General features: G+C 37.0%; 809 protein-coding genes, 30 tRNA genes, 9 rRNA genes, 7 pseudogenes, 7 riboswitches and 3 other annotated features (2 of these 865 running past the window's edge). Of the genes and pseudogenes, 188 read left to right on the top strand and 667 right to left on the bottom strand.

The features are described from left to right. Nucleotides 1-378, top strand: partial view of an MATE family efflux transporter gene (locus BCELL_RS04400; RefSeq protein ID WP_013487477.1) — the final stretch only. 990 nt of this gene lie to the left of the window's left edge; the window shows 378 of its 1,368 coding nt (coding positions 991-1,368); its start codon lies off the left edge, out of view; its stop codon occupies nucleotides 376-378. 243 nt (nucleotides 379-621) lie between these two features. Here the strand turns inward: BCELL_RS04400 and BCELL_RS04395 are convergent, their stop codons facing one another. The 4 genes from BCELL_RS04395 to BCELL_RS22450 all read right to left on the bottom strand — a co-directional run bounded on the left by BCELL_RS04395 (nucleotide 622) and on the right by BCELL_RS22450 (nucleotide 3,193). Then, a complete protein-coding gene (locus tag BCELL_RS04395; protein ID WP_013487476.1) occupies nucleotides 622-1,722 on the bottom strand; it encodes a hypothetical protein in 1,101 nt (366 codons plus the stop codon). A gap of 14 nt (nucleotides 1,723-1,736) precedes the next feature. Beyond that, complete coding sequence (locus BCELL_RS04390) at nucleotides 1,737-2,162, bottom strand: anti-sigma factor (protein WP_013487475.1); 426 nt, start codon at nucleotides 2,160-2,162, stop codon at nucleotides 1,737-1,739. Further along, on the bottom strand, nucleotides 2,159-2,731 hold the full coding sequence (locus tag BCELL_RS04385; protein ID WP_013487474.1) for an RNA polymerase sigma factor: 573 nt from the start codon (nucleotides 2,729-2,731) through the stop codon (nucleotides 2,159-2,161). The genes BCELL_RS04390 and BCELL_RS04385 overlap by 4 nt, the downstream gene beginning before the upstream one ends. A gap of 288 nt (nucleotides 2,732-3,019) precedes the next feature. Continuing rightward, nucleotides 3,020-3,193, bottom strand: a complete 174-nt coding sequence (locus tag BCELL_RS22450; protein WP_157184173.1) for a hypothetical protein — start codon at nucleotides 3,191-3,193, stop codon at nucleotides 3,020-3,022. Nucleotides 3,194-3,513: 320 nt separating this feature from the next. Between BCELL_RS22450 and BCELL_RS04380 the strand changes: the two genes are divergently transcribed. Further along, nucleotides 3,514-4,128, top strand: a complete 615-nt coding sequence (locus BCELL_RS04380) for a cysteine hydrolase family protein (RefSeq protein WP_013487473.1) — start codon at nucleotides 3,514-3,516, stop codon at nucleotides 4,126-4,128. A 185-nt stretch (nucleotides 4,129-4,313) separates the two neighbouring features. Here BCELL_RS04380 and BCELL_RS22865 read toward each other — a convergent pair whose 3' ends face one another. Then, on the bottom strand, nucleotides 4,314-4,868 hold the full coding sequence (locus tag BCELL_RS22865) for a hypothetical protein (protein ID WP_013487472.1): 555 nt from the start codon (nucleotides 4,866-4,868) through the stop codon (nucleotides 4,314-4,316). 115 nt (nucleotides 4,869-4,983) lie between these two features. Between BCELL_RS22865 and BCELL_RS04370 the strand changes: the two genes are divergently transcribed. Together BCELL_RS04370 and BCELL_RS04365 are read left to right on the top strand one after the other, a co-directional pair. Next, nucleotides 4,984-5,640 (top strand): futalosine hydrolase, encoded by a 657-nt coding sequence (locus BCELL_RS04370; RefSeq protein WP_013487471.1) that lies wholly within the window; start codon nucleotides 4,984-4,986, stop codon nucleotides 5,638-5,640. After that, nucleotides 5,641-6,486, top strand: a complete 846-nt coding sequence (locus BCELL_RS04365; protein WP_013487470.1) for a 1,4-dihydroxy-6-naphtoate synthase — start codon at nucleotides 5,641-5,643, stop codon at nucleotides 6,484-6,486. Between the two features lie 153 nt (nucleotides 6,487-6,639). On the opposite strand, the gene BCELL_RS04360 is transcribed toward BCELL_RS04365, so the two are convergent. The 7 genes from BCELL_RS04360 to BCELL_RS04330 all read right to left on the bottom strand — a co-directional run bounded on the left by BCELL_RS04360 (nucleotide 6,640) and on the right by BCELL_RS04330 (nucleotide 12,937). Further along, a complete protein-coding gene (locus BCELL_RS04360; protein WP_013487469.1) occupies nucleotides 6,640-6,861 on the bottom strand; it encodes a YdbC family protein in 222 nt (73 codons plus the stop codon). A gap of 6 nt (nucleotides 6,862-6,867) precedes the next feature. Further along, nucleotides 6,868-7,350 carry a glutathione peroxidase gene (locus tag BCELL_RS04355; RefSeq protein WP_013487468.1) on the bottom strand — a complete coding sequence of 161 codons (483 nt, stop codon included), beginning with the start codon at nucleotides 7,348-7,350 and terminating at the stop codon, nucleotides 6,868-6,870. A 155-nt stretch (nucleotides 7,351-7,505) separates the two neighbouring features. Continuing rightward, entirely contained in the window at nucleotides 7,506-8,702 is a 1,197-nt protein-coding gene (locus BCELL_RS04350; protein ID WP_013487467.1) for a YncE family protein, read from the bottom strand. Between the two features lie 347 nt (nucleotides 8,703-9,049). Further along, a complete protein-coding gene (locus BCELL_RS04345) occupies nucleotides 9,050-10,885 on the bottom strand; it encodes a PAS domain-containing sensor histidine kinase (RefSeq protein ID WP_013487466.1) in 1,836 nt (611 codons plus the stop codon). A 236-nt stretch (nucleotides 10,886-11,121) separates the two neighbouring features. Beyond that, the gene (locus BCELL_RS04340; protein ID WP_013487465.1) at nucleotides 11,122-11,322 is read right to left on the bottom strand and encodes an alpha/beta-type small acid-soluble spore protein; all 201 of its coding nucleotides are present in this window, start codon (nucleotides 11,320-11,322) and stop codon (nucleotides 11,122-11,124) included. A 138-nt stretch (nucleotides 11,323-11,460) separates the two neighbouring features. After that, the gene (locus BCELL_RS04335; RefSeq protein WP_013487464.1) at nucleotides 11,461-12,420 is read right to left on the bottom strand and encodes an LCP family glycopolymer transferase; all 960 of its coding nucleotides are present in this window, start codon (nucleotides 12,418-12,420) and stop codon (nucleotides 11,461-11,463) included. Continuing rightward, nucleotides 12,413-12,937 (bottom strand): sigma-70 family RNA polymerase sigma factor, encoded by a 525-nt coding sequence (locus tag BCELL_RS04330; protein ID WP_013487463.1) that lies wholly within the window; start codon nucleotides 12,935-12,937, stop codon nucleotides 12,413-12,415. The genes BCELL_RS04335 and BCELL_RS04330 overlap by 8 nt, the downstream gene beginning before the upstream one ends. Before the next feature lie 286 nt (nucleotides 12,938-13,223). Between BCELL_RS04330 and BCELL_RS04325 the strand changes: the two genes are divergently transcribed. Beyond that, the gene (locus BCELL_RS04325) at nucleotides 13,224-13,718 is read left to right on the top strand and encodes a hypothetical protein (protein ID WP_013487462.1); all 495 of its coding nucleotides are present in this window, start codon (nucleotides 13,224-13,226) and stop codon (nucleotides 13,716-13,718) included. An 86-nt stretch (nucleotides 13,719-13,804) separates the two neighbouring features. Here BCELL_RS04325 and BCELL_RS04320 read toward each other — a convergent pair whose 3' ends face one another. Together BCELL_RS04320 and treP are read right to left on the bottom strand one after the other, a co-directional pair. Next, a complete protein-coding gene (locus BCELL_RS04320) occupies nucleotides 13,805-14,599 on the bottom strand; it encodes an Fpg/Nei family DNA glycosylase (protein ID WP_013487461.1) in 795 nt (264 codons plus the stop codon). Nucleotides 14,600-14,752: 153 nt separating this feature from the next. Then, nucleotides 14,753-16,189: a PTS system trehalose-specific EIIBC component gene (gene treP / locus BCELL_RS04315; RefSeq protein WP_013487460.1), complete on the bottom strand. Its 1,437-nt coding sequence runs from the start codon at nucleotides 16,187-16,189 to the stop codon at nucleotides 14,753-14,755. A 270-nt stretch (nucleotides 16,190-16,459) separates the two neighbouring features. Here treP and BCELL_RS04310 point away from each other — a divergent pair, with 270 nt between their 5' ends. Then, nucleotides 16,460-17,008 carry a hypothetical protein gene (locus BCELL_RS04310; RefSeq protein WP_013487459.1) on the top strand — a complete coding sequence of 183 codons (549 nt, stop codon included), beginning with the start codon at nucleotides 16,460-16,462 and terminating at the stop codon, nucleotides 17,006-17,008. A gap of 93 nt (nucleotides 17,009-17,101) precedes the next feature. On the opposite strand, the gene spoVAD is transcribed toward BCELL_RS04310, so the two are convergent. The 10 genes and pseudogenes from spoVAD to BCELL_RS04260 all read right to left on the bottom strand — a co-directional run bounded on the left by spoVAD (nucleotide 17,102) and on the right by BCELL_RS04260 (nucleotide 25,982). Then, nucleotides 17,102-18,103: a stage V sporulation protein AD gene (gene spoVAD / locus BCELL_RS04305; protein ID WP_013487458.1), complete on the bottom strand. Its 1,002-nt coding sequence runs from the start codon at nucleotides 18,101-18,103 to the stop codon at nucleotides 17,102-17,104. Beyond that, nucleotides 18,104-18,577: a stage V sporulation protein AC gene (spoVAC, locus tag BCELL_RS04300; RefSeq protein ID WP_013487457.1), complete on the bottom strand. Its 474-nt coding sequence runs from the start codon at nucleotides 18,575-18,577 to the stop codon at nucleotides 18,104-18,106. It abuts the gene before it with no gap. 128 nt (nucleotides 18,578-18,705) lie between these two features. After that, the gene (locus BCELL_RS04295; RefSeq protein WP_013487456.1) at nucleotides 18,706-19,260 is read right to left on the bottom strand and encodes a GNAT family N-acetyltransferase; all 555 of its coding nucleotides are present in this window, start codon (nucleotides 19,258-19,260) and stop codon (nucleotides 18,706-18,708) included. Between the two features lie 138 nt (nucleotides 19,261-19,398). Further along, nucleotides 19,399-19,800, bottom strand: a complete 402-nt coding sequence (locus BCELL_RS04290) for a (2Fe-2S) ferredoxin domain-containing protein (protein WP_013487455.1) — start codon at nucleotides 19,798-19,800, stop codon at nucleotides 19,399-19,401. A 16-nt stretch (nucleotides 19,801-19,816) separates the two neighbouring features. Next, nucleotides 19,817-20,811 (bottom strand): annotated as a pseudogene (locus BCELL_RS04285) (CobW family GTP-binding protein). Nucleotides 20,812-20,895: 84 nt separating this feature from the next. After that, complete coding sequence (sufU, locus tag BCELL_RS04280; protein WP_013487454.1) at nucleotides 20,896-21,345, bottom strand: Fe-S cluster assembly sulfur transfer protein SufU; 450 nt, start codon at nucleotides 21,343-21,345, stop codon at nucleotides 20,896-20,898. 126 nt (nucleotides 21,346-21,471) lie between these two features. After that, nucleotides 21,472-22,281, bottom strand: a complete 810-nt coding sequence (locus BCELL_RS21470) for a TIGR03943 family putative permease subunit (protein WP_013487453.1) — start codon at nucleotides 22,279-22,281, stop codon at nucleotides 21,472-21,474. A gap of 66 nt (nucleotides 22,282-22,347) precedes the next feature. After that, nucleotides 22,348-23,349 (bottom strand): permease, encoded by a 1,002-nt coding sequence (locus BCELL_RS04270; protein WP_013487452.1) that lies wholly within the window; start codon nucleotides 23,347-23,349, stop codon nucleotides 22,348-22,350. Between the two features lie 325 nt (nucleotides 23,350-23,674). Beyond that, nucleotides 23,675-24,658, bottom strand: a complete 984-nt coding sequence (locus tag BCELL_RS04265; RefSeq protein WP_013487451.1) for a CobW family GTP-binding protein — start codon at nucleotides 24,656-24,658, stop codon at nucleotides 23,675-23,677. Nucleotides 24,659-24,782: 124 nt separating this feature from the next. Further along, the gene (locus BCELL_RS04260) at nucleotides 24,783-25,982 is read right to left on the bottom strand and encodes a GTP-binding protein (protein ID WP_013487450.1); all 1,200 of its coding nucleotides are present in this window, start codon (nucleotides 25,980-25,982) and stop codon (nucleotides 24,783-24,785) included. 193 nt (nucleotides 25,983-26,175) lie between these two features. Here BCELL_RS04260 and BCELL_RS21975 point away from each other — a divergent pair. Next, nucleotides 26,176-26,369: pseudogene (locus BCELL_RS21975) on the top strand (uS14 family ribosomal protein); the annotation flags it as partial. A 133-nt stretch (nucleotides 26,370-26,502) separates the two neighbouring features. Here BCELL_RS21975 and BCELL_RS04255 read toward each other — a convergent pair. From BCELL_RS04255 to BCELL_RS04240, 4 genes are all read right to left on the bottom strand, one after another. Beyond that, nucleotides 26,503-29,052: a PEP/pyruvate-binding domain-containing protein gene (locus BCELL_RS04255; RefSeq protein ID WP_013487449.1), complete on the bottom strand. Its 2,550-nt coding sequence runs from the start codon at nucleotides 29,050-29,052 to the stop codon at nucleotides 26,503-26,505. 584 nt (nucleotides 29,053-29,636) lie between these two features. Continuing rightward, on the bottom strand, nucleotides 29,637-30,917 hold the full coding sequence (locus tag BCELL_RS04250) for a globin-coupled sensor protein (RefSeq protein WP_013487448.1): 1,281 nt from the start codon (nucleotides 30,915-30,917) through the stop codon (nucleotides 29,637-29,639). A 530-nt stretch (nucleotides 30,918-31,447) separates the two neighbouring features. Then, entirely contained in the window at nucleotides 31,448-33,424 is a 1,977-nt protein-coding gene (locus tag BCELL_RS04245; protein ID WP_013487447.1) for a methyl-accepting chemotaxis protein, read from the bottom strand. Nucleotides 33,425-33,824: 400 nt separating this feature from the next. Then, a complete protein-coding gene (locus BCELL_RS04240) occupies nucleotides 33,825-34,397 on the bottom strand; it encodes a hypothetical protein (RefSeq protein ID WP_013487446.1) in 573 nt (190 codons plus the stop codon). A 194-nt stretch (nucleotides 34,398-34,591) separates the two neighbouring features. On the opposite strand from BCELL_RS04240, the gene BCELL_RS04235 reads away from it, so the two are divergent. Then, the gene (locus tag BCELL_RS04235; RefSeq protein WP_013487445.1) at nucleotides 34,592-35,635 is read left to right on the top strand and encodes an ArsR/SmtB family transcription factor; all 1,044 of its coding nucleotides are present in this window, start codon (nucleotides 34,592-34,594) and stop codon (nucleotides 35,633-35,635) included. An 18-nt stretch (nucleotides 35,636-35,653) separates the two neighbouring features. Beyond that, on the top strand, nucleotides 35,654-36,877 hold the full coding sequence (locus BCELL_RS04230; RefSeq protein WP_013487444.1) for an MFS transporter: 1,224 nt from the start codon (nucleotides 35,654-35,656) through the stop codon (nucleotides 36,875-36,877). Between the two features lie 352 nt (nucleotides 36,878-37,229). On the opposite strand, the gene BCELL_RS04225 is transcribed toward BCELL_RS04230, so the two are convergent. Further along, nucleotides 37,230-38,318 (bottom strand): AraC family transcriptional regulator, encoded by a 1,089-nt coding sequence (locus tag BCELL_RS04225; protein ID WP_013487443.1) that lies wholly within the window; start codon nucleotides 38,316-38,318, stop codon nucleotides 37,230-37,232. Nucleotides 38,319-38,488: 170 nt separating this feature from the next. Here BCELL_RS04225 and BCELL_RS04220 point away from each other — a divergent pair, with 170 nt between their 5' ends. Continuing rightward, nucleotides 38,489-39,958 carry a glycoside hydrolase family 30 protein gene (locus BCELL_RS04220; RefSeq protein WP_013487442.1) on the top strand — a complete coding sequence of 490 codons (1,470 nt, stop codon included), beginning with the start codon at nucleotides 38,489-38,491 and terminating at the stop codon, nucleotides 39,956-39,958. Nucleotides 39,959-40,341: 383 nt separating this feature from the next. Here the strand turns inward: BCELL_RS04220 and BCELL_RS23310 are convergent. Both BCELL_RS23310 and BCELL_RS04210 read right to left on the bottom strand, forming a co-directional pair. Further along, nucleotides 40,342-41,752, bottom strand: a pseudogene (locus tag BCELL_RS23310) (IS110 family RNA-guided transposase). Between the two features lie 188 nt (nucleotides 41,753-41,940). Continuing rightward, entirely contained in the window at nucleotides 41,941-42,543 is a 603-nt protein-coding gene (locus BCELL_RS04210; RefSeq protein WP_013487441.1) for an NAD(P)H-dependent oxidoreductase, read from the bottom strand. A 120-nt stretch (nucleotides 42,544-42,663) separates the two neighbouring features. On the opposite strand from BCELL_RS04210, the gene BCELL_RS04205 reads away from it, so the two are divergent. Further along, a complete protein-coding gene (locus BCELL_RS04205; RefSeq protein ID WP_013487440.1) occupies nucleotides 42,664-43,092 on the top strand; it encodes a MarR family winged helix-turn-helix transcriptional regulator in 429 nt (142 codons plus the stop codon). Nucleotides 43,093-43,183: 91 nt separating this feature from the next. On the opposite strand, the gene BCELL_RS04200 is transcribed toward BCELL_RS04205, so the two are convergent. From BCELL_RS04200 to BCELL_RS22445, 3 genes are all read right to left on the bottom strand, one after another. Further along, entirely contained in the window at nucleotides 43,184-43,882 is a 699-nt protein-coding gene (locus BCELL_RS04200) for a transglutaminase-like domain-containing protein (RefSeq protein ID WP_013487439.1), read from the bottom strand. Between the two features lie 46 nt (nucleotides 43,883-43,928). After that, entirely contained in the window at nucleotides 43,929-44,687 is a 759-nt protein-coding gene (locus BCELL_RS04195; RefSeq protein ID WP_013487438.1) for a helix-turn-helix domain-containing protein, read from the bottom strand. A gap of 161 nt (nucleotides 44,688-44,848) precedes the next feature. After that, on the bottom strand, nucleotides 44,849-45,448 hold the full coding sequence (locus BCELL_RS22445) for a TetR/AcrR family transcriptional regulator (protein WP_013487437.1): 600 nt from the start codon (nucleotides 45,446-45,448) through the stop codon (nucleotides 44,849-44,851). A 228-nt stretch (nucleotides 45,449-45,676) separates the two neighbouring features. On the opposite strand from BCELL_RS22445, the gene BCELL_RS04185 reads away from it, so the two are divergent. After that, nucleotides 45,677-46,117 (top strand): small multi-drug export protein, encoded by a 441-nt coding sequence (locus BCELL_RS04185; protein WP_013487436.1) that lies wholly within the window; start codon nucleotides 45,677-45,679, stop codon nucleotides 46,115-46,117. 132 nt (nucleotides 46,118-46,249) lie between these two features. Here the strand turns inward: BCELL_RS04185 and rlmD (BCELL_RS04180) are convergent, their stop codons facing one another. Continuing rightward, nucleotides 46,250-47,659 (bottom strand): 23S rRNA (uracil(1939)-C(5))-methyltransferase RlmD, encoded by a 1,410-nt coding sequence (gene rlmD / locus BCELL_RS04180; RefSeq protein WP_013487435.1) that lies wholly within the window; start codon nucleotides 47,657-47,659, stop codon nucleotides 46,250-46,252. Nucleotides 47,660-47,689: 30 nt separating this feature from the next. Continuing rightward, the gene (locus BCELL_RS04175) at nucleotides 47,690-48,556 is read right to left on the bottom strand and encodes a DNA-3-methyladenine glycosylase family protein (RefSeq protein WP_013487434.1); all 867 of its coding nucleotides are present in this window, start codon (nucleotides 48,554-48,556) and stop codon (nucleotides 47,690-47,692) included. Nucleotides 48,557-48,679: 123 nt separating this feature from the next. Between BCELL_RS04175 and BCELL_RS04170 the strand changes: the two genes are divergently transcribed. Next, entirely contained in the window at nucleotides 48,680-49,045 is a 366-nt protein-coding gene (locus BCELL_RS04170) for a GAF domain-containing protein (protein WP_013487433.1), read from the top strand. A 55-nt stretch (nucleotides 49,046-49,100) separates the two neighbouring features. On the opposite strand, the gene pdaA is transcribed toward BCELL_RS04170, so the two are convergent. Both pdaA and BCELL_RS04160 read right to left on the bottom strand, forming a co-directional pair. After that, nucleotides 49,101-49,910: a delta-lactam-biosynthetic de-N-acetylase gene (gene pdaA / locus BCELL_RS04165; RefSeq protein ID WP_013487432.1), complete on the bottom strand. Its 810-nt coding sequence runs from the start codon at nucleotides 49,908-49,910 to the stop codon at nucleotides 49,101-49,103. A 236-nt stretch (nucleotides 49,911-50,146) separates the two neighbouring features. Next, a complete protein-coding gene (locus BCELL_RS04160; RefSeq protein WP_013487431.1) occupies nucleotides 50,147-50,314 on the bottom strand; it encodes a Fur-regulated basic protein FbpA in 168 nt (55 codons plus the stop codon). Between the two features lie 498 nt (nucleotides 50,315-50,812). Between BCELL_RS04160 and BCELL_RS04155 the strand changes: the two genes are divergently transcribed. Continuing rightward, nucleotides 50,813-51,142, top strand: a complete 330-nt coding sequence (locus BCELL_RS04155) for a hypothetical protein (RefSeq protein ID WP_013487430.1) — start codon at nucleotides 50,813-50,815, stop codon at nucleotides 51,140-51,142. Between the two features lie 36 nt (nucleotides 51,143-51,178). After that, nucleotides 51,179-52,966: a beta/alpha barrel domain-containing protein gene (locus BCELL_RS04150; protein WP_013487429.1), complete on the top strand. Its 1,788-nt coding sequence runs from the start codon at nucleotides 51,179-51,181 to the stop codon at nucleotides 52,964-52,966. 277 nt (nucleotides 52,967-53,243) lie between these two features. Here the strand turns inward: BCELL_RS04150 and BCELL_RS04145 are convergent, their stop codons facing one another. The 3 genes from BCELL_RS04145 to BCELL_RS04135 form a co-directional block, all read right to left on the bottom strand. Next, nucleotides 53,244-53,609, bottom strand: coding sequence for a group I truncated hemoglobin (locus tag BCELL_RS04145; RefSeq protein WP_013487428.1), 366 nt, complete (start codon nucleotides 53,607-53,609; stop codon nucleotides 53,244-53,246). A gap of 332 nt (nucleotides 53,610-53,941) precedes the next feature. Further along, complete coding sequence (locus tag BCELL_RS04140) at nucleotides 53,942-55,468, bottom strand: fumarate hydratase (protein WP_013487427.1); 1,527 nt, start codon at nucleotides 55,466-55,468, stop codon at nucleotides 53,942-53,944. 127 nt (nucleotides 55,469-55,595) lie between these two features. Beyond that, nucleotides 55,596-56,240 carry a histidine phosphatase family protein gene (locus BCELL_RS04135; protein WP_041808129.1) on the bottom strand — a complete coding sequence of 215 codons (645 nt, stop codon included), beginning with the start codon at nucleotides 56,238-56,240 and terminating at the stop codon, nucleotides 55,596-55,598. A gap of 158 nt (nucleotides 56,241-56,398) precedes the next feature. On the opposite strand from BCELL_RS04135, the gene BCELL_RS04130 reads away from it, so the two are divergent. Continuing rightward, nucleotides 56,399-57,139, top strand: coding sequence for an NADPH-dependent oxidoreductase (locus BCELL_RS04130; protein WP_013487425.1), 741 nt, complete (start codon nucleotides 56,399-56,401; stop codon nucleotides 57,137-57,139). Nucleotides 57,140-57,226: 87 nt separating this feature from the next. Here the strand turns inward: BCELL_RS04130 and BCELL_RS04125 are convergent, their stop codons facing one another. Continuing rightward, nucleotides 57,227-57,412 (bottom strand): SE1561 family protein, encoded by a 186-nt coding sequence (locus tag BCELL_RS04125; RefSeq protein WP_013487424.1) that lies wholly within the window; start codon nucleotides 57,410-57,412, stop codon nucleotides 57,227-57,229. Nucleotides 57,413-57,622: 210 nt separating this feature from the next. Here BCELL_RS04125 and yfkAB point away from each other — a divergent pair, with 210 nt between their 5' ends. Then, complete coding sequence (gene yfkAB / locus BCELL_RS04120; RefSeq protein ID WP_013487423.1) at nucleotides 57,623-58,738, top strand: radical SAM/CxCxxxxC motif protein YfkAB; 1,116 nt, start codon at nucleotides 57,623-57,625, stop codon at nucleotides 58,736-58,738. Nucleotides 58,739-58,753: 15 nt separating this feature from the next. After that, a complete protein-coding gene (locus BCELL_RS04115; RefSeq protein ID WP_013487422.1) occupies nucleotides 58,754-59,431 on the top strand; it encodes a hypothetical protein in 678 nt (225 codons plus the stop codon). Nucleotides 59,432-59,594: 163 nt separating this feature from the next. Here the strand turns inward: BCELL_RS04115 and BCELL_RS04110 are convergent, their stop codons facing one another. The 4 genes from BCELL_RS04110 to BCELL_RS04095 all read right to left on the bottom strand — a co-directional run bounded on the left by BCELL_RS04110 (nucleotide 59,595) and on the right by BCELL_RS04095 (nucleotide 64,727). Then, complete coding sequence (locus BCELL_RS04110) at nucleotides 59,595-60,392, bottom strand: YfkD famly protein (protein WP_013487421.1); 798 nt, start codon at nucleotides 60,390-60,392, stop codon at nucleotides 59,595-59,597. A gap of 1,070 nt (nucleotides 60,393-61,462) precedes the next feature. Continuing rightward, on the bottom strand, nucleotides 61,463-62,695 hold the full coding sequence (locus BCELL_RS04105; protein ID WP_013487420.1) for an IS110 family RNA-guided transposase: 1,233 nt from the start codon (nucleotides 62,693-62,695) through the stop codon (nucleotides 61,463-61,465). A gap of 267 nt (nucleotides 62,696-62,962) precedes the next feature. After that, on the bottom strand, nucleotides 62,963-64,306 hold the full coding sequence (locus BCELL_RS04100; RefSeq protein WP_013487419.1) for an MATE family efflux transporter: 1,344 nt from the start codon (nucleotides 64,304-64,306) through the stop codon (nucleotides 62,963-62,965). Between the two features lie 40 nt (nucleotides 64,307-64,346). Then, entirely contained in the window at nucleotides 64,347-64,727 is a 381-nt protein-coding gene (locus BCELL_RS04095) for an OsmC family protein (protein ID WP_013487418.1), read from the bottom strand. 153 nt (nucleotides 64,728-64,880) lie between these two features. On the opposite strand from BCELL_RS04095, the gene BCELL_RS04090 reads away from it, so the two are divergent. Then, complete coding sequence (locus BCELL_RS04090; RefSeq protein WP_013487417.1) at nucleotides 64,881-66,095, top strand: MFS transporter; 1,215 nt, start codon at nucleotides 64,881-64,883, stop codon at nucleotides 66,093-66,095. 752 nt (nucleotides 66,096-66,847) lie between these two features. Beyond that, nucleotides 66,848-68,605, top strand: coding sequence for a DUF2207 domain-containing protein (locus tag BCELL_RS04085; RefSeq protein ID WP_013487416.1), 1,758 nt, complete (start codon nucleotides 66,848-66,850; stop codon nucleotides 68,603-68,605). An 83-nt stretch (nucleotides 68,606-68,688) separates the two neighbouring features. Here BCELL_RS04085 and BCELL_RS04080 read toward each other — a convergent pair whose 3' ends face one another. The 4 genes from BCELL_RS04080 to BCELL_RS04070 all read right to left on the bottom strand — a co-directional run bounded on the left by BCELL_RS04080 (nucleotide 68,689) and on the right by BCELL_RS04070 (nucleotide 71,941). Further along, entirely contained in the window at nucleotides 68,689-69,489 is an 801-nt protein-coding gene (locus BCELL_RS04080) for a VLRF1 family aeRF1-type release factor (protein WP_013487415.1), read from the bottom strand. 627 nt (nucleotides 69,490-70,116) lie between these two features. After that, on the bottom strand, nucleotides 70,117-70,260 hold the full coding sequence (locus tag BCELL_RS22440) for a hypothetical protein (RefSeq protein ID WP_157184172.1): 144 nt from the start codon (nucleotides 70,258-70,260) through the stop codon (nucleotides 70,117-70,119). Between the two features lie 218 nt (nucleotides 70,261-70,478). After that, nucleotides 70,479-70,901, bottom strand: coding sequence for a YtxH domain-containing protein (locus tag BCELL_RS04075; protein WP_013487414.1), 423 nt, complete (start codon nucleotides 70,899-70,901; stop codon nucleotides 70,479-70,481). An 83-nt stretch (nucleotides 70,902-70,984) separates the two neighbouring features. Continuing rightward, nucleotides 70,985-71,941 carry an MBL fold metallo-hydrolase gene (locus BCELL_RS04070; RefSeq protein ID WP_013487413.1) on the bottom strand — a complete coding sequence of 319 codons (957 nt, stop codon included), beginning with the start codon at nucleotides 71,939-71,941 and terminating at the stop codon, nucleotides 70,985-70,987. A gap of 541 nt (nucleotides 71,942-72,482) precedes the next feature. Between BCELL_RS04070 and BCELL_RS21970 the strand changes: the two genes are divergently transcribed. Continuing rightward, nucleotides 72,483-72,626, top strand: a complete 144-nt coding sequence (locus BCELL_RS21970; RefSeq protein WP_013487412.1) for an FbpB family small basic protein — start codon at nucleotides 72,483-72,485, stop codon at nucleotides 72,624-72,626. A 250-nt stretch (nucleotides 72,627-72,876) separates the two neighbouring features. Here the strand turns inward: BCELL_RS21970 and BCELL_RS04065 are convergent, their stop codons facing one another. Together BCELL_RS04065 and BCELL_RS04060 are read right to left on the bottom strand one after the other, a co-directional pair. Beyond that, on the bottom strand, nucleotides 72,877-73,209 hold the full coding sequence (locus BCELL_RS04065) for an SCP2 sterol-binding domain-containing protein (protein WP_013487411.1): 333 nt from the start codon (nucleotides 73,207-73,209) through the stop codon (nucleotides 72,877-72,879). A 94-nt stretch (nucleotides 73,210-73,303) separates the two neighbouring features. Next, a complete protein-coding gene (locus BCELL_RS04060) occupies nucleotides 73,304-74,041 on the bottom strand; it encodes a lysophospholipid acyltransferase family protein (protein ID WP_013487410.1) in 738 nt (245 codons plus the stop codon). A 267-nt stretch (nucleotides 74,042-74,308) separates the two neighbouring features. Between BCELL_RS04060 and BCELL_RS04055 the strand changes: the two genes are divergently transcribed. Beyond that, the gene (locus BCELL_RS04055; RefSeq protein WP_013487409.1) at nucleotides 74,309-74,581 is read left to right on the top strand and encodes an acylphosphatase; all 273 of its coding nucleotides are present in this window, start codon (nucleotides 74,309-74,311) and stop codon (nucleotides 74,579-74,581) included. A 202-nt stretch (nucleotides 74,582-74,783) separates the two neighbouring features. On the opposite strand, the gene BCELL_RS04050 is transcribed toward BCELL_RS04055, so the two are convergent. Continuing rightward, nucleotides 74,784-75,035, bottom strand: a complete 252-nt coding sequence (locus tag BCELL_RS04050) for a hypothetical protein (protein WP_013487408.1) — start codon at nucleotides 75,033-75,035, stop codon at nucleotides 74,784-74,786. Between the two features lie 295 nt (nucleotides 75,036-75,330). On the opposite strand from BCELL_RS04050, the gene BCELL_RS04045 reads away from it, so the two are divergent. Beyond that, nucleotides 75,331-76,527, top strand: a complete 1,197-nt coding sequence (locus BCELL_RS04045) for a GNAT family N-acetyltransferase (protein ID WP_013487407.1) — start codon at nucleotides 75,331-75,333, stop codon at nucleotides 76,525-76,527. A gap of 103 nt (nucleotides 76,528-76,630) precedes the next feature. Here the strand turns inward: BCELL_RS04045 and BCELL_RS04040 are convergent, their stop codons facing one another. Further along, nucleotides 76,631-78,004, bottom strand: coding sequence for an aldehyde dehydrogenase (locus tag BCELL_RS04040; RefSeq protein ID WP_013487406.1), 1,374 nt, complete (start codon nucleotides 78,002-78,004; stop codon nucleotides 76,631-76,633). Nucleotides 78,005-78,200: 196 nt separating this feature from the next. Further along, complete coding sequence (locus tag BCELL_RS04035) at nucleotides 78,201-79,568, bottom strand: MATE family efflux transporter (protein ID WP_013487405.1); 1,368 nt, start codon at nucleotides 79,566-79,568, stop codon at nucleotides 78,201-78,203. Between the two features lie 166 nt (nucleotides 79,569-79,734). Between BCELL_RS04035 and BCELL_RS04030 the strand changes: the two genes are divergently transcribed. Continuing rightward, the gene (locus BCELL_RS04030) at nucleotides 79,735-80,241 is read left to right on the top strand and encodes a small multi-drug export protein (protein WP_013487404.1); all 507 of its coding nucleotides are present in this window, start codon (nucleotides 79,735-79,737) and stop codon (nucleotides 80,239-80,241) included. A gap of 1 nt (nucleotide 80,242) precedes the next feature. On the opposite strand, the gene BCELL_RS04025 is transcribed toward BCELL_RS04030, so the two are convergent. Continuing rightward, nucleotides 80,243-81,346 carry an alanine racemase gene (locus BCELL_RS04025; protein WP_013487403.1) on the bottom strand — a complete coding sequence of 368 codons (1,104 nt, stop codon included), beginning with the start codon at nucleotides 81,344-81,346 and terminating at the stop codon, nucleotides 80,243-80,245. Between the two features lie 499 nt (nucleotides 81,347-81,845). Here BCELL_RS04025 and BCELL_RS04020 point away from each other — a divergent pair, with 499 nt between their 5' ends. Beyond that, nucleotides 81,846-82,706, top strand: coding sequence for a dimethylarginine dimethylaminohydrolase family protein (locus tag BCELL_RS04020; RefSeq protein ID WP_013487402.1), 861 nt, complete (start codon nucleotides 81,846-81,848; stop codon nucleotides 82,704-82,706). 149 nt (nucleotides 82,707-82,855) lie between these two features. Here the strand turns inward: BCELL_RS04020 and BCELL_RS04015 are convergent, their stop codons facing one another. Next, nucleotides 82,856-83,182, bottom strand: coding sequence for a nucleoside triphosphate pyrophosphohydrolase (locus tag BCELL_RS04015; protein WP_013487401.1), 327 nt, complete (start codon nucleotides 83,180-83,182; stop codon nucleotides 82,856-82,858). A gap of 312 nt (nucleotides 83,183-83,494) precedes the next feature. Further along, a complete protein-coding gene (gene ymzB / locus BCELL_RS04010) occupies nucleotides 83,495-83,854 on the bottom strand; it encodes a protein YmzB (protein ID WP_013487400.1) in 360 nt (119 codons plus the stop codon). 195 nt (nucleotides 83,855-84,049) lie between these two features. On the opposite strand from ymzB, the gene BCELL_RS04005 reads away from it, so the two are divergent. Then, entirely contained in the window at nucleotides 84,050-85,042 is a 993-nt protein-coding gene (locus BCELL_RS04005) for a sodium-dependent bicarbonate transport family permease (protein ID WP_013487399.1), read from the top strand. Nucleotides 85,043-85,110: 68 nt separating this feature from the next. On the opposite strand, the gene BCELL_RS04000 is transcribed toward BCELL_RS04005, so the two are convergent. Next, nucleotides 85,111-85,767 carry an MOSC domain-containing protein gene (locus tag BCELL_RS04000; protein WP_013487398.1) on the bottom strand — a complete coding sequence of 219 codons (657 nt, stop codon included), beginning with the start codon at nucleotides 85,765-85,767 and terminating at the stop codon, nucleotides 85,111-85,113. Between the two features lie 13 nt (nucleotides 85,768-85,780). Beyond that, nucleotides 85,781-86,959 (bottom strand): acyl-CoA dehydrogenase family protein, encoded by a 1,179-nt coding sequence (locus tag BCELL_RS03995; RefSeq protein ID WP_013487397.1) that lies wholly within the window; start codon nucleotides 86,957-86,959, stop codon nucleotides 85,781-85,783. Between the two features lie 391 nt (nucleotides 86,960-87,350). On the opposite strand from BCELL_RS03995, the gene mreBH reads away from it, so the two are divergent. After that, on the top strand, nucleotides 87,351-88,355 hold the full coding sequence (gene mreBH, locus BCELL_RS03990) for a rod-share determining protein MreBH (protein ID WP_013487396.1): 1,005 nt from the start codon (nucleotides 87,351-87,353) through the stop codon (nucleotides 88,353-88,355). 216 nt (nucleotides 88,356-88,571) lie between these two features. Here mreBH and BCELL_RS03985 read toward each other — a convergent pair whose 3' ends face one another. From BCELL_RS03985 to BCELL_RS03965, 5 genes are all read right to left on the bottom strand, one after another. Further along, the gene (locus tag BCELL_RS03985) at nucleotides 88,572-89,015 is read right to left on the bottom strand and encodes a GNAT family N-acetyltransferase (protein ID WP_013487395.1); all 444 of its coding nucleotides are present in this window, start codon (nucleotides 89,013-89,015) and stop codon (nucleotides 88,572-88,574) included. 203 nt (nucleotides 89,016-89,218) lie between these two features. Then, nucleotides 89,219-89,944 (bottom strand): pyruvate formate-lyase-activating protein, encoded by a 726-nt coding sequence (gene pflA / locus BCELL_RS03980; protein ID WP_013487394.1) that lies wholly within the window; start codon nucleotides 89,942-89,944, stop codon nucleotides 89,219-89,221. 96 nt (nucleotides 89,945-90,040) lie between these two features. Beyond that, nucleotides 90,041-92,272, bottom strand: coding sequence for a formate C-acetyltransferase (gene pflB, locus BCELL_RS03975; protein ID WP_013487393.1), 2,232 nt, complete (start codon nucleotides 92,270-92,272; stop codon nucleotides 90,041-90,043). Nucleotides 92,273-92,702: 430 nt separating this feature from the next. After that, entirely contained in the window at nucleotides 92,703-93,548 is an 846-nt protein-coding gene (locus tag BCELL_RS03970) for a 2-oxoacid:ferredoxin oxidoreductase subunit beta (protein ID WP_013487392.1), read from the bottom strand. After that, nucleotides 93,536-95,290: a 2-oxoacid:acceptor oxidoreductase subunit alpha gene (locus tag BCELL_RS03965; protein WP_013487391.1), complete on the bottom strand. Its 1,755-nt coding sequence runs from the start codon at nucleotides 95,288-95,290 to the stop codon at nucleotides 93,536-93,538. Before BCELL_RS03965 ends, BCELL_RS03970 begins: the two co-directional genes overlap by 13 nt. A gap of 396 nt (nucleotides 95,291-95,686) precedes the next feature. Here BCELL_RS03965 and ytvI point away from each other — a divergent pair, with 396 nt between their 5' ends. Then, complete coding sequence (gene ytvI / locus BCELL_RS03960; RefSeq protein WP_013487390.1) at nucleotides 95,687-96,826, top strand: sporulation integral membrane protein YtvI; 1,140 nt, start codon at nucleotides 95,687-95,689, stop codon at nucleotides 96,824-96,826. 190 nt (nucleotides 96,827-97,016) lie between these two features. Here the strand turns inward: ytvI and BCELL_RS22435 are convergent, their stop codons facing one another. Then, nucleotides 97,017-97,160: a hypothetical protein gene (locus BCELL_RS22435; protein ID WP_157184171.1), complete on the bottom strand. Its 144-nt coding sequence runs from the start codon at nucleotides 97,158-97,160 to the stop codon at nucleotides 97,017-97,019. A gap of 201 nt (nucleotides 97,161-97,361) precedes the next feature. Next, entirely contained in the window at nucleotides 97,362-99,266 is a 1,905-nt protein-coding gene (locus BCELL_RS03955) for an ABC-F family ATP-binding cassette domain-containing protein (protein WP_013487388.1), read from the bottom strand. A gap of 233 nt (nucleotides 99,267-99,499) precedes the next feature. Between BCELL_RS03955 and BCELL_RS03950 the strand changes: the two genes are divergently transcribed. Further along, nucleotides 99,500-101,188 (top strand): hypothetical protein, encoded by a 1,689-nt coding sequence (locus tag BCELL_RS03950; RefSeq protein WP_013487387.1) that lies wholly within the window; start codon nucleotides 99,500-99,502, stop codon nucleotides 101,186-101,188. Nucleotides 101,189-101,741: 553 nt separating this feature from the next. Here the strand turns inward: BCELL_RS03950 and BCELL_RS03945 are convergent. Genes BCELL_RS03945 through BCELL_RS03925 form a run of 5 tightly spaced genes read right to left on the bottom strand, consistent with a single transcriptional unit; the run spans nucleotide 101,742 to nucleotide 105,526 of the window. Beyond that, nucleotides 101,742-102,761: a thiazole biosynthesis adenylyltransferase ThiF gene (locus tag BCELL_RS03945; protein ID WP_013487386.1), complete on the bottom strand. Its 1,020-nt coding sequence runs from the start codon at nucleotides 102,759-102,761 to the stop codon at nucleotides 101,742-101,744. Between the two features lie 20 nt (nucleotides 102,762-102,781). Beyond that, entirely contained in the window at nucleotides 102,782-102,982 is a 201-nt protein-coding gene (gene thiS / locus BCELL_RS03940) for a sulfur carrier protein ThiS (RefSeq protein WP_013487385.1), read from the bottom strand. Between the two features lie 3 nt (nucleotides 102,983-102,985). After that, a complete protein-coding gene (gene tenI, locus BCELL_RS03935; RefSeq protein WP_013487384.1) occupies nucleotides 102,986-103,585 on the bottom strand; it encodes a thiazole tautomerase TenI in 600 nt (199 codons plus the stop codon). 28 nt (nucleotides 103,586-103,613) lie between these two features. Continuing rightward, on the bottom strand, nucleotides 103,614-104,717 hold the full coding sequence (thiH, locus tag BCELL_RS03930) for a 2-iminoacetate synthase ThiH (protein WP_013487383.1): 1,104 nt from the start codon (nucleotides 104,715-104,717) through the stop codon (nucleotides 103,614-103,616). Between the two features lie 41 nt (nucleotides 104,718-104,758). Next, nucleotides 104,759-105,526: a thiazole synthase gene (locus tag BCELL_RS03925; protein WP_013487382.1), complete on the bottom strand. Its 768-nt coding sequence runs from the start codon at nucleotides 105,524-105,526 to the stop codon at nucleotides 104,759-104,761. Between the two features lie 75 nt (nucleotides 105,527-105,601). Further along, nucleotides 105,602-105,706: riboswitch (TPP riboswitch) on the bottom strand. A gap of 135 nt (nucleotides 105,707-105,841) precedes the next feature. Then, nucleotides 105,842-106,050, top strand: a riboswitch (TPP riboswitch). 95 nt (nucleotides 106,051-106,145) lie between these two features. Between BCELL_RS03925 and thiD the strand changes: the two genes are divergently transcribed. Further along, entirely contained in the window at nucleotides 106,146-106,988 is an 843-nt protein-coding gene (thiD, locus tag BCELL_RS03920) for a bifunctional hydroxymethylpyrimidine kinase/phosphomethylpyrimidine kinase (RefSeq protein ID WP_013487381.1), read from the top strand. Next, on the top strand, nucleotides 106,961-107,611 hold the full coding sequence (thiE, locus tag BCELL_RS03915) for a thiamine phosphate synthase (RefSeq protein WP_013487380.1): 651 nt from the start codon (nucleotides 106,961-106,963) through the stop codon (nucleotides 107,609-107,611). The genes thiD and thiE overlap by 28 nt, the downstream gene beginning before the upstream one ends. Nucleotides 107,612-107,694: 83 nt before the next feature. On the opposite strand, the gene BCELL_RS03910 is transcribed toward thiE, so the two are convergent. From BCELL_RS03910 to BCELL_RS03900, 3 genes are all read right to left on the bottom strand, one after another. Continuing rightward, nucleotides 107,695-107,949 (bottom strand): hypothetical protein, encoded by a 255-nt coding sequence (locus BCELL_RS03910; RefSeq protein WP_013487379.1) that lies wholly within the window; start codon nucleotides 107,947-107,949, stop codon nucleotides 107,695-107,697. Between the two features lie 356 nt (nucleotides 107,950-108,305). Further along, complete coding sequence (gene cshA, locus BCELL_RS03905) at nucleotides 108,306-109,808, bottom strand: degradosome RNA helicase CshA (protein WP_013487378.1); 1,503 nt, start codon at nucleotides 109,806-109,808, stop codon at nucleotides 108,306-108,308. 386 nt (nucleotides 109,809-110,194) lie between these two features. After that, complete coding sequence (locus BCELL_RS03900; protein ID WP_013487377.1) at nucleotides 110,195-113,476, bottom strand: SNF2 helicase associated domain-containing protein; 3,282 nt, start codon at nucleotides 113,474-113,476, stop codon at nucleotides 110,195-110,197. A 171-nt stretch (nucleotides 113,477-113,647) separates the two neighbouring features. Between BCELL_RS03900 and BCELL_RS03895 the strand changes: the two genes are divergently transcribed. The 5 genes from BCELL_RS03895 to BCELL_RS03875 all read left to right on the top strand — a co-directional run bounded on the left by BCELL_RS03895 (nucleotide 113,648) and on the right by BCELL_RS03875 (nucleotide 118,802). Continuing rightward, nucleotides 113,648-113,896 (top strand): hypothetical protein, encoded by a 249-nt coding sequence (locus BCELL_RS03895; RefSeq protein ID WP_157184170.1) that lies wholly within the window; start codon nucleotides 113,648-113,650, stop codon nucleotides 113,894-113,896. Between the two features lie 24 nt (nucleotides 113,897-113,920). Beyond that, nucleotides 113,921-115,183, top strand: a complete 1,263-nt coding sequence (locus BCELL_RS03890) for a TraB/GumN family protein (protein WP_013487375.1) — start codon at nucleotides 113,921-113,923, stop codon at nucleotides 115,181-115,183. Between the two features lie 277 nt (nucleotides 115,184-115,460). Next, complete coding sequence (locus BCELL_RS03885; RefSeq protein ID WP_013487374.1) at nucleotides 115,461-116,417, top strand: AAA family ATPase; 957 nt, start codon at nucleotides 115,461-115,463, stop codon at nucleotides 116,415-116,417. Next, nucleotides 116,414-117,628 (top strand): DUF58 domain-containing protein, encoded by a 1,215-nt coding sequence (locus BCELL_RS03880; RefSeq protein ID WP_013487373.1) that lies wholly within the window; start codon nucleotides 116,414-116,416, stop codon nucleotides 117,626-117,628. Before BCELL_RS03885 ends, BCELL_RS03880 begins: the two co-directional genes overlap by 4 nt. Then, nucleotides 117,606-118,802, top strand: coding sequence for a hypothetical protein (locus BCELL_RS03875; RefSeq protein ID WP_041808128.1), 1,197 nt, complete (start codon nucleotides 117,606-117,608; stop codon nucleotides 118,800-118,802). The genes BCELL_RS03880 and BCELL_RS03875 overlap by 23 nt, the downstream gene beginning before the upstream one ends. A 172-nt stretch (nucleotides 118,803-118,974) precedes the next feature. On the opposite strand, the gene BCELL_RS03870 is transcribed toward BCELL_RS03875, so the two are convergent. Further along, nucleotides 118,975-120,099 (bottom strand): DEAD/DEAH box helicase, encoded by a 1,125-nt coding sequence (locus BCELL_RS03870; protein WP_013487370.1) that lies wholly within the window; start codon nucleotides 120,097-120,099, stop codon nucleotides 118,975-118,977. 130 nt (nucleotides 120,100-120,229) lie between these two features. On the opposite strand from BCELL_RS03870, the gene BCELL_RS03865 reads away from it, so the two are divergent. Beyond that, complete coding sequence (locus tag BCELL_RS03865) at nucleotides 120,230-121,786, top strand: ABC-F family ATP-binding cassette domain-containing protein (protein WP_013487369.1); 1,557 nt, start codon at nucleotides 120,230-120,232, stop codon at nucleotides 121,784-121,786. A 1,191-nt stretch (nucleotides 121,787-122,977) separates the two neighbouring features. Here the strand turns inward: BCELL_RS03865 and BCELL_RS03860 are convergent. Then, complete coding sequence (locus tag BCELL_RS03860; RefSeq protein ID WP_013487368.1) at nucleotides 122,978-123,580, bottom strand: flavin reductase family protein; 603 nt, start codon at nucleotides 123,578-123,580, stop codon at nucleotides 122,978-122,980. A 15-nt stretch (nucleotides 123,581-123,595) separates the two neighbouring features. Then, complete coding sequence (locus tag BCELL_RS03855; RefSeq protein WP_041808599.1) at nucleotides 123,596-124,201, bottom strand: alpha/beta hydrolase; 606 nt, start codon at nucleotides 124,199-124,201, stop codon at nucleotides 123,596-123,598. A 238-nt stretch (nucleotides 124,202-124,439) separates the two neighbouring features. On the opposite strand from BCELL_RS03855, the gene BCELL_RS03850 reads away from it, so the two are divergent. Then, entirely contained in the window at nucleotides 124,440-125,966 is a 1,527-nt protein-coding gene (locus BCELL_RS03850) for a methyl-accepting chemotaxis protein (protein ID WP_013487366.1), read from the top strand. Nucleotides 125,967-126,099: 133 nt separating this feature from the next. Here BCELL_RS03850 and BCELL_RS21965 read toward each other — a convergent pair whose 3' ends face one another. The 3 genes from BCELL_RS21965 to BCELL_RS03840 all read right to left on the bottom strand — a co-directional run bounded on the left by BCELL_RS21965 (nucleotide 126,100) and on the right by BCELL_RS03840 (nucleotide 130,603). Continuing rightward, entirely contained in the window at nucleotides 126,100-126,228 is a 129-nt protein-coding gene (locus tag BCELL_RS21965) for an anti-repressor SinI family protein (RefSeq protein ID WP_157184259.1), read from the bottom strand. Nucleotides 126,229-126,270: 42 nt separating this feature from the next. Then, a riboswitch (cyclic di-GMP riboswitch) is annotated at nucleotides 126,271-126,363 on the bottom strand. 209 nt (nucleotides 126,364-126,572) lie between these two features. Further along, entirely contained in the window at nucleotides 126,573-127,283 is a 711-nt protein-coding gene (locus BCELL_RS03845; protein ID WP_013487364.1) for a response regulator transcription factor, read from the bottom strand. Between the two features lie 23 nt (nucleotides 127,284-127,306). Beyond that, nucleotides 127,307-130,603 (bottom strand): ATP-binding protein, encoded by a 3,297-nt coding sequence (locus BCELL_RS03840; protein ID WP_013487363.1) that lies wholly within the window; start codon nucleotides 130,601-130,603, stop codon nucleotides 127,307-127,309. Between the two features lie 297 nt (nucleotides 130,604-130,900). Here BCELL_RS03840 and recQ point away from each other — a divergent pair, with 297 nt between their 5' ends. Next, the gene (recQ, locus tag BCELL_RS03835; protein WP_013487362.1) at nucleotides 130,901-133,057 is read left to right on the top strand and encodes a DNA helicase RecQ; all 2,157 of its coding nucleotides are present in this window, start codon (nucleotides 130,901-130,903) and stop codon (nucleotides 133,055-133,057) included. Between the two features lie 82 nt (nucleotides 133,058-133,139). Here the strand turns inward: recQ and BCELL_RS03830 are convergent, their stop codons facing one another. The 3 genes from BCELL_RS03830 to BCELL_RS03820 all read right to left on the bottom strand — a co-directional run bounded on the left by BCELL_RS03830 (nucleotide 133,140) and on the right by BCELL_RS03820 (nucleotide 135,907). Continuing rightward, complete coding sequence (locus BCELL_RS03830; RefSeq protein WP_013487361.1) at nucleotides 133,140-133,991, bottom strand: hypothetical protein; 852 nt, start codon at nucleotides 133,989-133,991, stop codon at nucleotides 133,140-133,142. Nucleotides 133,992-134,096: 105 nt separating this feature from the next. Next, a complete protein-coding gene (locus tag BCELL_RS03825) occupies nucleotides 134,097-134,705 on the bottom strand; it encodes a DsbA family protein (protein WP_013487360.1) in 609 nt (202 codons plus the stop codon). A gap of 128 nt (nucleotides 134,706-134,833) precedes the next feature. After that, a complete protein-coding gene (locus BCELL_RS03820; RefSeq protein ID WP_013487359.1) occupies nucleotides 134,834-135,907 on the bottom strand; it encodes a nitric oxide synthase oxygenase in 1,074 nt (357 codons plus the stop codon). A gap of 208 nt (nucleotides 135,908-136,115) precedes the next feature. On the opposite strand from BCELL_RS03820, the gene BCELL_RS03815 reads away from it, so the two are divergent. Then, nucleotides 136,116-137,405 (top strand): helix-turn-helix domain-containing protein, encoded by a 1,290-nt coding sequence (locus BCELL_RS03815; protein WP_013487358.1) that lies wholly within the window; start codon nucleotides 136,116-136,118, stop codon nucleotides 137,403-137,405. A 79-nt stretch (nucleotides 137,406-137,484) separates the two neighbouring features. Here the strand turns inward: BCELL_RS03815 and BCELL_RS03810 are convergent, their stop codons facing one another. Continuing rightward, nucleotides 137,485-137,940 (bottom strand): cupredoxin domain-containing protein, encoded by a 456-nt coding sequence (locus BCELL_RS03810; RefSeq protein WP_013487357.1) that lies wholly within the window; start codon nucleotides 137,938-137,940, stop codon nucleotides 137,485-137,487. A 231-nt stretch (nucleotides 137,941-138,171) separates the two neighbouring features. Here BCELL_RS03810 and BCELL_RS03805 point away from each other — a divergent pair, with 231 nt between their 5' ends. Next, complete coding sequence (locus tag BCELL_RS03805; protein WP_013487356.1) at nucleotides 138,172-139,341, top strand: trypsin-like peptidase domain-containing protein; 1,170 nt, start codon at nucleotides 138,172-138,174, stop codon at nucleotides 139,339-139,341. Between the two features lie 141 nt (nucleotides 139,342-139,482). Here the strand turns inward: BCELL_RS03805 and cax are convergent, their stop codons facing one another. The 6 genes from cax to BCELL_RS03775 form a co-directional block, all read right to left on the bottom strand. Further along, complete coding sequence (cax, locus tag BCELL_RS03800) at nucleotides 139,483-140,535, bottom strand: calcium/proton exchanger (protein WP_013487355.1); 1,053 nt, start codon at nucleotides 140,533-140,535, stop codon at nucleotides 139,483-139,485. A 232-nt stretch (nucleotides 140,536-140,767) separates the two neighbouring features. Continuing rightward, nucleotides 140,768-142,618, bottom strand: a complete 1,851-nt coding sequence (locus BCELL_RS03795) for an ABC transporter ATP-binding protein (RefSeq protein WP_013487354.1) — start codon at nucleotides 142,616-142,618, stop codon at nucleotides 140,768-140,770. Between the two features lie 3 nt (nucleotides 142,619-142,621). After that, entirely contained in the window at nucleotides 142,622-144,337 is a 1,716-nt protein-coding gene (locus BCELL_RS03790; protein ID WP_013487353.1) for an ABC transporter ATP-binding protein, read from the bottom strand. A gap of 205 nt (nucleotides 144,338-144,542) precedes the next feature. Beyond that, the gene (locus tag BCELL_RS03785; protein ID WP_013487352.1) at nucleotides 144,543-145,970 is read right to left on the bottom strand and encodes an amidohydrolase family protein; all 1,428 of its coding nucleotides are present in this window, start codon (nucleotides 145,968-145,970) and stop codon (nucleotides 144,543-144,545) included. Nucleotides 145,971-146,008: 38 nt separating this feature from the next. After that, nucleotides 146,009-146,551: a GNAT family N-acetyltransferase gene (locus BCELL_RS03780; protein ID WP_013487351.1), complete on the bottom strand. Its 543-nt coding sequence runs from the start codon at nucleotides 146,549-146,551 to the stop codon at nucleotides 146,009-146,011. A 21-nt stretch (nucleotides 146,552-146,572) separates the two neighbouring features. Continuing rightward, nucleotides 146,573-147,235, bottom strand: a complete 663-nt coding sequence (locus BCELL_RS03775; RefSeq protein ID WP_013487350.1) for an HAD family hydrolase — start codon at nucleotides 147,233-147,235, stop codon at nucleotides 146,573-146,575. A gap of 175 nt (nucleotides 147,236-147,410) precedes the next feature. Here BCELL_RS03775 and BCELL_RS03770 point away from each other — a divergent pair, with 175 nt between their 5' ends. Continuing rightward, the gene (locus tag BCELL_RS03770; RefSeq protein ID WP_041808127.1) at nucleotides 147,411-148,331 is read left to right on the top strand and encodes a dienelactone hydrolase family protein; all 921 of its coding nucleotides are present in this window, start codon (nucleotides 147,411-147,413) and stop codon (nucleotides 148,329-148,331) included. A 113-nt stretch (nucleotides 148,332-148,444) separates the two neighbouring features. Here BCELL_RS03770 and BCELL_RS03765 read toward each other — a convergent pair whose 3' ends face one another. From BCELL_RS03765 to BCELL_RS03730, 8 genes are all read right to left on the bottom strand, one after another. Then, nucleotides 148,445-149,017, bottom strand: a complete 573-nt coding sequence (locus BCELL_RS03765) for a DUF2087 domain-containing protein (RefSeq protein WP_013487348.1) — start codon at nucleotides 149,015-149,017, stop codon at nucleotides 148,445-148,447. 264 nt (nucleotides 149,018-149,281) lie between these two features. Beyond that, entirely contained in the window at nucleotides 149,282-150,334 is a 1,053-nt protein-coding gene (locus BCELL_RS03760) for a serine hydrolase domain-containing protein (RefSeq protein ID WP_013487347.1), read from the bottom strand. A gap of 707 nt (nucleotides 150,335-151,041) precedes the next feature. Further along, the gene (locus tag BCELL_RS03755; protein ID WP_013487346.1) at nucleotides 151,042-151,986 is read right to left on the bottom strand and encodes a metal-dependent hydrolase; all 945 of its coding nucleotides are present in this window, start codon (nucleotides 151,984-151,986) and stop codon (nucleotides 151,042-151,044) included. Between the two features lie 66 nt (nucleotides 151,987-152,052). Beyond that, nucleotides 152,053-153,189 carry an MGDG synthase family glycosyltransferase gene (locus BCELL_RS03750; protein ID WP_013487345.1) on the bottom strand — a complete coding sequence of 379 codons (1,137 nt, stop codon included), beginning with the start codon at nucleotides 153,187-153,189 and terminating at the stop codon, nucleotides 152,053-152,055. 350 nt (nucleotides 153,190-153,539) lie between these two features. Beyond that, nucleotides 153,540-156,959: an efflux RND transporter permease subunit gene (locus tag BCELL_RS03745; protein ID WP_013487344.1), complete on the bottom strand. Its 3,420-nt coding sequence runs from the start codon at nucleotides 156,957-156,959 to the stop codon at nucleotides 153,540-153,542. Further along, entirely contained in the window at nucleotides 156,956-157,423 is a 468-nt protein-coding gene (locus BCELL_RS03740) for a MarR family winged helix-turn-helix transcriptional regulator (protein ID WP_013487343.1), read from the bottom strand. Before BCELL_RS03740 ends, BCELL_RS03745 begins: the two co-directional genes overlap by 4 nt. A 267-nt stretch (nucleotides 157,424-157,690) precedes the next feature. Continuing rightward, a complete protein-coding gene (locus BCELL_RS03735; RefSeq protein ID WP_013487342.1) occupies nucleotides 157,691-158,233 on the bottom strand; it encodes a P-loop NTPase family protein in 543 nt (180 codons plus the stop codon). A 346-nt stretch (nucleotides 158,234-158,579) separates the two neighbouring features. Further along, on the bottom strand, nucleotides 158,580-159,452 hold the full coding sequence (locus tag BCELL_RS03730; protein ID WP_013487341.1) for a TetR/AcrR family transcriptional regulator: 873 nt from the start codon (nucleotides 159,450-159,452) through the stop codon (nucleotides 158,580-158,582). 230 nt (nucleotides 159,453-159,682) lie between these two features. Between BCELL_RS03730 and BCELL_RS22430 the strand changes: the two genes are divergently transcribed. The 3 genes from BCELL_RS22430 to BCELL_RS03720 all read left to right on the top strand — a co-directional run bounded on the left by BCELL_RS22430 (nucleotide 159,683) and on the right by BCELL_RS03720 (nucleotide 161,023). Continuing rightward, on the top strand, nucleotides 159,683-159,850 hold the full coding sequence (locus tag BCELL_RS22430) for a hypothetical protein (RefSeq protein WP_157184169.1): 168 nt from the start codon (nucleotides 159,683-159,685) through the stop codon (nucleotides 159,848-159,850). A gap of 149 nt (nucleotides 159,851-159,999) precedes the next feature. Continuing rightward, the gene (locus BCELL_RS03725) at nucleotides 160,000-160,563 is read left to right on the top strand and encodes a hypothetical protein (RefSeq protein WP_013487340.1); all 564 of its coding nucleotides are present in this window, start codon (nucleotides 160,000-160,002) and stop codon (nucleotides 160,561-160,563) included. A 22-nt stretch (nucleotides 160,564-160,585) separates the two neighbouring features. Then, on the top strand, nucleotides 160,586-161,023 hold the full coding sequence (locus tag BCELL_RS03720) for a YwnF family protein (RefSeq protein ID WP_013487339.1): 438 nt from the start codon (nucleotides 160,586-160,588) through the stop codon (nucleotides 161,021-161,023). A 338-nt stretch (nucleotides 161,024-161,361) separates the two neighbouring features. On the opposite strand, the gene htpG is transcribed toward BCELL_RS03720, so the two are convergent. From htpG to BCELL_RS03705, 3 genes are all read right to left on the bottom strand, one after another. Continuing rightward, on the bottom strand, nucleotides 161,362-163,242 hold the full coding sequence (gene htpG, locus BCELL_RS03715) for a molecular chaperone HtpG (protein ID WP_041808594.1): 1,881 nt from the start codon (nucleotides 163,240-163,242) through the stop codon (nucleotides 161,362-161,364). Nucleotides 163,243-163,372: 130 nt separating this feature from the next. Continuing rightward, nucleotides 163,373-164,008 carry a histidine phosphatase family protein gene (locus BCELL_RS03710; RefSeq protein ID WP_013487337.1) on the bottom strand — a complete coding sequence of 212 codons (636 nt, stop codon included), beginning with the start codon at nucleotides 164,006-164,008 and terminating at the stop codon, nucleotides 163,373-163,375. 5 nt (nucleotides 164,009-164,013) lie between these two features. Next, on the bottom strand, nucleotides 164,014-164,451 hold the full coding sequence (locus tag BCELL_RS03705; protein WP_013487336.1) for an NUDIX hydrolase: 438 nt from the start codon (nucleotides 164,449-164,451) through the stop codon (nucleotides 164,014-164,016). Between the two features lie 113 nt (nucleotides 164,452-164,564). Here BCELL_RS03705 and BCELL_RS03700 point away from each other — a divergent pair, with 113 nt between their 5' ends. The 4 genes from BCELL_RS03700 to BCELL_RS03685 all read left to right on the top strand — a co-directional run bounded on the left by BCELL_RS03700 (nucleotide 164,565) and on the right by BCELL_RS03685 (nucleotide 166,711). Then, nucleotides 164,565-164,759, top strand: a complete 195-nt coding sequence (locus BCELL_RS03700) for a hypothetical protein (RefSeq protein ID WP_013487335.1) — start codon at nucleotides 164,565-164,567, stop codon at nucleotides 164,757-164,759. Nucleotides 164,760-164,908: 149 nt separating this feature from the next. Beyond that, nucleotides 164,909-165,343 (top strand): MarR family winged helix-turn-helix transcriptional regulator, encoded by a 435-nt coding sequence (locus tag BCELL_RS03695; RefSeq protein ID WP_013487334.1) that lies wholly within the window; start codon nucleotides 164,909-164,911, stop codon nucleotides 165,341-165,343. A gap of 93 nt (nucleotides 165,344-165,436) precedes the next feature. Continuing rightward, entirely contained in the window at nucleotides 165,437-166,063 is a 627-nt protein-coding gene (locus tag BCELL_RS03690) for an FMN-dependent NADH-azoreductase (protein WP_013487333.1), read from the top strand. 87 nt (nucleotides 166,064-166,150) lie between these two features. Continuing rightward, the gene (locus BCELL_RS03685) at nucleotides 166,151-166,711 is read left to right on the top strand and encodes an FAD-dependent oxidoreductase (RefSeq protein WP_013487332.1); all 561 of its coding nucleotides are present in this window, start codon (nucleotides 166,151-166,153) and stop codon (nucleotides 166,709-166,711) included. Nucleotides 166,712-166,820: 109 nt separating this feature from the next. On the opposite strand, the gene BCELL_RS22425 is transcribed toward BCELL_RS03685, so the two are convergent. The 4 genes from BCELL_RS22425 to BCELL_RS03670 all read right to left on the bottom strand — a co-directional run bounded on the left by BCELL_RS22425 (nucleotide 166,821) and on the right by BCELL_RS03670 (nucleotide 171,930). Continuing rightward, the gene (locus BCELL_RS22425; protein ID WP_013487331.1) at nucleotides 166,821-166,970 is read right to left on the bottom strand and encodes a hypothetical protein; all 150 of its coding nucleotides are present in this window, start codon (nucleotides 166,968-166,970) and stop codon (nucleotides 166,821-166,823) included. A gap of 416 nt (nucleotides 166,971-167,386) precedes the next feature. Continuing rightward, nucleotides 167,387-167,878 carry a YajQ family cyclic di-GMP-binding protein gene (locus tag BCELL_RS03680; protein ID WP_013487330.1) on the bottom strand — a complete coding sequence of 164 codons (492 nt, stop codon included), beginning with the start codon at nucleotides 167,876-167,878 and terminating at the stop codon, nucleotides 167,387-167,389. Between the two features lie 409 nt (nucleotides 167,879-168,287). Continuing rightward, nucleotides 168,288-169,472 carry an IS256 family transposase gene (locus BCELL_RS03675; protein WP_013487329.1) on the bottom strand — a complete coding sequence of 395 codons (1,185 nt, stop codon included), beginning with the start codon at nucleotides 169,470-169,472 and terminating at the stop codon, nucleotides 168,288-168,290. A 157-nt stretch (nucleotides 169,473-169,629) separates the two neighbouring features. Next, complete coding sequence (locus tag BCELL_RS03670; RefSeq protein ID WP_013487328.1) at nucleotides 169,630-171,930, bottom strand: glycoside hydrolase family 3 C-terminal domain-containing protein; 2,301 nt, start codon at nucleotides 171,928-171,930, stop codon at nucleotides 169,630-169,632. A gap of 175 nt (nucleotides 171,931-172,105) precedes the next feature. Here BCELL_RS03670 and BCELL_RS03665 point away from each other — a divergent pair, with 175 nt between their 5' ends. After that, nucleotides 172,106-173,287 carry a helix-turn-helix domain-containing protein gene (locus tag BCELL_RS03665; protein ID WP_157184168.1) on the top strand — a complete coding sequence of 394 codons (1,182 nt, stop codon included), beginning with the start codon at nucleotides 172,106-172,108 and terminating at the stop codon, nucleotides 173,285-173,287. A gap of 84 nt (nucleotides 173,288-173,371) precedes the next feature. On the opposite strand, the gene BCELL_RS03660 is transcribed toward BCELL_RS03665, so the two are convergent. From BCELL_RS03660 to BCELL_RS03620, 9 genes are all read right to left on the bottom strand, one after another. After that, the gene (locus BCELL_RS03660) at nucleotides 173,372-174,352 is read right to left on the bottom strand and encodes an SDR family NAD(P)-dependent oxidoreductase (protein WP_013487326.1); all 981 of its coding nucleotides are present in this window, start codon (nucleotides 174,350-174,352) and stop codon (nucleotides 173,372-173,374) included. 56 nt (nucleotides 174,353-174,408) lie between these two features. Then, nucleotides 174,409-175,509: an ABC transporter permease gene (locus BCELL_RS03655; protein ID WP_013487325.1), complete on the bottom strand. Its 1,101-nt coding sequence runs from the start codon at nucleotides 175,507-175,509 to the stop codon at nucleotides 174,409-174,411. Next, the gene (locus tag BCELL_RS03650) at nucleotides 175,509-176,780 is read right to left on the bottom strand and encodes an ABC transporter permease (RefSeq protein ID WP_245546937.1); all 1,272 of its coding nucleotides are present in this window, start codon (nucleotides 176,778-176,780) and stop codon (nucleotides 175,509-175,511) included. Before BCELL_RS03650 ends, BCELL_RS03655 begins: the two co-directional genes overlap by 1 nt. 8 nt (nucleotides 176,781-176,788) lie before the next feature. Continuing rightward, nucleotides 176,789-177,721 carry a daunorubicin resistance protein DrrA family ABC transporter ATP-binding protein gene (locus tag BCELL_RS03645; RefSeq protein WP_013487323.1) on the bottom strand — a complete coding sequence of 311 codons (933 nt, stop codon included), beginning with the start codon at nucleotides 177,719-177,721 and terminating at the stop codon, nucleotides 176,789-176,791. Between the two features lie 160 nt (nucleotides 177,722-177,881). Continuing rightward, complete coding sequence (locus tag BCELL_RS03640) at nucleotides 177,882-178,517, bottom strand: response regulator (RefSeq protein ID WP_013487322.1); 636 nt, start codon at nucleotides 178,515-178,517, stop codon at nucleotides 177,882-177,884. Nucleotides 178,518-178,521: 4 nt separating this feature from the next. Beyond that, a complete protein-coding gene (locus tag BCELL_RS03635) occupies nucleotides 178,522-179,658 on the bottom strand; it encodes a sensor histidine kinase (protein WP_013487321.1) in 1,137 nt (378 codons plus the stop codon). 309 nt (nucleotides 179,659-179,967) lie between these two features. After that, nucleotides 179,968-180,717 (bottom strand): CPBP family intramembrane glutamic endopeptidase, encoded by a 750-nt coding sequence (locus tag BCELL_RS03630; RefSeq protein WP_013487320.1) that lies wholly within the window; start codon nucleotides 180,715-180,717, stop codon nucleotides 179,968-179,970. A 214-nt stretch (nucleotides 180,718-180,931) separates the two neighbouring features. After that, nucleotides 180,932-181,432 (bottom strand): GNAT family N-acetyltransferase, encoded by a 501-nt coding sequence (locus tag BCELL_RS03625; protein ID WP_013487319.1) that lies wholly within the window; start codon nucleotides 181,430-181,432, stop codon nucleotides 180,932-180,934. Between the two features lie 2 nt (nucleotides 181,433-181,434). Beyond that, nucleotides 181,435-182,478, bottom strand: a complete 1,044-nt coding sequence (locus BCELL_RS03620; RefSeq protein ID WP_013487318.1) for a glutathione S-transferase family protein — start codon at nucleotides 182,476-182,478, stop codon at nucleotides 181,435-181,437. A gap of 274 nt (nucleotides 182,479-182,752) precedes the next feature. Here BCELL_RS03620 and BCELL_RS03615 point away from each other — a divergent pair, with 274 nt between their 5' ends. After that, on the top strand, nucleotides 182,753-183,040 hold the full coding sequence (locus BCELL_RS03615; RefSeq protein WP_013487317.1) for a 4a-hydroxytetrahydrobiopterin dehydratase: 288 nt from the start codon (nucleotides 182,753-182,755) through the stop codon (nucleotides 183,038-183,040). A gap of 141 nt (nucleotides 183,041-183,181) precedes the next feature. Here the strand turns inward: BCELL_RS03615 and BCELL_RS03610 are convergent, their stop codons facing one another. Continuing rightward, complete coding sequence (locus BCELL_RS03610) at nucleotides 183,182-183,742, bottom strand: DUF2179 domain-containing protein (RefSeq protein ID WP_013487316.1); 561 nt, start codon at nucleotides 183,740-183,742, stop codon at nucleotides 183,182-183,184. A 328-nt stretch (nucleotides 183,743-184,070) separates the two neighbouring features. Between BCELL_RS03610 and BCELL_RS03605 the strand changes: the two genes are divergently transcribed. Together BCELL_RS03605 and BCELL_RS03600 are read left to right on the top strand one after the other, a co-directional pair. Then, nucleotides 184,071-185,072 (top strand): ATP-binding cassette domain-containing protein, encoded by a 1,002-nt coding sequence (locus BCELL_RS03605; RefSeq protein WP_013487315.1) that lies wholly within the window; start codon nucleotides 184,071-184,073, stop codon nucleotides 185,070-185,072. A gap of 2 nt (nucleotides 185,073-185,074) precedes the next feature. Then, nucleotides 185,075-185,920 carry an ABC transporter permease gene (locus BCELL_RS03600; RefSeq protein ID WP_013487314.1) on the top strand — a complete coding sequence of 282 codons (846 nt, stop codon included), beginning with the start codon at nucleotides 185,075-185,077 and terminating at the stop codon, nucleotides 185,918-185,920. A 49-nt stretch (nucleotides 185,921-185,969) separates the two neighbouring features. Here the strand turns inward: BCELL_RS03600 and BCELL_RS22860 are convergent, their stop codons facing one another. From BCELL_RS22860 to BCELL_RS03470, 26 genes and pseudogenes are all read right to left on the bottom strand, one after another. Next, nucleotides 185,970-189,833 carry a family 16 glycosylhydrolase gene (locus tag BCELL_RS22860; protein ID WP_013487313.1) on the bottom strand — a complete coding sequence of 1,288 codons (3,864 nt, stop codon included), beginning with the start codon at nucleotides 189,831-189,833 and terminating at the stop codon, nucleotides 185,970-185,972. A 505-nt stretch (nucleotides 189,834-190,338) separates the two neighbouring features. Beyond that, nucleotides 190,339-191,676 carry a glycoside hydrolase family 30 protein gene (locus BCELL_RS03590; RefSeq protein ID WP_013487312.1) on the bottom strand — a complete coding sequence of 446 codons (1,338 nt, stop codon included), beginning with the start codon at nucleotides 191,674-191,676 and terminating at the stop codon, nucleotides 190,339-190,341. Nucleotides 191,677-191,745: 69 nt separating this feature from the next. Continuing rightward, the gene (locus tag BCELL_RS03585; protein ID WP_013487311.1) at nucleotides 191,746-192,576 is read right to left on the bottom strand and encodes a carbohydrate ABC transporter permease; all 831 of its coding nucleotides are present in this window, start codon (nucleotides 192,574-192,576) and stop codon (nucleotides 191,746-191,748) included. Between the two features lie 5 nt (nucleotides 192,577-192,581). Continuing rightward, nucleotides 192,582-193,472, bottom strand: a complete 891-nt coding sequence (locus BCELL_RS03580; protein WP_013487310.1) for a carbohydrate ABC transporter permease — start codon at nucleotides 193,470-193,472, stop codon at nucleotides 192,582-192,584. A gap of 112 nt (nucleotides 193,473-193,584) precedes the next feature. After that, a complete protein-coding gene (locus BCELL_RS03575) occupies nucleotides 193,585-194,937 on the bottom strand; it encodes an ABC transporter substrate-binding protein (RefSeq protein ID WP_013487309.1) in 1,353 nt (450 codons plus the stop codon). Nucleotides 194,938-195,316: 379 nt separating this feature from the next. Next, nucleotides 195,317-196,342, bottom strand: a complete 1,026-nt coding sequence (locus BCELL_RS03570; RefSeq protein ID WP_013487308.1) for a LacI family DNA-binding transcriptional regulator — start codon at nucleotides 196,340-196,342, stop codon at nucleotides 195,317-195,319. A gap of 260 nt (nucleotides 196,343-196,602) precedes the next feature. Beyond that, nucleotides 196,603-198,387 carry a beta-glucuronidase gene (uidA, locus tag BCELL_RS03565; RefSeq protein ID WP_013487307.1) on the bottom strand — a complete coding sequence of 595 codons (1,785 nt, stop codon included), beginning with the start codon at nucleotides 198,385-198,387 and terminating at the stop codon, nucleotides 196,603-196,605. A gap of 150 nt (nucleotides 198,388-198,537) precedes the next feature. Beyond that, a complete protein-coding gene (locus BCELL_RS23155) occupies nucleotides 198,538-203,649 on the bottom strand; it encodes a carbohydrate binding domain-containing protein (protein ID WP_013487306.1) in 5,112 nt (1,703 codons plus the stop codon). A gap of 183 nt (nucleotides 203,650-203,832) precedes the next feature. Next, nucleotides 203,833-207,000 (bottom strand): hypothetical protein, encoded by a 3,168-nt coding sequence (locus BCELL_RS03555; RefSeq protein WP_013487305.1) that lies wholly within the window; start codon nucleotides 206,998-207,000, stop codon nucleotides 203,833-203,835. Nucleotides 207,001-207,346: 346 nt separating this feature from the next. Next, complete coding sequence (locus BCELL_RS03550) at nucleotides 207,347-207,949, bottom strand: YesL family protein (protein ID WP_245546988.1); 603 nt, start codon at nucleotides 207,947-207,949, stop codon at nucleotides 207,347-207,349. Nucleotides 207,950-208,095: 146 nt separating this feature from the next. Further along, the gene (locus tag BCELL_RS03545) at nucleotides 208,096-208,947 is read right to left on the bottom strand and encodes a carbohydrate ABC transporter permease (RefSeq protein WP_013487303.1); all 852 of its coding nucleotides are present in this window, start codon (nucleotides 208,945-208,947) and stop codon (nucleotides 208,096-208,098) included. Between the two features lie 13 nt (nucleotides 208,948-208,960). After that, nucleotides 208,961-209,878, bottom strand: a complete 918-nt coding sequence (locus tag BCELL_RS03540) for a carbohydrate ABC transporter permease (RefSeq protein ID WP_013487302.1) — start codon at nucleotides 209,876-209,878, stop codon at nucleotides 208,961-208,963. 249 nt (nucleotides 209,879-210,127) lie between these two features. After that, nucleotides 210,128-211,426 carry an ABC transporter substrate-binding protein gene (locus BCELL_RS03535; RefSeq protein WP_013487301.1) on the bottom strand — a complete coding sequence of 433 codons (1,299 nt, stop codon included), beginning with the start codon at nucleotides 211,424-211,426 and terminating at the stop codon, nucleotides 210,128-210,130. 785 nt (nucleotides 211,427-212,211) lie between these two features. After that, nucleotides 212,212-213,216: a LacI family DNA-binding transcriptional regulator gene (locus BCELL_RS03530; RefSeq protein ID WP_013487300.1), complete on the bottom strand. Its 1,005-nt coding sequence runs from the start codon at nucleotides 213,214-213,216 to the stop codon at nucleotides 212,212-212,214. Nucleotides 213,217-213,386: 170 nt separating this feature from the next. Next, nucleotides 213,387-214,238, bottom strand: a complete 852-nt coding sequence (locus tag BCELL_RS03525) for a carbohydrate ABC transporter permease (RefSeq protein ID WP_013487299.1) — start codon at nucleotides 214,236-214,238, stop codon at nucleotides 213,387-213,389. 13 nt (nucleotides 214,239-214,251) lie between these two features. Further along, a pseudogene (locus BCELL_RS03520) lies at nucleotides 214,252-215,170 on the bottom strand (carbohydrate ABC transporter permease). 232 nt (nucleotides 215,171-215,402) lie between these two features. Beyond that, nucleotides 215,403-216,731 (bottom strand): ABC transporter substrate-binding protein, encoded by a 1,329-nt coding sequence (locus BCELL_RS03515; protein ID WP_013487297.1) that lies wholly within the window; start codon nucleotides 216,729-216,731, stop codon nucleotides 215,403-215,405. Nucleotides 216,732-217,207: 476 nt separating this feature from the next. Further along, complete coding sequence (locus tag BCELL_RS03510; RefSeq protein WP_013487296.1) at nucleotides 217,208-218,212, bottom strand: LacI family DNA-binding transcriptional regulator; 1,005 nt, start codon at nucleotides 218,210-218,212, stop codon at nucleotides 217,208-217,210. A gap of 458 nt (nucleotides 218,213-218,670) precedes the next feature. Beyond that, nucleotides 218,671-219,522, bottom strand: a complete 852-nt coding sequence (locus tag BCELL_RS03505) for a carbohydrate ABC transporter permease (protein WP_013487295.1) — start codon at nucleotides 219,520-219,522, stop codon at nucleotides 218,671-218,673. Between the two features lie 14 nt (nucleotides 219,523-219,536). After that, nucleotides 219,537-220,454 (bottom strand): carbohydrate ABC transporter permease, encoded by a 918-nt coding sequence (locus BCELL_RS03500; protein ID WP_041808122.1) that lies wholly within the window; start codon nucleotides 220,452-220,454, stop codon nucleotides 219,537-219,539. Nucleotides 220,455-220,698: 244 nt separating this feature from the next. Then, a complete protein-coding gene (locus BCELL_RS03495) occupies nucleotides 220,699-222,027 on the bottom strand; it encodes an ABC transporter substrate-binding protein (protein ID WP_013487293.1) in 1,329 nt (442 codons plus the stop codon). 807 nt (nucleotides 222,028-222,834) lie between these two features. Then, the gene (locus BCELL_RS03490; protein ID WP_013487292.1) at nucleotides 222,835-223,845 is read right to left on the bottom strand and encodes a LacI family DNA-binding transcriptional regulator; all 1,011 of its coding nucleotides are present in this window, start codon (nucleotides 223,843-223,845) and stop codon (nucleotides 222,835-222,837) included. Between the two features lie 241 nt (nucleotides 223,846-224,086). Next, nucleotides 224,087-224,932 carry a carbohydrate ABC transporter permease gene (locus tag BCELL_RS03485; RefSeq protein WP_013487291.1) on the bottom strand — a complete coding sequence of 282 codons (846 nt, stop codon included), beginning with the start codon at nucleotides 224,930-224,932 and terminating at the stop codon, nucleotides 224,087-224,089. 12 nt (nucleotides 224,933-224,944) lie between these two features. Beyond that, entirely contained in the window at nucleotides 224,945-225,862 is a 918-nt protein-coding gene (locus tag BCELL_RS03480; protein WP_013487290.1) for a carbohydrate ABC transporter permease, read from the bottom strand. Nucleotides 225,863-226,093: 231 nt separating this feature from the next. Continuing rightward, nucleotides 226,094-227,431 carry an ABC transporter substrate-binding protein gene (locus BCELL_RS03475; protein ID WP_013487289.1) on the bottom strand — a complete coding sequence of 446 codons (1,338 nt, stop codon included), beginning with the start codon at nucleotides 227,429-227,431 and terminating at the stop codon, nucleotides 226,094-226,096. A 569-nt stretch (nucleotides 227,432-228,000) separates the two neighbouring features. Continuing rightward, nucleotides 228,001-229,917, bottom strand: coding sequence for a methyl-accepting chemotaxis protein (locus tag BCELL_RS03470; RefSeq protein WP_013487288.1), 1,917 nt, complete (start codon nucleotides 229,915-229,917; stop codon nucleotides 228,001-228,003). 564 nt (nucleotides 229,918-230,481) lie between these two features. Here BCELL_RS03470 and BCELL_RS03465 point away from each other — a divergent pair. From BCELL_RS03465 to BCELL_RS03450, 4 genes are all read left to right on the top strand, one after another. Beyond that, complete coding sequence (locus BCELL_RS03465) at nucleotides 230,482-232,311, top strand: UbiD family decarboxylase (RefSeq protein ID WP_013487287.1); 1,830 nt, start codon at nucleotides 230,482-230,484, stop codon at nucleotides 232,309-232,311. Between the two features lie 180 nt (nucleotides 232,312-232,491). Then, complete coding sequence (locus BCELL_RS03460) at nucleotides 232,492-233,244, top strand: SDR family NAD(P)-dependent oxidoreductase (protein ID WP_013487286.1); 753 nt, start codon at nucleotides 232,492-232,494, stop codon at nucleotides 233,242-233,244. A 266-nt stretch (nucleotides 233,245-233,510) separates the two neighbouring features. Continuing rightward, complete coding sequence (locus tag BCELL_RS03455; RefSeq protein ID WP_013487285.1) at nucleotides 233,511-234,491, top strand: Gfo/Idh/MocA family protein; 981 nt, start codon at nucleotides 233,511-233,513, stop codon at nucleotides 234,489-234,491. Between the two features lie 247 nt (nucleotides 234,492-234,738). Then, a complete protein-coding gene (locus BCELL_RS03450; RefSeq protein WP_013487284.1) occupies nucleotides 234,739-236,433 on the top strand; it encodes a methyl-accepting chemotaxis protein in 1,695 nt (564 codons plus the stop codon). A gap of 292 nt (nucleotides 236,434-236,725) precedes the next feature. Here the strand turns inward: BCELL_RS03450 and BCELL_RS03445 are convergent, their stop codons facing one another. Then, nucleotides 236,726-237,148: a hypothetical protein gene (locus BCELL_RS03445; RefSeq protein ID WP_013487283.1), complete on the bottom strand. Its 423-nt coding sequence runs from the start codon at nucleotides 237,146-237,148 to the stop codon at nucleotides 236,726-236,728. 121 nt (nucleotides 237,149-237,269) lie between these two features. Here BCELL_RS03445 and BCELL_RS03440 point away from each other — a divergent pair, with 121 nt between their 5' ends. Next, nucleotides 237,270-237,761, top strand: coding sequence for a CBO0543 family protein (locus BCELL_RS03440; protein WP_013487282.1), 492 nt, complete (start codon nucleotides 237,270-237,272; stop codon nucleotides 237,759-237,761). Between the two features lie 19 nt (nucleotides 237,762-237,780). On the opposite strand, the gene BCELL_RS03435 is transcribed toward BCELL_RS03440, so the two are convergent. Then, nucleotides 237,781-238,071 (bottom strand): hypothetical protein, encoded by a 291-nt coding sequence (locus tag BCELL_RS03435; protein ID WP_013487281.1) that lies wholly within the window; start codon nucleotides 238,069-238,071, stop codon nucleotides 237,781-237,783. A 27-nt stretch (nucleotides 238,072-238,098) separates the two neighbouring features. Next, entirely contained in the window at nucleotides 238,099-239,295 is a 1,197-nt protein-coding gene (locus BCELL_RS03430) for a hypothetical protein (protein ID WP_013487280.1), read from the bottom strand. Nucleotides 239,296-239,615: 320 nt separating this feature from the next. Here BCELL_RS03430 and BCELL_RS03425 point away from each other — a divergent pair, with 320 nt between their 5' ends. Continuing rightward, nucleotides 239,616-240,098, top strand: a complete 483-nt coding sequence (locus BCELL_RS03425) for a helix-hairpin-helix domain-containing protein (RefSeq protein ID WP_013487279.1) — start codon at nucleotides 239,616-239,618, stop codon at nucleotides 240,096-240,098. Nucleotides 240,099-240,240: 142 nt separating this feature from the next. On the opposite strand, the gene aac(6') is transcribed toward BCELL_RS03425, so the two are convergent. The 3 genes from aac(6') to htpX all read right to left on the bottom strand — a co-directional run bounded on the left by aac(6') (nucleotide 240,241) and on the right by htpX (nucleotide 242,498). After that, the gene (aac(6'), locus tag BCELL_RS03420; RefSeq protein ID WP_013487278.1) at nucleotides 240,241-240,684 is read right to left on the bottom strand and encodes an aminoglycoside 6'-N-acetyltransferase; all 444 of its coding nucleotides are present in this window, start codon (nucleotides 240,682-240,684) and stop codon (nucleotides 240,241-240,243) included. 241 nt (nucleotides 240,685-240,925) lie between these two features. Continuing rightward, nucleotides 240,926-241,192 carry a hypothetical protein gene (locus BCELL_RS03415; protein ID WP_013487277.1) on the bottom strand — a complete coding sequence of 89 codons (267 nt, stop codon included), beginning with the start codon at nucleotides 241,190-241,192 and terminating at the stop codon, nucleotides 240,926-240,928. 403 nt (nucleotides 241,193-241,595) lie between these two features. Beyond that, nucleotides 241,596-242,498, bottom strand: coding sequence for a protease HtpX (gene htpX / locus BCELL_RS03410; RefSeq protein ID WP_013487276.1), 903 nt, complete (start codon nucleotides 242,496-242,498; stop codon nucleotides 241,596-241,598). Between the two features lie 273 nt (nucleotides 242,499-242,771). Between htpX and BCELL_RS21455 the strand changes: the two genes are divergently transcribed. Both BCELL_RS21455 and BCELL_RS03400 read left to right on the top strand, forming a co-directional pair. After that, nucleotides 242,772-243,740, top strand: a complete 969-nt coding sequence (locus tag BCELL_RS21455) for a processed acidic surface protein (RefSeq protein ID WP_013487275.1) — start codon at nucleotides 242,772-242,774, stop codon at nucleotides 243,738-243,740. Nucleotides 243,741-243,747: 7 nt separating this feature from the next. Continuing rightward, on the top strand, nucleotides 243,748-244,392 hold the full coding sequence (locus BCELL_RS03400; RefSeq protein WP_041808121.1) for a class D sortase: 645 nt from the start codon (nucleotides 243,748-243,750) through the stop codon (nucleotides 244,390-244,392). 233 nt (nucleotides 244,393-244,625) lie between these two features. Here the strand turns inward: BCELL_RS03400 and BCELL_RS03395 are convergent, their stop codons facing one another. The 20 genes from BCELL_RS03395 to BCELL_RS03300 form a co-directional block, all read right to left on the bottom strand. Continuing rightward, a complete protein-coding gene (locus BCELL_RS03395) occupies nucleotides 244,626-245,909 on the bottom strand; it encodes an MFS transporter (protein ID WP_013487273.1) in 1,284 nt (427 codons plus the stop codon). Between the two features lie 21 nt (nucleotides 245,910-245,930). Then, nucleotides 245,931-246,680, bottom strand: coding sequence for a glycerophosphodiester phosphodiesterase (locus BCELL_RS03390; RefSeq protein WP_013487272.1), 750 nt, complete (start codon nucleotides 246,678-246,680; stop codon nucleotides 245,931-245,933). 236 nt (nucleotides 246,681-246,916) lie between these two features. Next, a complete protein-coding gene (locus tag BCELL_RS03385) occupies nucleotides 246,917-247,468 on the bottom strand; it encodes a DUF1648 domain-containing protein (protein ID WP_081457224.1) in 552 nt (183 codons plus the stop codon). A gap of 74 nt (nucleotides 247,469-247,542) precedes the next feature. Further along, on the bottom strand, nucleotides 247,543-247,959 hold the full coding sequence (locus BCELL_RS03380) for a YhfM domain-containing protein (RefSeq protein ID WP_013487270.1): 417 nt from the start codon (nucleotides 247,957-247,959) through the stop codon (nucleotides 247,543-247,545). Between the two features lie 113 nt (nucleotides 247,960-248,072). After that, on the bottom strand, nucleotides 248,073-248,384 hold the full coding sequence (locus BCELL_RS03375; RefSeq protein ID WP_157184166.1) for a Dabb family protein: 312 nt from the start codon (nucleotides 248,382-248,384) through the stop codon (nucleotides 248,073-248,075). A 47-nt stretch (nucleotides 248,385-248,431) separates the two neighbouring features. Then, nucleotides 248,432-249,514, bottom strand: a complete 1,083-nt coding sequence (locus tag BCELL_RS03370; RefSeq protein ID WP_013487268.1) for a Gfo/Idh/MocA family protein — start codon at nucleotides 249,512-249,514, stop codon at nucleotides 248,432-248,434. Nucleotides 249,515-250,072: 558 nt separating this feature from the next. Beyond that, nucleotides 250,073-250,273, bottom strand: a complete 201-nt coding sequence (locus BCELL_RS03365) for a cold-shock protein (protein ID WP_013487267.1) — start codon at nucleotides 250,271-250,273, stop codon at nucleotides 250,073-250,075. A gap of 270 nt (nucleotides 250,274-250,543) precedes the next feature. Continuing rightward, nucleotides 250,544-250,828 carry a hypothetical protein gene (locus BCELL_RS03360; RefSeq protein ID WP_013487266.1) on the bottom strand — a complete coding sequence of 95 codons (285 nt, stop codon included), beginning with the start codon at nucleotides 250,826-250,828 and terminating at the stop codon, nucleotides 250,544-250,546. Nucleotides 250,829-251,229: 401 nt separating this feature from the next. Continuing rightward, nucleotides 251,230-252,243 carry a serine hydrolase domain-containing protein gene (locus BCELL_RS03355; RefSeq protein ID WP_013487265.1) on the bottom strand — a complete coding sequence of 338 codons (1,014 nt, stop codon included), beginning with the start codon at nucleotides 252,241-252,243 and terminating at the stop codon, nucleotides 251,230-251,232. A 1,370-nt stretch (nucleotides 252,244-253,613) separates the two neighbouring features. Then, nucleotides 253,614-254,534 (bottom strand): aldo/keto reductase, encoded by a 921-nt coding sequence (locus tag BCELL_RS03350; RefSeq protein ID WP_013487264.1) that lies wholly within the window; start codon nucleotides 254,532-254,534, stop codon nucleotides 253,614-253,616. A gap of 312 nt (nucleotides 254,535-254,846) precedes the next feature. Next, nucleotides 254,847-255,404 (bottom strand): DEAD/DEAH box helicase family protein, encoded by a 558-nt coding sequence (locus tag BCELL_RS03345; protein WP_013487263.1) that lies wholly within the window; start codon nucleotides 255,402-255,404, stop codon nucleotides 254,847-254,849. 111 nt (nucleotides 255,405-255,515) lie between these two features. Beyond that, a complete protein-coding gene (locus tag BCELL_RS03340) occupies nucleotides 255,516-255,761 on the bottom strand; it encodes a hypothetical protein (RefSeq protein ID WP_013487262.1) in 246 nt (81 codons plus the stop codon). Nucleotides 255,762-255,779: 18 nt separating this feature from the next. Continuing rightward, nucleotides 255,780-256,763, bottom strand: a complete 984-nt coding sequence (locus BCELL_RS03335) for a ketoacyl-ACP synthase III (RefSeq protein ID WP_013487261.1) — start codon at nucleotides 256,761-256,763, stop codon at nucleotides 255,780-255,782. A gap of 250 nt (nucleotides 256,764-257,013) precedes the next feature. After that, on the bottom strand, nucleotides 257,014-257,526 hold the full coding sequence (locus BCELL_RS03330) for a hypothetical protein (protein WP_013487260.1): 513 nt from the start codon (nucleotides 257,524-257,526) through the stop codon (nucleotides 257,014-257,016). 91 nt (nucleotides 257,527-257,617) lie between these two features. After that, nucleotides 257,618-258,370, bottom strand: coding sequence for a class I SAM-dependent methyltransferase (locus BCELL_RS03325; protein ID WP_013487259.1), 753 nt, complete (start codon nucleotides 258,368-258,370; stop codon nucleotides 257,618-257,620). A 243-nt stretch (nucleotides 258,371-258,613) separates the two neighbouring features. Next, the gene (locus tag BCELL_RS03320; protein ID WP_013487258.1) at nucleotides 258,614-259,513 is read right to left on the bottom strand and encodes a GNAT family N-acetyltransferase; all 900 of its coding nucleotides are present in this window, start codon (nucleotides 259,511-259,513) and stop codon (nucleotides 258,614-258,616) included. Nucleotides 259,514-259,614: 101 nt separating this feature from the next. Continuing rightward, nucleotides 259,615-260,388 (bottom strand): ABC transporter permease, encoded by a 774-nt coding sequence (locus BCELL_RS03315; protein WP_013487257.1) that lies wholly within the window; start codon nucleotides 260,386-260,388, stop codon nucleotides 259,615-259,617. Then, entirely contained in the window at nucleotides 260,375-261,349 is a 975-nt protein-coding gene (locus tag BCELL_RS03310; protein WP_013487256.1) for an ABC transporter ATP-binding protein, read from the bottom strand. Before BCELL_RS03310 ends, BCELL_RS03315 begins: the two co-directional genes overlap by 14 nt. 312 nt (nucleotides 261,350-261,661) lie before the next feature. Then, entirely contained in the window at nucleotides 261,662-262,312 is a 651-nt protein-coding gene (locus tag BCELL_RS03305) for an HAD family hydrolase (RefSeq protein ID WP_013487255.1), read from the bottom strand. 94 nt (nucleotides 262,313-262,406) lie between these two features. Then, on the bottom strand, nucleotides 262,407-263,000 hold the full coding sequence (locus BCELL_RS03300) for a site-2 protease family protein (protein ID WP_157184165.1): 594 nt from the start codon (nucleotides 262,998-263,000) through the stop codon (nucleotides 262,407-262,409). 157 nt (nucleotides 263,001-263,157) lie between these two features. Here BCELL_RS03300 and BCELL_RS22415 point away from each other — a divergent pair, with 157 nt between their 5' ends. Continuing rightward, entirely contained in the window at nucleotides 263,158-263,334 is a 177-nt protein-coding gene (locus BCELL_RS22415) for a hypothetical protein (RefSeq protein ID WP_013487253.1), read from the top strand. A 514-nt stretch (nucleotides 263,335-263,848) separates the two neighbouring features. Further along, nucleotides 263,849-264,256 (top strand): GNAT family N-acetyltransferase, encoded by a 408-nt coding sequence (locus BCELL_RS03295; RefSeq protein ID WP_013487252.1) that lies wholly within the window; start codon nucleotides 263,849-263,851, stop codon nucleotides 264,254-264,256. A 21-nt stretch (nucleotides 264,257-264,277) separates the two neighbouring features. On the opposite strand, the gene BCELL_RS03290 is transcribed toward BCELL_RS03295, so the two are convergent. Then, entirely contained in the window at nucleotides 264,278-264,625 is a 348-nt protein-coding gene (locus BCELL_RS03290; RefSeq protein ID WP_013487251.1) for a hypothetical protein, read from the bottom strand. 142 nt (nucleotides 264,626-264,767) lie between these two features. Next, nucleotides 264,768-265,688, bottom strand: coding sequence for a DMT family transporter (locus BCELL_RS03285; RefSeq protein ID WP_013487250.1), 921 nt, complete (start codon nucleotides 265,686-265,688; stop codon nucleotides 264,768-264,770). Between the two features lie 251 nt (nucleotides 265,689-265,939). On the opposite strand from BCELL_RS03285, the gene BCELL_RS03280 reads away from it, so the two are divergent. Further along, nucleotides 265,940-266,338: a GNAT family N-acetyltransferase gene (locus BCELL_RS03280; protein ID WP_013487249.1), complete on the top strand. Its 399-nt coding sequence runs from the start codon at nucleotides 265,940-265,942 to the stop codon at nucleotides 266,336-266,338. Nucleotides 266,339-266,608: 270 nt separating this feature from the next. Here the strand turns inward: BCELL_RS03280 and BCELL_RS23025 are convergent, their stop codons facing one another. Then, complete coding sequence (locus tag BCELL_RS23025; RefSeq protein WP_013487248.1) at nucleotides 266,609-267,853, bottom strand: lytic polysaccharide monooxygenase; 1,245 nt, start codon at nucleotides 267,851-267,853, stop codon at nucleotides 266,609-266,611. 796 nt (nucleotides 267,854-268,649) lie between these two features. Between BCELL_RS23025 and BCELL_RS03270 the strand changes: the two genes are divergently transcribed. Further along, the gene (locus BCELL_RS03270) at nucleotides 268,650-269,171 is read left to right on the top strand and encodes a flavodoxin domain-containing protein (protein ID WP_013487247.1); all 522 of its coding nucleotides are present in this window, start codon (nucleotides 268,650-268,652) and stop codon (nucleotides 269,169-269,171) included. Between the two features lie 130 nt (nucleotides 269,172-269,301). Here BCELL_RS03270 and BCELL_RS03265 read toward each other — a convergent pair whose 3' ends face one another. Both BCELL_RS03265 and BCELL_RS03260 read right to left on the bottom strand, forming a co-directional pair. Further along, nucleotides 269,302-270,000 carry an OmpA family protein gene (locus tag BCELL_RS03265; protein ID WP_013487246.1) on the bottom strand — a complete coding sequence of 233 codons (699 nt, stop codon included), beginning with the start codon at nucleotides 269,998-270,000 and terminating at the stop codon, nucleotides 269,302-269,304. Further along, complete coding sequence (locus BCELL_RS03260) at nucleotides 269,993-271,819, bottom strand: MotA/TolQ/ExbB proton channel family protein (RefSeq protein ID WP_013487245.1); 1,827 nt, start codon at nucleotides 271,817-271,819, stop codon at nucleotides 269,993-269,995. Before BCELL_RS03260 ends, BCELL_RS03265 begins: the two co-directional genes overlap by 8 nt. Nucleotides 271,820-272,058: 239 nt before the next feature. Here BCELL_RS03260 and arfA point away from each other — a divergent pair, with 239 nt between their 5' ends. After that, on the top strand, nucleotides 272,059-273,576 hold the full coding sequence (arfA, locus tag BCELL_RS03255) for an arabinosylfuranosidase ArfA (RefSeq protein ID WP_013487244.1): 1,518 nt from the start codon (nucleotides 272,059-272,061) through the stop codon (nucleotides 273,574-273,576). Nucleotides 273,577-273,823: 247 nt separating this feature from the next. Continuing rightward, on the top strand, nucleotides 273,824-275,296 hold the full coding sequence (locus BCELL_RS03250) for a methyl-accepting chemotaxis protein (protein WP_013487243.1): 1,473 nt from the start codon (nucleotides 273,824-273,826) through the stop codon (nucleotides 275,294-275,296). Between the two features lie 354 nt (nucleotides 275,297-275,650). On the opposite strand, the gene BCELL_RS03245 is transcribed toward BCELL_RS03250, so the two are convergent. The 7 genes from BCELL_RS03245 to BCELL_RS03215 all read right to left on the bottom strand — a co-directional run bounded on the left by BCELL_RS03245 (nucleotide 275,651) and on the right by BCELL_RS03215 (nucleotide 283,411). Then, a complete protein-coding gene (locus tag BCELL_RS03245) occupies nucleotides 275,651-277,324 on the bottom strand; it encodes an AarF/UbiB family protein (RefSeq protein ID WP_013487242.1) in 1,674 nt (557 codons plus the stop codon). 12 nt (nucleotides 277,325-277,336) lie between these two features. Then, nucleotides 277,337-277,651, bottom strand: a complete 315-nt coding sequence (locus BCELL_RS03240) for a phasin family protein (protein ID WP_013487241.1) — start codon at nucleotides 277,649-277,651, stop codon at nucleotides 277,337-277,339. Nucleotides 277,652-277,933: 282 nt separating this feature from the next. Beyond that, nucleotides 277,934-279,895, bottom strand: a complete 1,962-nt coding sequence (locus tag BCELL_RS03235; RefSeq protein ID WP_013487240.1) for an FtsX-like permease family protein — start codon at nucleotides 279,893-279,895, stop codon at nucleotides 277,934-277,936. Continuing rightward, the gene (locus tag BCELL_RS03230; protein ID WP_013487239.1) at nucleotides 279,892-280,650 is read right to left on the bottom strand and encodes an ABC transporter ATP-binding protein; all 759 of its coding nucleotides are present in this window, start codon (nucleotides 280,648-280,650) and stop codon (nucleotides 279,892-279,894) included. Before BCELL_RS03230 ends, BCELL_RS03235 begins: the two co-directional genes overlap by 4 nt. Before the next feature lie 91 nt (nucleotides 280,651-280,741). Then, nucleotides 280,742-281,773 carry a sensor histidine kinase gene (locus BCELL_RS03225; RefSeq protein ID WP_013487238.1) on the bottom strand — a complete coding sequence of 344 codons (1,032 nt, stop codon included), beginning with the start codon at nucleotides 281,771-281,773 and terminating at the stop codon, nucleotides 280,742-280,744. Beyond that, nucleotides 281,770-282,447 (bottom strand): response regulator transcription factor, encoded by a 678-nt coding sequence (locus BCELL_RS03220; RefSeq protein WP_013487237.1) that lies wholly within the window; start codon nucleotides 282,445-282,447, stop codon nucleotides 281,770-281,772. Before BCELL_RS03220 ends, BCELL_RS03225 begins: the two co-directional genes overlap by 4 nt. Nucleotides 282,448-282,460: 13 nt before the next feature. Continuing rightward, nucleotides 282,461-283,411, bottom strand: coding sequence for a hypothetical protein (locus BCELL_RS03215; protein WP_013487236.1), 951 nt, complete (start codon nucleotides 283,409-283,411; stop codon nucleotides 282,461-282,463). A gap of 239 nt (nucleotides 283,412-283,650) precedes the next feature. On the opposite strand from BCELL_RS03215, the gene BCELL_RS03210 reads away from it, so the two are divergent. After that, on the top strand, nucleotides 283,651-284,640 hold the full coding sequence (locus BCELL_RS03210) for a D-2-hydroxyacid dehydrogenase (protein WP_013487235.1): 990 nt from the start codon (nucleotides 283,651-283,653) through the stop codon (nucleotides 284,638-284,640). 145 nt (nucleotides 284,641-284,785) lie between these two features. Here BCELL_RS03210 and BCELL_RS03205 read toward each other — a convergent pair whose 3' ends face one another. Beyond that, complete coding sequence (locus BCELL_RS03205; protein WP_041808118.1) at nucleotides 284,786-285,055, bottom strand: hypothetical protein; 270 nt, start codon at nucleotides 285,053-285,055, stop codon at nucleotides 284,786-284,788. Between the two features lie 480 nt (nucleotides 285,056-285,535). On the opposite strand from BCELL_RS03205, the gene BCELL_RS03200 reads away from it, so the two are divergent. Further along, nucleotides 285,536-285,916: a DUF1761 domain-containing protein gene (locus BCELL_RS03200; protein ID WP_245546935.1), complete on the top strand. Its 381-nt coding sequence runs from the start codon at nucleotides 285,536-285,538 to the stop codon at nucleotides 285,914-285,916. A gap of 100 nt (nucleotides 285,917-286,016) precedes the next feature. Here the strand turns inward: BCELL_RS03200 and fosM are convergent, their stop codons facing one another. The 8 genes from fosM to BCELL_RS03160 all read right to left on the bottom strand — a co-directional run bounded on the left by fosM (nucleotide 286,017) and on the right by BCELL_RS03160 (nucleotide 291,985). After that, a complete protein-coding gene (gene fosM / locus BCELL_RS03195) occupies nucleotides 286,017-286,433 on the bottom strand; it encodes a FosM family fosfomycin resistance protein (protein WP_013487232.1) in 417 nt (138 codons plus the stop codon). 50 nt (nucleotides 286,434-286,483) lie between these two features. Continuing rightward, on the bottom strand, nucleotides 286,484-287,050 hold the full coding sequence (locus tag BCELL_RS03190) for a nucleotidyltransferase family protein (protein ID WP_013487231.1): 567 nt from the start codon (nucleotides 287,048-287,050) through the stop codon (nucleotides 286,484-286,486). A gap of 54 nt (nucleotides 287,051-287,104) precedes the next feature. Then, nucleotides 287,105-287,803 (bottom strand): hypothetical protein, encoded by a 699-nt coding sequence (locus tag BCELL_RS03185; RefSeq protein ID WP_013487230.1) that lies wholly within the window; start codon nucleotides 287,801-287,803, stop codon nucleotides 287,105-287,107. A gap of 271 nt (nucleotides 287,804-288,074) precedes the next feature. Then, complete coding sequence (locus BCELL_RS03180) at nucleotides 288,075-289,631, bottom strand: hypothetical protein (protein ID WP_013487229.1); 1,557 nt, start codon at nucleotides 289,629-289,631, stop codon at nucleotides 288,075-288,077. A gap of 146 nt (nucleotides 289,632-289,777) precedes the next feature. Continuing rightward, nucleotides 289,778-290,341 (bottom strand): histidine phosphatase family protein, encoded by a 564-nt coding sequence (locus BCELL_RS03175; RefSeq protein ID WP_013487228.1) that lies wholly within the window; start codon nucleotides 290,339-290,341, stop codon nucleotides 289,778-289,780. A gap of 142 nt (nucleotides 290,342-290,483) precedes the next feature. Further along, nucleotides 290,484-290,933, bottom strand: a complete 450-nt coding sequence (locus tag BCELL_RS03170; protein ID WP_013487227.1) for an NUDIX hydrolase — start codon at nucleotides 290,931-290,933, stop codon at nucleotides 290,484-290,486. 82 nt (nucleotides 290,934-291,015) lie between these two features. Then, nucleotides 291,016-291,279, bottom strand: a complete 264-nt coding sequence (locus tag BCELL_RS03165) for a hypothetical protein (RefSeq protein WP_013487226.1) — start codon at nucleotides 291,277-291,279, stop codon at nucleotides 291,016-291,018. Nucleotides 291,280-291,523: 244 nt separating this feature from the next. Beyond that, nucleotides 291,524-291,985: an NUDIX hydrolase gene (locus BCELL_RS03160; RefSeq protein WP_013487224.1), complete on the bottom strand. Its 462-nt coding sequence runs from the start codon at nucleotides 291,983-291,985 to the stop codon at nucleotides 291,524-291,526. A 167-nt stretch (nucleotides 291,986-292,152) separates the two neighbouring features. Here BCELL_RS03160 and BCELL_RS03155 point away from each other — a divergent pair, with 167 nt between their 5' ends. The 3 genes from BCELL_RS03155 (at nucleotide 292,153) to BCELL_RS03145 (ending at nucleotide 293,257) form a co-directional block, all read left to right on the top strand. Further along, entirely contained in the window at nucleotides 292,153-292,422 is a 270-nt protein-coding gene (locus BCELL_RS03155; protein WP_013487223.1) for a hypothetical protein, read from the top strand. Between the two features lie 163 nt (nucleotides 292,423-292,585). Further along, a complete protein-coding gene (locus tag BCELL_RS03150; protein ID WP_013487222.1) occupies nucleotides 292,586-292,894 on the top strand; it encodes a hypothetical protein in 309 nt (102 codons plus the stop codon). 36 nt (nucleotides 292,895-292,930) lie between these two features. After that, on the top strand, nucleotides 292,931-293,257 hold the full coding sequence (locus BCELL_RS03145) for a hypothetical protein (RefSeq protein ID WP_013487221.1): 327 nt from the start codon (nucleotides 292,931-292,933) through the stop codon (nucleotides 293,255-293,257). A 67-nt stretch (nucleotides 293,258-293,324) separates the two neighbouring features. Here BCELL_RS03145 and BCELL_RS03140 read toward each other — a convergent pair whose 3' ends face one another. Beyond that, a complete protein-coding gene (locus tag BCELL_RS03140) occupies nucleotides 293,325-294,539 on the bottom strand; it encodes a NupC/NupG family nucleoside CNT transporter (RefSeq protein ID WP_013487220.1) in 1,215 nt (404 codons plus the stop codon). A 144-nt stretch (nucleotides 294,540-294,683) separates the two neighbouring features. After that, the gene (locus BCELL_RS03135; RefSeq protein WP_013487219.1) at nucleotides 294,684-296,063 is read right to left on the bottom strand and encodes a PAS domain S-box protein; all 1,380 of its coding nucleotides are present in this window, start codon (nucleotides 296,061-296,063) and stop codon (nucleotides 294,684-294,686) included. Nucleotides 296,064-296,483: 420 nt separating this feature from the next. Here BCELL_RS03135 and BCELL_RS03130 point away from each other — a divergent pair, with 420 nt between their 5' ends. Next, nucleotides 296,484-297,470 (top strand): LLM class flavin-dependent oxidoreductase, encoded by a 987-nt coding sequence (locus BCELL_RS03130; RefSeq protein ID WP_041808573.1) that lies wholly within the window; start codon nucleotides 296,484-296,486, stop codon nucleotides 297,468-297,470. A 99-nt stretch (nucleotides 297,471-297,569) separates the two neighbouring features. Here BCELL_RS03130 and BCELL_RS03125 read toward each other — a convergent pair whose 3' ends face one another. From BCELL_RS03125 to BCELL_RS03115, 3 genes are all read right to left on the bottom strand, one after another. After that, nucleotides 297,570-299,162, bottom strand: coding sequence for an ABC1 kinase family protein (locus tag BCELL_RS03125; protein ID WP_245546933.1), 1,593 nt, complete (start codon nucleotides 299,160-299,162; stop codon nucleotides 297,570-297,572). 276 nt (nucleotides 299,163-299,438) lie between these two features. Continuing rightward, nucleotides 299,439-299,915: a hypothetical protein gene (locus BCELL_RS03120; RefSeq protein ID WP_157184164.1), complete on the bottom strand. Its 477-nt coding sequence runs from the start codon at nucleotides 299,913-299,915 to the stop codon at nucleotides 299,439-299,441. A 203-nt stretch (nucleotides 299,916-300,118) separates the two neighbouring features. After that, entirely contained in the window at nucleotides 300,119-300,946 is an 828-nt protein-coding gene (locus BCELL_RS03115; protein ID WP_013487215.1) for a metallophosphoesterase, read from the bottom strand. Nucleotides 300,947-301,342: 396 nt separating this feature from the next. Between BCELL_RS03115 and BCELL_RS03110 the strand changes: the two genes are divergently transcribed. The 4 genes from BCELL_RS03110 to BCELL_RS03095 all read left to right on the top strand — a co-directional run bounded on the left by BCELL_RS03110 (nucleotide 301,343) and on the right by BCELL_RS03095 (nucleotide 306,764). Beyond that, a complete protein-coding gene (locus tag BCELL_RS03110) occupies nucleotides 301,343-301,846 on the top strand; it encodes a DoxX family membrane protein (protein ID WP_013487214.1) in 504 nt (167 codons plus the stop codon). A gap of 184 nt (nucleotides 301,847-302,030) precedes the next feature. Continuing rightward, nucleotides 302,031-302,213: riboswitch (cobalamin riboswitch) on the top strand. 176 nt (nucleotides 302,214-302,389) lie between these two features. Further along, nucleotides 302,390-304,684, top strand: a complete 2,295-nt coding sequence (metE, locus tag BCELL_RS03105; protein ID WP_013487213.1) for a 5-methyltetrahydropteroyltriglutamate--homocysteine S-methyltransferase — start codon at nucleotides 302,390-302,392, stop codon at nucleotides 304,682-304,684. Nucleotides 304,685-304,856: 172 nt separating this feature from the next. Further along, entirely contained in the window at nucleotides 304,857-305,807 is a 951-nt protein-coding gene (locus tag BCELL_RS03100) for an HD domain-containing protein (RefSeq protein WP_013487212.1), read from the top strand. Between the two features lie 453 nt (nucleotides 305,808-306,260). Next, nucleotides 306,261-306,764, top strand: coding sequence for a DoxX family membrane protein (locus tag BCELL_RS03095; RefSeq protein WP_013487211.1), 504 nt, complete (start codon nucleotides 306,261-306,263; stop codon nucleotides 306,762-306,764). A gap of 186 nt (nucleotides 306,765-306,950) precedes the next feature. Here the strand turns inward: BCELL_RS03095 and BCELL_RS03090 are convergent, their stop codons facing one another. Further along, on the bottom strand, nucleotides 306,951-307,601 hold the full coding sequence (locus BCELL_RS03090) for a YdeI/OmpD-associated family protein (protein WP_013487210.1): 651 nt from the start codon (nucleotides 307,599-307,601) through the stop codon (nucleotides 306,951-306,953). Between the two features lie 102 nt (nucleotides 307,602-307,703). Between BCELL_RS03090 and BCELL_RS03085 the strand changes: the two genes are divergently transcribed. Together BCELL_RS03085 and BCELL_RS03080 are read left to right on the top strand one after the other, a co-directional pair. Further along, nucleotides 307,704-307,958, top strand: coding sequence for a hypothetical protein (locus BCELL_RS03085; RefSeq protein WP_013487209.1), 255 nt, complete (start codon nucleotides 307,704-307,706; stop codon nucleotides 307,956-307,958). Nucleotides 307,959-308,311: 353 nt separating this feature from the next. Continuing rightward, the gene (locus BCELL_RS03080; protein ID WP_013487208.1) at nucleotides 308,312-308,863 is read left to right on the top strand and encodes a cupin domain-containing protein; all 552 of its coding nucleotides are present in this window, start codon (nucleotides 308,312-308,314) and stop codon (nucleotides 308,861-308,863) included. A gap of 147 nt (nucleotides 308,864-309,010) precedes the next feature. Here the strand turns inward: BCELL_RS03080 and ilvD are convergent, their stop codons facing one another. The 6 genes from ilvD to BCELL_RS03050 form a co-directional block, all read right to left on the bottom strand. Beyond that, on the bottom strand, nucleotides 309,011-310,678 hold the full coding sequence (gene ilvD / locus BCELL_RS03075) for a dihydroxy-acid dehydratase (protein ID WP_013487207.1): 1,668 nt from the start codon (nucleotides 310,676-310,678) through the stop codon (nucleotides 309,011-309,013). Nucleotides 310,679-311,475: 797 nt separating this feature from the next. Further along, on the bottom strand, nucleotides 311,476-312,165 hold the full coding sequence (locus BCELL_RS03070; protein ID WP_013487206.1) for a 2OG-Fe(II) oxygenase: 690 nt from the start codon (nucleotides 312,163-312,165) through the stop codon (nucleotides 311,476-311,478). Nucleotides 312,166-312,387: 222 nt separating this feature from the next. Further along, the gene (locus BCELL_RS03065) at nucleotides 312,388-312,879 is read right to left on the bottom strand and encodes a GyrI-like domain-containing protein (protein ID WP_013487205.1); all 492 of its coding nucleotides are present in this window, start codon (nucleotides 312,877-312,879) and stop codon (nucleotides 312,388-312,390) included. A gap of 469 nt (nucleotides 312,880-313,348) precedes the next feature. Further along, nucleotides 313,349-313,969 carry a DUF3267 domain-containing protein gene (locus BCELL_RS03060; RefSeq protein WP_013487204.1) on the bottom strand — a complete coding sequence of 207 codons (621 nt, stop codon included), beginning with the start codon at nucleotides 313,967-313,969 and terminating at the stop codon, nucleotides 313,349-313,351. A gap of 213 nt (nucleotides 313,970-314,182) precedes the next feature. Further along, nucleotides 314,183-317,155: a glycosyl hydrolase family 28-related protein gene (locus BCELL_RS03055; protein ID WP_013487202.1), complete on the bottom strand. Its 2,973-nt coding sequence runs from the start codon at nucleotides 317,153-317,155 to the stop codon at nucleotides 314,183-314,185. A gap of 45 nt (nucleotides 317,156-317,200) precedes the next feature. Next, on the bottom strand, nucleotides 317,201-318,136 hold the full coding sequence (locus BCELL_RS03050) for an aldo/keto reductase (RefSeq protein WP_013487201.1): 936 nt from the start codon (nucleotides 318,134-318,136) through the stop codon (nucleotides 317,201-317,203). Nucleotides 318,137-318,952: 816 nt separating this feature from the next. On the opposite strand from BCELL_RS03050, the gene BCELL_RS03045 reads away from it, so the two are divergent. Both BCELL_RS03045 and nspC read left to right on the top strand, forming a co-directional pair. Further along, nucleotides 318,953-320,185, top strand: coding sequence for a saccharopine dehydrogenase family protein (locus tag BCELL_RS03045; protein ID WP_013487200.1), 1,233 nt, complete (start codon nucleotides 318,953-318,955; stop codon nucleotides 320,183-320,185). Further along, a complete protein-coding gene (gene nspC, locus BCELL_RS03040) occupies nucleotides 320,186-321,313 on the top strand; it encodes a carboxynorspermidine decarboxylase (protein ID WP_013487199.1) in 1,128 nt (375 codons plus the stop codon). A 192-nt stretch (nucleotides 321,314-321,505) separates the two neighbouring features. On the opposite strand, the gene BCELL_RS03035 is transcribed toward nspC, so the two are convergent. Next, nucleotides 321,506-322,819: a DUF3994 domain-containing protein gene (locus tag BCELL_RS03035; RefSeq protein ID WP_013487198.1), complete on the bottom strand. Its 1,314-nt coding sequence runs from the start codon at nucleotides 322,817-322,819 to the stop codon at nucleotides 321,506-321,508. Nucleotides 322,820-323,983: 1,164 nt separating this feature from the next. On the opposite strand from BCELL_RS03035, the gene BCELL_RS03030 reads away from it, so the two are divergent. Both BCELL_RS03030 and BCELL_RS03025 read left to right on the top strand, forming a co-directional pair. Continuing rightward, complete coding sequence (locus BCELL_RS03030) at nucleotides 323,984-324,253, top strand: hypothetical protein (protein WP_013487197.1); 270 nt, start codon at nucleotides 323,984-323,986, stop codon at nucleotides 324,251-324,253. 471 nt (nucleotides 324,254-324,724) lie between these two features. Continuing rightward, nucleotides 324,725-326,569: an SLC13 family permease gene (locus BCELL_RS03025; protein ID WP_013487196.1), complete on the top strand. Its 1,845-nt coding sequence runs from the start codon at nucleotides 324,725-324,727 to the stop codon at nucleotides 326,567-326,569. 288 nt (nucleotides 326,570-326,857) lie between these two features. On the opposite strand, the gene BCELL_RS03020 is transcribed toward BCELL_RS03025, so the two are convergent. Both BCELL_RS03020 and BCELL_RS03015 read right to left on the bottom strand, forming a co-directional pair. Beyond that, nucleotides 326,858-327,649: an ion transporter gene (locus BCELL_RS03020; protein WP_157184161.1), complete on the bottom strand. Its 792-nt coding sequence runs from the start codon at nucleotides 327,647-327,649 to the stop codon at nucleotides 326,858-326,860. Nucleotides 327,650-327,968: 319 nt separating this feature from the next. Then, nucleotides 327,969-328,505, bottom strand: a complete 537-nt coding sequence (locus BCELL_RS03015) for a CueP family metal-binding protein (protein WP_157184160.1) — start codon at nucleotides 328,503-328,505, stop codon at nucleotides 327,969-327,971. A 1,191-nt stretch (nucleotides 328,506-329,696) separates the two neighbouring features. On the opposite strand from BCELL_RS03015, the gene BCELL_RS03010 reads away from it, so the two are divergent. Then, nucleotides 329,697-330,614 (top strand): aldo/keto reductase, encoded by a 918-nt coding sequence (locus BCELL_RS03010; RefSeq protein WP_013487193.1) that lies wholly within the window; start codon nucleotides 329,697-329,699, stop codon nucleotides 330,612-330,614. 153 nt (nucleotides 330,615-330,767) lie between these two features. Here the strand turns inward: BCELL_RS03010 and BCELL_RS03005 are convergent, their stop codons facing one another. Next, on the bottom strand, nucleotides 330,768-331,988 hold the full coding sequence (locus tag BCELL_RS03005; RefSeq protein WP_013487192.1) for an MFS transporter: 1,221 nt from the start codon (nucleotides 331,986-331,988) through the stop codon (nucleotides 330,768-330,770). A 329-nt stretch (nucleotides 331,989-332,317) separates the two neighbouring features. Here BCELL_RS03005 and BCELL_RS03000 point away from each other — a divergent pair, with 329 nt between their 5' ends. Both BCELL_RS03000 and BCELL_RS22345 read left to right on the top strand, forming a co-directional pair. After that, nucleotides 332,318-333,103 carry a YihY/virulence factor BrkB family protein gene (locus tag BCELL_RS03000; RefSeq protein ID WP_013487191.1) on the top strand — a complete coding sequence of 262 codons (786 nt, stop codon included), beginning with the start codon at nucleotides 332,318-332,320 and terminating at the stop codon, nucleotides 333,101-333,103. Between the two features lie 310 nt (nucleotides 333,104-333,413). Further along, the gene (locus BCELL_RS22345; protein WP_013487190.1) at nucleotides 333,414-333,734 is read left to right on the top strand and encodes a hypothetical protein; all 321 of its coding nucleotides are present in this window, start codon (nucleotides 333,414-333,416) and stop codon (nucleotides 333,732-333,734) included. Between the two features lie 77 nt (nucleotides 333,735-333,811). Here BCELL_RS22345 and BCELL_RS02990 read toward each other — a convergent pair whose 3' ends face one another. Further along, the gene (locus tag BCELL_RS02990; RefSeq protein ID WP_013487189.1) at nucleotides 333,812-334,882 is read right to left on the bottom strand and encodes a M42 family metallopeptidase; all 1,071 of its coding nucleotides are present in this window, start codon (nucleotides 334,880-334,882) and stop codon (nucleotides 333,812-333,814) included. A gap of 305 nt (nucleotides 334,883-335,187) precedes the next feature. Between BCELL_RS02990 and BCELL_RS21450 the strand changes: the two genes are divergently transcribed. Then, entirely contained in the window at nucleotides 335,188-335,718 is a 531-nt protein-coding gene (locus BCELL_RS21450; protein ID WP_013487188.1) for a DUF6241 domain-containing protein, read from the top strand. Between the two features lie 100 nt (nucleotides 335,719-335,818). Here BCELL_RS21450 and BCELL_RS02980 read toward each other — a convergent pair whose 3' ends face one another. After that, on the bottom strand, nucleotides 335,819-336,673 hold the full coding sequence (locus BCELL_RS02980; RefSeq protein ID WP_013487187.1) for an HAD family hydrolase: 855 nt from the start codon (nucleotides 336,671-336,673) through the stop codon (nucleotides 335,819-335,821). A 41-nt stretch (nucleotides 336,674-336,714) separates the two neighbouring features. Further along, nucleotides 336,715-337,044 (bottom strand): hypothetical protein, encoded by a 330-nt coding sequence (locus BCELL_RS02975; RefSeq protein ID WP_013487186.1) that lies wholly within the window; start codon nucleotides 337,042-337,044, stop codon nucleotides 336,715-336,717. Between the two features lie 258 nt (nucleotides 337,045-337,302). On the opposite strand from BCELL_RS02975, the gene BCELL_RS21445 reads away from it, so the two are divergent. After that, entirely contained in the window at nucleotides 337,303-339,036 is a 1,734-nt protein-coding gene (locus BCELL_RS21445; protein ID WP_013487185.1) for an MEDS domain-containing protein, read from the top strand. Nucleotides 339,037-339,123: 87 nt separating this feature from the next. Then, complete coding sequence (locus BCELL_RS02965; protein ID WP_013487184.1) at nucleotides 339,124-339,435, top strand: BC1872 family protein; 312 nt, start codon at nucleotides 339,124-339,126, stop codon at nucleotides 339,433-339,435. 111 nt (nucleotides 339,436-339,546) lie between these two features. On the opposite strand, the gene xylB is transcribed toward BCELL_RS02965, so the two are convergent. Next, nucleotides 339,547-341,046 carry a xylulokinase gene (gene xylB, locus BCELL_RS02960; RefSeq protein WP_013487183.1) on the bottom strand — a complete coding sequence of 500 codons (1,500 nt, stop codon included), beginning with the start codon at nucleotides 341,044-341,046 and terminating at the stop codon, nucleotides 339,547-339,549. A 173-nt stretch (nucleotides 341,047-341,219) separates the two neighbouring features. Between xylB and BCELL_RS02955 the strand changes: the two genes are divergently transcribed. Continuing rightward, nucleotides 341,220-341,828 carry a YesL family protein gene (locus BCELL_RS02955; RefSeq protein ID WP_013487182.1) on the top strand — a complete coding sequence of 203 codons (609 nt, stop codon included), beginning with the start codon at nucleotides 341,220-341,222 and terminating at the stop codon, nucleotides 341,826-341,828. 37 nt (nucleotides 341,829-341,865) lie between these two features. On the opposite strand, the gene BCELL_RS02950 is transcribed toward BCELL_RS02955, so the two are convergent. The 3 genes from BCELL_RS02950 to BCELL_RS02940 form a co-directional block, all read right to left on the bottom strand. Continuing rightward, nucleotides 341,866-342,687: a carbohydrate ABC transporter permease gene (locus BCELL_RS02950; protein WP_013487181.1), complete on the bottom strand. Its 822-nt coding sequence runs from the start codon at nucleotides 342,685-342,687 to the stop codon at nucleotides 341,866-341,868. 15 nt (nucleotides 342,688-342,702) lie between these two features. Further along, nucleotides 342,703-343,581 carry a carbohydrate ABC transporter permease gene (locus BCELL_RS02945; protein ID WP_041808115.1) on the bottom strand — a complete coding sequence of 293 codons (879 nt, stop codon included), beginning with the start codon at nucleotides 343,579-343,581 and terminating at the stop codon, nucleotides 342,703-342,705. A gap of 99 nt (nucleotides 343,582-343,680) precedes the next feature. Beyond that, nucleotides 343,681-344,997: an extracellular solute-binding protein gene (locus BCELL_RS02940; RefSeq protein ID WP_013487179.1), complete on the bottom strand. Its 1,317-nt coding sequence runs from the start codon at nucleotides 344,995-344,997 to the stop codon at nucleotides 343,681-343,683. A gap of 240 nt (nucleotides 344,998-345,237) precedes the next feature. On the opposite strand from BCELL_RS02940, the gene BCELL_RS02935 reads away from it, so the two are divergent. Then, complete coding sequence (locus BCELL_RS02935; RefSeq protein ID WP_013487178.1) at nucleotides 345,238-346,419, top strand: ROK family protein; 1,182 nt, start codon at nucleotides 345,238-345,240, stop codon at nucleotides 346,417-346,419. 28 nt (nucleotides 346,420-346,447) lie between these two features. Beyond that, nucleotides 346,448-348,055 (top strand): glycoside hydrolase family 43 protein, encoded by a 1,608-nt coding sequence (locus BCELL_RS02930; RefSeq protein WP_013487177.1) that lies wholly within the window; start codon nucleotides 346,448-346,450, stop codon nucleotides 348,053-348,055. A gap of 193 nt (nucleotides 348,056-348,248) precedes the next feature. On the opposite strand, the gene BCELL_RS02925 is transcribed toward BCELL_RS02930, so the two are convergent. The 15 genes from BCELL_RS02925 to BCELL_RS02855 form a co-directional block, all read right to left on the bottom strand. Then, the gene (locus tag BCELL_RS02925; RefSeq protein WP_013487176.1) at nucleotides 348,249-349,304 is read right to left on the bottom strand and encodes an aldose epimerase family protein; all 1,056 of its coding nucleotides are present in this window, start codon (nucleotides 349,302-349,304) and stop codon (nucleotides 348,249-348,251) included. Between the two features lie 37 nt (nucleotides 349,305-349,341). Continuing rightward, nucleotides 349,342-351,345, bottom strand: coding sequence for a transketolase (gene tkt, locus BCELL_RS02920; protein WP_013487175.1), 2,004 nt, complete (start codon nucleotides 351,343-351,345; stop codon nucleotides 349,342-349,344). A gap of 219 nt (nucleotides 351,346-351,564) precedes the next feature. After that, nucleotides 351,565-352,890: a xylose isomerase gene (gene xylA / locus BCELL_RS02915; RefSeq protein WP_013487174.1), complete on the bottom strand. Its 1,326-nt coding sequence runs from the start codon at nucleotides 352,888-352,890 to the stop codon at nucleotides 351,565-351,567. Between the two features lie 272 nt (nucleotides 352,891-353,162). Then, on the bottom strand, nucleotides 353,163-354,572 hold the full coding sequence (gene uxaC, locus BCELL_RS02910; RefSeq protein ID WP_013487173.1) for a glucuronate isomerase: 1,410 nt from the start codon (nucleotides 354,570-354,572) through the stop codon (nucleotides 353,163-353,165). A gap of 4 nt (nucleotides 354,573-354,576) precedes the next feature. Beyond that, a complete protein-coding gene (locus tag BCELL_RS02905) occupies nucleotides 354,577-355,425 on the bottom strand; it encodes an SDR family oxidoreductase (RefSeq protein WP_013487172.1) in 849 nt (282 codons plus the stop codon). Between the two features lie 93 nt (nucleotides 355,426-355,518). Next, nucleotides 355,519-357,552: an alpha-glucuronidase family glycosyl hydrolase gene (locus BCELL_RS02900; RefSeq protein ID WP_013487171.1), complete on the bottom strand. Its 2,034-nt coding sequence runs from the start codon at nucleotides 357,550-357,552 to the stop codon at nucleotides 355,519-355,521. 177 nt (nucleotides 357,553-357,729) lie between these two features. Continuing rightward, nucleotides 357,730-358,737, bottom strand: coding sequence for an endo-1,4-beta-xylanase (locus BCELL_RS02895; protein WP_013487170.1), 1,008 nt, complete (start codon nucleotides 358,735-358,737; stop codon nucleotides 357,730-357,732). Between the two features lie 18 nt (nucleotides 358,738-358,755). After that, entirely contained in the window at nucleotides 358,756-359,679 is a 924-nt protein-coding gene (locus BCELL_RS02890; RefSeq protein WP_013487169.1) for a carbohydrate ABC transporter permease, read from the bottom strand. 12 nt (nucleotides 359,680-359,691) lie between these two features. After that, complete coding sequence (locus BCELL_RS02885; RefSeq protein ID WP_013487168.1) at nucleotides 359,692-360,669, bottom strand: ABC transporter permease; 978 nt, start codon at nucleotides 360,667-360,669, stop codon at nucleotides 359,692-359,694. 170 nt (nucleotides 360,670-360,839) lie between these two features. Then, nucleotides 360,840-362,537 carry an extracellular solute-binding protein gene (locus BCELL_RS02880; RefSeq protein ID WP_013487167.1) on the bottom strand — a complete coding sequence of 566 codons (1,698 nt, stop codon included), beginning with the start codon at nucleotides 362,535-362,537 and terminating at the stop codon, nucleotides 360,840-360,842. A gap of 221 nt (nucleotides 362,538-362,758) precedes the next feature. Further along, nucleotides 362,759-364,504 (bottom strand): sensor histidine kinase, encoded by a 1,746-nt coding sequence (locus BCELL_RS02875; RefSeq protein WP_013487166.1) that lies wholly within the window; start codon nucleotides 364,502-364,504, stop codon nucleotides 362,759-362,761. A 17-nt stretch (nucleotides 364,505-364,521) separates the two neighbouring features. Next, on the bottom strand, nucleotides 364,522-366,099 hold the full coding sequence (locus BCELL_RS02870) for a response regulator transcription factor (protein ID WP_013487165.1): 1,578 nt from the start codon (nucleotides 366,097-366,099) through the stop codon (nucleotides 364,522-364,524). Nucleotides 366,100-366,358: 259 nt separating this feature from the next. Further along, nucleotides 366,359-369,859: an endo-1,4-beta-xylanase gene (locus BCELL_RS02865; protein ID WP_013487164.1), complete on the bottom strand. Its 3,501-nt coding sequence runs from the start codon at nucleotides 369,857-369,859 to the stop codon at nucleotides 366,359-366,361. A 402-nt stretch (nucleotides 369,860-370,261) separates the two neighbouring features. Continuing rightward, a complete protein-coding gene (locus BCELL_RS02860) occupies nucleotides 370,262-370,984 on the bottom strand; it encodes a YesL family protein (protein WP_013487163.1) in 723 nt (240 codons plus the stop codon). Between the two features lie 32 nt (nucleotides 370,985-371,016). Further along, nucleotides 371,017-371,565, bottom strand: coding sequence for a hypothetical protein (locus BCELL_RS02855; RefSeq protein ID WP_013487162.1), 549 nt, complete (start codon nucleotides 371,563-371,565; stop codon nucleotides 371,017-371,019). 192 nt (nucleotides 371,566-371,757) lie between these two features. Here BCELL_RS02855 and BCELL_RS02850 point away from each other — a divergent pair, with 192 nt between their 5' ends. The 3 genes from BCELL_RS02850 (at nucleotide 371,758) to BCELL_RS02840 (ending at nucleotide 376,824) form a co-directional block, all read left to right on the top strand. Beyond that, nucleotides 371,758-373,278 carry a GH39 family glycosyl hydrolase gene (locus tag BCELL_RS02850; protein WP_013487161.1) on the top strand — a complete coding sequence of 507 codons (1,521 nt, stop codon included), beginning with the start codon at nucleotides 371,758-371,760 and terminating at the stop codon, nucleotides 373,276-373,278. Between the two features lie 13 nt (nucleotides 373,279-373,291). Continuing rightward, nucleotides 373,292-374,431, top strand: coding sequence for a family 8 glycosyl hydrolase (locus BCELL_RS02845; protein WP_013487160.1), 1,140 nt, complete (start codon nucleotides 373,292-373,294; stop codon nucleotides 374,429-374,431). Between the two features lie 659 nt (nucleotides 374,432-375,090). Beyond that, nucleotides 375,091-376,824, top strand: a complete 1,734-nt coding sequence (locus tag BCELL_RS02840; protein WP_013487159.1) for an ABC transporter ATP-binding protein — start codon at nucleotides 375,091-375,093, stop codon at nucleotides 376,822-376,824. Between the two features lie 331 nt (nucleotides 376,825-377,155). Here BCELL_RS02840 and BCELL_RS02835 read toward each other — a convergent pair whose 3' ends face one another. From BCELL_RS02835 to BCELL_RS02820, 3 genes are all read right to left on the bottom strand, one after another. Further along, the gene (locus BCELL_RS02835; RefSeq protein ID WP_013487158.1) at nucleotides 377,156-378,325 is read right to left on the bottom strand and encodes a tetracycline resistance MFS efflux pump; all 1,170 of its coding nucleotides are present in this window, start codon (nucleotides 378,323-378,325) and stop codon (nucleotides 377,156-377,158) included. A 485-nt stretch (nucleotides 378,326-378,810) separates the two neighbouring features. After that, the gene (locus tag BCELL_RS02825; protein ID WP_013487157.1) at nucleotides 378,811-379,107 is read right to left on the bottom strand and encodes a DUF6407 family protein; all 297 of its coding nucleotides are present in this window, start codon (nucleotides 379,105-379,107) and stop codon (nucleotides 378,811-378,813) included. A gap of 15 nt (nucleotides 379,108-379,122) precedes the next feature. Further along, the gene (locus tag BCELL_RS02820; protein WP_013487156.1) at nucleotides 379,123-379,671 is read right to left on the bottom strand and encodes a hypothetical protein; all 549 of its coding nucleotides are present in this window, start codon (nucleotides 379,669-379,671) and stop codon (nucleotides 379,123-379,125) included. Nucleotides 379,672-379,921: 250 nt separating this feature from the next. On the opposite strand from BCELL_RS02820, the gene BCELL_RS23150 reads away from it, so the two are divergent. Beyond that, the gene (locus BCELL_RS23150) at nucleotides 379,922-380,047 is read left to right on the top strand and encodes an anti-repressor SinI family protein (protein ID WP_013487155.1); all 126 of its coding nucleotides are present in this window, start codon (nucleotides 379,922-379,924) and stop codon (nucleotides 380,045-380,047) included. Nucleotides 380,048-380,061: 14 nt separating this feature from the next. On the opposite strand, the gene BCELL_RS02810 is transcribed toward BCELL_RS23150, so the two are convergent. From BCELL_RS02810 to BCELL_RS02795, 4 genes are all read right to left on the bottom strand, one after another. Beyond that, nucleotides 380,062-380,730: a response regulator gene (locus BCELL_RS02810; protein WP_013487154.1), complete on the bottom strand. Its 669-nt coding sequence runs from the start codon at nucleotides 380,728-380,730 to the stop codon at nucleotides 380,062-380,064. Then, nucleotides 380,720-381,916, bottom strand: coding sequence for a sensor histidine kinase (locus BCELL_RS02805; RefSeq protein WP_013487153.1), 1,197 nt, complete (start codon nucleotides 381,914-381,916; stop codon nucleotides 380,720-380,722). Before BCELL_RS02805 ends, BCELL_RS02810 begins: the two co-directional genes overlap by 11 nt. Nucleotides 381,917-382,137: 221 nt before the next feature. Beyond that, nucleotides 382,138-383,625 (bottom strand): leucyl aminopeptidase, encoded by a 1,488-nt coding sequence (locus BCELL_RS02800; protein WP_013487152.1) that lies wholly within the window; start codon nucleotides 383,623-383,625, stop codon nucleotides 382,138-382,140. A gap of 240 nt (nucleotides 383,626-383,865) precedes the next feature. Beyond that, a complete protein-coding gene (locus BCELL_RS02795) occupies nucleotides 383,866-385,158 on the bottom strand; it encodes a M48 family metallopeptidase (protein ID WP_013487151.1) in 1,293 nt (430 codons plus the stop codon). A 119-nt stretch (nucleotides 385,159-385,277) separates the two neighbouring features. Here BCELL_RS02795 and BCELL_RS02790 point away from each other — a divergent pair, with 119 nt between their 5' ends. Both BCELL_RS02790 and BCELL_RS02785 read left to right on the top strand, forming a co-directional pair. Continuing rightward, nucleotides 385,278-386,045 (top strand): hypothetical protein, encoded by a 768-nt coding sequence (locus tag BCELL_RS02790; RefSeq protein WP_013487150.1) that lies wholly within the window; start codon nucleotides 385,278-385,280, stop codon nucleotides 386,043-386,045. After that, nucleotides 386,042-386,494: a Z-ring associated ZapG family protein gene (locus BCELL_RS02785; RefSeq protein ID WP_013487149.1), complete on the top strand. Its 453-nt coding sequence runs from the start codon at nucleotides 386,042-386,044 to the stop codon at nucleotides 386,492-386,494. The genes BCELL_RS02790 and BCELL_RS02785 overlap by 4 nt, the downstream gene beginning before the upstream one ends. A gap of 135 nt (nucleotides 386,495-386,629) precedes the next feature. On the opposite strand, the gene BCELL_RS02780 is transcribed toward BCELL_RS02785, so the two are convergent. The 7 genes from BCELL_RS02780 to BCELL_RS02750 all read right to left on the bottom strand — a co-directional run bounded on the left by BCELL_RS02780 (nucleotide 386,630) and on the right by BCELL_RS02750 (nucleotide 399,162). Beyond that, complete coding sequence (locus tag BCELL_RS02780; protein ID WP_013487148.1) at nucleotides 386,630-387,691, bottom strand: LacI family DNA-binding transcriptional regulator; 1,062 nt, start codon at nucleotides 387,689-387,691, stop codon at nucleotides 386,630-386,632. A gap of 499 nt (nucleotides 387,692-388,190) precedes the next feature. After that, a complete protein-coding gene (gene bglS / locus BCELL_RS23145; RefSeq protein ID WP_013487147.1) occupies nucleotides 388,191-391,643 on the bottom strand; it encodes a beta-glucanase in 3,453 nt (1,150 codons plus the stop codon). 262 nt (nucleotides 391,644-391,905) lie between these two features. Next, the gene (locus BCELL_RS02770) at nucleotides 391,906-393,129 is read right to left on the bottom strand and encodes a serpin family protein (RefSeq protein WP_013487146.1); all 1,224 of its coding nucleotides are present in this window, start codon (nucleotides 393,127-393,129) and stop codon (nucleotides 391,906-391,908) included. A gap of 535 nt (nucleotides 393,130-393,664) precedes the next feature. After that, on the bottom strand, nucleotides 393,665-394,573 hold the full coding sequence (locus BCELL_RS02765; RefSeq protein ID WP_041808561.1) for an ABC transporter ATP-binding protein: 909 nt from the start codon (nucleotides 394,571-394,573) through the stop codon (nucleotides 393,665-393,667). 2 nt (nucleotides 394,574-394,575) lie between these two features. Beyond that, a complete protein-coding gene (locus tag BCELL_RS02760; protein ID WP_013487144.1) occupies nucleotides 394,576-397,437 on the bottom strand; it encodes an FtsX-like permease family protein in 2,862 nt (953 codons plus the stop codon). A gap of 14 nt (nucleotides 397,438-397,451) precedes the next feature. Continuing rightward, nucleotides 397,452-398,498 carry an efflux RND transporter periplasmic adaptor subunit gene (locus BCELL_RS02755; protein WP_013487143.1) on the bottom strand — a complete coding sequence of 349 codons (1,047 nt, stop codon included), beginning with the start codon at nucleotides 398,496-398,498 and terminating at the stop codon, nucleotides 397,452-397,454. Next, complete coding sequence (locus BCELL_RS02750) at nucleotides 398,464-399,162, bottom strand: ABC transporter ATP-binding protein (protein WP_013487142.1); 699 nt, start codon at nucleotides 399,160-399,162, stop codon at nucleotides 398,464-398,466. The genes BCELL_RS02755 and BCELL_RS02750 overlap by 35 nt, the downstream gene beginning before the upstream one ends. A gap of 362 nt (nucleotides 399,163-399,524) precedes the next feature. On the opposite strand from BCELL_RS02750, the gene BCELL_RS02745 reads away from it, so the two are divergent. Further along, complete coding sequence (locus BCELL_RS02745; RefSeq protein ID WP_013487141.1) at nucleotides 399,525-400,229, top strand: DsbA family oxidoreductase; 705 nt, start codon at nucleotides 399,525-399,527, stop codon at nucleotides 400,227-400,229. Nucleotides 400,230-400,503: 274 nt separating this feature from the next. Here the strand turns inward: BCELL_RS02745 and BCELL_RS02740 are convergent, their stop codons facing one another. Both BCELL_RS02740 and trpB read right to left on the bottom strand, forming a co-directional pair. Beyond that, complete coding sequence (locus BCELL_RS02740) at nucleotides 400,504-400,911, bottom strand: gamma-glutamylcyclotransferase family protein (RefSeq protein WP_013487140.1); 408 nt, start codon at nucleotides 400,909-400,911, stop codon at nucleotides 400,504-400,506. 181 nt (nucleotides 400,912-401,092) lie between these two features. Next, nucleotides 401,093-402,259 carry a tryptophan synthase subunit beta gene (gene trpB, locus BCELL_RS02735; RefSeq protein ID WP_013487139.1) on the bottom strand — a complete coding sequence of 389 codons (1,167 nt, stop codon included), beginning with the start codon at nucleotides 402,257-402,259 and terminating at the stop codon, nucleotides 401,093-401,095. Nucleotides 402,260-402,448: 189 nt separating this feature from the next. On the opposite strand from trpB, the gene BCELL_RS02730 reads away from it, so the two are divergent. Next, nucleotides 402,449-403,180 carry an aspartate/glutamate racemase family protein gene (locus BCELL_RS02730; protein WP_013487138.1) on the top strand — a complete coding sequence of 244 codons (732 nt, stop codon included), beginning with the start codon at nucleotides 402,449-402,451 and terminating at the stop codon, nucleotides 403,178-403,180. Nucleotides 403,181-403,322: 142 nt separating this feature from the next. Here the strand turns inward: BCELL_RS02730 and BCELL_RS02725 are convergent, their stop codons facing one another. Further along, nucleotides 403,323-404,306 carry a Gfo/Idh/MocA family protein gene (locus tag BCELL_RS02725; RefSeq protein WP_013487137.1) on the bottom strand — a complete coding sequence of 328 codons (984 nt, stop codon included), beginning with the start codon at nucleotides 404,304-404,306 and terminating at the stop codon, nucleotides 403,323-403,325. 340 nt (nucleotides 404,307-404,646) lie between these two features. On the opposite strand from BCELL_RS02725, the gene BCELL_RS21440 reads away from it, so the two are divergent. The 4 genes from BCELL_RS21440 (at nucleotide 404,647) to BCELL_RS02705 (ending at nucleotide 413,969) form a co-directional block, all read left to right on the top strand. After that, nucleotides 404,647-409,104 carry a 5'-nucleotidase C-terminal domain-containing protein gene (locus BCELL_RS21440; protein ID WP_013487136.1) on the top strand — a complete coding sequence of 1,486 codons (4,458 nt, stop codon included), beginning with the start codon at nucleotides 404,647-404,649 and terminating at the stop codon, nucleotides 409,102-409,104. A gap of 360 nt (nucleotides 409,105-409,464) precedes the next feature. Beyond that, nucleotides 409,465-411,639, top strand: a complete 2,175-nt coding sequence (locus tag BCELL_RS02715) for an RNA degradosome polyphosphate kinase (protein ID WP_013487135.1) — start codon at nucleotides 409,465-409,467, stop codon at nucleotides 411,637-411,639. 785 nt (nucleotides 411,640-412,424) lie between these two features. Then, on the top strand, nucleotides 412,425-412,934 hold the full coding sequence (locus BCELL_RS02710; RefSeq protein WP_013487134.1) for a L,D-transpeptidase family protein: 510 nt from the start codon (nucleotides 412,425-412,427) through the stop codon (nucleotides 412,932-412,934). 294 nt (nucleotides 412,935-413,228) lie between these two features. Then, on the top strand, nucleotides 413,229-413,969 hold the full coding sequence (locus BCELL_RS02705) for a MerR family transcriptional regulator (protein ID WP_013487133.1): 741 nt from the start codon (nucleotides 413,229-413,231) through the stop codon (nucleotides 413,967-413,969). A gap of 329 nt (nucleotides 413,970-414,298) precedes the next feature. On the opposite strand, the gene BCELL_RS02700 is transcribed toward BCELL_RS02705, so the two are convergent. Both BCELL_RS02700 and BCELL_RS02695 read right to left on the bottom strand, forming a co-directional pair. Beyond that, nucleotides 414,299-415,879, bottom strand: a complete 1,581-nt coding sequence (locus BCELL_RS02700) for a M2 family metallopeptidase (RefSeq protein WP_013487132.1) — start codon at nucleotides 415,877-415,879, stop codon at nucleotides 414,299-414,301. Nucleotides 415,880-416,047: 168 nt separating this feature from the next. Further along, nucleotides 416,048-416,530 (bottom strand): hypothetical protein, encoded by a 483-nt coding sequence (locus BCELL_RS02695; protein WP_013487131.1) that lies wholly within the window; start codon nucleotides 416,528-416,530, stop codon nucleotides 416,048-416,050. Nucleotides 416,531-416,714: 184 nt separating this feature from the next. Between BCELL_RS02695 and BCELL_RS02690 the strand changes: the two genes are divergently transcribed. The 4 genes from BCELL_RS02690 to BCELL_RS02675 all read left to right on the top strand — a co-directional run bounded on the left by BCELL_RS02690 (nucleotide 416,715) and on the right by BCELL_RS02675 (nucleotide 421,778). Then, entirely contained in the window at nucleotides 416,715-417,389 is a 675-nt protein-coding gene (locus BCELL_RS02690) for a response regulator transcription factor (protein ID WP_013487130.1), read from the top strand. Between the two features lies 1 nt (nucleotide 417,390). Next, nucleotides 417,391-418,392, top strand: coding sequence for a sensor histidine kinase (locus BCELL_RS02685; RefSeq protein WP_013487129.1), 1,002 nt, complete (start codon nucleotides 417,391-417,393; stop codon nucleotides 418,390-418,392). Nucleotides 418,393-418,491: 99 nt separating this feature from the next. Beyond that, nucleotides 418,492-419,175 (top strand): ABC transporter ATP-binding protein, encoded by a 684-nt coding sequence (locus tag BCELL_RS02680; RefSeq protein ID WP_013487128.1) that lies wholly within the window; start codon nucleotides 418,492-418,494, stop codon nucleotides 419,173-419,175. Next, nucleotides 419,172-421,778, top strand: coding sequence for an ABC transporter permease (locus BCELL_RS02675; RefSeq protein ID WP_013487127.1), 2,607 nt, complete (start codon nucleotides 419,172-419,174; stop codon nucleotides 421,776-421,778). Before BCELL_RS02680 ends, BCELL_RS02675 begins: the two co-directional genes overlap by 4 nt. A 273-nt stretch (nucleotides 421,779-422,051) precedes the next feature. Here BCELL_RS02675 and BCELL_RS02670 read toward each other — a convergent pair whose 3' ends face one another. From BCELL_RS02670 to BCELL_RS02655, 4 genes are all read right to left on the bottom strand, one after another. Then, the gene (locus BCELL_RS02670) at nucleotides 422,052-422,525 is read right to left on the bottom strand and encodes a hypothetical protein (RefSeq protein ID WP_013487126.1); all 474 of its coding nucleotides are present in this window, start codon (nucleotides 422,523-422,525) and stop codon (nucleotides 422,052-422,054) included. Between the two features lie 157 nt (nucleotides 422,526-422,682). Beyond that, nucleotides 422,683-423,042 (bottom strand): DUF4870 domain-containing protein, encoded by a 360-nt coding sequence (locus BCELL_RS02665; protein WP_013487125.1) that lies wholly within the window; start codon nucleotides 423,040-423,042, stop codon nucleotides 422,683-422,685. 321 nt (nucleotides 423,043-423,363) lie between these two features. After that, nucleotides 423,364-425,160 (bottom strand): oligoendopeptidase F, encoded by a 1,797-nt coding sequence (pepF, locus tag BCELL_RS02660; RefSeq protein ID WP_013487124.1) that lies wholly within the window; start codon nucleotides 425,158-425,160, stop codon nucleotides 423,364-423,366. Between the two features lie 166 nt (nucleotides 425,161-425,326). Further along, nucleotides 425,327-426,256 (bottom strand): immunoglobulin-like domain-containing protein, encoded by a 930-nt coding sequence (locus tag BCELL_RS02655; protein WP_013487123.1) that lies wholly within the window; start codon nucleotides 426,254-426,256, stop codon nucleotides 425,327-425,329. A 603-nt stretch (nucleotides 426,257-426,859) separates the two neighbouring features. On the opposite strand from BCELL_RS02655, the gene BCELL_RS02650 reads away from it, so the two are divergent. Further along, nucleotides 426,860-428,437, top strand: a complete 1,578-nt coding sequence (locus tag BCELL_RS02650; RefSeq protein WP_013487122.1) for a Vga family ABC-F type ribosomal protection protein — start codon at nucleotides 426,860-426,862, stop codon at nucleotides 428,435-428,437. Nucleotides 428,438-428,696: 259 nt separating this feature from the next. Here the strand turns inward: BCELL_RS02650 and BCELL_RS02645 are convergent, their stop codons facing one another. Next, the gene (locus BCELL_RS02645) at nucleotides 428,697-430,502 is read right to left on the bottom strand and encodes a glycerophosphoryl diester phosphodiesterase membrane domain-containing protein (protein ID WP_157184250.1); all 1,806 of its coding nucleotides are present in this window, start codon (nucleotides 430,500-430,502) and stop codon (nucleotides 428,697-428,699) included. A 414-nt stretch (nucleotides 430,503-430,916) separates the two neighbouring features. On the opposite strand from BCELL_RS02645, the gene BCELL_RS02640 reads away from it, so the two are divergent. Continuing rightward, complete coding sequence (locus BCELL_RS02640; protein WP_013487120.1) at nucleotides 430,917-432,185, top strand: sensor histidine kinase; 1,269 nt, start codon at nucleotides 430,917-430,919, stop codon at nucleotides 432,183-432,185. Between the two features lie 218 nt (nucleotides 432,186-432,403). Here BCELL_RS02640 and BCELL_RS02635 read toward each other — a convergent pair whose 3' ends face one another. The 4 genes from BCELL_RS02635 to BCELL_RS02620 all read right to left on the bottom strand — a co-directional run bounded on the left by BCELL_RS02635 (nucleotide 432,404) and on the right by BCELL_RS02620 (nucleotide 435,651). Next, entirely contained in the window at nucleotides 432,404-433,387 is a 984-nt protein-coding gene (locus tag BCELL_RS02635; protein ID WP_013487119.1) for a ring-cleaving dioxygenase, read from the bottom strand. 114 nt (nucleotides 433,388-433,501) lie between these two features. Further along, a complete protein-coding gene (wrbA, locus tag BCELL_RS02630) occupies nucleotides 433,502-434,113 on the bottom strand; it encodes an NAD(P)H:quinone oxidoreductase (RefSeq protein ID WP_013487118.1) in 612 nt (203 codons plus the stop codon). A gap of 265 nt (nucleotides 434,114-434,378) precedes the next feature. Continuing rightward, nucleotides 434,379-434,822 carry a MarR family winged helix-turn-helix transcriptional regulator gene (locus BCELL_RS02625; protein ID WP_013487117.1) on the bottom strand — a complete coding sequence of 148 codons (444 nt, stop codon included), beginning with the start codon at nucleotides 434,820-434,822 and terminating at the stop codon, nucleotides 434,379-434,381. Nucleotides 434,823-435,285: 463 nt separating this feature from the next. Next, complete coding sequence (locus BCELL_RS02620; RefSeq protein ID WP_013487116.1) at nucleotides 435,286-435,651, bottom strand: DUF4363 family protein; 366 nt, start codon at nucleotides 435,649-435,651, stop codon at nucleotides 435,286-435,288. Between the two features lie 75 nt (nucleotides 435,652-435,726). Here BCELL_RS02620 and BCELL_RS02615 point away from each other — a divergent pair, with 75 nt between their 5' ends. Next, complete coding sequence (locus BCELL_RS02615; protein WP_013487115.1) at nucleotides 435,727-436,428, top strand: YetF domain-containing protein; 702 nt, start codon at nucleotides 435,727-435,729, stop codon at nucleotides 436,426-436,428. Between the two features lie 38 nt (nucleotides 436,429-436,466). On the opposite strand, the gene BCELL_RS02610 is transcribed toward BCELL_RS02615, so the two are convergent. From BCELL_RS02610 to BCELL_RS02570, 9 genes are all read right to left on the bottom strand, one after another. After that, a complete protein-coding gene (locus BCELL_RS02610) occupies nucleotides 436,467-438,128 on the bottom strand; it encodes a glycoside hydrolase family 13 protein (protein WP_013487114.1) in 1,662 nt (553 codons plus the stop codon). A 131-nt stretch (nucleotides 438,129-438,259) separates the two neighbouring features. Next, a complete protein-coding gene (locus BCELL_RS02605) occupies nucleotides 438,260-439,342 on the bottom strand; it encodes a LacI family DNA-binding transcriptional regulator (RefSeq protein ID WP_013487113.1) in 1,083 nt (360 codons plus the stop codon). Nucleotides 439,343-439,405: 63 nt separating this feature from the next. Beyond that, entirely contained in the window at nucleotides 439,406-440,095 is a 690-nt protein-coding gene (locus BCELL_RS02600) for a YesL family protein (protein WP_013487112.1), read from the bottom strand. A 30-nt stretch (nucleotides 440,096-440,125) separates the two neighbouring features. Then, complete coding sequence (locus BCELL_RS02595) at nucleotides 440,126-441,094, bottom strand: sugar phosphate isomerase/epimerase family protein (RefSeq protein WP_013487111.1); 969 nt, start codon at nucleotides 441,092-441,094, stop codon at nucleotides 440,126-440,128. A 100-nt stretch (nucleotides 441,095-441,194) separates the two neighbouring features. Next, complete coding sequence (locus tag BCELL_RS02590) at nucleotides 441,195-442,220, bottom strand: Gfo/Idh/MocA family protein (protein ID WP_013487110.1); 1,026 nt, start codon at nucleotides 442,218-442,220, stop codon at nucleotides 441,195-441,197. Between the two features lie 21 nt (nucleotides 442,221-442,241). Continuing rightward, nucleotides 442,242-442,961, bottom strand: coding sequence for a ThuA domain-containing protein (locus BCELL_RS02585; protein ID WP_013487109.1), 720 nt, complete (start codon nucleotides 442,959-442,961; stop codon nucleotides 442,242-442,244). A 42-nt stretch (nucleotides 442,962-443,003) separates the two neighbouring features. Continuing rightward, entirely contained in the window at nucleotides 443,004-443,813 is an 810-nt protein-coding gene (locus tag BCELL_RS02580) for a carbohydrate ABC transporter permease (protein ID WP_013487108.1), read from the bottom strand. Continuing rightward, nucleotides 443,813-444,673 carry a carbohydrate ABC transporter permease gene (locus BCELL_RS02575; RefSeq protein WP_041808109.1) on the bottom strand — a complete coding sequence of 287 codons (861 nt, stop codon included), beginning with the start codon at nucleotides 444,671-444,673 and terminating at the stop codon, nucleotides 443,813-443,815. Before BCELL_RS02575 ends, BCELL_RS02580 begins: the two co-directional genes overlap by 1 nt. Before the next feature lie 130 nt (nucleotides 444,674-444,803). Beyond that, a complete protein-coding gene (locus tag BCELL_RS02570; protein ID WP_013487106.1) occupies nucleotides 444,804-446,078 on the bottom strand; it encodes an ABC transporter substrate-binding protein in 1,275 nt (424 codons plus the stop codon). A gap of 415 nt (nucleotides 446,079-446,493) precedes the next feature. Between BCELL_RS02570 and BCELL_RS02565 the strand changes: the two genes are divergently transcribed. Then, entirely contained in the window at nucleotides 446,494-447,546 is a 1,053-nt protein-coding gene (locus tag BCELL_RS02565; RefSeq protein WP_013487105.1) for a Gfo/Idh/MocA family protein, read from the top strand. A gap of 208 nt (nucleotides 447,547-447,754) precedes the next feature. Here BCELL_RS02565 and BCELL_RS02560 read toward each other — a convergent pair whose 3' ends face one another. The 13 genes from BCELL_RS02560 to BCELL_RS02500 all read right to left on the bottom strand — a co-directional run bounded on the left by BCELL_RS02560 (nucleotide 447,755) and on the right by BCELL_RS02500 (nucleotide 465,570). Continuing rightward, nucleotides 447,755-449,647 carry a glycosyl hydrolase family 18 protein gene (locus BCELL_RS02560; RefSeq protein WP_013487104.1) on the bottom strand — a complete coding sequence of 631 codons (1,893 nt, stop codon included), beginning with the start codon at nucleotides 449,645-449,647 and terminating at the stop codon, nucleotides 447,755-447,757. 519 nt (nucleotides 449,648-450,166) lie between these two features. Continuing rightward, complete coding sequence (gene lspA / locus BCELL_RS02555; RefSeq protein ID WP_013487103.1) at nucleotides 450,167-450,637, bottom strand: signal peptidase II; 471 nt, start codon at nucleotides 450,635-450,637, stop codon at nucleotides 450,167-450,169. 149 nt (nucleotides 450,638-450,786) lie between these two features. Then, nucleotides 450,787-451,239, bottom strand: a complete 453-nt coding sequence (locus BCELL_RS21435; protein ID WP_013487102.1) for a DUF4430 domain-containing protein — start codon at nucleotides 451,237-451,239, stop codon at nucleotides 450,787-450,789. 159 nt (nucleotides 451,240-451,398) lie between these two features. Further along, the gene (locus BCELL_RS02545) at nucleotides 451,399-453,774 is read right to left on the bottom strand and encodes a GH36-type glycosyl hydrolase domain-containing protein (protein WP_013487101.1); all 2,376 of its coding nucleotides are present in this window, start codon (nucleotides 453,772-453,774) and stop codon (nucleotides 451,399-451,401) included. Nucleotides 453,775-453,950: 176 nt separating this feature from the next. After that, nucleotides 453,951-455,414, bottom strand: coding sequence for a protein adenylyltransferase SelO (locus tag BCELL_RS02540; RefSeq protein ID WP_013487100.1), 1,464 nt, complete (start codon nucleotides 455,412-455,414; stop codon nucleotides 453,951-453,953). 15 nt (nucleotides 455,415-455,429) lie between these two features. Next, nucleotides 455,430-455,900: a divergent PAP2 family protein gene (locus BCELL_RS02535; RefSeq protein ID WP_013487099.1), complete on the bottom strand. Its 471-nt coding sequence runs from the start codon at nucleotides 455,898-455,900 to the stop codon at nucleotides 455,430-455,432. A 422-nt stretch (nucleotides 455,901-456,322) separates the two neighbouring features. Beyond that, entirely contained in the window at nucleotides 456,323-457,420 is a 1,098-nt protein-coding gene (gene xylF / locus BCELL_RS02530; protein WP_013487098.1) for a D-xylose ABC transporter substrate-binding protein, read from the bottom strand. Between the two features lie 32 nt (nucleotides 457,421-457,452). Further along, entirely contained in the window at nucleotides 457,453-458,991 is a 1,539-nt protein-coding gene (locus BCELL_RS02525; RefSeq protein ID WP_013487097.1) for a response regulator, read from the bottom strand. A 6-nt stretch (nucleotides 458,992-458,997) separates the two neighbouring features. Further along, a complete protein-coding gene (locus tag BCELL_RS02520) occupies nucleotides 458,998-460,431 on the bottom strand; it encodes a sensor histidine kinase (RefSeq protein WP_013487096.1) in 1,434 nt (477 codons plus the stop codon). Further along, entirely contained in the window at nucleotides 460,424-461,404 is a 981-nt protein-coding gene (locus tag BCELL_RS02515) for a sugar ABC transporter substrate-binding protein (protein ID WP_245546927.1), read from the bottom strand. The genes BCELL_RS02520 and BCELL_RS02515 overlap by 8 nt, the downstream gene beginning before the upstream one ends. Nucleotides 461,405-461,655: 251 nt before the next feature. After that, nucleotides 461,656-462,831, bottom strand: coding sequence for a sugar ABC transporter permease (locus BCELL_RS02510; RefSeq protein ID WP_013487094.1), 1,176 nt, complete (start codon nucleotides 462,829-462,831; stop codon nucleotides 461,656-461,658). Between the two features lie 12 nt (nucleotides 462,832-462,843). Continuing rightward, nucleotides 462,844-464,364, bottom strand: a complete 1,521-nt coding sequence (locus tag BCELL_RS02505; RefSeq protein WP_041808108.1) for a sugar ABC transporter ATP-binding protein — start codon at nucleotides 464,362-464,364, stop codon at nucleotides 462,844-462,846. A gap of 87 nt (nucleotides 464,365-464,451) precedes the next feature. Beyond that, on the bottom strand, nucleotides 464,452-465,570 hold the full coding sequence (locus BCELL_RS02500) for a sugar ABC transporter substrate-binding protein (RefSeq protein WP_013487092.1): 1,119 nt from the start codon (nucleotides 465,568-465,570) through the stop codon (nucleotides 464,452-464,454). Between the two features lie 934 nt (nucleotides 465,571-466,504). Here BCELL_RS02500 and katG point away from each other — a divergent pair. Beyond that, nucleotides 466,505-468,721: a catalase/peroxidase HPI gene (katG, locus tag BCELL_RS02495; RefSeq protein ID WP_013487091.1), complete on the top strand. Its 2,217-nt coding sequence runs from the start codon at nucleotides 466,505-466,507 to the stop codon at nucleotides 468,719-468,721. 36 nt (nucleotides 468,722-468,757) lie between these two features. On the opposite strand, the gene BCELL_RS02490 is transcribed toward katG, so the two are convergent. The 4 genes from BCELL_RS02490 to BCELL_RS02475 form a co-directional block, all read right to left on the bottom strand. Further along, on the bottom strand, nucleotides 468,758-470,023 hold the full coding sequence (locus BCELL_RS02490) for an MFS transporter (RefSeq protein WP_013487090.1): 1,266 nt from the start codon (nucleotides 470,021-470,023) through the stop codon (nucleotides 468,758-468,760). A gap of 312 nt (nucleotides 470,024-470,335) precedes the next feature. After that, a complete protein-coding gene (locus tag BCELL_RS02485) occupies nucleotides 470,336-471,307 on the bottom strand; it encodes a tRNA dihydrouridine synthase (RefSeq protein ID WP_013487089.1) in 972 nt (323 codons plus the stop codon). A gap of 372 nt (nucleotides 471,308-471,679) precedes the next feature. Next, on the bottom strand, nucleotides 471,680-475,141 hold the full coding sequence (locus BCELL_RS02480) for a hypothetical protein (RefSeq protein ID WP_013487088.1): 3,462 nt from the start codon (nucleotides 475,139-475,141) through the stop codon (nucleotides 471,680-471,682). A gap of 181 nt (nucleotides 475,142-475,322) precedes the next feature. Further along, nucleotides 475,323-476,195, bottom strand: coding sequence for a hypothetical protein (locus BCELL_RS02475; protein WP_013487087.1), 873 nt, complete (start codon nucleotides 476,193-476,195; stop codon nucleotides 475,323-475,325). Between the two features lie 354 nt (nucleotides 476,196-476,549). On the opposite strand from BCELL_RS02475, the gene BCELL_RS02470 reads away from it, so the two are divergent. Continuing rightward, nucleotides 476,550-477,173, top strand: a complete 624-nt coding sequence (locus BCELL_RS02470; protein WP_013487086.1) for a helix-turn-helix domain-containing protein — start codon at nucleotides 476,550-476,552, stop codon at nucleotides 477,171-477,173. 211 nt (nucleotides 477,174-477,384) lie between these two features. Here BCELL_RS02470 and rlmD (BCELL_RS02465) read toward each other — a convergent pair whose 3' ends face one another. Continuing rightward, complete coding sequence (rlmD, locus tag BCELL_RS02465; RefSeq protein ID WP_013487085.1) at nucleotides 477,385-478,758, bottom strand: 23S rRNA (uracil(1939)-C(5))-methyltransferase RlmD; 1,374 nt, start codon at nucleotides 478,756-478,758, stop codon at nucleotides 477,385-477,387. A 194-nt stretch (nucleotides 478,759-478,952) separates the two neighbouring features. On the opposite strand from rlmD (BCELL_RS02465), the gene BCELL_RS02460 reads away from it, so the two are divergent. Next, nucleotides 478,953-479,969 carry a YecA family protein gene (locus BCELL_RS02460; RefSeq protein WP_013487084.1) on the top strand — a complete coding sequence of 339 codons (1,017 nt, stop codon included), beginning with the start codon at nucleotides 478,953-478,955 and terminating at the stop codon, nucleotides 479,967-479,969. 244 nt (nucleotides 479,970-480,213) lie between these two features. Here BCELL_RS02460 and BCELL_RS02455 read toward each other — a convergent pair whose 3' ends face one another. After that, a complete protein-coding gene (locus BCELL_RS02455; protein ID WP_013487083.1) occupies nucleotides 480,214-480,774 on the bottom strand; it encodes a hypothetical protein in 561 nt (186 codons plus the stop codon). Between the two features lie 349 nt (nucleotides 480,775-481,123). Between BCELL_RS02455 and BCELL_RS02450 the strand changes: the two genes are divergently transcribed. Beyond that, a complete protein-coding gene (locus BCELL_RS02450) occupies nucleotides 481,124-481,987 on the top strand; it encodes a hypothetical protein (protein ID WP_013487082.1) in 864 nt (287 codons plus the stop codon). Nucleotides 481,988-482,120: 133 nt separating this feature from the next. Here the strand turns inward: BCELL_RS02450 and BCELL_RS02445 are convergent, their stop codons facing one another. Both BCELL_RS02445 and BCELL_RS02440 read right to left on the bottom strand, forming a co-directional pair. Beyond that, nucleotides 482,121-483,707 (bottom strand): DUF4179 domain-containing protein, encoded by a 1,587-nt coding sequence (locus tag BCELL_RS02445; RefSeq protein WP_013487081.1) that lies wholly within the window; start codon nucleotides 483,705-483,707, stop codon nucleotides 482,121-482,123. An 18-nt stretch (nucleotides 483,708-483,725) separates the two neighbouring features. Continuing rightward, complete coding sequence (locus tag BCELL_RS02440) at nucleotides 483,726-484,259, bottom strand: RNA polymerase sigma factor (RefSeq protein ID WP_013487080.1); 534 nt, start codon at nucleotides 484,257-484,259, stop codon at nucleotides 483,726-483,728. A 319-nt stretch (nucleotides 484,260-484,578) separates the two neighbouring features. Between BCELL_RS02440 and BCELL_RS02435 the strand changes: the two genes are divergently transcribed. After that, the gene (locus BCELL_RS02435) at nucleotides 484,579-485,007 is read left to right on the top strand and encodes a DUF948 domain-containing protein (protein WP_013487079.1); all 429 of its coding nucleotides are present in this window, start codon (nucleotides 484,579-484,581) and stop codon (nucleotides 485,005-485,007) included. Nucleotides 485,008-485,070: 63 nt separating this feature from the next. Here BCELL_RS02435 and BCELL_RS02430 read toward each other — a convergent pair whose 3' ends face one another. The 3 genes from BCELL_RS02430 to BCELL_RS02420 form a co-directional block, all read right to left on the bottom strand. Next, on the bottom strand, nucleotides 485,071-485,265 hold the full coding sequence (locus tag BCELL_RS02430) for a hypothetical protein (protein ID WP_013487078.1): 195 nt from the start codon (nucleotides 485,263-485,265) through the stop codon (nucleotides 485,071-485,073). A gap of 1,290 nt (nucleotides 485,266-486,555) precedes the next feature. Then, nucleotides 486,556-487,050 (bottom strand): DUF4352 domain-containing protein, encoded by a 495-nt coding sequence (locus tag BCELL_RS02425; protein ID WP_013487077.1) that lies wholly within the window; start codon nucleotides 487,048-487,050, stop codon nucleotides 486,556-486,558. Between the two features lie 176 nt (nucleotides 487,051-487,226). Next, nucleotides 487,227-487,517 (bottom strand): HNH endonuclease, encoded by a 291-nt coding sequence (locus tag BCELL_RS02420; RefSeq protein WP_013487076.1) that lies wholly within the window; start codon nucleotides 487,515-487,517, stop codon nucleotides 487,227-487,229. 398 nt (nucleotides 487,518-487,915) lie between these two features. Between BCELL_RS02420 and BCELL_RS02415 the strand changes: the two genes are divergently transcribed. Next, the gene (locus tag BCELL_RS02415; protein ID WP_041808107.1) at nucleotides 487,916-488,773 is read left to right on the top strand and encodes an MBL fold metallo-hydrolase; all 858 of its coding nucleotides are present in this window, start codon (nucleotides 487,916-487,918) and stop codon (nucleotides 488,771-488,773) included. 74 nt (nucleotides 488,774-488,847) lie between these two features. Here the strand turns inward: BCELL_RS02415 and lepB are convergent, their stop codons facing one another. From lepB to BCELL_RS02400, 3 genes are all read right to left on the bottom strand, one after another. Further along, entirely contained in the window at nucleotides 488,848-489,456 is a 609-nt protein-coding gene (gene lepB / locus BCELL_RS02410) for a signal peptidase I (protein ID WP_013487074.1), read from the bottom strand. Between the two features lie 124 nt (nucleotides 489,457-489,580). Further along, entirely contained in the window at nucleotides 489,581-489,979 is a 399-nt protein-coding gene (locus BCELL_RS02405) for a GNAT family N-acetyltransferase (protein WP_013487073.1), read from the bottom strand. Between the two features lie 102 nt (nucleotides 489,980-490,081). Next, the gene (locus tag BCELL_RS02400) at nucleotides 490,082-490,756 is read right to left on the bottom strand and encodes an HAD family hydrolase (protein ID WP_013487072.1); all 675 of its coding nucleotides are present in this window, start codon (nucleotides 490,754-490,756) and stop codon (nucleotides 490,082-490,084) included. Between the two features lie 195 nt (nucleotides 490,757-490,951). Here BCELL_RS02400 and BCELL_RS02395 point away from each other — a divergent pair, with 195 nt between their 5' ends. Beyond that, nucleotides 490,952-491,722, top strand: coding sequence for a DUF4181 domain-containing protein (locus BCELL_RS02395; RefSeq protein ID WP_013487071.1), 771 nt, complete (start codon nucleotides 490,952-490,954; stop codon nucleotides 491,720-491,722). A 247-nt stretch (nucleotides 491,723-491,969) separates the two neighbouring features. Continuing rightward, nucleotides 491,970-493,211 carry a DUF418 domain-containing protein gene (locus BCELL_RS02390; RefSeq protein ID WP_013487070.1) on the top strand — a complete coding sequence of 414 codons (1,242 nt, stop codon included), beginning with the start codon at nucleotides 491,970-491,972 and terminating at the stop codon, nucleotides 493,209-493,211. A gap of 143 nt (nucleotides 493,212-493,354) precedes the next feature. Here BCELL_RS02390 and BCELL_RS02385 read toward each other — a convergent pair whose 3' ends face one another. From BCELL_RS02385 to BCELL_RS02370, 4 genes are all read right to left on the bottom strand, one after another. After that, entirely contained in the window at nucleotides 493,355-493,597 is a 243-nt protein-coding gene (locus BCELL_RS02385) for a hypothetical protein (protein ID WP_013487069.1), read from the bottom strand. Nucleotides 493,598-493,689: 92 nt separating this feature from the next. Then, nucleotides 493,690-493,875 carry a hypothetical protein gene (locus tag BCELL_RS02380; RefSeq protein WP_013487068.1) on the bottom strand — a complete coding sequence of 62 codons (186 nt, stop codon included), beginning with the start codon at nucleotides 493,873-493,875 and terminating at the stop codon, nucleotides 493,690-493,692. A gap of 199 nt (nucleotides 493,876-494,074) precedes the next feature. Continuing rightward, on the bottom strand, nucleotides 494,075-495,037 hold the full coding sequence (locus BCELL_RS02375) for an ABC transporter permease (protein WP_013487067.1): 963 nt from the start codon (nucleotides 495,035-495,037) through the stop codon (nucleotides 494,075-494,077). A 14-nt stretch (nucleotides 495,038-495,051) separates the two neighbouring features. Continuing rightward, a complete protein-coding gene (locus BCELL_RS02370; protein ID WP_013487066.1) occupies nucleotides 495,052-495,987 on the bottom strand; it encodes an ABC transporter ATP-binding protein in 936 nt (311 codons plus the stop codon). 248 nt (nucleotides 495,988-496,235) lie between these two features. Here BCELL_RS02370 and BCELL_RS02365 point away from each other — a divergent pair, with 248 nt between their 5' ends. Further along, nucleotides 496,236-497,138: a hypothetical protein gene (locus tag BCELL_RS02365; RefSeq protein ID WP_013487065.1), complete on the top strand. Its 903-nt coding sequence runs from the start codon at nucleotides 496,236-496,238 to the stop codon at nucleotides 497,136-497,138. Between the two features lie 216 nt (nucleotides 497,139-497,354). Here the strand turns inward: BCELL_RS02365 and BCELL_RS02360 are convergent, their stop codons facing one another. Next, nucleotides 497,355-498,269, bottom strand: a complete 915-nt coding sequence (locus BCELL_RS02360; protein WP_013487064.1) for a diacylglycerol kinase — start codon at nucleotides 498,267-498,269, stop codon at nucleotides 497,355-497,357. Between the two features lie 251 nt (nucleotides 498,270-498,520). Here BCELL_RS02360 and BCELL_RS02355 point away from each other — a divergent pair, with 251 nt between their 5' ends. Then, entirely contained in the window at nucleotides 498,521-499,003 is a 483-nt protein-coding gene (locus tag BCELL_RS02355) for a hypothetical protein (RefSeq protein ID WP_013487063.1), read from the top strand. 222 nt (nucleotides 499,004-499,225) lie between these two features. Then, complete coding sequence (locus BCELL_RS02350) at nucleotides 499,226-500,086, top strand: dimethylarginine dimethylaminohydrolase family protein (protein ID WP_013487062.1); 861 nt, start codon at nucleotides 499,226-499,228, stop codon at nucleotides 500,084-500,086. A 59-nt stretch (nucleotides 500,087-500,145) separates the two neighbouring features. Here BCELL_RS02350 and BCELL_RS02345 read toward each other — a convergent pair whose 3' ends face one another. The 12 genes from BCELL_RS02345 to BCELL_RS02290 form a co-directional block, all read right to left on the bottom strand. Further along, nucleotides 500,146-501,612 carry a cellulase family glycosylhydrolase gene (locus BCELL_RS02345; RefSeq protein WP_013487061.1) on the bottom strand — a complete coding sequence of 489 codons (1,467 nt, stop codon included), beginning with the start codon at nucleotides 501,610-501,612 and terminating at the stop codon, nucleotides 500,146-500,148. Between the two features lie 554 nt (nucleotides 501,613-502,166). Continuing rightward, on the bottom strand, nucleotides 502,167-503,396 hold the full coding sequence (locus tag BCELL_RS02340; RefSeq protein ID WP_013487060.1) for a cellulase family glycosylhydrolase: 1,230 nt from the start codon (nucleotides 503,394-503,396) through the stop codon (nucleotides 502,167-502,169). Between the two features lie 732 nt (nucleotides 503,397-504,128). After that, entirely contained in the window at nucleotides 504,129-505,562 is a 1,434-nt protein-coding gene (gatB, locus tag BCELL_RS02335) for an Asp-tRNA(Asn)/Glu-tRNA(Gln) amidotransferase subunit GatB (protein ID WP_013487059.1), read from the bottom strand. Nucleotides 505,563-505,575: 13 nt separating this feature from the next. Further along, complete coding sequence (gene gatA, locus BCELL_RS02330; RefSeq protein ID WP_013487058.1) at nucleotides 505,576-507,033, bottom strand: Asp-tRNA(Asn)/Glu-tRNA(Gln) amidotransferase subunit GatA; 1,458 nt, start codon at nucleotides 507,031-507,033, stop codon at nucleotides 505,576-505,578. 14 nt (nucleotides 507,034-507,047) lie between these two features. Then, nucleotides 507,048-507,338, bottom strand: a complete 291-nt coding sequence (gene gatC / locus BCELL_RS02325; protein WP_013487057.1) for an Asp-tRNA(Asn)/Glu-tRNA(Gln) amidotransferase subunit GatC — start codon at nucleotides 507,336-507,338, stop codon at nucleotides 507,048-507,050. A gap of 1,016 nt (nucleotides 507,339-508,354) precedes the next feature. Beyond that, nucleotides 508,355-509,533, bottom strand: a complete 1,179-nt coding sequence (locus BCELL_RS02320; RefSeq protein WP_013487056.1) for a CamS family sex pheromone protein — start codon at nucleotides 509,531-509,533, stop codon at nucleotides 508,355-508,357. 40 nt (nucleotides 509,534-509,573) lie between these two features. Further along, complete coding sequence (gene ligA / locus BCELL_RS02315) at nucleotides 509,574-511,586, bottom strand: NAD-dependent DNA ligase LigA (RefSeq protein WP_013487055.1); 2,013 nt, start codon at nucleotides 511,584-511,586, stop codon at nucleotides 509,574-509,576. Between the two features lie 12 nt (nucleotides 511,587-511,598). Continuing rightward, a complete protein-coding gene (gene pcrA / locus BCELL_RS02310) occupies nucleotides 511,599-513,881 on the bottom strand; it encodes a DNA helicase PcrA (RefSeq protein ID WP_013487054.1) in 2,283 nt (760 codons plus the stop codon). Nucleotides 513,882-513,950: 69 nt separating this feature from the next. Continuing rightward, nucleotides 513,951-514,637 carry a heptaprenylglyceryl phosphate synthase gene (gene pcrB, locus BCELL_RS02305; RefSeq protein ID WP_013487053.1) on the bottom strand — a complete coding sequence of 229 codons (687 nt, stop codon included), beginning with the start codon at nucleotides 514,635-514,637 and terminating at the stop codon, nucleotides 513,951-513,953. Nucleotides 514,638-515,401: 764 nt separating this feature from the next. Then, nucleotides 515,402-515,707, bottom strand: coding sequence for a YerC/YecD family TrpR-related protein (locus tag BCELL_RS02300; RefSeq protein WP_013487052.1), 306 nt, complete (start codon nucleotides 515,705-515,707; stop codon nucleotides 515,402-515,404). A 59-nt stretch (nucleotides 515,708-515,766) separates the two neighbouring features. Then, nucleotides 515,767-516,849 carry a DUF3048 domain-containing protein gene (locus tag BCELL_RS02295; RefSeq protein WP_013487051.1) on the bottom strand — a complete coding sequence of 361 codons (1,083 nt, stop codon included), beginning with the start codon at nucleotides 516,847-516,849 and terminating at the stop codon, nucleotides 515,767-515,769. A 37-nt stretch (nucleotides 516,850-516,886) separates the two neighbouring features. After that, nucleotides 516,887-518,635, bottom strand: a complete 1,749-nt coding sequence (locus BCELL_RS02290; RefSeq protein WP_013487050.1) for an adenine deaminase C-terminal domain-containing protein — start codon at nucleotides 518,633-518,635, stop codon at nucleotides 516,887-516,889. Nucleotides 518,636-518,744: 109 nt separating this feature from the next. Here BCELL_RS02290 and BCELL_RS02285 point away from each other — a divergent pair, with 109 nt between their 5' ends. Beyond that, complete coding sequence (locus tag BCELL_RS02285) at nucleotides 518,745-519,026, top strand: YgaP family membrane protein (protein ID WP_013487049.1); 282 nt, start codon at nucleotides 518,745-518,747, stop codon at nucleotides 519,024-519,026. A gap of 89 nt (nucleotides 519,027-519,115) precedes the next feature. Here BCELL_RS02285 and BCELL_RS02280 read toward each other — a convergent pair whose 3' ends face one another. The 14 genes from BCELL_RS02280 to purE form a co-directional block, all read right to left on the bottom strand. Next, nucleotides 519,116-519,439, bottom strand: a complete 324-nt coding sequence (locus tag BCELL_RS02280; RefSeq protein ID WP_013487048.1) for a hypothetical protein — start codon at nucleotides 519,437-519,439, stop codon at nucleotides 519,116-519,118. Between the two features lie 87 nt (nucleotides 519,440-519,526). Beyond that, nucleotides 519,527-519,649 carry a hypothetical protein gene (locus BCELL_RS23140; RefSeq protein WP_280966321.1) on the bottom strand — a complete coding sequence of 41 codons (123 nt, stop codon included), beginning with the start codon at nucleotides 519,647-519,649 and terminating at the stop codon, nucleotides 519,527-519,529. Nucleotides 519,650-520,185: 536 nt separating this feature from the next. Next, nucleotides 520,186-521,460 carry a phosphoribosylamine--glycine ligase gene (gene purD / locus BCELL_RS02275; RefSeq protein WP_013487047.1) on the bottom strand — a complete coding sequence of 425 codons (1,275 nt, stop codon included), beginning with the start codon at nucleotides 521,458-521,460 and terminating at the stop codon, nucleotides 520,186-520,188. A 204-nt stretch (nucleotides 521,461-521,664) separates the two neighbouring features. Next, on the bottom strand, nucleotides 521,665-523,200 hold the full coding sequence (gene purH / locus BCELL_RS02270) for a bifunctional phosphoribosylaminoimidazolecarboxamide formyltransferase/IMP cyclohydrolase (protein ID WP_013487046.1): 1,536 nt from the start codon (nucleotides 523,198-523,200) through the stop codon (nucleotides 521,665-521,667). Between the two features lie 3 nt (nucleotides 523,201-523,203). Beyond that, entirely contained in the window at nucleotides 523,204-523,785 is a 582-nt protein-coding gene (gene purN / locus BCELL_RS02265) for a phosphoribosylglycinamide formyltransferase (RefSeq protein WP_041808106.1), read from the bottom strand. Then, complete coding sequence (gene purM / locus BCELL_RS02260; protein WP_013487044.1) at nucleotides 523,779-524,816, bottom strand: phosphoribosylformylglycinamidine cyclo-ligase; 1,038 nt, start codon at nucleotides 524,814-524,816, stop codon at nucleotides 523,779-523,781. Before purM ends, purN begins: the two co-directional genes overlap by 7 nt. 15 nt (nucleotides 524,817-524,831) lie before the next feature. Continuing rightward, nucleotides 524,832-526,244, bottom strand: coding sequence for an amidophosphoribosyltransferase (gene purF / locus BCELL_RS02255; protein ID WP_013487043.1), 1,413 nt, complete (start codon nucleotides 526,242-526,244; stop codon nucleotides 524,832-524,834). Beyond that, nucleotides 526,229-528,451 carry a phosphoribosylformylglycinamidine synthase subunit PurL gene (gene purL / locus BCELL_RS02250; protein WP_013487042.1) on the bottom strand — a complete coding sequence of 741 codons (2,223 nt, stop codon included), beginning with the start codon at nucleotides 528,449-528,451 and terminating at the stop codon, nucleotides 526,229-526,231. The genes purF and purL overlap by 16 nt, the downstream gene beginning before the upstream one ends. Then, nucleotides 528,435-529,118, bottom strand: coding sequence for a phosphoribosylformylglycinamidine synthase subunit PurQ (purQ, locus tag BCELL_RS02245; RefSeq protein ID WP_013487041.1), 684 nt, complete (start codon nucleotides 529,116-529,118; stop codon nucleotides 528,435-528,437). The genes purL and purQ overlap by 17 nt, the downstream gene beginning before the upstream one ends. Continuing rightward, nucleotides 529,115-529,369: a phosphoribosylformylglycinamidine synthase subunit PurS gene (purS, locus tag BCELL_RS02240; protein ID WP_013487040.1), complete on the bottom strand. Its 255-nt coding sequence runs from the start codon at nucleotides 529,367-529,369 to the stop codon at nucleotides 529,115-529,117. Before purS ends, purQ begins: the two co-directional genes overlap by 4 nt. Then, nucleotides 529,369-530,082: a phosphoribosylaminoimidazolesuccinocarboxamide synthase gene (purC, locus tag BCELL_RS02235; protein ID WP_013487039.1), complete on the bottom strand. Its 714-nt coding sequence runs from the start codon at nucleotides 530,080-530,082 to the stop codon at nucleotides 529,369-529,371. Before purC ends, purS begins: the two co-directional genes overlap by 1 nt. 113 nt (nucleotides 530,083-530,195) lie before the next feature. Continuing rightward, nucleotides 530,196-531,491, bottom strand: a complete 1,296-nt coding sequence (gene purB / locus BCELL_RS02230; RefSeq protein WP_013487038.1) for an adenylosuccinate lyase — start codon at nucleotides 531,489-531,491, stop codon at nucleotides 530,196-530,198. 28 nt (nucleotides 531,492-531,519) lie between these two features. Further along, complete coding sequence (gene purK / locus BCELL_RS02225; protein WP_013487037.1) at nucleotides 531,520-532,647, bottom strand: 5-(carboxyamino)imidazole ribonucleotide synthase; 1,128 nt, start codon at nucleotides 532,645-532,647, stop codon at nucleotides 531,520-531,522. Next, entirely contained in the window at nucleotides 532,644-533,129 is a 486-nt protein-coding gene (gene purE / locus BCELL_RS02220) for a 5-(carboxyamino)imidazole ribonucleotide mutase (protein WP_013487036.1), read from the bottom strand. The genes purK and purE overlap by 4 nt, the downstream gene beginning before the upstream one ends. 155 nt (nucleotides 533,130-533,284) lie before the next feature. Further along, nucleotides 533,285-533,386: riboswitch (purine riboswitch) on the bottom strand. Between the two features lie 281 nt (nucleotides 533,387-533,667). Between purE and BCELL_RS02215 the strand changes: the two genes are divergently transcribed. The 4 genes from BCELL_RS02215 to BCELL_RS23275 all read left to right on the top strand — a co-directional run bounded on the left by BCELL_RS02215 (nucleotide 533,668) and on the right by BCELL_RS23275 (nucleotide 536,761). Then, nucleotides 533,668-535,122 carry an amidase family protein gene (locus tag BCELL_RS02215; RefSeq protein ID WP_013487035.1) on the top strand — a complete coding sequence of 485 codons (1,455 nt, stop codon included), beginning with the start codon at nucleotides 533,668-533,670 and terminating at the stop codon, nucleotides 535,120-535,122. A gap of 102 nt (nucleotides 535,123-535,224) precedes the next feature. Next, entirely contained in the window at nucleotides 535,225-535,596 is a 372-nt protein-coding gene (locus BCELL_RS02210; protein ID WP_013487034.1) for a DUF2512 family protein, read from the top strand. A 367-nt stretch (nucleotides 535,597-535,963) separates the two neighbouring features. Continuing rightward, nucleotides 535,964-536,158, top strand: coding sequence for a hypothetical protein (locus BCELL_RS22340; protein ID WP_013487033.1), 195 nt, complete (start codon nucleotides 535,964-535,966; stop codon nucleotides 536,156-536,158). A 12-nt stretch (nucleotides 536,159-536,170) separates the two neighbouring features. Next, nucleotides 536,171-536,761, top strand: coding sequence for a spore coat protein (locus tag BCELL_RS23275; RefSeq protein WP_087942418.1), 591 nt, complete (start codon nucleotides 536,171-536,173; stop codon nucleotides 536,759-536,761). 178 nt (nucleotides 536,762-536,939) lie between these two features. Here BCELL_RS23275 and BCELL_RS02195 read toward each other — a convergent pair whose 3' ends face one another. The 9 genes from BCELL_RS02195 to BCELL_RS02155 all read right to left on the bottom strand — a co-directional run bounded on the left by BCELL_RS02195 (nucleotide 536,940) and on the right by BCELL_RS02155 (nucleotide 547,680). Next, nucleotides 536,940-537,140, bottom strand: a complete 201-nt coding sequence (locus BCELL_RS02195; protein WP_013487031.1) for an NETI motif-containing protein — start codon at nucleotides 537,138-537,140, stop codon at nucleotides 536,940-536,942. A 148-nt stretch (nucleotides 537,141-537,288) separates the two neighbouring features. Further along, nucleotides 537,289-537,813: an isoprenylcysteine carboxyl methyltransferase family protein gene (locus BCELL_RS02190; RefSeq protein WP_013487030.1), complete on the bottom strand. Its 525-nt coding sequence runs from the start codon at nucleotides 537,811-537,813 to the stop codon at nucleotides 537,289-537,291. Continuing rightward, nucleotides 537,810-538,910, bottom strand: a complete 1,101-nt coding sequence (locus tag BCELL_RS02185; protein ID WP_013487029.1) for a type III polyketide synthase — start codon at nucleotides 538,908-538,910, stop codon at nucleotides 537,810-537,812. Before BCELL_RS02185 ends, BCELL_RS02190 begins: the two co-directional genes overlap by 4 nt. A gap of 125 nt (nucleotides 538,911-539,035) precedes the next feature. Continuing rightward, complete coding sequence (locus BCELL_RS02180; RefSeq protein WP_013487028.1) at nucleotides 539,036-539,320, bottom strand: hypothetical protein; 285 nt, start codon at nucleotides 539,318-539,320, stop codon at nucleotides 539,036-539,038. Between the two features lie 344 nt (nucleotides 539,321-539,664). Beyond that, the gene (locus BCELL_RS02175; protein ID WP_013487027.1) at nucleotides 539,665-540,972 is read right to left on the bottom strand and encodes an NCS2 family permease; all 1,308 of its coding nucleotides are present in this window, start codon (nucleotides 540,970-540,972) and stop codon (nucleotides 539,665-539,667) included. 122 nt (nucleotides 540,973-541,094) lie between these two features. Beyond that, nucleotides 541,095-541,196, bottom strand: a riboswitch (purine riboswitch). 149 nt (nucleotides 541,197-541,345) lie between these two features. Then, a complete protein-coding gene (gene guaA / locus BCELL_RS02170) occupies nucleotides 541,346-542,884 on the bottom strand; it encodes a glutamine-hydrolyzing GMP synthase (RefSeq protein WP_013487026.1) in 1,539 nt (512 codons plus the stop codon). Between the two features lie 146 nt (nucleotides 542,885-543,030). Further along, nucleotides 543,031-543,132, bottom strand: a riboswitch (purine riboswitch). 52 nt (nucleotides 543,133-543,184) lie between these two features. After that, a complete protein-coding gene (locus BCELL_RS02165; RefSeq protein ID WP_013487025.1) occupies nucleotides 543,185-545,461 on the bottom strand; it encodes a DUF4129 domain-containing transglutaminase family protein in 2,277 nt (758 codons plus the stop codon). Then, nucleotides 545,462-546,703 (bottom strand): DUF58 domain-containing protein, encoded by a 1,242-nt coding sequence (locus tag BCELL_RS02160; protein ID WP_013487024.1) that lies wholly within the window; start codon nucleotides 546,701-546,703, stop codon nucleotides 545,462-545,464. Continuing rightward, the gene (locus BCELL_RS02155; protein ID WP_013487023.1) at nucleotides 546,700-547,680 is read right to left on the bottom strand and encodes an AAA family ATPase; all 981 of its coding nucleotides are present in this window, start codon (nucleotides 547,678-547,680) and stop codon (nucleotides 546,700-546,702) included. The genes BCELL_RS02160 and BCELL_RS02155 overlap by 4 nt, the downstream gene beginning before the upstream one ends. A gap of 571 nt (nucleotides 547,681-548,251) precedes the next feature. Here BCELL_RS02155 and BCELL_RS02150 point away from each other — a divergent pair. Continuing rightward, nucleotides 548,252-549,976: a methyl-accepting chemotaxis protein gene (locus tag BCELL_RS02150; RefSeq protein ID WP_013487022.1), complete on the top strand. Its 1,725-nt coding sequence runs from the start codon at nucleotides 548,252-548,254 to the stop codon at nucleotides 549,974-549,976. Nucleotides 549,977-550,085: 109 nt separating this feature from the next. Here the strand turns inward: BCELL_RS02150 and BCELL_RS02145 are convergent, their stop codons facing one another. Further along, nucleotides 550,086-550,478, bottom strand: a complete 393-nt coding sequence (locus BCELL_RS02145; RefSeq protein WP_013487021.1) for a hypothetical protein — start codon at nucleotides 550,476-550,478, stop codon at nucleotides 550,086-550,088. A 337-nt stretch (nucleotides 550,479-550,815) separates the two neighbouring features. Between BCELL_RS02145 and BCELL_RS02140 the strand changes: the two genes are divergently transcribed. Next, entirely contained in the window at nucleotides 550,816-550,983 is a 168-nt protein-coding gene (locus tag BCELL_RS02140; protein ID WP_013487020.1) for an aspartyl-phosphate phosphatase Spo0E family protein, read from the top strand. A 353-nt stretch (nucleotides 550,984-551,336) separates the two neighbouring features. Here BCELL_RS02140 and BCELL_RS02135 read toward each other — a convergent pair whose 3' ends face one another. Then, entirely contained in the window at nucleotides 551,337-551,975 is a 639-nt protein-coding gene (locus tag BCELL_RS02135) for a vitamin K epoxide reductase family protein (RefSeq protein WP_013487019.1), read from the bottom strand. Nucleotides 551,976-552,172: 197 nt separating this feature from the next. Between BCELL_RS02135 and BCELL_RS02130 the strand changes: the two genes are divergently transcribed. Then, nucleotides 552,173-552,511, top strand: coding sequence for a hypothetical protein (locus BCELL_RS02130; RefSeq protein WP_013487018.1), 339 nt, complete (start codon nucleotides 552,173-552,175; stop codon nucleotides 552,509-552,511). 261 nt (nucleotides 552,512-552,772) lie between these two features. On the opposite strand, the gene BCELL_RS02125 is transcribed toward BCELL_RS02130, so the two are convergent. The 23 genes from BCELL_RS02125 to BCELL_RS02020 form a co-directional block, all read right to left on the bottom strand. After that, nucleotides 552,773-553,087 (bottom strand): antibiotic biosynthesis monooxygenase, encoded by a 315-nt coding sequence (locus tag BCELL_RS02125; RefSeq protein ID WP_013487017.1) that lies wholly within the window; start codon nucleotides 553,085-553,087, stop codon nucleotides 552,773-552,775. 270 nt (nucleotides 553,088-553,357) lie between these two features. Beyond that, entirely contained in the window at nucleotides 553,358-554,359 is a 1,002-nt protein-coding gene (locus BCELL_RS02120) for a siderophore ABC transporter substrate-binding protein (RefSeq protein ID WP_013487016.1), read from the bottom strand. Between the two features lie 164 nt (nucleotides 554,360-554,523). After that, complete coding sequence (locus BCELL_RS02115) at nucleotides 554,524-555,279, bottom strand: iron ABC transporter ATP-binding protein (protein ID WP_013487015.1); 756 nt, start codon at nucleotides 555,277-555,279, stop codon at nucleotides 554,524-554,526. Next, on the bottom strand, nucleotides 555,279-556,226 hold the full coding sequence (locus tag BCELL_RS02110; protein WP_013487014.1) for an iron chelate uptake ABC transporter family permease subunit: 948 nt from the start codon (nucleotides 556,224-556,226) through the stop codon (nucleotides 555,279-555,281). Before BCELL_RS02110 ends, BCELL_RS02115 begins: the two co-directional genes overlap by 1 nt. After that, nucleotides 556,216-557,169, bottom strand: coding sequence for an ABC transporter permease (locus BCELL_RS02105; RefSeq protein ID WP_013487013.1), 954 nt, complete (start codon nucleotides 557,167-557,169; stop codon nucleotides 556,216-556,218). The genes BCELL_RS02110 and BCELL_RS02105 overlap by 11 nt, the downstream gene beginning before the upstream one ends. Nucleotides 557,170-557,477: 308 nt before the next feature. After that, on the bottom strand, nucleotides 557,478-557,939 hold the full coding sequence (locus BCELL_RS02100; protein ID WP_013487012.1) for a MarR family winged helix-turn-helix transcriptional regulator: 462 nt from the start codon (nucleotides 557,937-557,939) through the stop codon (nucleotides 557,478-557,480). Between the two features lie 200 nt (nucleotides 557,940-558,139). Next, nucleotides 558,140-558,592 (bottom strand): MarR family winged helix-turn-helix transcriptional regulator, encoded by a 453-nt coding sequence (locus BCELL_RS02095; RefSeq protein ID WP_013487011.1) that lies wholly within the window; start codon nucleotides 558,590-558,592, stop codon nucleotides 558,140-558,142. Nucleotides 558,593-558,716: 124 nt separating this feature from the next. Further along, nucleotides 558,717-559,118 (bottom strand): RDD family protein, encoded by a 402-nt coding sequence (locus tag BCELL_RS21430; protein ID WP_013487010.1) that lies wholly within the window; start codon nucleotides 559,116-559,118, stop codon nucleotides 558,717-558,719. A 488-nt stretch (nucleotides 559,119-559,606) separates the two neighbouring features. Beyond that, entirely contained in the window at nucleotides 559,607-561,025 is a 1,419-nt protein-coding gene (locus tag BCELL_RS02085; RefSeq protein ID WP_013487008.1) for a family 43 glycosylhydrolase, read from the bottom strand. Nucleotides 561,026-561,239: 214 nt separating this feature from the next. Further along, nucleotides 561,240-561,635 (bottom strand): DUF6069 family protein, encoded by a 396-nt coding sequence (locus BCELL_RS02080; RefSeq protein WP_013487007.1) that lies wholly within the window; start codon nucleotides 561,633-561,635, stop codon nucleotides 561,240-561,242. A gap of 28 nt (nucleotides 561,636-561,663) precedes the next feature. Next, a complete protein-coding gene (locus tag BCELL_RS23135) occupies nucleotides 561,664-562,206 on the bottom strand; it encodes an NmrA family NAD(P)-binding protein (protein ID WP_049786617.1) in 543 nt (180 codons plus the stop codon). Next, nucleotides 562,163-562,528, bottom strand: coding sequence for an NmrA family NAD(P)-binding protein (locus BCELL_RS23130; protein WP_049786616.1), 366 nt, complete (start codon nucleotides 562,526-562,528; stop codon nucleotides 562,163-562,165). The genes BCELL_RS23135 and BCELL_RS23130 overlap by 44 nt, the downstream gene beginning before the upstream one ends. A 65-nt stretch (nucleotides 562,529-562,593) precedes the next feature. Next, on the bottom strand, nucleotides 562,594-563,175 hold the full coding sequence (locus BCELL_RS02070) for a TetR/AcrR family transcriptional regulator (RefSeq protein ID WP_013487006.1): 582 nt from the start codon (nucleotides 563,173-563,175) through the stop codon (nucleotides 562,594-562,596). Between the two features lie 296 nt (nucleotides 563,176-563,471). Then, on the bottom strand, nucleotides 563,472-565,499 hold the full coding sequence (locus tag BCELL_RS02065; protein WP_041808105.1) for an InlB B-repeat-containing protein: 2,028 nt from the start codon (nucleotides 565,497-565,499) through the stop codon (nucleotides 563,472-563,474). Continuing rightward, on the bottom strand, nucleotides 565,463-568,057 hold the full coding sequence (locus BCELL_RS21415) for an InlB B-repeat-containing protein (RefSeq protein ID WP_049786615.1): 2,595 nt from the start codon (nucleotides 568,055-568,057) through the stop codon (nucleotides 565,463-565,465). The genes BCELL_RS02065 and BCELL_RS21415 overlap by 37 nt, the downstream gene beginning before the upstream one ends. A gap of 295 nt (nucleotides 568,058-568,352) precedes the next feature. Then, nucleotides 568,353-570,401, bottom strand: a complete 2,049-nt coding sequence (locus BCELL_RS02055; protein ID WP_013487005.1) for a LacI family DNA-binding transcriptional regulator — start codon at nucleotides 570,399-570,401, stop codon at nucleotides 568,353-568,355. Between the two features lie 251 nt (nucleotides 570,402-570,652). Then, a complete protein-coding gene (locus BCELL_RS02050; RefSeq protein ID WP_013487004.1) occupies nucleotides 570,653-571,621 on the bottom strand; it encodes a sugar phosphate isomerase/epimerase family protein in 969 nt (322 codons plus the stop codon). An 18-nt stretch (nucleotides 571,622-571,639) separates the two neighbouring features. Next, nucleotides 571,640-572,608, bottom strand: coding sequence for an ABC transporter permease (locus tag BCELL_RS02045; RefSeq protein WP_041808104.1), 969 nt, complete (start codon nucleotides 572,606-572,608; stop codon nucleotides 571,640-571,642). Continuing rightward, nucleotides 572,580-574,082: a sugar ABC transporter ATP-binding protein gene (locus BCELL_RS02040; RefSeq protein ID WP_041808103.1), complete on the bottom strand. Its 1,503-nt coding sequence runs from the start codon at nucleotides 574,080-574,082 to the stop codon at nucleotides 572,580-572,582. The genes BCELL_RS02045 and BCELL_RS02040 overlap by 29 nt, the downstream gene beginning before the upstream one ends. Before the next feature lie 71 nt (nucleotides 574,083-574,153). Next, the gene (locus BCELL_RS02035) at nucleotides 574,154-575,314 is read right to left on the bottom strand and encodes a levoglucosan dehydrogenase (RefSeq protein ID WP_013487001.1); all 1,161 of its coding nucleotides are present in this window, start codon (nucleotides 575,312-575,314) and stop codon (nucleotides 574,154-574,156) included. A 19-nt stretch (nucleotides 575,315-575,333) separates the two neighbouring features. Next, nucleotides 575,334-576,515, bottom strand: coding sequence for a substrate-binding domain-containing protein (locus BCELL_RS02030; protein WP_013487000.1), 1,182 nt, complete (start codon nucleotides 576,513-576,515; stop codon nucleotides 575,334-575,336). A gap of 53 nt (nucleotides 576,516-576,568) precedes the next feature. Continuing rightward, complete coding sequence (locus tag BCELL_RS02025) at nucleotides 576,569-577,741, bottom strand: Gfo/Idh/MocA family protein (RefSeq protein WP_013486999.1); 1,173 nt, start codon at nucleotides 577,739-577,741, stop codon at nucleotides 576,569-576,571. Nucleotides 577,742-577,801: 60 nt separating this feature from the next. Next, nucleotides 577,802-578,617, bottom strand: a complete 816-nt coding sequence (locus BCELL_RS02020) for a sugar phosphate isomerase/epimerase family protein (protein WP_013486998.1) — start codon at nucleotides 578,615-578,617, stop codon at nucleotides 577,802-577,804. A 617-nt stretch (nucleotides 578,618-579,234) separates the two neighbouring features. On the opposite strand from BCELL_RS02020, the pseudogene BCELL_RS02015 reads away from it, so the two are divergent. Next, a pseudogene (locus BCELL_RS02015) lies at nucleotides 579,235-579,509 on the top strand (tyrosine-type recombinase/integrase); the annotation flags it as partial. A gap of 84 nt (nucleotides 579,510-579,593) precedes the next feature. Here BCELL_RS02015 and groL read toward each other — a convergent pair. Both groL and groES read right to left on the bottom strand, forming a co-directional pair. Further along, nucleotides 579,594-581,231, bottom strand: a complete 1,638-nt coding sequence (gene groL / locus BCELL_RS02010) for a chaperonin GroEL (protein WP_013486997.1) — start codon at nucleotides 581,229-581,231, stop codon at nucleotides 579,594-579,596. Between the two features lie 60 nt (nucleotides 581,232-581,291). After that, on the bottom strand, nucleotides 581,292-581,576 hold the full coding sequence (gene groES, locus BCELL_RS02005; RefSeq protein ID WP_013486996.1) for a co-chaperone GroES: 285 nt from the start codon (nucleotides 581,574-581,576) through the stop codon (nucleotides 581,292-581,294). A 428-nt stretch (nucleotides 581,577-582,004) separates the two neighbouring features. Between groES and BCELL_RS02000 the strand changes: the two genes are divergently transcribed. The 3 genes from BCELL_RS02000 (at nucleotide 582,005) to BCELL_RS01990 (ending at nucleotide 583,433) form a co-directional block, all read left to right on the top strand. Further along, complete coding sequence (locus BCELL_RS02000) at nucleotides 582,005-582,736, top strand: CPBP family intramembrane glutamic endopeptidase (RefSeq protein WP_013486995.1); 732 nt, start codon at nucleotides 582,005-582,007, stop codon at nucleotides 582,734-582,736. Continuing rightward, complete coding sequence (locus BCELL_RS01995; protein WP_013486994.1) at nucleotides 582,737-582,940, top strand: YdiK family protein; 204 nt, start codon at nucleotides 582,737-582,739, stop codon at nucleotides 582,938-582,940. A 292-nt stretch (nucleotides 582,941-583,232) separates the two neighbouring features. Then, nucleotides 583,233-583,433, top strand: a complete 201-nt coding sequence (locus tag BCELL_RS01990) for a hypothetical protein (protein ID WP_013486993.1) — start codon at nucleotides 583,233-583,235, stop codon at nucleotides 583,431-583,433. Nucleotides 583,434-584,258: 825 nt separating this feature from the next. Here BCELL_RS01990 and BCELL_RS01985 read toward each other — a convergent pair. From BCELL_RS01985 to moaC, 3 genes are all read right to left on the bottom strand, one after another. Continuing rightward, nucleotides 584,259-585,668 carry an MDR family MFS transporter gene (locus BCELL_RS01985; protein WP_013486992.1) on the bottom strand — a complete coding sequence of 470 codons (1,410 nt, stop codon included), beginning with the start codon at nucleotides 585,666-585,668 and terminating at the stop codon, nucleotides 584,259-584,261. A gap of 246 nt (nucleotides 585,669-585,914) precedes the next feature. Then, nucleotides 585,915-586,550 carry a redox-sensing transcriptional repressor Rex gene (locus BCELL_RS01980; RefSeq protein ID WP_013486991.1) on the bottom strand — a complete coding sequence of 212 codons (636 nt, stop codon included), beginning with the start codon at nucleotides 586,548-586,550 and terminating at the stop codon, nucleotides 585,915-585,917. Nucleotides 586,551-586,642: 92 nt separating this feature from the next. After that, nucleotides 586,643-587,122: a cyclic pyranopterin monophosphate synthase MoaC gene (gene moaC / locus BCELL_RS01975; RefSeq protein WP_013486990.1), complete on the bottom strand. Its 480-nt coding sequence runs from the start codon at nucleotides 587,120-587,122 to the stop codon at nucleotides 586,643-586,645. A gap of 143 nt (nucleotides 587,123-587,265) precedes the next feature. Between moaC and BCELL_RS01970 the strand changes: the two genes are divergently transcribed. Further along, nucleotides 587,266-589,200, top strand: coding sequence for an ABC-F family ATP-binding cassette domain-containing protein (locus tag BCELL_RS01970; protein ID WP_013486989.1), 1,935 nt, complete (start codon nucleotides 587,266-587,268; stop codon nucleotides 589,198-589,200). Nucleotides 589,201-589,652: 452 nt separating this feature from the next. Here BCELL_RS01970 and BCELL_RS01965 read toward each other — a convergent pair whose 3' ends face one another. The 7 genes from BCELL_RS01965 to BCELL_RS01935 all read right to left on the bottom strand — a co-directional run bounded on the left by BCELL_RS01965 (nucleotide 589,653) and on the right by BCELL_RS01935 (nucleotide 597,077). After that, nucleotides 589,653-591,884 (bottom strand): hypothetical protein, encoded by a 2,232-nt coding sequence (locus BCELL_RS01965; RefSeq protein WP_041808101.1) that lies wholly within the window; start codon nucleotides 591,882-591,884, stop codon nucleotides 589,653-589,655. Nucleotides 591,885-592,180: 296 nt separating this feature from the next. Then, nucleotides 592,181-593,188 carry a tRNA (adenosine(37)-N6)-threonylcarbamoyltransferase complex transferase subunit TsaD gene (gene tsaD / locus BCELL_RS01960; RefSeq protein WP_041808100.1) on the bottom strand — a complete coding sequence of 336 codons (1,008 nt, stop codon included), beginning with the start codon at nucleotides 593,186-593,188 and terminating at the stop codon, nucleotides 592,181-592,183. Next, a complete protein-coding gene (gene rimI, locus BCELL_RS01955) occupies nucleotides 593,185-593,637 on the bottom strand; it encodes a ribosomal protein S18-alanine N-acetyltransferase (protein ID WP_013486986.1) in 453 nt (150 codons plus the stop codon). Before rimI ends, tsaD begins: the two co-directional genes overlap by 4 nt. Before the next feature lie 20 nt (nucleotides 593,638-593,657). Continuing rightward, entirely contained in the window at nucleotides 593,658-594,362 is a 705-nt protein-coding gene (tsaB, locus tag BCELL_RS01950; protein WP_013486985.1) for a tRNA (adenosine(37)-N6)-threonylcarbamoyltransferase complex dimerization subunit type 1 TsaB, read from the bottom strand. Beyond that, nucleotides 594,359-594,823: a tRNA (adenosine(37)-N6)-threonylcarbamoyltransferase complex ATPase subunit type 1 TsaE gene (gene tsaE / locus BCELL_RS01945; RefSeq protein ID WP_013486984.1), complete on the bottom strand. Its 465-nt coding sequence runs from the start codon at nucleotides 594,821-594,823 to the stop codon at nucleotides 594,359-594,361. Before tsaE ends, tsaB begins: the two co-directional genes overlap by 4 nt. A gap of 17 nt (nucleotides 594,824-594,840) precedes the next feature. After that, nucleotides 594,841-595,824 (bottom strand): thiamine-phosphate kinase, encoded by a 984-nt coding sequence (gene thiL, locus BCELL_RS01940; RefSeq protein ID WP_013486983.1) that lies wholly within the window; start codon nucleotides 595,822-595,824, stop codon nucleotides 594,841-594,843. Nucleotides 595,825-595,946: 122 nt separating this feature from the next. Continuing rightward, a complete protein-coding gene (locus tag BCELL_RS01935) occupies nucleotides 595,947-597,077 on the bottom strand; it encodes a trans-sulfuration enzyme family protein (RefSeq protein ID WP_013486982.1) in 1,131 nt (376 codons plus the stop codon). Between the two features lie 476 nt (nucleotides 597,078-597,553). Here BCELL_RS01935 and BCELL_RS01930 point away from each other — a divergent pair, with 476 nt between their 5' ends. The 3 genes from BCELL_RS01930 (at nucleotide 597,554) to BCELL_RS22405 (ending at nucleotide 599,926) form a co-directional block, all read left to right on the top strand. After that, the gene (locus BCELL_RS01930; protein ID WP_013486981.1) at nucleotides 597,554-599,278 is read left to right on the top strand and encodes a methyl-accepting chemotaxis protein; all 1,725 of its coding nucleotides are present in this window, start codon (nucleotides 597,554-597,556) and stop codon (nucleotides 599,276-599,278) included. Between the two features lie 21 nt (nucleotides 599,279-599,299). After that, nucleotides 599,300-599,458 (top strand): hypothetical protein, encoded by a 159-nt coding sequence (locus BCELL_RS22410; protein WP_157184157.1) that lies wholly within the window; start codon nucleotides 599,300-599,302, stop codon nucleotides 599,456-599,458. Between the two features lie 303 nt (nucleotides 599,459-599,761). Further along, nucleotides 599,762-599,926 carry a hypothetical protein gene (locus BCELL_RS22405; protein ID WP_157184156.1) on the top strand — a complete coding sequence of 55 codons (165 nt, stop codon included), beginning with the start codon at nucleotides 599,762-599,764 and terminating at the stop codon, nucleotides 599,924-599,926. A 523-nt stretch (nucleotides 599,927-600,449) separates the two neighbouring features. Here the strand turns inward: BCELL_RS22405 and rrf (BCELL_RS01925) are convergent. The 15 genes from rrf (BCELL_RS01925) to BCELL_RS01855 all read right to left on the bottom strand — a co-directional run bounded on the left by rrf (BCELL_RS01925) (nucleotide 600,450) and on the right by BCELL_RS01855 (nucleotide 607,611). Continuing rightward, nucleotides 600,450-600,565: ribosomal RNA gene (rrf, locus tag BCELL_RS01925) — 5S ribosomal RNA — on the bottom strand. Nucleotides 600,566-600,634: 69 nt separating this feature from the next. After that, nucleotides 600,635-603,567 (bottom strand): 23S ribosomal RNA (locus BCELL_RS01920). A 326-nt stretch (nucleotides 603,568-603,893) separates the two neighbouring features. Continuing rightward, nucleotides 603,894-605,448: ribosomal RNA gene (locus BCELL_RS01915) — 16S ribosomal RNA — on the bottom strand. Together the 16S, 23S and 5S rRNA genes with 11 tRNA genes alongside form the textbook arrangement of a ribosomal RNA operon. 153 nt (nucleotides 605,449-605,601) lie before the next feature. After that, nucleotides 605,602-605,678 (bottom strand) — tRNA-Ile (locus BCELL_RS01910). A gap of 56 nt (nucleotides 605,679-605,734) precedes the next feature. Then, nucleotides 605,735-605,808 (bottom strand) — tRNA-Gly (locus BCELL_RS01905). A 185-nt stretch (nucleotides 605,809-605,993) separates the two neighbouring features. Continuing rightward, nucleotides 605,994-606,070: transfer RNA gene (locus BCELL_RS01900), tRNA-Pro, on the bottom strand. Between the two features lie 24 nt (nucleotides 606,071-606,094). Beyond that, nucleotides 606,095-606,171 (bottom strand) — tRNA-Arg (locus BCELL_RS01895). Between the two features lie 12 nt (nucleotides 606,172-606,183). Beyond that, a tRNA-Leu gene (locus BCELL_RS01890) sits at nucleotides 606,184-606,270 on the bottom strand. Nucleotides 606,271-606,390: 120 nt separating this feature from the next. Continuing rightward, nucleotides 606,391-606,475 (bottom strand) — tRNA-Leu (locus BCELL_RS01885). Nucleotides 606,476-606,505: 30 nt separating this feature from the next. Further along, a tRNA-Asp gene (locus BCELL_RS01880) sits at nucleotides 606,506-606,581 on the bottom strand. 59 nt (nucleotides 606,582-606,640) lie between these two features. Then, nucleotides 606,641-606,716: transfer RNA gene (locus BCELL_RS01875), tRNA-Val, on the bottom strand. Nucleotides 606,717-606,745: 29 nt separating this feature from the next. Continuing rightward, nucleotides 606,746-606,820: transfer RNA gene (locus BCELL_RS01870), tRNA-Glu, on the bottom strand. 16 nt (nucleotides 606,821-606,836) lie between these two features. After that, nucleotides 606,837-606,927: transfer RNA gene (locus tag BCELL_RS01865), tRNA-Ser, on the bottom strand. An 8-nt stretch (nucleotides 606,928-606,935) separates the two neighbouring features. Next, nucleotides 606,936-607,011 (bottom strand) — tRNA-Asn (locus BCELL_RS01860). A gap of 138 nt (nucleotides 607,012-607,149) precedes the next feature. Further along, nucleotides 607,150-607,611, bottom strand: a complete 462-nt coding sequence (locus tag BCELL_RS01855) for a SprT family protein (RefSeq protein WP_013486979.1) — start codon at nucleotides 607,609-607,611, stop codon at nucleotides 607,150-607,152. 177 nt (nucleotides 607,612-607,788) lie between these two features. On the opposite strand from BCELL_RS01855, the gene cmpA reads away from it, so the two are divergent. Beyond that, nucleotides 607,789-607,926, top strand: a complete 138-nt coding sequence (cmpA, locus tag BCELL_RS22335) for a cortex morphogenetic protein CmpA (RefSeq protein WP_013486978.1) — start codon at nucleotides 607,789-607,791, stop codon at nucleotides 607,924-607,926. A gap of 322 nt (nucleotides 607,927-608,248) precedes the next feature. On the opposite strand, the gene BCELL_RS01850 is transcribed toward cmpA, so the two are convergent. The 15 genes from BCELL_RS01850 to acpS form a co-directional block, all read right to left on the bottom strand. After that, nucleotides 608,249-610,435 carry a Tex family protein gene (locus BCELL_RS01850; protein WP_013486977.1) on the bottom strand — a complete coding sequence of 729 codons (2,187 nt, stop codon included), beginning with the start codon at nucleotides 610,433-610,435 and terminating at the stop codon, nucleotides 608,249-608,251. Nucleotides 610,436-610,724: 289 nt separating this feature from the next. After that, complete coding sequence (locus tag BCELL_RS01845; RefSeq protein ID WP_013486976.1) at nucleotides 610,725-611,330, bottom strand: SpoIIE family protein phosphatase; 606 nt, start codon at nucleotides 611,328-611,330, stop codon at nucleotides 610,725-610,727. Further along, on the bottom strand, nucleotides 611,331-612,119 hold the full coding sequence (gene sigB / locus BCELL_RS01840; protein ID WP_013486975.1) for an RNA polymerase sigma factor SigB: 789 nt from the start codon (nucleotides 612,117-612,119) through the stop codon (nucleotides 611,331-611,333). Then, the gene (gene rsbW / locus BCELL_RS01835) at nucleotides 612,082-612,573 is read right to left on the bottom strand and encodes an anti-sigma B factor RsbW (RefSeq protein WP_013486974.1); all 492 of its coding nucleotides are present in this window, start codon (nucleotides 612,571-612,573) and stop codon (nucleotides 612,082-612,084) included. The genes sigB and rsbW overlap by 38 nt, the downstream gene beginning before the upstream one ends. A 2-nt stretch (nucleotides 612,574-612,575) precedes the next feature. Then, nucleotides 612,576-612,905, bottom strand: coding sequence for an anti-sigma factor antagonist (locus tag BCELL_RS01830; protein ID WP_013486973.1), 330 nt, complete (start codon nucleotides 612,903-612,905; stop codon nucleotides 612,576-612,578). A gap of 55 nt (nucleotides 612,906-612,960) precedes the next feature. Further along, a complete protein-coding gene (locus BCELL_RS01825) occupies nucleotides 612,961-613,974 on the bottom strand; it encodes a PP2C family protein-serine/threonine phosphatase (RefSeq protein WP_013486972.1) in 1,014 nt (337 codons plus the stop codon). 14 nt (nucleotides 613,975-613,988) lie between these two features. Then, nucleotides 613,989-614,393, bottom strand: a complete 405-nt coding sequence (locus BCELL_RS01820) for an anti-sigma regulatory factor (RefSeq protein WP_013486971.1) — start codon at nucleotides 614,391-614,393, stop codon at nucleotides 613,989-613,991. 2 nt (nucleotides 614,394-614,395) lie between these two features. Continuing rightward, on the bottom strand, nucleotides 614,396-614,752 hold the full coding sequence (locus BCELL_RS01815; protein WP_013486970.1) for an STAS domain-containing protein: 357 nt from the start codon (nucleotides 614,750-614,752) through the stop codon (nucleotides 614,396-614,398). Between the two features lie 11 nt (nucleotides 614,753-614,763). Beyond that, on the bottom strand, nucleotides 614,764-615,588 hold the full coding sequence (locus BCELL_RS01810) for an RsbT co-antagonist protein RsbRA (RefSeq protein ID WP_013486969.1): 825 nt from the start codon (nucleotides 615,586-615,588) through the stop codon (nucleotides 614,764-614,766). Nucleotides 615,589-615,905: 317 nt separating this feature from the next. Further along, the gene (locus tag BCELL_RS01805; RefSeq protein ID WP_041808099.1) at nucleotides 615,906-616,256 is read right to left on the bottom strand and encodes a type II toxin-antitoxin system PemK/MazF family toxin; all 351 of its coding nucleotides are present in this window, start codon (nucleotides 616,254-616,256) and stop codon (nucleotides 615,906-615,908) included. 4 nt (nucleotides 616,257-616,260) lie between these two features. After that, complete coding sequence (locus BCELL_RS01800; RefSeq protein ID WP_013486967.1) at nucleotides 616,261-616,536, bottom strand: CopG family ribbon-helix-helix protein; 276 nt, start codon at nucleotides 616,534-616,536, stop codon at nucleotides 616,261-616,263. Between the two features lie 167 nt (nucleotides 616,537-616,703). Further along, nucleotides 616,704-617,849 (bottom strand): alanine racemase, encoded by a 1,146-nt coding sequence (gene alr / locus BCELL_RS01795; protein ID WP_013486966.1) that lies wholly within the window; start codon nucleotides 617,847-617,849, stop codon nucleotides 616,704-616,706. Nucleotides 617,850-618,043: 194 nt separating this feature from the next. Further along, nucleotides 618,044-619,090: a LolA family protein gene (locus tag BCELL_RS01790; RefSeq protein WP_013486965.1), complete on the bottom strand. Its 1,047-nt coding sequence runs from the start codon at nucleotides 619,088-619,090 to the stop codon at nucleotides 618,044-618,046. Nucleotides 619,091-619,137: 47 nt separating this feature from the next. After that, a complete protein-coding gene (locus BCELL_RS01785; RefSeq protein WP_013486964.1) occupies nucleotides 619,138-620,670 on the bottom strand; it encodes a bifunctional ADP-dependent NAD(P)H-hydrate dehydratase/NAD(P)H-hydrate epimerase in 1,533 nt (510 codons plus the stop codon). A gap of 76 nt (nucleotides 620,671-620,746) precedes the next feature. Further along, nucleotides 620,747-621,106: a holo-ACP synthase gene (acpS, locus tag BCELL_RS01780; RefSeq protein ID WP_013486963.1), complete on the bottom strand. Its 360-nt coding sequence runs from the start codon at nucleotides 621,104-621,106 to the stop codon at nucleotides 620,747-620,749. Between the two features lie 429 nt (nucleotides 621,107-621,535). On the opposite strand from acpS, the gene BCELL_RS01775 reads away from it, so the two are divergent. Continuing rightward, nucleotides 621,536-622,285, top strand: coding sequence for a rhomboid family intramembrane serine protease (locus tag BCELL_RS01775; RefSeq protein ID WP_013486962.1), 750 nt, complete (start codon nucleotides 621,536-621,538; stop codon nucleotides 622,283-622,285). Between the two features lie 449 nt (nucleotides 622,286-622,734). Here the strand turns inward: BCELL_RS01775 and BCELL_RS01770 are convergent, their stop codons facing one another. From BCELL_RS01770 to BCELL_RS01760, 3 genes are all read right to left on the bottom strand, one after another. Then, entirely contained in the window at nucleotides 622,735-623,967 is a 1,233-nt protein-coding gene (locus tag BCELL_RS01770) for a DUF438 domain-containing protein (RefSeq protein WP_013486961.1), read from the bottom strand. A 14-nt stretch (nucleotides 623,968-623,981) separates the two neighbouring features. Then, nucleotides 623,982-624,209, bottom strand: a complete 228-nt coding sequence (locus BCELL_RS01765) for a DUF1858 domain-containing protein (RefSeq protein WP_013486960.1) — start codon at nucleotides 624,207-624,209, stop codon at nucleotides 623,982-623,984. Nucleotides 624,210-624,763: 554 nt separating this feature from the next. Further along, nucleotides 624,764-625,822 (bottom strand): ABC transporter ATP-binding protein, encoded by a 1,059-nt coding sequence (locus BCELL_RS01760; protein ID WP_013486959.1) that lies wholly within the window; start codon nucleotides 625,820-625,822, stop codon nucleotides 624,764-624,766. A 438-nt stretch (nucleotides 625,823-626,260) separates the two neighbouring features. Between BCELL_RS01760 and BCELL_RS22330 the strand changes: the two genes are divergently transcribed. The 4 genes from BCELL_RS22330 (at nucleotide 626,261) to mgtE (ending at nucleotide 631,009) form a co-directional block, all read left to right on the top strand. Next, the gene (locus tag BCELL_RS22330) at nucleotides 626,261-626,413 is read left to right on the top strand and encodes a hypothetical protein (protein WP_013486958.1); all 153 of its coding nucleotides are present in this window, start codon (nucleotides 626,261-626,263) and stop codon (nucleotides 626,411-626,413) included. A 21-nt stretch (nucleotides 626,414-626,434) separates the two neighbouring features. Beyond that, nucleotides 626,435-626,905, top strand: coding sequence for a cytochrome c oxidase subunit II (locus tag BCELL_RS01755; protein WP_013486957.1), 471 nt, complete (start codon nucleotides 626,435-626,437; stop codon nucleotides 626,903-626,905). After that, entirely contained in the window at nucleotides 626,905-628,605 is a 1,701-nt protein-coding gene (locus tag BCELL_RS01750) for a b(o/a)3-type cytochrome-c oxidase subunit 1 (protein ID WP_013486956.1), read from the top strand. Before BCELL_RS01755 ends, BCELL_RS01750 begins: the two co-directional genes overlap by 1 nt. Before the next feature lie 1,027 nt (nucleotides 628,606-629,632). Beyond that, nucleotides 629,633-631,009: a magnesium transporter gene (mgtE, locus tag BCELL_RS01745; protein WP_013486955.1), complete on the top strand. Its 1,377-nt coding sequence runs from the start codon at nucleotides 629,633-629,635 to the stop codon at nucleotides 631,007-631,009. Between the two features lie 342 nt (nucleotides 631,010-631,351). Here the strand turns inward: mgtE and BCELL_RS01740 are convergent, their stop codons facing one another. The 3 genes from BCELL_RS01740 to BCELL_RS01730 form a co-directional block, all read right to left on the bottom strand. Next, entirely contained in the window at nucleotides 631,352-632,608 is a 1,257-nt protein-coding gene (locus BCELL_RS01740) for a hypothetical protein (RefSeq protein WP_013486954.1), read from the bottom strand. Further along, nucleotides 632,605-633,147 carry an RNA polymerase sigma factor SigX gene (sigX, locus tag BCELL_RS01735; RefSeq protein ID WP_013486953.1) on the bottom strand — a complete coding sequence of 181 codons (543 nt, stop codon included), beginning with the start codon at nucleotides 633,145-633,147 and terminating at the stop codon, nucleotides 632,605-632,607. The genes BCELL_RS01740 and sigX overlap by 4 nt, the downstream gene beginning before the upstream one ends. 642 nt (nucleotides 633,148-633,789) lie before the next feature. Continuing rightward, complete coding sequence (locus BCELL_RS01730; RefSeq protein WP_013486952.1) at nucleotides 633,790-634,350, bottom strand: GbsR/MarR family transcriptional regulator; 561 nt, start codon at nucleotides 634,348-634,350, stop codon at nucleotides 633,790-633,792. Nucleotides 634,351-634,730: 380 nt separating this feature from the next. On the opposite strand from BCELL_RS01730, the gene BCELL_RS01725 reads away from it, so the two are divergent. The 3 genes from BCELL_RS01725 (at nucleotide 634,731) to BCELL_RS01715 (ending at nucleotide 638,002) form a co-directional block, all read left to right on the top strand. After that, nucleotides 634,731-635,927, top strand: coding sequence for a quaternary amine ABC transporter ATP-binding protein (locus tag BCELL_RS01725; protein ID WP_013486951.1), 1,197 nt, complete (start codon nucleotides 634,731-634,733; stop codon nucleotides 635,925-635,927). Then, complete coding sequence (locus tag BCELL_RS01720) at nucleotides 635,920-636,822, top strand: ABC transporter permease (protein ID WP_013486950.1); 903 nt, start codon at nucleotides 635,920-635,922, stop codon at nucleotides 636,820-636,822. Before BCELL_RS01725 ends, BCELL_RS01720 begins: the two co-directional genes overlap by 8 nt. Nucleotides 636,823-637,051: 229 nt before the next feature. Further along, on the top strand, nucleotides 637,052-638,002 hold the full coding sequence (locus tag BCELL_RS01715) for a glycine betaine ABC transporter substrate-binding protein (RefSeq protein WP_013486949.1): 951 nt from the start codon (nucleotides 637,052-637,054) through the stop codon (nucleotides 638,000-638,002). A gap of 120 nt (nucleotides 638,003-638,122) precedes the next feature. On the opposite strand, the gene BCELL_RS21410 is transcribed toward BCELL_RS01715, so the two are convergent. Further along, on the bottom strand, nucleotides 638,123-639,241 hold the full coding sequence (locus BCELL_RS21410; protein ID WP_013486948.1) for a DUF4097 family beta strand repeat-containing protein: 1,119 nt from the start codon (nucleotides 639,239-639,241) through the stop codon (nucleotides 638,123-638,125). A gap of 187 nt (nucleotides 639,242-639,428) precedes the next feature. Between BCELL_RS21410 and BCELL_RS01705 the strand changes: the two genes are divergently transcribed. Together BCELL_RS01705 and BCELL_RS01700 are read left to right on the top strand one after the other, a co-directional pair. After that, on the top strand, nucleotides 639,429-640,118 hold the full coding sequence (locus BCELL_RS01705) for a GerMN domain-containing protein (RefSeq protein ID WP_013486947.1): 690 nt from the start codon (nucleotides 639,429-639,431) through the stop codon (nucleotides 640,116-640,118). Nucleotides 640,119-640,410: 292 nt separating this feature from the next. Then, nucleotides 640,411-640,974 (top strand): flavin reductase family protein, encoded by a 564-nt coding sequence (locus BCELL_RS01700; RefSeq protein WP_013486946.1) that lies wholly within the window; start codon nucleotides 640,411-640,413, stop codon nucleotides 640,972-640,974. Between the two features lie 539 nt (nucleotides 640,975-641,513). On the opposite strand, the gene BCELL_RS01695 is transcribed toward BCELL_RS01700, so the two are convergent. Both BCELL_RS01695 and BCELL_RS01690 read right to left on the bottom strand, forming a co-directional pair. Next, nucleotides 641,514-643,643: a heavy metal translocating P-type ATPase gene (locus BCELL_RS01695; RefSeq protein WP_013486945.1), complete on the bottom strand. Its 2,130-nt coding sequence runs from the start codon at nucleotides 643,641-643,643 to the stop codon at nucleotides 641,514-641,516. Next, nucleotides 643,627-644,004: an ArsR/SmtB family transcription factor gene (locus BCELL_RS01690; RefSeq protein ID WP_013486944.1), complete on the bottom strand. Its 378-nt coding sequence runs from the start codon at nucleotides 644,002-644,004 to the stop codon at nucleotides 643,627-643,629. The genes BCELL_RS01695 and BCELL_RS01690 overlap by 17 nt, the downstream gene beginning before the upstream one ends. A 246-nt stretch (nucleotides 644,005-644,250) precedes the next feature. On the opposite strand from BCELL_RS01690, the gene BCELL_RS01685 reads away from it, so the two are divergent. Further along, nucleotides 644,251-644,811: a hypothetical protein gene (locus BCELL_RS01685; protein WP_013486943.1), complete on the top strand. Its 561-nt coding sequence runs from the start codon at nucleotides 644,251-644,253 to the stop codon at nucleotides 644,809-644,811. A 115-nt stretch (nucleotides 644,812-644,926) separates the two neighbouring features. Here the strand turns inward: BCELL_RS01685 and BCELL_RS01680 are convergent, their stop codons facing one another. The 6 genes from BCELL_RS01680 to BCELL_RS01655 form a co-directional block, all read right to left on the bottom strand. Then, entirely contained in the window at nucleotides 644,927-645,292 is a 366-nt protein-coding gene (locus BCELL_RS01680) for a rhodanese-like domain-containing protein (RefSeq protein WP_013486942.1), read from the bottom strand. Between the two features lie 47 nt (nucleotides 645,293-645,339). Continuing rightward, a complete protein-coding gene (locus tag BCELL_RS01675; protein WP_013486941.1) occupies nucleotides 645,340-645,600 on the bottom strand; it encodes a metal-sensitive transcriptional regulator in 261 nt (86 codons plus the stop codon). Continuing rightward, a complete protein-coding gene (locus BCELL_RS01670) occupies nucleotides 645,590-645,982 on the bottom strand; it encodes a rhodanese-like domain-containing protein (protein ID WP_157184155.1) in 393 nt (130 codons plus the stop codon). The genes BCELL_RS01675 and BCELL_RS01670 overlap by 11 nt, the downstream gene beginning before the upstream one ends. Nucleotides 645,983-645,991: 9 nt before the next feature. Further along, on the bottom strand, nucleotides 645,992-646,381 hold the full coding sequence (locus BCELL_RS01665; RefSeq protein ID WP_245546925.1) for a rhodanese-like domain-containing protein: 390 nt from the start codon (nucleotides 646,379-646,381) through the stop codon (nucleotides 645,992-645,994). A 92-nt stretch (nucleotides 646,382-646,473) separates the two neighbouring features. After that, nucleotides 646,474-648,159 (bottom strand): arginine--tRNA ligase, encoded by a 1,686-nt coding sequence (gene argS / locus BCELL_RS01660; protein ID WP_013486938.1) that lies wholly within the window; start codon nucleotides 648,157-648,159, stop codon nucleotides 646,474-646,476. A 67-nt stretch (nucleotides 648,160-648,226) separates the two neighbouring features. Next, nucleotides 648,227-648,439: a binding site (T-box leader), on the bottom strand. A 39-nt stretch (nucleotides 648,440-648,478) separates the two neighbouring features. Continuing rightward, on the bottom strand, nucleotides 648,479-649,087 hold the full coding sequence (locus BCELL_RS01655; protein WP_013486937.1) for a hypothetical protein: 609 nt from the start codon (nucleotides 649,085-649,087) through the stop codon (nucleotides 648,479-648,481). Between the two features lie 146 nt (nucleotides 649,088-649,233). Here BCELL_RS01655 and BCELL_RS01650 point away from each other — a divergent pair, with 146 nt between their 5' ends. After that, entirely contained in the window at nucleotides 649,234-650,121 is an 888-nt protein-coding gene (locus BCELL_RS01650) for a DUF2628 domain-containing protein (protein ID WP_013486936.1), read from the top strand. A 53-nt stretch (nucleotides 650,122-650,174) separates the two neighbouring features. Here the strand turns inward: BCELL_RS01650 and csaA are convergent, their stop codons facing one another. Continuing rightward, nucleotides 650,175-650,507, bottom strand: a complete 333-nt coding sequence (csaA, locus tag BCELL_RS01645) for a chaperone CsaA (protein WP_013486935.1) — start codon at nucleotides 650,505-650,507, stop codon at nucleotides 650,175-650,177. 281 nt (nucleotides 650,508-650,788) lie between these two features. On the opposite strand from csaA, the gene BCELL_RS01640 reads away from it, so the two are divergent. Beyond that, complete coding sequence (locus BCELL_RS01640) at nucleotides 650,789-651,343, top strand: NADPH-dependent FMN reductase (RefSeq protein ID WP_013486934.1); 555 nt, start codon at nucleotides 650,789-650,791, stop codon at nucleotides 651,341-651,343. Nucleotides 651,344-651,777: 434 nt separating this feature from the next. Then, entirely contained in the window at nucleotides 651,778-653,586 is a 1,809-nt protein-coding gene (locus tag BCELL_RS01635; RefSeq protein ID WP_013486933.1) for a BCCT family transporter, read from the top strand. Between the two features lie 76 nt (nucleotides 653,587-653,662). Here BCELL_RS01635 and BCELL_RS01630 read toward each other — a convergent pair whose 3' ends face one another. From BCELL_RS01630 to BCELL_RS01575, 12 genes are all read right to left on the bottom strand, one after another. Then, the gene (locus BCELL_RS01630; protein ID WP_013486932.1) at nucleotides 653,663-654,340 is read right to left on the bottom strand and encodes an LPXTG cell wall anchor domain-containing protein; all 678 of its coding nucleotides are present in this window, start codon (nucleotides 654,338-654,340) and stop codon (nucleotides 653,663-653,665) included. A 45-nt stretch (nucleotides 654,341-654,385) separates the two neighbouring features. Continuing rightward, nucleotides 654,386-654,985 (bottom strand): signal peptidase I SipW, encoded by a 600-nt coding sequence (gene sipW, locus BCELL_RS01625; protein ID WP_013486931.1) that lies wholly within the window; start codon nucleotides 654,983-654,985, stop codon nucleotides 654,386-654,388. A gap of 3 nt (nucleotides 654,986-654,988) precedes the next feature. Then, complete coding sequence (tapA, locus tag BCELL_RS22840; protein ID WP_013486930.1) at nucleotides 654,989-655,822, bottom strand: amyloid fiber anchoring/assembly protein TapA; 834 nt, start codon at nucleotides 655,820-655,822, stop codon at nucleotides 654,989-654,991. Between the two features lie 142 nt (nucleotides 655,823-655,964). After that, nucleotides 655,965-656,654, bottom strand: a complete 690-nt coding sequence (locus BCELL_RS01615) for a TasA family protein (RefSeq protein ID WP_013486929.1) — start codon at nucleotides 656,652-656,654, stop codon at nucleotides 655,965-655,967. A gap of 621 nt (nucleotides 656,655-657,275) precedes the next feature. Then, nucleotides 657,276-657,650, bottom strand: coding sequence for a fluoride efflux transporter CrcB (gene crcB / locus BCELL_RS01610; protein WP_013486928.1), 375 nt, complete (start codon nucleotides 657,648-657,650; stop codon nucleotides 657,276-657,278). Next, on the bottom strand, nucleotides 657,647-658,054 hold the full coding sequence (locus tag BCELL_RS01605) for a fluoride efflux transporter FluC (protein ID WP_013486927.1): 408 nt from the start codon (nucleotides 658,052-658,054) through the stop codon (nucleotides 657,647-657,649). Before BCELL_RS01605 ends, crcB begins: the two co-directional genes overlap by 4 nt. A gap of 28 nt (nucleotides 658,055-658,082) precedes the next feature. Next, the gene (locus BCELL_RS01600; protein WP_013486926.1) at nucleotides 658,083-658,958 is read right to left on the bottom strand and encodes an aminoglycoside phosphotransferase family protein; all 876 of its coding nucleotides are present in this window, start codon (nucleotides 658,956-658,958) and stop codon (nucleotides 658,083-658,085) included. Between the two features lie 243 nt (nucleotides 658,959-659,201). Next, nucleotides 659,202-659,399, bottom strand: a complete 198-nt coding sequence (gene cspD, locus BCELL_RS01595) for a cold-shock protein CspD (RefSeq protein WP_013486925.1) — start codon at nucleotides 659,397-659,399, stop codon at nucleotides 659,202-659,204. A gap of 256 nt (nucleotides 659,400-659,655) precedes the next feature. After that, nucleotides 659,656-660,546, bottom strand: coding sequence for a ribokinase (gene rbsK, locus BCELL_RS01590; RefSeq protein WP_013486924.1), 891 nt, complete (start codon nucleotides 660,544-660,546; stop codon nucleotides 659,656-659,658). A 33-nt stretch (nucleotides 660,547-660,579) separates the two neighbouring features. Further along, nucleotides 660,580-661,020, bottom strand: coding sequence for a hypothetical protein (locus tag BCELL_RS01585; RefSeq protein ID WP_013486923.1), 441 nt, complete (start codon nucleotides 661,018-661,020; stop codon nucleotides 660,580-660,582). A gap of 601 nt (nucleotides 661,021-661,621) precedes the next feature. Next, nucleotides 661,622-662,083: a spore coat protein gene (locus BCELL_RS01580; protein WP_013486922.1), complete on the bottom strand. Its 462-nt coding sequence runs from the start codon at nucleotides 662,081-662,083 to the stop codon at nucleotides 661,622-661,624. A gap of 88 nt (nucleotides 662,084-662,171) precedes the next feature. Next, nucleotides 662,172-662,459, bottom strand: coding sequence for a hypothetical protein (locus BCELL_RS01575; RefSeq protein WP_013486921.1), 288 nt, complete (start codon nucleotides 662,457-662,459; stop codon nucleotides 662,172-662,174). Nucleotides 662,460-663,382: 923 nt separating this feature from the next. On the opposite strand from BCELL_RS01575, the gene BCELL_RS01570 reads away from it, so the two are divergent. The 3 genes from BCELL_RS01570 (at nucleotide 663,383) to BCELL_RS22395 (ending at nucleotide 666,425) form a co-directional block, all read left to right on the top strand. Then, on the top strand, nucleotides 663,383-664,846 hold the full coding sequence (locus BCELL_RS01570; RefSeq protein ID WP_013486920.1) for a SulP family inorganic anion transporter: 1,464 nt from the start codon (nucleotides 663,383-663,385) through the stop codon (nucleotides 664,844-664,846). A gap of 137 nt (nucleotides 664,847-664,983) precedes the next feature. After that, the gene (locus BCELL_RS01565) at nucleotides 664,984-665,406 is read left to right on the top strand and encodes a universal stress protein (protein WP_013486919.1); all 423 of its coding nucleotides are present in this window, start codon (nucleotides 664,984-664,986) and stop codon (nucleotides 665,404-665,406) included. Between the two features lie 872 nt (nucleotides 665,407-666,278). After that, nucleotides 666,279-666,425 (top strand): hypothetical protein, encoded by a 147-nt coding sequence (locus tag BCELL_RS22395; protein ID WP_013486918.1) that lies wholly within the window; start codon nucleotides 666,279-666,281, stop codon nucleotides 666,423-666,425. Nucleotides 666,426-666,430: 5 nt separating this feature from the next. Here the strand turns inward: BCELL_RS22395 and BCELL_RS01560 are convergent, their stop codons facing one another. From BCELL_RS01560 to BCELL_RS21400, 5 genes are all read right to left on the bottom strand, one after another. After that, complete coding sequence (locus BCELL_RS01560; protein WP_013486917.1) at nucleotides 666,431-667,831, bottom strand: MATE family efflux transporter; 1,401 nt, start codon at nucleotides 667,829-667,831, stop codon at nucleotides 666,431-666,433. A gap of 15 nt (nucleotides 667,832-667,846) precedes the next feature. Further along, nucleotides 667,847-668,299: a MarR family winged helix-turn-helix transcriptional regulator gene (locus BCELL_RS01555; protein ID WP_013486916.1), complete on the bottom strand. Its 453-nt coding sequence runs from the start codon at nucleotides 668,297-668,299 to the stop codon at nucleotides 667,847-667,849. Nucleotides 668,300-668,628: 329 nt separating this feature from the next. Further along, nucleotides 668,629-668,961 (bottom strand): hypothetical protein, encoded by a 333-nt coding sequence (locus BCELL_RS01550; protein ID WP_013486915.1) that lies wholly within the window; start codon nucleotides 668,959-668,961, stop codon nucleotides 668,629-668,631. A 121-nt stretch (nucleotides 668,962-669,082) separates the two neighbouring features. After that, a complete protein-coding gene (locus tag BCELL_RS01545; protein ID WP_013486914.1) occupies nucleotides 669,083-670,027 on the bottom strand; it encodes an ROK family protein in 945 nt (314 codons plus the stop codon). Between the two features lie 343 nt (nucleotides 670,028-670,370). Then, nucleotides 670,371-672,659: a putative bifunctional diguanylate cyclase/phosphodiesterase gene (locus BCELL_RS21400; RefSeq protein WP_013486913.1), complete on the bottom strand. Its 2,289-nt coding sequence runs from the start codon at nucleotides 672,657-672,659 to the stop codon at nucleotides 670,371-670,373. Nucleotides 672,660-672,864: 205 nt separating this feature from the next. On the opposite strand from BCELL_RS21400, the gene BCELL_RS01535 reads away from it, so the two are divergent. Continuing rightward, on the top strand, nucleotides 672,865-673,305 hold the full coding sequence (locus tag BCELL_RS01535; protein ID WP_013486912.1) for a Dps family protein: 441 nt from the start codon (nucleotides 672,865-672,867) through the stop codon (nucleotides 673,303-673,305). Nucleotides 673,306-673,392: 87 nt separating this feature from the next. Here BCELL_RS01535 and BCELL_RS01530 read toward each other — a convergent pair whose 3' ends face one another. The 8 genes from BCELL_RS01530 to BCELL_RS01495 all read right to left on the bottom strand — a co-directional run bounded on the left by BCELL_RS01530 (nucleotide 673,393) and on the right by BCELL_RS01495 (nucleotide 684,717). Further along, the gene (locus BCELL_RS01530) at nucleotides 673,393-674,226 is read right to left on the bottom strand and encodes a sugar phosphate isomerase/epimerase family protein (RefSeq protein WP_013486911.1); all 834 of its coding nucleotides are present in this window, start codon (nucleotides 674,224-674,226) and stop codon (nucleotides 673,393-673,395) included. Between the two features lie 161 nt (nucleotides 674,227-674,387). Next, a complete protein-coding gene (locus BCELL_RS01525; protein WP_013486910.1) occupies nucleotides 674,388-675,752 on the bottom strand; it encodes a GH1 family beta-glucosidase in 1,365 nt (454 codons plus the stop codon). Between the two features lie 20 nt (nucleotides 675,753-675,772). Further along, nucleotides 675,773-678,232: a beta-mannosidase gene (locus tag BCELL_RS01520; RefSeq protein ID WP_013486909.1), complete on the bottom strand. Its 2,460-nt coding sequence runs from the start codon at nucleotides 678,230-678,232 to the stop codon at nucleotides 675,773-675,775. 364 nt (nucleotides 678,233-678,596) lie between these two features. After that, nucleotides 678,597-679,448 (bottom strand): manganese catalase, encoded by an 852-nt coding sequence (locus BCELL_RS01515; RefSeq protein ID WP_013486908.1) that lies wholly within the window; start codon nucleotides 679,446-679,448, stop codon nucleotides 678,597-678,599. Nucleotides 679,449-679,729: 281 nt separating this feature from the next. Beyond that, a complete protein-coding gene (locus BCELL_RS01510; protein ID WP_013486907.1) occupies nucleotides 679,730-680,239 on the bottom strand; it encodes a GNAT family N-acetyltransferase in 510 nt (169 codons plus the stop codon). Nucleotides 680,240-680,778: 539 nt separating this feature from the next. Next, nucleotides 680,779-681,981 (bottom strand): glycoside hydrolase family 130 protein, encoded by a 1,203-nt coding sequence (locus BCELL_RS01505; protein ID WP_013486906.1) that lies wholly within the window; start codon nucleotides 681,979-681,981, stop codon nucleotides 680,779-680,781. Between the two features lie 14 nt (nucleotides 681,982-681,995). Then, a complete protein-coding gene (locus tag BCELL_RS01500) occupies nucleotides 681,996-683,216 on the bottom strand; it encodes an AGE family epimerase/isomerase (RefSeq protein WP_013486905.1) in 1,221 nt (406 codons plus the stop codon). 559 nt (nucleotides 683,217-683,775) lie between these two features. Then, nucleotides 683,776-684,717 carry an arsenic resistance protein gene (locus BCELL_RS01495; protein ID WP_013486904.1) on the bottom strand — a complete coding sequence of 314 codons (942 nt, stop codon included), beginning with the start codon at nucleotides 684,715-684,717 and terminating at the stop codon, nucleotides 683,776-683,778. A 123-nt stretch (nucleotides 684,718-684,840) separates the two neighbouring features. Here BCELL_RS01495 and BCELL_RS01490 point away from each other — a divergent pair, with 123 nt between their 5' ends. Further along, on the top strand, nucleotides 684,841-685,407 hold the full coding sequence (locus BCELL_RS01490; protein WP_013486903.1) for an LOG family protein: 567 nt from the start codon (nucleotides 684,841-684,843) through the stop codon (nucleotides 685,405-685,407). 496 nt (nucleotides 685,408-685,903) lie between these two features. Here BCELL_RS01490 and arsC read toward each other — a convergent pair whose 3' ends face one another. The 6 genes from arsC to BCELL_RS01460 all read right to left on the bottom strand — a co-directional run bounded on the left by arsC (nucleotide 685,904) and on the right by BCELL_RS01460 (nucleotide 689,897). Further along, entirely contained in the window at nucleotides 685,904-686,317 is a 414-nt protein-coding gene (gene arsC, locus BCELL_RS01485; RefSeq protein ID WP_013486902.1) for an arsenate reductase (thioredoxin), read from the bottom strand. A 72-nt stretch (nucleotides 686,318-686,389) separates the two neighbouring features. Next, nucleotides 686,390-687,463: an ACR3 family arsenite efflux transporter gene (gene arsB, locus BCELL_RS01480; RefSeq protein WP_013486901.1), complete on the bottom strand. Its 1,074-nt coding sequence runs from the start codon at nucleotides 687,461-687,463 to the stop codon at nucleotides 686,390-686,392. Between the two features lie 59 nt (nucleotides 687,464-687,522). Continuing rightward, nucleotides 687,523-687,870, bottom strand: coding sequence for an ArsR/SmtB family transcription factor (locus BCELL_RS01475; RefSeq protein ID WP_013486900.1), 348 nt, complete (start codon nucleotides 687,868-687,870; stop codon nucleotides 687,523-687,525). Nucleotides 687,871-688,053: 183 nt separating this feature from the next. After that, a complete protein-coding gene (locus BCELL_RS01470; protein WP_013486899.1) occupies nucleotides 688,054-688,782 on the bottom strand; it encodes a TraR/DksA C4-type zinc finger protein in 729 nt (242 codons plus the stop codon). Between the two features lie 113 nt (nucleotides 688,783-688,895). Further along, nucleotides 688,896-689,129 (bottom strand): hypothetical protein, encoded by a 234-nt coding sequence (locus tag BCELL_RS01465; protein ID WP_013486898.1) that lies wholly within the window; start codon nucleotides 689,127-689,129, stop codon nucleotides 688,896-688,898. Between the two features lie 294 nt (nucleotides 689,130-689,423). After that, nucleotides 689,424-689,897 carry a spore coat protein gene (locus BCELL_RS01460; protein WP_013486897.1) on the bottom strand — a complete coding sequence of 158 codons (474 nt, stop codon included), beginning with the start codon at nucleotides 689,895-689,897 and terminating at the stop codon, nucleotides 689,424-689,426. A 231-nt stretch (nucleotides 689,898-690,128) separates the two neighbouring features. On the opposite strand from BCELL_RS01460, the gene BCELL_RS01455 reads away from it, so the two are divergent. From BCELL_RS01455 to BCELL_RS01445, 3 genes are all read left to right on the top strand, one after another. Next, the gene (locus BCELL_RS01455; RefSeq protein WP_013486896.1) at nucleotides 690,129-691,376 is read left to right on the top strand and encodes a hemolysin family protein; all 1,248 of its coding nucleotides are present in this window, start codon (nucleotides 690,129-690,131) and stop codon (nucleotides 691,374-691,376) included. Between the two features lie 110 nt (nucleotides 691,377-691,486). Continuing rightward, entirely contained in the window at nucleotides 691,487-692,050 is a 564-nt protein-coding gene (locus BCELL_RS01450; RefSeq protein WP_013486895.1) for a glutathione peroxidase, read from the top strand. 89 nt (nucleotides 692,051-692,139) lie between these two features. After that, a complete protein-coding gene (locus BCELL_RS01445; protein ID WP_013486894.1) occupies nucleotides 692,140-692,790 on the top strand; it encodes a TlpA family protein disulfide reductase in 651 nt (216 codons plus the stop codon). Between the two features lie 138 nt (nucleotides 692,791-692,928). On the opposite strand, the gene wrbA (BCELL_RS01440) is transcribed toward BCELL_RS01445, so the two are convergent. Both wrbA (BCELL_RS01440) and BCELL_RS01435 read right to left on the bottom strand, forming a co-directional pair. Further along, nucleotides 692,929-693,540 (bottom strand): NAD(P)H:quinone oxidoreductase, encoded by a 612-nt coding sequence (gene wrbA, locus BCELL_RS01440; RefSeq protein ID WP_013486893.1) that lies wholly within the window; start codon nucleotides 693,538-693,540, stop codon nucleotides 692,929-692,931. Between the two features lie 255 nt (nucleotides 693,541-693,795). Beyond that, nucleotides 693,796-694,485 (bottom strand): hypothetical protein, encoded by a 690-nt coding sequence (locus BCELL_RS01435; RefSeq protein ID WP_013486892.1) that lies wholly within the window; start codon nucleotides 694,483-694,485, stop codon nucleotides 693,796-693,798. 208 nt (nucleotides 694,486-694,693) lie between these two features. Here BCELL_RS01435 and BCELL_RS01430 point away from each other — a divergent pair, with 208 nt between their 5' ends. The 5 genes from BCELL_RS01430 (at nucleotide 694,694) to BCELL_RS01410 (ending at nucleotide 699,507) form a co-directional block, all read left to right on the top strand. Continuing rightward, on the top strand, nucleotides 694,694-695,404 hold the full coding sequence (locus BCELL_RS01430) for a response regulator transcription factor (protein ID WP_013486891.1): 711 nt from the start codon (nucleotides 694,694-694,696) through the stop codon (nucleotides 695,402-695,404). Next, nucleotides 695,401-696,873, top strand: coding sequence for a sensor histidine kinase (locus BCELL_RS01425; protein WP_013486890.1), 1,473 nt, complete (start codon nucleotides 695,401-695,403; stop codon nucleotides 696,871-696,873). The genes BCELL_RS01430 and BCELL_RS01425 overlap by 4 nt, the downstream gene beginning before the upstream one ends. Next, nucleotides 696,870-697,946, top strand: coding sequence for a LolA family protein (locus BCELL_RS01420; RefSeq protein WP_013486889.1), 1,077 nt, complete (start codon nucleotides 696,870-696,872; stop codon nucleotides 697,944-697,946). The genes BCELL_RS01425 and BCELL_RS01420 overlap by 4 nt, the downstream gene beginning before the upstream one ends. Nucleotides 697,947-698,089: 143 nt before the next feature. Further along, entirely contained in the window at nucleotides 698,090-698,530 is a 441-nt protein-coding gene (locus tag BCELL_RS01415; RefSeq protein WP_013486888.1) for a DUF4064 domain-containing protein, read from the top strand. Between the two features lie 149 nt (nucleotides 698,531-698,679). After that, a complete protein-coding gene (locus BCELL_RS01410) occupies nucleotides 698,680-699,507 on the top strand; it encodes an arginase family protein (protein WP_013486887.1) in 828 nt (275 codons plus the stop codon). 172 nt (nucleotides 699,508-699,679) lie between these two features. Here BCELL_RS01410 and BCELL_RS01405 read toward each other — a convergent pair whose 3' ends face one another. Next, on the bottom strand, nucleotides 699,680-700,216 hold the full coding sequence (locus BCELL_RS01405) for an RNA polymerase sigma factor (RefSeq protein ID WP_041808097.1): 537 nt from the start codon (nucleotides 700,214-700,216) through the stop codon (nucleotides 699,680-699,682). A gap of 320 nt (nucleotides 700,217-700,536) precedes the next feature. Next, the gene (locus BCELL_RS21925) at nucleotides 700,537-700,689 is read right to left on the bottom strand and encodes a YpzG family protein (protein WP_013486885.1); all 153 of its coding nucleotides are present in this window, start codon (nucleotides 700,687-700,689) and stop codon (nucleotides 700,537-700,539) included. 413 nt (nucleotides 700,690-701,102) lie between these two features. Here BCELL_RS21925 and BCELL_RS01400 point away from each other — a divergent pair, with 413 nt between their 5' ends. The 3 genes from BCELL_RS01400 to cydS are packed head-to-tail and all read left to right on the top strand — an operon-like array spanning nucleotide 701,103 to nucleotide 703,710. Continuing rightward, entirely contained in the window at nucleotides 701,103-702,458 is a 1,356-nt protein-coding gene (locus BCELL_RS01400; protein WP_013486884.1) for a cytochrome ubiquinol oxidase subunit I, read from the top strand. Between the two features lie 19 nt (nucleotides 702,459-702,477). Then, on the top strand, nucleotides 702,478-703,491 hold the full coding sequence (locus tag BCELL_RS01395; protein WP_013486883.1) for a cytochrome d ubiquinol oxidase subunit II: 1,014 nt from the start codon (nucleotides 702,478-702,480) through the stop codon (nucleotides 703,489-703,491). 51 nt (nucleotides 703,492-703,542) lie between these two features. Then, complete coding sequence (gene cydS / locus BCELL_RS22390; protein ID WP_013486882.1) at nucleotides 703,543-703,710, top strand: cytochrome bd oxidase small subunit CydS family protein; 168 nt, start codon at nucleotides 703,543-703,545, stop codon at nucleotides 703,708-703,710. Nucleotides 703,711-704,576: 866 nt separating this feature from the next. Here the strand turns inward: cydS and BCELL_RS01390 are convergent. The 7 genes from BCELL_RS01390 to nirB all read right to left on the bottom strand — a co-directional run bounded on the left by BCELL_RS01390 (nucleotide 704,577) and on the right by nirB (nucleotide 714,704). After that, a complete protein-coding gene (locus BCELL_RS01390) occupies nucleotides 704,577-705,488 on the bottom strand; it encodes a nuclease-related domain-containing protein (protein ID WP_013486881.1) in 912 nt (303 codons plus the stop codon). A 425-nt stretch (nucleotides 705,489-705,913) separates the two neighbouring features. Then, nucleotides 705,914-707,638, bottom strand: a complete 1,725-nt coding sequence (cydC, locus tag BCELL_RS01385; RefSeq protein WP_013486880.1) for a thiol reductant ABC exporter subunit CydC — start codon at nucleotides 707,636-707,638, stop codon at nucleotides 705,914-705,916. Beyond that, nucleotides 707,635-709,362 (bottom strand): thiol reductant ABC exporter subunit CydD, encoded by a 1,728-nt coding sequence (cydD, locus tag BCELL_RS01380; protein WP_013486879.1) that lies wholly within the window; start codon nucleotides 709,360-709,362, stop codon nucleotides 707,635-707,637. Before cydD ends, cydC begins: the two co-directional genes overlap by 4 nt. Nucleotides 709,363-709,677: 315 nt before the next feature. Continuing rightward, complete coding sequence (locus BCELL_RS01375; RefSeq protein WP_013486878.1) at nucleotides 709,678-710,292, bottom strand: response regulator transcription factor; 615 nt, start codon at nucleotides 710,290-710,292, stop codon at nucleotides 709,678-709,680. Nucleotides 710,293-710,529: 237 nt separating this feature from the next. Next, the gene (cobA, locus tag BCELL_RS01370) at nucleotides 710,530-711,954 is read right to left on the bottom strand and encodes a uroporphyrinogen-III C-methyltransferase (protein ID WP_013486877.1); all 1,425 of its coding nucleotides are present in this window, start codon (nucleotides 711,952-711,954) and stop codon (nucleotides 710,530-710,532) included. 3 nt (nucleotides 711,955-711,957) lie between these two features. Then, a complete protein-coding gene (locus BCELL_RS01365) occupies nucleotides 711,958-712,275 on the bottom strand; it encodes a nitrite reductase (NAD(P)H) small subunit (RefSeq protein ID WP_013486876.1) in 318 nt (105 codons plus the stop codon). 23 nt (nucleotides 712,276-712,298) lie between these two features. Next, complete coding sequence (gene nirB, locus BCELL_RS01360) at nucleotides 712,299-714,704, bottom strand: nitrite reductase large subunit NirB (RefSeq protein ID WP_041808096.1); 2,406 nt, start codon at nucleotides 714,702-714,704, stop codon at nucleotides 712,299-712,301. A gap of 589 nt (nucleotides 714,705-715,293) precedes the next feature. On the opposite strand from nirB, the gene BCELL_RS01355 reads away from it, so the two are divergent. Continuing rightward, nucleotides 715,294-716,328: a hypothetical protein gene (locus BCELL_RS01355; protein ID WP_013486874.1), complete on the top strand. Its 1,035-nt coding sequence runs from the start codon at nucleotides 715,294-715,296 to the stop codon at nucleotides 716,326-716,328. Nucleotides 716,329-716,858: 530 nt separating this feature from the next. Here the strand turns inward: BCELL_RS01355 and BCELL_RS01350 are convergent. Continuing rightward, nucleotides 716,859-717,749, bottom strand: a complete 891-nt coding sequence (locus tag BCELL_RS01350; RefSeq protein ID WP_013486873.1) for a LysR family transcriptional regulator — start codon at nucleotides 717,747-717,749, stop codon at nucleotides 716,859-716,861. Between the two features lie 129 nt (nucleotides 717,750-717,878). Here BCELL_RS01350 and BCELL_RS01345 point away from each other — a divergent pair, with 129 nt between their 5' ends. Together BCELL_RS01345 and msrA are read left to right on the top strand one after the other, a co-directional pair. Further along, complete coding sequence (locus tag BCELL_RS01345) at nucleotides 717,879-718,445, top strand: class I SAM-dependent methyltransferase (RefSeq protein WP_013486872.1); 567 nt, start codon at nucleotides 717,879-717,881, stop codon at nucleotides 718,443-718,445. 266 nt (nucleotides 718,446-718,711) lie between these two features. Continuing rightward, on the top strand, nucleotides 718,712-719,365 hold the full coding sequence (msrA, locus tag BCELL_RS01340; protein WP_013486871.1) for a peptide-methionine (S)-S-oxide reductase MsrA: 654 nt from the start codon (nucleotides 718,712-718,714) through the stop codon (nucleotides 719,363-719,365). Between the two features lie 9 nt (nucleotides 719,366-719,374). On the opposite strand, the gene BCELL_RS01335 is transcribed toward msrA, so the two are convergent. After that, a complete protein-coding gene (locus tag BCELL_RS01335) occupies nucleotides 719,375-720,058 on the bottom strand; it encodes a hypothetical protein (protein WP_013486870.1) in 684 nt (227 codons plus the stop codon). 317 nt (nucleotides 720,059-720,375) lie between these two features. On the opposite strand from BCELL_RS01335, the gene BCELL_RS01330 reads away from it, so the two are divergent. Next, the gene (locus tag BCELL_RS01330) at nucleotides 720,376-720,711 is read left to right on the top strand and encodes a DnaJ family domain-containing protein (RefSeq protein WP_013486869.1); all 336 of its coding nucleotides are present in this window, start codon (nucleotides 720,376-720,378) and stop codon (nucleotides 720,709-720,711) included. Nucleotides 720,712-720,757: 46 nt separating this feature from the next. Here the strand turns inward: BCELL_RS01330 and BCELL_RS01325 are convergent, their stop codons facing one another. From BCELL_RS01325 to BCELL_RS01185, 28 genes are all read right to left on the bottom strand, one after another. After that, nucleotides 720,758-721,030 carry a hypothetical protein gene (locus BCELL_RS01325; protein WP_013486868.1) on the bottom strand — a complete coding sequence of 91 codons (273 nt, stop codon included), beginning with the start codon at nucleotides 721,028-721,030 and terminating at the stop codon, nucleotides 720,758-720,760. Between the two features lie 345 nt (nucleotides 721,031-721,375). Then, nucleotides 721,376-722,098: a hypothetical protein gene (locus tag BCELL_RS01320; RefSeq protein WP_013486867.1), complete on the bottom strand. Its 723-nt coding sequence runs from the start codon at nucleotides 722,096-722,098 to the stop codon at nucleotides 721,376-721,378. 6 nt (nucleotides 722,099-722,104) lie between these two features. Next, on the bottom strand, nucleotides 722,105-722,974 hold the full coding sequence (locus BCELL_RS01315) for an ATP-binding cassette domain-containing protein (RefSeq protein WP_013486866.1): 870 nt from the start codon (nucleotides 722,972-722,974) through the stop codon (nucleotides 722,105-722,107). Beyond that, nucleotides 722,971-723,345, bottom strand: a complete 375-nt coding sequence (locus BCELL_RS01310) for a GntR family transcriptional regulator (protein WP_013486865.1) — start codon at nucleotides 723,343-723,345, stop codon at nucleotides 722,971-722,973. Before BCELL_RS01310 ends, BCELL_RS01315 begins: the two co-directional genes overlap by 4 nt. Nucleotides 723,346-723,526: 181 nt before the next feature. Then, nucleotides 723,527-724,738: a polysaccharide deacetylase family protein gene (locus BCELL_RS21395; RefSeq protein ID WP_013486864.1), complete on the bottom strand. Its 1,212-nt coding sequence runs from the start codon at nucleotides 724,736-724,738 to the stop codon at nucleotides 723,527-723,529. A gap of 39 nt (nucleotides 724,739-724,777) precedes the next feature. Then, nucleotides 724,778-725,515, bottom strand: a complete 738-nt coding sequence (locus BCELL_RS01300; RefSeq protein ID WP_013486863.1) for a V-type ATP synthase subunit I domain-containing protein — start codon at nucleotides 725,513-725,515, stop codon at nucleotides 724,778-724,780. A gap of 359 nt (nucleotides 725,516-725,874) precedes the next feature. Next, nucleotides 725,875-726,414: a hypothetical protein gene (locus tag BCELL_RS01295; RefSeq protein ID WP_013486862.1), complete on the bottom strand. Its 540-nt coding sequence runs from the start codon at nucleotides 726,412-726,414 to the stop codon at nucleotides 725,875-725,877. A gap of 688 nt (nucleotides 726,415-727,102) precedes the next feature. Next, nucleotides 727,103-727,384 carry a hypothetical protein gene (locus BCELL_RS01285; RefSeq protein ID WP_041808095.1) on the bottom strand — a complete coding sequence of 94 codons (282 nt, stop codon included), beginning with the start codon at nucleotides 727,382-727,384 and terminating at the stop codon, nucleotides 727,103-727,105. A 152-nt stretch (nucleotides 727,385-727,536) separates the two neighbouring features. Further along, nucleotides 727,537-727,971: a DUF5412 family protein gene (locus BCELL_RS01280; RefSeq protein ID WP_013486860.1), complete on the bottom strand. Its 435-nt coding sequence runs from the start codon at nucleotides 727,969-727,971 to the stop codon at nucleotides 727,537-727,539. 87 nt (nucleotides 727,972-728,058) lie between these two features. Then, the gene (locus BCELL_RS01275) at nucleotides 728,059-728,394 is read right to left on the bottom strand and encodes a hypothetical protein (RefSeq protein WP_013486859.1); all 336 of its coding nucleotides are present in this window, start codon (nucleotides 728,392-728,394) and stop codon (nucleotides 728,059-728,061) included. A 477-nt stretch (nucleotides 728,395-728,871) separates the two neighbouring features. Beyond that, nucleotides 728,872-729,423, bottom strand: a complete 552-nt coding sequence (locus BCELL_RS01270; RefSeq protein WP_013486858.1) for a histidine phosphatase family protein — start codon at nucleotides 729,421-729,423, stop codon at nucleotides 728,872-728,874. A gap of 19 nt (nucleotides 729,424-729,442) precedes the next feature. Then, the gene (locus tag BCELL_RS01265) at nucleotides 729,443-729,880 is read right to left on the bottom strand and encodes an NUDIX hydrolase (RefSeq protein WP_013486857.1); all 438 of its coding nucleotides are present in this window, start codon (nucleotides 729,878-729,880) and stop codon (nucleotides 729,443-729,445) included. A gap of 68 nt (nucleotides 729,881-729,948) precedes the next feature. Beyond that, nucleotides 729,949-730,740: a nucleotidyltransferase domain-containing protein gene (locus tag BCELL_RS01260; RefSeq protein ID WP_049786614.1), complete on the bottom strand. Its 792-nt coding sequence runs from the start codon at nucleotides 730,738-730,740 to the stop codon at nucleotides 729,949-729,951. A gap of 168 nt (nucleotides 730,741-730,908) precedes the next feature. Then, entirely contained in the window at nucleotides 730,909-731,154 is a 246-nt protein-coding gene (locus BCELL_RS01255; RefSeq protein ID WP_041808094.1) for a hypothetical protein, read from the bottom strand. A 1,246-nt stretch (nucleotides 731,155-732,400) separates the two neighbouring features. Then, nucleotides 732,401-733,144 (bottom strand): phospholipase D-like domain-containing protein, encoded by a 744-nt coding sequence (locus tag BCELL_RS01250; RefSeq protein ID WP_013486855.1) that lies wholly within the window; start codon nucleotides 733,142-733,144, stop codon nucleotides 732,401-732,403. Nucleotides 733,145-733,202: 58 nt separating this feature from the next. Continuing rightward, a complete protein-coding gene (locus BCELL_RS01245; RefSeq protein WP_013486854.1) occupies nucleotides 733,203-735,467 on the bottom strand; it encodes an ATP-binding protein in 2,265 nt (754 codons plus the stop codon). A 343-nt stretch (nucleotides 735,468-735,810) separates the two neighbouring features. Further along, complete coding sequence (locus BCELL_RS01240) at nucleotides 735,811-736,545, bottom strand: hypothetical protein (protein ID WP_013486853.1); 735 nt, start codon at nucleotides 736,543-736,545, stop codon at nucleotides 735,811-735,813. 329 nt (nucleotides 736,546-736,874) lie between these two features. Then, nucleotides 736,875-737,369, bottom strand: coding sequence for a hypothetical protein (locus BCELL_RS01235; protein ID WP_013486852.1), 495 nt, complete (start codon nucleotides 737,367-737,369; stop codon nucleotides 736,875-736,877). Nucleotides 737,370-737,468: 99 nt separating this feature from the next. After that, nucleotides 737,469-737,798, bottom strand: a complete 330-nt coding sequence (locus BCELL_RS01230; protein WP_013486851.1) for a DUF771 domain-containing protein — start codon at nucleotides 737,796-737,798, stop codon at nucleotides 737,469-737,471. Between the two features lie 102 nt (nucleotides 737,799-737,900). After that, nucleotides 737,901-738,518 carry a hypothetical protein gene (locus BCELL_RS01225; protein ID WP_013486850.1) on the bottom strand — a complete coding sequence of 206 codons (618 nt, stop codon included), beginning with the start codon at nucleotides 738,516-738,518 and terminating at the stop codon, nucleotides 737,901-737,903. A 5-nt stretch (nucleotides 738,519-738,523) separates the two neighbouring features. After that, complete coding sequence (locus BCELL_RS01220; protein WP_013486849.1) at nucleotides 738,524-740,353, bottom strand: TnsD family Tn7-like transposition protein; 1,830 nt, start codon at nucleotides 740,351-740,353, stop codon at nucleotides 738,524-738,526. Continuing rightward, nucleotides 740,350-741,960, bottom strand: a complete 1,611-nt coding sequence (locus tag BCELL_RS01215) for an ATP-binding protein (protein ID WP_013486848.1) — start codon at nucleotides 741,958-741,960, stop codon at nucleotides 740,350-740,352. Before BCELL_RS01215 ends, BCELL_RS01220 begins: the two co-directional genes overlap by 4 nt. Continuing rightward, the gene (locus BCELL_RS01210) at nucleotides 741,947-744,091 is read right to left on the bottom strand and encodes an integrase catalytic domain-containing protein (RefSeq protein ID WP_245546922.1); all 2,145 of its coding nucleotides are present in this window, start codon (nucleotides 744,089-744,091) and stop codon (nucleotides 741,947-741,949) included. The genes BCELL_RS01215 and BCELL_RS01210 overlap by 14 nt, the downstream gene beginning before the upstream one ends. Further along, complete coding sequence (locus tag BCELL_RS01205) at nucleotides 744,057-744,902, bottom strand: heteromeric transposase endonuclease subunit TnsA (RefSeq protein ID WP_013486846.1); 846 nt, start codon at nucleotides 744,900-744,902, stop codon at nucleotides 744,057-744,059. The genes BCELL_RS01210 and BCELL_RS01205 overlap by 35 nt, the downstream gene beginning before the upstream one ends. Before the next feature lie 36 nt (nucleotides 744,903-744,938). Next, a complete protein-coding gene (locus BCELL_RS01200) occupies nucleotides 744,939-745,952 on the bottom strand; it encodes an AraC family transcriptional regulator (protein ID WP_013486845.1) in 1,014 nt (337 codons plus the stop codon). Between the two features lie 129 nt (nucleotides 745,953-746,081). Beyond that, nucleotides 746,082-746,660 carry a tyrosine-type recombinase/integrase gene (locus tag BCELL_RS01195; protein ID WP_245546920.1) on the bottom strand — a complete coding sequence of 193 codons (579 nt, stop codon included), beginning with the start codon at nucleotides 746,658-746,660 and terminating at the stop codon, nucleotides 746,082-746,084. A gap of 153 nt (nucleotides 746,661-746,813) precedes the next feature. Next, entirely contained in the window at nucleotides 746,814-747,755 is a 942-nt protein-coding gene (locus tag BCELL_RS01190) for a bacteriophage abortive infection AbiH family protein (protein ID WP_013486842.1), read from the bottom strand. 296 nt (nucleotides 747,756-748,051) lie between these two features. Beyond that, a complete protein-coding gene (locus tag BCELL_RS01185; protein ID WP_013486841.1) occupies nucleotides 748,052-748,684 on the bottom strand; it encodes a DUF4433 domain-containing protein in 633 nt (210 codons plus the stop codon). A 412-nt stretch (nucleotides 748,685-749,096) separates the two neighbouring features. Here BCELL_RS01185 and BCELL_RS01180 point away from each other — a divergent pair, with 412 nt between their 5' ends. Then, entirely contained in the window at nucleotides 749,097-749,771 is a 675-nt protein-coding gene (locus BCELL_RS01180) for a hypothetical protein (RefSeq protein WP_013486840.1), read from the top strand. A gap of 340 nt (nucleotides 749,772-750,111) precedes the next feature. Here BCELL_RS01180 and BCELL_RS01175 read toward each other — a convergent pair whose 3' ends face one another. The 5 genes from BCELL_RS01175 to BCELL_RS01155 all read right to left on the bottom strand — a co-directional run bounded on the left by BCELL_RS01175 (nucleotide 750,112) and on the right by BCELL_RS01155 (nucleotide 756,036). Beyond that, nucleotides 750,112-751,194: a four helix bundle protein gene (locus tag BCELL_RS01175; RefSeq protein ID WP_013486839.1), complete on the bottom strand. Its 1,083-nt coding sequence runs from the start codon at nucleotides 751,192-751,194 to the stop codon at nucleotides 750,112-750,114. Nucleotides 751,195-751,294: 100 nt separating this feature from the next. Then, nucleotides 751,295-751,837 (bottom strand): hypothetical protein, encoded by a 543-nt coding sequence (locus BCELL_RS01170; RefSeq protein WP_013486838.1) that lies wholly within the window; start codon nucleotides 751,835-751,837, stop codon nucleotides 751,295-751,297. Between the two features lie 122 nt (nucleotides 751,838-751,959). Beyond that, nucleotides 751,960-752,442 carry a hypothetical protein gene (locus BCELL_RS01165; RefSeq protein ID WP_013486837.1) on the bottom strand — a complete coding sequence of 161 codons (483 nt, stop codon included), beginning with the start codon at nucleotides 752,440-752,442 and terminating at the stop codon, nucleotides 751,960-751,962. Nucleotides 752,443-752,650: 208 nt separating this feature from the next. Then, complete coding sequence (locus BCELL_RS01160; protein WP_013486836.1) at nucleotides 752,651-755,830, bottom strand: DEAD/DEAH box helicase family protein; 3,180 nt, start codon at nucleotides 755,828-755,830, stop codon at nucleotides 752,651-752,653. Then, the gene (locus tag BCELL_RS01155) at nucleotides 755,827-756,036 is read right to left on the bottom strand and encodes a hypothetical protein (RefSeq protein ID WP_013486835.1); all 210 of its coding nucleotides are present in this window, start codon (nucleotides 756,034-756,036) and stop codon (nucleotides 755,827-755,829) included. Before BCELL_RS01155 ends, BCELL_RS01160 begins: the two co-directional genes overlap by 4 nt. Nucleotides 756,037-756,746: 710 nt before the next feature. On the opposite strand from BCELL_RS01155, the gene BCELL_RS01150 reads away from it, so the two are divergent. Both BCELL_RS01150 and BCELL_RS01145 read left to right on the top strand, forming a co-directional pair. Further along, nucleotides 756,747-757,724: a ParM/StbA family protein gene (locus BCELL_RS01150; RefSeq protein WP_013486834.1), complete on the top strand. Its 978-nt coding sequence runs from the start codon at nucleotides 756,747-756,749 to the stop codon at nucleotides 757,722-757,724. Between the two features lie 61 nt (nucleotides 757,725-757,785). Beyond that, entirely contained in the window at nucleotides 757,786-757,995 is a 210-nt protein-coding gene (locus tag BCELL_RS01145; protein ID WP_157184153.1) for a hypothetical protein, read from the top strand. A gap of 74 nt (nucleotides 757,996-758,069) precedes the next feature. Here the strand turns inward: BCELL_RS01145 and BCELL_RS01140 are convergent, their stop codons facing one another. From BCELL_RS01140 to BCELL_RS01120, 5 genes are all read right to left on the bottom strand, one after another. Next, nucleotides 758,070-759,218 (bottom strand): DNA cytosine methyltransferase, encoded by a 1,149-nt coding sequence (locus BCELL_RS01140; protein WP_013486832.1) that lies wholly within the window; start codon nucleotides 759,216-759,218, stop codon nucleotides 758,070-758,072. A gap of 163 nt (nucleotides 759,219-759,381) precedes the next feature. Next, a complete protein-coding gene (locus BCELL_RS01135; protein ID WP_013486831.1) occupies nucleotides 759,382-760,977 on the bottom strand; it encodes an AlwI family type II restriction endonuclease in 1,596 nt (531 codons plus the stop codon). Nucleotides 760,978-760,996: 19 nt separating this feature from the next. Further along, complete coding sequence (locus BCELL_RS01130) at nucleotides 760,997-761,392, bottom strand: hypothetical protein (RefSeq protein ID WP_013486830.1); 396 nt, start codon at nucleotides 761,390-761,392, stop codon at nucleotides 760,997-760,999. A 172-nt stretch (nucleotides 761,393-761,564) separates the two neighbouring features. Continuing rightward, the gene (locus BCELL_RS01125; protein ID WP_013486829.1) at nucleotides 761,565-761,759 is read right to left on the bottom strand and encodes a hypothetical protein; all 195 of its coding nucleotides are present in this window, start codon (nucleotides 761,757-761,759) and stop codon (nucleotides 761,565-761,567) included. A gap of 648 nt (nucleotides 761,760-762,407) precedes the next feature. Further along, nucleotides 762,408-762,689 carry a helix-turn-helix domain-containing protein gene (locus BCELL_RS01120; protein ID WP_013486828.1) on the bottom strand — a complete coding sequence of 94 codons (282 nt, stop codon included), beginning with the start codon at nucleotides 762,687-762,689 and terminating at the stop codon, nucleotides 762,408-762,410. Between the two features lie 481 nt (nucleotides 762,690-763,170). Here BCELL_RS01120 and BCELL_RS01115 point away from each other — a divergent pair, with 481 nt between their 5' ends. Then, entirely contained in the window at nucleotides 763,171-763,755 is a 585-nt protein-coding gene (locus tag BCELL_RS01115) for a sigma factor-like helix-turn-helix DNA-binding protein (protein WP_013486827.1), read from the top strand. A gap of 259 nt (nucleotides 763,756-764,014) precedes the next feature. Here the strand turns inward: BCELL_RS01115 and BCELL_RS01110 are convergent, their stop codons facing one another. The 7 genes from BCELL_RS01110 to BCELL_RS01080 all read right to left on the bottom strand — a co-directional run bounded on the left by BCELL_RS01110 (nucleotide 764,015) and on the right by BCELL_RS01080 (nucleotide 769,694). Beyond that, nucleotides 764,015-764,464, bottom strand: a complete 450-nt coding sequence (locus BCELL_RS01110; RefSeq protein WP_013486826.1) for a hypothetical protein — start codon at nucleotides 764,462-764,464, stop codon at nucleotides 764,015-764,017. A 263-nt stretch (nucleotides 764,465-764,727) separates the two neighbouring features. Next, on the bottom strand, nucleotides 764,728-765,471 hold the full coding sequence (locus BCELL_RS01105) for a DUF1385 domain-containing protein (RefSeq protein WP_013486824.1): 744 nt from the start codon (nucleotides 765,469-765,471) through the stop codon (nucleotides 764,728-764,730). Nucleotides 765,472-765,843: 372 nt separating this feature from the next. Beyond that, entirely contained in the window at nucleotides 765,844-766,635 is a 792-nt protein-coding gene (locus BCELL_RS21390) for an excinuclease ABC C subunit domain-containing protein (protein WP_013486823.1), read from the bottom strand. Between the two features lie 114 nt (nucleotides 766,636-766,749). After that, the gene (locus BCELL_RS01095; RefSeq protein WP_013486822.1) at nucleotides 766,750-766,968 is read right to left on the bottom strand and encodes a hypothetical protein; all 219 of its coding nucleotides are present in this window, start codon (nucleotides 766,966-766,968) and stop codon (nucleotides 766,750-766,752) included. A 3-nt stretch (nucleotides 766,969-766,971) separates the two neighbouring features. Further along, nucleotides 766,972-767,652 (bottom strand): AbiTii domain-containing protein, encoded by a 681-nt coding sequence (locus BCELL_RS01090; RefSeq protein WP_013486821.1) that lies wholly within the window; start codon nucleotides 767,650-767,652, stop codon nucleotides 766,972-766,974. Nucleotides 767,653-767,801: 149 nt separating this feature from the next. After that, on the bottom strand, nucleotides 767,802-768,965 hold the full coding sequence (locus BCELL_RS01085; RefSeq protein WP_013486820.1) for an XRE family transcriptional regulator: 1,164 nt from the start codon (nucleotides 768,963-768,965) through the stop codon (nucleotides 767,802-767,804). A gap of 15 nt (nucleotides 768,966-768,980) precedes the next feature. Continuing rightward, a complete protein-coding gene (locus BCELL_RS01080) occupies nucleotides 768,981-769,694 on the bottom strand; it encodes a DUF5986 family protein (protein WP_013486819.1) in 714 nt (237 codons plus the stop codon). Between the two features lie 786 nt (nucleotides 769,695-770,480). Between BCELL_RS01080 and BCELL_RS01075 the strand changes: the two genes are divergently transcribed. From BCELL_RS01075 to BCELL_RS01065, 3 genes are all read left to right on the top strand, one after another. Continuing rightward, nucleotides 770,481-770,849, top strand: a complete 369-nt coding sequence (locus BCELL_RS01075) for an ArsR/SmtB family transcription factor (protein ID WP_013486818.1) — start codon at nucleotides 770,481-770,483, stop codon at nucleotides 770,847-770,849. Next, nucleotides 770,842-772,974, top strand: coding sequence for a heavy metal translocating P-type ATPase (locus BCELL_RS01070; RefSeq protein ID WP_013486817.1), 2,133 nt, complete (start codon nucleotides 770,842-770,844; stop codon nucleotides 772,972-772,974). Before BCELL_RS01075 ends, BCELL_RS01070 begins: the two co-directional genes overlap by 8 nt. 170 nt (nucleotides 772,975-773,144) lie before the next feature. Beyond that, nucleotides 773,145-773,612 (top strand): putative iron-sulfur cluster-binding metallochaperone, encoded by a 468-nt coding sequence (locus BCELL_RS01065; protein ID WP_013486816.1) that lies wholly within the window; start codon nucleotides 773,145-773,147, stop codon nucleotides 773,610-773,612. A gap of 28 nt (nucleotides 773,613-773,640) precedes the next feature. Here BCELL_RS01065 and BCELL_RS01060 read toward each other — a convergent pair whose 3' ends face one another. From BCELL_RS01060 to BCELL_RS01050, 3 genes are all read right to left on the bottom strand, one after another. Then, a complete protein-coding gene (locus tag BCELL_RS01060) occupies nucleotides 773,641-774,594 on the bottom strand; it encodes an arsenic resistance protein (RefSeq protein WP_013486815.1) in 954 nt (317 codons plus the stop codon). Between the two features lie 217 nt (nucleotides 774,595-774,811). Next, a complete protein-coding gene (locus BCELL_RS01055; protein ID WP_013486814.1) occupies nucleotides 774,812-775,105 on the bottom strand; it encodes a hypothetical protein in 294 nt (97 codons plus the stop codon). Between the two features lie 310 nt (nucleotides 775,106-775,415). After that, nucleotides 775,416-775,793 (bottom strand): hypothetical protein, encoded by a 378-nt coding sequence (locus BCELL_RS01050; protein WP_013486813.1) that lies wholly within the window; start codon nucleotides 775,791-775,793, stop codon nucleotides 775,416-775,418. A 138-nt stretch (nucleotides 775,794-775,931) separates the two neighbouring features. On the opposite strand from BCELL_RS01050, the gene BCELL_RS23305 reads away from it, so the two are divergent. Further along, entirely contained in the window at nucleotides 775,932-776,096 is a 165-nt protein-coding gene (locus BCELL_RS23305; RefSeq protein ID WP_081457363.1) for a YolD-like family protein, read from the top strand. A gap of 1,396 nt (nucleotides 776,097-777,492) precedes the next feature. Here BCELL_RS23305 and BCELL_RS01045 read toward each other — a convergent pair. After that, complete coding sequence (locus BCELL_RS01045; RefSeq protein ID WP_013486812.1) at nucleotides 777,493-778,395, bottom strand: ATP-dependent DNA ligase; 903 nt, start codon at nucleotides 778,393-778,395, stop codon at nucleotides 777,493-777,495. A gap of 404 nt (nucleotides 778,396-778,799) precedes the next feature. Here BCELL_RS01045 and BCELL_RS01040 point away from each other — a divergent pair, with 404 nt between their 5' ends. Next, nucleotides 778,800-779,135, top strand: a complete 336-nt coding sequence (locus tag BCELL_RS01040; protein ID WP_041808492.1) for a hypothetical protein — start codon at nucleotides 778,800-778,802, stop codon at nucleotides 779,133-779,135. A 331-nt stretch (nucleotides 779,136-779,466) separates the two neighbouring features. Here BCELL_RS01040 and BCELL_RS01035 read toward each other — a convergent pair whose 3' ends face one another. Beyond that, nucleotides 779,467-780,096 carry a hypothetical protein gene (locus BCELL_RS01035; protein WP_013486810.1) on the bottom strand — a complete coding sequence of 210 codons (630 nt, stop codon included), beginning with the start codon at nucleotides 780,094-780,096 and terminating at the stop codon, nucleotides 779,467-779,469. A gap of 289 nt (nucleotides 780,097-780,385) precedes the next feature. Beyond that, nucleotides 780,386-781,750 (bottom strand): IS1182 family transposase, encoded by a 1,365-nt coding sequence (locus BCELL_RS01030; protein WP_013486809.1) that lies wholly within the window; start codon nucleotides 781,748-781,750, stop codon nucleotides 780,386-780,388. Between the two features lie 925 nt (nucleotides 781,751-782,675). Here BCELL_RS01030 and BCELL_RS01025 point away from each other — a divergent pair. Further along, on the top strand, nucleotides 782,676-783,221 hold the full coding sequence (locus BCELL_RS01025) for a hypothetical protein (RefSeq protein ID WP_013486808.1): 546 nt from the start codon (nucleotides 782,676-782,678) through the stop codon (nucleotides 783,219-783,221). Nucleotides 783,222-783,372: 151 nt separating this feature from the next. Here BCELL_RS01025 and BCELL_RS01020 read toward each other — a convergent pair whose 3' ends face one another. The 9 genes from BCELL_RS01020 to sigW all read right to left on the bottom strand — a co-directional run bounded on the left by BCELL_RS01020 (nucleotide 783,373) and on the right by sigW (nucleotide 794,213). Then, complete coding sequence (locus BCELL_RS01020; protein ID WP_013486807.1) at nucleotides 783,373-783,816, bottom strand: hypothetical protein; 444 nt, start codon at nucleotides 783,814-783,816, stop codon at nucleotides 783,373-783,375. Nucleotides 783,817-784,325: 509 nt separating this feature from the next. After that, complete coding sequence (locus tag BCELL_RS01015; protein WP_013486806.1) at nucleotides 784,326-784,847, bottom strand: hypothetical protein; 522 nt, start codon at nucleotides 784,845-784,847, stop codon at nucleotides 784,326-784,328. 193 nt (nucleotides 784,848-785,040) lie between these two features. Then, on the bottom strand, nucleotides 785,041-786,162 hold the full coding sequence (locus BCELL_RS01010) for a DUF3800 domain-containing protein (RefSeq protein ID WP_013486805.1): 1,122 nt from the start codon (nucleotides 786,160-786,162) through the stop codon (nucleotides 785,041-785,043). Nucleotides 786,163-786,992: 830 nt separating this feature from the next. After that, the gene (gene glmS, locus BCELL_RS01005; RefSeq protein ID WP_013486803.1) at nucleotides 786,993-788,795 is read right to left on the bottom strand and encodes a glutamine--fructose-6-phosphate transaminase (isomerizing); all 1,803 of its coding nucleotides are present in this window, start codon (nucleotides 788,793-788,795) and stop codon (nucleotides 786,993-786,995) included. A 487-nt stretch (nucleotides 788,796-789,282) separates the two neighbouring features. Next, a complete protein-coding gene (gene glmM / locus BCELL_RS01000; protein WP_013486802.1) occupies nucleotides 789,283-790,644 on the bottom strand; it encodes a phosphoglucosamine mutase in 1,362 nt (453 codons plus the stop codon). A gap of 65 nt (nucleotides 790,645-790,709) precedes the next feature. Further along, nucleotides 790,710-792,029, bottom strand: coding sequence for a CdaR family protein (locus BCELL_RS00995; protein ID WP_013486801.1), 1,320 nt, complete (start codon nucleotides 792,027-792,029; stop codon nucleotides 790,710-790,712). Further along, complete coding sequence (cdaA, locus tag BCELL_RS00990) at nucleotides 792,022-792,852, bottom strand: diadenylate cyclase CdaA (RefSeq protein ID WP_013486800.1); 831 nt, start codon at nucleotides 792,850-792,852, stop codon at nucleotides 792,022-792,024. Before cdaA ends, BCELL_RS00995 begins: the two co-directional genes overlap by 8 nt. 143 nt (nucleotides 792,853-792,995) lie before the next feature. Continuing rightward, nucleotides 792,996-793,628, bottom strand: coding sequence for an anti-sigma factor family protein (locus BCELL_RS00985; RefSeq protein WP_013486799.1), 633 nt, complete (start codon nucleotides 793,626-793,628; stop codon nucleotides 792,996-792,998). A 21-nt stretch (nucleotides 793,629-793,649) separates the two neighbouring features. Next, nucleotides 793,650-794,213 (bottom strand): RNA polymerase sigma factor SigW, encoded by a 564-nt coding sequence (sigW, locus tag BCELL_RS00980; RefSeq protein WP_013486798.1) that lies wholly within the window; start codon nucleotides 794,211-794,213, stop codon nucleotides 793,650-793,652. Nucleotides 794,214-794,409: 196 nt separating this feature from the next. Here sigW and BCELL_RS21915 point away from each other — a divergent pair, with 196 nt between their 5' ends. Next, nucleotides 794,410-794,586, top strand: a complete 177-nt coding sequence (locus BCELL_RS21915) for an aspartyl-phosphate phosphatase Spo0E family protein (RefSeq protein ID WP_013486797.1) — start codon at nucleotides 794,410-794,412, stop codon at nucleotides 794,584-794,586. Nucleotides 794,587-794,869: 283 nt separating this feature from the next. Here the strand turns inward: BCELL_RS21915 and BCELL_RS00975 are convergent. The 9 genes from BCELL_RS00975 to BCELL_RS00935 all read right to left on the bottom strand — a co-directional run bounded on the left by BCELL_RS00975 (nucleotide 794,870) and on the right by BCELL_RS00935 (nucleotide 797,157). Beyond that, nucleotides 794,870-794,945: transfer RNA gene (locus tag BCELL_RS00975), tRNA-Ala, on the bottom strand. A 229-nt stretch (nucleotides 794,946-795,174) separates the two neighbouring features. After that, nucleotides 795,175-795,250 (bottom strand) — tRNA-Lys (locus BCELL_RS00970). A gap of 721 nt (nucleotides 795,251-795,971) precedes the next feature. Next, nucleotides 795,972-796,046 (bottom strand) — tRNA-Gln (locus BCELL_RS00965). Between the two features lie 67 nt (nucleotides 796,047-796,113). Beyond that, a tRNA-Glu gene (locus BCELL_RS00960) sits at nucleotides 796,114-796,188 on the bottom strand. Nucleotides 796,189-796,193: 5 nt separating this feature from the next. Next, nucleotides 796,194-796,269, bottom strand: a tRNA-Thr gene (locus BCELL_RS00955). Between the two features lies 1 nt (nucleotide 796,270). After that, nucleotides 796,271-796,346: transfer RNA gene (locus tag BCELL_RS00950), tRNA-Asn, on the bottom strand. 97 nt (nucleotides 796,347-796,443) lie between these two features. Continuing rightward, nucleotides 796,444-796,519 (bottom strand) — tRNA-Asn (locus BCELL_RS00945). A gap of 86 nt (nucleotides 796,520-796,605) precedes the next feature. Next, a tRNA-Asn gene (locus tag BCELL_RS00940) sits at nucleotides 796,606-796,681 on the bottom strand. Nucleotides 796,682-796,914: 233 nt separating this feature from the next. Then, nucleotides 796,915-797,157 (bottom strand): hypothetical protein, encoded by a 243-nt coding sequence (locus BCELL_RS00935; RefSeq protein ID WP_013486796.1) that lies wholly within the window; start codon nucleotides 797,155-797,157, stop codon nucleotides 796,915-796,917. Nucleotides 797,158-797,282: 125 nt separating this feature from the next. Between BCELL_RS00935 and pdaB the strand changes: the two genes are divergently transcribed. Next, the gene (gene pdaB / locus BCELL_RS00930; protein ID WP_013486795.1) at nucleotides 797,283-798,041 is read left to right on the top strand and encodes a polysaccharide deacetylase family sporulation protein PdaB; all 759 of its coding nucleotides are present in this window, start codon (nucleotides 797,283-797,285) and stop codon (nucleotides 798,039-798,041) included. Between the two features lie 140 nt (nucleotides 798,042-798,181). Here pdaB and BCELL_RS00925 read toward each other — a convergent pair whose 3' ends face one another. After that, nucleotides 798,182-798,799, bottom strand: coding sequence for a KinB-signaling pathway activation protein (locus BCELL_RS00925; protein ID WP_013486794.1), 618 nt, complete (start codon nucleotides 798,797-798,799; stop codon nucleotides 798,182-798,184). A gap of 179 nt (nucleotides 798,800-798,978) precedes the next feature. On the opposite strand from BCELL_RS00925, the gene gerD reads away from it, so the two are divergent. Continuing rightward, the gene (gene gerD / locus BCELL_RS00920; RefSeq protein WP_013486793.1) at nucleotides 798,979-799,665 is read left to right on the top strand and encodes a spore germination lipoprotein GerD; all 687 of its coding nucleotides are present in this window, start codon (nucleotides 798,979-798,981) and stop codon (nucleotides 799,663-799,665) included. Between the two features lie 56 nt (nucleotides 799,666-799,721). On the opposite strand, the gene BCELL_RS00915 is transcribed toward gerD, so the two are convergent. The 4 genes from BCELL_RS00915 to BCELL_RS00900 form a co-directional block, all read right to left on the bottom strand. Then, nucleotides 799,722-800,771 (bottom strand): Mrp/NBP35 family ATP-binding protein, encoded by a 1,050-nt coding sequence (locus tag BCELL_RS00915; RefSeq protein ID WP_013486792.1) that lies wholly within the window; start codon nucleotides 800,769-800,771, stop codon nucleotides 799,722-799,724. A gap of 185 nt (nucleotides 800,772-800,956) precedes the next feature. After that, a complete protein-coding gene (gene cwlD, locus BCELL_RS00910; protein ID WP_013486791.1) occupies nucleotides 800,957-801,676 on the bottom strand; it encodes an N-acetylmuramoyl-L-alanine amidase CwlD in 720 nt (239 codons plus the stop codon). A gap of 70 nt (nucleotides 801,677-801,746) precedes the next feature. Next, complete coding sequence (locus BCELL_RS00905) at nucleotides 801,747-802,184, bottom strand: YbaK family protein (protein ID WP_013486790.1); 438 nt, start codon at nucleotides 802,182-802,184, stop codon at nucleotides 801,747-801,749. Between the two features lie 304 nt (nucleotides 802,185-802,488). Beyond that, nucleotides 802,489-803,274: a TraX family protein gene (locus BCELL_RS00900; RefSeq protein ID WP_013486789.1), complete on the bottom strand. Its 786-nt coding sequence runs from the start codon at nucleotides 803,272-803,274 to the stop codon at nucleotides 802,489-802,491. Nucleotides 803,275-803,886: 612 nt separating this feature from the next. On the opposite strand from BCELL_RS00900, the gene BCELL_RS00895 reads away from it, so the two are divergent. Beyond that, nucleotides 803,887-804,270 carry a tyrosine-type recombinase/integrase gene (locus BCELL_RS00895; protein WP_049786613.1) on the top strand — a complete coding sequence of 128 codons (384 nt, stop codon included), beginning with the start codon at nucleotides 803,887-803,889 and terminating at the stop codon, nucleotides 804,268-804,270. 93 nt (nucleotides 804,271-804,363) lie between these two features. Here BCELL_RS00895 and rpsI read toward each other — a convergent pair whose 3' ends face one another. From rpsI to BCELL_RS00230, 135 genes and pseudogenes are all read right to left on the bottom strand, one after another. Next, nucleotides 804,364-804,756 (bottom strand): 30S ribosomal protein S9, encoded by a 393-nt coding sequence (gene rpsI / locus BCELL_RS00890; protein WP_013486788.1) that lies wholly within the window; start codon nucleotides 804,754-804,756, stop codon nucleotides 804,364-804,366. Nucleotides 804,757-804,776: 20 nt separating this feature from the next. Next, the gene (gene rplM, locus BCELL_RS00885; protein ID WP_013486787.1) at nucleotides 804,777-805,214 is read right to left on the bottom strand and encodes a 50S ribosomal protein L13; all 438 of its coding nucleotides are present in this window, start codon (nucleotides 805,212-805,214) and stop codon (nucleotides 804,777-804,779) included. Nucleotides 805,215-805,410: 196 nt separating this feature from the next. Further along, complete coding sequence (gene truA / locus BCELL_RS00880) at nucleotides 805,411-806,193, bottom strand: tRNA pseudouridine(38-40) synthase TruA (protein WP_013486786.1); 783 nt, start codon at nucleotides 806,191-806,193, stop codon at nucleotides 805,411-805,413. Nucleotides 806,194-806,211: 18 nt separating this feature from the next. After that, nucleotides 806,212-807,012, bottom strand: coding sequence for an energy-coupling factor transporter transmembrane component T family protein (locus BCELL_RS00875; RefSeq protein WP_013486785.1), 801 nt, complete (start codon nucleotides 807,010-807,012; stop codon nucleotides 806,212-806,214). Continuing rightward, entirely contained in the window at nucleotides 807,005-807,880 is an 876-nt protein-coding gene (locus BCELL_RS00870; RefSeq protein ID WP_013486784.1) for an energy-coupling factor transporter ATPase, read from the bottom strand. The genes BCELL_RS00875 and BCELL_RS00870 overlap by 8 nt, the downstream gene beginning before the upstream one ends. Further along, on the bottom strand, nucleotides 807,856-808,695 hold the full coding sequence (locus BCELL_RS00865; protein ID WP_013486783.1) for an energy-coupling factor transporter ATPase: 840 nt from the start codon (nucleotides 808,693-808,695) through the stop codon (nucleotides 807,856-807,858). The genes BCELL_RS00870 and BCELL_RS00865 overlap by 25 nt, the downstream gene beginning before the upstream one ends. 233 nt (nucleotides 808,696-808,928) lie before the next feature. Beyond that, nucleotides 808,929-809,291: a 50S ribosomal protein L17 gene (gene rplQ, locus BCELL_RS00860; protein ID WP_013486782.1), complete on the bottom strand. Its 363-nt coding sequence runs from the start codon at nucleotides 809,289-809,291 to the stop codon at nucleotides 808,929-808,931. Nucleotides 809,292-809,360: 69 nt separating this feature from the next. Beyond that, a complete protein-coding gene (locus BCELL_RS00855; RefSeq protein WP_013486781.1) occupies nucleotides 809,361-810,305 on the bottom strand; it encodes a DNA-directed RNA polymerase subunit alpha in 945 nt (314 codons plus the stop codon). Between the two features lie 162 nt (nucleotides 810,306-810,467). Continuing rightward, nucleotides 810,468-810,860, bottom strand: coding sequence for a 30S ribosomal protein S11 (rpsK, locus tag BCELL_RS00850; RefSeq protein ID WP_013486780.1), 393 nt, complete (start codon nucleotides 810,858-810,860; stop codon nucleotides 810,468-810,470). Between the two features lie 18 nt (nucleotides 810,861-810,878). Continuing rightward, nucleotides 810,879-811,244 carry a 30S ribosomal protein S13 gene (rpsM, locus tag BCELL_RS00845; protein WP_013486779.1) on the bottom strand — a complete coding sequence of 122 codons (366 nt, stop codon included), beginning with the start codon at nucleotides 811,242-811,244 and terminating at the stop codon, nucleotides 810,879-810,881. A gap of 19 nt (nucleotides 811,245-811,263) precedes the next feature. Next, nucleotides 811,264-811,377 (bottom strand): 50S ribosomal protein L36, encoded by a 114-nt coding sequence (gene rpmJ / locus BCELL_RS00840; protein ID WP_003322638.1) that lies wholly within the window; start codon nucleotides 811,375-811,377, stop codon nucleotides 811,264-811,266. Between the two features lie 45 nt (nucleotides 811,378-811,422). Further along, the gene (infA, locus tag BCELL_RS00835; protein WP_010896341.1) at nucleotides 811,423-811,641 is read right to left on the bottom strand and encodes a translation initiation factor IF-1; all 219 of its coding nucleotides are present in this window, start codon (nucleotides 811,639-811,641) and stop codon (nucleotides 811,423-811,425) included. 4 nt (nucleotides 811,642-811,645) lie between these two features. Continuing rightward, nucleotides 811,646-811,948, bottom strand: a complete 303-nt coding sequence (locus BCELL_RS00830) for a KOW domain-containing RNA-binding protein (RefSeq protein ID WP_013486778.1) — start codon at nucleotides 811,946-811,948, stop codon at nucleotides 811,646-811,648. 14 nt (nucleotides 811,949-811,962) lie between these two features. After that, entirely contained in the window at nucleotides 811,963-812,715 is a 753-nt protein-coding gene (gene map, locus BCELL_RS00825) for a type I methionyl aminopeptidase (protein ID WP_013486777.1), read from the bottom strand. Next, on the bottom strand, nucleotides 812,712-813,365 hold the full coding sequence (locus BCELL_RS00820; RefSeq protein ID WP_013486776.1) for an adenylate kinase: 654 nt from the start codon (nucleotides 813,363-813,365) through the stop codon (nucleotides 812,712-812,714). The genes map and BCELL_RS00820 overlap by 4 nt, the downstream gene beginning before the upstream one ends. Nucleotides 813,366-813,427: 62 nt before the next feature. Continuing rightward, on the bottom strand, nucleotides 813,428-814,723 hold the full coding sequence (gene secY, locus BCELL_RS00815; protein WP_013486775.1) for a preprotein translocase subunit SecY: 1,296 nt from the start codon (nucleotides 814,721-814,723) through the stop codon (nucleotides 813,428-813,430). Further along, complete coding sequence (gene rplO, locus BCELL_RS00810; protein ID WP_013486774.1) at nucleotides 814,723-815,163, bottom strand: 50S ribosomal protein L15; 441 nt, start codon at nucleotides 815,161-815,163, stop codon at nucleotides 814,723-814,725. Before rplO ends, secY begins: the two co-directional genes overlap by 1 nt. A 29-nt stretch (nucleotides 815,164-815,192) precedes the next feature. Continuing rightward, entirely contained in the window at nucleotides 815,193-815,381 is a 189-nt protein-coding gene (gene rpmD / locus BCELL_RS00805; RefSeq protein ID WP_013486773.1) for a 50S ribosomal protein L30, read from the bottom strand. A 13-nt stretch (nucleotides 815,382-815,394) separates the two neighbouring features. Further along, nucleotides 815,395-815,892: a 30S ribosomal protein S5 gene (rpsE, locus tag BCELL_RS00800; RefSeq protein ID WP_013486772.1), complete on the bottom strand. Its 498-nt coding sequence runs from the start codon at nucleotides 815,890-815,892 to the stop codon at nucleotides 815,395-815,397. A 28-nt stretch (nucleotides 815,893-815,920) separates the two neighbouring features. Further along, nucleotides 815,921-816,283 (bottom strand): 50S ribosomal protein L18, encoded by a 363-nt coding sequence (gene rplR / locus BCELL_RS00795; RefSeq protein WP_013486771.1) that lies wholly within the window; start codon nucleotides 816,281-816,283, stop codon nucleotides 815,921-815,923. Nucleotides 816,284-816,316: 33 nt separating this feature from the next. After that, nucleotides 816,317-816,853, bottom strand: coding sequence for a 50S ribosomal protein L6 (gene rplF / locus BCELL_RS00790; protein WP_013486770.1), 537 nt, complete (start codon nucleotides 816,851-816,853; stop codon nucleotides 816,317-816,319). 30 nt (nucleotides 816,854-816,883) lie between these two features. Beyond that, nucleotides 816,884-817,282, bottom strand: a complete 399-nt coding sequence (gene rpsH, locus BCELL_RS00785) for a 30S ribosomal protein S8 (RefSeq protein ID WP_013486769.1) — start codon at nucleotides 817,280-817,282, stop codon at nucleotides 816,884-816,886. Between the two features lie 27 nt (nucleotides 817,283-817,309). Then, nucleotides 817,310-817,495, bottom strand: a complete 186-nt coding sequence (locus BCELL_RS00780) for a type Z 30S ribosomal protein S14 (RefSeq protein ID WP_013486768.1) — start codon at nucleotides 817,493-817,495, stop codon at nucleotides 817,310-817,312. Nucleotides 817,496-817,523: 28 nt separating this feature from the next. Beyond that, nucleotides 817,524-818,063, bottom strand: a complete 540-nt coding sequence (gene rplE / locus BCELL_RS00775; RefSeq protein ID WP_013486767.1) for a 50S ribosomal protein L5 — start codon at nucleotides 818,061-818,063, stop codon at nucleotides 817,524-817,526. 29 nt (nucleotides 818,064-818,092) lie between these two features. Further along, a complete protein-coding gene (gene rplX, locus BCELL_RS00770; RefSeq protein ID WP_013486766.1) occupies nucleotides 818,093-818,419 on the bottom strand; it encodes a 50S ribosomal protein L24 in 327 nt (108 codons plus the stop codon). Nucleotides 818,420-818,462: 43 nt separating this feature from the next. Continuing rightward, the gene (gene rplN, locus BCELL_RS00765) at nucleotides 818,463-818,831 is read right to left on the bottom strand and encodes a 50S ribosomal protein L14 (protein WP_013486765.1); all 369 of its coding nucleotides are present in this window, start codon (nucleotides 818,829-818,831) and stop codon (nucleotides 818,463-818,465) included. A 43-nt stretch (nucleotides 818,832-818,874) separates the two neighbouring features. Beyond that, complete coding sequence (rpsQ, locus tag BCELL_RS00760; RefSeq protein ID WP_013486764.1) at nucleotides 818,875-819,138, bottom strand: 30S ribosomal protein S17; 264 nt, start codon at nucleotides 819,136-819,138, stop codon at nucleotides 818,875-818,877. Nucleotides 819,139-819,159: 21 nt separating this feature from the next. Beyond that, nucleotides 819,160-819,363 carry a 50S ribosomal protein L29 gene (rpmC, locus tag BCELL_RS00755; protein ID WP_013486763.1) on the bottom strand — a complete coding sequence of 68 codons (204 nt, stop codon included), beginning with the start codon at nucleotides 819,361-819,363 and terminating at the stop codon, nucleotides 819,160-819,162. Continuing rightward, nucleotides 819,353-819,787, bottom strand: coding sequence for a 50S ribosomal protein L16 (gene rplP, locus BCELL_RS00750; RefSeq protein ID WP_013486762.1), 435 nt, complete (start codon nucleotides 819,785-819,787; stop codon nucleotides 819,353-819,355). Before rplP ends, rpmC begins: the two co-directional genes overlap by 11 nt. A 2-nt stretch (nucleotides 819,788-819,789) precedes the next feature. After that, complete coding sequence (gene rpsC, locus BCELL_RS00745) at nucleotides 819,790-820,449, bottom strand: 30S ribosomal protein S3 (RefSeq protein ID WP_013486761.1); 660 nt, start codon at nucleotides 820,447-820,449, stop codon at nucleotides 819,790-819,792. A gap of 2 nt (nucleotides 820,450-820,451) precedes the next feature. Then, entirely contained in the window at nucleotides 820,452-820,793 is a 342-nt protein-coding gene (rplV, locus tag BCELL_RS00740) for a 50S ribosomal protein L22 (protein ID WP_013486760.1), read from the bottom strand. Between the two features lie 21 nt (nucleotides 820,794-820,814). Then, nucleotides 820,815-821,087 carry a 30S ribosomal protein S19 gene (gene rpsS / locus BCELL_RS00735; protein ID WP_013486759.1) on the bottom strand — a complete coding sequence of 91 codons (273 nt, stop codon included), beginning with the start codon at nucleotides 821,085-821,087 and terminating at the stop codon, nucleotides 820,815-820,817. Between the two features lie 63 nt (nucleotides 821,088-821,150). After that, entirely contained in the window at nucleotides 821,151-821,981 is an 831-nt protein-coding gene (gene rplB, locus BCELL_RS00730) for a 50S ribosomal protein L2 (RefSeq protein ID WP_013486758.1), read from the bottom strand. Between the two features lie 28 nt (nucleotides 821,982-822,009). Next, nucleotides 822,010-822,300, bottom strand: a complete 291-nt coding sequence (gene rplW / locus BCELL_RS00725) for a 50S ribosomal protein L23 (protein ID WP_013486757.1) — start codon at nucleotides 822,298-822,300, stop codon at nucleotides 822,010-822,012. Further along, a complete protein-coding gene (rplD, locus tag BCELL_RS00720) occupies nucleotides 822,300-822,923 on the bottom strand; it encodes a 50S ribosomal protein L4 (protein ID WP_013486756.1) in 624 nt (207 codons plus the stop codon). Before rplD ends, rplW begins: the two co-directional genes overlap by 1 nt. 26 nt (nucleotides 822,924-822,949) lie before the next feature. Further along, nucleotides 822,950-823,585, bottom strand: a complete 636-nt coding sequence (gene rplC, locus BCELL_RS00715; protein ID WP_013486755.1) for a 50S ribosomal protein L3 — start codon at nucleotides 823,583-823,585, stop codon at nucleotides 822,950-822,952. A gap of 37 nt (nucleotides 823,586-823,622) precedes the next feature. Further along, a complete protein-coding gene (rpsJ, locus tag BCELL_RS00710) occupies nucleotides 823,623-823,931 on the bottom strand; it encodes a 30S ribosomal protein S10 (protein ID WP_013486754.1) in 309 nt (102 codons plus the stop codon). Nucleotides 823,932-824,611: 680 nt separating this feature from the next. Continuing rightward, nucleotides 824,612-826,414, bottom strand: coding sequence for an oligopeptide ABC transporter substrate-binding protein (opp4A, locus tag BCELL_RS00705; RefSeq protein WP_013486753.1), 1,803 nt, complete (start codon nucleotides 826,412-826,414; stop codon nucleotides 824,612-824,614). A 19-nt stretch (nucleotides 826,415-826,433) separates the two neighbouring features. Then, nucleotides 826,434-827,339: an ABC transporter permease gene (locus tag BCELL_RS00700; protein WP_013486752.1), complete on the bottom strand. Its 906-nt coding sequence runs from the start codon at nucleotides 827,337-827,339 to the stop codon at nucleotides 826,434-826,436. A gap of 22 nt (nucleotides 827,340-827,361) precedes the next feature. Further along, complete coding sequence (opp4B, locus tag BCELL_RS00695) at nucleotides 827,362-828,324, bottom strand: oligopeptide ABC transporter permease (protein ID WP_013486751.1); 963 nt, start codon at nucleotides 828,322-828,324, stop codon at nucleotides 827,362-827,364. A gap of 5 nt (nucleotides 828,325-828,329) precedes the next feature. Beyond that, on the bottom strand, nucleotides 828,330-829,265 hold the full coding sequence (locus BCELL_RS00690) for an ABC transporter ATP-binding protein (protein WP_013486750.1): 936 nt from the start codon (nucleotides 829,263-829,265) through the stop codon (nucleotides 828,330-828,332). Then, nucleotides 829,252-830,313, bottom strand: coding sequence for an ABC transporter ATP-binding protein (locus BCELL_RS00685; RefSeq protein WP_013486749.1), 1,062 nt, complete (start codon nucleotides 830,311-830,313; stop codon nucleotides 829,252-829,254). Before BCELL_RS00685 ends, BCELL_RS00690 begins: the two co-directional genes overlap by 14 nt. Nucleotides 830,314-831,177: 864 nt before the next feature. Further along, a pseudogene (locus BCELL_RS23300) lies at nucleotides 831,178-831,261 on the bottom strand (IS200/IS605 family transposase); the annotation flags it as partial. A 182-nt stretch (nucleotides 831,262-831,443) separates the two neighbouring features. Then, nucleotides 831,444-832,634 (bottom strand): elongation factor Tu, encoded by a 1,191-nt coding sequence (gene tuf, locus BCELL_RS00680; protein ID WP_013486748.1) that lies wholly within the window; start codon nucleotides 832,632-832,634, stop codon nucleotides 831,444-831,446. A 126-nt stretch (nucleotides 832,635-832,760) separates the two neighbouring features. Next, nucleotides 832,761-834,839 (bottom strand): elongation factor G, encoded by a 2,079-nt coding sequence (gene fusA / locus BCELL_RS00675; RefSeq protein WP_013486747.1) that lies wholly within the window; start codon nucleotides 834,837-834,839, stop codon nucleotides 832,761-832,763. A gap of 142 nt (nucleotides 834,840-834,981) precedes the next feature. Continuing rightward, on the bottom strand, nucleotides 834,982-835,452 hold the full coding sequence (gene rpsG, locus BCELL_RS00670; protein ID WP_013486746.1) for a 30S ribosomal protein S7: 471 nt from the start codon (nucleotides 835,450-835,452) through the stop codon (nucleotides 834,982-834,984). A gap of 61 nt (nucleotides 835,453-835,513) precedes the next feature. Next, complete coding sequence (gene rpsL / locus BCELL_RS00665) at nucleotides 835,514-835,927, bottom strand: 30S ribosomal protein S12 (protein WP_013486745.1); 414 nt, start codon at nucleotides 835,925-835,927, stop codon at nucleotides 835,514-835,516. 111 nt (nucleotides 835,928-836,038) lie between these two features. Further along, the gene (locus tag BCELL_RS00660; RefSeq protein ID WP_013486744.1) at nucleotides 836,039-836,287 is read right to left on the bottom strand and encodes a 50S ribosomal protein L7ae-like protein; all 249 of its coding nucleotides are present in this window, start codon (nucleotides 836,285-836,287) and stop codon (nucleotides 836,039-836,041) included. Nucleotides 836,288-836,401: 114 nt separating this feature from the next. Next, on the bottom strand, nucleotides 836,402-840,016 hold the full coding sequence (rpoC, locus tag BCELL_RS00655; protein ID WP_013486743.1) for a DNA-directed RNA polymerase subunit beta': 3,615 nt from the start codon (nucleotides 840,014-840,016) through the stop codon (nucleotides 836,402-836,404). A gap of 36 nt (nucleotides 840,017-840,052) precedes the next feature. Then, nucleotides 840,053-843,592 carry a DNA-directed RNA polymerase subunit beta gene (gene rpoB, locus BCELL_RS00650; RefSeq protein ID WP_013486742.1) on the bottom strand — a complete coding sequence of 1,180 codons (3,540 nt, stop codon included), beginning with the start codon at nucleotides 843,590-843,592 and terminating at the stop codon, nucleotides 840,053-840,055. 290 nt (nucleotides 843,593-843,882) lie between these two features. Further along, a complete protein-coding gene (locus tag BCELL_RS00645) occupies nucleotides 843,883-844,485 on the bottom strand; it encodes a class I SAM-dependent methyltransferase (protein ID WP_013486741.1) in 603 nt (200 codons plus the stop codon). 215 nt (nucleotides 844,486-844,700) lie between these two features. Then, on the bottom strand, nucleotides 844,701-845,063 hold the full coding sequence (gene rplL, locus BCELL_RS00640; RefSeq protein ID WP_013486740.1) for a 50S ribosomal protein L7/L12: 363 nt from the start codon (nucleotides 845,061-845,063) through the stop codon (nucleotides 844,701-844,703). 63 nt (nucleotides 845,064-845,126) lie between these two features. Beyond that, the gene (gene rplJ / locus BCELL_RS00635; protein WP_013486739.1) at nucleotides 845,127-845,627 is read right to left on the bottom strand and encodes a 50S ribosomal protein L10; all 501 of its coding nucleotides are present in this window, start codon (nucleotides 845,625-845,627) and stop codon (nucleotides 845,127-845,129) included. A 51-nt stretch (nucleotides 845,628-845,678) separates the two neighbouring features. Next, nucleotides 845,679-845,821, bottom strand: a sequence feature (ribosomal protein L10 leader region). Nucleotides 845,822-845,867: 46 nt separating this feature from the next. Then, nucleotides 845,868-846,563 carry a 50S ribosomal protein L1 gene (gene rplA, locus BCELL_RS00630; RefSeq protein ID WP_013486738.1) on the bottom strand — a complete coding sequence of 232 codons (696 nt, stop codon included), beginning with the start codon at nucleotides 846,561-846,563 and terminating at the stop codon, nucleotides 845,868-845,870. Nucleotides 846,564-846,687: 124 nt separating this feature from the next. Next, on the bottom strand, nucleotides 846,688-847,113 hold the full coding sequence (gene rplK, locus BCELL_RS00625; protein ID WP_013486737.1) for a 50S ribosomal protein L11: 426 nt from the start codon (nucleotides 847,111-847,113) through the stop codon (nucleotides 846,688-846,690). 160 nt (nucleotides 847,114-847,273) lie between these two features. Further along, nucleotides 847,274-847,807 carry a transcription termination/antitermination protein NusG gene (gene nusG / locus BCELL_RS00620; protein ID WP_013486736.1) on the bottom strand — a complete coding sequence of 178 codons (534 nt, stop codon included), beginning with the start codon at nucleotides 847,805-847,807 and terminating at the stop codon, nucleotides 847,274-847,276. 58 nt (nucleotides 847,808-847,865) lie between these two features. Next, complete coding sequence (secE, locus tag BCELL_RS00615) at nucleotides 847,866-848,006, bottom strand: preprotein translocase subunit SecE (RefSeq protein ID WP_049786667.1); 141 nt, start codon at nucleotides 848,004-848,006, stop codon at nucleotides 847,866-847,868. A 69-nt stretch (nucleotides 848,007-848,075) separates the two neighbouring features. Continuing rightward, nucleotides 848,076-848,225: a 50S ribosomal protein L33 gene (gene rpmG, locus BCELL_RS21910; protein WP_013486734.1), complete on the bottom strand. Its 150-nt coding sequence runs from the start codon at nucleotides 848,223-848,225 to the stop codon at nucleotides 848,076-848,078. A 280-nt stretch (nucleotides 848,226-848,505) separates the two neighbouring features. Then, complete coding sequence (gene sigH / locus BCELL_RS00610; protein ID WP_013486733.1) at nucleotides 848,506-849,159, bottom strand: RNA polymerase sporulation sigma factor SigH; 654 nt, start codon at nucleotides 849,157-849,159, stop codon at nucleotides 848,506-848,508. A gap of 132 nt (nucleotides 849,160-849,291) precedes the next feature. Then, nucleotides 849,292-849,804 carry an NYN domain-containing protein gene (locus BCELL_RS00605; protein ID WP_013486732.1) on the bottom strand — a complete coding sequence of 171 codons (513 nt, stop codon included), beginning with the start codon at nucleotides 849,802-849,804 and terminating at the stop codon, nucleotides 849,292-849,294. Between the two features lies 1 nt (nucleotide 849,805). Continuing rightward, entirely contained in the window at nucleotides 849,806-850,564 is a 759-nt protein-coding gene (gene rlmB / locus BCELL_RS00600; protein WP_013486731.1) for a 23S rRNA (guanosine(2251)-2'-O)-methyltransferase RlmB, read from the bottom strand. Next, complete coding sequence (locus BCELL_RS00595) at nucleotides 850,561-850,980, bottom strand: Mini-ribonuclease 3 (RefSeq protein ID WP_013486730.1); 420 nt, start codon at nucleotides 850,978-850,980, stop codon at nucleotides 850,561-850,563. The genes rlmB and BCELL_RS00595 overlap by 4 nt, the downstream gene beginning before the upstream one ends. A 6-nt stretch (nucleotides 850,981-850,986) precedes the next feature. Further along, complete coding sequence (gene cysS, locus BCELL_RS00590; RefSeq protein ID WP_013486729.1) at nucleotides 850,987-852,387, bottom strand: cysteine--tRNA ligase; 1,401 nt, start codon at nucleotides 852,385-852,387, stop codon at nucleotides 850,987-850,989. A 26-nt stretch (nucleotides 852,388-852,413) separates the two neighbouring features. Beyond that, entirely contained in the window at nucleotides 852,414-853,061 is a 648-nt protein-coding gene (gene cysE, locus BCELL_RS00585) for a serine O-acetyltransferase (protein ID WP_013486728.1), read from the bottom strand. Nucleotides 853,062-853,284: 223 nt separating this feature from the next. After that, nucleotides 853,285-853,499 (bottom strand) — a binding site (T-box leader). 506 nt (nucleotides 853,500-854,005) lie between these two features. After that, nucleotides 854,006-855,463: a glutamate--tRNA ligase gene (gene gltX, locus BCELL_RS00580; RefSeq protein WP_013486727.1), complete on the bottom strand. Its 1,458-nt coding sequence runs from the start codon at nucleotides 855,461-855,463 to the stop codon at nucleotides 854,006-854,008. Nucleotides 855,464-855,553: 90 nt separating this feature from the next. Continuing rightward, entirely contained in the window at nucleotides 855,554-856,030 is a 477-nt protein-coding gene (gene ispF, locus BCELL_RS00575) for a 2-C-methyl-D-erythritol 2,4-cyclodiphosphate synthase (RefSeq protein ID WP_013486726.1), read from the bottom strand. Then, a complete protein-coding gene (ispD, locus tag BCELL_RS00570; protein WP_013486725.1) occupies nucleotides 856,027-856,722 on the bottom strand; it encodes a 2-C-methyl-D-erythritol 4-phosphate cytidylyltransferase in 696 nt (231 codons plus the stop codon). Before ispD ends, ispF begins: the two co-directional genes overlap by 4 nt. 48 nt (nucleotides 856,723-856,770) lie before the next feature. Beyond that, nucleotides 856,771-857,865, bottom strand: coding sequence for a PIN/TRAM domain-containing protein (locus tag BCELL_RS00565; RefSeq protein WP_013486724.1), 1,095 nt, complete (start codon nucleotides 857,863-857,865; stop codon nucleotides 856,771-856,773). A gap of 213 nt (nucleotides 857,866-858,078) precedes the next feature. Then, nucleotides 858,079-859,161: a DNA integrity scanning diadenylate cyclase DisA gene (gene disA / locus BCELL_RS00560; protein WP_013486723.1), complete on the bottom strand. Its 1,083-nt coding sequence runs from the start codon at nucleotides 859,159-859,161 to the stop codon at nucleotides 858,079-858,081. Then, nucleotides 859,136-860,539: a DNA repair protein RadA gene (gene radA, locus BCELL_RS00555; RefSeq protein ID WP_013486722.1), complete on the bottom strand. Its 1,404-nt coding sequence runs from the start codon at nucleotides 860,537-860,539 to the stop codon at nucleotides 859,136-859,138. The genes disA and radA overlap by 26 nt, the downstream gene beginning before the upstream one ends. A 177-nt stretch (nucleotides 860,540-860,716) precedes the next feature. Beyond that, on the bottom strand, nucleotides 860,717-863,167 hold the full coding sequence (gene clpC, locus BCELL_RS00550; RefSeq protein ID WP_013486721.1) for an ATP-dependent protease ATP-binding subunit ClpC: 2,451 nt from the start codon (nucleotides 863,165-863,167) through the stop codon (nucleotides 860,717-860,719). Between the two features lie 26 nt (nucleotides 863,168-863,193). Continuing rightward, the gene (gene mcsB, locus BCELL_RS00545) at nucleotides 863,194-864,264 is read right to left on the bottom strand and encodes a protein-arginine kinase McsB (protein WP_013486720.1); all 1,071 of its coding nucleotides are present in this window, start codon (nucleotides 864,262-864,264) and stop codon (nucleotides 863,194-863,196) included. A gap of 2 nt (nucleotides 864,265-864,266) precedes the next feature. Next, nucleotides 864,267-864,803 (bottom strand): protein-arginine kinase activator protein McsA, encoded by a 537-nt coding sequence (gene mcsA, locus BCELL_RS00540; RefSeq protein ID WP_013486719.1) that lies wholly within the window; start codon nucleotides 864,801-864,803, stop codon nucleotides 864,267-864,269. A 12-nt stretch (nucleotides 864,804-864,815) separates the two neighbouring features. Then, the gene (locus BCELL_RS00535; protein WP_013486718.1) at nucleotides 864,816-865,280 is read right to left on the bottom strand and encodes a CtsR family transcriptional regulator; all 465 of its coding nucleotides are present in this window, start codon (nucleotides 865,278-865,280) and stop codon (nucleotides 864,816-864,818) included. A 264-nt stretch (nucleotides 865,281-865,544) separates the two neighbouring features. After that, entirely contained in the window at nucleotides 865,545-866,252 is a 708-nt protein-coding gene (locus tag BCELL_RS00530) for an MgtC/SapB family protein (protein ID WP_013486717.1), read from the bottom strand. Between the two features lie 1,498 nt (nucleotides 866,253-867,750). Further along, a 5S ribosomal RNA gene (rrf, locus tag BCELL_RS00525) occupies nucleotides 867,751-867,866 on the bottom strand. A gap of 69 nt (nucleotides 867,867-867,935) precedes the next feature. Further along, a 23S ribosomal RNA gene (locus BCELL_RS00520) occupies nucleotides 867,936-870,868 on the bottom strand. A gap of 326 nt (nucleotides 870,869-871,194) precedes the next feature. After that, nucleotides 871,195-872,749, bottom strand: a 16S ribosomal RNA gene (locus BCELL_RS00515). Nucleotides 872,750-872,901: 152 nt separating this feature from the next. Next, nucleotides 872,902-872,977: transfer RNA gene (locus BCELL_RS00510), tRNA-Ala, on the bottom strand. 7 nt (nucleotides 872,978-872,984) lie between these two features. Beyond that, nucleotides 872,985-873,061: transfer RNA gene (locus BCELL_RS00505), tRNA-Pro, on the bottom strand. Nucleotides 873,062-873,125: 64 nt separating this feature from the next. Next, nucleotides 873,126-873,202 (bottom strand) — tRNA-Arg (locus tag BCELL_RS00500). 3 nt (nucleotides 873,203-873,205) lie between these two features. Then, nucleotides 873,206-873,294 (bottom strand) — tRNA-Leu (locus BCELL_RS00495). Nucleotides 873,295-873,319: 25 nt separating this feature from the next. Further along, nucleotides 873,320-873,394 (bottom strand) — tRNA-Gly (locus tag BCELL_RS00490). A gap of 48 nt (nucleotides 873,395-873,442) precedes the next feature. Continuing rightward, nucleotides 873,443-873,527, bottom strand: a tRNA-Leu gene (locus BCELL_RS00485). Between the two features lie 14 nt (nucleotides 873,528-873,541). Next, a tRNA-Lys gene (locus tag BCELL_RS00480) sits at nucleotides 873,542-873,617 on the bottom strand. A gap of 18 nt (nucleotides 873,618-873,635) precedes the next feature. Next, nucleotides 873,636-873,711: transfer RNA gene (locus BCELL_RS00475), tRNA-Thr, on the bottom strand. A gap of 5 nt (nucleotides 873,712-873,716) precedes the next feature. Then, nucleotides 873,717-873,792 (bottom strand) — tRNA-Val (locus BCELL_RS00470). Between the two features lie 8 nt (nucleotides 873,793-873,800). Continuing rightward, nucleotides 873,801-873,916, bottom strand: a 5S ribosomal RNA gene (rrf, locus tag BCELL_RS00465). Between the two features lie 69 nt (nucleotides 873,917-873,985). Beyond that, nucleotides 873,986-876,918, bottom strand: a 23S ribosomal RNA gene (locus tag BCELL_RS00460). 182 nt (nucleotides 876,919-877,100) lie between these two features. Continuing rightward, nucleotides 877,101-877,176: transfer RNA gene (locus BCELL_RS00455), tRNA-Ala, on the bottom strand. Nucleotides 877,177-877,189: 13 nt separating this feature from the next. Next, nucleotides 877,190-877,266, bottom strand: a tRNA-Ile gene (locus tag BCELL_RS00450). Nucleotides 877,267-877,429: 163 nt separating this feature from the next. Continuing rightward, nucleotides 877,430-878,984: ribosomal RNA gene (locus BCELL_RS00445) — 16S ribosomal RNA — on the bottom strand. Nucleotides 878,985-879,851: 867 nt separating this feature from the next. Further along, nucleotides 879,852-881,351 (bottom strand): lysine--tRNA ligase, encoded by a 1,500-nt coding sequence (gene lysS / locus BCELL_RS00440; protein ID WP_013486716.1) that lies wholly within the window; start codon nucleotides 881,349-881,351, stop codon nucleotides 879,852-879,854. Nucleotides 881,352-881,530: 179 nt separating this feature from the next. Then, nucleotides 881,531-882,526 (bottom strand): tRNA dihydrouridine synthase DusB, encoded by a 996-nt coding sequence (dusB, locus tag BCELL_RS00435; protein WP_013486715.1) that lies wholly within the window; start codon nucleotides 882,524-882,526, stop codon nucleotides 881,531-881,533. 18 nt (nucleotides 882,527-882,544) lie between these two features. After that, complete coding sequence (locus tag BCELL_RS21905; RefSeq protein ID WP_013486714.1) at nucleotides 882,545-882,751, bottom strand: helix-turn-helix domain-containing protein; 207 nt, start codon at nucleotides 882,749-882,751, stop codon at nucleotides 882,545-882,547. Further along, nucleotides 882,703-883,239: a 2-amino-4-hydroxy-6-hydroxymethyldihydropteridine diphosphokinase gene (gene folK, locus BCELL_RS00425; protein ID WP_013486713.1), complete on the bottom strand. Its 537-nt coding sequence runs from the start codon at nucleotides 883,237-883,239 to the stop codon at nucleotides 882,703-882,705. The genes BCELL_RS21905 and folK overlap by 49 nt, the downstream gene beginning before the upstream one ends. A gap of 2 nt (nucleotides 883,240-883,241) precedes the next feature. Further along, entirely contained in the window at nucleotides 883,242-883,601 is a 360-nt protein-coding gene (gene folB, locus BCELL_RS00420; RefSeq protein ID WP_013486712.1) for a dihydroneopterin aldolase, read from the bottom strand. 13 nt (nucleotides 883,602-883,614) lie between these two features. Beyond that, nucleotides 883,615-884,457 (bottom strand): dihydropteroate synthase, encoded by an 843-nt coding sequence (gene folP, locus BCELL_RS00415; protein ID WP_013486711.1) that lies wholly within the window; start codon nucleotides 884,455-884,457, stop codon nucleotides 883,615-883,617. 3 nt (nucleotides 884,458-884,460) lie between these two features. Continuing rightward, nucleotides 884,461-885,327, bottom strand: coding sequence for an aminodeoxychorismate lyase (gene pabC / locus BCELL_RS00410; protein ID WP_013486710.1), 867 nt, complete (start codon nucleotides 885,325-885,327; stop codon nucleotides 884,461-884,463). Further along, a complete protein-coding gene (pabA, locus tag BCELL_RS00405; RefSeq protein WP_013486709.1) occupies nucleotides 885,312-885,908 on the bottom strand; it encodes an aminodeoxychorismate/anthranilate synthase component II in 597 nt (198 codons plus the stop codon). The genes pabC and pabA overlap by 16 nt, the downstream gene beginning before the upstream one ends. A 16-nt stretch (nucleotides 885,909-885,924) precedes the next feature. Beyond that, entirely contained in the window at nucleotides 885,925-887,349 is a 1,425-nt protein-coding gene (locus tag BCELL_RS00400) for an anthranilate synthase component I family protein (RefSeq protein ID WP_013486708.1), read from the bottom strand. A gap of 192 nt (nucleotides 887,350-887,541) precedes the next feature. Next, entirely contained in the window at nucleotides 887,542-888,471 is a 930-nt protein-coding gene (gene cysK / locus BCELL_RS00395) for a cysteine synthase A (protein ID WP_013486707.1), read from the bottom strand. Between the two features lie 82 nt (nucleotides 888,472-888,553). Next, on the bottom strand, nucleotides 888,554-889,441 hold the full coding sequence (gene hslO, locus BCELL_RS00390) for an Hsp33 family molecular chaperone HslO (protein ID WP_013486706.1): 888 nt from the start codon (nucleotides 889,439-889,441) through the stop codon (nucleotides 888,554-888,556). 24 nt (nucleotides 889,442-889,465) lie between these two features. Then, nucleotides 889,466-890,220 (bottom strand): annotated as a pseudogene (locus tag BCELL_RS00385) (type III pantothenate kinase). A 308-nt stretch (nucleotides 890,221-890,528) separates the two neighbouring features. Then, nucleotides 890,529-892,571: an ATP-dependent zinc metalloprotease FtsH gene (gene ftsH / locus BCELL_RS00380; protein WP_013486705.1), complete on the bottom strand. Its 2,043-nt coding sequence runs from the start codon at nucleotides 892,569-892,571 to the stop codon at nucleotides 890,529-890,531. Between the two features lie 70 nt (nucleotides 892,572-892,641). Continuing rightward, complete coding sequence (hpt, locus tag BCELL_RS00375; RefSeq protein WP_013486704.1) at nucleotides 892,642-893,181, bottom strand: hypoxanthine phosphoribosyltransferase; 540 nt, start codon at nucleotides 893,179-893,181, stop codon at nucleotides 892,642-892,644. 70 nt (nucleotides 893,182-893,251) lie between these two features. Further along, the gene (gene tilS, locus BCELL_RS00370) at nucleotides 893,252-894,667 is read right to left on the bottom strand and encodes a tRNA lysidine(34) synthetase TilS (RefSeq protein WP_013486703.1); all 1,416 of its coding nucleotides are present in this window, start codon (nucleotides 894,665-894,667) and stop codon (nucleotides 893,252-893,254) included. Then, nucleotides 894,651-895,100 (bottom strand): threonine/serine exporter family protein, encoded by a 450-nt coding sequence (locus BCELL_RS00365; protein WP_013486702.1) that lies wholly within the window; start codon nucleotides 895,098-895,100, stop codon nucleotides 894,651-894,653. The genes tilS and BCELL_RS00365 overlap by 17 nt, the downstream gene beginning before the upstream one ends. A 15-nt stretch (nucleotides 895,101-895,115) precedes the next feature. After that, a complete protein-coding gene (locus tag BCELL_RS00360; RefSeq protein WP_041808092.1) occupies nucleotides 895,116-895,874 on the bottom strand; it encodes a threonine/serine exporter family protein in 759 nt (252 codons plus the stop codon). A gap of 31 nt (nucleotides 895,875-895,905) precedes the next feature. Then, nucleotides 895,906-896,901 carry a protein kinase domain-containing protein gene (locus BCELL_RS00355; RefSeq protein WP_342633091.1) on the bottom strand — a complete coding sequence of 332 codons (996 nt, stop codon included), beginning with the start codon at nucleotides 896,899-896,901 and terminating at the stop codon, nucleotides 895,906-895,908. Beyond that, entirely contained in the window at nucleotides 896,861-897,598 is a 738-nt protein-coding gene (locus tag BCELL_RS00350; protein WP_013486699.1) for a vWA domain-containing protein, read from the bottom strand. Before BCELL_RS00350 ends, BCELL_RS00355 begins: the two co-directional genes overlap by 41 nt. A 599-nt stretch (nucleotides 897,599-898,197) precedes the next feature. After that, nucleotides 898,198-900,675, bottom strand: a complete 2,478-nt coding sequence (spoIIE, locus tag BCELL_RS00345) for a stage II sporulation protein E (RefSeq protein WP_013486698.1) — start codon at nucleotides 900,673-900,675, stop codon at nucleotides 898,198-898,200. 607 nt (nucleotides 900,676-901,282) lie between these two features. Further along, nucleotides 901,283-901,708, bottom strand: coding sequence for a S1 domain-containing RNA-binding protein (locus BCELL_RS00340; RefSeq protein WP_013486697.1), 426 nt, complete (start codon nucleotides 901,706-901,708; stop codon nucleotides 901,283-901,285). A 72-nt stretch (nucleotides 901,709-901,780) separates the two neighbouring features. Then, nucleotides 901,781-902,164: an FtsB family cell division protein gene (locus BCELL_RS00335; protein WP_013486696.1), complete on the bottom strand. Its 384-nt coding sequence runs from the start codon at nucleotides 902,162-902,164 to the stop codon at nucleotides 901,781-901,783. Between the two features lie 15 nt (nucleotides 902,165-902,179). Continuing rightward, a complete protein-coding gene (yabQ, locus tag BCELL_RS00330; RefSeq protein WP_013486695.1) occupies nucleotides 902,180-902,770 on the bottom strand; it encodes a spore cortex biosynthesis protein YabQ in 591 nt (196 codons plus the stop codon). After that, nucleotides 902,767-903,075, bottom strand: coding sequence for a sporulation protein YabP (yabP, locus tag BCELL_RS00325; RefSeq protein ID WP_013486694.1), 309 nt, complete (start codon nucleotides 903,073-903,075; stop codon nucleotides 902,767-902,769). The genes yabQ and yabP overlap by 4 nt, the downstream gene beginning before the upstream one ends. 80 nt (nucleotides 903,076-903,155) lie before the next feature. Next, entirely contained in the window at nucleotides 903,156-903,416 is a 261-nt protein-coding gene (locus BCELL_RS00320; protein WP_013486693.1) for an RNA-binding S4 domain-containing protein, read from the bottom strand. Nucleotides 903,417-903,418: 2 nt separating this feature from the next. Next, nucleotides 903,419-904,903, bottom strand: coding sequence for a bifunctional methyltransferase/pyrophosphohydrolase YabN (gene yabN / locus BCELL_RS00315; protein WP_013486692.1), 1,485 nt, complete (start codon nucleotides 904,901-904,903; stop codon nucleotides 903,419-903,421). Nucleotides 904,904-904,927: 24 nt separating this feature from the next. Continuing rightward, nucleotides 904,928-906,523, bottom strand: coding sequence for a polysaccharide biosynthesis protein (locus BCELL_RS00310; protein WP_013486691.1), 1,596 nt, complete (start codon nucleotides 906,521-906,523; stop codon nucleotides 904,928-904,930). A 152-nt stretch (nucleotides 906,524-906,675) separates the two neighbouring features. Then, the gene (gene spoVT, locus BCELL_RS00305) at nucleotides 906,676-907,215 is read right to left on the bottom strand and encodes a stage V sporulation protein T (protein WP_013486690.1); all 540 of its coding nucleotides are present in this window, start codon (nucleotides 907,213-907,215) and stop codon (nucleotides 906,676-906,678) included. A 277-nt stretch (nucleotides 907,216-907,492) separates the two neighbouring features. Further along, entirely contained in the window at nucleotides 907,493-911,050 is a 3,558-nt protein-coding gene (mfd, locus tag BCELL_RS00300; RefSeq protein WP_013486689.1) for a transcription-repair coupling factor, read from the bottom strand. 93 nt (nucleotides 911,051-911,143) lie between these two features. Then, entirely contained in the window at nucleotides 911,144-911,374 is a 231-nt protein-coding gene (gene fin / locus BCELL_RS00295) for an anti-sigma-F factor Fin (RefSeq protein WP_013486688.1), read from the bottom strand. Between the two features lie 83 nt (nucleotides 911,375-911,457). Continuing rightward, complete coding sequence (gene pth, locus BCELL_RS00290) at nucleotides 911,458-912,015, bottom strand: aminoacyl-tRNA hydrolase (RefSeq protein WP_041808478.1); 558 nt, start codon at nucleotides 912,013-912,015, stop codon at nucleotides 911,458-911,460. Between the two features lie 128 nt (nucleotides 912,016-912,143). Next, complete coding sequence (locus BCELL_RS00285) at nucleotides 912,144-912,782, bottom strand: 50S ribosomal protein L25/general stress protein Ctc (protein ID WP_013486686.1); 639 nt, start codon at nucleotides 912,780-912,782, stop codon at nucleotides 912,144-912,146. A 99-nt stretch (nucleotides 912,783-912,881) separates the two neighbouring features. Continuing rightward, entirely contained in the window at nucleotides 912,882-913,832 is a 951-nt protein-coding gene (locus BCELL_RS00280; protein WP_013486685.1) for a ribose-phosphate diphosphokinase, read from the bottom strand. 13 nt (nucleotides 913,833-913,845) lie between these two features. Further along, on the bottom strand, nucleotides 913,846-915,225 hold the full coding sequence (gene glmU, locus BCELL_RS00275) for a bifunctional UDP-N-acetylglucosamine diphosphorylase/glucosamine-1-phosphate N-acetyltransferase GlmU (RefSeq protein ID WP_013486684.1): 1,380 nt from the start codon (nucleotides 915,223-915,225) through the stop codon (nucleotides 913,846-913,848). Between the two features lie 601 nt (nucleotides 915,226-915,826). After that, nucleotides 915,827-916,114 carry a septation regulator SpoVG gene (spoVG, locus tag BCELL_RS00270; protein WP_013486683.1) on the bottom strand — a complete coding sequence of 96 codons (288 nt, stop codon included), beginning with the start codon at nucleotides 916,112-916,114 and terminating at the stop codon, nucleotides 915,827-915,829. 152 nt (nucleotides 916,115-916,266) lie between these two features. Then, nucleotides 916,267-917,103 (bottom strand): pur operon repressor, encoded by an 837-nt coding sequence (gene purR, locus BCELL_RS00265; RefSeq protein ID WP_013486682.1) that lies wholly within the window; start codon nucleotides 917,101-917,103, stop codon nucleotides 916,267-916,269. Nucleotides 917,104-917,205: 102 nt separating this feature from the next. Continuing rightward, complete coding sequence (gene ispE, locus BCELL_RS00260) at nucleotides 917,206-918,075, bottom strand: 4-(cytidine 5'-diphospho)-2-C-methyl-D-erythritol kinase (RefSeq protein WP_013486681.1); 870 nt, start codon at nucleotides 918,073-918,075, stop codon at nucleotides 917,206-917,208. Nucleotides 918,076-918,397: 322 nt separating this feature from the next. After that, on the bottom strand, nucleotides 918,398-918,580 hold the full coding sequence (locus tag BCELL_RS00255) for a small, acid-soluble spore protein, alpha/beta type (protein ID WP_041808091.1): 183 nt from the start codon (nucleotides 918,578-918,580) through the stop codon (nucleotides 918,398-918,400). Between the two features lie 238 nt (nucleotides 918,581-918,818). Further along, on the bottom strand, nucleotides 918,819-919,091 hold the full coding sequence (locus tag BCELL_RS00250; protein WP_013486679.1) for a Veg family protein: 273 nt from the start codon (nucleotides 919,089-919,091) through the stop codon (nucleotides 918,819-918,821). A gap of 470 nt (nucleotides 919,092-919,561) precedes the next feature. Continuing rightward, complete coding sequence (gene yabG, locus BCELL_RS00245; RefSeq protein ID WP_013486678.1) at nucleotides 919,562-920,431, bottom strand: sporulation peptidase YabG; 870 nt, start codon at nucleotides 920,429-920,431, stop codon at nucleotides 919,562-919,564. 51 nt (nucleotides 920,432-920,482) lie between these two features. Next, nucleotides 920,483-921,358 (bottom strand): 16S rRNA (adenine(1518)-N(6)/adenine(1519)-N(6))-dimethyltransferase RsmA, encoded by an 876-nt coding sequence (rsmA, locus tag BCELL_RS00240; RefSeq protein WP_041808476.1) that lies wholly within the window; start codon nucleotides 921,356-921,358, stop codon nucleotides 920,483-920,485. Then, a complete protein-coding gene (gene rnmV, locus BCELL_RS00235) occupies nucleotides 921,351-921,923 on the bottom strand; it encodes a ribonuclease M5 (RefSeq protein ID WP_013486676.1) in 573 nt (190 codons plus the stop codon). The genes rsmA and rnmV overlap by 8 nt, the downstream gene beginning before the upstream one ends. A gap of 146 nt (nucleotides 921,924-922,069) precedes the next feature. Further along, nucleotides 922,070-922,746 carry the 3' portion of a resuscitation-promoting factor gene (locus tag BCELL_RS00230; protein WP_013486675.1) on the bottom strand. 541 nt of this gene lie beyond the right edge of the window, so the window shows 677 of its 1,218 coding nt (coding positions 542-1,218); its start codon lies beyond the right edge, outside the window; its stop codon occupies nucleotides 922,070-922,072.

The raw sequence follows: 922,746 nt of genomic DNA, 5'->3' as shown, positions 1-922,746 counted from the left end.
CTCGTCATTTTTAGAGAGCCATTATTAGGGTTATTTACTTCTAATCCGCTCATTATTTCGACCGGTGCCGTTTTATTAATCATGGGGCTTATTCTAGAACCTGGTAGATGTCTCAACATCGTTTTAGGTCAAACGCTACAAGCAACAGGAGACTCCCGCTATGTTATGCTCGTCTCCGTCATCATCATTTGGGCATTTAGCGTCCCACTTTATTATGTTCTTGGCATCCATTTAGGTTTCGGCTTAATTGGTATATGGATTGCTTTTATTGTCGACGAATGGATAAGAGGTATCTATTTATTACAGCGTTGGAGAAGTGGAAAATGGCGAGCGAAGGCACTCGTAAAACAAGAAGAGGATTTAAAGGAAAGTGTATAAGAAAAACTAAAAACGAGCCTTGAAGCTCGTTTTTAGTTTTTCTTAGAAGCAGTGGAATTTCGCCGTTTCTTTTAAAGTACTAGTGAGTGCGCTCTACTGAGAACACTGAAAAGGTACAGAGCAACTATACTTAATGGACGGCTCTGATCGTCGCGGTACAACTATGAGAAAACCACTCATAGTAATTGCAACGACTATGCTCATTGCTTTGAGACAACCTCTCCTGCTCTTTTATTTGTTAGCTTACATATCGTTTTTTTCTAAAGCTAATTTCGCTTTTTTCTTACTTCCAGTTAAAAACTTTATACCACCACCAATCAGCAATACGCTAACTACAATTACTTGAAAGTATTCATCATACAGCCAGCCAATATCATAGCCGATAAAGGTCGATACTGTTCTTCCAATCGTAGGAACGAATACGCGATCTAGTAAAAAGAAAGCACCTAGTACGATACATGCAACCCCTATCCAGCGTCGTTGATTGTAGACGTAAGTAATGAATGGCTTATCTTCGATTGGAATATCAGGCGAATATTGGCTCGCTTTTTGAATCCCATCAAAAAAGCTATAAAACCAAATGATCGGGATTAAAAACATAAATATACCTAATCTTAGAACGTCTAAAATATACAAGGATAAGAGAAAAGCAGCCATTAGCTGAACGCCTCTTTTTTGATATCCTAAGTACAAATGTCCTGCCCCAGGGAAAATTGCTAGAATAGAAGCTAACGACTTATTTTTTCTACCATCCTTATGTTTTTCCTCAATATCATCAAGTATGGAACGATCCTCAAGTTTTTCACCACGCTGCTTCTTGTTGAGATGCTGAACTGCGTCAAAAAAGCTATACACCCATACGACAGGTAAAAACGCCATAAAGATTAGAAAGACGTCTTGTCTTATAAAAATCGCAATGAGGAATATCATAATTCCCGTACCAATAAACGACGTAAGAAAAATAAAGCCTCTGTTCATTAATCCGAGCTGAAAATGACCAACCCCTGGGATAAAAGACAGAATGATTGTAAAAAAACGTTCCGATTTCCCGTTACTTTTTTCAACTGCTTCGTCGCTATTCTCCTGTTGCTTCACGATTGGTGCTGGAACAATCAAAATATGGACGAAACTTGTCATATAGAAAAATAAACTCGCAATCCCTAATATGAGGATGAGGACCGGTACATATGCGAATATGAAAAAAAACAACGCAATCATTGCCGATACAACCGTCATAAAAAAGTAAAAAATACCGGTAAACATGTTTCCGTAATAAAAGTGACCCCCTCCAGGAAAGAAGGAAAGCAAAAACGCGATAAAAGGGTGTTTTCGTTTATGTGTCAATGTAAATCGCCTCCTTATTGTTCTTCATTAGCGAATATTTTTTTTACTAGCTGCTCAGTAACAGAGGGACCTTCATCTCGGAAGGTTGTGTTTTGAATGTCATCTACATAATTAGTGATCGTTTGAAAGACACCAGATGACATCAATATGACCGTCAACGCCAAAGCGATCGTATAGTGTAAGAAGGTAGTTTCATAAAACCTTATTTTCCGCTCGTTTTGTTCTACTTTTGATGTACTAATTTTAGCCATAATATCATCTGTAAACGTAGAGCTATCATGGAGTTCTGGTAATCTAGTAGCATTGTCTTCTAAAGCTTTCTCATAAATAGTGATACACATATCACACGCTAATAAATGTGATTCAACACTTTCACGTCTCTCTTCTGAAATTGCCTCATTTATATAGTCGGTATACTCGTCTTTATGAATATGGGTCATATAAAATCTTCCTCCTTCCACCTGTCTCTCATCCATTTCCTTGCTCGATGAAGCTTCACTCGAATCGTTTTTTCTTTTAATGATTGCTCCTCAGCCATTTGTTGAAAGGTTTTCTCCTCTATGTAGTAGCCATAAATCACGGATCGATAATTTTCAGGAAGCTCATTCATTCTTTCGTAAAGCAGCTTACGATTCTCTTTACGCAACATGAGGCTCTCAACGCTATTAGTAGAATTTGTATTTATGTATTCGCCTATATCCTCCGTGACTTCCTCTCGCCTACGTTTTTGCTTTCTTTTTATATCAATTGCATGATGTACAGCTATTCGCGTCATCCATGTTTTCAACCCTTTTCCTTGATAGTTCGGGAGAGAAGAGTAAATTTTTATAAATACTTCTTGTGCAGCGTCTTCTGCGTCTTTCTCATTTCTAAGCACTGAATAAACAGATTGGTAAATATAATTGCGGTACTTTTCTATTAACAACCGAAAGGCGTGGTCATTTCCCCGTACCACTTGTTTAATTATTATTTCATCCTTAATTTCTCTCCCCTCCCTTCCAGCCTTCACACTCGTTTTAATAGACGTAATAAAATTTCAATTGACTACACTTTCTATGAAAATATATTTGAGAATTTTTTAGTGGAGGGGATTGAGATTACATTTTGAGGCGGAGGAGGTGAGGGGGGATGTTATTTCACCTTGACTTGCTCTTTTATTTTCTGAAGGGCAGATGACCCGCCTCCATCTACTCTTCATACAGTTAAGCCACTCAAAAACAAAAGCCACTTCGCAAAAGAAGTAGCTAAATGGGTTCGGCCCTTATTTCCAAGCCTCTGATATCTATTTATTTACATATTAACTCGATTTAAAATACTGCATCATTGATACTTTGCCTGTTCCATGGCACGTAGAACAAACAACGTCCCCATCCGAACACGATTTACATTTTTGATTACCGAGTACAAATCCTTCACCAGAACAGTCCGCACATTCGAACACGCCATTTCCACTACATTTTTTGCACTTCATTGCTATTCCTCCTATTTCCATTATTTTTAGGAGCATAAACATTGATGTGACATCTCTTTTAAGTATTACACTATAATCTGACTAAAACAATCTATCTATCGTTACATTTCCAACTGTTCACTAAATAGACAATTTTAACTAATTTTCAGAATATATTGACTTTTATCTGTTCACTCATTAAAATTCGAATTGACCACGAATAGATGAACGTTGATGTAAAAAATTCTGCTTGTTTGGAGGTGTTGATGTTAAGCTGATTTACTTCAATTGCTTCATCGACAACGAAGTGTGAACGGAAATAATGAGAATGGGGGAATTCGATGAGTTTTACATTAGAAACATCACGATCCGTCCTACTATCTCTGCATCTTCAACATGATATCGTATCAAAGGCTGGGAAATTCGCTAACTTTTTTTCATCGCAGGCAGAAGAAAGAAACGTTATAAAAAATTGCGAACAAGTCATTAACGAAGCGCGGCTTATTGGCATGCCTGTCATCCATGCAGCTGTATGCTTCAACGACGACTATTCTGATTTACATGTAAACGGCCCATTGTTAGCAATGGTGAAACAAATGGAGGCATTAAAAAAGGGAGAGGGTGCTGCATTTTTTGATGAAGTCGCACCATATGAAGGAGAATATGTGATTGAGCATCAGCGTGTAGGCCCTTTCGAAGGAACAAATTTGTCTCAAATCTTGAAGGATAGTGGTTCAGATACAGTTATTCTCTTTGGGGTTGCAACAAATATTGTTGTGGAAACTACCGCTCGGATTGCCTCAGATAAAGGCTATAACGTTATTGTTGTCGAGGATTGCTGTAGTGCCGCTACTTTAGAGGCTCATAAAGCATCACTAGAAACTTTAAGTTTACTAGCTACTATTACGACGCGCGATGATCTACTAGAAAAACTGAAAGCTCCTTCGTTAAAATAATCTTTACCTAGATGTTCATGCCTGAGGCTGTCCGAAAAGCTATTCAGCTTTCTGGCAATGGCTCCACTCACCGCGCGACCACTATAAAAAAACCATTTATAGTGGTCTTTAAGGGATTGCGAAGGCTCCGCACATTGCTTAGAGGTTGACTCAAAAGGTAAAAATTCTTCCTATGAGTCAACCTCTTAATGAAACGGTTTCCCTATAAACTCGCTTACTATAGAGCAAAACATCTCCCATTCGTCTGGAAAAGCGTGAGTACCCCATTTTCTTCTTTTTCTATTATTTACTGTTATGACAAGTGACCAGCTAGTGCCATCTCTTATTGCTTCCTTCTCGTATTGCTTTTTCCAACTTAATATATTTGTCATCCTAAGTTGATACCTAAAGTGATCTCGCTTCTTTTTATCCCACCGCTCCTCCACATTTTCAAGTTCACCTCTCCACTGTACTTGCCCACTTTTAAGGTTAATATCAATTTCATAGTTTTCGCCAAAATGGCCTCCTACTGTAGCAATCAATCGTTCAATATTTTGATAGTTTAATTGAATGACGTCCTCCTTCGTCCACGAATGATCACAAGCATTACACGCATACTCAGGATCATCCACCGAGATGATGCACCCTCCTAATTTCACCTTTCCTTCATTCGCTTCTTCAAGTAGTTCATGACTCGGATAGCCGTAAATAATATTAGCAACATCTTTAGAAAAACAATTTGGGCATACTTTCACGTTCATAACACTTTCACCACCTTTGTCTACAATAAACATCTCTTTCGTTTAGTATACTTTACAGAAGGCTCATTACACGATACCTTTTATATATGGAACTACATAAAGGAGATAGAATGACATGTTGCACTTAAAAAATAAAAACATTCTCGTCATGACCGCAGTTGATGCGGAGAGACAAGCTGTTTTACGCGGACTAAAGGAGAATACTTCCATTACAGTAACCGTTGCTGGCGTTGGACCTGCTGAGGCTGCCGCTAATACAGCTATTGCATTGTCTAAAGGTCATTATGATTTAGTGATTAGTATGGGGATAGCTGGAGGATTTGTGAATAAAGCACCGGTTGGTTCGGTCGTTATAGCTGACCAAATAATACATGCTGATTTAGGCGCTGAGTCCTCAGAAGGGTTTTTACCTGTCGAGCAATTAGGTTTTGGCACTTCAAAAGTGACCGTCGATGAACAGCTAATGAAAAATATGTTGCTTGCCCTAGAGAAGCTAGAAGCGTCAGTTCGAATAGGATCAATCTTAACCCTCTCTACTGTCACTGGTACGAAACAAACTGCAGATGTGCTGCAGCAAAGATATCCTCACGCAGTTGCAGAAGCAATGGAGGGATTCGGTGTAGCGATTGCTGCTGAACAGTTCGGGCTTCCATGCATGGAAATAAGAGCAATTTCTAATCCAATTGGTCCACGCGATCGAGAAGCTTGGAAAATAAAAGAAGCTTTCGCTATACTAGAAAAATCAAGTGAGATGATACAGGAGGTCTTTTAATTGAACATTTATTTCTCGCCATGCCCTAACGACACTTTCGTCTTTCATGCATTAACGCACGGGCTAGTTAAGGGTGCTCCTGCATTCGATGTTACGTTTGCAGATATCGATGTTACAAATCGTTTAGCAATCGACGAAGAAAATAGTCCAGATATTTTAAAAATTTCATTTGCTGCACTGCCGTGGGTGTTAGATAAATATGCACTTCTACCATGCGGAGGCGCTTTAGGAAGAGGCTGTGGCCCACTCGTTTTAACGAAAGAAAATCATTCACCGGCATCGTTAGCTGGCAAACGGGTAGCAGTTCCGAGTGATCGGTCAACTGCCTACTTATTATTCCGTCTATGGGCTGCACAAAAGGTTGAAGGTGGCATTGGAGAAATTGTTGTAATGCCCTTTCACGAAATTATGCCGGCAGTTCGTGATGGAAAAATTGACGCTGGGCTTGTGATTCATGAAGCCCGTTTTACTTATCAACAATACAATTTATCCCTTGTCGCTGACTTAGGAAGCTGGTGGGAAGAGGATACTGGTCTTCCTATTCCATTAGGTGCAATCATTGCCCGTCGCTCCCTTGATCTTAAATCACTCTCTCATTGGATCCGACAATCTGTTGAAATGGCTTGGGAAAAACCTACTGCGTCAGAAACGTATGTGATGGACCATGCTCAAGAAATGTCCTCCGACGTTGCTAAGCAGCATATTGAGCTTTACGTTAATTCCTTTACACAAAACTTAGGTAATGAAGGCTATCACGCGATTGAAGCGTTACTCGGACGGGCCGCCGAAGAAGGCTTAGTGCCTCGTGTAAATATGGAAAAACTTCGTGAGTGCATGAATTACTGAGGCGAAAAAATTCCATTGGATATGTAAAATAGATGAGGGTATCTAAAAAAGTGGTGGTCTCATAAGCTAGTAGAGGTTGAGTCAAAAGTTAAAAATTCTACCTTTTGACTCAACCTCTTAAAGCGATGTAGAGATTTTGTCACCTACCCATTTTTACAGGTCTATTTTATTTAAAAGCTCCTTGAGCGCTACTAATTCCTCTTTAGATAATGTGATGCCTTTACCCATTTTTTCATGGTCTGGATCCCAATCTCTTATATCATATTTTGGATCTCTCCCATTCCAGCTAATCAGACTTAATTCCTTTTTCCAACCTTTTGCACTTTCAGAAAGTGGACCGTAGCTTTCGATTATATCAAATTTGATATTTGACATTTCCCCTCACGCCTCCTCTTGTAATAGCTTTTTGATATCTTCTTCCATTTTTGCTGGTGTTGTTGATGGTGCATAACGGTTAATCACTTCACCATTTTGATCAATTAAAAATTTCGTAAAGTTCCATTTAATATCCTTGCTCATAAGGCCCTTCGCCTCTGATTTTAAATATTGGAATAAAGGATGTGCTTGTTTTCCATTAACATTTATCTTTTGAAAGAGTGGAAACGTTACACCGTAATTAAGTTGGCAAGCTTCTGCGACTTCTTCATTCGTGCCTGGCTCTTGGTTCATAAACTGATTACATGGAAAGCCTAATACAATTAATTTGCCGTCATATTTTTCTTGAAGTGATTGGAGCTCCTTCAATTGAGGCGTAAATCCACATTTCGTTGCAGTGTTTACAATGATCAGTACTTTACCTTCATATGCTGCAAGCGACTGCTCTCCACCGTCCATACGTATAGCTGAAAATTCATAAACAGACATCATCTTCCCCCTCTTTGTTATTATTAAATAAATTTTCACAGAATGGTTATCGCTTGTCAATTTTGATGACAGCCCGAGTGACCTTTCATGTTAAAACTAAAAACAGAGCGCTCTATGGACATGTTCTCCAAAGAGCGCTCTCTGTTTTGTTATTTTTACTGATTTACGATTCTCATGTCAATACCATGTGGATCTCCACTCAAATCCATCTCAATGAGCTTCACTTTCGTTTTCGTTTCTACATCAATAACTGCTACACCAGGTGTATCTCCTGCCATGTCATGCGTTCCTGTTGCAGGCTCTGGTCCTCTTAAAGAAATATAAGCATATTTACCGTCTGGTGAGAAAACTAGTAAGTCTGGTGCCTCACCGACAAATTCAATATGATCAACTACCTCAAAAGAAACTGGATCAATAATCGCACCATCATCTGTGACTCTGTTAACCATCCATAAATGCTCACCATCTGGAGTAAATGCGACACCGTGAGCATCGATCCCTCCCGTTTCACCTGTATAAATTATTTCATCTGTTTCAACATCAATAACGTAATATTCAGCTAATTCTGTTGAACCTGAGTTTGCAAACATATGACTTCCGTCCGGTGAAAGAATTGTACCACAACCATGTGCACCTACTTGTGATTTACCAAACTGTGCAATGACTTCAAAAGAAGCTACATCTAAAACAAATAATCCACCACCGCCAAGTGTAACATAAGCTTTACTGCCATCAGCTGTGTATTGTAAACAAATCGGACGTTGGTTTGGAAATTCCTCTTCGTCTTGTAAAGCCTCTACTTCAGTTAAATCAATATGTCTTCCTACAGTAAATTCTTCGTTGTCTTTATCAATTAAAATTTCAGTCATAGATTGACCTGGAGTATTGGCTACAAGTACCCTTTCTCCATCAGGACTTGGAATTGCTGCGTGTGCACCCTCATCTGTTTCAAGTGTCGTTAAAACTTCACGATCCTCAGCACGTATAACAGAAACAGTTCCTGAGCCCATGTTAGCGACGTACGCATATTCACCTTCTTCGTCAAAAACTAACATATGTGGTTTATCTCCAACATCAGCAAAATCAATTGTTTCATTAATTTCTTGTGTTGCACCATCGATAATGTGTATTTCGTTTAATCCTTGGTCAGCGATCCACACTTCATACTGCACTTCAGTTTCTTCTTCTAATGCTGCATCTTCTTCAGTTTCATCACTTGTATCTGTGTCTTCTTCTTGATCCGTAGACACATTTTCATCCTCTACTTCTTCCTGTGAAGTATCCTCTGATCCACATGCGACTAGAGAAAAGATGGTGATAAATAAAAATAAGCTAAATAAAATTTTACGCAATTTTTCTCCCCCTTAATCATATAAAACATAGTAGTCTTATATGTTTTATGTTTTTATAGTATTAAAGTATATCACCACAGTGTTAATGTTACAATAAAAATTTCCATAAGAAAGACTAAAACCGATCTCCAAACTCGGTTTTAGTCTTTCTTAGAAGCAGTGGAATTTCGCCGTAGTTCTTAAAGTACTAGTGAGTGCTCTTCTCGCTAGTACGCACAGCGATAAAATTTTCACTGCTAATTTATACTTTCTTAGTTTTTTCCTAGATGCTGTGAAGAAATGATGCCACATGTCATTCCTTATTCCTCAAAAAAACTTAAGGAATTTATTCCTTAAGTCATTGGTTATCATTCTTTTTCTTTAAATGACAGTTGTTCCATTGGTAGGAAAACGGTTATCGTTGTCCCGACATTTAACTCACTGTCGATTTCTACATACCCTTCATGGTGCTCTACTATTCGTTTACTTACCATAAAACCTAAACCTGTACCATCAGATTTAGTTGTATAAAATGGATGGCCTATTTTACTTATTTTTTCTTTTGGGATTCCTTTTCCTTCGTCTTTAAAATGAATAAATATCCCATTTTCCTCACGATTTTCAGTTACATTTATGTACAAGTTCCCCCCATTTGGCATCGCTTCAATTGCATTTTTTATAAAATTGATACACACTTGCTTCAACTGATTTTTTTCACAATAAATATAAGTATTTTCACAATAAAATTCAGTATTTATTTCTACACCTTTTAAGATTGCTTGTGTTTCAAGAAGCATTTTTACTTCCTCGATAATAGATACAATGTTTGTTTTTGAATAATGTATTTCTTGTGGCTTTGATAAAATGAGTAATTCACTAATAATCATCTCAATTCTCTCAATTTCTGTCGAGATAATGTTCATATATTTTTCTTTCGTAACAAAGTCAGGTCGAAGCAGCTGAAGGAAGCCTTTAATTGCTGTGAGAGGGTTCCGAATTTCATGTGCAATACCTGCGGCTAGCTGTCCAGCAATCGATAGCTTTTCCGAATTAATCATCATTTCCTCAGCCATTTTTGTTTCTGTTAAATCTCTATGTATAAATGCCCATGCTGCAATATGTCCTTCTTCATCATGAATTGGAAAACCAGAAATATCGACGTGAATGAGTGATCCATCTTTTTTTACCCTTTGTGTTTCTAGGCTTTTAAACGTCATTTTAAACAATTTGAGATCCTTTTGCATGTTTGAATACATGTTTGTAGGCAGGACAGGCATGTCTTTGTAGGACAGACCTAATACTTCTTCCTTTTTCCAGCCGTATGTTTTCTCAAATGCTTTATTTACTTTTATTAGCTTATCATCTAAATCATATATAAAAATCGGATCGACGTTATTTTCGATGAAGGACTCTAGCTGTTTTTTTGTAATAATTAGTTCCTGCTCAGATTTTTTCCTAGCCGTTATATCTTTTGCGATACCATATACACCAACAATTTTTCCATCAACGACAATAGGGATATTTGTTATATCAAACATAATGACTTCGCCGTCTTTTGAAACTGCTGGCATTTCATAGTGCTGAATTTCTCCTTCTACAGCTGCGTTGAAGTGACGAATTGTTTCTTTTAGTTTTTCCTTCGGTGTTAAATGTTGATAGTTTAATTTTCCATTTAAAAGCTCGCACTTAGAATATCCTAATACTTGCTCAAAGGCCGGGTTCACAGAAGTATAATAACCATCTAGGTCCATCGAATAAATCATATCTGGATTATATTTAAAAAGAGACTTGTATCTTTCTTTACTTTCATTTAGTTCAGATTGAAATGATTCATTCGTATTTTCCAGTATTTGATATATATAGTATAGCGGTTCACCTAATTCACTTTTTGCTAAAGAAGTATAGAAAACCATTTGTTTAAGAATGCCATCTCCGTAAATCACTCGTCCATTGAATTTTAATGGGCGATCATTCGTGATGAGCCTTTCCAATAACGGAGTATTCTGTTCTATGTCTTCTGGATGTAGTATTTCATCCAATTTTAACTTCTCTAATTGTTCCTCCGTATAGCCGAATGTTTCTTGACAAGAACGATTCGTTTTTAATACCGTTCCATCTAAAGAAACAAGCATCATTGCCACTGGCGTATGGATAAATGTTGATAAAAAGATGGAATCACGACTTAAATTAGAATTTGTAGTCATGTTTATACTCCCCTACATAATTATTTACTTTCACCCGTTTTTTTCTATTATGCTATACGTTTAGTAAAAATGTTAATATGTAGGCTCAAACAAAAAAATTTTGATAAAAAAGTAACAAAAATTGTCGTATTTTCCTCTTGATTTTGTATCATCCATAAATTTGTCATGTGATAAAGGTACTAGTAAATAAAACCGCTTCTCCCAAAATGGAAGAAGCGGTTTAACCAAATTTTTTATTATCGAGTTCCGCCCATTTGTTGTTCAGCCATTTGAACAAGGCGCTTAGTGATTTCTCCTCCTACAGAACCGTTAGCTCTAGCAGTTGCATCTGCTCCTAGCTCTACTCCAAATTCTTGTGCAATTTCATACTTCATTTGATCCAATGCTTGTTGAACTCCTGGTACTAGCAATTGATTAGAATTGTTTGATTGTGCCATGTCAACATTTCTCCTTTGTAATTGGATTCTGATTTATGAAATCAGTGTAGTCATATTGTGAGTCATATGAAAAAAAGTATGCAGGAAAGATTAACCAATATGTTTGTTACTGATCTCAATCGTTTTCATGGCGCCTTTTTACTCATTCAAATGTTTTATAAATTTCTCGGATATTTCTTTAATTTTGTTCTCATCTAACTTGTAATAATATATTCCATCGACAATTTCAACAGTTCCATCCTCACTTATGTTTAAGTCTTCCACGTGACGTATGGAATCAGCTTCAACAGATTGAAAGGAAGTAACATTCGTTTCAATAATTATTTCAGTCAAATCGATTTCACTCATGTTTTCTGCGTTATTTTTTAAGTACTGACTAATAAATTCTTCTAGCTCAAATGAAATTTCTGGATGTTTTCTCAACTCAAAAAATAAACGAATTAATTCTTCTCCCGTAAAATAATTCTCCCCTTCCTTCACTTCAATCGAACCACTAGCACCGTTTATAGTAACAGACTCTTCAAAAGCTATCGTAAATCCACCTAAGTTATCTAACATTTTTGGTAATTGATTTATATCAAATAAAACATAGTAATCAATTGGAACTTGGATTAACTCTTCTATTTGATCTTTCGTTCTTTGAATATTTTCGTTAAATGCACTTACGTTCCCAAGCTTTTCTGCACTTTCTTTACCTGAATGTTGATGCATGATATACGTATCTCTCGGAATCGTGATCATTTTCACCGTATTTTTATCAGCATGATAAGTAAGAAAAAGGTGTACTTCCGTTCGATGGGATTGACTATCTTGCCCTAAAAGGAGTACTGAAAATGCATCATTCTTCTTCGTTTCTTCATGAGATGCAATCGGTAATGATTCTTTCTGCGATAAAAATGAGGATAAGACTAAACCACCAAAAATGAAGAGCGCAAGGCAAGTTGCAAATACAGGCCATATACGCTTTTTATTAACGAAGCCGGTAGTATTTTTATCTTTATTTTTAATCCTCTGGAAAACTTTCTGTCGATCATTCTCTGTGAATTGGAGTTCTTTATCTTCTTCTATAAGCAATTGCTTCAACTCCTTTTCATCCATGTACATGTACCTCCTCTAGTTTCTCTTTTAGCTTTTGCTTAGCCCTTCTTAATCGTGTTTTAACTGTATTTTCATTTAAAGAACAAACAGTGGCAATTTCCTCTATTTTTAGTGATTGGTAGTAATACAAATAAATCACTTCTCGATAGTTCGTTGGTAAAGAAAGGACAATTCGCTTCATCTGCTGGCGATCAGATTTTACTAACCACTCCTCCTCTACAGATGGACGTATTGCTTTCACTGTTGTTTGAAGAAAATCAACTGCCTTCTCTGTCCTATAGCTCCAGCTTTTTAAATAGTCTTTGCATTCATTGATGGTAATGCGATAAAGCCACGTTTTTATTTGAGCTTCGTACCGAAAATGATCGATCCTCTCGTAGCACTTGATAAAAGTGTTTTGAACAAGATCTTTAGCTGCCTCTATATTTTTTACATATGTAAAAGCCAGTCTCACTAGCTCACTGCCATGAGCAACCATGACTTCCTCTAGAAATTGATCTCTCTCTTCCTTGTTCACGAATGCGCCTCCCCTCATTTACACACCACTTTGACGATTCCGTACAAAAAATAGTTTCACAACGATTGAATCATTGTATTTTTTCTAAAAATACCCTTAATTTTTTTGGGGCTGTCGCGTCCAAGTCGCGTTGCAAATAGTCTATTGGAGTTTCTAATAATATTTTTTTAGAGGAAAATAAAGGTTTGTGAGGAAATGTAGAATAGTTCAAGTTAGCAAGCATTTTAATAGAAGCAAAATTGTGCCTTACTAGCCCTGAAAGCATTTATACATGAGGAGGAAGACCGTGTACTATAAAATTGTATTCTTTATTGGGTTACTATCATTAGCTTTACTGTTTGGTTGTGAGGAGACGACAGAAGAATCCGTATCAAATATTGTTATTTCTGCAGATGACGCGAAGGTAATTGAAAAATATCTTACTGAAGAAATAATGACCCCAAACTTTGGTGGTGCTGTTTTTGCTGAATATGAAATATTAGAAACAGAAAATGATGTAGAGGAAATTTATCTATGGGCATTAATACAAGAATATTATCAAAAAGGAGAAGTCATCGAGGAAGGTAGTGGAATGTCCGTACCAATCGTGTTGAGTGTACGAAAGGAGAGTCAGTCAACTAAAATAGTGAGTCATTCGTTACCTCGTGATGGGAGCTATTTTACTGACGATATTAAAGAAATGTTTCCGCGTCATATACAGAATAAGATATTTGAGTACGGCTCGGAACATATTAGTAAATTAATTAAAGATTTGGAAGAGAAAGTAAAAGAGAGTTACTAAGTTGCATATTGCACGCGCCATCTTACCTTCACAATACTTTTTTCTTGCTCACTGGCAGATGGCGCTGCCCACATCATTCAAAAGATCTATTTTTGACAGTTTGGACAATAAAAGCATTTTCTCGATGAAATTTCTTCTCTCACAATATGCGTTTGGCACCTACTACACGCTTCTCCTTCTCTATCATATACAAATGCATGATAGTTTCCTGTTTGGGCATCACCATTGAATAAAGGATCCATATACCCACCCTGCGATATTCCTCTTCGTAAAACATGTTGTATAGATTGAAAGAGGTCTAACACTTCTTGAGTGGAGAGTTCATTCATCTTTCTTTCAGGTAATAGTCTTGCTTCATAGCAAATCTCATCAGAATAAAGGTTTCCTATGCCTGATATAAACTTTTGATTAACTAAGGTTGTTTTTAGCATACCTTTTCTCTTTTTTATCAGCTCATTAAAAGCATCTATAGTAATCTGTAATGGCTCGGGACCAAGATCTTTGAATTGTTCTTCCATTTCTTCTTGAGTGACTAGGTGCAAATACCCTAAACGTAACCCGATAAAAAACAATTCTATTTTTCCGATTGTCAATGTCACTTGTCTTGTTCTGTCTGGATCATTTTCTCCATTCCCGAGAAAGAGAACGCCACCTAGCATTAAATGTAAAACTAGTCGTTTTCCATTGCTTAATTTAAAAATAAGGTGCTTTGCTCTTCGATCTATATGTTCAATGATTGTACCGTTCACTTCTTTTAAGAATGATTGAACCGGTACATTTATCGTTTTTTCGCGTGTCACCTCAACTCCTGTTACTTTCTGTCCAGCAATACGCTCGTTTAATAACAGCCGATAGTTTTCCATTTCTGGCAACTCTGGCATGAAGACCACCTCCAAATTCCTTTATTGCCTTTTAGTATCTGCTATTAAACTTCAAAACATTATGCCCTAAGTCAGCTTTCAAACGGACATCCTGTAATTCAAACAAAGAAAAGAGCACTCAAGAAATTACTTGAGTACTCTTAATAGAGTGTATTAAAGTTTCCCTAGACGTTTGTATGCGTTGACACCCATTTTTGTTTTCGAGAAGATAACTGTTAATATGAATGGAACAGCAATTGCGACCGCCATCGCTATTGCAAAAATGAGCATGTATTGTACTTGGATCGAAAGTATTCCAGGAATACCTCCTACACCGATGGAGTTTGCCATAACGTTACTTCCAACCGATATGACTGCGGCACACATAGAACCGATCATTGCAGCTAAGAACGGGAAACCATATTTCAAGTTAATACCGAACATCGCTGGTTCTGTTACTCCTAGGTAACATGAAATGGATGCTGGTACAGATACTTGCTGCTCTTTTTTATCTTTTCGATTTAAGTATATCATCGCAAGTACGGCAGAACCTTGTGCAATATTAGATAAAGCAATCATTGGCCATAAGTTCGTACCACCAAACTCACTCATTAATTGTAAATCAATTGCATTTGTCATATGATGCAATCCAGTGATGACGAGTGGTGCATAAGCAAATCCGAAAATTGCTGCAAATAGCCAACCAAAAGCAGATGTTAATCCAGTGTAAACAACGTCAGAAATCGCAGAACCTATAGTCCAACCAATCGGTCCTAAAATGACATGCGCTACAAGGACAGCTGGTACTAAGGCAAAGAACGGTACAAATATCATTGAAATTACACTTGGTATGATTTTTCTAAGACGAAGCTCTAAAAAGGAAAGAACAAATCCGGCTAAGATTGCTGGAATCACTTGTGCTTGATATCCAATCATCTCAACTTGAGCAAAACCAAAATCCCATACTGGTATTTGATCTGCACTGGCCACACCGTAAGCGTTTAAAAGCTGTGGTGATACAAGGGTTATACCTAGAACAATACCGAGTATTTGTGTTGTTCCCATTTTTCTAGCTATTGCCCATGTTATACCGACAGGCAAGAAGTGAAATATCGCTTCCCCGATCAACCATAGAAAATCATTCACTCCAGCCCAAAATTGTGAAATTTGAACGAGGGTTTGTGTCCCACCGTTAAACATTTCGATCTCACCAATAACATTTCTAAAACCTAATATAAGACCACCGACAACTAATGCAGGAATTAATGGCGTAAAAATGTCTGCTAAGTGTCCTACAAGACGTTGTAGAATATTCATATTTTGCTTTGCTGCTTGTTTTGCCTCATCTTTAGATGAATCTCCTACTCCAGCAATTTTAACAAACTCATTATAAAAAGTTGCTACTTCGTTTCCAACGATAACTTGGAATTGTCCTGCTTGAGTAAATGTTCCTTTCACTATGTCTAGCTGCTCAATCCTTTTTTCATCTGCGGCTTTCGTATCAACTAAAACAAAGCGCATTCTTGTAGCACAATGTGTTACGACTGATATGTTCTCACTTCCGCCAACGAGCTCCAGCAACTCTTTTGCTGATTCAGTATACTTACTCATCCTTTTTCCCCCTTAGATGATGTATTTCGTTTAGTATTCTACATCGATGCATAAGGGATTCGAAAACGTCTCACCCTCACTCACCTTGTATATACAAGTTTCTTTGTTTGCGCTTTCATTGTATCTTGTATATACATGTTGTGTCAATCATTTTTTTATATTTTTGTGATTAAAAAAAATCGCGTAATAGCCTTTTCATTCGACTTTTCATTTAGGCGTTATTATGGTTTTGTTCTTGTGTTAAAATAACAACAATTGGAGGATGGTTCGATGGAAAAAAAACATTTTATGGGGCTCTTGATCATTGGTTTACTCGTTTTTGGCACTTTGTTTTTCTTTAATGATACATATAGTGATGAGCTTGCTGATGAAGAGGATTTGTATGAAAAGATATACGCTTTAGAGGAGACCGTGCTTGAACTTAATAATCGCAATCACGAAATAGAACAGCAACTAAGTCGTGCCCTAGCAGCATTATATATAACAGAAAATGCGCTTTCTTTTTCGTTAAACATAGAGGAAATTATGAAAGATTATGAAGAAAATTATTTAAGTAATGTCGACTACTTCTCACATGTTAACTTTGAAAATGACGATGAATATGTTGTTCATTTGTTATATGCGGATGAAAATAATTACGAGCTTGAGTTAAAGCTACTCTATGCAATTTATGATGCGGTTATTGCGACTGTTGCTATTCAACACGAAACAAACGATACGTTTCTCTTGGAGGATATAAATGGCATCGTATTTGAAACAAACAATATACAAGAGATAATAGATTTTTTAGAAAAATTAGAAGTTGACTCGATAAGTTAATTACTCCCTATTGTCACCCCTTTAAGCAATGCGCCCGTAGTCTCGACTAGTGTTTTTCTTATAGTCTGTGACTACGGGGTTAGTATTTCTAGCTTACATCTCTATAGATACAGCGTGTGCAATACAAGGAATTGATTCTTTTTGTTGGTAAGATAAAGGCGATAAAAGTGCTCCCGTTGCTACGACAAGCATTTTACTGAAATCACCTTGCTTCATTTTGTTTATAAAATGTCCGTAAGCTACTGCAGCTGAACAGCCCGCACCACTCGCCCCGGCCTGAACTGGTTGATCGCTTTTATAAATCTGGAGACCACAATCTACAAATTGCTCCTTCGTGATATGAAGTCCGTGATCTTGCAACAAATCATATGCAACATGCTGTCCAATTTTCCCAAGATCACCTGTAATGATTAAATCGTAATAGGAAGGATCTATATTACGCTCTTTAAAATGGGCTTCAATCGTATCAACGGCAGCAGGTGCCATTGCCCCTCCCATGTTATATGGATCGCTTAACCCCATATCGATGACCTTGCCTATCGTTGCAGACGTAACCTTTGGTCCCATACCTTGGTCGGAAACAACAGCAGCACCTGAAGCTGTTGCTGTCCATTGTGCTGTCGGAGGCTTCTGAGCACCGTATTCAGTTGGATAGCGGAATTGTTTTTCCGTTGCAGAATTGTGACTAGATGCTCCCGTTAAAATATATTTTGAGCCTCCAGAATTGACGATGTATGCTCCTAATGCAAGTCCTTCCATTGATGTAGAACAAGCTCCAAACAAACCGAAATATGGCGCTGCCAATGTCCGCGCAGCAAAGCTCGTTGGTGTTAACTGATTTACTAAATCACCAGCAAACATAAATTGAATGTCTTCCTTTGTTAACCCTGCCTTTTCAATCGCTGTAGAGCATGCGTCCTCGAACATGACTCGCTCCGCTTTTTCGTAAGAATCTTCTCCGATCCACATGTCGTCATACAAAATATCAAAGTCATCTGGGATATTTCCTTTTGCTTCAAAGGGGCCCCCTGTTGTACCAGTAGATATAATTGCAGGTTTGTTTTCAAATAACCATGTGCGTTTCCCTTGTAGCATTTATAGTCCTCCCCATTGCGTTAAAATAGTACGAATGAGCGCAATAACGAAAGCCGCTACTGTACCGAAAACAATGACGGAACCAGCTAGCTTAAACATGTTTCCACCGACACCGAGTACATACCCCTCTGTTCGGTGCTCTATTGCTGCTGAAGCTACTGAGTTCGCAAATCCAGTTACAGGTACTGCAGTACCTGCACCAGCAAATTGACCAAGCTTATCATATACCCCAAAGCCGGTAAGGAGTACGGATATAAATATTAATGTTGCAACTGTAGGGTCTCCTGCTGTTTCCTCTGTAAATGCAAAAAATGTGTAGTAAAAAACTTGGATAAATTGACCAATAAGGCAAATAAATCCGCCGACAAAGAAGGCCTTCACGATATTTTTTCCTACTGGTCGTTTCACTTCACGTTGCTTTTCAAACTGCTGATATTTTTGTTGTTCAGGAGTTTTTTTGTTTTTCTTGGACATGTTGGCGACTCCTTTTCCTTCATAAAATTTGCTTATATTCCTTCCTATAGATTTATCCAAAACAACAATTTTATGCGAGGTTTAATTATTCTTGGAGAAGCTATTATCATCAGCTAACGTTATGTATTTCATTTTCTATACTGTGAATGAATCATGCCACAATAAACGAGATCTTCATATCTATCGTCTTTTTTGACATGATCTTTTAAGATGCCTTCTTTTTCCAGTCCTAGCTTTTCAATCACTCTTCCAGAAGCATTATTTGAAAGAAAGTAACGAGCCCAAACTTTATGATAGCCTTTCTCTAAAAAAGCGAATTTTAATAATGCATCACAAGCCTCTGTAGCATATCCATTTCCCCAATATTTTTCACCGATCCAATAGGCCAATTCACCTTGATGAAAATTTTGATTGTTAGATAATGCGATAGCTCCTACTAATTCCTTCGTTTTCTTATTCATAATGGCAAATTCAAATAACTTGTCGTCTTTAAAATTGCCATGATGTGTCTTAATCCAAGAAAGCGCGTCATCCAACGAATATGGATACGGAAGGTATAACGTGTTTTCATAAATATGAATATTATTGCAAAGCTCTGTAACAGTATGTGCATCGGACAATTGAAACATCCTTAAAATAAGTCTTTCTGTCGTTATCGCAATCTCATTTTCTTGATGTTCCATCCTATTCCCCTCCTCAATAAATTAAGTTTATTATATATGAGTTGCGTTTTTTTAACTAAGAAATGACATAAAATTTGCATTATATTTCTATTGTCCGATTTGACTTTTCTTAAAAAAAAGACTGACTTAAAAGGTAAATTAACCTTTGAAGTCAGTCTTTGAGACCTTTTCGACAGTTCCCTTCTGTTTCTCGATACCTATGATAGTCCCTGTTGTAGGTTGAAATCCATTATCGCTATATAATAAGCTTAATTTCTCTGTCATTACTTTTCCGGTAAGTAAGGACTCGATCAAATTTGAAGCATCCGCACTTGTCATTCCCTTGTACCAATATCCATCTGGATAAGAAATGAGCACACATTTATCATGACATCTTCCATTACACAATGTTCTAGACGTATGTACCCTCTTATGCACATCCATTTTACCAATTTCATTTCTGACGGCTTGAACTAATTCCTCTGCTCCAGCCTTCATACAGCTTCCTCCATTGCAGATTAATAAGTGATGCTCGGTATCTCTTAAGTCCCAAGTTGCCATTAAAATGCCTCCTTTATCACGCTGTTGTACAGCTTTCAAACTGTTCCTGGAACCACTTTTCATCTAAACTTTTACCTATAACCACCATTTCACTCACTCTCTTTTCGTTTTGCTGCCAAGGCTTATCTGCATGTCCTGCAAATAGCATATGAACACCTTGAAAAACAACTTTCTTTTCTACATTTTCGATATTAAAAATTCCTTTATAACGAAACATAGTAGGCCCAAGTATTTTAATCGTTGTATCCATCCACATTTCTACTTTCCTAAGGTTTAATGGCTTTTCAGTTCTTAAAACGATCGCTTTTACTCGGTCATCGTGATGATGATGGTGATGTTCTTCTAAAAAATGTGGCGCAATTTCAAGCTTTTTATCTAAATCAAAAGAGTATATATTAAAGATATTATCTAAATCTATTTGACTGTTTTCACGATATTCGATTCTAGCAGAAGGGTTCATTCTTTTTAATCGGTATTCTAATGTGGATAATTCTTGCTTACTTACTAAATCAACTTTATTAAGGAGTAATACATCAGCAAAAGCGATTTGTTCTTGTGCTTCATGAGATCTGTTTAGTTGCTCAGGAGCATGATAAGAATCCACAACGGTAACTATGGAATCTAATTGATAATACTCTGAAATAGTAGGATCTACAAAAAACGTTTGAGCAACCGGTCCTGGGTTAGCAAGGCCGGTTGTTTCAATAACGACACGATCAAATACTAAACCGTCCTTATTACTAGCTATTTCTCTCTTTTTCTTTAATTCATGTAGGATCCGAATCAAGTCCCCACGGACATTACAACATATACATCCGTTATTCATTTCGATAACTTCTTCATCGGCCCAACTATTAGTTGATTATCAATACCGACTTCACCAAATTCATTCACTATCACTGCAATCTTTTTTCCGTGATTAACACTTAATAGATCGTTTAATAACGTTGTTTTTCCAGCCCCTAAAAAACCTGTTAGTACTGTAACTGGAATTCGACTATTTTTATCCATGTTACTTCCTCCATATCCCCTATTAAAACGTAACAATTACGATTTAAAAACTAAAAAATTTACGCTACGTGCTTGAAGTTCCTCCTACCTCTCTATACCTCGATATCCACTTACATCAGACAATAATTTGTCCAACGCCTGCCAGGCCATTAAAGCACAATTATGGCGTGCTCTTAATTTGTGAACCCCCTGTAGTGACATAGCATCACCAAGATCAATTTCCTCATTGGCCGTTTTTCCTTTCCGTATTAGCTGTTCAAACTCCTGTCTCATAAGTGAAACATTGCTTACATGATTATTCTTTATGAGCTCCGTCATCATTGATGAGGAAGCCATACTAATACTGCATCCTTCCCCTTCAAAGCTAACATCTTCAATTTTTTCTGATTTTATTTGGATGTATAATGTAATGACATCTCCACATGTAGGATTTTTATAATGAACTTTTCTTACATTTTCTCCCTCTAACCGGTTATAATTTCTTCTATATTTAGCATGCTCCATGACTATCTTCCGATATAAATCATTAAGCATTACACTCCTCCTTCCCCTTTTTTAAATCGTAATGATTACGATTTGTAATATATTTTAATCGATTAATACAATTCGGTCAAATCGTTTTATATTAAATCAAAGAAATTATAAGGATAAGATAAGTATCTAAGGGTAAATGTATGGTGCTTCTGGTTGCATGATTTTTGTCCAATCCTCTACTAGAATGATAGGCAATATTTGACCATTTTTTTCTACACTACTTATTTCTCCCCTCACTGTTACCCAATCTCTTACATCGCGAAGCGTGCCTTGATCACTTTCTAACAACAATCCTGTAACATGTGCATCAGCGACACAATGTGTAACTAAAAACCTTCCTATTAGTGGGTGATCATGTGACACTTTCTCATCTACTAAAATAAATCCTTCTAAAGAAATAGACTTCCCATGAAATTGCTTTGGGTAAGAGCGTATCGTGTCCACATACGTTGCGAAATTACGCTCGTCTAAAATAAGCTCCTGACTATTTAGCATTTGCTGTAGAGTCTTGTTAGACGAACTTATAGTCACAGAATTATCATTATGTGTTGATGTTGGCGTATAACATATCCCCCTTTTTACGGCCTCTTCTGCTCCAAGATCTTTATAAGGTAGAAAAAAACCTGTTAATAAGGGCAATATGATAATGAATAATATAGCAATTTTTTTTATTGAAAGCTGTCTTCCTACAATTTCATGATTGCAACCTAAAATAGTACAGTAATCATGATCTTTTGCCTGTTCTTTCGTGATAAACATTCTAGGGACTTGTATAAAAAATAAAAATAAAAATATTATCGACGCTATCTGGCTAAGTGCCGTATATTGTGGATTAATAAATTTAATGATCTCTCCAGTATGATGGAGCATAAAAATAAATCCAGAAAACAGTAATAAAACCAATGCTTTTATTGCTTCTTGATGATGAAAATACACGTTTTTACCTCCTTTTATACACGGGGCACTTAAAAAGTGGAAGTACGCCACTTTTTAAGTGCCCTTTTATATCCATGGGTGAACAAGCATCATTACACTCAACACACTCAACGTGATAATAATCATTAAAGTTACTACAAAACGAAGCTTAAAAACCGCCAGCATCATGATCGTATTTTTTAGGTCAAGCATTGGCCCGAAAATAAGAAACCCTAATATAGATGTATCAGGTAATGCATGACGAAAGGAAGCGCCAATAAACGCATCTGCTTCCGAACAAAGGGATAATAGATAAGCAAGTCCCATCATCATCGCTGTAGAGAAAATAATCCCGTCCCCTGCCCCTACTATGGAATTTGTCGATACATATGTTTGTACAAAAGCAGCGAGTAGTGCTCCAATGATTAAGTATTTGCCAACGCTAAAAAACTCATCAACTGAATGGATAAACATCGCCCTTATTCTCAATAAAATGGGAAAACGGTATGTTGACTTATCTAACTCAAGTAGACTAGCTGATTTTTTTAATTGATTTTCTTTAAATAGTAAGCTAATAATTGCTGCAATTACGATGGCAATCAGTAGTCCTAACCCCATTCTCCATAGAGCTATTTTTATGTCCTGTCCAAACGCCATATATGTTGAAGCTATAACGATTGGATTAATGAGAGGGCCCGTTAATAGAAATCCTACCCCAGCAAATATTGGAACGCCCTTATAGACTAATTTCCTTACGATGGGAACGATGCCACACTCACAAGCTGGAAACAATGCGCCAAGCATACAACTCATTCCTACAGCCATTATTTTATTTTTTGGAATCAACTTTTTTATATGTTCTTCTGTTACAAACACTTGTATTAGACCAGCAATAAAAACACCGATGAGTACAAATGGAATAGCCTCAATTAATATACTAAGAAAAATCATATTAAATGCTAGAATCGATTCTGGTATATCTACTGTTCTAAGTGTCCAGCGCCCGTTTACTACAACAAAATAAAATACTAAAGCTAATATAAGGAAACCAGTTATTTCAGTAATATAACGTTCTATTCGATCTGTCATTGCATCCTCCAAGTAGTGATTTTTACTGAAAATATATGCGGACAAGGAGGCAACATGACGACAAATCGAAATTATTACGATTTAACCCTTGTTAATTGATAACTTTGTTCTATTTACAATTGAAGTTTTTATACTACTTTGAGATAAGCATACAAACAAAATAGTAGAAAGTGGGTAGCCGTTGCAATCGTTAAAAAGCCTGATAGGAGTCGATTTCTCCTATCAGGAGAGCTGACTGCAATACAAATAAAAGGCACCGAAAAAGTAGTTTTATACTTTTTCAGTGGCCTCAAGAATAACCCTTAATCCTTTGTTGTTTTTCAAGCTAGGCATGCCATTTTGCCCATTCACTTTTCACTTCTTCCACATTTAAATCAATGCCTATCATTACTAAGTAATGTCCTCCTATATAGTTGGATCTTTCCAAATATGTTCTTTTCATTACATGTTGTAATAAATAGCACCCATCTTTTAAAGGGATGTACCCTTTCGCCCTTAATAAATGAGGTCGCCACTTCTTTAGAAATTTTTCAATTTTAGCTGGCTTCGTTTGTTTGCTAAAATCTAAAGTAATCGTATTTATTCGTGTATAGGATCGAGTAGGTGTATGTCCATGATTGTGGTGGTGCTTATGTTTCGGATAAGTATATTCGGCTGTATTTTTGTTTATAGGCACTTTATTTTGAATTACCTCTATTTGCTCTAATAAAAGATCAGTATTTACATCACTATAGGAAGTAAAGAAAATTGGAGATACTGAATTTCGTTTTTTTATTACTTTGTACACTTTTTCCTTTTGAGACTCTGAAATTAAGTCAACTTTGTTTACTATTAATAGATCACCCACTTCTATTTGACGTCGCGTCGTTTGGACTAGCTCGCTGACAGTCTCAAATATATTATTGTACTCAAGTATATTCTCCCCATCCAGTATCGTTATCACCTTTTCTAAATAAAGAAAATCTTTCAATTCGGGTTCCGTTAAAGAATCTACCACTTCTTCTGGATTAGCTACACCAGTTAATTCTATAAATATCACATCTGGTTGTTGTTGGAGGAGCTTTAGGATTGAATCAGAAACCTCACTTTTTTTACTGCAGCAAATGCAACCATCCAATAGCTTTTCCATCATTTGTTCGTTATTTTTTTCTAGAAGAATCTCTCCATCCATATCTGTTTTTCCTATCTCATTCATTAAAACAGCAGGGGTAATTCCCTTTTTATCACATGCTTGTAATAGTTGCTTTAGAAGCGTTGTTTTGCCACTGCCTAAAAATCCACTTAAAACAAATACTGGCACTTTTATCATTTCAGTATCCTCCCTATCAATGCTACATTTTGCTTCTACATTATAAATATATCTTAATAAATCGTAATTATTACTATTTGTTGTTAAGAATATTTTCTTGGGTGTGATACCTATCTTCTCGTTTCTAAGCTTTCTGCAAGTTCCAGTTAAATGGATCTGGTAGCTGAGTCCAATCTGTATCATATTCTGGTGAAGTTAATAAGCACTTATCTAATTGTCTCGTTATTTCAGATTGATTTAAATCAACACCTATGAAGACTAGTTTCGTATGACGATCACCAAACTCGATATCCCAATCATCTAGTAAATGTGGATTTTGTTTCATTATTTGTTCCTGCTCTTGTTTCGGTAAGGAGGCTACCCAATAAGTAATTGGCTCGATGGATACGGACGGTCCCGCTTGTGACATTAAGAGAGCGAGATTATTTCTTGTTGCACACCAAGCTATTCCCTTTGCTCTTACGACTTCCTTTGGCATAGAATGAATCCAATTATTAAAACGTTCTGAGTGAAACGGGAGCCTCCGATTATATACAAAAGAACAAATACCATACTCCTCCGTTTCCGGTGTATGTTGAAGGTGTCCTTGCGAAAGCTCTTTGATCCATCCCGCGGAGGAGCTAGCCTCCTCAAAAGTAAATAGCTCTGTATTTAACACATGTTTTGGTGAAACCTTTCCGTTTATAATTCGAATTAATTTTGCTTTCGGTTGTAATGTTCGTAGTACTTTTTCTAATTTATCAAGCTCTTTCTCTGATACTAGATCACACTTATTTAATAAGAGAACGTCACAAAACTCAATTTGATCGATTAATAAATCGGCAATTTCCCTTGTGTCATCTTCTCCCAGTGCCTCTTTACGGTCAAGTAGACTCTCCCCAGACCTGAAATCCGCCCAAAAACGATTTGCATCTACTACTGTTACCATCGTATCTAACCGGCAAAATTTTGTTAAATCAATTCCTACCTCTTCATCGATGTATGAAAAGGTTTGAGCCACCGGTGTAGGCTCACTTATACCCGTTGATTCTATGACAATATAGTCGATATTCCCAGACTTCGCTAGCTTTTCAACTTCAACTAATAAATCCTCCCTTAACGTACAGCAAATGCACCCATTAGACATTTCCACAAGCTTTTCTTCTGTTCGAGAAAGCTCGCCTCCTTGTTTTACTAACTCAGCATCAATGTTAATTTCACTCATGTCATTAACGATAACAGCTACTTTAAGCCCCTCTCGATTTTTTAAGATATGATTTAAAATTGTTGTTTTTCCTGCACCTAAGTATCCGCTTAAAACAGTAACTGGAATTCTTTTTTCCATAAGATTCCCCTCTTCCTACTAGTTTTTAAATCGTAATTATTACGATTTAAAAACTATACTACATTCACTTTCAGTACTTGTCAAAAGGTACGTAGGACTCCTCCCTCTCCTTCCTATCCGGTATTTTATATGATATGACCACACTATAAAATGTAATTATTACGATTTAATTTCAAGGAGAAGGAGGTAGTCCATTGGCAAAGATTTGTATGTAGCAAAGGAAAAAAGGCGTCAAGCATTCGTTGCTCAATATGCTAAGTTAAGAAGAGAATTAAAGGCTAAAGGGGCTATGAATCATTACGAAAGCTTACACGGGACTCGAATCCACCCCGTCTCACTCGAAGAAGTGAACTAACTGGAAGAACATGTGGTGTTTTACGCAAATTTTAATTTTTTAGCATTGTATTTAGAGTACTGGCTTATAAAGGACAAATCCCTTCTAGGTGGTAAGGTTCTATCAATAAGGAGAAGATAAGCCTTCCAAGCACAGCTCCCTTCTCCACTATTATTGAGTCATAAACTATCTTTCCCTACATAATAACTGCTGCGTCACGATATCGGAATACAATTGCATCCCTTCTGTTTTTGCAATATGAATGACATCGCTAAATTTTTCACTATCAGAAATAATCGATGTGAGCATATTCTTCTTTTTTAATATATGACCCGGCTGAAACACGACATCATCACGTTCATTAAAAATAGCGACATAAAAGATACCTGTTTCCACTAGGTCCTGAAAAAAGTGACTCCCATACGAAAGTTCTGGCATTAACCCCGATGAAGAGACCTCGCAAATGACAGCCATATGACTTAGCTCTCTAAAGTGAACTGGCACACCAAGAGATGCTGTTGTTGTTCCCCATCTACCTGGACCTACAAGCATGATGTTTTTCCCTTTTAGTTCGTTATTGATCTTTCCTATTTGCCTTGCTACTTCATGCTTTCCTTGCTCATTTCGTTCTAAGTACGTATCTCCATTCACGTAAACAACATAGTCTATCGACAAATGTACATTTCCTCCCATAAAGTTCCCGTTCGTCGCAATAAAACAATCTTGCTTGTCTGTTAATTCAGGGAGCTTCACCGAATGTCCCAATCCTCTCGTCTGTAAAGGGCGACATTGTACAAGATTTACTTTAAACTCCGTATCACTAGTAAAATTAGCAGTAAATTCGATGTCGACAGGATAATCATACACCTTTGATAATAAAGCTAGCATGTCTTTCATCACGCTTGTAAATTGCGTCGTTTTAAATAATTTTTCGAAGTCAAGGATGTAAGGTACTTTTCTGTCTCTATATCCTAGCTCTCGAAGGCGACTTTCCATTTCATAGTCGAATGTTGCAAACAACCCTTTTGATATGTTGAAGTCAATCTCGCTCACATCATCCCACTTTCGTGTTGTTAGCTCATTTTCAGACAAGGAAAGTACATCGACATGATGTTGAGAAAACTTTTGTTTGTCTTCCATATGAATCATAGGTAAGCGAAGAGGATTATCTAGTGTAACAATTTTTGCGTAATCCTCCACTGTTCTATCTACAGCTCTAGTCCCTAAACCAAACACAAGCCGCAGCATGCCAGCGTCCATATCTATATTTTTGTCCCATACATATAAGTTTGACGAATTCCCAACTCCAGCAAGATGAGGGAAAAATAAGTCATCGTAATGATCCCCTGATACACGCTGAACTAATACTGCCATTTGCTCATCTTTTTCAAATAACCCTCGGTTCATTCTATACGTAAGCGCATCTTCACTCATTGTGCTCGCATAAACAGTTCGTATAGCATTTTCAAAGGCTTCATATCTCTCCTCAAGTGTCCCTTGATTTGCACAGAACACACTTTCATATTTACCGGAAAAAGCATTACCAAAGTTATCCTCCAACAATGAACTAGAACGGACAATGATCGGAGACTGGCCAAAATATTCTAAAGTCTGTACAAATTGCTCCTGAATATTGCTCGGAAATTTACCATATAGCATTTTTTCTTTTAACTCTGCCGCATATGTGTAATATCCTGATTTCGTTCGTTGTTTCTTCCGCAGCTTCCACCAGCCGTTTTGTACAATATATGTATAAAATATATCTGATCCTAGGTAAAAAGAATCATGGGGTTCTATATAAGGTTGAAAACGTTCCCCGCCATCCTTCTCGACTATCTTTCTAGCAAGAAGCATACCAACGCTTTTCCCCCCGATATATCCTGTCCCTACTTCTCTTGATGCAATTTGTACAAGGTCAAATAGAGTAAAGTATTCGTTACAAAGCTTTAGCATCCGAGACTCATGGCCAATTAACATCGTCATTAGTTTTTTCTTCGTTTCCTCTTGTTCCTTAAGCGGTAACTGTAACTTTTCTCTCGCTTTGCTAAATATAACATCCCTGTGATCTAATCGTTCTTCTCCACGATGTATATGGGAAAACAGCATTGCTGATTCGGCACTAGATGTAATGCTAATCGCTTCATCTCCTTTAATAAGGTGAGGAAAAAACATCGTCGGAGAATACCGCTGCCATACTTTTAACGGATGAACATATATGTTCCCGTTTATTTTATATAGATCTAGCAATAATTGTGTTGTTTCACGAATGCGTGCAATTGTGTTATAAGTATGAGCGTTTCTAATGATCCCAAAATATGCAATTGTATCAAGTTCATATAAATACGGACAAGTGACATTAAAAAAGTTACCAATCATTAAATCTGAGTGCCAATATTGCAATAAGTCGGTAAGGCAATCAAAAACATAAAAGGCTTTTCTACCTTCCTGTTCCATTAAACGATGTATCTCGGTAGCAAAGCTTTCAAAGCCTTTATTCGCCTCAAGGTAGTATATCTTGACGCCATCAGCCTCTTCGAAAATCGGTTCGTGTTTTCCAAACCGAACATACACCATTTTACGATTATCAAGCTTTGCCTGCTTCACATAAGGTCGAACGACTTCCTTGTAATCTTCAACAGAATCTACTTGCCAAACAACGTTATCTCCTAATCTTAATCGATCAATCACGTGATCAAGGCCAGAAACCCCTGTACTAACCTTCTCATGTAAATCCATAAAAACGCCCCCCTTCCTCCATATTTTACACCTAATCCCCTCCATTTTCGACTAAGAGGACCGACTAACAGGGACGGTTCGAGACCGCTGAAAAAGTGTAAGAATTAATATATTGTTGCATTTTTATTCAGAATACCTAATTTATAGATTTATAGAAAGAGTTGATGAGACCGAAGCAAGCGAGACTCCTGCGGGAATAAAGGCAGAGGTAAGACCCCGCAGATGCGCAGCATAGAGGAGGCTTACCAGCCGCCCGCGGAAAGCGAGTTTGCATAGGTCTCTTCAACTCCTATATTCTAATAACCTAATATTTATTAGGGGACTCTCTAAATGTAAGTACTTTTTCACTGGTTCCGGACGGTTCTTCTTTGCCAAATACTAATAGAGACGGTTCTTCTTTTCTGTAAACATGTAAAACTTCATCTTGAATTAGCGCCTTAAGCATATTCATATCAAAGTTAGTACAATGAAACGTACCCATATACTAATAATAATCATCGCAACGAGTCCACTCACAGCACAATAAAGGTTGACTCATAAGGTAGAAATCCCCCTTCTGAGTCAACCTCCTAGTTTACATTCAATTAATTCTGCGTAATTGACGTAAGATTATCGGCTGATTTAGCAACATCATCAAAAGCACTTCCTAGTTCATTTATTGATGATACAAATACGGATATATTTTTTTCCATCTCCTTATTTTGCTGTTGCGTATTATCCATTGTACTAAGTATTTCTTCAAAATGTTTAACCGTTTCATCAAGATTGTTATTTCCGCTAACGACAACTTCCCTTACTTTTTCAAGTGACTTTGTTACCTCATCGACTTGTGAATTAGTATTTAAAATCAATGAAGAAACGTTATCAACTGATTGTTTAGTTTGTTCAGACAATTTACGTATTTCATCTGCAACTACAGTAAAGCCGCGTCCCACTTCCCCAGCTCTCGCTGCTTCAATTGAGGCATTTAGAGATAGTAAATTAGTTTGATCAGCAATCCCGGTGACAATATCTATAATACTTTGCATTTGTTCAGAGATTTTTAATAACACCTTTACATCATCAGATATGTCATCCAACGATTGAAATATATTCTCCATGTTCTCTGTTTGCGAATTGATCTGTTCTTTTCCCTCTTCAGCACGTGTCTTTGCTTCTATTGATAAATTTGATCCGTTTCTCGCAAGCGTTACCATGTCATTCGATTGCATAAGCAACTGCTGAAACGTTGCATTCGTTTCTTCTGATATAGCTGCTAGATTTTCTGATGAGCTTGCTACTTGATTTTGTACTAGGTTTTTCTCTTCTTCTACTGTCTCTCTCTGTCTCTTCGTTTCGATCTCATAAGCTTCTAAAACTAGCTGTTGTTCTAAATTTATTACCTTTGTTATTGCCTTAATGATATATAGACATTCCGTTTTATCTTCTATTATCTCATCAACTAGTTCCATTAGTGATAAAAGCAAATCTTGAAATGCACTCATATACCACTTTGTTTGTAGTCCAATTTTCACATGTATATGTGCAATTCTCACTCTTTTCGAGTAATATTGTTCATCTATTAAACCATCAAACATTTCTGTAATATGTTGTTTAAGCGTAACCTTTAATCGGTCTATAGAACTATTGTCATTTATAATATCTAGAAGTGAGGATTCTATCTCTAGGTTTTTATAAAATCTATCCACAATCACATTAATTCTTTTAGAAATAAATGGTTGAATGGCATTGATAACCTCTAAATCTTTTTCTGTAAGATTAATCATTTTGAGTTGTCTTTCCATTTCTGTCCCTTTTTTTAATCTTATTTCCCCTCTACCCTTGCTAACCTCTTTCTTTAAATTCTTTCTTTTTTTAATAAACATTTAACTCCCCCAAATAATTTTACTTTAAGTGTGTAAAGAATAAAAAGTTTCCCATTTTTACAAATACAACACATCGTTGCCTGCGGTTTTCTACTATTCACACCATAATTATATAACAATAATATTAGAATGGTAAATATGTAGGAGACTACAAAAGACTAGGCAATTAATACCTTTCTTTAAGAAATTCAAAATAATAAAATAGTCCTCCACAGCCATCTTACCTTCACACTTCTTTTTGTTTGCTCATGGGCAGATGGCAGCTTCCCATCTTACCTTCACACTTCTTTTTGTTTGCTCATGGGCAGATGGCAGCTTCCCATCTTACCTTCACACTTCTTTTTGTTTGCTCATGGGCAGATGGCGGCTTCCCATCTTACCTTCACACTTCTTTTTTCTTGCTCACGGGCAGATGGCGGCCCGCTTTTCCTATAATTAATATACGCCTGTTCCTAGTACACTAAAGGAGTGTGTACTAGGAATCAGGCGCATTCTAATAATTTCATTTATCATAAAATAAAACGATAAATCTATATTTTAAATTGGTTTAATAATTCTCTTAACTCCTTCGCAAATTTCGCTGTTTGTCCTATTGAAGCTTGAATCTCTTGTATGGAAGATAACTGCTCTTCGGATGAAGCAGCTACTTCATGTATATGTTTTGATGACTCAGCCGATTTTTGTGAATTATCATGTATAACTCCCTCGACATCTTCTACTTTTGATAGGAGATGATCAATCTCTAAAAATATTTTATCTACTTCTTCAGTAGATATTTTTGAGGAGTTATAAACGTTTTTCAAATTTCCACTTAAGTCTTTTAATTTTTCCATACCGCTATCAAACTGGCCCGTTCCGTTCTTCATCTCAACAACTGCATTGGAGGTTTCAGCTTGTATTTCGTTGACGAGCTCAGAAATTTGCTTAGCAGATTGAGCTGATTGCTCAGCTAACTTTCTCACTTCATTAGCCACAACAGCAAAACCAACACCATGCTCACCAGCTCTAGCTGCTTCAATAGATGCATTCAAAGCGAGTAAGTTCGTTTGTTCCGTAATATTAGTGATCATATCGACAATATTTCCAATTTCTGCTGAACGGTTACCTAAATTGCTTACGTTCTTAGATGATTTCCATACAGATTCTTGAATTTCGGACATGAGTTGTAGCAATGTTCGTACATCCTCATCCGCCTTTTGAACTTCTTTATTTGAATGGTTTGATTTATTAGAAACTAACAATGAACGTTCTTTAATCTCAGATACAATTTTCGTAATTCGATTAATAGATTGTAGATTTCTTTTATTTCCATCTTCCTGTTCCATTGCAAGTCCTGCCGATATTTGAACATTTTTCGTTACCTCATCAGAAAATTGAACCATTTCCTCGGTATTTTCTGCTAATGCATTAGTATTTTGAGTTACATCTTGTCCTTTGTTTAATATAGCGCCTAATAAATCTTGCAGGCTATCCAATAATGAATTGAAGTTATGTGCTAGTTTCCCAACCTCATCTTTTCTATTAATTGACAATCTTTGTGTTAAGTCACCTTCGTTATTTGCCAACTCTTCAATTTTATCACTAACTTCTTTAATTGGTTTTAAGGACTTAGCATTAATAACGTAACTAATGATTGCACTTAAAAAAATGAAGATAATTGTAATAATAATGAAGTAACTTAATAGTGATGTAGCATCAGCATATGCTTCACTTGTTGGAACAGCTATCATTATTCCCCAATCCATTTCGCTAGCTTTGCTGAAAAAAATTAAACTGTTTTCTCCATTGAAATTTGTTTCGATAACATCTGTTTCACCGAGTAAACTAACTTCAACTAACTGATTGAGTTCTTCGTTTTCATATTCAGCTATATTCATATTAAGTGTATCTTCTTTGTTTTGTCCTACAACAATAGTACCATCGTCTGTAAAAACAGTAACAAACCCACTTTCTCCTAATGACACATTAGAAATAATAGTCATCAGAGATTCAATAGGATAACCACCTGAAGCGACACCTACAATCTCGCCATTATAACCATATATCGGGGAAGATGATAATACTATCGGAGCACCATTCAACTCTGGCGTTTCAGACGGAACTGGATTATATGCACTAGCACGTCCGTCCATCCCACCTATGAAATGTTCAAAATCACTAACAGGGATTTGAGCGCCACCTAAATATAATAATCCCCCAGCATCCATAAATCCAAATCCATCAGGATTACCAGTTCGTTTGGCAATTCTCAATCCTAAATCATCTGCTTTTTCTGTGTCACTTACTTTTAATTCGTCGGCTTCAGCGATGTATTCCATCAATTCTGTTTTCCCATCTATCCATATATCAATATTTGCTTTAACTGATTCAAGCTGGTCATAAGCTTGTGCTTCGAATCTATCATAAAGAAAGTCCTTAGCTTTTAAATAACCAAAGGTAGAAATGCTAATCATTGATATTGTAATTAATAGACTCATAATTAATGAATTCTTTAAGGCTAGTCTCATTTTTCTCTCCTCGTTCCATATCTCAGGTGTTTTAATAGGGTATGTTGTAGGCCAAAAGCTTTTAGATTTCGAGAGAGCGGTCCTTTCATTAGACTGTATATTCTAATACATTTTTCAAAAAGAATAAGAATATTTCTGTTAAGAATTCCTCCAAATCTCTATATTCACACCATAAACACTACCAACATATTGTTAACTGAATTATAATACCATATATTTTTCTAAAATAACTCGTTCTTTTCTACAACAAACACTAGAAATTTTAAAAAACATAGATGGCAATAAGCGTATGTCATTAAAAACGGTGTAATGAAATCTGTAATCCTACACTTAAAAGAACAATAAAAACTCCCTATAAAAAAATATAGGAAGGTTTATATAATAGTATTTACTTCTTCTACTACTCTTCACCCTCCCCAACAACAGGCAAAATGCGATATTCCCAATGTGTCCTACACTCAAATAGTTTATAATATTCATCATCTGGATGCTCGGATGTTGTATGTTTTTCCATATAGTTGCATTGCTGAGGAGCATTGTTAAAGACATCTTGTGTTTCCCCTTCATAGGACTGATAGTAGCTCATATCGGGTAAAACTTCGATCCACCTATGACCGACAGTGTCATCGTACCTTGATTGCAAATCATATATCATCACACCTTGCGAGACATATTTTACGATTCTAATTTTACTCTCATTATCATTCCCTTTTTCTCCTGCAACTTCGACAAACTGATCAAGCAACTCTACATTTGTTAATGTATTTTCTTTAAAAATAATATCCGTTTCACTCGGTACATATCCTTCTTGATCGTCCTCATTCATATTCTCCGAATCTACTGCTTTTCCTTGATTAGACAAATCATCTACTGCATTATCCGTACCTGTAGTATTACAACCTATTAGTATCAAACAAACGAAAGAAAAACTTGTTGAATAGTACAACACCTTTTTCAATAACATACTTTGCATTTACCCTACCTCATTCCAATAACAATTAATCTCGACACTTCTTGTCTTTCAACAACATTATACATTCGACAGTAGATGTTGGAAATATATTCCTTACTAAAATTACCAGAACACCATAGAAGGATTCTGTAAATGTTGAATATTAAATTCTAATAGTATAGAATTTAATATAAATAATAATAGAGGTGATTTGATTGGATATTATTAATGCTTCTAGTAGAAAACGGGAAACGTATCATGTTCATTTGAAATACTCCCCTTTGTGGGAGTGTGCTTTAGGAATAGCAGCCATTACTAATACGCCACTTTTGAACACACTAGAAAAACCATTGGGTTATTGGAGCACCATAAGGCAAACAGTAACGGAAGGGTTGAATGAACAGTTAGTTTATGTTGAAAATCACAACACATGGAAAGCATTGCTTCAAATTTTACATACAAATGACTTTACTAGCTTACAAGCGTTCACGAATTACGTAGAGGAATGTGAAGAATTAGCTTTAAGAATGACTTGTTTACCTTTTGTCGGTATGAACTACCAGGATTTACGTAAAAAAGCAGCAGAACAAGATGCAGGGGCTATTAATGAGTTAAAAAAGATGACAAAGGACAACTCTTTTTTTCCAGCTTATATTGAATTTATAAGTAAGGTAGACATTTATGAACTTAAACGCCATATTACAGATGTCATGCAACAATGGTATGAATCAGTAATAATGTCGAATGAAAAGCAGTTAATTAAAATTTTAGAAAATGATTTTCATACTAAAATAAAAATGCGAAATGAAATGTCGTCCGAAGAGTTTGTCGAGTGGGCTACAGGTGGTATAAGTTATGTTCCTGAACCTAGCGTTCACAACGTCCTGTTAATTCCACAGTATATTTATCGCCCTTGGAATATTGAAGCCGATTTAGAAGGTACTAAAGTATATTACTATCCCGTTGCAAATGAAAGTATTTCTCCTGATGACAAATATACACCTAGTAATTTTTTAATAGAAAAATGTAAGTCTATCGGCGATGAAGCTCGCCTTAAAATTATCAAATTGTTATATGAGCAAGACCGGACTTTACAGGAAATTACGAACGAGTTAGACCTTGGAAAATCTACCATTCATCATCATTTAAAATTATTAAGAGGGGCAAAGCTAGTTGAAATATCGAATTCAAAATATGCTTTGAAAAAGAAATCTATCGAGTCTCTTCAAAAGGAACTAGATTTTTATCTAAAAAAATGATGGAGGGACTTAAATAAATTGAAAAATGAACATGTTTTTAGAAACCCACAGTTTCTTTTTATTTGGTTAGGTAATGCCATTTCTGAGCTAGGTGGCGCATTTGGAACCTTTTGTAACTCCATTCTCATTTATCAACTAACCGGTTCTTCAATGGCTCTAGGTAGCATGTGGTTGCTTTATTTCATACCTTCACTTATTCTCCAATTATTCATCGGACCTTTTATTGATAAATGGAGTAGGAAGTGGATCATGGTATTTGCACAATGGACAAGGGCAATCGTGTTTTTACTACCATTATTGGCTTTCATTTCTGGAGATCTTCAGACTTGGCATATTTATGTCGTTCAAATAATAGTCGGTTTCATCACACCGTTTTATGTACCGGCAAACCATGCAATTACACCAACAATTGTTTCAAAAAGCCAGTTAAGTACCGCAAATGCATATATTGATGGAATGGTACGCTTAATGTCTTTTCTAGCGCCTATTACAGGTGGAATAGTGATTGAATATATCGGAATCATTCCAACTTTATCTCTCGTTTGTATAGTACTATCAACTAGCGGTACACTTTTACTTTTCATAAAGGAAAAAAGCGAGACACTAAATGTAAGAAAATCTTGGTTAGAGGATTTTCGTGAAGGAATCTCCTTCTTTTTTAAACAACGTATCATCGTTTGGTTAGGTATCTTCTTAGCTTTCGTACAATTCGGTGTCGGGGTAACAATGGTTACCACTCTTCCTTACATAACAATGAGCTTATCAGGAAGCTACGCCGATTATGGATATTTCATGGCTGCTTTCCCGATTGGATATGTCATCGGCACGTTGGTAGTAGGGAAAATCACTTTCAAAAGCCGGAGATTATTGATGCTAGGCTCTTTAGCTATTGGCGGATTAACGTTTATTTGGTTGTTCTTTAATCAAAGTATCGCACTAGCTATACCAACAGAAATAATAGCCGGAATGGCAATGGCCATTTTCAGTGTCCATAATATGACAATTTGCCAGCAAACTGTACCAAATCATTTAATGGGAAAAATATTTTCTGTTCGATTATTAATCATTAGAGGTGCGATGCCATTAGGTGTATTAATTGGCGGCTTGTTAAGTGAAATTTTAGGGGTAAGACCTTTATACTTAATAATTGGCTCTATTATCTGTACTGTATCGTTAATTGGTATGTTACATCCTTATTTTAAATTTATCGATTCAACTGAAGCAACTAAGAATGCGGCATAGCATATTAGTAAGCAAAGAGGACTAGAAGCTTTTGAGGTATGTTGTTATTTATTATTTAAATACACTCAAGAGAATATGAGAATGAATTGATTTGGCCACACTCCTCATTGGCCTTGCTAATTGACCACATACATGATGATCTACCTATTTTACCTAACCTAATGAAGGCGTTTTTTCTCAACGAAATATTCATATTCTTAACAAATGACTTTGTTTGTTCATATGAAATGTAGGAGGAAGTACACAAACAATCACAGTACTTCTTCCTCATGAACTAGTATTTTCCTTAAAGTTTTCAAAACACCCCTACAAAGGGCCACAAACAAGGCACGCCTCTAAAAAGGAATAAAATTTATAACTCCAACAAATCATCTCTTTTAAAGGGAAGTTCAAAAAAAGACTGAAACCTATTCAACTCCAAAATATTTTGTTGCAGGCCTGGCAATGTTACGCTTTTTGTTTGTTTTCCTTTTCGAAATTCTCTCGGTGTTTGTCCCACTAGTTCATGAAATACGCGATAAAAATTGCTTAAACTAGTGAATCCACAGTCGAATGCAACCTCTGTAATACTAGCATCTGTTTGCTCTAATCTAGCACAGACCGCATGGATCCGAACCATCTGAATATAGTTATTTAAACTAACGCCAAGATTTTTCTGAACCATTCGGTAAATTGTAGGCTCACTGACTCCAACTGCTTCACTCAGCTTTTTAGCATCTAACTCCGATCCGTATTCCCGATGAATAAGTTCGATACATAGACGGAATTGGTTTTTTGGCTGCAGACGATCTACGTTATTTTTTTCAATAGACTTATGCTTTGCCATACAATAGAGACAATGAAAGACTTCCATCTGATACTCATACCACTCTTCTTCTGTTTGTAAGATAGATGAGGAATATAATTCTCTCCACTCGTCTCTCTCTATTTTTTTGCCAAAATCCTTGTGCGCTGCCTCTAGTGCAATCATCTGATTCCTATCCAATGTTACTAGCCACGTCATCCTCGCAACACTCTTCCGAAATTGCTGCGCATCCGAACAGTCCTTTGCAACAGCATAATCGCCTACTGTAGAAAACTGATATTGCTCCCATTCCTCTTTCCGAAGCAGTGATTTTTCCACAGAAAATATAATCTGCAGCCCATCCTCAATTCCATCAAAAATTTCATGTGGTACATCACTGTTGATTGTCGCAAAATCACCTTCCGATAGCTTCATTACCTCCCCGCCTACCCGCAAAGAAAAGCTACCTCGAACACAGTATATTATCTCTACATGCTCATGCCAGTGAAGTCGGTTATACATTACATTTCCAGCAAGGACTGTTGCCTGCATCTGTGGGTGATATCTAGAAGTCATATCAATTTCATAATAACCGATGCTCTGTTTCTCTTTTCTTCCAACTCTTGTCTCTCTTGTTTTCTGTCCTTTCAATGGCATCCTTTCTTCTCCTTCATCTCTTTTCTATTAAATATAGTTTAAGAATGGAATAAAACACAACTTTTTTCATTGAAATTGATTGAATATTGGAATTATGTGACTCAAAACAAAAAGAATTTCCCTGTTCATCATGCTATTCTACTGATATAAAAAAAAGAGGAGGTTTGCACATGAAAGCAAAACAAATCACTACCTATTCCGCTAATGGCAAGACTTACCCGGACACTTATGAGATTCCAGTAACACTGGAAGAAGATGAACTGTTCCACCTAGAATCCGGTGTTCTAAATATTTATCCGGACATCACCTACCAGAAGATTGAGGGATTTGGTGGTTCTATTACAGAGTCCGTAGCTTATCTGCTACAAAAGATGGATGAAGAAACGAGCGACACTCTTCTTAAAGATTGCTTTAGTACGGAAGGGAACCGTTTGAAATTTCTGCGTATGCATATGGATAGTTGCGATTATTCCTTAGAGCAGTATACAGCAGTTGCTGATCCTATCGCTGATCCAAACTTGGAAACCTTTACGATTGAACGTGACAAGAAATATGCCATTCCAGCAATTAAGCGAGCGATGGAAATTTCCCAAGAACCATTAAGCATTATGGTTAGTCCATGGTCACCACCAGCTGCATGGAAAACCCCACCGGCAAAACCGAAGAACGACGCTTCTGTTTATGGAGATTCTGCTAATAATATACCAAAAATAGATTATGAAACGCCTCAACGCTGTAATGGTGGTAGTTTAAAACGAGAGTATTACCCTTCGTGGGCAGCATACCTCGTAAAATACGTCCAGGCTTATATGGCTGAAGGTCTTCCTGTTACTATGCTATCTATTCAAAATGAAACGGTTGCTGCGACACCTTGGGACAGCTGTGTTTGGACCGCAGAGGAACAAAAAACGTTCCTTCGGGATCACCTTTATCCAGCAATGGAAGCAGCTAGCCTCGTAGATCAAGTAAAGATTTTTATATGGGATCACAATAAGGAACGCGTTGTTGATTATTCCAGAGAAATAATTGATGAAGTAACAGATAAGATGATTGACGGTATTGCTTTCCACTGGTACTCTGGTGATCATTTTGATGCATTAAAAATTGCTGGCGATTTATTTCCGGGCAAAACCTTGCTCTCTAGCGAATGCTGCAGTCTCCATCCCCCTGGACAGACAAGTATGTTTGCCCACCTTCATGAAGATAAAACTGCACCAGAGACTGTAGAGTACAATGATGCTGCTGCATATGCCCATGATATCATTGGCAACTTGAATGCTGGAATGAATCGCTGGATTGACTGGAATATCTGTCTCGATAAAAATGGTGGTCCACGTCATGTCAGTGGTGGCTTCTCAAGCCCTATTGTTGTAAATGATGATGGAACATATCGAAAAACTATCACCTTTGATTATATTGGACATTTCTCCAAATATATTCTTCCAGGAGCAGTACGGATTGCTTCCACCAGGTGTGATGATATTACAGAAATGATAGCTGCCAAGAACCCGGATGGATCGATTGTTGCAGTTTTTCTCAACAAAACAGCAAAAGATCAAGCGTATGCGATACGGATGGAAGGCAAAATCATTCGAGTAAAAGCACCTGCAAAAACCATCAGTACAGTAGTAATGTCATAAGACAAAGGGACAGCGTATAATGGTAAATAAGTCAAGAAGCTGTATTTCATAAAAAAGTCCAACCTTAAGTAAAACTCTATGCGTACCATTTTTTGGAAATAGAATTCGACTACCACAGAATATATATAATAAAACTCCTCTAGAACGTGAAAGGACCTTGCTTTTTCATCCTACATTGGTACCACCTAGCAAATTCAATTTTCGATTTCACGTATTATCCGTACTTATAGGACAAGATCCATAACGCTGTCCCACGAGGTCTAAAGCCTCAGGTACCGAAAACAATGTGATCTAACGTCCTAGGGGAGTTTCATTTTCAAGTTCATAAAATATCAAATGTATACTGCATTGAATAATCTACTATTCATTATTACTAAACATCTTTAAGCAGACTTACTAGAGTTAATGGGAACAAATTTCTCATAGAATCTTTTTACATTAGTGCTTCGCAGCTTATTACTCAACACATTCACTAAAGCATAGTTTTCATGGTTGGTACGATACAAGGATTGATGACGGATCATAGAAAAGGCTAAACGAATCATTCGATTACCTATTGCCACATAAGCTTGTCTGGTGTGTTTCCCTTTATCTTTTAACGCTAAGTAACGTTCTCTCATTTCTGGGTTATTAACAGATAACGATTTGCCTACTTGATAGACAATGTTTCTAAATGTACGCCTTCCTTGCTTGGAAATACCGTAATAGGAAGGCCGATGGCCTCCAGATTGCTTGACTATAGGATTAGTACCGGCCAGTTTTATTAATTGACCTGCATGGTCAAAATCAGATAAATCTCCCATCTCAGCAAAGAATTCTGCCCCTGTAACCAAGCCAATGCCAGGTACAGCTAAAATAATGGCACCAGGTGTTTCAAGGAAGAGGTCTTCAATTTTCTTTTCTAATTCTTTAATTTGTTCATCTATCAATTCCATTCGATCCAGCTTTTGAGCTAAAAGGTAGATATCCGCCTTTACTTCTCGCTTAGGCTGTGAAATTGAATCTTCTGCAAAAATCTATTAAGCATTTAATCGTACTATCTCGTAGCTTCAAGTTTTCTTGAATCGACAGCTTTCGTAGCCCTTCTTCTCCAAGACCCAAAATATCACTAGGATGAGGATAGTGTTTCATAATAAAACATGGGGCTTTACCGAATAACTTGGAAAAAGGCTGAACATGTTTTCTTTTCCCATTCTCCCAAACACTTTTTCCTTGAAACTCTCGAAACACATGATCCATATGCATTCTTATTAGATTTTGTGTAGAGGTGCGTTCATCCACTAATTCACGGCGAGCCCTTGTTAGTTTCTGTAAGGCCCCTATACTTCCAGACGACAGTTCACTTGATGTTCCTCTACCATTTATCAGCGATTGTATGATAGCCATTAGATCAATGTTATCTGTTTTTGACCAATTCATAAGAGCTTTTCTTTCCTGATCCGTTGTGGCTGCATTTACGACGCGTACACGATGTCCTGCTTTCATACACTTCCTCACAAGATCCTCATAATAATGGCCGGTCGTTTCAATGCCTACTACAACCTCCGTGAGACCAAACTCCTCTTTCACCGAATGAATTTGACTGTTCACCAATTCTAGTCCCGTTTGCGACGCATCAAACTCAAATGGTTTTATTAAAATGTCCCCATAAAACGTAGTTAATATTGCTTTATGGGTATACTTCGCTGCATCAATTGCCACTAATAATAGATTCTCAGATCCAGTTTCCTTAATAAATTGTGCCCAGCGACTTCCGTTTTTCCCTTGAATATGATTCAATAAATTATAAGCCATCGTTCTCATCTCCTTTGGAAGGGTTTGTAATTGGAAGTACTGTGGAAGGTCCTTCTATTTTACAATGAAAACGGTGGTCTTTTTTAATTATCTCGATCTATTTTCCATACTAGGTACCTTGTCTTATCAGGTTTTGCCAGTGAATAAGACAGGGAATCTACTTGTCCCTTTAAATTAGCAGTTGATTTTTATGATGTTAAGCTATGATCATTTATTTTTTGAAAATAGTGATATACTTTTTTTATTTTTTCTCGATGTTTCCCTTTTGAATTTTCCATATTCCCAAACTCAAAGAACTTAACTTTCTTAATACCTACGTAATGAAATAGTGCTTTGCGCATTAAAACTTTATGAGCATTATTTAGCCAAAACATAGGGTAAAAGGTTGGACCCCTCATTACAGAAATACACACAACGGATTTACCCTTCAACAAACCTTTTGGGAACAACTTACCATCATCTTTGTAGGCAAATCCTGAAGCAAACATTTTATCAAAATATCCCATCAACATAGCAGGGGGTCTTCCCCACCATATAGGGTAGATAAAAATAATCTTTTCAGCCCATAATAGTTGTTTACGATATTTTTCTAATTCTGGATCTTTATACATATCTCTCCTTTTCTTATTCTCATTAAATTCAAGGGCCGGATTAAATTTTTCACCGTATAAATCTAAAACTTGAACATCCTGAATAACATCGTTTTCCTCACACCCTCGAAGTACTTCTTGTAAAAATGCGTAGCTTAAGCTTTCGTGATTTGGATGTGTAAAAATGATTAAAACGTTCATTAAAATACACCTCTTTCGTTATCATTTGATAACTAAATATTAACACCGGCACAAAATAGTTGTCAATTGATAATTGTTTTTTGATAATATTTTTGGTAATTTGTAAGTGAGGTGATTTATATGGACAAAAATAAGCTCTTCCAACAGTTTGTTCAATTTACGGCTTCTGTACATCAAGTAACAAACGATATGACGAAAGAAATCAAAATCGATAACATCACTTCCGTTCAATATAAAATCTTAGAGTACATTACCGTTAGCCAACCTGTAACTCTCAGTGAAATTAGCGAATGCTTGCATTTATCTTTACCTAATTCAAGCCGTGAGTTAAAAAAACTCATTGAAAAACAACTATGCGAAAAAATTATTGATCCGAATGATCGTCGCAAGTATGACATTCGTCTAACCGAAAATGGAACGGAGCTAATGAATAAAGTGTTTCAACAGCTTGAACTCAAATTTCAAGCGCAAATTAACAATTTGTCAGAGCCCGAACTTAAAGAAATTGAAGAAGCTATCAACATTTTACAAAAAAAGTTTTTTTCATAGGGAAATAAGACAAAGGGACAGGCCCCTTGTCTTATCAGGTTTTGCGATTGAATAAGACAGTGGAACCTGTCCCCATTGTCTTTCCATTGTCTTATCCTTCTCTAATTTTGGATACATTTCTATTCATTAGCTTTCTACCAATATTCTGGTAAAACCATTTCTTCAATGTAGACAATTCCTGACTATGCTGCTCCAAGAATTCATCAGGTGAATGGAATATACCAAAATCTTGATTGATTCCTTCTTTTTGAATATAGGTATCATTCATATTCCATTCAATTTGCGGTTTTTTAAAATCATTGGTTGCTACACCATATCCACAAAAATATTCATAACATTCAGAAAACTTTAGTTGAAGTTTATTTAAATAAACCATATCAAGAATGAATCCCTCAATATTTAACCACTTGCCTTCAAAATAGATCTCCACCCAACTATGAACTATATTGTTAGGTGCGAGTTTATATATCAAACCTGTCATTGCTCCCTTTTGTAACTTTTTATCAATCGTAAATCCATGAATTCGACAAGGGATTCCTACAGATCTCAGTAAAGCCATAAACAACGTGCCTTTCGTATTACACTGTCCATATCCGTCATCTAGTACTTTACTTGCTGGTATACTATCATCGACATTATATCCGAATTTTATTTCATCCCTTACAAAATTATATATATTTAGTATCTTATGAAACTCATCGTTATCTTTCCATTTCCTACTCTCGATTAATTGTTGTAACTCATTACACTCAAAATCCAACATATTTGTAGCCATCAAATACTTTTTCATTCATATGACCTCCTTGTATCTAGATGGTCATATTTTACAAATATTTTTAAAAACTTGCTTTCAAAAATCTGCTATTCTTAATAATATCTCTTGCTGACATGCCGGTCATTTTTTTATTGGTATACGCAAAATGTGCTGATGAATCAAACCCTGATCCTAATGCTGCATCTGTAATACTTTCGCCATCAAAAATCTTTTCGTATACACTTAGAAGATTGTGATGAACAAGATAACTTTTCAGTGGAATGCCTGTCTCTTCCTTAAAAAGGTGAGAGAGTCTACTCTCTGACAAATACATTGCTTTTGCGATATATTTCACCCGAGAAGCTGTTTTGTCAGAATGATAGGTATTTAACATTCTTAACATGCTCTCTATTCTTTGATCAAATTCAGTGAGTATTTTATTATCAAAATAATGATAAACGTTTTTTATTACCTCCGAATAGTCATTACTATTATCAACTTTAATGTGATTTAATAATAGCTTTTGTAGTTCGATCGCTCTATCCTCACTAAGAATATAATACGGATTACCTCTAAGATAGTATTTGCGAATAGACCTTCCTAATAGACTAGTAGGATTTATAAGCATTGTAAAATGAATCACCTCTCCCGTTTGAAACTCATGCATGATATTCGCATTGATAACTATTGCTCTGCAACTAATTTTTTGTCCTTCTACTTTAATAACTAGTTTTTCATCGACCGCAACAAAGATCTGTAACAACCAATGTTTATGCAGGTCTGCTTTAACATTATTTGTTATCGCACCAATATTTTGCCCACAGATAAATAGTTCGTTCATTTTTATCTTCTCCTTTTCTGCACTGCTTAAGAAAAGAATGTCTTCTATCCTACCTTTTTCTCAAAAAAATATTGTGTAGTCATTATCCATAATAGATTATAACAATGTGAAGTCAGAGGTTTTGATGAACTCGGAAATGGTGTTACCACACCCCTTTATTCTCAATCTTTCGTTGAGTCATTATAAATAACAGAATCAATACATGGGTTTATTAAACTTCTAAAATACTGCTCCATTTCAGCTGGTGTATAGGACATGTTGTTGTTTATCCACCACTTTAACAAGTTTATTAATGTACTGGAAATATGGTTCGTTAAGATTTTTATAGGTACCTTAGGCTCTTTTCCTTTAGGTAACTTCGACTCAAGATATTCCTCTATTCCAGTATTCCAATAAGCCTCCACCTTTTCAAAAAAGAAATTAGCACCCTCTGTTTTAAATAGTCCTTTAATTGTCTTACTGTTTTCCTGTATATGTTCAAAAAGTTCTATTGCTGATATCAATCTAGGATTATCATCATGTTCAACATAGTTCTTTATATATTGATTTAGAATTTCTAGTTCACCCTCAACACTGCTAAACAGCAGTTCATCTTTGGTAGCAAAGTGTGAATAAAAGGTTGACCTCCCTACATTTGCTCGATCTATAATATCTTGAATAGTAATTTTATTGTATTTTTTTTCCTCCATAAGTGATAATAGGGCCTCATTGATAGCTTGTCGTGTTTTCAATACTCTTCTATCGAAATCATTATTTTTCATTTTACTCCCTCATTTCGAACAAATTCTGTCATTTGTTTCATAACGTACTTTTCTTTCATTTTGATGATTTACTAACAAATTATCATGCGTTTACAATAAAACCGTACAAAGTGTTCATTACTGAATTAATTGTACATTAACTATGAGAGGAAAGGAAGTTTGTATTTGGATAAAAAATTTATGAGAATAGTTTGCTATGAAATTACTTTAAAAAGGAGTTAATGCTGGATGGAGATATTAAAATACATTAGTAAAGCAGCGACAACATGGTTTGCAGGTTTTTTTCCGCATTTTGAAATATATCTTGCAGTACCTGTCGGGTTCTCAGTAGGACTTAATTGGTTTGACGCATTTCTTTGGGCTTCACTTGGAAATTGGATGGTTATTCCGTTAATTGACTTTTTTTATGATTGGTTAATGAAGTTTAAATTCATGAAAAAATTCAGTGAAAAGTCGTTGAGAGGAAAATGGAGAAAACGCATTGAGAAGTACGGTGCTTTCTTTATATTATTTCTTACTCCAGTCACTGGTGTTTGGGTTATCGGAATAATAGCAAAGGCTTTGAAATTTAACAGAATACAATTATGGCTATACAGTGGTATTAGTGTAGCTGTGACTGGGCTTATCATAGCGATATTAGCTAATATGGGAATTCAATTTTTTTCATAAGACAAAGGGACAGGTACCTTGCCTTATCAGGTTTTGCGAGTGAATAATACAGTGGGACCTGTCCCCATTGTCTCAATCAATTATTTGATAAAAAAATGACCACTAGATATTAAAAGTGGTCTGAGATTACTATTAATGCTTCAATTCAATTCTAGCCACACACTCCACCTGCGCTGTTTGCGGAAACATATCAACAGGCTGCAATGCCTTTAGTTTGTAGCCGCCTTTCGAAAGTGCATCCACGTTTTTCGCTAAGGTTGAAGGATTACACGATACGTATACGATCCGCTTCGGCTTTACACGGAGGAGCGTTTGTATAAAGGTTTCGTCTAATCCTGTTCTTGGTGGGTCAACGACGACGACATCAGGATGCCAGCCTTCTTTTTCCCATTCTGGCAGGAGGTGTTCCGCTTTTCCTGATACGTAATGGGCGTTTTTAATGCCGTGTGCCTTTGCATTATTCTTTGCATCCTCAATAGACTCTTTAATAACATCCATGCCGCGAATTTCCTTCGCTCCAGCTGCTAGCCATAAACCAATTGTGCCGACACCACAATATGCATCGACAACCTTTTCTTTCCCTGTCAGTTGTGCCGCTTCCTTTGCAGCATCATACAGCTTTTTCGTTTGGATTGGATTGAGCTGAAAAAACGCTCTCGGTGATAAGTTAAAACGGAATTCACTCATCGTCTCTTCAATTTTTTCTTTCCCGTATAAAACGATCGTTTCGTCACCAAATACGAGCGACGTCTTCTTAGGATTAATATTTTGCACAATTGAAGTGACGTCAGGTAGGCGTTGCTTGATTGCTTCAATGAATAAATCGACTTTAGGAATGTCCTTTTTTGCAGTCACTAAAACAACTTGGTATTCTCCCGTTTCAAAGCCGACTCTTGTTACGATTGTTCTTAAAACGCCTGTGCGTTTTCGCTCATTGTATGGAGCAATATTCATATCTGCTGCTAGCTGCTTGACGACATTCGTCACCTTGTTCGTTTGTGGGTGCTGAACGATACAGTCCTCTAGATCGATCAGCTTATGGCTATTTGGACTATATAAGCCAGCAATCACTTTTCCTTGATGATGGCCGACCTGCATCTGACTTTTATTTCGATACTTCCATGGCTCTTCCATGCCGATTGTATCGTGGAAGTCGACTTTGTCTAAGTTAATTTTTGTATAGCGCTCAAACGCTTGACGAACGATATCCTTTTTTCCCTTCAGCTGTCCCTCATAAGATAAATGCTGTAGCTGGCAACCGCCACACTCCTTGTAAATAGGGCATGGTGGTGCAATACGATCGTCAGAGGGCTTTCTTATTTTGACAATTCTTCCTTCTGCGAATTTCCCTTTTATTTTTGCAACCTCACAAACGATCTCTTCACCTGGCAGGGCCCCTGGGACAAACACAACCTGTCGTTTAAAAAAGCCAACACCTTCTCCGTCAATTCCCATCCGTTTTATCGTTAATGGGAACCGCTGCCCTTCCTTGATTTGAAGCTGTGATGATTGCTGCTTTGATGTTCCTTTACGCTGTTTCATTTATTTCCTCCGTTGCTGCTTTCTAATATTTTATGTTTCTAAGTAATCCCATAAATATAAAGACGCGTATGTACGATATGGTTTCCAATGAGAAGACATTTCTAACATTTTTTCCTTTTCTGGCTTTTTATCTAATTGATAGTATTTTTTTATTCCGTTCTGAATACCGATATCTTGAACAGGAAATAAGTCAAGGCGGCCAAGACCAAACATGAGAAAGCACTCCGCTGTCCAACGACCGATCCCTCGAATACGAACGAGCTTGTCCATAACTTCTTCATCACTGAAATTCTTTAATGCCTCTAAGTTTAGGTTACCTTCTGCAATCAGCTTTGATGTATCAATCACATATTCCGCTTTTCTTTGGCTAAACTGAAGCTCTCTTAATTCGGCTACGCTTAGGCTAGCTACACGATCAGCTGTAGGATAAAACCAAACTCCCTTTTTCTTAAAACCGTATGTCGTAATAAAACGTTTCGTAAGCTCATAGGCAAATGTCATATTAAGCTGCTGGTGTATAATTGTTTTCATTAAGCATCCATACAAAGTAAAGTCACATACAAATGGCGTCCCTCGAAGCTCTTGAAACAATGCTGCTAGCTCTGTTGCTTGGAAGAACGTATAAATGTCTTCTAAAGGCTTATCCCAGTGAAAAATGCGATTGAGTTCTGCCATTAATGCCGCTTCATTTACTGTATCTTCTGTCTGAATCATAAAGCGTGGCTCTTCAAAAGTCCCTTGTTGAATAACATGAACGACTAATGGATTATTTTCTACTATTATTGGTAGTTTTATTGCCTGTTTTTCCACATTTAAGTCGACTAATGGGTCAATTGTCAACCGTTTCAATGCTTGGTAAAAATTATAAGGACCTTTCAAAAACACTTGTTTTCCCATGCTTTCAGCCCCTTTTTTTCTATTATCTTAACATAAAAGTACAACTTCCTTAACTTGGCAACCCCTAAAAGGCAAAACCTTTGATAGAATAGATTTGCGATAAAAGAAAAGGGAGAGATTATATTGTCAATTCCAACAGATGTGGCCTCACTACAAATTATGGCTGAGGTATACAAAAAGAAAAACTTACAAGATATTTTAGAAAAAACGGTTCACAGTTTAGTAGAACAAGTGCCTTATATTCATTGGGCTGGTGTTTACTTTTATGAAAACGAAAAAGAAGTTCGTCTTATGGCGTCTTCTGATGATGAGAACGATTTAGCGTGGGAATCGAATAGCGAGTTGAAATTTCCAATTAAATCTTCAGACGAAGATAACATTGGGGTATTAATCGTTCGTACGCGTGAGGCAATTGCTTTTGACATTACAGATGTAAGTACGTTAGAAACAATTGCAGCAGCTATAGGGGAAACTGGTTTTGCTAATTAAAGGATGAAAACAGGGTGAGCATAGGGGTTATCCCCATATGCTTCACCTTGTTTTTTTATTCATTTGCTACAGGAATTAAGCTTTTCTGCATCGTCAGATCATCTAAGCTTTTAAATGTATAGCCTTCCTTTCGAAGGTCATCGATCACTTTAGGCAATGCCTCAGCATTGTCACTAGAGACAGAATGTAAAAGTAAAATTGCGCCAGGATGTACGCGTTTCATAATGTTATCATACGCATATTGCATTCCCTTTTGATTGTCCGTCTCCCAATCCTTATATGCAAAAGACCAGAACACGTTAATATAACCAAGCTCCGCGGACCGCGCTAAAGAGCGCTCACTAAAAGTTCCTCTTGGAGGACGTAAATACCTCATATCATCTCTACCTGTCACTTCTTCATATAATTCACGCAAGTTTTCTAATTCTCTTTTCAAGCGATCGTCGTCCACTTTTGGTAAACTTGGATGATGGTAGGAGTGATTTCCTACAATATGCCCTTCATCGACCATACGATGGATTAATTCTCTTTCCGTATCTAAGTAATGCCCAGTAACAAAAAAAGTAGCAGGAATTTCCTTCTCCTTTAACACATCTAACACTTCTGCAGTGTAGCCATTTTCGTAGCCATTATCAAAGGTTAAGTACAGCTCTTTTTTCGTCGTATCTCCAATATAAAAACCACCATATTTATTCAGTAACTCCTCATAAAGTGGTTCGGTCGAAGCTGGTTCATTATTTTTTGATGGTTTAAAGCTCCAATGGTGTTCTTCATTACTTTCAGCAGCGAATGCCAAATTCGCAAATGCTCCTATAAGAAGCAATAAAGCAAGTGAGATAAAAGGGACTCTAATAAGTTTTAACATACATTCACCTTCACTTCTGTCATAATGTTTGTTCCTTCGTATAGTTTTTATTTATTCCGCGTTTTCATACATCAATAAAGTATTTTAAATATAAAATGTCATACAAGAAATGAAGAAATGTTGCGATTGCTGTTATTTTGAGAGTGCAATTCGTGCTACGGAATTTTATATAAACAAAAAAACTTATGACTAGCCTTGCACCGCTAATCATAAGTTTTTACTTAAATGCGTTTTTACTATACCTCCACGCTACTTTCATTTATTGCTTCAAACTCCTGTTCAAGTTCCGTCAACGTTAATTCATAAAGATGCTGATCACCTTTTTTATAAATTCCGACTTGAATTAGTTTACCTATTAAGTAATTCCTTTTCGCCTTGATTGCTTTTTGTAGGTACTTTGACATCGATCATCTCCTCCTATCTATTTTTTCTTACAAAAACAAGCTTAAAATGAAAAAAACTTGCTGTCACCCCCACATCACCATTTTTGAGTTTGAAGGAATATGTTATATAAAAGCATCTAAAGTAATGTCTTTTGAAAGTCCGTTACTGAATCTTATATGATAAACTTATCAAATCATGGATAGTCAATCAGCGATTTTGTAAGGTTAATTACCGAAGTTTTTCCTTTTATGAAAAATATAGATTCCTTATAGTCGCAAGACGAGTTGTTTTGGTAGTTTGGCTTTCAGATTTTTTGACTAGGTGCTCTAACAGAGCCTCTATCGACACTTTGCCATTCAGATTTTTTGACTATGCTCTGACAGAGGCTCTATTGACACTTCGGCATTAGCTAGCCTCATCTATATGCTCTGACAACAATAACACCAATTTTTATGACCTGACCAAACCAGATTAGTTTTAAAATGCACGAATAAAAGCACAAAAAGGAGTGACCTTGGTTGAAAGTAATTACCCTATGTGGTTCAACAAAGTTTAAGGACGATTTCGAAAAGGCTAATGCGTATTTAACTCTACAAGGAAATATTGTTTTAAGCGTCGGTTTCTTCGAGCAAAGTGATGGATTTACTATTTCGGAGAATCAGGCAAAGCAATTTGAGAAATTACACTTTAAAAAAATTGATATGTCAGATGAAATTCTCGTAATTGATGTAAATGGATATATTGGAGAAAGCACGCGCAAAGAAATTGCCTATGCCACTCAAAATGGAAAAGCTGTGCAATATTATTCTAAGCTCTCCCCTTTTTCTATTACGCAGATGTTAAAATAAAAGAGCAATGTTTATTTTGACGTTGGAGGGTAGTATATGCCAGATTGGTCTTATCATTTATTATTTAAGCCAGTATTAAAGCGAATCCCAACTTATTATTCTCGTGAATTTATACATAGAGGAATGAATACGATTGCCTCTGTACCGGGTGGAAAAGGTTTGATCAACTTTCTTGGGAGAGAAGAATCTGATCCTCGGCTACAGAAAGAGATAGATGGGATAACTTTTCCCAACAGCATAGGTCTTTCTGGAAAAATAGATCCTTTATTAACAGGGACAAACGCCTTTTCAAATTTAGGATTCGGCTTTCTCGAAATTGGACCTGTTACTATATCTGAGCGGGATGGAAACATACCAGAAGTTAATGAAAAAGAGCAGTACATTATTTTTCCTGAAAAAATAGGCTCTATTGGACTAGAAAAAACGGTGGAGAAGCTCCGGAACAACTCTTATGCTCAACCGATATTTGTGAGAGTTAATGGTACAGCTTCAGAGGTTATAGACATGATGACGGAATTGGAGCCCTTTGCTGATGCATATATTGTTGACCATGAAATATTAAAAAAACTTCCAGAACTACATATTAAAAAACCACTTTATACGAGATTCTCGGTTCACGAGATCCCTAGTAATGTTGATGAAAGAGCACACGGCATCATACTAGAAGAGGTGGCTACTTTTCAGGATTATGAGAATCGTACACTTTTAATTGATGCTGTTGAACAGCTTCGGTATGGTGGTTTTTCAAAAACAATGATTACTGTCGGTGGGATTATCGAGCCAAATGATGCCATTGATTTATTTCATGCTGGAGCCGATTTGGTCATGTTAAGCGGTGGTTATGTTTTTTCTGGTCCAGGCTTACCGAAACGTATTAAAGAGCAGCAAGTATTTGAGAATCAATCCAAACAGGAGCCCCCAAAAAAGAGCGGATGGTTATCTTATTTCCTATTTGGTTTAGCGATGTTTATTGGAGGGTTAATTGCTTTAATACTTAGTATGACCACTGTTATTTTGCCGTACGACGAACATTTTCTTGAAATGCCTCGTGAAGTAATCGTTGCATTCAACGAACGCATTTTGTATTTTATGGCTCACGATAGAATGACTCTTGCTGGGACAATGATTTCAGGATCAATTATTTATATGTCTCTAGCGTATTTCGGTGTCCGCCATAGCATTTTATGGACGAAGCAAGCGATTGACGCAGCATCTATTATCGGTTTTCTCGGTATTTTCTTATTTATTGGCTACGGTTATTTTGATTGGCTTCATCTTTTATTTTGGCTCGTGCTACTACCTTTTTTTATCGTTGGATTTATGAAAACGAAGGGAATGAAAGGTGCTCCTGCTTCAACAAATCGCTTTAACACACCTACTTGGAAGCGAGGGTTAATCGGCCAACTCGCCTTTGTGATGTTAGGCTTTTCCTTTGTTATCGGAGGAATCATTATTTCTATCATCGGTGTAACCGGCGTATTTATCGAAACTGATATCGCCTACATCTGTATGCCACCTGAGATGATGGATGCATTCAATGAAAGACTCATTCCGGTTATCGCTCATGATAGAGCTGGGTTTGGCAGTGCGCTACTAAGTGTTGGATTGTTAGTGTTATTGTTAGCGTTATGGGGATTTCAGCAAGGGAATCAGTGGATTTGGTGGACGTTTCTAATCGGCGGTATTCCTGCATTCGCTGCAGGAATTGGCGTGCATTTTGCCATTGGCTATACGACTTTTATTCACTTACTTCCAGCTTATTACGCATTAGCATTATACGTTTGCGGTCTTCTTTTTAGCTATCAGTTTTTTAAGAAAAACTAAAAACGAGCACCATCGTAAAAGGCGGTGAAGAAAAGATGCCACATGTCTTTAAAGTACTAGTAAGCGCTCTTCTGGCTACTACGTGTGGCATCATTTCCACCGCCAAATTTATACTTTCTTACCTTTTAAGAAATGATGGTAGGACTATTATTAACCTAACTGCTCTGCTATCCTAGCATCCTTATAAGAAACCTCACTTGTACGGCGCAGGGCCCGCACATTACTAAAAGGCTGACTCAAAATATTCATCTTTGAGTCAAACTTTCATTTGTATGTATTACTTATACAAAATATCGTCTTTTAACGTAGCTACTTTATCAATAACTATATTAATGTCTTCTTCACCAATGCCGTGATATGCTAACGCAGCATGAAGGTGCTTGGCGATCGCATGAAAATGCTCTGGCTGAATGTTCACCCCCTCATGCGCTTTTGCCATTGAAGCACCTGAATATTGATTTGGTCCACCTAAAGCAAAACTAATAAATTTCGTTTGGTGCTTTCTTTGCTTTTCCATATCTGTGTTATCGAAGAAGTGGTTTACCGTAGGATCGTTTAAAACTAATTCGTTATAAAAATAATCGACCACCTTACTAATCGCTTCTTCTCCGCCAATTTTTTCATAAAGTGTTTGTTCTGACATTCCCATCACTCCTCTTATGTTTTGAAGTTTCCTCTATTTCCACTATGATTATGAACTATATCAACAAATACACTTACTTTCAGTGATGTAAATCACATCCACACGGTTTTTAAGTGGCAATTCGCCTACTATGACAGATACTGCTTTACTTTCAAAAAAAGAGGGTGTCTCAAAAGCTATTAAAAGTTTTGGCAATAGCTCCACTCACCGCGCGACCACTATAAAAAGACCACTTTTAGTGGTCTTTAAGGGATTGCGGCGGCTATGCACATTGCTTAGAGGGTTGACTCAAAAGGTAAAAAATCGACCTTTTGAGTCAACCTATACACCATTTAATACACCTTTTCTTTATATTGCTGGAGGCGCTCGAATGACGTTTTATCGACGTCTTTGTGTAAGCTATTTCCGTGTGAATCCATTGTTACTATCGCTCGGAACCCTTCTACTTTAAGGTGCCACATCGCCTCAGGTATACCGAACTCCATTAAGTCTACGCCTTCCACCTTTTTAATACAATCAGCATAATATTGGGCTGCACCACCGATTGCATTTAAGTAAACACCACCGTGTTCCTCAAGAGCCTTTAATGTTTTGGGTCCCATTCCACCTTTTCCAATGACGGCACGAATACCAAACTTTTTCATAATATCTCCTTGGTAAGGCTCTTCACGAATACTTGTCGTTGGGCCTGCGGCTTTTACATGCCACTCTCCATCTTTATCCTTTAGCATCACTGGTCCACAGTGATAAATCACTTGCCCGTTTAGATCAATCGGTGCATCGTTTTCCATTAGATGATGATGAATGGCGTCTCTTCCAGTATGAAGGTCACCGTTGATCACAACGACGTCACCAACTTTTAAGTCACGAATTTGTTCTTCTGTAATCGGTGCCTCAAGAACGACTTCACGTGTTCCTTCTGATGTTGCTGCAGCTTCGTCATCTTTGAAGCTAATTTTTTCGCCCTCTTTGTATAACCAGCTTTGAATCTCTCCAGTGCTTGCATCTAATGTTACACCTAAGCGACGGAATGCCCAGCAGTTATAGGCAACGGACACGAAAAAACTAGCCGGTAATCGATTCATTGTGCCAATTTTACAGCCTAATAGTGTAGCTTCACCTCCGAAGCCCATCGTACCGATTCCAAGTGTATTTCCTTTTTCCATAATATATTCTTCAAGCGCTTGTAGTTTTTCATTCTCATTCACATCGTTCACTTCACGGAAAAGCTGTTTTTTTGCAAGCTCATACCCTGAAATTCGGTCTCCACCGATTCCTACTCCGATAAAACCAGCACTACAGCCTTGTCCTTGTGCTTGGTACACAGAGTGTAAAATACATTTTCGGATACCATCTAAATCACGGCCTGCTCTTCCTAGACCTTCAATTTCCATCGGTAAGCTATATTGAATGTTTTTGTTCTCACAGCCGCCACCTTTTACAATAAGGCGAGCATCAATATAATCTTCTTCCCATTGGTGGAAATGTATAATCGGCGTTCCCGGCCCGATATTGTCTCCACTATTTTCACCAGTTAAAGAGTCTACTGAGTTTGGACGGAGCTTCCCATCCTTCGTTGCTTGACGGATGGCTTCAAATATATCCTTTTCCATCTCTAGCTGATTTGCACCAACAGGTACCTTTATTTCAAAAGTTAGCATTCCTGTGTCCTGACAAATTGGTAGAATATTATCGTCTGCCATATCAATATTATTCGTAATCGTGGATAGTGATAACGCAGCACGCGTTCCTTCATTTTCTCTTTCCTTTGCTTTACGTATTGCACGTCGAACATCATACGGAAGATTCGTTGACGTTTCTACGATTAAGTCGTAAATACTTTGGCGAAATTTTTCCACAAAAAACACTCCCTTATGATTTATACATACCTAGTATACTATGAATCCCTTTCCAATTGTTAGAAAATATAGATTAGTAACTTTTATGCTTGTGAATAGTAAAAACTACGAAAGTGATACTACCTCATTATTTTTCTACGGTATCATGGAAAGGCGTGTTCGTTTTATCTTCTAAGTGGCTTGTGTCGTTTACATAATGTACTTTTAGCACACCTTGACGGTCTATTGTCACCTTCGTCACACCTGTGTTTCCAATCATGAACGGCCTCTCGACATTTGGCCAATGCTCCTTTGCAATCAAATACATGATCAAAATACTAATAAAGCCTCCATGTGCAACAATGGCTACCGTATCGTTTTTATGATGCGATAATAAATAATCTACCGTTATTTTACAGCGGTTTGTGATCTCATGCAGCTGTTCTGTCCCTGGTATTCCTGACGTTAAAATAGATTTATGCTTAAGGAATGGATATATTTTTAGAACGTCTTCTCTCGGTTGGCCTTCTAATGGACCAAGTCCTACTTCACGTAAAACTGGCCACGTATTTAATGTTAAGTGAGGATGGTGCTCCTTTATCGCTTCAGCTGTTTTTATTGCCCTATCTAAATCACTACTGTACAAGGCATCAAGGTTTACATTTGCAAAAGCTTCCCCGACTAATAGCGCTTGTTTTTTTCCAAGATTGGATAGCGGGAAATTGGCGTGCCCTTGAACGATCTTATGTAAATTCCCTTCTGATTGCCCGTGACGAATCAAATATAACTCCACAATACCACCTACCTGTTTTAGAATGCTTACGATATAACATATTCAAAGAGACTCATGTATCATAACAAGCAATTTTCACTTTCAGGCGCATCACTGGTAATCGGCTCATACGACTTGTTATACTATTTATTATACTAAAAAAACGAGGAGACATGGATATGAATGAAGTTACAAAGCTATTAACAGAGCATAGATCATTCAGGAGCTATAAAGAAGATATGATTCCAGAGAATCAGCTTCAAACGATCGTCCAGTCTGCTATGGCTGCTGCAAATTGGATTAATGGACAACAAGTAACGATCATTGGCGTAACGGATAATGACATAAAGCATCGGCTTTATGAGCTCGTTGGACATCAGCCTTACGTTGATCAAGCACCTGTTTTTTTCGTCTTCTGTATCGATTTTCACCGTGCAAAATTAGCTGGAGAAAAACATGACAAAACAATTCGAGTCACTGATAGTGTTGACGGCTTATTAACTGGTTCAACTGATGTCGGGATTGCGATGGGGAATGCGATTGCGGCTGCTGAGTCTTTCGGTTTAGGGACCGTTCCGATCGGTGGTATTAGAAAAAATCCAGAAGAGGTCATCGAATTATTAGATCTTCCTGAATATGTTTTTCCTATTTCTGGTCTCGTTATCGGGTATCCAGATGGAGATTCAGCACAGAAGCCTCGTCTTCCAGTAGATGCTGTTTATCATAAAGATAGCTATAAGACAGAACATCTGACCAGACGTATTGACGAATACGATGAACAAATGAGTGGATATATGGCTGAGAGAACAAATGGGGAAAATAGACGTGACTGGTCAACAGGTGTCGCTCAGTTCTACTCTAATCCTGTGAATCAAAAAGTTACTGATACGTTGAAGAAGCAAGGCTTTAAAACAGAGTAATCGGAGGATTTTCCAGAGGACTAAACGAATAAAAGAGGGACTCAATAGGTAAAAAGAACAACCTTTTGATTCCCTCCAGTTTTTCATTTAAATGCCGATTCGGCGATATTGCTGACACTTTGCTTCAAGCTCATCTAACATCGCAATGATACGATCAATATCCTCAACCCCAGCTTTTTCTGGGTCAATGGAATCTAGCATGGCAACTAAATGCTCCATTCGCTCATGAAGTAAGCTTAATTTCTCGCCTTTCCCTTGTATTGCTTTATCCATTTACTTGCTCCTTTCATACTCGCACCGAAGAACCTTTAACGCCTTATTATTCTAACAAAAATTCTATCGTTGTCAACGAGCTTCTTATTATTTTTCCACAAATCACATATCACTTATTTCTTATTTAACATTCTCAATCTGCTAAAGTTCGTGTATGATGGTTAACGATGTATATACCTTCATTTTCACCTAAAAGGGAGTTTTCAAACAATGAATATCAAGAAAATTACACCTTCCTATGATCCATGGGAAGCATATATGGATATAAACGAGTATGGAGAGCAACGACTAACAAATGTTGAGTTTACGACGACGAACATCTGCAACATGCGTTGTGAGCACTGTGCTGTCGGTTACTCTTTACAGACGAAGGATCCTGAGGCATTACCTTTGGAGCTATTCACTCAACGTTTAGATGAAGTAAAAGACTTACGCGCGTTGAGCATCACTGGTGGCGAACCGATGATGTCGATGAAGTCAGTGAAAAATTATGTCTTGCCACTTCTCAAATATGCGCATGAGCGCGGAATTCGTACGCAAATTAACTCTAATTTAACGATGCCAATTGATCGATATGAGCTCATCATTCCATATTTAGATGTGCTTCATATTTCCCACAATTACGGTAGTGTAGAAGACTTTGCCGACATTGGCTTTGCTGTTATGGATAAAAAGCCGACCTTCGAGCAACGTAAAGCCTACTTCGATCGCATGGTGGAAAATAGCCGTTACTTAACAGGTAAAGGGGTCATGGTTTCAGCAGAAACGATGATCAATAAGCGAACTCTCCCACACCTTGAACGTATTCATGAACAGATCGTAGACATGGGCTGCCAGCGACACGAGGTGCACCCTATGTATCCAAGTAATTTTGCGAGTGGTTTGGAAGTTGCATCTTTAGATGAGATTCGCGAAGGTATTCACCGTTTACTTGATTGTCGTGATAAAAACGTCTGGATGCTTTTTGGTACATTACCGTTTTATCCATGTAATACGCTTGATGAAGATAAGCAGCTATTTACTAGATTACACGAAGAAAAAAACGTCACTGTTCGTAACGATCCAGACGGACGCTCCCGTCTTAATGTTGATATATTTAATGGTAATATTAACGTTACCGACTTTGCCGATGCTGGTGTCCTTGGTCATATTCAAACGACAAAGCTAATTGATGCATATGACGCTTGGAAAACTACTGACTTGTCAAAAAGCATTGATTGTCACTGTCCAGCTGTTCAGTGTCTCGGGCCAAATCTACTAGTAAAGCATGCGTACTATAAAAATGTAGACTTTACGAAGAGAAAACAACAGCTTGTCACTTTATAGAAAGGTGTTTTGTTTATGCTAAAAAAAGTAATTGCAGTTATTGTCATTGTCGCCTTGATTGTCATTGGCGTTCAAGCTTATCTAGAAAATGAAAGGCAAAGAGACATGATCAATACAATACAAGCAGATGTATTAGAATCATTTAAACCTCTCATTGAAAATACTGGCTTTGTCGTAAACGACGATATGTATTATAGCATCATCGATTCTGTTGAGTTTCTTGGAGAGACAAATAGCACGATAAGCACTGTTCAAATTCACTACAATTTTTATAAAAATGAGCTTTCAGAGGATGGGCTCCTCATTACAGATCATCAACAAAGTAGCACGAGGTTAAGTGTCGATGTGGAAAGGGATACAAGTGATGATCATTATACGTTAGCGCCTTCTCATCAATCATATGCTTATACTTTATATGAAAATTTCATCTCTGCACTTTACGATTATCATTATATACAAAATAATGAAGAAACATGGGCAGAAAAAGGGTCTAGTAGTACTTACAATGAAGATGATATTGAAATAGATCGAAATGGACTCGTCATCTCTGCAGGAAATGTCAGTTATTCTACTGAAATTGAAGCATCCAATCAATTGATGTATGTAGAAACAGAATTCACGTTGCAGCCACATGGTGAGCCAATGACGATTCCGTTAAATATTACATTTCCAGTAAACTGGGATACTCTATAGGGAAAGAAAACATAATAACAGCTTCACGAAGCTGTTATTATGTTTTTTCTTAAAAAAGCCTGATAGGAATATGGTTCCCCTTTCAGGAGAGCGACTGTAATACAAATAAAAGGCACTGAGAAAGTAGCTCTGTACTTTTCAGTGCCTCTCTTCTAGCATTTTCTTATCTCGGCTGTTTCGGTGTCTGTAGCTTTAAATTCACGTAATCTTGAACTGGAATCCATGCGCCTATTCCTTGCTTAGTCACGTTTTTTACTTCAAGCCACTTTTTATCACCTTTCATACGGAGATATACTTCTCCATAAGTAACTTTTCCTTTTTCATTTACGGCAGGGACATACGTATCTAAGTATCCCATAACTTTCGGTGCGACATTATACACTCTGTCCGTTTTCGTGTTATGCCCGATCACTGTTGAAAAGCTTAACGGTAAGTTTAGTTTTTCTGTCGCTTTTAATAGCATTAATTTTTGCACCATATCACCGTTAGGAATTTCTGCCGTTAAACCACCTTTAATTCTTTTTTGCTGCTCCTGACTATAATGGATCTTCTTCGCTTCATTACCCCCACGATTATCTAATACGTTCGTGTTTACCTTTTCAAAATCCCAGTTAATTTTAGACTCATCGGATTCATATGCAAGCGGCCACTGACCTAAATAAATCGATACATTCATGCCAATTGCAAGCTTTGAGCCTTTAATAGCCGACTCGTTAAACATTTTGATGAGCTCTGGATTTTCGATATGAATATCAGTTGACTCTAATAGTTCTTCAGCAAGCTCACTTGGATGTAGCCTTGGAAGGTCTTGTGTTGGATTCGGGTAAGTATTATCCTTTGAAATATCCATCGCTGAATCTGGAATGAGCTTTTCTTCTTTTTTGTCTTCTTCCGCAAAAACCGCTGTCACATTGACAATCAATAAGAGTGGAAGAAGAAAACATAAAATAGCTTTTTTCAATGTAAACATCCCTTTCTTTTACACGTTTTACGTAATTTTAAGGTGTTTAACGATAGTTTTTCTTTATCTGCAGAAATTATCCATAATAAAAAAGCGGTTGGCTCAAAAGCCCGAATTTTAAGGGCACTGAAAAAGTGGTGTTCTTTCACTTTTGAAGTGCCCCTAAGCAATGTGCGTAGTCGTTGCAATCGTTTAAAAGCCTGATAGGAGTGGGTTTATCCTATCAGGCGCGCAACGAACGTAGCCATTGCAATACAAATAAAAGGGCACTGAAAAAGTGGTGTTCTTTCACTTTTGAAGTGCCCCTAAGCAATGTGCATAGTCGTTGCAATCGTTTAAAAGCCTGATAGGAGTGGGTTTATCCTATCAGGCGCGCAACGAACGTAGCCATTGCAATACAAATAGAAGGGCACTGAAAAAGTGGCATTCTTTCACTTTCTAAGTGCCCCTAAGCAATGTGCGTAGTCGTTGCAATCGTTTAAAAGCCTGATAGGAGTGGGTTTATCCTATCAGGCGCGCAACGAACGTAGCCATTGCAATACAAATAAAAGGGCACTGAAAAAGTACTGAATTTTATAGGATAGACTAATAAATATAAAGTTGTTTAAATATAGAAATTGATGAGACCTGTGCAAACTCGCTTTCCGCGGGCGGCTGGTGAGCCTCCTTCATGCTTTGCATCTACGTAGTCTCACCCCTGCCTTTGTTTCCCGCAGGAGTCTCGCTTGCTCCGGTCTCATCAACTTTTTCTACAATTAGGTATATTGAATATTAATGCAACAAAATAGCAAGTTTTTCACTTGTTCAGTGTCCTTGTGTTCTTTCACTTATTAAGTGCCCCTAAGCAATGTGCGTAGTCGTTGCAATCGTTTAAAACCCTGATAGGAGTGGGTTTCTCCTATCAGGCGCGCGACTGCAATACAAATAAAAGGCACTGAAAAAGTTGTTTTACACTTTTTCAGAGGCCTGGAATTTTTACCTTTTTATACGAAAATGAATACCTTGTAGGTCAAAAAAACAAAAAAAGGGGGAGGGTATCCTTACGGGTACTATTTTCCATTTTTTTACTTTTAGGCTGTAGGTTGTTCTACCGTCACTTTAAAGCCTTTTGACTCAATATTCTTAATCCAGTAGTTGATCTTCCTTTCCGTATCTTTTTCTGCATAATCCCACCCTAATTCTTCATAGGGGATCTTGTCTTTAATAATATGATATATTATCCTTAAAATAAGATGTGCTGTAGCCATCGATGCTTTATATTGACCTCTTCTCTTCTGCACACGATGGAAGAATGAGGAGAGGCGGGTTCCTTTGGATTTGGATGCGGACCATGCTGCTTGACAAAGGACACCCTTTAAACTCCTGTTCCCTTTTTGGGTCCGGGAGTTTTTTTTCTTTCCAGCACTCTCATTATTACCAGGACATAATCCATCCCATGAAGCTAAGTGCTTATCAGATGGGAAACAAGACATATCTACGCCAATCTCTGCAATAATCACCGCTATAGCATTAAAACTTACACCAGGGATTGTATCGAGTAATTCAACATATTCGTCATAGGGGGTTATTAGACGGTCGATTTCGCCCTCCAATTCTGAAATTTGTTTCTCAAGATAAATTAAATGATCATAATGCATGCGAATAATTTTTCGATGATGCTGGCGTACTCGTCCATTTAAAGCATCAACTAATTGAGGTACTTTTCTCTTTAAAGAAGTTTTCACCAAGCTTCTTACCTGCTCCTCCGTTAACACCTCACCATTAATGATTGACTCTAAAAGAGCTCGTCCAGATACACCAAATAAATCACTAACAAAAGTGGTTAACTTGACGTTTGCATCTTGTAAGATCTTATGGATACGATTTTTTTCTGAAGATGCATTGCCAACAAGCTTTCTACGGTAACGAGTATAATCCCGTAGATCTCGGAAGTTTTCAGGTGGAACAAAACTTGGTGTGATCAACCCACATCTCAATAACTGGGTAATCCAGGCTGCATCACTGACATCGGTCTTACGACCAGGAACATTCTTAATGCGCTTTGCATTGGCAAGAATTAATTCGAAGCTCCCCTCTAGAATATTCCACACTGGTTTCCAATAAACACCAGTATTTTCCATTGCGACATGGGTACATTTAAAGCTTTCTAGCCAATCATGAAGTGCAAGTAAGCCTTTCGTCGTTGTAAGAAAAGTTTGTGTCTCTTTTTTTGGTCGTTTTTCCAATGGACCATACATAACACAAGCTACAATCTCTTCCTGATGAACATCTAGTCCAGCACATCTTTCCAATACTGCATCCATAACTCATCACTCCTTAATAAAAATAGAAATGATGCAGGTCATACACCTGTAAGCATGGTATTTTTATACACGTGTTCTTAACGACAATTAGCGGTGCTCGTAGGTGTATTCGGTCGGTTTGAGTCGCGGGGTAAAAATTCCACCAATAAAGGGACGACCTGTGACCTGCTAATCTTATTATAAAAATTAGCAAGCACAGGTCGCAAGTCATTTTCATTCATAGTGGTGGCTATTAAGCCATGAAAGTTTGAGTCAACCACTATAACATCATGCTTCTTTTTCAACTACCTTTATTTTTTGCCACTTTCCGAACATGTAATAACCAATCGCAAAAAAGCTACTCACAACAAAGCTTGCAGCCATTCCAATTGCAATACCTTGCTCTCCAAACCAATACGCCGCAACATATGTCAGAGGATATCGTAATACCCAGAAGGATATCGTATTTAAAACAAATATTTGAAACATCGCTCCCGCTGCTCGAACAACACCATTTAAAACAAAGTTTATTCCTAAGAACGGATAAAAGAATGCGATCGTTTGTACATACATTTTTCCAAAAGCGATTGTGTCTTTATCTTGGATAAACAGAGAAATCATCCATTCTGCACTAAAAAACACAACCGCACTTATCGTAAATGAAACGAGCAAAATAAGGATAATACCGTATTTGGCTATTTCATGAACACGCTCCCACAACTTTGCTCCAATATTTTGACCTGCCATACTGTTTACGGCAGTACCAAGCGCCATAGCAGGAAGCATAATCAAGCTATCTAAGCGTTGTGCTGCTCCGAAGCCTGCAACGACTTCTTCACCAAATGTCGTTACTACCGTCATAATTGCAAGCACGCCTCCAGATATGACCATCATCGATAACCCTGAAGGCAATCCTAGCTTAATAATCGATTTTACGTAGTGCCTGTTTGGTATACGAGGGAAGGAAAAAGGCACCCCCGCTTTATAAATTGTATGTATTAATCCATAAACAAAAGCAGTACCTTGGGCAACAATCGTAGCATACGCCGCTCCTGCTATCCCTAAGTTAAAAACATAAATAAATAATGGATCGAAAATAGCATTTAATATAACAGCAATCAATACGAACCGTACAGGAGTTTTACTGTCTCCCATCGCCCTTAGGACAGTTGCAATAAAGTTGTAGCCGAACAAAAATGTAATTCCGATAAAGTTAATTCTTAAATACGTCGTCGCTAATGGAAGTATTTCCCCTGGTGTACCCATCCAACGTAAAATCGTAGGTGACATGATATAGCCAATAACGCCTAAGATAATTGTCATCGAGCCTAATATGACTACAAAAGCATTCAGCGATGCCTTCAAGCCTTCTTCATCTTGTGCACCACGATACTGCGATAAAACAGTGAGTGTTGCATTATTTATCCCGATAATAAAGGAAAGAATCGTAAACACGATAGTTCCAGAAATCGCGATCGCTCCGAGTGCATTTGCACCTAATAAATTCCCTACCCATAGTGAATCGACGAGCTGATAAGACACTTGGAGGAGGTTCGTGAGAAAAATCGGTCCAGAGAAGATAATCATTTTTTTCAGTATACTTCCATCGGTAAAATCGTGCTGATTACTCACTACTCTCCCCCCATTGTTTACTATTGTTCTATTGCGCCAATTATACTAATGTAAAACTCTCCGTTAACTCGACACTATCAATAATCGTTTGGGCCATCGGGCAATTTTTTTGCGCCAGCACCATCGCTTTTTCTATTTTTGCCTCATTTAAGTTTTCACCATCAATCGTGTAGTGCAAATGGATCTTTGTTATTTTGTTTGCTGCATCAGGGTCACGTGTGACATTCGCCTCAACAGTAATATCCTTCACATTCATTCGTTGTTTTTCTAATACTTTTCTTAATACGCCACCACCACATACTGCCACTGAGCTTACCATTAGCTGATATGGTCGGAAACCATATTCCTCGTTCCCGGAAATTTGCAGCGTTCCATATTCAAAGGTTGTTTCAAAGCCATTTTCTTTCATGTGAAATTTCATCGATATACCACCCTTTTTATCAATTTCTTTTTATATTGTACCCTGTAAAGATTACATACGTCACGTTTTTGGTTTCCAGTGAATTTTCGTTGCTTTTATTAAAAAACACTATACAATGGTGTATGGACATTTCGTTTCTAAAGGAGGTTACAAATGACTGTCGCAACACGAGATCTCACACAAAATAATCCTACTTATCGTTACTGGGTATTAGTTGGCATGGTGTTAATTGCTGGTTTTTCTCAAGGTATGCTGTTACCAGTTCTTGCTGTCATGCTTGAAACAGCTGGCGTTTCCTCTTCAGCTAATGGGATTAACGCTGCAGCACTATATATCGGAATTATATTAATTTCTCCATTTATTGAACGCCCAGTCCGTAAGTTTGGTTATAAGCCTGTCATCATTGTTGGGCTTTTACTCGTTATGCTTTCGCTTATTCTGTTTCCTATTTGGCAAACATTTTGGTTTTGGTTTGTTTTACGTATGGTTGTCGGGATTGGTGATAATTTAATTCATTTTTCCACTCAAATATGGATTAGTACTACGAGCTCACGGGAAAAAAGAGGACGCCAGCTTGCTATATATGGATTAGCTTTCGGAATGGGCTTCGGCATTGGTCCAATGATGACAAGGTTAATTGAAATCAATGCATACTTACCTTTCATTATCGCAGCTTGCACAAGCTTCATCGCATGGATTTTTATGCTCTTTTTGCGGAACGAGTGGCCTAAAAACGATTTTGAAACAGCCTCACAGCTCAATACGTTTTCTCGCTACAAGCAAGTAATTAAGCTAGCCTGGTTTGCCCTTTTACCTGGCCTATGCTACGGATTTTTAGAGGCAACTTTACACGGCAGCTATCCCGTTTATGCGATGCGTGTCGGTCTAGATATATCATTTGTAACAGTGCTGCTCTTACCAAGCTTCGTTTTTGGTAGCTTATTGACGCAGCTTCCACTTGGAGTGCTAAGTGACAAAATTGGAAGAAGTCGTGTTATTAGAGGGCTGACGTTCATAGGCTCGATTTTGTTTTTCCTTATGGTATTTGTCGAACATATTCCTTGGGCACTTTGGGGGTTATTCGCGATATCCGGGATGCTACTAGGCTCTTTATTTTCTTTAGGTATTGCGTATTTAGCTGACTTAGTTCCAGCAAGTTTACTTCCTACAGGTACAGTGATGACTGGAATATTGTTTGCTTTAGGTAGTATGATTGGTCCTAGTGTAGGTGGGTTTCTTATCGGATTTATTGAGCGAGGTGCCATCTACTATGCCATAAGCGCCATGCTCCTTCTCGTTTTCATAGCAGGTATGATTTTTGAACGGACAAATTCGGATGAAAGTAATGAAGTAGAAAGTGTTGCTTAAATAAGAAATTAAAAAGGGATGCGGCTTTGTAGTGGTTGCATTCCTTTTGGCGCTTTGCTATTGGAAATAACAACTGCGAGATATGGTAATCTTTTTTTGCGATTGAGTGGTTTGCTAATTGATTTTGCTGGCCATTCTATTGCTTTTTCTTTCTCTCAATGGCCCGCTATTTCGATTTGTGCGCCTTTCTACATAATTTTTCCCTTTAGAATGGGGCGCTATTTTATTTTGCTGGCCATTCTATTGCTTTTTCTTTCTCTCAATGGCCCGCTATTTCGACTTGTGCGCCTTTCTACATAATTTTTCCCTTTAGAATGGGGCGCTATTTTATTTTGCTGGCCATTCTATTGCTTTTTCTTTCTCTCAATGGCCCGCTATTTCGATTTGTGCGCCTTTCTACATATATTTTTCCTTTAGAATGGGGCGCTATTTTATTTTGCTGGCCACTCTATTGCTTTTTCTTCCTCTCAATGGCCCACTATTTGGATTTGTGCGCCTTTCTACATATATTTTCCCTTTAGAATGGGGCGCTATTTTATTTTGCTGGCCATTCTATTGCTTTTTCTTCCTCTCAATGGCTCGCTATTTCGATTTGTGCGCCTTTCTACATAATTTTTCCCTTTAGAATGGGGCGCTTAGAATAATCATGCTTCCCTTTCACACACAACCGCCCCTACAACTCACATGAATTCACGCTTAAAAGAAACTTTTCCCCTCGTTCATCCGTACATACAAATAAGAGGTGAAAATACATGTTCAAGAAAAAAGTTTTCATGCTAACTAGTATAACCATGCTGTTATTACTACTATTTGTTCCAAGTAAAGTTCTAGCTGTCGACTATACGATTGATAGTCTCCACATTCAAGCTGAGCTTCTAGAAAATGGTGATGTTAGTGTAACCGAAACAAACATATACACATTTAATGGTGAATTCAATGGTATTATACGAGGTCTTGTACCAAATCAAGACATTAACGCAGAAATTATTGACCTTCACGCGGTTGAAAATAGTGAACCATTAACAATTGAATCGGATGGCTACACACACCGAATCCACCGGTCTGGCAGCGACGAAACCATTGAGATTACACTTACTTATACGATAAAAAATGGCGTACAGGTTTATGAAGACGTTGGCCAATTTTATTGGGCATTCATTGATTCTCAAAACGAATCAGATTACGAAAGCTTGAAGATAGAAGTAATGCCACCTACAACTTCAACAAATGTTTCAACCGATTCCGTTATTGCGATTGGTTACGATGAGGCGTTTGAAAAAGAGAAAATTGTGGAAGACGGATCAGTTATTTTTGATTTAGGAAAAGTAAGAAGTAATCGCGATGCGAACATTAGAGTAGCTTATCCGAGCGAGTTCTTCCCTTCTGCACCGCTACTAAAAGGAGAATTGAAAGAGACAATTATTGCTGAAGAGGAAGCACGCTATGCGGCAATACAGGAAGCAGAAGAAAAACGAGAATTTTATTCCTCATTTGGTAATACCGTTTTACCATTACTCGCAGCTGTACTATTTTTTATCTTTTTAAAGGACTACTTAAAATACCGAAGTAAACAGATCTCTATAGCAAGAGAACTAGAAAAAGTTGATCGCCCTCCTTTGACGGAGTTAAGTTTGCCCGCTACGATTTCTCTTACGAATTATCACCAACTTTCAAGCAATGCAATGGCGGCTGCACTGTTGGATTTAGTTAGAAAAGGGAATGTAAAGCAAGTAGAAGAAAAAACCTTTGAACTTGTTCATAGTAATGCACTATTAGAGCATGAGGAAATTCTTATTGCTTGGCTGTTTGAGCGAGTTGGTGATGGCCAAAGGTTTTCATTAAAACAATTGAAGGCATACGGAAAATATAACAATAATAGCTCCAATTATTTAGAGAGATTGAATAAGTGGAAAAGCGCAATTAAAAAAGAAATTAACGAAAATAATCTCTATGAAAACAAAAGTTGGTATCGAGCAATGATCTCTAGCTCAAGCTTATTCTTGACCCCATTATTCATTTTATTTGGGATGAATGAATTGTTTGGTTATGTGGCTACTACTGGCGTTATCGCGCTTGCCTACCTTTTGTATGGCATTATTTATAACCCTAAAACTTATAAAGGTAGCTTAATTTTTTATCAGTGGCAGCAGTTTAAACAACATTATCGTCAGTTGAGCCATGAATATTGGGATTCATGGTCTGAGGATGAGCAAATGAGGGCTTTCTTATTTGCACTTGGCATCGGAGAAGATGATCTCAAAAAGAAAAATAGAGAGTTATTAAAGCATTTTGAAGCTAATCAAACCCATTTCAATAGCAATTCAGCAGCTGCTTTTGATCCTACATTTAGCTTTTATGCGCTTGCATTAATGTCACAAAGTACATCTTCTTCCTTTCAATCTACAAACAATAGCTTAGGTTCTATGAGCTCCGGAAGCTCCGGTTCTACCTTCACCGGTGGTGGTGGAGGTGGAGTAGGAGGAGGCGGCGGTGGCTCTGGTGCCTTTTAATAAATGCTAAATCTATCATATGAGATGAGGGTGAATCTGAAGGGGCACATTAGCCCCCTTTATATTCACCCTCTTATTATAAATTATCCATAAATCTCATTTAACACTTTCGATTCATCTCGATTATTTAAGTTTTTATGGACTATTTTGTTAATATGAATGTCCATTTTTTCCTGTAAGGCTCTCACCATTTCAGTATCACCTACTAAGTAAAGCTTCTCCCATTTCCGTTTGTTCCGCATTTTTTCAATGATTGTAGCAACCTCTTTGTAAAAGCGGTGATGGTTTTCTGCATAACGTTGCTTTACATCGTCTATGTGACTCGCACTTGAAGCCACCCTTGCTGAAGACGCTAATCCCTCTTTTGCTGTCCATTCTTCCGTTTCTGGATCAAATTCAAACCGCTTTTTCTCTTTAATTTCTCCTAACTCTGCATCTATTACTTTTACTTCATCAAGGTTCGGAAGGATAATACCACTCTTTGGATATGCTTTTGTTAAATCAAGAAGTTGGTCAATCTTGGGCCTTCGTTCCCAATAAAAACGGCTTTTTATAGGGAGCTGTAAATAGTGAACCGACCAAAGGCTATTTCCCTCTTCCTCTGATGCAAAAATTGCAACTCCTTTAGACAAACGAGATTGATTTCCGATAATTTCTTTCTCAACTTTTTGACGCAGCTTTTTATAGCTTCTTAATTGGTTCTCATCACTAGACAATGCGATGTATTCTTGTAATCTCTTTAGCCCGTTTTTTAAGCGGATCTTCCATTCTCCCCGTTGTTGGTCTGCACTTGCTCGATCCGTATTTAAGTATACTGATAATACACATTTATTCTCCGTACACCTATGTTTCTCCAATTCCTTTAAATGACTTTTAAAATCCATAAAAGTGATTCCCCCTTTATAAGCTTGTACAAGACTTTTTCCTTAATTAAATCAGATTAAACATATTTCTATGAGTTGCCTATATTAGAAATTTTTTATCGTAGAAGAAAGTAAGGGGGAAGTTGTTGCTCATCGGTAAGCGGTGTTTCAGCCTCTAAAATGTATTTGAAAGATCTCAAATGTAACGCTGCTGGTAGCAACAAATTTTAGAAACATGAAAAAACTAGCTCTCTCATAAGCTAGTTTTTAGGGGTTTCTTACAACCTTTAAAGGGAAATCCACCCATACTTTTTTACCTATTCTTTAATTGAATCAATTTAGATATTCACTTTTCAAAAAAAATCTTCTCATTAAAAAATTTGCTGGTCTACTTAACTTTGTTGTTGATTTTCACTTCAGGATACTCGCTTGTCGCGGGCAAGGCTTCAGCTAATCGGGGAACCCCACCCCGATGGATCTTCAGCTCTTGCTTTTCCCGCAGACGTCTCGTACCCTTTCGTTTCAATCAACAATAATTTGAACAAAACGTCTTAATTATTTGGTACTAAATACTAAATTCGACATTTAGGTTTCAAAAGATAAGAAAATTTTAAACACTTGGCCTGTAAGGGAGGATAATTATAAAATTCATTTAACTATTGTCTTTTTTTTATAAATATAAAAGATAGTAGCTAGCAAGGCAATGCCAATTCCAATCATTAATAAGAACGTTGGATGAAAAACGAAAAAATAAGTGTCTTGATACTGGTAAGTTGCATTTAAGATAGACATTAAATCACACCTTTTTTAGTCTTTCAGCAATTATAACATATAATAAATGCTACTACATTGGTTAATGTAATATTTTCCCAAAACACAATTCCAATCATACCGACCCTTCTAAAAAAAGAAAGCACTGAAAAGGTAATCAACCTGTTTCAGTGCCCACGAAATTTAGATGCCGTTTGCCACCTAATGTTATGCATTCTACTGTTTGCAAAATTGCTGGTTTAGTTACGCTCATCATACTCTGGCAGTAGTGCTTGTGCATCCTGTGTATCAATCGTGTTTTTACTTTTTATATTTGCAGCTAATTGTTGAAATTCATGTTTTGTATCTTGTAGCGTGCCCAACAACGTACTCGTATGTTGCTTCATATGTTGCGTCGTTTCTACTATTTGTTGAATATCATCTGATGCATCTTCTACAACGGATGAGATTGTATTACTTGATGCCCTTAGCTGCTCGACAATTTCTTCACGATTCTCTTTAATCACTTCAATCCACTGCTTCGTCTTAGTCGTACATTCACCTATTCCGTTTATAACCTTCGAACGTGTCTTTTTATTCGCCAAGATGTAAATGGATCCTGCTACCGCTCCCAGAAGGAACCCACGGCGTAACCAGCTACCTTGCTTGTCCTCTTTACTCATAAAATGTCCCTCCCATCTCTACACGAATAGTTTGCTTTGCATTTATTTTATCAATTATCGTTTTCAAAAAAAATAAAGAGCCCTTACTGTGAGTAGTAAATTAAACCATTAATAACATTTTGCTTTATTTCTTTTCTCGATTGGAGTAAATCTAAATGACCTAAAGTTTCTGAGAAAGTTAAATCCGGCTGCTTTTCATAAATGTAATGATATTTTTCCATGCAAAGCTCAAAGCACGTTTTTGGCTTGTCCGATAACATTTTTTTAAATTGCATCGCTTTCTTATCTTGTTCATTTATCCTCTTTTTTATTAGCTCATCTATATTGTCAATTTCAGCTCCATGACCAGAATAGGCAACTTTCATATCAAGACATTTCTGTAAGGAACGTCGATAATCCAGTAATGGTTCGGCTCTTTTTTTCTCCCCCTCATACGTTGGTTCAATAATGGCATTTGATGAAATATGGTCAATGAGATGATCTCCTGCTATCAAAACACCATCACTTTTTCTATATAGTGAAATATGACTTTGTGCATGCCCAGGTGTTTCAATAACGGACCATTCACGTAAAAAATGTAGTCGACTTCCTTCTTTTATTTCAACATCGACTCTCCCTATTGATGAAAAATTCATATAGCTCTCTTTTTTCTCTAACATGTTAGTAATGAACGCATCGGGAACACCGTGAGAAGTGTATAGTTCTTCATAAAATTGCAGTGCATTGAACAAAAACTGCTTATCCTTCGTAATCCACGGCTTTACTTTTCTATGGGCATATACCGTTGCAAATGGTAGGAATTTTTCTATCATTCCTATATGATCAGGGTGATGATGTGTCAAAATGATGTTTTCTATATCTTCCACTTTTTTGTTCACTTGCTGTAATTGCGCTTTTGTCTCTTCCCAAGCTTCAACCGTATTTGGTCCAACGTCCACTAAAGTTAATGAATCACCTTCGATTAAATATGTATTAACTGGTCCAACTAAAAATGGTGTAGGTATTGTCAATTTATAAATACCATTTGAGATTTGTTCCATTATCACGCCTCCAAGTGAATCGTTATTCATTTTTATTTTACTAGAATTTATTAATAAAGTCATTACCGGGTCAGTTGTCCACACTTAACTTATCCACAAACTTGTTAACAGTGTGGATAAAATATAAGAAACCCGATATAATAAGCTTTCATTTTTTTCGTGTCAATTTTTTTCTTCTGGATAAAAATTGTGGATAATGTGGGTAACGTTATATATTCTTTTCATAACAATACCAGTTTAGTGGATAACTCTGTGGATAAATAAAAATGTGTTTTCACAGTATGTATTAATTATTTTTTCATAGCTTATGAAGTCCATTAAACTCTTATTACACTTACTGAGAACAGATCGTTTGCCTATCAGCCTAGATAAGGATAAAATGGAATCAATATGATATCCTTCGAATGATTATCATTGTATGAGCACAGGTTTGCATCATTCATTCAGAATGTTCAAAAAGTTGTAACAGCTTTCACAACTTTTGATAGTGAAAACTATTATAATTAAATTAAATAAAACTCAGACAAAGGAATGATCTCAAATGAGAAAGCGCTTTAATAAAAGTTTTGATGAGTTAGTAAACGAAAATAAAGAACAGCTTTTAAAAGACGAAAAAGCGATCAGAGTGATTGAAGATAAAGTAGATGAAAAGGCAATGAAGAAAGAAACGATCAGAATGAAATAGATGTATATATAGCAATCAAAAAAGACTAATTTTTAGCTTCACTGGCTAGAAATTAGTCTTTTCAATTTGATTAGTAGATTCTCCCACACCATCTAATTAGTGCTCTTCCTCAACTACACGTGGCGAAATGTCCACCACCTAATTTCGGTAGAAAATGTACCCTAATTAACATTATATGTGTCATTCACTTTATTCTATATATAGAAAAAAAACGAGTAAATTGCCTTTGAAAGCAATTCACTCGTATCATTTACGTAAACTTTTTCAACAGTGATTGGAGCTTTAGCGCTAATGATAAATCACCTTTTATTTTGATCTTTCCACCCATATAAGCAACTGTTGGATTGAGATTACCCGATGCTAGTTTCAAAAAATTTTCATCGCTCATTTCCAATACAATACTTGCCTCTCCTTTTTCTTCTTCAAAGAAATCCACACCTTGTTTACCATTCAAATGTAGTTGATATGTGCCACCTTGTTCACCAGATAAATTAAACTGATAAACAGTTCGCTTATCTTCTAAGTAATCCAGGTTTTCATTAGCTTTTTCCGTAAGTGCTTGAAACTTCTCCTTAACTCCCACCAATTATCACCCCTACAATTGATTGAATATTCATTCACTTTCATTATAACGGTAAATGTCATTCTTTGCACTTATAAGTTGTTCGTAAAGCATTTTACACACTGACTTTATGTTCCTCCACATGTAGGTTCGTGCTTATTTCTTGCTGTACGATCTTAGCTAGCTCCTGTTCAGAGACATCCTCTTCTAGATGAATACGAATGGGCTTGGAAATGGTTAACGTTACGTCAGCAGGGCGGATAATATTTTTATTCGCCTCCATTGCTAAATAAGAACCATTGATTGTAACAGGCAAAATTGCGGTCTTTGATCTCGTTGCTAATTTAAAGCTACCTTGTTTAAAGTCTCCTATTTTATTGCCTTTACTTCTCGTACCTTCAGGGAAAATCATGACGTGATGTCCTTGTTCTAGTTTATTTACACCATCAAGTATCGCCTTTATTGATTGACGTCTGTTTTTTCTATCAATAAAAATACAGCTCATATGCTCCATCCATCGATTAATGATGGGAAGTTTTTTTACTTCCTTCTTCGATATAAAACTAATTTTTCTTTGTAAATACCCCATTAAAATAGGAATATCAAAATTCCCTTGATGATTACTGACAATTAAGCAAGCGTCACTAGGAATATTCTCTCCCCCACGTACATGTACACGTACCCCCGCTAGCCTTAACAACGATTTTGCCCAATTGGAAGTTATTTTTGTTACGTGCTGTTCATGCGCTTCCATTTGTCCTTGTTTCAATAAGCGGTTTGCTTTTATTAAGCTCGGTATGGAATAAATTAAATAAAGAAAAAAGTATATAAACCAAATGATCGTTCGTAGCATATTGCATCCTTCCAATCTATCAATCTAATTTTTCAATTACTAATTATTATATCAAAAAAACTAATGTCGCTACACTATTGACCACATGTATTAGTAAGTTTTCTTCTTAGCATTATTATCGTAACTTTGTTTTTTCGTATGTCTAACAAGATATCACTATGCTTCAGAATACAAGCTGACAATACTACACGTTTCATACATATAATCTGATGTGAAGAATATGATAGAGATAGGATACTAGCTCGATATAGTTAGGAGGAGTCATCGTTGATTCGCTATCATGGAGTAGTAGAAGGCCGTGTACAAGCTGTTGGATACCGTTTCTTTACCCACCACCATGCCATTAAACATAATATAACTGGATGGGTAAGGAATCAAAGTAATGGTACAGTTGAATTCGAAGCCCAAGGGACAGAGGGGGATGTTCATGCATTTATTGACTTTCTTAAATCTGGACCACGAGGGGCTCAAGTCACAAATATAAGTACACATGAATTATCAGTTGATATAGAAGAAAATAAATTTAATGTCTTATCATAATCGTTTTTAGTATTTTTTATAAGCGGAGAGAAATGATGCCACATGTCTTTAATTCTCTTCTCGAAACTAAGTGTGGCATCCAATTTACCGCCAAATAAAAAAAAAGAAAAGGAGTATCCTTTTCTAATGGGAGGTAATCATGTCATTAATGAAAAATGAGTGTGTGAATGTTTGAGCAAGTTCACACTATAAATAAATCCTTCTATTGGCACCCAGGATTTCTAGGGATTTTAAGGATGGATATATCGTTAATTAGTCTTGTACTTCGTTTTATCACACAAACAAAGTTTGTTGTCCAAATATATGAAGGAATGTCATGACCTTCATCTTCAAACATCATTGCTTCAAATTCATCACCTACGAGATCCTCAAAGATGTCTTGCGTATACATTTCAGTGTCTGTTGAAAATGAAACCCATTCACATAGCATATTTCTTTTCGTTGATGTTTTCATGTATCACAACCCCTTTCTATAATTTTATTCTATCATGATATATTGTACTACAACATACAAATCAATGAACAAACTGTGTCACTTTATATTCATTATTTTACTCGAATTAACATCATTTATTTCTTATTTATTCCCTAATATATTCGATATTGTCTTAGTACAACGATAAATATAAACGTATAAATAAACTGTTGTAGCTACAACACCATATTTTATAAAATATATGATGGACAATAAAGGTAAAAAGAATGTAGATAAAGAAATACATATAAAGTTCTTTTATAGGGGGATATCAATGACCATTCGAAAGTTAAAGAATACAGAGGCTGACCTTAGTATAAAAATGTCCGAATATGCATTTCAATATACTTTGTCTAATACTGAGCTTGAAGAAGAGAGAGAATTGATTCAAGCGAATAACACTTGGGTTGTGGAGGAAAATGATGTCGTTGTATCTAAAGCTACCATCCTCCCGCTACATACATATATTCATGGAATAGCTATGCCAATGGGAGGCATTTCTGGTGTTGCTACTTGGCCCGAATATAGAAGAAAAGGATATGTGAAAAAACTGTTGTTTCATAGCTTAAAAGAAATGAAAGATAATGGGCAATTGCTCTCCTTTTTATATCCTGCCTCTATTCCTTTTTATCGACAGTTTGGCTGGGAGTTATTCAGTGATACGCAAACGGTAACACTCACTCGCGAGCAGCTACCTATCATTCGTGATGTGAAGGGTGTTGTAAGACGTGTCGAAAAGGATTATTCGGTCATTCATCATGTTTATCACACATGGGCAAAAAAGTATAATGGGACTTTAGTAAGAACGGAAGATTGGTGGAAGACGTTCATACTCCGATCTAAAAAGCACACATTAGCTGTTTATTATAATACTTCATGTGAAGTGAAGGGGTATATGCTTTATCATGTTAAAAATGAAACTATGACGATCGAAGAAATCATTTGGATTAATAGCGAAGCACGTGATGGATTGTTTTCTTTTATTGCAAACCATGATTCTATGATAAAACAAGTAAAAATAACGACAACAGCAGATGGCGGAATTCCATTTGTCCTTCCCGACCCTAAAGTAGAAAGGGAACTTCGATCCTATTTTATGGCGAGAATCGTTGATGTGAAGTCCTTTTTAAAGGCTTATCCATTCGAGAAAAATGAAAATATTGAACCCCTTATATTCCATGTTTCAGATGAGTTCTGTCCATGGAATGATGGGACGTACTTTATCAAACATGAAGATGACACTCAGGTGGTAACCTTTCATCCGACTAAGAAAAACACAGGTTCAACTTGTCAGCATGCCCCCAAAAAAGGCTTATCTTTATCAATTCAAGCGTTATCAACATTACTGATGGGTTATAAAACTGCCACCCTTCTATATCATGAAGGCTTTATTGATGGTAAACAAGAGGAGATTGCGCAGCTAGAAAACTGTATAAAAACACAACCGTCTTTTATATATGACTTTTTCTAATATCAGAGCCTATCTTTAGAATAAACTAAGCTATGAAAAAGTCCAAAAGGTTGACACGAAGGCGTAATCACCCTTTCTGTCAACCTCTTTTCATTATAATCTATTACTCTGTCATTTTACGAAGTGCTTTTAATGAAGATTTTGATTTACTATATCGCAATGGGACGTCAAACTTTGTCGTTTGCTTAACAATACTTTTTTCATGTGTAAATGTGTCAAAACTGTACTTTCCATGGTAGGCACCTATCCCACTTTCCCCTACTCCACCAAATGGTAAATAAGGTGTACCTACATGCATCAGCGTGTCGTTTACACATCCACCCCCGAATTGAAGGTTCTCTATAAAATACTCTTCCGTTGATTTATTATTCGTAAATAAATATAAAGCTAATGGATTGGGGCGTTTCCTAATTCTTTCAATTACTTCGTATTCTGTAGAAAATGTTAATACTGGCAATATTGGTCCAAAAATTTCTTCCTCCATAATTAAGTCTGTATCCTCTACATCCACCATTACTGTTGGCTCCATAAACCGCTCATCTCGATCAAAGGAACCTCCATAATATACTTTGTCTTGATCTAGAAGACTCACTAACCGATCGACATGCCCTGGTGTTACAATTTTTGGATAATCTTTGCTAAAACGCGTATCTGGCCCGTACAACTTTTTAATATAATCACCTATATATTTCAAGAGCTTTCTACGTTTTTTCTCATACACTAAAATGTAATCTGGAGCTACACAAGTTTGGCCAGCGTTAATAAATTTTCCCCAAACAATTCGTTTTGCTGCTAGCTTTACATTTGCGTCATCCATGATGATTGCAGGGTTTTTTCCACCTAATTCTAACGTTACTGGTGTTAAGTGATTAGCCGCTGCCTTCATGACTTCTTTACCAACTTGTACACTTCCAGTAAAAAATATATAATCTAACTTTTCCTTTAATATGTCCTTCGATGCTTCAGTATCCCCTTCCACAACGGCAACATATTTTTCGTCGAACGTTTCCGCTATTAGCTCGCGTATGATAGAGCTCGTATATGGTGTTAATTCGGATGGCTTTAAAATTGCTGTATTGCCAGCACCGATAGCACCAATCAACGGAGCGATGGCCAATTGGAACGGATAATTCCATGGCGCTATAATTGCTGTAACACCGTATGGATGTTTATAAATATAACTTTTTGAGCCTAAATGTGTAAAAGGTGTTCGTTCCTTTTTAGGAGTCGCCCAAAAATCAACATTCTTTAGCATATCCTTTATTTCATTGTAAACAATCGATAGCTCAGTCAGAAAAATTTCATGCTCTGATTTGTTCAAATCTTTATTTATTGCTTCGATAATGTCTTGTTCCCTTTTTTGAATCACGTCTCGAAGACGAGCAAGCTGACGTTGTCTAAACTTTACCTCTATCGTTTCCCCTGTATGAAAATACTTCCTCTGTGCTTCTACTAATGAATGAATAGCTTCGTTCATATCTCTCCCCTCCCCTACAAAAAAACTATTTTTTCTCTATAAAGGTAGCAAATACTACACTGCTCATCGTCTGTTAGCTATTTATTCTGAACAGACTATTTTTATGTTTTCATAAATATATATCCTATTCATTGTACCAAGTTTCCTACAATTATACGACAAAATAGTGCTTTTTTCGCAAAAGGATTCGTATATGCTACAAAGCTTGTTCGTTCATGCGTTTTCTAAACTTTCTTTGAACGACAATTAATCTTCTAGCTAATAAGGTCGCACAAACAGCCAAGCTTAATATGAGACCTAACCAGTAGCCAAATGGTCCAAATGGTGTGAAGTTTGCCGTTACGTAACCAAACGGTAATCCAATAATCCAAAAGGATATAAGCGCCATAACAAATGGCTTATTAACATCTTTATAGCCGCGCAAAATCCCTTGAATTGGTGTATTAATTGCATCTGATAGTTGAAAGAAAATCGCATACAATAAAAACTGTTGTATCAGTATTGCTACCTCTCGTTCAGTAGTGTAAAGATAGGCAACAGGACCGCGAACGTAATAAATGATGACACAAGCGATCAAACCCATTATTACTGCAAAAATAACGCCAATTATACTGTACACTTTTGCATCTTCTAGCCTTTGTGCACCAACTTCATAGCCTACAGCGATTGTAAGCGCGAATGCAAAGCTCATCGGAATCATATAGAGCATACTCGCAAAGTTTATCGCTGCTTGGTGAGCGGCAATAATTTCGGTTGAAAATTGACTCATTAATAAGGTGACCGCAGAAAAAATGCTCGTTTCGAAAAATATGGTTAGACCAATCGGTAGTCCTAGTATTAATATTTCCTTCCATGTGATAAATGATAGTGCATGTACTTTTTCGAATACACGGTAAGTCGTAAATGGTTTGACTTTCATTACGCAAAACATAGTAACGAAAAAGATAAACCAATAAGTTAACGCTGAAGCATAACCAGCACCGATACCACCTAGCGCTGGAAAACCAGCCTTCCCAAAAATAAGGACATAATTAAAAATAAAGTTAATAGGCAGTGCTAATAACGTGATAATCATCGTTATTCTCGTTTGCCCTAAAGAGTCGATAAATCCCCTGAGTACATTGTAAACAAAAAGCGGGATAATACCTGTAACTAATCCGATTAAATAATGCTTTGCTACATAGGCAACCTCTTGATCTAGTGACATAAATGATAATATCGATTCTAAAAAAAAGAAGCCGAAGACGACGACAATTGCAGCGATAAAAATAGATAAATATATTCCTTGGAGGACATAGTAGCCTACATCATCTCGTTTATTAGCTCCTATTTTTTGTGAAATAATCGGGGTTAACGCCATTAAAATTCCACTAATTCCAGTAAGTATCGGTATCCAAAGACTTGAACCAATCGCCACACCAGCAAGATCATAAGCTCCAGCATGCCCAGACATCGTTGTATCAATAAAATTCATGGCATATAAGCCTATTTGTGTAACGAGAATAGGCCATGTCACTACCATGAGTAAACGTATTTTTTCTCTTATTGTTTCTGTCTTAAACAAGTAGTCCACCTCTTGTAAACATTTATTTTAATATCATGATCCTTTTTTAAATACATATGTATCTCGTAAAAATATTGCACAAAGACTAATTTATTGTAGTACGAGTCTTCACTTTGGTAAAGTAAAGACATCGCTTTTTTAAATAATGTTATGCAGGTGATTGAAAGTGACTTTTGAATTAATTTGGCAGTACATTCTAATATTCGTTATGGCCGCAACACCGTGGTTAGAAATCTTAATCGTGATCCCTCTTGGCATTGCGATTGGGCTTCACCCAATTCCTGTTGCTATTGTATCTTTTGTCGGCAACTTTCTACCTATTTTATTAATCGTCTATTTAATGAAATGGTTTCAATCAACGCAGTGGTATAAGCGGCGGTTAGAAAAGAAACGATTGAAGAAGTTAGCAAAGGAGGAGCAGCAAGAAGAAGGAACTGTTATAAAGAAGAAAAATAAAAAAGAAAGAGCAGCTGCGATATTTGAGAAATATGGACTTCCTGGCTTAGCATTTTTAGGGCCTATTATAACTGGGATCCATTTAGCAGCAATTATCGCTCTTTCATTAAAGGCAAATAAAAATAAAACAACGTTTTGGATGGCGATTAGTCTTTTTATCTGGACTGTGGCCATTACAGTTATGTCTTTCTACAGTATTGATTGGCTTATCAATTAAATTATTGTGACATACCGCGACCGTCAACACATACTTTTTCGTAATCTCCATTCTCTTTTATAACGTAATAAAAATTAAATAGGTTAACGACAGGACAGGCATGGTTTGGAACAATATGTACCTTTTCATTGAGCTTATGGAAAATTGGATTCTGCATATTATCTATAATTCCATGCTCCTCCGATACTCTTGAGACGAATATTTTCTCATTTGTAATGACGCGCCCAAACCCTATTACACCTTCATTACCGTGTGCGCCCTTTTCTGTCGTTAAAGCTTTACTTCCTGCGTCGATAATGATCCTCTCATTTTTCACAGAAGCAATGGATGCCAAAACAGTAAGTGCGACTTCCTCTTCTGACGCAATTCCAAGCGCGACTTGGATGTTATCGAAGAACACTGCGTTTCCTGGTCGTACTTCGGTAATACCGGCATATTTGGCTCCCCTCTCAAAAGTCGGCGTAGAACCAATACTTCGGTTTGGAATGATGATCCCATTTTTTTCACAAAGCTCTACGGAGCGTAATATGCTTTCTGCCTCTTGTTTTGCAATACGATTCACTTCCTCTTCACACTTCGCTGCGTAGGAATGACCTGCATGTGTATACATCCCTGTGAGATCAAGTGTTTCCGTATTATTAATACACTCTGCTAGGTTAAACGCCTCAACACCAGGCTCTACGCCACATCTATTTAGACCTGAGTTTACTTTAATCCATACTTCAGGGGTAACTATAAGCTCCTTTGCTATAGCCTCAATTATTTTCACTTGCTCTTCACTATCAACTGTAAGTATTAATCTTGCTCGTTTAGACCATTTTAGTAGTTTTTTTAGCCGTACTGGATCAGCTAATGGAAAGGCAAGTAAAATATCTGTTAACCCATTCTCAAATAAAAGCTCTGCCTCTGATGCCGTTGCGACAGTTATTCCGGATGCTCCTTTTTCTATTTGCCTTTTTGCGATCCAAACAGACTTATGCGTTTTAAAGTGAGGACGTATCGTCACTCCGTGCTCGCTAACCTTCATCATTCTATCGATATTTTTATTTAGCTTTTTTTCGTCTAGTATTAGTGCTGGTGTTTCAATCTCTTCTTTATTAATCATAGCTATTCCCCTTCTACATTCTAGTTTTCAGGATTGGTGGTACACTTACTGCATTTTCTAAATAATAAATTTGGTGTTATATTTATATTATAATATAAGTATATGAACCTATTAAGAACTCGTTTCATCATTCAAATTTCTTGTTATATAGTTTGACTGTAACCACGACTATAGCCGTGTTTTATGCTACGCTTATTCATATTGTATCGTATAGTCTAAAAAATTTTATTCATAGATGTATAAATTAGTTTACTATAAGAAAAACGTCAGTGGAATTTCGCCGTCTCTCTTGAAGTACTAGTAAGTGCTCTTCTGTGAACTCAGAAAAATTGCAGAGCAATTCTTTTCATCTCCTATATACTCAATGGGGAAGGAAAAAGGAAAATTGATCCTTTTTTTATGTACCCTGTGCTCTTCTCGCTAGTACACACGGTGGACGGAAAAATTCCACTGCCAAGTTTTATACATTATGAATTTTAAAAAAATAGGAGGTAATACGATGTCGATAAAACAACACCTTCACCCCACTGCTTATTGTAAAACTGAATATGATACACTGCATCGTGTACTCTTATGCCAACCGAAACACATGAAAATTCGTGATGTTATTAATGAAACACAAAAAGTGTTTAAAAACGATGGTATTGACAATGAGTTAGCCTTGAAACAACACAATAATTTTATTGAAGCATTAACAAGTGAAGGGGTACATGTCGAACTACTCCCTCCGTCTCATTTATATCCTGAACAAGTTTTCACCCGTGACATCGGCTTTACTCTTGGTGATACTGTACATGTATCTCACATGGCCCGGAACGTCCGAAAAGGGGAAGAAAGTATTTTGCAGCATTGGTTACAAAAGCAAAACATGAAGTACAAAACATTAAGTGAGAACAAAATTGAAGGTGGAGATGTACTTATTGACGGCAATTCCATATTCGTTGGTGTTAGTCATCGGACAAACGAAAGCGCTATTCAGCATTTACAATCATTATTGCCTGCATATGACGTCATCCCTATTCCTTTTAACGAAAAGTACCTACACCTTGATTGCGTATTCAACATCATCTCCGAAAGGGAAGCGCTCATTTATCCAGCTGCTTTTGATAAAAATGAACTTGAGCTACTTCGATCAAAATATGATGTTATTGAAGTTGGAGAACTAGAGCAATTTACACTTGGAACAAACGTCCTCTCTCTCGGTAACAAAAGGATCATTAGCCTACCAATCAATTCGAGCATCAATCTTGAACTAAATAAGCGAGGCTATCGCATCATAGAAGTAGATTTTTCAGAGATTATTAAATCAGGTGGCTCATTCCGTTGCTGCTCCATGCCTTTACTAAGACTAGACGAATGATGTTGCTGTTGAACCCGCCTGACTTTCGACTGAAGTAATGATGAACCCATTTTCGAAAATATGAAAAAAGGTGGGAAAGGGGCTGCTTATCCTCTTTTTCACCTATCTAATTCGATTTTCGCAAAATATAGAATAGCCGATTTATGAAATTATTCATCACTAACATGCTCTAAAAACCATCTTTCAGAAAAGGATCCTCTTCTTTCAGCTTTATCGCTTCGAATGTTTTCAAGCTCATCTTTTGTATACCCGTGATTTTCGCTTAAACAATAAATGAGCTCCAATAAATCGGCTAACTCTTCTATTGCTTGCTCCGCATTTTGTGCCTCTAAATATTCATTAAGTTCTTCTGTGAGCTTTTTTCGTGCTTCACGCTCGAACTCTCCTGCATCCAATCTCCTTACTTTACATTCCACACCATTATTGCGGATAATCATTGGAATGCGATCTCTCACTAGCTTATTATAAACTGGCATTTTTTTCTCCCCCATCAACTTAACATCGTAGTTTAGAAGCATCCTATTATAAATAATTCATGTTTCAAAGGGAAATTCCTTCTCGTAATAGTAAGTAGTCAGAAAAATAACTAATTATTAGAATAAATGCGGGTGAATCAATGTTTATAGTATCGAGGGAGTGTTCCGAGGATGTATACCTTTTGTGATTTTTTATAATTGATAGGTGCATCTTACCTTCACACAACTTCACTCGTGCTCAACGGTAGATGGTGACGCAGCATCTGCCTCACCACCTACCTTTAGAATTAAAATGACACTCCACCTCACATGCTACTGCAAAGTTATTGTGTAAATTGCTTTACCAGTAGTGACTTTCATGCCATTTTCCGAGTTCTCTGTTTTTACTTCTCCTAGGATTGGAATTTCATAGGCGTTTTGTGGGAGTTCCATTTCTCCTTGATCAGTATGTATATTTCCTTCGCCGTGAAGAATGAGCTCTTGGTCTGCTAAGTAGTCATCTTCATCATGCTTTTTTAAATTACGGACAGAAATTTCATTTAATTGTAGTTGCGCACGGTCGTGATCAAATACTTCATTCGTCCCTGTTTCTAATTCCTGTTTTTCAATCGTCATTGTGGTTCCTTTATGACTTTCGAGCCATTCTGTTAATTCAAATATTGGATGAATCATCCTAAACCTCCTAAACTTAGCAACAATTATATATGTACTATTCCCGTATTTTTTATTTTCATACTTATTGACAGTTTCGTCTTTCACTATTATGATTTTTCCAACGACCATCGTTTCTTAGAAATGACAGATCACTGTTTTTCATGTAAAATATCACGAAAGTCGTCAATTACAAGAGAAAGAGAGGATGGATGAATGCAGCAAATTATTGAAATAGCATACTCAAATTTATTATCTCCAATGATCTTATTTTTCTTATTAGGAATTATCGCAGTACTTGTCAACTCTGATTTAAAAGTACCTACTGCTTTTTATAATGGTTATACGATGATTATCCTGTTTACAATCGGTATAAAAGGTGGGATTGAGTTAAGAAGTGTTTCTTTATCGGAAATGATTCCAACCATTATTACTGCCATTGTTTTGAGTATTGTCATGTTATTTATTGCTCACTTAATCGTACATAGAATATTTAAATATGCCATTGTTGACTCATTGGCAATCGCTGCTCATTACGGCTCTGTTAGTGCAGTTACATTTATTGCAGGTTTGGCCTTCCTTGATAAATTAGGCATCACGTATGAGTCATACATGTCTGCAATACTAGTTGTCATGGAAGGACCTGCAATTATTTTAGCTATTATTTTGTACAAGCTATATTCTGATAAACAAGGAACTGAGGAAACAAACCCAAATGCGGGTTTATCGCACGTCATTAAAGAGGCATTCTTCGGGAAAAGTATATTCCTTTTACTTGGTGGTATTTTTATCGGTTTAGTTGCACATTTAGATGGTCTTTACTTAATACAACCGCTATTTGGAGATCTATTCTATGGTTTCCTTTGTATTTTCTTACTTCACATGGGTATGATTGCGACGGAAAGTATGAAGAGTATGAAAAAATTTAATCCAGTCTCATTTATGTTTGCTTTTATTTTGCCAATTATCGGTGGCTTCCTAGGCGTTATTGCTGGTAGTATTTTAGGATTATCTCTAGGCGGCGCAGTCATCTTGGCAATTTTGACAGGAAGTGCCTCTTATATTGCAGCACCAGCCGCTATTCAACAAGCGATGCCGCAAGCTAATTCAGGTCTCTATTTAGGATCTTCACTCGGTCTTACTTTACCGTTCAACTTAATCATCGGTATACCTCTATATTATTGGTTAGCAACAATAATTATCGGTTAATTCAAGCTAACCGAAAAGAATGGTGACTAGAAGGTCCTTTACGAACGACCAATAGTCACCATTTTTTCTTAATTGCTTGTTTTATGAAGTCTTCTACTCATATTTTCACGCCATCCTGAAGCGAGTTCTTTTGTATCTACAAGAGCTTTTGTTTTCTCTATATCATCCTTATCACGATGATAAACATCGTTTACAAAGGAGATAGAAAAGTTTGTCGTGCGTTCTTTAAACACGAAAGGGGCGTCTAAAGATACTTTTCCTTCCTTTAAAACTCTCATGTAGTAACCAGTAAAGCCCGTTTCAATTACTTTTTGTGGAATTCCTTCTTTGCCAAATCGCTTTTCAAGCTTATGGCATGGAATTCTTGGCTGACACACTTGAACAATTGCATCTCCCCATGTAAAGATATCACCAATATAAGTATCTGTTTCTAATAAGCCTTTAACAGTTATATTTTCGCCAAATGCACTCGGTGGGAGAGTGCAGTTTAATTGATCTTCCCAATACGAATAGTGCTCTTGCGGATAAACGCAAATTGCCTTTTCTTCTCCACCATGATTTTTTTTATCAGCTTGTTCGTCGCCTTGGAGCTGATCCTTCGATAAATAGAGCTCCTTCTGCACCGGTTTTTTGTTAATTGCTGATGATACGGTTTTCCCTTGTCCTTCAAGAGGCTCTGTTTTCCCAACATTCACTGATACTAATTGTGGATTTAATATCGTCATCTTTTTCTCCTCATCATTTTATAGTTTCTTGTAATGCTCTTTTTGCAAGTATCATGCTAGTGATATCGTCCGATGGAGGATTATGCAATCCTGCTCGCACATCTCTGTAATATCGTTCGAAAGGTTTACTCTTTTGTAAGCTTTGTCCACCAACGATACGTAATGCTATATCGACTACTTCGATCGCTGCATTTGTACAAACTGTTTTTACCGCTGCTAGTTCGGCTCCCAACTGTTGCCTCATTTCTTCGTTTTCATCCCAAATTGTTGCTATGTGATACATAAAGTGTCTTGCTTTCATTAATTTCAAGTCCATTTCAGCAATTTTCCTCTGTACTTCAGGGACTTCCGCAATTGGGCGAGGTAAACTATTCGGCTGATATGTTTTTGCAAAATTGATTGCATCATCTCTTGCTGCCAATGCTATACCTAAGTAACAGGCTGGAATATGAAGTAACCAACCTTGTGCGTTTTTCGAGCTACTACTTGAATCGATCACATGTACGAGAGATGAGCCTTTTACGAAGGTATCTTTTAAAATTAAATCATCACTTCTTGTACCTCTCATTCCTAAAGCATCCCATGTCTCTTCATAAGTAATGTTTACTTCGTGACGATTTAAAAGAAACTCTCCAACCTGCTCTTTTCCTTCATGATCGATTGTCGCTGTAATGATAATCCAATCTAACATCGGTGCTAAAGACGTGAATGTTTTTCTGCCGTTTATTATCCAACCGTCATCTTTCTTCAGCGCATTCGTTTCAGGTTTACCACCGCGTGCTGGACTCCCTGTAGCTCGTTCACTTGCTGCTGTATTGATAATTGTTTTCTCTTTAACAATACTTTCACATACCTTTCCAAAAACATCGGGTTCCCACTTCTGAGATTGGTATAGGTTCATGATTGTCCCGTTATGCCAACCTAAAGAAAGTGCTGTGGCTCCATCTCCTCGTGCTATCGTTTCTTGCACAAGCAAAAACTCATACAAGCTAGCTTCTACACCACCAAACTCTTTTGGTACTGTGAGTGTTGTCAGTGTACTCTCTTTTAAATCATCAAAGTTTTCAAAAGGGAATGATGCAGCCTTATCATGTTTAGATGCTCTCTTTTGGAAGGGGCTAATAAGAGAAGACGCCTTCATCCAAAGTTCTTTTTGTTTATTTGTTTTTAATAAAATGTTATCTTGTGTCATCACAGCCTCCTTACTTCCCACCATTTATAGGTGAATATTACCTATTAGATCTTTTTAATATATAATAATTTTTGTTTTATATAGAGCAAACTATGTAATATAAAATAAGATTATAAAAAGTAAACTGTTTCGTTCCTATACAAATACTGTACCATGATATAGTAACATGAATAAATTAATTTGATACGCTTAAAGAACGTTTTTAAGGGGAAATAGATACAACAAGAACGGTATATCGGTTACTATTAATCACCTTATTGGGCACAATATTATCTTATAGAGATATTCGACAATTTTTTCCCGGGAAATAATGTTGATTCCATTTGCCGTATTATCGTGTCAACAATTAGGATGAGCTGCATTGATTATGAACATAGAGGAGTGACATAACTTGTTTAATTCTTATATCGGAATCGATTTAGGGACAGCAAATATTCTCGTATATACAAAAAATAAAGGCATAGTACTTAATGAACCTTCTGTCGTAGCAATAGACATTCACACGAATCAAGTACTGGCTATCGGTAATGAAGCAAAGGCTATGGTAGGGAAAACACCAGGTAATATTGTAGCTATACGACCTTTAAAGGACGGTGTCATCGCAGATTACCAAGTAACCATTGATATGTTAAAGCAAATCATGAAAAAAGTAAGTAAAAAGCTTGGGCTCTCATTTCGGAAACCACATGTCGTCGTTTGTACTCCTTCTGGTGCTACATCTGTTGAACGCAGAGCGATACATGATGCTGTAAAAGAATTTGGTGCAAAGCAAGTCGATTTGATAGAAGAGCCTATTGCTGCAGCGATTGGTGCAGATTTACCGGTTGCTGAGCCAACTGCTAATGTTATTGTCGATATTGGTGGTGGCACAACAGAGGTGGCTATTATATCTTTCGGCGGGATTGTAACTGCAAATTCTACACGTACGGGTGGAGATCACTTTGATGAAGATATTGTTCAGTATATAAGAAAAAAATACAACATGTTAATTGGTTATAGAACTGCTGAAAATATTAAAATTGAAATTGGATATGCTCTCGTCGATCACCAGGAGTTGCGAATGGATATTAGAGGGCGCGATCTCGTGACAGGCCTCCCAAAAACAATCACAATTACCTCTTTTGAAATACAAGATGCTATTAAAGAGCCACTATTAGTTATTTTAGAAACGGTGAGAAATACTTTAGAAAATTGTCCACCTGAATTAAGCGGTGATATTGTTGACCATGGAATTACCATTACAGGAGGAGGATCTTTATTAAACGGTCTTGAGCGTTGGTTAAGGAAAGAGATTAATGTTCCCGTCCACCTTGCACCAAATCCACTTGAATCTGTAGCTATCGGAACAGGAAAATCATTGAGCGTCATTCATAAACTCCAAAAAAAAGCAAAATAAGAAATACTAAAACTGAGCTTGTAAAGCTCAGTTTTAGTATTTCTTAGAAGCGGTGAAGAAATGTTGCCACATGTCTTTAAAGTAGTAGTGAGTGCTCTGCTCGCTACTACGCGTGGCAGCATTTCCACCGCAAATTGATACTTACATATCTTCTGAAAAGTACTAAAAACGAGCTCGGTAAAGCTCCGTTTTAGTCTTTCTATCGTTTTCCACTTTTTAGCGTTTATAGATCATATCTACATGAGGAATATTATCCTCTAAATAAACGTCTGTTATCGATTTAAATTGAAACGATGCATAAAAATCTCTTAAGTAATCTTGGGCTTGAATTTTAATATCGTTTTCCTTTAATTCATCATGAATAAATGAAATTGCCCTTTTAAGCAATTCTCTTCCCATTCCTCTTTTCCGAAAGGTCTCCTTCACTATAACACGTCCAAAAGATGCTTCATCATAATATAATCCGCTCGAAAAAATTCTCGCATATGCAATAATTTCACCATCTTCTTCATTAAAGAGATGGTACGCTACAAAGTCCTTATCATCGAGCTCAGGATACGGACAATCTTGCTCTACTACAAACACATTGATTCTCTCTTTTATTATCTTATATAATTGTTCACTTGTTAACTCATGAAAACTTTTTATCGTCCATCCCATATGTATACCCCTTTTATGTATTAAATTAAGTATGATTGTACACCGAATATACATAAAAAGTAAATTAGAAAGAGGATACCACCAAAAATTCCTTCCTACCTTATGAGGTTCCCTCTAAGCAATGTTTGAGATACTACTCGTTTTATGATTTCCATTAAAAAAAGCTTCAAAAGTCCATTATACGTAACTTTTGAAGCCAGTTATTAATTTAGTAATAAGCTTTTTGCGTTATTCACTTGCTCTTCAGATGGTGGTTCAACACCTTCTAATGGATAGGCTAAATCAAGTTCCTTCCACTTATAAACACCCATTTTATGATATGGCAGGATTTCTATTTTTTCTACATTTGACAATGTTTTTATAAATGAAGATAAATCTTTTAAGTCGTTTACATCATCTGAAATACCAGGAACTAGAACGTGGCGAATCCATACTGGTACATTTTCGTTCGATAGTTGCGTTGCAAAATCTAATATATGCTTATTGGATACCCCTGTTAATTTTCTATGCTTCTCGTCATCAATATGCTTTAAATCAACTAAAAATAAATCAGTTACTTTAAAGAGCTCCTTTAACTTTTCTTGAAAGGTAGCATTATTAGAATAACAACCACCTGAACTATCAATCGTAGTATGAATTCCGAGTTTCTTACATTCCTTAAACAAGGCAATAAGAAAGTCCATTTGTAGCAATGGTTCCCCACCACTAACAGTAACACCGCCTTTTGAAAATTTCATATACGGCATATATTTTTTTATATCTTCAATAAGCTCTGCTACTGTCATTTCATTCCCTTTATTTCGATCCCAAGTATCAGGATTGTGGCAATACTGGCATCGTAATAAACACCCCTGTGTAAAAATAACGTAACGGATCCCTGGCCCGTCAACCATCCCTGATGTTTCTACTGAGTGTATTCTTCCGTTCATTTGAAGCCCCCCTAAGCTACTACATGTTGTTGAAAATTTTTATAATAGAAAAGGGAGCCATAGCCCCCTTTTCATGAACTTGTTTTGTTGTTAAGATTACATACTTTCATGGAACGTACGGTTTATAACATCTATTTGCTGCTCGCGTGTTAACTTAATAAAGTTTACTGCATATCCAGATACACGGATTGTTAACTGTGGATACTCTTCAGGATGCTCCATCGCATCTAATAGTGTCGCACGGTCGAACACGTTTATGTTTAAGTGGTGTCCCTCTTTTTCCATATATCCATCTAATATTGCAGCTAAATTTGCCTTTTGATCTTCTGGCTCTCTTCCTAGGGCTTTAGGTACAATCGAGAACGTATTAGATATTCCGTCAAGCGAATGCTCATATGGCATTTTAGCAACTGAGTTTAGTGATGCTAACGCACCTTTTTTATCGCGACCATGTAATGGATTCGCTCCTGGAGAGAATGGCTCTCCATCTCTTCGCCCATCCGGTGTATTCCCCGTTTTCTTACCGTAAACAACGTTTGAAGTAATCGTTAAAATTGACATAGTTGTTTCTGAATTGCGGTACGTTTGATGCTTTTTAAGCATTTTAGAAAACTTAATCACTAAATCTTTTGCAATTTGATCAACACGATCATCATCGTTACCGTATTGCGGATACTCGCCTTCAATTTCGTAATCTACAGCAAATCCAGTTTCATCACGAATCACTTTTACTTTAGAATGCTTAATTGCACTTAACGAATCCGCTACTACTGAAAGTCCAGCAATACCAGTTGCCATTGTACGACGGATTTCTTTGTCATGCAATGCCATTTCAATTCTTTCGTAGCTATACTTGTCATGCATATAGTGAATGATATTTAACGTATTAATATACAGCTCTGCTAACCATTCTAGCACGACATCATAATTTTTTATTACTTCGTCGTAATCTAAATACTCAGAAGTGATTGGCTCAAGTCCTGGTGCTACTTTCTTTCTTGCTTTCTCATCTACACCACCATTAATCGCGTATAGAAGTCCTTTTGCCAAGTTTGCTCTTGCACCGAAGAATTGCATTTGTTTCCCAATTGCCATTGCAGATACACAGCAAGCAATTCCATAATCGTCACCGTATTCTGGTCTCATAATATCGTCGTTCTCGTATTGAATAGAGCTCGTTTCTATAGACATTTTAGAACAGTAGTTTTTAAATGGCTCTGGAAGCTGTGTAGACCATAAAACAGTCAAGTTTGGCTCTGGCGCTGGCCCTAAATTATTTAATGTATGCAAAAATCTAAACGAGTTTTTCGTAACAAGTGGACGCCCATCAAGGCCAATCCCACCGATAGATTCTGTCACCCAAGTAGGGTCTCCACTGAACAATTCATTATAGTCTGGCGTACGTGCAAACTTCACTAAGCGAAGCTTCATAACAAAGTGGTCGACTAATTCTTGTGCAGTTTCTTCTGTTAATGTTCCATTTTGAATATCTCTTTCAATATAAATATCAAGGAAAGTAGATACGCGCCCAAGACTCATTGCTGCACCATTTTGCTCTTTAATAGCTGCTAAGTAGCCAAGATATAGCCATTGAAATGCTTCTGTAGCATTTTCAGCTGGTCTAGAAATATCAAATCCATAAATGGTTCCTAATTCTTTTAATTCTTGTAACGCTTTGATTTGCTCAGAAATTTCTTCACGTAGTCGTATTTTATCCTCTGTCATCGATCCAGCTAAACTAGCTTTTTCTTCTTTCTTTGCTTCAACCAATTTATCTACACCATAAAGTGCTACACGACGATAATCACCAATAATTCGTCCTCGGCCGTAAGCATCTGGTAAACCAGTAATGATACCAACCTTTCTTGCTAACATCATTTCTGGCGTATAAGCATCAAATACACCTTGATTGTGTGTTTTACGATAGTCTGTAAAGATCCGTTCTACTTCTTTATCAAGTTCATAACCGTAAGATTCTAATGCACCTTTTGCCATACGAATACCACCATACGGTTGCATAGAACGCTTAAACGGTACATCTGTTTGCACACCAACAATCTTCTCTTGTTCTTTATTTAAATAACCTGCTCCATGTGAAGTGATAGTTGATACAATTTCTGTATCTAGATCATACACTCCGCCTCTTTCTCTTTCTTCTTTAGAAAGTTGAAGCACTTGTTTCCATAAGTCTTTCGTTGCTTCTGTTGCATCTACGAGGAAACTTTCATCACCGTCATATTGTTGAAAGTTTGTTTGAATAAAATCTCTTACATCAATCTCAGATACCCAACGACCTTCTTTAAAGTCCTGTTGAATTTTTGTTACCATCTTAACCCCTCCATTATTAAAAAATCTCTTCAGGTTGACGCTCAAAGTCTTCCCCGACTCCATTCATCTTTACCTTTAAAATTTTTTCACTGTAGTTAACTTGTTAACTTCCCATGTGATAATTGTCTCACACTTTGTCGATGAAACGTTTTTCATATTGTTTCAATTTAGTGAGCGTTATGTGTCAATATTTCAAACACTCCTGTTCCGCTATTGTGTGAAACGATTCACATTAACTTTCTATTTCAAGTATAGAATAGAAAAATCGGCTTTACAATATTATTTTGTGACACTTCTATGAATAATACAGAGCATACAAGATAATATAACAGTTATATTTAACTTAGCAAATTATACCTATTAACATAAGTAAAACCCCTGTTACACAAAAGAAACAAGGGTTTTACTTATGTTATATAACTGTTACTTTTTACTGGAACTGTTTTTCGAACTTATGATACAGTTCCTTATCCATCTCCTCCGACAGCGCTGGTTGCATGTCGAAATCAATGGCTAATTTACGTTGGAAATCGTCTCTCTTTTCTTCATAAAGAACACCTGTTACCATTCCTTCATGCTCTTTTATTTTTGAAAGTGCTTCATTTCTCGTTTCAAATGGCTTGTCAAAATGTACGAGCTTCTCTTTATAAAAATCATACGTATTGATCTTATTAAATGTCACACAAGGACTAAAAATATTGACATGACTAAAGCCTTCATGTTCAATTGCTCTTTGAATGATGTCAACCATCTGTTTAATATCTCCTGCAAATCCTTGAGCTACAAATGTTGCACCATTTGCTACAGCTGTTGAAACTGGATCTACAGGATATTCCTTGTTCCCATCCTTTGTCGTTTTCGTAACGAACCCATGCTCACTCCTCGGTGAAGTTTGCCCTTTTGTCAGGCCGTATATATTGTTATCCATTACGATATATGACATATCAATGTTTCTTCTAGATGCATGAATAAAATGCCCAAGCCCTATACCGTATCCGTCTCCATCTCCACCTGAAGCGATTACTTTTAATTTCGGGTTCCCCATCTTTACACCTTGCGCCACTGGTACAGATCGTCCATGTATAGTATGAAACCCATTCGTTCTTACGTATTCAGAAACTTTTCCAGAACAGCCAATCCCAGAAATTATGGCAAACTCATGTGGTTCGTACCCTAATTGAATAATAGCTTTTTGAATACCAGCCATAATACTAAAATGACCACACCCCGGACACCACGTTGGTGCATCGCCTCTTAAATCTTTTAACGTTGCCATGATATCAACTCCTTTACTTCCTTCACAATTTTATGAACAGTAAACGGGTTTCCGTTAAATTGTGTAATTGATTGTGCATTGGCGTGAATTGGCAAATGCTGCTTCAGTAGCTGTAACAATTGAGCATTGTAATTGTTTTCTATCGTCACAACTCTTTTCCCTTGTAGTAACGGTTCTAATTTTTCAAGCGGTAACGGGAATAGCTGTTGAATGTGAAGATGTGTGGCCTTTAAAACACCTTCCGAATTTAATTGCTCAACTGCCTCTTGAATCATCCCGTATGTCGAACCCATTCCTACGAACACAACTTCAGCTAACTCAGTATCTCCACTTAGTTTAAATGGCTCTTGAATAATGGCTTCTTTTACTTTTCCTAACCGTTTTTTCATCATATTCGTACGGTTTTCAGGATCTTCAGAAATATAGCCGCTCTCATCATGTTCATTTGAACTTGTCGTATGAACAGCATACTTCATACCTGGAAGTGGTCTTGGCGAAATACCATCGTCAGTAAAACGGTATCTTTTAAAGTGTGTTTCATTAAAGGCTTCTGCTTCTTCCTCACTGATTAGTTTTCCACGATCTATCTTTACTTTGCTAGTGTTAAAGGCAGGAACAGTCATTTTATTCATCGATAGTCCAAGGTCTAATGCAACAATAACTGGACATTGGTATACATCAGCTAAGTTAAAGGCCTCTGCTGCAATATAAAATGCATCTTCAATTGTAGCTGGTGAGAGTACAATTCTCGGTATTTCTCCATGAGTACCATACACCATTTGTTGTAAATCACTTTGCTCATGCTTTGTAGGTAGACCGGTTGAAGGTCCGCCACGTTGTGAGTTTACAATAACGATAGGTATTTCACTCATACCAGCCATACCTAATGCCTCTGTTTTTAAGCTTAATCCTGGACCAGATGTAGATGTCATCGCTCTTACACCACTGTAGCTTGCACCTACTGCAAAGCAAATACCTGCAATCTCATCCTCCACTTGCATGACTGTGCCACCAACTTTAGGGAGCTCGTCTGATAACCACTCCATCACTTCACTTGCTGGCGTAATTGGATATGCACTTAAAAAACGACATCCTGCCATCAAGCTTCCGAAAGCTGTCGCTTCATTACCTGATATGAATAAATTTTCCCCCTCTACCGGAGCAGCCAGTCCACTAATGCGATCATGGATGTGCTCGTTCGTTAACTCATAGCCTTTTAATACAGCTTGCTTGTTAGACGTAATCACTTCTGCTCCCTTTTTGGCAAAAATGTCTCCGATAAAATCATGTAAAATATCGACATGAAGCTCTGCTAGTGCAGCACTTATTCCTAATGCGATCATATTTTTAGCCATCGGATTACCGAGATCCTTCGCTATTTTCTTCAACGGGACAGTAAATAGCGTATAGACAGTACCATTTTCTGATTGCTCCGAACTAACAACTATTTCTTTTCCTTCTTGAATTACTACCGCACCCGATTTAAGATGTTGTTCATGGTTTGTAAGCGTTTCCTTATCGAGGCAAAGCAAAATATCGATACCATCTCCAGAATAATAATTTCTCTCAGGTGTAGCTTTAATTTTATAATTCGTGTGCCCACCTTTAATACGGGACATAAATTGTTTATAAGTAGATACAGAATACCCTGATCGAACAAGTGTCTTTGCAAATAGTTCACCAGTTGAGTCTACACCTTCCCCTTGTTGTCCACCAACTAACCATTCTAATGATTCTCTCATTTCCACTTACCTCCTTTGAAACTATTAAATAACTACAATCAAAAAATACAACTAGTACTGCGAAAAATGATAAGATCCCTCCTTTGAATGAAACAGCGTATACATCTAGTATATAAAATTATGAGACAGAATTGTCAGAAAAGTACAATTTTAAGTATATTTTTTTTAGATAAATTATTATTTCTAAAAAGCTATACAAAATAAAATGCTCCAATAAAGTAGTAGTGTGTGGCTTTAACACGTTCACCCTACTTTTTTTAGGACCATTGCATAATTTTTTAAAAAATAAATTGTTTAGTTTTTCTTAACATCGCATTTTCTGCTATTATATAAGAAGTAAAATACAATATGGCAAAATGTGACTTTTTTAGATTGTCACTAAAAAGGTGGTTTGGTATGACAAAAGCACAAGGTTGGATTATAGCACGATTTGTACTCGTCATTTTTATTTTAATTAGTGTCGTCTGGCTCTTAGGCTGGCTTTTCACCATTTCATATCCTTTTTGGATCGCAGCAGGCCTTGTATGGATGTTCATACCTCTTATTCGTCTATTTCGTCGAAAGTTGAAACTTCCTAATGGACTAGCTGTTCTTACAGCCTTATTAATTGGCTTAGGTACATTAATTGCTTTTTTCACAGGAATTATATTCCTGATTATTATTGGTGTCCGAAGAATTTCTACATATGTTCCAGAGTGGATCGAGGTTTCTTCTAAGCAAATTCAGTTATTTTTTAATCAATCGATACTGCCAATTTGGCATAGGATTACCGGATTTACAGATTCATTGACGGTGGAACAACAGGAAACACTCCAAGGCGGGATAACGCAATTAGGCTCCCAAGTAGCCGCAATGTTTGGCGAAATGGGACAAGGCCTAGCAGATGCCCTTGGTGTTCTATTAGTTACTGTCCCATCATTTTTAATTGGATTTTTATTTGTATTTTTAGCTTTTTATTTTATCGGTAAAGATTGGGATACGTTAACGACGCGAGTAAAAAATACAGTTCCTCCTTCCTTTATTAAAAAAGGAACAGAGTTTCGCAAAATTTTTCGTCATCGCGTATTGGGCTTCCTTCGAGCACAGCTCATTCTTATGGGAATTGCCTCTATTATCGTCTTTATTGGATTAACTATTTTGCGAGTTGATTATGCCTTCAATATTGCTTTGTTTGTAGGTATAGCAGAAATTCTTCCTTACTTAGGCTCTGGTACTATATTAATTCCATGGCTGATTTATTTGTTCCTTTCTGGAAACGTAAAATTAGGTATCGGCATCGCTGTCGTTTATGGTGTAACAATTGCCGTACGTCAAACAATTGAGCCTAAAATTTTATCGTCCAGCATGAATTTAAATGCTTTAGCTGTTCTTCTTTCACTCTTTATCGGTTTCCAGATTTTCGGAATATTAGGGCTCTTTATCGGACCATTTATTCTCGTCATTTTGGTCATCTTAAAGGATATAGGTGTTGTGAAAGAGATTGGCGATTTTATTAAATACGGTTGGAAAGAAGAAAAAGAAGAGAACAGCAAATAATAGGAGAGATTGACTTTAAAGGTTAATTATTACCTTCAGAGTCAATCTTTTATCATTGATCGGAGCGATTACCAGGAGTTTTATTAGGTTATGGGATAGAAACTCCTGGTAATTGATATTAATGAACTTTGAAAATAAAGAATGAGGGCATCCTAATTAGGACGCCCTTAAATGTATACTCATTTTTACATTACTTTTCAAGATTAAAAGATGACTGTTTTTCCTCCGCTTCTGCTGCACGGTATTCTTCTATAAATGTGTAAACGATTCGCAGATCATCATCAGATAAATTATCAATCAATCGAAGGACATCGTCTTTAGTGATGTGTGTCACGGTTGGAGCATCCCCCTTCATTCAATATCCCACTATTAAACGTTGTACCCAAAGTTTGGATACCTTAATCAACAATTTCAAAAAGTTCATCAATTCGACATTTATACATCAATAAAAGATTTTAAAAAAGAGTGACTCATACAAGCTGATTTTCATCACCTATTGAGCCACCCATTATTGTTCTCTTGAGATTTTGTTCGTTTACTTTTTAGCAGCCTCAATTTCTTCTACTAAGATAGATAACTCTTCCCACCGCTCCATAGCCTTCTCTATTTCTTCCTCTACCTCTGTTTGCTCTTCATATAAACTGCGAATTCTGTCATGATCACTACCTGCTTCAATAATATCTTGTTCTAGTTTTTCCTTCTTTTCTTCTAATCCAGCTATACGATCTTCAATTCCGTCCCACTCTATTTGGTCCTTATATGATAGCTTTTTTCGCTTATTTTCAGCTTTTACTCGTTCTGTTTCTTGTCTTTTAGGCTCCTCATGATGCTTGTTTTTATCCCCAAGTTTTCTAGACGATAAATAATCGCTATAAGAGCCTTGGAAAAGCGTTACGTGTCCGTCCCCTATAAAAACAAGTAAACGATCGACTACACGATCTAGGAAAAACCTATCGTGTGACACCGTAATAACTACGCCAGGAAACTGATCTAAATAGTCTTCTAATATTGCTAAAGTTTGTGTGTCTAGGTCATTTGTTGGCTCATCAAGGAATAATACATTAGGCTCCTCCATCAATACTTTCAACAAATAGAGTCTCCTTCTTTCCCCTCCCGAAAGTCTGCTAATATAAGTCCACTGCATCGCACGAGGAAACATAAATCTCTCAAGCATTTGTTCGGCAGTGATGATTTGCCCGTCTACAGTTTTTACGACTTCCGCAACTTCTTTTATATATTCGACTACACGTAAGCTTGAATCAATCTCTTCATGATCCTGCTTATAGTAGCCAATTTTCACAGTCTCTCCAACAGTTACTTCTCCTGTATCCGGCTTTATACGTCCTGCAATGACATTTAATAAAGTTGACTTACCTGTTCCATTCGGCCCAATAATGCCAAGTCGTTCTCCTGGTACAACTAAATAACTCACATCTTTAAACAAAATGTCTTGATCAAATTGTTTACTCACTTTTTCAAGCTCAATTACTTTTTTCCCAAGTCGTGTAGAGCCAATGGCAAAATCTAAATCATCACTCGCTACTTCGTGTTTTTCCTCTTGCAGCTTCTCAGCCCTCTGAATTCGTGCTTTTTGTTTCGTTGTTCTAGCTTTTGCCCCTCGTTTTAACCATGCTATTTCTCTTCTTAATAAGTTTTGCCGTTTTGACTCACGCTGCTCCGCTACTTCTTCTCTTCTAGCTTTTTCCTCTAAGAAGGTTTCATAGTTCCCTTTATATTGATAGAGATTTCCTTTATCTAATTCAAATATCGTGTTTGTCACTCGGTTTAGAAAATAACGGTCATGGGTAATGACAATAAGGGCTCCACGGTAACTTGAAAGAAAATCCTCTAACCATTCAATCGTTTCATTGTCTAAGTGGTTTGTAGGCTCATCTAATAGTAGTAAGTCTACAGGCTGAATCAACGCCTTTGCGATCGCAACTCGCTTTTTTTGACCACCAGATAAGTGTTTCACTTGTTTTGAAAAATCATTTATTCCTAGCTTCGTTAAAATTGTTTTAGCAACTGTGTTTGCTTCCCAGGCCTCTTCTTCATCCATACGCTGCTGCAATTGGGCCAATTTTTTTTGATGGCTTTCGTTCAATGGATCTTGTTCTAACTGAATAACTGCTTGCTCATATTCCCGCATCGTTTTCATTATTTTAGAATCACCATAATATACTTGTTCCAGAACGGTTAATTCTCCATTTAACGTTGGCTCTTGCGGCAAATATTCGATTTCAAATCCATTAGAATGAATGATTTCTCCCGATTCTTTTCCTTCTATCCGAGCTAATACTTTTAATAGGGTCGATTTTCCGGTACCGTTCACACCAATTAAGCCTATTCTATCTTTCTCTTCTATAGTAAATGAAATATGATCGAACAATTGCTTCTCGCCGTAAGTCTTAAGTAAGTTTTCCGCTCTATATATACTCATTAAACATCATCCTTCACTGCTTTACTCGCTATACTATTGTATCGAAAAATAGGATCAAAGCATAGTAAACTTAAATTTCTCAAACATGATATCAGTTTTTGTCTATGCATTTTCATGGTAAAGTATTAATTGTGCTTGTAAAAGGAAGAAAGGGTATAAGGGTTCACAGGTTAAGTGAAACCTAACACGTATTTTAACGTAAATAGATAAAACGAAAATTATGAGGTGATTTTATGCTGCAAATTTTACTTATAAGTGCTTTATTAGCCTTATTATTTTTACCGCTACAGATACAATGGTGGAAAATGCCATTTTTTAGAAAGTGGATACTATCACGGTATGTCTCAGGCTTTATTTTTAGTTTCTTTATCTTTTATTTTGGATTACTAGATCAATCTTTATCAGCAATCATCACAACGTACCTCCCGATTGTAGGGATTGCGCTTATTGCTGATAATTCACTAGTATATTCCTTTAAAAAGACCTTCCGAAAAAAAGCGGCTTTAGTTGGCGTAGGTTCCGGTGCTGCAATTTTATTAGGATTTTCACTTTTTTGGATATTCCAGCCGTTATTTTTAGCCGACGCAAAGTTTGAAATCGCGGGTGGTGTAGAGGTGAGTTCAGAGGATCTCTCTCCAGTTAGTGAAGAAAATATTCCAGTAGTGCCAAGAAGCTTTGCAAGATATCGTTCCGATGTTTTAATGGGACAATTAGATAATCCTGCGTTTTATAATCTAGGTGAGACACGGATTCAGAGAATTGACGGTACACTTTACTGGGTAACACCAATCGAATACGACGGTTTTTTCCGTTGGTGGCGAAGTGATTATGCACCTGGATACATTACTGTTAATGCAGAAAATCCACAGGCAGAGCCCACACTTGTACAAACTGAAATGAATTATGTTCCATCTGCTTATTTTCACGAAAATTTAGAGCGACACGTACGTTTAGCGTTTCCAGATGTACTCATGCTCGACACTACATTTGAAGTCGATAGTGAAGGAAACCCGTTTTATATCGTGAGTTACGGTCATTATACGGAGTTTCGTAGAGTAGCAGATGTCGATGGAATTATTATCGTTGACCCGCGCACTGGTGATATGGAGCAATTTGAAAAAGAGAATGCTCCTGAATGGGTAAATAGAATTTATCCTCCACATATTGCCGAGGAGCGTAACGAATGGTTCGGGGTTTATAAGCAAGGGCTTATAAATCGTTACTTTGGAAGGGAAGGCTTGACGGAGCCAACTGACTGGGGCTCTGATGATAGTGTAGTAGGTGTTGTTGATAGAGATCTTCAGCAGAGCTGGTTAACTGATCATATGCGGTTACGCGGGGATAGTGAAACGTCTAATTCCATGGTCGGATTTACAATGTTTGATGCAAGGACTGGTGAATTACGCTATTTCAGAGACGCAAGTGGGATGATGAACGGACGTACGGCTATGAACTTAGCCGAAAGAACGTTTAGAAGAGACGATTATGTTGCTGGAACCCCTTCACTGTATAACATCTATAGTCAATATACTTGGGTTGTTCCTTTAATGGACCGCGACAACGTATTAAGACAAATTATGCTCGTCAACGCAAGTAGCGAAAGTGTGTACGGTTATGGTAGCACGAAGCGAGAAGCCTTTAGCTCATATCAATTAGCTCTATCTTCTAGAGTAGATGATGATGTAATTCCTGGAGAAATTACAGATTTAGTTGAAGTAACCGCAACAGTTGAAAGAGTATATAAATGGGATCGAGAAGACAATGTCACTGTACGCCTTTTAATTGAAGGCTACGATCGTATATTTACCGTTAATGCTTCTGCACATCCACGAGCTGTATTTATTGAAGCAGGGGATGAAATTACCATTCACTTTATGGATACTGGCGAAGAAATACAATCAATCGAAGAATTAGAGTTTTAATAAGAGGGGGACTCAAAGGGTCTAATATTTACCTTTTGAGCCACCCTTTTTTGAACCCGGGTTCATACTAACCCGGGTTCGTTTCCCTCACCTTCAGGCTCTCTCTTACTCGCGTTTCCTCTCGTTTTGAAGGTGAGAATTTTGAACCCGGGTTCATACTAACCCGGGTTCGTTTCCCTCACCTTCAATCTCTCTCTTACTCACGTTTTCTCTCGTTTTGAAGGTGAGAATTTTGAACCCGGGTTCACACTAACCCGGGTTCGTTTCCCTCACCTTCAGACGCTCTCTTGCTCGCGTTTCCTTCCGTTTTGAAGGTGAGAATTTTGAACCCGGGTTCATACTAACCCGGGTTCGCCCACCTCACCTTCAGGCTCTCTCTTACTCGCGTTTCCTCTCGTTTTGAAGGTGATAATTTTGAACCCGGGTTCCACTTAACCCGGGTTCGCCCACCTCACCTTTCATAGTTTATAACACAAGAAAGACTAATACCTTCACGAAAACTAGGTATTAGTCTTTTCTTAGTACATAAATTCAAGCAACCTTTTCAGTTATTCTAACCTAATATACGATGGTATAATGTTTTTGCTTCAGCTATATCATTTGTCCCGTGTACGAGCACTCTGCCGTCCTTAAAAAATACCATTCGTTTGTCAGCAAGTGTATAAGAAATGAGGTATGGGTTTTGTTCGACTACACCTTCTTGCGCTGATAAAACATCATATAGATGCCCCATATCGCGCTCAATTTTTTTAGGAGGACGAATTTGCACCGTGTTTCTACCACATAGTACCGTCGATTTTGTTTCATGATCATAAGATAAATAAGGATACGTTGCCTCTTCACCACATGAAGGACAGTTCTTTTTCTTCACACCGTTCACATTTATTGCCATTTGATCGTTTTTCCACAAATCAAAGGAAACAAGTTTTTGGCGAAGCGCTTTTTTATCTCCGACTAGCAGCTTCAGTGCTTCCGCTGTTTGATACGCAACAACCATCTGCACTACTGGGCTTATTACCCCAACTGTATCACAAGTTGCGCCACCTAACGGAACTGTTTCAAGTAAACAGTTTAAGCAAGGCGTCTCGCCAGGAATGATTGTGTAGCTTAAGCCGTAGCTACTAACACAAGCACCGTAAATCCAAGGAATGGAATACTTCTGTGCGATATCATTGATTAATAATCTCGTATCGAAATTATCTGTACCATCAACGATTAAATCTACACCATCTATTAATTGTTCTAGCTCCTCTTTCGTAACATCAAGAACATGAGCGTGAATCGTAACGTCTGAATTAACTTCCTTTAATCTGTTTTTTGCTGCGATCGCTTTTGGAATACGATTTTCAGCATCTTTTTCAGTATATAGCTGCTGTCTCTGAAGATTACTGAACTCGACGTAATCACGGTCGACAATAGTGATCGTTCCGATACCTGCTCGTACTAAATTTTCAGCATTTCCAGTACCTAATGCTCCTGTGCCTACAACAAGTACATGTTTACTACGTATACTTTTTTGTCCCTCTTCCCCTATTGGAGAAAACAGCATTTGTCTTGAATACCGGTTACTCATCCTTTAACTCCTATTCTCCATCATCCGCCACCAACAAATTGAACAAGCTCAAGCTTATCTCCATCTTTAATTGTTGTATTAGCATGATGATCTTTATCGATAATCATCTCATTTAGCTCAACTATGACAACTTTTTTATCCAATTCAAAATGCGTTAATAGTTGTGCTATCGTCATATTTTCTGGGAGTTCATTGCTCTTCCCGTTCACTTGAACAACCATTCTTTATCCTCCGTTCTTGTATAATTTTATCATAGACAGTGGATCTTCTGCCTCAAGAATACCTGACATGATCGCGACTCCTCTAGCCCCAGCACTCATAACTGACTCAACATTAAATGGTGTAATTCCACCTATCGCAATGACAGGAATTGACACCTCATTTACAAGCGCTTCTAGCTGTCGAATACCGCGTGGCGTCACGTCCGGCTTTGACTTAGAAGTAAATATATGGCCATAGAGAACATAGTCTGCTCCTAACCGTTCAGCGTCAATGGCTTCCTCTATCGAGTGAACAGACTTCCCGATTTTTAATTCGGGAAAGCGTTGCTTCACTTCATTGACTTTTAAGCTATGGTATGCGAGTTGAACGCCTGCTACATTTCTTACTGCTGCTACATCTACTCTATCATTTACCACTATTTTCTCTGCCGGGATACCATGCTGTAATAATATATCAATCCCATCAGATAATTGTTTCGCCGATAATTGTTTTTCCCGCACATGAAAATAGTCAACATCAGAGAGTATTAATCTAGCGCATTGGGCAAATTCCTCTAAGGGTTGTTTACCGTTTGATATTACATGAATCTCTTTCCTTGTCATCTTACGTCACCTTTTTTTCGGTAAAACACTATAGTAACTGCCAATCCTTCACTACTGGTTGATACCCCTTTTGCTTGAGTAATGTTTTTATTTCTTCGACAGACCGGTCATCTGAAATTTCAAACTGACTTTGTGTCACATCCGGTTCAGAGTACCCGCCTACAACAGTGGAAGAAGCCGCCGACATTTTTGTTACGCCTAGTGGAATAAGGCTTTCTCTAAATTCTGGTGTTTCACGAGTCGAAATATTAATACCTGCACGTGGTAAAAATAATCTAATCGCTAACATTGCTTGCACAAGGTTTTTATCCGATACAATTACTTTAGGCTGAAAGCTACCTGCGTGTGGCCTCATTCTTGGGAAAGAGACGCCAACTTCTATTTCTAAAAACTTATTTTGTAAATAGCTCGCATGAAGTCCAGTCATATAGCTTTCTTTTCTCCATTCGTCCATACCGAGTAATGCCCCTACATTAATGGACCTTAAGCCTGCCTTTGCCCCTCTTTCAGGAGTATCTAAACGATAGCGAAAGTCTTTTTTCGGACCTGCGACGTGAATATCACGATAAATCTCTTCGTTATACACTTCCTGATAAACCGTTAAGCCATCTATTCCCGCAGCAAATAATTGTTCATATTCATCTTGATCGAGCGGTTGTATTTCGACACCGACAGAAGAAAAATAGTGCTTCAATACTTCCATGCTTTCTTTTAAATACTCAATAGAAGAGTGCTGCTTCGATTCACCGGATAACAGGATGATATGTTTGATACCCATATCGGCAATAATTTTTGCTTCTTTATGGATCTCCTCCATTGTAAGTCGTCTTCTAGGAAAATCATTGTTAAAGCTAAAGCTACAATATTTACATATATTCACACAGTAATCAGATAAATAAAGTGGCAAGTATAGCCCTATCGTTTTTCCAAAGTGCTGTACAGTCAATTGGTGGGCCTTCTGTGCCATCTCTTCTAAATAATTCTCCGCTGCAGGAGATAAAAGTACAAAATAGTCTTCCTCTGTTAATCGCTCCTTTTGAAGTACTTTTTCAACATCTCTAATAGAGACAGATGAAAACATGTCGTCAAAAGGAAGATCCTTTACCGTTTCAAATTTCTCATAAAAACTCATGAAATCGATCCTTTCGTTTTAATGGGATTTTGTCATCTTTTTTATCCTAAAAAGCCCGTTAATGGTGAGCTAGCATGCGCCTTCGCAGATACTGGTCCTAAGCCGGATAAATAACCTATTCTTCCTGCTTTTACTGCCATATCGAATGCTTTTGCCATTTGTACTGGGTCAGTAGCTGTTGCAATCGCCGTGTTTACAAGGACAGCATCCGCTCCCATTTCCATTGCCTCTGCAGCCTCTGATGGCTTGCCGATACCTGCATCAACAACGATTGGAAGGTCAATTTCATCTATCATGATTTGAATCATTTCTTTCATTCTAATTCCTTTGTTTGAGCCAATTGGTGCGCCAAGCGGCATAATTGCTGCTGCTCCTGCATCTACCATACGTTTTGCAGCCATTAAGTCTGGACTCATATAAGGTAAAACAACAAAGCCTTCCTTTGCTAAAACCTCTGTTGCCTTCGTCGTTTCTTCGTTATCCGGTAATAAGTATTTATGATCTGAAATGACTTCAATTTTAATCCAGTTACCCATACCTACTGCTTTAGCCATTCTAGCAATTCGAATCGCTTCCTCTGCCGTTCTCGCGCCAGACGTATTAGGCATAAGCGTTACTTGTTTTGGAATATCGTGTAATATGTCTTCTTCATTACTTTCCACATCGACACGCCTTAGTGCAACGGTTACAACTTCAGAATTTGACTCTGTAATAGCTGCTCCCATTTCTTTATGATCAGCGAACTTTCCGGTACCAACAAATAACCTATTAGTTAACTCTTTTCCACCAATCGTTAATATATCATTCATCATTTTTCCCCCAGTTCTTTTAAAAGCTAATAAGAAAAAGCCTACCAAATTAGGTAAGCTTGTTAAACGCTAGTATAAGTCGTTTACAAGCTTCCCTCCGTTGGCATTAACCAATTCAGGTTCAAAGAGTTGGAATTCACCTCTCAGCCACTTTTTTCAATGGCACCCCTAGCTTTACTATAAATCTTATGGTTACATCATAACAGACATGCGCATCCTTGTGAACCAATACATTACGTCAAAATCCAGCTATGTAATGACTTCGTTTATCCATAAATGTATGATACGATAGCCTTACATAACGAATGACATTTTTCTTACCACTAGGGGTGCCTCAAAGCAATGAGCGTAGTCGTTCAATCTTTTGAAACTCTACTATGAGTGGTTTCTCATAGTGTTCTCGCAACGAACGGAGCCATTGCCATTCGCTGGCCTCGTGCCACACTGGGCTGAGATAAGGAAACCTTAATCCCTTAGAACCTGATCTAGTTTATGCTAGCGTAGGAAAGTGGAGCGGATAGCATTTCTATTTTGAAAACACCGTTCCTATTTGCACGGTGTTTTTTCGTTACGTAAACTTACATCTATTTTTCATATATTATTGAAAGGCGGAGATAGTATGTTAGCACGCGCATTAACAATTGCGGGGTCTGATAGTGGTGGAGGCGCCGGAATTCAGGCAGACTTAAAAACATTTCAGGAGCTTCAAGTTTTTGGGATGTCGGCCATCACCGCGATTACAGCACAAAATACGCTTGGAGTACAAGGGGTTTACCCGTTAGAGCTAAAGGCCATTGAACAGCAAATCACCTCTGTTGCTGATGATATTGGTGTCGATGCTGTGAAAACGGGGATGTTATTTGATGAAAAAAGAATTGAGTTAGTGGCAGAAAAAATAAAGCACTACAAATGGAATAACGTTGTGATAGACCCCGTCATGATCGCAAAGGGAGGTGCTTCGTTATTAACCGATTCATCGATTGAGGCTTTAGTAAATAAGCTACTCCCTTTAGCAACTGTCGCAACACCGAACATCCCTGAGGCTGAAGCAATCACTGGACGTGCAATTACTTCCCTTGATGATCGTAAAACTGCTGCCAAAGACTTTTTAAACATGGGAGTAAAAAGCGTCGTCATAAAAGGGGGGCATGCTTCAAGTGATAACATGGTCGACTTGTTCTTTGATGGTAGTAGCTTTCATTATTTTGAAACACCTAAAGTCGATACAAAAAACACTCATGGAACAGGCTGCTCATTTGCTTCTGCAGTAACAGCAGAGCTAGCAAAAGGTAATACTTTATTTGCTTCGATTGAGAATGCAAAGAAGTTTATTCATTTAGCAATTAAGCACTCCTTAAACATCGGTGGTGGCCATGGTCCTACACATCACGGTGCGCATCGCCAATATCATTTAGACAGCACGGAGGGGAAAACATGGCAAGAATCAATTCCGACAAAATGAAAGATTTCTTAAAGGTTTACTTTATTGCCGGGAGCACTAACGTTCATGGTTCGCTTCCTACTGTTCTCCAACAAGCGATTGAAGGTGGCATCAGCATTTTTCAGTTTCGTGAAAAAGGAAATGGTGCACTAACAGGTGAGTCTAAGATCACTCTTGCAAGAGAGCTGCAACAGCTATGTCAAAAAGCATCTATTCCTTTTATCGTAAACGATGACATTGATCTTGCGATAGAGCTAGATGCTGATGGCGTTCACATTGGACAAGAGGACGATAACATAATAGAGGTACGCAAGAAAATTGGTGACCGTATTCTCGGCGTATCTGCACATACATTAGATGAGGCGAAGGCAGCATTAGCAAGTGGCGCCGATTATTTAGGTGTAGGTCCCGTTTTTCCTACATCATCTAAAGCTGATACACGGGAAGTATGTGGCCCTCACTTTATCGAAGAGCTTCGCCATGAGGGCATTGATGCTCCAATCGTTGCAATTGGGGGAATCAATGTCGAAAATGCTACTCAAGTCGTTCATGGTAAAGCAGATGGGCTATCCGTTATCTCTGCTATCTCCTCCGCTAACGATCCTAGCGATGCTGTAAAAATGCTTAATGAAGCATGGAAATAAACATACTTAAAAAACTAGTGAATGATTTGTCTTTCACTAGTTTTTTTGTGTTTAAGGACTGCATTAATCTAAACAAATTCTCCTTATATTTTTCTCCCTCCCCCACCACGATTAATAAATTCTGCCGTTTTATAAGCATCTATCATTCCGAAAATCCATACAGCAAAATAAGTAAAAAAACCAATAATAACGAACATTAGGAGTACGTTTATAAATTGGATAAACATCAAGAGCACACCTTTTGCTATTTGCCCGTTATAAATTTGACCTAATCCCGTCCAAAGTGCACTTAATACAGCGGCTATACCAGGACTTTTTACCGGTGCTTGATATGCCAAGCCTTCCACCTCTCTTCATTCAACGTTATTAAAGGTATATTAACTGTTATTTAGTTTTATGATGTTTAACTTAGGTGTTAGAATAGATTGTTTATTTTTATAATTGGAAGGGTGGCTAGCGATGGGGCTGTAGTGATTAACGCTATCACATTGAAGGGGCTCGAGCGAAATTGTGTACATACATTTCTCACAGGCGCTCTATCGGCACTTTCTCTTTCTTTTTCCTGCGCTATCTGCTCTAACAAAAACTTCGTAATAAAAAAAAGACGAGGACATCACCTTTTGGTAGTAAGCGATGTCCTTGTCTTATTTAATTTGTTACTCACTTCGTACAGCCAAGTGTAGCAACTAATATTTTATTTTTTACGTCCTCTTCCATCACGGTCTCGTCCGCCGCCGCGACCTCTATCTCTATCGCGATCTTGCTTTGAGGTACGCTTTTTCGCATTGATTCGTGCGCCACCAGTTCCACGGTCTTTACGACGTTTCCCGCCGCCACTGCGACCGCCGCCACCGCCGCCCGATGGACGCTTTTTAGAACGAACCGGTGCTTCGCCAGTGATTTTCACCTGTTTCTTACTTGGCTCTTTCGTCACCATTTGTAATGCTGCGGATACAAGTACAACTGGGTCAAATTCTTCAAGAAGTTGTTTAGCTTCTCCAGTTAATTGTTTACTCGCAGCATTATTAACTGCTTTTTTCAACTCATTCACAGCTTGCTTATGTCTTCCACGCATCGCATCTGCAAGCGTTGGTGCATCCACTTGCTTCATTTTTTGACGTGTGCTTTCTTCTATATATCGTAAGTGATCCTTCTCTTTATGAGTAACAAAACTATACGATATACCTTTTTTACCTGCGCGTCCTGTACGTCCAATACGGTGAACGTAGCTTTCTGAATCTTGAGGTAAATCAAAGTTAATAACGTGAGAAACGTCATTGACATCTAATCCACGTGCTGCAACATCTGTTGCAACCATGACATCAATTGAGCCACGCTTAAACTTGCGTATAACTTGATCACGTCTCTCCTGCTTCATATCACCATGAAGACCTTCTACAGCAAATCCACGAATACTTAATGATTCTGTTAACTCATCTACACGTCGCTTCGTACGTCCAAAGATAATTGCAAGCTCTGGCGTCTCCATATCAAGTAAATTACAAAGCGTATCAAACTTTTCTTTTTCCGATAGAGCGATATAGCGCTGTTCAATATTTTCTACAGTTAACTGTTTCGCTTTTACGGCAATAGAAACAGGCTTGTTCATAAAACGATCTGCTATCGTTTTTAATTTCGGAGGCATTGTTGCTGAGAATAGTAACGTTTGCCTTTCTCCTGGTACTTCTTGTAGGATTGTTTCGATGTCTTCAATAAAGCCCATGGATAGCATTTCATCCGCTTCATCAAGGACGACAATTTTCAAAAACTCAGGACGAATCGTTTTTCTACGCATATGGTCCATGTAACGTCCAGGAGTAGCTACGATAATTTGTGGTCGTTTCTTTAGAGCGGTAATTTGTCTCGTTATTTCCTGACCACCATAAATAGGAAGAGCTTTAATTCCTTTTACTTGTCCTAGCTTATTTAATTCTTCCGCTACTTGAATTGCTAACTCACGCGTAGGTGTTAGCACTAGCGCTTGTGGATGCTTTTCCTCTACTACGACTTGCTCGACACAAGGAATACCAAACGCAACTGTTTTACCTGTACCAGTTTGTGCTTGTCCTATAATGTCTTGTCCTTCTTTCCCAAGTGGGATAACCTTTTCTTGAATTGGTGTAGTCTCTTCAAAGCCCATTTTCTCGATAGCTTCTACTATAGATGGTTGAATGTTTAAATCTTTAAATAGTGCCAAATTTATATTCTCCTTTACTTTTACAATTCTTTCTCTACACGGCTCGAACATCCTATTTCGTTCGTGATGATTTGCTCTCTATATTATTTATCCATATAAAAAAGCTTATTCTCCTATTTACCGAAATAAGCTTCAACAAAATGTTCTTATTCGTATAAAAAAAGTAATGTCACCGATCTTATCGGTAATATTGTTTATCATTGATCCATTTATGAAACCAACTTTTAAACTTTACCACACATTGCCATAATTAGCGAATATTTTTTCATAGAACGTATTTGCTAACAATTTTATATGATGTATTAGCTTAAGACCGGTACCAAAAATGACAAGAAAAAAGGAGGTGCTTCTAAAGGAAACAATCCTCAAAAAACACCCCTTAACCTTTAAATGTCTAACAGTTCTTCTATATCCTCTTTACTTAGTGAAGTAATCATTTTTTCACCAGGCTGGATCACTTTATCGAGTAGTTCCCTTTTTTGCCCTTGCAGCTTATGAATTTTTTCCTCAATGGTGCCGGTCGTAATAAGCTTTGTCACTTGGACAACCTTTTTTTGCCCAAAACGGTACACGCGGTCTGCGGCTTGCTCTTCTACTGCAGGGTTCCACCAAGAATCAAATAAAATTACGGTATCTCCACCAGTTAAGTTTAATCCTGTTCCACCAGCCTTTAAAGAAACTAAAAAGAGTTCCTTTTCTCCGTTATTGAATTGGTTTGCAAGTTCCACGCGCTCTTTCGATGGCGTCGATCCATCGAGGTAGTGGTATTGCCAGCCATATCCTTTTAAACGATCCTGTATAATGCTAAGCATTTGTGTAAATTGACTAAATAATACTACTCTACGTCCTGATGCAATCGCTTCTTCAAGATATTCAAACAAGCGCTCCATTTTTCCAGATTGCCCTTTATAATTAGTCATAAATAAAGCGGGGTGGCAGCAAATTTGCCGTAGACGAGTTAAACCAGCTAATATTTTCATTCTGTTTTCCTGGAATGCCTTAGCAGAAATGGCTTCTTTTGCATCGTTACGAATTAACCTTAACTGAGCTAAATAAAGCTTCTTTTGTTCGTCGGTCAGCTCGGTGTACTGCACCGATTCCATTTTATCTGGCAGTTCGGTTAATACATCTCGCTTTAACCTCCTTAAAACAAATGGACGAATTCTTTTCGCTATTTTTTCCTGCTCCATTGCTTTAAAAGCATTTTTATTTTTAAATAATCCTGGTAAAACTAAGTCAAAAATCGAATAGAGCTCGTTTAAGGAGTTTTCTATTGGTGTTCCACTTAAGGCGAAGGATTGCTTTGCTTGAATCGATTTAACTGCCTTTGCCGTTTGTGTCCAATCGTTTTTGACGTATTGTGCTTCGTCAAGGATTAACGTTGTAAACAGTTTTTCTCGGTACTTTTCTAAATCACGTCGAATTAAAGGGTAAGACGTAATCCATACATCTTTATGAGCAGCTTCATCAAGTGCTTGATTCCGTTCTTCTGCCGATCCACTAATGACCACTGAAGATAATTGTGGTGCGAAGCGCTCTATTTCCTTTTGCCAATTATACACGAGGCTAGAAGGACAAATGATCAGTGTCGTTCCTAATTCACCTTGCTGTTTTTGTGAGACTAAGTACGTGATCATTTGTAGCGTTTTTCCTAGTCCCATATCATCAGCTAAAACGCCGCCAAATCCGTAATGGGAAAGGGAGTGTAGCCATTGAAACCCAATTTTTTGATAATCACGTAACGTTTCATCAAGCTCTTCTGGAACAGTTGTTTCGATCTCGTCCGGGTGCATAATACGTTCTAATAAGCTACGAAATGCCTTTCCTTTTTTTAAAGCATAGCTATTGTTTTCACTTAACTGAAAGGCACGCATTAATGGTACTTTCGTATGCTGTTGGATATCCTTTTGACTTAACTCCAGTTCATCTAGCATGCCTCGCATTTCTTGCAACTCCTCGTCACCTAAATTTAAAAAGGAACCATTGGCGAGACGATAATATTTTTTATTATCTAATAGTGCTTGGAGAATGTCATCGATTTCTGTTTCTGGAATTCCTTCCATCTTGAACTCTACATCTAGTAAATTCATCTTTTCATTTGCTTCTACTTTGATCGTCGGGCGCTCTTGTGGATCATAGACCATTCCTTGTACATTTGATGTTGTAAACACTTCAATGATATTTGAAAGGTTTGGTAAATCTTCCATAACAAAATCAAGTATCATATCAAAATCATCTAAATAAAGCTCACGACCGTTATATTTAAATGGAACCTTTTCTATATGTGATAGTATAAATAATTCTTTTTCAACATCGCGCACAGTTACATGCCCTGAGTATTCCTGTGGCGAATCAAATGGAGAATATTTATCATCCCCATATTGAAAAATAAGTTCTGCTGTTAAGCGGTAGTCGACATAGTCAACGTAAAGCTTACACTCAAGGGGGGCCATATGGATTTTTTCCCGAACACTTTCAATGACATCTACTTCGCCAACCTTTTTTAACTGAGGTAGTACGAGTGATGCAAAGTTTTCGAGCTGATCCTGTGAGATTGTAATCTCTGCTGGATCATATTTCGTCAAATGGTTCAAAAGAAGCTCAATGACATCGCCTTGATCTCCCTCAAGTGCATAAAATCGACCTCGATAAAAAAGTATATGATAATCGGATCCGAAGAACGCAATTTCCTCTTCATTTTCCCATTTAAAATGAAACTGCCCTTTATGGTCTGGAGAATTCCCTATAGAAAATTGAAGTGGTAACGGCCCCTCCACAAATTCATACCCTTTGTACTCCATTCCAAGAACGTCGACAACTACATTGCTTGTTTGGAGCATGTCTAATAGCTCCGTCACTACAGGTGCTGGAATGTCTAGTTTCCTTTTTTCTTCTTTATTTACAGAGCGATATGAATATAAGGAAGATACGCGATCTTGTTCATTCCGCAAATGAAATAGCTTCCATAGCCATTGAAAAATTGCCTCATCTTGTTCTGATAAAACATAGTCTGAAGGATCATAACTAAAATGCTTTGCAAACTTTAGCGTCTCATTTTGATGAACGACACGTAAAAACTCCTTCAAATCTTTCACTACATAAAGTCGTTTAGGGCCGACCTTCATTTCCAACTCAAAGGAAGCTGAGCGAAAGCCTGCCATTTTAGGCTCAAGCTTTAAAATATATTCTACGTCTAACGTCTCACGCTCATGGTGTGTTTCATGCTTTTTCATATATACTTGTTGAAATGACTGAATCATTGCATTTGCTTTTTGCTTTTCCATATAGTCGACTTCATCAAACATCCTTTTTTGCTCACTTCCCTTGTTAATATGTAAAGCTTCACTCTTCTTTTCTATATGAAAAAAAGTATGAGGCTTCTTTTCCTTTATTTCAAATAAAACGGCTACTATATGCTTACATATTCCAGTGTATTTTTCATAAGCTGGACAGCTACAGTAAAATTTTTTAGCATATCGTTCTCCACTCACATGCACATGGACATCATACGTTTCCATCCCATTTACTGTAGCTGAAAAGAACTTTTTTTCCTCGTTCCATGTGAGGTCCTCTACGTTTCCTTCTGAGAAATATGTACTGCCTCTTTTGAATACTAAAGGGTTACAAAGCTCTCTTATACTACTTTTACTTAACTGAAAAAGATCCATCTATTATCACCTGCACTGGAATAGTCTCCGTTTTTCTTAACAGTCTTCCAAAAAGTGAAACGAAATACGTTTTATAGCCGTATTTACTATTGTAACATTGTTACCCTTCCTTTCTAAATATTTGAAAGAAAAGTTCCATTCTTCATTATTGCTAAAGATGTGTGTGATAAGATGAAGAAAGTAGATGGTAAGGAGCGTGCTAATATGTGTGATAAAAAAGACCATTCCCCACGTACCGATACATTTACAGAAGAGGATAAAAAGAAAGCGGAAATGGTTGACACTGTTACTACTGGGGGTATATTCTCTTTGTTTTATTTTTTAGGCGAAATGATTGCGGAGCCTAGAAAAAATAAAGTCAGCTGGTTTATCACAATCACCTTCGTTTTTATTTTTATTACTATACTTATTTTTATATAAAACAATTAGGGGGACTATTTTTTTATGAATAAGCGTATTGCATTAATTTTCTTTATATCTTTAACCGTTTTATTACTTGGTTGTACGACGGAAACAGGGAGTGACATCATTGAATTTGAAGATGAGGGGCTACAAAAGATTGTTAGAGATGCCATCGAAATAGATGATGATGAAGCATTAACGCTTGAAATGGTAAAAGAGATTAACGAGCTATATGCAGCAAATTCCGATATAACGAGCATTTCAGGTCTTGAAAATCTTGAAGCATTACAAAACGTTGAACTTCAAAATAACGACATTGAAGATTTGACTCCTTTAGAAAACATGAGTCAGCTTGAGTATGTTAATGTCACAAACAACCCAATTGATATGGATGAAGATGGTGAAACGATGCTCCTAATCCAATCATTAATAAGTAATGGAATCGTGGTTGAATTCGAAGGTGCTGATGAAGGGAACTCTCCTTCTATGGGTGTATTTTATAAAGTAGAGGAAGGAAGTAATGTCATTTATTTATTCGGCTCCATTCACGTCGGGTCTGAAGATATTTATCCGTTACATGAAGACGTTGAAGCTGCCTTTGCTGAAGCTGACTACTTAGGGCTAGAAATTGACTTTACCGAAGTAAATGAGTTCGAGATCGCACAGCTTACACAAGAGAAGGGTTTATATATGGATGGAAGAACGCTAGAGGGGACAATTGGCACGGATTATTTTGAACTACTAGTTGATATTGTTGAGCCACATGGCTATCCTTCAGAAGTATTAAACTTATTTCAGCCTTGGATGGTCCAGGATCTGTTAATGATGATACGTGGAGAGGATGCAGGATATTATTCTAGCCATGGAATTGACGAATACTTTATGAACCGAGCTGACGGAGAAATTGACATTATCGGCCTTGAAACTGTTGAAAGTCAGCTTAGCGTCATAACAAGCCAATCAGAAGAGCTTCAAATTGAGCAACTCCAGTCTACTCTTGACAATTATGACCAACTTACTGAGGAATTACATGAGTTGATGAGCATTTGGCGTTCCGGTAATATCGACATGATCACTGAATTACGCTATGTAGACGATCACGCAAGTGATGATTATAAGGCATATATGCAAGCGCTAGCTGACGATAGAGATTTCGAAATGACGAATAAAATTGAGGATTTCATTTTAGCTGATACTGGTGAAACATACTTCATTGTCGTAGGTGCGATGCATTTAGTTGGTGAAAACAGTATTGTTGATTTATTAAATGAACGTGGATACGACGTTCAAAATGGATATGAATAACGGACAATTCCTAAACCCAAAAACAAACTCCACTAGTACGGAGTTTGTTTTTTTTATAAAATTTTCGCCTATTTTTAGTAGTAGTGAAAGCTCATCACGATATATGTGGCAAAATTTCTGAAGCCTCATTATTATGCACTTGCAGTTAAAAAGAAGCGTCGCTAATCAAATTCCGCTATAATAGATTGAAACCACCTAAAAGTTAGAATCGTATGAATAATGTATAAATTATAAATTGCTAATGTACTAGTAAATAACTAGAAAAAGGAGCTTTCATATGACAACCCCACAAAACATATTAAAGGATATTAAAAACTCAGTATCTACCGTTTTAGTAGGAAAAGAAGATGTCACCGAACTCGTCGTCATAGCTTTATTAAGTAACGGACACGTGTTACTTGAGGATGTACCCGGAACAGGAAAAACAATGCTTGCAAAGACCATTGCAAAATCGATTGACGCTAAATTTAAAAGAATACAATTTACCCCTGATGTCCTTCCTAGTGATGTGACTGGGATTCAATTTTTCAACCCAAAAGAAAAAGAGTTCGTGATGCGTCCTGGTCCAGTCATGACTAATATTCTTCTAGCAGATGAGATTAACAGAGCAACCCCAAGAACGCAATCTAGTTTACTAGAGGTTATGGAAGAAGGGCAGGTCACGATTGACGGTGAAACGGTAATAACTCCAAAACCTTTTATCGTTTTAGCGACGCAAAACCCCGTTGAATCCCAGCAAGGAACTTTCGCTTTACCTGAGGCGCAGATGGATCGCTTCCTCATGCAAATTAAAGCTGGTTATCCAACTCTCGAGGAAGAACAACAAATGATCAAAATGTATAAGGAAAATCATCCGCTTGAGAAAGTATCGCAAGTCGTCACACTCGATACAATTGAAAAAATGCAAAAAGAAATACAAGATGTGAAAATTACTAGTGTCGTAGAAAAATACTTACTGTCTATTATTAGAGCAACTAGGGAATCTGAGTATGTTGATGTCGGTGTAAGTCCGAGGGGAACCATAGCATTTATGCGTAGCTTGCAAGCAAGAGCATACATACACGGAAGAATGTACGTTACACCTGAAGACGTAAAGCAGCTAGCTTCTCATATACTTGCACATAGACTCGTGTTAACAATTGATAGTGCAATGAGAAACACGAAGGAAGAAGTGCTCCAAACGATATTATCGAACGTAGATGTTCCCGTAGAAGCAGGGGCTGTTGAAGAATGACTCGTTGGAAAAAGGAAATAACCTTCACTAGAAAGTATTATGCTTTCGGTTACATGATTCCTGCCATGGCTATTCTATCATTTGTTACTGGAGAGCTTATTCTTTTTAGCTTAACTATCCTTTCACTCGCCGTCTTTCTGATTAATAATTTATATTTAAAGTATGTTTCTAAACACATTTTTATATCTGAAGGTGCATTAACGAAAAGACTTTTTCCAGAGGAAAGAACAACATTAACAGTCCCTTTTGAAAACAAAGGGAAAATTCCTTTTTTTCTTGTGAAGGCATCTTTTTATCTTTATTATCCAGATGAGTCAGTTAAGGTTGTTTCATCAGAGGATATTTCGAATTATTATTCCAATTATGAAAGTCCATTTTCTATCGCTCCCCTTACTAAACGTAAAGTTGGGATTCATTTAGAAGCATTAAAGCGCGGAATCGCGCAGTTAAATGACATTCAAGTAGACATTTATGATTTATTCAAATTTACCCATATTCGTTTAAAGTACCAAGGCTTTTATCGTGCAGAAGCGCTCGTTTACCCTTCTCCAATAGCGATTAGCGGTCTTGAAAAAATTGTTAAACAAGAAAAGGGAGACCATCCACAACCTAGCGCAGTTAATGAGGATGTGCTAATGACAATGGGGAACCGTGATTATGTGTCTACAGATCCTTTTAATCGTATAAACTGGAAAGCATCCGCACGTACAAATGAACTTCAGACGAAGATATTTGAAAAAGTGACAATTTCTCAATGGACGATAGTCGTTAATATTCGTGGTGAAAACAGCATGGTTCCTACAATATCAAATTTAGAGGAAGTATTAAGCCAAGTGACATACGCATGCCAGTTTGCAACAAAACAACAGATCTCTTTTGAAATGTATATCAACATTAGAGTTCCTAGATCTTCTGTAGGAATGCACCTACCGTTAAGTAGCGGGAAAACACATCTTGTCAAAGCATTAGAAATTCTCGCTAGAATAAGGAGGTCAAATTTAACTATCCCAATTGAATATACCCTTGATGGAATCATGAAATCAACTGATACTAAGCCTTTTATTCTTCATTTTGGAGCTTTAAATGCGGAGGAAGCTATTCATTACAAGCAAATGAGAGGTGGAACGATTCATGTTGTAAATAGCAACGGTGGAAGTGCCCATCTTGAATCAGTTGGGGGGGTGGAACATGATGAAAAGCTGGCAAAGTGAATGTATTCGTTGGGGGCATTATGGACAAGATCTCCTCCTCCTCTACTTAATATTAATGCCGATTTATGCTACAGAACAGCGGTTTCCACCTGCTATTCCATTTTTAATTATTAGTATTTCGTCGGCGATAATTTTGGGGTTAGTGCTCAAAAAAACAAACTCTGTGAAACTAACAGTATTACTTTGCCCACTCATTGTAGGGATGAGTGTATGGCTTGAATTTCCTCTACTGTTAGCTATCTTTTTCTCACTTATTTTTTGTTGGCGCGTCATTACTCATGTCGACGATGCTGAACTCGATAACGAGCTCAACTTGTTTTTCTACACTTTCTTCGTTGGGCTGTTTTACTACTTTGCATTCCATCATTTTGATGAGAGGATATTTTTCTTCATTTTCATATTTGTCCAGCTAGTAGTAACTCTCGGCTTGAAAATACTAAGCAGTATCTTTCATTCAACGACTAGTGGAAAAAAATCAACACAAGTAAAATGGTTGTTTGGCGGTTTAACTGTTATCGTTATTTCTTCTATTATCGTTGCTTTTAGCTATCCACTATTTGCGAAAATACTCGTTTTTACTTTTAACGGAATAGCGCATATACTAGCGCTTATTGCTGCTCCTTTTTTAATGCTCGTTCAATGGCTCGCTAAAGATACGATGCCACAAGAAGGGGAGATTGTAGAAGAAAGCTCAGGTGGGGAACAAATCGAACAGGGCTTCGAGGCAAGTCCGCCGATCGTAGATACTAGTGAAGTATTCTACGGTGTGCTCATCATACTGCTGATCGCTGGTGTTATTACAGCCTTAATAAAAATGAGAAGGACGACATTGAACAAGAAAACTCCTGTCATAGCTGATGAGCAAGAAAGTGCTGTTTCACCAATGCAGAGGTCAACAAACTTTTCACTAAAAACTTTATTCACGATAAAAAATGAAGTGCGAAAGCAGCTTTTTCAACTTGAAATAAAGCTATCAAAGCTTGGATTAGGCAGGAAACCCGATCAAACTTTAGAAGAATGGCTTTCGTCATTAGAGGTAGAAGCTTCCCTAAAACACACCATCATACATACGTATGAAAAGGTTCGCTATGGAGAAATGGACATTAAACGTGAAGATCGTGTTATTTATAAACAGGCGATTAAACAGGTGATAAAGCAATTAAAAGAATCGTGACAAAAGAGGCAGAGGATGACTCAAAAGGTGAAACTTCGACCTTTTGAGTCATCCTTCAATGTGCGGAGCCGCAATCTCTTAAAGCCTATTATAAGTCGATTTCTTATAGCGGGCGCGCGGCGAGTGGCGTCATTGCCAGAAATGATATTAGCTTTAGGGACAGCAACGTTGTTTAAACTAACTCCCCTTTATATAAACGCTTTTCGTACATAGTCAAAGACAATTTTTTACCTAATTGAAGTAGCTTTTGAACCTCTTGCTCTGTCACAAGAGAAATGACCGTCCCCTCTTGCCCAGCTCGCCCTGTTCTTCCGGCCCGATGCTTATATTGCTCTGCATCCCTCGGAACATCTAATTGAAACACATGCGTCAGTTCCTTAATATCTAATCCTCTTGAGGCCACATCTGTCGCGAGTAACAGTGGCGTACGTTTTTCACGAAATTGTCTCAATGCTTGTTCCCTCTCTTGCTTCGTTGTTTCACTATGAAGTAAACCTAATGGCATGCCATCGTACTCTAATTTAGCCGCATATGTTGAAAGTAATTGAATATCATTTGAAAAAGCTAATGCCCGTAATCCTTTTAGATTTATAAGCCGTCTTAGCGTTGTCATTTTATCTCTTTGCTCACAGATAATATAGACATGCTCTACATTATTTGCTTCTTCATCTAACTTCACTCGTACCACTTTTGCATCGTTCATTCGAATCTTCGCCTTTTCCTCTACAAGTTCATTTAAAGTTGCAGAGAAAACTAAAATTTGACGATCCTTTAACGTTGACTTTAATACATGATCTATTTGTTTTTGATGTTCGTTTGAGAAAAGTTGATCTGCTTCATCAAACACGACCGTTTTCACTTCATGAACCTTCAACTTCTTCTGCTGCATTAGCTCAACAGCTCTTCCTGGAGTTGCTACAACAATTTGCGGCTTCTTCTTCAGTTTATCTATTTGCCTCTTTACATTCGCACCACCAATAAGTGCTGCTCTGCCGATACTGCTCCCTTCTGTCCATATGCGAATTTCTTCTAAAATTTGCATAACAAGCTCTCGTGATGATGCAAAGATAAGTACTTGCATCTCCTTTTTATTAACATCAATTTTTTCTAATGTTGGCAACAAATAGGCAAGCGTTTTTCCCGTACCTGTTGGTGATTCTGCAATAATATCTTGTCCCTCTAAAATAGCAGGAATGACTTGCTTTTGAATTTCTGTTACCTCTTTAAAATGAGATTTTTTCCAAGCCTCTTGTAAAAATGGCTGAAAACTATGTATGATAGACGATGTATGACTCATTTGCTACTCCTTTTTTCGAACAGTGTATTTTTATATCTGAACTTGATTTTATCTTACTTTTCAACCGAGTTCAAAATATGAACGGAATTTTTTAATCAACTATATTAATTATAAAGGTGACGATGTTACTATGAGTATTTTAACGGTAAAAAATTTAAGCCATGGTTTCGGTGATAGAGCTATTTTTAATAATGTTTCTTTTCGATTATTGAAGGGCGAACACATTGGGCTCATCGGTGCCAATGGTGAAGGGAAATCGACTTTTATGAATATTATTACCCGTCAATTAGATCCAGACGATGGAAAAATTGAATGGGCTAAAAATGTACGGGTTGGCTTTCTCGATCAACATACTGTATTAGAAAAAGGTAAAACGATACGTGATGTTCTTAAAGATGCTTTTAAGTATTTGTATGACATGGAAGCAGATATGAATGCGATGTATGAAAAAATGGGGGATGTTGACCCCGATGAAATGACGAAGCTGCTTGAAGAGGTTGGCACGATTCAAGACATGTTAACGAACAACGACTTTTACACAATTGACGCAAAAGTAGAGGAAATTGCACGTGGACTAGGTTTAGACGAAATTGGTTTAGACCGTGATGTTAACGATTTAAGTGGTGGGCAACGTACGAAAATATTATTAGCAAAGCTCCTTTTAGAAAAGCCAGATATATTATTATTGGATGAGCCTACTAACTATTTAGATGAGCAACACATCGAGTGGCTAAAGCGTTACTTACAAGATTATGAAAATGCATTTATTTTAATTTCGCATGACATTCCATTTTTAAATAGTGTCATTAACTTAATTTATCATATGGAAAACCAAGAGCTTAATCGTTATGTCGGTGACTATGATCATTTTCAACACGTATACGAAGTTAAGAAACAACAGCTAGAATCAGCTTATAAAAAGCAGCAGCAGGAAATTTCTGAGTTAAAAGATTTTGTTGCTCGTAATAAAGCGCGTGTAGCTACACGTAACATGGCTATGTCACGACAAAAAAAGCTCGATAAAATGGATGTCATCGAGCTCGCAAAAGAGAAACCAAAGCCAGAGTTTCACTTTAAAATGGCTCGTACTCCTAGTAAGACCATCTTCGAAGCAAAAGACTTAGTCATCGGGTATGATGAACCGTTATCAAAGCCGTTGAACTTGCGCATGGAAAGAGGACAAAAAATTGCTTTAGTGGGTGCAAACGGAATTGGAAAGACTACCCTCTTAAGAAGCTTATTAGGCGAAATTAAACCGATAAGCGGGAATGTCGAGCGCGGTGAATTTTTAGAAATTGGTTATTTCGAGCAAGAAATTAAAGTAGATAACCAAAACACATGTATTGAAGAAGTGTGGAATGAATTTCCTAGTTTAAATCAAGCGGAAGTGCGCGCTGCATTAGCGAAATGCGGTCTCACAACGAAGCATATTGAAAGTAAAGTAGCTGTTTTAAGTGGTGGTGAAAAAGCTAAAGTGAGACTCTGTAAGCTTATTAATAATGAAACAAATGTACTCGTTCTCGATGAGCCTACTAATCACCTTGATGTTGATGCAAAAGAAGAGCTAAAGCGGGCATTAAAAGCTTATTCTGGAAGTATCCTTTTAATTAGCCATGAGCCAGAGTTTTACCAAGAGGTTGTAACAGACATTTGGAACGGTGAAAACTGGACAACGAAAGTATTTTAATGAGTTAATTGTAGCTTGCTTTTGACGTATATTGAGTTCTGAATCGGATTCTCTATGCAGCATGCCAACCTTAAGCGTATAAAGGGATTGCCTATCTAGTAGGGATTTTTTCAGAATAAAGGGGTTGGCTATGTAAAGCGATTTCTGTAGAGGAAAGGGATTTGCTATGCAATGGCAAACCTTGGCTTAAAAAATTGATTGAAGGGTAGATGGCATGCCGCCATACTACCTTTTTCTACATTTATTGGCGTTCATGTGAAGGAACTAGATATCATGTTTTCTTTACATTTTAGTGTGGCTTACTTTCGTGATGGGGTATTAAATCATGGTTTATGTCCCGTCAGACTATGCTCACTCTCACGACGGGATTTTATTTCGTGTTTTATATCCACTCAGACTATGCTCACTCTCACGACGGGATTTTATTTCGTGTTTTATATCCACTCAGACTATGCTCACTCTCACGACGAGATTTTATTTCGTGTTTTATATCCACTCAGACTAGACTCATCATCACGACGGGATTTTATTTCGTGTTTTATATCCACTCAGACTAGACTCACCATCACAACGAGATTTTATTTCGTGTTTTATATCCACTCAGACTAGACTCACCATCACAACGAGATTTTATTTCGTGTTTTATATCCACTCAGACTAGACTCACCATCACAACGAGATTTTATTTCGTGTTTTATATCCACTCAGACTAGACTCACCATCACAACGAGATTTTATTTCGTGTTTTATATCCACTCAGACTAGACTCACTCTCACGACGGGATTTTATATAACGTTTATCTACTTTTAGTCAAACTTCCACAAAGTACGTGTGGCCATACTCATATACATTCCATCGGACCTATTTCTAAATTGGTTATTAAACACATCCTTGCCTCGTTCGTATTTCATGTGAAGTACAAATGACAATTAAAAGAAGTACAAAAACGCTCGGTTTAGCATGTACATTTTTGATTTTTCATGTATACTACAACTTTACATCGAGTAGCGGGCCTGATAGCCTTTAATGGCTAGCCATTCCTTCCCCATGCTGACTTCCTGGCTGTATAATCATGCCATAAAAAGAAAACAGCCCCTCATTCTCCATCAAAAAGAGGGACTGAAAAAGAACAGAATAACTTTTTCAGTCCCTCCTTTAATAAAATAATAAGGGGCCATTTTCAACTTTAATCATGGCCTTTCTAAGGAGAAAAGATCACCTAGCTTCGTATAATCTTTTCCACCTAGCCGAGCAACGGGCTTCAGTTTTTTCACATCTATTTTTCCTTCTTTATACACCGAGTCAGCTATATGATATTGGACTACTCTGCCAATAATGAAATCGGTTATCGTAGTATCTTCTTGAAAGACAAGATGCTTTTCGAGCATACATTCCATTCTCACAGCTGCTTCCTTTAACCCTGGTGTCTTTACTCGAATACTATCGATAAGGGAAAGTCCTCCCCTCTTCACTTCGCTTTCATCGGGAGGCAGGTTTGCAGCAGCTTGATTTGCAGCTTCTACGTTTTCTTCATCGGTAACATGTACAACAAACTCTTTCCCATCCAAAATGTTTCGGGATGTGTCCTTCATTATTCCATTTTTCCGGCCAATCGATAATGATATTAGTGGTGGCTCAGATGAAACGACATTAAAAAAACTAAATGGTGCTGCGTTAACTACGCCTTCAGTTGATATAGATGTCACAAAAGCAATAGGTCTAGGTAAAATAGCGCTTGTTAACATACTATAGTTCTCTTTTTTACTTAAGGAATGTGGGTTTATACTTACCATAGAAGGAAACACTCCCTACATATTTTTTTCATACCATGCTTTCACTTGATCTATCTCTTCTCTCGTCAGCTGATGTCCTTGATTTGCCCAAAACACGTCTACTGCTGCTCCCGCTTCAGAAAGAGTCTTATCTAGCTCCTTTGTTTCTTCTGGTGGACAAATAGGGTCATTTGCACCAGCCCCAATAAAGACAGAAATTCCTTGTAGCGAAGGAATGTCAATACCACGACGCGGAACCATCGGATGCAATAGTGCCGCTCCCTTTAACGATTTTTCATAATGATAAAGCAGGCTTCCAGCGATATTTGCTCCGTTGGAATATCCTACAGCAACGACGTGTTTACGCTCAAATTCATACTGCTCTGCTGCTTGATCAACGAAATCTTTTAATTCCTTCGTTCGGTTTATTAAATCTTCTTCATCGAATACTCCTTCTGCAAGTCTTCGAAAAAAACGATTCATGCCGTTCTCATCGACATTACCCCTTACACTTAATACAGCAGCACCAGGGTCAATCATTTCCGAAATTGGTATCAAATCATGTTCATCTCCGCCAGTACCATGTAATAGTAACAAAGTGTTCTGATTACCAGCTTCTCCTTTTTTAAACACATGTTTCATTGACATTTGATTAGCCGCCTCCATTTTCTCCAATCATCTTACTATAAAAAAGTAAGTAATAATATTATATAATAATGAAATTATTCAATTCAAATGTAACGCTCTTCGATAACCTTTGCACTCGCCTAAAAATCTACATAATTCGACAAAATAGTTGTCTCATATTACTGCAGCAACTATAATAAAAATAGCGTTTACAACTAGTTTTACTATCACTTTTCATCAGGAGGATTCTAATATGAAAAAAAGAAAGCATCTGATAATGCTTTACATTACGGCCTTTATCTTTTTTCTTTCCATTGCTGTTCATGTATTACACCGTCATTTCCACTTTTTAGAAGGGTATTTCTTGTCTCACCACAATCATTCATCACATAGTTTTTCTATTCCTTTAAATATTTTAGTAGTTATTCCTTTTATTTTCTTATTAACTAGCGTAATTTTATATTATAAGAATAAAGAGCATCAGCAAATTTCGTTATTCATTATGCTCTCATTAACATTGAGTAGCATATCACTTATTGCTGGTGGTGATGGTTTAGTTGAATACCATTTCTCGATTTTTATGGTGTTAGCTGTGTTAGCATACTACGAAAGCATTCGTTTAATTATTTTCAGTACTATTATTTTTGCTATTCAGCACTTTGGCGGATACCTTGTTGCACCTGAGTTGATTACCGGCACAGCTGATTATCCTTTTAGTCTTTTGCTCATTCATGCTGTATTTTTAATATTTACAAGTAGTGTTCTTATCATCCAAATTAATATTAGAAATCAATATGTAAAAGAATTAACGAAAAAGGAAGAAGAGCAAAGAGATGTTTTAGAGAAGGTTACGACTAAATTAACAAGTACATCAAAGGACGTTTTACAAAGCATTGAACAACTAAACTTAGGTGTAAAGGAATCAGTTGCTGCTACTGGTGAAATAACAAATTCAATTCATACCATTACCGAAGGGGCTACAGAGCAACTGCAAGTTGCTAGAGTTAGCTATAACTCAATAGAGGACGTTTCTTCTGATATACAACTTATTAGGGAACAAATGAGACGTTCAAAGGACTCTTCAAGTAGCACGCGATCACTTGCACAATCTGGATCAAAAAGTATGATAAATACGGAGGGCCAAATGAAGGACATTTCAAATGCAGTACAACAAATGAACGAAGTTGTCGATCGACTACAAGAGCGTTCTTCCAAAATTCAGCAATCGGTCACTTATATGTCTGACATTGCAGAGCAAACAAATCTATTAGCTCTCAATGCAGCTATCGAAGCTGCCCGAGCTGGTGAATCAGGAAGAGGCTTTGCTGTAGTTGCAGATGAAGTTAGAAAGTTAGCCGATCAATCTGGTCATTATGCTCACCATGTTGCGAGCATTATAGAAGATTTATTAAAGGAAACGCAAGAGATTAGTATCGTTATGTCCGAAACGACGCAACAAGTAATGGAAGGTGCAGACCAATTATCATCTACAGGTGAGGTCTTTGAAAAAATCGTTGCTCAAACGGAAGTCGTCCACCATGATATAGGCGCTTCCTTTAAAATGTGTCAATCAATAGTAGAGAAAGTAGAAACGCTAAAAGCATCCATCAATGAAATGACAGATGTTTCAGAAGAATATAAAGCGAGTTCGGAGAATATGTCTGCTACAGCTGAAGAACAATTAGCAACGTATGAGAATTTTACCGACACGACTACACAATTAAAAGATATGATGGAAGAACTCGATGCCATTGTTGCTAGCTTTACAAAAAAAACTTAAATACTCATGAAAAAATGAGGGGACTTAAAGGTAAAATCAACCTTTGAGTCCCCTCTTACACATCATATAAAATACATATTATAAACAATATTAATGCCTGAAACGACCGATTACATAGTAGGAATGATTATTTTCAACTATGTACTTTTTTTTCATAGCTTTTTTTCGCCAAAAATATTCTAATATCTTTTGGCGTTAACCCCAAATCTCTCGCTTCCTTCAATAAACCTTTCCACTCCTCATCTACTGCCACCATCTTCATGTTCCCCAAAAACATCAAACCCCTTTCCGATAATCTTGCCTACTAGGTAACCCGGCTATCATAGACATTAAACATTTAGCCCTTAGATCCGTAGTTTTGCGCCTCTACTTTTCAATAGATTTGCCTTTATCTGGTAGGAGTTTTTAGTTTACCTGCAACAAAAGACTCAAAACTTTTCACCCTATTTTTCTGATTTATCAGATTATAAATCCGATGCCAAACTATTATGAACACCCCCACAGTGTTTTATAGTTCTTATTATCTATCACTATAAATAAAAAAGGTTAAAATGGAGTTAAAATTTTGTATGTTTTTATCTACAATTAATTACAAATTTCCACAAGCTATCCTTTAATGTCCTCGTCAGCAGTACTGAATTTATACCCGAAACCTCTCACCGTTTTAATTAATTTTGGCTTTGATGGATTTTCCTCGATTTTACGACGTAAGTTACTAATATGTACCATGACGGTTTTTAAATCGCCACAATGATCAATGCCCCAAATTTGATCATAGATTTTTTCAGCACTAAACACATGATTTTTGTTTTCAACTAGTAGCATTAAAAGTTGTAGCTCCTTTGTGTATAACGAAACTTTATTCCCTTTATTGAAAACATCATAACTATCTAAATCTATTTCTAGATTTCCACATGAAAAAACACGCTTTGGTTCATTGCGATTTGCATTCATTTTACTACGTCGTAAATTTGCTTTTATTCTTGCTTCAAGCTCCGTAAAATCAAACGGCTTCGTTAAATAATCATCAGCGCCCGCATCTAATCCCTTTACTTTATCTCTTATATCCCTTTTACAACTTAAAAATATAATGGGTGCTTCTGAAAGCATTCTAATTTTTTGACAAATCTCATACCCTTTCATTCCGGGTAAAAGTATGTCTAATAAAACTAGATGGGGATTATTATTTTGTACGATATTAATTCCCTCATAGCCGTCTTTCGCAGTAAAAACTTCATACGAATGCTTTTTTAAGTATAATGCAGTCAATTCTCTAATATCTTCGTCATCCTCAATGATTAACACTTTTTCTTTCATTCTTAACAACCTCCATAAATCAATTAGTCTACGATAGGTAACGAGATACAAAAGATTGCGCCATTTCCCTCTGTACTTTTAACTGATATTTCTCCATTATGGTGATGAATAATTTCTTTTGATATTGCTAGCCCTAGTCCTGTTCCAATCTTTCCATTTATCACTTTTTCTCCTTTAAAAAATCTCTCAAATACAAATGGTAAGTCACTTTCTTTTATTCCATGTCCATTATCCTTAATTTCTATCATAACCTCTTGCCTATCCTTCACCACAACATTAATCCAAATATCGCCGCCTTCATTTGTATGCTTAATCGCATTATAAATGATGTTAGTAAAAACTTGATCCATACGGTCATTATCAATGTCAATTCGTATATCTTGCTCCTCATTACCTGTAAAAACTGGTTTATGGAGTGTAATTTTCCGCCTTGTCACATCCGTTTCAAATTTATCGTACATTTGATTTATCCATTCATGTAAATTGCGTTCCTTTGTCATTAGTGTGATATCACCTGACTCAAGCTTAGAGATATCATATAAATCTTCAATTAATCTATTTAACATATTTACCTTATTCTCGACAGATTTTAAGTAGTGTGCGTCATTCGCTTCAATAATTCCGGCTCTCACTGACTGAATATAGCTCTGTAGAAAAGTGACAGGTGTGCCAAATTCATGTGAAATATTTGATAGCATATGCGTCCTAGCGTTTTGTAATTTAATTAAATCCTCATTCGCTTTCAGCAATTCATCATTTACCTCTTTTAAGGCAACAGTTCTCTCTCTCACTTTCCCTTCTAGTTCGTCGTTTATTTGTAGTAGCCTCTGATTAACATCATCAAGTTCTCTCATTTGCTCTTTTATTTTTCGAACTGCGAGACTCAATTCTATTAATGTTTTTGTCCTTGAAAGAAGCTCTCTTTTTTCACAAGGTTTTACGATATAGTCATTTGCACCGGAATCAAATGCTGTTACCTTATCATATTCTTGATTTTTAGCTGTAAGAATTAAAACAGGTAGCTCTAGTAAAGAAAATCTCTTCCTTAATTGCTGACAAACTTCATATCCAGACTTTCTTGGCATCATCATATCTAATATGAGTAAGTGATAATTACCACTTTCCACTTTGTGTAATACCTCATCTCCGTCCTTAGCAGTATCGACGTAATACCCTTGTAATGATAAATGGTTTGACAATAGCTGGAGATTTACTCGTTCGTCATCAGCAATTAATATTTTTATATTCTTTCCTTTATTATCAATCATTAACGTTTCGTCATCGATATGGTGACTATACTTAGAATGTTGCTCTGAGAACAGAGTTGCACTTACTTCTTCTTTAGCCTCTTTAAAACCAACCTCTTGAAATAGAGGTATTAAAAAAGAAAAAGTAGAACCTTTTCCTTCCTGTGATACAACGGATATATTTCCACCGTGTGCTTCTATTAGCTTTTTTGTAATATTCAAACCTAACCCTGTTCCACTCTGCTCTTCTGAGTTATTTCCCCCTCTATTAAAGGCATCAAATATCGTATCTATTTGATCGGCAGAAATTCCAATTCCTGAATCTGTTATATGAACTTGAAGCATTTTTCCATCTTCTTCCGCACTTATGACAACTGTCCCGCGTTCTGTGTATTTAATGGCGTTTCCTATTAAATTAAAAAATACTTGCTGTAGCCTATTTTCATCCCCTAACACAGGCCGTATATTAGTATCTATTTCATTTATTATTCTTATATTTTTCTCGTTAAGTAAAGATTGACTCATGATAATAACAACATCAACAAGCTCCTTTAAGTGAACCTTCTTCAAATGAAGATTCATAGCGTCATTTTTCAATATAGAGAAGTCTAAAATATCGTTAATTAAATGTGACAGCCTTTTACCACTAGATATAATCATACTCAAGTGTTTTTTCATCGACTGCGTCATTTTCCCTGTAGCTCCATCATACATCGTTTCCGCAATACCGATCATGCCATGAAGCGGCGTCCTTAGCTCATGGGACGTCATTGCTAAAAATTCATCCTTTAATTTATCTGTTTTCTTTAAATTTTCTAACGCTCTTAAATTACTTTTTATTACCTCTTGCTCAGCTTGTTCCTTCTCTTTTTTCATCATGTTTATTTTATCGGCTAAAGCAAATGAAAAAAGTAAAAATTCAATAGAAGCTGTAATTTGCCATGCATATTTCGTAACGAAATAAATTGGAAGAAACCCAGCATCTGCTAGCAATGAAATAATAGTCCCTATAAAAGAAATGTGCCAAGCTAAAAGAAAATACTTTGCAGGTTGATACCCTTTACGATAACAGGAAATACCGGCCCAAATCATTAATAAAACTGTTACTCCTGAGCTTATTACAACAAGGTTTAATGCTAAACTATAGGAGTAAAAAAGTAGGAATATAATGACAAAATTGCAGAAAATCAAATAATTAAATATACTATTTAATCCTGGTATCACCTTTCTCATTTCTAAAAAGCTTTTTGCAAACAAATACCCGAATATATTTGAGATTAGCATAAATAACACGATGGCACGGTTATTCCACCAACTTTGTTCTGGCCAAATGTACTGATATGCCGTACCAGTAAAGGACAAGTGTATAAAAATGTTCGAGGCAATAAATAAAACGTAAAATAAATAGCTCCAATGTCTTAAAGAAAAAAATAAAAATAGATTATATAATGCCATAATAGATAATATGCCGAAAAATATACCTAATAAAGCATATTCAAGTTGGCTTTTTTCAATAAAAGCATCTTGATGCCAAAGAGTTATTGGAAGTTGCATCGCACCTTCAGATTCAAACCTTAAATATAATGTTGTAATATTATTTTCTTCTAATTGTAATCGATAAACGAAATTACGATGGTTTACTTCTCTATTGTCAAAAGGAAGTAAATCACCTGTTTCACTTACATAGGCATTTTCATAAGCTGTTTCTGGGAAATATAACGATAAATAGTCTAACGTAGCATTATCGATTTCTAGCAACCAAATGTCTTTTGAAGATTGATTCCGCAAATGAACCTTCACCCAATATACCGTATCTGTATATCCATAATTAGGTATACTTTCTTGATTTAATTCAAATGTACCCTCAAAACTGCTTGAACGTATATCATCTATCGTATAGGCGTTGTTTATGTCCGCAAAAATACTAATATGTTCTTCTAATTGGATCCTCTTAGTATTATCAAAAAGTGAAACGACATTTTCATTCTCATCGCTGGAAGCTTGTACGATTACGGAAAATAAAAGTAAACACGTAATGAAAGAAATGAGACTAACCAATATGTTTCTACGCAATAGACAACCCTCCTAAAAACCGACATTTTATGTTGGTATTACCATTATCGCTACTCCCTCACCTTTTTTCAATATATTCTGAGTTATTTAATAATGAATAATCGTTTTTTCACTAGGCTCTTTTCGTATACCTTTCTTTTCACCAAGTTTGGAAAAGCATCAATTTTTACGAAAACAGCCTCTAATAAAAGTATTAGATTATTTCAAACACTCTTTAATGCAATATAATATGGTAGAATGATAGTATCTTTTTTAGGATCCTACATAAGAGTTGCATTTGTTAGGAGGATATTAATTATGTTAGATCAAGCGCGTTCCTTCCTAAAACAGCATTTCGGTTATGATTCCTTCCGTTCAGGACAAGAACAAATTATCACAAATATTCTTTGTCGTAATCGGACGATGGGAATTATGCCTACAGGCGGGGGGAAATCTATTTGTTACCAAATACCTTCATTGTTGCTCCCTGGACTTACAATTGTTATATCTCCATTAATTTCACTGATGAAAGATCAAGTAGATGAATTAAAGGAATTAGGTATTTCATCCACTTTTATTAATAGTACCTTGTCCAATAACGATGTAAATGAGCGTTTGTCACTTATGAGACAAGGACATTATAAACTAGTTTATATCGCTCCAGAAAGGCTAGATGCCCCTTCTTTTATTAATAGTTTAAGCGGTATTGAAGTATCCTTAGTCGCAATTGATGAAGCCCACTGTTTGTCACAATGGGGACACGACTTTCGACCAAGCTACATGAAAATACCACATTTACTAGAAAAGCTTGATACAAAACCTGTAGTGCTTGCGCTTACTGCAACCTCAACTCCTGAAGTCACTGATGACATTTGCGTGGCAATGTCCATTGATAAAAGCTTCGTTGTTCAAACAGGTTTTGCTAGAAAGAATCTCTCTTTTCACGTATTAAAGGGAATAGATCGCGATCACTATATAAAAAATTATATTACTAGAAATATTGATCAATCTGGGATTATTTATGCAGCCACACGAAAGGAAGTTGAAAGGATTTACACACTCCTTTCTTCGATGAATCTTTCTGTAGGAAAATATCATGGTGGGATGTCCAATCAAGAGCGTGAATTCATGCAGGAGCAGTTCGTCTATGATGATTTAAAAGTGATGGTAGCTACAAACGCTTTCGGAATGGGAATCAATAAATCTAACGTTCGGTTCGTTATTCACTATCAAATCCCGAGAAATATAGAAAGCTATTATCAAGAAGCTGGGCGTGCTGGAAGAGATGGGGAAGAAAGCAGTTGTATTCTTTTATTCTCTCCTCAAGATATTAGAATTCAACAATTTCTCATTGAACAGACTGATATGACCGATGAAAGAAAGGAAAATGAATACCGAAAGCTGCAGGCGATGACAAACTATTGTCATACTGAAAGCTGCCTACAAGCATTTATCCTTCAATATTTTGGAGATAGTAAGATCGAGTCATGTACAAAGTGTGATCACTGTATCGATGATCGAGTTTCTGAGGATGTCACTCGCGAAGCGCAAATGGTATTTTCCTGTGTGAAACGAATGAGAGAACGTTTCGGAAAAACACTAGTTGCTCAAGTATTAGTAGGCTCAAATAACAAAAAGCTGAAGGACTTTTCATTAGACAAGCTTACGACATACGGGCTCATGAAAGGAAAAAGACAAAAGGAAGTTAGTCAATTTATTGATTATTTAGTTGCTTCACAGTTTTTATCATTAAGTGACGGTAGTTTTCCCCTGTTACAACTGACAGAGAAGGCCGTACTCGTTTTAAAAGGCGAAGAAACTGTAGAACGCAAAGTGGAAAAGCAGCCCAAAAAAATTTCTACTTCGCATCCTTTGTTCGAGGAATTGAGGCAATTACGTGGAGATTTAGCAAAGGAAGCAAATGTACCACCTTATATTGTTTTCTCTGATAAGTCGTTAAATGAAATGTGCACCTACTTACCTATGAGCGTCGAAGACATGCTAGAAATTAAAGGTGTCGGAGAACAAAAATTTGAGCGTTACGGGGAAATATTTTTATCGGCAATTAAAAGCTATGTGGAAAACAATCCTGAGGCTAAAAATGACTCCGCACCTAAACTATCTCCACCACTTGAAAACCGTCGAATCACACAACATAACGTTGATCTAAATGGCGCTAAGGTTCCTAGTCATTTACTAAGTATTCAACTTTTTCAAGAAGGAAAGACAATAGAAGATATTGCTGAACAACGAGGTATAACTACTGTAACAGTCGAAAATCACCTCCTTCGTGGCGCCACTAGTGGAGAAAAAATTAGTTTTGATCATCTTATTTCAGACGAAACAAAGCAACTCATTGTTGATAAAATTGAAGAAGTTGGTTTGGCCCACGGGATTAAACCGATAAAAGAAGCATTGCCAGAGCATATTAGTTATTTTGCTATAAAAGCAGTATTAATGGATGTTGAAGTGTAAAAAATTAATGAATACAGTTATGCAATACTATAAGGATAACTCAAAATGCTAATTTCATTTTTGAGTTATCCTCTCTTTTTCTTCATAATGATTTTTCGTCCACAAAATTGCGCTTATCAAGTAATGTATAATAGTATAGATGCGATAAGTAAATGGTGATAATATGGATCATGATTAGTGGATAAATCGACTTAATTTTCATTATTTTTGCCTTTAACAAACATTGATCTATTCCAATAAGTACAGAAAGAAGAACTGTTTTAAAAGACGCTCTCCCTCTTATAGTAACAATTGTTGCTAAGAGTGAGTATGACATTGCATAAAATGGCACTATTTTCAGCTGATTTTTCCATTTATAATTATTCTTGAAACCAAACCTAATTACTTTTAACACTTCTAATACATATATTCCGTTTATCCATGTCAAATGTATCATGTTAAATAAACAAATTGATTTCATGATGCTATTCTCGTTTTCTAATCCTTTCCACCGAAAATCACTAATATAAAAGTAGAACGGAATTAAGAGGAAAGTATATCTTGTTTTCCACCATCCTTTTTTAAAAATACCAATCAGAGTAAATATTTTTTCTATAACCGCAAAGTAACATGCAAATAATAGTTTAACAAGCCAGCCATGTCGAAAGGCTGTAATAAAGATCGCAGTAAATGGCACAAATACGGCCTGGGATAAAGTAGCTCCTAATACATTATCTAAATATTTATTTTTAATCATTTTTGGCCTATACGTGTAACCAGGAAAAAATGATACGACAAAATAATCAAAAAAGAAAGCAAATCCCATATTTGATAACAATAATGCGAGAATTCCTTTTGTTTTGGCATGTTTTTTAAATGTATATAGGAGTAAACATGAATGAATAATTAACAATAATATGTATGGATATTTATTTTTCTTCTTTCCAATCAACATAAAACTACCCCTATCATTGTCTAATAAGGGTAGTATTTGAAAAAATTAAATATATAACTCATCAAGATTTTGGTATAGTTGCCGCAACTTATTTTTTTACTGTCATTACCTCGTCAATAGCTTCTCGATTTCATCTAAACTAAACGGATCTTCCACTTTTACACCATTAACAAATACTGCAGGCACTGTCTCGATGTTCAATGCTCTTGTATATCTCCGAGTGACACTTATTGAATCAACAGCTGGCTTTGATGACCAAGTTTTCTCGTTTAAATTAAACTGAGTAGCCTTGTCTTCTATGTATGCTATTGAGCCCCAGTTTTCTGGCCCCTCCTCCCCAGCTTCTGCCATTATTTCATGTATAACATCGTAATAAAGTTCTGGGTGATAAAGCTTCACATTTTGATCAAAATCGGTTAATCTCAAAGAATTTTCATTTAAATATACCATTGTTTGTGTTCTAAATTTTAACTTCTCGTTATCAATCCAATGCTCTTTCACTTCTGGATATATATCATCCATCCATACTTTACACCAAGGACACGAATAGTCCATCACAAATAATAACTCATCTTCGGTATCACTATCGCCAACATATAAAAGGATCTCCTCTTCACCTAACACATTAGTGTCAATTCCTTCCTCACTTGTACAACCTGTTATAAATAACAAGAGTGCTAAGCCGATGATACTTTTCATTAAGAAATCACTCATGAGCATGCTCCTTTAACAATAAACTGTAAAATTGTTCATTCGCCTTCATTTTACATTTATTCATGATAAAAGTAAGTGATTTGTTCAATATGTAACATATTATTCATGAGTTAGTCATTTCTTCTCGGTCAATAAGGAGTTTGTTGCCGAAAAAAATTAGGAGTGACTAGTTTATCATTATATTGTCGGTGAAAAATATGCGTTGTTGCGGGAGATACTGGTGGAATAAGCCAACTCCAATCTCCTGTTAATTCTCGGTTACATTCCTTTTCTCTTTTTTCAAATTGCTTAAATTGTTCTGCAGCTGTATGATGGTCGACAATGCTCACTCCTGAATTTTTAAAAGAATAAAGTACTGCTCTGTTAAGTTCAACTAATGCACGATCTTTCCACAAGGTTGAATGGCGATTCGTTTCCAAGCCCATGATGGAAGCAATTTTTGGTAGCATATTATACCTGTCAACATCCGCAAAATTACGTGCACCTATTTCTGTACCCATATACCAACCGTTAAATGGTGCTGCAGTATATTCAATTCCACCTATTTCAAGCATCATATCTGAAATTGCTGGTATTGCATACCACTTTAAATGTAAATCTTCAAACTGCGTGATTTCGGGGTGTATGATTTTTACTTCCAAAATAGCATCGCTGTTTAATTCTTGTAGCATCGGTTCATCGTTTTTCCATTGTACTACTAAAGGCAGTATATCGAAACTTGACCCTTCTCCTTGCCAACCTAGTTCTTCACACACCTTTGTAAAAGGTAATGACATTGGATCTCCTAACACACCGTGTTTCGTATCGTAAGCTGCATAACGAATTAATTGATGATTCCATATACGCACATGATCTTGATTTTTGTATTTAGGAGGGAATATCGTAATAGTTGGCTTTATCTTTCCACCATTCGTTGCATCCACTAAGTGTTCATGAAGCGCATCGAACACTTCTTTTACGTTATTTACTTGTCTCCTATCTTTTACAATTAAAGTATTCCAAAACAATCTCCCAATACACTTGTTACTATTTCTCCAAGCCAATTTGGCCCCATATTCTAATTCTTCAAAAGTATGTTCATATAAACCAGATTCTTTAATTTCTCGTTCTATCACTACTAAACGGTTTTCAATTTCATCTACTTTCCCTAGTTCTCCATAACATTGGACAATAAATTGCTTTGCTTTTTCATATAAGCACATTTCTTTCCTCCAAGAAAAATGAATTTATTCAAATCATAACAAATCGTTGAGAGTTTCTCTAAAAGTAAGTCTCCATAACTATCATTTCTTCTATATAATGAAAGAATACGCATTATATTATTTCATTTAGATTAAGAACGTACATTAACATTTTAAACTAGAAGGTTTTTGTAATTTATTGTAAAATAAATGGAAAGGGGGTCATTACGTGCATATAGGAGAACGGTTAAAAAGACTAAGGAATAACAATAATATATCTCAAATTAGCGTCTGTGAGGGTATTACGTCTCCTTCTCACTACAGTAATATTGAAAGTGGTCGTTATGAGCCTTCCGAAGACATACTAGTACAGCTATCAGAACGACTTCATGTTCCTGCAGCATATTTACTAAACGTGTACGACGAATCTCAAAAAATAAAAAAATTACTTTCCACAATGGATGGCCTTTTGGAAAAAGATCTGTCGCTAGTGGAAAATTTTCTTAAGCAAAATCAAGCTTCTTTTACATATATTTGTTCAATTAAACAGGAAATACAGTTTTACATACTTAATTGCTACTTTCACTTAAAAACAATGAGTGTAACAAAGGCAAAAGAATTTAATAGTAAAATTTCTTCATATATTAAAGACTTTTCCTTAATGGAATCGATTGGCTTTCCGAATTCCATTACATTTAAATATTTATATAACTTAGCTTTTTTAAAGAGTTATGAACGACAATTTAAAGAGGGAAAGAACTACTATATTCAATCATTAAATTATGTTCCTAGCCAGTTAGATGAAGGTAGAATTCATTTTAATTTAGCACTCTGTTGCTTTAATATGCATGACTTTTATACTGGCCTTGATTATTGTAACAAAGCAAAATCGATATATATGGATATTCATCAATGGAAGCAAACTGTTGAAACATACTTATTAAGCGGCCTTATTTATATGGAGTTAAATGATTTAGATAATGCACAAAAAGTATTAATGAAGGGGCTAAACTTAGGGGAAGAAAAAAATTTAGAGCTTCAACTTACAAAAATATATCACAATATTGGAACATTATATTTAAAAAAGTCCGAATTAACTAAAAGTATGGAATACTTTCATATTAGTTTAAAATTAAAGGAAAAAGTTGACCCTACAAGTCTTTTTATTACTTATTTGGCACTTCTTCATACGCATCTCGAAAGAGGGGAAATAAATGATTTCGAAACAATAGTAAAGAAAGCGAAGGAAGCAAGAAATAAAAGTATAGAAGACGATTATTTTCTAATGTCCATTCAAGCTGAGAAAGAGAAGCTAGTTAATAATATGGAAGCCTATGAAAAGCTAATGACAGAATGCTTACATTTTTTCTACGAAAAAAAGTATTGGAGAGAAATTCTATCACATGCGAAGGAACTGAGCGATCACTTGTATATGAATAGAAAGTATAAAAAAGCGTATTATTATTTAAATATGGAGCTTGAAGCTAATATTAAAATTTATAAAGAGAAAACGATATAATCTCAATAGTGAAACAATGTTTCTCATCTTTAAGCATGAGCTATGATTCTGTCTCATGCTTAAAGACGTTATTATGTTCTTAATCAACTACGATGTAAGCGATCATTGGACCATCACTATCTTTGTCTGCATGCATTGGGCAAATGAGTCTATATGTTCCCTCTTTTTTAAATTTTAAAGGAACTCGAACTTCTTCTCCTTTTTTCACTGTTCCTTCAACGTTAGTTCCTTCAATAACAAATGGGTGCTCCTTACCATGCACACCATAAATAATGAGATCAACACGCTCTCCCTGCTCAATATAAATTGTCCCAGGGTCCCAACGATAGGACTCTATCTCTGTCCCATCTTCTAACGTAGATTTGAATTCTGTTGTTATCATATGGATTTCTCTAACATCATCATCTGCCGCCATTTCTCCCATTGCTGGTACATCATTAAAAAACATACTTGATGAAACCCAAACAGAAACTATCGCTAGTCCAAAGACTAAAAATGCTAAAATTGTTTTCCGTTTCACTACTAAAAAGTTCATTGTCTCCACCATCCTTTTTACGTTATCAACATATATATATGCAAGAAGGTCCCTCAAACTTGTCAACTTTTTTGGACAACAGCTTCAAACAATATTTTCATATTATACTTCCATACTAAATTTAACGTTTATCAACTATTTTGTTATAATACTACGTATAAATATTTTATTCATTTTCATAATGTGATAGAATATTTATTTGATTCTATTTAGAGGGGAATGTGATAACGCGTGTACTGCTCAAATTGCGGAAGAAAAAGAGACGAAAAAGCCCGCTATTGTACCCATTGTGGAAAAAGAAAAGACCGCTATAATGTCATCTTTCTTTCTCTTATTATGTCTATCGTTATATCTGGCACGGTGTTTGCTACGATGCACTTCATCGGTAACGAATCTACAGCCGAGCCTTTACTTGCAGCTACACACGAGGAATATCGTTTAGAGAATAATAATAGAGAGCGTCTTGGTCTACTTCCAGTTGCACAAAGGCAAGTATTGCAGGAGATTCAAAAAAGAGAACTAACTGAAATTATTGCAGATGCTCAGGAGTCTGTTTATACAATATTTGCCCCTTATAGCCAAGGCTCAGGATTTTTATATAATGATCAAGGTGCTGTAGTCACGAATGCTCACGTCGTGGAGGGTGAAATAGACGTAAATGTTCGAACAGTAGATGGATATGAGTACGATGGGAAGGTGATCGGTTACTCTAATGAAACAGATGTAGCCGTCGTTTCAGTACCAGACCTTATAGGACAAACTCCCTTCGCACTTGAAAAAGAAGGTTCTTTAATGATAGGTGAAGAAGTAATTGCTTTAGGTAGTCCACTTGGCTTTGAAAATACCGCTACAATGGGCTATGTTACAGGCACAAATCGTAACTTTAATATTAATTCCTATGTATATGAAAACTTATATCAAATTTCAGCACCAATATCTCCAGGAAGTAGTGGAGGACCACTGCTTTCAAAGAAAAGCGAAAAAATAATTGGCATCAACTCTGCTCAAAATATGGATGATACGTCAATCGGCTTTAGTATCCCTTTATATCAAGTAAATGACCTTATAGAAACGTGGATTGCTCATCCAATGACAGAAACAGAAATATTGGCGCAGTTTTACGGTCCTGATGGTGAATACTTTTTTGACGATTTATGGGAATATCACGAAGGTTATTTTGACGGAGGCGATCTTTCGGTTGATGAAGACTTTTACGATTACTGGGAATACTATTACCATGAGTTTTGGGAAGACTTCGGTGAAGAGTATTGGGATTACTATTTAGATGAGAGCTACTATTTCGATGGCCTTTATGACGAGTGGTACGAACAATGGTATGAGTATTGGTCAGATATAGAAAAAGATTTGGAAGATTGGTCAGCTGATCACGAAAGTAATTGAGAAAGTAGCGTAAATGCCTTACTCCTAACAAGGGAAGAATGAAAAAAGCAGAGATCGTAAGCATTAAATTAAAAGGCAAATTATAGGGATAACTCAAAAGGCCAACATTTTGAGTTATCCTTTTTTATCTGGCTTAAACACTCACATGAAATAAAAGCCAATTGCCATAATGATGTAGGCTGAAAGTAATGTTAATCCTTCAAACCAGTTTGTATCACCGTCATTAATTATCATATTAATAAGAAAGACTGAAAGTACCATCGCTACTAGCGCTTCCATTTGAAAAACGAGTGATAGCGGGTTAGCAAATATTAAAGATAATACGACTAGTAATGGGGTTACAAACATAGCTATTTGTAGCGTAGACCCTACAGCTATTTCCATTGATACATTTACTTTATTTCGCACAGCCATTAATATTGCAGTTATATTTTCTGCAGAGTTACCAATAATCGCCACTACAATGACACCAATAAATACTTCACTCCAGCCAAAGGAAGCTGCAACACCTTCAAAGCTATCGACTAGTTGGTCACTTAAAAATGCAACAGACAATGCTGCTGCAGCTAAAACGATAATAGACCTTTTTTTACCCCATTCCGGCTCTTCTTCTTCCTCGTTTTCCTTCCCTTGCACATAAACACCGCGATGAGTCACTAGTCTGAAAAATAAAGCAGCAAAATATAGCAAAAGCATGACAATAGCGATCCCAACACTTAGTGTGAATATTTCATTCTCCGTTAAGCGAAAGGAAAAAATAAATGGAAATACGAACGATACTACGACAGAAAACATTAGAAGGCCCATGTTATGTCTTGCATCATGAATATTAAATGATTGCCGTTTAAATTTTAATCCACCGATAAAAAAAGATAAGCCAGCAACTAATAAAAGGTTGCTAATAACTGCTCCAGTCAAAGAAGCTAGTACAATTGTTAAATACCCTGCTTTAAGTGCAAATATAGAGATTGTCAGCTCAACTGCATTGCCGAAAGTAACATTTAGTAATCCGCCTATTCTTGGACCGGCAATAATTGATAAGCTCTCTGTCGCCCTGCCTATATATGAAGCAAGAGCCAATATCGTTAAAGCATATATAGCGAACATTATCGTTGGCGCCCAATTTAATAAGGATCCAACGATTGATATAGGCACACCAACAACTGTCATGATGAGAAAAATCTTATATAGCATGCTTACCTCAACCCTTCTTTTTTTCCTATAAAGGTTAGGCTTGGCAAAAACTAAATAATCATACATAAGGAGAAGGCTCCTTATACAGTTCAACTTCTTTCAGCCTTGCTCAATAGCAGATGGCGGCGCTCCATTTCGCGCAAATACACTTAAGTAAACCCAATGATATAAAAAAAGGATGCCTAAAGTTCTTCACTCTTTAGTACACCCTTCCTATTCACCATACAACGCGCTAGCCATGCAATCTCGTTTTTAATTGGCTATGATATAAATCTGCATAAAAACCTTGTTGCTTTAGCAATTCGTCATGTGAGCCTTGTTCAAAAATTTCCCCTTCCTTTAATACGATAATGTTGTCGGCCTTTTGAATAGTATTAAGTCGGTGTGCAATGACAAAGCTCGTTCTACCTTCCATTAATCGTTGTAACGCTTCTTGAATTCTTATTTCGGTTACAGTATCAATACTACTTGTCGCTTCATCAAGAATGAGAATTTTAGGGTTAGCTAATATTGCACGTGCGATCGACAATAATTGCTTCTGTCCTTGGCTAATTCCGCCTCCGTCTGGGCTCAATACTGTATCATACTTTTCTGGTAGCTTCATAATGAAAGAGTGCGCATTTGCTTGCTTTGCCGCTTCTTCTATTTCTCGATCGGAGGCCGTGAGTCTTCCATAACGAATATTTTCTCGAATAGAGCCTTCAAACAAGAACGAATCTTGAAGCACGAATGCCATATGCTTGCGCAGGCTTTCTCTTTTAATAGATTGAATCTCTTTCCCATCAATATAAATTCTTCCACTAGCTTTATCGTAAAAACGGGATAGGAGGTTAATCATCGTTGTTTTCCCTGCTCCGGTTGGTCCTACAAACGCAATTGTTTCACCAGGTTTTGCATGAAAACTAATGTTATTTACTGTATCCTCATCATCCTCATAAGAAAAGGATACATTTTCAAACTGTACTTCTCCAATGACATTTGAAAGCTCGCTAGCTTCTTTTTCATCGAGCATTTCTACGTCTTCATCTAACACCTCAAAGACGCGTTCCGCACCTGCGATTGCAGATAAAAGTGTATTAAACTGGTTGGCAAGATCATTTAACGGTCTCGTAAACTGACGTGATAGCTCTACAAATATGACAATCATACCAATCGTTACAATACCATCCCCGACTATCGCCAGTAATGCACCTACTCCAGCGATGATCGCAAAGCTTAAATTATTTAAAAAGTTCATCAGCTTTGGGATGAACCCCGAAATAGTCTGAGCCCAAAATCCTGATTTCTTTAACGCATCATTTTTCTCTTTAAATTCAGCAATGACCTTTTCTTCTTGTGAAAAAGTTTTTATTATTCTTTGTCCGGACATCGTTTCTTGTATGTGTCCGTTTAAAATACCCATGTTTCTTTGCTGGGCTTTGAATAGCACGCCAGTACGCTTTGTAATCCACTTCATTCCAAATACCATTGCTGGCACTACTAATAAGGTAATAAGAGTTAAAATCCAGCTTAAATAAAACATCACAGAGATGGTACCAACAAGGGTTAATATACTTGCAAAGATTTGAATGACAGAAGTATTGAGCGTCGTACTTACGTTTTCCATATCATTTGTTACTCGGCTCATTAGTTCACCGTGCTGTTTTCGATCAAAATAAGGTATCGGCAGTTTATGAAGGTGTTTAAATACATTCGTTCGCATCGTATATACCGTATTTTGTGCAATCCTGACCATCCAAAAGTTTTGTAGCCAAACCGATATAGAATGAATCATATATACTGCTAAAAGTCCTATAAGTAATATTCCTAATCCTTCAAATTGTTGGGGGACAATGTAATGATCGAGTGCCATCCCTACAATAAATGGACCAAGTAAGGCCATAACAGAGCTAATGACGACCATGATTAAAACAAGAACGAGTTTCCATTTATTTTGTGTTAAATAGCTCCAAATTCTGCTTAATGTACCTGCCCAATTTTTTGATTTGCGGGGCTTGTTTTTGCTCCCTTCCTGCTTCTGTTGAACAGCTGTTACATCTATTTTTTCATGCTGGAAAGGCTCAGCGAGTTTTTTTAGTAGCATAACTTAGTCCTCCCCAAACTGTGATACATAAATTTTCTTATAAAGTTCGGATGTTGCTAGCAGTTCCTCATGCGTTCCTGTTGCCAACAGTTCTCCATCCTCTAAAAGAAGGATCATGTCGGCGTTCATTGACGTACTAATTTTTTGGGTAATCAATAACGTCGTACATTCATAATGTTCTAGGGCATCTAAAAGCTTTTTCTCTGTTTTTACGTCTAAGGCACTTGTACTGTCATCTAATAGTAAAATTTTGGGCTTTCTTATTAATGCACGTGCAATAGATAATCGCTGCTTTTGACCACCAGATAGGTTAACTCCTCGTTGGCCTAAAATAGTATTAAATTGATTAGGTAACGATTCGATTGTTTCATAAATTTGAGCATGCTTCGTAGCTTCGATCATTTCATCAAGTGTCGCATCCTCTTTTCCCCATGCTAAATTGTCTTTTATCGTTCCACTAAAAAGCATTGCTTCCTGTGGTACAAATCCAATTTGTCTTCTTAATGTGTTGAGCTTGATGTCTCTAATATCTATATCGTCTATCAAAATTTTCCCTTGCTCAATATCGTAAAGACGTGGAATGAGTTGGAATAACGTCGTTTTACCTGAGCCAGTTGCTCCTAAAATAGCAATCCGTTCCCCTGGCTTTGCCTCAAAGGATAATTCGTGCAAAACGTCCGTTTCTGAGTTAGGATATGTAAATGATACACGATCAAATGTAAGCTTGCCTCTTGTAATCACATTTTTTTCACTACTTTGTTCCGTATCTAATAAATCTACCTCTGTTTCAATGACGTCTGCAATTCTAGTAGCAGATGCTCTAGCACGAGAGAAAAACATAATAATCATTGAAAAAATGGACATAGCAGCAGTCATACGTGTCGTATAATTCACGATCGTGACAACTTCCCCCACTGTCGCTCCGCCTGTTTCTACATGGAAGCTACCAAACCACAAAACAGCCATAATACTAATATTCATGATTAATAATATGATTGGCATACCGATTTCAAGAAGTCTTAATGCTGTGACCGTTCGATCACGCAGCTCCCCACTCGCTTTAGTGAACCGGTTTGACTCATGCTTCCTTCTTAAAAACGCTTTGATTAATCGAATTCCTACTAAGTTTTCCTGCATCACACTATTTACATTGTCTAGCTTCTCTTGAACTGCTCTAAACATCTTTCCTGCATGTCGCATAATAAACAGTAAAAATAATATTAAAAGCGGTACTGCAACGACGAGTATTAATGCAAGCCTCACATTGACAAATAACGCCATGATGACTGATCCAAATACGAGTAATGGTGCGCGAAGCATAATTCTTAGTGCCATAAACAACGCATTTTGAATTAACGTAACATCTGCTGACATTCTCGTTATTAATGATGATGTAGGATATTGGCTAAAATTTGCAAAGGAAAAGGATTGTACTTTTTCAAATAGTCTACTACGCAGATCATAGCCTGTGTTCTGACTTGCGTGTGCTGCATAAAAGGAATTTAGAATACCAGAGGCAAACGCTACTAACGATAATACAAGCATAATAGATCCCCATGTAACAACAACTGACAGATCTTCTTGCATAATCCCATCATCTATGATTTTCCCTATTAAGTACGGCTGTATAAGCTCTACAACTAATTCAGTAAACGTGAAAAATAATGCTATAAATACTGCAAAACGATATGGTCCAAGAAACGATAGTACCTTTTTCATGATTGTCCTCCAAACGAGTGTTGCAAAATACTAGTCTAATAATAATATATCATTTCGGTTCACGAAGTAATTTCCCTTTATAAAGAATAACATAAAACGCTGAAAATTCCAGTTTTTAATATTTAATAAGATACTATAAATCAATTTTGCAAAAGTACATAAAGGTTGACTCAAGAGGTGAAAATCACCTTTTGAGTCAACCTTTTTACAGCATCCCTTCACGCATCATCGTTAAAATATCACTTTCGGCTTCCAATATATCCTCTCTCGCACGTTCTGCAATACCATTTGCAGCTTCTTGTGCGTCTTGAACAGCTTTCTTATGATTAATCGTTAAAATTTTACGATTTTCCATTACTATTTTTCCGTCTATAATCGATGTTTCCACTTCATGTCCTCGGGCAGAATAAACAAGGTTTGGAATAATATTTCTGACTGGACTAGTTATGACTGGGGTAAAGCTTGGCTCCTCTAAGTTTAATAAAATAACATCTGCTTTTTTCCCTGGACGTAAAGAACCTACCTCATGCTCTATTCCTAATACCTTTGCTGCTTCGATCGTTGCAGATCGTAAGGCTAATGTAGCATTGAAAACGGCAGGATTTGCTCGCTTGACTTTGTTTAAAATCGCAGCAAATTTCATCTCATTAATCATATTGTTGCAGTTATTGCCAGGCGCTTGGTCTGATCCTAAACAAGCCGTTCCACCACTCTCAATAAACTTCAGCATCGGCGTTACGATTCCATCTATGATACCGATACTTCCAGCACAATAAATCATATTTGCTCCACTTTTTGCTACTCTTTCTGTTTCTTCATCAGTAGCTTCAGTCAAATGAACCGCAATCAATCGCTCATTTAAAAAGCCCTGTTCCTCTAAAAAGTCAATACTCCTTTTTCCATAACGTTTTTCAATTTGGTCAATTTCACGATCGCCCTGTGCTACATGCATATGGAGCTTTGTATCATATTTATCTGCAAGTCCTTTCATTTCCTGCAAAAGCTCAAGGCTCATCATATCAGGTCCATGTGGCCCGAGAATACTTGTAATTCTGCCATTTTCTATGCCATTATATTTTTCCATCAACGCTATATTTCTAGCTAGCTTTTCTTCTCCAATTGAGGAATGGAAAGGATATAGCTCGCCAACAGGGAGATCACCTACATTATCAGGAATCTCATTGACGAGTTCTGCTACTCTCGCACGGGCACCAATTTTTATATAATTTTGAACAAGCTCTGTCATATGCCCATCATAATCACCGAATGTCGTTGTTCCTGCTTGTATACCTTCAATGATATTGACCATCGATCCTTTTACATAGTCATCTGTTGTGACGTGTTTAGAAAAAGGCCAGATGCCTTTTTGCATCCAGTTTGTCATATCTTGTGCAACACCTCGAATAATCGAGAGACCTGTATGTATATGTGCATCAATAAATCCTGGCATGACAAGCTTATTTTTTGCATCGATCACATGCTCAGCTTTGTATTCTCGCATAATATCATAAGAACTTCCTACTGCTTCAATCCTATTTCCTTTTATGGCGACGGCCCCATCTTCAATCATCCCAACGCCTCTGCCTTCCATTGTTACAACGAAACCGTTCGTAATTAAAATATCGACCTTCATTTCTTAACCTCATTTCTTAAAAGTAATTTAGTTAATGATTATTTCGCGTGAACAGGAGACCATTCCTCACGAAGTAGCCCCATCCGGATGGAATCATAATAAGTACCATTGTAATATCTGCATTTTCTCAATCTTGCTTCCATGGTCATTCCTAGTTTTTCCCCTACTTTTATCATTCTTACATTTCCAGACCATGTTGTGTAGCCAACCCGAACTAACGGCATACTTTGAAATAAATGGTCTATCCATATACGCAATGCACGAGTACCATAGCCCCCATTCCAGAAGTCAGGGTCATATATTCCAATTCCCATCTCTAGCCATTGAGATGGCTTATGCTCCCAATAGTAGCTAACTGTCCCGATAACACGTTTATTTACTTCTATTACCCACACATTTTCACTATCCGGAAAATGAAATTTCTTATCGATATACGCTTCATACGTCATCGATTCGTGTTCAAAATATGGTGCGTCCCACTTCTTCCACTCAGGCTCTTTTTCCTTACACGTTAATTCCCAAAGCCTAATTAAATCATTTTCTTTAATGGGTCTAATTATCAATTCATTATCTATATGCATATTTTTCCCTCCGTATCCCATTTAGGACAGCTTTTGAAGTAGCGATTCTAATGGCATATCTCCCATTGAAGCTAGTTTGTGTGTATGTGTTTTAAATGGCAAGTGGGCTGTCACCTCATTAGGGATTACGACGCATGGAATCCCCGCATTATTTGCTGCTTTGAGTCCATTCAAAGAATCTTCAAAGACGACCGCTTCCTCTTTTTTCACATGTAAGCTTCTTAAAGCAGCTTCATAAAGATCCGGAAAAGGCTTTACCCTCTCCACTGTATCTCCTGTATGGATGGAATCGAAGAATGATAGTATTTGAAATGCCTTTAGTTGCTCTTCGATCCACTCACGATTGGAACTAGATGCCAATGCTACCTTTAGTCCTAACCTTTTCGCATCCTGTAAATACTCAACTACTCCAGGACGAAGCTGCTGCTCCTTCATTAACCTTTTATGGATTGTTCTAGCCTTATTTTTTGTTTCATCTATATTCACTAGTTCCTGCGCCTGCTTTTTTAGTGAAAAATAAGGATCATATCCATCAAAGTTTGATCCTATACACTGCGCGTACACTTCTAGTGGCAAGTCTAACTGATAACTCTCGTAAATTTCCTTTAACGCTAAATACCAAGGGGTTTCTGTGTCAATAAGAAGTCCGTCACAATCAAAAATAACTGCTTTTATTTTTGTCATATTTACCACCCTTTTAACAATGAATGATGTCACCATGAATTCTAATACTCTTCTAGACTAGCAAATATAGGAAATCATTGTCTATATTTTCATCTTTATTATAAAAGAAGGGAATAGTACTTATGTGCTAGAAATAGAAGATAGTAGTTATTTTTTTTCAAAAGAGGTGCCTTTCGTGAATGTAGAAAAACGGAGAAATCAATTATACGCGTTATTAGGAGACTTGCCCTCAAAAGACAGATCCATCACTTCGTTTAAAGTGGGTGAAGAAGTGAGATCGACATATATACTAGAAAGGTTAGTACTTCATTTAAATGGTACTAATCCAGTACCCGCATTTTTTGTACGTCCTCTTCACCATAACGGTCCCTACCCCACCATACTATTTAATCATTCTCACGGTGGCAAATACGAGCTCGGTAAAAAGGAACTGATTGATGGTAACAGCTATTTATACGACGTTCCATATGCAGAAGAATTAACAAGCATCGGAATTGCTGCAATGTGTATTGACTCTTGGGGATTTGGAGAGAGAATGGGGAAATCAGAGAATGAGCTTTTTAAAGAAATGATTTTAAATGGTCAAGTCCTCTGGGGGAACATGGTTTACGATCACCTCCGAGCCATAGACTATTTAACATCAAGAGATGATGTAGATACAAACCGTATCGGCACAATGGGAATTTCCATGGGAAGTACAATGTCTTGGTGGATTGCTGCATTAGATACAAGAATCAAAGTTTGTATCGATATTTGTGGCCTCGTTGATTATCATTCTCTCATTGAAGACCGTGGATTAGAAGGACATGCCATTTATTTCTATGTACCGAACTTATTGAAGCACTTTTCTACCGCTGAAATTAATGCGCTCATTGCACCTCGGCCTCATTTAAGCTTACAAGGTGATTATGATCGATTAGTACCTAGTAAAGGGGTCGATAGAATAGACCAACATCTAAAGACAATCTACTTTAAGGCTGGCGCAAGTGATGCTTGGAAGCTATTCCGTTATCCAATTGGTCACTTTGAAACTGCGGAAATGCGGGAAGAGATTAAAGCATTTCTACAAGAACAATTCTCTATATCATTTTCATAAAGGGTGACTTACCAAATGCATTGTTACCATATTTGAGTCACCCTTTCTATCTGTCTATTTGTGGAATGCTACGAGTTGTCAGCAGCACAGCTTTCGGACTATTAAATTATCGTTTACACTGGCCACATTTCAATCGGATTCAATTCATATTTACCGTTTTCTCTAAACATAAACTGGCACATAATAAACTCTCTTCGAATAGTAGCATAATCTTCATGAAACTGCTTTATATGCTCATTTATTTCACGCTCATCGTACACTTTACCTCTCTCTAGCCCTTTTACAATATGCTCTAATATAATGAGTTTTTTCTTCCTCTGTGCAGGAATCGTTTTTAATGAACCGTCAGCCTTAACGAAGTTTTGAATGACTTTATACTTTTCTTCATCCTCTATATCAAATGTATACATATCATTGACACTCCCTATCCGTAAAATTGCTTGAGCCATGAGTTCTAACTTCTTTTCGTCTAAATAAAAATATATCGTGTTTTTTTCTCTACGTTGATATATGACGGCAATATCTCTCAATTTCGTAATGTGGTGAGATATTGTTGGTGCTGTCAATCCAAGCTTTCCTGCAATTGCTTGACCGTGTAACGGTCCCTCCTTTAGCAATGCAATGATTCTTATTCTCGTTTTATCACCTAATGTTTTATGAAAATGTACTAGTCGATCAAGTTGCACAACATTCCCTCCTTTGTCATAACCATCTAATTAGATTATAATCTAATTAGATGGTTATGACAAGAGTTACTATCGTTGATTGTATGACGACAGGTTACTTTTTCCCTTTTGGGGTACCGCTGATGTACAGTATGGAGCTCCTACAGTTACTTGAAAAGAGGCTGTCCAAAAGCTATTAGAGGATGACTCAAAAGGTAAATATTTGACCTTTTGAATCACCCTCCAAGTTTACATATTCAAGACTTTTCACTGATTCTCGATTTTCTAATCTGTAAAAAATATCGATATATCCTTCGTTAAGTTGTCTTCAATTGCATTTGTCACATCAAGCGCACCTATTTTTTGATTCGAGGTTACGATAAGTTTTAGGTGAAACTTTGGATAATACGATGCTTGAAAGCTTACTCCTGGCGCATATCCCTTAATGTGATATTTAAAAACGGTATTATACATTTTTGTAATTCTTAAACCATATCCATAGTGCTCCTTACTCGTAATTTTTATATATGGTTCTAGTATTTTTTTTGTATATTCTCTTGATAGTAGTTTGTTTTTAAATAAGCATTCCCAAAACTTTACCATGTCTGGTGCCGTTACGTATGCACCACCATCTGCACCACCTCGTATCGGTAATGAAAAGTAGTTAGTTCTCCATGAGTCTTTTTCTTCGTCATCAATGTATCCTATAGCAGTATTGGCTGGTAGTTGATCCATAGAAAAATATCCTGAATCGTTCATATCACACTTATCTAGAATGTTTTCCTCCACATACTGTGCAAAAGGAATACCCGTTTTTTCTTCAATAATTAAACCTAACAATATATATCCCGCATTGTTATAATAAAAACGTTCTCCAGGCTGATGCATCATTTCACCGTTTTCAAATAGCGGTAAAAAATCTTTTAGCTGTTGAAAGGCGTAAGTTGGTTTATCTTTCCAAAGTTCTTCATAATCTCCTAAAGTATCCTTATCATAATAATCTGGTATTCCCGAAGTATGCGTCAGTAATTGATGTATCGTAATGTTTTCATCAAAATGAGGAAAAGTATAGTGGAGACAATCTTTTAAAAGCGAATGAAATGTAAAATAACCTTTTTCGACTAGCTGGGATATGGCTATAGAGGTGAATATTTTCCCACCATTGCCAATATTGAAGCGCGTATTCACATTATTGTTTAGCTCGTCAGCTCGATTTGAAAAACCGTATCCCGCCTCATGCATGACGTTATATTTTTCCTTTGCAAACACAACTCCCGATAATTCATAATTATCATGTAAACTTGTTACAAGTTCGTATATATCCGTTTTACTTAACATCGCTATCCCACCATCCGTTTTTTGGTAAAAAAGGTTTCGTTATTGATGTCATAGCCACTAAAATTTGAAACCGTTCTTTATTACATAATATTTAGGGATAACAAAAAAATGATGGACAAATTAAAAATTTTTATTAGAGGTTTGTGAGTGGGGAAAATACGACTATCACCAATGAAGAAACTTCTTCTCTCGCTTAAGTATTCCTCTCTACATTACGCGTGAATTCACCATGACAAAAAAATGAGGTTGAATCAAAAGGGCGAATATGGAGGGCACTGAAAAAGTACTTATTCTATAATTATAAGTTATTATTATAAGTTGCTCTGTATATGGTGAGTTGATGATCCCTGCGCAAGCTCGCTTTCCGTGGGCGGCTGGTGAGCCTCCTTGCTGCTTTGCATCTACGTAGTCTCACCCCAGCCTTTGATCCCATAGAAACGAGCGTTGCTGCGAGTTGTCTCGACGCATATGCTCCGCAGCATATGCTCGTAGAGGAATAGACAGTAACCTCGCTTGCTCCAGGCTCATCAACTCGTTCTTAAGTTATGGTTTATGAATATTACTACAGATACAATCATGATTTTCACTTTTTCAGTGGCTCTAGATTGAAGGGCACAGAAAAAGTGAAAATACACCACTTTTTCAATGCCCTCTGAATGTATACCTTTTGATTCGACCTTTAACAGTTTTTGGACAGCCTCATTTTCTTACGTTTTTACAGGCGCAGAAATTAATCCATGCCTTAGATTACTTTTAATTAAGTTTAATTGTTTATCTAGATGAATGACAGCGATAAATGGTTCATCTATTTTTGATTGGTACCGAATATCAAACCAGTGAACTTCATATCCATCTACTTTTTTCACTATTTTAGCATGAACATATTGTGATCTCTTTTTAATAAAACTAATAAATCTACTTTTCATAGATGCTTTAATTACTTTATTTTTCTCAGAAGGCTTTGGTAGTACTTTCGACCAAGTCACTGAACCATACACATACTTTCCTAATGAATATTGCTCTTGTTTGTTAGCAATAACACTCCATTTATTCATATTTACCGTTGGAAGTAACGTAAACGAAATATCCTCATTTGTATTTTTCTTTAGTTGGGATATTATTGTTGCATATTTTACATATCTCACTAAAATGTATAGAGCAATAATCAAATAAACGATAAGAAAGGTGACACCAGGATGAAAGCCGTACATCCAGAAGCATATACCTAAAAGATGGGCGCCCATAATGTATGGGTCAAATATAGGTAGTAAATGCAGGGCAATCCACTTATCTGAAAATGGCCTTAACGCTTGTGTGCCATATATATTAAAAATATCAAATATAACGTGAGAAACTACGGCAAGTAATGTCCATATAAATAACGAATAAAATGGTACACTTGAAATAAACGCAACAATACTTGATATGAAAAGCGCCCAACAAAGTACCATTGGTATAGAATGACTTGTACCACGGTGTTCTTTTACATAAGCCTCTTTGCTTTTATATTTCATTAGGAAATCGAAATCAGGTGCATTTGAGCCTAATATCGTACACGTAAGTAAACCTAATGAAAGCTGTGAAACGGAAGGGTCTAAATGTGCTAATCCTGCAATCCCAATGCCCGTAACTATGTGAGTTGAAGTATCCATCGATTATCCACTCCCTCAAATAAGCTTTGATACTTTCCGGATTCACACCTTTTTTTGTTGTTATACTTACAAAACTTCGTCTCTTTTCCTATATTTTAAGAAATGAAAATAGTAATCGTGCATGATATCATTACATATTTTCATTGATGAATTAGGAATGTGCATTTTGTTTATCGCACTTTTCATCTCACTTTGTTTTTGTTTATTTCTAATCAAACCCTTCGTTTCATGAACGAGCTTGTCAATTGTGTCACACATAATAGCTGAACCTTGTTTTTGAAAGTAGGTTGCATTTTCTCTCTCTTGACCAGGAGTTGCTCTTAATAAAACGATAGGCGTTTGCATAGCCATCGCTTCTGTTAAAATGATTCCACCAGCTTTTGTAATCACACATGAAGATAAACTTAACAATTCTGCCATTACATTCACATAACCGTACACTTTAATGTGATCAAAACTGTGAAAATTATACACTAATGATTGGTAAAGCTCCTCGTTTTTACCACAAACTACAATTAGCTGAATGTGCGGTTCGTCCTTTAGTAAATTGCAAATTTCACTAATTTCTTGCGAAACACCAAAAGCACCTGCAACAATAAGGACCGTTTGTTTCGTGGGACTTAAACGATATTTTAATACTAAATGTTGTATATTATAGTTCTCATCAAATTGACGGTTTACTGGAATACCAGATACCGCTACTTTTTGTCCTGGAACATTTGCATGTTCTAATTCTTCCTTTAATTGTTTTGTTGCCACATAATATTTCTTAATATTTGAGTGTATCCATGAATGATGAAGGCAATAATCAGTGATGACATTGTACGTCGCGATCTGTGACCCTCTACTAAGTATTGGCGCTGCAAAAGAAGGAAACGTATTTATAATAAGGTCTGGTTTTTCCTCTTCAATGATTTGTTTGAGCTTTGTTATCCCATACTTAAATGATTTAAAGCTTTTCCTTTTTGATAGCAGTTTGCTGCTATAATAAAACAAACGGTACAATTGCCTACCACTTGTTGTGTAGCTTTTTAAATATAGGCGTTTTGTCCATTCATTTACCTTAGGGTTTGTTTCATGAAATAAGTCCTTTACTACTACCGATGCCCCCATATGCTGTAGCTCTTGTTCAAGTGTTTTCGCTACTTGAATATGACCATTTCCAAATTTTGATGTCAAAATCAATACTTTCGGCAAAATCATTTACCGACCCACTCCTTTATTGTCATCTCCTAATCAAATTGATCTTACCAATGAACTGTTAAGCCATTATTAATAAATTGTTTGGAGTTTATGTATTTGTATTTCAGAGGAAAGGTGTATTGCTGTTATGTAGGTAACTAGAGTTTTATGAAAAAGTTGATCTCGTATGCTATCTGTACTTTTTCTGATTTTACAGTTTCTTATCTACTCTGAAAGCCGTCCTATCAGTACTTTCACATTTTCTTTTTTCATATGTGATCTGAGGGCAAGTCTGTCAACTTTCACAACAACATAAAAGGGGGACTGAAAAGGTAAAAACAACCTCTTCAATCCCCCACTTACACCATTATTTACTTATTATCCTCTTCATCATTATTACGCTTCTCACGATCTAAAACATCTTCAAGAATATCTATTAATTCTTCTCTTGAAATACTACTACGGCGTTTATCCTCATTGCCTTGTTTAGAAGCTGGATTTTCATCGTGATACATAAACGGTTGTTCTATTGGGTCATCCTCACTACTCTCTTCATATTCAATGTCATCCTCATACTTACGTTCCGAAGGCTCAGGGTGATAAAATTCAGATATATCCCCTTCTTCCAATACTTTTCTTTCTTCTTCGACTGGAAGCTCGTAGCGTTCCTTTTTTTCTTGATTACTAATTTTTTCATCAATAAGATACGCTGGAATAAATTGTCCATCTGGTGTTACGTATTTACGGTTTAAGTTTCTCGTTTGTTTATCAAAGAAACTGTACATCACTGGAATGAAAATTAAAGTTAAGAAAGTTGAACTAATGAGCCCACCAATAACGGTAATCGCCATTGGTTGCTGTATCTCTGCTCCTTCTCCTAACCCTAATGCTAATGGGACTAATCCTAGAATAGTTGTTACAGAAGTCATCAATATCGGACGAGCACGATCTTTAACCCCTTCAACGATAGCGTCATAACTTCTCATTCCTGAATCCTTCATTTTATTAATATAATCGACCAATACGATCGCATTATTGACAACAATACCTGCTAGAACGATCAAACCGATAAATGCCATGACACTTAATGGTGTTAATGTTATTGTTAAGCCGAGCATGACACCAATAATGACAAGTGGTACGCTAAGCATAATAACAAACGGATACTTAAATGATTCAAATTGGGCCGCTAATACTAGATAAACAAATACTAATGCGAGCATGAGTGCTAACGTTAAATCACTCATCGCATCCTCCATCATTTGCTGATCTCCCGTGTAAGTGACTGTAGTTTCTGTTGGAATATCCATATCATCAATCGTAGATTGAACGAGCTGTGACATTTCACCTAAGCTATATTGACTACCATATTGCAGCGTAAATTGAACGGAGGACTCTTGATTAATACGATTAATCGTTACAGGGCCTTCTCCTTCTACAATTTCAACAACTTCACTTAGAGCAACATACTCTCCAGTTTGATTACGTAACAATAAATCTTCTACATCCTCTATTGTACGGGTAAACTCTTCATTGTAACGAACGTGTACTTCATAAATATCATTTTGCTCTGTCACAATTTGTGTTGCCACTGCACCATTCATTTTTTGATTAATCATTTGTGCGATCTGTGCTGGAACAAAACCATTCTCTCGTGCTGCTTCATCATCAACTAAAAATTGGATTTCAATAACTGTGTCTGTAATATCACTAGTTACTTCATTAAATTCTCGCATATCTTCAAATTCTTCTACTACCTCAAACGCAACTTCTTCAAGTCTAGTTGGATCTGTATCCGTCATTCTGAACTCAATCGTATTTGGTGCTCCCCCCATCATTGCTTGCTGCTGTACAGAAACTTCTGCATCAGGGGCTGCTCTTTCTATATCTCTTCTTATAGAATCAGCAAATTCAATAGTAGATATATTTCTTTCAGCTAACGGCACCATCGCAATAAAAATCGATGCTTCATGTGAACCAGACCCACCAAATAAGGCAGCTTCCGGTCCCCCACCTGATCCTACGGTGCTCATATAATTTAATATCTCTCTTTCATCATCTAATACTTCTTCAATGCTTTCGACAGATGCAAGTGTTTCTTCTAAAGGTGTTCCACGTTCCATTTCTATATCAATTTGGAAGAACCCTTCATCCGTATCTGGTATAAACTCTGTACCAACTTGTGATATACCAAATGCCCCTGCTACGAGTAATAAAAAAGTGATGGTTAATACAGCAAAACGATGCTTTAAGCTCCACTTGATCATTTTACTTATCCCTTTTATAAAGGAGCTTGCCTGACGTTTTTCCTCGAGATTTTCTTTCGGTGTTTTCAGTATTCTACTTGCAACCATAGGTACGACTGTTAAAGCAACTGCTAATGATGCTAATAAACTAAAGGATACTGTAAGCGCAAATTCCATAAAAATATCGCCGACAATTCCAGAAATAAATACAACTGGTAAAAATACAGAGATGGTTGTTAATGTAGAAGCTGTAATTGCTCCCCCAACCTGTTTTGTTCCATCAAGCGCAGCCGTTTTCGGATCTTTTTTCATCGATAGGTGACGGTATATGTTTTCAATAACAACTATCGAGTTATCTACTAACATACCGATACCTAGTGCCAATCCACCTAATGTCATGATATTTAAAGATAGGTCAGTAAAGTATAGTAATACGAACGTCACGATAACGGAAAATGGTATCGCAATTCCGATAATAAATGGTGTTTTAAAACTTCTTAAGAAGGCAAATAAAACAAGTATCGCGAATAACCCACCAAGAATTAGAGCTGTTGACACACTTGAAATAGCTTCTTGCACATACTCACCTTGGTCAAATAAAACAGCTATTTCCAGATCACTATATTTATTTTCATCTAGTAGTTCATCTAAACGTTCGTTAAAGGCAGTTGATACTTGAACTAAATTCGCTTCTGATTCTTGCTGTACACTCATCATAATCGCTGGGTCTTGATTCGTCCTTGTGATAGCTCCTATATTCTCTGGCGCTATTTCCACAGTTGCGACATCCGATAATGCCACTTCATCTCCAGTAGCCATATCGACAGTAAGGACGATATTTTCAATATCTTCAAGTGTCGTTAGTTCAAACAGCACACGCGTTGTGTATTCCAAATCACCACTTTGGACCATTCCGCCAGGAGTAGTCACATTATGTGCTTGAATCATAGAAATGACATCTGATTGATCTAACCCATAATCTTCTAAAGCATATTGGTCTAACTCAACGATAATCTCATCAATTGCTTGACCGGTAATATCAACCGAAGCAATCCCTTCAATTCTTGATAGTTCCATCCCTAAATCTTCTGCTATTTCATCAAAGTCCTCCTCATCAGAAGAAATTGATAGTTGAATAATTGGCAATTGTGATGGATCAAATCTCAAAAAGTTTGGTGAACCAGCACCGTCTGGGAGTGGGACTTGGTTCATCCTACTTATAATTTCGTTTTCTACATCGTCTATCGAGGTTGCCCACGAAAATTCTAGTATAGTCATGGAAGCACCTTCCATAGAAATAGAGCTAATATTATTCAAGCCTGGCACAGTAGACAAATTACTCTCTAAAGGCTTCGAAACTTTATCAAGCACTTCCTCAGGACCAGCATTTTGATAGCTCGTTACAACAGCTCCAATCGGAGGGTCTATATCAGGCATTAGCTTTAGCGGAATATTTGTTAAAGAAATTGCGCCTAAAAGTAAAAATAGAATCATTGTTACAATAGTAAATATTGGTCTTTTAATGGAAAACTTCGTAATGTTCACTCATGATCCTCCTTGCTTTCTGCAATAATTGTTAAAAACTTCCTCATACTATTTTTCAAGACAAGTAAGTCCTCTTCTTCCATTAATGATAAGTATCTTTGAAAAATAGTTGATTTGATTCGATCCATCTCATTTAAAATTTCCTTACCTTTTTGCCCCACTTCAATGACAGTGCTTCTACGATTGGATGCATCTATTACCCTTTTTAGGATGTCTTGTTGTTCTAATTTAGCAACAATCTGACTGACTGCACTCGTCGAAATATTTAAAAAGTTCGCAATGTCCTTCACATGTTTAATTCCTTTTTTGTCCACTAAAAATAAGGTCATTTGTTGATTGGGCGTGAGACTAACGAACCTTTTTGTAATTTCTGTAGTGAATTCATTACCCAACCTATGGCTAAGGAACAGGTTGATATCTAGCATCACTTCTTCTAATTCATTCATAATCATCTGTTTGTCCATTACCACCCCTCCTTCTGTTAAGTAACTTAATAGTTAAGCAACTTAACAAACAATACCATAATATTATGAACATAAGATGAACGAACGAATACCTTTTTACACTTTTTATTTTAATTTGTTGTTTTTAACTGTAGAGAAATGAAATAAAAAAAACTTGAGCAAATATCTTTCAACTCAAGTAAAGTAACATATCTATATGAACATATGATGAACGAGCACTTCTACACATTCATCACTATTCATTCGTTATCGATTTTAGTAGATCATTTATTCGATAAACACGCCTTTATCATTTATATCTTTTATGAATTGTTCAATTGATTTTTTGTCTTTTAAAACGATTGTTTTTCTTTGATGAGGATTTGACTTTTTAAAATTCTCTAATCTATTCTTCATCACTTTTTTTCTGCGGTGATATGTAGAGATAATAAACTTTATAAATGCGAAGTCTAACTTTTCCTTACAATCGGCCCCCATATCATCACGGGTTCTTCCGATATTTTTTCTCCATCTATTAAAAACTCTAAATAAACATACATGTAATGGGAGCTCTATATAAACAATAGTGTCAGCATGCTCTTCTCTGATGTCATATGTGTTCGTATAGTTTCCATCTATAATCCATTTATCCTTTACTACTATCTCTCTCTGACTCTCTGAAAATTCTTCTAACGGGGCCTCAATCCAGTTTGGCTTCCAAAAGTAAGCGTCCAAATGATATACATTAATTCCTAAAGCTTTTCCTAATTGTTTTGACAAAGTGGATTTACCAACACCTGCAGATACACCCATCACTAATATACGCTTCATATAGAGCAATCCTCCCACTTAATTTAGATAATGCTTTAATACCGTATGTCTAACTTACTCCCCATATAAAAAACTAAAAACAAGCTTGAAGCTGTTTTTAGTCTTTTCTTAGAAGAAGTGGAATTTCGCGTAGCTTTTAAATTACTAGTGAGTGTTCTTCTCGCTAGTACGCACGGCGATATAATTCCACTGCCAAGTTTCTTTCTTCTTGGAAAAAGCCGGCTTTCTCTGTATGAGATAACCGACTTTTTTTATAGATTATAATCATAGTTAATAAACTCAATATTGTAAATAGTTTTTTTAAAGACTTATTGATTCATAACATCATGGTTGAAACATGAACACATTACCCATTTGTTAATACAGATTTTAATTCTTTCAGTTGACTCTCCAATTTTGCAATGCCATTTAAATTAGCCAACATCCCTTGTATGACAACATCTCTAGGTTTTTCTCGTGATAGTTCTTCTTCTAAAACTTCTAAAGTTATAAGAATGTCATTATTATCTTCGACGTGTTCCACAGCGCTTTTCATTTCTTCAAGAAGATCAATTGCTGTCAACTTTTGATCTTCCTTTGATAATCCTAAAATTTTATTAATGTGTTCCATTTCATTTTTAGATAAAATAGGTGCCTCTTTTGTCTTCATGAGTCCAGTCACTATGTCGTCAATTCTATTGACGATAAACAAAGCGAGTTTATTAATTTCTAGTCCATTTTCATCAATGAGAAACATACGGATGTACGAGTGAAACATCCCTTCAAGCATAATTGACAAATCCCATAAATAAGGTTTTACCTCTTCACCATACAAGGATAGGAGCCCATTTTGAAAAAAACGTCTCGTTTTATTCTGCTTTTGAAACAGCGTTTGTTTTATTGACTCATTTAATGGGATAGCTTGCTCATATGCTTGCGTAATGATGAATTCTTTATGCTCAAAAACGCCTTCGAAAAAGTAAGCAAGCTGCTTCACGAATTTATCTCTTGGCGCTAAATCCATTTCCCCTACTGTTTTCACTCTACTTTCAATATTAGAGAAATAATAATTTAGCGTCTCTAATAATAATACATCCTTTGATTTGAAATAAGAGTAAAAAGAGCCTTTAGCGATTCCGCATTCATTTGCTATATCTTGAATAGACGTTGCATCAAACCCCTTAATAGAAAAAAGCTTAATTGCTGCCTCTAATATTAACTTTTCTTTACTTGCCATCATAAATCACCCTTAAATTATCAAGAAAATAATGACTTTCTTCATATTTAATATAAAAATGACTTGCTAGTCAAATCAAGTATAAACTTATGGTCAATGTAAGTCAATTATGAGATGAATCTATTTGACTTCCTTGTGACCGATGAGTTATCATTAAGTGAAATGAACGGTCGGTCACCTTAAAGTTGACCGATAAGATTATTTACTTAGATGTAGAAGGTTAGGTGATTTACATGTTTTTTCATCCAATGGATTTTTGGGTGAGTTTAGAGCATAAAATTTTCTATAAATATAACCGTTTCATACCAGAACACTTAGAGAAGGAATTAATGGATGCTGCAATTTCAGCTTCTCAACTAGATAAAAAATGGAAACCATTCATAAAGAAATGCCCAAATTAAAAGTAACATAAGTGAAATATATGAACTAAACATGAACAACGAGCAATATCCTATACCTCGCGATTTTATAAACACGTTACTACAACAAAATAGACAGTAATAAGAAATTGCCCTGTCTCAATCATTCAAGTTAAAGAAGGGAATATGAGATGACACTAAACAATGTAACAATAAATAGTACAGATACTAAAACAGAAAATATAGCGCAAAACATTTCTCTCGTTCATTTTAAGGATTTATGCACAAACATTAACTTTACTAAAAGGAATGTGATCGTGAGCTTTCGTTTCATGTCTGTGGAAGTGGCTAACTACATGTTAAATAACATGACAAAGGATTCCATTCTTATTGTCATTGAACAAAACAGACATGAAGCAGAGCTTTTAGCTTCATCTGTTCATGATCATCGTCTAAAAATCCATCATGATAGTCCAGAATGTATTGATTTTATTATACAAAGGTACAATGAAAAGGTAGATTATGTTATATCGAGCCTAGTATTTTCAAATATTAGTCCTCTGATCGCCGAAAATATTGTTATGAAAACGAGAGAAGCATTAAAAGAAACAGGTGTCTTTCTTCCTTATGAATCTTTTGAACACGTTCAAGGACAAGAACTAAAACAGCTTTTAGAAAAACATTTTTCACTAACAGATGAAAGCTACTTAATGAAAAGTACACCTCCGTTAAGATTATATAAAGCAATGAAATAAATAGCTTTAAGGAGTGATTGAAATGGGTTTGTTTAAGTCTGAAACACAGTCCAGCTACGTGAAGAGAGAGCTAGATAAAATAAGAGACGTTATTAAGCCTTACGTTAAAAAGAGTAGTTTGTTCTCTTTTATTTCTTTTCCTATGATTATATTTTCTATCATTAATTTATTTGCTCTTGTCACTAACTTCGCTCTCACTGGTGAGATTATACTTATCATCGGATTATATGCACTAATGGGTGCATTAGGGATGGCATTTTTGAAGGAATCACAACATTTAAATAGAAAAATTCAGCACAATAGCTTTGAATATATATTAGAAAGAATTAAAAAAAGTGACTATTTAACAGATTTCCAGAAAGAAACATATTTAGAAAACATGGAGAAGTCGCCACACAAAGGGATTGCTATATTTTCTGAGTTTCTTGAACAAGAGGAACAGCGAAAAAAGAGCTTATAAGTAGAATGTAAAAAACTATTCCGCGAGAAAGTTATATCATGCTATGTTTGTTAGCTTTCTCACTTTTGACTATACAGTTTCTCGCCGCTTTCATAGCAGACTAAAAGGAGTCCGCCTAAAAACTAACCCCCTTTCCTTTTAGTCTGGTGGCTTGAATGTTTCAGTTTTTGTCCAACTCCTCTTAACGGTTAACACCTCGTTTTCACCATTACATTACATACAAACTTAGAGAATTATCGTTTGTTTAGTAAGTGCTTCATCATAAACACAGATATCCAATAAGCGATGAAAGGGTGACCCCATATATAAAAATGGAGTCACCCTCATCAGCAATAGCTTTATTTCATTATTTTACAAACATCATTCGTAAATTCAACTGGGTCTTGAATTGGTAAACCTTCAATAAGTAAAGCCTGATTATAAAGTAAATTCGTGTAGAGACTTAACTTGTCTTTATCACTTTCAAAAGCATCTTTTAAGGAATTGAATACGTCATGTTTAACGTTTATTTCTAACACTTTATCTGCTTTGACATTTTGATTATCAGGCATTTGTTGTAATACTTTTTCCATTTCTATCGTCACTTCACCGTCTGCTGTTAAACAAACAGGATGAGACTTCAAACGTTTTGATGCGCGTACCTGTTTTACTTTGTCAGAAAGGAGGGACTTCATATGGTCAAACAATTCTTTATTTTCTGTTGCGTCCTTCTCTAGCTCTTTTTTCTCTTCCTCTGACTCTAATCCTAAGTCACCACTCGATACGGATTTAAATTCCTTTTCCTTATAGTTCAAAAGCATTTTAATTGCAAACTCGTCAATATCTTCAGTAAAGTAAAGAATTTCATAACCCTTATCAGCAACTAATTCAGTTTGTGGTAGCTTTTCAATTCTTTCATTAGATTCGCCAGTTGCATAGTAAATGTACTTTTGATCCTCTGGCATTCTTGATACATAGTCATCTAATGTCACCAGTTTCTTCTCTGTTGAAGAGTAAAACATTAATAAATCTTTTAAGTCGTCCTTATTTGCACCAAAGTCACTATAGACACCGTATTTTAGCTGTCGACCAAACGACTCATAAAATTTTTCGTATTTTTCTCTATCGTTTTTAATAAGGCCTTGCAGTTCACTTTTAATTTTATTTTTTATATTTTTGGCAATCAGCTTTAACTGCCGATCATGCTGTAGCATTTCTCTTGAGATGTTAAGCGACAAATCTTCTGAGTCTACCATCCCTTTCACAAAGCTAAAGTAGTCTGGGAGTAAGTCCGCACACTTTTCCATAATCAACACGCCACTTGAATAAAGCTCTAGCCCTTTCTCAAACTCCTTCGAGTAATAATCAAACGGCATGTTTTCTGGAATGAAAAGGATTGAGTTATATCGTACGACTCCATCTACACTAATATGAATGTGCTTTAACGGCTTGTCAAAACCATAGTGCTTCTCTTGATAAAAGTTTTGATAGTCCTCATCAGTAAGCTCGCTCTTATTTTTTCTCCAAATTGGTACCATGCTATTTATCGTTTGCTCTTCTTCTACCTCTTCGAATTCGTTATCAGCATCTTCCTTTGGCTTACTCACCTTTACATCCATTTTAATTGGATAACGAATGAAGTCTGAATATTTTTTGATGACCGCTTTTAAACGGTATTCCTCTAAAAACTCGTCATAGCTTTCATCATCCGTATTGTCTTTTACCTTTATTGTGATTTCTGTTCCTATCTCGTCTTTTTCAGTTGGTTCTATCGTATAACCATCAGCACCGTTAGACTCCCATTTATAGGCCTCGTTACTTCCTAGCGCTTTCGTGATGACTGTTACGTTGTCGGCAACCATAAAAGCAGAATAGAACCCAACACCAAATTGACCAATAATGTCGTGACCGTCTTTAATTTCATTTTCGTTTTTAAAAGCTAGTGAGCCACTTTTTGCAATCGTACCAAGATTACTTTCTAGCTCTTCCTTCGTCATACCTATCCCTGTATCTGTAATCGTCAACGTCCGATTTTCTTTGTCCGCTGATATTTTTATGTAGTAGCTATCCTTATTAAAAGTTAATGAATCATCCGTCAGCGCCTTATAATAAATTTTATCCATCGCATCACTAGCGTTAGAAATTAACTCTCGTAAAAAGATCTCCTTTTGTGTATAAATAGAGTTAATCATCATTTCTAATAATCGTTTAGATTCGGCTTGAAATTCTTTTTTTGCCACTGCCATTGATGGTTCTCTCCCTTCTGTAATATAAAAATATTTTATCCTTTCATTATTAGCACTTAAACCTACCGAGTGCTAAATCTATTTAATATTTTACATAATCACATTTCTATGTCAACATATGTACCTATTTTTCTTCATGTCCTTTTACGTGTAAATCGTCACCTATTAGCTCAATTTCAAATTTCCCATTAGAAACATTTACTATTGTTAAACTTGTCCCATTGATAAACGGGCCATCCCACATGTTTTCAAACGTCTTTTTCTTCTCAAATATATTCAATAGGATACGAATAACAACAGCATGAGTAACAATAAGTACACTTCCACTTTCATAACTGGTTATCATTGTATCAATAACTTTCTGGACTCTCATTCTTAAATGGCTAAGACTTTCCGCTTGATGAGGCAGAGGATCATACAAATGAGAAGCATTCCAAAAACGAGAAAAATTGTCTTTAGACTTTGTCTCGATCTCCACTGATGTTAAGCCTTCCCAATCGCCAAAAGATATTTCTCTTAAGTTCTCTTCCTTTATAATAGGAATCCCTTTATTTTTACTAGAGATTAGCTGAGCTGTATGAAAGGCACGTTGGCTAGTGCTAGAATGTATTGCATGAAAGTTGATGTTTTTCAATCTCTCCCCTAGAGCAATAGCATTAGCTACTCCTTTTTCAGTTAACTCGGAATCCAATGCTCCCTGGAGCCTTTTCTCAATATTCCACTTCGTTTCTCCGTGCCTTGTTATAAAAATCTTTACCATATTAGTTATCCTTTCATACGTTTAAACACATTATTTTCTTCCCATTCCTCGATAATACGTTGTGGTAGTCTGAGACGTAATTCTTCCTCATCAGCCCATATGTACTCAGAATGCTCATCAGATAACGTTACCTCCTCCCCCTTTGTTACACACAAATAGACGAGAAGGATAATTTGTCTATGTAGATCTGTTTTAAATGTCGTCGCATATAGAAGTTCCTCGACTTTAGTGTCCAGACCTATTTCTTCCTTTGACTCACGTTGAAGTGCTTCTTCTAATTTTTCATCAAATTCAATTTTTCCACCGGGAATTTCCCATTCTCCAGCACCTGATTGTTCTTCTAGTGAACGTTTTAATAGTAGCACCTTTCCTTTATGATAGATTATTCCCTTCACTGCTACTATCATCTGCTGATCCGTTAGCACGTCATATCCCCCCTTCACCCACTATTCCTCCTTTAGTATATCTTAAAAAGCCCCTAACGACCTTAGCCTTCACATTAGTATATTTTAATTTATTGTTGTATCATTGTATAAAGATAACGTGGAGGTCAATCATGAATAACTATAAAAAATTTGAGGCAAGCTTTGATGTTTTCATATTGTTATTTGGGGTCATTGTGATTATTTCTTCCTTACTAAATGTCTTTGATACGGATAGAGCACATATGTACGCTATTATAGGGGCTATACTTTCAATAGGTAGTGGGTATCGCCTTTACAAAGTAAAAAAGTTGACAGAGAAAAAATAAATATATATTGCTGCTCTTTACTCAAAATGTGTACAGAAATTACCACAGCTAATAAAATGGTCAGCTGTTGACTTCACTAACTTTTCCCCCTATACTATAAAAATGTAATTGGTATGTATAGCAACTTTTTTTCATTGTGAGGGATTCTTTTGAGGCTATCATTAAATGATTATATTAGTATTAAGATCCACCAAACTGATTTGCACTTAACGAGCTATATCAAAAATAAATTAGAAGCATTCAACATAGCACCAGAGCAGAATTTAATTATGCTTCTTCTTTGGGAGAAAGATGGACAAAGTCAGCATCAAATTTCCCAAAAGCTAAAAAAAGACAAAACGAATATCGCTCGCATGGCTGTAAACCTTGAACAAAAAGGTTTCGTTCATAGAGTTAACTGCAGTGAAGATCGCCGTTCCGTTAAATTATTTTTAACACAAGAAGGTAGAGAACTTGGTGAAAAAGTAATTCCGATTGCTGAAGATTTTAATGATAAAGTGATCCACGGAATTTCAAAAGAAGAACTAAAGCTACTGGAAGAAACATTAACGAAAATAAGTAAAAATGTGGATTGCCTTTTATAGCTTTCCGTATCATATATTGTTGCTACAACAACTTTTTTTGCGTATTTAGTTGCTATAACAACTATTTATATACTACATCTTGGAGGTTTTAACATGACAAACGTTTTATTTATCAAAGCAAACAATAGACCAGCTGATCAAGCAGTAAGTGTAAAGCTTTATGAGGCTTTCTTACGTAGCTATAAAGAAGCAAATCCGCAAGATTCCATTACAGAGTTAGATTTGTTCGAAGAAAATCTAGCTTATTATGATGCTACAGTTATTAATGCAATGTTCAAAGCAGGTAATGGCATGGAATTAACACCTGAAGAAACGGCAATTGCTAATAATGTAAATGGCTATTTAGAGCAATTTTTAGCTGCTGACAAAGTAGTTATTGCATTCCCACTTTGGAACTTTACTGTACCTGCTGTACTACACACGTATTTTGATTATTTATCACAAGCTGGTAAAACATTCCGTTATACTGCAGAAGGTCCAATCGGATTAGCTGGAGATAAAAAGGTAGTTTTATTAAATGCTAGAGGTGGTATTTATTCTGAAGGACCTGCGCAAGCTGTCGAGCACGCAGTAACATATGTGCAAGCAGTATTAGGGTTCTGGGGAATCCAAAATCCTACAACAGTCATTGTTGAAGGTCATAACCAATTCCCAGACAAAACAGAAGAAATTGTTGCAGCTGGTATTGAAAAAGCAGAAACGATAGCTAAAAACTTTTAATAGACACACAACTAAGGTTGGACGAGAGGATTGCAATATGTAGTCCTCTTTTACATATAAAATTATTCTATGCTGGAGGTATGTAAAATGTATGATGTAATCATTATTGGAGCTGGACCGGCTGGTGCTAGTGCGGCGCTTTTCACTGCAAAGGCAGGTAAGAAAACGCTTCTAGTTGATAGCGACAAAAGCTTAACGAAAAGAGCATGGGTAGAGAATCACTATGGTGTTGATGGTATCGAAGGTCCTACACTTCTCGAGACTGGAAAAAAACAAGCTGTTAAACATGGCGCAGAATTTGTAGGGCAAGCAGTAACAAATGTGGAGAAATCTGCGGAAGGGTTTACAGTTGAAACTGAAGGACAATCATTTGAAACGAAGCATGTCCTGTTAGCAACTGGTGTCTTAACTGACGTTGCTGAAAAGCTCGGCGTGACTTTAATTGATGGAACTGAACCACGCATTAAAACAATTGTAAAAGTTGATAATGATGGAAAAACAGGTGTCGATGGTGTTTGGGCAGCTGGTACTGTTGCGGGTGTAAGTGTTCATACAATCATAACTGCCGGTCACGGTGCTGCAGTTGCCATTAATATCATTAGTGAGTTGAATGGTGAGCGTTACGTTGATCATGATTTATTAAGCTAATAAATAAGAAAAGGATGACTCAAGGTCATTTTTGAGGGCACTGAAAAAGTGGTGTTTTTTCACTTTTTCAGTGCCCTCTTTTACACTTTCACCTTAACTATTTCTATTTTTAATGATTTTTATAGGGAAAAACTGGATACTTCAAATGATTGCTAGGTGTATGATCTGGACTTACAATATGTTTCTTCTCATTACAAATCTGTGGAACAGGGATGCTACCGCTTCCATTATAATAGTTTAGTATATTATTAGTTCCCATAAAACACCTCCTAATGTAATTATACAGAATTTTTAAACTAAAATGTTTATTTTGTTTTTTTCTAGAAGCTATTGTGGCTTTTTCCTAATTCATTTAATAGGGATTGCTTGCTGTTCTCGCACCTTCTTATAACACCACATTTATACACTTCTAAATAAATAAACAGTTCATCACTCTCAACTTTTTGAGAAAATGAACTGTTCAATTATGTAGGTGTTGATAAGCTAGTAAAAGTACCGGCAATGGCTACACTCGCCGTGCGCCTACTATAAGAGCCTATAGTGTGCTTTTAGCTGACTGCGGCGGTTCTAAACATTGCATAAGCGAGACTCAATAGGTAAAATCAAAGAGCACTGAAAAAGTGATGCTCTTTCACTTTTTCAGTGCCCTTTAAAATGCCCACTATATGTACAGCTTTAACGATAATTAATAAATTGAACATCAATCGATAAATTCGCTTCTTTAACTGCAGCAATAATTGCTTGCAAGTCATCTCTATTTTTACCACTAACACGAATTTGATCATCTTGAATTTGACTTTTTACCTTTACACCACTATTTTTTATAATTGTGTTAATCTTTTTCGCCTGTTCCTTATCAATGCCTTGCTGAATTTTTGCACGCTGACGTACAGTTCCGCCCGAAGCACCTTCTAACTTTCCATATTCTAATGCTTTTACAGATACGTCTCTTTTTATCAACTTGCTAAGTAAAACATCCTTTAGTTGCTCAAGTTTGTACTCGTCATCAGATACTAATACTAGCTCTTCTTCGTCTACTGAAATGCTACTTTTACTCCCTTTGAAGTCATAACGATTTTGAATCTCTTTTGATGCCAAAGAAACTGCATTTTTTACTTCTTCCATATTTACTTGTGAAACGATATCAAACGAACTATCCTTCGCCATGTGTAATACCTCCATACTATTATATAGCTTTATTATATTGGAAAATGATGGGGAAATACAACTTCTAACGGGTTTTTTATAACCGTTCGGGAGGGTGCTCCTTCTCTCAAGGTTTTTTTAACTTGTTTCTTGGCCACTCAGGAGGGCGTTGCTCCTCTAACTGGTTTTTAAACTTAGGTTCATAGCCACTCAGGAACGGTCTCCTCTTCTAATGGGATTTTAAAACTCAATTCATTACCACTCAGCCATATCCTCCAGTCAAGTCCTTACTTATGTGTAAAAGTAAAATACAATGTTTTAACCTGTATATAATAAATTCTACCGAAGGTAGAATGGGTCTTTTAGGTTTTGAACTTTCAGGGGTTGCCCCCCGAGGGGGGCAAAAATTTTCCAATTAATTCTATATTTTTTATTTCACTTTTTCTTCCATGTTTAAAAAGACATTTCTGGCGTTCGCATATGTCTGGTCAATATCCATTAAAATCGCCCCTATTAATCTAGTAGCAGAGGCTAAATTAGGAAAAATTTTAATTGTTTTTTCCCTTTTGCGAACTTCTTGGTTCAGTCGTTCAATACTGTTACTAGTACGTAAGCGAATATGGTGATGCGCAGGATACTGGTAGTATTGGGTTGTATCATCAAAAGCTTCATCTAATAGCGCCATGGCTGATTCATACTTTTTTTCTTCACCATAAGCATCTATCAGTTTATTTTTACGTTCTCTTGCCTGATCGAGCGTAGGGGCGTCAAAGATATCCTTGATTTGTGCCTTCATTTCTTTGGATCCTTTTTTAGGTAACAACCCTACCACATTGCGGGACAAATGAAAATAACAGCGTTGCCACGACGTTCCAGCAAAACTAGACCTGATTGAAGAAACAAGCCCAGCGTGGGCATCAGATATCACAAGCTGAGGTCTCTGAAGGCCTCTGGCCTTTAACTCGTCGAAGAACTCAGTCCACGTATCTTTGGATTCACCATTTGAAATTTTCATACCTAGTACTTCTCTCTTACCGGCAGAAGAGACACCAGTAGCGATGTGCAGCGCTTTGGAGACGACTCTATCGCCTTCTCTGACTTTGATATACATGGCATCGGCATAGACATAAGGGAAGTGTTGAGTATTTAATGGACTGTTCCGCCATTTCTCCACCACTGGATCCAACTCTTTCATCAGTTCAGAAACAAGAGATTTGGAGACTTTTTTCCCACAGAAGTGATGGACGACTTTCTGAACATTTCTCGTTGAAACTCCATTTACAACCATCTCAATCATAGCAATCATAAATGCCTGGTCAATACGCTCGTATTTCTTAAATACTGATGGACTGAATTCCCCATCTCGCGTTCTTGGAACATCTAATAGGAGCGTTCCAGCAGAAGTCATTAGTGAACGACTATATGAGCCATTTCGATAACCCTTACGTTCTGAAGAACGTTCATATGAATTAGCCTGTATATGTTCCTCCTGTTCTTTCTTCATGAGTTCATTAAGCGCTAATGTAGCTGAAGCTTTCACGGTAGCTTCAAGTGTACTTTCCTGAATTTTTTCTTTAAGATCTGCTAAATCTAATGTAAAATTGATTTGAGTCACTATCATTACCTCCCTGTTTGTTTTTTTGGTCGAAAACATTGTAACATGGGGTACTTGATAGTGGCCCTTTTCTTTTTACACAATTATATGGACTTAATCCCACACATTAAAAAAAAGTTTGTCCCAAAGGTAAACACCTTCAGGACAAACTCAAACCCTATTTAGATTTCACCGCATCCTCTGCAGCACGGTTTAATTTATTTATTAATTCATTTAGCATTTCATCTGAGAATTTCTCAGAGTTAAATGCCACCATGCCTCTAATTGGCATATAGCGCATCATCGCCATAAACATGTCGTAGCCATCGTCCCCTTCTTTTATGTTAGCGAAAGGACCTTCTGTCATTACGTTTGCCATATACTCTTGGAAAACTGGTGCCAACTCTGGGTGTGCAAGTATGTCCCCGGCTGTTGAATTACGATGAACCTTAAATGGCAAATCAACAGTAGATGTAACATGGACTGTTTCAGATAATACAATATCTTTAGAAGATTTTCCAACTAGCAACTCAAAGTCTCCCGTTTCAACATGCCAATCTTGAATTTCTGTATTATAGTAAGCAAAGGAACGCTTATCTAGTGAAAATTGTACTTGCTTCTCCTCACCTGGCTTAAGTTCCACTTTCTCAAAGCCCTTTAATTCCTTTTCAGGGCGAATGACATTACTTTTCACATCTCTTACATAAAGCTGAACAACATCTTTCCCAGGAACGGAACCAACGTTTTTCACTGTAACTGTAATGTCTATCGATTCTTCATCAGTAATGTTACTTTTAGACACTTGTATATTTGAATACTCAAATTGCGTATAGCTAAGTCCAAACCCAAATGGGAACAATGGCTCTACCTTTTTCGTGTCATAATAACGGTAGCCAACAAATATCCCTTCCTTGTATTCTACCTTATCCCCTTCACCTGGGAAGTTTAAGTGAGATGGATTATGCTCGAGCATTTGTGGGAATGTTTCAGCAAGCTTTCCACTTGGACTCACTTTTCCGTATAGTAAATCAGCAATGGCACCTGCAGTAGCTTGACCACCTAAGTACCCTTCCAAAACAGCCTTTACATTTCCTAGCCAAGGCATTTCAATAGGTGAGCCATTACTCAAAACGACAACTACATTAGGCTGTACTTTACTAACCTCTTCTATGAGTGCACGATGATTATCAGGAATGCGTAAATGCTCTCTATCATAGCCCTCAGACTCAAAACGATCAGGAAGACCAACAAACAACACTGCAGTATCAGCATTTTTTGCTACTTCTATCGCCTCATCTAGTAAGGATTGATCTGTATCGTTGCTATCTAATGTGTATCCCTTAGCGTAAGAAATATTGCTTTCATTTTCAGCAAGCATTTTCATTTCATCTAAAGCATTTTCTAATTTCGTAGGATTTATATGTGAGCTACCACCACCTTGAAAACGTGGTTTCTCAACAAATTCACCAAGTATTGCAATTTTACTATCCTTTTGAAGCGGTAAAACATTCTCTTCATTTTTTAATAAAACCATTCCATCACTTGCTACTTTACGTGCTAGTAGGTGATGTTCATCCTTATCGTAGCTTGCATTCTCTTTTTTGTTATCAACATATTTAAAAATTATTGTTAATAGACGTTCTACCGCTTGATCAAGCGTCTCCATTAATAACGAGCCATCCTTCACTGCCGCGACAATTTTTTTGTCTCCTAGCCCATTACTGGAAGGCATTTCAAGCTCCAAGCCAGCTTTTAGAGCGTCTACTCTTTCATTTACAGCACCCCAATCGGATACTACGAAGCCTTCAAATCCCCATTCATCTCTTAAAATTTCAGTTAGTAGCCTTTCACTTTCAGAAGCATAAACACCATTGACTCTATTGTATGAACACATCACTGTCCATGGCTGTCCTTCCTTAACTGCACCTTCGAAGCTTGCTAAATAAATTTCTCTTAACGTCCTCTCGTCGATAACAGCATCTACAGACATACGACGGTGCTCCTGATTGTTAGCTGCAAAATGCTTTAAAGAAGTTCCAACACCTTGACTCTGTACACCTTTAATATGGTTTGCTGCCATTTCAGTTGATAAGTATGGATCTTCTGAGAAATATTCGAAGTTACGACCACATAAAGGGGAACGCTTAATATTTGCCCCAGGTCCTAATAAAACTGCCACATCCTCTGCCTGACATTCTTCACCTAAAGCTACGCCTACGTCATAGATTAGTTTGCGATCCCACGTACTAGCTAAACCAACCGCTGATGGAAAACAAGTAGATGGAACACTATTATATAATCCTAAATGGTCAGCCCCTTCCTGTTGTTTCCTCAACCCGTGTGGGCCATCCGTTACCATTACTGAAGGTATCCCTAATCTTTCAATTCCTTTTAAATGCCAAAAGTTTAATCCAGAGCATAAGCCTGCTTTTTCTTCTAACGTCATTTCTTTAATTATCTCTTGTATTTTCCTAGTCAATTTTGCTCCTCCTTCAATTTAGTTCTCACATAAATTAAAAGCGTTTTCATTACTAGAATAGTAAAACTTATGGTATAGTTATTGTATAATTTTTAGTTTTTTGGTGTTTATTTTATATCCTTTTATAAAAAAGTAGGTGATTGCGCTGAAAGCTATTAAAGATATAGTAGATATCATGTATGAAACTTTTGAGTTACCAATACTTTTTGTAGATCAATCCGGACATATTACTTATGAAGCAAACGAGAATCAAGAGATGTCTCCTTTTTTTCATACGATAGGTGAGTTACTCCAAGCATGTGGTGTTCGGGATGAAACAGCTACTATCCCTATAATAAAGACTACTTTATTTTTGGAGAATTATATTTTTCTTAACTTAATCGAGTCCAATAAGTATTTAGGGAAGATTGTTATAGGTCCTTCCACCTTTAGTAAGTTTTCAGAGGTGGAAATCGACGGAATCATTAGTGACCAAAAAGTGATGATAAATCGTGGCAAAATAAAAAACTATTACGGCAAATTGCCTGCAGTAAAGCAAAAAAAATTATATCAAATATGCAGTGTTTTATACTACTTCATCTACAGAAAAAAGCTCATTGTAAGTAATATACGACAAGAGGATAACCTATCACAAGCACATACAGAGACAAGTAAAGTGTCTATGATAAAAAACAGAGAGAACATGACGTTTCATCATGATCCATCATTAGAAAAAAAGTTTTTCAATTACATTAAGAATGGACAACCTGAAGAAATTAAAAAGAACCTCCATATACTTCCTGATGAAAATTTCGGCGTATTATCAAAATCGAGTTATTTAAGGAGTCAAAAAAACTTAGCAATAGCTGGTGTCACCTTAGCTACGAGGGCGGCTATTGAGGGCAGATTGTACTCTGAGTTAGCTTATACATTAAGCGATGTATTTATTCTCAAAATCGAAGAAGTAACAGATATTATAGCACTTCGCAACCTTTTAAGTGAAGCTTATTATACTTTTGCTGTAAAAGTAAAAGAAGTAAATGAGCAACAATATAAAAAAGAAATTACAGAATGTATTCATTATATCCATCAATATTTATACGAAGATATCACATTAGCTCATTTAGCACACGAAGTTAATTTAAATCCTTCATACTTATCTGTGCTCTTTAAAAAAGAGGTCGGCATCTCTCTTAGTGAATATATACAACAAACTAAAATAGATGAAGCAAAGAATTTATTACTATTATCAACATACTCAATTTCTGATATTTTTACGTGGCTCAATTTTCCTGATCAAAGCTACTTTACAAAAGTATTTAAGAAAGTGACCGGGACTACGCCAAAAAGATTTAGAGATCGTATGGGGACAGTTTAAAAGGAAAAAGGTTGACTCAATATTTTTTACTTTTGAGTCAACCTTTAAGCTATGTGCTTCTAGGGTAGTGGTTTCAAAGTTATTCTATAAAATATGGGAGGGCCTCTTTTCTTCCTTTATCTCTCCTGATATCGTTCGCCCTGTTAATGAAGAACAGAGATCCCAAACCAATTGTTGTGTTTCTCGTTTTGTAGCATATATTGGATAAACATCGGATCTCTTTAATTGTTTTATTTGTTCCTTCAAGCTCGGATTTATAGAGGCTGGCTCCATTATCTCTCGTTTATCATTTATAAGCTGTCCAGTAACACCATGAAGCTTCTCAGAAGTACATATGTGAAAGTAGCTATCTGATATATAAGAAGTCGGTGGAAAAAATAGATTTTGAACTCTTGCAATCATTCTCCAGCCAAACGTGACTTTTTGAAGCGTTTCCTTCGACATTTTTGCTCCATTTATTTGAATTGCATTTACCATAATATTTTCTTTTTTTAGTTCTTCTGCCATTTTAAAAGTTAGTATGACCAATGCCATCTTTGAATTGCAATACATCTCATATACACTGTGTTTCTTTTTCTCTTCTAGTAAATTATATAGAGCTAGTTCTTTCTTCTCGTCAAAAAAATGCTTAACAATATTACTACTTGCATGGAGTATTCTAGCATCTTCAGATCTCTTTAAGTGATCTAATAAAAGTACAGTAAGTAAATAAGGACCAAATACATTTGTAGCATAAGTTAATTCAATATTGTCGGCACTTAATTGGTAAGGCGAACCGTGGTTAAAATATGCAGCATTATGAATAAGAATATCTAGTTTTTCGTATTGCTTTTTAAAGTGACTACAAAATAATTTGATAGAATCAAATGAAGATACATCAAGCTCCATAAGCGTTACTCGTTCATTTTTCGTCTCAGCCAGTATTTCTTCAAATACTTCCTTACTCTTTTCCAAGTTACGACATGCCATAACAACTGAATATCCTTCTTTAGCAAATGTTAGCGCTGCTTTTTTTCCAATACCTGAATTAGCTCCAGTAATGACAACGATGAGATCCTTATTCATCTCTTTTCCTCCAAACTTTTTATTCGCTCCCCCTAAAGAATATTATACGATACCCCTTACCTGCGCTCCATCAGATTAATTCCTACTCCCATGCAAACGACGCCAAATAACAACATGATAGAAATTGGTTCTAATAACTGGAATACTCCTCTATCATACATCGCAGCTCCTTTAACCGCTTCAATTCCATATAATATCGGCATTCCTTTAGATAGCATCAGCATTATTTCATTGGTTACGATTTCTATTGGCCAAAATGCTCCTCCGAGCATTGCCATCGATGTAGACACAATCGGAATAATCGCTTGGAGCTGTTGCGTCGTTTTTACTATCCCAATGAGAAGCATTCCTAACGCTACGATAGCAAATACATAGCATCCAATCACGAATAACACCGTACCAAAGCGATCACCCATATCAAACCCTAGTACATATTTAAAAAGAAGAAAAACTGCTAAAATCTGTGCATAGCCGATCATAAAGCAATACAAAAGGTGACCAATGTAAATTTGCCATTTCCTTAAAGGAGAGACAATCAATCTGTTCCACGTACCGGCTCTTTTCTCTTCAGATACATTTACTAAACAAAACATGATCGTAAACCCAGCAAAATACAATGTCATCCCTACTAAAACTTGTAGCCGCTCATCATCTTGAAAGGAGCCTTCTCCCCCACCTAAAAGGGATGTTTCAACATTAAGAACAGGTTCATCTTGAAGCTTCTCTACCTCTTGGCGAAAGGTACTTTCAGCCCCTAACTCCTCTACCTCTCTTAACCTTAATTCCTCGGAAAAAACTTGATTGACATGGCCTTCTATGAGATGTCTATTAGGATCATCAGTAGCTATTAAAAAACGATAATCATCTTCCATTAATTGCACAGCTACATTTATATCTCTATCAGTAACAGCCCTTCTTGCCTCTGATTCCTCTACCAGTTTGAATTCATAAATGTCGGATTCATTCAATAACGACAACCATTGATCACGCTCTTCCTCGCCTAACGAATGAACAGCATACGTATATATTGTCATTTGACTTCCTGGTGCTGAACCTGCCAAAAAAAATACAAAAACGACAGTTAAAACAAAAAATGATACAACTAATATTGGAGATCTACGAAATCGTTGCCACTGAAGCAAAAATACGGATTTCATTAGGAGACCGCCCTCCTTTTTGGAAAAATGATGATACTAACAAGGAAGAAAACAATTGACTGTACAGCTAATAATACAAGAGGAGAAAGTAATGCTGCCCATTCGAACCCCTGCATCCAAGTGAGATAAACATTTAAAGCTGCACCGTTTGGCGTCCATGACCCTATCGATGAAAGTAGTGGCGATATTTCTGATGTAGGTATAAAGCTCCCTCCTACAAAAGCTAAAATTGAGACTGCCCCTCCCGAAAAAAAGCTAGAAACCGATTCACTATTAAATTTTATCGTTAAAGCTGTTAAAAACGCAGCAATAGCACCAATACATAGTGCCAACATAGCTGTAATAACAACCATTCCTAACCAAAATTGAAGGTCTAATTCAAATGGTTGAAACAATAATGTAGATAAACTAAAAAGTATACTAAGTTGAATAAATGCAAGCACACTTGCCGAGATAGATTTACTACCTAAGTAAGCGATTGGCGCAGTACCTGATAATAGAATTCTGTTAAATACGTGCTGCTGCTTTTCCACATATGCTTTACTTGAAATCGTCGAGGCAACATATAAAACAAACATTACTGCCATTGCTATCGTGTAATATTGAAACGACGTCACCGGTTCTTTGGCGTTGATTGTCTCAATTCCACCTAATTCTCTGTTTTCTATAAGGAATGGTACTGGTTCACCAGATGCTTGAGCAATTGCAGTCTCTAAATTAAGACTCCTTGCAACCCCAGTAATGATATCCTCAAAAATACTCGCACGAAGGGAGCCAAACTCATTTACTGTTATTTTTAATTCACTTCCTTCCCCCTCCTCAAATATCATTTTTCTTAGAGTATCGTAAGTGAAATTTTCAGGAACAGTAAGTGTCGCAATAACATCACCATTAATAAGTGCAGCTTCCGCTTCTTCCGCTTGCATTTCTTCAACTGCAATCATTTCTTTTAGTGTTTCTTCTTCGAGTACACTATTCACTAACTGAATAGGGCTCACTTCATCTGCTATTGCCTGTAATTCATTCGTTATCTCTACTGGCAGTTGTCGTTCTGAAATCTCCTCAGCAAATTGCTTCATACCATCTTGTTCAACATCCTCTTGAACAATGGCTACTGTCATTTGTAGTGCCGTTATCTCTCCTCCTAGTACACCACGTAGTGCAAATCCTAATATTCCAATTAGGATAAATGGCATAAGTAAGAGAATGAACAACTCGGAACGCTCACGAACAATAACTAGGATGTCTTTTATTAAAAAGTTATTCATCATCTAACCTCCTAATCTCTCAACTTACGACCAGTTAAATGTAAAAATACATCCTCTAACGTTGGGACTTGTACATTTACATTTAATATTTTAGCTTGATGTTTTTCAGCAATTTGAAAGATTGTACTTAGTAAGTTACTCCCTTTAGGTACAATTAGCTTTATTCCTTTATCTGTTTCAATCGCTTGAAGAATACTATGATGTGACTGCAACTCTAGAAAAAGTGCTTTATACTGTCTGTCAAAATCTATTAGTATCGTTTCTTCTCCAGATAAAATACTTTTTAGTTCGTCCTTCGTCCCCGAAGCTATAACCCTACCATGGTCCATAATGTAGACACGATCACATAATCTCTCTACTTCTTCCATATAATGACTAGTATATAAAACGGTCATTCCTTTTTTCTGATTTAAATCCCTCACCATGTCTAAAATATGACTCCTAGATTGCGGATCAATCCCTACAGTCGGTTCATCCATGATTAGAATCTCCGGGTCATGAAGCATAGCAGCAGCAATATTAATACGTCTCTGCATACCACCCGAATATGTTTTTATAATATCGTCTTTACGCTCTTCTAATCCTACTAGATACAGCACTTCTTCTATTTTCTTTTCTAAGCTTTTACTTTTTAACCCGTAAATTCGCCCAAAGAACTTTAGATTTTCATAGGCTGTTAGTTCTTCATATAATGCTATCTCTTGTGGAACAACTCCTAATACTCTACGTATACGACTCGGTTCTTTAATGACACTTTTTTCATGTAACCTAACATCTCCTGAAGTTGGTTTTACTAAAGATGAGATCATAGATATCGTTGTTGATTTCCCCGCACCGTTTGGTCCTAATAGACCGATTGATTCGCCTTTGTCCATATACAGGTTAACTCCATCGACAGCCGTTTTCCCTTTAAACACTTTGCGTAGCTCTTCCGTTTCAAGCATCTTCATTTACCTCCTTATTAAAAACGAATGCAATAAAATAACCCTCTTGCTCGTTCTGCATTGAGTATACATAGAAAAAGACAGTGCTCCCACTGTCTTCAGTCACTAGTTTTTAGTTTTACCATGACTTTAGTCATTTTTATGTTTCAATATTAGTTCACTAAACGACATGATGTTTAATCGCATAAATTGCGATTTGCGTTCGATCACGTAGTTCTAGCTTATCCAAGATGATACTAATGTGATTTTTGACCGTGCCTACTGATAGAGATAATTGCATAGCAATCTCCTTGTTGCTTCGTCCTTCTCCGATTTTTCTAATAATATCTAGCTCACGAGGGGTAAGGGATGGATCTACCTTCACTTCCTCTGTCGATTGCTTAATTAGTCGAGGCATTACCTTTGCCGCTACATGATCTTGCAACGATAAACCGCCTGCTAAGCAGCTACGTATAGAGCGAATCAATTCTTCTGGTTCGGCATCCTTAAGCATATAACCACAAGCTCCACTTTTAAGTGCCTCAAGGGCATAATTATCATCATTAAAGGTAGTGAGTATGAAAACTTTCATGTCGGGCCACCTAGATCGAATCAACCTTGCTGCCTCTAATCCATCCATCACAGGCATACGAATATCTAAAATGATTAAATCATAACGATGCTGCTCACAGAGCATCACTGCCTCTTTCCCATTACTTGCTTCCCCAGTTACTTTGAACTCTGTGTCAGTTTCTATCATCATTTTTAAACCGTGTCGCACCATTCCTTGATCTTCAGCCAATAATATGTGAATCATGTTATCACCTCTCTTTATCGAGCAATGGAAAGGTTCCCCTTACTAGAAAAACATCTTTATATACATTTATCTCTAAGTTTCCACCTGCTTGTTCAATTCTCTCCCGCATTGACGTTAAACCAAATCCTTCGTGCAATTCTGTTTTTTCCGTAGTTGGATTAGAAACTTCAAAACGAAATACGCTACCAGCAGGCGCTTCAAATACAATATCGACATGACGTGATCGACTATGCCTCATCATATTCGTTAATGCTTCCTGAACAGCACGATAAACAGCAACCGCTTGCTCATTTCTAAGTGGTACAGACAGTGCACCATGTCTAATAGAAAAATTCACTTTTATAAAGCTTTCTGCCTCAAGCCTTCTAATTAGGTTAATAATTGCAGTTAACCCTCCTACATCCTCATGCTTTAACGTTTTAACTGCATTTCTTGTTTCTTCTAAGCTCTCTTTAGCAAGAAGCTTTAGCTCTTGTATTTTTTCTTTTTCTTCCGATTGAGCTTGCATACGAAACACTTCCAACTGCATTAACAGAGCAGTCAGTCTATGACCAACGGAATCATGAATTTCCCGAGCTATTTCTGCTCGCTCTTCCTGACGAGCATCCTTCTCATCAGAAGCTATCCGTCTCTTTAGTCTTCGATATTCACTTAACAACGCTTCATTTTTTTCTTGTAAGACTTCTTCGTTCGTTAATGTCATCTTATAGGCTGTTAATCCAATCGTTACTAAAGCCGTATATAACATAATATAGAGGAGTGGATATGTTGGATAGTGAAAAAAGTGTGGAATGATTAACCCTATGAACAAGATAGCTCCTATAATTAAAGCTTGAAACGACTTAAGGCGCTGTACCGCGTTCCCTGCAATAATAGAGAAAACAATAATTGTATATGGGTTAGGCGATTGTCCCTTCATTGGCCATAACGAAATAATCGTAAATAGTGATGCGATAGCTAGTATAATCGTATACACATTTTCTTTTTTATCAAAAAGAGGAGAGAGGAAAAACAAAGCGAAAAATATCGTACACGAAATTAGTCGTAGAGGCATTTCAAATAAATTAGTTGTTGAGTATGTAAGTGCAAATAGCCAAGCTATAATTAATAATATTAGCCATAACCAAAACGATCTCATCATTTCTCTCCCTTCTCACTCTTTTCCGACAATCCGTTTATTCTCATTTATTATACTACTATTTTTAGACATTATCTTTTAAGAAAAACTAAAAACGAGCTTGGTGAAGCTCCTTTTTAGTCTTTTCTTAGAAGCAGTGAAATTTCGCCGTAGCTCTTAAAGTACTAGTGAGTGCTCTTCTCGCTAGTACGCACGGCGATAAAATTCCACTGCCAAATTTCTTCTCTCTTAAAGAAAAAAGATCCAACAGGAAGAATTAGTGTTGATGATATACACTAAATCCCCTATTGGATCTTCTTTCATATGGACCAATTATAAGTTGTTCACGTATAATAACAATCCAGTAACAGCATACATATTCCACAGTATATGGAACAATATCGGTATTATCAGTGATTGGCTAAATCTATACAATAACACCATAATGACCCCTGATATTGTTGCACTAAATACATGGCCTGTATGAAGTAACCCAAAAATCACAGATGACACGACAAGCCCAATTAAAAAATGATATCTTCTAGCTAGAAAACCGTGTAATAGTCCTCGGTACAATATTTCCTCTTTTATAGGTGTAACGATAGTAAACCCTAAATAAAGGAAGAATATATTTAGCCAATGAAAGGAAATGTCACCAAGTGCGAATGTATCCACTTGGCCGGTACCGTCTTCGAGTTGAAATACATTCATTATTAAAAATTGAGCAACGAAGTTGATCACGAACGCCGCTAATAAAAATAAATATGTTTTCCCCTGCTTTAAAGGCTTAAAGGAAAAGGCACCCTTTAAAAAATTGCGTACACTTTTAAATATCAGAATCGCAAGCACAATTGCTATTCCTTCTAAAAGAAGATAATAAGTAATACCTTCTTCTAGCAAATTACTTCCATTGGCATAATCGATAATAGCAAAAATAATACCAACGATAATCCCTAACACAATTGTAAAACCAAAAAAAGTTAAAAAGAATAAAATATACTTCCCCCAGCCTAAAGGTAACTGAGGCTCTCTCTCACTATCTACATTTTCTTTCGTTACTACATTTTCATCTTTTAAGTCCATGTCTCTCTCTCTTTTCTAATAATTTGTATTATAATTACTTCTACTAATGCTGCATATCATCGGGCTTTTTTTTAGCAACAATTTCTCCTATCATTGTATCGTTTCTACTTCATTGCCTCTACACTTTTTTCATAATTTTTCCATTCTATTACTCTGTGGTATTTCTGGTACTATCAGTAGATTGCTAGGATACAGGTAAAAACCAATCCCATTCTTATAAAGATAATTTAAAAGCCTTTACAATGATCCCATCATCAGCTGGTTCAAAATCATATTCTGGTAACCTCTTAAAGCCAAGTTTTTCATATAGTTTTAACGCACCTTTCATAAAATCGGCGGTGTGCAAGCCAATCTCACTATATCCTCTTCTTCGCGCACGATGAATACACTCTTTCACTAAAGCTGCTGCTACCCCTTTCCCTCTCGCTTCTGAAGAAACAGCTAGCATTCTAATTTCAGGATAATCTAGTTTTTCTACGAACCCTTCATACGCATCGATCTTCGCTGGAAAAAGTGCAACACTACCAACTATTTTTTCATTTATGACGGCTACAATTAAATCTACTCCAGGTTGAACGTCAGATTGTGATGAGATTGCCTGTTTAAGTTCTAGCCAATGATTTTCTGAAATCAATGATGCATGTTCTTCATATGCTAATACTCTTTGTTTACGAATGAAAAGGATCTCCTCTTTGAAAGCATCTCGTATTATCATATTTAACTCCTAACGATAAATTTTTCTTCTTTTTCACTTAACTTTTCTCGCTCATGTGGTAAATCCCATACAGACAAATCAGGACCTTTAGGAAGAATGCTAACCTCTGTTTTATCTGGATTTATCGTAATAGATAAGTGGTAATGCCTTTTTATTGCATCAAAGTCTGTCGTATCGCCAAAACCTGGTGTATCATATAAATCACGAACGTAGCCCCATAAATTTGGATACTCCTTGATTAACTTGAGATTTGTATTAAAACCATTATAGTAAGCCACGTCAAAACGTACTAAAGTCGTATAGAGACGAACATCCGAATCAGTGATGTAATCCCCAAATAAAAAACGGTTTGTTGATAAATGCTGTTCCAATTCTTCTAGTTTAGCAAAAAGACGATTAAAGGATTCCTCATATGCTTCCTGTGAATGAGCAAAGCCACATTGATAAACAGCATTATTTACGTTATGAAAAATACTGTCATTCATTGCATCAATATCTGAGCGTAAATTTTTTGGATAAAGATCAGGTGCACCATGTTTATGATATCTTTGCCAAACAGTCTCAAAGTAGTTTGTTAGTTTAAAATAATCGTTGTTCACTGCCTTCTTTGTTTTTACATCTACCATGACTGGTACTGTAGGACGTCCAGAGTAATTTTGATCTGCATTTACATACACTTCACTTACGTATTGAATATCTAAAACAGGATCCCTGTCTCCTTTGTCTAAAGAGAACTCCCAGTCAACACGATCAATCTTCGGACGCATTGGACTAGCTGTACCAAGGCTAATTACTTCTTCAAGTCCGAGTATTTTCCTTACGATTACTGCTCGGTGAGCCCACGGGCATGCTTGGGACCATAATAGTCGATAACGTCCCTCTTCAATAGGTAGCTCACCTTCCCCTTCTCCAAATGGAGTAGTAAAGCGATTTGTTTGTCTCTTAAATGTTCCATCCTCAGAAATTTCTTTTGGCTTATTTACTAAGCTATCTTTTTGTATTTTCGGACTATTTATAGCGCAGCTTACATCGTTACTTTTTTCCATTCCTATTCATCTCCTTGAGACATTTTAGTTTAATGCATTTTAGTATCGATATAGTTTGAAGTCAAGAAATATACTTTGACTTTGATTGTAAAAGCAATTAATGGCTTTTTGTTCAAGGGGGGATGACGCGGCTCCATCGTACCTTTTATTTACTTAAGGGCATATGCGCACACATTCATTACATTACCTTATCAATTAAAAATACAGATTGCGTAGCATATAATAACGCTTTAAACTAAAATTAGGAATTTTAAAACGCTGGGAGGAACATGATATGGATCAATTAACAGAAAAGGAAATCGAACATTTTTTATCTATAAATAAGGGGTGGAAGCTTGTGGATAAAAAGTGGATAGAAAAGAGCTACCGTTTCAAAGAGTACTTAGATGGCATTGCCTTTGTACAAAAAATAGCTCGCATCTCAGAAGAAGCAAACCATCATCCATTTATATCTATCGATTATAAGTTAATAAAAGTTAGATTAACATCTTGGAGAGCAAAAGGACTCACTGCTCTTGATACTAGTTTAGCCCAACAGTTTGATCAAACGTACGAGGAATAATAAAGAACAACTAAAGCTGCTTTGAAGAAATATAGTGCCGTTCTCAAAACTACGTGTTCCACAATTTCCTATGCCAATTACATAACTCCCCACTTTATAGAAGAGTACCAAAAGGCTTTACCCTCTTGGTACTCTTCATTTTCATGCCGATTTTTTTCCTCGCTTCTTTTTTAAAAAGAGCTCACGTCTTTGCTTCATCCCTTTTGTGATATAACCACCTTTAAAATTCCGTGGCTCATAAGAAGCAACAAAAGCTTTATCTTCATACTCATCAATGATTCGATAAAATTCCTTTTCTCTATCTCTTCTCGCCGTACAATAAAGTAAATATCTTGTTGTAGATATTCCATCAACAGATGATGTAGATACACTAAACCCTACTTCCCTCAATTTTTCAATCAAGGCTTCGTTTTTCTTCGGTATATTTGCCTCAATAGTGACATAACCAATAGCTAGCTTTTCTTCAATCAATGCACCTATATATAAACCAGCACCAAACCCTAAGGCATAGGCTGCCATATTATAATAGTTCGATAAATCACTAAGCACAATTCCAATTGCAACTACATAAATAACTCCCTCAAGCACACCCATTCCTGCTGCTTTACCCTTTAACCCTTTTACCATCATGATCGTACGTAAAGTTAAGATAGGGACAAATAATAATTGTGCAATAAAAATAATAAGCGGTTCCCAGAACATAAAAAAACACCTCTTTCTAATTCGTAATACTTGTTCCATTTTAACAGGAGATATAGAAAAAGAAATAGGTGTTGCTACATTTACATATAATTACCTTCAATGTTTTGGATCTTTTACGATAATCCCTTTCATATTCTACAATTGAATAGTCCTTTTCCACCTGAAGTAGGACTCACTTTACAACTGAATCCTTATACTAATTCAGACGAACGAGTGATGAAATCCGTCTCTTAATCATTTAATTTATAAGTAATATGTTTTTTATGCATATGCTTACATTAACGGAGATACATTTCATAGAAAATACTTAAAAGCTGAGGTGGGTTACATGAAAGAAACGCAACTTGATGAATCGTATGCCATTGTTGCTAAAGGTCTAATTAAGAGTTTTCGTAACAACATAGCTGTTGATGGTGTAGATCTACGAGTTAAAAAAGGTACTGTCTACGGATTTCTTGGACCTAATGGGGCCGGTAAAACTACGACAGTACGAATGCTTGCAACATTACTCCAACCAGACGCTGGTTCAGTAAAAGTTCTCGGTTTTGATCTTCAAAAAGAAGCTGATGAAGTGAGAAGTCGTGTAAGCTTAACTGGGCAATTTGCATCAGTGGATGAGGATTTAACCGGTATGGAAAACTTAGTTTTGATTGGTAGATTACTAGGTTTTTCTAGAAAGGAAGCAAAAAAACGCGCACATGAGCTTTTAGAGGCATTTAGTCTAAAGGATGCTGCAAAACGACAAGTGAAAAAATATTCTGGTGGCATGCGAAGAAGGTTAGATATTGCAGCAAGTATTGTAGTCACTCCTGAGTTATTATTTCTTGATGAACCAACTACTGGTCTTGATCCAAGAAGTAGAAATCAAGTTTGGTCTATTATACGTTCACTCGTAAATGCTGGAACAACTGTTTTATTAACAACACAATATTTAGATGAAGCTGATCAACTTGCCGACCGAATAGCTGTCATTGACGAGGGAAAAATCATTGCTGAAGGAACAAGCAGCGAGTTAAAAGCATCTATCGGTACTGGGACTCTTAATATTAGGCTACTTGATCCAGCGCAAAGAGCACTTGCAGGTGAATTAATTGCAGAAAAGTTAAACGTCCCTATTCACTTACCTTCTGAAAAACATTTAATTTCTGCCCAAGTATCTAATACAACATACGTTGCAGATGCTCTTTCTCATTTATTAAGAAATGGTATAGAAATAACAGAATTTTCACTAGGTCAACCGAGTCTTGATGAGGTTTTTCTATCTCTTACCAGTGGCTCTAGCCAAGGTAAACGTGACGAAAGTAGTTCTTCACAAAAGGAGGCAAGATAAAGATGAGCATGCAACAAAAGTCAGCTGAAGTAGATCCCTATTTAGACGAAAAGATACATAACTCGTTAGCAAGCAGCGTTCGTCCTAAAAGGCCTAATGCCCTTCGTACTTCTTTTACAATCGGATGGAGAGCACTACTAAAAATAAAATATGTACCGGAACAATTACTTGATGTTACTGCCTTTCCAATCATGTTTTTACTTATGTTTACTTATTTATTTGGTGGTGCGATTGCGGGTTCTACTGCTGACTATTTACAGTTCCTACTCCCTGGCATACTTGCTATGACTGTAGTAACGATTACGATGTATACAGGTCTTGAATTAAATAATGATATTAGAAAAGGAATATTCGACCGCTTCAGGTCCTTACCTATTTGGCGTCCATCCGTTCTTGTTGGTATGTTACTTGTAGATACTGTACGCTATACTATTGCGTCAACTATTATGATTGTTTTAGGGCTTATTATGGGTTTCCGCCCTGATGGTGGAACTATCGGTTTGATTGCAGCAGTCGGGCTACTTGTTTTATTTTCCTTTAGCTTATCATGGATATGGACGACATTAGGCTTAATACTAAGAACTGAAAAGTCTTTGATGGGTGTAAGCATGCTAGTATTATTCCCACTTACTTTTGTCAGCAATGTATTTGTTGATCCTAGAACGTTACCTTCTTGGTTAGAAGCATTCGTTGATGTAAATCCAATCTCATTAGTTGTAACAGCTACACGAGGACTCATGCACGGCACAGTCGCAGTAGAAGAAATAGCTTGGGTATTATTTGCTTCATTTTTGCTATTCATCATTTTTGCTCCAATTACGATGCACCTTTATAAAAATAAGCAATAATTATATTAGAAAAACTCCCTTCTCTTATAAGAGAAGGGAGTTTTTCTATTTAAACAGTAAATGATTTTCTCTTTTGATAAGCTATTATACTACCTAGTAATAGTAACAAGAACCCTACTATTAACAAGTTATATACATTTGTCGCTGTGTTAGGTAGCTCAGCACCGTCTTTGGATTCATCATTTTTAGGAGAATCATTTGCATCCTTCTCTTCTTTACTAGCAGGACCGTCCTTGTCATCATCCTCTTCTTCAGGTGCTCCTGGTGCTTCTGGTAGATCCTCTAGCTGTGCTTTTAATGCTGCAATTTCATCTTTCAAATCTTTGATTAACGCTTCTAAGTGAGAAACATACTCTTCCAATTCATTAAAATTCGATTTAAGCTCTTCTAATAGACCTTCTATTTCTGACAATCTATTTTCAAGGTCAGCAATTTCAGAGCTACCCTCTAAATCAGCTATTCTAGCCTGAAGCTCTGCAATTAACTCCATTAATTCGTTTATTCTTTGCTGTAACTCATCAGTGTCTCCCGGTTCACCGTCTCCTGGTTCGCCATCTCCTGGTTCACCATCTCCTGGTTCACCGTCTCCTGGTTCACCGTCTCCTGGTTCGCCGTCTCCTGGTTCACCATCTCCTGGTTCACCATCTCCTGGTTCGCCATCTCCTGGTTCACCATCTCCTGGTTCGCCATCTCCTGGTTCGCCGTCTCCTGGTTCGCCATCTCCTGGTTCGCCGTCTCCTGGTTCGCCATCTCCTGGTTCGCCATCTCCTGGTTCACCATCTCCTGGTTCGCCATCTCCTGGTTCACCATCTCCTGGTTCACCATCTCCTGGTTCACCGTTTTCCACGACTTCTACTAATCGGATATTATCAATGAAAATATTATAAGGTACAGTTAATTCAGGGTCTCCCTGTGATCTTCCCAACCCAAACATTAAGCTGTAATCTCCACTAGCATTGACATCAACAATCACTTCATACGTTTCCATTGTATTACCGACTTGGAATGTGTGTATTCCCGTTCCAGACCGTACAAGCTCAACATTTACATTTCTATCACGCTCTGACATCATATCAAATGCTATTTTATATGTTCCACTAGGTACTTCTACATCTTGGAACAATTGGATGTGCCACCACTCCCATCCAACTTGCTGAATGGATGCTCTAACTTGTTCATTGACAACTGAGAAGTTTGCTAAACCTGCCCACGCATCATATAAGCCTTGATTATGAACATTCCATAAGAGTAGGTTATCAGGGTCGCCAAATTGTGTAGTTGTTTCAAAAGTTCCGTCATTGATCAAGTTTCCTCCAATTTCACTCCATTGTCCAGAACCATCGCCTGGCTGTTCGCCATCTCCAGGATCTCCACCATTACCATCTCCTGGTTCCTCGCCGTTACCATTTCCAGGATCTTCTTGCTCTCCTTCTTCTACTTCAACTAGCTTTATATTATCAATAAAAATATTATATGGAACAGAAAGTTCAGGTTGACCTTGCTCTCTTCCTAATCCAAACATGAGGCTATACTCACCATTTGCATCTACATCAATTATAGCCTCATATGTTTCCATCGTATTTCCTATCTCGAACTGATGAATACCTGTTCCTGAACCAACTAGCTCCACATTCACATTACGATTACGTTCTGACATCATATCAAACACTATTTTATATGTTCCGCTTGGTACTTCTACATCTTGGAACAATTGAATGTGCCACCATTCCCAACCAACTTGCTGAATCCCAGCCTTTACTTGTCCTTTTTCCACGGAGAAATTCGCTAAGCCTGCCCATGCATCATAAAGGCCTTGATTATGAACATTCCAAAGTAATAGGTTATCTGGGTTTCCAAACTCTGTTGTATTGTCAAAGGTACCATCTACAATTAAATTCTCTCCAATTTCTACCCATCCCCCAGATCCATTTCCTGGCTGGTTTCCATCACCTGGATCTTGACCTGGGTCTTCACCGTTACCATCACCTGGAGGTGTTGGGTCTGGATAATCCGCCCCTACTTCTTCATACACTCTTACATAATCGACAACTACTTGTCCTGGGAACTCCGTTGTTTCATCTGGATCTCCACCATACCAGCCACCGACAGCCAAATTCAGAATCATAAAGAATTCTTGGTCAAATGGTGCAGGGTACTCGCCATTTTCACTATGCCAATCATTTAACGTTGTATATAAATCATCATTTACATACCAACGGATTTCTCCTGGCTCCCATTCAATACTATACGTATTAAAGTCTGTTGTAGATTGACCTTCTGGGAATCTATAGCTTCCTCCTGAATGAGTGTTACGTGGCCAAACACCACCATAATGAATTGCAGCACCAACTCTGTCCGTTTCTGATCCCCTATTTTCCATAATGTCTATTTCTCCTGATGCTGCCCAGCCACCATATACATCGTCTTGTGGCATCATCCAAAATGCTGGCCAATAGCCCTGACCTTCTGGAAGCTTCATTCTAGCCTCAAATCTACCATAAGCTTGGCTGAATAAGTTTTCTGTCGTTATCTTTCCAGAAGTAAATTGGTAAGTTCCATGTTGATCCGTAATTGGTTCATCAAGCTCTCTAGCCTCGATAACTAGGTAACCGTCTTCTACACTTATATTTTCCTCAGTGTAGTATTGCTTTTCGTTATTTCCCCATCCTGGAATCCATTCAGAACCAGAATAAAAGCCATTACCAATATCATAATTCCACTTTGTCGTGTCTAATTCATTTCCTTCAAATTCATCGCTCCAAACTAGCTCCCACTCGCGGTCTGGTTGTGGTGGTTGTTCAAAGCTATCCACTTCTTTAAGCACAATATTATCGAAATAAACACGATGAGGTGTGTTGTTTGTATCTACATCACCATCAACTACATATCCTAACAAAAACTTAAAATCCATTTGTGCACTTTGCTGCAATTCAAATTCATGCTTAAACGTTTCTGCTTCGTTGCTTAGATGAAAAATAGAACTTGGTCTTCCAGGCAGACCATCGAACTCTACTACTATTGGGCGATCGATAGTTGACCAACTCGTGAAGCTAAGTTCGTATACTTTACCACCCTCTAATTGTATTCCTTCTTGAAATAATTGTGTTGACCAACTAATTGGTACTCCCCACTCTGGATGCATTCCGGCAATGTTTTGAATGTACATTTCGGCTACTTCATTCTCTACAGTGAAAGTTGAAACGCCACCTTCACCATCCCATGTCCCCCAATGTTCAGTACCATTAGAAAAGTCACCATTTTTAATCATATTATTTGTAGGAGGTGCCGGGTCCTCTGGATCTACTGGATCTTCAGGATCTCCCGGTTCGCTTTGCTCACCAACTACTAAGCTATAAGGGAGTGTTATTTTTGAAGCTTCTTCTGGAGCATTGACTTTTACTTCAGCTTCACTAGATCCAAAGCGCATCCAAATTTCTATTTTTATGGCGCCTGAATTGAAATCTTGATATTCTTGCCCTGTAACTTGGTGGGTCAAGTTTCTAGTAAACTTTTCGTACGTTTCAGACGTTGTATTTCCATCGGTAGGCATCATATCCATCTCTTCAGTTCGGTCCCAATTGCCGTCACCGTTAAAGTCATAGGACACTCTCGCATCAATCCCTATGCCGACAGCTAATCCATTTAAAAACAGTTCTCCAACTGCGATTCCTGAGCCGTCATAGGAACCGGTTACGTTCTCAATAATATAGGTGATGCTATCACCAGATTCCGGTATTATGTCAAATGTTGACTCATTACCCGCTTGTGGCGACAGTACTCTATCGACGTTACCACCTATTAAATATAGCGTATCAAATGTTTCTTGATCTTCTCCGTTAGCACTAACAGAAAAGCCAAAATTAGGTATTAATAATAAAATAATTAGCAAAATACTTACAAGTTTTTTCCTCATAATTACACCTCCGTTTTTTAATAGAATGCAATAAATAAAACAATAATAGATAGGAAAAATATCACCCCCTTCATTACCCAAAGCGCTTTCGACAAAATGTGTAAACGCTTACATTATTTTGACGAATGATAGAATAGAACTCTTACATTTATACTAAATATGAAACGATAACAATATTGATTAAAGTCTTTCATACAGGTATAGGGTTTATAAAAAGTAATAAATGTTGGTAGACTCACTCACTCATTTCAATGTTGAGGTTTGTGGAAGTATTTGAAATGGTGAATAATGATGTAAAAAGTGGGAGAAAACACCGAAATTGAAAGCGCTTTCGATTAGAATTATATATTCACTTTAAATTTCTGTCAATCATTTCTAGCAAAATTATCTAAATATTCTTTCAACATTTTATGACATATTTTATAAAAATATGGATTATTTTATCAAAAAATAAAAAGTGTCCAAAGACACCGGTAGTCCTTGAGACACTTTTTTTATATTTCTATTAAATTAATATAGTATTAATGGATCTTTTAGTTGATATTAAGTTGATATATTTCCCTTCTATTTGCAATGTATAAGGGATATCCTGCTCTGTTTCATTTAAGACTACTAATGCAATACTTCCATCACTATTTTTAAATGCAGTGTACGATAACGTCTCTATCTTTGAATTAGTTGCTATTCGTTTTGCACCCGGTTTAATATATTTACTAAAGTGACCAATATAATAAAATGAACTATTATAGTGAACGACATCCTCATTTGTATCAACGATAACTGGGGAATCACAATAATTCCCAACATGGTTTGGGCCGCCCTTTTCATCCAAGACTATATTCCAATCTAGGAAAGCTTCTAGCCAATTATTCATATCTCCTATGATATTTCTTGCATACCGTTCTCCTGTATGCCAAGCTCCTAATTGTACGCCTCCTTCTATACAACCTTCAGTAAAGATGAGGTGTTTATTTGGGAACATTTCATGAACTTTCGATAGATTCTCAAATTCCTCTGAAACATACCAATGATTTCCTACACCCCAAATATATTTTGCCGCTTCAGGATCAGATAGTATCTTTTCCGCACGCTCGACCATTAAGTCTCGATTATGATCCCATATAACAATTTTTTTGTTATCAAAACCGTGTTTTTCAAGTGTTGGCCCTAAATGGAATTTAACAAAATCACGTTCTTCTTCAGCGGTATATCTACATGAATCCCATACTTGGGTCGCTTCTGGTTCATTTTGTACAGATACACCCCAAATATTAATTCCTTCTTTACTCATTTCCTGAATATATTTCACATAATATAAAGCCCAAAGGTCACGATACTTCTCCTTCAGCTTTCCGCCGTGATTCATATCTCCATTGGTTTTCATCCATGCAGGTGGACTCCATGGTGATGAAAGAATGCTTAGTTCTTCCCCCGCCTCTTTTATCGCAGCCTTTATAAGAGGGATTACTAATTTTTTTTCTCGATCAATGGAAAAGGTTTGCAATTTTTCATCATTTTCTTCAACGTATGTATAATTTTCTAGTGAAAAATCACAGCTATGAATATGTGTTCTTCCTAACGTATACCCTAGTCCATGTTCCTTATTAAAGTAATGATAAATAATTTCCTTTTGATTTTCCTTCGAAACTTTAGATAAGCTATACGCTGCTGCTTCTGTAAAAGCTCCCCCAAAGCCCAACCATTCTTGATATTCATCCTCTGGATATATATCGATCGTATTATCCGTATCACTTTTCCCTTGAAGTAAGTCAAAATTACCCTTGTTATTCCATTTACCAGTATCGTATTTAGAAGTTTGTATTACTTGAATACTTTTTCTCATTGTTTTCCCTCCTCGTAAACATTCTGTTATGATAAAAGCCACTCCATTTTCAAGAGTGGCTTTTCATTGTTACTCTTTAACTGCTCCTGCAGAAATACTGCTAATAATGTATTTAGATAAGAACAAGAATGCAATCATAATTGGTACAACCGAAATTGCGATACCTAAATACATAGCCCCTAAATTTTGTGCCACTTGTGAGCCTCTTAACGCCCCCATCATAACTGGTAACGTGTATTTTTCAGGACTAAATAATACAACGAGTGGAAGAATGTAGTTATTCCAAGAACCAATAAATGTAAAGATAGCCATTGTTGCAACAGCTGGCATCATGATTGGAAAACCGATTTGATGGAAGATTCGTAACTCACTCGCTCCATCAATTCTTGCCGCTTCTAACAAAGAAGGGTGCATCGTTGTAACTAAAAACTGTCTTAAGAAAAACACGATAAATGGTGATGCAATTGGTGGAATAATTAATGGCACATACGTATCTAAAAATCCTAACGTATTAATTAGGTCAAAAAATCCGATTAAACCTAACTGACCAGGAACCATCATTAATACTAGTACTGTAATAAATAAGAAGTTACTCCCTTTAAATTTATATACTGCAAAACCGTATGCAGTTAAAGCCGAAAAATAGGAACTTAATAACGTGACACATACAGCAATAAATAAACTATTTGCAAATCCACGCCATAAATTCATGTAACTAATTAAAATTTCATAGTTATCCATAATCGCATTACTAGGAAACAATGTAAATCCATGCTGTAATATCTCTTGTGTTGACCTTGTTGCATTCACAATCATCATATAAAACGGGATAAAACTAATAACTAGTAGTAGAATCAGAAACGTATAAATGATTATTTTTGCGATCCCTCTTTTATTCATATCTATCACCCTTCCTTCGCACTTTTACGGTACATAGACTTAAAGGTTATTACAGAGAACATAACTGTTATCAAGAACAACCCATATGCTACCGCAGCAGCGTATCCATAATTATTAAAACGGAAGGCTTGATTATATAAATATAAAACCATTGTATTCAACGAGCCTTGTGGAGCACCCATTCCATCTGTAATCAACATTGGAAGGTCAAATATTTGTAATCCACCAATAAGTGAAGTAATTAATACATATAATAAGATTGGTTTTAACAATGGAATAGTAACCTTTGTAAAGGTTTGCCAACGATTAGCACCATCTATTAAAGCAGCTTCAAAGTAGTCTCTTGAAATACCTGAAATACCTGCCATTAAAATAATGAAAGTATGTCCAAACCACATCCATGCACCTATTAAAGCGACAGACCATCTAGCTGTAGTAGGATTATTTAACCAGTTAATAGGTTGATTGATTAACCCTAAATCTAATAGAAGGTGATTAATAGTTCCATGGTGCCATCCTAACAATATTCCAAATAATAATGCTACAGAAGCAATTGTTATTAAATTTGGTAAATAAAATACTGCTCTAAAAAATCCTAATCCTTTTAGCCTTAAACGGAGATCAGAAAATAAGACTGCTAGTAAAAGGGCAATTGCAATTTGAAAGAAGAAATTGATACCCCAAATATAGATTGTATTAAAAAAAGCTCTATAAAAATATGTGTCTGTTACTAGACGTGCATAGTTGTCCATTCCAATAAATTCTGGAGAACCCATACCTGAATAGCTTGTAAAGCTATAATAAAACGTTAAGATAATCGGATAAATGGTAAATGTAATAAACACGATAAAGAAAGGTAGAATAAATAAGTATCCGTAATAATCTATTTTTTTCATAAAACGCCTTCTTTCTCCCTTCTTTTCAAGAGGTAGTATTAAAAAAATGAAGGACAGGGTGTCACATCAGGTTTAGTGACCTTCTGAGACACCCTTTCTTCATTTACTCTTTTTATTGATCAGGTGTTGTAATGTGCGGGTATGCGTTTCTTACTTGATTATAAAACTCTTGAAGTGCATCTTCCTTCGTGCTTACCCCTTCTACATAATCACCTACTGCGCTTCCGAAGAACCCGTCTATTTGCTGGTCATATCGTGTTACAATACCAGGGTTAATAGATAATGCTTCCTCTAGGAAGAAAGTATAGTTGTTTTGTCCACCTAAGAAGTCGTCACTAAAGTCTGTTTTAATTTCTTCAGTAACTGGTAAATACGATAGTACATCTCCAGTTTCTAGAGCCCAATCTGTTAAAAATTCTTCGTCATGCGTCATCATTTTAATAAATTCCCATGCAAGTTCTTTATTGTCTGAATCCTTATACATCCCGATCCAAGTACCGCCCCAGAAGTATGGGTTTGGTCCGTTAGTTACTGCCCAATCTCCAACAGTTTCATCAGTGTTATTTTTAAGTACACTGTGTAATCCCCATGTTGGTAGTGCAAAAGCAAACACTTCTACTTCATTTGAAGCATTCTCATCGACTTCATCCCATCCAGCGTTGTAATTAATAGGACCATCCATTGCTCCAAACCAAGCTGGAGACCATTCAGGAGCAAACGCTGTTAAATCCATTTCACGAAGCTGTTTAGCATAATCAAAGTGATTTAAACGTCCTTCTGTCATAATTAACTCATCATTTTCGTTCACCCACGGCTGTGGATCTTGACCTTGTGCAAACCAACGTACTGCTCCTTCATCTGGGAATAAACGATAGCCAGCAGCTTTCATTTGTTCACCAAGATCAAAGAGTCCGTCCATCGTAGACATCATGTCACCAATCTCAGCTGGATCATCTGTTCCTAAAACTTCTTCAGCTATACTTCTTCTGTAGTAAATACCACCTGGTGTCGTTTGCCACGAAAGCGCTTTGATCGCACCGTTAGAATCTCTACCTAATTCAAAAACATAGTCTACGAAATCATCTTTAATATCTTCTACGTTATAAGGAGCTTGAGAAAGGTCTTCCCAGTAATCCTGTTCAACCCACTCTTTAATAAACACTAACTCACCAGTAAAGATATCTGGTGCTCCAGTTCCACTTTCTAAAACCGGGCGTAAACGAGTTGGATAATCTTCTATTGGAATAATCGTCAACTCGATCTCTACTCCATGTCTTTCTTCAAACACTTCAATTGGATCTTCAAGTTCATCTGTAAATGACCAAATAACTAGTTTTTCACCAGAGCCAGAACTTGAACTCTCATCACCTGAGCCATTTTCATTTGAACTTGCATCATCATTACCACAAGCCACAATAAGACCGAGACATACAATTGCAATTACAAATAAAGCTAACTTTTTCACTTTCCATACCCCCATCTTTTTTATTATTTTTTAGGCATATAGCCCATATATTCAAAGCGCTTTCGAAAACTTTTATGAAAAATAGTATGTTTTTTTCGAAAACACAGATGAATCACTCATAATGAAACGCTTACAAATTCTACTATTTAACTAATATACTATATTTTTCTAAAAAAAACTTAAACTATCATACGATAAAACGCATACATACCAAAGCGCTTTCGAAAATATGTAAAAAAATATAATTACTTCGTGATTTATTATACTACACTTCCAATAGAATTGTAAGCGTTTTCTCTATTATAAATATAATATTTTAAAAAAAATATAATCTATTGTGCTTTCATTTACACTATGAAAGCACAATATTATAAAATTTCTATTGAGTAACACTAATTTTCTTCGTTGATTCCCTTTTTATTAACTCTACTGGCAACATCACAGCTGAGAAGCCCTCTTCTTTATTATTAATATGGTTAATAAGTAGGTCAGCAGCTTTTTTTCCCATAAGATCAGCATCTTGCCTAATAGTCGTAAGAGCGGGAGTAATATGCTGTGCTAATTCAATATCATCAAATCCTACGATAGATATATCATCAGGTACACGAAGTCCCGCATTCTTAATTGCTTTAATTGCACCAAAGGCCATGGAGTCACCAGATACAAACACTGCAGTTGGAAGTTCTTCTAATTTAAGTAGCTCATTCATTGCTTGGTATCCACCTTCATATGAGAAGTAGCCACCATTTACAATATATGACTCATTTATGCCCAAACTATATTTCTCTAAGCCTAGCTTATACCCTTTCAATCTTTCCTGCCCTGTATAAGTATCATCAAATCCAGCTATGTGGGCGATTTTTCTATGACCAAGAGAATATAAATGATCAATAACTAATTCACCACCATAACAGTTATTACTGTATATAACATTTGTTTTATTACTATGGATATCGATTACAACACTCGGTAATGGTGATTCGATTAATTTTACTACTTCAGGATCCTCGTAGTTAGAACATACTACAATTATTCCATCAACACCTCGGTAATTAGCATGGTCTATATAACTTTTTTCTTCATTACCAATATATCTATTAAGAAAAATTAAATCATAGCCAAATTTTTCTGCTCTAATCTTAAAACCTTCTATAACTCCGCTGAAAAAGGGGTGCTTTATTCCTACTCCTAAGTTTTCAACGAAAATGACACCAAAAGTAAAAGATTTTTTTGTCGTTAATGATCGAGCAATAGAATTAGGAAAATATCCCATTTCCTCTACAGCTTCTAATATTTTCTTCTTTGTCTTTTCATTAACATCGGGGTAATTGTTTAAAGCCCTTGACACTGTTGTTATAGAAAAGCCGGTTTTTTTTGCTACATCGTATATAGTTGTCAACTTCATTTTCCCCTTTATCGAAAGTCGCCTACTATACTTTAAGTCGACATTTCAAAACAATATATTTATCCTGTCAATTACCGAAAGCGCTTCCGGTAAAAAACACACTACACAAAAGATATAAATTTATTATATCACGAAATAATTTATTTGTGTATACAATTTCTATTTAAAATGTAATTAATTTTACAATTTTTTATCGATAATAAGCATTAAGAAGACTCTATGTCCGGACCGAGTCTTCTTAATGAAATGAAATTCTAAACTTACTCCTTCGGATGAGCTAACCACCGTTTTCTCAACATATGTGCTGCTGCTTTCGGTTGTCTTTGCCTTGTAAATACGCCTTTTTTATTACCAACAATTCGCGTAACACCCTGTTTTGTTGCAAAATCTGCAAAATTCCATACATGCTCACCTATGACAAATGGCAACCGATCCATCACCTTATGATATTCCTTTATCATTTCGCATTGATATTCTTCTGTAAACATTACTGGTGGATCTTGATGAAAACCTGCTATCGCATCCGCTCCATACTCCGTAATGATAATTGGCTGTTTATACTTTGCATACCAATCCTTCAATTCTTTTTCTAGCTGAAAGTCGATAAGCTCTAAATGACCTGGATCCTCATACCAGGAGTAATAACGATTGAGGCAAATAATATCAAATAATTGAGCAACCTTGTCATCTTTTGGCTTGGACGATTGAACAAGCGTTACTGGTCTTGTATTATCTAACTCTCGAGTAAACTCTGCAAGCTTTTTAAAATAAGGTACTGATCCGTCTTCAAAGGTAGCTGCTTCATTCCCTACACTCCACATGACGACACTTGGATGATTTTTGTCTCTTTTTATTAAATCTTTTATCGTTTTTATATGATTATTTAGTGCGTCTGTTCCGAGTTTATCTTCATTAAAAAGTTGAATGTTCTGCCCCCAAATATTCATACCTACTGCTGGTACTTCATCTATCACTACTATACCTAGTTCATCGGCTAAATCCATGATTTCTTCAGAATATGGATAATGAGATGTTCTAAAAGAATTTGCATTTGACCATTCTAGTAAATTAAAGTCTTTGACATTAATTACATCATTAAGTCCTCTTCCATTAAAATCAGAGTCTTCATGCTTTCCGAACCCTTTAAAGTAAAACGGCTTACCATTGATTAAAAACTGTTCACCCTTGATTTCTACTGTTCTAATACCTATTGGTAATCGATACCTGTCAACAAGATCCCCATTCGTTTCAAATGAACTTACTCTAAATGTATAGAGGTATCCTTCCCCTGGTTGCCAAAGCTTTGGATTTTCAACCATTAATCTATCCTTATTTCCTTTTTCGCTTGCTACTATATTTCCTTCTTTATCTAATAGTTCAACACTGTAATTGGTAACACTTTTTTCTCCAGTCGTTTTGAATTCGTAATGAACGACCGCTATTTTATCTTTAATATCTGTTGTCACCGTTATGTCCTCAATATATGTTTTAGGTGTTGTATACAAAATAACTGGACGATGAATACCCGCATAATTAAAAAAGTCGTAATGATATTCTTGTATTTTATAGCCTTTCGGATGCTGTTCATCTTCTATATGTTTCACCTCACCAGGAGGAAGAGAATTCCAATCTAACACATTATTTACTACAATTGAGATACGGTTTTCTTCTCCATAGTTGATAATAGAGGAAAGTTCACCTTCAAATGGTAGAAATCCACCACTATGCTCAGTCACCTTTACACCATTCACCCAAACAGTTGCATGGTGAGAGGCACTTCCAACACGCAACATGACACGTTCTTCACGCCATGAAAGAGGTACAAAAAAAGTTTTCTCATACCACACATCACCAATATGGTCACGAAGCTTTTCATCTTGCGTAATATCATTGTAGCTTGCAGGTACTGGCATGTTTATCGTACCTTCCAGTGGTGACATTTGCCAGTTTTGCTTACGTCCCTCATGCAAATAATCTGCTTTAAAACGCCATAATCCAGAAAGCGTTCTCAATTGACGTGATTCACTCTCTCTTGGGTATAACATTACATCACTCCTAAAAGTTATATTTTTTATTAAGCATTACTTCTAGGTACAGTGGATAGACACCTTCATATTCATTTTTTCATATGGAAAAAATTATTCGGTGTTAGTAAAAATGAAGCCTTCTCCCAAATTGGGAGAAGGCTCAAATCTTTAATTATTAAAAACATGCTTCTTTCTAGTAAAGAATGTAACTGCACCAATTATTAGTAATAACATACCAATAACTAAATAGTTAAATAGGTTAGTAGCAGTGTTAGGAAGCTCGTCTCCGTCTTTTGAGGAATCCTCTTTAGAAGATTCTTCTGAATCAACGTCTCCATCAGTTCCATCTTCTTCGCTACTATCGTCATCCGTTTTTGGTGCTTCTGGTGTTTCAAAATCAGCGAATTGTGCTTTTAACGCTGCCAGTTCTTCTTTCAGATCATTGATTAGCATTTCTAATTGAGCAACATACTCTTCAATGTCACTAAATTGTGCTTTAAGAGCATTTAATTGTCCCTCTAATTGTGCAACTCTCATTTCTAACTCTAAAATCTCATTATTATTCTCTAACTCTGAAATTCTAGTATTAAGTTGTTCAATTAATTCCATTAGTTCATTAATTCTTTGTTGCAATTCTTCAGAATCACCTGGGTCTGATGGATCTGTTGGATCTGGATCTTCTCCATCTCCTGGTTCACCTGGATCTACTGGATCTGGATCTTGCCCGTCTCCTGGTTCACCTGGATCTACTGGATCTGGATCCTGGCCATCCCCTGGTTCACCTGGATCTGGATCTTGCCCGTCTCCTGATTCCGAAGCAAACACACCGTATGTCGAGAAGTGATCGACTGTTACACTAATAGTGTTTGTTTCTGTGTTCATTTCACCACCGACAAATTCCCATTCTTCAGTTGTTTCATTATAGTAGAATATCGCTACTTCCTCATACCCTTCATCGTAGGACAACTCTAGTTCAAATCCTACTGCATCTTCTGCTCCTTGAAGGTTAACCTTAATTACCTGTCCTGCTTTCGTATGATTTGCATTTGGAGCCGGTTCTTCTACTAATTCTATTGAAATTGTAGCACCTTCTGGTAGGTTATCTGGCATCTTAATAGATGCGTTAGTACCTTGTAACTTCACAACTTGATTAGCTGAAACAGACGTTTCTACTCCGCTCTCTACTTCAACAGGTTCTGGATCTTTAGGATCTACTGGATCTGGATCAGTTCCGTCTCCCGGTTCACCTGGATCAGTTCCGTCTATTTCTTCAACTTCTACTAATCTTACATTATCAATTACTATTGTGTATGGTACAGCTAATACTTCATCTGTACCTTCTCGACCTAATCCAAATAATAATTGAAATTCACCAGATTCTGTAACCTCAATAATAACTTCATATGTTTCCATCGTATTACCAACAGTAAATTCTTGGATTCCAGTTCCAGCTAATTCAACTCTTACAATACGCTCAATTTCCGATTGCATATCAAATGCCATTTTATACGTTCCTGCAGGCACATCAATGTTTTGGAATAATTGAATTTGCCACCAGTCCCAACCTACTTGTCTCACTTCTGCATTTAATACTCCATTATTAACAGAGAATTCTGCTAGACCTCCATTAGGATCGTGGTCCGCTAAATTGAAAGTGTTCCATGTTAAAAGATTATCAGGATTACCAAACTCTGTAGTCTCATCAAAAGTACCATCAACTACAAGGTTTTCACCAATTTCTCTCCACTCTTTATCAGATGGATCTGCTGGGTCCTCACCGTCACCAGGTTCACCTGGATCTACTGGGTCTTGATCATCTCCACCTTCTAATACTTCACGAGCACCTTTTACTTCTAATCTGACATTATCAATGAATATGTCATGAGAATCTTCAATAACACTTTCAACAGCACCTATAAGGAATTTTAGACCAATAACATCTGTTGTAGGCATATCAAACTCATATTTAAATGTTTGAGTTTCGTTAGTTAACTGAACAACATCTTCAAAGTGGCGGAAATATCCTCCAGCTTCTCCGTTATCAATAACGACTTCTAAAGCTCTATCTATAGATGATCTTGCATCGAATTCCACAACATAAGTGAATCCTTCGTGAAGAGTAAGCCCCTCTTGTGATAAGGAAATATCCCATGGATTTGTTCCAGTATGTTCAACGGTAGCCTTCGCTTCCCCAGCTTCTTCTACAAAGGTAGCTGCTGATGGGCCATCATACACACCTTGAACATGGTCGTGCCAGTTATCTAATCCATTTGAAAAGTCTCCATTTACTAATGGGAAATATTTTTCTCTTTCACCTTTTACTTCGAGCTTTACATTGTCAAAGAAAATGTCATGACTACCAACATCTACGTTACCAAGTAAGAATTTCAAGTCTACAGAATCATCTGTATCCATTGTGAACTCAAATGAGAAAGTTTGCATTTCATCTGTTAATGCAACTACATCTGAGAAATAGCGATGGTAAGATGAATTTTCTGCTACAACTTCAATATTTCTATCTACTGTTGATCTAGCATCGAATTCCACAATATACGTATTGAATTCTTTTAAACTCAAACCATCTTGACTAAATAGTACATGCCATGGTTCCCAACCTGCATTTGTTACTGATGCTTTTAATTGACCATCGACTACTTCAAACGATCCAGAGGATACACCTGGCTCATGATCACCTTGTACGTGTTGTGACCAATTGTTGAAGTCATTTGAGAAATCCCCATTCTTAAGTGGGAAAGCGTCTTCTAATGAAATACTAGCATTATTATCTGTTAACCGTACTAGTCTTACATTGTCAATCACTACATTACTATCATTTCCACCTAGCATGAATACTAATTGACTTTCAATATCTGCTGGTGAAGACATCGTAAATGTCATTTCTTTTTGCTCCATCGCTGTCGATAAACTAATCGTTTCTGTTTCCGAATAGTTCACATCGCCATCTTTGCTAAGAAGCGCAACTTCTATGTCTCTTGCTTCTGTCGCTCTTGCATCAAATGTAAGTTTATACTCATCATTTTGAAGTAGATTAATACCTCTTTGAAGAACTTTTATTGCATCAGCTTCTGAACCGCCATCTTCAATTGATACAGCAAGTTCTCTTGCAGCTTCATCAACTGATGCAGTTGCCGTTGCACCATCAGTTAATACATGCCAGAAAGTCATTCGGTCCATTCTACCTTGATCAAAAGTACCATTATATACGTGGTTACCATTACGAAGTGGACGTTTAGGATCATCCTCATTATAAGGATCTTCCGCATCAACCTCTTCAACAACTACATTACCAATCCATACTGGGTTTGCATTTGTACCCATATTTAGCTCAAGTCGCGCGTGTGGATCTGTATCATGTTGCATTTGGAAAACCATTTCATATGTTTGCACTTCATTTGTTAATGCATAAGTTTCACTTGGAGAATAAGCAGTCCAACCACGATCTGGACCTCCACCAATTTTCACACTCATGTTACGGTTTGTACTCGATTTCGCATCAAAACTTAGCTTGTACCATCTTCCTGTCCCCATCGTAACGTTTTGAATTAATTGAATCGAATGCGTTTGGTTTCCACCATTTGCAATGTCGACTTTAGCAAAAGGTTGTCCATTAACATTGTCAACAGAAACTGATCCATTACCGTTGAATTGTTCTAAATGTACGAAATTCCAGTTGTCATAATCCCAATCACTTGCTTGTTGTGCATCCGTTTTTATATCAGTAAATCCATTTTCATAGTTTGTGTCATAAATCCAGTTTCCATCAACCGGATGTTTAGCATTTTCAGGTAATTCTACTGCTTCAAAAGCAGGCTCTACTGGTTCACGATATTCTCTTCCTGTTAATTCATATACTCTTACATAATCTACTAATACTTGTCCAGGAAATTCAGTAGAACTATCTGGGTTACCACCATACCATCCACCGATCGCAAGGTTTAAAATAATATGAAACTCTTGATCGAAAGGAGCTGGATAAGCATACTTCGCAGCATTTCCAGAGCCTGTTGTACTCCAGTTATTTAACGTTTGATAAAGTTCATCGTTAACATACCAACGAATCTCACCTGGTTCCCACTCAACAGCATAAACGTTAAAATCAGTAGCATCTCGTCCCTCTGGGAAGTGATAATCCTTAGCAGTATACGTATTGTTCGGCCATTGACCACCATAGTGAATTGCTCCACCGATATGACCAGGAGTTGCACCTGCATTTTCCATTATGTCAATTTCACCTGATGCTGCCCATCCACCGTATACATCATCTTCTGGCATCATCCAGAACGCTGGCCAATATCCTTGCCCCTCTGGTAATGCCATTTTCGCTTCGAATCTTCCATATTTTTGGTTAAATCTACCACCATCAGATAGCACTTTACCTGAAGTATAATTAAATGTTTCAGCACCATGACCTGGAACATGAACTGTTTCTTGGCGCCCTTCTAAAACTAAATGCCCATCTTCGACCCACACATTATCTTCTTGATAATATTGTAGTTCTTCATTTCCCCAACCGTGGATAAATTGACCACTTCCATCATAGAAACCATTTCCAATGTCAATTCTCCAATTATCAGTGTTTAACTCGTCACCTTCAAATTCATCATGCCAAGTTAATCTCCAATCATCATTATTAATTGGGACAACATCCCCAACTTGGATTGAATCCGATGGTTCTGTTGGTTCAGGTTCTTCTCCACTTGCTTCAAAGCTATAAGGAAGAATAATTTTTGATGCATCTTCTGGTGCATTAACCTTAACTTCAAGTGCTTCTGGACCAAACATCGGCCAAACTTCGACCTTTACTTTTCCTGATTCTAAGTTTTCATATCCATCAGCAGGTAAGTCTCTAGTGAACCTTTCATAAGATTCAGACTCTTCAACACCATCTGTATTCATCTGTCCTGCTTCATGAGTTAGGTCCCAAGTTCCATCACCATTAAAGTCGAAAGAAACTGAAGCATTATTTCCAACACCTACACCTAATCCATTTAAAAACAAATCAGTAACAACAGTTCCTGTACCATTGTACTCTGCTGTAACATCTTCAATTACGTACGTTAGCTTTTCGTTTTGTTGAACAACATCCGGAGTAGATGCGTTCCCTTTTTCTGTTGATAACGTTCTTTCTTCATCTCCGCCAATTAAGTACAAATTCGTTGTTTCATTTTCTGCTGCCGGCTCATTTGCACTAACTGCAGCACCAAAATGAGTACTAATTAATAAAAACACTAGAAAAATACTAAAACATTTCTTAAGCATCGTGTACCTCCTGTAAGATTAGTAGTTTTAAATAATTGATGTAACAGGAATATGGAAATAACCACCTCCTTAAAGTATAAAAAAGCGCTTTCATTAGATGAGAAAAATTTTTGGTGTGATTATTCCAAAAGCCTTTTATCTTTCGGAATAATCACGAACCATTATTTCGCTTTGCTTATATTGTTAAGCTAGCTCAACAACCATTTTTGACACTTCACCACTTCGAACAGCTTCTGCAGTTGCACCAACAAGCTCATTAGCTAGTAGAATTTTAGTTGTACCATCTTTAAATACTAATTCCAATTTCTTTGGAGAAACTGCGTTATGACCAAATGTTGCTGACTTACTACGATTCACATACGTTACCTCTGTATGCCCTAAAAATGTAAAAGTTAATTCTCCATCCTCGTTGAACATCCAGCTAGGTAATGAAGGAGATAGCTCACAAACTAATTCACCATTTTTTACGTCAAACGGCTTAGAGCCCGCCATCATCACAAACCACATGTTCATAAATTCAATCGTAGAACCACTTAATCGAGATACAAAGCCTCTTCCATGTAAATCTTGATTCGGATTTGCACTACTAGCAATAAATGATGAATTTTCTAGCGTACTACGTCCGTATACTTCCGGGTCTAGGAATGGAATTAAAGCAGATTGAATATCTTCAAAAAACTCATTTTTCAATCCTGACTTTAGTGTTGCTAGAAGGTACTTATACTCCATGTGTAAAAAGATCGATTCATTCTCTAGCCAACCAGGTGTGAATGACTTTGCTCGACCTAATTCATTCGGGTCATTAGCAATACTCATAGACGTTTTATACATTTTCAATTTCTTATCGTATATATTAGAATCTTTTACTTTGTCATAAAGTTTTTTAGCTGTTTCTTCGTTATTCGTGACCTTTAATTGTTTTACGATACCTTCTAAAAACGGTGTTACTGGTTTCGCTTCCCACTCTAAAGATGAAACATCCAATTTATCTGTCACATTTTTAGGTTCAAAGTAATAATACGTCGGGATTAATTCACCTTCTGTACTCTCAACTTTTGCAACACCTTGTTCCACTCTATCTTTTAAAACTGTTAAATACTCCTTAATTTCATCGAACGAATAGTGTACCTCTTCACCACTAATACCTTTATAAATTAAATCACGGTATTCTTCTCTATGTTGTGTAGTATTGCTCCAATACTTCAGTTCACTTTCTTTTGATGCATCTAGAGCTTTTATTTCACTAATAACATTCTTTAAATAGTTATCTACTTCTTTAGGAAGAGAGACTTCTTCGCCACTTTCAACCTCTAAAAGCATTTCTACTAATCTTTTTAATTCAAAGAGCTCAGAAGTACTTGATCCAAACATTCCTGGTAATCCGTTTAAGGAATCATTCCAACCTGGTTTGTCTCCTTCCATTTCAATACCTAAACCATATGGTGCCATTGTCGTCGTTTTAACTAGAGCCAATAAGAATAGTTTTGAGAACAGATTTGTCTCATACACTTTCCCAGAACCGAATTCTGTATTTACCCAAAGGACACCATCATTTTGCGCTGCTTTCTCAGCTTTTTCCTTTATTTTTTCAACAGCATGGTATTGACGAAGCTTCCCATCATTATTGAATACATATTTTTCTTTTCGAGTTTTTACTCTTACAGGACTATCAAAGAATCTATACTTTTGATCGAAATAGAAATCTTTTAATTTATCAGGGAAAACACTTAAATAGCTTTCTATTAAATCTAAATTATACGTCCAGTGATCCATCCAGTAGCCTTCACCAAAGTCCGCTTGGAAAGAATCTTCAGATAAAACCAATGCCTCTGTTAAAAACTCCTCGAAACTCGAATTGATCGAAACATTATTTCCTTCTACGAAATGCATTAACTCCCCTGGCGTATAAGGCTTTTCGAAAAACTTCTGCAATTTGTCTTGTCCATGATCAACATAGTTTTCTAATTGACTGAACCCATCTTTTGGCAATACAAATTTTACACCTTTAACTGCTAATGGATTATAACCATCAAGTTGTATTAGATTCATAAATAACTTAACGTTATAATCGCCTACTTTCGGTTCAAACAACACATCACAGCGACGATTTTGGTTTACATCACGATAGTTCCCATTTCCTTGAGAGTAAAATGTTGGACTTAGTGAGAAAAAGTTATAATCTCTTTCTAAGTCACCATGTTTTCTTGAGAATAAATAGTATATTTTGTTTCCATTTTCATTTTCAAAATTAATTGGAAACCCACCGCGCAATCCATTATCTAAGAAGCTTTGTCTACTGTATGCATCAAACGTAGGGTGTCCAGATTTAGTATTAATTTTGCTTGTGATAGAGTCAGTGATGGCTTTCGCTATTTCTTTCTTTTCCATTAATTCAGCTACATTTAATGATTCTGATGTATAACGTCGCATAGTCTCAATGTCATGAGCATGTCCAATAACCGTCACAATCTCAAATGTTTCATTATTTTCAAGATCAAAACTATCTCCTGAAAAACCTGACGACACTTTGTTAGTCACTTGTTGCGGTAAATCATGTAGATTTTCTAAAGAATCACTAATAAATTTCTCAGGTGTTTGTAAAGACGTATCTGTCCCAAAAACATTGTCTCTATCGACAATTGGTATAAGTAATGCTTCTTTTTCACCTTGCTTAGAAAAACTAGCATAAAAGTTTCCGTGATGTATTTCTTTTACTTCTGAAGAATCTTCCATACTACCACGTAAGCGATAGAAAGGAATATTATTTTCAATATTTACAACATCAAACCAACTCTTAATCGTATTCCCTAATTCCTTATAAGCAATATTAGGAACACCACTAGGAAAAATTGCAGGTAATCCATCTAAAATTTCAAAGCTTCTTTTATCATTTAGTAAATTTGTTATTGTTACATGTCGAACTAAACCTGCTACTTCAGCCTCAGGTAATGTGAAATATTCTACTTTTATTTGTAGTCCTAATTCTTCATGAACGTATTCTAGCTCTACCATATTTTCGGAAATAATCATTTTTTCGGATACATTATCTGAATTGTTTTTATTAGTGAATGGCTCGATAAAAGTTGTATTGCTGCCATCTATTATTTTTATGAATGTACGAAATCCATCTAATGCAACACGTTGGTAGGACTTATCTGCTGGCAAAAACTCCATAATTGCGTGATCTTTGTCTTGGACACCAAAGCTTGCGATACCTTGTCCACGATTCACGTAAAATACCCACATTGGGATTCCGTTAACCCCTGAAATTCCAGGCAGAAAGCTTGAAAATGTTTTCATTTTTCTGTATTCACTTATTTCAAACTTTTGATTATCTATAAGTTTGTACACTAATTTCCCCTCCCAAATTTATCCAAAGCGCTTTCGAATTTAAAAGCAACGTATAAATTGCTATTACGATATAAAGGCCTTCATTCATTTCTCTTAATCATTATAATATACTAAAGCGCTTTGGGAAAGTTTTATTAACAAAAAATTATAAGATTCTTCAATTTGTCATATTTTTTTCAATATGAATGACAAAACGAGGTTGATTTTAAAGGCGAATCTCACCTATTCGATCAACCATTAATAGCCTAAAAAGAGAGACTCAATAGGTAGAAAGGCACCTTTTGAGTCTCCCTTATCATAGTAGAGTTATTAGAATTTCATCATTGTTACTTTGTTAGTAAAATGATTACTCTCCCTCTGGATCAGTATACTTTATAAACGTTCTATAATTGATACTCATTAAAACAAAAGCAAACACACTTATACCAATCGCAACAAATAGCGTTGTCGATGTTAATGCTAAAATATAATAAGCTGCCAACCATATTAATTGCATTAGCGTATTCAATGGTCTTAAAAATACCATTCCAGCTGCTACTTTTATATATTGAAGTGTCTTAAATTCAAAATGAGCCATCACCGAGAAAATATTAACAAACGTCATTAATACAATCGCTGCAAATGAAAAAATAACTACATATAAATATATATGAATATGTTCTGCATAATAGAAAGAAACGAAAGAAAAGTTAACGTAAATAACGTAAAAAATAATTAAGAATATACCCCATAATATGTTCGAACGAACAAACTCCGCCTTATAATAATGAAAGAACATTTTAAAAAGCCTTAAATCCTGCTCTCCCATTAACCACTTACGAATGACTGAAAACAAAGCAACCGTCGCTGGCATGAATCCTAAAATACCCAGCCCCATAAGGAAAAACAGTAACCATATTAGATTTAGAGCTACAAATCTATAGATGAGATCGGCTATTTTAAAAATCATATTCCCCAACTTAAGCACCTCATTGTTTGAATATTATTTAACAAGACATAATAATATCACATAACATCACTAATTCATAGTAATGTGAAAGCTATTTCATATAAAAGACATCATTGAAGGTCAAGCCTTCAATGATGTTTTTTCCATTAACTCTTTACAGCACCTTCAGACAAGCTCTGAATAAATAATCTATTAAACATTAAGAACACAATAAGCAGTGGTACGGTTGCCCAGAATGTTCCGGACATAATCATTCCGTAGTCCATTTGTCGCGCATCGTTTAGCGCACGTAGTGCAACTTGTAACGTGTGAACAGATGGGTCACGTAATACGACGATCGGCCATAAAAAGTCATTCCAAACATGCATGAATACGATAATCCCTAATGTGGCGAATGCTGGTAAAATCATCGGTACGACGATGTTCCAATAAATTCGAAAGTTTGAGCATCCGTCTATTTTCGCAGCTTCAATAATTTCGTACGGTACCCCATCTTTAATATACTGTCTCATCCAGAAAATACCGAACGCGTTAATTAAACCTGGAATAATAATCGCACGAAAATCGTTTAACCATCCTAATGACGTAATGATATAATACTGTGGAATTAACCCTAATTGTGGTGGCACCATCATCGTCACTAAAATTGCACCAAATAGTATACCTTTCCCCTTAAATTCAAGCTTCGAGAATGTATAACCTGCTAACGAACATAAGAATAGTACCCCAAATGTGATCGATGCTGAAACAAACATGGAGTTTCCCATCGCTCCGAAGAAATCGATGTTCCCTAACACCTTTTGGAAGTTTTCAACTAAGTTAGTTCCAGGTGTAAACGGTGGTGGTACAGTGTTGATCTCTCTATTTAATCGCGTTGCCATAACGAACATATAGTAAAACGGAAATAGGGAAGCTAATGAACCAAATACTAAGAACAAATAAACAAACGCTTTTTTAAGAGAAAACTTCCCTGATCCAACTTCTTTATTTTTAGCCATAGTAAGCTTCCCCCTATACAACTTTCTTTGATTTACCAACTCTATTTGTAATGAGTAGGTTAATCGCTGTTAATATAATGATGATGAAGAATAATGCAATCGCTGCCGCAGAGGCTGTACCAAATGAGTTATAAACGAACGCATCTCTCCATAAATAACCAACCATAGTAATACCTTCTTCACGAAGTCCTCTACCAAGGAAGATTAAAGGCTCTGTGAATAATTGGAACGCACCAATTGTCGCTGTAAATACAACAAACATTAATATTGGCTTTAACATCGGAAGTGTAATCATTCGAATTTGTTGAGCGACAGTTGCCCCATCAATTTTCGCTGCTTCATAAAGGTCTTTCGGAATACTTTGCATCCCTGCTAAGAAAATGATCGTATTATACCCGACCCATCTCCAAAATACCATTGTCGAAATAGCGATTTTAACTGGCCAGTACTCTTGATTCCAACGAATTGGATCAATATCAAACATACTTAAAATATAGTTTGCGAAACCAAATGGCTGGTTATTAAACACAACACCAAAGATAATCGCAACGGCTACAACGGATGTAATGTATGGTAAAAACACTAACGTTCTAAACGTATTTCGGAAACGAATCAAAGCAGAATTCAGTGCAAACGCTAGCAATAATGCTGCTACAATTTGAGGAAGTGTTCCCATCATTCCAATGATAAATGTGTTTAAGATAGATGAGAAAAATACGGAATCGCCAAAGATGATCTCAAAGTTACGTAACCCGACATATGTCATTGGCGTTAAGCCATCCCAGCGGAAAAACGATAAGTAAAAGCTGAATACCATTGGAAATAACCCAAAAATTCCAAACAAAATAAAAAATGGAGAAATAAACAAGTATGCTGATAAAGCAGTTCGTTTTTTCTCAGATAGCTTTCTAGTCTTAACAGTTGTTGCCAACTTATGTCCCTCCTTAGAAAAAAACATCGATTATATTATTTTGACTTTTACTAAAAATCTTGTTGGTTTTCGAAAATAAATAACGTTATCTAGGAAGTATTGGAACTTGTTAGCACCTTCGAAACATCAATGGTAATTGACAGGACCAACAAGATCATTAGTAACCAATACTATCGTCCGTATTTTAGAAGAAAGGGTATGACATAAAGAGCTAGCCATACCCTTTAGATAAATGATAATGTAAAGAAATTATTGTCTATCTAGTACACTCTGCACACGGTCAAGCATTGCTTGCCACTCTTCATCTGGATTTCCACCAGCATAAATGTTATCAAGTGCTTCTACTACTTCATCATCTACGGAGTAGAAGTTTCTACCTTTGTATACTGGAAGAACTGCTTCAGCTGCTTCAGCTAAAACTTGAGCAGTGTTCACTCCACCAAAGTAAGGATCTTCAAATTCCATGAATTCAGGCATATCATACACAGCTGGTGCGGATGGGAATAATCCATAGCCTTCAAACGCCTTCAATTGTTGTTCAGGAGCAGTTAGCCACTCGATAAACGCATATGCTTCCTCTGCATTTTCTCCTTCAGATGGAAGTGTTAAGAAAGATCCACCCCAGTTACCAGCACCTTCTGGCATAGTTGTCATAGACCAAACGCCTTCTTCTGGACTGTTATCTTTAATTTGCCCTTGGAACCATGCAGGCCCTAACATTACAGCGTAAGATGCATCATCCATACCTGCATACCATTCTGGTGTCCAAAGAGGAATATCATTAACTAACCCTGCTTGATATAATTCTGAAACATAATCAAAAGCATCACGAATATAATTGTGTTCGTCGATAATAAGTTCATTGTTTTCGTTGAAGTATTGCTGTGGTGCTTGGTCACGTCTAGCATTGTATAAAAGCTCACCAGCATCCATCATATACGCGCCAGTAGCGTCATTAATTTCTTGTGCTACGTTTGCAAAATCTTCCCAAGTAGCAAGTAATTCAGATACTGCTTCCGGTGAAGAATCAAAGCCTGCTTCTTCAAATACGTCTGTACGGTAGAACATTACTGTTGGTCCGATGTCCGTTGGTAAACCAAACATTACGTCTCCATCAGCATTTTCTCCATTTCTCCAAACCCAATCTAAGTAGTTTGCTTCTACATCTGCAGCACCAAGATCGTAAAGGTTATTAAATGCATCTCCAGCTGCTTTAAATCTTTCAAGGTCTCCACTATCAACCATAGCGATGTCTGGCGCCCCACTACCTGCTGATAACGATGTAAATAAGTTATCATGTAAGTCATTCATGTCACTATTCTGTAAATTAATCGTTACATGAGGATTTTCAGCAACATATTCTTCGATTAATACATCGTATCCTGTGTTACCAAACTCCCAGAAAGTTAATTCTACTTCAGCGTCGCTACTACCAATTTGCTCTTCAGATGTATCATCAGTAGTTCCGCCATCGTCGTTACCACCACATGCTGCAAGTAAAGTTGCCGCTAAAACTGTAGTAGTTCCCAGCTTCCAATATTTTTTCATTTTTCTTTTCCCCCTTGGAAATTTTGTTTAATAGTTAAGAGCTAATAAGCTCGAGAACATAAAGCCTTAAGTTAAATTGAATCGCATCACCTCCTTAAAATAAAAACGCTTTCTTAACAATCAAAAGAGTGATTTTCAAAAAACTATGATACTACCATCATCTAAAGTTTTCAGAAAACATTTTCGGTAAAGAGCATAGTTAATCCTCATAGTTTTAAATATCGTAAATATAACGATGTGAAATACAATTCCACTACGTATATATTGTTATAAAACTATAAAAGCCACTATAAAATCCCGTTTTTTATGTAAATATATTTACTTTATTCGAAAATATGTTTCGGAAAACGTTTTCGGTAATAATTATAATTCGTAATAAAAAGAATAGCAATGATTTTTTAGAGATATTTGTGACAAATGCGTGGAGTATACATGCTCTTCGTACAATGAAAGTGTATATATATTCTAACAATATTATTTTGACTTCCTAAATTTCGTCAACGAATACTACTATACAAAAATCATTAGACATTATCAACTAAAAACATTTAAGAAATACGCTATGAAGTATTCTATATTTGTTGTTGAATCTAAAAAAACATATTTATGAATTTTTATACAGCGCTTTCACCATTAGTAAACGCGGATTTTTAAAAACGTGTCTACTATTTTAATCATTCATATTATTTTTTTGGTAATTTATTCTATATTGTAATAATATGAACAACATAAAAAAAAGAGAAACATTTTCGTTTCTCCTTTTCTAAAAGAATCTGGTATTTTATTTATAGACTTCTACAAGAATTTCTTTCGATCAATGTAACAGGTATTTTCACTGACATATCACATTTCTTTTTATCATTAATTTGCTCTAATAATAAATTAGCTGCCATCTTTCCGATTAGTTGAGTATCTTGCCTGATCGTCGTTAACCGTGGAGTAGTGTATCGGGCTAGTTGTATATCATCAAACCCAATAATAGAAATATCATCCGGTACCTTCAAACCTGCATTATTAATTTCACATATTGCTCCTAGAGCCATCATATCTCCCGAAACATAAACTGCAGTTGGGATTGGATCACATAGTAACAGCTTTTTCATTGCCTCTTGACCACTTTCATAATCAAAGTATCCAGCGTCTACAATATAATCGTCATTAACATTAATATTACTTTTATTCATTGCTTCGATAAACCCTTTTTTTCGTTCTACACCAGCATATAATTTTTGAGATCCTGCAATGTGAGCGATCCTTGTATGGCCTAGTGATAGTAAATAATTCACAGCTAATTCACTACCATATTGGTTATCACTGTATACTCCACTAGCATGTCTACTATCAAGATCTATGAATACAGAAGGAACGTCGGATAACATCAACCTCTCCACATCTTCATCTTTGAAAACGCTATTAATAACAATTACTCCGTCGACATCTCGAAAACGGAAGTGATCTAAGTATGTTTTTGGTACATTCCCAATTCGGTTTGACGCAAACAATAAGTCATAGCCATGAAAACCTATACTTTTTTTAAAACTCTCAGTCACCGCATTAAAAAAGGGATGTTCCATACCTATATCATCTTCATCAAATACAACACCAACAGTCCATGATTTTTTAGTTGATAAGGCTCTTGCATTTGAATTGGGGTAATATCCCATTTCATTAACAGCTTTAAAAATGGCTTTTCTTGTTTTTTCACTAATGTCACTATAGTTATTTAATACTTTAGAAACAGTGGAAATTGAAAAACCAGTTTTTTTTGCAATGTCATGTATAGTCACCATTTCCATTCTCCTTCATAACTAATTTAGATATAAAAAACATTTTTAAAGCTATTAATCTTGTAATAAAATTCGTAATATTAAAATTACCAATATAATGACATATTTGGAAATTCTACTCACGATATTGCGCGGAAGAATTTCCAAATGTCATTAAAATGTCTATTTTTAGTTTAACTCTTTACAGCACCTTCTGAAAGGCTTTGTATAAATAATCTGTTAAACATTAAGAATACGATAAGTAGTGGAACGGTTGCCCAGAATGTTCCTGACATAATCATTCCGTAGTCCATTTGTCGCGCATCGTTTAGCGCACGTAGTGCAACTTGTAACGTGTGAACTGATGGATCACGTAATACAACGATCGGCCATAAGAAGTCATTCCATACGTGCATGAACACGATAATCCCTAACGTTGCGAATGCCGGTAAAATCATCGGTACGACGATGTTCCAATAAATTCGGAAGTTTGAGCATCCGTCTATTTTCGCAGCTTCAATGATTTCGTACGGTACCCCTTCTTTAATGTACTGTCTCATCCAGAAAATACCGAACGCGTTAATTAAACCAGGAATAATAATCGCACGGAAATCGTTCAACCAACCTAAAGTTGTAATGATGTAGTACTGTGGAATTAATCCTAATTGCGGCGGTACCATCATCGTCACAAGAATAATCCCGAATAAAACATTTTTCCCTTTAAAATCAAGCTTCGAGAACGTGTAGCCTGCTAATGAACATAGGAATAGTACACCAAAAGTGATCGATGCAGATACAAATAACGAGTTCCCCATTGCACCGAAGAAGTCGATATTCCCTAACACCTTTTGGAAGTTTCCAACTAAATCAGAACCTGGTGTAAACGGTGGTGGTACGGTGTTGATTTCTCTATTTAATCTCGTTGCCATAACGAACATATAGTAAAACGGAAATAGGGAAGCTAATGAACCAAATACTAGGAACAAATAAACAAACGCTTTTTTAAGAGAAAACTTCCCTGATCCAACTTCTTTATTTTTAGCCATAGTAAGTTCCCTCCTAAACTACTTTCTTTGATTTGCCGACTCTATTTGTAATGAGTAAGTTAATCGCCGTTAAAATAATGATGATGAAGAATAATGCAATTGCTGCTGCCGAGGCTGTACCAAACGAGTTATACACGAATGCATCTCTCCATAAGTAAGCAACCATTGTAATACCTTCTTCACGTAATCCTCTTCCGAGGAAGATTAAAGGCTCTGTGAATAGTTGGAATGCACCGATTGTCGCTGTAAATACAACAAACATTAAAAATTGGCTTTAACATTGGAAGTGTAATCATTCGAATTTGTTGAGCGACAGTTGCCCCATCAATTTTCGCTGCTTCATAAAGGTCTTTCGGAATACTTTGCATCCCTGCTAAGAAAATGATCGTATTATATCCGACCCATCTCCAAAATACCATTGTCGAAATAGCGATTTTAACTGGCCAGTACTCTTGATTCCAACGAATTGGATCAATATCAAACATGCTTAAAATATAGTTTACGAAACCAAATGGCTGGTTATTAAACACAACACCGAAAATAATCGCAACGGCTACAACCGACGTAATATACGGTAAGAACACTAACGTTCTAAACGTATTACGGAATCGAATCAACGCTGAATTGAGGGCAAACGCCAATAATAGCGCTGCTACAATTTGCGGAAGTGTCCCCATCAGTCCAATGATGAATGTGTTTAAGATGGATGAGAAAAATACAGAATCCCCAAAAATGATCTCAAAGTTACGTAATCCGACATATGTCATTGGCGTTAAACCATCCCATCGGAAAAACGATAAGTAAAAGCTGAATACCATTGGGAATAACCCGAATATCGCGAACAAAATGAAAAATGGAGAAATAAACAAGTAAGCTGATAAAGCAGTACGTTTTTTCTCAGATAGCTTTCTAGTTTTTACAGTTGTCGCCAACCTATTTCCCTCCTCTAAAAGTTCTAAATTAATGTATCTTTCCGTATACTAAAACTCTTGTTGGTATTCGATAAAACAGACTTACTACTAAGGCTAGTAGCTATATACTATAGATCACCCTATATTACTTATTCGAAAATACCAACAAGATCATTAGTAGTAAGTCAAAACTAGAAGGGTATGGCACTAACCCCCATACCCTCCGAAAGTTTTTCTAGTTGAGATAATATACTTATTGTCTATCTAAAACGCTTTGAACTCTGTCTAACATTGATTGCCATTCTGAATCTGGATCAGATCCACCAGCGATGTTATCAAGCGCTTCTTTAATTTCGTCATCTACTGGGTAGTAGTTTCTACCTTTGTAAACTGGAAGTACAGCTTCTGCTGCTTCTGAGAATACTTGTGCAGTGTTAATGCCACCGAAGTAAGAATCTTCATACTCTTGGAATTCAGGCATGTCATATACTGCTGGTGTGGATGGGAATAATCCGTATCCTTGGAATGCTTTGAACTGTTGCTCTGGTGCAGTTAACCACTCGATAAATGCATAAGCTTCTTCTGCGTGGTCACCTTCGTTTGGAAGTGTTAAGTAAGATCCACCCCAGTTACCAGCACCTTCTGGCATTGTAGTGATTGACCATACACCTTCTTCAGGGCTGTTATCTTTAATTACCCCTTGCATCCAAGCTGGTGCTAAGAATACAGCGTAAGATGCATCATCCATACCTGCGAACCACTCAGGAGTCCAAAGTGGAATATCTCCAACTAATCCTGCATCAAATAGGTCTGCTACATAGTCGTAAGCTTCTCTAATTTGCTCGTTATCTTCAAGAATGTATTCGCCTTCTGCATTGAAGTACGTTTGAGATGCTTGGTCACGACGAGCGTTGTATACAAGCTCTCCAGAATCTGTCATTAATGCGCCAGTAGCGTCATTAATTTCTTGTGCTACGTTTGCAAAATCTTCCCAAGTAGCAAGTAATTCAGATACTGCTTCTGGTGAAGAATCGAATCCTGCTTCTTCAAATACGTCTGTACGATAGAACATTACTGTTGGTCCGATGTCCGTTGGTAAACCGAATTGAATAGAACCGTCAGCACTTTGTCCACTTCTCCATACCCACTCAAGGAAATCTCCTTCTACATCACTTGCACCAAGATCGTATAAGTTATTAAAGCGATCTTCAGCTGCTTTGAAACGCTCGATAGCTGCTTCTTCAATCATTGCGATATCAGGTGCACCACTACCAGCTGAGATAGATGTAAATAAGTTATCGTGAAGGTCGTTCATATCTTGGTTTTGAAGATTAATCGATACGTGAGGGTTTGCTTCCACGTATTCTTGAATTAATACGTCGTAACCTGTGTTACCGAACTCCCAAAATACTAATTCTACTTCTGCGTCGTCACTACCGATTTGTTCTTCAGTAGTTTCTTCACCAGCGTCACCGTTATCTGTTGTATCTCCGCCGTTTTCAGTGTCGCCGTCTCCACCACAAGCTGCTAGTAAGCTAGCTGCAAGAAAAGTTGTGGCTCCAAGTTTCCAATACTTTTTCATTTCTGTATGCCCCCTAGAATTTTTATTCAGCAATTTAAATGAATCGTATAAAAATGATAGATTGTCTTCCACGATAGCCAAAGCGCTTTCAAGGTGAATAGAAAAAATAAAACCTTCATTTTCGTAAGCCTTTACATTTTACTGAAAACTTTTACACCTACTAAAATTTTCAGTAATGGCCGAAACGCTTCCGAAAATATTAGGAATAGCATATTTTCTTCATCTGACATTCTATAATTTTCGATCCATCCAATCACTAACTTGTATTATAAATGAGTAAAGCGCTTTGGTAAAGATAAAAATTTCACTAAAATTTGTTTTTATTCTTGAACTCTATAAAATGTCACAATCTTTTCAATTATTACTTGCTCGAAAATTCTTATTTAAAGTTTCGGTAAATCTTTCGTTGAATCAGTAGTTTTTGACACACAAAAAAAGCACCTTCAAGACTTTGAAACTTGTAAGTGCTTTGTACATTATATTTTTTTGCAAGAGTTTCTTTCTATCAATTTCACTGGGATTTTAACAGACATATAATGCTTTTTTTTATCGTTTATCTGATCCATCAGTAAGTTAGCAGCTATTTTCCCTATAAGTGTTGTATCTTGTCTTATCGTAGTTAATCCTGGAGTAGTATATCGAGAAAGTTCTATGTCATCAAATCCTATAACAGAAATATCGTCTGGAACACTCAGTCCATGTTTTTTTAGTTCAGAAATAGCTCCGAGTGCCATTAAGTCACCTGCTACATAAATAGCTGTAGGTCGTTCTTCACATTTTAGTAATTTTTTTGCTGCATCTTGGCCACCTTCATAACTAAAGTGCCCACCTTCTACAATATATTCATCCTTCAAAGGTAAACCGAATTTTTCCATTGCTAGTAAATATCCATTTTTTCTATGAATTCCTGCAAACAAAGAATTTGATCCTGCTATATGTGCAATTTTCCGATGACCTAATGAATACAAATGATCAATAGCAAGTTCACTTCCATGATGGTTGTCACTATATACAACACTGGCTTCTCTACTATCAAAGTCTATTACTACTGATGGCATATTTGATTTCATCAGCTTTTCCACATCTGGATCCTCTAAAACACTATTTACGACAACGACACCATCTACACCACGATGCTGAAAATGATCAATATATGTCTTTGGAACATTACCAATTCTATTTGAGGCAAAAAGTAAATCATAGCCTTGTTTACCTACATGTTTCTTAAAACTTTCAATAACAGCATTAAAGAAAGGGTGCTCCATTCCAATTTCGTCTTCATCAAAAACTACGCCTATTGACCAGGATTTTTTCGTAGTTAACGTTCTCGCACTAGAATTTGGATAATAGCCCATTTCATTCACTGCTTCAAAGATTACTTTTCTAGTATTCTCACTCACATCTTTGTAATTATTTAATACTTTTGAAACAGTAGCTATCGAAAAACCAGTTTTTTTTGCAATATCGTGTATTGTTGTCATCGTCATTCTCCTTCTTGGTGGAAGTAAAAAAATCTATTGTTCTACTTGATTATGTAGTAAGAACATTTCCTCCTTGGTTTATCACATAATAAAACGGAAACGCTTCCATTTATTTATAGAAGTTTTTATATTAAAAATATATGATATAGATCTATCCGTTCATCTCAATATCCTAATAGTGGTAGCAGAATTATTAAGTAATCGTTAAGCATGAATGAGTTATTATTTCGCATCTGAGTTTTAAAATACCCCGCCTCATTAAATGGGCTATACGATAAGGCTTAGACTTATCAAAAATGAGAATGGCTATTTTAAAATTCATTTATGAATAAAATTTATAATCAGATATATTATACCATTGATTTAGCATTACTTAATTAAATTAATGAAAATTAATAAAAAAGTAATGAAATAAATTTTCTCCTTCAAATTCGAAAATTTGAAGGAGAAAATAAGGTTTAACTCTTTACAGCACCCTCAGATAAGCTTTGAATGAATAATCTGTTAAACATTAAGAATACGATAAGTAGTGGAACGGTTGCCCAGAATGTTCCTGACATAATCATTCCGTAGTCCATTTGTCGCGCATCGTTTAGCGCACGTAGTGCAACTTGTAACGTGTGAACTGATGGATCACGTAATACAACGATCGGCCATAAGAAGTCATTCCATACGTGCATGAACACGATAATCCCTAACGTTGCGAATGCTGGTAAAATCATTGGTACGACGATGTTCCAATAAATTCTGAAGTTTGAGCATCCGTCTATTTTCGCAGCTTCAATAATTTCGTACGGTACCCCTTCTTTAATGTACTGCCTCATCCAGAAAATACCGAATGCGTTAATTAAACCAGGAATAATAATCGCACGGAAATCGTTCAACCAACCTAAAGTTGTAATGATGTAGTACTGTGGAATTAACCCTAATTGCGGTGGTACCATCATCGTCACAAGAATAATCCCGAATAAAACATTTTTCCCTTTAAAATCAAGCTTCGAGAACGTGTAACCTGCTAATGAACATAGGAATAGTACACCAAATGTGATTGACGCAGATACAAATAACGAGTTACCCATTGCACCGAAGAAGTCGATGTTCCCTAACACCTTTTGGAAGTTTTCAACTAAGTTAGCTCCAGGTGTGAACGGTGGTGGTACGGTGTTGATCTCTCTATTTAATCGCGTTGCCATAACGAACATATAGTAAAACGGAAATAGGGAAGCCATTGAACCAAACACTAAGAACAAATAAACAAACGCCTTTTTAAGAGAAAACTTCCCTGATCCTACTTCTTTATTTTTTGCCATTTGTAAGCTCCCTCCTATACGACTTTCTTCGAACGGCCAACTCTATTTGTAATGAGTAGGTTAAGCGCCGTTAAAATGATAATAATGAAGAATAGTGCAATCGCTGCCGCAGAGGCTGTACCAAATGAGTTATAAACGAACGCATCTCTCCATAAGTAAGCAACCATTGTAATACCTTCTTCACGTAATCCTCTTCCGAGGAAGATTAAAGGCTCTGTGAATAGTTGGAACGCACCGATTGTCGCTGTAAATACAACAAACATTAAAATTGGCTTTAACATTGGAAGTGTAATCATTCGAATTTGTTGAGCGACAGTTGCCCCATCAATTTTCGCTGCTTCATAAAGGTCTTTCGGAATACTTTGCATCCCTGCTAAGAAAATGATCGTATTATATCCGACCCATCTCCAAAATACCATTGTCGAAATAGCGATTTTAACTGGCCAGTACTCTTGATTCCAACGAATTGGATCAATATCAAACATGCTTAAAATATAGTTTACGAAACCAAATGGCTGGTTATTAAACACAACACCGAAAATAATCGCAACGGCTACAACCGACGTAATATACGGTAAGAACACTAACGTTCTAAACGTATTACGGAATCGAATCAACGCTGAATTGAGGGCAAACGCCAATAATAGCGCCGCTATAATTTGCGGAAGTGTCCCCATCAATCCAATGATGAAAGTGTTTAAGATGGATGAGTAAAATACGGAATCCCCAAAGATGATCTCAAAGTTGCGTAATCCGACATATGTCATTGGTGTTAAGCCGTCCCATCGGAAAAACGATAAGTAAAAGCTAAATACCATTGGGAATAAGCCGAAAATCGCAAACAAAATAAAAAATGGAGATATAAATAAATACGCTGATAAGGCAGTACGCTTTTTCTCAGATAGCCTTCTTGATTTAACTGTTGTCGCCAACTTATGACCCTCCTTAAATAACATAAATCACACTGTCCTATTTTCACTAATAATCTTGTTGGTCTTCGAAAAAGTCTCTTTATATGCATAAGCATTAATAAAAGTGGCACCTCGAAACTTACTTGACACTGCTAGAACCAACAAGATTATTAGTATAAGACTAAACTTCTAATACTTTTTGAAGGGTATGGCATATGATACCGTGCCATACCCTTACAAAAAGTCAATTAGCTAAATGATAAAATTACTGTCTATCTAAAACGCTTTGTACTCTGTCTAACATTGATTGCCATTCTGAATCTGGATCAGATCCACCAGCGATGTTATCAAGCGCTTCTTTAATTTCGTCATCTACTGGGTAGTAGTTTCTACCTTTGAATACTGGAAGTACAGCTTCTGCTGCTTCTGAGAATACTTGTGCAGTGTTAATGCCACCGAAGTAAGAATCTTCATACTCTTGGAATTCAGGCATGTCATATACTGCTGGTGTTGATGGGAATAATCCGTATCCTTGGAATGCTTTGAACTGTTGCTCTGGTGCAGTTAACCACTCGATAAATGCATAAGCTTCTTCTGCGTGGTCACCTTCGTTTGGAAGTGTTAAGTAAGATCCACCCCAGTTACCAGCACCTTCTGGCATTGTAGTGATTGACCATACACCTTCTTCAGGGCTGTTATCTTTAATTACCCCTTGCATCCAAGCTGGTGCTAAGAATACAGCGTAAGATGCATCATCCATACCTGCGAACCACTCAGGAGTCCAAAGTGGAATATCTCCAACTAATCCTGCATCAAATAGGTCTGCTACATAGTCGTAAGCTTCTCTAATTTGCTCGTTATCTTCAAGAATGTATTCGCCTTCTGCATTGAAGTACGTTTGAGATGCTTGGTCACGACGAGCGTTGTATACAAGCTCTCCAGAATCTGTCATTAATGCGCCAGTAGCGTCATTAATTTCTTGTGCTACGTTTGCAAAATCTTCCCAAGTAGCAAGTAATTCAGATACTGCTTCTGGTGAAGAATCGAATCCTGCTTCTTCAAATACGTCTGTACGGTAGAACATTACTGTTGGTCCGATGTCCGTTGGTAAACCGAATTGGATAGAACCGTCAGCACTTTGTCCACTTCTCCATACCCACTCAAGGAAATCCCCTTCTACATCATTTGCACCAAGATCGTATAAGTTATTAAAGCGATCTTCAGCTGCTTTGAAACGCTCGATAGCTGCTTCTTCAATCATTGCGATATCAGGTGCACCACTACCAGCTGAGATAGATGTAAATAAGTTATCGTGAAGGTCGTTCATATCTTGGTTTTGAAGATTAATCGATACGTGAGGGTTTGCTTCCACGTATTCTTGAATTAATACGTCGTAACCTGTGTTACCGAACTCCCAAAATACTAATTCTACTTCTGCGTCGTCACTACCGATTTGTTCTTCAGTAGTTTCTTCACCAGCGTCACCGTTATCTGTTGTATCTCCGCCGTTTTCAGTGTCGCCATCTCCACCACAAGCTGCTAGTAAGCTAGCTGCAAGAAGAGTTGTTGCTCCAAGTTTCCAATATTTAGCCATAATTTTCTTTTCCCCCTTGAAAATAAGTAAGATTTTTAAGAATCACTGAATGAAAATCACCTTAAACGAATTTCTGGTAACCTCACCTCCTTAAAAGGCTGTTTACTTGTTAAGTAAATAAAGCTATTTTACTATTGAATTAACGAGAGTAAGCCTTTTCATTTACATAAAATATTAAGTCGTTTTGAAAACTTTCTCGAAAAACATTCAAAACAACCACTTTACTAAACTGTATAAATTAGACCTATCTTATTAATAAATCCTTATATAATAAGGATTCATCCTATATCCGCCATAATTTTTTGAAAGCTGATTTACTGAAAATTTTACGGAAAACGTTTTCATAAACATTGTAAGTCTAAAACAAAAAAATATCAATACTTTTTTAACATATTATTTTTTGGTTTTTATTGCCTTTTTTTGAAAAATCCTATTACAATCAATGATATGATTACAAAAATCGACATAAATTATACAATTTTTTTATTTAAAATAATAAAAGGATAACTCATTTGGTGAAGTTTGAACTTTTGAGTCATAATTAAGAAACTATTTTAACAATATCTTGTTAGTTGGCGCTCGACGAGTGTAGCCATCACCAAACTTTCTATAGTAATGTGCTTTCCTCTTTATTAAATATGACAAAGAAACGTATGTGCCGGAAAAACTAGCCTGATCTGAGTAATATATAGGTAACATAAAACTTATAGCGTTTCGGTTTTGTCTAATAGTATCGTGAACATAAAAAAAGGAGGGGACTATCCCCTCCTTTTTTATACAGCTATTTTATTTTAAGCAACTATCATTTTAGTTGTCTATTGTTTGACACGAGTTTCTTTGTATTAATTCTACGGGTATTTTTACAGACATGAAATTTTTTTTCTTATCATTAATTTGATCCATTAAAAGATTTGCAGCTGTTTTTCCTATTAGAGCTGTATCTTGTTTTATTGTAGTTAACTCTGGAGTCGTGTATTTAGATATCTTAATATCGTCAAAGCCAATAACTGATATATCTTTCGGAACATTCAATCCGCTTTTTCGAATTTCTGAAATTGCTCCTAGTGCCATAATATCACTCGCAGCAAATACAGCTGTTGGCAACTCTTCACATTCCAGTAGCTTTCTCATACCTTGCTGACCAGACTCATAAGTAAATGGCCCACCTTCCACTATATACTCTTGACGAACAATTAATTTATGCTGCTTCATCGCTTTCATAAATCCTTTTTTTCGTTGTAATCCTGTAAACATTTTTTGCGATCCTGCAATATGAGCTATTTTTTCATGTCCTAATGAATAAAAATGCTCTACGGCTAATTCGCTTCCATAATAATTATCACTATATACAACACTTGCTAATCTAGTATCTTGATCAATAACAACAGATGGTATATTGGATTCCATTAATTTTTCTACGTAAGGGTCTTTTATAGCACACCTAACAACGACCACTCCATCAACACCACGATATTGAAAATGGTCTATATATGATTTTGGTTTTCCGTTTCTATTTGAAGAGAAAAGTAGGTCATACCCATGCTTTCCGACATTTCTTTTAAAGCTTTCCATTACCGCATTAAAGAAAGGATGCTCCATACCAATACCATATTCTTCATCAAATACAACACCGATTGACCAAGACCTTTTTGTTGTTAAAGTGCGCGCACTGGAATTAGGGAAATATCCTAATTCATTAACAGCCTCGAAAACAACTTTTCTAGTATTTTCACTTACATCCTTATAATTATTCAATACCTTTGAAACAGTAGATATGGAAAAACCAGTCTTCTTAGCAATGTCATATATTGTTGGCATATTCTATTCCCCTTCGTCCGGAAAATTATCGTAACTTCTTTTCTTATCCGATTTATTATTAAATTAACAAATGTATGATGACTTCCTAAAATACCTATTCTCGAAACTTTTTTACATAGGAGAATAGCTATTTTAATAGTCATTTTCAAAAAGTCATGTAGGGGATAGTAAAGTCCTGTTGAAAAAATGTTCGTTACAAGACTTTACATCCACTACAGAACATTATTAGCTGACTTCATCGTTAACTTTTCACAGCACCTTCTGATAAACTTTGAATAAATAATCGGTTGAACATTAAGAAAACGATAATTAATGGAACTGTAGCCCAAAACGTTCCCGACATAATCATTCCGTAGTCTACTTGCCTTGCATCATTTAGGGCCCTTAATGCAACCTGTAATGTATGAACCGCTTGATCTCTAAGAACGACAATTGGCCACAAGAAATCATTCCACACGAACATAAATACAATGATTCCTAATGTAGCAAACGCTGGTAGAATCATCGGTACGACAATGTTCCAATATACACGAAAGTTAGAACAACCATCAATTTTTGCAGCCTCGATTATTTCGAATGGAACCCCTTCTTTAATGTACTGTCTCATCCAAAAAATTCCGAAGGCATTAATTAAACCAGGGACAATTATTGCTCTAAAATCATTTAACCAGCCTAATGTTGTTATAATATAATACTGTGGGATTAACCCTAGTTGCGGCGGTACCATCATCGTCACTAAAATCATCCCAAACAATATGTTTTTTCCTTTAAAATCTAATTTAGCAAACGTATAGCCTGCTAAAGAACATAAAAATAACGTTCCTATCGTCACAGCTGAGGCAACAAACAAGGAATTGCCCATCGCTCCAAAAAAGTCGATGTTTCCTAATACTTTCTGGAAGTTACCTACTAAATCTTGCCCAGGCGTAAATGGTGGTGGAACTGAGTTTATTTCTCGATTTAATCGAGTTGCCATGACGAACATATAGTAAAAAGGAAACAAGGAAGCTAAAGATCCAAATACTAAAACAAAATAGACGAGAGATTTTTGAATAGAAAACTTCCTGTACCCAACTTCTTTTGCCATTGTAGTCCCCTCCTATACGACTTTCTTCGAACGGCCAACTCTGTTAGTGATAAATAAGTTTATCGCCGTTAGTACGATGATGATGAAGAATAAAACAATTGCTGCCGCGGATGCAGTCCCGAAGGAATTATATATAAACGCATCTCTCCATAAGTAAGCAACCATCGTAATCCCTTCTTCACGTAAACCTCTACCTAAAAAGATTAATGGCTCAGTGAATAATTGGAATGCTCCAATTGTTGCTGTAAAGACAACGAAAAGCAATATAGGTCTTAACATCGGTAATGTTATAAGACGAATTTGCTGTCCTACAGTTGCACCATCAATTTTTGCAGCTTCATATAAGTCTTTCGGGATACTTTGCATACCAGCTAAGAAAATAATCGTATTGTAACCAACCCATCTCCAAAATACCATTGTCGATATAGCGATTTTTACTGGCCAATACTCTGCATTCCACCGAATAGGATCTACACCGAAGTTACTTAAAATGAAGTTAAATAAACCGAACGGTTGGCTATTAAACAAAAGTCCAAATATAATAGCAACCGCGACAATTGACGTTATATATGGTAAAAATATAAGTGTTCTAAACGTATTTCGGAAACGTATAAGCGCTGAGTTAAGCGCAAAGGCAAGTAGAAGCGCTGCTATAATCTGCGGAAACGTCCCCATTATACCAATTAGAAATGTGTTTAAGATGGATGAGAAAAATACGGAATCATTAAAGATGATTTCAAAGTTTCTCAGTCCAGCATAAGTCATCGGTGTTAAGCCATCCCAGCGAAAGAATGACAAGTAAAAGCTAAAGATCATTGGGAATAACCCAAAAATAAGATACAAAACAAAAAACGGAGAAATAAATAAATAGGCTGATAAAGCCGTTCTCTTTTTCTCTGATAGTCTTCTAGCCTTAACAGTTGTCTCCAACTTGTTTCCCTCCTTTTAGAAAGAATACAGAGTAAAATGGGATATCCAATATGACAAACACCTTGTTCATTTTCGAGGGAGGCTTAAAATTCTTCTTCAGTTTTCCTTATTTTATATCTAAAATTGAAGCCCACCTCGAAAATGTTTAACAAGGTAACTAGATGGATGCTAATTCTTGAGAAAGGGCATGACACACGAAGGAGTCATACCCTTTCTTAGTTTTACATTATTTTATTGTCTGTCGAGAACACTTTGTACACGATCAAGCATTGAATCCCACTCTGCATCACGATCTGCACCAGCGGAGACGTTATCAATTGCTTCCATGAGTTCATCGTTAACTGGGTAGTAGTTTCTACCTTTATAAACTGGAATTACAGCCTCTGCTGCTTCTGAGAATACTTGTGCAGTGTTAATGCCACCGAAGTAAGAATCCTCATACGCTTGGAATTCAGGCATATCATACACAGCTGGCGTTGATGGGAATAACCCGTATCCTTGGAACGCTTTGAACTGTTGCTCTGGTGCAGTTAACCAAGAAATAAAGTTGTATGCTTCTACCTCATTATCCCCTTCGTTTGGAAGTGTTAAGTAAGATCCACCCCAGTTACCAGCACCTTCTGGCATTGTAGTGATTGACCATACACCTTCTTCTGGGCTGTTATCTTTAATTACCCCTTGCATCCAAGCTGGTGCTAAGAAGATAGCGTAAGATCCGTCATCCATTCCTGCAAACCACTCAGGAGTCCAAAGTGGAATATCTCCAACTAGTCCTGCATCAAATAGATCTGCAACAAAGTCATAAGCTTCTCTAATAGCAGCATTGTCTTCAAGGATTAATTCGTCATCAGTATTAAAGTATGCTTGTGGAGCTTGGTCACGACGAGCGTTAAATACTAGCTCACCAGCGTCCGTCATTAATGCACCTGTTGCATCATTTATTTCTTGAGCTACGTTAGCAAAATCATCCCATGTAGCTAATAATTCGGAAACTGCTTCTGGAGAAGAATCAAAACCAGCATCCTCAAACACGTCTGTACGATAGAACATTACAGTAGGTCCGATATCTGTTGGAAGTCCGAATTGGAATGAACCATCAGCACTTTGCGCGTTTCTCCAAGTCCAATCAAGATAATCACCTTCAACATCTCCAGCACCAAGGTCGTATAAGTTGTTAAAACGATCATCAGCTGCTTTAAAACGCTCGATAGACCCTTCCTCTATCATTGCGATATCAGGAGCTCCACTACCTGCTGATAAAGATGTAAATAAGTTATCGTGTAAATCGTTCATATCATAGTTTTGTAGATTAATAGAAACATGTGGATTTTCCTCAACATACTCTTGAATTAGTACGTCATATCCAGTATTACCGAACTCCCAGAATACTAATTCTACTTCTGCATCTTCACTACCAAACTCTTCTTCAGTAGATTCATCTTCAGTAGTTTCCTCAGTATCACCATTGTCATCTGTTTCGTTTGCGTCTGTAGCATCATCATCTCCGCAAGCCGCTAATACGGATACAGCTAAAAGTGATGTTGCTGCAAGCTTAAAAAATTTCTTCATTTCGTTTTCCCCCTTGAAAAATTAATGTTTTTTTACTGCAAAGCTCTAATGAAAATAACCGATGGCTATTATCAGTAAGCCTCACCTCCTTATTAAAGTAAACGCTTACATTACCTATAAAAAAATGACACTACAAGTTTTTCAACTTTTTATATTCTAAAGCCATTTGATGACGATTTAAAAAGAATAAAAAGAATTTTCGGAAAACTAGTTGTGTCAATAGTGTGAGAGTATATTTTATTGTGTGTAAAAGGATTATGTTGTATTTTCATTAAATTATATACTGTATTTTCCTAGATTAGTATGTAATGAATCGCTACTAAAACTTTTCAAGAAAACGCTTTCATCATCTTTCAAGCTTATTTTAAATCTAAATCTGAAGATTGGCAACATTTTTTTTGAAAAATATTGTGTCAAAAAATTGGATTTTTTGTTTGGAGGTTGCCTAAGCCTTAGTTTATATGGCCTTTTTTATAAACTCAATTGAAAAAAAATTAATAAAAAAGGCCTCAATTAGATTGGAATTGTGTAATCTGTCATAAGGCCTTTTTTACATCGTTAGAAAAATCTTATGATTTTTCCGTATTATTTTCTGAACTAGCAGCTACTTCACTTTCATTTTTAGCAAGTTCTTCAATCGGTTCAGTTTCAGTTTCTTTTTCTACATCTTCAACCGCTAATGTTTCATCACTATCGTCTAACACTTCGAGATCAGGAACAATATTTTCATCTTCATTTTCTAATACTTCTTCTATTTCACTTTCAGTGACTTCTGTTTTTTCTTTATCTACTGTAAAACGTTTCAACGATTCATCTAATTTACCTACTGCACCATACAGTTCTTTTGAGTGATCATTAATTTGTTCGATAATATTATTTTGCTCATAAATTGAGTCACTAGCATCATTAATATAAACCGTTGTTTTGTCTGATAAGCTTGACAGCTCTTCTAGCGACGTGTTAATTTCATCACTTTCCCCTGTCATCGTTGTTAAATTCGTGTAAATGTTATCTATATTTCCAACTAGTTCATCAATGGATCCTTCAATTTTAACTAAATAAGATATGTTTTGCTCCATCTTCTTTTGTTCCGCAATGGTTTTTTCATTTGAAGATTTTAAAACCGTTTCTACTTCATTGGCTTCTTGTTGAATACCTTGGATAATCACATTCATATCGTTAATAGATTGATTTACTTCTGACGATAAGTTTCGTATTTCTTCTGCAACTACAGCAAAACCTCTACCGTAGCTACCAGCTCTTGCTGCTTCAATGGAAGCATTTAATGCTAGTAAATTCGTCTTTTCTGCAACTTTATTAATAAGCTCTGTTATTTGTGATACGTCTCCTGCTTTTTCTACTAGTACATTTACTTTTGATGCAGAGTTTGCTACAGATTGATTAATTGAGTTAATATTAGATACTGATTCATTCATTAATGAAATACCTTCCTTCGTATTGGACGATACTTCTATTGATGATTCCTTCATTTTTGCACTGAATTGTTCTATTGAATTAATTCTACCATTAAAACGTTCATTCGTACTTGAGATTTGTACAATTGCAGCCGATTGTTCTTCTACAATAGCAATTAACTCATTTAACTTACTTGAAACGTTTTTACTAACACCTTCTAAAAATGCTGCAGATTCTTCAAGATCACCACTTCTTGTACTAATGTTGTCTGAAACAACTGCAATATCTCTTAATATATCTTCAATACCATCTTTCATCGTATTTAGGGATTGAGAAACTCTAGAGAACTCATCTTTTCCGTACGTTTCTAAATTATTTACAGTCAAATCTCCTTGTTCTATCTTTTCACTAAACCCAAGGATTTTAGACAGACGTTTTTTCACACCAAAGCTAACAATAATTAATACAATTATACCTATAACAACAGAAATAAGAATGGAAAGGACTAATATACTTGTAGTTCTTTGGAAGCTTCCAAATGTTGATTCTATAGCCTCTTCTCTTTCTGCTTCAAAGATCGTTCTTAATTGTGTTAATGTGAAAGAGCTTTGCTGATAATTTCTGCGCGCATTATCTAATGTACGTCTATTTATTGATGCTGATGTTTCACTTTCTCTTAATAAGATATATTCATTAAAACTTTCTATTATTTCTTCGTCATTTTCAAGTGCCGTATTTAATAAGTACTGCTTCTCCTCCGAATCAATAAATGGCTCTACTTCCTCAAGTAGAGAAGTGAATTCTGAGATTGTGTTCTCAAACTGAGGAGCAGACTGATCTGTTGCAGCCACCATATATTGACCTAAAATTGTAAAACGCTCTTGAATGAGTAACTCCATCTCAGCTAACTTGACTGAGTTTTCCGCACTTTGATTCATTGCTTCTACTTCACTTCTAGTTTCAGATAATAATAAATTGATTAAAAAAGCTGATAATACAAATAATACAACTGTTAATACATAAACTGACCCATACTTAAATGTTAGACTTTTATTAGACCATCTAAACACACTATCCACCCCTTCTATTATTTCTATTTAGTAATTGATATAAAAAATAACATCATAATTGCTTCATTAACAAAAACTCTCGTAATATAACTTTAAACACTTCTTCTTTTATGTAGCTTATATTTTAGTAACTAAATCTCTTCATTCAGTTCACTATTTTGAACAAAAAAACAATAACTCTCCTCCTCCGACAAAATTCTGCACTATCTCTTATAATATTTTATCACCTTTACAGAAAAATGTAACCGCTTTAATTTAAATGAATTTATCCCTAGTATAAAAATCACATATTTCCCAAGTGTTTGTTTTCTATATTGATACTAAAGTCCCATTTTACTAGCTATTGGATTTCAAATCAATACTTGCTAGAATATCTCAATAAAAATTATGTCGAACGCGAGACACAATTTGGTAAAATACAATACTTTCGTTCTTCAATTGTCTAATTAATGTAACGAATGATAAATTACTGCAACTCATTTTTTTGATATACTGTAAATAAATAAAGCATGACCTATACTTTTGAATTATTAAGAGAAAAAATATAAAAATAGGAGATTAATTATGTATCGAAATTTAGAAGAGTGCATTCTAGATCTTGAAAAACACGGCCACCTTATCCGGATAAAAGAGGAAGTAGATCCTCACCTTGAAATGGCCGCCATTCACCTAAAGGTGTTTGAAGCAGGAGGACCTGCATTATTGTTTGAGAATGTTAAAGGTACAAAATTCCGTGCTGTATCAAACTTATTTGGCACAATTGAACGTAGTAAATTTATGTTTCGTAAATCATGGGACAAAACACAAAATGTCATTAGTTTAAGAAATGACCCTATGAAGGCGTTAAAAAATCCATTTAAACAAATTGGTAATGGGCTAACAGGAGCAAAAGCACTACCGCTAAAAAAAAGGAACACTGGACCTGTTGGTTTTCAGGAAATAAATATTTCCGACCTGCCACTCATACATCATTGGCCAGATGATGGTGGGGCTTTCGTCACACTACCGCAAGTGTATACAGAAGACCCTGATAAGCCTGGGATTATGAATGCTAACTTAGGTATGTATCGTGTGCAGTTAACTGGAAACGACTATGAATTAAATAAAGAGATTGGCGTTCATTATCAAATACATCGTGGCATCGGTGTTCATCAGCATAAAGCAAATAAACGTGGTGAACCATTAAAGGTAAGTATTTTTATCGGAGGGCCTCCTTCGCACACTTTAGCAGCTGTCATGCCTTTGCCTGAAGGCCTTAGTGAAATGACTGTTGCAGGTATGCTATCAGGTAGACACTTCCGATACAGCTATGAGGATGGCTATTGTATAAGTAATGATGCAGATTTCGTTATAACAGGAGAAATTTATCCAGAGGAAACAAAGCCAGAAGGTCCTTTTGGTGATCACCTTGGATACTATAGTCTTGTTCACGAATTTCCATTAATGAAAGTACACAAAGTGTATGCTAGAGAAAATGCCATTTGGCCGTTTACTGTTGTCGGACGTCCTCCACAGGAAGATACAGCTTTCGGTGCGCTTATTCATGAATTAACTGGTGGTGCTATTAAACAAGAAATACCTGGTGTTAAAGAAGTACATGCCGTTGATGCTGCAGGAGTACATCCATTGCTATTTGCAATCGGTAGTGAGCGTTATACGCCGTACCAAAAAGTAAAGCAACCTGCTGAGTTACTTACAATTGCAAATAGAATTCTAGGAACTGGGCAATTAAGCTTAGCGAAATATTTATTTATAGCCGCTGAAGAGGACAAGCCTTTAAGTACCCATAACGAAGAAGAATTTTTAGGTTATATATTGGAACGAATCGATTTAAGTAGAGATATTCATTTTCAAACGAACACAACAATTGATACACTCGATTATACTGGTACCGGTTTAAACACTGGGAGTAAAGTCGTTATAGCGGCTTGCGGGGATAAAAAGCGCGATTTGTGTACAGAAGTACCTGATCAGTTAAAGGATCTTGATTCATTTAAAAATCCAAAGCTTGTTATGCCAGGTGTTGTCGCTATTGAAGGGGAAAAGTTTTCTGATCACGAAAGCACTGCGAAAGAAATACAAGCCTTTAATGACCTAATCAATAGAAAAGGTTCTATACCTACTTGTCCAATGATTATCTTGTGTGATGATAGTACATTTATTAGTGAATCGTTAAGTAATTTCTTATGGGTGACCTTTACTAGAAGTAACCCATCTCATGATATGTACGGCGTTAATAGCTTTTATGATCATAAACATTGGGGATGTGATAATGTCATCATTGACACTAGAACAAAGCCCCACCATGCGCCACCACTTATTCCAGATCCTCAAGTGGAAAAGAATATAAAAAGATTATTTGAAAAAGGCGGAAGCTTGGCAGAAATAGGCTAATCTATATGGATCCAAATTTTTTCCAATACAATCGAAACATTACATGAAGGGTGTCTAAAAAGGTATGTTATTATCTTTTTAGTCACCCTCATTTCAGCATGAAAAGCTTGAACTACAATACTTATTAAGCTATGATTACTTTATTTATTACGACTTACATGAAAGAAGGAGAATACTATTATGGTCAATGTTAAAGGAAAGTGGGCGCTTATTACTGGTGCAAGCAGGGGAATTGGTTATCAAATTGCTACATTTATGGCAAAGCAAGGCTGCAACCTTATTTTACATAGCAGAAGCTTAAAGAATACTAAAGAATTAGAAAACGATGTGAAGGCACTAGGGGTCGATGCTTATAGTATTGAAGCAGAGCTCGATAATCATCAACAAGTCGTTGCAATGCTCGATAAGATTGATGAAAAAGGCACTACAGTTGATATCATTTTTAATAATGCTGCTGTTCAAACTGCTTATAGAGAAAATTATTGGAATACTCCTGTTGAGGATTTCGAACAAAGCTTTCAAATTAATTTTATCTCCATTACAACCATTTGTAACCGATTAGTTCCTCGGATGATCGAGCGAGGTTTTGGAAGAGTTATTAATACAACGAGTGGCATTATTAATCAACCAGAGCTATCCGCTTATGCAGCTAGTAAGGCTGCTTTAGACAAATATACGAAAGATTTATCCTCTAAACTAGATGGAACAGATGTAGTAATGAGTTTAGCTGACCCTGGCTGGTGTAAAACAGACTTAGGTGGCCAAAATGCAGAGTGCGAGGTTGAAACCGTTATTCCTGGTATCACCATTGGGGCTTTTGTAGATGACAAAAAAAGTGGCCGTTTCTTCCCAGCTCAAACTTTTACAGGAATGAGCTTAGAAGCTGCTGTTTCGAAAGCTGAACAAATTAAAGCTACACCGTACGTCATTTAATATATTGTGGTAGACGAATGGGCTGAGGCAAATGGTACTGTATTTTACCACTTGCCTCAGCCTTATATTTTGTTCAAATCGTTCTATGAAGGAACTACTCTATAAAATGACTATTAAATCTCTCTAATATCTATTATAAAGATAATATAATCTGACTCGTTACTCTCTTTTTTGATTTATAATATTAAATGAAAGAATTTTCTTATAATAAAATCGTTTGATGATGTATGTTTTAACAAATAAGACTAAATGAGAGGATAGTGATAATGATGAATATAAATTGGGGAATCATTGGTACAGGAGGAATCGCTAGTAAATTTGCCAACGACTTATCGTTTGCTAAAAGTGCAGCTAAATATGCAGTTGGTTCACGAACATTGGAAAGTGCAGAAAAATTTGCAGAAGAACATTCATTTTCTCGTGCCTACGGAAGCTATGAGGAGCTTGCAGCTGATCGTAACATTGATGCCATTTACGTTGCAACACCACATCCATATCATAAAGAAAATGTGCTAACTTGCTTACGTGCAGGGAAAGCTGTACTTTGTGAGAAACCTTTTACGATGAATGCTGGTGAACTAGAGGAATTAATCATTTTTGCTAGAGAAAAAAAACTATTTTTAATGGAAGCGATGTGGACACGTTATCTTCCTACTATAAAAAAAGTAAATGAGTGGGTAAATAATGGCAGCATTGGAGAAGTTCGTCACATCAATGCTGAATTCGGATTTAACGCGCCCTGGGATCCAAACGGTAGACTACTGAATAAACAGCTCGGCGGTGGCGCTCTTCTTGATGTCGGTATATACCCACTCTCGTTCGCTTCTATGATTTTAGGAACTAATCCAGAGAAAATATTAAGTACAGCATTTATCGGAGATACAGGTGTAGATGAACAGTTTTCCATTACCCTTTCTTATGAAGGTGGCAATACGGCAAGTTTACACGGTGCTATAAGAGTGGATTTAAGTAATCATGCATCTATTCATGGAACAGAAGGAACAATCCATATACCATCATTCTTTATGGCTTCAAATGCAACATTAAAAAAGAAAAATGGTGAGGTCGAAATATTCCAAGAAAAAAGAGCATCATTAGGTTACCAATTTGAAATAGAAGAGGTTGGTCATTGTATTCATCACGGATTAATGGAAAGTCCCATCATGCCACTGAATGAATCATTAGAAATCATGAAGTTAATGGATAAAATTAAAGATGATTGGAATTTAAGCTACATGATAAGATAATAATCAAATCTGTGCAGAAGCCGAGTAAAGTGAACCCGGGTCAAAATCTCACATTCAAACTTTAGTCCTAGCAAAGTAAATCAGAGGAGCTTTCTACTCTAGATTATCTTGCTAGGTCTTTTTTACCTAGAAGTCGGATTTTGTCGGTTTTTGTTACCGGTAAAGTATATTTAATATATAATTTTATTTAATAGATATATATATTTTATATTTTATTTCCCAACAAATCAGAGAAAGGTTGATCAACTTGATACTGCAACGGATGAAATTTGGTACAAAAATTAATTTGCTCGTTATTTCTATTCTTCTTATTTTTGCTTTAGTCATTGGTTTTTTAGTGCATCATCAAATAACGGATGGCATTAAAAAAGCTGCAATTGCTAAGGCAGAATCCGATCTGACTCTTACATACAGTTATGTGGATGAAAGGTATCCTGGTAGTTGGAGTGTTGAGAATGGTTTATTATACAAGGGCGACACTGTTATTAATGACAACTTTGAACTTATGGACACCATTGGAGAAATGACGAGTGGTACAGTCACTGCTTTTTTAGAAGACACTAGAGTAACTACAAATGTAGTAATCGATGGTGAAAGAAATATCGGAACACAAGCATCTCCTCACATTGTTGATACCGTTTTATACAATGAACAAACTTTTGTTGGTGAAGCTGACGTTTCAGGAAACACTTTTCAAACTGCTTATAAACCTATTTATAATGCAAATGATGAAGTGATCGGAATGTGGTATGTTGGTGCATCCCAAGAATTCATTGACGAAACTATCGCCCAGACGGTGACATTATTTTTAGTCGCTTTAGGAATTATTTTAGTTTTAGCTGTAAGTATCGTATTACTCTTTTCAAATCGTTTAAAAAGAAGATTGACTTTAGTTTCAGAAGCGCTAAAGAAAGCTGGGGAAGGCGACTTTTCCACTACGTTAATTGACAGTTCCGGAGATGAAATAGGAAATTTAACTACTAGCTTTAACGATATGAAAATGAATCTTACTGAATTAATTCAAAATGTTGCTGAAACTTCCGAACAAGTAGCAGCTTCCTCAGAGCAATTAAGCGCAAGTTCAGAAGAAACGAGTAATGCAACAGAACAGATCACTGAATCTATTCAATCAGTTGCTGCAGGGGCTGATAAACAAGTAGCCACAACAAGCGCAGTAAGTGACATTGTAAAAGATATCCAAGCAAGTATGGAGCAAATATCTAGTAATATTCAAACTGTAAACGATTCAACACAAGAATCCACAAATAAAACAATTCATGGCGGAAAAGTAATAGAGCAAACAATCATCCAAATGAATCATATTCATGAAAAAACAGAGGCAACTTCGTATCTTATACAACAATTAGGTAATAAATCCAGCAAGATTGGTGAGATAGTAACACTTATCACCGAGGTTGCTGAACAAACCAACTTGCTTGCACTAAACGCTGCCATTGAAGCTGCAAGGGCCGGTGAGCATGGCAGAGGCTTTGCAGTCGTTGCTGACGAAGTCCGTAAACTTGCTGAACAATCTAGTAGATCTGCACAGCAAATTAGTCAAATGATTGAAGAAATTCAGAGTGACATCCACAAATCAGTTAACTCTATAGCAGACGGACAAGGTGCTGTCAGTATTGGAAAAACAAAAGTGGATGATGCTGGGATTGTATTTAAAGACATTTCTAATAATATCTTATCTGTTTCTTCTCAAGTACAGGAGGTTTCAGCTGCAATTCAACAAATCTCTGCAAGTACCGGCATGATGGTTAATGCTATCGAGGAAACCACTGAAGTTTCACAAACTACTGCTGGGCTTACACAAAATGTCGCAGCTGCTGCTGAGGAGCAAAATGCATCTATGGAGGAAATATCTGCAACGTCTCATACATTGGCGAATATGGCAGAAGAATTACAGGAATCAGTAAAAAAATTTAAATTATAAGGAAGAGATCCCCATAAAAAACTAGTCATGGCAAAGAGCGCTTGTCACACGAGAGGTTTACTCAAAAGGTCGATTTTTTACCTTTTGAGTAAACCTCTAAGCAATGTGCGTAGACACCGCAATCCCTTAAAGACCACTATAAGTGGTTTTTTTAAAGAAAGAAAAGTATAAATTATAGTGGTCGCGCGGTGAGTGGAGCCATTGCCAAAACTTTTAATAGCTTTTGGGACACCTTCTTTTAAATTGCCTAAGGGATTCGCGCTTGGTTGAAAAAATCTACCTTAAGTCACTCTTAAGGTAACCCCGCTAGTAACCACCATACAAAAAAGCTCAAGCCTAATAACCATAATCCAACAGACCTTACCATTTTAATATTAAAATATTTTATTATGACGAAGTCAACGAGAAAGAATGTGATAGCTACAAACATCGTTATAAATGCAATAGCTAACTCGTCATATATGATGAACATATACAATATAGGAAGCATGAAAATAAAAAACTTTAAGAGAAGCTTCCCTCTATTTTTTATATAACTAATGGTCCATTCACTAACAAGCGCTGTTGGAATACCTACAAACCATACCCCTCCTAACACAAATGGGGCATACATAATATACCCAAACAGATGTCCATATACAGGGAAAAAGATAGTCATTACAACAGTACATACTACCGCTGTATAAATACTAGTAATAAATTTTTGATAAAACATAATGCGCTCCTACTCTAATAAGAATTGATTTGATACAAATATATATGTAAAAAAATGGTGCCATCCTAGTTGTATTCTATCATTTTATTAAGGATACCTTAAAGACAAGGAGGGATCACATATGAGCAAAAAAAACCAAATATCTTTTTTACTTATTATCACAATTGCTGGCTTAGTTTTATTGCCATTCGCAATAATAAAGCGACCACTAAAGGATTGGATTATCGTTTTTTTAGTAAGCTGTATTGGAAACACGTATGCTGATAAATTTCTTGTATCAAAAGGGTATTTAAAATATAACATTCGCCCATTTAAAAATAAATTTCTTATCCATTTCCCTTTTGATTTGGTTCATTACCCACTACTTTTGCTTTATTACAACCAATGGACATTACATAGTAAGCCAAGCGGCTTGTTTTTTAAACTATTTCCTTTCATTATTCCACAAGTATTTATTGAAACGGTTGCTGCCAGAAAGACCGATCTTATTACTTGGAAAAAAGGGTGGGATTGGAAACACTCGTTTATTAGTTTAATGTTTAAGTTTTTATTATGCCGTTTGATTATTGCAGTTATTAGAAAAGGTAATGGTGATCAATTATCACTCATATAAACAAAATTACGGATGAATCTTACGCTTTATTTTTCCCTGTTGTTTTCCATGCCCTAAATGAAATATAACATGTGACAGTAAAAAAGAATGTAGCTCCAACCCATATTTGTACAGGTTCAGGTAAGTAATCAAATGGAGATAACGACATAGAAAATGTTTTAGAAATATAGCTACCTACAAGATATAATACAAAGATAGCACATCCAAAAATAGCGATATCTTTGATCAAGTGCAGCCATTGTATGTCGCTTTGTTTCCACCGAACTACTAAAAAAACTATAAACATGCTCATTAATAATATAAAGTCCAATTTGATGACGCTCCTTTATGTATGACTCTATTTACATTTAATTAAGTATGTATCACCTTTTTTTGCTAATAAGCCTTTTATTTTTCCGATCCCATCTAATATAACTGTTCTATTGACTTGATGTTGTTTTGGTGGAGTCGGTAAAACAACATGGATTTTATGAGGTTTTAACATTTCCTCTCTATAAAAGGTAATGACTGGTTGATTGAAATGCAGTTTCTTTTCATGAATGGATACGAAAAGGAACTGTTGATGTAATAGCCTTTTTCCACTAGCCACCATATTCATTGGATCAAACCCAGTTAAAGCTATGTCCCCTTCTATCAATACATGATGTCCTTCTTTTTTTTCACATTCAATGAATAGTTTTTCTTTCATTGCTTTTACATAAGAGATAATCTCTCTCGTAGCTTTACTGATTACGAGTTCCTTCACTTCTCGATGAATCGGGGCGTTTATTACTTGATATAAAAGCTCATAAATGGAAAATTGACAATCAAAGAAATGCTCTTTCCAGTCAGGTCGCACCTCATCTAAAAGAAGACATATAAACATCCCTGAACTGTAGCAGCTTTTTCTTATATATGTTGAAGATTCTATTTGATCTAATAGACTTTCACCATTGTTTTCAATGATGATCTTAAAAGGGGTGCCAGTTATGTGTGAATACGCCTTAGCTTCAACATACCACGCTGGTCCCTCAATCGTTTCAACCAACTCCTCATACTTTAGGTAATCACCGAGCTCCCCTCTTCTCTTCTCCCTTAGTTGAAAAAATGTGGATAGGTTATCGGCCCTTTCCTCCGCCGTTGAACAGCGTACAGCATTATAAAGCGCTCGTCTTTCTTGATTACGTAACTCAACATTATCTTCTGATAATGGATAAGAAATACTTAGCAGTTCATTTGGATACCTGTTTTCATTATTTATGTATTGATGTCCATGGAACAATTCATGCGCTATTAAGGAATAAACAGAAGCCTCATTTTCATGCAAGTCTTCATTAACTATCGCAGTTGGATGTCCCTCAAATGTAATAATTGATTCAGCACCAAAAAATACATCTTTCCAATTAGCTGTTTCATATGGATTATCACTAGAGGAAACTGTAGGATGGTTGTATATGGAAACAAACTTATTATTGTACACAGCAAAGGCGACGAGATTAAATTTCGGCCAATATAATTCTTTGTTTTCATATATTTTAGTGAATTTCTCATTCATAATCCCACTTCCTTCATCGTTTTGAAAAATCATTACTAGGTTAAGAGATATTTTATCTAAATGTAGTGGCGCTACAATATCGTCTATATAACAAACACATTCGCCTTTAATACTCTTTTACAGTGTAACATACACCTTTTATGTGTATACTAAGTCTACCAGAAAATACGAACGTATGTTCTTGTTATAAACTCTTATATCGTATATAATATATTTGAATAGGAAGAAAAAATAGATAGCAATGCCATTCTAACAGGTTAATGTGAAAGAACTAAAGTAAGTCGGCCAACATCAAATTTTTATTAATGGAGGCAGAACTAATGAAAACGAAGAGTATGAAACGTCCAAAACTACCATTAACAACAGAGGAAAAAGCTCTCTTAAGAAAAGTAAAATTGAAAATTAGTGACATTTCTCGAGTAGATGCAGAGGATTTAGCGATTATAATAAATGCAAGTTACGAACGGGCATTAACGCTTAGGGGCCTAGCGCAGTTTCAAATGATACCTTCTATCGGGGTAAGACTATCAGAGGATTTAGTCTATAAACTTGAACTTTATCATTTAAATGATATGAAAAAAATGGATGGAGCCACACTCCTTAATCAACTTGAAGAAAAACTAGGTTACTGGACAGATCCTTGTGTTGAGGATCAACTCCGTTGTGTTATACATCATGCAAATCACCCTAATAGCGATAAACAATGGCATGATTTCACCGACGAAAGAAAAGCATTTAGGAAAGAATATGGTTATCCGATTTCTCGTCCTAGAAAGGCTTGGCATGATAAAAGAGATGGTTGACTCAAATGATTGATTTTTACTTTTTGAGTCAACCTGCAATGAAGAATTGCCGCCCATTGGAGTGTCTTTAAACATTCGATTATGGGGGGAAAATTAGGCAACATGTAATAGTAAGGTAACGAGATACTAATGATATATCTCTTTATTTTATATCTTTAATAAAACAAATGATTCGGTTTGCTTCTTGAAAGCCAATTTTTTTATGAAATTCATAACTAATATCGTTATGTAACTCAATATCAGACCCCATTTGATTACAACCCTTTGTAGCAGCCCAGCGCTCTCCGGCTGCTACAAGTTCCTTCGCTATTTTATTTCCCCTATGGCTTTGCTTTACATAAATGCCTTCTACATAACCAACTGGACTAGAATGCGATCCTTCCACGTAATCATTTCTAATGGAAACTTGAATAAATGCTAGAAAATCTGCCTCACATTCATATAATAAAACATGTTCTTTGTGACTAAAATATATTTTTTCATACATACTTTTTAGGTCATCGTATGTACTTCCCTTCCATAAATCAAGTGCCATTTCCACTAGACTTGATATATGTGCTAGTTCAAAATCGATGATTCTCTTCATTTATTTTACCTCCTTTTAATTACAACTTTTGTAAAAAACTAACGTTAATTAATTCTCACGAAAGGTTAGAAATTCCTGCAGAAACACCTTGAATTTAGTGTTGATATATAATAGACAGGGAAGAAAGTTTGAGCAGGACAACTTCCAACTTAAAACGGTATGTATATTCTTACATGTTCAAATAAAAAAACAGAGCAATTAAGCTCTGTTTTTTATGGATAATAACAGATAAATTCTAAAATTATAAAGAACCTAAATAAAAAATAAGCACCCAAAAGCCAAACTTATAGATTACTGCAATCAATCCTAGAATAATTCCTGCGTTTGCCATCCCTCGTTGATAATGCTTAGTTCTACCAATTAATCCAAATATAATAGCAAGAAACCATAATGGGAGCATAAACCAACCAATAAATGGGATAAGACCAATGACCAATCCTACAATTCCTAAAACAAGGGCTGTCACTGCCATTCCGTTACTTTCTTTTTCGACGATAATTTCGTGCATCACAAAGCCTCCTCACTACAAAAATATAAAACTATCTTCTCTTAAACAAGAAGTTTAAAGTCGCTTAATCAATAAAATACATTTTACATCATAATCTTACACACTTCATCTTATTCTATCATTATTTTAATCGGAATTTAAATAGTAAAATATTATGTAGTATAAGATAAGCTAGGATCCTTCAACATCGAAACGACGATCAAAGAGTTCTGTATAGTAGTTATTATGCTACTCAAGTAAGGAAGGACTTGATACACTTTTCTCAAAAGTTTGGTTCATTTTATTCTACTCCCTCTCACTACAAAAGGGTATTATACTCTGTGCACATATCACCTTATATTAAAAAGGGGGACTCATTAGGTAACAATCCACCTTTTGAGTCCCCCCTCATCTCTTATTGACATTAGCGCTGCTCTAATCGAGCAATTCTTTCATCCAATTCTGGATGGGAAGCAAATAATCTCATCACTCCGCCTTTTCCACTTATTTTCATTGTTTGGATTGCTGAATCATCCGTTCGGTCGTTTACTGTTGCACGGTTTACGTGTGCTTTTAGAGAACGTAGCGCGTGTGCCATTTTGTCTCGTCCTGCTAAATCAGCTCCACCTTGATCAGCATGGAATTCTCGATATCGTGAATAAGCACTTACGACAATGCTTCCAAGTATGGAAAAAAGAATTTGGAAAATAATAATCGCAGCAAATTGAACGATCCAACGTAGTTCATCTCGTACGAAACGAGAAACAACAATTGCCGCAATTCTTGACAAGAATACTACAAATGTATTGATGACACCTTGTAGTAATGTCATTGTTACCATGTCGCCATTAGCAACGTGTGCTACCTCGTGGGCAATAACGCCTTCAACAGCATCGTCATCCATGACAGTGATTAACCCAGAGGATACAGCTACTAGTGAACGCTTTTTTGAAGGTCCAGTCGCAAAAGCATTTACTTCTTTTGAGTTGTAAATACCAACTTCAGGCATGTGCATAAGGCCTGCAGCACGTGATAAACGGTGTACCTTTTCTACAATATCACGTTCGTGTGCTGACAGTGGCCCGTTTGGATCTAGCACTCTTACTTTCATCATCTTTTTTGCCATCCAACGTGACATTGCTAAAGATATAAATGACCCTGTAAAACCAACAATAATACTAAATATCATTAGTGTCCCATAATTAATCCCACCAGCACCTTGGAAAGAACCAAGCTCAGTAAAGGTTGTGAGAAGTGACCAGACAATGACAATGGTTGTTAAAACCAGAATATTCGTTAAAAGATAAAACATTACTCGTTTACCCATTTTTTTCGCCTCCATGATCAAAATATACTTTTCTATTCTACCATGAAATGATGAAAATAAAATAGATTCGATGCTTCCATTTTTTTTGAGTTTTCTCAATAACTTACATAGGTGAATGAGGGATAAATAGTAAAATTAAGAATACGGCAGTATTTAAACGAATTAATAAGTTATTTTAAAATAATCGTATTATTTCAAAAAATATGTAGTTTTTTCACTAAATTCAGATTATAATCATCTGGAAGTCTAATAAAAATAATGGAGGAAGTTACGATGAAAAAGTTGGTTACCTTTGTAATGCTAGCTATTCTTGCATTCACCCTCGTCCCTCAAGTCACAAGTGCAGCAGTAAGTAATGAAGAACTTGATTCCTATTTAGTAGAATTAAATTGGGAAAAAGGAGAGCTCGAGGAATATTTGGCTTCCTTTTGGCTTGAACTTAGCGACTTTGATGATATTGAGGAATTAAAGGACTTTTTAGGACCCGTCATAACAGATGAGTTTGTAAACAAAATGTTGGTAGACTATGACATTACTCTAACAGAATTAGAAGCTATTCTTGCTGAGTATGGTGTAAGTCTAGATGAGTTAAAGTTTACATTTGATCTTGAGTTTTACTTAGAAGACTATTTTTATGGTGATGATTGGTTAAGCGATTATGTTTTCGAATTCTTTCAATCAATCGGAATTGACGAAGACGAATTTTTTCGTTTGTTAGAGCACTTAGAATATGTATATCACCATAACCCTAATCTTGAAAATGAACTAGAAGCACTTCTTGTAAGAATACTTGCACTTGGGGATTTTGAAAGTGCATCGGAGCTTTCAGCAGAAGATGTGGCTGAGCTTTTATACATCGGTGAGGAGCTAGCTAGAATATTAGAAATTAATACAGAATTTTTCCTAGTAAAGAAAGATGAGAAGCAGTCAATCTCACTTTCAAGCTTATTTGCACTAACGTCTACTAATGGATATGACCTTTTAATTGAGCTCTATAATTATGATGATGAATTCCTTGCTGACATATTACTAACTGCGGACCTATTCGGTTCAGAACTCATTAAAGACACAGGGAAAACAATTGTCGAAGCTTCTAAAGAAGTTTCCGAGAATGATGTGGTAAAAACTGAGAAGGGTGGCAAGCTCCCTAATACTGCGACACACTCTTTGTTGAACATCTTATTAGGTTTCTTCGCTTCCGGAGCAGGATTATACTTTTTCCGAAAAGTGAAGGTCCTTTAGTGGCAAAATGAGAAAAAAGATTTATTTCACACTTGCTATATGCTGTATTGTCGGCGGAATTTGGTTTTCTAGTACTAATGGATATACGTTTTTAAAAGGATATTTCCTTTATAAAACTGGAGATAACAAAGTGATAACATCTCCTGTAGTAGATGCTAGTATGAGGGAATCCGGTGACAGGAATATAGTCGTTCCACTCTATCCCTCTCGTCCTGAAATTGGTGATGAAATTGGTTTGTTATCTATTCCAAAAATAAACGCTAGCCTTCCAATTTTTCACGGAACTGATGAAGATGAACTGGAGCGTGGGGTAGGTCACTATGCAGGGAGTGTTTTGCCTGGAGAACAGGATAATTCCGTATTAGCGGGACATAGGGATACTGTATTTCGTAAACTAGGTGAGGTAGGTGTAGACGACTTGCTTATTGTTACTACAGCTGCTGGTCAATTCACTTATAAAGTGCAACGAGTCCGTATCGTCGATAGTGATGATAGAACTGTTATTGTTCCACGTCCAAGAGCAACATTAACGGTTAGTACGTGCTATCCTTTTCAATATATTGGAAATGCACCAGAGCGCTATATCCTTGAAGCAACACTTATACAAAGTGAAAAGAACGACAATAACCTTGCTAAGGCATCGACTAAATAAGTAATTTGGAACTTAGTAAAAGCCAATAATCTAAAACGATAGCTCCGGAAATAAACATAGATTTTAGGGAGAGTAAAGGTAGTTACCTTCCACGAAAAGCGATGTATATTTCTGGAGCTTGTTTGTTTAACCCGTTTAAATCATTTTTCTTGATGCTAATTTCAGTGGAGGTCCTTTTCTAAAATTGTTGACATCATTTCAAATCTACAACAAAAATTATCACATCAAATAATTTAAGCACTAAAAGAATTATTATTATGTTGTTGGCGGACTATCAAGCTTCCCTTTCTTAAAAAGTAAAACGCTATTAAAAACGTTACTGATGCACCGTAAAATAACGAAGGATGAGAGAAAATATCCATTAGTAAACCTAACATCCCTGGCGCAACAATGGAAGAAGCCATAGAAAATAAATAATATAATCCTGTAAAATATCCAATTTTATTTTTCCCACCTAAATCGGAAACGAGTGGGTATGCTTGCACATTTATAAACGACCATGCAATACCTCCGATAAAGAGAACTATTTGTAATAAAAGCACTTGATTAATACTCGGAGCTACAGTGCTTATTGATGGAAGAAACGGAATTGACACAAAAATTATAGGTAACAAAACTAAGCCGATTAACATTGTCGGTGCTTTACCCAGTTTTGAGCCAAGGAGTCCTGCTGGGATGGCAAAAATAACAAATGCTAAGCTGAAGAATCCAAGTGTGAAACCTGCAGTGCTCTCTTCCATATTTAAGTACTCCACTGCATAAACGGTGAACTGTGCTTCTAAACCAGCATAGCCGATAAAATAAATGAAAATAGCAATAAGGATAAATAGGTGTCCTCTAAATTCAGGCTTTTTTAATTTTCCAAGGCCATGAAAGAAAGATTGGGTAGCTTTAACCTCTTCTAAGTCCTCTTTAGAGCTATCGACATAAGGTGGTCTTCTATCAACGACAAAATAAAGTAACATAAATGCTAAAAATAATAACAATCCTGCGATAATAAAAGGATACGAGCGGTCAATCCCATATAAAGTAGATAGACCAAAAAGTGCTACTAAAGCTCCTATTCCCCCCATAAAATTGATAATCCCATTCGCGGTTGAACGTTTGTCAGGAGGAGTATGATCTGGCATCAGTGCGATGACAGGTGCTCGATATATCGTCATTGCTAACAAAAATATAATATCTACTACGAGTAGAACCCATAATGTTACTGCTGCCCCGTAAGGAATAAGGATAAAAAATAACGCTGCAATAGGCATTCCCACCACTAGAAACGGGAGCCTATTCCCTAGTTTAGTATCTACCTTATCTGACCATGCCCCTATGATCGGGATAAGGAGAACCGCTAACAAGTTGTCGAGACCCATAATTGCCCCACGAATCGCTCGACTTTCGATGTAGTCACCTAGTATTAATGGCATATACGCATTGTAAAATGTCCAAATAAGCATTAACGCAAAGAACCCACTACCAATCGCAAAGATTTTTCCATACGAAAATGGCATATGTTGTTTCACTCGAACTCCCCCAATGTCCGCTTAGTTAACTTCCTTTTTTACAGCCTCTCGAACTTGAACAGCCTTTTCTGGCCAATCTGTAATAATGGCATCACATTGCCCTCTTATTAAACCGTACATATGCTTTTCCTCATTTACTGTAAATGGCCTCACTTGAACATGATTAGCCCTCGCCCCAACAAGCAGTTCTGGAACAGCAACTGGCAAAAAGCAATGTAATCCTGTTGCTCCAACATTTTTTGCATAGTTCCATGGTTCATACAACCCTTCCATAAAGAGAATGGCTGTTTCCAACTTAGAATCTAATCGATTAACTTCTACTAAACTATAATGATTGAATGAGGAAATAACAGTACGATCCTCAAGCTTGTATTGTTTTATCAAATCAATTACCGCTTCCTCTATTCCTTCATATTGCACAACACCATTTTTCAACTCTACATTTAATAATAAAGAAGTATTTGCTGCCCATTTAAACACCTCTTCTAACGTAGGGATATTCGCCTTTTGAAAGGATTCGTCAAACCAACTTCCTGCATCAAGCTGTTTCAATTGATCATATGTAAAATCCTTCACCCAACCAGTTCCATTTGTTGTTCGATCTACCGTTTCATCATGAATAACAACGAGCACCCTATCCTTCGTCATTTGTACATCAAATTCTATCCCGTCTGCTCCAGCAAGCTTGGCTGCCTTAAAAGCTTCCATTGTGTTTTCAGGGTGTGTCCCAGCCGCACCTCTGTGAGCGAAAATAAGTGTGTTTGTGTTCAAGTGAAATCACCTCTTTTAATTTCGTCTTAGCATCTATCTCCTTACATTCTATGTGTCTCTATACTAAACTACCATTTCCTCCCCCCCTTGCACTTCATTGTTACTAAAAATTTACGAAAGCTTTATCAATCATTTACGACCCTTTAATGTTAACGCTTACAAAAATTCACTTGCCCTATATCATCATTTGCATAGGAGAGCGTAAGTTCACTTTTTTCCCAACAGCCCACGTATTACTAACTCATATGCTTATCAGACTGCTGTTCCACTTTTGCTGCTTTAATTATTTTGAACATGTATATAATAGGAATAATAATCAGTATAATCGTACAAATAAGTGTAGTGGCACCAAGCCCATCTTGCTTTCCTAAGCCTACATGAATCATTCCATATATGATTGTAAAAAAGAGAATAGCAACTATCAAATTAATTATACTCATCATCTGGCTAGATAATCTTTGTACTACCACTTTTTGATCATCGCTTAATTTTTTCGGGTTAACAGTAGGTATATTTAAAAATTTTAAAGCTTGATCACTTTTTCTTATAAACAAGTTCATGAAAAACATCATCTTAAATACAAAAATATGTAAAATTAATAAACCAATAAGTAACTGTTTTCCCCCCCAACTATTGGGCTCACCAGTTGCATGAAAGTGAGTCGGAATTTCCTCTGGTAAAGATCCATAATAAGCAACCACATATCCTATACTAAAAAGAACTGTAATGACCGCTAATATATCTATCAATGTAAAATGTTTTTTATTATTATTGGCTTGCATCTTCATGTCTCCTCCAAAAATAACTATGCTCCTTAGCACTCATTAGTATAGCATGACTATCAGAGATTAGATTGTCAAAATTATTGTGAAGAAATGATCTCTCTCAATTGATTAGTAACTACGGAAGGCGTTATATACGTTGCATCTCCCATAAAGTAGCTAAAAGTACTTTCTTCGTTCTCGTCACCTAGCCAAAGATGCATGGCGTGAGAAGGATAGCCTTCCTTATAAGCAACAATAACATCAAAGTCCGGGCTAGAAAGAGTATTATCTTTCTTTTGTTCACGAGCAGATAATATTGCTGATGAAAAGACCGCAATCATTTCCTCATCCTTTATTGAAAGATATGCTTCTTGATTCATGTTCCCAAGCCATTGTGACATTGATACCTTCACCTCTATGATTTCTTCATCTAATAAGTCCATCGTCTCTCCAGGTGTGCAACCAAAAAGTAACACGATGAAAAAAGTGATGATAAAGTACATTTTAGTTTTCATTTGTCTCCACAACTCTCTTCAATGTTATACATTACTTATTACTTATTACTCCTAATAGCACATTGGGAAAACGAGTGAACCGCTTCACTAATGTAAAACGATTCACTCGATTTTTATTTATAGAGCACGTAATCGATCTCTTGAAATCTTTCTACTTCAACTAACCAACGATCATTTACAAATGCAACATGATTAGGATGGTTATTGTATGTATCGTAATCATCTTGATTTTTAAATTCCATAGAAAATCCAAAATCAAAATTTGTTTTTGGACTTATTTGTCGAAGGACTTCAAAGTTTTCTACGACATCAATATTACTTAGAATATCTCTTCCGTCCTTTAAAAAAACTTCTGTTTCCTTTGCATCTAGTGGATGCTTTAATGTAAAGAATGCCATATGCTTAATTGTTCCTTGTTTCATCATTATTCCTCTCCTTTATTTATTAGGATTTGATATATTATCTCTTCCATCTATTTATTAAAGAAAACAGGTTCCCCAGATTTTGAAGATTGATAAATTGCCTCTAAAATTTCTGTAACAACGAGTGCTTCCTCAGGTTTAACGACCGGTTCTGTATTATTTTGAATTGCTTCAATCCAAAGACGTGCTTCTAAGTCGATATCTTGCTCTTCATTTCCATCATAGAAAGCTACTCCGCCAGTATCAAGCTCAATTTTTTCCGTATAAAGCTTACTATGCTTTTCTCCATTAATTCTTAAACCATCCTTCATATCTGCACCACCTTCTGTTCCACAAAGTGTGCACTTCGCCTCGTCTTGGTCTAAAGAGTTAAGTGCCCAGCTCGATTCAAGAACAATTGTAGCTCCGTCTTCCATTTTTATAAAACCAAATGCAGAATCTTCGACTGTAAATTTCTCAGGATCCCAAGGTCCCCAAGCATTTGCGGCATTTTCCTTTTTTCCTAATTTATGAAATGTTGAACCTACAACCATTTTAGGCTTGTAGTTATTCATCATCCATAAAGTTAAATCAAGTGCATGAGTACCAATATCTATTAATGGTCCTCCACCTTGTTTTTCGCCATCTAAAAACACACCCCAAGTTGGAACAGCTCTTCGTCGAATTGCATGGGCTTTGGCATAATATACTTCTCCCAGATCCCCCTCAGAGCAAACTTTATGTAAAAACTGACTATCAGGACGGAAACGATTATTATAGCCAATCGATAATTTCTTCCCTGTCCTCTTGGCAGCCTCCACCATGAGACGTCCTTCCTCTGCATTGATCGCCATTGGCTTTTCACACATGACATGCTTCCCTGACTCAAGCGCTGCTACAGAAATTTCACAATGAGAAATATTGGGGGTACATACATGTACAACATCAATGGTACTGTCATTTAATACCTCATGGTAATCTGTCGTAACTAATGGTTGTTCCTTACCATATTTTTCTGCTGCTTCTTGTGCTTTTTCGATAACAATATCACAAAACGCAACGATCTCTACTTGATCGAGCTTAGATAAACTCGGTAAATGCTTACCGAATGCTATTCCACCACAACCAATGATACCTACTTTTAGCCTTGTCATAATAAATTCCTCCAATCCGTTAATGTAGCACTTTATAGTATGGTGAAGCGAATACATTTTTGGAGTCAACATGGAATTTTATGTCACTCCAAATAATTATATCATCGGACAGGTGTTATTGAATACATATCTACTTTTTCGATATTTTCTACATATAATTCGACAAATTAATAATTTTTTGAAATATATTAGGTTTTCTTGAAATAGTGTGGTATGCTTTACGCAACCATTTTAATACCTGTAACATGTTGTCTTCGAGGCTGACTGGTAAAATATTTATAAAACCCATTCATTTGGATTTTTGAATATTTAGTCAGCCTTTTCTTATTACCTTAATAGTTGTGCAGCTTTTTCGCTACTATTTGTGATGTAAAATCTAAAGAACCGAGTGATTATAGAAAATAGTGAGAAACTCAAATGGTTGCTTTTTACCCATTCTATCTTCCTCCATAGCCATTTTACTTAAAAGCCCACTATAAGGGAGTCCTTATAGTGGGCGCAGAATATACTTTCTTATCATAAAAAAAAGGACTCTAATTAGAGTCCTTTTATCAATTATTATGCTTTGTTAACGTTAGTAGCTTGTGGTCCGCGTTGACCTTGCTCTACGTCAAAAGTTACTGCTTGACCTTCGTCTAAAGATTTAAATCCTTCGCCTTGGATAGCTGAGAAATGTACGAATACATCGTCTCCACCTTCAACTTCGATAAATCCGAAACCTTTTTCTGCGTTAAACCATTTTACTGTACCTTGTTGCATGTATATTTCCTCCTATGTGGATCATTTCCACAATTTAATACTATTATTGCTCAATTAGAAATCAAAGGCGAAAAGTTTAAATACTATTCTTTCCTTACAGACCGAACAAAAATAATTCTTACTAAGATTAACAGATATTATTGATAATAGCAAGAATTATTTAAATGATTGAGATTAATTGTTCCGATTATTGAAAAAATGAAGTCATCTAGTAAGCGAACAACACTTCCCTCATATTGGAAGACAATGATTAAGTAAGAGTTTTTTGTCTTAAAGAGACTTTAACCATTCGCGTAGCTTTCCTTTAGGATAATAGATTGTATCGTTTATTTTAATATGAGGTATGTCTGGATAAGTATTTCTAAGTTGTTTTGCGTCCTCCTTAGATAATCCTATATGATGATGTACGTAATTTTCTTTAATTAGTTCATGGTCATCATCTTCATTGATAGAATCTACTATATTTTTAGCATCTGGATTTTTAAAGTTTTTCAAACCATCGCCTATAAAGTATCCTGCAATTGCTATCCCTACAGCCAACCATATGTAATCCATTGTTATGCACCCCTTATTAGTTAAAGATCGAAAGAATATTTGAATGATTACATTCATTTTATCAGTCACTGTTGCTTGCGAAATAAAACTTAAGAAATACTTATAACTAGCTTCACCAAATCCAGTTTAAACCTTTAAGCAATACTTGGAGCCACCGTCGCCCTATTCCCACTCTGTGGGTGTGGGGATCTTCAGTTAATGCTACTACTCCTCACGCATTTATCACCTATCTTGAGAATCAACACTATCCTTTACAGTGCCTTTAATAAAAGGAGACTCAAAAAGTTAAAATCAACCTTTTGAGTCTCCCTCATATGGCGAGTGTAGCTAGACTTTTTATAGTTTTTAAGAAAACTTCTGGTTACGAGTAACTTCACTATGCAATATATATTTAATAAGCGTTATATGTTAGTCTCCAATACTTCAGTAATATCGTGTGGTCCATATGATTGATTTGATGGAATGGCTACTATTAATTTTTTCCCTGGATAATAAGCCGATGCAAAGCTAACTCCTGGGTCATAACCCATTACATGATATTTATATATGTTTTGATGCTTTTTCGTGATCCAAACGCCGTAACCGTAATACTCTTCATTTTCAATATGAATATGAGGAGTTAACAACATATCGGTCATCTGCTCAGATAATAAGTGATAGTTTAATAGAGAATCCCACAAATTTATCATGTCCTGTGCAGTGACAAACGCGCCTCCATCTGATCCACCTCGAACTGGTAGCGAGTAAATATTACTTCTCCAAGTACCATTTTCTTCATCAATATATCCTTGAGCTGTATTTTTCGGTAAATTATCAAAGGTGAAATACCCTGATTTTTCCATACTGGACTGGAGAAAAATGTTTTCTATAATATAGTCCTGAAAGCTTTTTCCCGTAGCCTGTTCAATAATTAACCCTAATAATATATAGCCAGAGTTATTATAATGGAACTTCTCCCCAGGCTTAAACATCATCTTATTGTTCTGAAACAACGGAAGAAAATCCTTTAATTGCTTTATTTGATACATCGGTATATCCTTCCAAAGATCCTCAAAATCCTCCATCACTGATTCATCAAAATAATCAGGTACGCCTGAGCTATGAGTTAATAAGTGATGAATCGTTATGCTATCGTCGAAATGAGGAAACTCTATTGGCAAGCAATCTTTGAGTTTCGTGTTCATTGTCAATTTGCCACTCTCTACAAGCTGACATATTGCAATTGCAGTGAATAGCTTACATCCCGACGCAATACCAAAGCGTGTATCTTGTTTGTTTTCTATTTCATCTGATCTATTAGCATATCCATATGCAGCTTCTATTAACGTTTCTTGTTCATTTTTTGCTAAAATAACACCTGAAAAATTAATTTTATTTATAACACCTTCAAGAGCTGATTTATTTATTTTATCCATATTTCATTGTCTCCTTTGTTAAATATCAACTAAACTATTAGCAACGGACAACTATTTACGGTTCTGGGACTCAAATATAATCATACCATAATTTCCCTTTATATTTCTTTTATTATTATTGGCGAAAATGTCATTTTTGGTGATGCATGCTTGATTCTTGATGTAGATGGAATCTTATGACACATGAGATTTGCTTGATTCTGATTTTTCATGTGGCATTGCCTTCGTATGACACGCTTTATTTCCTGTGTCCCGATTTTTCATGCGTCATTGCCTTCGTATGACACGCTTTATTTCCTGCGTCCCGATTTTTCATGCGGCATTGCCTTCGTATGACACGCTTTATTTCCTGCGTCCCGATTTTTCATGCGGCATTGCCTTTGTATGACACGCTTTATTTCCTCGATTCTGATTTTTCATGCATCATTGCCTTCGTATGACACGCTTTATTTCCTGCGTCCCGATTTTTCATGCGGCATTGCCTTCGTATGACACGCTTCATTTCCTGTCTCCCGATTTTTCATGCGGCATTGCCTTCGTATGACACGCTTCATTTACTCGATTCTGATTTTTCATGTGGCATTGCCTTCGTATGACACGCTTTATTTCCTGCGTCCCGATTTTTCATGCGGCATTGCCTTTGTATGACACGCTTTATTTCCTGCGTCCCGATTTTTCATGCGGCATTGCCTTCGTATGACACGCTTCATTTCCTGTCTCCCGATTTTTCATGCGGCATTGCCTTCGTATGACACGCTTCATTTCCTGTCTCCCGATTTTTCATGCGGCATTGCCTTCGTATGACACGCTTCATTTCCTGTCTCCCGATTTTTCATGCGGCATTGTCTTCGTATGACACGCTTTATTTCCTGCGTCCCGATTTTTCGTGCGGCATTGCCTTCGTATGACACGCTTTATTTCCTGCGTCCCGATTTTTCATGCGGCATTGCCTTCGTATGACACGCTTCATTTCCTGTCTCCCGATTTTTCATGCGGCATTGCCTTCGTATGACACGCTTTATTTCCTGCGTCCCAATTTTTCATGCGGCATTGCCTTCGTATGACACGCTTTATTTCCTGCGTCCCGATTTTTCGTGCGGCATCGCCTTCGTATGACACGCTTCATTTCCTGCCTCCCGATTTTTCATGTGGCATTGCCTTCGTATGACACGCTTCATTTACTCGATTCTGATTTTTCATGCGGCATTGCCTTCGTATGACGCGCTTCATTTACTGCCTCCCGATTTTTCATGCGTCATTCGCTTCGTACGACACACTTCAGCTGACTCAAATCTTCAAGCAATATTTCCAGTGTCATTGTTCATTAGAAAAAGGAAGCTGCCAGCGCAACTTCCTTTTTCAATCACTATTTATTTTTTCACTGCACCAGGATGATCATCTTTTACTAAGTCTAGCTGAGCTGCTCTTGCATTTGCTTCGACTTGCTCTACGCTCTTACAGCCCGGAATTACACATGTAACTGCAGGATGCTGTAAGCACCAAGCAAGTGCCCACTCTGCCATATTTACGCCTTCTGGGACTTCATTCTTTTGAATTTCTTCCACTAAACGCAGCTTATTATCAATTTCCTCTCTTTCATGTCCTTTTCTGACATTATCACTGAATACTGCACCAGGCTTATACTTTCCGCTTAGAAAACCACTAGCTAGTGGTACTCGAGCAAGAACACCTAAATCCTGTTCGATACAAGATGGGAAAACTTCCTTTTCAGGAATTTGGTCAATTCGGTTATAAACAACTTGAATTGCTTTTGCACCAACCTCTGTTGCTTTTGCAGTTTGATATATATTATCGTTTGCGCCGATTGATATTCCTAAATTTTTTATTTTACCAACCTGTAATTGCTTATCTAACATCGTCCAAAGCTCATCGTTGTTGAAAACCTCATCAGAACCGGAATGGAACTGATATAAGTCGATGTAGTCTGTTTGAAGAGCAGCTAGAGATTCTTCTAATTGAATCCGAACATCGTCGACACTCCAAGCATTCCCCCAATTTTCGTGCCACTTATGTCCAAATTTTGAAGCAACTACCCAATCCTCGCGGCGGTCTCGTGATAGGAAATCACCGATGAATTTCTCTGACATGTGATGTGGACCGTAACATTCCGCAGTATCGATTAAATTGATACCAAGATCCTTTGCTTTTGATAATATCGCATCAACCTCACTTTGATTGAAGTCTTTTCCCCAATCTCCGCCAAACTGCCACGTACCAACACCTACTACTGATACATCCAACTCTGTTTTTCCTAAACGTCTGTACTTCAAATTCATCACCTCTACTAGATATAGTTGTATTACCTATTTTTTAATACCCCTTTGATATGTACACTAGTCCTCTTTCTATTGATATCGAACAGTACTTTTAAGATAAAAATGTAGGGGCTTTCATTTGACCATTGTTTGGACCCTCATTATGTTTTTCCAATAATAATAATAATAAAATACTGCTTACTTGGAAGTATAAAAGCTATATTCATGTATTTCAATTACTGAAATATATTTTAGAAAGTTAACTACACTTCAGTTACTTAAATTAAGTATAGTAGTCATTTAAAAAGTGAGTGATTCGAGATTAAGTTATAACAAAAACTCTTCCTTAATTTTTCGCGCAACCTCTTCTGCTGTCATGTGTGTATTATTGATTCGTATGTAATTTTCTATATCAACTTCATCTGGTAAAGAATTTAATCGATACGTTTCCAATGAGCGTAGTAATTCCTGTTCAGAATGATTCACATTTCTTTTTGTTGGCTTATGTTTCAGTCTATTAGGGGTATTATTTCTCAATACTCTTTCTTCAACCTCTGCTTCAAGCTCGGCAAAGTAAATATCAGCACCTTTTTCACGGAAAATCTTACACGTATTTTCTACAAAATCCCAATCTTCCTGAAGATTAAATGCCCATACAAATGTAAAGATCATGCCATCCATATTGCTTTTTGCAGCTGACTTAAATATTTCTTCTCGGAAGTGCGTAGAGAGGCGCCACATTTCAGATTCGAATCCAAAAAAGGGTTGTAGTAATTCGATCGTCATATGGTTGTGAAAAAGCTTTAAACCTGTTATTTTCTCCAGTTCTTGTCCTACCGTCATCTTTCCTACCGCCTGTGGACCAAACAACAATACAAACTTCATATTTATCTTCTCCTATTAATATTTAATTGTATAGAAAAGGTTAACTCAAAAGGTTGATTACTTTTGAATTAACCTTTATTTATATGCTCGCCATAGTTCATTACAAGTTGATTATGTCCATCTCTTCGTCATTAGCAATCTTTTCTTGCTCCATATTAAGGTAAAATAATATGCAATGATTGCAAGTATAACTGGAATGATAGAACCCCCAGCCTCAAATAAAACACCTTTTGCTGGCCTCTCAATTTCATACCAATATTTCAACCACGCTATATTTAGCCAGCTTCCGAGATTATAGCAGACTATAATTGTGAAAATAAAACTAGCAACAGCAAAACAATGAGGAAAAAATTTCATATTATAATCGTCCCCTTTTTAGGCAACTGTCCAATTAATCAATACCCCTGCGTGAGCTAGACCACCACCAAATCCATACAGGAGCAATTTATTATCAATTTCAAGTTTCCCTTCACACACCGCCTTATCTAATGCTAATGGAATGCTTGCTGCTGATGTGTTCCCATAATAAACCAAACTTTGCAAAGTTTTCTCTATCGGAAAACTACTTTTCCTACAAATAGATTCAATGATTCGAAGGTTAGCACTATGAGGAACAAACCAATCTACATCACTTAACGACATTGTAGTTTTACTTAGTAGTGAAGCCATCCCCCTCGGTACAGTATTTACCGCCCATTTATAAACTTCCCTCCCGTTTTGAATAATATTTCCAGTTGAAATTAATGTTTCTCCGTTAATTTGGTTAGCTACGTTCGTGCAATAGAGGTTTTTGCCATGTTCTCCTTCCGACCCTAGGTGTCCAGCAATAAAACTCGGATTCTCTTCGTCATATTCAACGAGTACTGCGCCACCACCATCACCAAACAGGACACACGTCGATCTATCTTCATAATCTGTAATTTTTGATAATGCTTCTGCACCAATAACTAATACCTTTTTGTTTAAGCCAGATGTTATTAGTCCGTTTGCAACATGCAACCCATAAGTAAAACCAGCGCATGCTGCATTTAGATCTATTGCTCCTGTATTTTTAATACCTAGCTTTGCTTGGATTAAAGAGGCAACACTTGGAGTTTGAAAATCAGGAGACATCGTGCACACAATAACCATATCAACATCTTCAATAGATTGATCGAATCGTTCTATTAAATTTCTAACAGCGTTGTAGCCTATATTACTCGTAAATTCGTATTCATGAGCAATTCGTCTTTCCTTCATTCCAGTTCTTTTCACAATCCATTCATCATTTGTATCGACAAGCTTTTCTAAATCGGCGTTTGTCAATTTACACTCGGGAACATAGGACCCAATCGCTGTTATTTTAGCTTTTGATTGCATAAATGTCACCTCACATTATTTTATTGCTTCCATTTTAACACCTAATACTAGTAACTAATACTAATTTGTAAAAAATAGGATGAAAATGATTATAACTACTTAACTTCTAGATAATTAGGGTGTGATAAGTAAGTTAACAGAACATTTTCACTCCTATTTTCGCATGTTCCATTTTCTTCATTATTTTGCGTAAATTTGTGCCCTATAGTAAATGAAAACATACATATTTTGTAAAGAGAACTGTTTTGTATTACCCCATTTTATGAGAACACCAAAATGCAAAAACAACACCAGCAATTAAAGGTGCTTCTATTTTATGAGTAATATCTTCAATATCAATAATATATTTTGAATTCCTGAGAAAACCTCTCGTTTTTGTTTCGCCAATGGGCATCCCGTCAGCTGTTATTTCACCCCCGCCCAAGAACTTTGCGACTATAATGAGTGCAGGAAAAAGTTCACTATGTAGCTCTACACCGTGCATTGCAAATAATCCTTTTGCTCCTTTTAGCTTGCCTATTTCTTTCTTATTTTTAGTCAACATCCATTGATGTCCGTGATGAAGCGTATAGTCTACTTGAATAATTTCATAGGAATCTGTCATCGTTTCAATATTAATATTTACATCATACGCAGGATTAGTTGAAGGAGATTCCTTCGAAGGACGAAACCATCTATTCATCTCCCCAACTGACTGTCCTTCCTTTTCTATCATTAAAGGCTTCTTCCCCACCGCCATAGGGCGGTCAAACATAATAATCATTTTAAAAGCCCCTTTTCTATAAAGCGTTTACTTCATGCATTGTTTAAACGCTTAGGAGAACCCTCTCCTAAGCGCCTATTAGTCCCTTTTATTACTTACGTTCCGCTATCATCATGATTTCCATACTGTCTACTTGTATTGGTTCTGTACTAAATTCTCCTGCTGTACAGCCATATGCCGCCTTGACTAAAAAGCCTTCTCCTTCCAGAAATAGCTTTAGTTCGCGATAAGTAAAAGCGGTTGTATATAAGGAAACTTGTTTAGTATCACCATTTGAATTTGTAATGATTTCTTTATCAACTACGGTACATGAATATGGATCAAATTGCGTTTCATTTGTTATTCTTTTCACTAGTCCAAGAGCATTGATTGCAGTTAAAACAAATAAGGAACCAGGACGTAATGCATGGTAAACACTCTTTAGCACTTGCCGATGGTTATGTTCGTTTCCTGCTAATCCAAAAGCTCCTTCACAAAGACAAATTGCCGCATCAAACTCGTTTTTAAAGGTCAAATTACGTGCATCCATTTTCATAAAATCAGCTGGTAACTTTTCTCCTGCTGCCTTTTCTTCTGCAAGTTTAATAAACTCTGAGGAGATGTCAATTCCAAATGCTCTATACCCACGACGTGCCAATTCTAGTGTGTGCCTTCCAGGACCGCATCCTACATCTAAAACTCGTGATTGCTTTTGTAAATTTAGCTCCTCTATCAGGAAGTCGACCTCTTTAGTCGTCCCCTTCGTAAATCCATAGTCTAAATATTTTTCTTTTAGAAAATCTCCGACTACTTCATAATAACTTCCGTCATACATTAATGTTTCTATGCTGCCTTTTCTTCTCAATGTAAATCCCTCCGTTTTTTTGCACGGATGAGATAGTTATTTTTATCCTTCCGCGCCTCTGTAAGTAAGACAATCAATTTTTTTGAACACAATCATCACATTCACTCACTTTCTATTGTTTGTTAATTTCATATTACTCTTTTGGAAAAAAATGGTCAATTAAACCCACTATAACATACGAATTTAACATAAATAAGATTAGTAATAAAGAAATATAGACTTTGATATTTACCGAATCTGTTCTTATATATTTGTATCTCCAGGAAAAGAAAGCTCGTACGACGCAACATGGTAAAACTCTTTAAATCCAGCACTTCGATATATTTTTATTGCAGAATGATTGTTAGAATTGACACATAAAGTTATTTCATTAATTTCTTCATATGAATACATAAAAGCTAGGCATTCTTTAACAAGACTTTTGCCCACTCCTTTATTTCTCGCTTTTTTTTCTACTGCAATAAAATGAATATCACCTTCGGAAAACGCTGTGTTTATCTCACAATATGCGTAACCAACTAACCTCTCTTGAACTACTACTAGGAATAGCTTATTATATTCACTTAATCTACTAACTATTTCATCACTAGAATAATAAGCATTTGGAAACGCATCTTGATGGAGCTTCTTAAAGGCTTCGGCAAAATCATCCTGATATTCAATGATAGTACTATTTTTTTCTACCGAATCTATATCGTTACGAGTAATACGCAATATGGTGTCTTCTCTATTTTCACGCTCTCCACCCAGACTTAAAAAGAACGTATCGCACTCCTTATTGTGTACATTATGAAAGCCAAATACTGTCTTTAGTGAAAAAGGGGCTAATTGCGCTAACAAGTGATGCCACATTAGTAAAGCAACCTTCTGCCAATCAGAATGAACTACAAACGGTCCCCATAGTTCCCCTTCATTTGATGAAGCGTCTATATCTAAACCTAGTACCCCCACTAATTGATTATTTTCATATGCAGCAACAATCGATTTTTCTAGCGGTAAGTCTGAAAAGTCATCTTGAAGCGTATGAAGGACTTCCTCCTTTTTCGTTCCACAATATGCAACATGGTGCTTTTTATCATTATTAAGACCTGCAATGAAAGCTGCGATTTCTTCCAAATCCTTTGGATCGTCTATTTTAATCAATTGTATCCCTCCAGCCATGATAGATAATTGTATCTTAACATTATTTTCCTTATAAACTATCAGAAAAAACACTCCCTCAATACACGAGGGAGTGCAATGTATTAATACTGCCCTAACAAACCTTTACTCATTGCTTGTTTCTCACATAAGTGGTAAACGAGCAAACCTAACGCTAAATAAACAAAAGAGTTTAATAGTAGCATGCCGTAATCAGCTAATGGAAGCTGTGTTAAAGTAAGGTTCTCGATCATGACTTGTCTTATCATATCTACACCTTTAACAAATGGAGCGAAAGCGAGAAAAGGTGCTACTGATAAAGGTACAAATACGAGACCCATTAGTACGAATTGAAATATTTGTAAAAACGCTTGAATTTGCTTCACGATAATTGCTAAACCTGCAATCATATAGCTGACACCAATCATACTAATCATCGTGATGATGATAATCGGTAGTGTTGTCATTGGATTTAAGCTTAACCATTGTCCCGATGTTGCCATCGCAGCAAAAAGTAAAATGACCATGAATAAGAGTTGTAATACGAACTGCCCTAGCATTCTTGTTAGCATAATTTTCCAAACACCCATTGGTGACATGTACAATTGCTCTAGCGTTCCTCGCATTGCTTCAGTAATGACCGCATAACCGATAAAGTTCATCGTTGTCATTGTTAAGCTCCAAAAGGCTACACTGACTATCGAATACTGTACATTTGCCTCAAAGCTAGCAGGGTCACCGATAAACATGATGCCAAAAAATGCAGCTAGAAAAATAATGTAAAATGTTGCTAACAACGCAATTGTATTAGGTAAATATCGTTTTAATTCTATAAATTCTTTTTTAAAATTTGCCTTCATTAAATTAAGCCATTTCATAACGTTTTTCCCCTTTCACAATCTGCATAAAGACTTGCTCGAAGTCAATTGCTGTTCGGTCAATACTTTCTATTACCGTTCCTTCTGCTTTAAAAATATCGATAAGATCGTATATTTCATCGCTTTGCTCTAAATTCACTTCAACAACATGCTGGTGATTATCGTTTTTATAACTGCTTAAAGGAAATTTACTTAATAGCCTACTTGCTTGTGCATCACTTATTGGTTCTCCTAGTTTGATAGAATAAGCTCTCGTTTCAAATAGCTTCAATAAATTGTCTACATTTTCATCTACAACGACTGTACCTTTATTAATAATAATTGTGCGATCACAAAGCTCTTGTACAACTGGCATGTCATGTGAACTAATAATAATGGTGCGCTTTTCTTCTGTTACAATTGTTTTTAGTATTTCTCTTAGCTCATAGCTAATCTCAACATCTAAACCTAACGTTGGTTCATCTAGTAAAATTACTTCTGTATTTGCTAATAATGCGACTGCAATTGCCAACTTTTGCTGCATTCCTCGAGACAGCCCGTTAACTAATTCATTTTCCTTTTCCTTCAAACGAAATTGGGCCAACAATTTCTCAACTTGGTTTTCAACCTGCTTTGTTGATAAACCGCGATTTCCAGCAAAGTATTCTAAGTTTTCCCTTACCGTTAGTCTCCAATATAAGTTTCTATTTCCTTCAAGTACCGCGCTTATATGTTTTAATGCTTTTAGACGCTTTTTATTTATGTCATACCCATGAATATGGATTGACCCTTCATCCGCTTTTAATAATCCACAAATCATCTTAATAGTCGAAGTCTTTCCAGCTCCATTTGGGCCTAACAAGCCAAGTACTTCACCACGATGCACATCAAAAGATACATCATTCACTGCAGTGATCACTTCTTTCGTCTTCCTCTTCACATAACGCTTGCTCGCCCCTCGAACTTCAATAATTTTCTCCATTTCTCTTCATCCTCTCCCGCCAGGCGTTTGCCATTACTTCGTTTATAATGCAATTATAATTGCTCATATTTTCCGTTTCCACTTGCTATAGATGGAAATTCCCTCCGACTTAAGGTGGAGATTGACGATTAGAGGGCGACTGAAAAAGTGGTGTTCTTAGAAATGAGCGTAGCCGTTGCATTCGTTAAAAAGCCTGATAGGAATGGGGTTCTCCTATCAGGCAAAGGCTGCAAAACAAATAATAGGCACTGGAAAAGTTGTTTTATACTTTTTCAGTGCCCTCCGTAATTACCTTTTTCAGTCACCCTCTGCCTATAGCAACAGCGTTTTAAGTTGATTTACATCGTCCACAATATAACTCGCCTCTACACGCTCCAGCTCATCACGTGAACCGTATCCATATGCAACCCCAATAGAATCAATTCGAGTAATATTAGCCCCGATGATATCGTGCTTCCGGTCCCCAATCATAACAAAGTGTTTATGACTTCGCTTCGGATATTTCTCTAGTATGTATGTTATTATTTCTGACTTCGACGACCTTGAACCATCTAAATGACTACCGACAACAAGTTCAAAATACTTCTCTATTTGAAAAAAGTTGAGTATTTCTTTTGCAAATACAGTTGGTTTTGAAGTAGCAACGATTAATGTACATTGCTGTTCCTTTAATTTTGTTAACAATTCTGGAATACCATCGTAAAGCTCGTTTTCAAACATTCCCTTCTCTTTGAATCTTTCTCTATAATATGCAATAGCTTTATTCACCGTTTTTTCATCGAAACCGTAAAAATCAGAAAATGATTCTTTAAGTGGGGGACCAATAAAGCATTCTAGTTTATCAAGATCCGATTCAATCACCCCTAATTTTTCTAATGCATATTGAACCGATTTTGTAATACCTATTTTCGGATCGGAAATTGTGCCATCTAAATCGAAAAGGATTGTTGTGTATTTTACGATAACCCTTCCCTCCTTTTTTTATATTATTACACGCTAATGGGAACATCTGAACCTCTTTTATGTGAGAGGTTCACTCAAAAGGTAAAAATTCGACCTATTGAGTCATCCTCTTCACAGCATGATATAACCAAAATCCATCAGTATACCGCTCACCGTAACGAGCAGGAATACTATTAACAAGAAAAAACAATAAATTAATCATAAATAAAGATTGGAAAAAAATATTTGCAAAGTAATTATCGCCCTGCAGGAACAGAGCTAGTGCAATAATAGCTGAGACGAAATTTAATATTATTCCCCCTAAGCTATAAAAAACATCCTTCACTTGCATGTACTTATCATTTACAGATTCCATCTGTATCGCACCAAACTTATTTTCATTCACCTGAAATTGCAACCGAAAGCCATCATCACCCCTTGTGAATTTAATAGGACCTAATGTCATTTCTTTAAGCTTATATCCGACAAGACCGCCGATCACTAGGTGACCAATTTCATGAAGTGCTACTGTCAAAATAAAGGAAAAAGTCACTAGCCCAAGTCCTATACAAAAGTATACAATACCTTCTACACCACTATTCGCTAGTGCTATCATTTCAATGATAGTAATGATGGAATGAAGAATATAAAATAAAAATATTAAAACAATCGTAGTGCTTAACGGTTTAAACTGTTGCTCCTTGTTCAATCTCTTTCTCCCCTTCATTTCATATACATCTTTCACACTATCTCCAAATGTGTGTTGCCTATTCACTTTTTAGAATATACTATTTAAAGGGAATCTATTAACAAGGTCATTTTCGTGTTAAAGTTTAATCTGTTCCAATACTTAAGGAGGTTATTTCATGGAATTTTTAGCATTTATACCAATAATGTTGTTTTTACTAGTTTCAATTTTACCATTAGTTTTATTCATTTTGATCATCATTTGGATTTATTCGATTAAATCAAATACGGAAAAGCAAGTGGCACAAAACGAAAGAATTATTCAGCTATTGCAAAAGATTGACTCAAAAGGTTGATTTCAGAGGGCACTGAAAAAGTGGTGTTCTTTCACTTTTCCAGTGTCCCTAAGCAATGTGCGTAGCCGTCGCAATCTTTAAAAAGCCTGATAGGAGTGGGTTTCTCCTATCAGGCGAGCGACGAGCGTAGCCATTGCAATCTTTTAAAAGTTTCTCATAGTAGTCGCGCAACGAACGAAGCCATTGCTTTTACATTTATGGGCACTGAAAAAAAGTACTCTGTACTTTTTCAGTATTCTTAGAATTGAACTCACTAGTACTTTAAGAGATACGGCGAAATTCCACCACTTTAAAGAAATGACGAGGCTGACTCAAAAGGTCGATTTTTACCTTTTGAGTCAGCCTCTAAGCAATGTGCGTAGCCACCGCAATCCCTTAAAGACCACTATAAGTGGTTTTTTTATAGTGGTCGCGCGGTGAGTGGAGCCATTGCCAAAAATTTAATAGCTTTTGGGACAGCCTCCCCTCTTGTGACTCTTTATAGCTTGTTAATCAATATGAGAAGGAGACAAAAATGAAATATCAAATGAATCTTAAGGGTGTTACACCTGATATGCTACTAGGTTTTTTTGTTGATTGGCCAAATCCACCTAACGTAAACACTCACTATAGTTTGTTAAAAAATAGTACAAAATTCATTCTTGCTTTCGATGAGGAAAAACAACGCGTCGTCGGCTTTATTACTGCCATTTCTGATGGGTTACTGTCTGCTTATATCCCTTTCCTAGAGGTGCTACCGGAGTACCAAAAGAACGGGATTGGTAGTGAATTAGTTCGTCGTATGTTAGAGGAACTAGATGATTTGTATATGGTTGATCTCATGTGTGATGAAAACTTACAAACCTTTTATACAAGATTTAATATGTTTAAATCTGAAGGAATGATTAAAAGGAATTATCATCAACAAGCCGGTAAGACGTAAAGTTTTATAGCCCTTTACGTCTTACTTTACAGATCGATCACTATTAGTCATTTTAGACTCATAATCTTTAATCCAACTGACTCTCTTTACAAGTAGTAGAAAGAAAAGGACGATTTCGCTTATGACTAATAATCCAACCCCAATGAGTAAACCACCAAAGAATAAGAACTCGTTTATTCCCCATGTATACATAAACCACCCAATTCCGATGAGGACATTTAACAATAAGTTTAAGCTACCTGCAATGATTGCTTGTGCGAAAAATAATCCCGTTTTTTTAATCATCACTTCCGCAAATTTTATACTAACAAAGAATGCTAATATAATAATAAGAATATAAATAATAAAAACAATATCTGCCTCTGTCATCGAATTTCACCTCATTTTGAAAATAGTGAGTATGTCTTTTCGGTGGAATGTTTAAATCCTTAAATCTGCCGTAACACTTTTTTCTCCCCCTATTACTACATTAAAAGGTTTATCGCTCTTGATATTAATTGGTGATATAGCCCTATACCGCTTTTGATTTTTTAGCAATGGCTTGTTGCTTTGAAGTGTTTTGTGTCGTTAATAAAACCCCTAGTATTACGATGCATGCACCAACTACTTGCATCCAAGTAATCGTTTCTCCTAGCCAGAAATAAGCACCTATTATTGTGAAAACTGGTAGGAAGTTCAGAAATACAGACGCTTGTGATGCGCCAAGCATTGCAACAGCACGATTATAAAACACTAACGCTACAAAAGATGGGAATATGCCAAGATAAAGAAGACCTGCCATATGATTTGATACATGAATAGTTGGCACCCCTAATATTGACCACTCTATTAAAACTACAGGCAGTAGTACGATTACTGAAATACCTGTCATAACGCAAAGCACCCCATACGTAGGAAACAAATGCATGTATTGCTTCACGTATATAGAATAAATTGACCAAGTCAATATTGCACCAATCATGATTGCATCTCCAATATTCCAATCCATCGTTGTCATTTGAAAGATTCTTCCGTCCAAAACAACCCAAATAGCCCCTAATACGGACAAAATTACTCCTGTAGTTTGGATATTACGTAATTTTTCCTTAAGTATATATGCGCTTAAAATGACGGTAACTACTGGAATAATTGTTTCTAATACCGCTACATTTGATGCAGTTGTAAACTGTAAAGATGCGTAAATAAACGTATTAAAAAAAGTAACTCCGGATAAGGTCATAATCAGTAACGGCTTTTTATATTTCCAAAAAAGACTTCTATTTTCCATAGCACTTCTTAAGCCTATCGGTAACAACACAATGAAGGCAATTGCAACACGAAAAAAAGCAATTGTATAAGGTGGTAAATCGTTGATTGCCTTACCTATCAAAATATTTCCTGAATAAAAAATAACAACAAGAATCATTAATATGTACGGATATATAGAAAACACCCCGATTTCTATTAGTTTTGTTCATCTAAGCACTTGGGGAATTTGTGTACGCCTCCATCGTAACATTAAACTCCTTTTTAATGGTAAAAAGACTGTTATAATGATTTCTAAAATTTTTCTTTATAACACCATTTACTAGTATTAAGTATTTTCATTTAAATACTCTTAATCTAAAAATATATATTATTTTCCTTTTTTATTGTATATTTTTCATTATAATAAACTTCAATATATTGGAAAGGAGCATTTACATGCCCATTACTTATTGTACGACTAAAGAAATAACAGCCCATGCATTATCCACTGTATTTAAGATGTCTGGTATAAAAAGACCCGCAGACGACCTAGATCGTCTGCGAAGTATGATAGAAAACGCTGATTTAGTATTCTCGGCATGGGACGGTGACAAACTTGTTGGTATTGCAAGGTCAATCACAGACTTTAGCTATTGCTGCTACTTATCAGATTTAGCTGTTCATAAAGACTATCAAAAAGAGGGAATAGGAAAAAAACTTGTCCAACTGGTACAAGAGCATATTGGTGATGAAGTAGCATTAATTCTCCTTTCTGCACCTCCCGCGATGGAATATTACCCGAAAATTGGTTTTTCTAAGATCGAAAATGGCTTTATCATACCTCGGAAAAAATAGAGATTATTTTAGTGAATCGTTTCGCTTGTCTAGAAGGGCTACTGATGAGGCGATTTTAGAGATTGTTGAGCTTGCTTTAATAGAAATATAAAACATGATCTAATTACTGATATTTACTTTTTTTCACTTTTGCTGCTATGAGAGTATCTTGCGACTTTCGCTCATTAACTTATATCCTATGTACTCTGACAAGCTTTAACCTTTTTCACATAAAGGAAGATACCCTGATAAAAGGGTACCTTCCTCATCATTTATGTTATTATATTCTCACTAATTTAATGGCTCCCAAGGGCCATACGGGTCACCAGGTTCTTGGTTTCGAGTCCACCACTTCGCTTGCCATAGTTGCCCATTATGATAAACAATTTCATTTGTATATATCGTATCTGGATCCCAAGCAGGGTACTCTCCAGGATCACTTGGTTCCCCTGGGTCACTTGGTTCTCCTGGATCACTTGGCTCCCCTGGATCACTTGGCTCTCCTGGATCACTTGGTTCTCCTGGGTCACTCGGTTCTCCTGGGTCACTTGGTTCTCCTGGGTCACTCGGTTCTCCTGGGTCACTTGGCTCTCCTGGATCACTTGGCTCTCCTGGATCACTTGGTTCTCCTGGGTCACTCGGTTCTCCTGGGTCACTTGGTTCTCCTGGGTCACTCGGTTCTCCTGGGTCACTTGGCTCTCCTGGATCACTTGGTTCGTAGTCTCCTAGAAGAAGCCAAGGACCATTCGGATTCGTACCTGGCTCATCATTTCGTGAATACCATCTTGCTTCCCACAATTGTCCATTGTGTATCACAATATCTCCTTCAGTATATGCCTTAATTGTATTCCAATAATCATATTCTCCAAAGCGATCAGGGTCTCCTGGGAATCCTGGTTCTGGAGTTGAAGGCTCAGATGGGTTGATGCTTAAGTTGACATCTATCGCCTGATAGAATGCATTCATCGTATCATCAATGTCCCATACTGCTAAAATCACATGATAACCATCACGATCATTTGGTATAACACAATCGTTTGTTACATGATCAGGCGGAAGTGCACCATAGTCACGATACGTGCAGAAAAGCTCCAAATCTGCTCGTGCTAATGGTTCATTCGGATTCCAACCTTCTCTCGTAATATAATAATCCCACGTATTCGTGCTGTGATTTGCATGTATGTGCCATTCAAAAGTAAATGGGCCCCCCTGCATATCTACCTTTTCCCAACGGTCATACGATTGTTCATCTAGCTCAAGGAATAATCCTGCACTAGCTAATTGACCATCAGGTACACCTTCATGAGGAAAATCACCGCGCCCTTCAACACTAAAGGGCTCATATATTACTCTTCCACAATCTGTATTAACACCTTCCGCACATAAATGCGCACGACTATTTTCCACATATCCATGAGCTGATGCACTTTCAGCGGTAAATGCAAAAAATGCAATTGCTAGAAGCGTAGTAACCAATGCTGTAATCATCATCTTCCCAAGTGACTGTAATCGTACTTGCATACTTTCAGCTATCAATAGATTTCCCTCCTAATTGTAGTAGAATCGTTTTACAACTCGCCTAACCCCGTAAACGCTTTCACAAAAACCAAAATAAGCTTGATAGTTCCTTTTTTAAATATAGAAAGAACACCATTAGTTGCAAACCCTTAATGACAATGAACTTAAACCACTTTTTTACTAGTTTTAAAAAACAGAACTATCCAATCCTCCCTATTACCTTTTTCTGAAAACTTTTTCCCCCTTTCCACATTGAACAACATATTAGTCATTTTTATATCAATCCTGGAAAACCATCCACCCACTATCCTTAAGGAGGTTTCAACTTTTCACAGGAACTGATAGATAAATAACTAGTAATGGCAAGTAGTCATTTATACTAGACTTTTTAATCAAACCATTACTAAATCGTTTTCGTTCCTCTTGATGTTTCAAATCTTACATAGAATTCAGAATATTGTAAATACTACCAATTGACTACCGGTTTTCATGACAGAAATTCTGACAATCCTCACGTCCAACTTTTGTAACAATATAGTGAAATTTTTAAAACGAGTCCCTACTTTAGTAAGAAATCTTTTATCCTTTCACCGATAAAATAGACTTCAAAAACCCTACTTTTCACTTATAATGTTTTTTTCTTTATCACTAAGGATGTTAAAGTACAGATTGTTTTTTTAGCTATCTACTCAAATAAAGTTCACGTAAAATACACCTAAACTGTGAATCATTGCACATAATACAAGCTACAATAAAATTATACTTGTCAGACTTTTTATAGTGATCGACAAATCATAATGAGGAGGTTTTAGCATTGAAAACTTTAATTGTGTATTGCTCTCATCACGGAACGACGAAAAAGGCAGTCAGCGTATTACAAAAGAACTTAAACTGCGAAACTAGTCTTTTAGATTTAAGAGAAGAAAAATACGACAATGTCCTACATGATGCTGATGTTGTCATCATCGGAGGGTCCATTCACATTGGGAATATTCAAGGAAAGCTGAAGCATTTTATGAGAGACAACCTCTTTTTGTTATTAGAAAAAAAAGTCGGTCTATTTATATGCTGTATGCGAGAAGGCGAGGAGGCTAGAAAACAATTTGAGGTTGCTTTTCCTGAGGAGCTTCGATCAAATGCCATTGCTAGTGGGTTATTTGGTGGGGAATTTCTGTTTTCTAAAATGAACTTTTTTGAAAAACTAATTGTAAAAAAGGTTAGTGGTGTCAGTACAGATACATCTAAAATTGACGAGGCCGCTATGAAGACATTTGCTGATACAGTGAACCAGATTAATTTAGCTAAGGAAAACAGCTATAAAATTGACTCTCACTAGATTCATTTTGAAAAAGGGGGCTGTGAGTGTCCTGACAATAGCTCCACTCTCCCGCGATTTGTTCTCAAAGATAAAAAATAAGAGGGCCTGCAAAAGTACATATCAACTTTTTCAGTCCCTCTTATTTGTATTAGTGTCCTTCTAATAATTCTCTCGTTTTTTCCAATATTTCTTCATCTCTCAAGCGAAATTTAAATTCAACCCTTCGGGAGTCCTCATGACTATAATTTCCTTCCTCATCCGTTCTACCATCAGTATAGGACCTTCCATTAACCGTTAACTTTTCCTTTAAAGGTTCTTGAACAGTAGGGTCGGAAAAACGATCACTTAATATATGCTCTGCGACACTAAAAGCCCTTTCTTGAGAAAGCTCTAAATTATACAAATAACCACCTGTTCTATCAGCATGACCCTCTATAATAATTTCTGAAATGTATTCATCATAGCCTCCTTCCAACAATACTTCTAAATAAGTTGGGACAAACTCATCGAGAAATTCAAATCCCTCAGGCTTCAGTTCTGCTTCATCAAACTCAAATAAAATATCGGTGTTAAATATGAGCGCTCCGGTGTTTTCATCAATTTCAACTGCTAAACTAGAATCACTAAACTCTTCATTTAAATCTTCAATAATGTTCACTCTTACACCCATAATTTGATCTATCGTTCGCTTCATCTCTTCAATTTGGAAGGACTTTATGACCATCATGACGATAAAAATAAGTACAAAGCAAAGGAGAATCGCCGTAAGTAAATCTGTGAAGGATGGCCAAAAATGCCCTTCATCTTGTTCGCCTTTAAATAATCTTTTGTACTTATTATTAATCATTGCTGCCAACCCTCATCCTATTTTGTGGTCTTACCATGTCTTGGGTATATGATTGAAGAAGGCGATTTAAATTCTGAAACTCCTGATTCAAGTCGCTCAATACTTGCTGTGTTTGACGAGCTGTTCTCTGCTGATTTTCCTCAGAAATATCTCCAATTTGCTTAAACTCTTTTTTAATAGAATCATTCATATCTACAACAAAATCACCTATACTTCTCCCTACCTTATCTAACCGATCGCCTAAAGTCCCTTCTAGATTGTTCACATACCTAGATAAAGTATCCTTTAATACACCTACGCTTGATTCTATTTGACTTTCTCTCTGTTGGAAGGAGTCAGTAATTTGCTGTGTGACACGATTAATTTCTGCAAGCATTTGATTGTTTTTCATCGCAATTTGCTCATGAGATTTTGACGCATCAGATAAGTGTCTTTCAAAGCTTTCTGACTCAGCTGCATGTGTTTTCAAATGGTTATTGAAGTCTCTATTAAATTGCTTTAGCTCTTCAAAACGATCAGAGAATAATGTTCTAAACTCCGCTTGTGCCATATTGATCGTTTCTAGTGCATCTGGAAGACGAACAACCGAATTCCCAAGTTTATTAAAATCACCCTTGAGCTCGCTTAAGTAAGTATTAATTCCACCAAGCTTCGCACTCACATCATTACCGAATATACCTTTAAACTGTTTGTTGTTTTCCTTCATCATATTTGTGAGTGTTTCACTTTGGGCTACAACCCTCTCAAACGATGTATGAATCGTATCTTGTCTATCAGCAATAGATGAAATATATTCCTTCCACTCCTCAACTGCCCCTTCAAAATGCTTTAAAGTTTCCATCTGCGAAGAAGTTAAATCTTCAATTTTTTTATACGTATCCTGAAATGCCGTCGTCATCCTCTCGTTCCTCTTATCCATTTTATTAAAATACGAGAATAACGAATCAAAGTTTTTATTGAGATTTGTTATAGATCCATCTAATTTGTCAGTTACCTTCTTTACATTTGCAAAAAGAACATGGAAGTCTTTTAGATTGGAGGATAATCCTTCATTAAATTTCGCTAAATCTTTTGCAGATTGCTGTAAACCTACTGTATATTCTTGGAATCCATGAAAAGCCTTTTCAATGTTTGATAATGAAGCTTGGTTCGTTTCACGCAGCTCTACGATAGAGCCATTGATTGTTTTTGATACATCAATTAAGCGAGACATCGCGTCCTCTTCGTTTTCCTGTAAATACGACTCCATTTTTAACATAATGTCTGTTAACATGTATTCAGTATTAGCAACCCTCGTCATCACTGTCATAATTAAAGAGAATCCCATACCGACAATACTCGTATAAAACGCGACATCAAGTCCTGCAAGTACGGCTGCTACATTTTCTACTAGTTGGTCTCCCGTACCGTCTATGCTTCCTAATGACATTGCAAGCCCTATAAACGTTCCTAACACACCTACTAATATAAAAATAGAAATCGTCATTTGTACCATCTTTATTAAACTAACAACAGGAACATTTAATACACGCCAGCTAGAAAACTTCTGCTCAACAAACGTCTCTACCTTTACAGACTCCTCCTTCTGCTTTTCATCAAAGTCTTTCTTAAACGAACTTAATGGTTCAATATTCAAGGAATTCGTAGCATATAAGTGATGGCGAATTCTTCTTAACCTACTATACAAAATAAAATGAACGAAAACTGTAACAACAAAGGTTACAAACAGCACCATGAAAATAAGTTCAATGAACGAATTTGATAAAATTGATTCTACTTGCTGATCATTAATAAACAGCTTCAAAATTGCTTCGACCATTAGATTTCCCCCTATATACAAGAATCCGAAATCATTTAGATAAAGTATCATTAAAGTGAAAAATTCCTTTATCTATTCTCCCTATCTTATTGCTATTCACAACTTGGACAATTCATGTTTGTTAGTTGATGATATTTAGGAATAATATAGAAAATCACACCATCTATTGTTAAAATTGATATAAAGCTATAAAGCGCTTTCAAGTTACGTTAATCATTTTTATTTAAGGAGATGGTGTGATGACGACAGCAAATAGGGCAAAAATGGTCATAGATAAGGATTTTGTCATATCTAAAGTAGACCCAAGAATTTACGGCTCTTTTATCGAACATTTAGGTAGAGCAGTTTATGGAGGAATTTATGAACCCGATCATCCTACTGCAAATGAATTAGGGTTTCGTCAGGACGTACTTGATTTAGTAAAGGAATTGCAAGTACCTATTATTCGTTACCCCGGAGGAAATATGGTGTCCGGATACAATTGGGAAGACGGCGTTGGTCCAAGAGACGCTCGTCCTACACGACTCGAGCTGGCATGGAGAGTATTAGAAACGAATGCATTTGGGACCAACGAATTCGTTGAATGGACAAAAGCGGTCAATAGTGAAGTGATGATGGCAGTAAATCTGGGAACGAGAGGAATGGAAGCAGCAAGAGATCTTATCGAGTATTGCAACCATCCAAGTGGTACATATTGGAGCGACCTTCGTCGCCAGCATGGCTATGAACAGCCACATAAAATAAAAACATGGTGTCTTGGTAATGAAATGGATGGTCCTTGGCAAATTGGTCAAAAAACAGCTGAAGAATACGGACGACTCGCTGCAGAAACAGGAAAAGTGATGAAGCTCGTAGACCCTACTATTGAATTAGTTAGCTGCGGAAGTTCCGGTTCAGGGATGCCTACTTTCCCAGAATGGGAAGCTACTACATTAGATCACACATATGAAGTAGCCGATTATATTTCCTTACACCAGTATTACGGTAATCGCGACAACGACACCGCCAATTATTTTGCACAGACATTAGATATGGAAAACTTTATTAAAACAGTTACTGCAACTTGTGATTATATGAAAGCAAAGAAGCGTAGCAAAAAGACTATGTACTTGAGCTTTGACGAATGGAACGTGTGGTTCCACTCCAATGATCAAGATAAAAAAATTGAACCTTGGTCATTTGCACCGCCGCAGCTAGAGGATGTCTATACTTTTGAGGATGCCATTCTAGTAGGTTCTATGTTAAACACTTTATTGAAGCACTCCGACCGTGTAAAAATTGCTTGTATGGCTCAATTAGTGAATGTCATTGCACCAATTATGACGGAAAATGGTGGTAACGTATGGAAACAAACGATCTTCTATCCTTTTTACTACACGTCTGTTTATGGTAGAGGCTTAGCGCTAAACCCTATTATTAGCTCACCTAAATATGACAGTAAAGACTTCACAGACGTTCCTTATTTAGACAGTGCTGTCGTCTATCATCCTGAAAACGATGAACTCGTTATTTTTGCAGTAAATCGACACCTTGAGGAAAGCCTAACTGTCGAAGTTGATATTCGTTCGTTTGAAGGATTATCAATCATTGAGCATGTCGTATTAGAACACGAGGATAAACATGCTACAAATATAATCGGAAACGAAAGCGTTCAACCACATGTTAACGGGCAATCAACAATAGATTTGACAGAAGGAAAACTAATGAGTCAACTTCCTAAAATGTCATGGAATATGATTAGATTAGGGAAAAAGTAGGCTGATTTCCCCTTAGATAGTTGTTGGTTTTTTTGAATAGAAGTGAGTATTCTTCTCGCTATTACGTGGGGAAAGAAACAGTCTAAACTCAATACAAGGAAGGCTTAAGAGATTGTAGCAACTCTTTAAGCCTTCCTTTTTTATTATGGAAAGAATTTTAGCTATATTCAAAATACGTCGATTTTAGTATACTTATGTCGAAGGTGGTTGTACTATAACATATTGAAAAAATCAGGAGGCAAGTCATATGAATAAAAACACTTTTTATCACGGTAGGAATAAAATTGTAACGATATTACTATGGGTTTCCTATATTTTAGGGCTCATTAACAGCCTCATTATTGGAGCAGAATGGAGTGGGCTGATTACATATGGCATCGCTGGACTTTTCATTGTTATTCCAATGACGATCTTCACCTTTTTTAAGTTATTTACTACTAAACTACATTATTATGTTGCAGTTGGATTTCCTTTACTAGTACTTGTAACCATAATCGGATCACCGAAATTATCAAACTATGCACTCATCTATTTTAGTCTTGCTATCGTAATGCTTTATAACCATACTATATCAATAGCTTTGACAGGTTTTTTAGGTGGATGCTTGACCGTGTTTTTTTTCTTCAATTTTCATGAAGAAATGTTCTACGGGGCTGATACAGAAATATTAGTAACACTGTTAGCTGTCAACATTGCTACTGTCATCATCTTTGTAACCCAAGCTTACTTAGGTGGGAAAACATTAAATAAAATGGAAAAAGATAGTATTGAAATTGAAAATAAAAAGAATGATGTGGAGAAGCTATTATCTAAGGTAAAAGAAACTGTAGGGGTTCTTGCTTCCTTTAATACATCATTTAAATCTAACATTGAGAAAACAAATCAAATTTCAGACGAGCTTACAATTGGTTTTTCAGAAGTGTCAAAAGTGATTGAAGCTCAAGCAAGCAGTGTTACAGATATGAACGAATCAATGATTAACTCAGGAGATATTATTACTAATGTCGTCGATAGTGCAAACACACTTTCAAGTATTTCTAAAAAGACTGAAATGGCAGCTCATAGTGGGCAAGCAATGATTAACACCCTTTCTGATGAAATGATGCAAGTGAACAAATCTGTTCATAATGCAAGTTCACTAATGGTTCAGTTAAATCAAGAAACAGAAAAAATTGGAAGTATTCTCAATACAATTAACGAAGTGAGTGAACAAACAAATCTATTAGCATTAAATGCCGCAATTGAAGCTGCTCGTGCTGGCGAAGCTGGTAAAGGCTTTGCTGTCGTTGCCGACGAGGTGAGAAAGCTTGCTGAAAGCTCACAAAAATCTACATTAGAAATTGCTGGAATCATTAATAGCATTCAAGCTAAAACGGTAGAAGTAACAAATCAAGTTCAAGAAGGCGAACAAGCAGTATCAACTAGCCTAGAAGTAACCGAGAAAACAAAATCAACCTTTGTTGAAATGCTAGAGCATGCAAATGAAGTACTGCGACAGTCTGAATTAGTGGCACAACAACTAAAGGCGATGGAAAATAACTCCTCAGCCATTATTGATGAAATTTCTTCTCTTTCTAGTGGTGCACAGCAATCAAGTGCTTCTGTAGAAGAAATATTAGCTAGTGCTGAAGAGCAGCACCAACAAATAAATGATATTGTAAAATCGTACAAAGAGTTAGAACTACTCTCTGATCAATTACAAAGCTTGGTGAAAAACTAATAAGTATTCTAGATTACACTCGGTAATCGAAGTCGATCGCATATTTATAATAGTGTATTTTTGGAGGGAGAGAACGTTGCTTTTTCCCTTCAGCTATTTATTTTCGCCTGAAGGGAAGATGGCATAGTTCCATCTTACCTTCAGGCGCTTTTTTCTTTGCTCAAGGGCAGATGGTTCAACTCTCACCCACTTTCCGATCCCCTCATGGACAGATGACGCATCGCAACTCGCCAAGCGTCCACTATAAGAAGCGATTTAAAGAATGGTAAAAGGTTGACTCAACAGGTAAAAATCAACCTATCGAGTCAACCTCAAGTGGATTAGCTTCATATTTACATACCCAACTCATAGACGTCAAAATCGCCCTGATCGAAAAATCGAAAAAAACAGCCAAACGACCATGAGAATAGAAATGACAAAGCTAATTTCAATGATGGGTAACCGCCATAAGATTGTTTGTGTACCACTTAACGCTGCTCCAATGATTAAGCCAAGCATAATAATGCTTAGCGAAAGTAGCACGATACTAAACGATAATCGATTACTTATCCGATCCATCTTTCTCATTAGCACGTCTGTTTGAGGAGAGTCTATTTCTATTTTCATCTTCCCATGACGTAGAATTGATAAAAACTGCTTTAAGCTTACTGGTACTTCATTCAATAAATCTAGATAATCTTGCACGTCCATAGATATACTCTTTATTTTTTTCCATGGATCGAGTCTATCAAGAATTAATTTTTTTCCCATAGGTTCTGCAACATCAAATATACTAAACGTTGGGTCTAGCGCCACAACTACACCTTCTGTTGTTAGCAACGATTTGCCTAACAGTGTTAATTCCGTTGGGATGCGAATTTGGTGTTTGAAAGCAATAGTAAACAAATCTTCAATTGCTTGTCCTAAGCTTAGTTGCTCTAAAGGTACATCATAATACTTTTCTCGAAGATCATCGACATCTAAATATAGTTGATCCATATTAGTATCCGGATGAACGATTCCCATATTTGTAACTGCACGTAAAATACCCTTTGTATTTTGATTTCTCAATGCAATAATTAAGGATACTGCGTACTTCTTTTTTTCTGGAGATAAACGGCCAACCATGCCGAAATCAAGTAACGCAATACCTCCATTAGGGAGGGCTAAAACGTTACCTGGATGAGGATCCGCATGGAACACGCCGTCAATCAACACTTGATGGAAGATAGTTTCAGATAGTCTTTTTGCAAGCAAACTCCGATCATAACCTGCGCTATCTAATGCTTCTAAATTTGAAATACGAATTCCCTCAACATAATCCATTGTTAAAATTCGCTTCGTTGTATAGTTCCAATATACATCTGGAATATGAATGTACTCATGATTCACCGACTTATTTGCGAATCTTTCCATGTTACGTGCTTCATTTCGATAATCGAGTTCTAGAAGCATCCCTTTACCAATCTCGTCAATAATATCGCGTAAACCATAATCACGCGCCCAGTCAAAATGAGTCTCTGCTAGTCTCGCCCAGTCAGCAATGATTTCTAAATCTGTTTCCATTTGAGGTATAATGCCAGGCCTTTGCACTTTAACTACTACCTCAGTGCCGTCTTTTAAAACAGCATAATGAACTTGGCCAATAGAGGCAGCAGCTAAAGGAGTCTCTGAAAACTCCTTAAATAGGCTTTCAACAGGTTCCCCTAGCTCCTGCTCAATAATGACGGAGGCTTCTTCATATGAAAATGGAGGTACATCATCTTGTAAACGTCCTAGCTCTTTAACAATGTCAGGTGGTAATAAATCTGGTCTCGTACTAGCAATTTGACCTAGCTTAATATAGGTGGTACCTAATTCCTCCAATAAAAGTCGGACTCTTTCTCCGGTACTCTTATCTTTTACCGCTTTTCTTTCTTCACTTCGAAAGGATAGTATCTTTTCGGTTAATCCAGTCTCATGGAAAAGGTAGCCAAGTCCATTTCTTGCTAAGGCTGTAGCAATCGTTCTATAGCGTTGAAGCTGTCGAAAACGTCTACCTGAGCCCATTACTAATGCCTCCTAGTCATTCGCACCTTCTTCTTCTTCCTTCTCTTGCTCTAATTTGGCTAACCTACGCTCAATCTCGATTAGATCTTTTTTTCTCACTAGCTTAGAATCACCTAAAATCGCATCAACTCGCTCCTTGACGATTTCCTCCATTTGTTCCTTTGTTTCGTCACCCTTACGTAGCAATTCATCAATTAACGCTTTAGATTCTTCCTTTTTTACCTCTCCTCTTTTCACTAGCTCATCTACTGTTTTTTCAATCTGTTCTTTACCTGCAATCGCAAGCCCTAAACCTAACGAAATAGCTTTACCAACAGTTGATCTCATTTTTCTTCCTCCTCAGAATTTTTTTACTAAGATATTCTGTTAGAAAATATGCATGTGACATTAATCTATGATGAACTTCAAAAAATCGCATCTAAACGTATTGTCTACTAACCTGGTCTCCTTATACGAGAAACTCAAATAGCAAGTGATTGTTTTAGCTTTTCCCGAATAAAGGTAGTGTTAACCATTTATAGCAAGGAACAGATTGTATTTCGGCGACTACTATTCTTTTAAAGTGCCATTTATATTACGTACGTTTTTAAATCGTATGAGGTTCCATATTTATTTCACGATACGTGCAAATTGACTTTTTGTTATAAAAAAGAACAAGCCATAAACAAGCGCATATAATATATACATGACAGTAGAAAAAGCTAGAACCGTTAAATACGAATTTTCAACGGCTATAACGTAAGTAAACACCATCGTGTCAGCCGATTTCATTGCAAAAATACTGTGAAGAATTCCTACCAATAACGGAAGCAAAAATACTGGAAGCAATCTTTTTCTTATCACTTTTTTTTCCGTCTTACTGTCCATCCCTATTTTTCTTAGCATCTTAAATTGGTGTTTTTCTTCTTCTGCGGCCATCATTTGTTTAAAGTATAAAAGGCTTGCTGTCATTAAAATAAACACAACGCTCATAAAAAAACCGATGAAACAAACTAATCCGAAAGTTTCCATCCCTTCATTAAAGTTATTGAGAGCGGTTCGATAGCTCCCTACTTTACCAGAAAGCAGCGCATTCAAATCTTTATTTAATTCCTGTGAGGATAACGCTCTTTCAAAATTAAATACATGTGCTTCACTATTCTCATGTAGACTTAATTTAATATCACCTGCTTCATATAAAGCATCATAATCCTCATCATGAATAACAATCGTATGAATTGCCCCGAATTCTCCAACAGGAATTTCCTTTGATGATGTGATTTCCAATGTTTTTACCGAAAAGAGTAATTCGTGATTCATTAGCGCCTCTTGCATCTCATCAGGAATGAAACCACGTACGTAAACCGCTTCTCCTGTCGCCAAAGATAATGGTGGAATATCCAACCTTGAAATTGCTGTTAGCTCATTAAATTCGGAACTACTATAAATACGAAAATAATGATCATTGTCTGCATGAATATATTGAACTCCGTCTCCCCAAACATCTTGCATATGAGGGCTCGTTTTGTATAACATAACGGAATATTGTTCTGTCATTTCAGTATCGTGCTCAACAAACGTATTATAAACAGCTTCTAGTACATCTTCATCGCCCCCATAATAATACATATCGTATCCAACGGTGTTATAGGTGTTCACTTCAACATTACTATAAAGCGTGTAGCCTGTAGCAATAGCTGTTGTCGCAACTGCAGACAAAATTGCAATTGTTGCCATCGTCGAGGATATTGTTAACACTCTATGTGATAATGATGAGGTAGCTATAAGATTGTCACCCTTCAAATACATCCTTTTATTTTTCTTTAATAAATAAAGGATTTTCGGTAGCCCCACCCAGAAAAACATGTATGTTCCGCCTATGACGAGAATGAGAATAAGTAATGCAAAGGTAGCGACGGTTTCTTGGTTTTCTAGTGTCGCTATTCGATAACCAATACCTATGAGTAAAAACGAAAATAATAGACCAAAATAAGATCCCTTCGTTCTTCCTTCTGATATTTTAGATGCTTTAAATAAATCAACAAGTTCAAACTTACTAATGACGCGCAGGCCAGACAATCCCATTAAAACAAAAATAATGAAAAATATACTAACTGTGATAACGATTGACATCGGGTCGATTGAAAAGGCTATATGTCCCGTAAACGACGCTAAAGTAATGTCCAACAGGATCATTGCAATCAGCTTAGAAAAAAAGATACCTGCTCCTATACCAATAATAAGCGTACCGGCGCCAACAATGATCGTCTCAATAAAAAGCAACTTACCAATCTTTATGTTTGACATACCGAATAAGGAATAGGTGGAAATCTCTTTCTTTCTAGCTTTAATAAAGCTATTATTCGAACTGATCAAAAAGAATATAACAAAGACCATAATGAGAAATCCAAAGCTTATTAAAAGGGATTGATATCTATCATCATAAATAAACTGTTGCTTTATATCTTCATTTTGAATTAGCGCTAAAAAAGAGTAAGTAGTAAATACACTGAAGCTAAGCGAAAAGAAATATATGACATATTTTTTGAAATTGAGCTTGATATTCCTGAGTGCCAATGTCGAAAGCTTCATTTCCTCTCGCCTCCAAGCACACTCATTACATCAATAATCGAATCAAAAAATTGCTTCTTATCCTCTCCTGCGTAAAGTTCGTTATATATTTCTCCGTCGCGGATAAACATAATCTTTTCACAATAGCTCGCTGCAAACACATCATGAGTAACCATTAAAATTGTGGCTTGATACTGCTTGTTAATATACGTCAATATGTTAAGTAAGTCTTTACTAGATTTAGAATCGAGATTGCCGGTAGGCTCATCTGCTAATATTAGTCTCGGATTAGTAATGAGGGCACGACACGCAGCTGCCCGTTGCTGTTCGCCTCCAGATACCTCATACGGATATTTCATTACGACATCTGAAATTCCCAAATCTGTAATAAGTGGTTCGAGCTTTTCTTCAATTACACTAGCATCTTCTCCTTGAAGGGCAAGTGGTAAAATAATATTTTCCTTTAGCGTCATCGTTTCAAGTAAATTATAATCTTGAAAAATAAAGCCAATATTTTTCATTCGATGTTCTGCAAGCTCTTTTTTACTTAAGGAAGCAATATCCTTCCCAGCCATTTCAAACGTTCCAGAGGTAGCCTTGTCTAAACTTCCTAATATGTTAAGGAGTGTCGTCTTCCCTGATCCTGATGCACCCATGACACCGATAAACTCTCCTTCAGTCACTTGGAAGCTAATATTTTTCAAGGCTACATATTCATTTACCATTTTCCTTGACCCGTACGTTTTACTTATATTTTCTACTGATAAAATCTGCATTCTTCTACCTCCAACTTTTATTGATGAGATAACTATATATGAGAATACAGACGCTTTACATCGAATTACCTTACAGTTTCTCCATCCATACTTACAATTTTGTCACATCATAAATCGTTTTGTTTTCATGAAACTGAAGATGAAATTCAGCATACTCATTGTATACTGACTTTACCGTTAGTGTATGACCGAGCAAGTCTGATAGTTTTTTTGCCAAATATAGACCATACCCCGTTGCCTTTAACCCTGTTCTTCGTTCACTTGACGTATACCCTTTTTTGAAAACTTGTCCAATATCACTAGGGTGGATGCCTTGACCACTATTTCTAATACTTATCGTTATATCTCCACTGTCTTCCCGCATTGTTTTTATACTAATTCTTCCATTTTCAGGTGTGTACTTTACTGCATTCGAAATAATTTGGGAGAGGATATACCCACTCCATTTTTCGTCGGTAAGTACGGGGGTGTCCTCTCCCTCCATATTCATCGCTAACTTTTTGTAGCTAAAAAAACTGGAGTACCCCTTTAATGCACTAGCAATTAATTTTTTTGTTTGCGTTGGTGCAATTTTATAATCATCATAAAATCGATTCGTTTTCATTTCATAAAAGACACGCTGAGCAGACTCCTCAATAGAAAATAACTCATGATACAAACGTTCATATAGTTTTTTCGGTATAGCCTGTTCTTCTGTTTCGAGAATTAATTTACTGGCTGATATTGGGACCTTTACGTCATGAAGCCATTTCGTTATAAACGTCATTTCTTCAGAAGTAAGCGCCCTTATGTCGCTTCTATATTTCTCATATTTTAATATAATGCTTTCCATTTGCTTAGCAATCCTATTATCTAATGGATAGATAAATTCATCTACTTCTTCAGAAGAGGCATTTAGGTTTGTAAATGCTTCAAGTTTTTGTAGTCGGTAGTTTAAAACGAAATAGTCCACAGTCACAAAGATGGTAAAAAGAATCCCCCATCCCACCAATATATAAGATCCACTAGATTGACTTAAATAAAGACTAACATCTAGCTTATATACAATTAAACTAAAGGAAAAGGCAACAAATAAAAATAAGTACGTTATCCAACGCTCTTTCATGTATTGTAAAAAGCTCATAGTAAACGATATCCTTCCCCTTTTACAGTTTTTATAAAGTCATCGTCTGACGGTAGTGAGGCTAGCTTTTTCCTCAATCTATTGACATTTACAGTTAAAGTATTCTCATCAACAAAGCTTTCATCGTCCCAAAGAGCTTTCATCAATCTCGTCCGTGATACAACATTCCCTCGATTTCTAATAAGCACCGCAAGAATTCTAGATTCGTTCTTTGTTAACAATATCTCACTATCTCCACAAAATACTACCTGCTTTTCAATATGAAAAACGAGATTGTCGTATTGAAGCACATTTAATTGTTGGTCACTGTAGGAATAGGTTCTTCGGAGTGTCGCTTGTATTTTAGCAATTAGTAAATCGATTGAAAAAGGTTTATCGATATAATCATCCCCACCTTGGGAGATCGCACGAATTTTGTCCGCATCAGTGTCTCTTGATGAAATAAAAATGATAGGAACTGTAGAAAGCTCCCTTATTTTCGTACACCAATAAAAGCCATCGTAAAATGGTAGATTAATATCCATTAAAACTAAGTGGGGTTGAATAGCTGTGTACTCTGTCAACACTTCACGAAAATCATTAATTCTAAAAGATGAGAACCCCCATTTACGTAGATTTTCTTCCATAATGCTGGAAATCGTCTCATCGTCTTCAATGATTAATACTTTATACATGTTTTTTCACCTTCTATTTTGGCAGAATGAGAAGCTCCTCCCATTCTTTTTCTCGATCAAACGGATATATTGTTCCTGCACCACCAATGATGTACGTACCATCCGTATCTGATATTTTAAAATACGGAATTGTATGGATAATAGATTGTTCAACTTCTTTCACCATTTTGTCTGTGTATGGAAAAAAAAGTAGTGCTCGATTTGACTCAAGCTCTAATGGAAGTGAAAAATTTTCACCCTCAAAACTTGCGGATCCTTGTAAATAGTCATCCATTACAGCATCCTCTGAAACTAGCATATCATTTTTTATATAGTTCTCATCCATACCTGGTAGCCAATACATAATGTCTTCTATAGTAGCCCCACTTAGCTGAACTAAAAAGCCAATATTTGTTTCAGTATCCTGATCCCTTAATGGCATAGTACTTTCGACTTCTCCATTAGGAATATCGTCATTCTCCTCCATTAATGGATGCAGTTTATAAGTGCTTTCCATATGGAAGGTAAGTCTTTCATCGTTAAAAGTAAGTTCCAAACGATCCACATAATAATTTTCATATAATGCATCATTTAACGGATATAGAATCTCTCCTGTCTCATGAATCACTTTTTCACCATTAATGCTAAATGGGATGATTGCAGGTACATTTCTTCTATTCCACGCGTTGCGCCTTTCATCTATTTCAAGTATAAATTCCCCTTCGATGTGTGCGATAACTTCTCCTTTTTCATTATAAAGGATAGCGTCATCTATCATCGGCGGTTGTTCCCAAGGCTGTGTTTTAATCCAACGAACCGGAAGATGAAAATCCACCATTCTCTCTTCTTCATCTATCTCAATAACAATCAATCCAGCCTGCCTCTCAGGATAAATGCCGCTCGATACAGGTGCTTTGGACATCCACCACCAAATGAGGAAAATTGCTAGTAATAACAGCGTAATTAATAGCATCCACTTTTTCATTCGTTTCCTCCCAACATTTTCTCGTTTTTTAAAAGACTAATTATTATTATGTATTCTTGTAACTTAGCATTCACATTCGTTCGTCTGCTTCTTTAATTCCACACTTGTATGGATAATTCCTTGCTTACGTGTTCATCTATTTTGCATTTAATGCCACTGTCACTCTTTACTCGTTTATGTATGTAAGCTACCCTAGTTATGTAGAGCATTTATCTATATTGAGTTAGGGGGAGATGGGATTGGTAACAAGGCAAAAAAGAGTAGCTCCTTCGATATACATTCGACTAAAAACACCACAAAAGTATTTACGAAAGATTGAGGAGTTATCTAGCCGCGTCATTGTTGAACCTTGGAATTGGCGCGAGCCAGAACCAGAGGTTTCATTTGATATTAGTGATTGCGATGTCATTTTTACACTTGGCGTTCAAGATCATTTAAATATATTAAAAAAAGCACCACACGTTAAATGGGTGCACTCTTCTAGTGTCGGAATTGATGCGATGCTTCATGAGGAGATCGTTAGCCATGACCTTATAATTACTAACTCAAAAGGCTGTACGTCCATCCCTATAGCAGAGCATACAATGGCAATGATGTCTGGACTAGCTAGAGGTATACCAGGAATGGCGAAGCGACAGTTAAATAATGAATGGCATGTATCGAAGGTGAAAGAGCTCTATAACGCAACACTCGGCATTATCGGTTATGGAGAAATAGGATCTGAAATTGCTAAAAGAGCAAAAGCTTTCGGTATGCATGTCATCGGCTGCAGAAGGAATCCTGACAAATCTAAAGAAAACGAGTATGCTGACCATATCGTTGGCATGAGAAATATTAATGATGTGCTGAAACAGTCGGACTATGTCGTTCTTGCACTTCCTTCAACAGCTGAAACAATCAATCTAATGAACAAGGAACGACTTCGTTTCATGAAAGAAGGCAGCTTTTTGATTAATGTTGGACGGGGAAATACGATTAACGACGATGATTTAATTGATGCAATAAGAGAAGGACATTTAGCAGGAGCAGCTCTTGACGTATTTGACGAAGAGCCATTGCCAAAGAGCCATCCATTTTGGTCGATCGATAATATTCTTATTTCGCCACACTTAGCATACTATTCACCAAAAAACCTTGATCGGATCATGTCGTTGTTTATACACAATCTTGAACAGTACATTGCAGGCAATCCACTTAAGAATGTCGTCAATAAAAAAATGGGATATTAGATAAGAAGAACGAAAAACGAGTTTTTCGTTCTTCTTAGAAGCGGTAAAGAAATGATGCCACATGTTTTTAAAGTAGTAGTGAGTGCTCTTCTCACTACTACGCGTGGCTTCATTTCCACCGCCATATTTTATACTCTCATATCTTTTATGAAAAACGAAAAACGAGTTTTTCGTTTTTCTTAGAAGCGGTAAAGAAATGATGCCACATGTTTTTAAAGTAGTAGTGAGTGCTCTTCTCACTACTACGCGTGGCTTCATTTCCACCGCCATATTTTATACTCTCATATCTTTTATGAAAAACGAAAAACGAGTTTTTCGTTTTTCTTAGAAGCGGTAAAGAAATGATGCCACATGTTCTTAAAGTAGTAGTGAGTGCTCTTCTCACTACTACGCGTGGCTTCATTTCCACCGCCATATTTTATACTCTCATATCTTTTATGAAAAACGAAAAACGAGTTTTTCGTTTTTCTTAGAAGCGGTAAAGAAATGATGCCACATGTCTTTAAAGTAGTAGTGAGTGCTCTTCTCACTACTACGCGTGGCTTCATTTCCACCGCCATATTTTATACTCTCATATCTTTTATGAAAAATGAAAAACGAAAAACGAGTTTTTCGTTTTTCTTAGAAGCGGTAAAGAAATGATGCCACATGTTTTTAAAGTAGTAGTGAGTGCTCTTCTCACTACTACGCGTGGCTTCATTTCCACCGCCATATTTTATACTCTCATATCTTTTATGAAAAATGAAAAACGAAAAACGAGTTTTTCGTTTTTCTTAGAAGCGGTAAAGAAATGATGCCACATGTTTTTAAAGTAGGATTTATGCTTTATCTCACATATTAATTTGTCCCACAACAAAACATACTCATACGTATATTTCACGGAAGGGAGTTAACAATGATGATTTTAGCAATATTAACAGGTGTTGTTATTTACATGGTAAGCGGCATGATATACTATACAATCCTCGGTAATAAATGGGTAACTAATTTAAACATTACACCAAATCAACCGAATTATGGATTACTATCCTTAGTAACGCTAATGACTACAATCTTTCTATACGGTGTTTTACGCGTGACCGGAGCAGAATCTTTTCTTGATGGAGGATTAATCGGTGGTGGAATAGGTTGTATCGTAGCACTTTCGTATGCAAAGGATTTTATTTTTGGGCTAGGTACAAATAGTAAAAGTGCATTGACTATATATGTTATTGCTGTAGGTTACCACATTATCGCCCTCACCACTATAGGGATTGTAATGATGTTTTTCATATAAAAAAACTAAAAACGAGCTTGAAGGAAGCCACTGAAAAAGTGCAGAGCAACTACTTCAGTGGCTTTTATTGCTTATGTAATACCCATTATGATATTAGCCATTAATAAAATTTCATATGCGTTTTATCGGCTTTGTAGTATGATAATCGATCCTGTAAAGTACCAGTGTGAAACTCAAATTTATGACCATCTGGGTCAGTAAAGTAAATCGATTTTTTATCTTTTGTGTCTCTAGGGCGGCTAGGTAATATCGTCACATTCCATTGCTTTAGTTTCGCTAACATTTCGTCAAAATCGGACTCATCAATAGTAAATGCGATATGCGTATATGAATGCTTTATCTCATTTCTAGGTATATATTTTTCTTCGTTCAGTGCTAGCCACATACCACATAAATCAAAATATGCAGTTGTTTTTCCCTTTACTAATATCCTTGCATCAAACACCTTCTCATAAAACTCAATAGATTTATCTAGATTTGAAACTGAAAATAAAAAGTGATTTAACCCTTTTATCATATTGTTTCACCTCACTTTCAATCTTGGAATACATAGTTAAAAGCAATTCATTAAATATAATGAACCTTCACTTTAGGCCATAAAGATCTCCAATTTTTTTTAGCTATCCTATCGTTGTAGATAGCCGCTCTTTCTTCCGTCATAGTGAAAAAAGTTGTTGGTTTCACTTCTAAATTAATAACATCCTGAATGCCACAAGGTGCTGTTAAAATGACATTCCCTTTTTTATCAAGTTTTACTCCAAGAGCGGTTGCTGTTTCTGGAAATTTTGAAATTGCATCAACTGATGACGTGTATGGAGGTAGATTGTTTACTTTGTGCATTCTTGCCTCATTTTTAACTGACCACGGAACACGTGGATGAATAGAAAATAAATCCTTCTCCAATCTCTTTTCATATTTTTCTTCTATATTACCCTGATCAAAATAAATGACATCGACATCAGGGATTTTCGTACTTGTTGTATAACCATGTAATGTATCCCATATTTTGGCACGAACAAAACCAGCACATACCCACCAATCTGGTAACTTTAATGTTTCTACAGTTTCTAAAATATGCATCATTTCTTTGTCTTTCTTTATTATATAAATAATGTCATCTTCACTTATTAGCATACGTAACACTCCTTGTCGTAGAAGAAGCAGCTCTTAATCCCTCACTTTAACAAATTACCAAATGCCCCAAATAGCCCCTTCAAATGCTTCTTCCCATAAAACGCGATTATTTTCGTCTAATCCTTGAATCATGAAAGTACTAAAATCCTCTGTCGGCACTTCACCATCATTGACAATGTACCAAACATCAAAGTGATAATCTAGTTCTACGACAGTGGATTCTCTCGTAAAATTGTTATTTTGCAATAATTGCACTTTCGATATTCTTTCGTCCGTAATAAAACCACCTATTGTATAGCTATCCCCACTCGCAACACCACTCCAGCTCATTTCGTTATATTCAGCCTGTTCAATAAAATGAAAGTAAACTTGAGGCTCAGCATTTCTCGTGTTAACGTTTAATGTATATCCATGTTTGTCTTTGTAAAATAAAGTATATTGGTCTTCACTAACCTCTCTGTATATGATAGTGGTTGCTTCTTGACCTGGAAACAATTCATAAACTAAATCTGAGTCTACAATAATCCTCATCAAGTCAAAATAGCTAGATTCATACTCCTCATCAAGGTTTTCTATCTCTTTCTTTAATTGCTCATTTTCTTCTCTTAAGTTAATAACATCTATATAGTCTATGCGCTCATCATCTATATCTACTTCCATAGTTATATCTGTTTCTGAGTCCCTAAAAAAAATGATTACAACAGCAATAAAAACGATAATCATTCCAAAGCTTATCATTTGTTTTTTATCCATTAAACCCTCCAAATCTCTGACAATATTTTTCCTACTCCTTTTAAAGTAGTGCTTGCAATTCCCACTACTTGTATCACTTCAAGTGCACAACATACTCATTATTTGTAAAAAAATAGCGCACCTGCTAAATCACAGAAACGCTATATACTATAGAATATTTAGTGGTTTTTCTAAGTATTACTTCATAATTAATAAAAACTTCACCTAAAGGCACTGTGAAACGTTGTTGCTTCATTAATAAAAAAATTTCTACACGTAAGCACTTGTCCCTCTATTCTACTTGAATAAATGTCTTCCACTCTGCTACCATCTCTTCCAAAGTCGCTCCATATATTTCTTCGAAAGCTTCGATACTCTCAAACACTTTCAAAAAATCGTCTTTTCCTTGCTGTTCGATTAAATATAAAATAAAGGAGCTGCTTTTAATATAGCCATCTAAATCTTCAATATAGTTATCCATATCTGGACTATATTGGTGACTAGAAAAACGGTCGTCGTATTCAAATGCGAGAAAGGAATTTGCAAACATAAAACTGCGATAATCTACCCCTTCCCCTGGTTCAAAAGGTTCTCCATTGATGACATGATAATTTTCTAATATTTTTCTATTTGTCTCATTATCTTGATTATGATAAACCTCTTCCATGCTATGAGTAACTCTATTATCTCCTTCAAACTGTAAGTCAGATATAACTTCATCATGAATCGCTTCTACGACCCCTTCAGTAAACGGATAAAAGTCAGACGTAAGACCGCTTCTTTCTTTTATTATGTTGGCAACATGATAAGATACTAACCATAAACTGGATTCATCGTGCACATTGTAGACTGTAATGATTTGGGATGTTGTTGGTATATGATCATACTGTGAAGCATGTTCACGATACATATGTACAACAAGCTCTTCCTCTAACTCATAGTTAAACCAATCCTCTACATACTCGATTGTTTCATTCATGTATGTTAAATGATCTATAATTGTCTCTTCCTCCCAGTTATCTCCTCGAAAACTGGCATTCACTTTACCTCTCGTTAATTCAAATAAAAAATGTTGATAATTGTATACATATTTATAACTTACGTCTAGTTGTGCGTCTGTTATTCCAGTAAAAGAACGCCAATGTTGTTTTAAAGTCTCATTTGATCCGTGTCCATGAACAAAAAACGAAACGACATCGTGTAAATAGCCTTCTTCATCAAGATACTTAACAAATAAATGTGCAATGTCATGAGCCGCTTCCGTATATTCAGCATCGATAAAACCAGGTACAAACCAGGCGTCTCCATAGTCTCGCCCGTCTAATTCGTGCGCTCGTATTACCCACTCGTTTACTTCTGAAATATCCATATACTCATTCTCATTTGAAGTCCAATAAAGTTCAAGTCCAGTGCTTAACCAAGCTGGTAGTTTCTGGTCACTAAAACGACTAACAACAGCCCCAATAGAAGCATCCTCATCCTGCATGATTATAACTCTATTAGAACTATTATCTACTGTCGCTTCATTTTCACTAGTTTGATACAGAAGCTTTACATGTATATTGTCTTTGTTAATACCAAAGTTCTCCTGGAGCTCTTGTAATACTTTTTCTGTATTGTATACAATCTCTTCCTTCTCTAAATCAGTAGATTCTGTAAACATATATTCAACATTATCAATTCTAGTTTCCACAACATAACCACGTTCAGACCAAACTGAGTCCGTCTCATTAAACTCCACTTCTGTTTCCTCATTCTCCTCAACACGATTTGTATCTCTAAAGAAAAAACTAACAGCAACAACGAGCATAACCATTACTGCAAAACTGAATATCTGTTTTTTATCCATGCTGCCTCCTACATCGTTCATTCATCTATTATTTGTGCAAACAACACTACCGCCCCTGCAACATCTCATAAATCTTCTCTTATTAAAGGTCTCTATAGTCGGTTCTCTGAATGGTATAATTAGGAATGTAGCCATTACATAAAACTTCAAATGGTTGGCTGTGAACCAATATTTGTGTTGTTGTCGCTAAACTGATACACCTTATATTCACCGTTTCGTAATGAATATTTTAATATATTTCCGTCTGATGGAACCCCTTCAAAGAACGCACCTATACAGCTAGTCGTACATCGGTGCCCGATAAGTAATATATTCACATCTTTATTACTATAGCGAGTTTCAAGCTCCTCCATGAAATCAAAGATTCTTTTAACAAAACTACTATTTTTCTCAATGCCTTTATATACACTGGAGTCTGGTATCATCCCTGACATTTTTACTTCACTCTTTTTTAAGCGATCAGCCTCTCCTAACTCATAAACATCAATTCTTCTATCTATTATTGGCGTCGTACCCGAAATAATTTCTGCGGTTTTGATTGCTCTTTCCTGCGGAGAAGAAAACACATAATCAAACTCGATGTTAACTAACTTGTTCTTTAAGCTTTTCGCCTCGTTCATTCCATATTCATTTAACGGTAAACCGAGCCTTCCTTGCAATCTATCTTCTTTATTTAAATCTGTTTGACCATGCCTAACAACATAAATCATGAAGATACCTCCTAAGAAGAATGAATGTGCTTTTATTTTAATCCACTTTTTTCACTTAAGGTTACAAACTTTATTTTACCATTAAATTCCTTTTGTTTGTAAAAAAACAGCGCTCCCTATAACAGAAAACGCTTAGCTTTTTTTATTTATCTAAAAAGTCTTCGATAATTTTCCGATGACTTTTTACAACTCCATCAGGGAGTTCATCAACTTGAATATATGCCGCACTTTTTGATTCTGTTTCATCCACTATAAGTTTACCAGTTGTTTCACCTGTATGATAAGCAACAATGACAACATAAAATTCGTCACCATTCGCAGCCATCACGAATTGGTCTGGGCCAGAATACACCTTCAACAATTCTAATCTACCAAGTTCTATATTCATTTCCTCGTACACTTCTCTACGAGCAGTCTCTTCAGTAGACTCTCCTAATTCCATCAACCCTCCAGGAAGCCCCCAAGAATGAGGTGGGTACTGACGCTCCTGTAGAAGAATTCTTCCCTCACTATCCGTAATAATGACAACAGCTCCCACAAAAATGAGTGGTCTAGTACCAACTAATGCTCTTAACTCTTCTACATATCCCATGGAAATCGCCCTCTCTTGCTCTACCTAACGTTTTTCTAAACTCTTCCGTTCCATCCCTTATGCTTTTACTTTCCATCTACTATTAGCTTAAATTGATCGTAAATGATAGAAGGTAAAAAAGAATAAGCTCAGTCATTAATAAGAGAAGAAAACTACTGATAGACTGAAACTTCAGTTGTAAATAATAAATAGCACCCCAGATTACAGAAACTGCTAATGGTAGCGCCACATACAACAAGTTACCATTTGGTCCGAACGCTAACACTCCCCATGCAAAAAATAGGCTAGATCCAACTGCAACTAAACCTACTAAAAAATTGATGATGTGAATGATTGCTTTGTTCATGGACAACACTCCTATGTATAACCCAAAATATATATCATGTATATTTTGAATATGTAAGATGTATTCTCAAGCTATCGATTGTTCACAACATGTGAGTATGTACTTCCAATAGCATAACCAACAAAATAGCTCGCTATGGTAAAAATAATGACGCAGTAAAAAACAAATTCGCCATACTTCATGTTTGGTTTTACACGCTTTCGCACGAGCTCATACCATTTGTAAAACATTGCCTCTCCCCTTCTCAATTAGCGCTATGCTTGAATTGATTGATATATGGTTCTATATAACTAAGATAATCCTTTGTTAAACCTTTAGGTAAACGGTCTAAGCTAAAGAACTTTACATCTATAGACTCCTCATTATCAATTTTAATTTCTCCATCATATTCTCTGCTTACATAAACAGACGTAACAGAATAATACTGATCCCCATTAGATAGTTTAAAAAAGTAATCAGCCCCTGAAAACATACCTAGAAACTTTAAGTTTTCTATCGTTAGCCCTGTTTCTTCTTTCACTTCTCTTTTTGCTGTATCTTCCAAGCTTTCACCTAGTTCCATTAATCCTCCAGGTAGTCCCCACGCTCCACTTGGTCGCTGTTGCAATAACAGCTCGTTCTTTTCATTAATCACTAACACTACTGCACCAGGGAGAATTAACGGTCTATTACCAATTAACTTCCTCAATTCTTTTACATATTCCATAGGATACCTCCATGCTATAACAAAACTTATGGTCATTTTAACACTTTTTTCCGCAGACCTCCCAGTTCAGTGAAAAAACAGTTAGAAAATATTACTAAAATTAGTAATATTTCGTGGTATTATGTAAGAAGTTATTACAAAACCTTAAAAGTCGAGGTGACCTTCATATGAAAATAAATGCTTTAAATCCAGTTTTATATATCACGTCCCTTTTACTAATCATCATTCCTACTATAATCGTACTGGCTTCTGACACGAAATTCAGCTCTACTTTTTCTTATATTGTTATAAATAGTGCCATTGCTTTGATCATAATCGGAATGTCATTAACCGCACTTCAAAAGAGGAGAGAAGGAGAAACAATATCCTACCATGTCGGTGGTGCTATTGGGCTTTCTATTGTTTTAGTGATACGTCTATTCGAGATTTCACTTTAGTCGTTTTTTAAATAGGCTCTGTTAAAGGCTAATGTCGATTTTCACGAAAGGTATGGAGACGGATCGAAACTGGAAGAGGAAGAGACAAGCGAGCGTCCTGAAGCGAAAATCAACAACAAAGTTTAACATAGCCTTTAAATAAAGATAAAGGAGGAAGTTCGAAATGGAATATGAAATTCCTAATGTCATTTTCTTAAGACCTGTATTTATCGTATTTATCATTATCCTCTGTGCTTTACTCATCTTCTCAATCGTTCAAAAAAGAGAAATTGTAAATATGTTTTCAATTGTAAGTATTACTGTCATTTCTGTCGTAATAAGCGCCTTATGCCTTTATGCTACAGGATATATTGCTGATGAATATGGAGCAGGTAGTGATGCCACATCGACTATTTTATGTATGGTAGTTGCATTACTAGCATTGATTAATGTTATCGTTTATCTTATTAAACATAGAAATAAGCTAGCATAAATAAAACAGTATTACATTGGAAATAGGTGGTGTGACATGGGAGTCTATGACCCTTTATATATTTTTTTCTTTACAGTTTTAATAGGAATCATTTATTTAGTAGTTTTATTTTACACAATCTACAAAACGAAGTTTAATGTTATTGGCAACATACTCGTTGGTATATCCATCATTAGTTACTTACTAGTTGGCATGTATATGATTGGTGCTGGCTATTATGCTGATGCTGGCTATTATGAAGACGGATATACTGGAATGTTACTTGGTATTGGATTTCTAGAACTGATTTTATTAACGTATCCATACATCTTCATTACTTTGGCACTATTGTTAGGAAAAAAAGAGGATGCTACAAAAAGTTAACCTTTTTGCAGCATCCTTTCTTTTTGACATTAAATATCATATTTTTCGTATATCATGTTGTTATTTACTAAAACAACATCCCTGCAATCGATGCGCTTAATAATGATGCCAGCATTCCAGCTAACACCGCTCTTAAACCTAACCTTGCAATATCAGGACGGCGACTAGGGGCTAAGTTACCAAGCCCACCGAGTAATATACCTAGTGATGATATGTTTGCAAATCCACATAATGCAAAACTAATCACTGCAACTGTTTTCGGTGTTAACTCATCGATCATTGGAGAAAAGTTTGCGTAAGCAACGAACTCATTCAGTATTAATTTTTGGCCAATAAAGCTACCTGCAGTTACTGCTTCAGCCCACGGTACCCCTATTGCAAACGCTAATGGTGAAAAAATATAACCTAATATCACTTCAAGCGTTACATTTTCAACACCAAACCAAGTCCCTACCCAACTTAGTAATCCATTTACAAGTGCAATGAGTGCCATAAACGCTAGAAGCATCGCACCTATATTTAATGCTAGCTGTAATCCTGTACTTGCCCCCCTTGCAGCAGCATCAATGACATTTGCAGAGTCTTTGTCCTTTTCTAACTGTAATTCATCCGACCTTTCAGTAAACTCTGTTTCAGGAACGATTATTTTTGCCATTACTAATCCAGCGGGGGCAGCCATAAAGCTTGCAGCAAGTAAATACTCAAGTGGGACACCTAGTAAGGAATAACCAATAAGAACAGAACCAGCTACTGACGCTAGTCCCCCTGTCATAACTGCGAATATTTCAGAACGTGTCATTTTATCTAAGTAAGGTTTTACGACAAGTGGCGCTTCTGTTTGTCCGACAAAAATATTAGCTGCCGCAGAAAGAGATTCCGTTTTACTCGTCCCTAGTAACTTTGAAAGTGCGCCACCTAACCATTGAATAACAAGCTGCATGACACCAATGTAATATAATACAGAGATTAATGCAGAAAAAAATATAACGATTGGTAATACCTCAAACGCAAATATAAAACCTATATTTTCAGAAGCAACCACTCCTTCAAATAAAAAAGCTATCCCTTCGTATGCATAACTAATAATATGATCAACACCAAGTGCTATCCGAGCTAAAACGCTTTGTCCAAACTCCCATTTTAAAACGATAAAAGCAAACGTTACTTGTATTGCTAGACCTCCTAATACCGCACGAAAGCTTATTGATTTTCGATTACTAGAGCATAAAAAGGCAATAAGTAAAACTGTAATAATACCTAAAATACCCCAAATAACATTCATGATAACACTCCTGCTCATTTTTTAGTATTCTTGTAAGTTTTATTTTGCCTTTAATCCTTTCTATTACTCAATAAGAGCAAAAAAAAATAACTCTTCGATAACTTGTAGAAGTGTTAGGAAAGAGTTATTTTTGCCTTTGTGTATTTAATTAAATTCCTGTTTAATTGGCAGGGTGATTCTAATAGTTGTGCCATCTTTATTAGTATTTGATATAGTAAATGTCCCGTTATGCGTCTGTATGATTTTTATCGTTGTCATCATACCGAGACCTGTTCCCTTTTCCTTTGTCGTATAAAAAGGAGAGCCTATTTTATTTAATATTGTTTTTGGAATTCCTAGTCCTTCGTCCTTAATTTCGATAACGATGTTCGTATCAGCTTCGTTGACAGTAATGTATATCATCCCCCCATGAGGCATCGCTTCAATTCCATTTTTTATCACATTAATAAATGCTTGCTTTAATTGATTTTCGATACATTTTATTTTAGGTAAGGATTCAATCTTCATATTGAAGTCAACATGGTTCATTAATGCCTGAGAACTGAGTAGCGTAACTACATCTTCAATAATGACACTTATGTCAGCGTAGTGAAAATCGTGTGCTTGTGGCTTTGCTAGCATTAACAATTCACCTGTGATTAATTCGATTCTCGTTACTTCATCTGCTAAAATATCAAAGTACTCTGCTTTTGAAATATCATCTGACGTTTTCATCAGCTGTATAAACCCTTTGATTGAAGTCAATGGGTTTCTTATTTCATGTGCAATTGAAGCAGCTAGCTGGCCAACAGCAGTAAGCTTTTCAGACTCTAACAAAAGCTTTTCTGTTTTCTTTTCTTCTGTTACATCCCTTGCCATGCCATATACACCAACAATTTCACCGTCAATGGTAATTGGCATATTGGTAACTTTTACGTCAATAATTCTTCCATTTTTATGTCTTGACTTTGTTTCATAGTGTTGTGTAACACCAGAAGCGGCTTTAGAAAAATAAGAATTCACTTTTTTTATCTCTTCTTCAATAACTAAAGGAGAGTAATTCATACTTAAATACTCATCTTTACTATAGCCTAACAGTTTTTCCATCGCTGGATTAATGCTTATATAGTTACCTTCAAGATCAAAAGAAAATACTGCTTCCGAATTATTCATAAATAATGATTTATACTGATCATCCCGCAATGTCGCTTGCTGCTTTTGTTCTGTAATATCTTGAAAAAATACAGAAAGGCCATTCTCAGAAGGATAAGCCCTTACACTATACCACATGTCACGTGGCGGCCAATACATTTCAAAGAAGACGGGGACCTGCTCCTTCACCGCTTTATAGTACTGTCTATATACTTCTTCGTATTTCGCCTCTGGGAATTTCTCCCACAGATTTCCATATAGTACTTCTTCTTTATCTCTTCCCAATAACTTCGTTGCTTCTATATTAAAATATGTTACATTCCAATCTTGATCTACAGCAAAAAAGGCATCTGATATTCTATCTAGTATCTCATATTCGGTATTGTTTACCATAAACGTTCACCTCGTTTTTATGACCTTTGTACGATTATTTCTGCTTTTTCGAGCAGCATTGACTTCGTATAATGACCTTCGTATGATTATTTCTGATTTATTGAGCAGCATAAGCCTCGTATGACGACCTTCAGAAGATTATTTCTAGTTTTTCGGTAATTTATCAATTAAATCTCCCATTAGTGAACATTGTCTTAACTAACTTTCTCCTAAAATATAAAAATACCTTTTTCTTTTTTAGCTTTTTGGTCATTTAGTCTAAAGTTATAGTATTTGCTCTATTTACTTAACGAGTGCTATTATCGTCACTATATAAATGATTATGAGTATTATTTTCTTATAAAAACAACCTTTACATACTAGACCATATTTTTTAACGAACTTTTAAAATGTACAGATAAGGGGAGAGCTAACACATTGATGAAGCTTAGCATTTTAGACCAATCACCTATTTCTACAAATCAAACAGTACACCAAGCGTTACAAGCATCATTAACAGTAGCACAATCAGCTGAAAAGTATGGCTATACACGCTATTGGATAGCCGAACACCACGATTTAGGGGGACTTGCCTGCTCTGCTCCTGAAATTATGCTTAGCTATATCGGTGCACAAACAAAAAGCATTCGAATTGGCTCCGGCGCTATTTTACTACCTCACTATAAACCATATAAAGTTGCTGAGATTTCCAATATGCTTGCAACTTTATTCCCTGGAAGAATTGACATTGGCATTGGCCGTGCGCCAGGTGGTTCAGCAGAAGTCACGAATGCTCTTTCTACTAACTTTCTTCAACAAGTTTACGATATGCCAAAATCGTTAGAGGCTCTCCTACATTATGTTTATAACGTCTTTTCAGAAGAAAATAAACCGGTTGCCGCTCCTATCCCTGATATAGCCCCTCATGTATGGCTTTTAGGAACGAGCAAAAAAAGTGCCCAGCTCGCTGCAAAACAAGGATTACCATATGCATTTGGTCAATTTATGACTGATAATGATGGCAGGGGCATTATTAACGAATACATTCAAACGTTTAATATTCAAAAACATAACGAAAAACCATACACCATCCTTACCATTTCAGCTATTTGTGCTGAAACAACTGAAAAAGCATTTGAGCAAGCATCTAGTAGTCTTATTTGGTCTATTCAAAAAGCGCGTGGGGAAGGACAGGAAGGAGTTCCTTCTATTGAAAAAGCTACTAAAATATCGTTGAGCTTAGAGGAAAAAGATACGGTAAAGAAAATGCAAGCAAACATGGTGATTGGGAATCGAAAAGAAGTAGCAGAGAAGCTCCGAGACATCAAAAAAATGTACCAAGCCGACGAAATCATGATCGTCACGATTACACATTCCCTTGAAGACAAACTGAAGTCCTACGAATTAATTGCAAATGAACTTTTGTAATTTTTAAACTAAACACATTCTCTTCTTTTTCTCTACAAGTGATATATCATTACAGATATAAATGGACAGAGCGCAATACTTCCCTGTCCATACTTTTTTTCACCTTCTTTTTTCATGCATAAACTTCATCCATTTCCGCAGCTTATAGCTAAACACTAAATATCCAAAAGATGACAATGCAGTAACCCCAATACATAGCTGCATGATGAAGTCATGCTCTGTGTATATTCCTACCAATATACCAATAGCACTGCTAGCTGATAAATAGAAAAGTCGTTGTTTGCTATTTTCATATAATGTAAATTGAAATTCTCTTCTTTGTTCGGTTTCTTTTAGTTCCTCCAACGTTTTTGGGAGCTTTAAAAATTCTGCTATAGAGTAGAAGAATTTAAACACAGGCTGTGATTGTAACCAGTATGATATAAAGGACCATTTATTATTTCCTTTTTGTTTTAACCAATTCATAAATATTGGCTTAAATAAAGCCATTAGTTCTTCATCTGTTGCTAATCCTCTCAATACACCTTCTATCGTTACGAAGGAGCGTCCAAGAAATACAAAACGTGTCGGCACTTGGATGGGCAGTGCTTGAATCATGTCATTCATTTCTAGCTTCATTGCAACAAGATCCATATTTTTTAGCTGATTTGGTTGAATTGTCATCATCTCAGCCAAAAGTTTTTCCATAATTCTCGGGTCAGCCTCTGGAAGTAAAAAACCTAAATGGACGAGACTATCTACTGCTTTCACATAATTCTTTGAAAGTAACCCTTCAATTAACTTTTGAAAATAAATAGCGTCACTGTTTGATATTTCCCCTACCATACCGAAATCTAATAATATAATTTTTCCTTCCCTTGATACGAGCATATTTCCTGAATGAGGGTCTGCGTGGAAGACTCCGGGTTCTAGCCATTGTGGCAGAAAGACTTTCATTATACCCTCTACAAGATCACCACGGTTTATCCCAAGCTCGTTTAACCTTACCTTATCCGTAACCTTTATTCCGTCGAGCCAGTCCATTACTAGTACACTAGAAGTGCTCAGTTCATCATAGACGCCTGGAATAATAACAGATTCATTCTCTTTAAATCGTTCTTTAAAAGAAAGCAAAACATTTTTCTCCTGAGAAAAATCAAGTTCCCGCTCAATGACCTCTTTTAACTCTTTAAACAAAACTTTAAAATTGATAAAGCCTTTTGGTAAAGGTACTAGGTGGTCAGCAAACCATATAATCACTCTTAAAGTACGGAAGTCTGTTTTAATAATAGATTGGATGTCAGGACGCTGAACTTTAATGGCTACCTCCTCACCACTTTTTAACACCGCTTTATACACTTCGCCTATCGAAGCTGAAGCAACAGCCTTTTCCTCAATAGATAAAAAATGTTCCTCTATAGAAGTGCCCCATTCCCTCTCAAGTATCTCCTTAATTTCGCCCCACTCCGATGGCGGAACATGGTCTGTTAGATCTTGAATTTGATTGATAAATCCATGAGGCAATAGGTCTGCCCTAATACTTAATAATTGGCCAATTTTAATAAGTAACCCCTCTAGCTCAAACAATGTGTTCCGAAATCGTTTCCCAATTTTTATCCATAACAGTTCCCAGTCAGACTCAGGTTTTTTTCTAAGCTTGTACCAATACACCTGTAAAAAAATGACGAAAGCCATCTTTAAAACTATAGCCATACGCCGAACCTTACTTTTTACCTTCATCAGTCATCACTCTCTCTACTTCGTTTAATTTAGTAAATAATTTTTGAATGGTAATACAGGTATTGATTTGTAGCAAACTTAAGAAAATAACCTTTTGTGGAAATCCAAGACATAACTTAACAAAGCATTTGAAAAAAATTCATCTCTACTATAATAATATATACGATATAAATTAGCGTACGTTTCACAAAAGCCAGCAAAAGAGGTAGAAACCTTTTTGCTGGCTTTTATGTTTAACACTGTTTTCTATTATATAAATGGAACCATTATTAGCGTAAGACCGATAAAGAAGAAAACAATTGGTGAAACGATATTAAGTATTAATCCAAGAGTAGCAAATAGCTTCTTTCCTTTTGCCGTTGCTACACCTATAATTCCTAGAACGACTCCAATCACATGACCAACTGCAATTCCAAATGCTAGCATAATAGCAATTCCTAACCTGATGTCAGCACGATCCATTAAATCAGCATACTCAGGTGCTGCCGTTTCGAGAGTCATCATTTCTGTTAACTCATCGAATGTATAAGGTGTATTATCCGCAATCGTATAGTAATCGTTAATTGAAGATTGTACAAGGATAACTGCTACTATAGCTAATAAAAACATGACACCAAAGATAATGAAAGAAATTATTCCTAATACTGAATGTTTCTTTTGATTTCCTTGCTCATGGTGCTCAGAAGTAAAACCTTGCTGATTATGCGTTTGCATTTCGTTGTTCAATTGTACTTTACCTACCTTTCGAAATTCGGAATGATATTTTTTTTTACCGCACGAAAAAAGCGGCCCAAAAAAATTATACAATAAATTTCTGTCTATAAACCAAAAATTTCCTGATACTTTCGAATCGTTTCTATATTCTCTCATCATTACAATCGACCCATTAAAACAACTTATTAATCATTGTAATAGTACAAAGGTATTAATTAATCCACTTCCAACGTAACCACTACAATTTCCGGTCGATTAAATAACCTTACTGGAAACAAACTATTCCCAAGTCCTCTATTTACAATCATTGTAGAAACTTCTTGGGTTTGCTTCCCTGATGCGTACTTCGGAAATAAACCTTGATTCGGTGCTAATACTCCTCCAACGAAAGGCAGCCTAAACTGACCACCATGAGCATGTCCTGAAAAGATCAAATCCATATGGAACTTCGAGTATACTGGAAACAATTCTGGTCGATGAGAAAGTAAAATATGGAAATAATCTTCCTCCGTTTCATTAGTGATTGCGTCGTTCATAAACTCGTTCACTACATCATAGTCGGAGCGACCCGTTGTATCCTGTTGTGGATCGTCAATACCTGCAATCATTATAGAGTCGTTATCAATACGAATTTCTTCAGAACGATTTCTAAGAACTACGACCCCTAATTGAAGTAGTTTACTCTCTAGAGAATCATAGATTCCAGAACGCCATTCATGATTACCAGTCACATAATAAACTGGTGCAACTTCAATTAAACGTTCCATTAAAAGTAAACTATTCTCTTCGCCACCTCTTCTGGAATCTATTAAATCGCCAGTAAATACGATGATATCTGGCCTTTCCTCTTTCACTACCTCCATTAATCTATTTTGGTCATCTCCAAACTTTTTCCCATGCAAATCTGAAAGCTGAACAATTTTAAAGTCTTCAAAGCTAGCAGGTATTTTATGTGATTGAATTGTGTAATCTGTCAAAGTCAGGGCATTATTTTCGTAATAGAAAAAATAAATAATTGCCATTAACAGTAATAATAGATACATATACTTTCTCCTATATAATTTTTTCAATAGACTCACCACCATTAGCTCGTGTATTTACAAACCTTATTAGCCACTCCAATTAGTAGCTTTATTTTAAACTAATATTGTTTGGAAGTCTTTGAAAAAAATGATCATATTTAATAAATGATAGAGTTTTTGTGAAAATACTCACATTCACATTTTCGTCACTAGTTTGCAACATAACGTTCATAAGTGTGACGTTCATCACACCTTTATCCGTTATATACTACAAGTGAAGATAGTTAGTGGTCACTAACAAGAGCGACGCAAAGTCAATCACCTTAACAAAAGCTATTATTATTAACTTATTAAAAAGAACAGATCACAAACGATCTTCGAAAAATAAAATAAAAACCTTTAGGGGAGGAATTATTCATGTTTATCGATTTCTTACGAAACAACAAAATTGCAGCTGGTCTTTTAACAGTTTTACGTCTTTACTTAGGTTGGTCTTGGTTAACAGCAGGATGGGGAAAAGTGACAGGGGGATTTGATGCTAGTGGATATTTAAACGGTGTTGTTGCTAATGAAACTGTTGCAGCTACTTACCCAACGTACCATGCCTTCATTGAGAACTTTGCACTTCCATTTGCAGGAACATTTAGCTTTATGGTCGCTTGGGGAGAGCTTCTTGTAGGATTAGGATTAATATTAGGTGTATTAACAACAGCTGCAGCGTTCTTTGGTATCGTTATGAACTTCGCATTTATGTTTGCAGGTACTGTGTCTACTAATCCTTGGATGGTTCTCATTACCATTTTCATCTTAGCAGCTGGCTACAATGCAGGTAAATTCGGTGGAGACCGTTGGGTTATCCCTTACCTTCGCACTGTAATTTTCAGAGGAAAACTTGATAAAACAGCAACGGAAATTGCATGATGATATGAGGAGGACTCAATAACCAATTGAGTTCTCCTTTATTTATAGTTAAAGTAAAAGTTTGCTGTTGATTATCACTTCAGGACGCTTGCACCTGTTGTGAATATTAACACCAGCCTTTAACTGAGTTTTCAAACAATAGTATATGCTTTCCAATTTTTTTATGTTATAGTTATTAGCAATTACATATCGTGTAAGAATTGGTGCCAAACTGCGGTTTGGCTTAAAAGGGAAGAACGGTGTAATTCCGTCGCTGTCCCGCAACTGTAAATCGGAGTAACTCACAGTTACCACTGTCTTTGATGATGGGAAGGTGTGAGAAGCATTGATGATAAGCCAGGAGACCTGCCAATTCCTAGTACACACCAAATACCTACGTGGAAATAGGTGGTGACATTCAATTTGTACGACAAACGAGTGATGAGGATGCTCATTTAGCATGTTTTTTCTACTTATCAAACTTGATTGTTAAGCCATCTCCTAACGCGGGGATGGCCTTTTTGTTATTTGGAGATATGTAAAACATTTATGGGAGGGTCCGAAATGAATTTAATTAGTACAGTACATGGTTATCCTTACATCGGTGATAACAGAGAATGGAAGAAATGTTTAGAAGCCTTTTGGAAGAAAGAAATAACAGAGGAGCAATTTAACTCAAAAATGGAAGCAATTCGCTTAAATCATCTGAAGCGCCAGCAAGAATTAGGTTTAGATTTTATCACTGTTGGTGATTTCACCCTATATGATCGTATGCTAGATCATGCAACAATGTTTGGTATCATACCTGAACGTTATAGTTGGATAGGTGGGAAGGTCGAGTTTTCAACATATTATGCAATGGCACGTGGGAAAAGTGATGTTATCGCATGTGAAATGACAAAGTGGTTCAACACGAACTATCACTACATTGTACCCGAATATGAAGACAGACCGTTACAATTAACTGAAAACTATATTTTAGAGTATTTTATAGAAGCAAAGGAAAAATTGGGTCTTATTACAAAACCAACTATCATTGGTCCGTACACTTTTGTGCAATTATCTAAAGGATATGATGAAAAAACGAAAGCATCGTTTTACTTAAAACTATTACCATTGTATGTAAAAGTGTTGCAGGAGCTTGTTGACGCTGGTGCAGAGTGGATACAAATCGAAGAACCTTCATTAGTACTATCTCTAGATAAGGACGATATTAAACTCGTTCAACAAATATACAGACAATTAGTCGAAAGTGTACCATCAGCTAAAATTATGCTGCAAACATACTTTGAAGGTTTATCAGCATATGAGGACATTTGTGACATCCCTGTCGCAGGAATTGGATTAGACTTTGTACACGGTAAAGAGCAAAATACATCCTCCATTCGCCAGTATGGTTTTCCAAAGGATAAAGTGTTAGGAATTGGGGTGATTAATGGGCGAGACATTTGGCGTGCTAATTTAGCAGAAAAAGCAACAGATGTTCATGCTGTATTATCCATCAGCGGTGCTACTAAAGCATGGATCCAATCGTCATGTAGCTTACAGCATGTTCCTGTGACTACAAAATCAGAAACGAAGCTTGAGTCAACACTAATAAACGCATTAGCTTTTGCTGATGAAAAAATAGTTGAAATAACAAGTGTAACTTCCTATGTGCGAGATGATGCTTGGTACGGGAACAAGCGCGTATCTGACAGTATGAAAGCTATTGAAACATTAAGTCAGCATAAAATGAGAAAAAATGAAAAAGTGAGAGAAGAACTTTCTTTACTCGAGCAAAATCATTTTTCAAGACCAATGGCTTTTAAAGAACGACAATCTTTACAAAAAGAAGTACTGCAATTACCCGATTATCCAACAACGACTATCGGCAGCTTCCCTCAATCTAAAATAGTAAAAGAAACACGTAAGGCATGGAGACAGCAAGAAATTAGTGATGATACTTATAGAGATTTTCTAGAAAAAGAGACGGCACGTTGGATCTCCCTTCAAGAGGATATTGGACTGGATGTTTTAGTGCACGGAGAATTTGAACGTACAGATATGGTTGAATACTTTGGAGAAAAATTAAGTGGCTTTGCATTTACTGAAAAAGCATGGGTTGTCTCATACGGTTCCCGCTGTGTAAAACCACCAGTGATATACGGTGACATTGAGTGGACTTCTCCAATGACTGTAAAAGAAGTTGTGCAAGCACAAAAATTAACTTCTAAACCTGTAAAAGGAATGCTAACAGGACCTGTGACTATTCTAAATTGGTCCTTCGTTCGTGATGATATTTCACATGAACAAGTAGCGAATCAAATTGCATTAGCACTAAGAAAAGAAATTACCGCTTTAGAGGATGCTGGAATTAAAATTATTCAAGTTGATGAACCTGCATTACGTGAAGGCTTGCCACTACGTATCGAGAATAGAGATGCATATTTAGCTTGGGCAATAAACGCATTTAAACTAGCAACATCAAGAGTTAAAAATACGACTCAGATTCATACGCATATGTGCTATTGTGAATTTAATGACTTTATTGAACCGATTCGTGCACTTGATGCTGATGTTATTTCTATTGAGACTTCTAGAAGTCATGGCGAACTAATCGAGTCGCTTAAACAAGATCCATATGATTTAGGTATCGGACTAGGGGTGTATGATATTCATAGTCCACGCATCCCTAGTGTCGAAGAAATAGATACAATATTAAAAGATAGTATACAAGTCATACCTAAAGAACAATTTTGGGTCAATCCCGACTGTGGATTGAAGACACGAAATGAAGAGGAGACAATAGCTTCTCTTAAAAATATGGTTAAGGCTACACATAAGCTTCGCAAGCTTCAATCATATCCAGTTCAATGAAACAAAATCTACTAAATGACAATTAATTATACTATTTTAGAGAATTAATAGGCTAAGAGTATTGACAACTTCCTCTAAAAGAGTATGATAATAATTTCCATGATTGCAGTCTCTAGCGTTATCTTTAGTACTAGAGATTGCAATATTTTTTATTTAGGAGGTTTTTTGAAATATGATAACCGAACCTTTATATCCAACAATAGAGCCCTATGAGTGGGAAAAAGAGCTATTACTAAGCACTCCAGTAAGACGGCTCAAGCACTTAGCACACTTTGGAGCAGGCGCACTCTTATCATCAGTAGTTCATTCTAGATACGAACATACAATTGGCGTTTGGAAATTAGCTTCATATTTCTTTCCAAACGACAATATATTAAGAATTGCTGCCATTCTTCATGATGTTGGTCACCTACCATTTTCACATTCAGTAGAAAAAACATTAGGCTTCAATCACCACCACCTCACAGAACAAATGATTAAAGAAAAAGAAATTAGCGACATTTTACATAAAGTTAACATTTGTCCGAGCGAAGTTATTCAATTTCTTAGACACACTTCTCCCTTGAATGGTAATGAGTATATTTTAGGCATTGACCACCTAGACAGTTTTCTCAGAGATACATACATGATGGGAAAAATTGATTTTCTTCCAAAGCACTTGTTACCTCAATTATCTTGTACATCAAAAGGAATTGCTACAGATGAAGAAACAGGTATTTACTTATTGAAACTAATAAAACGCGACCATCAAGTTTTTCTCGATCCGATTATGGTTGCTGTTGATAGATTACTTGCAGAAGCAATTAAGTGTCACTGGAATGCAACTGCTCAAAACGATAAAAAGCTATTCCCTACACTGACTGACTCAGCTGTTATAGAGATGCTAAAAGAGTCTCCTTCTAGTAAAGCAAGACGTTTGATTCATACGATTTTATACGCTCCACACAAGATTATTATTACAAAAGAACAAGGGATTGGTTTGCCTATAAGTATCCGAAAAGTTTACAATAAAACACCACTCTTGAATGGAAAACCATTAAACGAAGAGAGTGAAGAAGCTCGAAAAATATTTGATAGCTTGTCATCACTTACGTTTCAATTAGAAGTTTTCATAAAGGATTAATTACTCCATTATTAAGGCAATTTTGAAGTGGAAAGAGGCTGTTGAAAAAGCTATTTCAGTTTCTGGCAACGACCCCATTCGCCGCGCGTCCATTATAAGAAATCCACTTATAATGGCTCTTAGAGATTACGTCGGTTCCGCACATTGTTTAGAGGATGATTCAGAAGGCAAAAATTCGGCCTTTCGAGTTATCCTCTCAATCGTCTCCTCTCCCTTGTGAAAATAATCACATTCACATTTTCGTCACTAGTTTGCAACATAACGTTCATAAGTGTGACGTTCATCACACCTTTATCCGTTATATACTACAAGTGAAGATAGTTAGTGGTCACTAACAAGAGCGACGCAAAGTCAATCACCTTAACAAAAGCTATTATTATTAACTTATTAGAAGAACAGATCACAGACGATCTTCGAAAAATAAAATAAAAACCTTTAGGGGAGGAATTATTCATGTTTATGGATTTTTTACGAAACAACAAAATTGCAGCTGGTCTTTTAACAGTTTTACGTCTTTACTTAGGATGGTCTTGGTTAACAGCAGGATGGGGAAAAGTAACAGGTGGATTTGATGCAGGCGGATATTTAAACGGTGTTGTTGCTAATGAAACTGTTGCAGCTACTTACCCAACGTACCATGCCTTCATTGAGAATTTTGCACTTCCATTTGCAGGAACATTTAGCTTTATGGTCGCTTGGGGAGAGCTTCTTGTAGGATTAGGATTAATATTAGGTGTATTAACAACAGCGGCAGCGTTCTTCGGTATCGTCATGAACTTCGCATTTATGTTTGCAGGTACAGTGTCTACTAACCCATGGATGATCCTTATTACAATCTTCATCTTAGCTGCTGGCTACAATGCAGGTAAATTCGGTGGAGACCGTTGGGTTATCCCTTACCTTCGCTCTGTAATATTCAGAGGGAAACTTGATAAAACAGTAACGAATGCAGCATAGATACACGACATAAATCAAACTCATAAGAAAAAATAAAAACGAGCTTAGTGAAGCTCGTTTTTATTTTTTCTTTGTTTTTTACCTATAAACGAAGGGAGGATGTCTTAAAAGCCATCCTCCTCTTCAATTTTTGAAGAATACCATGCTTCTGAAATATCCACGAGAAGTATCCTTCACCTCCTATAGTCATTTCTTCTTTTGACGGTACAAGTCCATTGTTTTATACCCTTGTGAAAGCACCTCAATCATTTGCTCTTTTCGCTTATCTCTTGTTTTTTGCTGCTTAGCAGAAAATATAAATCGCGCCCAATCTTTCTTGTATCCTGGTGTTAGCTTTTGATAAAAATCAAATTCGTCTTTATTATTTTGAAGCAATTCCTCAACATCCTTCACCATTCCTTCGTAATCTGCAACACATTGGCTTGATGGAATTGATTTTTGTACTTTCTTTTTTTCACGTTTTAACCCAACAACAGTGAATACATCATCCATACTAACCATACGTGAAAACTTTACATCGCTATTGCCAACATAACCATCTTCTCCAACCTTCAACTTAGGAAAAATCTCGTCTCTGTGTACAAAGGTTTGATATCTTTTATTTCCTTTTTTCGGATATGCAATATAAATATACCCTTTTTCGGACAGCTTATTTTCTTTTATTATATGATCTATGTTTTCCATCATTTCCTCTATTGTTTCAACAAAAACAAATATAGCGTCGTGTTCCTTCGTCAAAGTATTTGGATAATCAGCAAATACGCGATAATCCTCTGGTTCATTTAACACAGCCATATTACTATATTTATCTAGCTTTAATTTCCTAATAATTTCCATAGTATGCTCCTTCATCAGTTAATAACATGTTTATTTTAACACTAAAAATGTAGTGATAAAATATCTGGTTAAATGATGAGTCCCTAAGTAAAAAAGTTAGTGATGAATGATGACATTCATCATATATTTCATACAGAGAATAATCAAAGCTTAAAAGAAATGGGTGATACGATGAATCATGTTATATTTTTTGAAGACAATGACCTTTTGTTAAGTCAAATTAGAGATGTTGTACCTCAGGAAGAGGAAGGAATTAAGCTAAAAGGCCGTAAAGGAAAAGTACTTACTGTAAAAAATAAATATAGGAATGTGTACCATGTAGAAGTGGAACTGATGAAAAAAAAGCAAGAAGGCTAACAGAGGCTAACAGGGACGGTTCTCACTCGCCAGTTTGATAGTTTTGCATGATTTGGTCAAAGTTATGTGCGATTCCTTTCAAGTTACAAACGATTTTGATCGAGTTATGTGCGATTTAACACGAGTTTCACGCGATTTGGAAACCAACTGGAAAAACACTTTAATTAGGCTAATAGGGACGGTTCTCCTTTGCATACTTTTTACCTATCAAACCATCCCTTTATTAACTTACATGACTTAATATACATCATTTGACCAGCATAAACCTCTCGCCCATTTTTATTTTTTTACTTACTTATAAATAGACATCTGCATAGGATAAAAGGAAAATGGACTTTCGAGAGGAGAAGAAAATGTATTATCCACCATACCGACCATCCCATTGGCCTAATGCGGTGAACACTCAGTGGAACTATAGCAACGGAGGCTATGACACATGGCTTAACAATCCTAACTATAGGAGTATTAATCCTAAATACCGAGACACGAATCTTGTTGATTACGGATCAAACCCTTTTGTAGTTGATATGGAGACAGTCACGAAGAATAATCAAAATTTCCGGACAGCTTTATGGACAGGTAAACATTTGCAATTAACTTTGATGAGTATCGACGTAGGTGAAGACATCGGCTTGGAGGTTCATCCTCACCTTGATCAGTTCCTTCGAATCGAAGAGGGGCAAGGATTAGTGCAAATGGGCGATAGAAAAGAGTACCTAAATTTCCAACAGCAAGCGTATAAGGATTATGCGATATTTGTACCAGCTGGAAAGTGGCACAACCTTATCAATACAGGTCATCAGCCACTAAAACTATACTCGATCTATGCTCCACCAGAGCATCCATTTGGTACCGTACATGAAACGAAAGCCATTGCAATGGCTGCCGAAAACCATCGTTATTAAGCTTACTTTTTTGAGGATATCCTACATGTTTAAAAGGGGACTGGAAATAGTATATTTACTATTTCCAGTCCCGGAAATTTCGGCGAAAAAGTTGCTCTTTACTTTTTCAGTAACCTCAACAATCAACCTCTGGCATCCCCTCTATTTTTAATCTGTAATTGCTCCTTTGGATGCTGAAGATACTAAACGAGCATATTTCTTTAATGTTCCGCGTATATTTTGCTCTGGTGCTGTCCAATCCTTTAGTCTTTCAGCAAATTCCTCTTCTGTAATATTAACAGTCAACTCCTGTGTCTCACTATCAATTGTAATTAAGTCTCCCTCTGTAATTAATGCAATCGGCCCACCTACTTGTGCTTCTGGAGAAATGTGTCCTACTACAAGCCCATGAGTACCTCCGGAAAAACGGCCATCTGTGATTAAACCAACCTTTTCTCCAAGCCCCTTCCCGACAACAATAGCTGTAATAGATAACATTTCAGCCATGCCAGGTCCACCTTTTGGACCAACATAACGAATAACAATTACATCTCCAGCGTTAATTTTATTATTTAACACAGCTTCGGTTGCTTCTTTCTCAGAATCAAACACACGGGCTGGTCCAGTGATATTTTTTATTTTTAACCCTGACATTTTTGCTACTGCACCTTCTGGAGCAAGATTTCCCTTTAATATTACTAGGGGACCATTTTCTCGTTTCGGTTTTTCAAAAGAAACAATGTTTTGTCCTTCTTTTAAATGATCAACCTCAGCAAGATTCTCAGCAACCGTCTTACCGGTAACAGTTAAGCATTCACCGTGAAGTAGCCCTTTTTCAAGAAGCAGTTTCATTACAGCAGGTACCCCACCAACCTTTGATAATTCTTCCATAACATATTTGCCACTTGGTTTTAAATCGGCAATATGAGGGACACGCTGACGAATTCGTTCAAAGTCATCTAAATCGAGTTCGACATCAACAGTATGAGCTAATGCTAATAAATGAAGTACAGCATTTGTTGATCCCCCCAATGCCATGACAACAGTGATCGCATTTTCAAATGCTTTTTTAGTCATAATATCCTTTGGAAGTATCCCTTGATTCGCAAGATTTAAAACTGCTTTTCCTGCCTCAATACAATCTTCCATTTTTTCAGGGGATTCTGCTGGATTTGATGAACTCCCCGGTAAACTCATCCCCATTGCTTCGATAGCTGATGCCATTGTATTAGCAGTATACATACCACCACATGCCCCTGCACCTGGACATGCATTACATTCAATCTTGTTTAACCCGTCACTATCTATATCTCCATTGTTGTATTTCCCTACTGCTTCGAAGGCAGAAACAATATCAATGTCCTCTCCATCATTTTTGCCTGGACGAATCGTCCCGCCATAAACGAACACAGATGGCAGATTTAGGCGGCCAATTGCTATCATACAGCCAGGCATGTTTTTATCACAGCCACCGATAGCTACAACACCATCGTAGTTTTGGGCTCCAACGACTGTTTCTATAGAATCAGCAATCACTTCTCTACTAGGTAACGAAAAACGCATCCCCTCTGTTCCCATCGAAATACCATCGGAGACGGTAATTGTATTAAAGATGAACGGCGTCCCTCCACCTTCTTTAGCTCCCTGTTTCGCTTTCCTAGCTAATTCATCAATATGCATATTACATGGTGTTACCTCACTCCACGTACTAGCAACTCCTATAAAAGGTTTTTCGAAATCTTCGTCGGTTATGCCCATCGCACGTATCATTGCACGATTTGGAGCCTTGTTAATATCATTAAAAACATTACTGCGGCTTTTTGAATGGTTTGCCATAATTAACTCTCCTCTCTATTATTTATTTCATAAGTATAACAACTAGTTATTAGAATTAAAAATATATTCTAATAAATCACCCCCAAAAATAAAAGTAAAAAAATGAAAAATTATAAAAGCTTACGGTACGAATTACATAAATGATAGAAAAGAAATATGGATATTAGAAGAGCACGATGGAAACGTATGCGATTGATTGAAGTGAACTGATGGTTAAAACGAAAAGACCTACTCATATTAAGGGAGTTAATGCCTATATTTCCCCGACAATTTAGGTCAAAAGGTGGTGTTTTTGTTCCCCCTTATATGAAGATTAGAATGGTAGACAAAGAAATGGGAGTAGTCCTATATGAGAACGCACCCACTGAAACTTATAGAATAGCCGCAATTAATAGAATGCATCCGATATTCAGGAACACACCCCATGATATTCGTTGCATGAAAATATAAAGGTCAGTCCTTTCAGGATTCCTAACACTTAACATGTGTTTCGCTGTAAAAAACAATAATGGAAACTTATAGTCTATTGAAAAACTCCCGAGTTAAAAAATGATTCATGTAAAAAAATAGTGCTACTCCAAGCAAAGTTAAAATGATGATTTGTAAAGGCTTTTTAGTGATGCTGTAATGAATAATATTTTTCACAATGACAACAGCCTCTTTCCTTTGCAACCTACTTGAATACTATTACATACGATTTTTCAGCAATTTAAGTTGCACGTTTTTTATACAAATAAGGAGTATAACTCAAAAGGTAAAAATTCCACCTGTTAAGTCATACTCTTAAAAAAATAGTTTTATATAGTAAAACTTGAAACATTGCTAGTTGCCTTTCTTCTCATCCACTGTGTTGCTGCCCATTTATCTCCAATAACAACTGGTGCTCCCCCATGTAATGTTAGCTCGTTTAAAGTTGTGTCATTGTAGAAGTATTCGAAATATACAGCCATCCCTTTTTTCGGTGCAACATAAAAATTCAGCTTTGGAAAGTATGTTTCTCCACCAGCTTCTACATCATTTAAGTACATCACAAGTGTACTAATTCTTGGGTTATTGACTTTACTATTACCTGACGAAAAATAATCGTAGTGTGCCTTATACTCCTGCCCAATTGCATAATTTAAAATTTGGATTCCCTCTCCGTGGTCTACTGGAATTTTCATAATTTGTGAAACTCTTTTTTCGACTGTCGACACAACATCATTTTCTGCATCATCGAAGAACATGCTACTACTCGTTCTCAAGTCATGAACACTTTTATTACTAATTTTAGATCGCTCAATTCTATCCTTTGACAAGCTTATGAGTTGATCACACTCTTCTTCGCTTAACACATTACCGAGAAGGACGATTAGTGGCTCTTTAATTCTGGCAATAATGTCAATTTTTCGATCGTCTGTGATTATTTTATTCCCTACATGATCAAAAATTGTCGGTTCTTTCACAGGTAATTCATTCATTGGAAGGTTTTTCGCATCCATTGTCAACTTTCATCAACCTCTATTCGTTGTAATATTCAAAAAACTTAAAGGCTTCGTTTCTTTGAAAGCATTAATCCTTCTTTATCTAGCGAGAGTAGAACAAGTATCCTTTCTTCCTCTCTGTGGATGGATCCTTCCCCCTTGCATTCATCAACTTGTAAAAATGATATTTAGAATATATTACACCGTTAAACATAAATATTCTAGCTTTTTTTACGGTCACACGTATTACATATCCTTCTCTTTCTTTTCTATAGGAATCAAAATCTCAAAATGGGGATCGTCTAAATCCCTATCGAGTGGATACTTTTCATGTTTAATTGGTAAGTTTTCAAATGGAACTGTTTCGTCTCGATATGGTTCATAATTACTTTCCTTTAAATATTGAGCGATATCGTCATATGTTTTTCCGATATTTCCGCCTTTTTTATGATTCGTAACTAAGTATGTCATTTCTGGAATATCGATTTCTATCATTCCATCTGGTACTTCTTGCTCTCTCGTAACCTCATAAGCTGAATAATGGGTAAATCCGTCTTGTCTAGTGTGATAGGATAGCCCTAACTGAACAACGGGGGCAACGATATGACTTAATTCTTCCCGCCGATCGCCAGCCTCTTGAATTACCTCTTTTAACCCACTTATTTCAGACCAAGACCCTTCCCACTTTAATCCTATTGCACGGTAAGCAGGTATCTTCACGACTTTATATTTTTCCATTGTTTAACTCTCCTTTATAAAATTTTCATATAAGGCAAAACACGAATCGAACGTATATTCTCATGTTAATTTATTACTTTTCTAATAGCAAGTGTATATATAGTAAGATGACTTAAATAGGAGATTTGGCGGAGGAATTATGGCTATAAATAATCATTACACGGGAAGATAGACATAGTTTTAGACTTAAGAAAACACAAAAACGGGAGGACACTGGATAAGTGAAAGAACACCACTTTTTCAGTGCCTTTTATTTGTGTTGCAATGGCTACGTTCGTCGCGCGCCTTATAGGATAAACCCACTCCTATCAGGCTTTTAAAAGATTGCGACGGCTACGCACATTGCTTGGGGACACTGGAAAAGTGAAAGAACACCACTTTTTCAGTGCCCTCCAAATACGGTTCTTTTTCTTTATCAATCAAAAGATGAAGAACCGCTTCATGCTATGTATGAATAATTATTTTTTCCTTACTGTGCTTTTTGTTCTTCTTCAGGCATAAACCAATAAGAATTCATTCCGGACAATTGTGTGAGTGCTCCATTTGGCATTTGGCGTGCTGCATTGAAAACATTTAAATAATCCCCGACCCCAAATAATAAGCTTAATGTTGCAAATGAAAATAATATATTTTCTATTGCGCCTCCTACAGGAAGAACTATCCACACTACTAATGGAATAAAACCAAATACTATATTAGGTAATAGACTCAGGAAAATAAATCTCCCTTTTGATATGGGAGCCGTACATACGACAAATGCCGCCATCGCTTTTGGACTTACCCATAACTCTACCTCTTTACCTTTTGGAAATAGCATTGCGTGCAGCATTTCATGAGGCAATATCATTAAAAAGGCTAAAAGAAATCCCCAAAGATTAAAGACCGTAAAAGTAACTTCTCCTCCCGCTATTACAAATTTAAGAAAAACTGCAATAGCAATGAGTATTAAAACAGGTATAACAAATAATGAAGCGATTATGTTTAATTGCACCAAATTATCAGGTTCCTTAAATTTCACCGCTCGTTCAGGTAAATCTCCTTTCGGAAGTTGGTCAACACTTTTATAAATTCCTTTCCATACTAGGTTCATACACTTCTCCTCTTTTCATTTGTGTATAAGTCAATTCATATCTAATTTTACAACATATAAGAAAAAACGTTAATAGCAGCTTTATCAAGCTGTTACTAACGTTTTTTTCTTTAAACCGTAAATTCTCCCTCTGTTTTAAATCTAGCATTCCGTGCTTCCTTAGTTTTTACCACTAATATTTAAGGCACCTTCTCACATGTACAACGTGCTCTATTATTCTTCATTATCCTTATTGTTAGCTAACGAGATCCTTGTCTTATATAAGGATGAGCGTGCTGTCATGTAAAGGAAAAGGTCATTTTCTTGCTGGTTACTAAATAGGATACACGCTGGCCTTTCAGGCACTTTTAACTCTTTTAGTATTTCCCCGTCTTTATTAAAGACATATATTTCTCCGTCTGGAACATAAATGTTCCCTTTTATGTCAGTAGCGACGTTAAATTCGCCCTTTTCTATCAATATTCTAGGGTTAGTCAAAAGTCCGTTAGCTGTTACATCATATTTTACGGTGCGTTTATAATATTCATCTACTCCATAAAAATGCTTTTCTGGATATGCTTCAAGTAAAGAGCATGCCCTCATTAAATCATATGTTACAGGTATGATTGTCACGCCGTCCTCAGCTACATAACACTCTTGCGGCTCTTCCACAGTTGCGGTTAGGAAGTCACCACTATCCCTCCAGCGGTTTGCAGGGTATAAGGCCTTTTTCACAGTTTCTACAGAAGCTAGTGGCCTCGTCTCTAACACTTGCATGCTTTCTTCTGGTTTATTAGGGTCAATAGAGTATACTTTTATTGTTGAGCCGGTATTATACCAGAAGCTATAGGAGGATCCTTTAGCATCCTCTGTTTTCGAATAAACTTCAGGCTTTCCATTTATCGTTGCACCTTTTGATGGGAAATACTCCACAACAACAAGAAGACGATCTTCTTCATCACATGCAATCGACCTAGGGCGGTGATGAATATCTGTTACCAAGCTTAAACATTCTTCTTTAGCAGACCACTTATATATCCGCTTCAAGCGCGAATCAACAAAGAATAAATTCCCTTTACTATCCTGACACATCGCATCAACAAACTCAAAACCACCTGCTAGCTTCTCAAAGGAGTCATGTCTTTCTGATATCCTATTTTTATTCGTTTTATTTTGTTTTCCACTCAAGAATAGTCTACTAATTTGCCAAGGTCGAACTTCTGTGCTTGTATTCACATCAAACAATACATTGTCCATCGTGTACTTCACTTGAGTAAAATTATGCACATTTAAAAGTTCTAAACTTTCGCAGTCCCACGTTTTCATCGCATATGGATATGGAGTATCTAGCCAAATCGTCCTAAAGAAATATAAATTTGCGAAAGTGATATTCTTACAATTTTGTAATTCAAGCGGCAAGCAATTTGTACTTTCAGCTGCTTCCTCTTCAAATTGTAAAGCTAGTGCCTGCCAATTTTCTACATCCTTAAACTTCACTTCATTCCGCACGTGATGCTCTACGGACATTGCATAAATATATCCAGGCGTATCGGTATGAGAAACATACAATCCTGCCGAAGCGTATGGGCTTGCTGTCCAAATATCCTTGAATACACCGCCTCCACCATTAGTTACCCAAAGACTCCAATATTGTGAGTCCCATCTGAGGTCGGGGTTATAATCAGCTGTACGGCTGTCATTGTATAAAGGCACATAAGATAAGTCCTTGCTCATCGCTCCATGACCGCCCATAAATTTCACATCATTCATATAGGACTCTGCTCCAGCCATCCATTTACAACCGACAGCTCGCGTATTTCTCGCTCCAGTATCCAAACCAATTCCGAATACGATATTTGCTCCGCCTTTTGGTGCCTCAAGTAATGGTTTTGGTGCTCCAAAGCCACTAAAGCTTTCTGTATTGTCTTTCACGATTATTTGGGTAGAGATAGGGTTTAAGCCAATGAGTACTGTATCCTCTCTTAACGTGATCGTATCATTTACGACATAACAGCCTTGCGGGAGATAAATGGTCCGATACGTATCTATCGCTTTTTGGATTGCCTCCGTATCGTTACATTCTCCGTCACCAATAGCCCCTAGTGTCTTAATATTTACCCACGTGCTCATTGGCGGTAACGATGGGATATTAGATTGTATGTTTAATGAAAAATGGTCTAATTCTTTGAAATCGTATATCGTTTGTATATCCGCTGCTGCATCTATATCTTCCATACAAACACCATGAGTCAATGTCCTTACTTTGTAATCTGTGATTCGCCCTTCCACTTTTTTCTCACTTTCTCGAAATTGTGCAAACATTGCCACCCTACTGCACGATACGTTGCGTACATTAACTTGGGTAAATGAATTATGCTCATTACTGATTACTAATGCAGGCCCACTAATGTTTTCAAATCGACTATCTTCAATATATAATTTCTCATAAAAACCTTCCGTCGTTTCAATGACTGTCGGTGTATTCTTGGCAACCATCCGTGTAATCGTTAATCCTGCTTCCTTGGATTGAATAGCAGCTTTACGCTGTCCTTCAAAATATGTATCTACCATCATAAACGGCCATGCTGGTGAAGTTTTTGTCGTATAAATACCATAATCACCACCAAAAAATCGTACATCTTCAATTTCATTTCCAACATCAAAAATACCTGCCTTACCATCTCCGATATGAATGTCTACATGCGCAATAAAAGAATGCTGGGCAAAATGTGTTCTAAGTGCAACAGCTGAGGGATTCCCCTTGCTTATTTTAATATCAATATTGGACAGTGCACTATAAAAAGTGCCCGCATTTGCATCCTTTACCTCTTCACCTTCTTTTGGAACAGTGTCAGTGAACCAAAACATATAATTTGCTCGCCCTTTATCGCTCGGCACCTCCTCTTGGAAGCCTGGAGTATTCTCACCGAGAATGAATGTAGGTCGTTTCTTACCATAACCTATTAAACGTACCGCTTTCGGAATATATATTGTCTCACTTATGCGATAAATTCCTTCTGGAACAAAAACAATTCCAAAATTAAACGTATCCTTTACTTGATTAATTGCCGCTTGAATTGCTGACGTATCATCAGCTTGGCCATCTCCTTTCACCTCAAAGTTTTCACTTGTAAGGTATACGGCTTGATCATCTTCTAATCGGTCTTGATAAAAAGAATAGCTATGTACTATATCAGTTTTAGACATGGTCGTTCCTCCTTTTCGACATGACAATTTTGATGCTTATGATTTTTACCATGGAAGGCTATTATTTTGTAAGTGCTTTTTCCAAAGTGATTTTAGCTGTTCCACTTTAGTTTCGTCCATCATACCTTGGCTTGCTGAAACATTTTCATTTAACTGTATGATATTTTTTGCTCCTGGAATAATGGTTGATACCTCCTCATGAGCAAGGATAAATTGGAGTGCGCTTTGTGTCAGACTTTGGCTCGGATCTACGATTTTCTTTATCTCCTTAAGCATGTTTGTTCTTCTTTCAATAATATCTTTGCTCCACCTTCTTCTTATATCAGTAAAGGTGCTATTTGATCCATATTTACCAGAGAGCCATCCAGAGTCTAACGGCACCTTAATAATGAGACCAATCCCATTTTCCTTTGCAGCTTTAAACGCTTCACTCGTCTCTTGGTGAAAAATATTGAACATGACTTCCATCACTTGACTGTTTGTCGTTTCGATTACTTGAAACATCTCTTTGCTCGAATCTACAGAGGCACCGTAAGATAGTATCTTCCCTTCCCTTTTTAACTTCTCAAGCACCTCAAAATGATGACTACCTCCATTTAAGTATTCAAACGGTGGATTATGTAAAAGAAGTGTATCCAGATAATCTGTTTGGAGTCTTTTTAAACTTTTATGAACAGAGTTTTCTATTTCATGAGGATCAAAATTAATGCTGCCATCATCTTGATGACCGAATTTACTACTAATGATTACCTCATTCCGTTTACCTTTTAATGCTTTTCCGAGTATTTCTTCGCTCTTTCCTAAACCATAATTTGGCGCGGTATCGAAAAAGTTACACCCTAGGCTTAATGCATGGTGTACAAGTTCGATGCCCTCCTTTTCAGACATGACATCCCAATCTTTCGCATTCCCTAGCTGCCAAGAACCTAGTCCAATTTCAGAAATTGTCTTGCCAGTGCTTCCGAGTACCCGTTGTTTCATTCTGTATTGATTCTCCCTTCTTTTTTCTTTTGCAACCAAATACAGTATTTCATAGTGAAGGTCTTTCCATTTCATCCGAAGCGCTTTCGGTTTATGAGGAAAGCGCTCTCACTATATAGAGTTCCATACATATTATAAAAATCCTACTATAAATTTTAATACTTTAATAACTAATATGATTTATCCTTATTTGGCAAACGAGATCCGTCCCCATTAGCTGTAGTCAATTTTTTTTCTTAATTTTAAATTTTCTATTGCTATTTTTAATAGATGTTGATAATCTTAAGGGGCGTTAAAATGGAAAGCTAATATTCGACATAACAGGTCTTTCCTAGCAGATAATTTTGACCACTCCTTTCTTAGGAAGTCTAGGCCATGCGGACAGCCGGGTCAAATGCCGATTGGCAACTAGTTTGCCTTATTGATTGAGTTAGAAGCTCAAATTTTATAAGTTGGTTACTTTACAACCAGTGCTTACGCACATCAACTTGTGAAACGGTCAATAAGAGTACTAAAAGTAATTAACTGCTGTATAGACTCTGATCCAACAATGGTATATTGAATATTAAAGAGCTTTCTATCATAAACTAACATAGTTTTTATGGTAGTAATGATGACTATTGTCATGTAATTTAAGCTCTATTAATATGACTAATATATCTATAACAAGTGTTGTGCGCAAATGCGTTTACACTTGTTTTTTTGTTGGGAAAAGAATGAAGGGGTTTTGCAATAATATCCTAAGTAGTTTCAATCACGCTAGTTAGGTTGTTAAGTAATACCTCTTAGAAAATCTAATTGTAAGGAGAGATATGAATGGGAAAAGCACTTATTATTGGTTGTGGTGGCGTAGCAACAGTTGCGATCCACAAATGCGTTCAAAACAGTGAGGTTTTCGAGGAGATTTGTATTGCAAGTCGTACGAAATCAAAATGTGATGACCTAAAAGCGAAACTAGACGGTGGAAAAACAAAAATTACAACGGCACAGGTAGATGCGAATAATGTAGACGAGTTAATTGCATTAATCGAAGAAGTGAAGCCTGATGTTGTGATGAACTTAGCTTTACCTTATCAAGATTTAACAATTATGGATGCGTGCTTAGCAACGAAAACAAATTATTTAGATACTGCTAATTACGAGCCAGAAGATACAGCGAAGTTTGAATACAAATGGCAGTGGGATTATCGCGAACGCTTCGAAAAAGCTGGGATTACAGCTCTTCTAGGTTCAGGCTTTGATCCAGGTGTTACTGGCGTATTCTCTGCCTATGCGTTAAAACATCATTTTGATGAGATTGAATATATAGATATTCTCGATTGTAATGCGGGCGATCACGGCTATCCTTTTGCAACAAACTTCAATCCTGAAATCAACATTCGCGAAGTATCTGCCAATGGACGTTACTGGGAAAATGGTGAATGGATTGAAACAAAGCCTATGGAAATTAAGCGTACGTACAACTTCCCTGAAGTCGGCGAAAAGGATATGTATCTTCTGTATCATGAAGAGCTTGAATCTTTAGCAGTAAATATTCCTGGTATCAAGAGAATTCGTTTCTTTATGACATTCGGTGAGAGCTACCTCACACATTTAAAGTGTCTCGAAAATGTTGGCTTAACATCTATCGAGCCAATTGAGTATGAAGGAAAAGAAATCATTCCACTTCAATTTTTAAAAGCGTTACTTCCTGATCCAGCTTCATTAGGTCCACGTACGAAAGGGAAAACGAACATCGGTTGTATTTTTAAAGGGAAAAAGGACGGAAAAGACAAAACGTATTATGTCTATAATGTATGCGACCATGAGGCATGCTTCCAAGAGGTTGGCTCTCAAGCAGTTTCTTATACGACTGGTGTACCAGCAATGATCGGTGCAATGATGCTCATGAATGGCACTTGGAATAAACCTGGCGTATACAACATTGAAGAATTCGATCCAGATCCATTCATGGAAGCACTAAATAAATGGGGCCTACCTTGGCAAGAAAGTTTTGATCCAGAGCTTGTTGATGCAGAGCCTATTAAAGAGCCGGAGTATAGTAAATAAATGCGTTTTGAGGAATTACCGACACCGTGTTATGTAGTAGACGAAGCACTAGTGGAAAAAAACTTAAAGATACTAAATGGTGTTATGGCACGAACTGGCTGTAAAATTGTGTTAGCACAAAAAGCATTCTCCATGACTGCTATGTATCCGTTAATCGGAGAATATTTAAATGGCACTACTGCTAGTGGTCTATTTGAAGCTCGTCTCGGGCATGAAGAAATGGGCAAAGAAAATCATGTCTTTGCCCCTGCCTATCGGGATGATGAAATAGATGAGATCATCTCCATCTGTGACCATATTATTTTTAATTCTTTTTCACAGTTAGACAAGTTTAAAGATAAAGCACTTCAAGCTGGAAAAAAAGTAGGCTTACGCATTAACCCTGAATGTTCAACACAAGTCGGTCATGAAATATATGACCCTTGTGCTTCTGGTTCCCGCTTTGGTGTAACTAAGAAGCATTTTCGTCCCGATTTACTTGATGGCGTATCAGGGCTACACTTTCACACGCTTTGTCAGCAAAACTCTGACGACTTAGAAACTACACTTCACGCAGTCGAAGAAAAATTTGGGGAGTGGCTACCACAAATGGAATGGATCAACTTTGGTGGCGGTCACCACATTACGAGAGAAGATTATGATATTCCATTACTAGAAAAATGTATAAAAAGAATGCAAGAAAATTACGGTTTATCCGTATACCTTGAACCAGGAGAAGCAGTAGCACTTGATGCTGGTTACATGATTACTACCGTGCTTGATACACATCAAAATGGAATGGATATTGCTATTTTAGACACTTCCGCATCGTGTCACATGCCAGACGTGTTAGAAATGCCGTACCGACCTCCTCTATTTAATTCAGGAGAGACTGGGGAAAAACCGTTCACATATCGTCTTGGTGGGCAGACATGTCTTGCAGGAGACGTGATAGGTGATTATTCTTTTGATAAGCCTTTACAAAGTGGCGACCGATTAGTCTTTGGAGATATGGCTATTTATTCAATGGTCAAAAATACTACTTTTAACGGTATGCCGCTTCCAGCTATTGCAATTAAAGCGAAAGACGGCGATTGTCACATCGTCCAACAATTTGGCTATCAAGATTTTAAAATGCGATTAGGCTAATGACATTATATTATTTGTATTGCAATAGCTTCGCTCGTCGCTCGCCTGATAGGAGAAACACACTCCTATCAGGCTTTTAAACGATTGCGACGGCTACGCACATTGCTTAGGGCAGTGAAAAAGTGAAAGAACACCACTTTTTCACTGCCCTTCTAAAAAGGTTCATTTTACCTTTAAGTCCCTTCTTTACATTTAAAAATCTTTTTCCAAAATAAATGTGTTCCCGCTCTCCTCAACCTCTAATTCAGACTCACCCTGAGAATGAATATGAAATGTAAGTTGATCGGTTTGTCCGGAAAACTCTCCTCTTTCTAAATCATAATTGTTTATACTAAAAGTCAGGATACTGCTCTCTTCATCATAATTCCACTCTCCAAAAAAATTAACATTTAAGTCTGGTGTCCTTATCATATAGTATCCGTCCCCTCTATCAGGAATATAAATGGCACGATATTCGTCATGATCAAGATTCATGTAGCTCCATGTTCCGATGAGCGTCTCATAAGAACTGTCACGTGCAATTTCTCCATCACTATTTACTATAGATTCATCACTCTCTTTTTCACTAGTTGGTCTATCTTGTCGTATTTCTCCTTCTTGAACGTAAAGGAAACTATTAAGTGATTCTTTATCCATCATAAGTAATTCCCCATCTACAAACGATTGGATTTCCATTATCATATTAGGTCTTGGTGGTTCTATAGATTCTCCATCCTCGAAATACTCATCGTTACTAATCACTAATTCCTGTACTAAGTAGTTGTAGTACCATGTCCCTTTCATTGCATTACTATCATCTGGGTACGCATCATTTGGATAGCCTTCATACGAACCATCACTATGTAAAATAATAGAGACATTAAATGATTCATCATCATAATAAAAGCCCCATTTACCAACTAACTCACTACCGTCTTTCGATATATTATTTATTACACTTTCTATATCCATTCCAGCAAGTCTATCTAAACTCATCATATCATCAGTCGTAATTGTTCCATCTCCCATAGGGATAGGTTCCTTTAAAGAAAGTAATAGAAAAGCATAGTTCCAATGGTCCTGGCCATCCTTCAAGGTAGTATTAGTTGTTTCTTCAAGGCTCTCATCACGATTTCTTAGCATATCCATATATAAGCCAAACCCTTCTTCAAACAAATTCATGCCTTTTACATAATAAGATTGCACTTCAGCAAATTCCTCTGGAGCCGCTAGTTCCTTATATTTTTCTACAACCGATAAAAGGACATCTATTTGTTGCTGATTTTGCTCGACATACGTATTAGATGAATAGTCATGGGAAATAACAACCCATTCCTCAAGTTCCTTCTGCATTTTTTGCTGCAGCTCACCTATTGTTTCGACATACTCCTCCTTAGATAATTGCTCAAATTCTTGTTCTTCATTTTCTATAACCTCATCAATTTCATCTTGACTCTCCGTTTCTTCAGCACTACATCCTATTGTAAAAATACAAGTAATAAGTAAGTACACAAATAATTTTTTCAACTCTGTCTCTCTCCCATTTTTTGGTTTATTTATTCCAACTTATTATAGCAAGGTGGCTTCAGTTGGTCGTGGGTGAAAAGTCATAGGGGAATCGCTCTAATTTACAACTCATTTTTTTCTATTGTCATAAAAAAAAACGACTAAAGAGCACCGCAATAGCTACACTTTAATCGTTCTCACTTTTTATTCATTTTTTTCACACTTACTCCCCTCCACCTATGCCGTCAAAGCTACTAGCGTCATGAGAGCCATCATATTGCTCCGATCCTTTTACGTTTTTTTCCGATGTCTTGTCGTTTTGCTTAAAGTCTAAAAATTTGAGAAAGCCATACGCCTCATTCGGTTTTTCACCTGATCTTGTGTTCAAAAAAGTAATGATTGTTAGACCAAAAAGAAAAGCTGCGAATTTAACGAGTATCCCTCCTTTTAAAAGCTCTTATTATGTTATATTCCATGTCTGATCCTAATATGAAAGTTGTTTTTATAAGGGGTTGACTCAAAAGGTCGATTTTTTAAGTTTTGAGTCAACCCTATAAGCAATGTGCGTAGCCACCGTAATCCGTTAAAGACCACATAAGTGGTTTTTTATATTGGTCGCGCGGTGAGTGGCGCCATTGCCAAAACTTTTAATCGCTTTTGGGACAACCTCTTAGAAGCGGTGAAGAAATAGTGCCACATGTCTTTAAATTAGTAGTGAGCGCTCTTCTCGCTACTGCGCGTGACATCATTTCCACCGCCAAATTTATACTATCTTACCTTTTTAGTCTTTTCTTTAAAGCTGCGGAATTTTGCCGTAGCTCTTAAAGTACTAGTGAGTGCTCTTCGGTTAACACTGAAATGAAAAAGTAGAGAGCAATTTTTTTCAACTCCTAAAATTTAAATGGCAATGACTCCGTTCGTTGCACGACTACTAGGAGAAACCCACTCGTAGTAACCTTCCAAAAGATTGCGAGGACTAATCTCATTGCTTTGAGGAGTGGAAAAAGTTGTTTTATACTTTTTCAGTGCCCTCAAATACCGTCCTTTACCAGTGCGCTCTGCTCTTCTCTAGTACGTACAGCGGAGAAATTCCACAGCCTAGTTTATACTTTCATCTTGAACAAAAAAAGGTCTCTAGCATAATTATCTACTAGATGCATAGAGTTTAATAGATTAAGTCTATTAATGGATGAGGTGTTTACTATTAAAGTTCATAGTTTAAAAATCGGCCTAACAATAATGGTAATTAGTGCAGTACTATATGCAGCAACACTTATCACAGCCTCCATCTACTCAATAGTGCTCATTGATATTGGTAGCTGGAATTCCGAGTTTGGGCTTTATGGTTCTGCACTGCGAGAAGTTGGGACACTCCCTCTTACGCTAGCTATCTCATTTGCAGTAGTCGGTGTCTACTTCATTATTATTGGAATCACATATAAAGAAACGAAGTAGTAATGTAATAATGGTTGGATAATCAATCTCGTAGAGCTTTTTATTCTAGTCATCAAGGCTATTCGATACTGACCGTGGTGTAAGCTTGGGGACACACGGGTAGCATAGCTTCTCTATGATGACCTTCAGTGTTTGTTTTTTTCACTGACGGGCAGCATTGCGCTTGTATGATTACCTTTAGAAATAGTGTGAGCGTTTTTCGGGTAGCATAGCTATTCTATGATGACTGAAATCATATGTTTTTTTCACTGACGGGCAGCATTGCGCTTGTATGATTACCTTTAGATGTAATGTCATCGTTTTTCTCCAATTTGGTTTATTTTGTCCTCATCGGAGGTATAAAAACTTTAACTCTATCCTCTTAGTTTCCACTAAAACAAAAATTTAATATGTAAAATTTCCCACATTATGCTTATAATATCTATGCTGACGTGTAAAATAAAAGGATAAGCTATTGAAAGGATAAGTGATATGATTTCAGAAATGCAATTAGTTTTTCTCATATTAGCAATTACTACAATATGCTTTTTAGTGCCACGATTTAGGGCTGACCTTGTTGCAGCAATTGCCCTACTTTCTTTACTGCTAACTGGACTTATTACAGTTCCAGAAGCATTTGCTGGGTTTTCCAATACTGTCGTAATTATGGTAGCCGCATTATTTATCGTTGGTGAAGGGGTTTTTCAAAGTGGACTAGCACAAAAGGCTGGTAATTTACTCATTAAAACGACGAAAAATAGTGAGTGGAAATTAACGGTGTTTATGCTCATATTAGTCGCCGTTCTGAGTGGATTTATTAGTAATACTGGAACAGTAGCAATTCTTCTTCCAGTTGTCGTTAGCTTGTGCAGGCAAATGCAGCTTCACCCTGGTAAGCTATTAATACCTTTAGCTTTTGCCAGTAGTATGGGGGGAGCTTTAACACTAATCGGTACAGCTCCTAACTTAATCGCAAGCGAAAGTTTACAGGATGCTGGGTACGGTGCGCTTAACTTTTTCACATTTACGCCTATTGGGCTTATCATGCTTTTAGTAGGTATCATTTACTTATGGTTTGTTGGACGCAAAATGCTCGATAAGCCAATCGATAAAAGAGCAGGAGAGTCCGAGAAGTTTAATGCTGGTGAACTTGTTGATCAATATGGTCTTACAGATCATATTTTTTCAGTCAAAATACCTGAAGGAAATGAGTTAATTGGTAAATCAATTAAAGAACTCCGATTACCAAGTACTTACAGTTTAATGATGTTAGAAGTAATAAAAAAAGAATCAAAATCTTTCAAACGCCTTACAGGAAGTAGACAAGCTCACCCTATATCCGTTGAACCTACTTATGTCATCGAAGCTGACGACATATTTGTTGTTTATGGAGAAGGAGAAGCGGTTGAAAGGTTAATGTCTGATACTGGTGCACTTCCTGTGAAAAACGCGACACATAAAATTGAAGAATCTCATCTCGCTGAAGTTATTCTAACACCACAATCGCGATTAATTAATAAAACGATAAGAGAAGTTAACTTTAGAGAAAAGTATGGATTGACCGTATTGGCAATGAAGCATCAGTTTGAAGATGCCAGAAGGTTTTCGGATGAAGAAACGTTATTATATGGAGATGCTATCCTTGTTCATGGTAATTGGAAAGAAATCAACCTTTTATCTGCCGAAAAAAATGACACTGTCGTTTTAAAGTCTGCTGCAGAAGATACGGAGCTTACAAATCAAACGCATAAAAGCTGGATTGCAGGATTTATTTTGTTAGGAATGTTACTGGCAATGGTTTTTGAATGGGTACCTGCAGTTGTTGCTATTGTTGTTGCTGCTGTACTCATGGTATTAACCGACTGTGTACGCCAAACTGATCAAGCTTATCAATCAATTAACTGGCAAACGGTTATTTTGATCGCCTGTATGCTCCCGATGGCCACCGCTTTAGAAAACACAGGTGGAGTTACCTTCATATCAGAAGGGCTCATAGGAAGTCTCGGTGTCATCGGACCACTAGCTGTACTAGCTGGACTATACGCAATCACTTCTTTATTCAGTCAATTTATTAGTAATACTGCCACAGCTGTTTTGCTATTCCCTGTAGCTATCTTAACTGCGGAGCAAATGGGCGTTAGCCCTATACCTATGGTGATGGCAGTTGCGTTTTCATCAAGCATGGCATTTGCAACACCAGTTGCGACACCACCAAATGCAATGGTTATGGCAGCAGGAAAATATACCTTCCTTGACTTTATTAAAGTAGGTATTCCACTTCAAATACTAATTGCATTAGTCGCTATACTACTGCTTCCAATGTTTTTTCCATTTTAAGTGTATAGATTGTAGAATGGTTGAGTTGTAATCTCTCGTCCACTCTTGCCATGCCTAGGCATAGAGAGTTTGGCACGAAGATCGTATACCATAATGTTGAAAGGCTAGTTTTGCTCTTTTTAAGCAAAATAGCCTTTTTTATCGGTTTATGCTTTTATGTTTCTTATGCTATGTGGTTTGAGCAACTCTCTATCAGCAACTACTAAAGGGGCAACTGCAACAACATTTTTTAATCAGTAAAAAAGACAAGGGGCTGATAAAGCTCACTCCTTGTCCCGTAGAATATATTTATTTTTTACTTAAAAGCATTTGCTTAATTTCTTGAATATCTTCTTTTAACTCACGGTTTTCCTTATAAAGGCGCTCCATTTGTTCTTCACGAACCTCTTCGTCCTCTTGACCTAAATAGTTCAATATTACCGCAACCACAAGGTTCAAGATAACAAGTGCTCCAATGATGATGAATGATACAAAGTAAAACCATGCCCATGGAACTTCGTTAATAATTGGCCTTGCCACTTGACTTGCCCATGATTCAAAAGTTACTACCTGCATTAATGTGAATAAGGATGTATGAAAGCTTCCGAAGAACTCGTAATCTAATACATCACTAAAAAAAGTTGTCCCGATAATTGCATATATAGTAAATATGAGCATACATAGTCCTAAAACGCCTGTTAAAGCAGGAATTGATTTCATAAGTGCATCTATGATTTTTCTAAGTGCAGGAATTGCCGGAATCATCCTAATTAGACGTAACACTCTAATTAGTCTCAACACACTTACGAATGGCGTTGCATAAAACGCAATACTTGCTACGACTATACTAAAATCGAAAATATTCCAACCATCCGAGAAATAACGCTTTGTACCAAGTCCAAATAGCTTTAAAACCATTTCAAGTACAAAAATCCAGACTATAATTTGATCAAAAATTAGAAGTAAATCGTTTCCCCTAGCATAAGTTTCCACAATAATAATTAATCCATTTAATAAGATTATACCGATGATTAACATTTGGAAGTGCTTATGTTCTACCATTTTACCTACGTTCGTTCTAAGTGTGCCTAAAACCCCCATTGTATCAACCCACATTTCTCCTTCAAAGTGTTAAGTGATCATGTCCCTAAAGATCTATTATAGTGCGTAACTTGTTACATGTCACCATATGAGTATTGATGAAATTATTGGTAGTTCATATTCAATAAAAAAAGACTTAAAACTAGATTCGCATAGCTAGTTTTAAATCTTTTTTTGTAGCCAAAATTTTTGCCGTCTTCATCTTAAGGATCTGTGGGTGATCTCCTCGCTACAAAGAGTGTTTAATTTTCAACGACTAAGGCTTATAGTCTTATTTTCTAAGAAGTAACGCCCTTTAACAGGGCGTTTTTAACGCTAGTTACATTAATTGCATCGTTGTAATACACGTATTATCGCCTTCAAAAGTAGAAAATTCAGATTCAACAGTTTTCCCATCAAATGTAATGATGGAGTGATACGTTTTGTCTCTCGGAAGCCAAAGATCAATAAATCCATTTTCAAGAGAAGTTACCGCTTCATCCAAAATAACGTTCCCTTCCTCATCCTCAATGTATATGTCAAATTCAGCATTTGCAAGTTCACCTTGGCATCCAGTTAAGCTGTGAATTGCACATGGGTGAGTTTCTGTAACATAAGGTGCAATCGAAACAAAAAATTCATCGGCCGGCAGATCATAAATGGTTTCTTTTTGATCGCTATCCGTTACGATCAATTCATGAGAAGTAATCGATGCTACCTCATTTCCCCCTACGTTTCCAGTGCTGTAATCATGAACTAACTCCTTTATGTTAGACGCCTCACCTTCCGTAGTACTTTCACCATTATTAAGTGAAAAATAAGACACTAATCCAACCACAATTATCCCTATAAATACAAAGTAAAAATTCCTTTTCATGACTTTTCCTCCAATCATCTATTAACCTCTATTTTAAACTGTTATTAATGTTTAGTTCAGAGAATATGTCTATTATACATGCTATTAAGCATATTACTTTTTTCAATTTACAACAATTTAATGAAGAAAGTATGAAGAATCACTCGTTTTTCCTAAAAAAAGTTTGGTAATGTCGAGGCAACTGATAAAGTTGGTCTGTACTTTCCTGGTGGTAATTTTTACATCTTTTTTTTCTAAAAAAGACATGTTATACTAATCTAGCGATGAGCTAATTTGCGTAAGACGAGATTGACTCGCCTTAATCGGCAAGCACAATGTGGAGTGTTGTCTCTCGCCGCAAATATGTCAAAAAAGACGTCCTATTGGGCGTCTTTTTTTATGCGCGAATCAAATATTGTCACGTAAAGAACTCAAGATTCTAGCTAGCTAAACGAAGGTGGTCCATATGAGGACATTGACACATGAAAATACAAAATAAGGTGCATCATACATCCGCTATGACACACAACATCGCTAGAGATACAATATAAGATGCGTCATACGAGTGCTATGACACGCCAAATAAATAGAATCTTAAAATATGGTGTATCATACATCCGCTATGACACACGACTTAGCTAAAGATTCAATATAAGATGCGTCATACGAGTACTATGACACGCCAAATAAATAGAATCTTAAAATAAGGTGTATCATACATCCGCTATGACACACAACATTGCTAAATATTCCATTCAAGATGTATCATACGAGCACTATGCAACGTGAAATAGATAGAATTTCAAAATAAGGTGCATCATACATCCGCTATGACACACAACATCGCTAGAGATACAATATAAAATGCGTCATACGAGTGCTATGACACGCCAAATAAATAGAATCTTAAAATAAGGTGTATCATACATCCGCTATGACACACGACTTAGCTAAAGATTCAATATAAAATGCGTCATACGAGTGCTATGACACGCCAAATAAATAGAATCTTAAAATAAGGTGCATCATACATCCGCTATGATACACAACATCGCTAAATATTCAATATAAGATGCGTCATACAATCCAATGTAACACGAGAATAATACTCAAATAATTCATGCATCTTACATAACGAGACAAGCCGTTTCATTATTGCTATAATACGGATGAGAATTTAGGCGTTCAATTACAATTCTAAGGAGGATACATATGAGAAAGATGAAGCTCGGAAGTAGTTCGTTAGAGGTGCCAGTTATTTCTGTTGGCTGCATGCGTATTAATTCACTTGAAAAACCTGCGGCAGAACGCTTTGTACAAACAGCGATAGAGCATGGTGCAAACTTTTTTGATCACGCCGATATATATGGTGGTGGTAGCTGTGAGGAGATCTTTGCCGATGCTGTTAGTATGAGCGACGATGTCCGTGAAAAAATGATACTGCAATCAAAATGTGGTATTCGTGACGGCATGTTTGATTTTTCAAAAGAACACATCTTACACTCTGTTGATGGCATTTTAAAACGCCTTAATACAGATTACTTAGACATTCTTCTTCTTCACCGTCCAGACACTTTAGTGGAGCCAGAAGAAGTTGCTGAAGCGTTTGATCAGCTTGAAAGTGCTGGAAAAGTACGTCATTTCGGTGTGTCAAATCAAAATCCGATGCAAATAGAGCTGTTGAAAAAATATGTAAAACAACCTATCGTAGCAAATCAGCTACAATTGAGTATTACAAACACTACAATGATGGATAGTGGCTTTAATGTAAATATGGAAAATGATGCAGCAGTGAATCGTGATGGCAGTATATTAGATTATTGCAGACTACACGATATTACAATTCAACCATGGTCTCCCTTCCAATATGGCTTCTTTGAAGGTGTGTTCTTAAATAACGAGAAGTTCCCGGAGCTGAATCAAAAAATTAATGAGATTGCTGTGAAGTATGAGGTAAGCAATACAACAATTGCCATCGCTTGGATATTACGTCATCCTGCAAAAATGCAGCCTGTCATTGGAACGACGAACGAGGAGCGTCTAAAGGATTGTATTAAAGCGAGTGAAATAAACTTGACTCGTGAGGAATGGTATAGCATTTATCGTGCTGCAGGAAACGTACTTCCTTAAGATAAAAAATGGTTGACTCAACAGTTGATTTTATCTTTTGAGTCAACCTCAATCAATGAGCGGATCACCCGTAGTCACTACTTTAGGATTTTTTTAGCTCACAGAAAAGGAATTTTTCTTGAATTATCTACTGTTCTGAGACAGCACGCATCTTTATACTTTTGAAGTAACCTTGTGCAGACGTAGCATAGCAAGAAAACCTAACACTGGGCCAGGGACTAAAAGTAAAAATGCGTACTGCCAGCCTACTATTGCCTCCAAAACTGGGACTAGTAATATGACGATCATCGTAATTGCAAATCCAACTGCTAATTGAAAGGTAAGCACAGATCCTACAAAACGTTGATCTGCGTGTTCTGTAATGAGCGCAGAGAACTGTGCAGAATCCGCAATAATACTTATCCCCCAAATGATCCCTAGGATGACGATGATCCAAATTGACTTACCGTAAAAAAAGCCTATTAATAGCGCAATACTCCCTGATGTTGCTAGAGACCAGAGAGTTAAGCGTTCTCTTCCGAATTTGTCAGCAATCATCCCACCAAACCATGCACCGAAAAAACCTGCAGCAATTACGATAAAAGTTAAAAACGAAGCAAGTGACGAAGGATTTTCAACACCACTTGTTTGCAAGCTATTTAATAAAAATAATCCGAACCATGCCCACATTGCGTAAAGCTCCCACATATGTCCAAAGTAACCGTAGTTTGCTAGACGAACGGGCGTGTGACGAAGCGCTCGTGGAATTGCTGCCGGATCAAACGGCGCTTTGGGCAATGGGTATGGACCGTTATTAACAGTAAAAACAACGAGTAATCCTGCTAATATAGAAGCAAGTCCTGAAACCATTAACACAATCTCCCATGAGCCTACTGAGAAGCCTCTGAATAAATGTGGACTTGCAGAACCGAGTGTAAGTGCGCCCACAACGAATCCTAGAGCCATTCCTCTTCGAACCTTAAACCATGTCGCCATTAGCTTCAGCCCTGGACCATATACTCCCGCTAACGCAACACCTGTTAGAAAACGAAATATAAGGGCGCTCGCATAGCTACTAGAGAATAATGCTGTTGCGATGGTAGCAAACCCTGCTACTAGTGCTGCTCCAAAAAACATTCGAGACAAATCTAAGCGGTCTGGTAAGTTCAAAAAGGCAGAAAGGAGTGAACCAACAACAAAGCCGGCTTGGACCATAATCGTAACTAAGCTTCCTTGTGTGCTCGTTAAAGACCATAGCTCAGTAAGCTCAGGTAAAACTGCCGTCATAGAAAACCATGTTGTCATTGTCCAAACCATAGCAACAGACAACAATAATAATTTTTTTATATGTCTGTAGCTATTTTCAGAAGAACTGTTGATAGTGTTTTGTGACATAGGCATACCCTTCACTTTACATTTGATATAAAAATAAGTTCATTTACTGTTTGCAGTATTCCATAATCATAACTAAAAAAAGAACTATATGCACTAAATAGGACTGACAAAGGTAAATAACGGCGGCCACTGAAGAAGTACAGGGTTACTTTTTCAGTGACCATAAATTCAATATCGTCCTTTTTCAGTGCACGCTGACATAACTTTTTTAAGAATAGCCTTACTAACGATGTAATAATGTAGCCATATTCATGTTTATATAGGACAAGGATTTGGTAATATAAAGGAAAGAATGTATTATCCTAATTAAAAGGAATGGAGGAATACATATGGAATTGGCTATTTCACTTTATCTACGATTTAAAGAGCATCGGCTTATTGAACTGGCTGCACAGTGCTCCTATTATTTATTGCTTTCTATTTTTCCATTTCTTATATTTATTTTAACGTTATTTTCATTTTTGCCTCTTACTTTAGAATTCGATATTAACGTTATTCAAGATGTTGTCCCTGCAGAGATTTTTCAATTTATTGAAGGTCAATGGACACGTATTACTTCACAGCATAATACAGGGTTACTATCCTTCAGTATTATTTTTACCATCTGGACTGCTTCATTAGCATTAAATACAATATTAAGATTACTAAATAGGGCTTATCATGTAACAGAAGAAAGAAAAATGTTAAAGGGTAGGCTCATCTCCATTTTTTTAACAATAGGAATGTTTGCCGTCGTATTAGTTGCGTTAGGTTTACAAGTTATTGGAGCAACACTAAAAGATGTACTTCCCTTTGACTTTAATATATTTAAATTTAATTTACTTCGATGGGGAATAAGCTCATTAGTGTTGTTCATTGTCTTTATGCTCCTTTATTTAGTGGGACCTAATATTCGCTTAAAGCTGCGTGATGTGTACATCGGGGCAATTTTTGCAACGCTCGGTTGGTTATTAACAACTTCCATGTTTACATTTTATCTTGATAATTTCGCAAACTATACAGCAACGTATGGCACAATTGGTGCAGTTATCGCACTTATGGTTTGGTTTCACTTATCATCAGTTATCATCCTTCTCGGTGGTGAGATAAATGCTGAGCTGAAAGAAAAAGGTTAGCCTAGCACTACAAATATACTTAGAGGGAGACAAAAAGGTTGGTTTTTTACCTATTGAGTCTCCCATATGCAATGTGCGGAACCCAGCAGTCACTAAAATGCCCACAATTATCGTTGCTCTTATAGTTAACGCGCGTGTAGCCATTGCCAGGAATTTTTACTAGCTTATGGGACACCGACTATACCTAGGCATAAAACTAATCAAGTAGAACAAGGTTCATTGCCTAGTCCGAATATAGCCTTTCGTACATATGTTGTAGAGAAAATGATGACTTATGTCCAATCGGAACATCGAAAGGAGTTTTTGACATATGTATGGAACTGGATTTCAAAGGCAAGTGCCTGGTGCTGGAATTAGTCCACTTGGTGCAGGTCTTTTAGGAGCAGGTTTAGGTTATTTAGGGGGAGCAATGACAACTCCAGGAGGATTTGGTGGTTTCGGCGCACCTGCAGCACCTGGAGCAGTTGGTGGTTTTGGTGCTCCTGCAACACCTGGAGCATTTGGTCCTGGTGTACACGGAGGATTTGCACCACAGCATGGAGTACCCCATGCTGGCACTGGATTCGGTCACCCTGGTTGGGGACATCCAGGACCAGTACCTGGAGTACGCCCTAGACCGTTTTTCTTCTAAACGTGATGACTAGAGGATGTTTCTAACCATTCCTTTTTACCTATTAGGAGCAGAAGCCTAGATTTCTGCTCCTTTTTTTATTTTTTTATAAACGGAAACTGTGACTGCTCAGACAATGATAAAATAAATTCTTTTAATAGATTTTTAGTAGCATGAAGGTCATTTATGTCTATTACTTCTACTGGAGAATGAGCGTATCTAGAAGGTATCGATAAAACCCCAGTTGGAATGCCCCTATTTGTTAAACTCATTGCTCCACCATCTGTTCCAATACCGGGAAAAACTTCAAGCTGATACGGAATTTGTTTTTCCTCCGCCAAATCGATTAAATACTCTTTCACAGTTGGATGAGAAATCAAACTCATATCAAGCACTTTAATTCCTGTACCCGCTCCCAGTGCTAGCGTTTGATCCATCGTCTCTTCCGGTGTGTCACTGACAGCCGTTGTGTCAATAGCTATCCCAACATCAGCATCAACTTGGCGAGTTGCAACCTGTGCACCTCTTAAGCCAACTTCCTCTTGAACGGTAAATATAGCTGATACCTCACCTGAAAAACTTTTCCCTTCTAGCTCTTGCAATGTTTTAATAATGACCGCACAGCCTGCTCTATCATCAAATCCTTTCCCCACGAAACGACCAGTCGAATCATCTCCAAGGTAATCTATACTCGGTAGCCATGTAATAGGTGCACCGACCGTAACGCCTAACCTTTTGGCGTCTTCAACATTTTTAGCACCAATATCAATATATAGCTGACGATGATTGCGAACCTTAGTAGCATCATCAAATTTTGCGTAATGTGCCGAAATACTACCTATCACTCCAGTCAAATAACTAGATTTTGTACGTACCTGTACTTTTTGTGTAAGTAAAATACGGTCATCATGTCCACCTAGCTTTTCAAAGCGAATCAACCCATTTTTCTCAATCTTTTTAACGATAAAACCAATTTCATCCATATGCGCCGTCATGATCACCTTTGGACCAGGTTTACTCCCTTTTTTTGTACCAATAACATTTCCTAATGGATCAATAGTCACCTCGTCAACGAAAGGTTGTATCGTATCTCTTATCCATTCACTTACTGGTTGCTCGTATCCGCATGGCCCATGTAAAGCCGTTAACTGCTCTAGTAATTTTTGCACTTCACTTACTCCTCTCTCTTACCATCACTTTTGCTTTATTATACAATTTTTATTTAGATAGGCGAAACGAATTTACTTACTACTTCAATATTTTTCAATTAAAATATAACTTTTTATACGCAACAATGCGTTTTTGTCATTATCACTTTTTTATTTATGATTAGCTCTCTTTCTAATACAATAAAAGGGATTTTTTACAAATATTTGATACAATAGAGACAAGTAGTCCACTACATAAAATTTTTGTAGTAAATAAAATCATTAAAACACAATCCATTATTGAAAGCCTTTATAGGAGGAGTACTATGAATAGAATGCAGGTTGTTTCCATCGTTCTTTTAGTGATTGTTTTAATAGCCGTTGCAGCTTATAGTTTTCTAGGTAATGAGGATCGTAACGACGTACATGTTAGCGATAAGAATGAGGATGTAGAAGAAATCATCATATCTGAACCCGCAGAGGAAGAAGTTATCGTAGGTAATGTTCCTACTAAGGAAGAGGTTGAAGAAGAGTTTCCGTTAAATCTTCCCGAGCATGCTGTGCAAAATTTCATTCATTGGATGTCTCATCAAAAGGTTGCAGCTGATCAAAAATGGGGTAAAATGCTCATTACCGACGAACGAATTACTAGAATAATAGAGGTGATTGAAGCGAACAACTATGATCACGAAGATGTTTATACAAGTATTTTAACTCGTTGGCAGGTTGGTGACTTTAGCCAGGCTGTTGAAGATCATAATACTATTTGGAGGCTTCAAAACGGAACGATTGGTGAAGCAACAAGACTGTTGACGCCTGAGGAAGAAAGACAATATATTGAGAAAAACTTTGAATAGTATTAAGTGCACTTCTTGCTACTACGCGTGGTATAATTTACAACGCCTAAGTTGAAGTCATGCCTGACGTAACCTGGTGTGTCAGGCATGAGCTTGCTCATTATAACACTAACATCGACTTTAAATAGTGATAAACCCCATCCTCATCACAAGTAAATTGCGTTACGTCCTGGGCTTTTTCTTTTATTTCGCTTGGCGCATTTTTCATCGCGACAGCATAACTAACGAAATCGAACATTGGTAGGTCATTGTTACTGTCACCCATAGCTATTGTATCCTCTTCAGTTAATTGAAAGTGTTTTAGCATTTGTTTAATTCCAGTTGCCTTATTTACATTTGCTACCATAAGCTCTACGTTATGTTTAGAGGAAATTGACGTACTAAAATCCACCTGCTTTTTTAATTCTTCAAGTACTTCTTTCCAACGATTAATATGATCTTTTGATCTAGAAAAAAAATAAAATTTAGAGAACTTCTCCCCTTCAACTTGATCCTTCCAAGCAATTTCACTTTTAACTGCTTGCTTACGAGAAGACCATTCATTAATCCCTACACTATGTGGCTTTGGTTCTCTAATCTCATTTACAACATAGACTTTATCTTGTTTTAAAGTAATACGATCTGCTTCATATGGGAAGAGCTCATAATACATCTTGTTTTCTCTTGCCTTTTCAATAATCAGTTCTACAAGTTCACGAGATAAAGAATGCTCAAATACAGCTTCATCACCAACATACCCGGCCATTCCGTTAGAGGTAATATAAGCGTCCACTTCAAATCCATCAGGAATAACACCTGGTATTTCATTTAATGCTCGCCCTGTTGCAACAAAAACATATATCCCACTCTTACGAATCTCGTCTATGATCTCCTTCGTTCGGATAGTAACTTTATTATCATGATTAAGTATTGTTCCATCCATATCTAAAAAAATTGCTTTTGGTTTAAAATCCATGAAATTCCTCCTGATGAATACATTCCAAAAAATAATATATACTACTTTTCTTTAATATATCTCCACTTTGTTTTTCTAGTATCTTTATCTTTACTAGTTATTCCTTTAATAAATCCAATTTCCTCTATGTCTCGTAAAAGTTGGTGTACTTCCACTATTTTCAGTTTACTATTGAAAACATTTTGTGCTAATTCCTCCGTTGTTAATGGTTTTTCACTCCCCCGAATACTCACTAAAAGCTTCACTCGCTTTTTTTGTCTCGCATTCTCTTTATATTTTCCCGTAAAAATATTCTTTAGTGGATCTTTTATCATCACACCAAGTATCATCCCAAAAACGACCAATATCAAATCATATAATATCAAGCTCACTTCATTCACCTCAGCAGTAAAGGTACCATATATTTATTACTAATGCACATCATCACCATGATAATAAACATTACCAATTTATAAATAATTTATATTTCGTTTTCGACAAAAAGGAAAGAATAACGACAGTACCTCTGATTCCTTTAACACATCTACCTGTGATAAAGTTGTATATGTGGTTATTTTTCTACTATATATAGTATTTTGTTTATATTATTAGTCGGTTAATCACAACGACTAGAAACGGAGAGATAAAACATGCTAGTACTACCAATTAATAAAATTACCAGTAGTCAAACTGTTAAAAGTAGTGGTGCACATATTCTATATATGTATAATGAATACAAAAAATATGTCCAAAATTTAGTTAGTTTTATTCATGAAGGACTTATAGAAAATGAGATTATTCTCATTGTTGAATACAAAAATACCATTAACCTCTCAAAAAAGGAATTAGAAAAAAAGGGATTAACAAACGCTCAAATAGAAAATATAAAATGGGTGTTTGCTAATGAATTTTACATAAATGAGAATCAATTTGATGCTAACGGAGCTGGAAAAAAATTAATTCATTTACTACAACCCTTTATTGATCAAGGGTATAACATTCGCACGTGGGGACAAGTACCTATAATCAACCAAGATGCAATACTTGACCAATTAAATGGGTATGAGTGTCATTGTGATGACTTTACGAGCAAGAGAAAAACAAAGTCTGTCTGTGCCTATAACGCCATTACAACCCCATCATTTATGCAAAATGTTCTTTTAAAAACACATACATATTTTATGACTGATGACGATTACAACCTTTCTCCTTTTTATAATCGGAAACATAGTAAAACCGCTTCCGTCGAAGAAGTGGACCGATTACGTCGAATGGAAGAACAAAATAAAGATTTATTAGATAGAAATACCCATTTAATCTTTGAAAATAATTTAGTGAAATTAAATAATGAAGTAATTAAGCAAAACGAATCGAAGCTTCGAACCGTTATAAACGAATTACCTATTCCAATCATCATTAGAAATAATAAATATATTATTTTTTATAACTCAGAAGCAGAAGCACAGTTCTCCATTGACAATCAACATGTAGTGGCGGAAAATCTTTTATCCTCCTTTTTTGAAAATTATGCAAGAAATATTAAACATCAACATGAAGTACAAGAACAAATGTTTATATTAAAAAACGAGAAGAAAAAATATTACCTCGTTAAGTCTATCAATATTTCCTTCGAAGGTGAACCTGCAGTACTACATTCATTTGTTGATGTTACGAAAGAAAAGGAAAATGAAAACTTAATGATTAGATCTGAAAAAATGAACATTGCTGGTGAATTGGCCGCTAGTATTGCTCATGAATTACGAAATCCACTAACTGCTATTAAAGGTTTTTTCAAAATGTTAAGAGACACAGAGAAATATAAAGAGAGGTATTTTCAAATTATTGAAGATGAGCTTTCACGAATCGAGCAAATCTCTAGTGAATTACTAACGTTAGCAAAGCCCCATACTGAGAAGCGTCAAGATCAAAATATCGTCAATCTTATTGAAGAAGTGAAATTTTTACTGAGCTCTCAATCTAACATGAAGTGTATAGAAGTGATACTTGAAGTAAGCAGTAATGAATTATACGTAAATTGTGAGGTTACTAAGATTAAGCAGGTGTTTATCAATTTAGTGAAAAATGCTATAGAGGCGATGCAAGAGGGCGGAAATATTAAAATAAAAGTAGAGAGAATAGGTAACATTATTCAAGCGAAAGTGATAGATCACGGAAGTGGTATCCCAGAAGAGCTATTAAGTAAAATTGGTGAACCTTTTTATACTACAAAAGAAAAAGGAACTGGAATTGGGTTAATGGTTTGCTATCAAATTATTGAAAGTCATGGTGGTACCATTCATTTTGATAGTAAAGTCAACATTGGAACAACGTTTACAATCACACTACCTGCATTAGTTAAGAGCCTATCAACACAATCACAATAGCTTACTGTGTAAGCATCTTTCAAGAAGTTCCATTATCGTTTATGTTAAAATATCTGTAAATCAGATTGTAAGGAGAGCTACTTAACAATGGATAAGATTGATGTGATCGCTCGGAGAATCTTAGGTTGGAAGCAAAATAGCCTTCATAAATGGTATAACCACGAAGAAGGACTTTTTATCGAAAACTTTAATCCTTATGAAAATATGGAGCATGCGATGCTTATTGTTTCAAGACTAGAACGGTTTGGCTTTCATTATACAAAACAATCCGAAACGGAAGCTTGCTTTAGTAATGCATATGTAAAAGAGTGTTCGTCTGGTGATACACTTGCTCTTGCCATTACTAACGCAGCCTACTCATTAGCAGAGGTGAATACTATCTCAAGTGAATGGCTTTAAGAGGTGGGAGAGACTTTAAAAGTACCATCTACGCAATGATCGATAATATTGTTTATAAAAATAAAAAAGACTTAAAACTAGCTTTATGAAGCCTAGTTTTAAGTCTTTTTCCTATTTTCTAAATTTCACTAGATCCATATTCAGTTCCTTCGTCTCTGTATATACTTTCTTATATAATTGGAACAGTTCTTCATACTGCTTCACATTCTCTTCAATAGGCAAGAATTCCTTATCTACCTTTAAGAATGTATCGGCACATTCCTTCATGGATGAAAACCAGCCACATCCATATGCTGCTAGCATAGCAGCTCCCATTCCTGGTCCTTGTTCGCTTGCATGCTTCACAATTTTTGCATTAAAAATATCTGCTTGCATTTGAAGCCATACTTCATTTTTTGCACCTCCGCCAATAGAAACGACGGTATCTATTCTTTTACCCTGATTTCTAAAGATTTCTACTGATTCATTTAAAGAGAAAGTAATTCCTTCAAGCACCGCTCGAACAAAATCCTTTCGTTCATGGGCACTATCTATTCCAATAAAGCTAGCACGTATTGTTGAATCTACATGTGGCGTTCGTTCACCAACAAGGTAAGGTGTAAATAATAGTCCGTTTGCACCTGGAGGGATTGTATCGACTTCAGCTAGTAACTCATTGAAGTCCTCCTCTTTTGCAAATACTTCTTTAAACCAGCTTAGACTATGTCCTGCTGAGAGCGTCACTCCCATCGTATAATATGCATCAGGTGCACCATGATTAAAATAGTGGACAGTGCCTTTGAAATCCTTATCATCACTATCCTCATATGATAGAACAACTCCTGAAGTTCCAATACTAGCGAGTGTGCTTCCTTCCTCAAGAATACCAGCACCTATTGCACCACAAGCATTGTCCGCACCACCTGCAAAAACGCGTGTATGTGGAGAAAGGCCTGTCTTTTCCGCAACATCAGATGAAATCGTACCTACCTGTTCATGAGAGCCTACTAGCGGTGGACAGAAATCATTAGATAAACCAAATATATTTAGAATTTCATTACTCCATTTTTTTGTAGATACATTAAATAGCAATGTTCCTGCTGCATCTGAATAGTCCATATGAAGCTGTCCAGTAAGCTTAAGCCGGACATAATCTTTCGGTAAAACAAATGTTTTCACTTTAGTAAATATTTCTGGCTCATTTTTTTTCACCCATAATATTTTCGGTAATGTAAACCCTTCTAGTGCTGGATTTTTCGTTAGCTGTAGAAGCTTTTCTTCGCCAACTGCTTCATATATTTCTTCACATTCAGCCGTCGTACGTGTATCGTTCCATAATATTGCATTACGTAAAGGCTCCTCATTTTCATCAAGCAAAACAAGACCATGCATTTGACCAGAGAAGCTTATTCCTTCAATGTCATTCTTGTTTCCACCAAAATCATTTAATAGATCCGATATGCCATTAATCGTGTTCGTTAACCAATCATCGGGCCTTTGCTCACTATAACCGGTTTTCTCATGAATGAGGGCATATTCTTTTGAAATTTCATTTACAACTTCACCACTTTGATTCACAAGTATGATCTTCACTGCACTTGTACCTAAGTCTACTCCAATTACATATTTCATCCTTATTCCCTCCCCGTTCATCATTTCTTTAAAACTTATATTAGTGCTTCTGAAAGCATTGATACATTGCACTTCCTCACACCACTTTGTCTATCTATTAAACAAAGTGTGTTAATTATGATATATATCCCTTATACTAGAAAATGATATATTTTTTAATAGGAGGCACATCGATGAGTCGCGTACTTTATAGCATGATGGAATGGATTACACGCTTTGCATATATTAATTTACTCTGGATCTTTTTTACGTTAGTAGGTGGCTTTCTTCTAGGCTTATTCCCTTCAACTGTCGCCATGTTTGCTGTTGTTCGGCAGTGGTTAAGAGGAAGTACTGATTTGCCTGTTTTTAAATCATTCTGGCAGTACTACAAGAAAGAGTTCTTAAAGAGCAACCTGCTTGGGATCTTTATTTATCTCATTTCAATTATATTCATATTTAATGTATTTTTCCTTCATGCTAATATTGGAGAATTATTAACATGGACTTCAGCACCGTTGCTAGCTGGCTTACTTTTATTCATAATGATTTTCATCTATACGTTCCCAATCTATGTTCATTATGATTTAAAGGTATTTCAAATCTTTAAAAATGCATTTTTGACTTTACTTGTCACACCAATTCATATGTTTTGTATTCTCATTTCCCTTATTGCCTTTTATATTATCGTTACTGTTGTTCCAGCATTGGGAATCATTTTTGGCGCTAGCTTTTATAGTTTTATTGCAATGTGGTTTTCATTACATGCTTTTGAAAAGATTCGTCAAAAACAAAAGGCGTAAATCCCCACCCGTCTTTTCACGAAGAAGGGTGGTTCTTTTACCCTTTCACCGCACTTGAAGAAATTCCTTCAACAATTTTATTACTAAAGAATAAGAATGCAACGATAATTGGTAGCACACTAATGACGAGTGTAGCACCTATGGCTCCCCAATCTGTCATGTACTGACCAACAAAATTATTAATTCCCACTGTCAATGTTCTATAACGGTCTGAACTAATAAATGTATTAACGAATACGAATTCATTCCAATTGTAAATCATATTAATGATCGCCGTTGTCGCAAGCACTGGTGATGTAATCGGTAAAATGATTCTAAAGAATAGTTTGTGCAGAGATGCGCCATCAATAATTGCCGCTTCTTCAATTTCTTTAGGAATAGTATAGTAAAAGCCAAGTAAAATCATCATCGTGATTGGTAAGTTATATGCTGTATACGTAATGACAATAGATAAAGGATTATCGATTAACCCTACTCCTAAAAACATACTAAATAACGGAATTAAGGCAGAATGAATTGGGATCATCAAACCTACCATAAATAATCCTAAAACTAGTTTATTTAACTTCCAAGACATTCGAGTAATAACAAAAACAGCCATACTTGCAAATAGCAATGTTAAGAAGATCGATACGCCTGTAATCCAAATACTGTTCCAAAAGTAGTTACCTATTCCACCTTCCCAAACAGTTAAATAGTTTTGCCATTTAATTTGTTCAGGAAGTGCAAATGGTGAACCTGCGAATATTTCTCTATTATCCTTTAAGGAGAAAAGGAATAACCATACGATAGGGAAAATTTGAAATAATGCTACAAAACCTAAACATACATAAAGGAATATATATCCTATACGCCCCATTAAGTTAACCTCCCTTTAATATTGAATCTCATCTTTGTCAGCTGTCAGCTTGCGGATAATAATCGTAACAATCAATGTTATAAGAAGTAACATGAAACCTACTGCACTTCCGTAACCAAAGTTGTAATTTCCAAATGCAAGCTTATACATGTAGGAGGCCATTACTTCACTAGCTCCATTTGGGCCACCACCAGTCATGACATAAATTAAATCGAAATATTTAAGGGATCCTACTATCGCGAGTACTATCGTCACTTTTACGATCCCCATAATTAATGGCAATTTAATTTTGTAAGCTATTTGGATCGGTGACGCTCCGTCAATACGAGCCGCCTCCATAATTGACTCTGGAATTCCTTTTAAGGCAGCATAATAAATCAAAATGTAAAAACCTGCATATTGCCACAAAATCGGTATGAAAATGGAATATAGAACAATGTTTGTATCAGCAAGCCATAGTGGTGGATTTTGTACTCCTAAATATCCTAGAATCGTATTTAACATTCCATTTGAAGGGTTATATATTTTAATCCACAATTGCGCAATAGCTACTGATGATAAAAGCATCGGGATCAAATATATTTTTCGTAGAAGATTAGCACCTTTAATCTTAGAAGCTAGTATCATAGAAACTGCCAAATAGATAGCGAGACTTAGCGTTGAAAAAAGAGCTAATAGAAATGAATGAGTCGCACTTTGCCAAAACTTATCGTCTTGAATGACCCTCAAATAGTTTTCTAAACCGATGAACTCCATTGCGCCAATGCCATCCCACTTCATCAGCCCATAATATCCAGTCAAGATTAATGGGATAAAAATAAGAACACTAACTAAAAATAACGCTGGAAAAACATATAAAGTAATAAACCACTTATTCGACATTACTTTGTTCATGCTACTCAACCCCATATTAAGAGAATGGAAAAGGAGAATCCGTAAAGGATTCATCCTTTTCGAAGATTACGTTGATGATTCGCTTTTCTTCAACATCAATTATTCAGCTGAAAGAGCTTCTTCGTGCTGCTTAGCAAACTCTTCAGGTGTAATAGACAATCCAAAAAGTGCTTGAATTAAATCTAAGTGAGTATCAGCTACCGATGCACTCATTTGTACGTCAGCATAAAGAGTTAAGTTTGTAGCATCTTCTAAATCTTGTAATACTTCTACATACATATCAGGTAAATCAAGTCCCTCACCGTCAACAATAGTGGCTGGAATAACCCCAGCTTCACTAACAGATCTTTCGCCCCACTCTCTTACAAAGTAAGCTGCGAATTCTTTTGCTTCATCTTTAACGTCAGAGTCTTCCGCTACGAATAGACCAACACCCGGTCCACCGACAAAGCTATTTCTATCTCCTGAACCATCAACTGTAGGGAACTTAAAGTATCCTACGTTGTCTCTAAACTCCTGTGGTACATCTTCATTTGTTGTATAGTTTGGTAGGTCCCAAGTTGCAATCATATACATTGCAGCCTGGTCATTCATGAACATACTTTTCGCTTCTTCATCAGCCAATCCATTGAAACCGCTTGCAAAAGAGTCAGCTTCCACCATTTCCTGTACTTTAGCTGCCGCTTCAACTAATGCAGGGTCTTCAAAAGAACCAGATCGATCAATTGCATTTGTTAGTACATCACTTCCACCGATTCTATCAGCAAAATACATGTACCACATTGATCCAGTCCAACGATCTCTATTTCCTAGTGCGATCGGTTCTACATTGTTTTCATTTAACGTTGCTATTACTTGCTCAAGCTCGTCGTAAGTAGAAGGAGCTTCTAAACCGTACTCACCAAAAATTGCTTTATTATAATAAACATAAACTGTGTTTAATTCTAAAGGTAGTCCATATGTGTTTCCGTCTTTTTCATAAGCTTCTAGCGTACCTGCAACAAACTCATCTCTTAATCCGTCTTCAAGTAAGTCGTCTAACGGTGTGAACTTATTTCCATCAACAAATGGATCTAAGTATCCTGCTGCCCAAGTCATACCGACATCAGGTAGTTCATTCGTTGCAGATAAAACAGTAATTTGGTCTTTATACTGTTCATTACTTAATACTGACAAATCAATCGTCACATTATTTTCTGCTTCGTAATCTGCAATAATTTCATTTACGATACGATGATGTTCTGCAGAACTTCCTTGTGGCCATAAATGCATAAAACTAATAGTCTTTGAATCTCCTGAATCTCCACTAGCTCCGTTTGAATCCCCTTCTGTACTAGAGTCGTCAGAACACCCAGCAATAACTACTGCACTTGCCATTAGCGCAACCAAAGATGTAATCGCTTTCTTCTTAAACATAATGAAACCCCCTTTATTTTTTGGAAAAGTTAGACATTGCTAACTTCAAAATTAGAATATCATGTAAAACATTGTTTGTCTAGTGGATAAACTAAGTGTATAATAAAAATATGAGTTGCATTACTGGTACAAAAGGAAGCGCTTGCATTATTTTTTTCTTTTAATCTACAATGTATGGATATTTTCTTTTTACTTTGTTACTCTATGTAAAACTAGAAAGAAAGAGTGGCGGCGCAAACGATGAAAATGACAGAAACGTTCAATCAACATGTAGTAAAAAGGCGGAACAAGTCCCTAATCCTACACTCTATTAAGGAATTATCACCTGTTTCACGAGCTGACCTCGCTAGTAAAACAGGACTTAATAAAGGGACAGTCTCTTCCCTTGTCAACGAATTGCTTGAAGAACAACTAATCCTAGAATCAGGTCCTGGCGTCTCAAGCGGTGGTAGAAGACCAGTGATGCTTTTATTCAACCAATCAGCTGGGTATTCGATTGGGATTGACATTGGGGTCAATTACATTTTAGCTACACTAACTGACCTACAGGGAAGTATATGTAATGAAAAGCTAGTGAAGGTGAAAAAATTAACCTTCTCAGAAACAACTAGCATGCTTTTTCAAGTCATTGATGAATTGATTGAGAGCATGCCTAGTAGCGCGTATGGCGTAGTTGGCATAGGGGTTGGAGTTCCAGGTACTGTTAGCACCTCTGGTAAAATCTTACTTGCTCCAAATTTAAAGTGGAAGGATATTGACTTGAAGGGTGTAATAGAAGAAAAGTATAAAGTACCTGTGCAAATTGAAAACGAAGCAAATGCGGGTGCATATGGTGAGAAGAAATTTGGTGCAGGAAAAGAGTTTCATAACATCGTCTATATTAGTGGAGGAATCGGGATTGGTGTAGGTCTCATCCTTAACGGAAAGCTGTTTAAGGGCCATAATGGGCTTTCTGGTGAGCTCGGTCATATGACTATTAATATAGATGGACCAGAATGCAACTGTGGTAACAAAGGCTGTTGGGAGCTATATGCTTCTGAACAAGCACTGATCAAAATGGCCGATGAAAGTCGTATTTTCGATGATGGTGATGTAACTTTGGAACAACTCGTTAAGCTTGCAGAAGAAGGTAATGAAAAGACGATTGCTATTATTGAAAAACTTGCAGATTATCTTGTCGTAGGTATGAACAATATTATCAACACATTTAATCCTGAACAAATTATTATCGGTAACCGATTAGCAGCACTACAACATTGGCTTGAAGAGAAACTAAAGAATCAACTGAGTAAACAAGTAATGACAGCTCATCAAAAAGATTTAGAACTTCATTTTTCATTATTAGAAAAGCGCTCTGCAGCTTTAGGTGTTTCTGCCTTCTCTACTGAGAAATTTTTAGCGACAAACATAGCAGAAGGATAACATAAAAAATAATTAGAGGTGATTACTAATGGCAAAGATTCAAAATCCCATTTTAACAGGCTTTAATCCAGATCCAAGTATTTGTCGTGCAGGAGAAGATTATTATATTGCTGTTTCTACATTTGAATGGTTTCCTGGCGTAGGTATTTATCACTCTAAGGATTTAAAAAATTGGCGTCTCGTTTCAAGACCTTTAAATCGCCTAAGTCAATTAAATATGATGGGTAACCCTGACTCAGGCGGAATTTGGGCTCCAGCACTATCGTACAGTGACGGGAAATTCTGGCTTATTTATACAGATGTAAAGGTTACTGAAGGGCAATGGAAGGATAGTCATAACTACCTTGTCACTTGTGATACGATTGACGGTGAGTGGTCAGAACCAATTTATATGAATTCCTCTGGCTTTGATCCATCCTTGTTCCATAACGATGATGGAAAAAAATATTTTGTGAATATGGTTTGGGACCATCGCGTTTCCCACCACAATTTTTACGGTATTGTTCTTCAAGAGTACAGCGTGGAGGAAAAAAAGCTTATAGGAAAAAAAGAAGTTATATTTACTGGCACAGATATAAAACTAACTGAAGCGCCTCACTTATATAAAGTAAATGGATATTATTACTTGCTTACAGCTGAAGGTGGTACAAAATATGACCACCAAGCGACAATCGCGCGTTCTAAAGACCTATGGGGGCCATATGAAGTACACCCAGAGAACCCGCTAATTACATCATTTCCATACCCAAGAAATCCGTTACAAAAAGCAGGTCACGCGTCTATTGTAGAAACACATACGAACGAATGGTTTCTTGTCCATTTAACTGGGCGCCCTTTACCTAAAGAAGGTCATGCCCTTCTCGATCCACGAGGTTACTGTCCACTCGGAAGGGAAACAGCTATTCAACGTTTAGAGTGGAAAGATGATTGGCCATATGTTGTGGGCGGTAATCAACCAGCAGCCGAAATTGAGGGACCAGCAATTGATGAAGTAACTTGGGAGAAGGATGTTCCTGAAAAAGATGATTTCGATGGAGAAAACTTAAATCTCCACTTCCAAACATTACGTATTCCTCTTGGAGAAGAAATCGTATCACTTAAAGATAAACCTGGCCATTTAAGAATACATGGTAGGGAATCATTAACATCTAAATTTACACAAGCATATGTAGCAAGACGCTGGCAGCACTTTAATTTCACCGCTGAAACGAAGGTAGCCTTTCAGCCTGAAACATTCCAACAAGCAGCAGGTCTAGTAAACTATTACAATACTCAAAACTGGACAGCACTTCAAGTAACATGGCATGAGGAAAAAGGTAGAATTCTTGATTTAACGACATGTGACAACTTTACATTTGACCAACCATTGAAAGGTAAAGAAATTGTTGTTCCTGACCATACGGAGTATGTATATATGAGAGTCGATGTTACTACAAACACGTATCGCTATTCCTATTCCTTTGACGGAAATGAATGGGTGGAGATTGATATAGACTTTTATTCATACAAACTATCAGATGACTACATCCAAGGTGGCGGATTCTTTACTGGCGCATTTGTTGGTATGCAATGTCAAGACACTTCAGGAGCTAGCTTACCTGCTGACTTTGACTACTTTGTGTATAAGGAAAAATAATGTTGACTCAAATGGAGCTTTTTACCTTTTGATGACAATGTGCAGTATCGCTGAAATCACAATTAAAGAGGTTGACACAAAAGGTCGATTTTTTACCTTTTGTGTCAACCTCTAAGCATCGCGTGTAGGGATGCCAAGACTTTCTATAACTTAAGCATCTATCTTTGTTAAGATAATGAGCTTAAGTTTTTTCTTATTCTACTAAAAAACGAAAAACCGTTTCCGTGCGATACTCCTCATCCTTATTTAACACGATAGTCGGAAAGTGTTCATGGTGTACTGCATCTGGATGATGCTGTGTTTCAAGACAAACACCTATATGTTTTTTCGATGTTACACCTCTCATGTTTAAGTCGTCTGACATCCAATTTGAAGTATATAGAACGACAGCAGGCTCATCTGTTTCGACTATTAGCTTTCTCCCGCTCTCATTATCAACTAAACATATTTCTTCATTATGGTTTTCACTCAAAATAAATGGATGATCGTACCCTCCACCAACGAGCGTAATTTGTGGATGCTCTGAGTCAACACCGTCTTTAAATTGTTTCCCTTCTCTAAAATCAAAAGGGGTATTAGCTACATCTAACAACTTCCCAGTAGGTATCGCCCCATCACCCAATTGAACAAATTGGTCACTTTTGAGTGTTAACTCATGTGACAAAATATCATTTTTCACATTACCACTTAAATTAAAATAAGAATGATTCGTTAAATTCACGAGTGTCTTTTTGTCTGTTGTTGCATAATAAGAAATAACTAGTTCATTTTTGTTATTTAAGCTATACGTTATTTTTACTTTTAAATTACCTGGAAAACCCGCTGCTCCATCTGGACTTTCGTGAGTAAATGTCACCTTGACTTCTTCTGGCCCTTCTTCTGTAGATGCCTTCCAAACAACCTTGTCAAATCCTGCATTACCGTTGTCTCCACCATGTAGGTTATTTTCACCATCATTTTTCAATAGGTGATACGTATTGCCGTCTAATTCAAATTGTGCACCAGCAATCCGTCCAGCGACTCGTCCGACTGCGGATCCAAAAAACGGGGATGACGTAATATATTCATCTAAAGAATCAAACCCTAAAACAACATTTTCTACTGTACCACTTTTATCTGGAACATTGATTTCCGTAATGATACAACCATAATTAATACAAGTTACTTCCATTCCATTATCATTCTTTAATAAAAAAGAAGTAACTGTTTCTCCCTCTAATTTTCCATATAACTGCTCTGTTATTTTCATTGTTACCTCCCTGGCTTTATTCAAATTCTATATACATTTATTTTAATGCTTCTTTCATCGTATTCACAACGTTTTCAACTGTAAATCCATACTCTTGTAATATTTCGTTTGCTGGTGCAGATGCACCAAATTGATCAATCGAGATGACTTTCCCTTCGTTTCCTACATATTCCTTCCAACCGAGAGAAGACCCCATTTCAATAGCTACTCTTGCTTTTACATTTGGAGGAAGCACTTTATTTTTATATGCAGTATTTTGTTTTTCAAATAAATCCCAACTAGGCATGCTGACGACAGACACATTGACACCTTCTTCCTCCAATTTTCTTTGCGCTGCTACTGCTAACTGTACTTCTGAACCGGTTGCGATTAAAACTCCTTCAGTATTACCTTTTGCTTCAGAAATAATATACGCCCCTCTTTTCACACCATCATACGCTTCTTCAACTGATTTTGTATGTGTCATTAAATCTTGTCTACTTAATACGAGCAGCGTTGGTCTATTCGTACTTTCAAGTGCAAGCTTCCATGCAGCAACAGACTCATTTCCATCAGCAGGGCGAATAACAGTGATACCTGGCATCGCGCGGAAGGATGCAAGCTGTTCAACAGGCTCATGCGTCGGACCATCTTCCCCAACAGCAACGCTATCGTGAGTAAAGACGTAGGTTACTGGCAACTTCATTAATGCAGACAACCTCACTGCCGGTCGCAAATAGTCAGAAAAGACAAAGAAGGTTGCTCCAAAAGGTTTAACTCCACCGTGCAATGCCATACCATTTATCATTGCAGCCATTGCAAACTCTCGTACACCGAACCACACATTGCGACCGCTATAATCTTGACTAGAAAAATTAGCTTCGCCCTTTAGCATCGTTTTATTTGATGATGCAAGATCGGCTGAGCCACCAATAATAGCAGGAATATTTGCTGCAAATGCATTTATTGCCTCACCACTAGACGAACGAGTAGCTACTTTATCCCCTTCTTTATATGAAGGTAACTGATTATCCCAGCCAACGGGTAATTTCCCATTTATCGCTTCTGTTAATTTAATTCCTAACTCCGGAAAGCGCTGTTCATAACGGGCTACGAGTTGATTCCAGCTTTCCTCTAACTCTTTTCCATTTTCTATTACTTTAGCAAATAGTTGTGCAACCTCACTTGGCACATAAAACTCTTCGTGATGCGTCCAATCATAACTTTCCTTTGTAAGCTTCACCTCATCCTTTCCAAGAGGCGCACCGTGAGAGGCTGATTTGCCCGCTTTATTTGGAGAACCATATCCTATCGTCGTTTTTACTTCTATTATTGATGGACGTTCATCTTCCTTAGCATGCTGAATTGCTTTATTTATCTCATGAAGATTATTTCCATCTTCGACTCTAATATAATGCCAGTTATATGCTTTAAAACGGTCTTCCACACTTTCTGAGAACGCTAAATGTAAGTCACCATCTAAGGAAATATCGTTTGAATCGTAAAGGACAATAAGTCGACCTAACTTTAAGTGACCGGCCAAGGAGGCTGCCTCTGCACTTACCCCCTCCATTAAGTCGCCATCTCCGCAAATACTATATGTATAATGATCAATAATATTAAAATCCTCTCTATTGAATTTAGCCGCTAAATGTCTCTCTGTCATTGCCATTCCTACCGCCATCGCAAACCCTTGTCCTAACGGCCCTGTTGTTGCATCAACACCAGAAGTGTGTCCATACTCTGGGTGCCCTGGGGTGTTACTTCCCCATTGTCGGAAATTTTTTAAATCATCCATTGTTACGTCATAACCTGATAAGTGAAGAAGGCTATATAATAGCATTGAGCCATGCCCTGCAGACAAAACAAAACGATCTCTATTAAACCAGCTTGGATTTTTAGGATTATGCTTCATTTGTTCTGCAAATAGAGCAAAGCCCATTGGTGCTGCTCCCATCGGCAATCCAGGGTGACCTGAATTCGCTTTTTCAATCCCATCGATTGAAAGTGTTCTAATTGTGTTAATCGCTTGCTGCTTTACTGTTAATTGTTCCGTTGACATTGTTACCACTCCTCTATTTTTTTTTGATATGATTCGTTGCTTTTGATTGTCTCTTCAATTAGGCTTGTCAGTTGTAAGGTTTTTAGCTAACGCTGTTTTCGCAAACATCTATCCCTTTTCTACTAAATCAAGATTCTTTAACACATATTTTTGATTTCATTTCAAAAAATGCACTGAAACAATTAAGTATTCAGTGCATTTTTGATGTTTATATAGTTATTATTTTTGAGCAAATGTTTCTAATAAATATTTGTTTATTGTTGCCTTTAACAACTCTTGTCTTCCAGACTTATTGTTAATTTCAGTTAAACTTAGCGCGTGCTTCTCTAATTTGTGGAAGTCTGTCTTGCCTTCAACAATATCTAGGCCTATTCCTTCTGTGTAGCTTTTGTAGCGATCAGCTACGAAGTCATCTAATACTTTATCCTCAATTAAGCGTTGTGCTACTTTTGTACCGATTGCAAAAGCATCCATACCAGCGATATGCGCGTGGAATAAGTCGTCTGTATCAAAAGAAGGTCGTCTTACCTTCGCATCGAAGTTTAAGCCTCCACTACCAAGTCCATCATTTTTCAATATTTCATACATTGCTAATGTTGTAGAATATAGATCAGTCGGGAACTCATCTGTATCCCATCCAAGTAATGTATCACCTTGGTTTGCATCAACAGAGCCTAACATACCATTTACGCGTGCTGTTCTTAGCTCGTGCTCGAAAGTATGGCCAGCTAAAGTTGCATGGTTTGCCTCAATATTAAATTTAAACGTATCTTGCAGATCATATTTTTGTAAAAACGCTAAGCCTGTTGCAACATCAAAATCATATTGGTGCTTTGTTGGCTCTTTTGGCTTTGGTTCAATTAAAAATTGTGCATCAAAACCAATTTCTTTCGCATAATCTTTTGCCATATGGAAAAAGCGTGCTAGATTATCTAGTTCAAGACCCATATCTGTATTTAGGAGCGTTTCATATCCTTCACGTCCACCCCAAAATACATAGTTTTCCGCACCAAGCTCTTTACCAACTTCTAAGCCTTTTTTTACTTTTGCAGCAGCATAAGCGAAGATGTCAGCGTTAGGTGCCGTTGCAGCACCGTGTAACCAACGCGGATGTGTAAACATATTAGCAGTATTCCAAAGCAACTTTACTTTGCTTGTTTTCAGATAGTCTTTTATCATTGCAACAATTTCATCAATGTTTTTCAGCGTCTCACTTAAAGAATCAGATTCAGGAGCAACATCAATATCATGGAAGCAGAAGAAAGGAACATCTAGCTTTTCAAAAAATTCAAACGATGCTTCTACACGTGCTTTTGCAAGGTCCATTCCAGATAAGTGGTTGTATGGTCTAACTGCTGTCCCAGCTCCGAATGGATCCGTTCCTTCCCCTGTAAATGTGTGCCAATAAGACACTGCAAAACGAAGAAGCTCTTCCATTGATTTTCCGTTAATTTTTTCTTCAGGATTATAATATTTATAAGCGAATGGATTGCTAGATTGAGAACCTTCAAACTTTACTTGCTGAACATTTTTAAAATAACTCATTACAATTCCCCCCACAATTAATTTTAGTAACCGTTTTCATGGTTGTATTATAACACTATCAACTTAGTTTGTCTATTGAACATACTAAGTTTTTGTTAATTTATTTTTTAAACTTCGATGTATTTTAGAGCCCTTCTATACGTACACGAATTGCGATGATACTGCGAGTCTCCTGCAATAGCAGAAGACTTCGCTATTATATGAACACGTAGAACACCTCATATGATTAAACGAGAAAACGAGCTAAATTATTGCACGTAATACGGTTTATATTAATGAGTTTGCACTTCAAAATAATTTGCAGCATTGTTATAGCTAATATTTTGAATCATCTCACCTAATAGTTTATAATCTCGTGGTGCTTCACCACTTTCAATCCATTTACCAACCATTTCACACAGTACCCTTCGGAAGTACTCATGGCGTGTATAGGATAAAAAGCTGCGGGAGTCGGTCAACATACCAATAAAAGTACTAAGCACCCCTGTATTAGCTAAGTCTGTCATCTGCCTTATCATGCCGTCTTTATGGTCGTTATACCACCAACCTGCTCCAAATTGGATTTTTCCTTTCATGCTAGCTGAATGGAAATTGCCACAAGCAGATGCAATAACTTCATTGTGATTTGGATTAAGAGAATAAATAATCATTTTTGGTAGTTCACTCGATTTTTCCAATCGGTTTAAAAATGCATTCAACGGTTTTGCCAAAAAGTAGTCATTGATTGAGTCAAATCCCGTATTGGCACCTATGCGTGCAAACATTTTTTCATTATTATCACGTAGTGGACCAATATGTAACTGCATTGCCCACCCTAAAGAATGGTATAACCTCCCTAAAAAAGAAAGTACATATGTTTTAAACTTATATTCTTCAAGCAAGGTTACCTTTTCACCTTGACGAGCGCTCGAAAAAATACTTTCGACTTCTTCCGTGCTGGCATCCTCATATGGTAAGGTTTCTAATCCATGGTCTGATATTCGGCACCCCATTTTATGAAAGTATTGAATCCTTGATTCTAGTGCTTGTAAAAAAGATTGAAAGCTATCAATACGAGTAGAAGTAACGGTGGATAGCTTATCAACATACTCATTGTAGCCTTGCTTCCTAATTTCGTATGCTTGATCTGGTCGAAATGTTGGAAGTACCTTCGTTTTAAAGCGTTCATTTTTCATAATGGCTTGATGATATATAAGATCATCTACTGGATCATCTGTTGTTCCAATCATCTTGACTTGAGATTGCTCGATTATTTTTTGTGCGGAAAGGGCTGCTGTTTGCAATAAGCTATTACAATGCTCCCAAACGATATCACAAGTATCTTCATTCAATAATAAATCTGTATGAAAATAACGTTTTAACTCCATGTGTGTCCATTGATATAGTGGATTTCCAATAATCTGTGGTACCGTTTTTGCCCAAGCTCGAAACTTTTCATAATCACTTGCATTTCCTGTAATGTATTTTTCCTCAACACCAAGTGCCCTCATCACTCTCCATTTATAATGGTCTCCATCTAACCAAATCTCTGTCATATTTCGAAACGTCTTGTTTTCTGCAATTTCTTTTGGACTTAAATGACAATGGTAATCGTAAATGGGCATTTTTTTTGCATAGTCGTGGTAGAGAATTTTTGCAGATTCACTCGTTAACAAATAATTTTCAGTAATAAATCCACCCATTCTTTTACACCCCCGGGTATGCCATGAAGCCACCATCTACTGGCACCGATATACCTGTTACAAATCGTGATGCCTGATCATCCACTAACCACAATAATGTCCCTAATAAATCCTCTGGTTTTCCAAATCGCTTCATCGGTGTGTTTTGTAAGATTTTTTTTGCTCTGTCCGTAAAGGATCCATCTTCATATGTTAGTAAGCTACGGTTTTGGTCGGTAAGAAAGAACCCTGGAGCAATCGCATTAACTCGAATATTAGCAGGGGCCATATGTACTGCTAGCCATTGTGTAAAATTATCAATGCCTGCTTTTGCAGCTCCATAGGCTGGAACCTTTGTCATCGGTGAAGGCGCAGCCATTGAGGATATATTAATAACCGAACCTCCATTTCCATCAACCATTCCCTTCGTGAAAACTTGCGTTGGAATGACCGTACCAATAATATTAAGCTGAAACACATGATTAAACCCCTCATAGCTTAAATCGAAAAATGAAGTTACATTTGGATTAACCGTATCATCTGATGCAAAAACTTCATTTGTTGTCGAGCCTTTCGGATGATTGCCACCGGCACCGTTAATCAATATATTACAAGTTCCAAACTCCTTTGAGACTGTTTTTTCTGCCTTCTTTACACTCTCTTCATCAACAACATCACAACGGATAGCAATGGCAGTGCCACCTGCTTTCCTTATAGTATCTGCGACTTTTTCTCCCTTTTCTAGTGTTCTATTTAGTATTGCGACCTTGACGCCATGTCTTGCAAGTTCCTTTGCCATTTCACTACATAGGACGCCTCCTCCTCCAGTAATAACGGCTACTTTTCCTTTTAAATTTTCATTCAGTGGAATCAAAAACTCCCCTCCAATCTTGAATTTATTCTGTTCAAGCTCTTAAGGTGTTATATAGAGAAAACTTGGCTATAAGACCAAGTTTTCCTTCTACCATTAATAGATTTTTCTATTTTTTTCGTCTTCGATCCCAGACTTTCTATAAAAATACGTATTAATAACATCTCTCCATTCCTTTGCATGCTCTATCTGATGTTGTAGTCGTTCTGATACCCCATTAAAGATAGAGGGGGATATTTTTGCTTCTAAAGAAAGCCAGCTCTTCTTTAGACCAATCGCTTCCTCCACGCCTTCGAAATGTGTATTATAAATATGTTGAATAACCGTATCTCCTGATTTTAATTGATGTGTGTACGGTACGTGATGAAAGAAAAGTAGCAGTTCGTCAGGACAATTATTTAGTGTTTCGTAAAGTTCTTTGTTTTCTTTGAAGTACTGGTTTGTAAAGCCTGTTCCTGTTGCTACTGTCCTGTCAACCCCAATTCCCTTACTATCAGCAAAATGATACGTTCCCCAAACAGAGTATTCATATCCATCTACATTCGGACCGTAATGATGACCCGGATTCACCATCCAGCCGACACCTAATGGTGAAGTGTACTTTTCGTATATATGCCAAGACTGAAGTAGCATATTCGAAACAACTTGGACAACTTGTTCATCGACTCCAAACGTTAACTTGGCCCATTCATCAGTAATCAGCTCAGCAGATAAGTCTGGATTCCAAGCCAATCGCGCATAGCCATACAAGTTCGCTTGTGCTAACGTATGCCCCGTCCAATTATCATCATTACCTACATTAGAAACAGCTGTTATCCCGCAGTGATCATACTTATATTGACTACCGTCAACAATCGATTTAATTGGTGTATTTACACCATTTGCATACGTATCAAAATCTAATATCTCTTTCCACTGTGGAACTAAGTAACACAAGTGTTTTTGTTGCCCCGTATACTCTTGTGTAATTTGTAATTCTAACATTTGATTTGTATTTGGCATTGCCCCAAATAACGGAGACACTGCCTCACGGACTTGGAAATCCATTGGACCATTCTTTATTTGTAAAACGACGTTTTTATGAAACTTACCATCTATTGGCTTAAAGTGATCGTAAGCTGCTCTCGCACGATCAGTAGAACGGTCACGCCAATCTTGCATACAATCGTAAACAAAACATCTCCAAAGCACGATCCCATCAAATGGCGCAAACGCGCCTGCAAGCATGTTCGCTCCGTCTGCGTGTGTCCGGTTATACGTAAACGGTCCTGGACGGTGCTCCGAATCCGCCTTTACTAAAACACCACCAAAATCTGGAATGAAGCGATAAATTTCCTTCGCCTTATCCTTCCACCATTGTCGTACTTCCTCGTTTAACGGATCGGCAGTGTCCATTCCACCAAGAGAAATAGGGGAAGCATAATTAATACTTAGAAAAGTTTTAATTCCGTACATTCTGAATATATTAGCTACCTTTGCAACAGTCGGTAGATACTCAGGCGTAATCAATTTCGTCTCTTGTTCATGTACATTTACATTATTGAAAGCAATTCCATTTATACCTACAGACGCTAATAATCTTGCATAATCTTTTACTCTTTCCCAATCTTTGGTGAATTGATTATTCTCAAAAAAAATAGAAACACCAGCATATCCACGTTCGATACTACCATCCATATTGTCCCATTCATTTAACATACGAAGGCTGTTTTTCGGTTGTTCAACAATATATATATGTTTCAAACTACATTGAGTTTGCATTAATCTTAGTAAATGGAAAACACCATATAGTACACCAATATCTGTTTTCCCGAAAATGATTAATCTATTATTCTTTATAGACTTTATAACGTAACCTTCATCCTCAATTTCTACTTGTACGTTTTCTTCCTTAGCAATACTTTCCTCTATCGTTAACAAAAGCGTAGCTCGTTGATCTTTTGTTTTTAGAACATGTAATGAATGATTTATCATAGAAGAAAGCCCCGCTTGCAGTTCATCTACTGCAGCTAGTATCGTAGCAGTATTTACACTGAAATGGAGGTGTTGCAAACAAGATTGATATTCTTCTAACACTTCTTGATTAGTAATTTGATTATATCGGAGCCACATTTTATATCCTCTGTCCATTAAATAGCCTCCAGTTTCCATCTGTTCAAATCGGATTACCAATTTTTTTATACTTGCATTAACCCTCTCATAATACGAAGCTTTATATCCCCTGTTAATGCTAAATTTAGAAAAATGCATAACGCCTGAAGCTAGAAAGCTCCCCCAAGGTGCAAAAAACTATTAATTATTACCTTATTAAAAACGAGTAATGTTCCAATAAGCACCCTTTGGTTTTCCTGCTTCATCAAATACGAACGGCCAATTGCGTCGTCCCTTCACAGGAAAGTCATTCAGCCATGTATATGCGTCACTTATCCCCCAAAATGTGACACTTGTTATAACCTGGCGATACTCCCTAAATAAGTTAAAAAATTGTTCGTATCGCTTTTCTTGTAACTCTAACATGGAAGCTGTAGGTTCAGTTACGTTTTTTCTTTTATCATTCCATTCAAATACAGATACATCCATCTCTGTCACTTGAATTTGCAAGCCTAGTGATGCATACCTTTCTATAGCAGCACGTATGTCGTCAATTTTTGGTTCTGCAATATTCCAATGCGCCTGCAGCCCGATCCCATGGATAGGTACATCCTTTTCTTTTAATGACTTGACTAAACGATAAATTTTTTCCCTCTTTTCAGGCGAAGATTCATTATAGTCGTTATAAAAAAGCGATGCGTCTGGGTCAACCAAATGTGCTTTTTCAAACGCCTTTGCAATAAAATCTTCCCCTACTATTTCAAGCCACTTCGATTTTCGTAAATACTCGGTCGCGTCATCAGAGATCGCTTCATTGACTACATCCCAGCTCTCTATTTTTCCTTTGTATCTACCAACAACAGCTAATATGTGCGCTTCCATCCTATTTAGAAGCATATCGCGATTCACTAATTTGCCATCTGGATGAGCAAACACCCAATCTGGTGTTTGATTATGCCAAACGAGTGTATGTCCGCGAACCTTCATCCCATTTGCTTCGGCAAACGAAATCATACGATCTGTTTCCTCAAAGGTGAATACCCCTTCTTCTCGTTGAAGATTTTCGAACTTCATTTCATTTTCAGCTGTTAAACTATTAAAATGCTTTTCTAGTAAATGCTTGTTAGATTCGATAGTGTACTTATTCACTGCTGCTCCAATATTAAAATAGTCCCTATAAACACCACAAAGAGAAGGTATTGTTTCTTCTAGCTTTTGCTTCATAGTAATTCCTCCAAACTGTTATCCTTTTACACCACCTAAAGTTAATCCTTTAACGAAGTACTTTTGTAAAAATGGATATACACAAATAATAGGAACACTTACTATTATTGTGATTGCAGCACGTACTGACGTTGGCGTTACTATTTCCTGCATTTGTCCAGGTGCATTGGCAAATGCGTCAGCAGCACTTCTTGTTGTCAGTGATGCATTTGAGCTCTGTAATACTTTCATCAGTTCGTATTGCAGGGTGCTTAAATGTTGCTGAGAAGAGTTATATAAAAACACATCAAACCACTGATTCCATTGGAAAACAGCAACAAATAGTGAGACGGTTGCAATTACCGGCAAACAAAGAGGTAAAGCAATTCTGAAAAATTGTGTAAACTCGCCTGCACCATCCATTCGAGCAGACTCAAATATTGTTTCTGGTAATCCTTCAATAAAAGAGCGCACGACAATTAAATTAAATACACCGATAAGTCCTGGTATAATGTAAATCCAGAAAGTGCCGATTAAGTGTAGCTCTCTCATCAATAGATAAGTCGGTATAAGTCCACCATTTAAATACATTGTTAATACAAATGCGATTGTGACAAATCTCCGTAATACGAAATATTGACGACTTATCGTATAGGCAACCATCGCTGTACAAAACACAGATGTGGCAGTTCCAATCACTGTTCGAAGCACAGAAATTAACCCAGCCTGTAGAAGCTCTGATTGACCGAAAACGTGTTTATAATTAAAGAAAGTAAATTCTCTCGGTAGCAAATAAATGCCTCCCCTTAATGAGTCGGTAGCATCATTTAAGGAAACCGCAAGTGTGTTGACCATCGGATAAAGCATCACTAAACAAAGTAAAAGTAAAAATACTGTATTTAGGGAATCAAATATTAAATCATCTGCTGAACGCCTTCTACCTGCTAATTTAGATAATTTCATGATGTTCCTCCTTTAGAACAATCTAGCTTCGCCCATTTTCTTCGCAATTGCATTTGCAGAGAAAAGGAAAATAAAGCTGACTATTGTTTTAAATATTCCGGCTGCCGTAGCTAAGGAGAAGTTCCCCATCGATATACCGTAACGCAATACGTAAATATCTAGATTTTCTGCAAAGTCTCTATTTTGTGGATTCATTAATAGATATTGCGCTTCAAAGCCTGATTCTAAAATATAACCAAGGTTCATAATTAATAGGATGATGATAACTGGCTTCATACCTGGCAAAGTAATATGCCATATACGCTGCAATCTTGATGCCCCGTCAATTTGTGCGGCCTCATACTGCTGCGTATCGATCATCGCTATAGCAGCTAAGTAAATAATAGAGTTCCACCCTACGTTTTTCCAAACATCAGCGGCACCGATAATACCCCAAAATATCTCTCCAATACCGAGCCATACGATCGGCTCACTAATAATTCGTAAATTAACTAAAACGATATTCACGATACCGTTTTCTAATGATAGTGCATAAGATACTAATCCTGCTGCTACTACCCAAGATAAAAAGTACGGCATATAACTGACTGTCTGTACAACTCTCTTAAACGTCATATTGCGTAGTTCATTTAACAATATGGCTAGTGTTATTGCAGTAATAAACCCTAGTACTAAGTTAATCAAGCTCATCGCAAGTGTATTTCTTAGTACTTCGTAAAATCTAGGTTCAGTAAATAAGAATATAAAGTGTTCAAAACCAGCCCACTCTTGTTCAAATACTGGTCTTGCAGGTCTAAAGTCTTGAAAGGCCATCGTCCAACCATATAAAGGTACATATCTAAAAACGAACAACCATAGCACAAATGGAATACTCATTAAAAGGAGTACTTTTTGTTCCTTGCATTTTTTTATAAAGTTTTTAAAGCCAGTCTTCTTTTTCCTCGGTATAGGACTTTTCGGCGTAACTGGCGTCGGTGTTGGCTGTAACACTGCTCTCCCTCCCTGTTGTAAAGCTTGCGGGTATTTTGAAACATTCAAAAACATGATTATTATAGTTTGTGTTCAAACTGTAGAACCTTTTTAAAAAAGGGAGCTATGACACCCCTCGTATTCGGTTTGTCACAGCCCCTCCTATACTTACTACCTTACTGATTTAATCACTAATCTTCGAGACGAGATTGAACGTATTCTTCAAAGAATGCCTCATATCCATCTACATCAAGACTACGGTAAGCTTCTACAAATGCTTCCCACTCTTCTTCAAATTCCTCTTCGTCGTCAGCTAACACAATTCTAGGATAGTGCCTTTTTAGAAGTTCATCTTGACGCTCCTCAAATATTTGCTCAGGTGATCCTTGTTCAATATTTGCACCCCAAGCTGGATACCAAGGTCTGTCATCAGGCGGAGCAAATAATTCAGAGAACATATTAATACCGTAAGCATCTAAATATTCTCTATCATCATCGTTATAGTCTGCAAGTGCCACTTCAGGCTGTCTTGCAGGCTCGACAGCATTTATTCCATCTGAGAAGGTTCCATTTAAACGAGGCCAATACCATTCGAAATGAGTCATACCGACTTCTTCTCTTTCATCTTGGTTTCTCGTTAAATCTAGCTGTTCTTGTGTACGATAAAATAATCCATCATCGTCGACAGAATAGTGTTCACCTTCAAAGCCCCACATAATAAGCTTTTGATTTTCTTCTTTAATCATGTTATCCCAGTATTGAATAATGCGCTCTGGACTTTCGGCATCTCTACTAATTCCAATACCACGGTTTGCTGTAAAGGATGGCGGATCTAAATATTGATCATACTCAACACCTTCAAATACAACAGGTAATGCCATAAATTCTCTATCCGGGTTCCCGGCATCTCTTAGTGCATTTCGTGCATCACCAAATTGCCAACCGTAGTCGAAGAATCCTAATACTCGACCAGATGATAATTTAGAAATGTACTCATCGTAGTTTGCTACAAATAGCTCCCTATCTAATAAACCTTTATGGTAAATTTCATTCATTTTCCAAAGGAAATCTTTTGCATATTCTGAATCAGCATATACAGATGCTTCATGCGTTTCCATGTCAATCATGACGCCACCATCATTTGGATAGCCAGCTAAGTGATTTGGAATATTCGAGAATGCAAAGAATCTCCAATCGTAAGTGAGACCAGTAAATGGTATTGTTGTCATCCCATCTATCTCTGGATTTTCAGCAGCATATCGTTCAATAACATCAAAGTACTCGTCTAATGTATTTATTTCCGGGAAACCATACTCCTTTAGGATTCCACGTTGAATCCAAAATGCGCCTTGGTCAATATTCGGGTTTGGCTTATATTCATTTATCGTCGCTCCAAATGGAATGTAGTATATATTTCCATCATCCATCGTGAACAAGTCAAGATAGTCACCATACGCTTCAAGTAGGTTCGGACCATGCTCTTCTAGAAGGTCATTTAACGGTATAAAAGCTTCGGCATCTAACAATACATCAATAGCCGAATCTGGAACAATCACATCTGGATAAGATCCACTTGCAACCATTACCCCAATTTTAGTATCAATATCCCCTACTAGATGCTCAATTTTAAAGTTAACACCAGTTTCCTCTTCAAAAATCTTCCCAATACGTGTTTCGTTCGTATCAATATCTCTACGTGAAACCCCTGCATTAAATAATGAGTACGTGATTGGCGTTTTATCAATTTCATCCGCATCATCATCGCCTGTCTCATCAACGTCTGAAGTATCTGGATCATTTGACGAAGCCTCATCATCACTAGAACAAGCAACAAAGGCTAAAAGCAGTAACAGTGACAATAAAATGAATAAATACCTTCTTTTAAACATTTGACAACCCCTCTCATCCTACTTTTTTTTGGCGCTTCCGTATGAAAGCACTTTCATTATAGCGCTTTCATTTGTATATTCAGACCAGTTAAACTATAGTTCACACTTTGAAAAATATAGATATTATGTATTAAGTGAGCATATTCGTAAACTAGAAGAGGGTGAACGAATAGCCACTTCTCCTTCGAACACCCTCTTTTGAGCTTGTACAATTATTTCAGCTAATCCTTTTGAAATGGTAGCTTCATTTCTACTATTGTCCCTTTATGTGATGCACTTTTTATGGAAAACTCGAAGTTATTTTTATAATAGAGTTTCAATCTGTAATAAACATTTTTAATACCAACACTATCTCCCATGCTATCCTCATCTTTTAGATTTTTTAAAATTTTTGCTAACTCTTCCTTTTCGATACCTACACCATCATCTTCAATTTTAAATACAAGTTGTTGATTAATATTTTTTATCACAATTTGTATCTTCCCTTTTTGTTTTTTCAACTCTATGCCATGCATACTTGCGTTTTCTACAAAAGGTAAAAAGATAAGGTTAGGAACAATACATTCATAAGCACTGTCTTCTATCTCTAGCTCATACTCTAATTTGTTACCAAAACGGTATTTTTGAATTTCCAGGAAACTTATAATTAAATCTACTTCTTCACGTACAGAAACCCAATCCTTCCCCCAAGTAAGAGAATTTCTAAAAATACTCGCCATATTTTGAATAATTTGAGCTGTTTCCTTCTCTTCTTTGATTACACTTCGCATACGAATGGTTTCTAAAGCATTAAAAAGAAAATGAGGATTGATTTGACTTTGTAATGCACTTAGCTGTGCTTGCTTTTCTCTTAATTGCGAATCCTTTTTTTCTAAGTTTGCAACATACACTTCATTAATAAGTTTATTAATCGTTTTCGACATTTTATTAAATTCTGTCATTACTTCCCCAATTTCATCTTTATCATCAGCAAACGCTATTAGATCAAACTTTTGCCTTTTCATCATTTTCATATGCTTCAATAGCCTAAGAAGACGCGTATGAATTGATTTTGAGATTAAGATAATAAGCAAGGTAGGTAAAATAATATTAATACTCGCTAATATAACGATAAACTGTCTTGAATTGTACAGCTCTTCTAATATTTCGTTTTCAGAGATTACCCCCACTATTTTCCAATCTTCAAAATAGTTGTGGGGTAAATTACGCTCTTCTAAAAAAATAGTATCCTCTGGCATGTTGACACTATCAAAACCTATTTGTTCTGTTTGCCATTGAATATTTTCATCAGTAGAAAATTCAATCTCATTATTTTCATTTAATAAGTAGATATTTCCTTGTAACGTCACGTTATGAAAGATTTGGTTAATTGTACTCGAATTAATATCTACCCGTATAATTTTTTCCTTCTCGTCTAGGTTTTTATAAAAATCATATTCCCTAAACACACTAAATCTATCGCTGTCCTCTAAAGGGTTTGTTCTAATTACAATTGGATGGTCTACCTCGTTAAGGTACGTATACCACTCTTCCTTTTTTGTCTCATCATTTATTGGACGAACACCGCCAGCATAAATGATATTTTCATTATCCGTATAAAAGGTTATCGACTGAATCGTATAATACATACTGCTATACCTATGAAAATTCCTTAAAAAGACGCCATATGCTTCAACATAGTCCAATGTAGATTCGTAGTCTGCTTCAAAATATTCATATAGACTATAGTCAACGTATAGACGTGAAGTAAGGCCAACAGCTTGATCTACAACATCTGTAAAGTCATTCGTTATTTGGTCTAAGACGAGCTCTACATCATGCATTTTCTGATTTTTTATATTATTGGACGTGACATTAAAAAATACGATATTAGTAATAACAATCGGTAAAAATACACAAAAGATATATAATAACAGCAGCTTATTTCTAAGTTTCATATTATTGAAATTATATTTGGAAGGTAGCATCGTCTTTTTCCTTCTTTTTATTTTTTTAGTAGTTCATTCCTATACTCTGTTGGCGTCATTTTACATTTTTTCTCGAATTGCGTAACAAAGTAGTCTGTACTACCAAAGCCGACATTTTCAGCAATTTCATAGACTAGCATATCCGTCTGACGTAATAGCTTCTTTGCTTCATCCATTCTTAGCTTTAAAACAAACTCTTTAAAATACATGCCAAAGGTTTTCTTAAACAGTTGTCCCATGTAAACTGGGTTCATATAAAATTGTCTCGCAATACTTTTCAAGCTTATGTTTTTGTGGTAATTACTTTCAACGTAAGCTTTTACTTTATATATATCTCCTTTCATATTTTCCTTCCTTAGCTCTTGGATCATATCTGTCCCTTCAATTATAAATTCACGGAATACTTTTTTTAGTTCATCTAACGTTAAATGATATTTTTCCCAATTCGTCATCGCTTCTATCGTAGACATGCTTTTCACGTTTCCATCCATACTATTAATTGTTTCTATAATTCCATGAACACAACGATTAATGGAGGTCCTTATCGCCCAAGGTGCAAACCTTCTTGACTGAAATTCGCTAAAAATTAGTGCGATTACTTTTTCTAGCTCGTTTATATTTTTTTCCTCCATTTGCTCTATCAGCTTGACATAAAGTGACTTATTTATATCGTTAAATGTTATTGGGATATTCATTACGTTCTCATAAGATATGACATCCTTGTCTTCCACTATATATTTATAGCTCCTTATTCTATTCGCTGTTTCGTATGAATGCTTGATGGAAAATAATTTCGATACTTTAGTTCCTATAAAAGCAGTTATCGGTTGATTGGCTTTTCTATTCACCTCTTTACTAATTCTTGAAACGAATTGGACAATATCATGATCAAATTCAATCAAATGGTGCGCGGCAATAAGTATGCCTATTGCATTTTCCTCATGTTCATAAATCGCTAGCGGTTGATTATTTTTTTCTATGTCCGATAACGCATCAACAATAATATTACTCAGACACTTCCTCTCCTTATCCGGAGTAACTTTATTTGGTGTGACATTATTCTTTTCAAAGATAACGTAATAAAAAAATTGACTTTGATCCATTTTTAACGCTCTAGACCACTTAGAAATTTCGCCTTCTTTTACCGCTTCATCAAACACATTGACTATTAACTGGCTTAAATATAGCTTATCTTTCGCTTTCCTAGCAGTCCTTTCCATTTCTAAGCGTCGATGTAGATCGGTTAAAATACCTTCAAACTCTTCCTTATCAATCGGCTTTAAAACAAAATCAACGACACCATACTTCACGGCCCTTTGAGCGTAGGAAAAATCATTATAACCGCTAATAATAATAAACTTCGTATCATGATCTAGGGTTTCTCGTACTTTTTTGATAAGCTCTAATCCGTCGACAATAGGCATTTTAATATCAGTAATTACAACGTCTGGGCTAATTTGTTTTATGACTTCAAACGCATCTTCACCATCATCCGCTTCTGAGACAACATCATAACCACACTTCTCCCATTCAATGAGACTTCTTAATCCTTTTCTAACAAAAACTTCGTCATCGACTAAAAGCACCTTATACATACGAACCACCTCTATTCTCATATTTTATAATTTATACATACTATTGAAAAATATGTAAAATATTAATCTATTATACACTATAAAGTAAACGCTTTCATTAACTTAAAGAAAAACAAAAAGAGTGAACTTCAAAAGATCTGTCCTTTTGAAGTCCCTCTTACACCGATTAAATCAACTAAATTTGTGATATAAGTAAAAATTTTCTTTCTAAATTAGTCTTTTTTTCCTTCTTCCTGACTACTTTATATGAAACAAATCATTACTCTCGTATAGTCACCTTATTTTTCCTTCTAAACACAATAAGAATTGTTGTTCCAAGCAGTAGTAACAACGAACCAAGCGCGATCATATTGTAATTATTCGTTGCTGTTCTAGGAAGCTCATCACCTTTACTTCCTTCTTCTGTTTCGTGTTGTCTTTCAGAGCCACCCTCTCCCCCTATTACTAGGCTATCCTCTTCTCCTGGGGTACTTGGTTTTCGTTCTTGATCACCTGGTTTTAATGGATCATCCACTGGTTTCTCTTGATCCGTTTCTGGCTCAAGAACGAATTGTAATTCACCGAACTGAGATGTGCTTTGATATGATTCACCTGTCGGATCATTCCATGTCACTACACTATTTCTTACTCCGTCTCCATTTTCATCGTTGTTTACTTGAATATCAAAGCCGATAACAGTACCTTCAACTGGTTCGATCGCTTCTAGCTTTATTGCTGCTTCTACAATATATCCTTCTTCCGTTATTGCTGTAGCACTTCTAAATGTATCGGACCCAAACCCATTAATGCTCACTTCATTCTCAAAGTTGACACGGAATTGTCCATCATCAAGCTGATAATAATTTGTTTTTTCATTATTTTGGTCAACGAAAATTTCTACTGAATCTTGCTCCCATTCATTATTACTTACATTGCTTAATTGACTATCTGTCACTTCAGCGAAAACATATAAATATTCATCGTCCCACAATGCTCTTACGCTAGCGGTAGAGCCACTCTCACCTTCAACCCAAGTATCCGTCTCGAAGACAGTAGCTATTTGCCAAATATCATCTAGTTCGCCATTGATTGTTGGTGTACCATAATAAGCAATTTCTGATTTAGGCTCCGGTATCGATGGTCTTTCTGGAGCAACATAATTATCATCAATGACAGTATAGTAAGCTTCTTTCGCCTTTAAATCCTGATCAAAAACAAATGGTGCATCGACACGGTTGGCGACTCCTCTGCCGTGTAGCCAAGTATGGTCGTCCGCTATTCCCCAAAAGACAACACTGCTCACTTGATCACTCACACCTCTTAACTGTTTGAAAAGCTCTCCGTACGCCATCGCCACTTCTTCGTGCTTAGATGCAGGTATGTCAGCATAACTGAAAAACGCTTCATTATTACCGGTGTAAATACTAATATCTAGCTCTGTAATTTGATTATCTAATCCAAGCTCAGTAAATCGTTCAATAGATGCTATGACAAGCTCTATCGAAGAGTTTATATTTAAATGTGTTTGATGCCCTATACCATCAATAGGAATTCCTTCGTTTTGCATCTCCTTGACCATCTCGTAAATGAATTCTCTTTTCTGCGGATTGTGTGTGTTGTAATCGTTGTAGTATAGCTTTGCATTTGGATGGACATCATCCCCAAGTGCTGCTAATGCTTCTGCAGTCGCTTCAAAAGCTTTATGAATGAACTCTGTACCCGTAATTAAATAATATTCACTTTTTCTGAAACCATCCTCTTCAGTAGGAACAATGACTTCGTTCACAACATCCCACGAATCAACACGATCTCCATACCTTCCAACTACAGCATGGACATGATCTTCTATTCTTTGAAGCAGCAACGCCTTATTTGCTTCTAGATTATCAGGGTCAGCTACTACACCATCAACAACCATTGGATCTCCATTAGCATCTAGAAACATCCAGCTTGGTGATTGACTATGCCATACGAGTGTATGAAAACGAACCTTTAATCCGTTTTCTTCAGCATAATCAAACATTGCATCTGCATTCACCCAGTTAAATTCACCCTCTGTTGGCTGTATTGACTCTGGCTTCATAATATTTTCTGCAACGAGCATGTTATAATGCTTTTCCAGCATTTTTCCGTGCTGACCAGCTGTATGGCGTGGTTCAACTGCTGCACCAATGTCAAAATGATCTGCAAATACGTCTTTTAACGGTGCTATATCTTCTAGCTCATCAGGAACCCTAACCTCTGCCTTAAAGTCATCTATATAAAACGATACGCCTGTCTCTTGATTTTCGTCATAAGGCTCTTCGACATAGAAATACAAATCGCTTACGTTTCCAGTTAATGTATATGTTCCTTGTAGCAATACCCATTCATCCGCTGTTACTTCAGTTGGGTTAATTACTGGTGGATAATAATTTGTAGAGCCAGAAATAGTTTCTGCTCGAGATATTTGTAAGCTCGTAGGCGTTTCCCCTGGTGCTAATTTCACCCATACGCTAATGTCGTACGTATGGCCTGCATACATATGATCGAGGAAATCGAGCTTCGCACTGTGAAAGGAGCCTTGACGATTAGATATTAGTAAGCTTCTTTCCCCATTTTTTGCTGTATCTGTCGTTACGGTCAATTCCTCTGGGCCTTCTCTCGGCTCCCACCCTTGAGTTGTACCATCCTCAAAATCCGTGAATGCAGCAACCCTTTCCTCAACGGGCACGTCAATGATGTCATCATCGCCCGTTTCTGTTGGCGGTGATATCATCGTAATTGTAATCGTATTAATATAAAAATCTTCGGTGTTACCTTCTATTTCAAAATAAAGAGTTAACTCTCCCTTTTCCTCAGTAATAGAATATTCACCCGATAACGCCACCCAGTTATCATGCGTCACTCTTTTGTTATCAATCCAATTGTAATTTGCATCCCCACCAATAGATTGATCAATCATTGCCATTACCAAATTCCCATCTTCTTCAGTAGTAGTTGCACGCTTCATGTGACCTGTTATTTCATACGTAGCACCAATTTCAAACAGCTCTCTCACATTCAGTGCGGGACTATGCCAATTTTCTGTTCTACCTTCAACGAAGATGCTGTGCTCTCCTGATTGCCCATTTCCCTGTACTACTTTCGGTGTTATCCCTCTACCAAACCAGCCTTGTGTCGTTCCATCCTCAAAATCAAATTCGGCTACAATCTCTGGAACGAAGCTATCATCTGCCGGAGAAATTTTCGTAATAGAAATAGAATCGATATAAAAGTTTTCCGTGTTGTTTTCTATTTCAAAATATAATACTAGGTCTTCTTTTTCATCTGTTATCGTGTATTCCCCTCTTAACTCTACCCAATCAGTCTGAGAGGTTTCTCTACTATTAATCCAGTTGTATTGCGCATCTTCTCCAACAGATTGATCAATCATTGCCATAACAAGCTTTTCTTCAGATGTTGCCTCAGCGCGTTTCATATAGCCAGCTATCTCATATGTAGCCCCAATTTCGAGCATTCCTTGTAAGTCTAACGCCGGACTATTCCACCCCTCAGTTCTTCCATCCACGAAAAGGCTATACTCTCCAGAATGTGCTTCGTTGTCCACGACTTCAAGATTTGCTTCTCTCCCAAACCACCCTTGCGTCGTTCCATCATCAAAGTGATATTCTGCAATAATCTCTCGTTCAAAGCTGCCAATTGCTTCTACAGAAGATTGTGCTGTCATTATTCCTGGTGGCAAAACTAACAAAATTACGAGTAACTGAATAAAAAATAGTTTTACATGCCTTCTTTTCATTGTATTACCTCCCATTTTAGTTTTACCTTACGCTCTGTTTTCACGATCTTTTCGAAAAAACAGTATGAAACAGTCTAAATATATAAAGCGCTTACATTTATAGAAACCCCATAATCTAAAGTTCTCACTTCGAAAACTATAGTACCTATGTAGTTTACTTTTATAAATGATAGATTTCGTTGAAAATTAGACGTAATAGGACTGTTTTCTTTTATTAAATTGCTGTTCTTCCTAATACATGTGGTGTAATTTCCCCCTGTTCATTTGTAAATAGTCAATAGCATTACACGGATCCCCTTCGTAGAAACAAAAATACCCACTATAAGAAATAGACTAATTCCTAGTCATTTCTTATAGTGGGCCCGCAGCAAGTGTATTGTACATAAGCCTCCTCTTGCTTTTTTACCATATCACTCGTGTTCTTCTTCTCGGCTTCTTATGAGTAATAGCACTCTTGGTATTTGTACTTGGACTTTGAGAGACATCATTTTTTTCGTTTTCTAACTTCTCTTTTTTCCTTTCTAATCTAGTAAATGCCATATGGGCACACCACATGACCATCATCCCAAGCATACTTGGACCGAAAAACGGAATTAAGCCAGGAATGTACGTAAAGAGCTGATACATTAGCAGTAGGCCGATTATTAAAGTAATCATGGCTAAAGGATTCACGAGACCAACAATGAAACTAGCCTTTAAGTATTGCATGAGCTTTAGCTCATAATGAACGTAAGTTGGGATGAGAAAAACAAGCGTAACGGTATATACAATGAGCCCAATATACCAACCTAAGCTTAAAATAGTATGCACTGGCCCTTCAATTGTTCCTAAATACATATAATTAAAAACAATGACATAAGCACCGAATGCAAATAGTAAACCTATTAGATTTATTCTTATAAATCCTTCTTTGTAGGCATTTAAAAATGTTTTAAATATAGCTATATCAGGTTCTCCCATTAACCACTTTCTCATAACGGTAAGCATTGCTAATGTCGCTGGTAAAAAGCCAAGTATTCCAAAACCTAATACCGTAAAACCAAGCCAAAGTAAGTTAACATACGCCATTTTCCATATCCAATCACAAGAACGATAAAATGGACTTGCCATCCAACTAACATTCATTCCTCTCACCCTTTATGTAATATAATTTTGTGTCACAAAAACTCAGCTAAAATTTGTTCTGCCAGTTCCTTATAATAACTCGATCTTACAACTGCTCCGATTAGTGGTGCTGGTAACTCCAATCCTAAATCAGTAATTAACGTAGAATCATTATCTAATGGGACAGCATATAAATGCGGATCACCTGTTTCATGATCATCTAATACAAATTCTTCTATTTCTGCTTCATCTCCAAAATTATTCCGTAATTCCTCTAATGGGTGTAGACCATATGGATCTAGCAAAACATGTCTTAATGATTCATCTATAATAAAAATATCTACATCTCTAGCAACAATCTCTAAAGTTAATTTCTCATGTGAGATAGGATATATTTGAACAATAATTTCAATATTGTCAGGGTCCTCATCAGCTCTACGAATAATGTCTTCAATATAAGGAATAAAGTTAGCTTCGTAGCTATTTGGTACTTCTGATAAAAACATTATTTGAAGCTTACCACTGCCATCACTTGCTTCAGAACCACAACCAGCTAACAGGAACAAAGATATAAGTACCATTATCATCGCTCGTATTTTCATTTTGTTACCCTCATTTCTTTGTAAACGCTTTCTTAAACTATACAAAACTCTCACTTATTAATAAAGAGAGTAAACTATATTTCTCACTGTAAAAAATTTAGGATTTTCTTTAGTTTTTAAAGTTTTTTCTATATTTTAAAGAGTTACTATACGTCATTAGTTTGTTAAAATGCTACAAAATGGGGGGATTTTATGAAAATAATTAATGATAAGGATAATCAGTATTTTAGTAATAACTGGAATTATTGTATTGGTACTGGGCGACTTGGCCTAGCTTTACAAAAAGAATATTGGGATCACTTAAAGCTTGTTCAGGAAAAAATTAGTTTCCAATTTATTAGAGGGCATGGCCTACTTCATGATGATATCGGTATTTACCGAGAGCTAAATCTCCCAGATGGTTCAACTAAGCCATTTTATAATTTCACGTATATTAACCGCATTTTTGATAGTTATTTACAATTAGGACTTAGGCCGTTTATTGAATTTGGATTTATGCCTCAAGCATTAGCATCTGGCGATCAAACTATTTTTGCTTGGGAAGGAAATGTCACTCCCCCAAACGACTATGACAAGTGGTATAACCTTATCCATGCTGTAGTGTCCCACTTCATTGATCGATATGGCTTGGAAGAAGTGAAGAAATGGCCGTTTGAGGTATGGAATGAACCTAATTTGGTCAACTTTTGGAAGGATGCGAATAAAGAAGAATATTTTAAACTGTATAAAATAACTGCATCTGCTGTAAAGGATGTTTGTCCTGACTTAAAGGTTGGTGGCCCTGCAATTTGTGGAGGGTCTGATGAATGGATTACAGATTTCCTTACCTTTTGTAAAAATGAAAACGTTCCAGTTGATTTTGTTTCTAGACATGCTTATACATCAGCTAAACCGCATAAGGTAACACCTGAGTATTACTATCAAGAATTGTTTGATTGTGATCATATGTTAGATGAACTAAAAGAGGTAAGAGAGTTAATTCATTCGTCACCTTTCCCTCATTTACCTTTTCATATTACAGAATACAATACATCCTATAGTCCTATTAATCCTGTCCACGACACTCCATTAAATGCTGCTTATTTAGCAAGAGTTTTAAGCGAAGCAGGGGATTACGTTGATTCCTTTTCCTATTGGACATTTAGCGATGTCTTTGAAGAAGCCGATGTACCTAAAGCGCAATTTCATGGTGGATTTGGCTTAGTAGCATTAAATGGCATACCAAAACCGACCTACCACCTGTTTAGCTTTTTCAATAAGCTAGGCGAAATAATACTTCATAGAGACACAGAATGTATTGTTACGAAGCGCGGGGATGACTCTATCACTATAGTTGTTTGGAATGTCGTGATGAAAAAAGGACATGACTTTAACAAAGATATGTCTATTGACCTACCATTTCCATATAAAGAAGCTTTTATTAAACGTCAAACAATAGATGAAAATCACGCAAATCCATGGAAGGTATGGAAGCAAATGGGGAGGCCTCGTTTTCCTAAACAAAATGAAATAGAAACGTTAATAGAGGTTGCAAAGCCCCAAATAAGAACAGAAAGAAAGCTTGTTATTGATGGTAGATTACCACTCACCATTACCCTTACTAAAAATGAAGTATCTTTCATTGAAATAAGCCGTGTGAAAGATGAGACGGAAACATATATCGAGCTAGACGATAGTTTAATACCTTCCTACTCAAAGGAATGGAGCTCATAAGGAGGATCATATCATGACAGTAAAAAACGGCGCTTTCAATACTGGAGATTACCGTAACATTTTTAAGGAAATTGGCTATGATAATTTAGAGATTAATAGAAAAATTGAAGATACTTGGGATAAACTGTTTGGAGATCATGAAGAAACAAAGATTTACTATGAGGTTGGCGAGGATCTTGCTTATATGCTTGATACTGGTAATATAGACGTCCGAACAGAAGGTATGTCTTATGGGATGATGATGGCTGTACAACTCAATAAAAAAGAAGTATTCGATCGTTTATGGAAGTGGACGGTAACTTACATGTTTATGACTGAAGGAGAGAATGCTGGGTATTTTGCGTGGTCTTGTCTCCCAGATGGATCGAGAAACTCGAATGGACCCGCACCGGACGGAGAAGAGTACTTCGCATTAGCTCTTCTGTTTGCTTCCCATTGTTGGGGAGATGGAGAAGAGCCATTTAACTATAGTCAACAAGCGAAATCTCTATTGCATACAGTCCTTCATAAAGGCGAGGGTGGTCACGGCTATCCGATGTGGAATCTAGAAAATAAACTAATTAAATTTATTCCAAATTGCGAGTTTAGCGATCCATCATACCATCTTCCCCATTTTTATGAGTTATTTAGTTTGTGGTCAAATCCAGAGGACCGTCCGTTTTGGAAAGAGGCTGCATCAGCAAGTAGGGAATATTTAAAAATAGCTTGCCATCCTGAAACTGGGTTGGCACCAGAATATGCATTCTACGATGGAAAGCCTAACCACATACGAGGTTTTGGTCACTTTTATAGTGACTCGTATCGTGTAGCAGCTAATATTGGTTTAGACTATGAGTGGTTCCGTGGTGATGAATGGGAAGTAGAAAATGCTAATCGAATACAAGCCTTTTTTGCAGATAAAAAACCGGCAGATTATCGCCGCTATACTGTAGATGGAAAGCCCTTCGAAGAAAAATCTCTCCATCCTGTTGGTTTACTAGCAACAAATGCAATGGCTTCGTTAGCTGCTGACGGAGAGTATGCTCACGACTGCGTGAAGCTTTTTTGGAATACGCCTGTTCGAACAGGCAAAAGGCGTTATTACGACAACTGCTTATATATGTTTAGTTTACTAGCTTTGAGTGGGAATTTTAAAATTTGGTTTCCTGAGTAAACTTAAGTAGGGTGGCTGCTGTGTTCTAGTTAAAGCTTTTGTACTTTTCCTAGGATAGGGCAGCCTTTGTTTTTGTTATGCTGATCGGAAGGTTGTGGGGGGGTGGGGGAGCTTGACTCTACAATCACGTGTAGTTTTTTTATGGGGTGGATTTCAAATGAGGTTTCATACTTTTGCACTGGGGTCTAATGGGCTTTTATACTTTGTTTTATATATCCCTTCAGCACGAGCCTATCTTGCTAACGGGACTTTAAAATACTCTTCATATCCCTTTAGCACTGAACTTGCCTTCTAATGGGCTTTTAAACTTTGTTTTATATCCCTTCAGCACGAGCCTATCTTGCTAACGGGACTTTAAAATGCTTTTCATATCCCTTTAGCACTGAACTGGCCTTCTAACGGGCTTTTAAAATCTATTCACCTACCTTCAACATTGACCAATCTCGCTAACTTTCTTTAGAAACAATTACATCTCATGCAATACATCACTTTCCTATCTTTATTACTTTTTAAGCAGTATACATCTGATCGTCCCCACGCTGTTACATCTATAATAATTCATAAACATTAACAAAATTTGTTACTTTTTTCTCTTTTTTTACGTAAATATATTTGAACACAAAACATCCAAATAACAAATCTAAAGGAGTAGTATTTTGATGGAACAACAGCAAACTTCTCTTAAACCTTTTATTAAACTAATACTTTCTACTAAAATTCCTAAGCTCGCATTTGGAATTGGATTAATAGGTAGTTTCATTACTACTATTGTAGGCTTGTCAATCCCACTTTTAACGAGAGAAATGGTAGACGGCTTTTCCATGGACGCTTTAAACATCTACCTCATTATTGCTATTATTTTAGTTTTTATTTTGCAAGCAATTACTGACGGAATATCTATGTATGCTTTAGCGTATGTAGGACAAAAAATTGTTGCTCGCTTACGTGAAAGGATGTGGTTTAAACTTTTGCGCTTACCTGTTAGTTACTTTGACAAAAACACTAGTGGACAAACCGTCAGTAGAGTTGTTAACGATACAGGCATTGTGAAGGATCTTATTTCCCAGCACTTCCCTCAATTTATTAGTGGAATTATCACCATTATTGGTGCTGTTATCATTTTGTTCATTATGGATTGGAAAATGACATTACTTATGTTCCTTGCGGTTCCTATTACCATCGCGTTTATGGTTCCACTTGGTATGAGAATGTCTAAAATTTCACGTGGACTACAAGATGAAACTGCTAATTTTACAGGAAACGTGCAGCAAACATTAAGTGAAATACGCTTAATGAAGGCATCAAACGCTGAACGAACAGAAGAAAAAAAAGGCATTGCAGGTATAAATAAGCTTTTTTCCTACGGGCTACGAGAAGGGAAAATATTTGCACTTATATCACCACTGATGTACCTCGTTGTCATGGTTGTTATCGTAATCATTATAGGATACGGTGGTATTCGAGTCGCCGATGGTACAATGACGACTGGTTCTTTAGTCGCTTTCTTACTTTACTTATTTCAGATTATTTTTCCAATTACATCCTTTACGATGTTTTTTACTCAATTACAAAAGGCAAAAGGGGCTACTGAACGGATTATCGACATACTTGAAGTTGACGAAGAAGCTGGTCAAGAAGGAATAGATATGGACATATCTAACAAAGCAATCTATGTGAAAAATGTTTCTTTTTCCTATAGTGAGGAAGAGCAGGTTATCAAAAATGTTTCCTTCGATGTGCAGCCAGGTACGCTGGTTGCGTTTGCTGGACCTAGTGGTGGAGGAAAAACGACGTTATTTGGCTTGTTAGAGCAATTTTATGAACCTACCACTGGTCAAATTTTTATCGGCGATACCCCTATCCAAGACATATCTATGTACTCTTGGCGAAACCAAATTGGCTATGTTTCACAAGATAGTCCGATGATGGTAGGAACTATCCGTGAGAACTTATGCTATGGCTTAGAGGATAGAGCAAATATTAATGATGAGAAGCTTTGGGAAGTTGCAAAGATGGCTTACGCAGATCAGTTTATAAAAGATTTTCCAAATGCCCTCAATACAGAAGTTGGTGAAAGAGGCGTTAAGCTTTCCGGTGGCCAACGACAACGAATTGCGATTGCACGTGCATTTTTAAGAGATCCAAAAATTTTGATGATGGATGAAGCCACAGCTAGTTTAGACAGCCAATCAGAAGGAATAGTACAACAGGCACTGTTCCGCCTCATGGAAGGACGAACTACATTTGTAATAGCCCACCGCTTATCTACAATTGTAAATGCAGACAAAATCATATTTATTGAGAACGGTGAAATCACTGGGGTTGGCACTCACGAAGAGCTCGTACAAACACATGAACTTTATAGGGAATTTGCAGAACAACAATTAACTTAAGAAAAGACTAAAAACGAGCTTCGGGAAGCTCGTTTTTAGTCTTTTCTTAAATGCGGTGTAGAAATGATGCCACATGTCTTTAATGTAGTAGTGAGTGTCCTTCTCACTACTACGCATGGCAGCATTTCCACCGCCTATTTTTATTTTCTTTTATATTAGTAAATCTAATAACGAGCTTCGGGAAGCTCGTTTTTAGTCTTTTCTTAAATGCGGTGTAGAAATGATGACACATGTCTTTAATGTAGTAGTGAGTGTTCTTCTCACTACTACGCGTGGCAGCATTTCCACCGCCTATTTTTATTTTAATAGGAGGACCCCACTGTTCTCTTTATTAAGCTCTATACTCTTCAAGACTGCCTTTCGTTTGTATTCGATAAACACGATATAAAAATAAAGCAATAAGTGATAACACTATTCCTGAAATGTATGGCATTCCAACTGATAGAGAAAACAAAATTCCACCAAGTGGCGGTCCAATAATTCTCCCGAGCGAATCGAAAGAGGATAAAAGTCCTGTTACACTTCCGTACCCTGAGGTAGACCTTTTTGTTAACAAGGAAGAAACACTCGGTCTTATTAATCCGTTTCCAATTCCAAATATAGATAAAAATATTGCCGCTGTCATAAAGTTATCAACGAGTAAAATTAGTGCAAAACCGATTGCAGAAATCACAATACCAATTTGTATAACGATTCCCTCGCCAAATCTTTTGGTTAGTCTTCCGACAAGTCCACCTTGAACAAGTGCTCCTGCAAAGCCCATAATCATGAAAATATATCCTAATTCAACTGTTCCTAGGCCAGCTCTTTCAGCCGCGAAATAAGCAAATGTAGCTTCTAAACCAGCCAATGATAGTGAAATGAATAATTGCATAAAGTACAATATTGATACTGGACCTTTTAATGATTGGAACACTGATTTTTTTTCTTTTGCAGCATTGCCACCAGCAGGTAGCGACTCTTTTAATACAAATAAAACAAAGAGAAAAGTAACGAGTGACGATAATCCCGCAATATAAAATGGCATATTTAAGCTTTGCTCTGAAAATATACCGCCAATAGCTGGGCCAAAAATAAAACCTAGTCCTACCGCAGCTCCGACAATCCCCATTCCTTTACCACGATCTTCGTCTGATGTGATATCAGCAACATAAGCCATTACTGTTGGCATATTTGCAGAGGATAAAAAGCCTCCAATGATTCGTGCAGCAAAGAGCATCCATAGCTCTGTTGCCGAAGCCATAAAAAAGAAAGAAAAGGCTAACCCTAATATTCCGACCATCATTACAGGCTTTCTTCCTATTTTATCGGATACTCTCCCCCAAAATGGTGCGAAGACAAGCTGCATAAAGGAATAAGAAGCCATTAACAATCCTAATTGTGTTGGTGATGCCCCGAGTTCTTCTGCATAAAAAGGGAGGACGGGAATGATGATACCAAAACCGACCATAACAAAAAACATAACTGCAAACAGAATCGGTAGCGCTTTTTTATTTTCCAATGTGATCTACTCTCCAATATCGTTTTATAAACGATGAAATATGATTATATTATAACTTTAATACAGTAATTATAATAATAAGCATATCAATTTTAACTAAACATGCAATAGCAATACAAATATAATCTCTTATAGTTTCCTATCCATTGAGAAACTATACTAAATTACTACTAAGGAGTAACTAAAATAAACCTGATTTCCTAACTTTAGATTCTTTTAAAGTCATCACCCTCGCTACTTAGATCTACTTCCTCCATCTCTTACTGTTAGATAAACGCTCCTCATTATTCTCTTTCATTAACCTCTTATTAGCTACCTTTATTAATACCATCCCTATAACTGCACCACCAACCCACCAACTCACTGCAATATCCCACTGAAAAATACTACTCTCGAGGGGTTGTCCTAATACTAATCCTAGTAAGAAACCGACTACAACGATAGTTACTCCTACTATCAATAAATAGTTGTTGTTAATTGTGCTTTTAATGCCTTCTCACCACCTTACTCTCGTAGATTTGTTCCAAACTCAACTGATCATCACTGTGAGAAGCAATTTCCACTACTTTTAAAAGTATATTTTCTTCCATGATAGAATCTAAGTAAAGCACACTTGAATGATTACCTTCATGTAATTCGTTTACTTCCTTAGACCGCAGCTCATAATAAGACATTGCGAGTCGTAATATTTCTTTTATTTGTTCCATATCACTAGAATTAAACGTTTCCCTATCCTTTGTCACATTAATTACAAATTCATTTATTGATAGTTTCCCACTCATTCAACGGCCCTCACTTTATTTCCACACGTTCTTGTATTTCTTTTTATATTTTTCATCGTTTTCACTCTCTATTAGCTTTAACGCTGCCTCTTTTACTGCTGCCTCTTTTGTGTTATCAAATATATTTTTTAGTCCCTGTATAATATCAAAACGCATAAGCTTATTATTTCTCTCATCTTCACATGTGTAAAAACGTTCTATAAAATGATTCAAAACAAGTTCTCGTTGTTCATTCCCTGCTAAAGCAACTTTCCAAACCGATTGTAAACTATGTCTAGCAGTAACAAATTTCTCATCGTATGTCACCTTCCACAAGATAGGGAAATCTCCAAGAACTCTTTTCTCTGGATCACTCCATGATGCTAAGGCCGCTAAAAACTGGGCAGCTCTCGATCTCTCATGATTGTTCCCTGACTCCACCTCTTCCTTTAAACGATCCCATACTTCATACGACCAATCTACTTCCCCCTCCATAGCCTTTAAAAGGTATTGGAATGCTTCAAATTGTTCCTGTTTGTCATGTGCATGTAGTTTTTCAAAATACTCAACTATTCCATTATCCATTATGAACCAGCTCCTGTTTATTATCCTCTCCATAGTGTACACGTTTGATATCGAAAAACGAATCACTAGCGTCTTTTTTCGACACATTTCTGTCATATTTAAGTCACCATTAAGTCACAATATGATGGCGAAGGTCACAACCTCTCCTATAATTATTTAGAAATTATGTGACATCGGTTATCTTAATGAAGGAGTTATTCTTTATATAAGTAAATTCAATATGTTCTATATATAGAAGGGAGAGCTATGTATGGTAAGTGTGAAGACGAATGATCGAATTTTAGATAAGGAATGGATACAACTTATGAAAGAGGCAAAACAAATGGGCTTGTCTCCCAGTGATATTAAACAATTTCTCAATAAAAAAAAATGCTAGGTTATATATCACACTTAACCTAGCTTCACAGTTTTGACGTATTCAACTAATTCCTTTCGTTTTGATACACCTATTTTTTTGTATATGGAGGAAGTATAATTTTTTATCGTCCCAATTGAAAGATAAAGTTCTCTTGCTATTTCACTGTTCTTTTTTCCATCCATGATTTTTGCTAATATTTCTTTCTCACGTTCATAGAGAGATATTGGTAGCTTATTAATAACTTCATGCCAATCTTTATGTTGAGGCTTATTTTGCTTTTTCCAAGCCCCTATAAGCTTTGTTGAGTAGCATTCTGGAATGATCATTTGTCCAGCTACTGATTCTTTCATCGCATGAATAATTTTATCCGTTGGCCAATCTTTTAATAGTACTCCATTAGCACCTAAACTTAAGCAATCAATAACAACATCATCATTGATCATCGATGATATCATTAAAACCTTTGTTTCAGGATGTTTTATTTTTATATCTGCTAATGCTTCCAATCCATTTTTATTTGGCATATACATATCCAATAAAACAACGTCTGGATGAAGTTGAGTAACTAGCTCTACTACCTCTACTCCATTTTGGGCAGTACCTACAACCTCTATACTATCTGTTGTGGACAACAACACTTTAAATCCATCCCGGACGATAGGATGATCATCAGCTATGACAACCTTCAACTTATCCGACATAAGTATTGCCTTCTTTCTGTAAAGTATTAGGTTGATTTATATTTTCCCTATATTGTATAGGCAATGTTATTTTTAAGGTGCAACCACCTTTATCATTCTTTAAAGTTTCTACCATCCCACCTACTAGCTGAAAACGTTGCTGCATTGCTTTTAATCCAAATCCATAGGTGCTATTATTTTTAAACTTACCATTGTCTTCTAATGTAATTTGAAGAGTATCTCCTTTATTTAGCAAACGATAGTGAAAATGTGTACTTCCTCCATGTCTTATTCCATTTGTCACGCCTTCTTGAAGAGCACGGTAAATAGCTAACTGCTGCGCTGGCCCTAAATCTGGAAGCGATTCGGTGATTTCATAATCTATAGTAATATTCGAGTGGTCTTCTGTTTGGTCTATGAGCTTTATTAGACTTTTCTTCATATCTATGAAATTTGGATTTTCACTAACGGTATGTACAATTGAACGAACATCTTCTAAGCTTCGTTTTATTTGAAACTTAGCCTTTTCAAGCATCTCCAAGCCTTCAGTATTTTTTCCATTTTGAATAATATGTTTTGATGTTTCCACCCCTATGTAGGCAGTCGTTAACGTGTGGCCAACAGTATCATGTATTTCTTTAGAAAGCCTTAATCTCTCTTGTAGCAATGTTTTTTCCTCCAACTCCTCTGCTGCTTGACGCAGCTCTTCATTTAATAGCTCCATCTCTCGTTTCTGGTCAACTGCATAGCTAGCAATATAACTAAATGCCCAAAATAATACATATTCTAGAAATCTCGGAACGACATGGCTAATTTCATGAAATGGTGGGAATTGAAAGTGTAAAGCAACAGCAGTAACATACGCAACATAAGAAATGACCATGAAAAGAATACTATTAGCTCTACTTGAGCGATAGGAAACTTCAACAATTAATATAAAGAAGTATGTCTGCGCCAGAAACCATCCATCAACAGCTTGAACAGTGAATGCAATACATAATTGCGTCATAATTAAGATAATAGATAACGGATTTTTAATAGGAAGACGATATTTTAAATATCTAAAATATTGTATTAGTGCATAAGAGTAAATCAGTATAGTTAGTAAGATTGTATTATTTGGATTATCGTTAATGAGAATAAACCAAGTACCAAAGATTACAAAAAACAGTATGCTGTTAATGAGCCTCGATTGTCGATCGGTCATCTGCTCCCATATCCTCCTTTAATAATACTGGAAATTTTTAATATATAGTTAATTATAAAGAACGATAAGGTAGTTGTATATAAAATGGGAATAATTCTATTCTCCTACTTCTTCATACCTCTATTTACGTTTTCAACAATAAAAAGCGATGGCAAATAAACTGTCTTGAAAAATACACCCCTTCCCTTTCAAGTCACCATTGCGCATCGCCTTTATAAAATTTACTTCTTATTCATCACAAACTTTGCAAGCGTTCTTGTCATAACGCCAGTTGGGCCTTTAGGACCGAGTTCATGCTCTGAAGATGCCATTGCTGTTCCAGCAATATCTATGTGGACCCATGGCGTGCTCCCGGCAAATTCACCAACAAAAACGCCAGCCATAATTGCGTGGCCTGCTCTACCAGGACTATTATTCAAGTCGGCTATATGACTAGTGCGCACTTGTTTTTTATATAAATCGAAATAAGGTAATTGCCACATGAGTTCACCTGTTTCATTTGCTGCTCTCTGAACATCTGCTAGAAGCCCTTCATTATTCGTCATTACACCTGTCACTTCATTTCCTAGGGCAACAACAACACCACCAGTTAACGTAGCGATATCAATTATCTCAGATGCTCCTTCTTTCTTTGCATAAGTAATAGCATCAGCTAATACGAGACGTCCTTCTTCGTCGGTGTTTCTAACTTCTATCGTTTTCCCACTCATAGAAAAGATGACATCGTCAGGCTTAAATGCCGATCCACTAATCATGTTATCTGTCGCTGGAATAACAGCCATTACATTCGCATTCGGTTTCAACTTGCCAATTACGTCCACCGCACCTAATGTAGATGCCGCTCCTCCCATGTCCATCTTCATTCCAATAATTCCGTCTTTCCCTTTCAACGAATAACCACCTGTATCAAAAGTGATTCCTTTCCCAATAATTGCAACAGGGTCTTCCCACGTTTCCTTCCCTTGGTAGCGTATTACAATGAACTTTTGTCGTTCAGTCGATCCTTGATTGACAGCGAGCAAAGCTCCCATTTGCAGTTGTTCCATATCTTCTTTTTCTAATATATCTATCTCTAGCTTATGTTTTTCAGCAAGTGACTTCGCATAATCTGCTAAATGTGTTGCATTCATTAAATTTCCTGGTGCGTTCACTAGATTGCGTGCAACATTAGCTCCCTCTCCTAATGCAAAACCTACTTTTAAAGCATCTACCACTTCTTTTTCACGATGATTTCGCTCTGCAATAATGGTAAACTCCTTAAGCTTTGTTGTTTCTAATTTTTTGGTATGGTATGTATTTAACTGAAATGGTGCTAGCGCTTGGGCTTCTCCAATCGCCTCAAATGCATCGGTATCACTCATAGGTAATTGAACTAAGCTATCTAGCGCTAATGCTATATTTGACACTTTATCTTTTGCCAGTTGTTTGAATGCTTTAGAAAACGCCTTTCTAATCCCATCTTTTGTTATATCTGCCTTATATCCTAATCCAACAAAATAAATACGACGAGCTTTCGCTTTATTAAAAGGATGTAATTTACATACATGCCCCGCTTCAGGCGATAGCTCTCCTAATTCTATGAGATTGCTTAGTTCGTTAGAAAATGCTTCTTCAAATGGATGGAAGGACGAACTCTCTTCCTGAAAAACTCCGTATAGTATTGCTTCCGTCTCATAGTTTAATATATTTTCTTGTATAAATTGATACATGTCCTCAACCTCCTGCTGTCCATTATACAGAAAAAATGAATGAAGAATCGTAATTTTGTTGTTCACTTAATAAACTAATTCTGTATAAAAAAACGTGCTCTTTTTATTAGCACGTCATTTCAATCCTTTTTACTTCAGAATTTGTAATTTTGCCTGTTGTACACCATTCTCTTAAACGAGTACAAGTCGTACACAATAAAACCTAATTGTTTAGTTGTTGAAGATTTAACTAAATCACACTTAATCGGTATTCTCTCTTACTTGATATTCGAGAAACTCCTCTGTAGAACCATTAGCTTCTTCAATAATCCAGCGCACTCTTTTAGCAATTGAGGGGTGTGTTTGAAATGATTCGTCCAGTTTATTCATATTTGTCACCATATCATTTAGCTTTGCAAGCTTCATTAATCCAGAAGCATAATCCCTATAATCAATCCCTACAGATAGAACATATTTATCAGCTTCCCTCTCTTGTATCCTAGAAACAAATAAAAAGACAATTCCTAAATATCCAACAACAAATATCAAAATAATTCCTATTCCTAGCCAATAAGGTAGCTCGCCGTAGCTTGTTTCAAACATATCAAGCCCTTTCCCTAATCCATACGTTAAGATAGGGAAAAAAGCGAGCAATATCACTCTTTTCCAAATATGATTATGCTTTAAATGTCCAACTTCGTGTGCTAAAATGGCTTCAATTTCTTTACGGGACATGTTTTCCAATAGATAATCAGATAATAGTACTTGTTTTCTTTTTGAGACACCCGTTACTACTGCATTAGCAACCTTCTTTTTCTTCGTTGGCCATAAATATAACTTTACATCTTCCATATATATCTGCTTTAGAAATTGTAATAGATCATCCTTTAGCTCTGATGATGGCATATCATAAGCCTTTAACATTCTTCTTAATAATAGAGCAGAGAAAAAAGGCACGGAAATTAGAAATGCAAGAAGAATGAGGACATAGCCGATATCTCCTAACAAGCCGTCTGGTATTATACTTAAGATTCCTATAAAAAAAGTGATCGGTGCGAAAATAAGTAAAAGACCAGCAATAGTAGACTTTAATTCATCCTTTACAGTTTCCTCTGTCCCGCGAATTTTCTGTGTCGTTTTCGATAGTATGAGCTGATTTATTGTAAGAACCATACCAAGAAATATAAACGTGCACACTAGACTTACTATACTATGTAGCTTTGAATCTCCAAATGGTGCTTCAAGTAAAAACATAAATAGTAGAACGGTAAAAAAACTTGATACAGCAATAAAAATCAAGTAAACGTATTGCGTCAATAACCGCATTCTATTCAATGTTAATTCCCTTGATTGTGTTTTCTTGTAATATTTTTCAATGCGATTCTTTATTCCAATTATGTATAGAACGTTTACTGCTCCAATAATAAAAACAAGAGCACCTGCTTCCAGTATAGATAATCCATCAATCCAGCTCAGCAAATAACAAACCTCCACTCCATATATTCTCTTATCATAATTAAACAATAATAATGTATCCTCTTCAACAATACTCAATGAAAAAACTCATACGAATTACTTATTTTTCCAAATATTTGGATTGAAAAAGTTTTTATTGACATACTAAAACAGATTTTACATATAAACCCATTTATTCTATAGGTAGGTAATTGTATATGACTAGTATTTCCCATGCAAAAATAAGTATTTTTGGTATTACTCAGCTCCAACGACATGATCCATTAATGGTAGCTTGGTTCTCCGCTTTATTTCCGGGCTTTGGCCATTATTTACTAAACCGCTACTTTCGGGCCACCTTATTAACTTTATTTGAATTTACCATTAATACACTAGCACATATAAATGAAGCGATGGTTTATTCATTTACTGGTCAGTTTGAGCTTGCAACCTCCGTCCTTGAACCGAGATGGGCATTTGGTTATCTCATTATTTACTTAATTACTATTTGGGATAGCTATCGTTCTGCAATTAGTCAAAATAAAATGGCTGAACTGGCCGAATTTGAGAATAACCCCATACATAGAGTAGAAATTTTAGCATCTGATATTCAACACCTAGAAAGGAAAAAACCAATGGTTGCTGCATTTTATTCTTTTTTCTTTCCTGGTTTAGGGCAGATTTATAACCATAGGTTTTGTCTCGGGTTTTATGCCATGCTCTGGTGGTGGTTTTACTTAACAATAACCGGACTTCATGAATCACTTTTATATTTGATGCTTGGTGATTTTCAAGCATCGCATGCACTTCTTCACCCTCAATGGTTATTGTTTATGCCCTCCGTCATGGGCGGAGCAACAGTTGAGGCGTATGTAACCGCTATAGAGCACAATAAGCTTTATCGCCTCTCTCAACGTCAACATTTATGTAACCGTTATGGAAATACGAAACTTAAAATAATCAATCAAGAAGGTGTAATGAAATGATTATTGTAGGTACATTTGAACAATCTATAGAACTAGAGCAAACTATTTCAGTTTTGGAAAAAAGGGTCGTTGCAAGGGAGAAAATACTTGTTGTTTTTATGGATCAAAAACCGTTAATCAATGAGTTTACAGGACGAACTAGAAACATACATTCAAATGCATTTGAAGTTGGGATGGCTACAGGAACGGGAACAGCAGTGATTGGAGCCAGTATTGGATTTGTTTTAAAGTGGGGGCCTATCATTTGGGGACTTATTACTGTCGTTATTGGTTTTATTTTGGGCTACGTTATTTACTTTTTGTTAAAAAGAAAGTTTTATCAAACAAGAAGAATATTAAAAATTCCTGAGGCAACCGTTATTATTGATTGTGAAGAACATCAAGAAAAGCTTATTAAGGACATTTTATGGAAGGGGCAAGCGCTAACGGTAGGGAAAAATGGGTCCTAGATGAAAGGTATTTTAAAAAGGGTGATCAGAAGATTTTCCACTTATTGAGTCACCCTTATCACTTATTCAACAATCACCTTTTTTCTTTCCAAACTCTTCGATAATTGTTGAGTAGATGTCACGTAATTATTCATTTCAGTTTATTCTTTTACATGATTCTCGTTCGATAAGTGTGGCATGTATCTTTTCAACAATACCAACTTTCTTATTGTTTTCTACCGAATCAATTAAAAGGGTTGTTGCCCTTTTGGCAATGTCAGCAAACGATATGTCGACGGTTGTTAGTGGCGGCGTTAAATACGAAGATATAAATGAGTTATCAAACCCTATTATAGAGATATCCTCAGGAATCTTTAGCCCTATCTCTGCGATTGCTTTATAGGCACCAATTGCCATCGTGTCGTTACTAACAAAAATTGCCGTAGGTTTGCTATGTGCACGAAGGATGTGATTTACCCCATCGTACCCACTATTTTCAGTGAAATCTCCATGGTAAAAATGATCGCAATTAAGTACTAACCCATGTCGGCTTAATGTCTCTTTAAATCCGTCCAGCCTCTCCTGAGCCGATAATTTATTTAAGTTCCCCGTTATAATACCAATGTTTTTATGCCCTAATTCAACAAGGTAATTTATTGCTTTCACACTACCTTCAAAGTTATCTGGGTTGATATAGATTGCATCGTGCTTCTTACTATAAATTTCATTCGTGTCAATCAAAGCAATTTTGTGATTTTGCTTTATAAGCTTAAAAATAAGCTCATTTTCAGCTTCCTGTGTCCCAACAAAAATTGCTCCTTCTATCATTTTTTGATTAAATATACTTTCGACTTTCTTCAAGTCTTCCTTTGAATAAGCAATCGATATTAATGCATAATAGTCCATCTTATTTGCTTGATCACTCACCGCGTTAATAACTGGTGAAAAAAATGGGTTGTTGTATATTAATGTATCATCGGTTGTTTTAACATGGTGTGTCACACCGTCATCTTTAACATCTAACACAATGATAGCAATCATCTTATTTGTAGCTCCAGCTAATTTTCTTGCTGAAGCATTCGGTGCATAATTATATTCTTCTATCGCCTTTAAAACTTTATCTCTAGTTGCCTGAGGTATATCCGGATAATTATTTATTACCCTTGTTATTGTACTTCTAGATACTCCAATAAGCTTTGCTAGATCCTCACTACGCATCGTTTTCTTCACCTAATTCTTCATTATTTATTCTATTGTAACAGAAAAAGTAAAAAATTTACTATTTTTTAATGATGTATATTTATTAGAAAAAAACTGTTACATACATTATTTTGGTAGTCTATACGTCATTAAGTAAAAGCCAATAATCTATTCTTAAAGACCTCGTTGTATAAATCACACTCTTACATAGGTAAGAAACATTCATGCAGGCAAAATACATGGTCATTGATTCCAATCCATATTGTCAAAACTATTTCTTCTAATATGAAATATCCTAATCCTCTCCAAACCTGTTCACGAAGTAAGCTAATAAAATTTCGATAATATAAAAATATTCACTGTAGTATAGTGGCAATAATTTAAAAACATCACACGTTAGTGACATGTGATGTGATTAAAATGATAAGTATGTTAAGAAGAAGCCGGTTAGCTATTTATTTGCTAACCGACTAATACATTCATTAGGAATAGTTTTGGTAGACCAAAGCTATTGCTATTATCCTAGCTGCTTTCTTCTTATGAAGAAGGAAACACCACCGATTACGAGTAATAACATACCAACTAATAGATAGTTATATGCATTTGTTGCCGTGCTTGGTAGAGCATCTCCATCTTTTGAACCTTCCTTAGAAGTTTCTTCTGAATCACCATCTTCATCTGATTCATCTTTACTATCATCATCTGATTCCGGTGTTTCTGGTGTTTCTGGTGTTTCTGGTGTTTCTGGTGTTTCTGGCGTTTCTGGTGTTTCTGGTTCTACTATTATAGGGTCATGAGATAATTCTTCAAGTGGTGTAAACCTTACCCAATCGTATTCTGCCACTAATGGAATATCAGCGTCATCGAATACACCAGTCCATCCATCTACTCCTATACCAGGCCACAAGTTCATCATAATTTTTTGTGGCGTTTGTGGAATATTCTCAGTAGCTGTATAAACAGCTTCACCATTTACAAACCAAGTAATGGAGTCTTCTCTCCATTCAAATGCATATGTGTTAAATGACTCAGATGCATCAAAACCTAAATCATGATAATACTCATTACCACCAACACCATCAGTAAAGTAGTTAAATTGAATTCTCGTTGTATCTTTACCTAAAAACTCGATATCAATTTCATCCCAAGGATCACCATCCCAATCCCACTCACCAGTGTAAGTAAAGAATGATGACACTGTTCCTTCTGACGCCACAGGCTTCATACTTACTTCGTACAGACCAAAATGATAAAAATCATTTGTACGAAGTTCACCAGACTTGTAAGGTATACCTGTTTCTGAAGCGTTTTCGTCATGGTCAAGAGTTAATTGCATTTTCCCATCATTGAAAGTGACTTGTTCTGGATACCACGTTGTATTAAACATATCTCCATTTGTCCAAACACCTGCCATCGACCATCGGTCTTCATCATGGGAAGCAAAATCCTCAAAAAACTCTTCTCCCATTGGTCTTTCTTCAGGAGCATCAGGGTCTTCTGTTCCTGGATCCTCTGTTCCTGGGTCTTCTGTTCCTGGATCCTCAACCTCACCGTCAACCTTCCTTACTGATACATTGTCAATAAATACATCATGTGCTTCTGATGGTATTAAACCTTCAGCATCTTTCCCTAAAGGAAAACCAAATTTAGATACTGGATCAGAATCTTCATTCATTGTAAAGCTATAAGTGAATGTTTGTAACGTATCCGTTAAAGATGCAGTTTCTTCAAAATATACTGTCCAATCATCATCGCCATGGTGTTCACCATTACGTTGAATTTGTACGTGTAATGGTCGATCAACAGTTGATTTTGCATCAAATGAAACTTCATAAGTAACATCTTGTTCGATATTGACTCCCTCTTGGAATAATTGAATATTCCAATCAGCAGTTCCAATATTAGTGATAGCAGCTTTCGCCATTCCATCTTCTACAGAAAAAGTTGCTTGACCAGGATTAAACGCTTCTGCTCTCCAACTAGCTAGCCCGTCGAAGATACCATTCTTAAGAAGGTTTCCTACTTCAATATCTAATGGCAGTTTCTTCAAAAACACATTATCAATGTATACATTGTTGTTATTACCGCCTAAATTAAATTGAAGCTCTGAATTATTATCTGTTTCTGAATCAACAGAAAATTCTATAGTATGTTTTTCAGTACTCGTAGTTAAACTTATTGTTTCTTCATAAACAACTTCAGAGTTTAAATTTGTTAAAGCTACTTGAATATCTCTTTCAGCTTCTGCACTTGCATCAAAAGTTAATTCATATTCTCTACCATTTTCTAATGTGAAACCACTTTGAGATAACTGTACAGAATCTACATTGTTACCACCATTACTAATTAATGCATCAAATCTTCGCTCATTTATTGCACTTCCAATATAATGAGTTGCTTCAGCAGTTTCATCTGTATTGAATTCCCAGAATCCCATTCTGCCTTCACCTTGATCAAAAGTACCATTAAAAATGTAGTTTCCAGTTGGTAGTGGACCTCTAATCATATCAGCAGGGTCTGGATCAGCAATTTTTTCTAATCTAACATCTTTAAGTGAAACATTGCTGTTGTTTAACCCCATATTGAACTCGTATCTAGCTTTAACATCAGTTAAATTTTCCATCTTAAATTCAAATTCATAATCTTCCCAAGAAGTAGAAAGAGTGATTGGATCTTTTCCAGCATAATCGGCCCAACCAGCATCTCCATCTCCACCTATTTTTACTTTTAATGGCCTTTCATTCTCAGCTTTCGCACTAAAGGACGCTCTATACGTAGCTCCTTCAATAAGATGTATTGGCGCTTGAAGCACCTGAATGCCGTGTTCAACATCCCCGCCAGAATCAATTTGTATATCTAACGCACCATCATTCACCTGAAGACTAGCATTACCGCCTCCAGCCTTTAAAAATGTCCAATAATCAGTATAAGGGACACCTTCTATTCCCTCTACTTCAGGGTCATTACTGTCAAAGCTACCATTATATACATAGTTACCATCTTCTAGAGGTGCTCTTCCTTCACGTTCCTCAGCACTTTCTGGTTTTTCATGTACTGGGTACTCATCTTTTTCGTAAAATCTCACATAATCAACTTTCATTTGTTGTGGAAATACAGTTGTTTCATCAGGATTTCCAGGCCATCCACCACCAACAGAAATATTCAGAATTAACATGAACGGTTGATCGAATGGTGCAGGATAAGTATAAGCATCTGCATTATCAGGATGTTTAGTGAACCAATCATTTGCAGTATGGAAGTGAATATCATTTACATACCATCTAATTTCTCCAGGTTCCCATTCTATACTAAACACATGATAGTCATCAGCAAAAGTTGTTCCATCTTCTAAAATAAATGTTCCCTGTCTTTCTTGATGCGGTCTACCAAAGTGGATAGCTCCATGGACTGTATCAGGCTCATGTCCTAACAATTCCATAATATCTATTTCTCCACTTACTGGCCACGTTCCATAAAATGGTTCATCATTTGGCATCATCCAAATCGCTGGCCACATGCCTTGTCCTTCTGGTAATTTCGCTTTTACATCTACTCTTCCATAAGTCAAAGTTTGTTTATCTTTAGTCCAAAGCTTAGAAGAAGAATAGTTATATACTTGACCATCTGGCTCTGTAATATCTTCTTTATCGGCCCAAATAATTAAATTTCCATCTTCAACCTTAGCATTATTCTCTGTGTATGATTGTATTTCACCGTTCCATCTACCATTTGTAGGCTCATCGAAGCTCCAGTTATCCATATTTATTTCGTCGCCATCAAATTCATCGGCAAAAGTTAACTCCCAACCATCATCTTCTGGATTTGGGCTTCTGTCACCCTTTGTCTCTACTACGTCCTCTACTTCTTCCGTACCTACTGCTTTAACATTTTGAGGACTCAGTCCAGGAGCAAATACGCTAAAAAGTAATGTAAAAACGGAAAAAAGTACAATAACCTTATTTCTTACCATCCTTCTACCTCCTATAACATTTAGTTTTTTTACTACTAACACATAACTAACACGCGTTAGCAAAAGTGAAAAAAATAAATGCATCCCGTAAATCTTCGATGCACATATTAAAGAGTTTAAGTTTGCTAGAAATATTACGATGCAAACGAAAACGCTTTCAGAGTTTATTATAATATTAATTTTGCTATATTTCAATCATTTTCAGGTAATAATATCTAGATTTATTAAATTTGTTTAATATTGTTCACAATTAAAACGGATTTTAATAGATTGTATTTATTCTTCCAGCAAATAGAATAACATCAAATTCTTCATCGTGAATAAAGATATAAAACGGACGATTGATGACCATTTCTGGTATTTTAGTTACTATGCTAGATTCTGCCACCGCTTCTATTGCTGTGACTGCTGCTGCCTCACTCCCTTTTTCATCAACCTCAACAAATGTGTTGTGTAAAACACGACTAATAACAAACCTTGGGTCATCCGTTATTCTAGAAAAATCAGATTGTGCTTTGTTAAAGGCCTTTTCAATACCTAAATTTTTTAAATAATTCGACATCTCGTTCTCGTATTCTAAAGTGAACTTAGGCATCTTTATATCTATCATTTCCTCATCAAAGGAATGATTGATTTTTTTCCATTTACTTTCATTGATTTCAAATTTATCAATATGTTTAGGGAGGACAATCGTCATGAAAGCATTGCTATTTGCGTAAGGAAGCCTCACTGCTTGCAATTCTCTCGTTTCTGTATAACTATATTTGGCACTTTGCCACATGAAATCTATCGTACTTTCCGTGTTATCAACGTTATAAAATGTACCTTTTTTCGTCATCTCTTCGTTGAAAGGCAACTCCCAATTACCCTTTAAATATATCGCATTGATTAAATACATGACTACCTCAGGATGCATGTCATTAACGGAATCAAATATTTTCTCAATGTTGCCATTTGTGTTTTCACTTGCCCATTCGTTAATGTCATCGACCGTTTGCTGAGTCAGTAAGGGCTGTTCACGAACCTCAGAAAAGAGCATTTCTTTATTTTCGGTAATAAATGGCTCTTTCGCTTCAAATTTGTCATCACTCCAAATAGAGTTTGCGATTGACATGAGGAAGTCTTCATTATGATTCTCTAAATACATGATAAGTTGTTTATAATATTCATTTCGTACTTCATCACTTAGTTCATTTAAATGTAGCGTCTGTAATATTTCCTCCTTTGTCTCTCCTTCGGCTCCATTAACAACCATTGCTAATGCGATAGAAATACTCATAGGAGATATAAACATATTCTCATTTTCTTTAAGATCGTTTTCTAGTTCTGATATTAAGTCAAAAGCAAATTTTTGCTGTCCATCAGAAATATCGCTCTTTCGTTCTGGAGTTGTCCTAAAGTTACTCTTATCTTCATTTGAGCCACAGCCAACTAAGAGTATGACGACATAAATTAACATTATAGTTATTGTTATTATTTTTTTCATATGGCCCTCCAATTTAACGTTTTATTACTTTGACGATATAAAAAATAGTACGTTACGAATTTGAAAAATAAAAATATTGAGATTTTAGAAAAATAAGATTATGTTTGTTGCATATAAGGACATCCTCATTTCCCCCACGTTTATCACTTTTTTCCATCCCACAAGAAAGGAAGAATCCTCTATCGACATTTTAACGCATTCTCTTGCCTACCTATATGCTCTTACGTGGGTTCTGGTTTTCATCAACCCCCCTTTTGTTTCAGCACTCGACCATCAGAACATACAAAAGACCTGCCTCCCTATATGAAAGCATCAGGGCAAGCAGGTCCAAAAAGCTAATAAATCGAGGGCACTGAAAAAGTGGCGTTCTTTCACTTTTTCAGTGCCCCTAAGCAATGTGCGAAGTTGTTGGAATCGTTTAAAAGCCTGCTAGGAGTGGGTTTATCCTATCAGGCGCGCAACGAACGTAGCCATTGCAATAAAAATAAAAGGCACTGAAAAAGTTGCTCTGTACTATTTCAGCGCCCTCAACATTCTATTTATTTTGTTCTTTTGGGTTCAAAAGCACTATTTTGCCATCTTCGAGTACAACCTCGAGTTTGTTGGAGTCACCAATTTCGATTGAATCGAGATACTCCCTAGGTACTTGTATGCGGCCTGCTCGATCGAGAACAGCATATTCAACATGCGTATCCTCCTCTTCTTCGCCAAATAGCCCACCATCTTTCAATGTACCATCTTCATTCAGCGCGTCTTGATAGACAGATTTACGAAGTATTTCACTCGATGTTTTCCCGTCACGGATGTTGACAACACGATCCATTTTCCTTGATAATTGCATATCGTGGGTCACGATGACAATCGTAACACCTAACTCCCTATTGAGATTGCGAAATACATCTAAAATAATATCAGCGGTTTTTGTATCGACACTACCTGTAGGCTCATCTGCTAACAAAAGACTCGGGTTGTTAGCTAACGAAATCGCGATTGCAACACGCTGCTGTTCTCCACCAGAAAGCATATCTAGCTTGCTATTTATTCTGTGCCCTAAACCAACCATTTCGAGCAACTCTTTCGCTCGCTGTTTTTTATATCGCCCTTTCAGAAGCATTGGTAGTTCTACATTTTCAACTGCCGTCAAATATGGAATTAAGTTTCGAGCGTTATTTTGCCATATGAAACCTACTGTATCTCGCTTGTATTTAACCTGTTCCTTATCGGAAATGCGTAGTAAGTCTTTTCCGTTAACAAAAAGCTTACCAGCAGTCGGGCGATCTAAAGCACCTAACATGTTTAGTAGTGTTGATTTACCACTACCACTATTCCCGATAATGCCCATCATTTCCCCCTCTTGTACTTCCAGATCTAAGCCTTGAAGAGCCATGACTTCGTGCTCATCATCAATTTTATAAATTTTTACTAAGTTTTCACATGAAATCATCATTAATCTTCACCCAACTTTATCGCTTGATGAACCTTTATTTTTCTTAATAAGGCAACTAAAATAGATAACCCAACGATAAACATAAAGCCGACAAAAGCATAGATCTTCATTTCATCGCTAGAATCAAATACTACTCGAAACGGTGGTGCTAGCGTATGACTATCAAAGGAATATTGTAACAGCGGAACAAAGAGCTGACTTGTAATCCCACCAATGATAATACCTAAGAAGCATGCTACACCAGATGTCATCACTTGTTCCCATATAATGATTCCGATCAGGTCTCGCATCGGTATACCCATAGCACGGTATATACCGTATTGCATCGTTCGAGATTTAATCGTAACAATCCAATACAGTAGAAAACCGATAAAGGTAATAACAATTGAAATAATAAAGCCTAGCGATAACGTTCCGTTTAGTCCTAATAAGAACCCACTATTTTTTAATTCTACTATTTGAGGCTGTACATCATGCATTCTGAACACTCGTAAACGTTCGTCTCTTATGTTTTGATAAAGATCACTTCGCGATGTATTTTCATCGACACTTAACCATACATGATATGGCTCTAACGCCATGACGTTTTGTACATATGGAAGGTTTGCGACGACTAACGCTGGTGTGTTATCACCGCCTTGTGCATTTGGATTAAATGACGGCCAATAATCTATTATTCCATAAACAACAAATTGTCCAGTATCTGATTCGCTCCAACTAAGCGTAATATAGTCCCCTTCTTGCACACCTAACGATCTGGCTACTGAACTCGAGATGAGAACGGAACTAGGCTCAGCAGATAATAGATTTAAATATTCATACCAATGATGAGGCAATATATTACCTTTAAACCATGCTGTTTCGCCAAACTGCTTCGGCTCAATCCCCATAAGCTGAACAGATGGCATTCTTTGTCCATTCCCTTCCGCTCTTACATCTTCCTTTTGAAAAACACGCGTCGCTTGCTCAACACCAATTAGATTTTCAAATGGCTCAAAAGGCGGTTCCGTATACATTACTTCTCTAACTCCCGTTGTTCCCTCTCTCTCAAATCCTTCCTCTTCTTCATCATTAGATTCCGAAACTGGAGCTCGTGCATTCACATTCATTGGATCTGGATCTCGAACTTCATAATCCCATAACACTTCTAGTGCAACATCTGCCCCTGTCTCATAAAGGATTTGTTCCTCAAGATTTGTGTTAATCGTCCTTGCCGCACTAGCACTAAATACCCCTATCGCAATCGTCATAATTAAAAACATCATAAAAAACTGATATTGCTTTGAGGAACGACTTACCTGTAAAAATGTAGAGTACAAGGAAATCGACCATATTTTTTCACCAAGCTTGTATATTGCTTTTAAAATAAGCGGATAAATTCTTAACAATAGAAGCCCAAAGCCTATGATAAATATTGCTGGTAAAAAGAATAAGGTTGGATCAATATATATTTCTCCACTTGATCCTGAAACGGCTTGACCTCTTTGGAATGTATAGAGACCATAAATAGAAACTCCAATTAAACTAAGATCGATAAAAATGGAGTACCATTTATATTGATTCACTGATGCTGCCAAATTTTGCTTATGATTAACGATACTTTTCTTTGATGCAACGAATACTGGAATCATTACCATCATGATCGATGCTAATATGGCGTAAAAGCCATACAAGAATGATTCAGGCAACACTTGTGTCGGTAGTGCTGTACGTTGGACAAATTCTAAAAATCCGTTAGTGGCACCTAGAATATTTGCATATAATAATCCTAAATAAGGACCTACAAAAAAAGCAATTGTTCCAAGAATCGTTATTTCAATAAAGTAGATAAAAAGAATTTGTATTCTTTTAGCCCCACGACTAGCAAATACTGCAATTTCATTTAGTTGCCGGTTAATAATTAACCGAGATACCATAAATAAATAAATGGCTAGCATAATTAACACTGGCGCTATGAGTGACCAAAGTACCGTCTCTAACTGGGCGCTTTGAGTATTGTATGTTTTTAAAATTTCCTCTACTTCAAAATCTATGAGCAAAATCGTATCCATCATTCTGTTAACTTCTCTTTTTACTATTGGGTCTAGAGAAAGCAACGTAGGAATATGCTCACTTTGAATAGCTGTATAATCAAAAGCCGATACAAATCTAACTGTTTCTACTAGCTCACGATTATGTACTATTTCTTCACGATATACATCCTCTAAAATGATAAAATCACTGTTGTACCTCTCAGCCGACACAATCCAATAAGGATCACGAGGAGAATCGGCAGTAAACGTTCCTACAGGTTTTATCTTAAAGGCATCTTCTCCTTCTCCTATAGTAAACGTATTTCCTAGTACCATCTGACGAGTTGTTAATGCTCTTTCTGGTACAATGGCTTCAATAACACCATCTTCCATCCTATTGCTCGGTAGCGTACCATCAGTAATCGTTATATGGTCTTCTATATCTGTCAGCGCAATTACTCTTCCACTCGTTAAAATTTCCTCTTCCGTATCACCAGCAAGTATAACCCTTAAGCGAGATGTACTTAAAATAGTGACATCTCTTGCAGTAGGTATGTTCGTACTTTCAATTAATGACTCTTGCAAGACTTCCATTTCTTCAAGCATTTCGGTTCTATCAATACTTTCATCTCTAGCAAGATTAATAGAATAAGAGAAAGTACTTGGGAATGTTTCTTCTTTTTCATAGAACTCTTCAAATCCACTTACTAGCATTTTATCCATTACAGCAGTTGTATACGTTGGGATACTAGATACAAGAGACACGGTAATAAGTAAACCGAGGAATAAGCTAAAAGTGAGCCAGCGATTGTTAAGCATTTTTCTAGCGATAATTTTAAAAATAGTCATGCTTATCCCCTCCTTTACCTAAGAATTACTTCGTCTCCTTCTTCAATACCTTGTAAAATTTCTACTTCAGTGGAAGACTCTATCCCTATCTCGACATCTAGCTCTCTTCTTCGATTATCAACGAGAACGTGTACATACGTACGTCCAAAGCCTTCTCTTAAAGCATTAGTAGGAATTACTAACGTATCCTCTTTTCTCTCAGTCACAATTTCAATTGACACAGAATCACCAACTTGCACGTCCTCAGGTGCACCATCAGGAAAATCTATTAATAAACTTCTACTATATTGGGTTGAGTTATTTTCTAACACATCTTCTGGTACCGTTTCAGGCGTTTGTACAACTTCGCCTCGCATATCCTCACCATTCATTTGCAGCGCCACTTGCATGCCTACCTTTACATCTGAAATGTTATTTGCTGCAGATGCTATATAAATTAATTGTAAGTTACTTAAGTCTGCAACTTGAATGATAGATTCATAGGCATCGACGTAATCTCCTGGCTTATGGGCAGTGACAAACGTGATAATCCCATCAATTGGTGACGTAATTTGTGCAGTAGCTAATTGTCTTCTCAGCTGTGATAACCGAAGCTCTATTCCCTCTTTATCTAACTCGGCAAGCTCTATACTATAACTATCTGCACCACTTCCCTTCACTTGTTTTAAGCGAATATCGGCCTTGGCGAGCTCAATTTCTAGCTGTTCAATATCATGGACAAGATTTCCAGTATCAATTTCTGCTAATAATTGACCTTCCTCTACAATATCTCCTTCTTTCACTTCTACATGTTGAAGTCTCCCACCTGATTGTTCATAAAAAAGGTTTTTACTATGTACAGGCACAAAGTATGCTGTTCCTGTAACCTTTTTTGTAATATCTCCTCTTTGTACCTCAACGAGATCATAATCTACACTCGCTGGTTCAACGAGTGGTGGTGCTATCATTTCCTCTTCTTGAGGTAATAAAGAACAACCAGATAGTAAAAGTGGAAGCGCTATCAAACAACTTAACAAAATACGTGTATTATTTAGTTTCTTGCTCTTGTTTTGCAGATTCAATTTTCCCATCCTCCAATGTGTAAACGTGATCAAGAATTTCTAAAATCCCAGGATCATGAGTCGTCATCATAATCGTTGTTTCTTTATTTTTCGTGAGCTCTTGGAATACACGAATAATATGAAAAGCCATCTTAGAATCTAGTTCAGCCGTTGGCTCATCTGCCAATATGAGCTTTGGCCTCGGTGCAAGTGCTCTTGCAATTGCAACTCGCTGCTGTTCTCCACCTGATAATTCGTATTGACGGTGCTTTGCTCTTTTTGTTAACCCTACTAAAGCTATCGTTTCTTTTATTCTTTCGCTCCATTCCTTTCTCGGAACTCCTGCAATCCTTAAACCAAATTCGACATTCTCTTCGACAGTCATTAATGGGACTAATCCGAATGATTGAAAAATAATGCCGAGATTTTTACGTCTGAATTCTGCACTTTGTGTATCCGAATATTCACTTATAGGCGCTTCTTGGAAATAAATTTCACCGTTAGTTGGTTTATCAAGGCCACCTATTAAATTTAATAAGGTTGTTTTCCCAGATCCTGACCTTCCACGTAATGCTGTTACACTGTATGGATCTATAGTTAAGTTAATACCATTTAGCACTTGAACCTTTTTGTTTCCTTTACCAAAGGAGCGCTCTACATTTTCTACTGAGACAATTGGTTTCAAGTTATTTCACCACCTTCCTAATCTTGATGTTTCTTCTTAAAATAAACTGAGAATCTACGACAATAATTTATAGATTTAACAATAGATGTATATGTACCTAAAATAGTTTCATTTATTTTTTATTAAATATTCAAAGCGCTTTCGATATATATTGTGATGTACGACAAAATCATTACTAAAATACTGAAATTTTCAGCGCATATTATTAGTATACATAAAAACAATCATAGTTTCCTAGTTTTTTGTCATTTTTTCACAAATTAACAAGGTACCTACCCTTCAAATAAAAAGCAATTTATTTTTTAAAATACATATTCTATGGCACAATACATACAAAGAAACTGAATGGGGTGTTTTCTATGATGAAGATAGAAATTTGGTCGGACTTTGTTTGTCCGTTTTGCTACATCGGTAAAAGAAGATTAGAAATAGCGTTAGACCACTTTTCAAATAAACATGCAGTCGATGTTTCTTTTAGAAGCTTTGAATTAGATCGAAATGCTGCTCCGTATTCAGGGAAAAGTATTCATGAGATGCTTGCTGAAAAGTACGGTATGAGTATTGAGGATGCCATAAAGGCTAATCAAGGTGTGGCAGAACAAGCGGATTCTATAGGTCTCACTTTTCAATTCGAGAATATGAAGCCGACGAACACATTTGATGCCCATCGCCTAGCAAAATATGCAAAATCCCAAGAAAAAGAAGGTGAACTAACAGAAAAACTATTGTCTGCTTATTTCACTGAATCAAAAAATGTTGGCGATGTCGAAACGTTAACTAATATCGCTACGTCTGTCGGTCTAGACAAGGGAACTGTAGTGGAAATATTAGATAATAAGTCTTCATTCGCTGATGACGTGAGAGCTGACGAAGAACTTGCTAAAGAATATGGTGTTTCTGGCGTTCCGTTCTTCTTAATCGATGAAAAGTATGCCATTAATGGTGCACAGCCACTAGAAAACTTCATAGGTGCTCTTGAAAAAATATGGGAAGAAGAACATAATAAACCCAAAATACGAGACCTTTCGTTAACTAAAGGGAATGCTTGTTCAGACGACAGCTGCTAATTATAAAGTATTTTGTTTCGAGGCCACTGAAAAAGTGGTGTTCTTTCACTTTTTCAGTGGCCCTAAGCAATGTGCGTAGCCGTCGCAATCGTTAAAAAATCCTGATAGGAGTGGGTTTTCCCTATCAGGCGAGCGACTACAATTACAAATAAAAGGCACTGGAAAAGTTGCTCTGTACTTTTTGGCAACCTTCGAAGAAAGTGCGTAGCCACCTCACTCGAATGCCCACTAACAAGTGAGATAGATGATAGCCATTGTAAGTACTTGTAGCCTATTAGTCATCTTCCCTATTTTTACGATAGACCTTCCAATCACCATGCTCAATATACGTAGTGCATAGATTTTGGTTCACTCCCTCTATATAAACAAAGGCCTCATACTCCCCTTTATGAGTTATCACTTTTTGCCGTATCCTCTCGTACAAATTGTGTTGTGCGCTTCTACTCTCATAGCCTTCTAACCGATCTAACATATCGAGCTCTTCATCGGTAATTTCATAAAGCTCTCCATGCACTTTGGAAATAGCGTCTTGTATGATAACAGGGTATCCATAACCTGTATCAAACATTTTTCCCTCTGTTAAGCTATGCTCACATATACAATTAGCATCTTTAAGTAAATGATGATTTGACTCGTTCTTCCTTAATGTTCCATAACAAAAAACGAAATGTTTTTTTTTCATTTAACATCCATCCTTATTTAGTGTGTTTCTTATGATGGTGAGCGATTGTCCCTTTCTATGAAATAACTTATATGACCCAAAAGCTAGTAAAAGTTCCTCCATGGCTACACCCTCTGCACATTGCATAAAAAGAGACTCAATAGGTAAAAATCATACCTTTTGAGTCTCCCTCTACAAATCATTATTGATTAATCATCTTAAATACTTGCTCTACGTCTTTATCGCCACGACCGGATAAATTAACGATAAGGATATCATCTTTTGATAGCTCTTTTGCTAGCTTAACTGCATGCGCTATTGCATGAGAGCTTTCCAAAGCAGGGATAATCCCTTCCTCTTTTGATAGAAGCTGAAACGCCTCTAGTGCTTCGTCGCCTGTTACTGCAACATATTCGGCACGTCCAGATTCCTTTAAATAACTATGCTCTGGACCAATTCCTGGATAATCTAATCCAGCAGAGATAGAATATGTTGGCCTAGGGTTTCCGTCTTCATCTAACAACGTTAAGCACTTAAAGCCATGAATGACAGCTGGAACACCTTCTGTTAAAGTAGGCGCTTCTGCTGGTTCTACCCCTATAAGACGTACGTCCTTTTCGTCTATATAATGAGCGAAAGCACCAATTGCGTTGCTTCCTCCTCCAGCACATGCTACGACAGCTGTAGGGAGCTTTCCTTCTTTTTCAAGAATTTGTTGCTTTGACTCTTCACTAATAATTGATTGAAAATGCTTTACCATCGATGGGAACGGATGTGGACCAACGGCTGAGCCTAGTAAATAAAATGTATTTTCATAGTTTTCAACAAGGTCACCTAATGCAGCATCAACAGCATCTTTTAATCTACCTTGTCCTGCATCAACTGAAATGACCTTCGCACCAAGTAATTCCATTCGAAACACATTTAATGCTTGTCGCTCCGTGTCTAACTTACCCATATATACCGTACAATCCATATTAAACATCGCGCACGCTGTGGCTGTTGCTACACCATGCTGTCCGGCACCTGTTTCAGCGATGATTCTTTTGGCACCCATACGTTTTGCAAGAAGTATTTGCCCTATAACATTATTAATCTTGTGTGCGCCAGTATGATTTAAGTCCTCGCGCTTTAAATAAATTTTTGCTCCACCAAACTTTTCTGATATATTTTTGGCATAAGTTAAAGGATTTTCTCTACCTACAAATTCCTTTAAGTAGTATTTGTATTCCTCAATGAATTCGGGATCGTTTCGGTAATTCTCAAAGTTTTCTTCCAAAATGTCCATGACCTTTTGAAGCTCTTCAGGAATAAAACTACCACCAAACTCACCAAAATAACCTCTCTTCTCGTCTTCTCTCATACTCATCTTTACTACACTCCTCTACTCTCAGCTATTTTTAGAAAATTATGTTATCAATTATATAATCTTATACACTGAAAATCAAACGAAATTGGTGGAGGTAAAATGCGGAGAAGTTTCCTTTTTTCTTACTTTAATAAATATTTTTTCCATGGAGACATTATTTACTAGTGTTTATTCTAAAGGAGGATTGTCATGATTTTTCAGGCACAAAAGGGGCAAGTTTACTACGGTCATAAGATCGGTATATTAATGTTAGATACATTTATACCTCTTATTCCAGGTGACGTTGGAAATGCGACTACATACGACTACCCTGTGCTATACCGAACACTACATAAGATTACAGCACATAAGATGGTGAATAAAGCTCCAGGTGTTTTAGAAGAAATTATTTCTAAAGGTAAAGAGCTTGTAGATAATGGTGCAGAAGCGATTACTGGTGGTTGTGGTTTCCTACTTTTATATCAAGACGAACTACGAAAAGCTTTAAACGTTCCTGTTTTCTTATCAAGCTTACTTCAGATTCCATTTATGTTACTGATGCTGAATACAAACGAAAAGGTAGGGTTAATTACCGCTGATTCTTCCTTACTTAAAGCCTCGTTGCTACGTGAAATTGGTATAGCAGAAATCGACAGAGTAGAAATAGTAGGTCTTGAAAAAACAGAGCACTTTCGTGAGTGCTGCATGAACGAATCAGGAACCTTAAATAGTGATGTGCTTGAAGCTGAAGTTGTCACTACTGCTGAGAAAATGGTTCATACCAATCCCAATATCAAATCAATTTTACTTGAATGCAGCTTGTTACCCCCATATGCGAAGGCCGTACAAGAAGCTGTTCATCTTCCTGTCTTCGACTATGTAACAATGATTAACTATGTACAAGCATCTTTAAATAAAACAAATTTTAGTGGTTTTTTATAAAATATGTTAAGGAAAAATTAGTACACTTTTATGAAAAAAATGTGTAAAACCATAGGGTGTTCCAAGAGACTGATCCCCCCTATGGAAACACCCTTTACAACATAAAATAACTTATTGCACTTGGTATCAAACCAAAAGATATCTACTCATCTGCAGGATAGATGACTCCTGTTTGCTTCCTCGCCTCTTCCACTACTTCAGAAACGATAATCGAATTCTCATGAGAGTTAACAGCTGATTCCGTTTTTCCAGCTTTAATTAGCTCAACAAACTCCTTTACTTCGTAGTACATTTCAGTTTCTTTTTGAGGCAGACTTACATCTTCAGTAGTGCCATCCTTATAGTTGATCTCTACTTTAGTTGGAGTATGAATGTTATTTAATATGATGTTGCCCTTTTCCCCTTGCATCTCTGATGGCTGAGAAGAGTTTGTAATTTTTGAATACATCACAACCGCCTCCATATCAACATAGGACATGACAATACTTCCTTCTCCATCTACTCCTGACTCTAGAAGAACGGCGCTCGCCTTTACATGAAGAGGTTTTCCAAAAAGGACAACCATGGGGTATATACAGTAAATGCCTATATCCATCAAAGAACCATTGGAAAACTTTGGATTAAAAGCGTTCAGCACTGTCCCGTTTAAATAAGCATCATAGCGAGATGAATATTGATTATAGCTTGCTACATAGCGACGAATTTTCCCTATTTTATGCAAGTGCTCTTTCACTGTAAAAAAGTTTGGTAAAAGCGTTGATTTAACAGCTTCCATTAAAAGTACCTGATTTTGTTTAGCAACCTTCACCATTTCTTTCGCTTCTTTACTGTTTGACGCAAGTGCCTTTTCACATAACACATGCTTACCATGCTCCATACAAGTAATTGCTTGCTCTGCATGAAAAGCGTTTGGGCTAGCAATATAAACCGCATCAACTTCTGGGCTTTTAGCAAGTGCTTGTATATCTGTATATGTATGTTTTAAGTTATATTTCTCAGCGAACTCCTCTGCTCTTTCTTTTGTCCTTGAATAGACAGCTACTAGTTGAAAATCATCAACTTGCGCTCCAGCTTGAATAAAGGACTCTGTAATCCAATTTGTTCCGATCACTGCAAAACGTACCATTGTATTTCACCCTCCTTTGATCCATATTTTAATACGTAGAAATTGCATAGTCCAGAAATGATCTCTTTATTGCAATTCTATAACATTTTCTAGAAATAATTTAGTTTATGAAGTACATCCTATTGAATTATTACTATTTTTAACAGCTGTTTATATTTGGCATACTATTTTAGGTAATTACTTACATTACCTTAATCATTAATTAAAGTCTCATTGGTATTGTATAGAGTGGCGTCTAACTCCTTTTGGACAAGTTTACAAAACTCTGGCTTGTCAAATTTATTCCGTGAATCACTTAGAAGGAGAGAAAGCGCTACAAAAATTATCAAGGAGGTTTCATATGTTTTTGAAAAAAACCTGGTCTAAGGGAATTATCTATTGGATGATTCTAGCATTAGTTTTTAGTATTGTGACACCTATCCAAACGGTATCCGCTTCTTCAAATGATGACATTGTAACGCTAGAAAGTACTACAGAAGACAATGTTACAACTGGCAATGAAGATTTATTAGATTTAACCATTTTACACACGAACGACATTCATTCAAGAATTGACGAGTTAGGAAAGGCTGCGGCTTTCATTAATGCAGAAAGGGAAGCAGCTGAGAATTCTCTTTACCTTGATGCAGGTGACATTTTCGGTGGTTCACCAGTTAATGATATTAATCTTGGAGAACCAATTATTGAAATTTTAAATGAAATGAACTTAGACGCACTAACAATAGGAAATCATGAGTTTGACTATGGTCAAGATGCCTTTGCAGATAGAGTTATTCAATCTGATTTCCCTTGGATTAGCGCGAACATGACTGTTAGTCCAGAAATCCCGATTGAACAACCTGATCCATATACCATTTTTGAATTTGACGATTTCGATGTTGCTGTATTCGGACTTACACAAAATCCCCCCGCAACGGCACCTAGTGGTATTGTTGGCATCGAGTTTCATAACTACGTGGAAACAGCACTTCAATATCAAGATGAAATGGAAGCTCAAGCAGATATTATTATTGCCTTAACACATATTGGTAACAGTGCTGATAGGCGATTAGCAGAATCGGTCGATTATTTTGATGTTATTATAGGTGGACATTCCCACTCTGTTATTAACAGTCCTCAAGTAGTAAATGGAACACCAATTACCCAAGCCGGTGGCTATGCTAGCCATGTTGGTAAATTAAACCTTTCTATTGACCCTGAAACAAAAGAAGTTGTAGATGTTACTGGACATTTACAATCAATTGATCAATTAACAGAAACAGAAGAAAATATTCAATCAATAATAGATTCCTGGAATATTCAGATGGAAGATATTCTTCAAATAACTATTGGAGAATCCGATACTGGCCTAACTCGTGATGGAAGAAATAGTCGAGATATAGCATTAGGTAACTTCTGGACCGATGCTATGGTTTGGGCAACAGAAGCTGATATGGCTTTTACGAACAATGGTGGTGTTCGTGATTCTATTGAACCTGGTGCTATTACCATTGGAGATATTTATCGTGTTGAGCCATTCGATAACCAAGTAATGCTCTATGAAATGACAGGACAAGCGATTAAAGATGTTATTCAATATTCTTATTCAAGATTTAGAAATGTTGATCTGCAAACATCCGGTTTACATTACACTATTCTAACTGACGAAAACAGATATTACTCTGATGCAATATTAGAGTTAAATGGCGAGCCATTAAATATGGAACAAACTTATATAGTTGCTTTGCCTGATTTTATAGGGACTGGCGGTTCAGGTTATCACTTTGTTGGAGAAGTTATTTATCCTGAAGTAATGCCTGTGACTACAGCTATGATTCAATATGCAGAATTCTTAACAGAGCAAGGAAAAAGGCTTAATTACGAATCAGAAGGCAGAATTTCAATAATATTGCATAGTGAATTAGAGCCAACTAACCCTGAACCTAATGATCCTCCAAACTCAGAAGTATTAGATTTAACCATTTTACACACGAACGACATTCATTCAAGAATTGACGAATTAGGAAAGGCTGCCGCTTTCATTAATGCTGAAAGGGAAGCAGCTGAGAATTCTCTTTACCTTGATGCAGGTGACATTTTCAGTGGTTCACCAGTCAATGATATTAATCTTGGAGAACCTATTATTGAAATATTAAACGAAATGAACTTAGATGCTTTAGTCATTGGAAACCATGAGTTTGATTACGGACAAGATGTTTTTGCTGAAAGAGTTATTCAATCCGATTTCCCTTGGATTAGCGCGAACATGACTGTTAGTCCAGAAATCCCGATTGAACAACCTGATCCATATACCATCTTTGAATTTGACGATTTTGATGTTGCTGTATTCGGACTAACACAAAATCCGCCAGCAACAGCACCTAGTGGTATTGTTGGCATCGAGTTTCATGATTATGTGGAAACAGCTCTTCAATATCAAGATGAAATGGAAGCTCAAGCAGATATTATTATTGCTTTAACACATATTGGTTATGGTGCAGATAGAAGCTTAGCAGAAGAAGTCGATTACTTTGACGCCATTATTGGCGGACATACTCATACTACTTTAAGCACTCCTCAAGTAGTTAATGGCACACCTATTACACAAGCCGGTGGTTATGCTAGTCATGTTGGTAAGCTTAACCTTTCCATCGATCCAGAAACAAAGCAAGTAATAGAAGTGTCTGGAGGTTTACAGGAGATCAGTTCACTGTCTGAAGTAGATGAAGATGTGCAAGCTATTGTAGATCACTGGAATGAGCAAATGGATGAAATTTTAAGCATTGTCATTGGAGAAACAGAAACTGGTTTATCTCGTAATGAGAGGTATGAAACAGACGCTCCATTAGGAAACTTTTGGACAGATGCTATGGCTTTTGCAGCAAGTGCTGACATAGCTTTCACAAATAATGGTGGCATTCGTGATTCCATCTCTCCAGGTGACGTTACCATTGGAGATATTTATCGTATTGAGCCATTTGACAATCAAGTCATGCTTCTAGAAATGACTGGAGAAGCTATAAAAAATGTTATCGAATATTCCTATACAAGGGATGGACGTAACCAAATAGACCTACAATCCTCTGGGTTACATTATACGATTTTAACTAATTCGAGCGGCCAATATATCGATGCCATTTTAGAGATTAATAATGAACCTATCAATATGAATGCTAGTTACCTTGTTGCTGTTCCAGATTATATAGGGACAGGCGGATCAGGATATCATTTTGAAGGTGAAGTCCTCTACAATGAAGTTACACCTATGACAACAGCAATGATAGATTACGCTGAATATTTAGGCTTGCAAGGACAAAAATTAAACTATCACATTGAAGGTAGAATTAATATTAAAATTGATCCTAATGCAGATACTCCAGATGGCAACACAATAGGTGCTACTACTAACGGTTTATATAGTGACAACAAGTCGGCCATGGACGTAGGTCTTGGTAATTTATATGCCGATGCTGTTCGTTCAATCGCTAACGCTGACATTGGATTACTTAACGGAAGCTCTGTTTCAGGAAATATTCCAGCTGGGGATATTACAATAGAGCAAATTGAACAGTTAGATCGTTTCGGAAATGAGATTGTGCTAGTGGAAACTACTGGTGCACAATTAAAAGAGATGATCTTGAGTCAATCTAATTTTCATAGAAACGTAGATTTGCAGGCATCTGGAATTCACTATATTCTCGTAAAAGGGGATGGTCCACAAACATTTAGTGATGTCTCCATTTATTTGGAGGACGGAACACCAATTATTGAGGATGCTGTTTATACCGTCGCATATAATGATTTTATGCATAATGGAGGACACTATACTCTAAGTAACGAAACAATTGAAATAGAACCTATCACTGTTTGGGAAGCTGTTGTTGAATACGTAAAAGCACAAGAAGGTCCTATCGATTATGTTGAAGGAAGTCGGATTTACGTAGAAATTCTCGCACATCCAAGAGTAGAAGAGGAAACTATTTTTATTAGTGACGACATAGTTGATAAAATCACGAAGAATAGTGTTTTAGCAATTAACCTGCATTCAGATGAGTTTAGTTCAATTTCAAAAATTACATTCTCTCAATCTCAAATTGATGCTTTAAGAGAGAATAACGTAAACGTGTATATTACTACAGACTTTTTTACAATTTCTTTCCCGGCTGCAATGTTTAGTTCTGGGGAAGTGGAGTTCTCTTTTGAAAACGTAAATGAGGAAGAAATAGACCTTACTAAAATTGATGAAATCGGCCACCTTCTCAGCAAAGTGTACAATTTTACATTCTTGCATAATGGTCAACCCTTTACACAATTCGGAGAATATGATGTGACATTGAAGCTTCCACTAGTACATGAATTCGATAACGAAGAAAACGTAAGTGTATATTTCTACGATAAATCGGAAGAACAATGGACTTCAATTGGCGGCACATTAGACAACGGGGTCATTCAGGCACAGACGAACCACTTTAGTATGTTTGCAGCTTTTGAATTTTTTGAAGGAACGGAACAAGAGCCTATTGATCCAGTTGATCCAGTCGATCCAATCGATCCTGTCGACCCTATTGATCCTATAGATCCTATAGATCACGTCGATTCTACTGATTCAGTTGATCAAAACCCTGAACAGGATGGTAGTAAAGAAAGTGATAAAGAAGACGATATTGAAAAGAAAATAGTGGAAGATGAAAAGAAAGGTTCAAACAAAACGCTTCCAGATACAGCAACGGATGTATATCAATGGCTATTAGCCGGGTTACTATTAATTTTTCTAGGTATCAGCTTAACACTAATCAGAAATAGACACAAAACAGTATAATTTCTCAATAGGAGCACTCAAAAGCTTGTTTTGAAGGGAACTGAAAAGGTTGTACCTTATTCAGTTCCTTCCATACAATGAAGTGAACTCGTTGCAATCTTTTTTTTAGACTCATATGGGTCGTTTTTTCAAAATAGTCGCATAACTAACGGAGCCATTGCCATTGAACTAAAGGCCACCGATAAAGATGATCTGTACTTTTTCAGTGGCCTCTCTTATTTAGCTTTTGAGACACCCCCCTTTAATAGATTTACATAAATTTTACAAATGGTTAATATTTGCAACAAATAGATTTGTTATTCTTCAAGAGAGTAAATTAAATCGATTTTACTAAATGCTATTTCTGGGGGCACATATCAAATGAAGATTTCCACTTTGGTTAATACTACGCATTACAATAATCGCGAATTAAGTTGGCTAGCATTTAACTATCGTGTGTTAGAAGAAGCGATAGACGAACGTAATTTACTAATGGAACGTTTTAAATTCCTTTCTATATTTAGTTCTAATTTAGATGAGTTTTTTATGGTACGTGTAGCAGGCTTAACCGACCAAGTAAAAGCAGGATTTACAAAACCAGAAAATAAAGCAGGTCTAACTCCAAAGGAACAACTCACCCTAATCGCAGAAAAAACACAACCATTAGTAAAAAAACAGTACGAAACATATGAAATGTTACTTTCTTTATTATCAAAACAAGGTATTTCCCTTACTCAAATAAATAGCTTAAGTAGAGAAGAATTGTTCTTTTTAGAGCAATATTTTGATGAGCAAATTTATCCTGTATTAACTCCGAGAGCAATAGATGCGTACAGGCCCTTTCCGATGCTATTAAATAAAAGCTTAAATTTAGCTATTGTAATAGATGGACAAGACAACGAGCATGAACAAATCACAGATCTCTCTGGAAAACTTGCCATTGTTCAAGTTCCTTCCGTATTAGATCGTTACGTTCTCATACCATCTTTCACGAATGAGCGGAAATATATATTACTTGAGGATTTGATTACTACTTTTATTCATAAGCTATTCTTTGGTAGGTCTATCAAAAGTGTCACTTCGTTTAGAATTACGAGAAATGCAGATTTAACAATACACGAAGATGAAGCCATTGATCTACTTATTGAAATCGAAAAAGAACTGAAAAAACGAAAATGGGGAGCCGCTGTTCGCCTTGAGATAAAAGAAAATGAATACGATCATAATGTACTAAAATATCTTAAACAAAGACTAGGTATACATGAAAAGGATACGTATATTGTAAATGGCCCACTTGATCTTACTTTTTTATTTACTTTCTACGAAGAAATAGGGAGATTCAATCCCTCCCTTATCGACCTGCCTATGGTTTCACAACAGCCTGTAGATTTAGAAGATAATAAAAAAATCTTCGACGTTGCTTTAAAGAAAGATATTCTATTACATCACCCTTACGATTCCTTTCAGACAGTAGTGGACTTTATTTCTCTTGCTGCGAACGATCCTAATGTCCAAGCAATAAAACAAACGCTTTACAGAGTGAGTGGGAATTCTCCTATCATTCATGCACTAAAGCGTGCTGCAATAAACGGAAAACAAGTCACTGTTTTAATAGAATTAAAAGCAAGATTTGATGAGGAAAATAATGTTAGTTGGGCAAAAGAATTAGAAAAAGAAGGTTGTCACGTCATTTACGGAATGACACGCCTAAAAACCCATAGTAAAATTACACTTATTGTTAGGCGTATGGAAGGAAAAATTGAGAGGTTTGTTCACTTAGGTACTGGTAATTATAACGATAAAACAGCCAAGCTTTATACAGACATTGGTTTGATTACTTCTGAAGAAGAAATAGCTAATGATGCAACTAGATTTTTTAATTATATAAGTGGCTACTGTGATAAACCTGAATATCATCATTTTTCACTAGCCCCCCTTGATATACGTGATGACTTTATAAGATTAATAGAAAAAGAAATAAGAAACCACGAAGGATATGGCAATGGACGGATTATCGCTAAAATGAATTCATTATCTGATAAAAAAATCATCGATAAATTTTACGAAGCATCATCTAAAGGAGTAAAAATTGACCTTATTATAAGAGGGATTTGCTGTTTACGACCTGGTATAAAAGGAGTAAGCGAAAATATTACAGTCCGAAGCATCGTGGGGCAGTATTTGGAGCATAGTCGCATATACTATTTCTATCATAATGGTGAAGAAAAAACATTTATTTCTTCCGCTGATTTAATGACACGTAACATGGAGAATAGAATAGAAATTTTATTCCCTCTCTTAAGTACTGAAATAAAAGACAGAGTGGTGTCATGGTTACTTCTCTATTTATCTGATAATACGAAAGCACGAACACAAGACAGGAATGGAAACTACCATTATGTTACACCTCTTGAAGGAGAACCTTTAATAAATAGTCAACTAGCTGTTAGTAATAGAGGCTTTACACCTCCTATTCAAAAGGGATTTACTCATTATTTTTATACATTTAAAGAAAACATTATAAAAAAATTTATAAAAACGAACAAGCATCATTAAAAAGTACGGGTTTACTTGTGAGGTGCAAATTGTCAAATCACAATCAAATTCACACGCTAAACTTACATCTTTCGCAACTAGATTCACAGTATAATTCGCATAAAAACAATGGCGCGAAAGTTCTTCGTACCATTGTTTTTATGTTTACTTATTTCACGAATCGTTTGTTGGAGTAAATGCGGTTTTATTGGAAATTTATTAGATAAACTTGGCTTATCGTCAATTCCTTGTATTCCTCTCTTTACCAGTGAAATAAAATAAGCGGAGAATTTCCGTTTAAAATCAAACTTGACCTAATTTCGTGGCAAATAAGGGTAGTTTTTCCGCTTATGCAAAGGAAATCCCCCCTTTTTCAATAGTTTCGAGTCAATAAGGGGAATTTCTCCGTTTATTCAGACTATTTTCAGTGCTATTTATTAAATAAGCGGAATTTCTCCGTTTATTTATTCAATTGAGTATTTCTGCTCGTTTCTTTCATTACATTGCTTGAAAGATTGAAAGATTATATATATCTTCTCATTTACTTTTATATAAAAAACAATTCCTTACCTTTCACATTAGAATTCACATGGCAAAATCACATCAAAATCACAAGTGGCTCTTTTCTCATAGATTGTTGTAAATATATTTTAGCTTGGTTGCTCTACAAGCGGGTACTTACCGTGGGCAAGGCTTCAAGAGGTATTGGAAAAGGTCGATATTTATCTTTTTATTAGTAGTGGTGCCATTTAATAACTTCATCATATGATAAAAGTAAAACTAATAAAGTGCTGCGCGAATCTTAAGTGGAGGTGATTCCTTTCTTTCATACGGTTCTTCCTGGTGAAACACTGAATCAAATAGCAATCGATTACCGAACACCACTGACGACCATTATTAATGCCAATCCAAATCTTGATCCGAATGTGATTTATCCTGGCCAATCGATCGTCATCCCTGGTTTTCCACCACTAAATACTATTCCATATGTTATTGATGTTTCTATCCGAGGACGCTCTCTCATTCTTTTAAAGGATGGTGTACAGCAAAAACAATATTCAATAGCTGTCGGTAGAATACTCCATGAGACCCCAACTGGGAAATTTATTATTATTAATAAAGCACCAAACCCTGGGGGAGCTTTCGGGACAATGTGGATGAGCTTATCAAAGCAACACTACGGCATCCATGGCACGAATGACCCTAGTTCGATTGGCAATGCTGTTTCGAAGGGATGTATTCGAATGCATAACCAAGATGTAGAAGAATTAGCGAGCATTGTCCCGATAGGTACTCCCGTCGTTATTCGCCCATAAAGAACGAACACCATACCTTCATGCTCCTCACAGAATCGTTTCGTTACTCAAAATCCAGCTATGTTATACTAAAAAAAAAGTCATGAGGTTGACTCAAACAGTTGATTTATTATCTGTTGAGTCAACCTTTCTATTTGTCGTCAAATGTCATAAATCTACTTATGCTAAAGGCTGTATCAAAGTATTTTCTTGCTTTTGACACAGCCTTTTATGTTATTTGAAAAACTTGTTGAATTTATATTGACCCTAACGTTACGTTATACTTTATATTTAATTTTGAAGGGGGTATTCCTCATGGGCATGAAAGTGAAGGAAGTGGCTAATCTTGTTGGTATTAGCATTCGCACACTACACCATTATGATGAAATAAATCTTTTAACACCTGATGAAATAACCAATTCAGGATACCGACTATACTCGGATAAGGATTTGGAGAAGCTGCAGCAAATTTTGTTCTTTAAAGAGCTTGGATTTCCCTTAAAGAAAGTGAAAGAAATAATCGATTGTCCTACATTTGATCGAGAAAGAGCACTTGAACTTCAGCGGAAATCATTACTTGAAAAGCGTTCAAGGCTCGACAAAATGATTAAGACGATTGATAAAACAATGAGACACGCGAAAGGAGAAATTAACATGTCAAACAAAGAAAAATTTGAAGGGTTTGATTTTCACAATAACCGCTACGAACAAGAAGCAAGGGAACGCTGGGGGGATCAAGCAGTCGACGAATCAAAAGCTAAAATTGCAAATATGCCTGGCGATCCAGAGGCAATAGTAACAGAAATTTATAGTAAGCTCGCCGCACTTAGACATCAATCCCCTCAATCGGCAGAAGCGCAATCTGCAATCAAGGAATGGTTTGATTGCTTAAACAAAAACTTCGGGAATTATTCGCTAGAAGCGTTTAAAGGTTTAGGTCAAATGTATGTCGATGATGAACGATTTACACAAAACATTGATAAAATGGGAGAGGGACTCGCTCAGTTTATGTGTGATGCAATGGTGCACTTTGCAGATACGACAAAAAATAAATAGATAGAAGCACCATAGTCACTCAAAAGAGGGTGCTCTATAAGTGCCCTTAATCAATGTGCGTAACCGTCGCAATCGTTAAAAAACCTGATAGGAGCGGGTTTCTCCTATCAGGCGAGCGACTGCAATACAAATAAAAGCAACTGAAAAAGTTGCTATGTACTTTTTCAGTGCCCTCCGGATTTTTTCCTATTAAGTCACCTTAAAAGCAATGTACGGAGCCACAGCAATCCCTTAAACTCCATTATAAACAGGACTTAGAGTGGGCATAGGCGCCGCGTAGCCATTGCTAAAACTTTATATAGCTTAATAGGGCACCCCCTCCCAACCAATTACTTTATTTTGCAATACGCTTCAGAGAAATATTCAGGATTTAACTTTTCACCAGTAACTCGCTCAATTTTTTCATTCCAATGATATTTCGATCCTAGCTTAAAGAACTGCTCATTTAAGACTTGACCAACCTCTGGCGTAAAAAACTGATCACTTACTTGTTTATTAATATAGTGATGCAGCTGTGCAGAAGTCAACTCTCCTAGTAAATAGTTTTGATAGTAGACTGGTGCTAAAGTAAAGTGAATTTTAGCTGCCCAATCAGGTAAATCACGACCTTCTGGTGGGTTCACTAACTGAATCTCACTCACTAGCTTCCACCATAATCCATTTAAATCTTGCTCTGGATTTTCATATAATTCCTTTTCAAAAAAGACGAATGTAATGATCCAACGACCTGCTATTAGCATCATTAACTGCTCATGCTTCTCTAACGCTGGCGCAAGCTCATCTAGTTTACTATCTTCCAGTTTTAAAAACGTTTTTAACCACTCTTTATTTTGCGTCATTTTCCCAAACAGCATTGCTATCGCTTCGGTTGTGAGCGTATGCGCAGGAGAACGCAAAATAAAAGGAAGTTCTCGGTCTAAATATTTGAAATATGCTGCATGACCAAATTCGTGAAGCATCGTTCCCATCCAATATGCATTCGGTTCATTATTACATAAAACGCGAGTATCACCTTCTCGGTCCATATCTGTACAAAATGCTGTCGGATTTTTACCTTCGCGAGGTAATAAATCACTTTTCGCATACAAATCATCAATCGGAATACCCATAGCAGAGAATGTATCCGCAGTAAGCTTATTTAAGTCTTCATTTTTAAAATAAGGATCAAGATTTGTTTCCTCTGAGGCTGGCGCTTCCTGGAAGAACGGGTCAACATAATGCCAAGGTCGTATTTCTTCCACGGTAATATTAAACTTACTTGCTATCTCCTCATCAAGCTCAGCCTTCAATGCGCGGAACGCTTTATCTGAGTCATCGATTAGCTTTTGGAAAATCGAGAATATTTCTTCTCGATCTAGCTCTTGGTTTTTAAAGGACATTTGATGGTAATTATCAAAGCCTACTGCTTTTGCAGCTTCGTTTCGCTTTCTCACAAGTGTTAATAGCTTTCCTTCTACTACTTGTCCCACTTCCTTTGAAGCCTTCCATGCATTTTCTCGTTCCTGTACATCATCACTATTGAGCAAAATGTTACGTATATCATTAGCAGATAGCTTTTTACCATCTACTTCTGGTGCATACGTATTAAACATATGGTTTAACTCTGCCGATAATTGTGAGAGCTCCTTAAGAATATCCTTTGGAAGCTGATTTTCTCTCAATGTTTTTTGCAGTGCTTCCAGCTGTCTCTTTTGTAACGCACTTAAGTTATCCATTTTCAAATAGCTAGTTACTGTTTCATATAGTTCTTTATCTGAAAAGTATGTACGAAATTGTGTTTGTGCCTCTCCTACCTTTTGCGCCCACTCTTTATCGCCTGTCGTTTGCGCCTTCCAGCTAGCATTTGTAATTCCACGGTATAGTTCCCTTATTTTTTCATTTTGAGTCTGTAAAAACTGCTCTACCGCCATCGGATTACCTCCTGTAAAAATTTAATTAAGTATAAAGATTTAATTGCCTACCATTATTTAGAATAACATTAATTGAGTTTGTCCACTAACATTTGTCCGAAGTTAGAGGTCTTTAAAGTAAAAGAAGGATAGGTAAAGTTCCCCTTATCTACCCTCAGATTTTTTATGTTAAAAGGAGACGATTCCAAATATTTTCCATTCCCCGTTATTATCCTCTGCAACTAATACATTGTCTACAACACCAGAAGTCTCACCATGTATACTTATGCTTATGTCAACAATGACAATATAATTATCACCACTTGTCACTAATAATGGTTCTAAAGCAAATGGAACCGTAATATCATCATCAATTTCATCTATGGAGCGTACGGAAATTTCCTCGATGCGCCAATCCTCTAGTGTTCTCATGTCTTTAAAAATATTCACATAATCACGTTCCGAAATATTTAAATACGTAAGGTAGTCACTCGCCAAATAACTTAACGCTTCATCATAGTTTTCTTTCTGTAAACTGTCATAGTAGTAATATACGGCAGCCTCTACAGGGTCATCTATTTCTTTTGTAGAAGACTCCTCTCCCGTTCCGAAACAGCCTGTCGACAATACAATTAATACAGAAACTAGACAAAATAACAATACTTTTTTCATCCTCTTCCTCCCTGGTTTCATTAATTCTATTTAATGTATGAAGATAGAAGGATGTCTGATACCCGTCTTATGAAAAATATAAATGTGGGTTATCAGTTCCGTTCTATTTTTTTAAAGAAATGTCGTTGCTTTTCATGTAAGATGTTAGTGACAATACAATCTGATCATAGAGTGGGGGAAAAAAATGAAAATACTCCTAGTAGAAGATGATAAAACGATTGCATCTGGTCTTGAATATTCATTACAGCAAGACCATTTTGATACTGTGCTTTGCTATGATATTCAATCTGCGCAAAAAATAATTAATCATGAAATCTCTAGTATTGATTTATGCTTGTTCGATCTGTCATTACCAGATGGTAGTGGCTATGAGCTTTGCAAGCTAGTAAAGCAAAAGAGCGATACGCCAGTTATTTTCTTAACTGCGTATGATGATGAAGTGAATGTCGTCATGGGCCTTGATATGGGTGCGGATGACTATATTACAAAACCATTTCGTATTCGTGAGCTTTTGTCTCGTATAAAGTCCGTATTACGCCGCTACAACAAGCAAACTACAATAATAAAGCTACATAACATTCAGATAAATACACTCGAAGGCAAGGTTTATAAAAATGGAGAAGAAATTATTATTACAGCGCTTGAATATCGACTACTTCTTATTTTTGCAAATCATGTTGGACAAGTACTCACTCGTGAACAGCTATTAGAGCGCATATGGGATGTCGCTGGCGATTACGTTAACGATAATACATTAACAGTTTATATTAAGCGCCTCCGTGAAAAGCTTGAAGATAATCCTCAAAAGCCAACACTTATTAAAACGGTACGAGGACTCGGCTACAAGGTTGGTGATTAATTTGCTACGCAACAAGGAGTTTCAAATTTTATTAGTTATCATGATTTTCATTAGCATTGCTGCCACAGCAGCAACTCTTTATTTCTCTGTCGAAGCTGCAATCATTGTTGCGATTACTACTATTTTGCTAATAGTAAGCACTATCGCTTTTACTATTTGGCGGTACCGTGAGATAAGAAAGCTTTCGAGCTACTTGAGAAAAATAAGTAGTGGTGATTACTCATTAGACGTTCGCGATAATAAGGAAGGCGAATTAAGTATATTAAAAAATGATATTTATAAGGTAACACTTATGCTTTCCGAACAGCGCGCAGTACTTATGACTGATAAGTCCAAGCTCACTGATGCCATTTCCGATATTTCTCACCAACTCAAGACACCGATTACTTCAATGATGGTGATGTCTGATTTACTGAGTGACTCTAAGCTAACAGCGGAAAAAAAGAAGGAATTTACTCGTAACATTCGTGTTCAGCTAGAACGAATTGAATGGCTCGTTTCTTCATTGTTAAAACTCTCGAAAATAGACGCGCGAACTATACAGTTTAAACGAGACACTGTACAAGTAAAGCAGTTGATAGATAAAGCTGTTGACCCAATACGAATTCCTATGGATATACAGGAGCAAACGTTATCCATTGTAGGGGAAGAAACGGTATCATTTATTGGTGACCTAAATTGGAGTGCAGAGGCTTTATTAAATATTTTGAAAAACTGTGTTGAACATACAAAAAGTGGTGGTAATATTCACATCACCTTTTCCGAGAATGCACTTTTTACTGAGATCATTATTCGTGACAATGGAGTCGGTATTGCTAAAGAAGACGTTCCATACATATTCAAACGTTTTTACAAAGGAAAGAATGCTAGTGATGAAAGTGTTGGTATCGGACTCGCCATGGCACACAGTATCATTACGAGTCAAAACGGTACGATTGAGGTTCAAAGTGAATGCAACTCTGGAACTACTTTTAATGTGAAATTTTATAAACAAGTCATATAACACTTCGAAAGTGACTAAATTGTCACTTTACAGTCACTGGAAAGTCATTTTAGACAGATATAGTTAAGACATCAAGTAATTTAATGGAGGCATGATGACATGGAAATAGTAAAAGTAGAGAATCTGTCTAAAGTGTACGGGAAAGGTGACACAGCAGTAAAAGCATTAGATAATGTTTCTTTGACTATTAATAAAGGAGAGTTTGTCGCTATTATTGGTCCGTCAGGCTCAGGTAAATCAACACTCCTTCATCTTCTTGGTGGTGTTGATAGACCATCTAGTGGTAAGGTCTTCATCGACAATACGGATATTTATAGCTTAAATGAAACCCAGTTAGCTATATTTAGGAGACGACAAATTGGTCTCATCTATCAGTTTTACAATCTCATACCAATATTAACAGTAGAAGAGAACATCACCTTACCAATACTCCTCGATGAGCATAAAGTAGACAAAGATCATTTCTCTAAAATTGTAGATGTGCTAAGTTTAAACGATCGTTTAAATCACTTACCTAATCAGCTATCTGGTGGGCAACAGCAGCGAGTGTCCATAGGTCGTGCGCTAATAAGTAACCCGGCTATTATGCTTGCCGATGAGCCAACCGGGAACCTAGATAGTAAAAATAGTAGCGAGATTATTGATCTTTTAAAATTGTTTAACAAAACATATTACCAAACGCTCGTAGTCATTACACACGATGAACGTATTGCACTACAAGCCGATCGAGTAATCTCAATTGAAGATGGGAGGATTGCCAAAGACGAGGTGATCCGTAAATGAATATTGTAAACAAGCTTACACTTCGACACTTAAAGGAAAACAAGAGGAGAACGCTCGTTACAATCATTGGTACAATCATTTCCGTTGCGATGATTACTGCGGTATCAACGCTCTCGGTTTCTTTTTTAGATTTAATGCAACGTCACCAAATAGCGAACAACGGGGAATGGCACGTCCAGTATGAAAACGTCAATCCTGAGCAAGTGGAGACAATGAAGAATGATGACAATACGAAGGATGTTTTTCTAACACGTGACAAAGGTTATGCTTATTTAGAAAGCAGTGAAAATGAATTTAAGCCTTATTTATTTATTTCCGAATTTAATAGAGAAGGCTTTGAGTATTTCCCTATTTCTTTAGTGGAAGGTGTGCTACCTAGCTCAAATAACGAAATCATTATCTCCGAGCACATTGAGTCAAATGCTAATGTCCGTTTCAGCATAGGTGACGAATTAATACTAGAAGTTGGTAAACGTGTAAATGAAGCTGACAATTTGACGGACATGGGACAAACACAATCTTTCGTGAAAATGGATGATGAAAGCCTAGAAAAAATAGTCAATACAACAAAAGAAACGTATACAGTAGTAGGAATCATGGAACGCCCGATGTGGGAGCCTTTATGGGCCCCTGGATATACGGTTATTAGTTATTTAAATGAAGATACCCTTACAGCAAATGATAGAGTGAATGCTTCTGTTCTCTTAAAAGATGTGAATCAATCATTATATGAAAATGCCGAACTATTTGCTGAGGAAAACAATATTTCTTTAGATTCGATCGATTACAATAGACATTTACTCCGTTATTTAGGAGTAACGACCTTCGATACTTTCAGAGCTACTTTATTTAGCTTATCTGCAATTATTATTGCAATCATTATTATTGGGTCCGTTGCACTCATTTATAATGCATTTTCAATCTCTGTTTCAGAAAGATCTCGTCACCTAGGAATGCTTTCAAGTGTAGGAGCTACTAAGAAACAAAAACGAAACGCTGTATTTTTTGAAGGAGCAGTAATTGGACTCATCAGTATTCCATTAGGACTTTTAGCTGGTATTGGCGGCATCGGTATCACCTTTATTTTCATTAATTCTTTTATTGAAGATGCATTAAGCATTCAAGCAAAGCTAACGGTTACTGTCACTCCTCTTTCTATTTTAACAGCTTGTATCGTATCTATTATTACAATATTTATCTCGGCTTACATACCAGCACAAAGGGCATCAAAAGTAACACCGATTGAGGCGATTAGGCAAACATCAGACATAAAAGTGACGAGAAAAAAAGTGAAAACTTCTAACATTGTGAGGAAACTTTTTGGAATAGAAGGAGAAATTGGCTTAAAAAACTTAAAGCGTAATAAGCGTAAATACCAAGTGACAGTTTTTTCACTTATTATTAGTATCATGTTATTCTTAACTGTTTCCTTTTTCACAGAGAGCATTGAAAGGTCTGTTGAACTATCTAACCAAGGTGTTAATTATGATATTGAATTATATACGGGTGAAGAACTTACATCAGAAGTCGGTACCATTTTTGAGGAATTAAAAAGGTTAGATGGTGTTACAGACTACACGCATACTACTGAGATACAATCACTTCGCACTTGGATAAACGAGCGTAATCTCAGTGATTCTCTATTAGAAATGGTAACTGATCATCCGGATATCTTAACCGATGGCAAATATCAATATTTCATTAATATATATGGATTACATGAAGACAGCTTTCATAAATACACAGAAGAAATTGGGGTCTCGGCCGAGCAAATCATCTGGTCTCAAGGATTATCAGCGATAGTAGTAGACACACACACCTATCAAGATTGGGAAACAGGAGCCTTTATTGAAACTAAAGCTGTAAAAACGAGCGTTGGGGAAACCATCCCGTTGTTTTATGAAGATTGGGAGACGAACGAAGAATTACACGTATTTGATATAGAAGTAGCTGCATTGACAGATACACTTCCAATGGGTATTCGGTCATCAAATATGGGTGGATTAAATATTATCGTACATGCAAGTATACTAGAGCAGTATATGACAGAGGATTTTCCATATTATCCAATTCACAATTTGTACTTAACAAGCGATCATCCTATGGAAACACAACAACAAATTGAAGAAATAAAGACAGATAGCATGTCGGTTTACAATTACTATCAAACGAGACAACAGGATAAACAAGCGATGCTCATTATCTCTATTTTTATATATGGTTTTATCGTATTAATAACTGCGATCTCTATTGCTAACATATTAAATACGATTTCAACGAGCATTTCTTTACGTAAGAGAGAATTTGCAATGCTAAAATCTGTTGGGATGACACCTAAATCATTTAATAAAATGATTCGTTACGAAAGCATTTTCTATGGTATCAAATCATTATTGTATGGCTTACCAATTAGTATAGGCTTTATGTATTTAATCCACTTAGCAATCACGCAAAGCTTCGTGTACAGCTTTCAGCTTCCATGGGGAAGTATCATGATTGTAATCGTAGCTGTTTTCATCATAGTTAGTGCTACCATGCTCTACTCTACATCAAAGGTGAGAAAAGAGAATATTATCGAAACATTGAAGCAGGAAAATATTTAGTTTAGAATGATTTACTCGGAGTTACGCATGACTTTATATTAAATTAAAGGGGATCCCCTTTAATTTTAAGAGGGCACTGAAAAAGTGGAGTTCTTTCACTTTTCCAGTGCCCTCTGATTATTACCTTCATTAGTTCCCACCATGCAATGAAGCTGAGTCTAAGTATTGTTTTGTTTTGATGGCTCGTGCTGAAGGGAGATTAATTGATCTTCCACACTCATGCCCCAATTTCTTTCCAGAAATAGGTTGCCTAAAGGATATACTATCGCAGGCTCAATTATCAACTAAGTTTTTAATATAATCATAATCGATTAATTCATCTTTAGCTGTATAGAAAAAGCCTTTATATCTTATCGTATCCTCGGAATTAATGATTAACTCCTTCACTACTTTACCTTTTTCATTGTATATTTTCGTATTAAAGCTATAACCCATGTAACCAAAAGAGCTTTTTCCTTTTTGAAAAGTAACATCACTTAAATCCGTAATAATATATTCGATATGATCCTTTTCCGTAATTACAGTTTCACTTCCTGTATTTCCGTCAAATATGGTTATTTTTGAAACTCCTGATGGGTTCATACTAACAACACTGTGGGGAATATACGTGAGTGCAAAAGTAAATACGAGAATGAAAGGAACAAGTAATAACACTTTTTTATTCTTTACTTTTTTTATTAACATTATGGAGAGAAAGCCTAGTAACAATAAGATAAATATTGCTGCAAAAATGGAATCGAATGACACATTAACCCCTCCTTTAGTTTAGTTGCTTTTTTCTTAGTGTAGCATTTTTTTCCAATTACAAGTTAGTTTATTTTGTGAATGATAATATTTCTAATCACTAATAAAAAAGCATCCCTTCTAGCTGTTAGAAGAAATGCCTTTAAAAACAATTATAATTTTATCTAATAAATGGTATCGCAACTGGGAATTTATAACGCTCACCTTTATTTGCTGCAACAGCTGCTAGGATTGAAAAGACTAAATCTAGTACTCCGATAGCAATAATAGTTAAGAATCCAATAAGTACAAACATTAAAATAAAACTAGCAAAATAACCAATAATTAATGTGAGCTGCCAATTCATATTTTGTTTCCCATGATGGTCAACATATTTACTTTTATCTTTTTGTATCAACCAAATAATCAATGTTGAAAAGACGCCAAAAAAGATCCCCAATACGTGAATCAATGTTGCCATTGTTTTCTCATCACTTGTCGGTTGAAGTTCTACTTCTCCCTTGTTTTCTACTTCTGTCATATAAGATACTTCCTTTCTATATTATCATTTATCTGCAACTAATGTCGTATCACGTTATCAGATAGAGATTTGACAACATGTTCGCTTAAATTACATAATTCTAGTTTAACCGATAAAATGTTATTTTCAAGATGCAGGTAAAAATATAGTAGAAAATACCCTTATAACTACAATTTTAAAGCAGGACTCAAAAAACAAAAAAGTTATAACAGTTGAAGCTGCTATAACTTTTTTCTTTATATTAAAATTGCAGGGACACCGAAAAAAGTTGCTCTGTACTTTTTCAGTGCCCTTCGATATTGACCTTATTGAGTCCATCTTTTAAAAGCTTGTTTCTAATTCATCAACTAATGTACCAACATATGCTACTGCTTTTTTAATTGGTTCAGACGTTGTCATATCTACACCAGCCAGCTTCATGAGATCTAACGGCTTTAGTGTGCCACCAGCCTTTAATGCTGATAGCCAGCGATCCACAGCAGGCTGTCCTTCTTCTTTAATCATTTGTGCTGCGGCGGTTGATGCTGTAAGTCCAGCAGAATATGTGTACGGGTAAAGTCCCATATAATAGTGCGGTTGGCGCATCCATGTTAAACTTGCTCCTTCATCTATTTCTACAGCATCACCCCAAAATTGCTGTAACAATTCTTTCTTTTGTTCACATAATAGATTGGCAGTGATTGGTGTACCATTATGTGCTAATTCATATACACGTCGTTGCAGTTCCCCTTCTAAAATGTGAGTAACAAAGTTATGATAATAAGTCCCTAATGATTGAAGCACAACCCATCTGCGCATTCTCACATCAGTTGATTTTTCTAAAATATGCTGGCTCAAAAGCATTTCATTCATTGTCGATGGTGCTTCGATAAAATACCGTGAAGGTCGAGTATTAGAGATTCGTTGGTACCGTCCTGATAAAACAAAGTGAGCTGCATGACCCAATTCATGCGCTAGAGTAAATGCATTTCGCATTGAGTCGTTCCAAGTCATCAAAATATATGGATGCACGCCATAAGGACTTGAACAAAATGCACCTGAACGCTTCCCCGTGTTGTCCGCACGATCAACCCAACGATCCTGAACACCTTTTTCGATAATGTCCATATATTCGTTCCCCATCACCTTTAAAGAATCAAGCATCAATTGAGAAGCCTCTTCATATGTCGTTGATGGATCAAAATTGGGGTCAAGTGGCGCTTTCAAATCTGCGAATGTCATTTTTTCTAATCCAAGCACATGTTGCTTTAGCTTTGCATAACGCCGCATGTGTGGGGCTAGCTCTGTCAAAATAATATTTAACTGATTATTGTACATCTCCTCTGTCACTTGCTGCTCGTGAAGAAGCATTTGTGTAGCAGATTCATAGTTTCTTAGTCGCGCTTCTACTACTTGTTTTTTTATTTCAGTTGCGTATGTTGCAGCATATGTGTTTTTATATTGATTTAAAGTTGAAACGAAGGCATCATATGCTTTTCGGCGGAGATCTGTATGAGCAGAGCCCTCATATGTCGGAAACGAATTAAATGTCAAATGGTGTTCTTTACCATCATCAGTTTTAAAAGAAGTGAACTTCATATCTGACGTTTTACTTCGTTCATAAATCATATACGGCGCACTATGTACTTCTCCAAAAGCAGCTAAAATTTCTTCTGCATCTGAAGAAAGTCTATAGGGTTTCAACTCAAGTAAATCGTTCAATGTCTTCAAAAACTCCTCTAGCCTAGGCTCCTCGTTTAGAAATGATGTAATCGTTTCGTTGTTTAGCTCAAGAATTTCTGATTCAATAAATGCTGTTTGCGACTTTAGCTCAGACATTACTGAACTAACACGAGCTGCTCTTGCCTGATTGATTGGATTTGTACCATCTTCTGATTGTTGAAGATGTGCATATGTCATGACACGCATAACACGTTCATTTAAAGCATCATTTGCGATCAAGCAATCAAGCATGTCTCGTGCATCTTTACTAATTCGCCCTTTATAATGTGTAACAGACTTTACATCATTTTGGACTGCACCTAACTCTCTCTCCCATGCTTCTTCCGTTTCAAATAAATCTTTTAAGTTCCAAGTTTCTTCAATCGGCACCTCAGAACGGGTTAACGTTTTTTTCACGATATAACATCTCCTTTTCACTGAAAAATATTTCGTTTCACGAAGTATATATATAGTATATATGAAATACGATGTGATTGAAAACGTTATGTGAAAGAGGGAACTGAAAAAGGTTGGTCTTTACCTTAATTCAATCCCCTCTTTTTAGTAGTATTTGAGTTTCCTTCTACTCTATTATAAATTCTGCTGCCAAGGTTTGAGTTATATCTAACCCTTCTACACTAATGTCTTTAATAACACGGTATTGCCCTGCATTTAACTGACTAATATCAACTTTCTGTTCATACGTTTCTCCGAACTTTGAATAGAGTCCAATATCATGAAATGCCATATCAAGTGGTACAACTCGCCAATCGTCCTCTACTTTTTTCTCAATCGTATAGTACGTACCATAAAAAAGTACTGTTGGTCCCGCATTTTGCAAAATCAAAGTAAGGTCATTATCTGACTGTTCATACAAACTCTTATCTGTTTGGAGGGCAGCATTCATTTCAGGCTTAGGTACAAATATTAACGAAATAAAGCTATCTTCAACTTCTTCATTTTCATTTAGAATTTCTGCACTTAACATATATAGAACATTTTCTTTATGAGGCAACTCCCCTGAAAAAATTTGCTCATTACTTCCTACAGTATCGATATAAACAATTTCTTCAACAATGACTTCTTTTATATCATAACCGTCTAGTTCCGAAAGTTGTATACGAACATCACGGTTCATCGGCTCTCCTTCATCTTTATGTCCGATAAATGTTACCGCAAACTCATCTCCACCCTTTTTCGTTCCTGTCGTTAATCCGTATCCAAGAACACCTTGCCCATTATGCATAAACCATTTCCCAGTAGGCTCGTCAAATGGTGTCTTATCCCATAAGTACTCCAGACTATGAAATGGAGGAATGGCTTGTTCATCCATCATATCAACCTTTTTTTCTATATCACCAATACTGCTAGGCAGGTCACCTTGACCTATCTCCCAATTGCTTTCATCATTAAGTCCGCCTGAGCCAATATTCCCTTCACCTTGCCCACATCCTGCAATGATCATCATCATAACGAACAAAAACAACAACTTCGCTATAAAAAACCTCATCATAACACTTCCCTTACCCCTTTACGGCATTTGACGTTTTAAATAATGTAACGTTACATTCAGGCGAAAAACAAATGAATACTTGCTTTAAAAAACAACTGTATAGAATAACTAAAACATAGTTTGAAAGCTAATCAACTATCCAAATTAGTGAGGATGGAAAAATTCCTCTTAAGATATAACTATCATTTTTTATAATGTGGACTCTTCAATATGATTGAGTCCCTCTTTCCCATGATAGAACAGTGTTTGACAAATAATGGCGATTATTTTACGATTAACTTAACAAAACACGGAAGGGTGACCCAACTTAATGAAGTACTAATCCTATTTTTCGAAAGCATTCAAATGAAGGTATTTGTTTTTTTGTAGCTAGCACTGCTTATTTCGTATACCTTCAGCAACCTGCTTTCAGATTTAGGATTAGCGAACTTTATAGTAGCCCGGTTTGATAATGAAACTTTATTTTTTCATGTCGTGCCGTTCGTTGCCTATATAAAAGCTTCCTATTCTGATTGCTGGATAGGAGGCTTTTTTGTCTCCAATAAGCTTCGTCCGTAAGTATTGATGAAACGGATACAATGAAAGAAAAATGGAGATGATACTATGCTTTTATTAGAAGCAAACGATGTAGAAGTGTGCGTGCAAGATCGATTGCTCGTTAAAACAGAAAGGTTAGAAATTCACACGAAGGATAGAATTGGCTTAGTAGGCAAAAACGGCTCAGGAAAAACATCATTATTATCCGTTTTAAACGGTGACACACATCCAGATAAGGGAAGTGTTACTTCACATTACACATGTGCGCTTTTACCGCAGCTTAAAAGAACGGATACAACGAAAAGTGGTGGTGAGATAACACAACAATATATACGTAATTGCTTATTAAGAAACGATGAAATATTACTTGCTGATGAGCCAACTACCCACCTAGATATGGAGCACATTGATTGGCTTGAAAAGTCTCTCCTACATTGGCAAGGTGCATTTGTTATCGTATCTCATGATCGTACGTTTCTCGATGCTGTTTGCAATAAAATATGGGAGATTGATGAACAACAACAATTACAGGATTATACAGGAAATTACTCTGCTTTTACAACACAAAAACAATTAAAAGAGCAACAACACGAGATGGCGTACGATAAATATGTAAAAAAGAAAAAACAGCTGGAAAGTGCTTTAGAATTAAAGGAGAAAAAAGCACAAAAAGCAACGAAGAAGCCAAAGAGCGTAAGTACTTCAGAAGCAAAACTTACTGGCGCAAAACCTTATTTTGCAAAGAAACAAAAGAAGTTGCAAAAGACATCAAAAGCAATCGAAACAAGATTAAGTAAGCTCGACAAAATCGAAAAACCTAGAGAAATAACTAAAATAAAAATGAATATCCCAAATGAAAGCACCATTAAAAACCGAGCAATCATACGTTTAGAAAATGTCTCTGGATTTGTTGGTAATCGTAAAATTTGGGAACAAACAAGCTTTCACGTTAATGGAGGAGATAAGTTAGCTATTTTAGGTCGAAACGGTAGTGGGAAAACAACGCTCATAAAAAAGATCATGCATGCCGATGAGAATGTGTATGTTTCTCCGGCAGTAAAAATAGGGTACTTTAGCCAAAATATTGATATTTTAGATTCAAATAAGTCTATATTGGAAAATGTTAGCTCTACCTCAATACAAGATGAAACCTTTATCCGTACTGTTCTAGCTAGGCTTCACTTTTTCCGAGATGATGTCTATAAATTGGTAAATGTACTAAGTGGAGGAGAAAGAGTAAAGGTAGCACTTGCAAAGATTTTTGTTAGTAACTGCAACACACTACTATTAGATGAACCAACTAATTTCCTTGATATTGAGGCTGTAGAAGCATTAGAATCACTTCTACAGGAGTATGAAGGAACAGTGCTTTTCATTTCTCATGATCGTCGATTTATCAAGAACATCGCAACAAAAACACTGACCATTGAAAATAAAAAAATAGATTTTTTCAACGGCTCTTATAAAGAATATAAGCAACAGAAGCCTTTAGAAGTACGCAATAGCTTGGAAGATGAACTCCTCATGATTGATACTAAAATTACAGACATATTAAGCCGTCTCAGTATCGAGCCTACTGAAGAACTTGAAGTACAATTTCAGGAATTATTAGCTATAAAAAGAGCATTAACAGAAAACGAATAAAAGAATAACGAGGCAATGAAGCATAGTCGTTACAATCCTTTAAAAGACTACTATGAGTGTGTTTATCATAGCGCAACGAACCCAGCCAGTACCCAAAAACTCAACCTTATTCAGTACCCTCTGCTATTCCCGGTGGAGTCTTGCATGCACCTTTCATGAAGATAAACATTAGCCTTTAACCGAGCCAAGAAAAAGGAAGAGGTGGATTCAAAAGGTAACTTTAGTATGTACCTTAAATTCCCACTCTTCCTTTTTTATATTAACTCCCTTCCATTGGCAGCTCTTCTTCACCTGCAAAATCAATACCGATAACTCTTTGCGCTCTTTCCGGATAGTCAGTTATAATGCCATCTATGTCATACTTTAAAACTTCTCTCATGTTACGTTCTAAATTAACCGTCCAGACCCACACTTCGCGATCAAGACGACGAGCGTTTTCAATAAAACGTTCCGATAACATCGTTTGACGAATTGTATAAAAATCTACGTCTAAACTAGATAAATTTCCAGCAGACAAATACAAAATTTGTCCAATTTTAATGTCACTATTTCGTTGTCTCACCTCTTGAAGCACATCATAATCAAATGACTGTACGTACGTAACATCGACCATGTCGTATTGCTCGACTAGATCAACAATCCCCTTTGCCAATTCATCTCTTCGGTCTTCACCAGTACTATCTATTTTCACGTCTATGATGAACGTAACATTCTCATCCATTACCTCTATTATTGCTTCTTCAAGCGTTGGTACTGGCTCGCCGATAAACTCATCTGAAAATAGGCGTCCTATATCTACTTCTGCAACTTCTTCATACGTCATTTCAATAACCCTATCTGGAACGCCTGCTACTCGTTGGAAAGTATAATCATGATTTAAAATAATCTCGCCATCCTTTGTCAGCATCACATCTATCTCCACTGCATCAACGCCTTTATCGATGGCAGACCTAATACTACTTAAGGAATTTTCAGGTGCACTATGCAAATCTCCACGATGTGCAGCCACTTGAACATTCCAATTCAAGTAAACAAGATTATCATTAATAGTAAAGTTTATAAAAAACATTGAAGTGACATAGATAAAAACAGCTGCGCTTATTGTAAATCGTTTTGAAAAAAAACGTTTTACTCTTTTTTCTACTGTAATCAAGCTTTTACTTCCGTAAATGTTCAATGCATCTTCAATGTCTTCTCCATTTCTTTTTCGGTAACGATAAAACAATCTAGTGACGATAATAACATTTATCGGTACTAGTAATAACGAAAAGATAATGGCCATAAAACTAGAAAAAGTAACTAGGTAGTTTTGAATAAACGTTCCTACAGCTACCGTTTCTACTAAACTTGGTATATAAGATATCATTGTAATGAATAGGAAACCTACAATAAATATGAGTACGTTTAATAATATTAAGTAAAAGATCGTTTTCAAGTTATTCTTTTTAGTTAGTTTCCAGCTTAACTGCATCGATTTCCAAACAGAGCATTCCTCAATAAATATATAATGTAACGTAAATAGAAAACGAATGAATAAATATATTGCTAATATCACAATAAGTAAGTATATAAAGATCGCTAAATCTGAAGATCCGTATAACTGGCTAGTAAGAAATATTGCTATGTTGAAATCTAGTAACGCAGGAAAAACTGACAGCTCAATAAAAGGGATGAAAAGCAAAGTAATTAAAATGATCTGAAATAATCCGAACCCTAATATTTTCGGGAATTTTCTCATCGTGGTTATCAATGCTTGAGACACATAAATACGCTTTCTGAAATACCCCTGCTGTGCAATGAGGATCATGACTCCAAACTCTAAAAATAATATTAATGAAACTAAGAAGCTAATTAATAGCATACCCATGAGTCCAGGAAAGCTCGATCCGATTTTATACACCTCAGCGTTCAACAGTGAACCTGTCCCCATTAACTTAATCATTCTGTTAAAAATATATGAAATCAATGGGACAAAGAGAAAACTTGTCAGGAGCATATATATAAATGCAAATGATAAATATTTTTTATATGATATTGAAAAATCATGGATACTACTTCTTAACATACGTAACACGAAAATATCACCTAGCCTTTAGTAGATAAGATGTCATTTCCCGATATATCCCTTCATGAAACATAAAAATATATTGTCATACACCATAATATGTAACTTGAAATGAGGTTGACTCAAAAGGTAAAATCAACCTTTTGAGTCAACCCGATCCCATTACATGTAATTAATCTTAACATACTTACCTTCTGTACTCCTACCTGCACATCATTTCCGTGGCTTACTGTTTGTACTTCATACAAATTTACATATTATATTAGTTTTCACGACATTTTTTTACATTTTTTTCTTTATTTTAGAGGGGATTGTAACAATTTGCCGAATATACTTTAGTAGTCATATTTTTTAGAGCAGCTGTATGTTTTACACACTTTATGCTATTACAAACGATAAAGGAGCAGCATTTTTATGGATAGTGTTTTATTCGATTATATACAGCTTGTCTTACTTAACTTATCATTTATTTTTATCCTTTTCTTTATTTACCATAAGTTTTTAGAAGACAAATATAAACATTCAACAGCACTTAAAGTACTTGTATCAGGGATATCTATCGTACTTTGTATGACGTTTTCGATTAACCTCGTTAATGAAGGTTATTATTTTGATATGCGCTTAGTTCCCTTTATCATCGGTGCATTATATGGTGGTAGAAGGATTGGGTTAATTTTATTCATCATTTTATTAAGCTATCGTTACTTACTAGGTGGCGAAGGGTTTTACGTCACAATGTTTGAATATACGACAATTTATGTACTTCTTTGGTTTCTCATTCCCTTATTTTCTCGTGTAAATAAGATTAAGCAAAAAGTTAAAATAGCTGTTATCATTTCTGCCGTTGATATGATTGGGTTAATTATCATGGTAGGCTTTATTAATATAAATGAAGGTTTCTCTATCCTTCCTTTTGTTTTGGCTAGTAGTTTATACATCATACAAATACTCGGTGTCATATTATTTGTAATCTTTATCGAAAAGGCACGAGAGGAAAATGAAATTGTATCAGAAGTAAAACGGCTAGAAAAGCTAAGAATTGTTGGAGACATTGCAGCTAGCATTTCTCATGAGATTAGAAATCCACTCACAGTAACAAGAGGTTTCTTACAGTTTATGAAAAGAAATGATATAACACCTGATAAGAGAACACAATATATCGATTTTTCTTTAGGCGAACTATCCCGTGCGGAGGATATTATCAATGATTATTTAACGTTTGCCAAGCCTACATTAGAAAATGTTATGAAACTTGACGTGTTGGAAGAGTTAAAGTACGTAAAAAATGTTGTTACTCCTTTTGCATTAATTAATAATGTAGAGATTCTCTTTAAAAACACAGCAGAGGTTTTTGTAATTGGTGAAAAACAAAAGCTTCACCAATGTCTCATTAATATTGTAAAGAATGGTGTAGAAGCAATGCCTGACGGCGGAATATTAACAATAGACCTTCAAATGATAAATAAACATGCCCACATCGCTATTCAAGATACTGGAATTGGGATGAATCGAGAACAGATAGAACGACTAGGCTCGCCCTATTATTCGACGAAAGACAAAGGAACAGGTCTTGGAACTATGGTTGTTTATAGTATTGTGAAGGCGATGAATGGAAAAATGAATGTTGCTAGTGAACTTAATAAAGGAACAACGATTACACTTGTTTTTCCTGTAGTAGTTTGATTTTATCGGCACAATTTGGCATGTTTAAATACTTATCAATAAAAAATGTATGTCGAATATACGATACAAATCAGTAACTTCAACAACTTTCAATTAATTTCCCAGGAAATTCGCCAAATTACAAATTTTCGTGTCAGTATTCTAAATATCATGCCACATCTTTTTTAGAGCTAGAAAAATAAAAAAAGGGGTTACTTTAAGTAAGCACCCTTCAGACTTTATTCGTATTCTTTTTTTATTTCCTTTGTACTCCTTACCGTATCAATCGGACGAACCATTTTTTCTATTTGCTCTCTTTTATCCTCAAGAAATGGAGGTAACGAAAGCTTTTCACCAAGGGTTTCGTAAGGTTCATCGCCCATAAAGCCCGGTCCATCTGTTGCAAATTCAAATAATATTTGTGGTGCCACTCTAGCATATAATGACTTAAAGAAAAACCTATCAACGTATCCAGACGTTTGAAATCCAAATTGTCGTAAACGACTATCCCACTCCTCTAACACTTTGCGGTCGTCAATTCTAAAAGCTGCATGGTGGACAGTTCCAAAGCCTTGCTGTGCTTGAGGTAATTCCGCATTATGCTCTACAATCACTTGTGCACCATTTCCACCTTCACCAACCTCAAATAAATGAATATTCTCTTCTTTGGCAATTTCCTTAAACAACAACACTTTTTCCATCATTTCTTTAAAATAATCAAAATTGGCTATACGAATAAAAAGTGGTCCTAGCCCTGTTATGGCATATTCGAGAGGAATTGGCCCTTGTTCCCACGGAGTCCCTGATTCTACTCCAATGTTATTTTCGTCAGAAATTAATTGATAGTGTTGATCATCGAAATCAACAAACGACAATGTCTTTTTTCCAAATTGATCTATGATGCCTTCATGTTTTACGTTAAGACGATTGAAGCGTTTCACCCAGTAATCAAGCGCAGCATCGGACGGGACACGAAAAGAAGTCTTTGATATTTCATTTGTTCCATGGGTACCTTTTCGTATGCCAGGGAAGTCAAAAAATGTCATATCTGTCCCTGGACTTCCTTTATCATCGGCGAAAAACAAATGATAGGTTTGAATATCATCTTGGTTGACTGTTTTCTTTACTAACCGCATCCCCAGCACGTAAGTAAAGAATTCATAATTTTTTTCTGCACTACTTGTAATAGCCGTCACATGGTGTAACCCTTTTAATTCATTCATCGTATAACCTCCATTATTGTTTAACAAGAAGGAACTGAAAAATCTAATCTGCACTTTTCAGTGTTCTCAATAGGGTGATTCATAGGTTAAAACACCTTTGAATCACCCTAATTATTATAGATTTCCTTTTTTAAATGCCTCTGCAACTTGTACTGTACGCTTTGCTTGGTACTTAGCAGCTTCCTGAACGTCCTCTTGCATATTACCTTCTTGATCTACTGTAACACTAACTCCATATGGGTTTCCTCCAGAAGCAAATTGAACTGGATCTGTATAACCTGGTGTTACAACAATAGCTCCCCAGTGATACATTGTCGTATACAATGAAAGGATTGTCGCTTCTTGCCCACCATGAGCATTACTTGCAGAAGACATACCACTTACAATTTTATTAGCTAGCTTTCCATTTGCCCATAATCCTCCGGTTGTATCTAAAAACTGCTTCATTTGTGAAGGCATGTTCCCAAAACGAGTTGGGGTACTGAAAATAATCGCATCCGCCCATTCAAGGTCATCTAATGTCACTTCTGGAACATCCTTTGCTTCCTCTACATGCGCTTTCCACGCTGGGTTTGAATCAATGGCTGCTTGTGGTGCTAATTCTGGTGCCTTTAAAACTTTCACTTCTGCGCCAGCTTCCTTCGCACCAGCTTCTGCCCACTTTGCTAATGTATAGTTTGTTCCTGTTGAACTATAGTAAATTACCGCTAATTTTATATTTGCCATTTTTATCTTCTCCTTTTCATTACGAAATAAATTTTTTAAGAACCCCATCGTTTCTTCACCAACTTTACAAGTCTTCTACTTAACTAACTGGTATATTACCTCGAAATAAGATATTACTAATTCGAGATATTAGTGACAGAATTTTACTCCTTTAATCCCCCCCTTATCCTTCATGAATCATGAACAATTACAGATTAACATATAGTTAATAACTAAATCAATGATAATAACTTTATTTTTGTAAGTGAGTAAAAATAAAAATATATTACAGTTTTTGTGCAAAATAGCCTAATTTTTTTAACTGGTGTATCATAAAGTCTCTTTCTTTACTATCTAGTCCAGCACATATTTCATCTATAGCCGTTTTGTGCTTAGGGAAAACCTCATTCATGAAATTTTCTCCTTTAGAAGTTATTGTCGCATATGTAATACGGCGATCACTTGGACAAGGTCTTCTTTTTATCAATTGTTTTTTTTCTAACTTATCGACCACATAGGTGATGCTACTACTTGCGATGAGTACTTTGTCTCCAATCCTTTGAATAGGTTGATCCCCTTTATGATAGACGAGTTCAAGAACTGCAAATTCTGTTGGATTAAGACCATAGCTTCTAATATCTTCTTCAACACGCTTTTTTATCGATTGAAATGCACGCGATAATACGATAAACAGCTTTAGTGACAGCTCTTCATCATTATTATTATCCATCGTAGCACCTCCTCTTACAATTTTATCTCGAATTCGAGATAATTGTATACTAACTGTACCTTATATGTCAATACGTTTTACTCTTTGAATACAGAGGTTGAGTGTTACCTATTAAGTCAAAGCTTGAAAAACACTTGTTAAAGGCACATAAATCCTTTGTTTTAAAAGGGACTATACTTGAATCAATTTCATAATTCACTAAATAACAGCATACTTTAAAAAAATATATTCTTATAATAAATTTTCTTGTTAACTTAACTTTGAACTTTGTTGGTTATTTTCACTTCAGGATACTCGCTTGTCTCTTCCTCTTCTAGTTTCCCACTGAAGCTGCATCCGTCGAGACAGCTCGAAGCTTAATCGTGATATAACGCTCGTCGCAGGCGTCTCGTACCCTTTCGTTCAATTCAAGAATACTTTGTACAAAACGGGGGAGTCACTTAGAATGATTAAAAAAAACTTATTAAAATATAATAAAATCATCTAACCTCGCTTCAATTTTAGCCAAAAGTCTTAATACATCATGCTTTTCACCATGCCTTGCTACTTCAACTAATGTAGTCATATTCACTCTCGTGTCATTCACATGCTCAATTGGCCCAAAGAGCTCTATCCTTCCTCTTCTTTCATCAAATAGATCCTTCATTTTTTCGATTTCCTTCTGTACCAATTCCCAGTCGTTTTCATAAACTGCCGCTCTCACTTCATCAACCTGCCTCGAGACAGGGTTGTCCACCGTTTTCATATTTGTATGAAGCCAGCTTATACCGAAAATAAGCACTCCTACCACTATCATTTTAAATAACTTTGATCGGAACAGCTTCAACACAGCTTTTACACTCCTCGTTTATTTTTTCCTTTTTGTCTCATAATAAAGATAGTATGTTATTGGAGGAATCGCTTTATGCTTGATTACATATTTTTAGTGAAAGCACTCATTAGCTTCTTTTATTTATTTCTTTTGACGAGGCTTATGGGAAAAAAACAGTTAGCGCAGTTAACTTATTTTGATTATATCGTTGGAATTACAATTGGAAATTTTGCTGCAAGTATGGTAGTCGAACCTGAAATACACACAATTGAAGCAATGATTGCCGTCACTGTCTGGGGTGTTCTTCCTGTTGCAATGAGTATATTAAGTAGACAGCGGTTTTTTCTACGCAGATTATTTGAGGATCAACCTGTGGTTGTGATAGAAAATGGAAAGCTATGTACAGATATACTTAACAAGGAAAACATGACAGTTCATAATGTTATGCTTATGCTCCGTAAAGCAGGTCATTTTAAGTTAAAAGATATCGAATTAGCCATATTAGAAACAACAGGGGATTTAAGTGTAAAAACGAAAAAAAATGCTAGTAATGTTACAGTAAATGATTTAAAACAACAAAATCAACAACAATCTCAAGAACCGAAAATTTTAATTATTGAAGGCCATATATTAAAAGAAACAATGAAAACATTAAATGTAACAAAGGAATGGCTTTTAGCAGAAGTAAAGAAAAAAGGTGCTACGAATTTAAATCAAGTACTCATTGCCCAATTACAATCAGATGGCAGTTTATACGTAGATATTTGGCACGAAAAAAAGGAGGATGCGTTATAATGTTACGCATCCCCTGACGTTTTGTAGAGTAGATTGCATTATACGCGGTATACTCTTGCTTCATACGGCTGAAGTGTTACCTCTTTCCCAACTGATGGTACATCTCCATAGTTACTTAGCATTAATTTCATGTTTTTCTCTTTTATATGTGACGGAAATTCACTAGTTACTACTTCAGGAAATAGGTTTGCTATGATGAGAAACTTATCATCGTAAAGCGTTCTCGTATATGCATACACTTTACTATGGCTCTCTAATACTAAATCATAGCTTCCATAGACTAACGCTTTTTCCTGTTTTCTAAGCTTAATTAGCTTTTTATAATAATGATAAATAGAATCTCGGTTTTTAATAGATTGCTCGACATTAATTTCTTTATAGTTAGGGTTAACCTTTATCCAAGGATCACTTGTAGAAAACCCTGCATGGCTTTCATTCGACCATTGCATAGGAGTTCTAGAGTTATCTCTGCCAGTTTTCCAAATAATCTCCATTACTTCCTCATGCGTTTTCCCATCATCCATCTCATTTTTATATAAATTTTTTATTGCTACATCATTGTAATCATCGATAGATTCAAATTGGACGTTTGTCATTCCGATCTCTTGCCCTTGATAAATGAACGGCGTACCTTGCATTAAAAAATACATCGTCGCTAATGCTTTCGCTGATCTCTCGCGATATTCCCCACTGTTTCCCCATGTTGAAACAGAGCGCGGCTGATCATGGTTTTCTAAAAATAAGGCGTTCCAACCTAAACCATCTAGACCTTTTTGCCACCTTGTTAATGTCTCCTTTAAAGCCGGAAGATCTAGTCGCCCTTCCGTACTTTTCCCCCATAAGTCTAGATGTTCAAACTGAAAGATCATATTAAAGCAGCCTTCTTTTTCACCTACCCATTTTTCTGCTTCATCAACTTTCACACCATTCGCTTCACCGACCGTCATAATATCATATTTATGAAACGTCTCACGCTTAAGCTCATCTAAAAATGAATGTATTCCTGGACGGTTCATATGACCTTCAAAAGAAGGTACATATCGCTTATTATCTGGATTTTGTAAATCTGGGAAACCCGGAACTTTTTTAATATGAGAAATAGCATCTACTCTGAAGCCATCAATTCCTTTATCTAACCACCAATTGACCATTTCATATAAATCTTTTCTAACATTTTCATTTTCCCAATTTAAATCTGGCTGTTTCTTTGAAAAAACATGCATGTAATACTCTTCCGTTGTTTCATCAAATTCCCAAGCTGATCCACCAAAAATTGACTCCCAGTTATTTGGCTCCTTGCCATCTTTACCTGGATGCCATAAATAGTAATCACGATACGGATTATTCTTAGCAGAACGAGATTCGATAAACCATGGATGTTCATCAGACGTATGATTGATGACTAAATCTAAAATAATCTTCATTCCACGTTGATGTACTTCCTTTAATAATAGATCGAAATCATCCATAGTGCCAAAGTCTTTCATAATACCTTTATAATCACTAATATCATAGCCGTTATCGTCATTGGGCGATTCAAAAATAGGACATACCCAAATGACATCAATACCTAGTTCCCTTAAATAGTCTAATTTTGAAATAATTCCTTTAATATCTCCAATTCCATCTCCATTTGCATCCATAAAGCTTCTCGGATAAATTTGGTACGCAACTGCTTCCTTCCACCATGTTTGTTTCATTGTTGTTCCTCCTCCATTACCCCTGAAAGTGTGCACACGTTTGCACTATAAGTTAATAATAAAACAGCTCTGCCTTCCGCTGCCCCTCAAGAGGGGCAAATTACTGCGCGAAGGTAGCTGTGATTGTGTTATTATATCTTTTTACAGGATTGCCTTTTAATTAATTTATACGGAACAATTAATTTTTTTTCTGGCAATTCAGGTTCTTTAATTTTATTAATTAAATACTCTACACCTTTATAACCTAAATCATAAATATTGATATCAGCAGTTGTCATCGGTGGTGAAGATAACTCCGAAATCATGACATTGTTTGAACTGACGATGGAGAGATCTTCCGGCACGCGAATTCCCATTTCCCCGAGCATACTCAGTACACCAAAAGTCATAATATCATCGGTTACGACTAGTGCTGTAGGTCGTTCCTCTAGAGACATTAACTCTATTACGGCATCCTGTCCCGTTTCCATAATTTCTTTTTGATAATTTTCTTCAAGAACAATATATTCTTCTCGTATAGAAATATTTGCATTGTTTAACGCAGTCTTATATCCTTCTAAATTATCAATTGTCACTACATAATCCAAGCTCCCACTAATAAAGCCAATCTTTTTATGCCCTAAAAGCAGCAAATATTCGGTTAGTGTTTTCGTTTTCTTTACGTTATCGTTATTGACAAACGTGATATCATTCTCATCTATATTGTGGGGTCTTCCGATTAATACAAACGGAAAGTTCTTCTCCTGTAAAAAGGGCATTATTTTGTCATTGATACTAGAGTAAAGGAGTAATATACCATCTACTCTACCACCGTAAACCATTTGCTTAACCTCTTCAAAAATCTCTTCCTCTTTTTGACCTGTCGATAAATATAGACCGTAGTTGTCCTGATACGCCTTCATACTAATACCCCGAATGACCTCAGGAAAAAATGGATTTTGAAAAGAATATTGTGCAGTAATTGGCATAATGACACCAATTGTTTGCGTCGCTTTATTAGACAAGCTTCTAGCATTTAAGTTAGGATGGTACCCTAATTCGTCCATTGCTCTCCTAACTCGCTCTTTCGTTTTTTCACTAATTCTAGAACTATTTGCGATAACACGAGATACTGTGGAAGGGGAGACATTAACCCTTTTTGCAACATCTTTAATCGTTACCATTGCTGTACCCCCTACCTTTCTCTTCTTATTATCTCGAGTTGATTGTATCATATTTGTTTGCTCCTTAGTTCACCCGTCTATTTCCCCTCATTTCAAAAATTTACATACTGACAGTTATGCTTCCTTTAGTGCTTCAATCTTTAAATAAAACCGATAAAAGGCAGAAAATGATAGAAAAGCGATAATCGCCCCTGTAAAAAACGGTATAAGAAATGGAAAGACTTCAAAACTCATATAAAGGATCAAAGCACTGCTAAGTACTACTGTCAGAAATAATAGTGGACTTGCGACAGTTACAAGCAACGTGTTTTTAAGTAGAGCAAAAAGCTTCATTTCATAATGGGATAATAGAGAGAAAAAGTTAATCGTGTAAACGAAAAGTATTAACCCCATCGCAATGAAAACATACATAAGAGGCATGTTATACTGTGCAAAATAGTAAACATCTACTACACAAATAACCCATAATATCGTTAACATTATCCCACCAAGACAGCTTTTTTTATAGTTGCTTTTATAAAATCTCCAATAAGTTCTTATTAATGGAAGATCCTCTGAATCGACAATCCAGCTTCTAGCACTAGCAAACATTGCTGTTGTTGCAGGAAAAAATAGAATAGGAATCAATATAATAATTGGAATAAGCAATAAAATGAAGTCAGCTATTGTTTGTGCAAAAATTAAATTTACAATAAAAAACAAGATAGGCAGATTAAATAGGAGCCATAGTAGATTAATAACAGAGAACCTCATAATCCATTCAAATAGCGCATAGACACCACCAACAAATCCTCTTTTATCCACTTATAACTCCTCCTCGAATATATTAATCCTTTATGCCCACCACATTTCAGTCGGTGCTTCTTCAATAATCACACTTTTTAAATTCTTCACAGCCCGACTAAATCCTTCATCAATAGACATAATAGGATCTTCATGCTCAATACTAATAACGTAATCGTATCCAAAAGTTCTTAATGCACTTACAATATTAGACCATTCTTGGATACTATGTCCATATCCTACTGACCTAAAATTCCATGCCCTAGTCTGAATACTTGAATACGGTTGCATATCAGTAAGACCATACATATTGACATTATCTTGATCAATGTACGTATCTTTTGCATGAAAATGATGAATGGCATTTTCTTTACCTAATATTTTGATCGCTGCAACAGGATCAATCCCTTGCCACCATAGATGACTAGGATCAAGGTTAGCACCAATAGCTTCATTCGTTGCTTCTCTTAACTTAAGCATCGTATATGGTGTGTGTACTAAAAATCCTGCGTGGAGCTCTAAACCAATTTTCACTCCATGCTCTTTTGCAAAATGTCCCTGTTCTTTCCAATATGGAATCAATTTTTTCTCCCATTGCCATTCCAGAATATCCGCATACTCATTTGGCCATGGCGCAACTGGCCAATTTGGAAATTTCCCATCTTCAGAGTCACCTGGTGTACCAGAAAATGTATTTACCACGGGCACATCTAACATTTGCGCTAGTTTAACTGTTTTTAAGAACGACTCATGAGATTCCTTTGCAAACGCTTTGTCTGGTGAGATAGGGTTTCCATGACAACTAAAAGCGCTTATTTCTAGTCCACGAGAGTGTACCTTCTCTAAATATTGCTTGCGTTTTTCCTCACTTTCTAATAACTCATCGACATTACAATGTGAATTTCCTGGATAGCCGCCCGTGCCAATTTCGACAGCTTTTAATCCAGAAGCCTTTACATGATCGAGCATATCCTCAAATGATTTTTCCGCAAATAATACCGTAAATACACCTAATTTCATTTCGTTACTCCTCCCTATCCTTTCTTGCTATGTTAAGAAAATACATTGATATAGAAATAATCCGACTAAATCATCAGTCACGACTCACATAAACTTATCACTAAAAGCGGACAATTTTATTTTCAGCTGATGACTCTAAAGCTTTCAGAATAACCTTTAAAGACTTCATTCCTTCCGTACCACTAATTACAGACTCTGTATTATTTTTTATACTCTCGATAAAGTTTTCAATGACATGCGTATTATTTTGCCCACCATCTTCATTTGATTGAATTTGACCTAATTGATAATACACACTCTCTCCATTTGCATACTCTACAATTAAAGAGTATGTAGGGTCATCTTCTAGCCGTAGTAGCGCCTTTTCAGCGTAAATAATCGTTGAATTATCCTCTTTTGCTGTGTATGCCCAGCTAGCAGCTAGTGTACCAATGACGCCGCTCTCCGTCCTTAAAATACAAACAGCATTATCATCTACATCACTATTTTCTTTCGCATTTCCTTCAATAAAGCTTGCCACTTCGACAAATTCTTCTCCTAATATATAACGGAGTAAATCTGCTTTATGAACGCCTAAATCACCCATTGCACCGATAAACGCTTCATCTTTCTTAAAAAACCAGCTTTCCTTGCCATCTGCACTCCATGTTTCAGGTCCTCCATGACCAAAAGTTGATCGGAAGCTGTATACTCTGCCTACTTCACCACTTTCAATAAGTTTCTTTGCTTTTTCATGAGAAGCTACAAACCGCTGATTATGGGCGATCATTAACTTTTTCCCTTTTTCTTTTGCTACTTGAATCATTTCATCTGCTTCTTCTTGAGAAGTAGCCATTGGCTTTTCGCATAATACATGGCATCCAGCCTTTAATGCTGCAATAGTAACTGGTCCATGTAAGTAGTTTGGAAGACATACACTTATAGCATCAATTTCTTCTTCTTGTAATAATGTTTCATAGTTGGTATAGGCATTAGCATCATAAAGCTCAGCCATTTCTTGTGCTCTTTCATCAACAATGTCACAAACTGCAACAACGTTCGCTTCAGGATGATTGGCGTATTCCACTAAGTGACGATGCTTTGCAATACTTCCACAGCCAATCACAGCAATTTTTAATGTAGTCATTTTATCGCCTCCATTAACCATTTACTTTTTTGAGATTGCTTCTAGCGGTTTAGCGTTGCCATAAACCGGTGTAGGTGTGTTGGCATTGTTCACCCATCTAACAGCATTTTTAATCACTCGTTGAATGTCTTGATTGTAATATGTTGGATATGTTTCATGTCCTGGTCTGAAGTAGAATACCTTCCCTTTACCGCGTTGGTATGCAGCACCACTTCTAAATACTTCTCCACCTTCAAACCAGCTTAAGAAAACAAGCTCATCTGGGGATGGGATATCAAAATGCTCGCCGTACATTTCTTCTTTTTCTAGTTCAATATATTCTCCTAATCCTTCCGTAATAGGGTGGCTTGGGTCAACAACCCAAAGTCGCTCTTTCTCATCAGCCTCGCGCCACTTAAGATCACAAGTTGTTCCCATTAGCTTTTTGAAAATTTTTGAGAAATGCCCTGAATGGAGCACAATCAACCCCATCCCATCCAATACGCGTTTGTGTACTCTTTCTACTATTTCATCTTGAACTTCATCGTGAGCGATGTGCCCCCACCAAATGAGGACATCTGTTTTATTAAGTAATTCTTCCGTCAAACCGTGCTCATCTTCATCTAAAGTAGCAGTATTTACAGTTACATGCTCTTCTTGTAAAAAATTAGCGATGGCTCCGTGAATTCCTTTCGGATAAATTTCTGAAACTACTGGATTCTTTTTTTCATGTCTATTTTCATTCCAAACTAAAACGTTCATTTATAGCAACCTCCATCATGTTAAGAGTAATAGATTTCAATGTTATTTTACTGCACCTTCTGCTACACCTTCGATAATGTGTCTTTGCGCAAGGAAGTATCCGATAATAACTGGAATAACCGCTAATACTAAACCCGCTAAAGCTAAGTGCCACTGTGTAGTATATTGTCCAAAGAAGAAAAACATTTTTAAAGGAATTGTAGCCGTTGACTCAGATAAAACAAGAGATGGTAATAAATAATCATTCCAAATCCATATCGTATTCAAAATACCTACTGTCACTGAAATTGGTTTTAATAAAGGAAAGATAATATAGAAAAATATTTGCCATTTGTTTGCCCCATCGATAAGCGCAGCTTCATCTAAAGAAGCTGAAATTCCCGTCATCGCCCCATGGTATAAGAAAATAGATAAGCTACAACCAAAGCCTAAGTACATAAAAATTAAACCTGCTTGATTAAGCATACCGGCTTGATTAAATAATGAAACGAGTGGAATCATTACCGATTGAAACGGAATTAGCATCGCAGCAACAAATAGTAGCAGTATGACGCCACTTAGTTTACTCTTATTTCTCGCTAAAGCATACCCTGCCATAGAAGAGAAGAAAATAATAATCGCCACACTCCCAACTGTAATTATGACAGAATTCATGAGCGAGTTAAGAAAATCTAGGTCTTGCCATGCTTGCACGAAGTTGTCTAACGATAAACTTTCAGGTAACCCTAATACTCCTGAAAATATCTCATTTCGTGACTTAAATGCATTGACAATCATTAAATAAAACGGTGCAATCCAGATGACTGCTAAAATAAGGCCAAGAATTTCTACCCAAGATATTCTCTTTTTCATTACATCTCGACCTCCCGTTTTTTATTGTAATACACTTGTGTTAAGGCAATAACAGCTACTAAAATGAAGAAAATAATCGCTTTTGATTGCGCATAAGCTAATTCATTTCTCGTAAATGCTGTTCTTACAATATCCATCGCAACCATTTGGGTAGAGTTATAAGGTCCACCATTCGTTAACGCTAAATTTTGGTCATACATTTTAAAACCAAAAGATAGTGTTAAAAACATACTAACTGTAAACGCTGGTGCTATAAGTGGAAATGTAATACTTTTAAATCGATGCCATTTATTTGCACCATCAATTTTTGCCGCTTCAATCAATTCGTTAGGAATGTTTTGCAAATAGGCAATATAAATAATCATAATGTAACCAGCCATTTGCCAGCTTGATAAAATAACTAATCCCCAAAAGCCTGTTGTCGTTGTCGATAACCATCCCGTTAACGCTTCAACACCAATGGCATTCCCTACTGCCGCGAACACGCGGATAAAGATAAACTGCCATATAAACCCTAGGATTAAACCACCTATTAAGTTAGGCATAAAAAATACTGTTCTTAATAAATTGCTTGAACGGAGCTTCTGTGTCACGATAAGCGCTAATGCTAATCCAAGTACATTCAAAGTAATAACACTAACGATCGCAAATAGCGTTGTGAACCTGAGTGAATTTAAGAACAATCTATCCTGGAAAAGGTTTAAGTAGTTTTGAAGGCCTAGAAATTCTGTAATTCTGAAACCATTCCAATCCGTAAACGAATAAAACACGCCAAATGCTAATGGTAATAAAACCACTATCCCTAACGCTAAAAGGACCGGCGCTATAAACAACCAAAATGATAGGTCCCGATTTCGCATTTCTTCCGCCTCCTGCTGTAAATAAATAATTTTTAGGTGCCTCGTGAACAATTGTTTACTGTTAGAAATTAGGGTGACAAGAGAAGGTCTCTCCTTCATTCTCTGTCACCCTCATTCCTCTAATCATTTATTATTGTCTAGCAGACTCCCAAGCTTTTTTGGAATCTTCTAATGTTTCTTCCCAAGTTGCGTTTCCACTTAAATAACGTTGCATGTTCGTCCCTAACTCATCATCACTCCATGCTGTTGGCGCACCCATAAATACCCAGCCGATTGTTCTTCCAGCTTCTGAATACTCATAAATTTGTTTGGATAGTGGGTCAACGATTTCAGACGCATCATATCCCTCATATGCTGGAATGAAGTTAAAGTCATTGATAACAGCATCTTTACCAGCGTCAGAAGTATACATCCAATCTAGGAAATCTTTTGCTGCTTGAACAACTTCATCGTCACTATTTTTATTCACTGCCCAATATTGAGGAATCCCTACTGGTAAGTGATCTTCGTAACCTTCAAGTGGAATTGGAATAAATCCAATACCATCAACGGCGAAGTCTGGGTCCATATCATATACAGTCGGGTATACCCAGTTTCCTTGTTGAATCATCGCAACTCTCTGCAGTGAGAACAATTCTTCTACTTGTTGAGAATAATCAAGACTAGCAACTGGCTGCACTGAATAATCAGCTTGCAAATCTAGGAATCTATGCATCTCATCTCCACGTTCGAAAGATACTGTATCAGATTCATAAGCATCTATAATACTGTGATTAAACTCTGGTGCTAAGTAAACATTCGATAAGTGATTCCCAAGTACCCATGCTTCACTTCCAGGTAAAGCAAACACTGCATCAATTCCAAGATCATCTTTTTGACTGTCTAATGTTTGTACTGCATTTTCTAAGTCATCCAGTGATAAGATACTTTGTGGATCAATACCAGCTTCTTCAAAAATTCGTTTATTGTAAATTAATCCGTAGCCCTCTTGGTTATATGGAAGTCCTAAAACTTCATCACCATCCGTCGCTGCATCTAGCGTCCCATCTAGCGCTAATTGTGCTGCTTCTGTATCAGATAAATCTGCTAAGTATTCACGATACTCATCTCTATCCGTCGGCCCACCGAAATTAAATATATCTGGTTCATCACCTGAAGACATGTTTGTTCTCAAAGTAGCTCCATAATCACTACCTCCCCCTAACGTACGAACATTAATCGAAACATGAGGATTTTCTTCTTCGTACATTGCAACAAGATCTTCAAATTGTTGTCTAAATTCAACTTTAAATTGGAATATTTCTAGTGACACTTGATCCTCATCTGAATTTGTATCCGATGAACACCCAACAGCCAACATACTCCCAACTACCGCCAAAGAAACTGCCGTAAAAAACTTTTTCATCTCTCATTCACTCCTTAGAATTTTTATGAAATTCCACAAGACAATGTTTACGCTTACATGGATGCGTTTACAAAACATCTTTTACTGCATTTTTCGTGACATAGTCACTGTTTTTCTCTTTTACCCCCTTTTTGTTCTACAAAGTGCAACATATTGCGCAAACGTTTGCACTCGTTTAACTGAGTTAAGTTTAACACAGCTTCAAAATGGACACAATAATTAAGTTGTAATTTTTTATTTGAAACAATTTCACAATGAAGAAAACCCTTACATAGCGCTATTTACTTACTTTTAATATTTTATTTAAACTATGTACTTTTTATGAAAACGATTGAACAAATATGATTTTTTGTATACCATTTAATCATACAAAAAAGCTTCTTTATATTTTTTTTCACGAAGGGAGAAACATAATATGACTTCAAATAGTTACACGTTTGCACTCGTTGGATATGGCGGAATGGGAAAACAGCATAAAAAGGTACTCCAAACGATTGACCGCGCCCATATTGCAGGGACTTTTGATATTAATAAGCAAAGACAGGAAGATGCAAACAATGACGGGCTTCACACATACACAAGCTTTAATGAATTAGTTAGTGACGATTCTATTGATATCGTTTTGATTGCTACACCGAATGACAGTCATAAAGATATTGCTATTGATGCAATGAAGGCTGGGAAACATGTCATTTGTGAGAAGCCTGTTACGCTAAATAGCAAGGAACTAGAAGAAATACTAGACGCTGCAAAGCAGTATGATAAAGTGTTTGCAGTTCACCAAAATCGTCGTTGGGATGAGGACTATCTTGTCATGAAAAAACTCTATGATGAGGGTGTTTTAGGAGACGTATTTCATGTAGAATCACGCGTTCACGGCTCAAGAGGGATTCCAGGTGATTGGCGCCATGAAAAAGCTTATGGTGGTGGAATGCTACTTGATTGGGGCGTCCATTTACTAGACAGACTAGTATTATTAATCCCAGAAAAAATAAAAAGTATTTATTGTCACTTAAGCTATGTACTCGGTAATGAAGTTGATGATGGATTCCGTATGCAAGTATCTTTTGAAAGTGGGAAAACTGCATTAGTGGAAGTTGGTACAAGTAATTATATTTCACTGCCACTATGGTATATGACCGGAACAAATGGAGCTGCCACCATTCACGATTGGTCTATGAATGGAAAGGTTGTCACTGTCACAAAGCATGAGGATCATGATGCAACACCAATCGAAGCAGGCGCTGGTTTAACAAAAACAATGGCGCCAAGAGGTGAGTTATCTACACAGGACACTCCGCTTCCAAGAATAAAAACAGATATAAGAGACTTCTATGATAATGTGATGAAAGTGATAGAGGGTAAGGAAGATCCTATTGTAAAAAATGAAGAAGTAATGCGCATTATGAAGCTTATGGAGGCTGCCTTCTTGTCTCACAAGACGAATAGTGTTATAGATTTTGAATAGTAGAACTCTTAATGGCATTTTGGATGTTCTCTATAGAATTGAAGGGTAATACTTTTAAATTCATAACTGTTTGCAACCGAGCAGCTGTTATGAATTTACTCTTTTTAACTGAACATTAAACACACCGTCATCCCACTTAAAAATGAGGTAGACTCAAAAGGAAAAAATTCAACTTTTTGAGTCTACCTCGTTCTATTAAAGTCAATTATTAGTCAGTAGTTTGCAGTTTTCGCTTTCTAGATATAAACAAGAACGTAAAGCCTACGATTAATAGCATCGCACCGATTAATAGCCAGTTATACATTGTCGTAGCTGTTTCAGGTAGCTTGTCTCCTTCTTTGTCACCTGCGGATTCTTCATCTTCGCCTGGGTCTTCACCCTCGCCTGGGCCTTCACCCTCGCCTGGGCCTTCACCTTCGCCTGGACCTTCACCTTCGCCTGGGCCTTCACCTTCGCCTGGACCTTCACCTTCGCCTGGACCTTCACCTTCGCCTGGACCTTCACCTTCGCCTGGGCCTTCACCTTCGCCTGGGCCTTCACCTTCGCCTGGGCCTTCACCTTCGCCTGGACCTTCACCTTCGCCTGGGCCTTCACCTTCGCCTGGACCTTCACCTTCGCCTGGGCCTTCACCTTCGCCTGGACCTTCACCTTCGCCTGGGCCTTCACCCTCGCCTGGGTCACCAGCAAATAGATAGCTACCTATTGTTTCCATCATGGCACCATCTCTATCTTGTGTAATTTCCCAGACCATTGAACCTCCCAAGCCTCTTTCTAAAACAAACTGCATTTTATATCCAATAGATTCTTCATCGTCATAGGTGATTACTTCACCAGTTTCCTCGTTGTAAAGCCATGGCACTAAAGCATCTTCACTCCAATACCTTACAAAACCGTTCTGGTCTACGTAATTCTCTTTAATATCCCAATAATCTAATACTCCCCGCTCCCAAGTTCCTGGACCGGCAACGATACCATCCTCATCTTCAAAACATTTATCAAACATGCCATTATTTCGTTCAGCTTCACAGCTAGCCCATGTTCGACCATAAAAAGCTAAGCCTAAAACCATATCTTTTGGGTCAATCCCAACTTCTAAATATGCATCGACAGTACCTTCCACTGTTAACCAAGAGCCCCAAGGATCTAATGGATCTTGATATAAAGGTGCATTGAAGCCACTTATGAATGGTTGTTCTCCCCATGGCAATCCTTCTCCGTCAAAATCATGTCGGTCCCATGGTCCACTCATGTCGTATGTCATTAAGTTAATCCAATCTAAATACTCCATTATTTCAGGCATTTCCGTGTTAGCAGCATAATTACCAACGTTAGCAGCTACCGCAATTGTAAGAGGATAATACGTGTCATCTTCTTCTCCTGCCTCATCCAAAGCCTCACGCAATTCTCTCAATAAATGCGTGAAGTTTTCTTTATCTTCAGGATATGGGTCATTGTGCCACTCTCCACCATAGCCTGGATATTCCCAGTCTAAATCTACTCCATCAAATTCGAACACTCGAATAAACTCTATGACACTATCAATAAATATTTCTCTTGATTCTTCCGTTAGTGCCATGTCAGAGAAATAATTAGACATCGTCCACCCACCTATGGAAATTAGCGTTTGCACATGAGGGTTGTCTTCTTTAAACGCGATCAAATCTCTAAAGTTCCCTTCAAAGTTACCTTCCCAAGCATCCTCTGCAGAGACATTTTCTCCGATGTCTACATCCGGATCTCCAAATGTAACACGATGTACATCATCGCAATTTAAATGATCAACTCTATCATCCCCATCATATTCTGCGATCTCTTCAGGAGGGAGACAATTCCCGTTTACTAGATCACTTTCTGGCCTGTCATCTCCTACTATTTTTGCAAAAGCATAATTAATATGAGTGACGTTCGTTGCATCCATGTCATGTACGAAGAAATCACGCGCTTCATTTCCTTCATTATCATATTCCTGGGCCGCCCACGAAATATAGTAAACTACCGATTTAAAGTCGTCATTATCATGATGCTCATTTGAAAATGCAGTATTAACAAACATAGAAAATAGTAAAAAAGTAGCTAGTCCTAACACCATTAACTTTTTCATATTCTTTCATCACCTCTCCTGTTTTTTTACGTATAAATATTTCCAGGCAAACAACAAACTATTTTGTATCTCCTCCTTTTTTCAAGGTTTATGAAAGCATTTAAAGTACTTAATCTCTCATCTAGTAGTGGTCACCATTTGTAAATAGATTACCTAATTCAGAATATCCTCCACTAGAATTATAGTTGTCTATACCAGGTTATTACGATATTCGTACAGGTGTCAATTAGTTTTTATAAATTTCTAAATTTTAAAAATACTTTGTATCCATCATCCTATTAACCAAACCCTAATTATGTCGAACACTGAATGAATAATATGTCATTAGTCCTACGATATTTATAGGCTGTTTTAAAAACTCCACTACCCTTGTACACTGGACAACTCCAAATAAGAAAGAGGACACTGAAAAAGTTGTTTTTTACTTTTTCAGTGCCCTCAGCTATTTACCTTTTCTAGTGCCCTCATAGGAGGTTGACTCAAAAGGTAAAAAATTTCTACCTTATGAATCAACCTCTTTTACTTAGCTATTTTTTTATTTCGTTTTTCTTCTTTAAATAAATGAATAAGCATCATGACAACACCAACATTTAATGCCATATCAGCTACGTTAAAAATCGGGAAATTGTAGGAGAAAATATATACGTTTATAAAGTCAACAACTTCTCCCCCTCGAAAAAGTCGATCGGTAAAGTTCCCAATTGCCCCCCCTAACAATAATGCAAGTGAAACACCATACCAGTTCATTCCCTTTTTTATTGTTTGGATTAAATAAATAAGCACACAAGATACACCAATTGTAATAATGATGAATAACCATAGCTGACCTTGCAATATCCCAAAAGCAGCCCCGGCATTTCTATGTGAAGTGATATAAAATAATCCATTTATGATAGGAATGCTTTCCCCAATATTCATGTTTTGTACAACTAACCACTTTGTTACTTGATCTAATAACAAAATTAATAGTGCAACGATATAATATCTCATAGTCGATCCTCTCTATATTGAAATTTGCCAACTGTTACTATAATACAACCATTATATATGATTTCAATACATTAGGCGGGGAAAAATAAAAAAAATAAAGGCTATACTGTCTATCTTGGACAATATAGCCTTTATGTAGCCGAAAATTCTTACTCATCCCAGTTTAAAAATTCAAATAAAACTTCATCGCCAGCTTCAAGGTCGTACTCTTCTGCTCCAACAGTAGGCTGTTCTCCATTTACGGAATACATCCAAGCATAAGTTTCACCTTCAGCGTTGTAAATTCCATCAATTGCTTCGATAAAACCATTGTTATTGTCAATTGCGAAATTAGATTCCATTACATCCATAACAGTATCTCCTTCATCAATGGCAAATAAGTACTCTTCAGCATCTGTTTCATCTCTCATGTTTACAATCGTTACTTTCACTTCATCTGACTCGTTTGCACTTGCATTTTCATTTGCATCTTCGCTAGCTGTATTATTAACAGGATCATTTGTAATTGGTGTTGTGTTCTCTTCACTATCATCTTGGTTACACCCAACTAGTAATAGAGCCATTGCTACAAATAAAGCTAACAATAATTTTGTTAATTTCATCTTTTTTACCCTCTTTCTTTATTTTCTACAGTCTTCGAAAATTTTCCACAAACTCTATTATAATTATCCATGCACTGAGATACAAGTTACGTATCTTATAGGGTCGCATAAAAAAAGCAAAACAGACATCTACTTAAAAATGTCTGTTTTACTTTTACTTTATTGTACTTTTACTAATACTTTATATTTTTCACCAGACTTCAAGTCTTTCATAACGTTTCCTTCAACAAGGTCTCCATTCACATATAACTCCGTTTCTCGGATTCCTGCTTCTCTTCGAATGTCGATTTCTATGTCTGCTCCTCTGAAGGAGCGAGTAACAGAAGCTTCTTGCCAATCAGCAGGTAGCTGTGGTTGGATGCGAAGGCCATCTTTTGCCCCTTGAACTCCAAATAATCCATCTACGATACAACGGTAAACCCACGAAACGGTTCCTGTATTAAATAAATGACTTGAGCGCCCTGCTGTTCTTGGGATTGTTCTATATGCTCCTCTGTAATAATTAGGGATGAATACGGGCAGTTGTCCTCTTTGAATAATATCATCGAGGTCTGGTCCAGGAATCATTTTGCGTAATAAACGGTAAGCATTTTCAGTTTCCCCAGCTGTATAGAGGGCATAAATGTAAAATACAGCTGCGTGGTTATATACTGAACCATTTTCTGCAGAACCTGGATGCTTTTGTGTAACACGACCTACATCCTCACGCATTGCTGTATATGCTGGTCCTAGCATTTCTACTCCATAAGGTGATTCTAATTGATCAACGACGGATTTCAGTAGTTTTTCTTTTTTGACCTCATCAGCAGCACCACTTAATAGTGCCCACCCCTGTGAATTAAGGAAGATGCGGCCTTCTTTATCCTTACTAATACCGAAGACAACATTATCGTCTGTTATTCCTCGTGCATACCATTCGCCATCCCATAAATATTTATTAATGACCTCATTTGATTTGTCCGCTTCTTGACGAAATTTTTCGCTATTATCCTGCAATCCATTTTTCTCGCAAATATCTGCCCAAATCATAAATGCGTATGCAGAGGCAGTTGTTAGCCACCCAGAGACACCTTTCCCCTTATAACCAACCATATTCATTGGGTCACACCAATCTCCTTGGTTAATATAATTTAGGCCTCTTTCATCTCTGTCGTTGATGAGCCAATACATCGCACGATTAATATGCTCCATTACGGTTGCTTCTTCATTTCCGTCTGCAAATGGAACAACCTCATCTAAAATCGCATAATCATTTGTCTCATCTAAATAAGTGCTTAAGCAGATAGGAAGCCACACACAGTGATCCGTATGAGGTACTTGATTAATATACTTAAGCTCGGCATCCTCATGGATCGTAATCCCATCTGGCATCGCTCCACTTGATTCTTGTTGACTTAACGCGTGAACAAATGCATGACGGGCAATACTCGGTTTAATATAGCTCATCCCCATGTTGTCTTGGAGATAGTTACGCGTTTGTGGGTCAGTCGACAATCGATTTGTGATACCGTGATAATATATTTGTCTCGGTAACCAATGGTTAACAAAGTTATCTAAATGCGCATCAGGCGTTTTTATTTGCAGACAGCCACTACCTTCAGCTATGTATTTTGCATATTCTTTTTCTGCTAAAACGAAGCCGTCTTCTCCTGCCTCATTCTCAGCTTCAAAGTATTTATTCCGCACAGCAGTAACATCTTCATCATATTTCGCAGGTCCAAATACGAAACGATATGATTGCTCTTCATTTACATCCATTTCTAATTTATATTGGAAAACTGCTGTAGGCATTTCGTATCTTGAATCGCTTTTAGACAAAGCTTCTTCTTGAATGCCAGTTGGTAGCGTTATCCCACCTTCACCTTCAAACACTTCTTGACTTACTTCCCAAGAAAAAGGCTTCTTCTCTGCTAATAAGAATGTTTTGTCGTTCAATTCCTTTATTTTTGCATAGTCCTGATACTTTTGATATGGAGTGATAGAGGAACAAACAATTGCTTGTATATCTTCTAAATACTCTCCTGATTGATTCATCCAAGACATGTAACCTACAGTGTAGTAAGGATAAATACTTAATTTCCTTTTCTTGTTTGAAAGGTTTTTCACCTTCACTTCCCATAGCTCATATGGGTCGTCTTTCGGTAAGCTTAATTTCATTTCAATGAGGACACCATTGCTTTCTACTTTCCAAATAATATTATTTTTCCCTACCGCGAAAGTATAGTTATCTGGAAGAACACGCACAGGCTCATAAGGCGCAGAAAAAATATCCCCATTTTCTTCATCCTTCACAAAAACGAAACGCCCAGGATGGTGTGCATAATATGGCTGTTCTGGCTGCATAAATGTTTTCGCTTCTAAGTTAGGAGAATGCGAATATTTTGCTGGCTCTGGCTGCATAAATTGCGCAACTGCATAACCTCGACAGTTCATATGAATCATCATGTTGTCATTCCATAAAAAACCGGAAGCCTTCGGTATTTTTGTAGGGCTTGTCAGTTCATAGTATTCGTTATTTTCCGTTGATCTGATCATTAATATCCCTCACTTTTAAACGATTTTAAGAAAAAAATTACTCGTGTTTCACCATTTAGTATATCAAATAAAACGTTTTCGTACTTTAGATTAACGAGATTTTATGTAAACGTTTTAAGAACAATGATACATAAAAAGGTTCTCTCCAGAATACCTTCCAAAGAGAACGAATAGTTTTATGTCCCACAAAACGTTTTGTAATTACAGCTAACTTCAGGTGGTGCCGGTGCAGTAAATTTTTCTTTTTCTAAAGTATAATCAAACGGTTTTTCTAATACGTGCAGTAATCGCTCCATCACTGCATAATCCCCATCTTCCACCGCTGCATCGAGAGCTTCCTCTACAAGATGGTTTCTAGGTATAACAGCGGGATTACTCTTTTTCATTAAAGCTATCGAAGCGCTTATTGGTTCCTCTTGTCTACCTATTCGTGCTTTCCATCGTTCGTACCATTTTTTAAATGCATCTGTCTCAAATAACGCCATTCCCTCTATCTTATCTAACGTCAATGCTCGAAAAGTATTCGTAAAGTCCGCACTATGCTGCTGCATTAACATTAACAACTCTTCTATAAGCCGTTCGTCATCAGCCTCATCATTTATGATACCGAGCTTTGCCTTCATCCCTGTATGCCAATAGGAAAGGTACAAATCTTTATATTTCCCTATTTCCTCCTGTGCGATATTCACCGCTTCCTCCTGATCATCATGAAGGAGTGGGAGAATTGCTTCTGCTAAACGCGAAACGTTCCAAGCACCAATATAAGGCTGATTGCCATAAGCGTATCGACCTTCTCGATCAATAGAGCTAAATACTGTTTTCGGGTCATACTCATCCATAAACGCACAAGGACCGTAGTCAATTGTTTCACCGCTAATGGTCATATTATCTGTGTTCATGACGCCATGTATGAAACCAACTAGCTGCCATTTAGCAATCAGCTCAGCTTGACGCTTTATCACTTCTTGTAGAAATAATCTATATTGATCTTCTTTTGCTACAATCTCTGAATAGTGGCGATTGATAGCATAATCAGCTAATTGTTTAAGTTCATCATCTGTCGCCCACTTTGCAGCATATTCAAATGTCCCTACTCTTAAATGACTTGCAGCAGTCCGAGTCAATATAGCTCCAGGTAAAACCGTCTCCCTATAGACATCTTCTCCTGTTGTTACAACAGCTAAGCTTCTAGTTGTTGGAATGTTTAATGCATCCATCGCTTCACTGATGATATATTCCCTTAACATCGGTCCTAGAGAAGCACGTCCATCTCCGCCTCGAGAATAAGGAGTCCTTCCCGCTCCTTTTAATTGAATATCGATTCGTTCATTGTTCGGTGTTATTTGTTCACCAAGGAGAATTGCTCGACCATCGCCTAGCATTGTAAAATGTCCAAACTGATGGCCAGCATATGCTTGCGCAAGTGGTTTTGAAGCAGGGGGAAGATTATTCCCCGCAAATACTTCTACACCAGAAGTTCCTTTTAATTCTTCTCCATTTAAACCGAGCGAGGTAGCTAATTTCTCATTAAATATCACTAATTTAGGAGAGCTAACTGTAGTTGGATTTAATGTACTATAAAAAGTGTCCGGGAGCTTTGTGTAACTATTTTCTAAGTTCCAACCTATTTTATTATCCATATAATCTCCTTCCCATCAATTCTTTCCCTTCATTTTACCTAACATATAGCTTATACTTCCAACAATTACTCCTAACGAAGCTCCCGCTACTACCTCTTCAGGTTGATGACCTAATTGTTCTTTTAGCTGCCTTTTCTTCTGCTCGTGGAAACTTCCAGAAGATTCTCCAGCTAACTTTTCCACTTTTGCTTCTAGTTCATTTACTTTCATAGACGTCTCTCCAGCGTATCTTCTTATGCCTTGCGCATCATACATGACAATTAATCCAAAAATGACTGATAACGCAAAATCAAGTGTACGCCCACCTAATCGTAATCCTATATAGGTTGCAAGCGAAGCAACACCTGCTGAGTGAGAGCTTGGCATGCCACCAGATTCAAAAAAGGTTTTCCAATTCCACTTTTTTGTTTTCAATTGCTTTATAGGTATCTTTAAAAATTGTGCTAATCCTATTGCTAGTAATGCAGTAAAAATCCCTCTACTCACAGTAATCACCTCTTCGTTAGTTTTCTGGAAAAACGAAGGAATTATGCAATATGTTTAAACAAAGAGGAGACTCAAAAGGAAGGGCACTGAAAAAGTGGTGTTCGTTCACTTTTTCAGTGTCCCTAAGCAATGTGCGTAGCTGTCGCAAACGTTAAAAAGCCTGATAGGAGTGGGTTTCTCCTACCAGGCGAGCGGCGAGCGTAGCCATTGCAATACAAATAAAAGGCCTCTTAATTTTACCTACTGAGTCTCCTGCCTCCGAGAAAATATAGCCTAAAAATAAGAAAAACTAAAAACGAGCTTGGTGAAGCTCGTTTTTAGTCTTTTTTTAAAGTTGGCTGCGCGACGGAAAAATTCCACTGCAAGTTTTCTATTCTTTCAAAAAAGAACAGCTTTTCTGTAGAAAAAACTAAGTCAAAAATTTACTGTTCCTTTTGATTGTATATTTCCTCTCTCGTATGAAATCCATCTGCAATGATTGTCTCACTAATATTTTCTAGTTCTACCGAAACTGGTGATAATAAAACAGATGGAACATCTATTTTCCCATTATTTACTGTTGTATTAGTCTCAATTTTTTCTCCTCTAGCAAGCTTTACAGCAAGTATTGCCGCTTCTTCAGCTAACGGTTTTATCGGTTTGTATACAGTCATTGTCTGTGTGCCCTCAATAATTCGTTGTATTGCCGCAAGGTCAGCATCTTGCCCTGCTACTGGAATTTCTCCAGCAAGTCCTTGTGCCTCAAGTGCTTCAATGACACCACCAGCGGTTGCATCATTTGCTGCAATGACTGCATCGATCTCATTATTATTAGCAATAAGGGCAGCCTCCATGTTTGCAAAGGCATTCGTTGGTGTCCAATCTTTCGTCCACTGATCATAGACAATCGAAATATCGCCATTATCTATTAATGGTTTCAATACATTAAATACACCTGATTTAAATAGGTGAGCATTATTATCAGTTATTGCTCCGCCAATATAGACATATTTCCCAGTCGGAACCCTACTAGTAATTGCTCTCGCTTTTAGTTCACCTACTTGTTCATTATCAAAGGAAATGTACAGATCAATATCTGCATTTTTTATGAGACGGTCATAGGATAGTACTTTTACTCCTGCTAGTTGCGCTTTATTTACAATTGCAGCAGTAGCTTCAGCATTATGTGGAACAATAACTAAGACGTCTATTTCTTGACTAATTAACGTTTCCGCCTGTAATAGCTGCAGTGCATCATCACCGTTAGCTGCCATGATCTCAACTTCAGCACCTAGTGACTCCACCGCTTCTTTAAACAAGTCTCTATCCCTAACCCATCGATCCTCCTCTAAAGTATCCATGGAAAAACCTATCTTTACTTTTTCTCCTAGGAACTCGATTTCATGATCAGTATCCGCACCTGAAGACTTGGATGTGACTTCAGATATTAGCGTCTCTTCACTGTCTTCACAAGCGACCAAAGCCCACATATACAGTACTATAAAAACAAATAGTAAGATACGAACATATCTCCGCCCCATTCCATTCTCCCCTTTTTATATAATACAAGTGCTTAATTTCTATTAAAGATTGATTTCCTATACTCTTTAGGAGATACCCCACACATTTTTTTAAATACTTTGCTGAAATAATTGGGCTCGTGATATCCAACATCAAACGTAATTTCTTTTATACTCTTATCCGGTCGTTTCAATAACTGCTTCGCCTTTTCAATTCTACATTCTGTTAAAAAATCAATATAATTGACACCTAGTTTTTCTTTAAACAATTTACTCATGTAAATCGGGCTTAACCCTACTTTTTTTGCCAACTTATCTAGGGAGATATCTTCGTGAGAATGCTCAAGGATATAGCGTTTCATTAAGAAAATACTATCTAACTCCAACTGATCATAATGTTTAGTATATAACTGCCTCATTTGTTGCAATAATTCATTAGTCTCTGATCGAAGTTGACGATAATCGTTAGCTTGAAAGGAATAAAAAGGTGATACTGTTTCAACTCCCATTTCATTCATTAGGCGCGATACAATCCAAAGTAATTCTAATATTCTTTGTTGCGTTTGAAGTGTGTCTGCTCCTTCATTCTCATAGCTTTGAATGAGATTCATAATACTCTTATGGATTTGTTCCCATTCACCTAATCTTATGAGTTCAGCAAACTCTTTTTCGCGCTGCTTGACTCGTTGTTCGCTTCCTACTACATTAATAGACTTAACATCACAGTAAAAACGATATTTAACAGGCAAAGTAGTATCCATAGTAGCCACTAAAGACTCCGAATATGATTTTCTAATTTCCTCTAATGAACAGCAAACCTCGCCAATCCCAATAAAACAATTTGTTTTTTTATTTACTTTTGCTACAGAAAGTATTTCTCTTGCCATAAAAACCGCTTGCGATCGAAATGATTTATCTTGATCTCTAAACATAATGATCGGTAGTTGATTACCGTACAAAGCCCCTATCAAACTATTACCTGCTTTCCTTACCTTCTCTTTAATCGTAGAATACATATTTTCTGACCCTGTTGATATTAATACAACCATCACATACATTTCATTAATAGAGCGAATGTCTAGCATTTCTAAAAGCATTTCTAAGTGTATTTCATGAACATGATCAAATAATAGTTGTGTAACTACATCTGTTTCAGCTATAGACAATGTTTTTTCAAGGGTATACTGTTGTTGCTCTATCATCTCTCGTTTTTTTTGTTCTTCTTCCACTTCTCTCAATACCTTACCCACAGTTGTCACAATTTCACTAGCTCTACTAGGCTTTAATATGTAGTCTTTTACTCCAAGTTTAATAGCCCTTTTTAAGTAATCAAAAGTATCGTATGCTGTTACCATAATGAATTTCATTAGAGGATACTCATTACTTAAGTGTTGGACAGACTCTAATCCATTCATCCCTGGCATTTTAATATCCATTAATACTAGATGTGGTTGAAATCTATCCGCTATTAAGATTGCTTCTTTACCATTTTTCGCTTGCTTAATGGTTACACCTGGAAATGCATGGCTCAATATAACTTGCATCCCATCCCTTTCAATCTGTTCATCATCAACAATGAGGAGCTTTATCATAAAATCTCACCCCTTGTTTTTTTGTATATTTATCATCACTTTCGTCCCTCGTCCGACAACACTCTCTATATCGATAACATCATTATATCCATAAAATAAACGTAATCGTTTAACTACGTTACTAAAACCAATGCCTGTGGAATGCCCTTCTGAATCGATATGAGTCTCCTCTAAAATTTGCTTTATTTTACCCTTATCCATTCCCCTCCCACTGTCTTCAATTTCAACTCTCACGCTTTCCCCTTCATCAATGACACGGAAGTAAATACTGCCACCCTCCTCCTCTGGTTCTACAGCATGGATTACCGCATTTTCAATAATCGGCTGTAATGTTAACGCCGGAATTTTTACATCTAGGCATGAAGAATCTACTTCCATATACAAGTTCAACCGTTCTGTAAATCTTGCTTTTTGTATATCCATGTATTGTTGTAAAACGTTGACTTCATCTTGAAGAGTAACGGAGCGATCTAAGCGCTTTAAATTGTACCTCAACAATCCCGCTACACTTACGAGCAGGTCACTCGTTTCCTCAGATCCTTCTAAATACGCTTTTTTCGATAACGTATTTAATGTATTAAATAAAAAGTGTGGGTTAATTTGGCTTTGTAAACTACGAAACTGGCTTTCATGCAAAAGAATTTTATTTTGCTGAAGTTCTCGCTCTAACTGTGCTTTATACTTTATTTCCGAGATTAAATTATTAATATTGATTCGCATACGTTCGAAAGTTTTAGCTAAGAATGCTATTTCATCATTTGTATCGACCTTAACCTGTGTGTCGAACCTCCCTCTTGAAAATTCATTTGCTGCTTTCGTTAATTTTTGTACTGGCCTCGTTATACTTAATGAAAACCAATAAGTAACTACTAATAATAAGAAAGTGATTAACAGCAGTAGCCAAATACCTAGCTTATTCAACTCTTCTGATTGTTCAATAATGCCACGATAAAAAACATCATAAGTTTTTAAATCGCTATCTAGCAATGCAAGTGTTATTTCTGATATATAGTTTGCTATCCGAGTTGCTTCAGCGAACTCTTTCGTAGAAGCCTCCGTATTATCCTGAGAATGAAACATAATGATTCGATCCGTTGTTTCTATTAAACTATCTATTAGATGAATGTAATTCGTTAATGTGAAATCATTCTCTTCATTTCTGAGCTTATATACCTCATACTTTACCTCTTCAACATGCTCTTTACTTTGATTGAGTTGTGATAAGGTATCCGGCGCAGGTTTAATCATATAGTTATTAATATCAGTTATTACTTGTTGACTCGTATTTGACACTTCATTCATTGTTAAGTAGCGCTGTAGTATATCATTATATTGATTTTGCGTTTTATAATTATAATATGTCAGCGCTACCCAAATAATAGACATAATGATGACAACGACAGTAGTTAGTAATAAGATTTTCTTTTGTATACTATTCATGGAACTCCAACGCCCTTAATATGTCTATATCTGTATAATAGCCGTTGATTTCTAAAGGAACTGTTTCATCATCTAGCCACTCTACAATTAACTGCACACCTTTCTTCCCCATTTCTTCGGGTGATTGTTTTATAATTGCATCTAGTTTGCCTTGTGTAAGAAGTGAAAGTGATTCTGGGCCATCATCAAATGAATAAATATAATACGGCTCAATTTGAAAGCGCTTACTAATTTCTTGTAGCATAGCCCCCACAATATTTGCATTAACAGCTATAAAGGCATCTGCATCAGGCGATTGATTCAGTACTTCCTGAGTAGTAGCGATTACTTGATCTCTCATATCAGTAGTTTCTGCATCAATCATTTCGATATCAGGATATTCTTTTAATACATCGTGAATACCATGTAATCGCTGCACTTGATAGTACTCTTCGCGATTATCATACATGAGAACAACCTTCCCTGACGTTCCCATATCAGCAACTAGTTCGTTCGCTATCATTTTACCAGCTGCATATTGGTCCGATCCAACGTAAGTTCGCCTAAGACTTTCATCCATAGGCACATCGTTTGCAATGGTGACAATTGGAATTCCATAGAAGGATGCTTTAATTTTTGATAAATGTTTGAACTCATCCGTATTTAGTCCTTGTACAATAATACCGTCCACTTTTGAATGTATAGCTAGCTCTACTTTCTTTAAAAAATCTTCTTGATTATTTCCATAACTCCCCCAAACCTCCATACTTACACTTAACTTGTCGGCTTGGACTAGAGCACCATTTCCAACTTCGTCCCAGAAAGGGGTCTCCATATCTTGTGTAATTAAGACCAAGCGATACTGCGTCTTATTTTGCTCTAGTGCAGAAGGAATCTTCCAATCAGTTCTAAGTACCTTTTCTGCGGAAACTACTGTAAGGTAACAGAGACAGATGAATATAAAAGCTAGAATGATAAAGATTACTTTTTTCAAGAAGACATTCATCCTTTCCTTATATTAACTATATTCATCATATCACTTACCAACGAAAATCTAATAATTAATTTTTTGAGGGAGACTCAAAAGGTTGATTTTTGACTATTGAGTCTCCCTCATGCAATATGCTGAACCGCCGCAGTCACTAAAAACCCACTATAAATGGGTTCTTATAGTGGGAGCGCGGCGAGTATGGCCAGTACCGAATACTTATGGGACAACTAGATTAAAATAATTCAACTACAACATTACTTCCCTTTCTTTCTTGTCGTTACGTCAAAAATCACCGCTAATGCAAGTACACCACCACGAATCATATATTGATAAGCAATACCTACCCCCATTAAGTTCATACCACTAGTCAACGATGCCATTACGATTGCTCCAATGATTGCTCCTGTTACTTTACCTACACCACCAGCAGCTGAAACACCACCGACATAGGCTGCAGCAATCGCATCTAGTTCAAATAAAGTACCAGCAGTTGTCGTAGCAGCCTGTAGGCGCGCTGTAAACAATATGCCTGATAGCGCCGAAAGTAAACCCATTGATCCAAAAACTAGGAGTGTTATTTTCCCTACATTGATCCCACTAAGGTGTGCTGCCTCTGGATTACTTCCAACTGCATAAATATGCCTTCCGACAACAGTTTTCGTCGTGAAAAAGTGATACACAACGACCACTAATAGCATAATAATTACTGTCCATGAAAAACCGTTATATCCTGCTAAAATCCAAGTAATATAAGCAATAATGGCTGAGACAAATACTAACTGTAATACGAATATCTGCTTTGAAACTACTTCAAAATGATACTTTATCTTCTTCCTTCGGTTAGAAACTGCACTGTAAATGTAAAATACGATACTTAGTCCACCTAATAGTAGTGATAGTAAATGAAGACCATTCACTTGCATCAAGGATGGAATATAGCCGTTACCTATCGCATTGAAGCTGTCGTTTTGGACTATAATTGTTCCTGTTTTCTCTGTAACTTGTAGAATTGCACCACGATATATTAACCAACCTGCTAGAGTAGCAACAAATGCAGGTATACCAACCTTTGCGACTAAAAAGCCAGTAAACAAACCAGCAATTGTTCCGAGTATTAATATGATTGGGATAACTAAGTACACTGGTAAACCTACTTGCATGAGCAGGATTGCAGCAATAGCTCCTAAGAAGCCCGCCAAAAATCCAATTGACAAGTCAATATGTCTTATAACAATAACGAGCATGACTCCTACAGCTAAAACCGCAATATATCCTGCAGAATCTAGTAGATTACTTATATTTCTAGATGAAATGAACAGACCATCTGTTAAAAATGTAAAAGTAATAATAATAATGAGCAAAGCTATATACATTCCGTAATCTCGAATATTTTCATTGATTAATATTTTCGCTTCGTTAAATATATTCATCGGTTTAACCTCCTATTGCGTTGCAAGTTGCATTATCTTTTCTTGATCCGCTTCTTCAATTGGCAACTCGCCTTTGATTTCACCTTGAGCCATGACGTATATGCGATCACTCATTCCGAGTACTTCCCCCAGTTCTGAGGAAATCATGATAATACTTAAGCCCTGCTTAATTAGTTCATTCATGACGGTATAAATTTCGAATTTTGCACCTACGTCAATGCCACGAGTAGGTTCATCTAGAATAAGTAGCTTCGGCCCAACAAATAGCCACTTCGCAAGTGACACCTTTTGTTGATTCCCTCCACTTAAATTACCGACTAGTTGTTCTAATGATGCCGCTTTTATATGAAGCGATTTGAAATACTCATCTGCCACTTTAATCTCCTCATTCGGATTAACTATGCCATTCGTCGAAATACCGTTTAAATTTGCAGCAGAGATATTATTTTTGATGTCTTGTATTAAAAATAGACCATCACCTTTACGGTCTTCCGTCACATACGCAATGCCTGCTTTGATTGCATCACTCGGATGTTTTAATGATCTCATTTCACCGTTAACAACGATATCACCTTGCAATTTATAGGACTTGGCGTTCCCATAAATACTCAATGCAAGTTCTGTTCGTCCTGCCCCCATTAGGCCGGCTAAACCAATGATTTCCCCTTGCTTAACATGTAAATTTGCATCCTTCACAACATGTCTACCAAGCTTCTGGTCATAGGCAGACCAGTTATATAATTCAAGAACATTTTCACCAAAATTTTTATTTAATCTCTTCGGATAAATATCTTCAATCTCTCTTCCAACCATATTTTTTATAATGGTACTTTCTGTTATCTCCCCATTATCGGAGTCTAATGTACAAATCGTTTGACCATCTCGAATAACCGTTGCTTTATCTGCAATAGAAATAACTTCCTTCAGTTTGTGCGAAATCATAATACAAGTGATCCCTTGTTCCTTTAGTACATTTAATAGTTTTAATAAATTTTCACTATCATTTTCATTTAATGCAGCAGTTGGTTCATCAAGAATCAACAGCTTAACATCTTTACTTAGTGCTTTTGCAATTTCTATTAATTGACGTTTCCCAACACCCAAATCCTTAATTAATGTTTCTGGATTAACTTCAAGGTTTACTTTTTTTAGTATTTTTTTTGCTTCCACTATCGTTCTATTCCAATCTAATACACCTTTTTTATCTACTTCATTACCGACAAATATATTTTCATACACTGTAAGATCCGGAAATAATGCCAATTCCTGATATATAATTGCAATGCCGGCATGGACACTGTCACTAATATTTTTAAACTGCTGCACTTTCCCATCAAAAACAATATCTCCTTTATATGTTCCGTAAGGATGAACACCGCTTAACACTTTCATAAGCGTTGATTTTCCGGCACCATTCTCTCCAACAAGGCAATGAATTTCACCTTTCTCCACCTTGAAGTTAACATTGCTGAGCGCCTTTACTCCTGTAAACTCTTTAGAAATTTGTTTCATTTCTAAAATATATTCGCTCATCGTTATCCCCCTTCGCAAGACAACAAATACAATCGCGAAATAGTGATAGATCGTATCTACCACCATTTCGCACTACCTTCTTACTCCTTATTCAAGTCCACTAAATTCATCAGCGTCATAATAGCCTGAATCAATTAGCTCACTTTTTACATTACTTTGTTCAACAACAATTACATCCGTTTGTTTAGCTTTAACTTCAACACTTCCATTGTCGTACGTACCGGTAGTTTCCGGAGTACCACCATCAAGAATTGTAATAGCCATCCCCATTGCATCTTCAACAAGTGTACGAACATCTTTAAATACAGTCATTGATTGTTTTCCATCGATAATATACTGAATGGATGCCATCTCAGCATCTTGACCTGTCACTACATAACTTGACACTTCATTGTCTGATGCGAAAACATCGGCAATGGCCCTTGCAGTTCCGTCGTTTGGAGCTAGAACAGCGACATCACCCTTCATGTCCCCACCCACTGCAGTTAAGTGTGTTTGCGCTTTATTGATTGCTTCATTTGGATCCCAGTTTGTTGTTACTTGGCTTAAAATTCTACTCATCTCATCTCTTGATAAATCACCTTTATCTTGAAGTGCTTCCGCTTCACTAGAATTTGCTATCACAAAAGTGCCATCAGCAATCTTTGGTTGCAGCACACTCCAAGCACCTTCAAAGAATAAAAATGCATTATTGTCAGATGAAGCTCCAGCATATAAATAAAGTGGTACATTTGATCCTTCAGAATTATCTATTAAATATTGTCCTTGCGCCGCTCCAACAGCAATACTATCGAAAGTTACATAGTAATCTACTGCATCCGTTTCAGTAATGAGTCGATCGTATGAAATAACAGTAATACCCTCACTCTTTGCTGCCTCTACTGCAGAGCCAGCAGCTGCACCATCGTGCGGGGCAATGATTAGTACATCGATCCCTTTACTAATCAGTGTATCTACATTCTCTTTTTCATTCGCTGAAGAACCTTGGCTAAATAATATCTCAGTCGTATATTCCGAATCCTCTAAAGCATCCTTAAATCTCTGTTCGTCTTGAACCCATCTCGGCTCATCTCTTGTTGGTAATACAATACCTACACTCAATCCACCATCACCGCTAGCACCTTCATCACTGTTACATGCGACAAGTAGTCCCGCCAACACAGTCACAACAAACATAAGAGATATAAACTTCAACACTGCCTTCATTTTTAATCCCCCTTCGGAATATCACAATTTAAATACAGGTCAATTATATAGCCATACACAATAGATGTAAGCGCTAACAAATGGTAATCTTTTATTATTAACTGTACTTTTTTAATTTTTGTGATTCACTACACAAAAAACTACTTATTATATCAAATTGTTGCTCGCTACTACACGTGGCTATCTTTACGACACCTAAGTATTATTCATATCGCTAAAAACCCGCTATAAGCCAGTTACTTATAGCGGGAGAGCGACAGGGAGGATCCAATGCCTTCATTTCTAAATGGATGCGGCATCAAACTTGTCCCTTATCTTTTTTTGATATACAATTATATATGTAAATTCAAACACTCCTCACACTTCGACTCTGTATAATCAACACGTAACGTGTGATGCAATAGAGAGTTTAACTTCTAGAAATAACTAAGAGATTATTAATCTAACTATACTCATAAAAAATTATGTCAATTCTAATTTCTTCTTACAAATACTTCTCAGGTCATACTTAAGCTCAATTGCTCATAAGTATTAATTTTGATTTCATCTCTCAAACACACTCACTTCATGATTATCATTATCACTCAACTTTTTTCAATTACATCATTTTGAATCTACTATGACCAATTAATAATTTCACTTCTATTATTGTAAATATCTTAATATACTTTATATAATGTAGTCTCTTATTTTTATCTATGTAACACATAAATAACCATATATACACAGGTTTTATAGTGTAAACCCTAGAGCATTTAAGTCCTTTTAAGCTCAAGAAAATATTTTTTATTTATCCGAAGTTATATTTCTTTCTTTTTAATCATTAGTTTATTATAATGATTACATAATAATAATTATTGCTTCTAGTTTAAAAAACTATTTTACTAGATGCATAATTAAAAATATACTTATTTTCACGGAAGGGGAGAAAGTAATGGACACTAAAGACAATGGAAACATCGGAGGATGCCCGTTTCACGGAGGTGCTACTAGCAATAAGTCTAGTGGTACATCAAATCGAGACTGGTGGCCAAACGCATTAAACTTAAATATTCTACATCAGCATGACAGAAAATCTAACCCTATGGGCGACGACTATGATTATGCAGAAGAATTTAATAAACTAGATTACGATGCACTTAAGCAGGATCTTCGCAATTTAATGACAGACAGTCAAGATTGGTGGCCTGCTGACTATGGACATTACGGTCCTTTCTTTATTCGTATGTCATGGCACGCTGCTGGTACTTATCGTACAGGCGACGGCCGCGGCGGTGGTAATACTGGTAACCAGCGCTTTGCTCCTCTTAACAGCTGGCCTGACAATGGAAATCTTGATAAAGCTCGTCGATTACTTTGGCCAATTAAGCAAAAGTATGGTAATAAAATCTCTTGGGCTGACTTACTTGTAATGGCCGGGAATGTTGCAATTGAAGACATGGGTGGCCCAATTATCGGTTTTGGTGCTGGACGTCCTGACATCTGGCATCCAGAGGAGGATGTATATTGGGGTAAGGAAACCGAATGGTTAACTGATAAGCGTTACACAGGAGACCGTGAGCTTGAAAATCCACTTGCTGCAGTTGAAATGGGACTTATTTACGTTAATCCAGAAGGGCCAAATGGTAAGCCTGACCCTGTAAAAAGTGCTCAGGACATTCGCGAGACATTTGGACGTATGGGAATGAATGATGAAGAAACAGTAGCATTAATCGCTGGTGGCCATACTTTTGGTAAGGCTCACGGAGCTGGGGATGCAGCTAAAGTAGGCCCAGAGCCAGAGGCAGCACCGATTGAAGCACAAGGCTTTGGATGGCAAAGCACTCACGGTAGTGGTAAAGGCCGTGACACAATCACAAGTGGTATTGAAGGGGCTTGGACCGCTAACCCAACACAGTGGGATAATGGTTATTTCGATCTGTTGTTTGGCTACGAATGGTGGTTAACAAAGAGTCCTGCAGGAGCATGGCAATGGGCTATTGTTGATCCTGCTGAGGAGCACCTTGCTCCAGACGCAGAAGATTCATCAAAAAAGGTGCCAACAATGATGACAACTGCTGATATGGCATTACGTCATGATCCAGAATATGAAAAAATTTCACGTCGATTCCACCAGAATCCAGATGAGTTTGCCGATGCTTTTGGGCGCGCATGGTTCAAGTTATTACACCGCGATATGGGACCAAAAGAAAGATATTTAGGTCCTGAAGTGCCAGAAGAAGACTTTATTTGGCAAGACCCTGTACCTGTAGGAAGCGCTGACTTAACAGATGCCGACGTAACAGCTCTTAAAGAGAAGCTATTAAATTCTGGACTAACTGTCAGTGAGCTCGTAACAACTGCTTGGGCATCCGCTAGTACTTATAGAGGTTCAGACCATCGTGGTGGGGCAAATGGTGCTCGTATTCGCCTTGCACCACAAAAGGATTGGGAAGTAAACCAACCTGAACAACTTGAAAAAGTTCTTCATGTCCTAGAGGGCATTCAAAAAGAAGCTGGAATAGAAGTCAGCTTAGCCGATTTAATTGTGCTAGGAGGAAATGCTGCAATTGAAAAAGCTGCACGAGATGCAGGCTATGAAGTAACCGTTCCTTTTGCTCCTGGACGCGGTGATGCAACAGAAGAGCAGACGGATGCTGAAAGCTTCGATGTGTTAGAGCCTGTTGCTGACGGTTTCCGTAACTATCAGAAGAAGCAGTATGCTGTAAGTCCAGAAGAGCTACTTATTGATAAAGCACAATTACTAGGACTTACTGCTCCAGAAATGACTGTTCTCATTGGTGGTATGCGAGTACTTGGAACAAACCACGGTGGTACACAACATGGTGCGTTTACTGATCAAGTTGGAAAGCTGACAAATGACTTCTTCGTTAACTTGCTTGACATGGGAGTAGAATGGAAGCCAGTTGGAGCAAACGAATATGTTGGACGTGACCGTAATACAGGTGAAGTATTACGTACTGCTACAAGAGTAGACCTCGTTTTCGGGTCAAACTCTGTATTACGTTCTCTTGCTGAAGTTTATGCACAAAACGACAATAAAGAAAAGTTTGTCAATGACTTTGTTGCTGCTTGGGTGAAGGTTATGAATGCTGACCGCTTTGACCTTAAAGAAAGTGACCTTAAAAAAGCTCAGTTATCAAACAATTAGACGATAGAAAAAAGGGACTCAAAAGGTTAATTTAGCCTATTGAGTCCCTTCTCTATTCCTATCCGAACCTCGATTTCCATTACTTTCCATAATACACATTACTCCAATGATACCTACAATAGAGAACAATACTGGAATAAGAAAACCGAAGTAATAACCATCAACAATACTATTTGTTGATGTCTGTGAGAAATCTAATATATAACCAAACGTACTTGGTAGTAATACTGCACTTAAAAAGCCCCCCGTATTTGCAAAGCCTGTAATAATTCCTGACTCGGACATCGGAACAGTCTGGCGAACAATAGCAAATGTGAGTGAATTTGCTCCGAACCCAAAACCAATAATAAAGAAAAGTACAATTAGTAGATAAAACGGTGGATGTTCAGGAAATAATAAAAATGCAGACCAACATAGGAGAACGATAAAGTGGAAAACAATGTACGGTCGCTTAATCGTTCCTAAATTACTTGTAAACCACCCGATGAGAGGCGCACCAATAAGTGCACCAATTAGACTCAACATAGTAAGCTGACTAGCACCGAGCCGTGTCATTCCATGTACATCCATCATGTATGGGACTGCCCAAGAACCGACAAATCCAATATATCCACCAACAATACCAAAGTGACAAAAGAATAATGCCCACGCTTGACGATTCTTAAAAACTCTTTTCAGAATAACAAACGTTTTTTCTTGACGACTATGTTGACGAATAACGGTAGATTGTTTTGTTTTTTTTAAAAGCAAAACATATAGCACGACACTACAACAGCATAGTATAAACCCTGTTAATAGAAATGCCCCTCTCCATCCAAGGATACCAATCATAACGGAGAAAGGAACCGTTGCCAAAAGAAACCCAAGACTACCAGTCATTCCACTAACACCAATTAATCTCGTAAATTCTTTTTTACTAAACCAAATATTTAAGATAAGTATCATATTAACCCAAATGGTTGCATCCCCTATTCCGGTTAATACCCTAGAGAAAAAGAGGAAATATTCATGTGTACTAGCACTATAGATGATGTTACCTATACCTGCAAGTGAAGCACCGATAATGAGTAACAAATTAGGCCCATATTTATCAGCCAATAAACCCATAGGAATTTGTAAAGCCGTATATATAAAAAATTGAACACTGGCTACCAATCCAATCGTTGTTGCTGTTACACTAAAGTCCCTCATCAATTGGTCAGTAATTAACCCAGGTGCGGTTCGTTGACTAGACATAAATAAATACGTAAACAATACTGAGGCAAAAATAACCCACCTTAACTTACTACTTTGTTTCGTCAATGATATCTACCCCTGTTAGGTTTTACCCTATATATATGATGATCATTGAGGAGTAGTGTTGATGAAAATGGTAGGACAACATTGTAAAGGCCTCTTAAAATAAATCAAAAATATTATACAAATGATTAAGAAACAAACTTTCCTAATCTAAAAAAAGATCCTTATTTTATGGGACCTATTGATAACTACTTTTTATTGACAGTGTCCGAAAAACTATTAAAAGTTTTGGCAATGGCTCCACTCACCGGGTGTCTACGCACATTGCTTAGAGGTTGACTCAAAAGGTAAAAGATCGACCTTATGAGTCATCCTCTATTTATTTTCGTTCTTTAACTCAAATTTATTTAGCATTTCTCGCACTTCATCTGTAGACTCTGTGCTCATAAGGTGATTTCTTAAGCCACTTGCACCAGGAAATCCTTTGACGTATATCTTAAAAAAGCGATGAAGCGCCTTAAACGGTCGTAGCTCTAATCCTGAATATTTATCATGTAAATCCATATGCAAACGTAAAAGATCCAGTAATTCCTTGCTACTATGCTCTCTTGGTTCTTTTTCAAAGGCAAATGGATTATGGAAAATACCTCTGCCAATCATTACCCCATCAACACCATATTGATTGGCGAGCTTTAAGCCAGTTTGACGATCAAGAATATCCCCATTAATCGTCAACAAGGTATCTGGCGCCACCTCGTCACGAAGTTTCTTAATCTCTGGAATCAACTCCCAATGAGCATCTACTTTGCTCATTTCTTCTCTTGTTCGTAGATGAATGGAAAGATTAGCAATATCTTGCTTCAATATGTGTGTGAGCCATTCGCGCCATTCGTCTAATTCCGTAAAACCAAGCCTTGTTTTTACACTTACCGGCAATCCTCCTGCTTTTGCAGCTTGAATTAATTCTGCGGCAACATCTGGCCGAAGGATAAGGCCACTACCTTTTCCGTGACGTGCCACATTCGGAACAGGACATCCCATATTAATATCCAAGCCCTTAAAGCCTTGTTCGGCCATACCAATGCTCATTTTCCGGAAATTCTCTGGCTTATCGCCCCATATATGAGCTACAATCGGTTGTTCATCGTCTGTAAAAGTTAAACGCCCCTTTACACTTTTGTTTCCCTCAGGATGACAATAGCTCTCGCTGTTTGCAAACTCTGTAAAAAACACATCTGGTCTAGCTGCCGCGCTTACTACGTGACGAAAAACAACATCGGTTACTTCTTCCATTGGTGCTAGTATAAAAAAAGGTCGTGGTAACTCACGCCAAAAATTCTCACTCATCCAAATTCAAATCCTCTCATTAAAACTACTTTAGAATATCGTTTTCCTAATGAATAAATCAATCAAAGTCTTACTGTTACTTTTAACATTAGCACTTTTCATCCAACTGATTGAAAAGGTATCATTTCACCTTCATTATCTCCAAAAAACCTTCTACAAATTAACATTACTCCATTAAGATTAATGGTGTACAATGTGGTGCAGAAAAGCTTTAAAACGAAATAAGATCCTAATCTCATAAAAGTATATTTTACGAAATTAGGATCGGACTATCAAGAGATGATTACGGTTTACTCACCTACAAAGTTTAAAAAGTAGAGGTTGACCCAAAAGGTGAACTACATTACCTTTCGAGCCAGCCTTTATTATTGTTTATTTCAAATTACTGCCGTCAACATACACTTTAATTTTTTCGATCTTGCCTTCACGATTAAAAATGTTTTGACTTGTTTCAAGATCTAAAGTATCCACATCTTCAAAAACACTTTCTGAACCATCTTTATAATACACGATGATTTTCTTTTTATCGTCTAGGTAATAGATTACAGGAACTGCACAGAAAGTGAATCCTAAAGAGTTCTCATCTAGCAGCATTGTTTCTGTTTCCGCAGAATTACTATTCCTAGGTAGGCTCCATGCTTTCTTTTCTTTTAAAAACTCAGCTTTTTCTAATAATACTGGTTTAAAATGAACAAGTCCGTCCTCTACCTTCACTCCTAACTCACCTAGTCGAGAGATAAAGTCTTCTTTCACCTGTCCGGTCATACCTGGTTGTTGCACTCCTGCAAATCCTGGAGTATGGGAATAGGCCTCTGTTGGAAATGCCCCGTATTCTTCTGGTGACTTTTCTACTCCTATGCCTTCCTTAATCGCTTCATAATCATTCATCAGCGTTCTAGCTTCTTCAGTCATACCCTTTTCGGAATAGACATCCTCGAAGTTTTCTTGTGTCGCCAATACTAGCTTCGATACCATGTGCCAATAAATAGATCCTAAACCTTCATACTTATAAAAAGTACCTGAACGTCCTGTAAAAGCATGATGGTTAAATAGGTTTGAAAAGATTTCTTTTACAGTTTTAATGTCTTCATCTTTATACGCTTCTGTCGCTTTTAGTGCTTCTTCAATCTCGTCACCATTTCTAAATCGACCGTTAAAATGGTACTTCCCATTAATATCTTTTTCAATAAAAAGTGTACGATTCTGATTTAGTTCTTCTTTTAAAATAGTTGATGACATGACTTGTTCTTCAGGAATCACATTTTTCTCTAAGAATTTCGGTAGCTCACGATTTGGGTAAAGCATATAGCTGTTTTGATCTTCACGATAAATAGAACTATTTTTAAGCGCTTCTAAGACAGCAATGCTTTCTTTTCCATCTAAAGCTTTTGAACTTAAAACAGAAACCTGTCCTTCTAACATCTCATAAAGATTAGAAATACTACAGTTTTCCTTATCAAATCGGATTAGATTGTATGAGTGGTATAGACCGTCCTCACGTTTATTCTTTTTAATGGAATCCTTTAAATGAATCATGGATAGCTCAATAAATTCTTTCAAGGACTCTAGAGAAATTGACGCTTTCTCTCCTACAAAACCATTGTCATAAATGGAATTTCTGTAGTTTTCTCCAATCTTACCTAACGCTTTAACAATCTCAAAACGAGTGTCATCGGATATTTTATTACCTAGATATTGTTTACTGTCCTTCAATACAGCCGTTATATCCTGAAACTTCTGCTGTACTTCAACTGAAACTTCAATGGTGTCCTCTTTCATTTCCTCTACTATTTGACTCATATAGTCTTGGAAACGATGCATATAATACAGCGTAACCATTGACAGACCATTCCCGACTAGAGCGTTGTTCGCATCGTTCCACTCTGGACGCTGTGTATTCATCCAAATACCGCCTTCAGATACATAGTTAGAGAACTTCGAAAGAAGAGTAACCAATAGTTTTTCCATTAAGTTAACTTTGTAGATTTCACCTTTGTTGTACACTAACTTACCATCTGATCCTATGCTTGTCGTTTTGTTCTTAATACGCTCTTCACTCTTATCATCAAAAACGATACTGTTTCTTGGATCGTCGACTAATGCATCAAATCCTTTAATCCTATATGGTACGTTCGCATATACGAAAATGTCTTTATGAAGAAGGTCCTGTAATTTCTTAGGATTATAGGCCTTTGATAATTCCATTAGCTTTAAAAGATAAATAATTTGGTGATCTCCCCAGTATCCAATATTTGACCACGGATCTTCAGGGTCGAGCACTTCCCAGTCAATGCCGTCTTTCGTAATGCGATATGGATTATAGCCGTCTGCTGTTGATGCATTTACGAATTTAGATATAATACTCTCTGTATATGCAGGATAAGAAATTGATAACGCTTCCCAATTTTGAAAGATATCACGCCAGTTCCCTTCAAACTTCAGCTCCTTGCCGCCATCTTCTTTAGAAACCTCTATACTAAATTTATTCCAAGGTCTACTTGGATCACCGTGTCGTCTACTAAATGTAAGTGGCAAGTACTCAAGTACTATTCGTTCAAAATCCTTGCAGTGAAGCTCTGCTGCCAATGCAATTAGTTCATTATAATTAATTGTTTCAGGTAATTGGCTCATAAAATCGAGATGTTTCGTATATACTTCTTTATTCCAATTACGGACAAATACTTTAAAATCCTCTTTGTCAATCTCATAGCCATCTGCGTATATACCACCACGCATAATATTGTAAAGAGTATTTGAAAAATGCCTATAACTCGCCTTCTCATTTGCAGTACATTGGAAACCATCTGCTTCAAATACAAGTTTGTTCAGATTGTAGTCACCTTTTGAAACATCTGCATCTAGTACCTCAAGAATTGATTGGTTATCCATTATCTCTTTAATGAGTTTCTCTACATCGGAAGCGCTTTGGTTAAGCTCAGCGACTATTTGCCAGTCTTTTGATTTACTAGCTTTTAGGTGGATAGAATCTACAACATAGTAGGAGCCTCTTCTACCTTTAATATCATCTTCCGTTTGAATTTCTTCGTTTTGAGAGAAAGCGTTAATCTGCTGTTCTGACAAAAGGTAGCTAGGATTGTCAAGTCCCTTTGACCAAACCGTTGTTGCTTTCAATGATTCACTTGGCTCCGCTTTATCAGTTAAAATCGAACTAAGCGTGTAAATAGCTAGCCCTGCTTGCTCTACTAATTCACATCTTTTATATCCATCAACTAGTGTACTTTTCGTCGTTTGTAAAAGCGTATTGACACCATAAGGGAGTATGTTACGAATACCGTCTAATACTTTAATATCCACTTCCTTCTCCGCTAGGTTAACGATTCTAGATTCTTTAATAAATCCAAACGCATCACTGTTCTTCCATGTATATGTATAACTAACCTCCAAGTCATGGTTGATCTCTTCAAACATGATCTTGTTACCTGTCGTGTTTTTATATAGGTTTCTAGTTATCTTATATACATTGCTGTTATGAAGTGAGAAAGGCTTCCATAAGAAATTCTTTTCCTCTTTATTAACGATTAGTATTGTATGTGATCCAGTTGTTTCAATACTGTCATGGATCTTATCATCTGTGTAATATGGAAATAATGATGACTCTGCATTTTTACGTCCACAAGTGAGTCCGCCGGTGCTTGATATAAACATCCAATGGTCAACATCACTTACTACTGTCATAAAGAATGGATTCATGTGATTGTAGTTTTCAATCTTGAAATAAGATTCCTCATTTACAGTCACTGTCTCTAGAGAAATCTTTTCTGCTTCATCATGTAACGCTGCATTTCCAAAGTACAAATTGGATATATTCTTCATAATATGTTCCTTTCTATATCAAGATTTTTAAAATACCTACTTGTTACTGATTATATAGTTCTAAAGTTAAAAGTACAATTAACTTCAAAGAATTGTCATCATTTCTAGAGATGCGACCAAAGACTATCATCATCTACTAGATATATCGTTTCTCTAGATTGCGTGTGGTTGACATGCTCCACTAAACTTCCTTATCTTGATAAAATTCATAAACACGTTTCCACGATTTTACTTCGTTAGGTTTTAATTTAATATCAATGAACACTTCTGGACAAACTACATGATTGCGTCCCCATAAAGCGATTTTGGAAGGTTCGAACTCCGATATTTCTCGAACACCAGCTCCAATTTTATCGTGAAACACATCCCAGTTGTAAGTGCCGTTTTTTACTTCCCAGTCAATGTGGGCATAGAAGTCACCATCAGGTGTTGATGGCCACGTTAATTGATCGTGAGAACTCGATATAGATCCTACTTCCACTTCGATATTTTTCATTCTCGGCATCTTCAATTGATAATGTTCACCAATGAATTCGTTATTAATGCCAATAAAATTATGTGAATATTCGTTCGTATGTATTGGATACTTCCCCACATTTGTTAACCTATAGTCGATGATTAATCGATTATCAACGATAGCTACTTCTTTAATTAAATGATACCCGTAGCCCTTAGGACTAGCATTTGTCGTTTCAAAAGTGATAGAATTAGCTTCTTTATTAATTTTGACTTCTATAGGCGAAACCTCATAAGTTCTAAAAAAGTCATAAGCAGCATCTTCATCCTTTTTTAGAAGACCTACACCAACTTTCGGAAATAGCTCACCCACTTCTATTGCATCATAACCGATAGGAGAATCAATACCAAATTCATTACAGAATCCTAGTCCACCAGTACCTTCTCCCTCTTCTAATCGCTCAGGAACACAATATTCAATGTTTCCATCCAATGTTATTTGAGAAATAAATCCAGTCCAATCAAATCTTGAGCCCTTATAAAAGGTTCCCGGTTCTTGAATCTCCACTTTTAAACGATCATTCTTTAAATAATACACTTAATTCCCTCCCACTATAAATGAAGTTTTTCTTAATCTGCCCTAGTCTCAGAATACTAGTCTTTTCTATCGTTCTCAATAACTTTCACATAGTTTTTAGATTCATTATTCCTAGATTTAATTTATAACCGGGCACACCTCAATGTTTCGGTATTTATTTTTTAGGATGTTTCAGCGTTAGTAAAAAATTTAGACACTAAAGTATACACATGCTAGTTATCATTATGGGCTAATTTTCAGAAAAAAGCCTAAAAAAACATGAATATCAACCTATAGTTGCTGTCTAGTTGGTGGTATGCAACCTATAAAAACGTTAAGATTACAGTAACCCATTTAGAAAAGGAGCATCGTATTATGTCATTAGGTTCAAATATTAACAACAAAAGAAAATCCTTAAACCTGTCACAAGAATATGTAGCCGACCAGTTAGGGGTTAGTCGGCAAGCAGTATCGAAATGGGAGAACAATTTGTCAAAACCCTCCACACAGAATCTAATCAAAATGGCTACCTTGTTTGAATGTGATATAAAAGAGTTGGTATCATCCGATAAGTTTATGGAAAAGCAAAAAAATCTAGAAAATCAAACTGAAAGTAAAAAAGATATAAGAATGCACATGGCCGCCGCATTTGGTCGAGTTTTTATGCTAGTCGGCTCTTTAGGTTTTATGGGTGCAATTTCCGATAGTGCAGATCTTGGTTCCCTTCCTAATTGGTACATACAAATATGGTATAGTGTCCTATTTGTAATCGGATTAGTTCTGACATTCGTGGGATCAAGGGATTATTTTAATAGAAAATCCGGGTCGAAAAATATCATATGGCTGGATTTGTTGTTTGTACTATCTATCTTTTTATATCCATTTTGGCCTTTTGGAAGAAATATAAATACACTTATTACATTACTCATTGGAATTGTAGTTATGAGCATTATAAATATTAAATTCTTCATACCTACATGGAGAAAACCGAAGTTATAGCAAAAAGCAGGGATGGTACTAATAGTCCAACTTGAGGATTTTACTTTTTCCCTTTGCAGCTTGTACTTTCATATTTACTATTCTATTTATGTATGCTCTGCAATGCATACATTTCTTTCCCCCGACGACAAAAGCGCCCTTCGGGATTCTCCCAAAGAGCGTTCATGTAGATACGTATTTTCAAAATCCCCTTCTATCAGATCAAGGGCTTTCAGCCTTCTCTGTAAATCACCGTTACAGTTTCCACATGCATCGTATGCGGAAACATGTCTACAGGTTGTACTTCTTTTGTTTTATAGCCTCTCCCCTCTAGATATTTGAGGTCTCTCGCTAAAGTCGCTGGGTTACATGATACATATACGACTCGTGCTGGCTTCATTTTCACAATCGTCTCTAATAATTCTTCGTCACAGCCTTTTCGTGGTGGATCTACAACGATAACGTCGGCACGTATACCTTGCGCGTACCACCATGGCATGACCTTTTCCGCTTCTCCAACGGCAAAGTCGACATTTTCTATGCCGTTCAATTGCGCATTTTTCTTTGCATCGCTAATTGCTTCAGGTACAATTTCAACACCATAGACGTGCTTAGCCCTTTGCGCTAGAAAGAGGCTGATCGTGCCTATTCCACAATAAGCATCGATAACTGTTTCATTCCCAGAAAGGCCTGCGAATTCCAATGTTTTGTTATATAAAACTTCTGTCTGAGTTGGATTTACTTGATAGAATGAACGTGCTGAAATAGCAAATTTAATATCACCTATGGTGTCATAAATGACCTCTTCTCCCCAGAGCACCTCTGTTTTATCGCCAAAAATCACGTTAGTACGTTTCGGATTAATATTTTGTACGATTGATTTAACTTTTGGTAAACTATCACGAATGTCTTGCACAATATTTTTCTTATTCGGAAGCTCTTTTCCTTTCGTTACAAGAACAACCATCAGCTCGCCAGTATTTTTACCGTAACGCGTAACTACGTGGCGCAGCGTACCTTTATGCTTCTCCTCGTCGTATCCACGTACGCCATACTTTTTTGCTATATCTTTCACTAACATGACAACTTCGTCATTTTCTTCTTGTTGGATCATACAGCGATCCATATCAATAATTTTGTGACTTCTTTCTGCATAAAAGCCTGCAACGAGACCGCCTTCTTCTTCCCCGAACGGAACTTGGGCTTTATTTCGATAGCGCCAAGGTTCCTCCATCCCTAGTGTCGGATGAACATGAACGTCATTCATTCCTCCAATTCGTGACAAAACATCCATGACATGCTTTTGTTTATGCTTAAGCTGCCCATCATAGCTCAAGTGCTGAAGCTGACAGCCACCACATTCTTTAAAAATTGGACACGGTGGCTCGACGCGGTGTTCACTTTCCTTTGTTGTTTCTATTAATCGTCCAAAGGCATAGTTTTTTTTCACCTTCGTAATTTTTATTGTACTTTCCTCACCAGGAAGCGCTCTTGGCACAAAAATGGGGAAACCATTTATCTTTGCAACACCAGCACCATCGTGAGTTAAGTCTTCAAAGATTACCTCTAATTTATCGTTTTTTTGAACAGGTACACTCGTTTTCATCACATTTATCCTTTCGAACACGTTTTTTCTGCTATTGATTGTACCATACTGTTAATGCTTGAAAAAAATCTACAGATTGTTACTATAGAACATGTGTCTTTTACTGAAGTTATATAAGAATAGTTTTTTATTTATCATTTATTTTTTTGAGTTATTGCAAGAAAAATCGTATTTTTAAGATGAGGTGTACCAGCATGTCTAAACTAGGTAGAAATGATAAGTGCCCATGTGGCAGTGGCAAAAAGTATAAAAAATGCTGTATGGATAAGCAAGTTCAACCGATCAACATTGACCCTATTTCGCAACAGCAATTTCAAGATTTTTTGCCAAAGTTATTAAATTATAGTAAAACATTTGATGAACAGCTTCAACCTATTTATAAGCGCTACTCAGCTACATATACGAAGCTTAACGATGCAGATGCAAGAGCATTCTCACAAATTCTTTTTCATTGGCTCGTATTTAATGCACCTGTGATCGAAAATAAACGCACTATTGTAGAGCAGTTTGTCGATGAATATCGTGAAGAATTTGATAACAGTTTACACGAAGTGCTTGATCGTTGGACTCAAGTAACCCCTTCCCTATTACTTATTGAAAAACAAGGTGAGACGGCAACAGTAAAGGATAGTTTAAATGGACATGTTATCGTTCCGGACCAAACTGCTGCATTTGAAAAATTAGATTCTGGTGATTTCTTATTTGGATATATTTACCCTACGATAACAGGGAGTGTTCTCGGAACAGATGCCTTACTTATTCCTGATAAGCTAAGAGCAGCTTGCTTACATGAGTATAATGAGCTTTATCGTATGTATAAAAAGGACAATGAAACCGAGTCTGCATTTGTTAAGCGACATTTCCCTGCTATTATTGGTATTCTTGTTTCTGTTCTAGAGCAAAAGACAACGGAGATTCCAAAAGTAGGCCAGGATGCCCGAGCCGTATATACAACCTTCTATCAATCCATTTCCTTAGAGGATTACTCAACGGATGTTTTGTTAACTGTAAAAAATAAGTGGCTCGACTATTACGCGAAACAGGCTCCACGTATTCAAAAGCCTGAAGTTTTCGCTGCGGCATTAGAATATTGGGCATCGAAACAGCCAAATCAATGGACTACTGTCACTCAAAAGGGTCTATCTGAAAAATATAACGTATCAGCTACTACCATTTCCTCTCGTTTTAAAGAGCTTGATAGCTATTTTTAAACAAGTGTTTAATACACACATAACGAAACACCGGAGGCACAAACTGATTTGTTTACTTGCGAGGCTGGCTCCATGCAGAAAAATGCAAATATCACGTTAACTCTTACACCTTTCACAACTAATATCACAGTATCTAAATTGGCACGAAAAAATGATTTTTCGTGCCAATGTTTTCTTATTTTTTCTCGTGAAATATTTTTCTCTGCTCAAGTGAAAAACTTTATAAAAATAATCTATCAAAAGCTTATGCTCTTTCTTTCACTTTAAGTAATCCCCTCGTGAACCAATAGGCAGTGAATGCAATCGTAACGTCTATGAGGAAGAGATAAAATAACTTCATTCCTTTGTTCAATTCTACTAATCCTAACCATACTTCCGTACCACCAAAGCCAAAAGCAAAAATACCACTTAAGATGATTGTAAATACATAAAAATTCTTCCCACGATTCGTACAATATTGATAGAGAAGTAAAAAACCTATAGGTAATGCCGAAGCTGTCATGTTTAAAGCATAGGGTAACATTGGGGTGAGAAAATAAAGATGAGTAAAGTAGCCTTCTGAATTTATGACAATATAAATATAAGTCCATAAAACATGTACCGTATAACCGAAGAATAGGACTTCAAAAACTCTTCGTCTATCGATTGCAAATATCAATATAATTAATGGCAGTACCATTAACGAAATGGTTACCCAAAATTGCCACGTGCCCATATGGGAATAATCATGCCAATAAGAAGAAAAAAGTTCATTTAGCTGGTTCGATTTTTCTTGAATTTCTGTCCGATACTGATCAAAATTCATGTGATAGTCCCCCCCTATACCCTTTAATCCTATATTGTCCTTTTTTCTTTCTGTCATTCTCTTGCATAGCAAAAAAAATTGGGTCTAGAAAGTAAAGTTGGGATTTTTGTGGATATTCATGTAACCTCTAAGGAAAATTTAATAAAAGTACTCCTCTGTCTGTTGTATTACCCAACCCACCAAATCCGTAAAGATTGTGAAATTTTAAGGTGAATGTCTTCATGGAGTGGGGCAAGAGAAACTAAGCATTGTTATCTTTATGTATTTTCTCCATGCACATAAGAATCTCTATGTATTATCTTTAATAATTTTGGAAAAATAAATATTATTTCAATTTAGGGAGGACAACATGAGAAATCGAATATACTTTCTTACTCTTCACTTTTCATCTCTCCTTCTATTTTTTTTTATCATTCGTAATAGTCCACCAAAATATAAACGTTTTATTGCTCCACTCTTCATTTCAAATATCGGTCTTAACTATATTTTTGAATTTTTCGTTCTTCTTATTTTTAGAGGCTACCGATATTACCCGAATTTATTAAAAAATAAATACTTTGATAACGTCGTTGGGGCCAATGCCTCACAGTTATTTGTTTTACCTACAACTGGTTTATTTCTTACAATCTTTCACCTTAGAAAAAGGTGGTCACTACTATTTGCTCTCATGTTGACTTTAGTTGATAAATTATTTGTTGAAAAAAGGTTATATAAGCATTACTGGTGGAAAACTGGATATACGCCTATAGGGGTTTTAATTTTTTATTTTATAGCTAATAAATGGAAGGAGCAGATTATAGATAAAGATCATCGCCTTTTTAAAATTTTTACTGTTTACTTAACAAATTTTGTCGCCTACAGTACACTTAACTTTTATCATGTAGCTTTATTCAAGACTTGTCTCTTCAACATTAAAATATTTAAAAACTTTTATCGAAGTCATGTTGTTTTATCGACAATCTATAGTGCCTTCTGTGCTATTCTCTTTACGATTATTATCTTCTTGAAGAGAGGATATTTCACTATTAGTCTCATCGTTACCTTGCTCGGACTAGAGTACATATTTATAAAAAAGAAGTTGATTACTATATCGACGAAATACTTTTATGTTATTTCTTTTATAACAAAAGTGATCAGTATTTATGCGGGCAATCGCATTCATAAAACACTATTTTGTATAAAAGATGACGTACCTTCGGAAAATTTACAGTAAGTGATTTGCCCCATGAAAAAATCGTTGTACTAAGGGGTACTCAATGGGTAAAACAAGAGGGTACTGAAAAAGTATAGTCAACTTTTTCAGTACCCTCTAAAATAAACTATTGCGTATCTCACTCTTTTTATTATTATTTTAGCAGAAGGTTTTCCACTTTCCACACTTCATCAACCAAAATTGTTTCTCTGTGGCCATTGATGACTAGTTTATTTATTACTGGCTGTACACCATCTCTTTTTTCAAACTGAAGCATATATTCTTTAACAAACATTTTTGCGCCATCTAATTCATCCATCTTAAAGAAATACTCACTCGTATACTCATTGCCATCTTGATCTATAATGATTGGTAAAGAAGAACTTATCGTATTCCTGTTTCCAAATTGATCAAATCCTTCTATAAATAGAATTTCATGCTGACGTGTAGAATGCGTTTCCTCTTCTAAAACAATCGTTGTATAGTTTTCATCCTCAATCACATCGATAATAGAGATGTTCGTTCCATTGTAGTTGTATTCTACCATTGGATCTTGTGGATCGATTGGAATTTCTATATTTTCATGAACAAGAAAAGATACTTGATCTAATATTATCTCTACATCCGTTATTTCCTCAAAGTATATTGTATCAAAAGCTATTACAACATCACCTTGGCTAGTCATAGTCATTGGCATATGGCTAAATTTATCCCGTTCAAAACGCTTCCCGTTAACTTTTATCGCTTCGATACTAAAGTATTGCATTTCTTTCTCGTCATTTGTTCGATCTATCTTATGCTCGAGCTGTAGGATTGTATTCGATGGTGCTACAGAAAGCGATTTCAAGATAATTTCATTATTGAATAGCGCAAAGCTTTCTTCACCTAAATCATATTCTCTCATTCCATGCTTCTTTACCGGGACATCAAATGACCAATCTCCTTCGACAGTACGTAAATCTGTTGATGACGGTGTATTGTACCATTCTGTTTCATCACCATCAACAAAGGTCAGTTCACTTATTGATATTTCAATTTTTCCAGAATCAACTTCTAACGGAATATATGTCAATTTACCCCGATTAAAATTTTCATCTTCATAATAGGTATTATTCATTGCGTGTGCACTAAAACCCTCTAAACCGCTATAGTAGCTCAACGATTCTGGCCAAAGTTCTTTTTCATTGTTAATTACTATTTTCTCGTATACTGGTGTTAAATGATTTTGTTCTTCCACATCACGAATTTCATAATACAAAACTGTCTGTAGTTCATCTGCAATTATTTCCGTAATCGTGACCTCTATCCCATTATCTTGCACAGATATATTTAATTGTTCGCCATACCCCTCTTCAATTGCGCGCTCCAAATGATGGTATTCCCTGTCTTTATCCCACCATCCGCTCATGTCTACTATCCCCTCGGTGATAAAAAAAGAAGAGATCACGATAAAACCAATCAAAGCAATGGCTATATTTATGCCCCAATTCCGCTTTCCTTGTTCTCCTTCTGCCAAAACGTGATCATTCACTCTCGCTTCAACATTAGAAAAGAAGTTATTCGGAACCTTGCACTTGTCACTTTCCAATTCTATTGTTTTTTTCGCTCTAACTAGTTTTTTAAGTTCATTTGCACAAGAGGAGCAAGTTTGTACATGATTTTTTATTTCACTCACTTGTTCAGAAGGAAGATTTCCATCTAAATAGTCTAATAAACGATCCTCCACTTTCTTGCACGTCATCTTTTCCACACCTCTTCCCTAAACATATTTCCGAATCGCTTTTAACCCTCTATGTACTTTCGTTTTCACAGTATTTTCTCTTCTATCAAACAGCTCGCCAATTTCCTTAAAAGAGTATCCTGCTACATACTTTAAAATAATCATTTCCTTTGTCTCTGCTTCTAATTTTTCTAAAGCTTCTCTTAGCTCAATTTTATTAGCTTGCAAGTCAGGTTCTCTATCTGCTATAGAATTAACTTGTTCAAAACGGATTGTTTTCTTATTCGTGCGATAGATCTTTCTACACTCATTGAGAAAAATTTTTGTGAACCAAGTTCCAAAGAATTGTATCTTCCTTAATGTATGAATCCTTTCATAAGCTATAATAATAGCGTTATGTAAAGCATCCTCAATATCTTCTTGAACCTTAAAAAAGGACCAGCCTATGCGGTAAAACTTATCTTGTCTTTCTTTAATCCAGTGAAGAAGCACTTGCATGTCCCCCTCTTTCAAATGAAAAACAACGTCCTCTTGATTAACCGAGACTGCATCATTGCTGCTCAAAATCTCCATCACCGTCCCCCCTTATGCATACGCTCTCTTTAATAGATCATTGTACATAACAATTCGTTTCAAAAAAATTAAAATTGTTTAGATTTATACGAATTTTGCATGTAATGACTATGATTGGGAAAAATAAAGATTATCTGTTTATAAAAAATGTGTTTAGGGTACTCAAAAGAAAGAGTACTCCCTTAAGCTTGTACAACCATACGTAAAAGTGACTCAACTTAAATTTAGCGTTTTAATTAGTAGGCATATGATGCTCTTCCTTGCTATTATGATAGTAATAGATCTAAAAGAGTAGAATTTTGTGGAGAGGTGATGAAGGATGGATTGGTTAGGCATTGGTGTTTTTATTTTATCTATTGGGTTTGCAGTACTTATTATTTTTCTTAGACCTGTATTAAAACGACTAGAGGAGACGTTAGGTGCGACAGCAAAAACAATTAATACTACAGGGGCCAGTATTACAGAGTTATCAAAAGAAACGGTAGGGGTTATTCATAACTCAAATGAAACACTTGCAGATGTTAATGAGAAACTAGCAAAGCTAGATCCACTATTTCAAATTATTCATGATACTGGAGAATCCGCTCACCATTTAACGTCTACATTAGCTAAGTTTTCAGTAGATAAAGCAGAAAGAGCACAAGCAGGCATGGATATCCTCGATAAAAATAAGCTAGAGGGACTCATGAGAGGCGCTGCTTTTATCTATTATTTAAGACAAGCGAAGAAGGCTTCTGCTGATAATTAAAGAGAGAGTGCTATTACATAAGAGGATGACTCATCTGGTTGATTATTCACCTAGAGTCATCCTTTAGCGTTTCCTTCTTTGATCTTTCCTTTTAAAGTACATATCAAATACGAATAAAAAGATAAGACTAACGAAGCTTAATATATAAAGCCCTATAAAGAAATAACCGAATGCATTTGCTAAAGGAGCAATAACAATAACTATTAGTAACATTACTTTAACAGTTCGTATATTTTCGTCATTTAGTGTCTTTTTCATATTCCGCTCCTAGAAATTTGTCCTTATCTAGTTATTTTAACATGAGCTAACTAGACATTATGTAGAAAATTATCCATTCATTTTTTAGATCTGTTTAAGAATTATCCGAAAAAGAGTTGCAATCGGACAGAGTTCAATATTAAACAAGAGACTCTGTCCGAAATAGAGTTGCAATCGGACAGAGTTCAATATTAAACAAGAGACTCTGTCCGAAATAGAGTTGCAATCGGACAGAGTTGAATATTAAACAAGAGACTCTGTCCGAAATAGAGTTGCAATCAGACAGAGTTGAATATTAAACAAGAGACTCTGTCCGAAATAGAGTTGCAATCAGACAGAGTTGAATATTAAACAAGGAACTCTGTCCGAAATAGAGTTGCAATCGGACAGAGTTGAGTAATGAACTAGAGACTCTGTCCGAAATAGAGTTGCAATCAGACAGAGTTCAATATTAAACGAGAGACTCTGTCCGAAATAGAGTTGCAATCGGACAGAGTTGAATATTAAACAAGAAAACTCTGTCCGAAATAGAGTTGCAATCAGACAGAGTTCAATATTAAACAAGGATCTCTGTCCGAAATAGAGTAGCAATCAGACAGAGTTCAATATTAAACAAGGAACTCTGTCCGAAATAGAGTTGCAATCGGACAGAGTTGAGTAATGAACTAGAAACTCTGTCCGAAATAGAGTAGCAATCGGACAGAGGTCAATATTAAACAAGAAACTCTGTCCGAAATAGAGTTGCAATCAGACAGAGTTGAATATTAAACAAGAAACTCTGTCCGAAATAGAGTAGCAATCGGACAGAGTTGAATATTAAACAAGAAACTCTGTCCGAAATAGAGTTGCAATCGGACAGAAATGATAAAGCATTTGCCTACATTCTCAATTCTTCATACTATTGTTGATTTTCACGAAAAGTGCGAGATGCCTGTGGCACTGAAAAGGTGATGTTCTTCCACTTTTCCAGTGCCCCTAAGCAATGTGCGTAGCCGTCGCAATCGTTAAAAAGCCTGATAGGAGTGGGTTTCTCCTGTCAGGAGAGCGACTGCAATACAAATAAAAGGCACTGAAAAAAATTGTTTTGTACTTTTTCAGCAGTCTCAAAGATCCACCTACCTCAGTTCTCTCATAAAGCAATGCCCTTCAAGAGAGTATCTTGAAGCGAAAATCACAAACAGATTTAACATAGCTTTTTTAAGTGTCTAATAAGCTAATTAATACAAAAGGGAAACTCACGAGGTTAAAACAACCTTTCGAGTCTCCCTCTCTCTTTTCTATTATATGAAACTATGGAAGAATAATCGTTTGCTCTACTGGATCTCCTCCAAGAGTTGCTATGCGAAATTCCAATTCATTTCCCTTTGTAACTTCATAAATAACTGGGCCACTCGTTTTTCCACCTGGTAATAGAGGTGTAGTTGTTGAAAGTGAATCTTTTGAAAAAAGAACCTTCTGATAGTTTACTTGATTACCATCTAACAAATGAAGCGATTGAAATGCGCCCTGCTCCTCATCAGATATATTCGTAACCTCAATATTTAATATCACAATTTCTTTTCCCTCTTCTGCTTCTAATGTAGCCGGAGCACCAAAGGAACTCTCATACTCATAGCTGTCTGTTCTTACAATTGATAATACAGTGTACTCAAATTCATCGTGATAATTAATACTTTCATTAACCTCTACTTCCTTTGCTTTTCCTTTTCCTAGAGTCTCTCCACTACACGCTAGTAAAAATGATGAAAGTAAAACTACAATTAAAACTAATAAAGACTTCTTCATTCAAACCCCTGCCCCTTATTCAATTTTTAAACAGCATTGCAACCTATTCGTCACAAAGTGTCATAATTCAACATTTTAGCATGATATTTTAAAAAGAAAAGATCTTTTATTCATTAGTGTAGAAAAGTAGGATGTGGAAAGGCTACCTATCAAGGTTATTAATACTTCTTGAGGTATTATTTACCTTTTCTTTTTCTATCATTAGACTTTCTTATTTTCATCACTTTCGTTGGTGGTTGCTTTCTTATCCATTTGATAAACTGCATCAATTTCTCATCATTCCTTAAATCGCTTACCGTTGTTAGCCTGGCTGCAATTTCGTCATTTGTATATAATGCATGAATCTGTTTATGACAAGGTATACACAGACTTGCAGTTGCACCAAATGTTCCCCCCATTTCTTTTGGAACGAGATGATGAATAGTTGTTTCAACATGATTACGGCCACAAAGCTCACATTGGGACACTTTATTCCCTCCACGATTTTAATATCCATTATTACTTTAACAAACATGTCGTTTTGAGTTTTCCCTATTCATTTTCCGATCATGAGCTTTATTTACATTACGCGTGAGAGAAATAAAAAACGTGTTTGGAGGCGGAAGCTATGATGACCGTTAGATCATTTTTCATACTACGACGGGGTTCATTCACCAGCTATGTTGACCGTAAACCAAAAATTCATCTAACGACGGGCTTCATTCAATCGGCTATGCTGACCGAAAAAGCAAATCTCAACCTAAAATTACCAACTGCTCCCCCGCCTCTTCTCATGAACTGAATAGTTTTCCACACTCATTCACTTTTAGAGGTTATTTTATGTATTCAAGGAAATAATATCGATAAGAAAAAGGAGGTGTTAATGATGGATAAAGAAATGTCTTACGGGTCTGATTATAAATTTATTCCTGCTACATCAATTAATAGTGGTGTCGGAGTAGAGGTTCAACCTGATATTTATTGTTACACAATTCAAGTAGTTAATATGTGTGTTATCGGGCGCCAAGATGATAATGAGTTTGTTTTAGTGGATGCTGGAATGCCCGAATCAGCAAATAGGATCATAGAAATGACGGAGGAGCGCTTTGGGAAAAACAGTAAGCCGAAAGCAATCATTTTAACTCATGGGCATTTTGATCATGTTGGAGCAATTATAGAATTGGTTAATCACTGGAACGTACCAGTTTATGCACACCAATTAGAAATCCCTTATTTAACTGGGCAAAAAAGCTACCCTGAACCAGATCCTACTGTAGAAGGTGGTGCTATCGCAAAACTATCTTCCCTTTTCCCTAACGAAGCTGTTAATCTTGGGGATCATGTACAACCACTTCCTAATGACGGCATAGTACCTGCATTACCAGAATTTCATTGGGTACATACCCCAGGGCACACTCCTGGACACGTTTCACTCTATCGAAAAAAGGATCATTCACTCCTCGTTGGTGATGCATTCGTTACTGTAAAACAAGAATATTTATACAAAGTATTTACACAAGAGTTTGAAATTAGTGGGCCACCTAGATACTTAACTACTGATTGGCAAGCAGCTTGGAACTCTGTAAAAAAACTAGCATCACTACATCCAGCTTTAGCTGTAACTGGACATGGTCCGCCTGCATCAGGTGAACTTTTAACGAATAGCTTAGAGAAGCTAGTAAACGACTTTGAACATATCGCCATTCCAGATCACGGCAAGTATGTCAATAAGTACAAACATTAATCGAAATCGACTCAAGCTTCTTACAGAGGATAACGCCAAAGCTGAAACTAAAATTGCCGTTATCCTCTTGCCCATTAAAAATTCCCCATTTTATTAAAAGGAAAATATCTTAAAAATGCTCTTCCTATTACGTGTTCTGTTGGTATTGGCCCGATACTTCGACTATCCATGCTGTTATTTCGGTTATCTCCCATGACAAAAACATTATCTTCAGGAACAACCACCTTTTCGAAGTTACCTTGTATATTTTCTTTTATATACTCTTCTTCAAGAAGCTCCCCATTGCGATATAAACGCCCACCATTCATTTCTAGTACATCTCCAGGCTCGCCGATCACACGCTTTACCCACATATAATCATTCGATTCTTCCCTATCTGTAAAAAGTGAGATGAGTTGGTTTTCTAGCAGAACATCCTTCCATGATCTTTCATTATTTAAGCGACTATCAACAATAACAATGTCACCAAAGTTTGGTGTCGCCCCGAATAAATATGGTGTTTTTAAAACGAATAGACGATCTGCACTACTATCATGCTGATTATCCGCCCCCATTAATGTCGGCTCCATGGAGCTGCCATCAACTTTAAAAGGTTGCACGACAAAAATACTAATCAATACTGCTAGTACGAGAGCTACTGCAATAGATTTTACCCAACTAATCATTTCCTTTATAAATGTCATTCGTAAATATCCTCCAACCTTCAGTTAAAAATCATTATTAAAACATGTCCATTCCATTATATATTATTTTGTAAAATGATAGGCGACCTTGAAATAAATGATTTTCCATATAGGAAAAGATAGCTTATCGTCTTCGCATACATTCCTCTTCATAGAAGTTAAATTTTCTGTAAAAACTTTGAGCATCCTTTGTAGCTAACCCAAAAGATGTATGCTTAATATGTGGATGATCTAATATACACTCCATTAACCACGTGCCGAGTTTTCTCTCTCTATAGGCTTCGTCTATAACGACATCCATTACCCAAGAAAAAGTAGCCTTATCTGTCACTACCCTTGCAAAACCAATTTGGTTATTACTATGATATAGACCAAAAACAACAGAACCTTCTATACTCTTTTTTATTGTTTCCCTATCCCTTTTTGCCGCCCAATATGTTGTTGAAAGAAGACTTACTACAATTTCTAAATCAATGGTAGATACATCATCACTTATTAAAAAATCTTCTTTAACCCACCTCATTTTTTCTCCTCCAGTTTGAATCATTACTTTTACTTTCTAATATTATAAGAAGACTCGCAAAATATTAATAGCCTTTTCTTTTTTAAAACATTTCACAAATACTTATATTTGTGAAATATTATCCTTGTGGATGATTGCAGGTATTTCAATCAAATCATCAATGATGAAATCTGCATGTACATCGCACCATTGGTGATCTCTTTTCCAAATCGTCTTCATGTTTACTCTATGAGCACCATCAATATCATTTTGAGGGTGATCACCAACAAAAAAACTACTCTTTGCCCGCACATTTAGTTGCTCTAACGCTCTTTGAAATATTCTTGGATCAGGTTTTTTAAGATTTTCCCATTCTGAAATTAAAATTAAATCGAAGTAATCCTCAATTTTTAGTGCTTTTATGTTATCCATCTGGAATTTCCCTTTTCCATTCGTAATAATCCCTAGTAAAAGTTGACTCTCTTTCAGAGAATCTAGCATTGCATTTAAGTTTGGGAAAGGAATACAGTGATTTCTAAATTCCATTATATAATCTTGAAGCAGTTCATCTGAGGAAATTTCTCTGATAATAAATTCTTCGACTAATTGTTGATACACTATATCCTTCCATACGTATCCTCGCTGTTCTATATGTATAAATCTATTAATATAAGTTTCTTTCGGAATATGATTTAAATAATTACTTAACCTATCATATTGGTGACTCACAAAGCTTCTTACAGATGCGTCACGGTCTAACAATGTATTATCTAGATCAAATAAAACAGCCTTCATCATCTTACATCTCCTATCGAGTATGAATTAGGAGGGAAATACACTCCCCCATAGTATTTTAACATTTTATTCCAGATATAAAATTTGATTACATAGATTTATGTAGATCACAAGACTGTTGGATATTTTTGTAAGTGTTGATATGATTTTAAAGTACCAGTTTGCAAAAAAGCCTATCCCCACAGGAGGATTTTATTCATGTTTTATACACTACTGTCTTTATTAGCTATTTTTATAACGATTTTTGAGAAAATTGCTGAAAAGAAGCTTGTAAAAGGTGAAATAAAAAAACTATCAGAAACGAGTGGAAACTACTTAAGTAAAATAGGTGAATTAGTCATTGCCATTACCGCACTCTTAATTCTGTTTTTGGTAATGGACCAAACCAACTACAATGATATGATGTGGTTCTGGGTGAGCTTTGCTATCGTACTTTTTACTTTTAGAGCCACTCTGGAACGAATCTATTTAGAGGGGAAAAAATATGTAGCTACAGTTGCTATCATGATTTTTTTTGTTATTGGTATCATTAATATATCATTCATCACTAGTAATATGATGTATACGACATTCACTGAAGAAGTATTAGAAAAACTCAATGCTACTGAGATTGATAAAGTTGAATTTATTAGAGGAGCTGATAGAGCTCAAGTGACATTTCATGCAGAGGATGAAATTCAAAATGTTCTTCATCTTTTCGAAAGTGTAAATCTTAAACGAGATAGAAATATCTATATACATTATGATGAGAAATACACATTAAGAATTTATGGCGGCTATAAACAAGATGATCTCGATAATCTTAGGGAAGCCGTTTTTAAAATAGAGTTCGATGATCAAGCCATGTGGATTCATGAAGCACCTCTAGGAACGAGGAGAAATGCTTCTCATTACTACGAGGCAATACATGATGATAATAACTTGTTGGAAAAATTAAAGATTGATGAGTTTGATTGGATTTTAGAGTAAAAAATGTAGGAATTTAACAACTTTAACTGTCCTAAAACAATTCGAAATACATTGACGTTTTTAGTATCCGATTAAATCTTTATACTAGAGGTGACAATTCAAGAATATTGCTTTGTATAACCCCTTCCCTCTTATAAACTAGCATCTGACATTATAATTTCATCAACTTTACATTGCTTTCCCTAATTATTGGTAAGATAATATATTTAGACTCTATATTATGATAAACAGTGTAAAGGAGAAAAAAATGGAACAACAAACGCAGCAAAATAAACCAAAAGTTGAGATGACCCCACTTGACTCTAACAAAAGGTTAAATCACATTGATAGTTTAAGAGGATTTGCTTTGTTAGGAATATTACTTGTGAATATGTTTGCATTTCAATACGGGACATTTGGAATGGAGTTAATTCCCCCAGTATTAACTAGCAACATTGACCAAGTAACTTATACCTTTATTAGTTGGTTCTTTCAAGGTAGCTTTTATCCTATTTTTTCGATGTTATTTGGCTTCGGGGCAATTATGATTTGGGAGCGTTCCCAAGAGCGCGAACGTCCTTTTTACTTGTTATTTGTTCGTAGATTACTAATACTAATGGTAATGGGTTTTGTTCATTTATACTTCATTTGGGATGGAGACATTTTACTTACATACGCGATTACAGGTTTTTTATTTATCTTTTTTGTTAATCGAAAAGCAAAAACACTCCTCATCTGGGCCATTGCCATAGCAGCGCTTATAAACCTACCTGGACTATTGCCTGGAGATGATGAAGCTATCGTGACTTTTGACTCTTATGTGGAATATGAACGGGATGTTTTAGGTAATGGAACGTATGGAGATATTGTTCACCATCGATTTACAGCTAGTCCATTTGAAAAGATCGACTACGGAATCGAATTAAGTGCTTTAGAACGTGAAATAATGGCAATTGTGATGACAGTTTTTAACTTTATTACGATGATTACTCAAACGTTACTATTATTTTTAGTAGGAGGCTATTTAGCGAAGAAGCGGTGGGTACATCACCCGAATGACCATAAATCAACGCTTATGAAAATAGCTTTCATAGCGATCATTTTAGGCTTAATTATAAAAGCAGGTAACGTATTTACTACTAATGAAAGTCTAGAATATTTCGGTTATATTCTTGGTGGTCCTTTATTAGGGTTAGGATATATTGCAGCATTTTGTCTTCTGTTCAACAAGATAGGAGAAACGAAGATTTTTAAAGGTTTTGGATACGTCGGTAGAATGGCACTTTCCAACTATTTGGCTCAATCTATCGTCATGACGACTATCTTCTATGGATATGGGTTTGGGTTACTAGGAAAACTAGGTACGTTTATCGGTGTCCTCCTTGCACTTGCTCTCTTCTTGATTCAAATGTTCATTAGTCGATTATGGCTAAAGCGAAATCAATTTGGACCTATGGAGTGGTTCTGGCGTGTTGGTACGTACTTATCCATTCCGAAGATGAAAAAGTAAGTTTTATAATAAACATATTTTGAGGGAGAAAGATTTATGTTCTCCCTCTTTTTCGTTACTGAAGGTATGATGTTGATAAGAGTTGCTTATGCTATCATTTGTGTGTTGTTTAAGTTCTATCAGTATTTACTTACTTGACCCATTTAGTCTTTGTTAGTTAAACGACGCCCCCACGGCGTAAGATAAAATATGACATAATATGAGAAGATAAACCAAACAACGATGAATGCACCGCCTAATATTGTGAAGATGTAACTACGCAGTGTAGTGTCGTTTGGAAATATCGCTTCTACAATGACACCTAGAAGGATGATAGTAGCCATCATTATTAATAAGGGACGCATTCTTAAAAAATATTTATCTCTCCATCGAGCAAGCTTTTTCATTTAATATTCACTCCAATTACTCCTTTTTACATTGAGGTCTTTATTATACTAGCTTCGATCTCTCAATTTCAAACAAGGAGATAAATGAGCATTTAGAATAGAAAAATATAGTAAATGATGAGCGCCAGCACAAACAGAGGTAGAATAAAGTATAATGCCTTCTTAAACTCTCTCAAAAATGGCTTCATACCTCTCCCATATGTAGAAGACTCGGTCAGTTCTAAAGCCGTTATCATAACAACTCCTAGTGCTAATGCAACAAATAGTAGCATCGTCATAGCTTATCTCCTCCTTTGAAAGAATTCGATATTTACCTTTTTTCAGTCCCTCTTTAATTATTTTGCACAGTAAAAAGTTGCTCTGTACTTTTTCTGTGCCTCTTGAAAAATTAAAGGTGTCTACAAGGAATGATTAAAGGTTGACTCAATAGGTAAAAAATCAACCTTTAAGTCAACCTCAATTGTTAAGCTACATGTATTAGTATGCAATATCTCTCTTTTGGAAGAACACAGTTGTAATGGCTAAAAATACAATGACGTATATAGAAAGAACAACTAAAGAAAACGGCAACGTCACGCCTTCCATCAGTGTTTCTTGTGCCACATATTGTGGTAAGTTTAAATGTGAAATAAAGATAAACTTGAACCATGCGGTATCTTCTAAAAAGAAGACTAAAGATTGTGATAGCATACTCGTTGCAAACAAAGTAAATATTCCAATTCCGACTGCTAATGCCTGATTTTTAAACAGTGTTGATAAAGAAAAAGAGATAACGATAAATACTAACGTGTTTAATATATATAATCCAATTTTTGCAAAAATCAGTGGACCTACAGTCCATTCAGCAGTTTCTCCCATAAAGGATCTCTCAATGATTGGATCACTAAAGCTTCCTGCCTCGTAGAAAATGGTACCTATCAAAAAGTTAGTAATAAACAACGTAGCGATTAAAATGAGCATATAAACAACTACGATCATAAACTTTGAAAGTAAAAATTGCCATCTCTCATACGGCCTAATGACTAATTGTTTTATTGTCCCCGAATTAACTTCTGAAGAAACGATCGTACTTGAAACGATGACAGAAAATAACGTTATAAACGAGGCAATTCCTAATAATGTGCTATTAATAAACGTCATATTTGTCGTTGCAGTTGGATCCACACCTGCCTCTAAATAGGCCTCATGTTCATTTATAAGTTCCTGTGCCCATTCTTTTTCCCACTCTTCATCCGTCGTTGCAATAATTTCTTCCTGATGTGCAATTTCCATTTCTAGCCCAACTTGCCAATCACCCGTTTCCGAGGCATAAGGATCGCTCATTAACTGATTGTGCATAATACCAACAAAAATAGTAATGATGATAAGAGCTCCTATGAAGAACCAATTTTGTTTCTTCGACCAAAGCTTTATCCACTCGTTTTTAAATAGTTGCCACATAACTTACTCTCCCCTCACCCTTTTTCCGATACTGTCGTTAATTTTAAGAATTTTTCTTCTAACGATGTTTTAGCCGATTCTATCGCATAAACATCAATATTATTTTCTACTAATAGCTTGTTAATTTTTGGAATCATCTCACTCTTCATTTTTAATTGAAGACTATTATTTTCGTCTGCTACATTCGTTACTTCTAATTCACTTTTTTCGACCAATGCTGATGCTTCATCTAATTGTTTCACTTTAAAAGAAACAATCAGCTCATCTTCATCTCCATTATCATTAAGTGCGGAGATAGAGGATACATCAATGATTTTTCCATGCTCCATAATGGCTACACGGTCACACATTAGCTGCATTTCACTTAATAGGTGAGAGGATACGAGTGTGGACGTACCTTGTTGTGCTAAAATTTTTAAGTAGTCTCTTAAATCGCGTATACCTTGGGGATCAAGTCCATTCGTAGGTTCATCTAAAATAAGCACAGCCGGCTTATGTAATATAGCTTGAGCAACTCCTAATCGTTGCTTCATACCTAATGAATATTTTTTCACTTTGTCATGGATGGCATGATCCATCTTCACTAATTTTACAACGTCCATTATTCTTTCATCTGTAATTTCCTGGCGAGCCATTCTTGCATACTGCTTTAGATTTTTAAATCCTGACATATGATCATAGAATGCTGGATTCTCAATAATTGCCCCGATTTCTTCTTTACACCTTTGGCCTTCACTATCTAAATCTCTTCCGTTGATAATTACTTTCCCCTCTGATTTACTAATGAGACCGACAATCATTCGTATTGTTGTCGTTTTCCCAGCCCCATTTGGCCCGAGTAACCCAAGAATTTCTCCTTTATCCATTTGAAATGTTGCTTCGTCTACTATTCTTTTATTTCCTCCGACTATTTTCGTGAGACCTTCTACTTCAAGTGCATAGCTACTCATTTCTTCTCTCCTTTACTCCTTTATATAACATTGATCAAATTTAATTATCTCTCCAATAAAGTATTACGTTATAAAGCTATTAAAAGTTTCATCGTATATAGATTTCCACTATTACGGCGTGAGAAAACAACTTGCATAAACCTTATAAAGTTCCCATTTTTTGGTATGTGATGTGGTACAATAATACATATCTACTAAAATCGCTTTTTCTCTACAAAAACACCGTAAGAAAAAGAGGAGTGTATATTATGATAAAACTATCTCAAGAGAAATATGCCCTTGCAGTTCATTATATTCACCACTACGCTCGACCAATTGATCGCGCCTTATTTGAATATCACTTTAATAGCGGATCAAGTCTCGAAGTGATGCAGCAGTTGCAGTTTTATCAAAATGAAGATGGTGGCGTTGGTCACGGGCTAGAGCCAGATATTCGATCCAAATTCTCTAGTCCAATCGTATCAACTGTTGCGCTTCAATATGCACGCGAAGTAAAAGCATCATGGGAGCACCCTTTTATTCAATCTGTCATGAAATATTTCACTGATACATATTATTCTTTTGAAACATGGCCGCTTAAGCTGTCCCATATGAATGAATTTCCGCATGCCGATTGGTGGAAACACTCAGAGGATGTAACCTCCTTTCAAGCAAATCCTGGTGTTGAGATAGTAGGATATTATCATGCTTATCCTCAAGCGATTCCAGAGCAGCTGTTTCATATTTTTCAAGAAAGTGTATTTCAACATCTCGATAATCAACATAAAACACCTGAGTACCATGAAGTGTTGTGTTATTTACGTTTAGTAGAAGAAATGCCTGATCCAGGGAAAACGATGATCGTTGAATATTTAAGAGATAGTATTAGAGATATCGCAACACTCGACCATACACAATGGGGTGGTTATTGTGCGAAGCCACTAAGTTTAGCACCTAGCCCAAATGCAGCGATGTTTAATGCATTAGAAGATGTCATTCAAAAAAACTTAGATTATGAAATTAACAATCAGAAAGAGGATGGTTCGTGGGAGCCGTTTTGGGAATGGGGACAATATAAAGATGAATGGGAAACCCGTGTAAAGCAAGAATGGAAAGGCTATTTAACCGTCCAAATGCTAAAAACATTAAAAAACTATGAGAGAATTGAATAAGAAAAACAAAAAAAGAGCTTCGTTTAGCTCTTTTTTTGTTTTTCTTAGAAGCGGTGAAGAAATGATGCCACATGTTTTTAAAGTAGTAGTGAGGGCTCTTCTCGCTACTACGCGTGGCATCAGGTCCACCGCCAAATGTAATGTATACATTTCCTTTTAAAAAGAAAGGGAGACAATAGCTAAAAATCAACCTATTGAACCCCTCCCCTCTTGAAATTAATATAAATCTTGAAAAACAGCCAGTTTTTTATTTGGTACAATCATTTTGATATGATTGTGTAAATTAGTAAATTCTCCTGGTAAGTCTCCCCCGTATTCTCCATCAAGGTTTAAGTGCATTTCAGTTTTAGAATGAATCTTGATTCTGCTAGCTTGCACATATATTACGCAATCATCATGGATATGCTCTCCTCGCAGTGCCGCACTAACCACCCTGACTACATCAGCCAAATTTGTTTTCTTCAATATTAAAAGATCGAATAGCCCATCATTTAAATAAGCTTTTGGTGCAAGCTTCTCGAAACCACCAACCGAGTTCGTATTCGATACTAAAAATAACATGATTTCTCCTTCGAACCACTTTCCATCATATTCTATTGTTACTTCCGTTGGACGAATTCGAGGTAATTTTTCAAAACCTTTTACATAATAGGCTACTTGTCCAATCATCGTCTTTAATTTACTTGGAACTTCATACGTTAATTCTGTAAGTGTTCCAGCCCCAGCAATGTTAATAAAAAATTGTCCACCGACTTTTCCAACATCAACATATTGCTCAGTACCATTACATAATACATCTGTCGCTTCACGAATGTCTCTTGGTATGTGCAACGCTCTAGCAAAATCGTTTGTAGTTCCTGCTGGAATAACACCAAGCATCGGGCGATTAGGCTGTTCTGCTAGACCATTCACAACTTCATTTATTGTTCCGTCTCCACCAGCGGCAATGACAAGGTCAAAACCTCGTTCAGCAGCTAACCTAGCTGCTTTTTTAGCACAGTCTTTGCCAGTAGTAGCATGTGTGGATGTTTCATAGCCAGTTATTTCTAGCTGTTCTAGTATATAAGGTAATTGTTTTTTCACTTGTTCCCTCCCAGAGGAAGGGTTATAAATTAGTCTACACCGTTTCATTAACTTGTCCTCCAAAGGGTTTAATCACGATCACGGTACTATAATGTCAGTATATCACCACTACAATGAATAAAGGAATGAAAATGCCCTTTCTCTAAACAACACTTTCATTTATATGTATGTTTTTAAAAGGTAAGTAATGATAGTCATTGTCCAATAATTATTATTAAAATGTTTTTATAAAATGTGAGCAAAATCATTTACGTATTTTTTTTGATCGTATACGATATATAAAAAGGAGGTTCACAATAATGTCAAAATTTATTCACAGATTTTTCATATCTGTACTTTCAGTTGTTATTTTCAGCGCTATTTTAGCTGGCTATACGTACTTGTTTAGTAGTGGTGAACAGCTCGGTTTTGGTTTACTTTTAGGTATTTATTCTTTCTATACCGCCCCTGTATTTATTCTTGGTGGTATTCCTGCGACATATATTGTGGATTTCTTTGTTAAAAATCGGAATACTGAAGTTAGAACAAAGCTTGAAGCGTATTGTAGAAACTTTGCTTTGTATGCATTAGCAGGTATTGCTGTAGCAATGGTTTATTCCGCAATTACGTCTTTAGCAAATGGAAACTTCTTCTTTACACTTGGCGATTCATTATTGAGCATTGTTATCGGTTTGGCTGCTGCTGCTGTTTATTATAATATTAGTCTTTTGCTACAAATAAATTGGGAAAAGATGAAGGAACAGTACGAGAAGGAACAGCAAGCAAACGAATCAAATTTTTAATGTACACTTATCATATAGAGGCTGTTCAAATGTCGCTTCACACATTAGATCAGCCTCTACATTTTTTCATTTCACCCTCGATAAAGCTTGGTATAGTTACCCTTAAGCTGAAACTCTCCTCATTATCCTTTAATTTCCTTATAACAATGAATGATCATTTCTCATAACTAGTCCTATGTAGGAAATAATAAATATAACTTGTTCTACATTGGGGGATTTTTCATGTCAATCTTATCTAAACAAACAGATAAAACATATTGCCGTACAGAATACGACACGTTAAAACGTGTTGTATTGTGTGAACCTAAACATATGCATATCCGCGAACAAATAAATGATACACAAAAGCATTTTGCAAACGAAGGTCTTCATATTGAATTAGCAATGGAACAACATCAACATTTTGTCAAAGCATTAGAAAAGCATGGTGTTGAAGTGATATTACTTCCTCCAAATTCTAAATATCCAGAACAAGTATTTACTCGTGACATTGGTTTCACCTTAGGTCAAACAACCTTTGTAGCAGAGATGGCACATGGTGCTAGAATAGGGGAGGAAAACATTCTAAAGGAATGGCTAGAATCCAAAGAAATTCCTTATTATAATTTGTTAGGAGATATGGTAGAAGGTGGCGATGTCATTATTAATGGACATCAAATATTTATTGGATTAAGCAATAGAACGAACCAAAATGCCATTAACCATATCCAAAAGCTTTTACACGAGTACGAAGTAATAACCGTACCTTTTACTGAAAAATATTTACACTTAGATTGTGTGTTCAATATTATTTCAGAGAATGAAGCGTTATATTTCCCACGAGCTTTTGACAAAAAGGAAGAAAAGATATTAGCAAAGCATTTTGATTTAATTGAAGTAAATGAAGAAGAGCAGTTCACACTTGGAACAAACGTACTTTCTATTGGTAAAAAAAGAATTGTTAGCTTACCTATAAATAGAGAAGTCAATCAGCAGCTTCGTATTCGTGGTTATGAAGTGATAGAAGTCGATATTACAGAAATTATTAAGTCCGGTGGATCTTTTAGATGTTGTACTATGCCTCTTGTTAGAGCGAAGGACTAAAGTTTTGTTAGAAAAGGTGCTCCTCTTTGCTGAGCACCTTTTCATTTATGATTAATATGTTAGTTTAACGGCTCCCATGGTCCATAAGGATATCCGGGTTCTTGATTTTGTGTCCACCATTTTGCTTGCCACAATTGTCCGTTATGGTAAACAATTTCATTCGTGTAAATTTGCGTTGGGTCCCATGCTGGATACTCTCCTGGATCACTTGGTGGCGTTGGATCCGGTTCTCCTGGGTCTGGCTCACCTGGATCTGGTTCTCCTGGGTCCGGCTCTGGTTCTGATGGTGGTGGTGGATCGCTCGGTTCACTTGGAGGAGCATCTCCTAAAGGCTCCCATGGCCCATATTGATTAGCTCCCGGCTCTTGATTTTGTGTCCACCATTTCGCTTGCCATAACTGACCGTTATGATACACAATTTCATTTGTGTAAATTTGATTTGGATCCCATGCTGGATACTCCCCTGGATCACTTGGTGGCGTTGGGTCCGGCTCACCTGGATCTGGATCAGATGGAGGTGTTGGATCGCTTGGCGGAATAGACGCTGATTCTCTTATTTTTTCCCTCACAAATGCACCAGATGGAGACAATTCAGCCGCTGTCCACCCACCAGTTGGGTTTGCACCAGGCATTAACGCTGCAGATGACTCATCTTTATGTGTTAAAGACCAGTTTGCCCAGCTTAAATTTCTCTCATCCATAAAGTCAATCCACACTTGGGCTTCATCTAAAAATACGCCACCATCACCCGTAGCCGCACTCGTTCCCCACTCACTAACGAATATCGCTGCTCCTCGACTTAAAGCATAGTCAACTTGATTTCTTAATTGCTGACCATGTGTTCCAGCGTAGAAGTGGAACGCATACATTACATTCGGGTCATCTAGTTGGTTATCAGCTGCTTCGTGTACATCCTGACTCCAAGTTGCTGTCCCAACAATGACAATATTATTAGGATCGTTTGCACGGATTACTGGGATTACTTCCTCTGCATATGGTTTAATATGGCTATCCCATCTTACATTATGTCCGTTTGGTTCATTCGCAATCTCATAAATGACATTCGGATAATCCCCATAAAGTGCAGACATTTCATCAAAAAACTCTTTTGCTTCTTCCTTATAAATGTTCGGGTCATTATCAGAAAGAATATGCCAGTCAATAATGACATATATTCCGAGATCAATCGCAGCTTCAACAGCCTCTTTTACTTTTTCTTTTACTGAAGGATCTTCAATATACCCTCCTGAAGATGTATACATCGCTGCTCGGAATACGGTTATTCCCCAATCGTCTCTTAACCACTTTATACTATCGTAGTTTACAAATTGTCCATACCATTGTAATCCATGTGAACTCATTCCCTTTAGCTGTACCGGGTCTCCATGTTCATTCACTAATTGACCGTTTTGAATACTTAATTGACCATTTTGCTCAACAACGGAACCATTATTTGCAGAAGTAGAGTTTCCAACAAATAATAATGCTAACGTAAATACAATAAAAATAGTCGTTAGTTTTTTCATCTTTTCCTCCTAAAATTTTTTTACAGACTTTAGAGACGAAATCGTTTTAGTTTCTAAACACACTTATAAACTAGCGAATTGTAAGCGCTATCAACTCCTCCCGAACGAAAATGGTTTTTCGTTGTTAATTTTATAAAACAAACTCTCTTTATTCAATCAGTGAATATACCTAATCAATAAAATAAGCTTTATACTAAGGTAGGTCAAATTATCTGACAAGCATGATTTTCGTCAAAATACGCCCTTATTGCACTTCTTTTTTTTGAAATCAATTAGTTTAGTTTTATAAAATAAAGCTTTACTACTAGATAAAAAGTTTTACACTAATGTCTCACAATTTATTAATTTGCATGTAAATGATTCGTAAGAAAACCTTTTCTTATTAAAAGTGTTTTACAGAATTGGAAAACTACTACTTAAGTATGGGGTTAACTTATTGCAGACGAATAGCGGAAAGTATTTCAACTCTAATATGTAAAATGAGAATGCCAATCGTCCAATTTAGACTCTTGGCATTCTCCTTATATCATTAGTAAATTTCTATCATTATATCGTTAATTGAGTGGTTCCCACGGACCGTATGGGTCGCCTGGCTCTTGATTTTGCGTCCACCATTTTGCTTGCCATAGCTGGCCGTTATGGTACACAATTTCATCTGTATAAATTGTATTTGGATCCCATGCCGGATAATCTCCTGGATCACTTGGTGGCGTTGGATCCGGTTCACCTGGATCTGGTTCTGGTTCACCTGGATCTGGATCAGATGGTGGTGTTGGATCACTAGGTGGTGTTGTTGCTGACTCTCTTATTTTTTCCCTCACAAATGTCCCAGATGGAGATAGTTCAGCCTCTGTCCACCCACCAGTTGGGCTTGCACCTGGCATTAACGCCGCAGATGACTCATCTTTGTGCGTTAGAGACCAGTTTGCCCAGCTTAAATTTCTTTCATCCATAAAGTCAATCCACACTTGTGCTTCATCTAAAAACACGCCGCCATCACCAGTAGCTGCACTCGTTCCCCATTCACTAACAAATATTGCTGCTCCTTGATCTAATGCATAATCTACTTGGTCTCGTAAATTTTGTCCATGTGTTCCTGCATAAAAATGAAATGCATACATGACGTTCGGATCTGTTAACTGATTATCAGCAGCATGATGAACATCCTGACTCCATGTACCTGTACCTACAATAATAATGTTATTAGGATCATTGTTACGGATAACCGGAATTACTTCCTCTGCATACGGTTTTATTTGATTGTCCCACGTAACATCACTACCATTCGGTTCATTTGCAATTTCGTATATCACATTCGGGTAATCTCCATACAGCTCAGACATTTCATCAAAGAAATCCTTTGCTTCTTCTTTATATATATTCGGGTCATTGTCTGAAAGGATGTGCCAATCAATTATGACATATATACCAAGGTCTATCGCAGCCTCAACAGCCTCTTTTACTTTTTCCTTTACGGAAGGATCCTCAATATATCCTCCCGAAGATGTATACATCGCTGCTCGGAATACAGTTATACCCCAATCATCTCTTAGCCATTTCATGCTTTCATAGTTTACAAATTGACCGTACCATTGTAAACCATGGGAACTCATCCCTTTTAACTGAACTGGTTCGCCTCGATCATTGACTAATTCTCCGTTACTAATACTTAATTGCCCATGCTCCTCTACAACTGAATAATCATCAGCAGCAGTCGTGTTTCCTATAATGAACAATGCCAGTGTCATGAGCAATACGACAAAAATAGTAGTTATCTTTTTCATATTTTCCTCCTCGGTAATGTTTTAGCTTTTCATACTGAAACGAAATCGTTTTAGTCTGCGCTTGCACTTTTTAAGGAGTATATGTAAACGCTATCACCCTCTTCCAAAAAAAATGTGTTGCGGAATTCATTGTATAGAACAATTTTTTTTTATTCAATACGAGAATATACCTAACGCCTTTCTTTATTAGTAAAAAGTCATAGTACTATGCTACTGTGTGCATGTATATTCGACATTTAACTACATAGAATAGCAAAACTTTTATGTTGTTACCCTCCTCAACTAATAAATCTTTCCGAAAAAGATTTCTATACTATCCTCCGTTTTTCTCTATTGCTCTTCTTTTTTTCCGGATAAAATCTATATTGATAGGTTAGTATTTTTATTTTAAAATTTGGTTATTTTATCCTAACCATCAAGATTTGAACTTAATCAATAACTATATTCTTTTGTTCTCATTTCACTGTGCATACAGGAAATGGATAGTTTCTCTTTCAATTTATGGATAATAATTCCATAAAAACTAGGCGAAAGTGCTGTTTTACTTTAGATGATTATTTTATAAATTATTATAAGAAAAGACTAAAAAAGAGCTGGATTAAGCTCGATTTTAGTCTTTTCTTATAAGCGGTGAAGAAATGATGACACATGTCTTTAAAGTAGTTGTGAGTGCCCTTCTCGCTACTACACGTGGCATCATTTCCACCGCCAATTTTGCTTTGTGAATCTTGATTATCTTTTATTCATCTCTTCGACTAGCATCTTATTTACTAACTGAGGATTCGCTTTTCCTTTAGATGCTTTCATTATTTGACCAACTAAAAATCCAACCGCTTTCTTTTTGCCTGCTTTGAAATCATCAACCGATTGTGGATTTTGGTCAAGAACATCGTTGACCATTTTAAGAATCTCACCTTCATCAGATATTTGTACAAGCCCTTTATCTTTTACGATCTCCTCAGGATCGCCGCCGTTTTCCATTAGTTCACTGAAAACCTGCTTTGCAATCTTGGATGAGATTGTTCCCTTTTCTATGAGGGATATCATGTTAACCAATGATTTCGGGGTCATCGGAATGTCTTCAATTTCTTTTTCCTCAGCGTTTAGATAACGGCTAACTTCACCCATCACCCAGTTAGAAACTGGCTTTGCAGGACCACCCTCCGCAAGGCAAGCCTCAAAGAAATCACTCACTGACTTTTGCTGCGTTAATACACTTGCATCGTATGCTGGAAGATCTAGTTCATTAATATACCGCTTCCGACGCGCATCTGGAAGCTCCGGTATTTGCTTTTCGACTTTTTCTCTCCAGGCTGCATCGATATGGAACTCGACAAGGTCTGGATCTGGGAAGTATCTATAGTCGTCAGATCCCTCTTTTACACGCATCAATAACGTTTTATTAGCCTTTTCATCCCATCGTCGTGTTTCCTGAAGGATTTCTCCTCCGCTCGACAATACTTCCGCTTGACGCTCTTGCTCGTAAGCTAAACCTTTTTGTACGAATGCAAAGGAATTCAAGTTCTTCAGCTCCGTTTTCGTACCAAATTCCTCTTGACCAACAGGACGTAAGGAAATATTCGCATCACAACGGAGAGAGCCCTCCTCCATTTTACAGTCAGATACTTCAATGTACTGCATAATAGCCTTTAATTTCTCCAAATAAGCATAAGCTTCCTCTGGAGTACGAATATCTGGCTCAGAGACGATTTCAATTAAAGGTGTCCCCACTCGGTTAAAGTCTACTAATGAGTGTCCCATTCCATCTACATGTGTAAGCTTCCCTGCATCTTCCTCTAAGTGTAAACGGGTAATACCAATTCGCTTTGTCTCGCCATTTACTTCTATATCAATCCAACCATGCTCTCCTACTGGCTTATCAAACTGGGAAATTTGGTATGCTTTCGGATTGTCAGGATAAAAATAGTTTTTTCTATCAAACTTCGTTACTTCGGCTACTTCACAGTTCAGCGCCATAGCTGCACGCATCGCAAATTCCACCGCCTGCTTGTTCAAAACTGGGAGAACTCCTGGGTGACCGAGACAAATGGGACATGTGTGCGTGTTGGGTGGTGCACCAAATTCAGTGGAGCAACCACAAAATATTTTTGACTTCGTTTTCAGTTCTACGTGGACTTCAAGTCCGACAATCGTTTCATATTTCACTCTCGTTCCCCCCTTATAGTTTTGGCTTTTGTTCGTTGAAATTTGTTGCTTGTTCAAATGCATAAGCTACACGGTACACTGTTGCTTCGTCAAAGTGCTTACCTATTATTTGTAAACCTACTGGTAACCCACCAGCTAGTCCACTCGGAACGCTAATTGCTGGTACTCCTGCTAAGTTTACTGGAATCGTTAAAATATCTGTTGCATACATCGTTAATGGATCATCGGTTTTTTCACCTATCTTAAAAGCTGTCGTAGGTGCTGTAGGACCAATAATGACATCATACTTCTCAAAAACATTTTCAAAGTCCTGTTTTATTAGCGTTCTTACTTGTTGTGCTTTTTTATAATAAGCATCATAGTACCCCGAGCTTAAAGCAAAGGTACCTAGCATAATTCGACGCTTCACTTCATCTCCAAACCCTTCACTACGAGACTTACGGTACGTTTCGATAAGGTTCTCCTCTTCTACACGAACACCGTAACGAATACCATCAAAGCGCGCTAAGTTTGCCGAAGCCTCTGATGAAGCTAATAAGTAATAGGCCGCCGTCGCATATTTAGAATGTGGAAGAGAAACCTCCTCCCACGTAGCCCCTAGGCTTTCTAGTGTCTTTAACGCCTGCATCACTTGCTCACGAACTTCGCTACTTACACCTTCTCCGATGTACTCTGAAGGAACCGCAACCTTTAAGCCCTTAATATCTCCATTCAGACCATTAGTGAAAGACGGTACGTCTACATTTGCACTAGTAGAATCCATTTTGTCGTGCCCTGAGATCGCTTGAAGCACGTACGCATTGTCCTCTACATTGCGAGTAATAGGTCCAATCTGATCGAGTGATGACGCAAACGCGACAAGACCAAATCGAGATACACGTCCATAAGTTGGCTTCATACCGACAACACCACAGAACGATGCTGGTTCACGTATGGAACCACCTGTATCAGAGCCTAAAGAAAACAAAACTTCACCTGCAGCAACAGAAGCAGCCGAACCACCGCTAGAGCCACCAGGAACGCGATTTAAGTCCCACGGATTACGAGTTAGTTTGTAGCCTGAGTTCTCATTGGACGAGCCCATTGCAAATTCGTCCATGTTTAATTTACCGATCGTAATGGCTCTTGCATCTGCAAGCTTGTTTACTACTGTTGCATTATGCTGTGGCTCAAAGTTTTCTAGTAGCTTGCTTGCACAAGTCGTACGAATTCCTTTCGTCACAATGTTATCCTTTATTCCTATTGGCAAGCCAAACAACGTTCCTTCTAGCGTTTGAATGGCCCCTAATTGTTCATCTAATTCTTTCGCTTTTGCTCTTGCTAGCTCCTCTGTCAAATGAAGAAAAGCATCAACCTTTGATTCTACCTGATTGATTCGGTTATATGATTCATTCACTAAATCAGTAACAGATAGTTCTTTTTTATGTAGAAGTTCATGTATATCTGCGATTTTATGATCAAACAAACTCACATTACTTTCCCCCTTTACTCTAACACCGACGGCACTTTAAATTGTCCATCTTCATGGTCAGGTGCATTTTTTAATACTTTTTCTCTTTCAAGAGAAGGCTTTACTTCGTCTTCTCTTAAAACATTTTTTATGTCGAGGACATGAGAAGTAGGTTTTACATTTGATGTATCGAGCTCATTAAGCTGCTCCGCATAACCTATGATATCGTCTAATTGTTGCTGAAACATATCGATTTCTTCATTCGTAAATTCAAGTCTCGCTAAATTAGCCACATGCTCTACTTGTTCTTTTGAGATACGAGCCATTTCATTCCACCTCCAATTGGTCATTTATCCGTATTTTACCACTGTATTACAATAGTATGATGATACCAAAGAACAGAAATACAAGCAATCTTATAAAAATACAAAAGCTTTAGCCTTTTAACATGAAGCGAACATATTTCAAAAATTGTGAAGAAATTTTGCCGACTTCTTCTTAAGTAGTAGAAAGAGGGATTCTCACTACTACGCCCATTTTCACCGCAAAATTTCTTGTCTTTTTTTAATAGGAGTAATATTACGGGTTTACTTGTGAGGTGCGAATTGTCAAATCACAAACGAATTCACACGCTAAAACTCACATCTTTCGCAACTAGATTGACAGTATAATTATTCGCATAAAAAAATGGCGCGAAAGTTCTTCGTACCATTGTTTTTATGTTTGCTTATTTCACGAATCGTTTGTTGGAGTAAATGCGGTTTTATTGGAAATTTATTAGATAAACTTGGCTTATGCCAAGTCCATGTATTCCTCTCTTTACCAATGAAATAAAATAAGCGGAGAATTTCCGTTTAAAATCAAAATTGACCTAATTTCGTGGCAAATAAGGGTAGTTTTTCCGCTTATGCAAAGGAAATCCCCCCTTTTTCAAGAGTTTCGAGTCAATAAGGGGAATTTCTCCGTTTATTCAGACTATTTTCAGTGCTATTTATTAAATAAGCGGAATTTCTCCGTTTATTTATTCAATTGAGTATTTCTGCTCGTTTCTTTCATTACATTGCTTGAAAGATGGAAAGATTATATATATATCTTTTCATTTACTTTTATATAAAAAAACAATTCCTTACCTTTCACATTAAAATTCACATGGCAAATCACATCAATATTTATTTCTAGCTATGCGAATAGGGGTGTGAATTACTGTATGTTTAACAATAAAACACTGATATAACAACAAAAAACACATGTGATTTCAACTGTGAAATCGCATGTGTTTTGCTTGTGAATTACTTGTTTGCACCTCTGTGGTAAACCCGTTAGAGTAATCCTACAGGCCATTTTATTTATATACGTGAATATACGGATCTTCTCCTGGATATTGAATAATTATCGCTTCTGGTCCATTTACGGAGTTAATGTACACATTTATTGGTGCGTCAAAAGTAAACAATGAGCTTACTTTACCACTAACAAATTGAGTAAGGGCAATAATTTCAGCTTTCCCGTGCGATTGGAGATTAAACTCTATCGTTAGCTCGTCTAATGCATCATTTTTATAGCGACCTTTTCCTACAATCCCCATTGATCTACCGAAAAACTCTTCCACCTCATCTTTAAATTGGCCAAAGGAGTTTGATAAATTTGGATGTACAGTACGGGCATTCGAAGATGGGAAAAAGAAGAATTGCTCGTTAATTTCTTCCCAATCATTAATAAATGCATCTTCGCCAGATATATGCGCCATTGATATAAATGTCCCTGGAACAATAGCCCCACGGCGTTCTTCCTGATAAAGAGCAATCGTAATAGGAACATTTTCTAAACCGTCTCTAGCTCTTATACGCTCCACGACTTGTTCAGCCATTTCCTTACCTGCAGCTTCAGCATCTTCTGGCTCTATTGGCTCTTCGTGAAAATAATAGCGCCCTTCTTCATCTTCCGTCCGGAAATAGTAAACTGAGTTAAGAGAAAGACCGATTACAATACCACCGAGCATAATTTCTCCATCATCATTTCTTTGCACATAGTTATGCTCCATGACATGGGAAAGAACGATTGGACTTTTTCTCATTTGTTCTTCTAGATCATCGCCTTCTCCTAATGGTGGATTGAGACCAAAGCGATAGCGATCCTCATTAGGGTTATACCGACGTAACCAGCTATTAATAGTATTGCCCGTTAATAGCTCGCCTTCTTGAAAATAAAAGTCTTCTTGGCTATACCTTGCAGTTGCAATTTCCATTAGCCCTAACTCAAATTGGTTCATATCTATTCGATTATTCATCGTATGAGCGACAGTGCCCCTCGCTTCACTCCGATGATATATACCATCAGGAAGTAAATTACGATAATAGTTTTCTGGTGTATCGATAGTAGGAGTAATGACAAAATGCTGTTCCTCTGTTTCCTCTGTTTGCTCAACAACGATAATTTCTTCTTCTCCGCGGTCTAACGTAGGGATACACCCTGTTAATAATAAAAGAAAGGAAATACATACAATACTTAATTTTCTCTTCATCGATTCACACTCCCTCACCAGGTGCACTATCATTTAAGTTCTATTCCTTTGTTAACTCTTCTAAAAATCTTGCTTCATCCCATATTTCAATATTCAAATCTTGTGCTTTTTTCAATTTTGAGCCAGATTTTTCCCCGGCAATTAAAAGGTCTGTTTTACTACTAACACTGCCTGTAACATTACCACCACGAGCTTCTATCTCTTTCTTTGCATCCCCTCGTGCCATCTGTTCCATCGTACCAGTAAGTACTACTGTTTTACCAGAGAAATATGCATTATTTGCATCATCACTAACATTGATGTTTGGTCCTTTATATTCTAAGTTGATATCTAATGCTTCTAGTTCAGAGATAAGCTCCTTCACTTCAGGTGTTTCAAAATATGTGACAACCGCATCTGCCATTTTTTCTCCAACCTCATTAATAGCTTCTAGATCTTCACGAGTTGCATTCTGTATTTGATCTATCGTGTTAAAGTGTTGCGCTAAAGTTTTTGCTGCTTTTGCACCTACATGACGTATACCTAATCCAAACAAAAGCTTCTCGAGTGAGTTCTCTTTACTCGCTTCTATCGCTCGTAATAAATTATCAACCGATTTTTCACCCATACGCTCTAAGTTTAGCAGTAATTGTCTCTCTAGCTTATACAAGTCAGCTACATCTTCAATGAGCTTATGATTAAATAGCTGTGTAATGACCCTCTCCCCTAAACCGTCAATGTTCATCGCATTTCTAGAAACAAAATGGATGAGGCCTTCTCGTATTTGAGCAGGGCATTTTGGATTAACGCAGCGTAGAGCTACTTCTCCTTCAATACGGATTAACTCACTGTGGCATTCAGGGCATTGTGTTGGCATGGAAAAATCTCGTTCTTCACCAGTACGCTGTTCAACAAGAACGTTGACCACTTCCGGAATAATATCTCCAGCTTTTTTGATCGTGACTTTATCACCAAGCTTTAAATCCAATTCCCGAATGAGGTCTTCATTATGCAAGGAAGCACGTTGAACGGTTGTCCCAGCTACCGACACCGGCTCTAATATTGCTGTCGGTGTAATAACTCCTGTCCTACCAACACTTAGCTCAATATCCAATAACGTCGTAACAACTTCTTCAGCTGGAAATTTATATGCGGTTGCCCATCTTGGACTTTTAGCGGTAAAGCCTAATTGCTCTTGATCTGCAAGTGCATCCACTTTTATAACAATTCCATCTATTTCATAAGGAAGATCAGCTCTTTTACTAAGCCAACTCTCACAGTAATCGATTACTTCGTCAATCGTTTTACAATGCTTTTGATGCTCGTTTGTTTTAAAGCCAAGCTCTTTGACATAGTTTAACGCGCCATGGTGTGAAGGAATGTCTTCCCCTTCCACTTTACCAACTGAATAAATAAAAATATCTAAGCTTCGTTTCGCTGCAATTTTTGGATCCAACTGCCTTAATGATCCTGCAGCAGCATTTCGAGGATTGGCAAAAAGCTGTTCTCCATTTTTTTCCTTCGCTTCATTCAAACGAATAAATGAACGCTTAGGCATAAAAGCTTCCCCTCGAACTTCGATTGTAACCGCCTCTTTTAGTCTTAATGGAATAGACGGAACGGTCTTCAAATTACTAGTGATGTCTTCACCAACCGTTCCATCCCCACGCGTTGCCCCTTGTACAAATCGTCCTTGCTCATATTTCAACGTAACAGCAAGACCGTCTATTTTTAACTCACAGCTATATGTCGGTTCATGGCCTAACCCTTGGCGTACACGACGGTCAAAGTCGCGTAACTCTTCTTCGTTAAAAGCATTTGATAAACTAAGCATCGGTACGTCATGCTGCACTTTACTGAAATGCTCTAAAGGTTGTCCGCCAACACGTTCACTAGGTGAGTCATCACGTTTCCATTCAGGATACGCCTCTTCTAGCTTCGTCAGCTCATGTAATAGCTGATCATATTCAGCATCAGAAACCTTTGGTTGATCTAGCACATAATAATGGTAGGCATAATCATTTAATATATTGGTTAATCGGTCAATTTCTTGTTTTATGTCATCCTTTGCCATCTCGTTCCCACCCTATTGTTTCGTTATTGGTGCAAATTTTGCAAACAAGCGTTTAACTCCAACCGCAGGAAAGGCAATATCTAATTCGATATTTTCGCCATCTCCCTTCATACTTACAACAGTTCCTACCCCCCATTTGTTATGAGAAGCTTTATCTCCAACAGCCCAATCAAAGGATTGTCCACCAGTTACTGTCGTTTTTGAACGCTGTGTTACAGTACCTCTAGGTGCAGCCGTATTTGTCGGTCTAGCTGCCCCTCTTCTATTACTCGAAGAAAAATGCGCCCCAGTTCCCGAACTTGTATGACTTCTCGTCGTTTTCATCCAATCTGGCATGCTATTATCTTCTTTTGGATTAACGTGCTCTACACAATCATCTGGTATCTCGTTTAAAAAGCGTGACGGAGGATTCATATTCGTTCTACCGTATAACGTTCGCATTCTTGCTCTAGAAATACATAGTTCCTGTTCTGCTCTCGTAATTCCTACATATGCTAAACGACGTTCCTCTTCCATTTCTGCTTCTTCCATCAATGACCTACTATGCGGGAAAACCCCTTCTTCTAGGCCAATAAGGAAAACTAAAGGAAATTCTAGCCCCTTTGCGGAGTGTAGTGTCATGAGCAATACTTGATCTTCTTGGTTGCCATCATCATCCACTTTATCGATATCTGCTATTAATGCTAAGTCAGTTAAGAAAGCGACGAGTGTCTTATCTTCACTCGTTTTTTCAAATTCTTGCGTTACTGTTAAAAACTCATTAATGTTTTCTAAACGCGCTTCTGCTTCTAAATTCTTTTCATTTTTTAACATCTCGCGATAACCTGTTTTATCTAAAAGCTCGTCTACTAATTCAGTTACAGGCAAGTAGTCTTGCATTTGTACCCACCCATTAATTTGTTCAATGAATTCCGTAAGAGTTTTCTCAAAGCGTGGGCTAAGACCAATATGTCTCACTTCCTGTAGCGCTTGAAAAATAGATAGGTCATTCCTTGCAGCATAATCATCAATTTTCGCTAGTGTCGTCGCACCAATACCACGTCGTGGAACATTAATAATCCTTCTAAAGCTAATATCATCGTCTGGATTGGCTACTAGACGTAAATATGCTAATAAGTCTTTAATCTCTTTTCTATCGTAGAACTTTGTCCCTCCAACAATCGTATAAGGAATGTTCGATTTAACTAGCATTTCCTCCATGACTCGGGATTGTGCATTCGTTCTATAAAGAATAGATATATCTGAGGCTCTATAACGTCCAGAGTCTGTTGCTTCTTTTATTTTCCCAACAACATATTGTGCTTCGTCATGCTCACTATCGGCCTCATAAAATTTAATTTTTTCTCCATCGTCATTCTGTGTCCAAAGCTTTTTAGGCTTTCTATTTGAATTATTTTCTATCACTTCATTCGCAGCTTGAAGAATTTTTTTCGTCGACCGATAATTTTGCTCAAGCATAATCACATTGACATTTGGATAATCATTTTCAAAGGATAAAATATTTTGAATATCGGCTCCTCTCCAACGATAAATAGACTGGTCTGAATCCCCTACGACACAAATATTTTGGTGTCGGTCTGCCATCATTTTCACTAATACATATTGTGCACGGTTTGTATCTTGATACTCATCGACCATGACATAGCGAAAACGACGTTGATAGTATTCCAACACCTCTGGCACTTGCTTAAAAAGCTTAATAGTTGTCATAATGAGATCGTCAAAGTCTAATGCTTGGTTTTTCTTTAGTTCTTTTGTATATGCTTCATATACCTTTAACACTGTTAATTCGTATGGTCCCGAAGCTGTTTTTTCGTAATCCTTTGGTGTCTTTAATTCATTTTTTGCTGAGCTAATCGTCCCTAAAATCGATCTCGGCTCGTATCTTTTTACATCAATATTTAATTCCTTAAGAATACGTTTAATGACAGTAAGTTGATCTCCGGAATCTAATATCGTAAAGTTACGGCTTGTCCCAATCCGATCAATATCTCTTCGTAGAATTCTCACGCACATCGAGTGAAACGTAGAAATCCAAATTTCCTCAGCTGTAGATGCAATACGAGCCACTCGCTCCTTCATTTCCCTTGCCGCTTTATTCGTAAAAGTAATGGCTAATATTGACCACGGAGGCACCCCTTTTTCACCGATCAAATAAGCAATACGATGCGTTAATACTCTCGTCTTTCCACTCCCTGCACCAGCCATGATTAGTAGCGGACCATCACCATGCTTCACTGCTTCACCTTGTTCTTTATTTAAGCCATCTAGTAATTGCTGCTTTATTCGTTCCATGAAACCACCCCTCCAGAACGTACGTTCTATAATAAGTTCATTTTATCTCATTTCATACCAATTGTACACTTACTCCTGCACTGCATTTACTGTTTTCAAGGCTTCCTTAATATCCGTATATATCACATTTCCTACTATTATCGTATCTGCATGTTGCGCCATTTCTTTCGCTTGTTCAAACGACTCAATTCCTCCACCATAAAAAAGCCGACAATGCTCTAACACATATTTCACTTCAGCGACAATGTCGGGATCTCCATACTTACCGCTATATTCTAAATAAAATACTGGCATGTGAAAAAGCTTATCCGCCATTCTCGCATAAGCAATTACATCCTCTGAATCAAGTTCTGTATTGGCATCTGTTAATTGTGCTACTTTAGAAGATTGGTTGAGTACACAATAGCCTTCTGTCACTACTTCATCCCAGTTCATAAGATGACCATACTCCTTCAACGCTCTATGATGAAGACCATTAATCCATGTTGCATTTGTTGTATTGACGACAGAAGGAATAAAGTAATAATCATATCCAGGTACGATAGAGTAGAGATTAGATACCTCTAATGCACATGCGACAGAATACCTTCTAATACGCATGAGAAGATCAATCGTATTTTCTTCTGTTACACCATCACTTCCACCAACAATGATTCCGTCCGTTCCAGATTCACAAAGAAGCTCTAAATCTTCGTCTGAAATCTCTTTGTTAGGGTCCAGTTTGAAGGCATGCTTCCATTCTTTATATTGTTTCATGGGTTTCCCCTCACTTTCGATTCTCTTGCAAACTTACTATGGAGCGGAGAGCAAATGTTAGTGCTAGTTCTTGATTGTTTTCCGTTCAACAGCATCTTCTCCACTTGAACGGAATACTTTCTTCTGTTGTTTTCCGTTCAACAGCATCTTCTCCACTTGATCGGAATACTTTCTGCAGTTCCTTTCCGTTCAACAACGCATTCTCCACTTAAACGGAATACTTTCTGCAGTTCCTTTCCGTTCAACAACAGCATCACAGCACCAACGGATTACAACCCTATTCCGCATCTTTATCTTTCTACTCTGCTGAATAGTATACCAAAAAAAAGCTCTTTACTCATTAGTAGAGTTTAACAATAAATGATGGTTTGCTGATTTACTGAAGTATCCTTAAAAAAAACTAAAAACGAGATTGAAGCAAGGGCACTGAAAAAGTGGCGTTCTTTCACTTTTTCGGTGCCCTTAAGCAATGTGCGTAGCCGTCGCAATCGTTTAAAAGCCTGATAGGAGCGGGTTTCTCCTATCAGGCGAGCGACTGCAATACAAATAAAAGGCACTGAAAAAGTTGTTTTATACTTTTTCAGTGGCCTCGCTTGAAGCTCGTTTTTAGTCTTTTCTTAGAAGCAGTGGAATTTCTCCATAGACTAGTGAGTGCTCTTCTCGCTAGTACGCATGGTGATAAAATTTCACTGCCTAATTTATACTTATCTAAAAAAAAGACTTAAAACTGGCTTCATAAGCTAGTTTTAAGTCTTTTTAGTCTTTTACTTTTCTTTTAACTCTCCATGTACTCTCTCAAGAGTGAACTTATAGCCATCATTTCCATAATTAATACAACGTTTTACTCTAGAAATTGTTGCAGTACTAGCACCGGTATCTTTTTCTATACGCTGATATGTGTATCCTTCCATCAGCATTCTCGCTACTTCTAAACGTTGTGCCAACGATTGTATTTCGTTCATTGTACACAAGTCGTCAAAAAACTGATAGCACTCTTCTAAGTCCTTAAGACTTAATATCGCTTCAAATAATTGATCTAATTCTTTTCCACGTAATTTATTTATTTGCAAAAAGACTCACCCTCTCTACATCTTCATTGCCAAGTTTTAGCTTATCTATTCACGGATAGTTAATCAACTGTGTTGTTAGATAATGAAACATATGATTCGAGTCCACCACCGTTTGTTGGTACAATGTTCACCCAAGTTTGTCCAGGTAAAAATGGCACCTGTTGATCATCTTTAAATGGTAGTATGATACCATCTACATTTTTCCATTCTACTTCTTGTAATGTTCCTTCTTGCATTAAATAAGCTCTTCCACCAGACTCAACATCGATCTCCCTTCGATTTGAACCAGCATCGATGTGGTTCTCTTCTTTAGGAATGACGCGGTGGCTCATCTCTACTATAAATACATTCTTTGGTGCAACTGCTTCGCCTGTCTCTAAATCTTCGGTTGGCTGTCCACCATTGTATCTGACATATTTTTTCAATTGTTCGTCATATTCATATTGTACGTCATTATTCGTAGAGCCATATTTAACCTCGAAGTAATCTACTTTTTCTCCTGCATTTTCTTCTAGTTCATCAACAAAGTACAAGGAAGGTGGCTGTCTCTCCCACTCATACCCGAGGTGATCTGTTGCTGCCTTTAAGTCATCATAAGTCGTATACATATTATGAGGTGCGACTCTATCAGTGGATCTAGAAAAGAATCGTCCATCGTATACAAGCCCAGAAATATTATCGACATAATCACTTTCTGCTAATTGGAGTCCCCCTGGACTTCCGCCTGCTGATGCATAAATAGCATCAAATCCTTTATTTAAATGTACATAATAGCTTCTTGCACTACGGACCGGTCCAATACGTTCTGGTTGCTGACTATGATAGATTGCTAGCAATCTCGTTATCGACCCTTCAGAAAGAACTTCATACACTACATCTGCTTGATAAAGACCTGATTGAGGTCTTGCACTCATCGAGTTTTCAATCATCACACCAAATGCACGGTATTCAAATTCTCCCTCTTCTGACCCTAACCCTGTTAGTGGAAACGGAGGTAACGGCTCTTCTTCCGGTTCCTCAGACTCTATTATTTCAACCTTTTCTTCTTCTCGTGGTTCTTCTTTTGCTGTTTCTTCTTCTGATTTACAAGCTACGAGAAAAAATAAACTTATTACGAAGACTGTTAATATTAGACGTTTCATCTTTTCGTTCACTCCCATACCTATTCACTTTCTTAGTTTAACGCATAATTGAGGGAAAGAGAACTTTTTTCTTTTTTACATCAAAGATCCCTTTTTGTGTTACTCGAACGTATGGTAAGTGAGTTGATGCGAAAAATAGCAAACTATAAATCGGGTCGTTAAAACGATATCCCCGCCCTTTTAGCGCCTCTTTTAACGTTGCCTCCTGCTCCATCACCTTCTCCATTGTTTCTTCTGACATCATTCCATTTAATGGTAGATTCATAGAGAATACCATTTTGTCCTCATCAAGAAGAACAATACCACCTTGCTGTTTCTTCAATTGATCAAATGCCTTTAATAATCCCTGCTTAGATTTACCTATTAAAATAATATCTCCTGTATGGTTAAAAGTACTAGCAAATCCATAAAGGCTTTTACCAAAGCCTTTTATAGCTGTGCTTAATATCCACTTTCCAGAACGGTCTACTAATATAAAGAAACATTCATCATTTTCTTCGCTCAACGTCTCTCTAGTAAGATCTGATATAATCCGATAAGGCTTTAAAATAACATCATTTGCCATTTCCACTCCGACTGGTAAAGAAAAATGAAAGTCACTTTCCTGTAAGTCCCAATCTATATTTAAAGGCGATAAATCATACTCGTTCCATGACATATCTATATTAGGGAAGCATGGTGTATCCTGCTTACGAACCCATTGACCTTTCGCCAATACATCAGTAGGTAACGGATCCTCTGTTGACGATAAGAAATTAATATTCGCAATTCTCCCTGGCGCAATCATTCCTAACATATCATCCATATGATAATGCTTTGCGACATTGTATGTGCACATCGCTATCGCATCCATAAACGGAACCCCATTATCAAGTGCAATCTTAATGAGGTGTTCCATCATACCATTTTTCATAAAGCTCGGGGTCGAGCCATCAGTTGTCATAAGTAGACTTTCATACTGATCTAATCCAGCCTCATGTAGTTCAGATAATAAGTTCGGTAAATCTGGTCGAATAGAAGAGTATCTTAACGATGCTGTCATTCCCATGTCTAATCTTCTGATCACATCTTCTCCTGTCATTGATTCGTGATCTCCGTCAACACCTAATAAAGCCATTTGCGTGAGCGTTTTTTCGCTCGCCCCAGGAAAGTGCCCCTCAATTGGCTTTTTGACATCCTTTGTTTCCTGCATCCAATGCAGGATAGAATCATCCCCATTTAATACACTTGGCCAGCCTGTTAATTCTCCGCCTTGTACGACATATGGATGATTAATCCACGTTCTCATATTTGAATAAGCAAACACTTCTTCCTCATTATGCAACTCTGTTTGTGAGTCATAACGAGCCCACCATAAAAGTGTAGCCGGTGTCTTTTGTAGATTATCTAACAAAGTAAGCGCTTTCTTTTTGCTCAAATGTAAAAAAAACAGTAAGTTGTCATTTATTAACGTTGTTGTTCCTCGTTCTGATGCATATTGAGCCAGACTAAGGGGATTATATAGTTGAAATGGGTGTGCATGATGCTCGATATAGCCTGGTACAGCGTATTTCGATGAGGCATCAAAAATCTCGGTTTCATGTGGCATAAGCTTAGGCAATTGATCTCCCACATAAACAATACGATCATTGTAAATCCAGATGTTCCCTTTATTCCAGCATTTCCGAACGCTATTAAGCCATTTCGCATTCGTAATAACCTTCGTAGGAGCTAAATTTCCACGAATAACTTCTAGCTGCTGTCGTATTTCTCTTTTAGTCCAGTAATGTGAAAATCCTTTTACCATCTTTATCACCCAATTTTGTTTAGTTTATCTTTGTATTATCGTAACATACTTTCCCTTTAAAACACTAAAGTTTTATATTACAAAAATATTAAATTTGGAGGAAAACACTATGAAACAAAATATCGGAACATTAAATGCATTAATCAGAATCACTTGCGGCTTTTCTATTCTTGCTTGGGCCACTGCAAAGCTCGTACGTCGTTCCAATGAAACGATGCCACTTTTATTAGCCATGATGGGAGCAATGAAGGTTGCTGAAGGGTTTACACGCTTTTGTCCGTTAACATATATAGCAGAACAATCAATGGATAAAAATAATGATAATACAAGCTATCGTAGCACCCATCATACAGAATCGGCTAACGGGTCAGAACCAATCAATCCAACATAATTTTGTTTTTTATCGAGCTTGTTTTCACGAGCTCGTTTTTTCATGAGGTACGCGAGCAGACATGCTTTAACCAATCCTCTTATCTTTTATTAGCGAACAAAAACCTCTAATAAGATGTATATGATTAAAAATAATACTGATGAAATAACAAAAGAATTGACATTCATCGAGAATCGCTCCATTTTAAACGATTTCTGACTATATATTCTTTCTGCCTTGTAATGAGCCATATTGAAGCCACCACTACTTGAAAAAAAGATCGTTATTACTACAAATAAAATTGCTGTAAAAAACATCACATCAAAAAAATGATGAGTATTTAGTTGCTCATAAACAAGAAACGTGATGCCGAATTGTGCTCCAAGAGATATGATAATAAAGAATAATTTCCATAAAAGCTTTTTTATAGACATTTGATGTATGCTCCCTCCCTCTTGTCATTATTGTAGAATCACCTTTATTTAATTTAATCTATTAATATAATGAAAATATTGGAAAATTTAGAACAAACCTTTTAAAAATTTCCCTATTAATCTTGGAGCAAACAATACTATTTCTATCGCAATTTCTAGTACATTACTTAAAAGCAAATTCTTATCTTGTTCTTTTCTCTTATTAGTCAACTCTGCCACTCCTAAAACATTGATATCGTATATACGATTGTATACTCAGAAGGTTTCATCATATTGAAATATTCTAGATTAAGTTTATAAAAGATTAATTGTAAGAGCATATCTTGTAATACACTCAGGCATTGAAGTAACTTCTCACGGAGGGAACTTCTTTTAATGTCCACTCAGACATCTGCTCATCTTCTGATGGGTTTTAAACTCTCTTTAATGTCCTTTCGCTCATACCCTCACTTCCTCACGGGATTTTAAACTAACTTTAATATCCTATGCCTCATACCCTCACTTCCTCACGGGATTTTAAACTCTCTTTAATATCCTTTCGCTCATGCTTCCACTTCAACAAGGGCTTTTAAACTCGCACAAAACCACATAATAGTATTCACATGACAAATGCGCCCTACACCTATACTAGGGACACTGAAAAAGTGAAAGAATACCCACTTTTTCAGTGTCTTCCTATACTAGAAAGGGTGACTCAAAAGGCAAAAATGCACTTTTCGAGTCACCCTTGTTACACTCTACTAATTTTATTTTTTGTTTGAAAGATTCACAGCACGACTTCCGATATCAGAGCGATAAAATAACCCTTCCCATTCATGGGCATTTAGCACCTCATACGTTTTCTCTAATGCTGCATGTAAGTCTTCTCCAAGCGATGATAACAATATGACACGACCGCCATTTGTTGCCCAGCCATCCGCTGTTTTTTTCGTTCCTGCATGAAACCATTTTTGCCCTTCTACAACATCACTCGGAACACTCATCGGTGTCCCCTTTGGATAGGAGCCTGGATAGCCTTCAGACGCTAACACAACACCAGCACATGCTTTATCTGTCCACTCCAACTCTATCTCTTTACTAGATAACGTGCTCTCAATGACATCCACTAAATCTGTCTCGAGACGAGGAAGAACAACTTGTGTTTCCGGATCACCGAATCGAGCATTAAATTCAATTACCTTTGGGCCATCCTCAGTCATCATTAACCCTGCATACAAAATCCCTGTAAATGGAACACCCTCGGCAACCATCGCTTTTGCCATTGGACGCAGTATCGTTGCCTCTGCTTCTGCAACAAGATTAGCGTCAATGTGAGGTACAGGAGAGTATGCTCCCATTCCTCCAGTATTAGGCCCCGCATCACCATCAAATGCACGTTTATGATCTTGAGCTGGAACCATCGGGAGAACTGTTTCACCGTGAACGAATGCCATTAAGGACAGTTCCTCACCTCGTAAACAATCTTCAATAACAACAGATGCTCCAGCATCTCCAAATGTACGAGCACCCATAATGTCATCAAGCGCTACTAAAGCTTGCTCCTCTGTTTCTGCAACAATAACGCCTTTTCCTGCAGCTAATCCATCGGCTTTTACAACAATAGGGGCACCTTGTTTGCGAACATAAGCTTTTGCTTCCTCTACATCCGTAAAGACTTCATACGCCGCTGTTGGAATGTCATATTTTTTCATAATTTCCTTTGCAAACTGCTTACTACCTTCTAACGTTGCAGCTGCTTTCGTTGGACCAAATACAGTTAATCCTTCCGCTTGAAAGAAGTCGACAATGCCACTCACTAATGGCGCCTCTGGACCTACTACAGTCAACGCAATACTTTGTTCCTTCGCGAAAGCAATTAAACCTTCGTGATCATTTTCATTTATATCAACATTAAAAATTCCGTCTTCAGCAATACCTGCACTACCTGGTGCTGCATACACTTCTGTGACTTTACTTGATTGCTTTAACTTCCAGCATAGTGCATGCTCACGACCACCACTACCTACAACCAATACTTTCATGATTAGCCCCCTCTTCCCTTTAAATTTCTTACACTTGCAGTTAATGTTCAATAAATAAATACTTTAGATGCACGTACGTATTTGGTAAATAAGCCCAAACAAGCCCAGTATATAAGAGCCGCACGCTCGCTTCAATCACCTTTTACATTTGCATATTTGATAAAAGACCGGGTAAAATGCTACCCGATCTTTTGCTAATAAATGTTAGTGTTTAAAGTGTCTTACGCCTGTAAACACCATTGTAATGCCGTATTCATCAGCCTTATCGATAGAATCTTGATCCTTTACAGAGCCACCAGGCTGAATGATTGCAGTAATGCCTGCTTTTGCAGCAGCTTCCACTGTATCATTCATTGGGAAAAATGCATCTGACGCTAGTACTGCACCTTTCGCTTGCTCTCCTGCTTGCTCAATTGCAATTTTCGCAGCACCGACACGATTCATTTGCCCCGCACCGATACCGATTGTTTGATCCGCTTTTCCTAATACTATCGCATTAGATTTCACATGCTTTACAACATTCCATGCCATCTTTAATTGCTTTAATTCATCCTCAGTCGGCTCTCTCTTCGTAGCGATCTTTAGCGTTACATCTTCGTAGCTTAATGTATCCTCATCCTGTAATAATGCTCCACCTGCCACACTTTTCACAAATTGCTCAACAGGCTGATCTGCTGCAAAGTCTACAGTTAAGAGACGCAAATTTTTCTTTTCTGTTAAAATCTCTAATGCCTCTTCAGTAAAGCTAGGAGCAATAACAATTTCAAGGAAAATCTCTTTCATCTTCTCGGCTGTCATAGCATCAACTTCACGGTTTGACGCTACAATTCCACCAAAAATAGAAACTGGATCCGCTTCAAAAGCCTTCATATATGCCTCGTAGACGTTCTCACCAACGCCTACACCGCATGGGTTCATGTGCTTAATCGCAGAAACTGCAGGCTCTTTGAAATCACGAATAACCGCTAGCGCAGCATCTGCATCGTTAATATTGTTGTAAGAAAGCTCTTTTCCATGAAGCTGTTTCGCACGAGCAATGGAAGTTAAGTTACCAAGTGGTTTTTCATAGAAGCTCGCTTTTTGATGTGGATTCTCTCCATAGCGAAGCGTTTGTTTTAAGTTATAGGTTACTGTAAGCTTTTCAGGAGTTTCTTCTCCTACTTGCTTCGTTAAGTATTCAGCAATGAGTGCATCATAAGCCGCAGTGTGGCGGAAAGCTTTAGCAGCAAGCTTACGTTTTCTTTCAACAGATACCTCACCGTTTGCTTCTAACTCTTCTATTACTACATCATAATCATCGGCATCAACGATAATAGAAACAGATGCATGATTTTTTGCAGCGGAACGGATCATTGATGGACCACCGATATCAATATTTTCGATTGCATCTGCATAAGTAGACGCAGGTTTTTCAATAGTTTGTTGGAAAGGGTACAGATTAACAATGACAAAGTCGATTAACTCAATCCCGTGCTCCTTTGCAGCATTCATGTGCGCGTCAACATCGCGACGTGCTAGTAACCCTCCATGAATGTTAGGGTGCAACGTTTTCACTCGCCCATCCATCATCTCAGGAAATTGTGTTACATCTTCGATCCCAATAACTTTTACTCCAGCTTCAGCTAATGCTTTTTTTGTACCACCAGTAGAGATGATCTCGACCCCTAAGCTTTCTAGCTTTTGAACGAATGGGATAATACCTGTTTTATCTGATACACTTACTAATGCACGTTTTTTCACCTGTTACACGCCCCTTGTTATTTGTTCGATAACACCTTGTATCGTTTTCGGATACAGTTGATGCTCAACTTGCTGGATTTTTCGTTGTACGTCCTCTTTCGTATCTCCATCTTCTATGTGAATCGCCTCTTGGGCGATGATCGGACCAGTATCCATACCCGCATCTACATAATGCACCGTTACACCACTAACCTTTACCTTTGCATCAAATGCCTGTCCGATAGCATCTAATCCAGGGAATGCGGGTAATAACGAAGGATGAATGTTGACTATTCTATGTTCAAAGGCAGACAGTAACGTGGAGCCAATCAGCCTCATATAGCCTGCTAAAACAATCAACTCAACGTTATATGCTTGAAGCTGCCTTAAAATTTCTGTTTCATATGCTTCCTTTGAAGCGAATACTTTTGGTTGGTATGTGAAAACAGGTACACCGTGATTTTCAGCACGCTTAATGGCATAAGCATCCTCCTTATCACAAACGAGAAGCTGTACTTTCCCGGCAACTGCCCCACTCTTTACTGCTTCCATTATCGCTTCAAAGTTACTTCCACTTCCAGAAGCAAACACTCCGAGATTCATGATACGCCCTCTCCTTTAAACGTTACACCAGTGCCTGTTACAACTTCACCGATTACCTTTGGAGATTCACCGTTTTCTGTCAGTGTCTTTATTACTTCATCTGCATCAGAAGCTTTAACCGTTAACACAAGACCAATGCCCGCGTTAAACGTTTCATACAAATCGATAGCAGTTAAGTTACCCTTTTCCTTTAACCATTGAAATACTTGCGGTAACTCCCAAGCGTCGACATTAATTTCCGCACCTAGTCCTTCTGGAAGCATACGCGGCACATTTTCGATAAGACCACCACCAGTAATATGCGCTGCTGCCTTCACCAAGCCATTAGATAAAAACGGTTTTAGCGTTTTGACGTAAATACGTGTCGGTTCAATAAACACTTCTCCAATCGATTTACCCGAATCTCCAAATGGATCGCTCCAAGACAAGCCTTGTTCAGCTACTATTTTACGGACGAGTGAAAAACCGTTACTGTGTACACCTGATGATGTAATACCGATCAAAACATCTCCTGCTGCAACATTTGTTGGATCAAACAATTGACTTTTTTCTGCAATACCAACAACAAATCCTGCCACATCATATTCCTCTGGTTTATAAAGACCTGGCATTTCCGCAGTTTCTCCACCAATAAGCGCTGCTCCTGATTGACGACAGCCCTCCGCAATGCCTGAAACAACTTGCTCAACTACTTCAGGATCATTCACACCAAGCGCTAAATAATCTAAGAAAAATAACGGAGATGCCCCTTGAACGATAATATCATTTACACACATGGCAACTGCATCGATTCCGATTGTATCGTGCTTCCCCATCTCTTGGGCAATGAGGAGCTTCGTTCCAACACCATCTGTTCCTGATACAAGTACTGGCTCTTTATAAGTAAAGGAAGAAAGGTCAAACAATCCTCCAAAGCTTCCGAGAGAACCAAGGACTTCTGGTCGTTTTGTTGATTCTACATGCTTTTTTATACGACGAACTCCTTCGTAGCCTGCTTCGATATTTACACCGGCTGATTCATAAGCTTTTGACATGTTTTCCCCAACTCCTTAACATTTTTCTTGTGGATGATCAGTTTCTGGATATATTTCAGTAGGGTAGCTTCCTGTGAAGCAAGCTAAGCATTGGCCATGATTCTCCATCTCTGGTGAACGCCCAATCCCTTTTTGTAAACCTTCTACACTTAAGAAGGATAAGGAGTCTGCTCCGATTTCCTCACGAATTTCTTCTACTGTTTTTACAGAGGCAATTAACTCACCTTTTGTTGATGTATCAATGCCGTAAAAGCAAGGATTTGTAATTGGTGGCGCACTAATTCTAACGTGAACCTCCAAAGCTCCCGCCTCACGCAGTAGCTTTACGATACGACGACTTGTCGTTCCCCTTACGATGGAATCATCAATCATGACTACTCGTTTCCCTTCAACAACTCCACGAACAGCAGATAGCTTCATTTTTACCCCTTGCTCACGAAGCTCCTGTGATGGCTGAATGAACGTTCTTCCAACATAACGGTTTTTAATTAATCCTAATTCATATGGAATACCAGCCTGCTCAGCATATCCAATGGCTGCAGAAATACTAGAATCAGGAACACCTGTTACGACGTCTGCTTCTACAGGCTGCTCTTCAGCTAGCTGTTTCCCTAAATTTTTTCGTGCTTGGTGTACGTTTATTTCATCGACGTTACTATCTGGACGTGCAAAGTAAACGTACTCCATAGAGCAAATCGCACGCTTAGGTGAAGAAGAAAACCTTTCACTTCTAAGCCCGTCATCATCGATTATCACTAGCTCCCCTGGCTCTACCTCACGTAAATATTCCGCACCAATAATATCAAAGGCACATGTTTCAGATGAAATAGCATATCCATCACCTAAACGAGCAATCGAAAGCGGTCGAAGTCCGTTCGGGTCTAACGCTGCCATCATCTTACCTTCAATCATAAAAATAAACGCATACGCACCTTTAATCATCGTTAATGCATTTTTAATTCTTTCTTCGATCGTGTCATAGCCACTTCGCTTAATTAAGTGTGCTACAACCTCAGTATCAGAAGTCGTTTGAAAAATGCTCCCTTGTCTTTCAAGCTGGTGCTTTAACGCATTCGCATTTACTAGATTTCCATTGTGCGCAAGTGCAAGACTGCCAGTTTGCGAGTTAAAAACAAATGGCTGTACGTTTAATAGGTTACTATCGCCTGCTGTCGTATAACGAACATGGCCGATTGCACCCTTACCATGCATATCGTTAATCTCACCTTTACCAAATACATCATTTACAAGCCCCATCCCTTTATGGGCTTTTAGCTTTTCTCCATCACTAACGACAATTCCAGCACCTTCTTGGCCTCGATGTTGAAGACTATGAAGGCCATAATAGGCAATCGGTGCAGGGTCTTTATGACCCCAAACACCGAATACCCCGCATTCTTCGTTTAAACCTTTTATTTCAGCAAACATGAAATGGCACCTCTCCATGTGTCTTCGAGTTTTGATACTTCTTCTGTTAATACAGATTTACCTGCTTGATCTTGAACAGTGAGCGTCGCTTCTTTCGTTACTTCACCAACAAGTGTTGCATCAGGAATCAACGCTTCAAAAGCTGACTGATTATCTTTTGCAACCGTAATAATATATCTGGAAGGCGTTTCAGCAAAGCTCTCCTTCACTACATCCTCACCTTGTAAAGTCACTTTTGCACCTAACTGAGTACCGAAAGTACATTCTGCTAATGCGACTAAAAAACCACCTTCTGCTAAATCGTGGGCAGAAGATACTGTTCCAGCTTGAATAGCAGCTAAAACTTGATCTTGACGCGCTTTTTCAACAGACAGGTCAATAGCTGGCGCTTTTCCAGAAATAGCACCTTTTTGAAGCTTTTGTAGCTCACTTCCACCGAAGTCATCTCCAGCCTCACCAATGACATAAATTAAATCTCCAGCTTGTTGGAATTGCTGCTTCGTAATGTGATCTACGTTTTCTACAAGACCTACCATCCCAATAACAGGTGTTGGATATACTGCAACTCCATTTGTTTCGTTATATAAAGATACGTTCCCACCAATTACTGGTGTTTCGAGCACTTCACAAGCATTGCTTAATCCGTCTGTAGACTTTTCTAGCTGCCAGAAAATTTCTGGTTTTTCAGGGCTACCATAGTTTAAACAATCCGTAACGCCAAGTGGCTTTGCTCCTGAACAGACGAGATTTCTAGCTGCCTCGGCAATAGCAATTTGTCCACCTACGTATGGATCTAAATATATATAACGAGAATTACAATCTGTTGTCATTGCAATTGCTTTTTCCGTATCACGAATACGAAGAACAGCAGCATCCGAACCAGGTGCGACTACTGTATTCGTTCTAACCATGTAATCGTATTGGTCATAAACCCACTCTTTACTAGCAATGGTTGGTTGTGCTAATAATTGTGCTAACGTTTCCTTCATATCTGCTACTGCAGGTTTGAAAGGCGCTTCATTTTGGAATTGACTATAGTAAGCAGGCTCTTTAGAAGGCTTATGATATACAGGCGCATCCTCTGCTAAAGAATCAACAGGAACGTCCGCTACAACTTCCCCTTTATGAAGGAGACGAAGCTTTTTATCATCCGTCACTTTCCCTACAACAACCGCTTCTAAGCCCCAACGCTCAAAAATATCGATCATTTCTTGCTCACGACCCGCTTCCACAACAAGGAGCATTCTTTCTTGTGACTCTGAAAGCATCATTTCATATGCCGTCATCCCTTTTTCACGTTGTGGTACTTTATCTAAATCCATTTCAATTCCAGAGCCAGCTTTACTAGCCATTTCTGCGGAGGAAGAAGTAAGACCAGCAGCACCCATGTCCTGAATACCAACAAGCGCATCGTTTTGGATCGCTTCAAGACATGCTTCAAGAAGAAGCTTCTCCATAAATGGATCTCCTACTTGAACAGCAGGGCGCTTCGCTTCAGAAGCTTCACTTAACTCCTCGGATGCAAACGTTGCTCCGTGAATACCATCGCGTCCAGTGCTTGCACCAACATAAATGACAGAGTTGCCTACCCCTTTTGCTTGCCCCTTTTGGATATCTTTATGGTCAATTAACCCTACGCACATCGCATTCACTAATGGATTACCGTCGTAACAAGGGTCAAATTGGATCTCTCCACCGACTGTTGGAATACCGATACAGTTACCGTACCCAGCGATACCTGCAACTACCTCTTCAAATAAATACTTCACTCTAGGCGTCTCTAATTCTCCGAAACGTAACGAGTTTAATAGACCTACTGGACGAGCACCCATGGAAAAGATGTCACGAATGATACCACCTACACCAGTTGCAGCCCCTTGATACGGCTCAATTGCGGATGGATGATTATGACTTTCGATTTTGAAAACGACTGCTTGCTCGTCTCCAATATCAATGATTCCAGCACCTTCACCAGGTCCCTGTAACACTTTTTCACCTGTTGTCGGGAATTTTTTCAATACGACTTTAGAGTTTTTGTAGCTGCAGTGCTCCGACCACATAACAGAGAAAAGACCAATTTCTGTATAGTTAGGTAGACGCCCTAAAATATTTTCTACCATGCGAAACTCTTCATCTGTTACTCCCATTTCTGCGTAAATGCGCTCATCTTTAATCATCTGTGGAGATGGCTCATGAAGTAATTGCATTTCGTTCCCTCCAATGGCTTAAAATCGATTTAAATAAAGTTAATCCGTCATCTGATCCTAGTAATGAATCGACTGCTCTTTCAGGGTGAGGCATCATGCCAAGTACATTTCCTGCCTCGTTCGTAATACCTGCAATGTCATTTACAGATCCATTTACATCTGATTGATATGAAAAAACGATTTGTTTATTAGCAACTAGTTTCTGTAGCAAGTCATCGTCGCAATAGTAATTTCCTTCACCATGAGCAACTGGGATTGTAATCTCTTGCCCTTTTGCATAACCATTTGTAAAAAGCGTTTCGTTGTTCTCTACTACTAACTGAACAGGACGACAAATGAATTTCAAGTTTTTATTTCGACGCATCGCCCCTGGTAAAAGACCTGCTTCTAAAAGAATTTGGAATCCATTACATACGCCAAGTACTGGCTTTCCTTCGTTTGCTGCTTGAATGACAGCATCCATTATTGGTGAAAAACGAGCAATTGCTCCACAACGAAGATAATCCCCATATGAGAATCCTCCTGGTAACAACACACCATCAAAGCCTTCTAAGCTCGTTTCGTCATGCCATACATACTCTGCTTCAACACCAAGTTCATCCTTTACTGCATGATACATGTCTAAGTCACAGTTGGAGCCTGGAAAGACGATTACTGCAAACTTCATTGAGAAACTACCTCCTCAATTTCAAAACGATAATCTTCAATAACTGGATTCGCTAATAGCTTTTCACACATTTCCTTTACTTCCGCTTCAATTTTATCCGCTGTGCTTTCGATGCGAAGCGTCATTACTTTTCCGATTCTAACTTCCTCTACTCCTTCAAAACCTAAGTGATGTAAAGAACCTTTCACCGCTGCTCCTTGTGGATCTAATACCGCTTCTTTTAATGAGACAAATACTTTTACTTCATACATTATTTAAGTCCTCCTAGTCGAGTTAAGATTGTTTCATAGCCGTCTTGCAAGTTTCCTAGCTGAAATCTAAATAAATCTTTATCGAATGATTCCCCTGTTTCCTCATCCCATAAACGGCACGTATCCGGAGAAATCTCATCTGCTAGTAAAATCGCACCTGTTTGGTCTCTACCGAATTCCAGCTTAAAGTCTACTAATTGAATGCCGACCTTTTTAAACATCTGTTTAAGGTGTTCATTGACTTGTAGTGCCATATCTTTTAGCTGGTCTACCTCTTCTTTACTAGCTAAATTCATGACCCGTACATGTTCATCTGTAATGATAGGATCACCTAGCGCATCATCTTTATAATAAAACTCTACTATTGGAGGGTTAAAAGCCGTTGCGCGTTCAATTCCGAGCCTTTTTACTAGACTACCAGCTGCCACATTGCGAACAACTACTTCAATAGGAACGATTTCTACTTCTTTTATTAATTGCTCATTACTTGATAATCTCTCAATAAAGTGACTATCAATCCCTTCTTGCTTCAACTGTGTAAAAATGAGAGAACTGATTTCGTTATTTAATCGCCCTTTGCCAGTAAGTACATCTTTTTTCTCTCCGTTAAAGGCTGTAGCATCATCCTTATATTCCACCCATAGTACACCTGGGGTTTCGGTTTTATAGATTCTTTTTGCTTTTCCTTCGTAAAGACAAGCTCCTTTTTGCAAGATGCTCCCTCCTATTCATTTTGAGGGACTGAAAAAGGTCAATATCGGAGGCCTTTTTCAGTGCCCTCTGGCTACTAATAGTCAAACGCTAATTATTAATAATCGTGAGTCAACTAATTTAATCCTAGACGATCAAAGATTGTATCGACGTGTTTTAAATGATGGTGATAATCAAAGCAATCATCTAGCTCTTCCTTAGATAAGTGGCTCATAATTTGCTCATTCGCTTCCACTAATGAACGGAATGGTACAGCCTTTTCCCACGCTTCCATCGCCTTCGGTTGCACTAAATCGTATGCTTCTTCTCTAGCCATCCCTTTATCTATAAGCGTTAAAAGAACTCGTTGGGAGTAAATTAAACCGTACGTTCTATCCATGTTGCGCTTCATATTGTCAGGGAATACCGTTAAATTTTTGACGATGTTACCAAAACGATTAAGCATGTAGTTAATCATAATAGTCGCATCTGGTAAGATGACACGCTCTGCTGAAGAGTGAGAAATATCTCTCTCATGCCATAAAGCAACGTTCTCATATGCTGTTACAACATGACCTCTCAATACACGAGCAAGACCTGTCATATTTTCTGAACCAATTGGGTTTCGCTTATGCGGCATTGCCGAAGAACCTTTCTGACCTTTTGCAAAAAACTCTTCCACTTCACGTGTTTCACTTTTTTGTAATGCACGTACTTCCACTGCCATTTTCTCAATAGAGGAAGCAATTAATGAAAGTGTTGCCACGTAATGCGCATGGCGATCGCGTTGTAAAGTTTGTGTAGAAATCGGTGATGCTTCTAAACCAAGACCTTCACATACATATTTCTCTACGAACGGATCAATGTTTGCATACGTTCCAACCGCCCCAGAAATTTTACCTACTCGCACGGTCTCAGCAGCCGCTCGGAAACGTTCTAAGTTTCGCTTCATTTCTTCATACCATAGTGCTAGTTTTAAACCAAAAGTTGTAGGCTCTGCATGTACACCATGTGTGCGCCCCATCATGACTGTCATTTTGTGCTCTTTTGCTTTATCCTTCAATATGTTGATAAAATTAATTAAATCCTTTTCAATAATCTCATTTGCTTGTCGAAGTAAATATGATAATGCCGTATCAACAACGTCTGTTGATGTTAAACCGTAATGCACCCATTTACGTTCTTCCCCTAACGTTTCAGATACAGCACGTGTAAAAGCAACTACATCGTGTCTTGTTTCTTCTTCAATCTCTTTAATTCTATCAACGTTAAAGCCTGCATTTTCTCTAATTTTCTTTACGTCCTCTTTCGGTATATCACCAAGCTCCGCCCACGCCTCACAAGCTTGAATCTCAACCTCTAACCACGCTTGAAAACGATTTTCCTCTGTCCAAATAGCACCCATTTCAGGTCGTGTATAACGTTCAATCATCTGTATTTCCTCCTAGTGTATTGTTTACTTATTTCCAAATTGGTGATCGCTCTATTTGTTCTAATATTGTCTCTACATTATCGCCTAGAACATTGACATGGCCCATTTTTCTGCCGATTTTTGCTTCGGATTTGCCATATAAATGAAGCTTTGCTCCTTTAAGATCTGTGACGTTCTCCATCACCTTTGGCATATGCTCTCCTAATATGTTAACCATTACGACTGATTTAACTAATTCGGTGCTACCTAACGGCCAGCCACATACAGCACGAATATGCTGTTCAAATTGAGAAGTAACACAAGCATTGATCGTATAGTGTCCAGAATTATGTGGCCTCGGTGCTAACTCGTTTACATAAAGCAAACCATCTGAACCTACAAACATTTCAACAGCTAACGTCCCTACTAATTCAAGAGAATCAGCTAAATGCGTTGCTATTGTAACAGCTTCTTTCTCTAGCTTACTATTCATTCTTGCTGGCACTATTGACTGATGTAATATATTATTTTGATGTATGTTTTCAGCTATCGGAAAAGTTGTTGTTTCTCCGTGAACACTTCTCGTCACAATCACTGAGATTTCTTTTTCAAATTCTAGCCAAGATTCTAAAACAAATGGTCCTTTTCCAGCTAACTCTTCCCAAGCTGCTGATACATCTTCCATTTGCTTTATTACCCTTTGACCTTTCCCGTCATAGCCACCTCTAGCTGTTTTTAGCACAGCTGGCAAATGCAATTGTTCAACAGCACTTTTTAATTCTACTAGCGTGTCAACAGTACGATAAGGTACTACTGGAATGTCGAAGGAAGCAATCGTTGCCTTTTCAGTAATACGGTCTTGTGTAATCGATAAAAGCTTACTTCCTTGCGGTAAATACATATTTTCTTCTAACCAGTTCGCTGTGCTTGCATCGATGTTTTCAAACTCATAAGTCAGCACATCACAATTTTCTGCCAGCTTTTTTGCACCTTCATGATCGTTATACGCTGTTTTAATTTGAATATCAGCAACTTGACCACATGGGGAATCAGGTGTTGGTTCTAACACTGCAACACGGTAGCCCATTTCTCGTGCAGAGAGGGCCATCATTCTTCCTAACTGGCCTCCCCCTAGGATCCCTACCGTGCTACCAGGCTTAATCCAGTTCGCCATCATATCAATTCTCCATTTTCAAGTACATCTTTTCTTTTTGCTTCTCTTCGTTCTTCTAAACGTTGTCTCAGTTGTTCATCATGTACTGCAAGTTGCTGCGCCGCTAATAACGCCGCATTGGTTGCACCAGCTTTTCCAATCGCAACGGTAGCTACTGGAACGCCAGCAGGCATTTGGACAATTGATAATAGTGAATCCATACCATTTAATGCTTTCGATTGAACAGGAACGCCAATAACCGGAAGGTGCGTTTTAGCAGCAACCATTCCTGGTAAATGAGCAGCGCCTCCAGCACCTGCGATTATCACCTGAATTCCTCTTCCTTGTGCTGCTTCTGCATATTCAAACATGTAATCTGGCGTACGATGAGCAGAAACTACTTTTTTTTCATAGGCAACTCCTAGTTCATCTAACGTTTCAGTAGTATGCTTCATCGTTTCCCAATCAGATGTAGATCCCATGATGACTCCAACTTTAGCTGTCATGATGACGCCCCCTTTATATATGTAGAAAAATATATTTTACTATCTCTCACTTCACTATTTATATAAAAAAACGCATTCGTTTGTCTTTGGAGGGGACAAAGGAACACGTGAAAACCAATAACAATACAATGGCTCCATGTAGAGCCAAGTTTGTTACACACGGCAGTCTCCCTCATAGTCTAATAATTTCCGGTCATTAGGTAGATACTTATGGGCCATATTCCCAAGATTATACGAGGTAATGATATTCAATTCTTCGTTACTATCATAACAAGGTAAGAAAACAAAAGTCAACCAAATTTCGAACGTTAAAATACAATACAGACTTAATGTTCGTGTTTTGCTAACATTATGTGTTACATAATCTCTCATCCGTTAACATTTGTACACAGTATGTGGACAATGTAGATCAGCACGTTCTACATTCATTTAACTACATAGACACACCGATTAATAGTGACTTCTATTTCATATAGTTGTATATATTACCACTTTTTCTTTATCCTTGGTACACTATTTTTCAAGGAGTTGAATGATGATGGAAAATCCAAAATTAAAGAAGCTAGCTCATAGTTGGTTAACGAGTGCGTCATTAAGTGAGATTAATCATAAACTAGTGCGTGAAGAGCTAACATCGCGCGAATTAGTGCTTATGTACTTATATAGGATTGCTACATTAGATAAAGATAAAATTAATGCGATTATTGAAATAAATCCAGAAGCGCTACAGACTGCAGAAGCAATGGATAAGGAACGAGCCGTAAAAGGACCAAGAGGTAAGCTACATGGTATCCCTGTTTTAATTAAGGATAATATAGCAACAAACGATAAAATGCACACGAGCGCAGGGTCAGTTGCTCTTGCTGACTCATTTGCCCTCAAAGATGCTTTTATAGTAAAAAAATTAAGAGAAGCAGGTGCAATTATTCTTGGGAAAACTAACATGACCGAATGGGCAAATTTTATGGGAGAAAACATGCCAACAGGATATAGTTCACGTGGTGGACAAGTCACAAACCCTTATGGCTCTGAATTTATTGTCGGTGGATCAAGCTCCGGGTCTGGCGCTGCGATTGCTGCTGGTTTTGCAACAGTTGCGATAGGAACAGAAACTTCAGGGTCCATATTAAGTCCTGCTAGTCAAAATTCCCTTGTAGGAATTAAACCGACTGTCGGTTTAATTAGTAGGAATGGGATCATTCCAATATCACACACTCAAGATACAGCAGGTCCAATGACAAAAACGGTAGAAGATGCAGTTTTGTTACTAAACGGTATTGTTGGCGTCGATGAAAACGACCCTATTACTAAAACAAATCATAAGCTGCAAAATATAGATTTCACGACCTTTTTACGTTCAGACGGGTTAAAAGGGGCTAAAATTGGAATAGCGAGAGAAGTTTATTTTGATTACCTTTCCGAAGATAAAGCGAAGGTTATCAATGGTGCAATTGAAAAAATAAAAACCCTCGGTGCTGATGTCGTTGATATAACGATTCCTTCCACTAAAAGCAAATGGAATATTGATGTCTTAAAATACGAATTTAAAGTAGGCATTAACACTTATTTAAAGGAATTTACAACATGTGCAAAAATATCTTCATTAACTGATATCATTTCCTTTAATGAGAACAATCGAGATGTCATGTTGAAATACGGGCAGAAAATGTTGTTAGAAAGTAATGCAACAAGTGGCACTCTTACCGAAAAAGAATATATTACAAGCTTAGAGCATGACCAGTATCACGCAAAAGATAATGGCATTGATGCTGCATTAAAAGAGGTAGACGCCATTGTTTTTCCAAACAACTTTGGCGCTAGCATCCCAGCTAAAGCAGGATATCCTTCCATTACTATCCCAGCAGGGTTTACAGACGAAGGGGAACCAGTTGGGATTACCTTTACAAGTGCAGCCTTTTCTGAAGGAATATTATTATCTTTTGCATATGCGTATGAGCAAGCGACAAAGGAGAGAAAAGCCCCAAACATTTAGGCCTCTTCTCCTTTTCCAGTAATAACCTAAAATAAAATCAACTTAGTATATGCATGATAAAAAGGAGACTTGAGAAGTCCAATCATGTAAGGAGTTGAACAAATGAGACATATAATAGCATTGGCAATCAAAGCTATGATGGTTATTCTCGTTTCTGTTTTTGTTTTATCCATGTTTAATGGTTACCCATTTTTAAACACTACGCTGTTAGCTCTCATTATTACTGGTGCAGCATATATTATCGGAGACATATTCATTTTACGTGCTACAAACAACACTGTAGCAACGATTTCCGATATTGGTTTATGTACTATAGCAATATGGCTAATCGGACCAATCGTTTATGGGATTGCTGTACCTTTTAGCGTAGCCTTGCTAACCGGTGTTATCATCGGAGCAGGAGAATGGTTCTTCCATAAGTTTATGAGCAATGCTGTATTCGAAAAAGATGAACGCCTCGTAGGCGGTCATTAATATAAGGTCGACCCAAAAGGTCAATTTTTTACCTTTTGGGTCAACCTCAAAGCAATGTGCGTAGCCACCGCAATCCCTTAAAGACCACTATAAGTGGTTTTTTTATAGTGGTCGCGCGGTGAGTGGAGCCATTGCCAAAACTTCTAATAGCTTTTCGGACACCCTCTCTTTTCTTTTATCTTAAAGACATTCCAAAGAGGCATTCCCTTTTGGAATGTCTTTTTTTAATGATAAGAAAAGAATAAAAAAGCATTAAAAGTCAAAAAAATTCCATTCATCTTCTTGCAAATCATCCAATGTTTAACGGCTAATCTCAGGGATATATGACGCAAAAAAGAGACACTCTAAATGTCGGAGGTGATAATCAATGAACAATCAAGGATTAGCTATTCATGAAAAAGCAGAACTACATGAAATGCTTGTATTTAAAACAAACTGTTTGAATAAGTCACAAGTTGCCCAAAACATGGTACAAGATACACAGCTTAAATCTTTATTACAACAAGACGTACAAGCATCTAAGCAAAGCATAACAACGCTTCAAGGATTGCTTAATCAATAAAGGGGGAACGACATGATGAATCCGAACCAAATGACAGAACAATCTGTAGCTACTGATTTACTGTTGTCAGCTAAAACAGCTGTTAGAAACTGCGCTTACGCTTTAACAGAGTGTACGTCAGATAATGTTCGAAAAACAATAAACCAACAATTACAGCAAGCCATCGTTTTTCACGAAAATGTTGCTGATTATATGATAAATAAAGGCTATTATCACCCCTATAACATGAATGAACAAATACAAGTAGACCAAATGGCTGCGCAATCAACGATACAATTTACTCAAATGCAACAGCAGCAGCAGCCTTCTCAAACAATGTCTAGCACAACAATGGGGACGATGAGCCAACCGACTCAACCTCAACAACCAGATTCCTTACTCCCATCTACTTCTTTATCAATGGGTGTAACGGATTCTCAATCGTCTTCTCCGACATCAACTGGGCTTTCATCCTATAAGTCGAATACCGATTCTCAAACGGGATATTCATCAACTATGTCCTCAATAGAGGATGAATATCAGCAATCAGGAAACCAGCAAAGTAAATCTTCGCAAACACCTGTTGATATAGATATTGACGTTTCCAATGAAGATGATCACTAAATCGTACAAAGTGGTTGACACAAAAGGTCGATTTTTTACCTTTTGTGTCAACCTCTAAGCAATGTGCGTAGCCACCGCAATCCCTTAAAGACCACTATAAGTGGTTTTTTATAGTGGTCGCGCGGTGAGTGGAGCCATTGCCAAAATTTACAATAGCTTTTGGGACATCCTACTCTCCTTATTTTTGCAGTAGCCCTTCAAAAACGATTTGTTGTCTCTCTACTTCAATATCAGTTTTTCCATTTCTTTTTACCTCTTTTAATATTGGCTCTTCCATCCGACGAACTGGCGTATAACCTTCCTTATCCATTCTCTCAAGGCAATCAGATATTGATTCTCCTTCTTCTACGTAAAACTTTTGCTTTTTCTTTTTTGTCAACTTTGTTTCTCCCTCATTTCTAAACAACACTCTGTACTAAAGGTTATCATCATTTTTATCGAATATTTCATTCTCTAACCTACATCATATAGTAGAAACACGTATCATGCTTAGAAATCTGCCTGATAAATCAGTTCACTCCATAGAGTCAAGTATGATCACCTTCACTTAAAAACTTCAGCGCTTTTTCCTCTACCGGTATTCTAACAAATATTAAGATAGCACTATTTAACAGTGTAAATAAAATAGCCGTCACGTAAGCTTGAAATAATAAAGGCAATGTTAAAATTTCGACCGCAACAACGACATAGTTTGGGTGACGAATCCACTTATATAAACCTTTATTGACTTTCTTTTCACCGGGCATAACAATAATTTTTGTATTCCAAAAACGCCCTAGTGAAATGATGAGCCAACACCGTGCTACTTGTGCTGTTAAAAACACACTTAAAACAACTGGCCACCAAGAGATTAACTCTGCTCCCCTTAACACCACTTCTATCGATAAAGCTGCAAAAAAGCAGAAATGCATTAAGACGATCCATTTATAATGATCCTCACCAAATTCTTCCGCACCGCGCTCCCTCATCCAAATCTCGTTTTGCTTTGCAATAAACAGTTCATATATGCGCTGTAAAACGATAATAAATAATACAAACATGTAAACAATCATTCAACTTCCTCCCATCTCAACAACGCTAGCTCAGAGCAAAAACCGGGTCCTAATGCTACCATAAGTCCAACATCACCTTTTTCTACATCTTGATTCATCGTTTCTTGCAGAACGTATATTACTGTTGGAGAAGACATATTTCCGTGCTCTTGAAGCACCTTTCTTGCATGTCTAGTCATCTCGGTTGAAATCGACAATGTTTCTTCATAGGCTTCTAACACTTTTTTCCCACCAGGATGGGCAATAAACTGAGCAATATTGTTTATGTTATAGCCTTGTTTTTCTAAAAATTGTAATGTGTTAGGTTTCAGCCATTCCTTAATTACCGTAGGAATATCCTTTGAAAACACAACTTGTAGACCTTCATTTACGACATTCCATCCCATTATTTGTTCAGAATCTCTTAATAATTGTGATTCCGTTTCCACTATATACGGGATCAACTTCTTATTACTCAGCTTTTCTTTCTGCAACACTTCATCTCCACCAACAAGTGTACAAGCTACACCATCTGCGAATAAGGATGTACCGATAATATTACTTTTTCTCATGTCATCCTTCATAAAAGTTAAACTACATAACTCCACATTTATTACGAGCACCTTCGCAAATGGGTATGCTTTACAATACTCGAATGCCCTTGCAATACCAGCGACTCCACCAGCACACCCTAAGCCCCATATAGGAATGCGCTTCGTACTCTTGGAAAACGGAAGCCTGTTCATCACTCTTGCCTCTATCGAAGGAGTTGCAATACCAGTACTACTAACAAAAATGATCGCAGCAATTTCAGCAGGTGAGACATTTCGCTTCAAATGTTGACTATTTTCTAGACACTTTCTTATTACATCAACACTTAGTTCTATGGCTTCCTTTATATATATATCATTTTTATCCTTAAAACTGTGCTCTTCTTTAAACCACTCTTTCGGTACGACAAAGTTTCTCTTCTTTATTTGACCGTTATCAAAAATCGTTAATAACCGGTCTATATTTGGATAACGTTGCTCGAATAAGTTTTTTACAATTTCCATTGTTTCTTGTTGTGTCATTGTATAAGGCGGTTCTTTCGTTGCAACAGATAATATCCCAGGCACGTTTATCACACTCCACTTATCTCAATCTCTTTTAGTGTGTCAAACATTACCTTTTTTATCCAAACTAAAAAAAGCTTGTTCTAGCACAATTTTTCACAAGTTTTTTTGCAAATTATATATTATATTTAGTCAGTATTTCCTTTACTAATAAGACTTCCCAATATGTAATATTCATAATAGGTTACTCTGGGTGGCTCATCCACTGACATGAAATCACCTTCAATCTCAAAAGAATACCCTAACCCTTGATACGTTCCTGAACCACCATCGTCAGCTGTAACAGTTGGTATTGCGAATATTGGTTTCTTCTCAAATCCATTAACTAGGGAAAAATCAATAATCCCCGAAATTACCCATAACAAAATTACTGCTAAAATTATTACGAAAATAATCTTAAATATTTTCCTCATTTAATCATCACCTTCTATTATGTATCATTCACTAAAGCTCGTTAGTTAAATAAGAAAACGAGATCTCATTGAAGGAACCTTCCCTGACAAAATAAGTTCACCTTTTCACAAACATAACTCGTTTTATTATACCACAAAATTTTCCAACCTACTTCTAACAATTAGCATAATTGACCGTAGCAAATGTGAGCTAATGAGATGTAATATTATAAGGTTTTTAGGATAAAAAAACGAGACAAATTCACTATGTGAAAGAGTCTCGTTCGCTTTATCATTTTTAGTATTTCCCTCTAAATAGGTCTACTTATAGAAAATTCTCTTTAAGACTACCTCTGCATCACTTCTTAATGGAATACAAAGTATAAAATAAACACTGGAACTAAAGCGTACATAATTGGATGTACTTCCTTCGCTTTACCAGTACATATCATTGTAATTGGATAAAAGATAAACCCTAATGCTATACCAGTTGCAATACTATACGTTAATGGCATTGCAATGACAGTTAAGAAAGCAGGAACTGCAATTTCAAACTTTTTGAAGTCGATATTTCCAAGTGCGCCAGCCATTAAGATACCTACAATAATTAACGCTGGTGCCGTTACGTGAGATGTCACAACAACAAGTAGTGGTGAAAACAGCAATGCAACTAGGAATAAAATCCCTGTAACGATAGATGCAAAACCAGATCTCGCGCCCGCTGCAATACCAGATGAAGACTCAATGTATGCTGTAGTCGTTGATGTACCTAAAACAGCACCGACTACAGATGCTGAAGAATCAGCAAGTAGTGCTTTTTGCGCTCTTGGCAGCTTGTTATCCTTAACAAATCCAGCTTGGTTCGCTACTGCATATAAAGTTCCAGCAGTATCAAAGAAGTCTACAAATAAGAACGTTAAAATAACGATAATTAAACTAATTGAAAAAATTTCACCAAATGATTGATCAGCAAACGGCTGTAAAAATGCTCCAAATGTCGGCTCTAGACTTGGAATTGGCCCAATAATTTGACTTGGCATTGGTAGTACTTGAAAAATCAACCCTACTACCGCAGTAATGATCATCCCATAAAATATTCCACCACGAAGCTTTAATGCCATTAAAATAACTGTAATAACAACACCAAAGACAGCTAATAAAGTTGGCCCATACGTTAAATCACCTAATGTAACAGCTGTTGATTCGTATGGCACAACAATCCCAGCATTCTTTAAACCGATAAAAGCAATAAACAAACCAATACCTGCTGCTGCAGCGTATTTTAATTCTGCTGGGATTGCATTAATAATTAATTCACGAATCCCTACTACTGTAATAATGATAAATATAATACCGGAAATAAATACACCTAATAAAGCAGTTTGCCATGGAATTCCCATACCAATAACGACTGAGAATGTAAAGAAAGCATTTAATCCCATTCCTGGCGCTAGCGCAATTGGATAACGTGCAACAACACCCATCATGATTGTACCGATAGCTGCCGCTAATGCAGTCGCTACATATACAGCACCTTCGTCCATACCTGCCGCACTTAAAATATCTGGATTAACAAACAAAATATAAGCCATCGCTAAGAACGTTGTTAAACCACCCATTATCTCGCGCTTATAGTTTGTACCTAGTTCATCAAAACGGAAATACTTTTCCACTTTTTAACCACTCCTTATTTTTAATCAATGTGCAATAGAAAAACTCCGAGACGAGAAGGCGCCCCAGAGCTTCATAAATTGCAACTATAAAAAATGGTTTAAAGTAGTTTTAATAAAAAAACTAGTTCTATCCCATTGTTCATAGTCAAGCCATTTACGGTAGCTCGGTAGAAACTTACGGGCCCTATTCCCGAAATTATACGAACATGCACAGAGTATTAACATATTCAAAGTTTACCAAGCTACCTAGTGATGTGTCAACAGAAAAAACGAATATTAATTAACAAAATTATATTCATTATTCGTGTTTCACACATCATCACAGTGTTTTATTTCTTTTTCAATCGTCTTTATCCAAAAAAAGGATATTTTGTTACTCCCATTCAATCGTACTAGGTGGCTTAGAAGTAATATCATATACAACTCTGTTTACATGCTTTACTTCATTTACGATCCTAGTAGATATAATCTCCAAAACTTCATATGGAATACGAGCCCAATCAGATGTCATACCATCAATAGATGTCACAGCACGTACACCTACTGTATAATCGTACGTTCTAGCGTCTCCCATTACACCAACACTACGCATATCAGGAAGTGCAGTGAAATATTGCCAAATTTCTCGATCTAATCCGGCCTTTTTAATTTCTTCACGTAAAATAGCATCTGATTCTCTAACAATTTCCAGCTTTTCTTCCGTAATCTCACCGAGTACTCTAATCCCTAATCCCGGGCCTGGAAACGGTTGACGCCAAACAATTTCTTCCGGAAGACCGAGCTCTGTTCCAACCTCGCGAACTTCATCTTTAAATAACGTATTTAACGGCTCTATTAGCTTAAAATGCATATCTTCAGGGAGCCCACCAACGTTATGATGAGACTTAATCGTTTGGGCAGTATCTGTTCCACTTTCGATAATATCTGTATAAAGAGTCCCTTGTGCTAAGAAATCAACATCAGTTAATTTTCCTGCCTCTTCCTCGAAAACGTAAATAAATTCGTTTCCAATAATTTTACGTTTTTGCTCTGGATCTTTGACTCCTTCAAGCTTTGACAAGAAACGTTCCTGTGCATCAATTTTAATCACATTCATATCAAAGCCCTCAGAGAAGGTTTTCATGACGCTATCAGCTTCTCCTTTTCTTAAAAGTCCATGATCGATAAACATACATATTAACTGATCGCCAATTGCTTTATGGATGAGAGCAGCAACAACAGAGGAATCTACACCACCACTTAGCGCACATAATACTTTTTTATTGCCAACTAGCTCGCGAACTTTATCCATTTCCATATCAATAAAGTTTTCCATTGACCAATTGCCTTTACATTCACAAACTTTATAAACAAAGTTGCTAAGCATTTCATTCCCAAACTCTGAATGACGAACTTCTGGGTGGAATTGTACACCGTAAAGCTTTCTGCTTTCATCACTCATTGCCGCTACAGGACAAGATACGTTCGTTGCATCTACTGTAAAACCTGCTGGTGGAGCAACGACTAAGTCACCATGACTCATCCAAACGGATTGCTTGTCCTCTAAACCGTCATATAATTTACTTTTGTTTTCAACTTGGATAATTGCTTTTCCGTACTCACGGTGATTAGCTGCTTCCACTTTCCCTTCAAAATGGTGCGTCATTAATTGCATACCATAGCAAATTCCAAGCACTGGTATACCTAAATCAAAAATTCTTTCATCACAGCGTGGTGCGTCCTCGGCATAAACACTACCAGGGCCTCCTGAAAAAATAATTCCAGTTGGATTCATTTCCTTTATTTCCTCAATAGAAGTTTTATGTGAATGCAATTCACTATACACACCTAAATCACGAATACGCCTAGCAATGAGCTGATTATATTGACCTCCAAAATCAAGCACAATAATTTTTTCTTTAATTTCTTGCATCTTCATCCACCTTTACGTCATTTTTTTACACGACAATACTAATATTAATGTTTACCCTAACGATACCATTCATTCTTATAATATAAGAAAAACTAGAAACTCTCTTCGTGAATTAAATACACGAAGGCAGAATTTCTAGTTTTACGTTAAGAAAGGTCTACCTTCATAGTCAGGTTGTTTACGGCTACCTGGTAGAAACACTTAGGCCTTATTCCTAAATATATATGAGGCATCATTATTGAATTCACTTCACAAAATCTATCAAATACTGATTTATTTTATCAATGTAACGAGTCACGGTCAAGAGGTGATAGTCTTGACAACTCTTTCCCACTCTTTATGAAGCTTCTCCCAATCGCCTTCAGCTACTTTCCCACCATAGTAGATTTTTTCGTACGTATTCGTTAAATCCGTCATAGCCTTACAATCTATGAATCGATCGACTCTTTTAGCGTATTCTCGTAATGTCTCACCGGACTGTCTTGGAAGCCCTTCGTTAGCAAGTATCCAAAGTAACCTCTCGTAAGCGTCTGAGTATTTTTCATCTTTACCACTAATACGATATTTCATCATAAAGTATTTGTTTTGTAATATGTTCTGTTTTCTATAAAAATAGACGACAAACAATAAAACGAACATAGAAATCAGTATGTTTTTCATCGTGAATGGATTTGCAAATAAACGGTCATTATTGATGGTAGTTGTGTCATTTTCATCTTCGTCTTCAAGTAAATCATCTTCCTCAGGAGACGGAATTTCTTGATCTTGCTCATCAAGCTCTTCTTCCTCTGGAAATTCTTCCTCTTCAATATTAGAAGATGCTTCCTCTGACTCCTCATAAAAGTCAACATTATTATTGAACCCTTGTGTTGGTTCAAATGGTACCCATCCAACACCAGGAAAATAAACTTCCACCCATGAATGCGCATTACTATTCAGTACTTCATACCGCTGTGTACTTTCACCAATATAATCGACTACCTCTCCTTGCGTAAACCCCTTGACCCATCTCGTAGGTATATCTAGTGTTCTTAACAACACCGCCATCGCTGTGGAGAAATTATCACAATAACCATATTGGGTTTCAAATAAAAACTGATCTACATAGTCTTGCCCCTCTTCCGGTATTGGAACATTCGTAGTCTCATATTCAAAATCATTTTCTGAGAAGTATTGTTCAACTGCCACCACTTTATCAAAAAGATTATCATGGTCTGCAACAATTTCCTCTGCCAAGTCATAGACTCGTTCAGGTAGTGTATCTGGAAGCTGTAAATAACGTTCATCTACGTCAATATCAGATGCCTCACTGTTTTGAAGCGCATCTATCGGAAATTTGGCCGGTTCAAAGGATAAAGAATAGCTAGTCAATGACACTTCATCATTCACATTGTTGGTTTTTGCTGACACTTTCCCACTAGTGATATCTGTGAAAAAGTCAACGTCTGATGCATCACTTAATTGTCCATTTACATGCACACGTAGCGAATCTACGTTTACGCCTGTGAGCTGTCCTGGATAAAATAAGTGATCAAAGCTTTGATCCTCTGCTAACGTTATTCTTACATAATGCTCGACAGTTTCTGAAAACTGTCCAAACAACCAATAGTCAATTTCCCCTTGTTCAAACACCGTTTCTGACTGTACTTCTGATGTTTCAGCTATCCAGCCTCTACCTGTGTATTCATCCTTTGATTCCCCTCGCCAATAACCAGCGTACGTCGTTTCGGCAAAAAAGACTGTACTGTAGTCTTGAACAAAGCCACCACCTAAAATTTCATCATTATCTCCATACCCAACTCTTCTCGTACCATCACCGATGCCGTTTTCACCGAGAACGAGGCTTCTAAATGTCGGTACCGGATCCGCCCATCTCGGCTCCTGCTTCGGAGCTGCTATTCCAATAAATAATGCAACGACAATCATAATAATAAGTGTATACATCCATGTAATCGAAATTGGAATGATTCTTTTTTGTCCGATCTCCTTTACTTCTTCCTGTATTTTCAACATATGAAGTAAAGTCATAATGAAAAATCCGATAACTACAATTCGTATAATGGCATTAGACGCATCCACCTCTGTAAATGTATCGAGCACCGTGATGTAAATAACTGTAGAAAGTAAAAAGAAAAAGATTTTTTTCGTATGGAAAATCCAAAAATAAAGCAAATAACAGATTAAAGATAATAATAAAAAGAGTAAAAATGTCCGAAAAAAGTCGGTTAATGAAGCTAGATTCCACGAAACAATGAGGTGGATATTATAGATCGCTTCAGTGAAAAAGCGCTGCACTGTCTCCATGAAGCCTTGAAAATCTAATAGTTTTTGACTATTAAATATATAATTCAATCCTAATATACTTCCTATAAACATCGAAGGGAGCATCGCATAAATAGGCGTTTTAAAGTATATGAGAATACAGGAAAATAGCGCAAAGAAAACAAACACTTGAATGTGCCCTGTATTTGTAATGATCGGTATCGGCCTTAACCATTCCCATAAAATAAGAAAAGCTAACACATAAATATAAAGATGTAAGTTTGTTGATGCTTGATTACCAAGCTTTTGTTTCATTTAATCACCTGCTGCTTTTATGACATGATCGATATTAGCTCCTGTTAAAAGATACGCATCTGTTCCAATTCGAAGCAACTCCCTGTATCTCTTTTCTTCAAGCTTATCCATAGCGTGATGTTTCTTTAATAGACAAAAATACACTTTAATTCTACGAGATAAATAAATACGTACTCTCTCAATTATTTCATCAGTAATTTCGGTAGAGGCGAAAAACAAAGTTGTTCCATTTTGTATATTATCATCGTACTGCTTGAGTCCAGTATGGAAGCTCCCCTTATTCTCGCCTTCAACTTTGGAAAGATGGTAGATAAGTCTTTTTTGATGGTCTTCTCCAGTATCTAAAGAAAATATACGATGCTTATTCCCTAACGTCCATAGACCAACCTTTAATTGTTTCCTTGTCGCATGCATAATGAGTGAGGTCACAAGCTCGACTGATTTTTCATACGCCTCCAATGTGTCAGAATTTTCATTAGGTATGTGATTATTTAAAATAACCATATAATTTTGCCCGATATATTCTTCAAATTCTTTCGTCATTAATTTATTGGAACGAGCAGTCACTTTCCAATCTATACTCGTTAGCTTATCGCCAGGAACATATTCCCTAGCTCCAGCTATAGAAGTAACATCTTCAATGAAATCCGCTGATGAAAGTCTTGTTTCTGTTTCGTTTTTTTCGTATGCAGACCATCTCTCAATTTCATGGTAATTTGGATAAACTAAAAATGAATCTTGTTCAGTAACATACTTTTTCTTTTTAAAAAGTCCAAACATGTCGCTCGTTTCTAAACGAACATTGTAGAAAAAGTATTCTCCCCTTTTCATATTTGGAATGGTGTAAGAATACTTCAGCTCTTTTTTAAAAGATGGATAAAAAATAATCTTATAATCTACGTTTCTCATCTGTTTTTCTAGTTTATTCTCAATGCCATCCTCAACAACTAAATATAAAAATGGGAACGGCCACTTTCTTTTCACATTCACGGTCACTGTCATATCCGTGCCTGAGGGAATTGCTCTTTTCTTTAAGTCCCTTTTAACTTTAAAACTCCCTAAAGGAATGAGCGTGTAAAGGAGCATAAGGATAACTAAAGACATGATACTATAGAGCAAAAACCAGCTTACAAATCCTCCTTGAAACATCGCATAGCTAAACAAACTAATAAATAATAGTAGAACGAGTAGCGCTTTAAAAACTAGTTTTATCCAGTAAATGACTTGATTTCTTTTCTTCATTTTGCTGCTTCTTTTCCTACAGGAATTCTAATTTGATCAATAATTTCCTTAATCACTTGTTCGTTCGTCACGTTTGATAGCTTTGAATCCGAGTTTAAAAGGATACGATGCCTTAAAACATAAGGTGCCAAGTATTTCACATCATCTGGAACTACATACTCTCGCCCTTGAATATACGCATACGCTTGACTAGCTTTCATTAATGCAATCGATGCACGCGGGCTAGCTCCAAGATAAACTGCGTAATGAATTCTCGTCGTGTTAACGAGATCTATGATGTATTGCTTCACAGTGTTATCTACGTATACATCAAGCACATTTTTTTGCATTTGTATTAAATCATCTAATGAAAGTACAGGTTCTAATTGATCAATAGGGTGCTGCTTCTCAACACGGTTTAGAACATCTAGCTCTTCAGCCTTTGTTGGATAACCAATCTTAAATTTGAATAAGAATCTATCTAGCTGCGCTTCTGGTAGTGGGTACGTCCCACCATATTCAATCGGATTTTGTGTTGCCATCACAAAGAATGGCTCTTGCAATTCACGCGTCTCTCCATCGGTAGTCACACTACCTTCCTCAAGTGCCTCAAGAAGTGCCGCTTGTGTTTTAGGTGACGTTCGATTTATTTCATCTGCAAGTACGATATTAGCCATTATAGGACCAGGACGAAACTGAAATTCCATCGTTTTCTGGTTAAATACAGAGACACCGGTAACGTCGGATGGTAGCAAATCTGGCGTAAATTGAATTCGCTTAAAATTAGCTCCGAGTGATTTTGCCATGGCACGAACGAGCATAGTTTTCCCTACTCCTGGAACATCCTCTAGTAGCACATGCCCTCCACTTAATAGTGCAATCGTACTTAATTCAATTTCTCTCCTTTTCCCAACTACAACCTTTTCTACATTTCCAATCATTTTTTCAACGTTCTTTTCTTTCAACTGTATTTCTTCTGCATGGTGATTTTTAAACATAGCTACCTCCTCAATGTCGTCAATAACATGTATATGAGAAAAGCGGTAATCTTCGCTTCATTCATTTTATTAAATAAGTAGATTACGATAGTACAATGATATAAACTATCATATCATGAACATGATTGTATTACGTTACATTTGAATCACAATTTATTTGAAAAACAAGCTTTTTTTTCCATTTATCTATGAATCTAGTATTACTCATTTCTTTCATTAATAACAGACGTTTTATTAACCAATTAAGTTGCCCGTACAAATGAAAGGACTGGTTCCATTTTAATGAACCAGTCCTTGTCTAACTTCCAGTGCTTATTGTTTTTATAAATATTGTACGTGCTTGTTGTACCACTAATAATCACCTCCACCTTCGTGAGTAAATTTCAATATTGTATACCCTTTTTACGTAATAATAAACTTATCTAATTAAGACATATTTGTTTACAACTGATGATGTTTAAATATATTATTTATAGGTAAAAGTGCTTAGTATATTAGACCTAAAAATACCAATTTAATACCATTAGCTATTATACAAGCAGTACTGAGCAGAAAATGGAGGAGCTACAACATGAAAAATTTACAGCTTGCAATACTTTTAACCCTATTTATTATTTCATTGGCAACTCATACGATATTGCCCCTTAATTACCTTAGTTTATCTTTTGCTACTATATCACTTCTTATAGGTGTATATATGGTATGGCAAATTCACAAATCAAAAAGATTGTTAGACTTTATTCTTGGCGGTATTAAAAAAGCATCATTAAGCGATTATATTGTAATAGAAAAAGCTATCACTACGACAAAAAGTATGTATACATCTATCCAAAATCACGACTTTAAAAATCGCGATGAAGTAATAAAAAAGCTAAATATATTTTTAAATGAAAACAAGCAATATCTAGGAGTTTGGGCAGCCTGGGAGCCTAATCAGTTTGACAATAATGATGCGCTCAACATAAATAAAAATGGAAATACGCATGGGCAAATGTCTCCATATGTATATAGAGGCGATAAAGGAATTGAAGTAACTTATTTAGAAGACTTACAAAACGAAAAGTTCTATACAAGGCCTTTAAATGAAGAGAAATTGACGATATTAGAGCCTTTCCACTTTGACATCGATGGACAAGAAACGTTAATGACAACTGTAGCTATGCCAATACGAAAAAATGGTAAAGCAGTCGGAGTTGTTGGTGTAGATATACATTTAAAATCAGCAAAGAATATTCACTTAAATTTGCTAGATTATTCAACATCTGAAGAATTAGATCTAGAAAGACTTGTATATACATTAAAAAAACAGGGTGGACAATACGCTATTATTGGACAAGCTATTCAAGTGTTAAAAGAAGAAAGAAGTGAAATGATTGAGTATCTAGTTAACACAACAACCGAGGTTTCAAAAAGTACAGCTCAATTTGTGAACATAGCAAAACAATCATCCATATCCGCAAATGAAGTTTCCTCTGCTATTGTAGATATTGCCTCTGGTGCGTCTAGTCAAGCAAATGAAACGGAACAGGGTACAGAAAAGGTTGAACTGCTCGGAGATATTATTGAAAAAGATCAGCTAGAGCTTCAAAGACTTAACGAATTAATTATAGAAATAACAGTAAATAAAGAAGCAGCTGAAAGGGTAACTCATGATTTAATTAAATCAAATGATACTACTACTGAAACGATGAGTGAAGTAGCTAATAAATTATTAAAATCAACAGAAAGCACCAAGAAAATAGAAAGGGCAACTGATGGCATTCTCACTATTACCGAACAAACAAATTTATTGGCATTAAATGCTTCCATTGAAGCGGCAAGGGCCGGGGAATACGGAAAAGGATTCGCAGTAGTTGCTAATGAAATTCGAAAGTTAGCAGAGCAGTCGAAACAATTTTCCGAAGGAATCACTAAAGATATTAGTGAACTAGGAAAAAATTCAAAAGAAGCATCTACTACTATGAAGCAGCTAGAGGAAATTATTATTTATCAATCAAGTAACGTAAATAATGTGAATGATAAATTAATTGATATCTCTAAAACTGTTGAAACAATGAAAGATGGCATTACTGACTTGAATCATTCTGGTAAACAGATGACCAGCAATAAAGGCGAAATTGTTGCTATTATGCAGAGCCTTTCTGCTGTAGCAGAAGAAAACGCTGCTGGAACAGAAGAAATTACAGCCTCTATTGAAGAACTTACAGGTCATGTTGATAAATCTACTCATTCAAGTGAACAACTCACAAATATCGTTGAACAACTAAAAAAAGTAACAGATAGGTTAAAAGTCTAAGGAAAACTTAATTTTAAATTGCGGGAGAGGACAAAAAATACGTTAATCTGCATAGAAAAGGGTGAATCAAAAGGTAAAATTGAACCTTCTGAATCACCCTCTTTCTATATTATTCCGTTCTATTCAAATCTATCGTAAAGAATTGATTTTCTAGTATTAAATTTGTATCATCTAGCGTAACGTCAAATAAAATAGCCTCATCTGTGCTAGGACCCATTTCTAACTTACTATCAGAGACCCATTTATAATCTATACTGTTTACACCTATACTCATTCTTTCCTCATTAATAAACTCAATCACTGTTCCGGGTGCAAAAGCCATTCTAAAAATACTATTCTGAAGGTTTCCAAGCATTCCAAGGTCTGCGTCTGTTTCTTTCTCATTAAAATCCGTAATAGCCCACTTCCCAATGATCGCTTGCTGGCTCTTCGCTTCAGAACACCCAACCATCATACTCACAATAAATAAAAATAATAATGCCACTAAACTAACTTTTTTCAATTTCTCCACTCCTTATTTCATTTCAAACCAGCTAACATTATTTTCCTTTTACACTGGTCCCTTAGTTTTAGTATTATAACAAACCTTCGTCTATAGGACTATTGAATGAGGTGTATATGCTTAAAATATGTAAATATGTCCTAGTCGATTAACATATGCGCCCAAGTTATATGTCAGATAGATGACAGGAGTGTGCATGACAAAGTAGAGCTTGCTGCACAAAAAACATGTCGAAATTACTCATATTTCAGAAGCTTTTCCTTTCAATTTTACATATCGTAAATTAAACTAGAATTTAGTGTTAAAAATATGTGAAGTTTTAAACAGGTGATAAATAATGAGCAAACTATTAAATTTAATTAATGACATTGAAGTAGCTAGGTCTAAATTGATATGTGCAGGAATGAAGAAAGGACTTACTCATCCTGAGACAATTAATTGTAGTAAGCTATTAGATGAATTATTAAACCAATATTATCAGATTGGAAAACGACCTTCTCAATAATGTGTACGTTTTTTTGAGCAACTAGTATATTTATATTCAAAAACCCCTTTTCCATTTCTTGTGAAACCAAGATTGATTATCCCCTAAAATTATATCTCCTTTTAAAAACTACCTAAGTTTTGATTTGTTTGTGTTGGAATACATAAGCTTTACTGTTGGACCTAAATAGCGCTATTACTTAAATAATACCCTTAGAAAAGGCGTGTTCCATAAGCTAATAAAAGCAATGGCTATACCTCTCCTCTACATTAAGACCTTTTCCAATGCCTTCTACATTACAACGGAGACTCAATAGTTAAAAATCAACCTTTTGAGTCTCCATCCTGATTTTTTTCTAAGAAAGATTATGATTCTTATCCACCAGGTGCAGGAACAATTGTCGCAAACCAAAAACTGAGCACTGGTAGTACCGAAACTATCAACATAAGGAACAACGATATTAAGCTTCTTCTATCTAACAGAGTACGAACATTCGGTAATAGCTCACGAATAGGTGGAAGCTTGCTCATACGTAGCATCAATAACTCAATTACAAAGAGAGTTGTCGATGCCACAGCAGACACCATACAAAATGGACAAATCGCCTCAATAACAAATAATTGCAGATAGACAAAGAAAGCTGAAGCAATCACACCTGTCGCTGAAATTGGCGTTAAAATTTTTAGCACTAAAGGATGACCAGAGTGATACCACAACCCTGCCAATAATAGAACCGTCAAATAATAAAATGCACCTAGTAAAGCTAATGGAATTCCTAACACATACGCCCACTCACTTGTCATAACTGCCCAAGGTGTACCAGTTACATCGAATCCAGTAGGTAAAGGCAGCACCCAAAAATGGACCCCCGTTAAGAAAACACTCACAGCCCAACCGATAGCAGCAACTGTAGTAAAAATAGCAAAAAGCTTTCGTACAGCAGGCTTATATTGATACGATGTATCATTAGTTGTCTCTTGATTTATCTCTCTTTCATGTAATAACTCATTCATATTAATCCCTCCAAATTTTTATATACCCCCTCAGGTATAAAAGTATTATAAAATACCTATAGGGGTATGTCAAGAGATAGTGTTCTATTATCTTTTGACTGGAAAATGTTAGAGTTGAAGTTGAGCCATAGGAAGCACTATCATTTTGAAACTTTTATCAAATAAAATCGTCTATTATGTACTTAAGGAGGGATAAATTGAACAAACTCATTTCTAGAACACTACTACTTCTAATAACAATTACTTTGACTAGTTGTAACTTGTTTGATTCTAATGATTTATCTTTTGAGATGATTGCATTTAATAGCCTTACAGTTGAAGAAAGTGAATTAATCCCAGTTTCTCCAAAAGATTCGTTCGTTGAGAAAGTACCAGTTACTAGTGAGAATAAACCTTTGATTGATAAGAACTATGATAAAAGTGAGGTTTTTTCTGTTACTTTTCATCATACAGAGGTAGATTCTTCGGGGAAACTTACTGTTTTCATTGATTTAGATGAGAAAACAGTTGTTGGAAAAGGCTTTACAAATAAATAAGAAAAACTAAAAACGAGCTTGGTGTGTCTCATTTTAGTCTTTTCTTAGAAGCGGTGAAGAAATGATAGTAGTTTGCTCTGCTCGCTACTACGCGTGGCATCAATTCCGCCGCAAAATTTAACTTTCTTATCTTTTTAAAAATAGTTTCTTATACCATCAAAAAAGGAAACCCTAAAAGAGGGTTTCCTCATTTTTACTAATGGCTAAGGTGGTTGTGTTTCTTCTTGTATGCTCAATCTTATTAATAGACAACTGTATAGACTAGCGTTTTTTCACAGCTTTCACTTCATACATATTTACATTTATATCGAGAATATATTCAGGTTTTTCTTTATTTTTGTTGTTTCTATGCCCCTGGATATGCGCATCACTTTTTTCCCAATTCTTCCATGCTTCTAATGACTCCCAGCGTATCATTACCATTACTTCTTCTTGATCTCTCTTTTTTCGGTTTACCACTACAGTTCGATCAATAAGCCCGTCCATTGTATCGATGGGACTATCTCCACTAAAGCGATCAACAACTTGATCACTATAACCTGGTTTCACTGTTATTGTCCTTGTTTGAATTAACATCTATCATAAGCCTCCTATACCTTTCATCTAAATTCATAAAATTCTTTTAATTTAAAATAAAAAAAGCCGTCCTTTTAGTAAAAAAGAGGTTGACGCAAAAGGCCGAATTTTTTACCTTCTGAGTCAACCTCTAAGTAATAAGTGGGGCCGCTGCGATCTCTAAAGCCCACTAAAAGTCAATTGGGGGATCCATTGCACCCCCCATTTTAATAGCTTTTTGGGACAGTCTCATCGAGTAATGTAATTTACTAAGAGTCATTCACTTTTCTTTTATTGCAACGCTTCTTCAATTGCCTTTACCATTTCAGAAACAGAAACAATTCCACCACCTGCTATATACCAATAATCAGGGTTTAAATAGTGAATATTTCCATTTTGATATGCTTTCGTATTTTGAACTAGTTCATTTTCAATTGTATCTTGAGCGGCAGGCTCTCCAGTAACCACTAGATCACGGTCCACAACGAAGATATAATCTGGATCTTTATCTACAATATACTCAAACGATATATTCATTCCATGAGTAGTAACTTCGATACTCTCATCAACTGGAGTAAATCCAAATTTTTCATGAATAATACCAAAACGTGAGCCAGTACCATAAGCATTCACATTCCCCGAATTTGCAAGCACAACTAAAGCTGTTTCCTCAGAAGATACTTTTTCGTTTAATGCTGCAATAGCATCGTCAATTGCTTGTAATTCTTTTGCGATAAACGCTTCTTGATTAAATACTTGACCTAGCGTTGTCATGTTACTTTGAAATGACTCATAAAAATTATCGTAATCGGTAGACATATGCAAAACAGGCGCTAGCTCACTTAAATCATCATATTGCTCTGCCTGTCTTCCACCAGTGATAATTAAATCAGGATTAATTTCCGCTAGTTTTTCATAGTCAATTTCAAAAAGTGTACCCACGTTCTCATAGCTAGCATCTTCATACTGTGATAAGTAAGCTGGAATATTTGCTTGTGGTACTCCAGTTACATTTACACCCATTTTATCTAACGTTTCTAAAGCATTCATATCAAATACAACTACCTTTTCAGGATTTACAGGTACAGTAATATCCCCTAATTCATGCGTTATTGTTAACTCAGAAGGTTCTTCAGTTTCTTCTTCAACCTCTTCTTGTTGTTCTTGTCCTTCTTGCTCTTCTTCAACAACAGGCTCACTTGACTCGCTTCCTTCTGAATCCTCACTACCGCAAGCAGCTAGTAGCATCATCATAGAGAACGCTAAAATAACTAACAATAAGCTTTTCTTCATATCTATTACCCCTTCTATAAAATAATTTTTATGTAAAGTTATTTTATAATATAATGAAATAAGTGATCAGTTTACTTCAAGGTATACTATAAAGTAACACTTTACCTTTTAGTGAGCAGGAAAGTTGAAGGGTTTAAACCTTTTCAACTTTCCATTTTTTTATCCTAAAAATAAACACAAATACGATTTTGATTAATGTTTTCTATTTGAATGTCCATATCATAGATTTCTTTTAAAACTTCTGGATTAATAATTTCAGGTGTAGTTCCCTTTTTCACGACTTTTCCGTCTTTTAAAGCTACAATATGGTCCGAGTAACAGGAAGCAAAGTTAATATCATGTATAACAATAACGACCGTTTTTCCAAGTTCATCTACTAATCTTCTAAGTACGTGCATAATTTGCACAGAGTGCTTCATATCTAAATTATTTAATGGTTCATCAAGCAAAACATACTCCGTGTCTTGAGCTATAACCATTGCAATAAAAGCTCGCTGACGTTGACCACCACTAAGCTGATCTAAAAATTTATGCTGCATATCACGAAGTTCCATATAATCAATCGCTTGATCGACGTGTTCCTTATCTTCCTTCGTCAAGTTCCCCTTGCAATATGGAAATCTACCAAATGCAACGAGATCTCTTACGGTTAAACGGATATTGAGGTGATTCGATTGCTTAAGAATGGAAATTTTCTTTGCTAACTCCTCACTCTTACATTCACTCAGCTCCTTATCATCAATGCTAATAAGACCGCAGTCCTTCGCAATTAAACGACTAATCATCGATATGAGCGTACTTTTCCCTGCTCCATTTGGTCCGATAAATGAAGTAATTGTTCCTTTTTCAATTTCTACGGAAATGTCCTCGACAACATTTTTATTTCCGTATTTTTTCGAAACACCTTTTACAACGACCATTATTTATGCCCCCTTAAAAGTAAGTAAATAAAGTACACCCCACCAATAAAGTTGATGATGACGCTGATTGGTACAGAGAAGGAAAATAATCTTTCAACTATAAATTGACCACTAACAAGAGCAACAATACTTATTAAAATTGCACCTGGAATAATGTATGAGTGCTTATGAGTCTTCAGAAATTCATACGTCACGTTGGCTACAAGTAAGCCTAGGAATAAGATAGGACCAACTAACGCGGTTGAAATCGAAATCAATATTGCTACTAAAATAAGAAGTCTTTTCACCACCCGGTCATAATCTACCCCTAAGTTGACTGCTGTATCTCTCCCAAGTGAAAGAACATCTAAGTACTTCAAATATTTCCAAAAGTAAATGGTAACGAAAACAAATATGATGATAGTCACATTTAAAATATCCGTATTAACATTGTTAAAGCTTGCAAACATACGGTCTTGAACAATTAAAAATTCGTTTGGATCAATCAAAACCTGCATGAAGGTGGAAACACTTGAAAATAACGTCCCTAGTACAATACCGACTAGTAGTAAGAAGTATATATTTCTGCCTTTACTAAAAAGTAGCTTATAAAAAAGACCAGCAAAAACAATCATAATAGCAGAAGATAACAGAAAGTTTATTTCTTTATGAACAACTAGAAAACTAGCAGAGCCAAAAACAAATATGAGAAATGTTTGAAGTAACAAATACAATGAATCGAAACCAATAATACTAGGCGTTAGGATCCGATTATTCGTAATCGTTTGGAAAACGACCGTTGAAAAAGCAATTGCTGCACCTGTTACAATAATGGCTAATATTTTTGTACCTCGTCTAGGCAATATGTAACCTAAATTACTGCTGAAATTGAGATTATAAAAGATAAATAGTGCCGTAAACACAAGAGACAAAATGAATAGTATGATTAATTTCGTTTTATTGCTCATAGGCTTTTCTCCTCATCAATAAGTAAAGGAAAATCGCACTTCCGATTACCCCAACCGTTGTTCCAATTGGTATTTCATACGGATAAATAATGAGGCGCCCCAAAATGTCACATATGAGAACAAACACTGCACCTAGTAAAGCCGTATGAGGGAGATTTCTCTTCAAATTATCTCCATTGTAGATGCTAACGATATTCGGGATAATTAATCCTAAAAAAGGAATCATTCCAACTGTCAGCAGCACAACTGACGCAACCGCAGCAACTATGATTAAACCAATATTTACGACCCTTTTATAATTAATCCCGAGATTTACAGAGAACTCCTCACCCATCCCTGCAACCGTAAAACGATTTGCATAGAGATAAGCAAAAATCATCAACGGAATACTTATGTATAAAAGCTCGTAACGCCCTCTAATAATGAGTGAAAAATTCCCTTGTAGCCAAGATGACATATTTTGAATTAAATCGTTTTGGTATGCAAAGAACGTAGTCACTGAACCGACAATACTCCCAAACATTAACCCTACTAAAGGAATGAAAATCACATCTTTATGCTTTACTTTTTCAAGAATCTTCATAAATACCAGTGTTCCTACTAAAGCAAAAATAAAGGCTACAAGCATTTGAACAATAGCACTGGCTGATGTAAATAGCATTAATGAAACTAAAACCCCAAGTCTTGCAGAATCAAGGGTGCCAGCTGTCGTTGGTGATACAAACTTATTTCTCGTTAACTGCTGCATAATTAATCCACAAATACTCATACCCACTCCAGCAAGTATGATACTGACTAGGCGTGGGAATCTACTTATCCATAATATTTGTGCTTGTTCTTCTGTTAAGTTGAATATATCTAACGGGCTAATTCCTGTTACACCAATAAATAATGAAGTGATTGATAATAGAATTAGTGCTAGAAATAAATATCTTAGTTTCATATTCTATCCCTACTTCCCCAGATGCCCACTCTAAATGATAATGATTATCAATAAGGTTCAAAAAAAAGAAATGAATGAAGTACTATTCAATTCTTGACTTTTAATTGATAATGATTATCATTATTCCTGTTCCAGTATATATGATAGTGATTCTCATTGTCAATAAGTTTTTTGTTAACTATTTGTATAAACAAGTATTATAATGGTTGAAAATCCTTTATTATAAAAGTATATACTTCATTACTTTAAAAATGCTGGTACTAGGAAAGTATTTAAGTAAAAAATAAACACCTATATTCATGCAAAAATTAGGTGTTTACTTCATGTTTTATTAAATTTCCTTTTATCTTTAAAAGTATCTCCATAAAAGATTTCAGATCGTCTTCATCGATACCATCGGACATTTCCTCAATCGTTTTTTTCGCTTGTTCAATCAAACCTAATTGCATTTTCTTTCCCTTTGATGTTAAAAAAATTAAGTTTGTTCTTTTATCAACAGGATGAGGTGTTCTCATCACTAAATCCTTTTTTTCTAAATTACTGATTACTTTTGAAACATTCGCTTGGTCTCTACCGGTTAGAGTAGCGAGCCTACTTTGAGTTAAACCCTCGTCTACCCATAAACGAATCATGATTGAATATTGTTCGTTAGTAACTGGATAATCGTTTTCTTTGAAATTTGCATTCAACCTGTTGTTTACTAATCTTGCTGTACTCGATATTTGATACCCAATCGAGTTAGATAAAATATACTTATTATAATCCTCCATCATCTCCCCCGTTCTTAACTTAATCTAATCTTTATTATACATGAATCACGAGTCATAAATACTGCATTTGTTTCATCAATTGAGAGAAAAACCACTATGGTTGCTGCTGTACCGTCATATAATCTTTACGGATAGTCGTTTTTTACATAACAAAAAAGCAACGTCTTATACGTCGCTTATATAATAGTGATGACAACTAGTTAGTCTTTTTCTTCGGTTAAATTATCATCTATTTGGGATAAAACAGTAAGAAATGTATTCATGTCTTCTTCAGAAATATTTTTAGAAATATCTTCAATCGTTTTTTGCGCCTGCTCAATCATGCCAACCTGTAATTTTTTCCCCTTTGCAGTGAGAAATATTAAGTTCGTTCGTTTATCAACCGGATGAGGAGCGCGCATAACTAGCCCGTTTCTTTCCATATTATTAATAAGCCGAGATACACTTGGCTGATCCTTTCCTGTTAACTGAGAAAGCTTATTTTGAGTAAGACCATCCTCTTCCCATAAACGAATCATGACTGACCACTGTTCATGAGTAACAGGTAGTTTTCGTTTTTTGAAATTACTGTTTAAACGATTGATGACAAGCCTTGCGGTTACGGTGATCCGATAACCAACAGATTCTGCCAAAACATACTTCTTATAGTCCATTTCTTTTCTCCTACTTCAGTAGTAATACTTTGATAGTACACTATTGAAAGAAGGCCTTCAAGAGGGATTGGAAAAGGTCGATATTTACCTTTTCCAGTTCCTCAATGCAATGAGCGTAGTTGTTTTAGGCCCTCTCAATAACATATGTACCCGCCATTAAGTCATGCAGACCCGTATTTTTTTCCATAAAAGCAATCATAATATAACCTATATTCATAAATCCAGAAAAGAATTGAGAAAAAAAACGTCCCATTGACCTCCAAAATGAAATACGGTTTCCATATCTATCTACTATTTTAAAACCAAGAATATATTTACCGAAAGTAGCCTGTAATGGGGTACAAGGCATTACGATGTGATAAATGAATACTATAAACATCATTAACAAAAATGCGATGGCTACAGCATCTTCATTACCAAAAAATGGAGTTAATAATACTAATGTTATAAGACCAAGTGTACCATTATCGATTAAGAATGCTAAAGACCTCCTCCAAAATCCAACATACTTAACACTGTTCTCCATTTAATAACACCTCCTGATAAAATTTCTTTTTATATCTACCTCATTATATTTACTTATTTTTACAATTCCTATAGATCAAAAATATCAATTTACATATATATACATGTACCTAATTTATTTAGCATTTCACTCTCTAAAATGCCATTAATAGTGAAAATTTATTATAAAATGTCTTATAGTCTATAATTATTTTCCTACTTCGACTTAAAAATAATAAATCTTTAATGAAAGAAACACTCATAACAATCCTTAAATACTATTACTGTTTTTAATTTTAGATTTTAAGTAACTATAATATGAAATCCCCTCTACTCGAACACCGAATAGAGGGGGTTGGTTACTTCTATAATAAAGGAAGTACGTTTGGTAATTATAAGTGTATGTCGAGGGACTTAAAGAACCATATCACCCGTATCTCCCATACTTAATGAATAAAAGTCTTCCTTTTTTAAAACTACTAGCTCTCTTTTTGAATTATTGCATCAGTTCTATTCCAAAGTAAAGGAAGCAAGACTAGCAATGCCCTCTCCTTTATAGGTGAAATATAAAGAATGAATTCCATCAGGGATAACAATGTCAGAAGCATATTCTGTCCATACATTTGTAAAGTCTACTGGGATCTCAGCAAACGCTAGCCCATCCCAGGACGTTTTCACTTCAAAAACGCCTTTACAATAACCCCTCACCTTAATTTTAACTGTCTCAATATCGTGACAGTCAAAATACTTAAAACCCGCCGTAGCAGAATTCTGCATGTTAGCGATGTAACCTGTTTCCTCATCACCGTCTTTTCCATCCTGGGTTATTTTTGGGAATTGGCTATCCATCGATAACTGTCCCGTATAAACTGCTTCATCACGGCAGAACAGATTGCACGCAAGATATGCTGGATACTCCCCTCTTCCGATAAGCGGTCCGCCGTTCGAGCCACAAGAAGTCATTTCTACCTGTGGGATCGTTCCATCCTCTAGGATTTCTATTTGTTCGATACATCCCTGTCGGCTGAAGCTTGATCCATTCGTATGCCTATGGTAAAAAATATACCATTTCCCTTTCAATTCTATGATACTACCATGATTATTGCCGCCATAGTACATTGGTTTATCCGCCGGTTTATAGGAATCTATATGAAGATCATTATTACTCACGATAACACCCTTATAATCAAAACCACTTGTTGGGTTTTTGCTCGTAGCGTAACATAACTCATGCATCGCGATGGAGGAATAGACGAAATAATAGGTATCTCCAACCTTTCTCATGGAAGGTGCCTCAAAAAATTCATGCCCCTCAAAACTACAACCACTACTATATGGCTCACTTGGGGCAATAAACACTGGTTCCTCCAAAATAGTAAGCATATCTGGTCCGAGAACCGTTGCCATCGCTCCTTTTCTGGATTTATCACCCTTCGCACAAAATCCAGTATACAAATACGTTATATCTCCTTCGGTTAGTAAACCAGGATCAAATTGAGGCTGGTCCCCTTCTCTTTCTCCAAGACGCGTTCCATCTTTATATCGTACATACCCATAAAATTCATATTTACCTGCTGGAGTGTCGCAAACAGCTACCGATACAATTGGTACTTTATCTAAAACGTAGTACAAGTAATACCTACCGTCTGGTCCAACCGTGACATCAGGAGCATACAGACACATATTTCCAGCATGATTCAGGGGATCATCTGTTTTTTTGTAGATCACGCCTTCGTATCTCCAATCAGCAAGATTATCCACCGAGGCGGACCAGCATACATAATCATTTAAACAAAATACATGCCCGTTAAAGCGGTCATGGGAGCCATAGATATACACTCTGTCATTAAAAACATAAGGCTCGGCGTCTGGAATATACTCCCATGAAGGAAGGTAAGGATTAAACCCTTGTTTTCTCTGTTTTTCCAATGTCAACACCTCTTCTATAAATAATAATTACTAAAATAAAAGAAAACTATGACTACGAGTACTAGGTGCATATTTATGTCCATATTACCACATCACGAGGGCTATTTAGTGGAATATATCCCAATAATATCCAAACTAAATGAGGAAGAAACTCCCTTTCATGGTTCCCCACCATTTTTGACGCCATATGTGCAATATTAATTGTATAAGACTTCTATTTTTTTGAAAGTTTTGGTACTAAGTAAATGGCCAATCCGCTTACGATTACATGAATCAGGTGTGCTGTTGCTTTAAAATCTCTGTCTAAATCTACTTCTGCCATGTACGTATTGTAGAGAAATCCCAGTAAAACGATTATCCCAAACCAAACCACCGGATTTTTCGTATACTTTTGAAGAAAATAAAATAAAACTGTTCCTATTAGTAGTGCCATCACTGTTGCAAAGGTAATAAAAACAATGTAAAGTGTATCCCGGTCCTGACCGATAAATCCTATCTCATGACCAAAGAGTAAACTAGAAACAATAAATAACACATTTGCGATAACTGCAATGATTACCGCCGCTAATACACCTGTTTTTAAATAAGACGAAAAATTATTTTTATACATCGTTACCACTCCTCTATTTTAAAGTTGTTTATTGCCAAGCCTCTTGAAAATCTAGCGCGTATTGTTCAAAGGTGATAGGTTCTCTATTCAAAATATATCTTACATCCCCCGTCACTTTCTCTGCTGTTCCAAGACGTGTAAGGATATAAAGCATCGTCATGACATTGGCAAACTCCTTTTTTGTCCCCCTTTTTATTAAGTTCCTGCGAAACGCCAATGTACGTGGATTCTTGTATTCTATTTTTCTCCCTAACGTGTTAGATAATATTTCACCAACTTCTACATAGTCAATGGCTTTTGCCCCTGTTAGTGTATACGATTTATTAGTGTGTCCCCTCTCTATCAAACATGTCGCAGCTACGGAAGCGATATCCCGTGTATCGATAAAGCTTGTTTTAGCCTTTCCAACTGGCATATATAATTCATTTCTTAAAGATATATCCTGTCGGTGGGTCGTATTCAAATTTTGCATAAAAAAGGATGGTCGTAAAAAAGTATATCCAATTCCTGAGTCTCGGATCATATCTTCAATTTTTCGGTGTGGAACGATGGGATTTTTTTCTACTCCCATAAGAGAAACAAATACAAATTTGCTCCATTCCTTTTTCCTTTAATTGATCTAGAAATGGTTTCATATCCTTTTTAGGTTTGGCCAACTGTGGTGGTCGAATAAGGAATATTTTTTTTACATTATTTAAAGCTCCCCTAAAGGTAGTGGTATCAAGAAAATCAAATTTCACCATCTCCACACCCATCTCCTTAAACTTTGTTCCTTCTTTTTCTGGATCGAACAGTGCCACTTTTACTTTTTCCCCTTTTGCTGCCAGTTCACTAGCTACATAGTAGCCGATATTTCCTGTTGCACCAGTAACTAAAATACTTGATTTTCCCATGTTTAACTTCCCCTCCACTTTTTTGTAGACCAGTCTATATATTTTAGTTAATAAAAGCTCATAATTCAATATTGAGCTTTATCTCCTAAAATATTTGGAATATATTTTGCTATTTGCCGTAAAGGCTCACCATCCTTTCTTATTATCACATTAATGAAGGCTCCCTCAATAAGTGCATTAATAACTAATGCAGATTCTTGTGCCTGGTTTTCCTCATATCCTGCTGTTATTAGCTTTGCAGCGAATATATTATGCCAGCTATCATAAGCATCAACACACGCTGTTCGAATAACTTCACTCGTATTTGCTGTCTCCAACGCTACAGCTGCCACAGGAATTCCCATTCGTTTATCCTTTTCTTCAAAGGCACTGGCTAATTGTTGTATAAAAGTTTGAATCGCTTTAATAGGATCGTCCTCCTCCATTAGCCCATTCTTAATCCTTTCAGCAACATTATCAGCTGTGTTGTTTACAGCAACACTAGCAAGTTGCTCCTTCCCATCAGGAAAGTAATAATAGAGTGAACCTTTCGGAGCACCACTTTCTTTTGTTATTTGATTCAGTCCTGTTGCATGATAGCCTTGCTCTTGAAATAGTCTAGATGCCGTTTCGATGATTTTTTCTTTAGATGATATTTTTTTTGTCAATGTAATACACCTCTTTTTTATAACAACTGGTCTATATATAATGTATGATGAATACTTCTTCATGTCAAATGTATTTTTACTCTACGACTACTACTATTTTAATGAAAAAAGACTTAAAACTAACTTATAAAGCTAGTTTTAAGTCTTTTATTGAAGCGGTGAAAGGCGTTTTGCCAACTCGTAATATGTTCTCTCTACTACGAGTGGCTACTTTACCACCGCATATGATTATTCTCTTTTCATTTAAATAATATATGGTGAAACAAGGAGAACGAAAAGATTAGCAACTTGACAAATCAGGTCTTCATTATATTTCTTCGGCGATAAAAAACATAAATACATGATCCCCCAACCAACATAATTATCCCTGCCAGTAAAAATTGGTATGTCCTCGTTGCCGTAAGTGGTAATTCTTCTCCTGCCTCTATAGTCTTTTCCTCTTTGTTATCTTCTTCAGTATTTTCTTCTACGATTTCCTCTTTGTTATCTTCTTCAGATTTTTCCTCTCCATTTTCATCTTGAGTCACATCGTCTTCTACGGACAAGTGATCAGGATGAAAGACTGCAAAAGTACTAAAATGGCTCGTCGTAGCATGAATATATCCATTATTGTATGTTCCACCAATCAATTCCCATTCTTGTCCATCAGGATTAAAGTAATACACTTGAAGTTCTTCTAAATTGGTTTCTCCGATATTTTTTACAGGGAATGATAATTGTATATCATGCTCGAATACAGAAATCCGCTCCCCATTCTGATCAATATTCAATTGATAAATCGCACTTGCTGATCTATCAGCAAAAGCGAATGTATCTATATTATAATCCTGTCTCTGAATCGTTATATTTAAGTCTTTGACAGGTTCAAAATTAATGAAGGGAATATACACTAACAAATCTTCCTTGACTACTTGTACAAACGCCCCTTTTTCCTGTAAGAGTTGCACCTGATACTGAGTAAATTTAACTTCGGTCACGTCATCAAGTTCACCTTGCAGATCAACCCGGAGCGTTCCTTCCTCATCCAACATGTGGATCTGCTCATCATCAAGTGTCACAAAATGGCTTTCTCTAGTCAGTTGGGCAAACTGATCAGTTACTTTCCTCATGACATCAACTGTGTAAGCATATGTCGATCCATCCTCTGCCGTTATGTCGATTATTATAGTATTTAGCCCTTCCTCTAACGGGATGGCACTCGACACTTCCCCGCTCGCTGCTTCATTTTGACTGATACTTACCGTAGATCTTGTGTCCTGAAGCGTCGGTGTGATGGTGATAGATGTCACCTGATGACCAACTTCTACCGCATAGTGAGCGTAATCAGCTTCAAAAATTGGCGTTAATGTCCCATGACTAATGACTAATTCACTCAACTTGGCGTTGTTGCTAGCCCACTGCGCATACAGGGTGAGAGGCTCTGATCCCATTCGATAGGTGTCTCCTGGCTCAAACTGATCTCCACTACCGTCACGTTCCGTGTTCCAACCTATAAACGTATACCCGTTCCTGCCTAACGTGTGCTGACCAGCCACGGTCACTTCACTGTCATACGCAAATGCTTCAGTCAATGGGGCCTCTCCGCTGTCATAATCATTGCCATCATAATGCACATCGTAATTGTTGATAGACCACTGGGCATATAAAGTCATATTTTCGCTGATCACATCGGTTTCAAAATCCCACGCTTCTGTATGCAACTCGTCTTGATACCACCCTAAGAATGAATGGCCTTCCTTTTCTGGTGGAGCTGGCTCTGTTATGGTCGAACCATACTCGGCTTCTACTTCCGAAACATGGCTTCCCCCATTCAATTCAAAACTAACTGTATATTCGTTGATTTCCCACTTTGCATACAGGATCATATCTTCGCTAACCGTGCTCGTTTCGAAATCCCACGCTTCTGTGAGCAACTCATCTTGATACCATCCTAAGAATGAATGGCCTTCTTTTTCTGGTGGAACTGGCTCTGTGATAGACGAACCATACTCGGCTTCTACTTCCGATACTTGGCTGCCACCATTCGATTCAAAACTAACAGTATAAACGTTGATCTCCCATTTAGCATACAAAGTTATATTTTCAGTAATTGTTTCTACTTCAAAATCCCACGCTTCTGTGAGCAACTCATCTTGATACCACCCTTTGAATGAATGCCCTTCTTTTTCTGGTGGTGTTGGTTCTTCGATCAATGAAGCAAACTCTGCATCTACTTCTGATACTTTACTGCCTCCATTCGTTGCAAAGCTGACGGTATAAACGTTGATTTCCCACTTTGCATACAGGGTCATATTTTCGTTAACCGTGTCCGTTCGAATTCCCACGCTTCCGTGAGTAACTCATCTTGATACCATTCTTTGAATGAATGGCCTTCTTTTTCTGGTGGTGTTGGTTCTGCGATCAGTGAAGCAAACTCTGCATCTACTTCTGATACTTTACTGCCTCCATTCGTTGCAAAGCTGACGGTATAAACGTTGATTTCCCACTTTGCATACAGGGTCATATCTCCGATAACCGTGTCCGTTTCGAATTCCCACGCTTCTGTGAGCAACTTATCTTGATACCACCCTTTGAATGAATGCCCTTCTTTTTCTGGTGGTGTTGGTTCTTCGATCAATGAAGCAAACTCTGTATCTACTTCCGATACTTGGCTGCCACCATTGGATTCAAAACTAACACTATAAACGTTGATTTCCCACTTTGCATACAGGGTCATATCTCCGCTAACCGTGTCCGTTTTGAAATCCCATGCTTCCGTGAGAAACTCATCTTGATACCATCCTTTGAATGAATGGCCTTCTTTTTCTGGTGGAACTGGCTCTGTGATAGACGAACCATACTCGGCTTCTACTTCCGATACTTGGCTTCCCCCATTCGATTCAAAACTAACAGTATATTCGTTGATTTCCCACTTTGCATACAAGATCATATTTTCGCTAACCTTGCTCGTTTCAAAATCCCACGCTTCTGTGAGCAACTCGTCTTGGTACCATCCTTTGAATAAATGGCCTTCTTTTTCTGGTGGAAGTGGCTCTGTTATGGCCGTTCCATACTCGGCTTCTACTTCCGATACTTGGCTTCCCCCATTCGATTCAAAACTAACACTATAAACGTTGATTTCCCACTGCGCATACAAGGTGACAGGCTCTGTTCCCATTCGAAAGGTGTCCCCTGGCTCATAAAAATCTCCACTTCCATCACGTTCCGTGTTCCAACCTGTGAACGTATACCCGTCCTTGACTAAAGTGTGTTGATCCGGAACATTCACCTCACTTTCATACAATATTGTTTCAGTCAGAGGGGCCTGTCCACTGTCATAATCATTGCCATCAAAATGCACATCATATTTGTTGATTGACCACTGAGCATAGAGAGTCTTGTCATTCGCCCCCATAACAAAACTATTAAACACCGGACTGTATGGGTCGTATGTCTCGCCACTCCCATCTAAAGCTGTATTCCATCCACTGAAAGAATAGCCTGTTCTGGACATATTCCCTTGGTCTGCCACCAAAACAACAGATCCCCGACTATGTATTTCATCAGATGGTACGTCGCCATGATCAAGATCATCCGCTTGATAAGTCAATGTAAAGTACAAATCATGGTGAGGATAATCATCAGACTCTATACCCCAAATCCAATCAAAATCCCAACCTGCATCTTCAAATGTGGACCGGTCTTTCATGTCCGCCGTAGACATCGGAGTACCTTTACCGGTGTCACTCTGCCCCGTCGTATCTTCATCGTAGAAACTATTTTCGACTGTACCAGAAGAGAATCCTCCTGCTTGTCTCCCAATAAGACCACCAACATTTGAAGCGCCTGAAGCCTCAATCTGACCGGCAGCATAACTGTTTTCCACATCACCCGAAAAATTTGTTCCGATAAGTCCACCTACATCTCCGCCTGTCGATGGTAATGTTACTTTTCCAATAGCAAAACTGTTGCGGACAGAGGAACGTGAATTATCTATCCTAACGTCTCCAATTAGACCACCAACTGATGATTCCCCAGTTACATCACTAGTGGCATAACTTGCATCGACCTCAATACGAACGCTAGTACCGATCAATCCACCAACACTTTCTAGCCCGTCAACATTACCCGTAGCATACGAGTACCGGATCTTTCCTGATGCATTCCCGACCAACCCACCAACCATGTCTTGCCCGCTGACATTACCAGTAGCGTGGGAATTATGGATGATCCCAATACGTGTAGTATTGTTAGAAGCGTTTCTTCCTACCAATCCTCCTACTTCATTTCCTCCGTTCACATCACTGTTAACATTAGAATTCCAAATTTCACCGTGATTAGTGCCGACTAATCCTCCTACATAGGCAGATTGGGGTGACAATGTGATTCCATCCCCTATTTCCACCGACACGTTATCAATTACGCCGTAATTATTTCCCGTCAAAGCGCCGACCAAAGCCGGTGCACCTTCTACTGTAATGTAGTCACCTGTTAAACTGAGATTTCGCACCAGCCCGTTTTCACCGATCACTCCAAATAATCCAATATAGTTCCCATCTGTTCGGTTAATAAAAAATCCTGTTATTCGATAACCATTTCCATTAATATGGCCTTCAAACCTGTTAGCATTGTCACCGATCGGCTCCCACCCTGGACCACCGGGATCAAGATAAGCCGTCAGATCAATGTCTTGCACCAACTGAAAATGATATCCTTCTCCCAAATAGTTGCGGACATTGTCCAAATGTGCTGCCGTTTCTATAAGATAAGGGTTCTCCTTCGTTCCTTCTCCACCTGCAAAGACTGAACTATCTGCTTGACCTACAGAATGATATATGGCATAAATCACAAAAATTATACAAATAAAAGCTGCTAAGAAAGTAATATGTCTTATCCTCTTCATATAGTCTACACCCCTCCGATACAATGAGTTTATTTGATTTTTCTACTACACACACCTTGTTATCTTCATTACCTTCTGCAAATAACCTAAAATTTCCTTCTAAATTGACAATATCATAACATTAATAGAGTGAATTTTCTTACATTTACGTTATTAAATTCGAAGTATTTACATATGAATCAATTTATTTACTCGAAAAAAGAGGCTTCCCAAAAGTTCAAAGAACTAATGAAAAACCTCTAATTTAGACCGAATTCAAGAAAATGTTACCCTTTTGTTACCCTTAGGTCATTTTCTAAGTTTGAATATTTTGTTTGATAGCATTGGCAATTTCTTCAGGTGCATCTTCCTTAAAAACTTTTTTCCACATCTTAATTAAATTATCAGTTGTGACTTCAACAGGTTCTACTCCAATAAACTTAGGAACAGCTTTATTTAATAAAGTATTAGCAGCTACAAGTGCAAGTGCCTGACCTTGTTCATATGGAAGTTGAGTACTAACTTTTTTTACATTGCCATTTTCAGCTATATTTAAAGCTAACTCATAGTCCAAATCCGCAGTTCCAATGATAACATCATTTCTCCCAATTGCGGACAACGCACTAATAACTTTGGTTGCTGGACCTTCCCATGAAACATACAGACCTTCAATGTCTGGGTTCTCCCGCATTAGTTTAACTGTTTCATCATATACATCTGATTCATCCTTAAAGAACACTTCTTTAACTATTTCAAGATCCTTATACTCTTCAATAATCATTTGTTTAGCAGCAGTATCTCGTTGGTTTGTAGCATAGAAATCGGAATCAAACCGAATCATCCCTATTTTGCGCTTACCTAAATCACGCATACTACTGCCTAGTCCACTTCCCGCTAAACGACCATGAGACCATTCATTAACTGAGACACAGCTAACATATTCATCAGGGTTAATTCCCTTCGGTACATTCGTAATTAAAATAAGATTCGAACGACTTTTCGCAACTTTTTTAAACATATCAGAGGTTTTATTGTCATCTACAGGGATTGCAATAAAAATATCAGGATCTAAGGAGAGAAGCCCTTGTAACTGTCTATTCTGCATATCTGCATCAAAATGAGCATCAGTTACAGCTAAAAGTGAAATACCTAATTCATTAAAGATATCTCTAATCCCACTTTCGTGTAAATTCATCCATGCAGCTCCTGAATAATGAAAGGAGATTACAGCAGTATATTTATTTTCTTTTATCTTGTTCTTTTCTGAGGTTGATAGCTGTATTGTATCAACATTTGCAGCTTTTTCTCCAAACGGTCCTCTAGCAATACCACCTGTTGAAGATCGAAGTTTAAGTTCTGTTCCAATAACGACTGTTCGCTCTTCTATATCTAATCCATATTTCAAGAATTTTTCATCTGTCATCCTCTCAATTATTTTTTTTGCAATTAAAGTATAGTTTTGCTTAACTGTCGTAATTCCAGGTTGAAAAAACTCAAACCAACTCAAGTCATTAATACAGATTATCGATAAATCCTCAGGACATGTTAAATTCCTACTGTTTAAATACTTTAATACTAGCATTAGGTAATGTTCATCTGTTACAATAACGGCCGTCGGTGGAGCATTGTCATTCATCAAAAGACGAATTTCTTCATCTATATTCTCATTAACCCCTTTACCAATAATCATCCTTTTTTGAAAAGGTACTTTTTTATTTCCGAATGCATCTTTATACCCTTTATACACATCATTTATATTTTGGTCTTCGTTTCTATATGATTCAGGGAGTACTAATGCGATTTTTTCATGCCCAAAATTAATTAAATGTTGTGTAGCATCTTGTGTTCCTTGATATAAATTTGAGACAATAAAATTAATATTAGAAGCTGCCGCCCCTTTTAACTGAAAGGTATTTTCACTTACTACAATAGTGGGTAAACCTTTTAAGGAAGAGTGCTCTTTATACAATTTCTTTAATGGCACATTGAGAAGAATGACCTTCCCAATGCAAAGCTTTGGTTTCAAAATAGCATAGTTTTCCAATATTTCAAAATTATCGTCTGCTTGAACCACGATAAGGTTGGTTTTCTTCTGTTCTTTTAATTGCTCATTTAGTTGTTCAATCACACTCTGTTGAAATGGATGAAAGATATCTGATGCAAATACAACTAAAAAACGATTAGAATATTCTTCTTTTGCGGTTCTTTTTTTTTGTATAAAGTTTGGTACTTCATCTAATGCATTGATTGCTTCTTCAACTCGTTTAACCGTTTCTGGACTTACGTATCTCGTCTTATTAACCACATGAGAAACGGTCGCTACCGATACACCTGCTTTTAGTGCCACATCATTTATAGTAGCCACTTATGCCCCTCCTTTGCGCCTTTATAATATAAATAATATGATATTTATACAATTTTTCACATATCTAACTTGTTAATTTATATAAAAATTAGTTCAAGAATCATCAATAATATTTAAAGAGGGAATATAATAAAACTGTTTTATGTATATTGTTTAAACTATTATATAATTAATTCCGTAAAAAAAAGGCCCATATACACTAGCTTATAGTATGGACCTTTAAAGGACTTTTTTCAATTTTTTTATTAAATTTATGCCCACCACATTTCATCTGGCTTATCCTTCAAGATTGCACTTTTTACAGTATCTATCGCTCTTTGCAATCCTTCATCTCTTGATGCCAATTGATCTTCATGTTCAATTGAAATAACTCCATCAAAACCAGTTGCCTGTAATACACTGAAGATAGTTTTCCATTTTTGAAGAGACATGCCATAACCAATTGTTCTAAATGACCAAGAACGATTCAAGAAATCACCATAATTTTTCGTATCAAGAACCCCATTAATTGCCTTATTTCTCTCATCAATATACGTGTCTTTTGCATGAAAATGATATATAGCATCATTATCACCCAATACCTTTATGATCTCTACTGGATCCATTCCTTGCCAAATAAGGTGACTCGGATCAATATTGGCACCAATATTATCACCTGCTCTTTTCCTCAGTTCAAGAAGTGTCTCTGTATTATATACAACAAACCCTGGGTGCATTTCTATGGCAATTTTAATTCCATGGTCTTGAGCAAATTTAGATTGTTCCTTCCAATATGGGACAACAACTTCATCCCATTGCCACTTACGTAACTCTGCAAATTCTGGCGGCCATGCACAGGTAACCCAGTTTGGAACAGTTGCGTTAGGTCCATCTCCAGGACATCCTGAGAAGCAATTTACTGTGTCTACCTCCATCTGTTTAGCCAATTTCACTGTATTTACCCACACCTTATGATTTTCATCAGATATACCCTTGTTTGGGTGAAGTGGGTTCCCTTGACAACTTAGCCCACTAATTATCATACCTCTTTCAGATATCGCTTTTTTAAACTTTCCAATTCTCTCCGGCTTGTCTAAAAGGTCATCTGGTTTGCAGTGGTTACTTCCTGGGTAGTTACCAGTTCCAATTTCAACTGCTTCAACACCCATTCCTTTTAACTTATCGAGCGTCTCTTCAAATGACTTATCTTGATATAAAACAGTAAATGTACCAACTTTCATATTAATCTTCCTCTTTCATTAAGCTTTTTTCTTTTTGCGACCGAAGGCTACGGCTAGAATAATAATTATTCCTTGGATTACTTGTTGCTGACTAACATCTAACCCTTGTAGTATTAAAGCATTATTTATTGTCCCAATCATAATGGAACCGAAAATTGTTCCTACTACAGTTCCGACTCCTCCAAATAAGCTCGTCCCTCCAAGAATTACTGCAGCAATTACTGATAACTCATCACCCTGACCAAAAGTAAATCTTCCTGCATGCAAACGACCAGCGTAAAGCATCCCAGCAAGCGCTGCCGCCATACCCGATACCATAAAAACAGTCATCTTAATTTTCATCGTACGTATTCCTGAGAAAGTAGCTGCAGTCTCATTTCCACCAGCGGCAAGTGTTTGGCGACCAAAGGTTGTTTTACGTAATACGAAATGACCAAGAACAGCAATAATTAATGTCCAAACTAGAAGAATAGGAATACCTAAGATATCTCCTGATCCAAACAAGAAGATATAGCTTTCACTAGAAATAGGGATCGGAGCTGTGCCAGAAATCCACATTGCTAATCCACGAGCAATCATCATCATGGCCAATGTAACCAAGAAACTCGGTATTGCTATTTTCGTTACAAGGTACCCGTTAATAAAACCGATAAGTAAGCCAGTGGCTAAACCAACTATAACAGCAGTAATCATACCTAGTCCCGCTTGCATTGTTAGCGCAGTTGTAATTGCAGATAAAGCAGCAACTGATCCTACAGAGAGGTCAATTTCCTTTGAAGCTATGACGAAAGTCATCGCTACCCCCATTATAGAAATCATTGCGGTTTGTCTAGCAATATTCATTAAATTATTCGTTGTCAGAAAGCCTTCATTTGATAGCGTAACTGCAAAGTAAATAAATAATAGTACAAATGCTATATAGACAATATATTGTCTCCAATCAAAATCTTTCACTATATTAATCACCTTGGATTGCACGTTCAACATCCTCCTCGCTATCAATCTCAGTTCGCTCAATCGAGCTAGTAATTTCGCCATCTTTCATGACGAGAATTCTGTCGCTCATCGCCAAAAGTTCTTTCATCTCCGATGATACGACGAGAACTGCTTTGCCTGAATCAGCAATTTCTCTAATAATTTCAATGATTTCTGTTTTTGCTCCGATGTCCACTCCGCTCGTCGGCTCATCTAAAATAAGAATTTCTGTGTTATTCAATAACCATTTAGCGAGGACAATCTTTTGCTGGTTTCCTCCGGATAAAAGTGATACAGTTTTATAAATTCCATCTGTTTTAATATTCAACTTTTCGACAAATCGTTCTACTTCTTTATTAGCTAATTTCTCATTGATGACTTTTTTGTTTGAAAGAAGATTAAGGCTTGATAATATCAAATTTTCCTTTACATTGTGCCCTAGCACTAGACCCTGGGAACGACGATCTTCAGGAACAAGACCCAAACCGTAACTAATTGCATCCTGTGGTGAATTAATGGACCTTTCCTTCCCTTTTATCCAAATTTCACCATCTTCTAATTGATCCACACCAAATATTGCTCTAGCTGTTTCCGAACGACCACTTCCCATAAGACCAGCTAGACCTAAAATTTCTCCTTCATATAGTGAAAAGCTAACATTATTAACCTTATCTCCAGACTTTAGGTTTTTCACTTCTAGGAGTGGTTTTCGATTGTTTATTTTCTCACGTTCGACCCATTCAAATGAAGATTTTAAATTTCCACCGATAATATGTGTAACTAGTTCTTCCATCGTAGTATCTGAAGATTTTAAAGTAGCGGCGTTTTTACCATTTCTTAAAACACTGATTCGGTCACACACACGGAAAATCTCATCCATACGGTGCGAGATATAAATTATTGTAATCCCATTATTCTTTAAACGTTTAATTAGTGAAAATAGCACTTCTGTTTCAGATTTAGTTAGTGTTGATGTCGGCTCATCCATAATAAGTATCTTTGTATTCATCGATAATGCTTTAGCGATTTCTGTCATTTGCCAATAGCCGACACTTATATTTTCAACCAATTCCTTCGGTGAAATGGATAGTTCGAGCTCACTTAATAATTCTTTAGCATCTCTAATCATTTTACGATCATCAACCAAACCAAACTTTGTTTTAGGCTCACGATTTAAATAGATATTTTGTGCAACAGTTAATTTTGGAATAAGACTAAACTCTTGGAAAATCATTGATATACCAGCTTCCAGAGCACCTTTATGGCCAATCAAATCTTTGACTTCACCATCAACTTTTATTTCACCGGCATCCTTTGAATAAACACCAGTGAGAATCTTCATTAATGTAGATTTCCCTGCACCATTTCCTCCCATGAGTGCATGGACTTCGCCTTCTTCCACTTCAAAATCGACATCATTTAAGACGTTGACTCCATTGAATGATTTATTAATCTTTGACATTTGGAGAATAACTTTGCCCATCATAACTCTCCTTTACTTTAACGGTAAATGGTTAGGCAGTGAACTGAATCTTCCACTGCCACCATTATTCCTCATTATTGCTTTGTTTTTGTCCATTGTTGATTTTCTGCTGATGTTAATATGGCGTCTGTTACTTGTGCAATTCGATGTCCTTCTTTAAAACTCGGTTGACACTCCTTATCATTCATAATTGCTGATAGGAAATCATGCATTTCAATAATTTTCACTTCACTGTAGCCAATCCCTAACCCCGGTATAGGCCAAAGCCCTTCACCATAAGGGTGAGAAACCCCTGTATAAACCGTCTTATAACCGCGGCGATCATCAGGATCGTCAGAAAAGCATACCTGAAGCTCATCACGACGCTCATAATTAAAGAAAAGAGATCCCTTTTCACCATGAATTTCAAATGTTAAGAAGTTATGTCTTCCCCATGCATTTCTAGTTGCTTCAAGAGACCCAATAGCGCCATTACTAAATTTAAGCAATGTAATAACTTCATCATCAACAGTTACTTTACCTTTATTAATATTGCCTTTTTTTATTGTTCCAAGAGAATCAGTTTGTGCATCTTGCGTCGGTCTCTCCTCAACCCAAGTTCGTGTTATGGCATTTACTTCAGCAATGTCGCTTACAAGATAATGAGCCAAATCCAGAACGTGCGTTCCGATATCCCCTAATGTTCCTGAACCAGCTATTTCCTTATTAAATCGCCATGATAATGGTGAGTTAGGATCAGCTGACCAGTCTTGTAAGTATGTTCCGCGAAAGTTTAATATTTTTCCTATTGAACCTTCTTCGATATACTTTTTAGCTAAGGCAACTGCAGGTGTTTTTCGATAGTTAAAAGCAACCATATGCTTTACTCCAGCTTTTTCTACTACCTCTAAAATTCTTGCAGTTTCTTCAGCATTTCTTCCAAGAGGCTTTTCACAAATTATGTGCTTACCTGCCTCCGCTGCTGCAATCGCCATCTCTTCATGTAAATGATTAGGTGTAACAATATCGACTATATCAATTTCCGGATTGTTAATTATTGTTTTCCAGTCATCTGTGTAATGGCTAAATCCAAGCTTTGACGCTGCACCTTTCGCTGAGTCTTTATCAATATCTGCTATCGTATGCTTTTCTAAACGCACACCATCTTCAAAAAACATTGGTACAGCGGCCATGGCTAAAGAATGTGCCTTAGCCATGAATTCACCACCGATCATGCCTACTTTCATCGTTTTCATCGGAAATTCCCCTTCATTCTTAATCTAATGCATCAATGATTTCTGATGGAGCTTCTTCATTGTATACTAGCTTCCAAGACTCAAGTAAGTTATCTCTCGTAACTGTTAATGCCGGTACAGCAACATAACTAGGAGCTTCTTTGCCCAATATCGCATATCCTGCTAAAATAGCCTCCGCTACACCTTGGTCGAATGGAAGTTGAGCACCAATTCCTTTAATATGTTGATTTCTTGCCATATCTAGTGCTACCCCTGACCCAAGATCAATAGTAGTAACTACAAGGTCATCAAGTCCAGCCGTTCTTGCTGCTGCAAGCGCACCTTCTGCGGGGACATCCCATACTACAAATAAACCATCTAATTCGGCATTCCTCGTGATCATAGCTGATGCAACACTTTCTCCATCTTCCGGTTCTGCTATACCGCCTCTTTCAACGATTTCTATGTTAGGGTACTCTTCTTCAATAGTCCTTTCAAAAGCTTCTACCCTTTGAGCAGTTACAAAGAAGTCTGCATCGTGATAAATAACCCCAATCTTCCCTTCTCCTCCTAACTCCTCAGCCATTGTACGTGCTGCAACTATTCCATTTCCGTAATTGTCAGCAGAAACTACACTGACATAGTCTTCTCCTGGATTAAAGCCATCCGGAACATTATCCATAAAAACTAGATGAATTCCAGCTTCAGCCGCCTGACGATATGCACCAGCTGTAGAAACTGGATCTACTGGAATACTTACTAGAATATCTGGATTTCGAGCCATTAGTGTTTCAATATCACTCGCTTGCTTTTCAACACTAAATTGTGCATCTGTAATGGCAATTACTTCAATACCCATTTTTGCGAAAGTTTGTTGCAATCCATCAATTTGTGCACGTGACCAGTCGTTTCCAGCATAGTGCATGGAAATAGCTGCTGTATAATTCCCTTCACTGATTTCTTTAACCTCTTCAGGTGTTAATTCAACTTCGTGTGCAGATACAGCAATTTCTCCCTGTGGTCCTTCACTGAAAATTTCTGATTCAGCATCAATATCGGGGTTTATTCGAATGGGCTCAGTTGCTATTTCTACATCATCTACATTTATTTCAACATCTACATCCCCCACAGCATCTTCATTTCCATCATCGTTACACGCAACTCCGAAAAATGATGTTAATAACACTGCTCCAGTTAAAATCAACTTTTTGTACTTTTTCATCTAATCATACACCCCTCAGTATTTAGTGAAATTCTTCAATATATTTCCAACAGTTATTGTACTTTCTCCCAAGCACGTGATGATGATGACTTTAGAACTGCTTGGCATACACGGTCAACCTTGTAGGCTTCTGCAAATGTAGTTGATGGCTGAACACCTTCAACAACCGCTTTCAAAAAGTCATAACTTTCAATCGTTTTTAATTCTCCATATCCAATGTTCATACCTGGTATATTCCAAGTAACATCCCCGTAGTAATGGGCTGGGCCTGTGTAAATTGTTTTAAATCCTCGACGGTCATCTGGATCATCTGAAAAGCATACCTGAAGTTCATTGAGCCTCTCATAATTAAATAAAATAGACCCTTTTGTACCATGTAGCTCAATAGTAATATAATTGTTTCTACCCCATGCATTCCGAGTTGCTTCGATACTTCCTACTGCACCACTCTTAAAGTTAACTAGGAAGGAAGCTTCATCATCTACATCAACAGGGGCTTTCTCTGCATCCCCATCGATTTTTACGGTTCCAAGTAAATCAGCTCCACCTTCTTGCACTGGACGCTCTTTTATATACGTACGTACATTTGAAACAACCTCATCAATATCTCCAGCTAAGTACTGGGCAATATCTATTACATGTGTACCTATATCACCCAACGCTCCTGCACCAGCATATTTCTTTTGAAATCTCCACGAAAGTGGTGAATTTGGATCTGCACTCCAACTCTGTAAATATTGTGTACGTATATTTAGTATCTCACCGATTGAACCTTCCTCAACAAATTTCTTTGCAAGTACAACAGCTGGTACACGTCGATATTGATATGCACACATTGAAATAATTCCTTTTTTCTTAGCTTCCTCTGCAGCATCAGCCATCGCTTTTGCGTCCTCAGGATTATTAGAAATTGGCTTTTCACACAATACATGTTTTCCTGCATTTAGTGCTGCGATAGAAATTTCAGCATGCGTATCATTAGGAGTACAAACGCTTACAATATCAATATCAGGATCATTTATAATATCCATATAGTCAGTAGTGCTTTTTTCAAAACCAAAACGCTCTTTAGCCTCTTCAGCAACGGCTTCGTCAATATCACATACAGTTTTAAATATAGGTCTTACTGGTGCTGGCGCAAATAATTTTGGGGTATTAGAATAACCTACAACGTGTGCCTTCCCCATAAAACCTGCTCCAATTAATCCTACTTTTAATTCCTTCATTTAAATCTTCCTTTCAGAATATATTATATATTAATCTATTTTTCTTAATTTTTTATAAATCTAGGAATCTAATTTACCTTTTAAAAACTCATAAGATGTGAGACTTGCTTCTTCAGGTTCACCATTATAACCATCGATTTCAACGAGCCAATCACCTTCATAACCTTCACTCTTTAAATACTCAATAATTTCTGTAATAGGGAGGTCACCTTTACCAAGTGGCATAAAAGTACCATCTTTTAGATCCTTTAGATGAATATATTTAATTCTGTCTTTATACTTCTTTATCATAGATAAAGGATCTCCCCCACCTGCGGCTAAGTGAGCAATATCTGGACAAAACGGAATTTTTGATTGTTCAAATAGTTTATCAACTTGATCAGGTGATTCTACCATTGATCCTAAGTGCGGGTGATAGCTAGCAACCATTCCTTTATTCGTAACAATCGCTTCAGCCTTCTCCAAGGCATTAGCTAACAGAGTATAATCTTCCTCTGTATTCCCATTAGGCCTAACAGCACCGCCTCCAAGGACAATATGTTTTGCACCGAATTTTGCTGCTAAGTCACTTATGTGTTCAATCCTCCATAGCTCATCCTCTAAAGCATCCTTATAAATAAAATTTGCGCCAATATAAACACCAAGAAGAGATACATTATTTTCATCTAAAATTTGCTGTAATTGTTCCGGCGAATTTGCAAAACGTTCTAAATTCCCATCAAACATTTCAACACTAGAATAACCTTGAGATGCTACAGTCTCTATTACTGCTTTATCTTCACATAGCGTTTCATACCTAATATCCTTGACACTTGTAACACCGCCACCAGCACCAACCAAAAGCCCATAACCATTCGTCATGTAACCAACATCCATCCTTTACACTCCTTTACGTAAATTTTATTATAAAATTACCTAGTTACAACTTAACACCACGTGTAAGCGTTGTCAATAATTATTTTCCGTAAATTTTTAATAAATATAACGTAATTTTGGTATATATAAAACAAATACCACCTTAATATTTAACTTAAAATTCAGTTAACTATTATTTACGTAAATTAAATTCTTATAATGATATGGATAATTTCAAATAAATACTAAACTAAATAAATTGGTATTTAGTATCATTTATAAATGCTTTAGATTTCCCCAAAACTGTTTATTTGGTTGTCGGTCTGTTCCATTCATATATGTCATGTCTTAGTTGTGAACCATACATAAGACCAAATTAGAAGAGTTTCTACTACAAAAAAAACAAGAAAAACGAAACCTCTCAAAAGCTGAGTGAACTTTCGAGAAGCCTCCATCAAATTTAATAATCAAAATCCTAATGTAGTAATCATCACCGACTTGCTCCATGTTTTTCTTCTGAACTTCCTTGTATTTCTTGTAGTGTGCTAATGGCATCTCATCGATCACAATTTTCCATCGTGATTTTTTGTTTTGGGTGTCACTAACTGATAGTTCCTCGTATTAATGACAAAATGGAAAGGGAACATGGTTATCCCATTGTTATTAAGAAGGTTCAAAACCGAATGGGCGGTTACTTGCTTTGGCAGATTTAAACCAAGAACTAATGCCACACAGCTTAAGGCATACGCACACGTCCCTTCTTGCTGAGGCCCGTGTGTCGCTCGAACAAATCATGGATAGACTTGGGCATACCGATGATCAAATCACAAAAAATGTCTATCTCCATGTAACGCAAGAAATGAAAAAAGAAGCCTCTCAAAAGTTCAGTGAACTTATGAGAAGCTTCCGTTAATTTTCCTCAATGTGAGCAAAATGTTAGCATTTCACTCTCAGCTTACCAACAAACCCAGTTATATCAAGGGTTTAGGGGCATAAATTACATCATGCCGCCCATGCCACCCATGCCGCCCATGTCAGGCATTCCGCCGCCAGCGCCGCCATCTTCTTCTGGAAGATCCGCTACAACAGCTTCAGTAGTTAGGAACATTGCCGCAACAGATGCTGCGTTTTGTAGAGCTGAACGAGTAACCTTAGTTGGGTCAACGATTCCAGCTTCCACCATGTTTACGTATTCGCCAGTTGCTGCGTTGAAACCAACACCAACAGATTCGCCTTTTAAGCGCTCAACGATAATTGAGCCTTCAAGACCAGCGTTGTGTGCAATTTGACGAACTGGTTCTTCTAGTGCACGTAGTACGATGTTTACACCAGTAGCTTCGTCACCTTCAGCGTCAACAGCTTTCACTGCGTTGATGACGTTTACTAATGCTGTACCACCACCAGAAACGATACCTTCTTCTACTGCAGCGCGAGTAGAGTTCAATGCGTCTTCAATACGTAGCTTACGCTCTTTAAGCTCAGTTTCTGTAGCAGCACCTACTTTAACTACTGCAACGCCACCAGCAAGCTTCGCTAAACGCTCTTGAAGTTTTTCTTTATCGAAGTCAGAAGTAGTTTCTTCTACTTGTGCTTTAATCTGGTTTACACGGTTAGCGATTTCAGCTGCATCACCAGATCCGTCAACGATTGTTGTGTTGTCTTTTGTAACAACAACTTTAGACGCGCGGCCTAGTTGCGTGATGCTAGCAGATTTAAGATCTAAACCAAGATCTTCAGTAATCACTTCACCGCCAGTTAATGTAGCAATGTCATCAAGCATTGCTTTACGACGATCACCGAATCCAGGCGCTTTTACAGCTACTGCATTGAACGTTCCGCGAAGCTTGTTTACTACTAATGTAGCAAGTGCTTCTCCTTCAACGTCTTCCGCAATGATAAGGATTGGCTTACCTTGTTGAACAACTTGCTCAAGTACAGGTAATACTTCTTGAATGCTAGCAATTTTCTTATCAGTGATAAGAATATATGGATCATCTAAAACAGCTTCCATTTTATCAGAATCTGTTACCATGTATGGAGAAGCATATCCACGGTCAAACTGCATACCTTCTACAACTTCAAGCTCTGTAGTGAATCCTTTAGATTCTTCTACAGTGATAACACCATCGTTACCAACGCGCTCCATCGCTTCAGCAATTAATTGACCTACTTCATCGTCAGCAGCAGAGATTGCAGCTACTTGTGCGATAGACTCTTTGCTTTCAATTGGGTTAGAAATAGATTGAAGCTCTGCAACTGCAGCTTGTGTTGCTTTTTCGATTCCTTTACGGATTCCCATTGGGTTCGCACCAGAAGTAACGTTTTTCAAACCTTCTGAGATCATTGCTTGAGCTAAAACAGTCGCTGTAGTAGTACCGTCACCAGCGATATCATTCGTTTTACTTGCAACCTCAGATACAAGCTTAGCACCCATATTTTCGAAGTTATCTTCTAATTCGATTTCCTTTGCAATTGTTACACCGTCGTTAGTGATGAGTGGAGAACCGAATTTTTTCTCAAGAACAACGTTACGACCTTTTGGTCCTAAAGTTACTTTTACAGCATTAGCTAAAGCATCCACTCCACGCTTCATGGAGCGACGTGCGTCTTCACTGAACTTAATGTCCTTTGCCATGCGTTTCAACCTCCTATGATCATATGTAGTATTTTTTATTAATCAAACTGTTGTTATCGATTAACCGATAACTGCTAATACGTCGCTTTCACGAAGGATTAAATATTCCTTGCCTTCATACTTCACTTCTGTGCCTGCATATTTAGAGAAGATGATAGCATCCCCTTCACTTACTTCTAGTGCTACACGCTCACCATTTTCAGTAACGCGTCCAGTACCTACTGCAACCACTTTACCTTCCTGCGGCTTTTCCTTTGCAGAATCAGGAAGTACGATTCCGCTAGCCGTTTTTTCTTCTTGCTCTACCAACTCAATGACAATACGATCACCTAATGGTTTTAACAAGGAAAACAACCTCCTTTAAAATGATGTTTTTTATTTGCGACAGTTTATCACTGCGCGGTTTAATATTTAAATTTATTAGCACTCAACATTAATGAGTGCTAACACATTTATTATAATAATCAATTACTATCTCATTTTCAAGTAATTTGAATTAAAAATTATCACTTTTTTTTCGACTTAATGTTACTTTTTTTATCCACAATATACTATCAGCATAATGTTGGTAATTTATACCTAAAAATGTGATAAGCCCTCTTCACAATAAAAATTGATCATTTATGATACAATAATTACCGTAATGAATAGACAACCATGTTCATATTATGTATTGAAATAATAACAATACAATTGGAAACACTCTTGAAAGTATATATGAAGAAATACTACTAACACAAATATCAACACTACATAAAAAGGAGTAAGGTACATTGAGTAAAAGGTATTGGATTATTCTACTTAGTTTTATCATCATGCATTTAAGTTTATCTTTTGTTACTTTACCGCTACTACTGCGCTTTGGCTCATTTGAATCTGAAAGTGCTTTATTAGGTACTGCAGTCTTCATTACTTTTACTATAGGATTCTTTGTCATCCTAGCATTAACCGTGACGGCAAATCGTGATGAGGAATTCACTAGAAACAAAGCCGACATTCCAGACACTATTTTGTGGTCTTTTCTAGGTATTTTCATGGTATACATCGCACAAATTGTTGCAGGGCTTATTCAAATGTATGTATTCGGAATAGAACCTGGTTCAGAGAACACAGAACAGCTTGTTGGGTTTGCAACAGCTGTACCTTTACTAATCATCGTATTTTCAGTTTTTGTTCCAATCATGGAGGAAATTGTATTTAGGAAGATCATTTTTGGAAGCTTATTTAAGCGATATGGATTTTGGATTGCAGCATTATTAAGTGGTGTCATTTTCGCAATCGTACACATGGACTTTAAGCATCTTCTCGTATACTTATTAGGTGGTATTGTATTAGCCTATCTCTACGTGAAAACAAAGCGAATTATTGTGCCAATTATTGCTCATGTCGGAATTAATTCATTCGTGATGATCGTCCAAGTAATTTTTGGGGAACAAATTCAAAACTACCTTGATAGGGTGGAAAACATGCAGGTAATCTTTTATTTATTTGGAGGACTTTTTTAAATGAAAAATAATTCGGCTCGTTTTTTCGGTTATTTTTACTTTTTTATTGCTACTGCATTTGTTTACTTTGCCATACAGCAGCATAACCGTTCCGAAGGATGGGATATTTGGACGCTACTTCTCATTGCTTTAGCGGCAATTGATTATATGATTTCCTTCCGTTACTTCGGTGCTGCTAATAAAGAAAGAAGAAAAAAACAGTAAAAGTTGCTAATTCGTCAAAAAAATTGGTGTCCACGGTGTACAAATTTCGACATCATCATGTAGAATAGAAGTATATATTCTATAAATATCATTTCACTCACACAATGAACCCAACATCAAGAACATACGATGTTGGGTTTTCTGTATTTTAACGACACTCATTTGTAAACGTTTTCATCTTTATATATTAAACATTCATATTCCCCTAATTGTTTTCCTTTTTCAGTTCTAAAAGTGAACTGGCTTGAAGTATAGATAGATAAGACCTACTTTTTATAAAGGAGGTGAGACTATGCCAATGTGGTTTACTGTTACACTCGTTATCGCCATCGTCCTACTTTTTGTATACTCCATTTTCTACAAGAAAAAGAAGAGTCAAACTCTCAAAGCTGAATCAGCTGCAAACAACAAAATATGCAAAACATGTCAGACTAGCATACCGCAAGAGCATGACAAATCTTTATGTCCTAACTGTAAAACGATATTGACGTAACTCAGTCTTATTGTATGTTTATGCTATTAAAGATGTTTCATGATAATGTTTTTAATTTACGTTTGTAAGCACCAATAAGATTTTTCCTTAAAACGAGGTTGACTCACTGGGTAAGATACCCCTTTTGAGTCAACCTTCCTTTGTTTTGTCATGATAATAAAGCTATTTTACGTTCTTCAATAACCGCTCCTGTTTTTGCAAGGGCACTGAAAAAGTGGCGTTCCTTCACTTTTTCAGTGCCCTTAAGCAATGTGCGTAGCCGTCGCAATCGTTTAAAAGCCTGATAGGAGTGGGTTTATCCTATCAGGCGAGCGACGAGCATAGCCATTGCAATACAAATAGAAGGCACTGAAAAAGTGGCGTTCTTTCACTTTTTCAGTGCCCTTAGGCAATGTGCGTAGCCGTCGCAATCGTTTAAAAGCCTGATAGGAATGGGTTTATCCTATCAGGCGAGCGACGAGCATAGCCATTGCAATACAAATAGAAGGCACTGAAAAAGTGAAAAACTTGCTGTTTCGTTGCATTAATATTAATACAGCTCATTATAGGGAAAGGGAAAGTTGATGAGACCGGAGCAAGCGAGTTTACTGTCTCTTCCTCTACGAGTATATGCTTTGGAGCGTATCCGTCGAGACAACTCGAAGCATAAGGCGACGAAGTAACGCTCGTTCCTGTGGGATCGAAGGCAGGGGTGAGACCCCGCAGACCGCAGGTCGAGGAGGCTCACCAGCCGCCCACGGAAAGCGAGTTTGCACAGGTCTCATCAACTTCTATATTCAAACAACCTTATATTTATTAGTCTACCCTTTGAATTTAAGTACTTTTTCAGTGGTCCTTTTGCTGCTTTTTATGTTCTTTCCCAAGTAATATCCCAATTGGTATAGATATTAAGGAAAGTATAGCGATAATGATAAACCCTTCATTAATTGCTTGTAAGCTCGATTGTTCAAGTGATGTCCCATTTAGTGCAGTAAGCTGTCCTCTTCTAACCTCGAAATATACGGATATGAAAACGATCCCTAACGAAGAGCTCATTTGGCGAAGCACATTATTCATTGCCGACCCTCTCGTAATTAGCTGTTCTGGAATAGCATTCATACCTGCTGTTGTAGATGGCATTGTGCTTAATCCCATCCCTATTCCTCTTACACCATTTAGGACGAAAATAACCCATAATGCCGTTTCTAAGCTTAAAAATCCATATAAAAAGGTAGGTATTGTCGTCAAAATAAGGCCTGTCGTTACTACAAGTGCGGGGCCTTTTTTATCTAACATCCTTCCACCAATGCTCATAAAAATACCGGAAAGTAATGCTCCTGGCAATAACGACAATCCTGTCATAATCGCACCGTAACCATATACATTTTGCACTAACAATGGTACGAGAAAAATACCAGCAAACAAGCTAATACTACTGATACTTCCAATCCAAACGCTATACGTGTATGCACGTACTTTAAAAATCGATAAATCGAGAAGTGGCTGTTCTTTTCTGTTTTCTATGCGGATAAAAAGGAATAACGATAATAGTCCGAAAACAATAAGAGCAATATTCAATACGTTTGTTAAATGTCCAATCTCCGACACTCTTCCTAATGCAAGTAAAATCGCACCTACACCGAGCGTGACAGCAACGAATCCCGACAAATCAAACGTAAGTCCATTGACCTTTTTCGTTTGTTTTAAATACAAATATGAAAAGATAAGACCTAATAATCCAGTAGGAATGTTACAAAGGAAGAGCCATTGCCACGATCCCATTTCGATAATAAATCCACCTAGTGTCGGTCCAATTGTTGGCGCCATCATTGCAGCAATACCATAAATCCCTGTCGCAAGTCCACGTTCTTTCCTCGGAAAAACTTCAAAAATAAGCGCCATCGATGTTGGCATCATTAATCCGCCACCTATTCCTTGAAGACCACGGAATAAAATGAGAGAGGATAGATCCCACGAAAAAGCTCCTAAAATGGATCCAAGAATAAAGATGAACAAGCCAGCCATATATAGCTGCTTTTTCCCAAACTTATCACCTAAATATCCCGTAACTGGCATCGTAATACCCATTGTAACCATAAAAATCGTAATAACCCATCCAGTCGCAACGGCATCCCCACCGAACACATTCATTAAATGGGGAACTGCTGGATTTAACATACTGTTATTTAAAATAATTGTAAAAGTCCCTAATAAAACTGTAATAACTACGAGCCATTTATGTGGTACTTTGCTCAACAACATCACCTGCTTGCTAAAACTTTTTCGAAACTCGAAACATTACTATTACTATACCACGATAGCCGATGATTGCCTACATGCCTATTTAACGAAAAATAGCATCCCCTTGTATGAGGGCAACATTACTGCCTCAAGAACTCCAATAAATAAAATTAAGGTGTGTTAAAGGCTTACTAACCTTTAAACACACCTGTAAGTACTTTGTATGTAGAACTCTTCTGAAGAAAAGGGTAATATTCTCATTTACATTGGATAATGCTTTAAAAAGTAAACTAATGATTGTAGTTCTACTGATAAATCAATATGATGAATACGAACGTTTTCCGGAACGGATAGTCTTGCTGGTGTAAAGTTTAAAATTCCTTTAATCCCTGCTTTTACTAATTGGTCTGCAATTGGCTGTGCTGCATTAGCAGGAACAGTTAAAATAGCAACTTCAATTTCACCTTGAATCAGCTCTTCAATATTATTTAAATGATGAATGCTAACGTTTCCAATTTCTTGTCCCACTTTGTTTTCGTCTACGTCAAATGCCATTTCAATTCTCATGTTGTTACTTTTGGAAAAATTATAGTTTAATAGTGCAGTTCCTAAATTACCTACTCCTACTAAAATGACCTTTGTCACTTCATCTTGATCAAGCGTCTTACGAAAAAAAGTCAATAAGTAGTTAACATTATACCCATAGCCCTTTTTCCCTAATGCACCGAAATAGGAAAAATCACGTCTGATTGTTGCTGAGTCTACCTTTACTGCTTCACTTAACTCAGAGGACGATACACGATGTTTTCCAGAAGATTGCAGGCTCTCTAAAAATCGATAATAAAGCGGTAGACGTTTTGCTGTTGCTTGCGGTATTTTGGCTTGTTCAATATCCACACTATTCCCTCCTAGCATGATGGTTGCTCCAAAAGAATATAGATCTCTTTTGAAGTCCCATTTCATTTAATATATATTTGTATTTATTATTGCTATCTTTTAAAGTCGCCGTTCTTCCCACCTGTTTTTTCAAGCAAGTAATTTTCTCCTATTATCATTCCTTTGTCAACTGCTTTGCACATGTCGTAAATCGTTAAAGCCGTTGCTGACACGGCTGTTAGCGCTTCCATTTCAACACCTGTGCTTCCTTTTGTCTTTACACTTGCTTCGATATGTAACGTGTATTCACTTTCACTAGTTTCCCAATCAAAATGTATGTTAACTCCCGACAAAGATAAAGGGTGACACATAGGTATCCATTGTGATGTGTTTTTTGCAGCCATAATACCTGCTACTTGAGCAACAGCTAAAACATCTCCTTTTTTCATTGTCCCTTGTTGAATGCCATCGTATATTTCTTTATTTACTTGGATGCTTCCTTTTGCAACAGCTGTTCGCACTGTTTCTCCTTTATCGGAGATGTCGACCATTTTGGCTCTCCCTTGTTCATTAAAATGCGTGAACGAACTCAAGGCTTCTACCCCCTTTACTAACACTATTGTACACTTTTCTTCACAAACTACACAACCACTTTCATTTAAGTTGCTTCATATGTGTTTATTCATGTACACTTATTTTGTGAAATGTATGGATTTAGACAGTGAGGATGAAAAAGATGATCTTATTACAATGTGTACAATTGTCAAAATCCTTCGGAGCAGAGAGAATTTTATCAAATGTAAAGCTTGAGGTACAAAGCCGTGAACGTGTAGCATTAGTCGGTCGTAATGGTGCCGGTAAATCTACACTTCTAAAAATTATTGCTGGTGACCTCTCATTTGACTCTGGAGATTTAATCATACCTAAAAACGTTTCAATCGGTTACCTTGCACAGGATAGTGGGTTAAACACCGATCGTTCCATTTGGGAAGAGATGAACACTGTATTTGTTCATTTAAAACAAATGGAGAAACAGCTAAGAAAACTAGAAGAAAAAATGAGTAATCCGAATCAAAGTGACTATGAAAAAGTTTTATCAGATTATGATCAATTACAGCAAGATTTCAAAGATGCAGGTGGCTATCAATACGAAGCAGATATACGTGGTATATTATCTGGCTTAAATTTTGCTCACTTTGACTATAACACGACTGTAAACACTTTAAGTGGCGGCCAAAAAACGCGACTAGCTCTTGGAAAGCTCCTCCTATCAAAGCCTGATCTATTAATTTTAGATGAGCCGACAAACCACTTAGATATAGAAACTCTTACATGGCTTGAAAATTATTTATCTAGTTATGATGGCGCGATACTCGTAGTATCACATGACCGTTATTTTCTTGACCGTATTGTTAATCAAGTATACGAGCTGTCATTTAACGAGACGACTAAGTATCCTGGCAACTATAGTAACTATTTAGAGGAAAAAGCGAAACGCCTTGAAATAGAATTAAAGCGGTTTGAAAAACAGCAGGAAGAAATGAAACGGCTTGAAGACTTTGTTCAACGTAATATTGCTCGAGCTTCCACTACTAAAAGAGCACAAAGTAGAAGAAAACAGCTAGAAAAAATGACGCCATTAGATCGGCCTATCGATGATGACCATTCTGCAAAGTTCCGGTTTAACATTAATAAGCAGAGCGGAAACGACGTACTATCCATTGAAAATCTGTCTGTAGGCTTTAATGGGAACACACTATTTGAAAACATTAATTTAAAGATAACGCGCGGAGAAAGCGTTGCTTTAATTGGACCAAACGGAATCGGAAAATCAACGTTGATTAAAGCGATTTCCAAAAAATTATCCCCGATAGCTGGTCAGATCAATTACGGTAGTAACGTTAAAATTGGCTATTACGATCAGGAGCAAACGGAATTAACATCTAATAAGACGGTGCTTCAAGAACTGTGGGACGAATATCCACAAACGCCAGAAAAAGATATTCGTACCGTTTTAGGGAATTTTTTATTTAGTGGTGATGACGTCTTAAAGATTGTTTATGATCTTAGCGGTGGAGAAAAAGCAAGATTAGCACTTGCGAAGCTTATGATGCTTAACGCAAACTTGCTAATACTTGATGAGCCGACAAACCACCTCGATATTGATAGTAAAGAAGTATTAGAATCTGCACTCATTGATTATCCAGGAACTCTCCTTTTTGTATCTCACGACCGTTACTTTGTGAATAGAATGGCAACAAGAGTAGCTGAATTATCTTCGACAAAAATAACGGACTATTTAGGTGATTACGACTATTACGTCACGAAAAAGTTAGAGCAAGAAGAGCTAAAAAAATTAGCCGAAAAAAAAGCTGCTGCAACTCGAACAGCTAGTCCTGAAAAGCAATCTAGCGAAGGCTCCGCCAAGCATGACTATGAGCGTGAAAAGGAATTAAAGAAAAAAGAACGCCAGCGTCAAAGACGGATAGAGGAGTTAGAAGTACTCATTGAAAAAGAAGAAACAAGTATTGCTCAATGGGAGGAAGACCTGTGCGATCCAGTTATATACCAGGATCACGAAAAATCGCTTGAGCTAAATAACAATATAGAAAAGTCAAAAGCCAATGTAGATAAATGGATGGAAGAATGGGAACAGCTGCAGGATGAATAAATATAGAGGGAGACTCTAGAGTTTGGTCATTCCTTATTGAGTCCCTTCATGCAATTTGAAAAAGTGATCTGTATTATTTTGTAGAGTTGTTGGACTTAAACTGAAGATTCAAGGTTAAACTGGCGAATGTCATTTTATTGTTTAATAATGTAAACAAAAACCGTTGCGACTTGTAACGGTTTTTGCTATACATCAATTTTGTTCCACGATAACAGATTTTTTTCTGCTATGAAGAGTGCTCTATCGTCACTGTTCCTGTTTTTCTCAGTTCCTATCTGCTCTGAGAGACGTTCTATCGACATCTCTCAACACTTCAAACTTCCTTCGTGAGTCAAGCCCATCCTATTCGAAATATAGTTACTAAAATACAACATCAGCCAATACTACAAACAGACAAAACAAACTTTTTAAATGAATGTACGTGCCCACACATTCACTTATAAGCTAAGAATCTAACCGTTAGCTCTCGCAGAAACTGAATTTTGTAAAGACCATCCGTAGCAGACACTTATCGTAATGAACATCGAGGTTGCTGCCGCTACAATGCCTGAATCATTTAAAACTAGTAGGGCGAGGGAAGCAACTATACACGTATTCATCATAAATGTTTGTTGTTTATGCAGCTCTTGTTTTTTTCTCCTCCACACAATTAAACCTACTAAAAAATAGCTTGTTATAAAAAGCTGTGTCCAATAAGATACTCTAAATATTTTTATGTTCATTTCAACTTTTCTTATGATCGTTTGCCAAATAGCAGAGGTATCGCCACTTAATAGTTGTTGAAATGCGATATAAATATGCGTTGATGGCGCCTTCAATTGTAGAGCATATATGCCTACAAGAACGACAAATAAAAATAGGAACCCAGTTACTAATTTTACAGGCCACGTAATATTTTTTAATAGTAGCTGGATCGTTAAAAAGAACATGACAACACTGACAGCTAAACTTGCCCCAGCATTTGCGCCATAGGTAGAACTACCTAACGCGATAAGTAAAATGACAAGGACGCTCATGAGCTTGAACCAAATTGTAAAAGCTGCCTTAAAGGATAAATGGTCTTTAAACTTTCCTATAAAAGGGACTATCATTAACAGACCACTAACGATGAATATTCCTGCGAACTCATTCCCAATGCCATAATAACGTGCACCAATAACTGGATCATAGCTCAAAAAAGATCGCTCTAGTAAATACCCACCTAAAATAACATCAAACATTAAAGTGATAAAAAATAATCCACAAGCAACACTAAATGGTTTCTTTGAAAGTTTTGTTATCAACAGGCCGAGTAAGAAACTTAAAAAAGTTACTAACATGACATACAAGTAAGGTGAACTATTTGTCATAACTGGCGGGATAATAATAAAAATAAAAGGTGAACTTACACCACTTAGTAGTAACAATACTGCAGCCTTTTTCCACTTTTCCACATCTTTTAAAAGCCAAATCATAAGTGATACAACAATTAATAGCAGTACTAATCCTGTTACATAACTCGATAATACAGCGCCCCGCTTCGCATACACATAGTTAATTTCATTTAATCTCTTTTGGAAGTCTATAAAAGACCAATCATTTTCTTCTACAACAGGCTTATATAAAAGTGCATTTCCTAAGCTGCTGCCACTATGTAATGAATCATCAATATAAGCTTGAACCCAAGTTTCAGCTATATCCGTATTACTTACTAAAGACGTCCGCCGCGTCGTTTCAGAGTAGAGCGTTGCTTTTGACGTATTACTGTCGTTTTTCCAAATCCAAAGAGGTCCTAGCTGATTTTTCCTTGCATATGCATTGTTATTCACTGCAGGAGATAGCAGCCACACTTCGGTATTAAGGTGTTGAACCATTGCTACCGTTTCTTCTAGTCTAAGTAACGTATTTTCATATAGATAATCGAAATGCTCTGGCTCTATCTTTCCTTCCTCAGAGAATAAACGATATAAATCTCCCCATTCAACGACGGTGAACGTCCTTTCATGCTGTTTTTGAACATCTATTAACTTTTCCACAACTAACGTTTTATCTATTTCTACTCCTAACGGTGCATCTCGATTATCCACAATGACATCGTATAAATTCCCATTAGCTTCTCCGCTTTTATTCATGACAAAAAGGGAAGCATACCTTTCTTTATCCTCACGAGTATCAGCATTTCCGATCACATATGTAAAAACATTTTGTTCGTTTAAGCTTTCACCTAACCATCCTATATGAGCTCCATAGCTATTCGCAGCCATTTTTTCCTCTAATAGATGTAAGTAAGGATGAACTAAGTCCGCACTTCCGTCATCACCATACCACTGACGCATTAAATCGACAGCCTTAGTTCCATCTACTAGTTCATCTCTTTCGAAACTATTCCAATCCTTCACTCCAACTGCGCGTCTACCTACACTTAAAGAAACAGCGTTATTCAAATACGAGTAATTTCCATCTGATCTAAGATTAATTGCAGCGTATGCACCGGTTGTCCACAGGTGATTGTCACTTGCATGATGATATAGCCACTCCATTTCTTCAAAAGATAGCCCAGGAACTAATATAATTGTTATATGTTGCTCTTTTTTATCACTTTCTGCAACAACTGGACTATCAGTTATGCACAGTAACACAAACAAACTAACATAAAAACATAGGCTTAGTTTTACAAATGTGTATATTTTCTGATATATCCACATAATCCACATCCCTATCCACAACTTTTTAGCTGTTATATCAATTATAAACAGAGTTATTCACAAAAACTTAAGTTATCCACAATTTTACCTGTGAGTATTTTTGACATTAATATACCAGTATTCGACACCGTTTTTCCCCATTATCCACAACTTGTGTACAAATTGTTATTAACAAGATCATACATTCCCATTTTATAAGATATTTTGTCAAATATTCAGATTTCGCTTATCCACATGTGCATAAACAAAACCTCCTTATCCATTGTGGACAAGAAGGCTCAGATTTAATAACACCCTTATTTTAATATTAATCCTGGTTCACCATTTAACCAATCGTTAGCACGTTTGCCTTTCTCAAAAGCGATAGCACCTGCCGCACCAATCATGGCTGCATTATCTGTGCATAGTGATAATGGTGGGATCGTTAACGTTAGTCCTTTTTCTTCACACGCTTTTTTAAGCGCGCTCCGTAAGCCTTTGTTTGCAGCAACACCACCCGCGAGCAGTATTCGATTCACTTTCTTCTCCTCTGCGGCTTGTATCGTTTTAGTGACAAGCACTTCTATGACACTTTCTTGGAAGCTTGCTGCAACGTTTTCAATAGGTAATGTGATACCTTTTTGCTTTGCATTGTGTAATGTATTAATAACGGCTGACTTTAATCCGCTAAAACTAAAGTCATATGATCCAGGTTCTAACCAGGCTCTTGGGAGATCTATCGTTGCTTCTCCTTCTTGTGCGAGCTTATCCACATGTGGACCGCCTGGGTACGGCAATCCTAGCGTGCGTGCTACTTTATCATATGCTTCGCCAACCGCATCATCACGCGTTTCACCAATTACTTCAAATGATCCATGTTCTGTCATATACACTAGCTCTGTATGTCCTCCAGATACGACTAACGTCAGTAAAGGAAAGGTCAACTCCTCGACGATATGGTTTGCGTAAATATGGCCAGCAATATGGTGAACTCCGATTAAAGGCTTATTATGAGCAAATGCAACTGCCTTAGCAGCATTTACTCCGATTAACAATGCCCCAACTAATCCAGGTCCTTCCGTTACTGCAATTGCATCTATATCTTTAAAAGACACGTCTGCTTCGCGCATCGCTTCCTCTAATATATACGTGATTTGTTCTACATGATGTCGTGATGCAATCTCTGGGACAACCCCGCCAAATCGTTTATGACTTTCAATTTGAGAAGAAACGATATTACTTAAAACTTCACGGCCATTTTTCACTACTGCGACAGATGTTTCATCACAGCTAGTTTCAATACTTAATATCATATTTTTTGTCACTCTAACATCACCCACATAATCTGCGCATCCTCATTATTATCTGTATAATAATTTTTCCTGATGCCTCCATTTTCAAATCCATGCTTCTCATATAATGATTTCGCTTTATCATTTGAGACTCTTACTTCCAATGTCGCCTTGTTTGCCCCTAACATTTTAGCAATTTCTAATATTCCTTTTAAAAGTAAATCACCGATACCCATTCTTTGATATGCAGAGTGGACAGCGATATTAGTAATATGTGCTTCGTCTATCACAACCCATACGCCTGCATAGCCAACGACTCGTCCTTCCACTACTGCAACGATATAATATGCAAATTGATTTGTCGTTAACTCATTAATAAATGCTTTACGACTCCATGGGTTCGGAAATGCATCTAATTCTACCTCTAGGACATCTCCAAGGTCACTTATATCCATTCTCCTAACGTTTACCTCTACCCCCATACAACGTTCCCCTCAACTCTTTAAGATTGTCCTTCTTTTTTCGCTGCTAGCCATTTCGTTTCGGCTTCGGCCATTCTAATATAATTTGGGGAAAACTCATGTGTACTGACATCCACTTCTTTTTCCATCCCTAGCTTGATAAGTTCTCCTGGACGTGGTGCCATTTCCGTCACTCCACCTATCATGGCAGCTTCCCCTAAAATACGTTTAATTCCTTCTACATGCTTATCCATATCTGGACTCGCAAAAAATACATTTTCCCCTTCTTCCCGTAGGCTTTGCAACCAATCTTCATGCTGGATGATTTGATCGTCTCGGACACGTTTCACGATTCCATTTTTTGATTGATATAGCCCTGTATACACTTGTCCTCTCCGCGCATCAATAAAAGGAGAGATAACTCCCTCTGTATAGCGACCATGCTGTGCAATAATCTCTAAACTTGATACACCAACTACAGGTATATTTAACGACCACGCTAGTGTTTTAGCCGTCGTCACACCTATTCTAACCCCTGTATAGGAACCCGGCCCTTCAGCAACAACAATTCTATTGAGTTGTTCTGGTGTCAAATCCACTTCTTCTAATAGTTTTCTAATAGCTGGCATGAGACGTAGTGAATGATTTTTTTTCATGTTTGTCATGAACTCGCCAGCCAACTCCCCATCTTTCATTACTGCAACTCCCATGACATATGTAGATGTGTCTATCGCTAATCCGTTCATGCTTCAAAAATCTCCTTACAAATTGATATGTACCTTTGACCAAACGCAGTAATTACAATGTTTCTAGTAGTTTCTCCGGTATATTGAATATGAATCGACAACCGCTCTTGTGGGAGCTGTTCGGCAATCATACTTGGCCACTCAATAACAGTGACCCCCTCACCTTCAAAATATTCCTCTAATCCTAAATCTTCATATTCCTCTTCTACTCGGTAAGCATCCATGTGGTATAGCATCATATGCTTTCCTTCATACTCTTTAATAATAGTAAAGGTTGGGCTATTTACGTTTCTCGTTACACCTAATCCTTTTGCTAAGCCTTTAGTAAAGCTCGTCTTCCCTGCACCTAAATCGCCTTCTAACGTAACCACATCACCCTTCGCCAGATGAGTGGCTAGTTTTTCAGCCAGTTGCGTTGTTTCTTCTATTGAGCTAGACTTCATTTCCCATTCGTATATCATTACTTGTCATCCTCCAACTATAAATGACCATATCCAGTTTTCTTTAATACTTCTCGCTTATTCTCTTTTTTTAATAATACTTCACTATTTCCTGTTAAAATAGAACCTATTTTAAATATTGGTAACGAATGAGCTTGAAAAGCCGCTTTTAACTTTTCCCAATTTTCCTTCCCAATAGTCCCGACAAGTTTAAAATCTTCTCCCCCATAAAGGAGCCACTCTTCTTGTTTTTCCTGTGGATATTCCTTCAGCTTATTTGTAGTAGGGATCGCTGCCCAGTCCAATTCTACTGTAACTTGACTTGCGTCAGCGATTTCTTTCGCTTCACTTGCCAGTCCATCGCTTATGTCATTAAGAGCTATTCTATATCCACAGTTTGCTAACAAGCGTCCTGCTCTTACATGTGGATCAGGCTTTTGGTGTGCCTGTAAATATGGCAGCAACTCATCGTCATCAATATTTTCATAGCCTTTTTCAAGAAGCGCTTGTAAGCCATAGGCCGATAAGCCTAATTCTCCTGTAACAAAAACGACGTCTCCGCATCTCGCATTTGAGCGGAGCAGCCTTCTCTCTTTTTCCACTTTTCCTATTACTGTTACTGAAATAACGAGTGCATCGTTTGTTGAAACCGTATCTCCACCAATTAAGTCCATACTCCAAACGGTAGCCAGCTCATTCATCCCATTATAGATATCATTCAGTTCTTTCTTTTTCCAGCTTGTTTTAGGAATAGCGATAGAAACGAGGTAATATTGTGGAATGGCACCCATTGCTGCAATATCACTGATATTGACTGCTAATGCTTTATGTCCAATGGACTTCATTGGCATTGTTTGCTTTGTAAAGTGTATCCCCTCAACCATCGTATCTACTGCAACGACAGACTCCATTTTTTTATCATGTCCATAAATGGCAGCATCGTCACCAATACCAACTTTTAATTGTTGTTGATGGTGCTTGTTTGGGGTAATACCTCTTATCCAATTAACTTCATTGTTCATAAAGAATCACCGACTTTAATTTGTTTGTACTCTGAAAAGATAAAGATAGGGAATCCTTTTCATAGATTCCCCACTTTCTACGCTCCATTATATCAAAGAAGTTGAAGAATACATAAAAGCCATTATGAAAACGATAATGCCTCTGTAAATGCCTCTACAATATCCTCTTCATCTTCAATCCCAACAGAGATACGCACTAAATTTGTTGATACACCTAATCTTTCTCTCGTTGCTTCAGGTACTGATCGATGCGATGTACCTAAAGGATATGTTACAGAAGTTTCTACACCAGCTAATGTCGGAACAACCTTCACCCAACTCAATTGTCTAAAAAACTGATGAACATCTACATGTTCAGCTAATTCAATGGATACAATGGCGCCATTTCCTTTTTTTGAAGCTGCTGTTGGATAGTAGACCTTTTTAATATTTTCATTGCTCGCTAAATAGTTAGCTAAAGTACTAGCATTACGTGATTGACGTTCCATACGTAGACTTAGTGTTTTCAACCCCCGGCAAGCTAACCAGCCATCAAATGGCCCTAGGTTACTGCCGATGTTTGTGATTTTCGCCTTTACTTTACTCATTAATGCATTGCTCCCAGTCACTACTCCAGCCGATAAGTCACTATGTCCACCGATATACTTCGTAGCACTATGAACGACAAGATCAACACCAGATTCATGCGGTCTAATTAAATATGGTGTCGCAAACGTGTTATCAATAATTGTTTTCAACTTATATTCTTTTGCAATCCCAACTACTTGCTCGATGTTTTCTACTCTTAGTAATGGGTTGGTAATAGATTCTGAATAAAGTAACACTGTATTATCTTTTATAGCGTTTATAACGCTATCTTTATTTGTAAAGTCCACGAAGCTAGTTTCGATCCCAAAATCTATTAGTTCCTTCGCCATTAGCTGATACGTGCCACCATATAAATCCTCAGTAGCAATAATGTGGTCCCCTGATTTTGCTACTGCTAATACGGCTGCTAATATTGCCGAAATGCCAGAGGATGCAGCAGCACCTTTATCTGCACCTTCCAAATCAGCTACTCCCTTTCCTAAATCGTCCGTGTTCGGATTCCCTACTCTCGTATATAAATAAGATTTCTCCCCTTTGAAGAACGATTCCATATCATCTAAGTCGTGAAAAGAAAAAGCAGAAGTCTGATATATTGGTTTTGTCTTACTCATTTCTGTATGATCTAGCTTTTCTTGAAAGTGTACGTTTTTTGTTTCAAATCGCATATAAAGTTAGCCCCACTTTCCTACATTTTTTCATTTACCATACATTTTACCATTTCATCATAAATATTGCTCTAAATGTCGTTTACGTCACTTTATGTGTGAGAGGTTGACTAAAAGATAGAATTTTTAACTATTAGGGCGACCTGTAAGGCATTGAGCGGAGCTTCCGAAATCGCTTAAAATCCCACTATAAGTAGATTTCTTATCGTAGGCATGTGGCTTGCCCGTAATTTTTTCTAGCTTATGGCACTTTTAAGAACTGTGGAAAATCACCGTGTCTCTTAAAATACTAGGTGCTTATCTCCAAGACGTACAGCAGACTATTTGCTAATCTTTTAAAAAATTGTGTCTTTTCTATTTACTTTTAGTAGTAAGCGTTATCAAAAAAATATTTTACTATCTTGAGTTTGTCGATTTTTGTATAATTAGTGGAGTGTATTGAACAGCAAGTCAAAATCAGAAGTGAGGTATTTTAATTGTTTAAATGGTCGAATAGAAGTTTATCATTCAAGTATGGTTCTGTTTATGTTTTGACGATAATTTTATTTTTAGTATCCGCATTACTTGTTAATTATCTATTAGAAGAGACGAGAAGTGAAGTAGCTAGCATGAATCAAAGTGCGGATAACTCGCAAAAAATAGCGCAAATGGAAGTGCTCATGCAAGAACGCTTTACGATATTAGCACAGCATATGATAAATCCACAAAATACTTCAGAGGCAAACTTTAATAATACAGTTAATGAATTTAACTCCCTTTTAGATAGCCTTGAAGCATATATAGATTCCGATGAAAAACAAACATTACTTAACGTAGCACTCGATAATGATTATGCAATCATTGATATTTTCGAAAACTACATCACTTTGAGAGAGAGTGAAAAAAGCGCCAACTTTAACCGTGGTCAACTTGAGCAAGCGCGACGTAGTTTTCAACAAAGCACCTTCTCTCTAAATCAACTAAAGAATATATTTGAAAGTGAAAGAGAAGAAATGGTCGGCACCACTTATCAAAGTTTTGATAGAACAAATCAAATATTAACATTTTCGATTCTTATTTCAGTGATTATTGGAACGCTCATTTTAGTTGTTGTTAACCGTGACGTTAAAAAACGCTTAACAAACATACTATCTTTTAGTGAAAAAATTGAAAATGGTGACTTAACTGTAAACAATATTAATATGAATGGGAAGGATGAATTCTCAAAAATTTCAACTTCATTAAATACAATGAAATCTGGTATCGAAGAAATTTTAGGGGATATCTCCAATGTATCAAATAATATTAATGATAAAAGTGAAGATCTCGAACAATCTGCGACATTTTTAAATGATGTTAGTAAAAATGTTTCTAGTAAATTAAATGAGCTTATAGCGATAGTGGAAGAGCAATCTGCTGCAGTCGTTCAAATTTCTCACACTAACGAAAGCTTTAACGGTAGAATTAATACTATTGAAAAATCTAGTATGAACATGAAAGAATCCTCTTTAGAAGTTGCCTCTACAACAAAAGAGGGAATAGAATTAATGAATGAATCTGTTTCTAATATTGATTCGATTAATCGCATGGTTGCTAACTCTGCTTCTAAGGTGAACGTTTTAGTAGAGAAGGCAGCCGATATATCGCAAATTACAGAACTTATTAATAAAGTTGCTGAGAAAACAAATCTATTAGCACTTAATGCTAGTATTGAAGCTGCTCGTGCTGGAAGTTACGGAAGAGGCTTTGCCGTTGTAGCTGAAGAGATTCGTAGCTTGTCATCTGAAGTCAATCAATCGATAAACGATATGAACATTATTATTCAAGGGATACAGCAAGAAGCAGATGAAGTCGAAAAAGTACTTCTATCTTCTAACGAAAAGACACAAGAAGAACAAAAGAAAATGGAGAAAAATATTTCTTATTTAACTAACAATGCAAGCTCTATTGACGATTTAGTAAATAATATTGATAGTATTTATACTAGTTTATTAACTATGACAAAAGAAAGCGATGAAATTAACGACTCTCTAGAAGAGCTAACTCGTATGTCTGAAAAAACAACCTTATATATAAATGAAGCTAGCGACTCCATTTATGAGCAAAATAACATCATTCATAATATTAATGATCACTCGAGTGATTTATACACTTCTGTAGGTCAATTAAATGCTTCGATGAGCCGTTTTTCTGTTAAAGGAGTTTCTAGAAAAACTGAATAGGCATTGGAATTAGAAGATGAAATGAACAGTGACGAGGTAATTGACATTGATGAGGTTGCTGCTGGCGTTGAGACGATAGATGATAATAGTGTTCATGAAGATGAAAATACACATGGTATTAATTCTAATGAAGAATCTAATGAAAAAAATGTAGATGCAGCTGATAGAGAAAAATCTTAAGTATTTTCTCGGTGTATGAATTGGATAAGACTAATATAAACAGAGTGATTATTTTATCATCAACGTTCTAAGTCTTGTAAAGTTAATAAGCATATAATTAATAGATTTACTTCGGGCATGGGTATTGTATATTTTACAACACTCATGCTTTTTTCTTTTGATAAATGGATATCTAGGTCTAATTATTATATTGAGATTGGTGTTAATTTAGGGAACAGTTAATGTCGCTAGTTCGTTATGTATTTTATATTGTGAGTGTTGGGTGTTGGCTGGCTTTGCTCGGGCTCTGGTGTGATGTGACTTTTGTTGGGTGAGCATTGGCTTTGTGGGCAGCATTGGCTTTGTGGACAGCATTGGCTTTGTGGGCAGCATTGGCTTTGTGGGCAGCATTGGCTTCCTATGATGACCTTCGTTGGGTGTGGTTTTGCTTTTGGGGTAGCATTGCTTGCTTATGATGACCTTTGTTGAGTGTGGGTTTGGTTTTGGGGTAGCATTGGCCGCCTATGATGACCTTCGTTGAGTGTGAGTTGACTTTTCGGGCAGCATTGCTTGCTTATGATACACCTTATTTTATTTTTCTTAAGATTTCATGTTTCATTACTCTCGTATGACACACTTTATTCCGTTCCTCCCACTTTCTTATGCATCATTGCCTTCGTATGATACACCTTATTCCTTTCCTCATACTTTCTCACGTGTCATTGCACTTCTATGACACACTTTATTTCATTCCCACTTCTTTCTCGCGTGTCATTGGCCTCGTATGATACACTTTATTCCGTTCCTTCCACTTTTTATTGCGCCATTGCACTTGTATAAAACACTTTATACTATTTCCACCACTATTTCACGCATCATTGCGCCCCTCCCTAAAAGAACACTCCTCATTCATTTCACCACATTTATCAAATCAAACCCTACCTTCGGTACACAAAAGCCCAAATCCTAAACAAATAAAAAAAGCCACTCTCTATTGAGAATGACTTTATCTGCCCAGCAACGTCCTACTTTCACAGGGGGAAACCCCCAACTATCATCGGCGCTGGAGAGCTTAACTACCGTGTTCGGCATGGGAACGGGTGTGACCTCTCCGCTATCGTCACTGGACTATGTATGAGAGTTTATCCTCTCAAAACTAGATAACATTTTCTGATTAAATGATCGTCTTAATAAAGTTTGGTTAAGCCCTCGATCGATTAGTATCTCTCAGCTTCACATGTCGCCATGCTTCCACATGAGACCTATCAACCTCATCATCTCTGAGGGATCTTACTCACTTACGTGATGGGAAATCTCATCTTGAGGGGGGCTTCATGCTTAGATGCTTTCAGCACTTATCCCTTCCACACGTAGCTACCCAGCTATGCTCCTGGCGGAACAACTGGTACACCAGCGGTGTGTCCATCCCGGTCCTCTCGTACTAAGGACAGCTCCTCTCAAATTTCCTACGCCTGCGACGGATAGGGACCGAACTGTCTCACGACGTTCTGAACCCAGCTCGCGTACCGCTTTAATGGGCGAACAGCCCAACCCTTGGGACCTACTTCAGCCCCAGGATGCGATGAGCCGACATCGAGGTGCCAAACCTCCCCGTCGATGTGGACTCTTGGGGGAGATTAGCCTGTTATCCCCAGGGTAGCTTTTATCCGTTGAGCGACGGCCCTTCCATACGGTGCCGCCGGATCACTAAGCCCGACTTTCGTCCCTGCTCGACCTGTATGTCTCGCAGTCAAGCTCCCTTATGCCTTTGCACTCTACGAATGATTTCCAACCATTCTGAGGGAACCTTTGGGCGCCTCCGTTACTTTTTAGGAGGCGACCGCCCCGGTCAAACTGCCCACCTGACACTGTCCCTGATCCGGATTACGGACCGAGGTTAGAATTCCAGTACAACCAGGGTAGTATCCCACCGACGCCTCCACCGAAGCTAGCGCTCCGGCTTCCAAGGCTCCTACCTATCCTGTACAAGTTGTACCAAAATCCAATATCAAGCTACAGTAAAGCTCCATGGGGTCTTTCCGTCCTGTCGCAGGTAACCTGCATCTTCACAGGTAATATAATTTCACCGGGTCTCTCGTTGAGACAGTGCCCAAATCGTTGCACCTTTCGTGCGGGTCGGAACTTACCCGACAAGGAATTTCGCTACCTTAGGACCGTTATAGTTACGGCCGCCGTTTACTGGGGCTTCAATTCAGAGCTTCTCCCGAAGGATAACCCCTCCTCTTAACCTTCCAGCACCGGGCAGGTGTCAGCCCCTATACTTCGCCTTACGGCTTGGCAGAGACCTGTGTTTTTGATAAACAGTCGTTTGGGCCTATTCACTGCGGCTCTCTCGGGCATACACCCTAATAGAGCACCCCTTCTCCCGAAGTTACGGGGTCATTTTGCCGAGTTCCTTAACGAGAGTTCTCCCGCGCGTCTTAGAATTCTCTTCCCGCCTACCTGTGTCGGTTTGCGGTACGGGCACCAGTCACCTCGCTAGAGGCTTTTCTTGGCAGTGTAGGATCAGGAACTTCGGTACTATAATTTCCCTCGCGATCACAGCTCAGCCTTATGACAAGCGGATTTGCCTACTTGTCAGCCTCACTGCTTCGACGCACATATCCATCAGTGCGCTTACCCTACCTTCCTGCGTCCCCCCGTTGCTCAAACGGTGACGTGGTGGTACAGGAATTTCAACCTGTTTGCCATCGCCTACGCCTTTCGGCCTCGGCTTAGGTCCCGACTTACCCTGAGCGGACGAGCCTTCCTCAGGAAACCTTAGGCTTTCGACGGAGGGGATTCTCACCCCTCTTTTCGCTACTCATACCGGCATTCTCACTTCCAAGCGCTCCACATGTCCTTCCGGTCATGCTTCAACGCCCTTGGAACGCTCCCCTACCACTGTCCGTAAGGACAATCCATAGCTTCGGTGATACGTTTAGCCCCGGTACATTTTCGGCGCAGAGTCACTCGACCAGTGAGCTATTACGCACTCTTTCAATGGTGGCTGCTTCTAAGCCAACATCCTGGTTGTCTAAGCAACTCCACATCCTTCTCCACTTAACGTATACTTTGGGACCTTAGCTGATGGTCTGGGCTGTTTCCCTCTTGACTACGGATCTTAGCACTCGCAGTCTGACTCCCGAGGATAAGTAAATGGCATTCGGAGTTTGACTGAATTCGGTAATCCTGTGGGGACCCCTAGTCCAATCAGTGCTCTACCTCCAATACTCTCACCTCGAGGCTAGCCCTAAAGCTATTTCGGGGAGAACCAGCTATTTCCGTGTTCGATTGGCATTTCACCCCTACCCACACCTCATCCCCGCACTTTTCAACGTGCGTGGGTTCGGGCCTCCATCCAGTGTTACCTGGACTTCACCCTGGACATGGGTAGATCACACGGTTTCGGGTCTACAACAACGTACTATGGCGCCCTATTCAGACTCGCTTTCGCTGCGGCTCCGTCTCTTCAACTTAACCTCGCACGTTATCGTAACTCGCCGGTTCATTCTACAAAAGGCACGCTGTCACCCATTAACGGGCTCCAACTACTTGTAGGCACACGGTTTCAGGATCTATTTCACTCCCCTCCCGGGGTGCTTTTCACCTTTCCCTCACGGTACTGGTTCACTATCGGTCACTAGGGAGTATTTAGCCTTGGGAGATGGTCCTCCCGGATTCCGACGGGGTTTCACGTGTCCCGCCGTACTCAGGATACACTCCGGAGGAAACAACATTTCGGCTACAGGGCTGTTACCTTGTCTCGCAGACCTTTCCAGATCGCTTCACCTACGCTGTTTCTTTGTAACTCCGTGTGGAGTGTCCTACAACCCCAAGAGGCAAGCCTCTTGGTTTGGGCTAATTCCGTTTCGCTCGCCGCTACTCAGGAAATCGCATTTGCTTTCTCTTCCTCTGGGTACTAAGATGTTTCAGTTCCCCAGGTCTGCCTTCTCATACCCTATGTATTCAAGTATGGATACCATCCCATTACGGATGGTGGGTTCCCCCATTCGGAAATCTCCGGATCAAAGCTTACTTACAGCTCCCCGAAGCATATCGGTGTTCGTCCCGTCCTTCGTCGGCTCCTAGTGCCAAGGCATTCACCGTGCGCCCTTTCTAGCTTAACCACTAAAAAGTGTGGCGTCTTACATTCGCCTTAACTAAGACACACAGTTGATTTCGTTAGAAGAATAGACTTCTATTGATATCTACTGGTGATCATTTAAATCAGTTTTTGTTATCTAGTTTTCAAAGGACAAATCGCACCACGCAAGTGTGCGATAATCAAGTAGTTGTGCTGTCTTTTGAGCTGATACGCGTTAGCGTTCAGCGAGCACAACAACTTTATTTTGAGAGTATGACCTCTCAAAACTAAACAAAAAGTCCAAAGCGAAGTTCGAAAGTAATGAGCTTTATGTTTCTACAGTTGTTGTAGAAAATAACTGCTCCTTAGAAAGGAGGTGATCCATCCCCACCTTCCGGTAGGGATACCTTGTTACGACTTCACCCCAATCATCTGTCCCACCTTCGGCGGCTGGCTCCAAAAGGTTACCTCACCGACTTCGGGTGTTACAAACTCTCGTGGTGTGACGGGCGGTGTGTACAAGGCCCGGGAACGTATTCACCGCGGCATGCTGATCCGCGATTACTAGCAATTCCGGCTTCATGCAGGCGAGTTGCAGCCTGCAATCCGAACTGAGAGTGGCTTTATGGGATTCGCTCGGCCTCGCGGCTTTGCTGCCCTTTGTACCACCCATTGTAGCACGTGTGTAGCCCAGGTCATAAGGGGCATGATGATTTGACGTCATCCCCACCTTCCTCCGGTTTGTCACCGGCAGTCACCTTAGAGTGCCCAACTGAATGCTGGCAACTAAGATCAAGGGTTGCGCTCGTTGCGGGACTTAACCCAACATCTCACGACACGAGCTGACGACAACCATGCACCACCTGTCACTCTGTCCCCCGAAGGGGAACGTCCTATCTCTAGGAGTGTCAGAGGATGTCAAGACCTGGTAAGGTTCTTCGCGTTGCTTCGAATTAAACCACATGCTCCACTGCTTGTGCGGGCCCCCGTCAATTCCTTTGAGTTTCAGCCTTGCGGCCGTACTCCCCAGGCGGAGTGCTTAATGTGTTAACTGCGGCACTAAGGGTATCGAAACCCCTAACACCTAGCACTCATCGTTTACGGCGTGGACTACCAGGGTATCTAATCCTGTTTGCTCCCCACGCTTTCGCGCCTCAGCGTCAGTTGTAGGCCAGAAAGTCGCCTTCGCCACTGGTGTTCCTCCACATATCTACGCATTTCACCGCTACACGTGGAATTCCACTTTCCTCTCCTACACTCAAGTCCCCCAGTTTCCAATGACCCTCCACGGTTGAGCCGTGGGCTTTCACATCAGACTTAAGAGACCGCCTGCGCGCGCTTTACGCCCAATAATTCCGGACAACGCTTGCCCCCTACGTATTACCGCGGCTGCTGGCACGTAGTTAGCCGGGGCTTTCTGGTTAGGTACCGTCAAGGTGCCAACCTATTTGAATGGCACTTGTTCTTCCCTAACAACAGAACTTTACAATCCGAAGACCTTCATCGTTCACGCGGCGTTGCACCGTCAGGCTTTCGCCCATTGCGGATGATTCCCTACTGCTGCCTCCCGTAGGAGTCTGGACCGTGTCTCAGTTCCAGTGTGGCCGATCACCCTCTCAGGTCGGCTACGCATCGTTGCCTTGGTGAGCCATTACCTCACCAACTAGCTAATGCGCCGCGGGCCCATCTCACAGTGTTAGGATTACTCCCAACTTTTACAATAGAACCATGCGGTTCCGTTGATCATCCGGTATTAGCTTCGGTTTCCCGGAGTTATCCCAGTCTGTAAGGCAGGTTGCCCACGTGTTACTCACCCGTCCGCCGCTGATCTCATAAGAGCAAGCTCTTAATTGATCCGCTCGACTTGCATGTATTAGGCACGCCGCCAGCGTTCGTCCTGAGCCAGGATCAAACTCTCCAAAAAATTGTTGAGTTCGATGTCTCTGACATCAAGCCAAATTTTGGCTAATTTTTAAATCTTATTGACGGGATATCCTTTCATCAATCGTATATACGACTAATGTGTCTATCCCACTTCGCTTGGCTTTTTGTTTAGTTTTCAAAGGTCAAAATGATATGGTGGGCCTGAGTGGACTCGAACCACCGACCTCACGCTTATCAGGCGTGCGCTCTAACCAGCTGAGCTACAGGCCCTCAAGCAACTTTTATACTATAACATTAGTTATTCATCAATTGCAAGAGGAAATTTTTGGAGCGGGTGATGAGAATCGAACTCACGACATCAGCTTGGAAGGCTGAGGTTTTACCACTAAACTACACCCGCATATTTTTTATATTGTTCTTGTTTTTCTAAATCCGTCTTACATGTCTCTTCCTCTTCTAGCTTCGCTTTGAGGTGAATCCGTCGAGACAACTCGTAGATAATTCGACGATGTAAACGCTCGTGGCTGAGGTTTTACCACTAAACTACACCCGCATTTTTCTTGTATAACAGTTATTTAGTAAAGATGGTCGGGAAGACAGGATTTGAACCTGCGACCCCCTGGTCCCAAACCAGGTGCTCTACCAAGCTGAGCCACTTCCCGATATATAGTATATTTCATTTATTATGGCGCGCCCGAGAGGAGTCGAACCCCTAACCTCTTGATCCGTAGTCAAACGCTCTATCCAATTGAGCTACGGGCGCATTTTATACATTTGGTGCGGTCGAGAGGATTTGAACCTCCACGGGGTTAACCCCCACTAGGCCCTCAACCTAGCGCGTCTGCCGTTCCGCCACGACCGCGTTAAAGTGAATACCTTTAACGGACAGGAATACTACTATACAGCAAACAATAACTCATGTCAATGATAATTAATTGATTTTTTCGTGTATTATCGTAAGCGTGTATACCAATTTACAAATTGGTGCGGGTGAAGGGAGTCGAACCCCCACGCCCGAAGGCACTAGATCCTAAGTCTAGCGCGTCTGCCAGTTCCGCCACACCCGCTAACGCAAACAATAGTATATACAGTTATTATGGCGGTCCCGACGGGAATCGAACCCGCGATCTCCTGCGTGACAGGCAGGCATGTTAACCGCTACACCACGGGACCAAATATTGTCTTAAGAAATAAAAACACGCCACATAAAACGAAGCGTTTTTTTCTAAATATGGTGGAGGATGACGGGATCGAACCGCCGACCCCCTGCTTGTAAGGCAGGTGCTCTCCCAGCTGAGCTAATCCTCCATATAGTAGGTGAATTGTATTTTTTAAAATGGTGACCCGTACGGGATTCGAACCCGTGTTACCGCCGTGAAAGGGCGGTGTCTTAACCACTTGACCAACGGGCCATTTTATAAGAAGTTCTGGCGGAGAAGGAGGGATTTGAACCCTCGCGCCGCTTACACGACCTACACCCTTAGCAGGGGCGCCCCTTCAGCCACTTGGGTACTTCTCCAAAAAAAATGGCTCCACAGGTAGGACTCGAACCTACGACCGATCGGTTAACAGCCGATTGCTCTACCAACTGAGCTACTGTGGAATATTTTTTAAGAAAGGACTTTTAAAATTATAATCAATGCGTCTTGAAAAGTCAAGTGATCATCATATAATTTTTAAAGCTCGTCTTTCGGCGACTTTTTATAATTTACCACAGTTATTTTTTAACGTCAATATTTAATCAAGAAATTGTTTTTACCAGTTTTATCCTCCCTTTGCAACCGCCACAAACATACTTTTCAGTGTTGAACCGTCTTTTTCTTTTGAATGATATATTGCATTTTGTACAAGCGTATACATGTATTTTCGATGATCGCTGGCGGGGGTTAGGAATTGTTTTGCAGAATCTAGAACCCCCTACCTTTTTCAACAATGTTTTAAAATCGGCATCTTTGTGCATATATCCTTTTCCTTCAATATGTAAATGGTAGTGGCAAAGTTCGTGCTTGATTATCTTCGTTAGTTCCTCTATTCCGAAATGCTCCATTTGCTTTGGATTAATCTCAATATCGTGTGTAGATAAAGAATATCTCCCTCCCGAAGTACGTAAACGGGAATTAAAAAAGGCTTTATGTTTAAATGGTTTATAAAAGTACTCCTCTGATATTGTCTCCACTAACTCCTGAAGTTCCTTGTTCGTCATACCAATCCCCTACCGCTCATTTTTTTACTATCTTATCTTTATTTGTTCACCTCTACAACATCAAAACAACGATCAAACATTATTTTTCCATAAAAAAAATGATAACAAAGACAAACCGTACAGCATATGGTATTAATAATACATGTTTAGCTATGTCACTGAAAGGAGTGAGTATATATGCCTTCTTGGCTTCAAAGGCAACTGAAGGAAGCCTATCAACAAAAAGACATGAGGCAGGTAAGGCTCTTAAATCAATGTTGGTTTTATTATAAAAAGACAATCCCAACGTCTTCTCAAAAGCAAAATGAAGTATGAATTTAATGTATACTTAATATAAATTCAAAAAGGGGTGACTCAAAATTTTTTTCTACTTTGAGTCACCCTTTTTATATTTCAATAATCAGTTTTGAGCGAAGTCTATATTTCCGCATCTAAGGAAAGAGATCATTTCCTATTATATGATGTGATAATATGAGAGTCCCGTAAACTATGAAGAGCCTTAATATTAACTCCCCTCATAGCGCAACCACTTTAAGACTCGTCTTTCCTCAGTGACTTACCGGATCCGAACATCGTCGGTTGATCCACTAGGTAAAATCGCCTTTGAGTCAACCACCATGTTTTACAGTATATATAGTTATTCTTTAATTTGCTTTGCTGGCTCTAACATCGTTAAAGCAATTCTTCCCTTTTTACTATCAACATCGTCCACCCACACTGTAACGACATCACCAACGGATACGACTTCCATTGGGTGCTTTACATATTTATTAGCTAGCTTAGATATGTGTACGAGGCCGTCCTGTTTAACACCAATGTCAACGAACGCACCAAAGTCAACAACGTTTCGCACAGTACCTTGAAGTTCCATGCCAGCAGATAGATCCTCCATCGTTAAAACATCCGTTTTTAACAACGGTTTCGGTACGTCATCACGTGGATCACGCCCAGGTCTCGTTAGCGCATCTAAAATATCCTTTAATGTGGGCACACCTATATCAAATTTATCTGCTAATTCATTGATTTCGACTGCATCAATTTTTTTCTTCGCTTCTTCCGTTCCTAAATCATCCTTTGTCATATCTAAGTAACGCATAATCTCCTTCGTCACTTTATAACTCTCTGGATGAATTCCTGTTTTATCTAACGGTTCATCACCATCGATGACCCTTAAGAAACCGATACATTGCTCATATGTTTTCGCTCCAAGTCTCGGAACCTTCTTCAATTTAGCACGGTTCGTGTACTTCCCTTCCTCTTCACGCTGCTTCACAATATTATTAGCGACTGCTTTGGATAAGCCAGATACATATTGTAATAATGAAGCTGAGGCAGTATTTACATTAACTCCCACTTTATTTACTACTGTTTCAACTACGAATGTTAACGAATCGTTTAGCTTTGATTGTGTAACATCATGCTGATATTGTCCTACCCCAACAGACTTCGGATCTATTTTCACAAGCTCAGCAAGAGGATCCTGAATACGGCGCGCAATGGAAACCGCACTTCTTTCCTCTACTTGTAAATCTGGAAATTCTTCCTTCGCAAGCTTTGATGCAGAGTATACACTCGCGCCTGCCTCATTCACAATTAAGTAAAATAACTGCTTATCTACTTCCTTTATTGTATTTACAATAAATTGTTCAGTTTCACGAGATGCTGTCCCATTTCCAATCGCGATCATTTCAACATTATATTTTTCTATATATTCTTTTACTTTTTTCATCGCTTGATCAACTTCGTTACGCGGTGGAGTAGGATAAATAACATCAATCGCTAACATTTTCCCTGTTTCATTCACTACCGCTAGCTTACAGCCTGTTCGGTAAGCCGGATCGACTCCTAGTATAATACGGTCCTTTAAAGGCGGTTGTAATAAAAGGTTCCTTAAGTTCTCAGAAAAAATATGAATCGCTTGTTCCTCTGCTTTTTCTGTCACTTCATTTCTTAGTTCACGTTCTATTGAAGGCTCTATCAGTCGCTTATAACCATCTTCAATAGAGATGATTACTTGCTCTTTAGCAATTGTCATTTTGTCTTTCATAACGAATCTCGTTAACCAAGCAATAATTTTATCTCTTGGTGGTTCAATCGATACTTTGAGGACACCTTCACTTTCACCTCTGTTTAAAGCCAATACTCTATGAGGGACAATTTTACTTACCTCCTCGGAGTATTCATAGTACATTTGAAATACTTCTTTTTCATCCTCTGCCTTCGCTTTTTTCTCAGAAGTTATTTTGCCGTTTTGATATGTCATTTGACGGATCTTTTTTCTAATTTCCGCATCGTCGGATATGTATTCACTAATAATATCTCTTGCACCTTGAAGTGCGTCTTCTATAGAGTGAATTTCTTTTTCTTCATTAACATACTTTTCTGCTTCGTTTTCAATCTCACCTTCGTTAGGTAATGAAAATAACCACATCGCTAAAGGCTCTAATCCTTTTTCCTTCGCCACCGTAGCTTTCGTACGTCGTTTTTGTTTATACGGTCTATATAAATCTTCCACCTCTTGGAGCTTTGTAGACTTTTCAATGTTTTCTCTTAGTTCTTCTGTTAACTTCCCTTGCTCTTCTATTAAGCGAATGACCTCTTCCTTACGATTCGCTAAATTAGTCGCATAATTCCACGCATCTAATATGCTACGTATCTGCTCTTCGTCCAAACCACCTGTTAGCTCTTTACGATACCTCGCAATAAATGGAACTGTATTACCATCCTCGGAGAGTTCAATAACACTTTTTACACGATCTTTCTTTAATTGAAGTTCTTTTGTCACTATTGATAATATCGAATCATTTTGTTCAGTCCATTTCATAACAACTAGCCTCCATACCGTTATAACAAACTTCCGTATTAGTTTTCCTTTACCAACCTGATTATACTTGAAAGCCTATTAAAATGCACGATTACACAGTAGATATCCAATTCCAAATCAACTAGCGTAATCAATTTGCGTATTATCCAAAGCCTCACTGCTCAGTTTCCACAACAGTACATTTTTACCGGTTGGAAAATAGTTTTTTACCTTTAAAAAGCATAGTAAAGAACCTATAACAAGTTCGATAATCTTGTTATAGGCTTATAGATGCGGACACGGCACCATATTAATCGATTATTTTTCCTATTACAATAGTCGTATCATCATCTGAATTTTCCATTGTTTGTAACACTTGTTCTATGGCACCTTTTGGAGAGTCCAAATTGCTAAAATAGCTATGAAAAAAAGGTGTGAATAATAATCCATCTGAATAAAGCACAAAAGACATTCCCTGTTCGAAATTCATTCGCTGTATCCTAAATTTTTGCTTTTTACCAGATAAATAGCCTCTTGAAGGAATCGGTCTAGTTAATTTACCTGATGGTGTATAAAAGTGGCATCCTATATTCCCTACATTACAATATACGATTGAGCGATCATGCTTATATATTTTTAAAATTGCAACAACAGCACCTCTTTTATTCCAGAGGACGTTGTTACACATTGCCATTAAATCATCTAATTCTAACCGGTGGTATTCTGTAATTAAGTTTATTGCAGCCGAAGACGATTCTCTCGCATCTTCACCGCTTCCTAATCCATCTGCAATTGCACATATGATATAGTCTTCCGTTTCATTAGTATAAAAGGAGTCTCCTGAACACCAATTACCTTTTTTCGCCTTAGTATATGTGCTGATTTCCACTCCATTAAGTTTGTGATGCTGTATCATTTAAAGACACTCCGTCGCCTCAACCTTTAGCGATTCCCTAAGCTTTTGTAATGCTCTTCTTTGTAACCTCGAAACATGCATTTGTGATATCCCGAGTTTTTCACCGGTATCCTTCTGACTTAGGTTTTCAAAATAGGTTAAATGCAAGATTTGTTTTTCTCTATCCGACAACACTGTGAAAGCTTTCTCTAACAGCATCTGCTGATCCGTTTTCTCATAACCACCCTCAGTGGAACCGACTAAATCTAACAAAGTTACTGCACTACCTTCATCGTCTGCTTCAATGGAACGATCTACTGAAAGTGCTTGGTAGCTTTTACCCATTTCCATTGTTTCAAGCACTTCTTCTTCAGAGGCATCAATATGAGCTGCAATCTCCTCCACCTTTGGTGAGCGTTGTAACTGTGTTGTAAGTGTATCTACCGCATTTTTCACTTTCGGTCCCATTTCTTTAATTCGCCTAGGAACGTGTACACTCCATGTTTTATCTCTAATAAAGCGTTTAATTTCACCGATGATCGTTGGAACAGCAAAAGACTCAAAGCTCTTCCCGATTGTTGGGTCAAAACGGCGGATAGCCGCGAGTAAACCAATCATCCCAACTTGGATTAAGTCTTCGTCATGCCGCTGCCCCCTTGAAAACTTTCTTGCAAGGGCATGAACAAGACTCTCGAATTCGAGAACAAGCTTTGTTTGGATTTCTTTATTTCCTGTACTTTGATACTCAGCAATCCATTGTAGTACTTGTTCTTTATTGTTTCGGGACTTCTGTTGAGATTCTGTCTTCATTTAGTTCCACCTCGTCTCTTTGAAGAAACTTTGTCATCACAATTGTAACGCCTGAGGTGCTAGAAATTTCAACCTTATCCATTAATGTCTCAATGAGAAAAAGACCGAGACCCCCTTCCTTCAAATCACCAACAGGCTGGTCAGCATTTACAGGGCCTTTTCCATTTTGGAACTTACTGACATCTACTTCACCACCACGGTCTGTAATTGCTAGTTCAAGTCTATCTTCAAAAATACTACATGAGAAAAGTATGGTTGGATCGCTCGCCGTATCTTTATATGCGTGTTCTACCACATTTGTACAAGCCTCGGCAACAGCGATTTTTATATCTTCAATATCATCATAGCTACAGCCTATTCTATTTGCTATACCTGAAACAGTTAACCTTACAACACCAACATATTCAGGTTTGGCTGGTATTTTCATTTGAATCTTATCAGCTGCTTCAGTCATCGTCACACACCTTCCCTTTGGTCAGCGTCAATATCGATCACTTCATCTAACCCCGTAATACTAAATAAACGCTTAATTCGAGCATTCACACCTGTTATTTTAAACTGACTCCCCGATTTATTTGTTGCTTTTAAAGCACCGATAAAAATTCCTAACCCGGTGCTATCAATATAATTTACATTTGATAAATCGACGACGATCGTTTCATTGTTTTTTTCAGCTAAAGGTAATAAAACCTTTTTTAAACTGTCCGCTGTATATACATCAACTTCTCCGTTTAAATGTACAGTTTTAGCTTGTCCCTTATCCTTCACATCAACTTGTAAATTCATAGTTCCCCTCCTACCATTGAATACATTAAGTTTAATTACCCGTTTTCAATTAAACTTAAACATTTCTTCGTAAGATTAAAAGTGTAAAATCATCCTTTAACTCAAAGTCTTGTATTTTTTCTAGCTCACGGAAGACATTTTCAGCAATTGCTTGTGCTGGTAAATGTTTATACTTACCAATCAAGCTTGAAATTTGACTCCGTTCTAAAAAATGATCATGAATTCTACACTCCGTTACCCCATCGGAAAGTAATACAATAAAGTCCCCAGGCTCCATATTGATAGAAAATTCCTTATAATGAACTTTAGGGGAAACTCCTAACACTAAGCCCTTCGTCTTTAAATCTTCAAAGGTGTTAGTGGCAGCTTCATAAAAAAAGCCTGGTTCATGACCTGCACTTGCATAATAAAAAAGGTGTTCCCTCGGAGCATATGTCCCATACACCATCGTAATGAACATATCACTATCAATATTCCGGGCAACAACTCGGTTTAAATTTTCTAAAAGTGCTGCAGGCTGGAGTCGTTGTTCTGGTAAACTATCCATAGCATATTTGATCATTGACATACACATCGCCGCGGGAACGCCTTTTCCAATGACGTCCGCGACAGCTATGCCTATGTTACCATGTTCATCTGACAAATAATGATAGTAGTCACCGCTCATTTTGCCTGCAGGAACACTTACAACTCCTAAATCAACTGCATCTACTTCAATTTGTTCGTTCGGTAGTAATGATTTTTGCATTCTAGCTGCGACATCCAGCTCGGAATCAAGCTGTCTTTGGCGATCTCTTAAGCTAAGATGCTCTTGATGTGCTAAGCCGTAACCTATCATCACCTCTAGTAATAAATCAAATGAAGCTATCACTTCTTCAGGGAGTTCATCAACAATTTCTTTAAACACAGATAAGTGAAGACTTACCATTTCTTCTGGTGACATATCTTTTTCCATCATCTCTTTACTAAATTGCTGCGCCGAATATAAGGCGTGTTCACTCTTGCTTTTTATATAGCTAGTTAGCATTTCCTTATATGATTGGTACATGGAAAGTCTCGTCTCCTCCAAAGAACAAACACCTCCTATCGAAGCCACTTGATCGCTGTTATCTTTGTCCCATTGTTAATCTCCGAATCTATTGAGAATTCATCCATTAAACGTTTTACTCCCGGAAGTCCCGCACCAAGGCCGCCAGAGGTGGTGTAACCATCCTCCATCACTTTTCTTATATCTTTGATTCCCGGTCCTTTATCAACCGCAATAACTTTTATTCCTTTTCTATTATTGGAAGCTATCACTTCTTCGATGTGAATCTGCCCTTTTTTTGCATATAGATATATGTTCCTTGCTAGCTCTGAAATCGCTGTTGTGATTCTCGCTTGATCGACGGAACCAAACCCGATCTCTCGTGCGAGTTTTCTCCCCGCCTGTCTAGCAGCAACTATTCCCCACTCGCTTTGTATATCCACATGGGTTTGGACTTGCATGGTCACCCCTCCAATTCAAGTTGGAGTCTCTCCAACCCTTGTTCAAGGTCCAAAGCAGTAGGTACATCCTCTAACATGATCCCCATATCTATTAAAGTCATAGCAACTGCCGGTTGGATCCCTGTTAATACCACTTTCGCCCCCATCAAATTAGACATGTCCACAACATCGCCTAAAACTTTAGCAATAAATGAATCTATCATTTCTACTGAAGTAAGATCTATTACTACGCCACGTGAGCCTACTTCATGAATTTTCCCTAATACGTCCTCCTGAAACTGCAGTGCTGTTTTATCATCCAATTCTACTTGAACTGAAATGAGTAAATAGTCATGCAGTTTTAAAATTGGGATACGCACATCTAACCCCCCTACTCTGTTTCAATCTCAACAATTTGTCGACTCGTCATTTCAAGAGCCGCTTCAATTCCCTTTCTTAACGTACTCTTTGTCGGGAACTTACTTAAATCAATCCCTAAATTTACAATCGTTTGGGCAATTTCAGGTCTTATTCCAACGAGGATACAAGTAGCACCAACAAGACGAACTGCTTCTGATGCTTGAATAATATGATGAGCGACCATCGTATCTACGACAGGAACACCAGTAATGTCGATCAAGACGACTTCCGACCTATGCTCAATTACTCCTTGCAATAAATTTTCCATAATATATTTTGCTCTTTCTGTATCAATTGTTCCAATTAAAGGCATCACACTTATTTTGTCAACAACAGGTATTAACGGTGCAGACAATTCTTTTAAAGCCATCTTCTGTAAAAAAACGGTGTTTTCCCATGAGCCTGAATACTCATTAACGAGTATATTGACAATACTATCAATCCAATCTTCAATTTCTTGAAAAAACTCCATGCTCTTATAATAGTCTGCTTCTTGCTTCGATAGCGTTGTAACTGTGATTTTCCTAAATTCCTGTAAGCCTCTCGTAATATAATTCAGCGGCCAACCTAGTTGAATTAATCTTTCTGAAAATAAAATGAGTACTTCCTCTTCACCATTGTCATTTTGGACAGTTGAGAGGAGCTTGTCTGCGAACTCACGGTTCGTATTTTCATACATCGTGTCAGTAATGTTTTGTAGTGAATCTTCTTTTCTAAACTTTCTAATTTCGACTAACCATTGGTCAATGATTGCATCCTTGTACTGAAAAATAATGTCTCGTATGTTTGCATCCATCCGCGTCTTCCCTCACTTTACTCTATGAATATATATATTATTTCATTGATTAGCATCGATTGCAATGAATCCACAACAATACTGAAAAACACTGAACATTGTTATATATTCTTCGTAGGACGAAAATATTCACTTAACGGAAAAGCATTAGCCCGTGGAAAGCGAACATCCTAAAGTAATATAAACAACAAAGTTTAACATAGACTACACTAAAAAAAGCTACTGTCCATTGTCAGTAACTTTTTTTGTCAAAATTATATTTTTATTAATATACTAAAATGTTCCGTTTTCATTGACAACCATCTCACTCTTCGATGCTAAAAGTCAATCAAACCTAAACTTATACGTAAGGCATCATTCACTTTTACCATCATGTCATCGTCTAGATGAGTGATTTTGTCAGTTAATCGTTGCTTATCAATCGTGCGAACCTGTTCTAATAAAATAACGGAGTCTCTATCAAACCCGTATTTTTTCGCATTGATTTCAACGTGTGTCGGCAATTTAGCTTTTTGAATCTGTGCTGTAATTGCTGCGACAATGACCGTTGGGCTAAAACGATTTCCAATATCATTTTGGATAATCAATACTGGTCGAATCCCACCTTGCTCAGATCCAACCACGGGTGAAAGGTCTGCAAAATAAACGTCCCCACGTTTTACAATCAAACTTTTACACCCCACTTACTAAGCGATCCAACGTGTGCTCGGCTTCCTCCTCAGCAAGAAAGGCTTCTGTCGCGATGTTTAAATTAATTTTTGCCATTTCCATATAGCCTTGTTGCATCGTTTCACGAATTATTTGTTTTTTATGTTCCTTTAGATACATTTTCGTAGCTTTGTGTATTAATTCGCTACGGTTAACATTACCCTCTAATAAACCATCTAATTCATTAACGAGCTCTTGTGGTAAGCTCACCATTATTTTTTTTGTGCTCTCTTCAGACACAAAAAACACCTCCAGCGCAGCATCGACCCATTTTTTAATCCTTATTTATCATATCACCTACAACCCAAGTTTGCAAAGTGACTTTTCTTCCTGACCTTTAAACTTTTCGGCAAAAATCTTATAATTCCTGCAAGATTTAATATTTTTCTCATTTCTACTAGCTTTTTTTACTTTTTATCCACCATAATACGAGGAACACGTGAACCAATCGTACAAGGAATCTCGTAATTAATCGTGTTTAATCGATTAGCCACTTCATCTATCGTAATAAAGGAATTTCCTTGTTTTCCTATGATCGTCACTTTCGTTCCTATTTGTACAGGCTGTTTTAACGCAACCATCATTTGATCCATACATATTCGTCCGACGATTGGTACTCTTTCACCGTTTACTAATACTTCTCCAGTAGCATTTGCTCTAATCCAACCATCTGCATATCCAATAGGAATTGTACCTATCCATTCCTCACCAGGGGATTTATATGTTGCGCCATAGCTTATCCCGTCACCTTTTTCAGCCTTTTTAATATGAGTTATTTCACTATATAATGAAAAGGCTTGTTTGAGTGGGAAAGGTAATAGTTCCTTTATTTCCTCAGATGGTGATAGACCATACATAGATATTCCGTAACGTACCAAATTATAATACTCACTTGAAAAGCGAAGAGCAGTCGCACTATTTCCACAATGCTTCATTGGAACTTCCGCTCCCCACGTTGCTTCAAACCACGAAATCATATCTTTAAACCGCTGCTGTTGAAGTTCTAAATAAGAGGTGTCTAATTCATCTGCAGTAGCATAATGAGTAAATAGGCCTTCTATTGTAAATAAGGAATATTTTTTTAACTTAACAATTAAAGCATTTCCTTCCTCTTTCGTTCTTATACCTAATCGTCCCATTCCTGTATCTATTTTTACATGACATGCTATTTTTCCCTTGTTGTCAGCTTCGAGCACTTTTGCTGCTTCTTCCACCCACTCACTTTGAAAAACAGTTAAGCGTATATCATATTCAGCCGCTACATTTACATACTTTGGACTAACATAGCCAAGTACTAAAATCGGCGCTTTAATCCCATTTTCTCTTAGTTCGATCGCTTCATCTAATAAAGCAACACCTAAATACGTCGCACCAGCTTGTAATGCAGCTTCCGCAACAGGAACACTACTGTGTCCATAACCATTCGCCTTTACTGCCGCCATAATATGGACATGACTAGGAAGGTGATTTTTTAAGTTTTTTACATTTTCTCTAATCGCATTTAAATCTACTTCCACCCATGTATTTCGGTAAAAATGATTTGTAGAATTCATGACATGGTGCCTCCTATAAGACCGTTACATATACAGTATATCTTATAATTTCTTTCCCAACACCTGTCAAATAAACATTTTATTATCGTTTCCTTATGAGTCTCTCGTATAATAGCCATAACGCACAACATTTCTGTATTTGAAAAAACAGGCTCAAGATCGGTTATATCTTTGAGCCTGCCTTTTTCTTTATATTACTTTTCTTCTGTTCCATATACATTTCTTGCAACTGCTACAATATCTTCTTTTTCTAAATGCTGTGAGGATAGGAAGAAATCCGATCCTTCATAAGACCATGTTACAGAAAGTGTATCCCCGTCTCTCGTTAAAGCTCCGTAAGTAAAGCCTAAGTCGACAGGCTCTCCTTCAGCCATATTAATCGGCGTAGAAGCTTCAACAACTCGGCTACGTTGCTGCACAAGTGTGAATGGCTGCTCCCCTTCATATGTGAGGACGACTCTTGTACCGTTTTCCGTTTCAATCTCTTCAATCGAGGAATTCATCGTACCATCAGGCACATACATTGGGAAAAGTACATCAAGCGCTTCCTCTTCTGCCATCACCTCTTCTTCCCCTTCACCGAGCGTCGGCACATTCATGTCAAGCTGCGCACTTGTCATGTTTCGTTCCATATCAAAGTCACTATCCCCAAACTCGGTATTTAACTCAAAGCTATGAAACTTTAATTCTACTAAAGGCTTCAAGTCTACATCCATTATCTTCACTGAAGCTGGTGAAAGGTCACTTTTATTCAACATGATTTCCTGTTGGCTTAAGTTTTGATTAGAGTAATTCGTATTTGTTTGAAAAACGTAATGTTCATCCGTTGCAGAAAATGTTCTTTCTGGATCCATTAAAATATCATCAATTAAAGATTCATACAAGTACACTTGACTATTGTTGTCAGGCCAATCACTTTGGAATCTGAAGCTTTTATTTAGTGCTGGTGTTAAAACAAAAACTCCTTCATCGTTTCTTAAAATAATTTGATCTGGATCATTTTCTTCATTACTTAATGCCACTCGATAATATGAAGGTTCTTTATACCAAACCTCTACATCGTATTTCTGTGGTTCTTCTCCTGTTTGAAGTGTCATTTCAGCCTCTGCTTTATATCCCGTTAATTGATCATAAGTACTTTCAAGATCTGCAATAACATCTTCTTGTGTTTTCTCTCCACACGCAGCAAGTACAAGTGTAAGCGCTGCTCCTACTACGAGTAAGGAAATGATTTTTTTCATTTACTCAACCCCTCTGTCTCAATTCAACGTCAGGGGAGGCAAACGTTTTATTTACGCATAGATAGTATCACCTTTGGCAGATTATTAGCTATATCTGAAGCTAACACGCTCCAAACATCATGCGTCTTTATTAACATATCTGCTGTTTTCCCATGGATATAAACTGCATTATAAATAGCTGCAGCTATATTTTTGTGTTGAAGAAGAAAGGCTAATATCATTCCGGTCAGAACGTCCCCAGATCCACCTTTTGCAAGCGACTCATTTCCCGTTACATTTATCCACTGTTCTCCTGCAGGAGTCGTAATAATTGTAAAAGGCCCCTTTAGCACGACATACATGTTATATGTCATTGCAAATTGTTTTGAGACGTCAAAGCGATTTGCTTCTACCTCTTGAATAGATAGCTTTGTTAAGCTAGCCATTTCTCCAGGGTGAGGAGTGATAATCGTAGGTGCACTCCTCCGTTCTTTTTTCCAAAGCTGTAATTCTCTTGATAGATGGTATAACCCATCAGCATCAATAACGAGAGGTCCAACATAATTTTTAAAAGCATGGAAGAGTTGATGTTCTTGCTCTCGCCCCATACCTGGTCCTATCGCGACGCCTTGGAAATTCGAATAGTAATCAACATTTTCTAATTGCCCTGATTCAATTTGTCCATTCTTGCTTTTAAAAGGATAAAAGGTTGATTCTGTTAGTTTTTGTGAAACAATTGGCTGAATGCTATCAGGAACAGCTAACGTTACTAACCCTGCTCCGGAGCGAAGACAAGCATAAGTCGTCAACACAGGCGCTCCTGTCATTTGGAGTGCTCCACCAATGATCAATGCTCTTCCCACTGAACCTTTATGGGCGTCTGGCATCCGCTTGGTGAGCGTTTTCTTTACCTGCTCCTCCGTGATTAGTCTTCGTGACACCCCTACATGTTCAAAGGATACTTTTGGAATCCCAATGGATAAAACATGTACCTTCCCATAAAAAGAAGCTGTCGGATACGAGTAAGCACTTAGTTTTGGCGCTTGAAGTGTATACGTTTCGTCAGCCTTTATTCCTATAGGATCACTATCCCCTTCCACTGGCGAGACACCACTCGGTATATCAACTGATATTTTTTTTACCGGCAAATGATTGATAGCTTCAATGATCTCCCGGTAAGGTGACCGAGGTTTCCCTTTTACCCCTGTCCCTAGGAGGGCGTCGATAACAATCGAATAGTTTTTTAGGTTAGATTGAAACAATTCCTCATTCGTTTCAAATGGTTTCCACTCATAACCAAAACGTTCAAAAATTCGTTTATGAACGGATGCTGTGCCACGAATTTTTTGTTCCGGCGGAATTACCCACACGTCCACATTGTAGCCAGCTTCCTTTAGTAGACGACCTATTACAAATCCATCTCCACCATTGTTCCCTGTCCCTACTAGAACAACCAAATTCTCCTTTTTACTAATGAACTTTATCAAATGCTGATAACATGCTTGACCGGCGTTTTCCATTAAAACTTCTTCTTTCAACCCAATTTCTCTCATGGTATGGCGATCTATTTGATGCATTTCAGCACCAGTTACCACGTACATAAACGGTTCCTCCCATCCGCACTAACACTATATGTGGCTGTCCATTACAATATGCAGACTAGCAATGACAAGCTGCTTATTTTTCTTCAACAATCACTTGTGCAGCCGCATAACAACGGGTATGAGTAATGGTTAAATGTATTTTCATATTTGAAATTTTTTCTGTAATAACGATTGGTTTTCCTTTTATGTCATTCATAATACTGACGTCTTGAAACGATAATTGTTTTCCAATTCCTATACCTAACGCTTTGGAAAATGCTTCCTTTGCAGAGAACCTGCCTGCCAAATATTCAATTGCACGTTTTTCAGAAAGCTGATTGAAGCGCTCCAGCTCCACAGGTGTCAACACTCGCCTTGCAAACGCTGGCTTCCGTTGATAAAGCGCATGTATCCTGTCCATCTCTACTAAATCTAAGCCCGTTCCTACAATCATAATATACACTCCGTATTCATCTCATTTTTCTTAGTTTACCACCTTTTTCCTTTAGAAAAAACTTGGGCTTTTACGGGATCATAAACGGGATTATATGAAATCTCGCTACATCAATCGTCAATCGTTAAAATGAAAGAATCTTTTATCTTCTATTTATAATGTAGTAGCTTAAAGCAAGTAATACGAGGCCACTAGGAAAGTGGTTTTGTACTTTTTCAGCAGCCTTATTTACTTTTTTCAGTGCCCTCTTCAACCTTTCATGCGTGTCCTTAGGCAATCTAGGGTCTGTAAAATTTCTATTAATAGGCCTTTAAAATGTTCATATGTTAAAATGAGGGTGGTTAAAAACCTTGTTTTTGAATATAAAAAGGATGAAGGGTAAAACTAGCAATATATGAAATATAAAATGATAAAGGGGAACGTACACATATGTTTATTAGGAATGAAAGCTTTGGTCAGTTTGTAAGGTCATATAAATTGGTGACGGTTCTCATTGCGATTAATCTCGTTATTTACTTTTGGATGTCTATGTACCCGAAACTAGGTGGGCAACTCATCGAGGCCTATGGGGTAGGAAGTAACTACCATATAGCAATGGGAGAATTATGGAGGATCGTTACACCCATTTTTCTACACGGCTCTATTATGCACTTACTATTTAATTGCTTTTCGTTATTTCTATTTGGTCCGGCATTAGAGAAGATGTTAGGGAAAGGAAAGTTGTTAATAGCATACTTCGCTACAGGTATTCTTGCTAATATCGCTACATTTATACTCGCACCTCTATTTTACTTCCACTTAGGTGCATCTGGCGCCATTTACGGTTTATTCGGTATTTACTTATATATGGTACTCGTACGAAAAGATCTAATAGATCCAAGAAACGCACAATTAATCATTACAATCCTTATTATTGGTGTTATTATGACCTTTATTAATCCAGGAATAAATAGATATGCCCACATATTTGGATTGATTTCCGGTGCAGCTCTTGCGCCGATATTACTTCGAAAGATTACTAGTGCTAGTTTATATAGTATGGCAAGTGATCCTAACGAAGTGACGTTTGATCCAAACCGTTGGCAAAAGCATGCAAAAAACAAGCAAAGGCTAAAAATAATTGGTATTGTAGCAGGGGTATTACTGCTCGTCCTATACTTTTTGCAAGCGCGACTTTAATCATACAATTCATAAGGTGAGTACGGAAGGTAAGATGGCAACAAATGAAGGTTGTCCATCTTACCTTCCGTTTATTAGTTTTCGCTTGAAAAGCAGATAGCACGGCATCATCTTACCTTCAATCACCGGTGCCGTGGCCATTGCTTCAAGACGGAACTGAAAAAGGTCGTTATTTAAGGGCAATGAAAAATTGGTGTTCTTTCACTTTTTAAGTGTCCCTAAGCAATGAGCGTAGTCGCGCAACGAACGGAGCCATCGTATCCAACCGCCACCCAGCGGGATCTTCAGTGAATGCTATTACCGCAGGCTTCTCGCACCTTTCGTAAAACTCAACATTAGCCTATAACAGAGCCAAAATATAAAAAGTTCTGTTCACTATTACTAAATTAACCGCTGACAAATGTGAAAAAACCACAAAAGGCACGATCACCTTTTGTGGTTCATTATCTTTATGACATCAATCTTTTTTCACCTGTTATTTCCTGGATTGGTCCGATGTTTTGTGTAAACTCTAGTGTTCCTGCATAGTTTCCGTCCTTGTCCTTAACAGCAAAGTAGCGAATAAGAACATATTTATCTCTAAACTTAATCCAAAAATCTTCAGAGTCTTTTTTGCCAGATTTAAAATCATCGAGCAATTCATTAACAATGTGTGCACTTTGAGGAGGGTGACAATTTTGTACTGTACGGCCAATTACTGATTTTGTTCGATGAAAAATACGCTCTTTTCCATGTGAAAAATAACGAACGAAATCATCTTTATCAATATAAGTGATATCGACCGGTAGATGGTTCATCATGTTTTCAAGCTGGTCTACCGTTAAAATTCCTGTTTCGAGTTTGATATAACCTTCACCAGAGTGAACATTACCATCGACACCTGCACGCTCCGGCTTCCATACTCCTGCAGGCTCAGCGAAAGTGTAGCCAATAATGTCACTTTCGTTTGCTATTTTTATCCATTCATCTTCAGTAAGCGTCTGAAGTGACATAGGAAATAAAATATTTTCTTCCTTATAAATCATTTCTGTTACTTCATATATGATGTAGTTTAAAGATTCTACTATCTCTTTCGTATTAAGATCTCCATTAACTAACTCCATACGTGCTTTTTTAATTGCTGCTCGAATGCGGTCATCGACACCCCACATGACTTTTGTAGGGCCGAAAATTCCGTACTTCTCTAGAAATGGAAATAGTAAATTTTCTTTTCTACTGTAATGCTTATCAATATCCAAAAGCTCAGATAAGTCGTCTATTAATTTCTTTATATTTTCTTCGCTTTGATCTTTTTCGAAGCGCTCCGTATGAAGCTGAAGCTTAAAGTTAACATGCTGGTCAATCGCTCTATTTTCCAGCTTAAATGTGTGAATTGGGTGTCCAGGCTGCTGTTCAGGTTCATTTTGATTATGAATCTCTTCTATTGAACCTTTAAATACTTCTGTATGGACGGAGCAAAGTCGCTGAACCTCCTCAACTGAAATTCCTTCTTCTACCATTAGAGAATGCTCCATATCAGAAATTTCCGCTACAGAAATTGTTCCTACCGCATCATTAAACCGTTGTTTTACTTCTTCAACCGATTTCCCTGCATGTAAATCCTTGATAATTTCCTTTAACATTTCTTGCCGCTTACTTTTATCTAGTTTTTCCTGTTCTCTATTATTAATAATCTCACTCATATGACACCCTCCATTTATTGATAAACTGTAAAACCATGTTTTTCAAATTCTTCTATTACTTTTTCAAGTGGTATTTCTTTCATTCGACAGCCTTTAGGTAATGTCATAACCCTTCCCGCTGTTTGCAACATGCCTGGTTTCGTAATATTGTCAAATCCTATCGACACCATGATCTCTTTTATTTCAGGAAACTGTGTGACTAAATCATAAACCGATTTATTTAAGTTAATTTCTTTTTTCAAAATACTGTCACCTCACAATAGTGATAATCACTCTCAATTAAAAAATAACATACTGCAGGTAAAGTCGTTGTGATACAAATCACCACGTCAATAAGAAAAGACTAAAACCTAGCTTGGTGAAGCTAGGTCTTAGTCTTTTCTTAGAAGCAGTGGAATTTCGCCGTATCTCTTAAAGTACTAGTGAGTGCTCTTCTCGCTAGTACGCACGGCGATAAAATTCCACTGCCAAATTTCTTACATTTAAAAATCATATAAGAACTGTTAGACTAAATCTCGGTCTGCCGCTACTCTGCCTCGCATTCATTTCACAATCTAACCTACACAAAAAAGCCAATAATGAAAGGACACTGAAAAAGTGGCGTTCTTTCACTTTTTCAGTGTCCCTAAGCAATGTGCGTAGCCGTCGCAATCGTTAAAAAGCCTGATAGGAGTGGGTTTCTCCTACCAGGCGAGCGACTGCAATACAAATAAAAGGCACTGAAAAAGTTGTTTTATACTTTTTCAGTGCCTCAATTATGAGGCATTTCCCCCACTATCGGCTGTACTTACTATAACTATTCAACTAATGCAATTAACTCAGGTTTTATATCAAAAGATACAATTCTTCCAATTTCCACATCTTGTTCTACAGGTGCATAAATGAGCATTGGTTCACTCGAAAGCTCTGGTTGGTTATGAAGGCGTACATACAGCTCTTGATATTCACCACCATACGTAACACGTTCTACAACACCACAATACGCTCCTTGTTCTGCTAATTGGCAGCCTTCAGGTCTTATCGATAATTTGACAGTCTCAACATGCTCCTTCCATTGATCAGGAAGACACACCTTTCCAATATGTGTGTGGATATGACGTTGATCATCATCCATCGTACCTGTAAGCAAGTTCGTTTTTCCAACGAATTGCGCGACAAAGCAATTTTTAGGACAACGGTACATTTCCTTAGGAGCTGCAATTTGCTGGATAACGCCATCCTTCATTACAACTACCCTATCTGAAACAGCAAAAGCATCCTTTTGGTCATGAGTAACAATAATAGCCGTCGTGTTTGCTTTTCGCAAAATATTCGTTACATCAAAACGCATTTTTTCACGTAATCCAGCGTCCAAATTACTAAAAGGTTCATCCATTAATACAACATGCGGCTTTGGTGCTAACGCTCTTGCTAAAGCAACTCTTTGCTGTTGCCCACCAGAGAGTTGTGTAGGGTAACGATTTGCAAAGTCTTCTAAGCCAACGAGCTCTAATACTTCTTTTGCCCGTTGCTTTTTCTCTCGTACACTCCATTTATTCAATCCAAACATCACATTCTTTAATATCGTCATGTGTGGAAAAAGTGCATAATCCTGAAAAACCATCCCAATTCCTCTTTTTTCAGGAGGGAGTGCATGAGTCTTATTAAAAATTTGTTTTCCGTCAATTTCAATGGCGCCGTCAGTTGGATGTTCAAAACCAGCAATCATTCTAAGCGTTGTTGTTTTTCCACAACCACTAGGACCAAGTAATGTAATAATTTCTCCTTTATCAATCCCTAAATTTAATGAATGAACTGCCGGGTTCGAAGTCCCTGCAAAATATTTAGTTATATTCTTTAATTCTATAAAACTCATACACTTACCTCCCAGTATGTCATGGTTGGTTTTGCTTTATAAATGAAACTGCTTTATTTATAAACTTTATTTATTAATAACTATTAAAAACAGTTGAGAATGATTTTCATTACTACAGAGATTATAGCATAGCCCATTTTTTTACGTCAATGCCACTTACCGTTTGTTACATTAAATTTCACACTTTTCTGTATATAAAATATGACAATATTATTTAACCCTCCCCGAAACCTTATACAGTTAACAACACACTCATGATGTTAACTGTATATTTTTTACAATTCTTCACTAATTATTCACAAAATGACTCTCATCACACTTCGTTCATCTATTATCATTATTGCGTGGGGGTAATAGAAGGTGTCGGCTCGTTTATTAAAGTAGTTGATTCTTTCTTCATTTTATAATAGGGAGTTATTCGGAGAGAGGGGGCACATAATGAGTAAGCCAAATTTGCAAGAAAAAGATAAACCTGTGTCAGAACAAGAGGAAGGCTCTTTGAAAGGGACATTTACTTTTGTTTTATTTCTAGGATCATTTTTAGTTATCACTTGGTTTATTGTATTTATTTTATTTCTTACTCGAATTTAACTTAACAAGGGGGGAACTTATATGCATTTGCACAAGTATGAAAAAATCTGGCTTATATTCGGAGTCAGTTCACTCATTTTATTTCTAACAATACTAGGGGTATCAGCATTCGCTATGGGGCACCATCCACCAAGTCATATGCATACCGTAGATCCACAAAACTTAAATAATGATCCAATGTTCTCGAATCCAGGATTAGAACAAATTGATGACACCACATATAGAGCTACCATTATCGGCCAAGCCTTTGGGTATTCTCCTTCTGTCATAGAAGTACCTGTTGGCTCAACGGTAGAGTTTCACGTTACTAGTGCCGATGTCGTTCATAGCTTTACAATTCCAGGTACTAATGTGAATTTCATGCTTACACCTGGACATGTGAATATGTCGGTGCATACGTTTCATGAACCTGGTGAATACCTTGTAATATGTAATGAATATTGCGGCACCGGTCACCACCATATGCAAATGAGAATCGAGGTGACACCATAATGGGACAATCAAATGAAGCGCTACAAAACCTACATGATGATTACACCTTGCAAGTCGATCCGAAAATAAAACCACTAAGTATGATTCACGTCTCCATTGCTTTTGTTGCGTTTATCGTTGGTGTTTTTGGTGGACTTTTACAAGGATTAGCTCGAGGTGGCATGATAGAATTACCTAGCTGGTTAGGCTATTATCAAATATTAACGCTCCATGGTGTTTTACTTGCACTCGTATTTACGACCTATATTATCTTCGGTTTCTTTTTTGCTGGTATGAGCAGAACACATGGCGCTTTTTCAGATAGGTTAAGAAAACTAGGATGGGCTGGTTTTATCGTATTAACGCTCGGAACAGTTATTTGTGCTTTCATGATTTTAACGAATCAAGCATCCGTTTTATATACATTTTATACACCACTTCAAGCCCATTGGCTGTTCTACGCTGGCCTCGTACTGTTCGTTGTAGGTACATGGCTTGAAGGAACGGCATTATTAGCTCACTTTTTTAAGTGGAAAAAGGCAAACCCCGGAAAGCCAACACCACTTTTTGGCTATATGACAACAGCTACTATTTTACTCTGGTTTATAGCTTCTATTGGCGTTGCTGTTTCAGTATTATTTCTTATCTTACCTTGGGCAATGGGTATAACAGATGAGATAAACGTTGTGTTAAGTCGAACATTATTTTGGTATTTCGGGCATCCTCTCGTTTATTTCTGGCTAATGCCAGCATATATGGTTTGGTACATATCCATCCCTAAAATAATCGGAGGAAGATTATTTAGCGGCTCGTTAGCAAAGCTTGCCTTTGCATTATTTTTACTATTTTCTATTCCTGTCGGATTCCACCATCAATTAATGGAGGCTGGCATTAGTGAGTTTTGGAAGTATCTCCAAACAGTGTTGACCTTTATAGTGGTTGTTCCATCTTTACTCACAGCTTTCTCAATTTTTGCTACGTTTGAGCAAACTGGTCGGGCAAAAGGTGGAAAAGGGTTATTAAGTTGGATTAAAAAGCTACCTTGGGGGGATGCTCGTTTCTTTGCTCCATTTATGGGGATGATTATTTTTATTCCCGCTGGTGCAGGAGGGTTAATTAACGCGAGCTTTCAGCTAAACGCAGTTGTTCATAACACACTTTGGGTAGTTGGTCACTTCCATTTAACTGTAGGAACAACAGTACTACTAACCTTTTTTGGAATGGCTTATTGGTTAATCCCTGTTTTAACTGGACGCAAATTTGATCGGCACGCAAACCGATGTGGTATTGTGCAAACTTGGTTATGGGCAACTGGGATGTTCTTAATGTCTGGTGCGATGCACTTACTCGGACTATTGGGCGCCCCTAGACGTACCGCCTACACGACTTATATTGACCACCCACAAGCTTTACAGTGGTTTGAAGGAATCTTTACTAGCCATGTAACCGTCGCTATCGGTGGTGTAATATTAACAGCTGCTGGTGTATTAATGTTCTATAACTTTATTTACCTTGGCTTTTTAGCACCTAAAGGACAAACGGAATTTCCTGTTACACCAGATCCGCTCGATACACCAAGTACACCTAGATTTTTAGAAAGTTGGAAGTTGTGGATTGGTATAGCTATTGCACTCATTCTTTTCGCTTACACAATCCCAATTATTCATATGATTATTGATGCACCACCAGGATCACCTGTCTTTAATTATTTGATACAGTAATTTCTTAGAAGCAGTGGAATTTCGCCGTAGCTCTTAAAGTACTAGCGAGTGGTTTTCTCACTAGTACGCACGGCGATAAAATTCCACTGCAAAATTTAAACTTTCTGGTCTTACTAAAAAGGTTCAAGCTATTTCCGCATGTAGTTCCGTTTAGAGGGAGAAAACTAAAAATGATACAGCAAAAACGGGACTTTTTCACTATGTGAAATTGTCTCGTTTTTTATTAAAAATTAACACTATAAAAAATGTCCTTAAACTCCCTCACTTTGATACTACAGGGGGGATGATTTATTTAGGGGAGGTAGTGAGAGTTTGAAATAAGCGGAGTTTTTCCACTTATGCTCCAGAATTGCGTTTGATTAGTGTTAAATAAACGGAGTTTTTCCCTTTAAGCTAAATAAAATGGCTTATTTTCACGACTTTTTAATCAATAGCCGGAATTTCTCCTTCTATTCCAGTGATTTTTGTTGCTATTTTATATATAAGCGGAATTTCTCCACTTATTTACGCAACTCATTTCAGCAATCTAACCTTATCAAATTAATATTTAAAACTGCACTTGCTGTTTTTGGAAAATAGATGTCTTGCGTTAGTTGGAGATAAAAAAAAGAACGATTACTCCAGTCTAGTTGGTTTTTTACATGTATCTTTATTGGTTACTTAGTTTCCACCTAATACAACATCATTTTAGATAGGTAAATAGCAGATACTTTAGCATACAAAATAATTATTGAATAATGAGCATTAGTCTGTTGTTTTTTAGTACGATATTTCGGGGGCCAATCAGAGACTAGATTAAGGGGGAATCTTGTTATATCAATAAAAATTCCTAGTCCAATTAGCTATCTATTTGGACTAGGAATTACGGTTATATTTGTATTTTTCTCCTCACAAACGGAACTACTTACTATTTCCGCTTGAACCCTTTTTTCTATCATCGATTGGTGTTCTTGCCACTAATTTGAAATATATTTTTTTTAATGATCATTAACAAGAGCCACTAAACTAGGATAAAATAAAGTGCAGAATGATTTCAGAGGAAGTTGGTGTTGAGCACATGAATGCAACCCAGTTAACAGTTCTAGTAATCAAATATATAAGAGAGGCAAAGCGCGATTCCTTGCAAACTCTGCTTGAAGAGCTACATCCATACGACTTAGCAGAGTTATATCGTTCTTTACCCGAAAAGCACCATTTTAAATTCCTAACTTTTATGAACTCGAAACAAATTGCTGATTTAATGATGGAACTAGATTCTGACATGCAAATGGAAGTTCTCCAAAAGCTAGGTATTGAAAAATCATCAAAAGTGATGGACATCATGGATAACGATGATTTAGCCGATTTACTTGCTGAGCTTACGGAAGAAAAATTGGATGAATACTTATCAGCCATGCAAAAAGATGAATCAAAGACCGTTCAGCAGTTAATGAGCTACCCACCAGAAACTGCTGGTGGTATTATGACAAATGAATTTGTTTGGATAAGGGATTATTATACTGTAAGAGACGCTGTAGATAAATTTAAAACCTTCGCTGAATTAACAAGAAACATCTATTACTTATATGTTATCGATGAAAATAAAAAGCTTGTTGGCGTAGTATCGTATCGTGATCTTCTCTTAGCAAACATCGATGAAAAAATCGGTGACATCATGTTTAACAGAGTCATTTCTGTGCCTATCGATATGGACCAAGAAGAAGTAGCCCAACTTATACAACGTTATGACTTTCTAGCTGTTCCAGTTGTTGATAACTCAAATGAACTAAAAGGAATCGTAACAGTAGATGATGTTATTGATGTTTTTATTGAAGAGGCAAATGAAGATATTGAAAAGCTCTCTGCTTCTGGGAAATCGATTGACTTTAACACGAAAGCTAGCGTCGCTTCCTTTCGACGCCTTCCATGGCTCATTCTTTTATTATTTATCGGCTTGATCTCTGGTAGCATTTTGGACGGGTTTGAAGCAACATTAGAACAAGTTGTCGCTCTCATCTTCTTTATGCCAATGATCGCTGGCATGACAGGAAATACTGGCACTCAATCATTAGCTGTCGTTGTTCGGGGGCTTGTCACGAACACACTAGAAAAGAGGACTATTCTCAAGCTTATTTGGCGGGAGTTTAAAGTAGGTATTATTATTGGATTAACATGTGGTTTACTCGTACTCGGAGTAGCTGCATTTTGGCAATCTAGCTTACTATTTGGATTTGTTGTTGGTGTATCTCTTTTGGCAACGTTGATTATTGGAACAATGTCAGGAACCATTATCCCCCTTATTTTATATCGAATTGGCATTGATCCAGCCGTTGCATCCGGTCCCCTTATTACAACCTTGAATGATATCTTTTCGTTACTCATCTACTTCGGTATTGCAACGAGCTTAATTCATTATTTAATATAACTATATTGTAAAAGGCATTCTCATTCGACATATGAGAATGCCTTTTCTACAAATACCATTTCCCGGGAAACAAAACTCGACGTTTACTTCCTATAAAGGTCATCTCCGTGCGAATTATCCCATTTTACATACGTAATTAAGGTTGATTGTCCATTCATGTAAAAACATACGTAATAATTGGCAGCATTACCTTCACTATGTATCAATACGACAAAAGGTGACGCAGTAATGAGGCCATCCCAAAAGTAATTAAAGTTTTGGCAATGACACCACTCGACGCGCATTACTTAAAGGGGAACTCAAAAGGTTAAAATTAACCTTTTGAGTTCCCCTACATACATATTAGTCATATTTTATATTCGGTGTTGTTCTCGTCGAAAGCCTTTCTGTCGTTCTATGTTCCTTAATATCCTCTATTGGACCACCCTCTATAGTAAAGTAATCGATAGAGAAATCGTGCATTGTGTGTGCAAGCACTTCTTCGAAAAGGTCAAATTGTTCAAGCGTTAACGCACTATCGTCTGTTAATGTAATAATGGCATAGTTATCTATTCGCTCTACATCATCAAAGAAAACCGTTTCTGGTATTCCAGGTTCGTACCAAGCATTATCAGCTACATTTTTCATGTTTTCAAGCGTAGCTCTTAAAGAGATAAGTTCACCATCTTCGTATATTGGCTCTTCGGCATTTGCGCCTCTCAATAAGTAGCGTTCTCCACCTTCATCGGCGTAAACATAATAACCACGGTTATCTGATAAGAGACTCCATTCCACTTCTCGACCTTCTTGCCCAAAGTCAAATCCTTGATTTCCATTAACTGTAAATTGAACATAATCAAAACCTAACACACTGAAGTATTCTGTCACCACATTACGAAAACTTTCCGATTCCATACTTGATAAACTAGCCATTCGGTTATCTTCATAAAAATCTAGCGCAACAGTATTTTCCTCTTCAATCATCGAGATCGATTGAATTTGCTCGCTGACGCTTTCAATTCCCCAATTAGCATGCGGTGAATGTAGTGCATATTCTATCTTTGCTAGTAAATCCCCTGCACCTAGTTCATCAGTGGCAACCATTTCCCCGATAACAAATCCTATCGGCTGATAAACATTTCCATTGCCTGTCGGGATGGCCACGTCTAGTACGTAGGGGATAGGCACTATACTTTGTTCTGTTTCCGGCATTTCATCCGCTGAACTTTCCGTTCTTTCGCTTATATTATTTGCTTCAGGCTCTTCCATGATAAACATTTCTTCTTCAACACTTTCATCTCCACCAAACAAAGTATCTGGACCACCTGAATCTGCAGCATCATCGTAATCGCCTGCCAAGTCATTTAAAGGCATATCGTTATGAATAAATGACGGTACGATTAGTATAAGAAGAAGTACTGCGGCAAATGAAGCTATGACAGGATAGATCCATGTGCGCTTTTTATTTATTCGAGGTTCTTTTATCTTTTCTGTATGAGCTTCATTCATCTTTTTTTCAATCGCTTGAAATAGCGCTTCTTTTGATTGACTATCCTTTATCTGAGGAAGCTCGCGTAGTTGGTCCTCTAACTCTTCCTCATCCCAACGTTTCTTATTCATTCGCTAGCCTCCTTTACATCAAAATCGTCTTGCATTAACTGCTTTTTTAATGCCTTTATCGCTCTATGTTGAGTCGTTTTCACTTTACTCTCTGTCCAGCCTAATACATCTGCTGTTTCGGAAATACTCAAACTCTGTATATACCTTAAAATAATGACCTGCTGCTGATCCTCAGAGCATAGTTGAAGCTTCTTATATATTTGCTGGAGTTCATCCTTTTGCAAGAGAATTTCTTCAGGGAGTGGTGCATGATCATGTATCTCGTATTCTCTTTCACTCCATTCAAATTGTTGACCGTCTATTTTTCTCTTTTTGCGACTTTGTCCTCTAATCCAATCAATACCAACATGTTTTGCAACAGAATATAGCCAAGTTTTCTCGCTACTTTTACCTTTAAACGATTGATATGAATGGAGGACCTTTATATAGACTTCTTGAACTAATTCTTCAGCAACCTCTCTGTTACGTACCATATAAAATAAATACTGAAAAAGAGTATTGTGATACGTTTCGTATAAACGATCAAATTCCTCCCTCACAATCTTCCCTCCCTCTCAAACTATTTGTCGTCTTTTCCGATAATAAGTTACAAAAAGGTGCCAAACTATTTGCGTTTGCCACCAGTAGCATATCTTTCTATTTCGTCAATGCCCATAACCAAAATAGTCCCGCACCAATAAAACCAATAATTAACAAATAGATTGCTAGTAAATAGTTTTTCTTTCGCATCATATCCATTCCCTTACTATGAAGTACATAATTTATTATAACAAAAAAATGGACAGGTTAACTCAAAAGGTTGTTTTTAAATTAGAAGAAAACCTCTAAACAATGTTCGGATCCGCTGTGTCAAATAAGAAAAAACTAAAAACGAGCCTGAAGCTCGTTTTTAGTTTTTTCTTAGAAGCAGTGGAATTTCGCCGTAGCTCTTAAAGTACTAGTGAGCGCTCTTCTCGCTAGTACGCACGGCGATAAAATTCCACTGCCAAATTTATACTTTCTTTTAAAAAAGACTTAAAACTAGCTTTGCAAAGTTAGTTTTAAGCCTTTTTGGAGCAATTAAGAATTTTTTCCACTACCAAAGTTAATATTCATACTCTAAAAAAAACCACTATAAGAATAATTCAGGTTGCACGACGAATGTAGCCATCGCTTGAACTTAGATTAAGGCACAAAAATTTTCAGTCTGATTTTTTATGCTTTGGGACGATATCATAAATCTCACCTGTTTCAAATAAACTAATGACATTAGTTAGCCAATAATAATATTGTTCGGCTTCTTCTAATTTTTCTAAATCTAATGTCACTTTTTTTCTAATATCCTCACTATCAGTATCTTTAAGAAGTTTTAAATGAAGCTGCTTCGTTTCTTTTATTGCATCTAAATTTAATTCAGTTGCATTTCGCCACCTATTTATAAACACATTGGAGAAAGATTTATACCAATCATCCTCTGCCTTATATAGATCTTTTCTGATCCCTCTCTCCCAAACTCGTTCAACCATATTAGCATCTAGTAAAGAACGAATTCCGGTACTCATACTCGTTTTACTCATTCCCATCGCTTTACTCATTTCATCTAGTGTCATTGGCTCTTCAGCAAAAAAAACAGTGCCGTATAATCGACCAGCAGATGGCGTAATATTATATAAATGAATATTCTTTGCGATTTCAGTAATAAAACGATTGCGTGCTTCTTCAAGAGCATCTATGTCTTTTTGTAACTTTTCCTCGCTACGCATCGTTGGCCTCCTCTAGTTATAAACTAACTATAATAAATAGTAGCAAATCTACCATTCTAATGGAAAGTCACAGTTGCAATACTATTAAGGAGTATTTTAAAGCATTTAACAGTATCCCTCCTGTAATTTATGTACAGTTTTTTCTGAACAAACTTTTTATACATTTCAGAGTAAATATACGGTTTGATCTAATTTTATAAAAAGTTTATAGTTAAAAAGGTCGTTCATACGGAAAAAATCATTAGCTTGCAAGAAAGCTAGATATATAGAATGTAATGATTTTTTTAATTATGCTTTGTTAAGGGTGTGTGTTAGTTTCGACAAAATAATTGCAAGAGGCTAATAGGAGCCGTTAATAAAGAAAAATTGAGGTGCTTTAAGTGGCTAAAATAAAAGTTGATAAATTAACGAAGCTGTTTGGAAAAAAGCAAAAACAAGCTTCAAACATGTTAAAGGAAGGTAAGTCAAAAAATGAGATCCTTCAAGAATGCGGTGTAACCGTCGGGGTTAATCAAGCTTCTTTCGAAGTACAAGACGGTGAAATATTCGTTATTATGGGGCTCTCTGGAAGTGGTAAATCCACACTCGTACGTTTGTTAAATAGACTCATTCAACCTACTAGTGGAAGTGTATGGGTGGACAATGAGGACCTTGCAAACATAAGTGAAGAACAATTAAGAGAAGTTAGACGAAAAAAAATGAGTATGGTGTTTCAAAAGTTCGGATTATTTCCATATAGAACGATTTTACAAAACGTAGAATACGGATTAGAGGTTCAAGGAATTGATAAAGAACAACGTACGAAAACCGCTCTAAGTTCTCTTGAACTAGTTGGACTTAAAGGATATGAAGATCAATATCCTGACCAGCTATCTGGTGGTATGCAGCAGCGTGTAGGACTTGCTCGTGCGCTAGCAAACGATCCTGAAGTTTTATTAATGGATGAAGCCTTTTCTGCACTAGACCCGTTGATTCGTAAAGATATGCAAGATGAATTACTAGACCTGCAAGTTTCTATGAAAAAAACGATCATCTTTATTACGCATGATTTAGATGAAGCGTTACGCATCGGTGATCGAATTGCACTGATGAAAGACGGTTCTATCGTACAAATTGGTACACCAGAAGAAATACTAGTCAATCCAGCAAATGACTACGTTGAAAAATTTGTCGAGGACGTTGACCGTTCAAAAGTACTTACAGCGCAACACATTATGAAGCGTCCAGAAACTGTGAATATCGATAAACATGGTCCGCGTGTTGCACTAGAGAGAATGCGAGAAGAAGGAATATCCAGTATGTTTGTCGTCGATAGCAACCGAAACTTAAAAGGCTATATTACAGCAGATGATGCTTCTGCTGCCAAAAAGAATGGGATTACTAATTTAAGTGAGATTTTGCATAACAATATTCCTAAAGTAGAAAAAGACACACCAATGCACGATATTTTCAATATTATTCATGACTCACCTATCCCAGTAGCAGTCATCGATAACAACAAGCTTGTTGGAATTATTGTACGTGGTGCAGTAATCGCAGCACTAGCTGGAGATGGTGAGGTGAAGTTCAATGTTTGATACAATTCGTGACTATATCAATACAGTTCTCGATTTTATTGTAAGACTTGTTAATTTTGAACTCGTTCCAGCAATTCCTATTGCAGAAGGAACAAAAAATACAATTGATTGGATTACGAGTACATTCTCGTTTATTTTCACACCGATTCGTGTTCATTACAGTACTTTTATGGAGTGGACCGCAGAACTAATTTATAGTGTACCACCTATTATTACGATTTTAGTAGTTGCTGTTATTGCTTATTTCCTTACAGGTAGAAAGTTTGGACTTCCAGCATTTTCTATTGTAGGTCTTTGGCTTATTCATAACCAAGGCTTATGGGAAGAGTTGATGTATACATTCACTTTAGTTTTAAACGCAAGTATTTTATCGGTGATTATCGGTGTTCCAATCGGGATTTTAATGGCTAAAAACAATACGGCTGAAGCAATTATTAAGCCAGTATTAGACTTTATGCAAACTATGCCTGCATTCGTATATTTACTACCTGCTGTTGCTTTCTTTAGTATCGGTATGGTACCTGGTGTCTTTGCATCTCTAGTCTTTGCAACACCACCAACAATTCGCTTTACAAACCTTGGTATTCGCCAAGTTTCAAAAGAACTCGTTGAAGCAGCTGATGCTTTTGGTAGCACAGGTTCTCAAAAACTATTTAAAGTGGAGCTACCAATGGCAAGAGCAACGATTATGGCTGGTATAAACCAAACAGTTATGCTCGCACTTTCCATGGTCGTTATCGCATCGATGATCGGTGCGAAAGGCTTAGGAAGAGAAGTATTATCTGCGCTACAGCGCGCCCAGGTTGGACCTGGTTTCGTAGCAGGGATAGGGATTGTTATTCTTGCCATCATTATTGATAGATTGACGCAAAGCGTGAATACAAAAAAGAATTAATTTTATCCATTCAAAAAGCTCCATTATTGAGCTTTTTGAACAGGCTGAAGATAGTGAGGCTGATGCTGTTTTTAAAGTTTGCTAGGGAGTGGCACTCTCCTAGCAAGCGCGCAGCGAGCGCAGCCATTTCAAATTACTTTTTGAACACGTTCTTTAACTAAGTGGGTTCCTTTTCTTCATGAAAAGTCCAAATATAAAACATATTACAAACAAAGGGGAGAATTACGTTATGTTAAACTGGAAACGTCTTGGCCTTGCAGGAGGTCTTTCATTAACGCTATTAGTAGCTGGTTGTGGCGACGCTGACACTGATGGTGATGCTACTGAAGGTGATACTACTGAAGGAGAAACAGCTGGCGAAGAAACAACTGATGAAGCTACAACTAATGAAGAAGGTGGCGAAATCGAGCTAGTATACGTAGAGTGGGATTCTGAAGTTGCATCTACTCATGTCATCGGGCAAGTTTTAGCAGATCAAGGATATGATGTAACATTAACACCAATCGATAATGCAATTATGTGGCAATCTGTTGCAAACGGAGAAGCTGATGGTATGGTTGCAGCATGGTTACCTGCAACACATGGTGATCTTTACGAAGAGTATTCCGATAGTTTAGTAGACTTAGGAACAAATCTTGAAGGAGCTAAAATTGGTTTAGTTGTTCCTTCTTATATGACAATTGACTCTATCGAAGACTTAGACCAATATGCGGATGAGTTAGGAAGCACGATCACTGGTATCGAGCCAGGTGCTGGAGTTGTTCAAGCTGCTGAAACTGCAGTTGACGAAGACTACGCTAACCTAGATGGTTGGGATGTTCAAACATCTTCTAGTGGTGCAATGGCACAAGCATTAGGAGAAGCGGTTAATAATGAAGAGCCTATCGTTGTTACTGGTTGGACTCCACACTGGAAATTCGCTTCTTACGATCTTAAGTATTTAGATGATCCACAAGGTTCTTTTGGTGAAGCAGAATACATTGCAACAATGGTACGCGAAGGTTTACAGGAAGATTTACCTGGTGCATACCAAATCTTAGACCAGTTTAACTGGACTGCTGCTGATATGGAAGAAGTTATGCTTGATATTCAAGAAGGAGCATCAGCTGAAGATGCTGCAGCTGCTTGGATTGAAGCTAACGAAGAAAAAGTAGCAGAGTGGGTTGCAGGAGTAGAATAATATATAAAGACTTAAAACTAGCGTCAAAAAGCTAGTTTTAAGTCTTTTTTTGAAGATGGTGAAGGAATTTTGCCACCTTCATCTTAAGTAGTACTCTTCTCGCTTCTACACGTGGCAAAATTAGTGCGTATTTACCTCTATCCCACCATTTGTTCCATTGACGATAATGGAGTAAGTGCCATCGCCTAACGTGGAAGAACCTTGTCTCCTCGTTAACACTAATTCCCCTGCATATTTCCTCTCCCACTCAAGATTTCCGTCTACCGACCCATTGCTCGTTTCCCCTTCAATATAAACATTAGCTTCCTTCGGTATGTCGATTGAAATTTTTCCATTTGTCGTTTTTATTTCCCAATCTCCCCCCACTTGATGACTCTCTATATCTATAGCACCGTTCGTCCCTCTAGCAAGAACCTTTCCATCTACATTTTTCACGCTAATTTTTCCATTCGTCGTCACTGCTTCAATTTCACCTATAATACTAGCTAAACTTAAACTTCCATTTGTACTGCGAACAGTTGCATGACCAACAACATCGTTAATTTCAATATCACCGTTAGTAGTCTTTAAACTTACCCCATTTTCAATATGAGAAGCTGTTAAAGAACCATTTACAGCCTCAATCTCTAATAAAGCCTCTTTCGGCACCGTAATCACAAACTCAATCGTTAAATGGTTTCTATTTGATGAAAAAATAGACGAAGACTCTTTCACGACATACTCAAAGCTACCTTCCCCTTCTTCTACTTTTCTCGCTTTTTCAAAGTTCTCTGCAATACCTGATTCATCATAATGACGAGATGTCACTTTTCCTTCGATATGTACCGTTGATGTATCTTCCCCAACGACTTCTATAGAACCATTAACATATTCCATTAAAAAGAGATTTAAATCGTCAACTTCATATTCCTCTTCAATTTCAATTGAATTCTCCGGTCCGAGAAAAAAGAACACATCAACAACTCCTGTTTTTTGAACCGAAAATATCCCTCCACTAATCAGCATGAAAATAAAAAGCACACTCACTGAAAAACCATCAAACGATATCTTCTTCTCTTCTACTCTATTAAAATATTTATTCGCATACTCTAATACGAGGATAATAAGTATAATAAACCAGCCATATGTCATGACATATTTTAACAGTGAAGCCCCTATTAATTGCTGAACTATCCATACAACTCCAATAAAAATAAGAAAGAATCCTAATGTCACCTTACCAACCTTGTAACCTCCCACCGTTTCTCCACCTTTCCAAAATATTCGTTACTTTAATTAAACGCTATTTCTTCAAAAAAGTATCTACTTTTCTATAAAAAGTATAATCACATTAACCTTCTTTCTAGTTCTATGTTAAAATTTTGTGTAACGTTTTTATTTTAACATCGACTAACAAAGTACAATACACGAAATGAGGTCTTTTATTATGAAGAAAATATTCTTTGGTACGCTTCTAAGCTTTGTCATTACTTTATCTCTTTCAGGGTGTGGGCAAGGGGAAGAAAATGATAATACGACACCTATCGACCGCTCAGGAGCAGATGATACGGAACAAGAAATAGTCGAAGATGACACAACTGACAATCTCGATGAAGGTATTGAGAATGAAGAAGATAACAATAAAGAGGAAGAAGAAGCAGATAGTCAGCTAAGGGAAGATGATGAAACTGCTACACAAACAGATGATGTGGAAATGGTTGATAACGTAGTACTTTATTTCTCTGACGATCAATTAATGGAAATGTATCGCGTGAATACCGATGTTTCTGTTCCTGCAAATGAAGAAGGTGCAAAAAATGCATATGAACTTTGGACTGCTGGGCCACTTCAAGAAAACTTAGTTAGCCTTCTACCCGAAACGACAACTGTGCAATCTGTTACTTTTGAAGATGATGTTGCTTATGTTTCCTTCTCAGAAAACATTTTAGAAGCTAACCTTGGGTCATCTGGTGAACTGATGTTAATTGAGCAAATTGCACTCATCGCAAAGCAATTTGGTGTTGGTAAGACACAAATTTTAATCGGTGGGGAAGTTCATGAGTCGTTTTTAGGACATATGGATACAAGTGAACCATTTACTGCTGGAAACCCAGAAGACTATGAAGTCGTAGAATAATCTCTACAATTTTTCTAAAGAGGTTGACTCAAAAGGTCGATTTTTACCTTTTGAGTCAACCTCTAAGCTATGTGCGTAACCGCCGCAATCCCTTAAAGACCACTATAAGTGGTTTTTTTTATAGTGGTCGCGCGGTGAGTGGAGCCATTGTCAAAATTAATAATAGCTTTTTGGACAACCTCTTCTTTCTGTATTAATTGTCGGATGATGTTCATAGTTCTGTGTGCGTGTAGACGAAATTTCTACTATACTTATTGTTATGAGATTTATATCATCGAAGGGAGTTTTTCTCATGTTACAAAGTACTGACAAAACTGTACTCCATTGCTATCCTGGACTAGTTGCTTTAGTGACAGCAAAGCATGAAAGTACGCAAAATATTATGGCTGCTGGTTGGCATTCCTACATATCCTATGATCCCGCTATTTATGGTGTTGCAGTCGCTAAAGAGCGGTTTACTCATCACCTCATTAAAAATAGTGAATCGTTTGCTATTAATTTCATTCCTGCCGAATTTGCACATTATATTGAAGGATCAGGTAAGTTAACAGGGGCTAATGGAGACAAATTTACAACACTAAAAATAGATTGGAAATCAGGCGAAACAGTTAATTCGCCTATTTTGAAAGATGCTTATGTTGCTTATGAATGTAAGGTCATAGACATGCAAACTTATGGGGACCACGATTGGATTGTTGGAAAGATTACAAAGTTTCATAAAGATTCTACTAAATTTACTGATAAAGGATTACCAAACTTTAGTGCTGTTGAGCTACCGATTTATTTGGGGCAGTCGAAATATATCATCGCTAATCAATCCACAACAGTGAAAGAAGTTAGTTTGGATAAGGAGTAATCATCTTATATAGCCATGAATTTGATGGGCTGCTTTATTCGTTGGTTTGACGCGTGTCATTGATGTTTTAGCTTGTTTCTCATTTTATTCAAGCGCTATGACACGCGTTATTGTATTTTGCGCAATGGGTGTTAAAACCAGTTTATTAGACACTCAGATTATGAATCTCGCTCTAATGGGCTTTTAAACCTTGTTTATTCGACACTTAGTTATTGAATCCTGCTCTAACGGGATTTTAAACCCTGTTTAATCGACACTTAGTTATTGAATCCTGCTCTAACGGGCTTTTAAACCCTGTTTAATCGACACTTAGTTATTGATCCTGCTCTAACGGGATTTTAAACCCTGTTTAATCGACACTCAGTTATTGAATCCCGCTCTAACGGGATTTTAAACCCTGTTTATTCGACACTTAGTTATTGAATCTTGCTCTAACGGGATTTTAAAGTCTGTTTATTCGACACTCACTTTTTCTCGTTTCAACGCCCGCTTCTGACACCTCACAATCACGCCTAAATTACTCCTACATTCTTTTCTTCTCACTCTTTCATTTTTATCCGATACAAACGTAAGCTATTAAAAGTGACGAGTAAAGTTGCTCCCATATCCGCAAAAATGGCTATCCATAGTGTTAGCCAGCCAAAAGGAACGAGTAAAAGTGCCACGGCTTTAAGTCCAAGTGAAAATACAATATTTTGTTTAATGATCTGCATTGTCTTTTTGCTCAAGAGCTTCAAGTCAGTAAGCTTTTCAAGGTCGTCTCCCATAAGAGCAATGTCGGCTGTCTCTAAAGCAGTGTCTGTTCCTATTGTGCCCATTGCCACTCCTACGTCAGCCAATGCTAAGGCTGGCGCATCATTCATTCCATCTCCAACCATGGCAACTCGATAGCCATTTTCGATCCAATTTTTAATATGTTGTAGTTTTTCTTCTGGTAGTAACTCAGCGTGTACTTCGGTTACTCCCGCTTCACGAGCAATGGCACTTGCTGTAGCTTTGTTGTCACCAGTTAACATCACTATATGCTTCACGCCTGCTTTTCCTAGTTTTGCTACTATTTTTTTTACGTTTGGTCTGACTTCATCTCGTAATCCAATTAGTCCAAACACTTTTTCCTCGGAACCAACTACTACAACTGTTTTCCCTTCATTTTGCAGCTTCGTAATTTCATTTACGTGTGCATTTGTTATGAGGGTTGGGTAATTCTCATTAACATACGCTGGGCTACTTACATACATCATTCTCCCATTCACGATTGCACTAACACCTTTTCCTGTTAATGAGTTAGTATCTTCAATGACCATTTCTTGATAATCTTCGCTTTTTAGATGTGCTTCTGCTTTTCTCACGATTGCCTTTGCTAACGGATGCTGCGAGTGTTTTTCCAGCGCATAGGCGTGTGCTAGCACGTCTTTCTCTTCAACAGATAGCCCAACGATATTAGTCACTTCTGGAAAACCTCTCGTAAGCGTGCCGGTTTTATCAAATGCGATGACATCAATAGCACGAGCTTTTTCTAAATATATACCACCTTTTATTAGAATCCCTTTTTTTGCACTGTTACTAATTGCTGTAACGATCGCGACTGGGGTCGAAATAACAAGTGCACATGGACAGCCGACAACAAGTGTTGCAAGACCTAAGTAAATCCATTGCTCCCAGCTTGCTGAAAAAAGGAGAGGAGGAACAACCGCAACTAATAGTGCTAATAGCATTATTGCAGGTGTATAATATGTTGCAAAACGATCAATAAATTGCTGTGCTGGTGCTTTATTGTTTTGTGCTTCTTCTACTAAATGGATAATTTTTGCTATCGTCGTATCATTCACTTCTTTTGTAGCTTTGACTTCAAGCACACCTTCTTCATTTAGTGTCGCAGCATAAACATTGTCTCCAGCCTGTTTTGTTTGCGGTATACTTTCACCTGTTATACTCGCTTCATTTATTGCAGATGTCCCCTTCGTGACAACACCATCAACTGCTAGCTTTTCGCCAGGCTTTACGATAATGTGATCTCCTACCTTGATTTCCTTCACAGGGATAGTAGATTCAAGTCCATCTCTTACGACAGTCGCTTCCTTCGGTGTCACATCGACTAAGGAGCGAATAGACCTTCGCGCGCTTTCCATTGAATATCGCTCTAACGCTTCACTTATCGCAAATAAGATGACGACAAGTGCTCCTTCCCCCCACTCACCAATAATGGCAGCTCCGATAATCGCAATTGTCATTAGAGTTTTCATATCAAATTGTAGCTGAAAAAGGTTTTTTAACCCTTGTAAAAATAAGCGGTATCCACCAATCACTATTGCAATTAAAAAGACGCCGATTGTTAATAGATGCCCTTCGCCGTAAGAAAACACAAGACTCCAGCCTGTAATGACAAGTATACTAGCAAAATAGACAAGGATATTTTCTCTTTTTTTCCAAAAAGGTTGTTGCGGCTCAGCCGATTCACTTTCTTTTCTCACCTTTAAATTCTCAAAAGCACCTGCTTCTTCTAGTTGTTCTATCGTTACTTCTCCATCAACCTTTATTTTTCCAATAGAAAAATTGACTGTTGCATCATCGACAGTTGAAATGTTCTTTACGTTTTTTTCAAATCGTGCGGCACAATTAGCGCACGTAAACCCTTGAACGACAAATTGCTCACTATTTTGTTTCGTCATCCTCCATTTTCCCCTCTCGTTGATGATCAAAAGCAATTTTAATTAATTGCTTTACATGATCATCATCTAAACGATAGAAAACAAGCTTTCCCTCTTTACGATGTCTTGCTAATCCTTGCTTCTTCAATGAGCGTAAGTGATGAGAGGCTGTTGCTGTAGATGACTGAATGACGTTTGCGATATCACATACACAAAGTTCTTCCTCTAATGTGAGGGAATATGCAATCTTCAATCTAGTAGGGTCAGCAAGCACTTTAAAAATATTGCTCGTATCAGTAATTTCCTCCTCTTTCATTTCTACTTTTAAACGACCTACCTTTTCTTCATCAAAGCAATAAATATCACACGCGTCTTTTGCCATTTTATTTCCTCCAAACAACATTCAAATGATGGTTTGATTATAACATAAAGTAAAAAACATTCAAATAATTGTTTGAATGTTTTTGAAAGATACGGCGAAATTCCACCAGCTACACACATTGCTTAGAGATTCACTCAAAAGTAAAAATTCGACCTTTTGATTGAATCTCTTATTCTATTTAAAACTTTTTTCGAATAGAATATTTATAATCAAGGCTCGTCAATCAGATGCTACCGGAGGTTTTATATGCTTATTTATAGCCTACTCTTTCTTTTTCCGATTACCCTTTATTTCATAGCTATGGCACATAAACAAGCAAATCGTACAAACATGGAAAAAATGATGTTAACGATGGGTGGCGCTATGATAATAGGGTTTACGATTGGTATTTTCTTTGGGGGGTTATTTTATGGTGACTTTTTTCTATCCCTCATGATCAGTTTAATAACTACTTGTTTAATAGGTTTTGTCATAGGAATGCCACATGGAAAACTTCCTATTATAGAAGGGGTTTTTACTGGAGGTATGGCAGGTGCAATGGGGGCAATGACTGCGGAGATGCTCAACATTCCCGAAGTTAGAATTTTATTATTACTATTATTTCTGCTCTCTAGTTTAGGTGGGTTTTGGTGTTTTCATTTTTGGACGAAAAATAAGCAGTTTGAGAAAAAAATACAACGTTTTTTTCTACATTTTTTCACGATGATTTATCTCATCATCGTAACTGTAATTTTTGTTATGTATCCACCTTTTGAAGGAAGTGATAACGATCAAAACCATGATCACGGTCTAGAAGTATTACAATAATACTTTCACTAAATCACGGACAAGTATTTATGAGGGTGACTTAATAGGAAATAATTCCACTTATGTCACCCTTATAAGCCTATCGGCATTTAAGACGCTTTTTTTCTTATTAGCTTTATTGATGGCTCCAAGCCGCCATTCCACCTTTTATGTTTGTAATTTTAGAGAATCCTAGCCTCTTTAATAGTTTACTTGCTTTATTGCTTCTCATCCCGCTTTGACAAATCAAAACAACCTCTTGTTCTTTATTGAGCTCTCCGTACCGGTGCATTAATTCTCCAAGTGGAATATTTTTAAAGTTACTTATATGATTTTGTTTAAATTCGCCAGGAGTACGCACATCTATAAACTGATACTTTTTCTCTTCTAAAATGTCATTTAGCTGATAAGTATTTAATTGTTTAACGCCTTTAGCTGGTATAAACCTTAAAAAAATGAACCAAATAAGTAGTACAGCTATAGCGATATAAAAAATATTCATTACAATCCCCCTCATGTGAGTTTCATCAATATCTACCCGTAGTTAAATTACCTACTTTTCACTAACAAATTAACAGCTTCTTGAATAAGAGGTTCAGTGTCTTCTCCTTTTTCAATTTGCTCTCGCACACATTGCTCCAAGTTAGTACTTACAACTAAACCGAGAGTTCTATCGAGGGCATTTCTTGCTGCAGACATTTGTACGACAATATCTTTACAATCCTTTTCTTCCTCCATCATCCTTAAAATTGCTTTTACTTGTCCTTCTATTCTTTTTACTCTATTTTTCATTTGAGCATTATATTTCATGGCAATGCCTCCTTTTTTTATTCACTACATGTTCGCTAGATCCTATATTTTTAGGGTCAATAATAGAATAGCCAATGACGATAAACCCTTTTTTTCTTAAAAAACGAATGCTTAAATTTCTACTAACAATATCTGAAGAGAGTACAATCACCTTTTTCGCCTCTATTTCTCCATAAAAACGATGTAAGTATGGAAGAGGTATATTCTTTTTATTATCGAACTGCTCTTTATATGCCATATTGTAGTCTCTAACATCTACAATTACGCCATCTTTACACTCATTGACCTCATGAAGTGTCATACAAGCACTAGCGACTGGGTAATACCTCATATATAACATTGGAATGGCTACAAGCGCAGCCAATAAAAGTATCCACATCATCACAATCTATCAGCTAGTAACTTCCCCATCCCATGTAAGCATGCCGCCCTTTACATGAACGAGATCGTCATAGCCTTTTCCTTTCAATATATTAGCTGCCTCTAAACTTCGTTTTCCGCTTCTGCAAATAATGACAACTGTCTTATCTTTTGGAACCGAAGAGTACGTAGATTCTAAACGACTTAATGGCACGTTCGCCATCCCTTCTATATGCGCCTCTTCATATTCATGCACTTCGCGAACATCAACGAAAAAATAATCATCGTTTTCTTCTAGCAATAATGCTTCTAACTCTTTTGTGCTTATTTCTTCTATTCCATATGATAGAAAATATTGATAGCCAAAGTAGCCTATTAATAGGAGTACCGGCAAAATATATATCATTTTATTTTTCATCATAGCTGACCCTCCTCTTACCACATCATTATATACCCCGTTAGGTATGAGATGCAACAATTTCGTAGTGAAAGAAAAGGATGTGAGATATTATATTACATCTTTTCAGGTGCTTGCATCCCTAGTAGCCTTAATCCTTCTGTCAATACGATCGTGACCGATTGTGTAAGTGCTAATCGACTTTCTTGGTGTTTATCTTCTTGCAGTATTTTTACATTTCCATAAAATGAATTAAACGCTTGTGCCAGTTTGATTACATATTTCGCAACTATTGAGGGCTCATATGCAGTAAATGCTCTTTCAATCACAGCTGGGAATTGCTCTAGCAGCTTAATCACTTCCCATGATAAATCACCGTCTAATCCTTTAAAGCTATGTTGCTTCGTCTTTGCCTTTGCTAGCAGCGTATTTCCTCTAGCAATTGTATATTGTACATACGGTCCCGTTTCCCCTTCAAATGTGAGCATTTGATCTAAGTTAAATTCTACATTACCGATACGTTCATTTTTTAAGTCGTGGAAAATGACTGCGCCGACACCTACTTGCTTTGCTACATCGTCTATATTGTCTAGTAACGGGTTTTTATCAATGATATTTTGCTTCGTTTTATTGATGGCTTCCTGTAGTACCTCTTCTAATAAAACAACCTTCCCTTTTCTCGTAGACATCTTTTTTCCGTCTTTCAGTATTAATCCAAAAGGAATGTGTACCATGTCAGCAGCCCATTCCTCGTCCATTATTTGTAGCACTTGAAACAGCTGTTGGAAGTGTAATTGTTGTTCTCCACCTACGATATAAAGGCATTTAACGAAGTCGTACGTCTCTTTTCGAAACTTTGCAGCAGCTAAATCTCTCGTTGCATAAAGTGTAGTTCCATCGTTTTTTTGAATTAAACAAGGCGGCATGTCGTCGTTTAACGTGACAACTAACGCCCCATCCGATTCTTCTAAAATTTCTTTCTCTTCTAATTCTTTAACGACTTCTTCCATATGTTCATTGTAGTAGCTCTCTCCTTGCACTGCATCAAAGGTAACCCCTAACAGTGTATACACTTTGTTAAACTCTTTTAAAGACTCGTTACGAAACCATTTCCAAAGGGCAACTGCCTCTTGATCACCATTTTCTAATTTTTGAAACGATCGACGACCTTCTTCTACGAGCGTTGGATCCTTTTCTGCTTCCTCATGAAATTGAACGTAAAGCTTTAATAGCGTAGGAATCGTATTTTCTCTTACTTCCTCCTCATTACCCCACAGCTTATAAGCTGTGATAAGCTTACCAAATTGCGTTCCCCAGTCGCCAAGGTGGTTTATTTTAACGGATTCATAACCGTTCTTCTCAGCAATGGCAGCAAGAGCGTTCCCGATTACAGTTGAACGCAAGTGCCCCATAGAAAACGGCTTTGCAATATTTGGTGATGAAAAGTCAATGACAACCTTACCTCTACTATTAACATCGTTAGAACCATAACTAGTACCTCGTGCAATCACTTTGTCAATGATAGCCTTACCTACTAGCACCTTATCGAAAAAAACGTTTACGTACGCTCCCTTCACTTCTACCGAGCTAATGCTACTACTTTGTAACTTCTCCGCGATCTCATTTGCGATAATTGCTGGCGATTTTCTTAATAATTTTGATAATTGGAAGCAAGGGAACGCTAAGTCGCCTAAGTTTTCATATTTCGGCTTTTCAATAAGCTGTAATACTTGTTCACTTGTCAGTGGCGTTTCTTTTAGATGTGGCATTAATGCATCTGCAAACATTTCTTTCATATTCATCGGTAACCTCTCCTTTTATTTTCCAATGTAACTACAAATAAAATACAAAAAACCCGTCTCTCAACATGCAAGAGACGAGTTTACCCGCGGTACCACTCTCATTGGTTTATTCATAAACCAGCTTTATAACGTATAACGCCGTCACCCGATTACTCCTACTATCATTTTCAAAGTAATTTCTCCGAAGTGCGCTTCCATATGTTTCTCTCTGCTAGGCTCACACCATCCCTAGCTCGCTTGGAGGATAAAACATATGTACTCTCTTCATCGCCGAATAATATTTCCGTTATCATAAATGATTTACCTTTAAATATCAAGCCTAATATTGTAAAAAGAACATCGTTAAAAGCTCTGTCATTTGCTCCTCGTCTGATATACCCGCTTCATTTAATATCATCAAATCATAGTAAGTTCCGTTACGATGCCAATTTACGACCCATTCATTACTTTCTCTTAAGACGAGAAATGTTTCATCATTGATCTCCCACTCTTCTACATCATCAAAAGCCGATAAGAGACGGATAAAGCCATTTTTACTCATATCTAGCTTCCCATAATAGTCATAGTATGTATGGTAATAAAGTTGACGATGCGTCCCTCCGGCTAGTGCTTGTTCATCGTTATAATCATCCAGTTCCTCTTCTGTAATCTCATTATCTGTCGCCCTTTTTCCGAATAACAGCGTATAGCGATATGGTACCTCATCATATTGATGGTTCTCCGGATCTTGCCAGTCCTGAAATCGGTGTCTCACTTCATATTGAATTGAAACGACGTCCCATTCCTCAGGATAATGAAAGGTTGTATATTGAAAGTTTTCATGTATTTGATTATAAGGAAAACCTTCACCTTCTATTTCTACCTCCGATTCACAGCCTAGCAGGATAAAAAAGATAGAAATAATTATATAGATTCGCATTTTCTTCATTCATTCTCCACTCCAATATTTTCAAATAAACGTTTATTTAATTTTTTGTAATTTGATGCCGTAACGAAAAGAGGTTTGTTTTTATCTTACAACAAAAAAGTGATAAACTATGAGAGATTGCACTTATGACGTGAAGGAGCCTCACGATGAAAGATAAACAACTTATTTCATATATTCATGATGACGACAATAAACAGAAGCTATTTGACATAATCCAATCCAACGCAGCGTTTTACTGTAATAAATGGAAAAAGCATCACGTACCAACAACATTTTCTGGCTGGAATTGGGCTGCATTTTTCTTTACACCTATTTGGCTATCTTATCGGCATATGTACGGCTCAGTTTTAGTCTATTATTTACTCATCTTTTTTATCTGGTCTATTCATACTATTTTTCCGCTATTCGTTTTTTATGGAAATATTGATCCTGCACTAGCGATCCTTTGGACTTGTATCACAACATTTGCCGTCCACCTTTATTTCGGCTTAAAAGGCAACGCACTTTATGCAAGAAAAATAAGTTCACTTTTATTTGACACTAGTGAGGAAAAAGCAAAAGTCCCTCTTTTTCAAAGGACAGGACGCTCTTATATTAGTGCTGTTATAGTTCCGATTACTTTCGTGATACTTTTACTCCTTCCAGCAATAAGGGTAGAGGCATGGATGGATACTTCTACACTACCATATGGAACGTATGTTTATTACGAAGATCATGGGCCGCCTCTTTCTGTTAAGGAAGCGTTAGATCACGAGCTCCCCATCTTTGAAAAGTACACATCTACTGTAGAGTTATTATACTATTCTCCAGAGCCTGTTGGCGATCGCGATGTGAGAGTGGTGCTAGAATTTAATCTTGAAGGTAATTGGCAAACAATAAGAGACCGCACCTATACGTTTTTCCGTTCCGACCGTGTCAATCTTCACCTTTTAGATGCAGAGGACCCGTTATTACAAACTGGCCAATATCGCGTGACGGTTTTTATGGAAGAGGAAATAGTAGGAACACAAAGCTTTTTAGTAGAACTACCTTAAATAGAACGGACGCAAATGGATCATCTTTACCACTTGCGCCCGTATCTTTATAGCTACGATATTTTTGTACCGTTTGGCACGCTTTCATCGACGTTTAGTAAAATAACATCCCCTTTTTCTGGAACTCCCCCCATGACGAGTACTTCTGATTTAAAGCCTGCTATTCTTAACGGAGGGAAGTTGACAACTGCAACGATTTGTCTCCCGATAAGTGCTTCAGGCTCATATCTTTTCGTAATTTGTGCACTTGACTGTTTAATACCTATTTCCTCTCCAAAGTCGATTTTTAGTTTTATCGCTGGAACTCGCGCCTCTAAAAACTCCTCCGACTCTAATACAGTCCCTACTCTCATATCAAGCTTTAAAAAATCATCAAAAGTTGCCATGTCGCCACCCCTTACATATGTATTACTATCACATTCTCCATTGTTATGAAATATCCTTTCCGAATTTCAAGAGACAATGAATCAAATATTTTCGACTGTTTTGTTATACTGTAACTATCGATTTTACAAAAGCAGCTGTGAAAGTTATGTCAATAGCTACACTCACCGCGCACACTGTAAGAAAACCTACTTATAGTAGCATTAAAGATGTAATTGCCACTCTCCGTTTACATCACATTAGTCTCGTTTTTCCATATAAAAATATAGAGGAGGTAACAATCATGACGAATGATAGCACGATCGTAATGATTAATGGTAGTATGAGCAGTGACTCGTTCACAAAAAAGCTATTAGAAAATGTAGAAGACCGCTTAAATAAAAATGGACAAAATACTACAATGATTGACGTAAGAGAGTTACATCTAGAAATCTACGATCCTGATGCTCCTTTTCCAACACAACTAGAGCCAGTACGTGAACAGCTAAGAGAGGCTGATGGCGTCATTGTCGGTGCTCCAGAGTATCACGGCTCCTATACAGGTGCCATTAAAAATTTTTTGGATTACCTCGGCTTTAAAGAGTTTGAACAAACACCTATCGCACTACTAACGACTACCGGAGGGTTAAAGGCAGGTACAAATACACTTAATCACTTGAGGCTTGTTTTCAGAAATTTGCATGGTATTGTCATACCACAGCAATTTGCTATCAGTAACAAAGAAGCGCCAACAAGTTTGGAATTTGATGAAAATATAAACGCTCGTCTTGAAGCCTTTGTGAACGCCATTCAAAAAGAAGTAGTAAAAAAACAGCTTTATGAAGAATGGAAGCGTTAAATAGACTCGTATCAACTCTGTGAGGTTGACTTTAAGGGCACTGAAAAAGTGATGTTCTTTCAGGGCACTGAAAAAGTGGCGTTTTTTCACTTTTTCAGTGCCCATAAGCAATGTGCGAAGTCGTTGCAATCGTTTAAAAGCCTGATAGGAGTGGGTTTATCCTATCAGGCGCGCAACGAACGTAGCCATTGCAATACAAATAAAAGGCACTGAAAAAGTTGTTTTGTACTTTTTCAGTGGCCTCATGTTCTTTCACTTTTTCAGTGCCCTAAGTCAACCTTACTTTTTCGCATACATATTTTTTGCCATTTCCTCCAACTATAAACGAAGTAAGTATCCTCGTTTTAATTTTACTACTTATGGGAATAGAATATATGGCAAATTAGCTAACATGAAAGGAGGACATCTACTTCAAAGGTAGGTGACAAAAAACATTGGACAATAACAAATTTGAGTATGAAACGAAGAAAACGAATATTGTATTTTTTATATCCGCTCCAATTGTCGCCCTTTTCGTTTTATGGGGGTTTATCGCACCTGGGCATTTAGAGAGGGTATCTAACGACGCTTTAGCTTTAACTTTGAATAACTTCGGCTGGTTTTATATGTTATGTACTGCCTTTTTTATTGTATTTGTTTTATTTTTAGCTATTAGTCCGTTTGGTAAACTCCGCTTAGGGAAGCCTGACGAAAGGCCAGAATATAAATTTTATACTTGGCTAGGTATGCTTTTTTCTGCAGGTATTGGTGTGGGGTTTGTATTTTGGGGCGTTGCTGAGCCTGCTTTATATTTCTTAGATCCACATCCAGATTATGTTGATGCTGCAGATCAGTATAAAGCCGCTGCTGGGCTTCGATATGCTGTATTTCACTGGGCGCTGCATCCGTGGGCGATTTTCTCATTAGTTGCATTAACACTTGCCTACGTTCAGTTCAGAAAAGATCAACCGGCCTTAATTAGCTCTGCCTTTCAACCAATATTAGGAGATCGTATTTATGGTCCATTAGGAAAAGGGATTGACGTATTAGCTGTTTTAGCTACCTCTACAGGGGTTGCTACAACATTCGGATTAAGTGCGTTGCAAATTACCGGGGGATTATCTCACTTAACAGGTACGATTCCGAATAATCCTGCAACTCAACTTACCGTTATAGCTATTGTGACAGTACTATTTATTTTTTCAGCTGCAACAGGTGTTAATAAAGGCATACGAATTTTAAGTACGATCAACTTAACTGTCGCAGGGCTATTACTTGTTTTTGTGATTATTTTTGGACCAACGCTGTTTATTGCGGAAAGTGTCGTATCGACAATAGGCGGATATATCGCCAATGTCACACAAATGAGTCTTGACTTAAATCCATTTGGTGACGGAGAATGGCTCGGGATGTATACGATCTTTTTCTGGGCTTGGCACATTTCGTGGGCACCATTTATGGGTATTTTTATCGCCCGTATCTCACGTGGAAGAACGATTCGCGAATTTGTTGCTGGGGTGCTTATCGTTCCTTCATTATTAGCGGTCATTTGGTTTACGGCCTTTGGTGGGACCGCCTTAGACATGATTATGGGTGGAAATGATCATATCGCAAACCTTGTGTTGGAAAATGTTGAGGTTGCCCTGTTTGTTACACTCAATGAACTGCCACTTGGGATGATAATGAGTGGATTAGCGGTTATTTTAATCATCATTTTCTTTATCACATCAGCAGACTCTGCATCGTATGTGTTAGCCGCTTTATCTAGTGAAGGTAGTCTTGATCCAAAGCTATGGGTAAAAGTCGTTTGGGGCTTTCTGATCGCTTCAACAGCAAGTGTGTTGTTAGTAAGTGGAGGATTATCAGGACTGCAAACCGCTTCGATTGTCGCCGCGCTCCCCTTTGCCATTATCATGGTCATTATGATCTTCTCGTTACTCATGATGATGAGTAGAGATACGAGAGCGGAACAGCTATGGACGCGACGGAAGCGCACGAGAAAAATAAAGAAGGAAGTTCATAGCGAAATGTACGATAGAGTAAAAGACAATATGCTCGATGACATGAAAGAGGACGTTTACGAGGAAATTAAGGAAGAAGTATACGAACAAGTGAAAGAAGAAGTATACGACGACATTAAAGAAGAAGTGTATGAAGAGTTTAAGGAAAAAATTTATGATGATTTACGCGAAGATTTAAGTGAACAGCTAAATGGAGAGTTGGAAGAAAGAATGGACGACTCGGACGATAAGAAAAAGGAGTAGTTAAAAGGATATTTTCCTTTTAAATGAAACCCCAAGTATTTCACACATACGGAGTGAAATGCTTGGGGTAAATTTTTTAGCTATCTATTTTCATCTTTTTTTTGCGACTCCAAAGGAAGAAGGCAATTCCGGCGATGAGCGCAATGATACCAATGAGCAAATAGTTGTATGTGTTTGTTGCAGTAGTTGGGAGTATATCCCCTTCCTGCGGTTCTTTTTCTAACGAGGCATCATCAATTCGTCTTTGTTCTGTATCTTCATCATCTTCTGTTCCGTTTATTACTTCCTCTGCTATAAAGGTAAATTCCACTTCAGCATCTAAGCCTTGATAGTCATTTCCTAGTTCTGTTGGAAATCTCACTGTTAGTAAAAAGTCCTCTTCATGTAAAGCTTCTAAATAGCGTGGTTCAAAGCCAGTAAATCCCCCTAAGCTTCCTTCGTACAATAGCTCGCTACCATCATAAACTTCCAAGGCTAGACCATGATATAATTTATCGGATCCACTCGTTTTCTCTACTTCCATGTGGTACGTGAAGTCAACATCTCCACGGTTTTGTATCGTTAGCTGTCGATCAGCCCAATCTCCTGGCTTCATATTATCGACTTCAAAAAGAACGCTATGAGGTGTCGTTGTAATATTCACAGGATTAGAGTCTGCAAACGTTCGATTGTTATATTGAACACTCATGATAAAGAGAAGAGCTACTAAAAAACCCGTCGTTGCTACAAAAACTATTTTCATTTTCCTTTGCATAGCATCACCCTCTATTCGGCGGCTCGCACCACCATTAATAAAATTTTATATAGGATCCTCTACCTCATCCACCTTATCTAAGCGTTCCTTTTTCTTATTTTTCTTTTCAAGCTGAGATATCGCATCCCAAATCGAATATGCAGCATAGAAGAATAAAATCAATCCAGGTATGATAAGAAGAAGTGCACTTCCTTCTCTTGATTGTGCAAAGCTTGCAACATAGCCAACATACGGGATCGTAAAGCCTGTATAATGAGCCACAACATTATCAGATAACACTAAGCTACTGTCTGGCGCGTTGTTAGCGTCTCCTTTAGTTTCATACATCAAGTACTCACCACTATGAACAACGTCTACTATTCTATGAGTAATTAATATATTATCTCTCTCAACAAAGGTAATAATGTCTCCTTCTTGAAACCTCGTCATATCTCCACCTGGTTCTACAGCGATAATCGATCCTGTTTTAAATTCAGGCTCCATCGAACCAGATAAAACCGTTTTTATTTGATACCCAAACAGCTCTGGCTCTCCTCCAGATGCTTTCGTAGAGATAACAATGAACACCATGGCGATAAGGGAAACAAAGAGGGTAAAAGTAACTAATCCGCTCGCTATTTTTTTGGCCACTTTTAAATATTTCATCGATTATTCCCCTTCCTTCTTCTCCTTAGACTCATCCTTTTTTTCTATATCCTTTGTTTTAACTTCCTCTTCTGATTTCTCTTTTTTATCCTCTTCTTTTTCTATCTTTTCTTCTGCGTCATCACTGTCTTCTTTCATTTCTTTATCATTTTCTTCTTTTTCCTTTTTATTATCTGATGTATCTTCTAGTTCATCTTCTTTCTTTGCTTTCTCTTCTTGCAGCGACTTTTGATCCTCTTCCTCATTTGTTTCAGACTCCTGCTCAGATTCTATTTCGATATCGTCTTCCTCTATTTCAACTTCATTCTTTGCCGCATTACAGTTTACATGGACCTTCTCACTCCATATTTCCTGAATTTCGTCGTAGTTATCTTCAAACCCTGGCAGTTGATAAACTTTAAATGTATAAAAACCATCTTTCTCAGCCGTATACGTAAGGTTCGTTATTTCCCCCGCACTCAGTTTTTCAACAGTGCCTTCCCCATCTTTATCACCATTTTGTTCAGGGTTTCCGGTTGCAGCAAAATAAACTTCAAACACGGTAGTCTCTGTCATGTCAAAGCCCTTATTCTTTAATTCAACAGTAATTTCGATAGGTGCACATGCCTTCACATTTTGAGTGTTTTTACCTATAAAGTCTAGGTTGCTACCATCCCACCAATAAGCTGCCGAAGATATTGTTGTACTTGCTGACGACTGGTTGCTATAGTACGCTACGGTCCCTGAAGATAACACAGAAGTAGAAGCTACAGCTGCGTACATGATGACTAGCACTTGGGTTGTCATACCAATCTTCTTGAACCTTCTTCTATACCTTTTGGAACGTGTACTCCTCACCGTACATTCCTCCCCTTTATGTATCGGTCTATCAATAACACTTTATTTCCTATCATCTATATACAATCAACTTGTAAATGTATGATAAGAAATAAATAGGGGGAAAGGCGAGATAAACTCGCCTTTCCACTTTTCGTTGAAATTATCTTTCTTCACCATCAGTTTGGAATCCTTCGAATGTCCAAGTAAGCTCTAAGTTTAACCCTTGAAGGTCGTTTTGACGCTCACCAGTGTCATTGAAGCGGAACTGTACGTCGAAGTCTGCAGTATCACCAGCAGCTATACCAGTGATTTCTTCAGAAATATCTTCATATTGAGGTTGTTTCAACCAGAACCCTCCTCCAAATACTGGAATCCAAATACCTGGATGTGTCATCACAGTATCAACATCAATCTTTGTAGCTAAGTCTTCTGGTGTTAAGTTAGCTAAGTCATACAATGATACTTCAAACAATACTTCGTAATCTTCATCACCAGTTGTATTATTTAAGAATTGAACAATTAATTGTTTAGCATATTCGTCAGCAAGGCCAGGTACAACTGCATCACCGTCTGAGTCAGTTACAGAGTACTCAGTATTTAAGTCTACATATTTAATATCTAACGACCCGTTGTTTTGAAGCTCAAAGCTTCTAGGCATCCAATCCCCAGGCTTCAAGTTATACATAGCTACTTGCACTTCTGGATCGACATCTAAATCAATTGTCCCTGATGCAAACGTATTCGTTTGAGTTGCAGTATCACTGAAGTAGGCAAATGTTCCTCCTCCGATCAATGCTAAACCTAGCGCAGCAGTCAGAACTCCCATGCTTAACTTTTTCTTAATACTCATAAAAATAATTCCTCCCTTTCGACCCTTAACGGGTATGTATTATTTATGTGAATCTTTGCTCCTGCAAAGAATCCAACCAAATCAATCAAGGGAGCATTCTCCCCATATCAAAATAAAACGGTTCATATTTTTCATAAAAACAACAACCGTTATAAAGAATAAATCACCTTAAAGTTCTTTATAACGAATTTGTACCCATAGTATAGGCGATGTAAAATGAAAAGAAAAACACCATATTCAACGGTTTTTTCGTTATTAAGAACACAATTCTCCTGATAACTACTTATACCTTCAATATTCTAACGATTTGGAAATTTTTACTGTTATTTTTGTTTTATATATAGAACAATTTTGGTGTACTATTATGTTTCATAATTCATCTTTTTTCGACTATCAAGATTAGTTTAAAGGAGGAATTTTTGGAAAAGGATACTCCTGTAAAAAGAGTGGCAATTTCTTGCCTAGTCTTAACCAAATGAGCTAAAGGAACCACAAAGATCATCACGATTCAATGTTGGCTTACCGTAGAAGAGGAGGGTAAAGTTTAAGCTATAAATCTTTTAAGGCGATATAAAATAAAAAAAAGTGAATCGCTTCGTAGCCATTCACTCGCTTCTTCATTTATATTATTGTAAAAGCAATGATAAATGCAGCTATACTTCCTCCAATAGAAAGTACAACATAACTCGTAAATGCCTTCCACTTCTTCTTCTGTAATAGTGTCACAGCCTCAACACTAAAGGTGGAATACGTTGTAAAGGCACCAAAAAAGCCAATACCTATCAGCAGAAACGGAAGCTCAGCATCTACTAATAGTGGAATTGCACCATATACGATGTTCAAAAATAACCCAAGTCCAAATGACCCTAAAACATTCACTATGAGCATGGCTGTCGGGATAAAACGCTCCTTCGTATTTGTTTTCAGCCATACTCCTAGAAAATAGCGACAAACAGCACCAATTCCGCCACCTAAGGCAACAAACAAGATGTTCATTCGATGTCACCCGCCTTTACCGCTTTTTTCAACATGACCGTACTTAACCCCATCCCTAAATAGGCTGCGGTAATGCCACCAAATAGCGAAAGCGTTATGTAGATGACTAAAGAAATCATAGATGATTCGGTTGATAAAAATACAGTATCTGCCGCTAATGTAGACATCGTTGTAAACCCACCACAAAAGCCTACTCCAAGTCCCTCTTTTATTATTGGGTTTACTTTTTTCACTAATATGTATGCGGTCAGTGCTCCCAAAAGAAAGCTCCCCGCAATATTCTCCATTACAGTTCCTAGCGGAAAAAGTAAGTCCACTACTTGCATATTGATAAAGTAACGAAATAACGTACCTAAAGCACCACCCAAAAAGATGGCAATGATGACTAATCCATGTTTATTCATGTCTATCCTTCCTTGCTTCATATAGCATTCACATATAACTTTTAATGATTTCTGCTCTTTTTATAGCCCATTGCCAATTCTGTTCATTGCTCTCTATGGACCATACACTTGATAAAACCCCTTTACAAAATGCCCAGGCGAGAACTCTATTACGCTCTAAATGAAGAGTACTCTCAAATTTACGTAACCATCCGTCCATTACTTTACTATTAGCCAATAAATCCAATGGTGCATTTAAGAAAAATTGTGCCGGTTCAAATTCCCGCTCACCAGCTACACCCTTTGGATCAAGCATGATCCACTGTAACCGATCATGCATAATATTCCCACCATGAAGGTCTCCATGTAATAAACATCTATATTTCTCTGATGAAAGAAGGTCGTCTACCATACGTTCTGCTTCATGGAAAATAACCGGATCAATGACGCCAGAAGTTCCACCATTTCTTACTCTATGCTTATGAAAGGCTTGAAACAATTTATGCACTGTAGGAAAGTGGTCAATCTGTTTTTCTATAATAGGAAGATCTTTCATAACAGCAATGGTCGCTTCCACATTTGTTAATGAACCATGTTGCTCCCCTTGAATATATGGTAATAGAAATGCACCTAAGGAATCATCTTTGTCGATTAGCGAAATCGCTCCCCTTCCGTTAAAGGCTTGTAACGCTAGCATTTCCAATGTCAACTCTTCATTCGGAACACCCATTTTCACGACAACTGGCGCTTTCGTTTTTCTATGTACAGCTTTTGCCACAAAGTTATAGGATAGCTTAAATGTTTCTTCTATATTTATCTCAAACCTATCTTCAACTTCTTTTTTGAGGGTGGAAAAATGGGTAAGCCATTCCTTCCCTTTTTCTCCATGGACACCCACGATGATGTCTTGAAACGATTGATCCAATCGACACACCTACCTTCTACTTTCTAAATGCTTAAACAATGTGCGGAGCCCTCGCAATCACTACTATAAGTGGGAATCTATAATGGCGTGAGTCGTGTATACCCAATACTTACACTTTTTTAGCTTATGAGATAGCCACACTGTCTCCCCTCACCTAGTGAGGGTGCATTTAGTTGCCTACATATTTTAAAAAAGCCTACTCCTGATAATATCAAGAGTAAGCTTTTGATGTATTGTTAAAAATTAAAGTTTTACTACGTTAGCAGCTTGTGGACCACGATCGCCATCAACGATTTCGAATTCAACCTCTTGGCCTTCTTCTAATGTTTTGAAGCCTTCCCCTTGAATTGCAGAGAAGTGTACAAATACGTCGTCTCCACCTTCACGCTCGATAAATCCAAATCCTTTTTCTGAATTAAACCATTTTACTTTGCCAGTCATGTTAACGGCCTCCTTAATATAAATGAAAGTTAAATCTTTGAATACCGTAAAACTATTTCTGCCTTACTGAGGCCTTAAAACGTTTTTCGATTTCAAAACATTTACTTTTTGATAATAACATATTGTATTTGGAAGTGTAAACAAGTTTTTCCTTTAATGGCAATGGTTTGGGCCGTTTTCACATGTGATTTCCTCCATCATTTTTATATGAAATAGTAATGAAAAAGTCGATTAAAACCGCGCCGTGAAAGGGCTTTCATGGTCTTAAGCGATTTAAAAATTCATCTAATTTTATTCTATTTGGCACACCACCTTGCGCACCAAATTTTTTTATCGAGAGTGCGGCAGCAGCATTTGCAAAGTTGACGCTATCTTTTATACTTTTTCCTTCGGTTAAGGCAACTACGAATGCACCGTTAAAAGTATCTCCCGCTCCTGTCGTATCAACTACTTCTACTGGATAGGATGGAATATGTATGTCTTCTCCATGACTTTTAAATACAACCCCATTTTCCCCCTTAGTAACAATCAATTTCTCTCCTAAATGCTCCCTTGCTCTTGCTGTAAACAGCTCCTTCAATTCTGTCTCATTCGGAGTAATAAACGTTGCCTTTTTCCACATTGAAGTTGGCAGTTGCTTTGCTGGCGCTGGATTAATGACCACTTGAATATTATTTTGTGTGCATATTTCTAACGTGTAGTATATCGCTTCTAAAGGAATCTCAAATTGTATTAAAACGATCGTGCTCTCTAGTATTCTCTCTTTCAATTTTTCTAAATACGCTTTAGTAACGTAGCCGTTTGCTCCTTCTGTTACAATAATTCGATTGTTATTTTCGGAAAGTAGTATTGTCGCAACTCCCGTACTCGTATTTGGAACAATTTTCACTTCATTACGTTTGATCCCTTCATTTTTTAACACCTTTATTAAATGGTGACCAAACGGATCATCTCCTACCATGCCAATAAATTGCACATGACCACCTAGTCGGGCAGCAGCGATGGCCTGGTTTGCACCCTTTCCACCAGGAACCATTTTAAACGACTCTCCATGAATCGTTTCCCCTTCCCTTGGCATTGTTTTCGCGGTCGTCACCATATCCATATTTAAACTACCAATCACGGTAATTAACGGCTTCTCTGTCATCGTCACACCTACTTGTCAAATAAAATTATTTACTTAATCCCTCACTTCAATCGTTTGTCTCATTCGATGAGAAAAGTCTTGTTCCATTCCCTCTTCCAATTCGGTTGAAAAATCGGCAACTAAATGAACGACATAAAAGCCTGGTTCAATCCCTTCTAGAACAACTGTATTCCCTGCTACTTCATCTTCTTCATCAAGCTCTAGTCTTTGGTCTACATCAAAACCTGAATCGTCATGCTCATATATAACCTCTTCCTCATCAGTTTCCACACGCTCAATATACGCCATTTCATTAACATAAATAAATGTTGTTAGATTATCCCCTAAATAGGTAATCACTGGTGTTAAATAAAGAGTATCTTCTACGTAGGACGGGGTTAAGGTTAGCGTGACATCTGAATGTGCTTGCGCCTCCCCACAAGATCTAAAGGTAATCATAGATAACAAAACAAATATTACTGATAGAGATTTCATTTTAATACCGCCCCCTACTATCCGTTTTTGTTATGCAATTCTTTTTTGTAAACAAAGCCCTCTCTTCATTTTACTTTTTTTACAGCGTGGTGAGTAGACGATTTGATATTTTTATAGGAAAATTCTTACTTGATACTATACCTAAATCCGTGATAGTAGTTGATATGCCAGCATCTACTCGCTTTCCGCGAACGAACCGCGAGCTTCCTCAAACTCCACTCCGTTTCGTTCTGTGGGATCTCGCCAGGCTCGCTTTTCCCGCAGGAGTCTCCTAGATTCCTGTCATATCAACTTCGTTTATGAACTTTGAACTGTTCTTTAGATTCTTAAAATCCTGATTATCATACTATTTTTTCAGGCTTCAAATCACATTTTATAATATTGGATCAAGAGGAAAAAGCATAATAGATCCGTTTAATTGTTGGGAACCAGGGACTATGATTACCAAATTTCAATTAAATCCTACGTGCTGTGATACCATTTTTGAAGCAAGTATTATTGAATTTTGTAACAAATTTTTAGGGTGCGTCCGCCAGTAACGGACTCAGGTATAGTAAAAACCCGCACCATATAAGGTGCAGGCTTATTACTTCCAACTTAATTAAAGGATATCTAACTTCACAGCTAATGCTAATAATAGTTGTAGTAAAATTTGAATGTTAACTGCTGCTTGCGTATCTGTAGTTGAAACATCAACATTTCTTGAGTTTTCTACGATTGTTTGCTGGCGAGAAATTTGCTTCACTTTAGATGATTGTAATAGCTCTTGTGTTAACTTTTCAGCAGTCTCTGAGCTTGCTACTGAGATGCTAATTAAAACTGCAATTGCAGCTTGTAGACCAATCTGAAGGTTAACCGCTGCTTTCGTATCAGTTGAGTTCACTGTTACATCACATGAATCTTTAATTAAAATATATTCTTCATTGAGCTGTAATGTTTTATTTTTGTTCGCTGCATCTTGCGTTTCATCTTGCGTATCACAAAGCGGGTGCTTACTGATTGGATCTAAAGCATTCCACTTTTTATCTTTTGAGTCTGTTGAGCGATATACTTCCTGATTCACTTTAATTCCTCCTTTTTGTGTTTTCAGTAACACTGTATGTGGAGTTAGTCATTTAGATTGGACGAAGTAATCAGGGTGAGCATACAATTTAATTTTCGTCTTTATTATAAAAGATTTTTGGCTTTGTTGTAGGTTTTTGGATCGTAGCATCTCCCTGCTCAGAAGCCTCTGCTGTTTGCTCTTCCTGAACATCATGTTCTGTCGTTTGCTTTTCATAATTTTCTAGAAAACGACTTACATCCTCTTGAATATTTTCGATGATATCTCTCACTCTTTTCTTTTCATCATCTTTTAATTCAGCTGTCTCTGGTTTTACGTTGTGCTTTTCCAAAACTTTATCTACGAATATATTGATTAAATCTTGTTGCCCTTTCACAAAATCCCCTCCTCACATTTCACGCGATACTACACCATATGCACGGTTCTTTTTTTTGCATAGGAGAGTGACTAGTAAACCGATGAAAGGCCACTGAAAAAGTGGTGTTCTTTCTTTGAGGACACTGAAAAAGTGAAAAACTTGCTGTTTCGTTGCATTAATATTCAATATCCCTCATTATAGGGAAAGTTGATGAGACCGGAGCAAGCGAGGTAACTGTCTCTTCCTCTACGAGCATATGCTTTGGAGCGTATCCGTCGAGACAACTCGAAGCATAAGGCGACGAAGTAACGCTCGTTCCTGTGGGATCAAAGGCAGGGGTGAGACCCCGCAGACCGCAGGTCAAGGAGGCTCACCAGCCGCCCACGGAAAGCGAGTTTGCACAGGTCTCATCAACTTCTATATTCAAACAACCTTATATTAATTAGGCTGCCCTTTAAATTTAAGTACTTTTTCAGTGGCCTCGATGAAAGTCCTTGTTTCTCGACGTATTCGTTTCATTATTTTTAAATAATCGTTTGTTTAAATAACAAAGAATAAAATACTTATTCCCATTTTTGGAAAAGATCTTTTTTATCATTTTGAAGTTTTTGTGAATAGCAAGTAATCAAGTGTAAATCGTCGTAATCAAGCGTATTCACCAATTGTCATACGCTTACATTCGGTTTTCTTTTTTATTCAATATTTGTTAAAATCCATTTGTTCTTGCCGGTCGAATTTCTTACGGAGAAATTCATTTCATTAATAAAAAGGCTTTGTTAAATATCCATGTTGTAATAAGAACGTTGATTACTTTTCTTGTGGGAAGCAATGGCTGAAGACCCCGAAGATATGAGTAGACTAAATTACTCCCCTTGGTAAACAACGGATCCCAACACGATAGTTTAACATCGTTTAAACAAAAAACTGAAAGAGGTGCAACAGTGAATTTTACACAAAAACTGAAAAAAGAATGGTTAGGAAATGTTAGAGGAGATGTATTAGCGGGAATTGTTGTCGCCCTGGCGCTTATTCCTGAAGCTATTGCCTTTTCTATTATTGCAGGAGTAGATCCTATGGTAGGGTTATATGCTTCCTTCTGTATTGCGGTTGTCATCGCATTTGTTGGAGGACGCCCTGGTATGATTTCTGCTGCCACAGGTGCTATGGCATTACTCATGATCACGCTTGTTGCTGATCACGGATTAGAATACTTGCTTGCTGCAACCATTTTATGTGGTATATTGCAAATTTTATTTGGTGTGTTCAAATTAGCTACTTTTATGAAGTTTATTCCACGTTCCGTAATGGTTGGCTTTGTCAATGCATTAGCAATCTTAATTTTCACAGCTCAACTACAGCATTTTGTCGATGAAACGTGGGTGATGTATGCCCTTGTCGCCTTAACTTTAGCAATCATTTATATTTTACCTAGATTTACAAAGGCTGTTCCTTCTACTTTAGTTGCTATCATCGTCGTAACTGCGATTGCTTTAATAATGAACATTGGCGTTCGAACAGTTGGAGATATGGGTGAATTAACACAAACGTTACCTGTGTTTGCATTACCTAATATTCCATTAACCTTTGAAACATTAATGATTATTTTCCCATACTCTTTAGCTCTTGCTATTGTTGGGTTACTCGAGTCCCTATTAACAGCATCTATTGTCGATGATATGACAGATACAGAAAGTAACAAAAACAAAGAAAGCCGTGGACAAGGTATCGCCAACGTTATTACTGGTTGTTTTGGTGGGATGGCTGGTTGTGCGATGATTGGCCAATCCGTCATCAATGTAAAGTCTGGAGGTCGTGGAAGACTTTCTGCTTTAGTTGCAGGGGCATTTCTCATGTTCCTTATCATTGTATTAGGAAATATTGTTGTCCAAATTCCAATGGCGGCTCTCGCTGGTGTCATGATCATGGTGTCAATTGGAACTTTTGATTGGAGATCGTTAACGAACATTCATAAAATTCCACGTACAGATGCTGCTGTCATGATTGTGACTGTCGGAACTGTCGTTTATACGCACGATTTAGCACAAGGTGTGTTAGCTGGTGTTGTATTGAGTGCGATATTCTTTGCTTGGAAAATTTCTAAAGTAAAAATAAAAAGTGTCTTATCTAACGATAAATTAGAAAGAACGTATTATGTTGAAGGTCAATTATTCTTTGCTTCTGTTACAGACTTTTTGGACAAAGTAAATTATAATGAAGATATAGAGAAGGTAATTATAGATGTCTCAAAAGCACATCTTTGGGATGATTCCGCAGTAGGAGCCATCGATAAAATCGAAGGTAAATTTGAGCAAAAATCGATTAAGGTAGAAATTAAAGGATTAAACGAAGAAAGCTCTGTTTTATTGAAAAAAATTGGTGGTTTAAGTAAAGCATCAGAGCATTAACGATTTGTATAAGGGTTAGTCTCCTAAGAATTACTAGAGAGGCCACTGAAAAAGTCCATACCGCCTTTTTCAGTGGCAAAAATTCTAGAATTATTGAGACTAACCCTTTCTTTAATAAAAGAGAGGAGCGAAAAATCATGTTTTCTCACTTATTGCTAGCAATTGATGGGTCTGACCATTCACGAAGAGCCGCTGAAAAAGCGATCGAACTTGGAAAACTAACTGATCATGCAACGATCGAGATCCTCTATGTCGTCGATGGCTCTAAGTCAAAATCGGATATTTTAAAATATGGTGATTCAGAAGCTGCTTCAAAGAACAGACAACAAATGCTACATTCATTTGAAGAATTGATTAACGACGCTGGAATTAGTACAAAGATAACAATCCTACATGCAGGCACGCCAGCAGAATCTATTATTAAGCATGCTAACGAAGGCAACTACGATTGTGTTGTCCTTGGCAGTCGTGGGTTAAGCACTGTACAAACAATGATTATAGGCAGTGTAAGTCACAAAGTAATGAAATATGCAAAAGCTCCAGTATTAATGGTCAAATAAGAATGAGGTTTACTCAAATAGGTGGCATTTTTTGAGGCCATTGAAAAAGTAGTGTTCTTTCACTTTTTCAGTGGCCCTAAGCAATGTGCGAAGCCGCCGCAATCCCTTAAAGGCTACTATAATTGGCTATCTTATAGTGGGCGAGATCGAATGGAACCATGCTAGAACTTTTTTATAGCTATTAGGAAAGGAAAGTTTCTTTTCTTTCAAGCGATGGAATTTAGTTGTTTCTCTTAAAGTACTAGTGAGTTTTCTTTTAGTTATTTTTTGGAAAATGGTAATCTTGCTTTATTCTCCTGTCAGTTACTGTGTTTTACTCTAACGGGATTTTAAATCTTGTTTAATGGACACTCAGGTCATGTTTCTCGCTCTGATGGGATTTTATACCTTGTTTATTGGACTTTCAGACTATGATTCTTGTTCTAACGGGATTTTAATCCTGTTTAATGGACACTCAGACAATGACCCTCGCTCTAACCGGATTTTAAATCCTGTTTAATGGACACTCAGACAATGACTCGCGCTCTAACCGGATTTTTAATCCTGTTTAATGGACACTCAGGTCATGTTTCTCGCTCTGACGGGTTTTTAATCTAACTTTATTCGACTCTCAGATAATACCTCTTGCTCCCATAGAGTTTTAAACCTAAATCCCTTTATTCTCCATAGTCAAACGGCGTTTCCTTCATAAGTACTCACTCAATTGAACAAGCAAGCATAGAGGTTGACTCAAAAGGTGAAATGTAACCTTTTGAATCAACCTCTGAATAGTACCTTTTCCACTTTTAACACACTTTATCACATTATCATCTCAATATTCATAAATTAATAGTAATGCTAAGTCCCAAATCACACCGAAAACGGGAGTGAGAATGATGAAAAAAGAAAGCTTTTCACTAATGACAAGTGGACTACTCCTAATTGGATCTATTTTCTTCTTAATTGGGTCAGGTCTTAGCTTTTTCAAAGCTTTAGATAGCTATAATGGCAGAGTCAATGGAAATAGCATGCTAGATTAATACCCTTATGATGAAACAACCCGCTCTGTTCCTAACGTATCATGATCACTATTGTCCTTGGATTTAATGAAAAATAGTTTCCGATCACGATATAGAAAAGCAGCTGATAAAGCAAATGATAAAATATCAGCGATAGGGAAAGCGATCCAGACACCTTTTACTCCAAAGAAATGTGGCAAAATAAGTACTAGTGGTATAAGGAATAATACTTGACGTGCCATTGATAGGATTAGGGCTGGCTTCGCTTTTCCTAAAGCTTGGTATAGTCCACCACTGACTACTTGTGCTCCAATTAATATTGCCGCTGCAAACATAATACGCATACCTTCTGCTCCTGATTGAATTACCTCTTGATCAGATGTAAAAATTCGCATAAACAGCTCAGGAATAGTCATGACAACAACAAATACAATAGCAGAATAAACTGTTACAACTTTTAAACCGAGCCATATCGTATCTTGTAGTCGCGTTATATTTTTTGCTCCGTAATTATATCCAATCATCGGCTGCATACCTTGTAAAATACCCATCATCGGCATTAGTGTAAACATCAATACTCTTTGCACTATCCCAAATACACCTACATGAAATTCACTTCCAAACTGGATAAGCATTGCATTAATAGCGATCATCATTACACTTCCTGCTACTTGTCTAAAAAAGGCTGGAAGACCTACTGTAATCACTTCTTTTATAAGTGCAAAATGTGGCTTCATATTGGCAATTGAAATTGTTAATGTACTTTTCCCTGAAATAAAATAACGGAGTACATAAATAGTAACAAAGGCTTGTGAAATAACTGTTGCTATAGCGGCTCCTTGAACTCCCATATCTAAAACAACGATAAAAATAGGGTCTAGTAAAATATTTAAGATAGAAGGGATGATCATCATCATCATTGCAAAGCGCGCATTCCCTTCTGAACGAATAATTGCATTTGTTGTAAAACCAAATGAAAAGAAAAATGTTCCTAACATGATCGGTAGCATATAATCTCTTGCAGGACCAATAATGTTATCTGTAGCCCCAAAAAGGTAAAGTAGTTGATCTAAAAATGTAAAAGCACCTATCATTCCGAAGATACTTACAACAATAACCAATAAGAGGATATTACCAAACACCTTGTTTGCATCCTCTTCTCGCCTTTCCCCTAAACGGCGAGAGATGACTGATGCACCACCGACACCTAACGCAGCTGCAATAGCCATCATAATCATCATTAAAGGAAAAGCAATGGTTACTGCTGCGACTCCTGTAATACCGACAAAATAAGATATAAATATTGTGTCGACAACGTTATATAAAGCCATTACAAACATCCCAATCATTGCTGGAATGGATAATCTTCGTAATAGCTTCGATATCGGCTCCGTACCTAACCTTTCACTTTGTTGTTTCTGATCCATATATAGTCCTTCTTTCTACGTTGTTTTGTCCCGATCCACTTCCTGCATGTTTTCCTTCATCCTTTTTAACCACATCATTAAGAGTTGTTGTTCTTCGATAGAAAAACCAGCTAATAACTCACGCTCCATATGGTCTAGATTCACCCATAATTCTCGCTCTATTGAGATCCCTTTTTCCGTTAATGATATTACTTTTGAACGCCTATCTTCTTGACTATCTCTTTTCTCAATTAAAGCTCTCTTTAACATCGAATCTATAATGCCATTCATTGTTGAAGCTTGAATAAAAAGTCTTTTCTGTAGCTCTGATTGGAGCTTGTCACCATCGTGAGAAAGTAAATACAATACTTTCGCTTGAGAAATGGTTAAGTCAAATTGAGATAGGTTTTTATTATATTGATTTTGTATGAGATGGGATAAAACTCCTATATGATATCCAAACATTTGATCCATTTCTCGCCGCGACATTTACTTAGCCTCCTAATTAATTCATAAACCTAATTATATATCAGCCTTCGATATTACTCAATAATTTATTTCGAATACCGTAACATAAATTTCGTTACCTAACTTTTCGTAAAACTAAGTAAAACAAAATAAAAAGAAGGCGACTCAAAAGGTTGATTTTGAACCGCCCTTATTAGCTTCGGGAACAGATATGGTGAAGATACTTCATCCACATTCCTCTATACTTCTCGTTGCTACCCATTGGCAACTGCGACAAAAAGACATTTTACTAAACAGAAAAATCCGTGATGCCTAACAACATCACGGATTGAAATATATATTGTTGTTGATCAATGACAATACGCTAAACCGAAATCATCAAATTGTCCTGTTACATCAAGTATAAAGGCTAATTCGTCATCCTCTGCAACTCTTAAGGCTATTTGATACATTTTATCTTCTGATTCATCGAGTATATTTAATGAAAATCGGTCTTCCTCTTCCCAATATCTAATCCCATCTAACTTTATTGCTTCTTTTGAGAGCGCATGTTCACTTGCGATAAAATCAATGGCATGGTCTGCAGCAACTCGGTGCTCATGTGGTAGTCCTTGACCGAACGAAAACCAGCTAAAGAAGGCCAATATAATAACCGCTGCACCTATCATCATATATCGTTTCATGCGTTCCCCTCCATTCTCTATCATTGATTAGTTATATTATAGATGGTATGCTCGGAAAAGTGAACTATTTCCTACTATTTTGATAGGAAAAACTTATTTTAATCCATATTAGAAATGAAAGTTATTCTTGAAAATAATCAACTAAAGCCGCTGCACCGTACAAACCTAACTCCCCACCTAATTTGGTAGCTGCAAATGTGAGCCTTCCCTTCATACCTGGTAAAATCATTTTTTCCGCTTTTTCGATAACTGGTTTAATAAATGATTCACCTGCCTGCATAACCCCTCCACCATAAACGACCATCTCTGGGTTATATGCATGAACAATATTTGTTAAACCTAATGCCAAATCAAATTGCACCTCTTCAATGATTCTTTTACAGAGTGCATCTCCATTTTCTGCTGCAACAAACACATCTTTTGAAGTAAGCTTAGATTTCCCCTTCAATACAGACGCTTCCTTAGTTGTTTGTAGAAGAGCCTTCGTTTTTGAAACAATCCCAGTACCTGATGCTTGGGCTTCTAGGCAGCCTCTATTACCACATGAGCACAAGTTCCCATTTGGATTAATGATCATATGCCCTATTTCTGCAGCACTGCCATTTACACCTAATAATAAACGTCCGTCGGCTACGACACCCCCGCCAACCCCTGTACTTACCGTAATATATACGAGATTGTTAACATTTCTGTTATATGCGAATGTATACTCACCTAAAGCTGCAGCATTTGCATCATTATGTAAAAACACTGGTAAGCTATATTCTTCTTCTAGTATCTTTTTTAATGGGATGTGATCCCAACCAGGTAAGTTAGGTGGGGATTGTATCTCACCTTTCCACGGGTCAAGTGGTCCTGGGCAACCGACACCGATCCCTTTCACTTGTCCCATTTCAATATTAGCTTGCTCTAGCACATTGACTATCAGCTGCTTAAGCCTAGTAATGATTGCCACTACACCTTCTTCTGTACGTGTGAATACACTTGTTTTTTTTATCATATTTCCATCTTTAAATAGTCCTACCCTCATATTCGTTCCACCAATATCAATTCCAATAATATACACGATTCACCAATCCTTTATTTTAATTTGTTATTATAACTGAAAAATAATAGCTAACATAAATAACAAAACAACCTATTGTAATCGTACAATATTCCACTGTTATTGTGAACAGAAAATATTTATTTTAATTGGCTATGTTAAAGTATAGTGTTGTTTTTTAGCCCTGTTGATTGTAGCCGAGAATATGAGACTCCTGCGGGAAAAGCAACTGCTGAAGACACCGTAGGGGTGTTTTTCCCCGAAGGGGGCTGAGGCGTTGTCCGCGGAAAGCGAAAATCAACAACAAAGTTTAACAGAGCCTTTTAATTAAATAATATCCCATAATAAAAACAGGCAATATAAATCACCTGTTTTCTATACTATTATTTTTTTCAATTATAAACATCTCTACTTCATCTTTCGGTAAAGGCTTACTAAAGTAATAACCTTGCAGAGAGATGTTGTCTTCCTTTAAATAAATATATTGCTCCTCTGTTTCTATGCCTTCTGCAACTACTTCAATTTTTAATTTTTTACATAATGTCACTATTCCTGAAAGTAGCGCACTATCGAAGGAATCTGACGGGATGCCATTTACAAATGAGCGATCAATCTTTAATTGATCAACAAAAATTTCCTTTAAGTAATGCAAGGAAGAAGCACCCATTCCAAAATCGTCTAGTGAGATTTTCACTCCCATTTCTGTTAATACTTTTGAAGCGAGCGTTAATTTTTCCATATAAATAGCGACATCACTTTCCGTTATTTCTAACACAAGTAATTCTGGTGGAAAATCACATTCTTCTAAAGTCGTTTTAACAATTGAACAAAAGTCGTTGCTGACTAATTGTGTTTTTGAGACATTTACAGATAATGAAATATCCTCATAGCCTAATTCATGCCACCTTTTCACTTGTCGAATACTTTCCTTTAGTACCCATTTTCCAATGAAAGGCATCATCCCTAGCTCTTCAGCAACAGGAATAAATTTATCAGGTGGAATCATTCCTTTATCACGATTCTCCCAACGCAATAATGCTTCAACACCTAATACATTTCCGTCAGCATTCATAATAGGTTGGTAATAAATATTGAATTCGTTATTTTGTAGCGCATATCTTAAATCATTTTCAAGAGATACATAATGATTAAAATATGCGTACTTAGCCACATCTTGATAAAACCTATACTGATTTTTACCGTGCCTTTTCGCTTCATACATCGCGATATCTGCTTGTCGAATAAGGTCTTCCGGCTCCTTCGCATCATTAGGTGCTGTACTAATACCAATACTAGATGTAATTTCAAACGTATATCCCTTCATTACGATGGGTCTTGCTATATCAAGTAATAGCTGTTTAGAAAGTGTTACAACCTCCCTCTCTTCTTCAAACGGTAGTGCAACGATAAATTCGTCTCCGCCCCACCGACCAACGATCGCATCTGGAGGTATATTTTCTTTTAATTTCTTTGATGTCTCTTTAATGACAGTGTCACCAACGTAATGACCAAGTGCATCATTAATCCGTTTAAATAAGTCAATGTCTATAAACAAAATAGCAATACGCTGTTGCGCTTCAGCCTTGACCATTACCTCAAAACGACTTCTAAAATCGTTCCTGTTAGAAAGACCTGTTAATTCATCCGTTAATGCGAGCTTCTGTATTTCTGTTTGCGATTGGAACAAAGCATACAGCATGTGATTAATTGCACGCTTTAAACTGGATATTTCGTCATTTCCACTTACAACAATCCTCTTGTTCAAATCTCGAGATTGTTGTATTTCCTTTAGTTGATCCGATAAAGTAGTGAACCTTGATAAGATAAACTTATCTAAAGAGTAAATACAAATAGCAGTAAGACATAGGCTTATTAAAGCGTATAAAGTAAAAAAGCCTATTAAACCCCTTCGTCCACTTTGATAAACATCCCTATCAAGCGTAAAGCTTAAATTACCTTCCAATGAAGTCCCTTCAATTGGAAAAAAATAATTCCCTTGTATTAACTCGTCATTTAACAGTTTGACAGTTGACTCTTCATATTGTTGGCTTAAGCTTAGTTCGAGAGGTAACTGAGTTGTAGCCGAAAGCGCTTCGACTACAGTCGAATCTATCACACTCCCCATTAACAAAACCCCATTTGCTGGTGCGTTTTGTAGACTAGGGTATATTTGATGTGACGCTACAAAAATAGGGTGTTCATGCCCAAGAATGATTACGCTATTTTGTTCAAAAATGAATGGTTGTAGCTCTTCCCAATCCAGTAATTCCTCAATATGTACAGATGAGTCTGTGACAGCATCATAGCCTTGATCGTATAGCAATTCACCTTCTTCAGATATATATACAACAAAGTTAATATTGTTAGTATTAAACGTGTCCTCAACCCAATTACTATTAATATATTGTTCATTTCCATCTTGCATATATTGATATGTATCATCCCATACGGAATAATCACGTACTATCATTTTTAAGCGATTTAACTCATTATTTAGCGCACTTTTTACACGTTCGTTATTTTGTTCAACAAGTTCTAGCTCCAACTGCTTATATTGACTTAACATAATAGGGTTAATGGAAATAAATAAAATAACTAAAAGAGTGAATACACTTGATAGAATGACAATGGCGGTTTTAACTTTTAGCTTCATTTTTATTCCCTCCCTTGATCCGGTCGAAGCATCCGATCTATAGTTCTATTATCCTACCAATAGTGTCGAAATTAAAGTTATTTTGAAAAATGTATTCCCCTTATATCAAAAATACCTACATTATTTATAATAATTATTATTTGATATTATTTTTATTTAGTATTATAATATATATTATAATAATTATTATTAAGGAGAGATTATAATGAACGAACGAAAATTATACGAAGCTTTAAATTTACATTTAGCAAACTGGAATATCATAGGTAGTAAGCTGCGCCAGTTTCACTGGTTTGTCAAAGGACCGGATTTTTTTACACTTCACGAAAAGTTTGAAGAGTTATATAACGAAGCAACTAGCTATGTCGATGAAATTGCTGAAAGACATTTAAGTATCGGTGGAACACCAATTTCTACATTACGGGAATTTATTGACAATGCTTCCATTGAAGAAGTAGATGGCAACCTTCACGCTAAGGAAATGGTTGCAAATGTTACAGATGATTTTACACTTATGACAGAGGAGCTAAACGACGCTATTTTCATAGCAGAAGAAAATAATGATCACGTCACAGCTGACCTTTTTATTAGTATGAAAGCTTCCGTAGAAAAACACATATGGATGCTAAAAGCTTACTTATCTTAAATCTACTCGACGGATAATTTCTAATCTTTTTTTGAAAAGGAGAGCTAAAAAAGATACCATAATTGTATCTTCTAGCTCTCCTTTATACTATAGATCAATGTTCATCGTATTTGCTACACTTCGGATGTAGTTAGCAGCCTCTCTATATTCCGCTTCCGTAGAAAGATGCTCGATAATAAGCGGCGTATCTTTATCAAGCTTATTTAGCTCTGTTAATAGCGTTTGATAATGCAATAATCCTTTACCCGGTATGACTTCTTCTAAATGAACAGTTAATTTCCCTAATAGGTTAATATCTTTCGCATGACAGTTTTTTATATAAGGCGATAATTTCTTGAAGAAATCCCTTATCATATTTTTATTATTATAATAATTTCTAGGGCTAGTAATGATATTAACCGGATCATAATGAACAGCAAAAGCATCACGTTCAATTGCCTTTATTAAAGCTAAATATGTATCACTAGAGTCGGGATAAACCCATGGCATCATCTCTAACGTATAAAAAGTATGTTTCGGTTGAACGGCATCTATAATCTCTCTTACTGTATCGACTATTAACGTAAATGTATCGTCACTAAAGTTATCAACGTGCGGACCATCCCACTGTTCCCCACGTGATCCTGCAATATTAACACAACACTTCGCCTCTAACATTTCAGCTAGCTCCAACTGCCTTTTACAATGCTCTATCGCAGATCTCCGCATCTCATCGTCCGGGCTAATCGGGTTACTCCAAGCCCCTACTTCCGCTATGACGATATCATTCTTGATCGCTGAGCGTTTATAGGCGTTAATTGTCTCCTCACCGTCTTCATAATTCACAGGGCATAAAGCTGCTCTGTAGCCTTCCACCTTTACTGCTTCTGCCCAGCTCTCAGCATCATGATTTTTAAAAAAAACCGGACCACCTAGTCTCATAAAACCGACATCCTCCTTCTTTGAACTTATCTTCAGCTTCTAGTGAGCGCTCTTGTCGTCAATACAGCGACATTTTGATCATCGAGTATATTTTTTCCTATAAAATGAAAAATCCCCCTTAGCTTTTAGATATTCTAAGGAGGATTTTTAATCATTATTTTTTATACTTCAAAGAAGTTGTTAGCTACTGTTTGCTTGTACCAGTAGAAGCTATCCTTCTTCGTACGCTCTAATGTACGGTAATTTACGTGTACAATTCCGAAGCGCATAGAGTAGCCCCAAGCCCACTCAAAATTGTCAAGTAACGACCAAGTCATATATCCTTTAATGTTTACACCAGAGTCCATCGCACGGCGAAGTGCAGTTAAATGTTGTCTTAAGTAGTCGATACGCTTATCGTCCTTTACAACCCCATTTTCTGGCTCATCGTTGTAGCAAGACCCGTTCTCTGTAATATAAATTGGCACTTGTCCGTAAAGGTCTGTAACGTATTTCAGTACATTATAAAAGCCCTCTGGATATACGTTCCAACCAATATCTGTCTTTTGGTAACCTTGATCTACACGTTCATGATTAAATAAGGAATGCTGTTGTGCAGCTTGATCCTCTACATAACGTCCTACGCTACCTGTATAATAGTTAATACCAAGGAAGTCGATTGGTTGTGAAATAATTTCTAAATCACCATCTTGAATTGGTGGCTCAACACCTTCTTTTTCTTTGAACCAATCAAGCATAAATTGAGGGTAAGAACCTTTAAATACCGGATCCATAAACCACTCGATAAAGAATCCACCAGCACGGCGACAAGCATCAATATCCTCTTGTTTGTTACTGTATGGCTCATTCCATTCTACGTTAGGTGCATAGCCGATTTGGCCACCTTTAACACCAAGTTCACGATATTTTTGAACAGCCTTACCGTGAGAAACTAACATATGATGCGCTGCATCCATCCCTAATTGTAAATCTGTAAATCCTGGCGCATGCTCTCCACCGTAGTGAGATAAGAAAGATGCACACCAAGGCTCATTGAAAGTAATCCAATACTTAATTTTTCCGTTGAATTCTTTGAACATAAGCTCTGCATACTCAACAAATGCATCGATCGTTTCACGGCTACCCCAACCACCTTTATCTTGTAACGCTTGCGGTAGATCCCAGTGATAAAGTGTTGCCATTGGCTCAATATCATTAGCAATTAACTCATCAATAAAATTATGGTAAAAATCTAAACCTAGCTGGTTTACTTCACCAGTACCGTTTGGAATAACTCTTGGCCACGCAAAGGAGAAACGGTATGTAGTAATTCCTAAATCTTTCATAATTGCTACGTCTTCCTTATAACGGTGATAACTATCACAAGCTACATCCCCATTATCTCCATTTAAAACTTTACCAGGAGTTTTGGAGAACGTATCCCAAATAGATGGACCTCTTCCATCAATATTTGCTGCTCCTTCAATTTGATAGGACGCTGTTGCAGTACCCCATCTCATGTCCTTTGGAAATTGAATAATTGCCATTCTTTTTGCCTCCTCTGTTGTTAGTAAGTGTTGTACAAGCTTCTAATCGTTAATCCATTAAGTAAGTGTTCCTTACTAATATTAGATAATGAAGGCTCTTTTATTAGCTCGACCTTTACTTCTTCTCCAGCAGAAATGTCAAAGTAATTATCACTTAAAATGAAGTCTAATTCTTGATGATCTATTTCTACGTATTTCGCATACGCCTTTGCACTTACTGATAGGATAAAGCGATCATTTTTATCTTCCACATGTAAATCGAGTTCTGGATTTAAAAATTCGAAATGTTTAGCAGGCACAAACAGAACTGTTCCATTACTTATATTAGATCCGTGTTCGTCGATAAGCTGATATTCCAGATATGACTTTCGATTTACTTCCTTTAGCTCCTTGCTAAAATCTAAGTGAACAATTGATTTTGCACATACACCGTCTACAATAACTTCTTCTTCACCTTGCTTTACTACTTCTGAACTGTTTGTTCTAAGCGCCCACTTTACTTTACCACGGAAAGCTTTCTCATAATCATTTGTAACTACAATCTCTGCGCCTGTAGCACTTTCTTTTGCAGATATTAACGTCATAGAGAAAAATCTTTTAGCAAAATAGTGTAAAGCTTTCCATCTACCATAATAATCAATACTTGCCCATGAAGCAACAGGCCAGCAATCATTTAATTGCCAATAAATTGCCCCCATGCATCTTCCGAAGTTTCTTCTCCAATGTTCAACACCATACTTAATCGCTTCAGCCTGTAGGATTTGCGACGTATATAGTAAAGAATGAAAATCCTTAGGATACTTAAAGTTTTCCGATAAATAATATAGAATTTTTCCGTTAGCTGTCCCATTTTTTTGGTGCTTCTCCATAACATAACTAAAAATATTGCGATCCTCTGGTAACGTAAATGATTTTATCGTTTTTAGCGATGGGAACGATTGAAATCCGAACTCAGACACAAATCGGTAATAAAACTTCCTATATTCGGTAAAAGGTTTGAGACCATGCCATACATCCCAATAATGGACATCACCTATATTTTCATCACTAGGCTTGTCAAAGCCACCTCCTGATGATGGCGATGATGGCCAATAAAAAGTTTGTGGGTCATATTCTTTCACTATCTCTGGGATAATCTCTTCAAATAACTTTAAATAATCTAGTTTATGCTTTTCTGTCTTTGGAAAGTCCCAATCAACCCAAGCTGATTCCATTTCATTATTCCCACACCAAATACCTAATGACGCATGGTGGCGTATTCTTTTAATGTTATCGATGAATTCCTGTTTCACTGTTGCTTCAAACTCTTCAGATAAATCGTAAACCGCACATGCAAACATAAAGTCCTGCCATACAATCAACCCGTGTTGATCACAAAGCTCGAAGAAGTAATCTTCTGGATAATGACCGCCACCCCACACACGAATCATGTTAAAATTTGCTGCCACACAATCCTTTATTAGCCTTTCTGTCTTTTCTCGACTCGTTCTCGCCAATATGTTATCTTCAGGAATGTAGTTAGCACCTTTTGAGAAAATAGGCGTTCCATTTATTTTAAAATAGAATGATTGTCCCCATTCATCATCTTCTTGAACAATATCTATCGTTCTTAATCCAATTTGTAGGCTTTTAGTATCTACTTTTTTCCCATTAACAACCACTTCTACTTCTACTAAGTAAAGTGGCTGTTCCCCATATTGAGCAGGATACCATTTCTGAGGATTAGGAATTGTAAAGGTTTCATGAATATTGTTATTTTCGGAAGTATTGGCTGATTCCTCTAACAAGTTACCATCAGGATCATACACCTTCGTGAAAACAGTAGTAGTATCAGTAGAAAACTGCACTTTCTCAATAGCTACTGACAGCTCAACAACATGATCATCATGCTTTTGCGTGACGTACACATCTTGAAGCTTCGCTTTACTGTACCCTTCTAAGGAAACATTTCTCCAAATGCCTAAGTCAGGTAATTGTGGTCCCCAATCCCAACCGAACATACTATGCCCTTTTCTCAAATGAGGAAAGCCTTCGACTGCATCAGTTACACCCCAAATAGGATTTTCATTATGCTTCTTTTCCACATACTGAAGTGGTGACAGAAGAACAACTTTAATATCGTTCTCTCCTTCTTGCACAATTCCTTTCACATCAAGCTCATAACGTCGATGCATATTATTCGTTTCATTAACTAAAGTATCATTGATAAATATTTTAGAAAGCGTATCAACACCTTCAAATATAAGAAGTTGTGAATCATTTTCTAAAAAGCTACTATCAACTTGAAAACTTCTTTTATATTCGTAATCAAACTCCGATAACTTTTTCACTGCATCTTCATTATCTCGATAAAAAGGGTCTTCCATTTTTTTATGCTGTAATAGGTCATTATAAACAGACCCTGGCACTTTACCAACTAACCATTCGTTTTCCCCAACTTTACGAAAATCCCAATCTCCATTTAAAGTAATCCTCTGCATTTTTCACCCTCCAGTTTTCTTCACCTAATCAGTATTTTGTTTATTTTGTTATTTTTGTTATCATTTAGTTATTATTACAACAAATATAATACCATCACATATACATTTCGTAAATAAATATCTCTTTATTTCTCATTAAAACCAACATATTTTTGTTATTTACGTTATTTCAGCCATTTTCACATATGTATCACTATTCAAAAAATAGTATTTTCACTTCTTTATATGTTATTCCGACGGAGTCACCCCCCTTTGTTTCACCAAATCTGAGAAGCAACAATTTTTAAGAAAACACCCTTTAAAAAAGAAGATGACTCAGCAGGTTGATTTCTACCCGCTGAGCCACTTTCATTCACTCACAGTTTTATTCGTTTTCTCCCTCATCTTGTTCCGATCTTATTGTAGGTAAAGTGTTGTGAATGTGTTTCGGCGCTGGTTTTAGAAATGGTTTTTCACCATATGCTGGCGCCTTAGAATAATACTTAAACTTATCTAATCCATCCATACTCTTACCTTTCGCCCATCTTCCACGGCTACTTTGTTCTCCTTCAGATAGATTATAAAAGTCGTATGCTACTTCATTTTTTTCTAAATGCTTAGGGAAAGTACTTGGAACAACAATATTCTCCTGCGCCTCTAGCTCTGAAATCGCTGCCTCCCACATGTTTTGGTGCATCGTATCTCTAGCAATTAAGAAAGACAGCATATCCTTTACACCAGGATCATTCGTAGAATTATATAATCTCGTCACTTGAAGTCTACCTTGAGATTCATACGTTAAGTTTAGTCGGAAATCAGCTAACAAGTTGCCACTCGCTTTAATGTAAGATGCCGTCCACGGATTACCAACGCTGTCAGCTGGCATAGCACCAAGCCCCGAAACGATAACATGCTGAGGATTCATACCTCCCATGATTGCACCTACTACAGGATTTTTAGCAGCATCCTCTTGGTCTCCTAATGATGCACCATCCAATAATCTTGCAATCATTGTCGCTAGCATTTCTACGTGCGCTAGTTCCTCCGTTCCTACATCCATGAGCAAATCACGGTATTTTTCGTCACCTCGTGCGTTCCAGCCTTGAAATAAATATTGTAACGCTACAGATATTTCCCCAAAATGTCCACCTAAAACTTCTTGTAATTGCTTAGCAAATACTGGGTCTGGTCTAGTTGGCTTCGCATCATATTGTAGCTCTTTAATGTGATAGAACATACTTCTTTTCCAACTCCTTAAGTATAAGTATATAGTTTCTTCCCTATTACGTAATTCACCACTGCATGTCAACGTTCTACTTTTGGGCGTGTACCCTTACAAATAGGCAGTTGTCTATACTACTTATACATTTGGATCGATAGATGTATTTTACATTGTTTAAGGAGGGGTTATTTGACACGAGGTGTGGCGCCTGGAGCTACACATTAGAAAATTTATTCTTACCTTTCAAAAAAGACCACATACGTCGTCTCTCAAACGTCGTTGTGGTCTTTAAACAATTATAAAAACAGCACCATTAGTTCCTCATCCCAATATTCACCGTTATACTTCATAGCATTATTTTCAATACCATATGTTTCAAACCCTAATGATTCATAAAATGCCTTCCCCGCTTTATTCGTCGTGACAACCATTAGCTGAATCTGTTCTAGCCCAATTTTTCTAGCTTCTTTCACCACTTCCTGCATCAGCCTTTTGCCAACTCCTAATCCCCTCGTTTGATCAGAAACAAACATGCCCAACAGCATTCCTTTATGCTTCATTTTCTCTATTGCATACAGTCTTATCGTCGCAATTGCTACTAGCTGTTTATTAATAAAAGCTCCATATGTAAACGATTGGTCACTTTTCAATTGTTTCTTTAACTGTTCTAAAGGATTTCCACTATCCATTAATTCCTTATATGTAGTGGCAAAGGCTTCTGGATTGCTTTTTAACGCGTTTAAACGAATGTCTAGAAATTCCGCTGCATCACTTTCTTCCAATTGTCTAATAACGATCTCTTCCATCGAACATACCCCTCTACCGTGTAAAATCACTTAGTTACACTATCATACATGAATCTTTTATGAAAAATCAAAGCAGAGTGTTTTAGCTTCGGGGTGGGATTCTATGGCAATATATATTTGAGGTGCCGCGATTCGGTTTATATTGTTGATGCCGAGTGTTGGTTGCTTCATTACGAGTTTTTCGTAAGTATTGCGATCGTATGATGACCTTCAGATGCTTCTTCTTGTTTTCTCGGTATGCATTGCACTTCTATGATGACCTTCAGGTGCTTCTTCTTGTTTTCTCGGTAAGCATTGCGCTTCTATGATGACCTTCAGATGCTTCTTCCCGTTTTCTCGGTAAGCATTGCGCTTCTATGATGACCTTCAGGAACTTCTTCTTGTTTTCTCGGTAAGCATTGGGCTCGTATGATGACCTTCAGATGCTCTATTTCGTTTTTTAGGTAAGCATTTCAAAAAGAATGACTCAAAAGTAAAAATCGAGGTCGCTGAAAAAGTGAAAGAACACCACTTTTTCAGCGACCTCTAAAACCTTGCTATCAATTACGAGGATCAAGCTCTGGATTTTTTTCAAATAATGATAAGTTATTTCCGATTAATTCTTTCCGCTGTTCAACGCTGTAAGTGGAACGGAGCTTATCTTCAGGAGTGTTGGTCGCATAATCTAATAAACGATCAATCGTCGTTGTTGCTACATGACATCTCGTATCTGAAGAAGCATAATAAATAAACACTTCTCCATCTTTTTCTATTAAGCCATTAGTGAAAACGACGTTTGAAACGTCACCAACTCTTTCAATTCCTTCTGGTGCGATAAAGTGGCCTCCCGGGCGGTGCGTGACCTTCCACGGTTCATTTAAGTCCGTTAGGAAAACATAAATAGTATAGCGCAGCCCTGCCGCTGTATTACGTACGCCATGTGCAACGTGAAGCCAGCCTTTATCCGTTTTAATCGGAGCGTCCCCTTGGCCATTCTTCACCTCTTTTATAGTATGGTATTCCTTTGGATCCACAATCAATTCTTCATCTATCTTCGCTTTCTCAATGCTATCTGACAGCCCCCAACCAATACCACCACCAGTACCAGCTTCAATAAAATCATCTTGGGGACGGGTATAGAAAGCATATTTACCATTCACAAATTCAGGATGTAAAACGACGTTTCTCTGTTGTGCAGATTTTGTTTCAAGGTCATTTAGTCGTTCCCAAGTTTTTAAATCCTTTGTTCTCACGATACCGCATTGCGCAATGGCACTTGATGTGTCTCCTGGAGGCGCTGATTTGTCTTTTCTTTCAGAGCAAAATAGCCCGTATATGTAGCCATCCTCATGTTGCACTAAACGCATATCATACACATTGACTTCATCTTCATTCGTATCTGGCAAAGTAACAGGATAGTCCCAAAACTTAAAGCCATCAATACCATTATCACTCTCCGCAACAGCAAAAAATGATTTACGGTCAACTCCTTCGACACGAGCTACTAAATGAAACTTTCCATTTAAATAAATTGCACCTGGATTAAAAACAACATTCATACCTAACCTTTCCATAAAGTAAGGATTAGTTTCCTCATTATAGTCATAGATCCAATATGGCGGTACATGCTCTTTCGTCAAAATAGGGTGTTCATAGCGATCGTAAATACCATTTCCATTTTCAAGTTTTTTATTTTCTCGCTGAATTGTTTCCTTATACCGTTCATGAACCGCTTTCATTCTTGCTTGAAAAACATTCTCCATTTTACATTCTCCTTTTATCGGTCTATATAGTTATTTGTTATTTTTGTTATTCTTTCTACAGCTTCCATACATGCTCGGCTATTATGGTACGGTCCTTTCCACGGCTCAACGATTGGCTTTTCTTTATTTACGTTGTTGTCCTGATCAAGCTCCCAATACCATTCCCCATGTTTATCATCTATAACATATTTCTTTATATACTCCCAACTATTGTGGAAATGCTTTAAGTAACGCTCCTCACCACTTAGCTCATAGGCATTCAAAAAGCCAACTAAGCTTTCCGCCTGAACCCACCAAACTCGGGTCGCATCGACATCATTTGAATCCTTTTCATTAATGAGACTACCATCATTCTCTAATCCTTCCTCAATACATGCATCTACCATTTTTATTGCCATTGTTTTCATTTTATTTTGTCTGACTTTACAGCCTAATACTTCAGCCGCTTCTGTCATTAACCAGCTACCTTCGATATCGTGTCCATATGAAATAACATCGGATTCTTTTTTCCAACCCGCATCAAAAAACAAGCTGTAATGTCCTGTTTTTTCGTTCAATACCTTTTCCGCTACTACATCAAATAACAATTCAAACTTCTCCTTAAAAACATCATCTTTCCATACACGGTATAAATTAGTATAAGCTTCAAGTATATGAAGGTGGGTATTCATTGTTTTTTCTACATCCATATCCTTGTCACTTAGTCTTAAATCTTCATCTTTCTCCCACTGTCTACTGAACGCTTCTAAATACCCTTTATTCTCTTCGTCAAAGCCGTGCATTTCTATTAATTGATAAATCTCTTTTGCTAATTGTAGCGCCTCTTCATTATTAGTCGCTCTGAAGTATTCAACTAATCCATATATACCAAACGCTTGGTTATAGATGTGTTTTCTCGTATCATTTAACTCTCCTTCATTTGTAACCGACCAATAAAGCCCACCAAACTCATCATCTATTAAATAATTTTTCAAATAATTGAAGGCTCGTGTTGCAACTTGTAAATCTGTGTCATTTTTATACTTTCGGTACGCAGCAGAGAAACTCCACAGTATTCTAGAATGAAGGATACAACCTTTTTCACTGTCATGATCAATTGTTAAATGGTAGTCGATATAGCCATGAAAGCCATCTCCACTTCCATCTATCACCCTTTTTTTCCAGAAAGGGAGTATTCGATCGGTCAGTTCTTTTTCTATTTCTTGCTTCGCACGATACAACAAAGTTTTATCCATCCACACTCACACCTTTACCATTTATTTTAAATCACTGATTCATGAGTAGTAATAATTATTATATTTGTTATTATTTTTGTTATTTACATAATAACATTTAATATCAAATTTAGGAATCATTATTTATGTGTGTATGGAATAAACGTGGATTTGTCAGCAATCAATAAATGTGTTATAATACAAACTTACGTTCACGCGTAAAATGTGGTTTTATTTTTTTTCGTTCGTAATGATTTACTATAGCTATTAAACAACTATTAAAAAATTATATACGGATTTTTTGGAATCCTGTAAATACTCTGAGTGCGCCTTATTTATACGATAAGAAGGAATTTTCTTATCACTGGCACGGTCTCGGAACCGTAAGGATGAGAGAGAGGTAGGGCTTTCATTATTTAAGATGTTTCAAAAGAAGTACAGCGATGTACCGCGGCAATAAATGAAGTAAAATCATATAGATGCATTACTGTGTATAACAGAAATGTTAGAAAGGGAGACTCAAAGGTTGTTTTTACCTAGAGAGTCTCCCTTTTTGCATATTTTTCTCCTATTAAAGAAGTTATTTACCGTTTTTTAACAACAATTGGGTGGCTAGCATTAATATAGGAAGCTCTAATAAAGGACCTATTATTAACGTTAATGGTATTAAAGGCTCAGCTGGAAAGGCTACGATAGCTAAAGCTAAGGCGATTGGTGAATTTCTAGCTAATGTCGTCAAAACTAAGCTCACACGATCGGCTCGGTTAAAGTTCAGCTTTTTCCCTATTAATTGACTCATATAAAAGTTAATGATAAAAAACAATGTCACAGGGATTAACAGTACAGCTAGCAGTTCTAGATTTTGAAACAGTAAGTATCCTTCTGATGCAAACATAGCCATAATAGCGATACATAAAAACACTACAGGTAAGCTCGAGAGTTTAGCATTTATGTTGTCATATAACACTTGACGTTTTCTAGTTAGCCTTTTTACAATGTAAGCCATTAACAGCGGCAGACACAAGACGAATAGTATGCTTTGGACAATTGTAGTCATTTGAATGAAGCCGGTTGTACCCGCAAAAATGATTAGAAAAATTGGTAACAGGAGTACTTGTACTATGAAGTTGATTGGCAAAACCGCTGTCGAAAGAGGTACGTTCCCTCTAGCTATACTTGTAAAAATTAAATACCAATCCGTACATGGTGTTACCATTAGTAAAATAAAACCGATCCATAGAGCTGGATGGTCATATAAGAAAATGTAGGCTAACAGCCCTGCTAATAGAGGTGTCCATATAAAGTTAATGCCGAGACTTGTTACTGTAAACTTTGTGTTTTTCATAGCATGTATCGTCTCTTTAAAAGAGATTTGTAAAAAAGTAATAAATAGCATCATCACTAATGCTGGAACAATGATATCATTTGCATTCTCCCTTATAAAATCATATCTGCCTAATAATAGACCAAATAATGCAGAAAAAGTAATAAAAAGTGTGTATAGCTTTTCAAATGTATGCATATGATGTACCCTTCTGTTTTATTTTTGTAAATAACAATAGAAACTCATTCTAATACAAGCTAATCTGTGTATACTTAAAATAGTATCACAGCAAAATGAGTTTACATATGGAGGTTTTATATTTTGATTAAGAAGATTTGTGTGTTTTGTGGATCAAGCTTTGGAGGAAACAACATATACTTAAAGGAAGTTGTTGCTCTCGGAAAATCGTTAGCTGAGAATAATATTGAATTAGTATATGGGGGCGGGCATTCCGGATTAATGGGTGCACTAGCTAAGTCAGTTATTGACCATAGCGGGCAAGTAACTGGGGTCATCCCCCAAAAAATATATGATCAAGTTGAGCATATTGAATTGACGCATTTACATATTGTAGAAACGATGCATGAAAGAAAGCATAAAATGTATGACCTTGCTGATGCTTTTATTGCGCTACCAGGAGGAATCGGTACGCTTGAGGAGCTTGCGGAAATCATGACATGGCAGCAAATCGGTTACCATGAAAAGCCTGTTGGTGTGTTTAACATTAATGATTTTTATGAGCCTTTCCAACACTTATTATCTCATATGATAAAGGAAGGATTTCTAAAAAAGGATTTCATTGATCAACTAGTTGTTGAAAATTCTCTACATGACCTTCTTGACAAAATTTCTTCTTACGAACCATTAAAACATAATAAGTGGAATTAAGAGGGTGACACAAAAGGTCGCATTTTACCTTTTGTGTCACTCTCTAAGCAATGCGCGTAGTCGTTGCAATCTTTTAAAAGACTACTATGAGCGGGGTTCTCATAGTAGTCGCGCAACGAACGAAGCCATTGCAATTAAATTTTTGCGTGGCTCCTTCGCCACGCGCTATTTCGGTGAAAACCACTCCGATATAGCTTCAAGTGCTTGCGGCTTTTCGCTCACGCTTCGAGTAACCAGCAAAAGGGAAGTACTCCCTTTTGGCGTGGCTCCTTCGCCGCGCGCTATATCGGAGAAAACCACTCCGATATAGCTTCAAGGGCTAGCGGCTTTTCGCTCACGCTTCGAGTAACCAGCAAAAGGGAAGTTCACCCTTTTGGCGTGGCTCCTTCGCCGCGCGCTATATCGGAAAAAACCACTCCGATATAGCTTCAAGGGCTGGCGGCTTTTCGCTCACGCTTCGAGTAACCAGCAAAAGGGAAGTTCGCCCTTTTGCTGGTTACTCTTCTGCAAATCTTTTAATGCGTGCTCCAATTTCATCACGTACGCGTTGGAATACGGCCCATTTCTCTTCATCGGTTCCTTCTGCCTTTGCTGGGTCATCGAAGCCCCAGTGGACACGTTCCTTATTAGGTGGTGTTGCTGGGCAAACATCGTTAGCATGGCCGCATAGAGTTACGACTAAGTCTGCCTTCTGCAAAAGCTCTTGATCTATAGTGTCTGATGTTTGATCAGTAATATCAATGTCTACTTCTTTCATTGCTTGAACTGCCTTTGGATTTACTCCGTGAGCTTCAATCCCTGCAGAATACACGTCATATTTTTCCCCTAAATATGCTTTCCCCCATGCCTCAGCCATTTGACTTCTGCATGAATTACCTGTACATAAAAAATAAATAATTGGTTTAGTCATTATTTTCACTTCTCCTTTAATGATTCGTTTAAATTAAATTTATTAGATACGTTAACGTTTAAGTTAACAAAATCATCCGTGTTTTACGACGCTGCTTTCTGGGAACCAGTGCTTTGTTTTGTTGGCAATTTTCACTAAATATAGCATGAGCGGAACCTCAACAAGCACACCGACAACTGTCACGAGAGCAGCACCTGAGTTTAATCCAAATAATGCGATTGCAACGGCTACAGCTAGCTCAAAGAAATTACTCGTTCCAATCATCGCAGCTGGTGCTGCTATGCTATGCTTAATTCTCCACCACTTCGCCCATAAATACGCAATAACAAAAATAAATAACGTCTGGATAATGAGTGGCACTGCAATTAATCCGATGTGGAACGGATTATTTAAAATAACGTCTCCTTGGAAAGAAAACAAAATAACTAACGTGAGTAAAAGGCCGATAATTGTAAAATTCCCAGCTTTTTTTAGAAACACATTTTGGAACCAATCCATTCCTTTTCTCTTCACAAGGATTACTCGTGAAATATAACCAGCAGCTAACGGAATAACAATAAATAATAGCACCGATAAAAATACTGTATCTAACGGAACAATGACATTATTTACTCTAAGTAGTAGCGCTACGATTGGTCCATAAGCAAAAATTAAAATTAAATCATTAACTGATACTTGAATTAACGTATATCCTGCATCCCCTTTTGTAAGGTAGCTCCATACGAATACCATCGCTGTACATGGTGCAGCTCCGAGAAGTACGGCTCCTGCGATATATTCAGTTGCTAACGTTTCGGGTATAAATGGACTAAATATAAAGCGAAAAAATAACCAAGCGAAGAAAAACATTGTAAAAGGCTTGATAAGCCAGTTAACTACTAAAGTAATAACTAAGCCTTTAGGTTTTTTTCCTGCGTTGACAATACTTGAAAAATCAATTTTTGCCATCATAGGAAAGATCATTAACCATATTAAGATGGCAACAGGAATGGAGATCTCTGAAATCTTCCATTCATCTAATGTATTAGGTACTGCTGGCATTAATTGTCCGATTGCAATTCCTACGATAATACATACTGCTACCCAAATCGTTAAGTAGCGCTCAAAAAAACTAAGTCCTTGTCCTTGGGCTTGTTCATTACCCATATTTTATTTCCCCCAATTCAGTAATAATAGCTATTTATTTCTTCAATTGAATGAAAAGCTTAATTACAACACACTCTTAAACCTTTCTCCTCTAACGCTTTAATACGATCATTTTGCTCTGGGAAGTGTGAAACAATGCTATCTATTAGGGGATAAATCTCTGCTGATGTATTTATTTTGTAAAAAATCCACTGCCCTTTTCTACGTTCCGTTATGATATTAAAGGACTTTAGTTTAGCTACATGTTGACTTATCGATGGCTGACTCATCTGCAGAATTTCCACGAGCTCACATACACAGCATTCATCCTCCATTAGGAGTGTTACAATATTGAGCCTCGTATTGTCTCCTAACAGCTTCAAGATTTTTGCTCCTTGTTCAATATCTAACTTATTTAATATTGTCATCGCTACTCCACCTCCATTTCACTAATCATTATATAAGTGAATAATTATATAATCAATTACTTATATATTAAGAAATTGTAAATTATCTTCCTCTGCAGCCAATCTTCGCTCACATCAACTAGATGGCTCCTAAATAATCGGATAATTATAAGGGAGACTCAACCTTTTGAGTCTCCCTCTCATTTATTCTTCTTCTTTTTTATTACCGTCTAATACAGAGGTAACATCATTTTCATCCAAATATTGTTCATATTCCTTGTGATCCACACTTGGTCCAGAATAGTTTCCTTCAATATCTGCAGTTAAAATTCCCTCGATATCTTCAACTATCCCAATAGGTTCTTCAGATTCAACAAACATGTTGTTGTAATCTTTGTTGTCTACGTTTAGAAAATCTGAAGGTGTCTCTGATGAACCGTATATACTTACTGTTTGCCAAGCATCTTCTGCATCGAAAAACGTTTCGTTTCGTACGCTTTCGTCGTATTCAAATTCACCAAATGCGGGTGCAATGACGTCTTCTTCAACTGGCCGTTTATTAGAAACCGACTTCTCTTCTGCGTGCTGTATACATCTTCGCGCATTTGGAATTGCTTCTAATCGCTCATACGGAATGTCCGTACCACAAACTTCACATTTCCCATATGACCCTTCCTCTATTGCTTTTAACGCATTATCTATTTCATCTAACAGCTGTTCACTATGCTCATTTAATGCAATATCCTTTTCTCGTTCATAGAGCTCTGTTCCTTGGTCCCCAGGGTGATTATCATAATTGGATAACTCACCAACTGATTCTTTTAGTAATTCTAATTCTAAGCCATAATGTTGTCCATTTAAACGAGTGAGCTGCTCTTCCTTCATCTGCATGAGTTCTTTTTTCAATGCATTTATTTGATCATTTGTAAGCAATGGTGCACCTCCTACATAAAAGTTTGCATACATACTTAGTTTGTCTTATTCCCCTTGTAATTTGATACAAACATTTTGGAAGTAGCTTGTAAAAATTAGACAAAAGAAGAAAGCTAGTCCAATGAATTATTCTCATTTTGCTGTCTAAGCTCGTCCTCAGCAATGTCTAAATTGGCCTTTTCAAGTTCTTTATGCTCATTAACAGAATCTCCTGGGTAGTAAGCATTCGATTTGAACGGATTCTCTGAGCTAATATCTGAGGCTACAGTAAATTCTCTACGTTCAGGTGTATTGGTCAGTGTTTTCTGATCAGCTGCAAATGTTTTTCCCTTTTTAGTTGTACTCACAATGTGTCCCCCTCATTTTTCTTAGGGACACTGAAAAAGTGAAAGAACATCACTTTTTCAGTGCCCTTCAATAATTTACCTTCCTGAGTCCTCAAAGGATAACCGGTTTGATGGTTATTTTCTGAAGAAATATCATTCTAAATCCATACCAAATAGAGGATACTTTTAAGTAAAGCATCCTCTAAGCAAAATAAAGCTACCTCAATAAGGGAAGTTTATCTCCACGACTCCATTGCTGCGACTTTCTGTCATATTCTAGTGACATCGCAAAGGGAGGGTTGCAACTTCTTCTTTTTACTTCAACGCTTTTCTTGCTAGCTGCAAGTCATTTTTTAACAGCTTATCTAAATCATACGCTGGGTATTTTCCTGTTTTATACATATAGTTAAATACTTTCCCATGTAGATCAATCGCATTATTTAAATGCTTTTGAAATACCTTTCTAACTTCAGGTGTTGCCGCTTCTGTAATTGCAATCGCGTAATTCCGAACACTCATTTTAGAAAAAGTGAGTAAGTCACCTGCATACAAACCTTCTAACTCTTTTTCTGTCATCGTACTTTCTGCCCTTGGCATATCAGGATAAAATGCTATAAGTTCCATCAAATTATTTGTAACACCTTTAATTGCGCTTTCATAAATCCCATGTAATTCTTGGTTATTAATATCCTTTATTGCTTTTTTCATCTTCATTAAACCGATTGATTGTGCTGCTACCAACTCATGAATTTCCAACGTTTCATGCCAAGCTAAATGACCTTGACTCATTTAAATACAACTCCTTATTTTATTTTGCTTACAACGATAACCTATTCACGGTAGGGTTGGTTCTGTTCTAGACCGTTCGTAATAGATCTCAATAAGGAGATTGTTTATTAGACCGTATAACAAATTGCAACATTCTCATACTAAATGTACGAAGAGATAACCTACTACTTTAATTAACAGTGCTTAATTTTTATCGCTTAAATACTGTTAAAGATAAAGGATGTGAAGGGCTTGGAGCAGATTCCTATATACCTTATTTTATTACTATTTCTCCTACTAATCATGTCTGCTTTCTTTTCCTCAGCCGAAACCGCATATTCTAGTGCGAACAGAATACGCTTGAAAACAATGATGGACGAAAATAATAAAGGTGCACAGCGAGCATATAGTATTCTCCATAATTTCGACCAAGCATTGTCAACAATATTAGTTGGGAATAACTTAGTAAATATTGCTGCTGCAACAATATCTGCACAAGTAGCAACAGCGATTTTCGGACCTAATTTAGGCGTATTTGTAAGTACATTTGTCATGACTGTACTCGTCCTCATTTTTGGCGAAATATTACCTAAGTCGTATGCAAAGGAATTTGCAGAAACGTTCTCTTCAAAAATATCATGGATATTGCTTGTTCTTATAAAATTTTTATCACCGATAACTTGGGTTTTCCTACAGCTTAAAATATTCGTTTCAAAACTTATAAAAAAGGAGAAGACGGCACCTTCCGTCACAGAAGAAGAGTTAAAGGAATTAATTAGTATTAGTGAAGAAGAAGGCGTCATTGACGAAAGTGAACGAGAATTAGTTCACCGCTCCTTAGACTTTAATGATATTATCGTTGCAGAAATAGTCACGCCTCGGATGGATATCGTCGCTATTGATGTCAATAACACAGTGGATGAAATAAAAAACACATTCATAAAGGAACGTTATTCTCGTATCCCTGTTTATGAAGGAAATATCGATAATATTATAGGTATTTTATCAGAACGTGATTTTTTAAAGGCATATATTCAACTAGAATATGATGTAGATATTCGCAAGCTTTTACGTGATCCTGTATTTGTTTTTGAGTCGATGCGAATCCATACATTGCTGCCGCAACTTCAGAAAAATAAAGGGCATATGGCTATTGTCATCGATGAATATGGAGGAACAGAAGGACTCATTACACTCGAAGATATTTTAGAAGAAATAGTGGGAGAAATCTGGGATGAACATGATGAGGATATTAACTTACTCAAACAGGTTGACCCTTCCACACTCATTGTTCATGCCGATTGTCCATTGGATGATTTCGTAAGGAAAACGAAAATTGAGCTACCTGACACACCATATCACACAATTGGTGGTTGGCTTTCCGAAGTGTTTCAACGAATTCCGTCGGTTAATGAAGAAGTACAATATGAGCATATTTCTTTAAAGATTATTGATGCTGACGAGAGAAGAATACGTGCGATCGAGGTTAGCTTAAACTAAAGTGGCACACAGGCGTCACTTTAGTTTTTTGTTGAAGCAATTTATTTGCTAACAGCTAGAAACTAGGCTAATATATTCAGGTCTAAAGAATCATATATTGGAGGAATAATATGAGTATCTATCATTACTCTGCTGTTGCAATGAATGGCAAAGATAAATCTTTAAGAGAATATAAAGGGAAAGTTGTTCTCATAGTGAATACTGCTGGAAGGTGTGGATTTACATACCAATACAAAGATTTACAACGTTTATATGACCGTTATAAAGATAAGGGGTTTGTCATTTTAGGTTTCCCATGTAACCAATTCGACCATCAAGAGCCTGACTCTAATGATCAAATTCAAACGAGCTGCATGCTTAATTACGGTGTTAGTTTCCCATTATTTCAAAAAACAGATGTCCGCGGAAATGACGCACATCCATTATTTAATTATTTAACGGGTCAGAAAAATTTTAAAGGCTTTAATGAAATGCATCCAGTATCAAAAATCTTGCTGCCTCTTATTAACGAGAAGCACCCTGAGTATTTAAGCGATAACTATAGTATAAAATGGAATTTCACGAAGTTTCTAATTGATCCTGAAGGAAACGTTGTAGATCGATTTGAATGTACGACAGATCCAATTGATATAGAGCGTGATATTGAAAGCCTACTTCAGCAAGTAACTGCTTAGGCTGATTACATTCAGATTACTTCTCTTCATTCATTTTTATCATGTATACTATAGATAAGTAATTATCCTATGTAAAGCGAGGGTTCATTTTGCTAAAAAAAAGGTTAATGAATTTATCCATATTCATCATTGCCATACTAGTGAGTGGCTATGTCGTATACGACTATATATTAAAGGAAAGTTCTCGAAACGATCAACGTATCGAAGAATACTTATCAACTGGCGGGATAGAGAATAGAGATGAGGAAGTGAGTTATTCTGAATCTGAGGAAATCGGTCCTTACCCTGGCCGAATTGCACCAAACTTCACCCTCCCGTCTTGGGATGAATCTTCGGAAATAAGTTTACATGATTACCGTGGTAATTTTGTCATCATGAACGCGTGGGCATCTTGGTGTGGCCCATGTAAAGATGAAATTCCATACTTAATTGACTTTCATGAAAACTATGCCGAGGAAGATGTCGAAGTTTTAGGCGTAAACTTAACAAATACTGAAACGAGTAAGTCTAGTGCTATTGCGTTTATTAATGACTTCAATATTCCTTATGATATAGCGATGGATGTTGAAGGATTCGTAGAGAAAGAATACTTAATTGTGAGTTTACCGATGACATTTGTAATCGATCCTGATGGGCGAACGATTATTAGGAAAGTTGGTTACATGAACTACGAGCAAATTATTGCATTATACGAGGAAGCACAAGAAATCTACTATAATGAAGGTGACTCAAAAGGCTGATACCTATTGAGTCACCCTTTAGCTTTGTACGGAGCGGCCACCTCCACTACTAAATGTGGTTTTCTTTTAGTTGGCCGCGACGAGTGAAACCATTGCCAACACTGTTAATAGCCGTATGGCACCGTCCTAAGCCCTAATTTATTTCGTACCGTGTTGGATCCATTGTGCCACTTCTACTGTTCTTCTTGCTTGATGCTTCACTGCTTTTTCTACGTCCTCCTGCATTTTTCCATCTTGGCTAACTGTGACACTTGTCCCGTATGGGTTTCCACCAGATTCAAATGCTACTGGATCGGTATAGCCAGGTGCAACAACAATTGCTCCCCAATGATACATAGTATTATATAGCGCTAATATTGTTGCCTCTTGTCCACCGTGAGCATTAGAAGCAGAACTCATCGCACTCACTGCTTTATTAGCAAGCTTACCATTAAACCATAACCCACCAGTCGTATCTAAGAACTGTTTCATTTGTCCTGGAACATTTCCAAATCGTGTAGGGACGCTAAAAATGATTGCATCTGCGTTCTCCAAATCATCCAAAGTTACCTCAGGTACATCCTTCGTTTCTTCCATATGTGCTTTCCAAGCAGGGTTTTGCTCGATAGCTGCTTCAGGAGCGAGCTCAGGCACCTTTAACACCTTTGCGGCAGCACCTAACTCCTGTGCTCCTTCCTTTGCCCATTGTGCTAGCTGGTAATTCGTTCCTGTTGAGCTGTAATAAACGATTGCTACGTTTATATTAGACATATTACCTTCTCCTTTATTATGTATTTCACACATCCTTGTTATTTTTCCAACTGTTTCATTGATTATTCAAAGGTTGACTCAAAAGGTCTAATTTTTACCTTTCGAGTCAACCTCTAAACAATATGTGGAGCCAACGCAATCTATTAAAACCCAAAAGCCCACTATAAGTGGATTATAGTGGGCGCGCGGCGAGTGGAGTCATTGCCAGATCTTTTAATAAGCTTTTGGATCAGCCTCATTAACGGGGATATTACTTTATTTAAAGAGATTTCGGAACCAATCGACTATGGAAGAAAAAAATGTAGATATTGTACTTTTTTCTTCTTTTAACTCTACTTCTCCCACTTCGTCAGTGTTGCTTTCTTCTATTTCTTGTTCTGTGAGTAACAGCATCGGCTGCTCCCCTTCAACAACATGAATCATTTCACTACCATAATAGTCATAAATCATTCTCGCATTTTCTTCATTATATGGCTCAATTGCTATCTCAACGCGATTATGAGTGACATCAGGTCCAACTCGGTAAATCGAAATGCCAGCTTCTTGAAATTGATTTAAATCTATTTCTGCAGTTTTCGCATTTAACTCCGCTTCCTTATACTGAACCTGTCGTAACTCAACTTCCGCTGGAGAGCTAACGAGTTGTTTCATTGCGCTAGCATGCTCTTCACTAACAGGCTCTATAAAAGAAAACACAAGTACACCTAATTCTCGTTCGCTTCGGTCTATATGCATACTGGCAAATATGTCACTCAAATGTTCATTTACATACTCTAAAAGGTTTTCACTCACTTCTGTATGATTTGGGTCTATCCCTTGCTCCTCCCATTCCTCTAGTTTCTCACGTGTGATCGGCTCCTGTTCGGCAAATGCAGAAGTTCCTAATAGAAGAGAAAACACAACAAGAAAGCTGAAAAATAAATATATCTTATTTGAAATTCTCATACAAATCTCCTTCCATCATTTCTTCATTTAGTATTTAAGACGATTACTATTGTTCTTTGTTACAATTTTTAAAGGTAAAATGACCTTTCATATTTCAAAATTTCTATTTTTGTTAGAAAATAGAAATAGTTATTAAGTAAATATAAAGAATCCATTTACAAGTGCAGATGACGTTTATACTTATAGGTAGAAAGCGAGTTGAGAAAAGTTGAGTCATACTCGGAATATATTAATAGTTGAAGACGATAAGGATATTGCAAGAATCGTTGTCGATCACTTACGTAAAGAGGGCTTCCATGTCACATGGGCTTCTACTGGTATGGAAGGGTTAGAGGATTTTAAGCAAAATAGCTTTGATTTAGTACTAGTAGATTTAATGCTACCTGAAATGGATGGATTTACTTTATGCAAGACGATAAGACTTGAAAGCAATGTTCCATTGCTTATTATTAGCGCTAAACAAGAGGATGCTAGTAAAATCCGAGGGTTAGATCTTGGTGCCGATGATTATTTAACGAAGCCCTTTAGCTTAATCGAGCTTTCTGCAAGAATCCATTCACATTTAAGAAGGTACGACCGTTACTTACATCAACATGAAGCACAACCTATGATTGATTTTCTACATGGTCTATCAATCGATTTTTTGAAAAAGAATGTCTATTTAAATGGTAAACCATTATTGTTAACAACTAAAGAACTAGACTTACTTTTACTTTTAGCTAAAAACCCTTGTCAAACGTTCTCGAAAACAGAGCTTTACGAGCATATATGGCAACAAAGTAGTTTAGATGGGAATAATACAGTTACTGTTCATATAAAAGGGCTACGAACAAAACTTCAAGATAATTCTCGTACATCTAAATTTATTCAAACAGTTTGGGGAGAAGGATATAGATTCATCGGTGAAGTGATTCAATGAAGATAAAAACATGGCTTATGATTAGTTATTTTATTGTAATGATTCTTCCTATTACTACTATTTATGCCCTTTATATTACAATTAGTAGCTATGATAAAGAACAAGATTTAGAAAATTATTTAGACGTTTTACAAACATTTTCAAATTTAGAACCTATATTAAATAACGCTAGTTTGTACCAGCTACAACCAATGACAAACTATGAACATATACAAAAGATGGGCAGCGATTCGTTACAAATTAATTTGTACCGTCCTGATGGGGTACAGCTATTTTCAACATTAAATAGTCCATCAACCAATACCCCATTATTTGCAAGTACAACTGAAGTCTATCAAAACCTTAATGAGATTCAAAAAAATTATCGTACATATTCGTTAAAAAAACCTGTTTTTGAAAATGGCGAACTTGCTGGTATTTATGAGATGAAATTAGCAAGAGACGAGTGGTTAGAAGGGGTAAGTAACCGAACACTTACATTATTTACACTATTTAGCTTCTTTTTTATTTTAACGTATGCAGTAGTTATTTTTTTATTAAATCGAAAGCTCAATCGGCCCCTTCAGCTTTTACATGCGAGAATGACAGACTTCGCAAAGGAAAAGGAAATTAGTCCGTTAAAAACGATTCCGAAAGATGAGATCGGTGAGCTAATGGGTCATTTTGAAGAAATGCGCGTGGAAATAGAAGGAACGAAAAAGGAACTACTCAATCATCAGAAAGAAAAGGACTTTATTGTCGCTTCCTTATCCCACGATCTTAAAACACCCTTAACCGTTGTCCGAGCATATAATGAGGCTTTATTGTATGGGCAGCTATCACCAAGGGAAAGAAATGAATATAAACAAGTTCTTTTTGAGAAGTTAGATTTCATGAGTCAAATGCTTGATGATTTAGTCACATATAATTCACTTCAATCTACACGTAACCATTCAGAATTCAAAGTAGTCGATGGAGAAGAATTCTTCGATATGCTTCTATCAGGTTACGAAGAATCAGCTGCTAGTAAAGACATTCAGTTACACACTCACTATGATGTAGAAAGTAAGTATAAAGTGAATCCAAAACAAATGATTAGACTTGTTGATAATGTGATGACAAATGGGTTGCGGCATACTCCGCAAATGAAAAGCCTTTGGATTGGTGCCTATAAACAAACTAGCCCACTACCAAAATGGGTTTTTCCCTCACTCATCAAAAAAGTCGATGAATGGAGAAAGGGCGGCACTGTTATATTAGTTCAAAACGAAGGTAGTTTCATAGACTCAGAAAATGTAGACTACCTTTTTCAACCATTCGTTCAAGGAGAAACTGCAAGAAGTCAATCTGGAAGCTCCGGTCTTGGTTTAAGCATAGCTAAAATGATTATTGAACAGCACGGCGGAAAAATTATGCTATGGTCAGAAAAACCACACGGAACACTTATTGCATGTTGGTTGCAGGAAATAGAAGGGGATGATTATAGGTGAAAAACATGACTTTACTCATCGGGCTGATCACCATAGCCCTAATTGGAGCCGGATGCACTTCCTCACAAGTAGGGGTTTCGGCTGATGAGCTATATTCCAATATTTTATCTACTAATGATGATTTTTTCGCTTACTATGCTGAAGGTGAGATGACCTTTCATTACGGCGATGGTCTTTCTGAAAAAGCTACCTTTAAAGAACATGTTAGTCAAGAAGGGAAAAGAAAGGTTATTACGATTGACAACGCTACAAACCAACAATCAATTGCAGTAAATGATGGTTTTGACTTGTATTTTTATGAAGAAGCTAATGATACTGCCATTAAAATAGATCTCTCTGACGAAGCCATTCCTACGTTAACTCATAGGGAGCAAGTAACCTCGATGCTAGAAAACATGAAAGACACACATTACTATGAAGTAAAAGGTGAAGTAGTCGTTAATGGAATAGATACTTATCATATGGTTCTTACTGCGAAAGAGTCAAATTTACTAATAGGTGATATCGAGTTATGGGTCGATAAAAAAACATGGTTCATGGTGAAGGGAATATCTGTAGCTGGTGATATTACAACTACCATTGAATATAAGGAGATCGATTTTAGCCCTCAGTTCGATGATGATACCTTTACGATTGATTTACCGAGTCATATTACATTTACAGAAGTGAATGATACGTTAAATGAAAGTATCAAGATTATTGACTCAATTTCAGATGCAGAGGAAATAGTGCAAACACCTTTTTATTTATTCGATGAAGAGGACTTAAGCCTCCTATCGATTGAAAGTTATTCTCTTTCCGGTGAAATACAAGAGGAAGTTACTCTCTATTATTGGAAAAATGATATTCCTTATTTATCATTAAGTGTTGCACCCACTTATAATGAAGATGCATATTTAGGAGGTGAAAAAGTAACGATACGTGGTAGTATCGTAGCAGAATATTTAGAGAGCTTGAGGTATCTCATTTGGGATGAAAACAATATTCAATATTCTATCTCTATCCTTCACCCTGATGTAGAGTTAGATGATATAATACAACTTGTGAATGAAATGAAATTGAGTAATGATTAAAAATTGAATTATTATTTTGAAAAAAGTAAGGAAATTTATTATGGAATGTGCTTTAATTATTTGTATAAAATGGTAGAAGTTATTACAAATGTAAATACGATCAAGCTTTTGCAAATTTACTAGTAAAGGAGTTAGTAGTTATTATGAAAAGAACTGGAGAAATTGTACTTGGTGTAATCGGTGCTATCGGATATGCGTTTTTTACTGTAGCAGGATTTTTCTTCCTCTGGCTACAAAATCAAGATGAATTTATGGGGGAATTATCAGCAGAGCTTCAAGCTGACGACGAGTTATCTGCAGCTGAAGTTGACGCTGTATTAGGCTTCTTAGACGGCGGATTCCTCTCTTCTAGCGGTATTTTTCTTATTATCCTCTCAGTAGTTGCCATTGTTTTAGGGATTGTAGCAATGGTATTACTTAAAGGAAACAACAAGCCTAAAGTTTCTGGGTTACTATTTATCATTACTTCTGTCGTTGCTGCAATTGCTACTTTAGGAGCTGGAATCTTCCCTGGAATTTTCTATCTCATCGCAGGAATAATGTGCTTTGCTCGTAAACCTAAAGAACCAATTGAATCCTACTAAAATCAACTAAGAGAGTTAGCACAAATGCTAGCTCTCTTTTTTAGCTGATTTTATCATTTTAAAAGATAAATATTTTTTTTAGTCTAGATCATACATTTTCACATAGCTTCATAAGAAGAAACAATTTATGAAGAAAAGGGTGATAGCGAATGTCGTTAACCTCTACAAATGTCACTGTTTTAGATTTTGATCATACTTATTTATCGCAAAAAACGTTACTGCAGCCTCACTATCAATGGCTCGATTTTTCAAAAATACATGGTACACAAGGCTACTGTAACTTAGACACGCTTGAACGCATCCGCAATAAGTTAATACAAAACCACAAAAACAGCATCACTTTCTTAGGCAATGGTAACTATCATTACATTAGTTATTTATTAATCGAAAGAATTAAACAGCCGTTTACACTTATATTGTTTGACAATCATACAGACACGATTAAATCTTCTATTACTCCTTACATATCTTGCGGTTCATGGCTACTACACGCTGTTGAATCATTGCCTTCACTTCAACACGTGATCATTGTAGGTACTCGTGCTGATCTTGATAAGTCCATTCCTAATCATATAAGAAATAAAGTAACCATGATCTCAAATCATCATCCAAAAATAAATTGCGCGAGTGATCTTGCTAAAATTCTTTTTTCTCTTATTAAAACTGAGGCAGCATATATAAGCATTGATAAGGATGTTTTAGACGAAAGTGATGCATATACAAATTGGGATCACGGAATAATGCGTTTATCAGTACTAAACGAAGTCCTTGATACCCTTTATCGGCTTGTTTCTATTATCGGAGTTGATATATGCGGAGAATATCGTTTAGACTTTTCTCAGGTTTATACTCAAAAAGCTCAACAGGCAACGTTTATTAACGAAAAGGCTAATGAACAAATTTTGAAGGTAGTTAATCAGTTTTCAAAACGTATACAAGAAAAGACTAAAAACGAGCTTAGTAAAGCTCGTTTTTAGTCTTTTCTTAGAAGTGGTGAAGAAATGATGCCACATCTCTTTAAAGTAGTAGTGAGTGCCTCTTCTCGCTACTACGCGTGGCATCATTTCCACCGCCAAATTTATACTTTCTTATCTTTCAAGCAAAAAGCCAGTTATCCTCGTAACGGATAACTGGCAACCTATGAATCTACTATACCGATTGTTCATAAGAATAACCACTTTCTTGTAGCTCCTTCATTAAAACTGGCATCGCTCTATGTAAAGTAGACTTCACTTTCCCCTCTGACCATGTTAATTTTTCACTCGTCTCTTTTATGCTACATTCATTTATTCGCCTCGTAACGATTACTTCTCTATAAGAAGGCTTCATGTTTTCTAGAGCATTGTACAATATATGCACACTCTCATTTCTCTCTACAATTTCTTCAGGAAGGAGTCTTGTATCTATCGTATTCATGATTTCATCTTCTATTTGAGGTAATGGTCTTCTTTTCCTTAAATAATCGATCGTTACATTATGAGCAATACTATATAACCACGTTTTTGGATTGCTCTTTTCTTCAAATGATTCAAAGTATCTAAAAGCTTTTATAAAAGTTTCCTGTGTTAAATCCTCAGCCTGGTGGTAGTCACGAAGCATCCTATATATATATTTTGAAATAGCAACACCGTACTCTTCATGCCACTTCGTAATTTCTACATTTCTATCCGCTGATATCAAATTCATCCACCACCATTCCACTTATCATGTTGTCTTATACACTAATGTACCATTACTTTTGTACCATGTGTACTAGTCTAAATAGTACACTTATTATCATATGAAAACCTACAATATTTGTCAATGTAATTTAGAAAATATTTCCTTTATCTTTTTTTGAAGGATTAATAATAATCGTATCACGACAAATTTCAAATAATGAAAAATTAATAAAGCTTTATAATTAGTAATAGAGGGTTGACTCAAAAGGTAAAAAATCGACCTTTTGAGTCAACCCCTTCCTTTATTGCTCTAACTAAACGAGCAATGAAAATTGCAATCCATCCTTACCAACGATGCGCCTTTGCGTTACTTCGCAGGATAATGTTTGTTTGAGTCATTTCAGTATGACCGTTCACCTGCGATTTTGAGCGTTTATATCGTGTCCAGTTGTGGTGAAATTTCTGAGAATTTTGATCTAATTGATCTCTATAACTCATTACTTATCACCTCTTCGGTAGGATATCTTGCATGATATTCAACAGAATATCTTTTTTAATTTAACCATTTAAACCCGAACTTATCACATTCAAAAACAATCAAAATCTTCCTGTATGGTCATTTATGGATTGGATAAAAATAAGCATAAATTATAGCATTTTTACCTTGAGTATTAGTATTTCTCGAATCCTCCTTACTCATATACATGACATTATTAAGAAAATCCCCCATTCCCAAACAATATTTTTGACATTTTTGTTCAAACATTGCTCACACAATCACAAAAAATGAGTGAAAACCCCTATAATCATATGTCACAATAATTATTACTATAGACACAGTGTTAAATAATGCGCAAAGTATGCAATGATATTTACATTTATTTATTTCTTTTTTTAAGGAGGAGACATCAATGATAGAATACGATCCGGTCATATATAGTCGGATTTTAACTGCATTAACATTAGGTTTTCACGTCATTTTTGCTACGATCGGTGTTGGTATTCCACTTATGATTGCTATTGCAGAGTGGATGGGAATTAGACGAAATGATCCTCATTATACTCTTATGGCAAGAAGATGGGCTAGAGGCTTTGTTATTACCGTAGCAATTGGGGTTGTTACTGGTACTGCTATCGGTTTACAGCTCACTTTATTATGGCCTAGTTTTATGCAAGCTGCTGGACATACTATCGGTTTACCAATGTTCATGGAGACCTTTGCATTTTTCTTTGAAGCTATCTTTCTTGGAATCTATTTATATACTTGGGACAGATTTAAAAGTAAATGGAAGCATTTTTTACTCGTCATCCCGATTGTCATTGGTGCAACAGCCAGTGCATTCTTTATTACAAGTGTCAATTCGTTTATGAATGTACCTCAAGGCTTTAACATCGTTGACGGTGTTTTAACGGATGTTAGTCCACTTGCTGCCATGTTTAATCCTGCAACTCCTACTAAAATAGCACACGTAATTATTACATGTTATTTAACTTCTGCATTTATTTTAGGAGCGATTGCAGCCTACCATATCATTAAAGGTAATGCACATGTTTATCATAAAAAGGCGTTACACTTAACAATGGTTTCAGCATTCGTTTTCGCTATCGGTACTGCTTTAATTGGAGATCTTTCAGGTAAATACTTGCATGAATATCAACCAGAAAAGCTTGCTGCTGCAGAGTGGCACTTTGAGACAGAGGCTGAGGCACCACTAATATTAGGTGGAATTCTCACGGAAGATAACGAAGTGAAGTATGCACTAGAAATTCCATACGCTTTGAGTATTCTTGCCGGTGGTTCTCCAGATACAGTCGTTGTTGGACTAAATGACTTTGACGAAGAATATTTACCACCTCTCTGGGTTCATTATGCGTTTGATTTAATGGTGTTTATTGGCATCTATTTAGCTGCTGTTTCGGCTATATTCGTATTCATTAATTGGACGAAAAAATGGAATGCCTTTACTAAACCATTACTTTGGGCAGTTGTTGCCGGTGGTCCACTATCGATGATAGCTATCGAAGCTGGATGGTTCTTTACAGAGGTTGGGCGTCAGCCTTGGATCTTAAATGGTGTCATGACCGTTTCAGAAGGTGCTACGACTTCACAGCACGTCGATATACTTCTTTATGTATTCGTCGTTCTTTATGCGATACTCGGTGTTACTTGTGTAGTAGTGTTACGTCGTATGTTTAAAACAAATCCTGTCGAACGTGAGCTTGAGAAAAGAGGAATCTCTCATACAGGCAGTCGCATAGCAAAATAAGTAGAAAGGAAGTGAGACGATGGATTACGAGATTATAGGTATTACGGTCCTTTGGACATTTCTTTATGGCTATTTAATCGTAGCGTCGATTGATTTCGGCGCTGGGTTCTTTAGCTACTATACAAAAATTACGAAGAAAAACCATATTACACACAACATTATTCAGCGTTATTTATCTCCTGTTTGGGAAGTGACAAACGTATTTTTAGTATTCTTCTTTATCGGTATTGTCGGTTTTTTCCCAAGCACTGCTTATTATTATGGAACCGCACTTTTGATTCCGGGAAGTGTAGCAATCATACTAATAGCTATTAGAGGTTCATACTATGCCTTTGCAACCTACGGAGCTAAAGATAGCAATTTCTACTCGTTTCTTTACGGTGCGACTGGCCTTTTAATTCCCGCTTCTTTATCTACTGTGTTAACGATTTCCGAAGGTGGATATGTTAGTGTCGAGGATGGAAAGGTTCAGCTCCTATATGGTGAGTTGTTTACGAGCCTTTACTCTTGGGGCGTAGTTATTTTAGCCATTGTCAGTGTGCTATTTATATCAGCAAGCTTTTTAACGTACTATGCATCAAGAGCAAAAGACTTAGATGCACTCGAATTATTGCGTAAATACGCACTCGTCTGGGCATTTCCAGCGATCATTATGGGAGTTGTTGTATTCTTCCTACTAGGTAATCAAAACCCAGAGCATTATCAAAATATGCTAGACATTTGGTGGGTATTTGCCGTTTCCTTTATTAATTTTGCAATTGCCACTTACTTGATTTGGAAACGTAAAAATTACGGTACTGCTTTTATACTCGTGATGCTTCAATACTTCACGGCATTTTACGGCTATGGGATTTCACATTTTCCATACTTACTGTACCCGTACTTGACTATCTACGATGGATTTACGAATGAAACGATGGCTATTGCATTAATCATTGCTTTTATAGCTGGATTGCTTTTATTAATTCCGTCGCTTTACCTGCTCATGAGGTTATTCTTATTTGATGCCGACTACGTTAAAGGAAAAAAATAGATTCAGATTATGCTAATTTGTTAATGTCAATTAAAGGAGGAGAACTTATCAATGGATATGACTACATTTTTAATCATGGTTGCTCCACCACTTTTATTAGTTGCCTGTGTCGTTCTCGTTTTTGTCTGGGCAACTTTCGCAAAAGAACCCGCTTTCGTAAGAGAAGCTCAAGAGCAAGCTGAATTACAAGAAGATACAAATGAAGCTTCTAGTTCTTGATGTGATGTGTTTAGGTAAAAGAACGTGAAGTGTTTTGAAAAGCTGTTGAGGAAATTTCTCTCAACAGCTTTTTTCGGTTATTTTTTGACATCCACACTTTTTTGAGTGGGGAGAAGGCTCGTCTTATTTTATTTTGTTGTGTTTTGGTAGCATTGATTATGTTTGATGTTAGCTATTTGTTTCGGTTTGGTTTGGATTTGGTTTGTATCTGGTTTGGATTTGGTTTGGATTTGGTTTGTCGGTTGTCAGTTGTCGGTGCAATCACTTAAACACATCTTATGCTGAGCTTGGAAATTTTTTTGTGGTGTTGGCTTCGTATGATGACCTTTATTTTGGTTAATTAGCTTTTTCGGGTGGCATTGCACTCGTATGACACATCTTATTTTGACGATTCGACTTTTTCGCGTGGCATTGCTCCTCTATGACACATCTTATTTTGACGACTCGACTTTTTCGCGTGGCATTGCACTCGTATGACACATCTTATCTTGACGATTCGACTTTTTCGCGTGGCATTGCTCCTCTATGACACATCTTATTTTGACGACTCGACTTTTTCGCGTGGCATTGCACTCGTATGACACATCTTATCTTCGTGACTCGGTTTTCTCGCGTGTCATTGCACTCGTATGACACATCTTATTTTGACAACTCGACTTTTTCGCGTGGCATTGCACTCGTATGACACATCTTATTTTGACGACTCGGTTTTCTCGCGTGGCATTGCTCCTCTATGACACATCTTATTTTGACAACTCGACTTTTTCACGTGGCATTGCTCCTCTATGACACATCTTATCTTCGTGACTCATTTTTTTCTCGTATCATTCCATTGATTTGACACAATCTAAATTCGATTCATAATATTAAACTAAGTATTGAACAGATTTCCCATGACCTATAAACTTATAATTTGATCTTAACAAACCACTAACTGTTCTATCTGACAAAACCTCACACCAATCAACTAAATTATTCGTTGTTATTGCTTTTTCAGGGAACAATACTCGATATTGTAAGACGTTTCTTATAAATGCTTTTTCTACTTTTTCCTCACACCCACAGCTTGTACATTTTAAATAACTGCGTTTTGATGATAGCTTCATAAAATTGTTACACACTTCACATGTAATCCCCTTTTTTAGCATGTCATAACGATGTTCTGGAATACATTTATGTTTTTTATCTGATGTTTGGTTACTTAGTAAAAATTCAGCTAGCTTATGATGGGATTCACTTAGTTTTATAGGCTTTTCATTTAGCGTTTTCATAAATCGGTTTATTTGTGTTGGTAGTATAAGAGATGAATCAATTGGGGCTTGGTATAAAGTAAAGGCAGGGTTAATAAAGAGAAGATAAGTCTCGACTAACAAGTTAGACGAAAAATGATTCAAGAGATCTTGAAATAAAATTGCTATTCTTTCTTTTTGTGCGATTGGATTACTAATCTGATGTTGCGAGAGTGTATACCAATTTCCATCTTTAATATAATAATCGTTTTCGAAGTTCTTAATATCAACTAGAATCAGGTTATATTGACTAATTAGTATTGAGTCGATTTGGAAATCTGTTCCTTTTAGCGTGTAGTGCAAATTTCTAAGGACAAACCACTCAGGAGGTAAGTATTTTTCACACAATTCATCAAACTTGCATTCGCCCTCATAGCCTTTCTTTAAATTGTTAAAGTAAATATAGCTATCCTTGGGCAATGTCATTCGTGGACTCAGTGCAGCTAAAACCTGGTGGTTCGTTGATTTCAGACGCTCATTAAGCATCATGCGCAACAACTCCCTCATATTGTATTTACTAGCTTCATCATATTCCACTTTTCCCCAACTAACAAGAGTGAATTTCTATATTAAAGTAAAAATGAGTGATAAACCGCCTTAACAGCTCCCTACTAAACAAATAAATGGGCTATTTCCCCACGTAACGCTTTTCCCTTTCTATGCGTGACAAATTGCAGCAAGCTCCTTTCTATTAAAGAACCCACCAACTACTTAACATTTCGTAGTTCGTGGACTCAGCGCTAATGACACTAGACCACTGAAAAAGTACAAAACAACTTTTTCAGTGGCCTTTATTTGTATTATAGTCGCTCGCCTGATAGGAGAAACCCACTCTAATCAGGCTTTTAACAATTGCGACGGCTACGCACATTGCAGTGAAAGAACACCACTTTTTCAGTTCCCTCCATGAGACTTTACGCGGTGAATACACTTTTTTCGATTTGCTTCATTTCGTAGAAGTAGCCTTGCTTCTCCATCAGCTCATCGAACGAGCCTGCTTCTATGACGGTTCCCTGTTCCATTACAATAATTTGGTCCATCATTTCTAGGCCAGTTAGTCGGTGACTAATGAGTACAAGAGTATCTTCTTTACTTTCTTCAAAAAGGTTGTGATAGATTGCCGCTTCCGTTAACACATCTATCGAAGATGTCGGTTCATCTAATAACCAAAGGCGCGATTGTTTTAGCATCGCTCTTGCTATCGCCAATCTCTGTTTTTCTCCACCAGACAAGTTTTCCCCTTTTTCCAACACTTGATCATATAGGGAAAACGTATCTAGCTGCACCTTTCGTAGAGCGGATTCCATCTCTGCATCTGATAAGTCCTCGCTTACTAACAAAAGATTGTCTCGAATTGTTCCGTAGAAAAAGTGATTGTGCTGTAGGACGACATTGGATGTCTCCCAAATCGACGATTCATCCAATTTAGATAAGCTTACTCCGTTCACATCAAATGTCCCATCATAGGAAGTATACATTTTTAATAGTACTTGCATGAAGGTAGACTTCCCAGAACCACTCGGACCAACAATAGCTGTTTTTGAGCCAGCTGGTATTGTTAAGTTTAAATGCTTCAGTGCTGGACGTGTTTCCTCTGGATAGATAAAGGTTACATCATTCAATTTAATAGCTGGTGCAACATTTGTGGACATTTTTTCTTTAGGAACTGTTTCATTTTGATCAATATCTTCTTCACCTACAATGGTAAATAAGCGCCCGGCAGCTCGACGGCTGTCTTCAAAATGACTTGGGAAAGCAGCCATCGGAGTTGCATTTTCAAAGACGGTTAAGGATATCATGACGAGCATAGCTAAAAACACGCCATCTAAAGTGCCTGCACTGACAAGGTACGCACCCATCGCTAATATCACCCAAGATACTAGTAACGTAATCGTTTGGTTAAGCGATTGCGCATATAAAGCATGTACACTCTCTTTACTTTGCTCGTCTACGTACGTGTTGGATGCATCGATTAAATTTTTCTCTTGCTGTTCAAGTCGTTGGTATAGCTTTAAATCACGAAAGCCATATAAAAACTCAGTCGCCTCCGTCGAAACAGATCCTCGTACACTTCTTAACTGATTTTCAATTGCTCTTTGACGAACAGCGAATATCATTGGAATGATAAAACCTGTGATGAATAGGCCTACAACGAGTGCTACTGCCACTTCTACTGAGAAAAAAGTAGTAAATGCAATCGTTGCTAAGAAAACGATAACCATAATGATTGGTGGATAATATACACGTAAGAAAAAGTTTTGTAAGCTCTCTACATCGCCGACAATTCTTGCCAATAAATCTCCACTGCGATATTTATGAAATACCTTTGGTGCTAATGGCTCGAGTTTTTCAAAAAACTTCACTCTTAAATTACTTAATATCGTGAATGTCGCCCTATGCGAATAATACCGTTCAGCATATTTACTTAATGCTCTAGTAAAGCTAAAAAATTTAAGTAACGCAATGCTTACTGTCAAAATGTATAATGGCGGGTTTATTGCTGCTTTTGAAATCAAATAGCCACTGTTTGCAAATAAACTTACCGCGGCTATTCCAGCTAAAAAACCAAATAAAATTGAATACAGGACGTCTTTTTTCTCGACTAGCATGAGTTTTATTACAATGTTTAACTCTTTCATCCTGCATTCCCCCCTTGCTGAGCAGCAACCATATGACGATATTCCTCCACCGACGCAAGTAGCTCTTCATGCGTCCCTTTTCCTAGCAATTGCCCATCAGATAAGAATAGAATTTGATCTGCATTTTTTATCGTATGAAGACGGTGCGCGACAGTGATGATCGTTGCTGTTTCTGACAGTTCCTTTATTGAGCGCTGTAGTATTCTTTCCGTCTGTAAATCTAGTCCTACTGTCGGTTCATCAAATAAAACGATAGATGGTTTCTTTAAAAATGCTCGTGCAAGAGCAACACGTTGCTTTTCTCCACCAGAAAGTCCTCGTCCCGCTTCTCCAATTTTTGTGTCATAGCCTTCGGAAAGGTCTTCTATCATTTCGGCTATACCGGCCTTTTCCGCTGCGGCGATGATCTCTTGTCGAGTTGCATCTTTCTTCCCACCAATAGCGATATTTTCTGCAATTGTTCCAGAAAAAAGATAAGGGTTTTGGGAAATATAACTTAGCTCATCAAACCAATCAGTTTCCTTATAGTCAAAAAGCTTGTTTCCATTAACGAACACATCTCCTTCAGTAGTAGGAATAATCCCTGATAGCAAATGAAGTAACGTCGTTTTTCCGGAGCCGCTACGCCCAACAATTGCTACTTCGCTTAACGGATTAATTGTCGCATCTATATTTTCAAGTGAAAAACCTGATTCTCCATAGCGAAAGCTAGCATGACGTAATTCAATGGTAACTGGTTTTTTATCCAGTGCTTTACTTCCCCAAATAACAGGCTGTTCTTTTTCTTCAAGCTCCTCATGAATTTTATTGGCTGCTCCCATACTACCTCTTCCGGTGTGGAATGCACTCCCTAATTCCTTTAACGAATTAAAAAACTCAGGAACTAATATGAGCACGAAAAACGCTGTGAAAAAGGTGAGATGCCCATATATGACAAGCCGTAGGCCTACCTCGAGCGCAACTAACGCAATACTCAGCATCGAAATGAATTCCAGTGCTAAAGATGACAAAAAGGCTGTCTTTAACACGGTCATCGTTGCTTCCCTATAATCAAGACTACTTTGCTGAATCACATCACGTTGTTTTTTCGCTCGCCCAAAAAGCTTTAGCGTCGTAAGGCCTTGTAGAATATCAAGAAATCTCCCTGAAAATGCAGCTAATTTATCCATTTGCTGTTCTGATTTTTTTTGAGTGGCACTCCCTATTACAATCATAAAAATTGGAATAAATGGTGCCGTCACTACCATAATCAATCCGGAAACCCAGTTTTGAGAAAAGATAGCGATTAATATAATGAGTGGGACAATACTCGTTTGGATCATTTGCGGATAATATTTACTAAAGTAACTATCAATTTCATCAACAGAATCAAGTAAAACACTTACTTTCTGTCCTGATTGTCCTTTAAGTGAAGCTTGAATAGGATTGGTTGAGTACTTTTTTAATAATGCTCGCCTGTAATCCTTTTTCACTTTGGCAGCCATGCTAATGCCTGTTCGTCCATTAGCATAAGAAAAAATAGCTCTAGCAATCAGCACTAAAACAAGACCGCCTAGAAATGGTAAAACGGCCTGAAACGTTTCTCCTTGTAAAAACACCCTATCAACAATTTCAACAATAAAGTAAGCTTGACCAACGATGACCAATCCAATTAAAATCGATAAACATAAAAGCACATACATTTCTTTTTTTTGGGAGCGTGCAATTTCCTTTAGTTGCTTCATATATCTTTCATTCTCCTAACTGAGTCATTCGTTATTACTAGATAATGTTTATCACTTCACAAATAGTGCTTACTATTATTTTAATCTCACTTTTCATGCTATACGATTCATTTACATGACAAAATGGTGACACTTTAGACTAACCGAACACTTATTATTATCTTTAATAATATGATAGATGACGTTGGTTCTTCGAGACACCTGTAGGAATAGGATTATCTGAAGCTCTCGTTTATAGAAAACTGAAGTCATGCTCGTGGCAAGCGATTATCCTATAGTAAAAATCAACAAGCAAGTTTTAATGTCACCTCTATATTAAATGACACCTAATTTTTTTCCCCAATCATACCATTCACTGCCTTTATGTATGTTCAACTTCTTTCTAATATTTCGCCGATGGTTCTCCACAGTCTTTGGAGAAATGTTTAATATTTGTGCTGTATCTTTAACAGTGTAGCCACGAAGCTTCATATAAAATACTTCTTCTTCACGCTTTGAAAGCTCGTGAAACTCCTCGTCTATTTCTCTGTAGTTTCTAGGACTACCATTATTTAAGAACGCTTGCTCACCATTCAAAACCTTTTCGAAAAAACTCATTAAGTCTCCTAAAGGAGATTGCTCGTAAAAAAGGCCTTGAATATCTTTATTCATTAACAATTCTTCTAATTCTGGGTGTAAACTATTATACATGAACACCTTTTTCGTTGTGTGAGGTAAAATTTCAAGGATGGAGATGAGGCTTCGTAATCCGCCTGCTCCTCGAAGGTCAGCGTCGACAACGATTAAATCAAATTCATACTTTTGGACTGACTCGATAAACATTTCTGTTGAAGTTGCTAACACCATATATTCAACTTGTCGAACATCTTTTAAAAGGTGTACTAAACCATTTCTTAATAGCTCATGGTCTAACCCTATTAACAGTCTCATACTTGCACACCCTCTCCGACTAACTTTTTATCTATTTTGAATTGGAGATATCCTACCTACAAAGCTATTTTATATGTTTCCTTTATACAAGAAAAGAGATACAGTTTTTTCTTGAAATTTACTTCTTCTTAAAACGCTTATCCACTATCGGCCACTACCACTATTTTACTCCCGACATGAAAAAGGGAAACGAAACGGTCATGCCGTACGTTCCCCCCTAGTTCAGTTAATTTTTCATTATCTTTTCCATTTATTATTTTCTAGATCATTCTGGACTTCTTGATCGACATGTGTAAACCCACACTGAATGGCGTATTTCTTCACCGACTCACCAATATAAGCAAATGACAGCGCCTTAAGTTCAATACGTAACCTTTCTATTTCAGCAATAAAAGAATCAATAGAGGCCTTATTTGGAAAAATGACTGTTTGCCAATTGTCTTCCGTCAGTATGCGTTCATTTAATTCATCAAATCTATGATCCCTTTCCCAAGCATGAGAGCGAAATACATGACTATCTACAAATAGACTTTGATCGATTTTTTTCCCACTTGGACTAATAACCGCAGTTGTTTTTTCACTGAATTCCGCTTTCGTTGCAATAATTCCTTTTTCCATTAGTTTTTTTCTCGTTTTTTCTGAAAGGAACTGTATGTCCCTTGGTAAATCACGAATATCAAAGCTATGATTAAGCATACTCGATAAAAAAGTATCTACACTTTCAGGAGCTGTAAAAATGATGCGGTCACTTTGTAATGCCTTCGTCAATTCTCCATTAGTAAAGGCGGCTTCCTCCATTTTTACAGTAGGAAAAGAGTAGGCTTCTGCACCGTGTCCTGTAAAATAATCCTCTAAATCGAAGGACGTTCCTGACGATTTAGCTACTAATACTCTTTTCCCAATAAATTTCTTTTTATCAAACCATTTGATTTTTTGTCTTAATGAAACAACGTCTCCTATAATTGTCATCGCAGGGTTTTTAATGTTTTCTGTTTCCACGATATCGCTTATCGTTTCTAAAGTCCCTTCAACAACACGCTGCTTCCCTAATGTTGCCCATTCGATGACAGCAACTTTTGTTTGTGGAGTTTTCCCTTGCTCTATCAGCGTATGACAGTTTGTTTTTAAACTCTTTACACCCATATAATAGGCAATTGTTTCTCCTAAGTACTGACCATTGTACGTATTATCAACCGTTTCTTTAGTAACACTTGCATGACCCGTACGAAGTGTGAAGCTATTGCTATAATCACGATGAGTCACTGGGATTCCGGCATACGCTGCAGCAGCAATGCTCGACGTTACACCAGGAATTATTTCATACTCAATACCTTCATTAACAAGAGCTTCTGCTTCTTCACCAACCCTACCAAATACAGAAGGATCACCGCCTTTTAGTCGCACGACATATTGACCTAACTTCGCTTGTTCAATGAGCGTTTCATTAATTTTTTCTTGGCGCATAATGTGACGATTCGGTAATTTACCACAGTATATAAAATCACACGTTTTTTTCGCTTCTCGGAGCAACCTCGGATTTACTAATCGATCATATAAGATGACATCTGCTTTTTTTATCGATTTCAAGCCTTTATTTGTAATTAAGCCACTGTCCCCAGGACCAGCCCCTACAAAGGAGACAAAACCTGTCTGATTAGTCATTTCTTACACCACAACGTATACATAGCCATCAATGACCTCCGTCTCATACGTTACCACTTTACCATCGTCTGGCTTTTGTACTTCCCCAGTCACTAAAGAGACTTTCCAATCTTGAAGTGGGCAATAAACAAATTCTCCTGCTACGATCCCTTCTGCTAGTGGACCATTTGTGTGAGGACAGCGGCTTGCTACTGCGCGTACATCACCATTACTTAAGTGAAAAATCGCGATCGACTCGCCTTTTATTTCTACTTCCTTACCGATTAACTGAGGTAATTGCGCTAACTCTAATACTTTTACTTTTTCTTGTATAGCATTCATGTGTAAAACCTCCGCTCCTGACTTTATATTTTCACCACATCATACATGTCTTTTTGCTTTGCATTGTTGATCATGTTCCCCCATGCCTCATCGTACGTTGTTTTCGCATGGTCAAAGTGTATTGCAAGCTCCTGCTTTGTTGCTTCATTTAATAGTACTTCTTTAATCGGTTCTACACCGATCCTTTCAACCCAGTTAGATGTACGCTCACCATATATTCCTGTTTCTCGGTAGTATTGTACGTACGCCTTAGCCATTTCAAGAACTTCTTCTTCAGTTGCAACAGTTGTTAATGAATCACATTCGCGAACCTCCGTACCTCCGTTTCCACCGAAATAAAGCTGATAGCCATTTTCTACGCAGACAACACCAAAATCCTTCGTTAAAACCTCTGCACAGTTTCTTGGGCACCCTGTTACACCCATTTTCATTTTATGAGGCGTATCGACCATTTCCAATGCTTTTTCAAGTTGTATACCTAGTCCTAGTGAATCCTGCGTGCCAAAACGGCAGAATTGAGAGCCGACACATGATTTCACGTTGCGAAGCGATTTAGAATAAGCATAGCCCGAACGCATCCCTAGCTCTTCCCATATATGTGGCATATCTGTCTTTTTTACTCCGTAAAGACCAATTCGACTTGCTCCTGTTACCTTTACTAATGGAACATCATATTTCTTTGCAACCTCACCTAGTTTTATAAGGTCATCAGCAGTTGTCGTTCCACCATACATTCTCGGTATGACGGAGAACGTACCATCATTTTGGATATTTCCTTCCATTCTTTCATTAACAAATCGAGAAGCTTTGTCATCTTCATACTCTTCTGGACGAAGCATACGCATATAGTAGTTTAATGCTGGTCTACATTTAGAACATCCTTCCTCCTGCTCAAATCCTAGCACAAGACGAACCTCTTTTGGAGATTGTAACCCTTTTTCTTTCATTTCAGCAACGACTTCATCACGAGATAAAGGTGTACATCCACACATGCCATTACTTTTTGCCGATGCATCAAAGCTATCTCCTAAAGTTAGCGCTAAAATGCCCTCTACGACATTTTTACATTTACCACATGAAGCTCCAGCCTTCGTACATGTTTTCACTTCATCGAACGTTTTTAAGTCCTGTTCTAGGATGGATTGCACGATTGTACCTTTTTTCACGCCATTACAGCCACAAACCGTATCCTCTGCACTCATTTCTGCAATCATCGCTGCTTCTGAATCTTCACCAGCTTTTTGTAAAATAGATGCACTCGTAAATTCGCTTATATCCGTTTCCTTTTTCATCATGCTGAATAATCGCGTTCCGTCAGATGCATCCCCGTATAAAACAACACCAACAATCTTATTATTTGTGATGAGTACTTTTTTATAAACGCCTGCAAACTGATCTTGCACAATAATCGCTTGTGTTTCATCATCCTCTTTAATTTTCCCTGCAGAAAACAAATCACAGCCTGCAACCTTTAATTGTGTTGATAATAAGCTTCCTTCATACCCTGTGGAAGCTAATCCAGTAATATGTTCAGCTAGAGCAACGCCTTGCTCATATAATGGTGCCACTAGCCCATAAGCAATGCCATTATGCTCTGCGCATTCTCCTACAGCATAAATAGATGATTGAGATGTTTGTAAGTGGTTATTTACAATAATCCCTCGGTTTACGTCTATACCTGCTTCTTTTGCTAATGCAATATTTGGGCGAATCCCAACAGCCATCACGACTAAATCACACGCAACAGATGAACCGTCTGCAAATGAGATGCCTTGTACACGGCCGTCTCCGTAAATTTCTTTCGTTTGTTTTTCCATTAAAAACTTCATGCCTTGTGCTTCTAAATCCTTCTTTAATAATCTTGCTGCAGCTTCATCTAGCTGTTGCTCCATTAAATACGGCATAATATGAACGACATGAACGTCCATTCCTTGATCCATTAATCCTCTTGCTGCTTCAAGCCCTAACAATCCTCCACCAATTACGACCGCTTTTTTATATCGTTTCGCAGTATTTAACATATAGTTTGTATCATCAATCGTTCGGAAGCCAACTACTCCTTCAAGATCACTTCCTGGAACAGGTAATATAAAAGCACTTGAACCTGTCGCAATAATTAGCTCATCATATGCCACTGTATTCCCTTTATCTGTTACAACTTGCTTGTTGAGGCGATTGATATGCGTCACCTTTTCACCAGTAAAAAGTGTGACACCATTTTCTTTGTACCAATTCCAATCGTTAATATTAATATCCTCTATCGTTGTTTTGCCTTGTAGAACATTAGAAAGCATAATGCGATTATAATTCGGGTATGGCTCATCACCAAATATAGTGATATCAAACATACTTGACTCTCTTTTTAAAATTTCTTCAATACACCTAACACCCGCCATCCCATTTCCTATCATCACTAATTTCTTTTTCACTTGAATTCCCCCATCCTCTATGTGTAATACTTCACATTCAATTTTATTATTTGTGAGATGATTCACATATTTACGGAAGTGAAACCCTTCCTCATAGTAAATCAACTGGATAATTTATAACATTGTTTACGTTAACTTATTAAATATATATGTATCTTAATTCATAATAAAAATACCCTCTGTGATATTTATCACAAATAAAGATCGTTACTTTTTTTGCCACATTTTAAACAAGATTCGATATTTGTAGGCAATTTATACCAACTGATATAACGCACACACACCAATCGTTACTTTTTACCTAATTTATGAGTGAACGAAATCGGTACTTAAGGGCAATGTTATATTACTTCCTTTATTATACAATTGAGATTGCGATATTAGTTTTCTTAATATTCAATCTACAATTCACACTTCAATATCCTCTCTGTTTCACCCAGGAATTTAAGTAATCATGTTATCGAAGTTAGGAAAATGATCCTACCCATAATAGTCTAATTCCATAAACAAAAAGGGGGAAGGCGTTACTGTTGCGTTAAATTTATAGACTATTTATAAGTGGCACTAATTTTTGAAAGAGGTGTATTTCATGTCGATTATGGAACTCATAAAGAAAACTATTCCATTTTTTATTTCTAGAATCATTGTTTATGCTATTTTTGCTGTAGCATCATTATTATTCTTGGGACTTATGTTAGGATTAGGTATTTTACTATTCCGTTGGTTTGAATTTGCTTCATTCTTTTTCATCCTCATGATTGTTGGTACTTTCTTTGCAGTATTAGGTATTTTAAGGTTTGTAGAGAGATATTTCCTGTATATGGTGAAGGTTGGCCATATTGCTGTTGTAACAGAATTACTTAGAACTGGAAAAGTTCCTGAAGGAAAAAATCAAATTAGTTATGGGAAAGACCAGGTTGTTAATAACTTCGGCTCTGCTAATGTTGCTTTTGTCGTAGACAAAATTATTTATGGAGCAGTAAAACAAATTCAACGTTGGCTTATGAGAATTGGAAACTTCCTTAGCTTTGTTCCCGCTGCCAAAAAAATAATCGGTATTATTAGTAAAATAATGGAAGTCAGCTTACGCTACGTTGATGAAGCTATTTTATCTTATATTATGCTAAGAAAAAGTCAAATTGCTGAAGCTGCAGCTACTGCAGAAGAAGGGTCTGACTCTGAAGAGGAATCTGTATGGAAATCTGCATGTGATGGTGTTGTCCTTTACGCACAAAGCTGGAAAAAAATTGTGATGACCGCTGCTGGTATTGTAGCATTTGTTTATATTTTAAACTTTGTTATCTTCATTCCGAGCGTGTTTGCATTCATGGGAATTTCATCTGCTATTACCTCCAATGCTGGGGCGGCAGCTATTTTAGGCTGGTTTGCGATTGTGGGGGCTTACATTGTAACAGCAATGATTAAGAGAGCAATCGTTGATCCTATTGCAATGATTGCAATGGTACGTGCTTACCAACTTAATATTCAAAATATAGAACCTAATATAGACTTGCAACAAAAGCTATTAAATATTTCATCTAAGTTTAAACAGCTATTTAACAAAAGAAAAGAAGACACTCCGCAACCTCCAACGGCTGACCAAGGAGCAACTTCTTCCGTTTAAAATAAAAGAAGTAGTGGACTCAAATGGTGGTGTTTTCTGCCTAATGAGTCCACTTTTTTAATTGCTGCGAAGATTGTGCAACAGGAGGGCACTGATAAAGGTCGAAATTTATCTTTTCCAGTCCCTCAAAGCAATGAAGCGTAGTCGCTGCAATCTTTTGTAACACTACTATGACTGAGTTTTGGATGCAATTTATTTTTTATATCAACCACTCGCTTCCGCAATCATAGTAGTCGCGCAACGAACGGAGCCATTGCCATTCAATTTTTGGCACTGAAAAAGTTGCTTTGTACTTTTTCAGTGACCTCGTGCCACAGGCTTGTCTAGTTTGATAAAGGTACCTCGTTTTCAACTTTCCTTCAGACGTGTTTTCCTTCGCTGAAGGGTAGATAGGACGGCGCTTTCTTACCTACAGGAGCTTTTTTCTTTGCTCAAAGGCAGATAGATGCAAACACAAAGCCATCATTGTACAAAGCAACGACACCTGTTCACCTGCAGAATAAATAATCTATCTACCACACTTGCCCGGTTTATGTAATTTTACTCATATTATCTTTTAGGAAGGTATGAAACATTTCCATAACCGTTGAATAGTATTTTCCCTTTGGATAAATAAAAGAAAACTCTCTTTTACTAGGTTTTTGCAATCGAATTTGACGTAGTATTTGGTGCTCACGTTCTATTTTGTATGTAATAGAGGAAAGAAATCCGACACCAAGTTTTTGTATAACTGCTTGCTTAATTGCTTCGTTATTATTGACTTCAATGATATTTTGCGGCTGAAAGTTCATTGTTTTGAAATACTCATCGACACATTCTCGTGTGTGTGATCCTCGCTTTCGTAAAATGTACGTTTCATTTTCTAGTTGGTCTAACGATTGACTCTGTTTGTACTTTTGCATTTCCTCCGCTAAACATACTAAATGAATGTTATCTTGAAAAAGCGAATCGACGTTAAACGCCTCCCGGTCAACATCCTTTGCAATAATGGCAACATCTAGCTTCCGTTCATTTAATTTATTAATGATTGTATCAGTATTATCTATATCTAGATGGATATGAATATTAGGATACTTCTTTTGGAAATGTACAACTAATGCTGTAATAGCAAAATTACCAATTGTCGTTCCACAACCTACATGTAATTCTCCACTATCACCATTTTTAAGTGTTAATAAAGCTTCTTTTGCATCCTCAGCTAACGTCATCATTTTTTTTGCATAAGTTAAAAGCTCTCTTCCGGCAGGGGTTAACTCTACTTTTTTCTTAGATCGGTAAAACAATGGGAGTCCATAAAGGCGCTCTAGAGCCTCTATTTGCCGCGATACTGCTGGCTGACTCACCAAGAGCTTTTCTGCAGCTCTTGAAAAGTTTAAATACGTCGCTACATAATAAAACGATCTTAACTGGTGTAGTTCCATCCACTCACTCCTATCGATTTAACTATAATCAAAACACATTAACTTTATAATTATTATGCATTTCCATTATAAATAGATCACAATTAAAATAAAAGGTATTAAATAGTTTTTAATATGGAGCGATGTATCATGAAGTACCGAGAGTCGGGAATGCCCGAAGAAGCTTTATGGGAGAATTTTTTTAATCCGATAGAAATACTAAAGAAGCTAGAAGTAACAGAAAAGGTTAACACTCTTATTGACGTTGGCTGTGGATACGGCACATTTCTCATTCCTGCTTCTCATATTGTAAAAGAGAATGTGATAGGCATTGATATTGATGAACATTATTTGCGAGTATGCCAAGAGAGAGTAGCCACAAATGATAAAGTAAGATTAATTACTGGAGATATTACCGATATTGTTAAATCAGCAGAAGGTGATATTAAATTGGCTGACTATATTACACTCTTTAACATTCTACATTGTGAGGATCCTGTTCAACTATTCATTGATGCTGCTAAACTGATAAAAGTCGGTGGAAAAGTCGGTGTCATTCACTGGATCAACGATGATACACCGAGAGGTCCTTCGTTAGAAATAAGGCCATCACCAAATCAAATCATAAAGTGGGCGAAAGATGCTCACCTATCTTTGGAAAAACAGGTTGCTTTTCCGCCATATCATTTCGGCATGTTATTTAATAAAATAAATTGACACGAAAACGAGAAAAGTCATTAATTCACTTGTCTTTCTTCTAGGAATACTTGGATGTTAATTTTCATTTTATTTTATTCGTTTTCTCTTTCTGGAGGCAATACATAAGTTCCTTCATCATCTTGTTAGGGCTTCACTTATTGCTTTTTCCAACAGAGGACGTAAATCTTCACTTCACTATCACTAACATAAAAAAAGCCTCATTTATAATTCCAATAAAATAGTTTAAGCTAATTGGAAAGTAAAGTTTAGGAGGTTAATCATACATGAAAAATACTTATGATATACAAGCAACTACGATTGCTTTTGCTACTTTTGGTATGGGTTGATTTTGGGGTCCAGATGCCCGGTTCGGACATCTTCCAGGAGTGGTAAGAACACGTGTCGGATATGCAGGTGGCACTTTAAAAGATCCTACTTATCGTAATATGGGTGATCATACAGAAGTACTGCAAGTTCAATTTGATCCGACTATTTTAAGTTATAAAGACATTTTACGTTTATTTTGGAAACACCACCATGGATTTAAAGATAGTTTTTATAAAGGTAGGCAATACATGTCTCTACTTCTATACCATAATCAGCAGCAACAACAAGATGCAGAAGAAATAAAATTAGAGATCGAAGAAACACATCAACAAACGTTGCAAACTGAGGTAGCACCTTTTTCTACGTTTTATGTTGCAGAAGATTATCATCAAAAATATTATCTGAAAAGGTATAAGCATGTTATTGAAAAATTACACGACGTTTTTCCTACCGATGATGAGCTCGTGAATGCTACTTTAGTTGCCAGGTTAAATGGCTTCGTAAAGGAGCATGGTACATTAGCCGACTTATCAAAAGAAATACCGAATTGGGGGATTTCTCAAAGTCGTATAGACGAGTTATTATTCCTCCTAAAAAGTATCAAATGGTAAGTCTAAGTATCAAGGGAAGGGTTCGAGAACATCCACTTTTGAAACAAATGAATCCTTCCCGATCCTCGCTTCAATGTTTATATCTATATTAAACACATAAGGTGTGTGAAGTGCAAAGTTGCCCATAATCAACCTATCGGTGGCTTTATTCTCCACTAAATTTTTCACAGCAATTCGTTTGTTTTCGTTTCGATCCTGATTACTGTTGTTTAGTTCAGTAACATATTTTTTTCTAACTTGAGTATATTTTGTCCCCTTCACTAATAACATTGTAATGAAAGCAGCTATTGGTAATGCCAAAAAAGGCTTAATAATTAAATCAACTGGATTAAAATGTCCGTTTAACACATATAGATGAAATAGGATAAATATTTTATACGTTAACGCTAAGCTAATCACAGCATATACTAGTCCTATATGAGCTTGCCACTTCTGACTCATATTGGACTTAAATTGAAGTATTTTTGCTTTTAGCGTACTCGTTTTTAAGTAATGCGTTAATAAAGCCACACATATAAATGGTATTGGAGCTAATATAAACGGTTTTATCGCTACATCAATCACATTAAAGTGGTTCGACCATATGTACAAATTCAACATATTAAAAAGAACATATGAGATGATAAGACTTCCTACTAAATTGTTTGCTACATTGCTTACTTTCCTCGGTTTTTGTTCTACTGTCATATACATTACATAACATCCCCTTTAGTAAAGTTAGCTTGTCCCGCCTACAGAAAACAGTGTACCATAAGGGATTTGACGAATTTTAGGAACCGTTAATCAAATTCATTCATTTCTAGATACGAATCGGCACAAGTGTGTGATTCGTTCGTCTTCATATGTCTAAGAAATGAAATCACCGTTGTTTTTTGTTGGTATAGGATTAAGCTTTTACATATTCCTTTAAAAGAAGTGCTCATTTGCTGTAATTTGAAGGATAACTGCATGATACGACGAATAAGATAATAAACAATACCATAATGGGGTTTTCTAGGAGGTAACTACCGATGGAGGAAAAATATAATGACTTAATTGGAGATATTTTGGAGAGGTCTGGTGAAAAAGATAATTATGAAGGAAAAGGAAAACCTTTGTCTAAAAACTACTTAAAGATGGACGTCTATCAAAACTTTCAGAAAATCGCCAAAGATGCTGGTTACTTGCCAGAATGGGTAAAGCTACAAAAAGAAATTTCGACTCTAATCAGCTGCTGCCAAGGAGAAGAAGATGTTCAAGTAATCAATGAAAAAATTAAAAAGTATAATAAGATTTGCCCTACACAGCTACAAAGACGCCAAATAACGATGAACACTATTAGCGAGGAGAAGAACAATTGGAAGTAATCCTCGCCAATTTCACCTTAAAGCTACTATTACTAAACTATCCTAATTATTGGGCCCGCTTTAACCTAAATGAATCATAGAACTGTATTCCTAGCGCTCCAATGATAGCGATTATGATGAAGGATAGAATAGTGTATACTGGATGAATCACAAAGCCAAAGGTAACCTCATTTTGCAAATAAGCGATATTTTCATACGCATCTGCAATATCGGGAACATAATTACGTGTTACAAACCAGCTGTAACCGACAATCCATAACAAATAAATGACGTGAATAGCAGCTGAAAAAATACTTGCTTTTATGAGTAACCTTTTCATACCATCCCTCTTCTCAACATACTTTCCTTTATTATAAAGTCATTGATTATTTTCAGAGGTTGACTCAAAAGGTCGATTTTTTACCTTTTGAGTCAACCTCTAAGCAATGTGCGTAGCCACCGCAATCCCTTAAAGACCACTATAAGTCGTTTTTTATAGTGGTCGCGCGGTGAGTGGAGCCATTGCCAAAACTTTTAATAGCTTTTGGGACACCCACTCTTTTCTTTGTAGCAATGGAATTTCACCGTATCTCCTTAAGTACTAGTGAGTGCTCTTCTCGCTAGTACGCACGGCGGGTGATATCCACTGAGTAATTTCCCTCCATATGGCCCTTCACGATGATATCTATTCGACTTTTATCGTTACTCTTTTAGTTGTTAGTAATGTGATCCACATCCCACAAACAATAACCAATCCGGAAAGGATAGCCGCTACTGAAAAAGACAGATTAGGAAATGGAATACTCAACCATCCTAGCATTGGAGCCGTTGGGTCGCCTTCCCATAACAAGTCAATTAGCGTAATAAAAGTAATAGAAATAAGGATGAATCCCATTCCCCCGAAACCGCCGTAACGATAGAAGCCTATTGCAATTAGCCATCCTGCAATATAATAAGTGATAATGATGAGACTATATACTATTATCGGCACTAGCCATGTCGAGGAGGAATGAATAAATTCCATATTAGCTGTACCTGGACTAAACGAAATAAACGTTCCGGTGAATTGGAGAATACCAGCTAATATAGCTGAAGTGACTGTTATACTAATTGCCACTCCAATCGCAGCCAATGCTGCTCCGTAAAAATAATCGTTACGTGTTACACCATATTTAACATAGTGTGACATAAACGCAAAGCAAGTTAAAATCCCAATGACTAGCATATAGATTTTAGATGGTTGAAATTGAAAAGCTAGAAAATTTAAATCAAGCTCCTCCAAATTAGGTACTAACGGAATAACGATTAAATATATAGCAAACACAATTGGAATAAACCATAAAGACCACTTCATCTGTATCAAGAACAAGTCTGTCGCAACTTTAAACGTATTTGATGGCTGTGTCATTCTCTATCAATCCTCCTCTGTTAAGTGGATAAATAATTCCTGTAAAGAAACAGGTCCAACCTCTAGACCTAGCCTTTGTGCCTCTACATATTTATCTTCACTTAATTGCTCATATATCATTACCGCTTTTGTGTTGCCTAGATGCTGTGTATTAATTTGTCTCATTCCTTTGACAAAATCATCAACGATATTCTTGTCTCCAGTAACCGTTGCTCCCCTACTAACTATTTCGTCAATCGGTTCATTTATTAGCAAGCTTCCGTTATGAAGGATTAATACATGATCAAACAAATACTCCATTTCAGAAACAAGATGGGTGGAAAGAATCATAATTCTAGGGTGACGCGCTTGCTCTTCAATTACTTCCTTATAAAAAACTTCTCGCGTTGGTGCATCCATTGCGAGGTAAACCTCATCTAGTATCGTCACTGGTGTTCGGCTTGCTAAACCTATCGTCGCATTTAATGCCGATTGCATCCCACTAGAAAGTTGTTTTATCGGTTTATCGAGTGGTAAACGAAAGCTTGCGGACAATTCTTCTGCATAAGCCCTATCAAATTTTGGCCTATAACGTTCCGCAAACTCAAAATAGCTTTTCACCGGTTCGTATTCATCACTATAATCGGATTCGTACATAAAGCTTACGTGAGGCATAACGTTTCTATTTTCAAAAGGGTTTTCCCCACCAATAGTTAAAGTCCCAGAATTGGACTCCTGAAATGAGGCTAATATCGATAATAAAGATGTTTTACCAGCGCCATTTCTCCCTATTAAACCGTACGTCTTCCCTTCCTCTAGAGTAAATGAAACGTTTTTTACAGCTTCAAAGTCTTTATACTTAAGTGATATATTGTCTGCCTTAACGTTGAATGTCATTTGAACTCTCCTTTCATTTTTTCAATAACGTCTACGATGTCTTTTTCTGTCAAACCAAGCTTCTCTGCCTCCTGAATCATAGGAAGGACATATTCATCAGCAAAAACATCTTTTCTTTTTTCTAAGAGTTGTTCCTTCGCTCCTTCAGCTACAAACATCCCAACACCTCTTTTTTTATAAATAATTCCTTCATCTACAAGCAAGTTCATCCCTTTTAAAACTGTAATGTGATTCACTTTATAAAATTGCACCATTTTTGTCGTTGAAGGGATTTGATCGTGCTCCTTTAACTGTCCTTTTACTATTTGGTCTTCAATCTTTTCTTTCATTTGTATAAAAATTGGTTTTTTATCGTGTAAAGATTGACTCACAACTTCACCACCTAATTATTGGGTAACCGATATATACTTATATAGTTATGTATATAAGTATATACCACCTACAGGAAATGTCAAGGGGCATAAAAACAATGAAGATTTTGTTTAAATTAAAAAAACTTCATGAAATAATCTTATCCGATTATTTCATGAAGTTTTTGATAGGTTGAACCACTCAACGTAAATTCACTATTTGTAAATCCTCATTTTGAAGGTATTCAATTATTTCTGGTAATGCTTCTACAACCATTTTCGTTTCATGTAGAAGAATAATCGATCCAGACATATCGCTGCTATGTAAGTGATCCACAATTTTGGTGCTATTTGGACTTTTCCAATCTTTTGGGTCTACATTCCAAATCACCATGTTCATTTCTTTATTTCCCATTAAATCTATGACATCATCATTAAATGATCCATAAGGTGGCCTAAACATAGTGACACGTTCTTGTGTTATATCCTCAATAAGACGATTCGTTTTTAATAATTCATTCTCTTGCCCTTCTTCTGAAAGTTTAATAAAATTCATATGAGTATAACCATGATTACCAATAGAATAGCCATTTTCGTTCACATATTGAACTGAAGATGGATGTTTTATTACATTTTTTCCAATAAAGAAAAAAGTCCCACCCACTTGATATTCATTGAGTATATCTATAATGTCTGTTGTGTACTCTGAAGGTCCATCATCAAAGGTAATCGCAACACTACCTTCTGGAAGACCATATGTAATTAAATCTTTTAATTCTATGTATGGAATATATCCTGTCCCTTTTGTTTCTTCGTAACTTAATCTATTTGCACGTTGCTCCTTTTTCTTTAATGTAATTTCCTTTTTTTCATACTCATTAATTAGTTTTGGGTTATCTCCATAAACTGGATTATAGAAATATTTATAACTAGAGAAAGAAAAAACAGTAAGGATAGTTATACTTAATATAAGTGCTATTCTCCATGCAGGCCGCCGGAGATATAGTGTATCCTCCTCAGCAACCTGCTCATCTTTTTCTTCTTTAAGAGCACTAGTTAAAAAAGGAAGTGCGTCAATGTCCTTTATTTTTTCTATACTTTTTATTCGCTTTAATTGATTAATATAGTCGTCACTACAAGTAAAATTTATTCTTTCACTATTGTCCTTATATGTCTTTGTTAACCAACTTATATTGCGGTTATTAACAGAATTCCGGCTACTGTGAAATGAAAGTCGATACTTATGCCCCTCTTCTCTCAATGTGAGCCCCACTAAGTACGACGCTGTATCATCATCAATTTCCCAAAATAGCACCACTTCCTCGTCTAACACTAATCTTATTTTTAGAAAACTTTTCTCTGCTGTTTTGTCAATTGACAGTAATTCCAATAGCTTTACCCCATAAGCTAGCATGACCTACATTCTCCTCTCCATCCTCCAACAGGAAAAATGTTATTCTGATTTGATAGATGAAGAGTTTTTTGGGGAAAAGGACATGGACATTCTCTCTGTAAAATCATTTATCGTCTGTCTTAATTCATTCTTTTCATCCATAATTTTTTGGCACTTCTCTGCATACTCTTGATTCTCTACTTCTAAAGTTCTTATTTTCTCTTTTAGACTTTTGATTTCTATTAAATTTTCATATTGTATAGTCTTTAATTCTTCATCTAACTTATAATATTTATTTTTCTCTTTATCTAACTGGTTTGATATTTTTTCATAGTCATTTTTAGAAGTATATTGATAGTCTTTAAAATCTTCCATTAACTGATCATAACTCATTTGTTTATTCGTAAGATTGCTCTCTAGTAAACTAATTTCCTCAATCTTATCTTCAACTAACTTTTCTTTTTTATTTAAGTCATACTTTAATCTATCGATTGTTTCATTTGCATTTTTCAATTGGGATTTAAGATCTTTATTATTGTAGATTACTAACTGTCGATCATTTAATAGGTTTTCTAAGGAAACGAGTAAATCCAGTGTCATTTTATCCTTGTTTTCTTTCGTAAGAATTTGCTTGCTATTTGTTTCATCAACTTGCATATCATCAATTGACAATTCTTCTTTATCACTATATGTTTCTTGCTTATCTATCACTTGTTCATCCGTGTCTTCATCATTTAGCAAAACCGTTTTAAACCAACCTTTTGACTTATTTTTGCCATCCTTTGTCACTACGATCATCCCCTTATCCATTCTCTAATAATTAACAACATAAAAATAATTTTATATCCTACAAACTAAATCTATCTAAACGACCTTTAATGAATAGACATTCTAGAATGATAACTTTTTAATCATTTTATTGAAAACAGTTACCTTAGTCTCAGTAATATAGATCCACATCATTTCAACCTAATCTATGATAAGTTTCATTTCCCAATAAAAGTTATATCCAATTATTACAATATTCTATATTATATATAAGGTTTCGGCACATATCCATAAAATTCGACACAAATAGGTATTTATTCACTTCCAATCTCTCTCTTCGTTTTCATTATTCGGGACTTTTACCTAAGGAGATCAAAAAAAGGCTACACCTAATAACCATAAGCACTAGGTGTAGCCTTATCACTCAACGAATTGGCTACTTTGACGAGTTCATCGATACATTCCTCGTTATTATTAAATTTATCCTTATTTATTCCAATTAAGTATTCCAAATCATCTAAAACAAAATGAACGAAAATAAAACCGATATTTTCCGTATTAATGATTCCCGCTTCAGTACCATTTTCTAAATAAATACCATCTTTTTCACTTTTGATATTTATTGGATGAACATGTATATGAATAGACAAAGTTTTACCGCTCTTCTCATCTAAATAATCAATTCTTACCCTTTCCTCTGATTTTTCAACATTTCCACCACTGATCGTTGGCTTAAACGGTAAATATGTAGGTGTCTTGCCCATCCTTCCATAGATTTCTTCAAACTCTGTCAATGCATCTTCTATACTTACAACGTCTCCTAATGGCTTATGAGGATCAGGCTCCAATGGATCTTTTTCAAGTAATTGAAATGCGTCCGTCTGAAATAATGAAAAGCTTACTATAATGGATAATGCTATTTGTAACATATATATCACCTCTCAATTAGTATTTCTAATTGGAGTTATTTTATGTTATGTATTAGTCTTAATAAGTTATTTTCATCAAAAACAGACTGAATCCTTTACGGATCCAGCTATTCTAAAAAGTCCTTCCCTCTCCCCTCAAAACCGTATAAATGGGCCGGTATACAGTTGGGAAACAAACTGAATAGAATTTTTATTCTAACCTAGTGACCATCAAAAATAAGGTTTCATGCACCAACCCTCCCTCAATAAAATTTATCAAAGTCAAACCCTATTATCCCTCCAATAATTATCAGTAAGACAATTCCCATGATGTAGTTCACTTTGGTAACTCTAAGGATGCAGTAAACTTTAATATTCAACAGAGTTAGCGGTATAAAATACAATGCTGTTACCAAGAGACTAATGATAAGCATAGGAAAAAATAACCCTTCTTCCATAGTTGGATCAAGATTCCAACCAATTAGCTGCGTAAACGATAGAAAAAACAATAGATATACTATGAGAAGGTATTTGACTAGGATATACCCAAACAGAAGATTAGTAATCAGTCCGACAATAGCCGCAGTTTTATTCAAAATAATCCTCCTATTTCATTCGAAGTGACCTTGTTTGGAGATTGACTTACAATCACAGTCTCTTTATCTACTTGCATGAAATCTAAAAAGTGGTGGTAGTTTCCATTTCGTTATTATTCCAAAACTTGAAAAGGAGTTTCAAGTTCAGGTTCTTTAAACTCTATTATCTCCGGCTCTTGTTTCTTTCCAGAAAGAGTAACATATGATTCCTGTTCATTAATCCATTCCACTATTACATTGGATGATTCAAGTCTGTACCTGTCCTGTAAAACCCTTTGTTCAATGGAGTTACCCTGAGATTTAATAATGACTTTAGAATCCGTTTCACCCCCAACATACCCTTTTTCAACAACTTCAATGGTATTGGTGGCATTAGGTGACTCACTTATTAGCAAGATTGTTTCTTCATTTAGTTCTTCATATACTTCCAGCCCCCATATGACAATTGGAATTGAGATTAAAACGATTAAAGCACATGTTGCTGCTATTGATGCTATGAAACACCTCTAATCTCTTTTCATTTCATTGGTCACAGATCTAGCACATGTTACTCAACAACCTTGAACGACTTCTCCAACAAACTATTACTTTTATTAAATGAAATGACATATCCTTCTAGTATACTAATCGTTGCTTCTTCATCATTTTCCCAATAAATATGGATTTCAAGTTCCTGTAGTGAAGATCCTTCATGTATCGGAACTTTTATAGAATCATTGCTACTTTTCAAAATTACTGTGCTTCCTCTATGTAAGAAGCCTCCCCCTTTTTGAATGATAGTTATTTTTTCTAGATTATTAGGGGATGTGCTTTCAGTAATAACCTGTTCTTCGTTTACACTAGAAATAAAAACGCCACCAACATATATGATTGGGATTAAAATAATAAGTAGAATTGCTAGAAAACATCCTAATAATGACTTTTTGTAGGTTTCTTTCTTTACTCTATTATATTCGTAAAGGTCTTCTTCCTGATTCCTCATTCTTAACCCACTTTCTATACTTTACTCATATTCAAATGTCACCACACGAAGATCATGAGGGCTATAATCATAGTCGATAGTTTGATCTTAAAATAAATACAATTTGTAATAGAGATACGAAAAAACACCCAATGCCAAAAAGAAAACAACAAATAGATAATACAAATATTTCTTAGCAAGTAATCGCTTATAAATAAAGACATTGATTAATATTAAAATAGGAAAATAGAAAAGACCAGTTATTGTTGCGAGAAACAACGCCCCTAGTAGAAAATCCGGTTCCAAAGTAGGGTCTATTACCCACCCCACTGTCTCTTCCAACAGATAAAGGATAAAAATATACAAGAATCCACCGGGAATAACAAATACGATTCCTAACACATAGTTGACTATCGCACTTACAATCCAATAATAGTTATTCAATCCATGCACCTCTTTTACTATCGTTCCAATTCGAAACACTTATTGTTTCATCTTGATTCTCTTCCTTTTCGGAAAGATAGTTACTAAAATAATCCTATAATATTTAAGCTAATTATATAGAAGGTGGAAAAAAATAGAAATGTTTAATTTAGTATTGTTAGGAGCTTTTAAAGAGAATACTTCTAGAGGGAGATTTAAGTAACACATTGAATAGAAACTGAGAATCCGTAGGATTGATATGGTTTTGAAGGCAACTGGAAAGATATATCGAACACAGCCTAAAACCAATATTGATAAGGAATTGAGGGATTATTGAACAGCTAAAAAACTGGAGCCGAATTGGATCTGCCAGAGTTATGATTGAAATATTTATTGATTACATAACGTTCTGCCTGCTCTTTTTTCTTCTCGTTCTTGCCTCAGATGTACCAACTATTTAGCAGGCACATAGTCATTTAAGTACCCCATATAAATATATTAATCATTCCATAATCGTTTAATATCAAAGTTGTTTTGTAATATCCTCAATTGATACACGTCTGGATTACTCAGACCTTTCCATTGCTCAAAGCCAAATTTCTTATCATAGTGATTTAATAATAAGGATATAACTCCTCCATGTGCCACGATAATCGTATTTTCAGAATCACTTGCCACAATGTCATTTACAACTTCTACAATTCGATTCATGGCTTCATTACTGGATTGTCCACCTTCATACTTCAAATCCATATCCTTGAATGTTGCTTCCAGTTTATCCATCCAATCTGGAAAAAAGGTGGAGCTAAGTATACGTTCAGTTAGTCGCCTATCCATCTCAAGTTCCATATTTTTATTCTCTGCAAATGGCTTTATCGTTTGAACCGCTCGCAAGTAAGGACTGGAAATAATTCTATCAACCTTTACCTTTATATTCGATAGAAAGTCAGATAGTTCATTTGCTTGTGTGAATCCTCTTTCCGTTAATGGTGAATCAGAAGATTGTCCTATCGCTTCACAATGTCTAATTATGTATATATTTTTATTCATACTTCCTCCTTTTATAAACCTACAAGGCAACAATTGCACTCTTAACATTCTCAGCTTTTTTAATACTCACTTTTAAATAATCGGGAGCATTAGGGTGTTCATATACTTGTTGAGGTGTCATCCAGTTTACTGACTCTACTTCATCAGGACTTTTGGCAATTGCCTTACCAGAGTCATATTCACACAGAAATACTATATCCACTACATTTTCACCCGAATCAGCTACAAAAGATGTACTATGTACGTATTTTAATTTCTCTTTTACTGTTACATCAACTTCTTCACTTATTTCACGTTTCACAGTTCTTTCTAAAATATCTGATGTATACCCTTCCTGTTCAACTTTACCGCCAACAAGTGATAGCAATCCACCGGCATGTTCCTCTTTTTTACTTCGTTCAATAATCAACCATTTATCATCTTTATATATCGCACCCTCTACATTTACAATGAACATATAAACCTCCAATTGGATATAATAGTTTTTTTTCTAATATAAATTTACTTTCTCTTTCCTGAACTTAACTAATTTTTTTCTTCCTCTTCTTGCTGAATTAGCAAGTTTATCATCATTTTCAAAAATGGAACTGCTTGAGAATCGTTTTCCACCTTGGATTCTATCCAATTGATTTCATCACTCATTAGGTAAATTAAGTTATACACTGCCTTTTTATGAAAATTTGGCGTCATATACATGAAAATTTTCTTTATTTTGTCGAGTTGAATAGGAGGTAATTGTGACTCAAGACTTTTTAATCCCAATTGAGCTTTTTCTGGTTTATACCTATGTAATAATACTTTAGAAAAGTTGACCATAACGTGTTGCAACATTTCCACGGCCCATAAGTCGTTTCCTCTCTGTCTTGCCTTATTATATTGAAAAAGGAACCATGCCACATCATAGGCACATCCACTAAACTCTTCTAAGGAAAGAAGTAAGTTTTGAGTGGATTGAAATTTAGTTAGCCTGCCTTCTGGATCATACAACACATGGAAATAATCTTTTTCTTTGAAACTCTTTTCAGTAACAGTAAATAAATCTACATGAAGGAGATTGTCAAAGACTGCTATCATTTGAGGTGCAATGATAAAGAAATCTTCATAAAACAATATCTTTCTATAAGTCTCTAAATGCTTTAATCGATGTGTTAAAAACAAATCTTCATCTTCTTCGTCGACGAAACAGTAAAGGTCTACATCCGAATATTCATCATATTCACCTCTACCCATAGAACCTTTTAAAAAGATTGCCTTTACAAGTTCATCCTTCATTAAACTTTGCGAAATGGCCTTAACAGCATCTTCCTGCTTCATCATTATCCTCCCAACTTAAAAATAAATATTACGCCATTATATTCCATTTCCTTAGAATAATCAATAATCAATTGTTCCTCTAATCATCTTTTTATCATTGAATTGGATTGAACATCCTATTGAATAATAATATAGAAACCATTGAAGCACATATGGTTTTCCGGCTACCCTTCATCCTTCCTTTTTTATTTGGATACCAACTGTCTTAGTAAAGTGTGGAACCATACTGGTTTGAGTTTGTAAATCCGTTGATTCAATATGGTGAGGAAGAACAATGAATTGCACATAAATGATGGATGAAGAAAAGATTGAATCTTTATCGGTAATAAACAAAGGATTGGTTAATATCTGAAGCAAAGAAAGATAGACTAATTGACTGGTAAATATCAATACACTTTTTTGTAAAACATATGGCATCTACTATGTCCCCAGAAAATAATTCCTTTCCACCGCTACCTCCCTCCCTCATCCCCCTCAAACCCTTCTCTCCCTAGGGCTCACGACCACTTTTCCCTCTCCCCTCCATTTCCTTCATAAAAAAATTACGTTCCAGCTTTTTGGCCATTTTTACCAGTTTGTGTAATGATTTTACACTGATTTTGAGAAAATAATTATGTTCCAGAATAGAGAAGGAATGGACGTAAAGCAGCATTGTTATCTGCCTGAATCAGCCAAGAAAAAACACAGATTCTATTACGTGAGGAAACCAACTGAATAAGAAATGAATTTGCTTGAACCCTTACAGAGCAAGGTTTGAAAGATACCCGTTTAGAAAAAAACGGTTGGATCAGGTTTGATTTTTGATTGAAAATTAAGTCGGATTGCGATTGAAAACCCAGAGAAATTGGCAATAAAAAATCCGAAGGTTAGCCGGAAAAGTACCGGAAAAACCTTCGGATTTGGAACGTTATTTTTTTCTCTGGAACCTTATTATTTTCTAAAGAACCTTAATTTTATATGGAGACACAACAATTATTCCCCTGCTAAAAAGTCTTTCCCCATCCCCTCTCTCCTCCTCACTCCCCTCAAACCCTTGCTACTCTAAGTCCCACCCCTCTTATCTCGCCTTTTTTCTTCATTCTATTCTGCTAATAAGTTGTTCCCTCAAAAGGCTTGTTTTTCGCCATTTTTCCCTCTTTTTTCTGTTCTGGGTTGTACGGAATATTCGGACAATGTTATTAAGATGTTCCGTAATGGAGAGAAGAATTAGGAGAAAAGAAAGGAAATGCAGCTAATCTAAGTTGGCTTTGTAGTTAGGAAACACACTGAATAGAGATTGAATATCCTACGGTTCTATGAGTTGAAATACCGCTGAAACCCTTATTGGACAAGGGATTAAAGGTAGACTGGATAAAAGAAAAAGACTGGACCTGTATTGGATCCAGCCTGAGTTTGTATTAATTTAACGATTGAATTAACGTGATTGTCTCTTTGTTCTTCCTCCCCCGCTCTTCCCTCCGTAATACCAACTATTTAGCAGTAGGTACCGACTTTTTAGCGTGGGGAAAGAGAATAAGACAGGGGGATATAATAGAGGGAAGAATAAGTAATAGGAAGTAAGAAATAAATTCTTATTACTATAAAACAACATCTCTCTTTAGATTCCTACTATATTACTTGTTTATCCTAAATTTCCTCAGTAAACATATCAGATTGTAATATATCAGTGATTTTCAACGTACAACCTCATAAATTCATCTGCAAATTTTCTTACAAAGTCTCTATCAATGGCAGTTGCTAACGCCTCATCGTTCCCTCTAGCATTTTTACTCCAGTTATAAGAGCCATGCATGACATACTCAAAGTCGATAACACAAAATTTATCATGAAGTCTATTCGATAAATACGTCCCTTTAAGTGGAACTTTCACCACTTCAAAATTCCTTTCCAACTTATCCATCAAATATCTATTTGATTCTTCATTTGAAGTAATGATTCGAATGTTTACCCCTACCCTTTTCCTTAACATCAACTCTTCAAATATCTCATTATCGGTAAACCAAGCTACAGACACCCAAATTGCATATTTCGCATTTCGAATACCTTGGACGATTGTTTCTTTTATTTCATCAAAGACCACATCATGTTCAATATCTTCATCACTCTCAAGTTCTACAGGCTTGGGCTTGATGTTTAAACCACCGAAGTCATATTCAGGTGTCTCAATATAAATTAGTGCGGCCAACTTTTCAAAATCATTTTTTAATCCTCTTGCCACTTTTAACATTGGTACAGGTACTCTTAAATCAATATACTCCCAGCTTTGCCAGGACTTCTTAGTGAATTGGTTTGTTTTTCGATAGGTGATGATAGAGTTTCTCAAGATACCAAGCAGCTCGTCTTTATAGTCGTAATCATCATACTTTACGGTTTCTATCATTGTTTTCAAAAATTGCTTTTCGTTCATTTTTCACCCCCTCCCAATGGTTTATATATTAGATCTATCAGTTAGTCTATCAACTTCTCTATTCCTGACTAGCTGCAACCTGGGCTAATACCTCTTGAATTTCTTTGCTAGCCTCATCGTTTGCATCGTTCTGCTCCACTTCACTATCAAAGTTCCCCATCATCATGTTGAAATGAGACTCATGATTAGAATTAATAAAGATCTTTCTAAATACTTTAAAATAGATTTTATTCTGTTCTTGGTTACTATCTACATATAAATCATCGTTCACATGATGCGATCCATCGTTGGCCCAGGATAGTAAAGAATTACAAACAACCTTATCTTCATCAGGAAATTCTTCGATTATTTTATGGACATCAACGTTACCGAAAAATTTAAAGTAGTTTTCCAAGATTCTTCTCATGATGTTTGGTGTTGTTATTGAATTTGGATTTTCATTTAATTCATTCCAAAGAAGCTCATATGAATTTTTAATAGGATTTTCTTCATACTTAGTTATTTGAGATGCATTGTCTGTCTTTCTTAAAATCAAAAAGGTTTCATCATTTAGCTTTTTACTACCGTGCTCTTTATTAAATGAAATTTCCTTATGAAAATATACATTATGAGTCAAAATAATCAATTGCTTAAAGTTCGTGTCATTACTTCTTACCTTTTTCTTTAAATTATTTATTAGGTTGCTGACCATAAATAGTATATTACTGTCTAAGCTAGAAATCGGGTCATCAATCGCAACTATCCTTGCTGTATTTACCTTGTCCTGATCATTACTTCCATTAATAAGCTGATAGAAATACAGGAAGGTAATAAAGGTCTTCTCTCCTTCACTTAACGTTTCGTTTGCATCTTCACCATTTTCCCTTACAATCTTGTAATTACCCTGTTCATCAGATTCTGCTAACTGAAAATTTGTGAACCCAAATGATTTAAGAAGCGTATTAATTTCTTGAATAGAAGGTAAAACACTTGTTAACTGATTTTGAAGTTCAATGGCCTCTTCTTCCAGTTTCCTTTTAAATCCTACTTGTTGGACCTTGCCGTTCTCCATTCCAACTAAAGCTCCATTCTCTCTTCGAAAATTACTCATGTAATTGTCATAATTACCCTTATTCTCTTCAACGATAAAACGCCATATATCTTTTATTAACCTTTCCTTTTCTTCTTTGATATTGTCAATTACCCTATTAAACTCTGAAATTTGCACATTCGCCTGTACAACCTCTGATTTTATTTGCTCAAGGTAGTTTGTAATTGAACTTAACTCAATACTCCTACTTGGTTCATTTCTCTTCCTTTCGAGCAGCTGCATATTTTCCTTGAAAGTAGAATTCATTATTTCAAATAGGGATGATATTTTCTCTTTATTAATATAAGGTATGTCCTCAGTTATAAGAAAATTGTACTGTTCGAAAAAGCCAATTGTATCTCTTTCATATTTTTCTATGGATGAATTAAGGTTTTGTATTTGTTCAGTGTATGTTTCATCAAAATACTCATCCAACTTCCCCTTAAAACTTCTCGGTAACTCCTGTTGACAAAATGGACAAATACCATCTGTACCCTCCATGTGTCTGTGACCTTGTTGCACCCAGTCACTTAAATTTAATTCAGATATTAATCTAGCAATATCTATATCATTTTTACCTATTATTTTTGATTGAAATATTGATTGCTCTTCTACAGAACTATCATATTGAATCTCTGGAATTGGTCTGATTTTTACTCGTGAGTTTTTAAAGACGGATTCCACTCTACTATTTAATTCCTCATATGTATATAGTTCACTGTTGTTATTTACGGCTTCATCCAAACACCTTTCCATAAAGTTCTCTCTTTTATTGCGAAAACCAGTAAATGCCTCTTTGAAGTTTTCATCATACTTTTGTTTTAATTCCCAACAATGATTCGTAAAATTTGTTTTTAAGATTTGTATCTGCTCTTTTTTTTGCCTTATATTATTTTCTAAATTTCCAATTCTGTCCTGATGTTTCTCCGCTTCTTTCAATTTTCCATTAATTAAGGCTAATATATCAGTAGATTCTTTTCCGAGAGTAAAGATACCTTTTATATCGTTATGGATGCTGAAATTCTCTTGAACAAAATACCTATTATAAACAAACAAATCAAAGTCAGGGCTGCCTTGCTTCCATTCAATATTACAAGAAGAGAACTTTTGATTATCCCTATTACGAAGCAATTCAGAAATAGTAGTTTTCCCCGTACCATTACTTCCGTAAATGTAGTTGATCTTACTCAAATTAACTTCAATACCCGTTGAATCATAAGATGCTACTTCCTTAATCCTGATCTTTTCTATCAAATTACTCCCTCCCAACTTTTCCCACTATCAATATAATTTGCCTAGTGTCAACATCTATTTTACAGGAAAAGATTGACAAGTTTAAACAAAATATTAAATATTCCAACTACTTTTTTTGCTTTTTTGTGATATTTAGTTGCACACAAAAAAGCATCCCTGTATTTATGGGATACTCTTTTATCTAATTATTGTAGAATTCTATTATTTTAGTATCTATGATTCTTAATCCCTGCTTTTCTATTGCTCTATTAAAAAAGGAAAATATATGCTAACAAGTTATATAGGAACTCACTTTTCTACCTTTTTTCAATGAAGAATGTCCCCCTAATTTTCAACCTACAAACTAAAAGTGATAGATATTTGGTTCCAGCTTTTCTTTATTTCCCTTTATATGAGGCTTTATCCATGTCTTTTTCCCTGATGGCAAGGTTCTCCAGTGTCCTCTGACCTTCCATGCTTCTTTCATTTTCTTATATGCTTGTCTTTCTTCTTCAGTAATATGTACATCTGGAATTTTTATATTATAAACCACCATATTTATTGGCCGAGTGTTCTTTTTCTTTCCTTTTTTAGTTTTTTTAGTTTTAGTTTTTCGCAATTTCTGAAATGATACTCGCTCCCGCTCATCCCTATACAGTTCCATGTAATTCATCAAAGCGATATGGCTTGAAGTAACAGCGTCCAGATAGTGGACAGCATGTTCTATTTTTAGACCGATATGATTATTTTTGTTTATCGTAAGGTCACTTTTTAACTCAACATAATTCTTGGTGCCTTCCAAAATATGTTCCACCTGGTTCTCACCAATCGTCCGGTAAATTTCATAATAGACCCGCACATCATCTAATTGTTTGAAATACAGTAAAGCTAATGAAGTGGTTAAACCGTGTGCCTTTACAAAGTCCTTGTCGAATTTCAAGTGCGGATCAAGTTCTTGTATAATCACGCCCTCTTCCAAAACTGGGCGAAATTCATTAAAAGCTCCCTCGTGAATATTGAGCCACCAATCATCTAAACGTTTCGAATCCTCTGACGTCAGTAGGATTCTATCCACTGTGTCTAAACGTTCAAATTTCATGACATTTTCCTCCCACTTCCATTTTCTTTATCTTATCATTTATTTATTTTTTCGAATCCCTTATAAATAAAGGATTTGATTCTAAACAGACTCCATCAACACTAATAAAATGAATTGTTTATTAAATGAATTTGATATACTGCGGTTTTTTGATAGTTATTAAGTTTTTGTATTTTTTTCTGCATTAACATAAAATTTCTTTTCCATTTGGAAACCAACTTAGTTCCAAGGGAGAAACTAAGTTTCGTCCTGAAGGGAGTTACAGGAAAATAAGTGGTTACTAGAACTATTATTCACATCAAAAATCCTTCTGCTCATAGGATTCAATATCATTTTTCATTTCTATTTAATTTTAATATTCTTTCAATGCTTATTATTGATTTTTCTTGTAATGGAAAAATCACTTCTTGTTCCGCTCTGATTGCCGGTGAGTTTAATTCAAAATTTTTATTATCACTTTTCATAGCTTCTATAAATCCCTTAATACTAATTCCTGGATTATCTTTTGTTGCTTCTGCTGTAATTATTGTATGATCACATGACGAATTGAACCAATATAAATCTTCTAGATTTTCAGTTGACGTCCATGAAACATAATGATTATTATAATTCACTTCATTCAGGTCTAAATGAACTCTTCTTATTTTTCCTGTATAAAGTAGATATTTTGCAAAATCATTATCATTTTTATCTTCACTGCTCTCCCAATTACGAATGTCTTGTAATACCTTTTTCCAACATTCATCTGTATTGTCTAAATTTCTTCTACCACTTCCTTTTTTCGGATGATTTATCCACATTTGAAATAATTCATATAGATTCATTTTTTACTCCTTATTTTTAATACATACCATTTTGAATAAAAACCGATTGAATATACATTAACAAAAGTAAGTCAAAACCCAATTATTAAAATAATCGCATTATTGTATTTTCCCGCTAAATATATTTCCAAAGTTATTATCCAGAAATTCAGCCATTTTAGTAGCCTGAAAAGACCAGTGTTGACCTTTTGTTTCGGGATAATAAACAAATCCTCCTTTATTAATGTCAAGTATCTTTCTGAACCTTCCAGGATATAGAATATTTTCTTTGATCCATTCTGACTTTTTATTGATACGTTTTTCAAGATCTTTCATGTTCCAATACAAACCCGATAATTCTTTTTGCTTTAACATTTCATATTCAACTCTTGTAATAAGTACCATATCCTCTGGAATTGTTATTACAACTTCGGCTTTTAGTTTTTGCAAGATTCAACCACCCGCTAACCTTACTTTTATTGTGTTTACTAATAATGATTATAGAAGCCAATCCCTTCAGCTATTAAAGTATCCACTCACTTAATACCATTACTACAAAATGCAAAGTTTCTTTTTCAAATCATAGAATATTGCCTCTTGATGTTGATATAAGACCAAATACTGAAAAGAAGGGGTATCTTCAGTTAATTTCTTTATCATCGTTTCTTCTCCCACCTTCACACCTTCAAAAATGATGGTAACAGTAGGTAAAGCTCGGCTAATACCTCGTTTAATATTATCTAATCTCCAGTAATCTTGAAGTAGGTTATTTCTAACGCTGTATTTCTTTGTCAACTCTTTATAGGAGGTGCTTGATTTTTCATGTGTTTCCCAGCGAGTAGAACCAATCTCACGCTTCACGGAGATTCCGTATTGAATTTCTAAAGATTTATCAAGAAAAGCAATATCTAATTCATTTTCTTTCCCATTTACACCCTTAACTTTATAGTTTCTTTTCAATGTATAAGGAAGACTTTGAGCCTCGACCCAGTGATTGAGATACATATTAACGACCAGTTCTGTAATTCCTGTTAAGTTGTTGCTATGCCCCATAAACTCAACACTTTTATCGTAAAAATCTTTCTTCAAATTATATAAATCGTTACCAGAGAGCGTAAAAACATTTGATTTAATAAAACTGTCTACCTCTTCAAGTGCATTGCGGAACATAAGTATCACTCCCGTTTTAAGAAATCAACAAATTCCTTATAAAACTCCTTTTTAATAGCAGCTTTTCTCAGAACCTTCCATTCTTTAATCTCTTCTCCCTTCTCCATCATTTCATTTATTACATACTTCACCCTTCTTAAACGAAAATCCTGTTCTGATTCAGAAACTTTTTCAATGAACACCCTCGTTTCCGGCAACTTATCCAAATGTCTTTCCAATAAGGCTCTTTCACCAATGCCATCTCCAAGTATCTTAACCGTGATTCTTACTGGCTTCTTATCAATGCCTCTTAACTCACTTACAACCTTCTGAACCTTCTCTAATATTTCTTTATCCCTTTCTAGCCAATTGACTCGGTTATTTGTTGGGTCCACCTTCTTCCTCTTCGGTGAATTTACCTTTAACCAATCTCTATCATGACGATACAAATAAGCATACACTTCGGGCCTTTTCTTCCTCAATTCTGTTTTTGAAAGGCCAGGAAAATCCCTTTGAAGATGAATCCATTCATAACGGTGTTCCTTTACCAAATCACTATCAATCCGAACTTTCGCCTTTTGTTTATTTTCAATATTTTTCTTTTCATATTTAATTACTGTATTGGTATCAACACCAAGTATCCTAGCAACTTCCCGATAACTTAATCCCTTATTTAACAATAATTGCAGCTCCCTCTTCCAAAGGAAACCAAAATCCATAATTCGACTAAACTTGTAACAATCATCTTTGTTGGGGTCCATTCCCTTCCTTGTATAAGAAAAGTCACAGGTGTGACAAGTAAATCGTCCAATTAGCTTCTTCGTTTTTTCACATCTTCTAATCGTTATCTCTGGAATGGCGTTTTTCTTATAATCTGGACATGTAGCATTTAAACAAGGCCAATTAGGATGACCAAATGGGGTATTTTCAAAAGAAGTTTCCTCGAATGCTGCATTCACTTTTAAATCAAAAAAGTTGAGCATCAACAAATGATAGTATGGATGGAACGATTTTCGATGTTTCCTTGAAAAATTGGCTATCCATTGTGTCGCCCTAGGCTCTATACAAAGGGTATTCAATAACTCTTCAGAATAAAGGTTATAAAAGGCATCATATAACGCTTTTTGCTTTACCTGTCCTTTTAAACTAGCATAACCTTTTTCAATTAAATGATAGCGATAAAACTGTGTAAAATGAGAAAATGTTTGATTTTGATACTTTCTATTCAGCAAATCCTCTGCTTGTAAAACAATATTTTTTAGTTGTATTAAGCTGGTCTCAGTAATCATACTCTTTCTGTTCAAATCACAGTTGCTAGTGGTTGGTAAGATAAAAGCATGTTTATTAGAATGAGTTATCAATACATCGCTATCCTCTAAACACAACTCATGCTTAGTACAAATGAGATTACCAGGTAACTGATGAGTTCGATGCCAATACATTTCTCCAAAAGTAGCAATATCTTCCCTGGCACAAGCTGAACAATACTTTAAATACTTATTTTGTGGTATCGAACTTGCCATAATACCGGATTGCATATATATCTTTTTTCCGTCATTACTTATCATTGATTCATAAATTGATTGAGCCTTTTCTGTTGGTATGAACACTGTATAAAAAGGATACATTGTATGCTTCTCTATCAATATCTGTTCATTTAATGTCGTGTTTTTAGGTAACCGCTGAACAAGAGAACCGATTCCCGAAGGTAACAATACCGTGGCACTTATAGTCCTCTTGCCAAATAAATCTTCCAATGTGTGTTTCCAAAAAACATTGCCCGATCGGATGTGATACCTAGCAATCACACTAAACAAAAGCTCATCTGGATAGGGTGTTGGAAATTGTATAATCATGACACAACACGCTCAGGGTAATCTTGCTTAATTACTCCAGCATCTAGTAATGCTTGATACGCAGTTACTTGTTGTTCTTTCCCTTTTTTTATAATGGTTCTTAGGTCATTACTTATTACTTTTTCCGTACTTTTGTCATTATTGTTTAATAAAAGAAAAGCATCTTTTACGATTTGTGATACCTCTTCTAATTGATTGTTCTCAGAAATAGCCTTTTGTACTGCCTTAACGGCAACGTCATTATTAAAACCTAGCATCCCTAAACGGAATGTAGCGTCATCAATTAATTGTAGTTGCTCATTTTTCCGTTTGGCTCCCTCTTGGAGTGAGTTCATTACCTGTTTTTGATCAACAGTAATCCGTTCTTGTTCCATAAAATCCTCAATTTTTGGTAGCATCAAGTCATCGTATTTTGCTAGTTTGCTATAATCTTTGCTTTTTAACATATTTAACATAGGCTGAACCATTTTTAACTCTTCTTGAGCCACTTGTTTAATTAACGCAGTGGTTATCCTTTCCTTACAGCTACTAATCGCACGTAACTGCACCATCATATAGAGCTTAATTGCGATGTCTGCTATCCCTTGGGACTCATCATATAGGGTTGAAGAAATTTCTTCTGTAAAAAGCACGTCCTCTTTTATCCACTGATATTTCCACATACCACTAACAAATAGATCCCATATGTCATTCTTTTCAAAACGATCCCACATGATGTTTCCCATATTAGTGCTTCTTCTCGCTTGTCTAAACTGTGATTGCAAGACATCCATTGCTTTTGGGGTTCCGACCATAATAAGAGGGATATTTATCGTATTGATTAAGGCAGTAAAAAAGTTTAGTATCTGTGATGACCTAGAACTTTTGATACCCTTCAAATGTTGTAACTCATCCAAAAACAACATTCCAAGGTTTATACTTTTAGCTATCTGAGCCATGATAGGCATTAGTTGGCTTGTTGACAAATGACTGTTCACATATCTATTGAAATAGTTGGAGCCAAGGAGTAGATCTACCTGATACATAAAATCGTAAATAATGGTTTTTACGGAACCATCAAAAGGAGTCTCAATTTTCAAATAGGTTATTTGATAATGATTTAAGGCTTTCCCTTTATACGAAACATGAGAAATCACCTGTGGAATAGTTTGTAATATTCGCTGTAATGTTCGTGTTTTTCCTACACCAGAGACCCCCAAAATACTCAATGTTTGTCCTGTCTGGATAATAGACTTATCGAATGATTTATTCTGTATATTGTTCCAATTATCCACAAAACTCTGTGCATAAGTAGAGCTTACAGGATTTCGATAAGTATAACCTGTTCTAATTAACCTTGAAATTGATGACTCAATTTTCAGATGAATCGGTATGGCTTGAAAATATTGTAACAATCTTGAGATCAGATGAACTCTCTGATGGTCATTCATATATCTTTCTTCCACATTATAAGGAGGATACATGCTTAAACGATCAATAACTTCCTCCTGAGAATAAATTGGAGGCAATGCCTCAATAAGAGGATTGCCTTGATACTCCAATATTTCCTGTTCCCTATACTCTGCAACTTGAGCTTTGGTTCCATTAACTAATTCATTTATCTTCATCACGAAGCACTTCCTTTTGTTTTTTACGGAAAATATCTAGCACGTTTACCGATTCAAGATCATGATTTACTTTGTTCAATTGCTTTCCAATGTTTTGTTGATCTATTACGGCTTGTTGTTCCCTTTTCAATACTTCTCTCTCCTTTTCTCGATTTTCTCTAATATTCTTTATATCTTTAGGAACCTCACCATTAAGAGATTGGTCTTTGGTTTTCTCCTTCGCCTGTTTAACAATTGATTCAATATCCTGAGCTAACTGCATAGCTCCATTCATTTGAGCTTCTACATATTCCGCCTTTTGTAACCGCAGGTTCTCCTTTAAGCTAACAAGTTCTTCCTCCTTGGCATCTCTATACATTTCATATTGCTCGATTAAAGAACAGACTTCATAGTTTTGCCTATCTATCCGAATGTAAATAGTTGCTACACTTTGAGGATTATAATATACTTCCATTTTCCAATTCCCCTGAATTCGAGCATTAGAAAACCACCTCTCTTTTACAGCTTTAGAGCATGTGTAATAAAGATTGCCAAAATGAATGCCCTTGGGAGTTACTGTTGCTTGGGATTTTGGATAAATATTACTTCGAATTGCATCTAATAACATTGTTCTTAGCTGGCCATTTCCTTTGTGTAACCCCCATTTGAAAATCTCAATCGGGATAGGCCGAATCTTTTCATCTATCATATTTTGTGTTAAAGGATAGTCCGAAAGAAAGTTATGATTGTTGTAATAGAGAACGCAGCGAACCAAAATCTGAGTGTATTCGCTGAGGTTAAGAACTGCCTTTTTTCTGTAATCTTGGCCACCTCGTTTCATATAATCTTTCTGTATGGATCCTGGTAGGAACGGGCTTATGTGTTGCTGAACGATATGAAAGTATTTTTCGCAAACCGATTTTAATTCAGGTCTATATGAACCAGTGTTTTGTATTTTAATATTTAGATTTTCTACTATTTGAGTTAATTCATTCGAGATTAATTCACTTCCCCTATCTGCCAATAAAGTGTGAGGAACATAGTGTATTGGCCAATCATCATTTCCGATCTCCATATCAAGTGTTCGTTTGCAAAAGTCTTTTTTATTTTCAAAGGTATTAGCCAATGCAACCCTCAATGACTGCCCGGACATATTCTCAATACCAACACCTAACCCTACTATGGTACGGGAAAAAATATCCACACAAAGATATACAATACTTCGACCAATAACAATGTTTCTATCTAGCGAGGAAACTAAATATATATCACCAATCGTTGCATCAATGGCATATGTGCCTATCCCCATAGAATCTTCTGTGGCTGAACCAGTTATAGCTCGATAATTTTGTAAAAATTCTCTTCGTCCTTCTCTTTTATGAATCGCATCTTCCGGCTTGTACCACTTGCGATACCAATAGTAAAATTGGTCATATGAAATAATCGGCTTTTCTACATCCAATACTTTATAGCCCGATTTTTCATCCTCTTTGGAGAAATACTCTTTTACCATTTGTTGATAAGCATATTTCAATGATGGCTTTGAACGAATAAAGTAGTATTTTTCTAGGCTTATTCTAATGATTTCCTTCCATTCATCAGTAATTGCTCCTCTCTGAATAGAAGAAGAGTAAGCGAATTTCCTTCCCGCCTTTTTGTTATATTTACGATCCATCCCATACTGTTTACCGCAATTATTAAAGTCGGGTAATAGAGCATTCTTTATCATCCCTCTTGTCCAATACCGTATTAAGTATTTTCGAACTGTCTTTGTACTAAGGGCAAAATCCTTACTAGCTATTTTTATGAGTGCTGATCGTTGCTTCGGATCAAAGATTTCTGGAGTTAAACAGATTTGATTTATTAGCCTCCACGCTTTATCACGTATTTCAATTTCCGATTCTGATAAATCCTCTTCATCTACACTGATAGCCCAAGGATCTGTTTTAACCTTGATAATCTCACCTCTATTAAAGGATGCTTCTATATTGTGTATTCCCTCACTGTATGGAAATGATAATTTACGGATATTGACCAAAAAACAAAGTTGATTCTTATTGTCTACCCAAACTATCCTTTGAATGTGGTCGGGATTTTCCGTGCTTTGTAATAAATCATTAATGACCAACTGCATATCTATTATCACCACCATTTTTACCCACAACTTCAACCTGATAGTTTTCGATACTAGAAGTCAAATAGATTTTTTTGGTTAAATCCATGCTTATTTCTTTATTGGCTATTAAATGTTTAAACAAAATTAGTCCCAAACCTTCATCTAAGCTATATCCCCTTTCCAATCGGGAGAAAACCCCTTGAAACGTATCATATTTATTGGATAGACACTGAACCATATCCCGTTTTAAGTGCACTAAATTGGAAGTAAGTATGGGGTAATCTTGAATGTCATAGGAATTCAATACCCAACCAATATTTCGTGCCAATTGTTTATTAATTTCTTTTTCTGTAACTATCCCAAAATCAATCCCTTTCTTCTCAAAATACCTTCTTTGCAGTTCAATTCGTTGCAAGGTTGCACTTTTTTCCAACTCATGCGATTGCTTGATGATTCTTGCTTGATAATAAGGTTCACCATTTTCTCCCTTTCTTGTAACCAAAAAAGAAACCGTAAAGATATGTGGTACTTGAGTCTTCTTATCAAACAGTTTCTTTGTTAGCTCTTCGTCCACTTGAATATTCATGTCATGGAAATCTAGTAAAGGATACTGCTCTCTTATGTCAGCAACATCATTATCAAACTCTAAAAAATAGAAGTAATATAACTGCAAATCACTCAACAGATGATGCACCCTTTGTGTGGTATGACCAAAAATGCGAGTGGATCTGCCCTTAGAGGCTATATCTTGAACCTGTAGCCATGGCTTATAGTCTTTACCCATTCCTTGTCCTCGTTTTTCTTTCAGAAACCTATTGATAGTTGTTTCGTTCCATTCTCTAATCATGATTGTCGTTTCTCCTCTTTGTTATCAAAATACTTGTCATCGTAATTGTAAAAAGAGTAACCCTTGGACAAGAAGAGTATTTATCATTGTAGTTAAATCTTCCTCTTCTAAATTTTTACATCCTTCCTCAATCAACTTGTATCGTGTAAATTTATTAAAATTCTGGTTGTTTATTCTCTTTTTTTGTTTGCTAAAATAAACATCAACCCAACCAAAAAGTTCATCTATATTGGCGAAAGAGATGTTGCCTAAATCTTGCTGTTTTATTGCCTCCATGACACTTTGCGACAAATTAGAATGCCACTTATGTGAAATAAGCTCTTTATCATGTGAAACTGACCACAGAGTTTTCAACTCATTCACTTCATAATCAAATCCTGCTCCATACTCCCATACCAATTTATTTATTAATCCACGAAAAACCAAGATATACCTTTTAGATACATCAATTGAGTGTTTGGAATAGTAATCACTCTCCAGCATATAGTAATTTTCCAGTATGGTAACAATCTTTCTAAACTCACTTAGAGATAGTTCTCCGTGTACTTTCTTAACAATACTGGATATTAGATTACTCCTTGAAGGTTGTATGACTTCCGAATCCACTTCAAAATAATAGGGCTGAAGTGACAATAAGTACCTTAGAGCCTTACTAGGACACTCAAATCTATTAAGCAAATCTCTTATAACTAAGTCACACATATTCCATTCCTTAGACCCTATTTTTTCTTGAAGAATGAAGTGTTCATTCTTAGTGGCTGTATCAATAGGGATCTTAAATTCTGATTTAAAAAGGGTTGAAAGTTCTTCCCAACTTTGGAATGGTGAACAGTTCAAATCCTTTTCACAGGTAATGTTGCAGAGTTCATCATTTATTCTGGTTAGTTGCCTTCGTACTAAGTATGTAGAAAACGTTACCCCCGTCTTTTCCTTAAACTTCTTCGCAAATTCTTCAAAAGTGCAGCCTGTTACATACTCAACCGTTTTTTCATTGATTTCATCATGATAATGTTCTTCAATGTAATCCAAGACTAATGAAATAGCATTCATATTTTCGTTGTCCTCCTTAAAAATAAAAAACACTTGTGGATTGACTATTGTCAAAATGGATTGTTTTTTTTATCCATGTAACAAAGTCAGCAACAAATGCTTTTATCTCAAAAAACTTATTTAATTGATTCATAGGTTCACCTGAAGGTATAAATTATCGAGATCTTCCTGCAACAACCCAATATATCTTTTAGTTTCAGCAATAGAATTGTGGTTTAGGGCCATACATATGTAATCAAGTGATATACCTTTTTTAAATGCGAATAGAGCCCAAGTTTTCCGAAGTCCGTGCGTCCCAAATCGTTCTTTTATTCCGACCATATCACATGCTTCATTTAGCATTGATGCTGCATATTGTCTAGAAATCGGTTGATTGATTCCTTTCCTACTTGTAAACAGGTAATCTTCCCTTTGCTTTTCAGGAAATTCCTTCATGTATTCCTTGATAGCCTTTGTTAGGTTCGGTGTAATCGGAAACCTTTTATATTTACCAGTTTTCTTCTCATTCATTTCTATAAACCCCAGTGGTTTCTTTCCATCCCATACATGGTTAACTCGCAATTTCAAAATATCACTAATCCTTAAAGCAGATGAGATTCCCACCATAAAGAGTAAAAAGTCTCTTTTATTCTTCCCTCGTAAATATGCTTTTACCGCTTCAAGCTGCTTTAAATCCCTAATAGGCTGGACAACTTTCAATAGTTTCACCCCCTAAATGTCTTTACAAAACCATTTTAAATCTATTGATGAGGAAAGCTCAAGAGCCTAGGGGCAATAAATGGATACTTTATTATTTTTTTAATTTACTGTAATAAAAAAACATAGAAATCTTGGAGGGACTTCTATGGTTGAAGGCATTAGTTATTCTCTTATATGAAATGTCTTAAAATCACCTTTAAATCCACAGCTTCTCAAAAATTCCATGTACTTCTCTATATTAGCTTTGTCATAGTCATTAAAGGACCAAGTGACTTTCTTAGTGTTAATGCGTTTACATATTTCCACAAAATAGATAGCATCCACTTCATTAAATGAAAAACCATACGAATATATATTTGTTATATTTGCATCTCTTAAACTTTCAAAAAAGTCCAAGTTTTCTTCAAGAGCCTTTTCTGTCTTCTTTCTCAACTGTTCATCAATATTACTTAAACCGTCCTGAGAACCGATATGACTTTGCATATATCTCTCATAATAGTCTTCCTTGCTCCCGTGGCCAAAGTAAATCTCTTCAGTCTGCTTTCCATGTATATGACAGATATTTTCCGGAGAAATATTATAAACTATCTCTAGTGTTTCAGTATAATTGAATGATAAAAACTGCTCTTTATCCTTTAATAGCTTAATAAAGTCGCTTTTCGGGCTTGCTGAGTGAAGACTTATTGAATTTACCCATTCCCAAAAGAAGTTTTGTATCTTTGTAGTTGGAATGACTAATTGAGAAGATAGATCTTCATTTCGATATACGGTTTTCCACATATCAATATCCCCATCTTTATCCAATATATCATCGAACCAATCAAACGCTTCACTAAAATCTAAATACCCTAGTGCAGTTTCTATGTCACTCCACTTTTCTTCATTTTGCTCAGCAGTATTTATTAAATAAAAAAGCATGGACAATACTTCTGCATCATCATATTCAATGCCACCATCAGGTAAATGAATTTCATCAGGTACTATCAACTCATCCATTTTTATTTCTGGATAGTTTAAGAGGAGATACTCTCTAAAATGATTGTATGATGTTTCTAACCCATGGTCCAAATCAAATCCATTCCCAATTACAAAAAGATTAGCCACTATACTATATCATTCCTTTCTCAAAGGCTAAATATCACATATCTAATAACACCAAAAAGAAAAAGTAAAGTAAATCAATGAATATTACATAATAAGTATAATAGAAGGATTGAAGAACATTCAAAAAATTGTTGTAATAAATAGAAATAGCAATGTTGATTTAACCGCATTCCTTTGTTTACACAACAGGGTTGTGTAAAGTAAGTGATTATAAATTATCTTCCCAAATTCCTATTTGAGTGTCAGAGGTTAGATAAATTTTCATTATAGTTTTATATTATAGATAACACCCAATTTTACCAGTGCAAGTAATCAGGCCTTATGGCAAAACGGAATAATTCGGGAACTATTTCTATTTTTATTGAACTAGGAATATTTTCTTTATATTTATTTTTAGCATAATTGCTTTCAAATGCAACGCCCCAAATATAGGAAGGTTCTATATCTTCAAAAACTAAGACTTCAGCTTGAGGGCTCGTTGTTAAGGATTTATCAATGTTTAATTTACTTCTTGATGGTTTTCCACTTATGTTATTAAACAACCCATTTAGAGATTCGACACTCATTCTTTTGTTTAATGGTATCTTAGAGACATTAGAACTTGCAGCATTTTCATTACAAAATCCACATCTTTTTTCCCAAATGATATCTGGTTTTATGCCCAATACAACCCATTCACAATTAAACTTATTTTTATATTTGTACAGTAGAATATTATTTGGTAAATGAATAGACACACTTGTTGCATTTAAAAATTCGTCATACCTATTTGGATCATTCCTCGACACTTCAAGACTTAGACTTTTTTGCTTTGAAACTGATAAAATTCCATATCGGAAAATACTATTAAGATTCTCTGCTCTAGTAAAATGCAATAAGAATCGTATTCCATTATCTTCTGCAGCTCTTTTAATATCTTCTCTAAACATGGTTACATCATCTCCTAAATCGTTTCTTAAAGTCACAAAAGTGCATGGCCTACATTACTAATTTCCATCTCAATTTTCGTTTTGTATGTAAACATACTTAAAGATTGTTCTAGATATTTCTTACTTTAATTGAAAAATTAAACATTTCGAAATTAACAATTCTAGGTATGAAACTTTTTTACTTTGAAATACATAAAATACTCCGAGGACAAATGGGGCAATCTTAAAATATTGAGCTAATTACATTGACATATATCTGGTATAGTAAATCACCCCAGAAAAGGCTATGATATAAAAATAAAATACATTAATGCTTCAAGATTAACAGAATTTATAAGTTGTTGCACTCATTCATGGACGTTTTGGAACTTCTACATGACTAAGTTTAAATATAAAAGTGGGGGGATTCTTGATGGAAAAAGAAATATTAATAAATACAGGTGTATCATTATCAAAGTCAGCTTTGGGAGCAGTTCCTTTTGTTGGCACCCTATTGAATGAAGTATTTTTTGATTACCGTGGGAGACTTAAACAGCAAAGAATTAACACTTTTATTGAGGATCTAAAAAAATATCTGGACTCACATGTCAACGAAAGAAATATTGACATGAAATATGTAAGGAGCGAACAGTTTGGGGATTTGTTTGAGTCAATAATAAATAGAGTTAGCCAGAATAACCAAAAAGATAAGATTGATCGGTTTAAATCAGTTCTAGTAAACCAAATGATAGCCCCGTATGAAACAGATTATACAGAAACATTCTTAGATATTGTTTCAAAAATAAGCGAGAAACAAATTGAAATATTAAGTGTCTACAGGAAGGTCCATGAAGGGATAATTAAAAACGAAGATGATTTAATGAATAGAAATCTACTTGATGCCAACCATGAGTTGAAAACCTCTGATTTTAGGACACCACAATATTATAATCTCGATAAGAATATATATATGTTTTATGTTCAAGATTTGGTCTCGAAGTCTCTTCTTCTCGATGACAGTATTAACAGATTCAGTACAAGACCTTATGAAATACTTGAAATAACAGCTTTTGGATTAGAGTTTTTAAGATTTATTGAAAGAAAATGAGATTGTTATTAATTATTGATACATTTCTTACAATACATTTAACAAATGTGTTGGCAAATTAAAAGGGAAGTTTAATCGGTATGAATACGGACACAAAACATTGCCATTATTGGCATCTTTTTTACCAATTAGCACTAAGAGATTTACCGTCCGTTGTCAATAATTTTCCATTAAAATAAAATGTACACTTGAAAGAAGTCCAAGTGTGCATTATTTTATGCACACTTGGACTTTATTTAAATCGGGAGTTATCGAATTAATCCCAGTTAGTTACAGAAGATAGTTTGCTTTCAAGAAAAAAGAGAATTGATCCGTTGACCCCTCTAAATCCTTTTTCTGTTCAGCCTGCTTTTTCTTTACTCAAGTTTGACATTTTTGTCGAAAGTATATTCCGTATAGAGATCCTCAGCACACCGATCTCTTTTAATTCCTTCTCCGAAATAATCCCTTTGAATAAGCATGTTTCCAACAAACTATCAAGACCATCCAATGCCTTTAGTGAATCATTGAAGAAACGGAACTTTTTTAGGATGTATAGTTGGTGTGCTTCTGCAATGTTTGCAGCACATGATGTTGCACGTCTCCTTAGTTTCTTTACAATGATTTTTTCTTTCCAAAATTCTTTTCTATTTGTAATCTCATAAATCTTTTCAACCAGCAGCAAGGCATTATTATAGGCACCAAAATTCTTTACATCAGGTGTATAGGGACATGGCAAATCCATACCTTTTCCCTCTTTCTCTTTAATGTTGGATAGGCTCTTTGTTAGAATCCGTACCACTTGTGTTGTTAAGTTATCCAACTCATCAAATTGATCCCGTGTTATATACTCCTGCCCCATTGATATTTGGAGCCATGCTGTGGTTTCTTTTGCTGATCCTATAGCGATGCTGTATTGGTTAAACTTTTCTCCTACATATATTTGTTCACCCATTTCAATCCTTTCTTTAATTGAACTAGCACTTCTTTCTATCTGGTTTACAATGTAGTCAACTTCGTATGAAGGAAAGTTCTGACATAGTTCAATTACTTTTTTTTCTAGCTCCATAGCCTTTTTATAACCAATGAAATGAGTTACATCCCTTACTTCAAGATGCTGTCGTTTCTTAGTTTGCTTTTCTTTTGAGGGTTTTGTTGATTGTGAGGGTTTACTTGAAATTGCTTCGGTAAGATTCTTGGAGGATTGAATATTGAGGAATTCTTCGAGGTTGTCGTAAATCTGATTGGCTCTGTAATCATGAAGGTATTTTTCTATCAATATTTCTTCTGCTTCACAAATATCCCTTAAGTCTTTCAGAACCCATATAATTCCTTTCTCTGCAAGATTCTTAAGACTAGCTTCTATATCGAAGATGCTGTAATTTGATAGTTCCCGATTTCTTCTGTACTCACGCTGAATCTGATTGACTATGTTGTTCGTCATCCTGGACCATCTCCCCATATATTTTATACTTCTGTGTTAAGTAGACAGAAAAGAAGTTTTATAATGGTGCAAAATAAAAACTTCTTTTCCTACTGTTGATTTAGTCTTTTTTATCTCTGACGGTTCTTTCCAACCACTCATAAACAATGTCATATATTCTTCTATTCTCTTCGATTGCTATAGCCGCTTTTTCGTGATTTCCTTGAATAACATAATGATGGCTTATGAGCCAGGTAGTATGGAAAAGGATGAAGTGTAATTCATCATCAGCAATTAACTGGTCTCCAGAAATGAAACTTTTCATCTGAATTCTAGGTTTTTCATTTTTGGAACTGTAGAACGTTTCTTCAAATGTGCAGAATCGAACCAGATCACCTCTGTCTGTAAGGTAAATTTCGGTCAAAGCTACAATTGAACCTTTACCTACGTTTAGTTCCTCATAAGTAATCGGTTCCTTATAGACCCTTATTCCAAGCAATGGAGTCCCATCCTCGTTATGAAAAGGATGCCGTGATTTGTTATATTCTGGTTCAAAGCCCTCTCCAGATCCAGACTCTACTATTTCCACAAATTTCAAAGTCGTTTTGGCTAGTTCAATTTTCTCTCTTAATAGTTCGGCTGCCATTACTCTTGTAGATTGCATAATCGTCACTCCTTGAATGTTTTTTCGTTTGAAACTTGGACTTTGTTTCCTAATGTTTTTTGCTACTGACTCTATCTCTTATCCAGCTGCTTGTTTTAATGATGGTGTTTCCAGGCTGGACCCTAATTCCTTATTGTTTCTCCTCTAGATACGAGAAACTGATTTATCTCAATCGCAAGATATGTAAGTATATCTTCTTTTTCTTCTTGCGTTAGTTCTTGGTTATTTGAAATGATACGGTTCAAGTTACAATGGATCATCTCACAACTCCCACAATTATTTTCCTCCCGTGTGACAAAGCAAACTAAAATACTACCATCTGGACAGACAAATATTTGCTTTCTCACCTCAATATCACCATCGATTCCTTCACAACGATATTCTTGTCTTTCATAAACAAGATGACCCATCTGGTATTTCCTGTTCTTCCCGATATAGTATTCAACACTTTCAAAAACCCAATCATCCCCTTTCGCTATTTTGGCAATCGGCTCAAAACCAACAATTCCAATCGCTTTCTCCACTATTTCCTGTCCACTTTTACCATTCCATACTATCTGCTTTTTTTCTTTCATTTCCTTGAATCTTTCTTTTAAAGTCATCATCTTTCCAACATCTCCTTTTTTGTTAACTTTCTATATTTCTATTGTATATAGTCATTGGAATAAAAAGGTTGCCTGCCAAGTCACACCTGAATTTAATTGAAAAAAACTTTTTCTGATGACTTTTGAAACTAATTTACTAGAGAATACTTATAGAATAATGAGTGCCATGCTGGAATAGAATATCTTGAACCAAAAGAAAAGGAAGCTGCTATGCAACTCCCTTTAAGCAAATCTGAGGTACTTGTATCCCATATGTTTGACTGAGATAGGCTTCATCTTTTAAACCTATTACTCTGTAAAACTTTTTTCCATCCGATGGCCTTACTCTAATATTGAGAAGTTTTTTGAAAGTGTTAGGGTTGAACCGGCTGGCATCCAGTTCAAGTTTCTTTTCCTTTAGTTTCTTGGAAAGGCACTCTTTCAAAAACTCACTCACTTCTCCACTGGACTTAAATTCAAGTCCTTTTTTCTTTCTTTCAAAGACTGAGTCTAACATCTCTATCAGTTGAACTTCCAGTGTTAATTCTTCTCTCCCTCTGATATCTCTGATTTTTTCAATAGCTTTTAAATCTTCGATGTAGCAATAGTTTTCTAACTTTCTTTTCCTAAGATGCGTTTCGAAAACCTTCCTAACCAACTCAATATCAGGTTCGGTTATGAGAAAGTGCTGCAAGTCCTTTTTACTTCCACTTGATAAAGTATTGCGAACGAATTCAAGTTCACCATCTTTTCGAATAGACAAATACTCTTCCTTTAGCTGTTCGAAATACCCTTGCTCAAGAGCGATTTGCTTGATGATTGCTTTTGCATCCCCTTTTGTTTTCTTGCTTCTCAACAACTCCTTCTTACTTATTGTTACTGACCTGTCTAAATCAGTGATTTGACAGGTGAATTTCTCTTCCAGTTCTTTCAGGAGAGAACGGTAATTGTTGTAATTGTTGTACACCTTTTTCAGAATTCCTTCAGACTCAATTGCAGGGATATTTACCTGCAACCTACCTTCTTTGTCTGCAAACAATCCACAATTCCGTTCTATCTCGTCTAATTTTCCGATAACTGGTACACTCCCACCTCGTATCAATTCAATGTAGATTTTCGAATTTTTTGCTTTTCTTATTTGTTCTTCTACGTAGGCATGATACCGAAAAACATTGTCTTGTTTTTCGGAAGAACTTTCTTGAAAGAACACATTAAAGGCTGCATAAGTTGGGATTTCTCTGCTGATTCTAAAGCGATTGGACATTTGAACCAGGCGTGTAAATTCGTGATTCATGCTCGAACTGCTACAGTAAACCCATGTTTCAGCTTGTTTATCAAATCCAGATACAATACTGATTCCAGCACTCATAGCTGTTGTCCCAAGTATAACTTGTACATCTTCAGGGATGATGCCAGGACCAATAATGGATTTTTCCTCTTCACTTCTATCTTTTTCCCTTTTTGCATAAACACCAACTGCTTTTATGCCCTTTTCGATTAAGTCCTTTTTAAAGTCCTCAATCAATGACTTATTTTCAACGAAAACAAGGAGTTTTCTTGATGGATTTTTTTTGATCGCTTCTCTAATCAACTTTAACATCATTGAATCTACTTCGTTGGTGTTCTTACCAGACAGAACTTTAAAGCCTGCCTTGTGAAAAGGATTTTTCCGATCCTTTTGAGTCACCTTAATGACTAGATCATAAACACCTTCCGTTGTTAGACTCTCTGGCGTTGCAGTCATGTGTAGAACTATACCTCCACTTTTCATATGCTCCTCCTCAACCACCAAATATCTTTCAATGGTTTCTGACTTGAATGTTGAGTCATTGGCTAACATATGGCACTCATCAAGAACCATGATTCGGTGATGCCTTAAAACCTCCAATGTCTCTAAATCATAGTCGCTTCGCCTTACTCTTTCTCCTTCAGTTAACTTCATGTCCAGAATGATATGAGCATGATCTGGTGTAGTCAGAAATTTATCATTGGAAGCAATGATGCTCTCACGTTGCCCCTTGATCAATTCATCCGAACCGGTTAAGACTGCCGATTTATTTGTGGAAAAGTCCTCTTTAAGGTTATTGATAAGGTTTCTCCTTGGAATTGCCATAATCGAATATGACAAACTACCAATGCTCCTATACATTCTTTTGAAGGACTGCAATCTTTCATTGAATTCATCAAGAACATCTAGGGTGAATTTTGATTTTCCAATCCCCGTATCCCCGATAAACAAAATACGTTTTCCTGGATTGTTCAAAACCAATTCTTTGAACTCCTTACACACTTGCACATCGTCTGAAAGATACCCCTCAATTTCCCACTCCTTATCAATCTTCAACTCATGTTTTTCACTAAGTTGGAAAATACCATTTGTATCAATCCCATACTTGTTCAAATCGTAGATGAAACTTCCTATCGTGCGATTAACATACCCATAACGCTCAATTTTCTTGAATTCTTCTTGGTATCTCCCATTGTCATCATCTATGATCTCACACAGTTTGTATGCTTGGTTTCTATCAATCAATCCCTCAAACATCATACTGTAAAATGTTTGAAGAAAGCTAAACCATTCATCGTAATCATCAATAAGTGGCATTTCTTCAAGAGCCTTCACAATCGCATCAAAGTTAACCCCAATTGGCAGATAGTGATTGTTGAAGTGGTCGTCAGCCAATTTCCTTGTGACTTCTTTGTCTTTTACAGATGATTTACCTTTTCTAACTTTCAATCGCTTCTTCTCCTCGAGGAATTCATCCATATAGGGCTGTAGGTTTGTTGCCTTTTGTTGCCTATTTATATGGACTTTCTTGCCAGAAGCATAAATTAGCTTCAGCAAGTGCTGAGAGTGGTCAAACGATAACCCTAGTTCTTGCTCCCAATGCTCCATTCTTCGCTTATAAGCATAAGCCCATTGCTCATAAGAACAGCCTTCAATCTCCATAACCCTCTCATATACATGGTAGCGAGGATCATTATAATTATCACTACTCGAGAATGAGCGTTGAACCATGTAGAAGTTTTCAAATAGCTTCTTTTCTAGCTCCTTCTTTCTCTGGTAAGATAGGTGGTTCATGTTATCCAAGTCGAATTCAAACATATTCGTCAGATAACCCTTAACCTCATCTCTCTTGTTGGGTGAATCAACCCAGGATCCTACTATATGTGGTGTACCTGTCTCTAACACATTATGAGCAAATTCATACTCACCCATATAACTGTACCTAGACTTGTTTCCAATGTTCACTGTTTTGTAGAAGTTTTGCATTTTTGCCGCTTCATATTTTGTGGGCTTTGTTTCATAGGATTGAATGTAGGGGGTAACAAGTAGCTTGTTTTGAAGATACTGAGAGGTTTGAGGATTTGGTAAGGAGTTAGATGCTTGGGGAGTTGTTTGCATCATCTTTCACCCCCAATCAAACTTTTCTTTTCTTCTTTGGAGATGTTAGTCCACTGTTGAACTCTTTCCACCCCATACCTTTCTATAATTCTATTGTAATGCTTTAGCCCCTCATAGATTTGTTTTGCCTCCTTCAGAGATTCCACATCCAGTTCTGAAGCCTTTCTTTCAAAAAAACTATCTCGATATTCCTTGTTTGTGCTTTTCATATCTATCACTTCCCTTTTCGTTTGGTATTTTATGATAGATTTATTTTGAAAAGATATAACGTAAGAATATGACTGACATGTTCGAGCATGGTTCGAGCAACGCAGCCCCTAGAATATTTGTTGTTTTTTTCTGTTAATGAACAAATGGTTTTATAAAAAAACGAACAGTGACAACTTTTGAGGAATTTTATTAAATATAGACCTCATTTGTTGTCACTGTTTGTTAGTTATGTCATTGAGCTTTGTAACATCTTCATAAGTCAGTAGAAAAAAAACCCAAAAAACTTCTAGGGTCAGCAATATTAAGAGGTAAATTAAAAAAGAACCGGCTATACCGATTCTTTAAACATTTTCTTATACTTATCCATTAACTAACCCCTAAAGCCTTGACCACTGCATCAACGCAAACCTGTATAACGTTTGCCAGTTCTCCAACCTTCTCAATCCTTCCCCCTACTGTTATTTCCTAAAACAACAGTACTTTCTTGTACAGGCTTCTCTAATGCCCCCGAACATAAACAAATTAATTCACAACGGCTAATTGAGGAGTTAAACCTATTCCTTTGTTGAATACTCAAATATAGCAATTTATGAAACATATGAAAATATCATAATCGCTCGAACATTTTATTATGAATTTTTCTTATATTTATGAGCGAACTGCATAGTATACATAGTTAAATCTATTAAATGAAAAGGATGTGTTTTACATGAAAGAACAAATATTGATTGCAGTTGACTGTGGCAAGTACCAAACAAAAGGAATTGCTAGATACAGAGGGAAAACCTTCATGGTATCCTTTCGCACTAAGATGATGCCTGTTTCTAGACTAGGAGTGGATATTCAGCCAAACTCTTTTCTAGTCGAATATCTTGGCAATGAGTATCTAATAGGAAATATGGTCAGTGAAGACTTTGTTGATTACTCCCTCACAAAAAACTCTACCATCCACCAAATCTCCATCTACACTGCAATTTCCCAGTTGTTACAAAAGGCAAATGCTCCAGCAAATGTTGACATCCGATTGGCGGTCAATGTTCCAATATCCACATATAAGGATTCCGTGCAAAAGGATAGTTTTAAACAGATGGTGGAGAACCGTAGAGGCTCCATTCATCTTTTAGTGAACGGGAGAACCCACTCATTTGAATTATCCGATGTGACATTAGCGTTTGAGGGTATGGGTGAAGTCTATTCCAAACCCGATGTTTACAAGGATAAGAATACCATTGTAGTAGATTTAGGAGGACTCAATACAACCTTGTGTACGTTTTCTGGAATTCAACCCCTAGTCAATACCATGATTGTGTCAGACTTAGGCATAAATGTTCTAAAGGGGAGAATTGGGAAGGCCATTAATGAACGCTACGGACTTTCTGTTTCTGCGGATGACCTAGAACAGGTTTTACGGAGTGGTTATTTTGCTAGCAAGGGAGAAGTCTTTGAGGAGAGTAAGGTATTCATTGAAGAGTTGAAATACGATCACGTTCAGCAAATTATTCGCTTTGCTAGGTCACGTGGTTATACCTTCAACATGTCGGACATCCATTTCGTGGGTGGAGGGGCAATCATCCTCAAACGATATATCAAGCAAGAATTTCCACATGCGGTCATTTTAGACAACCCACAGTACTCCAATTGTCTTTCTTTCCTGAAAATTCTAGAGGTCAAATATGCCAAACATTAGGTATACCATCAGCTTTCCGTCAAAGGATTTGGACTTAAGTCAATTCATGGAGGAAAAATTAATGAGAGGCGGTATGAGCGTTAGTGCCTACATTCGGGATTTGATTAGAAAAGACATGGAAAATAAGGGAGCAGAAAGCCTTGAGGAAATCTATCAATATGTGGAAAAAAGACTGAAAGAGAGTGGACTAGCCATGGAAGAAACAAGAGGTAGGGATATGAAGGACATTGTTGATGAAGTGGATAAGGAGTTGATATTGAATCTCTTTTAAGACTACAACAAAGGATGGTGCCTGCAATAATTAGCACCATCCCTTTTTTTTGTAATATTAAATCATTTTCCCGTTTATAGTGAGGTAACTAACTCCTTAACAGACTCTTTCTTTGTACCTCTTAGGTTTTCTAATTGTAATTTTTCAATTGGTGGAATTGAATCATACTCTATTCCAGCAAAAGTTTTTAGTACCGCATTAAATACAATTTTTGCTCCTTCAGGTGGAACTGCCATTCCGATTTGTTTTCTAATAGCTTCCTTACTCCCAAAAAACATAAAATCATCAGGAAATGTTTGAAGTCTAGCTCTTTCACGGTTTGTTAAGGCTCTATTCTCGCTCCAATGGTACATATGAGTACCACCACCACCGCTTCCTGTAACGGTATAGGCAGGTCGATTAGGATCTAATCTTTTATAGATCGAACTTAGCCGTGCCCCTTTCACATTCAGGCGTAGTTCTTCAGGAATACCAAGATACCAAGCATTCTCCCCAGCTGGAATATAACTTAACATCTCTTGAACCTTTTTTGTATGTCTTGGCATTTCATGATTTGGTGCATCTTCAGGAATTGGAGGCTCCAAAATAGCTTGTCGAGAAGTTTTATACTCTGTTGATGCTAAAGTGGTTGGTGCAGGAACTTTAAATTCAATCCCTTCTTTTGCTAAGTCATTTCGAATTCCCACGATAATAATTCTATGCCGTGCTTGTGGAACACCATATTCTTCAAACCTATATAAGTGTGGTGTTAATTTGTAACCCACTTCCTCTAATTCCGATAAAATTTTTACGAATGCCTGACCTTCATTAGCAGACTGGAGTCCACCCACGTTTTCAGCTATAAAAAATTTAGGCTGGTATAATCTCAATACCTTAATTCCATAGGAATACAAGGGTCCGAAAGTACCATTTAAGCCCTTTTTCTCTCCAACCTGGGAGTAATCGTTGCAAGGAAAACCGAATGCAAAGCAATCAATATCTCCTATTACGTCTTTATTGCCTATTGGTAGATTCTCAACTGGTCCTATATGAACCGACTCATCATTTTCATCACCACAGATATTATATCCATATGTTTTACATGCGTTGCTATCATAATCATTTGACCACACATGCTGAATTTTCCATTCTTCACCAGTTTCCGGGTGAATAAAACCAGCATTTTTTGCTCCTAGGGCTAGTCCTCCCGGTCCGTTAAATAACTCTCCCTTACGAAAAATCATAAGAAGTAACATCTCCTTCGATACGAATACTTGTTCTAGCATACATCTATGCTATTCATTATACACTAATTCTATTACTTTTGCAGCTCGGAAGTTTTGCAATGAATAAAACCAAACTAAAAAGGTTAGAGAATCCCTTAGCAGGTACTCTAACCTATTAAAACTAAAACATTTCTCCTACATTTTCATACCCAGTGTTGTTAAACAAAGATATAAATCTTTCTTTTCGTTCTTCTTTGGTTAATTCATGCTCCAAGCAATAATCTAAAAATCCTAATAAAGCCTTTGCAGATAAGATTACACCAGACACTTGAATTTCAGAATTTATCAATTTTGCCTTTTCACATATTTTTTCGAGATGGCGTTCACCACCAAACCTGTTTGCGGTAACATAACCAAAATAAGCAACTGATTTACCTTCATAGCCATGGTAATTGGGAATATACTCCGAAGCCATATGTGACGCTAAATTTGCAGATAGTGTGAATTTCTCTCTGTAATTTTTAGCATCTAGAATACAAACAGTTTCCTCGTCAACATGTATTAAAATTTCTATCTCAGTCCTAACATCATTTCCTAATGGCTTCGGTCGCATTTCCACATTAAAACCTATGGACCTTAAAATTTCACCTGTTTTATCCTCGAAGACACGATCATTTTCCTCATAAAGATATGCTTCAACAAAATCATCATTTAAGGATTCGTAGTTTTGATTGTGTAGCTCATTAGCAAATTTCTTTGCCTCATTTGTAGAAAGTTCTTGTTCTAAAATTTCAACAATTTGTTCTACAGTTAACCCTTGAACTAATGGGTATGCTGCTAAAAGACGCTGGACTTTTTTTACACTTTTTCCTCTATTAGTAGCCGGAGGTAGTGAACCAAATGCACTTGCCTTATAACTGTCTATATCTAAACCTGCATTTTCAGCGAATCTTTCAAGCGAAATCAAATACCTTTTGTTAAAAGGATACCTATTCTCCATGTAATTCAGCATTTCAGAAGTAGTATTTTGCTTATCCGTTGGTAATCGTAAAGCATCCCCTCTGACATAATCAACAAATCCTGTGTAATCGCATAGCATCATAAAAGTATGGGCTACATCTCCGTGTGCGGATGCAAAGTCACGAGCATCACTGTCTGCTCTTTGCCTATGGTCAAAATGGGTAGCTACAGACTTTTTTATTTGACTTTTTTCAGTGTCAGAAGCCTTCCTGAAGTCCAATATTCTTTTTGTAACGTTAAAAATCTCGTCATCCCGTTTTGCTGTAAGAGCGAAGAAAGTTATTTCTTCCTTAGTCACATAGTAGTCAAGTATTGATTGATTCACCAATCGCACAAGAAATCTTGCTGGCCTTATTTGAAAATCCTCTTCGTATTTCGGCCTAAAGCCACTATCCAAAAAATACGCATTTGGAATTTGCAAGGTTAGAATCTGCTTTGAAATATTCTCCCTTACTTTTTCAGAATTCAAAACCTTTTGTCCAACTTTTGTTAGAACTAAGTAACCGTCTGAATTCAAATAAACATAGCCAAATGTTCGCAACATAGCTGCCCATGTTCTACCCCCAGATCCATCATTACTGATATTATCCCTCTTTAGCTCTTCAGAACCTAAGACCGCTTCATAATGCTTATGAGCATCTCTGTTCCCCAACCAAATAACAGTAAAATTATCGGTTGCAATTTGAAGTGCCCTGAGTGCATCGACATGAAATTTTGGATCACGTTCAGGTCGAGTAATAAACCAAACTTTTCGCACCTATTATCCCCCCTACTTTTTAAGAAATTAGGATTTTTACTTCATCCATAATTTCCCTTTCCTTCTCACTTAGCTTATTTTTATATGCCATGGAAGCCCAATCACCCAAAATATCAAGAAAAAGCAGTTTTTCTGAAACGATGAATTCATCTATATAGTTTTCATCTTCATCTGACAATCGAGAAATCAAAGTGGAGATGCTCAATATTTTATTGTCAAAGATAGCCAATAATTTATGGTCACTTAAATCCTGTTTTTGGTAAATAACTGAGAGAATCATAATAAAAGAAGAAATATTAATATCTTCATTGTTGTTGTAAGCATCATTAAACCAATTGTTACTATTCCCAGCCCGGTTGCTTAACTCTCTATGGGTCAACTTAGATTCTGAAATTAAACCATCTATTTTATCCATTAGCCTATATAGTAAACTCTTCCTTAGTAGTTTCTTTAGTATGTTCTTCTCGATATGACATCACCTTCTCTTTTTTTTGTTTCTCCTTATCTATAGTTTAATCCTCGTATAAATAAAAAAATCACCCGTAAAGGTGATATTTTAGTTCAATTACATTTTTTTGAGCCTTTAATTAGATTTTCTTTGTTTCTTTTACTAAATTTAGCAAATTTCCATCATCATACGGCTGTGAATATTGAATTTTATCACACTTTTGACACTGAACATCACAAACTCGATTGTACATAATTTTTTCTTTACTTGATAAGTGTTTGGGGATGTCCTCTATTGCAATAACTACTAATACTCCTCCACAATCGCAAAGCATACTAAAACCTCCTATTTCCAATTATCTCTTTTAAACATAGCAAGAAAGATCGTTGGTTGTTTTGGTCTATTTATAATATAAATGAAATGGACAGAAAATTTGAGTATTGTCCTTATTAATATATCAAAAATCTTGTCCATCTTACATCAGACATAAATAAAGTTTGACTTGGTTGCTGATTCATACAACGAAAAGGGTGGTTTGCTCTTTCACAAAAAAACAGGAACAATTTTTTCTACGAACAAAATCGACCATCAATTACACCATCATTTGCAAACTCAAAATCTCATTGAGACCATATTCAGTCCGTTTCAAGTACACAGCGACTTGTATTAATTTCACCTAGCAAATTGTGTACTTAATTCGGCCTCTATCTGGGCTTTATAGTGAACACGGATATATTAAACGGGTTCCTTACTTGGCTTGTCTCTCTGTCACCGTCAGGGAAAAGGTTTTGTTTTTCCTTTTGAAGGATCCAGTAATTCTAAATTTAAACCCTATATAGTGTTATGTTTCGGTCATCCTGTTTTTAATACCCTTTCTTATGGTTTTTGGAAATTTCAGTAGGCAGATTTATATAAGGAGAACTTAAAGATAAGTGAGAAAAGACAAAAAACTACTGATAATCACAGTAGTTTTTAGAGATTTTCAGTCATTAATTTTTTTTAAAGCCTCCTTATTCGCTACTACCCTCTTTAGAAACTCCTCAACTTCTTTCTCCATTTCAAATCCATTAATAAGAATGTTTAACTTTGTAGAAAGTTCACATCCTCGAAAGCCTTTAATTATTCGGTGTATAAAACTAGGAGACAAATTTGTTTTTTCCGAGATTTTGTACAGAGAATAACCTCGACTTTTTTTAAGTTGCTCTAGCAATTCACCAAAATTCTGATCTATCATATCTACTATTTCCTGGTTTACCTTTTCCATTCTTACTCCGCCCCCTGATAGCATACTAGGTTATACCTTAGTACCTGTTTTGTTTTTTGACCTTGTATGCTATGCAGTTACGGATGCATTTACTACTCTACTAATAACACTTGATTTATTACTTTATACATTGAAACAGAACGTTATACACAATAGAAAGGTTAGTCTTTTATTTAATAAATAGACCTCTCAGGTTCTATCCAGTGTTGTTCTTCACTTTTTAGTAGCTTATGAGTTTCGATTATATATGATATTGTGATATAAAAAAATGAGGGTTTGGACGAATTGTTAACACTTTGCCATAAACAGGACTTGAATTTCCAAAAATACGAATTAAAATAACTCTAAATACTTAAAAATATTAATCTTGAATAGGTGAAAAGTCATATCTAAGTGTACATATACTAATACAAGAAATAGAAATAGTAAGAGGATATGTACGCACATGTAATATAAAGAAGGCATGACAAGGAGGAAAATCATGATTGAAAATCAAGTCAGTAAAGTTGATATGGAGTTATATTTAGACCTCATTAAAGCACCCTATGGACAGAGAAAGAAGTATATACAACTCTTAAAAGCACCAGAATCAGATCAGTACAGATCATTTAAACGAGCTTATTTGTTTTTTAAAGATAATTTAATAGATAGAGAACAAAACATACTTGATCTAGTATACAGAAATAACGGTGAGTTATCTTTGAAAGAAATTGGAGAACGCATTGGAATATCCTCTTCACGGGTTGCTGCTATACGTAACTTAGCAGAACGTCGTCTATCCTTAGTTATGTTACGTCATTTACGTGGAGACGATAGCCCCCAAAAAAAGTCTATGTATACGATTGTATATAATCTGTCTGATCAAAAATTAATAGCACTACTTCAAATTACAAGACCCTGGGAAAAGAATATTAGCTATTACCAAGAAAGAGGAACGCTAACTACCGAAAGGCGTAAAACAGTCCGACACAAGCTATACAACGTTTGGACTTTAGACATGAATGATCATCGTGATAAAATGATTAAATTACTTGCTATTAATAAAGGTGATATTGAATGGGATTAACTATTATGGTTCTATACCATTCTGTTTTTAGGGCACCAAGTTCCTAAACGGTTATCTACTGTACACTGTACCTATGCCCTTATAATATTTTCACAGTCCACAGAATGGTTTTTCATTATTTAACCAATGCTAAATATAAACCAATTATATAGGGTTATGTTTCGGTCATCCTGTTTTTAGCTCTCAAGCATTTTTTACCGTTGCCATCCTATATCTCTTCCCCATCTCCCCTATAGTTTCTTTGCAGTGTTTTTCATCACTAGAAAGTATTTTTATCCTTGTTACTATTTCTTCTGCAATTCTCCATCACTAACTCCGTCATCTCTTCACTCTCAGTTCTGTCCTTCTCGATTTCTGGTTCCATTCTTTTTAGAGATTCGGAATCTATGATGTTATAGCTTAAGAGATCATATTGATCTAATGCCTTTGGATTAGCGTCTTCCAACTCAGCAAACGGTAGCTTTAGATTTAACCAAAAAGGATCATCACATTTTTCCTCATTGACTATAACCCTAATACTATATGGTTCGAGGAGTGCGGTCGATAGTTGCTCAGACTCTGCTTCTCCCCTCGCCAGAGCCTGTTCAATGGCTTTTTTAAGTCTATTAAGGGCTAGCCTATTACCAACCAAAACAACCTCTTCGGACGGCACGTAATGGGGATAAACATGTAATAGTGGTAGCTGATTACCTTCCCTTTTCTCTCTCATAATTAACCTCCTCCTTAATCAAACTTAAAATTATTTATAGTTATGTTCAATCTGTTATTGTTTGCCTATTTGTATTTTGTCCACCTATATAACAGGACTAGGTTCTTTTGCTTCTTATCTCCATTATCTATCTTGCAAGGTCTATTTCTTCCCCTTCATCTAAGAAAGTACTGTTTCAAGACACTGTAATTGGGGGCGTTGAAACTTTGACTTATCAAATATTTCTTGAGCAAAATCCTGTAAAATACCCGTTTGCTCCATAATTATTGCCTCCCTTTATTTTTTCCGCTGTTTGATTCTTGTTCTTCCATTACCCTCATTGCCTCAATTGCAACTAGTAAATGTCGATCATCAGGCTTTGATGTAAATAGATAGTATTGTAATATCCCCCCAATCACTAACATGATGTTCCATATTCCTTTAGGCTCACTTTTCCATAACTCATATCCAATACCCCAGGAGACTAGCAGCACCCAAATTCCATCACCAATAATAAAAAAGCAGCAAATGTAAAAAATCAGTATTGATGTAACTAGATTTGTTCCACAATTTTTATGGATTCTAGAGTGTTGTCTTACTTTCTCTATTGATAAATCTCCTCCGTCTATTTCGTATGCCCTAGCCACCATGTGTTCAGCGGCATGGTACTTTCCAATTGGAGTAACCTTTATAAATAGCCCCGATATAAGTAAAAGGACAAGTAACAAAACTAAGGGGCTAATTGGTATTGAATATGATTTAAAGCTCTCAAATAGCTTAATTTGCAACAAAAGGACAATCATAAATACAGATAAGACGTACCCCCAATATTCCATTAGGAGCTCAAATATGAATGAAAAGGCTCGAACAAAGGGAACCTTTGAAAGTACAAAAAATAGCTTCCTCTTCCCTTTCTTCCTAGTCGTTTTCGTCTTAATTCCCCCATTTTCCCACCTTGAGATTACCTTGTATCTTTCACTTTTAAAACAAACTGAATTATATCCTGCTCTCCCTCCATACACTTCCACGTGTTATCTCTCCTAATCCCAGTTTGGTGTTTCACTTGTACCAATGACTATAAACAATGGGAGCAATAAAAAAGCCCGCATCCCTTATTGAATGCGAGCTTTTAAAAATATTTGGTTGTTTTTCAAATTGATATACTTTTCCTTCATCGAAATCACCATTCATTCCAAATTATTATTAGTATTATATGAATTATAATAGAACACCATTGATAATTCAACGTCTTCAGACAGGTTTAAGAAAGGGATTCATACATAGAAGTGATAAGGTTAATAATACGTGATAAATGGGTCGGTATACCGTTAGCAAACAAACTGAATAGAAATCAAAACCCTATTACTTCATGTATTAGTATTACAAACAAACCCGAATAATTAATTCTTTCTTTTCTTATTTTCTTTAATATACTCTTTAATCATCATACGAAAACCTTTAGAGAAGTGGAGATTTCTAGGTAATCGAAGTTCTGCAAATAATTTATGCGTGTAAACTACTCTCTTGCGTTCATTTGATAGGGTCAAGAAAAAATCTTCCCCTTTTACTTCAATTATTCTTTCAAAGATAAAGTTAGCCGCCTTTTCATAATCATCGTTTTTGAATACATGCTTATCCATTATATTACCTATAACTCTATTGTAACCATTCGGAACTACTGAATCATAAGCAACTATAGCATAGCCTTCTAACTCGTTTAACGATGAAAATGATGTATTATCTAAAGGTATCAAACTTACAATGAATTTATCCCCTGAATTAAAGTCAATATATATCTCCGGAAGGTTGCATTTAACACTTAGTTCATACCTTCCCTTCATGTCTTCTGGGTTGGTAACAAAATGTTTATAAGCTCTGTCAAGAACCCTTTTTGATTGCCCGATATAATATATATCCTTTACACAATTATGTATGATATATATACCAGGGAAGTTTTCAATCTCCTGTTCTCGTCTTGCACTATCATTTTTTAATTCCAATAACTGTTGTGGAGTCACCTTTAACTTTTTTCTTAGTTCATCTAATTCTTTCCTAACTCTTCCTTTATTATTTAACCACTCCAACTCAATTTTTCTTTTATGATAATACGATGGTGATATCTCCAAAGGGTCATGATCCTCTAAAATCATTTCTATCCATCTTAGTTCGTCTTCTGTTAACATATCAATCATCTTCCCCCTCCAAAGAACCACGGAACCCAGAAGCTGAAACTCTCATTGTACAGGGGATTCCGGAACTATCGGGTAAAACTTGAACCTATCCCGAATCTGTTTTAACAAACTAACCTATTTTAGAAGACTTTCTATCCATATTATGAAAGTTTCCCAAAACGAAAAAAGTAGAATAACACCAGCTACAATGGAGATAAAGAGACTAAATAATATTGGATGCTTTTCATGGAATTTTTTCGTACCTTCTGATTCATTACTCTCATTGCTTGAACGGTATTGATGACCAATAGATGAGTTTTTTATTTTATTTTTATCCCCGATACGAATATTCACTTTCTAGCCCCTTTTCCCCAACAAATGGCCTATTATAGACTTATTTATTTTGTTTTTGTCTCCAACTCTGATAGATTCATCATATACAATACTTTCAATATTGTAGATTACTTGCTTAGCAGATTCACTTTCCCTAATTTGGTCCCTAATGTCCAACTCGTCTAGATTTTCAAACTCTTTTTCAAGTTCCATGATCACTTCTACGAGCTTTGATTTCACACGTGATACTATGCCGTTAAGTTGATTTGATGCTATTTTAACCTTCATGCCGGCAATTTGAAGTTCATCTTTTGATATTGCATAGCAAAATGCCGTAGGTACAACAGTTCCATAACTTTCCGCATTTGCACCTTGGAGGATATTTTGAATTGTTGCAACCCCATCATAAATTTTCACTGTCTCTATTTCATCTATCTGTTCTTTAGATAACAAATTTTCTAATGGTACTGGAGCATCAGTATACTGAAACTGAAAATTCACCAAGTAGGTGCCTGTTATGTGTCCTTTTAGTATCCTAAAGGGAGGAAGATTATCTTTATCTTTATACCCTTCTAACTCCCCATTTACCCAGTTCATAATGTTTTCATTTTCCATATCGGCTAGTATAACCTTTAACCTTAGTAGGATATTTTCAATACTTTCCTTTCCACCAACAGCATCTTTTAATAACTGACTCCGTGCCATGCCCACCGCACCTTCCTGTATCACTTCGTAGAATAAACTATACAGTCTTCCTTACCTAAAAAAAGTATTTATAAATATTGAACCTAAATACGATTGTCTGAGAAACGCCAAACTAATTATTAATTTTATTGACTAACCTTCGTTTCAGTTTAACCACTCTTCATTCCCTTAAAATCTTTTAACTTTAAGACAACTTTAGATTGGCTATTATCCAAGAATAAAGCCGGTTCAACTCCACAAATCATAGCTAACATTTTAGGAGTAAGATATAAATTATATTCCTCTGCAATTTTCAATGGTATTTCATGACCTTGTAGGATCTTTTCATCAATTAATAATTCTAACGACTGCTTGAAAGCTACAGGAGATGTTACTTTTGTTTCTAAATCAAAAGGTTCTGGGTTTCTCCATTTTCTATAATGCATTTGCTTATACAATTTTACTTCTTGGTCAACTGAAATAATATTCAAATCCCTAGCTCGTTTAATCATAGCTGCCATAGATACGTTCCATTTTCTTTTCAAATTATAGTATGTGTCTATTTCATCTACTATTTGGGACTTTAATTCTTCTCCGAAGGATTCCTTTGGTAAAAGAAATATTGAAGCTAACTTATTAGCCTCATCTTCCATTGTCTTATATTCGTCTTTATCTAGCTCTTGTGGATTTATACTTTGATGAAGAACCCAATGACCTATTTCATGGGCGATACTAAACTGCTGTCGATAAAAAGATCCAGAATCACCTGTAGTAATTACAAAATAACTGTTCCCATTAACAGTATTCATACTACTAAAAGCATCCACCTTATCTTCTTGATAATCCATATTTATAACTGTAAATCCCATTAATTCTGCAACTTCAATAATGTCATGTATAGGCTCCAACCCTAAATTCATTGATTTTCGGATACTTAAAGCAACTTCCTCAGGATTATCCTTCCCCTCATACATTTCCCTATTTTGTAAGACTGGAAAATCTATATACTGTTCCAGAAAGTCTCGTACAACAACTGAATATTTTAGTGCGATGGAGGCAGGTTCTTTGGATTTTTGGGTTGCTGTTAACCTAGATCTAAAAAAAGTACCTTCGTTTTCAATTACATACTTATCTGTCGTATAGAAAAATTCACGTGGGTACCCTAAAATATCAATTAAAATTAAAGACTTTTCAAAACTAGGTTCACTCTTTCCACTTTCATACTTTGATATCATCTGTTTGGTGACATTTAACTTCTCAGCTAGCTCCGTTATAGTGAGTTTATTGTACAATCTTGATTCTTTTAGTCGGCTTCCATTAAATATCTTCTTCATTATCTATCTCCACACTTACTTTATATTTTTCAAACTAACAATTTGTTTTTTCTCCTTTTTGGTCTCTGGAGTATTATTACTGATTCTCGTATCTGGATAGATTTCATCATCTGTCAGTACCAATCTATAATTAGGCTCGATAAGTTCAGTTAAGTCTCTTTCCCATACAACTTCCTGCCTAGTATTATAGGCAAATGCTTTTACAGTTGTTACAAACGAATGATCAAATGCAAATACATATACTTTTGAAGGTTCTTCTTCCATCATAGATAGCATTTCCCTTGCTTGCTCTATTAAGTCTTCCGAACTGTCATCATCATCCTCAAAGGAAATAGGAAGTGTCATTTGTGAATAAATAGGTTTCAACTCATCAAGTTCATGATTGAATAAATTAAGCAATTTTAAATAATGGTTATTCTTACCCTTTTTTATAACGTTCTTCATATTTTTGTGACTGAAGAAAACATATAGTTCATTTTGAGGTCCTGCTATTAAAACCGCTTCCCACAACTTTCCTCTGTCTAACTTAAAATACCTTAATTCATACTTTTTTGCCATTTCTATTAAAGAGTTATACCTATAATCCCACTTTTGTTTCGGGCTGCTATTTTGGGTACCCTCCCCGGAGACATTATTAATAGATTGTAGGTATAATAGACGTGCTTCTGGATCGTCCATTACGAGGATATTAACAATAGCTTTAACAATGTCATTATGTAGATTAATCATAAAACCCCTCCTATCTAATTACTATTTTAGAATTAATTTTAAAAAAGTCAACTAATTTCGAAATAATCACTAAAATATTATATAATATTTCAAAAAGGGGCTAAAAAAGACTTTACTTATGTAATTTTAGACCTATTTCAAGAATCAAAGTACTATATCTAACCTCATAGGTAAGAAGATACCTATATATCTTTCATAAAGGATAATACTCTTTGAGAGAGAGTTAAAAAGGAAACTGCTCCCCCCATTGCCAAAAATGACGACAATAGTACCCATCCAATCAGTTAATACCGGCCTATTCTTGTTCTACCCTGTCCTATCAAATAGATTGAAATATAGTAGTTTTAGAATGGTGGTTACAGTTAAGTATCAAACTGCATAGAGATTTAGAAACATCTGAATTAATACAATGAGTAATAACTGGAGCAATTATGGATAAAAGATTGAAAAGTTACTGCACAAAACAGACTGAATCACTATTGGATGTGTATTGAAAGACCGTCGTAGTTTTCAATACTTTTTAAACTGACATCATATTTACTGCAATTTAAGGCTGTAAATAGTGTATAATTAGTATTGGAATGTTTTGTATGTAAAGTTATAATTATACAATGTTTTCCGGGATTCATATTGCACAAACGGGGAGTAGAGTTGAAGAATTTTTGTTTAAAGAATTGGCTATCCAATTCTTTTTTTTTATTTCATTCAAATGAATACTTGAATATTTTTTAAAATAGGGTTATGCTATATTCAAGCAGATATTTGAATGATGATGGAGTGATGATAATGAATAAAAAAGACACTTGTGAAATCTATATTTATGACGAGGAAAAGGTTAATCGAATACAAGATGATTTACAGACAGTAGATATTTCTAGTGTTGCCCACATGTTAAAAGCTATTGCCGATGAAAATAGGGCAAAAATTACTTATGCTTTATGTCAAGATGAAGAACTTTGTGTGTGTGATATTGCAAATATCGTTGGAATTACGGTTGCCAATGCTTCACACCACTTGCGAACGCTTCATAAACAAGGGGTTGTGAAGTTTCGAAAAGAGGGTAAACTTGCGTTTTATTCGTTAGATGATGAACATATCAAGCAGATAATGATTATTGCATTAACTCATTCGAGAGAGGGGAAAAACAATGTCTGAACAAAAAGTAAATGAACTAGAAACAAAAACATACCGTGTTCAAGGTTTTACCTGTGCTGACTGTGCCAAAAAGTTCGAAACGAACGTAAAACACCTGGATGGTGTTTTGGATGCAAAAGTTAATTTTGGTGCTTCTAAAATCACGGTTACTGGTAAAACAACCATAGAATCACTTGAAAGTGCAGGAGCTTTTGAAAATTTAAAAGTTCGAGATGACAAAGAACAAAGAGTTGAAAGGGTTGCCTTCTGGAGACAAAAAGAGAATTTCAAAGTGTACATTGCAACATTTTTGTTGATTAGTAGCTTCTTTCTTCGATTACAATTAGGGGAAGAGCATATTATTCCTATTATTGGGTATGCGGCATCTATTGTAATTGGTGGATATTCATTATTTATTAAAGGGTTAAAGAATTTAGTTCGTTTAAATTTTGATATGGCAACACTTATGACAGTAGCGATTTTAGGAGCAGCTGCCATTGGTGAATGGGGAGAAGGAGCAGTAGTTGTTATTCTCTTTGCTATTAGTGAAGCACTGGAGCGGTACTCAATGGACAAAGCTCGCCAATCTATTGAATCGTTGATGGATATTGCCCCTAAAGAAGCTCTGATTCGTCGTGGCAATAAAGAAATGATGGTTCATGTTGATGACATTCAGGTTGGCGATGATATGATTGTAAAGCCTGGGCAAAAATTAGCGATGGATGGAGTCGTTATCAAAGGAACATCAACTTTAAATCAAGCAGCGATTACTGGAGAAAGTGTTCCCGTAACAAAGACTATTGATGATGAAGTGTTTGCTGGAACTTTAAATGAAGAAGGTTTACTTGAAGTAAAGGTAACAAAACGAGTAGAAGATTCAACACTGTCTAAAATTATTCATCTAGTTGAAGAAGCTCAAGCTGAACGTGCACCTTCTCAACAATTTGTTGACCGTTTTGCAAAATATTATACCCCTGGCATTATCGTTTTTGCTCTTTTGCTAGTAATAGTTCCTCCATTATTTATGGGAGCCGATTGGAGCGAATGGATTTATAGGGGGTTAGCTGTATTAGTGGTAGGTTGCCCGTGTGCGTTAGTCATTTCAACTCCTGTTTCCATCGTTACAGCGATTGGAAATGCAGCTAAAAATGGTGTACTAATTAAGGGTGGTATCCATTTGGAAGAAACAGGGGGACTGAAAGTTATAGCATTTGACAAAACAGGAACTTTAACGAAAGGTGTGCCTGCGGTTACTGATATTGTCACCTTTAATAATAATGAAGAAGAATTATTGACTATTACAGCAGCTATTGAAAATGGTTCACAACATCCTCTTGCTTCAGCTATTATGAGAAAAGCAGAAGAACAAGGTTTGAACTATAATGAAGTATTGATTGAGGAGTTCCAGTCCATTACAGGAAAAGGTGTAAAAGCAATTGTTAACAATCAAATGTACTATGTCGGAAGCCCCAATTTATTTGAGGAAGTTCTTCCTAAAGGTGTAAAAGCAGAAATAAAAGAAAGTATTTTAAATTTTCAAACACAAGGAAAGACGGTCATGGTATTAGGTACAGACAAAGAAGTTCTTTCTTTAATCGCTGTTGCGGATGAAATAAGAGAATCGTCGAAAGAAGTTATTCGCAAACTTCATCAAGCTGGCATTGAAAAAACAGTGATGTTGACAGGTGATAATAAAAGAACAGCTGAAGCAATTGGAAAACAAGTGGGTGTTTCAGATATTGAAGCAGATTTACTTCCAGAAGATAAACTTAACTTTATCAAAGAACTAAAATCTAAACACTACAAGGTTGCTATGGTTGGTGATGGTGTAAATGATGCACCTGCATTAGCTGCTTCTACTGTTGGTGTAGCTATGGGAGGAGCTGGTACGGATACAGCACTTGAAACAGCCGATATAGCTTTGATGTCAGATGACTTAAGCAAACTACCATATACGATTAAATTAAGCCGTAGAGCATTAACTATTATTAAACAAAATATAACCTTCTCTTTAGCTATCAAAGCGATTGCTCTACTTTTAGTGGTTCCTGGATGGTTGACTTTATGGTTGGCTATTTTTGCTGATATGGGAGCAACATTGCTTGTTACGTTAAATAGTTTACGTTTGTTAAGGATAAAAGAATAAGTTTATGATAGCAGGTAGATAATCACTTCATAGTTTTAAATTATTTCTGACATATTCTTCTTAAAGTCATGGATACGTTTCTGCAACAGCGGCAGGAACGCCTTTTGACTAACGAAGCAGTAGACTTTAAGAAGAAATGTTATGATTTATGTAAAATGGGGGACTAAATTATGTCTGATTGCTGTTCTACAAATGTACAGGAAGTTTCGGAAAAAAGTGGCTCTGAATTGTGTCCAGCGTGTAAAGAAAAAGGAAAAAAAGTGAAGGTTATTACGTTAAAATCAATGCTAAAACCAACGATTTTGAGTACATTAAATGCAGGCTTAACTCATTATTTTTGTTCTACAAGTAAATGTGATGTTGTTTATTTTGATACGGATGAAAAAAAATATTTAACATCAGAAGTCAAGGTTTCTGTACATCAAAAAAATAGCTCTTCAGATGTTCCTATTTGCTATTGCTTTGGTTGGACAAAAGAAAGAATCAAACAATCTGTTGAAGAAGAATATGTTCCTAATCCTGTTGAACATATTCGTGAAAATATAAAGGAACATCGATGTGGATGTGAAGTGAATAATCCACAAGGTAGTTGTTGTTTAGCGAATGTTACTAGCTATATAAAAAGTCTCCCAAAATAAAATAATTTTCGGGAGATTTTTTTCATCTTTACTGACTCTTGTTTTTATTAAAAAATAATAAAAGTTGAGTAATTACGGCTAAAACAGGTAGTTCCAATAATGGACCTATAACTAATACTAAGGCAATCAGGGGCTGGTCTGGAAATGCTGTCATAGCTATTGCCAAAGCAATAGGTGAGTTTCTTGCTAAAGTATTCAAACTTAAACTGGTTCTGTCTGAATACGAATATTTCATAACCCGACCTACCTTTTGACTAAAGATAAAATTTATAACAAAAAACAAAAGGAGAGGGAGTGTTATTTGCCATATTAAATCTAGATTATCAAGCAATAATTGTCCTTGGGAAGCGAACATAGCTATAATTGCAAGGCTTAGGAATATAGTTGGGTACACGCTAAGTTTAGAAATGAAACTTTCTCTTAATTGTTGCTTGTTTCTCAAAAGTAATTTTGTTATAAGTGCTAAGACCAAAGGTATGAATAAAACAATTAAAATACTTTCTACTAGAAACCCCAGTTCAATAACTCCAGTGGTTCCTCCAAAAATCAGAAGATAAATAGGCAACAATATGACTTGCAAGATTAGATTCAAAGGTAAAATAGCCGTTGATAGTGCAACATTTCCTTTTGCAATACCTGTGAAGATTAAGTACCAATCCGTACACGGTGTGACCATCAGCATAATAAATCCAATATATAAGGCTGGATTGTCTCCTAGAAATATCATTGCTAGCACCCATGCTAAAATTGGTGTCCAGACAAAATTTATGGTGACTGAAGTGTATGTAAATTTGATGTTTTTAAAGGCTTTTTTGATTTCCTCGATAGGAATTTGTAAGAAGGTAATATATAACATAGCTACTAATAAAGGAACAATAAAACTTTCTGCATTAACTCTTATTAGGTCCATTTGTCCTATGCCTATACCAATTACAACTGCTAAAAGTATAATAAGTGTATATAATTTTTCGAATAAGCTCATTGTGTCTCACAACCTACTAAATAAATTTTAATGCAAACATAATTTTATCATAGCTTGACGGTTTTGCTTATTGAAGTAACGGGTTGCGTTAGTGACATAACCTTAAATTTCAAAAAAGCCCAAATATGCAGTAATTTATGCATAATTGGGCTTTTTAGTTATTCAGAATTGGTGAACTGGTGGTATGTTTGTGTCCGTATTCACTCCTCTTATATTTTCACCGAGCATGAATCTTTTCATATTGATTTAACGAAGGAAATTTAGTTTTGTTTACAAAGATATAATACTTTCGTAAGGCATTCTGTATTGATCCATTGGAGTCAGTAAATTCCCTCTTTATTCGTTTCAACGTTTCATACATTCGCTCATCTTCTCTTACTATTTCATCCAGATTAACACGAAATTCAACTTCTATTTTTCTTGCTTTACTCAGCCTAGAACGAACAGCTTTATCCTTACTTGCAATCATACTGTCACTAACAAGGTATCTCTCAAACTCTTCTTCTCTCATCAATATTCTCTCCCTGCAAAATTAAATTTTTTTATAATTCTGTTATCTTGTTATAATATAAACTATTTTTTTGCAGCCTGATTTAGCAATTTCATAGCTAAACACGGTGTTTTATTCCTCATGATCAAATAGCATCTACTTTATAAAAGACATTGCTAATAAATGCTAGTTTATTTTATACAGTGAGGATAACAACTGATTCGGACAATTAATTGCAAAGGGATAAGATTTTAAATGGGAAATGATTTGATTTGAGCGTAGGATATGACGGTTGAGGGAGAACATACTTCTTCATAGTATAGTATAACTATCAATATGCAATTGTTGTGTTAATTTTTCGTGATCCAATAACTAAATGAGCTTCTTCTAATTTACTCATTTCACTATCAGTTATCACTTTCATATGTGCTATTTTATTGCGAGTTACATCTAACGAAAATAGTAATTGTTGTTCCTCTTTTGTGAATACACTCTTTAAGGGTTCATATTTTACATAACATCCAACAATTTCATAGTATCTTGACGTTTCCAAAGGTCTCCGGACTTTTAATACAATTGGCCATTCTAATCCATACTTTTTCCTCAGTGTTTTTTCTATTATTTCTACTAAGGTCGTTTCTACTTCATACAATAAACCATATGCCACACACATTTTTTGAGTATTACTAATACTTTGATTATTTTCCATTCTCATTTCTCCTCATTTAATTTTATAAAACTAATATATTTGATATACTATAATGAATAATGGAACGTATGTTCTATTTTGGGTTATTTTATATAGGAGGAAGCCAAATGAAGAAAAAATTCGGGCAAAAATAAGGCAATCGCCACAAAAGAAGAATTAACATTTAGATATTGGAAAAACGGTTTTTATGAAAATTATAAGGGAATTGTAAAAAGAGTTGATCGAATGACCAATCATTTACATGTGAAAAGTGAGGTAACAATGGAGTACATTAGTATTGATTGTATCGTTGATATAAATTAGACTTTTTCTTTCACCTCCTTTTTTTATATTACTATAAGGTAGAATAAATAGTTGTGTCTTTTTTATGAACATATAAAAATAAAAAAAAACAAAAAAAAGAAACTGAAAAAAGCATCTTTCCTCAGCACTTTATTCTTTGTTCTTTCGAACTGTATAAAAGCGATATGAAACTGATCACCTTTTTAAGCACTATTTCAGGCATCCTAGATCAACTTGAAATGGCAGGGGGAAGAGAACAGGAGGGAAAGCCTGTAAAGGCTTGTATCGAATGGAAAGAGGTCTGGAACAAAAGTCTGAAAAGACCTTTCTTTATCCTTAACCCTTACATCTACTACGTACTAACTTAGTTACATTTTATGCTCGATAACCTTCATTAAGTCTCTGCCTTTAATTTCCGCATTTACAACTTTGACAAGCATAGTTAGAGTGCCTGGTTCGTCTTCATGGTATTCAATAACCATATCTCCTAAACTATTGCTCTGGTATACGACAGGGGTACGACACCTAAGCTATTGTAGATTGGCTTGATCCACAATATTATAACTATATAAGAGATAAATGGACTTCCACTTTGATGTGCAACCATTACGCCAATAGTAATTCCGTCTAACGCTTACCACAAACTTTAACCCCGAAGGAGAACTCATAATGAAGAAATCAGCATTTGTAAAATCATTATTGAACCTAGGTACATCTGCGTTTAACAGTTTTACTCAATCTTTATATATTCTCTCTAAATCCCTTTTCAGGCTTCTCCTCTTGCTCTTTACCCTGCCTTTGCCTCGATCACTTCACCTTCTACCTCCCTGCTCATACACGTTTATTAGTGCGTTCTTTCTTACTTTTTAATCAAGTATAATAGACCGAAGGTATATGTCATGATGTGGGGAATATAAAGGGCTTACGGGCCGAATAAAAGGGCTTGGCAATGTGAGGGAAAGTAGTTAGGAAAGAATGGACGGATTTAGGATTGATGAAGGAAAGAAAAAGAACCAGGAAAGCATACCAAGGGGACGTTCCTGATTCCATTTCGAGTTAATGTTAGCCTACTGCCTACTCCCACTTTTAATCCAGTCTGAGTACCAACTTAATATCAGCAGGGAAAAAGTTGCTTACAGGAGACATCAAGCCACTTCATGTAATCTCTGTTTCGACTCTCTTCTATTCATTGGTTTACTACATAATAATAGATGTTTTCCCTATTGTTGCTATGGATTCATCCTTATAGCTACATCCACCTCCTCTTAAAACATGGAGCAAGTAAAAAAATCCACGTTTTAAGAACTATTAATAGATAGGGTTATTCCTAGTAGCGTTCACCTAAACGTCATCCTCTCAGGTCTTCAAAGACATCTAATAGACACTGAAAAGAGACTGAAAATCATCAGTCTCTTTTTTACGTAAAGACACACTCTTCTACTTTCTTTTCTGGTAAGAACCCCTTAAATGAGGTGATCCGCAACATATTCTTACTTGTTTTCTCTAAATACTGTGTAGAACAACACAATAACGGTTCTAGCCAAAAAACTCCATTTTCCTCTTTTGTTATGAGGCGGTTAGCAATTCCTCGGAACGCCTGTTTATCTTCTGGGTTAAATCCAAATTCAACTTGAGCCACTGGCTTTAATTTGCCGTTCGAAAAGGTAGAGCCTACAATCATCGTAAATGGATTCTCTTTGTATCCCATAATAACAGTATCTAACCGTTTAAAATGCTTATGTTTAAGCCAATTTGGGCTTCTAGTATCCAGATGATACAGCGAATTCAGGGGTTTTTCTACTATCCCTTCCATCCCCTTCTCTTTTGTTAATGTATGAAGGGTTTGTCCATCTTCAATAACATAAGGCGTTGCAAGTAATACATTGGATGGAGTAATAATGTCTTTTAAATATTGTTTTCTCTTTATCAGTGTCTCTTTAAGAAGAGGCTTATCCGTTGCTAATATGTCAAATGCTACAAATGTAACGGGATGTGTGATCATTGCTTTTCTGATCTTTTCTGTACTTTTTAAGCGACCTCGATAAGCAAAATCCTCAAAAACGGAATTTCCATTTCGTAGAACGACTCCTTCACAATCGAGGATAGCGGTGTGTTTGTTTATATGAGAGAGAGCTTCCTGTAGCTCTGGAAATTGGTTCGTTACCTGGTTCCCATGTCTAGTGTAGGCTTCGATTCTATTGCCTTGTTTATGAATTAGAATACGCCAACCATCCCACTTTATATCGTAAAGATGTTCAGGGTGATTTGTCGGTTCTTTCCCCATCGTTAGAAGCATGGGTTTTACGGGTGTAAACAGCATATTCCTCACCTCTCTACCACTCTATTCTCTCATCTTCCACAATCAATAGAAATAGTGGAGTGTTACCAGTAAAGCAAGAGCTGGTGCTACACCAGTATTTCATCACAAGAAAGTTACCAGCAGGTTAAATGCCTCATGCACACCTACTCACCTTATAACAATTGTTACAAATCACTAGAGGAAAACATTCTTCTTCATTTTGCTCTTTTTCAATTAGGTACATCACACCTTCATTGTCAGTAACACTGCCGCAACACCAGTAACAAACGCTAGTTATCATTTTGCTAATAACATAATTATGTTTAAGTTTACTAGAACCAACCTCGAACCATATTTAGTTTTGATAGGATTCTTATTGTTATATGATAAAAATGTACAAAACAACTGAAAGGGATGATGTGACAATGGCATATCAAGTCAATGTATTCGAGGACGAATTTAAATCAGAGGTTGTGGCTAGAGTTAAATACAATGAGGATTTGGATTTCTGGGATGGTCGGAATCGGACTAATGGTGGGGTAGGAAGGCATTTAGGAATTACAAAGTTAAAAGACGGTAGGTATGTACTTATCTACGGTACACAGTGGCAAGGAGAAAAAGACTACGGATTGATTGTCTCTCCAGAAGAAGCCCTTAACGAAATTCTAAAGTCTAACAATGATGAACTTTTGGATCAGAAAAGGTTTGCGGACTTGAAAATTCTGGCAGAAGAAATGAACAGTGAATACGAAACGGAATAGAATACACGAAGGAGAGATTATTCTCCTTTTTATTAGCATAATCTATCGTTACATTTTATAGGCTGCATGTAATAGAAAAAAATCAGATGATGTGACAAGAATTGTCCGTAGCTTGAGATTGTTTATAAAGTTCGGTAACACACTGAATAGAGATTGAAGACCAGTTAGATTAATATAGTGTGGAAAATAACTGAATAGAAGGAGGAGATTGAAACCATTAGGGCAAGCAATTTAACAAATTAGGACAAAAGGATTGGACTGGACCAGTATTTGATCCAGTCGAGTATTACCAATCACTGCAAAAGAAGGATGCCCCCAACGGAATATATATCTATTCAATTCCATAGACGTTTTTATTAATTGCCATAGCATAAGATGTCTCGTTTACAGATTCACCTTTAACTAATAAAACACCAACGGATAGGCTGATCTCGGCAATTTTATAGTTATATTTATTCAGTGAGTTGGTTAAAAAAGTATAAAATACATTTTCATGCAATAAAAAGTCATCATAGGAATCCACCTGAATATGTAAATTAATGTAACCTTCTCCGTATTCATCATCATTTATCTGAAAAGTACCGTTGCATACTTCTTCAAAAAATATGTGTATATCTCCTGAAATCATAGGCTTATTACCATGACATGGGCTTGTTTGAATAGGAATCTGTGTTTCAATAACCTCTCTAATGTGACTTGGGTTGACGACATTTCCATCAAGCATTGCAAAATCAACAGAAAATGTACCATCAATAAAACTTCCATATAGCTCTGTTATGTCATTTCTTAAATAATTAAACAGCTTTTCCCTGTTTGCCTTAAATGCTTCCAGTGATTGGAAGTCAATAATAACAAAAAAGTCTCCATGTTCTTCTCCTCCAGCATCGTTAATTTCCATATCTTGCATATCGTATGATTGAATGAACTCATTAATATCCCTAAACAATCCCTTAATTATCATTTTGTATTCCTCCCTCTTTATATTTAATAGATATGAATCAATTTCATAATTCACTTTTATAAAAAAGCCAACACTTTCAGAATTAATAGTTATATCGTTTTTTAAATCAGTTACTTTAAATTTGTGTTGATTTCCTCTTAAGGATACTCGCTTGCCGCGGGCAACGCTTCAGCTTCCTCGGGAAACCCACCCTGCGGGATCTTCAGCTGTTGCTTTTCCCGCAGGCGTCTCGTACCTTCAGCTCCAATCAACGCTGTTTTAAAATAACATTGGTCCTTTTACAAAAGGATTAAGCTGCTACTGAATTCATTGAATATTGTTTTTGAGCAAGTCTCATGCTAGCTAATTTCATTCCATTGTACACCATGGTAACCAAATCAAAATGGACTTTAGCTCGTTTTCCTGTTCGATATCTTACATTGTTCAACTGAAAGAATTCTTTTAGGTATCCAATGACCCTTTCAACGGAACTCCGTTCCTTAAATCTATCTTTCCAGGCAACTGAACCGCGTGCGGGTGCACTGTACCGGCGTAAATCCGACTCTATTTTTATCTTGTAGACCTTTTGGCATAATGTATCTTCAGCTAGAGGACAATCCCTACACTCTTTTGGACGTGTGTATTTTAAGGTTTGGTATTTTTTATCAAAGCTATCGTATCGATAGGAATGTTCCCTTACACACGTTGGAGCGAAATTTTCATCAAACCCAATTGGCTCTGATTCATTTTTTTTGTTATAAGCAATGATGGAATATCCTTTCATTCGATGGACTTGTTCATAGATTGCATCGTAATCATATCCTGCATCCATTAGTGCATAGATCATCCTAAGTTCCGAAAAGTTTCTCTCTATTCCTTTTAATAAAGGTATAGCAGCTTTACCATCGTTTAGCCTACCTGAGGAAATCATTGAATGAAGAATAAACTGAGTTTTGGTATCAACAGCTAAATGACCTTTATAACCAAACCAAAACACATTTTTCCCTTCACTATTTTTCTTCACGCCCCATGTAGGATGAAGTGGCATTTGATCATGAAGTTCATCGTAAGAAACGTCTAGTTGATCTTCAATTTTCTTTTCAAAAATAGACAAGGATGCTTCCTTAGCTTCTTTCTCTTTTAACCATTGTTCATGTTCGGCCTTTGATTTACGCCCACGTTTCTTTGGCTCAGACTTTGGTTTCTCTTCTTTTTTTGAAGGAGCCTGATCTCTCGCCTCGAAGTGACCAGAGTCAATCGCAATATTAGGATCTGTAATATATTCTTCGTTGATTGCATCAGTTATTATTTGAGAGTTTACCTCTTCAAGAATGTCTGTATCTTTAATTTTTGTAATCATCCTTGAAAATGAAGCTTCAGAAGGGACTGGATCAGATATCAAAAAGCCACAGTCCAGCTTAAACTTAAGGTCGGTGTTTAAACGTTCAACTAGGAGTTGCATCTCGGGAATTCTCTCAACAAGCCTCACCACGAGTGCTTGAATCATTGCAGGATAGTTTAATTCTACAGGTCTACCTAAATTAGATCTTTTCACTACGATAGTGAGGATGGGATGAATATCAATCGCTGAAAAAATCTCATCATAACGTTGGGTAGGTTCTAAGTCAAATAAAATTTGCATGCTAAAAAGGCTCTCTTGTCGTACAATAGACATAAGGGGCTTCCTCCCATTCGAATTGGTTTGTTCGTCACTTACTAAATTCGACATTTGGGGAGGTACTCCTTTTTTCATGTTCTGAAACCCTTGGCCCATAAGGGCCAATAATTATGAAATTGATTCATATGCTAAAAGAATAGAAATATGATAGTTTCAAGTACAAAATAGAAAAATTGCTAGAGTAAAAAGGAAAATCCTTGTGTCTAGCATTCTTAAGTGCTGATAGAGTTTTGCGGTAGAATAATGGAGCAATTGAATAGAAGACAAAGGAGAAATGCAGAGGAAGATTGGACATATTACGTATTGACTTTAATATGAGGAGGCACGCTGAATAGAGATTGGTAGTATTTATTTTGAAATAGTGATGATAGAAACTGAATAGATAGAATAACAATTGAAAACCCTACTGTAAAAGGATAGGAGTAACATTGATCAAAAAGAAAAAGACTTAACCACTATTAGATTAAGCTAATAGTGATATTTTTATAGAAAAGGATTTGATCCTAAAATGTGTGGAAACCAACTGAATAAGAACAGGAGGGGCTAGAACCCTTACAGAGCAAGGCTCGGAGGATGCACAGTAGATAAAAGCGAATGGATCAGTATTGAGTTATGATTGAAAATGAGGTTGGATTGCAATTAAAAAAAAATTCTAAATCGACATAAAAAACTCCGAAGGGTAACCGGAAAAGTACAGGAAAAACCTTCGGATTTGGAACGTTGTTTTTTTCTCTGGAACCTTATTTTTATCTAAGGAACCTTAATTTTTATGGAGACAGTTGCATTTACATTCGATAATTTATTTTCTCCAATTTATTAATATTGTAAAACTTTTTGTTTCGTTCTATGATTCTATTGTATATAGTCAAATGTAAAAATAGATTGCTGGTAAGTAGCATTTTGATTATTAGGAGGAGAATTCATGAATAACAACTTAGATCCTACAATTACTACGGAACTTAATCACTTTATAGAAAATAACATGATTGCAAAAGTTATAAAATCTTTATATTTAAACGAGAGCTCTGAAAGCAATCTAGCTCCTTCACCCTCTTTTGGAAACGCTTTTAGTAACAATAACATCTCAGCTGAACTAGACAAACGGGTCAAAAATGTATATAGTGCTCAAACATTAGGTGAATATATCGAAACACTTTATCAAGAAAAACACAAAGAAGACCCCCTTGTATTACGAAGGGCTGGAATTGACAGAGCATATAAATATAAAGTAGTTAACAATCTTATTAAACCAACTAAATCCAAGTTACTTTGCTTTGCAATTGCTTTTGAACTTGACTTAGAAGGTACAGAAAAGCTATTACAAAAGGCTGGATACACATTAGTAGAGGAAAATAGTGTTTTCGATACAATTGTCTGTTACTTTATTCGAAAGGGGTATTATTCAGGAGCTGACATAGATATTTGGTTGGAGGAGTATGATCAACCAACTATATTTTCAGTAGCTTAACCGGAAAAATTATTGCTCAGGACTATATATACAAGATTGTACTAGAAAGAGGAAAAAAACAGAAAAATCGACTTCACACCGGTAAAGGAGAGGTCGACTTTTCGTTTTTTTGGATTTTTAAACCTAATGGACTATAGTGAAAAGTATCCTTTTAATTGGAGTATTGCTCCTTCCATTTGGCGTACAGTTCATTACAATGATCCAAAAAATAGGTTCTTCTAAATTGCAACAAAAAATCGGCATCTTGTTCTGTGAAAGAATCCAGATGAATCTTGTAAAACGGAATTTCATCCATTACTCCTGTTTTGTTAAAATCCGAATAGAAGTACATTTCATCCATATTAGTTAGGATAGCTATTCTTATCGAATTTACATATGAAAAGTATCGCCCAGTCTGTTTAACATGACTGTTTAAGTCTTCACCAACCCCCTTTACTATTGATAAGATAATTGGATTCCCTTCTCGATCAAGTAAACATATTCCATTGAATTCATTTATTTCTTTCCTGTACTGAACATAATTTATAAGCTCATCTAACGTTTTTACCCCACCTTCGATTTTGTTGTTGTATGAGTATCCTTTTTTTAAACTCATATTGATTCCCTCCATTGTTAGGTTATTGAGTCATTTGTTTAACTCTATGTTCTTATTTTATCTTCAGAAGAGCCTAAAAAGGTTGCCTACCAAGTCACATATCAAAATTTTTCTTTCTCATCTTTAAGGGTTTTCCCTTAATGAATGAATCATGATACAGAAAATATAACAAGGTTAGTGGTGATAATATAAAAGATCAAGTTGAACCCATATTGATTTTGATCTTCGAAAAGCCGATTCAATCATAAATGAATTGAAGCAAAGTACATACCCGTTCACTCATTTTTCATCTCCATACTTTGCCGCCCAGACACCATCTTAACTACAATGGAGAATAAGCGACTACAGGAGGATAAGTGAGTGAAGGGATATTGAATACAAGAAAAAAGACTGGATCATATTTGAATCCAGCCCAGAACCTTGATTGATTTTACGATTGTTTATTGATTGAATACGCATTGTTCACCAGCTCTTTTTTCTACGCTCTTTCCTTTAATGTATCAATTTTTTTATTTATCCCAATCTAAGCTAATAGGTGCATTTAAAAATAGTTTATGCACATGAGATTTTAAAGCATTTTGATACATTTCAAAAAATGTCTGCTCCCACTCTTTATTCCGTATAGCTTTATTCCAGTGATGAATTAAATAATACATAAACTCTGTTCCTAAACCAATTGTTTTTTGAGCACGGATTATTTTTGTCTGGGTATCTGCCAAAACAATATGAAGCCCATTACTTAATCCTTCGTATGTAACCAAGGACGTATTTACGGGATTATATGGAATTTCACAACTTAAATCCTTACCAAAACAAACTAACGGATATATCACGTCTTTCTTTTCATAAAAACGAAAACGTATAATGTCATTTTTTATCTTTTTTATTTCTTTTTTTGTTGGATTTGTAAAGCTGATACATAAGTAGAAATTACGGTTTAAGTCAATCGCAAACTGAGCTCCGTCTTGTTGAAACCTACTCGCCAATAAATCTGGTACTTGTTGTCCTACTGCAAAGATATTTTTATCCATTTTAAATACCTCCTAGTTTTTTTCTATCTATAACTCTATTTTAAGTATTCATTTGAATTAAAAGGTTGCCTACCAAGTCACATATAAACTATTTCTTCTGCCTACTAGAAACTAGTTAAGAGATAACGAATAGGAGACTATGGGTGAATTAGAAAAACTGAATCCGTTCTGGACCCAGTTTGAGATAGTTCTGCTATTGACTTTGAAAAGTAAAATCAAATTCTAAAAAGAAGCTAACCTTTAATTCAAACTCATTGCTACCAATTCCGTGCTTAAATCCAGTACTTATATCAAGAGAATGGAGCAAAACTTCCTGAAACTTTTTCATTTTGACTTTTTGTATTTCTGAAAGCCCATTCAATATTTCACTTAAATTTTGTATATTAACAACTGATTCTAAAAAAGCCATCCAATAACGCAAAACACCTACAATCAAATCAGATACTTGCACCAAACGTTCATCTTTTGAATCTACAAATTTATAGTTTATACCTTTATGTCCTGATAACTCTATTGGATTGGCGTTCAAAAGTTCCTCAACAGACAGCTCGTGATCAAAAATATGGTCTGCATTGGGGTAAGTAACTATTAAATTGGCATAAAAAGTAGAATAATCAGTTATTGCAATCCTATCATCATTATCTTCCAGAAATACCAGTTGCTTATCTCTGTAACTTTTTAGTGATTGCCGTAAATATTCAAGATAAAAATCATCCCCAATGTTTACAGACCATATCCAATCTACAAGTTTCTCGACAAACATTTTGTGATTCTTAATGTTGGGATAGTCTAACTCAATTAGCAAACTTACAAACCAATCATGATTATCTTTAATCAATGAATAAAGTCGGTTTTTCACTTCTCTATTTAAATCTGGTCCACCAAACCATGACTCATTCATTGAATCCACTATATCAACGATTGTGTAATAAAAATTATCAACATAAGAGTAATGGATTGGGTACTGTTTTTCGTAAAGCCACTCAATAAGAGTAGTTACTCTCGGTTTTGATAACAAAGATAAAAAGTCCTGTGCATTATGACGAATGTGCTTAAATTTAACTTCACTTGTATTTCCCTGTAATTGAAATTCAGAAAATAGTTCATCAATATCATCATCAGAAGCAGTCTTATCTGGTTCAAAGCCAATTCCACCTAAAATAAAGAATTCGTGTTCATTAACGTTAAACCCATCATCTGTCAATCTAAAAGTACGAGGATTATTAGTTTCGTCATAATACAATATGTACTTTTTTTCTATGTTGGTTACGCCTCCTTCAGAGGCAATAAAATGATAAATGTGAGAATAATCCATTACGATCCCCCTTTACTTTATAGTCCAAGAAATAAATATAGTGAGCAATATTTCCACCAAACTTTTCTTTATTCGTCCGTTCATCATCTTTCACTTCAATGCCTTTGCTTTTACCTCCTGTGACAATGTTCTTCCTGCATCTATTATAACAACCCTAGTGTGCAAATCATTAGAAATAATAATCAACCCAAATCTTTTAAGTAATCTCTCTTTCATCTTTCTTCTGTACTCTCCTTTTCTTCCTTCTACTATATTCCCCTGCTAAAAAGTCTTTCCCCATCCCCTCTCTCCTCCTCACTCCCCTCAAACCCTTGCTACTCTAAGTCCCACCCCTCTTATCTCGCCTTTTTTCTTCATTCTATTCTGCTAATAAGTTGTTCCCTCAAAAGGCTTGTTTTTCGCCATTTTTCCCTCTTTTTTCTGTTCTGGGTTGTACGGAATATTCGGACAATGTTATTAAGATGTTCCGTAATGGAGAGAAGAATTAGGAGAAAAGAAAGGAAATGCAGCTAATCTAAGTTGGCTTTGTAGTTAGGAAACACACTGAATAGAGATTGAATATCCTACGGTTCTATGAGTTGAAATACCGCTGAAACCCTTATTGGACAAGGGATTAAAGGTAGACTGGATAAAAGAAAAAGACTGGACCTGTATTGGATCCAGCCTGAGTTTGTATTAATTTAACGATTGAATTAACGTGATTGTCTCTTTGTTCTTCCTCCCCCGCTCTTCCCTCCGTAATACCAACTATTTAGCAGTAGGTACCGACTTTTTAGCGTGGGGAAAGAGAATAAGACAGGGGGATAACAATAACCTGTTTGTTACACCTATTATTCCACTGTCACTGATTTTGCTAAGTTACGTGGCTTATCAACGTCGCACTCGCGGTGTAATGCTGCGTAGTACGATAGAAGCTGTAGTGGAATTACTGTCACTAGTGGTGTGAGGTATTCGTGTACTTTTGGAATGACTAATTGATCGTCTTCATCGTTTAAGCCTTCCATACTAATCATACATGGTGAAGCTCCACGTGCTACAACTTCTTTCATGTTTCCACGTATACTTAAGTTTACGTGCTCCTGTGTCGCTAAACCGATTACTGGTGTTCCTTCTTCTATTAAAGCAATCGTTCCGTGCTTCAATTCCCCGCCTGCAAAGCCTTCCGCTTGAATATAGGAAATTTCCTTTAACTTTAGTGCGCCTTCAAGACACACAAAGTAATCGGCAGCACGCCCGATAAAGAAGCAGTTACGAGTTACACTTAAATAGTCACGGGCAATTTGCTCCATTTTTTCCTTTTGATCTGTCAACACTTCCATTGCATTTGCTACGATCGCAAGCTCTTGTAGTGGATCGAAATTCATGTCGATCCCAGCTGCTCTTGCTGTATCTACAGCAAGGATTGCTAATACAGCCATTTGTGCTGTATATGCTTTTGTGGAAGCAACCGCAATTTCAGGACCAGCATACGTGTGTAATGTGTAATCCGCTTCACGGGAAAGCGTTGAACCAGGTACGTTCGTTATCGTTAACGCTTTATGGCCCATTTCTTTCACATTCACTAATACACCACGGCTATCTGCTGTTTCCCCACTTTGCGAAATGAAAATAAAGAGTGGTTTTTCACTTACTATTGGCATGTTATATAAAAACTCACTTGCAATGTGCACCTCTACTGGTTTGTTAGCAATGCGCTCTATAAGCTGTTTACCAACTAATCCTGCATGGTTACTAGTTCCTGCTGCAATAATATAAATACGATCTGCACCTAGCATTGCTTGGCGAATATCTTCATCAAGCTTAATCGTCTCATCCTCTGTTTTATATTTAGAAATGATGTTACGTATAACGTATGGCTGCTCATCAATTTCTTTTAGCATATAATGTGGATACGTTCCTTTTTCAATGTCACTCGCATCGAGCTCAGCAATATAAGAGTCACGCGAAGTTACCGTTCCATCCAGGTCTTTAATTGTGACACTTTCACGGGTGACGACAACAATCTCCTTATCCATTAGCTCAACAAATTCGTTCGTTACTTGAAGCATCGCCATAGCATCACTAGCTACTACGTTGACACCATCTGCCAAACCAACTAATAATGGACTTTTATTTTTGCCAACGTAAATCGTTTCCGCATCTTCGTTGTCTAATAAAGCCGTTGCATAAGACCCCTTTAAAAGGCTTAATGTCTTTCGAAACGCCGCTTCCGTATTTAAACCCTCATTTGCAAAGCGCTCAACGAGCTGAACAATAATCTCTGTGTCAGTGTCACTCGCTAATGCTACGTCTTGAAGATATTCTTTTTGAAGCTGTGCATAGTTTTCAATGACACCGTTGTGCACGATTGTATATCGTCTGTTAGCACTTTGATGAGGGTGAGCATTCAATTGACTAGGAACACCGTGTGTTGCCCAGCGAGTATGGCCAATTCCGATTTGACCATCTTCACTTGAATCAACTACTTCACGAAGCGTTGCTATACGTCCTTTTTCTTTATAAACGTGTACGCCCTCTTCGTTCACAATTGCTAAGCCTGCTGAGTCGTATCCTCTATATTCTAACTTTTCTAATCCTCGTAATAATATCTCTTTTGCATCTTCTGTTCCAACATAACCTACAATTCCACACATGCTTTTATTTCCTCCCTTAGCAGGGCAAGAAACGGGGCTTCTTGCCCCACTCTTTATATTCTGTATTATTTTCTTTGCTGCTAACTTTTATCATCATTACAATTACTTTTGTTCGAAAAGTCACCTTTTCGTTTTAGGTAATTGCTTTCGGTTGCGATGATTCAACCGGGAGGCATCCGCCGAAATCTTCGATAAACCTCCTCCTCGTCAACTATCTGTGTTTCCGTCCGTACAGATAGTCCAGGCGCTTTAAAGTTTTTAATTTGTCGCTACTATCCTCCTTCCTTCTTGAATCTTATTTAGCATACTACAATAAAAGAAACTTGGTCAATGACAATTTACAGTTATTTACCGTTTTCCCCATCACCTCCAATATCAATATACGAGTGAAGCGACAATAATATTAATGCTTCTCCCATAAAAGCTGTTTACAAAATTAAAATATGCATGGATAGCAAATGCCGTGCTATCCATGCATGTATCTTTTTTATTCCGCTGTCCCTAACTCTCTTTGAACAACAGCAACAATTTTATCTACGTATTTATCGCATAACTCTTCCGTTGGGGCTTCTGCCATCACTCTTACTAATGGTTCCGTTCCAGAAGGGCGCACTAAAATACGACCTTCCCCATTCATTTCTGCTTCTACGATATCAATTTCAGCCGCTATTACTTCATTTGTTGTTAATGCATGCTTATCTGCTACGCGTACATTTACAAGCTTTTGCGGGTATTTCGGCATTTCACTGGCTAATTCAGACAATGGTTTACCAGAAGCCTTTAATATACTACATAACTGTATAGCTGAAAGGAGTCCGTCTCCGGTCGTTGCATAATCTAAGAAAATAATATGGCCAGATTGTTCACCACCAATGTTATATCCACCTTTACGCATTTCTTCCATAACATAACGATCGCCAACAGCTGTTTGCTTCGTTTGGACGCCAATATTTTCTAGCGCTTTATAAAAACCAATATTACTCATCACCGTTGTGACAACTGTATTATGGCTCAAACGCCCTTGTTCTTTATAGTATTTTGCGCAAATATACATAATTTGATCGCCATCAATGACATTTCCTTTTTCATCGACTGCAATTAATCTGTCAGCATCGCCGTCAAATGCGAGACCTATGTCCGCTCCTTTTTCTAAAACAAGAGAAACGAGCGCTTCAGGGTGTGTAGATCCTACTTGATCATTAATATTAACGCCATTTGGTGAAGAGCCAATCGTACAAATTTGCTCCGCTTCTAAATCTGCAAATAAGTGTGTTGCTAATGGCGATGCAGAACCATGGGCGCAATCTAGCGCAATTTTTAATCCAGAAAAATCCTCTTGTACTGTTTGCTTTAAAAACTGTAAATACTTTTGGCCACCTTCAAAATAATCGTTTACTTGGCCAATATCTCCACCAACTGGTCTTGGTAAATCATCTTCCAAATTGTCTTCTGTCTGTAGTAGCTTTTCGATTTCTTCCTCTTGACTATCAAGGAGCTTAAATCCATCAGAACCAAAAAATTTAATACCGTTATCTTCTACAGGATTATGTGAGGCAGAAATCATTACACCAGCATCTGCACTTAAAGCCTTTGTTAAAAATGCTACTCCTGGTGTTGAAATTACTCCTAATCGCATTACTTCTGCACCAATGGAGAGTAGGCCAGCAACTAAGGCACCTTCTAACATATGACCGGAAATTCTTGTATCTCTTCCAATCAATATTTTCGGTTTATTACGTTCTTTTGTTAAAACATATCCTCCATAACGACCTAGTTTAAATGCGAGCTCAGGTGTCAATTCTTTGTTAGCTACTCCTCTCACACCATCTGTTCCGAAAAACTTTCCCATGTATATCTCTCCTTAAGATTTTTCATTCATCCTTTAAATCCTATTCAAATAGTAAATAGATGCATCTATGTTGTGTTTTCTTCTTGTTCTCCTTCTATTTCTTCACTCGTATTTTCCCCTTGAACAGGTTCCTCGACGAATGGCTCTTCATCCTCATCATAGATGACGAGACGAACACTATTCATGATATTAGGATCAATTCTAACACCTTGTGGACCATTGAACTGTAACGGAACATCGTGCTCTCCATCAGATAAATCGTTTAAGTCAACGTATAACTGTATATCGGTTCGACTCACTCTGTCTAAAACATTTCTACTGCCCAAAATGGAGATATCTAGCATGCCTTCTTCTGGTTCGATAAACGCATAATTGTTACCTTCGGGAACCCCTACTACATCAATCTCAAAGTTAGAAAACTCTCTCTCTTCTTCTTGCGTCACTTCAATGGTTATTGTAATCGTTTCAGGCGCAATACGTTCCACACCATTTGGTGCTTGTACATCAACTTCAAAAGATGTACTTTCAGTGATATTACTTAGATCAACTTTTACACCATCAATAAACGAAATGTCGTTTATGATAGAAACTGGACCAAATACGGTAATAGTGCTTGGCTCTGCTGTTATCGACTCAACCGCAATTCCTTCCGGTAACTCACCTTCTCTCTCAATTCGCACAGGTACTTCTTTATTTGGCGCAGTTATTGGTACAGTTACCTCAACAGCAGGTGGGTCAGTATTAACATTCATTTCATTACCATTTTGATCTAGCACTATAACACTCGTTGCAGATTGGAACGTCGCATCTCTTCCAGCTACATCGACTACCGCCCGAACACTTGCGATTTGCTCAATAACGCCTTGCGCCGCGGTAATATCTACATTAGATGGAGAAACAGTCGGCGTACCTATGCTATAACCCTCTCCTACTTCACCCTCGTTGATAATATCAACTTCAACTGGAAGTGAAACGGTTTGCTTCTCTTGGATTGTAATCCGTACTGTGGGAGGATTAATAGAAACATTTAAATCTTTATGAAAATCTCTATGCTGCACTCGCTCATAATGTACTCCAGGTTCCTTCCCTCTAACATCAACAAATACTTCGTAGCTTTGTCTTTCTAGAGCTAAAAGCGTTAAAATATTTTGTGGACCTCTTAATGTTACTTGAACATGTTCTGGTGCCTCTGTCACAACATGCGTATCCTCATCATAATAAACAGTTAGGTCTAGTTCCTCTATTACACGCTGCCCATTTGTAATTCCAGGTAATCCACCTGTTTGGGTTGGTTGCCTATCCATATTTACAACTAAAAATAGCATCATGGCTATAAGGAGGGACACGCCTTTTAACACCCACGAATTATTAAACCATTTATCCATTTTTCTTACCTCCCCACTGCCAGCGAGAAGTAGACTTCGTTTGATCTACGTTTAGTAAATCATTTTCGAGTAACGTTCTTAACGCATCCTCATCTAAGTTGCGATGTAATTCTCCATTTTTCGTAACAGAAATACCACCAGTTTCCTCAGACACAACTAACGTAACACTATCTGTTACTTCACTAACACCTAAAGCGGCGCGGTGCCGCGTTCCTAATTCTTTTGATATAAAAGGATTTTCTGACAAAGGTAAATAGCATCCTGCAGCCATAATTTCATTATTCTTAATAATGACAGCACCATCGTGAAGCGGAGTGTTTGGAATAAATACATTGATTAATAGCTCTGAAGTGAGGTGAGCGTTCATCGTTATCCCAGTCTCAACATAGTCGTTCATTCCCGTTTCCTTTTCGATCGAGATTAAAGCACCAATTCGACGCTTCCCCATGTAATTTGCAGCTTTCACAATATGCTCTATATTTTTCTTAACATCTTCCTCTTCAGCTGTGGAGCCTTTTGAAAAAAAACGACCTCTACCAATTTGTTCTAGTGCTCGTCTAAGCTCAGGCTGGAATATAATAATAATTGCAAGTAGACCATAGACGACAGCTTGTTGCATAATCCACTCAAGTGTTATAAATCCAAATTGCCTACTTAAAAACCAGACCACTAAGATTACAGTTATCCCTTTCAGAAGCTGGACTGCCCTAGTGCCTCGTATTACATTAATTAATTTGTATATAACATAAGCCACTAATAATATATCAATGACAACAACTAGTAAATCTAATAATGAGATATTTTCAAAAATACTTCCTAACATCGCATTTCCCCCAAGTAATTTTAGGTCCTTATCTAATATATTTCTTCCCTCATTACCATTAACTTTAACATTATATCATAATTTTATAAGAAAAGACCTTTTCGAGCGATGCTCAAAAAGGTCAAAATATATTTTTTATCTCATTACTGTTTATCACCATTCATAACATTTAGTACTTCAGAGAAAAAGGACTTTGTATGGAACCACATCCACTCTAGCACTTGATTTATTTCTTGTATCTCACCAGCAACACTACCAGCTGAGGCTAAATATTGCTCTCCATTAATTACAGTTATATTACCTAGCACTTCTCCATTTATTTCTATATTTCCATTACGGACAGTAATATCTCCAGAAATAGTTTCTCCTTCAGGAATAATAACGACACCTCGCTCCTCATCTACTATGAAGTGACCATCGCCTTTTACAGAAATTTCTTTTCCGCCGTCATTCCAAATAGAAGTTAAGCTCACAATAAATACTAAAAAGAAAGTAGCAGCAGTAATAATATATGGGTGCTTTCTCATCCAGTTTTTATAGCGTGCTTTCTGCGATTGCTTTGGCAACTGACTCATGACATTATCAGTAAAATTTGCTGGCGCCTTTATATGAGAGGCACTTTGTACAATTGCCTCCGTCTTCCTAAGTTCCCTAACATGAGCATGACAAGCACTACATTTTTGTATATGGCTTTCAAACCTTTTTCTCTCTAACAGTGTAAGCTCTTCATCTAAATAATGGTGTATTTGTTCTGCATAATCTTTTTTACAAGCCATTATTGATCTTCCTTTCTCGACTCAAGTTTCTCGTAGCCGTTTCCTTAATGCTTCCCTACCTCGATGAATCCTCGTTTTCACTGTAGCAACGGGTAGGTTCAAAATATTACTAATCTCCTTTAAAGAAAGATCTTCTATATATTTCAAAATGATAGCTGATCGATACTTCGGTGGTAAAGCCATAATTTCTTTTTGTACCCAATCTTGTGTTTCGTATTGGACAACCTTTTCTTCTGGTAATTTATCCTCTGTAGCAAATTGAGAATAATAATCTAAATCCTCTGTCCCCGCCACTTTATCTTCGAGATGAAAATCTGGTTTCTTCTTTCTAATTCTATCGATAGCTAAGTTTGTTGCAATCCTAAAAAGCCAAGTTGAAAACTTCCTATTTGTATCATACGACTCAATATTCACATATGCACGTAAAAACGCTTCTTGAGCAACATCCTGCGCCTCATGCACATTCCCTAGCATTCGATATGCAATTTGATAAACTTTATCTTTATATAGCTCAACTAGCTCTGAGAAAGCTTGTTGATTACCTTTCTTTACTTCTATAACTATTTTTTTTACAACCGCATCCATATATAAACCCCCACTCTGCTGCGGTTATCTCCTATACGAAAACAACCTATAAAAGGTTTCAAACATTATCTTCATTTTAGCATTGTCAAAAAAAAATACCATATTTTTTCAAAAATAATGTGATGTTTTATTACGACGCACATGGGGTAGAATGTCTATAATAGCGGAACTGATGACAACAAAGGAGGTTCTATATATGAATAGTACAGTTTCCAAAAAAGAGCTGCTTAATCAAATAGAAACAGCTCGTGATAAAATGAATAAATTATCAGAAAAGATGAATAGAACTTCACATGAAGTCGTAGAAATTAGCACTCACCTTGATGATTTATTAATAAAATATCAATACTTATCAATAAGAGAGAAAAAATAATAAATGTTTTGAAAAAATGCCACTGCTTAAGAGGCATTTTTTTATTATTTTTTTGTAAGATTACCCTCTTTTTGTGACTGTGAATGTCATCATGCCGAGAGAGACTTGTGTGAGTAAATTGGGCTTGATTGAGGTAAATTATGTGCAAAGGCGGTCTTCTATGAACACTTAAACAAGAATTCGATAGCGAGTCTGTCAGATGTGTTACGCTCTTTCTCACTCGACCAAAATGCTCCATATAAAAAACCTTGAGTGTTTAACACTCAAGGAGTAAATGTTTGTTTGGTGGAGCCTAGCGGGATCGAACCGCTGACCTCCTGCGTGCAAGGCAGGCGCTCTCCCAGCTGAGCTAAGGCCCCGTTGTTTTTTCATTGATGCTTATTCATGAAGATTACGGACGATGTGGCGCTTTGTAGTCCCTGTCTCTTCCTCTTCTGCATATTCACAGCTGCTAATGCGTCGAGACAACTCGTTGATTATTCTTGGCAGCTTTGCTCGTAGCTGAGCTAAGGCCCCGTTGACTTTTCAATGAAGCTTATTCATGAAGGTTACAGACGATGTTGCGCTATATTTTCTCACCTAATTAAATGGTGAGCCATGAAGGACTCGAACCTTCGACCCTCTGATTAAAAGTCAGATGCTCTACCAACTGAGCTAATGGCTCGTAGTTTTTCATTGTTGCATATCCATGATGTTTACGGACGATGTTTTGCTTTGTGGTCTTACCTGTCTCTTCCTCTTCTAGTATTGCTTTGTTGCTTTATCCGTCGAGACAACTCGTAGTTTATTCGACGATGTAAACGCTCGTCACTGAGCTAATGGCTCGTAGTTTTTCATTGTTGCATATCCATGATATTTACGGACGATGTTTTGCTTTGTGGTCTTACCTGTCTCTTCCTCTTCTAGTATTGCTTTGTTGCTTTATCCGTCGAGACAACTCGTAGTTTATTCGACGATGTAAACGCTCGTCACTGAGCTAATGGCTCGCAGATTATTCAAATGATGCTTTTCATGATGATTACGGACGATGCTTTGCTTTGTAGTTTACACCTGTCTCTTCCTCTTCTAGTATTGCTTTGTTGCTTTATCCGTCGAGACAACTCGTAGTTTATTCGACGATGTAAACGCTCGTCACTGAGCTAATGGCTCGCAGATTATTCAAATGATGCTTTTCATGATGATTACGGACGATGCTTTGCTTTGTAGTTTACACCTGTCTCTTCCTCTTCTAGTATTGCTTCGTTGCTTAATGCGTCGAGACAACTCGGAGATTTTCCGACGATGTAAACGCTCGTCACTGAGCTAATGGCTCGCAGATTGTTCAAATGATGCTTTAATAAAGATTACGACCAATGTCTTCCTCTTCTAGAATTAGAAAAAATAAATGGCTGGGCTAGCAGGATTCGAACCTGCGCATGACGGAATCAAAATCCGTTGCCTTACCGCTTGGCTATAGCCCAATGGTTTTGTTTAAAATAAACTTCGAATCTCTTCGTCAGATTCACTCGTGCATAATTCTATCAAAGTTGGTGACCCGTACGGGATTCGAACCCGTGTTACCGCCGTGAAAGGGCGGTGTCTTAACCACTTGACCAACGGGCCATTAATGGAGCTTCCTAGCGGGCTTGAACCGCTGACCTCATCCTTACCATGGATGCGCTCTACCTACTGAGCTAAGGAAGCCTGGCTCCACAGGTAGGACTCGAACCTACGACCGATCGGTTAACAGCCGATTGCTCTACCAACTGAGCTACTGTGGAATGCTATCAATAAAAAATTCCTTAACAATTCCTTGCTTCACTTTCAGGATCTTTCGAAGCATTAAACAGCGGCATGTTTCTCTAAGGATGAAAGTTTTGGCTCCACAGGTAGGACTCGAACCTACGACCGATCGGTTAACAGCCGATTGCTCTACCAACTGAGCTACTGTGGAACGGCATTAATATATTTCCTTAGCTTTTTCCCTTGCTCTCTTACAGTTCAATAGAACGAGCATCATGATCTTTAAGGATGAAAGTTTGGCTCCACAGGTAGGACTCGAACCTACGACCGATCGGTTAACAGCCGATTGCTCTACCAACTGAGCTACTGTGGAATATCAGTATACGTTGATTACCTAAAGATTCAATTACTTGACCGACATTTGATATAATACTATTTTTTTTCCGTGATTGCAATAGTATTTTTGAAAAAATATGTCGTACTAATGTACAAGTCGGCCACGAAGACTTATATACAATTTACCCTATATAATGTTGACCGACCAATGCACATTTTATACTTTTAAATTTGAAAAATATTTAGTTTCCAATTGGAAAACAGCAGTGTTTAATCAGATTGAGATGTTTTATATTCTGTGTATTGACGATTCCTAACGTACTTTAAATATTCTTGCTTTGTTGTAAAACGCTTATAAAGCTGAAAAATCATTTGGTATCTTTCTTCCATCGCTCTTTTAACAACCCCATCAATACGTGAATCAGAAAAATCAAGTAAAAGTTCTTCTAGCTCTCTCTTTAGTAAGTATTCAATCTCCTGCGATTCTTTACCTGTTAACATCATACCAAGCATTTCTTGTAAACGCCCCCTTAAATGTTATGTATAAGAAATTATTTTCGTTTTTTCCAATTTTTATTCATATGACCCTGTCCATTGAATACATATAAAGTAAAGATTGGACAAGGAGGATCGGTTAAATGAATTTTATTTGGGTATGGAATGCTAAAACATTAAAAAGATATGCTATCATTGCGGTTGCTGCACTTTTCACTGCTGGGATCCTATTTGTAGAACGCTCACAAATACCTGTTTTTTCTACTGATGATCAGCCTGTTGCTATCTATAAAGTTGATGCAGAAGAGAAAGAAGTTGCCCTTACTTTTAACGTAAGCTGGGGAGAAGAACGTGCATTACCTATTTTAGATACGCTGAAAGAGCATGATGTAACATCGACATTTTTCGTTTCAGCTGATTGGGCAGAGAGGCACCCAGAAATAGTAGAAAGAATTGTAGAGGACGGTCATGAATTAGGAAGTCATGGCTATGTTCACGAGCACTATACGAAAAAAGATGATGAACAGATTAAAAAAGACATTCAAACAGCACATCGAATCATTCAAGAAGTAAGTCAAGAAGTCCCTAATCTATTAAGACCTCCAAATGGTAGTTTTGACGAGCGAGTTTTGTCTATTGCGGAAAATCAAAATTACGATGTCATTCACTGGAGTGTGGATTCAAATGACTGGCAAAACCCTGGTGTAGATACGATCGTTGAAAATGTTACTCGTAACATTTCAAACGGAGATATCGTTCTTATGCACGCCTCTGATTCAGCTAAACAAACAAATGAAGCATTGGCAGAGATCATTTCCTACATCGAAAGTGAAGGATATCATTTTAATACCGTTTCTGAACTCGTCTCAGGAGCTGAAGTTGTAACAAAAGAAGTCCAATAATCTATCAGAAATAAAAACAGAGGATGGCTCAAAAGGTCGAATTTTTACCTTTGGAGTCATCCTCTAAGCAATGGCGGAGCCGCCGCAATCTCTTAAAGCCCATAATAAGTGGATTTCTTATACATAACAAATCAAAGCATTTATTTTGTTTTGTTATTTTTACCATCAGACTTTGAGGCGGGCTCTTGCAAGCGATGTAAAACTAATAATTGCCATGTATTCGCTACAAGCAGCGGTACGATCGATGTCGTTAAAAACGTAAAGTCGTTTTGTTGTAGCGCAGGAATCCATTCAATCGTTGTAACAACGACTATAAAAAATAAAGCTGGTATAAAGGCTAGGCGATTTGTCTCTTTACTCTTTATAGACGCAACAATTAACCCGTATCCCAATAATAAACCTGGCATAATTAAATATCCCCAAATCCCTTCACCTTCAGCGAAGGCCCAGTACCGAAAGATAACAAGGTCAAATAATACAAAAGCAATAATGATGACTTGGACTCTATTCCATAGCTGGACGGACTTAAAAATCCCAAGACCAAATCGATGTATCGTTAAATAGGCGAAAAACCCCATTTGTGCGATAACAGCCCAAATTGATGCTGTGATGATAACCATAATAATGCCACCAAATTGTAGGTTAGCTAAGTCATTGATATGCGTTCTCCAATCCAATAAAAAACCAACTAATGCCCCTGAGAATGTCCCTAGAAGTAACGTTGTATAAAATAAATATACTACTTTTCTTGTATTCACTATGATTTCCTCCTGTACATTTCAATCCACATACAATCATATCAAAAATTCTTTTTCTATCGCTACTTTTTTCTCTTTTTCCAAAAAAATTGTCGTTTATAGGACATTTACTTTGTATAAATAAGGCTTTCCTTTAGCATATTATGAACAAAAGTACCAATGGAAAGGAGCCGCTTCCTGTGTGGTATTATCATAATAAATATAAACGTGTTCCACAATGGCACCGATATTTTGAAAAAGTTATTAATAACATTTCCTTGAAGAAGGCCGTTGTTTATATACCGCTACTTTTCATCTTGTTGTTAAATGGCTGTGCAGCTATGGAGGATAATAGCTCTCAGCAGCCAGATTACGAAAGCACAAAAAAAATGATGGTAGATATGTTAAAAACAGATGAAGGGAAACAAGCCATTCAAGATGTACTTCAAGATGAGGAAGTTCGTCAAAACCTTGTTATGGAAGAGGATTATGTCAAACAAACGATTCAGACTACACTAACCTCCGATGAAGGAAAAGAATATTGGCAAAGAGTCATGCAAGATCCTGAATTTGCAAAATCATTTGCTGAGAGTATTCAAAGTCAAAATGAAAAGATGATGAAAAGCTTAATGAAGGATCCTGAATATCAGGGCATGATGATGGACGTATTAAAGGATCCTGAAATGGAAGAAAAGTATTTAGAATTAATGCAAAGTAAGGAGTACCGTCAACAAGTGATGACAGTCATGCAAGATGCTTTTGAAAGCCCTTATTTTGTAGCTAAACTAAATGACATTTTCTCTAATGTCGCTGAAGAGCAAATGAATAAACAAGATCAAGAACAACAAGAAGAAGGTCAAGATAGTGGCGAAAGTGAAGAGGAATAAATACGAAAGGGAGACTCAAATAGGATGATTTTGCCTTTTGAGTCTCCCCTTTTTAATTATTGTTCAATTTTATCTATAATTTGCTGTGCCATATTTAAGTAAATTTTTCCGATTGGATGCTCCTCAGCATATACAGAAGGAGCAAAGTTATCTTCATCGATATCAGGTTGACCTAAAGGAATTTGCGCTAAAACTTCGCTATTCAGCTCTTTTGCTAGCTTCTCTCCTCCACCTTTACCAAATACATATTCCTTTTCTCCAGTTACTTTACTTTCAAAATAAGCCATATTTTCAACAACACCTAATATTTCATGCTCTGTTTTAATTGCCATCGCACCTGCACGTGCGGCAACAAAGGCCGCTGTTGCATGTGGTGTTGTTACAATAATTTCTTTAGATGAAGGTAGCATTGAATGAACATCTAATGCAACGTCTCCCGTTCCTGGTGGAAGGTCAAGAATGAGGTAGTCAAGATCATCCCATTCCACTTCCGAGAAGAAGTTATTTAACATTTTACCTAGCATCGGTCCACGCCAAATAATTGGCGAATTATCTTCTACAAAAAAGCCCATCGAAATCACTTGTACATCAAAGCGCTGTACAGGATAAATTCTCTGGTTCACTACTTTAGGTCTTTCTTCGATCCCCATCATATCAGGTACGCTAAAGCCATATATGTCGGCATCAATAATACCGACTTTTTTACCTTTTCTTGCCAATGATGTCGCTAAATTAACAGAGACTGTTGACTTCCCAACACCACCTTTACCACTCGTTACAGCGATAAATGTGGTCTTATCAGTTCGGTCAAGCAACGATTTTTTCTCTTCTCCTGCTTGTCCCCCATGCTCTCCGATTTCTTCATCAGCCATTTTTTCAAAGCGTAAGCCTACACTCTCTGCACCTGCACCTTTAACTGCAGAAACGACTTGCTGCTGTAACTGCATTTGTTCACCAGTACCTGTTTGAGATAAAGCAAGCTTTAAGCTCACCATTCCTTTTTTAATCTTTATTTCTTTTATCGCATTTAATTCAACGAGGCTTTTCTTAAGAAATGGCTCCTGCACATCCTTTAATGCTTGAAGCACCTGTTCTTCCGTTAACATCGTAACACCGCCTTTATATACTTATGTATTCCTTTAGTTATAGTAAAAGTATAACACAATTACACTATGTTCATGATGATATAGATCACACGAAAAATGTATTGGATACGAAAACCATTTTTCTATCACTTACAATTTTTCAAAAAGACCAACACAGCTTATTTATGACAGTGTTGGTCTTTTTGTTATGAACTAGGAAGCGGATCACCGCTTGCATGTCTTAATATCCCCTCATATATGGAGGCTGCTACTTTTTGCTGATAATCCTTCGTACTTAATAGCTCCGCTTCACTTGGATTTGATAAAAAACCTACCTCTACTAACGATCCAGTTACGTTAGCTTGTTGTAAAATATACACGCTATTGATAGGCTTTGCTTCTCTCGTTGTATTTTCAAGGTTTCTTCTTAATTCACCTTGAATGTGCTTAGAAAGCTCTTCATTACCTTCTACTGCACGGTTATAAAACGTTTGCGCTCCACGCCACTTTGGTGACGGAATAGAGTTAAGATGAATGCTGACAAATAAATCTGCGTTTGAATCATTAATTAATGATACCCGTTTTCTTAAGTCCTCTGCTTTTCTTGACCGTACTCTTGAAGTACTATCAGAAGCTAGGTCATGATCACCCTCTCTTGTCATTAACACAAGTGCTCCTGATTCTTGAAGATAATCGCGTAGTTTAAAACTAATTTGAAGTGTAATGTCCTTTTCTAAATCACCAGCTTTAGAAGATGCGCCTCCATCAATTCCTCCATGACCAGGGTCAATGACGATGACTTGACCTGATAGTGGCAAGTGCCAACCAGTTGAATTTTTACTGCTTAATTGTATTTGAATGACAACGATCAGTAGCCCTAATGCTAATGCAATCGCTACTATTTTAATTAATTTTGATCTTCGCATAACCCCGTCCCCCTTTGTCCTTCCTTTCCATATATATGGGACAGGGTTAAAAATATGATCAAATTAATTTTTAATGAAGCCTAAGTCTGTACTTTTTTTCTCCTTCTGCAAAGCCTTTATTCCACCACCTCAGTATAAATGCCCTGCTCTTTTCGTGTTGTATCGTCGTTTCGACTTCATCTAGCGTGAACCATGACTTAAATTGGCCTGTCGTTTGCTCAATATATGCGTTAATCTCTTCTATACAACGGTGTTGTGCTTGCTCAGCAGTCTCACCGTAATACCCAAAACGTCCGAACTCAGAACCAAGGAGATATGCGTCTATTCCAATATCTAAGCAATAGTCGACTAAATATAGCTTACCTACAGATTGACCGACTAACTGATCAAAAAACTGCTCTTGAACGTCCTTGCGCATGTCTTCTATTGATAACGCTCTTAGCATACTTCGCTCGAACTTCCATTGTTTCCTTCTCCTTCTTTCGCCTAAATCCGTCACTACATTCATCGCCATGTCTCCTCTGTTTTTTACTCTTAGTGTTGAACTTGTTTTTTATTTCATAAGGGAAAAAACTTGGAATACATAGTGGATTATGTCCATGGGAATGATTAGTGTATCCTTATCTTACCTTCTATTCATATGGTTAAAATGATAAAGACATAAAAAAATACAACCCTTTGTACACCTATAAAGGATTGTATTTCCAAGGAAATCATTTTTATTTTCACTCATATTTTCTCATTATATATTTTATTAATGCCAAAAATACTCCCGCGAGAACAGCAAGTGCACATACATCATTCTACAATTATCATGATAGTATATGTGTACCTATATACCAAAGTATTACGATGTGTAAAGGGTAAAATATGTAGAATAAGTACTTTAAACCAATTCCTTTTTTACCATTGTATAACAGAAAGAGAGGTAATGCGAAAATCATCATCCATTGATAGTCAGCAAACCCAAACAAATGTTGGTATAATCCTTCAAGACGCCACCCCCACCTTCGCACAGAGTAAAATATTGCAAGACAATAAAAACTATAACCCGCAGTAACTGTCCATCTATTATCGTTTGCAAAATAAAAGGAAACACCTAGTAGAATGATAAGAGGGCCGCCCTCAACTACAAGAACATTCCCAGAAATTTGAGCTGTAAAAATTGCGAATGGCTGAGGTTGCAACCCGAAAACTTCCAGTAAGCCAAATAGGATAAAAGAAATAATTTGCCAAGCAAAGAACAATAGAAGAAGTTTTATCCTCTTATTTTCCAGTAGCATAATTAGGAATGCTATTAAAAATAAAGTAGCGAAGAAGTTCAGCTCAAGATACGGTCCGCTCAAATCTGTATAGAAGAGACGTAAATTTATAAATAGATTTATAAAGCTCATTCCGATTGCAGCTACCCCTAAACGTACCAAATACTTTGTCCTGTTAGACGTGTTTTGAAAACCGATAACTACGCAATAAATAAAGACTGGCGCTGCAATCCTCCCTATCCAGCCCATCCATTCTGGCGTCCCCGATATGAATAATCCATAATGGTCAATAAACATGGCGATCAGTGCAATAATTTTCAGCTGAGTGCTTGTCATGAATGTTCTCCCTTAATGTAAATGTGTGACATAAAGACAAACGCCAAGAATAGCTTTGGCGTTTGAAAAATAGTATGTGGAATCACTAGGACCATGAAATTTTACATATTCGTTATTTGTACTGCTCAACCTGCTTTCGATCGAAAAAAGGATTGCGCCAGGAGCACATTCAAAGTTCTATAAAAAATCAGACCTTGATGCCTTTCCTCGAAAGTCATATTGACCCTTTCTACTGATGTCCCTTACATCACGCGGTATACCTATACCGAATGGGGAAATTTCTCCTTCTCCACTATCTACGTAGGGCGGGTAGTTCGGGAGACACTTCAACGTTTTCTAGCACCTCTAGATTCATCGTCGTGCTTAACTTCAAACGGATTCTTGTGCGGTTAAGGCGGTAAACGAAACTAACACAGCAAAAATAGCATTAACATTACTGAAACTTACAGTTTACTCAGATTACTCCTTATTTTGTTATTTTCCACTACATAATACCACAATAAATTGGAAATAATATATAAATTTTGTAAAATATTTTCCTTTTATGCAAAAAAACTTTTTTATCGTATTAATCAACAACGGAGTGAGGTTAGTGTAGACGATGAAAATCTGGTGATCTTAAAGAAATGGCGTAGCAAGCAAATACAGCGCTATCTGACGTTAGAACTTTCGACTTCTTTTCAATCTGATGATAAACAGCCTGTCTTTACGGTCTATAATCCGTTTAAACATGATATGGATTATTGCCGACTGGCTTACTTGAATGAAAAGCTGGAGCAAATCTACAAAAAGAACCTAGAGCTCCCGAAAATAAATGTTCACGCCTTTAGGCATACACATGCCAGTTTGATGCCTGTAGCTGGTGCTTCCATCAAAGATGTACAAGCTCGGCTCTCCCATACAGATATTCAAACGACGATGAATATTTACACTCATATGACCGATGAAGCGAAGGAGAAAACAGCGGAGATGTTCCAAAAGTACATGACATTTTAGCGCGGGGTATTCAATTCCATATTTGGACACGAAAAAACCCTCTCTGCTCCATTGATGAGCAAAGAGGGCTTGATCCCTTGTATAACAAGGATATTAACGCTTTGAGAACTGAGGTGCACGACGAGCTGCTTTAAGACCGTATTTCTTACGCTCTTTCATACGAGCGTCACGAGTCAAGAATCCAGCTTTTTTAAGTGAACCACGGTACTCAGGGTCAGCACCTAGAAGTGCACGTGCAACTCCGTGACGGATAGCACCCGCTTGTCCTGTGTAGCCTCCACCTTTAACATTTACAAGTACGTCATACGTACCTTCTGTTTGTGTTTCTACTAATGGTTGTTTAACAATTAACTTTAAAGTTTCAAGGTCAAAGTAGTCGTTAATGTCTCTGTTGTTAATTACGATGCGTCCGTCTCCCGGAACTAAACGCACACGTGCAACGGAGTTCTTACGACGACCTGTTCCATAATATTGAACTTGTGCCATGTAAATTACCTCCTTCTATATTAACCGCGTAGTTCGTATACTTCCGGTTGTTGAGCTTGATGTGGGTGTTCGCTTCCTGCATATACATGAAGCTTCATGCCTTGTTTACGACCAAGAGAATTCTTTGGAAGCATTCCTTTAATCGCTAACTCGAGCACTCTTTCAGGTTTCTTGTCAAGCATTTCCTGAGCAGTCGTCGTTTTAAGACTACCTGGATATTGGCTATGACGGTAATATTTCTTGTCTGCTAATTTGTTTCCTGTTAAATGAATCTTCTCCGCATTGATTAAGATCACGTGATCTCCTGTGTCAATGTGCGGTGTGAATGTTGGTTTATGTTTACCGCGAAGGATGCTTGCAACTTCACTCGCTAGGCGACCTAATGTTTGTCCTTCAGCGTCTACAACATACCATTTACGGTTTACTTCACTTGGCTTTGCCATATATGTCGTACGCATTTGTTTCCCTCCTAATAAACTTTCACAAAAACTTTAGCGTCAAATATCAACTGTAGATTCCGTACCCGGGGCTAGTGGGCATAAGAATACCGTATATCATCATATAACATATGAATACTCATGTCAATAAAATGTTACACCAGGTTTCGTTGTCTTTTCATTTTTTTTTAAAACTGACCTTATCGATGACACTATTCTATGAATGCTTCAAGTTTTTCACTGCCACTTCAAGCGCTTCTTGATCATAGTATACATTTGTTAAATAAAGCCCTGTGCCTGGTATTGATGGTCCAGCGAGGGAGCGGTCCTTCCCTTCAAAGATTTCAGGGATCTCTTCTGGTCTTATTTTCCCTTTACCAACATGGAGTAATGTACCAGTTAACACCCTTACCATCTGATACAAAAATCCATTTCCTATATAAGTAAAAGTCCATTCATCACCATTTTTTTCTAGTTCAATAGCATAAATCGTTCTCACTTTATCAATAACATCCGTTCGCGGAGAGGAAAAACTAGTAAAGTCATGTGTCCCCTCAAGATGCATGGCCGCTTCCAGCATCTTTTCATAAGAAAGTACGTAAGGGTGATGGTAAACAAAATTCCGCTTAAAAATATCTTTTTCTCGTGCAGTATTCACTTTATAAACATACTTTTTCCCGACACTATCAAACCTGGCATGAAAATCATGATGAACATACTGGAGGTCTCTTACTTGTATATCATCTGGTAATAGTCTATTGAAAGCCTGTGGCCAACGTTCCTCAGGTATAGAAAGTGATGTGTCAAAATGAATCGTCTGCCCAAGACTATGTACACCTGTATCTGTTCTTCCAGAGCTCACTACGTTCCACGAATCAGCTTTATGTATTTTAGCTAACGCCTTTTCTAATTCGGCTTGTATTGTCTTTTTATCTACTTGTACTTGATAGCCCGAATATTTTGTACCATCATATGTAACGATCCCTTTTACTCGTTTCACGTAGTCATCCCTCCTCCCTTATGAAAACCTCAAAATGATAGCCACGATCAAAAAACAACAAAAAATACTTAATGATGCTGTGTCCATTTGACGCCATCTCATGTCACGTAGCTTTGTTCTTCCTTCACCACCAGTATACCCTCGTGCTTCCATCGCTATAGCAACCTCCTCAGCTCTATTTAAAGCTCGAACAAAAAGAGGAATGAAAATTGGAATAAACGCGGTCAATCTTTTCCACAAAGAACCAGAAGAAAAATGAGCTCCTCTTGCGGTTTGGGCTTTAATAATCTTTTCTGCTTCGTCACTTAAAATAGGAATAAACCGCATCGAGATCCCCATCATAAACGCGAGCTCATGAATAGGTAGCTTTAGCTTTTTCAAAGGACTTAATAGCTTCTCTAATCCATCTGTCAGCTCTACTGGTGTCGTCGTCAATGATAGTAAAGATGCAAAAATAAAGATCATCAATAACCTTAATGCAAAGTAGCCGCCCTCTATTAATCCTTCAAGATATACATTTGCTATCGGTGTTTCCAATAACAATATATCTCCACCTTGAAAAAGAGCATGAAATAAAAAAGTAAAAGTTATCATGAGTACTACGAAACGCAGCCCTTTCAAATAATATATAATAGGTATCCTTGCTAAAATAAAAGCTATTACTAAAAGAATACTCGCTGACGCCATTACAAATGGATGACGATAAACAAAAAGAATGGCAATAAATACTATCAAGCATAGTAATTTTGCCCTAGCATCTAGTCGATGTATAAACGAGTTACTAGATACATATTGTCCGATAATAACATGGTCAAACATCCTTTTTATTCCTTCCGATAAAAGATAACAACTCCTTCACGACTCCTTGAACGTCGTATTGAGCTACCGCGATATTTTCACCACTTGCTTCCTTTAATTTACTTAATAACCTACTAGCAACTGGAATATCCAATCCGAGTTTATCTAGTAACTCTACTTGTTGGAAAATTTCTGTACGATGACCTTCTAATACAATTTCCCCTTCGTGCAATATATAGATATTATCACCGTATTTTGCAGCATCTTCCATTTCGTGTGTGATGAGAATAATAGAACGATCCTCTCGTTCTTTATACCATTTTTGGAATAACGTCATGATATCGTCATGGCCTTGTGGATCTAACCCAGCTGTGGGCTCGTCTAAAAAGAGGACCTTCGGTTGACATGCGAGCACCCCCGCTATCGCTACTCTCCTCATTTGACCACCACTGAGCTGGAAAGGTGATCGGCTAAATAACGATTCAGCAATTCCTACTAGCTCCATCGCTTCCCTCGCCTGAGCTTCTGACTGTCGTTTAGTAAAACCAAAATTTAACGGACCATACATTACATCCTGCAAAACCGTATCGCTAAATAGCTGATTTTCAGGATTTTGAAAAACTGTACCTACTACTTTGCGTATTGGATGCAAGCTTTTTTTCTTTATTTTAGAATTAATCGTGTATTCGCCAATGACTACATTTCCTGATGTAGGGACTAGCATGCCATTTAATAATTGAAGCAAAGTTGATTTTCCAGATCCGGTTTTACCAATCATTACATTAAAAGAATTAGCTGGTATAGTGACATTAATATCTCTTATCGCTTTCTTTTCAAATGGCGTATTTTTCTTATATGTATAGTTTAATGCCTCTGTTTTAATTTGCATAATTGCGACACCAACTCTTCCTCGGAATGAATTGTTTCAGGGAAATTTACTCCCCTCGCTTGAAGCTCACCTATTATTTCATACATAAATGGCTTTTTTAAACTAGTCTCTTTTAGTATGTGATCATTCGTTAGTATCATGGATGGCTTTTCATCTGCAACAATCGCCCCTTCCTTCATAACGATGATACGGTCTGCTTTCATCGCTACGGAAAGGTCGTGTGTAATAGAAATAATCGTGACACGATCCTCGACATTTATTTTATTTAAATAATATTGTACTTCAGCTCTTCCCTTTGGGTCTAGCATAGATGTCGCTTCATCCAATACTAGTATTTTCGGTCTCATCGCCAAAGCTCCAGCTAAAGCAACACGCTGCTTTTGTCCGCCTGATAAATGATGTGGATCTGTTTTTTCTAATCCTGAAAGTCCAAGTTTACTAATACTTTCTTGTACACGCTTTATCATTTCTTCTCGTGGAGTGCCTATATTTTCTAGACTAAATGCTACGTCATCCTCAACAGTAGGGGCCACAATTTGATTATCAGGGTTTTGAAAAACGATTGAGACATATCTACTTATTTGTGAACGATAGTTTTCATCACAAATATTTAGTCCATTCACATCCATTTTTCCACTAGTAGGTTGTAACACACCGCAAATGACTTTAGCTAAAGTAGACTTTCCGGAACCGTTATGACCGACTATTGCTATATTTTCCCCTTCAAAGATACGTAATGTAATATTACGTAGCGCTAAGTCGTGCTCTGTATTGTATCGTAAACATACATGATCAATATCCAATAATTCGCTCATTAATCCAGCCCCTATGAATGTACTTTCATACAAATAAAAATAAGGAGAGATAGTAGCTTCTCCGATACAATAGATGGTACAAAAAAAGGGCATAGCACCAGAATAGTTGGAAGTTCTGGTGTTGCGCCCTTTTGAAGAATCATTTCGTTAATTTGATATGATTATTCTTCCTATATCAAATGAAATTGTTTGTCTCAATAAGTAAATTCGAACTGTCGAGACTTTTTAGACAATTAAACAAGCTCGATAATTGCCATTTCTGCACCGTCTCCACGACGAGGTCCCAGTTTAAGAACGCGTGTGTAACCACCTTGACGCTCTTCATAACGTGGTGCGATATCATCAAATAATTTCTGAATTGCATCTTGTCCTGTTTCAGTGTCAGCAACTTCATTCCGTACAAATGCAGCTACTTGACGACGTGCGTGTAAGTCACCACGTTTACCAAGTGTAATCATTTGCTCAACAACGGAACGAAGCTCTTTCGCTTTAGGTACTGTTGTTTCGATGCGCTCATTGATGATTAAATCAGTAGCTAAGTCACGAAATAAAGCTTTACGTGCGCTGCTATCACGACCTAATTTTCTATAGCCCATGGGAGTCCCTCCTTCTCAAGTCAAAATTCTAGGTATAATATTACCAAGTGAAGTATGGGAAAAATAAATCTATTCTTCCTTACGAAGTCCTAAACCTAATTCAGCAAGTTTCTCTTGAACCTCTTCAAGAGACTTTCTTCCAAGGTTACGTACCTTCATCATATCTTCTTCTGATTTGTGCGTTAATTCTTGCACTGTATTAATACCTGCTCGTTTTAAGCAGTTATACGAACGAACAGATAAGTCTAATTCTTCGATCGTCATTTCAAGCACTTTTTCTTTTTGGTCTTCTTCTTTCTCAACCATAATCTCTGCATGTTGAGCTTGGTCAGTCAATCCTACAAAGATATTTAAATGCTCAGTTAAGATTTTTGCGCCAAGTGATACAGCTTCCTCAGGTCTAGTGCTTCCATCAGTCCAAACGTCTAGTGTCAATTTATCGTAGTTCGTAATTTGACCTACACGTGTGTTTTCCACTTGATAATTTACACGTGCTACTGGTGTGTATATAGAATCAACTGGAATGACACCGATAGGAAGTTCTTCAGATTTATTTCCTTCAGCAGGAACATATCCTCTTCCTCTGTTAGCTGCAACCTTCATATGAAATTGAGCACCCTTCGAAAGAGTTGCAATATGGAGGTCAGGGTTTAAAACCTCCACATCACTATCATGCATAAAATCCGCAGCAGTGACTACCCCTTCTCCTGTCGCTTCAATTTCTAATGTTTTTTCTTCATCTGAGTAAATTTTTAGAGCTAGTTTCTTTAAGTTAAGAATGATAGAGGTGATGTCTTCTACTACACCCTCAATCGTAGAAAATTCATGCAGTACTCCATCAAACTGAACACTAGTAACTGCAGAACCTGGTAGGGAAGATAATAGAATTCTACGCAAAGAATTTCCAAGCGTTGTTCCGTATCCTCTCTCTAATGGCTCTACAACAAATTTCCCGTACGAACCATCTTCACTTACTTCAACTGCTTCAATTTTTGGCTTTTCTATTTCGATCATTAAACAAACCCTCCTTCAAAACGTCGAAACCCCGGTTGAATCTGTTCGTCCAACCGGAATCCCTCATTGGGCACATCCCGAACCTGTCACGATACCGTCAATACTTTTAAGACTCTTAAACCATTATTGACATGGGTATGAGCTTTCATACCTCTGATGCGACTATACTCTACGACGTTTTGGTGGACGGCAACCGTTATGTGGAACTGGAGTAACATCTTTGATCATGTTTACTTCCAAACCAGTTGCTTGAAGTGAACGGATTGCTGCTTCACGACCTGCACCCGGCCCTTTAACTGAAACTTCTACTACTTTCATTCCGTGCTCCATCGCTGCTTTTGCTGCAGTTTCTGCTGCAGTTTGTGCTGCGAAAGGTGTAGATTTACGAGAACCTTTAAAACCTAAAGCACCTGCACTAGCCCAAGAAATTGCATTACCACTTGTATCAGTGATTGTTACAATTGTATTGTTAAAAGTGGAACGAATGTGCGCAACACCGGATTCAATATTTTTACGTTGACGACGCTTTGAACGAGTCGTTTTCGGTTTAGCCATAATCAAACATAACCTCCTTTACTTCTTCTTGTTTGCAACAGTACGACGTGGACCTTTACGTGTACGTGCGTTATTCTTAGTTTTTTGACCTCTAACAGGTAATCCACGACGATGACGAATACCACGATAAGATCCGATTTCGATCAATCTCTTAATGTTAAGAGACACTTCACGACGAAGGTCACCTTCTACTTTGTATTTATCAAGTACTTCACGGATTTTACCTAATTCATCTTCTGTTAAATCGCGTACGCGTGTTTCTTCAGATACTCCAGCTTCGCTTAAAATAGCTTTTGCACTAGAAGTACCAATTCCATAAACGTACGTTAATGAAATGACAACTCGTTTGTCACGAGGAATGTCGACACCAGCTATACGTGCCATACTTTACACCTCCTAATTATTAACCTTGTTTTTGTTTATGTTTAGGATTTTCGCAAATTACCATGACGGTACCTTTTCGGCGAATAACCTTACACTTTTCGCATATTGGCTTGACGGATGGTCTAACCTTCATGATTTCTACCTCCTTAGGTTGCGGAGTGGTAATATTTTTCGATTCTTATTTATAACGATATGTGATACGACCACGAGTTAAATCGTACGGAGATAATTCTACAGTTACTTTGTCACCAGGTAATATTCTAATGAAGTGCATACGAATTTTACCAGAGACATGTGCCAAGATCTTATGTCCGTTTTCTAATTCTACGCGGAACATCGCATTTGGAAGAGGCTCAATCACCGTTCCTTCTACTTCAATTACATCTTCTTTGGCCATGAATTTACTCTCCTTCCTTCAGTAAATTATCATCAATATATGTTGAAATTGCAAATCGCAATTTAGCATTGGTAACACGACCCGTTTCAACTATGCTATTTTTCACTTCGGGGGCAATCGTTCCGAGTAATTCGATGTGTTGAAGATTTTTCCTCTTCGCTTTATCGACTTTACGTTTGTCTCCATCCGCAATAAGTACAAAGCGATTATCCAACACCTCTATTATACACGCAAACTGATCTTTGTCCCTACCACTTAGAATTCTCACAAGCTCACCGACCTGTGGAACCGAATCAGGATCCTTCATAATAGTGACCACCTTTATTCAACGGTTTTTGTCAATATTTCATATCCTGTATCGACAATAGCAATCGTATGTTCGAAATGGGCACACATTTTGCCATCTGTTGTTACTACCGTCCAGTTATCCTTTAATACACGGACATGTCGTGATCCAGCATTGATCATTGGTTCAACAGCTAAAACCATTCCTGGCTTAAGTCTTGGACCTTTGCCTGGAGGACCAAAATGAGGTATTTGCGGTTCTTCGTGCAAATCCTGACCAACTCCATGACCTACATATTCTCTTACAACCGAGAATCCATGATCCTCAACATAAGATTGAATAGCGTGTGAGATATTAGTCAACCGTTCTCCTGGCTTCGCTTCCGCAAGTCCGCGATATAAAGATTCCTCGGTAACATCGAGAAGTTTTTGATTACTTTCTGAGATAGTTCCAACTGGATAGGTCCATGCTGAATCCCCGTGATATCCTTTATAATTAGCGCCAATATCAATACTGATAATGTCACCATCATGAAGGACACGTTCACCAGGTATTCCATGTACCAATTCATCATTTACTGAAGCACAAATGCTGCCAGTAAATCCATTATAGCCTTTAAAAGATGGAATCGCATCATGTTGTCTAATAAATTTATCTGCGATGTTATCCAATTCCTTCGTAGTAATACCAGGCTTAATAAACTTCTGAAGTTCTTTATGAGTCAAAGCGACAATATTCCCTGCAACACGCATAATATCTAGTTCTCTTGGCGTCTTACAAATAATCATTGATTACTCCCTTTTAATATTTCATCAATATCATTAAAAACTTCATCAATCTCTTTGTTTCCATCTAAGCTGCGAAGAGATCCTTTTTCACCATAGAAATCAACTAATGGCTGAGCCTGCTGTAAGTTAACTTCTAAACGTTTTCCTACAGTTTCTGCCTTATCGTCTTCTCGTTGAATAAGGTCACTTCCATCTTTATCACATTTTCCAGCTACTTTCGGAGGATTATATAACTCATGATACGTTGCTCCGCATGTTGAACATATCCAACGACCAGTGAGTCGCTTAAATAAATCCTCTTTCGGTACCTCGATATATAAAACGTGATCGATTTGTTTACCAAGATCTTTTAACATATCATCTAAAGCAGATGCTTGTGCGACTGTTCTTGGAAAGCCATCAAGTAAGAAGCCATCTTTACAATCATCTTTACTTAACCGTTCACGTACTATTCCTACAGTTACCTCATCAGGAACAAGGTTCCCTTCATCCATAAAAGCTTTTGCTTTAAGTCCAAGTTCTGTACCGTTTTTAATTGCAGCACGGAACATATCACCTGTAGATATATGAGGAATTCCGTATTTGGCGACTATTTTTTCTGCTTGGGTTCCCTTTCCAGCTCCCGGAAGACCCATTAGAATCAAATTCATTCTCTTTAATCCCCCCACCGTTCCATGTTTACGAGTGTATTAAGGGAGATATACTCCCTTTTCTATTTCTTCATAAACCCTTTATAGGAACGTTGTATTAATTGACTTTCTATTTGCTTCATCGTATCTAATGCTACACCAACAACGATCAACAATCCTGTACCACCTATTTGGACTGCAGGTGGTAATCCTGCCAATGCTGTAAAAAAGACAGGGATAACGGATACTGCTGCTAGGAATAGCGCACCGACAAAAGTCAATCGATAAAGGATTCGAGTTATATACTCTTGCGTCGTTTTACCAGGGCGAATTCCAGGGATGTAACCGCCTTGTTTCTTCAAATTATCAGCCATCTGTTCAGGGTTAACTTGAATGAACGTATAGAAATACGTAAACCCAATGATTAAGGCTGCATAGATTGCAAGCCCAAATGGCCTTGTATAATCAAAGTTTTGGGTAACCCAACCCGCAATTTCATTATCTCCCCCTATAAAACTCGCTATTGTAGGCGGAAAAATAAAGAGAGCCATTGCGAATATTACAGGTATAACACCAGCTGAATTTACTTTTAAAGGCAAGTGTGTCGATTGACCACCCTGCGGCTTCCCAGCAACTAAACGTTTGGCATATTGCACAGGTATTTTACGTAACGCTTGTTGAACAAAAATTACGCCGACAGTAATAGCTAAAACAGCAAGAAGTAATAGCATAATGATTACTATGTTGATAAACAAAGCATCACCAGCATCTTGTATATGTGTGGCATAGATCTGGTTTATCCCGTTTGGAATTCCAGCTGCAATACCTCCAAAAATGATGATGGAAATTCCATTACCTACACCTTTTGCAGTGATCTGTTCACCCAACCACATTAAGAATGCTGTGCCAGCTGTTAATGTTAAAGCAATCATTAAATAAGTCGGAAGAGTTGGATTTGGAACAAGTCCTTGGAAAATGTTATTGAACCCAATTGACATCGCCAAGGCCTGTAGAAATGCAATGACAATCGTACCGTATCGGGTCACTTGGGCTAACTTCTTGCGCCCAGCTTCACCTTGCTTTGCCCATTCCGCAAACTTAGGAACTACATCCATTCTAAGTAATTGAACGATGATAGATGCAGTTATATACGGCATGATTCCCGTTGCAAATATTGAAAACCTTTCTAGTGCTCCACCGCCAAAGGTATTTAAAAAACCAAAGGCATTCATTTCCCCAGCAAAATCCAATCGTGCAGCATCAACTCCTGGAGCAGGAATGTGTGCACCTATGCGAAATACGATTAACATCGCCAAGGTGAAAAGGATTTTATTCCTTATATCACCTACACGCATCATATTGGAAATTGTTTGAAACATTAAACCACCTCAGTAGATCCGCCAGCAGCTTCGATAGCTTCCTTTGCGGATGCTGAGAATTTATGAGCTTTTACTGTAAGTTTACGCTCAAGTTTTCCTTCACCAAGAATTTTAATCCCATCTTTTTCGTTACTAACGATTCCTGATTCGATTAATAATTCTGGTGAAACCTCCGCTCCATCTTCAAAACGATTTAATGTCTCTAAGTTTACAATTGCATATTCTTTACGAGTAGGATTTGTGAACCCTCGTTTAGGTAAACGACGGAATATAGGCATTTGCCCACCTTCAAATCCAGGACGTACACCACCGCCGGAACGAGAGTTTTGACCTTTATGTCCACGTCCAGCTGTTTTACCGTTACCAGATCCGATACCACGTCCTACACGATTTCTAGTTTTACGTGAGCCTTCTGCAGGCTTTAGTTCGTGAAGTTTCATGTTGGCACCTCCTCAACTGTTTATATCAATTACGCTTGAACTTCTTTAACACTGACGAGATGAGAAACTTTAGTAATCATTCCGCGAATTGCTGGATTATCCTCTTGTACGACAGTGTGATTCACTTTACGAAGACCTAAAGTCTTCACAGTGACGCGCTGATCTTCTGGACGACCGATCAGGCTACGTTTGAGGGTGATCTCTAATTTATTAGCCATGCCAAATCCCTCCTTAACCTAGCAGCTCTTCAACTGTTTTGCCGCGTAGTTTTGCCACATCTTCCGGACTTTTTACATCTCTTAGTCCTTCAATTGTTGCACGCACCATGTTAATTGGGTTATTTGATCCCAATGATTTAGACAGGATATCACCTACACCAGCTAATTCTAGTACTGCACGTACAGGACCACCTGCGATAACTCCAGTACCTTCAGATGCTGGCTTTAAGAATACACTTCCAGCTCCAAATCTACCAGTAATTTGGTGTGGAATTGTTGTTCCTTGAATAGGTACTGCAATTAAGTTTTTCTTAGCGTCTTCTATTGCTTTACGGATCGCTTCCGGTACTTCTAAAGCTTTACCCATACCGAATCCTACGTGTCCGTTTTTATCTCCAACGACAACCAATGCAGCAAAGCGGAAACGACGTCCACCCTTTACAACTTTTGCAACACGGTTGACAGTAACGACTCTTTCTTCAAGTTCCAATTTATTTGGATCGATACGCATGAATGTATTTCCCTCCTTCTAGCCTTGATTAAAACTTCAGACCAGCTTCACGGGCTGCATCTGCAAGCTCTTGTACACGACCATGATATAAATAACCACCACGGTCAAATACTACAGATTCATGACCTTTTTCAAGGGCACGTTTTGCTACAAGATCGCCAACTTGACGAGCTGCTTCTTTGTTCCCACCGTTTTCGAGTTTTAGTTCTTTATCTAAGCTAGATGCACTTGCGATTGTTACTCCTGCAACGTCATCAATTAACTGTGCATAAATTTGCTTATTAGAACGGAAAACGTTCAAACGTGGACGTTCAGCAGTTCCTGTGACCGTGCGACGAACGTGTGCGTGTCTTTTCTTACGTACCGCGTTCTTATTAGTCTTCGTGATCATTGAACGTCAGTCCTTTCTTCCCGTTATTTACCCTTATTTACCAGTCTTACCTTCTTTACGACGTACATATTCGCCTTCGTAACGAATCCCTTTACCTTTGTAAGGTTCAGGTTTTCTAGTTGCTCTAATGTTTGATGCTAAAGCACCAACACGCTCTTTATCGATTCCTTTAACAATGATTTTCGTGTTTGCCGGAACCTCAATTTCCAATCCATTCTCAGGTTCAAATTCTACTTGGTGAGATAATCCCACGTTAAGTACTAATTTATTTCCTGATTTAGTTGCTCTATAACCAACACCGACAAGCTCAAGTGTTTTTTCGTAACCTTTCGTTACACCCTCAACCATATTGTTGATGACACTACGAGTAGTACCATGAAGTGAACGATGTGATTTATGATCTGAAGGACGTTCAACGATTACTTGGTTATCTTCATGCTTTATAACCATATCTTGATGAAGATCACGGTTCAATTCGCCCTTAGGTCCTTTTACTGTAATGTTGTTTCCGTTAAGTTTCACTTCAACTCCTGAAGGAATCTCAACTGGCTTTAAACCAATACGAGACATACCTTACACCTCCATTCTGTAACAATCTTATTACCAAACGTAAGCTAAAACCTCTCCACCAACTTGTTGTTGGCGAGCTTCTTTATCTGTAATTACTCCGTTGGATGAAGAAATTATTGCAATTCCTAATCCACCTAATACGCGCGGAAGTTGATCCGCTTTTGCGTATACACGAAGTCCAGGTTTACTAATTCTCTTAAGACCAGTGATAACACGTTCGTTCGTTCCACTGTACTTAAGGAAAATACGAAGGATACCTTGTTTGTTATCCTCGATGTATTCATAATCGCGAATGAATCCTTCGCGCTTTAATATATCAGCGACTTCACGCTTAATTTTTGAAGCTGGAAGCTCCAAACTATTGTGTCGAACAGTATTCGCATTGCGAATTCTTGTAAGCATATCAGCAATTGGATCTGTCATGACCATCGTATTTACCTCCTTCCCTAAACGGAATTACCAGCTAGCTTTTTTGACGCCCGGAATTTGACCTTTATATGCAAGTTCTCGGAAGCAGATACGGCAAAGTTTGAACTTGCGGATTACACTATGCGGGCGACCGCAGCGTTCACAACGAGTATATTCTTGCACTTGAAACTTTTTAGGCCTTTTGTTTTTCGCAATCATCGACTTTTTAGCCAAGGTCTTCACTCCTCTCTTTTAGCACGAGTTATTTTTGGAACGGCATGCCCATTTGAGTGAGAAGTTCACGTGCTTCTTCGTCCGTATTCGCCGTTGTAACAATGACGATATCCATTCCGCGAACTTTATCAACTTTATCGTACTCAATCTCTGGGAAGATCAATTGTTCTTTAACTCCCAAAGTATAATTTCCACGACCATCAAATGCTTTCTTAGATACACCACGGAAGTCACGTACACGAGGTAAGGAAACCGTTACTAGTTTATCTAAAAATTGATACATACGCTCTCCGCGTAATGTTACTTTTGCACCGATTGGCATTCCTTCACGAAGCTTGAAACCTGCGATAGATTTCTTTGCTTTTGTGATTAAAGGCTTTTGACCAGAAATATCTGTAAGCTCTTCAACAGCTTTATCTAAAACTTTAGAGTTTTGAACTGCATCACCAACACCCATATTAATGACAATCTTTTCAACTTTAGGTACTTCCATTACAGAAGAGTAATTGAATTTCTCCGTCATTGTAGGGATAATATCACTTCTATATCTCTCTTGCAGACGATTCATTGAGTAAACCTCCTTTCACCCATTGACTACTACTTATCTAATGCTTCGCCAGATTTTTTCGCGATTCTTACTTTTTTACCATTCTCCACTTTATACCCAACACGAGTCGGTTCGCTCGTTTTCGGATCTAATGGCATTACGTTAGAAACGTGAATTGGCGCTTCTTTACTAATGATTCCACCTTGTGGATTCGTTTGTGATGGCTTCGCGTGTTTTTTAACAACGTTAACACCTTCAACAAGTACGCGTGATTGACTTGGGTAAGCTTCAAGGATTGTTCCTTCTTTACCTTTGTCTTTACCAGAGATTACTTTAACTGTATCTCCCTTTTTCACATGTAATTTAGTTTGTGACATGAGGGCACCTCCTTAACACCTAAATTTCCGTTCATTTATATGATTAAAGTACTTCAGGAGCTAAAGATACGATCTTCATAAACTGATTATCACGTAATTCACGTGCAACCGGACCGAAGATACGCGTACCACGTGGGCTCTTATCGTCACGTACAATTACAGCTGCATTTTCGTCGAACTTAATATATGACCCATCTGGACGACGCACTCCGCTTTTTGAACGTACGATTACTGCGCGTACAACTTCACCTTTCTTGACAACGCCACCAGGTGTTGCTTGCTTTACAGTACAGACGATAACGTCTCCTACATTAGCAGTTTTACGACCTGTGCCTCCAAGAACCTTGATGCATAGTACTTCACGCGCTCCTGAATTATCAGCTACTTTTAATCGGCTTTCTTGTTGAATCATAGATTCCTTTACCTCCCTTCAGGTAAGCAAACATCAACTTCTATTAAATAATAACAGCTTTTTCAACTACTTCTACAAGTCTAAATCGCTTATCTTTAGATAATGGACGTGTTTCCATTACTCGAACGATGTCACCTTGTTTTGCAGTGTTATTCTCATCATGAGCTTTAAGCTTTTTAGAGTATTTAACACGCTTTCCGTAGAGTGAATGCATTTTATACGTTTCTACAAGAACTGTGATCGTTTTATCCATTTTGTCAGAAACTACACGACCAGTATAGCTCTTGCGATTATTACGTTCTGTCACTGTGCAGACCTCCTCCCAGGATTATTCGTTTATTATTCCTAGTTCTCTTTCACGCAATACCGTTTTTGCACGAGCAATAGCTTTCTTAACTTCGCGAATGCGGGCTGGGTTATCTAACTGTCCAGTTGCAAGTTGAAAGCGAAGGTTAAATAGCTCTTCTTTTAAGGACTTTGACTTTTGTTCAATCTCGGCAGTGGTAAGGTTGCGAATCTCATTAGCTTTCATTTGCGTCACCACCCACTTCTTCGCGTTTTACAAATTTAGTTTTAATCGGTAGTTTGTGAGAAGCAAGACGTAATGCTTCACGTGCAACTTCTTCTGAAACTCCGGCTATTTCAAACATGATTTTCCCTGGTTTTACAACAGCAACCCATCCTTCAGGTGCCCCTTTACCAGAACCCATTCGAACTTCTAATGGTTTTGCAGTATAAGGCTTATCTGGGAAAATTTTAATCCATACTTTACCTCCACGTTTCATATAACGTGTCATAGCTATACGCGCTGATTCAATTTGGCGGTTTGTAATCCAAGAAGCTTCTAGCGCTTGTAATCCATACTCTCCGAAACTTACTTCCGTTCCACCTTTTGCGCGGCCTTTCATTTTACCACGGTGTTCACGACGGAATTTTACACGTTTAGGCATTAGCATGATTATTTTCCTCCTTCCTCTTGTTTCGTTCCTTTCGTTGGAAGGACTTCCCCACGATAGATCCATACTTTAACACCAAGCTTACCGTAAGTAGTATCTGCTTCTGCAGTACCATAATCGATATCCGCTCTTAAAGTATGAAGTGGAACTGTACCTTCGCTATATGATTCAGAACGAGCAATGTCCGCTCCGCCAAGACGACCAGATACTTCAGTTTTAATACCTTTAGCTCCAGAACGCATTGTACGTTGAATAACTTGCTTCATCGCACGACGGAATGAAATACGATTTTCTAATTGACGAGCAACGTTATCAGCAACTAAGCGAGCATCCATATCAGGATATTTCACTTCGTTAATGTTAATGTGAACTCTCTTACCTGTTAATTGATTAAGTGCTTTACGTAATGCTTCTACTTCAGATCCACCTTTACCAATTACCATACCAGGCTTTGCAGTATAAATAGTAACATTTACACGGTTAGCCGCACGTTCGATTTCAACGGTGGATAAAGATGCTTCTTTTAAACGCTTCTCTAAATACTCACGAATTTTGATGTCTTCGTGAAGTAAATCAGCGTAGTCTTTGTCAGCGTACCATTTAGACTCCCAGTCTTTAATGATACCGACACGTAGTCCAGTCGGATTTACTTTTTGACCCACACTTATCCCTCCTTCTTTTCTGTAAGAACTAATGTAATATGGCTAGTTCTTTTATTAATTCTACTCGCACGTCCCATCGCACGTGGACGGAATCTTTTTAACGTAACACCTTCATCTACAAATACTTTACTAACAACTAAACTGTTAGGATCTAGTTCATAGTTATGCTCTGCGTTCGCAATAGCTGAATTTAACAGCTTTTCAACTACTGGAGATGCTTTTTTCGGAGTATGGCGTAAGATGGAAATTGCTTCTCCAACACCTTTTCCTCGAATCAAATCAACCACTAGGCGAACTTTACGAGGAGCAATACGCACTTGTTTTACAACTGCTTTTGCTTCCATGGTAAGTACCTCCCCTCTTTATTAACGTCGTGTTTTCTTGTCGTCTGCTGCATGGCCTTTATAAGTTCTTGATGGTGCAAACTCACCAAGCTTATGTCCAACCATATCTTCAGAAATATAAACCGGTACGTGTTTACGACCATCATATACGGCAATTGTATGACCGATGAATTCAGGGAAAATTGTAGAACGACGAGACCAAGTTTTAATTACTCTTCTGTCTTCACCCATTGCTTCTACTTTTTTCATTAAATGATCATCGACAAAAGGTCCTTTTTTTAAGCTGCGACCCATGATTGTACCTCCCTTCGCGATTGACCTACGGCCCTTACTTTTGAGAACCGTAGCGCAATCCCGTTATTTTTTACGACGACGCACAATGTATTTATCCGTGTCTTTATTTTTCTTACGAGTTTTAAATCCAAGAGTTGGTTTACCCCAAGGTGACATTGGTGATTTACGTCCGATAGGAGCGCGTCCTTCACCACCACCATGTGGGTGATCGTTAGGGTTCATAACAGAACCACGAACTGTTGGTCTTTTACCCATCCAACGAGAACGTCCAGCTTTACCAATGTTCACTAGTTCGTGCTCAACATTACCAACTTGACCGATAGAAGCACGGCAAGTAGCTAAGATTAAACGAGTTTCACCTGAACGTAAACGAACAAGAACATAATCGCCTTCTTTACCAAGTAATTGTGCTTCAGCACCTGCAGAACGCACTAGCTGGCCACCTTTACCTGGGCGAAGCTCGATATTATGGATTACTGTACCAACAGGAATGTCTTTCAGTTGAAGTGCATTACCTACTTTAATATCAGCGTCTTTTCCAGACATGATTTCCATGCCTACTTTCAAATTCTTTGGCGCTAGGATGTAACGCTTTTCTCCATCAACATAATTGATTAGAGCGATGTTAGCAGAACGGTTTGGATCATATTCGATCGTAGCAACGCGCCCTGGAATTCCATCTTTATCACGCTTAAAGTCAACGATTCTATATTGACGTTTATGTCCTCCACCTTGGTGACGAACTGTTAATTTCCCTTGATTATTACGACCGCCTTTTCTTTTAGTTGGGGCTAAAAGAGATTTTTCTGGCTTATCAGTAGTAATTTCTTGGAAATCAAGTACCGACATACCACGACGACCGTTAGTGGTTGGTTTATACTTTTTAATTGGCATTCAAATTTCCTCCTTTCACAAAAACTAATTATACACCTTCAAAGAACTCAAGTTCTTTACTATCTGGTGTAAGCTGTACAATAGCTTTCTTACGCTTACTAGTGTAACCAGTGTGACGCCCGAAACGCTTGAACTTACCTTTATAGTTCATTGTGTTTACGTTAGCAACTTTCACACCGAAAATTTCTTCAATTGCCATTTTTATTTGTGTCTTATTCGCTGTTGGTTCTACTTCAAAAGTATACTTTTGCTCAGCCATAAGATCAGTAGATCTTTCTGTAATTACGGGGCGCTTAATAATATCGCGTGCATCAGCCATTATGCAAGCACCTCCTCTACCTTTTTCACAGCATCTTGAGTAATAATTAATTGATCATAATTTAATAGATCAAGAACATTCACACCTTCAGCTGTGATGAATTTTACTCCAGGGATGTTACGTGCAGATAATGCAACCGCATCATTATAATCAGCAGTAACGACTAAAGCCTTTCTCCCAACAGATAATCCGCTAAGAACAGCTTTCATTTCTTTCGTCTTTGGAGAATCGAAGTTTAACCCTTCTAATACTAGAATTTCATCAGCATTCACCTTAGAAGAAAGAGCAGATTTTAATGCTAAACGACGTTGTTTCTTCGGAATTTTATACGCATAGCTACGTGGTTGTGGTCCGAATACTACGCCACCACCAACCCATTGAGGTGAACGAATCGAACCTTGTCTTGCTCGACCTGTTCCTTTTTGTCTCCATGGTTTACGTCCTCCACCACGAACATCAGAACGACCTTTAGTAGCATGAGTACCTTGACGTTGAGATGCTTGCTGCATCACAACAGCGTCAAATAGAACACTTTCATTTGGCTCAATACCGAAAATAGCCTCTGAAAGTTCAATATCGCCTACTTGTGAGCCAGTTTGATTGTACAATGTAACTTTAGGCATCTTGGCTCCTCCTTTCTTTTACGATCTTATTCAGCAGTCGCTTTTACTGCAGATTGTACAGTGACGTAACTTTTTCTTGCACCAGGTACGTTACCTTTAACTAGCAGTAAATTGCGCTCTGTATCTACACGAACGATTTCTAAATTTTGAATAGTCACTTGCTCTCCACCCATTCGTCCAGGTAATAGTTTACCTTTACGTACGTGGTTAGGATCTACAGGTCCCATTGAACCAGGTCGACGATGGTAACGTGAACCGTGGGACATTGGTCCGCGAGATTGGTTATGACGCTTAATTGCACCTTGGAAACCTTTCCCTTTTGATGTACCAGTTACATCAACGATATCTCCTACAGCAAATGTATCTACTTTGACTTCTTGACCAATTTCATATTCCGCAACATTAGATAAGCGGAACTCTTTCACGAAGCGCTTAGGGTTTGTCTTCGCTTTTTCAGCATGACCTTTCGCAGGTTTTGTTTGTTGAATTTGCTTTTTATCATCAAAACCTAACTGAATTGCTTCGTATCCTTCACCTTCTGTTGTTTTCTTTTGAAGAACAACGTTTGGTGTAGCTTCAATAACTGTTACAGGAACAACTTCACCATTTTCAGCGAAAATTTGAGTCATACCTATTTTTTTACCTAAGATTCCTTTGGCCATGAGTCACACCTCCTATTAATCATTAATTTTCAATTTATTATAGCTTGATTTCAATATCGACACCTGATGGCAGGTCTAATCGCATTAACGCATCCACAGTTTGTGGAGTTGGGTTCACGATATCGATCAAACGCTTATGAGTTCTCATTTCGAACTGTTCGCGAGAATCTTTGTACTTATGAACCGCACGTAGGATCGTATAAATAGATTTTTCTGTCGGAAGTGGAATCGGTCCAGCTACGCTAGCACCTGATCTCTTAGCAGTTTCTACGATCTTTTCCGCAGATTGATCTAAAATTCTGTGATCATACGCCTTTAAACGAATACGAATCTTCTGTTTTGCCATTGTATTACCTCCTTTTTCGCCCATTTTTGGAAATAGACTTGCTCCTCGGAAATTTCCACACACTAGCCATGGCAAAGGGGCCGGGCGTGTCAGCAACCTTCCGTATCGTAGCCTGTCAGTGACCAACATTAAACATTATACAAGAAACTAAAACCTAATGCAATCATTTTATGCATATTTTTTCTCGTAACACTTTTCCTATTATACATCGGCAAAATACCAACAACAACATTAAATACAAAAGAATTAATAGTAACCTTTACCATCATACCCATATTGTAAATTATTCAATCTTCTTTTTGTTGTAAGTTCCTTCTATTATATAGTGCGACATTCACTTTCTTAATTTAGACTATTTCTGATAGGTAACGTTGATGTTTATTACGAATGATTGGTTCCTCTTTACTTTTTAGCGACAATATACAATATTACTAAATACTTTCAATATAAGAAAATCTAAAACGAGCTTGAAGCTCGTTTTTTGTCTTTTCTTATAAGCAGTCGAATTTCGCCGTAGCTCTTAAAGTTATAGTGAGTACTCTTCTCGCTAGTACGCACGGCGATAAAATACAATCCGAGCTGTCTCGACGGATTCATCATTAATGCGAAAATCAACAACGAAGTTTAACAGATCCTAAAAAAAGGGGTCCATTGAAGGACCCCTTACTCTTAGTACTATATTATTCAGCTGCTAGTCTATCTTCTTGTGTAACAGCGATTTGATATCTGTAGACACCTGTTCCATCACCAATCGCATAGTTGTGAACTCGGTTATTAACCGGTGATAACACTGCACGATATACAGTTGGGAAAGCAGGAACTTCTTCAACCATTAATTGTTGCCATTCATTATATACTTCTGCACGATAGTCTAAATCAAACGCCTCTGAAGAAACACCTTCTCTTAGTAAACGAGTGTTTTCTTCGTTAGTCCAACGAGTATAGTTCATTGGTGAAACTGGACCCCAAAGACCAGTTGGATCAACATCAATACCTACACCCCAAGCACCTTGGTAAACATCAATGTCAGGATGATCTTCTTCAACACGATCATAGAAAGTGTTGAATTCAAGCATTTCTAAATCTACATTCAAGCCAATCTCTCTCCAAGATTGAACATAATATTGCGCTAATGGTTCTGCAGTGTCTCCACCTGTCATAGAAGCAAAGTTAATTACTAACTCTTCTCCTTCAGGAGTTTCACGGAAACCATCACCCGTCACATCTTCATAACCAGCTTCATCAAGAATTTGGTTAGCTAATTCTACGTCAAACACTAAACCTTCATTTGCATCATCATGGAACTCAGGGTGAGATGGCGGAATTAAAGTTGTACCATTCCAACGAAGTCCATGATAGAAACGCTCTCCAACTGTAGTATCATCAATAGCATGTGCCATCGCTCTACGTAAGTTAACATCACCCATTTTCATGTCTGGGTCTACAACGTTTTCGCCTGCTTCTTCATCCCAATGTCCTAATTTGAAACCGATGTACGTGTACGCACGGTCGATATCGCCGAGGAATTCAACATTTGACATGTCGGCATTAGCTGGGAATTGGTCAACTGGGAAGCTACTTACCATATCTACTGCACCAGTTTGTAATTCTTGTACTACTGTATTAGGGTTGATTACTCGTAGAGTTACGCCGTCTAGGTTAGGCTCACCTCTCCAGTAATCTTCATTTTTCACGTAAGTTACAGACTCACCTGGAGTGATTGTATCAACGATAAATGGACCAAAACCAATTGGGTTTTGTCTTACTTCTGGAGATGAAGACATATCTTCTACAGGAATATCCTCAAAAATGTGCTTCGCTAAAGGATATGTCCAAATACTACCTGTTACTAAAGAAGGAGATACTTCTTTATACGTAATTGCTAGTGTTTTCTCATCAATTACTTCAATACCAGAAATTGTATCAGCTTCACCTGCGCGGAATTCTTCAATACCTTCAACGTTACGAATATCAGAACCGTAACGAGGTCCATCATAATCCGGGTGTGCAATTACTTCATGCGCAAACAACCAATCTTCTGCAGTTACAGGCTCCCCATCATGCCAGTTAACATTATCACGAATTGTGAAAGTGAACGTATGTCCATCTTCAGAAACTTCGTATGTTGCAGCACCATCTTGCGTATATACATAGTTTTCATCCCATGTTAATAATGGCTCATCAAACCAGTTTAATACTTGTGCATCTGGGTTACCAGAATAGAAATTCCAATTTAACGTACCTTCAAATGCAGTGTCAGAAACAAGTCCGAAAGTAACCGTTCCACCTTCGATTGCTTCTCCTTCATTTGTTTTAATATTACTGAAGTCGTCGATGCTATATAGCTCGTCTCCGTTATCTTCAGCCGCGTTCTCATCAGCATCAGAACCGCCTTCTTCAGTCTCATCTGGACTACCACATGCAGCTAGAGCTAACATGAGAACTAACATAAGTGCGAATAAATACTTCATAGTACTTTTCATCATAACTTCCTCCCTTTTTTTATCCTCTTCTTTGTCTTGCGTCAGTCGCACGTTTTAACGCTTGACCAACATTATTTATACTCAACATCAATACTAAAATCATGATTGATGCAGGTAACCATATCCACCAGCGAAACTCTAATGTTTGCGGGTTTGTAGCATAGCTTACTAGTGTACCTAAACTTGGCGTGCTTTCAGGAAAACCAAAACCTAAGAAAGATAATCCTGATTCGAGCCCTATGTTTGCAGCTAAATTCAATGTCATCGTAACGATGATCAATGAGCTTAAATTAGGTAACACTTGTGTAAACATTATTTTAAAATCGGATGAACCAAGTGTTTTCGAGGCAGCTACGTATTCTTGTTCTTTTTCTTGGAGCGCCTTCGAACGAATAAGACGTGCAATCCCCATCCATAAGAATGCAGTCATAATTAATGAGAAATGAACAATATTGTAATTTGGAACTGTTGTTACGAATGCGATAACAACCATTAAAGTCGGTAATATTAAGAAGAAGTCTAATATTCTCATCAGAATATTATCAATTGTTCCTCCGAAGTACCCTGCCATAAGCCCAACAAGTATACCGATAATGCCTGTCATTGCAGTTACAATAAGACCAATGAGTAATGAATTACGAGTTCCAATAATTAGTTGCCCAAATATATCTCTTCCACCATAGTCAGTACCTAACCAAAAATCAGCAGATGGTGGTTGATACAGTGAGAACAAATCTACTGTTACAATTTGATCTTGATCGAGGATCAAAGAAACTGTAAAAACAGAAGTAATTAGTAAAATTAAAAATATTAAAGAAAACAAAGCTAATTTATCTCTAACGATTTCCCGCCAGAGGATTCTAAGACCCGACGGACTCTTCTCTAGAACCTTTGGCGAGCTTGTGTTTGTATTTGTACTACTCATTTTTTCACCTCAGTTACCGAGTTTATTTAATTCGAATACGCGGGTCTACAAGACTTAATATAATATCAGACAATAAAGCACCTAATATTGAAGCAATACCGAACAGTAACACCAATGCAGTTACGACACTGAAGTCACGCATTTGAATTGACTGTAAGAAAAGTTGCCCCATTCCTGGATAGTTAAAGATATTCTCTATAAAGACAGTACCTCCAATTAATCCAGTAAGCTCAAAACCAAAGAAAGCAGCGATTGGTAATAGGGAGTTTCGTAAAATGTGTCGATTATACACACGCTGTTCAGAAGCACCCTTCGCTCTTGCAGTAATAATAAATTCTTTTTGCTTTGTATCGATAATCTCACTTCGTAAATATTGAACTGTCGAAACAGTCGTAATGAGTGCCATCGAAAGTGATGGTAGTAATAAATGATTTATTTTACTTAGTACATATTCAAATGTTCCAGGCTGTAAACCAGGTGTCACACTACCGCTTGTTGGGAACCAACCTAACTGGAATCCGAAGATAAATACCATTAATAGCGCAAAAATGAAAAGTGGTGCTGCGAAACCAACGTATGTGTATCCAGTAATTAGGCGGTCGCCCCAAGTGTCGTTATAACGACCACTTGTAATTCCTAAAGGAATGGCAATTAAATAAGTGAAAATTAACGTCATTAATGATAGCCAAAACGTATTAACCATTCTTTGACCAATCAGCTCAGAAACGTCCATTTTATAACGGAATGATTGACCGAAATTACCTTGCATCGCATTTGTTATCCAATCCCAATACTGTACGTACCATGGATTGTTTAGCCCAAGTCGTTCTCGCATTGCTTCTCTCGCTTCTGCATCAATACTCGGATCTATTAACCCTGTCAAAGCATCCCCTGGCATCGCTTTTGCCATTAAGAATACTAATATACTTAGTACAAATATTTGAGGAATCATTATCATAATTCTTCGTACAACTAGTTTCCACATATCATTCAACCTCTCTCAGGCAAAGCCACATAGTGTGTCTTGGAAATTGGTTTTAATGAGTAGGGTAACCCTTCTTCATCAAAATAATCTTTTTGTAGATTGTCAAAATCCTCTTTTACCTTTTGACGATTTTCTAATTGTATTTCTCTCTGTCTCGGATCAATATCAGGAATAGCAGCGAGCAAACGCTTCGTATAAATATGTTGGCCATTTTCAAAGATGTCATCTGCTGTTCCTTGTTCAACATAACGCCCTTTATACATAATGGCGATATGATCACACATATGGCGAATAATTCCTAAATCATGACTTACAAATAAATAAGTGAGGTTTAACTCTTTTTGAATATCCTGCATAAAATTTAAAACTTGCGCTTGTACAGATACATCTAATGCCGATACTGGTTCATCAGCAATAATAAGCTTCGGTTTTAAAGCAATAGCTCTTGCGATACCAATTCGTTGACGTTGTCCACCGGAAAACTCATGTGGGTATTTATAAATCGCCTCAGGACTCAATCCAACCATATCCATCAACTCTTGAACGCGACGCCGCTCTTCTGTCGCAGATAATTTTTCAAAGTTACGAAGTGGTTCTGCAACGATATCTACTACACGTTTTTTAGGATTTAATGATGAGTAAGGATCTTGGAATATCATTTGAATATCGCGGCGTACGTTTAAATGAGATTTTCGTGTGCTTTTAGATAGGTCGTGTCCATTGAAAATTACTTCACCAGAAGTAATTTGATTTAACCCAATTATTGCTCTACCTGTAGTTGACTTTCCTGATCCAGATTCCCCAACAAGCCCGTATGTTTGTCCCTCTTCTATATTTAAGGACACGCCATCAACAGCTTTTATCTGATCTACCACTCTTCGAAATAGTCCACCTCGAATCGGAAAATGAACTTTTAAATCTTTAACCTCAAGAAGTGCCATTACTACTTTCCTCCTTGCTATTATCAGGGAAGTCAAAATGCTTGTAGCATGTACAACGAACAAAGTGCCCTGGTTTAATTTCATGTAGTTGAGGGTTTTCCTCATGTGCCGAATCATCTATCCAAGGAATTCTCGACTTAAATCGACATCCTTGTCGCGGCAAGTATTGAAGTGCTGGAACAACACCTTCAATGACGTGTAGTTTCTCTTTATCGTCTGATGGAACTGAGTTTAATAATGACCTTGTATACGGATGCTGTGGGTTCTCAAGTAAAGAATAAACATCTGCAATCTCTACAATTTGTCCAGCATACATAACCGCAACACGATCGGCCATCTCAGCTACTACACCTAAATCATGTGTAATCAGTACGATTCCAGCCCTCATATCATTTTTTAGTTCTTTCAATAAATCTAATATTTGAGATTGGATAGTTACATCCAGTGCTGTTGTTGGTTCATCTGCTATTAATAACTCTGGTTGATTAGCTATTGCCATCGCAATAACTACTCGTTGTCTCATCCCCCCCGATAGCTCGTGTGGGTACTGAGAATATGTTTTATCTGGGCGAGGGATTCCGACTTTATCAAGTAGATCCAACACTCTCACTTTTCGATCCTTCTTTGATAATTTAGAATTATGGAGAAGTATCGCCTCGTCAATTTGGTCGCCGATAACCATTAACGGGTTTAAAGCAGATAATGAATCTTGAAATATCATCGCCATTTCTTTCCCGCGTAGCTTGTTTAACTTCGAGGAAGATATGTTTGCTATATTGTTACCTTTGTAATCTATTGTGCCTTCGATTTTCGCTCTGTTGTGTAAACCCATAATCGAAAAGGCTAATGCACTTTTACCGGATCCGGATTCCCCAACAATAGCAAGCACTTCATTTTTATTAATATTTAATGAAACATCATCTACAGCTGCGTAGTAATCATCTAAGATCCTAAATGATGTTTTTAAGTTTTTTAGTTCAACTAAATGTTCACTCACATTAATCACCCTTATAACCCTTGATTTAAGAATAGAAATAACTAATCCCATCGTTTACTCCGTTTTACAAATGGCAATGATATTACAAGATACGACATTACTATATACAGATTTACAATAATCTATTCTTTTCAACCCGAACGATGTAACATTTAAATCTGAAAGTATTTTGGAACTATAGATTCAATTTTGATTTATCTGAATATTATCGAACCGTACTATTTATACCTATTACATATAATAGATATTATTCAAATATAGACTTAACCAACAACTACAACTAGTTTTTAATTATAAGTGAACCTTATGTTAAAATCAATAATAAATATTTCCAATATAATATTATAAATTTTTCTGAATATTATTTTAAATGAGAATTGTCGAATAAATGTTTAAATTCACAGAATTTTATCTATATTTCACCATAATAGTTACCTTTTTCTCAGATTTGTATAATGAAAATATTTTTTTAATATTATTATAATACTCTTTTTATTCGTTGTTTAATATATAAATGTCAGATAATATGACACGAAAATTATTTCGAAACAAAAATATTTCTAGTTTCGAAAATTATTATAATATAAGTAAAATAAAGAAAAAGACATTCACTATCATTTTTAAAAAAGATAGCCATGTTCGAGAATAAATTAACCGATCGTATTAATAAAAAACAATAATATCACTTCGTTTATCTTATTAGTTTTTGACCGTTACTCATAATAAAAAGAAAAAGACTATTAACTAATAGTGGCTTTTGTTAGTTAATAGTCTTTTATATATAAGCTAGGTTATTTCACGGTAAGACAATATGTTTAAACTTATATTTATAAACCCTAAGCGTGGTCTCTTTACCAACAAAGCCCCTAAAATGGCTCTAAATTGACCGCCAACCGTTTATCTTACTCTATTTTTTTATGGATCTACATATTCACGTTTCGTCATGTTGTCTCGCAAACGGTCTTCTGCTTCCTGCTCTCGTATGTGATAAACTATTGTCACTCATGAGATAGTCTTCTTTCGTTGTTAGAAGTTGGTTTGGCGGCCAACTTCTATGGAGATTTTTCTGTTACGCCCTTAAAGGTTAATTTTCACACAGGCATAGCCTGTGGTTTAAAGAGACCTAATAAAAAAAGATACTTTGGGAATTATCCCAAAGTATCTTACATTACTTATTAAAATTACTCTTGAATTGAAGCTACAACGCCAGCACCAACAGTACGTCCACCCTCACGGATAGAGAACTTAGTACCTTCTTCAATAGCGATTGGAGCAATTAATTCTACAGTCATTTCAACGTTGTCTCCAGGCATAACCATTTCCACACCTTCTGGAAGTTGGCAAATACCAGTTACGTCCGTTGTACGGAAATAGAACTGTGGACGGTAGTTAGTGAAGAATGGAGTGTGACGTCCACCTTCTTCTTTTGAAAGAACATAAACTTCCGCTTTGAACTTTGTATGTGGAGTGATAGTCCCTGGCTTAGCAAGTACTTGTCCACGGTTGATCTCATCACGTGCAGTACCACGTAATAATGCACCAATGTTATCCCCAGCTTCAGCATAGTCAAGAAGCTTACGGAACATTTCAACACCAGTAACAGTAGTCTTTCCTGGCTCTTCAGTAAGACCAATGATAGATACTTCGTCACCTACGTTTAATTGTCCACGCTCAACACGTCCAGTTGCAACAGTACCACGTCCAGTGATTGAGAATACGTCCTCAACTGGCATCATGAATGGCTTGTCTTTGTCACGCTCTGGAGTTGGGATGTAATCATCTACAGCAGCCATTAATTCATGGATTTTTTCTTCATACTGAGCATCACCTTCAAGTGCTTTAAGAGCAGAACCAGCGATTACAGGAATGTCATCACCAGGGAAGTCGTACTCAGAAAGAAGGTCACGTACTTCCATTTCTACTAATTCAAGTAACTCTTCGTCGTCAACCATATCAACTTTGTTTAAGAATACAACGATGTATGGAACACCTACTTGACGAGAAAGTAAGATATGCTCACGAGTTTGTGGCATTGGGCCATCAGCAGCAGATACTACTAAGATAGCTCCGTCCATTTGTGCAGCACCAGTGATCATGTTTTTAACATAGTCAGCGTGCCCAGGGCAGTCAACGTGCGCATAGTGGCGAGTATCTGTTTCGTACTCAACGTGTGCAGTTGAAATTGTAATTCCACGCTCACGCTCTTCTGGAGCACCATCAATTTGGTCATATGCCATTGCAGTACCTTTACCAGATTTTTTGTGTAATACGTGTGTAATTGCAGCAGTTAATGTAGTTTTACCATGGTCAACGTGTCCAATTGTACCAATATTGGCATGTGTTTTGGAACGGTCAAATTTTTCCTTACCCATGTTTAATTCCTCCTTAATTTGAGAAAAAGATTTTTTATTTTTATTAAGAAAGGCAAATGAACAGCTTCGTCCTTTTCACCTTTCTTAGCTTACAATAAATTGAGCTGATAGACAATATTTTACGTATTATTGACCAGCGTTTTTCTTAATAATTTCTTCTCCAACACTCTTAGGAACTTCTTCGTAATGGTCGAAGTGCATTGTATATTGTCCACGACCTTGAGTGTTTGAGCGAAGTGATGTTGCATAACCAAACATTTCAGCTAATGGCACCATCGCTTTAACAATTTGTGCGTTACCACGAGCATCCATTCCTTCTACACGTCCACGGCGAGAAGTAATGTCACCCATAATATCACCCATATATTCTTCTGGAATAACAACTTCAACCTTCATAACAGGCTCAAGTATTACAGGATTACACTTGTTTTTAGCATCTTTAAGTGCCATAGATGCAGCAACTTTAAATGCCATTTCGTTTGAGTCAACGTCATGGTAAGACCCGTCGAATAGTTTTGCTTTAATATCGATTAATGGGAATCCAGCAAGAAGACCGTTATCGACTGCGTCCTCTAAACCAGCTTTTACAGATGGGATGTATTCACGTGGAACAACCCCTCCGACAATCGCATCTTCGAATTCAAAGCCTGCTCCCTCTTCATTAGGAGAGAACTCTACCCAAACGTGACCATATTGTCCACGACCACCAGATTGACGTACAAATTTACCTTCACATTTCGCAGCTTGACGAATTGTTTCACGGTAAGATACTTGTGGAGCACCTACATTCGCTTCTACTTTAAATTCACGTTTCATACGGTCAACGATGATATCAAGGTGAAGTTCACCCATACCAGCGATGATCGTTTGACCAGTTTCTTCATCAGTATGTGTACGGAAAGTAGGATCTTCCTCTGCAAGTTTCGCTAAAGCCATACCCATTTTATCTTGGTCAGCCTTTGATTTAGGCTCAACAGATAAAGAGATAACTGGCTCTGGGAATTCCATAGACTCTAAAATAACAAGATTCTTTTCGTCACAGAGTGTATCCCCTGTTGACGTTTCTTTTAAACCAACACCCGCTGCGATGTCCCCTGCATAAACAGTAGCAATCTCTTCACGGTGGTTTGCGTGCATTTGGAGAATACGCCCCATACGTTCACGCTTCCCTTTTGTTGAGTTTCTTACATAAGAACCTGCATCAACAGTACCAGAGTACACACGGAAGAATGTTAACTTACCAACGAATGGATCCGTCATAACTTTAAATGCTAAAGCTGAGAATGGCTGATCATCACTTGATTTACGTGTAACTTCTTCTTCTGAATCCGGTAAAATACCTTTAATATCAGGTACATCAGTTGGTGCTGGTAAATAGTCAATTACTGCGTCTAGCATTAATTGAACACCTTTGTTCTTAAATGCAGATCCACAAATTACTGGATAGAATTCAACATTAATTGTACCTTTACGGATAGCAGCTTTTAGTTCATCAACTGTAACTTCTTCACCTTCAAGGTACTTCATCATTAATTCTTCGTCTAACTCAGAAACTGCTTCTACAAGCTTATCATGATATTCTTCTGCTTGCGCTTTATATTCTTCAGGAATTTCCTTCGCCTCAGTACGAGTACCTAAGTCATCTTCATAGAAGTATGCTTTCATCTCTACTAAGTCAATAATTCCTTCGAAATCATCTTCAGCACCAATAGGTAATTGAATCGCATGGGCATTAGCTCCAAGGCGATCATGTAAAGTACCTAAAGAATAAATGAAGTCAGCACCAATTTTATCCATTTTGTTAACAAACACAACTCTTGGTACACCATAAGTTGTAGCTTGACGCCAAACTGTTTCCGTTTGCGGTTCAACACCAGATTGTGCATCTAAAACCGCAACTGCTCCATCAAGTACACGTAATGAACGCTCTACCTCAACAGTAAAGTCTACGTGCCCAGGAGTATCAATAATGTTTACGCGATGTTCTTTCCACTGTGCAGTAGTTGCAGCAGACGTAATTGTGATTCCACGCTCTTGCTCTTGCTCCATCCAGTCCATCTGAGAAGCACCTTCGTGTGTTTCACCAATTTTGTGAATACGTCCTGTATAGAAAAGAACTCGTTCTGTAGTTGTCGTTTTACCAGCATCAATATGTGCCATGATACCAATATTACGTGTTTTTTCTAAGGAGAACTCTCTAGCCATCGGTTACTTTCTCCTTCCTAAAGAGAATAATTTTTTTTATGTGTAAGGGATAATACAGTCAATGAAACGTCTCATAGACTGTAGCACCCAAATGTTATTCTATCCAACTTTTAGCAATTTGCTACATTGGATTATTCTATAATTACCAGCGGTAGTGAGCAAATGCTTTATTAGCTTCTGCCATACGGTGTGTATCTTCACGCTTTTTAACTGCAGCACCAGTGTTGTTAGCTGCGTCTAAAATTTCGTTTGCTAAACGCTCTTCCATCGTTTTTTCTCCACGAAGACGAGCATAGCTTACTAACCAACGAAGTCCAAGTGTAGTACGTCTTTCTGGCTTTACTTCGATTGGCACTTGGTAGTTAGCACCACCAACACGACGAGCTTTAACCTCTAATACTGGCATGATATTCTTTAATGCTTGTTCAAAAACTTCTTGAGGGTCATTACCACTACGTTCTTGAACTAATTCAAATGCTTTATATAAAATCGTTTGAGCAACACCTCTCTTACCATCAATCATGATACGGTTGATCAAACGGGTAACAAGCTTAGAATTATAAATCGGATCAGGTAAAACATCTCTACGAGGTACAGGTCCTTTACGAGGCATCCGGGTCCCTCCTTTCAAAAATTCTTAATTTATTTTTAAATAGATGGTCATCATCTCTTGCTTATTTCTTTGGTCTCTTCGTACCATACTTAGAGCGCCCTTGCATACGGTTTTCAACACCAGCAGTATCTAAAGCTCCACGAACGATATGGTAACGTACCCCTGGTAAGTCCTTCACACGTCCACCACGAATCAAGACAACACTGTGCTCTTGAAGGTTGTGCCCAATACCAGGAATATATGCTGTTACTTCAATACCATTTGTTAAACGAACACGGGCATATTTACGTAATGCTGAGTTCGGTTTTTTAGGTGTCATCGTACCAACACGTGTACAAACACCACGCTTTTGTGGTGAGCTTAAGTCTGTTTGTACTTTCTTAAAGCTATTGTAACCTTTGTTTAATGCTGGTGAATCTGACTTTTGCGTCTTTGATTCACGACCTTTACGTACTAATTGGTTAATTGTAGGCATGATTTTCCTCCTTTCCTATCAACAATGTTTAAGTCCACTGGTCCAGGTGGTTCATAAATGTGTAAAAGGAAAGTTTTTGCCAACAGTAAGCCTGGTGGCAAAAACTTGTTTTTACTTTTTAATCGCAACAGTTGCTGCACTCACATCTATTCCACATGACTTTCCTAGCTTCTTCATAGAATCTACCTTTGTTAAAGGTACACCTTGTTTTTCTGCTAGTAATGTCACTTTTTGAAGAACTTTCGCATCGGCATCCTCTGCTACGATGACTTCTTTTACCTGCTTATCTTCCAGTGCTTTAATCGTTTGTTTCGTGCCAACGACTCTTTCCGTTGCCTGCACTACTTTTTCATAAGACATCTCTCAATCCTCCAAAGCATCAGGTTATTTGGCACACTTAGATATATTACCACCGTGACATAGCGGTGTCAACATTTTATGTGAAAAACTTTACCGTGTAATCGAACGTTCTGTTTAATCTTGAACGATTACTTCCTCTAATACGTCCTCTGTGCTTTCCTCTTGCGCAGGGTTTTTTGGTGCAATTTGTCGGTAACGTTGCATTCCTGTACCTGCTGGAACAAGCTTACCGATAATGACGTTTTCTTTCAACCCTACTAGCTCATCCTTCTTACCTTTGATCGCAGCATCTGTAAGGACACGAGTAGTCTCTTGGAAAGATGCAGCTGATAAGAATGAATCTGTTTCAAGGGACGCTTTCGTAATACCAAGAAGCACCGGTCTACCAGAAGCTGGCATTCCACCGCGAAGTAAAATATCACGGTTCGCTTCAATAAACTGATGAACCTCTACAAGAGAACCTGGTAACACATCAGTATCTCCAGCATCTACAACACGGATTTTACGAAGCATTTGTCGTACCATTACCTCTACGTGCTTGTCACCAATTTCTACCCCTTGCATACGGTATACTTTTTGAACTTCTCGAAGTAGGTATTCTTGAACTCCTTGTACCCCAGAGACAGTAAGCAATTCTTTAGGATCAATCGACCCTTCCGTCAACTCTTGACCTGGGCGAACTTCTTGACCAACTTCTACTTTTAGACGTGCTCCGTATGGCGGAGTGTAGCTTCTTGTTTCAATTGCACCTTGAACGACAATTTCTTTTTTATCGTTTACTTCTTTTATATCTGATACAGTACCTTCAATTTCAGAGATTACTGCTTGACCTTTCGGGTTACGTGCTTCGAATACCTCTTGGATACGAGGTAAACCTTGAGTGATATCATCACCTGCAACCCCTCCAGTATGGAAAGTACGCATCGTTAACTGTGTTCCAGGCTCACCAATTGATTGTGCAGCTATAATACCAACTGCTTCACCGACCTCTACCTCAGAACCAGTAGCGAGGTTTCGACCGTAACATGCTTTACATACACCGTGCTTCGTATCGCAAGTAAACGCTGAGCGAATCACGACTATTTCAATGCCTAAGTCTTCAATTGTCTTAGCCATATCTTCATTAATTTCTTCATTCCTTGCAATAAGAACTTCATTTGTTTCAGGGTGATATACCGTCTGGTGAACAACACGACCAACAAGGCGGTCATATAACGGTTCAATCACTTCATTACCTTCTTTGATTGCTGCTACTTCTAACCCTCTATCCGTACCGCAATCATCTTCTCGAACGATAACATCTTGGGCAACGTCCACTAGTCGACGAGTTAAGTAACCTGAGTCAGCAGTTTTCAATGCTGTATCAGCAAGTCCTTTACGAGCACCATGAGTAGAAATAAAGTACTCAAGAACTGTTAACCCTTCACGGAAACTTGATTTAATTGGAAGCTCGATAATTCGCCCAGATGGGTTAGCCATTAATCCACGCATACCAGCTAACTGAGTAAAGTTAGATGCGTTACCACGCGCACCAGAGTCACTCATCATAAAGATTGGGTTCAATTTATCTAGTGTTCCCATTAACTTTTCTTGAATGAGATCTTTAGAAGAACTCCATACTTCAATTACCTTATCGTATCTTTCTTCTTCGGTAATTAAACCACGGCGGTATTGTTTTAAAATACGTTCCACCTTAATCTCTGCTTCTTCAAGGATTTCTTTCTTTTCTTTTAATACTACGATGTCAGCTACCCCTACCGTTATCCCAGCTTTCGTGGAATAATGGAAACCAAGGTCCTTCATTTTGTCTAGCATGACTGACGTTTCAGAGATTTTAAATTTCTTAAAGACTTCTGCGATAATATCTCCTAAGAAACCTTTTTTGAATGGTAAAACAACATCTCGTTGCTTAAACTCTTCTTTTACATCTGTAGTCATTGGAACAATATATTTATCAGGTGTTTCGATAACTAAATTTTCGGTTGTTGGCTCATTCAAGTACGGGAATGTCTCAGGTAAAATTTCGTTAAAAATAATTTTACCAACAGAAGTCAACAATAGCTTACCGTAATGATCTTCTTTAAAGTTTGTTTTACTTAATGAAGACACTGGTATTGCAATACGTGAATGCAAGTGAACATATCCATTTTGGTATGCAGTTAACACTTCATTAGCATCCTTATAGACGTTCCCTTCACCAACAGCATTTTCTCTTTCAAGTGTTAAATAGTAATTCCCAAGTACCATATCTTGTGATGGTGTAACAACTGGCTTACCATCTTTCGGGTTCAAGATGTTTTGCGCAGCTAACATTAATAATCGAGATTCCGCTTGTGCTTCAGCAGACAATGGTACGTGAACGGCCATTTGGTCCCCGTCGAAGTCAGCGTTATATGCTGTACAAACGAGTGGGTGAAGTTTAATTGCACGACCTTCTACAAGCGTTGGTTCAAAAGCTTGAATACCTAGTCTGTGTAGTGTAGGTGCACGGTTAAGTAGGACAGGGTGTTCTCTAATTACTTCCTCTAATACGTCCCACACCTCTGGCTGTACTCGTTCCACTTTCCTTTTAGCACTTTTTATATTATGGGCTAATCCATTACTTACGAGCTCCTTCATCACGAAAGGTTTGAAAAGCTCTAACGCCATTTCCTTAGGTAGTCCGCATTGATACATCTTTAAGTGCGGTCCGACTACGATAACTGATCGACCTGAATAGTCAACACGCTTACCTAATAAGTTTTGACGGAATCTCCCTTGCTTACCTTTCAGCATGTGTGAAAGAGATTTTAACGGACGATTACCAGGACCTGTTACAGGTCTTCCACGACGACCGTTATCAATAAGCGCATCAACAGCTTCTTGAAGCATACGTTTTTCGTTTTGAACGATAATATTCGGCGCTCCAAGATCTAATAGACGCTTTAAACGATTATTTCGGTTGATCACTCGACGATATAAGTCATTTAGATCGGATGTTGCAAAGCGTCCACCATCCAACTGAACCATTGGTCTTAATTCAGGCGGTATGACAGGAAGTACATCAAGAATCATCCAATCAGGGTGATTTCCTGAATGACGAAATGCTTCTAGCACTTCTAATCGTTTAATTGCTCTCGTACGACGTTGACCTTGTGCTGTCAATAATTCTTCTTTTAACATATTAACTTCTTTATCTAAGTCAATATCCTGTAACAGCTTTCTAATAGCTTCAGCTCCCATTTGCGCTTTAAAGCCACGACCATACTTTTCACGGTATGTTCTATATTCCTTTTCAGATAAAAGCTGCTTTAACTCAAGTGGTGTATCACCAGTATCCGTAACTACGTAAGAAGCAAAGTAAATGACTTCTTCTAACGAACGAGGAGACATGTCTAAAACTAATCCCATTCGACTTGGAATACCTTTGAAATACCAAATATGAGAGACAGGGGCAGCTAACTCAATATGCCCCATGCGCTCACGACGAACTTTAGCTCGTGTTACTTCTACACCACAACGGTCACAAACGACACCTTTATATCGTACACGTTTATATTTTCCACAATGGCACTCCCAATCTTTTTGAGGGCCGAAGATTCGTTCACAGAACAAACCATCCTTTTCTGGTTTTAGTGTACGGTAATTGATCGTTTCTGGCTTTTTTACCTCTCCACGGGACCAGGAACGAATTTTATCTGGCGATGCGAGACCAATTTTCATATACTCAAAGTTATTTACATCTATCAAGGGGCTAACCTCCCTTTCAGCATTCATGTTCAGCTATTAACCGTTTGATTCGCTCGATTCCAAGTTTAAGTTCAATTTGTCATTTCCTTGCTCTTCCTCATCATCAAGCTCTAGCATTTCAATTTCTTCTTCATTACTTGAAAGCATTTTAACATCCATACCTAAACTTTGGAGCTCTTTAATAAGTACTTTAAATGACTCAGGAACACCAGGTTCTGGGACATTTTCGCCTTTGACAATCGCTTCGTACGTTTTAACACGACCAACAACATCATCAGATTTTACTGTTAAGATTTCTTGTAAAGTATAAGCTGCACCATAAGCTTCTAGTGCCCATACTTCCATCTCCCCAAAACGCTGTCCACCAAATTGCGCTTTACCACCTAACGGTTGTTGCGTTACAAGAGAGTATGGTCCTGTTGACCTTGCATGAAGCTTATCATCAACCATGTGAGCAAGCTTAATCATGTACATAATCCCAACAGAAACGCGGTTGTCGAATGGTTCTCCAGTACGACCATCATAAAGCACAGTTTTACCGTCTCGTGCCATACCAGCTTCTTCTAATGTTCCCCAAACATCCTCTTCTCGGGCTCCATCAAATACAGGACTTGCTACATGGATACCTAGGTTTCTTGCCGCCATACCTAAATGAAGCTCTAATACTTGACCGATATTCATACGCGATGGTACACCAAGAGGATTTAACATAATGTCGATAGGCGTGCCATCTGGTAAATAAGGCATATCCTCTTCTGGTAATATACGAGAAATAACCCCTTTATTACCGTGACGCCCTGCCATTTTATCCCCTTCGTGAATCTTTCTTTTTTGTACAATATATACGCGCACTAATTGGTTTACACCTGGTGGGAGTTCATCTCCGTCTTCTCTGTTAAATACTTTAACGTCTAAAACGATACCATCTCCACCGTGCGGTGCTCTTAATGAAGTATCACGTACTTCTCGAGCTTTTTCACCGAAAATCGCATGTAACAAGCGTTCCTCTGCTGTTAGCTCTGTAACCCCTTTTGGTGTTACTTTTCCTACTAGAATGTCGCCATCCTTCACTTCAGCACCAACTCTGATAATCCCTCTTTCATCAAGGTTTTTAAGAGCATCTTCCCCGACATTTGGAATATCACGAGTAATTTCTTCTGGTCCTAATTTTGTATCTCTAGCTTCAGACTCATATTCTTCAATATGAACAGAAGTATACACATCGTCTTTTACGAGACGTTCACTTAAGATGATTGCATCCTCATAGTTATAACCATCCCAAGTCATGAAACCAACCATGACGTTTCTTCCAAGCGCCATTTCTCCTAGCTCCATCGAAGGACCGTCAGCAAGTATTTCTCCGATTTCTACAAAGTTGCCTTCACTAACAATCGGACGTTGGTTGTAACAAGTACCTTGGTTAGAACGCTCGAACTTTTGAAGGTTATATCTAACTATATCCCCTTCAACTTCATTACCGTCTACTGTTTCGACTCGGCGAATCTCTACGTACTTTGCAGATACACGTTCCACTCGACCTCTTACTTTAGAAACAACAGCAGCACCAGAGTCTTTCGCAGATACATATTCCATCCCTGTTCCTACTAGTGGTGCTTCCGGCTTAAGTAGTGGCACAGCTTGACGTTGCATGTTCGCACCCATTAACGCACGGTTAGAGTCATCATTTTCTAAGAACGGAATACACGCTGTAGCTGCTGAGACAACTTGCTTTGGTGATACGTCCATGTAGTCAACTCTATCTCTAGATACGATAATGTTTTCACCACGGAAACGGCAAATGATATTTTCATCCATAAAAGCACCGTTTTCATCAAGCTTTGCGTTTGCTTGAGCAACAACGTAGTTGTCCTCTTCATCGGCTGTTAAATAATCGAATTGAGATGTTACTCTTCCAGTTTCATGGTCTACCTTTCTGTAAGGTGTTTCCATGAATCCAAATTCGTTTACTTTCGCAAAACTAGATAATGAGTTTATTAACCCAATGTTCGGTCCCTCAGGGGTTTCAATCGGGCACATACGTCCGTAGTGTGAGTAGTGAACGTCACGCACTTCAAAACCTGCACGTTCCCTCGTTAAACCACCTGGCCCTAGTGCTGATAACCTACGTTTGTGCGTCAACTCAGCAAGTGGATTTGTTTGATCCATAAATTGAGATAATTGGGATGAACCAAAGAACTCTTTAATGGAAGCAATCACTGGCCTAATATTTATTAACGCTTGTGGTGTAATGACGTTAGCATCTTGAATGGACATACGCTCTCGAACAACTCGTTCCATTCTAGATAAACCAATTCGGAATTGGTTTTGCAATAATTCACCAACAGAACGTAGTCGACGATTACCTAGATGATCAATGTCATCTGTGTTGCCGACACCATGTAATAGATTAAAGAAATAGTTAATAGATGCGATAATATCTGCAACTGTAATATTTTTCACAGCTTTTTCTACTACCCCGTTACCTAACACACGAATCGGTTGTTCATCAACACTTTCTGGGTTAGTTATTAAAATAGATTGTAATTCTACTTCATCTTCTTCTATTACTCCACCACGTAATGTATAGTGTTTAAATCCAACATTGTTTTCTAAGTACGGAATAAGTTTATCTAATAGTCGACGATCGATTACAGCGCCTTCTTCCGCAAGCACTTCACCTGTGTCTGGATCTACTAGTGTTTCTGCTAAACGCTGGTTAAATAAGCGATCTTTTATATGAAGCTTTTTATTCATTTTATAGCGTCCAACATTTGCTAAATCATACCTTTTAGGATCAAAAAAGCGAGATTCTAATAAGCTTTTAGCATTTTCAACTGTTGGTGGTTCACCAGGACGAAGTCGTTCATAGATTTCAAGTAAAGCTTTTTCACTATTATCTGTGTTATCCTTTTCGAGCGTATTACGTAAATATTCATCTTCACCTAATAGCTCAATAATCTCTTGATCAGTTCCAAAGCCAAGCGCACGTAAAAGAACGGTTACTGGGATTTTACGTGTACGATCAATACGAACATACACAATATCCTTTGCATCCGTTTCTAACTCCAACCACGCACCACGATTTGGGATAACAGTAGCAGTAAAACCTTTTTTACCGTTTTTATCCACTTTTTTATTGTAGTACACACTTGGAGAACGAACGAGCTGAGATACGATGACACGTTCAGCACCATTAATTACAAAAGTACCTGTGTCAGTCATTAATGGGAAATCCCCCATAAATACTTCTTGTTCCTTCACCTCACCCGTCTCTTTATTAATGAGACGAACTTTCACTCGAAGAGGTGCTGAATATGTTACGTCTCGTTCCTTCGACTCTTCCACTGAATATTTTGGTTCACCTAAACTGTAATCAATAAACTCAAGCACCAAATTACCAGTAAAGTCCTCAATTGGAGAGATATCTTGAAACATCTCGCGAATACCCTCATCAAGAAACCATTGATAAGAAGCCGTTTGGATTTCAATTAAGTTTGGAAGGTCCAATACTTCACTGATTCGGGCATAGCTTCTTCTCTGGCGGTGGCGTCCATACTGAACTAGTTGACCTGTCAACTGCTTCACCCCTCAAAACTAACGTTTTTATCTTCAAAAGGACGCATGAAATGCGTAACTCCTTTGATAGACATAATTTTTGATAAACATAAATATTTTTATATTAATATAGGATAGAAAATAAAAAAAAGGCGTGATAGCCTTAATTTTGTAAAGGCATAAAAGACGTTACTAGTTTGTCCAAAGTCACCCTTTTTTATACTCATCACCTATATTTTTAGCAAAATTGCCCATTTTTCACGTTTACATTCATACGCATTAAATAACAATATCATAGATAGAAATTAGAGTCAACATTTTTTTCCTCTAATTATATAATATCCCTTTGACTTTTTTATAACTTCCACATCAAAGCCTAAATCCTCTAGTTTAGCTATTGTCGAAGGTGCACCTTGCTTTTTTTGAATGACAATCCATATCTCACCATTTTTCACTAGCGCATTTGCAGCTTGTTCATATAGTTTAAACACGGTATTTTTCCCCGCACGGATTGGTGGATTCGTTATTATAGCCGAGTAATACTTACCTTCATGCCCTTCTAACAAATTACTTTGCATGACATGTAAATTTGTCACACCATTTAATTTCACATTTTCCTCTGTTAATTTCACGGCACGTTCATTGATATCTAGTGCAATAAAATCAATATTTGGGTTTCTTTTTGCTAATGAAATAGAAATGGGACCCCAACCGCAACCGACATCTACAATCGTCCCAACAACATTAGGCAATTCAAACGATTCTATGAGAAGTCTAGAACCAAAGTCTAAACCTGTCTTAGAAAAAATTCCTCTGTCAACATAGAAAGTGTACTGATCGTTTGTAATTGTTTCCGTTATTTTTTTTCGCTCACTTTTCACAGTCGGTTTCTCAGAATAATAATGATCTGACATTCAATAAACACCTTCTCATAAACAATCACAAACTTTTAATAGAAATAAACCTCTTATCATCATTACCACTATTTAAGTAGTCCATTCTAAATTTTTTTACTTTTTTAAAAATATAACCTTTTCGATTTTTAAATAAACACTTTTTCAGTAATAATGAGGCAAATTACTAAAAAACTCGCTTTGAATTCAAAGCGAGTTTTGGAGTCAAATCAACATTACTTAACTTCTACAGATGCGCCTGCTTCTTCAAGCTTCGCTTTCATTTCTTCAGCGTCTTCTTTAGATACGCCTTCTTTAACTGGTGCTGGAGCTCCATCAACTAGTGCTTTAGCATCTTTTAAGCCAAGACCAGTGATTTCACGTACCACTTTAATTACATTGATTTTAGATCCACCAGGAGATTCTAAGATTACATCAAATTCAGTTTTCTCTTCAGCAGCTTCAGCAGCACCGCCACCAGCTACAGCAACAGGAGCAGCAGCAGTTACGCCAAACTCTTCCTCGATTGCTTTTACAAGATCATTTAATTCTAAAACAGACATTTCTTTAATAGCTTCAATCATTTGCTCTTTAGTCATTTTATTTGTTCCTCCTATTAATTTAAAATTATTTTTATATCACGCATTTTGGTGCTAACGTAATTATGCACCTTGTTCTTCTTTTTGTTCTGCAACTGCTTTTGTTGCCAAAGCAAAGTTGCGGATTGGAGCTTGCATCACGCTGAGTAACATAGATAGTAACCCTTCGCGAGATGGAAGTTCTGCAATTGCTCTTACTTCATCAAGACTAACTACTTTCCCTTCGATAACACCAGCTTTAATTTCTAAAGCGTCGTGTTTCTTAGCGAAACCTGCTAATACTTTCGCCGGAGCAATAACGTCATCATTACTAAATGCAATCGCTGTTGGTCCAACTAAGTTTTCATCAAGCTCAGTAAGTCCAGCTTTTTCAGTCGCACGGCGTGCTAAAGTGTTTTTATATACTTTAAAGTCAACACCAGCTTCTCTAAGCTGCTTTCGAAGTTCAGTTACTTCAGAAACGTTTAGACCACGATAATCAACAACAATTGTCGATTGGCTCGCTTGTAATTTCTCTGCAATTTCGTCTACAACTTGCTTTTTCTTTTCAATCACTGCGCCCATTCTGACACCTCCTATATTATTGCTGTCATACCGTATGTTCGTAAACATTAGCGTTATATAAAGAATGCCTCCATGTAGACATGGAGGCATTAGTATTTAATCCTATCCTAAAATAGGCTTCATTACTTCACGCACCTCGGTAGGATAATTAAGCAAATAGCCCCTACTGTCTACGGTATGAAAATATTAATTTCACATTCAATAGTATATATATATGTTAACGAGAAGTCAACTTATTGATTAAAGTTTAACTGCGGAAACATTTACCTTAACACCAGGACCCATTGTAGAAGCAATGGCTACATTACGCATGTATGTCCCTTTTGATGATGCAGGCTTAGCTTTTAGTAAAGTTTCAATAATTGTCGTTAAGTTTTCAGCTAGTTTTTCATCACTGAAAGAAACTTTCCCGATCGGCACATGAATGTTACCTGTTTTATCAACACGATACTCTACCTTACCAGCTTTAATTTCATTTACCGCTTTTGTTACATCAAAAGTAACAGTTCCAGTTTTAGGGTTTGGCATAAGGCCTTTCGGTCCTAATACACGCCCTAACTTACCTACTTGAGCCATCATGTCAGGAGTAGCAACGACTACATCAAAGTCAAACCAACCTTGGTTAACTTTATTAATTAAGTCATCTTCTCCTACAAAATCTGCTCCTGCAGCTTCTGCTTCTTTTGCTTTATCACCTTTCGCAAAAACTAGCACGCGTTGTGTTTTACCTGTACCATTTGGTAAAACTACCGCTCCACGGATTTGTTGATCCGCTTTTTTAGGGTCAACCCCTAAACGTGCTGCTAGCTCAACAGTTTCATCAAATTTAGCAGTTGCTGTTTTCTTTACTAATTCTACAGCTTCTTGTATTTCATATACTCTTTCGCGATCAACTAATTTAATCGCGTCTTCGTACTTTTTACCTTTCTTAGCCATGTTCTTTCCTCCTCAATTGTGGTTTTAGCGGTTATACCTCCCACTAATAAAGGTTGCGAACCTGTCAATGATAGGCAGGACTCAAGTCCTTTACTCGCAACCTCTTGTACGTTCATGGGTTCAATTAGTCTTCAATAACAATTCCCATGCTACGGGCAGTACCTTCAACCATACGCATCGCTGCTTCTACATCAGCAGCATTTAGGTCAGGCATTTTTGTTTCAGCGATCTCGCGCACTTTATCACGCTTCAGTGTAGCAACCTTTTTTGTGTTAGGTTCACCTGATGCTGTTTCAATTCCAGCTGCTTTCTTTAAAAGAACTGCTGCAGGTGGAGTTTTTGTGATAAATGTAAATGAACGGTCTTCAAATACCGTAATCTCTACTGGAATAATTAATCCCGCTTGTTCTTGTGTACGAGCATTAAACTCTTTACAGAATCCCATAATGTTTACACCAGCTTGACCTAATGCAGGTCCAACAGGTGGTGCTGGGTTCGCTTTACCAGCTGGAATTTGTAACTTAACTACTTTAATGACCTTTTTAGCCACGCGACACACCTCCTTAAGTCCGTGATGTGGTAAACCGAGCTTTATATTTGCTCTCCCACTCATATACCTGCATATTTTGCAGGAAAAAACGTGAACGGATGTTCACGTTCATAAACAACATTAAGATTTTATCACTTCAAACATGAGATAGCAAGTAAATTTATAATTTTTCTACTTGAGTAAAGTCTAGTTCCACAGGAGTTTCGCGTCCAAACATGTTTACATGCACCTTAAGCTTCTGTTTGTCAGCATGTATATCTTCAACCGTCCCAATGAAATTAGCGAATGGTCCTTCTTTGACTTTGACAGATTCTTTCAATTCAAAATCAATATCTGCTTTCGGTTCTTCTACACCCATTTGACGAAGGATGCCTTCCACTTCCTCCGGTAATAAAGGAGTAGGCTTTGAACCTGCACCTGCTGATCCAACAAATCCTGTAACACCAGGTGTGTTTCTAACTACATACCAAGAATCATCTGTCATAATCATTTCCACAATGACATATCCTGGAAAAACTTTTTTTGTTACTTGCTTACTTTTACCATTTTTCACTTCTGTTTCTTCTTCAACTGGAACAAGTACACGAAAGATCTTGTCTGACATGTCCATTGATTCCAAACGTTTTTCCAAATTTGTCTTCACTTTATTCTCATATCCTGAATATGTGTGAACGACGTACCAATTCTTTTCCATTACAATCGGGACAAGTTGTCCTTCCCTCCTCTAGCAAAACCTATTTTCTACACAAAAATTAATTTAAGATTGCGCGAATTAATTCAGAAATACCAAAATCTGTTATAGCAAAGTATACAGCTACGAACGCGACCGTTGCAATTACAACACCTGTATATCTCACTAATTCTTTTCGTTTAGGCCATGATACACGCTTCATTTCAGTAGAAACGTCTTTTAAAAACTTAGTTGCGCCCACGAACGCCACCCCCGACTCTCATATTTGTTTTTACTTTGTTTCAACATGCATTGTATGAATACCGCAAGTTTTACAATATTTGTTTATTTGAAGACGGTTTGTCCGCTCTTGCTCTGTTTTATTCGTTGTATAATTTCTTGACTTGCAAATATCACAAGCCAATACTATTTTTTGCGACATCGCCTTAACTCCTTTTTGCTTACGATGTTATCATACACACTGTTAAAACTTATCACAGGGACAAGCTTTAGTCAATCTCTCCTAGCACTCTTCATTGTCGACTAATTTTTATCATTTCATAAGTAAAATTTATTAAAATATAAGAAAAACGTAATAACAGCTTCACGAAGCTGCTATTAACGTCTTTCTTTAAAGTGTTTGAATTTCGCCGTATCTCTTAAAGTGCTAGTGATTGCTCTTCTCGAAAGTGCACTTGGCGGAAAAATTTAATTTCCAAGTTTTATAGCTTTACACCTTTGAGTTCTACATATCTTTCGAGCTTTCTTTTCACCCTTTGAAGTGCATTGTCAATTGATTTCACGTGCCTTTTTAAATCTACAGAGATTTCTTGGTAACTTCGTCCATCTAAGTATTGCATGAGTACCTTCCGCTCAAGGTCACTCAATATTTCACTCATTTTTAATTCAATATCATCAAATTCTTCCCTATTTATTAACAATTCTTCTGGATCGCTTATTTTAGAGCCAACAATAACATCAAGAAGGGTTCGATCTGACTCTTCATCATATATCGGCTTATCTAATGAAACGTAAGAATTTAACGGGATATGCTTTTGTCTTGTTGCTGTTTTGATCGCGGTAATAATCTGTCTAGTAATACAGAGCTCCGCAAACGCTTTAAAAGAAGAAAGCTTGTCTCCTTTAAAGTCACGAATTGCTTTGTATAACCCAATCATTCCTTCTTGGACGATATCCTCATGATCAGCTCCAATTAAAAAGTAGGACCTTGCTTTTGCCCTCACGAAATTTTTGTACTTATTGATTAAGTACTCTAATGCAGAGCTATCTCCTTCGCGCACGTATTCCACGAGGCTTTCGTCTTCTATTTCATCATAATTGGCTTGCAGTCCATTCTCGATGATATTTAAAGCCACCGCGATCCCTCCGCCCAATCTTATTTTGTTTAAAAAAGTATTATTTTGGATATATTACGACCTTTTTAAACAAAAAGAATTGTCTAAATATAGAAATAGTATACAGGAAAAAAAACAAAAGCGTCAAGGTTCTCACTTCTCACCTCGACGCCATTTTTCAAATAACTCTGCCATCTCGTCTGTTATTGGCAGCTTTGTTTTTGCTCTTTTTTGTTTCCGTTTCTCAACTTCTTTTTCAATTCCTTTTTCAATTGAAAGTACTTCAGTTCTCAACTCTCTTGCAGACTTCCTAAAAGCACCGCTCGCAAAAATAACTCGTTGTTCAACAAAGTCAGAAGTTGCCACATAAATTTGTGTATCTACTCTTTTTAATTCTTTAACTAACTTTTCTATCCGCTCATCAGCCGTTTCTTTCTCACGTGTATAAATAATATTGATGCGATAGTTCTGATATTTTTTGCCAAGACCAGGTACCATATGCGCATCGAAAATCACTGTGACCTCTATTCCCGTATATGCTTGGTACTCGGCCATGTGCTCAATCAGTTTATCTCGAGCTCCTTCTAAATCTGTTAATTGAAGGTCTTTTAACTCTGGCCAATCACCAATCATATTATAGCCATCCACTAATAAAACGCGTCTCATGCTACTTCAAACCTTGCGGAAATCTTCGTCTATATACTTCGTACATGAGTAGACTAGCCGCTACTGACGCATTTAATGACGTTACTTTGCCAGCTAATGGAATTTGCACTAGGAAATCACACTTTTCTTTCACTAATCGGCTTATCCCTCTTCCTTCACTACCGATTACTAAAACGACTGGCATGTCCAAGTCAACCTCTCGATAATCTTGCTCTCCTTTAGCATCGGTACCGACAAACCAAAGGCCTTCTTTTTTTAATTCGTCCATTGTTCTTGCTAAGTTCGTTACTCTAGTTACAGGTACATGCTCTATTGCACCTGCAGATGCTTTAGCTACAGTGTATGTTAAGCCAACTGATCTCCTTTTCGGAACAATAATTCCATGGGCACCAACGGCATCGGCAGTCCTTAAAATGGAACCTAAGTTGTGCGGATCTTCTAGCTCGTCCAAAAGCAAGAAAAATGGTTGCTCGTTTTTTTGTCTTGCTCTTTCAAACAATACATCGATTTCCTGAAATTCATATGCTGCCACCTGAGCAATAACCCCTTGATGCTGTTGATCTTTAGGAACCATTTGGTCTAATTTTTTCTTAGGAACAATTTGTGTGTTTATTTTCTTCTCTTTTGATAATTCCAGTACTTGAATCATCGGCCCTCGAAGCGATCCTTCCGCAATCCAAATTTTATTGATTGGACGCTTTCCTCTCAGTGCTTCTAAGACGGGATTTTTTCCAAAAATGTATTCTAACTCCTGACTCATCCTTCTCCCTCCTTTCCTTCTACAATGTGAAATGCTTGTCCAATAAGCTCATCTAAACGCGCTAGCTTATTTGTCAAATACAGAAAACCGATCAGCGCTTCAAATGCAGTACTATAACGATACGTTGCATGATCTGTATTTTTCGGCACTGTTCCAGATTTTGCATTACGCCCTCGTAACGCTACACTCTTTTCCTCATCTGTTAACAAATTTTTCTCAAAGAAAGTGTGTAGCACCTTTGCTTGCGCCTTTGCTGATACATATTTTGTTCCCTCGCGGTGAAGCTTATTCGGTCTAACCTGACCTTTCGCTATTAAGCGGTACCGGACATAAGTCTCCAGTACCGCATCTCCCATGTATGCAAGCGCTAATGCATTAATTTGTTCGGGCTCTGTAACGATGTCATTTAATTTCACGATTCGTCACGCCCTTTTCCATCTTGTTCCTTGAGGTGTATCTTCAAGGATAATGTTTTGCTCTTTTAATAAGTCACGTATTTCATCTGCTCTAGCAAAGTTACGGTTTTTTCTTGCATCTATTCTTTCTTGTATTAAAACTTCTATTTCTTCATCAAGAATTTCTTCTTTTTTATTTAACGTTAATCCTAAAACATAGGACATATCATCAAGCTGCTTTATAAAATACTCAAGTACTCGTTTATTCGTATGGTCTTCCCTTAAATAAAGGTTACCGAGCTTAATTAAGTCAAACATTGCCGCTACCGCATTGGCACTATTAAAATCATCATCCATCGCTTCTAAAAAGCGTGTATGAATAACCCCCATATCCTTCGTCCACTTTTCTACATCTTCTCCTAAATTGGCTGTTTCACTTAAACGATGTTTTACATTTAAATAAGTCGTTTTTATACGCTCTAATCCGCTTTTCGCACTAGTTAATTGCTCATCGCTAAAATTAATTGGACTTCTATAATGTGCATTGACGATAAAAAAGCGAACAACTTCCGGGTCATATTTTTTTATAATGTCATGGACGAGTATAAAGTTGCCTAGTGATTTAGACATCTTTTCGTTATCAATGTTAATATAGCCATTATGAATCCAATAATTAGCCATTTTCTTTCCATTTAAGCTTTCTGATTGGGCAATTTCGTTTTCATGGTGTGGGAAAGACAAGTCTTGACCACCCGCATGGATGTCGATCGTATCCCCCAAATATTTTTTTACCATGGCAGAGCATTCAATATGCCACCCAGGTCGCCCGTTCCCCCATGGACTATCCCAATATATTTCTCCTTCTTTTGCACTTTTCCAAAGTACAAAGTCAAGCGGATCCTCTTTTTTATCACCAACTTCAATACGCGATCCTAATTTCAAGTCATCAATAGATTGGTGAGAGAGCTTTCCATATCCATCAAATTTCCTCGTACGAAAGTAAACATCACCCTGCGATTCATATGCATAGCCTTTCTCTATAAGACGTGCAATAAAATCAATAATTTCAGGCATCGTTTCTGTCACTCGTGGATGCTTATCTGCTTTTTGCACACCTAATGCTGCTGTATCTTCAAAATATGCTTCAATAAACCTTTCAGCAATAGTCGGTACATCTTCTCCCATTTCCTCAGCAGCTTTAATGATTTTATCATCAACATCTGTAAAATTAGAGATATATTGCACTTCGTATCCTCTGTACTGAAGGTACCTTCTAACCATATCAAATACGACAGCTGGCCTTGCATTACCGATATGAATGTAATTATATACTGTAGGACCACATACATACATGCTTACTTTACCTTCCTCTATCGGCTGAAAAGGTTCTACTTTACGACTTAATGTATTATAAACTTGAATAGTCATCTTCAATCCTCCTAATACGTTCTTCTCTAGTTGACTTTTTCTCTTTTTAGCTCGGTTAACTCTTTTTTCAATTCAAGAATTTCTACTTCCAACTCTTTAAACTTATCTGAAATTGGATCTGGTAAGTTAATGTGATCTAAGTCGTGACTAACTTTAACGCCATCCTGTATCACTACTCTTCCTGGAATACCTACAACTGTTGAATTAGGTGGCACTTCTTTTAGCACGACCGCTCCAGCTCCAATCCTTGCTCCTTTTCCAATTCTCATAGAACCTAACACTTTAGCACCTGTTGCAATAAGTACATCATCCTCTAATGTCGGGTGGCGCTTCCCTTTTTCCTTTCCTGTACCACCTAACGTTACTCCTTGAAAAATAGTAACGTTGTCCCCAATTTCACAAGTTTCCCCTATGACAACACCCATGCCATGATCTATAAACAAGCGTTGGCCAATTTTAGCACCCGGATGAATTTCAATACCTGTAATAAATCGACTTACTTGTGAAATAAACCTAGCAATAAAATACAACCTTTTTTTCCATAACCAATGTGCAAATCGATGATTCCATATAGCGTGAACACCAGAATAATTAATGAAAACTTCTAACCTATTTCGTGCAGCTGGATCCCTTTCTAATACAACGTCTATATCATTCTTTAATGTTTTAAACATGTTGCCCCCCCTTCCAATTTGAAAAGAGTATTAATACTGATTTATTACAGTTTTAAACCCTTTCCAATAAAACCAAACCGGCCTTGATGGTAGTAATTTTTCTATTCCCGTTCTTTTTTACTAAAAACTTTGTTGAAGTGATAATGCCCCCAGAAAGAGACTATCCATTTCTACAGCAAGGTTTTTCATAGACAAGAAAAAAAGCGTCACTGTGCCGTATAGACACAGAGACGCTTTCACGTGGTTCCACCCTGCTTGAGCAAATATGTTTGCTCCACTCTAGGAATGTAACGTTTCCTAAACGCCCTAGCATACTAAATATTCTGCAAGGGTCTCAAAGGTGCATTTCGAAATTCTTCTCCTTAAGCTGCTCTCAGCCATGACAGCTCTCTCTAAAAAGGAAAACAAATCTCTACTTTTCCTTATCAACGATTTCTTAATGTATTTTATTTTAGGTTATGCTAAACTTTTTTGTTTATTTTTGCTTCAGGATGCTCGCTAGCCGCAGACCCTCGCACCTTACGTGGCTATCCACACTAGCCTATAGCAGAGCTTAATTTTTGAATCAATTTCATAATTATAGCCCATTACAAGACAAGTGTTTAAAAGCATGACAAGAGGAGTACTTCCCCAAAATGTCGAATTCAGTAGCAGCATAATTATGACGTTTTGTTCAAAGTATTGTTGATTGAAACGAAAGGATACGAGACGCCTGCGGGAAAAGCAAGAGCTGAAGATCCATCGGGGTGAGGTTCCCCGATTAGCTGAAGCCTTGCCCGCGGCAAGCGAGTAGCCTGAAGTGAAAATCAACACTAAAGTTAAATTTACAAGAAATTTTTTAATAAGATGTTTTTTTTGAAAGTGAATGATAAATTGATTCATTTATTAAAAAATTACGTTTTATTTGCTCTTTGAACGCTACAAATAGCATCGATAAAACATATTTACTTAATGATACTCGTTATTCTTGAAATTACTTTTTCTTTTCCTAATAGTACAATTGCCTTTGGCAAATCCGGGCCGTGCGTTTGACCTGTAGTAGCTACACGAATTGGCATAAATAACTTTTTCCCTTTATGACCAGTTTCCTTTTGCACTTCTTTCATCGCCTTTTTAATGGCTTCTGCAGAAAACTCATTTAGAAGTGTTAACTTTTCTTTAAAAGCTTGAAGAACCTCATTCACTTGCTCTTCTTCTAACACTTCTGTTGCTTCTTCATTATAATCGATTTCTTCCTTAAAGAACAACTCCGTTAACTCCACAATTTCAGCACCATAGCTCATTTTTTCTTGATGAAGTGCTATAAGTTCATAAGCCCATTGTCTTTCCTCGCCATCTAAGTCCTCTGGCAATCTACCGGCATGTATTAAATGTGGCAGTGAAACCTCCACTACTTTGTCAATGTCTGCTTCTTTCATATACTGATTGTTCATCCAAGCTAGCTTTTTCGTATCGAAAACTGCAGGTGCTTTAATTACCCGCTCTAAGCTAAATTGATTTACTAACTGGTCCTTCGTTAAAATTTCTTCTTCTCCTCCTGGAGACCATCCTAATAGAGCAATAAAGTTCACTATCGCTTCTGGTAAATATCCTAAATCTCGATATTGTTCTACAAACTGAATAATAGACTCATCGCGCTTACTCATTTTTTTATGATCTTCGTTAAGAATGAGTGAAGCATGAGCAAAGCGAGGAGTTTCCCAACCTAATGCTTCATATAATAGTACTTGTCTCGGTGAATTAGATAAGTGTTCTTCACCTCTAATGACATGACTAATTTCCATCAAATAGTCATCAATAACGACGGCAAAGTTATAAGTTGGAATGCCATCCTTTCTAGCAATAACAAAGTCACCAATACCGTCGGAGTCAAAAGTAACGTTCCCGCGAACGATATCGTCAACGACAATCGTTTTATTTTCAGGCACTAAAAATCGAACTACTGGCTTGCGACCTTCTTGTTCATAAGCATTCCTTTGTTCTGCTGTTAAGTGCCGATCTCTTCCACTATATTTTGGTGTCTCGCCGCGACCACGTTGTTCTTCTCGTTCTGCCTCTAACTCCTCTTCAGTCATATAGCAGTAATACGCTTTTCCTTCTTCAATAAGCTGATCAATATATTTCTTATAAATATCGATACGCTCCATGCTTTTATAAGGGGCATGTGGCCCACCAATATCTACACTTTCGTCCCATTCTATCCCTAGCCATTTAAGACTGTTTAACAGTTTTTCCGTAGCAGTATCTACGTTTCTTGCCTGATCTGTATCCTCTATTCTAACAATGAACTTTCCATTTTGATTTCTTGCAAATAAATAGTTAAATAAAGCGGATCGTGCCCCTCCGATGTGTAAATGACCAGTCGGACTTGGAGCAAATCTCACACGTACTTGTTGAGTCATATTATGACACCTTCCAATCTTTTGTTCTTCTTTATATTCTCTTTGTTGATCATATATTAACATTTTGTCGCTACATTGCGTCAAGCTTTCTTAGGATTTCGTTAAGAGAACGACAGCCATTGAAGCTATTCCCTCTTCTCTTCCTGTAAATCCGAGTTTTTCTGTCGTAGTTGCTTTCACATTAATTTGTGAAACATCCGCTTCTAATAATGCAGCTATCCTACCTCGCATCGCTTGAATGTGTGGTGCCATTTTAGGCTTTTGTGCCATAATGGTACAATCTAAATTACCTAACGCGTATCCTTTCTCTTTCACTAAATTCCATACATGAACGAGTAATTTAGCAGAATCAGCATCTTTAAATAATGGATCTGTATCAGGAAAATGTTTTCCTATATCCCCTTCCCCTATTGCTCCAAGGCAAGCGTCCGCTATTGTATGTAATAAAACGTCAGCATCCGAATGTCCTAATAGCCCTTTATCATGTGGGATAATAATCCCCCCAATAATTAATGGGCGTCCTTCTACTAGTTGGTGTACATCGAACCCTTGTCCAATTCTTATCATTTATTTCCTTCCTTCCGACTTTTAATAATAGCTTCTCCAAATATTAAATCTTCAGGTGTTGTTATTTTTATATTCTCATAATCTCCTGGAACAATATAGACTTTCTCCCCATTATGCTCTAACAATGATGCATCATCAGTACCAGTATACCCTACCTTTACTGCGTGTTCATGGGCTCTTAATATTTGCTCATGACGAAAAGCTTGGGGGGTTTGTGCAGCCCACAAGCTTGTACGATCGACGGTATGGTGAATATATTCTTTCGAAACTTGCTTGACTGTATCTTTTACGGGGGTAGCTACAATAGACGCTCCCCTTTTCATGACCGAATCAACAAGGGCGTCGATAATCGGTTGTTTTATAAATGGTCTTGCTCCATCATGTACAAGCACGATTGGATTCCCTTGCACTGCTTTAAGTCCTTCATAAACACTTTCTTGTCTTTCACTACCACCAACAACAATTTTTTCTACCTTTTTAATTGCATATTGACTAGTTAGCCGTTTCATTTGTTCTATTTCTTCCTTGTTTACTACTAAAATGATTTTATCACAAAGAAGATCCTCCTCAAACACACGCAATGTGTGAATGAGGAGGGGGATTTGATTTATTAATAAAAATTGTTTGTTTTTTCCTGCATTCATTCTTTTCCCTTGCCCTGCTGCAGGTATGACAACTTGATAGTTCTTCATAAAAAATCTTCCCTTAACAATAAAAGTATTAGTGCTGTGATTTGTTCATTATAAAGCTTTTTCTAATAGCTTAGGTTTCGCAAAGATCATCCTACCAGCAGATGTTTGAAGTACACTTGTTACAATTACTTCAATGTTTTGACCGATATAATTTCTGCCTTCCTCTACAACGATCATTGTACCATCATCTAAATAGGCAATACCTTGATTTTGCTCTTTTCCATCTTTTATTACTTGAACACCCATTTCCTCACCAGGGAGAACTACAGGCTTCACTGCATTTGCGAGATCATTGATATTTAAGACCGATACACCTTGTAAATCACATACTTTATTGAGGTTGAAATCATTCGTAACGACGTACCCATCAAGTAATTTTGCTAACTTCACTAATTTACTATCAACTTCTTGAATATCTTCAAAATCACCTTCGTAAATTTCTACATTTACTGGTAATTCTTTTTGTATTTTATTTAAAATATCTAAGCCTCTTCTCCCTCGATTACGCTTTAGCACATCTGATGAATCAGCTATATGTTGTAATTCCTCTAATACAAATTCAGGTATCATTAAAGTTCCTTCTAAGAAACCAGTTTGACATATATCTGCAATACGCCCGTCAATAATCACACTCGTATCTAATATCTTTAGTGATCCATTTAATTGTTTGTTCCCTTGACCGTCGACCTTCTTATCTTTAGCGCTTTTTCCAATCGAAAACAAATTAATCAACTCATCGCGCTTTTTAAAGCCTACTTGGAAACCTAGATAGCCAAGTATAATAGTAATAAACAACGGTAAAATTGAGCTTACTATTTGTAGCTGCAATTCAGCAATCGGAAGTCCAAACAAATAGGCTAATAATAAACCTATCCCTAATCCCATTGTTCCAAATAGTAGATCTGTGACGGGTGCCTTTACTAACGTTTCCTCTACTAATCGGATTAAACCGACGATATCTTCCACTAACCAAAAAGTAGATAAAAATAATATAATTGCACCTAACATAGCTCCAGAATAAGGATTATCAATCCATGATGGGACGTTCCCAACATTTAAAATTTCAATAACGTTTTGTGAATAAAGAAAACCTAGTGTTCCACCAATTAATAGAATAAAAAGCTGTACTATTCTTTTGAGCATCTACTTCACCTCCTTTAATTATTATAGACAAATTTATTGAATCCAAACGCTTTATTAAATAAATCACAAAAAATTACATAATCTATCAACAAGGAATATTATCACAATAACAAAAGAGACTATTGATTGTCAATTAAGACAAACATACAATTATATCCTCAAAATACCATATTCGTCAAGGGTTGAGTTTATTTGACAGCAAACAATTTATCTTTATATATGTCTATCAATAAAAAGCTGTTCTTGAATTCTTGTTAAGCCTTCTTTAATCTTTCTCGCTCTAGCTTCTCCAATACCATCAACTTCATCTAATTCCTCTATATTTGCTCTCATGATCTCAGGTAACTCAATAAACTTATCTATTAAATTTTCAACAACAAGCGGTGGAATTCTTGGTATTTTATTTAAAATTCGATAACCTCTTGGACATATGGCAAACTCAGATAAGTTCGTACTTTTCGTATATCCTAGTAACTTGACAATCACTTGATCATCTAAAAGTTCTTCACTAGAGAGACGTTTTAACTTACGAAGAAGTTGCACTGGGTCTTGATCTTTATCGTTCATATAATCTTTTATGAGTAAAACAGCTTCATTTTCTGTGTTAGATACTAACTCTTCTAGTTGCATGGATATTAATCTACCTTCATTCCCCAGTTCATTTACGTAATTTTTTATTTCGCTTTTTATCCTTAAAACCATTTCAATTCTGTGCATCACTTGTGATACTTCCTGAAAAGTAACAAGCTCTTCAAATTCAAGAGCACCTAAATTTGTAATACCTTGATCTAAAACAGATTTATATTTTTCAAGCGTTTGAATTGCTTGATTTGCTTTTGTTAAAATGACACCGATATCCTTCAATGCATAACGGTATTCCCCTTGGTATAGTGTTATAACGTTTCTTCTTTGTGAAATAGAAACAACTAAATTCCCAGTTTGTCTAGCAACCCTTTGTGCTGTTCGGTGACGAATACCCGTTTCTGTAGATTCGATTGCATTGTTAGGAACTAATTGGGTATTTGCATACAATATTCTACTTCCATCTTCATTTAATATAATTGCGCCATCCATTTTCGCTAGCTCATATAAATATGCTGGAGAAAACTCACAATTGATAAAAAATCCACCATCGACAATATCCATCATGCTATTTGTATAGCCTAATACAATTAACCCTCCGGTTTTGGCACGTAATACATTATCTATGCCTTCCCTTAGTGCTGTACCGGGTGATACTAGCTGTAACACTTCGTTGATAAAATTTGAATCATAACTCGAACTTCGGTGATCCACTCGTTGCCCCTCCTAACGTTACTTCTATTGCTTCATTTACCGTATTTACCCCAATAACATCTATACCACTAGGAATATTCCAGCCACCAAGATTTTTTTCTGGAACAATGACTCTTTTAAATCCTAGCTTACTTGCTTCTAGTACACGTTGCTCTAACCTCGTCACTCTTCTAACCTCTCCAGTTAATCCAACCTCACCAATAATAACATCCGAGGTAGGTGTTGGCGCATCTCTAAAGCTTGATGCAATTGCGATAGCAGTCGCTAAATCGATCGATGGCTCATCTAGTCTTACACCACCTGCTACTTTCACATATGCATCTTGATTTTGTAGGAGCATACCTACCCGCTTTTCTAATACTGCCATAATTAATGAAATTCTATTATGGTCAATTCCCGTTGACATTCTTCTAGGGTTTCCAAAGCTTGTCGGTGATATGAGCGCTTGAATTTCCACTAAAACAGTTCTCGTACCTTCCATTGAAGCTACAACAGCAGAACCTGCCGCTCCAGCAGACCGTTCTTCAAGAAATATTTCTGATGGGTTTAGGACTTCCGCCAAACCAATCTCCTTCATTTCAAAGATACCTATTTCATTGGTTGACCCAAACCTGTTTTTTACTGCTCTTAATATTCTATATGTATGATGACGCTCTCCTTCAAAGTACAGAACAGAGTCAACCATATGCTCTAATAGTCTTGGACCTGCTATTGACCCTTGTTTAGTCACATGACCAACTATAAAGATTGCTATCCCTTTCGTTTTAGCTATTCTCATAAATGCTGCTGTACATTCGCGTACTTGCGAAACACTTCCTGGTGCACTCGTCACTGCATCTAAATAGACAGTTTGGATAGAATCAATAATGACTAAAGTTGGATTCATTTCTTCGATAATCTTCTCGATATGCTCAACATCCGTTTCAGCCAAAACAAATAATTCATCTGAAGAAATATGTAGTCTATCCGCCCTTAATTTTGTCTGTTTAATCGATTCTTCTCCCGATATATATAATACCCGTTCTCCATGTTTTGCAACCTCAGAGCTCACTTGTAACAGTAGGGTCGATTTCCCAATTCCTGGGTCACCTCCAACTAGCACGAGCGATCCTGGTACTATCCCCCCACCTAACACTCGATTAAGTTCATTTATATGTGTATTGTAACGTTGTTCTTCTCTTCTCTCTATTTTCGTTATTGGTTGTGGCTTTGATAAAGTTGTTGAAGCAGTGACAAAGCCTCTTTTTTTCGGAGATGCCGTTGCTTCAAATTCCTCCACCATAGAGTTCCAGCTTTGACACCCTGGACATTTCCCCATCCACTTCATTGATTCATAACCACAATCTTGACACACGAACTTTGTTTTCCTTTTTGCCATGAAAATCCCTCTCTACTACATTGGATTTTTATACCCTCTTTGCTACGTTTGAAAACTTCACGCTTCTATAGTTTATCACTTTTTTGTATTAGATGGTCATATGACAATATGTATTCTACCTTTATATGAAAAGGAAACCGGAAAAAGTCAATTTCGACTTCTTCCGGTTTGAAAGACTTAATTTTTACTTGCCTCTTGTGTTGATGTAACCGTATATTCACCGTCTTTTACATCCATTTTTACATGTTGCCCTTTAGCGATGTTACCTCTTAGTAGTTCTTCAGATAAACGATCTTCTACTTGTTTTTGCAGCGCACGTCTTAACGGTCTCGCTCCATACTCAGGATCAAAGCCTTCATCTGCAATTTTTGCCATCGCTTCCTCACTAAGTTCAAATTCAATCCCTTGTTCAGACAGACGTTTTGTTAATTGATTTGCCATTAACGAGACAATTTTCTTTATGTGCTCTTTCTCTAATGAATGGAACACAATTAACTCATCAATACGGTTTAGAAACTCCGGTCGGAAGGCTTTTTTCAATTCACTCATTACCTTCCCTTTCATATCTTTATATTCCTGTCCATCTAGCTGGGCAGTGAATCCTAAGCTTTTCGATTGTCTTAATGTACTAGCCCCTACATTTGACGTCATAATAATTGCTGTATTTCTGAAGTCTACTCTACGCCCTTTTGAATCTGTTAAGAACCCGTCCTCTAACACTTGTAAAAGTATGTTGAAAACTTCAGGGTGCGCCTTCTCTATTTCATCTAGTAAAATAACAGAATATGGCTTACGACGTACTTTTTCAGTTAATTGTCCACCTTCTTCATGTCCCACATATCCAGGGGGTGAACCAACTAGTCTAGAAGTATTATGCTTTTCCATATATTCAGACATATCAATGCGGATAATAGCGTCTTCGTCGCCAAAAAGTGATTCCGCAACTGCTCTAGCAAGCTCTGTTTTCCCTACCCCTGTTGGTCCTAAGAAGATAAACGAACCAATTGGTCTTTTAGGATCTTTTAGTCCTGCTCTTGCACGTCGTACTGCTTTTGAAACGGCTGTAACTGCTTCTTCTTGCCCAATAACGCGGTTATGCAAAATTTCTTCCATTTTTAAAAGTCTTTCTGTCTCTTCTTCAGCCAACTTACTTACCGGTATCCCAGTCCAACTAGATACTACTAAAGCAATATCCTCTGTTGTTACTTCTGAATTTTCTTGACCTTGCTTTTCTTTCCACTCTTTTTTCATTGTTTCAAGCTCTTCTCTCACTCGTTGCTCATTATCTCTAAGTGAAGCTGCCTTTTCAAACTCCTGACTTTGTACAGCAGCGTCTTTTTCTTTCCTTGTTTCTTCAAGCTTTTGCTCCATTTCCTTTAAGTTTGGTGGAGCAGTGTAAGAACGTAGCCTTACCTTTGAAGCTGCTTCATCAATAAGGTCGATTGCCTTGTCTGGTAGGAACCTATCAGATATATATCTATCAGATAGTTTAACTGCTGCTTCAATCGCATCGTCTGTAATTTCTACTCTATGATGCGCTTCATAGCGATCTCTCAAACCTTTCAGGATTTGTATCGACTCATCATTTGTAGGCTCATCAACTTGAATTGGTTGGAAGCGTCGCTCTAATGCTGCATCCTTTTCAATATATTTACGGTACTCATCTAACGTCGTAGCACCTATACATTGCAGCTCTCCTCGCGCCAATGATGGCTTTAAAATATTGGAGGCATCAATCGCACCTTCCGCACCACCAGCACCAATGAGTGTATGGAGTTCATCTATAAATAAAATGACGTTTCCAGCTTGACGAATTTCCTCCATTACCTTTTTCAAGCGATCTTCAAATTCTCCGCGATATTTCGTTCCCGCAACAACTGTTCCCATATCAAGTGTCATTACTCGTTTATTCCGCAATGTTTCTGGGACTTCATTATTAACGATTTGTTGGGCAAGCCCTTCAGCAATCGCTGTTTTACCTACACCAGGCTCTCCAATTAAAACTGGATTGTTCTTTGTTCTTCTGCTAAGAACTTGAATTACTCTTTCTATTTCTTTTGCACGACCTATTACAGGGTCAATTTGCTCCTCTTTTGCAATAGCAGTTAAATCTCTAGCTAAACTATCTAAAGTTGGTGTATTCACGTTACTACCAGCGCCACTAGCACCTTGCTGCTGATTGTTGGTAGATTCGTTGCTACCTAACAATTGAAGTACTTGCTGTCTCGCTTTATTTAAGCTGACTCCTACATTATTTAAAACTCTAGCAGCTACACCTTCTCCTTCACGTATTAATCCTAGTAATATATGCTCAGTTCCTACGTACGAATGACCTAGTTTCCTAGCCTCATCCATAGAAAGCTCGATTACCTTTTTTGCTCTAGGCGTGTAATGTATTTGTTTTGTTTTTTCTTCACCTTTTCCTATCAGGTTCTCTACTTCTGTTTGAATTTTTTCAGGACTTAACCCTAACGCTACTAGCGCTTTGGCAGCAATACCTTCTCCTTCTCGAACTAGCCCTAACAATATATGCTCAGTTCCGATATTATTATGACCTAGGCGCATCGCTTCTTCTTGTGCCAATGCTAATACCTTTTGTGCTCTTTCTGTAAATCGACCAAACATCATAATAATGACACCTCCGTAGTTTATTACTAATCTGTTTCTTCTAGTTTTAATCTTTCTCTAATTAATGTCGCTCTTCTTTGATCTCTTTGTTCGGGAGAAAGTATTTCTCCTGCATATTGTTGTAAGAAGCCTGGTTGCGTTAAGATCATCAACTCATTTAAAATATTTCCGCTAACATCATTAATGAATCCTAAGTCTATTCCTAATCTAACATCAGATAAACGCTGAGTTGCTTCTTTTGATTCCATCGTTCTACTATACGATAATATTCCGAAAGAACGATAAACACGGTCTTCCATCTGGATTTTTGATTGGTGTAGCAACGTTTCTCTCGCCGCTCTTTCTTGTTGAATTAATTGACTAACAACACTCCGTAAATCGTCTACAATATCTTCTTCCGATTTACCTAACGTCATTTGGTTAGATATTTGAAAAAGATTGCCTAAAGCTTCACTACCTTCCCCGTAAATGCCTCTGACAACTAAGCCTAGTTGGTTAATAGCTGGTAATATACGATTCATTTGTCTTGTTATGACCAATGCGGGTAAATGCATCATGACAGAAGCTCTAAGCCCTGTTCCTACATTTGTTGGACAGCTAGTTAAATAGCCACGCTTTTCTATAAACGCAAAATCAACTTTGTCTTCCATCCAATCGTCAATTTCATTTGCATACGTTAATCCTTTACTTAACTCAAAACCAGATAATAATACTTGTATGCGAAAGTGATCCTCTTCATTAATCATAATACTTAGTGATTCGTCTTCACTTAATAATACAGCACCTGCCTTTGATTCATCCGAAAGGTTAGGACTAATTAAATGCTTTTCAACAAGTACCCTTTTCTCATTTTGTTTCATATCTTCCATTTTCAATAACTCTAGGTCACCGAATTTGTGATGCGTTTTATTGGCAAATTTATCTTTAACTAATAATATATTTTCTTCTAATTTTTCCTTTGATGCTGTTATCGGAAAAGGGACATTACTCAAATTTCTTGCTAAACGTACTCTGCTGCTTAACACAATGTCAGAGTCAGGACCTTCATTTTTCATCCAAGGACTTATCGCTTTACTTATGAAATTTTGCAGAGACATAGTTACCCCTCCTTTTCGTCCTGTAAGCTTTTTTCTAAGGAACGGATTTGATCCCTAACTTCTGCTGCACTCTCGAATTCTTCTTCATTTATATATTTTTGCATATCTTGTTTTAGGCGTTCTATCTCTTTATGAACGTGGAGATCCTTCCCTTTTCTTCTCGGTATTTTCCCACCATGGACGGAGTTCCCACTATGAATTCTCCTTAAAATAGGATCTAATTTTTCGTTAAATGTATCATAACAAGCACTGCATCCAAATCTGCCTATATCAGCAAACTGTTGATATGTCATGCCACACTTTTCACATTTCAATTCTTTCTTAGGCGTGATTTGTGTGCCACTTGTAGTTGACAATGGTTTCTCTACATCTAACAAACCTGATAATAATTGGTGTATAGAAAAACTATTTGATCCCGGAAAATAATCACCTTTTTCCTTTGCACATGTATCACATATATGAAATTCTGTTTTTTCACCATTTATGATCTTCGTGAAGTGTAATGTCGCTTGGCGCTGTTGACATTCTTGACAGAGCATCACTTCTCCCTCCTATTCTTCATACTTTAAGGTTGAAATCATTGCTTTTAAAATCCTTGCCCTCATTTCATCACGTAGAGGTAATGTTAAGCTAATAATAGACCGATCAATAACACTCAACATTAGATTTGCTTCACGTTTTGTGATAACTTCTTCTTCATACAATCGAGATATAATGCTGATAGCTGAATGTTGAGATATTTGAGAGCCTGTAATTTCTACTAGCTTATCAATTAACTCATTTTTATCATTGAGCTTAACTTTTGATATACGGATATATCCACCGCCACCTCTTTTACTTTCCACCATATAACCTTTTTCTATAGTGAATCTAGTACTAATGACATAATTAATTTGAGATGGCACGCATTCAAACCTTTCAGCTAACTCACTTCGTTTAATCTCTATAAGTTCATTTTTACTATGTTCGATTATTTGTTTTAAATAATCTTCAATAATATCTGATATGTTCCGCATCTTACCCCTCCATTTTTAGAAAAGGCGATTTTTTTTATAGAAAAAGATTGATACGACCGACGAGGAGAGCATCTGCCTGAAAACAAACAATTATCTGTATTGATAATTAATACCCCATCCTAACCATGAAGAATCGTCAAAATTTGACTTTGACTATCTTTGACTATAATTATATTATATCGAAAAATTTAATCTCTGCAAGTAAAATGAATCTATATAATAGCCCAACCTTTATTAGTATATCCAAATATAGAAGCGATAATTCTACTTGGCATCAATGTTTATTTTACGAACGAATTCATAATTTTGAAGTGCTTCAACAAGAGCGTAGTACGTTTTTTCCTCCACTGTTGCCACATATAAACGATACTCAATTACGCTACTCTCTTTATATCCTTCTTGCCTTTCTGAACTAATTGCTTTAATCTGTATATCTAATTGTTCACATACACTGATGATACTCGTTAGTGTACTTTTGTTTTCGTCCACTGTAATATATATATTATTTTTTTGTGCTTTTGATAAAAAATTAAAGTCTATTTTACCTAATAAATAAAGGCTTAAAATAACAATTACCGTTGTAATAATTGCTGGCGTATAAAGCCCTGCACCTACTGTTAAACCAATTCCTGCTACAACCCAAATTGAAGCAGCAGTTGTCAATCCTCTTACTGTATACCCTTGAACTAATATTGTTCCAGCTCCTAAAAAACCAATACCACTAACTACATAAGCTGCTAAACGTGAAGGATCGAAATTAATGTAATTTTCGTTCTCACTCATATATGTTTGGAATCCATAAAATGCGAGTAACATAATTAAACAGGACCCCACACTTACTAGGAGATGTGTTCTAAACCCTGCAGGATGTTGGTGATACTCTCTTTCCACCCCAACTAAACCACCTAAAATGGCAGCTAAAACTAAACGAACTGTCATAATAAATGTATCATTTGCTAATATATCCAACACAATAGAGCCCCCCAATCTTATATTTTATTATTGTAGAAGGGCAATTCTTATAAGCATCGTACTTTTCTGTATGATTGAGATTAATAGTACGAATGTATCAACGTTATTATTTACCCTTATTTATTATTATATAAACTTGTCTCATTATATTTCCTAAATCATTAAAGATTCATGTAATATTATGGTTAGTTGTAGGGGGCTTCTATGATTATGTTTAGTTGTTGGAGTTTGCGGAATTTGGTTGGGGATTAGTCTTGGAGGTTGAGATGGTAATGCTCCTGGTATGAGAACTTTGTTGGATGCGGGTTTGGTTTTGGGGAGCATTGCTTGCTTATGGTGACCTTTGTTTAGTAAGTTTTCGTTTTTTGGTCAGCATTGGCTTCCTATGATGACCTTCGTTAGGTGAACTTTTGTTTTTGGGGCAGCATTGCTTGCTTATGATTACCTTCGTTGAGTGGTGGTTTAGTTTTGGGGTAGTATTGCTTGCGTATGATGACCTTCGTTGAGTGTGGGGTTGGTTTTGGGGGAGCATTGACTTCCTATGATGACCTTCGTTGAGTGCGGGGTTGGGTTTGGGGGAGCATTGCTTGCTTTATGATGACCTTTGTTGGGTGCGGTTTTGCTTTTGGGGTAGCATTGCTTGCTTATGGTGACCTTTGTTGAGTGTGAGTTTGGTTTTGGGGGAGCATTGCTTGCTTATGATGACCTTTGTTGGATGCGATTTTGCTTTTGGGGCAGCATTGACTTCCTATGATGACCTTCGTTCAGTGGGGATTTGGTTTTGGGGTAGCATTGGCGTCCTATGATGACCTTCGTTGAGTGTGGTTTTGGTTTTGGGGCAGCATTGCTTGCGTATGATACACCTTATTTTGTTTTTCTTAAGATTTCATGTTTCATTACTCTCGTATGACACACTTTATTTCATTCCCACTACTTTCTCGCGTGTCATTGGCCTCGTATGATACACTTTATTCCGTTCCTCCCACTTTTATATGCGTCATTGCCTTCGTATGATACACTTTATTCGTTTCCACATACTTTCTCACGTTTCATTGCACTTCTATGACACACTTTATCTCGGTCCAACTTCTTTCTCGTGTATCATTGCCTTCGTATGACACACTTTATTCCGTTCCTCCCACTTTCTTATGCATCATTGCCTTCGTATGATACACCTTATTCCTTTCCTCATACTTTCTCACGTGTCATTGCACTTCTATGACACACTTTATTTCATTCCCACTTCTTTCTAGCGTGTCATTGGCCTCGTATGATACACTTTATTCCGTTCCTTCCACTTTTCATTGCGCCATTGCACTTGTATAAAACACTTTATTCTATTTCCACCACTATTTCACGCATCATTGCGCTCCTCCCTAAAAGAACACTCCTCATTCATTTCACTACATTTATCAAATCAAACCCTACCTTCGGTTCACAAAAGTCCAAATCCTAAACAAATAAAAAAAGCCACTCTCTATTGAGAATGACTTTATCTGCCCAGCAACGTCCTACTTTCACAGGGGGAAACCCCCAACTATCATCGGCGCTGGAGAGCTTAACTACCGTGTTCGGCATGGGAACGGGTGTGACCTCTCCGCTATCGTCACTGGACTTTTTATGAGAGTTTATCCTCTCAAAACTAGATAACATTATCTGATTAAATGATCGTCTTAATAAAGTTTGGTTAAGCCCTCGATCGATTAGTATCTCTCAGCTTCACATGTCGCCATGCTTCCACATGAGACCTATCAACCTCATCATCTCTGAGGGATCTTACTCACTTACGTGATGGGAAATCTCATCTTGAGGGGGGCTTCATGCTTAGATGCTTTCAGCACTTATCCCTTCCACACGTAGCTACCCAGCTATGCTCCTGGCGGAACAACTGGTACACCAGCGGTGTGTCCATCCCGGTCCTCTCGTACTAAGGACAGCTCCTCTCAAATTTCCTACGCCTGCGACGGATAGGGACCGAACTGTCTCACGACGTTCTGAACCCAGCTCGCGTACCGCTTTAATGGGCGAACAGCCCAACCCTTGGGACCTACTTCAGCCCCAGGATGCGATGAGCCGACATCGAGGTGCCAAACCTCCCCGTCGATGTGGACTCTTGGGGGAGATTAGCCTGTTATCCCCAGGGTAGCTTTTATCCGTTGAGCGACGGCCCTTCCATACGGTGCCGCCGGATCACTAAGCCCGACTTTCGTCCCTGCTCGACCTGTATGTCTCGCAGTCAAGCTCCCTTATGCCTTTGCACTCTACGAATGATTTCCAACCATTCTGAGGGAACCTTTGGGCGCCTCCGTTACTTTTTAGGAGGCGACCGCCCCAGTCAAACTGCCCACCTGACACTGTCCCTGATCCGGATTACGGACCGAGGTTAGAATTCCAGTACAACCAGGGTAGTATCCCACCGACGCCTCCACCGAAGCTAGCGCTCCGGCTTCCAAGGCTCCTACCTATCCTGTACAAGTTGTACCAAAATCCAATATCAAGCTACAGTAAAGCTCCATGGGGTCTTTCCGTCCTGTCGCAGGTAACCTGCATCTTCACAGGTAATATAATTTCACCGGGTCTCTCGTTGAGACAGTGCCCAAATCGTTGCACCTTTCGTGCGGGTCGGAACTTACCCGACAAGGAATTTCGCTACCTTAGGACCGTTATAGTTACGGCCGCCGTTTACTGGGGCTTCAATTCAGAGCTTCTCCCGAAGGATAACCCCTCCTCTTAACCTTCCAGCACCGGGCAGGTGTCAGCCCCTATACTTCGCCTTACGGCTTGGCAGAGACCTGTGTTTTTGATAAACAGTCGTTTGGGCCTATTCACTGCGGCTCTCTCGGGCATACACCCTAATAGAGCACCCCTTCTCCCGAAGTTACGGGGTCATTTTGCCGAGTTCCTTAACGAGAGTTCTCCCGCGCGTCTTAGAATTCTCTTCCCGCCTACCTGTGTCGGTTTGCGGTACGGGCACCAGTCACCTCGCTAGAGGCTTTTCTTGGCAGTGTAGGATCAGGAACTTCGGTACTATAATTTCCCTCGCGATCACAGCTCAGCCTTATGACAAGCGGATTTGCCTACTTGTCAGCCTCACTGCTTCGACGCACATATCCATCAGTGCGCTTACCCTACCTTCCTGCGTCCCCCCGTTGCTCAAACGGTGACGTGGTGGTACAGGAATTTCAACCTGTTTGCCATCGCCTACGCCTTTCGGCCTCGGCTTAGGTCCCGACTTACCCTGAGCGGACGAGCCTTCCTCAGGAAACCTTAGGCTTTCGACGGAGGGGATTCTCACCCCTCTTTTCGCTACTCATACCGGCATTCTCACTTCCAAGCGCTCCACATGTCCTTCCGGTCATGCTTCAACGCCCTTGGAACGCTCCCCTACCACTGTCCGTAAGGACAATCCATAGCTTCGGTGATACGTTTAGCCCCGGTACATTTTCGGCGCAGAGTCACTCGACCAGTGAGCTATTACGCACTCTTTCAATGGTGGCTGCTTCTAAGCCAACATCCTGGTTGTCTAAGCAACTCCACATCCTTCTCCACTTAACGTATACTTTGGGACCTTAGCTGATGGTCTGGGCTGTTTCCCTCTTGACTACGGATCTTAGCACTCGCAGTCTGACTCCCGAGGATAAGTAAATGGCATTCGGAGTTTGACTGAATTCGGTAATCCTGTGGGGACCCCTAGTCCAATCAGTGCTCTACCTCCAATACTCTCACCTCGAGGCTAGCCCTAAAGCTATTTCGGGGAGAACCAGCTATTTCCGTGTTCGATTGGCATTTCACCCCTACCCACACCTCATCCCCGCACTTTTCAACGTGCGTGGGTTCGGGCCTCCATCCAGTGTTACCTGGACTTCACCCTGGACATGGGTAGATCACACGGTTTCGGGTCTACAACAACGTACTATGGCGCCCTATTCAGACTCGCTTTCGCTGCGGCTCCGTCTCTTCAACTTAACCTCGCACGTTATCGTAACTCGCCGGTTCATTCTACAAAAGGCACGCTGTCACCCATTAACGGGCTCCAACTACTTGTAGGCACACGGTTTCAGGATCTATTTCACTCCCCTCCCGGGGTGCTTTTCACCTTTCCCTCACGGTACTGGTTCACTATCGGTCACTAGGGAGTATTTAGCCTTGGGAGATGGTCCTCCCGGATTCCGACGGGGTTTCACGTGTCCCGCCGTACTCAGGATACACTCCGGAGGAAACAACGTTTCGGCTACAGGGCTGTTACCTTGTCTCGCAGACCTTTCCAGATCGCTTCACCTACGCTGTTTCTTTGTAACTCCGTATGGAGTGTCCTACAACCCCAAGAGGCAAGCCTCTTGGTTTGGGCTAATTCCGTTTCGCTCGCCGCTACTCAGGAAATCGCATTTGCTTTCTCTTCCTCTGGGTACTAAGATGTTTCAGTTCCCCAGGTCTGCCTTCTCATACCCTATGTATTCAGGTATGGATACCATCCCATTACGGATGGTGGGTTCCCCCATTCGGAAATCTCCGGATCAAAGCTTACTTACAGCTCCCCGAAGCATATCGGTGTTCGTCCCGTCCTTCGTCGGCTCCTAGTGCCAAGGCATTCACCGTGCGCCCTTTCTAGCTTAACCACTAAAAAGTGTGGCGTCTTACATTCGCCTTAACTAAGACACACAGTTGATTTCGTTAGAAGAATAGACTTCTATTGATATCTACTGGTGATCATTTAAATCAGTTTTTGTTATCTAGTTTTCAAAGGACAAATCGCACCACGCAAGTGTGCGATAATCAAGTAGTTGTGCTGTCTTTTGAGCTGATACGCGTTAGCGTTCAGCGAGCACAACGACTTTATTTTGAGAGTATGACCTCTCAAAACTAAACAAAAAGTCCAAAGCGAAGTTCGAAAGTAATGAGCTTTATGTTTCTACAGTTGTTGTAGAAAATAACTGCTCCTTAGAAAGGAGGTGATCCATCCCCACCTTCCGGTAGGGATACCTTGTTACGACTTCACCCCAATCATCTGTCCCACCTTCGGCGGCTGGCTCCAAAAGGTTACCTCACCGACTTCGGGTGTTACAAACTCTCGTGGTGTGACGGGCGGTGTGTACAAGGCCCGGGAACGTATTCACCGCGGCATGCTGATCCGCGATTACTAGCAATTCCGGCTTCATGCAGGCGAGTTGCAGCCTGCAATCCGAACTGAGAGTGGCTTTATGGGATTCGCTCGGCCTCGCGGCTTTGCTGCCCTTTGTACCACCCATTGTAGCACGTGTGTAGCCCAGGTCATAAGGGGCATGATGATTTGACGTCATCCCCACCTTCCTCCGGTTTGTCACCGGCAGTCACCTTAGAGTGCCCAACTGAATGCTGGCAACTAAGATCAAGGGTTGCGCTCGTTGCGGGACTTAACCCAACATCTCACGACACGAGCTGACGACAACCATGCACCACCTGTCACTCTGTCCCCCGAAGGGGAACGTCCTATCTCTAGGAGTGTCAGAGGATGTCAAGACCTGGTAAGGTTCTTCGCGTTGCTTCGAATTAAACCACATGCTCCACTGCTTGTGCGGGCCCCCGTCAATTCCTTTGAGTTTCAGCCTTGCGGCCGTACTCCCCAGGCGGAGTGCTTAATGTGTTAACTGCGGCACTAAGGGTATCGAAACCCCTAACACCTAGCACTCATCGTTTACGGCGTGGACTACCAGGGTATCTAATCCTGTTTGCTCCCCACGCTTTCGCGCCTCAGCGTCAGTTGTAGGCCAGAAAGTCGCCTTCGCCACTGGTGTTCCTCCACATATCTACGCATTTCACCGCTACACGTGGAATTCCACTTTCCTCTCCTACACTCAAGTCCCCCAGTTTCCAATGACCCTCCACGGTTGAGCCGTGGGCTTTCACATCAGACTTAAGAGACCGCCTGCGCGCGCTTTACGCCCAATAATTCCGGACAACGCTTGCCCCCTACGTATTACCGCGGCTGCTGGCACGTAGTTAGCCGGGGCTTTCTGGTTAGGTACCGTCAAGGTGCCAACCTATTTGAATGGCACTTGTTCTTCCCTAACAACAGAACTTTACAATCCGAAGACCTTCATCGTTCACGCGGCGTTGCACCGTCAGGCTTTCGCCCATTGCGGATGATTCCCTACTGCTGCCTCCCGTAGGAGTCTGGACCGTGTCTCAGTTCCAGTGTGGCCGATCACCCTCTCAGGTCGGCTACGCATCGTTGCCTTGGTGAGCCATTACCTCACCAACTAGCTAATGCGCCGCGGGCCCATCTCACAGTGTTAGGATTACTCCCAACTTTTACAATAGAACCATGCGGTTCCGTTGATCATCCGGTATTAGCTTCGGTTTCCCGGAGTTATCCCAGTCTGTAAGGCAGGTTGCCCACGTGTTACTCACCCGTCCGCCGCTAATCTCATAAGAGCAAGCTCTTATTTGATCCGCTCGACTTGCATGTATTAGGCACGCCGCCAGCGTTCGTCCTGAGCCAGGATCAAACTCTCCAAAAAATTGTTGAGTTCGATGTCTCTGACATCAAGCTAAATTTTGGCTAATTTATAAATCTTATTGACGGGATATCCTTTCATCAATCGTATATACGACTAATGTGTCTATCCCACTTCGCTTGGCTTTTTGTTTAGTTTTCAAAGATCAATAATATTGGTGGAGCCTAGCGGGATCGAACCGCTGACCTCCTGCGTGCAAGGCAGGCGCTCTCCCAGCTGAGCTAAGGCCCCAAAAAGATGGTCGGGAAGACAGGATTTGAACCTGCGACCCCCTGGTCCCAAACCAGGTGCTCTACCAAGCTGAGCCACTTCCCGTTATTTAAACTATCTACAAACACTATACTAAAGATAAAGGGATTAGTGCATGTATAATTTATTATGGCGCGCCCGAGAGGAGTCGAACCCCTAACCTTTTGATCCGTAGTCAAACGCTCTATCCAATTGAGCTACGGGCGCTTATGGTGCCGAGGGCCGGACTTGAACCGGCACGATAGTCACCTACCGCAGGATTTTAAGTCCTGTGTGTCTGCCAATTCCACCACCCCGGCTAGACGAATTACAAACTTAAATTACTGGAGCGGAAGACGAGATTCGAACTCGCGACCCCCACCTTGGCAAGGTGGTGTTCTACCACTGAACTACTCCCGCAAATAAATAAGTTAATAACGGACTAATTATATATTTTTTAAAATCGTTTGGTGCGGGTGAAGGGAGTCGAACCCCCACGCCCGAAGGCACTAGATCCTAAGTCTAGCGCGTCTGCCAGTTCCGCCACACCCGCAAACAATTTTAAAATGGTGAGCCATGAAGGACTCGAACCTTCGACCCTCTGATTAAAAGTCAGATGCTCTACCAACTGAGCTAATGGCTCCTATAAAAGGAATGAATATGGTGCTGGCCAGAGGACTTGAACCCCCAACCTACTGATTACAAGTCAGTTGCTCTACCAATTGAGCTAGGCCAGCATAAATGGTGGAGGATGACGGGATCGAACCGCCGACCCCCTGCTTGTAAGGCAGGTGCTCTCCCAGCTGAGCTAATCCTCCATTTACCTGCCCAGCAACGTCCTACTTTCACAGGGGGAAACCCCCAACTATCATCGGCGCTGGAGAGCTTAACTACCGTGTTCGGCATGGGAACGGGTGTGACCTCTCCGCTATCGTCACTGGACTTTTTATGAGAGTTTATCCTCTCAAAACTAGATAACATTATCTGATTAAATGATCGTCTTAATAAAGTTTGGTTAAGCCCTCGATCGATTAGTATCTCTCAGCTTCACATGTCGCCATGCTTCCACATGAGACCTATCAACCTCATCATCTCTGAGGGATCTTACTCACTTACGTGATGGGAAATCTCATCTTGAGGGGGGCTTCATGCTTAGATGCTTTCAGCACTTATCCCTTCCACACGTAGCTACCCAGCTATGCTCCTGGCGGAACAACTGGTACACCAGCGGTGTGTCCATCCCGGTCCTCTCGTACTAAGGACAGCTCCTCTCAAATTTCCTACGCCTGCGACGGATAGGGACCGAACTGTCTCACGACGTTCTGAACCCAGCTCGCGTACCGCTTTAATGGGCGAACAGCCCAACCCTTGGGACCTACTTCAGCCCCAGGATGCGATGAGCCGACATCGAGGTGCCAAACCTCCCCGTCGATGTGGACTCTTGGGGGAGATTAGCCTGTTATCCCCAGGGTAGCTTTTATCCGTTGAGCGACGGCCCTTCCATACGGTGCCGCCGGATCACTAAGCCCGACTTTCGTCCCTGCTCGACCTGTATGTCTCGCAGTCAAGCTCCCTTATGCCTTTGCACTCTACGAATGATTTCCAACCATTCTGAGGGAACCTTTGGGCGCCTCCGTTACTTTTTAGGAGGCGACCGCCCCAGTCAAACTGCCCACCTGACACTGTCCCTGATCCGGATTACGGACCGAGGTTAGAATTCCAGTACAACCAGGGTAGTATCCCACCGACGCCTCCACCGAAGCTAGCGCTCCGGCTTCCAAGGCTCCTACCTATCCTGTACAAGTTGTACCAAAATCCAATATCAAGCTACAGTAAAGCTCCATGGGGTCTTTCCGTCCTGTCGCAGGTAACCTGCATCTTCACAGGTAATATAATTTCACCGGGTCTCTCGTTGAGACAGTGCCCAAATCGTTGCACCTTTCGTGCGGGTCGGAACTTACCCGACAAGGAATTTCGCTACCTTAGGACCGTTATAGTTACGGCCGCCGTTTACTGGGGCTTCAATTCAGAGCTTCTCCCGAAGGATAACCCCTCCTCTTAACCTTCCAGCACCGGGCAGGTGTCAGCCCCTATACTTCGCCTTACGGCTTGGCAGAGACCTGTGTTTTTGATAAACAGTCGTTTGGGCCTATTCACTGCGGCTCTCTCGGGCATACACCCTAATAGAGCACCCCTTCTCCCGAAGTTACGGGGTCATTTTGCCGAGTTCCTTAACGAGAGTTCTCCCGCGCGTCTTAGAATTCTCTTCCCGCCTACCTGTGTCGGTTTGCGGTACGGGCACCAGTCACCTCGCTAGAGGCTTTTCTTGGCAGTGTAGGATCAGGAACTTCGGTACTATAATTTCCCTCGCGATCACAGCTCAGCCTTATGACAAGCGGATTTGCCTACTTGTCAGCCTCACTGCTTCGACGCACATATCCATCAGTGCGCTTACCCTACCTTCCTGCGTCCCCCCGTTGCTCAAACGGTGACGTGGTGGTACAGGAATTTCAACCTGTTTGCCATCGCCTACGCCTTTCGGCCTCGGCTTAGGTCCCGACTTACCCTGAGCGGACGAGCCTTCCTCAGGAAACCTTAGGCTTTCGACGGAGGGGATTCTCACCCCTCTTTTCGCTACTCATACCGGCATTCTCACTTCCAAGCGCTCCACATGTCCTTCCGGTCATGCTTCAACGCCCTTGGAACGCTCCCCTACCACTGTCCGTAAGGACAATCCATAGCTTCGGTGATACGTTTAGCCCCGGTACATTTTCGGCGCAGAGTCACTCGACCAGTGAGCTATTACGCACTCTTTCAATGGTGGCTGCTTCTAAGCCAACATCCTGGTTGTCTAAGCAACTCCACATCCTTCTCCACTTAACGTATACTTTGGGACCTTAGCTGATGGTCTGGGCTGTTTCCCTCTTGACTACGGATCTTAGCACTCGCAGTCTGACTCCCGAGGATAAGTAAATGGCATTCGGAGTTTGACTGAATTCGGTAATCCTGTGGGGACCCCTAGTCCAATCAGTGCTCTACCTCCAATACTCTCACCTCGAGGCTAGCCCTAAAGCTATTTCGGGGAGAACCAGCTATTTCCGTGTTCGATTGGCATTTCACCCCTACCCACACCTCATCCCCGCACTTTTCAACGTGCGTGGGTTCGGGCCTCCATCCAGTGTTACCTGGACTTCACCCTGGACATGGGTAGATCACACGGTTTCGGGTCTACAACAACGTACTATGGCGCCCTATTCAGACTCGCTTTCGCTGCGGCTCCGTCTCTTCAACTTAACCTCGCACGTTATCGTAACTCGCCGGTTCATTCTACAAAAGGCACGCTGTCACCCATTAACGGGCTCCAACTACTTGTAGGCACACGGTTTCAGGATCTATTTCACTCCCCTCCCGGGGTGCTTTTCACCTTTCCCTCACGGTACTGGTTCACTATCGGTCACTAGGGAGTATTTAGCCTTGGGAGATGGTCCTCCCGGATTCCGACGGGGTTTCACGTGTCCCGCCGTACTCAGGATACACTCCGGAGGAAACAACGTTTCGGCTACAGGGCTGTTACCTTGTCTCGCAGACCTTTCCAGATCGCTTCACCTACGCTGTTTCTTTGTAACTCCGTATGGAGTGTCCTACAACCCCAAGAGGCAAGCCTCTTGGTTTGGGCTAATTCCGTTTCGCTCGCCGCTACTCAGGAAATCGCATTTGCTTTCTCTTCCTCTGGGTACTAAGATGTTTCAGTTCCCCAGGTCTGCCTTCTCATACCCTATGTATTCAGGTATGGATACCATCCCATTACGGATGGTGGGTTCCCCCATTCGGAAATCTCCGGATCAAAGCTTACTTACAGCTCCCCGAAGCATATCGGTGTTCGTCCCGTCCTTCATCGGCTCCTAGTGCCAAGGCATTCACCGTGCGCCCTTTCTAGCTTAACCACTAAAAAGTGTGGCGTCTTACATTCGCCTTAACTAAGACACACAGTTGATTTCGTTAGAAGAATAGACTTCTATTGATATCTACTGGTGATCATTTAAATCAGTTTTTGTTATCTAGTTTTCAAAGGACAAACATAGTTAAAAACCCTATTCGTTATGTTCTTAAAACTACGTTAATAAATTGGTGGAGCCTAGCGGGATCGAACCGCTGACCTCCTGCGTGCAAGGCAGGCGCTCTCCCAGCTGAGCTAAGGCCCCAAATCCTTTATTATGGTGGGCCTGAGTGGACTCGAACCACCGACCTCACGCTTATCAGGCGTGCGCTCTAACCAGCTGAGCTACAGGCCCCTACAAAGGGGTATAAGAATATACAAATAAGATACTATTTATTAAGTTAATAACTTATACAGAGAGTATAATCTCTCAAAACTAAACAAAAAGTCCAAAGCGAAGTTCGAAAGTAATGAGCTTTATGTTTCTACAGTTGTTGTAGAAAATAACTGCTCCTTAGAAAGGAGGTGATCCATCCCCACCTTCCGGTAGGGATACCTTGTTACGACTTCACCCCAATCATCTGTCCCACCTTCGGCGGCTGGCTCCAAAAGGTTACCTCACCGACTTCGGGTGTTACAAACTCTCGTGGTGTGACGGGCGGTGTGTACAAGGCCCGGGAACGTATTCACCGCGGCATGCTGATCCGCGATTACTAGCAATTCCGGCTTCATGCAGGCGAGTTGCAGCCTGCAATCCGAACTGAGAGTGGCTTTATGGGATTCGCTCGGCCTCGCGGCTTTGCTGCCCTTTGTACCACCCATTGTAGCACGTGTGTAGCCCAGGTCATAAGGGGCATGATGATTTGACGTCATCCCCACCTTCCTCCGGTTTGTCACCGGCAGTCACCTTAGAGTGCCCAACTGAATGCTGGCAACTAAGATCAAGGGTTGCGCTCGTTGCGGGACTTAACCCAACATCTCACGACACGAGCTGACGACAACCATGCACCACCTGTCACTCTGTCCCCCGAAGGGGAACGTCCTATCTCTAGGAGTGTCAGAGGATGTCAAGACCTGGTAAGGTTCTTCGCGTTGCTTCGAATTAAACCACATGCTCCACTGCTTGTGCGGGCCCCCGTCAATTCCTTTGAGTTTCAGCCTTGCGGCCGTACTCCCCAGGCGGAGTGCTTAATGTGTTAACTGCGGCACTAAGGGTATCGAAACCCCTAACACCTAGCACTCATCGTTTACGGCGTGGACTACCAGGGTATCTAATCCTGTTTGCTCCCCACGCTTTCGCGCCTCAGCGTCAGTTGTAGGCCAGAAAGTCGCCTTCGCCACTGGTGTTCCTCCACATATCTACGCATTTCACCGCTACACGTGGAATTCCACTTTCCTCTCCTACACTCAAGTCCCCCAGTTTCCAATGACCCTCCACGGTTGAGCCGTGGGCTTTCACATCAGACTTAAGAGACCGCCTGCGCGCGCTTTACGCCCAATAATTCCGGACAACGCTTGCCCCCTACGTATTACCGCGGCTGCTGGCACGTAGTTAGCCGGGGCTTTCTGGTTAGGTACCGTCAAGGTGCCAACCTATTTGAATGGCACTTGTTCTTCCCTAACAACAGAACTTTACAATCCGAAGACCTTCATCGTTCACGCGGCGTTGCACCGTCAGGCTTTCGCCCATTGCGGATGATTCCCTACTGCTGCCTCCCGTAGGAGTCTGGACCGTGTCTCAGTTCCAGTGTGGCCGATCACCCTCTCAGGTCGGCTACGCATCGTTGCCTTGGTAAGCCATTACCTCACCAACTAGCTAATGCGCCGCGGGCCCATCTCACAGTGTTAGGATTACTCCCAACTTTTACAATAGAACCATGCGGTTCCGTTGATCATCCGGTATTAGCTTCGGTTTCCCGGAGTTATCCCAGTCTGTAAGGCAGGTTGCCCACGTGTTACTCACCCGTCCGCCGCTGATCTCATAAGAGCAAGCTCTTATTTGATCCGCTCGACTTGCATGTATTAGGCACGCCGCCAGCGTTCGTCCTGAGCCAGGATCAAACTCTCCAAAAAATTGTTGAGTTCGATGTCTCTGACATCAAGCCAAATTTTGGCTAATTTTTAAATCTTATTGACGGGATATCCTTTCATCAATCGTATAAACGATTAATGTGTCTATCCCACTTCGCTTGGCTTTTTGTTTAGTTTTCAAAGGTCAAAATATCTTTTAATTGTTCTCCACTGTCATGAATTGTCGTTTGACAGCGACTTAATTAATATAACATTTAGCTGATTTGTTGTCAACACTTTTTGATAATCTTTTTTGAATCATCTCGTGTTGTTTTCAGCGACAAAAAATAATATACCACGATAATAAAATCGATGCAACCCTTTTTTATAAAAAAATTACACTGTTAAATAATTTGTATTTGCTTAGGTAATGAAACAACAATTACAAGCTAGCTAAACAAATATGTAATGAAATAATTTAATATTCTTCTACAAAAAGAGCATTCCCTGCTTCAAAAAAAATTAAACAAAAAACTGCTTAAAAAGATATTCTTTTACAAGCAGTTTTTTTAGACATAAAAAGCGACCTCGTGCAGCACTAATTTTTTTTATTAATCTTGTCATGTTCTTCATTAACTTCACTCATTAAAAATGATGTTTAGGACTACATCATTTTTGACATTAAATGAAAGTGTTTAGTAATTACATACAGTTACAGAAGAATGCTCATTCTGTCCATCCCCAAAATATATACACACTAGCAATAAAAGAATTTATTATGGAGTGGACCCTAAGCTATTGAACGTTCCTTGCTCTAATACAATTATCATCAAATAGAAACTAAATAAAAATTACTTACATGTTTTTTCTGTAGCTCTATTGGTTGCAGATGAATTCAAGAACAAAATCAAGCTTATGAATCAACCTATCCTAGTCTTCAGCATCTCGATGACGCATTTGCGGGAATAGGAGCACATCTCTAATAGATTGAGAATTAGTTAATAGCATAACTAAACGGTCAATACCTATTCCTAATCCACCTGTAGGAGGCATACCATATTCTAACGCCTCAACGAAATCTTCATCCATCATATGCGCTTCATCATCACCTTGCTCACGCTCGACTAGTTGTGCCTCAAAACGCTCCCGTTGATCGATTGGGTCATTGAGTTCTGTAAATGCATTGGCATGTTCGCGCGCTACAATAAACAATTCAAAGCGATCTGTAAATCTTTCATCGTCTGCGTTTTTCTTCGCGAGTGGTGAAATATCTACAGGGTGACCATATATAAATGTAGGTTGTACTAATTTTTCCTCTACAAATGTTTCAAAGAATTCATTTACTACGTGTCCATATTTCATTGTATCTTTGACAGGGACGTTATGCTCCTTCGCTAACGCACGCGCTTCTTCATCTGTCATTTCTTCCCAGAAATCAACACCTGTATATTCTTTAATTGCATCTACCATGTGAACTCGTTTCCATCTAGGTTTTAAGTCTACATCTACACCATTGTAGTTGACAGTTGTTGTACCTAGCACTTCTTCAGCAATATGAGCAATTAAGTTTTCTGTTAATTCCATTATGTCATTATAATCAGCGTAAGCTTCATATAACTCTATCATTGTAAACTCTGGGTTATGGCGAGTAGAAATACCTTCATTTCTAAACACTCTACCTATTTCATATACTTTTTCTAACCCACCAACGATAAGTCGTTTTAAATGCAATTCAATAGCAATTCGCATGTAGAGCGTCATATCTAAAGCATTATGATGTGTTACGAAAGGACGTGCAGAAGCTCCCCCAGCAATAGCATGCATTGTAGGTGTCTCTACCTCTAAATACCCTTGATTGTCTAAATACCTTCTCATCGATTGAAGAATTTTACTTCTTAAAATAAATGTTTCACGAACCTCTGGATTAACAATTAAATCTACGTAGCGCTGACGATAGCGTTGTTCAACATCCTTTAATCCATGATATTTATCAGGTAGTGGTCTTAAAGCTTTCGTTAAGATTTGAAAATCTTTCACTTTAATTGAAAGCTCCCCAACCTTCGTTTTAAATACTTCTCCTGTAACACCTACTAAATCACCAATATCTATTCGGTTAAAAATATCGTATTGATCTTCTCCGACCTGATCTTTTCTCACATATAACTGAATTTGTCCTGTTAAATCTTGAATATGTGCAAAGCCAGCCTTCCCTTTTCCACGCTTTGTCATCACTCTACCAGCTAATGTTACCTCAATCGCTTTTTCCTCTAATTCTTCTTTTGACTCTTCCTCATAAAGCTCCTTTAAGTCTTGAGCTGAATGTGTACGTTCAAAACGTTGCCCAAATGGATCAATACCGAGATCTAACATATCTTTAAGCTTTTCTCGTCTCACCTTCAACTGATCATTAAGTTCTAGTTCTTGACTCACCCTTACCATCTCCTGTAAAACATATTTATTTTAACTCATGAAAAATTTTAAACGACATTATGTATATTATTAATACTTAACTGAAACAATCAAAATCAAACAACAAAACTGCCAGTTTCTTTGACTGGCAGTTTGTTTGTCTGAAAGGTATTATAGGAAACTTCATAGATGTTGTCAAATCAACGGCCTGCGACAGCGGGGGTTTCTTGTTGATTCTCAACAAAATCGTTTAATACAGCTGCCATGTCATCTCTTTTCGTTACACTATTAATTGCATTACGTAGTGTAGACGACCCCTTCATCCCTTTTATATACCAAGCTGCATGCTTACGCATTTCACGTACAGCTACTACTTCACCTTTAAGCGATACTAAACGATCCATATGGAGAATACATACGTCCATCTTTTCTTTATCACTAGGTTCAGGTTTATTCTCACCTGTTTGCAAATAATGAATAGTACGATACAACATCCAAGGGTTTCCTAAAGCAGCACGGCCGATCATGACTCCGTCAACACCTGTCGTATCGATCATACGCTTAGCATCCTCTGGTGTTTTAATATCTCCATTACCAATAACAGGGATATTAACAGCATTCTTAACATCTCTAATGATATCCCAATTTGCTTCTCCTTCATACATCTGCACTCTCGTACGACCGTGGACAGCAACAGCTTTACCACCTGCACGCTCTACCGCTTCGGCATTTTCAATAGCAAATATATGTTCTTCATCCCAACCGATACGCATTTTTACCGTAACAGGTTTATCGACAGCATCGACAACGTAGGATACCATTTCATAAATTTTATCCGGGTTTAACAACCAACGCGCCCCTGCATCACAGCTCGTAATTTTTGGTACTGGGCATCCCATATTAATATCGATGATGTCTGCATTCGTTTGCTTATCAACGACTTTTGCTGCTTCTACTAAAGTATCTTTATCACCACCAAAAATTTGTAGGCTTAATGGTTTCTCTCTATCATCAACGTATAACATTTTTAATGATCTTTGATTTTTATGAAGGATTGCTTTGTCACTGACCATTTCAGCACAAACAAGTCCAGTTCCAAACTCTTTTGCAATTAATCGAAACGCTGGATTGCATACACCAGCCATTGGTGCAAGAACGACTTGATTCTTCATTTCAATGTCCCCGATTTTTAACAATGACATTCACCTCACTTTTCATTTAATCGATTTTAATTCTTCAAGCGTAACGTTCAAAACTTCGGTGACACTCACTAGCAATTCATCTGACGGTACTCTACTACCGCGCTCAATTTCGCCCAATACAGATACAGATATACTAAGTTGTCGAGCGAATTCCTCCTGAGTAAAACCTTTTAGCTTTCGGAATGCTCTGATTCTCCTGCCCCAGATGAAATCTTCCATTGGCGTACACCTTCTTTGTCCGTTAATTGATCAATATATGATGCAATGGTTTTCCCATTGTTAAATACAATACTTGGTTCTATTTCAAAAAGTGGAACCAATACAAATGCTCGTTCATACATTCGTGGATGAGGTATTTGTAAATGTTCCAAGTTTATATTTTCTTTGTTAAAAAGCAAAATGTCAAGATCAATTGTCCTTGGTCCCCACCTTCGATCACGTGTTCTATTTCCTTGCTGCTCAATTTTTTGAAGCGCGATTAATAGGCTTGAAGGTGAATAACTCGTTGATATTTTAACAGCCATATTTAAAAAAGCTGCTTGGTTTATTACACCAATAGGTTCTGTTTCATAAATAGATGACTGTTTTACAATAGTGATGTTAGGGTTTTCCCGTAGTTTTTTCAAGGCGAATGTTAAGTAATCATAGCGACTTTCTATATTTGATCCTAATGAAAGATAGGCCACATGTTCATTATCCTTTTTCAACGTTATCTTTCCCTTCTTATTTCAACAGCAACGGATTCATAATGACCTTGAATAGGTGGGTTCGGTTTGACGACCTTCACCACTACCGCATGAACCATTGGAAAACTTAATAAGACTGCATGTGAAATACGTTCGGCAAGTGATTCAACTAAATTTACAGCTTGCCCTTCCATTATATTTTTAGTAATTTTATAAACTTCTCCATAATTAACCGTTTTATTTAAATCATCTGTAATTCCAGCTTCTCTCGTATTTACCTCCATTACAACGTCGACAAAAAATCTTTGGCCTAACTTATTTTCCTCGGCAAAAACACCATGGTAGCCATAAAAGTCCATTCCATTAACATAAATTTTGTCCATGATTTGCTCTCCTTTATACGTTTGGCAATTGTGCTTTCCCAATCATAACATCCATCATTTTTACCATTCTACTCATCTCTAGCACGTCATGTACCCTTACGATATTTGTCCCTTTTGTTATCCCTAAACACACTGTTGCACCAGTACCTTCGACGCGTTCATTAACAGGCAAGTCCAACGTTTTCGCAATTAACGATTTTCTTGATGTACCTAACAATACTGGATATCCCATTTCAGAGATTTTCTCTAGATGACGCATCACAAGTACATTTTGCTCATACGTTTTTGCAAAACCGACTCCAGGATCGAGTATGATTTTGCTATCAGATACACCAGCATTCAGACATAATGAAATACTCTCCTCTAAGTCTCTAATGACGTCTTCTATAAAGTTGTTGTAATCGGCTTTCTCGCGGTTGTGCGTAAGTATAATCGGAACATCATAATGAGCAGCAACAGCTGCCATGTTATCATCTGCCTTTGCTCCCCAAACATCATTGATGATACTTGCACCAGCCTGAATGGCTTTTTCTGCAACAGATGCTTTGTATGTATCAATAGAGATTGGAACTTGTACCACTTCGCTGACTGCTTTAATTGGGTCAAGCACACGGCGTAATTCCTCTTCTTCTGCTACTTTGCTTGCACCAGGTCGTGTAGACTCTCCCCCAACATCAATAATATCCGCTCCAGTTTCTATCATTGATAAAGCATGTTTTACTGCAAATGACTCTTCTCCATACTTTCCACCATCGGAAAAAGAGTCGGGGGTTACATTTAAAATACCCATTACATAAGTCTTTGTATTAAAATCTAGTCGATATCCTTGCCATTCCATTACTTTATTAAAAGTCATCCACTAGCCTCCTTTAACTTCCTCTCTAGAAAAAACAGTTGATGTATGTTTTTTGTAGTTGTTATGTAAAAAATGATAAACTTCACCTTTCATTCCTTTATAAACAGCGTCACCAATTTCCTTTATTGGGACTATTTCTTGAATGGAGTTTGTAACGAATACTTCATCAGCTTCTAACAAGGCTTCTTTCTTAAATTTCCCTTCTATTACATTAATACCACATTTATTTGCAATTGCTGCAACAAATTGTTTCGTAATGCCATCCAATGCACCACATTCTCGGTCAGGAGTATAAACTGTTTTATTTTTAGTCCAGAATACATTAGAAACGACTCCTTCACTTACAAAACCATCTTCTGTCAAAAATATCCCTTCCGTATGAGGGTTATTACCTGTCTCGCGCTTACCATATATATTATTTAAATAATGATGTGATTTTAGCCGATACTTTCCTTCCGGAGAATTCCTTCTTTGCGATAATAGTTGCCCGTTTTTCTCAGCGGCCTGCTGTGCAGGTAACGGTTTTACAAATACGATCGTATTCGGAGCAGAATACGGTGTTGTTGTTAACCCAATTTCCTCTTCACCGGCGGAAATATTCCAACGAAAGTAACCGTCTTTTAATTGATTTGCCTCTAGTAAATCGCGAATAACACCTTCTACTTTTTCCCGCTTATAAGTAGGTAGGATAATGCCCATTTCATCGGCGCTTTCTTGTAAACGATGAAAATGGTCATCCAATAAAAACGGATGACCATCATATGTTCGAAACGTTTCAAATAACCCTAAACCGTATAAAAAACCGTGGTCAAAAGGGGAAATAGACGCGTCTTCTTTATTTATAATAGAACCATTCATATAGAGGTACATTGCTTCTCAAACTCCTTATGATGATCTAAAAAATTATTTAATAACACTTTCCCTTCCCCTGTCATAATTGACTCTGGGTGAAATTGTACTCCTTCTATAGGCAATTCTTTATGCCTAATAGCCATAATTTCTCCCTCTTTTGTTTCTGCAGTAATGTCAAAGCAATCAGGAAGCGTTTCTTTCTTCACGATTAGGGAGTGATACCTTGTTGCTGTAAATGGGCTTGGTATATTCTTGAAGATGGTTTCCCCATTATGGTACATTTCTGACGTTTTCCCGTGCATTAAGCGCTCTGCTCTAATGACATCGCCGCCAAATACTTGGGCGATAGATTGATGGCCAAGACAAACGCCAAAAATAGGAATTTTACCAGCAAAATGCTCGATTACTTTTAAACTAATACCTGCTTCATTAGGGGTACACGGACCAGGTGAAACCATAATGTACTTAGGGTTTAATTCTTCAATTTCTTCAATTGTTATTTGATCATTTCTTTTCACTATTAGTTCTTGACCCATTTCACCTAAATATTGTACAAGGTTGTACGTAAAAGAATCATAGTTATCAATCATTAAAATCATTTTTTCTCCTCCTCAGCTAAACTAATTTTTGTTTTTGCTCTTCTTCACTCAGCTCTTTTGCTTTCCATAACGCTTTTGCTTTTTTTAATGATTCCTTATATTCTGCCATAGGATTGGAGTCTATGACAATACCTGCTCCTGCTTGAACGTGTACTTTACCTGATTTTGCGACCATAGTCCTAATTGTAATATTTAGCTCCATATCCCCGTTAAAGCCAATCCAACCAAGTGATCCGGTATAAACGCCTCGTCGAACGGGCTCTAGCTCTTCAATAATTTCCATCGTTCTAATTTTCGGTGCTCCGGTAATCGTTCCTCCAGGGAAAGTAGCTGCAATGACGTCCATTAAGTCATATTGGTCTGCTTTTTTTCCCCTTACATTTGAAACAATATGCATCACATGGGAGTATTTTTCAATGACCATTAACTCATTTACTTCAACAGTACCATATTTACATACTCGTCCAATATCATTTCTTTCAAGATCGACAAGCATCACGTGCTCCGCTCTTTCCTTTTCATTATTAATTAACGTATTCGCAAGCGCCTGATCTTCTTCTTCATTTTTGCCCCTTGAACGGGTTCCTGCAATCGGACGCGTACTTACCTCATCTCCACTTACTTTTACTAAAAGTTCTGGTGAACCTCCGACTAATTGCAATTCTGGTGTATGAAAATATCCCATATATGGAGACGGGTTAATTTTTCTCAAGCAATCATATATGTGAAGCGGATGTGTTTCTAACTGTCTCGTTTCTCTTACAGATAAGTTAACTTGAAAGACATCGCCAGCTGCTATATAATTTCGCGTCTTTTCCACCGCTTCAATAAATTTATCCTCAGTAAAAGACCGTTCCTCAACTGTCGGTTTAGATTGAAACTGGTGGTACCAAGGTTTCGCGCTCCCAGAATCATTCCGCCAAAGTTCTTCCATATGTTTTAATCGACATTCACCAGTTTGTTTATAATCGGTTAACGTAATAAACCATATCATTTCTTCCATATGGTCAATAACAACGATATCATCAAATGCCATAAAATGAACATCGTATGTTCCTAAGTCATCTTCCGTATCCTCAGGCAACCTTTCAATTTCTCGAATTAAATCATAACTAAACTGCCCAATAATGCCACCTTGAAAGTCAGGTAAGTCATCATTTGTTTCTATTTCATAAAAACTTAGCCATTCTCTTAACGATTCAAGTAAAGGACCTTTCTTCATTTCAGTTCCATCCTTTGTTTCAATCGTCATCTCTTTATTTTTCCCTTTAATAATCGCCCACGGCTTCATGCCTATAATGGAGTAGCGGCCACCTCTTCCACTCTCTAGTAAAACATGATTTTCTTCTTTTTCAACTAAAGCAGTATATGTTATAAACCAATTATTCGTAACGGAAGCTAAAGGTAATTTATTACCAATGGCTATTTTTTTCGTGCACATCAAAACACCCCACCTTTTGAAACCATTATTAATGGTACCTTTATCTCCACTATTATACTGTTGGATGTAGTGTGGTGCAACGGATCACGTTTTATGATACTTTTATCTGTTGAAATCTTATCTTTTCAAAAAAGCCCACTACAAGTTTTATAGTGGGCTCATCCATAACTTTAATTGCTTATAAAAGTTTTATTATTCTTCTTCAAACTGATAAAGTGGTGTACTTAAGTAGCGCTCACCATTACTTGGGATCACAGCAACTACCTTTTTCCCTTTTCCTAGCTTTTCAGCTACTTGAAGGGCACTATAAATCGCAGCTCCAGAAGAAATTCCACCTAAAATTCCCTCTTCTCTCGCTGCTCTACGTGCATATTCAAAAGCTTGCTCAGTAGATACAGTAACGACCTCATCATAAATTTCCGTGTTCAATATATCAGGAACAAACCCCGCACCAATTCCTTGTATTTTATGTGGTCCTTTCGCTCCACCAGATAAAACTGGTGAGTCACTTGGCTCAACCGCAACGACATGTAGCTCTGGGAATTTCTCTTTTAATAATTGTCCAGCTCCAGTAATCGTACCGCCTGTTCCAATTCCAGAAACGAAAGCATCTAACTGGTCTCCAACTTGCTCTAGTAGTTCCTTACCAGTCGTTTCACGATGGATTTTCGGATTTGCTTCATTTTCAAATTGCTGTGGCATGAAATAACCATGTTCTCTCTGTAGCTCTCTCGCTTTTTGAATCGCTCCACCCATTCCGTCTGGCCCTGGAGTGAGAACAAGCTCTGCACCATATGCACGAAGCAGGTTACGACGCTCTAAACTCATCGTTTCCGGCATCACGATTAAAGTGCGGTAGCCCTTTGCTGCAGCAACCATTGCTAAACCGATTCCTGTATTACCACTTGTCGGTTCAACAATTGTATCTCCAGGCTTTAAAATCCCTTTATCCTCTGCGTCTTCAATCATGGAAAGCGCAATTCTGTCTTTAACACTACTTCCAGGATTCATAAATTCAAGCTTTAAATATACATCTGCATGATTTTCAGATACTAAACGCTGTAACTTTACTAACGGAGTTTCACCTATAAGTTCTGTAATTGAATTGACTACTTTTGCCATTATTTGTTCCTCCCCTTAAATACCGAGTATGTCGGTTGGTTTTCTTGTTTTTAATATAGCAAAAAATAGAAATAGTCGTCAATCATTTTCTTTCAATTATTTCATCTAATATGACTTGAAGTTCTTCCTCGGTGAATGTATATGTTTCGTTACAGAAATGACACTCTGTAACAGCTCCCTTATCTTCAGCAATCATTCCTTTTACTTCGTCCTCACCAAGACCTAAAATCGCTTGTGCGATCCTTTCCTTTGAGCAATGACATTGAAAAGCAACAGGGATGTTTTCTAAAATTTTTACATTCTTTTCTCCGAGTAAAAAGTATAAGATCTCTTCAGGAGATAATCCATCTTCAATTAGCTGAGATACTGGAGGTACTTCCTTCAATCTCGCTTCAATTTCGTCAATCGTTTTTTCTTTTACTCCTGGCATCATTTGCAGGATAAATCCTCCAGCTGACAAAACTAAATCATCTTTTCCTACGATAACGCCTAACGCAACAGAGGATGGTGTCTGTTCAGAAGAAGCAAAGTAATAAGTGAAGTCCTCAGCTAGCTCACCAGATATAAGCGGTACACTCCCTGTGAAATTCTCTTTCATTCCTAAATCCTTCACAACAGATAAAGAACCTTGCTCACCAACTGCTGCAGAAACATTTAATTTTCCCGATGGCTTTCTGTCGGGATCAACGTGGGGATTAGAAACATAGCCTCTCGCTTCACCTTTTGCATTCGCATCAATGATAATCGGACTAGCTGGACCAGTTCCTTCTATTTTTACAGTTAGCTTTTCTTCTCCTTTAAGCATAGCTCCCATCATCGTTCCTGCCGTTAACGCTCTACCAAGAGCTGCTGTTACCGTTCTCCATGTGTCATGCCTTCTTGCTGCTTCTCGGACCATCTCTGTTGATTGAATCGCATAAGCACGCACTGTCCCTTCATATGCTAAAGCTTTTACTAAATAATCTTTCACACTCTACACTCCTCTTCAAATTACCTACACGTTTTTCTTGTATATTAGTTGCAGTCCTTTTAAAGTCAAATATTCGTCAACAACATCAATCACATTCGTCTCCTCTGATATTAATTGCGCTATTCCACCAGTCGCCACTACTAGAGGGTTACAGTTTGCTTCTTTTTTCACACGGTTAATAATTCCCTCGACTTGACCTACGTAACCGAAAAATATACCAGCCTGCATCGCAGTAACTGTACTTTTTTCAATGATATGATCTGGCTTTACAATTTCTATCCTTGGTAGTTTAGAAGCTCTCGTATACAAAGCTTCTGTAGATATGCCAATCCCAGGTGCAATTGCACCTCCCATGTACTGTTTTTTATCGTTTATGTAACAAAATGTTGTAGCTGTGCCGAAGTCAATGACAATTAAAGGCGCACTGTACAACGAAATTCCTGCAACTGATTTACGATTCTATCAGCACCAACTTCTCTTGGATTGTCGTACTTTATGTTTAAGCCTGTTTTAATCCCCGGACCAATAACCATTGGATTGATACCAAAGTATTTTTTACACATCTTTTCGACTAAGTACATGATTGGCGGTACAACTGAAGAAATAATAATACCTTCAACACGTTCAAAACTCAATTGATGATGCTCGAATAATTGCTTCATTTCCATAGCATATTGATCATCGGACTTCCTTGTATCTGTTCCTAGCCTCCAATAATACTTTAATTCATCTCCGTTTTCGTAAACACCAATCGTAATATTAGTATTGCCTATATTCATTGCTAAAATCAACTATCGTCACCACCTATCTATTGTAATGTAATCATAAGAAAACCGTTATAAAGTAGTGGAATATAGCCGTATTCCTTAAAGTACTAGTAAGTACTTCTCTCGCTAGTACTGACGAAGGATAAATTCCACTTTATACTCCCTCATTTTAAGAAAAACTTATAACTAGCTTCGAGGCAAGTTATAAGTCTTTCCTGTAAGCGATGAAGAAGTTTTAACCAATGGACACTTTCTTATACAATCATAAAGGGTGACTCAATAGGTAAAAAATCAACCTTTTTGAGTCACCCTCCTTTTATTTATTCGTCTTTTTTGTTTTTCTCGTCGTTTTCTACTTCATTTTCTCCGCTAACATTCTCTTCTTTTTCTTCGGCATCTTCTGTGTCTGTATCGCTATCTATTTCAGATACCTCTTCTTTTGCTTGAATGTTAACTTTCACATCATTCTCATTATTATCTTCATCATCGTGGCCATTGATTTTTTTCGACATATGATGGTCTTCAGGTAATTTACCTTCTTCAATGAGAGATGTAATTTGTTCAGCATCCAGCGTTTCATGCTCAAGTAGCATCTCAGCTACAAGCTTTAGGCTGTCAATATTCTCTTCTAATATTTGACGACAACGCTCATAACACTCTTTTAGTATGCGTTGCACTTCTAAATCGATTTCATGAGCAATAGCATCACTATAGTTCTGTTCATTATTTATATCTCTTCCTAAGAAAACTTCACCTTGTGTGTTACCAAATTGAACGGGGCCTAGTTTATCACTCATACCAAATTCCATTACCATTTTACGAGCGATTCCTGTTGCACGTTGGAAATCATTATGAGCACCAGTACTTACTTCATTAAAGATAACTTCCTCTGCAACGCGTCCACCAAGTAGTCCAATAATTTTATCTAACAGCTCTGGTTTCGTCATAAAGTAACGATCTTCTTTTGGTAGCATCATCGCGTACCCACCAGCTTGACCACGAGGAACGATAGTTACCTTATGTACCATATCAGCACTTTCTAGCTTAACGCCGACAACAGTATGTCCGGCTTCATGGTGAGCAACAATATTTCGTTCTTTTTCAGAAATAACTCGGCTCTTCTTAGAAGTTCCAGCAATGACACGGTCAATCGCTTCTTCTACAGACTCCATATCAATTTTCTTTTTATTCGTTCGTGCTGCCACTAACGCAGCTTCATTTAATAAATTTTCTAATTCAGCACCCGAGAAGCCAGGTGTACGCTGAGCAATTGTTTTTAAATCTACATCTTCGGATAAAGGTTTATTTTTAGCATGTACCTTTAATACTTCTTCTCGTCCCTTTACATCAGGTCTTCCAACCGTAATTTGACGGTCGAAACGTCCAGGACGTAATAATGCCGGGTCAAGAATATCAGCACGGTTTGTAGCTGCAACTAATATAATTCCTTCATTAACACCAAAGCCATCCATCTCAACGAGTAATTGGTTCAGTGTTTGTTCACGCTCATCGTGACCTCCACCAAGTCCAGCTCCACGTCTTCGACCAACTGCATCGATCTCATCAATGAAGATAATACAAGGTGCGTTTTTCTTTGCATTTTCGAATAAATCACGGACACGAGATGCACCGACACCGACGAACATTTCTACGAAATCCGAACCACTGATAGAGAAGAATGGAACACCCGCCTCACCAGCAACAGCTCTCGCTAATAATGTTTTACCAGTACCTGGAGGTCCTACTAATAGTACCCCTTTTGGTATTCTTGCTCCAATTTCAGCGAATTTACGAGGGTCCTTTAAGAAATCAACAACCTCTACGAGCTCTTGTTTCTCTTCATCCGCCCCAGCTACATCCTTGAATCTTGCTTTTTTCTTATCTTCACTTACAAGCTTTGCCTTACTCTTACCAAAGTTCATGACGCGGCTACCGCCACCTTGTGCCTGACTAAGTAAGAAGAAGAACAATATGAAGATAATAACGAACGGTATAATTGCGGTAAAGAAATTGACCCAACCACTAGGCTCATCAGCTGGTATAAAGTTGAAGTCTTCATTCGTATCACTTGCGACAATTATTCCTTCAAGCACAGATGCTAGATCTGGTACGTTTACGGTGAAATTCTCATAATTATTGTCACCATCAGCTACTGTTTCTTCAAATTCACCTTCTATTACATATACATCCAACTTCGGCTGGATGTTCATGCTTTTAATATTTCCATCTTCCATTTGTTGTTGGAATTGATTAAAATCAAGGTGTTTCACAGTTTGTTGTGGGTTTTGGAACATACTAACGATCCCCACAATAACTAAGAATATTAATAAATAGAATAACGTATTACGAAAAATTCGATTCATTCTTTACCTCCTCCCACGGTCAAATGCGCTTAGATAATAGTATCATACAATGTTGTGTTATCACAATTAATCACCCCTGATAGATTTCAGGCTTTAAGATGCCTATATAAGGAAGGTTTCGATAACGCTCTGCATAATCTAATCCGTATCCTACGACAAATTCATCTGGAACAATAAAACCAGCTAAATCAGGAACAAGATCAACTTTTCTACCATCTGGTTTATCTAAAAGCGTTACTACCTTTACCGATTTCGCTTTTCGATATTGAAATAATTTAACCAAATAGCTTAAGGTTAATCCACTATCAATAATATCCTCTAAAATAAGAACGTCTCGTCCTTCAACGGATGTGTTCAAGTCCTTTACAATTTTCACCTCTCCAGATGAAACTGTTTCATTACCATAGCTTGAAACGTCCATCAAATCCATTTCCATATGGGTATCTATTTTTTGAATCAGGTCACCCATAAAAGGGAGGGAACCTTTTAAAACACCAACAACTAATGGAAATTTACCTTCATATTCTTCCGTTAACTTTTTTCCTAATTCACTTACTTTTTGCTGAATTTCCTCTTCAGAAATTAATATCTCTTGAATGTCTTCTCTCATGGCGTTTTCTAAACCTCCTATGTAATCAGAAAAGCAAAGCACAAGCCATTGACTTGTTAAATTCGGCCTACTATATAGAATGTAATAAAAGATCATTTTCATGATCAAAAACTATTTTTATAACCTGTTCTGTTGATTCACCAACTAAGGCGATGTTTGATCTCTTTAATAGTGGAACCCAAATGATTTTGTCATTTGAATCTGTTACAACAGGCCATTGATCACGTAAGTGCTTAGGTACCTTTTTTTCAATAAAAACCTCTTTAAGCTTTTTCGTACCATCAAGTCCATAAGGAGACAAACGATCTCCGTTCTTTCGTGATCGTACAAAGAGTGGTAAGGAAAGTTTTCCTATATCACCTATAAAGGTATCACTTTTAGCGTCAAAGCTTTTCCAATTTTTTAAGACAGTTGTATGTATTTTTCCCAACTTTAGCGGAACCATGCCTGGAATTGGAATCTTTGTAAATTGTATTGTTTCCGGACGTTCCTTATGTATATTTACCTTAAATAAACACTTATCATACACTTTTTCTACAAAAATACCTTTTGGTAAATGTAGCATTCCTGACGGTGACGCCTTTTTTATTAGTTCAATAATGGAATCGAAATGATGAACTGTTATTTCACGGCCACTATTTAAAGAAAGATAGTTTAATATTAGATGAAGCGCCCTTCTTTGTAAAGTGGTTGGCATTTGTAATAATCGCTGATTGCTTATGCAAATTTCACTTTCTTGATGATAGTCGATCGCTTTTTCAACTTCCATTTTAGCAAGTGATTGCAAGAATTCATTTTCTTCCGTTGAAATCTCGCTTTGTCTTTGAAACGTTTTATGAATAGATGGATTTTCTTCTTTCAAGAAAGGAAGGATGTACTTTCTAAATCGATTCCTTTTATAATTGTCCGAATCATTCGATTGGTCTATTCGATATTGAATATGATGCTCCTGACAATATTCAAGAATATCGCTTTTTTCTACACATAAAAATGGCCTTATTATCATTCCATTACCAAATTGCCGTTTAACTGGAATACCTTGTAGACTAACTACACTTCCGCGAACTTGCTTCATTAACACGGTTTCTACTTGATCATCCCCATGGTGTGCAAAAGCAAGCTTTGTAGCTTTATGTTCCTCCATAAGCTTTTCAAACCACTGGTAGCGACTAAATCTCGCCGCTTCTTGAGTAGAAAGCCCAAGTTCTTCTTTCATTGCCATGACATTAGGCTCATATAAGAAAAAATCTAGTTTGTTCTCTTCACAATACGATTTAACAAAATTACAGTCATTAACCGACTCTACTCCTCTAAGACCGTGTTCTACATGGGCAACGATTAATTGAAGATGATAGTCTCTTTTTACCATTTGTAAATAATGAAGGAGTGCCATGCTGTCAGGACCACCCGATACAGCTACAATAATACGGTCTTTTTCATAAATTAATTGATGATCTTTAATAAACTCATTAACGATTTGGTTCATAACGGTGTCCTGTTCCTTTCCCAAATGAAAAAATAACGAGGGCAAATACTAACCCTGCCGCTATAGCCCCAGCTCTTAGCATCGTTTCTACTCCATACTCAAGACCCGTAATGTAATCTCCCTCTACAAACGATAGCATCGTAAAATATGCGCGACTTCCTGGTACAAGAGGGAGTATACCGGGAATGGCTAACGTGGTTACTGGTATCCTAATTTTTTTAGCTAAAAAGTGCGCTGCTGTAGCTGCAGTTAATGATGCAAATGCAGTAGCAAAAACGTGAGATGTATTAAGTGATAGTCCAGTTTGGAACACGCCCCACGTTACCATTCCGATGGCACCGCCGATAAGAAGAGCCCTTTTAGGAACACTAAAAATGACCCCAAAAGCAACAGTTGCTATAAATGTTATGATGAGTTCTGCAATTAAATCCATTTTATAACTCTCCTATCATAAAAACACCGAAATGGTTAATGCGATACCGCTGGCAATTGATAATGATGTGAGTAATGCTTCTGCACCACGGCTCACCCCTGCTAATAAGTCTCCCGACATTAAATCACGTACAGCATTTGTTAATGGAACACCTGGAACTAATGGCATGAGCGAGCCAATAATAATTTGATCTAAGTTGCTCCCGATCCCTATTAGCACTAATAGAATAGCCGTAGTTCCCCCTGCAAATGCAGCCGTAAATTCAGCAGCAAACCTTACTTTTAAATGCCTTTCAAATTCTACTACTACAATACTAGAAACAACAGCTGCAATAAATGCTGGTATTAAATCGAACCAACCTCCACCAAATAAATAGGAAAATCCGCCCCCAGCTATTCCAGCAGCAATATGTATTAGCCATAACGGATATTGCATCGGCGCTTTTGCAATAGCGGTCAATTTTTCATGTGCTTCTTCAATCGTAATATCACCTGCAACAAACTGTCTAGACACTTGGTTGACGTCAGTAACTTTACCTAAATCCTGTAATCGGTCGTCTACCCGGACCATTTGCATTAAATCCTCTTTTTCTTTTTTTTCTTCAAAGGATAGAAAAATACCAGTTGTTGTTGCAAAGCAGTGAATATTAGAAAAAGAAGCTGATTTAGCCATCCGCTCTAATGTTTCTTCAACACGATATGTTTCAGCACCGTAAGTTAGCATGATTTGCCCCGCTAATAAGCAGATGTCCATCACATCATCTGCTTTTCCCATTATCTCACCCCATATCTTCATTCGCTTTCCATTACATGGTTTGTCCAAATAAGTATAAAATATATATAATGAGAAGAAAAGAGGCAACGAACATCGTTTCAAAAAAACCGATAAATCTTTTCTCCTTTCTACTTTTCTTGTTACGAGCACCACGTTTCTTTAAGCTATTATTACTATTATTCCCACGCGCATTTCCTTTCACTGAAAAGGAAGTATGCTGTAATAAATCTACCAAGTCCTTTTTCATTTCTTGTGCATGATGGTATTTTCCTTCTATCCCTTTTCGAAAAATAGATTCATATGGTGCTATAAGCTTCTTTTCTTTAAACTTCATTAGCAGTTTTGCAGGACCGACATCATTATCCTTCTCAAATCTTGACGGATACGCTCTATTTAAAAATAGCATGCATACCGAAAATAAGTCATAGCTTGGCTCTGCTTTTCTATTTCCTACTCCCCAATACCCACGATCGAAGAACTCTGTGTATTCTTTTATCCCCCTACCTTGCTTTGTCATTCCTCCAACATCTAACCACCTCACTCGAAACGGTTTTTTCGTCACTAGTAAGTTTTCTGGCTTTAAATCTCCAAATACCCATCCTGCCTTATGGAGATGATGTAAATCCCCTAGTAGCTGCACGACGAGTATTCCTAACCACTCTGCTCCTTTATCTCTTAAAAATGGAAGGAATGGTTCACCTTTAATGTATTCCATCGTATAAAATGGGAAAACCCCTTCCTTACATACATAATCGTCAGCTTCATAAAAAGAAGGTCCAAGGCTTGGCCCTTGGACCTTGGAAAATTGACGCATCACGTTTACTTCTGACGTAATGGACATCGAATCACTTGCAATTTTTAAAGCTACTAAGCCAGATTGACCTTCTGCTAAATAAACTGTACCTGTCGCTCCATAACCTAATTCTTTTATAATCCGATACGGATTCTTTTGCCATCTTCCAACAATCCTTTGATTGGGGAGAAGCTTACATGTCGACTTCTTCGAGATCGAATCTCTCATCATCATCTATCCCTCTCTTTTTCATTCTCTTTCTCACAATACGAATTGCCTCCTGTAATGCAGGGCCTGTTGGTGTAATCCCTGATAGAGACATTTTCTTAAATGCGCCCGAAAGAGAATCAAAATGAGGCGTCCATTGAATGAGCTTATCGATATCCTTTCTTTTCCCAGGAAATGCATAAAGTGCAAAATGGTTATCTCCTGTTCTTGACCGTAAACTAACAGATAAATCAATAAGTGCTTCTTGAACCATTGGCATTTTATTTTTCATACTTGCACTTGTATCGACTAAAATAAATATATCTAAATCCATCGTCTCCCCAAGCTCATCAACAACTTCCATTAATTGTCCTCGCTTCTCTGGTTCCAAATCCTCTAACTCTTTTTCTTCCCCAAGTATTTGGGTGATTTCTTTATTTACAACGCCATGAATCGTTTGTGTCATTGCTTTCCTTGTAACCATCTGTACCGTTTGAGATAGCTGCTTCGCATAGACAATTTGACTAATACCACCGCCAGCTTCCGCAATAGATTCTATTTCATCAATTCCTCTTTCACTCATTTCACCTTCACCGACAATGCCAATAACATTGACTGTCATGCCCTCTTCCTTTGCTAATGCTGCAATAGCAACTGGATCATCGCCAGAATTTGAACAACCATCTGTTAACAACAATATTTGCCTAAGTGTACCTTTACTCACGTTATTCCCTCCAATCTTCTAATTACTAACATCATTTACAAGATTGAGAGAGAATATACTAGTATTTGAATCAATTTCATAATTTACTTTCTAAAAAAACATCATACCCTCAAAAAATAACTTCCTCATAAAAAAATGCTTGTTAACTTAACTTTGATGTTGATTTTCACTTCAGGATACTCGCTTGTCTCTTCCTCTTCTAGTTTCGCTCTGAAGCTGCATCCGTGGAGACAGCTCGCAGCGTATTCAAGAAGTATATGCTCGGTGCGGCGGGCAAGGCCTCAGCTAATCGGGGGAACCCCACCCCGATGGATCTTCAGCTCACAACCTGTCTCTTCCTCTACATGCAACGCTCTGGAGTTGTATCCGTCGAGACAACTCGAAGCTTAATCGTGATGTAACGCTCGTCGCAGGCGTCTCGTACCCTTTCGATTCAATCAACAATACTTTATACAAACGGGGTAATTATGCTGCTACCGAATCCTAAATTAGACATTTTGGGAGGGACTCCTTTTTCATGATTCGAAACTCTTGGCCCATGAGGTCTGACATTTATGAAATTCATTCATTTGTTATAGTTTTTTTCTAATAGAATCTTTCTATGCTCTTTGCTCGTATGGAATGGAAATGGTTGCCCATTTTGGTGAATGATGATCTAGTTTCGCTACAACTACCGTCATATCGTCATGAATTTCATTACCGCTGTCCCGAATAACACGCTCCATTAATACATCTGCAATTTCTTGAGGGTCTTCCGTCTCAATTTCCTTTATCACTCTTTTCATCCAAACATCTTGATTCTCTACCATCATTGGCGCTTCATATATGCCATCGCTCATCATAATTAAAATATCTCCCGCTTTTAACTCCTCGGTTACGACATCAACATCCATATCTTGAATAATGCCGATTGGTAGATTTCCAGCCTCTACCGCTTTAACTGTACTGCCTCTCTTAATATAACTTGGTATCGAACCAACTTTTAAAAACTTTACCATTCCGTCTTGTAAATCTATCATTGCTAAGTCTAATGTTGAGAAAACCTCATCCTCTGACCGAAGCGACAATATCGAATTTATCGCTTTTATCGCTACTGTTTCCTCGATTCCAGAGCGTAAAATGTTTTTAAGTAATCCAATTGTTTCCTGACTTTCAATATGGGCTCTTGTACCATTACCCATGCCGTCACTAATCGCAATTGCATGTTTTCCTGCACCAATTTCCATTGTTGAGTAGCTATCACCTGATACGAGGCGACCACCTTTCGCTGCATGGGCTATTCCTTCCTCTACTATATAAGCTTTCGTTGAACCAAAGGTGATACGACTTTCTGTTCCAGTTAATGAAATAGTCTCGGCATGCTTTACGATAATCGTTTCATCTAATATTTCTGTTAGTATTGGTGCTACAATTTTTTCCGCTTCGTTATATGCATTACTTGGTAGTGTAATATCAATATCAATATTTCCTGTATCAAGACTATACACATCTACGACGTCAACCTCTAATCCTGCATGTTGAATCGACTCCATTATTTGAGCTTCTTGTTGTTCGTGTGCTTTCTTCTCCCTTTGTATATCTTTCGCAAAGTCTTCCATTACTTTTGATACACCTTTTAATTGATCAGCAACAAGTCTTCTACTTTCCACAAGCTGCTGCTTTAATTGCTTACTTGCATAATGTTGGTTTAGCTCCTTCTTCATTGCATCAATTACTCTCTCGTCGATGACACAATGCTCCTTCCAACTACGAATAAGCTGCTTATTTTTTACCTCGCCTTCCTTTTCACACTCCCCCATTAACTGCTCCATTAGACCATACGTTTCATTGAATTTCTTTGTCCAACAATGATGCTTTTTCATACAAGTTTGACATGTTTGCTCCGTTACTCTACTTAAAAACAAGTCTACTTCTCTTTCACGATTCGTTTTATCTCCATTTACCTCGAGTAAACTAAAGCTTTTAGATAAACTCAAAAATAAATTTGAAAACTGTTCTACTTTCCCAGCAGTAACATCTCTAATTTTACGCAAATATTGTTGCTGCTCTTGTGAATGCTCCATTGTTCCAGGAATGAACTTTGAAAGCTCCGTTGTCCACCTTTTAGGTGTCGCCATAAATAAAAAGACTGCTACTAAACTTTCATAAACCGACACTTGCATAGGTACTTGGTTATCTCCATACATAGCCATAAGCAGTGTTGCAATGATGAGACCTACCGCAACAGAGACCTTTTTTCCTTCCTTCATTAAACCACCTAACAAGCCCGAAAATGCGAGTAAACTCATATAAAATAAATTTGCGACATTTGCTAAACTCAAAATTAACCCTGTAACGACACCAACAGTAGAACCAATTGCAGCCCCACCTACAAAGGCAAAAATAAGGACGATATACCTTGAAACAATTTGTTCCACAGATAAACCAAATACGAGCCATCCAACCGTTCCAGTCATTAAAGATGCTAATAAAATAACAAGACAAACAATTTCTTCATGTTTTAAAGATATTTTTTTTCTTGTTTCAAGTAATAATGGGACACTCTGAAAAAAAATCATCGTTACGATCATCGCTAAGCCACCTTCAATCACAGCCGTTAGCAAATGATAGAAAGTCCCACCTTCTATTACAAGCAAACTAACGTACCGTGCAATAGCCACAGAGAAAAAAACAGTTACAGGAACTAATTGTCTCTCTTTCGCAACGGTTGTAATTCCCCTTTGTAAAACAAAATAAAGTAATAATGCTACCGCTATATGACCAGCAAAAGAAAAGCCAACAGTTGTGCCCCCAGCTAACACTGCTAGAGAAGCTAATAATGTACTACTTCGTCTCCATTTATAAATAACGGCAACAAATGGAATAACAAACGGTAATAATTCAAAAAGTATGACAGCTCTACCTAGTAAAAAGCCTAGCGCAACAATGATTAGTGGAATTCTAATCGATGAAGTTGTTGACTTTGTTGAATTTATTGCAGTTGAACGTTTCTCATGATTGATTTTTGGGGTTGCAATATCGTTCACTAAGGTTGCAGCTTGTCCACCAATCGCTTTTAAAGATACTCGATGTAACATTCCATGCACCACCTGTCCAATTATCGTGGTAACATTATAAACATGTTTTTTATAAAGATTTTGTCAAAACTACTTGTCTAAATAGAAAAAGTCTTCGACGAGAATCTCGGTTTAACGTCTGAGAATTAGTCGATATTACATGTATTTAACCGTTTTACAAAGTTTATTAATTAAGTAATATTAAAATAGGAAGTATTTTATTTGCAACAATGTCCTGTAAATCGTTGCTATAACAGCTATTCTAAAAATGACAAACAATTTTTTATTCAAATTGACGAAACACGTGAAAATGAATAAAAATGACGAACATCCTCGGACGATTTTTTGCATATTATAGTAACTTTAACTTTAAGTTTAAACGCTAACACTCTTTTATTAGTGTTTTTTATGTTTCATTTGCTTATTGGCACTTGTTGAAGTTGAGGGAAGCTGGGTTCACTTGTACCCGGGTTCACCTCTTCCCAGGTACTTCTTTCCCAGTTTCACTATTTCCCGGTTCAGTGAATGATACAACTCAACCATCATGCATAATAGAGAAAATAAGAAAACACTTGTCCAAAATAGACAAGTGTTAAATAAAACGATTTATGTTTAACTAGCAGCAAGATTATCCTCTTTTCGTGCTTCGACCCCCGCGTTTAGATTCTGTGTTACGCTTAAGTGAAGCTAAGCGCTCTTCACTATCCTTTAGGAATCTATTCATTTTGTCTTCAAAAGACATTGACCTTTGTGGTCTACCATGATCATCTTTACGCGGACCACGTTTTTGTGGACGTCGTTGCTCTGGTGAAGGCGGTGCTTCCTTTGCTTTACGAATAGAAAGCCCAATTTTACCGTCAGATTCCACATTTAATACTTTAACTTGTACTTCATCTCCAACTTTTAAGAACTCATTAATGTCCTTAACATAGTTATCTGCTACTTCACTAATGTGAACTAAACCAGTGGAACCTCCAGGTAACTCAACAAAAGCTCCGAAATTTGTAATTCCAGTTACTTTCCCTTGCAACTTGCTGCCTACTTCAATGGACATGAAAAAAATGCTCCTCCTTAAATGTTAAAAAAATTCATTTTATATTATTATACCGAGAGTAGAACTAGGATGTCAATCTGAAGAAGAGGAACGGGGTAGTTGGAATAACGTTTCACCCGGTTTTGTTAAATAAAAGTCTCTTCTTGCGATTTCCGCTATATAATCTGGATCGTGAAGAAGTTCTATTTCCTCTTTTAAATTCTGCTCTTCGTTTTCCAATTCCAGAAGCTTATCTTCAAGCTGCTGTTTCTCTAATTCCTGTTCATTGATTAACGTATGTTGATTGTACAGCGTAATACCAGTAAAAATGAAAAAGCCCATTATTAAACAACCAAAAAAAGTTAAACGTCTTATTAAACCTTTTCTACGCCTAAGCTTATGTTCGTGAAGCAGCGTTTGCTGTTCCATATATTCAGATGTTAATGTTCGAACATTGCCTCTTTTACTAGTACGCATACGTTGCCACCTCTTCTACTCGTCTCTTTTGTCAAATAAATTACTCCATGCTTTTAAGAGCTTGTGCTTAATTCTTTTAAATGCTTCTATTACCTTTTCGAATGGGTTGCCGAAAGCTTTTACATATTTGTCTATTAACCAACGGAATGGAGAAAGTAATAGCTTTAGAATAAAAGATATTATTTTCCAACATGCTGTTAATATAATAATACTTAAGCTTATGATGACTTGCAAGAGCCACTTTAAAGGGTTAATGATGAAGGCATTTATACAACGTATAATCGTCCGAAAAAGCTTTTGGAAAAAACGAATCAATTTTTCTAACAGTTGACGATACATGTTCTCCAATAATGCTCTATACATGGAATAACCTAAAAGTAGTGCAAAAAACATATAAATTCTTACTTCACCTTGGTTCACTTGAAGTAAGACATAGAAAAAGATTAACGATTGTAATAACCAGAATAAGAGGTCGTTGATGAGCAGCGTCCAGCGGAAGCTTTTGGAGCTTCCGACAAAGCGCTTATACGTATCAAAAGAAGCTCCAAACCATAGACCAGTAGCAGCACTTGCTACCATTGATAAAAACTGAACCTCTAACGTCACTTGAATAACTTCCCGAATAAGCCTTTAGATTTTTCACCGTGGTGCTCATCTAAATAAACGAGATCATCGACGCGTCCTGTTATTGATACTTTACCCTGGTCTACATCTAAATTCTTCATCTGAAGATGTTGTCCGCGTATTGATAAAAAACCAAGGATTGTTTCTAGGAGAAATTCTTCGTTATCAAAGCTCTCCACTTGTTTAACGCCGGTAATATCTAACGTTTTTCGCCCTCTCATAATAATCTGATGATCTTCTAATTTTCGGCCTTGTCCACCTTGTGTATATCCATAGGAATGTTCCATTGGCTATTTCCCTCCTCAAACACTTTGGTACATATGTATGAGGTTTTCAAATAGAATAGAACAAGCCATCATAAAAACTTTTATTCGTTTACTTTTTCTTCCTTCAACAGCGTATATAACGTAGCTGCCTCTTCTTTCCTTGTAGATTCTTCTAATCTGTCAACTCGTATCGTTACTTTCTTTTGACCGAATTGGATAACAACTTCGTCACCGATTTTGATATTCGCACCAGCCTTTGCAACTTGTCCATTTATTTGTATGCGCCCTTGCTCGGCTACTTCCTTTGCCATCGTTCTTCTCTTTATTAAACGGGATACTTTTAAATATTTATCTAATCTCATTGTTACTCTCCTTTGTACTCGCGTGTCTTCGCTTCATTCCATATCGCATCTAGTGCTTCTAGTGATTGTTCTTTTATGTTTTTCCCCTGAGACTTCAGTTTTTGTTCAATATATTGAAATCGCTGTGTAAATTTATCGTTCGTTTGTCGAAGGGCCTCTTCTGGATCAATACCGTGGAATCTAGCAATGTTTACAAAAGCAAATAGTACGTCTCCTAACTCTTTCGATGCATCTTGCTTTGTTCCTTCTTTTAATTCTTGAAACCATTCGGCTATTTCTTCTTGTAGCTTCATCCACATAGGCGCCTCATCTCCCCAATCAAAGCCAACCTTAGATACCTTTTTTTGAATGTTGAACGCTCTCAGGAGGCTCGGTAAAGATGATGGTACATTGGAAAGGATTGATTGTTCTTCCTCTTTTAATCCTTTCTTTTCTTTTTCTAATCGTTTAATCTCTTCCCACTGTGTCACGACATTATCAGCGTCATGTACTTCAGCTTGTCCAAAAACATGGGGATGTCTTCGAATCATTTTTTCCGTTAATGTCTCGATGACTTGATCAATGGAGAAAATGCCATTATCCTCTCCTATTTGTGAATGAAGAACTACTTGTAACAAAACGTCACCAAGCTCCTCCACTAAATCGTCTTCATTCCCTTTATCAATTGCATCTAGCACTTCGTATGCTTCTTCAATTAAATATTTTTTTAATGATTCATGCGTTTGTTCTTTATCCCATGGGCAACCATTTGGACCTCGAAGCTCTGCAAATACTTGTCTAAGCATATCAAAATCGCGATATAATAGTTCTCTTTTTGACACTGGTGGTACGTATACTGCCGTTAAGTTACTCAATGTCGTGACTCTATCGAGTTCATACAATGGAATGGTGAGCACCACTTCCTTCTCACTGCCCGCAGCGGTCACCACTTTGATTTCATAATCATCAGGAAGCTTTTCCATTAGTGTTAATTTTACTTCAGAGGCTACAAAGCTATCATACACTTGCGCAATGATGATATGCTGTCTAATTTGAAGTGTTTCTCTTCTAAAGTCCGTTCCATCTAATAGTTGGAACCCGTCAATTGGATCTATTCTAAGTGCAGAAAACATCGGATCAAGGAAACTTTGTCCACCTAACAATTGAAGCGTTACATTCCCTTCGTTTTCTTCTTCTACTAAACGCTTAACCGTTGCTTCGGCTACTAAAGGATGGCCTGGAACCGCGTACACGATTCTCTCCTTTTCTGCAGCGTGTAAAAGAGAGGAACATATGTCACGATAAACACTCTCAAAGTTATCGTGAGCTTCATATGTATCGTCAAAACTAATTAATTCTATCCCTTCGCCTTGTAGATGTTCAACGACAGGATGATCCATCGTCCGTATATATACCTTCTTGTATGCAACGAGACTTTTATAAATTCCTAGTGGCAATTGATTGATATCCCCCGCACCAAGACCGACTATTGTAATATGCTTATTCACATTATACCTCCACTCTTTATATGATTATTTATATGGTAGAATTTTTGATATTTTAGGTAAGCTATACCACTCAGCTCTATTGAACACTTTGAAAATCCAAATAAAAACGATAAAAATGATTGCTCCAATGAGTGATAAAGTGATAGCAAGCAAGGTATGTTCCCATCTCGCAACAATCCCTTCATGGAAATAGAAAGTCAATAATCCTTTTTCAAAGAGCTTTACAGCAAAAATCATCACGATGATGGCACATACAAATTTTATCATAAACGTCATTTCCAACCTATGTACCATGCGATGTCTTTTTAATAAGTAAAGCGCGCAGCATGCAATAATGAGAAAACTAATTGCTGACGATAAAGCAGCGCCTTCTATTCCTAAAACAGGGACAGCAATATTATTACCTATTATTTTTATAACGACACCCGCAGCTAAAAGTAACGCAGCATCCCTTGCTCTATTAATAGCATGTAGTAGTGCTGCTATTGTCATAAAGAGTGCTGCAAATAGCACAGTTGTCGATAAGATTTGTAATGCGATCACACCGGACTGATCTTTAAAAAGCATTGGATTTAAGTGAGGCAATACGACTATTAAGCCAAATGCAGCCGCGCCTCCAAATACAATGCATACTTTTATTGATTGCATCGTTAATTGGCGTAAATGCTCATATTCTTTTTTCACATACGCTGCTGTTAATGAAGGAATGAGCGCATAAGAGAATACAGTAGTGACTACAGCACCTAACTGTATCATTGGCCAGCCCCTATCATATATTCCTTTCATTGCCGCTACATCGTCCCATCCCCCAAAATGAAGCAAACGAATGATTGTAAAAGAATCGATAAATTGATAAATAATGAGGGCCATTGCACTGATTGATACGAGCAAACTCGAATAAAAAAATTGTCTTATATCTACTCTCCACACTTTTTTTATGCCATTTTTTGAAACACGAGGGAGCTTCTTCAACTTTTTTTCTCTCAATACATAAACAAACATCACTAATACACCACTAATACCCCCAACAAAGGCACCCACACCTGCCGATATTCCAGCTTTATATGGATCATTATACGCCATTGCTATTGTAGCTACCGATAAAATCACAACGATCCTTACTGTCTGTTCGACAACTTGGGATATAGAGGAGGGAACCATATTCCCTTGACTTTGAAAATATCCTCTTGCTAGTGAAAGAAAGGCAATGACGAAAAAGGGTAACCCTAAATAGCGAATCGCTATTGTCAGTTGTGGATCGCCCATTAATATCGCAATTGAGTTAGCGAAGATCATGAGAGCAGCGCCTATCATTCCATTAAAAATAAACATTGCTATAAATAAAACGACGATTCGATTGTATTTTTCTTCCACATTTGTAATGCTAATATCCATTTCTGCCAATGTTTTAGACAAAACAATTGGAAATCCGTATGTAGCTAAAACAAAGGCTATTCCGTAGAGCGGATATACTTGCTGATAAACATAGTAACCTACGTCACCTGTCATATTTTGATATGGAACTTTATAGAGGGCACTTAACACTTTCCCAACAAATGCCGCTAATGATAAGTATAATGCTCCTTTTAATAAAGAAACTTTGGCTTTGTTTTCCTTCACAATGGGTCCACTCCTGTTTCTTCAATATACGGTATTATAGCATAGGTAGCACTTGGAAAAAGAAAAGGTTGTCCCAAAAGGATAAAAGACCTTTTAAGACAACCTTTTTTTACAGTATACCGTTTTGGCGCATAAATAGCAGATGCATTAAGTTATTGCTCCATTTGTCTCGCTAAGAAGCCTGCGGCTGTTTCAGCAAGTTTTTTCTCAACATCACCCATTGTATTTCCTTCTTTTGAAATGAGTGTAACTGCGCCTATTGGATCACCGTTTGCTATAATTGGTGCAATACAGTATCCATTCACTTGCTCATTAGAATCACCAGCTAAATGATACTCTCCAGCTTGATCTTCAAGCATTGTTTTACGTTCACTCATTGCCGATTCAACTAGTTCACCAATACCTTTATTATGATATTCCTTCTTTGACCCTCCTGCTACCGCGATGTAGGAATCACGATCAGCAATTAAAACAATATGATTCAAACTGTCATAAAGTGCTTCTGCATATTCTTTTGCAAAATCACCTAATTCTGAGATTGGAGAATACTTCTTTAAAATAACCTCTCCATCACGATCCACAAAGATTTCTAATGGATCTCCTTCTCTAATTCTTAATGTGCGGCGGATTTCCTTTGGAATAACCACTCGCCCCAAATCATCAATTCGTCTAACAATTCCAGTTGCTTTCATACTTACGTTGCCTCACTTTCCATGTTGTATTCACGTCGATGCATGCGTGCAAGTATAACTTTTAAGTTAGCTGGATCTTGTCTTTATTATCCAACGAAAAAAAAGAACTATTCACCATTTGTTGAATAAATTTGTTTTGATTTCCTTACAAACCCAAATTTTTATAAGATTACCTTCATTTTTAAAGAGAGAAGGGAATGCCGTCACTTTTTATTGTAGCTATTGTTTAAACGACATTCCCACCGCCATATTAAGTTCGTTTCCTTCATTCTACTTGTTATATTGTCGCTTTTTTCTCTTTCGTTTCTTCTTTTGAGACCTCATCAAGTCTTGATAAAACTTCTTCTAATAAGTTTAAATAATCTCCATCTGACACGTTTTTTCTTTTTAAATGGATCGTAATTTGATTTCCTGTCATCGATAAGTTGAACTTACTTGATAGCTTGTTAACTAAAGTAAACAGTTTTGACCCATCAATAGTATCTGTCGTATGCTGACTTAAAATCACCTTACATTCTTTATTTTTTTCAATAATGGACTCCACACCGTTTTGAATACCATATTGCTTTATTTTTGATACTTGTGTTAAGTATTCTACTTCTTTAGGGAAATCTCCAAAACGATCAATCATTTCACTTTCTAAATCCAATATATCTTGATAGGAGCTTATCATTTTGAACTTTTTGTACATATCAATTTTTTGCTTCGAGTCTGGTATATACGTTTCAGGAATATAAGCGTCTACTTGTAGGTCAAACTCCATGCTTTTTTCTTCCACTTTCTTCTCATCCGTTGACATGTTGTCTTTACGCTCGTCAATAGCATCTTTCAACATCTGTGAGTACAAGTCGAAACCAACCGATGCGATAAATCCATGCTGTTCAGCACCTAGCAAGTTACCGGCCCCACGAATGGATAAGTCACGCATCGCAATTTTAAATCCTGAGCCAAGCTCTGTGAATTCTTTAATAGCTTGTAATCTCTTTTCGGCGACCTCTGTTAACACTTTATCTCTCTGATGAGTAAAGTAAGCATATGCTACTCTATTTGATCGACCAACACGCCCTCTTAATTGGTACAACTGTGAAAGCCCCATCTTATCAGCGTTATCAATGATTAACGTATTTACATTCGGGATATCTACACCGGTCTCTATAATTGTTGTCGTGACCAATACGTCTACATTTCCATCAAGAAATTCGAGCATTACCGATTCTAACTCCGATTCTGTCATTCTTCCGTGAACAAAACGTACATTTGCTTCTGGAACTAACATGGAAATTTTGTCATTGACTACTTCAATATCATCGACGCGATTGTACAAGTAAAATACTTGACCACCGCGCGCTAATTCACGCTCTATCGCCTCTTTTACTAACCCCTCATTATATTCCACTACGTATGTTTGTACTGGAAATCTATTTTCTGGTGGTGTTTCAATGACCGATAAGTCTCTCACACCTAACATGGACATGTGAAGTGTCCTTGGAATAGGAGTCGCTGTCAAAGTTAACACATCGACGTTCGCCTTTAATTTCTTAATCTTCTCTTTATGAGTAACACCGAAGCGTTGCTCCTCATCAACGATTAATAATCCAAGGTTTTCAAATGTAATATCCTTTGATAATAATCTATGTGTTCCTACGACTATATCTACTGTCCCTTTGTTTAGTCCTTTCATTGTTTCTTGCTGTTCTTTTCTAGATCTAAAGCGATTTAATATACTCGTATTTACTGCGAAATCTTGAAATCGCTCTCGGATCGTCTCATAGTGCTGTTGTGCAAGGATTGTTGTTGGCACGAGGAAAGCCACTTGTTTACCATCCATGATTGCCTTAAATGCCGCACGTAAAGCAACTTCCGTTTTACCGTAGCCCACATCCCCACAGAGTAAACGATCCATTGGCCGTTCTAGCTCCATGTCCTTCTTTATTTCTTCAATTGCGCGAATCTGATCTTCTGTTTCTTGATATGGGAACGATGACTCAAATTCCCTCTGCTCTGGACCATCTTTAGAAAATGCAAATCCTTTACTTGCTTCCCTTTCAGCATAGAGCTTTATTAAATCATCCGCTATATCCTGGACGGATGATTTTACTTTTTTAGTAACCTTCTTCCAATCATTACCGCCTAGTGCATATAATTTAGGCTCTTTTTCTTCAGAGCCAACGTACTTTTGCACTTGGTCAATTTGATCTACCGGAACATATAACTTGTCGTTTCCAGCATATGTGATATGCATATAATCTTTATGAATACCCGCTACCTCTAACGTTTCAATCCCTAAGTATTTACCAATACCATGATTGATGTGTACGACCCAATCACCAACCTGTAGCTCAGAGTAGCTTTTAATTCGTTCTGCATTAGATAGCTTTTGACGTCTTTTCGGTCGCTTCGTTTTTTTAGTGAAAACTTCTTCTTCTGTAATGATAATCAGTCGCTGCATTGGCAATTCAAACCCTGACATAAGATGCCCAGTTATAATTTGAGTTTGTCCCAGAACAGGCGGACTATCATGTGATGTCACTACTGATTCGATGTCGTAATCTTCTAAAACACTTTTCATTCTATCTGCACGTTCATTGTCTGCACAGACGAACGTAATAGAATAATTGGCACCCTTCCATCTATCGACTTCATTTTTTAATAAATGGATTTGTCCATGGAAATTTTGCATTGTTTTCGTTTGAATACTCACTAAATTTTTAGGATTCGTAGAGGGCACATGCCGTAAAAATAAACTTAAATAAACCCTCGGTATAGTACAATGATGAAATAATTCATCCCATGACAAAGCTAAGGCGATATCAGAAACAGACGCTCCTTGCGATATCATTGTCGTATGCCAATCCGCTTCCTCTTTCTCTAAACTTTTCGCCATTTCTTGAACTCTACTCACTTCATCAATAAAAATTAACCCGTTGTTTGGCATATAGTCTAGTAATGTATATCTAGTATCGTAGAATAGAGACATATACTTATACATGGAGTCAAAGCTTGTTTTTTCTTTAAGTAAACGAATTTCATGGCCAACTTGTTCGGCCATCTTTTCCTTAACAGCCTTATTTTTTACTTTCTTTAAGCTTGTCGCAAGTGCTTGCTCTAAGCTACTAGCACCATGCTGATAGTGTTCTTCTTTCAATAGCACTTCTTTTGCAGGCCCAATGTTCACCACTTGAAGCTGCGTCTCCGAAAGCTGTGATTCAACGTTAAAAAAACGAATAGAATCTACTTCTGTATCAAATAATTCAATTCGGACTGGATTCTCTTCCGTTAATGGATAAATATCAATAATTCCTCCACGCACACTGAATTGACCTGGCGTTGAAACCATATCGACGCGCTGAAACCCCATATTAACTAATTGATTCAGTGTCGTATTTAATTCTATGTCCTTACCAACCTGGAATGATAACTGGAATTCAAACCATAATGATTTTGGTGGTAATAGTCTCCTAACACCGGCCATAGGAGCAATAACAATAGCATCTTTATTAGAAATCCATTGATTGAGAGCTTCCATTCTTTGTCCCTTCATTTCTGGACTCGCAACCGCTATTTCCGATGCTATCAATTCATTTACAGGGTATAAATATACTTGGTCCTCGCCTATTAAAGATGTTAAATCATCATATAATTTTTGTGCTTGAAAAAGATTATGAGTAATAACTAATTGTGAACGCTTCGTTTTTTCAAATATTGTCGCAAGTAAAAGGGACCTAGCCGAGCCTGCTAAGCCTGATACCATTTGTTCTGATATATTTGCTTCAACACCTTCTACTATACTTTTGACGTCATCCCCACGGTATAATGTTTCTATAAACCCTCTCACGGCTTTCCCCCCTCTATTAAAATTAATTTATATATAACTATTCAGCAAAAAATGCTTTGGTACAATGCACCAAAGCTTGTCGATTTTTGTTCTTTAATGGATAAATGATTCTTGAGCATGATAATCAGGGTTTTCCTGTAATGTTTTTTCGCAATCTTCACAAATCACTTTTACTTGCAAGTGACCTTGTGAGTTACATTCAATCATTTCTTGCTTTTCTTCATTTGTTAATTGATTGAATCCTAATTGTTCATCATTTGCTTGCCAATCACTTAGTGTTCCAACATTTTTAGAACAATGCCGACAATAATAATGAATTGCCATGGTGCTCCTCCTCTATACTATGCATTCCATACGATTTATAGTATGGACGGATAGAGGTCGCTCTATTCACATAATAATAGGCGCTAGTTAAATGTATTCATCACGTTAATAAATGAATCTTTTGTCCATGCATCAACGGCTTTAGCCGCTGTTTCAATTGACTCATCTACTGCATTTCGTTCTTCATTAGAAAAAGAGCCTAGTACGTAGTCTGGTACAGCATATCCTTTCGGTGGCCGTCCTATTCCTATTCGAATACGATTAAATTCCTCTGTACCAAGGTGGGAAATGATTGACTTCATCCCATTGTGCCCTCCTGCGCCACCTTTTTGCCGCAAACGAATCTTACCAGGGGCTAGATCGAGATCGTCATAAATAACGAGCAAGTCCTCCGTTGGTATTTTGAAATATTTCATTAAAGGGATGACAGATTCACCAGATAAATTCATGAAGGTTAAAGGCTTTAATAAAAATATTTTCTCCCCTTCAATTACTTTATAGCCATAAATCCCTTTAAATTTTGATTGATCTAAATCAAGTTGAAACAATTGTTGGCAGCGATCAATGACTTCAAAACCTACATTATGCCTTGTTCCATCATATTTACTGCCTGGATTCCCTAAACCAACAACTAATTTCATTGGTAAAGCCTCGCTTTCTGTTTTCCCTTGGCGTTGAAAGAGCTTTTTAAAAAACATCGTTATTCTCCTTTACACGAGTGAAAGAGGTATAACCTGGACGGTTATACCTCAATGTCCTTTATTAAATACTATTCTTCTTCGCCCTCTTTATTTCCTTCTTCATTTCCAACTAATTCGGGTTCTCCTTCTGGTTCTTCACCAACCTCAGGTTCATTCGGTTGTTCTGTTGGAGGAAGAATCGACAATACTGATTCCTCTGGATCATTATTTATTTCATATTTCCCTGATGTTTTTAAATCCTTCACTTGCAAAGAATCATTTACATCTAATTGAGAAACGTCGATTTCAATGCTATCTGGCAAATCATTCGGTAACGCTTTTACAGAAACCTCGTGTAACGATTGCTGTAATACTCCACCGTTTTTGACGCCGATTGCTTCTCCTACAGCTTGTACAGGTACGTCGGCATCCAATTCACTCTTCATGTCAGCAGCATAGAAATCTACATGTATAACTTCATTTTTTAATGGATCGACTTGAATGTCATATATCATAACATCCGTTTGTTGACCGTCAACGTCTAGTTTAAAAACACCGTTTCGACCGTTCTCGCGAATCATCTTCAGTAGCGATGACCCTTCTACAGTAACTGGTTTATTACCAATTGTTTTTCCATATATGACACCTGGAACATTTCCATCATTGCGAATCTTGTTAAGTCTCGATCCTCTTAAATCTTCTCGCGTATTTGCTTGTAAAGTTGCCATGTTTCAAACCACCTCATCCTTTTTTTGGTTCTTTTATTATGTTTTCCCAAAAATAAGTGTTTTGAAACGCCCGTCTTACTTTTTATGAAAAAAATGAATTTAATTAAACAATCGGCTTACAGATCGTTGCTCATGTACATGGATAATTGCTTTAGCTAACAACGGTCCTACAGATAATTGCGTAATCTTATCAATTTTTTTATCCTCTTGGAGCGGTATCGTATTTGTTACTACTAATTCCTTAATCTTTGAGTTTTGAATACGGTCAATAGCAGGCCCAGATAAAACTGGGTGTGTACAGCAAGCATACACTTCCTTCGCACCGTTTTCTATCATCGCATTTGCAGCTAAAGTAATGGTACCCGCAGTATCAATAATGTCGTCGATAAGAATGGCTGTCTTTCCCTCAATGTTCCCTACTATATTCATGACTTCAGCTACATTCGGTTTAGGGCGTCTTTTATCAACGATCGCAATAGGCGCTTTTAGTCTATCAGCCATTTTCCTTGCACGAACTACTCCTCCATGGTCTGGAGAAACGATAACGATATCATCTAGCTTTTGCGCTTCAAAATAGTCAGAAAGAATAGGAACACCAACTAATTGGTCAGTTGGAATATCAAAGAACCCTTGTATTTGTGTCGCATGTAAATCAAGTGTGATGACTCTTGATGCACCTGCTGTTTCTAACAAATTAGCTACTAATTTAGCTGTAATTGGTTCCCTAGATCTTGCTTTTCTATCTTGGCGTGCGTAACCATAGTATGGAATGACGACATTAATTGTTTGCGCTGACGCTCTTTTTAGTGCATCAATCATAATTAATAGCTCCATAATATGCTCGTTTGCTGGCGAACAAGTGGATTGTATAATAAAAATATCACATCCACGAATGCTCTCCTCAATATTTATTTGAACCTCACCATCACTAAATCTAGAAACAGAGCATTTCCCCATTTCAATACCTATGTTACTTGTAATTTCATGTGCAAGGCTTGGATTTGAGTTTAGTGTAAACACCTTTAAATTTTCATCTTTATATTGAGCCATCGTTGAACCTCCATTACTTTTCATCATTCTTTTTTACATAACCCTCTTTGTTTGTTTGACGCTGACGTGCTATTGCTAATGAATCACCTGGTACATCATCTGTAATGGTTGACCCTGCCGCTACAAATGCATTTTCTCCAACCGTAACTGGCGCAATTAAATTTGCATTACAGCCGATAAAGGCACCATCATTGATGATCGTTTTAAATTTATTCTTCCCGTCGTAATTCACGGTTATTGAACCACATCCAACGTTGACGTCTGATCCTATTTTAGCATCTCCTAAATAGCTAAGATGAGAGGCTTTACTGCCATCTCCCATAGACATTTTTTTCAGTTCAACAAAGTTACCAACACGAACATGATTGCCTAACTCAGTATCGGGTCTAATGTGTGAAAAAGGACCGACTGAGACAATATTTCCAAGTTTACTATCGTGGACAACCGATTGTTTTATCGTTGTTTCATTACCGATTGAACTATTAACGATTTCCGTGTGAGGTCCGATGTGACAGCGTTCACCAATTGTACTGCTCCCTTTAATTATCGTACCAGGGTGTAAAACAGTATCTCTTCCAATTGTAACATCTGCCGACACATATGTATTATTTGGATCGATAATCGTAACACCGGCTCTCATTAGCTTTTCATTCACACGCTGTTTCATATACATTTCTGCATGACTTAATGCCACTCTGTCATTAACACCTACCGTTTCATTAAAATCTGGTGTTTGATAGGCAGCAATCAATTCGCCTTGCTTTTCAAGTATTTCAATGACATCCGGTAAGTAATACTCACCTTGTACATTATCGTTTCCAACACTTTTCAGTGCACTAAATAAAAATTTATTATCAAAACAGTACGTTCCAGTATTAATTTCTTTTACAAGACGCTCGCTTTCGCTAGCATCTTTATGCTCGACAATTTTATTAACAACTCCGCTGCTATTCCGAATAATTCGTCCATAGCCTGTTGGGTCAGGAGCATGTGCTGTTAGTATCGTTGCTTTTGCACCTTTTGATTCATGTTCATTTATGAGTGCTGTAATTGTTTCTGAAGTCAATAGTGGTGTGTCTCCACATAAAACAACCGTTGTTCCTTCTTTATCCATTAACAACGGTTCCGTTTGCATTACTGCATGCCCTGTGCCTAACTGATCCTCTTGCAAAACATAAGTTACACGATCGCCTAGCTGGTCTTTTACTTTTTCAGCACCATGACCAACAACTGCAATCGTTTTTTTAACATTACATTTTTCGACTTCATCTACAACATGTTGAACCATCGGCTTATCACAAACAGGGTGAAGCACTTTATACAAATCAGATTTCATTCGAGTTCCTTTACCTGCAGCTAATATTACTGCATAACGGTTTTTCTCATTACTCATTAAACACCCTCCACGGCCTCATTTTCCCTTACGAATATATCTTATATTACAACTCTTTTCAAGTTAACTTATCATACGTTTCACGTTTAATAGGAAATTTCTTCACTTTTTAAATGGTAGTCAATATTCACTCTCTCCATAATATATAAAAACATAGTCTGTAGGCAATATGAAAAATCACATTTTGCTATTAGCATGTCGCTACCTGATTATAAAGTAATAGTGATTGCAGATGGCGCTATACGCACGGTACGACATCCATGGTACATTTATTCAAGTTGCAAATGATGCGTAAAGCCATTCTTTCGTACTTAAGGGGATTTGGGGAGGGTGTTGCACTGCGGAGCTTAAATTTATTGTTTTTTGGTTTGCTTAAGGACAGATGGCGCGGCCCCATCTTACCTTCATTCTCTTTTTTATTTGCTCAAGGGCAGATGGGAGCACGCGACCTTATCTTCATATCTTTTTTTCAATAGCAGTTAGGACATTCATTCACCCTACATCATCAACGAATGTAAATAACTCACCGGCTCCTTCCTCACCCCACACAAAAAAATAAACCTAGCCATCTAAAATTAAATTGGCTAGGTCCTTTTAAAAATTATGAAGCTCCAGCTTCTTCAAATTCCACTTCATCACCAGCACGCTCGTACTCAGCTAAAACTGCCGACTGGATCTTTTCACGGGTCTTTGAAGAAATCGGATGTGCAATATCCCTAAATTCTCCGTCGGGAGTACGCTTGCTAGGCATTGCTACAAACATTCCATTATTGCCGTCGATGACACGAATATCGTGTACTACAAATTCATCATCGATGGTAATAGATGCGATTGCAAGCATACGACCTTCCGTATTAACACGGCGAAGTCTCACATCTGTTACTTCCATATCTGCCACCACCTTTTTACAATAAATAGAATCTTGTAATTGTTTTCTACAAATATATTTAATTTCCTTCTTTTTGCAGAATCTTTTTTCATTTATTCTATTTTTTATTCAAAAACGTGACAGAAGCCATCATAAATAGATGGCCTCTGTCACTAATCTTCATATGAATAATCGAGAGAAAAAATGTTTCCTTGCTCGACTTTGATTTGTTTCGCTTTTAAATCTACCTCAGATAACTTTGTCAGTGACACATAATCACTTACTAGTTTTTCCTCATCATGTACGGCTTCCGTTAAGACACCAATACCAGCAATAGAAGATTGGAATTCGGAAACTAAGTCCATCATTCCTCTTATCGTACCTCCAGCCTTCATAAAGTCATCTATGATTAATACATTAGAGTTAGGTTTCAAACTTCTTCTCGCTAATGACATTGTTTGGATTCGTTTCTGAGAGCCAGAGACATAGTTAATACTTACTATCGAACCTTCTGTAATTCGATGTTGTGCACGGACAATACTTACTGGCACATTTAAATGCCCAGCAACTGCATATGCTAATGGAATCCCTTTTGTAGCCATTGTCATAACCGCGTCGACAGAAGCATCTCGGAACTTTGATGCAAAAACTCTTCCTAACTCCTGCATTAAATTCGGATCACCAATTATATCCATCATATATAAGTAGCCACCAGGCAATAAGCGTTCAGGTTCCTCTAATCTATCACATAAACGATCAATCAATTCCTCTGTTTGCTGCCTAGCAACTGTAGGGACAAAAGTAACGCCACCAGAGGCACCAGCAGTAGTACTAATTGTTCCAATATGTTTACTTTCAAATACCTCTTTTATAATTGAGATATCTTCACTAATTGAAGATTTGGCAGACTGATAAGCTTCAGAAAAATGTGTTAAAGGAATTTGTTGATGTGGATGCGATAAAAAATAATTTGTCATATCTACTAAACGACCACTTCTACGATATTTCATGACTACCTCCAATTATGGAACATATCCACTGTTAGATAAAAACCGAATATTTTAACAGTAATATACCATTTTTATACGTGTTTCACAAGTTTATCATAAAAATTAGTCGTGTTTAGTTCCGAGAAGCCGAACAACAAATACTTGATCCATAAAACCCTTTAAACTATTATAAAGCCTATCTGCTCGTGTCTCATTTTGTGTTAATGCAAAAACGGTAGGGCCACTGCCACTCATAACGACGCCATCTGCACCAAACTGAATCATACTATTCTTTACTCTCTCTACATCTTTATATAATTCAAAAGTTACTTTTTCCATCACGTTTTCTAGCCTAGAACAAATGCCGCTAAAATCTCCGTTATTAATAGATGCTATCATCCCTTGCGTGTCTGGATGTTCCATTTGATCAAGGTTAAGGCGTTGATAAATCTCTTTCGTAGAAACGCCCATTGGTGGTTTCACTAAGATTACCCAACAAGGAGGTGGCGTTGGTAAAAATTGAAGCGTCTCCCCTCTCCCTGTCGCTAAGGCAGTTCCTCCATGTACGCAAAAAGGCACATCAGAACCAATTTCTAATCCTAATTCGGCTAACTCATCTATTGATAAATTTAAATCCCATAGTTCATTTAATCCGCGTAATACAGCCGCTGCATCGGTACTCCCACCTGCCAAGCCTGCAGATATAGGAATTTGCTTATCAATAAAGATACGAACACCTTTTTTTACGTCCATTTTATCTTTTAAAAGCTTTGCTGCTTGATAGGCTAAATTTTTGTTATCACTCGGTACAAATCCGTGATTAACATCTACTTTAATTCGGTTCTCTTCTAAAGTTGTCAGCTCAATACGGTCGGCTAAATCAACAGTTGTCATCACCATCTCAACATCGTGATAGCCATCATCTCTTTTACGAATAACATCCAATGTTAAGTTAATCTTTGCTGGGGCTTTAATTATTTTATGAGTATGCATCAATCAATCACCTGCTTATTTTATCCGTTCAAATCCACTTTCGTTATTTTACCATTTGTTAAGGCCCTATACTACCTTTCTTTCTATTTTCGCAGTTAAATACACATTTCATTATAAAGGTAAAATCATATGTATTGACTTCAGTTCATTAAGAATACTGTAAAGCTTGAATCGACCGAGTGATGTAGGGAACGCCGAATATCAAAGCACTCGATGTTCATTAAAAGTATTGATAAGATGGCAGTTTATGCTAGATATAATTCAAAGTATCAATCTCTTTTGTGAAAAAGCTGGAGCGAATTGCCCCAGCTGTCACAGTAATTTATTGACTTGAACGATTCGATAGTTGTTGCTCAGCGAGCTCTATTGCGCGTTTCACCATGTTACCTGCATCCTTTGCACGAATGCCACCCCATCCTTCTTTTTGGACAGTGTCATAGAAGCCAAGTTCTTTTGCCAGTTCCTCTTTAAATTGATCTGACATTACACCTCGTCTTCGACCCACGCAAATCTACCCCTTTCATCAATACTGTGACAGTTATAATATGTCCTATTTTACGCATAAAAAATGTAGTAAATACTGCATCTTAGTTTACGCCATAGGCTGTAGATGCTAAGTAGCTTCCAAAGCGAAAAGCTTTAATACTTTCTTCTTTGTAAAATAAATAAGCGGTTATACGAAAAATAATCAATACTTATTAAGATAATAAGTAGATTACTTTTTGTATAACCGCTAAATATGTCTATGCGTTCTCCGCAGCTTCCAATTCCACATCAACTTCATCTGCTAAAGAGAGTTTAACTGTCTCTGTTAAGATATCTGTGTAGCTATACGACACTCTTTCAACAGCATATTCATCTTGATCTAACTTAATTGTAAATACAGATGGATATGTCCCCTCTAACAAACCAGATCTCTCAATCGTCTTACGTCGACCACCATTTGCTAGTATCGTAATTCTTTTACCTACATTCTCATCCAAAGACCGTTTAATCTCAATTAAAGTTTTTGCCATCCACCACACCTCACTTGTCCTAATTATAGCACACCGGTGTACACACGTCAAATAAAATTAAAATTATAACAATGTATCGTTCATGTGTCAATGCATTTCACTCAATTTCCGGTGCTATTTTTTATAATGTTCAATTTCGACAAAATTATGTAGATTATCTTTTTACTTGCAATAAATTTCTGAAAATAAAGCTTTACAAAATGTATCACAATACAACGAATAAAGGGAGGGAGCATTGTTTTTCAACGCATATGACGAGGGGGACTCCAGCGGTAAAACAAGAGGACAATGAAAAGTATAGAGTAACTTTTTCATACCATATAAATTCAATGGCAATGGCTACGTTCGTTTCGTGACTACTATGAGAAACTTCCACATAGCAGACTTTCAAAAGATTGCACCATTAATCTTCATTGCTTTGAGGGGCTGAAAAAGGTAATCCAACCTTTTTCAGCCCCTCTCTTCATCATTTATTCTTCTTCATCTTGATAGTTAGGCATTCCTCTTCGAAGTGCGCCGTTAGTTTCTACTCCACCCAATCCCTGTTTGCCGGTTAGGGAGGCTTTAAGTACATCCCATACCCCAACTCTTTCCATAAAAGGTGTTAAACTAACCTTTGAAACGACGTATACAGGGTCTAATGCATGTATATTAATTCTATCCGGGGAGCTAGCAAAGTTTGCCCCCGCTTTTAGTAGCGATTGAAAATTTGATTGGCAAGCACCAGCAAAAATGACGAGATGGTCCATATAAGGTACAATCTTCCTCGCTTCTTTCACAGTGTCCACAAAATGGCGTGAATTACGATAAGCCTTCATTTCATGCTCATCGCCTTTTGATTTACTATATGCATCGTGACCAGTAATAACTAATATATCTGGTCTAATCATTTCAATGAGTGACTTTACTTGTAGAGGCATCTCCTTCTCTTCTAAGTGCACACCATAAACAGGGACGCCAAGACGATCATATACTTGTGTACACTTTTTTAAATATAGTGAATCACCATCTAAATGTAGTACTTTTCCTGGAAGTTCAAAATACGTGTTTCTCTTTGTATATCCCGATGTAATCTCATACTCATTGCGTTCTCGAGTGAGCTTTCTATCTTGACGGAATAGTTGATAGCAGTTCTCTTCTTTTTGTCTTAACTTTTTAGCCCTTTTTTTACGATCCTTTTCTGTAATCGCTACTAAATCACTTACTGGGGCGTCTGCAACAATCCTCATGTCCTCCCCGTGCAACTCTACGAGGTCACCGTCTATATTGACTACTCGAAATAAGATATCACAATTATATGAAGCCCTACCTACAATATGGCCAACTTTAATATCTGACATGACACACGCCTCCTCACGACATAACTTATGCAAGGAGAATGTTCGTTGCCACTATGTACGGAATTTTTTTAATAAATTATCACTTAATACACCAAACTCTTCCATTGAGAGCGCCTCTCCACGCCTTCTCGGATCTATATTGATACTTTGTAGTATTTCTTCAATTGTTTGCTTTGATAATGTACTAAAATGGTGAGCTAAATTATTTAAAATAGTTTTTCTACGCTGAGCAAAGCTAGCTCGTATGATTTCAAAAAAGAAAGCTTCATCCTTTACTGTAATCGGTGGCTTTTCTCGTATTGACAGTCTTAATATTGCCGAGTCCACATTCGGTTGAGGAACAAAAACAGTTTTAGGTACTGTAAAAACAGTTTCAGCATCTGCATAATATTGGGCTGCAATTGATAATGACCCGTAATTTTTGGAGTTAGGTTTAGCTGCTATTCGCTCTGCTACTTCCTTTTGGATCATGACAACGATTGTTCTAACTGGTAGTTTTTCTTCTAACAGTTTCATTAATATTGGTGTTGTCACATAGTAAGGTAAGTTTGCTACAACTGCTAATTCCTCGTTTTCTTCAAATTCATCTTTAATTACTTTTTGGACATCGGCTTTCAATACGTCTTGGTGTATGATCTTTGTATGTTCATAGGCTGATAATGTCTCTTTTAAGATAGGTAACAAACGCTGGTCAATTTCAAAGGCAACAACCCTTTTTGCTTCTTTTGCTAATTGCTCAGTGAGAGCACCAATTCCAGGGCCAATTTCTATAACGCCTGTACTTTGACTAACATTCGCCGCTGCAACGATACGTTTTAACACATTTGTATCAATTAAGAAATTTTGTCCGAGACTTTTTTTGAAGGAAAACCCATACTTATCTAAAATTGCTTTTGTTTTTTTAGGTGTCGCAATATCTTTATCTATCATCATCTTCTCCTCTTTCTATATGACGTAAAGCATCGGCAAACTCATTTTTAGATATTTGAAACTGTTGAAGTCTCTTTAATAGCTGTTTCCCATTTGTGTATCCGATATTTAACTTTGTTCCAAGCGCTTCACGCCTCTCACGTGACCCGCTCCCTCCTATTAATTTTGCATGTAATAGATCCTCTTTTGTTATTTCACTAACTACCTCATATGATGATGACGGCTTCGCTTTCTCAATAGCTGAAAGGATACTTTCTTTATTAGCATGCTCTACTCCAACCTTTTTCTTTTGATAATCAATTGCACTTTCTTTACTTATAAAAGCATGCTTACAGCCTGGAACTTTTTCATTTATTATATGCCTAATTTTTTCGCCTGGATAATCAGGATCTGTAAATATAATGACACCTCTACGATCATTAGCTAACTTTATCCTTTTTATGACGTGGTCCTCGACTGCAGAACCGTTTGTCTCTATCGTATCGCATTCTAAAAAACGCTTTATTACGTTTGTATCACTTTTTCCTTCTACTACTATTACTTCTTTTATTATCGGCTTCATGTATGTGGAACAACCTTTCTAAATGACAATTTCAAACATAATTTATTTTCCCCTCTATTTTTGAAACTTTTTATTTTTGTATACGTCTAATATAACGAATAATTTAAGAAAAGAAAAACACAGAGGATTCACCCTCTGTGCAAAAATTAATCAAGTATTCGAAGTTCTACCGTTTGCCTACCAAATGACAAGGCACGATTATTTGTTGTTGCTCCGTTAGGATCAGGCATAAAAATATCTACTATTCTACCGTTAATTGCTCCTCCAGTATCAGCTGCTAAAAATGTACCCATCCCTTTAATTTCTACACGTGATCCTAATGGAATCACATTCGGGTCAACAGCAATAACATTTTTATCTGGATTAGCTCTTAAGTTTAAGCCTGTCGCTGTGTTTCCTGAACATCCATTACAGTATGCAGAATAAGCTGTAGCAGTAAAGGTCTGCCAATCGCCTGATGCTGAATCGGATGATGCGCTTCTTGAGACTGTTTGTTGAGGTGCTTTTGTACCTACGGCGACGATTCTATCTTCGCTGTCACGTACTTTCTCCTCTTTCACTAACTCTCGAGAAACTTCTTCTCCATCTTCAAAAATGACCTCATAGTGTTTTTCAATGCGACCTTCTTGACCATTTTGTACGACTTCTTCAGAGCCTTGCTCTAATGATGAATCGTTTCTTCTTACTGTGGCAAAGTCTACAGTTTCTTCCACAACATCGGTGACTTTTTCTACACGAACTACATTAAGTTCTACTTCCTCGTCGAGTTTTTCTTCTAAAGATGGCTCTACTCGGTCTAATTCACCTAAGGTGAAATTTTCTC

The organism is Evansella cellulosilytica DSM 2522, from assembly GCF_000177235.2.
Taxonomy (GTDB): domain Bacteria; phylum Bacillota; class Bacilli; order Bacillales; family Salisediminibacteriaceae; genus Evansella; species Evansella cellulosilytica.
Note: the sequence above shows the minus strand (reverse complement) of the source record. Positions and strands in the feature narration are given on the sequence as shown.

What these genes read in the sequence shown, in the direction of transcription:
- BCELL_RS00865 (WP_013486783.1), bottom strand. Translation starts at nt 808,695, where the DNA reads ATGAGCGAATTATTGGATATTGATCATGTATGTTTACGATACAATACA.
- BCELL_RS03490 (WP_013487292.1), bottom strand. Translation starts at nt 223,845, where the DNA reads ATGCCAACAATATATGACATTGCTAAGAAGACTGGTTTTTCCATATCT.
- BCELL_RS04185 (WP_013487436.1), top strand. Translation starts at nt 45,677, where the DNA reads ATGGAGATATTAAAATACATTAGTAAAGCAGCGACAACATGGTTTGCA.
- BCELL_RS03680 (WP_013487330.1), bottom strand. Translation starts at nt 167,878, where the DNA reads ATGGCGAAGGATAGTTCGTTTGATATCGTTTCACAAGTAAATATGGAA.
- BCELL_RS01240 (WP_013486853.1), bottom strand. Translation starts at nt 736,545, where the DNA reads ATGAAATTTGAACGTTTAGACACAGTGGATAGAATCCTACTGACGTCA.
- BCELL_RS00250 (WP_013486679.1), bottom strand. Translation starts at nt 919,091, where the DNA reads ATGGCAAAAACTTTAATTGAGATTAAACGGTCTTTGGATGAGAATGTA.
- BCELL_RS00535 (WP_013486718.1), bottom strand. Translation starts at nt 865,280, where the DNA reads ATGCGGAACATATCAGATATTATTGAAGATTATTTAAAACAAATAATC.
- BCELL_RS02385 (WP_013487069.1), bottom strand. Translation starts at nt 493,597, where the DNA reads ATGAAAAAGCTTGCTCGATGGAGAGATAAATATTTTTTAAGAATGCGT.
- BCELL_RS03970 (WP_013487392.1), bottom strand. Translation starts at nt 93,548, where the DNA reads ATGGCAACGTTAAAAGATTTAAGAGGCGATGCACCAACGTGGTGTCCG.
- BCELL_RS01205 (WP_013486846.1), bottom strand. Translation starts at nt 744,902, where the DNA reads ATGATTAGAGAATGGAACGAAACAACTATCAATAGGTTTCTGAAAGAA.
- BCELL_RS04060 (WP_013487410.1), bottom strand. Translation starts at nt 74,041, where the DNA reads ATGCTACGAACGATCATTTGGTTTATATACTTTTTTCTTTATTTAATT.
- BCELL_RS02680 (WP_013487128.1), top strand. Translation starts at nt 418,492, where the DNA reads ATGGAAATAGTAAAAGTAGAGAATCTGTCTAAAGTGTACGGGAAAGGT.
- ftsH (WP_013486705.1), bottom strand. Translation starts at nt 892,571, where the DNA reads ATGAATCGAATTTTTCGTAATACGTTATTCTATTTATTAATATTCTTA.
- bglS (WP_013487147.1), bottom strand. Translation starts at nt 391,643, where the DNA reads ATGGTAAGAAATAAGGTTATTGTACTTTTTTCCGTTTTTACATTACTT.
- BCELL_RS03790 (WP_013487353.1), bottom strand. Translation starts at nt 144,337, where the DNA reads ATGAAAAAGGTACTATCGTTTCTTGGACCATATCGTTTTGCAGTATTT.
- BCELL_RS03385 (WP_081457224.1), bottom strand. Translation starts at nt 247,468, where the DNA reads ATGAAGATGCAAGCCAATAATAATAAAAAACATTTTACATTGATAGAT.
- pabA (WP_013486709.1), bottom strand. Translation starts at nt 885,908, where the DNA reads ATGATTTTAATGATTGATAACTATGATTCTTTTACGTACAACCTTGTA.
- BCELL_RS02865 (WP_013487164.1), bottom strand. Translation starts at nt 369,859, where the DNA reads ATGAAAAGAAGGCATGTAAAACTATTTTTTATTCAGTTACTCGTAATT.
- rplO (WP_013486774.1), bottom strand. Translation starts at nt 815,163, where the DNA reads ATGAAACTTCACGAACTAAAGCCTGCAGAAGGCTCACGTAAAACTAGA.
- BCELL_RS01335 (WP_013486870.1), bottom strand. Translation starts at nt 720,058, where the DNA reads ATGTATATGACAGTAGAACAAAAACCGAGGAAAGTAAGCAATGTAGCA.
- map (WP_013486777.1), bottom strand. Translation starts at nt 812,715, where the DNA reads ATGATTATTTGTAAGACGCCAAGAGAACTAGATATTATGCGTGTTGCA.
- BCELL_RS02450 (WP_013487082.1), top strand. Translation starts at nt 481,124, where the DNA reads ATGAGAAATCGAATATACTTTCTTACTCTTCACTTTTCATCTCTCCTT.
- BCELL_RS02460 (WP_013487084.1), top strand. Translation starts at nt 478,953, where the DNA reads ATGTCTAAACTAGGTAGAAATGATAAGTGCCCATGTGGCAGTGGCAAA.
- purE (WP_013487036.1), bottom strand. Translation starts at nt 533,129, where the DNA reads ATGACAGCTAAAGTTGGAGTCATCATGGGATCTACATCTGATTGGGAA.
- BCELL_RS04380 (WP_013487473.1), top strand. Translation starts at nt 3,514, where the DNA reads ATGAGTTTTACATTAGAAACATCACGATCCGTCCTACTATCTCTGCAT.
- BCELL_RS02110 (WP_013487014.1), bottom strand. Translation starts at nt 556,226, where the DNA reads ATGAGCAATAAAACGAAATTAATCATACTATTCATTTTGTCTCTTGTG.
- BCELL_RS04015 (WP_013487401.1), bottom strand. Translation starts at nt 83,182, where the DNA reads ATGCCAGTTTATAATAAGCTAGTGAGAGATCGCATTCCAATGATTATC.
- BCELL_RS03550 (WP_245546988.1), bottom strand. Translation starts at nt 207,949, where the DNA reads ATGATTTTTAAAATAGCCGATCTCATCTATAGATTTGTAGCTCTAAAT.
- BCELL_RS00565 (WP_013486724.1), bottom strand. Translation starts at nt 857,865, where the DNA reads ATGCTCAAAAGAATAGTACAGCTTTTTATTCTATTAATTGGTGGAACA.
- BCELL_RS23150 (WP_013487155.1), top strand. Translation starts at nt 379,922, where the DNA reads ATGGTAAGTGTGAAGACGAATGATCGAATTTTAGATAAGGAATGGATA.
- BCELL_RS03045 (WP_013487200.1), top strand. Translation starts at nt 318,953, where the DNA reads ATGGGAAAAGCACTTATTATTGGTTGTGGTGGCGTAGCAACAGTTGCG.
- BCELL_RS01605 (WP_013486927.1), bottom strand. Translation starts at nt 658,054, where the DNA reads ATGAATAAACATGGATTAGTCATCATTGCCATCTTTTTGGGTGGTGCT.
- BCELL_RS01410 (WP_013486887.1), top strand. Translation starts at nt 698,680, where the DNA reads ATGTCGTTAACCTCTACAAATGTCACTGTTTTAGATTTTGATCATACT.
- BCELL_RS04000 (WP_013487398.1), bottom strand. Translation starts at nt 85,767, where the DNA reads ATGACGATATTAAATCCACAATTAGTATCAGTGAATGTTGGGAAAACA.
- sigW (WP_013486798.1), bottom strand. Translation starts at nt 794,213, where the DNA reads ATGGATGCGGTTGTAAAAAAAATAGTTATAGAAGTAAAGAAAGGTAAT.
- BCELL_RS02950 (WP_013487181.1), bottom strand. Translation starts at nt 342,687, where the DNA reads ATGGGGCGTATAGGATATATATTCCTTTATGTATGTTTAGGTTTTGTA.
- csaA (WP_013486935.1), bottom strand. Translation starts at nt 650,507, where the DNA reads ATGGCAACTTTTGATGATTTTTTAAAGCTTGATATGAGAGTAGGGACT.
- BCELL_RS02760 (WP_013487144.1), bottom strand. Translation starts at nt 397,437, where the DNA reads ATGACTATTTTTAAAATTATCGCTAGAAAAATGCTTAACAATCGCTGG.
- BCELL_RS02595 (WP_013487111.1), bottom strand. Translation starts at nt 441,094, where the DNA reads ATGAAATTAGGTGTATTTACGGTATTATTTGCGGAAAAATCATTTGAG.
- BCELL_RS03830 (WP_013487361.1), bottom strand. Translation starts at nt 133,991, where the DNA reads ATGTTGATTGGAAAGAAGAAAAATAAATATCCATACATATTATTGTTA.
- BCELL_RS02510 (WP_013487094.1), bottom strand. Translation starts at nt 462,831, where the DNA reads ATGAATATATTTAACGAAGCGAAAATATTAATCAATGAAAATATTCGA.
- BCELL_RS02560 (WP_013487104.1), bottom strand. Translation starts at nt 449,647, where the DNA reads ATGAAAAAGTTAATGGTGTTAGGACTAGCTACTTTTTTACTATTTTCT.
- nusG (WP_013486736.1), bottom strand. Translation starts at nt 847,807, where the DNA reads ATGGAAAAGAATTGGTACGTCGTTCACACATATTCAGGATATGAGAAT.
- BCELL_RS03735 (WP_013487342.1), bottom strand. Translation starts at nt 158,233, where the DNA reads ATGAAGCGTATATTAGTGATGGGTGTATCTGCAGGTGTTGGTAAATCC.
- BCELL_RS03015 (WP_157184160.1), bottom strand. Translation starts at nt 328,505, where the DNA reads ATGAAAAGGAATTTTTACTTTGTATTTATAGGGATAATTGTGGTTGGA.
- BCELL_RS01395 (WP_013486883.1), top strand. Translation starts at nt 702,478, where the DNA reads ATGGATTACGAGATTATAGGTATTACGGTCCTTTGGACATTTCTTTAT.
- BCELL_RS03000 (WP_013487191.1), top strand. Translation starts at nt 332,318, where the DNA reads ATGGAATTGGCTATTTCACTTTATCTACGATTTAAAGAGCATCGGCTT.
- rpmC (WP_013486763.1), bottom strand. Translation starts at nt 819,363, where the DNA reads ATGAAAGCTAATGAGATTCGCAACCTTACCACTGCCGAGATTGAACAA.
- BCELL_RS03955 (WP_013487388.1), bottom strand. Translation starts at nt 99,266, where the DNA reads ATGAGTATATATAGAGCGGAAAACTTACTTAAGACTTACGGCGAGAAG.
- BCELL_RS02030 (WP_013487000.1), bottom strand. Translation starts at nt 576,515, where the DNA reads ATGAAAAAGTACAAAAAGTTGATTTTAACTGGAGCAGTGTTATTAACA.
- BCELL_RS03155 (WP_013487223.1), top strand. Translation starts at nt 292,153, where the DNA reads ATGAAAATAAATGCTTTAAATCCAGTTTTATATATCACGTCCCTTTTA.
- BCELL_RS22345 (WP_013487190.1), top strand. Translation starts at nt 333,414, where the DNA reads ATGTATGGAACTGGATTTCAAAGGCAAGTGCCTGGTGCTGGAATTAGT.
- BCELL_RS03645 (WP_013487323.1), bottom strand. Translation starts at nt 177,721, where the DNA reads ATGCTTGAAACGGAAGAGCTACGCAAAGTGTTTAAAGGGAAAACGGCT.
- BCELL_RS21925 (WP_013486885.1), bottom strand. Translation starts at nt 700,689, where the DNA reads ATGAGTTATAGAGATCAATTAGATCAAAATTCTCAGAAATTTCACCAC.
- BCELL_RS03635 (WP_013487321.1), bottom strand. Translation starts at nt 179,658, where the DNA reads ATGATGAGATCGTTTTGGTTATGGCTAATATTATTAATTATAGCTTGG.
- argS (WP_013486938.1), bottom strand. Translation starts at nt 648,159, where the DNA reads ATGAATATGAAAGAAATGTTTGCAGATGCATTAATGCCACATCTAAAA.
- BCELL_RS03445 (WP_013487283.1), bottom strand. Translation starts at nt 237,148, where the DNA reads ATGTTTTATCAAAAATTTATTACTAGTATTTATACAGCGGTAGTATGT.
- BCELL_RS01295 (WP_013486862.1), bottom strand. Translation starts at nt 726,414, where the DNA reads ATGTTACAAATAGCATTATCCATTATAGTAAGCTTTTCATTATTTCAG.
- rplM (WP_013486787.1), bottom strand. Translation starts at nt 805,214, where the DNA reads ATGCGTACGACATATATGGCAAAGCCAAGTGAAGTAAACCGTAAATGG.
- BCELL_RS01160 (WP_013486836.1), bottom strand. Translation starts at nt 755,830, where the DNA reads ATGATGCAAACAACTCCCCAAGCATCTAACTCCTTACCAAATCCTCAA.
- BCELL_RS04255 (WP_013487449.1), bottom strand. Translation starts at nt 29,052, where the DNA reads ATGGATTTACATGAGAAGGTTAGTACAGGGGTTTCTGGCCTTGATCAC.
- BCELL_RS01855 (WP_013486979.1), bottom strand. Translation starts at nt 607,611, where the DNA reads ATGACGAACAAGGAACTTCAGGAGTTAGTGGAGACAATATCAGAGGAG.
- BCELL_RS01680 (WP_013486942.1), bottom strand. Translation starts at nt 645,292, where the DNA reads ATGAATATTTTTTATATCGCTATAGCTGTACTACTTATTTGGTTCATT.
- BCELL_RS21970 (WP_013487412.1), top strand. Translation starts at nt 72,483, where the DNA reads ATGAGAAAGCGCTTTAATAAAAGTTTTGATGAGTTAGTAAACGAAAAT.
- BCELL_RS04130 (WP_013487425.1), top strand. Translation starts at nt 56,399, where the DNA reads ATGAATGAAGTTACAAAGCTATTAACAGAGCATAGATCATTCAGGAGC.
- BCELL_RS01390 (WP_013486881.1), bottom strand. Translation starts at nt 705,488, where the DNA reads ATGATGCTTAATGAGCGTCTGAAATCAACGAACCACCAGGTTTTAGCT.
- BCELL_RS03375 (WP_157184166.1), bottom strand. Translation starts at nt 248,384, where the DNA reads ATGATGAAACAAGGAACAATTAAGCATATGGCATTCTTTACATTAAAG.
- BCELL_RS01035 (WP_013486810.1), bottom strand. Translation starts at nt 780,096, where the DNA reads ATGATAATTAAGGGATTGTTTAGGGATATTAATGAGTTCATTCAATCA.
- BCELL_RS02740 (WP_013487140.1), bottom strand. Translation starts at nt 400,911, where the DNA reads ATGAAAAAAAAACATTTCGTTTTTTGTTATGGAACATTAAGGAAGAAC.
- purL (WP_013487042.1), bottom strand. Translation starts at nt 528,451, where the DNA reads ATGCAATTACTTCATGAGCCATCTCCACAGATGATTAAAGATGAGCGC.
- BCELL_RS03895 (WP_157184170.1), top strand. Translation starts at nt 113,648, where the DNA reads ATGAAGAAAGTAGATGGTAAGGAGCGTGCTAATATGTGTGATAAAAAA.
- cax (WP_013487355.1), bottom strand. Translation starts at nt 140,535, where the DNA reads ATGCTATATAAGATTTTTCTCATCATGACAGTTGTTGGTGTGCCTATA.
- BCELL_RS02770 (WP_013487146.1), bottom strand. Translation starts at nt 393,129, where the DNA reads ATGAAAAAAATAATAACAATAACTATAATGTTAATTTATGTCGTCATA.
- BCELL_RS03265 (WP_013487246.1), bottom strand. Translation starts at nt 270,000, where the DNA reads ATGATTAATAATAAGTACAAAAGATTATTTAAAGGCGAACAAGATGAA.
- BCELL_RS03115 (WP_013487215.1), bottom strand. Translation starts at nt 300,946, where the DNA reads ATGTATCTATTATTACTGTTAATGGCAATTATTTATTTTTTCTATTAC.
- BCELL_RS00365 (WP_013486702.1), bottom strand. Translation starts at nt 895,100, where the DNA reads ATGGATTTAATTGCAGAACTCATCATAACATTTATAGCAACTGTTGCT.
- sipW (WP_013486931.1), bottom strand. Translation starts at nt 654,985, where the DNA reads ATGAAATATTTAAAAGTGGCCAAAAAAATAGCGAGCGGATTAGTTACT.
- BCELL_RS03415 (WP_013487277.1), bottom strand. Translation starts at nt 241,192, where the DNA reads ATGCACGAAATTATCGTCGAAAAAGAAAGTAACGGAATGGCAGTGACA.
- BCELL_RS02800 (WP_013487152.1), bottom strand. Translation starts at nt 383,625, where the DNA reads ATGTATCAATTTATACAAGAAAATATATTAAACTATGAGACGGAAGCA.
- BCELL_RS01345 (WP_013486872.1), top strand. Translation starts at nt 717,879, where the DNA reads ATGAAGTACCGAGAGTCGGGAATGCCCGAAGAAGCTTTATGGGAGAAT.
- BCELL_RS04105 (WP_013487420.1), bottom strand. Translation starts at nt 62,695, where the DNA reads ATGGATGCAGTATTGGAAAGATGTGCTGGACTAGATGTTCATCAGGAA.
- BCELL_RS03510 (WP_013487296.1), bottom strand. Translation starts at nt 218,212, where the DNA reads ATGACAACAATACACGATATTGCAAAAAAAACTGGTTTTTCGATAGCT.
- BCELL_RS03600 (WP_013487314.1), top strand. Translation starts at nt 185,075, where the DNA reads ATGAGCATGCAACAAAAGTCAGCTGAAGTAGATCCCTATTTAGACGAA.
- BCELL_RS01350 (WP_013486873.1), bottom strand. Translation starts at nt 717,749, where the DNA reads ATGGAACTACACCAGTTAAGATCGTTTTATTATGTAGCGACGTATTTA.
- BCELL_RS02845 (WP_013487160.1), top strand. Translation starts at nt 373,292, where the DNA reads ATGACAGTAAAAAACGGCGCTTTCAATACTGGAGATTACCGTAACATT.
- rpsS (WP_013486759.1), bottom strand. Translation starts at nt 821,087, where the DNA reads ATGGGTCGCAGCTTAAAAAAAGGACCTTTTGTCGATGATCATTTAATG.
- BCELL_RS01220 (WP_013486849.1), bottom strand. Translation starts at nt 740,353, where the DNA reads ATGATTATACAATTTCCAACACCCTATCCAGATGAGCTTTTGTTTAGT.
- BCELL_RS02040 (WP_041808103.1), bottom strand. Translation starts at nt 574,082, where the DNA reads ATGATGGGCAAAGTTATTCTCCAAATGTCAAAGATTAATAAATCATTC.
- cdaA (WP_013486800.1), bottom strand. Translation starts at nt 792,852, where the DNA reads ATGTTAGGAAGTATTTTTGAAAATATCTCATTATTAGATTTACTAGTT.
- katG (WP_013487091.1), top strand. Translation starts at nt 466,505, where the DNA reads ATGGACACTAAAGACAATGGAAACATCGGAGGATGCCCGTTTCACGGA.
- BCELL_RS01845 (WP_013486976.1), bottom strand. Translation starts at nt 611,330, where the DNA reads ATGATACAGCATCACAAACTTAATGGAGTGGAAATCAGCACATATACT.
- BCELL_RS03720 (WP_013487339.1), top strand. Translation starts at nt 160,586, where the DNA reads ATGGGTTTGTTTAAGTCTGAAACACAGTCCAGCTACGTGAAGAGAGAG.
- BCELL_RS03335 (WP_013487261.1), bottom strand. Translation starts at nt 256,763, where the DNA reads ATGCAATCAAAAGCTAAAATAACAGCGATTGGGTCCTATGTTCCCGAG.
- BCELL_RS03460 (WP_013487286.1), top strand. Translation starts at nt 232,492, where the DNA reads ATGGTCAATGTTAAAGGAAAGTGGGCGCTTATTACTGGTGCAAGCAGG.
- BCELL_RS02105 (WP_013487013.1), bottom strand. Translation starts at nt 557,169, where the DNA reads ATGAAACTAAGATATTTATTTCTAGCACTAATTCTATTATCAATCACT.
- BCELL_RS03570 (WP_013487308.1), bottom strand. Translation starts at nt 196,342, where the DNA reads ATGAAGTTGACAACTATATACGATGTAGCAAAAAAAACCGGCTTTTCT.
- BCELL_RS01790 (WP_013486965.1), bottom strand. Translation starts at nt 619,090, where the DNA reads ATGAAAAAAATCATTTCCTTACTCGTAGTAGGAGCAGCGCTTACACTT.
- BCELL_RS01025 (WP_013486808.1), top strand. Translation starts at nt 782,676, where the DNA reads ATGAATAACAACTTAGATCCTACAATTACTACGGAACTTAATCACTTT.
- BCELL_RS02540 (WP_013487100.1), bottom strand. Translation starts at nt 455,414, where the DNA reads ATGGATAATAAAATAGGTTGGAACTTAGAAAATAGTTACACAAAGCTC.
- tsaB (WP_013486985.1), bottom strand. Translation starts at nt 594,362, where the DNA reads ATGAACGGATTAGCGATAGACACATCTACATATGTCATGGGAGTTGCA.
- BCELL_RS03345 (WP_013487263.1), bottom strand. Translation starts at nt 255,404, where the DNA reads ATGAAGTTTGTATTGTTGTTTGGTCCACAGGCGGTAGGAAAGATGACG.
- BCELL_RS02980 (WP_013487187.1), bottom strand. Translation starts at nt 336,673, where the DNA reads ATGGATTTTAAACCAAAAGCAATTTTTTTAGATATGGATGGAACAATA.
- rplD (WP_013486756.1), bottom strand. Translation starts at nt 822,923, where the DNA reads ATGCCTAAAGTTACATTGTACAATCAAACTGGCTCACAAGTAGGCGAT.
- BCELL_RS03180 (WP_013487229.1), bottom strand. Translation starts at nt 289,631, where the DNA reads ATGGATAAAAAACAGATATTCAGTTTTGCAGTAATGGTTATGCTCGTT.
- radA (WP_013486722.1), bottom strand. Translation starts at nt 860,539, where the DNA reads ATGGCAAAAAGGAAAACAAAGTTCGTGTGTCAAGATTGTGGTTATGAA.
- BCELL_RS01050 (WP_013486813.1), bottom strand. Translation starts at nt 775,793, where the DNA reads ATGGAAAATAATCAAAGTATTAGTAATACTCAAAAAATGTGTGTGGCA.
- purM (WP_013487044.1), bottom strand. Translation starts at nt 524,816, where the DNA reads ATGTCAAAAGCTTATGAATCAGCCGGTGTAAATATCGAAGCAGGCTAC.
- BCELL_RS03135 (WP_013487219.1), bottom strand. Translation starts at nt 296,063, where the DNA reads ATGGTAAACAATACCGAATATGAGATACTAGATAGAATATCAGATGCC.
- BCELL_RS02150 (WP_013487022.1), top strand. Translation starts at nt 548,252, where the DNA reads ATGAAAAATTTACAGCTTGCAATACTTTTAACCCTATTTATTATTTCA.
- BCELL_RS04220 (WP_013487442.1), top strand. Translation starts at nt 38,489, where the DNA reads ATGAAAGCAAAACAAATCACTACCTATTCCGCTAATGGCAAGACTTAC.
- BCELL_RS02440 (WP_013487080.1), bottom strand. Translation starts at nt 484,259, where the DNA reads ATGGAGATTTTGAGCAGCAATGATGCAGTCTCGGTTAATCAAGAGGAC.
- glmU (WP_013486684.1), bottom strand. Translation starts at nt 915,225, where the DNA reads ATGAGTAATGAGAAAAACCGTTATGCAGTAATATTAGCTGCAGGTAAA.
- fusA (WP_013486747.1), bottom strand. Translation starts at nt 834,839, where the DNA reads ATGGCTAGAGAGTTCTCCTTAGAAAAAACACGTAATATTGGTATCATG.
- BCELL_RS01770 (WP_013486961.1), bottom strand. Translation starts at nt 623,967, where the DNA reads ATGAGTGAGATTATTAATAATAGAGAACAGGAAAAACTAGATAAAAGT.
- BCELL_RS02860 (WP_013487163.1), bottom strand. Translation starts at nt 370,984, where the DNA reads ATGAATGTTAGTTGGATGGCAAGTCCATTTTATCGTTCTTGTGATTGG.
- xylB (WP_013487183.1), bottom strand. Translation starts at nt 341,046, where the DNA reads ATGAAATATGTAATTGGAGTAGACTTAGGTACAAGTGCAGTGAAGATC.
- BCELL_RS03710 (WP_013487337.1), bottom strand. Translation starts at nt 164,008, where the DNA reads ATGGTAAAGATTTTTATAACAAGGCACGGAGAAACGAAGTGGAATATT.
- BCELL_RS23275 (WP_087942418.1), top strand. Translation starts at nt 536,171, where the DNA reads ATGATGAATCCGAACCAAATGACAGAACAATCTGTAGCTACTGATTTA.
- BCELL_RS22415 (WP_013487253.1), top strand. Translation starts at nt 263,158, where the DNA reads ATGGAATTTTTAGCATTTATACCAATAATGTTGTTTTTACTAGTTTCA.
- BCELL_RS00400 (WP_013486708.1), bottom strand. Translation starts at nt 887,349, where the DNA reads ATGTGCACGAAAAAAATAGCCATTGGTAATAAATTACCTTTAGCTTCC.
- glmS (WP_013486803.1), bottom strand. Translation starts at nt 788,795, where the DNA reads ATGTGTGGAATTGTAGGTTATGTTGGAACAGAAGATGCAAAAGAGATA.
- BCELL_RS02345 (WP_013487061.1), bottom strand. Translation starts at nt 501,612, where the DNA reads ATGAAAAAACTAACGACTATTTTTATTGTATTTACGTTAGCATTATTA.
- BCELL_RS01670 (WP_157184155.1), bottom strand. Translation starts at nt 645,982, where the DNA reads ATGATGTGGATACTTTTATTGGCTGCGCTTGTAGCCATTCCAATGTTA.
- BCELL_RS03880 (WP_013487373.1), top strand. Translation starts at nt 116,414, where the DNA reads ATGACTCGTTGGAAAAAGGAAATAACCTTCACTAGAAAGTATTATGCT.
- BCELL_RS22425 (WP_013487331.1), bottom strand. Translation starts at nt 166,970, where the DNA reads ATGGGAACTAATAATATACTAAACTATTATAATGGAAGCGGTAGCATC.
- BCELL_RS02350 (WP_013487062.1), top strand. Translation starts at nt 499,226, where the DNA reads ATGTCAATCTTATCTAAACAAACAGATAAAACATATTGCCGTACAGAA.
- BCELL_RS04090 (WP_013487417.1), top strand. Translation starts at nt 64,881, where the DNA reads ATGACTGTCGCAACACGAGATCTCACACAAAATAATCCTACTTATCGT.
- BCELL_RS04070 (WP_013487413.1), bottom strand. Translation starts at nt 71,941, where the DNA reads ATGGAACAAATCTCAAATGGTATTTATAAATTGACAATACCTACACCA.
- BCELL_RS02405 (WP_013487073.1), bottom strand. Translation starts at nt 489,979, where the DNA reads ATGAGGTGGGTTAAAGAAGATTTTTTAATAAGTGATGATGTATCTACC.
- rpsL (WP_013486745.1), bottom strand. Translation starts at nt 835,927, where the DNA reads ATGCCTACAATTAACCAATTAGTACGTAAAGGTCGTGAATCAAAGACG.
- BCELL_RS01400 (WP_013486884.1), top strand. Translation starts at nt 701,103, where the DNA reads ATGATAGAATACGATCCGGTCATATATAGTCGGATTTTAACTGCATTA.
- BCELL_RS03280 (WP_013487249.1), top strand. Translation starts at nt 265,940, where the DNA reads ATGCCCATTACTTATTGTACGACTAAAGAAATAACAGCCCATGCATTA.
- BCELL_RS03610 (WP_013487316.1), bottom strand. Translation starts at nt 183,742, where the DNA reads ATGTTCTGGGAACCGCTTATTATTTTTATTGCACAATTATTATTTGTC.
- BCELL_RS01520 (WP_013486909.1), bottom strand. Translation starts at nt 678,232, where the DNA reads ATGCAGAGGATTACTTTAAATGGAGATTGGGATTTTCGTAAAGTTGGG.
- BCELL_RS01515 (WP_013486908.1), bottom strand. Translation starts at nt 679,448, where the DNA reads ATGTTCTATCACATTAAAGAGCTACAATATGATGCGAAGCCAACTAGA.
- BCELL_RS02125 (WP_013487017.1), bottom strand. Translation starts at nt 553,087, where the DNA reads ATGTTAATTCAAACAAGGACAATAACAGTGAAACCAGGTTATAGTGAT.
- BCELL_RS02925 (WP_013487176.1), bottom strand. Translation starts at nt 349,304, where the DNA reads ATGAAAATAACAGAGCAGTTATATGGAAAATTAGAGGGAGAAACAGTT.
- BCELL_RS03330 (WP_013487260.1), bottom strand. Translation starts at nt 257,526, where the DNA reads ATGATTATTATGTTTGACCGCCCTATGGCGGTGGGGAAGAAGCCTTTA.
- BCELL_RS04080 (WP_013487415.1), bottom strand. Translation starts at nt 69,489, where the DNA reads ATGGATTTTAAAAGTCATTTAAAGGAATTGGAGAAACATAGGTGTACG.
- rplR (WP_013486771.1), bottom strand. Translation starts at nt 816,283, where the DNA reads ATGATCACGAAGACTAATAAGAACGCGGTACGTAAGAAAAGACACGCA.
- rplB (WP_013486758.1), bottom strand. Translation starts at nt 821,981, where the DNA reads ATGCCAATTAAAAAGTATAAACCAACCACTAACGGTCGTCGTGGTATG.
- wrbA (WP_013487118.1), bottom strand. Translation starts at nt 434,113, where the DNA reads ATGGCAAATATAAAATTAGCGGTAATTTACTATAGTTCAACAGGAACA.
- cydS (WP_013486882.1), top strand. Translation starts at nt 703,543, where the DNA reads ATGGATATGACTACATTTTTAATCATGGTTGCTCCACCACTTTTATTA.
- secE (WP_049786667.1), bottom strand. Translation starts at nt 848,006, where the DNA reads ATGAAGCGTGTATCATGGCCTAAACGAAAAGAATTAGTGAGATATACA.
- spoVG (WP_013486683.1), bottom strand. Translation starts at nt 916,114, where the DNA reads ATGGAAGTAACAGATGTGAGACTTCGCCGTGTTAATACGGAAGGTCGT.
- BCELL_RS03245 (WP_013487242.1), bottom strand. Translation starts at nt 277,324, where the DNA reads ATGGGCTCAGGTAGACGTTTTCGACAGCTTCAACGCTATAGAACGATT.
- BCELL_RS01215 (WP_013486848.1), bottom strand. Translation starts at nt 741,960, where the DNA reads ATGAAGATAAATGAATTAGTTAATGGAACCAAAGCTCAAGTTGCAGAG.
- BCELL_RS01450 (WP_013486895.1), top strand. Translation starts at nt 691,487, where the DNA reads ATGAGTATCTATCATTACTCTGCTGTTGCAATGAATGGCAAAGATAAA.
- cspD (WP_013486925.1), bottom strand. Translation starts at nt 659,399, where the DNA reads ATGACTGGCAAAGTAAAATGGTTTAATTCAGAAAAAGGATTTGGATTT.
- tkt (WP_013487175.1), bottom strand. Translation starts at nt 351,345, where the DNA reads ATGTCAACGGAACAATTAACAGTAAAGCAGCAAGCGATTAACACAATT.
- BCELL_RS00855 (WP_013486781.1), bottom strand. Translation starts at nt 810,305, where the DNA reads ATGATCGAAATAGAAAAGCCAAAAATTGAAGCAGTTGAAGTAAGTGAA.
- BCELL_RS03775 (WP_013487350.1), bottom strand. Translation starts at nt 147,235, where the DNA reads ATGACAAAAATAAAAGCAGTTATTTTTGATTGTGACGGACTTCTTATT.
- BCELL_RS03365 (WP_013487267.1), bottom strand. Translation starts at nt 250,273, where the DNA reads ATGCAACAAGGTACAGTAAAATGGTTTAACGCAGAAAAAGGTTTCGGA.
- BCELL_RS01260 (WP_049786614.1), bottom strand. Translation starts at nt 730,740, where the DNA reads ATGATGAAGCAGGAAGATGCTGTTAAGGCCATTTCGCAAAGTTTAATG.
- BCELL_RS04210 (WP_013487441.1), bottom strand. Translation starts at nt 42,543, where the DNA reads ATGAACGTTTTAATCATTTTTACACATCCAAATCACGAAAGCTTAAGC.
- BCELL_RS21395 (WP_013486864.1), bottom strand. Translation starts at nt 724,738, where the DNA reads ATGCTAGCTTATGGGGTAAAGCTATTGGAATTACTGTCAATTGACAAA.
- BCELL_RS02210 (WP_013487034.1), top strand. Translation starts at nt 535,225, where the DNA reads ATGAGACATATAATAGCATTGGCAATCAAAGCTATGATGGTTATTCTC.
- BCELL_RS02665 (WP_013487125.1), bottom strand. Translation starts at nt 423,042, where the DNA reads ATGACAGAAGTAGAAAACAAGGGAGAAGTAGAACTTCAACCGACAAGT.
- mcsB (WP_013486720.1), bottom strand. Translation starts at nt 864,264, where the DNA reads ATGTCTCTGCAAAATTTCATAAGTAAAGCGATAAGTCCTTGGATGAAA.
- BCELL_RS01200 (WP_013486845.1), bottom strand. Translation starts at nt 745,952, where the DNA reads ATGAATGCTATTTCATTAGTCTTGGATTACATTGAAGAACATTATCAT.
- BCELL_RS03825 (WP_013487360.1), bottom strand. Translation starts at nt 134,705, where the DNA reads ATGAGTGATTTCTTAATGAAAAGTATCATCGGCTTAGCACTCTTGTTA.
- BCELL_RS02375 (WP_013487067.1), bottom strand. Translation starts at nt 495,037, where the DNA reads ATGTGGCAACTATTTAAAAACGAGTGGATAAAGCTTTGGTCGAAGAAA.
- arsB (WP_013486901.1), bottom strand. Translation starts at nt 687,463, where the DNA reads ATGGGTAATGAACAAGCCCAAGGACAAGGACTTAGTTTTTTTGAGCGC.
- spoVT (WP_013486690.1), bottom strand. Translation starts at nt 907,215, where the DNA reads ATGAAAGCAACTGGAATTGTTAGACGAATTGATGATTTGGGGCGAGTG.
- thiE (WP_013487380.1), top strand. Translation starts at nt 106,961, where the DNA reads ATGGCAAGAATCAATTCCGACAAAATGAAAGATTTCTTAAAGGTTTAC.
- BCELL_RS03750 (WP_013487345.1), bottom strand. Translation starts at nt 153,189, where the DNA reads ATGATTTTGCCGAAAGTATTGATTTTGACATCAAAATTTGGAAATGGT.
- tuf (WP_013486748.1), bottom strand. Translation starts at nt 832,634, where the DNA reads ATGGGTAAGGAAAAATTTGACCGTTCCAAAACACATGCCAATATTGGT.
- BCELL_RS21445 (WP_013487185.1), top strand. Translation starts at nt 337,303, where the DNA reads ATGCTAGTACTACCAATTAATAAAATTACCAGTAGTCAAACTGTTAAA.
- BCELL_RS02280 (WP_013487048.1), bottom strand. Translation starts at nt 519,439, where the DNA reads ATGTCTATAAAAAAGCTTTTATGGAAATTATTCTTTATTATCATATCT.
- mcsA (WP_013486719.1), bottom strand. Translation starts at nt 864,803, where the DNA reads ATGCTCTGTCAAGAATGTCAACAGCGCCAAGCGACATTACACTTCACG.
- BCELL_RS01180 (WP_013486840.1), top strand. Translation starts at nt 749,097, where the DNA reads ATGGAAAAAGAAATATTAATAAATACAGGTGTATCATTATCAAAGTCA.
- BCELL_RS03755 (WP_013487346.1), bottom strand. Translation starts at nt 151,986, where the DNA reads ATGGATACTTCAACTCACATAGTTACGGGCATTGGGATTGCAGGATTA.
- BCELL_RS02365 (WP_013487065.1), top strand. Translation starts at nt 496,236, where the DNA reads ATGATAAAACTATCTCAAGAGAAATATGCCCTTGCAGTTCATTATATT.
- BCELL_RS03170 (WP_013487227.1), bottom strand. Translation starts at nt 290,933, where the DNA reads ATGGGATATGTAGAAGAGTTAAGAGCATTAGTTGGTACTAGACCACTC.
- BCELL_RS00340 (WP_013486697.1), bottom strand. Translation starts at nt 901,708, where the DNA reads ATGTCCATTGAAGTAGGCAGCAAGTTGCAAGGGAAAGTAACTGGAATT.
- BCELL_RS03995 (WP_013487397.1), bottom strand. Translation starts at nt 86,959, where the DNA reads ATGACACAAGATAACATTTTATTAAAAACAAATAAACAAAAAGAACTT.
- BCELL_RS03625 (WP_013487319.1), bottom strand. Translation starts at nt 181,432, where the DNA reads ATGATAATACGAGATGCTTTCAAAGAGGAGATCCTTTTCATTCGTAAA.
- BCELL_RS03400 (WP_041808121.1), top strand. Translation starts at nt 243,748, where the DNA reads ATGAGAAAAAAGATTTATTTCACACTTGCTATATGCTGTATTGTCGGC.
- BCELL_RS02895 (WP_013487170.1), bottom strand. Translation starts at nt 358,737, where the DNA reads ATGAAGCAAAAGCTAGAAGAAACAATACCTTCTCTTTGTGGTGTTTAT.
- cysK (WP_013486707.1), bottom strand. Translation starts at nt 888,471, where the DNA reads ATGGCAAAAGTAGTCAATTCAATTACAGAACTTATAGGTGAAACTCCG.
- BCELL_RS04345 (WP_013487466.1), bottom strand. Translation starts at nt 10,885, where the DNA reads ATGACTACAAATTCTAATTTAAGTCGTGATTCCATCTTTTTATCAACA.
- rplF (WP_013486770.1), bottom strand. Translation starts at nt 816,853, where the DNA reads ATGTCTCGTATTGGTTTAAAGCCAGTTGAGATTCCTTCAGGAGTTGAA.
- BCELL_RS03890 (WP_013487375.1), top strand. Translation starts at nt 113,921, where the DNA reads ATGAATAAGCGTATTGCATTAATTTTCTTTATATCTTTAACCGTTTTA.
- acpS (WP_013486963.1), bottom strand. Translation starts at nt 621,106, where the DNA reads ATGATTGTAGGAACGGGCTTAGATTTAGTAGAGATGGACAGGATACAT.
- BCELL_RS02165 (WP_013487025.1), bottom strand. Translation starts at nt 545,461, where the DNA reads ATGAAACAAAAGCTTGGTAATCAAGCATCAACAAACTTACATCTTTAT.
- BCELL_RS02695 (WP_013487131.1), bottom strand. Translation starts at nt 416,530, where the DNA reads ATGAAAAAAGTATTGTTATTTTGTCTAGTTTCTGTATTAATTGTATTG.
- BCELL_RS03860 (WP_013487368.1), bottom strand. Translation starts at nt 123,580, where the DNA reads ATGGTAAGTATAAACCCACATTCCTTAAGTAAAAAAGAGAACTATAGT.
- BCELL_RS02805 (WP_013487153.1), bottom strand. Translation starts at nt 381,916, where the DNA reads ATGACCGATCGACAATCGAGGCTCATTAACAGCATACTGTTTTTTGTA.
- BCELL_RS00875 (WP_013486785.1), bottom strand. Translation starts at nt 807,012, where the DNA reads ATGTTTGACCATGTTATTATCGGACAATATGTATCTAGTAACTCGTTT.
- BCELL_RS02025 (WP_013486999.1), bottom strand. Translation starts at nt 577,741, where the DNA reads ATGAAGGAATTAAAAGTAGGATTAATTGGAGCAGGTTTTATGGGGAAG.
- BCELL_RS03130 (WP_041808573.1), top strand. Translation starts at nt 296,484, where the DNA reads ATGAAGCTTAGCATTTTAGACCAATCACCTATTTCTACAAATCAAACA.
- BCELL_RS01500 (WP_013486905.1), bottom strand. Translation starts at nt 683,216, where the DNA reads ATGGATAAAACTTTGTTGTATCGTGCGAAGCAAGAAATAGAAAAAGAA.
- BCELL_RS02045 (WP_041808104.1), bottom strand. Translation starts at nt 572,608, where the DNA reads ATGTTGAACGTGCAATCCAAGGTGATTAATATAGTGAAAGATTTTGAT.
- BCELL_RS02605 (WP_013487113.1), bottom strand. Translation starts at nt 439,342, where the DNA reads ATGATACAATCAACTCGAGATAATAAGAAGAGAAAGGTAGGGGGTACA.
- BCELL_RS02715 (WP_013487135.1), top strand. Translation starts at nt 409,465, where the DNA reads ATGAAGATTTCCACTTTGGTTAATACTACGCATTACAATAATCGCGAA.
- BCELL_RS01510 (WP_013486907.1), bottom strand. Translation starts at nt 680,239, where the DNA reads ATGGAAGAGATCGTTATTAGACAATTGGAAGAAAGTGATGCAGCGGAA.
- trpB (WP_013487139.1), bottom strand. Translation starts at nt 402,259, where the DNA reads ATGAGTATGAGAGAAGACGAGAAGAGAGGTTATTTTGGTGAGTTTGGT.
- BCELL_RS22340 (WP_013487033.1), top strand. Translation starts at nt 535,964, where the DNA reads ATGAACAATCAAGGATTAGCTATTCATGAAAAAGCAGAACTACATGAA.
- BCELL_RS01820 (WP_013486971.1), bottom strand. Translation starts at nt 614,393, where the DNA reads ATGCAAGTCCAAACCCATGTGGATATACAAAGCGAGTGGGGAATAGTT.
- BCELL_RS01030 (WP_013486809.1), bottom strand. Translation starts at nt 781,750, where the DNA reads ATGTCTATTGTACGACAAGAGAGCCTTTTTAGCATGCAAATTTTATTT.
- BCELL_RS01665 (WP_245546925.1), bottom strand. Translation starts at nt 646,381, where the DNA reads ATGATGAAAAATAAAATGATATATATTTTGCCGGTACTCCTATTAATA.
- BCELL_RS01565 (WP_013486919.1), top strand. Translation starts at nt 664,984, where the DNA reads ATGTTTTCTCACTTATTGCTAGCAATTGATGGGTCTGACCATTCACGA.
- BCELL_RS01460 (WP_013486897.1), bottom strand. Translation starts at nt 689,897, where the DNA reads ATGAGTCAAGGTCATTTAGCTTGGCATGAAACGTTGGAAATTCATGAG.
- BCELL_RS02115 (WP_013487015.1), bottom strand. Translation starts at nt 555,279, where the DNA reads ATGGTCGTTGTAAAAGGTGTTTCGAAAAAATACGGAAATAAAAATGTT.
- BCELL_RS03140 (WP_013487220.1), bottom strand. Translation starts at nt 294,539, where the DNA reads ATGAATGTTATTTGGGGTATTTTAGGTATTATTACAGTTTTACTTATT.
- BCELL_RS02180 (WP_013487028.1), bottom strand. Translation starts at nt 539,320, where the DNA reads ATGAGGAAAATATTTAAGATTATTTTCGTAATAATTTTAGCAGTAATT.
- rpsK (WP_013486780.1), bottom strand. Translation starts at nt 810,860, where the DNA reads ATGGCTAAACCGAAAACGACTCGTTCAAAGCGTCGTCAACGTAAAAAT.
- BCELL_RS02610 (WP_013487114.1), bottom strand. Translation starts at nt 438,128, where the DNA reads ATGAAACAAACATGGTGGAAGGAAGCAGTTGCGTACCAAATTTATCCG.
- BCELL_RS04340 (WP_013487465.1), bottom strand. Translation starts at nt 11,322, where the DNA reads ATGGCACAATCAAACAATTCTAATCAATTGCTAGTACCAGGAGTTCAA.
- purS (WP_013487040.1), bottom strand. Translation starts at nt 529,369, where the DNA reads ATGTATGAAGTAAAAGTATTTGTCTCATTAAAAGAAGCGGTATTAGAT.
- thiL (WP_013486983.1), bottom strand. Translation starts at nt 595,824, where the DNA reads ATGAACAATGAAGTTAATTGGATAAGAGGTATTACCCCAAACAAGCAC.
- BCELL_RS01630 (WP_013486932.1), bottom strand. Translation starts at nt 654,340, where the DNA reads ATGCAAAGGAAAATGAAAATAGTTTTTGTAGCAACGACGGGTTTTTTA.
- purF (WP_013487043.1), bottom strand. Translation starts at nt 526,244, where the DNA reads ATGTTTGCTGAAATAAAAGGTTTAAACGAAGAATGCGGGGTATTCGGT.
- BCELL_RS02525 (WP_013487097.1), bottom strand. Translation starts at nt 458,991, where the DNA reads ATGATAAAGCTCCTCATTGTTGATGATGAACAGATTGAAAGGGATGGG.
- ilvD (WP_013487207.1), bottom strand. Translation starts at nt 310,678, where the DNA reads ATGGCAAACCATTCAAAAAGCCGCAGTAATGTTTTTAATGATATTAAC.
- thiS (WP_013487385.1), bottom strand. Translation starts at nt 102,982, where the DNA reads ATGGTTGTTCAAGTGAACGGGAAGAGCAATGAACTCCCAGAAAATATG.
- guaA (WP_013487026.1), bottom strand. Translation starts at nt 542,884, where the DNA reads ATGCAAGAAATTAAAGAAAAAATTATTGTGCTTGATTTTGGAGGTCAA.
- BCELL_RS03870 (WP_013487370.1), bottom strand. Translation starts at nt 120,099, where the DNA reads ATGAGTCATACATCGTCTATCATACATAGTTTTCAGCCATTTTTACAA.
- pflA (WP_013487394.1), bottom strand. Translation starts at nt 89,944, where the DNA reads ATGAACGGAAGAATACACTCAGTAGAAACATCAGGGATGGTTGACGGG.
- BCELL_RS23135 (WP_049786617.1), bottom strand. Translation starts at nt 562,206, where the DNA reads ATGGGAGTAGAAAAAAATCCCATCGTTCCACACCGAAAAATTGAAGAT.
- BCELL_RS00645 (WP_013486741.1), bottom strand. Translation starts at nt 844,485, where the DNA reads ATGTCAGATCATTATTATTCTGAGAAACCGACTGTGAAAAGTGAGCGA.
- BCELL_RS02100 (WP_013487012.1), bottom strand. Translation starts at nt 557,939, where the DNA reads ATGGAGGATTATAATAAGTATATTTTATCTAACTCGATTGGGTATCAA.
- lepB (WP_013487074.1), bottom strand. Translation starts at nt 489,456, where the DNA reads ATGACATTTATAAAGGAAATGATTAGTTGGGTAAAATCTATTGCAGTA.
- BCELL_RS01045 (WP_013486812.1), bottom strand. Translation starts at nt 778,395, where the DNA reads ATGCTGTTTACACCCGTAAAACCCATGCTTCTAACGATGGGGAAAGAA.
- BCELL_RS01015 (WP_013486806.1), bottom strand. Translation starts at nt 784,847, where the DNA reads ATGGATAAAAATATCTTTGCAGTAGGACAACAAGTACCAGATTTATTG.
- BCELL_RS01320 (WP_013486867.1), bottom strand. Translation starts at nt 722,098, where the DNA reads ATGACACAGCCATCAAATACGTTTAAAGTTGCGACAGACTTGTTCTTG.
- BCELL_RS02050 (WP_013487004.1), bottom strand. Translation starts at nt 571,621, where the DNA reads ATGAAAGTTGGTACATTTACTGTTTTATATCAAGATAAGTCATTTGAA.
- BCELL_RS02430 (WP_013487078.1), bottom strand. Translation starts at nt 485,265, where the DNA reads ATGAAAAAGACACTAAATGACGAAAATATACGAACTGTTAAAGTAATG.
- BCELL_RS03065 (WP_013487205.1), bottom strand. Translation starts at nt 312,879, where the DNA reads ATGGAAAAATATAAAGTCGTGAAGATACCTGCTTACCGTGCAATAGGA.
- BCELL_RS03875 (WP_041808128.1), top strand. Translation starts at nt 117,606, where the DNA reads ATGATGAAAAGCTGGCAAAGTGAATGTATTCGTTGGGGGCATTATGGA.
- BCELL_RS02765 (WP_041808561.1), bottom strand. Translation starts at nt 394,573, where the DNA reads ATGATTTCATGTGAAAACTTAGTAAAAATTTATAAAATTGATGATGAG.
- BCELL_RS02880 (WP_013487167.1), bottom strand. Translation starts at nt 362,537, where the DNA reads ATGTTTAAAAGAAGGTATTTATTCATTTTATTGTCACTGTTACTGCTT.
- BCELL_RS03230 (WP_013487239.1), bottom strand. Translation starts at nt 280,650, where the DNA reads ATGCAGATTTTATCAGTAGAAAATATAAGTAAAACGTACGGGTCAAGG.
- BCELL_RS04085 (WP_013487416.1), top strand. Translation starts at nt 66,848, where the DNA reads ATGTTCAAGAAAAAAGTTTTCATGCTAACTAGTATAACCATGCTGTTA.
- BCELL_RS03080 (WP_013487208.1), top strand. Translation starts at nt 308,312, where the DNA reads ATGTATTATCCACCATACCGACCATCCCATTGGCCTAATGCGGTGAAC.
- BCELL_RS02635 (WP_013487119.1), bottom strand. Translation starts at nt 433,387, where the DNA reads ATGAATGAATTAAAAGGGTTACACCATGTGACGGCTATTACAAGTAGT.
- BCELL_RS04260 (WP_013487450.1), bottom strand. Translation starts at nt 25,982, where the DNA reads ATGGAAAAAAGAATTCCAGTTACTGTTTTAAGCGGATACTTAGGTGCA.
- BCELL_RS02745 (WP_013487141.1), top strand. Translation starts at nt 399,525, where the DNA reads ATGAAGATAGAAATTTGGTCGGACTTTGTTTGTCCGTTTTGCTACATC.
- BCELL_RS04360 (WP_013487469.1), bottom strand. Translation starts at nt 6,861, where the DNA reads ATGTCAAATATCAAATTTGATATAATCGAAAGCTACGGTCCACTTTCT.
- clpC (WP_013486721.1), bottom strand. Translation starts at nt 863,167, where the DNA reads ATGATGTTTGGTCGATTTACAGAAAGAGCACAAAAGGTATTAGCATTG.
- sigB (WP_013486975.1), bottom strand. Translation starts at nt 612,119, where the DNA reads ATGAAGACAGAATCTCAACAGAAGTCCCGAAACAATAAAGAACAAGTA.
- pth (WP_041808478.1), bottom strand. Translation starts at nt 912,015, where the DNA reads ATGAAATTAGTTGTTGGTTTAGGGAATCCAGGCAGTAAATATGATGGA.
- BCELL_RS02570 (WP_013487106.1), bottom strand. Translation starts at nt 446,078, where the DNA reads ATGAAAAAGTTTTTTACGGCAGTTTCTTTGGCGGTAGTTGGGAGTATG.
- BCELL_RS01355 (WP_013486874.1), top strand. Translation starts at nt 715,294, where the DNA reads ATGTCGATTATGGAACTCATAAAGAAAACTATTCCATTTTTTATTTCT.
- BCELL_RS04045 (WP_013487407.1), top strand. Translation starts at nt 75,331, where the DNA reads ATGACCATTCGAAAGTTAAAGAATACAGAGGCTGACCTTAGTATAAAA.
- rplN (WP_013486765.1), bottom strand. Translation starts at nt 818,831, where the DNA reads ATGATTCAACAAGAAAGCCGATTAAAAGTAGCTGATAATTCAGGAGCG.
- BCELL_RS01995 (WP_013486994.1), top strand. Translation starts at nt 582,737, where the DNA reads ATGAAAAATAATTCGGCTCGTTTTTTCGGTTATTTTTACTTTTTTATT.
- BCELL_RS02870 (WP_013487165.1), bottom strand. Translation starts at nt 366,099, where the DNA reads ATGTATAAGGTGCTTTTAGTCGATGACGAAGTTTTTGTTAGAAAAGGA.
- glmM (WP_013486802.1), bottom strand. Translation starts at nt 790,644, where the DNA reads ATGGGAAAGTTTTTCGGAACAGATGGTGTGAGAGGAGTAGCTAACAAA.
- BCELL_RS01740 (WP_013486954.1), bottom strand. Translation starts at nt 632,608, where the DNA reads ATGAATAAGAAACGTTGGGATGAGGAAGAGTTAGAGGACCAACTACGC.
- BCELL_RS03465 (WP_013487287.1), top strand. Translation starts at nt 230,482, where the DNA reads ATGTATCGAAATTTAGAAGAGTGCATTCTAGATCTTGAAAAACACGGC.
- BCELL_RS03660 (WP_013487326.1), bottom strand. Translation starts at nt 174,352, where the DNA reads ATGAATAAGGATCTCATCGTTGTCATTACTGGAGCTAATTCAGGTATT.
- BCELL_RS01990 (WP_013486993.1), top strand. Translation starts at nt 583,233, where the DNA reads ATGCCAATGTGGTTTACTGTTACACTCGTTATCGCCATCGTCCTACTT.
- BCELL_RS03020 (WP_157184161.1), bottom strand. Translation starts at nt 327,649, where the DNA reads ATGGGGGTTTTAGGCACACTTAGAACGAACGTAGGTAAAATGGTAGAA.
- BCELL_RS03050 (WP_013487201.1), bottom strand. Translation starts at nt 318,136, where the DNA reads ATGAAACAACGGGTACTCGGAAGCACTGGCAAGACAATTTCTGAAATT.
- BCELL_RS22450 (WP_157184173.1), bottom strand. Translation starts at nt 3,193, where the DNA reads ATGAAGTGCAAAAAATGTAGTGGAAATGGCGTGTTCGAATGTGCGGAC.
- crcB (WP_013486928.1), bottom strand. Translation starts at nt 657,650, where the DNA reads ATGAACATCTTGTTTGTTGCCTTAGGTGGCGGAATTGGTGCTGTTTGT.
- BCELL_RS02380 (WP_013487068.1), bottom strand. Translation starts at nt 493,875, where the DNA reads ATGACGATGCTACTATTTGTTGCATTAGCACTAGGAGTTGTTATGATA.
- BCELL_RS00360 (WP_041808092.1), bottom strand. Translation starts at nt 895,874, where the DNA reads ATGGGAAAAGCAGATGATGTGATGGACATCTGCTTATTAGCGGGGCAA.
- BCELL_RS03060 (WP_013487204.1), bottom strand. Translation starts at nt 313,969, where the DNA reads ATGAACCTAGTATGGAAAGGAATTTATAAAAGTGTTGACCAACTTCCG.
- opp4A (WP_013486753.1), bottom strand. Translation starts at nt 826,414, where the DNA reads ATGAAAAGTACTATGAAGTATTTATTCGCACTTATGTTAGTTCTCATG.
- pabC (WP_013486710.1), bottom strand. Translation starts at nt 885,327, where the DNA reads ATGTACCTCTATATGAATGGTTCTATTATAAATAAAGAAGACGCGTCT.
- BCELL_RS01170 (WP_013486838.1), bottom strand. Translation starts at nt 751,837, where the DNA reads ATGCAATCTACAAGAGTAATGGCAGCCGAACTATTAAGAGAGAAAATT.
- opp4B (WP_013486751.1), bottom strand. Translation starts at nt 828,324, where the DNA reads ATGTGGAAACTAGTTGTACGAAGAATTATGATAATGATTCCTCAAATA.
- BCELL_RS03010 (WP_013487193.1), top strand. Translation starts at nt 329,697, where the DNA reads ATGAGAAAGATGAAGCTCGGAAGTAGTTCGTTAGAGGTGCCAGTTATT.
- BCELL_RS02855 (WP_013487162.1), bottom strand. Translation starts at nt 371,565, where the DNA reads ATGAAAATACGAGCGATGATAATGGTACTTATATCTTTGTTCCTGTTA.
- BCELL_RS03525 (WP_013487299.1), bottom strand. Translation starts at nt 214,238, where the DNA reads ATGGCTAAAAATAAAGAAGTTGGATCAGGGAAGTTTTCTCTTAAAAAA.
- BCELL_RS04265 (WP_013487451.1), bottom strand. Translation starts at nt 24,658, where the DNA reads ATGATAAAAGTGCCAGTATTTGTTTTAAGTGGATTTTTAGGCAGTGGC.
- BCELL_RS01755 (WP_013486957.1), top strand. Translation starts at nt 626,435, where the DNA reads ATGCATTTGCACAAGTATGAAAAAATCTGGCTTATATTCGGAGTCAGT.
- BCELL_RS03855 (WP_041808599.1), bottom strand. Translation starts at nt 124,201, where the DNA reads ATGAAACATGTGTTTAAAAAAGGAGAAGCTGGTAATCAGAACACTTTG.
- BCELL_RS03295 (WP_013487252.1), top strand. Translation starts at nt 263,849, where the DNA reads ATGAAATATCAAATGAATCTTAAGGGTGTTACACCTGATATGCTACTA.
- rpsG (WP_013486746.1), bottom strand. Translation starts at nt 835,452, where the DNA reads ATGCCTCGTAAAGGACCTGTACCTCGTAGAGATGTTTTACCTGATCCG.
- BCELL_RS01530 (WP_013486911.1), bottom strand. Translation starts at nt 674,226, where the DNA reads ATGAGACTAGGTGGTCCGGTTTTTTTTAAAAATCATGATGCTGAGAGC.
- BCELL_RS01140 (WP_013486832.1), bottom strand. Translation starts at nt 759,218, where the DNA reads ATGATTTTTCGTAAGGGAGAGTTATTTAACGGACCGGGAGGACTAGCC.
- rpsM (WP_013486779.1), bottom strand. Translation starts at nt 811,244, where the DNA reads ATGGCACGTATAGCTGGTGTCGACATTCCTCGTGACAAACGAGTTGTC.
- metE (WP_013487213.1), top strand. Translation starts at nt 302,390, where the DNA reads ATGAATTTAATTAGTACAGTACATGGTTATCCTTACATCGGTGATAAC.
- BCELL_RS01040 (WP_041808492.1), top strand. Translation starts at nt 778,800, where the DNA reads ATGGCATATCAAGTCAATGTATTCGAGGACGAATTTAAATCAGAGGTT.
- BCELL_RS01115 (WP_013486827.1), top strand. Translation starts at nt 763,171, where the DNA reads ATGATTGAAAATCAAGTCAGTAAAGTTGATATGGAGTTATATTTAGAC.
- folB (WP_013486712.1), bottom strand. Translation starts at nt 883,601, where the DNA reads ATGGACAAAATTTATGTTAATGGAATGGACTTTTATGGCTACCATGGT.
- BCELL_RS03430 (WP_013487280.1), bottom strand. Translation starts at nt 239,295, where the DNA reads ATGAATGAGAAATTCACTAAAATATATGAAAACAAAGAATTATATTGG.
- BCELL_RS03175 (WP_013487228.1), bottom strand. Translation starts at nt 290,341, where the DNA reads ATGATTTATGTTGTTAGGCATGGTCAAACAGATTTAAATAAAGAAGAT.
- BCELL_RS02730 (WP_013487138.1), top strand. Translation starts at nt 402,449, where the DNA reads ATGATTTTTCAGGCACAAAAGGGGCAAGTTTACTACGGTCATAAGATC.
- BCELL_RS03205 (WP_041808118.1), bottom strand. Translation starts at nt 285,055, where the DNA reads ATGGCGGTGGAAATGAAGCCACGCGTAGTAGTGAGAAGAGCACTCACT.
- BCELL_RS03485 (WP_013487291.1), bottom strand. Translation starts at nt 224,932, where the DNA reads ATGGCAAAAGAAGTTGGGTACAGGAAGTTTTCTATTCAAAAATCTCTC.
- BCELL_RS01690 (WP_013486944.1), bottom strand. Translation starts at nt 644,004, where the DNA reads ATGGCAAAAGACGCGTGTGATATTTATTGCTTTGATGAAGAAAAGGTA.
- BCELL_RS00690 (WP_013486750.1), bottom strand. Translation starts at nt 829,265, where the DNA reads ATGGCACTTCTTGAGGTTAAAGATTTAAAAGTTCATTTTCCGATTCGA.
- cmpA (WP_013486978.1), top strand. Translation starts at nt 607,789, where the DNA reads ATGCCTTCTTGGCTTCAAAGGCAACTGAAGGAAGCCTATCAACAAAAA.
- BCELL_RS03150 (WP_013487222.1), top strand. Translation starts at nt 292,586, where the DNA reads ATGGAATATGAAATTCCTAATGTCATTTTCTTAAGACCTGTATTTATC.
- BCELL_RS01060 (WP_013486815.1), bottom strand. Translation starts at nt 774,594, where the DNA reads ATGAGCTTATTCGAAAAATTATATACACTTATTATACTTTTAGCAGTT.
- BCELL_RS02640 (WP_013487120.1), top strand. Translation starts at nt 430,917, where the DNA reads ATGGATAGTGTTTTATTCGATTATATACAGCTTGTCTTACTTAACTTA.
- BCELL_RS04115 (WP_013487422.1), top strand. Translation starts at nt 58,754, where the DNA reads ATGCTAAAAAAAGTAATTGCAGTTATTGTCATTGTCGCCTTGATTGTC.
- BCELL_RS04040 (WP_013487406.1), bottom strand. Translation starts at nt 78,004, where the DNA reads ATGAACGAAGCTATTCATTCATTAGTAGAAGCACAGAGGAAGTATTTT.
- BCELL_RS03665 (WP_157184168.1), top strand. Translation starts at nt 172,106, where the DNA reads ATGTATGAAACTTTTGAGTTACCAATACTTTTTGTAGATCAATCCGGA.
- BCELL_RS01675 (WP_013486941.1), bottom strand. Translation starts at nt 645,600, where the DNA reads ATGAAATATAATGCTCAAATGAAAAATAGAGTAAAAAGAATAGAAGGA.
- BCELL_RS01550 (WP_013486915.1), bottom strand. Translation starts at nt 668,961, where the DNA reads ATGAAACGATATATGATGATAGGTGCAGCGGTTATTATATTGGCCTTC.
- BCELL_RS01585 (WP_013486923.1), bottom strand. Translation starts at nt 661,020, where the DNA reads ATGAAATCTCTATCAGTAATATTTGTTTTGTTATCTATGATTACCTTT.
- BCELL_RS02965 (WP_013487184.1), top strand. Translation starts at nt 339,124, where the DNA reads ATGGATAAGATTGATGTGATCGCTCGGAGAATCTTAGGTTGGAAGCAA.
- BCELL_RS04200 (WP_013487439.1), bottom strand. Translation starts at nt 43,882, where the DNA reads ATGAAAAAGTATTTGATGGCTACAAATATGTTGGATTTTGAGTGTAAT.
- BCELL_RS03885 (WP_013487374.1), top strand. Translation starts at nt 115,461, where the DNA reads ATGACAACCCCACAAAACATATTAAAGGATATTAAAAACTCAGTATCT.
- BCELL_RS02810 (WP_013487154.1), bottom strand. Translation starts at nt 380,730, where the DNA reads ATGTCGGATAAGTTGAAGGTTGTCATAGCTGATGATCATCCTATCGTC.
- BCELL_RS22445 (WP_013487437.1), bottom strand. Translation starts at nt 45,448, where the DNA reads ATGAAAAATAATGATTTCGATAGAAGAGTATTGAAAACACGACAAGCT.
- BCELL_RS01505 (WP_013486906.1), bottom strand. Translation starts at nt 681,981, where the DNA reads ATGGAGAATGTTTTTCAAGCAAGAATGAAAGCGGTTCATGAACGGTAT.
- BCELL_RS02425 (WP_013487077.1), bottom strand. Translation starts at nt 487,050, where the DNA reads ATGAAGAAGTCTTTATTAGTTTTAATTGTAGTTTTACTTTCATCATTT.
- BCELL_RS01145 (WP_157184153.1), top strand. Translation starts at nt 757,786, where the DNA reads ATGAGAGGCGGTATGAGCGTTAGTGCCTACATTCGGGATTTGATTAGA.
- BCELL_RS02295 (WP_013487051.1), bottom strand. Translation starts at nt 516,849, where the DNA reads ATGAAACGTCTAATATTAACAGTCTTCGTAATAAGTTTATTTTTTCTC.
- BCELL_RS03025 (WP_013487196.1), top strand. Translation starts at nt 324,725, where the DNA reads ATGATTTCAGAAATGCAATTAGTTTTTCTCATATTAGCAATTACTACA.
- BCELL_RS01090 (WP_013486821.1), bottom strand. Translation starts at nt 767,652, where the DNA reads ATGGCACGGAGTCAGTTATTAAAAGATGCTGTTGGTGGAAAGGAAAGT.
- BCELL_RS03315 (WP_013487257.1), bottom strand. Translation starts at nt 260,388, where the DNA reads ATGAAATGGCTTAATTTAATGAAGGCAAATTTTAAAAAAGAATTTATA.
- BCELL_RS03095 (WP_013487211.1), top strand. Translation starts at nt 306,261, where the DNA reads ATGTTTATGGATTTTTTACGAAACAACAAAATTGCAGCTGGTCTTTTA.
- BCELL_RS01640 (WP_013486934.1), top strand. Translation starts at nt 650,789, where the DNA reads ATGACGAATGATAGCACGATCGTAATGATTAATGGTAGTATGAGCAGT.
- BCELL_RS02820 (WP_013487156.1), bottom strand. Translation starts at nt 379,671, where the DNA reads ATGGATAATGGAATAGTTGAGTATTTTGAAAAACTACATGCACATGAC.
- BCELL_RS03380 (WP_013487270.1), bottom strand. Translation starts at nt 247,959, where the DNA reads ATGAAAACTAAAATGTACTTTATCATCACTTTTTTCATCGTGTTACTT.
- BCELL_RS04125 (WP_013487424.1), bottom strand. Translation starts at nt 57,412, where the DNA reads ATGGATAAAGCAATACAAGGGAAAGGCGAGAAATTAAGCTTACTTCAT.
- BCELL_RS01495 (WP_013486904.1), bottom strand. Translation starts at nt 684,717, where the DNA reads ATGCATACATTTGAAAAGCTATACACACTTTTTATTACTTTTTCTGCA.
- BCELL_RS01425 (WP_013486890.1), top strand. Translation starts at nt 695,401, where the DNA reads ATGAAGATAAAAACATGGCTTATGATTAGTTATTTTATTGTAATGATT.
- BCELL_RS01210 (WP_245546922.1), bottom strand. Translation starts at nt 744,091, where the DNA reads ATGGTGGTGATAATAGATATGCAGTTGGTCATTAATGATTTATTACAA.
- uidA (WP_013487307.1), bottom strand. Translation starts at nt 198,387, where the DNA reads ATGTTATACCCAAGAGAGAGTGAATCACGTCAATTGAGAACGCTTTCT.
- BCELL_RS21435 (WP_013487102.1), bottom strand. Translation starts at nt 451,239, where the DNA reads ATGAAATTAACAAAATTATTGTTAGCTTTATTTGTAGCAATGGCTCTA.
- thiD (WP_013487381.1), top strand. Translation starts at nt 106,146, where the DNA reads ATGTTAGCACGCGCATTAACAATTGCGGGGTCTGATAGTGGTGGAGGC.
- BCELL_RS03780 (WP_013487351.1), bottom strand. Translation starts at nt 146,551, where the DNA reads ATGCATATAGATAATGAATTGATAATTAGACCCATTAAAGAAAATGAT.
- BCELL_RS03605 (WP_013487315.1), top strand. Translation starts at nt 184,071, where the DNA reads ATGAAAGAAACGCAACTTGATGAATCGTATGCCATTGTTGCTAAAGGT.
- BCELL_RS01185 (WP_013486841.1), bottom strand. Translation starts at nt 748,684, where the DNA reads ATGTTTAGAGAAGATATTAAAAGAGCTGCAGAAGATAATGGAATACGA.
- BCELL_RS02095 (WP_013487011.1), bottom strand. Translation starts at nt 558,592, where the DNA reads ATGGACTATAAGAAGTATGTTTTGGCAGAATCTGTTGGTTATCGGATC.
- BCELL_RS02930 (WP_013487177.1), top strand. Translation starts at nt 346,448, where the DNA reads ATGGCAAAGATTCAAAATCCCATTTTAACAGGCTTTAATCCAGATCCA.
- tilS (WP_013486703.1), bottom strand. Translation starts at nt 894,667, where the DNA reads ATGAACCAAATCGTTAATGAGTTTATTAAAGATCATCAATTAATTTAT.
- rplX (WP_013486766.1), bottom strand. Translation starts at nt 818,419, where the DNA reads ATGTCACAAACTAAATTACATGTGAAAAAGGGAGATACAGTTAAAGTA.
- BCELL_RS02840 (WP_013487159.1), top strand. Translation starts at nt 375,091, where the DNA reads ATGGAACAACAGCAAACTTCTCTTAAACCTTTTATTAAACTAATACTT.
- BCELL_RS02780 (WP_013487148.1), bottom strand. Translation starts at nt 387,691, where the DNA reads ATGCGTAGTGAGGATCTAGCAAAGCTTATTGGAGTATCTAGAAGTACA.
- BCELL_RS01560 (WP_013486917.1), bottom strand. Translation starts at nt 667,831, where the DNA reads ATGGATCAGAAACAACAAAGTGAAAGGTTAGGTACGGAGCCGATATCG.
- BCELL_RS03965 (WP_013487391.1), bottom strand. Translation starts at nt 95,290, where the DNA reads ATGAGAGAATCATTAGAATGGTTAGTTGGTGGACAACAAGGGGAAGGT.
- BCELL_RS03900 (WP_013487377.1), bottom strand. Translation starts at nt 113,476, where the DNA reads ATGGATCTTTTTCAGTTAAGTAAAAGTAGTATAAGAGAGCTTTGTAAC.
- BCELL_RS22430 (WP_157184169.1), top strand. Translation starts at nt 159,683, where the DNA reads ATGTTTTTTCATCCAATGGATTTTTGGGTGAGTTTAGAGCATAAAATT.
- groL (WP_013486997.1), bottom strand. Translation starts at nt 581,231, where the DNA reads ATGGCAAAGGACATTAAGTTCAGTGAAGACGCACGTCGCTCCATGAAG.
- BCELL_RS01375 (WP_013486878.1), bottom strand. Translation starts at nt 710,292, where the DNA reads ATGAGACTGTTAATAGGGTTAGACCATGAGCTATTAAGAAATGGTTTA.
- BCELL_RS03110 (WP_013487214.1), top strand. Translation starts at nt 301,343, where the DNA reads ATGTTTATCGATTTCTTACGAAACAACAAAATTGCAGCTGGTCTTTTA.
- BCELL_RS02545 (WP_013487101.1), bottom strand. Translation starts at nt 453,774, where the DNA reads ATGATCAGATCAACGGAAAATAACGAATACTATGAACTGACAAGCCCT.
- BCELL_RS03475 (WP_013487289.1), bottom strand. Translation starts at nt 227,431, where the DNA reads ATGAAGAAATTTTTTAAGCTTGCAGCAACATCACTTTTAGCTGTATCC.
- BCELL_RS01120 (WP_013486828.1), bottom strand. Translation starts at nt 762,689, where the DNA reads ATGGAAAAGGTAAACCAGGAAATAGTAGATATGATAGATCAGAATTTT.
- rpmG (WP_013486734.1), bottom strand. Translation starts at nt 848,225, where the DNA reads ATGTCGCAAAAAATAGTATTGGCTTGTGATATTTGCAAGTCAAGAAAT.
- BCELL_RS01080 (WP_013486819.1), bottom strand. Translation starts at nt 769,694, where the DNA reads ATGATTAATCTACATAATGACATTGTTAAAGCTATTGTTAATATCCTC.
- BCELL_RS03090 (WP_013487210.1), bottom strand. Translation starts at nt 307,601, where the DNA reads ATGGAAATTATTAGGAAATTAAAGCTAGATAAATATAGTAATATGGCT.
- BCELL_RS02565 (WP_013487105.1), top strand. Translation starts at nt 446,494, where the DNA reads ATGACTTCAAATAGTTACACGTTTGCACTCGTTGGATATGGCGGAATG.
- BCELL_RS03160 (WP_013487224.1), bottom strand. Translation starts at nt 291,985, where the DNA reads ATGGAATATGTAAAAGAATTGAGGAAGTTAATTGGTAATAGACCGTTA.
- thiH (WP_013487383.1), bottom strand. Translation starts at nt 104,717, where the DNA reads ATGAGTTTTTATGAGAAATTTGAAACGGTAAAGGATCTTCCTTTTGAC.
- BCELL_RS03850 (WP_013487366.1), top strand. Translation starts at nt 124,440, where the DNA reads ATGAAAAAAAGAAAGCATCTGATAATGCTTTACATTACGGCCTTTATC.
- hpt (WP_013486704.1), bottom strand. Translation starts at nt 893,181, where the DNA reads ATGAGAGAAGACATTCAAGAGATATTAATTTCTGAAGAGGAAATTCAG.
- BCELL_RS03190 (WP_013487231.1), bottom strand. Translation starts at nt 287,050, where the DNA reads ATGCTAATAAGTGAAGATGACATTATTTATATAATAAAGAAAGACAAA.
- BCELL_RS02215 (WP_013487035.1), top strand. Translation starts at nt 533,668, where the DNA reads ATGGAAAATCCAAAATTAAAGAAGCTAGCTCATAGTTGGTTAACGAGT.
- BCELL_RS23155 (WP_013487306.1), bottom strand. Translation starts at nt 203,649, where the DNA reads ATGCTTAAGAAATGTTTTAGTATTTTTCTAGTGTTTTTATTAATTAGT.
- BCELL_RS02940 (WP_013487179.1), bottom strand. Translation starts at nt 344,997, where the DNA reads ATGTTTAAGAAGAAAGCGATTACATCTTTGGTTGCGCTAATGGCAAGT.
- BCELL_RS01555 (WP_013486916.1), bottom strand. Translation starts at nt 668,299, where the DNA reads ATGTCGCGGCGAGAAATGGATCAAATGTTTGGATATCATATAGGAGTT.
- BCELL_RS21965 (WP_157184259.1), bottom strand. Translation starts at nt 126,228, where the DNA reads ATGAAGATGGTGGCAGTAGATGAGGAGTGGAAAGGTTTATTGAAGGAA.
- BCELL_RS03340 (WP_013487262.1), bottom strand. Translation starts at nt 255,761, where the DNA reads ATGAAATTTTTTCCTCATTGTTTTGCTGTTGCTAGTTTTATTTTCACA.
- BCELL_RS02155 (WP_013487023.1), bottom strand. Translation starts at nt 547,680, where the DNA reads ATGTTTAAAAATCACCATGCAGAAGAAATACAGTTGAAAGAAAAGAAC.
- BCELL_RS01810 (WP_013486969.1), bottom strand. Translation starts at nt 615,588, where the DNA reads ATGGATGCAAACATACGAGACATTATTTTTCAGTACAAGGATGCAATC.
- BCELL_RS21450 (WP_013487188.1), top strand. Translation starts at nt 335,188, where the DNA reads ATGAATAGAATGCAGGTTGTTTCCATCGTTCTTTTAGTGATTGTTTTA.
- rplJ (WP_013486739.1), bottom strand. Translation starts at nt 845,627, where the DNA reads ATGGGCGCAGTGATTGAAAAGAAAAAGCAAGTTGTAGACGAAATTGCA.
- BCELL_RS02320 (WP_013487056.1), bottom strand. Translation starts at nt 509,533, where the DNA reads ATGAAGAGAAAATTAAGTATTGTATGTATTTCCTTTCTTTTATTATTA.
- rplV (WP_013486760.1), bottom strand. Translation starts at nt 820,793, where the DNA reads ATGGAAGCAAAAGCAGTTGTAAAACAAGTGCGTATTGCTCCTCGTAAA.
- BCELL_RS01175 (WP_013486839.1), bottom strand. Translation starts at nt 751,194, where the DNA reads ATGACGAACAACATAGTCAATCAGATTCAGCGTGAGTACAGAAGAAAT.
- BCELL_RS01300 (WP_013486863.1), bottom strand. Translation starts at nt 725,515, where the DNA reads ATGATCGTAGTGACAAAGGATGGCAAAAATAAGTCAAAAGGTTGGTTT.
- BCELL_RS22440 (WP_157184172.1), bottom strand. Translation starts at nt 70,260, where the DNA reads ATGTCTATCTTAAATGCAACTTACCAGTATCAAGACACTTATTTTTTC.
- rplW (WP_013486757.1), bottom strand. Translation starts at nt 822,300, where the DNA reads ATGGCTGATGCACGCGATATTATTAAGCGCCCCGTAATTACAGAAAGA.
- BCELL_RS04195 (WP_013487438.1), bottom strand. Translation starts at nt 44,687, where the DNA reads ATGAACGAACTATTTATCTGTGGGCAAAATATTGGTGCGATAACAAAT.
- BCELL_RS03690 (WP_013487333.1), top strand. Translation starts at nt 165,437, where the DNA reads ATGACAAACGTTTTATTTATCAAAGCAAACAATAGACCAGCTGATCAA.
- gltX (WP_013486727.1), bottom strand. Translation starts at nt 855,463, where the DNA reads ATGACTCAACAAGTACGTGTGAGATTTGCTCCAAGTCCGACTGGTCAT.
- BCELL_RS03355 (WP_013487265.1), bottom strand. Translation starts at nt 252,243, where the DNA reads ATGGATAAAATAAATAAATCAGCTCTTGAAGGTGTTATAAATAAAATT.
- BCELL_RS03260 (WP_013487245.1), bottom strand. Translation starts at nt 271,819, where the DNA reads ATGGTCGAAGCAATTTTGAAGCTGTTTATTAATGATCAGCAAGTAGAA.
- BCELL_RS01125 (WP_013486829.1), bottom strand. Translation starts at nt 761,759, where the DNA reads ATGCTTTGCGATTGTGGAGGAGTATTAGTAGTTATTGCAATAGAGGAC.
- BCELL_RS03005 (WP_013487192.1), bottom strand. Translation starts at nt 331,988, where the DNA reads ATGTCACAAAACACTATCAACAGTTCTTCTGAAAATAGCTACAGACAT.
- BCELL_RS02890 (WP_013487169.1), bottom strand. Translation starts at nt 359,679, where the DNA reads ATGAAATTATCTAAATTAGCAGGTAGAAGGCGTTCAGCAGATGATTTA.
- BCELL_RS04290 (WP_013487455.1), bottom strand. Translation starts at nt 19,800, where the DNA reads ATGGCAACTTGGGACTTAAGAGATACCGAGCATCACTTATTAATCTGC.
- xylF (WP_013487098.1), bottom strand. Translation starts at nt 457,420, where the DNA reads ATGGGGCGGAGATATGTTCGTATCTTACTATTTGTTTTTATAGTACTG.
- BCELL_RS03630 (WP_013487320.1), bottom strand. Translation starts at nt 180,717, where the DNA reads ATGGACTTAAAAGATGAAAATGTAGTAACGAAAGAAAATGTAGATAGT.
- BCELL_RS22330 (WP_013486958.1), top strand. Translation starts at nt 626,261, where the DNA reads ATGAGTAAGCCAAATTTGCAAGAAAAAGATAAACCTGTGTCAGAACAA.
- BCELL_RS00985 (WP_013486799.1), bottom strand. Translation starts at nt 793,628, where the DNA reads ATGGCTTGTAAAAAAGATTATGCAGAACAAATACACCATTATTTAGAT.
- BCELL_RS23130 (WP_049786616.1), bottom strand. Translation starts at nt 562,528, where the DNA reads ATGGGAAAATCAAGTATTTTAGTTACTGGTGCAACAGGAAATATCGGC.
- BCELL_RS02485 (WP_013487089.1), bottom strand. Translation starts at nt 471,307, where the DNA reads ATGAGTGAGAATTTTTGGCGTGAGTTACCACGACCTTTTTTTATACTA.
- BCELL_RS01525 (WP_013486910.1), bottom strand. Translation starts at nt 675,752, where the DNA reads ATGGCAATTATTCAATTTCCAAAGGACATGAGATGGGGTACTGCAACA.
- ligA (WP_013487055.1), bottom strand. Translation starts at nt 511,586, where the DNA reads ATGGCAAAGGATGACATAAAACAAGAAATTGACCGATTAACCAATATA.
- BCELL_RS03250 (WP_013487243.1), top strand. Translation starts at nt 273,824, where the DNA reads ATGAATAAAAACACTTTTTATCACGGTAGGAATAAAATTGTAACGATA.
- BCELL_RS02120 (WP_013487016.1), bottom strand. Translation starts at nt 554,359, where the DNA reads ATGAAGAAAAGCTTATTGTTAGTTATTTTAGCGTTCTCTATGATGATG.
- pcrA (WP_013487054.1), bottom strand. Translation starts at nt 513,881, where the DNA reads ATGGAACGAATAAAGCAGCAATTACTAGATGGCTTAAATAAAGAACAA.
- purB (WP_013487038.1), bottom strand. Translation starts at nt 531,491, where the DNA reads ATGATTGAACGTTATACACGACCTGAAATGGGTGCTATTTGGACAGAG.
- BCELL_RS01685 (WP_013486943.1), top strand. Translation starts at nt 644,251, where the DNA reads ATGCTTATTTATAGCCTACTCTTTCTTTTTCCGATTACCCTTTATTTC.
- cydD (WP_013486879.1), bottom strand. Translation starts at nt 709,362, where the DNA reads ATGAAGCAACTAAAGGAAATTGCACGCTCCCAAAAAAAAGAAATGTAT.
- BCELL_RS03235 (WP_013487240.1), bottom strand. Translation starts at nt 279,895, where the DNA reads ATGAAGCTTTCGACATTGGCACTCAGGAATATCAAGCTCAATTTCAAA.
- sufU (WP_013487454.1), bottom strand. Translation starts at nt 21,345, where the DNA reads ATGCTTAATGATTTATATCGGAAGATAGTCATGGAGCATGCTAAATAT.
- BCELL_RS00820 (WP_013486776.1), bottom strand. Translation starts at nt 813,365, where the DNA reads ATGAATTTGATTCTAATGGGTCTTCCGGGAGCTGGAAAGGGAACCCAA.
- BCELL_RS01970 (WP_013486989.1), top strand. Translation starts at nt 587,266, where the DNA reads ATGATCTTATTACAATGTGTACAATTGTCAAAATCCTTCGGAGCAGAG.
- BCELL_RS02945 (WP_041808115.1), bottom strand. Translation starts at nt 343,581, where the DNA reads ATGAACAAAGTAATGTCGAATAAGTGGTTTATTACTTTATATGTTTTT.
- BCELL_RS01850 (WP_013486977.1), bottom strand. Translation starts at nt 610,435, where the DNA reads ATGAAATGGACTGAACAAAATGATTCGATATTATCAATAGTGACAAAA.
- BCELL_RS02645 (WP_157184250.1), bottom strand. Translation starts at nt 430,502, where the DNA reads ATGTTAAGAAGTAGTATCCATGATTTTTCAATATCATATAAAAAATAT.
- BCELL_RS01085 (WP_013486820.1), bottom strand. Translation starts at nt 768,965, where the DNA reads ATGAAGAAGATATTTAATGGAAGCCGACTAAAAGAATCAAGATTGTAC.
- yfkAB (WP_013487423.1), top strand. Translation starts at nt 57,623, where the DNA reads ATGAATATCAAGAAAATTACACCTTCCTATGATCCATGGGAAGCATAT.
- BCELL_RS21915 (WP_013486797.1), top strand. Translation starts at nt 794,410, where the DNA reads ATGAATAGTACAGTTTCCAAAAAAGAGCTGCTTAATCAAATAGAAACA.
- BCELL_RS03985 (WP_013487395.1), bottom strand. Translation starts at nt 89,015, where the DNA reads ATGGGATGGACGATAAAAAGTTTTCATGAGTTAACAAGTGAACAATTA.
- BCELL_RS00335 (WP_013486696.1), bottom strand. Translation starts at nt 902,164, where the DNA reads ATGCGTACTAGTAAAAGAGGCAATGTTCGAACATTAACATCTGAATAT.
- BCELL_RS00935 (WP_013486796.1), bottom strand. Translation starts at nt 797,157, where the DNA reads ATGCTTGGTATGATGTTAACAGGTAAAGAATCGCAGGAGATTGAATAC.
- BCELL_RS01785 (WP_013486964.1), bottom strand. Translation starts at nt 620,670, where the DNA reads ATGTACGTGGTAACTGGTGCTGAAATGCATCAAATAGATCGCCATACC.
- BCELL_RS03700 (WP_013487335.1), top strand. Translation starts at nt 164,565, where the DNA reads ATGAATAACTATAAAAAATTTGAGGCAAGCTTTGATGTTTTCATATTG.
- BCELL_RS02400 (WP_013487072.1), bottom strand. Translation starts at nt 490,756, where the DNA reads ATGATGAAGGCTGTTTTATTTGATCTAGATAATACATTGTTAGACCGT.
- treP (WP_013487460.1), bottom strand. Translation starts at nt 16,189, where the DNA reads ATGAGTAAGTATACTGAATCAGCAAAAGAGTTGCTGGAGCTCGTTGGC.
- rnmV (WP_013486676.1), bottom strand. Translation starts at nt 921,923, where the DNA reads ATGAAGCCGATAATAAAAGAAGTAATAGTAGTAGAAGGAAAAAGTGAT.
- cobA (WP_013486877.1), bottom strand. Translation starts at nt 711,954, where the DNA reads ATGACTAATCAGACAGGTTTTGTCTCCTTTGTAGGGGCTGGTCCTGGG.
- cysE (WP_013486728.1), bottom strand. Translation starts at nt 853,061, where the DNA reads ATGTTTAAAACATTAAAGAATGATATAGACGTTGTATTAGAAAGGGAT.
- BCELL_RS04160 (WP_013487431.1), bottom strand. Translation starts at nt 50,314, where the DNA reads ATGTCAAAGTACCTACAAAAAGCAATCAAGGCGAAAAGGAATTACTTA.
- BCELL_RS02625 (WP_013487117.1), bottom strand. Translation starts at nt 434,822, where the DNA reads ATGGATAATAATAATGATGAAGAGCTGTCACTAAAGCTGTTTATCGTA.
- fosM (WP_013487232.1), bottom strand. Translation starts at nt 286,433, where the DNA reads ATGATAAAAGGGTTAAATCACTTTTTATTTTCAGTTTCAAATCTAGAT.
- BCELL_RS02785 (WP_013487149.1), top strand. Translation starts at nt 386,042, where the DNA reads ATGATTATTGTAGGTACATTTGAACAATCTATAGAACTAGAGCAAACT.
- BCELL_RS01315 (WP_013486866.1), bottom strand. Translation starts at nt 722,974, where the DNA reads ATGACATTCAACGTTAAGGCAGACAATATATCACTTAAGTATAAAGAC.
- BCELL_RS21430 (WP_013487010.1), bottom strand. Translation starts at nt 559,118, where the DNA reads ATGGAGAACAGTGTTAAGTATGTTGGATTTTGGAGGAGGTCTTTAGCA.
- BCELL_RS01075 (WP_013486818.1), top strand. Translation starts at nt 770,481, where the DNA reads ATGAATAAAAAAGACACTTGTGAAATCTATATTTATGACGAGGAAAAG.
- rpmJ (WP_003322638.1), bottom strand. Translation starts at nt 811,377, where the DNA reads ATGAAGGTTAGACCATCCGTCAAGCCAATATGCGAAAAGTGTAAGGTT.
- BCELL_RS04270 (WP_013487452.1), bottom strand. Translation starts at nt 23,349, where the DNA reads ATGACAGATCGAATAGAACGTTATATTACTGAAATAACTGGTTTCCTT.
- rplL (WP_013486740.1), bottom strand. Translation starts at nt 845,063, where the DNA reads ATGACTAAAGAGCAAATGATTGAAGCTATTAAAGAAATGTCTGTTTTA.
- BCELL_RS02020 (WP_013486998.1), bottom strand. Translation starts at nt 578,617, where the DNA reads ATGGATGTTGGTTACATGACGAATGGTTATGGGCTTTTGGTTGGTGCT.
- rplP (WP_013486762.1), bottom strand. Translation starts at nt 819,787, where the DNA reads ATGCTAATGCCTAAACGTGTAAAATTCCGTCGTGAACACCGTGGTAAA.
- BCELL_RS04225 (WP_013487443.1), bottom strand. Translation starts at nt 38,318, where the DNA reads ATGCCATTGAAAGGACAGAAAACAAGAGAGACAAGAGTTGGAAGAAAA.
- BCELL_RS01110 (WP_013486826.1), bottom strand. Translation starts at nt 764,464, where the DNA reads ATGAGAGAGAAAAGGGAAGGTAATCAGCTACCACTATTACATGTTTAT.
- rpsH (WP_013486769.1), bottom strand. Translation starts at nt 817,282, where the DNA reads ATGGTCATGACAGATCCAATTGCTGATATGCTTACAAGAATTCGCAAT.
- BCELL_RS04205 (WP_013487440.1), top strand. Translation starts at nt 42,664, where the DNA reads ATGGACAAAAATAAGCTCTTCCAACAGTTTGTTCAATTTACGGCTTCT.
- BCELL_RS03370 (WP_013487268.1), bottom strand. Translation starts at nt 249,514, where the DNA reads ATGACAAGGCTAAAAGTAGGTATCATTGGTTGTGGTGGAATAGCATTC.
- nspC (WP_013487199.1), top strand. Translation starts at nt 320,186, where the DNA reads ATGCGTTTTGAGGAATTACCGACACCGTGTTATGTAGTAGACGAAGCA.
- BCELL_RS03615 (WP_013487317.1), top strand. Translation starts at nt 182,753, where the DNA reads ATGGATCAATTAACAGAAAAGGAAATCGAACATTTTTTATCTATAAAT.
- BCELL_RS03515 (WP_013487297.1), bottom strand. Translation starts at nt 216,731, where the DNA reads ATGAAAAAGTATTGGAAACTTGGAGCCACAACTTTTCTTGCAGCTAGC.
- spoVAC (WP_013487457.1), bottom strand. Translation starts at nt 18,577, where the DNA reads ATGTCCAAGAAAAACAAAAAAACTCCTGAACAACAAAAATATCAGCAG.
- BCELL_RS01750 (WP_013486956.1), top strand. Translation starts at nt 626,905, where the DNA reads ATGGGACAATCAAATGAAGCGCTACAAAACCTACATGATGATTACACC.
- BCELL_RS02370 (WP_013487066.1), bottom strand. Translation starts at nt 495,987, where the DNA reads ATGAGTAGCTATGCACTTGAAGTAGAAGGTCTCACGAAAATAGTCGGA.
- pdaA (WP_013487432.1), bottom strand. Translation starts at nt 49,910, where the DNA reads ATGTTAAAACTTATTAGAGTCCCTTTTATCTCACTTGCTTTATTGCTT.
- rpsJ (WP_013486754.1), bottom strand. Translation starts at nt 823,931, where the DNA reads ATGGCAAAACAGAAGATTCGTATTCGTTTAAAGGCGTATGATCACAGA.
- BCELL_RS22395 (WP_013486918.1), top strand. Translation starts at nt 666,279, where the DNA reads ATGATGAAAAAAGAAAGCTTTTCACTAATGACAAGTGGACTACTCCTA.
- BCELL_RS03215 (WP_013487236.1), bottom strand. Translation starts at nt 283,411, where the DNA reads ATGAAAAAGTGGATGCTATTAATTACGCTGTTATTACTAGCAATTTTC.
- purR (WP_013486682.1), bottom strand. Translation starts at nt 917,103, where the DNA reads ATGAAATATCGTAGAAGTGGTCGTTTAGTAGATATGACAAATTATTTT.
- BCELL_RS21455 (WP_013487275.1), top strand. Translation starts at nt 242,772, where the DNA reads ATGAAAAAGTTGGTTACCTTTGTAATGCTAGCTATTCTTGCATTCACC.
- BCELL_RS00280 (WP_013486685.1), bottom strand. Translation starts at nt 913,832, where the DNA reads ATGGCTCAATATAAAGATGAAAATTTAAAGGTGTTTACACTAAACTCA.
- BCELL_RS02285 (WP_013487049.1), top strand. Translation starts at nt 518,745, where the DNA reads ATGAAACAAAATATCGGAACATTAAATGCATTAATCAGAATCACTTGC.
- ispE (WP_013486681.1), bottom strand. Translation starts at nt 918,075, where the DNA reads ATGCATACTCATAAAATAATTAAAGCCCCAGCAAAGATTAACTTAACA.
- BCELL_RS04025 (WP_013487403.1), bottom strand. Translation starts at nt 81,346, where the DNA reads ATGATTAATAAAGAAGAGATTGAAACACCAGCACTAATACTAGACGAA.
- BCELL_RS03100 (WP_013487212.1), top strand. Translation starts at nt 304,857, where the DNA reads ATGATAACCGAACCTTTATATCCAACAATAGAGCCCTATGAGTGGGAA.
- BCELL_RS00685 (WP_013486749.1), bottom strand. Translation starts at nt 830,313, where the DNA reads ATGGGATTAGTTATTTCTATTCTTAAATCAAGGGTTATAAGGGTGATT.
- BCELL_RS02675 (WP_013487127.1), top strand. Translation starts at nt 419,172, where the DNA reads ATGAATATTGTAAACAAGCTTACACTTCGACACTTAAAGGAAAACAAG.
- BCELL_RS03585 (WP_013487311.1), bottom strand. Translation starts at nt 192,576, where the DNA reads ATGAATAAAAGAGGGATCGCAAAAATAATCATTTATACGTTTCTGATT.
- BCELL_RS01760 (WP_013486959.1), bottom strand. Translation starts at nt 625,822, where the DNA reads ATGAGTTTTATAGAATTAAAGAATATAACTAAATATTTTGCAGGGACT.
- BCELL_RS02590 (WP_013487110.1), bottom strand. Translation starts at nt 442,220, where the DNA reads ATGACTACATTAAAAATTGCTGTGATTGGCTGTGGAAGTATTGCAAAG.
- arfA (WP_013487244.1), top strand. Translation starts at nt 272,059, where the DNA reads ATGACGACAGCAAATAGGGCAAAAATGGTCATAGATAAGGATTTTGTC.
- BCELL_RS00660 (WP_013486744.1), bottom strand. Translation starts at nt 836,287, where the DNA reads ATGTCTTATGAAAAAGTAGTGCAGGCAACGGAAAGAGTCGTTGGCACG.
- BCELL_RS21390 (WP_013486823.1), bottom strand. Translation starts at nt 766,635, where the DNA reads ATGATTGATATGTTAACAGAAGACGAACTAAGATGGATAGAAATGATT.
- BCELL_RS02360 (WP_013487064.1), bottom strand. Translation starts at nt 498,269, where the DNA reads ATGAAACGGTGTAGACTAATTTATAACCCTTCCTCTGGGAGGGAACAA.
- BCELL_RS03220 (WP_013487237.1), bottom strand. Translation starts at nt 282,447, where the DNA reads ATGTATAAAGTATTAATCATTGAAGACGATGAGACGATTTCCAGCATT.
- cysS (WP_013486729.1), bottom strand. Translation starts at nt 852,387, where the DNA reads ATGACTATTCAAGTTTATAATACATTAAGTCGTAAAGTAGAACCTTTT.
- BCELL_RS02190 (WP_013487030.1), bottom strand. Translation starts at nt 537,813, where the DNA reads ATGATTGTTTACATGTTTGTATTATTTATTATCGTTTTACAGCGCATA.
- BCELL_RS01010 (WP_013486805.1), bottom strand. Translation starts at nt 786,162, where the DNA reads ATGGATTATTCTCACATTTATCATTTTATTGCCTCTGAAGGAGGCGTA.
- BCELL_RS00900 (WP_013486789.1), bottom strand. Translation starts at nt 803,274, where the DNA reads ATGACAAGCACTCAGCTGAAAATTATTGCACTGATCGCCATGTTTATT.
- BCELL_RS04095 (WP_013487418.1), bottom strand. Translation starts at nt 64,727, where the DNA reads ATGAAATTTCACATGAAAGAAAATGGCTTTGAAACAACCTTTGAATAT.
- BCELL_RS02575 (WP_041808109.1), bottom strand. Translation starts at nt 444,673, where the DNA reads ATGCGAAATCGGGACCTATCATTTTGGTTGTTTATAGCGCCGGTCCTT.
- BCELL_RS02655 (WP_013487123.1), bottom strand. Translation starts at nt 426,256, where the DNA reads ATGATGAGGTTTTTTATAGCGAAGTTGTTGTTTTTGTTCGTTATGATG.
- BCELL_RS01535 (WP_013486912.1), top strand. Translation starts at nt 672,865, where the DNA reads ATGAACGAACGAAAATTATACGAAGCTTTAAATTTACATTTAGCAAAC.
- BCELL_RS00355 (WP_342633091.1), bottom strand. Translation starts at nt 896,901, where the DNA reads ATGATGATGAGAGATTCGATCTCGAAGAAGTCGACATGTAAGCTTCTC.
- rplQ (WP_013486782.1), bottom strand. Translation starts at nt 809,291, where the DNA reads ATGGGCTATAGAAAATTAGGTCGTGATAGCAGCGCACGTAAAGCTTTA.
- BCELL_RS02445 (WP_013487081.1), bottom strand. Translation starts at nt 483,707, where the DNA reads ATGACGTGCAAGAAAGTGGAGGATCGTTTATTAGACTATTTAGATGGA.
- BCELL_RS03650 (WP_245546937.1), bottom strand. Translation starts at nt 176,780, where the DNA reads ATGATGAATAACTTTTTAATAAAAGACATCCTAGTTATTGTTCGTGAG.
- pdaB (WP_013486795.1), top strand. Translation starts at nt 797,283, where the DNA reads ATGAATTTTATTTGGGTATGGAATGCTAAAACATTAAAAAGATATGCT.
- BCELL_RS04320 (WP_013487461.1), bottom strand. Translation starts at nt 14,599, where the DNA reads ATGCCAGAGTTGCCAGAAATGGAAAACTATCGGCTGTTATTAAACGAG.
- BCELL_RS02935 (WP_013487178.1), top strand. Translation starts at nt 345,238, where the DNA reads ATGAAAATGACAGAAACGTTCAATCAACATGTAGTAAAAAGGCGGAAC.
- tsaE (WP_013486984.1), bottom strand. Translation starts at nt 594,823, where the DNA reads ATGATATACGAATGGGAAATGAAGTCTAGCTCAATAGAAGAAACAACG.
- BCELL_RS21905 (WP_013486714.1), bottom strand. Translation starts at nt 882,751, where the DNA reads ATGGAAGATTTCATCTGGGGCAGGAGAATCAGAGCATTCCGAAAGCTA.
- BCELL_RS00915 (WP_013486792.1), bottom strand. Translation starts at nt 800,771, where the DNA reads ATGTTAACGGAAGAACAGGTGCTTCAAGCATTAAAGGATGTGCAGGAG.
- BCELL_RS04075 (WP_013487414.1), bottom strand. Translation starts at nt 70,901, where the DNA reads ATGAGTAAAGAGGACAAGCAAGGTAGCTGGTTACGCCGTGGGTTCCTT.
- rlmD (WP_013487435.1), bottom strand. Translation starts at nt 47,659, where the DNA reads ATGAAACAGCGTAAAGGAACATCAAAGCAGCAATCATCACAGCTTCAA.
- BCELL_RS22860 (WP_013487313.1), bottom strand. Translation starts at nt 189,833, where the DNA reads ATGAGGAAAAAACTTGTAAGTATTTTGCTAATTATTTTATTATTAATA.
- BCELL_RS01700 (WP_013486946.1), top strand. Translation starts at nt 640,411, where the DNA reads ATGTTACAAAGTACTGACAAAACTGTACTCCATTGCTATCCTGGACTA.
- BCELL_RS00700 (WP_013486752.1), bottom strand. Translation starts at nt 827,339, where the DNA reads ATGAGTAGTACAAATACAAACACAAGCTCGCCAAAGGTTCTAGAGAAG.
- BCELL_RS04295 (WP_013487456.1), bottom strand. Translation starts at nt 19,260, where the DNA reads ATGGAACATCAAGAAAATGAGATTGCGATAACGACAGAAAGACTTATT.
- BCELL_RS22865 (WP_013487472.1), bottom strand. Translation starts at nt 4,868, where the DNA reads ATGAACGTGAAAGTATGCCCAAATTGTTTTTCTAAAGATGTTGCTAAT.
- BCELL_RS02035 (WP_013487001.1), bottom strand. Translation starts at nt 575,314, where the DNA reads ATGAAAACGATGAAAGTAGGCATGATCGGTGGTGAATTCATGGCTAAG.
- BCELL_RS02700 (WP_013487132.1), bottom strand. Translation starts at nt 415,879, where the DNA reads ATGGCGGTAGAGCAGTTTTTACAGACTCAAAATGAAAAAATAAGGGAA.
- BCELL_RS01695 (WP_013486945.1), bottom strand. Translation starts at nt 643,643, where the DNA reads ATGACGAAACAAAATAGTGAGCAATTTGTCGTTCAAGGGTTTACGTGC.
- BCELL_RS03505 (WP_013487295.1), bottom strand. Translation starts at nt 219,522, where the DNA reads ATGGCAAAAAATAAAGAAGTAGGATCAGGGAAGTTTTCTCTTAAAAAG.
- BCELL_RS03240 (WP_013487241.1), bottom strand. Translation starts at nt 277,651, where the DNA reads ATGAGATCAACTGTTGGTAAAGCTATTTCGTTAGGTTTAGGGCTTGCG.
- tenI (WP_013487384.1), bottom strand. Translation starts at nt 103,585, where the DNA reads ATGACAAGGAAAGAGATTCATGTAATATCAAACGGTAAACAACCCTTA.
- xylA (WP_013487174.1), bottom strand. Translation starts at nt 352,890, where the DNA reads ATGAGTTATTTTAAAAATGTTCAGCAAGTAAAGTTTGAAGGTTCTCAA.
- BCELL_RS04240 (WP_013487446.1), bottom strand. Translation starts at nt 34,397, where the DNA reads ATGCAAAGTATGTTATTGAAAAAGGTGTTGTACTATTCAACAAGTTTT.
- rimI (WP_013486986.1), bottom strand. Translation starts at nt 593,637, where the DNA reads ATGGGGGTAGAGGTAAACGTTAGGAGAATGGATATAAGTGACCTTGGA.
- BCELL_RS04020 (WP_013487402.1), top strand. Translation starts at nt 81,846, where the DNA reads ATGTCGATAAAACAACACCTTCACCCCACTGCTTATTGTAAAACTGAA.
- BCELL_RS04250 (WP_013487448.1), bottom strand. Translation starts at nt 30,917, where the DNA reads ATGTTTATTAAAAAAAGAAAGAATTTAAAGAAAGAGGTTAGCAAGGGT.
- BCELL_RS03085 (WP_013487209.1), top strand. Translation starts at nt 307,704, where the DNA reads ATGAATGATGACATTCATCATATATTTCATACAGAGAATAATCAAAGC.
- ytvI (WP_013487390.1), top strand. Translation starts at nt 95,687, where the DNA reads ATGACAAAAGCACAAGGTTGGATTATAGCACGATTTGTACTCGTCATT.
- BCELL_RS03165 (WP_013487226.1), bottom strand. Translation starts at nt 291,279, where the DNA reads ATGAACAAAGCAATCATTCACATCATCAATTTTTTAGTAGGTTTAGTT.
- pcrB (WP_013487053.1), bottom strand. Translation starts at nt 514,637, where the DNA reads ATGAAACAATATAAAGAATGGAAGCATGCCTTCAAACTGGACCCTAAC.
- BCELL_RS03455 (WP_013487285.1), top strand. Translation starts at nt 233,511, where the DNA reads ATGATGAATATAAATTGGGGAATCATTGGTACAGGAGGAATCGCTAGT.
- fin (WP_013486688.1), bottom strand. Translation starts at nt 911,374, where the DNA reads ATGGCAATTCATTATTATTGTCGGCATTGTTCTAAAAATGTTGGAACA.
- BCELL_RS02580 (WP_013487108.1), bottom strand. Translation starts at nt 443,813, where the DNA reads ATGAAAAAGAGAATATCTTGGGTAGAAATTCTTGGCCTTATTTTAGCA.
- recQ (WP_013487362.1), top strand. Translation starts at nt 130,901, where the DNA reads ATGTTAGATCAAGCGCGTTCCTTCCTAAAACAGCATTTCGGTTATGAT.
- BCELL_RS01070 (WP_013486817.1), top strand. Translation starts at nt 770,842, where the DNA reads ATGTCTGAACAAAAAGTAAATGAACTAGAAACAAAAACATACCGTGTT.
- BCELL_RS02390 (WP_013487070.1), top strand. Translation starts at nt 491,970, where the DNA reads ATGGAACAACAAACGCAGCAAAATAAACCAAAAGTTGAGATGACCCCA.
- BCELL_RS03620 (WP_013487318.1), bottom strand. Translation starts at nt 182,478, where the DNA reads ATGGAAAAAAGTAACGATGTAAGCTGCGCTATAAATAGTCCGAAAATA.
- rplA (WP_013486738.1), bottom strand. Translation starts at nt 846,563, where the DNA reads ATGGCTAAGAAAGGTAAAAAGTACGAAGACGCGATTAAATTAGTTGAT.
- BCELL_RS04245 (WP_013487447.1), bottom strand. Translation starts at nt 33,424, where the DNA reads ATGAGACTAGCCTTAAAGAATTCATTAATTATGAGTCTATTAATTACA.
- pflB (WP_013487393.1), bottom strand. Translation starts at nt 92,272, where the DNA reads ATGGTAACAAAAATTCAACAGGACTTTAAAGAAGGTCGTTGGGTATCT.
- BCELL_RS01775 (WP_013486962.1), top strand. Translation starts at nt 621,536, where the DNA reads ATGTTTATTAGGAATGAAAGCTTTGGTCAGTTTGTAAGGTCATATAAA.
- rbsK (WP_013486924.1), bottom strand. Translation starts at nt 660,546, where the DNA reads ATGACAGAGAAGCCGTTAATTACCGTGATTGGTAGTTTAAATATGGAT.
- rpmD (WP_013486773.1), bottom strand. Translation starts at nt 815,381, where the DNA reads ATGGCTAATAAATTAGAGATCACCCTCAAACGTAGCCTGATCGGTCGT.
- secY (WP_013486775.1), bottom strand. Translation starts at nt 814,723, where the DNA reads ATGTTTCAAACAATTTCCAATATGATGCGTGTAGGTGATATAAGGAAT.
- BCELL_RS02650 (WP_013487122.1), top strand. Translation starts at nt 426,860, where the DNA reads ATGCTTTTATTAGAAGCAAACGATGTAGAAGTGTGCGTGCAAGATCGA.
- BCELL_RS03055 (WP_013487202.1), bottom strand. Translation starts at nt 317,155, where the DNA reads ATGTCTAAAACTGATATAGTACATAGCTATTCTTTTTATCAAGACCGA.
- BCELL_RS00870 (WP_013486784.1), bottom strand. Translation starts at nt 807,880, where the DNA reads ATGCAAATTAAAACAGAGGCATTAAACTATACATATAAGAAAAATACG.
- BCELL_RS01280 (WP_013486860.1), bottom strand. Translation starts at nt 727,971, where the DNA reads ATGAGGAATCAGGAAGAAGACCTTTACGAATATAATAGAGTAAAGAAA.
- BCELL_RS01435 (WP_013486892.1), bottom strand. Translation starts at nt 694,485, where the DNA reads ATGAGAATTTCAAATAAGATATATTTATTTTTCAGCTTTCTTGTTGTG.
- BCELL_RS01650 (WP_013486936.1), top strand. Translation starts at nt 649,234, where the DNA reads ATGAAAGATAAACAACTTATTTCATATATTCATGATGACGACAATAAA.
- BCELL_RS03290 (WP_013487251.1), bottom strand. Translation starts at nt 264,625, where the DNA reads ATGACAGAGGCAGATATTGTTTTTATTATTTATATTCTTATTATTATA.
- BCELL_RS02875 (WP_013487166.1), bottom strand. Translation starts at nt 364,504, where the DNA reads ATGCTACCTTCCAAATATAATTTCAATAATATGAAACTTAGAAATAAG.
- BCELL_RS01655 (WP_013486937.1), bottom strand. Translation starts at nt 649,087, where the DNA reads ATGAAGAAAATGCGAATCTATATAATTATTTCTATCTTTTTTATCCTG.
- BCELL_RS01255 (WP_041808094.1), bottom strand. Translation starts at nt 731,154, where the DNA reads ATGCCATATGTTTTACAAAAAAGTGTATTGATATTTACCAGTCAATTA.
- yabP (WP_013486694.1), bottom strand. Translation starts at nt 903,075, where the DNA reads ATGGAACATTCCTATGGATATACACAAGGTGGACAAGGCCGAAAATTA.
- BCELL_RS02140 (WP_013487020.1), top strand. Translation starts at nt 550,816, where the DNA reads ATGAGCAAACTATTAAATTTAATTAATGACATTGAAGTAGCTAGGTCT.
- BCELL_RS02290 (WP_013487050.1), bottom strand. Translation starts at nt 518,635, where the DNA reads ATGGTAAAAGGATTTTCACATTACTGGACTAAAAGAGAAATACGACAG.
- purD (WP_013487047.1), bottom strand. Translation starts at nt 521,460, where the DNA reads ATGAAAGTATTGGTTGTAGGTAGTGGTGGTCGTGAGCATGCACTATGC.
- purK (WP_013487037.1), bottom strand. Translation starts at nt 532,647, where the DNA reads ATGATGGCGAACTGGATTAAGCCTGGTAGCACGGTAGGGATCCTAGGG.
- yabG (WP_013486678.1), bottom strand. Translation starts at nt 920,431, where the DNA reads ATGTCAGATATTAAAGTTGGCCATATTGTAGGTAGGGCTTCATATAAT.
- BCELL_RS21400 (WP_013486913.1), bottom strand. Translation starts at nt 672,659, where the DNA reads ATGAAGCTAAAAGTTAAAACCGCCATTGTCATTCTATCAAGTGTATTC.
- rpsI (WP_013486788.1), bottom strand. Translation starts at nt 804,756, where the DNA reads ATGGCACAAGTTCAATATTATGGAACAGGTCGTCGTAAGAACTCCGTT.
- BCELL_RS01715 (WP_013486949.1), top strand. Translation starts at nt 637,052, where the DNA reads ATGTTAAACTGGAAACGTCTTGGCCTTGCAGGAGGTCTTTCATTAACG.
- rlmD (WP_013487085.1), bottom strand. Translation starts at nt 478,758, where the DNA reads ATGAAAACGAGTGTACCTGTTCAAAAAAACGATAAATTAGAGGTAATC.
- BCELL_RS01265 (WP_013486857.1), bottom strand. Translation starts at nt 729,880, where the DNA reads ATGTTCATTGTAAATGTAGAGGGTGCGATATATAAAGATGATAAATGG.
- BCELL_RS00905 (WP_013486790.1), bottom strand. Translation starts at nt 802,184, where the DNA reads ATGAATGTAGTGACGGATTTAGGCGAAAGAAGGAGAAGGAAACAATGG.
- BCELL_RS01830 (WP_013486973.1), bottom strand. Translation starts at nt 612,905, where the DNA reads ATGAATTTACAAGTTGATGTGAAGGATAAGGGACAAGCTAAAACTGTA.
- BCELL_RS03685 (WP_013487332.1), top strand. Translation starts at nt 166,151, where the DNA reads ATGTATGATGTAATCATTATTGGAGCTGGACCGGCTGGTGCTAGTGCG.
- BCELL_RS01225 (WP_013486850.1), bottom strand. Translation starts at nt 738,518, where the DNA reads ATGTTCCGCAATGCACTTGAAGAGGTAGACAGTTTTATTAAATCAAAT.
- mgtE (WP_013486955.1), top strand. Translation starts at nt 629,633, where the DNA reads ATGATTTCAGAGGAAGTTGGTGTTGAGCACATGAATGCAACCCAGTTA.
- BCELL_RS03580 (WP_013487310.1), bottom strand. Translation starts at nt 193,472, where the DNA reads ATGAAAAAAATAGATTATTACGGATACTTATTTATTCTACCTTTCTTT.
- cwlD (WP_013486791.1), bottom strand. Translation starts at nt 801,676, where the DNA reads ATGCGAAGATCAAAATTAATTAAAATAGTAGCGATTGCATTAGCATTA.
- BCELL_RS02080 (WP_013487007.1), bottom strand. Translation starts at nt 561,635, where the DNA reads ATGTATAAAAATAATTTTTCGTCTTATTTAAAAACAGGTGTATTAGCG.
- BCELL_RS01405 (WP_041808097.1), bottom strand. Translation starts at nt 700,216, where the DNA reads ATGAATTTGATATCAGCGGATAGAAATGTAGAAATTACGAAGTGGCAT.
- BCELL_RS02455 (WP_013487083.1), bottom strand. Translation starts at nt 480,774, where the DNA reads ATGAATTTTGATCAGTATCGGACAGAAATTCAAGAAAAATCGAACCAG.
- BCELL_RS02480 (WP_013487088.1), bottom strand. Translation starts at nt 475,141, where the DNA reads ATGAAGAATATATCCAATTTGTACTTTGGAAATGCAGCGTTACATGAT.
- BCELL_RS01730 (WP_013486952.1), bottom strand. Translation starts at nt 634,350, where the DNA reads ATGCGTAGCGAGGAAAAGTTACAAAAAGACATAGATGCTCTTGAAGAA.
- BCELL_RS03225 (WP_013487238.1), bottom strand. Translation starts at nt 281,773, where the DNA reads ATGAGCTTTTTACAATACATGAAAGAGCGTTGGATAACGTACTTATTT.
- BCELL_RS02850 (WP_013487161.1), top strand. Translation starts at nt 371,758, where the DNA reads ATGAAAATAATTAATGATAAGGATAATCAGTATTTTAGTAATAACTGG.
- BCELL_RS04355 (WP_013487468.1), bottom strand. Translation starts at nt 7,350, where the DNA reads ATGTCTGTTTATGAATTTTCAGCTATACGTATGGACGGTGGAGAGCAG.
- BCELL_RS04390 (WP_013487475.1), bottom strand. Translation starts at nt 2,162, where the DNA reads ATGACCCATATTCATAAAGACGAGTATACCGACTATATAAATGAGGCA.
- BCELL_RS03545 (WP_013487303.1), bottom strand. Translation starts at nt 208,947, where the DNA reads ATGGCTAAAAATAAAGAAGTTGGATCAGGGAAGTTTTCTCTTAAAAAA.
- BCELL_RS03925 (WP_013487382.1), bottom strand. Translation starts at nt 105,526, where the DNA reads ATGAATGATATATTAACGATTGGTGGAAAAGAGTTAACTAATAGGTTA.
- BCELL_RS03185 (WP_013487230.1), bottom strand. Translation starts at nt 287,803, where the DNA reads ATGGATAAAAAACAAATGATAAGCTTTGGAATGATTATCGTTTTTATT.
- BCELL_RS02395 (WP_013487071.1), top strand. Translation starts at nt 490,952, where the DNA reads ATGTTTTATACACTACTGTCTTTATTAGCTATTTTTATAACGATTTTT.
- ispF (WP_013486726.1), bottom strand. Translation starts at nt 856,030, where the DNA reads ATGATAAGAATTGGACAAGGGTTCGATGTACACCAACTAGTAGAAGGA.
- BCELL_RS02435 (WP_013487079.1), top strand. Translation starts at nt 484,579, where the DNA reads ATGGATTGGTTAGGCATTGGTGTTTTTATTTTATCTATTGGGTTTGCA.
- BCELL_RS04310 (WP_013487459.1), top strand. Translation starts at nt 16,460, where the DNA reads ATGGAAAAAAAACATTTTATGGGGCTCTTGATCATTGGTTTACTCGTT.
- rpsE (WP_013486772.1), bottom strand. Translation starts at nt 815,892, where the DNA reads ATGCGTATCGATCCAAATAAATTGGAACTTGAAGAAAGAGTCGTTACT.
- htpX (WP_013487276.1), bottom strand. Translation starts at nt 242,498, where the DNA reads ATGGGTAAACGAGTAATGTTTTATCTTTTAACGAATATTCTGGTTTTA.
- BCELL_RS03945 (WP_013487386.1), bottom strand. Translation starts at nt 102,761, where the DNA reads ATGAGTAACCGGTATTCAAGACAAATGCTGTTTTCTCCAATAGGGGAA.
- BCELL_RS03845 (WP_013487364.1), bottom strand. Translation starts at nt 127,283, where the DNA reads ATGAAAGAAAAAGTGTTAATCATTGAGGATGACGAAGATATTAGAGAA.
- rplE (WP_013486767.1), bottom strand. Translation starts at nt 818,063, where the DNA reads ATGAATCGTCTGCAAGAGAGATATAGAAGTGATATTATCCCTACAATG.
- infA (WP_010896341.1), bottom strand. Translation starts at nt 811,641, where the DNA reads ATGGCCAAAGAAGATGTAATTGAAGTAGAAGGAACGGTGATTGAGCCT.
- BCELL_RS02690 (WP_013487130.1), top strand. Translation starts at nt 416,715, where the DNA reads ATGAAAATACTCCTAGTAGAAGATGATAAAACGATTGCATCTGGTCTT.
- spoVAD (WP_013487458.1), bottom strand. Translation starts at nt 18,103, where the DNA reads ATGCTACAAGGGAAACGCACATGGTTATTTGAAAACAAACCTGCAATT.
- purQ (WP_013487041.1), bottom strand. Translation starts at nt 529,118, where the DNA reads ATGAAGTTTGCAGTAATCGTCTTTCCAGGCTCCAACTGTGACTTAGAC.
- BCELL_RS03360 (WP_013487266.1), bottom strand. Translation starts at nt 250,828, where the DNA reads ATGGATTACATATGGTTGGCTGTAGGGATAGCAATTGCAGGATACTTT.
- BCELL_RS03785 (WP_013487352.1), bottom strand. Translation starts at nt 145,970, where the DNA reads ATGAAGGTCGATATTTTAATTACGAACGGTTTCGTTGTAACAATGGAA.
- BCELL_RS03310 (WP_013487256.1), bottom strand. Translation starts at nt 261,349, where the DNA reads ATGGAGAAAATTATTGAAGTTCGAGGGGCGAGCAAGCGTTATGTGAAG.
- BCELL_RS01155 (WP_013486835.1), bottom strand. Translation starts at nt 756,036, where the DNA reads ATGAAAAGCACAAACAAGGAATATCGAGATAGTTTTTTTGAAAGAAAG.
- BCELL_RS04370 (WP_013487471.1), top strand. Translation starts at nt 4,984, where the DNA reads ATGTTGCACTTAAAAAATAAAAACATTCTCGTCATGACCGCAGTTGAT.
- BCELL_RS03640 (WP_013487322.1), bottom strand. Translation starts at nt 178,517, where the DNA reads ATGATTCACATATTATTGGCTGAAGATCAAGGAATGGTGCGACACGGT.
- BCELL_RS02500 (WP_013487092.1), bottom strand. Translation starts at nt 465,570, where the DNA reads ATGAAGGCAGTGTTGAAGTTTATATCTCTTATGTTTGTTGTGACTGTG.
- BCELL_RS22410 (WP_157184157.1), top strand. Translation starts at nt 599,300, where the DNA reads ATGAACAGTGACGAGGTAATTGACATTGATGAGGTTGCTGCTGGCGTT.
- BCELL_RS01720 (WP_013486950.1), top strand. Translation starts at nt 635,920, where the DNA reads ATGTTTGATACAATTCGTGACTATATCAATACAGTTCTCGATTTTATT.
- BCELL_RS00605 (WP_013486732.1), bottom strand. Translation starts at nt 849,804, where the DNA reads ATGAGACGCGTTTTATTAGTGGATGGCTATAATATGATTGGTGATTGG.
- BCELL_RS02615 (WP_013487115.1), top strand. Translation starts at nt 435,727, where the DNA reads ATGCTTGATTACATATTTTTAGTGAAAGCACTCATTAGCTTCTTTTAT.
- BCELL_RS03730 (WP_013487341.1), bottom strand. Translation starts at nt 159,452, where the DNA reads ATGATGGCAAGTAAAGAAAAGTTAATATTAGAGGCAGCAATTAAGCTT.
- uxaC (WP_013487173.1), bottom strand. Translation starts at nt 354,572, where the DNA reads ATGGGTGGATTTATTACTGAAAATTATTTGTTAACGAGTGAATCTGCA.
- BCELL_RS02725 (WP_013487137.1), bottom strand. Translation starts at nt 404,306, where the DNA reads ATGGTACGTTTTGCAGTGATCGGAACAAATTGGATTACAGAGTCCTTT.
- BCELL_RS01250 (WP_013486855.1), bottom strand. Translation starts at nt 733,144, where the DNA reads ATGAACGAAAAGCAATTTTTGAAAACAATGATAGAAACCGTAAAGTAT.
- BCELL_RS01020 (WP_013486807.1), bottom strand. Translation starts at nt 783,816, where the DNA reads ATGAGTTTAAAAAAAGGATACTCATACAACAACAAAATCGAAGGTGGG.
- BCELL_RS01150 (WP_013486834.1), top strand. Translation starts at nt 756,747, where the DNA reads ATGAAAGAACAAATATTGATTGCAGTTGACTGTGGCAAGTACCAAACA.
- BCELL_RS03030 (WP_013487197.1), top strand. Translation starts at nt 323,984, where the DNA reads ATGGATGAGGTGTTTACTATTAAAGTTCATAGTTTAAAAATCGGCCTA.
- BCELL_RS02135 (WP_013487019.1), bottom strand. Translation starts at nt 551,975, where the DNA reads ATGAATGAGTTATTACATGAAAGAGAGATAAATCAAGAGACAACTAAT.
- folP (WP_013486711.1), bottom strand. Translation starts at nt 884,457, where the DNA reads ATGACTTTTAATAAAGTAATGGAATGGCAAGGATATCGACTAGATTTT.
- BCELL_RS04335 (WP_013487464.1), bottom strand. Translation starts at nt 12,420, where the DNA reads ATGGATGAAAAGGAGTTGAAGCAATTGCTTATAGAAGAAGATAAAGAA.
- BCELL_RS03760 (WP_013487347.1), bottom strand. Translation starts at nt 150,334, where the DNA reads ATGTTAAGTAAAACGGATATATACGAACTTGTAACAAGTTTACATGAT.
- BCELL_RS00320 (WP_013486693.1), bottom strand. Translation starts at nt 903,416, where the DNA reads ATGAGATTAGATAAATATTTAAAAGTATCCCGTTTAATAAAGAGAAGA.
- BCELL_RS03820 (WP_013487359.1), bottom strand. Translation starts at nt 135,907, where the DNA reads ATGTGCTTATATGAAAAAGCAAAGCAATTTATTGTCCAATGTTATGGA.
- BCELL_RS03440 (WP_013487282.1), top strand. Translation starts at nt 237,270, where the DNA reads ATGAGCAAAAAAAACCAAATATCTTTTTTACTTATTATCACAATTGCT.
- BCELL_RS03950 (WP_013487387.1), top strand. Translation starts at nt 99,500, where the DNA reads ATGCTGCAAATTTTACTTATAAGTGCTTTATTAGCCTTATTATTTTTA.
- BCELL_RS01330 (WP_013486869.1), top strand. Translation starts at nt 720,376, where the DNA reads ATGGAGGAAAAATATAATGACTTAATTGGAGATATTTTGGAGAGGTCT.
- BCELL_RS02340 (WP_013487060.1), bottom strand. Translation starts at nt 503,396, where the DNA reads ATGAAAAAGATAACTACTATTTTTGTCGTATTGCTCATGACACTGGCA.
- gatC (WP_013487057.1), bottom strand. Translation starts at nt 507,338, where the DNA reads ATGGCTCGTATCTCAAAAGAACAAGTAGAGCATGTGGCTAATTTAGCG.
- BCELL_RS02160 (WP_013487024.1), bottom strand. Translation starts at nt 546,703, where the DNA reads ATGAAGAAAAGAAATCAAGTCATTTACTGGATAAAACTAGTTTTTAAA.
- BCELL_RS03495 (WP_013487293.1), bottom strand. Translation starts at nt 222,027, where the DNA reads ATGGCTAAATATTGGAAACTTGGAGCAACAACTCTTCTTGCAGCTAGC.
- spoIIE (WP_013486698.1), bottom strand. Translation starts at nt 900,675, where the DNA reads ATGTTACATCGAGTATCTTTAAAAGCGATTGGTGGACAAGCTGCAACC.
- lspA (WP_013487103.1), bottom strand. Translation starts at nt 450,637, where the DNA reads ATGAGATATTATATCGTTGCACTATTAATTTTGTTATTAGATCAAGTA.
- BCELL_RS01130 (WP_013486830.1), bottom strand. Translation starts at nt 761,392, where the DNA reads ATGGATAAAATAGATGGTTTAATTTCAGAATCTAAGTTGACCCATAGA.
- BCELL_RS01165 (WP_013486837.1), bottom strand. Translation starts at nt 752,442, where the DNA reads ATGATGACTTTAAAAGAAAGATTCAAGGAAATGAAAGAAAAAAAGCAG.
- BCELL_RS03810 (WP_013487357.1), bottom strand. Translation starts at nt 137,940, where the DNA reads ATGAACTTTTTAGTAGTGAAACGGAAAACAATTTTAGCATTTTTAGTC.
- arsC (WP_013486902.1), bottom strand. Translation starts at nt 686,317, where the DNA reads ATGACTAAACCAATTATTTATTTTTTATGTACAGGTAATTCATGCAGA.
- BCELL_RS02470 (WP_013487086.1), top strand. Translation starts at nt 476,550, where the DNA reads ATGTCATTAGGTTCAAATATTAACAACAAAAGAAAATCCTTAAACCTG.
- BCELL_RS01365 (WP_013486876.1), bottom strand. Translation starts at nt 712,275, where the DNA reads ATGAATGCTATACAAGAAAAAGTAAAAGTATTAGAGTTAGCGCAATTA.
- BCELL_RS02520 (WP_013487096.1), bottom strand. Translation starts at nt 460,431, where the DNA reads ATGAATAGTATACAAAAGAAAATCTTATTACTAACTACTGTCGTTGTC.
- ispD (WP_013486725.1), bottom strand. Translation starts at nt 856,722, where the DNA reads ATGAAGAACTATCAAGTTGTCATACCTGCAGCAGGGCAAGGGAAAAGA.
- BCELL_RS04145 (WP_013487428.1), bottom strand. Translation starts at nt 53,609, where the DNA reads ATGTCAGAACAAACACTTTATGAAAAAATTGGCGGAGAAGAAGCGATT.
- BCELL_RS04005 (WP_013487399.1), top strand. Translation starts at nt 84,050, where the DNA reads ATGCAGCAAATTATTGAAATAGCATACTCAAATTTATTATCTCCAATG.
- BCELL_RS02415 (WP_041808107.1), top strand. Translation starts at nt 487,916, where the DNA reads ATGGATAAAGAAATGTCTTACGGGTCTGATTATAAATTTATTCCTGCT.
- wrbA (WP_013486893.1), bottom strand. Translation starts at nt 693,540, where the DNA reads ATGTCTAATATAAACGTAGCAATCGTTTATTACAGCTCAACAGGAACG.
- BCELL_RS01415 (WP_013486888.1), top strand. Translation starts at nt 698,090, where the DNA reads ATGAAAAGAACTGGAGAAATTGTACTTGGTGTAATCGGTGCTATCGGA.
- BCELL_RS04050 (WP_013487408.1), bottom strand. Translation starts at nt 75,035, where the DNA reads ATGAAAACATCAACGAAAAGAAATATGCTATGTGAATGGGTTTCATTT.
- BCELL_RS02705 (WP_013487133.1), top strand. Translation starts at nt 413,229, where the DNA reads ATGGGCATGAAAGTGAAGGAAGTGGCTAATCTTGTTGGTATTAGCATT.
- BCELL_RS02825 (WP_013487157.1), bottom strand. Translation starts at nt 379,107, where the DNA reads ATGAGTGGGAAACTATCAATAAATGAATTTGTAATTAATGTGACAAAG.
- BCELL_RS01270 (WP_013486858.1), bottom strand. Translation starts at nt 729,423, where the DNA reads ATGAATAAAAATATATACATAATTAGACATTGTGAAGCGATAGGACAA.
- BCELL_RS01055 (WP_013486814.1), bottom strand. Translation starts at nt 775,105, where the DNA reads ATGAGAGAAGAAGAGTTTGAGAGATACCTTGTTAGTGACAGTATGATT.
- BCELL_RS03865 (WP_013487369.1), top strand. Translation starts at nt 120,230, where the DNA reads ATGAGTATTTTAACGGTAAAAAATTTAAGCCATGGTTTCGGTGATAGA.
- BCELL_RS21415 (WP_049786615.1), bottom strand. Translation starts at nt 568,057, where the DNA reads ATGAAGAGGATAAGACATATTACTTTCTTAGCAGCTTTTATTTGTATA.
- BCELL_RS01065 (WP_013486816.1), top strand. Translation starts at nt 773,145, where the DNA reads ATGTCTGATTGCTGTTCTACAAATGTACAGGAAGTTTCGGAAAAAAGT.
- BCELL_RS01965 (WP_041808101.1), bottom strand. Translation starts at nt 591,884, where the DNA reads ATGTGGATATATCAGAAAATATACACATTTGTAAAACTAAGCCTATGT.
- BCELL_RS03725 (WP_013487340.1), top strand. Translation starts at nt 160,000, where the DNA reads ATGACACTAAACAATGTAACAATAAATAGTACAGATACTAAAACAGAA.
- BCELL_RS03145 (WP_013487221.1), top strand. Translation starts at nt 292,931, where the DNA reads ATGGGAGTCTATGACCCTTTATATATTTTTTTCTTTACAGTTTTAATA.
- BCELL_RS03535 (WP_013487301.1), bottom strand. Translation starts at nt 211,426, where the DNA reads ATGAAAAAATATTGGAAGCTGGGAACTACTACAGTTTTAGCGGCAACT.
- BCELL_RS03530 (WP_013487300.1), bottom strand. Translation starts at nt 213,216, where the DNA reads ATGGTGACTATACATGACATTGCAAAAAAAACTGGTTTTTCAATTTCC.
- BCELL_RS21440 (WP_013487136.1), top strand. Translation starts at nt 404,647, where the DNA reads ATGTTTTTGAAAAAAACCTGGTCTAAGGGAATTATCTATTGGATGATT.
- BCELL_RS02355 (WP_013487063.1), top strand. Translation starts at nt 498,521, where the DNA reads ATGTCAAAATTTATTCACAGATTTTTCATATCTGTACTTTCAGTTGTT.
- BCELL_RS03425 (WP_013487279.1), top strand. Translation starts at nt 239,616, where the DNA reads ATGAAAACGAAGAGTATGAAACGTCCAAAACTACCATTAACAACAGAG.
- BCELL_RS01235 (WP_013486852.1), bottom strand. Translation starts at nt 737,369, where the DNA reads ATGAATCTATATGAATTATTTCAAATGTGGATAAATCATCCGAAAAAA.
- rlmB (WP_013486731.1), bottom strand. Translation starts at nt 850,564, where the DNA reads ATGAGTCAGGAGTTAGAATACATTTTTGGAAAAAATCCCGTCTTAGAA.
- BCELL_RS03655 (WP_013487325.1), bottom strand. Translation starts at nt 175,509, where the DNA reads ATGAAATCCGTATTTTTGCTTCAGTGGCAACGATTTCGTAGATCTCCA.
- BCELL_RS04150 (WP_013487429.1), top strand. Translation starts at nt 51,179, where the DNA reads ATGCCAGATTGGTCTTATCATTTATTATTTAAGCCAGTATTAAAGCGA.
- BCELL_RS01615 (WP_013486929.1), bottom strand. Translation starts at nt 656,654, where the DNA reads ATGAGTATTAAGAAAAAGTTAAGCATGGGAGTTCTGACTGCTGCGCTA.
- BCELL_RS00830 (WP_013486778.1), bottom strand. Translation starts at nt 811,948, where the DNA reads ATGAAGGATCCTGATTCGGTTCCACAGGTCGGTGAGCTTGTGAGAATT.
- BCELL_RS00995 (WP_013486801.1), bottom strand. Translation starts at nt 792,029, where the DNA reads ATGGATAAATGGTTTAATAATTCGTGGGTGTTAAAAGGCGTGTCCCTC.
- BCELL_RS01325 (WP_013486868.1), bottom strand. Translation starts at nt 721,030, where the DNA reads ATGAAAAGGTTACTCATAAAAGCAAGTATTTTTTCAGCTGCTATTCAC.
- BCELL_RS02790 (WP_013487150.1), top strand. Translation starts at nt 385,278, where the DNA reads ATGACTAGTATTTCCCATGCAAAAATAAGTATTTTTGGTATTACTCAG.
- BCELL_RS03200 (WP_245546935.1), top strand. Translation starts at nt 285,536, where the DNA reads ATGATGATTTTAGCAATATTAACAGGTGTTGTTATTTACATGGTAAGC.
- BCELL_RS02505 (WP_041808108.1), bottom strand. Translation starts at nt 464,364, where the DNA reads ATGAGCGAATATATTTTAGAAATGAAACAAATTTCTAAAGAGTTTACA.
- BCELL_RS03795 (WP_013487354.1), bottom strand. Translation starts at nt 142,618, where the DNA reads ATGCTACTAAAAAAACTCGCTGAGCCTTTCCAGCATGAAAAAATAGAT.
- BCELL_RS03590 (WP_013487312.1), bottom strand. Translation starts at nt 191,676, where the DNA reads ATGAGAAAAAGTATTCAAGTAATACAAACTTCTAAATACGATACTGGT.
- BCELL_RS02585 (WP_013487109.1), bottom strand. Translation starts at nt 442,961, where the DNA reads ATGAACGTTTTAGTTTGGAATGAAAATAGACATGAAAAAAAGAATCCA.
- BCELL_RS00285 (WP_013486686.1), bottom strand. Translation starts at nt 912,782, where the DNA reads ATGGCAACTTTACAAGCAAATACGCGAGAAGATTTAAGAGGATCGAGA.
- BCELL_RS01475 (WP_013486900.1), bottom strand. Translation starts at nt 687,870, where the DNA reads ATGACAATATTAAATAAGTTAGATATTGAACAAGGAGCAAAAATCTTG.
- BCELL_RS02900 (WP_013487171.1), bottom strand. Translation starts at nt 357,552, where the DNA reads ATGGACAGAGGATATAAAATGTGGCTCCGATATAATCAAATTACTAAT.
- BCELL_RS03125 (WP_245546933.1), bottom strand. Translation starts at nt 299,162, where the DNA reads ATGGCTATAGTTTTAAAGATGGCTTTCGTCATTTTTTTACAGGTGTAT.
- BCELL_RS02955 (WP_013487182.1), top strand. Translation starts at nt 341,220, where the DNA reads ATGAGTCGCGTACTTTATAGCATGATGGAATGGATTACACGCTTTGCA.
- BCELL_RS04175 (WP_013487434.1), bottom strand. Translation starts at nt 48,556, where the DNA reads ATGGGAAAACAAGTGTTTTTGAAAGGTCCTTATAATTTTTACCAAGCA.
- BCELL_RS01705 (WP_013486947.1), top strand. Translation starts at nt 639,429, where the DNA reads ATGAAGAAAATATTCTTTGGTACGCTTCTAAGCTTTGTCATTACTTTA.
- rplC (WP_013486755.1), bottom strand. Translation starts at nt 823,585, where the DNA reads ATGGCCAAAGGAATCTTAGGTAAAAAAATAGGTATGACTCAAATTTTC.
- alr (WP_013486966.1), bottom strand. Translation starts at nt 617,849, where the DNA reads ATGAATTCTACAAATCATTTTTACCGAAATACATGGGTGGAAGTAGAT.
- cydC (WP_013486880.1), bottom strand. Translation starts at nt 707,638, where the DNA reads ATGAAAGAGTTAAACATTGTAATAAAACTCATGCTAGTCGAGAAAAAA.
- ymzB (WP_013487400.1), bottom strand. Translation starts at nt 83,854, where the DNA reads ATGATTCATCCAATATTTGAATTAACAGAATGGCTCGAAAGTCATAAA.
- BCELL_RS03740 (WP_013487343.1), bottom strand. Translation starts at nt 157,423, where the DNA reads ATGGACAAACAGATGATTATGAATGAATTAGAAGAAGTGATGCTAGAT.
- rsbW (WP_013486974.1), bottom strand. Translation starts at nt 612,573, where the DNA reads ATGACTGAAGCAGCTGATAAGATTCAAATGAAAATACCAGCCAAACCT.
- BCELL_RS01935 (WP_013486982.1), bottom strand. Translation starts at nt 597,077, where the DNA reads ATGCGATTTGAAACAAAAAACGTACACTTTCAAGAAAAGCTAGATCAT.